At 40.6% G+C, this 922746-nt stretch carries 868 protein-coding genes, 3 tRNA genes, 10 pseudogenes, 4 riboswitches and 3 other annotated features (2 of these 888 running past the window's edge); of the genes and pseudogenes, 167 read left to right on the top strand and 714 right to left on the bottom strand.

What is annotated here, in order from left to right; translation table 11 throughout:
- A protein-coding gene (locus ACZ5B7_RS12885; RefSeq protein ID WP_464494035.1) for an AbrB family transcriptional regulator crosses the window boundary here: on the top strand, positions 1-1071 show its 3' portion. The gene continues 36 nt to the left of window position 1, outside the view; the window shows 1071 of its 1107 coding nt (coding positions 37-1107); the start codon falls outside the window, past its left edge; the stop codon is at positions 1069-1071.
- Positions 1072-1142: 71 nt separating this feature from the next.
- Here ACZ5B7_RS12885 and ACZ5B7_RS12880 read toward each other — a convergent pair whose 3' ends face one another.
- The 8 genes from ACZ5B7_RS12880 to ACZ5B7_RS12845 all read right to left on the bottom strand — a co-directional run bounded on the left by ACZ5B7_RS12880 (position 1143) and on the right by ACZ5B7_RS12845 (position 8509).
- Positions 1143-1880 carry a response regulator gene (locus tag ACZ5B7_RS12880; protein WP_464494034.1) on the bottom strand — a complete coding sequence of 246 codons (738 nt, stop codon included), beginning with the start codon at positions 1878-1880 and terminating at the stop codon, positions 1143-1145.
- Positions 1858-3468, bottom strand: a complete 1611-nt coding sequence (locus ACZ5B7_RS12875) for an ATP-binding protein (protein ID WP_464494033.1) — start codon at positions 3466-3468, stop codon at positions 1858-1860. Before ACZ5B7_RS12875 ends, ACZ5B7_RS12880 begins: the two co-directional genes overlap by 23 nt.
- Positions 3469-3538: 70 nt before the next feature.
- Positions 3539-5065, bottom strand: coding sequence for a tripartite tricarboxylate transporter permease (locus ACZ5B7_RS12870; protein WP_423802176.1), 1527 nt, complete (start codon positions 5063-5065; stop codon positions 3539-3541).
- A gap of 62 nt (positions 5066-5127) precedes the next feature.
- Positions 5128-5583: a tripartite tricarboxylate transporter TctB family protein gene (locus ACZ5B7_RS12865; protein ID WP_464494032.1), complete on the bottom strand. Its 456-nt coding sequence runs from the start codon at positions 5581-5583 to the stop codon at positions 5128-5130.
- A gap of 60 nt (positions 5584-5643) precedes the next feature.
- The gene (locus ACZ5B7_RS12860; protein ID WP_464494031.1) at positions 5644-6684 is read right to left on the bottom strand and encodes a tripartite tricarboxylate transporter substrate binding protein; all 1041 of its coding nucleotides are present in this window, start codon (positions 6682-6684) and stop codon (positions 5644-5646) included.
- Positions 6685-6931: 247 nt separating this feature from the next.
- Positions 6932-7072 carry a YrzI family small protein gene (locus ACZ5B7_RS12855; RefSeq protein ID WP_464494030.1) on the bottom strand — a complete coding sequence of 47 codons (141 nt, stop codon included), beginning with the start codon at positions 7070-7072 and terminating at the stop codon, positions 6932-6934.
- A 197-nt stretch (positions 7073-7269) separates the two neighbouring features.
- On the bottom strand, positions 7270-7875 hold the full coding sequence (locus ACZ5B7_RS12850; protein WP_464494029.1) for a TetR/AcrR family transcriptional regulator: 606 nt from the start codon (positions 7873-7875) through the stop codon (positions 7270-7272).
- A gap of 112 nt (positions 7876-7987) precedes the next feature.
- Positions 7988-8509, bottom strand: a complete 522-nt coding sequence (locus ACZ5B7_RS12845; RefSeq protein WP_423802171.1) for a cupin domain-containing protein — start codon at positions 8507-8509, stop codon at positions 7988-7990.
- Between the two features lie 288 nt (positions 8510-8797).
- Here ACZ5B7_RS12845 and ACZ5B7_RS12840 point away from each other — a divergent pair, with 288 nt between their 5' ends.
- Positions 8798-8995 (top strand): hypothetical protein, encoded by a 198-nt coding sequence (locus ACZ5B7_RS12840; RefSeq protein WP_213115843.1) that lies wholly within the window; start codon positions 8798-8800, stop codon positions 8993-8995.
- 93 nt (positions 8996-9088) lie between these two features.
- Here the strand turns inward: ACZ5B7_RS12840 and ACZ5B7_RS12835 are convergent, their stop codons facing one another.
- The 3 genes from ACZ5B7_RS12835 to ACZ5B7_RS12825 all read right to left on the bottom strand — a co-directional run bounded on the left by ACZ5B7_RS12835 (position 9089) and on the right by ACZ5B7_RS12825 (position 12328).
- Positions 9089-10459 (bottom strand): MATE family efflux transporter, encoded by a 1371-nt coding sequence (locus tag ACZ5B7_RS12835; RefSeq protein WP_464494028.1) that lies wholly within the window; start codon positions 10457-10459, stop codon positions 9089-9091.
- Between the two features lie 180 nt (positions 10460-10639).
- Entirely contained in the window at positions 10640-10957 is a 318-nt protein-coding gene (locus ACZ5B7_RS12830; protein ID WP_464494027.1) for a hypothetical protein, read from the bottom strand.
- Between the two features lie 87 nt (positions 10958-11044).
- Positions 11045-12328 carry an MFS transporter gene (locus tag ACZ5B7_RS12825; protein WP_464494026.1) on the bottom strand — a complete coding sequence of 428 codons (1284 nt, stop codon included), beginning with the start codon at positions 12326-12328 and terminating at the stop codon, positions 11045-11047.
- 190 nt (positions 12329-12518) lie between these two features.
- On the opposite strand from ACZ5B7_RS12825, the gene ACZ5B7_RS12820 reads away from it, so the two are divergent.
- Positions 12519-12806, top strand: a complete 288-nt coding sequence (locus ACZ5B7_RS12820; RefSeq protein WP_464494025.1) for a hypothetical protein — start codon at positions 12519-12521, stop codon at positions 12804-12806.
- Positions 12807-13599: 793 nt separating this feature from the next.
- Here the strand turns inward: ACZ5B7_RS12820 and ACZ5B7_RS12815 are convergent.
- Positions 13600-14430: a hypothetical protein gene (locus ACZ5B7_RS12815; protein ID WP_464494024.1), complete on the bottom strand. Its 831-nt coding sequence runs from the start codon at positions 14428-14430 to the stop codon at positions 13600-13602.
- A 163-nt stretch (positions 14431-14593) separates the two neighbouring features.
- On the opposite strand from ACZ5B7_RS12815, the gene ACZ5B7_RS12810 reads away from it, so the two are divergent.
- Together ACZ5B7_RS12810 and ACZ5B7_RS12805 are read left to right on the top strand one after the other, a co-directional pair.
- Positions 14594-15808, top strand: a complete 1215-nt coding sequence (locus ACZ5B7_RS12810; protein ID WP_464494023.1) for an MFS transporter — start codon at positions 14594-14596, stop codon at positions 15806-15808.
- Positions 15809-16022: 214 nt separating this feature from the next.
- Positions 16023-16760, top strand: coding sequence for a protein-glutamine gamma-glutamyltransferase (locus ACZ5B7_RS12805; RefSeq protein ID WP_464494022.1), 738 nt, complete (start codon positions 16023-16025; stop codon positions 16758-16760).
- A gap of 71 nt (positions 16761-16831) precedes the next feature.
- Here the strand turns inward: ACZ5B7_RS12805 and ACZ5B7_RS12800 are convergent, their stop codons facing one another.
- The 22 genes from ACZ5B7_RS12800 to ACZ5B7_RS12695 form a co-directional block, all read right to left on the bottom strand.
- Positions 16832-17827 (bottom strand): ABC transporter substrate-binding protein, encoded by a 996-nt coding sequence (locus ACZ5B7_RS12800; RefSeq protein WP_464494021.1) that lies wholly within the window; start codon positions 17825-17827, stop codon positions 16832-16834.
- A 23-nt stretch (positions 17828-17850) separates the two neighbouring features.
- On the bottom strand, positions 17851-18618 hold the full coding sequence (locus tag ACZ5B7_RS12795; protein ID WP_464494020.1) for an ABC transporter permease: 768 nt from the start codon (positions 18616-18618) through the stop codon (positions 17851-17853).
- Positions 18608-19378 carry an ABC transporter ATP-binding protein gene (locus tag ACZ5B7_RS12790; RefSeq protein WP_464494019.1) on the bottom strand — a complete coding sequence of 257 codons (771 nt, stop codon included), beginning with the start codon at positions 19376-19378 and terminating at the stop codon, positions 18608-18610. The genes ACZ5B7_RS12795 and ACZ5B7_RS12790 overlap by 11 nt, the downstream gene beginning before the upstream one ends.
- A complete protein-coding gene (gene tenA, locus ACZ5B7_RS12785; protein ID WP_464494018.1) occupies positions 19353-20024 on the bottom strand; it encodes a thiaminase II in 672 nt (223 codons plus the stop codon). The genes ACZ5B7_RS12790 and tenA overlap by 26 nt, the downstream gene beginning before the upstream one ends.
- Before the next feature lie 5 nt (positions 20025-20029).
- Entirely contained in the window at positions 20030-21319 is a 1290-nt protein-coding gene (locus tag ACZ5B7_RS12780; RefSeq protein ID WP_464494017.1) for an acetylornithine deacetylase, read from the bottom strand.
- 73 nt (positions 21320-21392) lie between these two features.
- Positions 21393-21496, bottom strand: a riboswitch (TPP riboswitch).
- Positions 21497-22006: an energy coupling factor transporter S component ThiW gene (thiW, locus tag ACZ5B7_RS12775; RefSeq protein WP_464494016.1), complete on the bottom strand. Its 510-nt coding sequence runs from the start codon at positions 22004-22006 to the stop codon at positions 21497-21499.
- Between the two features lie 7 nt (positions 22007-22013).
- Entirely contained in the window at positions 22014-22655 is a 642-nt protein-coding gene (thiE, locus tag ACZ5B7_RS12770) for a thiamine phosphate synthase (RefSeq protein ID WP_464494015.1), read from the bottom strand.
- Positions 22652-23464 (bottom strand): bifunctional hydroxymethylpyrimidine kinase/phosphomethylpyrimidine kinase, encoded by an 813-nt coding sequence (gene thiD, locus ACZ5B7_RS12765; protein ID WP_464494014.1) that lies wholly within the window; start codon positions 23462-23464, stop codon positions 22652-22654. The genes thiE and thiD overlap by 4 nt, the downstream gene beginning before the upstream one ends.
- On the bottom strand, positions 23464-24285 hold the full coding sequence (gene thiM, locus ACZ5B7_RS12760; protein ID WP_464494013.1) for a hydroxyethylthiazole kinase: 822 nt from the start codon (positions 24283-24285) through the stop codon (positions 23464-23466). Before thiM ends, thiD begins: the two co-directional genes overlap by 1 nt.
- 80 nt (positions 24286-24365) lie before the next feature.
- A riboswitch (TPP riboswitch) is annotated at positions 24366-24474 on the bottom strand.
- Positions 24475-24601: 127 nt separating this feature from the next.
- Positions 24602-24844 carry a glutaredoxin family protein gene (locus ACZ5B7_RS12755; RefSeq protein ID WP_213140258.1) on the bottom strand — a complete coding sequence of 81 codons (243 nt, stop codon included), beginning with the start codon at positions 24842-24844 and terminating at the stop codon, positions 24602-24604.
- Between the two features lie 331 nt (positions 24845-25175).
- The gene (locus ACZ5B7_RS12750) at positions 25176-25976 is read right to left on the bottom strand and encodes a HipA family kinase (protein ID WP_464494012.1); all 801 of its coding nucleotides are present in this window, start codon (positions 25974-25976) and stop codon (positions 25176-25178) included.
- On the bottom strand, positions 25973-27088 hold the full coding sequence (locus ACZ5B7_RS12745; protein WP_464494011.1) for a glycosyltransferase family 4 protein: 1116 nt from the start codon (positions 27086-27088) through the stop codon (positions 25973-25975). The genes ACZ5B7_RS12750 and ACZ5B7_RS12745 overlap by 4 nt, the downstream gene beginning before the upstream one ends.
- 35 nt (positions 27089-27123) lie before the next feature.
- Entirely contained in the window at positions 27124-28140 is a 1017-nt protein-coding gene (locus ACZ5B7_RS12740; protein ID WP_464494010.1) for an RIO2 family protein, read from the bottom strand.
- 252 nt (positions 28141-28392) lie between these two features.
- Entirely contained in the window at positions 28393-29676 is a 1284-nt protein-coding gene (locus tag ACZ5B7_RS12735) for a YjiH family protein (protein WP_423802616.1), read from the bottom strand.
- Between the two features lie 180 nt (positions 29677-29856).
- The gene (locus ACZ5B7_RS12730) at positions 29857-30855 is read right to left on the bottom strand and encodes an agmatinase family protein (RefSeq protein ID WP_464494009.1); all 999 of its coding nucleotides are present in this window, start codon (positions 30853-30855) and stop codon (positions 29857-29859) included.
- The gene (gene hutI, locus ACZ5B7_RS12725; protein WP_464494008.1) at positions 30833-32125 is read right to left on the bottom strand and encodes an imidazolonepropionase; all 1293 of its coding nucleotides are present in this window, start codon (positions 32123-32125) and stop codon (positions 30833-30835) included. Before hutI ends, ACZ5B7_RS12730 begins: the two co-directional genes overlap by 23 nt.
- 213 nt (positions 32126-32338) lie before the next feature.
- Entirely contained in the window at positions 32339-34012 is a 1674-nt protein-coding gene (gene hutU / locus ACZ5B7_RS12720) for a urocanate hydratase (protein ID WP_464494007.1), read from the bottom strand.
- Positions 34013-34216: 204 nt separating this feature from the next.
- Entirely contained in the window at positions 34217-35698 is a 1482-nt protein-coding gene (locus ACZ5B7_RS12715) for a helix-turn-helix domain-containing protein (RefSeq protein ID WP_464494006.1), read from the bottom strand.
- A gap of 127 nt (positions 35699-35825) precedes the next feature.
- Positions 35826-36224: an acyl-CoA thioesterase gene (locus ACZ5B7_RS12710; RefSeq protein WP_277398264.1), complete on the bottom strand. Its 399-nt coding sequence runs from the start codon at positions 36222-36224 to the stop codon at positions 35826-35828.
- 98 nt (positions 36225-36322) lie between these two features.
- Entirely contained in the window at positions 36323-37369 is a 1047-nt protein-coding gene (locus ACZ5B7_RS12705; protein WP_464494005.1) for an ATP-grasp domain-containing protein, read from the bottom strand.
- A gap of 131 nt (positions 37370-37500) precedes the next feature.
- On the bottom strand, positions 37501-37995 hold the full coding sequence (locus tag ACZ5B7_RS12700) for a flavodoxin domain-containing protein (RefSeq protein WP_464494004.1): 495 nt from the start codon (positions 37993-37995) through the stop codon (positions 37501-37503).
- Between the two features lie 112 nt (positions 37996-38107).
- Positions 38108-39034, bottom strand: coding sequence for an alpha/beta hydrolase (locus ACZ5B7_RS12695; protein ID WP_464494003.1), 927 nt, complete (start codon positions 39032-39034; stop codon positions 38108-38110).
- Between the two features lie 174 nt (positions 39035-39208).
- On the opposite strand from ACZ5B7_RS12695, the gene ACZ5B7_RS12690 reads away from it, so the two are divergent.
- Both ACZ5B7_RS12690 and ACZ5B7_RS12685 read left to right on the top strand, forming a co-directional pair.
- Positions 39209-40516: an alkaline phosphatase family protein gene (locus tag ACZ5B7_RS12690; RefSeq protein WP_464494002.1), complete on the top strand. Its 1308-nt coding sequence runs from the start codon at positions 39209-39211 to the stop codon at positions 40514-40516.
- Between the two features lie 23 nt (positions 40517-40539).
- Positions 40540-41814, top strand: a complete 1275-nt coding sequence (locus ACZ5B7_RS12685; protein WP_464494001.1) for an MFS transporter — start codon at positions 40540-40542, stop codon at positions 41812-41814.
- Between the two features lie 40 nt (positions 41815-41854).
- On the opposite strand, the gene ACZ5B7_RS12680 is transcribed toward ACZ5B7_RS12685, so the two are convergent.
- The 6 genes from ACZ5B7_RS12680 to ACZ5B7_RS12655 all read right to left on the bottom strand — a co-directional run bounded on the left by ACZ5B7_RS12680 (position 41855) and on the right by ACZ5B7_RS12655 (position 49332).
- Positions 41855-42751 (bottom strand): carbohydrate kinase family protein, encoded by an 897-nt coding sequence (locus ACZ5B7_RS12680; RefSeq protein WP_464494000.1) that lies wholly within the window; start codon positions 42749-42751, stop codon positions 41855-41857.
- A gap of 109 nt (positions 42752-42860) precedes the next feature.
- Positions 42861-43067 (bottom strand): copper chaperone CopZ, encoded by a 207-nt coding sequence (gene copZ, locus ACZ5B7_RS12675; protein ID WP_423802141.1) that lies wholly within the window; start codon positions 43065-43067, stop codon positions 42861-42863.
- Positions 43068-43081: 14 nt separating this feature from the next.
- The gene (locus ACZ5B7_RS12670) at positions 43082-43420 is read right to left on the bottom strand and encodes a metal-sensitive transcriptional regulator (protein ID WP_423802140.1); all 339 of its coding nucleotides are present in this window, start codon (positions 43418-43420) and stop codon (positions 43082-43084) included.
- Positions 43421-43489: 69 nt separating this feature from the next.
- A complete protein-coding gene (locus ACZ5B7_RS12665; RefSeq protein ID WP_464493999.1) occupies positions 43490-44305 on the bottom strand; it encodes a hypothetical protein in 816 nt (271 codons plus the stop codon).
- A 73-nt stretch (positions 44306-44378) separates the two neighbouring features.
- The gene (locus tag ACZ5B7_RS12660; RefSeq protein WP_464493998.1) at positions 44379-46799 is read right to left on the bottom strand and encodes a heavy metal translocating P-type ATPase; all 2421 of its coding nucleotides are present in this window, start codon (positions 46797-46799) and stop codon (positions 44379-44381) included.
- 712 nt (positions 46800-47511) lie between these two features.
- Positions 47512-49332 carry a CocE/NonD family hydrolase gene (locus tag ACZ5B7_RS12655; protein ID WP_464493997.1) on the bottom strand — a complete coding sequence of 607 codons (1821 nt, stop codon included), beginning with the start codon at positions 49330-49332 and terminating at the stop codon, positions 47512-47514.
- A gap of 325 nt (positions 49333-49657) precedes the next feature.
- Here ACZ5B7_RS12655 and ACZ5B7_RS12650 point away from each other — a divergent pair, with 325 nt between their 5' ends.
- On the top strand, positions 49658-49810 hold the full coding sequence (locus ACZ5B7_RS12650) for a hypothetical protein (RefSeq protein WP_241113873.1): 153 nt from the start codon (positions 49658-49660) through the stop codon (positions 49808-49810).
- 57 nt (positions 49811-49867) lie between these two features.
- Here the strand turns inward: ACZ5B7_RS12650 and ACZ5B7_RS12645 are convergent, their stop codons facing one another.
- Positions 49868-50335 carry a CBS domain-containing protein gene (locus tag ACZ5B7_RS12645; RefSeq protein ID WP_464493996.1) on the bottom strand — a complete coding sequence of 156 codons (468 nt, stop codon included), beginning with the start codon at positions 50333-50335 and terminating at the stop codon, positions 49868-49870.
- Positions 50336-50356: 21 nt separating this feature from the next.
- On the bottom strand, positions 50357-51004 hold the full coding sequence (locus ACZ5B7_RS12640) for a TetR/AcrR family transcriptional regulator (RefSeq protein ID WP_464493995.1): 648 nt from the start codon (positions 51002-51004) through the stop codon (positions 50357-50359).
- 287 nt (positions 51005-51291) lie between these two features.
- Between ACZ5B7_RS12640 and ACZ5B7_RS12635 the strand changes: the two genes are divergently transcribed.
- Both ACZ5B7_RS12635 and serC read left to right on the top strand, forming a co-directional pair.
- A complete protein-coding gene (locus ACZ5B7_RS12635) occupies positions 51292-51444 on the top strand; it encodes a hypothetical protein (RefSeq protein WP_213115881.1) in 153 nt (50 codons plus the stop codon).
- A gap of 179 nt (positions 51445-51623) precedes the next feature.
- Entirely contained in the window at positions 51624-52721 is a 1098-nt protein-coding gene (gene serC, locus ACZ5B7_RS12630; protein ID WP_464493994.1) for a 3-phosphoserine/phosphohydroxythreonine transaminase, read from the top strand.
- 34 nt (positions 52722-52755) lie between these two features.
- Here serC and ACZ5B7_RS12625 read toward each other — a convergent pair whose 3' ends face one another.
- The 6 genes from ACZ5B7_RS12625 to napA all read right to left on the bottom strand — a co-directional run bounded on the left by ACZ5B7_RS12625 (position 52756) and on the right by napA (position 57969).
- Positions 52756-53334 (bottom strand): DNA-3-methyladenine glycosylase I, encoded by a 579-nt coding sequence (locus ACZ5B7_RS12625; RefSeq protein ID WP_464493993.1) that lies wholly within the window; start codon positions 53332-53334, stop codon positions 52756-52758.
- Positions 53335-53337: 3 nt separating this feature from the next.
- Positions 53338-54033, bottom strand: a complete 696-nt coding sequence (locus tag ACZ5B7_RS12620; RefSeq protein ID WP_464493992.1) for a Dph6-related ATP pyrophosphatase — start codon at positions 54031-54033, stop codon at positions 53338-53340.
- Positions 54034-54116: 83 nt separating this feature from the next.
- Positions 54117-54683: a 4Fe-4S dicluster domain-containing protein gene (locus ACZ5B7_RS12615; protein ID WP_464493991.1), complete on the bottom strand. Its 567-nt coding sequence runs from the start codon at positions 54681-54683 to the stop codon at positions 54117-54119.
- On the bottom strand, positions 54676-54939 hold the full coding sequence (locus tag ACZ5B7_RS12610; RefSeq protein ID WP_464493990.1) for a chaperone NapD: 264 nt from the start codon (positions 54937-54939) through the stop codon (positions 54676-54678). Before ACZ5B7_RS12610 ends, ACZ5B7_RS12615 begins: the two co-directional genes overlap by 8 nt.
- A gap of 69 nt (positions 54940-55008) precedes the next feature.
- Positions 55009-55416: a nitrate reductase cytochrome c-type subunit gene (locus ACZ5B7_RS12605; protein ID WP_464493989.1), complete on the bottom strand. Its 408-nt coding sequence runs from the start codon at positions 55414-55416 to the stop codon at positions 55009-55011.
- 15 nt (positions 55417-55431) lie between these two features.
- Entirely contained in the window at positions 55432-57969 is a 2538-nt protein-coding gene (gene napA, locus ACZ5B7_RS12600; protein WP_464493988.1) for a nitrate reductase catalytic subunit NapA, read from the bottom strand.
- A 290-nt stretch (positions 57970-58259) separates the two neighbouring features.
- On the opposite strand from napA, the gene ACZ5B7_RS12595 reads away from it, so the two are divergent.
- Complete coding sequence (locus ACZ5B7_RS12595) at positions 58260-58919, top strand: hypothetical protein (RefSeq protein ID WP_464493987.1); 660 nt, start codon at positions 58260-58262, stop codon at positions 58917-58919.
- 53 nt (positions 58920-58972) lie between these two features.
- Here the strand turns inward: ACZ5B7_RS12595 and ACZ5B7_RS12590 are convergent, their stop codons facing one another.
- The 17 genes from ACZ5B7_RS12590 to ACZ5B7_RS12510 form a co-directional block, all read right to left on the bottom strand.
- The gene (locus tag ACZ5B7_RS12590; RefSeq protein ID WP_464493986.1) at positions 58973-59908 is read right to left on the bottom strand and encodes a manganese-dependent inorganic pyrophosphatase; all 936 of its coding nucleotides are present in this window, start codon (positions 59906-59908) and stop codon (positions 58973-58975) included.
- Between the two features lie 100 nt (positions 59909-60008).
- Positions 60009-60869, bottom strand: a complete 861-nt coding sequence (locus ACZ5B7_RS12585) for a GNAT family N-acetyltransferase (RefSeq protein WP_423802130.1) — start codon at positions 60867-60869, stop codon at positions 60009-60011.
- Positions 60870-61234: 365 nt separating this feature from the next.
- Positions 61235-62128 carry a R2-like ligand-binding oxidase gene (locus ACZ5B7_RS12580; RefSeq protein ID WP_423802127.1) on the bottom strand — a complete coding sequence of 298 codons (894 nt, stop codon included), beginning with the start codon at positions 62126-62128 and terminating at the stop codon, positions 61235-61237.
- A gap of 44 nt (positions 62129-62172) precedes the next feature.
- Entirely contained in the window at positions 62173-63690 is a 1518-nt protein-coding gene (locus tag ACZ5B7_RS12575) for a class I adenylate-forming enzyme family protein (RefSeq protein ID WP_464493985.1), read from the bottom strand.
- 257 nt (positions 63691-63947) lie between these two features.
- Complete coding sequence (locus ACZ5B7_RS12570; protein ID WP_464493984.1) at positions 63948-64760, bottom strand: enoyl-CoA hydratase/isomerase family protein; 813 nt, start codon at positions 64758-64760, stop codon at positions 63948-63950.
- Positions 64757-65851: an acyl-CoA dehydrogenase family protein gene (locus ACZ5B7_RS12565; protein ID WP_423802124.1), complete on the bottom strand. Its 1095-nt coding sequence runs from the start codon at positions 65849-65851 to the stop codon at positions 64757-64759. The genes ACZ5B7_RS12570 and ACZ5B7_RS12565 overlap by 4 nt, the downstream gene beginning before the upstream one ends.
- Positions 65848-67002: an acyl-CoA dehydrogenase family protein gene (locus tag ACZ5B7_RS12560; RefSeq protein WP_464493983.1), complete on the bottom strand. Its 1155-nt coding sequence runs from the start codon at positions 67000-67002 to the stop codon at positions 65848-65850. The genes ACZ5B7_RS12565 and ACZ5B7_RS12560 overlap by 4 nt, the downstream gene beginning before the upstream one ends.
- 201 nt (positions 67003-67203) lie before the next feature.
- Positions 67204-68634, bottom strand: a complete 1431-nt coding sequence (locus tag ACZ5B7_RS12555; RefSeq protein ID WP_464493982.1) for an aldehyde dehydrogenase family protein — start codon at positions 68632-68634, stop codon at positions 67204-67206.
- A 96-nt stretch (positions 68635-68730) separates the two neighbouring features.
- On the bottom strand, positions 68731-69495 hold the full coding sequence (locus tag ACZ5B7_RS12550) for an SDR family NAD(P)-dependent oxidoreductase (protein WP_464493981.1): 765 nt from the start codon (positions 69493-69495) through the stop codon (positions 68731-68733).
- Complete coding sequence (locus tag ACZ5B7_RS12545; RefSeq protein WP_464494489.1) at positions 69492-71114, bottom strand: long-chain-fatty-acid--CoA ligase; 1623 nt, start codon at positions 71112-71114, stop codon at positions 69492-69494. The genes ACZ5B7_RS12550 and ACZ5B7_RS12545 overlap by 4 nt, the downstream gene beginning before the upstream one ends.
- Before the next feature lie 2 nt (positions 71115-71116).
- The gene (locus ACZ5B7_RS12540; protein WP_464493980.1) at positions 71117-71905 is read right to left on the bottom strand and encodes a tyrosine-protein phosphatase; all 789 of its coding nucleotides are present in this window, start codon (positions 71903-71905) and stop codon (positions 71117-71119) included.
- Between the two features lie 28 nt (positions 71906-71933).
- Positions 71934-72365, bottom strand: coding sequence for an acyl-CoA thioesterase (locus tag ACZ5B7_RS12535; protein WP_464493979.1), 432 nt, complete (start codon positions 72363-72365; stop codon positions 71934-71936).
- A gap of 18 nt (positions 72366-72383) precedes the next feature.
- Positions 72384-73085: an ABC transporter ATP-binding protein gene (locus tag ACZ5B7_RS12530; protein WP_464493978.1), complete on the bottom strand. Its 702-nt coding sequence runs from the start codon at positions 73083-73085 to the stop codon at positions 72384-72386.
- A complete protein-coding gene (locus ACZ5B7_RS12525; RefSeq protein ID WP_464493977.1) occupies positions 73069-73845 on the bottom strand; it encodes an ABC transporter ATP-binding protein in 777 nt (258 codons plus the stop codon). The genes ACZ5B7_RS12530 and ACZ5B7_RS12525 overlap by 17 nt, the downstream gene beginning before the upstream one ends.
- Complete coding sequence (locus ACZ5B7_RS12520; RefSeq protein WP_464493976.1) at positions 73832-74842, bottom strand: branched-chain amino acid ABC transporter permease; 1011 nt, start codon at positions 74840-74842, stop codon at positions 73832-73834. Before ACZ5B7_RS12520 ends, ACZ5B7_RS12525 begins: the two co-directional genes overlap by 14 nt.
- Before the next feature lie 6 nt (positions 74843-74848).
- Positions 74849-75715, bottom strand: a complete 867-nt coding sequence (locus ACZ5B7_RS12515) for a branched-chain amino acid ABC transporter permease (protein WP_213115902.1) — start codon at positions 75713-75715, stop codon at positions 74849-74851.
- An 18-nt stretch (positions 75716-75733) separates the two neighbouring features.
- Complete coding sequence (locus ACZ5B7_RS12510) at positions 75734-77362, bottom strand: acyl-CoA synthetase (RefSeq protein ID WP_464493975.1); 1629 nt, start codon at positions 77360-77362, stop codon at positions 75734-75736.
- A gap of 418 nt (positions 77363-77780) precedes the next feature.
- Between ACZ5B7_RS12510 and ACZ5B7_RS12505 the strand changes: the two genes are divergently transcribed.
- Entirely contained in the window at positions 77781-79043 is a 1263-nt protein-coding gene (locus ACZ5B7_RS12505; RefSeq protein ID WP_464493974.1) for an ABC transporter substrate-binding protein, read from the top strand.
- Positions 79044-80094: 1051 nt separating this feature from the next.
- Here ACZ5B7_RS12505 and ACZ5B7_RS12500 read toward each other — a convergent pair.
- The 23 genes from ACZ5B7_RS12500 to ACZ5B7_RS12390 all read right to left on the bottom strand — a co-directional run bounded on the left by ACZ5B7_RS12500 (position 80095) and on the right by ACZ5B7_RS12390 (position 104869).
- Positions 80095-80865 (bottom strand): 3-hydroxyacyl-CoA dehydrogenase, encoded by a 771-nt coding sequence (locus ACZ5B7_RS12500; RefSeq protein ID WP_378581556.1) that lies wholly within the window; start codon positions 80863-80865, stop codon positions 80095-80097.
- Between the two features lie 117 nt (positions 80866-80982).
- Positions 80983-82134, bottom strand: coding sequence for a thiolase family protein (locus tag ACZ5B7_RS12495; RefSeq protein ID WP_464493973.1), 1152 nt, complete (start codon positions 82132-82134; stop codon positions 80983-80985).
- A gap of 30 nt (positions 82135-82164) precedes the next feature.
- Positions 82165-83145, bottom strand: coding sequence for an NAD(P)H-dependent flavin oxidoreductase (locus ACZ5B7_RS12490; RefSeq protein WP_464493972.1), 981 nt, complete (start codon positions 83143-83145; stop codon positions 82165-82167).
- A 26-nt stretch (positions 83146-83171) separates the two neighbouring features.
- Entirely contained in the window at positions 83172-84323 is a 1152-nt protein-coding gene (locus ACZ5B7_RS12485) for a CaiB/BaiF CoA transferase family protein (protein WP_464494488.1), read from the bottom strand.
- A 113-nt stretch (positions 84324-84436) separates the two neighbouring features.
- Positions 84437-85969 (bottom strand): class I adenylate-forming enzyme family protein, encoded by a 1533-nt coding sequence (locus ACZ5B7_RS12480; RefSeq protein ID WP_464493971.1) that lies wholly within the window; start codon positions 85967-85969, stop codon positions 84437-84439.
- A 93-nt stretch (positions 85970-86062) separates the two neighbouring features.
- Positions 86063-87208, bottom strand: a complete 1146-nt coding sequence (locus tag ACZ5B7_RS12475; protein ID WP_464493970.1) for an acyl-CoA dehydrogenase family protein — start codon at positions 87206-87208, stop codon at positions 86063-86065.
- A gap of 30 nt (positions 87209-87238) precedes the next feature.
- A complete protein-coding gene (locus tag ACZ5B7_RS12470) occupies positions 87239-88027 on the bottom strand; it encodes a crotonase/enoyl-CoA hydratase family protein (RefSeq protein ID WP_464493969.1) in 789 nt (262 codons plus the stop codon).
- A complete protein-coding gene (locus ACZ5B7_RS12465; protein WP_464493968.1) occupies positions 88027-88887 on the bottom strand; it encodes a crotonase/enoyl-CoA hydratase family protein in 861 nt (286 codons plus the stop codon). The genes ACZ5B7_RS12470 and ACZ5B7_RS12465 overlap by 1 nt, the downstream gene beginning before the upstream one ends.
- A 55-nt stretch (positions 88888-88942) precedes the next feature.
- Positions 88943-90154, bottom strand: a complete 1212-nt coding sequence (locus tag ACZ5B7_RS12460; protein ID WP_464493967.1) for an acyl-CoA dehydrogenase family protein — start codon at positions 90152-90154, stop codon at positions 88943-88945.
- 38 nt (positions 90155-90192) lie between these two features.
- Positions 90193-90654, bottom strand: coding sequence for a hypothetical protein (locus ACZ5B7_RS12455; protein WP_464493966.1), 462 nt, complete (start codon positions 90652-90654; stop codon positions 90193-90195).
- 7 nt (positions 90655-90661) lie between these two features.
- A complete protein-coding gene (locus tag ACZ5B7_RS12450) occupies positions 90662-91696 on the bottom strand; it encodes a phosphotransferase family protein (protein ID WP_464493965.1) in 1035 nt (344 codons plus the stop codon).
- A gap of 40 nt (positions 91697-91736) precedes the next feature.
- Complete coding sequence (locus ACZ5B7_RS12445) at positions 91737-92801, bottom strand: phosphotransferase family protein (protein WP_464493964.1); 1065 nt, start codon at positions 92799-92801, stop codon at positions 91737-91739.
- Between the two features lie 13 nt (positions 92802-92814).
- A complete protein-coding gene (locus ACZ5B7_RS12440; RefSeq protein ID WP_464493963.1) occupies positions 92815-94374 on the bottom strand; it encodes an acyl-CoA synthetase in 1560 nt (519 codons plus the stop codon).
- Between the two features lie 393 nt (positions 94375-94767).
- Positions 94768-95541 carry a 2,4-dienoyl-CoA reductase gene (gene fadH, locus ACZ5B7_RS12435; protein WP_464493962.1) on the bottom strand — a complete coding sequence of 258 codons (774 nt, stop codon included), beginning with the start codon at positions 95539-95541 and terminating at the stop codon, positions 94768-94770.
- Positions 95542-95628: 87 nt separating this feature from the next.
- Positions 95629-96009, bottom strand: a complete 381-nt coding sequence (locus tag ACZ5B7_RS12430; RefSeq protein ID WP_423802099.1) for a MaoC/PaaZ C-terminal domain-containing protein — start codon at positions 96007-96009, stop codon at positions 95629-95631.
- A 12-nt stretch (positions 96010-96021) separates the two neighbouring features.
- Positions 96022-96429 carry an FAS1-like dehydratase domain-containing protein gene (locus ACZ5B7_RS12425; protein WP_464493961.1) on the bottom strand — a complete coding sequence of 136 codons (408 nt, stop codon included), beginning with the start codon at positions 96427-96429 and terminating at the stop codon, positions 96022-96024.
- Positions 96430-96439: 10 nt separating this feature from the next.
- Positions 96440-97624 (bottom strand): acetyl-CoA acetyltransferase, encoded by a 1185-nt coding sequence (locus tag ACZ5B7_RS12420; RefSeq protein ID WP_464493960.1) that lies wholly within the window; start codon positions 97622-97624, stop codon positions 96440-96442.
- Position 97625: 1 nt separating this feature from the next.
- The gene (locus ACZ5B7_RS12415; RefSeq protein ID WP_464493959.1) at positions 97626-99038 is read right to left on the bottom strand and encodes an OB-fold domain-containing protein; all 1413 of its coding nucleotides are present in this window, start codon (positions 99036-99038) and stop codon (positions 97626-97628) included.
- A 99-nt stretch (positions 99039-99137) separates the two neighbouring features.
- Positions 99138-100688 carry a long-chain-fatty-acid--CoA ligase gene (locus tag ACZ5B7_RS12410; protein ID WP_464493958.1) on the bottom strand — a complete coding sequence of 517 codons (1551 nt, stop codon included), beginning with the start codon at positions 100686-100688 and terminating at the stop codon, positions 99138-99140.
- A gap of 22 nt (positions 100689-100710) precedes the next feature.
- Complete coding sequence (locus ACZ5B7_RS12405; protein ID WP_464493957.1) at positions 100711-101484, bottom strand: enoyl-CoA hydratase/isomerase family protein; 774 nt, start codon at positions 101482-101484, stop codon at positions 100711-100713.
- A gap of 121 nt (positions 101485-101605) precedes the next feature.
- Positions 101606-102778, bottom strand: coding sequence for an acyl-CoA dehydrogenase family protein (locus tag ACZ5B7_RS12400; protein WP_464493956.1), 1173 nt, complete (start codon positions 102776-102778; stop codon positions 101606-101608).
- A 45-nt stretch (positions 102779-102823) separates the two neighbouring features.
- A complete protein-coding gene (locus ACZ5B7_RS12395; protein WP_464493955.1) occupies positions 102824-104017 on the bottom strand; it encodes an acyl-CoA dehydrogenase family protein in 1194 nt (397 codons plus the stop codon).
- Between the two features lie 66 nt (positions 104018-104083).
- Entirely contained in the window at positions 104084-104869 is a 786-nt protein-coding gene (locus tag ACZ5B7_RS12390; RefSeq protein ID WP_464493954.1) for an enoyl-CoA hydratase, read from the bottom strand.
- Positions 104870-105166: 297 nt separating this feature from the next.
- Between ACZ5B7_RS12390 and ACZ5B7_RS12385 the strand changes: the two genes are divergently transcribed.
- Positions 105167-105763 carry a TetR/AcrR family transcriptional regulator gene (locus tag ACZ5B7_RS12385; protein WP_213115925.1) on the top strand — a complete coding sequence of 199 codons (597 nt, stop codon included), beginning with the start codon at positions 105167-105169 and terminating at the stop codon, positions 105761-105763.
- A gap of 64 nt (positions 105764-105827) precedes the next feature.
- Here ACZ5B7_RS12385 and ACZ5B7_RS12380 read toward each other — a convergent pair whose 3' ends face one another.
- Genes ACZ5B7_RS12380 through ACZ5B7_RS12360 form a run of 5 tightly spaced genes read right to left on the bottom strand, consistent with a single transcriptional unit; the run spans position 105828 to position 110561 of the window.
- A complete protein-coding gene (locus ACZ5B7_RS12380; protein WP_464493953.1) occupies positions 105828-107006 on the bottom strand; it encodes an acyl-CoA dehydrogenase family protein in 1179 nt (392 codons plus the stop codon).
- 23 nt (positions 107007-107029) lie between these two features.
- Positions 107030-107434, bottom strand: a complete 405-nt coding sequence (locus ACZ5B7_RS12375) for a PaaI family thioesterase (protein ID WP_464493952.1) — start codon at positions 107432-107434, stop codon at positions 107030-107032.
- A 43-nt stretch (positions 107435-107477) separates the two neighbouring features.
- Entirely contained in the window at positions 107478-108389 is a 912-nt protein-coding gene (locus ACZ5B7_RS12370; protein WP_464493951.1) for an SDR family NAD(P)-dependent oxidoreductase, read from the bottom strand.
- A gap of 29 nt (positions 108390-108418) precedes the next feature.
- Positions 108419-109720, bottom strand: coding sequence for an acetyl-CoA hydrolase/transferase family protein (locus ACZ5B7_RS12365; protein ID WP_464493950.1), 1302 nt, complete (start codon positions 109718-109720; stop codon positions 108419-108421).
- Positions 109721-109775: 55 nt separating this feature from the next.
- A complete protein-coding gene (locus tag ACZ5B7_RS12360) occupies positions 109776-110561 on the bottom strand; it encodes an IclR family transcriptional regulator (RefSeq protein ID WP_464493949.1) in 786 nt (261 codons plus the stop codon).
- A gap of 154 nt (positions 110562-110715) precedes the next feature.
- Positions 110716-110949, top strand: a binding site (T-box leader).
- A 42-nt stretch (positions 110950-110991) separates the two neighbouring features.
- Between ACZ5B7_RS12360 and ACZ5B7_RS12355 the strand changes: the two genes are divergently transcribed.
- A complete protein-coding gene (locus tag ACZ5B7_RS12355) occupies positions 110992-112521 on the top strand; it encodes a 2-isopropylmalate synthase (protein ID WP_464493948.1) in 1530 nt (509 codons plus the stop codon).
- A gap of 70 nt (positions 112522-112591) precedes the next feature.
- On the opposite strand, the gene ACZ5B7_RS12350 is transcribed toward ACZ5B7_RS12355, so the two are convergent.
- The 21 genes from ACZ5B7_RS12350 to ACZ5B7_RS12250 form a co-directional block, all read right to left on the bottom strand.
- Positions 112592-113806 (bottom strand): ABC transporter substrate-binding protein, encoded by a 1215-nt coding sequence (locus tag ACZ5B7_RS12350; RefSeq protein ID WP_464493947.1) that lies wholly within the window; start codon positions 113804-113806, stop codon positions 112592-112594.
- Between the two features lie 149 nt (positions 113807-113955).
- Positions 113956-114663: an ABC transporter ATP-binding protein gene (locus ACZ5B7_RS12345; RefSeq protein ID WP_464493946.1), complete on the bottom strand. Its 708-nt coding sequence runs from the start codon at positions 114661-114663 to the stop codon at positions 113956-113958.
- Entirely contained in the window at positions 114656-115423 is a 768-nt protein-coding gene (locus ACZ5B7_RS12340) for an ABC transporter ATP-binding protein (RefSeq protein WP_213140393.1), read from the bottom strand. Before ACZ5B7_RS12340 ends, ACZ5B7_RS12345 begins: the two co-directional genes overlap by 8 nt.
- Before the next feature lie 2 nt (positions 115424-115425).
- Positions 115426-116454, bottom strand: a complete 1029-nt coding sequence (locus tag ACZ5B7_RS12335) for a branched-chain amino acid ABC transporter permease (protein ID WP_213140394.1) — start codon at positions 116452-116454, stop codon at positions 115426-115428.
- Positions 116454-117317 carry a branched-chain amino acid ABC transporter permease gene (locus ACZ5B7_RS12330; RefSeq protein ID WP_213140395.1) on the bottom strand — a complete coding sequence of 288 codons (864 nt, stop codon included), beginning with the start codon at positions 117315-117317 and terminating at the stop codon, positions 116454-116456. The genes ACZ5B7_RS12335 and ACZ5B7_RS12330 overlap by 1 nt, the downstream gene beginning before the upstream one ends.
- Before the next feature lie 81 nt (positions 117318-117398).
- On the bottom strand, positions 117399-119075 hold the full coding sequence (locus ACZ5B7_RS12325) for a long-chain fatty acid--CoA ligase (RefSeq protein ID WP_423802078.1): 1677 nt from the start codon (positions 119073-119075) through the stop codon (positions 117399-117401).
- Positions 119076-119101: 26 nt separating this feature from the next.
- Complete coding sequence (locus tag ACZ5B7_RS12320; protein WP_423802077.1) at positions 119102-119686, bottom strand: TetR/AcrR family transcriptional regulator; 585 nt, start codon at positions 119684-119686, stop codon at positions 119102-119104.
- Positions 119687-119844: 158 nt separating this feature from the next.
- Positions 119845-121014 (bottom strand): thiolase family protein, encoded by a 1170-nt coding sequence (locus ACZ5B7_RS12315; RefSeq protein ID WP_464493945.1) that lies wholly within the window; start codon positions 121012-121014, stop codon positions 119845-119847.
- 48 nt (positions 121015-121062) lie between these two features.
- Complete coding sequence (locus ACZ5B7_RS12310; RefSeq protein WP_213140399.1) at positions 121063-121836, bottom strand: SDR family oxidoreductase; 774 nt, start codon at positions 121834-121836, stop codon at positions 121063-121065.
- Between the two features lie 22 nt (positions 121837-121858).
- Positions 121859-123064 (bottom strand): acyl-CoA dehydrogenase, encoded by a 1206-nt coding sequence (locus ACZ5B7_RS12305; protein ID WP_464493944.1) that lies wholly within the window; start codon positions 123062-123064, stop codon positions 121859-121861.
- 291 nt (positions 123065-123355) lie between these two features.
- A complete protein-coding gene (locus ACZ5B7_RS12300) occupies positions 123356-123730 on the bottom strand; it encodes a PaaI family thioesterase (RefSeq protein WP_464493943.1) in 375 nt (124 codons plus the stop codon).
- Positions 123731-123783: 53 nt separating this feature from the next.
- Positions 123784-124164 (bottom strand): PaaI family thioesterase, encoded by a 381-nt coding sequence (locus ACZ5B7_RS12295; RefSeq protein WP_423802073.1) that lies wholly within the window; start codon positions 124162-124164, stop codon positions 123784-123786.
- A gap of 15 nt (positions 124165-124179) precedes the next feature.
- Entirely contained in the window at positions 124180-125370 is a 1191-nt protein-coding gene (locus ACZ5B7_RS12290; protein WP_464493942.1) for a thiolase family protein, read from the bottom strand.
- Positions 125371-125399: 29 nt separating this feature from the next.
- Positions 125400-126548 carry an acyl-CoA dehydrogenase family protein gene (locus ACZ5B7_RS12285; RefSeq protein WP_423802071.1) on the bottom strand — a complete coding sequence of 383 codons (1149 nt, stop codon included), beginning with the start codon at positions 126546-126548 and terminating at the stop codon, positions 125400-125402.
- 22 nt (positions 126549-126570) lie between these two features.
- Positions 126571-128175, bottom strand: a complete 1605-nt coding sequence (locus ACZ5B7_RS12280; protein ID WP_464493941.1) for a long-chain-fatty-acid--CoA ligase — start codon at positions 128173-128175, stop codon at positions 126571-126573.
- 30 nt (positions 128176-128205) lie between these two features.
- Positions 128206-129117, bottom strand: coding sequence for a ketopantoate reductase family protein (locus ACZ5B7_RS12275; RefSeq protein ID WP_464493940.1), 912 nt, complete (start codon positions 129115-129117; stop codon positions 128206-128208).
- Positions 129118-129183: 66 nt separating this feature from the next.
- Positions 129184-129951: a class II aldolase/adducin family protein gene (locus tag ACZ5B7_RS12270; RefSeq protein WP_423802068.1), complete on the bottom strand. Its 768-nt coding sequence runs from the start codon at positions 129949-129951 to the stop codon at positions 129184-129186.
- A gap of 139 nt (positions 129952-130090) precedes the next feature.
- Complete coding sequence (locus ACZ5B7_RS12265) at positions 130091-130492, bottom strand: MaoC/PaaZ C-terminal domain-containing protein (RefSeq protein WP_378581505.1); 402 nt, start codon at positions 130490-130492, stop codon at positions 130091-130093.
- Positions 130489-130938 (bottom strand): MaoC family dehydratase N-terminal domain-containing protein, encoded by a 450-nt coding sequence (locus tag ACZ5B7_RS12260; protein WP_423802066.1) that lies wholly within the window; start codon positions 130936-130938, stop codon positions 130489-130491. The genes ACZ5B7_RS12265 and ACZ5B7_RS12260 overlap by 4 nt, the downstream gene beginning before the upstream one ends.
- Positions 130939-130955: 17 nt before the next feature.
- Complete coding sequence (locus ACZ5B7_RS12255; RefSeq protein ID WP_213140409.1) at positions 130956-131720, bottom strand: beta-ketoacyl-ACP reductase; 765 nt, start codon at positions 131718-131720, stop codon at positions 130956-130958.
- Between the two features lie 59 nt (positions 131721-131779).
- Entirely contained in the window at positions 131780-132952 is a 1173-nt protein-coding gene (locus tag ACZ5B7_RS12250) for an acyl-CoA dehydrogenase family protein (RefSeq protein ID WP_213140410.1), read from the bottom strand.
- A gap of 251 nt (positions 132953-133203) precedes the next feature.
- On the opposite strand from ACZ5B7_RS12250, the gene ACZ5B7_RS12245 reads away from it, so the two are divergent.
- From ACZ5B7_RS12245 to ACZ5B7_RS12235, 3 genes are all read left to right on the top strand, one after another.
- Positions 133204-133356 carry a YpzG family protein gene (locus tag ACZ5B7_RS12245; RefSeq protein ID WP_213140411.1) on the top strand — a complete coding sequence of 51 codons (153 nt, stop codon included), beginning with the start codon at positions 133204-133206 and terminating at the stop codon, positions 133354-133356.
- 158 nt (positions 133357-133514) lie between these two features.
- Positions 133515-134018 (top strand): N-acetyltransferase family protein, encoded by a 504-nt coding sequence (locus ACZ5B7_RS12240; RefSeq protein ID WP_464493939.1) that lies wholly within the window; start codon positions 133515-133517, stop codon positions 134016-134018.
- Positions 134019-134131: 113 nt separating this feature from the next.
- A complete protein-coding gene (locus ACZ5B7_RS12235) occupies positions 134132-135457 on the top strand; it encodes an ATP-binding protein (RefSeq protein WP_464493938.1) in 1326 nt (441 codons plus the stop codon).
- A 39-nt stretch (positions 135458-135496) separates the two neighbouring features.
- Here ACZ5B7_RS12235 and ACZ5B7_RS12230 read toward each other — a convergent pair whose 3' ends face one another.
- The 3 genes from ACZ5B7_RS12230 to ACZ5B7_RS12220 are packed head-to-tail and all read right to left on the bottom strand — an operon-like array spanning position 135497 to position 139452.
- On the bottom strand, positions 135497-136636 hold the full coding sequence (locus ACZ5B7_RS12230) for a GerAB/ArcD/ProY family transporter (RefSeq protein ID WP_464493937.1): 1140 nt from the start codon (positions 136634-136636) through the stop codon (positions 135497-135499).
- A 21-nt stretch (positions 136637-136657) separates the two neighbouring features.
- Positions 136658-137857 (bottom strand): Ger(x)C family spore germination protein, encoded by a 1200-nt coding sequence (locus ACZ5B7_RS12225; protein ID WP_464493936.1) that lies wholly within the window; start codon positions 137855-137857, stop codon positions 136658-136660.
- Between the two features lie 11 nt (positions 137858-137868).
- Positions 137869-139452, bottom strand: a complete 1584-nt coding sequence (locus tag ACZ5B7_RS12220; RefSeq protein ID WP_464494487.1) for a spore germination protein — start codon at positions 139450-139452, stop codon at positions 137869-137871.
- A gap of 158 nt (positions 139453-139610) precedes the next feature.
- On the opposite strand from ACZ5B7_RS12220, the gene ACZ5B7_RS12215 reads away from it, so the two are divergent.
- The gene (locus ACZ5B7_RS12215; RefSeq protein ID WP_464493935.1) at positions 139611-139862 is read left to right on the top strand and encodes a hypothetical protein; all 252 of its coding nucleotides are present in this window, start codon (positions 139611-139613) and stop codon (positions 139860-139862) included.
- Here the strand turns inward: ACZ5B7_RS12215 and ACZ5B7_RS12210 are convergent.
- On the bottom strand, positions 139859-140065 hold the full coding sequence (locus tag ACZ5B7_RS12210; RefSeq protein WP_464493934.1) for a hypothetical protein: 207 nt from the start codon (positions 140063-140065) through the stop codon (positions 139859-139861). The genes ACZ5B7_RS12215 and ACZ5B7_RS12210 overlap by 4 nt on opposite strands.
- 113 nt (positions 140066-140178) lie before the next feature.
- Positions 140179-141396 carry an MDR family MFS transporter gene (locus ACZ5B7_RS12205; RefSeq protein ID WP_464493933.1) on the bottom strand — a complete coding sequence of 406 codons (1218 nt, stop codon included), beginning with the start codon at positions 141394-141396 and terminating at the stop codon, positions 140179-140181.
- A gap of 152 nt (positions 141397-141548) precedes the next feature.
- Between ACZ5B7_RS12205 and ACZ5B7_RS12200 the strand changes: the two genes are divergently transcribed.
- Positions 141549-142226, top strand: coding sequence for a DUF421 domain-containing protein (locus ACZ5B7_RS12200; protein WP_464493932.1), 678 nt, complete (start codon positions 141549-141551; stop codon positions 142224-142226).
- A gap of 44 nt (positions 142227-142270) precedes the next feature.
- On the opposite strand, the gene ACZ5B7_RS12195 is transcribed toward ACZ5B7_RS12200, so the two are convergent.
- Positions 142271-142537, bottom strand: a complete 267-nt coding sequence (locus ACZ5B7_RS12195) for a phage holin (RefSeq protein ID WP_423802057.1) — start codon at positions 142535-142537, stop codon at positions 142271-142273.
- A 183-nt stretch (positions 142538-142720) separates the two neighbouring features.
- Here ACZ5B7_RS12195 and ACZ5B7_RS12190 point away from each other — a divergent pair, with 183 nt between their 5' ends.
- On the top strand, positions 142721-144823 hold the full coding sequence (locus ACZ5B7_RS12190) for a transglycosylase domain-containing protein (RefSeq protein WP_464493931.1): 2103 nt from the start codon (positions 142721-142723) through the stop codon (positions 144821-144823).
- A 16-nt stretch (positions 144824-144839) separates the two neighbouring features.
- Here ACZ5B7_RS12190 and ACZ5B7_RS12185 read toward each other — a convergent pair whose 3' ends face one another.
- The 8 genes from ACZ5B7_RS12185 to ACZ5B7_RS12150 all read right to left on the bottom strand — a co-directional run bounded on the left by ACZ5B7_RS12185 (position 144840) and on the right by ACZ5B7_RS12150 (position 152110).
- Positions 144840-145421 (bottom strand): ECF transporter S component, encoded by a 582-nt coding sequence (locus ACZ5B7_RS12185; protein WP_213140420.1) that lies wholly within the window; start codon positions 145419-145421, stop codon positions 144840-144842.
- Positions 145421-146089, bottom strand: a complete 669-nt coding sequence (locus ACZ5B7_RS12180) for a DUF4430 domain-containing protein (protein ID WP_464493930.1) — start codon at positions 146087-146089, stop codon at positions 145421-145423. The genes ACZ5B7_RS12185 and ACZ5B7_RS12180 overlap by 1 nt, the downstream gene beginning before the upstream one ends.
- Before the next feature lie 2 nt (positions 146090-146091).
- Positions 146092-147387 carry a prenyltransferase/squalene oxidase repeat-containing protein gene (locus ACZ5B7_RS12175; RefSeq protein WP_464493929.1) on the bottom strand — a complete coding sequence of 432 codons (1296 nt, stop codon included), beginning with the start codon at positions 147385-147387 and terminating at the stop codon, positions 146092-146094.
- A 140-nt stretch (positions 147388-147527) separates the two neighbouring features.
- A riboswitch (cobalamin riboswitch) is annotated at positions 147528-147720 on the bottom strand.
- Positions 147721-147858: 138 nt separating this feature from the next.
- Positions 147859-148326, bottom strand: a complete 468-nt coding sequence (gene ribH, locus ACZ5B7_RS12170; RefSeq protein WP_423802052.1) for a 6,7-dimethyl-8-ribityllumazine synthase — start codon at positions 148324-148326, stop codon at positions 147859-147861.
- Positions 148327-148344: 18 nt separating this feature from the next.
- Positions 148345-149538 carry a bifunctional 3,4-dihydroxy-2-butanone-4-phosphate synthase/GTP cyclohydrolase II gene (locus ACZ5B7_RS12165; RefSeq protein WP_464493928.1) on the bottom strand — a complete coding sequence of 398 codons (1194 nt, stop codon included), beginning with the start codon at positions 149536-149538 and terminating at the stop codon, positions 148345-148347.
- A gap of 37 nt (positions 149539-149575) precedes the next feature.
- A complete protein-coding gene (ribE, locus tag ACZ5B7_RS12160; RefSeq protein WP_464493927.1) occupies positions 149576-150235 on the bottom strand; it encodes a riboflavin synthase in 660 nt (219 codons plus the stop codon).
- Positions 150236-150385: 150 nt separating this feature from the next.
- Positions 150386-150533: riboswitch (FMN riboswitch) on the bottom strand.
- Between the two features lie 77 nt (positions 150534-150610).
- The gene (locus ACZ5B7_RS12155) at positions 150611-151078 is read right to left on the bottom strand and encodes a GyrI-like domain-containing protein (RefSeq protein WP_423802050.1); all 468 of its coding nucleotides are present in this window, start codon (positions 151076-151078) and stop codon (positions 150611-150613) included.
- Between the two features lie 192 nt (positions 151079-151270).
- Positions 151271-152110, bottom strand: a complete 840-nt coding sequence (locus ACZ5B7_RS12150) for an SDR family oxidoreductase (RefSeq protein ID WP_464493926.1) — start codon at positions 152108-152110, stop codon at positions 151271-151273.
- Positions 152111-152227: 117 nt separating this feature from the next.
- On the opposite strand from ACZ5B7_RS12150, the gene ACZ5B7_RS12145 reads away from it, so the two are divergent.
- A complete protein-coding gene (locus tag ACZ5B7_RS12145) occupies positions 152228-153229 on the top strand; it encodes a nuclease-related domain-containing protein (protein ID WP_464493925.1) in 1002 nt (333 codons plus the stop codon).
- A gap of 438 nt (positions 153230-153667) precedes the next feature.
- Here the strand turns inward: ACZ5B7_RS12145 and ACZ5B7_RS12140 are convergent, their stop codons facing one another.
- From ACZ5B7_RS12140 to ACZ5B7_RS12115, 6 genes are all read right to left on the bottom strand, one after another.
- On the bottom strand, positions 153668-153868 hold the full coding sequence (locus ACZ5B7_RS12140) for a cold-shock protein (protein ID WP_213140427.1): 201 nt from the start codon (positions 153866-153868) through the stop codon (positions 153668-153670).
- Positions 153869-153981: 113 nt separating this feature from the next.
- A complete protein-coding gene (locus ACZ5B7_RS12135; protein WP_464493924.1) occupies positions 153982-154728 on the bottom strand; it encodes a Cof-type HAD-IIB family hydrolase in 747 nt (248 codons plus the stop codon).
- 176 nt (positions 154729-154904) lie between these two features.
- Positions 154905-155210 (bottom strand): iron-sulfur cluster assembly accessory protein, encoded by a 306-nt coding sequence (locus tag ACZ5B7_RS12130; RefSeq protein WP_213140428.1) that lies wholly within the window; start codon positions 155208-155210, stop codon positions 154905-154907.
- Between the two features lie 28 nt (positions 155211-155238).
- The gene (pssA, locus tag ACZ5B7_RS12125) at positions 155239-155940 is read right to left on the bottom strand and encodes a CDP-diacylglycerol--serine O-phosphatidyltransferase (RefSeq protein WP_213115975.1); all 702 of its coding nucleotides are present in this window, start codon (positions 155938-155940) and stop codon (positions 155239-155241) included.
- Between the two features lie 186 nt (positions 155941-156126).
- Positions 156127-156906 carry a TerC family protein gene (locus tag ACZ5B7_RS12120; RefSeq protein WP_464493923.1) on the bottom strand — a complete coding sequence of 260 codons (780 nt, stop codon included), beginning with the start codon at positions 156904-156906 and terminating at the stop codon, positions 156127-156129.
- A gap of 290 nt (positions 156907-157196) precedes the next feature.
- A complete protein-coding gene (locus ACZ5B7_RS12115) occupies positions 157197-158729 on the bottom strand; it encodes a carboxypeptidase M32 (RefSeq protein ID WP_464493922.1) in 1533 nt (510 codons plus the stop codon).
- Between the two features lie 245 nt (positions 158730-158974).
- Here ACZ5B7_RS12115 and ACZ5B7_RS12110 point away from each other — a divergent pair, with 245 nt between their 5' ends.
- A complete protein-coding gene (locus tag ACZ5B7_RS12110; RefSeq protein ID WP_464493921.1) occupies positions 158975-161038 on the top strand; it encodes a peptidoglycan D,D-transpeptidase FtsI family protein in 2064 nt (687 codons plus the stop codon).
- Positions 161039-161063: 25 nt separating this feature from the next.
- Here ACZ5B7_RS12110 and ACZ5B7_RS12105 read toward each other — a convergent pair whose 3' ends face one another.
- Genes ACZ5B7_RS12105 through ACZ5B7_RS12090 form a run of 4 tightly spaced genes read right to left on the bottom strand, consistent with a single transcriptional unit; the run spans position 161064 to position 165749 of the window.
- Complete coding sequence (locus ACZ5B7_RS12105) at positions 161064-161519, bottom strand: (2Fe-2S)-binding protein (RefSeq protein WP_464493920.1); 456 nt, start codon at positions 161517-161519, stop codon at positions 161064-161066.
- Positions 161520-161533: 14 nt separating this feature from the next.
- Positions 161534-162373 carry an FAD binding domain-containing protein gene (locus ACZ5B7_RS12100; RefSeq protein ID WP_464493919.1) on the bottom strand — a complete coding sequence of 280 codons (840 nt, stop codon included), beginning with the start codon at positions 162371-162373 and terminating at the stop codon, positions 161534-161536.
- The gene (locus ACZ5B7_RS12095) at positions 162360-164690 is read right to left on the bottom strand and encodes a xanthine dehydrogenase family protein molybdopterin-binding subunit (RefSeq protein WP_464493918.1); all 2331 of its coding nucleotides are present in this window, start codon (positions 164688-164690) and stop codon (positions 162360-162362) included. Before ACZ5B7_RS12095 ends, ACZ5B7_RS12100 begins: the two co-directional genes overlap by 14 nt.
- 54 nt (positions 164691-164744) lie before the next feature.
- Positions 164745-165749, bottom strand: coding sequence for an XdhC family protein (locus tag ACZ5B7_RS12090; RefSeq protein ID WP_464493917.1), 1005 nt, complete (start codon positions 165747-165749; stop codon positions 164745-164747).
- Between the two features lie 143 nt (positions 165750-165892).
- On the opposite strand from ACZ5B7_RS12090, the gene ACZ5B7_RS12085 reads away from it, so the two are divergent.
- Positions 165893-167263, top strand: coding sequence for an MFS transporter (locus ACZ5B7_RS12085; RefSeq protein ID WP_464493916.1), 1371 nt, complete (start codon positions 165893-165895; stop codon positions 167261-167263).
- Positions 167264-167299: 36 nt separating this feature from the next.
- Here the strand turns inward: ACZ5B7_RS12085 and ACZ5B7_RS12080 are convergent, their stop codons facing one another.
- Both ACZ5B7_RS12080 and ACZ5B7_RS12075 read right to left on the bottom strand, forming a co-directional pair.
- Positions 167300-167467 (bottom strand): hypothetical protein, encoded by a 168-nt coding sequence (locus tag ACZ5B7_RS12080; protein ID WP_213140439.1) that lies wholly within the window; start codon positions 167465-167467, stop codon positions 167300-167302.
- Between the two features lie 274 nt (positions 167468-167741).
- Positions 167742-168521 (bottom strand): NlpC/P60 family protein, encoded by a 780-nt coding sequence (locus ACZ5B7_RS12075; protein WP_464493915.1) that lies wholly within the window; start codon positions 168519-168521, stop codon positions 167742-167744.
- Between the two features lie 358 nt (positions 168522-168879).
- Here ACZ5B7_RS12075 and ACZ5B7_RS12070 point away from each other — a divergent pair, with 358 nt between their 5' ends.
- Entirely contained in the window at positions 168880-170067 is a 1188-nt protein-coding gene (locus tag ACZ5B7_RS12070) for a TIGR04053 family radical SAM/SPASM domain-containing protein (RefSeq protein ID WP_464493914.1), read from the top strand.
- Between the two features lie 43 nt (positions 170068-170110).
- Here ACZ5B7_RS12070 and ACZ5B7_RS12065 read toward each other — a convergent pair whose 3' ends face one another.
- From ACZ5B7_RS12065 to ACZ5B7_RS12055, 3 genes are read right to left on the bottom strand one after another with little or no spacing between them, the layout of a single operon-like run.
- Positions 170111-171211, bottom strand: coding sequence for a Ger(x)C family spore germination protein (locus ACZ5B7_RS12065; protein WP_464493913.1), 1101 nt, complete (start codon positions 171209-171211; stop codon positions 170111-170113).
- Complete coding sequence (locus ACZ5B7_RS12060) at positions 171208-172284, bottom strand: SLC5/6 family protein (protein WP_464493912.1); 1077 nt, start codon at positions 172282-172284, stop codon at positions 171208-171210. The genes ACZ5B7_RS12065 and ACZ5B7_RS12060 overlap by 4 nt, the downstream gene beginning before the upstream one ends.
- Before the next feature lie 21 nt (positions 172285-172305).
- A complete protein-coding gene (locus ACZ5B7_RS12055; protein ID WP_464493911.1) occupies positions 172306-173640 on the bottom strand; it encodes a spore germination protein in 1335 nt (444 codons plus the stop codon).
- A gap of 200 nt (positions 173641-173840) precedes the next feature.
- Between ACZ5B7_RS12055 and corA the strand changes: the two genes are divergently transcribed.
- Positions 173841-174797 carry a magnesium/cobalt transporter CorA gene (corA, locus tag ACZ5B7_RS12050; protein ID WP_464493910.1) on the top strand — a complete coding sequence of 319 codons (957 nt, stop codon included), beginning with the start codon at positions 173841-173843 and terminating at the stop codon, positions 174795-174797.
- A 22-nt stretch (positions 174798-174819) separates the two neighbouring features.
- Here corA and ACZ5B7_RS12045 read toward each other — a convergent pair whose 3' ends face one another.
- From ACZ5B7_RS12045 to ACZ5B7_RS12000, 10 genes are all read right to left on the bottom strand, one after another.
- Positions 174820-176592, bottom strand: a complete 1773-nt coding sequence (locus tag ACZ5B7_RS12045) for a cation:proton antiporter (RefSeq protein ID WP_464493909.1) — start codon at positions 176590-176592, stop codon at positions 174820-174822.
- Between the two features lie 581 nt (positions 176593-177173).
- On the bottom strand, positions 177174-177539 hold the full coding sequence (gene mnhG / locus ACZ5B7_RS12040; RefSeq protein WP_464494486.1) for a monovalent cation/H(+) antiporter subunit G: 366 nt from the start codon (positions 177537-177539) through the stop codon (positions 177174-177176).
- Complete coding sequence (locus ACZ5B7_RS12035; RefSeq protein WP_464494485.1) at positions 177523-177759, bottom strand: Na(+)/H(+) antiporter subunit F1; 237 nt, start codon at positions 177757-177759, stop codon at positions 177523-177525. Before ACZ5B7_RS12035 ends, mnhG begins: the two co-directional genes overlap by 17 nt.
- Positions 177760-177806: 47 nt before the next feature.
- Positions 177807-178283, bottom strand: a complete 477-nt coding sequence (locus ACZ5B7_RS12030) for a Na+/H+ antiporter subunit E (protein WP_464493908.1) — start codon at positions 178281-178283, stop codon at positions 177807-177809.
- Between the two features lie 6 nt (positions 178284-178289).
- A complete protein-coding gene (locus ACZ5B7_RS12025) occupies positions 178290-179780 on the bottom strand; it encodes a Na+/H+ antiporter subunit D (protein ID WP_464493907.1) in 1491 nt (496 codons plus the stop codon).
- On the bottom strand, positions 179773-180114 hold the full coding sequence (locus tag ACZ5B7_RS12020; RefSeq protein ID WP_464493906.1) for a Na(+)/H(+) antiporter subunit C: 342 nt from the start codon (positions 180112-180114) through the stop codon (positions 179773-179775). Before ACZ5B7_RS12020 ends, ACZ5B7_RS12025 begins: the two co-directional genes overlap by 8 nt.
- Positions 180114-180539 (bottom strand): Na(+)/H(+) antiporter subunit B, encoded by a 426-nt coding sequence (locus tag ACZ5B7_RS12015; RefSeq protein WP_464493905.1) that lies wholly within the window; start codon positions 180537-180539, stop codon positions 180114-180116. The genes ACZ5B7_RS12020 and ACZ5B7_RS12015 overlap by 1 nt, the downstream gene beginning before the upstream one ends.
- The gene (locus ACZ5B7_RS12010; RefSeq protein ID WP_464493904.1) at positions 180536-182941 is read right to left on the bottom strand and encodes a Na+/H+ antiporter subunit A; all 2406 of its coding nucleotides are present in this window, start codon (positions 182939-182941) and stop codon (positions 180536-180538) included. Before ACZ5B7_RS12010 ends, ACZ5B7_RS12015 begins: the two co-directional genes overlap by 4 nt.
- A 335-nt stretch (positions 182942-183276) precedes the next feature.
- Entirely contained in the window at positions 183277-184806 is a 1530-nt protein-coding gene (locus ACZ5B7_RS12005; RefSeq protein WP_464494484.1) for a glycine betaine uptake BCCT transporter, read from the bottom strand.
- A 115-nt stretch (positions 184807-184921) separates the two neighbouring features.
- Positions 184922-185455 (bottom strand): GbsR/MarR family transcriptional regulator, encoded by a 534-nt coding sequence (locus ACZ5B7_RS12000; protein WP_464493903.1) that lies wholly within the window; start codon positions 185453-185455, stop codon positions 184922-184924.
- Between the two features lie 256 nt (positions 185456-185711).
- Here ACZ5B7_RS12000 and ACZ5B7_RS11995 point away from each other — a divergent pair, with 256 nt between their 5' ends.
- The 3 genes from ACZ5B7_RS11995 to ACZ5B7_RS11985 are packed head-to-tail and all read left to right on the top strand — an operon-like array spanning position 185712 to position 188722.
- Positions 185712-186971 carry a quaternary amine ABC transporter ATP-binding protein gene (locus ACZ5B7_RS11995; protein WP_464493902.1) on the top strand — a complete coding sequence of 420 codons (1260 nt, stop codon included), beginning with the start codon at positions 185712-185714 and terminating at the stop codon, positions 186969-186971.
- A gap of 1 nt (position 186972) precedes the next feature.
- The gene (locus tag ACZ5B7_RS11990; protein ID WP_464493901.1) at positions 186973-187824 is read left to right on the top strand and encodes an ABC transporter permease; all 852 of its coding nucleotides are present in this window, start codon (positions 186973-186975) and stop codon (positions 187822-187824) included.
- A gap of 1 nt (position 187825) precedes the next feature.
- Positions 187826-188722 (top strand): glycine betaine ABC transporter substrate-binding protein, encoded by an 897-nt coding sequence (locus ACZ5B7_RS11985; RefSeq protein ID WP_464493900.1) that lies wholly within the window; start codon positions 187826-187828, stop codon positions 188720-188722.
- Between the two features lie 161 nt (positions 188723-188883).
- On the opposite strand, the gene ACZ5B7_RS11980 is transcribed toward ACZ5B7_RS11985, so the two are convergent.
- The gene (locus tag ACZ5B7_RS11980; protein WP_464493899.1) at positions 188884-189591 is read right to left on the bottom strand and encodes a DUF421 domain-containing protein; all 708 of its coding nucleotides are present in this window, start codon (positions 189589-189591) and stop codon (positions 188884-188886) included.
- Positions 189592-189741: 150 nt separating this feature from the next.
- Between ACZ5B7_RS11980 and ACZ5B7_RS11975 the strand changes: the two genes are divergently transcribed.
- The 7 genes from ACZ5B7_RS11975 to ACZ5B7_RS11945 all read left to right on the top strand — a co-directional run bounded on the left by ACZ5B7_RS11975 (position 189742) and on the right by ACZ5B7_RS11945 (position 195741).
- Positions 189742-190791 (top strand): M42 family metallopeptidase, encoded by a 1050-nt coding sequence (locus ACZ5B7_RS11975; protein WP_464493898.1) that lies wholly within the window; start codon positions 189742-189744, stop codon positions 190789-190791.
- Positions 190792-191177: 386 nt separating this feature from the next.
- Positions 191178-191327, top strand: a complete 150-nt coding sequence (gene dltX / locus ACZ5B7_RS11970; protein ID WP_213140447.1) for a teichoic acid D-Ala incorporation-associated protein DltX — start codon at positions 191178-191180, stop codon at positions 191325-191327.
- 15 nt (positions 191328-191342) lie between these two features.
- Positions 191343-192860: a D-alanine--poly(phosphoribitol) ligase subunit DltA gene (gene dltA / locus ACZ5B7_RS11965; RefSeq protein ID WP_464493896.1), complete on the top strand. Its 1518-nt coding sequence runs from the start codon at positions 191343-191345 to the stop codon at positions 192858-192860.
- Positions 192857-194023 carry a D-alanyl-lipoteichoic acid biosynthesis protein DltB gene (gene dltB / locus ACZ5B7_RS11960; protein ID WP_464493895.1) on the top strand — a complete coding sequence of 389 codons (1167 nt, stop codon included), beginning with the start codon at positions 192857-192859 and terminating at the stop codon, positions 194021-194023. The genes dltA and dltB overlap by 4 nt, the downstream gene beginning before the upstream one ends.
- A 5-nt stretch (positions 194024-194028) precedes the next feature.
- Positions 194029-194265, top strand: a complete 237-nt coding sequence (gene dltC / locus ACZ5B7_RS11955) for a D-alanine--poly(phosphoribitol) ligase subunit DltC (RefSeq protein WP_213115992.1) — start codon at positions 194029-194031, stop codon at positions 194263-194265.
- Positions 194262-195458, top strand: a complete 1197-nt coding sequence (gene dltD, locus ACZ5B7_RS11950) for a D-alanyl-lipoteichoic acid biosynthesis protein DltD (RefSeq protein WP_464493894.1) — start codon at positions 194262-194264, stop codon at positions 195456-195458. Before dltC ends, dltD begins: the two co-directional genes overlap by 4 nt.
- Before the next feature lie 73 nt (positions 195459-195531).
- Positions 195532-195741, top strand: coding sequence for a twin-arginine translocase TatA/TatE family subunit (locus tag ACZ5B7_RS11945; protein WP_213140451.1), 210 nt, complete (start codon positions 195532-195534; stop codon positions 195739-195741).
- A 69-nt stretch (positions 195742-195810) separates the two neighbouring features.
- Here ACZ5B7_RS11945 and ACZ5B7_RS11940 read toward each other — a convergent pair whose 3' ends face one another.
- Both ACZ5B7_RS11940 and ACZ5B7_RS11935 read right to left on the bottom strand, forming a co-directional pair.
- Positions 195811-195933: a hypothetical protein gene (locus ACZ5B7_RS11940; protein ID WP_277398128.1), complete on the bottom strand. Its 123-nt coding sequence runs from the start codon at positions 195931-195933 to the stop codon at positions 195811-195813.
- 134 nt (positions 195934-196067) lie between these two features.
- Positions 196068-196628 (bottom strand): hypothetical protein, encoded by a 561-nt coding sequence (locus tag ACZ5B7_RS11935; protein WP_464493893.1) that lies wholly within the window; start codon positions 196626-196628, stop codon positions 196068-196070.
- A gap of 280 nt (positions 196629-196908) precedes the next feature.
- Between ACZ5B7_RS11935 and ACZ5B7_RS11930 the strand changes: the two genes are divergently transcribed.
- On the top strand, positions 196909-198132 hold the full coding sequence (locus tag ACZ5B7_RS11930) for an NAD(P)/FAD-dependent oxidoreductase (RefSeq protein WP_464493892.1): 1224 nt from the start codon (positions 196909-196911) through the stop codon (positions 198130-198132).
- A 102-nt stretch (positions 198133-198234) separates the two neighbouring features.
- Here ACZ5B7_RS11930 and ACZ5B7_RS11925 read toward each other — a convergent pair whose 3' ends face one another.
- The 4 genes from ACZ5B7_RS11925 to ACZ5B7_RS11910 all read right to left on the bottom strand — a co-directional run bounded on the left by ACZ5B7_RS11925 (position 198235) and on the right by ACZ5B7_RS11910 (position 201351).
- Positions 198235-198603, bottom strand: coding sequence for a VOC family protein (locus tag ACZ5B7_RS11925; protein ID WP_464493891.1), 369 nt, complete (start codon positions 198601-198603; stop codon positions 198235-198237).
- Positions 198604-198674: 71 nt separating this feature from the next.
- Positions 198675-199655 (bottom strand): ABC transporter permease, encoded by a 981-nt coding sequence (locus ACZ5B7_RS11920; protein WP_423802021.1) that lies wholly within the window; start codon positions 199653-199655, stop codon positions 198675-198677.
- The gene (locus ACZ5B7_RS11915) at positions 199648-200562 is read right to left on the bottom strand and encodes an ABC transporter ATP-binding protein (RefSeq protein WP_464493890.1); all 915 of its coding nucleotides are present in this window, start codon (positions 200560-200562) and stop codon (positions 199648-199650) included. The genes ACZ5B7_RS11920 and ACZ5B7_RS11915 overlap by 8 nt, the downstream gene beginning before the upstream one ends.
- A 12-nt stretch (positions 200563-200574) precedes the next feature.
- Positions 200575-201351, bottom strand: a complete 777-nt coding sequence (locus ACZ5B7_RS11910) for an SGNH/GDSL hydrolase family protein (protein WP_464493889.1) — start codon at positions 201349-201351, stop codon at positions 200575-200577.
- A gap of 215 nt (positions 201352-201566) precedes the next feature.
- Here ACZ5B7_RS11910 and ACZ5B7_RS11905 point away from each other — a divergent pair, with 215 nt between their 5' ends.
- Positions 201567-202415: a DegV family protein gene (locus ACZ5B7_RS11905; protein ID WP_423802018.1), complete on the top strand. Its 849-nt coding sequence runs from the start codon at positions 201567-201569 to the stop codon at positions 202413-202415.
- A 155-nt stretch (positions 202416-202570) separates the two neighbouring features.
- On the opposite strand, the gene hmpA is transcribed toward ACZ5B7_RS11905, so the two are convergent.
- Positions 202571-203836 carry an NO-inducible flavohemoprotein gene (gene hmpA / locus ACZ5B7_RS11900; protein ID WP_464493888.1) on the bottom strand — a complete coding sequence of 422 codons (1266 nt, stop codon included), beginning with the start codon at positions 203834-203836 and terminating at the stop codon, positions 202571-202573.
- 222 nt (positions 203837-204058) lie between these two features.
- On the opposite strand from hmpA, the gene ACZ5B7_RS11895 reads away from it, so the two are divergent.
- On the top strand, positions 204059-204670 hold the full coding sequence (locus ACZ5B7_RS11895) for a YdcF family protein (RefSeq protein ID WP_464494483.1): 612 nt from the start codon (positions 204059-204061) through the stop codon (positions 204668-204670).
- 4 nt (positions 204671-204674) lie between these two features.
- Here ACZ5B7_RS11895 and ACZ5B7_RS11890 read toward each other — a convergent pair whose 3' ends face one another.
- Positions 204675-205235, bottom strand: a complete 561-nt coding sequence (locus ACZ5B7_RS11890; protein ID WP_464493887.1) for a GNAT family N-acetyltransferase — start codon at positions 205233-205235, stop codon at positions 204675-204677.
- A gap of 292 nt (positions 205236-205527) precedes the next feature.
- Positions 205528-206958, bottom strand: coding sequence for a proline--tRNA ligase (proS, locus tag ACZ5B7_RS11885; RefSeq protein ID WP_464493886.1), 1431 nt, complete (start codon positions 206956-206958; stop codon positions 205528-205530).
- A 95-nt stretch (positions 206959-207053) separates the two neighbouring features.
- Positions 207054-207269: a binding site (T-box leader), on the bottom strand.
- Between the two features lie 169 nt (positions 207270-207438).
- Here proS and ACZ5B7_RS11880 point away from each other — a divergent pair.
- The 4 genes from ACZ5B7_RS11880 to ACZ5B7_RS11865 all read left to right on the top strand — a co-directional run bounded on the left by ACZ5B7_RS11880 (position 207439) and on the right by ACZ5B7_RS11865 (position 211615).
- Positions 207439-207576, top strand: coding sequence for a hypothetical protein (locus tag ACZ5B7_RS11880; RefSeq protein ID WP_423802014.1), 138 nt, complete (start codon positions 207439-207441; stop codon positions 207574-207576).
- A gap of 102 nt (positions 207577-207678) precedes the next feature.
- Positions 207679-207879, top strand: coding sequence for a hypothetical protein (locus ACZ5B7_RS11875; RefSeq protein ID WP_464493885.1), 201 nt, complete (start codon positions 207679-207681; stop codon positions 207877-207879).
- Positions 207880-208012: 133 nt separating this feature from the next.
- Complete coding sequence (locus tag ACZ5B7_RS11870; protein WP_464493884.1) at positions 208013-208474, top strand: MarR family winged helix-turn-helix transcriptional regulator; 462 nt, start codon at positions 208013-208015, stop codon at positions 208472-208474.
- 3 nt (positions 208475-208477) lie between these two features.
- Positions 208478-211615 (top strand): MMPL family transporter, encoded by a 3138-nt coding sequence (locus ACZ5B7_RS11865; protein WP_464493883.1) that lies wholly within the window; start codon positions 208478-208480, stop codon positions 211613-211615.
- A 58-nt stretch (positions 211616-211673) separates the two neighbouring features.
- Here the strand turns inward: ACZ5B7_RS11865 and ACZ5B7_RS11860 are convergent, their stop codons facing one another.
- The gene (locus ACZ5B7_RS11860; protein WP_464493882.1) at positions 211674-212186 is read right to left on the bottom strand and encodes a CBO0543 family protein; all 513 of its coding nucleotides are present in this window, start codon (positions 212184-212186) and stop codon (positions 211674-211676) included.
- A 223-nt stretch (positions 212187-212409) separates the two neighbouring features.
- Here ACZ5B7_RS11860 and ACZ5B7_RS11855 point away from each other — a divergent pair, with 223 nt between their 5' ends.
- On the top strand, positions 212410-213867 hold the full coding sequence (locus ACZ5B7_RS11855; RefSeq protein WP_464493881.1) for an alanine/glycine:cation symporter family protein: 1458 nt from the start codon (positions 212410-212412) through the stop codon (positions 213865-213867).
- A 183-nt stretch (positions 213868-214050) separates the two neighbouring features.
- Complete coding sequence (locus ACZ5B7_RS11850; protein ID WP_464493880.1) at positions 214051-215604, top strand: TerD family protein; 1554 nt, start codon at positions 214051-214053, stop codon at positions 215602-215604.
- Between the two features lie 48 nt (positions 215605-215652).
- On the opposite strand, the gene selB is transcribed toward ACZ5B7_RS11850, so the two are convergent.
- Together selB and coaW are read right to left on the bottom strand one after the other, a co-directional pair.
- On the bottom strand, positions 215653-217539 hold the full coding sequence (selB, locus tag ACZ5B7_RS11845; RefSeq protein ID WP_464493879.1) for a selenocysteine-specific translation elongation factor: 1887 nt from the start codon (positions 217537-217539) through the stop codon (positions 215653-215655).
- Positions 217540-217631: 92 nt separating this feature from the next.
- Positions 217632-218432, bottom strand: coding sequence for a type II pantothenate kinase (gene coaW / locus ACZ5B7_RS11840; RefSeq protein WP_464494482.1), 801 nt, complete (start codon positions 218430-218432; stop codon positions 217632-217634).
- 107 nt (positions 218433-218539) lie between these two features.
- On the opposite strand from coaW, the gene ACZ5B7_RS11835 reads away from it, so the two are divergent.
- A complete protein-coding gene (locus ACZ5B7_RS11835; protein ID WP_464493878.1) occupies positions 218540-219013 on the top strand; it encodes a GNAT family N-acetyltransferase in 474 nt (157 codons plus the stop codon).
- A 34-nt stretch (positions 219014-219047) separates the two neighbouring features.
- Here ACZ5B7_RS11835 and ACZ5B7_RS11830 read toward each other — a convergent pair whose 3' ends face one another.
- On the bottom strand, positions 219048-219500 hold the full coding sequence (locus tag ACZ5B7_RS11830) for a GNAT family N-acetyltransferase (protein WP_464493877.1): 453 nt from the start codon (positions 219498-219500) through the stop codon (positions 219048-219050).
- Positions 219501-219557: 57 nt separating this feature from the next.
- The gene (locus ACZ5B7_RS11825) at positions 219558-220136 is read right to left on the bottom strand and encodes a histidine phosphatase family protein (protein ID WP_464494481.1); all 579 of its coding nucleotides are present in this window, start codon (positions 220134-220136) and stop codon (positions 219558-219560) included.
- Positions 220137-220472: 336 nt separating this feature from the next.
- On the opposite strand from ACZ5B7_RS11825, the gene liaG reads away from it, so the two are divergent.
- On the top strand, positions 220473-221333 hold the full coding sequence (gene liaG / locus ACZ5B7_RS11820) for a LiaG family protein (RefSeq protein ID WP_464493876.1): 861 nt from the start codon (positions 220473-220475) through the stop codon (positions 221331-221333).
- A 47-nt stretch (positions 221334-221380) separates the two neighbouring features.
- On the opposite strand, the gene ACZ5B7_RS11815 is transcribed toward liaG, so the two are convergent.
- From ACZ5B7_RS11815 to ACZ5B7_RS11790, 6 genes are all read right to left on the bottom strand, one after another.
- Positions 221381-221965, bottom strand: a complete 585-nt coding sequence (locus ACZ5B7_RS11815; RefSeq protein WP_464493875.1) for a uracil-DNA glycosylase — start codon at positions 221963-221965, stop codon at positions 221381-221383.
- Between the two features lie 98 nt (positions 221966-222063).
- Entirely contained in the window at positions 222064-225201 is a 3138-nt protein-coding gene (locus tag ACZ5B7_RS11810) for an AAA family ATPase (protein WP_464493874.1), read from the bottom strand.
- Complete coding sequence (locus ACZ5B7_RS11805) at positions 225198-226343, bottom strand: exonuclease SbcCD subunit D (RefSeq protein ID WP_464493873.1); 1146 nt, start codon at positions 226341-226343, stop codon at positions 225198-225200. Before ACZ5B7_RS11805 ends, ACZ5B7_RS11810 begins: the two co-directional genes overlap by 4 nt.
- A gap of 183 nt (positions 226344-226526) precedes the next feature.
- Positions 226527-226727 (bottom strand): cold-shock protein, encoded by a 201-nt coding sequence (locus ACZ5B7_RS11800; protein ID WP_042463935.1) that lies wholly within the window; start codon positions 226725-226727, stop codon positions 226527-226529.
- A gap of 385 nt (positions 226728-227112) precedes the next feature.
- Complete coding sequence (locus ACZ5B7_RS11795; RefSeq protein ID WP_213140476.1) at positions 227113-227469, bottom strand: ArsR/SmtB family transcription factor; 357 nt, start codon at positions 227467-227469, stop codon at positions 227113-227115.
- A gap of 24 nt (positions 227470-227493) precedes the next feature.
- A complete protein-coding gene (locus ACZ5B7_RS11790) occupies positions 227494-229242 on the bottom strand; it encodes a SulP family inorganic anion transporter (RefSeq protein WP_464494480.1) in 1749 nt (582 codons plus the stop codon).
- A gap of 335 nt (positions 229243-229577) precedes the next feature.
- On the opposite strand from ACZ5B7_RS11790, the gene ACZ5B7_RS11785 reads away from it, so the two are divergent.
- A complete protein-coding gene (locus ACZ5B7_RS11785; protein ID WP_423801998.1) occupies positions 229578-230369 on the top strand; it encodes a TIGR00266 family protein in 792 nt (263 codons plus the stop codon).
- Between the two features lie 75 nt (positions 230370-230444).
- On the opposite strand, the gene ACZ5B7_RS11780 is transcribed toward ACZ5B7_RS11785, so the two are convergent.
- From ACZ5B7_RS11780 to pruA, 9 genes are all read right to left on the bottom strand, one after another.
- The gene (locus tag ACZ5B7_RS11780; protein ID WP_464493872.1) at positions 230445-231905 is read right to left on the bottom strand and encodes a DUF4153 domain-containing protein; all 1461 of its coding nucleotides are present in this window, start codon (positions 231903-231905) and stop codon (positions 230445-230447) included.
- A 69-nt stretch (positions 231906-231974) separates the two neighbouring features.
- On the bottom strand, positions 231975-232613 hold the full coding sequence (locus tag ACZ5B7_RS11775; protein ID WP_464493871.1) for an HAAS signaling domain-containing protein: 639 nt from the start codon (positions 232611-232613) through the stop codon (positions 231975-231977).
- A complete protein-coding gene (locus ACZ5B7_RS11770; protein ID WP_464493870.1) occupies positions 232594-232941 on the bottom strand; it encodes a PadR family transcriptional regulator in 348 nt (115 codons plus the stop codon). The genes ACZ5B7_RS11775 and ACZ5B7_RS11770 overlap by 20 nt, the downstream gene beginning before the upstream one ends.
- Positions 232942-233062: 121 nt before the next feature.
- Positions 233063-233236 carry a hypothetical protein gene (locus ACZ5B7_RS11765; protein WP_378581396.1) on the bottom strand — a complete coding sequence of 58 codons (174 nt, stop codon included), beginning with the start codon at positions 233234-233236 and terminating at the stop codon, positions 233063-233065.
- A gap of 82 nt (positions 233237-233318) precedes the next feature.
- Positions 233319-234761, bottom strand: a complete 1443-nt coding sequence (locus ACZ5B7_RS11760; RefSeq protein WP_464493869.1) for an amino acid permease — start codon at positions 234759-234761, stop codon at positions 233319-233321.
- A gap of 351 nt (positions 234762-235112) precedes the next feature.
- A complete protein-coding gene (locus ACZ5B7_RS11755; protein ID WP_423801994.1) occupies positions 235113-235367 on the bottom strand; it encodes a biotin/lipoyl attachment domain-containing protein in 255 nt (84 codons plus the stop codon).
- 46 nt (positions 235368-235413) lie between these two features.
- On the bottom strand, positions 235414-236679 hold the full coding sequence (locus ACZ5B7_RS11750; RefSeq protein ID WP_464494479.1) for a Glu/Leu/Phe/Val family dehydrogenase: 1266 nt from the start codon (positions 236677-236679) through the stop codon (positions 235414-235416).
- A gap of 67 nt (positions 236680-236746) precedes the next feature.
- Positions 236747-237943 carry an ornithine--oxo-acid transaminase gene (locus ACZ5B7_RS11745; RefSeq protein WP_213141277.1) on the bottom strand — a complete coding sequence of 399 codons (1197 nt, stop codon included), beginning with the start codon at positions 237941-237943 and terminating at the stop codon, positions 236747-236749.
- A gap of 67 nt (positions 237944-238010) precedes the next feature.
- Positions 238011-239555, bottom strand: a complete 1545-nt coding sequence (pruA, locus tag ACZ5B7_RS11740) for an L-glutamate gamma-semialdehyde dehydrogenase (RefSeq protein WP_464493868.1) — start codon at positions 239553-239555, stop codon at positions 238011-238013.
- A 213-nt stretch (positions 239556-239768) separates the two neighbouring features.
- Between pruA and ACZ5B7_RS11735 the strand changes: the two genes are divergently transcribed.
- On the top strand, positions 239769-241184 hold the full coding sequence (locus ACZ5B7_RS11735) for a sigma-54 interaction domain-containing protein (protein ID WP_464493867.1): 1416 nt from the start codon (positions 239769-239771) through the stop codon (positions 241182-241184).
- A gap of 664 nt (positions 241185-241848) precedes the next feature.
- Positions 241849-242187, top strand: a complete 339-nt coding sequence (locus ACZ5B7_RS11730; protein WP_423801991.1) for a hypothetical protein — start codon at positions 241849-241851, stop codon at positions 242185-242187.
- 48 nt (positions 242188-242235) lie between these two features.
- On the opposite strand, the gene ACZ5B7_RS11725 is transcribed toward ACZ5B7_RS11730, so the two are convergent.
- Positions 242236-243534: a purine/pyrimidine permease gene (locus ACZ5B7_RS11725; RefSeq protein WP_464494478.1), complete on the bottom strand. Its 1299-nt coding sequence runs from the start codon at positions 243532-243534 to the stop codon at positions 242236-242238.
- Positions 243535-243835: 301 nt separating this feature from the next.
- Here ACZ5B7_RS11725 and ACZ5B7_RS11720 point away from each other — a divergent pair, with 301 nt between their 5' ends.
- On the top strand, positions 243836-244708 hold the full coding sequence (locus ACZ5B7_RS11720; RefSeq protein WP_464493865.1) for an alpha/beta hydrolase: 873 nt from the start codon (positions 243836-243838) through the stop codon (positions 244706-244708).
- Between the two features lie 58 nt (positions 244709-244766).
- Here ACZ5B7_RS11720 and ACZ5B7_RS11715 read toward each other — a convergent pair whose 3' ends face one another.
- From ACZ5B7_RS11715 to ACZ5B7_RS11685, 7 genes are all read right to left on the bottom strand, one after another.
- Positions 244767-245222, bottom strand: a complete 456-nt coding sequence (locus ACZ5B7_RS11715) for a nucleoside deaminase (RefSeq protein WP_464493864.1) — start codon at positions 245220-245222, stop codon at positions 244767-244769.
- Positions 245223-245315: 93 nt separating this feature from the next.
- Entirely contained in the window at positions 245316-246857 is a 1542-nt protein-coding gene (locus ACZ5B7_RS11710; RefSeq protein WP_464493863.1) for a xanthine permease, read from the bottom strand.
- A gap of 31 nt (positions 246858-246888) precedes the next feature.
- Complete coding sequence (arcC, locus tag ACZ5B7_RS11705; protein ID WP_464493862.1) at positions 246889-247851, bottom strand: carbamate kinase; 963 nt, start codon at positions 247849-247851, stop codon at positions 246889-246891.
- 15 nt (positions 247852-247866) lie between these two features.
- Positions 247867-249039, bottom strand: a complete 1173-nt coding sequence (locus tag ACZ5B7_RS11700; protein ID WP_464493861.1) for an ankyrin repeat domain-containing protein — start codon at positions 249037-249039, stop codon at positions 247867-247869.
- Positions 249040-249159: 120 nt separating this feature from the next.
- A complete protein-coding gene (locus ACZ5B7_RS11695; RefSeq protein ID WP_464493860.1) occupies positions 249160-250587 on the bottom strand; it encodes a YlbE family protein in 1428 nt (475 codons plus the stop codon).
- A 2-nt stretch (positions 250588-250589) separates the two neighbouring features.
- Positions 250590-252137 (bottom strand): acyl-CoA synthetase FdrA, encoded by a 1548-nt coding sequence (fdrA, locus tag ACZ5B7_RS11690; protein WP_464493859.1) that lies wholly within the window; start codon positions 252135-252137, stop codon positions 250590-250592.
- Positions 252115-253020, bottom strand: coding sequence for an oxamate carbamoyltransferase subunit AllH family protein (locus tag ACZ5B7_RS11685; protein WP_464493858.1), 906 nt, complete (start codon positions 253018-253020; stop codon positions 252115-252117). Before ACZ5B7_RS11685 ends, fdrA begins: the two co-directional genes overlap by 23 nt.
- A gap of 253 nt (positions 253021-253273) precedes the next feature.
- On the opposite strand from ACZ5B7_RS11685, the gene ACZ5B7_RS11680 reads away from it, so the two are divergent.
- Positions 253274-254983, top strand: coding sequence for a PucR family transcriptional regulator (locus ACZ5B7_RS11680; RefSeq protein WP_464493857.1), 1710 nt, complete (start codon positions 253274-253276; stop codon positions 254981-254983).
- A gap of 425 nt (positions 254984-255408) precedes the next feature.
- Here ACZ5B7_RS11680 and ACZ5B7_RS11675 read toward each other — a convergent pair whose 3' ends face one another.
- From ACZ5B7_RS11675 to ACZ5B7_RS11645, 7 genes are all read right to left on the bottom strand, one after another.
- On the bottom strand, positions 255409-256116 hold the full coding sequence (locus ACZ5B7_RS11675) for an ankyrin repeat domain-containing protein (RefSeq protein WP_464493856.1): 708 nt from the start codon (positions 256114-256116) through the stop codon (positions 255409-255411).
- Between the two features lie 48 nt (positions 256117-256164).
- Positions 256165-256854 (bottom strand): response regulator transcription factor, encoded by a 690-nt coding sequence (locus ACZ5B7_RS11670; RefSeq protein ID WP_464494477.1) that lies wholly within the window; start codon positions 256852-256854, stop codon positions 256165-256167.
- A 13-nt stretch (positions 256855-256867) separates the two neighbouring features.
- Complete coding sequence (locus tag ACZ5B7_RS11665) at positions 256868-258325, bottom strand: sensor histidine kinase (RefSeq protein WP_464493855.1); 1458 nt, start codon at positions 258323-258325, stop codon at positions 256868-256870.
- A 118-nt stretch (positions 258326-258443) separates the two neighbouring features.
- Complete coding sequence (locus ACZ5B7_RS11660; RefSeq protein WP_464494476.1) at positions 258444-259382, bottom strand: DUF4822 domain-containing protein; 939 nt, start codon at positions 259380-259382, stop codon at positions 258444-258446.
- Positions 259383-259639: 257 nt separating this feature from the next.
- Positions 259640-260860 (bottom strand): amidohydrolase, encoded by a 1221-nt coding sequence (locus tag ACZ5B7_RS11655; RefSeq protein ID WP_464493854.1) that lies wholly within the window; start codon positions 260858-260860, stop codon positions 259640-259642.
- Between the two features lie 17 nt (positions 260861-260877).
- Positions 260878-262116: an amidohydrolase family protein gene (locus ACZ5B7_RS11650; RefSeq protein WP_464493853.1), complete on the bottom strand. Its 1239-nt coding sequence runs from the start codon at positions 262114-262116 to the stop codon at positions 260878-260880.
- Between the two features lie 83 nt (positions 262117-262199).
- On the bottom strand, positions 262200-263756 hold the full coding sequence (locus ACZ5B7_RS11645) for a glutathione ABC transporter substrate-binding protein (protein WP_464494475.1): 1557 nt from the start codon (positions 263754-263756) through the stop codon (positions 262200-262202).
- A 361-nt stretch (positions 263757-264117) separates the two neighbouring features.
- Here ACZ5B7_RS11645 and ACZ5B7_RS11640 point away from each other — a divergent pair, with 361 nt between their 5' ends.
- The 7 genes from ACZ5B7_RS11640 (at position 264118) to ACZ5B7_RS11610 (ending at position 270788) form a co-directional block, all read left to right on the top strand.
- A complete protein-coding gene (locus tag ACZ5B7_RS11640) occupies positions 264118-264972 on the top strand; it encodes an ABC transporter permease (RefSeq protein ID WP_423802604.1) in 855 nt (284 codons plus the stop codon).
- A 15-nt stretch (positions 264973-264987) separates the two neighbouring features.
- Complete coding sequence (gene nikB, locus ACZ5B7_RS11635) at positions 264988-265908, top strand: nickel ABC transporter permease (RefSeq protein ID WP_464493852.1); 921 nt, start codon at positions 264988-264990, stop codon at positions 265906-265908.
- Positions 265909-265924: 16 nt separating this feature from the next.
- The gene (locus ACZ5B7_RS11630) at positions 265925-266941 is read left to right on the top strand and encodes an ABC transporter ATP-binding protein (RefSeq protein WP_464493851.1); all 1017 of its coding nucleotides are present in this window, start codon (positions 265925-265927) and stop codon (positions 266939-266941) included.
- Positions 266941-267951, top strand: coding sequence for an ABC transporter ATP-binding protein (locus ACZ5B7_RS11625; RefSeq protein ID WP_464493850.1), 1011 nt, complete (start codon positions 266941-266943; stop codon positions 267949-267951). The genes ACZ5B7_RS11630 and ACZ5B7_RS11625 overlap by 1 nt, the downstream gene beginning before the upstream one ends.
- A gap of 82 nt (positions 267952-268033) precedes the next feature.
- Positions 268034-268801, top strand: coding sequence for a sensor histidine kinase (locus ACZ5B7_RS11620; RefSeq protein WP_464493849.1), 768 nt, complete (start codon positions 268034-268036; stop codon positions 268799-268801).
- Entirely contained in the window at positions 268798-269490 is a 693-nt protein-coding gene (locus ACZ5B7_RS11615; RefSeq protein ID WP_464493848.1) for a response regulator transcription factor, read from the top strand. The genes ACZ5B7_RS11620 and ACZ5B7_RS11615 overlap by 4 nt, the downstream gene beginning before the upstream one ends.
- Positions 269487-270788, top strand: coding sequence for an SLC5/6 family protein (locus ACZ5B7_RS11610; protein ID WP_464493847.1), 1302 nt, complete (start codon positions 269487-269489; stop codon positions 270786-270788). The genes ACZ5B7_RS11615 and ACZ5B7_RS11610 overlap by 4 nt, the downstream gene beginning before the upstream one ends.
- 255 nt (positions 270789-271043) lie before the next feature.
- Here the strand turns inward: ACZ5B7_RS11610 and ACZ5B7_RS11605 are convergent, their stop codons facing one another.
- The 4 genes from ACZ5B7_RS11605 to aspA all read right to left on the bottom strand — a co-directional run bounded on the left by ACZ5B7_RS11605 (position 271044) and on the right by aspA (position 277151).
- On the bottom strand, positions 271044-272264 hold the full coding sequence (locus ACZ5B7_RS11605) for an amidohydrolase (protein ID WP_464493846.1): 1221 nt from the start codon (positions 272262-272264) through the stop codon (positions 271044-271046).
- Positions 272265-272342: 78 nt separating this feature from the next.
- Complete coding sequence (locus ACZ5B7_RS11600) at positions 272343-273911, bottom strand: glutathione ABC transporter substrate-binding protein (RefSeq protein WP_464493845.1); 1569 nt, start codon at positions 273909-273911, stop codon at positions 272343-272345.
- Positions 273912-274021: 110 nt separating this feature from the next.
- The gene (locus ACZ5B7_RS11595; RefSeq protein ID WP_464493844.1) at positions 274022-275506 is read right to left on the bottom strand and encodes an amidohydrolase family protein; all 1485 of its coding nucleotides are present in this window, start codon (positions 275504-275506) and stop codon (positions 274022-274024) included.
- A gap of 220 nt (positions 275507-275726) precedes the next feature.
- The gene (gene aspA / locus ACZ5B7_RS11590) at positions 275727-277151 is read right to left on the bottom strand and encodes an aspartate ammonia-lyase (RefSeq protein WP_464493843.1); all 1425 of its coding nucleotides are present in this window, start codon (positions 277149-277151) and stop codon (positions 275727-275729) included.
- Between the two features lie 431 nt (positions 277152-277582).
- Here aspA and ACZ5B7_RS11585 point away from each other — a divergent pair, with 431 nt between their 5' ends.
- On the top strand, positions 277583-279997 hold the full coding sequence (locus ACZ5B7_RS11585) for a cytochrome P450 (RefSeq protein ID WP_464493842.1): 2415 nt from the start codon (positions 277583-277585) through the stop codon (positions 279995-279997).
- A gap of 398 nt (positions 279998-280395) precedes the next feature.
- The gene (locus ACZ5B7_RS11580; protein WP_464493841.1) at positions 280396-281670 is read left to right on the top strand and encodes an IS110 family RNA-guided transposase; all 1275 of its coding nucleotides are present in this window, start codon (positions 280396-280398) and stop codon (positions 281668-281670) included.
- 864 nt (positions 281671-282534) lie between these two features.
- Here ACZ5B7_RS11580 and ACZ5B7_RS11575 read toward each other — a convergent pair.
- Entirely contained in the window at positions 282535-282963 is a 429-nt protein-coding gene (locus ACZ5B7_RS11575) for a MarR family winged helix-turn-helix transcriptional regulator (protein ID WP_464493840.1), read from the bottom strand.
- A gap of 183 nt (positions 282964-283146) precedes the next feature.
- Between ACZ5B7_RS11575 and ACZ5B7_RS11570 the strand changes: the two genes are divergently transcribed.
- The gene (locus tag ACZ5B7_RS11570; RefSeq protein ID WP_464493839.1) at positions 283147-284388 is read left to right on the top strand and encodes an MFS transporter; all 1242 of its coding nucleotides are present in this window, start codon (positions 283147-283149) and stop codon (positions 284386-284388) included.
- Between the two features lie 53 nt (positions 284389-284441).
- Here the strand turns inward: ACZ5B7_RS11570 and ACZ5B7_RS11565 are convergent, their stop codons facing one another.
- From ACZ5B7_RS11565 to ACZ5B7_RS11535, 7 genes are all read right to left on the bottom strand, one after another.
- Positions 284442-285284: an aldo/keto reductase gene (locus ACZ5B7_RS11565; RefSeq protein WP_464493838.1), complete on the bottom strand. Its 843-nt coding sequence runs from the start codon at positions 285282-285284 to the stop codon at positions 284442-284444.
- A gap of 251 nt (positions 285285-285535) precedes the next feature.
- Positions 285536-286318 (bottom strand): sirohydrochlorin chelatase, encoded by a 783-nt coding sequence (locus tag ACZ5B7_RS11560; protein ID WP_464493837.1) that lies wholly within the window; start codon positions 286316-286318, stop codon positions 285536-285538.
- Positions 286319-286333: 15 nt separating this feature from the next.
- Entirely contained in the window at positions 286334-286933 is a 600-nt protein-coding gene (gene cysC / locus ACZ5B7_RS11555) for an adenylyl-sulfate kinase (RefSeq protein ID WP_464493836.1), read from the bottom strand.
- Positions 286934-286944: 11 nt separating this feature from the next.
- Entirely contained in the window at positions 286945-288093 is a 1149-nt protein-coding gene (gene sat, locus ACZ5B7_RS11550) for a sulfate adenylyltransferase (protein WP_464493835.1), read from the bottom strand.
- 27 nt (positions 288094-288120) lie between these two features.
- On the bottom strand, positions 288121-289170 hold the full coding sequence (locus tag ACZ5B7_RS11545; protein ID WP_464494474.1) for an anion permease: 1050 nt from the start codon (positions 289168-289170) through the stop codon (positions 288121-288123).
- Positions 289171-289204: 34 nt separating this feature from the next.
- On the bottom strand, positions 289205-289924 hold the full coding sequence (locus tag ACZ5B7_RS11540) for a phosphoadenylyl-sulfate reductase (protein ID WP_464493834.1): 720 nt from the start codon (positions 289922-289924) through the stop codon (positions 289205-289207).
- Positions 289925-289999: 75 nt separating this feature from the next.
- Positions 290000-290131, bottom strand: a complete 132-nt coding sequence (locus ACZ5B7_RS11535; RefSeq protein ID WP_464494473.1) for a YezD family protein — start codon at positions 290129-290131, stop codon at positions 290000-290002.
- Between the two features lie 357 nt (positions 290132-290488).
- Between ACZ5B7_RS11535 and ACZ5B7_RS11530 the strand changes: the two genes are divergently transcribed.
- Together ACZ5B7_RS11530 and ACZ5B7_RS11525 are read left to right on the top strand one after the other, a co-directional pair.
- Positions 290489-291358, top strand: a complete 870-nt coding sequence (locus ACZ5B7_RS11530; RefSeq protein WP_464493833.1) for a cation diffusion facilitator family transporter — start codon at positions 290489-290491, stop codon at positions 291356-291358.
- A gap of 74 nt (positions 291359-291432) precedes the next feature.
- On the top strand, positions 291433-292290 hold the full coding sequence (locus ACZ5B7_RS11525) for an MBL fold metallo-hydrolase (RefSeq protein WP_464493832.1): 858 nt from the start codon (positions 291433-291435) through the stop codon (positions 292288-292290).
- Positions 292291-292741: 451 nt separating this feature from the next.
- Here ACZ5B7_RS11525 and htpG read toward each other — a convergent pair whose 3' ends face one another.
- On the bottom strand, positions 292742-294622 hold the full coding sequence (gene htpG / locus ACZ5B7_RS11520; RefSeq protein ID WP_464493831.1) for a molecular chaperone HtpG: 1881 nt from the start codon (positions 294620-294622) through the stop codon (positions 292742-292744).
- 167 nt (positions 294623-294789) lie between these two features.
- Entirely contained in the window at positions 294790-296262 is a 1473-nt protein-coding gene (locus tag ACZ5B7_RS11515; protein WP_464494472.1) for a PAS domain S-box protein, read from the bottom strand.
- A 349-nt stretch (positions 296263-296611) separates the two neighbouring features.
- Between ACZ5B7_RS11515 and ACZ5B7_RS11510 the strand changes: the two genes are divergently transcribed.
- Positions 296612-297229: a YitT family protein gene (locus tag ACZ5B7_RS11510; protein WP_213140525.1), complete on the top strand. Its 618-nt coding sequence runs from the start codon at positions 296612-296614 to the stop codon at positions 297227-297229.
- A 48-nt stretch (positions 297230-297277) separates the two neighbouring features.
- Here ACZ5B7_RS11510 and ACZ5B7_RS11505 read toward each other — a convergent pair whose 3' ends face one another.
- The 6 genes from ACZ5B7_RS11505 to ACZ5B7_RS11480 are packed head-to-tail and all read right to left on the bottom strand — an operon-like array spanning position 297278 to position 301668.
- Entirely contained in the window at positions 297278-297832 is a 555-nt protein-coding gene (locus ACZ5B7_RS11505; RefSeq protein ID WP_464493830.1) for a hypothetical protein, read from the bottom strand.
- A gap of 32 nt (positions 297833-297864) precedes the next feature.
- On the bottom strand, positions 297865-298464 hold the full coding sequence (gene cysC, locus ACZ5B7_RS11500; protein WP_464493829.1) for an adenylyl-sulfate kinase: 600 nt from the start codon (positions 298462-298464) through the stop codon (positions 297865-297867).
- Positions 298451-299620, bottom strand: coding sequence for a sulfate adenylyltransferase (gene sat, locus ACZ5B7_RS11495; protein WP_464493828.1), 1170 nt, complete (start codon positions 299618-299620; stop codon positions 298451-298453). Before sat (ACZ5B7_RS11495) ends, cysC (ACZ5B7_RS11500) begins: the two co-directional genes overlap by 14 nt.
- Before the next feature lie 29 nt (positions 299621-299649).
- Positions 299650-300363, bottom strand: coding sequence for a phosphoadenylyl-sulfate reductase (locus tag ACZ5B7_RS11490; protein WP_464493827.1), 714 nt, complete (start codon positions 300361-300363; stop codon positions 299650-299652).
- A 19-nt stretch (positions 300364-300382) separates the two neighbouring features.
- On the bottom strand, positions 300383-300916 hold the full coding sequence (locus tag ACZ5B7_RS11485) for a histidine phosphatase family protein (RefSeq protein WP_464493826.1): 534 nt from the start codon (positions 300914-300916) through the stop codon (positions 300383-300385).
- A complete protein-coding gene (locus tag ACZ5B7_RS11480) occupies positions 300901-301668 on the bottom strand; it encodes a phosphosulfolactate synthase (RefSeq protein ID WP_464493825.1) in 768 nt (255 codons plus the stop codon). The genes ACZ5B7_RS11485 and ACZ5B7_RS11480 overlap by 16 nt, the downstream gene beginning before the upstream one ends.
- Positions 301669-301855: 187 nt before the next feature.
- Here ACZ5B7_RS11480 and ACZ5B7_RS11475 point away from each other — a divergent pair, with 187 nt between their 5' ends.
- The 3 genes from ACZ5B7_RS11475 to ACZ5B7_RS11465 all read left to right on the top strand — a co-directional run bounded on the left by ACZ5B7_RS11475 (position 301856) and on the right by ACZ5B7_RS11465 (position 304267).
- On the top strand, positions 301856-303082 hold the full coding sequence (locus ACZ5B7_RS11475; protein WP_423802601.1) for an MFS transporter: 1227 nt from the start codon (positions 301856-301858) through the stop codon (positions 303080-303082).
- A gap of 14 nt (positions 303083-303096) precedes the next feature.
- Positions 303097-303381, top strand: coding sequence for a hypothetical protein (locus ACZ5B7_RS11470; protein WP_423801949.1), 285 nt, complete (start codon positions 303097-303099; stop codon positions 303379-303381).
- A gap of 121 nt (positions 303382-303502) precedes the next feature.
- Positions 303503-304267: a sulfite exporter TauE/SafE family protein gene (locus ACZ5B7_RS11465; protein ID WP_464493824.1), complete on the top strand. Its 765-nt coding sequence runs from the start codon at positions 303503-303505 to the stop codon at positions 304265-304267.
- 55 nt (positions 304268-304322) lie between these two features.
- Here the strand turns inward: ACZ5B7_RS11465 and ACZ5B7_RS11460 are convergent, their stop codons facing one another.
- Genes ACZ5B7_RS11460 through ACZ5B7_RS11445 form a run of 4 tightly spaced genes read right to left on the bottom strand, consistent with a single transcriptional unit; the run spans position 304323 to position 308355 of the window.
- Positions 304323-305426, bottom strand: a complete 1104-nt coding sequence (locus ACZ5B7_RS11460) for a GerAB/ArcD/ProY family transporter (RefSeq protein WP_464493823.1) — start codon at positions 305424-305426, stop codon at positions 304323-304325.
- Positions 305423-305641 carry a hypothetical protein gene (locus ACZ5B7_RS11455; RefSeq protein WP_423801946.1) on the bottom strand — a complete coding sequence of 73 codons (219 nt, stop codon included), beginning with the start codon at positions 305639-305641 and terminating at the stop codon, positions 305423-305425. Before ACZ5B7_RS11455 ends, ACZ5B7_RS11460 begins: the two co-directional genes overlap by 4 nt.
- 3 nt (positions 305642-305644) lie before the next feature.
- On the bottom strand, positions 305645-306799 hold the full coding sequence (locus tag ACZ5B7_RS11450; protein WP_423801945.1) for a Ger(x)C family spore germination protein: 1155 nt from the start codon (positions 306797-306799) through the stop codon (positions 305645-305647).
- On the bottom strand, positions 306796-308355 hold the full coding sequence (locus tag ACZ5B7_RS11445; protein WP_423801944.1) for a spore germination protein: 1560 nt from the start codon (positions 308353-308355) through the stop codon (positions 306796-306798). Before ACZ5B7_RS11445 ends, ACZ5B7_RS11450 begins: the two co-directional genes overlap by 4 nt.
- Positions 308356-308519: 164 nt before the next feature.
- On the opposite strand from ACZ5B7_RS11445, the gene ACZ5B7_RS11440 reads away from it, so the two are divergent.
- Positions 308520-308795, top strand: coding sequence for a YqhV family protein (locus ACZ5B7_RS11440; RefSeq protein WP_464493822.1), 276 nt, complete (start codon positions 308520-308522; stop codon positions 308793-308795).
- A 113-nt stretch (positions 308796-308908) separates the two neighbouring features.
- On the opposite strand, the gene odhB is transcribed toward ACZ5B7_RS11440, so the two are convergent.
- Positions 308909-310153 carry a 2-oxoglutarate dehydrogenase complex dihydrolipoyllysine-residue succinyltransferase gene (odhB, locus tag ACZ5B7_RS11435; RefSeq protein WP_464493821.1) on the bottom strand — a complete coding sequence of 415 codons (1245 nt, stop codon included), beginning with the start codon at positions 310151-310153 and terminating at the stop codon, positions 308909-308911.
- Between the two features lie 50 nt (positions 310154-310203).
- Positions 310204-313092 (bottom strand): 2-oxoglutarate dehydrogenase E1 component, encoded by a 2889-nt coding sequence (locus ACZ5B7_RS11430; protein WP_464493820.1) that lies wholly within the window; start codon positions 313090-313092, stop codon positions 310204-310206.
- A gap of 168 nt (positions 313093-313260) precedes the next feature.
- Here ACZ5B7_RS11430 and ACZ5B7_RS11425 point away from each other — a divergent pair, with 168 nt between their 5' ends.
- Complete coding sequence (locus ACZ5B7_RS11425) at positions 313261-314145, top strand: LysR family transcriptional regulator (RefSeq protein WP_464493819.1); 885 nt, start codon at positions 313261-313263, stop codon at positions 314143-314145.
- A 167-nt stretch (positions 314146-314312) separates the two neighbouring features.
- Here the strand turns inward: ACZ5B7_RS11425 and ACZ5B7_RS11420 are convergent, their stop codons facing one another.
- The 9 genes and pseudogenes from ACZ5B7_RS11420 to ACZ5B7_RS11380 form a co-directional block, all read right to left on the bottom strand.
- Positions 314313-314636 (bottom strand): hypothetical protein, encoded by a 324-nt coding sequence (locus ACZ5B7_RS11420; RefSeq protein ID WP_464493818.1) that lies wholly within the window; start codon positions 314634-314636, stop codon positions 314313-314315.
- Between the two features lie 104 nt (positions 314637-314740).
- Positions 314741-315766 (bottom strand): patatin-like phospholipase family protein, encoded by a 1026-nt coding sequence (locus tag ACZ5B7_RS11415; protein ID WP_464493816.1) that lies wholly within the window; start codon positions 315764-315766, stop codon positions 314741-314743.
- A 157-nt stretch (positions 315767-315923) separates the two neighbouring features.
- Positions 315924-316976, bottom strand: a complete 1053-nt coding sequence (locus ACZ5B7_RS11410) for a ketopantoate reductase family protein (RefSeq protein WP_464493815.1) — start codon at positions 316974-316976, stop codon at positions 315924-315926.
- A gap of 65 nt (positions 316977-317041) precedes the next feature.
- Positions 317042-317716 carry a 3-oxoacid CoA-transferase subunit B gene (locus ACZ5B7_RS11405; protein WP_464493814.1) on the bottom strand — a complete coding sequence of 225 codons (675 nt, stop codon included), beginning with the start codon at positions 317714-317716 and terminating at the stop codon, positions 317042-317044.
- Positions 317716-318405, bottom strand: coding sequence for a CoA transferase subunit A (locus ACZ5B7_RS11400; protein ID WP_464493813.1), 690 nt, complete (start codon positions 318403-318405; stop codon positions 317716-317718). Before ACZ5B7_RS11400 ends, ACZ5B7_RS11405 begins: the two co-directional genes overlap by 1 nt.
- A gap of 232 nt (positions 318406-318637) precedes the next feature.
- Positions 318638-319282, bottom strand: coding sequence for a GntR family transcriptional regulator (locus tag ACZ5B7_RS11395; RefSeq protein WP_464493812.1), 645 nt, complete (start codon positions 319280-319282; stop codon positions 318638-318640).
- A gap of 277 nt (positions 319283-319559) precedes the next feature.
- Positions 319560-320447: pseudogene (locus ACZ5B7_RS11390) on the bottom strand (DMT family transporter); the annotation flags it as partial.
- Positions 320444-320851: a MerR family transcriptional regulator gene (locus ACZ5B7_RS11385; protein WP_464493810.1), complete on the bottom strand. Its 408-nt coding sequence runs from the start codon at positions 320849-320851 to the stop codon at positions 320444-320446. The gene ACZ5B7_RS11385 and the pseudogene ACZ5B7_RS11390, both read right to left, overlap by 4 nt.
- Positions 320852-321089: 238 nt before the next feature.
- Positions 321090-322328, bottom strand: a complete 1239-nt coding sequence (locus tag ACZ5B7_RS11380; protein WP_464494471.1) for an aminopeptidase — start codon at positions 322326-322328, stop codon at positions 321090-321092.
- A gap of 253 nt (positions 322329-322581) precedes the next feature.
- Here ACZ5B7_RS11380 and ACZ5B7_RS11375 point away from each other — a divergent pair, with 253 nt between their 5' ends.
- From ACZ5B7_RS11375 to ACZ5B7_RS11360, 4 genes are read left to right on the top strand one after another with little or no spacing between them, the layout of a single operon-like run.
- Entirely contained in the window at positions 322582-323142 is a 561-nt protein-coding gene (locus ACZ5B7_RS11375) for a tyrosine-type recombinase/integrase (protein WP_464493809.1), read from the top strand.
- A gap of 52 nt (positions 323143-323194) precedes the next feature.
- On the top strand, positions 323195-323695 hold the full coding sequence (locus ACZ5B7_RS11370; RefSeq protein ID WP_464493807.1) for a cation:proton antiporter regulatory subunit: 501 nt from the start codon (positions 323195-323197) through the stop codon (positions 323693-323695).
- Positions 323696-323701: 6 nt separating this feature from the next.
- Positions 323702-324958: a cation:proton antiporter gene (locus ACZ5B7_RS11365; protein ID WP_423801930.1), complete on the top strand. Its 1257-nt coding sequence runs from the start codon at positions 323702-323704 to the stop codon at positions 324956-324958.
- A gap of 16 nt (positions 324959-324974) precedes the next feature.
- Positions 324975-325277 (top strand): hypothetical protein, encoded by a 303-nt coding sequence (locus tag ACZ5B7_RS11360; protein ID WP_464493806.1) that lies wholly within the window; start codon positions 324975-324977, stop codon positions 325275-325277.
- A 632-nt stretch (positions 325278-325909) separates the two neighbouring features.
- Here ACZ5B7_RS11360 and ACZ5B7_RS11355 read toward each other — a convergent pair.
- From ACZ5B7_RS11355 to ACZ5B7_RS11305, 11 genes are all read right to left on the bottom strand, one after another.
- A complete protein-coding gene (locus tag ACZ5B7_RS11355; protein ID WP_464493805.1) occupies positions 325910-326629 on the bottom strand; it encodes a LutC/YkgG family protein in 720 nt (239 codons plus the stop codon).
- Between the two features lie 4 nt (positions 326630-326633).
- Positions 326634-328058, bottom strand: coding sequence for a LutB/LldF family L-lactate oxidation iron-sulfur protein (locus tag ACZ5B7_RS11350; protein ID WP_464493804.1), 1425 nt, complete (start codon positions 328056-328058; stop codon positions 326634-326636).
- Between the two features lie 39 nt (positions 328059-328097).
- Entirely contained in the window at positions 328098-328814 is a 717-nt protein-coding gene (locus ACZ5B7_RS11345; protein WP_464493803.1) for a (Fe-S)-binding protein, read from the bottom strand.
- Positions 328815-328977: 163 nt separating this feature from the next.
- Entirely contained in the window at positions 328978-329640 is a 663-nt protein-coding gene (locus ACZ5B7_RS11340) for a YfjL-like protein (RefSeq protein WP_464493802.1), read from the bottom strand.
- A 95-nt stretch (positions 329641-329735) separates the two neighbouring features.
- A complete protein-coding gene (locus ACZ5B7_RS11335; RefSeq protein ID WP_464493801.1) occupies positions 329736-330563 on the bottom strand; it encodes a GNAT family N-acetyltransferase in 828 nt (275 codons plus the stop codon).
- Between the two features lie 29 nt (positions 330564-330592).
- Positions 330593-331318, bottom strand: coding sequence for an amino acid ABC transporter ATP-binding protein (locus ACZ5B7_RS11330; protein WP_464494470.1), 726 nt, complete (start codon positions 331316-331318; stop codon positions 330593-330595).
- 51 nt (positions 331319-331369) lie between these two features.
- Entirely contained in the window at positions 331370-332026 is a 657-nt protein-coding gene (locus ACZ5B7_RS11325; RefSeq protein ID WP_464493800.1) for an amino acid ABC transporter permease, read from the bottom strand.
- A gap of 12 nt (positions 332027-332038) precedes the next feature.
- On the bottom strand, positions 332039-332827 hold the full coding sequence (locus ACZ5B7_RS11320) for a transporter substrate-binding domain-containing protein (RefSeq protein ID WP_464493799.1): 789 nt from the start codon (positions 332825-332827) through the stop codon (positions 332039-332041).
- Positions 332828-332859: 32 nt separating this feature from the next.
- A complete protein-coding gene (locus tag ACZ5B7_RS11315) occupies positions 332860-333969 on the bottom strand; it encodes a mandelate racemase/muconate lactonizing enzyme family protein (protein ID WP_464493798.1) in 1110 nt (369 codons plus the stop codon).
- Positions 333970-334064: 95 nt separating this feature from the next.
- Positions 334065-335402 (bottom strand): hypothetical protein, encoded by a 1338-nt coding sequence (locus ACZ5B7_RS11310; RefSeq protein WP_464493797.1) that lies wholly within the window; start codon positions 335400-335402, stop codon positions 334065-334067.
- A 115-nt stretch (positions 335403-335517) separates the two neighbouring features.
- A complete protein-coding gene (locus ACZ5B7_RS11305; protein WP_464493796.1) occupies positions 335518-336216 on the bottom strand; it encodes a pirin family protein in 699 nt (232 codons plus the stop codon).
- 204 nt (positions 336217-336420) lie between these two features.
- Between ACZ5B7_RS11305 and ACZ5B7_RS11300 the strand changes: the two genes are divergently transcribed.
- Both ACZ5B7_RS11300 and ACZ5B7_RS11295 read left to right on the top strand, forming a co-directional pair.
- Positions 336421-337272, top strand: a complete 852-nt coding sequence (locus ACZ5B7_RS11300; RefSeq protein WP_464493795.1) for a chemotaxis protein — start codon at positions 336421-336423, stop codon at positions 337270-337272.
- Positions 337273-338014: 742 nt separating this feature from the next.
- A complete protein-coding gene (locus ACZ5B7_RS11295) occupies positions 338015-339280 on the top strand; it encodes an erythromycin esterase family protein (RefSeq protein ID WP_464493794.1) in 1266 nt (421 codons plus the stop codon).
- Between the two features lie 46 nt (positions 339281-339326).
- On the opposite strand, the gene kduD is transcribed toward ACZ5B7_RS11295, so the two are convergent.
- From kduD to ACZ5B7_RS11220, 15 genes are all read right to left on the bottom strand, one after another.
- The gene (gene kduD, locus ACZ5B7_RS11290; protein ID WP_464493793.1) at positions 339327-340109 is read right to left on the bottom strand and encodes a 2-dehydro-3-deoxy-D-gluconate 5-dehydrogenase KduD; all 783 of its coding nucleotides are present in this window, start codon (positions 340107-340109) and stop codon (positions 339327-339329) included.
- Between the two features lie 43 nt (positions 340110-340152).
- On the bottom strand, positions 340153-340983 hold the full coding sequence (gene kduI / locus ACZ5B7_RS11285; protein WP_464493792.1) for a 5-dehydro-4-deoxy-D-glucuronate isomerase: 831 nt from the start codon (positions 340981-340983) through the stop codon (positions 340153-340155).
- An 896-nt stretch (positions 340984-341879) separates the two neighbouring features.
- Complete coding sequence (locus ACZ5B7_RS11280) at positions 341880-342695, bottom strand: sulfite exporter TauE/SafE family protein (protein ID WP_464493791.1); 816 nt, start codon at positions 342693-342695, stop codon at positions 341880-341882.
- A gap of 62 nt (positions 342696-342757) precedes the next feature.
- Complete coding sequence (locus tag ACZ5B7_RS11275) at positions 342758-344329, bottom strand: class I adenylate-forming enzyme family protein (RefSeq protein WP_464493790.1); 1572 nt, start codon at positions 344327-344329, stop codon at positions 342758-342760.
- 27 nt (positions 344330-344356) lie between these two features.
- Positions 344357-345529, bottom strand: coding sequence for an acyl-CoA dehydrogenase family protein (locus tag ACZ5B7_RS11270; RefSeq protein WP_464493789.1), 1173 nt, complete (start codon positions 345527-345529; stop codon positions 344357-344359).
- Positions 345530-345688: 159 nt separating this feature from the next.
- Entirely contained in the window at positions 345689-346597 is a 909-nt protein-coding gene (locus ACZ5B7_RS11265) for a LysR family transcriptional regulator (protein ID WP_464493788.1), read from the bottom strand.
- 102 nt (positions 346598-346699) lie between these two features.
- Positions 346700-347935 (bottom strand): MFS transporter, encoded by a 1236-nt coding sequence (locus ACZ5B7_RS11260; protein WP_464493787.1) that lies wholly within the window; start codon positions 347933-347935, stop codon positions 346700-346702.
- Between the two features lie 326 nt (positions 347936-348261).
- On the bottom strand, positions 348262-350253 hold the full coding sequence (locus ACZ5B7_RS11255) for an alkyl/aryl-sulfatase (protein WP_464493786.1): 1992 nt from the start codon (positions 350251-350253) through the stop codon (positions 348262-348264).
- 420 nt (positions 350254-350673) lie between these two features.
- A complete protein-coding gene (locus ACZ5B7_RS11250; RefSeq protein ID WP_464493785.1) occupies positions 350674-351789 on the bottom strand; it encodes a M20 metallopeptidase family protein in 1116 nt (371 codons plus the stop codon).
- 102 nt (positions 351790-351891) lie between these two features.
- Entirely contained in the window at positions 351892-353313 is a 1422-nt protein-coding gene (locus tag ACZ5B7_RS11245) for an amino acid permease (protein WP_464493784.1), read from the bottom strand.
- A 174-nt stretch (positions 353314-353487) separates the two neighbouring features.
- Complete coding sequence (locus tag ACZ5B7_RS11240; RefSeq protein ID WP_423801910.1) at positions 353488-354132, bottom strand: GntR family transcriptional regulator; 645 nt, start codon at positions 354130-354132, stop codon at positions 353488-353490.
- Between the two features lie 90 nt (positions 354133-354222).
- Entirely contained in the window at positions 354223-354546 is a 324-nt protein-coding gene (locus ACZ5B7_RS11235; RefSeq protein ID WP_464493783.1) for a hypothetical protein, read from the bottom strand.
- A 58-nt stretch (positions 354547-354604) separates the two neighbouring features.
- Entirely contained in the window at positions 354605-355573 is a 969-nt protein-coding gene (locus tag ACZ5B7_RS11230; RefSeq protein WP_213140572.1) for an NAD(P)H-dependent flavin oxidoreductase, read from the bottom strand.
- Between the two features lie 63 nt (positions 355574-355636).
- Positions 355637-356362: a metallophosphoesterase gene (locus ACZ5B7_RS11225; protein ID WP_464493782.1), complete on the bottom strand. Its 726-nt coding sequence runs from the start codon at positions 356360-356362 to the stop codon at positions 355637-355639.
- A 657-nt stretch (positions 356363-357019) separates the two neighbouring features.
- Positions 357020-357457, bottom strand: a complete 438-nt coding sequence (locus ACZ5B7_RS11220) for a universal stress protein (protein WP_464493781.1) — start codon at positions 357455-357457, stop codon at positions 357020-357022.
- 200 nt (positions 357458-357657) lie between these two features.
- Between ACZ5B7_RS11220 and ACZ5B7_RS11215 the strand changes: the two genes are divergently transcribed.
- Positions 357658-359415, top strand: a complete 1758-nt coding sequence (locus ACZ5B7_RS11215) for a glycoside hydrolase family 27 protein (RefSeq protein WP_464493780.1) — start codon at positions 357658-357660, stop codon at positions 359413-359415.
- A 480-nt stretch (positions 359416-359895) separates the two neighbouring features.
- Positions 359896-360570: a YetF domain-containing protein gene (locus ACZ5B7_RS11210; RefSeq protein WP_464493779.1), complete on the top strand. Its 675-nt coding sequence runs from the start codon at positions 359896-359898 to the stop codon at positions 360568-360570.
- Between the two features lie 118 nt (positions 360571-360688).
- Here ACZ5B7_RS11210 and ACZ5B7_RS11205 read toward each other — a convergent pair whose 3' ends face one another.
- The 7 genes from ACZ5B7_RS11205 to ACZ5B7_RS11175 form a co-directional block, all read right to left on the bottom strand.
- Positions 360689-360982, bottom strand: a complete 294-nt coding sequence (locus ACZ5B7_RS11205; protein WP_464493778.1) for a Dabb family protein — start codon at positions 360980-360982, stop codon at positions 360689-360691.
- Positions 360982-362244 (bottom strand): flavin-dependent oxidoreductase, encoded by a 1263-nt coding sequence (locus ACZ5B7_RS11200; protein ID WP_464493777.1) that lies wholly within the window; start codon positions 362242-362244, stop codon positions 360982-360984. The genes ACZ5B7_RS11205 and ACZ5B7_RS11200 overlap by 1 nt, the downstream gene beginning before the upstream one ends.
- 138 nt (positions 362245-362382) lie before the next feature.
- Positions 362383-362670, bottom strand: coding sequence for a putative quinol monooxygenase (locus ACZ5B7_RS11195; RefSeq protein WP_213140583.1), 288 nt, complete (start codon positions 362668-362670; stop codon positions 362383-362385).
- Positions 362671-362797: 127 nt separating this feature from the next.
- The gene (locus tag ACZ5B7_RS11190; protein ID WP_464493776.1) at positions 362798-363682 is read right to left on the bottom strand and encodes a C39 family peptidase; all 885 of its coding nucleotides are present in this window, start codon (positions 363680-363682) and stop codon (positions 362798-362800) included.
- A gap of 122 nt (positions 363683-363804) precedes the next feature.
- Positions 363805-364992 carry a DUF3880 domain-containing protein gene (locus tag ACZ5B7_RS11185; protein WP_464493775.1) on the bottom strand — a complete coding sequence of 396 codons (1188 nt, stop codon included), beginning with the start codon at positions 364990-364992 and terminating at the stop codon, positions 363805-363807.
- Positions 364993-365001: 9 nt separating this feature from the next.
- Positions 365002-366189, bottom strand: a complete 1188-nt coding sequence (locus ACZ5B7_RS11180; RefSeq protein ID WP_464493774.1) for a DUF3880 domain-containing protein — start codon at positions 366187-366189, stop codon at positions 365002-365004.
- 25 nt (positions 366190-366214) lie between these two features.
- On the bottom strand, positions 366215-368188 hold the full coding sequence (locus tag ACZ5B7_RS11175; protein ID WP_464493773.1) for a DUF3880 domain-containing protein: 1974 nt from the start codon (positions 368186-368188) through the stop codon (positions 366215-366217).
- A gap of 285 nt (positions 368189-368473) precedes the next feature.
- Between ACZ5B7_RS11175 and ACZ5B7_RS11170 the strand changes: the two genes are divergently transcribed.
- Both ACZ5B7_RS11170 and ACZ5B7_RS11165 read left to right on the top strand, forming a co-directional pair.
- A complete protein-coding gene (locus ACZ5B7_RS11170) occupies positions 368474-369085 on the top strand; it encodes a polysaccharide deacetylase family protein (RefSeq protein ID WP_423801886.1) in 612 nt (203 codons plus the stop codon).
- Between the two features lie 42 nt (positions 369086-369127).
- Positions 369128-369757, top strand: a complete 630-nt coding sequence (locus ACZ5B7_RS11165; protein ID WP_464493772.1) for a lytic transglycosylase — start codon at positions 369128-369130, stop codon at positions 369755-369757.
- Between the two features lie 45 nt (positions 369758-369802).
- Here the strand turns inward: ACZ5B7_RS11165 and ACZ5B7_RS11160 are convergent, their stop codons facing one another.
- Positions 369803-370591, bottom strand: coding sequence for a sulfite exporter TauE/SafE family protein (locus tag ACZ5B7_RS11160; protein WP_464493771.1), 789 nt, complete (start codon positions 370589-370591; stop codon positions 369803-369805).
- Positions 370592-370887: 296 nt separating this feature from the next.
- Positions 370888-372702: a C40 family peptidase gene (locus ACZ5B7_RS11155; protein WP_464493770.1), complete on the bottom strand. Its 1815-nt coding sequence runs from the start codon at positions 372700-372702 to the stop codon at positions 370888-370890.
- Between the two features lie 186 nt (positions 372703-372888).
- On the opposite strand from ACZ5B7_RS11155, the gene ACZ5B7_RS11150 reads away from it, so the two are divergent.
- Entirely contained in the window at positions 372889-377634 is a 4746-nt protein-coding gene (locus ACZ5B7_RS11150; protein ID WP_464493769.1) for a LysM peptidoglycan-binding domain-containing protein, read from the top strand.
- A gap of 139 nt (positions 377635-377773) precedes the next feature.
- Here ACZ5B7_RS11150 and ACZ5B7_RS11145 read toward each other — a convergent pair whose 3' ends face one another.
- The 4 genes from ACZ5B7_RS11145 to ACZ5B7_RS11130 form a co-directional block, all read right to left on the bottom strand.
- Entirely contained in the window at positions 377774-377911 is a 138-nt protein-coding gene (locus tag ACZ5B7_RS11145; RefSeq protein ID WP_378581283.1) for a hypothetical protein, read from the bottom strand.
- A gap of 90 nt (positions 377912-378001) precedes the next feature.
- Positions 378002-378145, bottom strand: a complete 144-nt coding sequence (locus ACZ5B7_RS11140; RefSeq protein ID WP_464493768.1) for a hypothetical protein — start codon at positions 378143-378145, stop codon at positions 378002-378004.
- A 213-nt stretch (positions 378146-378358) separates the two neighbouring features.
- Positions 378359-379462 carry an AI-2E family transporter gene (locus ACZ5B7_RS11135; RefSeq protein ID WP_423801879.1) on the bottom strand — a complete coding sequence of 368 codons (1104 nt, stop codon included), beginning with the start codon at positions 379460-379462 and terminating at the stop codon, positions 378359-378361.
- A 164-nt stretch (positions 379463-379626) separates the two neighbouring features.
- Positions 379627-380442: a DUF2935 domain-containing protein gene (locus ACZ5B7_RS11130; protein WP_464493767.1), complete on the bottom strand. Its 816-nt coding sequence runs from the start codon at positions 380440-380442 to the stop codon at positions 379627-379629.
- Positions 380443-380701: 259 nt separating this feature from the next.
- Here ACZ5B7_RS11130 and ACZ5B7_RS11125 point away from each other — a divergent pair, with 259 nt between their 5' ends.
- Complete coding sequence (locus ACZ5B7_RS11125; RefSeq protein ID WP_464493766.1) at positions 380702-381061, top strand: hypothetical protein; 360 nt, start codon at positions 380702-380704, stop codon at positions 381059-381061.
- Positions 381062-381329: 268 nt separating this feature from the next.
- On the opposite strand, the gene ACZ5B7_RS11120 is transcribed toward ACZ5B7_RS11125, so the two are convergent.
- The 5 genes and pseudogenes from ACZ5B7_RS11120 to ACZ5B7_RS11100 form a co-directional block, all read right to left on the bottom strand.
- Positions 381330-383726, bottom strand: coding sequence for a M14 family zinc carboxypeptidase (locus tag ACZ5B7_RS11120; protein WP_464493765.1), 2397 nt, complete (start codon positions 383724-383726; stop codon positions 381330-381332).
- Positions 383727-384037: 311 nt separating this feature from the next.
- Positions 384038-386245 (bottom strand): RNA degradosome polyphosphate kinase, encoded by a 2208-nt coding sequence (locus ACZ5B7_RS11115; protein ID WP_464493764.1) that lies wholly within the window; start codon positions 386243-386245, stop codon positions 384038-384040.
- 180 nt (positions 386246-386425) lie between these two features.
- A complete protein-coding gene (locus ACZ5B7_RS11110; RefSeq protein ID WP_464493763.1) occupies positions 386426-387955 on the bottom strand; it encodes a Ppx/GppA phosphatase family protein in 1530 nt (509 codons plus the stop codon).
- Positions 387956-388300: 345 nt separating this feature from the next.
- A complete protein-coding gene (locus tag ACZ5B7_RS11105; protein ID WP_464493762.1) occupies positions 388301-388468 on the bottom strand; it encodes a hypothetical protein in 168 nt (55 codons plus the stop codon).
- Between the two features lie 247 nt (positions 388469-388715).
- Positions 388716-389261, bottom strand: a pseudogene (locus ACZ5B7_RS11100) (5'-nucleotidase C-terminal domain-containing protein); the annotation flags it as partial.
- A 100-nt stretch (positions 389262-389361) separates the two neighbouring features.
- Between ACZ5B7_RS11100 and ACZ5B7_RS11095 the strand changes: the two are divergent.
- A complete protein-coding gene (locus tag ACZ5B7_RS11095) occupies positions 389362-389562 on the top strand; it encodes a hypothetical protein (protein WP_464493761.1) in 201 nt (66 codons plus the stop codon).
- Positions 389563-389607: 45 nt separating this feature from the next.
- Here ACZ5B7_RS11095 and ACZ5B7_RS11090 read toward each other — a convergent pair whose 3' ends face one another.
- The 6 genes from ACZ5B7_RS11090 to ACZ5B7_RS11065 all read right to left on the bottom strand — a co-directional run bounded on the left by ACZ5B7_RS11090 (position 389608) and on the right by ACZ5B7_RS11065 (position 397604).
- Entirely contained in the window at positions 389608-390198 is a 591-nt protein-coding gene (locus tag ACZ5B7_RS11090; protein WP_464493760.1) for a hypothetical protein, read from the bottom strand.
- Between the two features lie 237 nt (positions 390199-390435).
- Positions 390436-393519 carry an MMPL family transporter gene (locus tag ACZ5B7_RS11085; RefSeq protein WP_464493759.1) on the bottom strand — a complete coding sequence of 1028 codons (3084 nt, stop codon included), beginning with the start codon at positions 393517-393519 and terminating at the stop codon, positions 390436-390438.
- Positions 393520-393700: 181 nt separating this feature from the next.
- On the bottom strand, positions 393701-394231 hold the full coding sequence (locus ACZ5B7_RS11080; RefSeq protein WP_464493758.1) for a TetR/AcrR family transcriptional regulator: 531 nt from the start codon (positions 394229-394231) through the stop codon (positions 393701-393703).
- A 168-nt stretch (positions 394232-394399) separates the two neighbouring features.
- A complete protein-coding gene (locus tag ACZ5B7_RS11075; RefSeq protein WP_464493757.1) occupies positions 394400-395026 on the bottom strand; it encodes a fumarylacetoacetate hydrolase family protein in 627 nt (208 codons plus the stop codon).
- A gap of 67 nt (positions 395027-395093) precedes the next feature.
- Complete coding sequence (glsA, locus tag ACZ5B7_RS11070) at positions 395094-396023, bottom strand: glutaminase A (RefSeq protein WP_464493756.1); 930 nt, start codon at positions 396021-396023, stop codon at positions 395094-395096.
- Between the two features lie 33 nt (positions 396024-396056).
- Positions 396057-397604 carry a bifunctional GNAT family N-acetyltransferase/carbon-nitrogen hydrolase family protein gene (locus ACZ5B7_RS11065; RefSeq protein ID WP_464493755.1) on the bottom strand — a complete coding sequence of 516 codons (1548 nt, stop codon included), beginning with the start codon at positions 397602-397604 and terminating at the stop codon, positions 396057-396059.
- A 286-nt stretch (positions 397605-397890) separates the two neighbouring features.
- On the opposite strand from ACZ5B7_RS11065, the gene ACZ5B7_RS11060 reads away from it, so the two are divergent.
- From ACZ5B7_RS11060 to ACZ5B7_RS11045, 4 genes are all read left to right on the top strand, one after another.
- Positions 397891-398388, top strand: coding sequence for a CcdC family protein (locus ACZ5B7_RS11060; RefSeq protein WP_464493754.1), 498 nt, complete (start codon positions 397891-397893; stop codon positions 398386-398388).
- Between the two features lie 186 nt (positions 398389-398574).
- The gene (locus ACZ5B7_RS11055) at positions 398575-399075 is read left to right on the top strand and encodes a redoxin domain-containing protein (RefSeq protein ID WP_241113659.1); all 501 of its coding nucleotides are present in this window, start codon (positions 398575-398577) and stop codon (positions 399073-399075) included.
- A 34-nt stretch (positions 399076-399109) separates the two neighbouring features.
- Positions 399110-399544 (top strand): glycine/sarcosine/betaine reductase selenoprotein B family protein, encoded by a 435-nt coding sequence (locus ACZ5B7_RS11050; protein ID WP_213116163.1) that lies wholly within the window; start codon positions 399110-399112, stop codon positions 399542-399544.
- A 27-nt stretch (positions 399545-399571) separates the two neighbouring features.
- Positions 399572-399814 carry a hypothetical protein gene (locus tag ACZ5B7_RS11045; protein ID WP_213116164.1) on the top strand — a complete coding sequence of 81 codons (243 nt, stop codon included), beginning with the start codon at positions 399572-399574 and terminating at the stop codon, positions 399812-399814.
- Positions 399815-400359: 545 nt separating this feature from the next.
- On the opposite strand, the gene ACZ5B7_RS11040 is transcribed toward ACZ5B7_RS11045, so the two are convergent.
- Positions 400360-401871, bottom strand: a complete 1512-nt coding sequence (locus tag ACZ5B7_RS11040) for an MDR family MFS transporter (RefSeq protein ID WP_464493753.1) — start codon at positions 401869-401871, stop codon at positions 400360-400362.
- Positions 401872-402012: 141 nt separating this feature from the next.
- Between ACZ5B7_RS11040 and ACZ5B7_RS11035 the strand changes: the two genes are divergently transcribed.
- A complete protein-coding gene (locus ACZ5B7_RS11035; RefSeq protein ID WP_464493752.1) occupies positions 402013-402444 on the top strand; it encodes a MarR family winged helix-turn-helix transcriptional regulator in 432 nt (143 codons plus the stop codon).
- Between the two features lie 63 nt (positions 402445-402507).
- Here ACZ5B7_RS11035 and ACZ5B7_RS11030 read toward each other — a convergent pair whose 3' ends face one another.
- The 5 genes from ACZ5B7_RS11030 to ACZ5B7_RS11010 form a co-directional block, all read right to left on the bottom strand.
- Positions 402508-402690, bottom strand: coding sequence for a Fur-regulated basic protein FbpA (locus ACZ5B7_RS11030; protein ID WP_464493751.1), 183 nt, complete (start codon positions 402688-402690; stop codon positions 402508-402510).
- 648 nt (positions 402691-403338) lie between these two features.
- Positions 403339-404475 carry a GerMN domain-containing protein gene (locus tag ACZ5B7_RS11025; protein WP_464493750.1) on the bottom strand — a complete coding sequence of 379 codons (1137 nt, stop codon included), beginning with the start codon at positions 404473-404475 and terminating at the stop codon, positions 403339-403341.
- 227 nt (positions 404476-404702) lie between these two features.
- Positions 404703-406001 (bottom strand): hydroxylamine reductase, encoded by a 1299-nt coding sequence (gene hcp, locus ACZ5B7_RS11020; protein ID WP_464493749.1) that lies wholly within the window; start codon positions 405999-406001, stop codon positions 404703-404705.
- Between the two features lie 474 nt (positions 406002-406475).
- On the bottom strand, positions 406476-407510 hold the full coding sequence (locus tag ACZ5B7_RS11015; protein WP_464493748.1) for an electron transfer flavoprotein subunit alpha/FixB family protein: 1035 nt from the start codon (positions 407508-407510) through the stop codon (positions 406476-406478).
- The gene (locus ACZ5B7_RS11010) at positions 407511-408338 is read right to left on the bottom strand and encodes an electron transfer flavoprotein subunit beta/FixA family protein (protein WP_464493747.1); all 828 of its coding nucleotides are present in this window, start codon (positions 408336-408338) and stop codon (positions 407511-407513) included.
- A gap of 941 nt (positions 408339-409279) precedes the next feature.
- Between ACZ5B7_RS11010 and ACZ5B7_RS11005 the strand changes: the two genes are divergently transcribed.
- Positions 409280-410179, top strand: a complete 900-nt coding sequence (locus tag ACZ5B7_RS11005) for a TRAP transporter substrate-binding protein (protein WP_464493746.1) — start codon at positions 409280-409282, stop codon at positions 410177-410179.
- A 139-nt stretch (positions 410180-410318) separates the two neighbouring features.
- On the opposite strand, the gene ACZ5B7_RS11000 is transcribed toward ACZ5B7_RS11005, so the two are convergent.
- The gene (locus ACZ5B7_RS11000) at positions 410319-410960 is read right to left on the bottom strand and encodes a DNA-3-methyladenine glycosylase (RefSeq protein ID WP_464493745.1); all 642 of its coding nucleotides are present in this window, start codon (positions 410958-410960) and stop codon (positions 410319-410321) included.
- 285 nt (positions 410961-411245) lie between these two features.
- Between ACZ5B7_RS11000 and ACZ5B7_RS10995 the strand changes: the two genes are divergently transcribed.
- Positions 411246-412661 (top strand): PQQ-dependent sugar dehydrogenase, encoded by a 1416-nt coding sequence (locus ACZ5B7_RS10995; RefSeq protein WP_464493744.1) that lies wholly within the window; start codon positions 411246-411248, stop codon positions 412659-412661.
- Positions 412662-412873: 212 nt separating this feature from the next.
- Here the strand turns inward: ACZ5B7_RS10995 and ACZ5B7_RS10990 are convergent, their stop codons facing one another.
- From ACZ5B7_RS10990 to ACZ5B7_RS10945, 10 genes are all read right to left on the bottom strand, one after another.
- Entirely contained in the window at positions 412874-413269 is a 396-nt protein-coding gene (locus ACZ5B7_RS10990; RefSeq protein ID WP_464493743.1) for a YidH family protein, read from the bottom strand.
- A gap of 47 nt (positions 413270-413316) precedes the next feature.
- Entirely contained in the window at positions 413317-414363 is a 1047-nt protein-coding gene (locus ACZ5B7_RS10985) for an alpha/beta fold hydrolase (protein WP_464493742.1), read from the bottom strand.
- A gap of 24 nt (positions 414364-414387) precedes the next feature.
- A complete protein-coding gene (locus ACZ5B7_RS10980; protein ID WP_464493741.1) occupies positions 414388-414936 on the bottom strand; it encodes a hypothetical protein in 549 nt (182 codons plus the stop codon).
- Positions 414937-414954: 18 nt separating this feature from the next.
- Entirely contained in the window at positions 414955-415611 is a 657-nt protein-coding gene (locus tag ACZ5B7_RS10975) for a hypothetical protein (RefSeq protein ID WP_464493740.1), read from the bottom strand.
- A 57-nt stretch (positions 415612-415668) separates the two neighbouring features.
- Entirely contained in the window at positions 415669-416940 is a 1272-nt protein-coding gene (locus ACZ5B7_RS10970; protein ID WP_464493739.1) for an MFS transporter, read from the bottom strand.
- Between the two features lie 145 nt (positions 416941-417085).
- Entirely contained in the window at positions 417086-418990 is a 1905-nt protein-coding gene (locus ACZ5B7_RS10965) for an alkyl/aryl-sulfatase (RefSeq protein WP_464493738.1), read from the bottom strand.
- Between the two features lie 143 nt (positions 418991-419133).
- Positions 419134-420342 (bottom strand): iron-containing alcohol dehydrogenase, encoded by a 1209-nt coding sequence (locus tag ACZ5B7_RS10960; RefSeq protein ID WP_464493737.1) that lies wholly within the window; start codon positions 420340-420342, stop codon positions 419134-419136.
- 46 nt (positions 420343-420388) lie between these two features.
- On the bottom strand, positions 420389-421909 hold the full coding sequence (locus tag ACZ5B7_RS10955) for an aldehyde dehydrogenase family protein (protein WP_464493736.1): 1521 nt from the start codon (positions 421907-421909) through the stop codon (positions 420389-420391).
- A 492-nt stretch (positions 421910-422401) separates the two neighbouring features.
- A complete protein-coding gene (locus ACZ5B7_RS10950; protein WP_464490083.1) occupies positions 422402-423676 on the bottom strand; it encodes an IS110 family RNA-guided transposase in 1275 nt (424 codons plus the stop codon).
- A 106-nt stretch (positions 423677-423782) separates the two neighbouring features.
- Positions 423783-425300 (bottom strand): long-chain-fatty-acid--CoA ligase, encoded by a 1518-nt coding sequence (locus ACZ5B7_RS10945; RefSeq protein ID WP_464493735.1) that lies wholly within the window; start codon positions 425298-425300, stop codon positions 423783-423785.
- A 136-nt stretch (positions 425301-425436) separates the two neighbouring features.
- Between ACZ5B7_RS10945 and ACZ5B7_RS10940 the strand changes: the two genes are divergently transcribed.
- From ACZ5B7_RS10940 to katG, 3 genes are all read left to right on the top strand, one after another.
- Positions 425437-426363, top strand: a complete 927-nt coding sequence (locus tag ACZ5B7_RS10940; RefSeq protein WP_464493734.1) for a LysR family transcriptional regulator — start codon at positions 425437-425439, stop codon at positions 426361-426363.
- 606 nt (positions 426364-426969) lie between these two features.
- Positions 426970-427638: a TerC family protein gene (locus ACZ5B7_RS10935; protein WP_464493733.1), complete on the top strand. Its 669-nt coding sequence runs from the start codon at positions 426970-426972 to the stop codon at positions 427636-427638.
- Between the two features lie 580 nt (positions 427639-428218).
- Positions 428219-430435 carry a catalase/peroxidase HPI gene (katG, locus tag ACZ5B7_RS10930; protein ID WP_464493732.1) on the top strand — a complete coding sequence of 739 codons (2217 nt, stop codon included), beginning with the start codon at positions 428219-428221 and terminating at the stop codon, positions 430433-430435.
- A 397-nt stretch (positions 430436-430832) separates the two neighbouring features.
- Here the strand turns inward: katG and ACZ5B7_RS10925 are convergent, their stop codons facing one another.
- The 8 genes and pseudogenes from ACZ5B7_RS10925 to ACZ5B7_RS10890 form a co-directional block, all read right to left on the bottom strand.
- A complete protein-coding gene (locus ACZ5B7_RS10925; protein WP_464493731.1) occupies positions 430833-431627 on the bottom strand; it encodes an XdhC family protein in 795 nt (264 codons plus the stop codon).
- A gap of 593 nt (positions 431628-432220) precedes the next feature.
- The gene (locus ACZ5B7_RS10920) at positions 432221-433090 is read right to left on the bottom strand and encodes an FAD binding domain-containing protein (RefSeq protein WP_464493730.1); all 870 of its coding nucleotides are present in this window, start codon (positions 433088-433090) and stop codon (positions 432221-432223) included.
- The gene (locus ACZ5B7_RS10915) at positions 433075-433551 is read right to left on the bottom strand and encodes a (2Fe-2S)-binding protein (protein WP_378581238.1); all 477 of its coding nucleotides are present in this window, start codon (positions 433549-433551) and stop codon (positions 433075-433077) included. The genes ACZ5B7_RS10920 and ACZ5B7_RS10915 overlap by 16 nt, the downstream gene beginning before the upstream one ends.
- 20 nt (positions 433552-433571) lie before the next feature.
- On the bottom strand, positions 433572-435710 hold the full coding sequence (locus tag ACZ5B7_RS10910) for a xanthine dehydrogenase family protein molybdopterin-binding subunit (protein WP_464493729.1): 2139 nt from the start codon (positions 435708-435710) through the stop codon (positions 433572-433574).
- A gap of 100 nt (positions 435711-435810) precedes the next feature.
- The gene (locus ACZ5B7_RS10905; RefSeq protein WP_464493728.1) at positions 435811-436422 is read right to left on the bottom strand and encodes a nucleotidyltransferase family protein; all 612 of its coding nucleotides are present in this window, start codon (positions 436420-436422) and stop codon (positions 435811-435813) included.
- Between the two features lie 60 nt (positions 436423-436482).
- On the bottom strand, positions 436483-437811 hold the full coding sequence (locus ACZ5B7_RS10900) for a nucleobase:cation symporter-2 family protein (protein WP_464493727.1): 1329 nt from the start codon (positions 437809-437811) through the stop codon (positions 436483-436485).
- A gap of 492 nt (positions 437812-438303) precedes the next feature.
- A pseudogene (locus ACZ5B7_RS10895) lies at positions 438304-438873 on the bottom strand (DNA replication protein DnaD); the annotation flags it as partial.
- 302 nt (positions 438874-439175) lie between these two features.
- Positions 439176-439979, bottom strand: coding sequence for an enoyl-CoA hydratase/isomerase family protein (locus ACZ5B7_RS10890; RefSeq protein ID WP_464493726.1), 804 nt, complete (start codon positions 439977-439979; stop codon positions 439176-439178).
- Between the two features lie 457 nt (positions 439980-440436).
- On the opposite strand from ACZ5B7_RS10890, the gene ACZ5B7_RS10885 reads away from it, so the two are divergent.
- Entirely contained in the window at positions 440437-441357 is a 921-nt protein-coding gene (locus ACZ5B7_RS10885; protein ID WP_464493725.1) for a hypothetical protein, read from the top strand.
- A gap of 5 nt (positions 441358-441362) precedes the next feature.
- Positions 441363-442097 carry an SH3 domain-containing protein gene (locus ACZ5B7_RS10880; protein WP_464493724.1) on the top strand — a complete coding sequence of 245 codons (735 nt, stop codon included), beginning with the start codon at positions 441363-441365 and terminating at the stop codon, positions 442095-442097.
- A gap of 257 nt (positions 442098-442354) precedes the next feature.
- Here the strand turns inward: ACZ5B7_RS10880 and ACZ5B7_RS10875 are convergent, their stop codons facing one another.
- From ACZ5B7_RS10875 to ACZ5B7_RS10860, 4 genes are read right to left on the bottom strand one after another with little or no spacing between them, the layout of a single operon-like run.
- Positions 442355-442789 carry a DMT family transporter gene (locus ACZ5B7_RS10875; RefSeq protein WP_464493723.1) on the bottom strand — a complete coding sequence of 145 codons (435 nt, stop codon included), beginning with the start codon at positions 442787-442789 and terminating at the stop codon, positions 442355-442357.
- Between the two features lie 52 nt (positions 442790-442841).
- Positions 442842-443462 carry an FMN-binding negative transcriptional regulator gene (locus ACZ5B7_RS10870; RefSeq protein WP_464493722.1) on the bottom strand — a complete coding sequence of 207 codons (621 nt, stop codon included), beginning with the start codon at positions 443460-443462 and terminating at the stop codon, positions 442842-442844.
- Between the two features lie 22 nt (positions 443463-443484).
- A complete protein-coding gene (paiA, locus tag ACZ5B7_RS10865; RefSeq protein ID WP_464493721.1) occupies positions 443485-444003 on the bottom strand; it encodes a spermidine/spermine N(1)-acetyltransferase in 519 nt (172 codons plus the stop codon).
- A gap of 18 nt (positions 444004-444021) precedes the next feature.
- On the bottom strand, positions 444022-444474 hold the full coding sequence (locus tag ACZ5B7_RS10860) for a MarR family winged helix-turn-helix transcriptional regulator (protein ID WP_464493720.1): 453 nt from the start codon (positions 444472-444474) through the stop codon (positions 444022-444024).
- Between the two features lie 115 nt (positions 444475-444589).
- Here ACZ5B7_RS10860 and ACZ5B7_RS10855 point away from each other — a divergent pair, with 115 nt between their 5' ends.
- Entirely contained in the window at positions 444590-445033 is a 444-nt protein-coding gene (locus tag ACZ5B7_RS10855) for a GNAT family N-acetyltransferase (RefSeq protein WP_464493719.1), read from the top strand.
- Positions 445030-445695, top strand: a complete 666-nt coding sequence (locus ACZ5B7_RS10850; RefSeq protein ID WP_464493718.1) for a YczE/YyaS/YitT family protein — start codon at positions 445030-445032, stop codon at positions 445693-445695. The genes ACZ5B7_RS10855 and ACZ5B7_RS10850 overlap by 4 nt, the downstream gene beginning before the upstream one ends.
- A gap of 128 nt (positions 445696-445823) precedes the next feature.
- On the opposite strand, the gene ACZ5B7_RS10845 is transcribed toward ACZ5B7_RS10850, so the two are convergent.
- The 9 genes from ACZ5B7_RS10845 to ACZ5B7_RS10805 form a co-directional block, all read right to left on the bottom strand.
- A complete protein-coding gene (locus ACZ5B7_RS10845) occupies positions 445824-447311 on the bottom strand; it encodes a class I adenylate-forming enzyme family protein (protein ID WP_464493717.1) in 1488 nt (495 codons plus the stop codon).
- 260 nt (positions 447312-447571) lie between these two features.
- Positions 447572-448921 (bottom strand): MFS transporter, encoded by a 1350-nt coding sequence (locus tag ACZ5B7_RS10840; RefSeq protein ID WP_464493716.1) that lies wholly within the window; start codon positions 448919-448921, stop codon positions 447572-447574.
- A 142-nt stretch (positions 448922-449063) separates the two neighbouring features.
- Positions 449064-450251, bottom strand: coding sequence for a cytochrome P450 (locus tag ACZ5B7_RS10835; protein ID WP_464493715.1), 1188 nt, complete (start codon positions 450249-450251; stop codon positions 449064-449066).
- 186 nt (positions 450252-450437) lie between these two features.
- Positions 450438-451094 (bottom strand): RraA family protein, encoded by a 657-nt coding sequence (locus ACZ5B7_RS10830; RefSeq protein WP_464493714.1) that lies wholly within the window; start codon positions 451092-451094, stop codon positions 450438-450440.
- The gene (locus ACZ5B7_RS10825; protein WP_464493713.1) at positions 451084-451755 is read right to left on the bottom strand and encodes an RraA family protein; all 672 of its coding nucleotides are present in this window, start codon (positions 451753-451755) and stop codon (positions 451084-451086) included. The genes ACZ5B7_RS10830 and ACZ5B7_RS10825 overlap by 11 nt, the downstream gene beginning before the upstream one ends.
- A gap of 4 nt (positions 451756-451759) precedes the next feature.
- Complete coding sequence (locus ACZ5B7_RS10820; RefSeq protein WP_464493712.1) at positions 451760-452767, bottom strand: DODA-type extradiol aromatic ring-opening family dioxygenase; 1008 nt, start codon at positions 452765-452767, stop codon at positions 451760-451762.
- Between the two features lie 16 nt (positions 452768-452783).
- The gene (locus ACZ5B7_RS10815) at positions 452784-453815 is read right to left on the bottom strand and encodes an amidohydrolase family protein (RefSeq protein ID WP_464493711.1); all 1032 of its coding nucleotides are present in this window, start codon (positions 453813-453815) and stop codon (positions 452784-452786) included.
- Positions 453812-454210, bottom strand: a complete 399-nt coding sequence (locus ACZ5B7_RS10810; protein ID WP_464493710.1) for a RidA family protein — start codon at positions 454208-454210, stop codon at positions 453812-453814. Before ACZ5B7_RS10810 ends, ACZ5B7_RS10815 begins: the two co-directional genes overlap by 4 nt.
- Positions 454203-454850, bottom strand: a complete 648-nt coding sequence (locus tag ACZ5B7_RS10805; RefSeq protein ID WP_464493708.1) for an RraA family protein — start codon at positions 454848-454850, stop codon at positions 454203-454205. The genes ACZ5B7_RS10810 and ACZ5B7_RS10805 overlap by 8 nt, the downstream gene beginning before the upstream one ends.
- Positions 454851-455145: 295 nt before the next feature.
- On the opposite strand from ACZ5B7_RS10805, the gene ACZ5B7_RS10800 reads away from it, so the two are divergent.
- On the top strand, positions 455146-456048 hold the full coding sequence (locus ACZ5B7_RS10800; RefSeq protein WP_464493707.1) for a LysR family transcriptional regulator: 903 nt from the start codon (positions 455146-455148) through the stop codon (positions 456046-456048).
- A 117-nt stretch (positions 456049-456165) separates the two neighbouring features.
- On the opposite strand, the gene ACZ5B7_RS10795 is transcribed toward ACZ5B7_RS10800, so the two are convergent.
- From ACZ5B7_RS10795 to ACZ5B7_RS10770, 6 genes are all read right to left on the bottom strand, one after another.
- Positions 456166-456618: a S1 domain-containing RNA-binding protein gene (locus ACZ5B7_RS10795; RefSeq protein WP_213116193.1), complete on the bottom strand. Its 453-nt coding sequence runs from the start codon at positions 456616-456618 to the stop codon at positions 456166-456168.
- A 133-nt stretch (positions 456619-456751) separates the two neighbouring features.
- On the bottom strand, positions 456752-461221 hold the full coding sequence (locus ACZ5B7_RS10790) for a coiled-coil domain-containing protein (RefSeq protein WP_464493705.1): 4470 nt from the start codon (positions 461219-461221) through the stop codon (positions 456752-456754).
- Positions 461199-461945, bottom strand: a complete 747-nt coding sequence (locus tag ACZ5B7_RS10785; protein WP_464493704.1) for a DUF6063 family protein — start codon at positions 461943-461945, stop codon at positions 461199-461201. The genes ACZ5B7_RS10790 and ACZ5B7_RS10785 overlap by 23 nt, the downstream gene beginning before the upstream one ends.
- Entirely contained in the window at positions 461942-463456 is a 1515-nt protein-coding gene (locus ACZ5B7_RS10780; RefSeq protein WP_464493703.1) for a hypothetical protein, read from the bottom strand. Before ACZ5B7_RS10780 ends, ACZ5B7_RS10785 begins: the two co-directional genes overlap by 4 nt.
- Positions 463447-464520: a Wadjet anti-phage system protein JetD domain-containing protein gene (locus ACZ5B7_RS10775; RefSeq protein WP_464493702.1), complete on the bottom strand. Its 1074-nt coding sequence runs from the start codon at positions 464518-464520 to the stop codon at positions 463447-463449. Before ACZ5B7_RS10775 ends, ACZ5B7_RS10780 begins: the two co-directional genes overlap by 10 nt.
- 225 nt (positions 464521-464745) lie before the next feature.
- A complete protein-coding gene (locus ACZ5B7_RS10770; protein ID WP_464493700.1) occupies positions 464746-466191 on the bottom strand; it encodes a DEAD/DEAH box helicase in 1446 nt (481 codons plus the stop codon).
- 305 nt (positions 466192-466496) lie between these two features.
- On the opposite strand from ACZ5B7_RS10770, the gene ACZ5B7_RS10765 reads away from it, so the two are divergent.
- Complete coding sequence (locus ACZ5B7_RS10765; RefSeq protein WP_464493699.1) at positions 466497-467399, top strand: LysR family transcriptional regulator; 903 nt, start codon at positions 466497-466499, stop codon at positions 467397-467399.
- 94 nt (positions 467400-467493) lie between these two features.
- Here the strand turns inward: ACZ5B7_RS10765 and ACZ5B7_RS10760 are convergent, their stop codons facing one another.
- The 10 genes from ACZ5B7_RS10760 to ACZ5B7_RS10715 form a co-directional block, all read right to left on the bottom strand.
- Positions 467494-468774, bottom strand: a complete 1281-nt coding sequence (locus tag ACZ5B7_RS10760) for a TRAP transporter large permease (protein WP_464493698.1) — start codon at positions 468772-468774, stop codon at positions 467494-467496.
- A gap of 1 nt (position 468775) precedes the next feature.
- Entirely contained in the window at positions 468776-469282 is a 507-nt protein-coding gene (locus ACZ5B7_RS10755; protein ID WP_464493697.1) for a TRAP transporter small permease, read from the bottom strand.
- Between the two features lie 91 nt (positions 469283-469373).
- Positions 469374-470414, bottom strand: a complete 1041-nt coding sequence (locus tag ACZ5B7_RS10750; protein WP_464493696.1) for a TRAP transporter substrate-binding protein — start codon at positions 470412-470414, stop codon at positions 469374-469376.
- A gap of 11 nt (positions 470415-470425) precedes the next feature.
- A complete protein-coding gene (locus tag ACZ5B7_RS10745) occupies positions 470426-471844 on the bottom strand; it encodes an MmgE/PrpD family protein (protein ID WP_464493695.1) in 1419 nt (472 codons plus the stop codon).
- Between the two features lie 12 nt (positions 471845-471856).
- Positions 471857-472642 (bottom strand): enoyl-CoA hydratase/isomerase family protein, encoded by a 786-nt coding sequence (locus tag ACZ5B7_RS10740; protein ID WP_464493694.1) that lies wholly within the window; start codon positions 472640-472642, stop codon positions 471857-471859.
- 28 nt (positions 472643-472670) lie between these two features.
- Positions 472671-473831 (bottom strand): acyl-CoA dehydrogenase family protein, encoded by a 1161-nt coding sequence (locus tag ACZ5B7_RS10735; protein WP_464493693.1) that lies wholly within the window; start codon positions 473829-473831, stop codon positions 472671-472673.
- A gap of 44 nt (positions 473832-473875) precedes the next feature.
- Positions 473876-474808 carry a hydroxymethylglutaryl-CoA lyase gene (locus ACZ5B7_RS10730; protein WP_464493692.1) on the bottom strand — a complete coding sequence of 311 codons (933 nt, stop codon included), beginning with the start codon at positions 474806-474808 and terminating at the stop codon, positions 473876-473878.
- Positions 474809-474823: 15 nt separating this feature from the next.
- Complete coding sequence (locus ACZ5B7_RS10725; protein WP_464493691.1) at positions 474824-476017, bottom strand: CaiB/BaiF CoA transferase family protein; 1194 nt, start codon at positions 476015-476017, stop codon at positions 474824-474826.
- 767 nt (positions 476018-476784) lie between these two features.
- Positions 476785-477468, bottom strand: coding sequence for a hypothetical protein (locus ACZ5B7_RS10720; protein ID WP_464493690.1), 684 nt, complete (start codon positions 477466-477468; stop codon positions 476785-476787).
- A 236-nt stretch (positions 477469-477704) separates the two neighbouring features.
- Positions 477705-477801 (bottom strand) — tRNA-Sec (locus tag ACZ5B7_RS10715).
- 218 nt (positions 477802-478019) lie between these two features.
- Between ACZ5B7_RS10715 and ACZ5B7_RS10710 the strand changes: the two genes are divergently transcribed.
- Positions 478020-478451 carry a DUF2621 domain-containing protein gene (locus ACZ5B7_RS10710; protein WP_464493689.1) on the top strand — a complete coding sequence of 144 codons (432 nt, stop codon included), beginning with the start codon at positions 478020-478022 and terminating at the stop codon, positions 478449-478451.
- A gap of 136 nt (positions 478452-478587) precedes the next feature.
- On the opposite strand, the gene ACZ5B7_RS10705 is transcribed toward ACZ5B7_RS10710, so the two are convergent.
- Both ACZ5B7_RS10705 and ACZ5B7_RS10700 read right to left on the bottom strand, forming a co-directional pair.
- Positions 478588-479067, bottom strand: coding sequence for a CcdC family protein (locus ACZ5B7_RS10705; RefSeq protein ID WP_213140658.1), 480 nt, complete (start codon positions 479065-479067; stop codon positions 478588-478590).
- Positions 479068-479234: 167 nt separating this feature from the next.
- Complete coding sequence (locus tag ACZ5B7_RS10700) at positions 479235-479942, bottom strand: cytochrome c biogenesis CcdA family protein (RefSeq protein WP_378581194.1); 708 nt, start codon at positions 479940-479942, stop codon at positions 479235-479237.
- A gap of 253 nt (positions 479943-480195) precedes the next feature.
- Between ACZ5B7_RS10700 and ACZ5B7_RS10695 the strand changes: the two genes are divergently transcribed.
- Positions 480196-480378, top strand: a complete 183-nt coding sequence (locus ACZ5B7_RS10695) for a Spo0E family sporulation regulatory protein-aspartic acid phosphatase (RefSeq protein WP_423801806.1) — start codon at positions 480196-480198, stop codon at positions 480376-480378.
- 57 nt (positions 480379-480435) lie between these two features.
- Here ACZ5B7_RS10695 and ACZ5B7_RS10690 read toward each other — a convergent pair whose 3' ends face one another.
- From ACZ5B7_RS10690 to yneA, 9 genes are all read right to left on the bottom strand, one after another.
- Positions 480436-482229 (bottom strand): ABC transporter ATP-binding protein, encoded by a 1794-nt coding sequence (locus ACZ5B7_RS10690; RefSeq protein ID WP_464493688.1) that lies wholly within the window; start codon positions 482227-482229, stop codon positions 480436-480438.
- Between the two features lies 1 nt (position 482230).
- On the bottom strand, positions 482231-483982 hold the full coding sequence (locus tag ACZ5B7_RS10685) for an ABC transporter transmembrane domain-containing protein (protein ID WP_464493687.1): 1752 nt from the start codon (positions 483980-483982) through the stop codon (positions 482231-482233).
- Positions 483983-484310: 328 nt separating this feature from the next.
- Positions 484311-484511, bottom strand: a complete 201-nt coding sequence (locus ACZ5B7_RS10680; protein WP_213116216.1) for a cold-shock protein — start codon at positions 484509-484511, stop codon at positions 484311-484313.
- A 424-nt stretch (positions 484512-484935) separates the two neighbouring features.
- The gene (locus ACZ5B7_RS10675) at positions 484936-485148 is read right to left on the bottom strand and encodes a YneF family protein (protein WP_213116217.1); all 213 of its coding nucleotides are present in this window, start codon (positions 485146-485148) and stop codon (positions 484936-484938) included.
- A 79-nt stretch (positions 485149-485227) separates the two neighbouring features.
- Positions 485228-485668, bottom strand: coding sequence for a sporulation inhibitor of replication protein SirA (gene sirA, locus ACZ5B7_RS10670; protein ID WP_464493686.1), 441 nt, complete (start codon positions 485666-485668; stop codon positions 485228-485230).
- A gap of 205 nt (positions 485669-485873) precedes the next feature.
- On the bottom strand, positions 485874-487880 hold the full coding sequence (gene tkt / locus ACZ5B7_RS10665) for a transketolase (RefSeq protein ID WP_464493685.1): 2007 nt from the start codon (positions 487878-487880) through the stop codon (positions 485874-485876).
- A 178-nt stretch (positions 487881-488058) separates the two neighbouring features.
- Entirely contained in the window at positions 488059-488289 is a 231-nt protein-coding gene (locus ACZ5B7_RS10660) for a DUF896 domain-containing protein (protein WP_213140665.1), read from the bottom strand.
- Between the two features lie 82 nt (positions 488290-488371).
- Positions 488372-489019 carry a YneB family resolvase-like protein gene (locus tag ACZ5B7_RS10655; protein WP_464493684.1) on the bottom strand — a complete coding sequence of 216 codons (648 nt, stop codon included), beginning with the start codon at positions 489017-489019 and terminating at the stop codon, positions 488372-488374.
- A gap of 14 nt (positions 489020-489033) precedes the next feature.
- Positions 489034-489357: a cell division suppressor protein YneA gene (gene yneA / locus ACZ5B7_RS10650; protein ID WP_464493683.1), complete on the bottom strand. Its 324-nt coding sequence runs from the start codon at positions 489355-489357 to the stop codon at positions 489034-489036.
- Positions 489358-489516: 159 nt separating this feature from the next.
- Between yneA and lexA the strand changes: the two genes are divergently transcribed.
- The gene (gene lexA / locus ACZ5B7_RS10645; protein WP_423801798.1) at positions 489517-490140 is read left to right on the top strand and encodes a transcriptional repressor LexA; all 624 of its coding nucleotides are present in this window, start codon (positions 489517-489519) and stop codon (positions 490138-490140) included.
- 198 nt (positions 490141-490338) lie between these two features.
- On the opposite strand, the gene glnA is transcribed toward lexA, so the two are convergent.
- From glnA to hflX, 4 genes are all read right to left on the bottom strand, one after another.
- Complete coding sequence (glnA, locus tag ACZ5B7_RS10640; RefSeq protein ID WP_464493682.1) at positions 490339-491673, bottom strand: type I glutamate--ammonia ligase; 1335 nt, start codon at positions 491671-491673, stop codon at positions 490339-490341.
- 27 nt (positions 491674-491700) lie between these two features.
- A complete protein-coding gene (locus tag ACZ5B7_RS10635; RefSeq protein ID WP_213141293.1) occupies positions 491701-492075 on the bottom strand; it encodes a MerR family transcriptional regulator in 375 nt (124 codons plus the stop codon).
- A gap of 802 nt (positions 492076-492877) precedes the next feature.
- Positions 492878-494149, bottom strand: a complete 1272-nt coding sequence (locus ACZ5B7_RS10630; RefSeq protein ID WP_464493681.1) for a methionine gamma-lyase family protein — start codon at positions 494147-494149, stop codon at positions 492878-492880.
- Positions 494150-494163: 14 nt separating this feature from the next.
- Positions 494164-495420, bottom strand: a complete 1257-nt coding sequence (gene hflX / locus ACZ5B7_RS10625; RefSeq protein WP_464493680.1) for a GTPase HflX — start codon at positions 495418-495420, stop codon at positions 494164-494166.
- Between the two features lie 161 nt (positions 495421-495581).
- On the opposite strand from hflX, the gene ACZ5B7_RS10620 reads away from it, so the two are divergent.
- The gene (locus tag ACZ5B7_RS10620; protein ID WP_213140672.1) at positions 495582-496190 is read left to right on the top strand and encodes a trimeric intracellular cation channel family protein; all 609 of its coding nucleotides are present in this window, start codon (positions 495582-495584) and stop codon (positions 496188-496190) included.
- Positions 496191-496329: 139 nt separating this feature from the next.
- On the opposite strand, the gene spoVK is transcribed toward ACZ5B7_RS10620, so the two are convergent.
- From spoVK to miaA, 3 genes are all read right to left on the bottom strand, one after another.
- The gene (gene spoVK / locus ACZ5B7_RS10615) at positions 496330-497280 is read right to left on the bottom strand and encodes a stage V sporulation protein K (RefSeq protein ID WP_213141294.1); all 951 of its coding nucleotides are present in this window, start codon (positions 497278-497280) and stop codon (positions 496330-496332) included.
- A 204-nt stretch (positions 497281-497484) separates the two neighbouring features.
- Complete coding sequence (gene hfq / locus ACZ5B7_RS10610) at positions 497485-497715, bottom strand: RNA chaperone Hfq (protein WP_213116235.1); 231 nt, start codon at positions 497713-497715, stop codon at positions 497485-497487.
- A 27-nt stretch (positions 497716-497742) separates the two neighbouring features.
- On the bottom strand, positions 497743-498699 hold the full coding sequence (gene miaA / locus ACZ5B7_RS10605; RefSeq protein ID WP_464494469.1) for a tRNA (adenosine(37)-N6)-dimethylallyltransferase MiaA: 957 nt from the start codon (positions 498697-498699) through the stop codon (positions 497743-497745).
- Positions 498700-499015: 316 nt separating this feature from the next.
- Here miaA and mreBH point away from each other — a divergent pair, with 316 nt between their 5' ends.
- Complete coding sequence (mreBH, locus tag ACZ5B7_RS10600; protein WP_213140674.1) at positions 499016-500023, top strand: rod-share determining protein MreBH; 1008 nt, start codon at positions 499016-499018, stop codon at positions 500021-500023.
- A 244-nt stretch (positions 500024-500267) separates the two neighbouring features.
- Here mreBH and ACZ5B7_RS10595 read toward each other — a convergent pair whose 3' ends face one another.
- The 4 genes from ACZ5B7_RS10595 to ACZ5B7_RS10580 form a co-directional block, all read right to left on the bottom strand.
- Entirely contained in the window at positions 500268-500621 is a 354-nt protein-coding gene (locus ACZ5B7_RS10595) for a hypothetical protein (protein WP_464493679.1), read from the bottom strand.
- 867 nt (positions 500622-501488) lie between these two features.
- Entirely contained in the window at positions 501489-503414 is a 1926-nt protein-coding gene (gene mutL / locus ACZ5B7_RS10590; RefSeq protein WP_464493678.1) for a DNA mismatch repair endonuclease MutL, read from the bottom strand.
- Between the two features lie 21 nt (positions 503415-503435).
- A complete protein-coding gene (gene mutS / locus ACZ5B7_RS10585; RefSeq protein WP_464493677.1) occupies positions 503436-506078 on the bottom strand; it encodes a DNA mismatch repair protein MutS in 2643 nt (880 codons plus the stop codon).
- Between the two features lie 813 nt (positions 506079-506891).
- Positions 506892-508736: a M6 family metalloprotease domain-containing protein gene (locus ACZ5B7_RS10580; RefSeq protein WP_464493676.1), complete on the bottom strand. Its 1845-nt coding sequence runs from the start codon at positions 508734-508736 to the stop codon at positions 506892-506894.
- 248 nt (positions 508737-508984) lie between these two features.
- Between ACZ5B7_RS10580 and ACZ5B7_RS10575 the strand changes: the two genes are divergently transcribed.
- Positions 508985-509728 carry a YwaF family protein gene (locus tag ACZ5B7_RS10575; protein ID WP_464493675.1) on the top strand — a complete coding sequence of 248 codons (744 nt, stop codon included), beginning with the start codon at positions 508985-508987 and terminating at the stop codon, positions 509726-509728.
- A gap of 212 nt (positions 509729-509940) precedes the next feature.
- A tRNA-Arg gene (locus ACZ5B7_RS10570) sits at positions 509941-510014 on the top strand.
- 510 nt (positions 510015-510524) lie between these two features.
- Here ACZ5B7_RS10570 and ACZ5B7_RS10565 read toward each other — a convergent pair.
- Both ACZ5B7_RS10565 and ACZ5B7_RS10560 read right to left on the bottom strand, forming a co-directional pair.
- Positions 510525-511013, bottom strand: a complete 489-nt coding sequence (locus tag ACZ5B7_RS10565) for a CBO0543 family protein (RefSeq protein WP_464493674.1) — start codon at positions 511011-511013, stop codon at positions 510525-510527.
- Between the two features lie 143 nt (positions 511014-511156).
- Positions 511157-511411, bottom strand: a complete 255-nt coding sequence (locus ACZ5B7_RS10560) for a hypothetical protein (protein ID WP_464493673.1) — start codon at positions 511409-511411, stop codon at positions 511157-511159.
- A gap of 390 nt (positions 511412-511801) precedes the next feature.
- Here ACZ5B7_RS10560 and ACZ5B7_RS10555 point away from each other — a divergent pair, with 390 nt between their 5' ends.
- Positions 511802-512389 carry a hydrolase gene (locus ACZ5B7_RS10555; protein ID WP_241113833.1) on the top strand — a complete coding sequence of 196 codons (588 nt, stop codon included), beginning with the start codon at positions 511802-511804 and terminating at the stop codon, positions 512387-512389.
- Between the two features lie 113 nt (positions 512390-512502).
- Here ACZ5B7_RS10555 and ACZ5B7_RS10550 read toward each other — a convergent pair.
- The 7 genes and pseudogenes from ACZ5B7_RS10550 to ACZ5B7_RS10520 all read right to left on the bottom strand — a co-directional run.
- Positions 512503-512895, bottom strand: a pseudogene (locus ACZ5B7_RS10550) (NAD(P)H-dependent oxidoreductase); the annotation flags it as partial.
- Between the two features lie 42 nt (positions 512896-512937).
- Positions 512938-513261, bottom strand: a complete 324-nt coding sequence (locus tag ACZ5B7_RS10545) for a 2Fe-2S iron-sulfur cluster-binding protein (RefSeq protein ID WP_464493672.1) — start codon at positions 513259-513261, stop codon at positions 512938-512940.
- A gap of 30 nt (positions 513262-513291) precedes the next feature.
- Positions 513292-514623, bottom strand: a complete 1332-nt coding sequence (locus ACZ5B7_RS10540; RefSeq protein WP_464493671.1) for a glycoside hydrolase family 18 protein — start codon at positions 514621-514623, stop codon at positions 513292-513294.
- A 42-nt stretch (positions 514624-514665) separates the two neighbouring features.
- Entirely contained in the window at positions 514666-515298 is a 633-nt protein-coding gene (gene cdaS, locus ACZ5B7_RS10535; protein WP_464493670.1) for a sporulation-specific diadenylate cyclase CdaS, read from the bottom strand.
- 478 nt (positions 515299-515776) lie between these two features.
- Positions 515777-517195: an MFS transporter gene (locus ACZ5B7_RS10530; protein ID WP_464493669.1), complete on the bottom strand. Its 1419-nt coding sequence runs from the start codon at positions 517193-517195 to the stop codon at positions 515777-515779.
- A 32-nt stretch (positions 517196-517227) separates the two neighbouring features.
- Positions 517228-517557: pseudogene (locus ACZ5B7_RS10525) on the bottom strand (fructose-bisphosphatase class II); the annotation flags it as partial.
- Positions 517533-517637, bottom strand: a complete 105-nt coding sequence (locus ACZ5B7_RS10520) for a fructose-bisphosphatase class II (protein ID WP_464493668.1) — start codon at positions 517635-517637, stop codon at positions 517533-517535. The pseudogene ACZ5B7_RS10525 and the gene ACZ5B7_RS10520, both read right to left, overlap by 25 nt.
- Before the next feature lie 386 nt (positions 517638-518023).
- On the opposite strand from ACZ5B7_RS10520, the gene ACZ5B7_RS10515 reads away from it, so the two are divergent.
- Positions 518024-518335, top strand: a complete 312-nt coding sequence (locus ACZ5B7_RS10515) for a winged helix-turn-helix transcriptional regulator (protein ID WP_213140690.1) — start codon at positions 518024-518026, stop codon at positions 518333-518335.
- A 93-nt stretch (positions 518336-518428) separates the two neighbouring features.
- Here ACZ5B7_RS10515 and ACZ5B7_RS10510 read toward each other — a convergent pair whose 3' ends face one another.
- The 5 genes from ACZ5B7_RS10510 to spxA form a co-directional block, all read right to left on the bottom strand.
- A complete protein-coding gene (locus ACZ5B7_RS10510; RefSeq protein WP_464493667.1) occupies positions 518429-519703 on the bottom strand; it encodes a diguanylate cyclase domain-containing protein in 1275 nt (424 codons plus the stop codon).
- A gap of 108 nt (positions 519704-519811) precedes the next feature.
- The gene (wrbA, locus tag ACZ5B7_RS10505; RefSeq protein WP_213140691.1) at positions 519812-520477 is read right to left on the bottom strand and encodes an NAD(P)H:quinone oxidoreductase; all 666 of its coding nucleotides are present in this window, start codon (positions 520475-520477) and stop codon (positions 519812-519814) included.
- Positions 520478-520526: 49 nt separating this feature from the next.
- Positions 520527-520949 carry a DoxX family protein gene (locus ACZ5B7_RS10500; RefSeq protein ID WP_464493666.1) on the bottom strand — a complete coding sequence of 141 codons (423 nt, stop codon included), beginning with the start codon at positions 520947-520949 and terminating at the stop codon, positions 520527-520529.
- Between the two features lie 73 nt (positions 520950-521022).
- A complete protein-coding gene (locus tag ACZ5B7_RS10495) occupies positions 521023-521967 on the bottom strand; it encodes a ring-cleaving dioxygenase (RefSeq protein ID WP_464493665.1) in 945 nt (314 codons plus the stop codon).
- A 187-nt stretch (positions 521968-522154) separates the two neighbouring features.
- The gene (gene spxA / locus ACZ5B7_RS10490) at positions 522155-522559 is read right to left on the bottom strand and encodes a transcriptional regulator SpxA (protein WP_378581154.1); all 405 of its coding nucleotides are present in this window, start codon (positions 522557-522559) and stop codon (positions 522155-522157) included.
- 272 nt (positions 522560-522831) lie between these two features.
- On the opposite strand from spxA, the gene ACZ5B7_RS10485 reads away from it, so the two are divergent.
- The gene (locus tag ACZ5B7_RS10485) at positions 522832-523326 is read left to right on the top strand and encodes a hypothetical protein (RefSeq protein ID WP_464493664.1); all 495 of its coding nucleotides are present in this window, start codon (positions 522832-522834) and stop codon (positions 523324-523326) included.
- A gap of 119 nt (positions 523327-523445) precedes the next feature.
- On the opposite strand, the gene ACZ5B7_RS10480 is transcribed toward ACZ5B7_RS10485, so the two are convergent.
- The 35 genes and pseudogenes from ACZ5B7_RS10480 to ACZ5B7_RS10310 form a co-directional block, all read right to left on the bottom strand.
- Entirely contained in the window at positions 523446-524783 is a 1338-nt protein-coding gene (locus ACZ5B7_RS10480; protein ID WP_464493663.1) for a glucose-6-phosphate isomerase, read from the bottom strand.
- Positions 524784-524865: 82 nt separating this feature from the next.
- A complete protein-coding gene (gene fsa, locus ACZ5B7_RS10475) occupies positions 524866-525525 on the bottom strand; it encodes a fructose-6-phosphate aldolase (protein ID WP_464493662.1) in 660 nt (219 codons plus the stop codon).
- A 36-nt stretch (positions 525526-525561) separates the two neighbouring features.
- Positions 525562-526455 carry a phosphogluconate dehydrogenase (NAD(+)-dependent, decarboxylating) gene (gene gnd / locus ACZ5B7_RS10470; protein WP_464493661.1) on the bottom strand — a complete coding sequence of 298 codons (894 nt, stop codon included), beginning with the start codon at positions 526453-526455 and terminating at the stop codon, positions 525562-525564.
- Positions 526456-526508: 53 nt separating this feature from the next.
- Positions 526509-528506, bottom strand: coding sequence for a transketolase (gene tkt, locus ACZ5B7_RS10465; protein WP_464493660.1), 1998 nt, complete (start codon positions 528504-528506; stop codon positions 526509-526511).
- A 21-nt stretch (positions 528507-528527) separates the two neighbouring features.
- Positions 528528-530042, bottom strand: a complete 1515-nt coding sequence (gene zwf / locus ACZ5B7_RS10460; protein WP_464494468.1) for a glucose-6-phosphate dehydrogenase — start codon at positions 530040-530042, stop codon at positions 528528-528530.
- A gap of 75 nt (positions 530043-530117) precedes the next feature.
- A complete protein-coding gene (locus ACZ5B7_RS10455) occupies positions 530118-530252 on the bottom strand; it encodes a BA3454 family stress response protein (RefSeq protein ID WP_378581146.1) in 135 nt (44 codons plus the stop codon).
- Positions 530253-530454: 202 nt separating this feature from the next.
- On the bottom strand, positions 530455-531705 hold the full coding sequence (locus tag ACZ5B7_RS10450) for an ATP-binding protein (RefSeq protein WP_464493659.1): 1251 nt from the start codon (positions 531703-531705) through the stop codon (positions 530455-530457).
- Positions 531706-532036: 331 nt separating this feature from the next.
- Positions 532037-532813, bottom strand: coding sequence for a sulfite exporter TauE/SafE family protein (locus ACZ5B7_RS10445; RefSeq protein ID WP_464493658.1), 777 nt, complete (start codon positions 532811-532813; stop codon positions 532037-532039).
- A gap of 67 nt (positions 532814-532880) precedes the next feature.
- A complete protein-coding gene (locus tag ACZ5B7_RS10440) occupies positions 532881-534008 on the bottom strand; it encodes an MBL fold metallo-hydrolase (RefSeq protein ID WP_464493657.1) in 1128 nt (375 codons plus the stop codon).
- A gap of 46 nt (positions 534009-534054) precedes the next feature.
- Positions 534055-534345, bottom strand: coding sequence for a rhodanese-like domain-containing protein (locus ACZ5B7_RS10435; protein ID WP_464493656.1), 291 nt, complete (start codon positions 534343-534345; stop codon positions 534055-534057).
- Between the two features lie 32 nt (positions 534346-534377).
- Positions 534378-534737: a rhodanese-like domain-containing protein gene (locus ACZ5B7_RS10430; RefSeq protein WP_464493655.1), complete on the bottom strand. Its 360-nt coding sequence runs from the start codon at positions 534735-534737 to the stop codon at positions 534378-534380.
- Positions 534738-535380: 643 nt separating this feature from the next.
- Positions 535381-536517: an MBL fold metallo-hydrolase gene (locus ACZ5B7_RS10425; protein ID WP_464493654.1), complete on the bottom strand. Its 1137-nt coding sequence runs from the start codon at positions 536515-536517 to the stop codon at positions 535381-535383.
- Positions 536518-536533: 16 nt separating this feature from the next.
- Entirely contained in the window at positions 536534-536923 is a 390-nt protein-coding gene (locus ACZ5B7_RS10420) for a DsrE/DsrF/DrsH-like family protein (RefSeq protein ID WP_464493653.1), read from the bottom strand.
- 15 nt (positions 536924-536938) lie between these two features.
- Positions 536939-537511, bottom strand: coding sequence for a sulfurtransferase TusA family protein (locus ACZ5B7_RS10415; RefSeq protein WP_464493652.1), 573 nt, complete (start codon positions 537509-537511; stop codon positions 536939-536941).
- Positions 537512-537630: 119 nt separating this feature from the next.
- The gene (locus tag ACZ5B7_RS10410) at positions 537631-538242 is read right to left on the bottom strand and encodes an SAM-dependent methyltransferase (protein ID WP_464493651.1); all 612 of its coding nucleotides are present in this window, start codon (positions 538240-538242) and stop codon (positions 537631-537633) included.
- A 161-nt stretch (positions 538243-538403) separates the two neighbouring features.
- Complete coding sequence (locus ACZ5B7_RS10405) at positions 538404-538775, bottom strand: hypothetical protein (protein ID WP_464493650.1); 372 nt, start codon at positions 538773-538775, stop codon at positions 538404-538406.
- A gap of 105 nt (positions 538776-538880) precedes the next feature.
- Positions 538881-539804 carry a cysteine synthase A gene (gene cysK / locus ACZ5B7_RS10400; protein WP_464493649.1) on the bottom strand — a complete coding sequence of 308 codons (924 nt, stop codon included), beginning with the start codon at positions 539802-539804 and terminating at the stop codon, positions 538881-538883.
- A gap of 539 nt (positions 539805-540343) precedes the next feature.
- Positions 540344-541080, bottom strand: a pseudogene (locus ACZ5B7_RS10395) (MFS transporter); the annotation flags it as partial.
- A 56-nt stretch (positions 541081-541136) separates the two neighbouring features.
- Positions 541137-541912, bottom strand: a pseudogene (locus tag ACZ5B7_RS10390) (sulfite exporter TauE/SafE family protein).
- 48 nt (positions 541913-541960) lie between these two features.
- On the bottom strand, positions 541961-542188 hold the full coding sequence (locus tag ACZ5B7_RS10385; RefSeq protein ID WP_464493648.1) for a sulfurtransferase TusA family protein: 228 nt from the start codon (positions 542186-542188) through the stop codon (positions 541961-541963).
- Positions 542189-542281: 93 nt separating this feature from the next.
- Positions 542282-542677, bottom strand: a complete 396-nt coding sequence (locus ACZ5B7_RS10380) for a DsrE/DsrF/DrsH-like family protein (RefSeq protein ID WP_464493647.1) — start codon at positions 542675-542677, stop codon at positions 542282-542284.
- Positions 542678-542689: 12 nt separating this feature from the next.
- Positions 542690-543265, bottom strand: a complete 576-nt coding sequence (locus tag ACZ5B7_RS10375; RefSeq protein ID WP_464493646.1) for a sulfurtransferase TusA family protein — start codon at positions 543263-543265, stop codon at positions 542690-542692.
- A 124-nt stretch (positions 543266-543389) separates the two neighbouring features.
- On the bottom strand, positions 543390-543869 hold the full coding sequence (locus tag ACZ5B7_RS10370; RefSeq protein WP_464493645.1) for a DsrE/DsrF/DrsH-like family protein: 480 nt from the start codon (positions 543867-543869) through the stop codon (positions 543390-543392).
- Between the two features lie 71 nt (positions 543870-543940).
- Positions 543941-544177, bottom strand: coding sequence for a sulfurtransferase TusA family protein (locus tag ACZ5B7_RS10365; protein WP_464493644.1), 237 nt, complete (start codon positions 544175-544177; stop codon positions 543941-543943).
- Positions 544178-544389: 212 nt separating this feature from the next.
- The gene (locus ACZ5B7_RS10360) at positions 544390-544653 is read right to left on the bottom strand and encodes a metal-sensitive transcriptional regulator (protein ID WP_213140708.1); all 264 of its coding nucleotides are present in this window, start codon (positions 544651-544653) and stop codon (positions 544390-544392) included.
- Between the two features lie 13 nt (positions 544654-544666).
- Positions 544667-545047, bottom strand: a complete 381-nt coding sequence (locus ACZ5B7_RS10355; protein ID WP_213140709.1) for a rhodanese-like domain-containing protein — start codon at positions 545045-545047, stop codon at positions 544667-544669.
- Positions 545048-545196: 149 nt separating this feature from the next.
- The gene (locus ACZ5B7_RS10350; protein WP_464493643.1) at positions 545197-547140 is read right to left on the bottom strand and encodes a CoA-disulfide reductase; all 1944 of its coding nucleotides are present in this window, start codon (positions 547138-547140) and stop codon (positions 545197-545199) included.
- Positions 547141-547656: 516 nt separating this feature from the next.
- On the bottom strand, positions 547657-548805 hold the full coding sequence (locus ACZ5B7_RS10345) for an acyl-CoA dehydrogenase family protein (RefSeq protein ID WP_464493642.1): 1149 nt from the start codon (positions 548803-548805) through the stop codon (positions 547657-547659).
- 42 nt (positions 548806-548847) lie between these two features.
- Positions 548848-548967: pseudogene (locus ACZ5B7_RS10340) on the bottom strand (CoA transferase); the annotation flags it as partial.
- 43 nt (positions 548968-549010) lie between these two features.
- On the bottom strand, positions 549011-550324 hold the full coding sequence (locus ACZ5B7_RS10335) for an MFS transporter (protein ID WP_464493641.1): 1314 nt from the start codon (positions 550322-550324) through the stop codon (positions 549011-549013).
- 79 nt (positions 550325-550403) lie between these two features.
- A complete protein-coding gene (locus ACZ5B7_RS10330) occupies positions 550404-551957 on the bottom strand; it encodes a fatty acid--CoA ligase family protein (protein ID WP_464493640.1) in 1554 nt (517 codons plus the stop codon).
- A 95-nt stretch (positions 551958-552052) separates the two neighbouring features.
- Positions 552053-553486, bottom strand: coding sequence for an NAD-dependent succinate-semialdehyde dehydrogenase (locus ACZ5B7_RS10325; RefSeq protein WP_423801757.1), 1434 nt, complete (start codon positions 553484-553486; stop codon positions 552053-552055).
- Entirely contained in the window at positions 553486-554694 is a 1209-nt protein-coding gene (locus ACZ5B7_RS10320) for an iron-containing alcohol dehydrogenase family protein (protein ID WP_464493639.1), read from the bottom strand. Before ACZ5B7_RS10320 ends, ACZ5B7_RS10325 begins: the two co-directional genes overlap by 1 nt.
- Positions 554695-554877: 183 nt before the next feature.
- Positions 554878-556500, bottom strand: a complete 1623-nt coding sequence (locus ACZ5B7_RS10315) for a flavin-containing monooxygenase (RefSeq protein WP_464493638.1) — start codon at positions 556498-556500, stop codon at positions 554878-554880.
- A 653-nt stretch (positions 556501-557153) separates the two neighbouring features.
- The gene (locus ACZ5B7_RS10310; RefSeq protein ID WP_464493637.1) at positions 557154-558092 is read right to left on the bottom strand and encodes an alpha/beta hydrolase; all 939 of its coding nucleotides are present in this window, start codon (positions 558090-558092) and stop codon (positions 557154-557156) included.
- A 361-nt stretch (positions 558093-558453) separates the two neighbouring features.
- Between ACZ5B7_RS10310 and ACZ5B7_RS10305 the strand changes: the two genes are divergently transcribed.
- The gene (locus ACZ5B7_RS10305; protein WP_464493636.1) at positions 558454-560430 is read left to right on the top strand and encodes a sigma-54-dependent Fis family transcriptional regulator; all 1977 of its coding nucleotides are present in this window, start codon (positions 558454-558456) and stop codon (positions 560428-560430) included.
- 80 nt (positions 560431-560510) lie between these two features.
- Here the strand turns inward: ACZ5B7_RS10305 and ACZ5B7_RS10300 are convergent, their stop codons facing one another.
- Positions 560511-561398 (bottom strand): LysR family transcriptional regulator, encoded by an 888-nt coding sequence (locus tag ACZ5B7_RS10300; protein ID WP_423802596.1) that lies wholly within the window; start codon positions 561396-561398, stop codon positions 560511-560513.
- 139 nt (positions 561399-561537) lie between these two features.
- Between ACZ5B7_RS10300 and ACZ5B7_RS10295 the strand changes: the two genes are divergently transcribed.
- Positions 561538-562110, top strand: a complete 573-nt coding sequence (locus ACZ5B7_RS10295; RefSeq protein ID WP_423801752.1) for a carboxymuconolactone decarboxylase family protein — start codon at positions 561538-561540, stop codon at positions 562108-562110.
- Positions 562111-562191: 81 nt separating this feature from the next.
- The gene (locus tag ACZ5B7_RS10290) at positions 562192-563025 is read left to right on the top strand and encodes an NAD(P)-dependent oxidoreductase (protein WP_464493635.1); all 834 of its coding nucleotides are present in this window, start codon (positions 562192-562194) and stop codon (positions 563023-563025) included.
- A 108-nt stretch (positions 563026-563133) separates the two neighbouring features.
- Here the strand turns inward: ACZ5B7_RS10290 and ACZ5B7_RS10285 are convergent, their stop codons facing one another.
- The 10 genes and pseudogenes from ACZ5B7_RS10285 to ACZ5B7_RS10240 all read right to left on the bottom strand — a co-directional run bounded on the left by ACZ5B7_RS10285 (position 563134) and on the right by ACZ5B7_RS10240 (position 571641).
- Positions 563134-564762 carry an AMP-binding protein gene (locus ACZ5B7_RS10285; RefSeq protein WP_423801750.1) on the bottom strand — a complete coding sequence of 543 codons (1629 nt, stop codon included), beginning with the start codon at positions 564760-564762 and terminating at the stop codon, positions 563134-563136.
- A gap of 60 nt (positions 564763-564822) precedes the next feature.
- Positions 564823-565527, bottom strand: coding sequence for an ABC transporter ATP-binding protein (locus tag ACZ5B7_RS10280; RefSeq protein ID WP_464494467.1), 705 nt, complete (start codon positions 565525-565527; stop codon positions 564823-564825).
- Between the two features lie 4 nt (positions 565528-565531).
- The gene (locus ACZ5B7_RS10275) at positions 565532-566251 is read right to left on the bottom strand and encodes an ABC transporter ATP-binding protein (protein WP_464493634.1); all 720 of its coding nucleotides are present in this window, start codon (positions 566249-566251) and stop codon (positions 565532-565534) included.
- On the bottom strand, positions 566248-567192 hold the full coding sequence (locus ACZ5B7_RS10270; RefSeq protein WP_464493633.1) for a branched-chain amino acid ABC transporter permease: 945 nt from the start codon (positions 567190-567192) through the stop codon (positions 566248-566250). Before ACZ5B7_RS10270 ends, ACZ5B7_RS10275 begins: the two co-directional genes overlap by 4 nt.
- Positions 567179-568063, bottom strand: coding sequence for a branched-chain amino acid ABC transporter permease (locus ACZ5B7_RS10265; protein ID WP_464493632.1), 885 nt, complete (start codon positions 568061-568063; stop codon positions 567179-567181). Before ACZ5B7_RS10265 ends, ACZ5B7_RS10270 begins: the two co-directional genes overlap by 14 nt.
- Before the next feature lie 72 nt (positions 568064-568135).
- The gene (locus ACZ5B7_RS10260; protein ID WP_464493631.1) at positions 568136-569377 is read right to left on the bottom strand and encodes an ABC transporter substrate-binding protein; all 1242 of its coding nucleotides are present in this window, start codon (positions 569375-569377) and stop codon (positions 568136-568138) included.
- 21 nt (positions 569378-569398) lie between these two features.
- Positions 569399-570157 (bottom strand): SDR family NAD(P)-dependent oxidoreductase, encoded by a 759-nt coding sequence (locus ACZ5B7_RS10255; RefSeq protein ID WP_423801745.1) that lies wholly within the window; start codon positions 570155-570157, stop codon positions 569399-569401.
- Between the two features lie 287 nt (positions 570158-570444).
- Positions 570445-570654: pseudogene (locus ACZ5B7_RS10250) on the bottom strand (ATP-binding protein); the annotation flags it as partial.
- A 1-nt stretch (position 570655) separates the two neighbouring features.
- Entirely contained in the window at positions 570656-570907 is a 252-nt protein-coding gene (locus ACZ5B7_RS10245) for a hypothetical protein (protein WP_464493630.1), read from the bottom strand.
- A gap of 194 nt (positions 570908-571101) precedes the next feature.
- On the bottom strand, positions 571102-571641 hold the full coding sequence (locus tag ACZ5B7_RS10240) for a YgdI/YgdR family lipoprotein (RefSeq protein ID WP_464493629.1): 540 nt from the start codon (positions 571639-571641) through the stop codon (positions 571102-571104).
- A gap of 192 nt (positions 571642-571833) precedes the next feature.
- Here ACZ5B7_RS10240 and ACZ5B7_RS10235 point away from each other — a divergent pair, with 192 nt between their 5' ends.
- The 4 genes from ACZ5B7_RS10235 to ACZ5B7_RS10220 all read left to right on the top strand — a co-directional run bounded on the left by ACZ5B7_RS10235 (position 571834) and on the right by ACZ5B7_RS10220 (position 574013).
- On the top strand, positions 571834-572088 hold the full coding sequence (locus ACZ5B7_RS10235; RefSeq protein WP_464493628.1) for a transcriptional regulator SplA domain-containing protein: 255 nt from the start codon (positions 571834-571836) through the stop codon (positions 572086-572088).
- Complete coding sequence (gene splB, locus ACZ5B7_RS10230; RefSeq protein WP_464493627.1) at positions 572081-573109, top strand: spore photoproduct lyase; 1029 nt, start codon at positions 572081-572083, stop codon at positions 573107-573109. The genes ACZ5B7_RS10235 and splB overlap by 8 nt, the downstream gene beginning before the upstream one ends.
- A gap of 14 nt (positions 573110-573123) precedes the next feature.
- Positions 573124-573546: a pyridoxamine 5'-phosphate oxidase family protein gene (locus ACZ5B7_RS10225; protein WP_464493626.1), complete on the top strand. Its 423-nt coding sequence runs from the start codon at positions 573124-573126 to the stop codon at positions 573544-573546.
- 197 nt (positions 573547-573743) lie between these two features.
- The gene (locus ACZ5B7_RS10220; RefSeq protein WP_464493625.1) at positions 573744-574013 is read left to right on the top strand and encodes a hypothetical protein; all 270 of its coding nucleotides are present in this window, start codon (positions 573744-573746) and stop codon (positions 574011-574013) included.
- A 112-nt stretch (positions 574014-574125) separates the two neighbouring features.
- On the opposite strand, the gene qoxD is transcribed toward ACZ5B7_RS10220, so the two are convergent.
- The 5 genes from qoxD to ACZ5B7_RS10195 all read right to left on the bottom strand — a co-directional run bounded on the left by qoxD (position 574126) and on the right by ACZ5B7_RS10195 (position 579643).
- Positions 574126-574407: a cytochrome aa3 quinol oxidase subunit IV gene (qoxD, locus tag ACZ5B7_RS10215; RefSeq protein WP_213140715.1), complete on the bottom strand. Its 282-nt coding sequence runs from the start codon at positions 574405-574407 to the stop codon at positions 574126-574128.
- A gap of 1 nt (position 574408) precedes the next feature.
- A complete protein-coding gene (qoxC, locus tag ACZ5B7_RS10210; protein WP_378581131.1) occupies positions 574409-575005 on the bottom strand; it encodes a cytochrome aa3 quinol oxidase subunit III in 597 nt (198 codons plus the stop codon).
- Complete coding sequence (qoxB, locus tag ACZ5B7_RS10205) at positions 575005-576951, bottom strand: cytochrome aa3 quinol oxidase subunit I (protein ID WP_464493624.1); 1947 nt, start codon at positions 576949-576951, stop codon at positions 575005-575007. The genes qoxC and qoxB overlap by 1 nt, the downstream gene beginning before the upstream one ends.
- A 64-nt stretch (positions 576952-577015) precedes the next feature.
- Entirely contained in the window at positions 577016-577933 is a 918-nt protein-coding gene (gene qoxA / locus ACZ5B7_RS10200; RefSeq protein ID WP_464493623.1) for a cytochrome aa3 quinol oxidase subunit II, read from the bottom strand.
- A 351-nt stretch (positions 577934-578284) separates the two neighbouring features.
- Positions 578285-579643, bottom strand: a complete 1359-nt coding sequence (locus ACZ5B7_RS10195; protein WP_464493622.1) for a S8 family peptidase — start codon at positions 579641-579643, stop codon at positions 578285-578287.
- Between the two features lie 255 nt (positions 579644-579898).
- Here ACZ5B7_RS10195 and hpaB point away from each other — a divergent pair, with 255 nt between their 5' ends.
- Positions 579899-581341: a 4-hydroxyphenylacetate 3-monooxygenase, oxygenase component gene (gene hpaB, locus ACZ5B7_RS10190; RefSeq protein WP_464493621.1), complete on the top strand. Its 1443-nt coding sequence runs from the start codon at positions 579899-579901 to the stop codon at positions 581339-581341.
- A 31-nt stretch (positions 581342-581372) separates the two neighbouring features.
- Here hpaB and ACZ5B7_RS10185 read toward each other — a convergent pair whose 3' ends face one another.
- Entirely contained in the window at positions 581373-582170 is a 798-nt protein-coding gene (locus tag ACZ5B7_RS10185) for an ABC transporter ATP-binding protein (RefSeq protein ID WP_464493620.1), read from the bottom strand.
- 265 nt (positions 582171-582435) lie between these two features.
- Here ACZ5B7_RS10185 and adhE (ACZ5B7_RS10180) point away from each other — a divergent pair, with 265 nt between their 5' ends.
- On the top strand, positions 582436-585036 hold the full coding sequence (gene adhE, locus ACZ5B7_RS10180; protein WP_464493619.1) for a bifunctional acetaldehyde-CoA/alcohol dehydrogenase: 2601 nt from the start codon (positions 582436-582438) through the stop codon (positions 585034-585036).
- Between the two features lie 69 nt (positions 585037-585105).
- Here the strand turns inward: adhE (ACZ5B7_RS10180) and ACZ5B7_RS10175 are convergent, their stop codons facing one another.
- The 5 genes from ACZ5B7_RS10175 to ACZ5B7_RS10155 form a co-directional block, all read right to left on the bottom strand.
- Positions 585106-585636, bottom strand: coding sequence for an HXXEE domain-containing protein (locus ACZ5B7_RS10175; protein WP_464493618.1), 531 nt, complete (start codon positions 585634-585636; stop codon positions 585106-585108).
- 134 nt (positions 585637-585770) lie between these two features.
- Positions 585771-586238 carry a flavin reductase family protein gene (locus ACZ5B7_RS10170; protein WP_213140724.1) on the bottom strand — a complete coding sequence of 156 codons (468 nt, stop codon included), beginning with the start codon at positions 586236-586238 and terminating at the stop codon, positions 585771-585773.
- A 106-nt stretch (positions 586239-586344) separates the two neighbouring features.
- Positions 586345-586536: a hypothetical protein gene (locus tag ACZ5B7_RS10165; RefSeq protein WP_464493617.1), complete on the bottom strand. Its 192-nt coding sequence runs from the start codon at positions 586534-586536 to the stop codon at positions 586345-586347.
- A 132-nt stretch (positions 586537-586668) separates the two neighbouring features.
- Positions 586669-588084 carry a radical SAM protein gene (locus tag ACZ5B7_RS10160; protein ID WP_464493616.1) on the bottom strand — a complete coding sequence of 472 codons (1416 nt, stop codon included), beginning with the start codon at positions 588082-588084 and terminating at the stop codon, positions 586669-586671.
- Complete coding sequence (locus ACZ5B7_RS10155; RefSeq protein WP_464493615.1) at positions 588077-588820, bottom strand: prolipoprotein diacylglyceryl transferase; 744 nt, start codon at positions 588818-588820, stop codon at positions 588077-588079. Before ACZ5B7_RS10155 ends, ACZ5B7_RS10160 begins: the two co-directional genes overlap by 8 nt.
- A gap of 174 nt (positions 588821-588994) precedes the next feature.
- Between ACZ5B7_RS10155 and ACZ5B7_RS10150 the strand changes: the two genes are divergently transcribed.
- Positions 588995-589552 carry a GNAT family N-acetyltransferase gene (locus ACZ5B7_RS10150; protein WP_464493614.1) on the top strand — a complete coding sequence of 186 codons (558 nt, stop codon included), beginning with the start codon at positions 588995-588997 and terminating at the stop codon, positions 589550-589552.
- A gap of 11 nt (positions 589553-589563) precedes the next feature.
- Here the strand turns inward: ACZ5B7_RS10150 and ACZ5B7_RS10145 are convergent, their stop codons facing one another.
- From ACZ5B7_RS10145 to ACZ5B7_RS09710, 88 genes are all read right to left on the bottom strand, one after another.
- Complete coding sequence (locus ACZ5B7_RS10145; protein WP_464493613.1) at positions 589564-589764, bottom strand: hypothetical protein; 201 nt, start codon at positions 589762-589764, stop codon at positions 589564-589566.
- Positions 589765-589873: 109 nt separating this feature from the next.
- Positions 589874-590419: an outer spore coat protein CotE gene (locus ACZ5B7_RS10140; RefSeq protein WP_423801724.1), complete on the bottom strand. Its 546-nt coding sequence runs from the start codon at positions 590417-590419 to the stop codon at positions 589874-589876.
- A gap of 213 nt (positions 590420-590632) precedes the next feature.
- Positions 590633-591088, bottom strand: coding sequence for a YlbF/YmcA family competence regulator (locus ACZ5B7_RS10135; protein ID WP_213140730.1), 456 nt, complete (start codon positions 591086-591088; stop codon positions 590633-590635).
- A gap of 1 nt (position 591089) precedes the next feature.
- Positions 591090-592634 carry a tRNA (N6-isopentenyl adenosine(37)-C2)-methylthiotransferase MiaB gene (miaB, locus tag ACZ5B7_RS10130; RefSeq protein WP_464493612.1) on the bottom strand — a complete coding sequence of 515 codons (1545 nt, stop codon included), beginning with the start codon at positions 592632-592634 and terminating at the stop codon, positions 591090-591092.
- Between the two features lie 207 nt (positions 592635-592841).
- On the bottom strand, positions 592842-593708 hold the full coding sequence (locus tag ACZ5B7_RS10125) for a 2-oxoacid:ferredoxin oxidoreductase subunit beta (RefSeq protein WP_213140732.1): 867 nt from the start codon (positions 593706-593708) through the stop codon (positions 592842-592844).
- On the bottom strand, positions 593709-595445 hold the full coding sequence (locus ACZ5B7_RS10120; RefSeq protein WP_464493611.1) for a 2-oxoacid:acceptor oxidoreductase subunit alpha: 1737 nt from the start codon (positions 595443-595445) through the stop codon (positions 593709-593711).
- 481 nt (positions 595446-595926) lie between these two features.
- Entirely contained in the window at positions 595927-596187 is a 261-nt protein-coding gene (gene spoVS, locus ACZ5B7_RS10115; protein WP_038541258.1) for a stage V sporulation protein SpoVS, read from the bottom strand.
- A 160-nt stretch (positions 596188-596347) separates the two neighbouring features.
- On the bottom strand, positions 596348-597145 hold the full coding sequence (locus ACZ5B7_RS10110; protein WP_423801721.1) for a TIGR00282 family metallophosphoesterase: 798 nt from the start codon (positions 597143-597145) through the stop codon (positions 596348-596350).
- 89 nt (positions 597146-597234) lie between these two features.
- Positions 597235-598794, bottom strand: a complete 1560-nt coding sequence (gene rny / locus ACZ5B7_RS10105) for a ribonuclease Y (protein WP_423801720.1) — start codon at positions 598792-598794, stop codon at positions 597235-597237.
- Between the two features lie 327 nt (positions 598795-599121).
- Positions 599122-600162: a recombinase RecA gene (gene recA / locus ACZ5B7_RS10100; RefSeq protein WP_213140736.1), complete on the bottom strand. Its 1041-nt coding sequence runs from the start codon at positions 600160-600162 to the stop codon at positions 599122-599124.
- 696 nt (positions 600163-600858) lie between these two features.
- Positions 600859-601032 (bottom strand): hypothetical protein, encoded by a 174-nt coding sequence (locus tag ACZ5B7_RS10095; protein ID WP_464493610.1) that lies wholly within the window; start codon positions 601030-601032, stop codon positions 600859-600861.
- A 52-nt stretch (positions 601033-601084) separates the two neighbouring features.
- Positions 601085-602341 carry a competence/damage-inducible protein A gene (locus ACZ5B7_RS10090; RefSeq protein WP_464493609.1) on the bottom strand — a complete coding sequence of 419 codons (1257 nt, stop codon included), beginning with the start codon at positions 602339-602341 and terminating at the stop codon, positions 601085-601087.
- A gap of 26 nt (positions 602342-602367) precedes the next feature.
- A complete protein-coding gene (gene pgsA / locus ACZ5B7_RS10085; protein WP_213140738.1) occupies positions 602368-602946 on the bottom strand; it encodes a CDP-diacylglycerol--glycerol-3-phosphate 3-phosphatidyltransferase in 579 nt (192 codons plus the stop codon).
- 79 nt (positions 602947-603025) lie between these two features.
- The gene (locus ACZ5B7_RS10080) at positions 603026-603937 is read right to left on the bottom strand and encodes a RodZ domain-containing protein (protein ID WP_464493608.1); all 912 of its coding nucleotides are present in this window, start codon (positions 603935-603937) and stop codon (positions 603026-603028) included.
- Positions 603938-603957: 20 nt separating this feature from the next.
- Positions 603958-604746, bottom strand: coding sequence for a DUF3388 domain-containing protein (locus ACZ5B7_RS10075; RefSeq protein ID WP_213140740.1), 789 nt, complete (start codon positions 604744-604746; stop codon positions 603958-603960).
- A 156-nt stretch (positions 604747-604902) separates the two neighbouring features.
- Complete coding sequence (locus ACZ5B7_RS10070) at positions 604903-605148, bottom strand: DUF3243 family protein (RefSeq protein WP_464493607.1); 246 nt, start codon at positions 605146-605148, stop codon at positions 604903-604905.
- Between the two features lie 80 nt (positions 605149-605228).
- On the bottom strand, positions 605229-605951 hold the full coding sequence (ymfI, locus tag ACZ5B7_RS10065; protein WP_464493606.1) for an elongation factor P 5-aminopentanone reductase: 723 nt from the start codon (positions 605949-605951) through the stop codon (positions 605229-605231).
- 60 nt (positions 605952-606011) lie between these two features.
- Positions 606012-607307 carry an EF-P 5-aminopentanol modification-associated protein YfmH gene (gene yfmH, locus ACZ5B7_RS10060; protein WP_464493605.1) on the bottom strand — a complete coding sequence of 432 codons (1296 nt, stop codon included), beginning with the start codon at positions 607305-607307 and terminating at the stop codon, positions 606012-606014.
- On the bottom strand, positions 607307-608587 hold the full coding sequence (gene yfmF / locus ACZ5B7_RS10055; protein WP_464493604.1) for an EF-P 5-aminopentanol modification-associated protein YfmF: 1281 nt from the start codon (positions 608585-608587) through the stop codon (positions 607307-607309). Before yfmF ends, yfmH begins: the two co-directional genes overlap by 1 nt.
- Positions 608588-608742: 155 nt before the next feature.
- Positions 608743-609702 (bottom strand): ABC transporter permease, encoded by a 960-nt coding sequence (locus tag ACZ5B7_RS10050; protein ID WP_464493603.1) that lies wholly within the window; start codon positions 609700-609702, stop codon positions 608743-608745.
- Positions 609703-610752: an ABC transporter permease gene (locus ACZ5B7_RS10045; protein ID WP_464493602.1), complete on the bottom strand. Its 1050-nt coding sequence runs from the start codon at positions 610750-610752 to the stop codon at positions 609703-609705.
- Positions 610745-612274, bottom strand: a complete 1530-nt coding sequence (locus tag ACZ5B7_RS10040) for an ABC transporter ATP-binding protein (RefSeq protein ID WP_464493601.1) — start codon at positions 612272-612274, stop codon at positions 610745-610747. Before ACZ5B7_RS10040 ends, ACZ5B7_RS10045 begins: the two co-directional genes overlap by 8 nt.
- Positions 612275-612483: 209 nt before the next feature.
- Complete coding sequence (locus ACZ5B7_RS10035; protein ID WP_464493600.1) at positions 612484-613569, bottom strand: BMP family lipoprotein; 1086 nt, start codon at positions 613567-613569, stop codon at positions 612484-612486.
- Between the two features lie 84 nt (positions 613570-613653).
- Positions 613654-614379, bottom strand: coding sequence for a GntR family transcriptional regulator (locus ACZ5B7_RS10030; protein ID WP_464493599.1), 726 nt, complete (start codon positions 614377-614379; stop codon positions 613654-613656).
- 213 nt (positions 614380-614592) lie between these two features.
- Positions 614593-616941, bottom strand: a complete 2349-nt coding sequence (locus ACZ5B7_RS10025) for a DNA translocase FtsK (protein WP_464493598.1) — start codon at positions 616939-616941, stop codon at positions 614593-614595.
- Positions 616942-617082: 141 nt separating this feature from the next.
- Complete coding sequence (locus tag ACZ5B7_RS10020) at positions 617083-617292, bottom strand: YlzJ-like family protein (RefSeq protein ID WP_213140750.1); 210 nt, start codon at positions 617290-617292, stop codon at positions 617083-617085.
- On the bottom strand, positions 617289-618044 hold the full coding sequence (locus ACZ5B7_RS10015; RefSeq protein WP_464493597.1) for a ClpP family protease: 756 nt from the start codon (positions 618042-618044) through the stop codon (positions 617289-617291). The genes ACZ5B7_RS10020 and ACZ5B7_RS10015 overlap by 4 nt, the downstream gene beginning before the upstream one ends.
- A 134-nt stretch (positions 618045-618178) precedes the next feature.
- Positions 618179-619846 (bottom strand): ribonuclease J, encoded by a 1668-nt coding sequence (locus tag ACZ5B7_RS10010; RefSeq protein WP_464493596.1) that lies wholly within the window; start codon positions 619844-619846, stop codon positions 618179-618181.
- A gap of 132 nt (positions 619847-619978) precedes the next feature.
- Positions 619979-620851, bottom strand: coding sequence for a 4-hydroxy-tetrahydrodipicolinate synthase (gene dapA, locus ACZ5B7_RS10005; RefSeq protein ID WP_464493595.1), 873 nt, complete (start codon positions 620849-620851; stop codon positions 619979-619981).
- Between the two features lie 69 nt (positions 620852-620920).
- Positions 620921-622165, bottom strand: a complete 1245-nt coding sequence (dapG, locus tag ACZ5B7_RS10000; protein ID WP_213141300.1) for an aspartate kinase — start codon at positions 622163-622165, stop codon at positions 620921-620923.
- Positions 622166-622189: 24 nt separating this feature from the next.
- On the bottom strand, positions 622190-623239 hold the full coding sequence (asd, locus tag ACZ5B7_RS09995; RefSeq protein ID WP_423801707.1) for an aspartate-semialdehyde dehydrogenase: 1050 nt from the start codon (positions 623237-623239) through the stop codon (positions 622190-622192).
- Between the two features lie 185 nt (positions 623240-623424).
- Positions 623425-624024 carry a dipicolinate synthase subunit B gene (gene dpaB, locus ACZ5B7_RS09990; RefSeq protein ID WP_423801706.1) on the bottom strand — a complete coding sequence of 200 codons (600 nt, stop codon included), beginning with the start codon at positions 624022-624024 and terminating at the stop codon, positions 623425-623427.
- On the bottom strand, positions 624021-624923 hold the full coding sequence (dpaA, locus tag ACZ5B7_RS09985; protein WP_464494466.1) for a dipicolinic acid synthetase subunit A: 903 nt from the start codon (positions 624921-624923) through the stop codon (positions 624021-624023). Before dpaA ends, dpaB begins: the two co-directional genes overlap by 4 nt.
- Positions 624924-625648: 725 nt before the next feature.
- Positions 625649-625891, bottom strand: coding sequence for a YlmC/YmxH family sporulation protein (locus ACZ5B7_RS09980; RefSeq protein ID WP_423801705.1), 243 nt, complete (start codon positions 625889-625891; stop codon positions 625649-625651).
- Between the two features lie 105 nt (positions 625892-625996).
- Entirely contained in the window at positions 625997-627235 is a 1239-nt protein-coding gene (locus ACZ5B7_RS09975; protein ID WP_464493594.1) for a M16 family metallopeptidase, read from the bottom strand.
- A 100-nt stretch (positions 627236-627335) separates the two neighbouring features.
- On the bottom strand, positions 627336-628283 hold the full coding sequence (locus ACZ5B7_RS09970) for a polysaccharide deacetylase family protein (RefSeq protein WP_464493593.1): 948 nt from the start codon (positions 628281-628283) through the stop codon (positions 627336-627338).
- 116 nt (positions 628284-628399) lie between these two features.
- Positions 628400-630517 (bottom strand): polyribonucleotide nucleotidyltransferase, encoded by a 2118-nt coding sequence (gene pnp, locus ACZ5B7_RS09965; protein WP_464493592.1) that lies wholly within the window; start codon positions 630515-630517, stop codon positions 628400-628402.
- A 220-nt stretch (positions 630518-630737) separates the two neighbouring features.
- Positions 630738-631007 (bottom strand): 30S ribosomal protein S15, encoded by a 270-nt coding sequence (gene rpsO, locus ACZ5B7_RS09960; protein WP_213116319.1) that lies wholly within the window; start codon positions 631005-631007, stop codon positions 630738-630740.
- A 159-nt stretch (positions 631008-631166) separates the two neighbouring features.
- Positions 631167-632129 (bottom strand): bifunctional riboflavin kinase/FAD synthetase, encoded by a 963-nt coding sequence (gene ribF / locus ACZ5B7_RS09955; RefSeq protein WP_464493591.1) that lies wholly within the window; start codon positions 632127-632129, stop codon positions 631167-631169.
- A 30-nt stretch (positions 632130-632159) separates the two neighbouring features.
- A complete protein-coding gene (gene truB / locus ACZ5B7_RS09950; protein ID WP_464493590.1) occupies positions 632160-633080 on the bottom strand; it encodes a tRNA pseudouridine(55) synthase TruB in 921 nt (306 codons plus the stop codon).
- Between the two features lie 106 nt (positions 633081-633186).
- Positions 633187-633558, bottom strand: coding sequence for a 30S ribosome-binding factor RbfA (rbfA, locus tag ACZ5B7_RS09945; protein WP_213140761.1), 372 nt, complete (start codon positions 633556-633558; stop codon positions 633187-633189).
- A gap of 17 nt (positions 633559-633575) precedes the next feature.
- Complete coding sequence (locus ACZ5B7_RS09940; RefSeq protein WP_464494465.1) at positions 633576-633854, bottom strand: DUF503 domain-containing protein; 279 nt, start codon at positions 633852-633854, stop codon at positions 633576-633578.
- A complete protein-coding gene (gene infB, locus ACZ5B7_RS09935; RefSeq protein WP_464493589.1) occupies positions 633854-636169 on the bottom strand; it encodes a translation initiation factor IF-2 in 2316 nt (771 codons plus the stop codon). Before infB ends, ACZ5B7_RS09940 begins: the two co-directional genes overlap by 1 nt.
- 20 nt (positions 636170-636189) lie before the next feature.
- Complete coding sequence (locus ACZ5B7_RS09930) at positions 636190-636492, bottom strand: YlxQ family RNA-binding protein (RefSeq protein WP_213116324.1); 303 nt, start codon at positions 636490-636492, stop codon at positions 636190-636192.
- Positions 636489-636773, bottom strand: coding sequence for an RNase P modulator RnpM (rnpM, locus tag ACZ5B7_RS09925; RefSeq protein ID WP_464494464.1), 285 nt, complete (start codon positions 636771-636773; stop codon positions 636489-636491). Before rnpM ends, ACZ5B7_RS09930 begins: the two co-directional genes overlap by 4 nt.
- A 17-nt stretch (positions 636774-636790) precedes the next feature.
- Positions 636791-637918 carry a transcription termination factor NusA gene (gene nusA, locus ACZ5B7_RS09920; RefSeq protein WP_213140764.1) on the bottom strand — a complete coding sequence of 376 codons (1128 nt, stop codon included), beginning with the start codon at positions 637916-637918 and terminating at the stop codon, positions 636791-636793.
- A gap of 38 nt (positions 637919-637956) precedes the next feature.
- The gene (rimP, locus tag ACZ5B7_RS09915; RefSeq protein ID WP_464493588.1) at positions 637957-638427 is read right to left on the bottom strand and encodes a ribosome maturation factor RimP; all 471 of its coding nucleotides are present in this window, start codon (positions 638425-638427) and stop codon (positions 637957-637959) included.
- Between the two features lie 252 nt (positions 638428-638679).
- Positions 638680-643005, bottom strand: coding sequence for a PolC-type DNA polymerase III (locus ACZ5B7_RS09910; RefSeq protein ID WP_464493587.1), 4326 nt, complete (start codon positions 643003-643005; stop codon positions 638680-638682).
- A 934-nt stretch (positions 643006-643939) separates the two neighbouring features.
- Positions 643940-645202, bottom strand: coding sequence for an RIP metalloprotease RseP (gene rseP, locus ACZ5B7_RS09905; protein ID WP_464493586.1), 1263 nt, complete (start codon positions 645200-645202; stop codon positions 643940-643942).
- Positions 645203-645289: 87 nt separating this feature from the next.
- Positions 645290-646432, bottom strand: coding sequence for a 1-deoxy-D-xylulose-5-phosphate reductoisomerase (gene dxr, locus ACZ5B7_RS09900; RefSeq protein ID WP_423801696.1), 1143 nt, complete (start codon positions 646430-646432; stop codon positions 645290-645292).
- A gap of 29 nt (positions 646433-646461) precedes the next feature.
- On the bottom strand, positions 646462-647250 hold the full coding sequence (locus ACZ5B7_RS09895) for a phosphatidate cytidylyltransferase (protein WP_464493585.1): 789 nt from the start codon (positions 647248-647250) through the stop codon (positions 646462-646464).
- 32 nt (positions 647251-647282) lie between these two features.
- Entirely contained in the window at positions 647283-648059 is a 777-nt protein-coding gene (locus ACZ5B7_RS09890) for an isoprenyl transferase (protein ID WP_213140770.1), read from the bottom strand.
- Positions 648060-648307: 248 nt separating this feature from the next.
- Positions 648308-648865 carry a ribosome recycling factor gene (frr, locus tag ACZ5B7_RS09885; RefSeq protein WP_213140771.1) on the bottom strand — a complete coding sequence of 186 codons (558 nt, stop codon included), beginning with the start codon at positions 648863-648865 and terminating at the stop codon, positions 648308-648310.
- The gene (pyrH, locus tag ACZ5B7_RS09880; protein ID WP_213140772.1) at positions 648865-649590 is read right to left on the bottom strand and encodes a UMP kinase; all 726 of its coding nucleotides are present in this window, start codon (positions 649588-649590) and stop codon (positions 648865-648867) included. The genes frr and pyrH overlap by 1 nt, the downstream gene beginning before the upstream one ends.
- A gap of 117 nt (positions 649591-649707) precedes the next feature.
- Entirely contained in the window at positions 649708-650592 is an 885-nt protein-coding gene (tsf, locus tag ACZ5B7_RS09875; protein WP_213140773.1) for a translation elongation factor Ts, read from the bottom strand.
- Positions 650593-650725: 133 nt separating this feature from the next.
- A complete protein-coding gene (rpsB, locus tag ACZ5B7_RS09870) occupies positions 650726-651430 on the bottom strand; it encodes a 30S ribosomal protein S2 (RefSeq protein WP_464493584.1) in 705 nt (234 codons plus the stop codon).
- Between the two features lie 192 nt (positions 651431-651622).
- Positions 651623-652402, bottom strand: coding sequence for a GTP-sensing pleiotropic transcriptional regulator CodY (codY, locus tag ACZ5B7_RS09865; protein WP_213116337.1), 780 nt, complete (start codon positions 652400-652402; stop codon positions 651623-651625).
- 89 nt (positions 652403-652491) lie between these two features.
- Positions 652492-653895, bottom strand: coding sequence for an HslU--HslV peptidase ATPase subunit (gene hslU / locus ACZ5B7_RS09860; RefSeq protein WP_423801694.1), 1404 nt, complete (start codon positions 653893-653895; stop codon positions 652492-652494).
- Positions 653896-653914: 19 nt separating this feature from the next.
- Complete coding sequence (gene hslV, locus ACZ5B7_RS09855) at positions 653915-654457, bottom strand: ATP-dependent protease subunit HslV (RefSeq protein WP_213116339.1); 543 nt, start codon at positions 654455-654457, stop codon at positions 653915-653917.
- A 328-nt stretch (positions 654458-654785) separates the two neighbouring features.
- Entirely contained in the window at positions 654786-656090 is a 1305-nt protein-coding gene (trmFO, locus tag ACZ5B7_RS09850; RefSeq protein ID WP_464493583.1) for an FADH(2)-oxidizing methylenetetrahydrofolate--tRNA-(uracil(54)-C(5))-methyltransferase TrmFO, read from the bottom strand.
- A 152-nt stretch (positions 656091-656242) separates the two neighbouring features.
- Positions 656243-658321, bottom strand: coding sequence for a type I DNA topoisomerase (topA, locus tag ACZ5B7_RS09845; protein ID WP_464493582.1), 2079 nt, complete (start codon positions 658319-658321; stop codon positions 656243-656245).
- Positions 658322-658638: 317 nt separating this feature from the next.
- Positions 658639-659517: a DNA-processing protein DprA gene (gene dprA / locus ACZ5B7_RS09840; protein ID WP_464493581.1), complete on the bottom strand. Its 879-nt coding sequence runs from the start codon at positions 659515-659517 to the stop codon at positions 658639-658641.
- Between the two features lie 82 nt (positions 659518-659599).
- Entirely contained in the window at positions 659600-660502 is a 903-nt protein-coding gene (gene sucD / locus ACZ5B7_RS09835) for a succinate--CoA ligase subunit alpha (protein ID WP_213140779.1), read from the bottom strand.
- A 23-nt stretch (positions 660503-660525) separates the two neighbouring features.
- Positions 660526-661686, bottom strand: coding sequence for an ADP-forming succinate--CoA ligase subunit beta (gene sucC, locus ACZ5B7_RS09830; protein ID WP_464493580.1), 1161 nt, complete (start codon positions 661684-661686; stop codon positions 660526-660528).
- Between the two features lie 207 nt (positions 661687-661893).
- Positions 661894-662691, bottom strand: a complete 798-nt coding sequence (locus ACZ5B7_RS09825; RefSeq protein WP_464493579.1) for a ribonuclease HII — start codon at positions 662689-662691, stop codon at positions 661894-661896.
- Between the two features lie 57 nt (positions 662692-662748).
- Positions 662749-663618: a ribosome biogenesis GTPase YlqF gene (gene ylqF, locus ACZ5B7_RS09820; protein WP_423801687.1), complete on the bottom strand. Its 870-nt coding sequence runs from the start codon at positions 663616-663618 to the stop codon at positions 662749-662751.
- A 42-nt stretch (positions 663619-663660) separates the two neighbouring features.
- Positions 663661-664221, bottom strand: a complete 561-nt coding sequence (gene lepB, locus ACZ5B7_RS09815; protein WP_213116347.1) for a signal peptidase I — start codon at positions 664219-664221, stop codon at positions 663661-663663.
- Positions 664222-664392: 171 nt separating this feature from the next.
- On the bottom strand, positions 664393-664737 hold the full coding sequence (gene rplS, locus ACZ5B7_RS09810) for a 50S ribosomal protein L19 (protein ID WP_213116348.1): 345 nt from the start codon (positions 664735-664737) through the stop codon (positions 664393-664395).
- Positions 664738-664879: 142 nt separating this feature from the next.
- On the bottom strand, positions 664880-665623 hold the full coding sequence (gene trmD, locus ACZ5B7_RS09805) for a tRNA (guanosine(37)-N1)-methyltransferase TrmD (RefSeq protein WP_464493578.1): 744 nt from the start codon (positions 665621-665623) through the stop codon (positions 664880-664882).
- Positions 665620-666138: a ribosome maturation factor RimM gene (gene rimM / locus ACZ5B7_RS09800; protein WP_464493577.1), complete on the bottom strand. Its 519-nt coding sequence runs from the start codon at positions 666136-666138 to the stop codon at positions 665620-665622. Before rimM ends, trmD begins: the two co-directional genes overlap by 4 nt.
- A gap of 6 nt (positions 666139-666144) precedes the next feature.
- The gene (locus ACZ5B7_RS09795; RefSeq protein ID WP_213140785.1) at positions 666145-666534 is read right to left on the bottom strand and encodes a YlqD family protein; all 390 of its coding nucleotides are present in this window, start codon (positions 666532-666534) and stop codon (positions 666145-666147) included.
- 82 nt (positions 666535-666616) lie between these two features.
- On the bottom strand, positions 666617-666847 hold the full coding sequence (locus ACZ5B7_RS09790; RefSeq protein WP_213116351.1) for a KH domain-containing protein: 231 nt from the start codon (positions 666845-666847) through the stop codon (positions 666617-666619).
- Positions 666848-666860: 13 nt separating this feature from the next.
- Complete coding sequence (gene rpsP, locus ACZ5B7_RS09785) at positions 666861-667133, bottom strand: 30S ribosomal protein S16 (RefSeq protein ID WP_213116352.1); 273 nt, start codon at positions 667131-667133, stop codon at positions 666861-666863.
- A gap of 267 nt (positions 667134-667400) precedes the next feature.
- On the bottom strand, positions 667401-668753 hold the full coding sequence (gene ffh / locus ACZ5B7_RS09780) for a signal recognition particle protein (protein ID WP_213140787.1): 1353 nt from the start codon (positions 668751-668753) through the stop codon (positions 667401-667403).
- A gap of 12 nt (positions 668754-668765) precedes the next feature.
- A complete protein-coding gene (locus ACZ5B7_RS09775) occupies positions 668766-669098 on the bottom strand; it encodes a putative DNA-binding protein (protein WP_423801684.1) in 333 nt (110 codons plus the stop codon).
- Between the two features lie 91 nt (positions 669099-669189).
- Positions 669190-670176, bottom strand: coding sequence for a signal recognition particle-docking protein FtsY (gene ftsY / locus ACZ5B7_RS09770; RefSeq protein WP_464493576.1), 987 nt, complete (start codon positions 670174-670176; stop codon positions 669190-669192).
- 17 nt (positions 670177-670193) lie between these two features.
- On the bottom strand, positions 670194-673760 hold the full coding sequence (gene smc / locus ACZ5B7_RS09765; protein WP_464493575.1) for a chromosome segregation protein SMC: 3567 nt from the start codon (positions 673758-673760) through the stop codon (positions 670194-670196).
- 51 nt (positions 673761-673811) lie between these two features.
- The gene (gene rnc, locus ACZ5B7_RS09760) at positions 673812-674558 is read right to left on the bottom strand and encodes a ribonuclease III (RefSeq protein WP_213140791.1); all 747 of its coding nucleotides are present in this window, start codon (positions 674556-674558) and stop codon (positions 673812-673814) included.
- Positions 674559-674710: 152 nt separating this feature from the next.
- A complete protein-coding gene (acpP, locus tag ACZ5B7_RS09755; protein ID WP_423801681.1) occupies positions 674711-674944 on the bottom strand; it encodes an acyl carrier protein in 234 nt (77 codons plus the stop codon).
- A gap of 98 nt (positions 674945-675042) precedes the next feature.
- The gene (fabG, locus tag ACZ5B7_RS09750) at positions 675043-675786 is read right to left on the bottom strand and encodes a 3-oxoacyl-[acyl-carrier-protein] reductase (protein WP_423801680.1); all 744 of its coding nucleotides are present in this window, start codon (positions 675784-675786) and stop codon (positions 675043-675045) included.
- Positions 675783-676730: an ACP S-malonyltransferase gene (fabD, locus tag ACZ5B7_RS09745; RefSeq protein WP_464493574.1), complete on the bottom strand. Its 948-nt coding sequence runs from the start codon at positions 676728-676730 to the stop codon at positions 675783-675785. Before fabD ends, fabG begins: the two co-directional genes overlap by 4 nt.
- A 13-nt stretch (positions 676731-676743) precedes the next feature.
- Entirely contained in the window at positions 676744-677745 is a 1002-nt protein-coding gene (plsX, locus tag ACZ5B7_RS09740; RefSeq protein WP_284037542.1) for a phosphate acyltransferase PlsX, read from the bottom strand.
- 12 nt (positions 677746-677757) lie between these two features.
- Positions 677758-678324 (bottom strand): transcription factor FapR, encoded by a 567-nt coding sequence (gene fapR / locus ACZ5B7_RS09735; protein ID WP_213116362.1) that lies wholly within the window; start codon positions 678322-678324, stop codon positions 677758-677760.
- Positions 678325-678594: 270 nt separating this feature from the next.
- Complete coding sequence (gene recG, locus ACZ5B7_RS09730; protein ID WP_464493573.1) at positions 678595-680643, bottom strand: ATP-dependent DNA helicase RecG; 2049 nt, start codon at positions 680641-680643, stop codon at positions 678595-678597.
- Positions 680640-681524, bottom strand: coding sequence for an L-serine ammonia-lyase, iron-sulfur-dependent, subunit alpha (gene sdaAA / locus ACZ5B7_RS09725; RefSeq protein ID WP_213116364.1), 885 nt, complete (start codon positions 681522-681524; stop codon positions 680640-680642). Before sdaAA ends, recG begins: the two co-directional genes overlap by 4 nt.
- 27 nt (positions 681525-681551) lie before the next feature.
- Complete coding sequence (gene sdaAB, locus ACZ5B7_RS09720) at positions 681552-682214, bottom strand: L-serine ammonia-lyase, iron-sulfur-dependent subunit beta (protein ID WP_464493572.1); 663 nt, start codon at positions 682212-682214, stop codon at positions 681552-681554.
- Between the two features lie 113 nt (positions 682215-682327).
- A complete protein-coding gene (locus ACZ5B7_RS09715; protein WP_464493571.1) occupies positions 682328-684010 on the bottom strand; it encodes a DAK2 domain-containing protein in 1683 nt (560 codons plus the stop codon).
- 15 nt (positions 684011-684025) lie between these two features.
- Positions 684026-684388: an Asp23/Gls24 family envelope stress response protein gene (locus ACZ5B7_RS09710; RefSeq protein ID WP_213116367.1), complete on the bottom strand. Its 363-nt coding sequence runs from the start codon at positions 684386-684388 to the stop codon at positions 684026-684028.
- Between the two features lie 286 nt (positions 684389-684674).
- On the opposite strand from ACZ5B7_RS09710, the gene rpmB reads away from it, so the two are divergent.
- Complete coding sequence (gene rpmB, locus ACZ5B7_RS09705) at positions 684675-684863, top strand: 50S ribosomal protein L28 (protein WP_007087786.1); 189 nt, start codon at positions 684675-684677, stop codon at positions 684861-684863.
- 144 nt (positions 684864-685007) lie between these two features.
- Here rpmB and spoVM read toward each other — a convergent pair whose 3' ends face one another.
- From spoVM to ACZ5B7_RS09620, 17 genes are all read right to left on the bottom strand, one after another.
- Positions 685008-685091: a stage V sporulation protein SpoVM gene (gene spoVM / locus ACZ5B7_RS09700; protein WP_042356285.1), complete on the bottom strand. Its 84-nt coding sequence runs from the start codon at positions 685089-685091 to the stop codon at positions 685008-685010.
- 111 nt (positions 685092-685202) lie between these two features.
- Complete coding sequence (locus tag ACZ5B7_RS09695) at positions 685203-685853, bottom strand: thiamine diphosphokinase (RefSeq protein ID WP_464493570.1); 651 nt, start codon at positions 685851-685853, stop codon at positions 685203-685205.
- 48 nt (positions 685854-685901) lie between these two features.
- On the bottom strand, positions 685902-686546 hold the full coding sequence (gene rpe / locus ACZ5B7_RS09690; protein ID WP_464493569.1) for a ribulose-phosphate 3-epimerase: 645 nt from the start codon (positions 686544-686546) through the stop codon (positions 685902-685904).
- 2 nt (positions 686547-686548) lie between these two features.
- Positions 686549-687430, bottom strand: coding sequence for a ribosome small subunit-dependent GTPase A (gene rsgA / locus ACZ5B7_RS09685; RefSeq protein WP_464493568.1), 882 nt, complete (start codon positions 687428-687430; stop codon positions 686549-686551).
- Between the two features lie 37 nt (positions 687431-687467).
- Positions 687468-689450, bottom strand: coding sequence for a Stk1 family PASTA domain-containing Ser/Thr kinase (gene pknB, locus ACZ5B7_RS09680; protein WP_464493567.1), 1983 nt, complete (start codon positions 689448-689450; stop codon positions 687468-687470).
- Positions 689450-690202 (bottom strand): Stp1/IreP family PP2C-type Ser/Thr phosphatase, encoded by a 753-nt coding sequence (locus tag ACZ5B7_RS09675; protein ID WP_464493566.1) that lies wholly within the window; start codon positions 690200-690202, stop codon positions 689450-689452. The genes pknB and ACZ5B7_RS09675 overlap by 1 nt, the downstream gene beginning before the upstream one ends.
- A gap of 4 nt (positions 690203-690206) precedes the next feature.
- Positions 690207-691295: a dual-specificity RNA methyltransferase RlmN gene (gene rlmN, locus ACZ5B7_RS09670; protein WP_464493565.1), complete on the bottom strand. Its 1089-nt coding sequence runs from the start codon at positions 691293-691295 to the stop codon at positions 690207-690209.
- 3 nt (positions 691296-691298) lie between these two features.
- A complete protein-coding gene (rsmB, locus tag ACZ5B7_RS09665) occupies positions 691299-692651 on the bottom strand; it encodes a 16S rRNA (cytosine(967)-C(5))-methyltransferase RsmB (RefSeq protein WP_464493564.1) in 1353 nt (450 codons plus the stop codon).
- Between the two features lies 1 nt (position 692652).
- The gene (gene fmt / locus ACZ5B7_RS09660) at positions 692653-693597 is read right to left on the bottom strand and encodes a methionyl-tRNA formyltransferase (RefSeq protein WP_423801665.1); all 945 of its coding nucleotides are present in this window, start codon (positions 693595-693597) and stop codon (positions 692653-692655) included.
- Entirely contained in the window at positions 693594-694079 is a 486-nt protein-coding gene (def, locus tag ACZ5B7_RS09655; protein WP_464493563.1) for a peptide deformylase, read from the bottom strand. Before def (ACZ5B7_RS09655) ends, fmt begins: the two co-directional genes overlap by 4 nt.
- A gap of 88 nt (positions 694080-694167) precedes the next feature.
- A complete protein-coding gene (priA, locus tag ACZ5B7_RS09650) occupies positions 694168-696579 on the bottom strand; it encodes a primosomal protein N' (RefSeq protein ID WP_464493562.1) in 2412 nt (803 codons plus the stop codon).
- On the bottom strand, positions 696576-697790 hold the full coding sequence (gene coaBC, locus ACZ5B7_RS09645) for a bifunctional phosphopantothenoylcysteine decarboxylase/phosphopantothenate--cysteine ligase CoaBC (protein ID WP_464493561.1): 1215 nt from the start codon (positions 697788-697790) through the stop codon (positions 696576-696578). The genes priA and coaBC overlap by 4 nt, the downstream gene beginning before the upstream one ends.
- Before the next feature lie 379 nt (positions 697791-698169).
- Positions 698170-698388, bottom strand: a complete 219-nt coding sequence (rpoZ, locus tag ACZ5B7_RS09640; RefSeq protein WP_464493560.1) for a DNA-directed RNA polymerase subunit omega — start codon at positions 698386-698388, stop codon at positions 698170-698172.
- Position 698389: 1 nt separating this feature from the next.
- Positions 698390-699004 (bottom strand): guanylate kinase, encoded by a 615-nt coding sequence (gene gmk / locus ACZ5B7_RS09635; RefSeq protein ID WP_213140809.1) that lies wholly within the window; start codon positions 699002-699004, stop codon positions 698390-698392.
- Positions 699005-699016: 12 nt separating this feature from the next.
- Complete coding sequence (gene remA / locus ACZ5B7_RS09630; RefSeq protein WP_213116381.1) at positions 699017-699280, bottom strand: extracellular matrix/biofilm regulator RemA; 264 nt, start codon at positions 699278-699280, stop codon at positions 699017-699019.
- Between the two features lie 60 nt (positions 699281-699340).
- Positions 699341-700216, bottom strand: coding sequence for a YicC/YloC family endoribonuclease (locus ACZ5B7_RS09625; protein WP_464493559.1), 876 nt, complete (start codon positions 700214-700216; stop codon positions 699341-699343).
- Positions 700217-700311: 95 nt separating this feature from the next.
- Complete coding sequence (locus ACZ5B7_RS09620; RefSeq protein ID WP_423801659.1) at positions 700312-702990, bottom strand: calcium-translocating P-type ATPase, SERCA-type; 2679 nt, start codon at positions 702988-702990, stop codon at positions 700312-700314.
- Positions 702991-703210: 220 nt separating this feature from the next.
- Between ACZ5B7_RS09620 and ACZ5B7_RS09615 the strand changes: the two genes are divergently transcribed.
- The gene (locus ACZ5B7_RS09615) at positions 703211-704920 is read left to right on the top strand and encodes an Rqc2 family fibronectin-binding protein (RefSeq protein ID WP_464493558.1); all 1710 of its coding nucleotides are present in this window, start codon (positions 703211-703213) and stop codon (positions 704918-704920) included.
- A 191-nt stretch (positions 704921-705111) separates the two neighbouring features.
- Here ACZ5B7_RS09615 and pyrE read toward each other — a convergent pair whose 3' ends face one another.
- The 48 genes and pseudogenes from pyrE to ACZ5B7_RS09375 all read right to left on the bottom strand — a co-directional run bounded on the left by pyrE (position 705112) and on the right by ACZ5B7_RS09375 (position 755730).
- On the bottom strand, positions 705112-705744 hold the full coding sequence (gene pyrE / locus ACZ5B7_RS09610; RefSeq protein ID WP_423801657.1) for an orotate phosphoribosyltransferase: 633 nt from the start codon (positions 705742-705744) through the stop codon (positions 705112-705114).
- The gene (pyrF, locus tag ACZ5B7_RS09605) at positions 705741-706457 is read right to left on the bottom strand and encodes an orotidine-5'-phosphate decarboxylase (RefSeq protein ID WP_464493557.1); all 717 of its coding nucleotides are present in this window, start codon (positions 706455-706457) and stop codon (positions 705741-705743) included. Before pyrF ends, pyrE begins: the two co-directional genes overlap by 4 nt.
- Position 706458: 1 nt before the next feature.
- Positions 706459-707370: a dihydroorotate dehydrogenase gene (locus ACZ5B7_RS09600; RefSeq protein WP_464493556.1), complete on the bottom strand. Its 912-nt coding sequence runs from the start codon at positions 707368-707370 to the stop codon at positions 706459-706461.
- Positions 707367-708140, bottom strand: a complete 774-nt coding sequence (locus ACZ5B7_RS09595) for a dihydroorotate dehydrogenase electron transfer subunit (RefSeq protein ID WP_464493555.1) — start codon at positions 708138-708140, stop codon at positions 707367-707369. Before ACZ5B7_RS09595 ends, ACZ5B7_RS09600 begins: the two co-directional genes overlap by 4 nt.
- Positions 708137-711343: a carbamoyl-phosphate synthase large subunit gene (carB, locus tag ACZ5B7_RS09590; protein WP_464493554.1), complete on the bottom strand. Its 3207-nt coding sequence runs from the start codon at positions 711341-711343 to the stop codon at positions 708137-708139. Before carB ends, ACZ5B7_RS09595 begins: the two co-directional genes overlap by 4 nt.
- Positions 711310-712427: pseudogene (locus tag ACZ5B7_RS09585) on the bottom strand (carbamoyl phosphate synthase small subunit). The gene carB and the pseudogene ACZ5B7_RS09585 overlap by 34 nt, the downstream one beginning before the upstream one ends.
- Complete coding sequence (locus ACZ5B7_RS09580; RefSeq protein WP_464493553.1) at positions 712424-713710, bottom strand: dihydroorotase; 1287 nt, start codon at positions 713708-713710, stop codon at positions 712424-712426. Before ACZ5B7_RS09580 ends, ACZ5B7_RS09585 begins: the two are co-directional and overlap by 4 nt.
- Positions 713670-714611, bottom strand: coding sequence for an aspartate carbamoyltransferase catalytic subunit (locus ACZ5B7_RS09575; protein WP_464494463.1), 942 nt, complete (start codon positions 714609-714611; stop codon positions 713670-713672). The genes ACZ5B7_RS09580 and ACZ5B7_RS09575 overlap by 41 nt, the downstream gene beginning before the upstream one ends.
- Before the next feature lie 167 nt (positions 714612-714778).
- Positions 714779-716086: a solute carrier family 23 protein gene (locus tag ACZ5B7_RS09570; protein WP_464493552.1), complete on the bottom strand. Its 1308-nt coding sequence runs from the start codon at positions 716084-716086 to the stop codon at positions 714779-714781.
- A gap of 176 nt (positions 716087-716262) precedes the next feature.
- Positions 716263-716805 carry a bifunctional pyr operon transcriptional regulator/uracil phosphoribosyltransferase PyrR gene (gene pyrR, locus ACZ5B7_RS09565; RefSeq protein ID WP_464493551.1) on the bottom strand — a complete coding sequence of 181 codons (543 nt, stop codon included), beginning with the start codon at positions 716803-716805 and terminating at the stop codon, positions 716263-716265.
- Between the two features lie 169 nt (positions 716806-716974).
- Complete coding sequence (locus tag ACZ5B7_RS09560) at positions 716975-717886, bottom strand: RluA family pseudouridine synthase (RefSeq protein WP_213140823.1); 912 nt, start codon at positions 717884-717886, stop codon at positions 716975-716977.
- On the bottom strand, positions 717858-718349 hold the full coding sequence (gene lspA, locus ACZ5B7_RS09555) for a signal peptidase II (RefSeq protein ID WP_213116396.1): 492 nt from the start codon (positions 718347-718349) through the stop codon (positions 717858-717860). The genes ACZ5B7_RS09560 and lspA overlap by 29 nt, the downstream gene beginning before the upstream one ends.
- A gap of 79 nt (positions 718350-718428) precedes the next feature.
- On the bottom strand, positions 718429-718722 hold the full coding sequence (locus ACZ5B7_RS09550; RefSeq protein ID WP_213140825.1) for a hypothetical protein: 294 nt from the start codon (positions 718720-718722) through the stop codon (positions 718429-718431).
- A 219-nt stretch (positions 718723-718941) separates the two neighbouring features.
- Complete coding sequence (ileS, locus tag ACZ5B7_RS09545; protein WP_464493550.1) at positions 718942-721713, bottom strand: isoleucine--tRNA ligase; 2772 nt, start codon at positions 721711-721713, stop codon at positions 718942-718944.
- A gap of 72 nt (positions 721714-721785) precedes the next feature.
- Positions 721786-722024: a binding site (T-box leader), on the bottom strand.
- 48 nt (positions 722025-722072) lie between these two features.
- Positions 722073-722588, bottom strand: a complete 516-nt coding sequence (locus tag ACZ5B7_RS09540; protein WP_213116399.1) for a DivIVA domain-containing protein — start codon at positions 722586-722588, stop codon at positions 722073-722075.
- Positions 722589-722669: 81 nt separating this feature from the next.
- Positions 722670-723443 (bottom strand): YlmH family RNA-binding protein, encoded by a 774-nt coding sequence (locus ACZ5B7_RS09535; protein ID WP_464493549.1) that lies wholly within the window; start codon positions 723441-723443, stop codon positions 722670-722672.
- A 28-nt stretch (positions 723444-723471) separates the two neighbouring features.
- A complete protein-coding gene (locus ACZ5B7_RS09530; RefSeq protein WP_213116401.1) occupies positions 723472-723735 on the bottom strand; it encodes a YggT family protein in 264 nt (87 codons plus the stop codon).
- A gap of 4 nt (positions 723736-723739) precedes the next feature.
- A complete protein-coding gene (locus ACZ5B7_RS09525; RefSeq protein WP_464493548.1) occupies positions 723740-724192 on the bottom strand; it encodes a cell division protein SepF in 453 nt (150 codons plus the stop codon).
- Between the two features lie 10 nt (positions 724193-724202).
- Positions 724203-724880 carry a YggS family pyridoxal phosphate-dependent enzyme gene (locus ACZ5B7_RS09520; RefSeq protein WP_464493547.1) on the bottom strand — a complete coding sequence of 226 codons (678 nt, stop codon included), beginning with the start codon at positions 724878-724880 and terminating at the stop codon, positions 724203-724205.
- 8 nt (positions 724881-724888) lie between these two features.
- Positions 724889-725707, bottom strand: coding sequence for a peptidoglycan editing factor PgeF (gene pgeF / locus ACZ5B7_RS09515; RefSeq protein ID WP_464493546.1), 819 nt, complete (start codon positions 725705-725707; stop codon positions 724889-724891).
- An 81-nt stretch (positions 725708-725788) separates the two neighbouring features.
- Positions 725789-726052, bottom strand: coding sequence for a YlmC/YmxH family sporulation protein (locus ACZ5B7_RS09510; protein ID WP_213116407.1), 264 nt, complete (start codon positions 726050-726052; stop codon positions 725789-725791).
- 820 nt (positions 726053-726872) lie between these two features.
- The gene (gene sigG / locus ACZ5B7_RS09505; RefSeq protein ID WP_149869517.1) at positions 726873-727652 is read right to left on the bottom strand and encodes an RNA polymerase sporulation sigma factor SigG; all 780 of its coding nucleotides are present in this window, start codon (positions 727650-727652) and stop codon (positions 726873-726875) included.
- Between the two features lie 169 nt (positions 727653-727821).
- Positions 727822-728541: an RNA polymerase sporulation sigma factor SigE gene (gene sigE / locus ACZ5B7_RS09500; protein WP_213116408.1), complete on the bottom strand. Its 720-nt coding sequence runs from the start codon at positions 728539-728541 to the stop codon at positions 727822-727824.
- Positions 728542-728586: 45 nt separating this feature from the next.
- Positions 728587-729525: a sigma-E processing peptidase SpoIIGA gene (spoIIGA, locus tag ACZ5B7_RS09495; RefSeq protein WP_464493545.1), complete on the bottom strand. Its 939-nt coding sequence runs from the start codon at positions 729523-729525 to the stop codon at positions 728587-728589.
- Between the two features lie 372 nt (positions 729526-729897).
- The gene (ftsZ, locus tag ACZ5B7_RS09490; protein ID WP_423801641.1) at positions 729898-731049 is read right to left on the bottom strand and encodes a cell division protein FtsZ; all 1152 of its coding nucleotides are present in this window, start codon (positions 731047-731049) and stop codon (positions 729898-729900) included.
- Between the two features lie 41 nt (positions 731050-731090).
- The gene (ftsA, locus tag ACZ5B7_RS09485) at positions 731091-732386 is read right to left on the bottom strand and encodes a cell division protein FtsA (RefSeq protein WP_213140833.1); all 1296 of its coding nucleotides are present in this window, start codon (positions 732384-732386) and stop codon (positions 731091-731093) included.
- Between the two features lie 121 nt (positions 732387-732507).
- Entirely contained in the window at positions 732508-732870 is a 363-nt protein-coding gene (locus ACZ5B7_RS09480; protein WP_213116413.1) for a small basic family protein, read from the bottom strand.
- The gene (locus ACZ5B7_RS09475) at positions 732870-733601 is read right to left on the bottom strand and encodes a DUF881 domain-containing protein (RefSeq protein WP_464493544.1); all 732 of its coding nucleotides are present in this window, start codon (positions 733599-733601) and stop codon (positions 732870-732872) included. The genes ACZ5B7_RS09480 and ACZ5B7_RS09475 overlap by 1 nt, the downstream gene beginning before the upstream one ends.
- A 42-nt stretch (positions 733602-733643) precedes the next feature.
- On the bottom strand, positions 733644-734345 hold the full coding sequence (locus ACZ5B7_RS09470; RefSeq protein ID WP_213141307.1) for a DUF881 domain-containing protein: 702 nt from the start codon (positions 734343-734345) through the stop codon (positions 733644-733646).
- A complete protein-coding gene (locus ACZ5B7_RS09465) occupies positions 734329-735120 on the bottom strand; it encodes a cell division protein FtsQ/DivIB (protein ID WP_464493543.1) in 792 nt (263 codons plus the stop codon). Before ACZ5B7_RS09465 ends, ACZ5B7_RS09470 begins: the two co-directional genes overlap by 17 nt.
- A 251-nt stretch (positions 735121-735371) precedes the next feature.
- The gene (murB, locus tag ACZ5B7_RS09460) at positions 735372-736280 is read right to left on the bottom strand and encodes a UDP-N-acetylmuramate dehydrogenase (protein WP_464493542.1); all 909 of its coding nucleotides are present in this window, start codon (positions 736278-736280) and stop codon (positions 735372-735374) included.
- An 80-nt stretch (positions 736281-736360) separates the two neighbouring features.
- The gene (gene murG, locus ACZ5B7_RS09455) at positions 736361-737452 is read right to left on the bottom strand and encodes an undecaprenyldiphospho-muramoylpentapeptide beta-N-acetylglucosaminyltransferase (RefSeq protein WP_464493541.1); all 1092 of its coding nucleotides are present in this window, start codon (positions 737450-737452) and stop codon (positions 736361-736363) included.
- Positions 737453-737599: 147 nt separating this feature from the next.
- Positions 737600-738664 (bottom strand): stage V sporulation protein E, encoded by a 1065-nt coding sequence (gene spoVE / locus ACZ5B7_RS09450; RefSeq protein WP_378581848.1) that lies wholly within the window; start codon positions 738662-738664, stop codon positions 737600-737602.
- 150 nt (positions 738665-738814) lie between these two features.
- Positions 738815-740167: a UDP-N-acetylmuramoyl-L-alanine--D-glutamate ligase gene (murD, locus tag ACZ5B7_RS09445; protein WP_464493540.1), complete on the bottom strand. Its 1353-nt coding sequence runs from the start codon at positions 740165-740167 to the stop codon at positions 738815-738817.
- Complete coding sequence (gene mraY, locus ACZ5B7_RS09440; RefSeq protein WP_213116420.1) at positions 740168-741142, bottom strand: phospho-N-acetylmuramoyl-pentapeptide-transferase; 975 nt, start codon at positions 741140-741142, stop codon at positions 740168-740170.
- A 1-nt stretch (position 741143) separates the two neighbouring features.
- Positions 741144-741593 (bottom strand): hypothetical protein, encoded by a 450-nt coding sequence (locus ACZ5B7_RS09435; RefSeq protein WP_464493539.1) that lies wholly within the window; start codon positions 741591-741593, stop codon positions 741144-741146.
- Positions 741593-743062, bottom strand: coding sequence for a UDP-N-acetylmuramoyl-L-alanyl-D-glutamate--2,6-diaminopimelate ligase (locus tag ACZ5B7_RS09430; RefSeq protein ID WP_464494462.1), 1470 nt, complete (start codon positions 743060-743062; stop codon positions 741593-741595). Before ACZ5B7_RS09430 ends, ACZ5B7_RS09435 begins: the two co-directional genes overlap by 1 nt.
- Positions 743063-743230: 168 nt before the next feature.
- A complete protein-coding gene (locus ACZ5B7_RS09425) occupies positions 743231-745150 on the bottom strand; it encodes a stage V sporulation protein D (protein WP_464493538.1) in 1920 nt (639 codons plus the stop codon).
- Between the two features lie 128 nt (positions 745151-745278).
- Positions 745279-747516: a penicillin-binding protein gene (locus ACZ5B7_RS09420; RefSeq protein WP_464493537.1), complete on the bottom strand. Its 2238-nt coding sequence runs from the start codon at positions 747514-747516 to the stop codon at positions 745279-745281.
- On the bottom strand, positions 747513-747872 hold the full coding sequence (gene ftsL / locus ACZ5B7_RS09415) for a cell division protein FtsL (protein WP_464493536.1): 360 nt from the start codon (positions 747870-747872) through the stop codon (positions 747513-747515). The genes ACZ5B7_RS09420 and ftsL overlap by 4 nt, the downstream gene beginning before the upstream one ends.
- 32 nt (positions 747873-747904) lie before the next feature.
- A complete protein-coding gene (gene rsmH, locus ACZ5B7_RS09410; RefSeq protein WP_464493535.1) occupies positions 747905-748837 on the bottom strand; it encodes a 16S rRNA (cytosine(1402)-N(4))-methyltransferase RsmH in 933 nt (310 codons plus the stop codon).
- Positions 748838-748907: 70 nt separating this feature from the next.
- Positions 748908-749339: a division/cell wall cluster transcriptional repressor MraZ gene (gene mraZ / locus ACZ5B7_RS09405; protein ID WP_213140844.1), complete on the bottom strand. Its 432-nt coding sequence runs from the start codon at positions 749337-749339 to the stop codon at positions 748908-748910.
- A gap of 148 nt (positions 749340-749487) precedes the next feature.
- Complete coding sequence (gene bshC / locus ACZ5B7_RS09400; RefSeq protein WP_464493534.1) at positions 749488-751122, bottom strand: bacillithiol biosynthesis cysteine-adding enzyme BshC; 1635 nt, start codon at positions 751120-751122, stop codon at positions 749488-749490.
- Between the two features lie 90 nt (positions 751123-751212).
- A complete protein-coding gene (locus ACZ5B7_RS09395; RefSeq protein ID WP_213140846.1) occupies positions 751213-751608 on the bottom strand; it encodes a DUF3397 domain-containing protein in 396 nt (131 codons plus the stop codon).
- Positions 751605-752504 carry a 2-dehydropantoate 2-reductase gene (locus ACZ5B7_RS09390; protein WP_464493533.1) on the bottom strand — a complete coding sequence of 300 codons (900 nt, stop codon included), beginning with the start codon at positions 752502-752504 and terminating at the stop codon, positions 751605-751607. Before ACZ5B7_RS09390 ends, ACZ5B7_RS09395 begins: the two co-directional genes overlap by 4 nt.
- A 108-nt stretch (positions 752505-752612) precedes the next feature.
- Complete coding sequence (locus tag ACZ5B7_RS09385; RefSeq protein ID WP_464493532.1) at positions 752613-754154, bottom strand: acyl-CoA carboxylase subunit beta; 1542 nt, start codon at positions 754152-754154, stop codon at positions 752613-752615.
- 11 nt (positions 754155-754165) lie between these two features.
- Positions 754166-754378 carry a biotin/lipoyl-containing protein gene (locus ACZ5B7_RS09380; protein ID WP_213116433.1) on the bottom strand — a complete coding sequence of 71 codons (213 nt, stop codon included), beginning with the start codon at positions 754376-754378 and terminating at the stop codon, positions 754166-754168.
- A gap of 14 nt (positions 754379-754392) precedes the next feature.
- Positions 754393-755730 carry an acetyl-CoA carboxylase biotin carboxylase subunit gene (locus ACZ5B7_RS09375; RefSeq protein WP_464493531.1) on the bottom strand — a complete coding sequence of 446 codons (1338 nt, stop codon included), beginning with the start codon at positions 755728-755730 and terminating at the stop codon, positions 754393-754395.
- Positions 755731-755963: 233 nt separating this feature from the next.
- Here ACZ5B7_RS09375 and ACZ5B7_RS09370 point away from each other — a divergent pair, with 233 nt between their 5' ends.
- Positions 755964-756431, top strand: a complete 468-nt coding sequence (locus tag ACZ5B7_RS09370; protein WP_213140851.1) for an N-acetyltransferase — start codon at positions 755964-755966, stop codon at positions 756429-756431.
- Positions 756432-756508: 77 nt separating this feature from the next.
- On the opposite strand, the gene ltrA is transcribed toward ACZ5B7_RS09370, so the two are convergent.
- The 5 genes from ltrA to ACZ5B7_RS09345 all read right to left on the bottom strand — a co-directional run bounded on the left by ltrA (position 756509) and on the right by ACZ5B7_RS09345 (position 760671).
- Positions 756509-757768 carry a group II intron reverse transcriptase/maturase gene (gene ltrA / locus ACZ5B7_RS09365; RefSeq protein WP_464490339.1) on the bottom strand — a complete coding sequence of 420 codons (1260 nt, stop codon included), beginning with the start codon at positions 757766-757768 and terminating at the stop codon, positions 756509-756511.
- 586 nt (positions 757769-758354) lie between these two features.
- On the bottom strand, positions 758355-758972 hold the full coding sequence (locus ACZ5B7_RS09360; RefSeq protein WP_213140852.1) for an RsfA family transcriptional regulator: 618 nt from the start codon (positions 758970-758972) through the stop codon (positions 758355-758357).
- Positions 758973-759053: 81 nt separating this feature from the next.
- Positions 759054-759815, bottom strand: a complete 762-nt coding sequence (locus ACZ5B7_RS09355; protein ID WP_464493530.1) for an enoyl-CoA hydratase/isomerase family protein — start codon at positions 759813-759815, stop codon at positions 759054-759056.
- A gap of 95 nt (positions 759816-759910) precedes the next feature.
- A complete protein-coding gene (gene rpmF / locus ACZ5B7_RS09350) occupies positions 759911-760084 on the bottom strand; it encodes a 50S ribosomal protein L32 (protein WP_213116438.1) in 174 nt (57 codons plus the stop codon).
- Positions 760085-760140: 56 nt separating this feature from the next.
- Positions 760141-760671, bottom strand: coding sequence for a YceD family protein (locus ACZ5B7_RS09345; RefSeq protein ID WP_423801628.1), 531 nt, complete (start codon positions 760669-760671; stop codon positions 760141-760143).
- 225 nt (positions 760672-760896) lie between these two features.
- Between ACZ5B7_RS09345 and ACZ5B7_RS09340 the strand changes: the two genes are divergently transcribed.
- The gene (locus ACZ5B7_RS09340; protein WP_464493529.1) at positions 760897-762111 is read left to right on the top strand and encodes a nucleotidyltransferase; all 1215 of its coding nucleotides are present in this window, start codon (positions 760897-760899) and stop codon (positions 762109-762111) included.
- Between the two features lie 22 nt (positions 762112-762133).
- Here ACZ5B7_RS09340 and ACZ5B7_RS09335 read toward each other — a convergent pair whose 3' ends face one another.
- Both ACZ5B7_RS09335 and ACZ5B7_RS09330 read right to left on the bottom strand, forming a co-directional pair.
- The gene (locus ACZ5B7_RS09335) at positions 762134-763156 is read right to left on the bottom strand and encodes a SepM family pheromone-processing serine protease (RefSeq protein ID WP_464493528.1); all 1023 of its coding nucleotides are present in this window, start codon (positions 763154-763156) and stop codon (positions 762134-762136) included.
- A gap of 7 nt (positions 763157-763163) precedes the next feature.
- The gene (locus tag ACZ5B7_RS09330; RefSeq protein WP_464493527.1) at positions 763164-763943 is read right to left on the bottom strand and encodes a patatin-like phospholipase family protein; all 780 of its coding nucleotides are present in this window, start codon (positions 763941-763943) and stop codon (positions 763164-763166) included.
- Between the two features lie 123 nt (positions 763944-764066).
- Between ACZ5B7_RS09330 and ylbJ the strand changes: the two genes are divergently transcribed.
- Positions 764067-765287 carry a sporulation integral membrane protein YlbJ gene (gene ylbJ / locus ACZ5B7_RS09325; protein ID WP_464493526.1) on the top strand — a complete coding sequence of 407 codons (1221 nt, stop codon included), beginning with the start codon at positions 764067-764069 and terminating at the stop codon, positions 765285-765287.
- A 664-nt stretch (positions 765288-765951) separates the two neighbouring features.
- Here the strand turns inward: ylbJ and coaD are convergent.
- The 7 genes from coaD to ylbD all read right to left on the bottom strand — a co-directional run bounded on the left by coaD (position 765952) and on the right by ylbD (position 769367).
- Positions 765952-766431, bottom strand: a complete 480-nt coding sequence (coaD, locus tag ACZ5B7_RS09320) for a pantetheine-phosphate adenylyltransferase (protein WP_464493525.1) — start codon at positions 766429-766431, stop codon at positions 765952-765954.
- Positions 766432-766443: 12 nt separating this feature from the next.
- Positions 766444-767004, bottom strand: coding sequence for a 16S rRNA (guanine(966)-N(2))-methyltransferase RsmD (gene rsmD / locus ACZ5B7_RS09315; RefSeq protein ID WP_464493524.1), 561 nt, complete (start codon positions 767002-767004; stop codon positions 766444-766446).
- Between the two features lie 367 nt (positions 767005-767371).
- Positions 767372-767647, bottom strand: a complete 276-nt coding sequence (locus ACZ5B7_RS09310) for a YlbG family protein (protein ID WP_213116444.1) — start codon at positions 767645-767647, stop codon at positions 767372-767374.
- A gap of 99 nt (positions 767648-767746) precedes the next feature.
- Positions 767747-768184 (bottom strand): YlbF/YmcA family competence regulator, encoded by a 438-nt coding sequence (locus tag ACZ5B7_RS09305; RefSeq protein ID WP_213140859.1) that lies wholly within the window; start codon positions 768182-768184, stop codon positions 767747-767749.
- 63 nt (positions 768185-768247) lie between these two features.
- Positions 768248-768610 (bottom strand): hypothetical protein, encoded by a 363-nt coding sequence (locus tag ACZ5B7_RS09300; RefSeq protein WP_464493523.1) that lies wholly within the window; start codon positions 768608-768610, stop codon positions 768248-768250.
- 93 nt (positions 768611-768703) lie between these two features.
- On the bottom strand, positions 768704-768943 hold the full coding sequence (locus tag ACZ5B7_RS09295) for a YlbE-like family protein (RefSeq protein ID WP_423801622.1): 240 nt from the start codon (positions 768941-768943) through the stop codon (positions 768704-768706).
- 16 nt (positions 768944-768959) lie between these two features.
- Positions 768960-769367 carry a YlbD family protein gene (ylbD, locus tag ACZ5B7_RS09290; RefSeq protein ID WP_423801621.1) on the bottom strand — a complete coding sequence of 136 codons (408 nt, stop codon included), beginning with the start codon at positions 769365-769367 and terminating at the stop codon, positions 768960-768962.
- Positions 769368-769516: 149 nt separating this feature from the next.
- Between ylbD and ACZ5B7_RS09285 the strand changes: the two genes are divergently transcribed.
- Positions 769517-769999: a PaaI family thioesterase gene (locus tag ACZ5B7_RS09285; RefSeq protein WP_423801620.1), complete on the top strand. Its 483-nt coding sequence runs from the start codon at positions 769517-769519 to the stop codon at positions 769997-769999.
- A gap of 11 nt (positions 770000-770010) precedes the next feature.
- The gene (locus tag ACZ5B7_RS09280; RefSeq protein ID WP_423801619.1) at positions 770011-770382 is read left to right on the top strand and encodes a hypothetical protein; all 372 of its coding nucleotides are present in this window, start codon (positions 770011-770013) and stop codon (positions 770380-770382) included.
- Positions 770383-770435: 53 nt separating this feature from the next.
- Here the strand turns inward: ACZ5B7_RS09280 and ACZ5B7_RS09275 are convergent, their stop codons facing one another.
- Together ACZ5B7_RS09275 and ACZ5B7_RS09270 are read right to left on the bottom strand one after the other, a co-directional pair.
- Complete coding sequence (locus ACZ5B7_RS09275) at positions 770436-771479, bottom strand: CAP domain-containing protein (protein WP_464494461.1); 1044 nt, start codon at positions 771477-771479, stop codon at positions 770436-770438.
- A 203-nt stretch (positions 771480-771682) separates the two neighbouring features.
- Entirely contained in the window at positions 771683-772117 is a 435-nt protein-coding gene (locus tag ACZ5B7_RS09270; RefSeq protein WP_423801618.1) for a CBS domain-containing protein, read from the bottom strand.
- Between the two features lie 179 nt (positions 772118-772296).
- Here ACZ5B7_RS09270 and ACZ5B7_RS09265 point away from each other — a divergent pair, with 179 nt between their 5' ends.
- Positions 772297-772656: a YugN family protein gene (locus ACZ5B7_RS09265; protein WP_423801617.1), complete on the top strand. Its 360-nt coding sequence runs from the start codon at positions 772297-772299 to the stop codon at positions 772654-772656.
- Positions 772657-772701: 45 nt separating this feature from the next.
- On the opposite strand, the gene ACZ5B7_RS09260 is transcribed toward ACZ5B7_RS09265, so the two are convergent.
- From ACZ5B7_RS09260 to cyoE, 7 genes are all read right to left on the bottom strand, one after another.
- On the bottom strand, positions 772702-773166 hold the full coding sequence (locus tag ACZ5B7_RS09260) for a DUF420 domain-containing protein (protein ID WP_423801616.1): 465 nt from the start codon (positions 773164-773166) through the stop codon (positions 772702-772704).
- Positions 773167-773263: 97 nt separating this feature from the next.
- Entirely contained in the window at positions 773264-774169 is a 906-nt protein-coding gene (gene ctaG / locus ACZ5B7_RS09255) for a cytochrome c oxidase assembly factor CtaG (protein WP_423801615.1), read from the bottom strand.
- A 144-nt stretch (positions 774170-774313) separates the two neighbouring features.
- Positions 774314-774649: a cytochrome c oxidase subunit IVB gene (gene ctaF, locus ACZ5B7_RS09250; protein WP_464493522.1), complete on the bottom strand. Its 336-nt coding sequence runs from the start codon at positions 774647-774649 to the stop codon at positions 774314-774316.
- A gap of 4 nt (positions 774650-774653) precedes the next feature.
- Positions 774654-775280 carry a cytochrome c oxidase subunit 3 gene (locus ACZ5B7_RS09245; RefSeq protein WP_423801613.1) on the bottom strand — a complete coding sequence of 209 codons (627 nt, stop codon included), beginning with the start codon at positions 775278-775280 and terminating at the stop codon, positions 774654-774656.
- The gene (gene ctaD / locus ACZ5B7_RS09240; protein ID WP_464493521.1) at positions 775280-777154 is read right to left on the bottom strand and encodes a cytochrome c oxidase subunit I; all 1875 of its coding nucleotides are present in this window, start codon (positions 777152-777154) and stop codon (positions 775280-775282) included. Before ctaD ends, ACZ5B7_RS09245 begins: the two co-directional genes overlap by 1 nt.
- Before the next feature lie 31 nt (positions 777155-777185).
- Complete coding sequence (gene coxB, locus ACZ5B7_RS09235) at positions 777186-778244, bottom strand: cytochrome c oxidase subunit II (RefSeq protein ID WP_464493520.1); 1059 nt, start codon at positions 778242-778244, stop codon at positions 777186-777188.
- Between the two features lie 114 nt (positions 778245-778358).
- The gene (gene cyoE / locus ACZ5B7_RS09230; protein WP_464493519.1) at positions 778359-779285 is read right to left on the bottom strand and encodes a heme o synthase; all 927 of its coding nucleotides are present in this window, start codon (positions 779283-779285) and stop codon (positions 778359-778361) included.
- Between the two features lie 565 nt (positions 779286-779850).
- On the opposite strand from cyoE, the gene ACZ5B7_RS09225 reads away from it, so the two are divergent.
- Positions 779851-780759: a COX15/CtaA family protein gene (locus ACZ5B7_RS09225; RefSeq protein WP_464493518.1), complete on the top strand. Its 909-nt coding sequence runs from the start codon at positions 779851-779853 to the stop codon at positions 780757-780759.
- A gap of 36 nt (positions 780760-780795) precedes the next feature.
- On the opposite strand, the gene pyc is transcribed toward ACZ5B7_RS09225, so the two are convergent.
- The 3 genes from pyc to ACZ5B7_RS09210 form a co-directional block, all read right to left on the bottom strand.
- Positions 780796-784239, bottom strand: coding sequence for a pyruvate carboxylase (pyc, locus tag ACZ5B7_RS09220; RefSeq protein ID WP_464493517.1), 3444 nt, complete (start codon positions 784237-784239; stop codon positions 780796-780798).
- Positions 784240-784302: 63 nt separating this feature from the next.
- Complete coding sequence (locus ACZ5B7_RS09215) at positions 784303-785505, bottom strand: FtsW/RodA/SpoVE family cell cycle protein (RefSeq protein ID WP_464493516.1); 1203 nt, start codon at positions 785503-785505, stop codon at positions 784303-784305.
- Positions 785506-785697: 192 nt separating this feature from the next.
- Positions 785698-785979 (bottom strand): Fpa/YlaN family protein, encoded by a 282-nt coding sequence (locus ACZ5B7_RS09210; RefSeq protein WP_213141311.1) that lies wholly within the window; start codon positions 785977-785979, stop codon positions 785698-785700.
- A gap of 166 nt (positions 785980-786145) precedes the next feature.
- Between ACZ5B7_RS09210 and ACZ5B7_RS09205 the strand changes: the two genes are divergently transcribed.
- Positions 786146-786643, top strand: a complete 498-nt coding sequence (locus tag ACZ5B7_RS09205) for a peptidyl-prolyl cis-trans isomerase (protein WP_464493515.1) — start codon at positions 786146-786148, stop codon at positions 786641-786643.
- Between the two features lie 25 nt (positions 786644-786668).
- Here ACZ5B7_RS09205 and ACZ5B7_RS09200 read toward each other — a convergent pair whose 3' ends face one another.
- Positions 786669-787997, bottom strand: coding sequence for a PhoH family protein (locus ACZ5B7_RS09200; protein WP_213140877.1), 1329 nt, complete (start codon positions 787995-787997; stop codon positions 786669-786671).
- A 208-nt stretch (positions 787998-788205) separates the two neighbouring features.
- On the opposite strand from ACZ5B7_RS09200, the gene ACZ5B7_RS09195 reads away from it, so the two are divergent.
- Positions 788206-788796, top strand: a complete 591-nt coding sequence (locus tag ACZ5B7_RS09195; RefSeq protein WP_423801605.1) for a YhcN/YlaJ family sporulation lipoprotein — start codon at positions 788206-788208, stop codon at positions 788794-788796.
- Positions 788797-788816: 20 nt separating this feature from the next.
- Here ACZ5B7_RS09195 and ACZ5B7_RS09190 read toward each other — a convergent pair whose 3' ends face one another.
- Positions 788817-789272 (bottom strand): pyridoxamine 5'-phosphate oxidase family protein, encoded by a 456-nt coding sequence (locus tag ACZ5B7_RS09190; protein WP_213116466.1) that lies wholly within the window; start codon positions 789270-789272, stop codon positions 788817-788819.
- A 158-nt stretch (positions 789273-789430) separates the two neighbouring features.
- Here ACZ5B7_RS09190 and ACZ5B7_RS09185 point away from each other — a divergent pair, with 158 nt between their 5' ends.
- Entirely contained in the window at positions 789431-789631 is a 201-nt protein-coding gene (locus tag ACZ5B7_RS09185; protein ID WP_213116467.1) for a YlaI family protein, read from the top strand.
- A gap of 31 nt (positions 789632-789662) precedes the next feature.
- Here the strand turns inward: ACZ5B7_RS09185 and ACZ5B7_RS09180 are convergent, their stop codons facing one another.
- From ACZ5B7_RS09180 to typA, 3 genes are read right to left on the bottom strand one after another with little or no spacing between them, the layout of a single operon-like run.
- A complete protein-coding gene (locus ACZ5B7_RS09180) occupies positions 789663-789956 on the bottom strand; it encodes a hypothetical protein (RefSeq protein WP_423801604.1) in 294 nt (97 codons plus the stop codon).
- A 12-nt stretch (positions 789957-789968) separates the two neighbouring features.
- Positions 789969-790274: a YlaH-like family protein gene (locus ACZ5B7_RS09175; protein ID WP_213116469.1), complete on the bottom strand. Its 306-nt coding sequence runs from the start codon at positions 790272-790274 to the stop codon at positions 789969-789971.
- A 19-nt stretch (positions 790275-790293) separates the two neighbouring features.
- Complete coding sequence (gene typA / locus ACZ5B7_RS09170; protein ID WP_423801603.1) at positions 790294-792132, bottom strand: translational GTPase TypA; 1839 nt, start codon at positions 792130-792132, stop codon at positions 790294-790296.
- A 145-nt stretch (positions 792133-792277) separates the two neighbouring features.
- On the opposite strand from typA, the gene ACZ5B7_RS09165 reads away from it, so the two are divergent.
- Positions 792278-792463, top strand: a complete 186-nt coding sequence (locus ACZ5B7_RS09165; protein ID WP_423801602.1) for a YlaF family protein — start codon at positions 792278-792280, stop codon at positions 792461-792463.
- 110 nt (positions 792464-792573) lie between these two features.
- Here the strand turns inward: ACZ5B7_RS09165 and ACZ5B7_RS09160 are convergent, their stop codons facing one another.
- Together ACZ5B7_RS09160 and ACZ5B7_RS09155 are read right to left on the bottom strand one after the other, a co-directional pair.
- Positions 792574-793371, bottom strand: a complete 798-nt coding sequence (locus ACZ5B7_RS09160) for an inositol monophosphatase family protein (protein ID WP_423801601.1) — start codon at positions 793369-793371, stop codon at positions 792574-792576.
- Positions 793372-793649: 278 nt separating this feature from the next.
- On the bottom strand, positions 793650-793844 hold the full coding sequence (locus ACZ5B7_RS09155) for a hypothetical protein (RefSeq protein ID WP_213140884.1): 195 nt from the start codon (positions 793842-793844) through the stop codon (positions 793650-793652).
- A 167-nt stretch (positions 793845-794011) separates the two neighbouring features.
- Here ACZ5B7_RS09155 and ACZ5B7_RS09150 point away from each other — a divergent pair, with 167 nt between their 5' ends.
- Positions 794012-794644: a YktB family protein gene (locus tag ACZ5B7_RS09150; protein WP_464493514.1), complete on the top strand. Its 633-nt coding sequence runs from the start codon at positions 794012-794014 to the stop codon at positions 794642-794644.
- Between the two features lie 29 nt (positions 794645-794673).
- On the opposite strand, the gene ACZ5B7_RS09145 is transcribed toward ACZ5B7_RS09150, so the two are convergent.
- Both ACZ5B7_RS09145 and ACZ5B7_RS09140 read right to left on the bottom strand, forming a co-directional pair.
- Positions 794674-794946 (bottom strand): UPF0223 family protein, encoded by a 273-nt coding sequence (locus ACZ5B7_RS09145; protein ID WP_423801599.1) that lies wholly within the window; start codon positions 794944-794946, stop codon positions 794674-794676.
- A 34-nt stretch (positions 794947-794980) separates the two neighbouring features.
- A complete protein-coding gene (locus ACZ5B7_RS09140) occupies positions 794981-795940 on the bottom strand; it encodes an NAD(P)H-dependent flavin oxidoreductase (RefSeq protein WP_464493513.1) in 960 nt (319 codons plus the stop codon).
- 206 nt (positions 795941-796146) lie between these two features.
- Between ACZ5B7_RS09140 and ACZ5B7_RS09135 the strand changes: the two genes are divergently transcribed.
- Positions 796147-797619, top strand: coding sequence for an aminotransferase class I/II-fold pyridoxal phosphate-dependent enzyme (locus ACZ5B7_RS09135; RefSeq protein ID WP_464493512.1), 1473 nt, complete (start codon positions 796147-796149; stop codon positions 797617-797619).
- A gap of 57 nt (positions 797620-797676) precedes the next feature.
- On the opposite strand, the gene ACZ5B7_RS09130 is transcribed toward ACZ5B7_RS09135, so the two are convergent.
- Complete coding sequence (locus tag ACZ5B7_RS09130; protein ID WP_213116478.1) at positions 797677-797802, bottom strand: GapA-binding peptide SR1P; 126 nt, start codon at positions 797800-797802, stop codon at positions 797677-797679.
- Positions 797803-798087: 285 nt separating this feature from the next.
- Between ACZ5B7_RS09130 and ACZ5B7_RS09125 the strand changes: the two genes are divergently transcribed.
- Positions 798088-798522, top strand: a complete 435-nt coding sequence (locus ACZ5B7_RS09125; RefSeq protein ID WP_213141312.1) for a DUF1885 family protein — start codon at positions 798088-798090, stop codon at positions 798520-798522.
- Between the two features lie 82 nt (positions 798523-798604).
- Here ACZ5B7_RS09125 and ACZ5B7_RS09120 read toward each other — a convergent pair whose 3' ends face one another.
- From ACZ5B7_RS09120 to ACZ5B7_RS09090, 7 genes are all read right to left on the bottom strand, one after another.
- Entirely contained in the window at positions 798605-798847 is a 243-nt protein-coding gene (locus ACZ5B7_RS09120; protein WP_213116480.1) for a hypothetical protein, read from the bottom strand.
- Positions 798848-798995: 148 nt separating this feature from the next.
- A complete protein-coding gene (lpdA, locus tag ACZ5B7_RS09115) occupies positions 798996-800411 on the bottom strand; it encodes a dihydrolipoyl dehydrogenase (RefSeq protein ID WP_464493511.1) in 1416 nt (471 codons plus the stop codon).
- A 5-nt stretch (positions 800412-800416) separates the two neighbouring features.
- The gene (locus tag ACZ5B7_RS09110) at positions 800417-801763 is read right to left on the bottom strand and encodes a dihydrolipoamide acetyltransferase family protein (RefSeq protein ID WP_423801597.1); all 1347 of its coding nucleotides are present in this window, start codon (positions 801761-801763) and stop codon (positions 800417-800419) included.
- An 85-nt stretch (positions 801764-801848) separates the two neighbouring features.
- A complete protein-coding gene (locus tag ACZ5B7_RS09105) occupies positions 801849-802826 on the bottom strand; it encodes an alpha-ketoacid dehydrogenase subunit beta (protein WP_423801596.1) in 978 nt (325 codons plus the stop codon).
- 3 nt (positions 802827-802829) lie between these two features.
- Positions 802830-803945: a pyruvate dehydrogenase (acetyl-transferring) E1 component subunit alpha gene (gene pdhA / locus ACZ5B7_RS09100; RefSeq protein WP_423801595.1), complete on the bottom strand. Its 1116-nt coding sequence runs from the start codon at positions 803943-803945 to the stop codon at positions 802830-802832.
- Between the two features lie 64 nt (positions 803946-804009).
- A complete protein-coding gene (locus ACZ5B7_RS09095) occupies positions 804010-804201 on the bottom strand; it encodes a hypothetical protein (RefSeq protein ID WP_464493510.1) in 192 nt (63 codons plus the stop codon).
- A 136-nt stretch (positions 804202-804337) separates the two neighbouring features.
- Complete coding sequence (locus ACZ5B7_RS09090) at positions 804338-804994, bottom strand: YkyA family protein (RefSeq protein ID WP_423801594.1); 657 nt, start codon at positions 804992-804994, stop codon at positions 804338-804340.
- A gap of 171 nt (positions 804995-805165) precedes the next feature.
- Here ACZ5B7_RS09090 and def (ACZ5B7_RS09085) point away from each other — a divergent pair, with 171 nt between their 5' ends.
- From def (ACZ5B7_RS09085) to rnjA, 3 genes are all read left to right on the top strand, one after another.
- On the top strand, positions 805166-805720 hold the full coding sequence (gene def, locus ACZ5B7_RS09085; protein WP_464493509.1) for a peptide deformylase: 555 nt from the start codon (positions 805166-805168) through the stop codon (positions 805718-805720).
- Positions 805721-806271: 551 nt separating this feature from the next.
- Positions 806272-806481 carry a DNA-dependent RNA polymerase subunit epsilon gene (locus ACZ5B7_RS09080; RefSeq protein WP_213140896.1) on the top strand — a complete coding sequence of 70 codons (210 nt, stop codon included), beginning with the start codon at positions 806272-806274 and terminating at the stop codon, positions 806479-806481.
- Positions 806482-806487: 6 nt separating this feature from the next.
- On the top strand, positions 806488-808155 hold the full coding sequence (gene rnjA / locus ACZ5B7_RS09075; RefSeq protein ID WP_213140897.1) for a ribonuclease J1: 1668 nt from the start codon (positions 806488-806490) through the stop codon (positions 808153-808155).
- Positions 808156-808449: 294 nt separating this feature from the next.
- Here rnjA and ACZ5B7_RS09070 read toward each other — a convergent pair whose 3' ends face one another.
- From ACZ5B7_RS09070 to ACZ5B7_RS09025, 10 genes are all read right to left on the bottom strand, one after another.
- On the bottom strand, positions 808450-809109 hold the full coding sequence (locus tag ACZ5B7_RS09070; RefSeq protein ID WP_213116489.1) for a potassium channel family protein: 660 nt from the start codon (positions 809107-809109) through the stop codon (positions 808450-808452).
- An 87-nt stretch (positions 809110-809196) separates the two neighbouring features.
- Positions 809197-810114 (bottom strand): DUF4349 domain-containing protein, encoded by a 918-nt coding sequence (locus tag ACZ5B7_RS09065; RefSeq protein WP_464493508.1) that lies wholly within the window; start codon positions 810112-810114, stop codon positions 809197-809199.
- A 130-nt stretch (positions 810115-810244) separates the two neighbouring features.
- Positions 810245-810700, bottom strand: a complete 456-nt coding sequence (locus ACZ5B7_RS09060; protein WP_423801591.1) for a TlpA family protein disulfide reductase — start codon at positions 810698-810700, stop codon at positions 810245-810247.
- Between the two features lie 58 nt (positions 810701-810758).
- Positions 810759-811883, bottom strand: a complete 1125-nt coding sequence (locus ACZ5B7_RS09055; RefSeq protein ID WP_464493507.1) for an N-acetyldiaminopimelate deacetylase — start codon at positions 811881-811883, stop codon at positions 810759-810761.
- A gap of 58 nt (positions 811884-811941) precedes the next feature.
- A complete protein-coding gene (gene dapD / locus ACZ5B7_RS09050; protein WP_423801589.1) occupies positions 811942-812652 on the bottom strand; it encodes a 2,3,4,5-tetrahydropyridine-2,6-dicarboxylate N-acetyltransferase in 711 nt (236 codons plus the stop codon).
- Positions 812653-812732: 80 nt separating this feature from the next.
- On the bottom strand, positions 812733-813611 hold the full coding sequence (locus tag ACZ5B7_RS09045) for a LysR family transcriptional regulator (RefSeq protein WP_464493506.1): 879 nt from the start codon (positions 813609-813611) through the stop codon (positions 812733-812735).
- Positions 813612-813678: 67 nt separating this feature from the next.
- Positions 813679-814122: a cyclic-di-AMP-binding protein CbpB gene (gene cbpB, locus ACZ5B7_RS09040; RefSeq protein WP_464493505.1), complete on the bottom strand. Its 444-nt coding sequence runs from the start codon at positions 814120-814122 to the stop codon at positions 813679-813681.
- Between the two features lie 111 nt (positions 814123-814233).
- Positions 814234-814470: a YkuJ family protein gene (locus ACZ5B7_RS09035; protein WP_213116496.1), complete on the bottom strand. Its 237-nt coding sequence runs from the start codon at positions 814468-814470 to the stop codon at positions 814234-814236.
- Positions 814471-814695: 225 nt separating this feature from the next.
- Complete coding sequence (locus ACZ5B7_RS09030; RefSeq protein ID WP_213116497.1) at positions 814696-814932, bottom strand: type II secretion system protein; 237 nt, start codon at positions 814930-814932, stop codon at positions 814696-814698.
- A 64-nt stretch (positions 814933-814996) separates the two neighbouring features.
- The gene (locus ACZ5B7_RS09025) at positions 814997-816208 is read right to left on the bottom strand and encodes an EAL domain-containing protein (RefSeq protein WP_464493504.1); all 1212 of its coding nucleotides are present in this window, start codon (positions 816206-816208) and stop codon (positions 814997-814999) included.
- Positions 816209-816351: 143 nt separating this feature from the next.
- Here ACZ5B7_RS09025 and ACZ5B7_RS09020 point away from each other — a divergent pair, with 143 nt between their 5' ends.
- Positions 816352-817194, top strand: coding sequence for a C39 family peptidase (locus tag ACZ5B7_RS09020; protein WP_464493503.1), 843 nt, complete (start codon positions 816352-816354; stop codon positions 817192-817194).
- A gap of 393 nt (positions 817195-817587) precedes the next feature.
- On the top strand, positions 817588-818454 hold the full coding sequence (locus ACZ5B7_RS09015) for a metallophosphoesterase (RefSeq protein ID WP_464493502.1): 867 nt from the start codon (positions 817588-817590) through the stop codon (positions 818452-818454).
- On the opposite strand, the gene ACZ5B7_RS09010 is transcribed toward ACZ5B7_RS09015, so the two are convergent.
- Complete coding sequence (locus tag ACZ5B7_RS09010; protein ID WP_464493501.1) at positions 818443-820545, bottom strand: sensor domain-containing protein; 2103 nt, start codon at positions 820543-820545, stop codon at positions 818443-818445. The two genes, ACZ5B7_RS09015 and ACZ5B7_RS09010, sit on opposite strands and share 12 nt — an antisense overlap.
- A gap of 209 nt (positions 820546-820754) precedes the next feature.
- Here ACZ5B7_RS09010 and ACZ5B7_RS09005 point away from each other — a divergent pair, with 209 nt between their 5' ends.
- Both ACZ5B7_RS09005 and ACZ5B7_RS09000 read left to right on the top strand, forming a co-directional pair.
- A complete protein-coding gene (locus ACZ5B7_RS09005; RefSeq protein WP_464493500.1) occupies positions 820755-821234 on the top strand; it encodes a YkyB family protein in 480 nt (159 codons plus the stop codon).
- Positions 821235-821360: 126 nt separating this feature from the next.
- Complete coding sequence (locus ACZ5B7_RS09000) at positions 821361-822509, top strand: aminotransferase A (RefSeq protein ID WP_464493499.1); 1149 nt, start codon at positions 821361-821363, stop codon at positions 822507-822509.
- Between the two features lie 36 nt (positions 822510-822545).
- Here ACZ5B7_RS09000 and ACZ5B7_RS08995 read toward each other — a convergent pair whose 3' ends face one another.
- From ACZ5B7_RS08995 to ACZ5B7_RS08930, 14 genes are all read right to left on the bottom strand, one after another.
- Positions 822546-822722, bottom strand: coding sequence for a hypothetical protein (locus ACZ5B7_RS08995; protein ID WP_213116503.1), 177 nt, complete (start codon positions 822720-822722; stop codon positions 822546-822548).
- An 81-nt stretch (positions 822723-822803) separates the two neighbouring features.
- On the bottom strand, positions 822804-823682 hold the full coding sequence (locus ACZ5B7_RS08990) for an NAD(P)-dependent oxidoreductase (RefSeq protein ID WP_464493498.1): 879 nt from the start codon (positions 823680-823682) through the stop codon (positions 822804-822806).
- Positions 823683-823772: 90 nt separating this feature from the next.
- Positions 823773-824243: a hypothetical protein gene (locus ACZ5B7_RS08985; RefSeq protein WP_464493497.1), complete on the bottom strand. Its 471-nt coding sequence runs from the start codon at positions 824241-824243 to the stop codon at positions 823773-823775.
- Between the two features lie 554 nt (positions 824244-824797).
- A complete protein-coding gene (locus ACZ5B7_RS08980; protein WP_464493496.1) occupies positions 824798-825433 on the bottom strand; it encodes an FMN-dependent NADH-azoreductase in 636 nt (211 codons plus the stop codon).
- A 194-nt stretch (positions 825434-825627) separates the two neighbouring features.
- Positions 825628-825774: a hypothetical protein gene (locus ACZ5B7_RS08975; protein ID WP_464493495.1), complete on the bottom strand. Its 147-nt coding sequence runs from the start codon at positions 825772-825774 to the stop codon at positions 825628-825630.
- A gap of 238 nt (positions 825775-826012) precedes the next feature.
- A complete protein-coding gene (ptsP, locus tag ACZ5B7_RS08970; RefSeq protein ID WP_464493494.1) occupies positions 826013-827725 on the bottom strand; it encodes a phosphoenolpyruvate--protein phosphotransferase in 1713 nt (570 codons plus the stop codon).
- The gene (locus ACZ5B7_RS08965) at positions 827725-827991 is read right to left on the bottom strand and encodes a phosphocarrier protein HPr (RefSeq protein ID WP_213116509.1); all 267 of its coding nucleotides are present in this window, start codon (positions 827989-827991) and stop codon (positions 827725-827727) included. Before ACZ5B7_RS08965 ends, ptsP begins: the two co-directional genes overlap by 1 nt.
- A 310-nt stretch (positions 827992-828301) precedes the next feature.
- On the bottom strand, positions 828302-829993 hold the full coding sequence (locus ACZ5B7_RS08960) for a glycerol-3-phosphate dehydrogenase/oxidase (RefSeq protein ID WP_464493493.1): 1692 nt from the start codon (positions 829991-829993) through the stop codon (positions 828302-828304).
- A 177-nt stretch (positions 829994-830170) separates the two neighbouring features.
- Positions 830171-831661 (bottom strand): glycerol kinase GlpK, encoded by a 1491-nt coding sequence (gene glpK / locus ACZ5B7_RS08955; protein WP_464493492.1) that lies wholly within the window; start codon positions 831659-831661, stop codon positions 830171-830173.
- Between the two features lie 129 nt (positions 831662-831790).
- Positions 831791-832345, bottom strand: coding sequence for a glycerol-3-phosphate responsive antiterminator (locus tag ACZ5B7_RS08950; protein WP_464493491.1), 555 nt, complete (start codon positions 832343-832345; stop codon positions 831791-831793).
- Positions 832346-832356: 11 nt separating this feature from the next.
- The gene (locus ACZ5B7_RS08945) at positions 832357-833580 is read right to left on the bottom strand and encodes a DUF4129 domain-containing protein (RefSeq protein WP_464493490.1); all 1224 of its coding nucleotides are present in this window, start codon (positions 833578-833580) and stop codon (positions 832357-832359) included.
- Positions 833577-834773 (bottom strand): DUF58 domain-containing protein, encoded by a 1197-nt coding sequence (locus ACZ5B7_RS08940; protein WP_464493489.1) that lies wholly within the window; start codon positions 834771-834773, stop codon positions 833577-833579. The genes ACZ5B7_RS08945 and ACZ5B7_RS08940 overlap by 4 nt, the downstream gene beginning before the upstream one ends.
- Positions 834770-835720 carry an AAA family ATPase gene (locus ACZ5B7_RS08935; RefSeq protein WP_464493488.1) on the bottom strand — a complete coding sequence of 317 codons (951 nt, stop codon included), beginning with the start codon at positions 835718-835720 and terminating at the stop codon, positions 834770-834772. Before ACZ5B7_RS08935 ends, ACZ5B7_RS08940 begins: the two co-directional genes overlap by 4 nt.
- A gap of 118 nt (positions 835721-835838) precedes the next feature.
- Complete coding sequence (locus tag ACZ5B7_RS08930; RefSeq protein ID WP_213140920.1) at positions 835839-836033, bottom strand: hypothetical protein; 195 nt, start codon at positions 836031-836033, stop codon at positions 835839-835841.
- Positions 836034-836267: 234 nt separating this feature from the next.
- Here ACZ5B7_RS08930 and ACZ5B7_RS08925 point away from each other — a divergent pair, with 234 nt between their 5' ends.
- Entirely contained in the window at positions 836268-836456 is a 189-nt protein-coding gene (locus ACZ5B7_RS08925; RefSeq protein ID WP_423801568.1) for a YkvS family protein, read from the top strand.
- 57 nt (positions 836457-836513) lie between these two features.
- Here the strand turns inward: ACZ5B7_RS08925 and ACZ5B7_RS08920 are convergent, their stop codons facing one another.
- On the bottom strand, positions 836514-836633 hold the full coding sequence (locus ACZ5B7_RS08920) for a DUF6254 family protein (RefSeq protein WP_464493487.1): 120 nt from the start codon (positions 836631-836633) through the stop codon (positions 836514-836516).
- 126 nt (positions 836634-836759) lie between these two features.
- On the opposite strand from ACZ5B7_RS08920, the gene ACZ5B7_RS08915 reads away from it, so the two are divergent.
- Entirely contained in the window at positions 836760-837374 is a 615-nt protein-coding gene (locus ACZ5B7_RS08915) for a lysostaphin resistance A-like protein (RefSeq protein ID WP_464493486.1), read from the top strand.
- A 26-nt stretch (positions 837375-837400) separates the two neighbouring features.
- On the opposite strand, the gene ACZ5B7_RS08910 is transcribed toward ACZ5B7_RS08915, so the two are convergent.
- Positions 837401-838450, bottom strand: coding sequence for a YkvI family membrane protein (locus tag ACZ5B7_RS08910; protein WP_423801566.1), 1050 nt, complete (start codon positions 838448-838450; stop codon positions 837401-837403).
- Between the two features lie 203 nt (positions 838451-838653).
- Between ACZ5B7_RS08910 and ACZ5B7_RS08905 the strand changes: the two genes are divergently transcribed.
- Entirely contained in the window at positions 838654-840801 is a 2148-nt protein-coding gene (locus ACZ5B7_RS08905; protein WP_464493485.1) for an ATP-dependent Clp protease ATP-binding subunit, read from the top strand.
- Between the two features lie 28 nt (positions 840802-840829).
- On the opposite strand, the gene ACZ5B7_RS08900 is transcribed toward ACZ5B7_RS08905, so the two are convergent.
- From ACZ5B7_RS08900 to ACZ5B7_RS08890, 3 genes are all read right to left on the bottom strand, one after another.
- Positions 840830-842524: a M3 family oligoendopeptidase gene (locus tag ACZ5B7_RS08900; protein WP_464493484.1), complete on the bottom strand. Its 1695-nt coding sequence runs from the start codon at positions 842522-842524 to the stop codon at positions 840830-840832.
- Between the two features lie 96 nt (positions 842525-842620).
- Entirely contained in the window at positions 842621-843061 is a 441-nt protein-coding gene (locus ACZ5B7_RS08895; protein ID WP_213116522.1) for a MarR family winged helix-turn-helix transcriptional regulator, read from the bottom strand.
- Positions 843062-843242: 181 nt separating this feature from the next.
- Entirely contained in the window at positions 843243-843770 is a 528-nt protein-coding gene (locus ACZ5B7_RS08890) for a hemerythrin domain-containing protein (RefSeq protein WP_464493483.1), read from the bottom strand.
- 223 nt (positions 843771-843993) lie between these two features.
- Here ACZ5B7_RS08890 and ACZ5B7_RS08885 point away from each other — a divergent pair, with 223 nt between their 5' ends.
- Positions 843994-844341 carry a hypothetical protein gene (locus ACZ5B7_RS08885; RefSeq protein ID WP_213140925.1) on the top strand — a complete coding sequence of 116 codons (348 nt, stop codon included), beginning with the start codon at positions 843994-843996 and terminating at the stop codon, positions 844339-844341.
- Between the two features lie 125 nt (positions 844342-844466).
- Here the strand turns inward: ACZ5B7_RS08885 and ACZ5B7_RS08880 are convergent, their stop codons facing one another.
- The 6 genes from ACZ5B7_RS08880 to ACZ5B7_RS08855 form a co-directional block, all read right to left on the bottom strand.
- The gene (locus ACZ5B7_RS08880; RefSeq protein WP_040204690.1) at positions 844467-844751 is read right to left on the bottom strand and encodes a ferredoxin family protein; all 285 of its coding nucleotides are present in this window, start codon (positions 844749-844751) and stop codon (positions 844467-844469) included.
- Entirely contained in the window at positions 844751-846046 is a 1296-nt protein-coding gene (locus tag ACZ5B7_RS08875) for an FAD-dependent oxidoreductase (RefSeq protein ID WP_423801561.1), read from the bottom strand. Before ACZ5B7_RS08875 ends, ACZ5B7_RS08880 begins: the two co-directional genes overlap by 1 nt.
- Positions 846039-847070 (bottom strand): electron transfer flavoprotein subunit alpha/FixB family protein, encoded by a 1032-nt coding sequence (locus ACZ5B7_RS08870; protein WP_423801560.1) that lies wholly within the window; start codon positions 847068-847070, stop codon positions 846039-846041. The genes ACZ5B7_RS08875 and ACZ5B7_RS08870 overlap by 8 nt, the downstream gene beginning before the upstream one ends.
- A 41-nt stretch (positions 847071-847111) precedes the next feature.
- Complete coding sequence (locus ACZ5B7_RS08865) at positions 847112-847936, bottom strand: electron transfer flavoprotein subunit beta/FixA family protein (RefSeq protein WP_423801559.1); 825 nt, start codon at positions 847934-847936, stop codon at positions 847112-847114.
- 451 nt (positions 847937-848387) lie between these two features.
- Entirely contained in the window at positions 848388-848648 is a 261-nt protein-coding gene (locus ACZ5B7_RS08860) for a Spo0E family sporulation regulatory protein-aspartic acid phosphatase (protein ID WP_464493482.1), read from the bottom strand.
- A 365-nt stretch (positions 848649-849013) separates the two neighbouring features.
- A complete protein-coding gene (locus ACZ5B7_RS08855; RefSeq protein WP_464493481.1) occupies positions 849014-850195 on the bottom strand; it encodes an aminotransferase class I/II-fold pyridoxal phosphate-dependent enzyme in 1182 nt (393 codons plus the stop codon).
- On the opposite strand from ACZ5B7_RS08855, the gene ACZ5B7_RS08850 reads away from it, so the two are divergent.
- Positions 850187-851095 carry a carbon-nitrogen family hydrolase gene (locus tag ACZ5B7_RS08850; protein ID WP_464493480.1) on the top strand — a complete coding sequence of 303 codons (909 nt, stop codon included), beginning with the start codon at positions 850187-850189 and terminating at the stop codon, positions 851093-851095. The genes ACZ5B7_RS08855 and ACZ5B7_RS08850 overlap by 9 nt on opposite strands.
- A gap of 780 nt (positions 851096-851875) precedes the next feature.
- Here the strand turns inward: ACZ5B7_RS08850 and ACZ5B7_RS08845 are convergent.
- The 3 genes from ACZ5B7_RS08845 to ACZ5B7_RS08835 all read right to left on the bottom strand — a co-directional run bounded on the left by ACZ5B7_RS08845 (position 851876) and on the right by ACZ5B7_RS08835 (position 856438).
- Positions 851876-852982: an ATP-binding protein gene (locus tag ACZ5B7_RS08845; protein ID WP_464493479.1), complete on the bottom strand. Its 1107-nt coding sequence runs from the start codon at positions 852980-852982 to the stop codon at positions 851876-851878.
- A 148-nt stretch (positions 852983-853130) separates the two neighbouring features.
- Entirely contained in the window at positions 853131-855425 is a 2295-nt protein-coding gene (locus ACZ5B7_RS08840) for a thiamine pyrophosphate-dependent enzyme (protein ID WP_464493478.1), read from the bottom strand.
- On the bottom strand, positions 855425-856438 hold the full coding sequence (locus tag ACZ5B7_RS08835; protein ID WP_464493477.1) for a 2-oxoacid:acceptor oxidoreductase family protein: 1014 nt from the start codon (positions 856436-856438) through the stop codon (positions 855425-855427). The genes ACZ5B7_RS08840 and ACZ5B7_RS08835 overlap by 1 nt, the downstream gene beginning before the upstream one ends.
- Before the next feature lie 348 nt (positions 856439-856786).
- Here ACZ5B7_RS08835 and ACZ5B7_RS08830 point away from each other — a divergent pair, with 348 nt between their 5' ends.
- Entirely contained in the window at positions 856787-858529 is a 1743-nt protein-coding gene (locus ACZ5B7_RS08830; protein WP_464493476.1) for a B12-binding domain-containing radical SAM protein, read from the top strand.
- Positions 858530-858689: 160 nt separating this feature from the next.
- Here ACZ5B7_RS08830 and ACZ5B7_RS08825 read toward each other — a convergent pair whose 3' ends face one another.
- Positions 858690-858851: a hypothetical protein gene (locus ACZ5B7_RS08825; RefSeq protein WP_213116533.1), complete on the bottom strand. Its 162-nt coding sequence runs from the start codon at positions 858849-858851 to the stop codon at positions 858690-858692.
- Positions 858852-858984: 133 nt separating this feature from the next.
- On the opposite strand from ACZ5B7_RS08825, the gene ACZ5B7_RS08820 reads away from it, so the two are divergent.
- The gene (locus ACZ5B7_RS08820; protein WP_464493475.1) at positions 858985-859338 is read left to right on the top strand and encodes a DUF3905 domain-containing protein; all 354 of its coding nucleotides are present in this window, start codon (positions 858985-858987) and stop codon (positions 859336-859338) included.
- Positions 859339-859445: 107 nt separating this feature from the next.
- The gene (locus ACZ5B7_RS08815; RefSeq protein WP_213116535.1) at positions 859446-859640 is read left to right on the top strand and encodes an alpha/beta-type small acid-soluble spore protein; all 195 of its coding nucleotides are present in this window, start codon (positions 859446-859448) and stop codon (positions 859638-859640) included.
- 45 nt (positions 859641-859685) lie between these two features.
- Here the strand turns inward: ACZ5B7_RS08815 and ACZ5B7_RS08810 are convergent, their stop codons facing one another.
- The 3 genes from ACZ5B7_RS08810 to ACZ5B7_RS08800 form a co-directional block, all read right to left on the bottom strand.
- Positions 859686-860702, bottom strand: coding sequence for an anti-sigma factor domain-containing protein (locus tag ACZ5B7_RS08810; protein WP_464493474.1), 1017 nt, complete (start codon positions 860700-860702; stop codon positions 859686-859688).
- A complete protein-coding gene (gene sigI, locus ACZ5B7_RS08805; protein ID WP_213140938.1) occupies positions 860699-861445 on the bottom strand; it encodes an RNA polymerase sigma factor SigI in 747 nt (248 codons plus the stop codon). The genes ACZ5B7_RS08810 and sigI overlap by 4 nt, the downstream gene beginning before the upstream one ends.
- A gap of 422 nt (positions 861446-861867) precedes the next feature.
- The gene (locus ACZ5B7_RS08800) at positions 861868-863448 is read right to left on the bottom strand and encodes a peptide chain release factor 3 (RefSeq protein WP_213140939.1); all 1581 of its coding nucleotides are present in this window, start codon (positions 863446-863448) and stop codon (positions 861868-861870) included.
- Between the two features lie 168 nt (positions 863449-863616).
- Here ACZ5B7_RS08800 and ACZ5B7_RS08795 point away from each other — a divergent pair, with 168 nt between their 5' ends.
- Together ACZ5B7_RS08795 and ACZ5B7_RS08790 are read left to right on the top strand one after the other, a co-directional pair.
- Positions 863617-863877: a hypothetical protein gene (locus ACZ5B7_RS08795; RefSeq protein WP_213140940.1), complete on the top strand. Its 261-nt coding sequence runs from the start codon at positions 863617-863619 to the stop codon at positions 863875-863877.
- Between the two features lie 132 nt (positions 863878-864009).
- On the top strand, positions 864010-865734 hold the full coding sequence (locus tag ACZ5B7_RS08790) for an AAA family ATPase (protein WP_464493473.1): 1725 nt from the start codon (positions 864010-864012) through the stop codon (positions 865732-865734).
- A 61-nt stretch (positions 865735-865795) separates the two neighbouring features.
- Here ACZ5B7_RS08790 and ACZ5B7_RS08785 read toward each other — a convergent pair whose 3' ends face one another.
- The 4 genes from ACZ5B7_RS08785 to phaQ form a co-directional block, all read right to left on the bottom strand.
- Complete coding sequence (locus ACZ5B7_RS08785) at positions 865796-865930, bottom strand: YjcZ family sporulation protein (protein ID WP_464493472.1); 135 nt, start codon at positions 865928-865930, stop codon at positions 865796-865798.
- Between the two features lie 21 nt (positions 865931-865951).
- Positions 865952-866047 carry a YjcZ family sporulation protein gene (locus ACZ5B7_RS08780; protein ID WP_213116542.1) on the bottom strand — a complete coding sequence of 32 codons (96 nt, stop codon included), beginning with the start codon at positions 866045-866047 and terminating at the stop codon, positions 865952-865954.
- A gap of 228 nt (positions 866048-866275) precedes the next feature.
- Complete coding sequence (locus tag ACZ5B7_RS08775; protein WP_213140944.1) at positions 866276-866878, bottom strand: hypothetical protein; 603 nt, start codon at positions 866876-866878, stop codon at positions 866276-866278.
- The gene (phaQ, locus tag ACZ5B7_RS08770) at positions 866859-867296 is read right to left on the bottom strand and encodes a poly-beta-hydroxybutyrate-responsive repressor (protein ID WP_213140945.1); all 438 of its coding nucleotides are present in this window, start codon (positions 867294-867296) and stop codon (positions 866859-866861) included. Before phaQ ends, ACZ5B7_RS08775 begins: the two co-directional genes overlap by 20 nt.
- Before the next feature lie 146 nt (positions 867297-867442).
- On the opposite strand from phaQ, the gene ACZ5B7_RS08765 reads away from it, so the two are divergent.
- Positions 867443-868225 carry an alpha/beta fold hydrolase gene (locus ACZ5B7_RS08765; protein WP_464493471.1) on the top strand — a complete coding sequence of 261 codons (783 nt, stop codon included), beginning with the start codon at positions 867443-867445 and terminating at the stop codon, positions 868223-868225.
- Between the two features lie 73 nt (positions 868226-868298).
- Here ACZ5B7_RS08765 and ACZ5B7_RS08760 read toward each other — a convergent pair whose 3' ends face one another.
- The 10 genes from ACZ5B7_RS08760 to ACZ5B7_RS08715 form a co-directional block, all read right to left on the bottom strand.
- Complete coding sequence (locus ACZ5B7_RS08760) at positions 868299-869378, bottom strand: alpha/beta fold hydrolase (protein WP_464493470.1); 1080 nt, start codon at positions 869376-869378, stop codon at positions 868299-868301.
- Positions 869379-869398: 20 nt separating this feature from the next.
- Positions 869399-870130, bottom strand: coding sequence for a hypothetical protein (locus ACZ5B7_RS08755; RefSeq protein ID WP_464493469.1), 732 nt, complete (start codon positions 870128-870130; stop codon positions 869399-869401).
- Positions 870131-870148: 18 nt separating this feature from the next.
- A complete protein-coding gene (locus ACZ5B7_RS08750; RefSeq protein WP_464493468.1) occupies positions 870149-870763 on the bottom strand; it encodes a hypothetical protein in 615 nt (204 codons plus the stop codon).
- A 29-nt stretch (positions 870764-870792) separates the two neighbouring features.
- A complete protein-coding gene (gene adhE / locus ACZ5B7_RS08745; protein WP_464493467.1) occupies positions 870793-873396 on the bottom strand; it encodes a bifunctional acetaldehyde-CoA/alcohol dehydrogenase in 2604 nt (867 codons plus the stop codon).
- A gap of 185 nt (positions 873397-873581) precedes the next feature.
- On the bottom strand, positions 873582-876335 hold the full coding sequence (ppc, locus tag ACZ5B7_RS08740; protein WP_464493466.1) for a phosphoenolpyruvate carboxylase: 2754 nt from the start codon (positions 876333-876335) through the stop codon (positions 873582-873584).
- A gap of 680 nt (positions 876336-877015) precedes the next feature.
- Positions 877016-877891, bottom strand: coding sequence for a cadherin-like beta sandwich domain-containing protein (locus ACZ5B7_RS08735; protein WP_464493465.1), 876 nt, complete (start codon positions 877889-877891; stop codon positions 877016-877018).
- 129 nt (positions 877892-878020) lie between these two features.
- Positions 878021-878470: a CoxG family protein gene (locus ACZ5B7_RS08730; protein WP_464493464.1), complete on the bottom strand. Its 450-nt coding sequence runs from the start codon at positions 878468-878470 to the stop codon at positions 878021-878023.
- A gap of 91 nt (positions 878471-878561) precedes the next feature.
- Entirely contained in the window at positions 878562-879737 is a 1176-nt protein-coding gene (locus ACZ5B7_RS08725; RefSeq protein WP_464493463.1) for an LL-diaminopimelate aminotransferase, read from the bottom strand.
- Positions 879738-879816: 79 nt separating this feature from the next.
- A complete protein-coding gene (locus ACZ5B7_RS08720; RefSeq protein WP_464493462.1) occupies positions 879817-880587 on the bottom strand; it encodes a nucleotidyltransferase domain-containing protein in 771 nt (256 codons plus the stop codon).
- 153 nt (positions 880588-880740) lie between these two features.
- Positions 880741-880935 carry an IDEAL domain-containing protein gene (locus ACZ5B7_RS08715; RefSeq protein WP_213140957.1) on the bottom strand — a complete coding sequence of 65 codons (195 nt, stop codon included), beginning with the start codon at positions 880933-880935 and terminating at the stop codon, positions 880741-880743.
- A gap of 184 nt (positions 880936-881119) precedes the next feature.
- On the opposite strand from ACZ5B7_RS08715, the gene ACZ5B7_RS08710 reads away from it, so the two are divergent.
- On the top strand, positions 881120-881968 hold the full coding sequence (locus tag ACZ5B7_RS08710; RefSeq protein ID WP_213141317.1) for an alpha/beta fold hydrolase: 849 nt from the start codon (positions 881120-881122) through the stop codon (positions 881966-881968).
- 60 nt (positions 881969-882028) lie between these two features.
- On the opposite strand, the gene ACZ5B7_RS08705 is transcribed toward ACZ5B7_RS08710, so the two are convergent.
- The 4 genes from ACZ5B7_RS08705 to ACZ5B7_RS08690 form a co-directional block, all read right to left on the bottom strand.
- The gene (locus ACZ5B7_RS08705; RefSeq protein ID WP_464493461.1) at positions 882029-882907 is read right to left on the bottom strand and encodes a processed acidic surface protein; all 879 of its coding nucleotides are present in this window, start codon (positions 882905-882907) and stop codon (positions 882029-882031) included.
- 164 nt (positions 882908-883071) lie between these two features.
- Positions 883072-883671 (bottom strand): response regulator, encoded by a 600-nt coding sequence (locus ACZ5B7_RS08700; protein ID WP_464493460.1) that lies wholly within the window; start codon positions 883669-883671, stop codon positions 883072-883074.
- Entirely contained in the window at positions 883664-884806 is a 1143-nt protein-coding gene (locus ACZ5B7_RS08695; RefSeq protein WP_464493459.1) for a sensor histidine kinase, read from the bottom strand. Before ACZ5B7_RS08695 ends, ACZ5B7_RS08700 begins: the two co-directional genes overlap by 8 nt.
- A gap of 165 nt (positions 884807-884971) precedes the next feature.
- Positions 884972-885520, bottom strand: coding sequence for a hypothetical protein (locus tag ACZ5B7_RS08690; protein WP_464493458.1), 549 nt, complete (start codon positions 885518-885520; stop codon positions 884972-884974).
- 212 nt (positions 885521-885732) lie between these two features.
- Between ACZ5B7_RS08690 and ACZ5B7_RS08685 the strand changes: the two genes are divergently transcribed.
- Positions 885733-886512: an alpha/beta fold hydrolase gene (locus ACZ5B7_RS08685; protein WP_464493457.1), complete on the top strand. Its 780-nt coding sequence runs from the start codon at positions 885733-885735 to the stop codon at positions 886510-886512.
- 84 nt (positions 886513-886596) lie between these two features.
- Here the strand turns inward: ACZ5B7_RS08685 and ACZ5B7_RS08680 are convergent, their stop codons facing one another.
- The 6 genes from ACZ5B7_RS08680 to ACZ5B7_RS08655 form a co-directional block, all read right to left on the bottom strand.
- Positions 886597-887664, bottom strand: coding sequence for an alpha/beta fold hydrolase (locus ACZ5B7_RS08680; protein WP_213140963.1), 1068 nt, complete (start codon positions 887662-887664; stop codon positions 886597-886599).
- A 24-nt stretch (positions 887665-887688) separates the two neighbouring features.
- Positions 887689-888252, bottom strand: coding sequence for a polyhydroxyalkanoate biosynthesis repressor PhaR (locus tag ACZ5B7_RS08675; RefSeq protein ID WP_464493456.1), 564 nt, complete (start codon positions 888250-888252; stop codon positions 887689-887691).
- A 14-nt stretch (positions 888253-888266) separates the two neighbouring features.
- Positions 888267-888872: a hypothetical protein gene (locus ACZ5B7_RS08670; protein ID WP_464493455.1), complete on the bottom strand. Its 606-nt coding sequence runs from the start codon at positions 888870-888872 to the stop codon at positions 888267-888269.
- A gap of 3 nt (positions 888873-888875) precedes the next feature.
- Entirely contained in the window at positions 888876-889334 is a 459-nt protein-coding gene (locus tag ACZ5B7_RS08665; RefSeq protein ID WP_464493454.1) for a hypothetical protein, read from the bottom strand.
- A 135-nt stretch (positions 889335-889469) separates the two neighbouring features.
- Positions 889470-890249: an SDR family oxidoreductase gene (locus ACZ5B7_RS08660; RefSeq protein WP_213116569.1), complete on the bottom strand. Its 780-nt coding sequence runs from the start codon at positions 890247-890249 to the stop codon at positions 889470-889472.
- Positions 890250-890272: 23 nt separating this feature from the next.
- Complete coding sequence (locus tag ACZ5B7_RS08655) at positions 890273-891907, bottom strand: long-chain-fatty-acid--CoA ligase (protein ID WP_464493453.1); 1635 nt, start codon at positions 891905-891907, stop codon at positions 890273-890275.
- A 487-nt stretch (positions 891908-892394) separates the two neighbouring features.
- On the opposite strand from ACZ5B7_RS08655, the gene ACZ5B7_RS08650 reads away from it, so the two are divergent.
- Positions 892395-893198 carry an alpha/beta fold hydrolase gene (locus ACZ5B7_RS08650; protein WP_464493452.1) on the top strand — a complete coding sequence of 268 codons (804 nt, stop codon included), beginning with the start codon at positions 892395-892397 and terminating at the stop codon, positions 893196-893198.
- A 95-nt stretch (positions 893199-893293) separates the two neighbouring features.
- Here ACZ5B7_RS08650 and ACZ5B7_RS08645 read toward each other — a convergent pair whose 3' ends face one another.
- The 3 genes from ACZ5B7_RS08645 to ACZ5B7_RS08635 all read right to left on the bottom strand — a co-directional run bounded on the left by ACZ5B7_RS08645 (position 893294) and on the right by ACZ5B7_RS08635 (position 897403).
- The gene (locus ACZ5B7_RS08645) at positions 893294-894934 is read right to left on the bottom strand and encodes a long-chain-fatty-acid--CoA ligase (protein WP_464493451.1); all 1641 of its coding nucleotides are present in this window, start codon (positions 894932-894934) and stop codon (positions 893294-893296) included.
- Between the two features lie 324 nt (positions 894935-895258).
- Entirely contained in the window at positions 895259-896425 is a 1167-nt protein-coding gene (gene trpB / locus ACZ5B7_RS08640; protein WP_464494460.1) for a tryptophan synthase subunit beta, read from the bottom strand.
- Between the two features lie 99 nt (positions 896426-896524).
- Positions 896525-897403, bottom strand: coding sequence for a GNAT family N-acetyltransferase (locus tag ACZ5B7_RS08635; RefSeq protein WP_464493450.1), 879 nt, complete (start codon positions 897401-897403; stop codon positions 896525-896527).
- A 154-nt stretch (positions 897404-897557) separates the two neighbouring features.
- Between ACZ5B7_RS08635 and ACZ5B7_RS08630 the strand changes: the two genes are divergently transcribed.
- Positions 897558-898727 carry a pyridoxal-phosphate-dependent aminotransferase family protein gene (locus ACZ5B7_RS08630; RefSeq protein WP_464493449.1) on the top strand — a complete coding sequence of 390 codons (1170 nt, stop codon included), beginning with the start codon at positions 897558-897560 and terminating at the stop codon, positions 898725-898727.
- 737 nt (positions 898728-899464) lie between these two features.
- Here ACZ5B7_RS08630 and ACZ5B7_RS08625 read toward each other — a convergent pair.
- Both ACZ5B7_RS08625 and ACZ5B7_RS08620 read right to left on the bottom strand, forming a co-directional pair.
- A complete protein-coding gene (locus ACZ5B7_RS08625) occupies positions 899465-900391 on the bottom strand; it encodes an aldo/keto reductase (RefSeq protein WP_464493448.1) in 927 nt (308 codons plus the stop codon).
- A gap of 82 nt (positions 900392-900473) precedes the next feature.
- Entirely contained in the window at positions 900474-901667 is a 1194-nt protein-coding gene (locus tag ACZ5B7_RS08620) for an iron-containing alcohol dehydrogenase (RefSeq protein ID WP_464493447.1), read from the bottom strand.
- A 254-nt stretch (positions 901668-901921) separates the two neighbouring features.
- On the opposite strand from ACZ5B7_RS08620, the gene ACZ5B7_RS08615 reads away from it, so the two are divergent.
- Positions 901922-902398 (top strand): hypothetical protein, encoded by a 477-nt coding sequence (locus tag ACZ5B7_RS08615; protein ID WP_464493446.1) that lies wholly within the window; start codon positions 901922-901924, stop codon positions 902396-902398.
- A gap of 82 nt (positions 902399-902480) precedes the next feature.
- On the opposite strand, the gene ACZ5B7_RS08610 is transcribed toward ACZ5B7_RS08615, so the two are convergent.
- Positions 902481-902553, bottom strand: a tRNA-Val gene (locus ACZ5B7_RS08610).
- A gap of 162 nt (positions 902554-902715) precedes the next feature.
- On the opposite strand from ACZ5B7_RS08610, the gene ACZ5B7_RS08605 reads away from it, so the two are divergent.
- The 5 genes from ACZ5B7_RS08605 to ACZ5B7_RS08585 all read left to right on the top strand — a co-directional run bounded on the left by ACZ5B7_RS08605 (position 902716) and on the right by ACZ5B7_RS08585 (position 907281).
- Positions 902716-902940: a hypothetical protein gene (locus ACZ5B7_RS08605; RefSeq protein WP_464493445.1), complete on the top strand. Its 225-nt coding sequence runs from the start codon at positions 902716-902718 to the stop codon at positions 902938-902940.
- 104 nt (positions 902941-903044) lie between these two features.
- A complete protein-coding gene (locus ACZ5B7_RS08600) occupies positions 903045-903767 on the top strand; it encodes an alpha/beta hydrolase (RefSeq protein WP_464493444.1) in 723 nt (240 codons plus the stop codon).
- A gap of 129 nt (positions 903768-903896) precedes the next feature.
- On the top strand, positions 903897-904409 hold the full coding sequence (locus ACZ5B7_RS08595) for a YjcG family protein (protein ID WP_423801521.1): 513 nt from the start codon (positions 903897-903899) through the stop codon (positions 904407-904409).
- Positions 904410-904415: 6 nt separating this feature from the next.
- Entirely contained in the window at positions 904416-904838 is a 423-nt protein-coding gene (locus ACZ5B7_RS08590) for a GNAT family N-acetyltransferase (protein WP_464493443.1), read from the top strand.
- A gap of 127 nt (positions 904839-904965) precedes the next feature.
- Complete coding sequence (locus ACZ5B7_RS08585) at positions 904966-907281, top strand: UvrD-helicase domain-containing protein (protein ID WP_464493442.1); 2316 nt, start codon at positions 904966-904968, stop codon at positions 907279-907281.
- Positions 907282-907299: 18 nt separating this feature from the next.
- Here the strand turns inward: ACZ5B7_RS08585 and spoVIF are convergent, their stop codons facing one another.
- From spoVIF to ACZ5B7_RS08550, 7 genes are all read right to left on the bottom strand, one after another.
- Positions 907300-907554, bottom strand: a complete 255-nt coding sequence (spoVIF, locus tag ACZ5B7_RS08580) for a sporulation-specific transcription regulator SpoVIF (protein WP_213140981.1) — start codon at positions 907552-907554, stop codon at positions 907300-907302.
- Between the two features lie 116 nt (positions 907555-907670).
- A complete protein-coding gene (locus tag ACZ5B7_RS08575) occupies positions 907671-907790 on the bottom strand; it encodes a YjcZ family sporulation protein (protein ID WP_213140982.1) in 120 nt (39 codons plus the stop codon).
- Positions 907791-907898: 108 nt separating this feature from the next.
- On the bottom strand, positions 907899-908255 hold the full coding sequence (spoVAE, locus tag ACZ5B7_RS08570) for a stage V sporulation protein AE (RefSeq protein WP_213116586.1): 357 nt from the start codon (positions 908253-908255) through the stop codon (positions 907899-907901).
- Positions 908256-908268: 13 nt separating this feature from the next.
- Positions 908269-909285 carry a stage V sporulation protein AD gene (gene spoVAD, locus ACZ5B7_RS08565; RefSeq protein ID WP_213140983.1) on the bottom strand — a complete coding sequence of 339 codons (1017 nt, stop codon included), beginning with the start codon at positions 909283-909285 and terminating at the stop codon, positions 908269-908271.
- Positions 909286-909765, bottom strand: coding sequence for a stage V sporulation protein AC (gene spoVAC / locus ACZ5B7_RS08560; RefSeq protein ID WP_213140984.1), 480 nt, complete (start codon positions 909763-909765; stop codon positions 909286-909288).
- Positions 909766-909778: 13 nt separating this feature from the next.
- The gene (locus ACZ5B7_RS08555) at positions 909779-910249 is read right to left on the bottom strand and encodes a YhcN/YlaJ family sporulation lipoprotein (protein ID WP_464493441.1); all 471 of its coding nucleotides are present in this window, start codon (positions 910247-910249) and stop codon (positions 909779-909781) included.
- 314 nt (positions 910250-910563) lie between these two features.
- On the bottom strand, positions 910564-910920 hold the full coding sequence (locus ACZ5B7_RS08550; RefSeq protein ID WP_464493440.1) for a DUF1360 domain-containing protein: 357 nt from the start codon (positions 910918-910920) through the stop codon (positions 910564-910566).
- Between the two features lie 147 nt (positions 910921-911067).
- On the opposite strand from ACZ5B7_RS08550, the gene ACZ5B7_RS08545 reads away from it, so the two are divergent.
- Complete coding sequence (locus ACZ5B7_RS08545; RefSeq protein ID WP_464493439.1) at positions 911068-911580, top strand: CotY/CotZ family spore coat protein; 513 nt, start codon at positions 911068-911070, stop codon at positions 911578-911580.
- A gap of 49 nt (positions 911581-911629) precedes the next feature.
- Here the strand turns inward: ACZ5B7_RS08545 and ACZ5B7_RS08540 are convergent, their stop codons facing one another.
- The 3 genes from ACZ5B7_RS08540 to ACZ5B7_RS08530 form a co-directional block, all read right to left on the bottom strand.
- A complete protein-coding gene (locus ACZ5B7_RS08540; RefSeq protein WP_464493438.1) occupies positions 911630-912121 on the bottom strand; it encodes a CotO family spore coat protein in 492 nt (163 codons plus the stop codon).
- 114 nt (positions 912122-912235) lie between these two features.
- Positions 912236-913006, bottom strand: a complete 771-nt coding sequence (gene fabI, locus ACZ5B7_RS08535) for an enoyl-ACP reductase FabI (protein WP_464493437.1) — start codon at positions 913004-913006, stop codon at positions 912236-912238.
- A gap of 90 nt (positions 913007-913096) precedes the next feature.
- Positions 913097-914968 (bottom strand): monovalent cation:proton antiporter family protein, encoded by a 1872-nt coding sequence (locus ACZ5B7_RS08530; protein WP_464494459.1) that lies wholly within the window; start codon positions 914966-914968, stop codon positions 913097-913099.
- A 75-nt stretch (positions 914969-915043) separates the two neighbouring features.
- Here ACZ5B7_RS08530 and prpE point away from each other — a divergent pair, with 75 nt between their 5' ends.
- Positions 915044-915784, top strand: a complete 741-nt coding sequence (gene prpE, locus ACZ5B7_RS08525) for a bis(5'-nucleosyl)-tetraphosphatase PrpE (protein WP_464493436.1) — start codon at positions 915044-915046, stop codon at positions 915782-915784.
- Between the two features lie 52 nt (positions 915785-915836).
- Here prpE and ACZ5B7_RS08520 read toward each other — a convergent pair whose 3' ends face one another.
- From ACZ5B7_RS08520 to ACZ5B7_RS08505, 4 genes are read right to left on the bottom strand one after another with little or no spacing between them, the layout of a single operon-like run.
- Entirely contained in the window at positions 915837-916718 is an 882-nt protein-coding gene (locus ACZ5B7_RS08520) for an RluA family pseudouridine synthase (RefSeq protein ID WP_464493435.1), read from the bottom strand.
- 17 nt (positions 916719-916735) lie between these two features.
- Positions 916736-917530, bottom strand: coding sequence for an NAD kinase (locus tag ACZ5B7_RS08515; RefSeq protein ID WP_213116596.1), 795 nt, complete (start codon positions 917528-917530; stop codon positions 916736-916738).
- A gap of 43 nt (positions 917531-917573) precedes the next feature.
- On the bottom strand, positions 917574-918212 hold the full coding sequence (yjbM, locus tag ACZ5B7_RS08510; RefSeq protein WP_213140991.1) for a GTP diphosphokinase: 639 nt from the start codon (positions 918210-918212) through the stop codon (positions 917574-917576).
- Between the two features lie 23 nt (positions 918213-918235).
- Positions 918236-918595 (bottom strand): UPF0738 family protein, encoded by a 360-nt coding sequence (locus ACZ5B7_RS08505; protein ID WP_464493434.1) that lies wholly within the window; start codon positions 918593-918595, stop codon positions 918236-918238.
- A 120-nt stretch (positions 918596-918715) separates the two neighbouring features.
- Between ACZ5B7_RS08505 and ACZ5B7_RS08500 the strand changes: the two genes are divergently transcribed.
- From ACZ5B7_RS08500 to ACZ5B7_RS08490, 3 genes are all read left to right on the top strand, one after another.
- The gene (locus ACZ5B7_RS08500) at positions 918716-919294 is read left to right on the top strand and encodes a CYTH domain-containing protein (RefSeq protein WP_464493432.1); all 579 of its coding nucleotides are present in this window, start codon (positions 918716-918718) and stop codon (positions 919292-919294) included.
- A 137-nt stretch (positions 919295-919431) separates the two neighbouring features.
- A complete protein-coding gene (locus ACZ5B7_RS08495) occupies positions 919432-919836 on the top strand; it encodes a globin domain-containing protein (protein ID WP_464494458.1) in 405 nt (134 codons plus the stop codon).
- Positions 919833-920699, top strand: coding sequence for a ClpXP adapter SpxH family protein (locus tag ACZ5B7_RS08490; protein WP_464493431.1), 867 nt, complete (start codon positions 919833-919835; stop codon positions 920697-920699). The genes ACZ5B7_RS08495 and ACZ5B7_RS08490 overlap by 4 nt, the downstream gene beginning before the upstream one ends.
- A gap of 478 nt (positions 920700-921177) precedes the next feature.
- Here the strand turns inward: ACZ5B7_RS08490 and pepF are convergent, their stop codons facing one another.
- Positions 921178-922746, bottom strand: the 3' portion of a protein-coding gene (pepF, locus tag ACZ5B7_RS08485; protein ID WP_464493430.1) for an oligoendopeptidase F. 255 nt of this gene lie beyond the right edge of the window; 1569 of the gene's 1824 nt are visible here — the last part of the coding sequence; its start codon lies beyond the right edge, outside the window; it ends in the stop codon at positions 921178-921180.

The following is a 922746-nucleotide window of genomic DNA, read 5'->3' as shown; positions in this document are numbered from 1 at the left end:
AATCGCTTTTTTATAACACTCATCATTGCCTTAATCGGCGCGCTGATATTTCAATTCCTTAATACCCCTATTCCTTGGCTTTTAGGACCAATGACTGCTGTATTCATTGGCTCGAGGTTTAATCGAATTAATTTATATTGGCCTAGATGGATACGAGATATTGGATTAATCATTGTTGGTTATTCGATTGGGCTGTCCTTTACCAAAACAGCTCTTTATCAAATTGCGGCAAATTTGCCTTCCATGTTGTTAACGACCACTTTACTAATTTGTTTTTGTGCTGGCATTGCCTTTGTTGTAGCAAAGCTGACTGACGTTGATTATCCAACTGTTCTAACCGGAAGTATCCCCGGTGGTCTATCGCAAATGATTACCTTTGCCGAAGAGATGAAGGGAATTGATATTACAACGGTGACGTTTCTTCAGGTTGCCAGATTAATGATGATTATCTTTTTTGTTCCGTTTCTTGTGTTCGGACCGCTTTTTCAGAATACAGGAAAGGGTAATACAGCCTCATCACTTTTACAAAGCGCAGATCAAACATTTGCTGGAAATTTTCCTTTGATGCTAATTTTATTTGCTGTCATAAGTGTTCTAAGTGCCCTGCTAGCGAAAAAAATAAAGGCTCCTACGCCGTTTTTACTTGGACCGATTTTGGGAACAGCTGTCTTGACGATTGGCGGACTTCACGGACCTGCCCTCACGCCGCCTGTATTAGACCTCTCGCAATTTATGATTGGCGGTTATATAGGACTGTTGTCGAAACCTGAAAAACTGACAAATAAAGCAAAAGTTATTACCCTTGCCATTATCAGCGGGGGACTGATGATTCTCTGCTCATTAGGATTAAGTTTGCTTTTGGTATACTTTCGGTATTTCACTCCATCCACCAGCTTCTTGAGTGTCGCCCCAGGAGGAATGGATCAAATGGGCATCCTCGCTCATGCAATAGGAGCGGACTTATCAATGGTGAGTGGCTTTCAGCTATTCCGGCTGTTTTTCATATACTTTGCCGTCCCGCCAATCCTAAGATGGATATTCAAAATCAAAAAAAACGCAAAATCCACATAAACTTACCAACAAAACAAAAAGTGTAAAACCTGAAGAGGTCTTACACTTTTTTGTTTTTAAAAGTTTCCGCCTCAGGTGGACATTTGTCTTTTGGTGGAGTCTGAAACCAAATAGACGCGTTCAGGGCGGCCAACTGTGCCGTAGGCTAAATCGGCTTCGATTTTGTCCTCGGCGACAAGGTGTTCGAGGTAGCGGCGGGCGGTGGTACGGCTGACGCCGATTTCTTTGGCGACTCGTTCTGCGGTGAGACCGCCCTCTGCTCGTCCGAGTACTTCCATTACCTTATCTAAGGTAAGCGGGTCGATGCCCTTTGGAAGGTAAGGCTTGTCCCCCGCTCCTGCGGCCCCCTCAACATCCTTGCGCAAAAGCTGGTCGACCTGTTGCTGGGTGACGTGCGGATTATCTTGTCCCAATTGAACAAGCTTTCTATGAAACTCTTGATACCGCAGCAATGATTGCTTGAAACGCTCAAATACAACTGGTTTAATGATGTAATCAAAGACACCTATACTAATTGCCTCTTGAACTTTATCGATCTCTTTCGTGGCCGTAATCATAATGACGTCCATTTGCTTTGCCTGCTGTTTTGTTTCCTTCAGCAAATCTAGTCCGTTCATATCCGGAAAATAAACATCCAACAGAAGCAGGTCCGGCTGCAAAATCTCGATTAACGTTTTTGCTTCCAGATAACTAGCCGCAATTCCCACCGTTTGAAAGCCTTCAAGTTGTTCCAAAAACCTCTTTTGGATTTCCGCCACACGTAAATCATCCTCAACAATTAACACTTCAATATCTCGGTTCACCTTCATGCAAACTCCCCCTGCGTTTTGGAATCGCCACTGTAAAAATCGTTCCTTCTCCCTTGGCCGATGAAAACGTCACGTATCCCCCTAATTCGTGAATTTCCTTTTGAACGAGACTCAGACCGATTCCGGAATTGGTTCCTGAATTCTTTGTTGAAAAACCTTCTTTAAAAATCTGATCAGTCAACTCGGCGTCAATCCCTGCGCCGTTATCTTCTACTTCGATAATCAATTCCCTGCCAAGGTCGGTTAAAAACAAGGAAACGATTTTTTCCACCTTGTCATTTGCCCTCACAGCTTCAAAAGCATTGTTGACGAGATTGCCAATAATCGTGACTAGTGAATCCCGGCTGATGTCACTAGGAAGATCCCTAAAACTGCTTTCACTATCAATCGTAAACTGAATTTTCAGCTCGCTAGCCAGGCTGACTTTCCCTAGAATAAATCCGGCAATAATCGGATCAGGTATTTCCTTCATTAAAAACCGAATGAAGGATTGGGTAACATCCACTTCTCTCGATATGAAATCGATTGCCTCTTTATAGGAACCTAACTGAATCAACCCCAGCAATGTATAGAGACGATTGGAATACTCATGTGTCTGAGCGCGCAGCCCTTCCGCATAAGCCTTGACATGAGATAATTCCTGAAGCAGGTGCGCCAATTCAGATTTATTCCGCAAACTCGCTACAGCCCCGATAACGGTACCTTTGTTGTTAAAAATTGGCACTCGGTTTGCTAAAAAGATTTCCCCAAAAATCATGAATTCCCTGTCATATTCGGCCTGACCGGTCCTGACTACATCGAGCAAATGCGTATTTTCCAGCACTTCTTCAATCCTTGTCCCACGTAGAACGGTATCGCAAGGGACCTGTAAAATTTTATGCGCTGTTTCGTTTACAACCGTTATTCTTCCATTCGTATCAATGGCAATTATTCCTTCATGAATGGATTCAAGGATCGCATGCTTTTCCTGATACATCCAGGCAATCTCCTCTGGCTCAAGCCCCAAAAGTGCCTTTTTAATATTAAATGAGATTAATATAGCAGCCAGAAGACCGCCTAATAAAATAATCATGATGGCCCAAAAGACCTTCTTCTGAATTCGCGCCACTTCTTTTTTAATATCTGTCTGCAGGTACCCTACAGAAACGACGCCGGCAACCTGTCCACCAATAAAAATTGGAGCTTTTCCTCGTAAAGAAGGTCCAAGTGTCCCAACTGATTCCGATATAATTGATTCTCCATTAAAAACACGGTCATTATCTCCACCAACCATTTTTTTGCCTAAACGATTAGGGTTAGGGTGTGAATAACGAACCTCGTCTCGATTTCCGATAACAATAAATTCCGCACCCACCTGTTTGCGTATTTTTTCCGCAATAGGCTGAATAATTAAAGCGGGGTCCTCCGCACTAAACGCCTTTTGTATTTCCGGCATGTTCGCAATCGATTGTGCAACGGATAACGCCTTCGTTCCAATCTCATGCTTCAAATTCGTTTCCATGATATTTTTAAACGTAAATTCTATGATGGTCCCCATTATAATAATAACTATAGAGATCCCCAGCATCAGTTTTGTATGTAAACGCATGCAAACACCTCTATCTTAATAATATATTAAAAAAACTCCTTTAAAAAGGAGTTTTTTGTAATCTTCAGATTTATCCCTCAACATTAATGATAACCTCTTTGCCCCTGCGCTTCATCATGAATGGCACGACGAGCCATAATAAGGTGATTAATAGAAAAATTAATGAAATTGGGCGGGAAAGAAATACCGTATAATCACCATTCGAAATGGTCAATGCTCTTCTAAGGTTATTCTCAACCATTGGGCCTAAAACAAGTCCAAGAACAAGTGGAGCAATCGGATAATCATTTTTGCTTAAAAAGTAACCAAGAACACCGGAGGCTAATAATAAAAGTAAATCGTAAGTCGATACTTGGACTGCATAAACACCGAAAATCGAAATGGCAATAATCATTGGAATCAAGTACTTCTTTGGTGTCTCAATAATTTTTGCAAAAACTTTTACTAGAGGCAGATTTAAGATTAATAGCATAAAATTTCCGATAAACATACTGGCAATTAAGCCCCACGCCACTTGTGGATGGTCTTCAAATAATAATGGACCCGGTTGGACATTGTACATCATCAGTGCCCCCATCAAGATAGCAGTAGTCCCAGAACCCGGAATACCTAGTGTCAATAATGGGATCATCGCTCCGCCTGATGCAGCGTTATTAGCGGATTCAGGAGCAGCAACTCCAGCAATCGTACCTGTTCCAAATTTTTCAGGTTTCTTTGAAATCTTTTTTTCTAGCAGATAAGAGAAGAACGATGCGAGTGTTGCTCCTGCCCCCGGTAGAATACCGACGAAAAAGCCAAGTAGTGATCCGCGGACAATTGGAGCTGCAGACTCCTTGAATTCTTCCTTGGACGGCAGCATATTGTTGATTTTGGCAATTTCTCCGTCATCCTCTTCTTTTTCAAGGATGGTTTTGAACACCTCACCAAGTGCAAATAAACCGACCGCGAGTGTCAAAAACTCAATTCCCTGGTATAACCATGGGATCTCGAAGGTAAACCGGGCAATCCCCGAAACATTGTCAATTCCAATCGTTCCTAGCAAAAGACCGCAAACCGTCATAATCAACGCTTTCGTTACCGATTTTCCAGCCAATCCGCTGACCGCCCCAAGCCCAAGAAGCATAAGTGAAAAATATTCTGCCGGACCAAATTTAAGAGCGACGTTTGATAATGGCTTTGCTAATAAAATAAGTGCGATAATTGTAACGATCCCGGCAAAGAACGAGCCGATTGCCGCAATCGAAAGGGCGCTCCCCGCTCTTCCTTTTTTCGCCATTTGATAACCGTCCAGGGTCGTCACAACGGAGGACGATTCTCCCGGTGTATTTAATAGAATCGAAGTTGTCGAACCCCCATACATCGCCCCGTAGTAGACACCAGCAAGAAGAATGATGGCGCTGGTTGCTGCCTGCTCCGGCGGAAGTCCGCCGGTTATCGATGCTGTTACTGGAATCAAGAGCGCGACACCGCTCATAGGTCCAATTCCCGGAAGCACCCCAACCGCGGTACCGATTAAAACCCCGACAAAAGCAAAGATGATATTATACCAGATAAGTGCTGTTCCAAAACCTTGTAATAAATAATCAAGTATACCCATGTCCGTACTCCTTTCTAAAAAGCTGACATTTCCTTAAATGCATAAGGTCTTTTGCTTCAAACCTACGAGAACCAAATTGGCCAGCCTGGCAGTGTCCCTTTTAAAACCTCCACGAATAAAAAGTAAACAAGTCCAGAAAATGCTGCTGAGATGATAACCGAATTGATCCATTTTGAACGTTCCATCGTTTGAAAGCAGACAAATAAAAATAAGAATGTGGTGATTACATAACCAATGGATTCCAACGTTAAAATATAAAGCAAAGTCGCAATAAAAATAATGATGAATGTTTTGTATTCTAATTTTTCTTTATTTTCCTGCTTGTTTTTGTTTTGGAATGTCTCAAAAAACAAGCGAATACTTAACAATACGAGCACGTTTCCAAGGACGAGCGGGAAAATATCCGGCCCGACCACGCTTCCGTAAGATGAACTGGCAATATGCCGGCTGCCGATGATGAACAATACGCCTACTGCAAGAAACAGGACTGACGCAATACGGTCGAATTTCAATTCCATTCGAAGTCCTCCTTTTTGAAAAAATAAGGGAAGGAGAAAAGTTACTCCTTCCCGCCTTTATTACTTCTGCATGCCTAATGCTGTTAATAATTCTTTGACTTGCTTATCCTGATCTCCTAAGAATTTTTGGAAGTCAGCGCTGTTTTTGTATTCCAATTCCCATCCTTGTGTTTCAACTTCTTTTTTCCATTCAGGTGACTGAACCAGCTTGTCGATAGTTTTTTCCCAATAAGTTTTTGCTTCTTTAGACATTTTTTCCGGACCAAACACGCCGCGCCAAATCGTGAACTCTGCATCTACACCCTGTTCTTTAGCGGTTGGAATGTCCTTGAAATCGCCGCCTAAACGTTCAGTTGAAGTAATCGCCAATACACGAACCTTGCCTGCTTTTAAGAATTCTTTCACGCTTGAAGCATCTGTGCCGATCACGTCTGCGTTACCGCCTAGCAATGCAGTAATTGCCTCACCGCCGCCATCATAGGAAACGTATTTGATTTTGGTTGGGTCCACTCCGTATTTAAAGGCCGGAAGAATAGAAATCAAGTGGTCCATTGAGCCAGGTGCGGAACCGCCGGCAAATGTTAGTTTAGTAGGATCTTTCTTCACTTCATCTAATACAGACTTTAAATCTTTGAATTTTGAATCCGCTTTTACAACGATTGCTCCATAATCCTTTGTCAGCTGTGCCAATGGTGTAGTGTTTTTATAACCATATGGGCTGTTACCTTCTTTTTTCAGATTGTTAATAATGATTGGCGGTGAGTTGACAAACAGCATGTCATTGTTTGTTGCTTGCTGTGTGGCGTATTCCGCCATAAACACGGCACCACCGCCGCCCGGCTTGTTTTCAACCGTTAACGGCTGCTCCACCAATTTGGTTTCGCTTAAGATTTTTGTGAAGGAGCGTGCTGTTAAATCCCAGCCGCCGCCTGCCCCGGATGGTGCCACAACGGTAATAGCTTTTGTTGGATAGCCTGTCCCTTCTTCTTTTTTTGCTGCTGGACTTGAAGTTTCTTTGCTGGCACCGCTGCTACATGCAGCAAGGCTTAACGCCAATGCTCCCGCAGTCACCACTGTTGAAAATTTTTTGAAACTAAACATCTTTTTAATTCCCCCTTGTAAACGTTTACCTAATTCTACAAAAAATTTAGAATATTGAAAGTTTATATACTTAAACAGCATTAAAACCTTATTAATCATTTTGTTCATTTTGTTCACAATGAGGCGTGGAATGAGGCGTGGGGACGGTTCTCGTGCCTCAAAATTTCGTTAAGCGGACCTCTTGAGACCATTCATCCGGTCCAACTTAGCAAAAAAAAAGCTAGGGCCTCTGCCCTAACCTCTATGATTATTTAAAATATCTCATCGAAATACGTTGATTTTTATTCGCATCATGTAGTTTTTCTATATAATCATCCTGTACTGCCTCTTTTAAACTTTTTGTTCGTTTTGTGATGGTGATGGTTAAAAACAAAATATTTAGAGTCATAATTTACCCACCTTTCTTTCACTTTTTAAAATGACCAGTCGGTTTATTTAGTCTCTAAAAAAAGATACCCTTCAAAATAGACTATTGAGTCTATTTTGATTTTATTATATATTTATGCTGAATTCAATGATTTTGCGCTGAAATTTCTGAAAAACCGCATGAAGAACAAATACGTTCCACATCCGGTTCTTTTCAGGCTAAGCCTTAATTTTTCTTAAAAACATTTCCCTCATCTCGTTAATTACATCATTACATGGAAAGTCGGGATAGATCGTTTGAATCATTGCCCCATCAATCATCGACCAAAATACATTGGCATAAATGTCTGGCTTCAGGTCCTTCTTTATCTCACCTGACTGCTGACCCTCTTTTATGATTTGTGAAAAAAGCTGGATAAAATACTCGTGTCTTCGCTGGTTTAATTTTTCCAATAATTCTGGGTAACGAGAGGCATGAAGTTTAAATTCATCGTGGACAACAATATTGCCGATATCTTCTCGATCATTTGGTGATAAATACATATCAAATAGATGTATTATTTTATCTATAGAATTGGTGCATTTCCCCAATTCGCCGGTTAGTTTTTCATACGTAGCTTCTGTACTCGCCTTCATCAATTCCAGAAAAATTTCATCTTTGCTTTTGAAATAATTATAGATGGCTCCTTTGCTAATTCCGGAATGCTGCACAATGTCGTCAACGGTAGCAACTAGGAATCCTTTCTGAGCAAAGCAGACAAGAGCGCTATCCAATATCTCTTTACGCTTTTTTTCTTTATAGGAGTCGGATACAATTGGCGCCATGGCTGTTCCCCCTTTTGCTGTATGAAAAAATATTATGACCAGTCGGTTTATTTTAATTATAGTTTTAATCACCATAAATTATCAATGAATTCATCATTTTTCTACATATAATTTATTCTGGCAATTCTTTATACGCTAGTTTCAAAATGATTTCTCTATGCTGTGGATATTTTTGCAATAGCTCGTCCTGTGTAAACAATTCAAAATCCTGAAAATCAAAGCCAGGTGAAACCATGCAGCCTACTAGCGAGCATGTTTCTTTCTCCATGACTGATGAACCGAAAATAGCGTTTTTGGGGACAAGCGCTTGCGGAACTTCGCCATTGTTAAAATTCAACCCAAGCCTAATTTCCTCATATTCTCCATTTTCATGAATGATATGAATAGTCAAAGAGCTTCCACCATGAAAATACCATAATTCGTCTGACTTCAACCGATGAAAATGGGAAACATCTTTAGACGTCAATACAAAATAAATACTTGTATACAGCTTTCGTTTTCCATTATAATTCACAGCTAACTCTTGGTCAGATATTTGCTCGGAAGATTCAAAAGTTCGTTTATAATAACCGCCTTCAGGATGAGGCTCCAGCCCTAAATTTGTCACCAAAGATTCCAGCATTTGAATATCCATATATTTATACTCCTCTTCATATATAACTATTTAAAAATAATTTTTATTTTTGGTTTTAGATCACACTTTTCGGAATATTACGTATAAATAGAATAGTAAGATAAATTTTCCTCCGAAAGTATTTTTTTAAATGTTAATTTGTCTATTGAGAAAAGTCAAATCTATGAATCAGCTTCTAGGAGAATATGAAAAATTTGTATAAATTTGATACAAAATAACGATGGACTATTTTTAAAAGCCTGCTATAATGCAATATATAAATATATTACACACGTAAAGGTGGGCATTATGGGGAACACTTGTAGATATGTTGTCAATGCTCTTGGTAAGGGTGGGGAAACATATTATACACAATGCAGAGATAAGCAAGAATTGAAAAAGTGGATTACTGATAATCAAGAAAAATTAGTTATGAATGAACTGCAAATCACAGATAAAAACCAAAATCCATTACTAAAATTATTTGGAATAAAAAAGTTTTTTTAACAAAAAGACGCCATTCTGATGCAATGGCGTCTTTTCATTTTATTAAGAGAATTTCAGAGTGATTGATTTAGTGAAATAGCGTTTCAGGCAGATTTACCCCACTTCCAACATTTCAACGTTAGTAAATTTGTGTTTTTGGATGTAGATGAGCCTGATGGCTAAGGCGATTCCTGCGGCAAGGAGACCGATGGTGAGGCCGATCCAGTAACCCCTTGCCCCTAATCCGGTATAGTGTGCCAATAGGTATCCAGCAGGCAAACAGATGAGCCAGTAGGCAACTAATGTCATAATAAAGGCCAAATTCACATCTTTATATCCTCTTAACGCTGCCTGGGCTGTTGCTTGGATGGCATCGGAAATTTGAAAAAACAGGGCGAAAATTAAGAAGTTTGCCGTCAAACTTATAACCGCCGCCTCATTCGAGTAAAACCCTGCGACCTTGTAGCGAAAAGCCACCACAAATAATCCTGTCACAAGCGCAGTCATCACCGCCAAAACAATACCTAGCCAGCTATAGACCTTGGCATCTTTATAGCGGCGGGCACCCACTTCAAATCCGACTAGGACCGTCTGGGCCATTGAAATGCTGATAGGTATCATGTACAGGAACGACACGATGTTCAAAGCCGATTGATAGGCAGCAACAGTTGTTACATTAAACTTACTGATTAAAATAGTAACGACTGCAAACATGCTTGTTTCAAAAAACGTCGACAACCCCATCGGCACTCCAATTTGTAAAATCTCTCTGCACTTCGTCCACGAAAATTGCTTCATATTGCTAAATACGGGGTACGTAGAGAACGGTTCTTGTTTTAACACAATCAAAACCGTCAAAGCTAAAATCACCCAATAGGTAATCGATGTAGCATAGCCTGCACCTGCACCACCTAACTCAGGAAAGCCCCATTTGCCAAAAATAAACACATAGTTTAAGAGAAAATTTACAGGCAGGGATGAAATCATGATCACCATAACAACACGGGTTTTTCCCAAAGCATAAATAAACGAGCGTAATACATTAAAAATAAAAAGCGGCAAAATTCCATAACTAAGCCCGACAAGATAGTTAAAAGCGGTATCCTGCACACCTCTTGGAAGATTCATCGTTACTAAAAGCGGTGCCAATAAAAAGAAACCAAAAACAATGATAACCAATGTTAAAAGGATGGAAAGATACACACCATGCTTAACCACGGCTGCAATTTCATGGCTCTTTTTTTCGCCAAAATATTGTGCAGCAATCGGCGATACTGCCAGGAGAATGCCGCTCAAGCCTGTAAAAATCGGATTCCAAATTGAAGAACCAATCGCAACACCGGCCAGGTCGGTTGAATGATATTTTCCCGACATGATCGTATTGAAAAACACCATGGAAAACATCCCAAGCTGGGTGATTAAAATTGGAACTAACAGAACGAAGATTTGTTTTATTTTATCCTTCAAGGTGATAGCCTGATTCATGGTAGTAAACTCCTTAAAAATACATTCAAAAAATTATTATACCAAATATTTGTTCCATTTTCCCCTATTATTTTCGTTTCTATGGTTCAAAATAATTAAACAATAAGCCCGCAAAAATCAAAAGCAGGAGCCATAGCCCCTGCTTAATTCACGAACAACCTGTTCTGTTAATTAACCTTTTCAGCCTTGGCCTGGCTGGTAGGTACCTTGGCCGTGATGATATCCGTGGCCTGGATAATAGCCCCCGTGGCCGTGGTGATACCCGTGGCCCGGATAATACCCGCCATGGCCGTGGTGATACCCATGTCCTGGATAATAGCCGCCGTGGCCGTGATGATACCCATGTCCCGGATAAAAACCGCCATGGCCGTGATGATAGCCCATTCCCGGATAACCAGGATAACCCATGCCTGGATGCGCACCTGGATATCCCATTCCCGGATGACCAGGTGGTGCATAACCTCCGCCTGGTAAACCAATTGTTAATTGTCTATCCATTCTTTATCTCCTCCTCAAAATGGTTACAAATTAGTATATGTGTCCAAATTGAATGAGGGATAGGCTTATTACCCAATTACTCCAAGCTTATACAATTGCCTCTTCACTTGGCCTGTTCACTTCGCGCCGATTTTCCTTGATCATCATTCCGCCGAGTAAGCCAATCAGCGCGAATGCGGCAGGAATAATAAACCCATAGTGGTACCCCACACTTGCACTGAATGAATGAAAATGGTCTAATACCTTACCAAAAATGCTCGGTAAAAGTACGGCGCTGATAAACCCCCCTGTGTTCGCAAATCCTGTGACTACACCAACCTCCTTAATAGGGAAAGACTGACGGACGACCGCAAAGGTTAATGTACTGCCGCCATTTCCGTAACCTATTAAAAAGAAAAGCATATATAGGAGGAAAACAGGCGGATTTCCACTGAAAAGCAGAATGACAGTCCAGCTTAGAAAAATAACAACATGAACCAGGACATATGGTCTCTTGAGTGAATCAATCCGTGCTGAAAACCAGCTTGTTACAGGCGCACCGATGATGGCGCCAATCAAGCCAATCATAACCAGCTGGCTGGCAGCGGATCTTGTCATGTCATATACGTGCATTCCGTATGGTACAGCCCATGAACCAATAAATCCAACATACGTCCCTACCGCTCCAAAATGACAGAAAAAAGCTGCCCATGCCTGACGATTTGAAAAAATACGGCGCAGCATCACCAAGGTTTTTTCCTGCCTCGGCTGTTTTTTAAGATAAGACTTTTGCGGCTTGGTTTGGTTCAGGCCCATTTGATTTGGCTTCATGACCAAAACGTAATATAAAAGAATTCCAGTAAGGCAGAGAATAATACCCGTTGTCAAAAATGGCGGTCTCCAGCCAAAGGAGGCAATTAATGCAGAGAAGGGAACTGTCGCCAATAAAAATCCTAAGCTTCCGGCCATTCCTGCTAAGCCAAGCAATTTTACAAATTCATTGGCTCTAAACCACCTGCTTAAAATCAACACCAAATTGACCCAAATGGCGGCATCTCCTATTCCTACCAGCAATCTTGCAGCAAAAAGGATGACTTCATTCGAGGCAGTACTATAAATAATTGTCCCAAGCCCCGTTAGGAGGGTTCCGCCAATAAGAAAATAATTTGGACCCAAACGGTCAGATAAAATCCCAATCGGAATTTGCAGTCCAGCATACGCCAAAAACTGTATACTTGCCAACAAACCAATCGTGGCTGCTGGTAAATGGAAATCCTTCATTAATTGATCCGAAATTAATCCAGGTGCTGTTCTTTGACTTACAATGATAAAATACGTAAACAACACTGCCGTAAAAACTATCCATCTATACTTGCTATTTCGTTTTTCCAATGTTTCATACCCCTGTTGTATTGATTATTTCCCTTATTATACTCCATATTTCCCTAGATGAATTCCCTAATTTCCGATGGAGGCGGTTACATATAAAAAAATTTCAGTTCTCGAAATAATTGCTATTTGTGATTCCCGTCACCCCGTTCCTTCATCCATTTTTACTAAAATAAAGCTACAGGGGAAGGTGATGAAATTGGAAAAAAGAATATCTAATTTTTCTATTTTTGAGAATTACCATGATAGGCAGGTCGTTTTAAACTACTATGAGGACGAAGATTTTTTATGGAAAAGAGATGGGTTTCATTTTGATAAAATACAATTTTTAAATGGAATGCTTTTATTTACAAAAAAAGATGGAAGAACATTTTCCATTTCCATTAAGGATTATGAAACTGTATCACTAAATACTGATTTTCAAAACTACTTCATGTTACGCAAGGGCTGTGACCGTATGGAAATGTATTTTCCAAATTGAACCGTCGAGAAAGGATATTTTTCTCAGCAATTTTTTATATTGTCCAAACCTAAATTATCAAACTTTAATTGTTTATCCCTGCTAACTGGCCTGTTGATTTCCGCTCCGGGCACTCGCTTTCCGCGGGGAGCTCCTGGAGCCTCCTCAGCGCTTTGGCGCCTGCGGGGTCTCCAGTGACCTCTATATCCCGCAGGAGTCGAGTGCCCTCCGCTCCAATCAACAGGGAGGCAAATCAACCTAAGTATTGCAACACACATTTTCCATCCTTGCAAAGTATGTTGCAATCTTTTTCATATCTTGAGAGACTGCAATAAGGAGAGCCTGTTCTCTTACATTATTCAATTCCCGTAACTAAGAAGAAAAAGAAACCAATCTATTTGTAAATCAAGTGAAAAAGGTTGTCGCCGCAACCAATCCATTAATATAAACAAATTCATATTCACTATAGCAATACTCTTTTGGATTGAACATTGAATTCACCACTTATTTTTATTATCTATTGTGAGGTGTAGGTCCTTATTGAAAAATACTGTTGATTGGCGCGGAAGACACGAAGACTCCTGCGGGAGTACGGGGCAGGGGAGACCCCGCAGGAGCTTTAGCGACGAGGAGGCTCCCCGGCACGCCCGCGGAAAGCGAAGTGCCTGGAGCGCCAATCAACAGACTTGTTGAAAAGACTGATATTAATAATATAATATCAAATTAACGCGGTTAATCATTAAAGAATATGAGTAAAATAAAAGGCTGTCGATAGTTTCTCGACAACCTGGGGGACCAATAAAGGTCCCTGTTTTTATTGTTTCGTTATTTTTGAAGGATTATTAATTTTATATAACACTGGCACTTCGACAGTGAACTCATCCGCCGCGTCCTTCCCTTTTGCAAGTTTTTTTGCGGCCACCTTCCCATCGAATTCGAGCATATCTCCAGGGGCAAGCTCAAACTTTTTCAATGTTTTGCTGTGGCTGCACCAGGCTAGACCAAGTTCGAGAGGGTTTTCCTGGACGATTTGGACATTTTCAAGGACAACGACTTCATCGTTTTCCTCATTAAAAGCATTGTAAGTCAGGGCAAACTGCTTCACAGTGGCTGTAAAATGCACTTTATCTGCAGGCAGCTCTATTTTAGGCGCCTTTTCCTTTTTAGGTTTAGCCTCTTTCACATTTGCCGGTTTGGCCGGCTCGGCTTGGGTGTTGATTTCCTTTGTTTCTGCTTTACTTTCCAGGTCGATTTTTGCAGATTCCTCCTCACTTACTGTGGTATCTGCTTCCTCTACCTTCACATCCCGATCCTCAAGCGTAAGCATGCTTTCCTTCCCGAAACTTGCCTGCTGCATTTCTTTTAAATAAGCCGGGTGAATACAGCTAAGGGTTCCATCTGAAAATTCTATTACAAGGGTGTAGTTTTGATTTCCGTACATTTCATAGCCTTTTATGCTTACCAGGCATTGAAATCCTCTGTCCTTATACCAAAATTCTTTTTTTGCTGCTGACAACCCCCATTCCTTCAACTTCCCTTTAAAATCCTCTTCGCTTTGAAAGCTCTCATATTCTCCCATTGGCGGTATGTATTGGGTTGACTTCTTTTTCGTCAATTGAGACTGCTGTGCTGCCAAATATTGCACATCCTTCCATTATTAATTTGTATTTTATTATAGCATGTTCTTCTTGACTGGCCTAAAAACAGCGACAGTGATGATGTGTTTATTTTTTGAAAAATACTTAGTGCAACGAAGATTTTTGGATGTATAATAGCTTTGTATATTTAAAGATGAACGGTGGAGACAGATGCGTAATTATAATGAAAAAATCAGCATATATCATGGAATGGTTTCGACTGTTGCGACAAACTTGGCAAGCAATTATTTTCCCATCTTTGCCATTTCCATCCTTGGTGCAAGCAATTATCAGGTCGGATTAATCAGTTCTCTGCCGCCGCTTGTCGCCCTCATTATGACCATACCTGCTGCCGTTATCTTAAATCGGTTGGAAGAGCAAAAGAAAACCGTTTCCTTGTCGGTTCTTTGGGCAAGGGTATTGTTTTTATTGCTCATTGGTGTGGTTTATTTGCAGTCATCCATGCAGGCATGGACCTTTTTATTGATTATTGCCTTAATGAATGTTCCTGGTACCATTTCAAACGTAGGCTGGCAGACATTAATCAGCGGAATGATTTCCGAAGAACGAAGAGGTACATTTTTTAGCGACCGTAACCGGCTTTTAACGTTGGTAGGAATGATAACAACACTGATTATCGGAATTGTCATGAAGAAAGAAACAGATAACGCGGCTGCATACCAGACCTTATTTTTTATGGCCTTTGCCTTTGGTGTACTGGAAGTTGTTTTTTTGATGAAGCATAAGGAAACGATACAGCCTAAACAGGTGAAGGAACCGAAGAATTCTTCGATGGATTGGTCAATTTTTAAGGACCGGGGCTATAAATGGTTTCTGATTGCTGCCCTTTGTTTTAATTTCACTTGGCAAATGGCTTGGGGTCTATTCAATATTTATAACGTAAAATATGCTCATGCCACGATTCTGTGGATTAGTATTTTCTCTGTTGCGAATCAGCTAGTACAAATTTTTTCCTATCCGCTCTGGAAAAAATGGGCGGATCAAAAATCCAATACATTAATGCTCGTGTGGGTGGCAGCTGGAATGGCTACTGCGCCTTTCTTAAATGCTCTATCTACGAACCTTTATTATTTAACGTTTGTCAGCATGACTTCGGGATTCTTTGTATCAGGGACCGTGCTGCTGTTGTTTAACCTATTGCTTGAGCAATCACCGAAGGAAAAGAGAACCTATTGCATCACCACCTACAACGTTCTCCTCTCCTTCGTCGCCTTCATCGCACCGCAAATCGGCATCTGGCTGCTCGAAATCGGGGGAATCATCACCGCCCTAAACATCAGCACCGTATTTAGATTCATGAGCGCCCTCGTCTTTCTGCTCATGTACATGAAATCCTTAAAGCAGTCATTGAGGGTATCACAATGAAGGTGTCATTGAAGGGTGTCAATAAAGGTGTCAAGCACCGCGCGTGGACATTGTCCACCTTAGAGGGACACATAAATGTTAAAAAAGTTAGGGTTTCCTGTCCTAACTTTTTTTGTTTTTAATACTAGTAATAGAAGATTATTTTTAGTGTCACAAAGCGGGATTATTCATAATGTAAACGTAGGCTGATATCTGATTTCGGGGGGAAAGGAAAATGATTCGGATCAATAATCAGGTTGTTAAGGCTGAGGAGCTTTATAAACAAATCACCAACCAAGAACAGCGGAACATTTTAAAACAAATGACTGCTTATGAAGAGGTTTATTCGTATCAAACCGTGGAGCAGCTTAAATTCGAACTGACTTTTCGCTCTAATACGATGAGGGCGGCACGTGAATTAAACAAAAGCGGCGCGATATTTACAACCTTTACCTATGCAATCTGCAATAAAAAATATTGGGACCGGCTCGGCAACGGAGGGTTCCTACTGAAGCCAGGGGCAAGTCCTTCGACTGCTATTCTAGACATCTTAAAAAACGGAAAGCTATATGCTTTTGAGTGTTCTACTGCTATAGCCATTGTTTTATATATTGCTACCCTTTATTCAATTGGCAGAACACGGTTTGATCTGATGTTTGAACGCCTATATTTAATGGACTGGCAATTTGATGAGGATTTGCCGATCTACCAAAAATTCGGTGATGATTATTTACCGGGAGATGCTCTTCATTTCAATAATCCTGATTTCAGTCCAAAAGAGCCTCATTGGAGAGCGGAAAATGTCATCTATTTTGGCGACGATCAATACTATGGCCATGGAATCGGAATCCGAAACGCCAAAGTCATCATAGACTTCCTAAACAAAAAACGAAAACCCAGCCCCAACCACTCAGCCTACCTGATGAACATGATATCACGCCCAAATTATTCATATTTTCTAACATATCAGTAATGGTTTCAGGCACCGCGCGTGGACATTTGTCTACTTAAGGTGCCTGACCATGACATCAAGATTATTATTTATTAAAAGTTAATATAGGCATCTTCTGGTTTGATATCTTTATTGATGATTTTGGTATCCTTTAGCCATTTAGCAGCATGTTCCCAGACTCCAGAATCCTGGTAGCCGAATGGTTTATCTCCTGCATCCATCAACGGCAGCAGAATTTCGAGGCTCTTCGTCTCGATGTCCTTTTCCAGTGGCGATGATTTGTCTTCATGCTTTAATAGAATGGACAGCCCCTCTTCCGGATGGTCCGCAACATATTTTTGTCCATCTCTTACGGCAGCCATAAACTTCTTAAATACTTCAGGTTTTTCCTTTAACCCTTTTTCACTTCCTACCAGCACCAATTCATAATAGTCTGGTACACCATAATCTGCTGGATTTAACGTACGCATTGGGTGTCCCTCTTTATCAAGCAATAATTTCTCATGATTGATATAACCGCCAATCAAGGCATCGGTTTTTTTCGTAGCCATCGCCGGAATCAAGTCCCAGCCGACATCGACCATTTTTATCTTTCCAGCATCTCCGCCATCTGTCTTTACCATCGTTTGAATGATCGCCTCATCTAAGGGAATCGATGGATAGCCGATGGTCCGTCCAGCCAAATCCTTCGGTGATTGAATCGGGCTATCGGCTGCAACCATTAATTGGTTAAGCGGATGTCTAACGAGAGCAGCGAATGACCGGACAGGAATATCCTCTCCACGTGCTACTAATACCTGCGGCTGGTAACTGATCGCCATGTCAAATTTACCAGCGGCCACAAGTTTTAAAGGATCGTTCGTGTCTGCAGGCATTTGAATGTCGACATCCAGTCCTTGTTTTTTGAAATAGCCCTTTTCCTGTGCTGCAAAAAGAAACGAGTGAACGGCATTCGGATACCAGTCAAGCATCAAACTGACTTTCTGGAGGCCCTCCTCTTTAACGGGGGACTTATCGGCCCCTGCCTTCCCGCATGCGCTAACTAACAGAAGCAGCAAACTCACCATAACCAATAAACTTTTTTTCACAATAATAACTTCCTTTCAGCAAATTAACGAATCTTATTTTTTATTAACTTTTTTTCTAGTAAGCTTATAAACAAAAACAATACAATTCCCATTAAAGAAAGCAGAAAAATAGCTGCAAAGACCGAATCTGACTGGAGATTTGAAGACATCCTCCGGCTAAAATAGCCCAGCCCTTCACTTGCCCCCAGCCACTCTCCGATAGTGGCGCCGACGACACAATAAACCACCGCCATCTTCAAACCGGACATGATGGATGGCAAGGCCATCGGAACCTGCACCTTTTTAAAAATTGTCCAGCGTCCGGCCCCCATTGTTAACAGTAATTCACGATATTCGCTTCCGCCCGCCTTCAACCCGTCATAAGTACTCACAACGATTGGGAAAAAAGCTACCAATATTGTCACAGCAACCTTGCTCCATATAGTGTAGCCGAACCACATGATAAAAATCGGCGAAATGGCAATCATCGGGATCGTTTGAGAGATGATTAGAAAAGGATAAAGCACTTTTTCTAATATCTTAGAAAAATGCATACTAACGCCTAAAAGCAGCCCTCCTATAAGCGAAAGTCCAAAGCCAATCAAAACCTCTAAGAATGTCGCCGGTAAATGCTCGCCCAAAAGAATCTCACGATTATTCACAAGTGACTCGCCGATTGCCGTAGGTGCAGGCAATATAAATGAAGGCACCATTCCTGCTTCAACTACCCACTGCCAAATACTGATTAAACAAATGGCCGTCAGCAAAAACAAACCGTATTCTCCGGCCCATCTTTTCCATTTACTCCTCATGTTGTATCAGCCGCTCCAATTCTTTACGCATCGAAATAAACTCTGGTTGATAAATAGATTCTGAATTTCGTGGTCTTGGCAGGTTGACCTTGTATTCCAGGACTCCTCTATTTTGAAGGAGAAGAATTCTATCGCTTAATAAAATTGCCTCCTCGAGATCATGTGTGATGAACAGGACGGTCTTTTGAAGCTCACCCCATAGCCCCAATAACCAGCTATGCATGGTTCGTTTCGTTAACGAATCCAGCGCCCCAAACGGTTCATCCAACAATAAAAGTTCCCTGCCTGTCATAATGGTCCGTAAAAAGGCGACACGCTGTTTCATTCCCCCTGATAATTCATCTGGATAAGCATTCTCATATTCCTTAAGCCCAAAACGGGATAACCAAGCACGGATTTCGTGTGACTTTTCCCGCTTGTCCTCTTTCGCGATTTCTGAGGGCAACAGCACGTTTTCCATTACCGTCCGCCAAGGCAGCAGTAAATCTTTTTGCGGCATATAGCCAACTTTTCCTAGTCTGCCTAAGGATAGATTCCCAGCAATTTGTATTTTTCCCTGGCCCGGTTTAAGCAGTCCGGTAATTAATTTAAAAAGTGTACTTTTCCCTGACCCGCTTGGGCCAATAAGGGAAACAAACTCCCCCGCCTTTAAATCGAGCGAAAGCTGTTGAAAAATCGGCTGCATATCCCTATCAAACGTATATGTTAAATCTTCGATGTGTAACATATTTGAATTAGACAGGCCAATCTCCTCCCTCATAGACCATGTCCCAGAACATATACTCAAACCTGGATGTGGTGAGAAAATGCTCTTCTAAAACCGCCAATTCTCGCTCTGGTTTTCCTTCCGTTAATTTATCTAACAAATCGATTAGCCAGAGAGCCAGCGACCCAAATTCATCAGAAGAGTACATTTTCACCCAGTCGCCGTATAATAGATGATCGCTAGAGTTTTGATAGTTTTCTGCTAGCATTTTACCGATTTCCCAATAGCTCCACATACATGGCAGCAGACTTGATATTAATTCCTCCAAAGAACCATTTTGAGCCACATTTAACATGTAGCGGGTGTAAGCTAAATTAATCGGAGTAGGTTCGGTGCCTTCAAGATCCTGTTCCGTAATTCCAAACCGTTTCGCATACTCGCGGTGCAGGTCCATTTCACCATGTAAGGTTTCATCTAAAAGCTTTGCAAAAGCTGCCATGGTCTCAACATCTCTCGCCTTCACCGTTCCAAACGCAAACAACTTTGAATAGTCAATAAGAAACACATAGTCCTGCTTCATATAGCGGATAAAAGATTCGACCGGAAGATCGCCACGTCCCAACCCGACTACGAATGGATGCTCATGTGTTTTCTCCCAAATTCCCTTAACTTTTTCAAAAAGCCGATCAGAAAAACTCATTGGCTTTACTCCTCCTTTCGTGTGTTGCACCAGACAGCAATAAATTGAGCTAACACTTTTGTAAAGTCTAACAATTGCCGAATCTCGACCTTCTCATTAACAGCATGGGCATCCTCTAGTTTTCCCGGCCCAAAAATAACTGTCGGAATTCCTGCACGGCCAAGCCAGCCTGCATCTGTTACCGTCGTAGACATATCCAGTACAGGCTTTTTCATAAGCGTTTTTTCAAAGGAGCTTGCCAGCATTCGGGTTCCTGAATGGTCCACATCAAGCTCCAAGGAAGGAAATATTTCACCACGATCGATTATCATAGATTTACCGCCCCAAACAAATTCCGGTGGATTGTCACGAAGCCATGGATCCGCAGCTGCCACTGCACCAATATGCTGCTCAATCTCCTTTATAATCTCTTCGTAATCTTCATTTGGGTAGAAATGAACGGTAACCCACAAGGAGCAGCGGTCGGCAACAAACGCAGCATGCCTTCCGCCCTCGATTACAGCAGGATTAATTGTATTCATACCTGGTGGAAAACCTTCGTAACTTTTTGTCACAGCCCAGTGGCGTTCAAGGTCTTGAAGGCCTTCGATGATTTTCGTCATTTTTTCAATCGCACTGGCACCATTGATGCCTCCGCCGGCATGAATCAGCCTTCTCCTCATCCCATCATGATAGGTTTCTTTGCTTTGAATCGTTATCCAGCCGGTTATGACGCCGCCCTGCCCTTGAATATGTAAATCGCTTGTGTCAACTACCACTGCATAGTCAGCAGAATAGCCCCTTTCCAAACAAGCAAGCGTTCCTGCCTCGCCAACTTCTTCTCCAATTACAGACTGAAATTGCAAATCTCCTTTAAGCGCAACCCCAAGCTCTTTTAAAAGTTTTATAGCAATGAGGGATGCGGCAATACCGCCTTTCATGTCGGCAACACCGCGTCCATATATATAAGAATCCTTGATTCTGGCAGAAAACGGGGCCGCCCCCCATTCCTTCTCGTCGCCAACTTCAGCAACATCCACATGTCCATTGACAATTAAGCTTCTATATTGCTCAGAGGATTCACCCTTTAAAATTCCAACCACATTCGAATCCCCAGGATATACTTCCCACATATCGGTTTGAAATCCCATGTCTCCTAAATAGCTTTTAAGAAACTCCTGGATTCCCGTTGTATTCCGGGCCGGTGGACTTTCAGTCCGAAACGCAATTAGGTCGCTCAAAAGTTTAAGCAGTTCGGCTTCCCTAGCTTCCACTTCTTGTCCGATCGTTTCTATTAAATTTTCCAGACCAACCATTCCTAAAGCCTCCTAAATTCATTCTAGGTTTTAAAAAAATAACACCCACTCTTTATAGCAAAGGTAAGAGTGGGTTCTGATCGTTCCACTTCCCTCCGCTGGAATCATCCAGTTCAGGTTCAAAGGGTTCGGAGCTGTGCCCATCTCAAGCCTTTTAGGCTTCCCCCAGTGAAGGTTCTATTTAGTTACTGTGATATTTTTCTCGCCAAGCCGCACTTTCTTCCTTAAGAAAATCGTTAAAATCACAAATCCAAGCAGTGCTCCGGCAAAGGAACTGAAAATAAATAATGGGATAAACCCGAATAGAGTTGCTTTCTGCCCGAGGATTAGGGTTGCAATAGGATAGGAAAGCAATGCTCCAAGAATTCCCGTCCCAATAACTTCTCCTATAACAGCAAAATAGATTTTTCTAGTTTTCCAAAATAATAGTCCGGCTAGCAATGCCCCGACCATGCTTCCAGGAAACGCAAAAAGCGAACCTGTGCCCATCATATTCCGAAGCAGGGAAACACAAAAGGCCTGGGCCACGGCATAATAGGGGCCCAACAGAACCGCGGAAAGAACGTTTAAAAAATGCTGCATTGGAAAAACCTTTGTAAAACCAATCGGAATCACGACCAAATTACTTGAAAGAGTCCCCATCGCAATCATCATGGCAGTTAACGTAAGCTTATACGTTTTTTTCATGATCTCTTCACTCCCCTACACTTTTTCGCAAAGCCTTTGCAGCTAAGTGCGGTGAATCGGCAAGGCTGATGGCGGTAATAACTGAAACGCCATCCGCTCCGGCTTCCACGACAGTTGCCGCATTTTCACTTGTAATCCCGCCAATTCCAATAATCGGTACAGCAATTCCTTGACTTCGCAGTTCCTCGATCAGTGCAGTCCCTCTTGATGGCTTTGCATCGGCCTTCGTTTTTGTTGGATAAACCGGTCCAATTCCGAAATAATCGGCACCAGCGCTAAGTGCTGCTTCGGCCTCCTCCGGCGTATGAACGGATACACCAAGAATTTTATTATCGCCAATTTGATTTCTGACTGTTACAGCCGGTTCATCCTCCTGACCAATATGAACCCCATCTGCGTCAAGCGCGATTGCCAGTTCAAGATCATCATTAACGATAAACGGAATTCTGTGTTCTTTGCATAGGCTTTGCAGTTTTTTCGCAAGAGCATATTTTTCTTCCCCGATTAAAGCCCCTTCGCCTTTTTCCCGAAATTGAAAAAAGGTAATTCCTCCGGCGATGGCTTCTTTCAATACCTCAACCGGGTCCTTCCTGCAATTGGCTGTTCCCATAATAAAATATACTTTCAAGGCTTCCCGTAAGTTTATCATGATTGGACCATCTCCATGATTCTTTTCCGGTAAGCCCCATGGTTTGTCGGCCCATGTCCCTGTCCAATCGCAATCCCATCTTCAATTGCAGCCTGAATAAAATCCTTCGCCTTGATGACCGCTTGATATACATCTGCTCCCTTAGCCAGTTCAGCAGTAATCGCTGCTGAAAAAGTGCAGCCAGTGCCGTGTGTGTTCTTAGTCGGAATTCGCTTACTCGTAAAAGTATAGAATTCTTTTCCTTCGAAGAGGAGATCTGTTGATTCTGAAGGGTTTTCATCATGGCCGCCTTTCAGCACAACGTTTTGCACCCCTAAGGCATGTAATTTTTTTGCTGCCTCCTGCTTATCTTCTGCTGTACGTATAGACATCCCGGTTAGGACCTCAGCCTCTGGAATATTCGGGGTAACCACTTTGGCAAGCGGCATTAAAAATTTCTTCATCGCAGAAATTGCTTCAATTTGCAGCAAGGAAGCCCCGCCTTTTGCGATCATTACAGGATCGACAACAACATTATCCCAATGATATTTTGTAAGATTAACAGATACAGCTTCAATAATTTCAGCATTAAATAACATACCCGTTTTCACCGCATCAGTCCCCATGTCCTCACCGATGGCTTTCATCTGTTCGATAACCGCCTCTGCTGTCATTGGATAAACTCCATGGACACCTAATGTATTTTGCGCTGTAACAGCGGTTAATGCGGACATGCCAAAAACCTCTAACTCCTGAAACGTTTTTAGGTCCGCCTGAATTCCGGCTCCACCGCCAGAATCGGAACCTGCAATCGTTAACGCCTTTTTCATTATTGCCCTCCTCCTGTTAATTTTTTTATGGAAGAATAAAGATTGATGTCATCTGCAGCAACCTTCGAAAGCTGGTTCAAAAATTCGATTTGAAAGCTTCCTGGGCCTGATTCCACCGTTAGTTCCGCCGCCTTTTCTGCGGCTATTCCGTATATCGAGACTGCAGCAACAGATGCCTGCAGTAAATCCTTCTCCACCCCGGTAAATGCACCAATAACGGAGGTTAATAGACAACCAGTACCTGTCACTTTTGTTAACAATGGATGTCCATTAGCCACAACATAAGTGGTACTCCCATTCGTAACGACATCTTCCTTCCCTGTAATGACGACGATACAGTTTAATTTTTCGGCAGCAGTCATGGCGAGATCGGTAATATTACCATTTGTGCTTCCCGCATCGACACCTTTGATTTCCCATTTCTCTCCAACGACATTGGCAATTTCAGCGGCGTTCCCTCGAATTATGGATACTCTTAGTTCCCTCATGATCCTTTGCGCTGTTTCCGTCCGATAAGGGGTTGCCCCTGCACCCACCGGGTCAAAAATAACCGGAATACCTTGTTCATTGGCCGCCTTCCCTGCCAAAATCATCGAATCTACCGTTTGTGAATTTAAAGTGCCAATATTTAAAACTAGTGAACTGGCGATCCGTGCCATATCTGCGGCTTCCTCAGCAGCATTGGCCATTACCGGTGATGCCCCTAAAGCCAAAAGTCCATTCGCTGTAAAATTGGTTACCACTAAATTCGTAATATTATGTACAAGCGGTTTTACTTCTCTTACTTTTTGCAACGTTTCAAACAAGTTGTTTTTAAGCAAATCCTTCTCCTCCTTTTAAAAAATAAAAAAAACCAGACCCTCATAAAGGACCTGGTTAAGTTAAGTAAGAAACCGTAAAAATTAAACATGGTCTACTTTCCTACGCTGGTATTATCCAGTTCAGGTCCGAAGGGTTAAAAACTAGCCGTTTTCTCTCAGCCCGCTAACAGGGCACCCCTAGTAGTTACATCAAATATGAAATTATCATCAGAATAAACCTAAGAATCTTTTTTGTAAAGAAAAATATCTTAAAAATACTTTTGTTTAACCCGCTTCTAAAAACTCCGAAATACTCGATTTCCGAAATTTGTACTTATTAGCTCTCTTTCGCAAGCTCCATCAATTCTTTAAGATCATTTGTAAAACCCTTTACCGCACGGTTATTCACTACCGTAACAGGAACACCGAGAAAACCGTATTTTTCCACTTCCTTTTGATACTCAGGATTTTCTGCCACATTTCTTGTCTCAAAAGGAATTCCTTCTTCAGTCAGGACTTTCTTAACCATTGTGCATTCGATACAGTCGTTGGTGGTATAAACAATTACTTGTTTGCTCAAGATAAAATTCTCCCCTGTCCGATTATGTCTAACATACACAATATTCATTTTACCTACAAAAAGCAATTTAAATGATTATATGCCAAATGATTTATATAAAGGCAAACAGTGGGAATACAGCTTCATGTCGGGTCATGTCGTTTTGTACATCACTCTAGCGACCTCACAACTCGAGAAATGTCACTTCATGCGCTTTCCCAAGGAATAAACACAATAATTTCCCATCACAAAACAGCCTATTCAACCAAAAACCACGAAAAAACAAAAAAATAACCGTCAAAAAATGACGGTTTAAACGATTGATCACCCATTATTTTACAATTCATTCGCCTCAGGTGGACAATTTGCCAAAATGTCTTTTTGTGGTGTCTGACACCCATTTTCTTTTCATAAACCTTTCGAGCAATTTAGGAAGAATTTTTTTTCGCCTTGTTACGAGTGTTGTTACTATTGCTTTTTTTTCGTCTTTTGTGACGCCCCATTCTTCCGGGATAAGCTCAACAATTTCTTCTATTAATAAAATGGGGATTGTTTGAATAATTTCCAGGTGCTCATAAAATATTTTTTCATCCTCGATATAGGCCGACATCAATTCATGTGTGGCACTTTTTAATAAATCGGCAGGGAGATTATCTACATCCTCCTGGGTCCAATTATAGGAACCAAAAACCTCTGCCTGGTCTATCATCCATAGCTTATACGCTCCTGAACCTGAGGCAACTTCTTGAAAAAGAACATTCATACGAGTCCGATCACGATTAAACAGCCAATAATCAAATGCAATAATACCCGCTAATGACTGGTGGTTAACAATAGAAGAAATTTTTGAAACCTTGTGGCCATCCAGACAATCGGGAATAAACAAAGATGCAAATTGGTATTGGGTGTGTCCCAACTCGGCAAGTTCAGGCACCTGTAACGAGAATTCCTCCGGAATTTCTACGATTCTGCCAAATGGAATTGGCAATCCTAGATATCGCCCAAGGCAGTAGGCGACCCATTCATTGGGCAAAGATCTTTCAAAGCCTTGCTGAAAAAATTTCACCACATACTCCCTGCCATCATCAAACATGATTAAATGAGCGTTCGATTTTCCTTGTAATTTTTTCTGATATGACACAGGTTTAATCAAGTCGCCTCCACCTCCCCATCTCCATTCCTCTCCAATTGAATGAATGATTTTAATAAGTGAACGTATTGATCCGCGACCACGTGGATGGCAAAATTCTCTTCCACCCGACGAACTGCAGCTTCCGACATTTTTCGATGCATGTCGGGATTATCTACAATCTCATAGATTTGCTTGGCTGCATCGTCGACGTTTTGGCCCCGATAAAGCAAGCCTGTCTCACCATTTACCACCAGTTCGTTAATTGGCATGATGTTCGAAGCCACAACAGGAACCCCGCACACCATCGATTCAATAAAAGTATTCCCGAACGATTCCGACTTCGTGGTCGCTAGGGTGCAGCCACCCGATTCGCGAATTTTGGCATAGACATGCGGCATCTGCTGGTACGGAATAACGGGAAACCATTTCACAATGTCAGTTAGTTCCCCGTCATTCCAAGCGGCAGCAAATTCTTCCCGCTGGACGCTTTGTGCACCGCCAATGAGCCAGAATTCTATATCATCACGTTCACGTTTTATTTTCTCGGCGACCTCCAATAGCATCGGCCAATTCTTCCGCCTATCAGTCCGGCCTATCCAACCGACAATTTTTTTACCATGCTGGTTAAGAGGCAGGCTTGCAAAATCGATTTCCTCCACAGGCAATGCCCGAAAAAAAGACGTATCGACTCCGTTGTATATAACGTGAATAGGGATATCCTCTGTAAGAATGGAAACAAGCCTTTTCTGATAATGGGAAGGAACAATGATTAGTTTGGGCTCGATTCCTTTGAAGGTTTTCAAGTGCGGCATCAATTTGATAAGCTCGGGGGTTCTGGCCTCTATTAATATAGGACCTTCGTATTTCGCTTTTCGAATCCACTTGTAGGCAGCACCGGTGTCGACTACGATGATGGCATCATATCCATTTTCTTTGATAATGTTAATAATCTCCTTGTCGTCCTTCGTTAAATAAACTTTAGCCACATCCTGCATAATATGAAGGCCGCCGTGGTCCGTTGTATAGAGAAATTCGGTTTCAATTCCATGTTTTTTAAAATAAATGGCTCGATTTCGCCAACCGGCATTTACTCCTCCTACAGTGAGCAAGCGCCAGATGACCAATATCTTCATGTTCGCTTCACCTCTCTTTTTAATAGGTTTGTAGTTTACCTTTTGTGTCTTTTTTTATCTTTTTCATGCTTGTTACGCTTACGATCTTTATCATGATGACCTTTACTGTGGTGACGATCTTTTTTTCGGTCATCATAACTGTATCCTTCATATCGGCGGGAGCGTTTATCCTTATTTTTCTTGCTGCCCTCTTTCACTGGGTAATTCTTCTCAAAACTTTGTTCACGTTTATCCCAGTACTCATCAATCTTTTCCATAACTACTTCTGGGTCAGTACCCCGGGCCAGCATGGTTTTAATCCATTCTTCCTTAAAAACCTTGTACATTAACCCTTCAAGCTGTAATACGTATTTTTTTTCGTTGTCTACTATTAAATTCTTTTCACTTAATTTTTTTAAAGTTTTTTTGTTGGATTTCTGCTTGAGTATAATTTCATAAATATGACGTGAAAGTTCTTCCATTCGGATGAAGTTCTGCCATTCCTCATATAAGTCAGGCGATAATGCTTGTACATGGGATAAAAATACTTCTTTATACTCTTTCCCTAAGGAATTAATTAATTTTCTAGGATAAGGGTAAACACGGTCGCGCCATACGGTCCTCGCGACATCAATCACCTTTAAGCTCCCGTCCTCCTGTAAATAGATTTGCCGTTTATGATGGTCTATCCGTTCATAACCTATCTTTTTAAAAGTAATGAGCATGTCTATTAGTTTTGCAGAGAGTTCCTCCGTTAATGGCTGTGATTGCAAATATTCCCGCAAATCAACCCCTTTGATAATCTCCATTGCGATGTAAAGGTTTCCTTTTGCATATACTCGCGGTAAAAGGGTGGTCTGTTGGCCAAGCGATAAAGCATAATACTCCCGTTCACAATCCTCTTCATTTCCAAACACCTTAACGCAAATGTCATTAGTATAGTGAAAAACTGCTCCCTGCCTGCCCTTACCAATCATCGTCAACAGGGTATTATTCACAACCTCCACATCTGCATTCGGTACATTTTGGACGCTAATGCCGCTCAATATATTTTCGAGATGCTTAATATTCATTTATTTCCTCCCTCCTGTATTTTTTAAAATATGCCATTAGGCATGAAGCATAATTCATTAATATTACCTCCACATAACGATAACCATCCAAAATTTTAACAACATCTGCCTCTTCTAATAGTTAATTCATATTAGCTGTAAATGGTTAAGGCTTGTATCCTATAAATGTGAAAGTAATTTTTGTAAATAGTATTTTTTCATAAAAAAAACCTTGATAACTCAAGGTTTTTTTGGAAAACGAAATTCCTTGGCTTATAGAATTAAAAATGCAATTGGTGCTGTAATTAGGATCGTCAGGACTACTCGTTCGAACCAGATGACCACAAGTTTGCCGACTGTAAGTGGTATTTCAGTTGAAAGGATACATGGTACCACTGCTGAGAAGAAAATGATGGAAGAAACGGACACAACAGCAATGACAAACTTTGTAACAAGTGCAGCCTTTGTTACTAAAAGTGCCGGTAAGAACATTTCGGCAATACTTAAAGCACTGGCTTTTGAAGCAAGCATGGCATCCGGTAGCTGCACGAGCTTTGCGAAAGGATAGAAAATATAGCCAAGCCAATCAAAAACTGGGGTAAATTCCGCTAAAACAAGACCCAGCAAGCCAACTGACATGATCGAAGGAAGAATCCCCATTGTCATGACAAAGCCGTCTTTTAGGTTGTCCCAAATGTTTTTACCAAGACTAGGAGACTCGTTTGCAGTTACCATCGCTTCTTTCCATGCAGTCTTCACTCTGTCTTTCTTAATGATAACCTCTACGTCACCCTCCATATCTTGATAATAGGAATCACTCATTTTGGATAATGGCCAAATACGGACTGTGATAGCGGTTACGATGAATGTTACGATAAATGTTACCCAGAAATAGGCATTCCAAATGTTCATTATATCCAGCGTTTTGGCAACAACGATCATAAAGGTGGCTGAAACAGTAGAAAATCCCGTTGCAATAATTGCTGCTTCTTTAATAGTATATTTTCCTTCTTTAAAAACACGGTTGGTAATTAATAATCCAATTGAGTAGCTTCCTACAAAGGATGCCACTGCATCAATAGCAGAACGTCCAGGTGTCTTCCAAATCGGTTTCATCACCGGCTGCATAAAGATTCCGACAAATTCAAGCAATCCATAGCCGACCAATAAAGCCAGAAATACGGAGCCGATTGGTACCAGCAAGCCAACTGAAATGACTAACTTGTTAAATAAAAACGGTGCCATATTTGGGTCAAAAAACCACTTAGGGCCAACATTAAATACAAGCATCACACCTGCCACAAAACCAAACACTTTGAGGATTGAAAAGACTAATGTTACCGTGTCTTTTTTCCAAGTGCCTTTAATAAATGGGTAAACAGCACCCAATAAAATCACGAGCAATGCATAATATGGCAGAACTCCTGGAGCCGCCGTTTGAATGTAGGAAACAATGTGGTCCAGCATGATAGATGATTTCCCATTTACTGTTACTGGAATAAAAAAGACAAAAATACCAATGGCACTATAAACAAAAAACTTCACGATATTCATCATGTTGCTGTTCTGTAATTCCGGCTGTACAGCCTTTACTTGTTCAACTGAATGATTTGCCATACTCCATCCCCCTTGAAATAAACTTCCTTTAGTTCATTAAAGTACAAAACCAAAAAATTAAGTATTTGTCCACCTGAGGTGGACAAATACCCCAAATTGTCTTTCTGTGGTGCCTGACACCTATCTCAACATAACCCCTGTAACAAAGGTTAAAAATACTTGGGTGCCGAGTTTAACGGTTGGTTGGACGGCACTGTCTTTAAGCGGGTCTAGACAGACGATGTCCATTGCGCCTACTTTTGGATGTTTGGCTGCTGCTAGTACCCCTTCAAGCAGTTCAGCTGTCGTCATGCCCCCCGGCGTTGAGGCCGGTACCCCTGGGGCATAAGCGATGTCAAGGACATCCATGTCAACCGTCAAATAAATAGTGTCAACTTTAGCGGCGAGTGCGTCCAGACATTCAAGGACCGTCGCCTCGATGCCTTTTTTCCTGGCACGCCCCAGCGTAATATAATTAACACCTTTTTCATCTGCATATTGCTTTAAATCTTTAGTGTTAAAAAATCCATGTAGACCAATATTATACATATTCGAGCCGTCCACGACGCCGCTTTCAATCAGGTTCCGCATCGGTGTCCCATTCGAAGGTCCATTATCACTCATGTCCCGTAAATCAAAATGAGTATCAAATTGGATAATTCCAATCTTCTCGTCAGAGCGGGCCAGATGCAGACCCTTTACCATCATTGCCGTAATCGAATGATCGCCGCCAATAGCGCAAATCTTGGACTTCGTAAAATGCTGATGAAGTGCCGTAGATGCCGCGATAATATTATCATGGCAGCGGCGGATATCAGTGACATGCATCGGGACGTCTCCTGCGTCCACTGCCGTCATATCCATAAGATCCACATCTTCATCCAAATTATAGGTCGTGAATCCTTTCCATGCTCTTCGGAAGGCATCCGGAAATTCCGACGCTCCTGATGCACTGATGGACGAACGAGAAAGTGGGACGCCGACAACGACAATGCCAGCGTCGTTTGCTCTTTCCGGGTCGCTTGCAGCTGACAAAGGCTCAATCCATTCATGAACTTTGCTAGCTTCCGCACTGCCTCCCTCTGGCCGTACCCATGTAAAGCTTGGCGGATTTAGTTTAGGATAAAGAAAGCTCTTCAATGAGCTGACCTCCCTTGACAACCACCCGGCCATTTTTCACGACCGTATCAGTGTGGTTGACACCATAGGAATATTGAAGCTTCATATAGTTTTCAATGTTAAAAATAGTCACGTCACCTTTTTTACCGACTTCTAAACTGCCAATCTCGCGGCCGCGATTGATGGCATGGGCAGCGTTAATGGTGGTAGCGGTGATAACCTCTGCCGGAGTCATTCCCATTTTCAAGCAGCCAAGGCTCATGATAAACGGCAGCGAAACTGTTGGTGATGATCCAGGGTTACAATCGGTGGAAAGCGCGACCGGCACTCCTAAATCAATCATTTTTCGGCCATTTGCAGACTCAGCCATTAAAAAATAGGCTGTACCTGGAAGTAATACGCCGACAACGCCTTTTTCAGCCATTGCCTTCATACCTTTTTCTGAAGCTTTAAGAAGATGGTCTGCGGAAATGGCTCCAACCTCTGCCGCAAGTTCCGCTCCTTCATATGGCTCAATCTCATCTGCATGGATTTTCGCAATCAAACCATGACGCTTTCCGGCTTCAAGAATGACCCTTGATTGCTCCGGTGTAAATACCCCATGCTCACAGAACACATCATTAAATTCCGCGAGTCCGAGCTCGGCAACTTTCGGAATCATATCTTCCACTAACACGCGTACAAACTCATCTGGGTTTTCCTTATACTCCTTCGGAACCGCATGTGCTCCCATAAAAGTAGAAACTACATCAACCACATGCTTTTCCTGTAATTCTTTCGCCACTTCAAGCTGCTTCAGTTCAGTTTCCCAATTCATTCCGTAGCCGCTTTTTGCTTCAACCGTGGTAACACCATGACGCAAGAACTGATTTAAACGGTTATAGCTTTCTTTGTAGAGCTGCTCATGTGATGCGGCTTTTGTTGCTCTTGTCGTCGCGTGAATCCCGCCGCCGGCATTCATGATTTCCATATAGGTTTTACCCTGCAAGCGCATATTGAACTCGTTTTCTCGGCTTCCCGCATGAACAAGATGTGTATGCGGATCTACTAAACCTGGTGTTACAAGCATTCCACTGGCGTCAACTAGTTCAGCCTCAGAGAGACGGTTGGCATATTTAGCTGCAAGCTCTTCATCAGTACCGACAGCCTGAATAACTCCGTCCTCAATCCATACACTGCCGTTTTCGATAATGCCGAGCTCAGCCATTTCCGCTTTTACCCGTGGAGCATCAGAGCCGCCATGTAAAGTAACTAGTTGAGATGCATTTCTAATAAAAATTGCTTTGGTCAATTTGAGTCATTCCTCTCAAAACATAGTTTTGCAGGATTATCTCGGGCTACAGTTCCATTTCAACATGGAATCCGCCAAAAAGTGCAAGTTATTCGCCGAAAACATCAACATATCCGCCGAATTAACCGAGATATCCGCCAAAATAGCGGACATATCCGCCAAACTCGCAGATATATCCGCCAAACACGATTGCGTACCCTTATCCTGGTAGTACTAGTCTTGCTTAAGCATTGGCATTTTGATGCCTTTTTCCTTAGCAGTCTTAATAGCCAGATCGTACCCGGCGTCAGCATGGCGGACTACACCCATCCCAGGGTCAGTTGTTAATACGCGCTGCAAGCGGACTTCTGCTTCCTTCGTACCATCGGCTACGATAACCATGCCAGAGTGCTGGGAATATCCCATACCAACGCCGCCGCCATGGTGCAACGAAATCCAGCTCGCTCCGCCTACAGCATTGATCATTGCATTTAGAATTGGCCAGTCGGAAACTGCATCCGAACCGTCTTTCATTGCTTCAGTTTCACGGTTTGGTGAAGCAACAGAACCAGCGTCTAAGTGGTCACGGCCAATAACGATTGGTGCTGAAACCTCACCGCTAGCCACCATGTCATTAATCACTTTACCGAAACGAGCACGGTCTCCATATCCTAACCAGCAAATACGAGCAGGAAGTCCTTGGAATGCGATTCTTTCCTGGGCCATTCTTACCCATTTGCAAAGATGCTCATCATCTTTAAACTCGCGAAGTAATGCTTCGTCAATTTTGCGGATATCTTCCGGATCGCCAGATAATGCCGCCCAACGGAAAGGTCCTTTTCCTTCACAGAATAACGGGCGAATGTAAGCTGGAACAAATCCTGGGAAATCAAAGGCATTTTCCACACCTTCGTCTTTTGCTACCTGACGGATGTTGTTACCATAATCGAATGTAACCGCACCTTTTGTCTGCATATCCAGCATTGACTTTACATGAACAGCCATGCTTTGTTTGGAAAGTTTCACATACTCAGCCGGATTTTCCGCTCTTAACTTCGCTGCTTCCTCTAATGAATACCCAATTGGTACATATCCATTTAATGGGTCGTGTGCGGATGTCTGGTCGGTTAACACATCTGGATTGAAACCTTTTTCGATCATTAATGGTAAAATTTCAGCCGCGTTGCCAAGAAGCCCAATAGAAAGTGCCTTGCCTTCCTTCTTCGCTTCAAACGCTATACGTAATGCTTCATCAAGATCCTTCGTTTTTACATCCAGGTATCTTGTTTCGATCCGACGGTCGATTCTCCACTCATCGACCTCCACAGCGATACAAACACCATCGTTCATTGTTACAGCAAGTGGCTGAGCGCCGCCCATCCCGCCAAGACCAGCAGTTAGTGTAATCGTGTGTTTTAATGAACCGCCAAACTCTTGACGAGCAAGCTCAGCAAAAGTTTCATAGGTTCCCTGAACGATTCCCTGGCTGCCGATATAAATCCAGCTGCCGGCTGTCATTTGGCCATACATCATCAGGCCCTTTTTATCAAGCTCATGGAAGTGCTCCCAATTAGCCCATGCAGGAACAAGGTTTGAATTTGCCAGCAATACGCGCGGCGCATCCTTATGAGATTTCCAAACTACAACCGGTTTTCCGGACTGGATCAATAATGTTTCATCATCTTCTAACTCTAAAAGCGTTTTCACAATTGCATCAAAAGATTCCCAGTTACGTGCTGCCTTTCCGATTCCGCCGTAGACAACTAAATCTTCTGGTCGTTCGGCAACCTCCTGGTCAAGGTTATTGTAAAGCATGCGGAGCGCTGCCTCTTGAATCCAGCCCTTTGCATGCAGTTCAGTGCCTTTATAATTTTTAACTACTCTTGGTTGTGATGTTTTCGTTTCCATTTTTACACCCCTTATTGGTTTAAATCTATTTTTATTATAAAAAGCTAATCTTCTGAAAAATACGAATAAAACATTAGAAAACAGATACAATTTTTATAATAAAATGCTTTTTTTTAGGACAAATCCTTAATAAAGGATACTTTTTTTAGAAAAAGTTAATTATTTTTAGAAATATAACAAAAAAAAGACTCAGTCAGCACTGAGTCATAGTTTCATTTCTTTTCGATATTCTCTTGGTGAGGAACCCATCAAATCCTTAAACAGCCTGCTAAAATAATTGGAATTTTGGAAGCCGGCCATCGCGGCAATTTCATTGATGGGCTTGTTCGTCTCCCGCAGCAGTCTTTTCGCTTCCTTCATCCTGATTCCAGTCAACACATCCGTAAAGCTTGAACCAGTCGTCGAGGTTATAAGATGACTGAAGTAAGACGGATTTCGCTCCACATATTGAGCTACTTCTTCAAGCCGCAGCTGGCTATTTGAAAAATTAGCTTCCATATAGGCGATGCCTCTTTCGATTGGATCGTTTTTTAAGCTGCGGATGTTAGCCTCCACACCCTGGAAAATTTTTTGCATAAATAAAATCAGATTTTGAACCGTCCGGTAAAGAACCGTATCATATAAAATAGAATTAAAAATGTACCGATATTCCCTCTCAAAGTGCTCATCTTCCTCAAGAGTGTAGGTCTTCATAAATCTTCTTATTTGCGCCAAAATACTTGTCAACCTGATTCTGACCAGACCGGGATCCGGATAAGGAGTTTCTAAATGTAGAAATTCATCATAAAGGCATTTCTTTATTTTTTCCAATTCAAAGTTCGTCAGCATGTCAATCCAATTTCGTTGCTCGGGAGGCGTTAAGAATGGGTCGAGATAAACCCATTTCGGAGAGTATTCAAACTCCACCACCTGCCGGTATCCTTTATAGTAAGTGAAATCCAGCATTTTTCTGGTTTGGCGATATTTTTCGTTAAGAGGCATTGGAGAATTCCCTTTATGAACGACAATCGCAAGTGAGTCGGAAAATTCCTCTTCCCATCTTCTCATTGCTTTCCGGCATTGCTCCATTATGGTGGTACAGGACTCCATAAACAAAAGAATAACCATGTCACTTAACGGAAAAATGCCATGCAAATCCTTAAACGAATATTCTAATAAAAAGGAATGCAAGGTACGATTCATTTCAATCTCTTCAGCCTTAAATGCAGCAATATGGTAGTTTTCGCTAAAACCTGTTTGTGAAATAAATAAGGACTCATAGGTAATATCTTTATAAAGGGTTGACTGCATTGGACCACTTGGTTTCAATTTGGTCGAAAGCTTTCGGGATGCCTTTTGATAAGCAGTCTTTATTTTTACCGTCGAAAAAGGTTTGATCATTAAATCCAGTGCCTGCAGGTCGATGGCCAAGCGTGCTTTCTCAAAAGTGGCCTCAGCGCTAGTTAATAGCAGAATAGGTTCATAAATTTGGATTAAATCACGAAAAGCCGGCCAATCTTCTTTGGTAATCATATCTAATTCGATTAAGACGACTTCAGGAGATTCTTTCTCAAAAAGGACGATAAATTCCTGATAATCAGCCGCCGACAAGATGTTGGCAACAGGAATAGAGGAGGTTTTTAACATCCACTTCAACCCCTCCCGTTCGTTTAAGTCACGATCTGCTATCAGCCATTTTCCTTCCATTAATGAATCCTCCGTTTTTTAAACCTATCTATCATTCTATAGCATAAAATGTTTGATTAACAGTATCCAATATAGTCTTTAAAAGAAAAAAGGACAAGCACCATCAGACATGGTGTTCGTCCTTTTTTTAGCAGTTGATTAGTTCGGCAAGCTCAGCATTTTGATGGAGCAGTCGGCGAATTTCATCAGGTACAGTGGTTTTAATTCTTGTTTGCCGATTAATTGTTGTCAAAATGACTTCAGCAGACGCCAGCAGAATGCCTTGTTTATTTTCCATCTTTTGCATAAGGGTAAAACTTGTATTCCCAACTCGCTCAAGCCATGTGCGAACGATTATTTCATCATTATTAAACACTTCTTTTTTATAATCAACGCCAATATGGACCGCTACTGCCTCTACACCCAGCTGCTGGGTACAAAAACGGTACCATTCCTTACGCCCCAGGTCGAAATAATCAAAAATCTTCACATTACTGACATGAAATGTTTTTGTCTCCGCGATTAGCTCTAATTCAGAATAAGTCAATTTTTTCACCTTTCCCCAGCCGCACCATTATTTTTTTGAATTTTCCATATTTATTTTATTTTACACTATCTACTAAACAAATGAAATCTTTATATGGTTTACGGTGCCTGACACCAATCATCCTTAAGAATCATTTCTCTTTCGAGATGGCTGGCGCGAATGCCGAAACGCGGGCTGACCGCTTCAATTTTCTCCCCGAGGAGGATTTTGATGGCCAGATAGGGCATATTGATGCCGGAAAGGCAGCTGATATGCATGCCGCCGCTCATACGCGGGTTAATTTCCAATAGCTTTGGGATACCATTGTTATATTTTAATTGAATATTAAATATATATGGCAGCTTAAACTCAAGATGAAACCGATGAGCGAGTTGAATCAGTTCTTGCTGGTCTACTAGCTCACGGATTCTTCCATCTCCCTTCATCCTTGGGATCGCGGCAAGTAATCGGTCTGGTGTTGCCAGGCAATCAATACTATATTCCCGGCCCTCTAGATACTCAAGGACCATTAAATCTGGAAATGTCTCCTGCTGGCCAAGAATTTCGCAAGCGTACCGATAAGGCATTCGGAAACTAGTGCCATGATGAAAAAGCTGATTGACGGAATCAATCTCATCCTTTATCACGCGAAAACCGTTGGCACCCTCGCCGATGACCGGTTTAAAACAAACCTTATGTCCCTTTTCTATCAGCCTTTCGCAAGCGGACTTAAATTCCGCTAAAGTATTAACCACATAATGTTCAGGAATGGAAAATATAGGTCCTTCTTCTTCCGCTTTTTCCATAACGGTTCGATAAGCAAGGCCCTTATTATCCATCTTCTCCATTAGTTCCGCATCTGGACAGACCAACACTTTGACGCCAATTTTTTCGAAATCAGCAAGTCTTTTTGAAATTAATACGTTTTCCTTGCGGGGTATAAAAATGTCGATCCCATGTGTTTCACAAAACTCCAGACAGAAGGCGATATATTCATCACCGGAGAGCTCCGGTTCGGTAAAAGCTTTATCACAATACTGCAAATATAGAGCATCCTTATTCGGACTCGTTCCATAGATTGTAAATTTCCGGTTATCGGGATTGTCCCGAATCATCTCAATATAGTGGGAAACAGTTGTAAACCAGCGGTTAAACCAAATTTTCATAAAAATCCTCTCTCATGTTGTAATTTGACCCTTCCATTATGTTCAAACCGTGTTTTTTTTAAACAGATAAATATTTTTCTAAAATAAAAAAACGCCTCTTTTGCTGCAGAAGCGTTTTGGAGTCCGGCTGACTAGACCGGGATTCTTATATTATTATATCTTAGGGCAAATTCCATGATGGCGTTGAGGTTTAGATGCGATTCGTCTTTTATTACACTATCCACTTTTTTTACTACTTGTCTTTCAAAAAAATTCATTTTAGAAACTAAGAATTCGCCACCAAATAAGCCCATTGCCACGGAGTTTTTCCGTAAATCCTGCGGAAAGGCGCGGTTAAATTGCTCCACAACGATATCACCATCCCGGATGCAGCACAGAAATAGTCCCACTTCTTTTTCTAAAAGCTCATCATGATGCTGTTTGATAAATTGTTTAATTTTCCTTTGAATTTCCCCTGCATGAATCGATCCGCCAATTATAACCCCATCATAGTCCTCTAAATCAAGAAGAATTTTATCCCGTTTCAAATCTACAGCGAGGACCTCTCCTTCAATATTCTCGCATAATACACTCACAGCCTTTTCTGTCGTACCATGGGATGAGCAATAAACAATTAACGTTTTCATGATTTGCTCCTCCTTCAAAATGATGTTCTATTAATTCTCATTATATAGCCTGTAAAAAAGACTGGCTGCAAAAACATTGGCAATATTATTACAATTTCCAATTTGCGGGCATTCACTTAATTGTGGAGTTTTTAAAGCTTCGCTTCGCAAAATGCCCGATTTCGCGAATGGCTTTACGGGCCTCGGGCAGAACGCCACCGAAGATTTGCCAAACGTGCCACATTCCTTCCCATATCTTCAAGGTGACATCAACACCAGCAAGCCGCGCCTTTGCTGCAAGCATTTCGGCATCACTTTGTAAAATTTCATGACTTCCCGCTTGGATAAACAATGGCGGTAAGTCGGTCAAATCAGCGAAAACAGGCGAAATCATTGGGTGATTTAGCGGTTTGTCACCTGCATACATGGCAGCTGCCTTTCTCACGGCTTCTGGGTTTAAATACGGGTCCATCTTCCTGTTTTTCTCATAACTCTCTCCGCTGCTTGTTAAGTCCGCCCAAGGCGATAAACAAATAACTGCTGCCGGCAGGGGATCGTTTTGCTCCCTCAGTGTCAAGGCGGCGGCAATACTTAAGCCTGCACCTGCTGAATCGCCAGCAAAAATAATATTAGAAGATTCATAACCCCGGTCAAGCAGCCAATGGTACACCAAAACAGCATCTTCAACCGCCGCCGGGAATGGATGTTCAGGGGCAAGCCGATACTCCGGCAAGAGCACTTTGGCACCGGAAGCCTTGCCAATTCTCGCAGCCAACACACGGTGGGTATCTGCCGACCCATATTCATATGCACCGCCGTGCAAATAAAGGATTACCTTGTTCTCCTTAGTATCAGTGAAGGAAAGCCATTCAGAATAGAGGCCGCCAATTTTGCAGGATTCCCTAACACAGCCCTTTGGCAGCTGGCCAAGCTTGGCACCAAATTCATTGAACCTCTGCCGTGTTTCCTCCATCTCTGTTTTCCTGATTCCTTTTTTCGCCATTCTTTTTACTGATAGTTTTATCATTTTTTCGATTAATAAACTTTGAATGCTTGGCATCACGGTCATCCCCCTCCCTAGACATTTATATACATTATACTGAAAAAACTTAATTACATATATTTCCAACTGCAAAATATCCTATTTTTTTATAAATATTGTAAAAATTCTGTAACAACCATGTATCTTATTGTACAATTGGATTAGCAGTAGTTACCAATTCGGAGGGTTTTTATGAATCGACTTACCGACCATCTCATCATTATCTCATTCGACTGTCTTTCCTCATTAGATTTTCCCATAATTAAAGAATTACCGCACTTCAAGACGATTTTGCAAGACGGGGCCTTGGTGGAAAACGTCGAGAGTATCTACCCATCTGTCACTTACCCTTGCCATGCTACTATCGTTACGGGAAAATATCCGAACAGGCACGGTGTCATTAATAATACCCTTTTGCAGCCAGGACGCTTATCTCCTGACTGGAATTGGTTTCGGAGCTCCATACGCGGAACCACCCTCTATGATGAAGCAAAAAAAGCAGGCATGACTACAGCCGCCTTACTGTGGCCGGTTACCGGAAAAGCGGATATAGATTATAACATGCCCGAGATTTTCGCAAACCGTCCATGGCAAAATCAAATTCTTGTATCTCTCACCAGTGGGACTCCCCGCTTCCAATGGGACCTTAATAAACGGTATGGTCATCTCCGCAACGGGTTAAGTCAGCCGGAATTGGATGACTTTGTTTTAGAAGCAGCGGTGGATACGATTAAAACAAAAAAACCAAACCTAATGCTGGTCCACTTTACCGACCTGGATTCCATGCGGCACTTCCATGGTTTTTCATCAGATGAGGCCATTGCCGCCATCCACCGTCATCACAGCAGGCTTGGCAGAATCATGGAAGCACTTGAGGAGAGCGGCATCAAAGATAACTCCACTGTAGTTATCCTCGGTGACCACAGCGCGTTAGATGAAAATAAGGCTGTACACTTAAACGTACTATTTAAAGAACATAATTTGATTACCACCAACTCTCGCGGAAAGCTGGTAAATTGGAAGGCATACTGCAAAAGCTGTGACGGTTCGGCATATATTTATGTAAAAGATCCAGGTGACACCATTACTTATGAAAAAGTAAAATCCTTATTGTCTGAAATGATTCAGGACCCATCTTCGGGAATTGAACAGGTGCTTTCAGGTATCCAGGCTGCCGAACGAGGTGCGGACGGGGAATGTGCCTTTATGATTGAAGCAAGCCTTGGATATTACTTTTTAGAAGATTATGAGGGGGATTATATTAAAACCATTACAGCTGAAGATGTAATGGCAGATAAAAAATATACCCTGGCTACTCACGGCTATTCGCCCGTAAAAGAGGCATATGGCACCATCCTTATGGCGGCAGGAAAAGGGGTTCAATCAGTCACACTTCCATCCATCCGGCTTATTGATGAAGGGCCCACCTTCGCAAGATTACTTGGTGTCAGCTTAGGAGATACTGATGGAAGAGTAATTGAGGAGATATTGAAACGATAAAAACTTAGTTAGGGGGAAAAAATATGAGCCGGATGACAAAGCAAGAAAAAAGCTGGGTATTTTACGATTGGGCCAACTCCACCTATTCTATCCTGATTACCACTGCTGTTTTTCCGTTATATTTCAAAGCAGCCGCCAAAGAGGCAGGACTTGCCGGTGCAACATCAACCGCCTATTGGGGCTATGCCAACTCTTTTGCGACACTATTAATCTCTATTTGTGCCCCCGTGCTTGGCAGCATTGCAGATTTCCGAGGCTTTAAGAAACGATTTTTCACCTTTTTCTTTGCTTTAGGAGTTATTTTTACTTTTTTGCTCGCCGTGGTTCCAAGCAGCCAGTGGATGATTCTTTTAATCTGCTATATGGTTACGGTTATTGGCTTCGGCGGAACGAACATTTTCTATGATGCCTTTCTGGTTGATGTCACTACTGAAGAGCGGATGAACAAAATTTCCTCACGCGGTTTTGCGATGGGCTATATCGGCAGTACCATCCCGTTCATTATGGGAATTGCCCTGATCATTTTGGCCCAACAAAGCATTCTCCCATTGTCTGTCACCGTTGCCAGCCAAGTCGCTTTTGCCATCACCGCCTTATGGTGGGGACTATTCACGATTCCGATGTTAAAAAATGTAAATCAAGTTTATTACAAAGAACGCGTCCCAAACCCTGTTTCCAACGGCTTTAAACAGTTATTTATTACGTTTAAAAAAATTAAACTGTATCGCCCGTTATTTCTCTTTTTACTTGCCTATTTCTTTTATATTGACGGGGTTAACACAATTATTACGATGTCAACCGCGTACGGATCTGATTTGGGGATTGATTCTACGAATCTGTTAATCATCCTGTTTGCCACCCAGGTGGTGGCCGCGCCGTTTGCCATTTTGTACGGCAAGCTTGCCGATCGGTTTAAGGGTAAGACGATGCTGCTCGTTGGCATTTTCGTTTATATCATCATTTGTACTTATGCCTATTTCTTAAAAACTGTTTTGGACTTTTGGATTCTGGCCATGCTTGTCGCCTCTTCTCAGGGCGGCATCCAAGCGCTCAGCCGCTCTTATTTCGCCAAATTGGTGCCGAAAGAAAGTGCCAACGAGTTCTTTGGATTTTACAGCATCTTTTATAAATTTGCAGCCATCCTTGGACCGTTTTTAGTCGGTTTTACTGCACAGATGACAGGAAACACCAACAGCGGTGTTTTTAGCTTAATTGTTTTGTTCATCATAGGTGGGATTATTTTAATGAGGGTACCGGAATCAAATCAAGTTACACAATCAAATTCAATCACCCATTAAAAAGACAAAACAGCGAAGTCATGTGCTTCGCTGTTTTTGTTTACAATGCCCCCATTTTCGTCGTTGCCCGCGCACCGATTTCATTAGCAAATCGGACAAATTCTTCTAATTGCAAATCATCTTGAGGAACACCATGATTATGAAAGCGGGATATAATGGCCGCCATGAAGGCATCACCTGCCCCGGTGGTATCTACAGCTTTAACCTGCACTCCAGGAATGAAAATGCTTCGTCCCTTATGTACGGCACAGGAGCCTTGCCCGCCCATCGTGATAAACAGAAACGGAATCCCCCATTCAGAGATAAGCCCCAGACCTTCCTCCAGGTTATTTGTTTCTGTTAAAAAGAATAATTCATCTTCAGCCATTTTAACGATATCAGCTTGTTTGGCAAATGAAATGACAGTCTCCCGGCATTTCTTTTCGCCTTCCCAACGCTGCAGGCGGATATTTGTATCAAATGCCGTCAGCAGTCCCCATTTGCGGGCATATTCGAGTGCCTGGCGTGTCGTTTCCCTTGCTATATCATGAAAAAGTGTCCCGGAACCGAAATAAAAGAGTTTCCCCTGCTGAAACAATTCTTCAGGAAGATCATTGGTGGTCAGAAGTAAATCTGGAGTTGGGTTATTATAGGAATGAAACTGTCTCTCACCTGATTGATTTATATGTACCTTGACACTGCAGATTTTTTTTTCAGGCGAACGGACACAATAATCGACGTTCACTTTCTCTTTTACAAGCTCCATCTCCACAAAAGCACTTTCTTCGTCCGTTCCTAGTTTCGTTAAGTAATACGAAAGCACCCCTATCCTGCTTGTCCAAACAGCGGTATTTACCGTCGCCCCGCCGGGAAACTGGTGAAATATTGTATTAGTTGAATCCTTTGATATGTAATCAATAAACGCATCCCCGAGGGATATCACACCTTGCCTGCTCAACGCTGCACCTCTTTTCAAAGCTTTAACTACCATTCTACCACAGCTATTTTTATAAAAAAATTTACCCTTTGTAAAAAGAAAACACCCAGGCTAACCTGGGTGCCAATCATTATTCTACATCGTATCCTTGATCATCAATTGTTTCTTTAATCGTGCTGAGGGATACTAAGCTTGGATCAAACTCAACATCGACTTGACCTTTTTCCAGCTTAACGGAAACATTTTTTACGCCGTCCAATTTCCCGACGCTACCTTCCACCGCTTTGACACAATGGCCGCAAGACATACCGCTTACATTTAATGTGACATTTTCCATTTTTCATTCCTCCATTATTTTTTCATTAATTTTTGTACGGTTACAAGAACCTCATCAATCACGTCAAAATCGCCTTCCTGAATCCTTTCCACAACACAGCTCTTCATATGGCCTTCGAGCAGGATTTTCGCTACACTGTTTAAAGCCGACTGTGTGGCAGCGATTTGGTTGATCACTTCATCACAGTACGTGTCTTTTTCAATTAACCCTTTAATGCCGCGAATCTGTCCTTCAATTCTATTCAGTCTTGTCACAAGATTGCTTTTTACCTTATCAGAATGGTGACTCTTGCGGTGATTTTCCTCCGTATGGCAGCAGGATTCATCCATTAATTCCTTTTCATTCATTGACATTTGACCCGCCTCCCTTTTTGCTAATTATATCATACCCCCCTACCGTAAATCGATGTGTTCAATAGCTTTTTATTTAATTTCTATTACAAATGAGAACACTCTAACTTTTCCTTCCTGCTTGAATTCAGCCCAAATTTTATATGTGCCCGGTTTATCAAATTGAGTTTCAAAGATCGGTTTATTTTCATTATGTGGGTGAACGTGCAGGTATTGATTTGCTTCCTCATCGAGAATGACGACATGGCCTGCCGCTCCTAAATAAGGCTCTAATGTAGATTCATCTAATTTGAAATCAAGCGTGACTGGTTTCCCGGCCTCAAATGAGCTGACAACCATTTCAGTTGTGCTTCCATCGACTGTTTTCTTGAATGTTTCATCCGCTTTTAGGTGATTTTGACGATGGGTTTCCTCTGATAATCCAACAGTAAACGCTGTCGGCTTGACATGATAGTTTAACTTTTTCGGCTTGATGTCAATAAAGGCCTTATAGGCACCATCCTTTAATTCATAAGCGATTTCAAACTGACCTGCACGAACCCTTTCCGGATGTAAGTGGTAGTATTGGTCAAGTTGATCATTTACCACAATCAAATGCAGCAGTTTTTCGTGGTTTACCTCTAAATCATCAACTGGATTGCCATTTTGGTCCTTTAAGTAAATTGTTATTTTCCCATCGTTGTAGGTGAAATTAGGTGTAACATCACCGGTCTTTTCCTCCCCCCCTTCATGACCATGTCCTACTGTGCCAATGTGTTGTTCATTGCTTCCGTGGCTTGCCGCTTCACCATGTGGTACCTCTTCATTATCAAAGTAAACATCATAAGCGGTAAATCCGCCAATAACGGCAAACAAATATACAATCGCTGCGATCGCCCATTTTTTCATCACCATACACCCCTTTGTTAATGTTTCTTTGGGATGGCTACCCGGCTGGCAGCCCCCCCATTGTTGTTTGTTGTTATAGCTTCACTCTTTGTAATCGAAGTGCGTTTAATACGACTGACACGGAACTAAATGCCATGGCCGCTCCGGCAAGCCATGGGGCTAGAAAGCCGATTGCGGCAATTGGAATCCCCAATGTATTGTATCCAAATGCCCAGAATAGATTTTGTTTAATGTTTTGGATTGTCTTTTTACTCATAAAGATGGCATCGGCGATGCTGTTTAAGTCGCCTCTCATCAGCGTGATATCCGCCGCTTCCATGGCGACATCGGTGCCGGTTCCGATTGCCATGCCAATATCTGCGATCGCAAGTGCCGGCGCATCGTTTATACCATCCCCTACCATAGCGACTCTGCGGCCCTGCTCCTGCAGCTTTTTCACTTCCGCTGCTTTTCCCTCTGGTAAAACTTCGGCAATAACGCTATCTACTCCTACTTCGCCGGCAATCGCAGCAGCCGTGCGGATATTGTCGCCGGTCATCATTATGACTTCTAGGCCCATATTCTTTAGTTTTTGAATCGCTGCTTTCGAAGTTTCTTTCACGGTGTCTGCTACTGCAACGATGCCGGCAAACTCCCCATCAATCGCAACCAGCATTGCCGTTTTACCGGTTTCTTCAAGGGCTTCCATTTTTCCAGCAGCAGCCTCAAATGATACCCCGTATTTATTCATTAATTTTCTAGTGCCAATTAATATTTCCTGACCATTAATGTTCGTTTTTATTCCATACCCCGGTATGGCTTCGAAATGGCCGACGGCCTCTAATAAGTTGATCCCTTTTTCTTTAATGCCATTTACGATCGCCTCAGCAAGCGGATGCTCAGATTGTTTTTCAGCCGAACCGACTAACTGCAAGAAGGTATTTTCGGAGTAGTTATCTTCAATGATCACATCAGTTAACACCGGTTTCCCGTTTGTAACTGTTCCTGTTTTATCAAGTACCACCGTTGTAATCCGGTGGGTTGTTTCCAAATGCTCGCCGCCTTTGAATAGGACGCCAGCCTCTGCGGCCCGGCCGGAACCGGCCATAATTGATGTTGGTGTTGCAAGACCCAATGCACAAGGGCAGGCAATTACCAGGACAGCAATCATTTTTTCCAACGCTTCAGCGAAGTTGCCTGGACTTACCCAGATGAACCAAACCAAGAAGGTTAAGACAGCAATTCCAACGACGATTGGTACGAAAATTCCTGAAATTTGGTCTCCAAGCCGTTGAATCGGTGCTTTTGAGCCCTGTGCTTCTTCAACCACTTTAATGATTTGCGCGAGTGCCGTGTCTCTGCCAACTTTTGTGGCTTTTATTTTTAAAAAGCCGTTTTTGTTAATGGTAGCGCCGATGACTAGGTCGCCAACGGTTTTATCGACTGGTACGCTTTCACCTGTCAGCATTGATTCATCAAGAGCAGATCGACCTTCGATGATTTCTCCGTCGACAGGAATTTTTTCGCCAGGCTTTACATAGATGATGTCCCCAACTATTACTTCTGCTAATGCGATTTCAAGTTCTTTTCCATCCCTCAAGACCGTTGCCGTTTTGGCTTGGAGCCCCATTAACTTTTTAATGGCTTCAGATGAGCGTCCTTTGGCGCGTGCTTCGAACAATTTTCCTAAGATGATCAAGGTTATCAGGACAGCACTGGTTTCAAAATAGAGTTCCACCATTTGTTCGCCTGACACAATGGTCATAATGGTTAAATATAAGCTATAAAAGTAGGCAGCGGATGTACCAAGTGCGACAAGAACGTCCATATTTGCGCTGCCGTTCCTTAGCGCCTTATAGGCTCCTACATAAAACTGCCTTCCTACAACAAATTGAACTGGTGTCGCCAAGGCCAATTGAACCCATTGGTTCATCAGCATGTCAGGCAGGTAAATGAACGATGTTAACTCAAAGTGGCTGACCATCGCCCATAATAACGGGAATGACAGAATCAGTGAGAAAATAAATTTACCTTTTTGTTTCTCGATTTCCTTTTGGCGGTGATCGACGCTTTCCAAAGTTTTATCCTGTTTCACTTTGGCTTCATAGCCGATTTTTTCTACCTTTTGGATGATTTCCTGAATATTGACTTGGGACGAATTATATTCAACGGCTGCTGTTTCAAGTGCCAGGTTGACAGTGGCCTTTGTGACACCCTCGAGTTTGTTAAGCCCCTTTTCAATTCTCGTTGCGCAAGCAGCACAGGTCATTCCGATGATGTCAAATTCGGCTTTCTCGGTGACAACCCCATAGCCGAGATCATGTATTTTTTTCACAAAGTTTTTCGTGTTCGTTTGTGCTGGGTCATACGTGATTGATGCTTTTTCAAGCGCCAGGTTCACGTTTGCTTCCTGAACGCCGTCTAATTTATTTAAGCCTTTTTCAATTCGTATTGCACAGGCTGCACAAGTCATTCCTGTTATCGGTAATTGGACTTCTTTGGTGGCATTACTCATTTTATTCTTCCCCCTAACTGTTTGGAGTTGATTTCAACTTTAATATTTACTTTATGCTTATATACTATACCCCCCTATCCTATATTGTCAATAAAAAATAAAAATTTTTCCAGTTTTTTATAATTGGGCTTATTTTGGATCGGAATTTTGATTATAGGGCTGCTTAAGTCGGTAAGGACAACCTCTTAACGACTGGGACTTGTTCGTTTAAGTTTTGACTATGCTTTAAACCCAACATAACGACTAGGGTTTTTTCGTCGGTCGTTCGGGTGTTATAAACCCGTCATAACGACCAAAACCTTCTTTCCTTTAATCGTTCGGGCGTTATGAACCCACTCATAACGACCGAATCCTCCTCTCCTTTAATCGTTCAGGCGTTATGAACCCACTTATAACGACCGAATCCTTCTTTCCTTTAGCCGTTCGGGCGTTATAAACTCGTCATAACGACCGAATCCTCCTCTCCTTTAATCGTTCGGGCGTTATAAACCCACTCATAACGACCGAATCCTTCTCTCCTTCAATCGTTCGGGCGTTATAAACCCTTCATAACGACCGAATCCTTCTCTCCTTTAATCGTTCGGGCGTTATAAACCCTTCATAACGACCGAAACTTTCTTTCCTATAACCGCTGGGGCGTTATGAACTATCTATATTAGAAAAAAGCCGCCAATCACCGCAAAAACCAGTAATCAACAGCTTATTAAAAAGATTATTTTACTATTGGTAAGGTCACATAAGAAGGATATTGGCTGTTATGCAAAATAGTAACCACACCGCCTAATTGATTAAGCAGCATCGGTGTCGTTGATAAAGAATGCGGGAAGTCACTTGGCCCCACGCTAACCCGTAGGCGATGCCCATCTTTAATCTGTGCATTGGTCGGGAAAATCTCGATGTTTAATTCCATAACCTCGCCTGGTACCACCGCCTGGACTGCTTCCTTCGTAAACGGATGCCATGGCTGAATATTTTCGCCATTTAAAAAGCGGCTCTTTGACTTATCTACAGCACGATGTGAAGCAGCGAGCCAGCCGGCGGTCAATTCGCTTGACGTGCCATCCGGAGCCACATCTGTTACACGAACAGATAGGACTGCTTCTTTAGCGGTTGTACTTACATAAATTCTTGCAGCAATCGGACCGGAAATTCTCACGTCCTGATTAACCGGAGGTGTTGTGTAGGTGACTTCTGTAGTCTCGGTTAAGCGATTATCCTTTGTACATGGAAAGACCCCCAAAATTCCCATCGTCCATTGGCTGGCACTGCCGGAGCAAATCCCGTTCACTGGCTGTTGCAGCATTAGATCGGGTCCTTCAATCATGGATGGAGTATCCTTTGACAGCAGGTTTCCAGAACGAAGATAATACTTTTCTGCTTGTGCCTTGGCATGGGGCCAGCCCGGCTGCACAGCGAAGTGGCCATCGCCTAACACAAATTGGGTCACATCAGGGATCCCTTCCACATCCACATTCAAGCCCTTTACGTATTTATCAAACCATTTTAAGGCGATTTGGTCCAAGGCAGGAACATTATCTTGCGGTAATCCGCTGCCAAAATCACCATGTGTCCAATTCCCGATCAACAGCTTAGTCTTGACCCCATTTGCCTTCAACTTTTCAAATAGTAAAGGTTCACCCCGTTGAAAAATATCATGGAGGCCGCCGGTTATAAATGCCGGCACCTTTACTTTATCTGCGACTAATAGCGGCGAACGCTGCCAAGAAAATGGCCCATCATAGGCAACTTCTCCGCCTGTAAGAGAGGATGTTAACGTATTTGTCTGAAAACCGGAGATTTGCCCAGCATGGTTAATAAGAACTCCTGCTGCCTGAACAGGGTCTGTCAATGTATAGCTTGGCGGTAATAAACCCGTACCAGTGACTAGCCCCAGCCACAGAGGGATAAACCCGGTATTGACCAAACCGCCTGACATCACGATATCCCGGTAGCTGTCTCCCATCGGCACAATTGGGAACATCGCAGCCAAGCCTTTGGGCTGCTGGGCTGCCGTAAAGAATTGGTTAATCGCCATATAGGAAGCCCCGTATAAGCCAACCTTGCCGCTTGACCAAGCCTGACTGGCCGCCCATTCCACTAGCTCCTTTCCGTCCTGCTGTTCAGCAATCCCAAATGATTCCCATGTACCCTGTGAACTGCCTGTCCCACGGACATCTACCACTACCTGGACATAGCCGCGTTTAACAAAATATTCATTAACGCCATTAACATTTTTATTGTATGGCGTCTGCGTCAAAATAACTGGAAATGGCCCCGGTCCGTCTGGCCGATAAACATCGGCTGTCAATATGACGCCATCCCTCATTGTAATGAAAACATCTTTTTCGTTAATGTAGCTTTGATATTCCTCAGATCTGTCGTAGCTTTCCCACTTTTTATTAGTAGTTGTGTCTATGGATGTTGTTTGAGTTTCCTCGCCTATTGGAGTGCCAGTTAAGGAAAATGCGGTTGAAAAAATAAAACCAATCATTACTAACAGTATGCCGCCGGCCTGAAACCGTTTCTTGTGCATATTTAACTCCCTATTCTGAATTTTCTTACTCTTATAGTGTAAGTCATCAGATTGTTGAAAAAAATAATACATCCTTACTATCAACCTAATACAAGTTGCGTATTTTTGGGAAATTAGTGGAAAACAAGGTTTAATCAGGAGGATATGGGAGGGATTGTATGGATTTGCAGGTTCAGGGAACAGGAGGCCATCTCAGTCCTTAATTTAACAAGATATCCCACTTTACGGGCTTTGTCGAAAAAAACTGTTCAATGGTAAGATGAAAGCCTAATAACTAAAGGAGGGTTTTAACATCCAACATTTACGTTTGAAGTACACGAGTGAAATGGAGAAAGCACTTCTTAATGCCCATGGTGTTTGTTATAAGGTTTATTGCCGGAATCATGACATACGGATATTAGTTGAAAAAAGACGGGAACAGGATTATATTACATCACAAATGATGCTTGCCGATATAGGACGCAAATTTCATACTTAACTCTAAAAAAAGGTGTCAGGCTGTCTTTCATGAAAGTACCTGGCACCTTTTCATTCTTCAATCCATCTCATCAATAATGGTTTGTTGGATGCTTCGAATCACATCTCCCCTGCTGAGGACGCCAATGACACGATTATTACCGTTTAACACAGGCAATTTTTTAAAATGGTGCTTGGATAAGAGGGAGACAACTTTTTTCATATCATCATCAGGATGAACAGTGACAATCCCATTTGTTTTGGCAATCTTTATGATTTCCCTTCCCGCCATTTCACTCAAGCGGCTTTCTAAATCCTCCTCGGCGATATAAGTCATATAGGTAAAATAATTATAAATTTGCCGATCAATGGGTTTAATGGCTCTTAAGATATCCCCGTCTGTTACAATGCCGCATAATTTACCCTCGCCATCCACAACAGGCATGCCGCCAATTTTCTTTTCTACAAAAATTTTCATAACATCCTTAATAGTATCAGTTGGTTTTGCTGTAATGACATTCATTATCATAAAATCTCTTACCTTCATCGCTAGTCACCACTCTTTAGTTTATTCTTCATTTTCAATAAGTAATTTCTTCAGTACATCAGGAGGGAAAACAATGCGGCAAATGACCTTTGCCAATTCCAAAAAATCTTCTTTTTTACAGTGTTGACCTATCATGGTATTTCCACTCTCTGCCAACACCATGATTGACCAGGCAACCTTATCCAAATCCAAATCCCTCCAAGTTAACCCTGAATCATAAGCACGCTTTAATCCGGTAAGAATTCTTGAATGGATTTTCTTTCTGGCTTCTCCTAACACCTCGGCAAGTTCCGAATCCTTATGCAGTAGTTCTGGCAAAACGCGGTGAAGTCCCATCCCGTTAAGCCGTTTCATATGCGCTTCTAATAAGGATGCCAATAAAAGTTCAGGATTACCGGTAGTCCAATTTGGTTCAGGAGGGAGCAATTCATCTATTTTATCCTCCAAAAGGGACATTAACAGCTGCCGTTTATCTGAAAAATAGCGATAAAAGGTTCCTGTAGCTACCCCTGCATGGGCCGCGATTTCCTTTGCGGTTGTTTGTTCATATCCTTTTTCAATAAACAAACTTCGCCCGCTTTCCAAGAGAGCATTTCTTTTTTGTTGGGCCCGTTCTTGTTTAGGAAGAATCGGAAATTCACCTACAAGCAAATCTTCACGTTCAGTCATAGGACCACCTCGGGCTTATTATAGCACAAAAGTTAAAGGTGAACTACAGTTCATCTTTTTATTGACATGTCTAAAGCTGAATGTAATACTTGAACTATAGTTCATGTTATTCAATTCCTTCCATAACACCCCTGGATTAAAGGAATTCGTCTAACATGAACAACTTTATTAAAAATTTTTTAAAAAACAGGTTTTGTCAGGAAGGATATCACCATATTTTTCCGAATAATATAGGGTAATCTTATTTTTTATATTGGGTTTATTAATTTTGAAAGGTGTTGATCCATATGGCCAATCAATCTGACTCTAAAAAAATCTCCGTAAATTCAACTATTTCCTTAAAAGGAATAGTAAAAGCCATTTTCAACGATACCGTTCACGTCCAAATTGGCGGAAAAATCATTACGCTGCCAAAAAAGGATTTTCTTGCTGAAAGTTAAGTGATTTATATTTAAACATAGAAGCATTTTGTCGGTCTGCTGCTTGCATTAGTGGCAGGCATTTTTTTGTTTGAAAATTGAACAAGCCTTTAACTCTGTAAAGGAATAAAATTTCCTGTCAAAATAATACGAAAATATGTTATATTCATATATATTAAAAAAACTTGGGAGTGAACGAAATGAAACTAGACATCAAACGGGCCTATAATTTCAATGCCGGTCCATCTGCTCTTCCTCTTTCTGTACTGGAAAAAGCCCAGAAGGAGCTGATTGATTTCCGTGGCACAGGAATGTCAATCATGGAATTAAGCCACCGCAGTGCTGCCTATGAAGAAGTACATAATCAGGCGATCGCGCGCCTAAAGGATTTAATGGGTATTTCTGAAGACTATGAAGTACTCTTTTTGCAAGGTGGAGCAAGCCTGCAATTTTCAATGATTCCAATGAACTTTTTGGGAGAAGGAAAAAAAGCGGGTTATGTGATGACTGGATCTTGGTCAGAAAAGGCTTTTGCCGAAGCCAAGCTATTTGGTGAAGTTGCTCAGGCGGCGTCATCAAAAGAAGGCAAATACCGCCGCATTCCTAGACTAGAAGAAATTCAATATCAAGGTGACGAGGCCTATTTACATCTGACCTCCAATAATACAATTTACGGAACGCAGTGGAAGGAATTCCCTGCTACTGGCAATGTTCCGTTAATTGCGGACATGTCCAGCGATATTCTATCCAAGCCTGTCGATGTCAGCAAGTTCTCCATGATTTATGCGGGTGCCCAGAAAAACCTTGGACCTTCCGGTGTTACGGTGGTAATTGTTCGCAAGGAGTTTCTTGAGAAGGCTAATTCTAATATCCCTACCATGTTAAAGTACAGCACTCATGCAAAAAACAATTCCCTATATAATACTCCGCCAACCTTTGGCATTTATATGCTCGGTGAGGTTCTTGGCTGGGTACAGGAAATTGGCGGCCTTGAGGAAGTTGTCAGACGGAATGAGGAAAAGGCGAAGGTTATCTACGATGCTATTGATCATAGCAATGGTTTCTACATCGGGCACGCTGAAAACGACAGCCGCTCCCTAATGAATATTACCTTTAACTTAAAATCAGAAGAGCTGGAAAAAGCATTTTTAGCGCAAGCCAAGCAAGAAGGCTTTATCGGTGTTAACGGCCACCGCTCCATCGGAGGCTGCCGCGCATCCACCTACAACGCCGTTCCATACGAATCCTGCAAAGCATTCAGCGAATTTATGGAACAGTTCCAAAAGCAAAACGGATAAAAGATGGGTAAAACATGGGGACGGTTCTAATGCCTCAAATTTTCGAGGCAAAAGAACCGTCCCCTCGTTTCATGTCACAGCTTTCGATATGGTCATTGACCATTCCTACTGCTTGCATGAAGGCGTAGCAGATGGTGGAGCCGACGAATTTAAAGCCGCGCTTTTTTAAATCCTTGCTCAATTTGTCGCTTATTTCCGTGGAGGCAGGTACCTCGCTCGCTTCTTTGAAGTGATTGATTATCGGCTTCCCGTCAACAAATGACCATATATAGCTATTGAAGGAACCAAATTCCTCGACCACCTTTAAATAAGCTTTGGCGTTGCCAATCACCGCATTAATTTTTAGTCTATTCCGTACAATACCATCATTATGTAAAAGTTCTTCAATCTTTTGATCGTCATACAGGACAATCTTCTCCGCCTCAAAGTTGTCAAACGCCCTCTGGTAATTCTCCCGCTTTTTTAAAATCGTATACCAACTAAGGCCAGCTTGCGCCCCTTCCAAATTCAAATATTCAAACAACAAACGGTCGTCATGAACGGGGACTCCCCACTCATGGTCATGATAATCAATATATAATGGGTCTTGATTAACCCAGCCGCAGCGATTCATAAATCAAAACTCCCTTAATGGAATTAAATCGGTAAAGCAGAATCTTGTTTCACCAGTGTATACATCCTTTGAAAACTTTTTCTCGCCAACTTGAAACCGGATTGGCTTATTAAAAATCGGACCATCATATACAAATGAATGATACTCGCCGTTTTCACCGCAAGGGTCCACACCTTCAGGCAGTGCTTCCATAAACACGTCATTAATTTCCTTACCGGAAAAATTCTCAGGCAGTTTCGTCAAGTCTACACAAGTTATAATTGTTTGATACCCTAGCGATAAAAAGCGGTAAATTAAATCTGTAGTATTCTGACCCCAGAGTGGAAAAACCGCTGTAAAACCTAAGGGTTTTAACTGTTCTTCACGGTACTTGCGGATATCCTCAAGAAATAGGTCGCCAAATACAATATGGTCAATCCCATTCGCCTTCAAATCAGCCAATTCTCGATTCATTATTTCCCCGTAGACTTCATTGGAGCATTGCTCCGGAATAAAGATTTTTCTTAATGGAATGCCAATCGATGCCGCTTGCACCTCCAGCAGTTCCTCCCTTACTCCATGAATGCTTGTCCGATTAAAACCTTCAGTCACTGTCGTAAACAACAATTCAACCTCATATTCTTCCCCGTGAAGGAGTTCGTGCAATGCCAGTGTAGAATCTTTTCCACTGAATGATAACGCAGCTCTTTTTTTTGCCACGAAAAAATCACCTCTTCTCCTTCTACCATTATAATTTGCCGGGGCCAGAAAAGCGAAAAAGAGCACCTAAAACAGACCACTGTTTAAGAATGCTCTTTTTGCAAAACTTCCAATGCACCGCCTTCAGCAATGCAGTTCGTAATACATATACCGCAGCCTGTACAAAGTTCCTTGGATACAACCGGAACTCCATCCTCTAACCTGATTGCACCGTTAACCGGACATGCCCTTACACAATAATCGCACATCACTTGTTTATAAGCCAAACAGCTGTACTTCTCTACTTTTACAGTTCCAAGGTATGGACACTTCTGATAATCAGAAAGGTTTAACGCCTCTGTCGGGCACACCTCTACACATTTCATACAAAACGTACATGGTGACTCATTCAAGTTCATGTACGGTGTATTTACTAGCTTGGCCCCGTCAGATAAGGCAAATAAGCGTATGCTTTTTTCCGGACAAATCTCCTGACATTTGCTGCATCTTGTGCAAGAGGTCAGAAATTCAAGCTCCTCCCCGGCACCTGGCGGCCGAATAAAATCACGCTCTAATTCCATTGCCGGCGCAAGGAAGTTCCCTAAAAAGTGAATCGTTGATTCCCAGTTCAACGCCAAATATTGCCGTCTATTTAATTTCTCCTCATCCATTACCAGCCACTTCCTGATAAAATGGTTCGTCCTCGAAGTTGGTATAAACAAGACAGATGCCCAGCACGCCATCAATCGCCTTGAATTTTTCGGCTGTCCGGTAGCTTTGGTCCACAGTATCAGTTTCCAGAGTCAATATGACCCTTTTATCTTCATGAATATGGTAAACCTCGACACCGTTTAATCCTCCCAATTTCTCCGCAGCACCGCAAGCCTTACCCGGGATTGTTTCAACATAAATTCCCGATATCACCATTTCAATTCCCTCCCTGAGACTAAAGGGAGTCTGCTGCCTAAAACCCACAGACCCCCGCCAGTTGTAAAGTTACTTGCTAAAAGCTGTCTTTGTCTTAGTTTCGTTTTGCTGACCATGGCATTGGACACAGTTGTCGCGGAAAATCTTGCCCTGTGTATCATTGTTGTAGAAGTGATTATCCGGCGGCATTGGTGCTCCCGTATCCGGCTTTCCATGACAAGCTAAGCAGCTGTCTTGGTGTACCTGCGGGTTCCAGCGGTCGACGTGACTTGCAGGCTGCAATGGCGGCACCCCGATCAGCCCCATCGTTTCCGAATTAGGTCGGCCCTTTTCAGCCAATTGCACCAATTGTACATTTGTGGTTTTAGTACTGACTTTAGCCGAAGATTCCATTGACCATTGAAGCTTCGTTCCTCCAATTGCCAAACCCAACACAACGACAAATGCAACGATATAAAGAATTCCTTTATCCTTCATGACCATTTCACCTCACTAAGCCTTTACAATTTTAACAGCGCATTTTTTAAAATCAGGCTGTTTGGAAATTGGACAATAACAATCCAAAGTGGCAAGGTTGATTAATGTTTCTTCGGCGAAGAATGGCGCAAACACTAATCCCTTTGGCGGATTTCCGCGGCCCGTTGTCGTCACCTTCACTTTTACTTCGCCGCGCCGGGATACGACCTTTACCATGTCACCCGTTTTGATGCCTAGTGCATCCGCATCCTCCGGATTGATTTCGCAAAGGGCTTCAGGGAAAGCTTTATGGAGCTCCGGAACCCTTCTCGTCATCGTGCCGCTGTGCCAGTGCTCAAGCACACGACCCGTACAGAGCCAGAGAGGGTATTCTTGATCCGGCACTTCCGCCGCTTCTTCAAATGGTCGGAATAGGATGGCCGGCTTATGGTCGGTAGACTTATAGAAATCAAGATCCATGTATTTCCCCTGATGGCCAAATTCCTCAACCCCATATTGGTCGAAGCCATCTTCCTGCTTGCCATATGAATAACGCCAGTTGGTCTCCACCCATTTGCCGTTTACGTTCCGCACCGGCCAAGCAATACCGTGCTGCTTTAAATATTCATCATAAGGGGCCATTTGCTTCGCTTTCATTTTCAATTTTCCCCCTAATTGCTGAACCTCAGGATTTTTGCTTTCATGGGGATTGGTGAAGGAGCGATACTCATCCCAGAGCCGCTTGTTGACTTCGTGCTCATCGGCGATTAAATCGTTTTTCTGTTGATCCCAAACCCTGCCGAACAAGACATCGAAGGCAGGTTTATCACCTATCATTTTTCCGTCAAGGACACGCTTAGCAATTTGCACGATCGCCCATAAATCCCACTTAGCCTCACCTGGCGGCTCCACGCATTTTTCAAAAATTGATGTCCGGCGCTCGGCATTGCCAAATTGACCTTCACGTTCCACCCACATCGCGGCTGGGAAAACAACATCAGCCATTTCAGTTGAGCGGGTTGGATAGACTTCGGAAACGACGATGAATCCATCGATAACACCTTTACCGTTCGCATCGTTTCCCCTGAAACGGTTCAACTTCGGCATCGTTTGTCCCCAGTTGTTTGACATGCTCCATAAAAACTTGATTTTGCCGTTGCCTAATTCGCGAAACATTTTAACGGTATGGAAACCTGGGGTTTCTATCGGATTCAGGTAGCCTTGTGGGAGATTCCAGATTAATTCGGCATAGCGGCGATGCTCCGGATTCTTGACAACTAAGTCAGCAGGCAGGCGGTGAGAGAAAACCCCGACTTCTCGTGCTGTGCCGCAGGCGCTTGGCTGCCCGGTTAATGAGAATGGGCCGTTTCCCGGTTTTGCAATTTTACCGGTTAGCAAATGGATATTATAAATAAGATTATTCATCCAAGTGCCGCGGGTATGCTGGTTAACACCCATTGTCCAAAGCGACATAATCTTCTTCTTCGGATCGGCAAATTCTTTGGCCAGTGCTTCAATGTCTTTGGCAGGCACCCCTGACATTTCAGCCGCCTTTTCAATCGTATACTCCGAAAGTCTTGTTTTAAATTCATCAAAGGTAATGACCCAGTCGACGTCAGCAACTTTTCCGACATCCGTTGCCTCATAGTTATCATCAAACGTATGACCAAGATTCTCTGTTCCAGCTTTAAACTGAGTATGTTCGTTTACAAAAGCTTGGTCATACAAATTATTTTGAATTAAGTAATTGCAGATTGCATTGGCAATGGCCAAATCTGCTTGCGGACGGAACACCATTACAACATCGGCTATTTCGGATGTTCTGGACCTTCTTGTTGTTAAATCGTAATGCTTAACGTTGCTGTTTTTCAGCTTATGAGCGGTGAGGCGGGAATATAGAACCGGGTGCATTTCCGCCATGTTGGCACCCCAGGTGACGAACACATCCGCTTCATCAAGGTCACGATAAGACCCCATTGGTTCATCTGACTGGAACGTCGACATAAAGCCAGTTACCGCACTTGCCATGCAAAGGCGGGCGTTCGGGTCAATATTGTTGCTTAATAATCCGGCTTTCCACAGTTTGACTGATGCATAACCTTCCATGATAGACTGCTGGCCGGATCCGTAAAAGGCCACCGATTTAGGGTCGGCATCATAGGCTTCCTTTAACTTAGTGGCAACCAAATCTAATGCCTCTTCCCAACCGGCTTCCCTAAATCCCTCTCTCGTTCCTTTTTTCGATTTATCATCGCGAATAAGCGGTTTTGCTAACCGGTCTTTCCCAAACAGAATTTTTCCTACATAATAACCTTTAATGCAGTTAAGACCCTTGTTCGAACGGTTATCAAGGTCACCTTTTGTAGCAATTACCTTTCCATCTTTAACACCTACTAGAATCCCGCACCCAGTTCCGCAAAAACGACAGACGGTAGTTTTCCATTCATCCGGTTCGATATTTGCCGCTGACGCACTTTTCGTATCAGGGCTGTTGTCTTTTGTACTACATCCTGCGGCTGCCATCGTCATCGAAATCGCCGTTGCTTTTAGCAATGATCTCCTGGTTAATTCCAATGCAATCTTCCTCCCTTTTAAAATAGGTCAAAAGTGTAAATCTATAGCTTAATAGTAATCGAGCAGAGTGTTTTTGAGAGGAAGGAAAGGGAAGATTTTACAAAACGTTCACAGCTGAAAATCCCTTTCTGACACAGGTTTGACATTACTGATTTGGCAGTATTTATAACGTTTTAACCTTGTTTTAAAGAGGATTTCCAAATTCTTCTCCCTGATTAATAGTCGAGCCCAAACGTGTCCCCTCTAATGTTTTGAAGCATAAAATATTACAAAAAGGAGTGGAGTGAGGTATGAGTTTATACATTAATAAGCGTGAACACCCCAATGTTTTTGAAAATAAACAAACGATCAATGCCCCTAATCAGTCATATTCCAGACAGGATTTCCTGACTGAATTAATCAAGGAACAGGAAAAAGCGAATGCCGCCTTAAGAAAAACATTAAGGGAACTGCAACTTCGAACTATTAAGCAGGAAGAATCCCAAACTAACCATTGGAATGATATCGGCAGCCAATTGATTGACTTGCAAAAAAGCAGCCAATCGCATCAAGAAATGATGAGAATGCAGGAAAAATTTCAAGAGGAAATAGCGGACAAATTAAATCGACAAGCCGTTTTTCAAAAAGAAGTAACAGAGAAATTGAACAGCCAAGAGGATTTTCAAAATCAAATCTCTGCCAAAATGAACAAGCAAGAAGAATTTCAAGAAGACGTCCTCAAACGATTGGATCATCAAGAAGCATTAACTGAGAAAATTTCACGGCAGTTGAACTTTATTCGGTCCATTCTATTTGAACGGACCAATTATTTGGCCTCCAAAATCGAAGATGGTTACAAACTCACCTCGTCCTATGTCTATAAACTGATGACAGGCTCTGATAAGCCGCTGACCTTCTTCCTGATGAATCAGCATCATGATGAGCACACAAAGCAGACGGACAAATCATAAAAGATAACAACAAAAAACGTTCATGCCATCAAATGCATGAACGTTCTGTTATCTTAAACACCCTTTGTGAAAGTTTCCGTTAATACTGGCACAATTTGTTTCTTACGGGATACGACGCCTCTTAACATTGCAGTATTGGCATCAAGGGTCACATTATAAGCCTTTTCCACTGCAGCAGCCTTACTTCCAAGCGCTAACCCTACTGAATCATTATTAAGGATATCAGTCACTACCAATAAGAATAAGTCCAGATTCTTCTCATCGATTTTCTTAGAAATAGCTGCTTCTAATTCTTCTTTACGGGCAAGAACTTCCGCAGTATCTACAGCATTGACTTGGGCAATTTCTACTTTGCTTCCGCCCATGTCAAATTCTTTTGCATCCAGTGTTAATAAATCAGCTACAGTCTTGTCGCTTAAATCTGCACCGGCCTTCAGCATTTCTAAACCGTACGCTTCGGCATCTACACCGGCAATATCTGCTAATTCACGAGCTGCAGCCACATCCTCAGCCGTGCAGGTTGGCGATTTGAATAATAAGGAATCAGATATGATGGCTGAAAGCATCAGTCCGGCGATTTCTTTCTTAATTTGCTTACCATTTTCTTTGTACATTTTATTCAAAATTGTAGCCGTACAACCGACTGGCTCACAGCGGTAATATAACGGATCGCTTGTTTCAAAATTTGCGATGCGGTGATGGTCAATTACCTCAAGCACTTTAACATCAGTGATGTCGTTCGCACTTTGCTGGCGTTCATTGTGGTCTACCAAAATAACAGAATTAACTTCAGAAGCAACAGTTTCTACCAAACGTGGTCCCTCTACCTTAAAGGTATCCAAGGCGTATTGTGTTTCGCCATTGATTTGGCCAAGGCGGACAGGCTCGACGTCCATTCCCAACTGTTTTTTCAGGTCTGCGTATGCGATCGCAGAACAAATCGTATCTGTGTCTGGATTTTTATGTCCAAAAATAAGTACTTTTTCCATGTTCCTACTCCTAACCGTATTAAATTATGTAAGGACAAGCCAACTAAGGTTTCCCTATCGGAAATTATATATTAATACGGTAAAGTATTCAAAAAAATTTTTATAAAAATTTCACCATCTGCACTTGTTCCGTCATCTTATTAAATCCATGGCTCATTAGGTATGCGATGATTGGACTTGAGATGGAGGCATTGACCGTCATAAAGTTTACGGTTTTTTCAGCTCCCCCGCAAATGCTGGCAAAAATAATTTTCAATAAATCACTGTTTACTTCAGAAAACAACTCCAGTTGATAGATAACAACTTTTTCTACCTTTCCATGTTCATTCCATATTCTTTTAAACAAGCAATAGCCCAAAGGGTCATTTCCAGTTCCATAAAAAATTTGTGCTTCGCCGTTTCTGACACTTTGCCATTGGCATTGCCAAGGTACATTTTCTTTATAAAAAGAAAGTGTTGCCAATTGTTCAGGACGGATGGATTTTACCCAGATAGATGCGGCTAAAACTGACTCGAATTCCTCAGATCCATTTAAATGAACAAGGGAGTCAACAATCTCATATCCATATCGTTGATATAAACGAATGGCCCGTTCGTTTTCCTTTATCGCTTCGAGAGTGGCAACCTCCACCCCCTCTTCCGCGTAATTCCTTAAAGTCTCCTCCATTAAAAGCTTGGAAACTCCTTTTCCACGATACTCCGTGGCTACGCCGGTTCCTCCATTCCAAGCGGTCTTTTTTCCATCAATCAGACGCACTCCATTTAAGACAATTGCTACAGGCTTATCACCATCGAAAGCAACAATCGATAGATTCATTGAAAGCCCCTCATTAACCAACCTAGCAAAAAACAGCTCCGCAGACATTTCCAATTTTACAAAATAGCCTTCAAAACCGCGATTCCAGGCCGTGATAATGTCCGTTATTTGACATTCAGATAATTTTTTAAAAAGAATACTCATGAGTCGGCCCCCTTAAATAGCGTTGAAGAAAATTAAAATAAAATAGACTAAATAGTTTATTTTAATTAAACCAAAGCCTTCCAGTTTTTACAATCCATTAGAAAAATAAATCCCATTATGGACGAGAAAAAATCCATAATGGGATGATTTCAACTAACATTATTTAACCGGCAAAGGCACAACCCTCTGTCCAATTGCCGCAATTAGTTCCGGCGGCATTGGGAAGTTTAATGCGGCAGGATCCTTCATGACTGCCGGGATTACCATTTGTAGTGCCTCTCCACTAATATTGTATTCACTAAAATCAGCCGGCAAGCCAACTTTATGCTGCAGCAAACAGATTTTTTCGATTACTTCAGCTAGCTTTATAGTACTCCTATCTCACTTTCCGTCACTTTATAAATCTCTTCGATTTTCTTTCCCTTCGCCCTCGCTAAAACTTCCATGCGTACAGCAAGCTGCTTCATGGTGAAATTCATGACATCATCAGGGTTAGCGCCAAACGAACTGACCTCTTTTCCGTCTATCCCTTCTTGATTAAGTTTGATTGCCAGCGGGGCCAATTCTCCCATTCTTGCAGCAATAAAATCATAGAGATGAGGATGTTCGCATATTAACCGTTGCAGCAGGAAGGTCCCATATCCGATATGCCGGGATTCATCCCGTTTCAAATTTCCGATTCCTTCCAAAAGCCCCGGCATGATTCCGGCTGTTTCCAAAGATTGATAGAAGGAGAAATAACCCGTTTCCGCAAGTACCCCTTCAACAAACATGTTGTAAACAACCGATGCCTCAGCAATAGCTTCCGGCGATTGGTCGGTGACTAAACGTTCCATTGCAGTTGGCAAGATTTCATGGAAAATATGCTGGTAGGTTTCCGAATGAAAATGCGACAAGTCTCCTGTCTCCCCAAGCGCATTTAACACCCTGCGAAAAAATTCTGTGTGCTTGGCTTCTTCGTATAAAAATGTTGTTAAAAACATTTCCTCCTCGAGACGGCCTTCTTTGGCAATAGCCATCATCAGCGGCAGTAAATCCAGAGTTACGGCCTCTTCACCCGCTTGGAACATGGAAATAAGCCTTAAAATATCTTCTCTTTGTTCAGCGTTCATATTTTTCCAGTCCTGCTGATCTTTTGTGAAATCAATATCTGCAGGATTCCAAGTTCCTACACGCTTTGCTTTCTGATACAAGCGATATGGGAATGAATCCTCCATCAAACCGCGGCTGCTAGTGGTCAAAATCGTTCTTTTTTCCATAATACATTCTCCTCTCATCATTTCCTTTATGTGAAAAAAATCTGTTACCGAATCACAATATCTGCAGCTGATTTGCGAAGATGCGTTTTCAAAATCTTTCCAACACCGTTTCTTGGCAGTGAATCTAGGAACACAATCCGCCGTGGTGTTTTGTTTTTTGCTAAATGATCTTGGCAAAAACGAATCAATTCTTCCTCTGTTAGTTCTGAACCAGCCTTTTTGACGACACAGGCGACCATCTCTTCACCCATCCGTTCATCCGGTATGCCGACAACAGCCGCTTCAGCAACCTGCTCATGACCATTTAAAATTTCTTCAACATCGCGAGGATAAAGATTAAAGCCTCCTCGGATAATCAAATCTTTCTTTCTATCAACTATATAGAGGTAGCCTTCATCATCCTGCCGGGCCATATCTCCCGTATATAGCCACCCATCTTTTAACACTTTCCGAGATTCTTCCTCATTTTGATAGTAACCAGGGGTCACATTATCCCCGCGGACAATCAGCTCACCTACTTCGCCACAAGGAACCTCCACACCATTTTCGTTGACTATTTTCACTTCAACACCAGGAATCGGAATGCCGACAGAACCCGGCTTAATTTCAATACCCTTGCGATGGGCTGTTACAACCGGTGCTGCCTCTGACAGGCCGTATCCTTCAAAAACCTTTGCGCCAAACTTTTGCTCAAATGCGTACAGCAGGGCTACTGGAAGCGGCGCAGACCCTGATCCTATCGATTCTAGACTGGAGGTATCGTATTGGTCTGCCTCCGGGTAGGATACAAGCGCATAAATCATTGCCGGAACTCCAGAAAACGATCTCACTTTATGCTTTTCTATGGCATTAAGTACTTCCTTTACATCAAAGTTAGGAAAAACGACAATAGAACTTCCGGTTAAGTACAACACATTTGAAACCGTCAACCCATATACATGGGCAAGCGGAAGGACACCCAGGGTGGTTCCACGCTCGGTTTCATTATGTTTTGCCGAGTTTTCGGCATTCGAATATAAATTTTTATGTGTTAATAAAACCCCTTTTGGATTTCCGGTTGTTCCGGATGTATAAAGGATGACAGCGGTGTCCTCGGGCAGGACATCATCATAATAAAGATTGGCACCTTGTACCATCACATCATAAATATTTTTTGCTTTTTCATTTGTTGGCTGATCTGCAACAATCAATTCGGGTTTTACAGGCAGCCCTTCTAAGGATTTTTCTACATTTGGAAGAACATAGGAGGAAGTAATGACTGCTTTTGCTCCGGAATTAAGGGCAATATAATGAAGCTCTTTCGGATGAAGCGTAAACATGACTGGAACGATGATGGCCCCCGTACGGGTAATTCCTTGGTAGGCAATGAGGACTTCCGGACAATTTGGCATACAGACCATAACGCGGTCGCCTTTTTCGACACCTAGCTTTTTCAAGCCGTTTGCCAATTGGTCCGCATATTCCTTCGTTTCCACATTCGTAAAGGTCTTTTCTTTGAAGTATAAAAACGGATATTCACCAAATTGGTCAATATTGGTTTCAAGAAGATCTTTTAACTTCACAAAATCCTCTCCTTTCACTCTTGCATCTATTAAACTATTTAGAATTACTAGCCTTTTGAAACCGCTATCATTTTAGAAATCTCTTTTTTAATATAAGGAAAAGGCTCCCCCTTTCATACTAATTAGTTGGTATTTCACTAACAATTACTATAAACAAAATATTCTAAAAATACAATAATTACCGTTTGACAATTTTCTCGTTTTTTCAACTGTAAAAAAACACAGTGACAATGTATTGCCACTGTGTTTTTTTAGCGTTATTTAAAATTTGGCTTTCTCTTTTCCAGGACAGCATGGACCCCTTCTTGGTAATCCTCGAGCTCGGTAACGATCCCCATTGCTGAAGAAATCATATCCAAGGATGTACGTAAATCGATGTTTAATCCCTGGTACACAGCTCTTTTTGTAAAACGCATAACTGTTTGCGGGCCACTCGCTAATTTTTGAACATAGTCTTCCACAAACTCCTCTAGTTTGTCATCTTCCACGACATACGTTACGAGCCCCATATCTTTTGCCTCTTTGGCAGTTAGGACTTTTCTCGTCCAGAGCAAATCCAAAGCTTGATCGGTCCCAACAAACCTTGGTAAGAACCACGCCGCACCGTCTCCCGGAACAATTCCAACATTTAAGTAGCTTTCCGAAATTTTGGTGTTTTCGGCAGCAATGCGAATATCACAGGCCAAGGTCATATCAAAGCCTGCTCCAAAGGCAACACCATGCAGAACCGCAATCACAGGTTTATCAATTTCTTTCACCAGAAGAGGAATTCTTTGTACTCTTTTCCATAAAGAATTTTTTCTGGCTAAAGCGGTCGAGGAAAAATCTTCAGTCCCATCGCTTTGAAGGAATCCTTCTCCTCTCCCCATCGATTTGATATCCCCGCCCGAGCAAAAGCCGCGTCCATTTCCGGATATTACAAGTACCCGAATGTCATCGGAATCACGGACAGTCTCTAATGCTTTAATCCAAAGGTCAATCATTTCCGCGCTAAAGGCATTTAAACTATCCGGCCGGTTTAAAATAATTTTGGCGACCCCATTTTCCACATTAAAAATTAGATCCGTCATTGGATTCCCACCTTTTTTGCATGATTCACAACGCCAGTTATCACAGACCATAATTCGTTTTTCTCTAATTTTAATAGTTCTTCCGTAATGACCTGTTCCCAATCGGATTCTGTCCCAAATTCCTCACGCCAAGACCAAAGTCTTCTTGTGCTGTGATGCAGGGTATGTTCATATGTAAACCCAATTGCCGCCAATACTTGATGTGCGATCGTATTGACTTTTCCCGCTGCTTCATTTATTCGGATTTTTGCATAGGCTAACTCTTTTGAAAAAGGATTCGTGCCGAAAGAATCAACAGCATATTTTGCGGCAATTCCAGCACCGGCAGTTTCGCCCGCAAGTGCTGCCAAATGATGCTGTATTGCTTGGAAACGGTGAATAGGCCGTCCAAATTGGGAGCGCTCATTTGTATGGTTAATGGTTACATCAAGAACTCTTTCGATAGCCCCCGCCATAAGCACGCTTCTTGTTAATGCCCCTGCATAATACAGCTTCTTTGTTAATGCGCTGTAGTCGACAGATACGGTTTGACATTCCTCGATGTAGACCTGATCAAAGATCACTTCGTCACGTGCTTCCCCAGCCATGTTTTTGCCAGGTTTAATCTCAGCTTTTTCAAGCGGTAAAACAAGAAGGACGGTTCCGTCGATTGATTCTCCTGGTACAAGCAGCTTTTCCGCATTCCTCGCCCATGGAACATATTTGGCTTTTCCGTTTATAATCCAGCCTTGACCGCTTTTTTGCAGCTGGAAAGGTTCCGAACTATTTTGTCCTGGGATCGTGACAATCCCCTCAACAACAGATTCTCCCAAATCGCTTAATAACCAATTGGCTATAAACGTTTCGGCAAGTGGAATGGGTGCAGAATATTTGCCCGCCATTTGCAAAATACTCAAGGCATCATCCAGGTCACCGCCGCTTCCCCCTAATTCCTCAGGCACTCCTACTCCAAGCATGCCGTAGGCCTCCAGGTTCTCCCATAATTCAGCTGCCCATTGACCTTTCTCAGCGTCATTAACCACTTCTTTGGTTGAATATTTTTCAAAAATCTTTGCTGCTGACTCCAAGATCATCTCTTTCATTTCACTCATTGGTTAATAACCCCCTTTGCCACAATTCCCCTTAGAATTTCCGTTGTCCCGCCGCGAAGTGTAAATCCTGGTGATTGCAGAATCGATTGCGCCAGGAACCTTTCTAATCTGTTTTCGGAATCGGTTGACGGAATGGCAGAAACTAGTAATCTCGTAATCTCAGGAATCTCCTGCTCAAATTGGGTTCCCATGTCTTTTACTAGAGAAGCAATAATATTAGAAGGCACACCTTCTTCCAACAATCGGGCAATGCCAAGCGACATATTTCGAAGTGTCCACAGTCTAGAGATGAGTCTGCTAACTTCATCTAATCCCTTTGTGTCACCTTTTTCTATTAACACATTCGTTAGTTCATTTAGAAGAGGAAAGGTGCTCAAAATGCGCTCCGGACCACTTCTTTCATAAGCTAATTCCGCCATGCCCTGGGCCCAGCCATTTCCAAGTGTCCCAACAACCATACCATCAGGAACAAACACATCTTCAAAAAAGACTTCATTAAAATGATGTTCCCCTGTCATCAGATGAATTGGGCGAATGGTTACTCCCGGCGCATTTAAATCGACAATCAATTGGCTCATCCCGGCATGGCGGTTGTTAGGGTCCATTGGAGTTGTCCGGCATAAGACGATAGAGTAATGGGCATGATGAGCACCGCTTGTCCAAATCTTGCTGCCATTTAAGATCCAGCCTTTATCAACCTTAACGGCCCGTGCCTGAAGTGCAGCCAAATCGGAGCCTGCATTAGGCTCGCTAAGGCCAATCGCAAAATAACATTCTCCCTTTGCAATTCTTGGCAGGAAAAATTGTTTCTGTTCTTCTGTCCCATACTTCAGTAAAAGCGGACCAGTCTGACGGTCGGCAATCCAATGTCCTGAAACCGGGGCGCCTGCTGCCAGCATTTCTTCAGTAACTACATATCTCTCGACTGACGAACGTTCCCCGCCGCCATATTTTTTCGGCCAAGTCATGCCAATCCAGCCGCGAGCTCCCATTTTCCGTGAAAAATCCTCCGAGAATCCGCTAAGCCAGCAATCGCATTTTGTTTCGATTAAACCGTTTTCAATTTCCTCTTTTAAAAACTGCCTAATTTCTCTTCTTAGCTCTTCCGTTTCTTTCGGAAGCTTTACCACAGGAATTTCCAGCGTTTTCATTTGTTTCACCCTCTTTTCTGCAATTAACGCTTATGTAACTCTATTACTACCAAATAAATTATATAATAATTTTGACTTTATGGTCAATTTTAAATTATCTGATAAGTTATCCTTTATTCATTATTCTAAGAAAATAAAAAAGACAAAAGCCCTATTTTCGTAGCCTTTGTCCTTTAAACATTTAAATAAAATTATCAAAAATTATTTTTTCTTAATCATAATGGTTTTTGTGTTGGTATATTCTTTTAATCCTTCGATTGAATTTTCAACACCGATTCCTGATTGTTTATGGCCTCCAAAAGGAACGTTCGGTAAAAGGATATGTGCCTCGTTGATCCAGACCGTCCCCGTTTCCAACCTTTCGGCAATGGAACGTGCCAGGTTAAGGTCTTTTCCCCATACAGAACCGGCTAATCCATAATCAGTATTATTTGCCTTCGTGATGACCTCATCATAATTGCTATATCTAATGACAGGCAGCACCGGGCCGAAGGCTTCTTCTGTTACCACCCTCGCATCTTCGGGAGGATTATCGACAATCGTAATAGGAATATAGTAGCCTGGTTTGTCCTCAACGATTCCTCCGCAGACAATATTCGTACCTGTGCTTTTTGCATCTTCTATCAAAGCTTTAACCTTTTCATATTGCATCTTATTTTGGACTGGGCCAATTAAGGTGGCAGGGTTCATCCCATCGCCGATTGGAATGGTTTTAGCATACTGGATGAATTCGGCTAAAAACTCATCATAGATTTTTTGATGAACATACAGCCTTTTTGAGGCAACACAAATTTGTGCTGTATTGGAAAAAGCCGCCCAAAATAATTTTGGAACAACTTCTTTTACATCTGCATCTTCTAGGACAATGGCAGCATCATTGCCTCCTAACTCGAGCGTAACGCGTTTTAAATTAACACTTGCACTTTGCAGTACCTTTTTCCCAGTAGCAGTTGAACCGGTAAAACTTATTTTATTTATGTCAGGGTGCTCTGTCATCCATTGCCCAAGTTCATTTTCACCTGTTACCACGTTAAATACGCCTGCCGGAAAAATATCTCTTGCGATTTCACCTATCCGTAAAGTAGTTAATGGAGTATAGGGCGAAGGCTTCACAACAATGGTGTTACCCGCTAGCAATGCCGGGGCAATTTTCCACATCGCCAAGAGGACGGGGAAATTCCATGGAACAATTAATCCTGCCACCCCAAGCGGCGTGTAATATTTCTCGATTGTATGACTATCATTTTCCTCAATAATTTCACGGGGCAGACGATTTTTAGCGATTACTTTGCACCAATGACAGGCTGAATCAATTTCCATAAAGGATCCAAATCCACCATTAATCGGTCTTCCCATTTCCGCAGTAAAAAGGTTTGCCAGTTCATCCCGATGCTGCAGGATCGCATCAGAAAACGCCTCCAATTTGGCTGCCCGCTCCGCAATTGATAACGCAGACCATGTACTAAAGGCTGCTCTGGCAGCCTTAACGGCTTCGTTTAAGTCGTTCCTGCTGGCTTTTGGCGCCTGGGCAATCACGGTTTCATTTGCTGGATTAATTACAGGTAGCGTTTGTTCTGTTAATACCGGTTTGCCATTAATGGTCATACCAAATTCCCTTGTTATAGTATTCATTTCTCATCCCTCCGTATTTATAGATTGGCCCTTTCTAATCTATTCACTGTCCTCTATTTCTACTACTTTTTTTGGATGAGTCCCCTTCAACTTTCTTTATTTTCTGTATCCCCCGTCCACGGTTAAGAGTGATCCAGTCGTGAAACTAGCAGCGTTTGAGGCAAAATATAAAGCAGTGCCGATAATCTCCTCTGGTTCTCCAGGCCGACCGAGAGCTGAGTTTTCCTCAAACCGTTTCATCGCCTCCTCCATATTCCACGCTTTAGCTATATCGGTTAAAAAAGGGCCTGCGATGATGCAATTGACGCGCACCTTAGGAGCGTAAGTATCCGCAAAAGCAAGAGTAAGTGCATTTAACCCAGCTTTGGCAGCAGCATAGGGCACTTCATTCTTTGTCGGCCGGATTGCTGCGATGCTGCTTATATTAATGATGGCTCCGCCGCTGCCTTTCGCCATACGATCACCTACCAATGCTGACAGTCGAAACGGCCCTTTTAAATTTAATGCTAAAACGCTGTCCCACATAGATTCGTTTACATCAACTAGGGAATCGTAAAGTGGGGACATACCGGCATTGTTCACTAATATATCGACCTTTCCAAAATGATCATAAGCGGCCTCTACCAATTCATTTACCTGGTTCCACTTCCCTATATGACAAGCATATGGGAGTGCACGGCGGCCAATAGCTTCCACCTCTGCAGCAACCTTTTCACAAGCATCAAGTTTGCGACTTGCTATCACAATATCTGCCCCTGCTTTGGCAAAAGCGAGTGCCATTTCTCGTCCAAGACCTCGGCTTCCTCCTGTTATAAGAGCAACCTTACCGGTAAGTGTGAAAAGCTCTTCCACTGCTTTCATTCATTTCTCCCTCCGAAGGCAGCACTTTCTTTTTCCTGTTCAATCAATTTAGTCCTTAGAATCTTTCCAACTGCTGTTTTCGGAAGTTCATCGCGAAACTCTATCAGTCTGGGAACTTTGTATCTTGCTAGATTTTGGTTGCACCAATCTTCCACTTCTTTTTCGGTCAAGGCAGCATTTTCCTTTAGGACGATTGCTGCTTTGACCGTTTCACCACGATAGGGGTCAGGAACGCCATACACGCAAACTTCCCTTACAGCCGGAAGCTGATATAGTACCTCCTCAATTTCAAGCGGATAGATATTGTAGCCGCCAGCAATAATCATATCCTTTTTTCTTCCCACAATATAAAAATACCCATCCTCATCCATAACGGCCAAATCACCCGTAAATAGCCAGCCATCCCTCAAAGCATGCGCGGTTTCTTCTTCATTTTTCCAATATCCCTTCATGACTTGTGGGCCTTTTACGATAAGTTCACCAGTTTCCCCAACAGGCAATTCAATTGTTCCTGTAGCGATATCAACAATCCGGCAATCTGTGCTTGGGATTGGTATGCCGATACTGCCGGGCTTTCGTACACCTTCGCTCGGATTTTTCGTCACCATCGTAGTCGCTTCTGATAAACCGTAAGCTTCAATAATCGGAGCACCTGTTTTTTCCTCAAAACGATTCATGATTTCCACAGATAATGGTGCCGATCCGCTGCTGCATATTTTAATAGATTTAAGATCTTCGGAAGTCAAATGCGGGTGGTTTAACAAGGCAATATACATAGTAGGCGAACCGCTAAAGGTGGTCGGCTTAAAATTTCTGATTGTCTCTACAAGCAAATTTAATTCAAATCTGCTGATCGTATTAAATGTTCCGCCCCTAAAGATAGTGGTAACCATTGTCGTCAAACCCATAGCATGAAACATTGGGGCAATACCGATTATTCGTTCCCATGAACCTTCACTTGCTTCTCCGACACTCGATTCCTTGTTCTGATAAAGATTACTAATGAGATTGTAGTGTGAGATCATTACACCCTTTGCCCTGCCTGTTGTTCCCCCTGTATACTGCAAGATAGCAATATCATTTTCAACATCAATATTAACTTCAGGAGACGGGTTTGTTCCTTTTTCAATCCAGCCATGAAGGCTGTCTTTTTCGTCCTTTTCCCCCTCTGCAATAAGGACTGTTAATTTGTCTTTATAACCGATTTGCTCAAGTTTTGGAACTTGGATGCGATTCGTGATAAACCAAACTGCCTCGGAATCTTCTAAAATATACTCCAGTTCTCTGGGGGTATACATTGGATTGACTTGAACAACGGTACCGCCCAAGCGTTGCACCGCAAAAAAGGAGATTATGTACTCCAGACAATTGGGAAGCATAATCGCTAACTTATCTCCTTTTTTAAAACCACTATCATATAAGGCAGAAGCTAAACGGTCTACATCTGAGTTAAGTTGATAGTAGGTTTTCGCCTTTTGATTATCAATTACGGCAGTTTTTTCTGGATGGAGGCTGGTTGAATTTTTGAGCAAATCGTCGATGGAAACAGCGGGAGGGGTAATTTCGTATGGAACTTGTTCTGGATAAGAGAAAAGCCAAGGTTTGTTCAAAACATTCACTCCTATTCTAAACAATAATTTTTAATGTTTTCCCTAACCTCTTCGGATATCCCGAATTCCTCTGCAATATACGTGTCAAAATCACCATAATTCCTTAATATCGCGTTATAGGCAGCATGAAGATAGTCTTCTCTTAGTGGAAAAGCATTTATTAATTGTTTATATTCTTCTGGAGTAAAATATTGTGATGCTTTTTCAAAAATGGTTTGATGACGTTCGGCTAAGGTTAGATTTGAAAGTAAGTAATCTTCTAATACAGTTTCATAGGGTACACCCATTGTCATCAATATTAACATGGCACCTACACCCGTTCGGTCACGGCCGCCGGTACAGTGGTGGACGAGCGGCAAGTTTTCTTCCGGGCTTTTTAATAGCATCATTAATCTTTTGTAAGAAGGATTCTGTATTGGCATCTCAGTGTAAATCTTTATAAATCTTTCAACTGTGAATTGACGGTAATAGTCCGCATTAAATCCGTCGTCTTTCACAAACATATTTGTGGCAATATTTTCTTCGCTAATCGCAGAAACCCGCTCAAGTATGGCAGACCCTAGAGGCGGATCGGGCTTCCGTTCCGCCTCTTTTTGTCTGCGATAATCAAACACTCGTTTTAATTGAAGGGTTTCTAATAAACTTACATCTTCGTCAGTTAATCCGGTTAATTCTGCTGCTCGAAAGAAGAGCCCTTTTTTTACTTTTCTGCCATCCTTTGTTGCCAGTCCGCCCATATCGCGGAAATTAACTGCTCCACTCAGTGGCAGTAGGCACTCCGGCATAGTTTCTTTTTTCATTCCATTCTCCTTTCACTAACCTCTCGGGTTATCTAGCACACTTGAAGTGACGGGCAATCTCATGGATCACGGGTACACCTTTTCTTGTCGCCGTATTGAACATCACAAATGTTTTCGTTGATTCGGTAATTAGAATATCGTCTTGATTATAAATCTCTTGTTTTACAGTAAAACTTTTGTTGCCCACATTCATTAAAGTTGTTGTAACACTCAAAGTATCTCCCAATCTAGCTTCCTTATGGTAAGAGACATCAAATTTGAGGACGACCGTACCGAGATCTTGTTTCCTTAACTCCTTAAAATTTACACCAGCCTGTTTGTACCATTCTCCGACCCCTTTTTCTAAAAAAAGAATATATTTCAGGTAATTGACATGACCTAGCTGGTCGATGTCATCTTGTGTGACAACAATTTTTGTAGTAGTCTGCATTTTTTTCCCTCTTTTCATTACATTCTGCATTTATGATGCTCCTATTTTTTACCCGCCTAGATAGAGTCGGCGGACTTCATCATTATTTCTTAAATCCTGGGAATGTCCTTCCAAAGCAATATGTCCGTTTTCCAATACATACGCATAATCAGAAATCCCAAGTGCCATATTGGCATTTTGTTCCACCAGCAAAATAGAGGTGCCATCTTTGTTGATTCTTTTGATGATTTCAAAAATTTCTTTCACAAGAATAGGGGCAATACCCAAGGACGGTTCATCCAATAGAAGAATCTTCGGCTTCCCCATTAGCGATCTTCCAATCGCGAGCATTTGCTGTTCTCCGCCACTTAGTGTTCCCGCTTTTTGTTTGACCCTTTCTTTTAACCTTGGAAAATATAAAAATACCTTTTCTAAATCCTCTTTAACATTTTTATCTTTGCGGCTATAGGCGCCAATTTTTAAATTTTCCTCCACTGTTAATAATGGGAAAACCCTTCTGTTTTCAGGACAGTGAATAATTCCTTTCTTGACAACCTTGCTTGGGCTATCTTTCAACATCGATTGACCGTCCATTTCATATGAACCTTTTTTCGGCTGAATGAGTCTAGAAATCATCTTTAGTGTTGTTGATTTACCAGCACCATTCCCCCCTAGCAAAGATACAATCTTTCCATCCTCAACCGTCATGTTCAGGCCTCTTAATGCATGGACATGGCCATAGTAGACATGCACATCAGACAATTTGAGCATTCTCTTCGACCTCCCCTAAATAAGCTTCAATAACCACTGGATTTTTTTGAATTTCTTCGGGGGTGCCTTCTGCAATTTTTTGACCAAAATTCATCACCGTTACAAAATCTGACACTTCCATAACAAGCGACATATCATGTTCAATCACAAGGACCGTATAATTCATTTCTTTCTTTAAGCGGAGGATGAGCTCGCTAATTTTTTTAGTCTCCACTGGATTCATCCCAGCCACCGGTTCATCGAGTAAGATTAGCTTTGGTGAAGAAATGATGGCTCTTCCGATATCCACCATTTTTTGATAACCAAATGGGAGATTTCTAACTTTTTCATTCGCTAAATCGGTTATCGAAAGTAATTCCATCACCTCATAAGCTTTTTTAATTGATTCTTTTTCTGACTTTTTGACAGAAGGCAAATTTAACGAAATCGAAAAAATATTCTTTTTCAAGGTTGGGTGCAGCCCTACCAGCAAATTATCGAGGACAGTCATTTTCGCAAACAATTCCACATTTTGAAAACTTCTCGCAATCCCCTCATGGATGACTTGATGGGGTTTAAGTTTTAAAATATTTTTTCCATTAAATTCGATTGTGCCGGCAGCTGGTGTATAGAAACGGCTAATGCAATTGAAAACAGTCGTTTTACCAGCGCCGTTTGGACCGATGATTGAATAAATATTTCCCTGAGGCACTTCAAAAGAAAGATCTTTAACCGCGGTTACGCCGGCAAATTTTACGGTCACATCTTTAAACGTTAGCATCCCTGGCAGCACCTCCTTGTTCAAGGTCAGAAAGATAAACTTCCGGTTCATCCATTCCTTTTTTGCTTGGTTTTTTTATCCTGAATAATTCCAGCAATGATATTAAACCATTTGGACGGAAAAGAATGATTCCGACAATGGCAATACCAATTATTATATTGGTCAACCCGATTAATGATTTCGTTAATTCAGGCAATACGGTAAAGATAATGGCACCGATAATGGCACCCGGAATAGAAGCCAGGCCGCCAATGACAATCATCCCAAGTAACAAAAATGACGTAAAAACGGAGAAATCGTTAGGGCTGACGAACCCGATCCAATAACCATAAAGTCCGCCGGCAATCCCTGTAAAAAAAGCACTAATCACAAACATCAGCGTTTTGTATAAAGGAACGTTAATTCCGGTAGCCTGGGCAGCAACTTCACTTTCTCTAATGGCGACAAAAGCCCTGCCCAATCTGCTTTTCACGATATTCTGGAGGATCCATGTGATTAAAACAGTCATTAAAATAATGATGTAAATAAATTGACTATCAGCGGACAACCATTCCGGCCGGGTAAGTGGAAGACCGGAATACCCTCCAGTAAGGGAATCCCAGTTAAGTGCAATCTGTGGAATGGACAACCCAAACCCTAACGATACGACGGCAAGAAAGTTTCCGCTAAGCCGAACCGCAGGGAGTCCAATAAGTAATCCGATGATGCCGGTAATCACTCCTGATAACGGAAGAACAAGCAAGAAAGGAAGTCCTAATTTAGTCGTCAGGATGGCAACTGTATAACCTCCCACCGACAAAAAGCCTGCGTGGCCGATGGAAACCTGACCGCCAAAGCCAATTAATAAATCCAATGCCATCGCGGTTATGGCATATACGCAAACCATAACAAAAATAGAAATAAAATAAACCGATTGGCCAACGATAAAAGGATAAGCAAGGAATAAAAGAACGAGTAAAAATAACCAAGGTTTACGATTAGTAAATAGCTGTTTCAATTCACATCACACCTTTTTTACAATTTTTGCTCCCCCAAATATTCCTTGAGGACGAATGTACAACACCACAACAATCAAAAGAAATGTAAAGACAATTTTCAGCTCCGGTGCAACATAATAACTGACTAAATTTTCAAATACCCCAACGATTAATCCACCAATAACCGCACCCGGCAAGCTATTAAACCCACCCAGAACAGCACCGGCGAAAGCGATGATCAAAACCTCTCCCATCATATTTGGACTTAAAAAAGTTACTGGGGCTGTCATCATCCCAGCTATACCGCCGAGTGCAGTACCAATCGCCCAAGCTCCCATAAAAACGCCGGAAACCTTAATTCCCATTAGCTCTGAGGCCATAATATCCTGAGAAGCAGCCCGCATCCCCAAGCCAGCTTTTGTGAATCGGAATAATAGGAAGAACAGCAGCATCAGAACCAACGTTAACCCCACCGTAAAGATTTCATTGGTCGAAATAAAAATACTGCCAAGTTTAAAAGGATCACCATGGAAGGCCTCCGGGAACGAAGTGGGCTGATACCCCCATTTAAGTCCGGCTAGCCCATTAAATATCATAAACAGTCCTAATGTAAGCACCACTTGATTTAAATGCGGAGCGGATTGAACCCTTTTCATAACCAACACATAAACCACTATTCCGAAAACTAAGGCAAATAAAAGCGCTAAACCAAGTGCTGCTAAGTAAGGGAACCCATATTTCGATAAAAAGACATAACTGATAAAGGTTGTGATCATGGCCATTTCGCCATGCGCAAAATTTGCAACTTCGGTTGTTTTAAAGATTAATACAAGCCCTAATGCTGCTAATGCATAGATACAACCAAAAATTAAGCCGCTGGCAATGATTTGCATACGTTTATCACCTTCCGCTTATTTATTTGCTGCTTCGAGACTTTGTTTTAAAATATAGCGCTGGATTTTTCCGCTAGGTGTCTTAGGGAGGGTTTCAACAAATTCAACTTCTCGTGGATATTGATGTTTTGATAGCTTTGCTTTTACGAAAGCACTTAATTGTTCAGCTAACTCTGAGGAAGATTTATGAGATGATTTAAGAACTACATATGCTTTTACAATTTCTCCTTTAACAGGATCCGGTTTCCCGATAACAGCAGCTTCTGCAACGGCTGGATGTTCCAATAGGCTGCTCTCCACTTCAAAAGGACCAATTCGGTAGCCAGCGCTGGAAATGATGTCATCGGCTCGGCCTTGGAACCAAAAATACCCGTCATCATCTTTACTCGCAAGATCCCCGGTCCAAAACCAATTTCCTGATATTTTTTCTGCCGTTTTCTTTGGATCATTCCAATAACCTAGAAAGAAGTACGGAAATGCATGTATATCTACGGCGATTTGACCCGCCTCACCGACTTCGACCGGATATCCCTGCTCATCTAATAAAGCAATATTATAGCCAGGAGCCGGCAGACCCATTGATCCGGGCTTTACCATCATGTCTGTGACGTTATAGTTGTTTACAATCATCCCTGTTTCGGTTGATCCGTAGTGATCATAGATTTCTCGGCCAAAATTATCTTTAAAGAAACGGACAACTTCTGCATTTAATGGTTCTCCTGCACTGGAGAACTGTTTTACTTTTAATGAGTATTTCTTTACTAAATCAGAACCAGCTGCCATCATCATTCTGTATGCAGTTGGGGCATATGCAAAGTTTGTAACTTTATATCGTTCTAGTAATTGATAGTATTTTTCAACCTGGAAAGGACCTTTATATACGACGATGGATATTCCGAGACTTAATGGGCAAATTGTACAGTTCATCAAACCATAAGCCCAGCCCATATCCGCACCGCCCATGAACCTATCATTATTTTCAATACCCATCGCATATCTAAGGTAAGGGTAAGTGCTGATAAAAATTTTATGAGCCCAAACGGCACCTTTTGGCATGCCTGTTGAACCAGATGTGTATTGGATTACACTAGGATCCATCATGGCGGTTGGCTCTGTTTTATGTTCAGCAGAAAACTGTTGAATAAACTCCCTGAAGGTTAATCCATTATCTGATAAACCATCAGTTAATAGAAGTTCACAGGATACTTGTTGACCTTCAATTTTTTTGGCCTGTTCCTGGTTCGTTACTAAAATTTTGCAATCAGCATCTTTTAATCGATACGTAATGGCCTCTGGGCCGAAAGCCGTAAACATTGGAACATAAATAGCGCCTATTTTCCATGTTGCAAGGACTGTCAAAATTAATTCCATGTCCTTCCCCAGGAGACCTGCCACACGATCGCCCCTTTTTACTCCTAGCGACCGAAGCGCATTCGCCATCCGATTGGATTGTTCTTTTAAACGGAAATAGGTCCAGACATCCTTATTTCCTTTTTCATCCTCCCAATAGATAGCGATACGATTCGGGTCATCCGCCCACCTATCACAACATTCATGTGCTATATTAAGCTTTTCATGAACATTCCAATCATAGGTTTTCACTACTTTTTCCCACGAGAAATCATCCCTTAATTCTGCATAATTCAATTTTTGTCACCTCGTTTAAATTTTTTGTTTAATTAGAAACCGCTTACAATAATATAACTTTCATCTGTACAGTATGTAATTCATGAATGCTATTTTTTCCAATTTAGTATTGATTATATAGTACAGAGCAATATTTGTACACATTTTTCTAAATATTATTAATTTTACAAAAACTATTATAACATAATGATTTTACAATGATTTTGTTAACTTCTTCTATATTTAATAATAAGAGATAAGAAATTTATTATTTTTTTTGAATACTAGTTTGAATTATTTTAATTTTTAAATAATTAACTTGCAATTTAAATCAAATCTCTTTACACTTATTCTTGAGAGTTTTTAAGAATGTAAGCGCTTTTTTGGTAGTGTTTTGTTCTTTGCTCTTAAAGTGAATCTTTGATTGGGGGTAAATTTTGTGAAAAAAAAGTTGACACCAGCACTTGCTTTGATTCTAACTATTATTTTGTTAGTTTCATGCAGCGCACAAACCAGTAAAAACCAATCAACTAAGGGCGACCCAAAAGACGGCAAGAAACAGGCTCAAGGAGTAACGGATAAAGAAATAATTGTTGGACTCACCGGTCCACAAACGGGGCCAGTCGCAGAATATGATAAAGTCAGAAGAGGCGTTCAAGCATATTTTAATTATGTCAATGATAATGGCGGTGTAAATGGAAGAAAGCTTAAGTTAATCGCCTATGATGATCAATATCAGCCCGCAAAAACACTCCAAAGTATTCAAAGATTAATAGAACAGGATAAAGTATTCTCTATTATATATCCAATCGGAACGGCTAATATTGCCGCATCCCTACAGCTTTTAGAAAAAACCGGCATACCGGTAACTGGTCTGGGGACTGGGGCAGATAAATTTGTGAATCCTCCAGTTAAGAATATTTTTGGCGGAACATTTAATTATGTCGTCGAAGCAAAGGTCTTTTTAGATTACTCTGTCAATAAGCTGAATGCTAAAAAAATAGCCATTGCCTATCAGAATGATGATTTTGGAAAACAGGGACTTGAAGCGATCAAGAAGAATATTGGAAAATATCCTGGAGTTTCCATTGTAAAAGAAGTCCCTTTCTTGGCAACAGATAAAGAATTTAGCTCACAGGCCCAACAGCTGAAAGAGGCAAAAGCAGATGTAATCATTATGAATACAACTCCTGCGCCAGCAGCGGCATTGCGTAAAGAAATGCATAAAATTGGGGCATCGAACACCCCATTTATTGTTTCACAAACTGGCGGCGCAGATAAAAACCAATTTAATTTAGCTGGGAAAGATGCTTGGGAAGGAATAATATCTTCTCTACAATATCCTAACTATGAGGAACAAATGGATAACCCTGATGTCAAAAAGTATGTTGAGTATGTAACCAAAGACTTTGGGAAAGAATCGCTTGGAGCTCTCTCTGAAGGAGCATGGTCCACTGCCCAAGTATACGTCGAAGGGTTAAAGCGAGCAGGAAATGATTTGAGTTGGGAGAACTTTATTAAAAAAATGGAAACCTTTGATAAATGGGATGGCTCTTTCTACCCTTCCGTCACCTATACAGCGGAACACCGCTACGGAAATACATCCTTATTCCTAGTTCAAGCAAAAGCCGGTGACCTGGTGCCAGTCACAGGAAATATCCACTATGATCCTGAAAAAGATAAAATTGAGTATGAAAAGTAATATCTAAAACTACTAGAATATAAGCGGACTCCAGGTTTTGGAGACCGCTTTCTATTTTTTATCACATATTCATTAAAAAAACCTCTAGTTTCGACAACTGGAGAGAGTCTCAGGCTGTCAAAAAACTATCGACAGCCTTTTGTTTTATTCAACCTCCTTAATGAATCACCGCGTTAATTTATTATAATATTATTAATATTAGGCTTTTCAACAAGTCTGTTAATTGACGCTCCACTAAGGAAAGCTTCCTTGAATAATCAAGCAGGGACAGGCTGCTCTTTGCCTGTCCCGAGGCCTTCGCTTTACGCAGGCGTGCCTGGGAGCCTCCTGTCACTTTGCTCCTGCGAGGTCTTCCCTGCGCCGTACTCCCGTAGGAGTCTTCGTGCCTTCCGCGCCAATCAACAGGTGTATTCAATAAAGACCTTCAACTCACAATGTATAACCCTCATAAAAGACAAAATCGATGGAAATCGAGAAGGAAATGTCCCTCATAAAGCTGATGAGGGACAAAATCGATGGAAATCGAGAAGGAAATGTCCTTCATAAAGCTGATGAAGGACAAAATCGATGGAAACCGAGAAGGAAATGTCCTTCATAAAGCTGATGAAGGACAAAATCGAAGCCAGCGGAGAAGGAAATGTCCTTCATAAAGCCGAGGAAGAATAAAAACTGGATTAAGAAGTACAAGTTAATAGACTCCCCTTATTCCAGACTGCAAAAAAGATTGCAACATGCTTAGCAAGGTTGGAAAAAGTGTGTGGCAATACTTTAGTTTGTTCGGCCTCCCTGTTGATTGGAGCGGAGGGCACTCGACTCCTGCGGGATATAGAGGTCACTGGAGACCCCAAAGGCGCCAAAGCGCCGAGGAGGCTCCAGGAGCTCCCCGCGGAAAGCGAGTGCCCGGAGCGGAAATCAACTGGCCAGTTAGCAGGGATAAACAATAAAAGTTTGGTAATTTAGGTTTGGATAAAATAAAAAATTGCCGAGAAAAATACCCTTTCTCGACAATCTGAGAACCTTAAGTTTGGATAACCGGAGGTTCTTTTGCTTATTACTTCGGCTGCATCCGAATCGCGCCGTCGAGACGGATCGTTTCCCCATTTAAATATGGATTTTCAATGATGCATTTTGCTAAATGAGCATATTCGGATGAGTAGCCTAATCGCTGCGGGTACGGAACCATTGCCCCCAATGCCTGGCGGACTTTTTCTGGAGCACCGGCAAACAATGGCGTATCCATAAGCCCTGGAGCAATCGTCAAGACCCTGATGCCATGTCTTGATAGATCTCTTGCAATTGGCAGGGTCATGCCAACAATACCGCCTTTTGAGGCGCTATAAGCTGCTTGGCCCATTTGACCATCAAATGCAGCTACTGATGCGGTATTAATGATTACGCCTCTTTCTCCCTCTTCGTTTGGAGCATTTTGCGTCATTTTTTCCGCAGCTAAACGAAGCACGTTAAATGTTCCAATTAAATTGACTTGTATGACTCTAGTAAAAACGCCAAGATCATGCGGCTTTTCTTTGCCGACGGTTTTCTCGGCCGCACCAATCCCTGCACAGTTTACAGCAACATGGATGGCTCCAAACTTTTCAATCGTTTGGTTAATGGCATTGACCACATCGTCCTCACTGGTAACATTTGTTTTAACGTAAAGAACACGGTCTGAACCTAATCTTTCTACTAAAGCGGCGCCTCTTTCTTCCTGCAAATCAAAGATGGCTGCATATCCCCCGTTTTCAACAATCGTTTCGACGGTGGCTTCACCTAGCCCAGAAGCGCCTCCTGTTACAACAGCTACTTTGCCGTTAATTTTCATATATCATGCTCCTCCTCTATTAAATCGAAACTTTTAAAAATATGTTTAATACCCTGAGGATAGCCCATTCCAATCTGTGTGGCATGAGCCTCCTTCAGGGAGTTTTATTGAAAGCGATTAGCTAATTCTTTCAACAATTGTGGCATTCGCCATTCCGCCGCCCTCACAAATTGCCTGCAAGCCATAACGGCCGCCGCTTCTTTCCAATTCATGCAGCATGGTAATCATCAGGCGGGCACCAGATCCGCCTAGTGGATGGCCCAAAGCAATTGCTCCACCATTTGGATTTAACTTTGCAGGGTCGGCTTTTAGTTCATCCATCCACAGCATTGGTACAGGAGCAAATGCCTCATTTACTTCATAGGTATCCATATCTTCAATTGAAAGGCCAGCTTTTTCAAGCACTTTTTTCGAAGCAATGGATGGACCTGTCAACATTAAAGTAGGGTCGGAGCCCACAACGGAACGGGCAACAATGCGGAATCTTGGTTTTAGACCTAATTCCTCTGCTTTTTCCCTCGACATTAATAGAACGGCTGCAGCACCATCACTCATTTGACTGGAATTACCGGCATGAATTCTTCCATCCTGCGTAAAGGCAGGCTTTAAAGAAGCCAATTTTTCTAATGAAGTATCCTTTCTTGGGCCTTCATCCTGAGTCACTACTACAGTTGACCCATCCTCAAGTTTTACTTCAATCGGCATAATTTCCCGATCAAATCGCCCTTCCTCTTGAGCTTTAATCGCTCTCTTATGACTTTCAAGCGAAAATTCATCAAGCTGGCTGCGGGTGTAGCCCCATTTTTCAGCAATCCGCTCAGCAGATAAGCCTTGATGAATCATTTCATATTTAGATGTTAATTCTTCACTCCAGTTCGATTCCCTGCGGGATGCTCCCATAGGAATTCTCGTCATGCTTTCCACTCCGCCGGCAATGACAACATCCATGTCCCCGCTCAAAATGGCTTGTGCAGCAAAATGAATGGCCTGCTGGCTGGAACCGCACTGGCGGTCAATGGTTGTTCCTGGAACGTGAATCGGAAAATCGGCCATTAATGCGGCGCTGCGTGCAATATTTAGTCCTTGCTCTTCCACTTGCATTACGCAGCCTAGGATAACGTCTTCAACAATCCCTGACGAGATACCGGCACGGTTCACCAATTCCCTTAGAACTTTTGCAGCCAATTCATCGGGACGTACCGAGCTAAATACTCCCTTTCTTTTTCCTACTGGGGTACGTACTGCTTCAACAATAACAACTTCTCTCATTCTATATTCCTCCTAAATTTTAATAGCAAACTAAACATTTGAATGAACTGAAATTCTTTTTTGAATAAAATCGATAGACTTCTTTGCCTCTTCTGTCATTTGGGCAAACAATTCCTTGATCGATAATATTTCTTTAATAAGACCGACAGATTGGCCGCAGGACCAAATCCCTCCATCTAAATCCCCTTCAAAATACACATGTTTGGCTCTTTGACCTGTAATTAGTGGCAATAATTGTTCAATTGTTGCTCCTTCTCTTTCAAGGCGGTCTACTTCCTTACTGACAGCATTTAAGGCAACGCGGGATGGACTTCCAATATTTCGTTGAATGATAATGGTATTCGTTTCATCAGATTCTACCATCCATCGTTTTACATTCTCATGAATGGGCGCTTCCTCTGTAGCCATAAAACGGGTACCCATCACTACACCTTCTGCCCCAAAAGCCAATGCACTTACCAGTCCTCTTCCATCCGCATAACCCCCGCCGGCAATAACGGGAATCTTGACTGAATCTACTATTCTTGGAAGCATGACAAAAGTACCGACATCACTCATACCAGGGTGGCCGCCTGTTTCATTGCCAACAATAATAACAGCATCAACTCCAAGTTTTTCTGCTGAGATGGCATATTTTACGCCGGCCACTTTATGGAGGACAATGAATCCGTTTTCTTTCAGCTTTGGCATTAAATGTTTGGGACTTCTGCCGCTGGTTTCGACAATTTTAACCCCTTCTTCAATTAAAATATCAATAAAATCTTCATTTGGAGTTGCTGTCTGGCTCGGGAATAAGTTGAGGTTTACGGCAAATGGCTTATTCGTAAGCGCTTTTATTTTGCGAATCTCTTGTCGAAGTGCTTCTGGTGTACCTTGGGTTTTTGAGGTAATGATTCCTAAGCCTCCAGCTTCTGAAACTGCGGCTGCCAATTCTGCTCTGCCCACTTGAAACATGCCGCCGCAAATGATAGGATATTCAATTCCTAACAATTCGGTAATTCTTGTTTTCACCGTATTTCCCCTCACAAAGTTAATTATTATTCTTTAAATGGTTTAAATAGTACCCCTAATTCTTGTAAAATCTCTTCGTTATGTTCTCCATGACCCGGCGCTTGGCGAACTGTTTTAGCCTGCGTTCTTGATAGTTTAATAGGATTTGCTACTTGTCTCATTGTGCCATGTTGAGGGTGGTTTACCTCTTCTATCATTCCCCGGTGCCTGATTTGCGGGTCATGAACCATTTCCTCCATCGTTAAGATCGGGGCGACACAGGCATCGACACCATCGAAGAGATTGATCCATTCATTTAATGTTTTCGTTCCGATTACGGCTTGAATCTCTTTTTTCATCGAGGCTTGCTGATCAGCTGGGGCATTTAACTGGCTTATTAAATCTTCCATACCAATTACCTGACAGAAGTTTTTCCAAAACTTAAATTCTAGTGCTCCAACAGATATAAAGCGGTTATCTTTCGTTTCATATGTCTCGTAACAGGCGAGGCGGCCGTTTAAGACGAGCTCTCCGCGTTTTGGAAGTTCTCCAGTGGCTAAAAATGCCGGCAAAAACGTTTGCATCCAGGAAACCGCTCCATCCAACATGGAAATATCAATAAATTGACCTTTCCCTGACTTTTTCGCGTCAATGATAGAAACGAGAATACCGATAACTGCCATTAAGGAACCGCCGCCAATATCTCCTATTTGAACGGAGGAGCTTACCGGTTTACTACCTTGTTCTCCTTGCAGATCCAATAATCCGGAATAGCTTAAAAAGTTAATATCATGACCTGGAATATCCTTGTATGGCCCGGTTTGACCGTAGCTTGTAATCGCACAATAAATCAACTTGGGATTATGTTTTTTCAGTTCTTCATACCCCAGTCCGAGACGATCCATTACACCTGGTCGAAAGGATTCCACCAGAACATCGGCTGTTTTCACCAATTCAATAAATATCTGTTTATTTTCTTCTTTTTTTAAATCAAGGCTCACACTCCGCTTATTCCGATTCAAAGAATGAAACATCGCGCTTGCTTCACCAATTTTTGGATCTCCCCATCGCGTGTAATCACCTAACTTCGGGTCCTCGATTTTAATCACATCTGCCCCAAAGTCGGCCAGCATTAACGAACAATACGGACCCGGCAAAAGCCGCGTCAAATCTAGGACGCGAATACCCTCCAAAGGCATATTCAACCGCACCCACTCCCTCCCAAAAAGATACAGCATAAAGTAGATTTCCTATTTTTAATAATACCAATTTTCTAATAATTTTACAATTTATTTATTTTTTAAACATTAATTCAATGTTGAGATGCGACCGTTTTATAATTTTCTCTTAGTTGATATTTCAAGACTTTCCCCGAAGTGTTTCGTGGAAGTTGGTTGATTTGATAGATGATTCTTGGAATTTTATAACCTGCGAGTTCTTCCCGGCAGAATTGCTGTAAATTTTCTTGATTCATTTGTTTTCCTTCTTTCAGAACGATAACAGCTGCTACCGTTTCACCCCATACTTCATGCGGAACGCCAATAACCGCTGCTTCTAAAATATCAGGATGTTTGTAAAGAACGTGTTCAACCTCAGTAGAGTAGACATTTTCTCCGCCGGAAATAATCATATCTTTTTTCCTGTCTACTAGGGTAATGTAGCCATCTTCGTCTATTTTTGCGAGATCACCAGTATATAGCCATCCATTCCTAAGGACCTTTGCTGTTTCTTCAGGTTTTTTATAATAACCCTTCATGACGTTTTCACACTTAATTATAAACTCACCAACTTCACCAGGCTTTACATCTTCACCGTTTTCATCCACCACTTTTGCATCAGTACCATAAGAAGCCCTTCCAGAAGTGCCAAACTTTGTTTTGTGTTCTTCTGGCAATAGATATACTCCTCCAGGACCACCCTCCGTTTGACCGCACATATTATAAAATTGATCCGTCTGAAACATCTCCATTGCCTGTTTCAATAAGGCTGTTGGCATTGGGGCTGCCCCATATCCGCACCGTTTCACACTGGATAAATCAAATTGCTCTCTATTCGGAACCTGCAGCAAAAAGTTATACATAGTCGGAACTCCAAAGAATAGGCTGATTTTGTATTGATCAATATCCTTTAAGGTCTGTACTGGATTAAATTCCTGGCGGACAATTTGTGTACAGCCAAGGATTGAACCTGGGACAAGGAATAAATTCAATTGTGCACAATGGAATAACGGGGCAAGATGAAGTAGTTGATCCTCCGGCCCCATTTTAAATGTAATGATGATTCCTAGAGCCACATGGATAACGCGGTGATGATCCAGGACCACTCCCTTTGGCAGCCCGGTTGTTCCAGAGGTATAAAGAATTTCGGCATCATCCGATTCAAAGACTTCCCGCTCAGGATTATCTACAACCGAGCTTTGGAACGCGGATAATTGGATTTGGTTCTCTCTTTTATTCGCCCCCGCAATAACCTGAAGCTGGATCTTGTCGTTTCCTTCAGAAGCTTTATGAACGACCTCTGCCAAATCCTCATCGGCAAAGACAATTATCGAATCGGAATCGTCCAAAATATAACTGGCTTCTTTGGCAGTTAAGCGAAAGTTTACAGGAACAGCGACCCCGCCGGCTTTTAAAATTCCATAATAAATAAAACAGAATAAATCTGAGTTTTTCATCATTAAGGCAATCTTATCGCCTCTCTTTACCCCATAGCTAATGAGAGCGTTGGCAATACGATTCACCTGTTCATTATATTCCTTATACGTATATACACTTTCATTAAAGATGATAGCTGTTTTGTCTGGCTGATATCTGGCATTCCGCTCAAGTGCCTCAAAAAGATTCACTTCATATTCCTCCCACATTCAAATACATACACATATAAAATAGAAGAAAAAGGGGTGAAGACTTTAGTTCACACTCACCCCTGCAATATCAGCTTATAACCCCAAGTTCTTAGCAATAATTGTTTTCATAATCTCATTGGTGCCAGCATAAATCGAACCTACTGCCACATCCCGGTATCTTCTGGCAATCTCGTATTCTTCCATATAACCGTAGCCTCCGTGCAGCTGCATACAGTCATTGGCAACACTCTTGGCAAGGTCCGTCAGCCACCATTTTGCCATTGAGACTTCATTGACCACATTCTTTTTCTCCATATGGTCGGTGATCAACTGGTCGACAAAGGTTTCGCCAATTTTGATCTTTGTGGCCATTTCGGCAATCTTAAACTGGGTATTTTGGAATTTGCTGATAGGTTTTCCAAATGCCGTCCGCTGCTTGATATACTCAATGGTCATCTCCAGCATATGTTTGCTGGCAGTAATGCTGCCGATTGCCAGCATCAACCGTTCCTGCTGCAGCTTTTGCATGAGGTAATAAAACCCCTGTCCCTCTTCACCAATTAAATTTTCCCTTGGTACAATAGCATCCTCAAAAATAAGTTCGGAAGTATCATTAGAATGCTGCCCCAATTTACGAAGCTTTTTGCCTTTTCGAAATCCAGGTGTTCCTTCTTCCACCACAATTAAGCTAATTCCTTTATGCTTCGGTACAGCATTTGGGTCTGTTACACATACAACGATAACGAAGTTAGCTGAATATCCATTGGTAATAAATGTTTTTTCACCATTGATAATATAATTTTCCCCATTTTTAATCGCCGTTGTTTTTACCCCAGCCAAATCAGAACCAGTCCCCGGTTCGGTCATGGCAATAGCGGAAATCATATCCCCGCTGACCGCTTTTGGCAGCCATCTTTGCTTTTGTTCTTCAGAAGCAAATTCTGCAATATAAGGAATAACGATATCATTATGAAGTCCGATTCCGCCTGCTCCCGCGCCAACCTTATCAAGTTCTTCGGTAATGACAACGGAATAGCCAAAGTCAGCGCCAGACCCTCCATATTTTTCATCCACCCATGGACAAAGGAAACCTTGTTCTCCTGCCTTTTTCCAAAATGACTTGGGTACCTGCTTGGCTTCCTCCCATTCTTCGAAATAAGGGTATGCTTCCTTCTCCAAAAATTTCCTGAAAGACCTTCTAAAAATTTCATGCTCTTCTGATAGATATGATTTTGCCATTACAGTACCTCCTTATTTTTTAAAGTCAAATTATTGTCCCGACCAATTTGGCTTCCGTTTTTCGGCAAAGGCACGAGGACCTTCTTTCGCATCCTTACTTGCAAAAACTTGACTTGTATATTCATTATTGATAGACCAGCCTTCCGGAGGAAATGTCATGGAAGTGTCTAATCCACGGTAGACAATTTCTTTACTCGCTTTCACAGCCAGCGGAGCATTGCAAATAATTTCCTCTGCCAGCTGAATCGCGGCATTGAGGACTTGATCATGCGGGACGACTTCGTTCACCAGCCCCCATTGTTTTGCTTCTTCCGCAGAAATAGGATTTCCTGTTAGAATGACGCGCATTGCCACCTTCAGAGGAATCTGTCTCGGCAGCCGCAATAGTCCTCCTCCTCCGGCAATAAGACCCCTTTTTACTTCCGGAAGCCCGAATGATGCCTTTTCAGAGGCGACAATTAAATCGCAGGCTAACGCAATTTCCGTACCGCCGCCCAGGGCAAATCCGTTTACCGCAGCAATAACAGGCTTTGAGATATGATGTCTCACAATCCCGGCAAATCCCCAATCCTTCATTTCGTCTGTTGTCGAAAATCCCCCAGCTCCTATTTCCTTTAGGTCAGCACCTGCCGAAAAGGCGCGCTCGCCAGCCCCGGTTAAAATAGCCACCCAAAGATCAGGGTCCTCATTAAACTCCTTTAACGCCGTTCCTGTTTCTAGCCAAAGACGGCTGTTAACAGCATTCATGGCTTCCGGCCGGTTAAAGGTAATCACAGCAATTCGGCCTATTTTTTCTACTATAATAGCTTGATAGTCCATTATGATTCTCCTTCATTATTCGTTTTCCACCACGGATAAAAGCTCGGAAGATCAGTGCTGACCTTCATTGGGAAGTTTGGTTTTCTCTTTTCAAAAAATGCCGTGATTCCTTCTTTTACATCGGCCTGCTGCCCGGTCCAATGAATCATTTTGGATTCAACTTTGTGTGATTCGTAGGGATGGCTTGCACCAAGCATCTTCCACATTAATTGCCGTGACAAGGTGACAGAAATGGCAGATGTATTTTCGGCAATTTCTTTCGCAATCGCTTCGGCAGCAGGCAAAAGCTCTTCAGGTGAAACCACCTGAGTTACTAAACCAATATTTAATGCTTCCTCTGCCGGAATAATCTTCCCAGTATAAACAAGCTCAGCTGCTTTACTGATGCCTACTACTCTAGGTAAAAACCAGCCGCTGCATGCTTCCGGGGTAATGCCGCGTCTGCTAAACACAAAACCGATTCTTGCATTCGATGATGCAATCCGGATATCCATTGGCAAGGTCATGGTCGCCCCCACCCCGACAGCTGGACCATTGATGGCGGCGATGATTGGCTTTTTCAATTCATAGATTCGTAAACTTAACATTCCTCCGCCGTCCCGGTATTCCTCGATGGAAGCCTCCTTATTTTCAAATGTACTAGTGCCGCTTCCTAAATCCGCACCTGCACAAAATGCCTTTCCGTCTCCGGTTATAATGATGGCTCTTACATCATCATTGGCATCTGCTTCATCAAACACTTGAATAAGTTCGGTTAGCATTTGATGATTAAAAGCATTTAAATTCTCCCTGCATAGAGTTATCGTCATGATTTTATCTTTGACTGTTGTCTTTAACGTTTCAAACTGAACTGTTTGCATTCTAATCACCTCAATAATTTTTATATTAAAATACTCATTTCATGTCGATGTCTTTTTAAAAATTGGCAGGGTCCCAGCTTTCCTCTTGTTGGTATTTTCGTAAAATACGGCGCGCGATGGTAGCAGTATGCGCCTCATCAGGTCCATCATAGATTCTGGCGTATCTAGCTTCTCGGTACATTTTCTCTAATGGTGTATCGGCGGTGACCCCTAATGCACCGTGTACTTGAATCGCGCGGTCAATCACATCATGAAGAACCTTTGCTCCATATACTTTTATCATCGCGATATCAATCCGGGCATCTTCTCCCCTGTCGATTTTTCTTGCAGCTTCAAGTGTCATCAGGCGTGCCGATTGGATTTCAGTTGCGGAATCAGCAATAAATTTTTGAATCATCTGCTTTTCTGATAAAAGAGAGCCATGAGCATATCGGTTTAAGGCCCGATTACACATCAAATCAAAAGCTCTTTGGGATTGACCCAGCCACCTCATGCAATGGTAGATTCTGCCGGGACCCAGTCTTTTTTGGGCAATGACAAAACCTTCTCCCCTCCCACCTAATAAGTTTTCCTTTGGAACCCTGACATTTGTTAAACGGATTTCGCAGTGGCCGCCTGAGGTATGTCCCATCGTCGGCACTACTCTATCAATCTCATAACCAGGTGTATTTGTCGGAACAATGATCATCGATGCTCTTTTGTGGCGGTTTGGTTCCTCAGGTTCGGTCACACAAAAAACGGTGGTAAATGCAGCAAGGTTAGCTCCGGTAGTGAACCATTTATGGGCATTAATGACCCATTCGTCTCCGTCCAAGTATGCTGTGGATTGTATTAATGTTGGGTCGGATCCGGCCACATTAGGCTCAGTTAATCCTACAGATGGATTGATTTCCCCATTCACCATAGGATATAACCATGTTTTCTTCTGCTCTTCTGTTCCAAACAGATTTAACATCGTCCCGTCCTGGGCAGTATGGGTACCTAAAGCGAACATGGCAGCTTCGGAACGGCCAATCACTTCATTTATATAGACGTAGTCCATAAATTTCATACCGCCGCCGCCAATCTCTTTCGGAAGGCCTAAAGCCCATATCCCCGCTTCCTTTGCAAGGGCTTGTAATTCCTTAAGGACCAGCCTTCCTTCTTCCTCGCCTTTTTCAATGACGGTTTCTACCGGAATGACATTTTCATCGATAAACCTTCTAACCTTATTACGAATCTCCATCACATGGGGACTAATACCGAATTTTTGTTCAATCTCATTCAAAATACTTTCCCTCCTATCGGTCATGTTATTTCTCTTGTTTAACGAACTAGTGCCATTTCAATGGTTAACTGCTCCCGAATCCTCTTTCTTAAAGGAAAAATGTACTTGGATTCTATTGCTCTGTTAGCTGCATTTTCCTTATATAAAAAGCGAAGAAGGCGGCATTGAATTTCATTCAATTGTTTCCATTTTTCAGTTACATCCTCAATAAACACTGTTTCTTCCAAGGCGGAATCCAACTCTTCCACCCAATTAAAGGCAGAAGTCTCCCTTGAATCTGACCGTATCGCTTGTAAAAATTCTTCAACAGTTTGATTGATTAGCGTAATTAACAGTTCTTTCGGTTTCGTATTTTCAATAGTATTGGTATCCACATTTTTTAAAACAGAAAGCAAGGCAATGGCTTGTTCCTTTGCCATGCCGCTGGTGAGATTGGGAATGATTACATCTTTTATCACATCGTTGGCGGTTTTTAACGTAAAAGATTTATCGAACATCATTTCCCCCCTAGTAGCCTAATAATTCGGCAACCATATTCCTCATCAATGGCCAGCGATAGCCTTGCCGGGCCATCCGAAGATCCTTTGTTTCTCCTTTTGCAAACGACGTCCCAGCCGATTGGGAGATAAGAACAAACCTAACTTGATGGTATACCTCAAAATAATGAAGCACCTTTTCCTCTACTCTTAATCCGGTTAGCTCACTATACGTATCCAAAAACAGCTGTCTATCTATTAAGTAACACATCAGCGGAGAATCCATTCGGTTCGATTTGGCACAAACATAGGCAACGTCTGCCATGGGGTCTCCGATTTCGGCTGCTTCCCAATCCAGTATCCCCGTGATTTCATTGTGGCTATATAACAAATTACCGGTTCGGTAATCATTATGTATGAGGGAATACCTTTGGGCAGCCGGCTTATGTGCCTTTAACCATTCCAACGCATCAACCATTATCGGGTCGGGGCTGATTTGGTAGCGGTAATACATTTCCTCTAAACCTATTAATTTATCATCAATAAATCCGTAATCTCCTTTGGGCTCGTCAAAGTCCTCCGTAAAGCCGGCTCCTCTATAATCAATAAGGTGCAATTTCGCCAAATACTGGACAAAATGAAAAGGAATATTCCCTTCTTTATTGGCTCTTTTAAAAAATAATTGCCCCTCCTTTGACCAAGGTACGTAACTGTTTCCGTGCAGTTTATCCATTACAAAAAACGGTCCGCCGAGAATCGATTCATCTGTTTCATACCAGTAAACTCCCGGGATAGGCAGGTCGCAATTTTTACTTAAACGATCTAAATACTTGAACTGTAGAAAAAAATTTCTGTTCTCTCTCATTAACCCGCCTTTATTCTGTTTGCGAACCGCAAAGCCTTTTTTCTCTTTGCCGTTTGCGGTTTCCCAGTGGACATCGAAAATAAAGGCTTCATCGGACCATCCTGCGGAAGGCTGGGAATACTCCTGAATTTCAACATTTTTTGCCCCTTTAATTTTCGATTCAAAATAAGCTTTCAATGAGAGTTTTATTTTTTCTGCCAACAGCACCCCACCTTTCATCATTTACCAAAAATTTCCACGCTCATTTCTTGAGAGTATTTTCCAATGCCCAATCCGTTAAATTCTTGACGAAGATATCAAGCTGCGCAAATCTTTCATCCTGGGTTTGTCCTTTCTTCCACCGGTAATACATTTGTTGGGCAATGACGACGTGCTTGAAGTAGCCAAAAACCATGTAATAATACATTTTCGAAACATCGCGCCCACTTTTCTTAGAGTAGGCTTCAATAAATTCATTTCTTGTCATGAAACCCGGCCTAAGAGTAATTGGGTTTGACAGTTGCTGGTTTTTGAAAAATTCAGGATCATCATGGTCGAACCATAAAACTAGTGCAGATGCAAGGTCATTAAGTGGATCGCCGACTGTACTCATCTCCCAATCGAGAATGCCTGCCAATTGACCTAATTGATTCTTAGAAAACAAGACATTTTTTAAGTGAAAATCATAGTGTATGAACGTTGCCGGCTGAGAAACGGGTCTGTTTTCGATAATCCATTTTATTAGCCGTTCCATTCCGGGAATTTCTTCCGTTTTTACGTTTTGATAGCGGCCAATCCAGCCATGTACCTGTCGTTCTAAAAATCCTTGCGGACGTGTTAAGTTAACGAGATTAGTGTTCTTATAGTCTATTTCATGAATGGCAGCCAAGGTATTTACCATAGAATGAGAAACCTCATTAAAAAGGGCTGGATTTCCATCTTCATGATTTGGAAGTGCCTGATCCAGCAATACACCATGAAGACGCTTCATACAATAGAACGGTGCCCCAATAATAGATTCATCATCAATAAAAAAATAAGGCTTGGGTGCAAGGGAAAATATTGGACTAATTGCATCCAACACTTTAAATTCGCGTTTCATATCATGTGCTTTTGTATTAACTGGACCAAGAGGTGCCCTTCTTAGGACACCCTCCCAGTCTCCGATACTGATCAAATACGTTAAATTGGATTTTCCGGCACTAAATTGTTTCACTGTCATTGGGTCTCTGCTTAAGTTTGGGAGCCTTTTTCTAATTAGCTCTTCAAGCTTGGAAAGATTTAATTCTTCGCCTTCGCGAACAGGGATTGTATCTTGTATATTCATGGGTAATTGCTCCTTAGTTCATTTTTACTTCTTTTTCCCTCAATACCCGTTTTAGTATTTTCCCAGATGGATTCCTTGGCAGTTCATTTAGAAACTCCACATATTTCGGCTTTTTATAAGAGGCTAAGTGGGTGAGGCAATGCTGAATCACCTCTTGCTCCGTTAAACTTTTACCGTTTTTAAGAACGATGTATGCCTTGACACTTTCACCCCACTTCGGGTCCGGGACACCCACAACAGCAGCTTCGAAGATTGCATCGTGCTTGTGAAGTGCTGCCTCAATTTCTGCGGGATAGATATTTTCCCCACCACTGATGATCATGTCTTTACTGCGGTCGACCACATATATAAATCCTTCATCATCCTGGCGGACTAAATCTCCGCTGTGGAACCAGCCGCCGCGGAAAGCCTCTTCTGTTGCTGCCGGATTTTTATAGTACCCCTTCATCACAGTCGGCCCGCGATAAATAATTTCACCAATTTCCCCGACTGGAACATCATTCATGTTTTCGTCGATAATCCGTACTTCCACATTCATAACAGGTTTTCCCACTGAATTCGTTTTCCTAAGTGAATCCTGCGGCAACAAGCAGGTGGTTGTGGGGCTCATTTCGGTCTGGCCAAACGCATCAAAGATTCCGGCATTCGAAAAATGCTTCATCATTTTATGCTTTACTTCCAACGGGCAAATGGCGGCCCCCGTTGAGCACCTTTGCACTGACGTTAAATCGTAATCCTCAATATTGGGAACATGCAGGACTAAATTCCACATAGCAGGCACCATAAAAAGACCGTTTATTTTCTCGTGGTGAATGGTGTGCAGGACTCCCACTGGATTAAACTCTCGATGAATCACTGTCAATCCGCCAACTGTACAGCTAATTAGAACATTTCCAACACCAGCGATATGAAATAAAGGTGTAATGACAAGTTGTTTAGAGCCTCTTTCAATTTTGGAATCCACAACGCTGTTCAGCGCACTTAACAACAAGTTCTTGTGAGTCAGCACGGCTCCTTTTGGCTTGCCGGTAGTTCCGGATGTATAACAAATCATGCAGGCATCGTTTTCCTCGACTTGCCCATCAATACTTTGGTATGGTATTTCCGAGTGATAAATAGTTTCGTATGGAATCAATTCCATCGAATTCACTTTCCCGACTACAACAATCTTTTCTACGTTTGGAAGTTCTTGTCTGATCGATAGAATCATATCCTGGTATTCTTCTTCGATAAATAAAACCTTAGTATCAGAATGATTAATAATATAAACAAACTCCTCGGGCGCGAGCCTAAAATTAATCGGAACACTGACACACCCGGCAGACGCCGTCGCAAACATGACTTCAACAAAAGCAAGATTATTTTTAAATATGATCCCTACCTTATCACCGATTTCTAGACCTTGCTGCTGGAGCCAGCCAGCCAAATGCAAAGTCTTCTTTTCCAGTTCTAGATAGGTAAGTCTTTCATTACCGTATATGAATGCCTCTTGATTAGGTGTTTTATGGGCGGCCCTTCTGATTAATTCCCCTAATAATAACTGCCGTGACATTTGTAAACTTGTTGTTGTCAATGTCCTTCACTCCTCTATAGTAAAAATTAATAACACCTGTTCTGAAAGCCCTTTCATTTGATGTTCCAATTTTAATGGGAGTCTATCTCTGAAGCTGTTAATAATTGATACTTGATTTGATATACATGAGGTGTGGTACAGAAAAACTAGTACTTAATATATGTAGGCAAATTTAAAGCTAGGAGAGATTGTAGAATGAACAGTAGGTTTCATTTTCTTGAAGGGTGTCCCGCTGCAAGTATATGCAGCGGGAATAGGCATAGATGACATTATTTTATTGACCAATAAACGCTACTAAGTTATCTAAAAATTAAAATAATTCAACCATATTATATATCCTTTTTTTACCTTTGTCTACTCGAAAGTCAAAAATTGAATTATTATTGAATACTACTAAACTTCTTTTAAGCCAGAGTTATTTAACCATCTCGCACCGTCCACTGTAATGCATTCCCCGTTAATGTACTCTGCCTCAGGTGATAACAAAAAGTATGCTAGATTCGCAATTTCTTCCGACTTGCCAAACCGTTTGAGTGGTACCTGATTGATGGCTTTTTGATAGCCATCTCCTGAGTCAATTAATCTGGCAACACCCTCAGTGTTTTCGATTGGTCCGGGTGCGATACAGTTTGCTCGAATCCCATATTTGCTCCCCCATTCTACCGCCAGGGTCCTTGTCATCGCTAAAATTCCTGCTTTTGCACTTGCAGCATGAACATTTCCTGGAGCAGCCCCCCAGGCAAAAGTAGCTACTATATTGAGAATGCTTCCTTTTTGATTGTTCGCAATCCATTCTTTTCCGACTGCTTGTGTGCAATACCAAGTCCCATTTAAGTCGATATTTATGACGGCATTCCATCCATTTAGTGAGAGGTCTTCAGCAGCACAGATAAAATTACCTGCAGCATTATTAATTAGTGCATCAATACTACCAAATCTTTCCTTTACAGCTTCCACCATTGCTTGGACGTTTTCTGGAATTCTTACATCCATTTGAAACTCTAAGACTTGACCTTTGAAGGTTTCTATTTCTTGTTTAGCGTTTTTTAAACGTTCTGCATTCCGTCCAGTGATGACGACATTGGCCCCTTTATTGGCGAACTTCTGTGCCATTGCTTTTCCAATGCCGCTGCCGCCGCCTGTAATAATAACCGTTTGCCCATTCATTCCTATCTCCCCCAATCATTTTTAAAAAAAATTGATAAAAACAACAAAACCGACAACAAATATCGGTTCTGTCACATCAATCCAAGTTTATTTTCGAATTTCAAAAAATGATTGAACTTTTACCTCCCCAGTTTCATTAACAGCTGCCGCTTCGCAAAGCCAGCGATCATCTTGTTCTCCGATTACCTTGCCTTTTACAGTGATTCTTTCGCCAGGTCTAGTCATAGCTTTAAACCGGGAAGAAAATTTGAGCAGATCCTTTACAGAAAACCATTTCCCAATCGCCTGACCAACAAAACCCTTAATCAGCATCCCGTGAGCGATAACACCTCCGAGTCCCGCCTCTTCGGCAAAAGGGACGACCGTGTGAATCGGATTAAAATCGCCCGATGCCCCTGCATATCTGACTAATTGCGAATGGGTCACTTCTTCTTTTTGCACAGGTTCAAATTGATAGCCAACTTGCATCTTCTTCCCCTCCTAATGTCTTTCAATAACCGTTTGCCGACAAAGTAAAACAAGTTCACCATGCTGATTAAAAAAGTCTTTTTTGATAATGACAAAATTCATTCTTGCTTTTGTATAGGCATTCTCGACGACCGAATGCACGGTTATCTCGTCTTCAGGTTTAATTTCTTTTAAATATTCATACGTTTGTTCACCGTGCAAAACCTTTTTTACATTTAAACCTAATAAATTTGCAGACGACCCTTTTCCTCCCCAAAATTCAATAACGGTTGGAAAAGTCGGGGGTAAACTTTCTCCATTTAAGTACTCGTCCTTTAAGTCGCCGATTGCCAACGCTAGTTCTCTTATTTTTCCCTTTTCTACCCTGAAGGTATAGGACTCCAGTTTCATTCCGATTTTTCCCTCTAATTGAGTCTCCATAATATCCCTCCTACGATAATTCCTTTCCTACAATCGAAATAAATGATACACATTGCATAGGGGTTCCGCCTAAATTGTGGGTCAGACCGAGTTTTGGATTCTCAAGCTGCCGCTTACCTGCACGTCCCTGGAATTGCAAATACATTTCATAAAGCATGCGCAATCCGCTCGCACCAATTGGATGCCCGAAGGATTTTAAGCCTCCATCGGGATTTACAGGCAATTCACCGCCCAATTCAAAAACACCATTCAAGACATCCTTCCAGCCTTGGCCGCGTTCACTAAACCCTAAATCTTCATAAATTACTAATTCAGTAGGAGTGAAACAGTCGTGCACTTCAGCCATACTGATTTCCTGACGAGGATTTTTAATTCCTGCCTCCCTGTATGCAGCCTGGGCAGCCGCTACATTTTCCTTAATGGACGTGAAATCGAAATCCTGACGTAAGCGTCCATCCCCTGGGCCGGCAGCAATGGTCAAGGCTTTTACATACATCGGGTCTTTTCGGTATTTATGGGCATCCTCCGTCCGCACGATAATTGCAGCAGCTGCACCGTCGGCGACTCCAGAACAATCAAATACACCAAGAGGGGCAGCCACAAGCGGTGACTTCGAAATTTTTTCCATCGAAACTTCACTACGATACTGAGCCTTTGGATTTAAGGACCCATTGTAGTGATTTTTCCAGGCGATTCGGGATAAAACCTCTCTCCCTTGCTCTGGGGTTAGACCATATTTTTTAAAATAAGCCGGTGCCAAGAAAGAAAATGATGCAGGTGCTGAGATGTTCGGTGCGGTTCCATCACTTGGCGGGTTTGGTCTAGTAAGGCCGCTGTAACCGGAGTCCTTTAATTTTTCGACACCGATGGCAAGAACAATATCATAGGCACCGGATGCAACTGCATAGCAGGCATTACGAAAGGCTTCTGAGCCTGTAGCACACATATTTTCAACCCTTGTAACCGGAATATACTGGGTTTTTAACGGGCCGGATAATGTAATCCCGGCATAACCGGAAATCATCGTCCCAAGCCATGCTGCTTCGACATCTGTTGGTTCAATCCCGGCATCAGAAAAAGCTTCATAGGCTGCCTCCACTAGTAAATCCTCGACACTTTTATCCCAATGCTCTGCAAAACGTGTGCAGCCCATTCCAATCACGGCTACTTTATCGCTAATTCCCTTTCTGCTCATTTCAAACACCTTCCTTTTTCCTGATTGGCCGCGCTTTCCAGAAATAGTTGCTGATGCCGCCTGCTTCAAAGAGACGCCTGAACGTCATTTCGACTTCCATGCCAATTTCAATTTCTTTTGGGTCGCAATCCGTTACTTCGCAAATAATCCGCCCGCCTTGGTCAAAATCAATGACTGCGACAATCATCGGCGGTGCCGGCGATGCAGCCAAATAATCCAGGGTGAAAGTTGTTACTTTTGCTGATTGTCCAACAAATCGATAATCCTCCATCTCATCCTTTGCCTGGCATTGAACGCATACGCGTTGTTTTGGAAATTGTGCTGTACCGCATTTTCTGCACTTCGAACCAATGAATCCAAGGTTTTGCTGGTAGCCCCGGTGCAAAGCAGGTGCTGATGGGCGGTCGGTTGGCGGTCTGCGCGGCGGCTCTGTTTTAATAATCTCTCTCCACTTGATATAATCACTATATAAAACCTCATCATTCTTAATGCTTACATATCCTTGAACCGCTTTACGTTTACCAAGTCGGGAAATCGCTTCGGTCACTTCGAATAAAAGCAAATCAAGCCCTTCCGCGAACGAAATCACAAGAAGCTGATCGCCTGGGTTTGCACCTTCCAATGCCGAAACAAGCATCATAGGCGCATGGGCGTTCCCGGTTAAACCAACGTTATCAAATAATGGATTTTGTACTTGTTGATTTGAAAAACCGAGGGCTTGCGCTGCCTGTAAATGGGCCCGGGTTGTTGGTCCAGAAATAATCACTTTAGAAATTGTTCCAATGGAGCGGTCATTTTTTTCCAAAAATGGGCTGACTGACTCCTTAACTTGCCTCATAAAGGCTGATGAACTTAGACGTTCCTCCCAGCTTTGCGTAAATAAATCGGATTGGCTCCGCCAATGACTAATGACTTCACCTTGAACGCTTGTATAATCGATCATGTTGGCAATGACATCCGGGCCGCTGCCGATGAAGAAAGCAGCAGCACCATCACCAAACCACTGTTCATTCTGGCCGGTTGGGGCGCCCGTTCGGCAATCCCCAGCAATAACGAGTGTATTTTCACCCGGTTTAGCCGCCATGAGGGCAGCCGTCCCACTTCTTAATGAGGCTGCCGATTCCATTCCCCTGACACTCTCCCTTAAATTTAATGCTGCGGCAAGAGTAGGAATAGAGCCCTTTTCCCTGTATGGGGAACTAGTGGTTGCAAAATAAACAGCGTCAATTTGATCAGGATTTATTTCTCGCAGGCAATCCATGGCTGCCTCCACACCCATAGAGACACTGTCTTCATCATAACCGGCAATTGCTTTTTCACCACCCATGGCGGGCTTCCCAAAAAACTCACCTATTCTCTTCCGCTTTAGGCGATTATATGGAATATATGCTCCGTATGAAATGATTCCATTCATTGTTCTTTTCCACTCCCTTTTCTCTCTCAAAATATTTAAACGGAAACGGCTGGGCATTTTTTCGATTGCATTAATGGTACATAACTTGATTGTTTGCTATTAAATTTGCAATTTAGTTTTATACTCTTCGACTAGATGGCGGCGCAATATCTTTCCGACGATCGTCTTTGGCAGGGCGTCCCGGAATTCAACCGCTCTTGGAATTTTATATCTGGCAATTCTGCCTTCACACCAGCTAAGAAATTCCTTTTCAGTTAAACTTTCACCTTTTTTCAAGACGATGACTGCCATTAATTTTTCACCCAAATAGGCATCTGGTACACCAAAGGCACAGGCTTCCTCTACCTTCGGGTGCTGGTAAAGAACCTCTTCTACTTCTGCAGGATAGATATTTAATCCTCCGGCAATAACCATATCCTTTTTTCTGCCCGATATATAATAGAATCCATCTTCATCCCGATAGGCAATATCCCCCGTGTAAAGCCAGCCATTACGGACAGTAGACATGGTTTCCTCCGGTTTCTTCCAATACCCCTTCATGACTTGCGGACCTTTTATGATTAGTTCTCCGTTTTCGCCAACAGGAACCTCTTCCAAACCAGTTTCCAAATCAACAATTATTGAAACTGTTCCAGGAATCGGAACCCCAACACTGCCAATTTTACGTTTACCTCCTAAAGGAGTGCGGTGTGTGGATGTAGTTCCTTCCGACAAACCATATCCTTCAAAGATTTGCGCACCCGTTTTCCGTTCTAATTCTTTTAAGACTTCGATTGGCAGAGGCGCGGAACCGGAAACACAAATCTTAAAGCATGATAAATCATATTTTTCCAGATCAGGATGATTCAATAGTGCAATATACATTGTGGGAGAGCCTACCATGAAAGTCGGACGATATTGACGAATTAGCTCTAATACTCTAGTAGCATTAAATTTTTCAAGAATGATATAAGTTGCTGCCGTTCGAATCGCATTATTCATATTTGTCATTGCCATAGCATGGGTAAGAGGGGAAATTGCCAAGAACCTTTCTTCCCCCTCAAACATTACCGATGCCACTACTTCTCCGGATTGATGAATATTACAGACAATATTAAAATGGGTCAGCATAACGCCTTTGGATTTGCCTGTTGTTCCTCCTGTATACTGTAAGACGGCAATATCCTCTTTGGGATTAATATTCAGAGGCGGAAGTTCTAAGACTTTTTCCTTTAGCATTACTTGACTAGTTCCATTTTCATTTTCCGTAAAAATGATATGAACATTTTCAAACTTTTTTACCCTTGCTAGTTTTTCAGCCTGATTCCTGCAGCAAATAAACCATTTTGGCTCAGCATCATCAAGCATATATTCAAGTTCTGATGTTTGATATAATGGATTAACTTGGACAACAATACCGCCTAAACGCATTGCCGCATAATAAGAAATCATATAATCAACACTATTAGGCAGCATTAAGCCGATTCGGTCCCCTTTATGAAAGCCCTTTCGATATAATACAGAGGCGAATGAATCCACTGTTTCCTTAAACCGTACATAATCCAGTTCAATCAGTCCATCTATGACTGCTAATCTATGAGGATATTTCTGAACAGATTGCTCCAGCATTTCATATATTGATAGCTGTGAAATTTCATTTATATTAAGCAAACCTCTGTTCTCCTCCTTATTATTAGCTGAACCTCGGTTTCCGTTTTTCGAAAAAGGCCCGTACGCCTTCCTTGAAATCTTCAGATTCGAAACATAGTCCTTGTGCGAAACCTTCCAATTCAAATGTTTCATTAATGTTTGCAAGAACACTTCTATTCACTAATTTCTTTGTTAACCCTGCAGCAAATCCTGGCCCTTCAGCAAGTCTCGAAGATATCTGGTAGACTTCATCTTCGAAAGATTCATCCTCCACCATACGGTTGATAATTCCAAGACTCAGCGCCTGTTCTGCTGTCACTCTTTCACCCAAAAGCATCAGTTCCAGGGCACGCTGCCTTCCAATTAACCTAGGCAGAAAGTAAATCGAACCAAGATCAGGAACCAAGCCAACATTCGTAAAGCTTTGGACAAAAAATGAGGAGCGTTTTGCAATAATGAGGTCACAAGCCAATGCAAGGCTAAAGCCTGCTCCTGCTGCAGCCCCATTAACAGCAGCAATAACAGGCTTTTCCAGGTCGATAATAGCTTGAATCATTTCATGTCCTGATTGCAATCTCAGTCGGCCTTTAACTGCATCTATTTCTTTTAATGAACTTAAGTCACCCCCGGCGGAAAATGCTTTTCCCTCACCAGTCAACACAATGACTTTTATTTCATCGTTTTCTTTTACACTAGAGAAGAACTCTTTTAATTCTTTTCGTAGTGTGAGACCCAGTGCATTTCTCACATCAGGCCGATTGAGCTTAATCGTGCAAATTCCTTTATCAATCGTCACTTGAATGTCGTTAAAATCCATAGCATTCATCCTTTCCAGATTGAGATATTTCAAGAGTACAAATAATAAAAATTTAACTACAAAAGGCAAGCAACCAAATCTGGTAAACTTACCTTTTGCAAAACACCATTTTCTAATTTGATTAGGACATCAAAATTTCGGGAATGACATTTTCCGACCAGCCCAATTCAACTGCGATTTTTTCTCGATGATATTCAGGAGATCCAAGATGATTTTCTAAGGAACGGGCGCGCTTTAGGAATAGGTGGCAATCAAACTCCCAGGTAAAACCCATTCCCCCATGATTTTGAATATTTGCCCCAGCAGCTTTAATATAGGCTTCAGAAATAAAGGAACGGGCCATTGATACAGCTTCCGATAATTCTTCAGCATTGTTTTCCGCTGCCCACGAGGCGTAATAGGACAAGGAACGGGAGCTTTCAAGAGCCAGTTTCATATCCACAATGCGATGTTTGACTGCTTGGAAACGCCCGATTGGCTGCCCAAATTGTTGGCGGGTCTTCGCATACTCGGTTGACATCTCCACAACACGCTCAATTCCACCTACCATTGTGGAGGCAAACGCAGCATTTAAATGGTTCAGACCTGTTTCCAAAATGGCCCATCCTTCGTTTTCTATACCTAACAGCTGTGTATTCGGCACCTTTACATCATGAAACGAAACATTGACCAGTTTTCTAGTTTCATCAATGCTTTGCAGTTCCTGCATGGTTAGGTTAGCCTGATTACAATCTACAAAAATCAAGGAAATTCCGTATTCAGCTTGGGAAGTACCGCCTGTCCGGACAGGAACAATAAGTGTATCAACAATGTCTGCATAAGGAACGAGTAGTTTCTTACCTTGCAATACATACTCATTGCCCCGTTGTTCGGCTGTTAGCTGGATAGCAGAAGGCGATAGCTCTCCGCTTTCTTCCAAAAGTGCCAGCGAAAACTTACGCTTTCCAGCGGCAATTTCAGGCAAATACTTCTCCTTCTGTTCCGCTGAACCGTAAGCTTCCAATAGCGGTACGGCAAAAGCCACTGTTTCAGGATAGGGACCCGGCACAACTGTACGGCCCATTTCTTCTAGAATTGGAACTAGTGATAAAGCTCCTAGACCTAATCCTCCATAGGTTTCTGAGATATTAATCCCCATAAAACCAAGGCTGCCTAAACCGTTCCATAAATCTTCAAGAACCTGTTTTTTCCCATTCATATAATTTCGGGGTATCGCCAAATCCCCCTTCGATTCTAAAAATTGTCTGGTTGTTTCTTGAAACATTAATTGTTCTTCATTTAATGCGAAATCCATATAACCACCTCAATTTTTATTCTTTTATATACTCCTGGTAAGCTTTTAATATTTGATATCCTTTGGCAGACCTAGAATTCGTTCACCCACGATATTTTTTTGGATTTCAGATGTTCCGCCCTCAATGGTATAAGCAAATGACCGGAGGTATTCCTGCTGCCAATTTTGGTCGACGGATGCATCCCCCTTCCATAATGTACCGGATGCACCTTGGAGAGATATCGCATACGCCAACATTTCCTGCCCTAATTCACTTGAAGCAAGTTTATCCATCGAACCTTCCGGACCTGGACGTCCTGCACGAATAGTGTTGGTTAAGTGGCGGTAGTAATTGAACAATAGGGCTTTTGTTTTTGTCCGGAAAATGGCAAGATTTTGCCGAACCAGCGGGTCAGCGGCGAGGGGACGGCCATTCTTTTTCATTGATTTTGCTAATTCGACCAATTCCTCAAATTGTTTTTGCAGCCTGAATGTTTGTCTTGCTACCCCCACACGTTCATGACTTAGTAAAATCAAAGAGACTTTCCAGCCTTGATTAACCTCGCCAACGATATCCGCATCATAGGCGATGGCATCATTGAAGAACATTTCATTAAAATCACGGCGATCATTGATTGAACGGATTGTCCGTGTTTCCACGCCCTCCTGATGCATATCAACTAGAAAAGCTGTAATTCCTTCATGTTTTTTTCCGGTATTTTCAGTACGGGCCAGTAAAAAGCAGCGGTCAGCCAAATGAGCATAACTGGTCCAAATCTTTTGGCCGTTGATAATCCATTTATCGCCTTTTTTAACCGCCTTTGTTTGTATGGCAGCGAGGTCGGAACCTGCATTTGGCTCCGAGTAGCCTTGACACCAAATTTCTTCCCCATTTAATATTTTCTCGATATACCGCTCTTTCTGGTAATCGGTTCCAATTTGCAATAGAGTTGGGCCGACCATGGCTGTCCCTATAATATTTAACGCAGGCGGCGCTTTCACCCTTGCCATCTCCTGCTCGTAGATGACTTCCTGCATCAATGATGCACCTCTGCCGCCGTATTCCTTTGGCCAGGAAATTCCGGACCATCCACCCTCTGCCAGTTTTCGATACCAATCTCTCAAAAACGCCGCTTTTTGATTATCGTCCTCCGGAATGACTCGTTTTCCCTCAAGCCATCCTTCAGGCAGGTTTTCCTCTAGCCAAGCTCTTAGTTCTTTTTGAAACGTCAATTCTGATTCTGTGTACGCGAAATCCATTCGATTCAACCCCCATTTCAATTGGTTAATTATCAGGATATAATGAAAAAAATCTTTTTATATTATTTATTGATGTTTGAAGGATGGCGACCGTTTTTCAATAAATGCCTGGACTCCTTCGCGAACATCCTCGGTACCGAATACTTCAGCAAAAAGTTCAGCCTCCAATTCTAATCCATCATCAAGGGAAGTATCGATTCCGTCATTTACAGCTTTCTTTATTCTGCTTAATGCCTGCAAGGAATAGCTGGCCATCTTTTTCGCCATGGAGATGGCTGTCTCTATCCCTTTCCCGCTTTCAACAACTTGATTAACCAATCCAATTTTAAGTGCTTCCTCCGCTGACAAAGGTTCTCCCAAAAACATTAATTCTTTTGCTTTGGAAGGTCCTATTAATCTAGGTAAACGCTGTGTTCCGCCGCCTCCCGGGAAAAGCCCTAATTTGACCTCAGGCAGTCCGATTTTTACATGCCCCTCGGCGATCCGAATATCACAGGTTAATGCCAGTTCACAGCCGCCGCCAAAAGCCAGTCCATTTAGCAACGCAATCGTGGGTTTTGGGATTCGTTCAATAAAGTTCAATACGTCATGCGATTCTAGATTGTTTTTCTTTAATTGCTCTTTTTCCAACCCAAGTGATTGAGGGAATTCCTTGATATCGGCACCTGCCATAAATGCCCTGCTTCCCGCACCTGTTAAAATAGCAGCAATCACTTCGGAATCCTCCGCAATGGCGGTAAAAACCTCACCCAACTCTCTTGTTACCTGCTTGCTTAATACATTCATCGGTGGATTATCAATAGTGACGATGGCAACCCCTGCTAACTTTTCAATATGCACTAATTCTGCCAAAACAAAAACCTCCCTATCTTTTTTAATTTAAGCTTTGACAACGTTTCCATTTATTACAATAATAGCAATTTTTAGATTATTTTACAATTTATTTATTTTTTAAATTTATGTTCAGTTTTTTGTGAATGAATCTTGTTTTCTATATATATCTTTCACTTCGAAGTTTTAGTATAATACTTAAATAGGTTGATTTTTTAGAATAATTAATATACTATTTAAACTAATAGTAAAAAAATAAACTACAATTTAAATAAATAACTTAATTAATCATCATAAAAAGGGAGGGGAGTGAGTCATATGTCTTCATTTAGGGAACAAAAAATAGCAAAGAAAAAAAGGGAAATCCTACGTTCTGCTGCAGCCGTTCTTGCTGAAAAAGGGTACCATGGAACTACTATGGAAGAAATAGCAGCACAGCTTTTGATGACCAAAGGCTCCATGTATTATTATTTTAAAAATAAGGATGATATTCTATATCACTGCCATCAGATGATCATGGAATTGAGTCTTGAAAAAATCGAAGAAGTTGTAAACAGTGATTTAAACCCGATTGAAAAGCTGGAAAGTGCCATTAAAGCCCATATTCTGCTTTCAACAAAAGAAAAATCAATGTTTATGATCATGGATAAGCCATATCAAAAATTTACTGATGATCAATTGAATGAAGTTCTTGATGCCAGAAGAAATTACGCCCATTACTTTGACAAAATTTTAAATGAGGGCATTGAAAAGCAAGTCTTTGAAATTGATGATACAAAAATGGTTCGGATGATTATTCTAAGTGCCATCAACTATATCCAGCAATGGTATAACCAGGATGGTCCCCAAACGGGTGAAGAAATTGCAGAATCTTATGCTTCTAATCTTCTTAAAATGGTCGTTAAGAAAAGTTAAATCGTGGTGAAACCCTCCCTTTCTATTTAAGGGAGGGTTATTTTACTCTCCGAATCACTGATTGTTATAATCCTAGTTGTTTTGCGATAATTACCTTCATGATTTCATTTGTGCCAGCGAAGATAGGCGATACGGCAATGTCTCTGTATCTGCGGGCAATTTCATATTCTTCCATGTATCCGTATCCGCCATGGAGCTGCATGCATTCGTTCGAAATTCTTCTTGCCATATCCGTAATCCACCATTTGCCCATCGAAACCTCAGTTACAATATCCTCACCATTTTGATGTCTGACAATCAATTGATCGACAAAGGTACGGCCTAGCTGAACCTGTGTCGCAATTTCCGCAAGTTTAAATTGGGTGTTCTGAAACTTCCCAATCGGCTTTCCGAAAGCCTCTCTTTCTTTTACATATTTAAGTGTCAATTCCAGCATCCGTTCAGCGGCTACCTGACCGCCAATGGCAGCTAGTATTCGTTCCTGCTGGAGCTTTGTCATCAAATATCTAAAGCCTTTCCCTTCTTCGCCAAGTAAATTGGATACCGGCACTTTTACATCTTCAAAAATGAGTTCGGCCGTATCCTGTGCATGCATACCAACCTTTTTCAATTTTCTTCCTCTGGAAAAACCAGGAGTTCCTCTATCCACTAAAATTAAACTAACTCCTTTGTGCGGCGGATTTGCATACGGGTCTGTTTTGCATGCCACAACAATTAAATCAGAATGTATTCCGTTCGTGATGAATGTTTTTTGACCGTTAATAATATAGGATTCGCCATCTTTTACCGCAGTTGTACTGATATTGGCTAAATCGGAACCCGTTCCCGGTTCGGTCATGGCAATTGCCGTAATAATTTCCCCGCTTACGCAGCCCGGAAGATATTTCTGTTTTTGCTCTTCTGTTCCAAATGATTCTAAATAAGGGACGATGATATTACTATGTGTACTTGGACCAGAAAGACCTCCGCCAATTCGTGCGAGTTCTTCTGCAAGAATAATCGAAAGAGCAAAATCGCCGCCTGCACCGCCGTACTCTTCACTTACAGCAGGACATAAAAAACCACTTTCACCCAGTTTCGTCCAAAATGACCGTGGAACTAGTCGATCCTCTTCCCATTTTTCATAAAATGGTATAGCTTCCTTCTCGAGGAATTTCCGTAAAGAATCCCGGAACATGACATGCTCCTCGGTAAAATAAGGACGGTCTTGTTTCAGCGGATTAAACGCTTTGGTTATGGTCATCTTTAATCCTCCATCTTTTTCAATTAAGTGTTACGTATTTTTTTAAATGTTCCTGTCGCCTTTGCAAAAACATGGCCATTTTCGTCTTCAATAGTACCCTCAGCCGTTACAATGCTTCCGCCTTCCTGGATAATCTTTGCCTTTGCCAGCATCGTTTCTCCATTAGCCACTGGTGCAAAGTAATTGATACTCGTGTTTATTGTAACTATTGGGAGCTTAACCACTGAACGGATCGTTGCACCCATTACAGAATCAAGCAAAGTAAAATACACCCCGCCATGGATAGCCTGATTCACATTTAAATGAGACGGTCTTGTTTCAAGCGAATAAACGACCTTGCCTACCTCGAATTCTGCTAATTTTATCCCCAATAAATTATTAAATGGACTGTTTTCATAGATTTTTCTAATTTCTTCATTTGAATCCACTACCAAATTTTCCACCTCAATTTAAATATTTTCACTAACTCTATTAAACTAACGGCTCATATGGAAAAACATCTTTACTCACTTCAAGCGGAGTAAAGGCAGATTGTAAAGAACCTTTAATCGCGCTAATGCTATCAATTGACCAGCCTTCTGAGTTGTATACGGAACGAACTGGCCGAGGCTGCGAGAAGACCATGATTTCCTTGCCGCGAACACCGAAAATTTGTCCTGATACATCCGCCGATTCATCCGAGCTTAAGAAGGCTACAAGCGGCGCTATATGAGCAGGTGACATCTGCTTTAATTTTTCCACCCTTTCCTTTTCAGTGTCAGTTTCAGTCGGAATTGTACCGATTAATCGGCTCCAAGCAAAGGGGGCCACCGCATTTGCTGTTACATTATAGCGTGCCATATCTAAGGCTGTAATTTTTGTCAGGCCCGCAATCCCTAATTTTGCTGCAGCATAGTTTGCCTGCCCGACGTTACCGATTAAACCGGATGTAGAGGTAAAGTTAATAAATCTTCCTCCTTTTTGTTCTTTAAAAATCGGTGCAGCTACTCTTGTCATGTTGAAGGAGCCTTTTAAATGGACAGCTATAACGGAATCCCATTCTTCTTCACTCATTTTGAAAACCATGCGGTCCCTTAAAATCCCCGCATTATTCACCACAATATCTAACCGTCCAAATTCATTTAATGCTGTTTGAACAATATTGCCGGCATTTTCAAATTCAGCCACTGAATCATAGTTTGCTGCAGCTGTTCCGCCTGCCTCTCTTATCTCCTGGACCACTTCGTCCGCTACTTTTGCGTTATTGCCCTTCCCGTCTGCACCGCCACCCAAGTCATTGACAACTACTTTTGCACCTTCTTTTGCCAATAACAATGCAATCTCCCGGCCAATTCCTCGTCCTGCACCTGTAACAATCGCGACTTTATTTTCTAATTTTTTCATCTTCAGCTCAACCCTTCCATTTTTAAATTTTAATAAATAACTTTCTTCATGAATTCCCTTTCAAATTCTGCTAATAATTTTTCCCGAAATTGCGGATGTGCGATGGAAACTAATTCTTTTGCACGTTCTTGAAGTGATTTTCCAAATAATGAGGCAATTCCAAACTCTGTTACCACATAGTCGATTTCTGACTTTACAGAAGTAACATAAGATGTTCTAACCTTAATTCGTGACTCTGTTCCTCTCTTTGCTGTGGACGGAAGGGCGATAATCGACTTACCGCCCTTAGAAAGTCTTGCACCGTGAATAAAATCCATTTGTCCGCCAACACCAGCTATAGGAACGTTACCGATTTGCTCCGCATTGATTTGGCCAAATAGATCCACTTCCAACGCGGAATTGATTGAATAAAAATTGCTAATGTTGGAGATTACTGCAGCATTATGAGTATAATCTGAGGGGTATAATTCAATAGTCGGGTTATTGTGACAATAGCGGTATAAATCTTCTGTTCCTGTCAGCGTTGTACATACCGTTTTATACCGGTTAATCTCTTTTTGTTCATTTGTTACAACTCCTAAATTGATCAATTCGATTATCGAGTCAGAAATTGACCCAGAATGGATCCCTAGTCCCTTTTTATTTTTTAGAGATAATAGAATACTTTCTGCAATTTTCCCAAGACCCACTTGGATGGTTGCAAAATCGGGGATTAGTTCTGCGACATTTCTGCCAATCGTTTTTTCTTCTTCAGAAAGATTTCCACGAGATAATGTCAGCACTGGTGTGTCAGATAAAACAAATTGATCGATTTCAGAAACATGTACAAGTGTTGCTCCATTTGTAAAAGGAAGATTTCGATTTACTTGAGCTATAACCAACCCCGCACGCTTTATTAATGCTTGTACGGTATCGACCGATAACCCAAGATTACAGTAGCCTTCTTCATTCGGAGGTGTAACTTGTATAAGGGCCACATCAATTTTTTGTGAGCTAAGCCACTTTGGAATTTCTGAAAGATTGACAGGCAAGTAGTCACATGTATTATGTAAAAATGCGCCTTTTAATAGAGGTGAACTTAGAAAAGTCCTTATTTGAAAGTTGGGATAACATGATGAATCAGCATAAATACATGGACTGCCGATCACTGCATTATAAAGAATCACATCTTGTAATCTCTCTTTTTGTAGCACCAACTCCTGAATAAGCCTTTGCGGCTCATTACAAAATGGTGCTAGAAAAACCTTTTGAGATGACTTTATGTTTAAAATAGCCTGTTCTACATTCGTTTGACGATTTCTATATAGGTCTTGCCATGACTGGGGTTCCACCCTTTGTTCACCACCAATAAGCCCAACTCACTTTTCACCTAATCTTTTTCTTTCTCTAGGTTAGATTTCGAATTCTATTACTAATGTCTTCTGCAGCTCTTTTTACTAAGATTCCTTTTAAATGAAGGTCCTCTTTATCGAACTGAGAAGTAAAGCAGATTAATTCAATCGACATTTCAACAGTATTTTCCCCGCTGAATATAGGAGCAGCAATTCCGCCTAATCCCTTAATATACTCTCCGTATGTGATGGAATAACCATTTTCTCTAATAAACTCCATATCCCTTTCGATTGTTTGAACCTCTTCCTCAGAAAATGTTTTTAAGCCCTTTTGCTGTTTTAAGAAGTACTCCCTTTGCTGTTGATCCAGCGGAGCTAGAAAACACATGCCGAATGAACCATCCGTTATGGAAAAATGCCGGCCGACTGATACGCTGACGCCAAAATCGCTTGCTTCCACTTTTGCGACGATTGCCACCTTATCCTCCCCAATTTTATTGACAAGAATAGAAGTCATACCAGTTTCTCTTGTTAGTTTTTCAAGATATGGCATAATAATAGATAAATAGTCCAAGTGCTCTTTGGCTCTTTCCCCGAGAACGACTAAATATGGTCCTAAGGTATATCTCTTTTTGTTTTCTAAGTACCGGACCATTGAAAATTCTTCAAGGCTTTGCAAAATTCGATAGCAGGTCGCTGGATTAAAGGATAAAGCGTTTGCAATCTCGGTAACAGTACTCTCCCGGAAGCGATTACGGCTTAATAATTTAAGAATTTCCATAGCGTTTTCAATTGCTGGTACAGAGTATTTCCGCTTTTCTTTCACCTTTTGATTCTCCATTATTAAACACCCCTGCATATAATTTTATATACAAAAAAATATTGCGTCAACAAAAAGTCATACAATTCTAATAATTAAATTTATTTTTAAAAAAATGTTGATTAAAAATATTTAATGTAGTAACATATGTTTAAATTAAAAATCTGAATATTAGTAATTGTCTATGAAAAGGAGTTTGATTATTCTTTCCTTATAGAGAGCCTGTGGTTGGTGCAAACAGGCAGGAGCAATAATCTGTCTCGCCTTGGAGACTTTCTTCTGAATTAACAGTAGGAAGAACGGGCTGCAAACCGTTATGCATTTGTTTAAGTAATACCTTTACTTACCGAGGCTGTTTCCCAAAGGGATCAGCGAATGAGGGTGGTACCGCGCGAATTGCGCCCCTCAGGTTAAGTGAAGGTATTTTTATTTTTATAAGGAGGGATTAAATATGGAAAAGAGGATTTATTTTTTTGATACTACATTAAGAGACGGTGAACAAACACCTGGAGTCAGCTTTAATTTGGATGAAAAAGTGGAGATTGCCCTAAGGTTAGAAAATTTAGGGATTGATATTATTGAAGCAGGATTTGCTAATGCCTCACCCGGTGATGCCGAGGCAATCAGGGCGGTTGCCAAAGCAGTTTCGGGGCCAATGGTGGTCAGCCTTGCACGCACCAATAAGGATGATATTGATGCTGTTATTAACACCTTGGAGGATATTGATAATACGGGCATACACATCTTTATCGCTACCTCTCCTATCCACCGCGAGCGCAAATTAGGTATGACTAAAGAACAAGTTTTGGAAAAAGCGGTCGAAAGCGTATCCTATGCCGCAAGGCATTTTAAACATATCGAATTTTCCTGTGAAGACGCAACACGTACCGAGCTTGAATTCCTTTCTGAGGTAGCTGAAAAGGTCATTGAGGCGGGAGCAACTGTCTTAAATTTTCCTGATACTGTCGGTTATACAACACCAGAGGAGTATACGAAACTTTTTCAATACGTTCTTGAAAACACAAAGGGTATTGAAAAGGTACGGCTAAGCTGTCATTGCCATGATGACCTAGGGATGGCACTTAGTAATAGCATTGCAGCCATCCAGGCAGGGGCAGTCCAGGTGGAAGGCTGTATTAATGGAATCGGTGAGAGGGCTGGAAACGTGGCCCTTGAAGAAGTGGCAGCACTTTTGGAAACAAGGAAGGATTACTTCAACATCCAGACAGGTATCAAACTTAAAGAAATCGCCAAAACGAGCAAGCTTATCAGCAGGCTGACGGGGATTGCCATTCCTCCCAATAAAGCGGTAATTGGCGGAAATGCTTACTCCCATTCTTCCGGGATACATCAGGATGGCGTGATTAAAGATAAGGCAACATATGAAATCATGACGCCGGAAAGTATTGGTTTTAATGAAACAAAATTAGTTCTAGGCAAGCTATCAGGAAGAAATGCGCTTAAAAAGAGATATGAAGAACTCGGCTATTCGGTAAACGAAACTCAATTAAAAGAGATTTTCAAAAAATACAAGGAATTGGCGGACCGAAAAAAGGATATTTTTGATGAAGATATTATCGCCCTATTGGAAACCCAGCCAAAAAATGCAGTTCCATCTTCCTTTACGTTTAATGACTTTAGCTTACAGATCCTAAATCATAACCAATATCGTGCTTTCGTCAACATCACCGGAGCTGAAAATACCGATATCGAAGGAATTGGAGATGGAAATGGGCCGATTGATGCTATCTACAAAGGAATCGATTCAGCGCTTGGCCTCGAGCTTGAGTTAATTGACTATAAAATCAATTCTATATCAAAGGGAAAAGACTCAATTGGAGAGGTCTTTGTTAAAGTCCGGAACAACGATAAAATGGTTTCAGGAAGAGCGATTAACGTGGATATCATTGTTGCCAGCGCCAATGCCTATATAGATGCTATTAACCGATTAAAGGTTGCAAATGTAAAGACACTAATATAAATGAAAATTCCCCCTTGAAAACCTTCCTTCAAGGGGGAATTTATTTTTAGAGCTAGTTTTTTAAATGTTATTATTTAACTTTAATAGGTACAATCTTACCATTTTCAACCGCTGCAACTTCTAAATCACCATCGAAGCCGCCGCCCTCAAATTTGTTGAAAATATAAACTTTTGCCTCTTCAGGAACATTTTCTACACCTTTTTGCATAGCCGCTTGGATTTTCTCTGCATCATCTACAGAACCGGAAGCCTTCATTGCTTCTGCAAAGATATACATGGCAATATAGTTTAGACCTGCTTCAGAACCTGGAACTTCCTTATACTTCTCTTGGTATTTCTTCACAAAATCAGGAATAACCGGGCTGATTTTAGACTCAGCCAATGGCATTACACCGATTGCACCATTTAACATATCATATGAACCTGTTACTTTCTTCATTTCGTCCATTTTGGCTTGGTCCATCACGATGAAACCACCTTTAAAGCCAAGTTCACGAGCCTGCTTGATAACTTTAGCAGTTGGCTCAGAAGGACCGCCGACAAATAGAACATCTGGCTTTTCTTTCAATGCGTTCGTTACAACTGTAAAGAAGTCTGTTTCTTTTGCAAAGTCAATTGCAGATTCGAAGACAACCTTGCCGCCTTGTTTTTCCCAATAAGGCTTCAGCTTTTCAGACCAATCCTTGCCGTACTGAGAAGCAGTTGGAAGGAACGCGATTTTCTTACCGAATTTCTCCATTTCATACTCTGTAAATGGCTTTAAATAACCATCGTAACGTGGAGGAATACGTACAGTCAGCTTATTGCCAACTTCAGATACTTTCGGTTCACTTGTGTAAGCACCAATGATGAATTTATCCTGCTGGTTGAAAACCTGCATTGCAAATACGCCGCCGCTGTGTGGAGTGAAGATGATTGGCGTCTTGTTTTCCTGAAGCAATCTCTTTGCGTTTGCACCTGTTTCGTTTGGCAGGTATTTATCGTCAAGAGAGACAATATTAAACTTGTACTTTTTGCCGCTAACTTCGATACCGCCAGCACCGTTAAGTTCTTCTACTGCCATTTTAACGCCGTTCAATGTACGCTCGCCGTAGAACGCAGCAGGTCCGCTTAATGGCCCAGAGTAACCAATGTTAATCGTTCCAGCATCCCCGGATTTGCTGTCTCCGCCGCCTGAAGCAGACTTATTTCCAGCAGTCTTCTCGCTTGTGCTGTTACAAGCGGCAAGGCTGAATATCATTACGAAAGTAAAAATTAACATAAATACCGATTTCATTTTTTTCATTGGTTTTCCCCCTAAAAATTTTTTGGAAATTTTGGACAGAGAATTAATCGTTTAATCTGAAGACCACCCCCTTTTAGAGATTGGAAAACTAATTAAGATTTCCGGATCCAGCGTTAGAGCTTAAGATCAACACCGCTGGACCCGCATTTTTATGCACCGATGTAGGCTTTTCTTACCTCATCGTTAGCAAACAATTCTGCAGACGTACCTTTAAGGACAATTGTTCCGTTTTCAAACACGTAGCCTTTATCAGCGATTTTTAACGCTGCATTGGCATTTTGTTCGGCTAATAGAATAGTTGTTCCCTCTTTATTAATTTTTTGGATAACCTCAAACATTTGTTCAACGACTAATGGAGCCAGACCAATCGAAGGCTCGTCCAATAACATTAGCTTCGGCTTTGACATGAGTGCTCTGCCGATGGCCACCATTTGCTGCTGTCCTCCGCTCAAAGAACCAGCTGGATCGTGGCGCTTGTCCTTTAAAATCGGGAACAATTCATACACATGCTCCAGCGAGTGCTTGATTTGATCTTTCTTCCGGCGATGGACATAAGCACCCATTTTTAGATTTTCTTCCACAGACATGGCATGAAATAGCTTTCTTCCTTCCGGGCACTGGCCAATTCCCCATGCAACTGTTTGGTCGGCAGACGCCTTATTTAAATTCTTGCCTTCAAAAATAATCTCACCTGTTGATGGTTTGTTAAGGCCGCTGATGGCCCGGAAAGTTGTACTCTTTCCGGCACCATTTGAGCCTAACAATACAACGATTTCACCCACATTTACCTCAATATTAATGTCATGAACGGCAGTAAAGCTTCCGTATTTGACAGAGACATTATCAAGTTTAAGCACTGGCACTCCCTCCCAAATAAGCCTTAATGACCGTCTCGTTATTACGAATTTCATCCGGTCTTCCTTCGGCGATTTTTTCACCGTAGTTAAGGACCATGATTTTATGGGCTATTCTCATGATCATTTGCATCTTATGTTCAATCAAACAGACCGTAATCCCTTTATCGACCATCTTCTGCATTAATTCAGCCAGGCCATCTGTTTCGCTTGGATTCACCCCGCCGGCAGGCTCGTCAAGAAAGACGATTTCCGGGTCAGTGGCAAGTGCTAACGCGAACGCTGTTCGTTTCTTCTCTTCCTGTGTTAACCCCCCGGCCAGTTTACCTGCTAAATGCTCTAAACCAACGAATTCAAGGACTTCCATCGCTTTATCACGACATTGTTCCTCTTCCTTCTTGAGCCTAGAAGTTCTCAATATAGCATCAAAGAGATTGGATTTTGTACGCAAGCGATGCCCGACAATAACATTGTCCAACACGGTTGCTTGGTCAAAAAGATTGGTGGTTTGGAACGTCCGTGCTACCCCAAGTTCAGCTATTTTATTGGAAGGCAGTTTAGTAATATCCTGGCCTTTGAAAATAACTTGACCTGAGCTTGGACTATGGAAGCCGCTAATTAAGTTGAAAAATGTAGATTTTCCTGCACCATTGGGACCAATGATGGCATTGATCTTTCCTTTTTCAACCGAGAAATCGACATTGTTGACTGCCACGTTGCCGCCGAATTTTTTTGTCAGGTTTTTTGTCTCTAAAAAAATCATGCCTACCCCTCCTTAACCTGATTTTTAGCCCGCAGGTCGCTTTGAATATACGATTCCTTCTTGTCTGCCAGCTGCTTTTCTTTCTTGGCCATGCGCTTTCGGTAGATGTCTGTGACGCCGCCAACGATTCCGCGCGGATAAAAAATAACGAGCAGCGTTAGAAGTGGTCCGAAAATGAGCATGCGGTACTGCTGAAAATCCTGTAGCATCTGTGAAAGCCAAATAACAAGCAAAGTCCCGATAATTGGACCGGTAAGTGTTCCGATACCACCAACAATAAGGTAGGTTAGCAAATCAAAGATAATCGCAATATTACCGATATCTGGGCCGATGAAACGTACAAAGGATGCATACAAAGCGCCGGAAAGGCCAGCAAAAAATGTAGATAAAACAAAGACTGTTAATTTATTTCTTCCCGTTGAAATCCCAATTGTCTGTGCTAAATCTTCACTATTTCGAATCGCAATGTACGATCTTCCAGACAGTGAATGAATAATTCGGTACATAACCAAAATGACGAGGAGAAGGAAAAATAATACCAGGTAATAATGTGATTTTTCCGTCTCGAATGTAATTGGGCCAAAGCCTTGAGGTGCAGGAATTCCAATCAGACCACGAACACCCTCTGTTAAACTTTCCCATTTGTCAATCACGAGATAAATAATATAACCTAAGCACAATGTGTAGATTGCGAAAAAGTGCTCTTTCGTTCTCAGGGCAATCAAACCTACAATTAATCCTAGGATACTAGTAATCAACAGCGATAAGACAAAAGCAAGCCAGAAACTCATATGGGCTTTTACTGTTAAAATCCCCAAACCGTATGCTCCGATTGCAAAGAATCCTGCGTGTGCCAATGAAAGATAACCGGTATAGCCTGCGAGCAAGTTAAGTCCATAAACCCCAATCATCCAAATAAACGCCAGAGTCATTACGTGGATCAAATAGGTATTTGTTGTTATTAACGGAAACACAAGAGAAACCAATACTAACAGAATGATAATATTTCTTTTGTTAAATAGCGCTGACATTAATGTCCCCCCTTTGAAAACAATCCGGTTGGTTTAACCGTAAGAATGATAACGAGGATAAAAAAGGCAATAATGTCCTTATAGTCATTTGAAATGTAAGTCGCTCCCAAGCTTTCGCTGAAACCTATGATATAACCTCCGACAATAGCACCTGGGATACTGCCCATTCCACCAAGAATAATAATGACAAACGCTTTTAAGATAACTAGCTGCCCCATCCCTGGGAAAACTAGATTGATTGGTGCCGATATGGATGCAGCGATAGCTGCAAGTCCACCTGAAATCATAAAGGTCAACATGGCTACCCGCGTTGTATTGATCCCAACAAGGCTTGCACCTTCACGATTCTGCGACATCGCAATGATCGTTGAACCGGTATAAGTTTTTCTTAAGAAAAGGTTTAATAGAATCATAACGATAACCGCAGCGACTACAATTAGAATTCTCTGCATCGTAAGTGTTAAGCCAAAAACTTCAACAACTTGTCCATATGGTGATGGCATGCTCTGGTATTCTGCTCCCCAGGTATATTGTGCGAAAGCTTCTAGGAATAAGAGGATACCTATGGCAGCAATTTTATCTTGGATTGGCGGCGATTCCCGAAGAGGGTAAAAGACCAGCCTTTCCATTAAGACACCAATAATACCGACAACAATAATTGAAACAAAGATTGCAATCCAGTAATTAAGTCCGAATTTGGTCATCATGGTTAGCGTTATGTATCCGCCCATCATGTATAGTGCACCATGAGCAAAGTTTGGAATGTGCAAAATCCCATAAACTAGGGTTAAGCCCAAAGCTACCAGTGCGTAAACACTCCCTATGGTTAAACCGTTAAACAACTGCTGAATAAGAATATCCATTGCTCTCCTCCTTTGTTTTAGTTAGTATAATTTTTTCAAGAGGTGCCTTCTCTAATGTCAGCCCTCTTGATCATAAACGTTTTAATGGACCTGATTCTGAACCTTTTCATTTTCTTCCTCCTGAAGGGTGCGCCAGAGAATTTTGCCGCTGGAGGTCATTGGAAACACCTCTCTGAACTCAATCATGCGTGGATATTTATAGGCGGCCATGTGATGCTTGGACCACTCGATAATTTCATCCTCGCTGACTTTGCCTTCATACCCTTCATTTAAGATGACGAAGGCTTTTACGTTTTCCCCTCTTCTAGGATCTGGTACTCCCACGACGCAAGCTTGCTGAATAGCAGGGTGCTTGTAAAGGTATGACTCAACTTCAGTTGGCCATACCTTGAATCCGGAGGCATTAATCATGCGTTTAACACGATCGACCATAAAGAAATATCCATCTTCATCAAAACGGCCAATATCCCCAGTACGGAAAAACCTTTTCCCATCAATCTCAAGGTATGCTTCCCGGTTTTCGTCATCGCGGTTATAGTAGCCAACCATTACCTGCGGTCCATTGACAATAATTTCACCGACTTCACCGACACCAAGTTCCTTTCCAGTTGACGGCTCAATAATTCTAGCATCGACATCATAGGAAGGGATTCCAAGACACTGCATTTTTGGTCGATTCGGCGGATTGAAATGGGTCTGGGCAATCGTTTCTGAAAGACCGTAGCCTTCGACAAATCGCAATCCCGTCAGGTTAAATAATTTTTCACCAACCGCTTCTGGAAGAGCTGCTCCTCCACCAGCAAGATAGGTTAAGGACGCAATGTCCTCCACCTTCAGATTTGGATTGGCAAGAAAATCGACAATCATGGTAGCGATTGTGACCCAATGGGTGCAGCCTAAGCTCTTTATTAGTTCCACTGCTGCATCCCGATTCCACCTCGTCATAATGACCATCATACTGCCGCTGAAAATTGGCATGTGCATGCTGTGCACCATACCCGTCACATGGAAAAGCGGCAAGGTCATCAGATGGATGGCATTTGGTGTTGTAGAGGACCAGTGGTAGCAGCCTACAGTATTCGCATTGACTGACCGGTTAGTATGCATACAACCTTTTGGAAGACCTGTTGTCCCTGATGTGTAGGGCATAACAGCCAAATCGTCACCTTTTGCCGTATGTTCCGACGGAGTGAGATTTGCCTGAATCGCATCAACCCAGTTGTAATGATTAGGATTGTTCACCACTAATCTTGGTGCCTCCACCTCTTTTGGAAGCATTTTTTCAAAGCCTTCACCAATATAATCTGAATAGGCTGCAAGGAGCAGGTGCTCCAAGGAGGTTTTTCCTAACAGGGGCTGAACTCGGTCTAAGAGTTCTTGTCCGGCGATTGCTGTTTTAATTCCGCAGTCGCGAATGTAAAATTCCAGTTCATCCGCAACCAGCATTGGGTTAATTGGGACTACAACAGCGTTGGCCCTTAAAATGGCGTAGAAACCAATCACAAATTGCGGGGAATTTTGCATAAAGAGCAGGACTTTGTCCCCTTTTTTTACGTCTAACTTATGCTCTAAGTATCCGGCCAGGGCATTTACTTCTTCATCTAATTGCTGGTAAGTCAATTTATTCCCATAGTAGAAGATAGCATCCTGATCAGGATATCGGCTTGCACTTACTCTAAGATTGTCATAGAGTGAAGTGGCAGGGACATTCAATGATTTTGGGATATTTGGCCAATGTTGATAATGAAGAGTTAACAATCTCGATCTCTCCTTTTGCAAGAATGCTAGATGTTAGGTGTGTAAACGCTGTCATTGCTTATTCCGTTTAAAATAAGGTCAAGAAATATATCCGCAACCCTTTCTTCAGGGACTTCTCCCTCCGGGTTGAACCAATAATAGCTCCAGTTGGTCATGCCAAGGATAGCCATTGTTATTATATCGGCGCGGCCCTTTTGGAGGATTCCTTGTGTAATACCTTCTTCAATTAATTTTTGGACATTATGACGAAATGCGCTTCGTTTTTCCTTGATTTCTAGGAAATTATCTCTGCTTAAATGCCGCATTTCTCTGGTAAATATCCGGGCACTTCTCAGTTCGATTCTAATGGTGCTAATCTGCATTAAGATAATCTCATGCAGTTTTTTGGCAAAATCGTACGAAGAATTATTCATAATTTCTTCCTGCTGTTTGATTATTGACTCAATATACAACAGGTGAATTTCCTTTAACAATTCCTCTTTACTGCTGAAATAATAATAAAATGTACCCTTTGTTACACCAAGTTCCTGGACAATATCCTGTACCGAAGTTGACTTAAACCCGTTTTTATCGAATAGTAAAATCCCCGTCTCCATTATCTTTCGCTTCATCGGTTTATCCTTTCAGCATTAAAACCAAAGTGCTGCTGTAGTGGAATATGGTAGGTGGCGTCTGACACCAAGATTGACTTTTCCCCTTTCAATAAGGCGTTTGGTCAAGTTTGGTGCCTGACACCTAGATGAGTACCACCACAGTCAGTACCTTGTTTTTATTCGCTCTCGATGATTGTTGCGATTCCTTGGCCGCCGCCAATGCAGGCAGTGATAAGGGCATATCTTCCGCCGGTGCGTTTTAGTTCGTAGCAGGCTTTGGTGACGAGGATGGCACCTGTTGCTCCCAGCGGGTGGCCATGGGCGATGGCCCCTCCGTTAACATTGACTTTTTCCATATTCATTTCAAGCTCGCGGTTGCAAGCAATTACTTGAGCGGCAAAAGCTTCATTGATTTCGATTAAGTCCATGTCTTCTATGGATAATCCTGATTTTTCAAGAACCTTTCTAACAGCCGGAACAGGGCCGATTCCCATGATATTCGGGTCAACACCGGCGACTGCATAGTGACGGATAACCGCTAGTGGAGTTAAATTTAATTCCTCTGCTTTTTCCCGTGACATGATAACTAAGGCCGATGCAGCATCATTTAGGCCTGAGCTGCTGCCTGCTGTGACTGTTCCATCTTGGAGGAATGCTGGCGGAAGCTTTGCCAAACCCTCAATGGTCGTTTCCGGCCTTGGATGCTCATCACTATTGAAAACAATCGGCTCACCTTTTCTAACAGGTATAGTGATAGGAACGATTTGCTCATCAAAGCGTCCTTCCTCCATGGCAGCTTTCATACGTTGCTGGCTTTGGAGCGCGAATGCGTCCTGCTCTTCCCGTGTAATATTGTATTTTTTCACGAGATTTTCGGCCGTAATCCCCATTGGCGGATCGCCTATTTCTTTAGGAGAGAGCTGCGATTTCCGGAAACTTGGAGGATTCGCACCATACGGTTTTTCCGGCCGGTCCATCAAGTAAGGAGCACGGCTCATACTTTCTGTTCCGCCGGCAATATAGATATCTCCATCCCCAGCTTTAATTGCCTGGGCTGCTAGATTAATAGCATTAATTCCAGATCCACACTGCCTATCGACTGTCACGCCCGGAATTTCGATGGATAGTCCCGTTTGCAATGCAGTTAATCTCGCAATATTTCCACCGCCTGATAAAACATTTCCCAAAAAAACGTCGTCTATCATGTCAGGCGTGATATTTGCCCTTTTAACTGCTTCTTTAATTACTTCAGCTCCAAAAACATGTGCTGGAACGCTCGCTAGTGCGCCTCCCTGTCTGCCAATGGCAGTTCTAACTGCCGAAACAATGACAGCATCTCTTTTCATTAAGCAAATCCCCTCCTGCTTTTTTATATTTACGATTCTATTGATTTCTTACATTACATGTGAGCCGCCGTCTACAACGACGATATCCCCGGTTACAAAGTCCGAAGCACGCGATGCCAGGAACAACGCTACACCTTTCATATCTGTATCAGTCCCAAACTTACGTAATGGAGTGCCTTCTAAGATGGCTTCACCACCAGCATCAAGCAGCCCTTTTGACATTTTTGTTGGGAAGAATCCCGGTGCAATTGCATTAACATAAATACCATGCTGGCCCCATTTCACAGCTAAATCCTTTGTGAAGGTAATAACTGCCCCTTTGCTAGCGTTATAGCCAATTGCATTCATGTATTTTGGGTTCGACCCCTGAAGCCCAGCGACAGAAGCAATATTAATGATTTTGCCGCCCTTTTGTTCGATCATCACTCTTCCGACTGCCTGGGACATTAAGAAGGTTCCGGTAACATTCGTATTCATTACCTTATTCCAAGCCTCAAGCGGCATTTCCTCGACAGGCGCTCCCCAAGATGCACCGCTGTTGTTGACAAGAATGTCGATGCGTCCGAATTTTTCCATTGTTCGTTCCACAACGTTTCTAACATCTTCAGGATTGGAGACATCACATTTTAATGCTAGACTCTCGACTCCAATCTTTTTTAAGCCTTCACTTACTTCCTCACAGGCCTCAAGTTTACGGGAACAGACCACTACATTGGCGCCTGCCTCCGCAAATCCTTCAGCAATTTGCTGCCCAAGACCTCGGCCGCCGCCTGTTACAATGGCGACTTTACCTGTTAAATCAAAAAGCTCTTTAACATGCATCTATTTTTTCCTCCTAATACGATTAACGGTATTTTTTCAATTCATAGCGGGCAATCGCACGCTTATGCACTTCATCCGGACCATCAGCAAGTCTTAGTGTACGGATATTGGCCCAACTTGCGGCAAGAGGAGTGTCCTGGCTTACACCGGCGGCGCCAAATGCCTGAATGGCACGGTCAATTATCTTTAATGCCATGTTAGGCGCAACCACTTTAATCATGGCAATTTCGCCTTTTGCCTCTTTATTTCCAACTGTATCCATCATGTAGGCCGCTTTCAATGTAAGTAAACGGGCCTGCTCGATTTCGATTCTCGCTTCGGCAATCCATTCTTGAACTACGCCTTGCTCGGCAATTTTTTTACCGAATGCTGTCCGTTCCTGAACGCGTTTGCAAAGAAGCTCAAGTGCACGTTCAGCTGCACCGATGGTTCTCATGCAATGATGAATTCTTCCAGGTCCTAGACGTCCCTGCGCGATTGCGAAACCTTTACCTTCGCCCCAAAGCATATTTGAAGCCGGTACACGAACATTGTTGTATTCAATTTCGGCATGGCCATGCGGTGCATGGTCATAACCAAATACAGTTGTAACTCGTTTGATTGTGACTCCAGGAGAATCGAGCGGTACTAGAATCATCGATTGCTGCTCATGTTTTGGTGCATCAGGATCATTTTTACCCATAACAATCGCAATCTTACAGCGAGGGTCTCCAGCGCCCGATGACCACCATTTTGTTCCATTGATGACGTATTCATCGCCATCACGGACAATACTTGCTTGAATATTGGTAGCATCGGATGAAGCAACATCCGGCTCAGTCATTGAGAAACAGGAGCGAATTTCGCCATTTAATAACGGCTTCAGCCATTTTTCTTTATCTTCTTCAGTCCCGTAACGGACCAATACTTCCATATTTCCGGTATCAGGCGCAGCACAGTTAAACACTTCTGGTGCAAAATGGACACGTCCCATGATTTCGCAAAGCGGTGCATATTCAAGGTTCGTTAAACCGGCACCATATTCACTCTCTGGTAAAAATAAGTTCCATAGACCAGCTTGCTTTGCCTTTTCTTTTAATTCTTCCATGATCGGCGGGATCTTTGAAAATGGATCGTTTTTATCAATTTGATCATGATAGAGCTTTTCATTTGGATAAATATACTCTTCCATAAATTCAGTAAGTTTTTTTTGCAATTCTACTACCTTATCGGAATAACTAAAATTCATCCTTACCACTCCTCTTTTTTCTACATACTAACTAGTTGGTATGTCGAATAACCTAATATTATTAAAAATTTTTCGAATATTCAATTCGATATTTTCGACAATTTTCTCATCGTTATAGTAGAATCATATTTTTTGAATATTTTTTAGGGGCATCTTTTCAAATTGCTATAAAATGCCGTAATTTAGCTGATTTATAATAGATCAGCATGGACACACAGTGATAGAAATTTCTATATTAATCTACTATTTTTAGTCGAAATTTTTTGAAAATAATATTTAGAAATTTCTTCTCTATGCATTTCTGACTATCTTATAGGTACCGGTTCCTTTGGCAATTAATGTTGCATTCTCGTCAATAATTTCCGCTTCCAGCACAGCTATTTTATAGCCCTTTTGGAGAAGTTTAGCCCTTGCAAAAAGATGACCGGTATTTGCTGGAGCAAAATAGTGAACATCCAGATTCATAGCTGTAACCGGGCATTGATATACGGAACGGAGAACAATTGATTGCACCGTATCAAGCATCGAGGCGTGAACTCCTCCATGCAGGCTTTTATTCGTATTTAGCAGGTCGGTTTTTATTGAAAGCTTCAGCAAAATCTCTTCCTCTGAGGAATTTACGAGTTCAAATCCGATATGCTTGAAAAATGGACTCCTTTCCATCATTTCATATATCTCCCAATCCAATCGGGACACCCTATCACCACCTTTCAATTTCTTCATTGTTTAATAGGACTTGCCTTGAACATGCCTATAGCCTTGGCAGCAACAGCACCATCCTGCCCATAAACGATTCCCTCGGCTGTTATGACTTTTTCCTCGATATTCAGTATATTTGTTTTCGCATGATAGTTTTCTTTCGGACTTAGGTCAAAAAAGGACACGTTAAGGTTTATCGTCGTTGCAAACGAATTTGTTTCCAGGGAGGCAGTCGCCCCCATGGAAATATCCAGCATTGTGGAAAAAACGCCCGGATGGACAGTGCCATCATCCTGCAGCAAAATAGTCTGAAGCGGCAAATCAAGATGAAACGTGTCGGTTTTAGTACTGTTAAAACCCAAGTATTCAAAAAATGTCGATCTCGTCACTGGTAATTTCACTTTTCCTGCCCTTTCCTATTGATTAACTGCTTCAACCAGGATTGCCATTCCTTGGCCGCCGCCAACACAAAGAGTGGCAATTCCGTATTTTTCACCACGGCGTTTCAATTCATAAATCAGAGTCGTCATAATCTTCGCACCCGTGGCACCAAGCGGATGGCCCAAAGCAATTGCACCACCGTTGACATTCACTCGGGACGAATCTAAGTTTAACTCACGAATAACTGCAAGTGATTGCGAAGCGAACGCTTCATTCAGTTCGATTAAACTAATCTCGTCAAGCGTTAAGCCTGTACGTTCAAGGAGTTTTTTCACTGCTGGAACCGGGCCGATGCCCATAACTTCAGGTGATACACCAACAGCTGTCCAATCGACAATTCGCGCCATCGGTTTTAAGCCTAATTTCTCGGCATGGCTGCCTGATGTTAATACAAGCGCAGCTGCCCCGTCATTCCGCCCGCAGGCATTACCAGCCGTAACCGTGCCATTTTGTTTAAACGCCGGCTTTAGGCGGCTTAATGCCTCGATGGTTGTATCAGGTCTTGGATGTTCGTCCTCCGTAAACCAAACGGACCCTTTTTTCCCTTTAACTTCTACAGGGACAATTTCGTCCGCAAAGCGTTTCTCACTAATGGCAGCTGCTGCTCTACGCTGACTTTCTAGCGCAAATGCATCCTGGTCCTCGCGAGAAATCGAAAATCTTTCAGCGACATTTTCCGCCGTTATTCCCATTCCAAGCCCGCTGCCGTATGTTTCCTGAGGCTGTTGGCCAGCCTCTGCATTGGAATCAACCAGCTTTGGATTGTCACCGCCAAAACGGGAGTTTCTTAGGTAAACAGGAGCATTACTGAGGCTTTCAGTTCCCCCAGCGACTACAATATCGGCTTGACCAAATGCAATTTGCTGCGCCCCTGAAGCAACTGCCTGCATTCCTGAGGCACACAAACGGTTAATCGTAAATGCCGGAGCTGTTTCCGGAACCCCAGCCCGAAGCGCAGCGACTCTGGCTACATTGGAGGATTCTGTCGTTTGTCTAACCTCTCCTAAAATCACTTCATCGACTTGCTCAGGCTTAATACCGGCGCGATCAATAGCCTCTTTAATCGCAACCGCTGCCAACTGCCCGGAATTAAGACTTTTTATTGTGCCGCCATATCTCCCTACTGGTGTTCTTACTGCACTTAAAATGACAATATCATTTTGCATATTAAATCACCTGTCCCTAGATTAATAGTTTAGCTGTATTCCTTCTCTAACTGCGCAGCAATAATGTTTTTCTGAATCTCTGAAGTTCCTTCATAGATTCTTGTGATCCGCGCATCACGATAAAAGCGTTCAATCGGATAGTCTGCAATATACCCAATTCCTCCATGGATCTGAACGGCCTTATCAGCAACACGATTGTATACCTCAGAACCGTATAGCTTCAGCATCGCTGCTTCTTTGATGACCTTCATTCCCTGATCAACCATCCAGGCAACGCGATACGTAAACGAACGCAGTGCTTCGATATCTACTGCCATTTCAGAAAGCATATGACTGACAGCCTGGTTTCTGATGATTGGTTTGCCAAATTGAATTCTCTCAAGCGCATATCGCGTTGACATGTCGAGAAGCTTTTGGCAGGATCCCAAATTCCGGGAGGCCAAACCAGCACGTCCGTTGGCAAGAATTTTCAAGGCATTCATATAGCCCTGCCCTTCTTCACCAAGCACATTTTCCACTGGAACCTCGCAATCTTCAAAAATCAATTCTGCTGAATGAGACCCTCTTAAGCCCATTTTTTTCTCAACTGCCCCCACCCTGAAGCCCGGGAAATCCTTTTCAACAATGAACGAGGTAATGCCCTTGGCCCCTTTAGACGGGTCGGTCACAGCCATCACAGTGAAAACGCTGGCCTCAGTAGCATTGGTAATATAATGCTTCAAGCCGTTTAGGATATATTTATCACCCTTACGAACAGCCGTTGTTTTCAGGTTAGCAGCATTGGACCCCGCTTCAGGTTCGGTTAAGGCAAAAGCGCCAATTTTTTCGCCGCTCGCCATATCTGGCAGGTACTTTCGCTTTTGCTGCTCATTTCCCATTTCCACAATACCGACCGAACCTATTCCTGTATGGGCGCCGATTAAAGTTGTATAGCCATTATGAGTCTGGCCGATTTCCTCATATAGGGCACATTTGCCGACCATGCCAATTCCAAGCCCGCCATATTCCTCAGGAATACTTAAACCAAAAAGCCCCATCTCTTTTGACATATTGATAATTCTTTCCGGAATTTGGTTTTCCTCTTCAATTTGCATCGCAACCGCTTCGACTTCGGTTTGAATAAATTCTCTTACATTCTTTTTTAAAAAAAGAATATCCTCATCCAGTTCAAAGTTCATGACTAAATCCCTCCGTTATGCCTTAAGCCTTTTTTGCTTCTTCTTCTACAAGGATTCTTTTTAAGAGCTTTCCTACTGTGTTTCGAGGCAGGGATTCTCTTATTTCAAATTGTTTCGGTACTTTGTAGCGGGTCAGGTTTTGGTAGCAATGTTCCTTTAATTCTTGAATATCGATATCTTTTCCGGCTTTCGGAACAATATAGGCCTTGACGATTTCGCCGGCTTCCTTATCCGGAATCCCGACTACTGCTGCTTCTAATACAGAAGGATGTTCATATAAAACTCCTTCAACCTCCTGAGGATAAACATTAAAGCCCCCGACAATCACCATTTCTTTTTTTCGTCCGACAATATAAAAGTAGCCCTCATCATCCATCGTTGCTAAATCACCGGTATAGAGCCAGCCATCCTTTAGTGCTTGGGCCGTTTCTTCTGGTTTATTCCAGTATCCAAGCATGACCTGCGGCCCCTTAATTAAAATCTCGCCGACAGTCTTTTCCGGTACATCCACACCATTTTCGTCAACAATCCTGCAGTCTGTAGCTGGCAATGGAATCCCGATGCTGCCTATTTTGCTAACGCCATCAGGCGGATTGCGATGTGTAGTAGGAGAAGTTTCCGATAGTCCATAACCTTCCCCAATCGGCACTCCCGTCAGGTCCTTCAATTTTTTCATAATTTCAATTGGCAATGGAGCCGACCCGCTGGTACAGACCTTAAAGCAGGTTAAATCATATTGATCAATTTCAGGGTAATTGGCAAAAGCATTATACATTTTTGGAACACCCGGGAAGAACGTTGGCCTGTAAGTTTGAATGAGTCTTAGAACCTTCTCAAGCTCAAACCGGTTTACTAATAGAATGGCTGCCCCGAGGTAAATCGGCAGATTCATGCCGCTCGTCATTCCGTAAACATGGTAAAGCGGGGTTGCGGTCAAAATGATTTCCTGTCCGTAAACCATTGTACTTCCATAAAGAACCTTGCTCTGCAACACATTCGCGCTCAAGTTAAAATGCGTCAGCATGGCACCTTTCTTTTTACCGGTTGTTCCACCGGTATATTGAATTACTGCAATGTCCTTCTTTGCTGAAATTGAACATGTTTCCTTTAGAGGAACGGCACTTTCAATCAATTCCGAAATAGTTGGAATGTCATTGGTTTGCGAATCACCTGCAGAAAATATCTTCTTAAATGAATAAATTTCAGAAATTTTCGAAATTTTTTCGAGACCATCCGGCTCAGCTACCAAATAAGCGGTTTCAGAATCATTGAATATTTCAAGCAGTTCCCTTGGTGTATAGTGCGGATTGATTTGCACGACAATCATCCCAAGCTTCAGGGCAGCATAATAGGATACAACATATATAGGGTGATTTCCGACCATCAACCCCAGACGATCTCCTTTTGCTGCGCCAAGCTCTTTCCAAGCCGCTGCCAGCCGGTCAACCTTATCCTTCAAGTCATGATAGGTCAGCTTTTCATTTTCATAAATAATAGCCGTATTCTCAGGGTATTTTTCAGCTGTATGATCCAAAAATGTGTAAAGGCTCATTTCCGGAAATTCAATGGAAGATACCGCAGTTTCAGGATAGTGGCCGAGCCAAGGACGTTTGTGTTGTATTTGCAATTCGAACACCTCTTTTAGCACATTGATTACTCAAACGTTCCTCGTTTGAAAGTTTAAAAGATGATAAATAGTATTGAGGACTGGGGTTTCTACCCCTAATTCTTTTCCTTTTTTCACAATATAACCGGCAATAGATTCCAGTTCCAGCGGTTTCCCTTTAAGCTTATCCTGCAGCATCGAGGTTTGGTGATCTTGGGCAAACTGCCCTTGCATCATCACTGTTTCATACTGGTCTTCCTCGATCTCAACCCCTGCTGCTCTTGCAACAGCAATAGCTTCCTGACAGATTTTTATCGCCGTTTCTTTTAATCCCTTGTCCTCATAAATAGCCCTAACCTTTGCTTCTATTAAGGCTGTCAAAGGGTTAAAGGTGACATTCCAAAGCAATTTTTTCCACTTGATTTTTAAAATGTCACGAGTTGGATAGGCTTCAATATTAGCAATGTTAAATAGCTCTTGAATGACACTGAGTCTTTCCCGTAAATCTTCCTCTAATGCTCCAAATACCAGCTTTGGCGGGACACCGATTTGTTTTACAGTTCCTGATTCCGTCACACCTGCCTGAATATAAGCAGCAGCAGATAAGATCCGGCCGCTGCCAAATACGGAAGCGAGAAATTCTTCATTATCTACCCCATTTTGAAGAGTCATTATCATGCATGATTCCTTTAATAAACGGGTAAACTTCTCAGCCATTTCCATTGTGCTTGTTGACTTAACACAAAACAACAGCAGGTCTACATCCGTAAAGTCCTCATAACAATCGGTAAACGTTGCCTCCACTGTGAATGATTCGGAATCGCTTTCAATGGTCAGCCCATTTTCCCTCATTCTTTCGAGATTATTTCCCCTCGCTAAAAAAATGACCTCATTACCAGCCCTTTTTAAAAGGCCGCCAAAATAACCACCTACCGCACCTGTACCGGCCACGCCAATTTTCATGCTGCTTCCCCCTGCTTATTCCATATGTATGGCTCTGAAAGGAATCGCTCCCTTCAGAGAACATGATTAATCTAGTAAATCCGGCTGTTCCTTGACAATCCGATTCCATAATGGCTGGAACTGGAACCATCCCGCACTGGAAGTACCGACAGTATTATAGGTATTGCTAGCACTTTCATTATCAATAATTACCGGTTTACCAACTGCCTCAGCAAGAAGCTGTGCCTGACAGGAGCGCTCCATCGTAATAAACCACCAGGCTGCCTCATCAACGGACCTTCCGACCGTTAAAAGACCATGGTTTCTTAGGATACAGGCTTTCTTATCACCAAGCGCTTGGCCAATCCGTCTGCCTTCTTCAATTTCATGAACAACTCCAGTGAAATCATCAAACAAGGAATGATCCTGATAAAATGCACATGCATCCTGTGTGATTGGATCTAGAAGGCGTCCTAGCGAAGACCATGACTTCCCATAGACTGAATGGGCATGGGCAGCTGCGATAATGTCCGGCCTTGCAGCATGGACCTGCGAGTGAATAGCGAATGCGGCCCGGTTTACCGGATAATTTCCTTCGACAACTTCACCTTGATGATTGCAGAGAATTAAGTCAGAAGCGCTGATTTGGCTGAAATGCATGCCGAACGGGTTTACCCAGAAGTGATCCTTCAGTTCGGGGTCGCGTGCGGTAATATGTCCTGCGACACCTTCATCAAATCCAAATTTTGAAAATAAGCGGAAGGCAGCAGCCAGTTTTTGTTTTAAATGCTGGCGTTCCTCTTCGACTGAGGAAAATACCGGCGGCTTATAACTTAATTTTAATTTGACCGTCATATAATCATCCCTTTTTAAATTTAACTTTGATGTAATTTAAGCTCCAATCAACAACCGATAACAATAAACCCAGCATTCAGAGGGGAGTCCATCTTTCGTGCCGGGTCTATTCCTTCAATCTGCAATTCTGTCTTTCATGTTAGTAAAGCTGGTATACAACTTCTCCTTTTATTACATCCTTCCCTTGCTGGTTCACAGCCTGGACATCGAAGCGAAGCTGATTATCTTCCTTATCCTTTAAAGAAGCCTTTAATGTAATCACGTCATTTAAGAAAACCATGCCTTTAAAACGGATTGAGTAATCCTTGACAAAGCCCTCTTCATAATATTCCGTAAACAACTTGGCCAAATTTCCCATTGTCCACATTCCATGGGCAATGATTCCCGGCAGACTGGCTTTTGTTGCTTCTTCGTCAATTGTATGGATCGGATTAAAATCTCCGGAAGCACCTGCATATTTAATCAGGTCGATCCTGGAAACAGGTGATAACTGGATTTCCTTTAAGGAATCACCGGTTTGCAATTGAGTTAGTAAACTCATTTCGCCAACACCTTCCTTACAGCTTCAGATATGACTACAGTGGAACTAGAAGTGAAAATTACATTTCCTTCTGAATCCTCACCACAGTTTTCCATTACCAGGAAGCCCATTTCTCCAAAGTTCCCTTTTTTCTCAAAGTAATTTTTCACCTGAGAATAACAATAAATTTCCTCACCTACATATAATGGGCGCTCATAATGGAAAGACTGCTCCCCATGTATCAAGCCTTTATTAGGCAGGTACAGGTCTTCTATCACCCCATAATCAAATACCCTTGGGAAGGTTGGCGGGGCAATGTTCTTTTGATAACGTGAGAGTCTGCCGGCATCCTCATCAAAATAGATAGGATGCAAATCGCCAATGGCTTCAGCAAATTTCTTAACGGCTCCTCTTTCTACGGCATTTTTCACTTTATTAGATCGCTTGCCAATTTGATCTTTGAACAATTTAGCTCACCCCTAAATTAACATTTTGGTCCGCCGGCAACATAGATAACCTGGCCGTTAACAAACCCTGATTTCTCATCTGCAAAGAATGCAACAGCATTTGCGATATCAGCAGGTTTTCCGCTTCTGCCGACAGGAATATTGGCTACACTAGCCTGAATCATCTGGTCAAAGGAGATTCCAATTCTTTCAGCCGTTGCTTTTGTCATATCGGTTTCGATAAATCCAGGAGCAACCGAGTTCGCTGTGATTCCATAACGTCCTAGTTCAAGTGCAAGGGTTTTCGTAAAGCCCTGAAGTCCGGCTTTTGCTGCTGCATAGTTTGCCTGACCGCGGTTGCCTAATGCAGAAGTTGAAGAGATATTGATGATCCGGCCATATTTTTGCTCAACCATGTATTTTTGAGCAGCACGGGCAGCATTAAAGGAACCTTTTAGGTGCACATCCATGACAGTTTGCCAGTCGGCATCAGTCATTTTGAACAATAAATTATCGCGGATTACCCCAGCATTGTTTACAAGAATATCAATACGGCCAAAAGCATCATGAACCTCTTTAACTGCAGCCTCTACCTGCTCAGGGTCGACGACATTGGCTACCTTTGCATAGACTTGATATCCTTTTTCTTTCAGTTCGCTAGCTGTTTCGCTTAATGCCTCTTCATTTAAGTCGATAAGAGCAACACTAGCTCCTTCTTCTGCAAAATACTCGACAATCCCTTTGCCGATTCCACGGCTTCCGCCAGTGATAAACGCAACTCTTCCTTCAAATCTTCCTGCCATTATTGTTCCTCCTTACATCTGTATGTTTATTTTTTTAGACAACGCTTACAATAAGCTTATTAAATACCAAGTTTCACATGGCCCTTAAGCAGGTTACGAGAAATAATCAGGCGCTGAATTTCATCAGTTCCATCGTAAATTCTCCAAAGTCTGGCTTCACGGTACCAGCGCTCAATTGGCAATTCTCTTGTATAACCCATACCGCCATGAATCTGCATAACTTTGTCAACCACACGGTTGCCCATATTGGCACCATAAAGTTTTGCCATGGATGCATAATGACGATTATCTTCGCCTTGGTCAAGTGTCCATGCTGCGTTTAACACAAGCCATCTTGCTGCTTCAATATCAACAGCACTATCGGCAATCATCCATTGAATTGCTTGTCTTTCAGCAATCGGTTTGCCGAAAGTCTCGCGTTCTTTTGCATAATCAATCGCCATTTGCAATAAGCGTTCTGCTGTACCAACAGCTCTAGCGCCAACAACCCATCTTGCAAAGCCAATCCACTCAAGTCCAAGATTGTAACCTTTATGCAGTTCTCCAAGAATATTTTCTTCCGGAACGCGGACATTATCAAATACCAATCCGGCTGGACCCCATTCTCCCATGGTATGTATAAATTCTGATTTCCAGCCCATATCGCGGTCAACGATGAAGCATGTTACACCTTCACGGCCTCTAGTTTTTTGGTGCAATTCTTTATCAGTAATCGCAATGGCCATAACGAAATCTGCTTCATTTCCGCCTGTAATGAATGTTTTTTCACCATTTAGGACCCATTCATTGCCATCTTTAACAGCGGTCATTTTAATGTTTGTCGTATCAGATCCAGCACCTGGCTCTGTCATGGCGAAACATGATTTCTTTTCACCGTTAATAGTTGGAATTAGGTATTTTTTCTTTTGTTCTTCATTACCATAGTAGAGGATGTTATCAGCAGAGCCGCCGAATGAGAATGGTACAAATGTTTTGGAAACCTCCATGTAAACAAGCGCCATCATCATTTGTCCAAGATCAGCACCGCCGTATTCTTCCGGAGTATTGATTCCCCAGAATCCGGCTTCCTTAGCTTTTAGCCGCAATTCCTGCAGTTTGCCCTCCGGTAGGCTTGGCTTACCTTCCCGCTCTCTTCTTAGGACTTCATTTTCAAGCGGCATTAGTTCTTTTTCAACAAATTTTCGAATCGTTTGCTGAACCATTTTTTGTTCATCTGTTAGACGTAAATGCATGTCTTTCACTCCAATCTAGGATTCTAGTATTTTTTACTGCTATTAATATTATGCCGGTTTAGTTTATCACATACCTACCGGTTGGTATGTTTAAGATTATTTTATTTCGAAATTTCAGAAAAAACAAGTTTAAAATTAAATTTATATTTAAAATTTTTTCAGATAGACTATTTTTCATTATCTTTACAAATGATAAAGATGATATTCCATTCGAATATCATCGTTTCAAAATCCTATTTTGAGGTGATTTGATGAGCTACAGAGAGCGTATGGATGCACACTCGGATATGTTTGTAAAAAATTCGACAAGGCATAAGCGTCAGAAATCTCAGGTGAATGGCGAAACGCAAATGTCGCAAAACAACATCATCTTAAGGAGTAATGCCAAGGCCCACCGCTGGTAGGGATTTGCCAATGAAACGAATCAGGGAAAACCTTTTTCCGGGACTGCATTCCCGGGAAAAGGTTTTTCTTTTTAATATTCGAGCGGATATTGATTTTGCTTGATAGAAGGTTTACCATAAAATCTAGTTATTTATTCAAGTTATTGGGGTGTTAGGTCATGTTTGAAGAATTCATAATTAGAGATGCAGAAATAAAAGATTTAGAAGATATTGTTCACATATATAATACAACCATTCCAGGCAGAATGGTTACTGCTGATTTGGAACCTATCAGTGTTGAAAGCCGGACGCAATGGTATCACGATCATTCACCTGAATTTCGGCCATTATGGGTAGTAGAACATGATGGGAATATTTGCGCATGGGTAAGCTTTCAATCCTTTTATGGGAGACCTGCCTATAATAGCACTGCTGAAATCAGCATTTACATTCATCCTGATTATCGAGGCATGAAGCTTGGTAAATATCTGATCCAAAAAGCGATCGACTTCTGTCCAAATATCGGCATAAAGACCTTGCTTGGCTTTATATTTGCCCATAATGAGCCAAGCGTTAAACTCTTTAACAGCTTTGGTTTTGAAAAATGGGCCCATCTTCCAAATGTAGCCGAATTAGATGGTATTGAAAGAGACTTGCTGATCCTCGGTAAAAGAATTTACTAGATAATTCCACTTTGCCTATTTTTCCATGAATATGATGTTTCTAAATCATCCATTATCAAGTAATATAGATAAAAGATAAATATATAACCCAGTAGAGGGAATTGGAGATTTTCATGCAGAAAAAAAAGCTGATTATCATCTACTTTTTTACTAGTTTAATATGGATTTATGGTTCCAACTATTTAGTTGCACATTTTGTGCCAGATTCTTATATGGAAATATTAGCAAGAATCAAAGAAATTTTTTATTTAATGGTCACAGGGGCATTCATTTATTTCTTTATGAATAAAGCAAATGAATTGAATGAGTCCAAGGAAGACCAGCAGCGCCTTTCTACCCTGATTAATTCGATGGTGGATTTTGTCAACTTTAAAGATGGGCAAGGCCGATGGATTGAGGCCAATGATTTCGGGTTACAATTATTTCAGCTCGAAAATGTTGATTACCGTGGTAAAAAAGATTCCGATTTAGCCGAGTATACAAATTTTTACGCCGAGGCTCTTAGAAATTGTGAGATCTCAGATGAAGAAACTTGGAAAAATAAAAAGATCACCCGTGTTGAAGAGGCACTCCCCCTTCCGGATGGGTCAGCAAAAGTTTTTGATACGATAAAAGTCCCTCTGTTTAACCCTGATGGAACTAGGCAAGGGCTTGTCGTTATTGGCCGCGATATTACGGAAAGAAGGGAAATGGTTAAGCAACTTGAAGAACGGGAAGAGCGCCTTAGAAGGACCGAGAAGTTGTCAGTTGTCGGTGAACTGTCGGCGAGCGTAGCCCATGAAATACGGAATCCGCTAACCTCCCTTAAAGGCTTCGTACAGCTTCTTAAAGTCGAGGATGAAAGACACCAGTTTTATTATCAAATCATGCTCGATGAGCTAGACCGAATTAATCATATTGTCGGTGAACTTTTATTACTGGCGAAGCCTCAAGCCGTAAAATTCACAAAGGCGGATGTTAAAAAGCTCTTAAAAGATGTTATTTCATTACTAAGTTCTGAGGCCAGCTACCATAATGTCCAGATTGAATCTCGATATCCAAATGACGATATGACGATTGAATGTGAGCCAAACCAATTGAAACAGTTGTTTATAAATATCATAAAAAATGCGATTGAAGCATCAGGTAATGGCGGCATGGTTACCATCTCATTTAAAAAAATGGAGCCAGAAACGATTTCGATTGTGATCGAAGACAACGGCTGTGGTATCTCTGAGGAAAGACTTGCCAAAATTGGCGAACCATTTTATTCATCCAAAGAAAAAGGAACTGGCTTAGGATTAACTGTTAGCTTTAAAATCGTTCAATCACATCATGGCACCATTCATTTTGAGAGCAAGGAAAATCAAGGAACATCTGTTCATATTGTCCTCCCTTTACTTCAGGCAAGCAATGCCCAATCCCATCATGTTAACCAAAAACAGCCTTCACAGAGTTAAGGAAGGCTGTTTTTTTGCTATAGATAGTAAAAGCGATTATTACTGACTGGATTGTTGATTAGGCTGTTGGGTCGATTGCTGTTTCGGTTGCTTCTTTCTATTTCTAAAAAAAGCGATGACTAGTAAAAATAATGGAATGATAATTTGAAAGGGCCAAGATAAATAAATGGTAACAACGTTTAGCCCCTCCTCGATATGTTCCGCAAAATTTGAGGCAATCATAACTGAAGCCAATAATATTACAAAACCGATTGGAAAATTCAGCTTTTGATGGCTTTTTAATTTGAATAAATCGGTCGCTCCAATCACTGCGGCATAATAAAAAATGGTTATTTTAAAAAAGCCGCCAATCACCAAATAAAGCATAAAAAATACATCCAGCCGTTCAATAAAATTTGCCAATTGTATTTTTCCAATTGTTGTTAATAATGGAAAGTTAGAACGCACAAAAAGATCTGGTCCCAACACTGCCACGTTGACTAATGCTGTAATGGCAATGTTGATGCCAGCTAAACTCATTCCCCCAATACAGGCGATTTTAACCTTTTTTGGATTGTTCAAATATGGCATCAGCATGGTAAAAACGATCATCTCCCCAAATGGAAAGACGAGGGTTTCTTTTAGAAAAGTACGAAGTACAGGTTTCATTCCATCCTCGAGCATAGGACGGATATTTTCAAAGTGGATAAGCCCAGAACCGGTAACAAGGACCATTCCGATAATCGCCATCAAATAAATTATGGCGAAGTACAACTCACCAATTCTGGCAATTACCTCAAATCCTTTATGTATCCCATAAATGATGGTCAAAATCATTAAAGAGTTGATAACAACTAGAGGGGTAGCTGTGTAAATAGTCGTTGTCAACAGTTCTCCGAAGTCACGTAATACTCTTGTGGCAACATACATAAAATAGACAACATAGAACAATGCAAGTATTCTGCCAATCCATTTTCCTGTTATTTTTTGCAGATAGCTTGTCAGAGGAAGTTCCGGGTAATATTTAAAAAGCCGGTAATAAATAAAAAAGACTAAAATTCCTCCCGACAGCCCTAATAAAATGCTAATCCAAGCATCTTGCTTTGCACTTGCACCAAGCCCAACTAGTAATGCGCTCCCCATTTCAAATAGGACCACGAGGACAAACATCTGGGATGCTTTAATTTTTGCGTTTTCCATCCTTATCCCCTCACTCAGGGTTTATTGATTGATATCATACCAAAATGGCTTCGTCCGGATTCCTTCACGACGTGTATAGGAATCTACCTTTACATTTACTTCAAGGTCCGCAAATCGTTCGTTCCAATTCCCTTTTAATTCTTTCCAAAGCTTTGGATTTTCCCGGTGAATTCTTTCACCGAATCCAAATATATCGCTTTTCATTTTTTGCGCTTCCTTAACAGACGACAAAATTTGCTTTTCGATTTCTTTCGCTACATTTTTATCTATTTTGTCTATTTCCTTTGGGCTTGTTAAATCCACTGTAGTATTTGCTTCACTTATCCACCCTTCAAATTCAATCGCTACATTTACAACAGGCTTCCCATTTTTTATATTAACGCCAACTTTTGTTTTAGACCGTATCGGAGCCATCGTGATGGCATTTTTTTTCCCATTCCAATCAATATTAATGGATGTGCTCTTCACCTTATCCATTATCCAGACAACACCGCGTGCCTTTTCTCGGTCAATCCATCCTTGAAGCTTGCCATCCGCAAAAATTGCCAATCCTGAAGAAGAAAGAACAGCCTCTGATTTTGTCTTCTTTAAATCATCTGATGTTCCAGATATATTTTGGTTGCCGGAAATTTTATAACCATTTACGAACGGCTCTCTCCCATGACTTATAATAGCGTTTATGAACTCATCTATATTTACGCTCATATTTTCACCTAATAGCATTTCAGTTGATTCGATTTCTTTTGTCACCTTATTGACAGGCAGTTTATCAAGATTTGCCAGTGCTGAGACCAATTTTTCTGCACTGGTTTTTCTTGCTACGACTAATTCAGTGGTCGTTCTAAATTCCGGATCACGATCCAAGGCATCTAGAATATCAAGAAGTCCATCCTTCGCCACTTCCTCGCTTATGGCAATTAAATTGGTATGGGCATAATATAGACGGCGGGAAACTTTTTGGGTCGCTCTTCTGGCAGCTTCAGTAAGTGTATCCCCTGAACTTGTATAGACCGCAATTGGAAGACCCTGTCCCCCGCCACCACCTCCTTGTCCGGATGCTACATTACCCGGAATAACAATTTGAAATGAAACTTGAAACCGCCGATCTTCTCCTTTATCAATGCCTATAGCCATTACAAATGCTAAATCTGTCAGCTCCTTTTGATTCCAGCAGGCGCTGAGAATCGGCAGGAACAAACCGATGAGTAAAAAAATCATCATGGTTTTTCTCATCATGATTCACCTTTCGAATCTTGACTATCCTCCTGTTTAGGAGGCATTGGTTTCTGATTATCTCCAGCCCTTACCGTATTTCCCTTACTTATAAATTTAGGTCGGTATTTCATTGCCCAAATAGGATAACGGATAAATATATCCTGCTGATTTTGAGCATTGAATGGCGCAATCGGCATCATATAAGGAATCCCAAAAGAACGTAGTGCACACAAATGAATGGACATAAACATCAGCCCCAATACAATTCCGTATAAACCAAGGAAGGTAGCCAGTCCCATCATAGCAAAACGAATTAGTCGTGCTGCAATAGCCATTATAAAGGTTGGCGTTGAAAAATTGGCAATCGCTGTAATTGACACAACAATAACCATAATTGGTGATACAATTCCCGCCTGAACAGCTGCTTGTCCAATAACTAACGCACCTACAATTGAAACCGCTTGACCCACTGCCCTTGGCAGTCTCAAGCCTGCTTCCCGTAAGATTTCAAACGTCACTTCCATGATTAAGGCCTCTATAAATGCCGGAAAGGGAACATTCTCTCTTTGGGCAGCAATGGCAATGGCCAAAGTGGTAGGAATCATTTCCTGATGAAAGGTTGTCGCTGCAATATATAGTGCCGGACCCATTAAGGCAATTAAAAAGGCCAAAATCCGTAGCATGCGAAGACTTGTCGAAATATCAAAGCGGGAATAATAATCGTCCGGCGCTTGAAAAAATTGAGCAAAAATAGCTGGTACTGTAATAACAAAGGGTGTTCCATCCACTAAAATGGCAATTCTCCCCTCGAGTAAATGCGACGCTATCACATCCGGCCTTTCGGAATGATGTGTCGTCGGAAAGGGTGTCCAAGTTTGATCCTCAAACAATTGCTCAATATAACCCTCCGCCATCACAGCATCAATATTTATTTGATTAAGCCGTTCTTTGACTTCCCCGATAATTTTTTCATTCGCTATTCCCTTGACATACATAATGGCGATATCGGTTTGGGCAACGGTACCCAGCTTCATCGATTCCAGCCATAAATTCGGGCTTTTTATCCGCCGCCGGATTAATGCGGTATTAGTTCGAATCGTTTCCGTAAAGGAATCCTTTGGGCCCCCGATGGATAATTGAGTACTCGGTTCGGATATGGAACGTTTATCCCATCCCTTTGTTTCAACATTGATTGCTTGATTGTAGCCATCTAAAAAAAAGAGTGTATTTCCAGAAAGAAAAGAATCAAAAACTTGATTCCATTCAGTGGCAAACTGAAAATTTCCTAAACCTGCTGCTTTCTCAATTAAAAACTGGAACGGATCTTGATTCCCATTAAATCCTGAATTTAAAAGGGTCTCATTAAAAAAATCATTGATAAGCTGCCCATTTGCCAGACCATCTACGTATACAATAGTTCCTTTATGATCACCAATCTGATACTCACGGAACAGCAAGTCCGTGCTGTTACCTAATTCTCCTTTAATTCTTGAAACATTATCTTCGTAATTCCTATGAATAGGTTGTTCTTCAGGTTTTTGCGGATCATTGTGCTGTCTTACATTATCATTCTTCCGTTTTTTTTGTTTGTTTTTCAACATGGTAGACCAAATCGACACAACTTCCGCCTCCTTTGCAGAACAAAAAGGATATATTAGGTAGGCTACCCAAAAATAAATGGGTTATCCATAATTTACATAGTATTAATTTGTTTAGCATAACTAATTGAAAATAATAAAATAATAATGATACTATTATTATGAAGGTGACCTATTTGAAAATATTCTTCGCAACCGTTCTTATAGCTCTAACCTTGGCAATGTTAATTATTTCAGTAGATATGGTAATGGGCACTAAATTTTCCGGAATTGTCACGAAAGAACTTAATCCTTTTAGGGTTATGGAACCTGCGGAAAATATAATCATCTTGTTATTTATACTCTATTTTTTCATTAAATCCGTTGTATATTATTTTAAGAAAAGAAATGAAAATTCAAAAAGCTCGCCTTAAAGCGAGCTTTTTTCATGATTATTTGTTTCTGTAGTTTCAGTATTTTTATGCTTCCATCTAAAAAGCGTTACTAAAATGGCAAACCGATTCTTCCATTTTTCTTTTCTCGGAACATTTGGTCCAAAAACATATCGATTCCAAAAATAATAAGTCGTTTCCTCAATCACGAAAATCGACAAAATTACTATCACCAGCCAGAACATTTACATGACCCCTTTTTAAAAGGATTAATTAATCCTATTCAAAAAAAGCTTGTTCTATCCTATTATTTGATCAAATTTTACCAAATGAAATATTTTTTGGAAATCATAATGTGTTAAAATGATTCAGCTTTCACAGTTTTTGACTGGATAAACGTTTTGTTTCCTGCTGTAAAGAAAATAATGCTGGCAAGGGTTACTAACGAAATTATCAAAAACATGAACTGTCCTTGGATGTGGCTTAGTAGGTATCCGCCGAGAATTGGACCGAAGAAATGACCAATCTTTCGAAACTGTCCGGCTCCGAAGTAGGTGCCGCGTAAATGTTCTGGGGCAAGTTTGTCCATCATCATGCTGTTGGACGGGAAAATCAATATTTCACCAACCGTTAAGAGCACCATGGCAATAATTGCTGTAACCCAACCATTAATGAAGCTAAATCCGATTAATCCGGCTGTCATAAAGATAGCACCGAAAACCATTCCCTGCATCAAGCTCAGCTTCTCCGCGATATGGCTGATTGGCATTTGCAAAAACACCACCATGACAGCATTGATGGTAAGAAGCACAGAGAAAATCAGCACGCCATCCTCCACCGACTTTTCCAGGTACTGCGGCAGGTTCGAGTCTATTTGGGAATACCCCATGTTAATTAAGATAATCCCAACTAATAAATATCTTAATGCCTTATCCGTCTTTATTATTTTAAACGCTTCTGCCGCAGAAACTTCTTTCTTCGCAGCAGCTTCATTTGAGATAACTAGTTTATTCATTAACCATAACAAGACTATGGCATACAATAGATAGGTACTGCCTGTAATGGCAAAGGAAACTTTTGCGGATGTATTGGCAAAATAGGCCCCAAGAAGCGGGCCAACAGATGCACCAATATTAATCGCAGTATACCTAAGTGAATAAACCTTCATCCTCTTCGTCTTCTCGGTTAAATCCGCCATAAGTGCTTGGGAGGTTGGCTCAAAAAAGGATGTACAAAGTCCATTAATAGCATTTAATAGAATGAACCAAATTTGCTCGTTAGCAATAGTAAAGCCGAAGTAAACAAGTGTCAGCGTAAATAAAGCGGTCAGCATGATTGGCTTACGGCCAAAACGGTCCGACAGATGCCCCCCGATAAATCCCCCCACCGTTCCCATTAACGGGCTCATCCCAACTGTAATCCCGATTACAATTGGAGAAAGCTCCAAATGCCTAGATAAATAAATAGACAAAAATGGCAGAGTCATAAAAGCGGAGCCCCTGGTTAAAACGGTTCCTAATAACAAGACCCAAACGATAGGGTGAAACTGTCCAATATACTGTTTTATTCTGGTCATATATATGTCCTCGCAATTTTTAGATACATACTAGTAAACTATTTTATTAGAAAAATGTAAAGAATTTTCTTGAAGATATTGGAATTTGTTTCATTATTCGAATACTTGGCAATAAAAGAATGTAGTATGAGTTTTGATTGGGGCATTGGATTATGAAACTGGCTTATATAACAGCTGACCTGATTGTTGGCTTTATCCTTCTCGTTCTTTGGATAAAAATCATTGGAAGAAAAATTATTAAAAGAGCAACTCCCTTTACCTTTATTTCCTCCATTGTTCTAGGCGAAATAATTGGTAACGCCATCTATGATGATAAAATCAGTTTTTACTATATTATGTATTCGATGGTCCTATGGGGGGCTCTTCTTATAACTGTCGAATATCTTGGACAGAAGTTTCTAACCTTTCGTGGCATGGTTGAAGGAAAGCCGTCGGCCCTGATTAAAAACGGTGTCGTGGACCGGCAGGAATTGAAGAAAAACCGTATGAACATCAATCAGCTGCAAAGCCTGCTCCGGCAAAGTGAAACCTTTTCGATCCGCGAAGTCGCTTATTGCTATCTTGAGGCAAATGGCTCACTAAGCATTTTAAAAAAGACAAAGTATCAAAAAACTACTCAAGAGGATTTTAATATGCCGCCAAAACCTGTTTACATACCCGTAACAGTTATTCGGGATGGCGAGGTATTATGGGATGAAATCTACGACCTTGGCTATGACGAAGTATGGCTGACGACTCAACTACATTCCCATAATATCACGGACTACAAGAATATTTTTATTGCTGAATGGCTGGAGGGGGAAGGTTTATTTGTACAAACCATTTCATAACACAGCGAAAAAGAGGCTGTCTCGCTTGACGGCCTCTTTTATGGTTAATTTGGATCCTTATAATTTAAGGCTCGGGTACTGTCGCCATACCCTTTGGTCGTCGGGTCTTGCACAATACCTAGCAATGATAGCAATACAAAAACAGCATTTGCCAAGGTAATTACCCAATCCTGAAGTGCATCCGAAAGCTGGAAACTAGTTATGCCCAAGGAATTTAATCCGCCTAGTATCATTTGCGCGACAATAAATAGCTGCGAGATAAATGCAATCACCCAGTTCCGGTTCTTAAACCGGACTCTCCAGTTAATCATGACACCATCCCTTTCCACAAAAATGATTTATCTTTCTACTAACATATGCTTAGATTGGAATTGGTTGTCCACGATTGTCATGGTGTTAAAAGATTTCTCGTTAAACGTCTTTGTTGGTCTTTTTTAACATGAATATTTATAATAGTAAGAAGCAAAAAACCACACGAAGGTTAGGAGATAATTATGGACAAGCTGCGCCCAATCTGGGAATTAGTCGTCCGTTTCTGGAAAAAGAAACATTTAACTCAAATTTTATTGTTGATTTGTCTAGTAGTCGTGCTTTCAACTATTTCATATTTTGGCTGGCTCGCTTCAAGAGCGAATGTGCAGTCATTAAAGGAAGGTCTAAGCCAGCCGACAGTTGTTTATGATAAAAATGGCAATGTTGCTTCAAATGTTGCAACAAACCGGACCAAAGGTGTAAAAATTGAAGAGCTGCCCAAATATGTTCCGAATGCGGTGGTAGCTATAGAGGACGAGCGATTTTATGAGCATAGCGGTTTCGATATTCAGGGGATCGCCCGTGCCTTCTTCGGTAACTTATTCGCTGGCAGGATTACTGGAGGCGGCAGCACCCTTACGCAGCAGCTCACCAAAAACGCGCTCCTGTCGCCAGAACGCACCTATAAACGGAAGGCTGAGGAATTATTTTTAGCGGTAAAAATTGAAAAAGTTTATACTAAAGACGAAATACTGCAAATGTATCTGAACCAAGTTTATTTCGGCAGCGGTGCCTGGGGAATTGGAAATGCCTCAAAGAAATATTTTAATAAGGATGCCAAGGATATGAGCATTAGCGAGGCCGCAATGATTGCTGGTCTTTTGCATGCGCCGAATTATCTTGATCCATATAGAAATTATAAGGGAGCCATGGACCGAAGAGATGTCGTGTTAGGTAAAATGAAGGAACTTGGGATGATAACCACAGCCCAGTACAGCCAGGCTAAAAAAGAAAAAATTCGCCTGCATGACGGCGGTGGCAGCTTTGTAGAGCGCAAATATCCTTATTATGTTGATGCTGTTTTAAACGAAGCCATTTCCCGATACGGCCTAACGCAGGATGAAATTTTAACAAGAGGCTACCGGATTTATACGGAAATGGATCAAAATTTACAGGCGGGCCTAGAAAAAGTTTATGCTAATAAATCCTTGTTTCCTAGAGGGATGGGGGGAGAAATCGTCCAAAGCGGCTCTGTCTTGATGGACCCAGCATCAGGCGGTGTGCTTGCCCTAGTTGGGGGACGCGGTGAACAAGTGTTTCGCGGCTTTAACCGGGCGACGCAATTAAAGGCGCAGCCAGGTTCTTCAATCAAACCGCTGGCCGTCTATACAGCAGCTCTTGAGGAAGGTTATACTTATTCGTCTGAGCTGGTTGATAAGCCGCTTACATTTGGCAATTACAAGCCGGAAAATTTCACGAAAACATATCAGGGAAAGGTTCCTTTGTATAAGGCTTTGGAAGACTCCTTAAATGTTCCGGCCGTTTGGCTGTTGGATCAAGTAGGTTTAAACAAGGGGCTTGATACCTTGAAACGCTTCGGTATTCCTGTGGAAAACGAAGATAGAAACCTGGCAGTTGCACTTGGTGGGATGAGTAAAGGCGTTTCTCCTCTGCAGATGGCCAATGCTTACACTGTTTTTCCAAATGGCGGACAGCGTCAGGACAGCCACTTGATTACAAAAATTGTCGGCCCAACAGACAATATTATTGCTGAGCGGGAACCTAAAACAACCAAAGTGACCTCCAAAAAGGTGGCAAATGAAATGACCTCCATTCTTCTAAATGTGGTTGAATCTGGAACAGGTCAGAAAGCCCGCATCCCGGGAGTACAAATTGCCGGGAAAACCGGTTCAACTCAGCTTCCGTTTGCTGATATAAACGGCACTAAGGATCAATGGATGGTCGGCTATACACCAAATTTGGTAGGGGCCATTTGGATTGGTTTTGACCAAACGGACCGCCAGCACTTCCTGCCAAGCTCAAGTTCTTCAAATGTCGTGCCTATTTTTAGAGAAATCATGAGAACATCAACAACCTCTCTTCAAAAAGAAAATTTTGATGTTGTGTCCATAAATGCTAAGCTAGCCGGGGAAACAAACCCTGCTGCAAACATACAAGACCAGGCAGAAGAAATTGGTAAAGAATTAAATGAAAGTGCCAAAAAGATTGGGAACACGATAAAAGAACAAGCACCTGAATGGAAAAAGGGTTTGGAGGAAGTACTCTATAATGTTGGCGAAAAGGTCGACTCGTTGATTCAAAAACTGCAGAGTATGCAAAAATAGCACGCCGCTTGGCGTGCTATTTATCATCTGTTAACTCGATTGGGTTTTGATGAAATGTTTTTTCCTTATGCCTTTGTAAAAGCTTTAGCAGGACTGGACCAAGGGTTAAATAAAACAAAAAGTTGCCGGCCGCATGATATAAATCAAACGGGATCCCTCTTAGGTAGTAAACCCAAAAAGCAGCCGGGCCGCCAATGATGAAAACGTTTAAGGATACCATGAACCCAAAAAACAGCCCGGTAAAACCGGCGTATACCGATAAAAGCAGATGGGGAATTTTCTCATAAAACCTTCCAATTACGCCCGATACAACGGCAACTGCTCCCCATGCTATCAGCTGCATCACAACAAAAGGACCAAAGCCTAACACCAGGTTTGAACCCAAAACCGTCAGAACAGCAATAATCAGACCAAACCTTACTCCATAAATCAAGGCAGAGCAAATTATTATAACCGTTGATGGCTGAACGTTTGGAATCATCCCCATATAAATCCTGCCAACAATACTCAAGGTTGCTAAGCACGCCATCAAGGTCATGTTTCTTAACGTTAAAAGGTTCCGTACCCTGGGCCTAAATATGGAAAGAACGCTCTCCATCACTTGTCCTCCCTATAATCGACAACATAATTCCACTCTAATGTGTCGCCAGGATTAACATCCTTTACGCCGGATGAGCGGTCTCCTTTGACTCCATTTATTCTGTAGCTCCATCCGCTGTATGGCCCTTTGTCAAACTCACGCCAGCCGCCAATACCTTTTGTATATAGCGTGGCACCTGAACCAGTAGTTTCCAGCTTTATGCCGGCCTCCTGACAGACTTGTTTTAAAACATCAGCTGCTTTCGTTTGATCGTTTATTTCAACTGACCGCGGTGCAATTAAATAGCCATCAGGCGTCTTTACTGAAACAGTTACTGTGTCTTGCTTTTTTTCTTCGACCTGTGCAGATACTGGTGCCGTACTGCCCGCTGGCTGCTGCGTTACCGTTGAAGTTTGTTTTACAGGCTGAGTAGTAATTACTTTTACGGTTGAATTCTTTCCAGCGGTATCAGATGACGTTGCTTCCGCATTGGAAACAATCCCTTCCACATTCTTTACAGTTTCCGCAGCAGTTTGCTGATCCTGCTGAACTTGTTTAACCTGAGGGGTGGTTGTTGTCGTTGTAATCGTTTTGCCCGGAGTATAGCCATATAAAGCATAGCCAATCCCGCCGATAACCAAAAGCCATGATGCAATATCACCGATGATTTTCTGCCAGCCTTTCATGGTTACACCCCCAAGAACTTTCTTCTAAGAATTAAGGCCAGTGCCCCAATAAATGCGGTAGTGCCTCCTACCTTAAGGTTATTGGAATTGATGGTACCACTTTCTTTTTCAACTTTTACCTCAACTTTGGGTTCACCAGCTGCTGTTTGAACCGCAGCAGGCTGCTGGACGACTATCACTTGCGGCTGTGAAGATGTATTTCCTGCAGCTCCAGCTGTGCCAGCATTATTGTTTGTAATGATTTCTCTAATTACCTCTTTCGTGGACTCTGAGACAGGCAATTTTGAAACGTCTGTTGTCGGCGTAACAGTCACATAATTATTGTTGTTTACTACTGTCGGTGTTGGAGCAGGTGTAGATGGCTGGGCTGGTACAGGCTCCTCTTTAGCTTGGTATGGAAAGCTAAAGAGCTGGTCACCGCTTTTAAACTTATCGTATGCCACTAAAGCTTGGAAAACCTGCTCTGTTGCAAAACTATTCTCTGCCGTTTCGGATTTCATCCATTTATAGCCGCCATTTCCTATTTCATAGGTAAATAGGTGGTTGACAGGATTTTTCCCATCCTTAGTGAATTCAGTCGAAGTCGGATCTACCCCAATAGAGGAAAGTCCAATTACCACCTGGGCAGTTGAAGATGAGTTTTCCCCCCAATTATCAAAACCGCCATTAGCCGTTTCAACCGCTTTTAAATAAGTGACGGCACTATTGATGTCTGCTTTGACAACACCATCTGACTTATGCTTGCCTAAAGCAGTCAGCACCATTCCAGTTGTATCCGGATCTGCTTGTTCACTTGTTGATCCAGCCCAGTTCCAGCCACCGGCAGTTGAATCCATAGTTGTAATCTTGTCGATAAGTTTATCCTTTGTCCATAAAGCATCAGATGGGATAGTATAATCTGCACTATCTAATGCAATTAATGCATATACATAGGCAGTAAATGCGTTCAGGGATGTATCACTATAAGCCTTTTTTATTAAGTCTTGCCCCTCAAAATTAGCAGGATCTGCCCCTAATGCACGAACAGCCAAGATAGTTTTATGAAGCTCCGTTCCTTTTAAATCAGTTCCATTTACCCTGCTTTTCAGCTTCATTAAATAGTCTTGCTTGTTCGCTGCCGTCAATTTCCCTGCTTTTGAAAGCGTAATAGCCAGCCAATCTGAATTTAGCTCTCCAGCCTGAACATGTTCGGCAGTAGAGGCAATCTCGGTGCTGACATCCTCAGCTGCATAAGCATTGTAAGGTACCGCCAGCGCCAGTACACCAGCAATAACCATCAATTTTGTTGTTTTTCTCATTTTTTTTTCTCTCTCCCTTTCTATCTTTAGCCCCAAAATTGGCATAAAAAAATCCTCCTATCAGTTAGGAGGAGGTGTTATGTATGCTAAGTAACAAACGAGTGACGTTTCCTGCTTAACACTCTCCTATCCACGTAGGCATTTGTGTTTAAAAACAGGCAGGTTTCCTGGCTCATGGTCATTGCTTCCTACGTCTTCCCATCTATTAAGACAGTGACATCGTATAGGTTGCTCCCATTTACAGTGGCGGGACCGCGTTGGCTTTTAACCAACTTCCCTATTAAGCTAAGAGTCTTGTTTTTAGACTATAGCACCTATTTTTTAAAGATTATTTTTTATGCTGTTATTATTATAGTAAAAGTTTGGCTCATTTGTACATGTTTTTGTTTTTGCTTACATCTTTATAAATGAATTTATTGAATTAAACAAGCAGGGAGCAACCCTAAAAAAAGGTGCTCCCTAGGCTTTCAATTATTCAAAATTTCTTGTTAGGTTGGCCATTTCGATGGCGCCAGAAGCAGCATCCCAGCCTTTGTTGCCTGCTTTTGTACCAGCCCGCTCGATTGCCTGCTCGATTGAATCTGTGGTTAATACCCCAAAAATAACCGGAATGCCAGTGTCAAGCGTGATGCGGGATACTCCTTTTGCCACTTCATTACACACGAAATCAAAATGTGGTGTAGAACCGCGGATAACTGTACCAAGTGTGATAACTGCATCATATTTTTTGCTGTCAGCCATTTTTTTAGCGATTAATGGAATTTCAAATGCACCAGGGACCCACGCGACATCCACATCAGCATCATTCACTCCATGGCGCTTTAAAGCATCCTGTGCACCAGATAATAACTTGCTTGTAATAAATTCATTAAAACGTCCTACTACGATTCCGACTTTCAGTCCTGTACCAACTAAATTTCCTTCAAAAATATGTCCCATTTCTATTCCTCCGTATTTTTAATAATGAAGCAGATGGCCTAATTTATCATGTTTGGTTTTTAAATAGCTTTCGTTTTCGGGTCTCATTTCCATTTGCAGCGGTACCCGCTCGACGACTTCCAGGTCGTAGCCCTTTAGGCCCTTAATTTTACGCGGATTATTCGTTAATAACATCATTTTTCTGATGCCAAGATCTCTTAAAATTTGTGCACCAATTCCATAATCCCTTAAATCAGGCTTAAATCCAAGTTTTTCATTTGCCTCTACCGTATCATAGCCTTGTTCCTGAAGCTGATAGGCCTTCATTTTGTTAAGCAGGCCAATGCCTCTGCCTTCCTGGCGCATATACAACAGCACACCATTTCCGGCTTGTTCAATCTGCATCAGGGCGGCGTGGAGCTGCGGACCGCAGTCACAGCGGTAAGATCCAAAAACATCACCCGTTAAGCATTCCGAATGAACCCTGACCAGAATAGGTTTCTCCGGGTCAATATCACCTTTAATGAGAGCAACATGCTCTTTGTCGTCTACCATATTTGAATACCCGATTGCTTTAAAATCGCCATATTCAGTCGGCAACTTGATCTCCACTTCCCGCTTTACCAATTTATCCTTTTGATTTCGGTATTCAATCAGATCTTTGATCGTAATCATTTTCAGGCCCAGCTTATCGGCGATTTTTCTTAGCTGCGGTACCCGGGCCATCGTCCCGTCTTCATTCATGATTTCACAAATAACGCCAGCAGGCATGGCTCCAGATAGGTTTGCAAGATCTACTGCTGCTTCTGTGTGACCTGTTCTTCTAAGGACGCCGCCTTTTTTAGCGATAAGCGGAAAAACATGGCCAGGACGTTTAAAATCGGCAGCTTTTGACTGAGGATCAATCAAATTCATGATTGTCGCAGACCGTTCAAAGGCCGAAATACCTGTTGTAGAATTTTTATGATCAATGCTGACTGTAAAAGCAGTCCCATGCGGGTCGGTATTGTTCGCTACCATCGGCATTAAATCCAGTTTTTTTGCTAATTCTTCCTCAATCGGAACACAGACAAGGCCTCTCCCATGCGTTACCATCAAATTGATAACCTCAGGAGTTGTTTTTTCGGCAAGCGCTATGAAATCTCCTTCATTTTCCCTGTCCTCATCGTCGCAAACAATGATAACCTTCCCTTGTTTCAATTCTTCGATTGCTTCTTCAATCCTGTCAAACATACCGTATCACTCCTTTGTTCAGTTTTTTCATGCTATTTTATAAAAATCCATTCGCTTCTAAAAATTGGGCCGTAATACCTGATTGGCCTTTAGGCTTCTGATTGTTCGAAAAATTATTCATAAAATGAGCGACATACTTGCCAATCATATCGCATTCCAAATTTACAATCTCACCCGGTCCTTTGTTACCGACCACAGTTTCCGACATCGTATGGGGAATTAACGATAAGGTAAACGAGTTTTCGGTTACTCCAAATACCGTTAAGCTTGTCCCATCTACTGTTATGGAGCCTTTATAAATGATGTATTTCAATATTTCCGGCTCGGTCTCAATTTCATAATAGACAGCATTTTCAAGCGCATTTTTGCCTTTAATAACCCCGGTGCCATCGATATGCCCTGAAACAATATGACCGCCAAACCTTCCACCGGCCGCCATTGCTCTCTCAAGATTTACTTTTGAGCCGCGCTTTAACGAATTTAAACTAGAGGCTTTAACCGTTTCCGGCATGACGTCGACCGTAAAGCGGGTTCCCGTAAAGGAGGTAACAGTTAAGCAAACCCCATTGACAGCAATACTGTCTCCAAGATGAACATCGGCGAGAATTTTTTTCGCTTCAATCGTCATCACAAATGAATTACCAGTCCGCTGTATTGCTGAAATAGTACCAATCTCTTCAATAATTCCGGTAAACATCCTTCTTTCTCCCTTCATTAGGGTTTCCAGGGATTAAAGATTCTTCTAAAAAGCAAAAAGACCCTGAGGTAAAAACCTTCAGGGCCTGTTTAAAGACAATAGAAAATTAAGGCTTAAAAAAGGCTAAATTTCGCCAATTTTAATCCTGCTATTTCCCTTCTCCCATCCAGACTTTAACTGTCGGCTCCGGAATTTCACCAGATCCACCGTTTAACAAAATTGTTAACCGGGTCACGGACTAAGAAGCATGCGCTTCATCACCGCCGGTAAGGATTTTCACCTTGCCCCGAAGGAATTACTGTTAAATTATTTTAATATTATTATACAGAAGTGCATCTGTAAAGGAAACCGAACTGATAAATGAAAAAATAAACTTTATTTATACACCATAACTGGCAAATAAATTTCAAAATGAAGATCACCGCTGGCATTTTGCCCTTTGTGCTCTTCCTTATAAATCTCTAAACTTAATGCTTGATGATCTTGCTCATAGCCATATTCTTTCATCCACGTAAACAAAAGGTTATATGTATTTTCTACCTCTTCAGGTTTTCCTTTATGGGTTGTCACCACATAATTTTTACTTGGAATCGTAAAGCCAACCATTCCTTCCGGGATTTCTGTAATTTTTTCAACAGGTGCAGTGACGTAATAGGTAAACTCCGTCTCCCGGCTATGAAACGGGGCAATAAGAACCGGTTCCTCTGTCTTAAAGGAAATTTCCTCTAGCCGTTGTTCAAATTTTGTAAACAACTTGGGTATCTTGTTAGTTTCAGTATAACTTCCATTCCATGAAATTCCAACTACTCTCAATTCATTTTTTTCTACTACTTGGATATCCATGTTAAAACCCCCTTTTTTTCTATCTTATTTCTAATATTCTCACAATATCCTTAAATTCCTGCCAAAAAAATTCGACTTTTTCAAAAATTTATTATTTTAAAAAAATCAAAAATGCAGCCAAAATGATAGCCATACTTCGTTTCTAAATGTTGGAATTAATTTCAAAAATATTCCACAAGAACTTCTTGAAATTTATCTCTTAGGTAGTTTGTTTAATAGAATCTTCTCCCATCGACTCCAGGGGATCAGGTTTTTAATGAGGATGGCCATTTTTACACCCTTACCAATAGGAAAACGTAATACTGGTTTTTGCATTTTGGCTATTACTGAGATTTTTTTGGCTACCTCCCGTGGGTCGCCAAACTTTTCTTCTCCGGATAGAATGTAATTTTCCATACCTTCCATTAGTCGGTAGTACGGTGAGTCGGGTTGGGAGCGGGTAATTTGTTTTCCTGAAGACCAAATACTAGTCCTGTACGAACCCGGCTCTACTAGTATTACATCCACGCCAAATGGCTTCATTTCCAGGCGAAGGCATTCACTCCAGCCCTCGAGGGCGTGCTTTGATGCCACATATGGTGACATTCCTGGAAAGGCGACAACGCCGCTGATGCTGCTAAGATTAATGATTTTTCCATGACGCTGCTGTCGCATAAATGGCAAGATGGCTTTTGTAACTGCCATCACGCCAAAAACGTTTGTTTCAAATTGTTTACGGTATTCCTCCATCGGGAGCTCCTCGACAAACCCGGCAGCAGCGTAGCCCGCGTTGTTGACGAGTACATCGATACGGCCTAGAGATTCCGTTAGTTTGGCGAGTTGGTTGATTGAATCTTGTGAGGTAACGTCTAGTTGGCGGATGGTGATTTTATCTTCGATTTTTTCTTTCTTGGCTTCTGAAAGGAGTCCGCCGCTTTTTTCAAGATTTCTCATCGTCGCTATAACATAAAAACCCGACCGAGCAAGCTCCAGAGTTGTTAAAAGGCCGAATCCGCTTGACGATCCTGTTACAATGGCAATCGGTTCGTTCATGGTAATTCCCCCTTAAATAAAAGTGTAACAAAATTTTGACAAATCCCTGCAAAATCCAGCAGGAAATTTTCTTCTTTTTGAGAAAGATTAATGGGAAATTAAAAAGGAGTGATGAATTTGATAATAAAACCACGCTTTATCCCACTGATTATTCTTATTTTAGAGGCCTTGGTAAGGCGTCTACGGAAAAACCATCCAAAATGGCAGCTGATTTCAGATGAATTAGCCGGACGATGGGCCGGATACCGGGGTGAACAATCGATTGATTTCTACCTACACTCTCTCCCCGAAAAAGAATACCACATTTTCCACGATTTGAACCTTCCCGATGGAGAATACAACTGCCAAATTGATACCTTCCTTACAACTACCAAAAGCGGAATTATCATAGATGTGAAAAATTATAAGGGAAAGATCTTAATTGACACAGATTCAGAACAATTAATTCAAACAGTTAATGGTGAAGAATATACATACCCCTATCCAATTTTTCAGGTAGAAAGGCATCAAAGTGTCCTTAATAGAGTGCTTATTGAACACAATTTACCACCGTTACCCATTGAATATTTAGTAGTTTTCAGTAATCCTAATGCCATTCTTTCCTTTGGCGGGAGAAATGGATTGAAGGTCATGCAGCGCATCTGCAAATCCCCTAGTATTCTTCATAAAATGCAGTTATTTGAGAATTTCCATAAACAAGAGATATTTGACCCAAAGGATCTTCGGAAGTTTGATAAACTTTTGTTGAAGCTTAATACTGTTCCAACAAAGCCAATTCTCAAGAGATTTGACATACTCCATGGTGATTTGTTGCCGGGGGTGCATTGTCCAATTTGTTTACATTTACCAATGCAACGCAAAAACCAAAATTGGTATTGTTCATTTTGTAATACCTTTGTTCCAAATGCCCATCTTTACACTATCCAGGATTATTTTTTATTATATGGGCCTAGTATTACCAATCAACAGTTTAGGGGGTTCGCGCAAATATCTTCGCCAGATCTTGCACGTAGATTACTTCATTCAGCCAATCTCAAATATGAGGGTGATAACAAAGCGAGGGTCTATTTTCCTACAGAAATCCCTTTTATTCACCCATTAAATTTATGGAAAAATTAGGTACTTGTATGATTCGCTGATAAATTTGAAAATCCGCTGATATATTTAAAAATTCGCTGATATATCATAAGAATTCGCTGATAAAATCAAAAATTCGCTGATATATCATAAAAATTCGCTGATATTTTTTTTCTTGCTTGGAAAATCGATTTCTTATATAACAGGATTATCGGTATTTACATGATTTTCTCACTCAACACGGTGATTTTTTCCAAAAAAAATTGTAATTTTGCCTTTAAAAAGGAAACTTCCGCGCAAATTTTGGCCCAATTCCAACTATTTTTAAGCAAAACACGGTGCCCGCTCGCAATAGTTAGTTACCTTTTTAAAACAACCAACCAAAAAAGGCCGTTCGCACACCAAAACGCGAACGGCCCAATTTTTTTTACGAAAAAAAAACAGACCCTTTAAAAGAGTCTGTTTAATTTTTAACAGTTATTAAGCTTTACGGACATTTACCGCTTGCGGCCCACGCTGGCCGTTTTCGATATCAAACGTAACTTCTTGTCCTTCGTCTAAGGTTTTGAAACCCTCGATTTGAATTGCAGAGTAATGAACGAAAACGTCTTCTCCGCCATCTCTTTCGATAAATCCAAAACCTTTTTCACTGTTAAACCATTTTACCTTGCCATGTTCCATTTCTTTCGGTGCCTCCTAGCATAATCCCATAAATAAAATTTTGCAAAATAATGCTTGCACATATATTTTTACCCGTATGCATTCCTCATATACCAATTCCAAGTAAAAAAATTTTATTTATCCAAAACCCATTTGCGAATAGCCTTCGCCACGCCATCTTCTTCATTAGAAGCTGTCACCCAGTCAGCCGTTTCCTTTACAATCTCCTGAGCATTTCCCATGGCTACACCCATGCCAGCTTCTTTAATCATGGCCAGATCGTTAAGGGAGTCTCCGACGGCCATTACATTCTTCATCTCAATTCCGAGCCGCTCGCACACAAGCCTTAATCCTTGCGCTTTGTTTATACCTGAAGCGTTAACCTCTATGTTGAATGGTGTGGAATTTGACAGTTCAAATTCACCTCTAGCTTCCAGCTCTTTAATCACAATTTCGCGGACGGCATCATCATGAATATTGAAGCCAAATTTCATCCACTCAACCGAATGCAAATCCTCTGGCATTTCATTGTGCCAGTTTCGTTCCGTACTGATTGCCCAAAATGTCGCTTTGTGCTCATTGGCAAGCTTCAGCATCCATTCAATTTGTTCAGATTTTACAAGCGATCTTCTCACAAGTTCGCGTTTTTCATCCCAAATCTCACTTCCATTTACCGTCACCAAAAAGGACGAAAGATTTAGAGAATCGGCATGATTATGACTATTTAAAAAGGATCGTCCTGTACTTAGAACAACAAATACGCCCTTATCCTGGGCTTCTTTGATTGCCTCACTATTTGCCACAGAAATTTCATGCTGATTATTTAATAAGGTCCCATCCATATCAAGGGCAATTAATTTAATATCTATATGATTATTCAATTCCTCTTGCTCCCTTCTGTTCTGCTCATTACATTAGATTACCATTTTTGAATAAGTCTTTTCAAAGAAGGAGACTTTTAATTTACATGATATTTTTATGGTAACCACAAAAAACTCCCTGCGATATTCCGCAGGGAGTTAGATGAAAATAAGAAACTGATAGTTGCTCCTGATGATTAATGATGATGGTGATGGCCGCCTCTGGATGGGTTGGTAATTACCCACTCTTCATTAGGTACTTGGAAAAATTGAATCCAAACACCATCCAACCATTCATTATCCTTTTCCAGAATAAAATCAATATCCTTATCGGATTTTACCACTTCATCCTTGTCGGTTGGTGTATCAAGCATCAGGTCATAATGGGCATGATCGCCGTGGATGTTGGAAACATAAACACGAAACAATTTACCCTCCGCTTCCTCTTGTCCAAGCATTTTTTTCAATTCCTTTGCAGCACTACGATTTACTTTTACCTTCATTTCTTCTAAGCCCTCTTTCTAAAAATAATTAACGAGTATTTCGTTTTCTTTTCTCTCTAACTAGCTGGAACCAAATAAACGCGATGTATAGCGGGATGGCTACATAGAGAAAGTACGGAAAACGATATTGTTCTTTTTTGAAAAATAAATAAATGGCGCAGCCTAAAAAAGCTGTGACAATAATTCCGTATTTGGGCAGGGGAACGTCCTTCAGGCTTGGGATCTTAACGGTGCTTACCATTAAGAAACAAATTACAAAAAAGGCGATAGGGAGAACAATTGATGGCATTTTGCCGTGAAACAGCGTTAACAGCGTTAACACCCCGCCCCCAGCCGTGATGGGTACACCCGTAAAATACTTTAATGAAGATTTCACCGCATTTATGTTGAAGCGGGCTAATCGATAAGCTCCGAATAATGGAAACAAACCTGAAATTGCCATGCCCACGATGCCATATGTAGAAAAGTAGGAGTAATAAGCCATCATCGCAGGCGCAACACCAAAGGTAACGATGTCAGCGAGTGAATCAAGCTCCTTCCCCAGCTCACTTTCCACACGCAGTATTCTTGCAATCCGTCCGTCCATGCTATCGAGCATCATCCCAATTAAGATCAGAATGGCCGCATTCTTATAATCCCCCTGCGCCGAATACATGACCGACAAAAAGCCAAAAAATAAATTAAAAAGCGTAAACAAATTTGGAATACTGTTTCTAATAATATGTATCACTCCAATTTAAACAATAAAAAGGATTAAATTCATACCCTTTTATTCAAAATCATTCCTCTCTTATTAATATCTGTTAGGTTACGTTACTATGTCAATATTATATCATAACATATTTTAACAAAATTAATTTCAAAAACATAGAAGAGGCTGTTCCATATTGAAACAGCCCCCTTTTTTATTATTTCTTTATGATGCTTCTTTTTCTGAAGTTTTTAATACTTTATCCTTTGAGAAGAACCATCCGGCTGCAGCAATTCCAACCAAGACAAGGTAAAAACTTACCTTCCATTCGGTTGAGTGGGCAAAATCTTCATTTAATATCGCTAGTTCAGGATGGGAAAGTGTATAGACAGCAAGTTTTACTCCCACCCAGCCAACAATCGCAAATGCGGCAATCTCAAGGCCGGGGCGTCTCTCTAGAAGCTTAACAAACATATTAGCAGCAAAGCGCATTATCACTAGGCCAATGATTCCGCCGGCAAAGATGACCAAGAACTTTCCGCCATCGAGTCCACCAATATTCGGCAGAGGCGTATTGGGAAGGACGACAGCCATGGCAACAGCAGCAAGAATAGAATCAACTGCAAAAGCAATATCCGCCAATTCCACCTTAAACACGGTGGTCCAAAATCCACTTTTTTTACTTATTTCCGTTTTCTCTTTTCCTTCAGCTTTTCTTTTCACTACTTTACGGAAAATGTGATTGCCGGCCATAAACAATAAATACAGGGCACCGATGGCTTGAACCTGCCAAACGTCCACAAGAAAGGAGATGGCGAAAAGAGAAGCAAAGCGGAAGATAAATGCACCGGCTAAACCGTAAAACAATGCCTTTTTCCGTTCTTCCTCTGGGAGATGTTTCACCATGATCGCCAATACCAAAGCATTATCCGCTGCTAGCAAACCTTCTAATGCCACCAAAATAATTAAAACCCATCCATACTCCATCAATAGAGATACATCCACTAAACAATTCCTCCTTTAAAAGGTTTTGGTTGATAAAATACCCTTTTGCCAAATAAAAAGGCCTTTACCGAATACAGTAAAGGCCTAAAAAAGCATATAAAAAGACCTTTACAGTAAAGTAAAGGTCTTGCTAACAACGTCCAAGTTGCCAATAAAGCCGGAGAATAAATTCTCGGAATGACGACTTTATTGTAGCAGCTACTCCCCTTTAAAAAGGAAATATTCTATTACTTATACTATATTAAACTTTTAAAAAGATGTCAACGTAAGTTCCTAAGATTGCAAAAATTTTACAGTTCATAAACTGCGGAGTATTTTTTCTCCAGGTATTCCACTAGGTAGTCAGCATTCAATTCTTCGCCTGTTACCTTGACAATTAATTGATTCGGGGTGTAAAGCTTCCCATATTGATGGATATTTTCCTTTAACCAGTCTTGAATGATATCGAACCTGCCATTTTCAATAAGCTGATAAAATTCCGGCAAATCCTTTTGAATTTTCCTTAAAATTTGCGCCGCATAGAGATTCCCTAATGAATAAGATGGGAAATAACCAATGCCGCCAAACGACCAGTGAACATCCTGCAACACTCCCACCGTATCAGAAGTCGGAGTAATCCCTAGGTAATCCTCGATCTTTTGATTCCAAATGCTTGGCAGATCCTTTGCTTCGATTTCACCAGCGATTAGGGCCTTTTCGATTTCATAGCGGACCATAATATGCAAATTATAGGTCAGTTCATCTGCTTCAACTCGGATGAACGATGGCTCAACTGTATTAACCGCTCGATAAAACTCATCGACTGACACATTTGCAAGCTGCCCTGGGAATGTTTCCTTAAGCTTGGGATAAAAATAATTCCAAAATTCTTTGCTGCGGCCGACCATGTTTTCTAAAAATCTTGATTGAGATTCATGAATCCCAAACGATGCACCGCTTTGAAGGACAGATTCCTCATATTCCGCATTAATATGCTGTTCGTAAATGCCATGACCCGCTTCGTGGATCGTGCCAAATAAGGCAGAGCGCACATTTTGTTCCAAATAACGCGTCGTCAAGCGGACGTCCCCAATATTCACTGTTTGAGCAAACGGGTGAACAGTCTCATCCAATCTTCCGGCCTCCATATCAAAACCAATGATTGGCAGGATATAGCGATTAAATTGTTTCTGCTTTTCAACTTCAAAAGCCTGGTTGAAAATTTCCGACCTTGTTCCTTTACCATTCTTTTGAATCCGATTCAATAACCGTACACTGGATTCTCTTAGCTTTGCAAACAGCGGATCCAGTATTTTTACGGTTAAACCAGGTTCAAATTCATCTAGCAAAGCATCATATGGATGGTCCTCATATCCATAAATTTCAGCGAACTTTCGCTTGTACTCCACAATCTTTTCCAGATACGGCAGGAAACGCCCAAAGTCGTTATTTGCTCTTGCCTCCTCCCAGGAATCATTTGCCTGTCCTGTCAGCACCGAATAGTCCTGGAACATGTCAGCGGGAATGCTTTTGGATTTTTCATAAAAAGTCTTATATTCTCTTACCTTCGCTTTTGTTGCTTCATCTAAAACTGCAGAATTCGCAGAAAGTGTTAAAGTATTAAGCAGTTCACCCATTTCCGGCGAAACCGATAATTTAAACATCTCTGTCCTTAATGTGCCGGCTGCCTTTGCAAAAACGTGTCTCCCTTTTTTCGGTGCCATCACCTTCTGATCCCAGTCAGCCAAACCGATAATACTTGAGTAATGCGTTATTTTTTCATCTAATGCCTTAAATTTCTCCAATGCCTGTTGTAATTTCGGCTCCAATACCTTCTGTTCCATATAGCCCCTCCCTGTATCTATTTTCCAATGGATGAAAAAAATGTTAGTTCACCCCTAATAATTATAAAGGAAAACTGGTCATTTTGGAAAAAATTTGAAAGCCTTTTCAACTATTTTGTATATCTTTTCTCCATCGTTTTTATGTCTGTATAAATTTTACAATCGGGCAAAAAATACAAACATTGTTTAAATATTTTCGAAGCTTATTAATTAACAATTTGTAGGAAAAAGGAAGTGAAAGCTAATTGGAGAAGGAAAAAAAGAAAAAATCCCATTTTCCCTTTCGTTTAAATTTCCTTTTTTTCAGTGTGTTTTTATTATTTTCCATACTCATCCTAAGGCTTGGCTTTGTTCAGATTGTCTATGGAGAAAATTTCAAAAGGGATTTGGAACGAAAAGAAGGAATTACAGTAAGTAACCCTGTCCCAAGAGGGAAAATGCTTGACCGCAATTACCGAGTGATCGTGGATAATATCCCCAAGAGTGCCATTACCTTCAGCAACGAAGGATTTACGCTAACAGAAATGCTTGAAACAGCTGAGAAATTAGGAAAACTAATCGATAAAAATACAGATAAGCTAACTGACAAAAATAAAAAGGATTATTGGATTATAAAAAATCCAAAGCAAGCCGATGCGAAAATCACCAGAAATGAAAAGGAATTGTTTGCTGCAAAAAAATTAACGGATCAGGATTTATATAAATTAAAACTGGAACGTATAACTGACGCGGACATGAATTTATCCAAAGAGGAACTAGAGGCAGCAGCAATATTCCGAGAATTTACAAGCGGGTATATATTCACTTCACAGCTTGTAAAAAATGAAAATGTCAGTGATGGGGAATACGCAGTTGTCAGCGAAAATCTCGAGTCCCTTCCTGGCGTAGATACGACCACCGATTGGGAGCGGTCCTACCCTTTTGATTACACACTGAGGTCTGTCCTTGGCAAGGTGACCAATTCGGATGAAGGACTCCCGGCCGATCAATTGGATTATTTTTTAGCAAGAGGATACAGCCGCAATGACCGGGTTGGCAAAAGCCAACTGGAACTGCAGTATGAGGAAGTATTAAGGGGATATAAAACAAAAGTTAAAAATGTAACCGATAAAGCCGGAAGGGTCATTGAATCGCGGCCTGTTTCAGACGGCCAAAAAGGGAAAGACCTTGTCTTAACCATTGACATGGACCTGCAAAAAGCAATTGACCAGATTATCGAAGAAGAACTCTGGGCTGCCAAAAAAATGCCGGGTACTGCCTTAACTGACAGGGCTTATGTTGTTTTAATGAACCCCTTTACAGGTGAAATATTGGCCATGTCCGGAAAAAAAATGGTCAAGGATTCTTCCGGGAGAAAAGTAATGGAGGATGATGCCCTTGGCACGTTTACAACTACATATAATGTCGGTTCCACAGTGAAAGGGGCAACTGTCTTAACCGGATATAAAACGGGAGCGATTTCACCGGGAACAGTTTTTGATGATGCCGGAATAAAAATTAAAGACACTCCGCTTAAAAAGTCCTATACCTATTTAGGAAGATTAAATGAAATTGAGGCGTTAAAAAAGTCCTCCAACGTTTATATGTTTCATACAGCGTTAAGAATTGGAAACGCGCATTATGAATACGATCAACCATTAAATCTAAAAAATCTGCAAGCGTTTGAAACCATCAGAAATTCCTTCGCTTCATTTGGTCTTGGGACAAGAACGGGTATTGATTTGCCAAATGAGCAAACTGGATTTAAAGGAATAAGCAGGCTTCCAGGGTATTTGCTCGATCTGGTCATCGGGCAGTATGATACCTATTCAGCTATGCAGCTGGCCCAATATGTTTCGACCATCGCCAATGGCGGCTATCGGATGGAGCCACATGTCGTGAAGGAAATCCGCAGGCCTGCTTCGGGGACGGAGGAGCTGGGTTCCGTGGCACAGGAAATTTCTCCTGTCGTTTTAAATACAATTGATGCCAAAAAGGAGTGGCTGAACCGAGTACAGACGGGCTTTCGCAAAGTCATGCAGGAACCGGGCGGTACGGCTTTTAAATTTTTCGAAGGTGCTACTTATGCACCTGCCGGAAAAACCGGTACTGCGGAAGCCTTTTATGATGGGCCATTAAGAAGCCGCTTTGGAGAGATTCCTCCATCAGTTATGAATCTGAGCCTCGTCAGTTACGCCCCAAGTACTAATCCTGAGGTGGCGATGGCTGTTTTAGTTCCATGGGCGTTTCAAGGTGATGATGATAACAAGGCTAATTTAAAAATTGGCCGAAGGGTTTTGGATACCTACTTCCAATTGAAAAAACAATAAGGGTGAAGGGTGCTTAAGCACCCTCTTATTTATTCTCCAATACACTTTTTACTGCCTTCTCAATTTCAGCATAACCTGTGCACCGGCAAATATTTGATTCAAGCCATTCCTTGATCGTATCATCACCCGCATCTGGATGCTGTTTAATTAGTGCATGGCAGTTCATGATAAAGCCTGGTGTACAATATCCGCATTGAAAGGCGAAATTTTCTACAAAGGCTTTTTGGATAGGCGTATCCTTTAACCCTTCAATTGTCGTTACCTCTTTTCCAATCGCCTCAACGGCCAGCATCAAACAGGATTTCATCGGCCAGCCATCCACATTTACCGAACATGCCCCGCAATCACCATTTAAACAGCCTGGTTTAGCGCCTGTCAGTCCAAGTCTACCGCGCAGTACAAATAAAAGGGTGTCCGCAAATCTGGCGGTCACCATCCGCTTTTCTCCATTAACATTCAATGGAAAAGTGTGCAGGCTCATTAAAAGCTCCCCCTTTACACCGTCATTCCATCCAAAGCTCGAAGGATATCAATAAACAAATTCTTTAATACAAATAGGCGGTATTCAGCCGATCCTTCAATATCATTTAAAATGGGCTGAGGCAAAACAGTAAGTGCTCTTTCGACTCTTGCTTCTCCCGTCACTCCCTGTCTGTTTAATGCTTCCTCCACTTCCCTTGAACGGAATGGAAACGGGCAAAGTCCGCTAATAGCGACGCGAATTTCCCTATCGATTTTGAGAGCCGCAATGGTAATCAGCGGATAGCCTGTTTCCCACTGTTGACGCCGTTTTATGCTGATAAAAGGTGCCTCGACAACCCTTCTTTCAGTGACTATTTGAACGAGAAATTCTCCTTTTTCCAACTGAAGTTCCTTGTTAAAAACATTATGAATAAATGCGGTTTTCACACCTTTAGGGCCAACAAGAACTACCTGGCTATCTGCTAATAAAAACGGCAGTACAGCCTCCCGATAAAAAATTTGTCCGCATATATTCCCTCCCACTGTTATTTTTCCACGGGCGGTGTGATCGGCAATTTCACTTGAGGTCTTTGTTAAGAGCGGGAAAGGGTTTGCCTCTTCGATATTTGTTAAAGACAGGGTACTACCTAAAACCAAGTAATCCCCATCCATCTCCATAACTCTACCTTCTGCTATCCCCTTAATATCAATAACAGCATCGGCATGAGCCAAATCAATTCTTCCAAGTGTGATCAGCTCAGTACCACCGGAAAAAAACATCGGCTTTTTTCCTTGCCGTGCCAAGTTTTGGTATAATGCAACAGCTTCACTGAGCGATTGCGGCCTGTAATAATCAAAATCAAATGGAAGCATTTCTTGATGCCTCCTTTGCCCTCCATACTAATTCTGGAATGAGCGGCAAGTGGTGCAGGGATACTCCCGCCGCCAGTGACAATGCATTTCCAAGTGCTCCAGGCATCCCCATCAGTCCATGCTCTCCGACACCACGGGCACCGTATGCGGAATCAAGGGCAGGCGTTTCAACAAAACCAACTAAAAACTCAGGGTTTTCACCGTAGCGAAGGGGACGATACGTACGCAGCTGAGGATTTAGAACTCTGCCAAGCTCATCAAAATAAAAGGTTTCCCTGCCGGCAAAAGCGAGTCCCATGCTCATCGCTCCCATTACCTGGCCGAGGGCTGCTTTCTCATTCATCACTTTCCCTATATCAACGACCGTGCAGGCCTTAACGAGTCGGTATGTGTAATCCCGGCGGTCAAATTCAATTTCAACACCATAAGCCGCTGGCGTCCATTCCGGCCCTGGTTTTCCGGCGCCGGTCTCAGGATCTAAATGGCTGAGATGCCTTAATACAATATTGCCCTTGCCAATAATTTGCCCGCCAATGGCGTTCCCATTTGGATACTGATAGCCGTAGCCAATATCTTTGAAATGGAGTCCTATCGCAGGATCATCGCGTAAATATACCCGGCTTCCTCCCACCTCTAAATCTTGGATCGGCGCCCTTAACACGCAGGCTGCGATCTCTTTTAACTGATGAATAACATCTTCTGCTGCCTCGAGCACCGCCCGGCCGCCCATATAGGTACCACGGCTGGCCACTGTTTTCCAATGTTCAGGTGTTGTCTGCGTATCCACCTCCATCCGCACATGAATTTTGTCAACATCCATTTTCAACCGTTCAGCAAGAATCTGCGCGAGAACTGTTTTCGTCCCAGTGCCAATTTCAATCACACCCGACATCAAATTGATGCTCCCGTCGCGGTTAAACGTCAAAATTACCCCTGACGGTGCATCAGGGTCAATCGTCGATGTTTTCCAGCTGCAGCTTATCCCTTTTACCCTTACATACCGCTCATTTATTTCTTTTACAGATCCTTCATTCCAATTGAACAGTTCTCTTAATTTCTCAATACATTTTCGCAGGTCCCCTACATTACTTCTATTCAAAAGAACCCTTGTCGGCGTTGTATCCCCTGGCTGAATGGCGTTAATATATCTGAGCTCCAGCGGATCCATGTTTAATTTCCCGGCGAGGATATCCATGGTCCGCTCGATTGCAAAGGAAAGCTCTGAATGGCTGAAGCCCCTGAATGGTGCAGCATACGGGTGGTTTGTATACATACAATAGGAATCGCACCAAACATGATCAAGCTTATAGGGCCCGGTACAATCTGCCGCGCCAGACCTCGTTAAATCAATCGCTTTATCGGAATAAGCGCCCCCATCCCACAAGTATTGAATCTCGGCAGCCTTTAGTTTCCCGTTGCGGTCGGCGCCTAATTTCACGGTGGCATCCAGGCCGATATGGCACGGAGAAGTAAGTATATCTTCTTCTCTTGTATTTAAAAGCTTAACCGGTTTTCCGTCGACTTCCTTTGAGGCAAGGTAGGCAAGCACCTCAAGCTGCACAGATGCCTTCCCGCCATAGGCACCACCAACAAACGGAGTATGAACAATAATTTTCCCTATGTCCTCCCCAAAGTAATCGGCAATTAACCGTTTTGCCATGAAGGGTGCCTGCGAAGAAGTCATAATAATAATTTGTCCATCGGGCAAAATTTCTGCGGTCGAACACCTCGTTTCCATCGCTGCGTGATCGGACGGGGCGAATGAGAAACTCGCCTCCACCACAACCTCGCTTTCCGCCCACCCCTTTTCCATATTACCCTTTCTAATTTTGATATGAGTGGCAATATTGGTGCCAGGCACCGGATGGGAATCCTCTTTCTTTTTGTATTCACCCAACCGTTCATGGACCAAAGGCGCATCCCTTCTAAACGCTTGGGTAGGCGAATTAACGACAGGCAATGGTTCATATTGAACATAAATCAAATCAGCAGCCGTTTTCGCCTGCCCGGGAGTATCAGCCACTACGAGGGCAACCGGTTCGCCGTGGTACCTTACCTTATCAACGGCAATTGGCGGCCGGTCGCGAATGGCTTCACCCGTCAACGGATAGCGTTTTCCCGCAATAATTGCCCTGACGCCTGGGACTTGCTGGGCCTTCGAGGTATCAATGCTGACAATTTTGGCGTGGCCATATGGGCTGATGACCATTTTTGCTGACAGCATCCCGCTGGTTTGATAGTCATGTGTGTATCTGGCCCGGCCCGTCACTTTATCGAATGCTTCCTTGCGAATGACACTTTTACCGACAACCTCCAACTCGGGTCCCTCCCCCAACTCTATCTTTCTTTTTCTGAGTCCGGTAAATGCCGGCTAATCAGGTATGGTCCATAAGTGCTCTACTTTTTCACGGACCGGTTTTCGCCACGCTTCAATCATTTCCGCAATGATACTAATGGCAATTTCAGCAGGTCCCTGCGCCCCGATTGACAATCCGACCGGTGAATGAACCCATTCCGGAATCTTTTCTCCATTTAGGAGTCTTGCAGTTCTCTCTCTAGGTCCAAGAACCCCTAAGTATCTAATATTCTCATCTAGCAGCGGCCAGAGAATTTCCTGATCCCTTTGAAAATGATGCGTCATAATCACGACAAAATCATAGGGTGAAAAAGAGACATTCCGTAAAAGCTCCCTGGGGAACCCTATTAAAAGCTCGTCTGCTGCAGGAAAGTTTTGCTGCTGACAAAGCGCTTCCCGCCAATCGCACACCGTAACGGAAAAACCGGTTTCTGCCGCCAAAGAAACGAGCAATTTTGCATCCGGCCCCGCTCCAAAAACGATTAACCTTGGCTTTGGCAGATAAATGTGCTGAAAAATGACACCATCTGTCATCAGCCCACTCTTAGAGGCAAAATTAATAATCGGAAATGAGCTTCCCCAACAGCCAAATGCTTCACCTTTTTCAGGAACAAAAACATACTCCCCCAAATGGCGCAAGCTCTTAAACCCTGCCACTTTGATATTGTTATCGAGTAATTTTTTCACCAATTTCATATCTTCTTCTAACTTTCTGTTAATCGGCTCGAGCAAAATATCAATGGTTCCGTTGCAGCCCTTTCCCCAGCCGATGTCACCCTCCTCAGTCAAATCGTACCGGACAAGCTGGGGCTCTTCGCTTTCAAGCACTTTTTTTGCCCACTCCGCTAAATCGGCTTCCACACAGCCGGCACTTACCATCCCGATCTGGGTTCCGTCATCCATAAAAATCATTGAAGAACCTTCTCTTTTATAGGCAGATCCCTTTACATCAACGATTGTTGCCAGCACTTTTTTACCGGGTTGGTTCAGTACATTGATCGTTTGAAAAAAATCCTCCATGGCTCTCCCCCGCTTCAACACGTAAAGTCCTACCCTATTTATATGGCCGGGTAGGCTATTCCTAGAATAAAATTCATTATTTAACGGCTAGAGACAGTGGGTTAAGGATATGCTAAAACAAAAATACCGGAATGAGATTCGACATGAAACAAACACGTGCGTTGTTTATAACTGGCGTTGCCTCGGGAACTATGCTGAATCCCCTAAATTCATCGATGATCGCCCTGGCCTTACATAGCATTCAGAAGGACTTCCAACTTTCCTTTTCAACCGTTTCCTGGTTAATTACCGCCTTCTATTTATCGAGTGCTGTAGCACAGCCGGTAACAGGAAAAATCGGAGATATCTTTGGGAGAAAAAACACCTTTTTGTTTGGACTAGTCCTTGTTGCCCTTTCCGCCATTGGCGCTCCCTTCTCTTCGACCTTCCTATTATTAGTGGTAATGAGATTAGTTCAATCGATTGGCAGCAGTGCGATTTATCCATCAGGGATGGCGTTAATCAGGGAGCATATTAAAGAGCGGCAAGCATCTGCCCTCGCCGTTTTGTCTATTTTCGCCTCGGCAATGGTTGCGCTCGGGCCGACAATCGGCGGCTTTTTAATTGTTTGGGGAGGCTGGCCAGCGATTTTTTGGGTGAACCTGCCTTTTGTTTTCCTTAGTTTCATGCTTGGCTGGCACATGTTTCCTAAGGATGTGAAAAAGGATAAGAAAACGGTTAAAAGGTTATTTTCCAACCTTGATTTTTGGGGAATGGGATTTTTTGCTGCAGGCATGGTATTGTTTTTATGGTTCTTGCTTTCCTTTGAAAAAAGTGTCCATTATTCAGCAGGGATTGGAGGCTTACTCTTTTTTGCATTATTTGCATGGAGAGAATTGAAGGTTAAAGAACCATTTATTGATATTCGTATTTTTAAAACAAACCCTCAACTGACTTTGGTTTACGTGCAGTTTATTTTGTTAAATATCTTTTTTTATTGTTTATTTTTTGGTCTGCCTGCTTATTTTCAGGAGGCAATGGGACTGGGAGTAGAAAAAAGCGGCATGCTTATGCTGTTTATGTCGGGAGTCAGCATTATTATTTCAACGGTTGCAGGGAAATGGGCTGATAAATCCGGTGTGTATCAGCCGATTATGGCGGGGGCATTTTTATCAATTATCGGGGCCTGCGCCTTTACATTCTTTTTTGTTGGCGCATCCTATATCGTAATTGGGATCCTGTTATCGATTATGGGGCTAAGCTATGGTATTGGCAATGTTGTGCTTCAAGTGGCGATGTTAAAGGAAAGTCCCAAAGCCATAATCGGGACTACTTCCGGATTGTTTCAAACCTGCCGTTATCTAGGCTCGATTTTTTCCACCATCATTCTTGGCATGATATTTGGCGCTGAAGCCTCACCTGAAAAAATGAAAATCGTTGGCGGTATCATGATTATTCTCGGAACGATCAGCTTTTTAATAAGTGTATGGTTTTCAAGGCACTCATTACGATTCGGCAATTTAAAACGAGTCTGAAGAAAAGGAACAAGAGCTTCTTTGGGCTTTGTTCCTTTATTTCTTGTCCATCAACTTCTTAATTTCTTCCCTTGGGCTCCAGCAATTGAATTTATAGCTGGACTTTGTCTCATACCCCAAGCGTTTGCAAAAATAAAACATTCCCTCCGCTTTTTTCTCAGCTTTAAAATGCTGACAGGTGGCGCAGCAATGATAATCTTTCATCGAATTTTACTCCTCTTGAGAAGGTTTCTTAATCTATTAATTTTTCATTCATAATTTTTTCATATTTAACCATTATGATAGTAACAGGTTCGATAATGAACCATTCAACCTCCGCCCCCTTTTAATAGATATTTGTTTTTGCCCGGCCTTTCTTGGCCGGGTATTTTTTTATGTATAGTATAATGGCAAAATATATTTTCATAAACGATTACTTTCTAATTTTTTAGATAAAGAAAAGACCTTTGCCGATACGAAAAGGTCTTTTCTGTCTTTATTAAAACGCTGTTCGCGCACCAATGTAGCGAGATTTCCAGTAGGTAAGGCCCATATCGCTGATGGTGACCCCTTTTGATCCTGCATTAATAAATTTATTGTCCCCAATGTAAATGCCTACATGTGTTGGACCTGGTGCATATGTTTCATAAAACACTAAATCACCGGGTTTAGGACTTGTGATTGGAGTTAATCCGGACCACTGTGTCGCGGCTGTACGCGGAATGGATATTCCTACTTTACCAAACACGTATTTTGTAAAACCGCTGCAATCAAATCCGGCAGGCGTATTTCCACCCCATAAATATGGTGTTCCTATCAATTTTTTCGCCTCATCGACTACCAATTGTGCTTTTGAAACTGTTGGCGCAGGTGCTGGTGCCGGAGCTGGTGTAGGAGCTGCTGCTGATTCCGGCACCCAAAACTTCAGGACTTGTCCCACATAAATAGTGTCAGAAGTTAAATTATTGATAGATTTAAGCTGGGCAACTGATACATTGTTGTTGACGCCAATACGGTAAAGAGTGTCTCCCTTTTGAACTGTATATTCATGAGAATGAGGAGCAATTAATGATAGTTTTTGATTGACGTAGATGGTATCGCTATTGAGGTTATTCCATGCTTTTAAGTCCGTAACTGATAGATTGTTTGTGTGCGAGATTCTCCAAAGGGTATCTCCAGATTGAACCGTATAGGTCATTTCGTGGGCGCTTGCGGCTCCCGCATAAGAGGATAAGAAGATGCCGGCTGCCGTGACGGCTGTCAGTAGCTGTTTTTTCATTCTTGTTGCACTCCTTCAAGATATTTGTATTTACATGGTATCGAATAGTTTAGTTGGATAAAATGCCAAAGATATGGTTTACATGGCAGTGTTCGACACAATTGGAAATAAACAGGCCAAATATAACAAATGATAACTACTCTAAATTACATCCAATCCTTGATTTTTTTACACTTTTGCTATTTTCATATAACTATTTGTGACATCAATGTAACAAAATTGTAATAGTTGAAAGACATTACTAGTAATGTAGAAATATTGTAACAAAGCACCCATGCACTAGAAGACTTCAATTTTATAATGAACCTATAGAACGTTTTCAAGGTTACAAAAATATCTATGAAACATGGTGATGAAAATGCAAGGATTTAGTAAGGGACATCCTCAAGAAATGGGTCAAGGCCACCCGCATGGTAGAGGAAAATCAATTGATTATGATCAAAATCCGTTTATTGTCATTTGGGAGGTTACTAGGGCCTGCCAACTAAAGTGTGTACATTGCCGGGCAGATGCACAGCTAACACCGGACCCGCGGGAGCTGACTCACGAAGAAGGAATCAATCTCATTGATCAAATCTATGAAATGGACAACCCGATGCTTGTGTTCACCGGTGGGGATTGTATGATGAGGGAAGATTTGTTTGAGTTGGCTGACTATGCTATCAAAAAAGGTATGCGTGTTTCGATGACACCGAGCGCAACACCAAATGTCACCATCGAGAAAATGAAGCGTGCCAAAGAAGTCGGCCTCTCGCGCTGGGGTTTCAGCCTTGATGGTCCGACACCGGAAATTCATGACCATTTTAGGGGCACACCTGGTTCCTTTGAATTAACTCTTGAGAAAATAAAATACTTAAATGAATTACAAATGCCGCTGCAAATTAACACGGTAATCTCACGATATAATTATGACCATCTGGAGCGAATGGCCGAGCTTGTCGGAGAACTTGGTGCTGTCATGTGGTATATCTTCCTGCTTGTTCCTACTGGACGTGGGCAACTGGATGCCTGTATTTCACCTGCCCAGCATGAGAAGGTTTTCCGCTGGCTTTATGAATTGAGCAAAACAGCGCCATATGATATTAAAACGACAGCTGCCCAGCATTATCGCCGTGTTGTCCTCCAGCAGAAAACCCGTGATCATCTGATTGAAAAAGGGGAAATTCGCTACGAGGATTCGATTACAACCGATTTCGCCTCGATGCATGATGGGCTAAAGCGGGCGCCAAAAGGCGTCAATGACGGAAATGGGTTTGCCTTCATTTCTCATATTGGCGATGTGATGCCAAGCGGACTGCTGCCGATTGTCGGCGGCAACATTCGCGAGGAACCTTTGGCAAGTATTTATCGTGAGGCAAAAGTATTTAAAGAACTGCGCCAGCCTGACAATTATAAAGGAAAATGCGGCATATGCGAATACAACAAAATCTGCGGCGGATCCCGCTCGAGAACATTTGCCGTCACCGGAGATTATTTAGAAAGCGAGCCATTCTGCGTTTATATTCCGCAAGCGATGCGAAACAAAGAAACTGTACCAGTTGTTTGATACAATTTTAAAAAGGGCCATCCTTTGCAGGAGAGCCCTTTCTTCATTCAATTAATCCCGTATCCGTAATTTTAACTTTCGTATCTACCTTAAAGACTATTTTGGGATATATTTGTTTCCATTCCTCCCAATCATTCTCACTAAAATGGCGGGAACGGTAGTGCAATCCAAAGCCAATCGGGTCCAGGCCTGACTTCTGTATTTTCACTAAAACGTGTTTGATAAGTTCGTTCGCTTCTTTTTCCACTTCCTTTTCATATTTGGCTAATTTCGAATTGGGAATTTTTCTGCTTGTCTCCTCTATGATCCCCTTTATTTTAATATCGAATTTTATATAGGGCGCTTTCCCTTTAGGCGTATAAATTTTATACTTTGAGCTTATTTTCTGCGTATCTATAAAAAACCTTGTTTTGCCCTTTCTTGCCCATATCGCTGATTTTTCTTCCTTATTCAATAGGAAGTTAAGAGCTTTTGTTTCCTCGGAATTAAGGGTGAGTTTCATATGACTTTTATTAAAGAGACTGGTGGTTTTAATTTCAAATAATTCCTTTTTAGCTTCAACAATCGGCAGCATCGGGTCCAACCCCCGTTCAATCAGCCTCATCTTAAAATCAAACAGGAAATCTGGCAGAATATAAGGTGTTTCCGAGCCGTCTTGTCCCATAGCAAGAAACAATGAATTCGACGGAATTTGTTCTGATTTCGGTTTGACCTTAAGGACTTCCAGCGCATTAGGCTTTGCTACCGCCACCCACGAAATCAATTGAATATCTCTACGTCGTGAAAGCCAATAGTAAATCCCCGCGTTACCCTTTTGTTTTGCCAGATTCTCACCAATCAATATCATCTTTGCGTGACTAAAATCGATTTCCTTATCCACTTTTGTTTTAATAATGCGAACAGCATCCGACATCGAGTCCGCTTGTTCCGATACAATCGTGAATTCGTTTGGCTGTTGTTTTGACCCGCTAGGTACAGCAAGTTTTAGGTGGACATCATATTTCTTTGAACTGTTCTTAGCAAGATCGACCCCAATGCTGACTACAAACAGGCGCTTATCGATATCCTTGAACCCGCACCCGGTCAAAAGTAAAGAACCGATGACAATGATAGCTGCAACAGTCCAATTTACAGTGTTTTTCATGCTAACTGCCTCCTTGCCCAAAAGCTAAAAGAAATCACAAGGACTACTTCAACTCCTATTCGGGCAATCATCCAATAGACCGTAATCTGATTTAAAAGGATTGTTTCAAGGAACATGACCGCAATTACCGAGCACCCAGAATAGGCTGAAAGAACAATCCATTTCATCTTTTTGTTTTCCTTTTTCCTAAACGTCCCCTTAAATAATTCAAATGCGTTATGCCAATGTATCGAGATACTCATAAGTGTGATACTCATATAAAACAATAAAAATATAAAAATGACTCGCTCTATCGGACTGTAAACGAGGCGCAGAGAATCTGACGTCGAAATCCAAGGGTATAGATATTCCTGGGCACCGTCGGATCCATGAAACCCAATTGGAATAAAAAAGGTAGTAAACAAATTGAAAATACCCATAAAGAGGATAATTACAAAGTTCCAAACTTTAAGTTTTTCTTTAATTACTCGATTAAAAATAACAAGATTGGCATAACCGCTAAAAACGTAAGAAGCTGCAGCGATGGCTTTTATACTTGGCCGATCGAACAGATGGGTGCCAACCTCAAGAATTGAATCCCAGCTAATATAATCACTGGTGAAAGCTTTAAATACGATGAAACCGATTAACGGTGTATTCATAAACAGGACAATTTCTAAAATATACATAACCCTTTCGGTAGGAAGCTGAATAATAAATATAATAGCGATTAAATAAATCGACAGCAGTAATAATCTTGGCATTTCCGGGTTGATAAAACGGGTTAAGATATCAATAAAACCAACCAGCGTGATGAGACCAGCGGAAAACCCGGCAAGCTGAATGATGCCAAAATGGAGAAGTGTTAACCACCGGCGCTTAAAAAATTTATCTGCGATTTCAGGGAGCCCTTGCCCTGGGAATTTCGTAATAGCTTTACTATAAAGGCAGGAAAGGGTAAAACCAATCGGTATGGCAATCAACACACCCATTACCGCTCCTTCATACCGGTATTCGATTAAGATTTTCGGTATAAAAATGATTACGTTAATTAACATATTGGTTAATATTAAATAGAGAAAATATCGGTTCAATCCCCTCCCTCCTTAACTAAGTTATTTTTTATTTGGCTTCGTTTGAATTAATGTAAGGAATGGCTGGCCAAAACTGTCCAGCTTAACCATGTACGCAATAAACAACAAAAACCCGATACCTACACCGACCAACCCGAATACAGTGGCGAGTCCCAAAACGATATATTTCACAATTCTTACTGAAAAACTGAAGGCATTAATAGGGACAACAAAGTTGGAAATGGCTACAGTCGATACAATGATAATCATAATATTACTCACTAGCCCTGCCTCTGTTGCTGCCTGCCCCAAAATTAAACCGCCTACGGTTGTCGCTGTCGGCCCAATTGCCTTTGGCAGCCGTATGCTGGCCTCTGTCAACATTTCCATCATAAACAGCATCAGCAATACTTCGACAAATGAAGGATACGGAACAAGATTTCGACTCCCAGCAATAGATAAGGCCAATTGCACCCGATATATCTCCGGGTTATAACTAGTTGTCGCCACATACAGCCCCGGTAAAACTATGCTGACAAAAAGGCCGATATAACGCAATGTCTGCAGGAATCTCCCAACCCAATAGGTTTGATAAATATCAGCCATTGAAGCCATAAAATCCTTCATTGAAGTTGGCAAAACAACGGCAAATGGCGAACCATGGATTAGTAAAATTATTTTTCCCGTTGACAAGTTTATAGCGACCCGGTCCGGTCTTTCCGTCACAAGCATGACCGGAAACAAGGATCGATTGCTTTTTTTGATACTGTCAAGCAGTTGTTCCCCGGTTTGAAACATATTGATATCAACATTAGACAAAAATTCTTTGATTCGGCCTAATGTGTCCATGTCAGCAAATCTCGTGTCATAAAGGAGCATCACCTTCGTTTTGGAAATGGTCCCCACTTGTGAGGATTCAACTTTTAAGGTGGCTTCTGGATAACGGTGGCGGATCAGGCCAAGATTTGTCGGCAAGCTTTCACTAAACCCCGATTGCGGCCCTTGGATCGTCGTTTCTACCGTTGTATCCTGAACTGCATTATTACGGTCAACCTTGCAGTCAAATAAAAAAATATAGTCCTGATAAAAAAGGACTGCTTCCCCCCTAAGCACACTTTCGACAGCTTGGGCTTCGGTCTTGAACGTTGATATTTTTGGATGGGATTGAAGGTAATCTAGAAATAACTCAGCGCCTTGTATTTCAAAAAAGGGTTTAAGGACATATTGGCCTAAAACCTGTTCATCACTGATTGATTTTATATAATAGGTTTCAAGATACTTTTCTTTCGTGAAGTTTTCTTTAAAAACTACATCTTCTGCCTTTTGAATTTTGTCCATTAGACTTTTTTTGATGGATTCCACTTTAGTAGTCGGCATATGTCTCCCTCTTTAACAACTGCTTTGTACGTTACTGTCCCACATTAGCTGGTATTTTATTCTAAAAAGAGAGGCGAAATATGAGTAATGAGTTTTGGTTTTTCGTTGAGTTTAGTGGTAATATCGTAGTAGTTTCGAAACATGTGCTTCAATTATAGAAAGTGATATTTTGATTTTTACATAAAAAAAGGGTGTTAACTATGATCAACTTTATCGGTATTACAGAGGGGAAAACAATAGAAAAACTCAATTCAATTGAAAATCTAAATCTTGATAAGTATAAATGGTTTTGGATTGATTTTAATGAACCGACTAATGAAGAAATGCAACTATTAAGTGATGCACTTCACTTTCATCCATTGGCAATTGAGGATTGTCTAAATAGTACCCTTCAAAGACCTAAACTTGATTATTACGATGATTATACTTTCTTTATTACTCATATTGTTCGACAGGAAGAAGGGGAAATCATCAAAGATGAGCTGGATTTTTTCGTTGCGGAAGACTTTTTAGTTACTTTTCATCTTTTGCCCTCGCTTGAGGTTTCTCAGGTGATGGGAAGATTAACTACTGAAAGTAAGGTAGATAAACTTACCAGCCCTCATGTGTTTTATGACATTCTAGACAAAATCGTGGATAACTACTTCCCGATTATTTATAAAATTGAGGACAAATTGGACGAAATCGAGGAAAATACGCTGAATAAACGAATGGACAATTTATTAAGTGATCTGTTTGAAACAAGATATATGTTATTGAATCTAACGCATACGGTCAATCCAATGCGTGACCTTTTATACCGAATGTTAAATTCGCAGCATTTAAAGGCGATTATTAAAAGAAAAGAGTATTTTTCAGACATCTACGATCACCTTTTAAAATTATCGGATATGGTGATGTCTAATAGGGAGATTACTGCGGACATCAGAGATAATTATCTATCGTTAAATTCTCACCAGACAAACAATGTAATGAAAGTCCTAACCATAATGACCTCTATATTCGCCCCCCTAACATTTGTGGCGGGAATTTTTGGAATGAACTTTAAAAATATGCCTGAGTTGGAATGGAAATATGGTTATCCCTATTCTCTTACTTTGATGGCAGTTATTGGATTAACGCTGTTATATTGGTTCAAAAAAAAACGATGGTTTTAATCGCAAAAATGGAGCTGGAGAATTATTTCTCCAACTCCAGTACCGTAAGTTGATCTCCCTCATCTAGCATGAGTTTTTCTTTAAATGTGACAAATACCAGATTACCGTTTTTACGTTTAATACATAACGGAATTCCTCTTATCTCTAGTTCCTCCTTAAGCACAGTTTGATTCATATTAATTTCAATAGTTTTCATGGAGTAGCCAATGTTAACTTTTTTATTTAACTCCGTAAATGTTGCCCCCTCTCCAAATAACAAATGCGCTTTTAGAGCAGGTGGAATTTCTTTGTGTTCCGTTTGACTCGCTCCAATTGGCAAGGAAAATGTGTTGTTATAGCCGAATTCAGGGATGTAGGTTTGACAAACAAGCGCATTATACGCTACATCCCCCTTCATAGCTAAAATTGTATCATAAGGGGACATGTCTATTTCGAATTCACTATGCTCCGAGAGAATTTCTCCATGGTAAGTCGCAATCCCCAACTTTCTTGCCCGGTATAATCGATCATCGGATGTATCCGTAATCAGGACCGAAGTCCCTAATTCTTTTAAATGCTGTGCAAAAGCTATGGAAAAACTACTGGCACCCACAATCACGACGCCTGAGGAGTTTGTATTAGCCAAATCCAGTTTCCGAGCAATTGGACCGATTGAAAAACCATGTGCACAAACCGTAATAAAAACTAAAGCTAACGTAAGAGGAGTTAAAATGGAGGCACTTTGATAGCCGTCTTCGATTAATAACTCGGCAAAATACCCTGAAACAGTCAATGCAACAATTCCTCTTGGCGCAATCCAGCCTATTAGCGTTTTTTCAGATAAAGTCAGTTCTGTTCCAATCGTAGATAACCAAATAGACAACGGCCGAACGATGAAAAGCATGGTAATGACAAATAAAATAATCGGCCAAGTGAAAATACCTATAATCGTTTCTCTTGTAAGTGATGCCGTCAATAAAATAAAAACTGTAGAAATAAGCATAACCGAGATATTTTCCATGAAATGACCAATACTTCCAATAGAATGGACATATTTCTTGGACCGGGCTAATGTTAGCCCCATGGTGGTCACAGCAAGCATTCCGGTTTCGTGCATGATGACTTCACCTAACGTGAAACAAATTAAGACACAGCTAAAGATTATTGGGGATTTCAGGTATTCAGGGAACAACCCTTTACTAACTAAAAGACTAACGAGTATACCAATGACATAACCTACTAAAATTGCTAAGATGGAATCGACAAAAAATGGAATAAGATCACTAAATTGAAACACTTGCACCGAGGTTATTTTAATAATCTCATAAGCAAATAAAGCTAGCATTGGACCAACCGGATCAACAATAATGCCTTCCCATTTCAGTACTGAAGAGACTCGGGGGGTTAATTTTGCTTGCCTAAGCAAGGGGATAATGACCGTAGGACCGGTAACAACAAATAATCCACCAATGATAAAAGAGATCTCAAGACTTAGTCCAGCAATAAAATGGGCTGCTAATGACCCCCCAATCCAAGCTAAAAGGGCACCCAAAGTCACGATACGAAAAACTGATTTAGAGATACCTTTCAGTTCACGGATATCAAGGCTTGTACTGCCTTCAAATAAAATCAACGCAACGGCAAGAGATATAATTGGGCTATAAAGTCCCCCTAGTCCTTCTTGTGGATTGACTAAATCGAGTATTGGACCAATCAAAAGTCCAGCAATCGTCATTATCACGATAGATGGCCACTGGATCCGCCAGGCTAACCACTGTGAGAACATCCCGAGTGCAATAACGATAACAATACTCATCAAAGTAAATTCTTGTGTAATATAAATCACCCTCTTTTTGAATTAAAAAAGTATATCATCTTCCTAGCTAATGCAGTTGCAGATACGATAACATTTACAACCATTATGCTAATTAGTATTCAGTCTTCAATAATTTTTTAGTTTGGAAAAGCTTTGTTAACAAAATAATTTTATTAAATTCCCCCGAAATTAAATCAATTGATCATTTATTGCATAAAAATTGCACGATTTTTGCAAACTTAATCCTTATAGGAGGTGTTTGTGCATAGTTAAAGTTAAAATCGTGGTAAGTTTATCTATATTTTTACTTTTATATTCAGCAGCTTGGTTATTGCAGCAAAAAAATCATTGGGAATTTAATGATTATAAAATGGAATCTCCTACAAACAACCTGAACGTGGTTCCATTAAATACACAAAATACTCAGTTGAATATCCATTTAAACCCCGAGGAATTAAATGTAAATCGGAAAAGGAAATTTTATAAACCATTTAAGCCAAGGGAATATGTTCGAATTGAAGAATTTAAGTAAAAGTGTTCCAAGCCAATAACTTGGAACACTTTTTTACTCTTGAATTGAATTAATCTGCAGATGATTTAGACATCATTTTTTTATATTCTTTTAAATCGTCTCTAATACTTTTATCCCAAAGTGGTACTCCCGCATTATAAGCAGCCCTGTTAATTAAATGACCGGAAATTGGGGAGGTCATAAAGAGAAAGATAATTCCTAAAATAATTCGGGAATTTAAATGTCCTTTTAGGGCAACAAAATAAATAAATGTTCCTAATAAAATCGACATTACCCCTAATGTTGCCGCTTTTGATGCTGCATGGTTTCTTGCATACACGTCAGGGAGTCTGATGACTCCAAAGGTAGCAATCAGGCAAAGAAGGGCACCGATAAGAATAAAAAATCCAATTACAAAATCAACGAGTGCGCTCACGTTCAATAATAACCCCCTTTTCCAAATACTTGGCAAATGCTATCGTTCCAATAAAAGCGAGAATCCCTAGAAGAAGGATGATCTCTAGAAATGCATTAGATTTTAATACGATCGAGATAAGAGCTGTTATGGCCATAAGATTAACCCCGATTGCATCTAAGGCAATAACACGATCCGGTATGGTAGGCCCTTTAATAACTCGATAGATAAGTCCGAGCATCGCTAAGGAGCAGCATAATAAAGCAATTCGAATAACGATTTCGAGCATTATCCACTCACCTCCAAAATGGCTTTCTCAAACGTATTTTTGATACTGCTGATTTCATCTTCTACTTCTCCTATATCCATCGCATGAACAAATAATGTTTTATTGTCTTCTGATATGTCAATAACTAGAGTGCCAGGCGTCAACGTAATCAAACTGGATAATAGGGTAATTTGCCAGTCCTTTGTTAGTTCAGTTTGCAAGGCAAAGATGCCGGGACTCATATCTAATTTAGGTTTTAACACGATTTTGACAATCGCAATATTAGATAAAAGAAGTTCTTTTAAAAAGATTAAGGAAAGCTTGATAAATGACCAAAATCTAAATAGGTAAAAGCGGCTTTTGAAAAAACGCCTTAAAACGAAAATAACAAGCAGACCAAACAAATAACCTTTCACAAAGCTAATGGGATCAAAAGAAACCTTAATAAACATCCATAGATAAGCCAGTACTATATTTAATAAAATTTGAAATGCCATTAGTAATCACTCCCTTAAGACAGCTTTAATATAAATATCAGGATTTGCTAATGTATCAGCTGCCTGAGAAATATAAGGCAAAAACGCTTCTGTATTAATCCCATATAAAACAGAAATAGCTACTATAATAACTGGAGAGATCAGCAGCCAACTAACAGGCGGCCTTCCTTCTTCTCTAAAGGTTGGGTCCTCCCCCCAAAAACCATTAATGAATATCTTCATCACCGAAAATAATACGAGTAAACTTGAAAGTAAAACAATCGAAGCACCCAGAAAGTTTTTTTCTTCAAATCCCCCTTGTACTATGAGTAGTTTGCCAACGAATCCGCTTAAAGGAGGAATACCGGCAAGAGCTAAAGCTGCAATAAAAAAGGTCCATGCGAGGCCCGGATAATGGCGCATAAGCCCACTGAATTTTTTCAAATTAGATGTTCCTGTTATCGTGACGATAATGCCAACTAGAAGAAACAGTCCTGCTTTAATGAGCATATCATGGACAAAATAGTACACAGATCCAGTAAGCGAATCAGGATTCATTACTGATATGCCATAAAGAATCACGCCAACTGCAACAATGATATTGTAAATAATGATTTTCTTTATATCCCAATAGGCCAAAGCTCCAATGACACCGGCTACAATCGAAAGAATCGATAAAACAGAAAGAAGTTGGAACGTAAAGTCCATATCATTATAGAAAAATAGCGTAAACGTTCTGGTGATAGAATAGACTCCGACTTTCGTTAATAGGGCACCGAAAAGGGCTAAGACGGGTGCCGGGGGTGCAAAATAGGAGCCTGGCATCCAAAAGAAGAGCGGAAAAATCGCGCCTTTTAAGCCAAAGACAATTAAAAACATAATGGCAATAACGGATAAAATACCAGGCATTCCATTTTCGCTGATTTCGTTTATACGCTCAGAAATATGGGCCATATTCAATGTCCCAACTACAGAATATAAATAAGCAACAGCAATTACAAATAATGCTGACGAAATCACATTGACCAGCAAATATTTAATGGATTCCCTTAATTGAATTTTTGTTCCCCCAAGCACTAGCAAAACATATGAAGACATGAGCATAACTTCAAAAAATACAAAAAGGTTAAAGATATCTCCCGTCGTAAATGCGCCGTTGACCCCAACTAATAAAAAGCTAAAAACCGGGTAGTAGTAATATTTTTCACGATCAGCTCCTATAGATTTGAAGGAGTAAATTAAACAAACAAACGTAATTATACTTGTAGTAAATACCAATAGTGCTGAAAACATATCGGATACTAATGTAATCCCAAAGGGAGCATCCCAGTTTCCCATATTAAGTGATTGAATCCCATCACGACGGACTTCTTGGATGATGATAAAAGAAACCACCATGGTTCCAATGGATGATAGGACAGCAATAACACGCTGTGCCAAAATATTTTTGTTCAGGCAAATTAAAACTGCCCCTGTTAACAATGGAATTAAAATGGGTAATATGATTAAATTAGTCATTTTGCTCTGGCCCCTTCATATTTTCCACATTATCCGTTCCCAGTTCTTGATAGGTCCTGTAAGCCAACACCAAGAAAAAAGCTGTAACGCCAAAGCTAATGACAATAGCTGTTAATATTAAGGCCTGCGGCAGCGGATCTGTATAGAGTTCAGCATTTTCTCCCAGTAAAGGTACTGTACCTCTTTTTAAACCGCCCATTGTTAAAATAAGAAGATGTGCGCCGTGGCTCAATAAACCAGTTCCGATAATAATGCGTAGTAAACTTTTAGACAGTATTAAATAGGTGGCTGTCATAAATAAGATGCCAATGACAAAAGCCATTAATATTTCCATTATTCATCCTCTCCTATCGTTAGAATAATGGTCATCGTAACTCCGACAACAACAAAATAAACTCCTAAATCAAAAATTGTAGCTGTATGAAGAGCTAAATCTCCTAGCACTGGTAGTTCAACATGTGTGAAGACATGTGTTAAAAAAGGAACTTTAAATAAAATAGCACCTGCACTTGTTCCGATCGCAAATAATAAGCCAATGGCCGTGACGATTCGGTAGTTAACAGGCAAGATCTTTTGCACCGTCTTTATATCATAAGTAATTAATAAAAGAACAATCGCTCCCGCTGTCATCAATCCGCCAATAAAGCCGCCCCCCGGATAATAGTGGCCGGCGGTGAAAATATAGATTGAAAATAGGACGATGAAGAAGAGAAGCAATTTTATGGCTGTTTCGAGAATCATATTATTCGGCTGTCTCATCCATCTTTCATCCCTTTCATTCTTAATTTAATCATCCCGTAAATCCCTAAGGAGGCAATTGCTAGTACAGTAATCTCAAAAAGCGTGTCAAATCCGCGAAAATCAACTAGAATTACGTTTACCATATTTTTTCCAGCCGCTTCTTTATAAGTGTTTTCCACATAAAATTTTGAGATAGAATCAAACAGTTTCTGGCTGTGCGCCGAGAGAGCGATTGCTGTTACGACTGCACCAACTCCTACTGAAATAAGGGCATTTGTTAATTTAAATCTTATACGAGTCTCATATTGACGTAATTTTGGCAGATGATAAAAACAGACTAAGAACAATGCAACTGAAATCGTTTCAATCACCAGCTGGGTTAAAGCCAAATCAGGTGCTCTAAAAAGGACGTAGTATAGTGAAACGGTATATCCTACGGCACCAAGAATAATGATGGAAGTCATTCTGGATTTGACAAATAAAATGCTGATGGAGCCAACAACCAAAAATATAGCAAGTATCCATTCATAAATCCCGATGGAAGAAATATTGCTTGTATCAAACTTAAAGGCATCCTTCCAAAAAAGAGTGACCATCAAAATGAAAATAAAGAAAGCAAATATATAGACAAGATAGGAGCGAATCGAACCATTCATATATTTGTTCGTTACTTTATAGGAGCCCGCTTGGGACCACTCTAGCAGGCGGTCATAAAAGTGAAACAGAGAAAACTTCTCTGGCATAAAAGAGTAAGCCTTTATCCACTTCGGCAAAGTTTTATAAAGGATGATTCCTAATAAGATGACACCTAAAGTCATAAAAACTTCAATTGTAAAGCCATGCCAAAACGAAATATGAACCACAAATTCTTCACCTGAATTTAATAAACTTGGCAAAATAGAACCCATAGCTGGAGAAATCAAACTATCTGATAACAGATTTGGGAATATCCCGAAAATGATTACAAGTGATACTAGAAAGACAGGCGGTATTAACATTCCTAAAGGTGCTTCATGCGGCTTCTTGTCCAGCTTTTCAGGCTGATACTTTCCTGTGAATGTTTTGAAAACCAGAATAATACTGTAAAGGAATGTGAAGATACTGGCAATCCACGCTATAACGGGGAATAATGCCCCAAATGTATCCAGGTTGAAAATATCCAATTGCGTTACTCGAACCATGGATGTAAAAAACATCTCTTTACTTAGGAATCCATTAAATGGGGGAAGCCCTGCCATAGAGAAGGTTCCAATCAGTGAAATCGTAAAGGTGATCGGCATAATATGCATAAGTCCGCCAAGCTTTCGGATATCTCTGGTTCCAGTTTCATGATCTATAATCCCGGCAGCCATGAACAGGCTTCCTTTGAATGTTGCGTGGTTGATTAAATGGAAAATGGCTGCTGTTATTGCAACAATATAAATATTGTCATCCAAATCTTCGTAATGAAGCGCGGCAGATCCGACACCGAGTAATGACATAATCAATCCCAGCTGACTCACCGTTGAAAAAGCAAGAATACCTTTTAAATCTGTTTGTTTAATCGCGAATATAGAACCCCAGGTTAAGGTGATGATTCCTACTCCAGCTATTAGCCAAAACCAAAAACTTGATTGTCCAAATACCGGAGTTAATCTTGCCACTAAATAAATTCCGGCCTTTACCATCGTGGCTGAATGCAAATAAGCACTTACTGGTGTAGGCGCCTCCATCGCATCAGGTAGCCAAATATAGAAAGGAAATTGAGCCGACTTTGTAAAAGCGCCTAACAAAATACAAATTAACGCAGGTACAAAGAACGAGTGATGAAATATATCGTTAGATTGAGCCGAGATTTCGGTAATACTGAATGTCCCTGTCATGATGTATAAAAGGACGATTCCACCTAGCATAGCCAGACCGCCAAACACCGTAATTAACATAGACTTTTGTGCTCCATAACGGGATTTATCTCGTTCATACCAGTAACCGATTAATAGAAAGGAAGAGAAGCTTGTTAGCTCCCAGAAGGCATACATGACAATCAAGTTATCTGATAAAACAACACCTAGCATCGCACCCATAAAAAGCAATAAATAGACATAGAAGGTATTAAGCTTTTCTTTATTTTTTGCTAAGTAATAGATCGAATAAAAAACGACTAAAGCTCCGATACCAGTAATTAAAAGGGCAAATAAAAGGCCGAGCCCATCAACTTTTGCTGTGAAATTTATTCCTAAAGAAGGAATCCAGTTTAATGTTTCCATAAAAGTATTTTGATTTGATATTTTTGGAATGGTGGAAAGAAAATAGATAAACAGTAAAATAGGAAGTGGAAGAACAAACCATCCAGTATGTATGCGATTAAACTTTTTATAAAAAATTGGTATAAAAATAGAAAATAATAGTGGCGAAACAATCGCCAAATGCAGATAAGACAATAGCAAATCCTCCCTTAGCAAAAAATTGAAATAAACCTTTCTTGAACAAGACCGAATAAAAGGCATATTGAATGTATTTTTCGACTCTCTCTACTTTATTAAATGATCAAATCACTCGCCTTCAATTTATTATTTGTATTAAATTTTTATAAAATACAAAAAGGAGCCTGTCACCAATGGGTAAAAATACCCCATTGGTGACAGGCTCCTCCGAAAACTTATCTTATTAATATTTAAAAATATTTTATCACATCTTATAGTAGAAAAAAAGCATAATTTTTTTGATTGTTTACCCTCCGCCTCTTAAAGGTTAATTAGCACTTTTGTCAACATATTTATCGTTCAGCTATTTCTTTAATCAATTTTTCAATTTTCTTCTTTCTTATCTTTTCTTCTTTTCTTGCCATTTTTACCTCTTGGTCTAGAGCTTTATATATAGAAACACACATAAAAGCCATAATAATTCCAAACGGCAATGCTGTTATTATGGAGGCTGTTTGTAAACTCTGCAAACCACCACTTAATAATAAAACAATTGCAATCGTCGATTGTAGAACTCCCCATGACAGCTTCACTTTATTTGATGGATTCAGATCTCCTTCAGAAGATAACATCCCCAGAACAAAAGTCGCCGAATCTGCTGACGTGATAAAAAACGTCACGATTAAAAGAGTTGCAATGATACTCATTATAATTCCGAACGGTAATCCTTCTAAGGTTGTAAATAAAGCTGAAGTAATATCATTTTGTACTGCTTGAGCAATTTTTTTACCGTGGAACATTTGAAGATTCAAAGCACTTCCGCCGAAAACAGAAAACCAAATAAAACTAAATAAACTAGGAATTAAAAGGACACCCAGAACAAATTCTTTAATTGTTCTCCCTTTAGACACCCTTGCAATAAACATTCCAACAAAAGGAGCCCAAGCAATCCACCAAGCCCAATAAAATAGTGTCCAAGCTCCAATCCATGGATTATTTTGAAAGGGCGTTAATCGAAGACTCATTTGTAGAAGGTTTTGGATATATGCCCCAATCGTTACAGTAAAAGTATCTAAAATAAAGAATGTTGGTCCAAGAATAAAGGTAACTAACAGTAAACCAACTGCCAAAATAAGATTCCCATTACTCAGAATTAAGATTCCTTTATCAAGCCCAGTTGTTGCTGAGATTAGATAAAGAACCGTTACAATTGCTATGATAATAATTTGCCATGAATTAGATGTTGAAATTCCGAACAAATGTGATAGGCCGCCGTTTATTTGTAAAGCCCCCAGACCAAGGGATGTAGCCACCCCAAAAACAGTTGCAATAATAGCAAGAATATCGATTGCTTTTCCAATCGGTCCTTTCACTTTTTCCTTTAAAAGCGGATAAAAGGTCGAACTTATTAATCCCGAATAGCCTTTTCGATACTGAAAATAAGCTAATGCTAAAGAGATGATTGTATAGATCGCCCAAGGATGTAATCCCCAATGGAAAAATGAATAGCGGATAGCTACCCTTGCTGCATCGGGTGTCTTTGCATCTCCATACGGAGGGTCAATAAAGTGGGAAATCGGTTCAGCAACACCCCAAAATACAAGACCTATTCCCATTCCTGCACTAAAAAGCATTGCAAACCATGAAAGATTGGAGTATTCTGGCTCATCATCATCAGAACCTAATCGAATGCTTCCAAACTTACTAAAGGCTAAATAAATAGCAAAGATTAAAAACCCTAAAGCTAAAAACAAATACAGCCAACCAAATTTGTCAATTGTAAAAGCAAATGCCTCTTTGGATATGGCGCCTAAGTTTTTCGGAGCTATCCCTCCCCATAATACAAATAATAATGTGATAAGGACTGACAGTTTATAAACCAACATTCCATTCCTCCATTAACTCCTTTTAACATAATATTTGTAAAGAGCCCTTTTTTTAGTCGGCTTCTAATGCTTTAAAGCATGATAGATGAAAACTTAATGTTATTCAGACCCTTCACTTTTTTGGGGGAACATATTGAAAAATCTCTTTCGATTCAAAACAATCCACTAACCGGTTTAACCAGTCATAATAGTCCAGCGCATCTGATAATTTTTTTATATCCACCTGTGCATCCATTTTTATTTTACTATCCACATTTTCGTCTTCTAAAAGCAGCTTTAATTCTGCAAGTGACTTTTCCATGGCTGAAACATTGATCGCGATACCAGATCTCCATTTAATTGAAAAAAAGTCAATAAAAGTTTGATACCAATCTAGTTCGGCCTCGTAAAGGTCCTTTCTGACCCCCTTCTTCCAAACTTTACCGACCATCTTTAACTCTAACAAACTTCTTACCGATGTACTCATACTGGTTTTACTCATGCCGAGCTCTTCTTTCATTTCATCGAGGGTTAAAGGGCCTTCTTGAAAATATAAAGCACCATATAATCTTCCAATGGATTCTGTTACCCCATATAAATTCATGTTTTTAGAAATAGCATCAATCACCCGCTCGCGTGCTTGCTTCAAACTCTCTTCCCCATTCATTTAGCTATCACATCCATATAATATACACATTCATCATTAGCCTACCATTTTTTAATAAAAAGTAAAGAATTGACCAATTGAGGAAATGGGAGCATTTTCAAGGAATTCTAAGAATTCGATGTATTCAGTACGTACAGTTTTTTCTGTTTGTAATTTTCAGCCAAATATGCCCAATTAACAACTTTGAGTATTTGGGTAAGTTGTTACTATAATTAAAAAGTCCTAATACTTTCGTAAAATCAATTGAGGTGAATGAATGAACAGTAAAGATAAAAAAATCATTGTTAAAAATGTAACGAAAATTTTTGGAAAATCCAAAAAGGCCCTCCATTTATTAGATAAAGGAGAGTCAAAACAAACTATTTTAAAGAAAACAGGTGCAACAGTTGGAGTGAATCAAGCTTCTTTTGAGGTAAATGCAGGAGAAATATTTGTCATCATGGGCTTATCTGGAAGCGGAAAATCCACTCTTGTAAGAATGCTTAACCGACTGATTGAGCCCTCTGCTGGGGAAATCGTCATTGACGGGAAGGAAATCGTCAAAATGAAGAAGGAAGAGTTAAGGGACTTACGCCGCAAAAAAATAAGCATGGTATTTCAAAAATTTGCCCTTTTCCCCCACCGAACAGTCTTGGAAAATACAGAATACGGTTTAGAGGTCCAAGGTATACCAAAAGAAACTCGTATCGCTAAATCCATGGCCGCCTTAAAGCTGGTAGGACTTGAAGGGTATGAGGACCAATACCCTAGTCAATTAAGCGGCGGCATGCAACAAAGGGTTGGTTTGGCGCGAGCATTAGCAAATGATGCTGAAATTCTTCTAATGGATGAAGCATTTAGCGCTTTGGATCCCTTGATTCGAAAAGACATGCAGGATGAGCTTCTTGATCTTCAGGCGACAATGCAAAAAACGATTGTATTTATTACCCATGATTTAAATGAAGCATTGCGAATTGGTGATCGTATTGCCCTTATGAAAGATGGATCCATCGTTCAAATCGGAACCCCTGAAGAGATTCTAATGAACCCATCAAACGACTATGTTGAGAGATTCGTAGAAGATGTAGATTTATCTAGAGTACTAACTGCCGGACATGTCATGAAACGGGCAGAAGCTGTTTCAATTGAAAAAGGACCAAGGGTTGCTCTTCAAATGATGAAGGAATTGGGGATTTCCAGTATATATGTCGTGGATAAAAAGAAACAATTACTCGGTGCGATTACAGCATCTGATGCGAAAGAGGCAATGGAGCGCAATGAAGGAATCTTCAGGATTCTACAGGCAGGGATTTCCACTGTAGTTACGACTACTTTGTTATCGGATGTCTTTGATAAAGTGGCAGCCGCCACGATTCCAGTTGCGGTCGTCGATGACAGAAATAGGCTAAATGGTATTCTTGTCCGAGGGGCAGTGATTGCTGCTCTAGCAGGCAACAATGATGCTATTAACAATATTGATCATGCAGGGGCCGAAGCCGAAGTAGCGGCCGACCAAGTAAACATGGAGGTGAATTAACATGGAACAATGGCTCCCGAAAATCCCTGTAGCTGATTGGGTAGATACTTTCGTTAGCTGGCTGACAGAAAGTTTGGCAGTGGCATTCGATGGAATCACCAACATCCTTCAAGCAATTGTTGATGGATTAGTGGTAGGCTTTGGCTTTATACCCTCCTACATATTTATGATTCTCTTAACCTTGCTTGCCTGGAAAGTTTCAAATAAAAGGGTCGCACTGTTTACGTTAGCCGGGTTATTTCTTATTGCCAATCTTGGCTATTGGGATGCAATGCTCGAAACTTTGGCTTTAGTGTTATCAGCCGTCATCATTTCGATTGTATTAGGAATACCAATAGGAATTTGGGCTTCTCAAAAACAAACGGTCAGGCAAATCGTTACACCTATTTTAGATTTTATGCAAACCATGCCTGCCTTTGTCTACCTGATACCCGCCATTTTCTTTTTTAATATTGGAGTGGTTCCAGGGGTGGTCGCTTCCGTCATATTCGCTATGCCGCCTACAATTCGCTTAACAATTCTTGGTATTCAACAGGTCCCTGCTGACCTAATTGAAGCAACAGCTGCGTTTGGTTCAACCACAAGACAACGATTACTCAAGGTGCAACTTCCCTTAGCGATGCCAACCATTATGGCAGGAATTAACCAATGCATTATGCTTGCCCTATCCATGGTGGTTATCGCATCGATGGTTGGAGCCCCTGGTCTTGGAGCAGATGTTTATCGAGCTGTTACGCAAATTCAAATTGGTAAGGGTTTTGAAGCCGGTCTATCCATTGTCGTCATTGCAATCATTCTTGACCGGGTTACTCAAAATATTGGAAAAAACAAAAAACGAGGGGGAACTGTTTAAAATGAAGAAGTTGATGATTATATTTTTATCGATTTTAATGGCATTGGGACTTGCTGCTTGTGGATCTGACAAAACCACTGGCGATGACAAGGGAGAAACTAGCAAGAAGTCTGTAGGCGAAAGCGTCGATTATAAAATAATTGGGATTGACCCTGGCGCCGGTCTTATGAAGGCTTCCGCGAAAGCTATCGATGAATATGGATTGGATAAGTGGAAGCTTGTGGAAGGATCTAGTGCTGCCATGACCGCTTCACTCAAGAAGGCTTATGACAAGAAGGAGCCTATTATTGTAACTGGATGGACACCACATTGGATGTTTGCTGAATTCGATTTAAAATATTTAGAGGACCCGAAAGGTGTTTTTGGAGAAGACGAAACCATTCATACGATTGTTAGAAAGGGATTAAAAGAGGACCTTCCTGATGCTTATAAAGTTTTAGATCAATTCAATTGGACTCCGGATGAAATGGGTACTGTCATGAATAATATTGTCAATGGTGAAGAGCCGGAAGAAGCGGCTGCCAAGTGGGTAAAAGATAATGCCGATAAAGTAAAGGAATGGACAAAAGATGCCAATAAAGTAAACGGTGAAAAAATTACCCTTGGATATGTGGCGTGGGACAGTGAAATTGCCAGCACCAATGTTATTGGGAAAGTCTTAACAGACCTTGGCTATAAAGTTACCCTCCGCCAAGTAGAAGCAGGTCCAATGTGGACCGGAGTCGCGGATGGAAGCCTAGATGCTCACGTTGCAGGCTGGCTCCCTTCGACCCATGCAGATTATTATGAAAAATACAAAGGGAAATTTGAAGACCTGGGAGAAAACCTCAAAGGGACTAAATTGGGTCTAGTCGTCCCAGCCTATATGGAGATTAATTCCATTGAGGAATTAAAATAATAATGAGCCTTTTCCCTTCATAGTCTTGAAAAAGTTTAAAAATTTTATATAGACATCTCTTTCTTTGGTGCAGTGATGCTTTGTTGGAGTCACCACCACATGAAGAGGTGTCTCTTCTTTTATCATTCCGGTTCTTCCCAGTCCTTTTGATTAATACTTTTTTAATTGTCTTCTCCAGGATTGTAATAGTATGGATTCCCTTTATGTTCTTTCATAACATTATTATCAATAAATAACTTCCCGTTTTCTAAATAAGTGGCTAATATGATGTTCTCCACTTTTTCCCCCGTTTTTTCTACCTCGTTCATCAGCCAGCCTTGTTCTAGTTGGAGGTATTTTAGATTATGATAAATAATTTGCCCGTCCATAATTAGTGGTATTGGGACATACTCTTTCTTCACCTTTAAATTTAAATCATTCGGCTGAATTGGCCGGTATTCTGATTTAGGTATCACACTAATGCTGCCTGTTTCCTCCATTACAGCAAGATCAATATTTTGTGTATCCGTATACCCTTGCACCCTCAAATGCGATAATAATTCATTCATCGGCATACGCACCTTTTTCAGTCCTGTCCGATCTATATCACCATTGCGAATTAACACAGTAGGACTTTCATAAATGATCCATCTTAATTTGTTATGTAACGATAGACGAATTAAAATTTTATATAATACGACTGTTATTGCTGCATAAGTTAAAGCTTTGCCTAGTCCATTTACCTCAATAGGCGTACTAATAATATTTGTTAGGACAAAGATATACAAAAGATCGAAGGTATGCATCTGCGATACAGCCTTTTTACCTGTCACCCTTAAAAATACATATCCTGCTAAAAAAACAATAATTGTGCGGTAGATTAATTCCAATATGTATCTCCCCTAGCAATAGTAAAACGACCATTTGACTCGATGTTAGTATTAGATTTTTTTTTGCATCTAAACCAGAAGCATTTTATTAACATGGAAATTTAGATGTATAATAAAAAAGATCGCTATTATAGAGAGGAGATCGTAATTGTGGCATATCCAAACACGGAAGATACAATGAAGCTATTGACAGAGTTAGTCTCCATTCCAAGCCCGTCCGGAAATACGAATGAAGTGATTACCTTTGTTGAAAAATTCTTTGCTGAACTGCAGATTGAAACGAAGAGAAATCGTAAAGGCGGCCTTATTGCAACACTGGAAGGCAAAGACAAAAGCCAGCACAGGATGCTGACCGCTCATGTAGATACACTCGGTGCCATGGTAAAGGAAATAAAATCTAACGGCAGACTGAAAATTGACCTGATTGGCGGATTTAAGTACAACTCGATCGAAGGTGAATACTGCCAAATTGAAACATCGAGCGGCGAGAAATTCACTGGGACCATCCTGATGCATCAAACATCCGTCCACGTTTACAAAGATGCCGGAAAAGCGGAACGGAATCAGGAGAATATGGAAATTCGAATTGATGAGAAAGTACATACAGCAGATGAAGTCCGCGTGCTTGGAATTGAAGTAGGAGATTTTGTTTCCTTTGACCCGCGCGTTGAGGTGACACCGAGCGGTTATATCAAGTCTCGCCACTTGGATGATAAAGCGAGCGTGGCTGTTCTCCTGCAATTAATTAAACAAATTAAAACGGAGAATATCCTTTTACCTTACACAACCCATTTCCTCATTTCAAATAATGAAGAAATTGGCTATGGCGGCAACTCCAATATTACACCGGAAACGGTTGAATACTTAGCGGTGGATATGGGAGCAATGGGAGACGGACAGTCAACCGATGAATACACGGTTTCGATCTGTGTGAAGGATTCAAGCGGTCCATATCATTACGGCTTACGAAAACATTTGGTGCAGCTTGCAGAAGCTAACAATATCGGATATAAGCTTGATATTTATCCGCACTATGGGTCAGATGCCTCCGCTGCAATCCGTTCAGGACATGATATTGTCCATGGATTAATCGGTCCCGGCATCGATTCATCACACGCGTTTGAACGGACCCACAAATCGTCACTAGAAAATACAGCCAAGCTTTTGTACCATTACGTTCAATCGGATTTAGTTTTATAAAACCTTCTTAATAAAAAAGACCAATTAGATAGATTGTCGAGAATGAATATTTTTCTCGGCAATTTTTTATTTTGTACAGAATTTTTATTAATAGATTATCACTGCTAAAGGGCCTCTTGATTTCCGCTCCGGGCACTCGCTTTCCGCGGGGAGGTCCTGGAGCCTCCCCGGCACGCCCGCGGAAAGCGAAGCGCCTGGAGCGCAAATCAACAGACTTTTCAACAGCCTGTCCCCCCCAATTCCTTTTGAGTTTCTTAATAAAATTTAATAATTTATTAAGTTTTTATTTATTGAGGCGGGAATAAAAGCTATTTATGATTAGTTAGTAGATTAAAAAAATGGTTCATTTTAACTACATCAAAACAACAATACTGGAGGATTCACCAATGTTTGCTAGGTTAAAAGTTTTCTTTGCCAATCAAAAGATAAAGTGGTTTGGCAGATTTTTTTATTACTTGCTTATCCTCCTTCTATTATTCTTCATGTATGGCTTCAACGACGCAAGCGCAGGCGCTTATATTTATAACGATTTTTAACGGGAGGCATCCAAGATGAAAATGTTATTAACCATTCAGAACTTTGCAATTTCAAATCCAAATACATTGGCATATATCTCTCCCACTGAAGAAATCACTTATGGTGAGTTATGGAGACACTCTGAACAAGTAGGAGCATATCTTCTTAACGAAATGAACGAAAGAAAAAATCCTGTGATTGTATATGGCCATATGGATGCTTCCATGATTAGTTCCTTTTTGGGCTGCGTAAAAGCAGGATTAGCCTATATCCCTGTTGATACTTCCATTCCAATCGAAAGAATCATGACGATCATCAGCCGTTCCCATGCGGAATTCGTAATCAATACAACTGGGCTGGACCTTGATGTTGACAATCTTCCTGTCACGACTGTTAATTTTGAAAAAATCATGGCTGAACAGGTAACAACTGCCCCAATTCATGTCGAAAATTGGGTTGACGGTGACGAAAACTATTACATTATTTATACATCGGGCAGTACGGGCAATCCAAAAGGTGTGCAGATTTCCGCCAATAACCTGCAAAGCTTTGTCGATTGGATGTTGAACGACTTTCCAATCACAAGAAATCAGCGGTTTTTAAACCAGGCTCCCTACTCTTTTGATCTTTCCGTAATGGACCTATATCCAGCGCTTGCAAGCGGAGGGACTATTTTCGCGATTACAAAAGAGATGATTGCTAAGCCAAAGCTGCTATTCGAAGCATTAGCAAAATCCAAAACAGAGGTCTGGACCTCGACACCATCATTCGTGCAAATGTGCTTAATGGATCCGTCCTTTAACCAAGAGCTTTTACCGGAACTGCAGATATTCTTATTTTGCGGTGAGATCTTGCCGGCTTCGATTTGTCAGCAGTTAATGGAACGATTCCCTAAAGCCAGGATTTTTAACACCTACGGGCCTACGGAAGCAACGGTTGCGGTCACTTCCGTTGAGGTAACACCAGAATTGCTTGAAGAGAATCCCAATCTGCCAATCGGCAAACCTAAAGCAGATACTCAGATCTTCATTGTCGACGAAAACGGCACCATCGTCCTTCCGGGAGAAAAAGGTGAAATGATTATTGAGGGTCCAAGTGTAAGTAAAGGCTATCTTGGAGAAAAAGAGCTGACTGAAAAAGCATTTCTTCGTATCGATGATAAACAGGCCTATCGAACAGGTGACGCCGCCCTTATCGACGAAAAAGGTTTGATTTTCTACAAAGGCAGAATGGATTTTCAAATCAAACTGCACGGCTACCGGATGGAATTGGAGGAGATTGAACATCATATTGCCAATTCCAAATATGTTAAATCTGCAGCGGTAGTGCCTATTTACCAAAATGACAAAATAGAGTATTTACTGGCAGCCATCATTCCTACTGCTCATGAGTTTGAAAAGGAATTTCAGTTGACCAATGCGATCAAAAAAGAACTCAGCAACGTATTGCCCGTCTATATGATTCCGAGAAAGTTCTCCTATTTTGAAGAACTGCCGATGACGGCAAACGGAAAAATGGATCGCAAAAAATTTAAGGAATTGGTGTTACAATGACACCATATGGTTCTTTTACATTTTTTATCATCCTTGCTGTACTTTTAGCGCCAACTGCTGTTCTGGGACTTATGGGAAAAAGATTTCACACTTACAATATGGTTATAACGGTTGTTGCCCTAGGGTTAATCTTTGCTTCATCCCTTAAGCAGGCTGCGGCCTTAAGTCTATTTACCGTTTGGCAGGTAGTATTAATACAGTCATATATTTCGTACCGAAAAAAGAGCAATAGCAATGGCGTCTTTTACGGGGCCGTGATCCTATCGATATTACCGCTTGTTCTTTCCAAGCTGCTGCCCTATTTTTCGGATGTTAATATCATTGGTTTTCTAGGTATATCCTATTTAACATTTAAGGGCACACAATTAGTGATGGAAACAAGGGATGGACTGATCAAGAAAAACCCTCCCCTTTCCCGCCTGCTCTATTTTATCTTGTTTTTCCCGACTATTTCATCAGGCCCGATTGACCGCTATCGTCGATTTGAAAAAGATATGGCTCTTGAAATGCCAGGGGAACAATATAAATTGTTGCTCTATGAAGGAATCAATAAAATTTTTCGTGGTTTCCTATATAAATACATTATCGGCTACTCTATTAATCACTATTTTATAGCCAATCTGAGATTTATTGCTCACAGTCATCTTGAGAATCATCTTTATTATATGTATGCTTACAGCCTTTACCTATTTTTTGATTTTGCCGGTTATAGCGCGTTTGCAGTTGGTGTCAGCTATATTATGGGGATTAAATCGCCGGAAAACTTTAATAAGCCATTTATTAGCCGTAATATAAAAGATTTCTGGAACCGCTGGCATATGAGCCTTTCTTTTTGGTTTAGGGACTATGTCTATATGAGATTTGTCTTTTGGATGACTAAGAAGAAATGGACAAAAAACAGAAACCTGCTCTCAAACCTTGGCTACATTCTGCTGTTTTTATTAATGGGAGTCTGGCATGGCCTTGAGATGCAATATATCATTTATGGGATTTACCACGCTGTATTAATGGTAGCCTATAATTCATTTGAGCAGTTGAATAAAAAGCATAAATGGTGGCCGAAAAATAAATGGACAAATGCCATCTCAATTGTGATTACCTTCCATTTCATTTGCTTTGGTTTTTATATTTTCTCTGGACAATTATTTCATAAAGGAGCTTGATTAAGATGGAATTCAAAAATGAAGTGATTTCTTTGTTGGCAGAAATTTGTCAGGACGATATTGTGAAGGAAAATCCGGATATTGATTTATTTGATGCCGGTTTATTAGATTCATTCGGAACAGTCGAACTGCTTGTTCAAGCCGAGGAACGTTTCGGTATTACTGTTCCGATTACAGAATTTGATCGTGAAACATGGAATACACCGAATCAAATTGCCATTCAGCTGGCTGATTTAAAATGAAAAAAGCCTTATTTTCTCCCATCCTCATAGCCTTTCTTGGATTGGTTATGATCATTGGGATACCCAATAATTGGATTATCAATATGATTCCCAAAAACAGGGTAGCACAAGCTGCAACAGAATTAAACCCATTTATGTTTCAAGGTAAGTATATTCAAGATAAGATGCTTGAAGATCCTCGTTATTTACCTATTTATGGGTCTTCTGAGCTTGCAAGACTGGACCGTTTCCACCCAAATAATTATTTTCAAGAAACCGGGGCTGATTTTACCCCTTTTCTTGTTGGCCGGGGAGGAATGGAATCATTAATCCATTTTCTTAATTTTTCAGAACATGCCCAGCAGCTGAAAGGCAAGAAGTTAGTTTTTGTTCTATCGCCACAATGGTTTCAGCCTGAAGGTACAGACGAAACCCATTTTGTTCCAAACTATTCCTCTTTACAGGGATATGATTTAGCCTTTAACAGAAATATCAATCCAGCCCTTAAGAAAAAGGCAATGAAACGTCTTTTACAGTTCTCGCCTGTACAAAACGATCCGATTCTTTCTACTATGTACCGGGCGGAATTGACAAAAGATTCGTGGATTAAACGAGAAAGTTATCTGGTGCGTCCGATTGCGTTCACCTATCGGGAGTTATTGGAGAAGAAAGACCTTTATTATACGTTAGCAGGTGGGTTTTCAAGCAAACGGGACATTAGTCCATCGGTTAAAAATAAATCATGGACTGAGTTAGCGGAACAGGCAGACCGATATGGCGAGAAAAGAGCAACGAATAATGCCTTTTATATTAGTAACTATCAGTATGATAAAATTCGAAAATTATTGCCTTCATTAAAAAACTCAAAAACAGGTGCTTCTTATGGCGAATCACCTGAATACGATGATTTTGAACTTGTTCTTGACCTTTTAAAGGATTCAGGGGCAGAACCATTATTTATATCTGTTCCGGTCAATGGTAAATGGTATGACTATACTGATTTCCCTCAAGAGGGTCGAACCGCCTACTACGATCGTATTAAGAAGCAAATTGAGGCGAACGACTTTCGGGTTGCCGATTTCTCCAATCATGAATACGACCCCTACTTTATGAAGGATACTATTCATATAGGCTGGAAAGGCTGGGTTTATGTTGATAAAGCCATAAAAGATTTCTATGATGGACATGAAAATACATCGGTAGCCTTGGAATAGACAGTGCTAGAATAATGGCGGATAAATCTGTATAATATATTTGAACAAATAATCACCGCTAGGAGATGAAGGAATGTTTTCCAACATTGGAGTACCCGGATTAATTTTGATCTTAATTGTTGCGTTAGTTATTTTTGGTCCAAATAAACTGCCGGAAATTGGCCGTGCCTTTGGTAAGTCCATCCGTGAATTTAAAAATGCCACCAGCGGAATTGCTGAAGATATTAAGGCGGAAATACATGAAGACATTAAAGAGGCGAAAAAAGTCGACATTACAAAATAATCCTAAAAACAAGGCTGTCTCAAAACACAAGGGCTTGACCCGTGTTGGGGCAGCCCTTTTTACTAGTCATTATCTTCTTGATTTTGCCAGTCCCTGAAGTTGATTCATGAGTTTTTTACGGGACTTGTCATTCCGCATTAAATACGCAGCACCTAATGCTACAGTTGTCATCATTAATTTTTTTCGATCCATACCCATACCTCCCTTTCATGTCTCCCTTTTAAAATTCCCCTTTGACAGTCTTTTAATAATGTAATTTTTATATTGTATAAACACTCAATAGAAAAAGCCAACTACAAATAATTGGCTTTTTCTTTGAGATTTTTTTATTCACCGAGTTTTTCTTTGAGCTTCGCATTATGTTCCTTAAATTGTAATAATAATTGATTAAGTGTTTCTGCTGCCTTTTTCGAATCGTTCTTCTCTACCGCAAGACTAAGGTCATGAAATGTTTTCCATTTCATCATATCTTTTTCACCATGAGCCTTTTTGATAAATTCTTCTTTGGTAATTTTCCCTTCATCTAATTGTTTCTTAAGCTCAGTCATTTTTTGCATTTTCTCTTTCTTCCATTGCTCCCGTTTTCCGGCATTTTCCGGACCCATCCATTTGGTGCGAAGAGCATTTCTCTCCTTTAGAACAGCCTCCCATTCTTTTTTCTTATCTGGAGTATACTTCTCTACCGATGATAAAAGCTGCTTCTGCCGTTCTGCCATTTTAGCCTGCCAGTCACGATGCATCCCATGTTCATGCTTAGTCTCTTCTGCTTCGCAGTCACATGGTTTTTCAAGCTGTTTCCCAGTAGTGTCAGGCACCATATTCGCCTTCCCAAGGCCAGGTACCGCCAAGAACAGTCCCAATAATAAACAAGCTATTTTACTTTTCATAAAAATCTCCTTTCAAAATCTTTTATATTGTTTCGAAACCAATAAATGTAATTTGGCACGAATTTATAATGCCCAATTTACGAAAAAAAATTTACCATTTTGACAAAATTTTAGTGATAATTAACTTGTACTCTCTTACAAAATATCGTAATCTATATACATAAATCACTTGTGAATATTTTCACATACTAAAAATAATAAAGCGAGGTTTGCCTTATTTTTTAAAAATTACATGTGAAATATTTCACAAATAAGGCGTCTTACTGGGAGCTGATGACATATGACAAAGCAAAAAATTGTGATTCTCGGTGCTGGATACGGGGGCATTATTACAAGCAAACGACTGGAGAAGTTGTTAAAAGACGGGGAAGCAGACGTAACCCTTATTAATAAACACGATTATCATTACATAACCACCCAGCTCCACAAAATTGGCGTTGGTACGGCGGCAGATCGGCAATTTGCCATTTCCATTCCGGATTTAGTTGATTCCAACAAAACCCGATTTATTAAAGGTGCAGTATCCACTGTCGACATCCAAAACCAGTTAGTTCACCTAGATGGCGGGGATACCATCGAATACGACTATTTAGTTACGGCATTAGGCTTTGAAGTAGAAACATTTGGGATTCCAGGCATTAAAGAAAATGCCTTGGCAATCCGCAGCTTTAGAAGCTCAAAAGCAATTTATCATCATATCACAAAGCAGTTGAACCTTTATAAAGAGGATCAAGACCCTTCTCGGTTAACCTTTGTGGTTGCTGGCGGAGGATTTACCGGGATTGAGATGCTAGGAGAATTAGCTGAGGGACTGCCAAATCTTTGCAGGCAACACAATATTCCATTTGAAAAAGTAAAAATTATTGCCGTGGAAGCGGCTCAATCTGTTATTCCCTTCTTTCCAAAACAATCAATAAAGTATGCAACCGAAACATTAGAGAAATTTAATATTGAATTAATTACTTCGAGGAAAATATTGGAATGCACTCCGGAAAAAATAATGTTAGAAACCGATTTGGAAATTCCTGCTCGAACCATCATATGGTCCTGTGGCGTAAAGGCAAATTCCATTGTCGAAAAATTTGGATTGCCGCTTGAAAAAGGAAAGATTCCTGTTGATTCGTACCTTAGGGTAAAAAATATGACGAACATCTTCAGCATTGGGGATTGCTCACTATTCATGAAGGATGAAAAAAGCTCTTTACCCCCTACTGCGCAGGTTGCCCTCCAGCAAGCACCTGTTTGTGCACAGAACATTGTGTCTACACTCCGCGGCAATGAATTGAAGGTGTTTGAATACCATCATAAAGGGACAGTTGCTTCCATTGGCAATTTTGCCGCAGTTGGCTTAGTTGGTCGCTTCCGCCTTTCCGGATTATTTGGCGCCTTCATGAAACAAGTGATTGAAGCACGATATTTGTTCAATCTTGGCGGACCTGCATTAATCCTAAAGCAGCACTTTAGAATCGACCGCGACCCTGTCAAAATCACTGCAAAACAATAACCTTATGATTAGAGGACGCAGCCAACTTACCTGCCTCGATTGATCAGAAAGGCAGTCTCATCAGATATAGAAAACAGCCCGCTTGTGACAGCGGGCTGTTTTCTATATCCATTCCAATAACTCAAGGCGGTTTCCGAATGGATCATGCAGGTGGATTCGGTTTGCACCAGGGAGATTGTCGTCTGCAGTAAAAGGTATATTGTTATTATTTAGATGCTCTTTTAAGGCATCTATGTTTTCCACAACAAGGGCAGGATGAGCTTTTTTAGCAGGGCTAAAGGGCTCCTCTACTCCAATATGAATTTGGAACGTACCAAACTCAAACCAAACGCCGCCGCGTTTCTTTAATTCCTCCGGTTTCTCCACCTCGGCTAACCCTAAAATATCTCCAAAAAATTTTCTCGCTTCGTCTTCACAGCCTTTTGGAGCAGCCAGTTGAACATGATCAATTTTTTTGACGACAAATGACATATTGATTCCCCCATTTTCTTCGTTTACACCTTTTATTTTATAAAATTTAAAAATTTCTATCAAATTTTAATTTAGTAAACATCCCTCTTTGTAAAGACCATAAACGATACCATTAATGCTGCCGCCCACCACACTAAGAGGGTGAGCAATGAAAACGACAGCGTCATACCTTCAATTGGCGGTGCGTTCCCCTTCATATAGTCTGTCAGTCTTAAATTCACCATAAAAAAGAATTTGGCTGATTTCCATGATGAAACCATATTATTTAATATCGCCCCGGAAATTAAGGCTGCCAGCATAACCCCCATCCCTGCCGCGGTACTGCGGATTAAAACCGATAACATAAACGACAAGGTGCCAACGACGATAGCTACGAACCAAACAAGTCCAAAATCCATTAATAAAAACTTCCACAGACTTAACAGCCTTACTTCAGATGTATTTAACCCGGTATCGGTAACGCTGAATCCAGTCAGGATCGGTGCGCCCCACCCTTTGTATCCGAAAACAAGTCCGGAAATACCATATGAGAGAATTCCGGCAATGGCAATAATTAATGAAACGGCAAGGCATAGTGTTATGTATTTGCTTAAAAGTATTTTCCATCTTTTCACAGGCCGGGTTAAGAGCAGTTTGACAGTGCCAAGACTATGCTCAGAGGAAACCAAGTCACTGGCTATAACCATCACCATTAAAGGAATAAACAGGTCAATCGAATTTTCCAGAAAAATCCTCATAAAAGTAGGTGCCCCGGGTTCTGAGGGATTAATATCATGTTCAAGGTAATACTGCTGCTGCTGAAGCGAGATTTGCAGCTGTTTTTTCCATTCGTCTGAAATCCGGCTGCTCGATAAACGGTTGGTGGTGTCGACAATCTGCTGCTGAAGGATGGTCCGCCAATCACTGGTGCCCAATTTCTCCCGCTGCGTTTCAATCTGCTTATATTGAGCATAAGTAAACAACATGACAAGAACGCCAATGATGATGGCAATAACGATTAATCGTTTCTTGGCTATCAGCTTGAGCATTTCATTTTGAATCAATTTATGCAATTGTCTCACCCCCAGTAAGCTCAAGGAACAAATCTTCGAGCACAGGAAGCTTTCGATGGAATTCAATTACCGAAACCCCAGCTTCAACAAGCTGTTTATTCCACTCAGGCGTTCTTTGTTCGTCAAACTCTGTTAAAATGGTGCCGTCTTCTTTTTCTTCTATTGCTGTCAAAGCTGCTAATACTTGTTTTCCTTTGTCAATCGGCGCAAGCCGCCAGACGACTCTTTCACGATTTGATAACAACTTTTCAACTGTATCTATGCGTATGATGGCACCCTTTGAAATAATGGCAACCCGGTCACACAATAACTGAACTTCACTTAATAAATGGCTCGAGACAAGGACACTCAATCCTTCCTGTTCGGCCAAAAAGCGGATAAATTCCCGCATTTCACGAATTCCGGCGGGATCTAGTCCGTTAGTAGGCTCATCCAGAATCAGCACCTTCGGATTTCCTAATAGTGCTTGGGCAATTCCCAGGCGCTGCCGCATACCAAGTGAGTAAGTTTTTACTTTATCATGAATTCTTTCGGTCAAGCCAACAAGCTCCGTCACTTCCTTAATGCGTTCTTCGCCGATCCCATCAAGCATGCGAGCAAAATGAAGCAGGTTATTATAACCCGACAAATATGGGTATAATTCTGGATTTTCGACAATACAGCCCAAATTTTCCATTGCCTTTTGAAAATGCTCTCTAATGTTAAAACCACAAATGTGAATAGTTCCGGAGGTCGGTTTGATTAGACCGACTAGCATACGGATTGTCGTTGTTTTGCCTGCGCCATTTGGCCCGAGGAAGCCAAATACTTCTCCTTCCCGCAATTCAAAGCTCAATCCCCTGATAATCTCTCTACGCCCGATTACTTTTTTCAAATCCTTAACGGACAATGTTATTTTTTTCTCCATCGGTTTAACTCCTTACCATGTCATCAATGCAGCAACTCGTTCAGCTATTAACCGATACCCTTTTTGATTCGGATGGAACTTATCCGAATATAAATAATCATTTACCTTCAATTCAAATAAATCGAACGTCGGAACAAATACGATTTTAGGGAATAAGGCACTAATTTCAGCGCTATCGTAATTCCATTTCCGAACAACTTTTGACATTTCTTTTCCTTGATTTAATTCAATGAAAGGATTGTACAAACCAACAAAGAACACATTGGCAGTCTGATTGTGTTTGCGTATTTCTGTGAAAATAAAATTCAAATTATCCAGATATTTTTTTTCAATGGCGGTTATATCCTCCGCTTGAAAATCCATTAACCCCTGTCCGCCTCGAAACAAATCGTTACCGCCGATTGTCACTAGCACAACATCTGCTTTTTGGATTTGTCTTCCGACCTCCTCCTCCTGAACCTGGTTGCGAAGCTGGTCCGATCTTTGGCCATTAATGCCGAGGTTGGTCAGTTGGACAGACTTTTTGGTTTTTTCCTTGATTTCGTCTACTAGGACACCTACATAGCCTTTACCCGTCTCATCACCAGTTCCTCGTGTTAAGGAATCCCCAAGAGCCACTACGGTTAATCCCTTTTTCTGGTCAACTTTCTGCTCCGAAACGGATGGCTTAGACATATTTTCCGATGTACCTGCATAATTCTCCCCAACTGCCCAACCGAGTCCTACCAGCCAGAGGAGACAAAGGAGGGCTGCCACGCCCGTTATCGCCCGAATTGAATTCTTACTCATATATTCATCCTTTCTGCCCTTCTTCTATCTTTAATTTAAACACTAATTGTTTGGGAAGCAAATTTGAGAATATGAATTTTAAGCGAAACTTAAAATATTTATTGACTCTACAATACGATTCTAGTATCTTTTATGTAGTTATGAAAACTACATGATTTGCTATTTAGAAATGTAAGCTATTACATCTATTGAATTACGCGGAAGGAAGAGGACTTATGAACAAGGCAAAGATTGCATGGATTACCGATACAACATCTTCTCTCTCTAAGGAATTTATTGAGAAGAATGACATACATGTTATCCCGCTGCATGTTGTTATTAACGACGAATTTTATAAGGAAACGATTGATATTACTCAAGAGGAATTTTACGAGCGAATGAAAAATGAGGATGGGAAATTCCAATCTTCCCAGCCGTCCATCAATGATTTCGTAGAGCTCTATGAGAAGTTGAAAGAGGAATATGATTTCGGGATTGCTGTCCATGCATCAAGTGTTCTAACCGGTACCTATCAAACTTCCGTTTTAGCCGCTAATATGGCTGGCTTTAAACTTTACGCTATTGATTCTCTTACAGGTTCATATCCACTTTCCTTTATTGTTAAAAGAGGGATTGAGCTTGTTGAACAAGGACTCGAGATTGAAGAAGTTGTAAACCGGCTAAATGCTTTGCGTGACCATACGCGACTATTTTTAGTCCCTTCTAATCTCGATCAGCTGCACAAAAGCGGCCGCGTCTCAGGCGGACAAAAAATACTAGCATCTCTTCTAAATATCAAGCCGATATTAGCCATCGAGGAAGGTACGGCAAAAATTAAAGACAAAGTCCGTTCCGATAAAAAAGCCTTTGCTTGGCTAATAAAGACATTAAAAGAAGATTTGGAAACAAAAAAGGTCCAAAAAGCGGCTATTCTTCACGCAAACGATTCAAAAAAGGCATCAGAACTGGAGAAATTACTTAACGAAACCTTCCCAAATTTAAAAACTGAGATTATGATGTTGATAACCGTTGCAGGAGTTCATACTGGGGTCGGGACGACAGGTCTTTCCTGGGTATGCGAATAAATGAAAACTCGCCGATTGGCGAGTCCGATAGGACGAAGACAGAGGCGTAGTTGAATTTATGCGTTAGGAAAGTATAAATTTGTGAAAATTTATACTTTCCTATTAGCTAAAAATAAAACCCGAATTCCATTCTTGGAAATTCGGGTTTTTGTTTATTAAACTGTAACTAACTCCTCAGACCGTTCGGCAATGGCTGTATCCTTTTCGTTATTTTCTAAACTTCCCATTGGTCCAAAGAATTCAAAGTGGATTCTCTCTTCAGTTACCCCAAGTCCTTTTAAAGAGCCATTAATGGCCTTCATAAATGGAACCGGTCCGCAGAAATAGAATTCAGCATCTTCAATTGCTACATTCTCTTGCAGCCATTCACGTGTCACATAGCCTTCAACATCGAAACGATTGTTTTGGCGATCATCTTCTGTTGGGGAATCATAAAAAATGCAGGTATTTACATTGTCAAGCTGTGCAAGTTCTTCAACTTCTTCCCTAAGCGCATGGACATTACCATTTGCTGCCGCATGGACGAAGGTAACCTTTCTTTCCGGCTGAAGTTCTACCACTGTTTTTAACATGCTCATCATTGGCGTTAAACCTACACCGCCGCTAAGTAATACGACCGGATTGGTTTTTTCAGTATTTAACACAAAATCCCCTGCTGGCGCACTTACCTTTAAAATGTCTCCTTCTTTTACTTCATCATGAAGGTAATTAGATACGACTCCATCCGGATTTGGAGTACCTGCCTCGCGTTTCACGCTGATACGATAGTAATCTTTTCCTGGAGCATCTGAAAGGCTGTATTGACGGATATGGGTAAACTTTTCCCCTTTAATCTCTAGTAAAATACTAATATATTGACCTGGTTCAAAGCCGGCAATTTCTTTTTGGTCTTCAGGCTTTAAATAGAAGGATGTAATGACATCACTTTCGATCACTTTACGGTCAACGATAAAGTTGCGGAAACCGTCCCAGCCGCCTGATTGATTAGCGGCTTGACCATACATTTCTGCTTCCACACCGATGAAGGCACCTGCGATTACTTCATAGGCTTGAGCCCAGGCATCGATGATTTCATCAGTTGCTGCATCTCCTAAAACATCCTTGATAGCAAGCAGCAAATGTTTTCCGACAATCGGATAATGCTCGGGTTTGATGCCGAGGCTTCTATGCTTGTGGGCAATTTGTTTGACCACAGGAATAATGGCTTCAAGATTGTCAATATACATTGCCGCAGCATAAACCGTTCCGGCAAGAGCTTTTTGTTGTCTTCCCTGTTTTTGGTTAGCGTGATTGAAAATGTTCAATAATTCAGGATGGTTCCCGAACATAAGCTGATAAAAGCGTGTCGTAATTTTTTCACCGTGTTGTTCTAAAACTGGAACTGTTGATTTAATAATCTCGATTGTTTTTTGGTCTAACATTATTGTCACTCCTCTTTGTGTTTCCACTATAAATGTAGTGAAATATATATCCGTAGTGAATTATATGATAGAAATCACTGAGAAAAAGTGATGTAAATCACATATTGTTATTTTTGAATAATTCGGACTATGACTTTAGTCGGAAAATTTTCCAGTCAATTCATTTATAATGTAAAATAAAAAGGATTGGTAAATTGTTGAGGTGCGAAATCAATGAAAAGGATTCGAAAAAAAGTAGTTTTATTGTTTTGGGTAATATTTGCGGCGGGGATCATTTATGCAGCCTTTTTACAATATAAGATATCCTTAAATTATGGTGTAGTTCCTGCTAAAAATGCGGATTACCTAATTGTTCTTGGCGCTAGAGTGAAAGGTACCGAACCATCGTTAACATTAGCTAGCCGAATAGATGCAGCTGCCGTATATTTAAAGAAAAACCCGAGCACCATAGCCATTGCTTCAGGAGGGCAAGGTCCCGGAGAGGATATATCTGAAGCTGAATGTATAAAAAGAGAACTACAGAAACTTGGGATTAACGAATCTCGGATTGTTTTAGAAGGTAAATCAACTAATACATATGAAAATATTCGTTTTTCAAAAAAGCTCATTCCGACATCTGCTAAAGATGGTGTTGTAGTAACGAATGACTTTCATCTCTATCGTGCCTTGTCACTTGCCGTTGACGCCAACCTTAAGGTACAAGGGCTTCCAGCGGAAACACCGTTGATCGCTGTCCCAAAATCATATATTCGTGAATATTTGGCGATTACAAAATATTATTTAGTTACGTCCCTGGCTAATTTAAAAACTCGACTTTTGGTCGAGTTTTTTTGATACTTTATTTTATTTTGGCAAAAACACATGTATCTCTTGGTTCATTTCCAACAACAGAAATACTATCATTTTTTAAAATGCCTTCCAGGTCAAATCCCAGACGTTCTGGAATGGCCCGGCTTTTCGCGTTTTTGGAATCGCAGCGGATTTCTACCCGCTTGGCTTTCAATTCCTGAAAAGCAAAATTGGTAATACCCTCAACCGCTTCCGTTATGTAACCCTTTCCGCTATGCCTTGTATCAATCCAGTAGCCAATTTCAAATTTGGGAACATCCCAGTTGATCCTATGCAATCCGGAAGATGCAATAAATTCACCGGTTTCTTTATGAAATATATGCAATCTTAGATCTTCTCTAGTGAGAAACTTCGCATGCGCTTCACGCATGTTGGCCTCTACCTCTTCTGGCGTTTGATCGCGGTGCGCCCAAGGCATCCACGGCTTCAGTTCGGTCAAGGAAGCCTGCATTGCCTCATAAACCGCTTTTCCGTCACCCGGCATCGGCTTACGAATAACTAATCTTTCTGTGTAAAATTCTTCTGAGAAATCCATTAAGATAGGTTTCATTTTGTGCACCTCCAATTATGTAAAGTTCGATATACCATGTAAAAAATCCTTTTTACTGGATAGGCGACACTGAAAATTTGGCGATTCGCTGATATATTTGAAAATCCGCTGATATCTACTGGAGATTCGCTGATAAATTTATGAATTCGCTGATATAATTAAAAATCCGCTGATATCCCGAAAAAATTCGCTGATATCCTCCTTTATGTCGTCAAGAGACTGGTTATAAGGCAGCAAAACCGCAAAAAAGAAGGGCCCCTCCCATTGAAAGAGCCCCCCAAAAAGGTATTTTTTAATATGCTTTTGCCCAGTAAACCATCTGATCTGCATCTTTTCCGCAGCAAACGCATTTATCTGATACTTTTTCTTGTTCAAATGGGATACAACGTGAAGTAGCGCCGGTATCTTCTTTGATTTTTTCCTCGCAGGCTAACTCGCCGCACCACATTGCTTTGATAAATCCTGGCTTTGTTTCTAAAGATTCCTTTAATTCAGCAAGTGTAGTCGCAACCGATGTTCTTTCTTCACGATGCTTTAACGCTTTGTTGTACAGGTTCGACTGAATCTCCTCAAGCAGCGCTACAAGCTTCTCTTCTAGTTGATCCATTGAAACGATGATTTTTTCCAAAGTGTCCCGGCGTACCAAAACTACCTGCTTGTTTTCAATATCCTTTGGACCAACTTCCAAACGAACAGGAATACCTTTCATTTCGTACTCATTGAACTTCCAGCCTGGCTTTTTGTCGCTGGCATCGATATCGACACGAGCCACTTTGCCAAGGGAATTTTTCAAGTCATATGCAAAGTCCAGTACGCCCTCTTTATGCTGTGCAATTGGCACTATCATGACTTGAGTTGGCGCTGCCTTTGGCGGAATCACAAGACCGCGGTCGTCGCCGTGCACCATGATTAAGGCGCCGATTACACGAGTTGTAAAGCCCCATGATGTTTGATGGACATATTGAAGCTTTCCGTCCTTATCAGTGTACTGAATCCCAAATGCTTCAGCAAAGCCAGTGCCAAAGTGGTGGGAAGTACCGGATTGCAATGCTTTACCATCATGCATTAAGCTTTCAACCGTAAAGGTATGTTTTGCCCCAGCGAATTTTTCCTTTTCCGTTTTTTCCCCTTTTACAACAGGAATCGCTAGAGTGTTCTCAAGTACATCAGCATACACATTCAGCATTTTGATGGTTTCTTCCATCGCATCTTCATCAGTTGCATGGGCAGTATGGCCTTCCTGCCACAAGAATTCTAATGTCCGTAAGAATGGACGGGTTGTTTTCTCCCAGCGGACGACGTTTGCCCATTGGTTATATAGCTTTGGCAGGTCGCGGTAGGAATGAATGATATTACTATAATGCTCACAGAATAGGACCTCTGAAGTTGGACGGACGACCAATCGTTCCGTCAATTCTTCGGAACCGCCGTGGGTCACCCAAGCAACTTCAGGCGCAAACCCTTCCACGTGGTCCTTCTCCTTCTGCAACAGGCTTTCTGGAATAAATAATGGCATATACACATTTTCATGCCCTGTTTCTTTAATGCGGCGGTCCAGTTCATTTTTGATATTATCCCATAAGGCAAACCCATATGGGCGGATAATCATCGAACCGCGGACGCTTGAATAATCGATTAAATCTGCTTTAGTAACAACATCTGTATACCACTGCGCGAAGTCCTCATCCATCGCAGTAATATCTTTTACAAATTCCTTAGCCATTTTGACACCTCATCATTTTCTGAAAAATATTTCCCGCTCCAGCGCCTGTTTTAGACGCATTTAGCTTTTTGCATATAAAAAGGCCTTGATCCTAAAAAAGGGACCAAGGCCTGGCGGTACCACCCTAAATTCATAAAGCAAATGCTTTAAACTCTTTGCATGATAACGGATTTGATCCGCATGTATCTTCAATCCATCCGATACAGAACTCGGGAGGCAGGTTCAAATGACCGTCTTAAGAAACCTCACACCAATGGTTTCCTCTCTTGGTAAGACCTTTTCATTTTACTAATCCCCGTCATTGTTTCTAGTTATATTTTTGAAAAAATTATATATTTCCCTTAGCTAAAAGTCAATTCCTTCATAAGAATATTTTTCTCAACATCAACCATTATTGCCTTTTTTTAATTTTTAATACTACTTTAATCGACGTTCCGAATCAGTTAAAATGCTATTAATAGCTAAATTGGGGTGATTTGCATGGAAAAGGAAAAAAAGGATGAACTCGTGCTCGATGAGGAAGAAAAAGAAGCATTGCTTGAATACATGAGAATGCAAAATGAAGCCCTGAAACGTATTTTTAAAAATGCCGTTGATAAAGAAAAAAATGAAGGATGATTCCTCAATTTGTTTCATAAACCTCTTTTTTAAAATCTAGCATTATTTCCCCCTCCCTGAATATGATTAATAGAGAAATGATAGATTTTAGGGGGCATGCTAGTGGTAAAGAAAGAACTGGAAATTAAAAGTGGTCCTAGTACAACAAACAATAAAAATGATATTAAGGTGAATAACCAATTCAGTGTAACAATTAACTTTGGCGATTCATTAAATGTACTGGCATTGATAGCCGGTATATATCTAATCAAAAGAATCAAGAATAAGAAAAAATTACAAAAGCATATGGAGCAATGGCCTTGATTGTTATACAATCAGGGTCTTTTTTTGCTGTTTGTTCCTAATTGACACAATATTTACTTTGTTATATAGTTTAACAGGTGAATAGTTCAATAAGTTAACTATTTTTTTCGTAAAGTAATGGGGGGAAAGCAAAATGGATAACAACACAATCCAGGATTTAATTGACCGCTATGTAAACATTTCCTTTCAGGTACATAAAAAAGCAGAAGCCTTAATTAAAAATCAACTTGGAAACGAATTGACCAATGACCAGCACTACATCTTAAGGTATATCCACCAGAAAGGAGAATGTACCTCAACGGAATTGGCCGAAGTTTTTCAGGTCAATAAAAGTGCAATAACAGCCATCATCAATCGAATGACTGATAGAGGCTTGATACAAAGAACTAGAGACGAAAAAGATCGCAGAGTGGTTTATTTAACACTAACAAAAGAAGGCGTCGAACTGTTTCAAAGTGCCCTGGAAAAGGTTCATCAATTAGTTGAGTCTATCATTACCCAGTTCGATGAAACCGAAATCACAACTTTTATTAACACGTATGAAAAATTAGCACAAATTTTAGACAACAAGAAACAGGAAGAACTGGGGGAATAACAAGTGAGAGCCATCATTAAGGGGAAATGGTTTATCTTAATCGCTTGGATTGCAGTCATTGCTGCGCTTTTTATGGCTGCGCCAAATATGGAAAATCTCGTTCGAGAGAAAGGACAAATTTCCGTTCCAGAAGGCTACCCCTCCACCCTTGCCGAAAAAATTCTCAAGGATGTTCAATCAAGTGAAAATAAGGGTAATTCCCTGCAAACGGCGCTTGTCTTCCATAGTGAAAAAAAATTAACGAAGGACGACTTCGCTGATGCTGAGAAAGCTGTCAAAGAACTAGAAAGAAATAAGGAGACGCTCGGAATCACTGAAATCCTCACCCATTTCACTCAAGAGGAACTGAAGGACCAGCTGGTTTCAAAGGACGGCAAAACAATCCTAGTTTCCATTAAAGTGACTTCGAATAATAGGGAAGCAAAGGAAATTGTCAAAGAATTAAATAAAGCGATTGATGATGTCAAACTTGATCATTACTATACAGGCGGCTGGGTGATTGGCGAGGACCTCGTCACAAACTCTCAGGAAGGACTGAAAAAAACCGAAGGCATAACGGTAGTTTTCATTTTAGCCGTGTTGCTGCTTGTCTTCAGATCAGTAGTGGCCCCTATTATTCCTTTGATAACGGTAGGATTTAGCTATCTGACAGCACAATCCATTGTTGCTATTTTAGTAGATAAATTGAACTTTCCATTATCAACCTTTACACAGATTTTCTTGGTTGCCGTCCTCTTCGGGATTGGAACGGATTATTGCATCCTGCTCTTAAGCCGCTTTAAAGAGGAATTGTCTGCGGGTGAAAATGTAACAGAGGCCATCGTTAAAACATACAAAACAGCTGGAAAAACGGTCTTTTTTAGCGGTGTCGCTGTTTTAATCGGATTTGCTTCGATAGGTTTATCCACCTTCCAGCTATACAAATCCGCCGCTGCTGTGGCCGTTGGAGTAGCGATTTTATTAATCGCAATCATCACGGTGGTGCCATTTTTCATGGCAGTCCTTGGAAAAAAATTGTTTTGGCCGGCAAAAGGCAAGCTTGAGCATAGCGATAGTAAGCTATGGGGTGTAATAGGGAACTTTGCCCTGAAACGTCCATTGATTGCTTTTATTCTTGTTGCCATTATCGCAATACCTTTCCTATTCACGTATAAGGATCAATTGTCATTTAATTCGCTTGAAGAAATCAGCGATGAATATCCATCTATTAAGGGTTTTAATATAATTGCGGATTCATTCGGTCCTGGTGAATCTATGCCGACACAAATTGTCATTAAAAATGACGATAAAATGAACACCACGGAATATTTGTCAATTACCGAAAAAATCAGTCAAGAACTCAAAAAAGTTAATGATGTCAAAACCGTCCGTTCTGTCACCCGCCCGACCGGCAAACCAATTGACGATTTTTATATTTCCAAGCAGGTGGCAAGCCTTGAGGACGGACTTGGCAAAGGAAATGACGGGATTAAACAAATCAGCGGCGGGCTATCTGAAGCAAGCACCCAGATGGCAGCTAATCAGCCAAAAATGGAGCAGGCAACAGCTGGAATCAGCCAATTAATCTCAGGCACGAAAGAAATCAAAACAAATTTGGCCAAGGTTCAAAGCGGCCTTTCAGATATCGAAACAGGACTTAAACAAGGTTCTTTAGGTTCAACACAAATAAAAGAAGGCTTAACCCAAATCAAAATTAATTCTCAAAAAGCTTTAGATGGAAGCAAACAATTACTTGCGGGCTATCAACAAACAGAAACTGGGCTGGGCACCCTATTAATCAATTATCAAAAAACGGCCGCTGGGTTGGAATTACTAAGCAGCAGCCTTAATTTGCAAGCTAATTTTAATCAGTTGGAAACAGATTATCCGATTGTCCAGAATAGTCAAGACTACCAAACTATTAAGGCGACAATTGAAGGCATCCCAGGTACGCCGGATGCTCCTGGGGCCTATGCGGCAGCACAGCAGCTAGCTGCAGGCTTGAATCAACTTAACGCAGGCCTTAAAGAAGCACAAAACGGTCTTAATACGGCCAATAGCGAATTTGTGAAACTGATTTCCGGACAAGAACAATTAATCAGAGGTATGGAACAGCTCCTTCCGGGAATTACGGCACTTGAGTCTGGTTTATATCAAATGGAAGACGGCCAGGGACAAATCGTCGCAAACATGCCGAAGTTTACAGGCGGTCTGGATGGCATCAATAATGGCCAGCAGGAACTGCTTTCCGGGTTTGAAAATATCGGCAGCCAAATTAACCAGCTTTCTGACGGGTTAAATCGAAGTGCCGATGGATTAAACCAAGTCTCAAATGGGCTGGTAAGTGCCCAAGATTATATGGCCGATGTATCCAAGCAGCAGCAAATTGGTTTTTATATCCCTCAGGATGTTTTGGACAGCAATGATTTTTCGAAAGTTCTGAATGCCTATATGTCAAAGAATCGCAAGGTCATGACGATTGATGTTGTCTTTAATAAGAATCCATACTCTAATGAGGCGATAAACAGAATACCAGTCATAAAAGATGCTGTAAAACGTGCAGTTAAAGACACCAAGCTTGAAAATGCAAAGGTTGCTATTGGCGGGGTTTCGAGCATGCACCATGATTTGGATACCATTTCCAAAGGCGACTATTCCAGAACTGTTATTTTAATGCTTGCAGGAATCGGAATCATCCTGATCATCCTGCTCCGTTCATTGATAATGCCAATTTACCTAATCGGCTCTTTGGTCTTAACCTACTATACATCAATGTCAATCTCTGAATATATTTTTGTAAACTGGCTAGGATACACAGGCATCAGCTGGGCTGTACCATTCTTTGCCTTTGTTATTCTCGTTGCGCTTGGAATCGACTACAGTATTTTCTTAATGGATCGCTTTAACGAGTATCGTGATTTACCTGTTGAAAAAGCCATTCTTGAATCAATGAAGAAGATGGGGACAGTCATCGTTTCAGCAGCTGTCATCTTGGGCGGAACGTTCGCAGCGATGATGCCTTCCGGTGTTTTATCATTACTAGAAATTGCTACGATTCTATTAATTGGTCTTGCCTTATACGCCTTAGTGGTTCTTCCGCTGTTTGTACCAGTTATGGTGCGAACCTTTGGAGAAGCCAACTGGTGGCCATTTAGAAAATGACGCCAATGTACTATCATACGAACGAAAAAGCACGCTGAAATCCAGCGTGCTTTCTTTATTATTTCATTTTATCAAGGCTGACATCAAAAACAAAAATTAAGAAGAAGCTGAAGATTACAGAAATAAATAATGCCATCAGTGGTTTGGAGTAATGAATTCTTAGTACAAGGAACATGACAATAACAAATATGCCTGACCAAAATAAATTCCAATTATGATGATAAGTGATCGCTCCTATTTTTATTGACACATATTCGAGCACGAGGAACATCACTACATAAAAACCGATATACATTGCTTGAATCGAAAATCTTTTACCAAAGGGATATTTTGATAAAAAAATCCAAGTAGACAAGGGCATTCCTATTAATATAAGTAGCATCATCGGAATGATGGCTGCCGGCAATCCATTTGGTTCCATCTGCCAAAGCTGGTATTTATAGCAAATAATTTCGTATAATGCATTCCCCAGTGAGGAAAATAAAATAGTGGGATAATATTGTTTCCATTCCCTATCTGCCAGTTTAAAGGCAGCAATTACCCAAAGAATCGAATAGATAATGGCAATCATAAAAACTCTCCTTCAGATTTTATAATCCCAGTAAATGTAAATTTTATTCCTCAGCAAATTCCTCTTCTTATTTAAAACTAGTTAATAATACCTTAATTATGAGAGCGTTTTCGCAAAGTGGTGAAACAAGTATATAATAAATATTTCAAAGATATAAAATATTCTTTATTTTATAGAAACCCTGTTATATAATAGAAAAGCCAAAAGATAAAGGGGGAGATTTATGGAGAATTTAGTAAATTGGCTGAATGATATTATCTGGAGTCAAGCATTAATCTTTTTATGTCTGGGAGTAGGATTGTTTTATTCTATTATTACTAGATTCCTACAAGTCAGACACATGAAAGACATTTTCAAATTAATGTTTAAAGGTCAAAAATCAGAAGCGGGGATTTCATCGTTCCAAGCATTATCTCTCGCTCTATCCGGAAGAGTTGGAACTGGTAACATTGCCGGTGTAGCGACAGCGATTGCCTTTGGCGGTCCTGGTGCCGTGTTCTGGATGTGGATGATGGCGTTCTTAGGAGCTGGGTCAGCTTTTGTTGAATCCGCTTTAGGTCAGGTTTATAAAGTTAAAAAAGATGGCCAATTCCGCGGCGGTCCTGCATACTATATAGAAAAAGGATTAGGTATAAAATGGTATGCTGTACTATTCGCCATTGTAACAGTCGTCGCTACAGGCGTTCTACTGCCTGGTGTTCAGGCAAATAGTATTGCCTTAAGTGTTGAAAACGCTTTCGGAATCAGCCCAGCAATTACTGGTATTATCATCGTAACACTCCTTGCTGTTATTATTTTTGGAGGAGTAAAGCGGATCGCGCGCGTTGCAGAGTTTGTAGTACCTTTCATGGCATTAGGTTATATTGTAGTCGCACTGATTATCACATTTATGAATATTTCTGAAATACCTGGGGTTCTAAAGCTCATCTTCTCCAGTGCATTCGGCGCCGATGCAGCATTTGGTGGTATCCTCGGTTCCGCTATTACATGGGGTGTTAAACGTGGTGTATATTCAAATGAGGCAGGTCAAGGTACTGGACCGCACGCCGCTGCTGCAGCTGAGGTATCACACCCAGCAAAGCAAGGAATTGTGCAAGCATTCTCTGTTTATGTAGACACTCTATTGGTATGTTCTGCCACGGCATTTATGATCTTAATTACCGGCATGTACAATGTTGCCCCTGAAGGTAAACCTGTGATTGTCAATAACCTTGGCGATATGCAGCCTGGACCTGGTTATACGCAAGCCGCTGTTGAATCGGTATTCCATGGTTTTGGGGCACCATTTGTTGCAGTTTCTTTATTCTTCTTTGCCTTTACTACAATCATGGCTTATTACTATATGGCAGAAACGAACCTATCCTATATTACTGGCCAAAAAAGGCGGATTTGGACTGAATACGTTCTTAAAGTTGTCATCTGTGGAATGGTGTTCTACGGAAGCGTCAAAACGGCTTCTCTTGCTTGGGGATTAGGTGATGTAGGTGTAGGAAGCATGGCATGGCTGAATATTATTGCCATTCTTCTGTTAACCAAACCTGCTCTAAAGGTTCTACGAGACTATGAGTCACAGTTGAAGGCTGGTAAGGACCCTGTTTTTGACCCTGTCAAACTCGGAATTCAAGACGCAGACTTCTGGGAAAAGGAATACAATCCACTTGAAAGTGAAAAGACAGGTTGATATTTTACCTTGCATCTAAAAGGACAAACTCGGATTTAATTCGGGTTAGTCCTTTTTATTTGATTTAATGAAACTTTTTCAGGACTATTTCGTAGAAACTGTTATATGTATTCAATATGTTTCTCCCTATTCTTAAATAGATTTATATGAGTTAATTGTTTGAAAAAATAAGGAGTGAAAAATGTGGGTGTTACATTAAGCAAAGGTCAAAAAGTGGATTTAACAAAATCCCACCCCGGCCTTCAAAAAGTTGTTGTGGGATTGGGTTGGAATATCAATCAAAACGGTTCGAATTTTGATTTGGATGCATCCGCTTTTTTATTAGGTCCATCAGGAAAAGTACAAGGCGATCAGGATTTTGTTTTTTACAATAATCCATCCGGAGGGAATGGAGCCATTATTTATAGCGGCGATAATCGGATTGGCTCCGGCGTTAAGGACGACGAACAAATACGAATTGAATTAAACCGGGTACCGGCTCACATCCACCGTATCGCCTTTACCATTACAATTCATGATGCCCAGGCGAAACGACAAAATTTCGGACAAGTATCGGATTCCTATGTTCGAATATTTAATGAGGAAAACAATGAAGAATTATTGAGATTTAATCTAGGTAGGGATTTTACAGTTGAAACCGCGATTGTCGCAGCGGAAATCTATCGTCATAACGGAGAATGGAAATTTAATGCCATTGGCAGCGGATTTCAAGGCGGATTAGCGGCCCTTTGTGGAAATTTTGGGGTAACTGTTGATGATGCCCCTGTCAAATCATCCTATTCTGCTCCGGTTCAACAGTCTGACCGCCAGTCCGGGAATTCAGTTCAACCAGGCTCACCCAATCAGTTTGCGGGAAATCCTTATCAAAGTCAGAGCAATAATTCCTATCAAACGCAGTCCTTTTCCCCGCAGAACGGGAGCCAAAATTATAATAATTATGATCCGTATCGCCAAAGTCAAAATCAATATGATCCATACCCGCAAAGCCAAAATACATCCCAGCAGCCGATCCATCTTCAGCCGGATTCTGCACAGAGACAACCTGCTTTTGGCTTTCCGTCTCAAACATTCCCTTCTTCAACAAACCCGCGGTCTACATATAGGGGCGATGATATCGTTTGCCCACGTTGTCATTCTTCAAATGTACGTACCGGCAAAAAAGGGTTTGGTTTGGGCAAAGCGGCAATTGGTGGCTTAATTCTTGGTCCTGTCGGTTTGCTAGGCGGGTTTATTGGACATAACCAATTAAAATTCACCTGCAATAGCTGTGGTAGTAATTGGTCCCCTTCGCAAACAGACTACGCGGAATGGGCAAACACGCAAAAAAGACGAGCCCAGGAATTATTTAATCGCTACAAGAGTCAGGATGTATTAGATGCCGTCGTTGCCGCTTGTGCATTGGTAGCCATGGCAGATGGTTATTTAGATGCTTCTGAACGGCAAAAGATGGTCGATTTTGTTAATCAAAGTGAAGAATTGAGGGTATTTGATACCACCAAAGTCATTCAAAGATTCAACTTTTTCGTTTCCAGGATTGAAAATGACCGAATGCTTGGCCGTGCCGAAGCATTACGGGCGCTTGGGAAAATTCGCACAAAACCGGAAATTGCCCGCCTGGTCGCCCGCTATTGCATTGCCATCGGCTATGCTGATGGGAACTTTGACCATAATGAAAAGCAGATGGTCGTTGATATCTGCCACGAACTCGGGTTAAACCCAGCTGAGTTTTTATCGTAAGAGTGAAAAAAAGCCTCTGCACTTTGGGATTTCGGCAGAGGCTTTTCTCTATTTATTTTTCCAAACTCGCTTATTCTCGACTCGTTTTGTAAAACCTTTTGCATCAAGCTTTTCCAAGAACGGAATCATGTACTTGCGTGAAAGGTCAAGGACCTCTTTCGCTTCCCCCACTTCAAATTCGGGCCCCGTAGCGGTTTGAAGTTTATGAACGGCTTCTTTAAAAACATCTCCATGATAAGCAAACTGATCATCGAGCAACACAATCAACTCTTGGTCCTCTAGGAATCTTCGTAAATCCCCTTCCAGAGAATCCGGAATGCCTGCATCCGATAAATAGTCTTTTAAATAGCGAACTTTTAACTCATCCTTTTTCAATTCAGTAAGTAGATTTTCCGTCCGTTTTGCCCAGTTTTTTGGAACATGCGGTGAAAACTCAGCCAGCGAGACAAACTGTTCCCTCCGGTTAAATACCTTTTTAGAAATCGCATTTTCTACTACATAATCAAGAAGAGATTTCGAGAATTTTTTTTGCATCGATTGCAGAATTTCAGCTTTATTGACACCTTGCTTCATTGGATTTATATGATGATAATCCTGCAGTTTGTCATAAATATCTTCCTCTATAGAATGGATTAACTGTTGCAATGTATATTCCTTTCCATTAAAAAGAACAAATTCATCATCCTGGAGATGCTCGGATAAGGTTTCTTCGTCCAAGGCAGTCCGTTTGATTAATTCCGGTAATGAGAGGCTTTTCGCTTCCAACAGAGCGGCTGTTATCCGTTCTTTAGGCGTGCCAACTTTTTTCTTCTCCAGTTCCCCAATCGTTTGTTCTCCAAACCGATATTTATTTCCCCTAGGATCAATAACCCAGCCGCCGCCAATCGTTTCTGTTGGGCTTGGCCGTCTTAAGATGAAGCGATCACCGCGTTTGGTCAGGATTTCTTCCTCAAGTCTCAACTGGCAAAGGATTTCACCGTTCTCTTCTTTGATTTCATTTCGGTCAAAAAAGACAATCCGTCCCATTACTTCGGCTGTCCCAATATGCAGTTTAATCGGCATCCGCTGCTTGATTAAATGCTCCAATTCCTCCACAACACGAATGGCGACATCTATTATTCTGGTTACAATAAAATGCTCCGAGGAAACAAGAACTTCACCGCGTTCCAAATCCTCTTTTGAGACTCCAGACAGGTTAATTGCTGCACGTTGTCCGGCATAGGCTTTCTGGGAAGGTTTGTGATGAACTTGAATCTGCCGGGCTCGGACCTCCAGCCCTTTAGGCATGATTTTTAAAGCCTGCCCCTCTTCCACCGTGCCTTCATAAACCGTGCCGCGGACAACTGTCCCCTGCCCTTTCACAGTAAACACCTGGTCAATCGGCAGGCGGAAAGCTCCTTTGGCATCGCGCATCTCTTGTGCCTTGAGCTTTTTAATGATTAGCTGTTTTATTTCTTCAATTCCTTTTTTAGATAAACTGTCAATTAAAACAAATGGTGCATCCTCAAATACAGTGCCCTGCAGTTCTGCTAAAATATCATCCTGTACAAGTTCAATGAATTCTTCGTCGACTCGGTCAATTTTTGTTATGGCGATGATCCCGTTTTTGACACCGAGAAATTTTAAGATCTCGAGATGTTCTTTCGTTTGCGGCATGACACCTTCATCGGCTGCCACAACCAGTACCACCAGATCAATTCCGGCAACTCCGGCAATCATTTGGCGAATGAAGCGTTCGTGCCCGGGGACATCGATAACGGAAATCTGGATTTCCACATCTTCATATAATGGAGCAAATCCGAGTTCAATCGAGATTTGCCGCTCTTTCTCTTCTTTTAATCGGTCTGTATCAACATTGGTCAGGGCTTTCGTTAAGGATGTTTTCCCATGGTCAATATGCCCCGCCATTCCAATCGTAAAATATCTCTTTTCCAAGCTTGCCACCTTCTTTACCGGTCTTCTTCTCTACTGTAGCCTTAATAGGTTGATTGTTCAAGCGAACTTTTTTAGACAAGGATTAATATGTCTTAAATTGAAAGTAATGCACCAACCGCACCACAGTACTCCCCATTTTTTAAAAACGTTGACTGTAATCCAAGCATCTTAATATAGGTCTCAAGAGTCTTTGTCAAAGACGGATTTCCTATCAATGAACTTCCGATAAAAACAATCTCTTTCACCTTATGGATGGCTGCCGCTTGCAGCGATAGTAACATAATCGTTTCCGCAACCATATTGGTTACAGCGGCCATCCTGTCGGCTGGAGAATGCTTCACGCTCAAACCTTTCGCAAAATTTGCCGCAGTCAGGTCACCATTTATCGGAGGCGCATCGGACTCATAAATATCCTTCACCAGTAAGTCAAGGTTTTCCTTTTGTCCCGTTATGGCCAATTCAGACAGCCGATAAAAATTGGATTCATTCGTTAGAAGCATACCAAGTCCCATGAAGGTGCCCCCGCCCATGCCGCTCCCTAAAATGCGCTCATACTTTTCCCCATCCACCAAATGCCAGGAAGTTCCTGTTCCTACGTTGACAATGATAAATGGATCCGTCATTCTTTTTCCCTCTTCTAGTAAAAATAGCCTGACCCCTTCACAGGTTGCCTGAAACTCAGGAATAATCGTACCGATCGGGAAAAACCTTTCCTGCAAAATATGAGCCTTTCCACCTGTTAAAGCAGCCATTATATTCGGGGCAGCCGCTTTTAACCAGGAAATAGCGGACTCTAATTCACTGATTGGATATTTTTTATAATGCATTACACCACGTTCTTGAAAAGCAATTTTTATTAGAGAACCGCCTGCATCGATTCCCACCTTTTGCACAGTCAATCCTATCACCCCTCCAAGAATTACTATTATTTAATTCATTTTAAAAGGATATCGACCCGCCATGTCAAATCCTATATGTATCAAGACTAGGAGGAACAAAAATGATTAAACTAGTGAAGGTTTTAAAGAAAGAAGAACAAATTCTGCATAATCTCATGCAATTTTATATTTACGAATTTAGCCAATTTATCCCGGCTATCTCTTTGGAGGAAAATGGCGCATATAAGCCCTTCGATTTAACACCATATTGGAGCAGTCCTATCCACCATCCATTTTTTATAAAAAAAGATGAGGAATACATAGGGTTTGTTTTAGTAGAAAGTGCCACAGAATCGGAACCAAATACAATTCTAGAATTCTTTATCATTCGCAAATATTCCGGGAACGGCTTTGGAAAAATTGCCGCAAATGAAATTTTCACTCTTTTCCCGGGGAGGTGGCGAGTTACTCAAATCGAGAAGAACGAACCGGCCAAGGCTTTTTGGAGGAGTACCATTTCTAAATTCACCGGAGGTAGATTCAACGAAACAACTGATGAAAGAAGATGTACCATACAAGAGTTTGTAACGGTTTAATAATAGGGTGCCTTCGAGACACCCCTTCTTGAATTCATTTTCTTTTTTCAAAATGACTAATGAAAAAACCTGGTGCTACCTCCATGTCCTCCACCAATATGAAGCCATTTTTTTGATATAAATTTTTGGCAGGTTGATTGTCCTTTCCAGTGGAAACTTTATATACCTGGATGTTCCGGTCGATTTCTTCAACAGCATTTAATAGCTTTTCAGCAATTCCCTTTCTGAAGTGTTTAGGGTCGACTACCATTCGGCAAATCGTCAGTTCATTCCCTTCGATTTCATAAGAAACTGCTCCAGTAAGTTCTTCCCTTTCAAAAAATCCAATAAAGGTTTCATTACAATTCAGAAAATCTTCAAAGCTCTCCCTAAGAGGCGGGATATCATCAAAACCTATTAATTTTGCTTCTACTAGATAAGCGGCCCTTTGAAGGTTATATAGGTCCTTAGCTGTACTTAAATTTTTCATATTTATTTTTTGTATCATAAAGTTAATTCCTTTTAGTAATTTTCTATTTTTATTTCACTATAATCTGGCAACCACCTATTCATCAAGAGAAAGATGTTCAACCCGATTATAAGCTTTAATGATCCAGCCATTTTCCTCAAAATGAATATCATTAAGACAAGCGTTATCAATCCTCGACTTTCCGTAGCCCAATTCCCCATCTGACAAATGGGCGAGAATGGCATTGATAACGGCGCCGTGGGCGACGAGCAGAACATTTTTATCCTCGAAGTTGTGTTTAATTTTTTCCAGTCCTCCCATAAGACGTTGAATCAGGGCATCTGCACTTTCTTGATTTGTATAATTTCTGTCAGGGAAAGCCGTCCTTATTTCTTCAATCGTCATTCCTTCTGCGTCACCAAAAGACTTTTCCTTGAAATCGTCCATCACAACTAAAGGCACATTTATATAAGTATTGATGATTTCCGCTGTCTTTTTTGCTCGTTGTAATGGACTGGTTATAATAACATCCCATTGTGAATTTTTTAGGTATTCTCCACTTTCCTCGGCCTGCTTGATCCCTTTCGCGTTTAAGGGGATATCCGATCTTCCTTGTAGTCTACCTATAGCGTTCCATTCTGTTTCCCCGTGTCGTACGATGCAAATCTTCGTAATGTTAATCCTCACCTTTCAATCATTAATGGGAACTCTTGCTTTAAGCGGCCACTTCTTTAATCCATTCATTTGTTTATTTATATATAGTTTAAAAATCAATTGCTTATACAATGTAACCTTCCAAACTTAGCCACCGCAATCTAATTATATTTTCCTTCAAATTTTCATAATTGTAAATTTCCTGAAGTTATTCAATGTAAATTGGGACTGCTCCTTTACCAATTATAAATACACCTCAAGTCTTAGTTGAAAATAAACCCCTGGTACATCGTGGAAAATCAAAGGATTTCTTATGCTATATATAGAAGATGTATGAAGAAAAAGGGGATGAATTTAATGAAAAGAATTTTAATACTACTATTGGTTATAACCGGCTTATATATTGTTTTTAACCAATCCTACACATTCGATGTATTTGGTTCAGGTAAAAATGATGGGCAAGTTGCTATTACCAATGATACGAAGGTGATTAAGGTAGATGTGGGCAGTGTTAAGACAACCATTATTCCTGAAGACCGGAAAGATTTAAAGGCGGTTTATGAAGGCAAACAAAAGCTGACTGTTAAAGAAAATGGGGATACTGTAGAGGTTTCGCTAAAGAGCAAATGGTTTACATGGTTCAATTGGGGAAATAACAAAAGCAATCTAAAAATCTACATTCCGGAGGAATACAATAGAGATATGACCATTGATCTTGGATCCGGATATTTAACTTTTTCCGGGGAATCTAAAACTAAACCAATGGAATTACAAAAATTAACTGTTGATATCGGATCTGGATATATAAAGCTTAACAATCTCGATGTGAAAGAGCTTAATCAGGGCGTATCATCAGGAAAGGCAGACATCAATTCTGTTAAAGCTGATAAAGGTATATTTGATCTCAGTTCTGGAGTTCTCGACATTAAGCATTATTCTGGTGCATTAGCAGCCGATGTCAGCTCGGGGAAGCTGGCGGTTCAAGTTGATGAATTAACAGATTCCGTCAAAATGGATGTTAGCTCAGGTTTAGTTAATCTTGACCTGCCGGATGATGCTGATTTTAGATTAGATGGCGGGTTTAGCAGCGGCTTGATTAAATGCAACTTGCCATTGAAAGAAAAAGTCCAGGATAAAGACAGTATCAATGGTACACATGGGTCTGGAAAGCATACTGTTGATCTTGATGTTTCGAGCGGGATCATTCATATTTATTAATCACTCTACGTATATGGTTTCCTAACCTTCTAAAAAAGCGGCGCTTGTTAATGAGTGCCGCTTTTTGAATGGTAGTATTCTGCAGCAACCTTCCAATCCTCCAAAAACACTGACCAAAGATTAGGACGGCGCCTGACTGCTAAGGGATGATAGCCGACGGCAGTAGGGTAACCCTTAATTTCATGAATGGCACCACGAAGCAATTTTACCTCTGCTTCCGGATTGCCGAAAAAGGATTGAACCGCCACGTTTCCAAAGCAAAGAATCAGCTTAGGCTGCTTTTGCTCCAGCTGCTGCTTTAGATGAATCATGCATGTTTCACGCGTATGTTCTTTGTCATAGGCTCTTACCGGTTTTCTTTTTAAAATAAAGGTCACGTACAAATCGTCCATGGTGAAACCAACATGATGGGCAGCCTTTTGAAGAGTTTGCCTAGTCCCACATACGAATGGATTTCCTTCCCTGTCCTCGCGGGCTCCCGGGTTATCAAGAATTATCATAATCGGGGCTTCCGGGTTCCCCTCTCCCCAAACCATCCGTGAACCATGCTTATCTAAGCCGCACTCACTGCAGTTTTTTAAGTCTTCCGGAGTCGGCTCTTCCGGCCACAATATTGGACAAAAGTCTGACATGTTATCCCTCCAGTCATTTTAAAAACTAATGGTAGTTTAACCTTTTTCCATTTAGATAAATACGAAAATAGCGAGTAGGTTTCCCCACTCGCTTTTGTTTAATTCGTAAACACAAACTCCGTCCGGCTCCCGGCTTGCCCCGCGATAACCTCAAGTCTTGCATCAATTCGTTCCTTTAATTCCGGAACGTGCGAAATGATTCCGACCAAGCGCCCGCTGCTTTGGATATCCATTAACGCTTCAATCGCCTGTTCAAGTGATTCAGGGTCTAGTGTACCGAATCCTTCATCGATAAACATGGTTTCGAGCGAAACCCCGCCGGCATAGTTTTGTACCACGTCTGCCAGACCAAGCGCTAGCGACAAGGAAGCCTTAAAGCTTTCTCCGCCTGATAATGTTTTAACGTGGCGTTCCTGGCCTGTGTATTGGTCAAACACCAGCAATTCCAAGCCGCTTTGGGCATTCCCTTTAGCACGGTCTGTTTTTCGCAGCAACTGGAAACGGCCTGACGTCATTTTCTTCAATCTGTGATTAGCTTCTTGTAAAATATCATCCAAGAAAGCTGCCAACACATACCGTTCAAAGGTAATCCGGAAGCTGTTCTGGCCCTTCGTAATCTCGTAAAGATGTCCAATCAGCTTATACCGTTCCTCAAGGACCTTCATATTTTCATTTAATTTTTCCACACGGTTGAAGATTTCTTCGTTATCCCGTTTTTTCACAAAAAGGTCCGTATAATTGCGGTTTAACACCGCTATTTCACTGTCAATGATCGCAAGCTCATTTTTAAGCCCGTCCACATCTGGAGTTTTCACATTCATTAATTTTTCCGTTAATTCATTCAATCGGTCGGAAACAGAACGTAATTCCTCCCTAAACCCGCGAATCTCTGCTTCAAGGCCGCGAATCACAGCTTCAGAAAGTTTTGACGCATGATAGACATTGTAGTTTTCGAAGCCCTGTTCCACCAATTTATTCTTAAAAATCTCACGTTCAGTGGTTAATTCCTGCTGTTTAGAATCAAAGTGCTTCTCGGCGTCCTGCAATCTTGCAGATTCGGCAGCAATCTTTGCATTTACGGATTGCAAATGCCGTTGTGCCTCTTCTAACTGTTTAATTAGCGCATCATAGCGGTTTTTAGAAATGGTGAGTGCTTTTTCATATGCTGATTCAGAACGGAGATTCTCCGGAATTGTATTCATCATTCTAGTCAGAATTGTCTTCTTCTCAGTATATTGAACTGTCAGTTCCGAAACTTCTTGTCCTAATAGTTGAATCGCCTTTTGCAGCTTTTGTTTTTCTAATTCCTGATTCCCCAGTTCCCTCTTAACCAAATCGAGCTTATTCATTTTTTCCGCTAATTTTCGTTGCGTATCCTGCAGGCTATTTTTCTCAGCAAGAAGCTCCGATTTCAGAAGTGGTAAATCAGGTTCGAAGAACTCAGCACGGTAACTGCGAATTTCCTTTAGGACTTCCTCTACTGTTTCCCTTTGTGTATTTTCTGCAGACTGGCACTGGTAAAGCTTTGCTTCATCAAGAGATTTTTCTTTTTCCCATTTAGCCGCTTGTGCTTTCGCTGCCTTCATGTCTTCTTCACTTGGAACACTTCCATCGTGCAGGACGGCTTTAGCAGGGTGATGTTCAGAACCGCAAACTGGGCAAGCTTCCCCCTCGTGCAATTGTGTGGCTAATAGCGAAGCTTGTCCATGCAGCCATTTTTGCTCCAGTTCTTCCACAAGGACCTTTGCATCTCGAAATCTGGCAGCCGTATTTTCATATCGCCCTGTAATTATTTGCAGTTCCTGTTTAGCCTTGTGATGGCGGCCAAGCAAGTTTTCAAATTTGTCAAGGCGCTCAAGCTCTGACTGCAGTTTTTCAATCAGCTGTTTATTTTCAACAAACGCCAGCTGGCCTTTTTCAATTTCCTCCTTTTGCTGCTGAAGGAGTTTTAACCTCTGTTCTGTTAATTCAAGATTTCGTTCTGTTGTCACATGGTTACTTCTTGCGGTTTGCAAGGAGGTTTCTACCTTAGCAACCTCTTTCATTAAAGATGCAAATGAATAAACATCCTCTTTCATGTTAACTAACCGGTTTACTTCCTCTTGTGCTGTTTGCCGGTCTGCTTCTCTTTCGAGTTCAATCTGGAGGCTCATTTCTGACTGTGCCTTGAGGCTAGTTAAATTTCCTACCTCCGCTTTTAGTGCAGCAACATTAGCATTTAATCGATCCAATTCGCTCTTCAAACGATGGCATAACTCTTCCTGTTTGGCTAAAAGGGCCGCTTTTTGGGCACGCTGAACCTGCCTTTCTTTTTCCAAGAACAAATCAACCTGAGATTCCAAAAGAGCCTTCTTTTCCTTCAGTTCTTCCTTCTTTTGCAGCTGTTTAAGCGTCACTTCTGCTTCATATAGCTTGCCTTTAAGCGAATCTTGCTGCTTTACCTTTTCCTTTAACTCTTCAGACAACTGCCCCAATAATTTCTCCATACCGGCAATTTCTGCTGTCAATAGCGGCATTATGATGGTGTCATTGTCACTTCCGGCAGCTACATATTCCCGAAGTTCATCATTGGTCACTGCTTGAATCCGACGAATGGCTTCGTTCCTAGCCTGTACTTGGTCTTCAACGGACTTTTTCAGTTCATTCGCTTCCTCTTTCAGCTTATCCTCAACCATTTTATAAAGCTGCGTATGGAACAGCCGCTGCAATATGACTTCCTTATCTTTACTGTCTGATGTTAAAAGCTTGCGGAATTCGCCTTGAGGTATCATTAAGATCTGCCGGAATTGATTGGCATCAATCAGCATGATTTCTTTAATTTTTTCCTCGACATCGTTGATTTTGGAGGCTAACAGCTTTTTCTCTCCTTCAGCGTCCCACATATATAAATCTGCTTTTGCACCGATTGAAGTGTAGCCGTCACCTTTTTCCTTTGGTTTCAACTGCTGTGGCGAGCGGGTAATGGAATAGACCTTGCCCCTTAATGAAAAATCCAGAGAAACCTCGGTCAGCAAATCATCCTTGGCAAATTGACTCCGAAGTTCGGGGCCGTTACGATCCTCGCCGCTTGCCTTACCGTAAATGGCATAGCTAATCGCATCGAAAATCGTCGTTTTTCCAGCACCCGTTTTTCCGGATATGACGAACATCGTCCGATTGCCAAGTTCCGTAAAATCAATTACTTCCGTTTCAGCATAAGGGCCAAATGCCTTAATCGTTAGTTTTAACGGTCTCATCTTGCGCCTGCCCCCTTCAACACTTTATCGATGATCTCTGACATGGCATCTTTTTTATCCACTGTAAATTCGGACGTTGTCATCTCGTTGTAAAATTGTTCAAACAAATCGATTTCCGACTTTTTCTCGCTCCGAAGGGCGTTGAAGGATTGTTTTTTCTTTAAATCGGTCATCTCAATTTTCCGCTCTAAATGAAGTACGTTCGGGTATACTTGGCGCAGCTTATTAATTGGGTCAATAAGCGCTCCTTCATCTAATAGGTTTATTTTTAAATAGTCTTGGGTCCGTTCTTTTTCATAAAATTGCGGGTCGAGCAGTTGTTCAAGGTATCCCTCCATCTCGCGCATATCATGTGATGGAGTAAGAGAACGGTAACGGTGTTCAAAGTTTCCCTTCTCATCCATTTCAATGATTGAAATAGACTTTCTTTGTTTGGCTTCGGAAAAAGAATATTTTAACAGAGAGCCAGAATATTTAACCTTTTCGTGGATAATTGCATCAGGGCTGTGAAGGTGGCCCAATGCCGTATAAGAAAATGGCTCAAACAATTCTGCGCCGACGCATCCTGAGCCGCCAACGGATAAGATTCGTTCAGAATCGGATTGGACTCCGCCTAATACAAAGGCATGTCCAACCAAAACATTCGGTTCATTCGGGTTTAACGTTTCTTCGATTTTGCCAATCATCCTCTTCATCGCTTCTTGATGGGAGTGGATGGAGTCATCCTCAAAAAGCTGGCGTACGACCCCAGGCTCTGCGTACGGTACGAGATAAAAGTTTACCCCGTTAATCCGGACTGGATCAAAGCTGTTCGTGAGTTTGCCTGATAAATAAAATTGGCTGTGCTTGTACCATGAACTGCCAAACGAAAGGCGCTCCGCGCTGTCATGATTTCCGGCAATGGCTACAATCGGGGTTTTTAATTCAACATTTATTTTATAAAGGATTTCGTCAAGAAGTTCAACGGCATCGGTAGGAGGAACAGAACGGTCGTAAAGATCACCGGCAATGACAACTGCGTCTGGTTTCTCCTCCGCAACTACGTCCACGAATTGGTATAGGACCTCGCGTTGATTTTCCGTCATGTAAACGCCGTGTACCAATTTTCCTAAATGCCAATCAGCGGTATGGATAAATTTCATCTGCATCACTCCATGTTTTAAATACGTTTATACAATACTATTATTATAGCAAAATATATAGCAGGCTGGCCTTGGAAATGGGTTATGTTTTTTGGAAGATGGGGGGATAATATCCATTGTGTGGGGAGACAATAAAAAACAGTCCGGCACAAGTACCGGACTGTTATAGTTAGTTTAATAAAATTACTTCTTAGTTACGTTAGCAGCTTGTGGTCCACGAGCTCCTTCAACTACTTCGAAAGAAACTTCTTGGCCTTCTTCTAAAGTTTTGAAACCTTCAGTTTGGATTGCAGAGTAATGTACGAATACGTCGTTTCCGTCTTCTCCTTCGATGAATCCGAAACCTTTTTCTGAGTTAAACCATTTTACTTTACCGTTTTTCATAAAAAAAAATCCTCCTATTGGCTTGAAAAAAGCCATGTGTAAAATTCACCAAATTACAACGCAGATAGCTTTACTCATTACTTCATCCAAACTTCGGTCAAAACCTTGATCAAGCATATTACATAAATCTAATCTCGTGCAACGGCTGTTTACAATTTATCATTATTTAGTAGGAAAGTCAAGAAAGGGCAAGACGACATAAACTGACATCTTTTTCGCTAATCCCATGATTTTTTATTATTCATACAATAATATTTACTTATTAATCTATCGGATGAGGAGGAAAACAAGAACCATATGTCGTTTTTTGAAGAAAAATATTTGGGCTTTCCTTTTGAAAAAGTCCTGACTGGTTTACTATTTAAATAGAAAAAAGCCGAAGATTTTAATTCTTCGGCGTAACTGCTGGTACTTCTTCCTCTTCTTTAAATTTATCCAATATGGTGATGGTATCGACCAAATGATTGTTGAAAATCTGTCTTGCTACTGCTAACAGGTCGATGATCATAGGATCCTTTAACGTGTAGATAACTTTGTTTCCATCCTTGGTGCCCGATACGATATTTTTTGCTCTTAGTACCTGCAGCTGCTGTGAAACAGCCGAACCTTCACTGCCTGCAAGTGTCTGTATTTCATTGACACTTTTTTCTCCCTCAGCGAGAATTTCTAAAATACGAATTCTTAATGGATGAGCCAAAGCTTTAAAAAATTCTGCTTTAAATCGCTGCATTTCTAAATTCAATTCATCATCACCTTTACTGTAAAACTAGAAGGTAGCCGTTAATTTCTGTCTGCTTCCCTCTTTTGCCTCTGTACCGGAAAGCTTCTTACATTCTCTAAATGCAAAATGCTTACAGCCTAGGCATTTATTTTGATTAATTTCCTTCAAAGCATATTGAATGGCTTCACCGGTATGAGCAAAGAAATGTTGTTCTCCAACAACCTCGTATAACCCCGTCTTTTTCAATACACTTTCCGGCTGCGGATTTATTCCTGATATTAATACTATACCATTTTTGGAAAAGTGGCGTACAATACTTGCCAAATTCGCTTCCCCGGTTGTGTCCATAAATGGAACTCTGCCCATCCGCAACAACAGAATCTTGGGACGATAATTGATGGTATTCATGATCGTTTCTTCAAATGTAAGGGCTGCACCAAAAAACAGCGGGCCTTCAATATTAAAGATGCTAATCTGCGGACAGTCGTGTGTATCAGTCACCATCCCAGTTTCCACCTTGGCTCGATTGGTTTGCGGGTTAGGCAGCGCTTTGGCCGTAATCATGACGTCGCTCATCCGTTTGACAAACAGAATGGCCGACATGACCAATCCCACCTCCACCGCCACGGTCAAGTTCACAAAGACTGTTAATACAAATGTGACGACAAGAACAAGAGAGTCCGTTGATTTTGTTTTAAAAATATGAGCAAAAACTTTTTGCTCGCTCATATTCCAAGCAACGACCATTAATATCGGCGCCATGCTGGCAAGTGGAATAAATGAAGCATATGGTGCAAAAAAGATTAACACAAGCAGTACCACAATTCCATGAAAAATCCCTGATAACGGTGAAACTGCTCCATTTTTTATATTTGTTGCTGTCCGGGCAATCGCACCTGTCGCCGGAATTCCGCCAAATAATGGCGTAATCATATTGGCAATACCTTGCCCGACAAGCTCTTTATTGCTGTTGTGACGACCGCCCGTCATCCCATCTGCGACCACCGCAGAAAGAAGCGATTCAATCCCGCCAAGCATGGCTATAATAAAGGCCGGCCTGATCAATTCTAGGATGATATCCAAATTTAACTCAGGCACATGCAGCGCGGGCAGCGTACTAGGAATTTGACCATAGGCCGTTCCAATGGTTGCTACCTCACCAGGATAAAACAATGAAGCGGCGGCCGTTGAGACGACTAGACCGATTAAAGGCCCCGGAACCTTTGGCGCGATTTTCGGTGTTATGATAATCGTTGCCAAACAGATCGCTGCTGTTAAAATACTGAAAATATTCGTAGATCCTAGGTGCACAACAATTTCCTTAATGTTTAAAATAAATTCCTCATGCTTTTTGATGCCCTCTAAACCTAGGAAACTGGCAATCTGTCCTGTAAAAATGGTTACCGCAATACCTGCGGTAAAGCCGATGGTAACAGGCCTTGGGATATATTTAATCAGCGAACCAAGCTTAAATATCCCCATTAAGACAAGGATTACTCCAGCCATAAAACCAGCAATCAGCAGGTTTTCATAGCCATACGTCATGACGATTCCAAACAAAATCGGAATAAAAGCACCCGTTGGACCGCCAATTTGATACTTGGAGCCGCCGAATAAGGAGATAAGAATCCCGGCAACAATGGTCGTATAGATTCCATACTCTGGCTTCACTCCGGAAGCAATGGCAAAGGCCATACCAAGGGGGATGGCAATCACCCCGACAATCAACCCCGAGAGCAGATCCTTTGGTACACTCTTTAAAGAATAATGATGGAATCTTTTGTCTGTAAACATACTCACCCTTCTTATCACCTATTTTTGTATATCTGATTATTTGAATATATAATAATAGATAAATATAATCAATAGTATTTGTAAAAAAATGTACAATTGTAATCCTTTTTTGTTTATGGTACAATAGCATAGCGATGAGCTGAATTGCATAAGACGAGAAAACATTCCTTTTAGGAGCACACAATGTGGAGTGTGGTTTTTTCGCCGCAATACGCAAAGACGCCTGATTTTTCAGGCGTCTTTTTTATTTGGTTTCTCGGTTAAAATTAGCACTTTTTTCCTATATCCATTAAAATATACTTGGGTGTTAATTTTTAAAAGTGGAGGAATCCGTTATGAATAACCACGAAATAGATTACAAAATTTACGGCGATGATATGCAGTTTGTTGAGGTGGAGCTGGACCCGCAGGAAACAGTTGTCGCAGAAGCGGGAAGTTTCATGATGATGGATGACGATATTCAGATGGAGACCATTTTCGGTGATGGTTCTGGCGGTAGTGGCGGCGGCCTGATGGGCAAGCTGTTTTCAGCAGGAAAACGCGTGTTAACAGGTGAAAGCTTATTTATGACAACCTTCACGAATGCAGGTGCAGGCAAACGCCATGTATCTTTTGCTTCCCCTTATCCTGGAAAAATCATTCCGATGGATTTAAGCCAGTTTGACGGCAAAATTGTCTGTCAAAAGGATGCATTTCTCGCAGCGGCAAAGGGAGTTCAGGTCGGCATTGAGTTCCAGCGAAAAATTGGCGTTGGCTTCTTCGGCGGCGAGGGCTTTATCATGCAAAAGCTCGAAGGCGACGGAATGGCGTTTGTTCACGCAGGCGGAACGATCATTAAAAAGGATCTTCTTCCTGGTCAAAGTTTGCGTGTAGACACAGGTTGTTTGGTGGCAATGACTCGTGATGTCCATTATGATATTGAGTTTGTAAAAGGCGTTAAAACAGCATTGTTCGGCGGTGAGGGCTTATTCTTCGCAACATTGCGTGGCCCTGGTTCAGTTTGGATACAGTCCCTGCCATTCAGCAGGCTGGCAAGCCGCGTATTTGCTGCAGCACCCGCACGCGGCGGCAGCAAAGATGAAGGCAGTATCGCCCGCGGGCTTTTTGATATGTTTAATGGCGATTAATTAAATTGTGGGATTTCCTAAATTCAGCAGATAACAAAAATAAAACCGGGTCTCCAGCCCGGTTTTGTTTATTCGCTATTTTAGGTGAAGCTTTTTCAACTCTGTAAACGCCTGTTCTCTTTTTAAATTATAGGATTGCCAAGAAGAATTCCCTGTTAGCGCCTCCTTCTGCCTGACTTCTAAAATTTGCGTCAAACCTTCAATATTCTTATCTTTTTCGTAAAGGTCGATTAACCCCAGAATGCCAGTATAGGACAGGCTGTCAAAGTGGTGAACATCAATTTTCCCTGTTAATTCATAGCGGTCGAGGTTCTTACTTACGACAATTTGATTAGGATCGATGACAGTCATGACTGTGTAATAAAGCAAGGATGAAATAAAGAAAAAATGAAATAACGACAGCCGTTCTATCCAAACTTTCACCAATGTATAGGTAAAAATAAACACTAAAAATAGCATAAACGAGTGTGCCATGACTCTTATAAAGGTAAACCCATAAGCATCTTCATACATACTTAACCTGATAAAAGCCGAGCATAGCATCACAGCACTTGAAAACACCAAAAGTGTCAGCAGGATTTGCGTAAATCTTTTTATAAAATGAGATGTCAAGCCCACGAAAGTCAACACAACCACAATAATCGATAAATTAATGATGGTGACGAATAACAGTTCAAAAAAACCCTTCCTAGCGTACTCGGCATAGGTATAATCACCCTGAAGGGTTCCACTGAAGAAATATTTAAACTGAACTACGGTAAATAATAGATAAACGATATTAATTAAACAAAGAACCGTTATGGTGATAATCGCATCCACTTTCAATCCCTGTTGGAACTCAAGCTGCTTGATCACCTCAATTTGCTTTTTAATCAAGACTTGCATAAACCCAAAGAATGCTGCCGTAAAAATAAGAATGACGATTAACCTTATCATGCCTTCTGCATCTAATACCTCGAACCAATTCGGAATTCCGCCCATAATCCGTTCAAACTGAGTATCCGCCGACATAAGAAGACTTAAAACCACAAATAGGACTGGGATTGAGATCAGAATACCGATGAAAACCTTTTTCCAGATGATAAATTTATCTTCATCCACTCCTCGTTTTACACCGCTTCCAATCAACTTAGTCATTGCCGCATTATACTTGATTGCATCTAACAGTCTAAGAAACAAATAAGGTATAAACCAGATTTTATTCCACTGCATACTTTTCGGACTTGTTACAATGACTATATGAAAAACAACTAGCACGGGTATCACTAAAATGTTTAATACATTAAAAAATTTATTATCATTTAAAAAGTAGCTTGCGGCCAGAAGCCAGATGCAGCATAGAACCAGGTAACCGAAACGTTGGTGGGTAAACGTAAAGCTTCGGTACCGCCAAAAAAATACTGCATAAAAAGCCATCAGAAACACCAAATATGAAATCCCTACTTGCCCACGGAAAAATGATTCTTCAGCTAAAATCCCTAGCAACAAGCACAAACCTAAAAACAGCCAATCTATTTTTTCCATTTTGCTTTCCATGTTCATCCCTCATTTACATTGTTTTTCTATATACATCGTATTACTAGGTAATATCGCAAAAAAAACTGCTTATATCGACGCTTTCCTCCCCCAGCGATAGCCAAGCATACTTATTGGGTACAGAAATATCGTAAAAATGATACAAGCAATAATAAATGTTTTCGTTAACAAAGGAGCAAACCATGAATGTGGTATGATTTCGAAAACAGTTAGCGTCATTAAAATTATGTTAGGTATGAGCGATAAAAAAAATGTTTTTCTAAGCAGCTTTCGGCCGCCATGTCCAAAGCCTTTGCCGATTTCATACCCCAATAACGCCCAAAAAAACATATACAAGAAGGCAATTAAAGTGGGAATGGATGTTAGATGATTCCAAATTGATGTCAGCCACGACCAATGGTACAAATTATGTATAAGCGTAAGAAAACTGCCTCCTGCAAAAAAAATAATATTGAGGAGAATGAACAGCCATTTCATATTGCTCGGAGTGACGGAAAGTTCTTCCTTCCAAGCGGCAGCTATTTCTTCCGGACTTCCGAGCCTTGCGAATAAAAGGTCCTCAAGCTTCCCATGATCCGTATCTTCAAAGGATTCCAAGATGATTTCATCAATATGGGTCTCGTATTCGCGAAGAATATTTTCTTTATCTTTGTGAGTACCGAGTTCTTGGGACAGTTCATTAAGAAACTTATTCTTCAGCTGTTCCATGCTTCGATCTCCCAATAACCTTATTCATTACTTTTACAAAGTCCTGCCATTCTTGTGTTTTTTCTGCGAGCACTTCTTTTCCAGCGTCAGTGATGCGATAATACTTGCGGGCCGGTCCCTTCTCCTGCTCCTGCCAATAGCATTCAATGTATTCCTGCTTTTCAAGCTTATGGAGCGCGGGATATAATGTCCCTTCCTTTACACTTAAACCATTTTCACTGCGCTGCTCTAATTCCTTTACCAGCTCGTAGCCATACATGTCGCGCTCGTTTAATAATTGTAATAAGATTAACGATGTGCTTCCCTTTACCAGTTCGCGGTTAAACATTTTTTCACCTACCTAGATTTATTAGGTATATAGAAATTCTACAAGACAATTTTTTCCTTGTAAAGGGTTTTTACATAAAAAGTGACGATTTTTAAAAAAATCGCCACCCCCTTGAGTCTTTTTATTTCATTTTGAAATCATCCTGCTGACGCTCAATATACTCATCACGTTCGCCGCCATCAGACAATTCCTCGGAAAATCCATAACCCGTGTCACTCTGCACCAAGTTGCTTGTCCTGATTGTTTTTGGATGTAAATTGTTATTAGGTGCAGCCTGCTCATTCCACTTTCCCATCGATATCACCTCATTTTTATTATTTGGTGATTTTAAAAGATTATCCACTAAAAAAAACGCTTGGACCAAGCGTTTTTGAAAATTAAATAACCATTTTTTTATCATTTTGAAGTTGTAATTCTTGCTCTTCTGTTCCGTCCTGCTCGCGGTTCTTTTTAATTTTAAAATGATAAATCAAGTAGCAGGCGATAACAAATGGAACACCAAGATACAATGCCAAGCGCTGCTCTGAGTCAAATGCCAAGCTGGACAATACCACAATGTTTAGGGTTAATGCAATAATTGGCAGGATTGGAAATAGTGGTGTTTTAAATTTCAAATCCTCCACTTTACCGCCTTCACGGATAAATTTACGACGGAAGGCAATTTGTGAAGCAGTGATGGAAATCCAGCCCACCTGTGCTCCTAAACCTGCTACTGACAAAAGCCAAACAAAGACAGTTTTTTCAGCAAAAAAGCCTGATAATAAAGATAGGAGTGCAATCCCAAGTGTTAACAGAAGCGCATTAAATGGAACACCATTCTGGGTTACTTTTGTTAAAGCAGGGCTGGCCATCTTTTCCTTGGACATTGCATACAACATCCGGGTTGCAGCGTAAAGACCTGAGTTTGCTACAGAAAGTAAAGCTGTTAGGATTACAAAGTTCATAATATCAGCAGCATATGGAATACCGATGCTGTCAAATACCACAACGAACGGACTTTCCACCACACCTGCTTTTTCCATTGGAATGATACCGGCTACGACAAAGATTGCTAACACGAAGAAGAACAGTGTACGCCAAACTGTTTGTTTAATCGATTTTGGAATGGTTTTCTCCGGCTCTTCACTTTCTCCGGCAGCAATCCCGATTAATTCGGTACCCTGGAACGAGAAGTTAACTGCAATCATGGTAATGATTAAAGCAGTAAAGCCGTGCGGCATGATACCGTGAGCTGTAAAGTTCGATAAGAATGGGGCAGCATGTCCGCCTTTCATATGAATTAGACCAAACATGGCAGCGCCGCCTAGTGCGATAAACATGATAATAGCTAAAATTTTTATACTTGAGAACCAAAATTCTGCTTCACCAAAAGCTCGGGCAGATAAAGCATTTAGAGAAAATAATACTACAGCAAAAACTGCACTCCATACCCACACATCTACATGCGGAAACCAGCGCTGCATCAGCTGTCCTGCTGACAGCAGTTCAAGAGCAACAGTAACAGCCCATCCTAACCAATATAACCAACCAAGAGCAAATCCTGTCCCCGGTCCAATAAATTTAGTGGTATAGGTTTGGAACGATCCCGATACTGGCATGGCGACAGATAATTCACCAAGACAAAGCATTGTTAAAAACATAATGAAACCGCCGACGATATACGAAATAATTGCTCCTGTCGGCCCTGCCTGGCTGATGGTATAACCAGATCCTAAGAACAAACCTGAACCGATGACTCCGCCTAGCGAAATCATGAACAGATGGCGGGACTTCATCGTTCTTTGCAGTTCGTGAGTTTGATTGTTTTCAGGTAATTGCATGAAATTTCCCCTCTTCCCCATTGAAGTATACGCTTTCAAATTGATGATCATTGTAAAAATAGGAGAGAATGTGACTAGCCAGCTGCCTTCACTTTTCTGTCACACAAGAAAGAATAAGCGAATTTATAATTTTATACAACCGACAAATCTTTCTAAAATTATCACTATTTTTACGTTATATTAATTTGCAATTTTCATGCCAAAATAAAAAGCTTAATTTTTGAACATTTTTCGAAATTATAGCGCCAAAATTTTTGGCATAATATTAAATATTTTGCGCCCCAAATGCAAAAATACTCTTCCCAGCAAAATGGGAAGAGTATTAAATGGATGTAAAATCAACTATTTTTTTTAATCGCAGCCGGTAATTTGTAAATCATCTTGGATGATTCCTAACTTGGTTTGCGGATCCACCTTTTGTCCCTTCTTTACATAAATGGATCTTACATAGCCGCTTATACCGAACGAAATCTCTACAATGGCACCGTTCTCTGCTCTTACTAGAAATAGTTTCTCCCATTCATACACATGGTTGTTTTCCTTTGCGACAACTTTTTCAACCGTGCCAGAACAGGGACTATAAATAGTTTCATCCTTAAAAATCAATTTTGTTCTCTCCTTATCTAAGATTTCGTCCGATTTTGAAAGCTTCTTACACCCAGCCGCGGAATTGTGCTGCTTCCGCCATTTTTCTAATACCTGTCATGTAGGCGGCCAAACGCATGTCAACTTGATATTCATGCGCCGTCCGATAGATTTTTTCGAAAGAGTCAACCATTACTTTTTTAAGTTTCTCGGCTACTTCCTCTTCAGTCCAATAATAACCTTGATTATTTTGCACCCATTCAAAATAGGAAACTGTTACACCGCCTGCACTTGCCAAAATATCAGGGACAAGCAGGACACCGCGTTCAGTCAGAATATTCGTTGCTTCAAGAGTTGTCGGACCATTAGCAGCTTCGACTACAATTGCTGCTTTAATATTGGCTGCGTTTTCCGCAGTGATTTGATTTGAAATGGCAGCAGGAACAAGAATGTCACACTCTAATTCAAGCAGTTCTTTATTGGAAATTGTCTCTTTAAAGAGCTGTGAGAACGTACCAAAACTATCTCTTCTATCAAGCAAGAAGTCAATGTCAAGACCATTTGGGTCATGGACTCCACCATAAACATCGGAAACAGCAATAACCTTTGCACCGGCATCATGCATGAATTTAGCTAAATAGCTGCCCGCGTTTCCGAAACCTTGGATAACTACCCGAGCACCTTGCAGTTCAATGCCTTTTTTCTTAACCGCTTCTCCGATGCAAATAGTTACGCCACGTGCCGTTGCTGTTTCACGCCCTTGGGAACCGCCCAATACGATTGGCTTACCGGTAATAAATCCTGGTGAGTCGAACTCGCGAAGACGGCTGTATTCATCCATCATCCACGCCATAATTTGGGAGTTCGTATAAACATCCGGAGCCGGAATGTCCTTTGTCGGACCAACAATCTGGCTAATCGCACGAACATAGCCGCGGCTCAATCTTTCAAGCTCTCTAAAAGACATCTTCCTCGGGTCGCAAATGATGCCGCCTTTACCTCCGCCATAAGGAAGATTGGTGATGCCGCACTTTAAGCTCATCCAGATGGACAATGCTTTTACTTCTTCTTCATTCACTTCCGGATGGAAGCGAACGCCGCCCTTAGTTGGACCAACAGCATCATTATGCTGGGAGCGGTAACCGGTAAACACTTTAACCGAACCGTCATCCATTCTGACTGGTATGCGGACTGTCAACAATCTTAATGGTTCTTTTAATAAGTCAAACATCTCGTTTTGGTAACCCAATTTTGCCAAAGCCTTTTGTATTACTGTTTGTGTAGAGTAAAACAAATTTAATGACTCCTGCTCCTTTTGCTGCTCTTTTTTCATTTCATTTACCACTGCATTAACAGACATGGAAGACACCTCGTCAAATTTTTAAATTATTAATAATTAATTAACCTAAAATCTTTTGAATTTTTGCAACTGCCCAATCAATTTCTTCTTTGGAAATAATCAGCGGCGGCGCAAAACGAATAACTGTATCATGCGTTTCTTTACATAACAAGCCTTCTTCTTTCAACTGTTCACAATATGGTCTTGCTTCTTCTGTTAGTTCCACCCCGATAAATAATCCTTTACCGCGGACTTCCTTAATCATCGGATTGCTGATTGTCTTCAATTGATCTAAGAAATATTTTCCTAATTCAAGTGAACGTTCAGGCAGTTTTTCCTCTTCGATGACATCAAGGGCTGCAAGGGACACCGCACAAGCGAGCGGATTCCCGCCAAAAGTGGAACCGTGCGATCCCGGATTAAATACACCTAAAACATCGGAATTGGCAACCACGCAGGAAATTGGGAATACCCCGCCGCCTAATGCCTTACCTAAAATAAGCATATCTGGTTCAACTTCTTCCCAATCGCAGGCAAACATTTTACCAGTACGGGCTAAGCCAACTTGAATTTCATCAGCAATAAATAAGACATTGTTTTCTTTACATAGTTCAGAAGCAGCCTTTAAAAATCCGTCAGGAGGTAAAATGATTCCCGCCTCACCTTGAATCGGTTCCATTAAGAATGCTGCAGTATTTGGAGTAATCGCTGCCTTTAACGCCTCAAGGTCACCGTAAGGAATTAATTTAATCCCAGGAAGCATCGGGCCAAAACCGCGCTTATATTCTGGGTCGGAAGATAAGGAAACGGCACCCATGGTCCGGCCATGGAAATTGCCTGTGCATGCAATGATTTCTGCCTGATTTTCTGCAATGCCTTTCACATCATAACCCCAGCGGCGTGCAGCTTTTAACGCTGTTTCAACTGCTTCTGCACCAGTGTTCATTGGAAGTGCCATGTTCTTGTTGGTCAGTTTGCAGATTCTTTCATACCAAGGGCCAAGCTGGTCGTTATGGAATGCGCGTGATGTTAGAGTTACGCGGTCTGCCTGGTCTTTCAAAGCTTGAATGATTTTTGGATGACGATGGCCCTGGTTTACTGCTGAATACGCACTAAGCATATCCATGTACCGTGTTCCTTCAGGATTTTCCACCCAAACCCCTTCTGCCTTGGAAATGACGATTGGCAGCGGATGATAGTTATTAGCTCCAAATTTATGTGTTTTTTCAATAATTTCAGTAGATTTTGTTGATGTCATAGTCATTTTATGTCCTCCCTTTATAGTTGCAAGAGAGCTTGTGAGCCCCCTTGCTATCCTCTTAAAATTACAGCGTTTCTGAAGTCGTTTTTGCTTGCATATGAAGAATTAAATAATCAGGGCCACCTGCTTTGGAGTCCGTTCCTGACATATTAAATCCGCCAAATGGCTGATAGCCAACAATGGCACCTGTACAGCCGCGGTTGAAATAGAGATTGCCAACATGGAATTCGCGGCGCGCTCTTTCAATATGATCACGATTATTGGAAACCAATGCACCAGTTAAGCCATAATCGGTGTTATTAGCAATCTGCATCATGTGGTCAAAATCACGTGCTTTAGCGATAGCCAATACCGGCCCAAAAATTTCCTCAAGCATAATGCGGGCATTCTCATCAACATCCGCAAAAATGGTCGGCTGAATGAAGTAGCCCTTAGAATCGTCCCCTTCACCGCCGGTCATAAGTCTGCCTTCTTGTTTGCCAATTTCAATATAGCTCATGATTTTTTTGAAGGATTTTTCATCAATGACAGGTCCCATATAAGTATCGGCTGATTCAGGGCTTCCAAGCGTTAAAGTCTTGGTAAGGGCAACCACTTTTTCAAGAACTTCATCATAAACATCTTGGTGAATAACAGCACGTGATCCTGCGGAACATTTTTGACCAGAGAATCCAAATGCTGAGTAAACGATAGAAGACACGGCTAAATCTAAATCTGCATCTTTATCGACAACAACTGTATCTTTGCCGCCCATTTCGGCTATCACACGCTTCAGCCAAATTTGGCCTGGGTTAACTTTAGCTGCGCGTTCGTAAATGCGGCAGCCCACTTCACGGGAACCTGTGAAGGATACGAAACGTGTTTTTGGATGGTCAACAAGATAATCCCCAATTTCAGCTCCGCTTCCTGGAACATAGTTCAATACTCCATTAGGAAGTCCAGCTTCATGCATCAGCTCTACAAATTTTGCAGCAATGATTGGCGTTGAGTTTGCGGGCTTTAAAAGCACAGTGTTTCCGGCAACAATCGCAGCTACTGTAGTTCCGGCCATGATCGCCAATGGGAAGTTAAATGGTGAAATGATAATCCCCACTCCAAGCGGAATATAACCGAACTGATTAAATTCACCGGGACGGCTGTTTACTTGAACACCGTCTTTGATTTTCAGCATTTGACGGCCATAGAATTCTAAAAAGTCAATCGCTTCTGCAGTATCAGCATCTGCTTCCTTCCATGGCTTCCCTGCTTCCTTCACCATGTAGCTGGAAAATTCATGCTTGCGGCGGCGCAGAATGGCTGCAGCGCGGAATATAATGTTGGCACGATGTTCAGGGGCCCAGTTTTTCCATGTTTCAAAAGTAGTTAATGCTGTTTGCATAGCACTTTCAGCTAATTCTAGGTCAACCATCGATACGGTACCGATAACTTCTTCCTTATTTGCTGGATTGATAGTCGCAATCTTTTTGTCAGTTGTAATTAGCTCTCCGCCAATGACGACTGGATAGTGCTTGCCAAGCTGTGATTGAACGAAGTCAAGTGCATCTTGAAATGCTTTTTTATTTTTTTCTTCAGAAAAATTCGTAAGTGGTTCATGTGTATACGGTTGCATGTAATTAAGCCTCCTTTGTTTGTAACACACTTTTAATATGCAAGTTCCGTGCCAACTATTTTTTTGCAGTTTAACAACGTTTCAATATAAAAAACACGCCAATTTTTTTTGCTATTTTGCATATATTTAAGAATTTACGCAAAATTATTTTGCATTATAGTCTGATTTTTGATTAAATTAGTGCATAAGGGATTTGCAAGGAGAGAAAACGGCATGGAAAATACAAAAAGAACAATCCAACAGCTACAATATATAAACAGTATGTACAAAAGGATATTGGACGAGGTCGACGTAGGTGTCCACGCCGTCGATAATACAGGGAAAACAATCGTTTACAATAAAAAAATGATGCAAATAGAGTCGATGGATATTCAAGAAGTAATCAATAAGAATTTGCTGGATGTTTTTAAATTTAAAGATAATCAATCTAGTACACTAGTAAAAGCTCTACAGGATGGGAAAGAAACCAGTAATGTCAAGCAAACCTATTTTAATAATAAGGGCCGTGAAATTACAACCATCAATAATACGATCCCAATTTATCAAAATGAAAATCTGCAAGGTGCAGTAGAAATTGCCAATGACGTGACGAAACTCGAACGCCTGATAAAAGGAAATACAAATAAAAGCGGCACCAGATATACTTTTGATAATATCATCGGGAATAGCCCTGCCCTTAAAGAAGTAATCGAAGCAGCGAAACGTGCCAGCCGGACTGCATCCTATGTATTAATCGTTGGGGAAACAGGTACAGGCAAAGAGCTTTTTGCGCAGAGTATTCATAATGCCAGCACTCGGCTTGCCGGTCCATTTATTTCGCAAAACTGTGCTGCCCTGCCTGATAATTTAATCGAAAGCCTTCTTTTCGGAACGAAACGCGGAGCTTTTACGGGCTCTGTTGATTCACCGGGATTATTCGAACAGGCTGAAGGCGGCACACTGTTACTTGATGAAATTAACTCTTTAAATATGAACCTTCAGGCAAAGCTGCTTCGGGTTCTACAGGAACGAATGATCCGTAGAATCGGCGATACAAAGGATACACCTGTTGATGTCAGGGTGATCGCCAATATCAACGAGGATCCGATTGATGCCGTCGCCAATAACAATCTTCGAAAAGATTTATATTATCGGCTGGGGGTGGTAACAATTTTCATCCCGCCATTAAGAGAAAGAAAAGAAGATATTCCATTATTGGTGGAGCACTTTATCGAAAAATATAATGAACGTTTTCAAATGAATGTAAAAGGTTTATCTGATGAAGTTAAGCAATCATTTTTTGAATATGATTGGCACGGTAACATCCGCGAGCTTGAACATATCATTGAAGCTGCGATGAACATTATGATGGATGAAGAAATCATCAAGTACTCCCATTTACCGTATCAATACCGCAATAAAATGCAAATGAAGGAAAGAATGCTCCCTCTTTCTACAGTTGATACCTTTATTGATGAACAGGCTGATATTGCGATCCCTCTTAAGGAGCAGCTGGAGCTATTTGAAAAATCCTACATCGAACATGTGCTGAAAAAGAATAACCACAATATTTCAAAGAGTGCTAAACTGCTGGGACTAAGCCGGCAAAGCCTGCAGTATCGAATGAAAAAACTAAATCTCAGCATTTAATATTCAAAAAAAAAAGCGGTAATCAACGGGATTACCGCTTTTTTGCATTCACAAACAGGGCTTGTTTTACATAAAAATATTATTATATAAAAGTATTTGCAGCAGCTGTTACCTTTTTAAAAGGTAAAAGCATAATTATTCCATTTTTACCCCATACTAAGAAAAGCGGAAGGCGCCCGTCAATCGGCGTATGGACTGGAGCGCTTCGACTGAGATAAAGGAAACACGGAGAGCGCTAGCGATCCGATGTTGACTTATCGTAGGGAGAAGAGCGAAGTACACTAGCCGATGGCGCCTGGAGCTGGACAATTTTCAAAGTCAAAAACTCTTGTCCTATTTGAATAAAAACGTTGAGGTGAAAAAAATGGGACTGCTCAGTTCATTCAATCAATGGAGAGAAACACGATATCAAAATCATCTCTCCAATATGAAAGACCAAGGCAAATGTCCAGATTGTTTTGGCCGAGGCTACACCGTTTACCCTTACAATGAATTTGCATATTTTAATTCGTTTGAATGTCCGGGATGTCAAGGCACCGGCCATTACACGGATTGGGAAAGCTATCAATAAACTAGTCCAAAATAGAAAGAGGCAGTCTCACATGGATTCTGATCCACTAGCCTTCGAGACTGCCTTCTTATTTACTTGATTGGAGGTAATGCAATGTCGGTTATTGTCCACCAGACATTCACGATTAAACAGGATAAATTTAAAGAAGGCATTGAAAATTTACGAGAAATAAAAAAATTTAGAATGGAAAATTATAACCATAAGGTTGAGATCCTAACGCCAATTTCTGGGAACGATCATACATATGCATTGCTGTCGACTTACGACGGGTTAGCGGAGATGGAATGGCAAAATAAGAAAATGTTTGATGATGAAGAATATCTTGAACTAATTGGACCATTTTTTCTTGAAAATATAGCAGAAGGCAGCATGTATACGCAGATTTATCGCACGCTTAGCGATAAAAGCAATGAGAAGAAAAATGACAAATAACAGCAGAAAGCATGCAAAAATTCTTTGCACGCTTTTTTTCTATTAAAATCATATAGTTGTCGATGGCTGTTTTTCTTTCCAAATCTGTTCAAGTAAGATAGCCATAAAAGTCCCGACTAATAAACCATTTTTACCAAAATTTTGAATCACGTACGGAAGTCCATTTAAACCATCCGCAGGTAAAAACATTGTTCCAATCCCTAATAGGAATGAAATTCCAATAATGGCTATATTCCTATCGTTTAATGGTTGCTTTGTCAATGACCTGATACCAATTGCCAGCATATCAATTAGTGTTGCTAAAAGCGCAGCACTTGCTACAGATAATGGCAGCGATGCCAACAAACTCACTGCACCAGGAAAAAAGGAAAAGGCCATTAAAACCCCACATGCTGCAGCGAATGGAAAAATCCTGTATTGTTTGGTTATCTTAACAAACCCTGCAGTCGCCGGAAGCGGTACAACGGCAATGGTTGAAAATACGGCTGATAAAATATGAGAAAGTCCCCCAGCGCATGTTCCTTTATAAAGCCTAACTTCTAATGATGTTTGTTGATTTGGAATTGTATCCGCTGCAGCACTGATAGCAGCAAATGTGTTTGAAATAAGTAAAAAGGTAAATAGTATCGAGGTAATCAAAATACCACTTGTCATATGTGGGTATCCCCAAGGAAATATCTCAGGAAATTTAATCCATGATGCTGAATAAGATATAGACTGTGAACTCTTACCGAAGATTAATAACAGCACCCAACCGCATAATATACCTATTAAAATTGCGTAACTTTTCAGCCAGCCCTTCCCTTTTGTGGAAAGGAAGATGATAAGGAAAAATACTAGTATTGCAGCAAAGAAACCCAGCTTATCAATTTGGCCTGTAAGAGGATTTATGGATACCATTCCTTTTATAAACACCCCACTTAGCTGGATAGCCAAAATAAAAAGAAAACAACCAGTTACCAATGGAGAGAAGAGGAATAGCAAATGACGTACCCATTTCGACACGCCTAATAACAATAACAGCATTCCTGCTAAAATTAATCCAGCTTCAAGAGTCCGTAATGTTTCTTTCATTGTCAATCCCTGCTCCGCGCCAACGCCTGCGAAAATAACAAAAATGCTTACCCAGGACCCAGCAGGTCCGTCTGCAATTGGAAATCGATGTCCAAATTTTCCCTGAATAAAAGAGCTTAATCCGACAATAAAAAACGTTCTTTGCATAAGGTCCGAAATTGCTGCATCAGAAAGGTGAAATACATTTCCAATCACAATCGGTAGCGCAATCGAATTTGCGAGTAAATAGATAAACCATTGAAGGGTACTAAAGAAATTATTACTTTTACTCATTTGCAAAGCAGCTTACCTCCAAAAAATTTTATTAGAATTCAAAGTCCGGCACCATCTAAAGAAAAGTGCCGAACAAATCCATTAAAGCAATCTTTATTACGCAACAACAAAATAATGAAAGCTCATCAGCGTTCCAACATCTTGACTATATCTTCATTTTAGACACATTGCACAAATCCGTCCTTGTACCACTAATCCAAAATATCAGTATTTTTGTTAGGCAACATACACAATGACTTTTTTTACATTCTTTGATAAACTTGGCACATTCTCAATACTTCATGATTGGACGTGCAAATTGATGAAGCAAACAGTTATATATAAGCAGAATGATTCCTTTGAACTAAAAGCAGATTACTATGGAACAAATCGAGAGCATGCACCTGTTGTGGTTTATATTCACGGCGGGGGATTAATTTGGGGAACAAGAGAAGAAATTAGTAACGATATGATCCGGTTATATACCGACAATGGGTTCGCGTTGTTTTCCATCGATTATCGCCTGGCTCCAGAAACGAAGCTGCCGGAAATTCTCGAGGACATTCAAGATGCAATCGATTGGATTATCACAAAAGGGGCCGAACAGTTCTCGATTAATCCCAAAAAAATCGCTGTAGTTGGCAGTTCTGCTGGCGGGTTTTTAGCACTAAGTACCGGCACCTTTAAAAATAAACCAAGCGCAATTGTCTCCTTCTATGGATATGGCGACATTTTAGGTAAATGGGCAACTTCACCAAGCAAATATTATTGTCAAAAAGACATGGTTCCACAAAATGTAGCAAATACTCTTATTTCAGATAGGACACTTACCGAGGCCTCTGTAGAAGATCGGTTCCTTCTTTATGTACATGGCAGACAGCAAGGTACTTGGATTAATTTAATCACTGGCACGATGCAAGAAAGCAACAAAGAAGGGCTCAAGAAATATTGTCCAATTCACAATATTACCAAGGACTATCCCCCAACACTAATGCTGCACGGGACAAAAGACATGGATGTTCCATACGAGCAGTCTGTGTTTATGAGAGCTGCCATCATCAAAGAATCTGTCGAAGCAAAGTTAATAACAGTATTAAATGGTGAGCATGTTTTTGATCAAGAATTTCATGATCCTAAAGTTCAAAATGCCCTTCTACAAGTTGCTGATTTCCTGCATGTCCACCTAAACACGTAGAATAATGTAAAAAGCCCGGTGCTGAAATTTCACAGACCGGACTTTTTTCGCTTATTTATTACTTCTCGTTAAGCTTATGAAAATGCTCAAATAAGTTATCGCAATCATCTCTTTGTTCCACTTTAACCATTTTTATAACGCTATTATCTTCACCTTTTAAATATTTGCGCAGGTGCATGTCGGAGAATCCATGCTTATCAGCATCTTCTTTTGTATTAACGTAATATACCTCTTTTATCCCCGCCCAAATCATGACAGACACACACATTGGACATGGCTCACAAGTTGCATACATTACGCAATCTGATAAATCAAAAGTCCCTAATTTTTTACAAGCTTCTCTAACCGCAACCAATTCTGCATGTGCAGAAGGGTCAGTATCTCTCATCATCGTATTGCTTACTGCAGCAATGACTTCACCATCGCGTACAATTGTGGCACCAAATGGTCCGCCGATCTTATTGTTCATACCTTCAATCGTTGCATCAACAGCCATTTTAATGTATTTTTCCATAGCCAAATTCCTCCAAGTTTTGTTCATTATATATTTTTTTGAATAACTAAATTTGGAAGTAATCTAATTTAATTCCTGAGTAGCTTTTCACTTTTACTCTGTAACAGGACCAATGTTTGCTTTCTTATTTACATAGAGTTTATATGCTAAAAATCCTGCAATTAGTAGATATCCCCAAACGAAAGGCATAGCAGTTGTTTGGGCAAGTCCGATAGTGCTTGTATGAATTGCACCAATAAAAGTTAAAACGGCCCCTAGCACTGCAGCTATTATGCCCCCAATAGGCGTGTTACGGATCGTAAAGATTGCGATACAGCCCCAAAGAACACTAGTAATAGGAGCACCATTACCTAGGGCTACCAAGCCATCGTAGAAAAGACCGGCATTGTGCAGGGCAAGTGAAGAAACTTGATTGGCAGCAGTACCCACCGACATACCAGCAGCCGAAATTGCATTATTAACAGCAACAAGTGCCCAGTTAGCAACCCATGGGAAGAAACATACAAAGATTACAGGGGCTTCAAATTGCGGACTGTTTTTGACAGCTTGATGCCCTGTTACAATCGCAATAAATACGAGCATCGGAACAATAGCGGCAATTGGAATAACAGCCAGCAACAGTCCCATTAGACTTAAAATCGATAAGAAAAATATCGCTGCACAGCTAGCAATAGAATAGCCTATACCTGCACCAACTTCTTTCCAACCAGCATGGCCTACATATACGGTTACCGGGAATGGGTTACCACATAGGCCGCCTATTGCAGAACAAATACCATTTGTAAGCATAACATCTCTAGTTTTGTATTCATCCCCAACAACAGCAGCAGCTTCAACATTTTCCAGATTAAAAATGTAGTTCGCTAACCCTAGAGGTACAGCAGTTAATAAATATGGCAGAGCAGCGCCAATATGGTCGAAAAGTCCATTTAAATGCAACATGGGAGGATTAAAGCCAAATGATTTCAGAGCTTCAGTAACCGCAGCAGGACTTTGATATCCGAATATCCAGGCAATTGCGGTTCCTATTACAATCAATAATAAACCCGTAGGTATTTTCTTTAATATTGGATGTTTACTTAACCAGTTCATGAAGATGATGATAAGTGCAACAAATGCCACTATAGGCATTTCAAAAGATTGCAGCATTGGGTTCATACCCAAGAATACAAATGCCAAACCTGCCAAGGCTGCGAGTAATACAGTTCTTGGGACGAACTTTCTAAGAGTATCGCCCAGGAATGCACCTATTATTAGCATGGTGGCCTCAAAGAAGCACCAAAGCACACCGACTGTTGTAGTGAAAGCAGCATCCTTTGTTTGATGATATAGAGGAAGCATAATTACAAATACGATAAGAAAAATACCAGGTGAACTAGAACCTGATGGTAGTGCTGTAACATCAGTTCTGCCTGTTTTCTTAGCTAATTTATAGCCAAAATAAGCAAATACAATGCCAGATAGGAGTACAGCTAATCCAAAGCCAGGAACAATTTGTTTAAAAACAAACTCCTTTGGCATCCCAACTACACCAATCAATAATGAGATCATTACCAAAAAGTCTGTCAAAACATTAACGAACAAACCGAAGGAAGCAGCAAAGTCTCCTTTTTTCCATAAAGAAATATTTCCCATGTGAAATTCTCCTTAAGACCGTCTTAGATGGTCATGAATTGTTTTTTTTAACAATATGGGTACCTGCTTTTTCTTGAATAGCATCCTTTAGACTCTCCGGGTTTGTGATGATGACCCTGGAACCGCCCTTTTCCAAGAAGTTTAAACTTGCTTCAATTTTGGGAAGCATGCTGCCTGGAGGGAAGTGACCTTCTGCAACATACTGTTTTGTTTCTTCAATTGAAATATTTTCGAGTGCCTGTTGATTTGGCTTGCCAAAATGAATGCAAACTTTGGAAACACCTGTTGTAATGATTAAGGTATCCGCCTGAACTTGTTCTGCTAACAAACTTGTTGCAAAATCTTTATCAATAACCGCATCAATGCCTACATATGAACTATTTTCTGTTTTAACAACAGGAATTCCGCCCCCGCCAACAGCAACGACAACAAATCCAGCCTCTATTAATGTTTTAATTGCATCTTTTTCAACTATATTTATTGGTTTCGGCGAAGCAACAACCCTTCTATAGCCGCGGCCGGAGTCTTCTACAAAGATCCAATCCAGATGTTCTCTCTTCATTTCTTCTGCTTGTTCAATCGTAAAGAAGGAACCCACCGGCTTTGTAGGGTTTTTAAAATTAGGGTCATCGGGACTTACCTCAACCTGTGTAATAACAGTTGCTACTTTTTTGTTCATACCTCTTTTGGCAAATTCATTAATCAAAGCTTGTTGAATTTGATAACCTATTCCGCCTTGAGTTTCAGCGCCGCAATTGACCAGAGGTACTGCCGGCATCCCGGCAACTTCATTTGCAATTTCCGATCTTCTAAGACCGAACCCTACCTGTGGTCCGTTACCATGTGTAACAACCACGTTTAAGCCTTCGGCAACCATATCAGCGATATTTACCGCCGTTTCGCAAACAGCCTCATATTGATCCTGAACAGAATCAAGTCCATTTTCCCGGACTAAAGAATTCCCCCCGATTGCTACAATAACTAATTTTTTCACTGCGTCTTCTCCTATCTAACTACTTGTTTTTTTTAATAAATCAATAGATTGCTCTTTATGAAGATGATATAAAGAGTTCGACGGGTCATGTTTAATAGCATTCTCAATTGCTTCAATCGCTTCCTCATGTCTCCCTAATGATCTTAGACTGTTAGCCTTGTGGAAGGAGAAATCATAGCGATGCGGCTGAATTACAAGCAGCTTATCCATTTCCCGTACTGCTTCCTCATGTCTGCCCAATTCTCTTAAATAATTTGATTTGTGATAACGATAAAACGTTTCGTCAGGGTTTAATTCACAAGCTTTATCATATTCTGCAAGCGCTTCCCCGGACTTGTTCATTAATCTCAAGCAGTTTGCTGTATAGAAGTAGAAATCTAGATCATTGGGATTAATCGCTAAAGCTTTGTTGTACTCTTCCAACGCTTCTTCGTACCGCTTTAGTTCTTGCAGGCTATATCCTTTGTAGAAATAGTAATCAAGATTGTTCTGGTCCTCTGAAAGAGCTTGATTGATTACTAGGATTGCTTCTTCAATGCTATTTTCTTTATATAGCTTTTTGGCTGTTTGAATTGTTTGGTTATTTTCTTGATATTCTTTTTTAAGAATTTTAACTACTTTCTCCTGATTTAATTCTACTGCATGGTGAAGAGATGATTTTCCATCTCGATCCTGCAAATTCTCATCAGCCCCAGCTTCTACAAGAACTTCTATAATATTCGAGTATAAACGGCCCCCATTGCCCAAAATAACCGCTTCGAGAAGTGCTGACCAGCCTAAATTATTCACATGATTGACGGGAACCCCTGCATCAAGGCAAACTTGTACTGTTTTTAAATAGCCTTTCTCACTAGACGGCAATAGGGCTGTACCGCCAAAACGATTGACACTTTTTAGGTCTGCACCATATTGCAGCATCATGGCTAGAATTTCATGAAAACCATTAGCACCAGAACAAATGAAAGGTGTTAGCTGTGTAATATCTCTGGTATTGACGTCACTGCCTGCTTCTAACAACAGTTTTACTGTATTAAATTGATTTCTTTGAGTCGCAGCCATTAATGCTGTCCGGCCGTTTTCATCTTTAAAATTTACACTTGCTCCCTCTTCGAGCAATCTTTGAACAGCATTGACATCTCCCCGTTCACTCGCAAAGATCAATTCCAAATTTAAAGACTTATTGTCCATCAACAATCGCTCCTGTTCTTATGTCCTGTCACACAGTTTCCAATGGAGCTTTCGGGGGAAGGTTTCCCAAACCAAGGATTAAGGGTTGGGATATCACCCTCCCCCAAAAAGCATATTTGATTAATGAATAGCTTCGCTTAATGCCAACATTGCTTTTTCAAAAGCTTCTACCGGCGGATAAGTGATACCCGCGCCAATCATTCCGATACCAGCTTCTTTATGGGCAATGGCAGTATTAATGACTGGCATTATTCCTGTTTGGACAACTTTTCTCACATCAATTCCAGTTGGAAGACCCATAAAATCAAGCAATGGGATTGTTACATTGGGATTCTGAGTTGTTGTGATTTCCTTCATTTTTGTAGAAAAGCCGATTGCTTCTTCAACTGTGCCGCCTACTAATGCAACAATCGCAGGAGCAGTAGCCATTGCAAAGCCGCCGAAACCATATGTTTCAGTAATCGCACTATCACCGATATCAAGTCCTGAGTCTTCCGGCTTGTATCCAGCGAACATTGGGCCAATAACTTTTTGTGCAGGGCCAGTAAACCATGTATTTCCAGGCATGCCGCTAACACGGATTCCGAATTCCACACCATTACGGGCCATAGTGGTTACGATTGTACTATTTTCAATACCGTGAGCGGAATCAAGAGCACATTTCGCCATTGCCATCCATGTTGGACCTGAGAAATAATCACTGCTGGCTACGAAATCAAATACTTCTTTTTTCTGCTCAATTGTATAATCAGTTTGTAAAATATAAGGTGTTAATGCTTGGATTAATAGAGTCGTTCCAGCAACATTGCGGTTGTGGCACTCATCACCCATGTGAAGCGCTTGGGCTAGCATTAAACGCAAGTCAATGCCATCCGGATTTAGATTCATTGCATCTCTTAAAATAGGTCCAAAAACATCACGCATCCATACTAATCGGTCGACTACGCTTTGATCATTGGCACCCATACGAAGAATTTTCGCTAACTGTTCACTTAAGTTTGTATAGGCAATATTGCCATATGTTTTGTTCTCAACGATATGCATGAACATTGATGCAGAAGTGACACCGGCCATAGAACCAACACAATTGTGTTCATGACATGGCGAGAATGTGATTTCACCAGATGCTGCAAGTTCAGCGGCCTCGTCAATATCCTTTGCCAAGCCTTCGAATACCAGCGCACCGGTGACAGCACCCTTCATTGGGCCATTCATTTTATCCCAAGTGATTGGCGGACCGGCATGAAGAATGGTTTTCTTTGTCATACCTGGTACACAGTTAATCGCTTGGTCATAACCGATTAGAACAGGATGAGAATTAATAATTCTTTCCACCGCCAACTTATTAGCTTCTTCAATTTTTTGCAAAATGGCAGGGTCTTCAAACTTATCAAGCGCTGCAATTAACGCAGGATTTCCTCTTCCAGGTGGTGTCCAATCTAAATGAATGACTTCTGCACCTTGTTTTGCTAAATCCTCTTTGAAAGATTCAATGCCTACGTTGATAACATTTGGTTTACCTTTAAAAAGTTCGTTAATTTTACTCATGGCTATTCTCCTTTCACAACAAATTCTCTTGCTAATAAACCTGCGTTCTGGCTGCTGCTTGCATGAGTGACACCTGCAGCCAATAATTTATTGATTTGCTCTTCATAATCTTGCGGATCTAATTCTGTACCAAGAACATACCCAATAATCTCCAAATGTCTTCCTTCTTGTTCTGCCAGCAGTTTAGCTTCCATGATTGCAGGAAGGAATGCTCCAACCGGATCTTCGTGAGCACCGTAACCTAATACAAAGTCCATTACAATAACACCAACGGATGGATCTTTTGCTTCCTGCATAAATCTGTCAAGACGTGTAGAAGGATCAATCATTGGATGCGGCTTGCCTTGTGTATATTCGTCATCACCAAAGTCGATGAATGTATGCTCTTGACTTGTATAACGATCTTTTAAACGATACTCAGGATTTCTTGCGATATTGCTGTATACATTATCGAATTTCTCCATAGCTGCGTGCATTGCCTCATCGCAAAGTGTACCGCCGCTGAATAAACCGCGAATATATCTTTGCTCTGGCTTTAATTTAGTACGAACTTCTTCAATAAGCGGAATGTTTAATGCACGCTTATTAAGTTTGCTCTCATCTGCACCAGCAAGTAAAACTGCTTTAAGTGCTGCTTCCTTTGACATTTTGGCAAAATGACCGCCAGCTGCAGTAATTTTCTCCTCATCGCCGCCAATAAACCAAACGACAACAGGCTTTTTACATGTTTTAATTTTCGCTAGCACTTTTTCTTCCACACTTGGTGCAGGAGGCTTCGAAACAAGTACAATAACCTTTGTTTCCTCGTCATCTTCTAGCGCTTGGATTCCATCAAGCATCATGATTCCGCCAACTTCTTCTTTAAGGTCTCTTCCGCCGGTGCCAATCAGCTGAGTGATCCCGCCGCCAAATTCATGGATACGAACACTTACTTCTTGGGACCCGGTACCGGATGCACCAACAATCCCGATATCTCCTTTTCTAACAGCATTTGCAAAGCAAAGGGCAGTATTTCCGATAATTGCTGTACCACAGTCAGGACCCATCATTAATAATCCTTTTTCATGCGCTAAAGTCTTTAAAGCAATTTCATCTTCGACGCTGACATTGTCACTGAACATCATGACATTCAAGTTATTTTCAAGAGCTTTTCTCGCTTCTCTAGCAGCGTATGCCCCATTCACAGCAATAATCGCTAGATTTGCATCCGGATTATTTTCTGCAGCTGAGGAAATAGTAGAGTATTTAATATCACTTTTTCCTTTTTTGCCTGAATCCCTTTTTGTGAATAATTCATTTATGCTCAAGAAAGCGTTTTCGAAGAGCTCCTCAGTTTCAGCTTTCACTACAATAATCAAATCACTTGCGCTGGCTTCCTCGACTTCCGGTGTCATTAAACCGACATTTTTCATTACCTCTTTGTTCATTTCAGTACCCATTGCGATAATCGCTTGTTCAACACCATCAATTTGATTCGCTTTAGTAGATAGCGACATTAATGATACCGAATCGAAATACGTGTTAGGATTAATCAATGCTTGTACTAACATATACTTTTCCTCCTGCTTTTATATTGGCCTCCAATCCGCCGACAAGACCTAATGCGATGTCAGTACCGGATGAAGATCCGATGTTTAATACTTTATTTAAAGAGAGAAATAAGTCTGCATCATTCTCACCGAGCAAGGCGTTGAGTAACAAAATGATAGACTCTCTCACTTTACCAGTGGATGCTTTCTGCAATGCCATCCAGCTAATGTCATTCGTTAATTTTTTTGCCTCGCGAACAACATCTTTACAGAATGATCTTTGATCATAGAATGGACTGTTTAACATATTAAAAGCGGTAAATACCCCAACTAGAAAATCATCCCCTGATGGTGTGAGTCCTGGTCCTAGACCAATAATCGAAATGGCATGATCAAAAGCAGATGACATTCGATTCCCCGCTAATTCGTCTAAAAGTAAATTGGTTCGTTGTTCGAGCAAGCTGGACACTTTAGCTTCAAATGGGCTATTAGATAATTCGTGTTTTTTTATTCCGCCGCTTATCCCATGAATGTCGATAAATATCTTCAACTTTTTTAAATTTTGATTCAAAATTTCTTCATTCGAAGGGTATCCGGGAACAACACTGATCCATTGATTAACGTTTTCAAAAGAAATGGCAAGCTTATTTCCAATGTGCAAAATATTTTTTTTAGTAAATACCTGATCATTTACTGCAATTTCCATAGGTCTAATGTTATCAACATCGATAATTAAGGTATTGGGTCCATTATCTACGTTTCTGCATGCAATAGTGTATAACTCATCATTTTGAGAACATTTAATATTAAATGTCCGATTAAAGGTACTATGAACAAACCCTGTGAATTTCGAGTTATTCAACTTCTGTACAAAATCAACATCAGCCGATACTGTTTTTATCACGTAAGACACCTCATAAATCTGACTCGGGGAGCCTCATTTACAATTGGACAAATCTTACCTCCTTTTAAAAAGTGAATTTATCCTAGAGAAAGCTTTATACAATTTTCATTTGACAAAGTATGAAGCTTACATGATTATTCTAGATATAATGCATAACACCGTCATCGTTTATAAAATCCAAAAAGCTTTCTATTCAATTGTGCAACTTGCATAATGGATTGTGTTTAAATTTTGACAAAGGAGCGAGAGAAGTTTGCTTACGGTTAAAGAACTATTTAATATAAAAGCGATTGATGGCATAAAGATTGTTGCGGGAGAAAAAGGAATTAACAATGAAATTTCAATCGTAAATATTATTGAAAATCCCGATGCTTTCGACTGGCTTTCACCAAATGAATTGCTGCTATCGACTGGCTATATTTTCAAGGATAATGAGGAATTACAAAACAGAATCATTAAAGAGCTTGCTGAAATTAACTGTGCTGGACTGATCGTGAAAATGAAACGTTACTTCGATACACTTCCGAAAAATATGATTGATAAAGCGAATGAGTATGGTTTTCCGCTTATAGAGCTTCCCTATCAATACACCCTTTCAAGGGTCATTTCGATTATCAACGAGAAAGCATCAGGCAGGTATGATTTATTAAATAGAAAAACATTGGATATGCATAGTTTGTTCTTCAGAATTACACTTGAAGGCGGAGGAATTGAGCGGATTTCCTCCATGTTGTCAGAGACAATTGGTAATCCGGTAATCATAGTCGATCAAGATTGGAAGCTGGTGAACGCAATTGAGCACATCAACAACAAAGTACCACTTTCGTATTGTTTTGATTTAATTAAAAATAGACCTTCCTTTCCTAAAGAGTTCATAGACGCTATACCTGAAGATATAAGTGATATGAAAAGATCAATTAAAAGACTATTCCGTTTAGAGGATATAGAAGTTAAATGCCGTATTTTGCCTGTAGCTGCAGCAAGTAATATTTACGGGTATATAATCGTTTGGGAAACTGTACGTGAGTTAACCGAGTTTGACTTTATTATTTTGGAACAAGCATCAACGAACATTGCCCTGGAAAGAATTAAAGCGAAGGAAATCGAGGAAGTGAAGTTAAAAATTAGGCAGGACTTTTTTGATGATTTGCTCACTGGAAAAATCACCTCAACTGAATCCATTCAGACTTTAAGTGAAATGCATGGATTAAATTCACAATATAAGTACCATAGTATGGTGATTAATATAGATTCCAATGATCAGGATCAATTTGAGGATTTGGTCGCCAGAAGGGTTCAAGTGGAGAACAGATCCAAAAAATGCGTGGATTTAGTTTATGAGCATTCTAATTATTCTAATGGAGAAGTTACCTGCTTTCACCGTAATAACCGAATTATTATTTTGATTGGACAGCACGAAAATAGAGCACCGATTTCCGTTAATGAAGCCAAACAATATGCCCAAAAAATATACGATGTTCTAGGGAAACATATTAAAAATACCACTTTCTTAATTGGAATTGGCAGACAGTATGAAAGAATACAATCCCTGCATAAGAGCTTCTCTGAAGCCAATGAATCCATAAGACTAATGCAAAAGTTCGATGACCGTGGGGGTATCTCGCATTTTGAAGACCATAGCATCTATCACTTTTTGGATTCAAACGTAAAAGATATGGAGCTTGAAGACTTCTTCATGAAACGTCTCGGAAAAATATATGAGCATGATAAATTCCATGGTACCGGCTATATTAATACCTTAGAGAATTATTTTCACAATAACCTTAATATTAGTGAAACTGCGAAAGCAATGTTTTTGCACCGTAATACTCTCATATATAGAATTGAAAAAATTAAAGAAATCTTGAACAGTGATTTAAAAAATGCAGAAGAACTGCTTCAAATTCAATTAGCTATAAAAATATACAGACTGCTAAACAAAAAACTTCAAATAGATTCATAAAAAAGTATTAAACTCTATCCCTGCTGTGCAAGCAGAATTTATACTCCTTGCACAGCAGGGATTATTTTTTTATTTTGCATGCAACGTCAAAGTTCTTTCACAAACCTTTGTACGGAATGCATAAGCGTTATGGTAGTTTTTTAGTTGCTATATCCAAAGACCGTTAAAATTTTCCTCTTTAAAATAAGAATAAGGATCCTATAGAAAGCGCTTTAAAAAAGTAAAGGTGGTGAGAATGACACAATCAAATAAATATACCAACATTAAAATTGTTAGGAGGAAATGTATGTCTACTAATAATTATGGAGAATTAGCTTCTACACACAAAGAATTTTTAATATAATTATTTTTAAAAAAGAGCGAGCACTTTTAAAAAAAGTCTCGCCTTTTTTTGTAGATGAGTATTCTCAAAAACTATTGCTATTCTAGCGTTTTGCACCTGCTTGCAGGAGAATTTTTTCAATTTCAGAGAAATTTCTTTCTTTTGCCTGTTGGAGAGGTGTGACACCCTCAGAATCTGGTATGTTCACATCAGCCCCATGTTCTATTAATAGCTTAATGGTTTCCTGTTGTTTCCTTCCGCCATCGTTTAGAAGAATAGCTTCCATTAATGCTGTCCAGCCTAAATTATTTGCATGATTAACATCTATTTCTGTATTTTCTAGGAGTTCTTTAACAACTTCAACAAATCCGTGCTCGGAGGCAGGGATTAAGGCTGTGCCGCCGTACCTGTTCAGGAGTTTTGGATTAGCACCTGCTTCGATTGTCAGCTTCAATATTCCAATATACCCTTCTGCTCCAGAATAAAGGAAGGGATTATTTTTCATATTATCCTGAATATTAACATCAGCCCCCTTTTCAATTAAGGCTTTGGCTGTTTCAACATCATTAGCATAGGCAGCAATCATGATTGCTGTCCTTCCCAAACCATCCTGGCTATTTATATTTACTCCTTTATTTATTAAGTTATTAATCTCAGCTATATTCCCCTTTTCTACAGCTTTAAAAAATTGTTCTTTCATACTATCCGCCTTTACAATCTGATTTTTATTTGAATTTTCCGATGTTACTGAGCTTTGACAACCTACCAAAAAAAATAACATTATACAAATAGATTGTTTTAAAAGTGTCATAATCAAATCCTATCTATATTTTTGAAAAAAATTAAAGTCAACACTTGTTTAAACAGACATCATATATCCCGCACCCCAAACCGTTTCGATAAAATGAGGTTTCGAGGGATCTTTTTCGATTTTACCGCGGATTTTCCTTATATGAACCGTGATAGTGGTTATATCCCCAGATGAATCTAACCCCCAAATACTTTCGAAGAGATCCTCTTTACTAAAGACTCTGTTAGGGTGCTTAGCTAGGAAAAGTAATAAGTCAAATTCCTTTGCAGTTAAGGATATCTTTTGATTATTTACTAAGACTTTTCGAGCCAATTCATCAATGACAAGTCCTCGTATGCTTATTTCTTTGTTTGTAATATCATTATTCCCTATAAGTCGTTCATATCGCGACAGGTGCGCTTTTACCCTGGCAACAAGCTCACTGGGGCTGAAAGGTTTAATAATATAATCATCAGCTCCTAGCCCTAAACCTCTTATTTTATCAATATCCTCCTTCTTGGCTGAGACAATTAAGATTGGGATATTTTTTACAGCTCTTACTTGTTTACATATTTCGAACCCATCCACCTCTGGCAGCATGATATCGATAATTAATAAGTCATAATCTTTATTTAGTGCACGTTTTAATCCCTCTTTACCTGAGGTTTGCAATTCAACATCATAACCATCAATCTCTAGATAATCCTGCTGTAATTCACCAATATCAAGATCATCTTCTATAATTAATATTTTTTTCAACTTATTCACCACGCTAATTTGCCTTCTTCAGAGTAAAAAAGATACTTGTACCTAATCCTAACTGACTTTTAACCCAAATATCTCCATCATGTTCCTTGATAATTTGCTTTGCGATCGCAAGACCAAGACCGCTGCCGCCGGTTGATTTATTTCTTGATGTATCCACGCGATAAAAACGTTCAAATATATAAGGCAGTGACTCTTGCGCAATTCCTGAACCATTATCACGGACTTCAATTTCTACAAAATTCGTCTCACCTTTAATGTAAATTTCTATTTGTTTTTCTGCCTTGTTCAAATGTTTTATCGAGTTATCAATAATATTTGTCAATACTCTTCTTAACTTATCACGGTCGGCAATGACCAATACCTCGTTTTCTGTTCTATTTTCAACACAAATATTAATATCCTTTTCCTCTAAATCAAATCTTATTTCCTCAACAAAATTGTCGATAAAACGGATTATGTCAATATCCTCGAAGGAAAACGGCAGCTTTTTTAGATCAAGTTTGGAAAAAAGAAATAAATCGTCAATTAATTGATCCATATCTGTAGCTTTTCGTTTGATGGTAGAAAGATATTTCTCCATTTTCCCTTGTGAATCTGCAACACCATCTTGAATTCCTTCAATATATCCTTTAATAGCGGTAATCGGAGTTTTTAAATCATGTGAGATGTTAGAAATCAATTCTTTCCGGTTTTCCTCATATTGAAGCTGTAGGTCAATTGATTCTTTTAGTTTTATCCTCATTTTGTCAAATGCGTGACTAAGCTGAGCGATCTCATCCTGCCTGTTATTTTCGATTCTAACATTTAAATTTCCCCCACCCATTTGTTCTGTTGCCTTTTTCAATGAAAATAACGGTTTAATAATACTTTTCGATACAAAAAAACTTAATAGACCATTTATAAGAATTAAAGTAAAAAATAATAGCCCAAATATTAATGGAAATAAGCTCCTTGATAGCTCAACAAAAGGACTCACTTCCCTCAATATGATAACACTGCCTTTTTCTTGATCATGAAAATAAAAATCAAACTTTACATATAAAAAAAATTGATGACCTATACTGATCGTATCTCTCACCTTAATGTTTTCTGGTTCAAACGGAGGAAGTTTTTTTGCATCCTGGATGGACTCTAAATTTTTTGAGGAATGAACAATTTTATCTCCTTTACGGATAATTAATCCCGAGTGCACAGAACTGAGTTTTTGATCAAATCCTTTAAGCATAGCCTCATTTAGCAATTGATCTGATTGTTTTTTGGCTAAATATTTCACATCTAGATATGCAGTTTCCTCCTGTTTAGTTAGAGGCTTAAGTGCATATTGACGTGTATACAAATCTTTAATACTCCTGACATCGCCTGTAATCGCCACTGGAATCAACAAAGCGCTTACTATGAAAATTACTAGCGTTACGATTAGCATGGTTGTATGCGAAATCAATAATCTCAGCCGAATAGACATTAGAAGGCCTCCTGACAGAGGTACAGTTTTATAAACATTACCATAAAGGAAAGGAAGGTTGTCGCTTTACCCGAGGACAACCTTTTTCTAAATAGCATGTCAATCTTCTTTGAATCCTTTAAAAACTAAATTTGGGTTTAAGATCATCTTTATATGGTTCATGTTCAACGAATACAGTTATGTCCTTGCCATCTTTATCTTTACCAATTCTTTTATACGTAAATTTATTTTGATTTAGCTCTGTAAGTTCTAGAGCCGCACCATACTTTCTATCTCCAATTGAAACATGGGCTCTTATTTTATTTCCATGTACAACATCGAAGTAGCCATAATCACCGCGGCTTTCTCCTGTGTTAGCATCAAAAAACTCATATTTATTAGTCTTATCATCAAATTTTGCCACACTTATAAAATTTGAATTATAATTTGTTACGTCATTTCCTTCTACATCTAGAACCTTTGTTCCATGCCAAAGAGTGCTCCCTAAAATTTTATCTCCATCCACATCTTTAACAATATCTCCTGTAGCAGAGTTTAACTGCTTATCGGGATCAGTAAAGGAAAGCTCTTTTTCTTTATATGGAACATGTTCTACAAATACCTCTATATCGTTACCATTAGCATCTTTTCCCATTCTTTTATAGGTAAAAACATCATTAGTTAGTTTTGTCATTTCAACAACAGCTTGATAATTCATTGATTCGGAAATTAATATTCTCTTCTTTCCATCATTTGTGATAAAGAAAGTTCCTTTATCACCCCGGCTATTACCCGTTTTAGCATCAAAAAATTCATATCTACCTGATTGGGCATCATATTTCGCAAGACCTATGAAGTTTGCATTCTCTTTTGTAAAGTCATTATTGTTTTTGTCGTATACTCTTGTACCTTGCCAATTTGTGCTGCTAAGAATGTTAGCCATTTTCTGACCCTTAGTTAGCTTATTTTCTGATTGCTTTTTATTTGAATCTTGGACTTTATTTAGTTCTGTTTTGGTTGCTGTATTTTGTTCGTTTGCGTTCGCTTGTGTGCTGTAACTGTACACTCCTAATGCTATTGTCAATCCGAGTAAAGGTGATATTATTTTAGCTTTCTTAATCATTCTTTCATCTCCTAATTCAATAATTTTTAATACAAGCCTGACTTCGTCGACGTACATTGATTGTACCTTACAGAACTTAACTCCCCGTATAAAAAACATTATCAAATTATTAACTTTTAAGTTTGCTATATTAAGCCAAAAACTTCCATGTTCCATTAAAAAAAGCCCATAAACTGGGCTTTGCTTTTAGAGATGTTACCATCCATGAATAATTAAATTTGACCTGAGACCACATTCCCTCTAAACATAACAGCCTCCCGTTTCGGTGTTCTTGCAACCGCTTCTGCCGTACAAGATGCATTAACAAGAACAAGATTAGCCTCGTCTCCTTCAAGCGGCCAAGCCACTTTTCCATCTTTCGTTAATGGTGTTGGTCCGCCTGTTGCAAATTTTAACGATTGAGACAGCGACAGTTCATCGCTCTTGCGGTATAACTCTCCGAAGCGGGTCACCTTCTCAAGTACATCACCTGTACCAAACGGTCCCCATGAATCATAGAAACCATCACAGCCTAAATAGACATTAACCCCTTTGCGGTCAAATAAATCAATTGGAGGAAGCGTTCTATTAATTGGAATCGTGGACATAATCGACATCCCTAAATTGCTAAGCTTTTCAGCAATCTCTTCCTGCTGTGGAATCGGCACGTCCCCTAAGCTAAAGGCATGACTGACGGCTGCGCGATTATGCCACTTTGCTTCTTCTACCAGTTCTGCGAGTTTATCAACCGTATAATAGCCAACATGTCCGCCGTCATGTAAATGGATATCAATGTCAGCATCAAATTCTGTTGCTAGGTTCATAACTTCATATAAAGATTTTTCAATATTACGGTCAATACCTGCTGGGTCCAACCCGCCAACAATATTTGCACCATTTCTCATGGCATCCTTCATTAAGGAAATAACATTGTCCCTTAAAAGTCCATGCTGCGGAAAAGCGACGATTTCATAGGTTAATTTATCGGAATATTCCTCTAGGGCCGCTTTGACGCCTTCCAAGTTTTTCAAACCGATATACGGATCAATATTCACATGGGAGCGGACATGTGTGGACCCATGTGAAAGAAGAAGTTCAATCATAGCACTGGCGCGCTGCTTAGTTGATGAAGCCAATTCCTCTAGTTCCAATGCTTCCAAGCGTAAACGATCAGTCAAATTTTTTGCTGGTATTGGAGCCTTCCAATCAAGAGATAAATAGGTTTTATCAAGGTGATTATGCATTTCCTTAAAGGTAGGAACTGCTAACAATCCTTTCCCATCTATTTTTGTTTCACCAGATGGGATAACAAAAGTAGCGTCTTTTTTCTCAACAATTTTCCCGTCCTCAATTTTCAAATGGAAGAGTGATGTTTTTGTTTCGTAGACACCTTTCTCATCCTGTTGATATCCAGTCTCTAATCGAACGTTTGTTAACCAATATGGAGCAGTCATGTTCATTTCCTCCTCATTTACACTCTTACTTCGTTTGTTTCTTTTAGCTTGCTTTCAACCTTTTTCCCTTTAAAAAATAATTCTTCTACAGTTGCCCGCCTTGCGATTGCTTCTGCTGAACAAGATGCATTTACTAGCATCATCGTTGCGTCATCGCCAACCTTTGGCCAGACACGTTCCCCTTTTTCATTAAGTGGCGTTATACCGCCAGTTCCATATTTTAAAACAGTTGATAAAGAGTATTCATCGCTCAATCGGAATCTCTCTGCAAGGGTTCCAAGCTTTTGAATGGTATTTCCAGTGCCAAATGGAGACCAGTGGTCCGTGATGCTATCATGGCCTACGGAAACCTGAACACCCAATTTATCAAGAGTCGGAATTGGTATAGTAGGACGATTAACCGGTACAGTTGTTGTCACATCAAGCTCTTGTTCTCTTAAAATAGCCGCCATTTCAACGAGTGCTTCTCCCGATAAATCGCCTAGTGCTATCCCATGGCTGATGGTTGCTCTTCCCTTTAACCCGGCTTGCTCCGTATAGTCAGCCATTCTTTCAAAAGTAAATGCTCCTAATGTGTTAGGATCATGAAGGTGAATATCGACACCCTTATCGTTTTCAACAGCAATTTCAAAAATCGTCGCTAATGATTTTTCAATATTTCTATCAACCGTTGCCGGGTCAACACCGCCTACCAGGGTAGCTCCATTTTTCATCGCATCGCGAATTAATTGAATAGAATTACTCCTGAGGAGACCGTGCTGCGGGAAGGCGACGATTTCATAGGTTAGAACATCCTCATATTTTTTCAATGCATTCACAGTTGCTTCCAAATTTTTTAATCCTATGACCGGATCGACGTTACAATGGGTGCGGATATGGGTATGCCCATTCCGAATATATAATTCAATCATTTTTTCAGCGCGTTCCTGTGCAGTTGGTAAAAGCTTTGGCAAAAGCACCTTTTCTTCTTCTAATCTGGTAAAGATCCCTTTTGTGATTGGAGTACATGCTTTCCAAGGTCCGCCATAATAGGTTTTATCGATGTGAATATGCATATCTCGTAAAGATGGCAGTAATAGCTGCTGCTTCGCATCAACCTGCTGTTCACCCAAGTTAGGCAATTCACTAGTGATTTCGGTGATTTTGCCTCCTTCAATTTTCAAATGGCAAATTTCTGTTTCAGTAGCAGCAATACGTTCATCTTCATATTTGAAGCCTTTTTCTAAACGAACATTTGTTAACCAAAAAGTCGACATTTCATTTCCTCCTATGAAAAAAAATTAGGAAAAGCACTTTTGTAAAAAAGTACTTTTCCTTCATCAACATTCAATCAAGCTTTTTACTTAATAACTACATCATCAATCATTAGGTAGTTTGAAGCGTTTAACCAATACCCGCTTACATTTTTATTACTTACTGCTAAATACTCGTAATTGCGGATTGGAATATAAACTGCATCGTCAATTTCTTTTTGCATAACTTCTTCATACAGTTTTAAGCGTGTTTTCTCATCAGTTTCTCTACGCGCATCTTCAATCAATTTGTCTACTTCAGGATTACTATAGTAGAAATGGTTCCCTGCAGGACCTTGTGAAGAAGAATGGAATAAGTTGTATTGGTTATAATCTCCATCGCCAGTGGCATTTCCCCATCCGTTGATGACCATTTCATGTTGTCCCTTATTAAGAGTTTCAATAAATGCACCATATTCCATCACTTGAATCTTCACATTTACCCCAATCCCTTTTAACTGAGATTGAATAACTTCAGCCATATTTATACGTTCTTTACGATCGCTGGTAACTAAGGTAATCTCTAACCCTTTTTCATAGCCTGCTTCTTTTAACAATTTTTTTGCTTCATTTAAATCATAATCATACGGCTTTACCTTGTCGCTATAACCGAACACTTTAGGGCTCATGGCCACGTTAGCAAGAGTCCCCACATTATTATAAACACCTTTAATGATGGCTTCTCTTTCAATCGCATGGCTGATTGCTTTCCGGACTCTTACATCATCAAATGGTTTTTTCTTTACGTTAAAGCCGAGGAATTCAACAGCAAGTCCTTCGGTGCGATAAAGCTCCATGGTATCTGAAGCTTCGATCCGTTCAATTTCAGTGACAGGGACTTGATCGTTGATATGCGCTTCGCCCGTTTCAATCATGGCTAGACGAGTTGCATCTTCTGGAACAACTTTAAATACTACCCCATCGATATTTGGTTTTTTCCCCCAGTAATTTTCATTTTTTGCAAGTGAAATTTCTTGGCCGCTTTTCCATTCTTTAAAAACAAATGGGCCAGTTCCAACTGGATGTTCAGCTAGTTTTTCTGGATGTTCAGCCAACGCTTTTGGACTAATGATGCTTCCTTCTTGGCTAGCTAATATAGATAGAAGTGGAGCATATGGATAGTCAAGCAAGAATTGAACGGTATAATCATCAATAATTTTTACTTCTTTAATCATGGCAAATTTCGTACGCTGTGGCGATCCAGTTTTTGGATCTAATAAACGATCAAATGTCGCCTTCACAGCTTCTGCATTAAATGATGCTCCATCATGGAATTTAACACCTTCTCTTAATTTAAATTCCCAAGTTGTATCATTTACGACCTTCCATTCTTTTGCTAACAGTGGTTGAATTTTAAAATCTTTGTCTGGTACAACCAGTCCCTGATATACCTTTTGATAAACAACATTAGCAGAAGGAATATCGGTTATAAAATGTGGGTCTAATTTCGTTGCATCAGAAAGACGAACTACAGTAAGTATTCCACCTTTTTTAACTTCATCTTTCTTCCCTGTTGTTTCGTTGGTATTAGCTGATTTCGTTGAACAAGCTTGAGCTAACAGCAGCATTAATCCTATTAAAACAAATAGAATGCCATTTTTCATGGTGCGTCTTTTTTTCTCCATTTCACTTTCCCCTTTATGATGTTATTTAAATTCTATATCTAAGCTGTATCCGTTTTTTCACCTGCCTCTAAATTTGCTTATCTGCATTATAGAAGATGATGATTTGAAATATTTACAGAATATTTACTTAAATTTTAACTATTTTGACAAACAATTTAAAAAATATTTACTTTCACTTAAATTTTGATAATTTTGTACTTATTCCACATAAAAAAATTAGCTTTCATAAGGAGGAACATGACAACCAGAAACTACAGCATTCTTTCAATTAAATAAATAAGGAGGGTTTTACATGACACTTGAAGCAAAAGCAAAACAAACAGTTGTAGTAACACAAACTATGAATCATCCAAAAGAATCTAAACTGAAAGATTTCCTTTCCATTTTAATGCAAAATAAAGCGGCAATGGTTGGTGCTATCATTATACTTTTCTATATAATAGTTGCACTCTTCGCACCATTACTTGCTCCTTATGATCCATACGAAATTAAATTGGAAAATAAATTAATACCCCCGTCCCCAGATCATTGGATGGGAACAGATGATAAAGGAAGGGATATTTTAAGTCGGATTCTATATGGATCGAGACTGTCAATGGGGATTGGAATCACCGCAGTAATCTTCGGTGCCTTTTTCGGTATTATTTTTGGACTTGTTGCGGGCTACTATGGAAAATGGATTGACTCTACGATTATGAGAATCATGGATATCCTGCTAGCTTTCCCTGGAATTTTACTAGCATTGGCAATCATCAGTGCACTTGGACCAGGCTTAACAAATGTAACCATTGCAGTAGGAGCATACTCGATTCCGTTATTCGCCCGAATTGTTCGGGGTTCGACTTTAGAAGTAAAGCGGCTTGAGTACATTGATGCCATCCGTTCGCTGGGAGCGAATGATATAACAATTATTTTTAAACATATATTACCGAATATTCTGTCACCTATCATTGTACAAGGGACACTAAGACTAGCAACTGTCATTCTTTCAGCAGCTGGCCTATCCTTCCTTGGGCTTGGTGCCCAGCCTCCATCTCCAGAGTGGGGGACGATGTTAAGCAACGGAAGGGATTTCTTATTCTCAGCACCTTATATCGCTATTTTTCCAGGGCTGGCCATTTCCATACTAGTTTTAGGTTTTAATATTTTTGGTGATGGATTACGAGATGCGTTTGATCCAAGAATGAAGAAATAGGGAGGTTGACCAACGATGTTAATGTTTATCTTACGCCGTTTAATGCAAACAATTCCTGTGGTTATTGGGGTAACGTTTGTAGTGTTCATTATTATGCAGCTTGTTCCGGGGGACCCCGCTGTATTGCTTGCTGGCGAAGGTGCATCTAAAGATACCATTGAAGCCATTCGGGAACAATTAGGGTTAAATAGACCACTATACGTACAGTATTTTGATTACTTGATGAACGTTTTTCGTGGTGATTTTGGGGTATCCCTTAAAAATAGCCAGCCTGTTCTAGAGGAAATATTGGTTAGATTACCAATAACTATGGAGCTTGCCTTTTTCAGTATCATTATTACGATCGTTTTAGGAATGGCTGCTGGCATCATATCTGCAGTTAAACCTTATTCCCTGACAGATACAACGGTTATGATTGTCGCTTTATTAGGGATTTCATTACCAAGCTTTTGGTTTGGTTTAATGATGATGTATTTCTTTTCTGTAAAATTGCAGATACTGCCAGTCGCCGGATGGGATAGCATTCTTCACGTGATCCTTCCAGCTCTTACATTAGGTGCTGGCGGCGCAGCTATTGTTGCCCGAATGACGAGATCAAGTATGCTTGAAGTTATTCGTCAGGATTATATAAGAACTGCTCGTGCTAAAGGTCTTCGTGAGCGAGTAATCGTTTATAAGCATGCTTTACGTAACGCATTAATTCCTGTAATCACCGTTGTAGGCCTACAGTTTGGCGCATTGCTTGGCGGTACCGTTTTAGTCGAGTCGATTTTCGCTATTAATGGATTAGGAAGGATGATCGTAGATTCTATCAGGATGCGCGATCTTCCGATGGTACAGGGAGGAGTATTAGTAGCCTCGCTAGTTTTCGTTATCGTGAATTTATTTGTTGATGTACTATATCGATTCTTTAATAAACGGATTGAACTAAATTAAAAGGTGGTGAACGGTCATGAATGCTGAAAACAGACCGATTTTAGAAGTGAAAGGTTTAAAAACACATTTCCACACGAAGCGTGGTGTCAGTAGAGCCGTTGACGGCATCGATTTTACACTAAGGAAGGGCGACACATTAGGGATTGTAGGTGAATCCGGCTGTGGAAAAAGTATGACATCTCTTTCCATTCTAAGGTTAATCCCCTCCCCTCCCGGAAAAATTGCCGGCGGGCAGATTCTGTTTAAAGGTAAAGACTTAGTCTCCCTTTCAGAAAATGAAATGAGGAAAATTCGCGGGAATGAAATCTCGATGATTTTCCAGGAACCGATGACCTCGTTAAACCCTGTCATCCCTGTTGGAGAACAAATCGCCGAAGCATTAAGACTCCATCAAAAGATGGGTAAAAAAGAGGCATGGGACAAGGCAGTAGAAATGCTGAAGTTAGTTGGTATACCCTCTCCTGAAAAAAGAGCAAAACAGGAACCTTTTCAATTAAGCGGCGGCATGAGGCAGCGTGTCATGATTGCAATGGCACTAGCTTGCACTCCTGAGGTATTAATTGCGGATGAACCGACAACAGCCTTGGATGTAACTATTCAGGCGCAAATCTTGGAATTGATAAAAGATTTACAAACTAAGCTTGGGATGGGCGTTATTATGATTACCCACGATTTGGGAGTTGTTGCTGAAACCTGTGATACAGTTGCCGTCATGTATGCCGGTAACATTGTAGAGCATGCGCCAACTAATAAGATTTTTTCGGATCCAAGACATCCTTACACGCAAGGTTTAATAGCCTCATTACCTAAAATCCATGAGGATCAAGATGAATTGCAAACCATTGAAGGCAGTGTCCCAAGTCCCTATAATATGCCTCCTGGCTGCCGATTTGCATCCAGATGTCCCTTTAATCAGCCAATTTGCCATGAGCGTCAACCAGAACTGGCAGCACAGCCGGATGGTGTAAAGGTCCGCTGCTGGATGTATACAAGTCAATGGACAGAATCCCAACAACAGGAGGCTGTAAAATAATGCAGGCACAAGCCGAGAAAAAGCTATTATTACAAGTAGAAAATTTAAAGCAGTATTTTCCTGTCAAATCAGACTCCCTTTTTAAACCGAAGTCATATGTAAAGGCAGTTGACGATGTTTCTTTCCATCTTTTTGAAGGTGAGACTTTAAGCATTGTCGGCGAATCCGGCTGCGGCAAGTCCACCACCGGGCGGGCAATTTTAAGGCTTGATGAACCAACAGATGGCAAGGTTTATTATACAGGACAAAATATTTTGGATTTAAACAAAAAAGAAATGCGAAAGTTAAGAGGAGACCTGCAGGTAATTTTTCAAGATCCTTTCGCCTCTCTTAATCCAAGACAAACAGTAAAACAAATTTTGAATGAAGCGATGGCCATCCAAGAGGTCGTTCCAAAACCAAAAAGAATGGAAAGAATGTTAGAATTACTCGGGTATGTTGGTCTCCCGCCAGAAGCATTAGATCGATATCCTCATGAGTTCAGCGGCGGCCAGCGTCAGAGGATTGGGATTGCCCGGGCACTGGCGGTGAATCCGAAATTAATCATTTGTGATGAAGCTGTCTCAGCTTTGGATGTATCAATCCAGGCACAAATTCTTAACCTATTAAAAAAGCTGCAAAATCAGTTTCAACTCACTTTTCTTTTCATCTCACATGATTTAAGTGTGGTACGGCACATTTCTGACCGAGTCATGGTGATGTATTTAGGGAAGGTAGTCGAGATTGCTGAGAAAAAAGCTTTGTTTGATTCACCGCTCCACCCTTATACCAAAGCATTATTATCATCAATTCCGGTACCTGACCCGGAGTTGAAAAGAGAGCGGGTCATTTTAAAAGGTGATGTCCCCTCCCCTATTAACCCGCCAAGCGGATGCCGGTTCCATACACGTTGCCCTTTTGCAACAGAAAAGTGTAATAATGAGGAACCAGCCCTAAGAAAATTAGGGGAAAATCATTTTGTCAGCTGTCACTACGCCGAGGAACTTGCAATTAAAAGTATTTTTAAATAATAAAAAATAAGTATAAAATATTATATTAAAAAAGGGAGTGAGTCATACTCCCTTTTCGCCATGTAAAGGAGAATCACTTTATATGCTTTCGATGGATGCTTTCTCCCTTTATATTATGTTTTGTGTACTAGCACCTTTATTAGGTGCATTCACACTGCTGTTTTTATTCATCTTCGAAAAAAGGATTGACCTTTTAGAAAAACAAACACGGGAAATTGCTTTGGAAAAAGAACTTCAAACTGCCCTTTATAATCAATTAAACCAGGAAATACAGCCGCATTTCCTTTTTAACACATTGAATTCCATATTAAGTTTGGCAAGGCTCGAACGTAAAACTGAATTAATACGTTCTATAGAAGCTCTTTCAAGGCTGCTTAAATTTAAGTATCAAACGAATTCTCCCTTTATAACGATCAATGATGAACTGACTTATATTAAATATTACTTGGAAATTCAAAAGATAAGGTTTCGGGACAGACTCCATTATGAAATCACTTTGGAGCCTTCTGTAGGACAGGCCGTTATTATCCCATTTTTAATCCAGACATTTGTGGAGAATGCATTTAAGCATTCATTTGAAAAATATGCTGGAGAAGCGTTCTTAAAAATAATTGTTGAGAAGAAAGAGAAGTATGTACATGTAACGGTATGGAACAGTTCCAGTGAAAAACATGAAGACCAGCCTCATAATGGGGGGCTGGGATTAGAAAATATCGCCAAAAGACTGGAGCTTTTATTTTCACCTGAACATACTTCTATTCAATTAACATCGTTAAATGATAAAACCAACATTTTGGCTGTTTTTCCATATATAAATAAGAACGAAAATCAAGGAGATAAACGATTATGAATATCATGTTAGTTGATGATGAGCCGCTAGAGTTAGAGCAGCTTGAATACTTAATCCAAAAAAAATTTCCAACATGGAAATTTTTCAAAGCACAAGATGCATCCCAGGCTGTTCAAATTCTGAAACAACATGATATCATGCTTGCCTTTTTGGATATTCAGCTTCCGGGAAAATCAGGATTAGAGTTAGCCGCTGAACTGACTCGTTCTCATAAAATGGATATCATTATGGTAACAGCTTTTCAAAATTTTGAATATGCTCAAACTTCGATACGACTTGGTGTTGTTGATTACATTACTAAGCCGGTTATTGAAGATGAATTACTTGAAGTGTTAAAAAGATACGAACGTATAGGACGTTACTCTGAACTAATCATGAACGCCCTGCAAATTATTCACCAAGAATATAGTGAGAAATTGACATTGAATTATTTGGCTTCGAAAATCCATATAAATCCAGCTTATTTTAGCAGAAAATTTAATGAGGAAGTTGGGATGGGGTTTTCAGAATATTTAAATGATTATCGATTAAAGGAAGCTCAAAGAATGTTAATAGAAAATCCCGAACTAAGCATTAATACTATTTCAGACAGATGTGGATTTAACAGTCAGCATTATTTTAGTCAAATTTTCCGTAAAATAACTGGATACTCCCCACGTGACTACCGACTGAAGGAGACATTGCGTTGAATAGGAAGGATTATCAATTTTACATTAGTGGTGCTGTAAAATTAGGAGTTAGCTTCGGAGTTGTCAGCTTATTGGCACGCTGGATTACCGGAAATACGATACTTTCTGCACCGGAAACGCTAGTAAAATACGGAATCACCGGTGCCATCGGTTATTCGTTAATGGGGGCTCTTGCTCTCGTCTTATTTGGATTTTTAGCAAAAAAAATCCGAAAGAATTTTCCCAATGAACAAACGATTGGGGATGTAATGCGGCAAAAGCTGACTCCTAGCGGATATTGGTATATAATGTTTATTCTTTTGGTGACGAGCTTTTATTCGCTTTTTATTCAAGCAATGGGTGCAGGGATTCTCATACATATTATTTTCCCTATTCCCGTATTTATAGGGATGATTCTGTTTATGGGCTTTTGTTTTTTTGTTGGTGGAATAAGCGGAATGCAGCGAATTCATCAGTTTTCCGGCGTTAATGTGGCTTTGATATTTGGCTCAGTCCTCCTGATTCCTGTCTATTTTTATATTCAAGCAGGGGTTCATCCTGTATATGACGGAATAAAGCTTTACCATCCCTATATTTTATACTTTAAAAATATGGATGCGATATGGTTTATATTTACCGCCCTTTTGATCTTCTTTGGACAGATTATGATGGACCGTGCCACCTGGCAAAGAGTATTTATTATTGAAAAAGAAAAGGTAAGAATGACCTTTTCTTTAGCGGGGGGCATCTGGGCAACCATCCCTCTAGCCATATCATCTTTATTAATGATTATTATGTTCGGTAGAAGCTATAAGAATATATATTCGCTTTTATTTGAATTAGTTGACAAGATTCAGTCCACAATGCTCATTATATTATTTGTATTATTTTGCTTTAGCGCAATTTCTTCTGCGATAAATGCTGAATTGCACGCAACTACTACCTTGTTTGTAAAAAATGTGTTGGAATTGTTTCGACCATTAACGAACCATGAAAGATGGAAATACTCTTATATTTTTTCTGGAATAGTTTGTGTTTGTTTACTAGTAATTGTCAGTATTCTTACGCCGAATCCATTGAAATTATTGTTCTTTTTCGGAAATATTTATGCCTCGATAATTATTCCAATGCTGTACATCATTCTTAGCAGCAAACTCATTCCCGTGCTCATACCATATTCCTCATTGATTGGAGCAGCGGGGGGCTTTTTATTGATTCCGTTCACCAATGACCTTAAAGCGATTTGGATTAGCTTTGCGATATCGGGTGTCATCTGTTTGTTTGTATACATTTTTAAAAAAGCACCTATAGAATCTTAGGTATTTTACGACTTTTGGAGGGAGCAGCATTGGGACAATCACAATCCCTATTCGAAGATTTATCCATGTTAAGCCATGACCTATTACCAACACAACCTGAAGCAAGAACCTGGAAAAAAGGACATTTTTTCTCTATTTGGATGGGGTCTTCAATTGGGTAAACTTTCGGATACTAAAAGCGGCAAAGTATTTTCCAGGAGCTGCAAAAAGGGGATGACCGTGTCATCCCCTTTTTGTTAGGTTTCATTTTGTGTTTTAAAGTGAGCCAGATACGATGTTACCATTATAAAAAACCGCTTTCCGCTTGGCTCTTCTTGCAACAGCTTCAGCTGAGCAGCTCGCTTCAACCAGAATCATATTGGCGGTGCTCCCTGGTTTTGGCCAAATCTGATTACCTTCTTTGTCCAACGGTGTTAAACCTCCGGTAATATATTTAAGTGCTTGCCCTAAGGAAACTTCATTTGTCCAGCGGCTTCTTTCTACTAATCTGCCCAATCTTTCAAGTACATCCCCGTTACCAGTTGGCCACCATGAATCAAAGATATTATCATTCCCCACTGCCACTTCTACTCCATATTCAGTAAGTAGCGGAACAGGAGGTATGTTGCGGCCAATTGGTAGACTGGTCACAATCGATATTCCTGCATCCTTTAAAATCTCAGCCATTTCTACGGCCTCTCCCTGCGAAACATCGCCAAGGCCAAATGCATGGCTTATGGCAACTCTTCCCTCCCAGCCTGCCTGCTTCGTTAAATAGGCTAGCCGTTTCATCGTGAAGGTTCCTAAGTGTCCTGGGTCGTGTAAATGCAAATCGATATCGGCATTTGCCTCAACTGCCAAATCCATTAACTGTACTAAAGATGCTTCGATATTATTATCAACAGTTGCAGGATCGACAGCACCCACAATCCCGGCGCCATTTCTTAATGCTTCTTTAACAAGTTCAACTGTCCCTGGCCGCAGCAAGCCGTGCTGGGCAAAGGCAACAATTTCCGAACTTAATTTAGAGGAATATGTTTCAAAAGCTTGTTTTACTCCTTCTAAATTTTGCAATTTTACCTCAGGATAAATATCCACGTGGGTTCTAACATGAGTGGATCCGAACGATAATAACACCTCAAGCAGCGCTTCTGCACGTTCCTGCGTACTGGATGATATCGAAGTAAGAATGTTTTTTTCTATTTCACACCGTTCAATCACACCAGATGCTGGTATACAGGCCCTCCAGCGATCTCCCATATAGGTTTTGTCTAAATGAACATGCTTTTCGACAAAGGATGGGATCAGAAGCAGGCCCTCAGCGTTCATCACGGGTAATTCATTCAAGAGTACCTCTGATGCATCGATTATTCTCGTAATCTTGCCATTTTCAATTAGTAACTGAAATAGACCTGTTTGTGTCCCTGCAACTCTTCCGTTCTCCTGAATGTAACCTGTTTCTAAACGAACATTCTTTAACCAAAAACTTCTATTCATTCTCTAACTTCCTTTCTTTTCAGAGCAAAAGATAAAAGGGGGTACCCCACAGAGATATCCCTTTTATCTGCTTTAAAGTTATTTAATAGATACATCGTTTATTTCTAAATAGCCTGACGGGCTAATCGCAAAGCCATCTACATTTTTTGAGACAGCTGCTAGGTTTTCTATCACACGGACCGGAATATAAACTACATCCTTCATTTCTAATTCTTGTGATTGTGCATAAAGCTCCTTGCGTTTTTCTTGATCCTTTTCTCTTCTAGCTGCTTCAATTAAACTATCAACCTCTTTGTTGCTGTAGAAAAAGGTGTTTCCTGCCCCACCTTGGGAACTTGTATGGAAAAGATTATATTGATTATAATCAGCATCCCCAGTAGCATTTCTCCAGCTGATAATAAACATTTCTGAATCACCTTTGTTTACTTGCTCTACAAATGTTCCATATTCCAATACTTGAATATTAACCTTAACGCCGATCCCTTTTAATTGAGATTGAAGAACTTCGGCCATATTGATTCGCTCTTTGCTATCCATTGTTTTAAGAGTTATTTCCAATCCATTCGAATAACCTGCTTCTGCAAGCAGTTTTTTCGCTTCATTTAAATTATATTCATAGGCCTTCATTGCATCATTGTAGCCAAATACTTTAGAGCCCAATAAGGAATTCGCTTTTTTCCCAACATTGTTATAAACACCTTTAATAATGGAATCCATTTCAACAGCGTAGGATATAGCCTTTCGAACACGAATATCGTTAAAAGGTTTCTTCTGAACATTAAAACCAATATATTCTGTTCCATATCCTTCACTGCGGTATACATCGACAGCCTTTGAAGTTTTTACTGTGTCCATCATCGGTACGGAAAGCGGTTCAGCTATATGAGCTTCTCCCGTTTCAAGCATCGATATTCTTGTCGTTTCTTCAGGAACAACCTTGAATACGACTTTATTCACCCTTGCTTTTTCTCCCCAATAATCGTTGTACTTTTTTAAGACAATTTCTTGACCCGGTGTCCAGGATTCGAATACAAATGGACCTGTTCCATTTGGCTCTTGGATAATTTTCTTGCCATATTTCTCAATCGTTTTTGGACTGATAATACCGCCTTCATGGCTCGCTAAGATAGAGAGTAACGGAGAGAACGGCTCAGATAAGATAAACTGAACGGTATAATCATCAATTACCTTTACTTCCTTGACCATTTTAAATACAACCGCTCTCGGTGAACCAACGTTTGGGTCTAATAAACGATCAAAGGTAGCTTTGACAGCATTTGCCTTAAATTCGGTTCCATCATGGAACTTTACACCTTTTCTTAGGGTAAACTCCCAGGTTGTATCATCCTTTTGCTCCCACTTTTCCGCTAGCAATGGCTTTATTTGAGCATTTTTATCCCTGCCAACTAAACCCTCATAAATCTTCCGATGAGTAATACTTGCGGCATTAATGGTAGACATAAAATGGTGGTCCAAATTTTCAGCATCAGATAAGCGTGCTATGACCAAAGTTCCCCCTTCTTTAGCGGCTGAGTCACTTTTTTTGGTGTCACTGCTAACATCTTTTTTGGTTGAACAACCCGCCATGATTACCATCATCATGAGCATGACGATAAAGAATTTTCCTAACCCCCTATTTCCCTTCATCAATCTTACCTCCTGAATATTTTTTAAAAGGGTTTAACCTTTGTCTAATTATAAAAAATATTCAGATAACAATATTTCAAATATCTTTACTTCCTTTTTTAATATCTTTACTACTTTCTTTCATTTTTAATAGATTCTACAACTCTAAAGGATGTTGGAAATAATTGTCGTTCCGGAAGATGCTGATAATCTCTTTCCATATATCCCTTTCTCATTTTATTAAAATATTGTTGACCTTTTAATTTAATTTCTTCTAAATTAACGTTTGGAATTTGCTGATCCTTCATGACAATTCTTCCATTGATGATAGATAATTTCACATCTCTTCCATTTCCGCCTACTACCATCGTGCGAATTGGGTCATCCAGAACCCCCATGTGAAATCCATCCAAATCAATCGCAATAAGATCAGCTTTCGCACCAACAGCGAGCCTGCCCAGATCCGCCCTGCCAAGGAATTTAGCACCACCGAGTGTTGCTGCCCTAAAGAAATCAGCGTATGTTGAATCTTTGACATCTTTTTCAAAAAAACGAGAAAACATGCTTCCGGTCCGGATGTTCTGGAAAATATCCGGAGGGAAGGTATCTGTTCCGAGGGCTATATTAATTCCTGCTCTTTTATATTTCGCAAAGGACTCTAAAGCTGACATGTGCCTGCCAATAATTAACGGACAATGAATCACTGTCGCCCCGGTTTCTTGCAGAAGTGCGATATCGTTCCCTTCACCAACTTTTGCTTCACTATATCCGGCAATATAGTGAGCGTGTGGGATCCCAGTTTTGGGCCCTAAGAAGCCAAGGTCGTATAAGAAGCGAATCGGAGTGACCCCATATTTTTCCACAATGGTATGAAATTCAAAGGTTCCTTGTGCCGCATGGAGTTTAATTGGAACTCCCAGCTTCTCGCTAAAATACTTCGTTTGTGACAAACTATCGATAGTTTGGCATTCTATCCGTTCAGGTGCAAGCATGCCCCGAACTAGTCCATCAAAAGCACCGTCAAATTCCTCCACAAATCTAACCGCTCGTTTTAATCCCTCTTTACCAGCTTCTTCATCCAAATACAGCTTGATAGTACCATCGGGTTGTACTACCCTGATCCCAGATTGATAGCTAGGACCAAGATAAATTCTTAACCCAAGGTTTCCGGCATGGTTTGCAGCTGCGGCTAACTCCTCATATGTTTCAGCCCATTTTTTATAAAAAACTGACGTAATTGGCATCGCCGTTGTAATTCCGTGGAGAATTAGCTGCGTGTAGGCATAAAGAGATTTAAAAGCTTCTTCTTCAGCGGTCATCACTTCATGGTGTCCATCCTTAATATATTGCGCGGACCAGAGCAAGTTTTTCTGTCTGTTTGTACTGGCTTCAAGGTGTAAAATATCATGATCGATATCTCCTAACGCATTTAAATCAATAAAACCAGGGCTAATGACGGCATTCCCTACATCGATTAATTCATTTATTTCACCTGTGTAATTTTTACCGACATATATAATAGTGTCTTGTTCATAAACAACTTCAGCATTTTCGATGATAACATGGTCTTCCCCGTCATAGCCTATGACATACCTTCCCTTTATCTTTGTCTTCATCCACTTTCCCCTTTCTTCCTTTTACCTCTATTATAAAAAACTCTCGATGCCCCCATTTTCGGAATTATTACTCTTTTTTAAAATTTTTCTACTTAATTGAAGCAGAATATACTTCAAGTTAAAAAAAGAAAGGTTGTCAACTTTTAGACAACCTCTCTTAATACATCCAAATTTAAATTTAAAAAAGCGAACAGTTCACTAACTGTTCGCTCTTTGGGTTTTAATCCCGATCTAAAAGTGCCGCTCCGGCAATTCCCGGTTTTGTCATTTCATAGATATTGAGGATTTGATCCAGCTCTTCTTCAGTTAAAACATCATGCTGGAGGCACAACTCACGTACCGATTTCCCGGTCAGGGTAGCTTCCCTTGCAATTCTTGCCGCTGCTTCATAACCAAGATGCGGATTTACTGCAGTAATAATCCCAACACTCTTTTCAACATATTCTTTTAATCTAGCTTCATTCGCCTCAATGCCAGCTAAACAGTGGTCAGTAAACGAACGGAAGCCATTGTTCATGATACTGATAGATTGCAGCAGGTTGAAGACTAAAACCGGCTCCATTACGTTTAGCTCAAGCTGCCCTGCTTCCGATGCCAGACAAATAGTATGGTCATTGCCAATCACCTGAAAAGCAATTTGGTTAATCAGCTCAGGCATAACTGGGTTTACTTTACCCGGCATGATGGAAGATCCTGGCTGGCGTGCCGGCAGTGAAATTTCAGCTAGACCTGCCCGTGGTCCTGAAGCCATCAGGCGAAGGTCGTTAGCAATTTTCGACATATTCATCATACATACTTTTAGAGCGGCAGAAACCTCCGTATAGGCATCGGTATTCTGGGTGGCATCCACCAAATGCTCCGCATTGACCAATGGTAACCCGCTGATTTCAGCCAACTGTTTTACCACATCTTCAATATACTGAGGGTCAGCATTTAATCCTGTTCCAACTGCAGTCGCCCCCATATTTACCTCATATAAATGGTTCCGCGATTGAGCAATTCTCTTCATATCCCTTTCAAGCACACGGGAATACGCTTCAAATTCCTGGCCGAGGCGAATCGGTACAGCATCTTGAAGGTGAGTTCGGCCCATTTTGATTACTGTTTCAAATTGCTTTGCTTTTGCCTTGAAAACGCTATGCATGTACTGCATTGTCTCTAATAATTTGCTCAATAGATTTAGTGTTGCAATATGGATTGCCGTTGGGAAGGCATCATTTGTCGATTGCGACATATTGACATGGCTATTTGGGCTTAAATGCTTATAATCCCCTTTTTTGTGTCCCAGCAATTCAAGTGCGCGGTTGCCGATCACCTCATTTGCGTTCATATTCATGGATGTCCCGGCACCACCCTGAATTGGATCGACGATAAACTCGTCATGCCACTTCCCTTCAATGATCTCCTCGGCTGCCTGAACGATTTTTTCCCCAAGTCCGCTGTATAAACGTTTGGTATTCATATTAGCAATAGCGGCTGCTTTCTTGACCATTGCTAATGCCTTAATTAATTCCTCATGGATTCGGTATCCTGTAATCGGAAAGTTTTCAACGGCCCGTAATGTTTGAATCCCATAATAAGCATTTTCCGGTATTTCTTTTTTTCCTAAGAAGTCTTGTTCAACCCTTGTTGTATTCGCTTCCATTTTATTACCTCACCTTTGTATTTAGGCATTCTATTTTAATAGAATCCTATTATAAATAATGACATTTACAAAGTTATTGTATTACATTCCTGCTATAATTTCATTCGTAAAGCAAAAATTCTTTAAAAATATTATTTTAAAAAAATATCATCTGAACAACAAGCACTTTTAAGAAGACACTATAATCTTCTTAAATATCACTTCGCTCTATTTATAATATACGCTTTTTTGAAACCGTTTTCAATAATTTGTTTGTTTTTCAGCCTTTTTTATAAAAGCAAAAAATGAAAAAAATGTAGAAATTTGTCTGAATATTTACTCATCAAATACTTTATATTAGCAATATATACATGGTATAATCTTCTAAAATATTATTTTAAAATTATTTAAAATAAATTTCTCGAGGAGAAAGGAAGGTCGTAAAAACAAATATGTCTACTTCCGAAATTGCTGCGATACCGCAGCCGAAAACGTATGGCCCACTTGGCAACATGCCCTTGATTGATAAGGAGGCCCCGACACTCTCCTTATGGAAAATCGCTGAAAAATACGGTCCGATTTTTCGTATGGAATTTTTCGGCGGATTTTCTACCATTTTTGTTTCCGGCCATAAATGGGCCGGCGAGGTTCTAAACAGCGGAAAATTTGATAAAAGTTTGCTCGGCGGCCTCCATCAGGTCCGCGAATTCGCTGGCGATGGGCTGTTCACAGGAAAAACATTTGAACCAAACTGGCAAAAAGCCCATAACATTCTTATGCCTTCATTTAGTCTGTCAGCTATGAAAGGGTACCACTCCATGATGGTAGACATTGCAAGCCAGCTCGTCCAAAAATGGGCCCGGTTGAATCCAAATGAGAGTATTGATGTACCGGATGATATGACCAGACTTACGCTTGATACCATTGGTTTGTGCGGTTTTAACTATCGTTTTAACAGCTTCTACCGTGAAACGCATGACCCTTTTATTATCAATATGGTGAATGCCCTTGATGAAGCCATGCATAAAGGGACCCGCCTTCCGATTCAAGATAAATTCATGGTGAAAAAACGCCAGGAATTCCAAAAGAACATTCAAGCGATGTTTTCCTTGGTAGACAAACTAATCGCTGAACGGAAGAAATCCGGTGATCAAGGGGAAACAGATTTGCTTGCTCGGATGCTAAGCGCTAAAGATCCGCAAACAGGCGAAATACTCGATGATGAAAATATCCGTTACCAAATCATCACCTTCCTGATTGCCGGACATGAAACAACCAGCGGTCTTTTGTCCTTTACGCTTTACCTGCTGTTAAAGCACCCGGAAATCCTGGAAAAAGCCCGTGCGGAAGTTGACCGTGTATTGACAGGACCAGTTCCAACCTTTAAACAAGTTTTGGAGCTGAAGTATATTCGGATGATTTTAAATGAATCGTTGAGGCTTTATCCAACAGCACCGCAATTTACCCTATATGCCAAGGAAGATATGGTTCTTGGAGGTAAATATAAGATCAATAAAAACCAGACGGTTGCCATTCTCCTCCCTCAACTGCACCGCGACAAAGAAGCTTGGGGTGAAGATGCTGAAGAGTTTCGTCCAGAACGGTTTGAAGACCCGAAAAAAATACCGCATGATGCCTATAAACCTTTCGGCAATGGACAACGTGCATGTATCGGAATGCAGTTTGCCCTTCACGAGGCAACATTATTAATAGGAATGATTTTGCAAAACTTTGATTTAATCGACCATAAGAACTATCAATTAAAAATTAAACAAACACTGACGCTGAAACCCGAAAACTTCACAATGAGCGTCCAGCTGCGTGATAACCGTTTCGTTGAATCATTTGTAATACCTGCTGAAGAAAAAAGCTCTTCTGCCTTACATTCAGCTAACCAACAATACGATTCTTCAATTGGAAATAACACACCCTTACTTGTGCTATACGGTTCCAATATGGGGACCGCGGAAGGAATTGCAAAAGATTTGGCAACAAGTGCTCGTTTTAAAGGTTTCAAAAGTGAAATAGCTCCGCTTGACGAATACGTTTGCGTACTACCAAAAAAAGGAGTTACTCTAATTGTCACTTCCTCTTATAATGGTAATCCGCCAAAGAACGCTCGAAAGTTTGTCAAGTGGTTGAAAGAGTCTGAGGGTGAGGTGCTCGATGGTGTCCGTTACGCTGTTTTTGGCTGCGGAGATACAAACTGGGCGAACACCTATCAAAGTGTTCCTAACATGATTGACAAAAAGCTTGCTGAAAAAGGTGCTAACAGAATATCTCCAAAAGGCCAAGGGGATGCAAGCAGTGATTTTGATCAGCAATTTGAAAAATGGCATGAGCAATTATGGCCAAATGTGTTCGAGGCATTAGGATTAAAAGTTGAAAATAAATCAGAAGAAACCAACCAGGCATTGACAGTCCAATTTGTCGATGAAGTACAAACCGCGGAGCATGCTTCAGGAGGTACTGCGGTACAGACTGTGAAAACGAGCAATTCTATTAAGACGGTTGAACGTGTTCTTAACCGCTTCGCATTAGATACAAACACACAGGTTGTCTTGCGCGGGAATCAGCAATTTGCGACCCGGCTGCCACTAGATATCCCTGTCCGGGTCAGCGACTTACTAAGTCTAAAGGTTAATTTGGAAGAAACCGTTACCCGTCCGCAGCTTCAAGAGCTGGCGGAACATACAGTATGCCCGCCTCATCAAAAAGAATTAGAAGCACTTCTAAATGAAGATGCCTATAAGGCTCACGTTGTAGACAAAGGCATTACAATGCTGGATTTACTTGAAAAATACCCAGCCTGCCAAATGCCATTTGAAAAATTTTTAGAGCTATTAGCGCCTTATGAGACACACTAAAATAATTAAAAAAGAGGATGACCTGGTCAATAACGGGTTCCGTTTCCTGTCGCAAAACCCGAAAATGCAATCGAAAATGTAGCGCAATTTGTACTACAATTTGTTTCTGTTATTGCAATTAAAAATAAAATGGCTCAGTTCACTATACTGAGCCATTTTTAGTTGCCTGAATACTACTCGATAAAAAGATGCTAATACCCTCATCCGGGTTGGTGAGGGACCACTCTTATCGGTTGGGGGGCAGGTCAAGCACCGAGTTTGATAAATAAGCGGAGAAATTTCTCTTAATTAGCATTCCTGTAGATCGTTATTTTTCGACTTTGAAAAAAATAGAGCTCCTCAGTAAGATATGAGTATAGAGACCAATCTAACTCAAACCTTAAGGAGGAACCCCTATAATGAAGTTTAAAATGCAAAACAAACAAAATCAACTAATAGAAAGAATTTCAGTTAAACATCTAGTTGTTGGAGTTGATATTGCGCAACAATTTCACGTAGCTAGAGCTGTAAATTTCCGTGGAATTATAGTCGGAGATCCAATTACATTTAAAAATACCGAAGAAGGATTTGCTAGTTTTCTAAAATGGATTAAAAATCTTCAAAGATTAAACAACCTGGATGAAGCTATTGTTGGGATGGAGCCAACTGGACACTACTGGATCAATCTTTCAAAATGGCTTTCTAATCAAGATATTGAAGTAGTAACTGTAAACCCACATTTAGTAAAAAAGAATAAAGAAAATCGTGATAATACTCAATCAAAAAGTGATAAAAAAGATGCCTTAGTTATCGCTGATATGGTAAAGAACGGTTATTATTCTGAAGTTAGGTACACATCGGAAACATTCGAAAAACTTAGGATCCTGATGTCTAACCGTGATGTAGTAGTTAAACGCCTTGTTAGTTCTATTAATCAATTAAACCGTTGGGTAGATATTGTCTTTCCTGAATTCCGACAGGTATTTAAGGATATTATGGCTAAAGGGGCAATCACAACCCTTCGTTTATTCCCGTCCCCTATGGACTTAGAGAATATGCAGCCTCACGAGGTTATTACAGGTTGGAAATCTGTGATGAAGAGGCACCCTGGATTAAAGAAAGCCCTATTACTCCTCCAGTTGGCTAAGAAATCTGTAGGTACTAGACAGGCACTTGATGCCTATAAATTTCATTTAGAGCAGCTATTAGAGGAATATGACTTAGCCGTAAAACAACTCGAAAGAGTGGAACAACAAGTTACCGCTGCACTAAATAAAATACCTTTCGCTAAGATGTTACTTGCCATAAAGGGGATAAGTGAAATTTCTTTAGCTGGGATATTGGGTGAAGCGGGGGACTTAAGTCGTTTTACTCACGGTAATTCCCTTCTTCGCCATGCTGGATTGCATTTAGTCGAAGCAAGTTCAGGGAAATGGAAAGGTCAAATTGTCATTTCCAAGCGAGGACGCTCCAGACTAAGGCGATTCCTTTACTTAGCTACAATTAGTCTTGTAGTGAATAACCCAGAATTTCGGGCATTACATTCTCAAAATGTCAAAGTAAAAAAAATGAAGAAAATAAAATCAATTATGAAGTTAATTGGCAAGTTGGCCAGGATCTTTGTAAGTATATCTAGACGAAACGAATCATATTGTCCTGATAAAATCAAACCATTATCACCGTTGGCAGCTTAATGAAATTTCAGAAATAAAGATTATTTATCGCCCTGAAATAAATAATATTGGACACTCATATTAATCGAATGTTGGCATATTCGCAGGATTTCAAATATGTACGGAGTACCAGATTCTATTTTCGTAAGGGCACAGACCCATTTAATTAGCAAAACTGGCCTCCACCCCTTGGATAGGCATGACGAAGGAATGATAGGGCAGACGACCCGTTGAGACATGGGAGGGAAAGCCTCCAGGGGAGGCGTGGAGATGTACATTATATGGTAAAATATGGGGAACTAATTCGCTCCTCTATTTGACTATGCCTTCACGAAGCCATAATGATTTAAACTTATTTCATTTTATCGTTAACGCTAAATCAAGGGTTATGAAATCCTGCGAATAAGCGAGTATTCGAGAGAAAATCGTATTAAACTGAGGGAGGCAATAGCACTGAAAATAGCCTAAATAGACGGAAAGATTCCGACTAATGAATCAAAAAACGTGAAAATGGGTAATTTTTCTTTGCTTAATCGGAAAACCTCCGCTTATATCCCCCGAACCCAGCTCTATTCTACTGTTTAACCGAAAAATCTCCGCTTATTTTTAATATCACTGGTTACTCAATTAAGGATTAGACTACTTATGTTTATAAGCATTTTTTGTAAGATAAATTGTATATCAAATTGTGGGGGTACAACAGCCATTGTACCCCGACGATTTGTGGTGCATTTCCCTATACAAATTTTTATGTAATTTTCACCCAAATGGATTTACACCAATAAAAAATGAGTGTCAATTTCATATGCAAATTGGCACTCATTTTAACTTAATTTTAATATTTGCGATAGTTAACGGAACCCCTGACCTGGTCAATCCTCCTTTTTATTCTTGAATGGCTGCAATATTAAATCTTGTTAAAAGTTTACCAAATGTGGCCCGTTCTTCGTCAGACCAGTCCTTTGTCACTTCTCCTACCCTTATCTTCCTCGCTTGTCTCTCTTCCCTTAATTTCCTTAAACCCAATTCAGTAATTTCTAAGAAATATGCCCTTCCGTCTGTTGGATCAGGAATTCGATATAGGCAGCCTTTTTGTTCTAACGCAGATGCCTGCCTGCTTATTGTGGAAATATCCAGTTGCGATTGTCCTGCTAATGTTTTCACTCCTGCTGGTCCATTTGTTGCGATTTGATGTAATAGAAGATAAGCGGAACGATCAAGATTGCCAATTTTTTTATGGGTAGAGTAGGATGTGATACGGCGAATCATAATGGCCAGTTCAAGTTCGATTGTTTCTAGGGATTCTTCAGACATAATTATCACCTCTCAAGGTGTCATTTCTTGTTCTTATGATATCATACGAGCGCCCAAAATTATAACTTATAGGCGAATTCACTATTGACGTAGTGAAAAATGGTTGTATAATACAAATATATAGTTTCATTATACAACTATTTTTAATACTTACAAAGAAAAGTTAAAACAAGGGGGATTCAGATGTCATCAACATCACAAACTGTTGTACCAAGAACTACTAGCATGACTTCTATAGAAGAATCAAATCTTCTTCAGCAGCCAAAGGCCGTTTGGGCTGTCTTTTTTGCCTGCATTATTGCCTTCATGGGTCTGGGACTTGTCGACCCGATTTTACCTGCGATCGCTAACCAATTACACGCTTCCCACAGTGAGGTTACACTTCTTTTTACAAGCTACAATGCTGTAATGGCCGTTGCCATGTTAATCACCGGCACGATTTCATCAAGACTAGGCATTAAATGGACACTAATTGCCGGAATTATCATAATTGCTGTCTTTTCAGCGCTTGGCGGCTATTCAAATGGAATCTGGACACTTGTTGGCCTACGCGGCGGATGGGGCCTTGGTAACGCACTGTTTGTCGCAACTGCCTTGGCGGCGATTGTGTCTCTTTCTAACAGCGGGACCGCAAAAGCCATCATCCTTTACGAAGCTGCTATTGGTTTAGGGATTTCTGTAGGTCCTTTACTTGGTGGCTGGCTTGGGGCCATTTCCTGGAGAGGTCCGTTTCTCGGTGTTGCCACACTTATGATTGTAGCCTTCGTTGGGCTTTTGATATTAATGCCGCGAACACATCAGCAGCAGAACACACAACAAAAGAAAACTTCCTTGCTTGATCCATTCCGCGCCTTAAAATATCGTTCATTATTGGTGTTTGGAATTGCGGCTGCGCTTTATAACTTTGGCTTCTTCACCCTCCTTGCCTACGCACCATTTGTAATGGGTCTTGACGAACACGGTTTGGGGTATGTGTTTCTAGGCTGGGGTATTTTGCTTGCAATTACATCAGTTGTGACGGCTCCAAAGCTTCAGAAAAGGTTTGGCACGATCAATTCAATGAGCGCAATGTTAACAATATTTGCGTTAGTCCTATTGGCAATGGGTATTTGGACTTCAACCCAGTGGGTTATTATAGCTGCTGTTATTTTTGCAGGGGCTTTACTTGGGAATAATAATACTCTTATTACAACGGCAGTTATGAACTCGGCACCGGTCGAACGAGCGACTGCATCCGCTGCATATAGCTTCCTGCGCTTTATTGGCGGCGCCATTGCACCATATACGGCCGGTAAGCTTGCAGAAATTTATTCACCGTCAACACCATTTATTGTAGGTGCAGGATTTGTCCTTGTATCGGTAGTATTTATCTTAATGAATCGCCGCCATGTCAAGCACGTCGACGATGTGGAGTTAGGACATTAATTTAAACGTAAAAAAGCGAACAGTTTTGCGGCTGTTCGCTTTTTTTGTGTGCTTTATTCGGTAAATCCGTTCGTAAAATCATCCGGATCTGGGCCGACCCGCTCATCTTTGTTCAAGCCATCAATTCTTGCTATGTCCTCTGATGATAACTCAAAATCGAAAATATCGGCATTTTCAATGATACGCTGTTCCTTAATTGATTTTGGTATCGTCACTACTTTTGATTGTAAATCCCAGCGTAAAATGACCTGGGCTACTGACTTTCCATATTTACGAGCAATATCACTTAAATTAGGATCATTCAATAATTTACCCTGTTTAAGAGGAGACCATGCTTCTAGTTGAATCCCTTCTTTTTGGCAAAAAGCAAGTAAATCCTTTTGAGTTAAATGTGGATGATATTCCACTTGATTCACCATCGGCTTAATCTCGGCATCCTTTAATAGTTCCTCTAAGTGATGGACCTTAAAGTTGCTGACACCGATGGCACGAACGCGGCCATCCTTATATAATTTTTCAAGGGCTTTCCAAGTTTCTTTGAATTTGTTTTTGCCTGGCCAGTGAATGAGGTATAAGTCAAGGTAATCTAGTCCCAGCTTATTTAAACTAGTTTCATATGCTTGAAGTGCGGACTCGTAACCTTGATCAGAGTTCCATACCTTTGAAGTGATGAATAACTCCTCACGAGAAACACCGGACTCTCTGATGCCCTGACCGACACCTTCTTCATTTTGATAAACCGCTGCAGTATCAATACTGCGGTAGCCATTTTTGATGGCAGCCTTTACAGAGTCAATTACCTCTGAGCCTTCCTTCACTTTAAAAACACCAAGGCCAAACCAAGGCATTTCAACACCATTATGTAATGTAGTTGTATCCTTTAAGCTCTTAACCATTGCTCTCACCTTTTTCATGGATTTATAGGCATATACCAACCTATTATGGCACTTATACCCAATGAAAATTCTATCTCAACAAGAAAAATCAATCCAATAAAAAGCTTATTTGGGAAGCATTTTCGTATATCTGCGAATTATGTGACGATATCCGCGAATATTTCATTTTATCTGCGAATTTCTGAATATATCTGCGGATTTTTCATTTTATCTGCGAATTTCTGAATATATCTGCGAATCCCAGAAAAAACTTATTCGTCTTCAATTGCCCGCTTAATAATGACATCTTCAATCACATGGTGCCTGCTCAATTGACCTGTATGTATAATCGAGTACCCTTCTTTTTCTTTTTTCCGAACCTTTTGGGCCACTTCCGTTAATAGAAGTCCTGAAAACAGCAAGTAAGGAACGACAATGACCCGGCCCGCAGCATCGTTGCAGACAGTTTCCAATCCCTCATCGAACCTGGGTTCAGCGGCAGCTAAATAGCAAACAGAAACACGATTAATTCCTAGACGATTTCGGATTCCATCAACAATGTTTGCAAAATCCGCTAGTATATTCGGGTCGCTGCTCCCCCTGCCGACAAGTAAGATGCTGTCTTTAGCTGTCAGCGTCCCTGCTTCTTCATTCACAAGTTCTGCCAACCTATCAAGAATGTTCCCCTGCACCCCAAAAGGGTCCTTCACTTTAACCTTAACATGAGGATATTTCTCACGAAGCCCTGCCAATGCATTTGGAATATCCTCTTTAATATGCCCTGCGGCAAGCAGAAAAAGAGGAACAACCGTTATTTCGGCGGCACCCCTTTCTACACAATGCCTGAAACCATCTTCAATCAGCGGCTCAGCCAATTCCAGAAAACTCATTTCCTGAATCGGCACATCGATTCGAGCCATGATCCGCTGGATAAACGCCCTTGCCTCATCTGCCCCTTTCCTTGAGCGAGTACCGTGTCCAATGTAGAGAATTGCTTTCATGCTGGCTGCTCCTTTCACATTTTTTCCATTCAAACGGGTACTATGTAATTTCATAGTACCCGCTTCTTGTTAAATAATATTCTTGTCTCGTAAATATCCTAACACTTGTTCCACTGCTTCTTCAACTGTCACCAAATCAGAGCGGATGATGATTTCCGGATTTTCCGGTGACTCGTATGGTGAATCAATCCCCGTAAAATCCTTAATTTCACCTTTACGCGCCTTCACATAAAGCTGCTTGGGATCACGGCGTTCGCATTCATCAAGAGGGCAATCAATGAAAACTTCGATAAATTCCCCTTCTTGAAATAACGCACGGACATTATCACGGTCGGAACGGAATGGTGAAATAAACGCAGTAGTGACAATCTGGCCGCTGTCAACAAACAGCTTTGCCACTTCCCCGATGCGGCGGATATTTTCTGTTCTATCTTCTTCAGAAAAACCAAGATCCTTATTTAAGCCGTGACGGATATTGTCGCCATCAAGAACGTATTCGTTAATTCCCTGCCGAAACAATTCGTTTGAAACTGAATTCGCAATTGTTGATTTCCCGGAACCAGATAGCCCTGTAAACCATAGTGTGCAGCTTCCATGACCGTTTTGCGCACGTCTGTCTTCTTTTGTAATGGTAGCGTTATGCCATGTAATATTCGTTGATTTGCTCATTTTCCTACTCCTTATACTGTCGCTTTTTCTCTCATTCCTTCAATCAGGACCTCAACCACTTCTTTACGGCTGAAGGTTGCTGGCGGAAGAACTCCTGAGCGGAGCATCTCTCTAACTTTAGTTCCTGACAGGATTACACGATCTTCCTTGCCATGCGGGCAGGTTTTGTCAGATGCCATACCATCGCATTTAGTGCAATAAAAGCTGTGCTCAAAGAATAATGGTTTAATCCCAAGCTCCTCTTCAGTGAAATTGCTGAAAATATATTGCGCATCATAGGTACCGTAATAGTTCCCTACCCCAGCATGGTCACGGCCGACAATAAAGTGTGTGCAGCCATAATTTTTGCGGGCAAGCGCGTGGAAAATAGCTTCTCTTGGACCTGCATAGCGCATTGCAGCTGGGTGGACGCCTAGCTGGACCCGTTCTTTTGGATAATAGTTTTCCAATAAAACACGATAGCTTTTCAGACGTACATCAGCTGGAACGTCATCAGATTTTGTTTCACCGACTAACGGGTTCACGAACAAGCCATCAACGATTTCAAGGGCAGCCTTTTGAATGTACTCATGCGCACGATGAATCGGATTTCTTGTTTGGAAACCAACAACTGTTTTCCAGCCTTTCTCTTCAAAAAAGGCGCGAGTCTGCTTTGGTTCGAACCAGACATCACCGAACACGCCTTTTTCAGGTTTCTTAACAAGCACAACTTCCCCTGCCACATAGACAGGTCCTCTTTCAAATAGCCGCTTAACGCCTGGATGAGCAAGCTCTTCCGTTTTATAAACTTCTCTTCCTTCTTTGTTTAAATCCGGCTCATACCATTCGGAAACCTTAATCACACCGTAAACTTCATCGTTATGTTTTAATTTAATTTCTTCGCCGACTACTAAGGATTCCGCAATTTCAAAAGATACAGGAAGAGTTACTGGAATGGACCAGATCGTATTGTCGGCTAAACGCATATTGCTGACAACAGATTCATAATCCGCTTTACCAAGAAAACCTGTTAACGGGCTGAAAACCCCCACTCCAATAAGTTCAAGATCGCTTAAAGCAATCGCATCAATTTCTAATTCTTTTGCTGCATTGGATAAATCATAGTTTGGATCAAAAGCTTGAATAAGTTTGCCTCCGTGAGGTTTTGGTAAAAATGACATGTTTGATATCAACCCTTCTATTTGTTTTTATTTATTTGCAATATCGGTAGGCGCACCAATCGATGCGGCTGTAGTGCGTTTCATTAAGAACAGCACTCCCAAAACAGAGATAAGGACGCCTGCCATGACAATAATCGGATAAAAATTCCGAACTATCACTAATTGAATAATGGTGTATGAGAGCACCATTGAAATAACCGGTGAAACAATCCAGACCGTCAGAAGCTGTACGACAATTCCCTTTTTCAAGACTGATTTGCCGTATTTAGCAAAACCAATCCCAATAATGGAGGAAGTCGTGATTTGCGTGAGCGGAACAGGAATTCCAAACAACGATGCAACTGTTACGATGCTGGCACCAGTACCGGATATGATACATCCCTCTTCCAAGCGAAGCTTTGTTATTTTCTTCCCATTGGTTTCAATTACTCGGTGACCAAGCAGGAATGCACCAAGCGCTACAGCCAAACCTCCCCAAAGAACGGCTGTATCTTTAGACATTAATGATGCGGCAACAAGGGGGCCAACGGCATTGGCCACATTGTTCATCCCTGCCGAAAAAGCTTCGAACAATCCCATAAAGACGACAAGTACCCCAAGAAGAGGGCCTGCTTTTGGTTTCTCGACAAATTTTTTAATAGGTTTGATTTTTAAAAGATTAGCAGCAAGGATTGCCAGCACGAAAGCTGTAACTGGAGTTAACAGCCAAAACACCATAATCCATAGGAGCTTGCCGACAAAAACGGATTGATAGACAATCCCCGCCCCTACCACGGCGCCCACTGCTACTTCACTTGTCGAGAGCGGTATTCCAAAAATATTCGCTAAAAACAGCGACATAGCTGCTGAAGCTAACACGATTAAGGCAATAGCATTTGTAAAGGTACTGCTTGGAACGATACCGCCGCCAATTGTCTTTACGACCTCGCCGCCGCCAAGCCATGCACCAAGGAACACCGCTATTCCACAAAGGAATAAAGCCAGTTGTTTTTTGACAACGCCGGCACCATAGGAAATTCCCATCGAAGCAGCTGCCCCGCTGGCCCCAATATTGACTGCAAAAAACAAACCTATCATTATAGCAATGATTGTGATCGTTTTGACCGCCCCCTTACGATGAGTGTAATCCACACTCGGTTTTACTGCTGCCGGACCAGCGTCCGGCACGGGAATCACCATCACTGGCAACTGCTTGCGTACAAGGGAAGCAGCCGATGCTTGGATAGTTGTGGTCATGCAACTCGTTATATGGAAGGTCTTTTTCCCGAATATAGGACCATACTTCTTCCCATGTCCAATGAATCAGCGGGCATATTTTAATATTTTTAAATTTTTCATCTTTGTTAACAAACTCAGTATCTTTCCTTGTCGGCGACTGTTCTCTGCGAAGACCTGAAATCCAAGCATCTCTTGCTGTAAGAGTTTCCCTAAGAGGAATGACTTTTCGGATTTGGCAGCATTGGTTAGGGTCGCGTTTCCATAATGCTGTCCCATATTGCGCAGCCTGTTCATCAAGAGTTAATGCAGGTTTTTTCTTCTCGATTTTCAATGATGGAAAACGTTCTTCAATCCTTTTGATAACATCGTAGGTTTCTAGAAAGTGAAGATCTGTATCCAAGAAAACGATGTGCGCATCAGGTTTCACCTGAGCAATCAAGTCAATCAACACAATCGCTTCCGCCCCAAAGCTCGAAGCATAAACAATTTTATTGTCAGAATAATTCTGATAAGCCCATTCCAATACTGCTTTAGCTCCTTTCGTTTCATCTTGAATCGAAAAAGAGTCAGAAATGGAATACCAATTTTCATATGTCACTGCGTTTGTCATCATGCAAGCCTCCTTATTCCTTTAAAAAAAAGGCAGCCTTCAACCATTAATGGTGAAGACCGCCTCTAGTTTGTCTAGTCAGCGTGTTTTATTCGATTGAAGACGAACCTTTTCGTTTTTCTCAATTTGCACGACCTTACCGTCCTGGACAACAAGTGTAATCGATCCGAATTTGATTGATTCGAGCATCGGCCTAAGGTGTGCCTCAATTTCTTGCCATTCATCTGGTGTTTTCAGCCGATTCGCCCCCTTTTCCTAAAAAATTCATCCTAATCCAGGAAAGGCATTTTACTGTTTCAATTTGTCGAAATTAATCCCACTAGACCAATAGGAATTTGTATATATGGTTGATGAAATTAATCCTACTAGACACATAGGGATTTGTCAATATAAATGATGAAAATATTTTAACTATTTATCCATTAAAGCAGAATGTCTGTTTTGCCCGTACTAAACTTTTTTTCCTGATATAAGAATTTTAAGTCCGGACTAAAAAGGTTTCTCTAGACCCACATAATAATAGATTGCTAAGATAATGAAGGGAATGAAAAGTTGGGGGCAATACATATGGAAAACGAAAAGTATTTAGCACTAAAAAAAGGAGAACAAGCCGCATATATCAGTATTTTGGCATACATTTTTCTATCCATTTTAAAACTGGCAGTTGGCTATGCATCCGACTCGGAGGCACTAAAAGCCGATGGGTTAAACAACAGTACCGATGTAATCGCATCTATTGTTGTATTAATCGGGCTAAAACTTTCACAAAAGCCTGCTGATAAGGACCATCCTTATGGTCATTGGAAAGCGGAAACTGTTGCCTCCATGGTTTCTTCTTTTATCATGATGGTCGTGGGAATTGAGGTGCTATATGATGCGGTTACCACCATCATCAACGGAAAGAGCGAGTCGCCAGACCCCCTTTCTGCCGTGACCGGAATTTTTTGTGGCGCAGTCATGTATGCTGTCTATCATCATAACCATAAGCTTGCTTCAAAAATTAACAGCCAGGCGGTAATATCTGCCGCGAAAGACAATCTCTCTGATGCCTGGGTGAGCCTCGGAACTGCTGCAGGGATTATTGGCGCTCAATTCAATCTGCCATGGCTAGATCCAATTACAGCAGTAATCGTAGGACTTCTTATCTGCAATACGGCATGGGATATTTTTCGCAATGCCTCCCACAGCTTAACCGATGGTTTTGATGTGAAGGAAATGTATTCTTTTAAAAATACAATTGAAGGGATTACTGGGGTTAAAGGAATAAAGGACATTAAAGCACGGAATTATGGCAACAGTGCTGTCGTTGATGTGGTAATCCTCGTGAATTCCAATCTAAATATTCGGGAGGCACATGATGTTGCCACAAAGGTGGAAAATGCCCTAATCAAGGAACACGATGTGTTTGATGTTAATGTCCATGTGGAGCCTAACTAAGCTGTTTTTGAATAATCGTTATAAACTGCGGAAAACTATCCCTAAAATTAGGAAATTGATAAGGGGATCGTTTAATGGATAAAGAAATGTCATATGGTAGTGATTATAAATTTATTCCGGCCACTTCTATTGGCAGCGGGGTCGGGATTCAGGTTTTGCCCGATTTATTTTCTTATACCATCCAAATCGTCAATATTTGTTTTGTCGGTAACCCTGAGAACGGCGAGTTTGTTTTAGTAGATGCCGGTATGACGGGGTCTGCAGATGAAATTATCGAAGCAGCAGAGGAACGATTTGGCGAGGGGTGCCGCCCGAAAGCGATTATCTTAACGCATGGTCATTTTGACCATGTTGGAGCAATAATCGAACTGGTGAATCATTGGCAGGTACCGGTATATGCTCATGAAATTGAATTGCCTTATTTGGTCGGGCAAAAGAGCTACCCTGAACCAGACCCCAGTGTGGAAGGCGGGATGGTAGCAAAGATGTCACCGCTGTTTCCGAATGAGCCGATTAACCTCGGTAACCATGTAGAAAAACTTCCTCCTGATGGGAGCGTTCCACATATGCCTGGTTTTCGCTGGATCCACACCCCAGGCCACACCCCTGGACATGTTTCCTTTTTTAGAGATGAAGACCGAGCGTTGATTGCAGGAGATGCATTCATCAATGTGAAACAGGATTCTTTATATAAGGTCATGACCCAGGAGGAGGAAGTAAATGGTCCGCCTCGATACTTCACAACGGATTGGAGGGCCGCTTGGGACTCGGTTAAAAAGCTGGCTGAACTAAATCCTTCGACAGCGATAACAGGGCATGGTGCTCCGCTGGCAGGCGAGGCATTAACCAGCGGACTTGAGCGGCTGGTTAATAATTTTGATAGCTTAGCGATTCCGGATTACGGTAAATATGTGGATGGGAATATTCATTAAGCTTGTTTATGTTAAGGTTCTATAGGCACTTTCTGGTTTTTTTATGGAATTATTTAGTTATAAAAGGTGATCAAGGACATTTTCATCTGTTTTTCACCTGGTTTTGTCCTTGATCCCGCTTATGAAGGACATTTCCTTCTGTTTTTCACCTGGTTTTGTCCTTGATCCCGCCTATCAAGGACATTTCCTTCTGTTTTTCACCTGGTTTTGTCCTTGATCCCGCTTATCAAGGACATTTCCTTCCGTTTTTCGCCTGGTTTTGTCCTTGATCCCGCCTATCAAGGACATTTCCTTCCGTTTTTCGCCTAGTTTTGTCCTTGATCCCGCTTATCAAGGACATTTTCATCTGTTTTTCACCTGGTTTTGTCCTTGATCCCGCCTCTACTCTAAAAATTAAGAAAAATAAAAAGGATTGCCGCATCACGTATCACGGCAATCCTTTCATCAATCATTACACCATAATTTTGCAAATGTTATTCGTAAATTCAACCGGATCCTCAATTGGCAGGCCTTCAATTAGCAGCGCCTGATTATACAATAGGTGGGTAAATAATGTCAGCTTGTCTTTGTCTCCGGCAAATGATTCTTTTAAGGCTGCAAACACCTCGTGATTTGCATTGATTTCTAGTACCTTCTCAGCTTTAATTCCCTGGTTATTCGGCATTGCATTTAGGATTTTTTCCATCTCGATCGAAACTTCCCCATCTGTTGATAAGCAAACCGGGTGCGACTTCAGGCGTTTAGAAACACGGACATCCTTCACTTTGCCAGCCAAAGTCTCCTTCATATAATCAAACAGTTCTTTGTTATCCTGCTCTTCTGCTTCCGAATCCTGAGACTTTTCATCTGCCTCAAAGCCTAAATCACCACTAGAAACGGACTTAAACTCTTTATCTTTGTAGCTCATCAGCATTCTAATCGCGAATTCGTCAATTTCATCTGTAAAATAAAGAATTTCATAGCCTTTGTCTGCAACCAACTCCGTTTGCGGAAGCTTTTCGATCCGCTCATTGGAACCGCCAGTGGCGTAGAAAATATATTTTTGGTCCTCCGGCATTCTAGAAACATATTCATCTAACGTTACGAGCTTTTTCTCTTTTGAGGAATGGAACATCAATAAATCCTGCAATTCTTCCTTATGAGCGCCAAATTCGCTATAGACGCCATACTTTAACTGGCGGCCAAATGCCTGATAAAACAGCTCATATTTTTTCCGTTCATTTTTCAATAAGCTTACCAGCTCACTCTTAATCTTCTTATTAATATTTTTCGCGATTAGCTTTAATTGACGGTCGTGCTGGAGCAGCTCACGTGAAATATTCAAAGATAAATCTTCTGAGTCGACCATTCCCTTAACGAAGCTGAAATAGTCAGGCTGGAGGTCCGCGCACTTGTTCATAATTAAAACACCGCTCGAATAAAGCTCTAGACCCTTTTCATATTCTGCAGAATAATAGTCAAACGGCATGCTTTCTGGAATATAAAGAATCGCGTTATAACGGACCGCTCCATCCACACTGATATGAATATGCTTCAGCGGTTTGTCAAAGCCGTATCGCTTTTCCGCATAAAAATTATCATAATCCTCGGCTGTCAGTTCGTTTTTATTTTTCCGCCAAATCGGCACCATGCTGTTGATGGTTTCTTCGACTTGATAATCTTCATACTCCGTTTCGTTGCCCTCTTGAAGACGGCTTTTCGACACATCCATTTTAATAGGGTAGCGGATAAAGTCAGAGTATTTCTTGATAATTGCTTTTAAACGGTATTCCTCTAAATACTCATCATAATTTTCTTCTTCGGTATTATCTTTGATCTTTAAAATAATCTCAGTACCGACTGTTTCTTTTTCGCAAGGAACGATGGTGTAGCCCTCGGCACCCTGTGACTCCCATTTATAGGCTTCGTCGCTTCCTAATGCCTTGCTGATGACCGTTACTACGTCCGCAACCATAAACGCTGAATAAAAACCAACGCCAAATTGGCCGATGATATCATAGCCTTCCTTCAGTTCATTCTCGCTTTTGAACGCTAAAGATCCGCTCTTGGCAATCGTACCAAGGTTATTTTCCAATTCTTCCTTGGTCATCCCAATCCCAGTATCAATTAATCGTAAAGTTCTATTTTCCTTGTCAGCGATTACCTTTATGTAGTAATTGTCTTTATCGAATGCCAAGGAATCATCTGTTAATGCTTTGTAATAGATTTTATCGATTGCATCACTGGCATTGGAGATTAACTCACGCAGAAAAATTTCGCGATGCGTATAAATCGAATTAATCATCATGTCTAATAAACGTTTCGATTCCGCTTTAAATTGTTTTGTTTCCATACCCAATTCTCCTTCCATTTTTACCCTTTCCATCATAATTGCAGGAGGTCAATAAATCAAATGATTAGCACTCTATCACATTGAGTGCTAACAACTATTTAAATATCATAAAATCCACATATCGTCAATAAAAAAAAACGGACGGTCTTTCCTCCGTCCGCTACCATTCACTGTATTGGCAGTAATATCTCCATCGTAGTTCCATTTTCATCACTTGAGATATTTATTGTGCCATTGTGATTTTCAATAATTTGCATGCTAATCATCAATCCCAATCCATTTCCATTATCCTTGGTTGTAAAAAATGGCTGGCCGATTCGTTCGAGATGCTCTTTCGGGATCCCGCATCCTTGGTCAATAAACCGGATTTTTATTTGGTTAGAATCTGTACATTGAACCTCTATGATGATTTCTCCACCCTTAGGCATGGCCTCAACAGAATTTTTGAGGAAATTAATAAACATTTGCTTAAGCTGGTTTTCATCGCAATAAACTTCAGGGATTTCAGTCAGGTAAAGTATATGAATCCCTATATTTCTCATAATTGCCTGTGTATCAGCAAGCGTTTTAACATGTTCTAAAATGGTCGGCAAATCACGTTTCTCAAATTTCATAGACTGCGGTTTCGCTAGCAGCAATAATTCACTGAGAATCAGTTCAATACGGTTCACTTCAGAATTGATAATATCCAAATATCCAGAATTAAATTCACGGCCTGTATCCATTAGTTTAATAAAGCCTTTTATAGCGGTTAATGGATTTCTTATTTCATGGGCGATTCCAGCGGCAAGCTGCCCTGCTACTGTTAACTTTTCAGACTGGAGAAGCAATTTTTGCGTTCTTTTCTTCTCCATTATGTCCCGAATGATAATATGACGTGCAGGTTCGTTTTGATAAATGGCCGGAATGGCTTTTACTTCGACTTCAATAATCGTCCCATCTAAACGGACCAGCTTTTCCACGATAAAATCAACAGCCTTGCCGTTTTCAACGTTCTTGGCCCGTTGTTTCACAATGTCAGAGTAAGGGCTGTCCAAAAAATCGTATACGCTTTTTCCAATCACTTCATTTTTATCCTTTGCACCAATTAATTCCACGGCCGTATCGTTGGCAAATAGAATTTGCTCATCTTTAACAATCGCAACGGCATCAGGTGAATGCTCAACAATATCCCGATAGGTATTCTCCCGCTGCTGAATATCTTCCATAAGCTTTTTCCGCTTTTGTTTGAGTTCCGTAATATCCTTGGCTACTGCATAAATGCCCACAATTTCACCATCGATGACAATCGGATAGTTTGTCATATTTAAATCAATTAATTTCCCGCTTTTATGAACGATTTGACAATCGAAATTCTGCAATTTGCCATCAATTGCCTTGTAAAAAAATGAAATGGCTCGATCCAGGTGCTCCAATTTCATTACTTTCATATACGTTAATTTTGATAATTCGTCCGTATTATATCCAAAAATGAGCGCACAAGCAGGGTTTAATGGAATGAAATAACCATCTAAATCCATCGCATAAATGGCATCAGAATCGCACGCGAACAAAGACTGATAGCTATTCAGGCTGCCATTTAAATGCTTTTCTAACAAGATCCGCTTTTCCTTTTTAATATCAGTTATAGAACTTTGCATCACGATCAAAAGTTCCTTTCATTATTTATAAAAAAGCCAAATTAGAAATAGTCAAATGATCCTACTTCCAATTTGGCTTGTCAAAGGTCTAGGTGTACTAGTTCATTTTCACTATTTCATATGATAATAGTCCATTAATCTTATTATAATATTAATCTTAATAATTTTGATTTTCAATCCTAATATTGCAATTTAAAACATTGGTAGATTGGGAAAACTTTGTTTTTTCACAAAATATTCCTACATATTCTTTTTTCTTCGCTCATAAAATGGACAAGAAAGGCATGTCCAGGGAGGTAAAACAGTGAATGGTATGAAGAGTATTTTTAGAGATTATTTCTTTTAAATAATGAAAAAAACAGTATTAATTTACCTATGTTTGCTTTTTGGTGCAACCTTGCAAGGATTGTCAATGTCCCTGTTTTTATTTCCCCATTCCATCCCTTCCGGCGGTGCGGCAGGACTGGCCATCTTAATGAATTATTGGTTTGGTTTATCGCTTGGCTTCTCCCTATGGCTGGCCAATATTGTCTTCTTACTTTTTGCGCTAAAATATTTTGGCTATACATGGACATTTCGAACCATTCTATCAGTCGCTACTACCTCTACAGTTGTTAGCGTGATTACAACCCAAATACCGCATCATCACGTTCATATGGTGTTTGATATGGTTTGCGGCAGCATCTTTTTTGGCATCGGCGTTGGTCTTTTGATTCGTGCAGGGGCATCAAGCGGCGGTATGGTCATTCCTGCGCTAATGATTGCTACCTATAAAAATTGGAGTCCAGGAAAAGTGATGATGGGCATCAATATGATGATATTTTTATTAACCGGGTTGGTGATTGATTATAAAATTGTCGTGTACGCCATTGTTTGTCAATTCTTTTCAACCAATATTATTGATTTTATTTATGAATTAAGATTTAATCGATTACTTTTCCTTTCTGCCAACTGGCGAAGACGATAAAGAGGCTGTCTTGAATTGACAGCCTCTTTTTCATCAATTTCGTTAAATCTAAAAATACCTCGATAAAAATACAAATACTCGCTTACTTAGACCCATCCAGATTAAACTGTAGAACAAAGAGAATAGGAAAATTGTTATGGAAGTTTTAAAATTAAATATAGATGAAACTGCTGGTCCTAAAACAGGAAACTCTAAAACGTAAAGCAAAAACATGATTCCAATCGAGAGACCAATTCCGCCGGCAAAAGTGATAGAAATCCAACTTTTCCACAACTTGAATGCGATTCCCAAGGAAAGTCCTAATAATCCTGTTGTAAAAGGAAATACAAACAACTCGCTGGGCTGGATAATAGCCAATAGGAAAACGGTAATAACATAAGACATGAACCCAATCCTTAAAGACAACATGGAAGCAAGAACAATGGGCAGTGTAGTTAACATACTGAAGGCATAGCCAATTCCTGTGAAAAATCCGGTGGCCTGCAGGATGGCTGCGATTCCAGCAAGGAGAGATCCTAGTACTAATTTCGTTGTATTGGAGTAATTTTGAGTTGAAATAGATTGGGGATTTTGTCCTGACATATTATTTATTCTCTTTTTCACGGTAGCCCCCAAATAAGGTAAAGGAAGACCTGTTAAAGGATCTTCCTTTCCTTTAAATAATTTAAAATTTCTTTTACCGATTCCTCAATCGACATTCGACCTGTTTCAATAATAATTTCTGGATTGTTCGGAATTTCGTATGGGGAGGAGATTCCGGTAAATTCGGGGATTTCTCCAATTCTCGCCTTCCTGTACAAACCTTTAGGGTCCCGGTCTTCACAGATTTGAATCGGACAATTCAAGAAAATTTCAATGAACTCCCCGTTTTCAAACATATTACGAACCTGCGCCCGGTCCTCAAGAAAAGGGGAAATAAAGGCAGAAGAAACGATTTGACCACTGTCTACGAATAGTTTTGCCACTTCCCCAATTCGCCGGATATTCTCTTTCCTGTCACTAACACCAAAACTTAAATCTTTATTTAAACCATGACGAATATTATCCCCATCCAAAACATAACTTCTAAAGCCTGCTTTAAAAAGTGCCTGGTCTACAGCATTTGCCAGCGTGGATTTTCCTGAACCTGATAAACCAGTAAACCAAAGTACGCAGCTTTTATGTCCATTCTTCTGATGCCGGTCTGTTTTTGTGATCGTTGATTGATGCCAGGTAAGATGATTACTTTTCCCCATTTCCTACACCTTCTAGTTTGTAGACTTCCCTCATCCCCTCGATAAGGATTTCAACGACTTCTGGGCGGCTGAATTCCTTTGGAGGCTGCTCGCCATTTTTGAGCATCCCCCTGACTTTAGTACCAGATAAGATGACATGATATTGCCTGTCATGCGGGCAGGTTTTTTCAGAGGCCATGTTCTCGCATTTTTTACAATAAAAGCTATGTTCAAAAAACAGCGGCTTGATGCCAAGCTCCTCTTCGGAAAAATGGGAAAATATTTTTTGGGCATCATAAGTGCCATAGTAGTTTCCTACCCCAGCATGGTCTCTTCCGACAATAAAATGGGTGCAGCCAAAATTTTTCCGGACAAGGGCATGAAAAATCGCTTCCCGCGGTCCGGCGTAGCGCATCGCTGCCGGGAAAACGGACAGGAACACCCGGTTCTTTGGATAATAATTTTCAAGTAAGGCTTGATAGCTTCTCATTCTAATTTCGCCCGGGATATCATCTGCTTTTGTCTCACCGACAAGAGGATTAAGGAACAGCCCGTCGACCGTTTCTAGTGCCGACTTTTGAATGTATTCATGAGCCCGGTGTACCGGATTTCGCGTTTGGAACCCAACAACTGTTTTCCAGCCTAAGTGCTGGAACATTTCCCTTGTTTGTAAGGGGTCTAAATAAAAATCCTCAAACTGGCCTTTTTCTGGTCTTTTTATAAGTGTGATAGGTCCCGCCAGATAAACAGCGGGACGTCCAAAAAGTTTTTTTACACCGGGATGGGCAAGTTCCGTTGTCTTGAATACTTTATCAGCCTCTATCCGTTTATCTGGTGAAAACTTTTCGGTTACCTTCATGACACCATAAACCTTGTCATTATGAATTAGGTTAATGGTCTCACCGATTGTTAATTCAGCCGCTTTGGTCTGATGGACTGCCAGAGTAATTGGCAGTGACCACGGCAGTCCCGAAACAAGCCTCATTTCGTGTACAACAGATTCATAGTCGGCTTTTCCCATGAAGCCTTCAATTGGACTGTAAGCACCGTTTGCGATTAACTCCAAATCGCTAAATTCCAATTTATCGAGTTCAACATAATTGAGAGAATAGTCCACTACATAATCTTGATTGATTCGATTGACTAATTTCCCGCCATGGGGAATACTCTTGTTCAACGGTTTTACCTCCCAAAATTTCTTTATCTCTAAGTTAAATGGAGCCCGCACTCCGTTTTTGATTGTCCTGCCCAGCGACCCGCCCTCTGGTCACCAGAATCAGTAACCGGCTGGGTACACGGTGTGCAGCCGATACTTGGATAACCGTTATCATGTAATGGGTTATAAGGCAATTTGTTTAAGTCAATGTAAGTCAATATATCATCCCAAGTCCAATGAATAAGCGGACAAATCTTGATATTTTGGAACTTTTCATCTTTATTGATGTACTGGGTTTTGCTCCTTATAGCCGATTGTTCCCTTCTGAGCCCCGAAATCCATGCCTTTACGCCCTGCAGCGCTTCCTTTAAAGGGGCAACCTTTCTTATCTGGCAGCACAAATTTGGATTATGACGCCAAAGCTCTTCACCGTGCTCCTTTGCCTGTTCCAATAAAGTTAGCTTCGGTTCGATCATTTTGATGTTTAATGAAGGGTAGCGGTCTTTCACCTGATGTATTAATTCGTAAGTTTCTGGGAAATGAAGGCCCGTATCAAGGAAGATGATTTTTGCCTGTTTGCTAACTTTATGAATTAAATCGATTAACACCATTCCTTCTGCTCCAAAGCTACAGGCGTAAACAATTTCCTCGCCATCATATTCCTGATATGCCCACTTTAAAATATCGAAATAATCCCTGCTTTTCCCGCTAATTTCCGCTATTTCTTGTTCGTCCCAATTTTCATACGTAAGTTTCGAAGCCATTCCCACCCCTCCAAATTGATTATGAATCCATCGTTAACGTTACAAAGGAGTTATTTTCCAATAATACTTTGTTCATCTCATCGATATGACCATGCATTGAAAAGGAAATCATAGCTCGAATCCAACAGCCGTGGCCAAATACTAACATGTTTTTATATTCCCGATATTTCTCCAAGAACATGGAAATGCGTTTTTCAAGGTTATGAATGCTTTCACCTAACACGAGCTTGCTTGGGTTCTCTAACCAGGCATCTCCGAATGCTTCAACTAGCATTGCCTTTGGCTGGCCTTCAAATGGACCAAAATCCAATTCATCCAATAAGCATTCGGTTTCCGGCTGAAATCCATAATGCTGCGCTGTTTGTCGCGTTCTTTTTAAACTGCTGGCCAAAACAACTTCAAATGGAGCAAGACCACTCAACATGCTTTTGTTTTCAGCAATGCCTTTGCGAAATTCCTCGGTTAACGGAGTAATTCCGATATCCCTTCTCCCTTGAAGCATATTGTTGTTATTCCATTCCGTAGGCAAATGGCGGATTAAGGTAATTTGCATTCCTGTGCCTCCAAGTAAAACGTTTCACTTCTCAGACCGCAGCGCTGGGCCTCCAACATTAAAACATCCGAAAGCTTCACATTACCCAAATTTACATTCGGCCCAAGCTCCCTAATAAAATACATTTGATGCTTTGCTGATGGCGCCTCGAAAATAATCTTATTCGGATCCAAATCTCTGACTAATTCCTGAATTAGGTCAGACTTAACCGTACCGCATTTTTCATAAATGCCGGAAGTCCCGGAATCACGCCCTTCTGTAATAACGTATTGACAGCCGGCCTCAAGCAATTGCTTGATTTCTGCTCTCCATTCTGAAATGGGCATCTCTTTCTCGGTATCCTTGGAGCCAACCTCGGCAATCACGTTAAAATTATTTTTTAGCAAATAAATCAATTCCAGCCTCTGGTCAAGGGGGATATCCAAGGTCCCATTTGAAACTTCAACCCATTCAATCCCGAGTTCACATAAATAAGAGAGGTATTCCGGGATTTTGTTTTGGTAATAACATTTTTCAAATAATGTGCCGCCGCAATAAGGCTTGATACCGTATTCCTTATACAGGTCTACCTTCTTCTTTAAATTGGGGGTGACATACGCGGAACCAATTCCAATTTTGGCAATGTCAATGATATGGCTGTAATCGGCCAATATATTCCTTAATTCTCCCATTGGAGTTCCAAAGTCGGCGACAGAGGTTAACCCATAAGTTCGGCTGCCGGAAGTCCGTTCAGGAAGTGTTAAAAAATCCATAGGCATTACGCCTCCTCTTTTTTTCTAGGATAGATTATTCAAAAACTAGGTGAATGTGTAGATATTGGGCCTATTCATTAGAAATTAGGCATTCGCCTTGTATAAACTTATGTCCCTCGTCAAACAATAAAAGAGCTTATTTAAACGATAGGGGTGCACTCCATTGCCAAAACAAAAACACAAAGGCATGACGATTTTTGCAATTGGTTCAATCCCGATGATTTTAGTCTTAGGAAACTCCATGTTAATCCCAATCCTCCCGAAAATGAAATCGGAGCTAGATATTTCTCAATTTCAGGTAAGTTTGGTTATTTCGGTGTTTTCGATTGCAGCAGCAATTTCGATTCCGGTATTAGGGTATTTTTCCGATCGTTTTTCAAGGAAAGCGGTCATCATCCCTTCCCTCATTTTATATGGTATCGGCGGGCTTTTAGCAGGTGCTTCAGCAGCGTGGTTTGGCAGCTCCTATACTTGGATTCTTGCCGGCAGGGTCATGCAAGGAATAGGCGCAGCGGGAACAGCACCAATTGCCATGGCGTTAACAGGAGATTTATTTAAGGGCGGAGAACAAAGTAAGGTATTAGGGTTAGTAGAAGCATCAAACGGTTTTGGCAAAGTGATTAGTCCAATCATCGGCTCGTTATTGGCCCTCATTTTCTGGTACGCGGCCTTCTTTGCCTTTCCGATTTTCTGTTTCTTATCCGTGTTATTAACCATTTTTTTTATCAAGGAAAAGAAAACAAAAAAAGAGCCGCCGCCAGTTGGAAAATATGTAAAAGGCCTTGTTTCCGTTTTTAAGACTGAAGGACGCTGGCTTTTTGCCGCTTACTTGACAGGAGCGGTATGCTTATTTACTTTGTTTGGCATTTTATTTTACATTTCAGATATTCTTGAAAAGGACTATCAAATTGATGGAATATTAAAGGGGGCCATCTTGGCCATCCCACTTTTATTTATGACCACAACCTCTTACATCACTGGAAGTAAAATCGGCAAGAAAATGAAGCTGATGAAAGCACTGATTATTATTGGACTTCTCTTGATGACCGGCTCATTTGCATCGTTAATTTTCTTTAAAAAGCTGGTTCCGTTTTTTTCTGTACTTGTTATAAGCAGTATCGGAACAGGGCTTGTGCTGCCTTGCATTAACAGCTTTATTACCGGCTCAGTTCCGGCAGACAGGAGAGGATTCGTCACCTCCTTATATGGCTCCGTCCGTTTCTTAGGCGTTGCCATTGGGCCGCCCATCTTTAGTAAATTAATGGATTGGTCTCGGTCCGGAATGTTTTTAACGACGGCCGGTTTAACCCTCATTTGCGCTTTACTATGTATGGTTCTGATTCATGTGGCGAAAAAAGAGTCTTCGAAGGAAAAGGAAAATGATACGCTATTTGAAAAATTGCAGTTTACGTAAGGGAGCTGGAAACAGTGCAAATATATTTTTCACCTGAAGTCATTACTCCTCATTTTCAGGTCCTAAATGTTGTCGATTCCACCAATAAAGCAGTCGGCAATGTTGCCTTCTTGTTTGATGAGAAAAAACTGTTCGTATATGGAATTTTGGAAGAGGAGGGGGCCGGACTCGACTTTAAGGATCTTGTTACCCCTTATATCAAAGGGATGACAAAAGCAAAACCAGGGCTGGATATCTTCTCTTGTCTATATGTTGGCTGTAAAAAAATCAAATTGAATGAAGAAGAAGAAGAAAAATAAAAAAATTCCCAATGAGGACTTATGTCCTCTTTTTTATTTGAAGAAATGGGCTGACAAGGCGTATAACTACTTCATATTTTATTGATGAAATATAGATTAGAGAAATTGGAGTGTATGCCTAATGAGTGTCGGCATCATTATCATGGGGCTTTTCATTGGCTTTATGGTCGGACTAACCGGGGTTGGCGGTGCTGCCTTGTTAACACCAATCCTCATTTTATTGGGAATCAGTCCTTCGATTGCAGTTGGTACAGACTTGTTTTATAACTCCATTACAAAACTATTCGGTTCAATCCAGCATTGGCGGCAAAAAACCATTAATCTAAAACTCGTAAAGTACCTCGCCATCGGCAGCATTCCCAGCGCCCTTTTCGCAGTTGGTCTGCTTCATTTATTTGATTCCTTCTTCCATAACCAGGAGCAGATTATCAAGCATGCCCTTGGATATGTACTTATCTTAGTAGCAGCAGCCACCCTGTTTAAAACATTTATGAAGAAGAAATTAGAGTGGAACCCTATGCAGCTAAAACCTCTGGAGGAAAAAAGGGCTCTAACCATCACAATTGGAGCGGTATTAGGCTTTATAGTCGGATTAACTTCAATTGGTTCCGGATCATTATTTGCCATAGCGATGCTTTACTTGTACAGGATGGGTTCGTCGGAACTGGTTGGAACAGATATAGCCCATGCATTTTTGTTAGTTACCGCAGCGGGTTTTATGCACGCCGGAATCGGCAATGTCGATTATTTATTAACACTGAATCTGTTATTAGGCTCCATCCCTGGGGTTTTAATTGGAAGTACATTATCATCAAAGTTTCCTGCAAAACCACTAAGAACGATCATGGCTATAATGATTTTATTCAGTGGGATCAAATTAATCTAACAACAAGTTGTATCCCATAAAGAAACACGGTGTTTATACCGTGTTTCTTTTCTCTTCAAGACGTATTAGCTGGGTTATTTTCTTTCTTTTTAAGAACCGTTCTTTTCAAAAAAAGAAATAAAATAACAATGGATCCTTCCAAAAAAATCCCAATTGAATTCCAGGCATAAAAGGAAAAATGGATATGTTCCATACTGTTTTTAAACAATAGAATCGATAAATACCCGAGTGTGAACGCAATCGGCAGAAGAAATTTATTTGTATTGGATTTATAGAAATAACTAAAACAAAAATTAATCACATACATTAGAAATGATACCTTGCAGAAGAAAACCGGAATCCATACTGACACAATGACTAAATCCAGCCGGTCAAGAAAATCAGTTAAGTTGATTTGCTGGACAAGTACATAGGTTGGATAGGCTGCCTCCCGGACAATTTTTGTTCCTAAAACCGAGATGTTTAAAATAAGAACAATAAAAAACAGAAACACACCCAAAGCCGTACCGGATATTACTGCTTTTCTAGCTGCTTTTAACGGGTTCACATTTGCGATAATCAGAATGAAAAAAAACAGTTCCCCTATCCAGGAGAAGGATATAAAAACAGATTTCGTTAATGCTTTAACTGAGCGCAGTCCTGGGAGCGGCTGCAAATTTCCCGCATCCAGTTCGTTTAGCAAAAGAAATGGCAGGAAAAGGACCACAATGATGAAAATAAAAAAATGGATCGCATTAATTCTTGCAATGACCTCTATTCCAGCCATGCTGATATAAATGATGACCAAGGTCGATAGAACCATTAACATATTAATAGGGGTGTTTGGCAACAGTACGGATGCCACAAAATCAACAAGCGCCCGTAAATCACGTACAAAAACAAATAGAGCTAAAAAGAAAAATAAAATGATGATCCCTTTTTCCAATAGGCTCCCTTTCTTCCCGATGGCAAAGAGATGTTCAAATCGTTCCGCCTTCCCTTTCTTTCCAAAAATCAGATAAATGATCAATATAAAAAATGGAAATGAAAGAATCGGGACAAGCCAAGCGTTCTGCCGTCCCGTATGAACGATAATTTGCGGCAGGCTGATTACTGCTGCACTCATAATAAAGTTTGCGATTAGAAAGATTAACTGAAGATTGGAGATTTTTTCCCTCATATGTTCACAACCATTCTTGACAGCCTTCCAAATGAATCATTTAAAAATATGGTAACACTATTTAATGAAAGATGCAGACCCGTCAAAACAGTGCATCCGACAGTTAAAATAATGAACAGGAACACCCATTTACGCTCTTTTTTATCAATAATTTTCGCCTTAAAAATAATCACAACATAAATGGCAACAGATAACCAAACAATCGCTATATCCATATGTTAGTTCCTTTCCACATTCCCGGTATTCGTCGTTCTTTGAATATCGGCGTCCACCTTAACCGTTACCTTTAAAGAGGGAAGCATCGATTTCCAATTCTGCTTCCACTCATGCTCCCATTTTTGATGATGACGTTTAAATAAAAACCATCCGAATCCATAAATATCTATACCTTGTGTATGAGCACGTTTCAATATTGAATGGATATCATTCTTTATTTTCTCTTCCATATTATCAATAATTTTGTTATAGGTTGCTGGGTCTTCGATACGTAAATTTGCTTCATTTTCCACCAGATGCCCTGTTATCCTGACGGAAACGGTAAATTCAGGCTTCCCATTCACTATTTTTAAGTTTGGTCGGACACTATTTTCGTTAATATGAACTGTCATTTCCTTATTTTTCGAAACGGAAAAAGAATAACTTTTCTTTTTCATCCGTTCGAGCAGCCATAAGATGCCGTGGGATTCCCTTTTACTTGTAAAGAAGGAAAGCTTGTCAGCCTTAAACACAGCAAAGCTGTCCATTAGTACCTCTTTTCCATCGCTTTCCTTTTTTAATGTCCCAGTTGGTTCAACCATCGGAATGATCAGCGACTTTCCTTGCCGGTCTAAATTTTGCAGGACATCCATCACGGTCAAGTTCGCACCTGCTTTGGCCATTTCCCGCATCGCTTCAGCGGACGATAGTTCCATTCGCGGCTGGGCTTTTAACATTTTAACAGCCTCTCCTTTTGAAACAATTAAAAAAGTTGATAATCTTGACTGAGGCTGGGTAAAAACAGCATTAAGAATTTCCCTTATTCCTTCTTTTGCCTGATCCTCACCAATTACCAAGACCCTGCGGTGAGCAAAATAAAGCTCTCTTGATAATCTTGCCTGGATGTCCTCAACACCTTCCCTGATGTTTCGACCAGTCCCGGTTGCGATAAGAAAAGGCCCTTCACCGCTAGTCCCGCCTCCTCCCCCGCTCGAACCTGTTCCGCCTAAAGAGCTTGGCAAAGGTACCTGCACAGTAAAACGGTATTGCTGCTTCGGACCCTTATCAACTCCTGTTGCCACAACAAATGCCAAATCGTTTATTTCCGTTCGATCCCAACAGCCCGTTAATGGTATGAGAAGGAACAGGATCAATAATAAAATCCGGGCCTTCTTCATGAGGGACTCCCTTCTTCGCCAGCCTTTGGAGGGCTAGGCATTAAATGATCAGCTTGTCTGATATTATCCTCTTTTACTAACTGATTTGGTCTCTCGTTCATTGCCCACCATGGGACCCTGATTAAGGTATCCTTTAGAGCTTTAAATGACATTGGGGCGATAGGCCAAAAATATGGAATCCCAAACGATCGTAATTTGCATAAATGTGTCAAAATAATCAGGAATCCCAATACTACACCAAACAGTCCAAACATACCGCCTAGAATCATCAGTGGAAAGCGGAGCATCCGTACGGAAATGGACATATTGTACCTTGGAATTGTGAATGATGCGATGCCGGTAAGCGCAATCATAATAACCGTTGGTGCGGAAACTATACCGGCTTCTACGGCCGCCTGTCCAATAACCAGAGCACCAAGAATCCCTACTGCCTGTCCGACAATTTGCGGAAGTCGTATTCCCGCTTCCCGCAATGCTTCAAACGCCAATTCCATAATCAGTGCTTCTACAAACATGGGAAACGGTATAGCTTCCCTGCTTGCGGCAATCGATAAAAGAAGCGAAGTGGGAATCATCTCCTGATGAAAGGTGGTTACAGCGACATATATACCCGGTAGTGTGATGGCAATAAACACGAAGGAAATTCTAAGCAACCTTAAAAAAATAAAAATATGAAACCGATCGTAATAATCTTCACTTGACTGAAAAAACTGCCAAAAGGTTGCCGGCAAAATTAATACAAAAGGTGTCCCGTCAACGATGATGGCAATTCTGCCCTCGAGGAGGTTAGCAGCCACTGTATCAGGTCTCTCGGTGTTTTGGATTTGGGGAAACATGCTCCAGGCGCTGTCCTCAATGAACTCTTCAATATAGCCGCTTTCTAATATCCCATCAATTTTTATTCGCTCAACCCTTGAGAGGACTTCTTCCACCAATTCCGGGGGCGCCAAACCTTCCACATACAAAATGGCTAAGTTCGTTTGGGTTTCTTCTCCGACGTCTTTTGAAAGAATTTTTAATCGATTGGAGCGGATCTTATGGCGGACCAGAGCCGTGTTTACCCTTAATATTTCGGTAAACCCTTCACGCGGTCCACGGACGGCGGATTCGGTAGTGGGCTCTGAAACCCCTCTTCGTACTCCCCCTTTAGCATCGAAAATAATCGCCTTCGTCAGCCCATCAACCAATAGTACGGTATTGGCTTTCAATACGTTGCTAACCACTTCATCCAATTTGATTGTTTCTGATACAGAACTGATCGAAATAACTCTTTCTGTCAAAAACTCTGCTGTAATCCGGTTTACTTCATTTTCTTCGATTAGTTGTTTTAACCCATGAAGTTCAATGGATTTCGTATCTACAAAGCCATCTACAAACAGCAAACAGGCATGGACGTTGCCAGCAATCAACGGACGGAAGACAACATCAGTACAATCCTGAAACAGTTCTTTTAAGATCTCAATGTTGACCTGTAAGTCAGCCTGAATTTCCTTATGAGTCTCATCACTTGATAGTGATTTTTCTTTAGAGGATTTCAATTTTTTTAATTTCTTCATTGGAGTCCTCCGTGTCGAGAATTTTGGCCGTGGATATTTCAAAACCATTTTTAATATTACCCAGTAGTTGTAAATTATCCCTTTTGGTATTTTTAAAAACTTGTCCTTGTATACGGATTGCCTTCATATAATGAGAATGACTAACTGTTTTCAGGGGGTTACATATGTTTATTTTTATTGAAAAAGCAGTTTTGGCCATGGCGATGCTGAGGGTCTTGTCTGGCAGTATCGAAATATTTGCTGCTGTGCTGATGATAAAATTTAATTCAATTGAAAAAGCACTTATCGTAAATAGTTCACTTGCACTGGTCGGGCCAGTGATCCTCATATTGACAACCACCATTGGCGTTCTTGGAATGGCAGGTGGAGGATTATCGATTGTAAAAATATTGTGGATCTTTCTTGGGGTAAGCTGTATTTTAATTGGGGTGAAATGGTGACTAAAAAGGGAGATTACTGGCTGCTCTGCCGCTCCTTGATGAGTAAAAAATAACCTACTCACGTTTAAGAGTAGGTTATCCTGCTAATATTCCATCAGATTTCTCAGTAACTTTTATCCTTCTAATAAAAGAGAGTGAGGATCTTCCAATAATACTTTTACGGCTGCCAGGAAGCTGACAGCTTCTTTACCGTCGACAATTCGATGATCGTATGAAAGAGCAATATACATCATTGGTCGGTTTTCCATTCTTTCTTCATCGATCGCTACTGGCCTTGTTTGGATTTTATGCATGCCGAGAATACCCACTTGCGGGCTATTCAAAATCGGTGTGGACATTAATGAACCGAAAACTCCACCGTTTGTAATCGTAAATGTTCCGCCTTGCAAATCATTTAAAGTAAGGGCGTTATCACGAGCTTTTTTACCAAGAGTGCTGATTTCTTGCTCGATTTCGGCAAAGTTTTTCTGGTTGGCATTACGGACAACAGGTACAACCAAACCCTCTGGGGCGGCTACGGCAATTCCAATATCATAAAACTTTTTAAGAATCAATTCATCGCCTTGAATTTCAGCATTTAACAGTGGGAATTGCTTTAAGGCTGAAACCACGGCTTTTGTAAAGAACGACATAAACCCTAGTCGAACACCATGTTTTGCAAGGAATGCATCCTTCCGCTTATTGCGTAAATCCATAATTGCGGACATATCCACTTCATTAAAAGTAGTTAACATCGCTGCTGTATGCTGGACTTCCACTAAGCGCTTAGCGATTGTTTGACGGCGGCGAGACATTTTTACACGTTCTACTGGTTTATCAAACTCAACATCTATTTGTTGTGCTGGTGCCGGTTTTGGGCTTACCTTTTCCACTTTTGGTGTTTCCGGTACTGCCGGTGCTTGCGTATGTGCTTTTACATCATCCGGACGAATTCTGCCAAGCGGGTCACTGCTGTTTACTTGGTGTAAATCGATTCCCAACTCTCTTGCCAATTTTCTTGCCGCTGGTGAAGCAATCGGACGGGCAGCTATAGATAGTTCCGGCTCAGGCTGGCTGATTGGTTGATTGTTTGTTTCTTGTGCCGGCTTTTCCGGTGCTGCTGTCGGAGCAGCTCCCTCAGCTGCATTCTCTTCGATAATGGCAATTACATCGCCTACTTCTACTGTATCGCCAGGCTCTTTTAATAGCTTAGTGATAACCCCTGAGTCTTCGGCATTTAATTCAATATTCACTTTGTCCGTTTCTAACTCTACGATACTATTCCCCTTGGTGACTTTGTCTCCAATATTAATGAGCCATTGTGAAATGGTTCCTTCTGAAATGGATTCCGCGAGCTCTGGTACTTTGATTTCAATCATGTGTCAAATCCTCCTGAGTATTTTGTTAAGTCTCTTATCACATTTCAAATTTAGCGTGTGACGAACTTTTCCTCTTGTTTCTGTGTATCTACTAGACTCTCAGAATTTAATGCCTGTTGGACAATGCGTTCTTGTTCCATTTTATGAACGAGTGGATCTCCACCAGCCGTGCTTGAACGGTACTGACGTCCAATGTAGCCGACTGACAGTCTGCCAGATGCAAGTTCAAAAAGGGTTGGGGCAATATAATGCCACGCTCCCATATTCTTCGGTTCTTCCTGTACCCAAACAATTTCATTCAAGTTTGGATAACGCTTGATGATGGCTTCTATTTTTTCGTGTGGGAATGGATACAACTGCTCAATACGTACGATGTGTATCTCATCCAAGTTGCGATTTTCTTTACTTGAGTCGATTTCAACTGCCAAATCGATGGCCATCTTACCCGTTGTTAATACTAATCGTTTTACTTTATCTGTCGCTTTTCCGAGCTGCGGCTGTTCAATCACCGTTTGGAAACTGCCTTCGCTAAGAGCGGAAGCTTGAGAAGCGACCTGCGGGTGACGAAGCAGACTCTTTGGTGTCATTATCACTAATGGCCGAACAAATTCTGTTCCTAAAGTGGCTGCCTGACGGCGTAAAATATGAAAATATTGGGCCGCACTTGTCAGGTTGGCAACAGTCCAGTTGTTTTCCGCTGCCAATTGTAAGAAGCGTTCCAAACGAGCGCTGGAATGTTCAGGGCCTTGACCTTCATAACCGTGCGGCAGAAGCAGAGTAAGCCCTGATTTTTGCCCCCATTTTGCTCTTGCTGATGAAACAAATTGATCAAATAGGGGTTGTGCCGTGTTGGCAAAGTCGCCATACTGCGCTTCCCACATGACAAGCGTCTCAGGTGCAAATACGTTATAGCCATATTCATAACCTACTACTGCCGCTTCCGATAGCGGGCTATTATGAACCGCAAACGAAGCGCCTGCCTGCGGAAGATGATGCAGAGGTGAATACGTTTGGTTTGTTTCTGCATCATGAAGAACAATGTGCCGCTGCGCAAACGTTCCGCGCTCAGAGTCTTGACCCGTTAGACGGATTGGTGTGCCTTCTTGTAACATCGTCGCGAATGCCAGTACCTCTGCTACTGCCCATTCCACTTTTCCGTTCTCTTCCAATGCTGTTTCTCGGCGCTCAAGAATCCGTTTTAATTTTGGATAAACATGGAAACCTTCCGGCCATTTTAGCAATTCACGGTTTATTTCTTGAAGAGTGCCAAGCGGTACTTTTGTTTCCAGCGGTGGAATTCCTTTCGCTATAACACCCGGAACCGCTGCTTCCGCAGGTGGTTCACCCTGCTTATTCTCTGACGCTTTGTCATACTCAGTCTGCAATAGTTCCTGCACGCTAAGATCGATTTGTTCAACTTCCTGTTGATTTAGAGTTCCGTTATTTAACAGTTGAGTAGAATACAATGCTCTTACAGTTGAATGCTTGGCGATTTCTTTGTACACCTGTGGCTGGGTAACCGCAGGATCGTCCATTTCATTGTGGCCAAATCGGCGGTAACCGACTAAATCAATCACAAAATCCTTTTGGAAACGAACACGGTATTGATAAGCAAGGCGAACAGCTGCCAGACATGCTTCAGGATCATCTGCATTCACATGGACAATCGGAATCTCAAATCCTTTTGCTAAGTCACTGGAATATCGAGTTGAACGAGAGTCGTGGCTATCTGTCGTAAAACCGACCATGTTATTCGCAATAATATGGATGGTTCCTCCTGTTCGGTATCCTTTTAATCCACCTAAATTCAAAGTTTCGGCTACAATTCCCTGGCCCGGAAAGGCTGCATCGCCATGGACCAAAATCGCAAACGCTCTTTTAACATCCTGCTCCGGATAACCCGGTTTCTTTCGTTCCTCTTGGGCAGCCCTGGCAAAACCTTCGACTACCGGATTGACAAATTCAAGATGGCTTGGATTATTCGCCAAGGTAATACGAGTGCGAACGGTACCAGTGCCTTCAACGAATCGATTGCGTCCTAAATGGTATTTCACATCCCCTGTCCAGCCCTCGCTAATGTCGACTAAATCTGCTGACGGACCTTGTTGTTTGGCGTGGGAGTGCTGAAATTCAGAGAAAATCTTGCTGTATGGTTTTTTTAACACATGTGCGAGAACACTTAAACGTCCGCGATGCGCCATCCCAATTGCGACGTTGCGAACTCCTTCTTCAACACCTTCACGCACTGCTTCATCAAGCATTGGGACAAGCATGTCTACACCTTCAATGGAAAATCTTTTTTGACCAACAAAGGTTTTGTGTAAAAATTGTTCAAATCCCTCAACTTCTGTCAAACTCTTTAACAGGTTTGTTCGTTCTTCTTTAGATAAGGAGCGTTGTAAGGAACCCGTCTCCACCATCTCAGTCAGCCAAATTCGTTCCTCCGAATCACTAACATGCGTAAACTCGTATGCAAGGGATGATGTATAGCGTTCCATTAAACGGTTCATGGCATCAAATGCGGTTTCTACATCTTCCGGTGCCTCTTCCCAAACCAATTTAGCTGGTATCGCTTTCAAATCCTGTTCACTTATTCCATGTTTTACAGGATTGAACAACTCTTGACCCTTTCGATTCTCCTCCAAAGGATTTATGTTTGCTGCCAAATGGCCATTTGTACGAATGTTTTCAAGCAGTTTAGCCGCTTTCATTACTTTCTCTATACTTTCTGAAGGAAGAGCAGGTACATTTTCAACGGTTTCTTTTATTTGAATTGTTTCATAGGACAATGGTGAGCCCCATTTAATGAAAAGCTCTTTTAATTCTTGATCAACGGATTCTTCTCCGTTCGTGAACCGTTCATATTGTTCAATCACGTATCCAAGGTTTGGACCAATAAATTTTTTCCATGGATTTGGTTGGTTGTCCTTTACTCCCATTTACAATACCCCCATGATTCAGTTCTGATGTTTTATATTTAAATAGATAAATAGTAATAATTATCAATTGCCTATGGATAAGGATAATGTAATAATTGAAATAAATAAAATGCTAAAAAATTATATTTTATTATAAAAATTATTTATATCAGATAGATAGGTGGAACAATGGATTATCGTGATTGGGAAATATTGAAGGTGCTATACAATCAAAAAAATTTAACGAAAACAGCTCGTCTATTATTTCTGACTCAACCTGCATTAACGAGCCGATTAAAACATATGCAGGAAGAGCTGGGTGTTAAAATCGTAACTCGTGAAAGCCGGGGTGTACATTTTACCCCGCAGGGAGAATATCTGGTCCATTGTGCTGAGGAGGCACTAGCCCATTTTCAAAAAGTAAAAGAAAATGTCCAAAATATGAGTAATAACGAAAAGAATGAAGTGGCAGGTACATTGAAATTGGGGGTATCCAATTATTTCGCGAATAATGAACTTCCATATCTTTTGAAATTATTCAAAAATCAATATCCCCATGTGGAATTCAAAGTGATCACAGGATGGAGCAGAGACGTAACTCAGCTCATACACAATAAGGATGTTCATATCGGATTTGTTCGAGGGGACTATGGCTGGAGGGGGCTATCAATACATCAATTATTTGAGGAAACCATCTGTATCGCTTCCACGAAAAAGATTGATATAACGGATCTTCCACGTCTTCCAAGAATCGATTATCGAGGGGATTACCTCCTAAAATCAATAATTGATCATTGGTGGGCCGAAAATTATGCGGAAGCACCCTTTATTAGTATTGAAGTCGACCAAGTTGATACGTGTAGAGAAATGGTTATAAATGGGTTAGGATATGGTATTTTATCCAGCAGGGTACTTGACGGAATAGAAGACATTTACAAAATCCCATTAACAGATCAAGAAGGAAATCCTCTATTGCGAAGAACTTGGATGTACTATCATAAGGAATCACTGGAATGGAATGTTGTAAAAGCGTTCGTACATTTCATCGAAAATTTAGATTGGAAAAATCATTGATGATTAGATGTGCCAAATAAAAAGATTCAGACTAATTTGGTCTGAATCTTTTTATTTTATGGAGTTTGTTAAAACTGTCAGTGGCATATCCGTAAGCTCCGTAGCCATGTACCATGCCTATAAATAAAAAAACACTCAAACAGCTTGAGTGCCTATATGGTGCTTGCTTATTTAAATTTTGTCCAATCATACATTTTTTGTCTTTGTTTTCTAAGCCGTTCTTTCTTTTTACTTTCAACTTGTTTTTCTTGGATGAAATTCATGATGAAACCACAATCTTCACAAATGTAGGTAAATAAATTTGATTGCTCAGGAATGTTTTTTAATGGGTGTTCCTCTTCAGATTCCAGTAAGAACTTTAAATCAGCATCAGCAGTCTCATTAATTTTATAATTCTCATGGTACCTTTCATATTTCACCGCAATATATCCTTTTCGAAAGTGGATACCATTGCAAACAAGGCACTCAAGATCATTTGTTTTATTTTTCAATATCAACACCTCCAATAGAAATTTTATGAAGATGCCTTATTATTCAAGACCACATAACCAACCCCTAACCCCAAAAAATGATCATTTAGAAAAATAGTAAATACCTATGGCCGATTTGCCGGCGGTTTATCCGCTCCATCATACCATTCGAAATATTTAATGGAGAATTCCTTCCCCGATTTCACAAGTGCTTCTTTTATTGTTCGATCAAGATCAAAATCAGTTGTCTTTACCCCTAATGTGTCGATGTATATAGTTCTTTGCCAATCATCACTATGCAGATGCTGATTTCCCTGGACCTCGAGGATTGTTTCAACCAAATTCCACATGTAGGAAAATAAATTCTCAATTTCATGGCGCGGCGGTTCGGATTGATCCCGGAAAGCAGCAATTTCTCCGGCTGAATCCAAACGAAATCCAAGCGTTTCCTTATTAAAAACATAAGGATTTACGTTTTTCCCTATTTGGTTCAAGTAATTGTTATGCTTCTCATAGTATTCCGGGACGTTATAGTATTGCTCAACATACTTCATACGGTCAAAGAGCTTAATCGGATAGTTATCTAAAACACCGCCGTCCACATAAACATCACCGCGGCTATTTGTTTTGGCTGTGAAAAACAGCGGTATTGACATCGAAATGCGGACAGCATCTGCGATACACATCCTTGGCGTGTGTTCAAAGGAAAATACCTCTCCAAAATGGGTGGATAAATTGGTGCCTACAAAATATAGGTCACGAAATTGGTTTTTCTGCTTCAGGTTATTAACATCTTTAAAAGTGGCTTCACTATTATTGGTTTTTTCTTTAACAAGATTGGCAATCCAATTTCGAAAATAATCTCCCTTATACCAGCCATATTCATGAATCAATCGATTAGTATCTAAAACAAGCCCCCACGACTCATCCATGAAATTTCGAAAATTCATCTCGAGCAAGATTTTTTTTATTTCCGCTGTGGAAAAATTCAACCCTACAAGCAGGGCAATAATGGCACCCGCTGAGGTACCTCCCACCCTTTGAATATCCTTAAGGATCCCCTTTTCATTTAATACCTCCAAAGCCCCGACATATGCAATTCCCTTAACCCCTCCACCTTCAAATACTAGATTTTTAAAATGATACCCCATTATTCCCGCCCCCATTACAAAGTCATGATATTTTTAATTATAATTAGTTGGAATTGATTTTTTTGTAAAAAAATGTATATCAATATTTATAAAAAGTGAGATTATCAACAGGAGCCAAATCTATTACAAAAAAAATAGGTGAGGTCTATAGCCTCACCTAAACTGGAGATACACTTAACGTTGATTGCTCTATCAATTCTTCAAAAAATTTAATATTTGCTTCGAAAATTGGTACAGTTTGGGACTCTTCTGCTGCCTTGACCAATTTTACAACCATATCATTAAAAGGTGTAGGAATTCCTGTACCTTCAGCAAGCCTTGGAATAACTCCATTAATAAAATCGATTTCCGTTTTGCGTTTCTTTTCTAAATCTTGTAGCATGCTTGCTTTTAAAAGTCTAGAAGCCTTTAATATGAAGCGAAATGTTTCGACATGTCCCGGTATATCCTTTTCACTTTGGATTCGTAATGTTTCGTAATCAAAGTTCCTCTTTCGGTCGAATTTTACACCATTTGCTTTTCCCACTCGTATCGTTTCATCCGCTATATGTACCGCACTTAAAATTGCAATCTCATGATTTAAAATTTCCCCATACGTTGCATTTAATGCCGCCGATAAGCCACTAAACGCATTGTTGATGAGTAACTTTGACCACTTCGTTCCAATTAGGTTATTGGAAATGTGTGTCCCTCCAACAAGGTCTAAAATAGATTTGATACGCTGAATTCTTTCTGTTAATTCACCGTTAAATTCCCCAATCTGAAAAGCAAAACTCTTAAATTTGCTAAATTCTGTTGTAAGCATGGATATACCCGGTTCCATATATGTTGCACCAAATTCAACAGCCCCTGCAATAACACGTTCCCGCCCGACAATGGTAGCAACTTTCTCTTCAGGGATACCGTTTTGTAATGAGCATACTACACTATTCTCGCCAATAAATGGGAGCAACTCATGAAGGACTGAATCGTTGTATAACTGTTTTGTTAATAGCAGGACCAAATCGTATGTTCCTGACATTTTTTCAGGAGTAAGGGCTTTCACTTTAGCTTGAAATTCTGTTGCACCAATAATTTTTGCACCTGAACGATTCAAGGCATCAACATGTGCTTGGTTAACATCAATCAATTCCACGTCTTTTCCACCTGCAGAAATAAAAGCTCCGATAATTGTTCCCAGAGAACCTGCTCCTAGAACTGCAATTCGCATATTAAAAACCTCCCTATTAATCTGATAAAAATGATATTATTTATCTTTTTCTTCTATCTTAATATCTAGGGATGATTAATCAATTCTTTTCTACTAAAAATTTTAAAATCATCTGCTATTTCATAGTGGGCAGGTGTTATATTTTTTAGTTGATCCTTTGTGATTTCATCACTCATTTCCACTAACCAAAGCTGATGATCTCGAAATTTAAAAACGGCGTATTCTGTGATAATGGTATCAACTCTTTTTTTAGCAGTAAGTGGGTACGTGCATTCACGGAGTATTTTTGGCTCACCTTTTTGATTCAAATGTGTCATGGCTGCAATTACCCTTTTGGCCCCGACTACTAAATCCATAGCGCCGCCAACACCAAGCACATCTTTTCCTGGTATTGCCCAACTCGATATATCACCTTGTTCCGATACTTGCAGTGCTCCAATAACGGTTGTATCGATATGACCACCCCGCATCATTCCAAAAGATATGGAACTATCAAAATAGGACACATGCGGCAAAACAGTTACCGGAGCTTTTCCGGCATTAACTAAATCAATGTCGATTTGATCCGGACTAGGGTCTGGTCCCACCCCAAGAATCCCATTCTCCGAGTGGAGCGTCACCAGACCTTGTGGAAGATAATCAGCAACTAGAGTAGGAATACCAATTCCAAGATTAACGATGCCTGAGGTTAATTCTTGTGCACAACGCCAAGCAATATAGTCTTTCATTGATTTTCCCATTACAGCTCCTCCCTTTTAACCACAATATCTACAAATGCAAAAGGAGTGACAATAGATTCTGGATCAAGCTCACCTATTTCAACGATTTCTCCTACTTCAACAATTGTAAGATCAGCTGCCATTGCCATGATTGGATTGAAATTTCGAGCGGACTTCCTATATATGAGATTACCGGCTTTATCTGCTTTATATGCCTTTATGATGGCAACATCGGCAAATATGGTTTGTTCAAGAACATATTCCCGCCCCTTGAAGATCCGCGTCTCTTTCCCCATTGCGAGTTCTGTCCCAGCTGCTGTCGGAGTGTAAAAGGCAGGAACTCCTGATCCGCCCAAACGAATAGCTTCTGAAAAGGTTCCTTGTGGTAATAATTCGATTTCTATTCGGCCTTCCCGATAAGCCTGAACTACCTCTTTATTGGTAGTAAAATACGACCCAATCGCTTTCTTAATCCGATTTTGTTGAAAGAGAATATTCAAATTCGTCTCTTTTGTAATATTGTTGCTAATGATGGTCAGATCTTGAAGTTCCGTTCTATCGATTACTCCTTGCAGTAAATATTCCGGAACCCCTGTTGCACCAAATCCCCCTACTAACATGGTTGCACTCTTAGGAATTTGTTTTATCGCTTCATCGACTGAAAGAAATTGGACATTCGTCTTAATCGGATTCTCCAACTCAGATTGCAAATTTCATTCCCCTTTTCATTAACAAGACCACTCTGACCTAGAGTGAAAAAGTTTGATAATTTTAAAATTTTAGATATTTAAATTTTAAAATAATATATGATTTGAGTCAATCGTATATTTTCTCGTTAAAACGCTATGAGAAGCTTCAAGTAACGAAAAAAAGTCCCCACGGTTGGGGACTTTTCTGCTTCACTGATAATTGAATTACTTTTTACTCCAATCTAAGAGCCTGCTAAATATCCATCGATCTTACAATTTCGGTTATTTTGGGAATAACCTCGAGTAAATGATTTTTAGTCAGTTGTTCAGCTAATTCTCCATCTCGTTCCGAAACCGCCTTCAAAATTTCTTTATGTTCATTAAGAGACTTTTGCGTTGTCTCTTTATCCTGATAGTAAATTGGATACCTTGCCGCTAAACTAGTTATATCTTTAATCATTTTAATGAGCATTTGATTATTACAATGTCTATATAAGGAATTATGAAAGGTTTCATTTATATGAAAATACCCTTCAAAATTTTCCTCTTCACAAATTCCGATTGACTCTTCTATGATCAGTTCCAGTTCTTTTAGATGAGCATTTGAGATGTGTTCAACAGCAAGTCTTGTCGCCAATGATTCAAGATTGGAACGAATTTCAAAGATTTGCCTTACTTCATCTTCCGTTAAGCTGGTCACTGTTGGCCCTGCATGGGGATGCAATTTAACATACCCTTTTTGGGCTAGTCTCTGCATAACCTCGCGTACTGGAATTTCACTCACATTAAATTCTTTAGCGATTTGTGAAATGACTAATCTTGAACCAGGGCGAAAGACTCCCTTAACAATTTTCTCATGTAATTGTATATATACTTTATCGGTCTTTGTCATAGACATTGTCTTTGCCCTCTCGTTCTCTACTCGTTTTCATTATTAGAAAAATATCTGTTTTCACAACCATTATACAAAAATTTGTTTAAAAGTAATATAGATGTAATCGGATATCAACAAAGATTAATCGACCAATAAAGACGACTTAATTACTGTTATTTAACTTTTATCGTTTTTCTTCCGACTGTTTTCTAGTTCGATCACCAATATTTGAATCAGCAATAAAATAGTGGATCTTTGACACAGGGGTAATTTTGGACAAAGCGCGTTTTGTTTGTATGTCCCTAGGGATACTTATTATTCCCGAAGCAGTTAACACGCCTAATATAACCAAAATAGCTCCAACAATTTGAAATGACTCTATTCGTGTTCCGGTGGCAAATGCAATAAACATTGTTACAACAGGAACAAGATTGAAAAATACAGAGGTTTTACTAGCCCCAATCTCCTTCATCCCCTTATTCCACCATAAATAACCCAACACACTTGTAAAGAAAGCCATAAAGGCAATCGCGCCCCATGCTTCAATTGGAATCCTTGATAATGGAACCGGGTTAGGCGAGAAAAAGGAAAGTGCGATTAAACTTATAGCACCAATTATCATTGTATAGGTGGTTGTAGATAGCGGAGTGGCATCCTTAATAAAACGACGGCTTAGTACACCATAAAGGGCCCAACACACGTTTCCAGTTAAGATTATGAAATCTCCTCCTGAAATAGCTAGAGTCCTAATGGTATGAAAGGAACCTTGTGTAATGACTAACATTACACCGAAAAATGCGAGAAATATACTTATTAATTGTTTCCTGGTAATTTTATTCTTTAATATTATTCGAGCAAAAATTGTTGTTAATAAAGGATTTAACCCCATTATTAATGCCCCATTAATGGGAGATGTATATTTTAGGCCTACAAAGAATAAAGCGTTGAATCCAAAAATGCCAATTATCCCGAGAACAATATAAACAGGCGCATTTTTCCTTAATTGGTTGATGTTTATCCCTTCAGTAAAAATTAATATCATGATCATCGCAGCGGCAGCCAAGCCAAATCGCCATGCTGCCGCGGATGTTGGTGAAAAATAGCTGACAGTATATTTTGCTAGATTAAACGTAACCCCCGTAAAAATTGAGAAGCCAAGTAACATCAGGTAGATTCTCATATTTTTCATTTAGCATCATCCTCTTTCAAAAGAGAATAATAGATATCTAATTTTTCTTTTGTCGCTGAAATTACTTCATCCAGCTCCTTTTTTTTCATTTCCATTTTCATTAAATGCCTAGTTAAAATCTCAATTCGGTTATTTAATGACGGGTTGAGTTCTAACGGATTAATATCTGCATTAATTTTTTCCATAACACAGCCGTCTTTCACAAATTCAATCATATCCTCCAAAGACATACCAGTTTCCTTTAGGCTTTTTAAGAAAATCATGAATTGAATATCTGATGACGTATAACAACGACTTCCACCACTTTTTCGTTTCGGCGGTGGCAGTAACCCGATTTTTTCATAATACCTTAATGTGTAGGCGCTAATTCCAGATTGATCAGCTACTTCACCAATGGAAAACAATTACATCAACCCTTTCTATATAATTTAAAGACAGTTTATAACTTAGAGCTAACTCTAAGTCAAGGAAATCTAAGGAAAAATTTTTTATAAAGTGAAATATAAAAATTGTAGTGGGGAATCAAACTTGTTTGGAGAGAACAGACATTTACAATGCCAAGGAGTCATGGATGTATACAAAAGGGTCCAAGAAACAGTAGCTGCCGGAAAACAGCTATGCCTCATGGACCCTCTTACCTTTTTAGATTGCCCAATCACCATTCCGGAAGATTGGAACAACGGTGCCATCTTGTTTGATGCCGTCTATATTCATTTGGTTAGAGCCTATCATGAAGTCCACATGAACAGTTGATGTATTCATCCCGTTTTGCTGCAGCTCTTCCTGGCTCATTTTTGTTCCGCCTTCAATCGTCGTCGGGTAGGCCGAGCCGATTGCCAAGTGGTTCGAAGCATTCTCATCAAATAGAGTATTAAAGAAAATAATCCCAGATTGAGAAATCGGTGATGGATCTGGCACAAGTGCAACTTCACCCAGGCCTGTTCCGCCTTCGTTGTCGAATACCAGCTTCTTGATGGCATCTCCACCTTTTTCAGCAGTGATATCGACAATTTTCCCGTCTTTAAAATGGACTTCAATTCCTTCAATTAACGTCCCTGCATAGCTTAACGGTTTAGAACTGCGAACTACCCCGTCCATGCTGCGAGTATCAGGAGCCGTGAACACTTCCTCCGTGGGCATGTTGGCGATAAATTCTTCTCCTTTTGGGTTTTGGCTTCCCGCACATGCCCAAATATGGTTTTTCGGCAGGCCGAGCGTTAAATCGGTGCCAGGTGCCGTATAGTGAAGTGCATCAAATTGGATTTCATTTAATTTATCAGCTTTTTCATTCAATTTGTCTTTATGCTGGTCCCATGCAGCTATCGGGTCTTCTTCGTATACACGGCAGGTTTTAAAAATTTGATCCCAGAGGGCATCAACCTGTTCTTCAGGGGTTGAGAGATCAGGGAATACTTTGGCCGCCCATCCTGCTCCGGCAGCAGCAGCAACTGTCCATTTTAAATCGTCGTTCTGGGTCGCCTTACGTTGTGCATGGAAGGCCTTACCAGCAACCTTTTGATACTCCGCAACTTTAGCCGGGTCGACTTCATTCAACAAGCCGGGATCGCTTGAAAGAACGGAAAGACGGCTGACACGGTGGTTTAATACGTGGTCTTCAGATTCCTGAATTTCATAGTCAGGAATGCTGGTCAATACTTCCACCGGTTGATGCAAGTAATTTTCTTTTGTAATTTCGTCGTCAGACCATTTGATAATTACTTTTTCAGCCCCCAGGGCATAAGCCTCTTTCGTGATGTGGCGGGCTAAAGGCGCCTGATCAACGTTAATGGTCATTTTCACCCAATCACCAGGCTGAACATTGATTCCCTTCGCCACTAAAAGCTTTGCATACTTATGTAAGTTCTCTTCAAAATTAGGCAGCACTATAAATTTACCTCCCGAAATTTTTTGTCTCGATATTATAGTAGCATAATTGGGAGAAAAAGATGCAACGTGGGACTCTATAGCTGTTGGCACGCCGCCATTTTTATTGATTTTGCTATCAGGTTCTTATTTTTTTAAAATAACTGCAAACTAACAAAAAACTAGGTTGAATTTTTAAGCAGATTTTTTGAACGTTACATAATATCTTGCTACAATAGGATTATGTAACATGGATTAAGGAGCGTTTAGCATGGAATATGTTGAAGCATTAAGGGATGTTAAGCAAATAAATGCAATTAAGAAATATTTGAAAAAGCATTCCGAGCGTGATTATCTTCTCTTTGTATTTGGCATTAATACTGGGTTAAAAATTACCGAAATGCTTGAAATTAGGGCATCAGATGTTTTAGAGAATGATCACACAGCGAAGAATTTTTATCAGTATTCACACCTCGATACTATGAAGGAGGTTTACCTTAACCAAAAGGTCAAAAAAGCCCTCCTCCATTTTGTCCAAACCAACCAACTGGACACGGAAGACTATTTATTCAAATCCAACAAAACAGAAAAGCCTATCACTCGCCAACAAGCCTATCGAATCATTCACCAGGCAGCTGAAGCCATTGGTATTGAGGGGAAAATCGGGACCAATTCAATGAGGAAAACATTTGGATATCATGCGTATAAACGCGGGGTGGCCATCTCTATTCTCCAAAAACATTTCAATCATTCAACCCCATCTGAAACACTAAAATATCTTGGCATCTCTAAAGAGGAGAAAATTAAAACTGAAATTGATGTAAATCTATAATGTCAAAACCCGCTTAATCCATGAAGCAAATTTTTAGAGGAGGAATCAAAAAATGAACGTTCGCGAAATCGAACTCCCGGGAATTGGGAAAAAATTTGAAGTCATCACCAAAAGCAAGGATAAAATTGTGGTGATTATTCACGATGACGGCAGAAGGGATATTTATTATTTTGATCAAGATGATTACGAGGAGGCAATCGCCAGCACAACATTTGATGATGCCGAAGCACGACAGATAGCTGCAATTATCGGCGGAATGACGTATGCGCCAAAGGCATTGGAAACCATTGAAATGGCCTTTGATGAATTGGTTATAGAATGGTTTAAAGTACAAGACGGGTCGGAAGCAGCGGACCAAACGATCGGCCAGCTCAATATCCGTCAATCCTATGAAGTCAATATCGTCGCTATCATTAAACAAAAGAATCACAAAGAAATTCATACCCCTGGACCTGAAACACTTTTAGAGGAAGGAGATACCGTGATCGTATCTGGACAGCGGAAGCAAGTAAAAATGTTCGTAAAAGAAGTTCTCACAAGAAGGGACGGGTGATACTAGATGACTAACACTTTACTTTTTGAAGTAGGAACAGCTCTGGTCTTGGTTGCATTTACCGCCTTTCTGGCAAACAAATTAAAATTCTCCTTCATCCCATTTCTCATCCTTTTAGGGATGGCACTTGGCCCCCACGCCCCTGAAATTGGTATATTTGATTTCACATTTATTGAGAGCGCAGAAATCATCGAGTTCTTCGGGCGCATTGGTGTTTTGTTTTTATTATTTTATTTAGGAATTGAGTTCTCAGTCGGAAAATTAATACGCTCTGGGCGTTCTATTGTTGTCGGCGGGACCATTTATGTAGCGATGAATTTTTTCCTTGGCCTGATTTACGGGTTTGCTACAGGATTCCCGATAATGGAAACGTTAATCGTTGCCGGACTCCTAAGTGTTTCTTCAACTGCCATTGTGGCAAAAGTGGTTGTTGATTTAAAAAGAACCGCCAATTCCGAAACAGAATTGATTCTAGGAATCATTCTTTTTGATGATATATTCCTAGCGTTATTCCTCTCTGTCATGTCGGGCCTCTTGTTAGGCGGCTCAACTACTATATTAGGTACCATCATATCGGTTCTCATTTCTCTCGGTTACATGCTGCTATTTTTCGTTATCGCCCGTAAAGGTACCCCGGTTCTAAACAAACTGTTAGATATTAAATCGAATGAAATCTTTATCCTCGTCATCTTTGCTTTGCTGTTTTTTGTAGCAGGCTTTTCTGAAAAACTCCATGTTGCTGAAGCGATCGGTGCTTTATTATTAGGTTTGGCCCTTTCGGAAACAAAACATCGGGAACGAATTGAGCAATTGGTTATTCCCTTTAGAGACTTCTTTGGAGCCATCTTTTTCTTCAGTTTCGGTTTAAGCATTGACCCATTTAGCTTAGGCGGGGCCATATGGCTTGCTCTAGGTGCCGTGATTCTCACGATCATTAGTAACTTTGTAGCTGGAATGATTTCCGGGAGAAAAGCAGGTTTATCACACAAAGCTTCCTCCAATATCGGATTGACAATCGTTTCAAGAGGCGAATTTTCGATCATTGTTGCTAATTTGGGACTTGCCGGAGGGCTGATGCCTATTCTCAAACCCTTTACCGCAGTATACGTTTTAATTTTGGCGATCCTCGGACCGTTGCTAGCGAAGGAATCTAAGAATATATACAAATTTTTGAACAAGATATTCAAATGGGAGAACAAGGCAAAGAAACGACTCACGCCTGTCCCACAAAAGTCAGTAGAGGATCAAAACAACACCTTTTAAAGGAGGGCTCATAAAAGTGGGCATCGAGTTAGCAATTGCATTGTTAACATATGTCTTATTGGTTGTCATGGCGTATCTTGTCTTTGTCTTATCTAGTGAGAAGGAGGAACGCGGCTCTCTCATTATTAACCAGGCCTATAACTACGCGTTTGCCATACTTTCCTTCGGCATTCTTGTCGTCATTGCCTTGGTCAAACTGCCAAATGTCACGTTGGCTAACCAGACTACCAACTATTTAATTTTGGCTAGTAAGTTTATTTCGGTAATTACGCTTGGGGCGAGTGTTTTTATACTGAATAAACAATACAAAAAAAGGTGATGATTACCAGTTTAAATAGGTATCTTTGGTGAAGATGAGATTTCTACTTTTATATTATTGGCTCATGAGGACAGTTTCGCCTTTGATTTTGCGGGACTTGTCTTCATGACTCACTAATGAAAGAATTTACTCTGTAGATCCGAGTTGCTGACCCTTTATTTTTACCGAGTACTCACTTTTTAAACTCTTTTGGGCAATATAACTATTCTATTTTTACCTTTGGCATCCTCTCCAACACCTTGCCGGGCAATATAACCGCTCTTTTTTTACCGCTGACCCTCTCTCAACACCTTCTCGGGCAATATAACCGCTCTTTTTTTACCGCTGACCCTCTCTCAACACCTTCTCGGGCAATATAATCGCTCTATTTTTACCACTGACCCTCTCTCAACACCTTCTCGGGCAATATAATCGCTCTATTTTTACCACTGACCCTCTCTTAACACCTTCTCGGGCAATATAACCGCTCTATTTTTACCGCTGCCACCCTCTTCAACACCTTACCAGGCAATATAACTACTCTATGTATACCATTGGCACCCTCTTCCACCATCCTCGGGGATAACCACGCCCCTTTTTCCCCCACAAAAAAAATCTGCCTCAAACAAATTACGAGGCAGATTTTTTTAAACTTAAAGATCATTAATAACAATATAAGATGCTTTCACCGGTCCATGCACCCCAACCACGAGGTTCAGCTCAATATCCGCAGAATTGCTTGGTCCAGTGATAAAATTGATGCATGACGCGACGCGGCCCGTTTTATCGTGGATTTCCCGCATTTTTTGAGCGGCCTGCGTCATTCTTGGGACTAACGAGCTCTTTGGAATAAGGACTACCGAAGCAGCAGGTAAAAAGCTTACTGTCCTCCCCTTATTCTCGTCACTAAATAAGACAGCTGTACCAGATTCAGCAAGCGTGACCTCACTGATTGTGATGCCAATATTGGCGTTTTCCGCTTTTGAAATGTTCTCTGCTCCTTTTGCAGGATCCCATTCAAAGACATCAATATTCTGTGATGGCCATTCTGACTTCATTAGGGAATTAAGGCCCCATTCCGCAAATCGCTCATCTTTCCAAGTCACAATTGGACCTCCGCCAAAATCAGCTACCACTCCATTGAGGGTGGAGCCCAAATTGATAAGATCAGTGGTATAAATCGTTGTATGAATCCTTTTACACTGCTCTTTTAACACTTCTAATAATTCATCCTGAGAAGCGTCTTTTAACACCTCATCCTGCGGACGGAATTTCCATTGAGGGCGCTCAACTGGTGTGGTGATTCTTGAACGCCCAAGCTGTCCGGCAATTTTATTTAAAAATGCATCGCGATTTTGGATTGTACCAGTCATCGTTCTATTTGCCCCCCTTCTCGCGATTTTTAAACCAATCTCTGAATCTCTCTTTATTCGGTGCTGGGAATTCACGAATCTCTGTCCAGGCCTTCAATGGTCCGGGTCCCTTCGATATTTTGTCCCCGACCGTAAATGGATTCATCGCCGTTGGTGCAATTTTTGAGCCAATTTTATATAAAGTCGGTGACGCTGCTCCTAAACCGAAAGCCTTCATAGCCAGCTTTTCCGAAATAGGTGCTTTGCCTTCCCTTTCCACGATCACTTCACGATGCTTATGAAGCAGGTTATGCAGAGGAATTTTTACAGGACAAACCTCTGTGCAGGCCCCGCAAAGTGTCGATGCATATGGCAGTTCTTTGTATTCGTCATAACCGCCAAGCAATGGAGACAACACGGCCCCAATCGGTCCGGAATAGATAGAACCGTATGAATGTCCGCCGACATGACGATAAACTGGACATACGTTAACACAGGCCGCACAGCGAATACATTGCAGGACGGATTGGAATTCCCCTCCTAAAATATTAGAGCGGCCGTTGTCCACGATTACCAAATGAAACTCTTCAGGACCATCCACATCCATTTCCTCACGAGGTCCAGTCAACACAGTAATGTAACTAGTTAGTTTCTGCCCGACTGCACTCCTTGTTAATAAAGAAACGAGCACTTCCATTTCCTCGAAGGTAGGAACAATCCTTTCCATTCCCATCACGGTTATTTGCGTTTTTGGCAATGCCGTAACTAAATCCGCATTTCCTTCATTCGTAACTAGAGTAATAGAGCCTGTTTCTGCCACCGCAAAATTACAGCCGGTGATACCAATATCAGCAGACAGGTATTCCTGGCGCAGCATTTGCCGGGCGTGTCCAGCCAATTCCACTGGTTCAGAGGATTTATTATAACCCAGTTTTTTTTCAAAAACTTCACGGATTTCCTCTCTATTTTTATGTAGAGCAGGAGCAACGATATGGGAAGGGGGATCATGATCATCCACTTGGAGGATGTATTCCCCAAGGTCTGTTTCAATAACCTCGCAGCCTTCTTCCTCCAGCGCCTGATTTAAGCTGATTTCTTCGGTTACCATCGATTTCGATTTCACTATCTTTTTAGCATTTTTCTTGCGAGCCACTCCACGAATATATTCAACGGCTTCTTCCTTCGATTGGGCAAAAAAGACATGACCGCCCCGCTTTGCCACATTTTCACTTAATTGCTCCAAATAATAATCCAAACGCTCAAGAACATGCTGGCGAATTTCTTCGCCATGTGAGCGCCATTCTTCCCAATTCCCCAGCTCCTCGGCCGCCAGGCGTCTCTTCAGGCCCATTCCGTCCTGGGCACTTGAAACCGCACCGCGCATAAAGTCATTATGGATTCCCTTATCGACACGTTCTTTAAATTGCTCATTGCCAATTTTCATAGCCATCCTAAAACCCCCCCATTTCTATCAATCTTGCAACAACTATTAACGGCTATTCAATACCTCAGCAATATGCAAAACCTTCACTGGTTTTCCTTTTCTATCAATACGGCCGCCGATATTCATGAGGCAGCCGGCATCTGCGCCAATCAAATAATCCGCACCCGTTTCTTCGACGTGGCACACTTTTTCATCGACCATTTGCTCAGAGATTTGTGCCATTTTTACAGAAAAGGTCCCGCCAAAGCCACAGCATTGTTCCTTGCCAGGCAACTCAGTAAAGTTTAAACCTTTTACATGTTTTAATAGAGTCATAGGGGCTTCCTTTACTCCTAGCAATCTCATCATATGACAGGAGGTATGATAGGTGGCATTCCCTTCAAATGTGGCCCCGACATCCTCAACCTTTAAAACATCTACAATGAATTGAGTAAGTTCATAGGTTTTCTCCGCCAATTTCCTAGCTTTCGGTTCCCAAACAGGGTCGCCTTTAAAAATATGAGGATATTCCTTAAACATAAACGCGCAAGAACCGGAGGGAGATACGACATATTCAGCATCTTCAAACGTTTCAATCATCCGTTTCATAGCTTCCTTCGATTCTTTTACATACCCGCTATTATATGACGGCTGTCCGCAGCAGACTTGTGATTCTGGAAAATCTATCTCGCAGCCAAGCTGCTCGAGCAGTTCAACCGAAGATTTCCCTACATTGCCCTGAAACATATCAACCAAGCAGGTTGCAAATAGACTTACTCTCATTGTTGTATGCCATCCCCTTTGTCCGAAAAATTTGTTAAAAATCGGATCTGTTATTGTATTATTATAATATATTTCAGTTTATTTTGAATTGTTATATGTGAAATTATTAACCTAATGTCGAAAAAGCTGCCTAAACAAAACTGTGGCAGCTCTAATAGTTCTATTATTTTTGAACAATTTCCCCTTTTTCAGTGATATAAATAGCCTTTCGGTTGTTGTAATCTTCCGTTTGAAAGAAGATTCTCGTAAGAACAGGTAAATGAATTGACTGGAGATAGGTTGCAAACTTTCTAATATTTTCCATATAAATTTGTTGTTCTTCGGGAGTTTTTAAAAACCAATCCTCTGACAAATTGATGATCAGGATGCTTTGATAGACCATATCATAATGAAGCGACCTGTATGTCGGTATATGTGGACCTGCGTCCTCACTTAATTGACGGTCGATGATAAAACTGGATTGCTCCAGATGTGGAAACAGTTGGAGAATATATTCTTTGATGGGTTTAGCTTCAGGAGAATTCCATAAAACCGCGGGATACAAATCTGCATATCCCGAATTTGAATCGTGCGAAACAGCTACCTCAAAAACTAACTCAGGATTGCGGTTAGGCGCGGCCATTGCATAATAGCCAGAACCAAGGCCATTATATTGCATACTTTTAATAGAAAAATCCATTTGATATTTTGCATCCAAATAAGAAAGCATCGCCTGCTTTTGCTGGTATTTCCCCCAAGGAGTTCCGTTAAAAATCGAATAAATATAAAATCCTAATACTACAACCAAACCGAAAAAAATAGTCATAATGATCTTCCGAGGCTTCATAAAATATCACTCCCTTTTTACCATTTTATTCGAGGCTGATTTCCTTAACAATAAAAAAAGAAGACCCGACGAGTAGCCGGGTTTCAACTGTGATTTTATCTATCAATCGCTTTTTGCAATACATAATAATAAAGAGATGATTGATCACTTTTCTTTAAGGCTGTTGCCATCCAGCCTTTATTAAAGTAATAGGTGAATACATCCCGCGTCCGCATCCTCCATTCTAAGGCGAGAGACATCCGCTGGATTTTAATTTCCTGGATATTACTCGGAACTGGAACATATAAAAGCTCTGCATTATTTCCGTAATCAAGGTGGACGGACTCTGGCACAGGAAATCCCAGTTCGTCATAGATCACATTTATCAATCGTGGAACGTCACCCGTTTCGTTCACATCAGGGGCCACTTCAGCCTTTTCTTCGGCAATACGCCACTCCACTAGAAACCGGTCGGAAGGCATGCCGGCATTAAGAACGTCGGGCATATTCCCATAGCAATTTTCAATATATTTCTTACAAACCCCGCCTAACTTGCTTAAATTCAAATATCCGTTTACGGTTTCAAGCGGATCATATGTCCACTCAATATGCTTGTAGCCTTTTTCCAAGGCGACTTCCCGCTGCTTTCGTTTTAATTTTTCGCCAATCCCGATTCTTCTATAATCAGGATGAATCCCCATACTATGTGAGCATAAATAGACGCTCGAGCCGTTAAAGCCTGGAAAGCTGTATTGGAAACCGATTAGTTTTTCATTCAGGAAAGCTCCAATGACCAGCCCTCCGTTTTTTACTACTGCAACGTAATGGTTGACAGGCACGGGATTATCATCTGCCCAAACTATACGTTCAAGGTTGGTGACTAAAGCCAGTTCCTCGGGAGAAGTAATTGTTCGTAAAGAGATGTTTTCTTTTATTTCTTTCAAGATTATTCCTGCTTTCTTATAAACAATGATTATACGACCCTTTTTAAGAAGCTTTTTAACCGGTCACTTCTTGGATTGCAGAAGAGTTCGGCCGGCGGACCTTGCTCCTCAATCACACCGTTACTCATATAAATTACTCTATCCGCAACCTCTTTGGCAAACATCATCTCATGCGTTACGACAACCATAGTCATGCCTTCCTCTGCTAGCTGTTTCATAACGTTTAGAACCTCACTGACAAGTTCTGGGTCAAGGGCAGAGGTTGGTTCATCAAATAACATGATTTTCGGATTCATGGCAAGTGCACGTGCTATGGCTACCCGCTGCTGCTGTCCACCCGATAACTTGCGGGGGTAGACATCTTTTTTGTCTTTCAGTCCCACTTTATCCAAAAGGGTTAAGGCTGATTCAATTGCTTCCGCCTTTGATTTTTTCAAGGCGTGCATCGGTGCTTCAATGACATTTTCCAAGACAGTCAAATGCGGGAATAGATTAAATTGTTGAAAAACCATCCCTACCTCATGACGTCGGATTTGCTGGATAATTCTTGGTGTATAATTTAGCTCAATTCCGTCAATGACAATTTTCCCGCTGGTTAATGTTTCGAGTCCATTCAGGCAGCGAAGAAGGGTGCTTTTTCCGGATCCGCTGGAACCGATTAGGGAAACTACTTCTCCGGGATAAACCTGCAAATCTATTCCTTTTAATACTTCCAACTGGTTAAAACTCTTATGAACATTTTCAATTTGAATAATAGGATGCAGATGATCCTTTACTTTATTTGACACCCACAAGCCCTCCCTTCTTTAATGTTCGCTGATGGACATTTTAAATTCTATCTTGCTTAGGAAAAATGATAAGATCGTTGTCATAATTAAGTATAGCAGGGCTGCGGCAATATAAAATTCGATAAAGGCATAGTTTGTTGAGGCGAACCTTTGTGAGGTCATCATCAACTCTGAAACGGTGACAAGGGAGGCTAGTGATGAATCTTTTAATAGTGTAATAGATTCATTGCCGATTGCCGGAATGCTGACCCGAAATGCCTGCGGAAAAATAATTCTGCGCATAATGGTCGGATAGCTTAACCCCAACGATTGGGCCGCTTCCATTTGACCCTTCGGGATTGAGAGAATACCGCCCCTTAAAATTTCCGCAATATACGCACCGGCATTGATTCCGAGCGCCAAGACGGCTGCAGAGAATGGCGCTAATTCAACTCCTATTTGCGGCAAACCGAAATAAACCAGAAATAATTGAACCAATAAAGGCGTTCCACGCAGTGTCCAAATATAAAAGTTAGCAAACAATGAAAATGGCTTAAATTTTGAGATCTTCATGATGACAATGATAATTCCCATTACCAATCCTAAAGCGATGGAAAAAATGAAGATTTCAAGTGTCGTCACAGATGCTTTTAGCAGAAATGGAACATATTGCTCCACTAGAGAAAAATCTAACATTTTTTCAGCCCCTTATCGGATATCTTTTCCGAACCACTTTTTGCTGATGGCTTCAAAGCTTCCGTCTTTTTGCATATCAGCTATTACCTTATTGATTTCTTTACGAAGTTCATGATCTTCCTTGCGAATGGTCATACCAGCCTTCTCCGTATTCAATAAGCCATCAATAGCCTTAAAGGAATACTTTTGATCGATAATGATTTTAGCACCGACACCTTGGTCCGTTGCTACGCCATCAAGCCTTCCTGCTGCCAGGTCCTCAAAAGCAAGAAAGTCATTTTTATATAATTTGACATCTGCTCCATTCTTAGTAGCCATTTCTGCAGCTGTAGTCGAAATCGTTACACCGATTGCTTTGCCTTTCATATCTTTTGCTGTTTTAATAGAAGAATCGTTTGGAACAAAGAGCTGGTTTCCGGTCGTGAAATAATTGTCGCTAAATGAAACCTTGTTCTTTCTTTCTTCCGTAATCGCCATATCAGAAATGATAATATCAAACTTTTTACCTATTAATGCAGGAATCATACTATCCCAAGGAGTGGCTACAAGGACGGGTTTCACACCAAGTCTTTTGGCAACTTCATTAGCGATTTCCACATCAAAGCCTTCTAACTTATTACTTTTGTTGATGTAGTTATACGGAGGATACGCTCCTTCAATGGCAACATGAATTTCACCTTTATCCTTTATCGCCTTAAGGGTGCCGCCATCTGCCGAGCCGTTGGTCTCTTTACTGCCACCGCACGCTGCCATAATCATCATTAAAAAAATTAAACCCATTCCTAGTACATACTTTTTCATTTGTAATTCACTCCTTTATATTAGTTTTAAAATTAAGATACCGTCTCTTTTTTAATCATTAATTCTTGGAGCGTATTCACGTTCACTTCGATCCCCAGTCCCGGTTTGCCACTTAAATGGACGAATGGGATTTGATATTCCAGGTTGCCAATGTCCTTACTAAAAAGTAATGGCCCGGTTAATTCTGTACTGGTAATATTTTTTCTGGCAATGGCGGTATGATAGCCGGCCGCAGAACCGATAGAGGATTCGACCATCGAACCAATCTGGCAGGAGATTCCTGCAGATTCTGCGGTTTTTGCCATATGAATAGCTGGATAGATCCCGCCTGTTTTCATTAATTTAATATTGATTTTATCTGCAGCACCTTTTTTAATAATTTCGATCACATCTGAACCGCCATGAACTGTCTCATCAGCCATAATCGGAATAACCGTTTTCTTTCGCAATTCCGCGAGACCATCAAAATCTCCCATTTTAATCGGCTGCTCCAGCCATGAAATACGAAGCGGGTCAAGTAATGGCAAGACTTGAGCTGCTGTTGCGTAATCATTCCAGCCCTGATTAACATCAACCCGAATTGGGACGCCGTATCCAACTGCTTCACGGACGGCCTTTATTCGTTCAACATCTTTAAAAGCCTCTGTTCCAACCTTTAATTTTAAAGAGCGGTATCCTCTTTCGACGGCTAGTTTTGCTTTTTCCGCCATTACCTCTGGCTCCTCGATGCTTAACACTTTAGGAAAAGTAAGTTCGTCATGGTATTTTCCGCCAATGAGATCATAAACCGGCTTCACTAAATATTTCCCCATCAGATCATAACAAGCTATATCAACTGCTGCCTTGGCTGCCGGATTGGCATAGATGCGACTGTCCATCATATGGTGAATTTTTTCAATTTCAAATGGGTTCTCCCCCATCACAGCAGGCATTAATTGGTGTTTTAACACCTCCATCGCACTAAAGAAAGATTCTCCTGTCACATGCTCATCAGGAACTGCTTCCCCATATCCTGTTAAACCATCATCCGTTTCCAGCTTTACAATGACAGAAGGCATGTAGTCATAAGTGTCATATGAAATAATAAAAGGTGTTTCTAAAGGCAGGTGAATCCCAATGATGTCTGCTTTAATGATTTTCATGTTGATCTCCCCTTCACGTTAGCGACAAGTGTCGTTTCACTGTCGCTAATTGGTTGTTTTTATAATATACTGAAAAATCCCAAAAATCAATCGTTTTATTGGTTTAATATAAAATAGTTTTTTAGTTTCTCAGAGATGTTATAAAGCGCACGCGGACGGCCTTGATCATATGGCTGCTCCTCCCCTGTAATGTGTATAAAATCATGATCAAGAAATCTTTTTATAAACCTCTCTGCTGAACGCCTGCTTACCGCTAAGTAATCGGCCAATTCCTGCGCTGAAAATGAACGAAATTGGTTAAGCCTAATAAAATCAAAAAACCTTAGCAAATTTTTAGAGGTCATTTTAAGCTCAACGGCTAATAATTGAATATCGTGATCTTCATTTTTTAAAATATATTGTTTTTCATTTTCAAATAAGGGACCTATTAATTTTTTGTCTTCGTCCAGCAGGAAAATTGTTGTCTTTTCTGTTGAATGTTTTTCAGTAAAGTATAATGCTCCTTTTGCATGGTTTTCCGCATCTTTCATGGTGTAACCGTATCCGATACCAATTTGCATGGAGGATTTAATTTTCTCTTCTAGTTCAAAAACTTTTTGCAAATGTTCCTTCTGAACTTCCTCTAAGGATCCTCGATTAGTATAAATAAGAAACGGCTGATAGTGATCTAATGAAATCTTTGCGTTTAATTGTCGTGCCATTTCGTTTAAATATTGCAGCATTTGGAGCCGGAATACCTGATCATCCTGAGGGTCTGGCTGATTTACTTTCAATGAAATGACAGCAATTTGCGAATCCTTGGTTTTCTTCAGTTTAGTCAATGTAATGGCTTTTTCCAGACTCTCTTTTAAGGCTTGCTTGGGCTGGACCATATGAATGGTCGGAACACCTAAATTCTGAAGCTCTTTATAAACAGCATGTATACTTGTTAAAGCAAACTGTGTTTTTTTTGCAAAATAAAGGTCTTTGTGAAACCGGACAAACTGTGAAATATCAAAAGCAGACTTCTCTTTTTCTAACTGATAGATCCACGGGTAATCTTTTACATAAAGAGGACCATTTGAAATCTTTATTTCTTTTAAGACATTGTCCAGGAAGTCCTTTTTGGGCAAGTCAATTGAAATCTTTTCAAGCGAAATTTTCTCATGAAGGTAAACCGAAAATAAGGATAAGGAAACCATAAACTCGTTAAATGTAGAGTACGTTGCCAATATCCGAGATTCGTTTATTTTTTCCTGACCGTAATAATAGGCAATAACTCCTGATAATAGCAAGATATCAGTCTCTATCCCTGCCTTTTCAATCAAATGATCGATTTCCCACGGAGAGTCATACGTGTAGTTGATAAATTTTACATCAGGAAATAAGTCGTAGAATTCGGAAATAGCATCAATAAATAAATTTGAACCAATTACACCAATAACGTCCAACATAACACTCCTTCCTAATTTATTTAATTTCGAGTATATCATGTAACAAGAAAAGTGTAACCAAGTATTTACATATTAAATAGTTTTGCCAATGCCAATAAAAAAAGACCGAGTTGACTCAGTCTTTTTTCATCTCAATCAATAATAGATGGGATGTTTCATTTGCTTTAATTTGAATATCTTCTTCAACAATTTCCATGGCATCTCTCGTATTTAAAGAAAGATCATTGATTGTTGAACTTCCTTCGATTTGCACCAAATAGGCTTGTCTTCCTGCACTAACTGGAAAACTGATTTCTTTGCCTTCTTCAAGTTCCAATGAATAGATGTTTGCATCCTGGTTTATTTTGATTGGGGCGTCCCCTTCCTTACTTGAAACCATTTGAAGCCACTGGTTGTGCCGGTCTTCCCAATTAAATCGGTAATCACCATAATTCGGCTCATGCCCCGCCCTATCTGGGAGAATCCAGATTTGCAAAAATCGTAATGTCTCGTTGCCAAGATTGTGCTCGCTATGGAAGACACCTGTCCCCGCACTCATATATTGGACATGGCCGCGTGTAACCGTATTTTTGTTTCCCATACTGTCTCCATGTGTAAGATCTCCATTCACCACATAAGAAACAATCTCCATTTCTTTATGGGGATGAAGATTAAATCCAGTACCGGGTGCAACCAAGTCGTCATTGATGACTCTCAACTGCCCGAAATGGATATTTTTCGGATTATAGTACTCTGCAAATGAGAAATGGAAAATACTATTTAGCCAGCCTAAATTACTTCTTCCCATTTTTTCGTTATCTAATTTTCTGAGCATGTCATTGGTCCTCCTTCATTGTCTCTATTAAAATCTCAATTTAAATCATTTTGAATTCGAGATAATTCTAGTACTTTTCTTAGTGTTTGTCAAACTCGCCAAAATCCTCACTTGATTTAAAATGAACGGATATAAAGACCTTCTTATTTTGAAAAAAACTAAATATATTGTCTTATAACCTTCATTAAAGGGGTGTGGACTTTCGTGAAAAAAATAGCTGTTGCCATTATTCATGGGATCGGCAGACAAGACAAGGACTTTGCTTCAGGCATGATTGGCATGCTAAAAAAGAATTTTGCCAAGAAAATAGGAAATTTGGTCACAGACCCTTCTTCCCAGCTGATATTCCAGCCCATACAGTGGTCAGAGGTGTTAGAGGACAGAGAGGAAGAACTTTATGAGAAAATCGTTTTGAACCACAAGTTGGATTATCAAAAACTTCGTCATTTTCTTATTCATTATATGGGAGATGTCATCGCCTATCAGCCTGTGGAGTCAGCAAAGCATAATTACGAAAGAGTCCATGAAAAAATTGCCGAAAATCTTCATGAGCTTGCTAATAATGCCGGCGGGAATGCCCCATTATGCGTGATTTCCCATAGTTTAGGGTCGGTCATCACGAGTAATTATTTCTATGATTTGCAGTATAAAGAAAATGACGGCACTGTAGATGGGAGTCAATTTTCACCTTTAGAAAATGGGGACACTATTACGCTTTTTTATACCTTAGGAACGACCCTTCCATTATGGAGTCTGCGTTATTTTAACTTTGACCAGCCCATCAAAATCCCTTCGCCCAAACTGAAGGAATTCTATCCCGGCTTAAACGGTGAATGGATCAATTTTTATGATAAAGACGATATTCTAGGCTATCCATTACGACCGATCAATGACATTTATAAAAATGCGGTTACTGAGGATAGGCAGGTTAACGTAGGAAATATTTTAACAAGCTGGAACCCTTTGTGCCATATGAGTTATTTTAGAGACAAGGATGTAATTGAAGGAATTGCGGATGGATTGGTTCGGACGTGGAGGCATATAAATAATCGGTAGTTTGTGTGACACGCAAATTCAATTTTGTCCCATAGGTTTGTGCTTATGAGCCTTTCATAACGACCGGGACTTCTTTTTGTTTCCTCCTTTGGGCGTTATGAACTTCTCATAACGACCGGAACTTACTTTGGCTTCCGCCTTCGGTCGTTATGACCACTTCATAACGACCGGGACTTCTTCTTGCTTCCTCCTTCAGGCGTTATGAACCCTTCATAACGACCGGGACTTCTTTTTGCTTCCGCCTTCGGGCGTTATGACCACTTCATAACGACCGGGACTTCTTCTTGCTTCCTCCTTCAGGCGTTATGAACCCCTTCATAACGACCCGACCTTCTTTTTGCTTCCTCCTTCAGGCGTTATGAACCCTTCATAACGACCGGGACTTCTATTTCCTTCCTCCCTCGGTCGTTATGAACCTTTCATAACGACCGGGACTTCTTTTTGCTTCCGCCTCCGGGCGTTATGAACCTTTTCATAACGACCGGGACTTCTATTTCCTTCCTCCTTCGGTCGTTATGAGCCTTTCATAACGACCGGGACTTCTATTTCCTTCCTCCTTCGGGCGTTATGAACCTTTTATAACGACCGGGACTTCTACTTTTTTCCTCCTTCAGGTGTTATAAACGTTTTATAACAACCGCAACCTTTTTTCAATAATGCATGTTATCGGATAAAACAAATCAAAACTGAAAAAAATAACAATAATGTCAACATACAATTAAACATTCGGGGTAATATTCAGATGAATGAAAACCAAATTCAAGCCATTAAAAATCACGCCATTCCACTAAAAGGAATGAATGACTTCCAGCCGTTAATAGAGGAAATCAATCACCAGAAATATGTATTATTAGGAGAATCCTCACACGGGACTTCTGAATTCTATAAGATTCGGGCGGAGCTAACAAAAAGGTTAATCCAAGAAAAAGGATTCACATTTATTGCAGTTGAAGGTGATTGGCCGGCCTGCCAACAGGTTAATCGCTATATCAAAGGTTACGATAACGAATATACCAATGCCCGTGAGGTATTAGCCGCGTTTAACCGCTGGCCGACATGGATGTGGGCAAATGAAGAAATTATTGGTTTGATTGAATGGTTAAAGGACTACAATCATAACCTGCCAACAGACCGACGGATTGGCTTTTATGGAGTCGATGTTTATAGCTTATGGGAATCGATGGACGAAATCATTAAATATCTTAAAAAAACAAATCCTTCAAGCGTCGAAGGAGCAAAAAAGGCATTCGCCTGCTTTGAACCCTTTAACCGCGAGGGGCAAATGTACGGCGTATCGGCTTCCTTTTATGCAGAAGACTGCCATGATGAGGTCATTAACCTTCTGACAGATATTGTGACAAACAAAAAGAAATATTCAAGCTCCGAAGAAGGCCAATTAAACCTGGAAGTTAACGCAATCGTCACAGCTAACGCCGAAAACTATTACCGGACGATGGTCGTAAATGATAATGAGTCTTGGAATATCCGCGATAGGCATATGGTGGAGGTCATTACCAAAATCGGTTCCTATAATGGTAAAAACGCAAAAGGCATCATTTGGGAGCATAACACCCATGTCGGAGATGCTAGAGCTACGGACATGGCGGATGAAGGGCTTGTTAATGTAGGGCAGCTATTAAGGGAACAGGAAGGACAGAAAAAAGTCTATATTGTCGGATTTGGCACCCATCGCGGGACCGTTATAGCAGCAGATTCATGGGGTGTAGATTTTAAAAGAATGATTGTTCCTCCCGCCCAAAAAGGAAGCTGGGAGGACCTGATGCATGAAGCCGGAAATCACGACAAACTGCTTCTTTTCAACGAAACCATTCGGCAGCATTTTTCCAGCAGGATTGGCCATCGTGCAATCGGAGTTGTTTACGATCCCAAGTATGAGCATTTTGGAAACTATGTACCATCAGCCATGGCGGAACGATATGACGCCTTTATCTATATAGCTTCTACAACCGCACTTGAGCCGCTCGCGGTCGAAACAGTATTTGTATAATAAAAAGCCGCTCACAAACTGAGCGGCTCTTTATATAGTTTCAATATTATCTTGCTAACCAGCCGCCATCAATCGCCAGGATATGGCCATTCATATAATTAGAGGCGTCACTTGCAAGGAATACCACCACACCCATTAAGTCAGACGGGTCCGCCCAACGTGCGGCCGGGATGCGGGAGAGAATCTCAGCATTGCGTTTTTCATCCGCCCGAATTGGCGCTGTGTTGTCGGTCGCAATATATCCTGGTGCAATCGCATTAATTTGAATATTATATTCGGCCAGCTCGTTGGCAAACGCCTTCGTCAGGCCGGCAACAGCATGTTTGCTGGCTGTATAAGGAGGAACGAACTTGCCTCCTTGGAATGACAGCATGGAGGCAATATTGATAATCTTCCCGGACCTTTGCTCCACCATGACCTTTGCCACTTCCTGACTGAGCAGGTAGATGGAATTAAGATTGATTTCCATTACGGCATCCCAATCCTCTTCCTTATACTCGAGGATAGGAGCACGGCGGATAGTACCAGCGTTATTCACCAGAATATCAATCCTGCCATATTCTTTCATACATTCTGCAGCTGCCTGCTTAACTTTTGCCCTGTCGCTTAAGTCCGCCTGGAAAAAGACCGCACGCTGTCCAGTCTCTTCGATTAGCTCCTTTGTTTCATTCCAATCCTCACTGCGGGACACCACAAAAAGATCTGCCCCGGCTTTTGCAAGGGCAACGGCGTATGCCTGCCCAAGTCCCTTGTTCCCACCTGTAACGATGGCGACTTTTCCTGCTAGATTGAAAAAATCGAGAGAGAAGGATCTTAGATTATTCGTCATGTCATTAGCCTCGCTTTTTTATATTTTCATACCGCTGTAAAAACTAGCGCAAATCTTCCATTTTCACAAAATCCATGTCAGTGTATGTGATATTCTCACCGCACATACCCCAAATAAATGTATAGTTGCTTGTGGCTGTACCTGTATGAATAGACCAGCTAGGAGAAATAGCCGCCTGCTCGTTTTTCAACACTAAGTGTCTAGTTTCATCTGGTTTACCCATAAAGTGGAAAACACGTGTTTCAGGTTCCATATCAAAGTACAGGTAGACTTCCATTCTCCGTTCATGGGTGTGGCATGGCATAGTATTCCAAACGCTGCCCGGTGCAAGCATCGTTAACCCCATTTGCAGCTGGCAGGACTCGCAAACATTCGGGTGGACATACTGATAAATTTTCCGCTCGTTTAATGTGCCCGGCTCGCCCGTTTCAAGGGGAACAATCTTGTTAATATCAATTTTGACTGTCGGATAGGTATGATGTGCTGGAGTCGAGTTGATATAGAATTTGGCCGGATTGTTTGCATCATTGGAACGGAAAAGGACTTCCTTTGTTCCCTTGCCGACATACAGGCCATCTCTTCCCTGCATCTCATATTCCACGCCATCCAGAATAACCGCACCATCGCCGCCGATGTTGATAATTCCCAGCTCACGGCGTTCAAGGAAATACTCCACGCCAAGCTCTTTATCCAATTTGATTGTCAATTCTTGCTCAGCAGGAGTGACCCCTCCAAAAATCATCCGGTCATTATGTGTATAGGTTAAGTGGACCTGCCCAAGCTCAAATAGGGTTTCCACTAAAAACTCCCTTCTTAATTCTTCCGTTGTGTATTTCTTCATATCCTCGGGGTGAATTGCATAACGAGTTTCCATTATTCATTACTCCTTCATGAAAAATTTATTGTTTCAAAACCTGCCGGCCATTTGCCGGCAGGTCTTGTCAAACGCGGATTCTTCCTACTGTCAAGTTGATTTGCAAACGTTAACATTTACCGTTTATCTATAGTCTATCAAAACTAGTAATATATGTAAACCATTATTGTTAACGTTAACATTTTTCTTCTGTTGGCCGATTTTATTTTTTCTGGCTTTATGAATTCTGCAAGAGAATAAGAGTCTTCGGCAATGCGTCATAGGGCCATTATATGTGACCGTACCTTTGAAGTATACTCTAAATTGGGCTCATAAAACCTTGATATGCGACCGTACTCTTTTACTCTATCAGATTCGGGTGCATAGAGCTCTTATATGCTACCGTACTCTTGATACTCTCTTTGGTTCGGGCGCATAGAGCTCTTATATGCTACCGCATTCTTGATACTCTCTCTAGTTCGGGCGCATAGAGCCTTTATATGCTACCGTACTCTTGATACTCTCTCTGGTTCGGGTGCATAGAGCTCTTATATGCTACCGTACTCTTGATACTCTCTTTGGTTCGGGCGCATAGAGCTCTTATATGCTACCGTACTCTTGATACTCTCTTTGGTTCGGGCGCATAGAGCTCTTTTATGTTACCGTATTCTTGATACTCTCTCTAGTTGGGGCGCATAGAGTTCTTATATGCTACCGTACTCTTGATACTCTCCCTAGTTTGGGCGCATAGAGCTCTTATATGCTACCGTACTCTTGATACTCTCTCTGGTTCGGGTGCATAGTGCTCTTATATGCTACCGTACTCTTGAAAAAAAAACTGGCTTAGAGCATAGAAACTTTGTACAAAAAAGAAGCCACCAAAAAATTTGACAGCTTCTAAAAGCTTGATTTCCAAATTAGTTTAAGTACATTCGGAATCCAATGATGATAAGCAATACAGATAACATTTGAAGGACCACTTTACCTGGTATTTTTTGTGACAAAATCACCCCAAGCTGAGCACCGACCATAACGCCCAATCCTCCCCAGATGATCGTCATCCAATCAAAACTGCCATAATAAAGATGAAGAAGAACGCCAGCAGATGAGTATATGCATAAGGAAAAGATGGATGTTGCTGTTGCCTGGTGAGTAGAAACATGAAACAAATAAATTAAAATCGGAACCAGCAGCCAGCCCCCGCCAATTCCCAAATAGCTTGAGAGAATCCCCATTATAAAACCTAAAGGAAGCAGCCATTTTGACTGAACAAGAGGAATATCTACTGATTCAATCTCTGCTTTATGTAAAGAAAGACCATCCCTTTCTCCCTCTGAACTAACTAGTGTTCTCTTTAATGGAACAGAGGAATTTTTTATCATTAAAAATATGCCCAGACAAACTAGAATACTCGCAAAAAGAATATAGAAAAAGTTCGAAGAGTATAATTGCAGCAGCCAAAAACCGATGAATGAACCAGGCAATGCTCCAATTGCAAGTGTCATTCCCATCCGATAATTTATCTGTCCTTTTCTGGCATACCCTACAACGCCGGATATCCCATTGATTAGGACAATTACCAAACCTGAACCAGCTGCAACCTCTGGTTTTAAATGAAAAACCATTAATAGCACCGGTACAAAAATAAATCCTCCGCCGGCCCCAACTATGGTTCCGTATCCTCCAGCAATGATTCCAATCAGGAGAAGCAGCAGGCCTGTTGAGATATCCATTTTTATGCCTCCTTTAAGAACGAAAACTGGGAATAAAAACACATTCCCAGTTTTCATACTATTTAAATGGTTAGTAAACCTTGGGCATACATTTTCTTCAATTCTTTCTTATCAATCTTTCCAATTGGCGTTAGTGGGAACTGCTCCTGGAAATAAACCACTTTCGGCACCATATACTTTGAAGTGCGCTCCTTACAGAACTGAATAATGTCCTCCTCCGTACAGCTGCTTCCTGCTCTTAGTGAAACAACGACACAGACAGCCTCGCCCCAATCCGGATGTGGAACACCAATACACGCACTCACGGCAACCGCCGGATGTTGATTGACGACCCGTTCAACCTCAGAGGAATAGACGTTCATGCCCCCGGAAATGATCATATCCTTTTTCCGGTCAACAATATAAAGGTATCCGTATTCATCCCACTTGCCAATATCTCCTGTGTAGAACCAGCCATCACGAATGGCTTCCTGGGTCTGTTCCGGCCTTAGGTAGTAGCCTACCAACATGGAAGGTGATTTTACGATAATCTCTCCCATTTCGTTTTGTCCCACATCATGCCCGTTATCGTCAATTACTCGAACTTCAGTAAACAGGCACGGTTTGCCGCAGCTTTTCAAAACTTCCTGGTTATGGTGATAGGCCCAAAAGTGGGCACTTTTTGATAGCCTGGAAATGACGATATTACACTCTGTCATGCCATATTGCTGGCGCATAATCGGACCAAACACTTCGAAGGCTTCCTTAAGTCGCTTGGCTGAAATGGGTGAAGCACCATAAAAGATATTGCGCATGGAACTGACATCATATTCCATGGTTTTCACCTGGTCGAGAAGTCTGTACAGCATGGTCGGGACCACAAATGTAGTAGTAATCTGATATTTTTTAATGGCCTTGATAAAATGTTCTGCATCAAAAGCACGCATTACATAAACATGGACTCCGGAAATCAGGGCTCTCCACAGCAGGGAGCCGCCCGCATGAACGATTGGTGTACTTAACAGCAACCGGTCACGGTCATCTATTGGATCCTCCATCGCAGCAGAAAGGATACCCGCAGCCAAACCTGCCTGGGAATGCATAACGCCCTTCGGTGTACCTGTTGTCCCCCCTGTGTAAGAAAGAAGCGCGATATCTTCCCCTCCCGATACAGGGAAATCCAAATCCTTTTTTTCCACAGGCCATTCGAATATCATATATTTTTCTGGATAGTCGACACCAAAACCTGGAAGCCCAATCACATGAACATTCGGATCATTTGCCTCCTCCAAGTATTCGAGAATGGTCGTAACATGAGGCTTTGTTGCCATGATCACTAATTTCGGTTTTGCTTCCCGCAAAATAAAGCCAACTTCCCGTGTTCCCAGCTTTTCGCCGAGCGGGACTAAGGTTGCGCCAAGCCGCTGGACAGCAAGCCCAAAGATAACTGCTTCTAAGCTATTGGAAATAAGGGTAGCGATATGGGTCCCCCTTCTGGCACCTAAATTGTGTAAATAGGTTGAAACAAGCTCTATTTTTTCTAACAGCTCCCGATAGGTTATCGTTTCCTCAGACGGCAGTAGGGTGACTGCCGGGAGTTCTGCGAATCTCCTTAATCCCTTAAGGAGCAATGCCTGAAAAGTAGTCTGCTGCATAATAAGTCGTCCCTCCTCAAAATTGAATTAATCCCTCAAAAGTTCCTTGGCAATTGTATTTTTTTGAATTTCCGAAGTCCCGGTCAGGATCCGGTACATCCGCGAGCTTCTGTACATTTTTTCAACCGGGTGCCCTTTCACCAAGCCTTGGGAGCCGAATATTTGAATGGCCTTATCGGCAACACGGTTGTTTACTTCTGATGCAAACAGCTTTGCCATGGAAGCCCCTGCCCGCTCTTCTTCTCCCCGGTCGATTTTTTCCACCACATCATAGACCATGCTTCTGGCCGCATAGATTTCTGTGGCCATTTCCGCCAACATATGCTGGATTGCTTGAAATTCACCAATTGGACGGCCGAATTGAACCCTCTTTTTGGCCTGTTCTACTGCTAAATCTAGAAGATGCTGGGCCATTCCTATGAAACTGGCAGCATGAGAGGCACGATTCGTATTGATTCTCTTTAAGCCAAGCAACAAGCCTCTTCCCGGTGCACCGATAATATTCGAAGCAGGCACCCGGCATTGATTAAAGAGCAATTCAGCATGAATTCGTTCTCCTGAAATAGGTACCTGGATGTTTCCCAGTTCAAAACCGTCATTTTGCGGTGTCTTTTTATCAACTAGGAAAGCTGTAATTCTAGGTTTCTCGCCTTCTACTAATTCTTTTGCAATCACAATAGCAAAATTAGCATATGGGGCAGCACTGATAAAATGCTTTTTCCCTGTTAATATGTAGTCATCTCCGTCTCTAACTGCCGTAGTTTCAATGGCAAACGCATCTGAACCGGCATTAGGTTCTGTCAGCGCGAAACAGCATCCAATGTCCCCAGCAACGACCGGAATGACATATTTTTCGATTTGCTCTTTTGTAAAGCTTTCGAGCATCTGGCCGATTCGAAGCGGCCCACCGATTTCCCCAAGTACCTGGCCCCATAAAACAGCACCGGATCGGGCCAATTCTTCTTTCAACAGACAAAGGCCTTTTAAACTGATATCCTGGCCTCCATATTCCTTTGGCAGGTTAATTCCATAGAACCCTAACTCTCTAGATCTTTTTCTGACCCACTTAATCGCCTCCATCGGGATGTCTTCTTCCGCATTCAGGCGCTGCTCTTGTTCATATGGAAGTAATTCATTTTGGATAAACTTGCGCAATTTTTCATGAAGTGTTTTCAAGTCGTCTCCCACAGTCATTACCATTTACGGTCCCTTCTTTCAAATAGAATTTTATTTAATATTTTAAATCTTAAATTAATTATATTTATAAATTATTTTTAAGTAAAATAACCATTTATTATATTTACTTAAATAAAAATTATGTAAAATATAAAAAAATAGCTCCCTATTTTTAATAGGAAACTAGTATTTTAAGGTCGTAGTGTATACTTCAAGACATTTAATAAACTCTTTGGCTGCTTTGGAAAAGTGCTGTTTCTTTGAGCGTACATATCCGAGTTCCATTAAATCATGATGAAAATTCGTCAATGGAATGGGGACAAGCTCACCGCTCAGGTAATACGGATCACTGTTGATTCCGATTTCATAAGAAAGGGTAATCGCCAAGCCTTCTGCAACTGTTTTCTTAATCACTTCTGTATTATTGGTTAAAAACAAAACATCCAGTTCTCCATATTTTGCGAAAAAGTCATCGAGATAAGCTTTCATATTCGGCCCATTGTAAAAAACCAGCGTTTGATCCTGCAGTTCTTGCGGTGTGATACTTTTTTTGCCGGCTAAAGGGGAGTTCCTGCCTACAGTTACAACCACCTTTGCTTCCATCAGTTTGCAAAACTCCAGTTCGTCCTCTTTAGGATTTTCTTTAGGCATATTTAGTAACCCGATGTCTATTTTATTTTGCAGAACATCTTGGATAATTTCTTGGCCGCCTTTTTCATCAATAACAATTCTTACTTCGGGATACTTTTTCTTAAAAAAAGCCAACGATTTGGGCAGGACTGTCAGAAACAAGCCCTGTGTAGAGGATAGGCGCAATTCTTTTTCAATTGTGTCCGAATGTGCTTGGGCGCTGTCCTTCATTTCCTCAAGCTTGCTCATTACCTCATAGGCTTTTTGAATGATGTCCATGCCTTCTTCAGTCGGAATCGTCCCCAATCTCGACCGTTTGAAGATCTTGATTCCTAATTCTTTTTCAAGGCTCGTAATCGCCATACTGATACCGGCCTGGGAAATATGAAGACTTTCCGAGGCGGTAGAAATCGAACGTGTTTCGGCAACTTTAATGATATATTCCAATTGTTCAATATTCATGGATGATTCCCCTTCTGTTTCTCTTTCTAGAATCATACCGCGAAATGTAAGCCCATTCAATCAAAGAGTTTAAGCATAGCCTGATGATTTGGCTTAATAGAATTAAATAGCCGCCGTTTCATTTTTAAATTCCTTTGATGATTGTGAAGCATTATTTTTAATCGATATGACAATAACCATTGCTAGTAGCGCTGAAATGACTAAAAACCAGAAAGCCGCATTATAGGAGCCTTTAAATAAACTAATGATCAAGCCAATTGCTGTAGGAGAAACCGCGCCGGCAATTTGACCTGCAAAAGTGACAACACCAGAGACCGAACCGGTAAGTTCCTTTGGTGAATATTTGATAATAATCGTATAAAGAACGGTTCCGAAAAACGAAAGAGCGATGGAATTTAACGTAAGATACGTAATAAACTGTGCGACTGACGTAGCATTTGCCATAAAGTATAGGAAAATGGCACATAAAAGTGCACCGGCAGCGGCCAAGTATTTCTCACAGCCGACCATCCATTTATCCAATACCACTCCGCTCACATTAAACATAAAGAACCCAAGAATGTAAGGGATAGCCAGTAAACTGCCGGCGTGAACTAAATCCACTCCTTTTTCCTTTACCAGGTAGATTGGCATCCATGTAATCAATCCATAGTTAATAATATTAAATAAAAATTTAAAAGAGATGAGTTTCCATATGTTATCTATTTTTAATAACAGCTTTAAAGGAACCTTTTTTCGAACTTGAGTGATTTTCGTTTTGTGTGCTTCTTTAGGCTTTAAGATAAACCAAAAGCCGACAGCAACAATCATGCCCAATATACCTGCGACCGAAAACATGCCTCTCCATCCGAACGAAGCGATCATCGCAGCAGCAAGGGCTGTACCTAGGATTCCGCCTATATTTTGCGCAGATAGGAAAAAGGAATTGGCCCGGCCGCGTTCTTCTTTAGGAAAGTTATCCCGGATGGTTGACATACTGGCCGGATAAAAAGGGCCTTCTCCCAATCCGAAAATGAACCGAATGAATAATAAAGATACAAAGGACCAAGCGAAACCGGTCATTAAGGTAAACAAAGACCAGCCAAACAGGGATATTGTAATCATGACTCTTGCACCGTACTTGTCCGTCATCCATCCGCCAAGCGGCTGCATGAGTGAGTAACTGATGAAAAATATACTGACCAGCAAACCAGTCTGCGAGGTATTTAGGTGGAAGTCATCGCCTATTGGAATCACCGCTACGTTGATGGCGACACGGTCAAAAAAGCTTAAAACCATTCCTACAAATAAAAGACCACTTATAATTATTTTCCGTTTTTTACTAGCATACATCTCCATTTCCACTCACTCCATTTTAAGTTCAGTTTAAAATACAACATTAGCAAACCCGCAGCCCACAATTCACTAAAACCGAGGCCGATAGGAAGCGTTTTCAATTTATAAAGAATGACTAGCTAGTTGAACAAGGTTGATACGTCTGATTGATTATGCCAGATTAATAGTTGGAAATATTCTTAATCTTGGGATTAATTTTACCATAAAATAAATTTAAGAAAATTAAGTGATTATTATGATGATATAAACTAAATTGATAGATAATCATTCAATCAAATTTGAGTTGTGCCGGTTCCGCATAAATTTGGAACCGGCACATATTTAAATTTTTAAGGTGTCACGATATTTACCTTAGGATCAAATTTATCCAGTAAAGATAAAAATTCTTTAAATTGTTCCTTGTTTCCCGTAACGGATACCTTTCCGGAAGCCTCCATTTTATCCAAATCTTCTTTCCCTAGAGCGATAAGATAGAATGTTACTCGATCTAATACTAACGTGGCATCAGGCTCTGAAGCCGTTTGGCCTTTCTTATAATTGACAACAGAGTTTCCTAAGGTAATCGTATAGTTCGTTTTTAAATCTGTGAACGACACATTAAAAGTCATATTTTTGCCTTCTGCCTTCGTTCCGTTTAACTTAATCGAGACTAAGTTTAGGAAATCATCCATCGGCATGTTCAGAAGCGTATCGAGATTCATCATGCCGCCCGAGCCTTTCGATTCTGCCACTCCATTTCTTAGCTCCTGGGCCCCTGTGAGATAAAAGTTTCTCCAGACAGAAGATTCTGCCATATATCCTAACTGCTCATATGCTTTGGCAAGTAATTCTTTTGCTTCTTCATTATTGGGATCTGCCATCACCACATGCTTTAGCACTTGCGCAACCCAGCGGTATTCACCTTTGGCGTAGTCTTGTTTTGCTTGTTTAAGGACATTTTTCTCGCCGCCCATGTATTTAACATATTTAGCCCCCGCTTCCTCCTGCGGCAACGGGTCCAAATCGGAAGGATTGCCGCTGAAGTAGCCTAAATAATAGTTATAAACCGCTTTTACATTGTGCTTTAGTGTCCCGTAATAACCACGATTCGCCCAAACCTTGTCCAGGCTTTCGGGCAGCTTTATTTTTTCGGCAATTTCATCCGCGGTGTAGCCTAAATTAGCCATATGGATGGTTTGGTCATGAATGTATTTATACAAATCACGCTGGTTTTTAAGTTGTTCGAACACACGATCTTTGCCCCAAGTTGGCCAGGAATGGGCGGTCACCATGGCGTCAATTTCTTCACTACCATATAAATCGATTGTTTCATCAAGTGCCTCTACCCATTTTAAAGTATCCCTGGTCTTGGCACCCCTTAACGTGTAAATATTGTGTAAGGTGTGTCCTGTATTCTCTGCAACTACCAGTGTTTTATAATCTTTAATATAGTAGTGCATTTCAGCAGGAGCTTCCGTGTTTGGTGTTAATAGAAACGAAAAAGTAATCCCGTCTATTACCATTGTTTGTACAGGATCCTTTATTTCTGCGGTTGGTGGCATATAACTAAAAGTTCCGTTGCTTAATCCTGGTCCAATGCCGGACGTGACAAAACCTTGTTCATTGGCAGGCAAGAGATTGCCAAACATGTAGCCCGCCCGCCGGGACATGATGGTGCCTAAAAGAACGTTTTCACTTAGTGCCTCTTTATTGAATCCGTCCGGTACAATAATGGGAACTTTTTTTGGATCGGCAGCATATTGGGCAACCCCTTTAATTCCTCCGAAGTGGTCAACATGGCTATGACTTATGACAATAGCGCTGACTGGTTTTTTAGGACGATGTTGAAAATAAAGTTCCATTGCCGCTTTAGCCGTTTCCACGGTTGAGAGCGTATCCAAAACAATTAATCCTGTTTTCCCCTCGACAATGGTAAGAACAGACAAGTCTTGACCACGAACTTGATAGACTCCATCAACGACTTTAAACAAGCCGGAAATATTTTGTAATTGGGCTTGTCTCCATAAACTTGGGTTCACCGTATGCGCTGCCGGGACATCCTCTTTTATAAACGAATACTGATTGCTGTCCCAGATCACATTCCCAGCTGGATTCTTTATTGGACCCATTTGTAAAGGCGCAATAAATCCTTTATGAGCATCTTCAAAATCTTGCCTGTTTGAAAAATCCAACTGGTTGTACACTGCCTTATTGGCCAGGATGGTAGTGCTAGATGCAGGCATCGGCTTACTTGTGTCAGCACTTGCATTGGTTGAACCTAGCAATAACATAAAAGCAACTGGAACCAATACCGTACCTTTCATGAACGACTTTTTCGACAATTTGATTTAACCTCCCCTTGAAAGTATCCTTCCTTCTAGCTGTTACCTTAGTCTTTGAAATTATCTAAATTCATTTTATAATTAAAATATTTTTAAGTAAATTTACTATTATTGATGATAACTTCAGTTTTGTTTATATATAAATTAGGTCACATTTGGATTCGCTGATAAAATGGTGAAATCCGCTGATATATTTTAGAATTCGCCGATATAGTGGGGAAATTCGCTGATATATTTCAAAATCCGCTGATATAGGGAGAAAATTCGCTGATATATTTTTTATCTTCATGGGAATGTATACTTTGATTTGATAGATACACGGTATTCTCTTGTATTTTCCTAAAAAAACAGCTTTTCAAAGAAAAAAGGGGCCCAAACACTTTCAATTTGGGGCACCCTCTAAATTATTTTCGTTAAATTTTACAAATCCGCTAGACCTTTGAATAGTTCTACACCTGTCTCAATGATATCATCACGGAAGTTATACTCATAGCTGTGCAGATTCGGATATTCCTCCCCGTTGCCAATATAAGTATAGGCTCCCTTTGTGAGTTTTGTGTAATGACCAAAATCTTCGGAACCGCGGAACGCTTCCTCTAGCTCAATCAAATCGAATCCTTTATCTTTACAAACCTGACGAATCTTATCGGAGCTTTCTTTGTCATTCGCTGTTTCCGGGAATTCATCTTGGTATTCAAAGCTTACCTTTAGACCATACTTCTCCGCTTCCGCAATCGCCACATCCTCAAGCTTCTTCTGGAGTTTATCCATTTCTTCCTCGTAAAGGGCGCGGATTGTCATTCTAAGCACACCTTTGCTGGCGTTAACACCGAACGCTTTGGCACCGATATCCACTTGGACAATCGTGCATAGAACAATACCTTTGTTCACAGCTGGATCAATGAATCCAGGAATGGCATCGATGACCTTGGCAATCGCAAAGGATGGATTGATTCCCTTCTCCGGTTCGCTGGCATGAGAAGGTACACCCTCCATATGTATGCTCATTCCCTTGGATGCACAATGGGCTGTTCCGTCAATGACTAATACGGAATTGTGTTTAAAACCACTCATATTATGCCAAGCAAAAATTTCATCAATGTTATTTTCCTCGATAAAAACAGCACACTCTGCTGCACCGTCACCTGTTTCCTCCGCATGCTGGAATAAGAAGTAGACGTTGTTGTCGCAGCCCTTCTGATCAATTTCCAACGCAAATCCAGCAAGGGTTGCGGAGTGCCCGTCATGCCCGCATTTGTGTGACACTCCAGGAATTTGCGAACCGTATGGAAGATTAATAGTTTCCTCTATCGGGAGGGCATCAAAGTCCGCACGGAAGGCAACGTTTCTTTTTCCTACATTAGAGTGATAGATCGCATAGAACCAACGACCCCGATCAACGATTTCAAGCTTTGTGTTTGCTTGTAGGAAATCAATTATATGTTGTTTCGTCCATACTTCATAATTGGATAATTCAGGATGTGCATGTAGTTCATGACGAAGCTGCACCGCCAATTCAAGGTTTTTCTTTTCCAATCTGTTTCTCTCCTCTCCATTTAAGGACGAATCCCTAGTTTACATATTAGCAACTAGGGACCCGCCTTTACACATTACTAAAATGAAAATTTGTAAGATTCATTATTTTATTTCTGTTTCTTTAATGTGGGCCTCTAAGAAAGGCTTATAGTCCGGATCTTTAAGTTTTCCTTTTTTATACAAGATGGTACCAATAACGGCGTACAAGACTAGCATTGGTGCTCCGATATAGAATGAAAATCTTGTATCAGGACTATAGGCCGTATAAGCGGCGATCGCAACTAATGCGATTAAACAAATAATGGTTGGAAGTGGATAAATATTCGTTTTGAACTTTAATTTGTCCACTGAGCCGCCATTTGCCACCAGCCATTTTCTGAATTTATAGTGAGAAAGATAACTACCGAACCAGCCGAGTAACGTATTGAAACCAGCGATGGAGATTAACCAAACAAACACCTTATCAGGTGAAACGAAGTTTGTAATGAGAGAAACTTGTCCAAGGAACAATGTTAGGATAACCGCATTCATCGGGATCCCGCGTTTATTTACTTTACCCAAAGCTTTTGGAGCCTTTCCTTCTTTTGACAAAGCGACCAGTGTTCTGCTGATGGCATAAATCATCGAATTTGCTGCAGATGCGAGTGAAGTCAGAATGACAATATTCATAATAGCAGCAGCGCCAGGAATTCCTGCCAAACTAAACAGACCGGCATAGCCATTGTTTAAAACGCTTACTTCTTTGTAAGGAACAACCAATCCCATGACCGTCACGGTACCAACGTAAAAAAGTAATACCCGGAAGAAAATAGTATTGATGGCTTTAGGTACATTTTTTTGAGGATTTTCTGTTTCTCCAGATGCAGTAATAACGGTTTCAACCCCAAGATAGGACCAGATTACGCCAGTCATCATCAAAATAACTGCTGCAAACCCGTTAGGGAACATGGACTTGTCTGTCCAGTTGGATAATCCAATAAACCCTTGATGTCCAATCAATCCAAAAATCATTAACACACCAACAATTAAGAAGATAATAATAGCAACAACCTTGATCCCGGCAAACCAGTATTCGGCTTCCCCGTATGATTTTACATCGATTAAATTCAAGGCCAAGATCAGTAAAGAAATGATGATACAGAAGACAGTAGGAGGTACACTAGGGAAAAATTGATTTAGAATCATTCCTCCCCCAACGATTTCAGCGCCAAGGCCGAGGAATCCGTTGATGGATAAATTCCAGCCTACCATAAATCCCAATACAGGATGAACAAATAGGCCCGAATAGGATGTATAGGCGCCCGGAACTGGCATGAAGGTAGACATTTCGCCTAGACCTTTCATTAAAACAAACACTAAAAGCCCTATCACTAAATAGGCAATCGGGCCTCCTAGGGCGCCTGCCTTCGAAACGACATTACCAGAAGCGAGGAACAGACCTGTACCGATTGTTCCGCCAATGGAAATCATCGTAATATGCCGCTGTTTTAAGCCGCGTTGAAGGTCATTGGTGTTATTTTCCATAGATTAATTTCCCCTTTTTTTAATTTACTAGTTTAATAAAATAAACCCCTTTCAATTTAAATACCTTTTCAAATATTCAGTTATTTGTATACTTTATATTATATATTTTATTTTTATCTGTCAATAAAAAAAGATTCTGTCGAATAATCAACAAAATCTTTCGGGTTTTTCTTCTTATAGTGGCAGGTTTTCTACCTTTTTAGGGTTCCAATGGACTTCTTTCAATAATCTTTCCAATTCAGCCGTATCTTTACTTTTAAAAAGCTCCAGCATTTTTCGATGCTCATTATTGGTTTGCAATAGTTTTTCTTTCAAGCCTTCCTGTGAACCTGCTTCCCCTAAATTTTTCAAAAATTTCTTTTCCCATTGAAGCAAAAGGTTGACTAAGCTTTTGTTGGGACAAACAGATAAATAGACACCATGAAAGGCTTCCTGCATCTTATCATACATTCGATAATTCTCGGTATTCAGCGCCAAATCAATGCTCTGTATGTAGAAATCCATTTCACTCAAGTGCTTCTCGGTTAAAAGCGGTGCAGCCAAGGAAGCAGCGAGACCATCCAATGCTCCGATGATAAAATAGGTTTCTTCAGCCTCTTCTTTTGTAAGACTTTTTATGACAAACCCTTTCCTTGGCACATTGTCAATCAGCCCCTCCGACGCTAGTTGGATGAGTGCTTCCCTTACTGGGGTCCTGCTGACTTGAAGGCTTTCGCAAATATTGTTTTCATTTAACTTTGCCCCTGCAAGCAATTTCCCACTGTTAATTTGATCTACAATATAATTATAAACATGGTCTTTCAGTGATAAATATTCCATAATTCGCTTCTCCAATACATTCTTTATTATATATATTGTATATAAACTTGCGGAATAAGAAAAGACCCACGCTTTCCGCCCGGGTCTATCTCAAAGTACCAGCACATATTGAATTTGATTAGAAGAGATGGGTGTAATGGCCGCAACAGAATAGCCGATACTTAAAAGCTGCGATAAAGTTTCTGCACAGTTGAGTCGGGGAGGCTCAATCGGGGCGTGGTAGCTTTTATAAAGCTGCAGGAATTGATTATCGTGTGTGCAATGAAGCAGGATCACATGTTTACCTGTCCATGCCTGCCCGATGATGGGGTGTATTTGCACTTCATTCATGTTTCTCATATTGAACACCTTTTCTAGTTGATACAATAGATTATGAATGATATCAAGTCCATTGTTCGCAATATGGCTATTCAATAAAAAAAACTGACTCCAAAAGTTGAGTCAGTTTTTCCACCTCTATTTTATCCTGCCATCAAACAACAACCAGACCAAGTCTCTCTTTCGCCGCCATATACTCCAGATAAAGTTTGTCAACGAATTCTCCAGCACCGCTAACTTTATTAATGACGCCAATTCCTTGGCCAGAACCCCAAATTTCCTTCCATGCCTTAGGTTTCGAACTGCCGTCTGAAAAACTCATCTGAGACGGATCACTTTCAGGGAGCGCATTAGGATCTAACCCTGCCGCACGTATGGATGGAGCCAAATAGTTTCCTGGAACACCTGTGAACAGACTGCTATAGACAATATCGTCAGATGTGGAATCTACAATTGCCTGCTTATACTCTTCTACAGCATTAGCTTCGTGAGTGGCAATAAATGGCGAACCAATGTAAGCAAAATCAGCCCCCATCGCTTGAGCGGCGAGTACAGCACTGCCGGTAGCAATAGAACCTGCCAAAGCAACCGGACCATCGTACCATTCACGGATTTCCTGAACTAAGGCAAACGGGCTCTTCACGCCGGCATGACCACCGGCACCTGCGGCAACGGCAATCAACCCATCCGCACCTTTGTCAACTGCCTTGTGTGCGAATGTATTATTAATAATATCGTGCAGCACAATACCTCCGTAACTATGTATTTCGGTATTTACTTCTTCACGTGCCCCAAGGGACGTAATAATGATAGGAACCTTATACTTCTTACACATTTCCACATCATGTTCTAGCCGATTATTGGACTTGTGGACAATTTGATTGATCGCAAATGGGGCTGCCGGCCGCTCTGGATGACGGGCGTTATATGCCGCGAGCTCCTCCGTGATTTCGTGCAGCCATTCATCAAGAAGTGATGCCGGTCTTGCATTCAAGGCCGGCATGGAACCAACTATGCCTGCTTTACATTGGGCAATAACCAGCTTGGGATTACTAATAATAAAAAGTGGTGAACCAATTACGGGTAAACGCAAGTCCTTCAGTACTGTTGGGATATTGGACATTTTTTCTTGTCCCTCCATTCAAATTTTTAACATTCTACTAAATTTTAATTCTCCAAATAATGTTTATTTTCCTTCTTTTATTTTTAAAACAGATTCCGTCTCAAAACTTCCATCCTTTATGATTAATGCGTTTAACTGTCCGTCGAAGGCACAGCCTCCATCGATTCCGATTACCCGGTTTGGACCAAAATAAACATTGTTTTGTTTATGGATTCTTCTTGTTGGGGTATGGCCAAAAATGACCGTTTCCGGATGCTGATATTCGTAAATAAATTCATCCCGAATATTTAGAAACTCCACTTTTGTCGTTTTTTCAAGCCCTTTTTTCGGATGGATTCCTGCATGGACAAAAACAAAATCCTGTTCCTTGATAAATAAAGGGAGAGATTGCAAAAATGAAATTTGCGAAGAAAAATGAGCTTGGATGATGTTTCTTATGTCATTTTCCTTTTTCATATCATTCAGCAATTCTGAGTATTCAACCCGCTCCATACCAAGTCTATGTAAACAGCTATTTATCGTCGCTATTCCGCCAACCCTGCCATAATAAAAGATAATTTCTCTTTCATCTAGCCATTGCAAAAACATATCATCATGGTTGCCAAGTAAAGCAGCAGCCCCTTGACTGCACCATTCTCGTACTCTATCAAGTACATCCATACTGTCGTGGCCTGTATCAACATAGTCACCTAAAAAAATAACCTCTTCCGGTTGTGCATTAGTTTTTGTTAACAATTGATCCAGCTCCGCTGCACAGCCATGAATATCAGATATCACAATTTTCCTCAAGGTTTCACCTCATAAAAATCGACTTGTCCATTACATCTATAACAATTTAAGTTCAATAACAAGTATGGAAATTCCTTTGATAATCTTATTTTTATACGCACTTACATAAAAAAAGAGCCCCTAAGATACTCGGGGCCCCGCAGAATGATGTTCTATGTGAGCTTTTTGCTTCAGTAATCTAAGTTTCTGGTTTCTTGTTAACAATCTCCAGAATGCTACCTTGAATACCATGTAAACCCCTCCCTCAAACCAATCATTTTCTTAAAAAATTTTTTATCCATTTCCTCCGACATTCCTTCACGTTTTTTATTGTAACAAACTTCGCAGGTTATTAAAATTTAAAAATTCCGACTACTTAAACCCTTTTTTTACAAATTAATTCCTTATTCTATGTGGGACCTTCATCATAAGAATGAAAAAAACAAGAACTTTGTATGTGAGTGTCGAAATGTAAAACAAAGATTTTGATAAAATATGTCATTCATGTGAACAAGTTAATTTATATCACCGGAAATACTTGTCATAATTTCTTGAAAGTTCAGAATATGTTTCTAAATTCTCTAAAAATTCACCATCTTTTTTAGAAAACTTAGCTAAGATAAATAAAAAAGGTTGTTCCCAAGAACTTAAGAACAACCTTTCATTATAGGTTAGAAATTATTTTACTATCAGAACCGGGCAATTCGCCTTCTGTACAACATAATGGCTTACACTTCCCAAGAACATTTCCTTCAGTCCGCTTAATCCTCTGCTTCCCATGACAATGAAATCGGCGTCATTCTTCCTAACAAAATCTATGATGGTTCCTGCAGGGTCCCCTTCCAACACAAAGGTTCTTGTTTTATTTGGAAGCTTAAGCAGCTCTTGGTTTAATTCTTCGCGGAGCGGTTCGATCGCTTTAAGCTGAGACTCGCGCCGGTCTTGTATCGGAACTGCGTAATGGTAACCTAGGTAGTTTTCTGGTTGAATAACCATGACAACATATAATTCAATTTTTTCGTCTTGTTTTACTAGATTCATTGCCATTTTTAAAGCTTTTTTGCTTAATTCGGAATGATCGTAAGGAACTACGATTCTTGAATAATCAGTCAGCATTTTGTTATCCCCCTCGTTTTGGTATAAATACCATTTATTCACTTTCATTATATAATTTTTTCACACTTCCTACCGTGAGTGGATTAGAACATTATGTGAATTTTTTCATATTTTGCTGGAACATATTGTTCATTAAAATATAGAACTTTCTGTATTATGATAGATTTATTAATACCTATCTGCTTATAGGGGAAATGTCTATGCTTAAGAAAATTATTACAACATTGCTATCATTCTCATTTTTACTTTGTGGAAATTTTCCCGTATCCATTTTTGACATAGAAGAGGCAAAAGCTTCTTCCTATAATAGTCTAGGAGACCGGCCATTTATGGGCTGGAGCAGCTGGAGCTCAATCCGGAAAAAACCTACGGAGCAAAACATCAAAGATGCCGCCGATGTAATGGCTGCAAAATTCAAGTCGCACGGATACCAATATGTTAACTTGGATGATTACTATATGCTTGATTGGACCACCGCCGTTGATAAATACGGCCGGTGGGTGGTAGATCCAAAGAAATTTCCAAACGGGATGAAAGCACTTGGAGATTATATCCACCACAAAGGCTTAAAGTTTGGTCTCTATGTTACGCTAGGTATTCCAAAAGGCGCGGTGGATCAAAACACGCCGATTGAGGGGACGCCCTATCACGCCAAAGATATTGTGGATTTTAGTAAAGGGCAAAAAGTGAATTTTAACTTCAAGAATATGTATGCCATTGATTTTTCCAAGACGGGGGCACAGGAGTATATTGATTCGTGGGCTCAGCTGTTTGCTTCTTACGGGGTGGATTATCTAAAAATTGATGGTGTCCGCAACCAGGATATTCAAGACGTCGAGGCCTGGGCAAAGGCGTTGAAGAAAACTGGAAGACCGATACATGTGGAGCTGTCCAATAATCTTGATATCAAACATGCTTCAACATGGAAGGAATTATCGAACGGCTGGCGGACCGATCACGACGTAGAGGCATATGGAAAGCCAACTCTCACAAATTGGAAAAAGGTGTCTAGAAGGTTTGATGATGCCGCAGAGTGGCACAAGCATGCCGGTCCGGGCGGGTGGAACGATTTTGATTCACTCAATGTGGCAAACGGGGTTAAGGATGGCCTGACAGAGGAGGAAAAACGATCTTATGTAACTCTCTGGGCGATCGCGTCATCACAGTTTGTTATTGGGAATGACCTAACGAAGCTAGACGATTATGGGATCAGCCTGTTGACAAATGACGAAATTATTGGGGCCAACCAAAGTGGAGCGGCAGGGAAACGTTTATACAAAACCTCTGCCTCTCAAGTATTCTATCAAAAACTACCAGACGGTTCTTACAATATCGGACTCTTTAATACCGGACCATCCTCACAAAACGTAAGTGTGAAATGGGCAGATTTGGGGGTTGAGGGATCAGCAATGGTGCATGATATGTGGACCCATCAGGATTTAGGCAGCATGGATTCAGGATTCACCACAGAACTTTCCACTCATGCTTCTCGTATGGTTCATGTAATTCCCACTTCCTTGAGTGGAAACCGATATACTCCCTATCATGCAAAAATTTCGACAGTACCTGCTTCCCCAGATTGGGTAATGGTTGACAGGAATGATCAAAATTCCGTTACGATTACTTGGAATCCCGTATACGGAGCAGAATCCTATACCGTCTATCGTAAAACCATCAATAGATTTGGATTCAGCAGCGGCTACACACCTATTGCAGCAAATCTAACAGAACCCAATTTTGAAGATAAAACAGCTACATTCCGTGCCGGCGGCAGTTATTCGTATGTGGTAACCGGAAAGAATGCATTTGGAGAAAGTGCAAAGTCTCCGAAAGCTCAAACAGACAGCCAATCCTTCGTGCTTGTTACCATTCCAATGATGTTATTTGTTACTGTTATCATTTTATTAAAACTCTTTAGAATGATAAGGGACAAATATCAATTCTATAGAACAGCTTGATCTCAATACTAAAAGCCGCACTGTAAATGGTGCGGCTTTTATTTATGATGTTGCTACTCGATGGTTAATTTTAAAATTCCACTTCTTCACCTAAAATTTTTATCTTCGTTCCGTCTAATATTAACCGATTTTCCTCAGCTGCTACCATTAGTTCAACGCATTCAATAAACTCAAGTGGACTTACTTTCATTTCATACACCTCTTTTAGTGTTTTTTTCATAAATCCCTTGCACCCAAATCCTCGTCGTGTCACCAATAAAGCGCTTACATTGTTTTTAAAACCCAATTTCTACATTTTATTAACGTGTTTATATTTTAATTCTGTAAAATTTTTCTATTTCCTCTATTTTAGTTTAAATTTTCTAAAATTAAATTGTTCTAAACAAAACTAGTTCAATTGCCCTAATATCATGAATTACTCGTTTAGGAAATAGCCCCCATGTCCATAACAATACAGTATGAATAAATTGGAGGCAGCTCATGAGTTACGTGGATATTATCTTTGAACTGGTAGTTGGATACATTGCCCTTTTTATTACGGTGAAATTTTTAGGAAAAACACAATTAAGTCAAATTACTCCATTCGATTTTATTTCAGCATTAGTCCTAGGAGATTTATTAAGTAGTGCCGTCTTTGATGATGGTGCCGGCATTTTGAAAGTCCTTCTAGCTATTGGTGTGTGGGGATTCCTTATTTATTTTACCGAAATGCTTACACAGAAATCGCGAAAATTACGCGTGTTTTTTGAGGGCAAGCCTTCGATGATTATTAACAGAGGGAAAATTGACTGGAGAGAAATGAAAAAGAACCGGTTAGATTTGGACCAATTAAAGCAAATGCTGCGTTCCAAAGACGTTTTTTCTCTCGAAGAGGTAGAGTATGCCATTTTTGAAAACAGCGGCGGAATTAGTATTCTAAAAAAACCAGAAGCGGATACTCCAACATGCAAGGATTTAAAAATCAAAGCGGAACAGAAAACAATTCCACTTACCATTATCAGTGACGGCGAAATTTTAGAAGAGAACCTTAAACAAGCCGGGTTAGATGAGAATTGGCTTTATAAGGAATTGGATAAAGGCGGAGTTAAAAATCCGAAGGAAGTCTGTTATGCTGAATGGCAAACAGGGAAGCCGCTTTATTTTCAGAAATATTGATACTATTTTTAGAAAAAGGACCTCTAGGGGTCCTTAAATATATTTATCACAAATTATCATTTTGGTTTTTTAAACACTAAAACGCGTTTAAGCATTAAAGCGCGAAGCTAAAAAAATATTAACATTCAAAATCAACGACAATAATGTCTTCGACGCCAATTTCCTGTAAATAGGCAAAAACCTCTTGATGGGCCGGATGTGGTCCGTAGTTTTCCAAGGACGTTCTGTCCTCAAATCGGACCGTTAATCCAATTTCAAAACCTTTGCTCCTATTTGAAAAATTGATTCCTTGCTGTATATCCATAATACCGGAGATCACTTCTTTTAGCAGCAGGGTCCTGCTAATTGCTTCTTGCTTTTGTTCTATGGTTGTCTCTGGTGAGAATTTCAGTAATACAATATGTTCTACCATTACTGTTTCCCCGCCTTACTGTTTAATTTTTCGCGGTCAAAACCGGCAATTTTCTTGTATTGATTGGCGATATCCTGTAATTCCTGCTGGGAAATGACATCATCTAAATTGGCAAAACCGTTAGGTGCGCGGTCTTCAACGATTTGCATGACCATTTCAGGCCCATTTTTCCGGTTTGCCATAACAATGTTGGCTGTTGGTTCTAATCTGGCTTCTTCATATGCCTTTAATGCCTGTTCTGCAGTCGGGTGTGCTAAAATGGCCTCTCCCAGGGCATCTGCATCCAAAATCGCCTGTGAAGCACCATTGGAGCCGATTGGATACATAGGATGGGCTGCATCTCCAAGCAACGTGATACGTCCGAAGGTCCAAGCGGAAAGCGGGTCACGGTCGACCATTGGGAACTCATACACTGCATCTGTTTCCTCAATTAGCTGCGGAACATTCAGCCAGCCAAAATCCCAGGCTGCAAATTGCGGAGCAAACTTTTCCTTATCAATTTTCTTATTCCAGTCAGCACGGTCAGGCATTTCGTTTTCAATTGCCAATTCTGCAATCCAGTTAACTAAAGAGCGCCCTTTTGCTGCGGTTTCGGGACAAACTGGATAGGCGACAAACTTTTGATCTTGGTAACCCGCCATGATCATTGATCTTCCGGTCAAAAATGGATCCGCTTCAGTAATTCCGCGCCATAAGATCCGGCCGCTGAATTTTGGCAGACCTTCACTTGGATAAAATGTTTTTCGGACAACCGAGTGGATGCCATCGGCGGCAATCATCATGTCCGCACTGTAAGGGCCAAGAGACTCCCCTGTTTTACGATTGATAAATCGGGCCGTTACCGTGTCTCCAACCTGTTCAAACGATTGAAAATGATGCCCGGTTAAAACGGCATCCTCCCCTAATTTTTGAATGACAGCTTTTAACAGCAGCATTTGCAGGCGTCCGCGGTGAATCGAATATTGCGGCCAATGGTAGCCGGCAGCTTTGCCACGTGGTTCCTGCCAAATTTTCTTGCCGAATTTGTTAACATACATGAGCTCGGCGGTTGGCAGGCCAGTTTTTTCAAGTTCATCTGCGAGGCCTAGCTCGGTGAGGACCCTGACAGCATGAGGCAAAAGGTTAATCCCGACTCCCAGCGCTCTTATCGTTTCGACACTCTCGAAAACGCGGACAGACACTCCGGCCTGATTAAGTTTAAGTGCCGTTACAAGGCCGCCGATTCCGCCGCCGACAATGAGTGCGGTTTTTATCTCTGACATTGCGTATCCTCCTATAAAATATACTGCTTTAGTATTTTGATATTTCTTAATTATTGCAACAAAATAAAAATATATCAATATATTTGTTCACCAGCCTGTACATACAAAAGACCCACTTAAAAGTGGGCCCGCAAAGGATTATATTAATACTTTATAAATATTCATATCTGTACTTTCTCGTCTTTTCCTAAGTTCTGGGACAATTCTCCGAACGTGTTCACTATTATCGTGCTGTCTCAAAGCTTCTTCATCTTCCCATTCCTCGATTGTTGCGAAAATGGTCGGATCGTTGATATCACCATGAAGCGTATACATGAAGCAGCCTTTTTCTTTTCTCGATTCGGTAATCACTTCACTCGCCAATTTAAGATATTCCTCAACATTTACGTCCGGTTTTAATTTAGATTTGCAGACAACTCTTATCATGTAATTAGCTCCCTTTTTATAAAAATTCTCACTAATTTTAGGCTTCTATTTGATTTTAGCATTTTTTAATAATAAAAGTTATCTACTTCTTTTGGGTTCAGTTGTAATTATTTTAGGTCAAAAATGATCATGACTGAAAACTAATCGCCTGTTTACCCATCTGAATCCATGACTCTTCAAAGCTATCTCTTGGAATTGTTTTATTTCCCTGCTCCGCTAATGGATCGTTGAGATAAACATAGTTTTCGTCATAGCCTACTAATAAAACACTGTGCTCTCTATAAGTAATTTGTACTTTCCCAGATGCTGTATCCCAAGTAGAAAATTCACTTTGAGGAAGTAATGCAAATCTTGAATTGGTGATGACCCACACAGGGGATCCTTTTTTAAGCATATTATAAACAGAGTCAATATTTTGTCCTGTTAAATCTATTATTCTACCTGGCAAATATATTTCGGCTAAATCCACGATCGGACCATGGTATACTCCATATCCCGAATTTTTAAATGAGTAAATATCTCCGACGAATCCGTCATTCGGATTTCCTTTCAAGCCATTTTGATCACGAAAAGGAATGGTTTTAATTTGTTTTGCTAGAGTCATTTTATCGACTGCCACACCTGCGTATTGAAGGAGCATGGCAAGGCTGGTGACTTCACATCCACGTGCCAGTTCCGGCATTTGCTGGATATGAGGAACATTGTTGATGATGATTTTTCCGTTTTGAGGTTGGATTTCTTGCTGGGTTTGGGTTGCTTGCTGAATTTGGGTTTCTTGTTGCGTTTTAGTTTCCTGCTGTGGCTCAGTTGCTGCCTGGACTTCATTTTCCTGAGATTCAACCGAGCTGGTTTCAGTTAAACCGGAAATATTTTGTTCCTCTTCGTTTGTTGCTTTCGTTACAGTACTATTTTCTGTTGTATTTGATGGAAGGTCGTCTTTTTGTGCTTCCGCATAGCTAACACTTGCGAGTATTCCCAATATAAAAATTACGGCAAAAATTTTTAGCTTCAATTTTGATTGGCCCCCGATTTCTCTCTATTTCCGCTTGGATGACCTTATTATGATGGGAATTCCTTAATTTTTTCTTAATAAAATGATGCATGAGAACCGTCCCCATGCATCATTCCCATGCATCATTTCTTTCTTATTTTTATTAGTTGATTTTCTAATACTGTGTCCGTGTCTAGGAGGTTTAGGGTTTTTAATTCTTCAATAGAAATGGCAAATTCTTTAGATATTTTGTATAAGGTGTCTCCTTTTTGGACTTTGTAGGTTTCGTATCCATCAAAGGAATGAAAGAATAGTATTTCTCCTTTCTCTTTTGCTGCATGTCCCCTATTTTTTGCGAGGATGCCGTTTTCCATTAATGTGTTGATGATTTGTTGTGCCCTAAAGGTATAGGAGTGTGCTTCAACCGCTTTTCGGCCTTGTTTTTGGATTTCGGAGCGTTGTTCTGGTTGATTCAGGTAGAATTTCACTTTTTGAATGGTTTCTTCCGGGGTTAGAGAGACTTCTAAATCTTTCCCTGGTACGAAATTTCGCCTGACTCCCGGCGTATCCATGGTAAGCAGAAAGCCGCCCGACCCTAATATTTCGTAGGTCCGTTGGGTCAATAACTCAGGATAATTTTGCAAACCTAAGATAATTTTCGAGGAACTGTATACTTTATTTGCCTCCTTATAGTTTAAAAAACCGTGAATCCAGTCCTTCGGAATTTTTACGCCTAAATAATCATCCATCCTGTCCCAATTTGCTCCCCAAAAATCAATCCGAACATTCGCTCTAAGAAGCGGCTTAATTAAAATTTCTAACGACTGATGGCGAAAATGACCTGGATACTTTTCTAAAATATCTGGATACGCATTCGCAACGATTGCAATCTCTGCTTCAAACTCTGGATGGCGGCTAATTGGATGGTGAAGGCTCTCCTCAAAGCCAAAATCTAAATGCTCCGAAGGAATACCTAATTGTTTATACGTGTCTACCTTGTCAGGGCTTAATGTAAAAACAAAGTCAGGCTGAATGGTTTTTACTAATGGAATGGACCAAACGTCGGTATAAGCGGGGTCTTCCACTGCCCAATAGACTAACGCAAGGTTATGCTTTGCCATCTGTTCACGGATGGTGATTTGTTTATCCTTTGTATGTTCCTCTCCCCAACCAATGGTAATGGCGAAATCGGGCCGAAAACTTTCAATCATATTAGATAGACCTTCCCTATTGATTGGACCCGAAATAAGAATGTCATGTCCGTGGGCTGTAAACCCCTTTGTTAGATTATTACTCCAGATTTCCCCGCTTTCTATAAAAAGAATTCGCACCTTTTTCACCTATTTCTTTTTAATTTTTAAAAACTCATTCACGTTGATGATATCTGATTGGAGGCCGTTTAATTTCTTGATTTCTTCCACACTGACGCCGAATTTTCTTGAGATGCTCCACAATGTATCCTTTGGCTGGATGGTATATATTTCATAGTTTTCCTTTAATGTATCCACATAGTGGATGAATCTCCCTGCCCCCGAACTTTCCGAGTTTTTTGGAAGAATTCCTGCCCCGATAAGTGTTTCGATGATAAATTCAGCCCGATGCTTGTACGAGTATTTTTCAACCGCTTTTATTCCGGCAGCTTTAACTTTCTTTACTTCTTCAGGATGACTTAAATAGTATTTTACAAGATCAATTGTTTCTTTAGCTGAATTGCTGACTAACAAATCTTGGCCGGGAGTAAATAATCTCCTAATCTCAGATGTATCATTTGTAAGCAAAAGACCTCCCGAACCAAGCACTTCATACGTCCGCTGGGTTACCTGGGTGTCGTGATTCTGGACACCTAGAATGATGTTTGCCGAACTGTACACCTTATTCGCTTCTGTATAGGGTAGAAACCCATGAATCCATTCATCGGGTATCTTCTTGCCAAGGATATGGTCCATTTGATCCCAATAACGTCCCCAAAAATCAATTCTGATATTTTCTTCTAAAAATGGAGCAAGAAGATCTTTAAGCGCTTTAAAACGGTAGTGGTCCGGCCTTTTTTCATAGAGCATTGGATAACCATTTGCCACAACGGCAATGGACACTTGATACGTATCATCTGAATTGTCGGGATAATGAACATCTGAATGATAGCCGAAATCCAAGTGCTCTGACGGAATCTTTAAGTCCCTGTAAAACTCCACTCTAGGAGGACAAATGGTAAATACAAAATCTGGTTCAATCGTCTTAATGAGGGGAAGTGAAAAAGTCAGCGTATAGCCAGGGTCTTCTGTTGCCCAATACACATGGGGAATGTTTGTGGGGGTGACATGCTTTCTGATCCACAATTGTTTTTCCTCTGTATGCTCGGCGGTATGCCCCATTGTAAATATTAAATCGGGTTGAAAGGTTGAGAGCATGTCAGGAATACTTGCCTCAGTCAACGGACCGGAGACCATGACCGTATGCCCAGCATCACGAAAGCCGTTCGGCAGACCATAAATCCACATTGGATTACTTTCTAAAAACAATATTCGCATTCTCAAACCCTCCCCTTTAAAAATTTTAGTCCCAAAGCATGTCACTTACTTTTACTAATTGATAGCCTTGTTTTTTGAGTTCCGGTATCACAAGCTCCATCGCCTCTGCTGTTGGTTTTCCATTTAAATGCGCTAAGACAATGTCATTACCCGTAAGGTTTGAAAAAATCCGTTGATAAATAAACTCTGCAGTTGGTTCCTTCCAGTCTAGAGTATCAATGCTCCAATAGATGGTAAAGGTGAGGTCCATTTCACCTGCTGCTTCCAGAAGGTTTTTATTCCAATAGCCAAATGGCGGCCGCAATAGTGGGCACCCTGATGTTCCAAGGACTTTTTCAAAACTAGCGGAAGTGGACTGTAATTCTGCTTGAATCTCATGTTTCGATTGTTTTGTTAAATCTGGGTGGCTATACGAATGATTGGCTATTTCATGTCCGTCTGAAATCATTCTTTTAGCGAGCTGCGGGTATTTTTCTATCCATGCACCAGTTAAAAACATCGTTGATTTTACATTGTATTTTTTTAAAACGTTTAAGATGTTTTCAGTATTTTCGGCACTGTCACCCGCATCAAATGTTAAAGCAATCATGTTATCATCTTTTAAACCTTTCGATATAAAAACCGAAGGCATTTTATGGGAGTTGGTATAATCCTTTTCAATCTTTAACGATTGGCCGGCATAAATAAAATCTGAAGTTAATTGGTTATCCTGTTTGAGCTTTTCTAGTGAAATACCAAACTCCTTGGAAATCTTAGCTAATGTTTCTCCATGGCAGATTGTATATAGGTCATATTTTTCATAATCGAGATTCTTTCGTACTCTAATTTTTAGAGGCAGGCCGGTATCAATGATGTCGGTGGTTAGGCTATTTAATTCCTTTAACCTAACAATGGGAACTCCAAACTCTCTAGAAATAAGGGACAAGGTATCCCCATTTTGAACTTTATAGATTTCAAATTCGCCCTGTTGAAAAGTTGTCCTATTTTCCATTTTAAGAGTGTAAGTACTTTTCCCTTTGCTGAAGATTCCTTCTTTCTCCAAAACCTCTACCATAAATTTAGCTCTTTCTTTATAAGAATGTTTACGGACAGCTTCAAGGCCGGCTTGGCGAATTCTCTCTCTTTCTTCAGGGTACTGAAGAAGATGGATCAAGATTTCGAGTGTTTCTTCAGGTGATGATGATGTCAGTAACTCTCTTCCTGACTTGAAAAGCCGATTAATTTCCGGTGTGTTATTGGTAATAAATAGGCCACCTGACCCTAGGACTTCATACGTTCGCTGCGTCAATTGTGTTTGCAGGTTTTGCAGCCCAATGGTGATATCAGAGGAACTATACACTTTATTTGCATTCGTGTAATCAATATAGCCACGGATCCATTCCTTAGGGATCTCCACTCCCAAATGCGGACCCATGCTTTCCCAATTGTTCCCGTAGAAATTAATTTGAATATTGTTTTCAAGTAATGGTGTAATCAAGCTTTTCATCGACTGATGCCGAAAATGACTTGGAAAATAGGATAGCTTTTTTGGGTATCCATTGGCTACGATCGAAACTGGCGCATAATAGTTTGGGTCGACATCCACGGGGTGATGTACTTTAGGATGGTAGCCGAAATCCAGATGTTCGGCAGGAATTCCTAGTCCCCGGTAGTAAGGAACCCGTTCCCGGCAAATAGTGAAAACAAAGTCCGGATGGGTTCTCCGAATATAAGGAATAGTAAAGATTTGTGTCGATGTCGGGTCTTCTGTAGCCCAGTACACATGAGGAATATTGCTATTTATGGTGCTTTCGTAAATTTTCTTCTGCTTTTCCACAGCGGTGTTTTCTGGCCCCCACCCCATCGTGATGATTAAGTTAGGCTGAAATTCCGAAATAAGTTTGCCAATATCGAGATTGTTGATTGGACCGGAAATTTTCACTTCGTGCCCTGCATCTATAAAGCCATTCGGTAATCCGTGAATCCACATGGGATGACTTTCTAAGAATAAAACGCGCATTATTTTCCTCCCACTCCCCTTTTGTTGCTGTTTGTCCATCATTTTTTTAAGCAGATTTATATATAAACACACAAATCCAATATTTGTAGAATCTAAAAGCATAGTATGCATTTTTTTGAGAATTGCATAGAAAGATTGCCCAATACGGGAAGAAATGAAATGTTTTTTCAGAAAAGCAAGTTGGTTAGGAAGCCACCAATCTATTCATATCATGACATTAATACATGCGTTTTTTATTATTTCAACATATATTAAATAATGATTAAATAAGCAAAGGAGACCACCATGGAGGATAATAAAAACTCGTTTCCCCTATATCATGGCAGCGAATCAATTCCTAAGATTTCTTTTATGGTAAATGTGGCATGGGGAAATCAATATTTAATAGACTTATTGGAATTGTTGAAGGAAAAAAATATTAGCCTTACTTTTTTTCTAGAGGGGAGATGGGTTGAAAATTTTCCTGAATTGGCACTCATGGTTAGAAATGCGAAACATGAGATTGGCAACCACGCCTATTCTCATCAGGATATGAGTACTATATCAACAGAAGAAATTCAAATGGAGATTACGAAAACCAATGAAATCATCAATAGAATACTAGGGGTTAGCCCTAAATATTTTACTCCGCCTTATGGGTCTTTTGATCAAAGAACGATTGACCATGCAGCGCAGCATAATATGACAACCATCATGTGGTCATTAGATACGATCGATTGGCGAATTGAAAATCCTGATGAGATTGTTGAGAACATAGCCCCTAACCTTAAGAATGGCGATATCATTTTAATGCACCCAACTAACTCCTCTTTAAAAGCACTTCCAGTTTTGATAGAAAAAGCTACCGAAAAAAATCTCCAAATTGTAAATATTTCCGAGTTGCTGAAGTCGAAGTGAGATTTTTTTAAATTTGGTAGAAAGGAGCCTGATTTTAATTAGATGAAAGATAAGGAGAATAAAAAATACCAATTATATATTGTGAACCCTTCAGACACACTTTGGGGAATATCGAAAAAATTCGGTGTTACAATTGACCAGCTAATGAAATTAAATAATCTAACTTCCGAAGAAATATTTTATGATCATGTCCTAAAAATCCAAGAAATTTTCGAAGATGATGTGTTTTTTGACAAAACGGTTAGTGAGGTAATCCCTGATCAAATTCCTGGCGGAACGCAGGCCAAAAGGTGGGCTAAAGCTATCTTGGAATCGGCTCAAAAGCACCAAGTTCCTTTTCAGATTCTCTACAGCATCATGGTCACGGAAAGCCGAGGAAACCCCAATTTAGTCTCTGATACTGGTGGAATTGGATTGATGCAATTACAAATCGAGACCGCGAATTTTCTTGGGGTGAACCCTTGTATTCCAGAAGAATCGATAGATGGTGCCGCTCGTTATTTAAAATCTCTCTTTGCTGAATTTAAGGATTGGACTCTTGCAATAGCAGCCTATAACTGCGGCCCCGATCGAGTCGAAAAATACAATGGAGTTCCGCCAATCATAATAACACAAAACTATGTAAAGAATGTCCTTTCCTATTGTAACGCTATTAATTGGGATGAAAATTAGAAATCTATTTATATTGAAAGAGGGGGGAATACCCCCTCTTATCCATTAGGCCCCTATTTTTAGCATGACTAGCATGTAAACTGATGAAAGGATGGTAATGATGGCGATGACCATTTTTAATTGGTGAAGAGGCACCTTCGTGGCGAACCGTGCGCCAGTTACAATCCCGACAATTGTCCCTATCAGACTAGCGATAATTAACGAGGATGTATTTATCATACTTGCATGGGCGAAATATCCAAAAACAGACGGAATGGCAATGACGACGGAGTTTAGGAGACTGACCCCGACTGCCACCCTGATGTTGACCCCAAGACTTGCTAATAACGGCACGAGTAAAATAGGTCCGCCGGCTCCTGTCAATGAGCAAATGGCAGATGTAAGGAAACCGACCAAAACAACCATTAATGAAGAATCGAGAATTTTCGAATGGTTATTGCCATTTAATGAATTTGTGTTTTCTTTATTTTTCTTTAATAAAATGGATAATCCCGCTAACAAGACAAAAACATAAAGAAGTAGTTTTGCCAGGAAATCCGGTATCATCACATTAATTTGCACACCCAAAAAAGCGCCGGGCAGACTGCCAATACTCAAATAAAGTGCCAATTTTAAATCCATATTTTTAGATTTCCAGTAGGAATAGGCACCGATGATGCCTGAGACTGAAAAGGATAAGAAACTAAGTGCAAGTGAATCATGCACGGGCATTTTTAAAACACCTACATAAATCAAAGGCAGGAGGAAACCAGAAATCCCCGACAACCCTAATAAAATTCCGATGATTAAATTGGAACCTATAACAAAACTCAATAGAAATAAATTAGTGTACATATTTACGACCTCAATTCCGCCAATCCAATTTGGCGAAAAATTAAATATTTGCCGTTACGGAAAGTTCCTATAGAGCAAGCTTGCTTTCATATTTTATTTTTCTTCATCGAGAGTAAGAACTTTTCTGTATTTCATTTATATTTTACCATTTACTAACACATTCGTTACATCATTACTGTTTACCGATTCGATTAGCGTGTTAAATTATGTGGGCTGAATATGGGCGATTAAAAAACCAATGATAATGGGGACGGTTTTCATGCATCAAATTGATGCATGAGAACCGTCCCCGTGCCTCAATATACTCTTTTAGCACCTACATAATATTTCGCCCAGTACCCAGTATCTAATGGGTAGGCTGCAATCCCCTTTGATGTGGTGGCGGAAACAAATTGGTTGTCCCCTATGTAAAATCCTACATGTGAAATGGTTCCAGGTGTGTTAACAGCGAAGAACACCAAATCTCCAGGCTGTAAATGAGCCCGGTCAATGGCTGTCCCTGTATTATAAAGCCCTCCAGAAGTATTGCGTGACATTGTTACACCATGCTGATTGAACATATAATAGACAAATCCCGAACAATCAAAGCCATTAGGTGTCACACCACCCCATTTGTAAGGAACACCGCGATAATTAGCTGTATCTCTGACTATTTCTTTCTTAATAACCGCGTGGTTAATGGCGGTATTTGTTGGTTCATTGATTGTCCCTGTCACAGGAAGACTGTAATCTGCCTGAAAGGTTTTGATCGCCTGTGTTGTTGGGGTATCGTAGCTTCCCGTCATAGTTGGGACGGTATAGTAGCCGAGGATCTGCAGGTTCTTTTGAACCGTTGCCAAATCGACACCGGGAACTGCAGTTTGTACTGGTCCAGATGCTGGTGAAGCGGCAACAGGTGCCCCCGAAGCCGTTGGAATTATTAATACCTGCCCTACCTTTAATATGTCGCTTGTTAATTGATTCGCTAGTTTTAATTGCTCGGCTGTAATGCTATACCGCTTCGTAATGGAATATACAGTATCACCTGGCACAACCGTATACTTCGTTTCAACTGTCTTGGCGGGAGCAGTTGGTTCTGTTGGTACTGTACCCACTGCCTGTCCATTTGGAATGATTAGGGTCTGACCAATGTGTAACATATCAATTTGCAAATCATTTGCCTTACGCAATGCATCCAGGCTTACCTTAAATTTCGCAGAAATCCCCCATAAAGTGTCACCTGCAACAACAGTATATTGATTAAACGCTGGTTCAGATGATGGTACTGGCGCAGGGGGCTGTGCGGGGGCAGGCTCTTGAACTTCGTTGGCTGCTTGGGGAATCGTTAGGATTTGTCCAACTCTTATTAGGTCTGATGTTAATTGATTACTACTTCTAAGTGCTTCGATTGACGTACCAAATCTTTTGGCAATTACAGACAAGCTGTCGCCCGAAACAACTGTATAGGTTGAAATAGCCTGGTTTTGGGCAGTAGGCGTTACATCCCGGACCTCCCCATTGCTCGGTTCACTTCCTATTAAAATTGGAATAATCAGTGTTTGCCCAATAAACGTGGCATCACTGTTCATGTTATTGGCTTGCTTAATTCCCTCAACAGTCGTTCCATATTTTTTAGCAAGAACAGTTAAATAATCCCCTGAAGCTACGGTATGAAACGCTTTTGGGATGATTAAAAGCTGATTCACCTTCAAAATATCGGAAGTTAAATGATTAGCTCTTTTGATATTATCAACACTTGTTCCAAATTTGACGGATAATCCCCAAAGTGTATCCCCAGATGAGACGTGGTAATAGATTGAGTCTGCGTGTGCCATCTGAGCTGGGGTGTTACCGTTTGAATCCTCCGCATGTGCAGTAGTCGAATGATCAGTCAGTGGAATCGAAGCAGCTGCAACCCCTCCAAGGATTACCTTGATCAATGTTACTTTTAAAAATGGGTACCTATTATTTAGAATCTGCTTGGCCAAAGAGGTAATATCTTTTTTATCCTTTGGAACAGTCCCTAACTCACCTGCAAACTCCGTTAATTGACCATCAAAGTAGAGGATTAATTCAAACTCATCCTGATTGGGAGCGACTCTTCTAATTTCATATGTTTGTAAATTCTCCATGCGCAGCCTTCTCCTTTGCCTTAAATCATGTTTCAGGGGTATTCTTCGCGAAAAAAGTATAGAATACAACCCTAAAGGCATTTTTCCGCTTATTACCATATTCGAGGCATAGGGACGGTTCTTATGCATCAAAATGATGCATAAGAACCGTCCCTATGTTTCATTTTATTAAATGGAGGTGGTTAAGTGGAGATTAAAAGATATGAGCTGCTCCAAGAACGAGACGGGGTTACGTTAGTGGTTTACCTCGATTCTTATTTGGAGGAGTTTTCGAATGAGCTGGGACCCTCGGATTTCAGAAGAAAAACTCTCCAAGTACAAATCAATCATTTGATCAGGGAAAGATTCCCTTATTTAAATATTAATGCGGCCAAGGTTATGGCCGGCTCACTATTGGTAACGACTATTTATTTTGGTTCCGACATTACGAAGGTAGGTGCAGAAACTACAATCGCTGGTCAGACTCAACAAACTGGTCAGTACGATGTGTATAAAGTCCAGGCCGGCGACAGTTTATATTCAATTGCAAGGAAGTTTAATGTAACAGTATCGTCTATTAAAACTACAAACAATTTAACTTCTGACACTATTTATGTAGGCCAGGTATTAAACCTGCCTTTTTATACATATACAGTCGTTGCAGGCGACACTTTATATTCGATTTCGAGGAAGTTTAACACATCCGTCGATAGTATTCGTTCTTATAATCAGCTTCCGAGCGATTTCCTTTCGATTGGACAAAAAATTAGGATTCCAAGGACTGTTGAGCAAACAACAGCTGCTACACCAACGCCAACGCCGACACCTACTCCGGAACCCGCGCCTGCTCCAGCACCTGCCCCTACTGTGGACACTACCAAAACAAGTACGTATCAAGTAGCAGCGGGGGATACCTTATATCAAATAGCAAAAAAATTCGCCACTACCGTGGACGCAATCAAAAAACTAAACAATTTAACAACTGATAGCATTTATGTCGGGCAAGTCTTAATAGTATCGCAGACACCAACCGTTCAAAGCCCGGAACCAGTGCAGACGCAGACTCCGCCTACTACAGTAACCACCACAACCTATACAGTGGTGGCAGGCGACTCTTTATCACTTATTGCCAAGCGATTTAACACGACTGTGGACCAAATTAAAACAGCAAATAAATTAACAAGCGATTTGATATATGTCGGTCAAATCCTAACAATTCCGGCTGGAAGCACTGCACCCGCCGATACAACAGCACCGGCAGCACCACTACTAAACCAAATCAGTACAATTACGTCGATCAACCAAGCAAGCGTACCCATATCAGGTTCTGTAGAAGCAAACGCAACCGTTTATCTAACACTATCAGATGGAATAAATTCACCAAAGTTATTTCAACTAAAAGCTGATGCCAGCGGCAGGTTTGAAACAAAAGTGGACACTTCCAGCTCACCAGACGGAACGATTACCATTACCGCTGTCGCAGCCGACCAGGCAGGAAACCGGAGTATGGAAAGCCGATTAATTGTCACGAAAGATACCATTATCAATGAACCTGTCCTGGACAGTACCGTAAAGGTAACAATTGAGAATGTAAAAAATTACACCCTTTTTGGAGTAACTGACCCTGGAGCCTTCGTGGATTTGACCGTTTCAGATGGTTTCCATCCAAATGTAACGATGAGAGCAATTGCCAATGAAATAGGCGAATTTCGTGCAAATGCCGATTTGATTTCTTTAAATGACGGGCAATTAGCCGTCACCGCACGGGCTATCGATCCATCTGGAAACATTAGCGCCATTAGACAAACCACAATTACAAAGAACACTAGCCTAGATGCGCCGCTGATCGGAAATGCGAAAATAATTAACAGCCAAACAGCTACAAATTATTCGATATTCGGGACTGCCCGGCCGGGGTCAAAAGTGGACCTATCTGTTTCAGATGGGACTTTAGGCAATACCATCACAACAACTGCTGTTGCGAATGCCAACGGCGAATTTATTGCTAATGTGGATGTAACTGCCCTGAGGGATGGTGCCCTCATCATTTCGGCTGTGCAAACAAGTCCAACGGGAATCAAAAGCCCTGCTGGAAAAATGACTGTTGCCAAAGATACAAGTGCTCCCCATGCACCAATTTTAAATAATAACAATTTTATTAATCAGGAAAACAAGAGCTCATTTTTGCTAAACGGAACTGGCGAACCTAATGCACAGGTGAACATCAAAGCCTTCGATGGTACAGGCAAGAGCGTTGAGTCAATCGGACAGGTGAATGAAACTGGCGGATACACCATTACCGCAGACCTGTCCAGCTTAAATGATGGCGATATCCGATTCGAAATCACCCAAGTCGACCAAGCCGGAAATAGGAGCCCATTTGCCGTCAAGACGCTGAACAAAGATACACTTGGTCCTGCTCGTATCCAATTTAGCCAGCCTCCTAGTATTTTTAGCGGAAACGTCAACACCTATAAACTAAGTGGTACTGTTGAACCTCTGATCACACTGGACTTGACCATTTCTGATGGTGTAACCAGCCTGGTTAAAACCACTGTAACAGATTCGCAAGGCAATTTTTCTTTGCCCATTGATGTTAGCAGCCTGAAGGATGGGGATATTACAGTAGCCGTTCTGGCCACTGACGCTGCCGGGAACAGAAGCCAGCTTCAGCCTTTGACCATAACAAAGGATACAACTGCACCGGAAGTGCCAGTAGCAACCGTGGCACCATATGTTAATCTGTTAAATCAGAATCAATTTTCTGTGAGTGGTTCTTCTGTGGAAGAAGGTGCTTCGGTTAAGATCACCGTTAGCGATGGAACAACCAATATAGCCAAAACCGCCATGATTTCAAACGGCAAATTTAATCTTAACTTTGATGTAGCCAGTTTGAAAGATGGAACCTTAACGCTGGAAATCATGCTGACAGATAAAGAAGGAAATGCAAGTAGCGTTCAAACTTCAACGGTTATAAAAGATACCGTTGTTCCAAATCCAGTCGTATCCAAAAACGGCTTTGGGTTTGAAAATAAACGTCCGATCTATACGATGCTTGGCACAGCAGAACCCTATTCTGTCGTTTATGCAACCATTCGCAACACAAATGGTGCAGAGTTAATGAGCACGTCTGGGACAGCGGACGCGGAAGGTTTTTATACTTTAAAATTCTATCTTGACCAAACAGATATGACCGGCGCTGGGACGGCTTCTGTATATCAAACGGACTTTGCAGGAAATATCAGCACCTTAGCCACGGTTCCACTATACAGCCATACCGCTGCAGCTGGCGAAAGCCTATTTATGATTGCGAAACGCTATAACACCACCGTTGACGCGTTAATGGCACTAAATCAGCTTACCAATAATGCCATACAGCCGAATCAGTTGTTACGATTACCTGTAACAGCGAGTGAAGTGGTCAATCTCGGCTATATGTATTTTGGCAATACCCAGGATTACGTTTCGATGGTGAACCAAACAGCCAGCTCCGTTAATACCGTGTCGCCGAGTTATTTTGATATCAATGCGAATGGTACCTTGAAATTGACCTACAGCTTGGACCCAACCTTTATTTCAGCAATGCATTTGCAAGGAATCCGCGTGGTCCCATTTTTAAGCAATCATTGGGATCGAAACATCGGCCGGGCCATGCTCGCCAATAAAGAGCTGGCTGCCCAGCAGATTGCCGATGCCATTGCCCGCTATAACTTGGACGGTGTAAATGTGGATATCGAAAATGTCACGGAAGTGGACCGGGCCAACTATACGGAATTTGTTCGGTTACTGCGGGAAAAGATTCCAGCTTGGAAGGAAGTTTCAGTGGCAGTTGCGGCAAATCCAAATGGCTGGACAACAGGCTGGCACGGCTCGTATGACTATAACAGCTTAGCAAAATATGCCGACTACTTAATGATCATGAGTTACGACGAAAGCTACCCCGGTGGAGCAGCAGGTCCTGTAGCCAGCAACCCTTGGGTAGAAAGGTCGGTTCAATATGCCTTCAATCAAAATGTCGCAGCTGATAAAATTGTCCTCGGCATCGCCCAATACGGACGATATTGGATTCAGGGGCAAACCTATGGAGGCTTTGGAATTTCGAATTGGCAGGTAGAACAATTAATAAAACAATATAACGGAACGGTTATTTTTGATGAAGTAAGCAAAACGCCAAAAGCGATTGTTACCATCAGAGAAGGAGACCCCAAGCCAGTTGTTGGGGGAACTACTTTGACTGCCGGTACCTATACCATCTGGTACGAAAACGAGGAATCGATTCGTCAAAAATTACTGCTGATTAGTAAATATAATTTGCGCGGTGTTGGAAACTGGAGTATCGGACAGGAGAACAAAGAGGTTTGGAACAGTTATGCGACTACCCTTCCTACAACCATGGCCGTAACTCAGGCTCCTTCACCTATGGAAGCGGCCGCTCCTCCAGCTCCATCGTATATATCGTATACAGTTGTTGCGGGCGATAATTTATATTCACTTGCCCTTCGATACAATACAACTGTCAGCCAAATTAAAGAAATCAACAATTTGACTACCGACACTCTTTATATTGGCCAGACATTAACATTACCGAACACAACCGGTACGAATACAACACCTACGCCGGCGCCTGCTGCAACCACCACCACCGTGAACTATACGGTAGTGGCGGGCGATTCATTATCAGTCATTGCAAATCGATATAATACGACGGTGACAGCCATTAAAGATGAAAACCAGTTAACAACTGATACGATTTACGTAGGGCAAACCTTAAAAATCACGACAACAAACTCGACACAAGTGAATTCAACCGTCATTACGTACAAAGTGGTGTCCGGTGATTCCTTATCCGCCATTGCGATGCGGTATAACACCACCGTCACCGCTATTAAAGAACTAAACGGCTTAACAACAGATACCATATATGTGGGACAAACTTTAAAAATCCCAGGATGAGACGCAGGAACGGTTCTTGTGCATCGCAGGCATGATGCACGAGAACCGTCCCCATGTTTCACTGCCTTCATGAGCTTTCCACAAAAAAAACCTATAGAGTGACTTTTTTCAAAATGTCTACTCTACAGGTTCCTTGTTACTACTTCAGGTCCTTGCTGTATTCCCTCATCTGCACGCCGTTTTTATCGTCGTAGGCAATTAATACTAAGCCTAATTCATGTTCAAGCTGCTTTATCTTTTCCTTCTCATTTTCTGTGATATCGGCTATTTGATACATTATCCCACTCCTTGTTTAAAAGAATCATGGGATTATTATCACCTGATCTATTGGGATTATACGATAAAAACAGTTAACATAAAGTTATAATCAATTGGTATTTTCCCTATTCTTTACGTTTAACTCGATAATATTTACCAGCTCCTCAATAATATCGTTTAACCTCATCATGCTTGTGTCTTTATTAAGGATTTGAGAAGTTTTATAAAGCAAAATTTCCTCTTGATCACTCATAAAAAAAGCCTCCATTCGATGTTAGTTCCCTAACGCCATTCCCTACTTATATATGTAATTTACACCTATTATACAACAGACCACCTTTATATGTAAATTACATATATAAAATATTCCTGAAGTACAGGGACGGTTCTTGTGTCTCATTTTCTGACACACGAGAACCGTCCCCGTGTTGCACCCCTGTTTCAAAAAGGAACCTGCGTCTAAGACTCAAGTTCCCTCTACGATCTTATTTGCAGCTTTTCTCGCTCTCAAAAATCGGACTAGGTTTAAAACAATTACTTTTGAAACAGCGTAGGTTGGGACTGCCAAGACCATTCCGAGTACGCCTGCCAGGTTGCCAGCAGCCAATAAAATAATGATGATCGTTGCCGGGTGTGTATCCAAAGATTTACCTAAGATCATCGGTGACAGGAAGTTCCCTTCTATTTGCTGAGCGACAAGGATCACGACAATAACTAATAAAGCTTTCGTTGGTGACTCAAACAAAGCAACAAGTACAGCAGGGGCACCGCCAATGATTGGGCCTACATAAGGAATAATGTTGGTAAAGGCAACAATGATCGCCAAAATTAACGCATAGGGCAAATCAATGATTAAATAACCGATAAAAGACAAGGTTCCGACTGCCAGGGCAACCATAACCTGCCCCTGGATGTAGGCAGATAATGTCTCCCCTGTTTCTTTTAAAATCTTTAGGCCTTCATCTCTGTAACCTGCCGGAATAAAATTTGAAACGGCTTTTGGAAAATTATGACCATCCTTAAACATATAAAATAATAGAAATGGTACTGTGACAAGAATAATAGCCAGATTGGTGACCATACCAAACAAACCAAGTAGAGCGTTCGTCAGTGTTTTTGGCAATGTATTTGCATATTCCATTAACCGTTGCTGGATCGTGTCAATAATTTCACTTTGGGTATCCCGAAAGCTTTTAAACTCTGAAGACTTAACCATATTTTTCAAAAACTCAGTAGTCTCATGAGCAAAGACCGGCAGATTATTGGCAAGGTCCGTCGCCTGTTTAGAAACAATCGGAACCAAGCTGCTAATCGCCAACACAAGGAGGCCAATAAACCCGACATAAATGATAAGGATCGAGGCGATTCTTGGCAGCTTTTTACGTTCGAGAAAATTCACTAATGGATTTAAAAGGAAATAAAGAAATCCAGTAATCAGAATGGGAAAGAAAACCGTTGAGAAAAAGACTCCTATCGGCTTAAACATAAAGGTAATTTTTGTTGAAACGAAAATAATCGATAAAATAAGCAAAATTTGAATGAGCCAGAATTGTAATTTTGATTTTGACACGGTTTGTACCCCTTGCCTCTATATTTGGGTTAAAGTATATCAAAGTATTGGAATAATATACAGTATATTCATAGGGATTTTAATCGTTTTTTCTATGTTCTTTTTAAAAATTATTGCGGATATAGGATCGCCGAATCTACTTATCGCAGTAACTGCTCATAAAATTACAGATATGAAACCCTCCTTAATGAGCATTGGCCGGCTTCCTGCTGCAACTGGGGCGCATAGTGACTCAATTTTTTAATAAAATAGCAGGTCTCAGGAAAATGATGGATTAAAAATCGTAACGTTTCCTTATTTAATAGCATGTTTCCTTTATATTTCATGGTCATAGCATAGATAAACCTGCTCATTTCGAGTGTGGTTTTCCCGACTTCTACAGCAAAATCTGTTTGTCTTGCAAACCCCGGCTCCTTGAACCGCAAATATCCTTTTAAATGATGATTCTGAACAATGAAAGCTTGATATTTACCGATATAGAGATCAGTTTGTTTGGAAACCATAATCTCAATTGGGTCAATTAAATTTTTAAATAATACAGCATGCCCGAGCTGATCCTCAAGCCACAAATCCATTAATTGGACGAGACTGAGAGGAACTGGATCTGAACCTTTCACGAAATAAGTTAAGATTCTTAAATATTCCTGGTTTTCATTTAATGTACCGTTAAGGTAGGTCGGGGACAAATTCAAGTTGACTGCATTCTCAATTCTAAGAGCCTGAAGAGCTCCCTCAAATTCGAAATACCCTTCCGCAATCGGCCAGACTCTTCTTGAAAACTCCATTGCTGAAGGATCATTATGGACAACATTGGGTGATACGAGGTCTAATTGTTTCAACAAATCATCAAACAACTGTATATACTGTTCAGCCGTTTGCACGTATTCAACTTCACTCACAGATAAATGATCTCGGACAAAATAAGCATGGTCGCGAAGTACTTCTAACCAAAATACATGTTCTTCCCATAATGAAATCATATCTCCCGCCCCTTTCTTAGTTGCCCCTCACAGTAAATGTTATTGTTGGGCCGATAAGAAATGAACCATAGGGCTTATAAAAATTCATTATTCCATCACATAAACAACCATGAAAAGGTAAAAATAGAAATATCAATAGAATATTTTCTTGAAAAAAGCAGATAAAACACTGATGATTTTCATGACCATTTTACCATGGCTAAGCATTTCGTTATTGGGGAGGAAAACACTTAAAAGATTTCTGCCAGGCGGCATTTTTATGAGCTTATATCTGATTGCAGAAGGAAGATTTGCGGAAAAGAAAAAATGGTGGTGGTTTCCTTATTCAGTCAAACCCAATGTTTTTGCAGAATTACCGTTAATATTGGGACCTTTCTTAGTTGGCTCCCTATGGATTTTAAAATTCACCTATGGAAAGTTCAATCTTTACCTTTTGGTGAATATCATTATTGACTCCATTTTTACTTTCATTGGGTTGAATTGGTTAAAGAAAATAGGATATGTCTCTTTAGTAAGACTAAATAAATTCCAACTATCCCTCGTATTTCTAATAAAATCATTCGTACTGTATGGATTTCAAGTTGTCTATGAAAAATGCTTCCCTCAAAATGAAACATAGGGACGGTTCTTGTGCCTCAAACGCAAGAACCGTCCCAAGTTTGAGTCCGGCCACACTGTTCCCTTTAAATCCGCCGATTCAAACTCTGAGCGGGCTACCCTTTCACTTTACCAAATAGTAAGGTCGCCAGCCAATTCCCTAATAAAGCATAATAATCGATTGAACCGCTCCTTCACTGAACCCCCTGTAATCAGTCAAAACAAACATATTTTCACCTTACACATAAAAAGGCCTGACTCATATTTTGAGCCAAGCCCGGACTTCATTCTTATTTTTCAAAAATGGCATTGGATAATAGACGGAACAAGTAATCTGTATGATCACGGAATCCAGCTTCTAATCCGATTAGAGTTACGTCTTTATCCTGCTCCTTCACAATTATAGCCTGACCCTTGGCATCTGCTTTTTTATTAATCCAATGACCAGCCATAAAGAAATCATCATTACTTCCTAAACTAGCAATTACTTCATCATTGCCTGTACCAGTATACCAAACCGGGCGGTAAACAAAACCAAGATCATCCTGGTCATAACCGGCAGCTACCCCAGTTCCCGAATAATTTACCTTTACGATTCCGTTACTGTTAGATCCGGCGGTGTTAATTGTATCATCAGTAAGGCCCAGTGTTTTTGTTGCGTTCGATGCCCCTGCACCAACCGCAATATATTTTCCGCCATTACCTAAGAAATCATTAACATTGTTTTTAAAAGAATCAAATTGGCTAGCAGCTTGGAAGCCAAATTCTTTATTGGCAGCTGATAATCTATCTGGCAGGGAGATTAGACTTTCTGTTCCGCTATAGACAAATACATCAAATCCGCTTAAACCATTTTCAGCCACCTCAACTGGTGTCACTTCCGTTACGGCAAAGCCAAGTCGTTTAAGGGCCAGCTTCGTACCGCTATGGGACTGCTGTTTCCCCATGCCGCCATCCTTCAAGATAGCCACTTTTAAGCTCGATAATTTAGCTGCATTAGCTGGTACCTTTTCAGTGCTTCCCACTTGGAGGCCAGATGCCTTGACCGCAGAAGCAATTTGATTAGCTGCTGCCTCCACATAAAAGTCACCTTTATCATCACGCTTCACAGATACCCCTTGCTGAAGTAGTGCATTTACTAGATTAACAGCTTTTACTGAACTATTCGGTATAACAAAAGGCCCTTTTCCGGTAACCGCCCCTTGTTCTGTAACCTGGTTAACTTTTGTTGTAACTACATTCACATCATTTTGCGTTGAAATAGCTTCAAAGCCCCAAAGCCCCGGTAAGCTCCATGCTGAAATATCGTACATAGCTGGTGTATCATTTGAGATGTCCTCCCCATCCCATAGCATCGTGTTGGCTAATCCAGCCTTGGCTTGATCCATTTTTACAATATAGGTACCTTTTGGATAGTTTTTTCCATCAACAATGAAACCTTTTGCCGCTTGAACCACTTCAATATCGTTTTTCAGCAAATGATTAATGGCTTTATCCGTTACAGTTGGATCCTGTTCATTGACAGGCAGGATATAAGCTTTTGGGAAGAAGCCGTCCTTATGGAACGGATGGTCAAAGTTGATTCCGCGTTTAAACATTTCAATTTGATCGGTAATCATTGCCTGCTTATTCTCTGTAGCAAATTTCAGTGCGCCCATAATGGCATCATACTGCCAGCGAACACCATCCCAATCGTTGGTCGGTGCTTCTAATGTGTGACCATAGGCACCATGGTACATCGCATACATCGGAGTAAAAATTGGCGAATAGTCATCCCAGCCCGCGGAGTCATCGCGCTGCGGAACATAAACACCCTCCATGCTCTTATACAAATTACCTGTAAAACTAGCTTGATCGGCCATGATATTGGCTTCCATTGCTTCAGCCTGCTGATACGCCCATTTATTATAAAGATCATACTCATAGTTCGGATTATGCGGTGGTGTACAAGGTTCGATTAAGCCTTGATGGTTTGGAGCATAATTTTTTACATAACCATGTGTGTCAAGGAATACCATCGGATTCCATTCTTTAATCAACTCAACCGTTTCCTGCGTTTCCGGCTGTGATTGCGTGATAAAATCACGGTTTAAATCAATTCCTTCACCGTTAAAACGGGTAGCATTGACACGGCCATCAGGATTTTGGACAACATTAAAAATTAGTATATTGTTAGCTAAAATATCTTTTGTCTCTTGATCATCCTGTGTCGCAAAGCGTTCAATTAACTGAAGAACTGCATCGCTTCCTACAAACTCTGTTCCATGTATTGAACCATTGATCATAATCGGAACTTTAAAATCTGGGTTGGCGGCAATCCAGTCTTGAGCTTTGCTTGGATTTTTAAACATTTGTTTCCTTAAAGATTGTATTTTACCAAATTTTCCTTGTGTGGTTGGGTCTGCAATGGTGACAACATAAAGAGGATTCCCGTCTGCTGATGTTCCACGGACTTCAACCTTCACACGGTTGGATTGTTTCTCAATATCTTTTAGCCTCGTGCCAATTTGCGAGAACTTAACAAAATGATAGTTCTCACTATTAAACTTGCTCCCATCTTGTTCTTCGTATGTATTAACGTTTGTCCACTTTTGACCTTCCGCATAACCAGCTGAAAATGGCACAGTGGAAACTAGACTAATAATCAACAAGCTTGCTGCAGCTTTTTTCTTTTTGTTCTTTTTCATTGATTCACCCCCTAATTTTGTATATTTACTATCCTTATTGTATTTTTATTCTATTATCAACAAATGAAAATAACATCCTACTATTTTCCTTAATTGTAAGTTAATGGAATAGTATTTAGTATCTATTATTATTAAACAGGCGTTTCCGCTGCTTAGCACCATTAATGTTTGGGCAAGGAGGGGATAATTCCATAATTAACCACCTAGAAAAAAAGGAGCCTGAGCCTGAGTCTAAGACTCAAGCTCATCTACTATATTATTCGCCACTTTTTTCTCGCTCTAAGCGCCAATACAACTTATTTATTCAAAGGTTAGTAGAGAACATAATTCAAAAGCTTACGAAAGCCAGAGAACGGAGGATTACCCAAATTTTTATTCCGGATCTTTTTAGAAATCTGCTTTTCATTCTTATTTTCATAAGCCATTCTGCATAAAACTTGTTGACTATTGATTTCAACTTCATTTTCTGCTTTTTTTACATAATAATATTCCCCAGTGGAATCCTGCTCACGTGCCTTGCTATTATCCTCCAACATAAGTGTCAGCCATCCCTTAATTCGTTGTTTTAAATGACTTTTAAGGATTGGGAAAAGGATTTCAACACGATTTTCCATGTTTCTTGTCATTAAATCTGCAGATGATAAAAATAATTTCGCTTCTCCATTATGGTGAAAATAGTAAATCCTCGAGTGCTCTAAAAACACACCGACAATACTTCTGACGGTTATATTTTCGCTGACACCTTTAATTCCTGGACGAAGGCAGCAAATTCCCCTCACAATTAAATCAATCTCAACACCTGCAATAGAGGCTTCATATAATTTCAAAATGATTTTCTTGTCAGTTAATGAATTCATCTTGGCGATGATGTGACCATTTCCATTTTCCTTATGGTGAACGATTTCCTGATCAATTAACTCAATGACAGAATCCCTTATACCAAATGGAGATACCGATAAATGATGATATTCTGGAATTTCCATATGGCCGCTTAAGTAATTAAAAAAGTTGGTCGCATCGATGCCAATTTCTTCATTTGTGGTAATTAATCCTATGTCTGTATAGAGCTTTGCTGTGGCGTCATTGTAATTTCCAGTGCCTAAATGGACAAAACGTTCTATTTTCCCTTGTTTTCGCCGTACAACAAGCGTGATTTTACTATGGGTTTTTAAGTGTGTCATTCCGTATATCACATGGCAGCCAGCTTGCTCTAATTCTTTCGCCCATTGTACATTGTTTTCTTCATCAAAACGCGCTTTTAATTCAACTAGAACCGTTACTTGTTTTCCATTTTCCGCTGCTCTCTGCAGACTTTTAATGATAGGAGAATTTCCGCTTACCCGATAAAGCGTTTGCTTAATGGCCAATACATCTGGGTCATCGGCAGCCTGAGAAATAAATTGAACCACCGGTTCAAATGATTCATAAGGGTGATGAAGCAAAATATCTTCCTTAAGAGCTTTAGTAAAAATGTCTTCTTCTCTATCTAAATCTTGAGGGGGCTGAGGAATATAGGATGGTTGTTCTAGGTTCTCATGAGTGGTTCGAACAACTTTACAAAATGAGAAGAGAAACGTTAAATCAAGAGGCGCCTGAACATAATAGACATCCTTATCGTGGATTTCCAACTCCTCAATTAAATAGGAAACCACTTGTTCGTCATGGCATTGAAGCTGGACTTCTAATCTAACACTTGCCCCCCATTTGCGCTTCTTGAGCTCCTCTTCGATTTCGTGTAATAAATCGACGGCTTCGTCCTCATGAATATCTAAATCTGCATTTCTTGTAATACGGAATGGAGTTACAGAATGGATAAGCTGACCTCTAAATAATTTTTGAATAAAATGGGAAATCACCTGTTCTAATAACACAAAGTGTCTTTGGCAATCATTTGAAGGTAGCTCAATGAAGCGGTCAATCACTGCTGGAACTTGTACAATCGCCAGCTTACCATTAAAAGGAAATGGGGTTCCTTTTTCTTCCGTTTCCTCTAGGACGATGGCCAGGTTCAATGATTTATTTAATAACATTGGAAAAGGACGATAAGCATCAATTGCCATTGGAGTTAAAACTGGGAAAAGTTGTTCATCAAAATATGTCTCTAAGTAAGCTAAATATCTGGAATTTACTTCTGAGACAGGGATTATTCTGACCCCAACCTTGTCCAATTTAGGGGATAATTCATTTAAATACGTATAATCTTGCTTCTCAACCAGATTGCGCGTGATTGTAGAAATGGCAGCAAGTTGCTCTTTTGGTGTTAATCCTGCTTTATTTTCGGGTCGATTAAATCCGGCCTTCACCTGGTCTAATAAACCTGCTACCCTAACCATGAAAAACTCATCTAGGTTTGAGCTGAAAATCGCCAAAAACTTATATCGCTCTAATAAAGGATTTCGTTTATCCATTGCTTCCTCTAAGACTCTCTGATTAAAAGACAGCCAACTTAACTCCCTATTATTATAATAGGATGGGTTATCTATATTTATGATCGTGCTGTCTTTACTTGATGTGTCCACGAATGTTACATCTCCTTTATTAACATTACAAATTTATAACTTTAACAAAATTTAATATATCATTAAAATGTTAAACTATTGTAAATTCAATATTAATTTGATGTAAAGACATGGTTCTTGGCAACAGTAGTGACCGCATTAATATAGTTATACACGGTCACCTAGTTTAATACACAAATATTACTTTATCAATTGATATTCTGGAACGAGTGTGATTTTCAATAGTTTTTCAATATGTTTTTTATGCTTATCCAACTGGTGTGATTCAGGAGCAAAATTTTCGCGACATTTTATGTTCATGACCCAACAATTTTCATATGGACTAATCTTTATCGCATGAACAATGCCACGCTCTGTCGTATTTAAACACCTAGATAATTTTAGAATAACTCCCAGCAAGCATAGTTTTTTTCGTTCTTCTTTGGAATACCAATTCTTAAAAGGTTCTATATATTGCCGAAAAGTTCCCCTTCCCTTATAAGATGAAATCAGGGCTAATTTCACACGATCCTGTTGGGAGAGTCCGGCAATTTGTCTATTTGCCAACAAGTAAAATGTAACTGGGCTAGATTCTTCATTGGCATATTTCCCTAAGTGGAAGATATTAGCACCTGTTTTTATCAGGTGGAGATCGTGATCCGATAACCCCATTTCATCTCCCTTTACTTCCTTTATTTGTTCAAAAAGCATAACCGCTATTTCGGTTAATTGTTTAGCCTTATTTAAATCAATATCATATTCCTCCATCAGTTCACGGATTTCAGAATCAATCAGGGATGTAGCATCCTCTTCTGCTTTCCTCCACTTACTGTATAGCAGGCCTTCACGTAACCCTTTACTACTTAAAACGAACTTTGTCGCCCCTGATATGTCACATAAAATCTCAAATGTCTCAAAGGCCGTCAAAATGGTATCGGCCCGTTCCTTCGAAAGACCTTCTACATTTTGTAGTCCAGCAAAAGATAAAGGTTTAATCCTTTCTTTTATTTCAGTAATATCCGATACGTTCATCTCATATTGATGAATTCCCGCAATCGGATATCGTGTTAAGCTTTGATGAAGCTGGGCAGTGTTCCGAGCACTTCCTCCCATCGCAATGATCGGGACCTGTTTATTCAGAATCCATGGAAGGCTTTTAAACTGATCTCTTATATACTGACGAATCTCCATCAACTCTTGGTCAGCAGGGACATCCCCCTGAACAAACTGTAGCTTTAATGACAAAGCGCCAAACGGAAGACTAGCATAATGAACGAGTTTATGGTTGGAGAAATAGGTAATTTCAGTACTCCCTCCTCCCAAATCGACAGTGATACCTTCTTTTATATTGATTGAATGAGCAACAGCTGAATAACCGTAATAGGCTTCTTCATAGTCGTCCAATACATTGATTGATAACCCTGTCTTTTCCTGAATCATTTGTACGATATTTTCCTTATTCTTAGCTTGTCTTATGGTTGCAGTTGCCACACATATGATTTCTTTTACACCATAAAGGTTGATGATCATTTTAAAGCTTTTAAGGGTTTCAATGATTAAAAAAACACCTTCTTCTTTTAAGGATTGTTGATGATCCAGATATGCCCGCAGACGTGCTGTCTTTTTAATGTTTTCAACTTCTTTAAATTGTCTGCCCTTTTCTAGTTTTTCATAAATGACAAGCCTAATGGTATTAGAACCTATGTCAATAACCGCCACTTTTTCTTTCAAAACTACGATCACCCTTTTTAGAATTTAGCATTGTTTATTTAATCGTATAATTTGATTTCCTTGACTTCAAGGCCGTAATGTAAAATTTTCGTTAAAATCAATTTAGCGGAAAATTTTTTTCAGTTAGTGTTTGTGCTTCTATTAAAAGAGACAGGAACACTGGATTCCTGTCTCAAATATCAATCATTCAACCCAATCATTGTTATTGTAAAAATTATCCACGCTTTTAAAGTCTTCGCCATGCAAAATAGGTAAGTTAATATATAAAAGAGTATAAATAATCGTGGTTAAATAAATTGATAAAAAAATATTTTCCACTCCAAACACCTCATTAGTCTTTAAGAATTATAGATCAAAACTATTTGTTGGATGAAATTTTAATTCCGATTTATGTACTAATTCGATTTTATAATAATCAGCAGAATCAACTTCTTTTATTTCGCAAAAACCCGAAGTGTACTCATAAAGGAGAATATATTTTTTATTATTATAAAGAACGTTTTGATTTAACATTAATACAAATTCCCCCTTAATCAATCATTGTTACTCATTTTATTTTATAAGCGTTTTATTAAATACTGATTAATTTAATGTAAAGTTTTATTAAGTATTTTCCACAGCATCCTACTATTTTCCTGAATACAGGAAAGGAAATGGAAGTCTTTAGTTACATTTCTGTTGAGCCTTCAGGATTGAACAACAGTCAAAAAAAGCTTGGTTTAGGAGCTACTAAACCAAGACTTTTATGAGTTTATTCATTTTATTGCGCAATAGCCAATGGCACTAATAGTTTAATGCGCTCTTCCGCTTTATATTCAAATGGTTTCGAAAGTGTTTTTACAAAGTTAACAGTTCCCTGAAGATCTTCTGGGCCAACTTCTAAATCTGTTGCAAGATCTTTAATACCATATTTGACATTACCATACATATAGTTGTTAACAACTACTGTATATTCTTTATTTCTGTCAATCCTTGACCCATCTGGCAAGAGGATGTCTACTACTTTACCTGTATTTCCATCCCACGTGTACTTAAAACCAGCAACATGGAAATCTAATCTGTATGTTTGTGTCCCATCAACCTCAGTAGAAGGTGTAATTTGGTTATTTAGAACAGTTTCCAAATCTGAACCGCTAAGCTTTACTTTATTTAACACATTGCCGAAAGGCTGTATAGAGAAAAGGTCTCCAAACGTTACTTTCCCAGCATCGAGATTTGCACGGACACCGCCTCCATTCATTAAGGCAAAGTCCGCATTCATTTCAGCCTTCATCCCATCCGCAATCAAGTTCCCAAGTGCAAGATCACCTTTGCGCTCTTTACAAAAATTTTACATAGGATTTATAGGGTTTTATTCATTTTTGACAAATTCTATACATAAGAAATGTGCGAGGGGGAATTCATTCATGAAACACAAAAGAACCTATTTTATAATCAATGATTTAGTATTTGAAGTTGAGAAACCAGAAATTATGGTGAAATATATTAAAAAAACACAGATTAAAATTGAAAATGAGGAATATAAAGAATTACGAAAAGAATTCAATGAAGATGTTTATCATATTGTAAAGACACCTGATGGGTGGGTAATTTCAGAAAAAGAGTAACATAAGTTAATTTTCCCCATATAAAAAAACCTAGATAACTCATCATTATCTAGGTACCCTTTCTTGGAGAATATCTCGTTTCAAAGAATTTTTAAGCAGTTTAATTTCTCCATTTGGTTTAGGAAATTCACTAATATTTTCATATTTTTCTTCCCTATTTGGATTGGTTGAATCTTCAATCACATATTCCTTAAACGAGCAGCTAAATAGTTTACGCGCGATTCTTCCTTTTTCACCAATTAGGTTGAACCAGCTTTGCGCAACATAAAAAGGGTTCGTTAATATTCTATCAATAATAAAAGAAATGCTGTCCTGTTCTTCCTCTGATGTAAATTTTATTTTTGAAGAAAGGGCTAAGATAAAATAGTTTTTGGACTTATCTACTTCCAGTAATTGAAGATGGTACCTCTCACGCTGCTTTTCATTAAAGCCCTTTAGTACCGTTTCGATACTTTTATCAATATCTATTTCAAATTTACCCGCATCTCTCCAGCACGATATTCGTGGATCAAATAAAGACAGTGTTAGTATATAATATGCTGCATAGTTTTTGTGATCAAATACTTCATTGCGTTTTTTTTCATCTTCCGGTACAACAATAAATTTTTTATAGTCTGCAAAAAAATGATCCATCATATCATACACCTTCTTTCAAACCTTAATAGAATGATTAAAAACAGTTTTTCTCCTTATCTTTCAACATATCTTTTATATTTCTTTTTAAAAACTTAAATTCCTGCTTATTATTACATAAATCCACATTAATCATGGTTTTTACTAAAAAAGTCCTATCACCTGATCAAAAAATGTCGTAAGAAGGAGTAAACAAAATAATCCCGATAGCATTTGCCATCGGGATCCTCTACCTACTTATTAAATTACTTTTTCCTCCAAGCTCAATTCGTCTTCCCTGTTACGGGAAAATAATTTGGCAAGGGCTTCTGGCAAGGCAATCATCGCCGGCAAAAAGACCGGAAGCAGGATAAAGCATAGGACGACTAGACCTGTGATGACGGCTATTGCCAATTCACCCAACAGGATAATTCCGGATGGCATTAGTGTAGCAAAGGTGCCACCGAGTATAATGACTGCCGATATAATGACTCCACCTGTATGTCTGGAAGCCAAAACGATTGCCTCTTTTGGCGACAGATGTTGATATTCCTTATAACGCATCATTAAGAATATGCTATAGTCCACTCCCAAGGCTACAATGATGATGAAAGAGAAGAATGGAACAAAGGAAGAAATACCGGCATATCCCAGCCAATCTATGAAAATATAGTTAATGATAAACATTGCAGTATAATAGGCTCCTAAAAGGGACGCAGTGATGAAAACTGGTGTCCAGAACGAACGTATGACTAAGAACAAGACAAGTAATACTCCGATAATGACGATCGTGGTTGCTTTATTCAAGTCACGGCTCAAGATATCGTTCATATCATTCGTTGTGGCGCTTGGTCCTGACACACCCGACTTGGCATGTGAAAGATTTGTGCCTTTTAGTCCATTTGAAACAGCTTTATTGATCTTATTGATTGTGTTTAAAGCATCTTTAGAATAAGGATCATTCTCTAACACAATCGTCATCTTCGTAATTTTTCGATCATTGGACATGAACACGTCTAATGATTTTTTAAAGTTTTCATCCGTCAATGCTTCCTTCGGGATAAAGAAGGTTTTACTTGTATTAAACTGTGTTAAGAAACCATTCGTCTTTCCTAAACCGTCAGAAATCTGCTGTAAACCACCGTTTACTTCTGATAGCTTTTGTCCAAACGTACTGAATCCATTGAGACCTGCTACAAGCTGCTGCTGACCTGTCTTCATCTGGCCAAGTCCATTGGCGACACTATTCATATTAGTTACGATTGTACCTATTCCCGACGAAGCTTTCCCTAGGCCATCTTCCAGCTTTTTCAAACCATCCGCCATCTGGGATAAGCCGCTGCTCATGCTGGCAAGATTATTATTTGCTGTAGCGAAACCAGCCGTTACTGCATTATAATTTTCATTTAATGTGTTGATTCCTTCAGGTGTAATTTGACTTAAAGACGATGATACCTGATCAATTGTTTGCTTTAGTGCTAGGTAATTGGTGTCATTACTCGAATTTGAATAACTGCTGCCTAAAGCATCCACCATGGTCTGCATTTGCGTGAGTGCGCTTTTTACACCAAGCAGTGCCTGTGCTGCACCTTGGTAGTGGGTTCCCATCTCAGCGTAGCCAGCCTGCATTTTCCCATAATTATCTGCTAACACCGCTACTCCATTGCTCATCTTTGACAAATTCGTTTGGATGGCAGCAATGCCGCTCATAATCGTTTGGGAGTTGCTTGATCCACCATCTATTCCGGATTGGATTTGCTTTAATCCATTTGTTAGGGCGGTCATACCTTCTTGAAGCTTGGCTGTACCATCCACCATTTGGTTAACCTGTGAAAAGTCCGCAGATCCCAATTTTTCTTGAGCAAGCTTCAAGCCATCATTTATTTGATCCACACCATCTTGAGTTTTTGAAATACCATCCGTTACAGACCCCATTTGACTGTCGACGTAAAAACCAGCAATTGGCTCTCCTTGAGGTTGTGTTGCTGAAGAAACCTGCTTAACCCCATTAATACTCTTGAGTCTCTCGGTCAAGTCATCAATGACGGCAAGTGACTCATTATTATCTAGTGTTTTATTATTTTCAATGACAACAGTAGCTGGCATTGCCTGGCCTTTGCCAAAATGTTCCGCCACAATATTAAATCCTTTGGAAGAAGGATATTTATTACCAAGTTCTCCAATGGTATCAAAGTTGAGCTTTTCCTGATGTAAATACACCATTGGCCCTATGATCAAAAGTAATACAACGACTGTTATAATAGGATGCTTTGTTCCAAAGGAGGATGTTTTCCCCCAGAACTTGTTTTCCTTATGGCCCAATACATTCTTTGAAGGCCAGAAGAGCTTCTTGCCTAAAACTTTCATAATGAATGGTGTTAAGGTCAAAATTTCAAGCAATAGTATGGTTACACCTATCACGACAACCACACCGGATTTATAAATTGGTGATTCGGCAAAAACGAGAGCAAGAAACGCGATAAATACCGTTAGAATACTATACGCAATCGTTTTACCCGCCGTTTTATAGGTGATTACGATGGAATCATTAATCGAGTTACCATGGGATAGTTCCTCCCTAAATCGATTGAAAAGAAGGATGTTGTAATCTGTACCGATACCAAAAAGAATGAGTATAAGAAGCATTTGGGTCAGACTTGTTATCGGAAACCCTGCTTTATCAATTAATTGAGCGGCGATTCCCATCGAACATAAATAGGAAAAGGCTACTGCTATTAAGGAAATAAAAGGTGTAACTACTGACCTGAATGCAAGGATAAGGACAACTAAAATAAAAATAACGGTCAATGCAGCACTCTTCTCGACTCCTGCTTGTGATGCCTTCAAATAATCATTATTGATAAAATCTTCACCGCTAAGATAATATTCAACAGGTACTTTACTAAGCTTGCTGTCTAGTTGTTTTTTGATATCATCAATTTCTCTTGCTTTCTTATCGAGCTTGAAACTCACCATCAGTGTGGTACCATCTTTAGAAATTAAAGAGCTTTTTGCTTCAGGTATACTGAAAGGATCAATCATGTTTGCAATACCCAGCTCTGAGCTGTCATCGCTTATGGCCTTTACAGCATCACCAATTTTTTTCATGTCATCATTAGAAATTTTATGTTTATCGTAAAAAACGATAATGTTGTTCGTACCTTTAGTGGTCTCCATCTTTTTCAGGATCTGGTCTGCGATGGCTGAAGGACTGTCATTACTCGTTCCTTGCTGTCCTTTTTGTCGCAATATGGCATTGATATCCGGTTGAATGGCCGTAAGCAATATGGTCGCAATTAACCAAATGGCAAATATTGCCCAACGTCTTTTTATGATTGTTTTCACCTTGCAGCTCCCTCCCATGTTGTTTTTTAATGCTTAAGTTCCCTGTTGGTTTCTCTCGGAAAGTATAAAACATCAAAAAATCCTTTTTCACAATAGTCACTATAGCAAGGTGGAAAGATGGGTTCAAAGAGCAAAAAGGAACGAGCGTGTTAAAATAATACATTTAAAGTAATTTGTATTATTAATTCATCACCTGATTAAAGATTTCGAACAACTCGTCTTTCTGGTAATTATATTCTTTACTCATCCAATTCTGTAAAATGGTCATAAATGAAGTGGCATATAAGTCACAAATGACATCAGGATACTTCGACTGATTGATCTTTTTAGAAATGGGATCGTTTTCTGTTTTGGAATGTTCCCGTATAATATCACTTGCAATTTTCACCATGCTTTTGAATAAAATATGTCCATCAGACCCTAATAAAGTATTTTCAAATAACACGGAGTTTTTTTCTACATAATCAACAAGTAGTTTAAATGGGTCAGCATTCGATTTTTTATTCAAATGAATAATCTCTTCAGATAAATGATAAATAAAATCTTTGAGTAAACTGTATTTATCTTCATAATAACGATAAAACGTGGTGCGATGAATTAAGGCATCATCACATATATCTTGAATAGTGATGGACGAGAATCGTTTTGTTTGCAGAACATGAATAAAGCTTTGGATGATTTGGCGTCTCGTGCGTTCGGTTGTATAGTTCATAGTGCACATTCCTTATATTCATTTTTTGAGGATAATCGAATACTAGCGAAATCTATTGTACGGTTATATTTCAATAGATAGCAAGACAAGAATAGACATTCCCCAAGCTACAAGCTAAAAAAAAGTCAAAAAAGGCTCAAGGGTATTCCTTAGAGCCTGTTAAGTAATTTAATTAAGTTTTATAATACTTCCACCAAGAACCGAAGTTCCCCAAAGCAATTCTAAATGATCTTTGTCCCTTACTGGTCCAACGCCTTCAGGAGTACCCGTAAAGATTAAATCTCCTTCCCCTAATCCAAAGTTTAGGGCGATGAAATCAATTATGGTCTGCAAATCAAAGATCATATTTTTTATGTTCCCTTGCTGTACCGTTTTACCATTTATAAGAAGAGAAAAATCGGTCTTCATCATTTCTTCTATCCCTGGAAAGAAGATGAATTTGCTCACAATAGCAGAGTTCGGAAATCCTTTTGCCAATAGCCATGGCTGGCCTTTTTTCTTAAGTTCACTCTGAACATCCCGTAGGGTAAAGTCGATGCCAATGGCCATACTGTCGACTATTTCCTCTACTCTCATTCCCTTTTCATAGGATTTTCCTATCCTTATCACTATTTCTGTTTCAAAATGGATAGAACCTCGATTTCCAGGCAGTAAAATTTCCTGACCAACAGCTTCCGTCAAGGCATGAGTAGGTTTGGAAAAAATAATCGGAGAAGTCGGCACTTCATTTTGCAGTTCCTTAGCATGCTCAGCGTAGTTTCGACCGACGCAATAGATATTAGAAATCTTATTCATAACAATCCCTCATTTTATAGTAATTATTAAAACTTACTCTTACATCAACTATACAATAAGGAATCGCTTAAAACATGCTCAACCGATATTTTCTTGACAAAAGTTCTAGAAGTTTAAGTCCAGCGACACTGTTCCCTTTTTCATCCAAAGCGGGACCGAAAATGCCAATACCAAATTTACCAGGAACAGACCCCATGATTCCGCCTGATACCCCACTTTTAGCCGGGATGCCTATTTTTATGGCGAATTCACCGGAGGCATTATACATTCCGCACGTAACCATAAATGTTTTGCAAATTCTCGCTACATCGTCAGGCATAATTCTTTTTCCGTTAAGTGGATCAACACCATCCATTGCAAAAATCATCCCAATTCTTGCTAAATCCAAACAATTCATTTCCACCGCACACTGTTTGGTGTATAAATCTAATAATGTTTCAACATCCTCAGTAATGATTTTATGCTGTTTTAAAAAATAACAAAGCGCCCGGTTTAAGTCAGCCGATTCAAACTCCGAGCGGGCTACCGTCTCACTATAGCCAATGGCAGGGTCGCCTGCCAATTCCCGGATAAAGCCTAATAACCGATTGAACCGCTCCTCTACCGAATCCCCTTTTATCATATGAGTTACGACAAGTGCCCCGGCATTGATCATCGGGTTTAACGGTTTGGCTGGAGCCATGGTTTCCAACTTAGCAATCGAATTAAACGGGTCTCCGGTTGGCTCCATCCCAACCCGTTCAAACACGTAGTGAAAGCCATTTTCTATTAAAACCAATGCTAAGCTAATAACCTTCGAAACACTTTGCAAGGTAAACTTTTTATCAATATCTCCTGCAGAGATACATCTACCATCTGGATAGTTTATCGCAATCGACAACGCATGAGGATTTGCTTTACCCAGCTCGGGAATATAATCTGCGACTTTCCCATCTTTCGTACATCGTTTTGCTTCTTCCACTAATCTCTTTAATTCGTCACTTGATTGACATGGCATAATTTATCACCCGTAGTAAATGCACCTTTAAATTTATTTTTTTGATAAGCCATTCCATTCTATTCGATACAAATCATGCCTCCGGTCACGTAATTGCCGCATCGAACCGGAATTCCGCGAGCGTCTCAATTTCTCAAGGTCAACATCGCCAACCACGACGGTATCAACGTTCGCATCACATTCCCCGACAATCCCGTCCCTTGCGAACTCAAAATCGGCCGGCGAGAAAATGCCAGATTGTGCATATTGAATATCCATGTTTTCTACATGGGTTAGATTGCCCACATTTCCGGCAATACAGGTATAAACTTGGTTTTCGATGGCACGGGCCTGGGCACAGTAGCGTACGCGAAGATAGCTTTGCCGATCTTCTGCACTAAAGGGGACAAAAATAATATTGGCGCCCTTTTCAACTAAAATTCGTGAGAGTTCAGGAAACTCGATGTCGTAGGATACCTGGATGGCAACTTTTCCACAATCTGTATCAAATACATTGATCTCATTTCCTTCAGCGATTCCCCACCACTTTTTCTCGTTAGGTGTCACATGAAGCTTCGATTGTTTTTCAATCGTGCCGTCCCGGCGGAAAAGAAAACCGACATTGTAAATATCTCCATCTTCTTCGATAAAATGAGTTCCGCCGACAATATTGATGTTATATCTTACAGCAAGCTGCGTAAACAGTTCTATATATTGATCTGTAAAGGTCGAAAGCCTCCTTACTGCCCGGTCTGGCCTTTTTTCTTCAAGAAAGGACATCAATTGGGTCGTGAATATTTCTGGAAACACCGCAAAATCGGAACCAAAATCAGCGGCAACGTCCACATAATATTGCACTTGTGTACTGAAATCTTCATAAGAGTCAATTTTCTTCATCATATATTGGACGACGCAAATTCTAACGGGGAATGATGTACGATAAATACGCTTTGATTTGGGCCGATAATCGACATTATTCCATTCCATCAAGGTGGCCATTGAATCAGACGCTTTGTCGTCTGGAAGGTAGCTCGTATTAATCCGTTTAATTTTAAAGCCTTGCAGAAGCTGAAAGGATAACACAGGATCATAAATGTTATGCTTCTCCACTTCCTCCACATATTCACGTGCAGTCATTTCACCCTTGTATTTGTGATAGTTTGGGATTCGTCCGCCAATAATGATGCTTTCTAGATTTAAACGAACGGCAAGCTCCTTTCGAGCCTCATAAAGACGATGGCCTAATTTCATGCGTCGATATTCAGGATCGACCATCACTTCAATGCCATATAAATTAAGTCCACTTGGGTCGTGATTCGTGATATACCCATGATCTGTAATGGTGTCCCAGGTGTGCTGGTCGTCGTATTCGTCAAAATTGACGATAAGACTTGCACAGGAACCTACGATTTTACCCTCGTATTCCACACAAATCTGACCCTCAGGGAAAATTCGAATATGGCTAAGCAGTTGCTCCCGCTTCCATGGGTCCATGTTGGGGAAGCAAACTTTACCAAGCGCAATAATATCATCTATGTCTTCAATATGGATGTTGCGAATCTCAATTTTCTTCTCGTATTTTGACATATCTGTTTCTGACATGGTTTTCACAACCTTTTCTTATTGGAACGTATGTAGTTAATCTATTTAAATGCTTTTTTAACTTAAAAGGGTGCATATTAAATTTTTTCCTGAGTTGCGTATTTCATACAATAGTGTGACATTGCCTTAACAAACGTTGAAAAATTAAAAAAATAATGACTAAAGTCATATATTACTGTTGACGAAGGTGACTATATTCGAATTTCCGGTGACCTTATAATCAAGTTGTAAATAAGAAAAACAAAATGAAATTGAAAATAAGCTTACCAGAAAAGGAGAATGAAAAATGAACGGATTAGCAATGTATGGAATATTCTTTGTGATTTTTGGATTGGTATTTTGGAGACGTACGAGGGCGATGGTTCGTCCGGTTCAAGGGTCGGGGATCAAAATATTGCTCCCGATGGTCTTTTTACTTCCGGGGTTTTCCGCACTTTTACAATTTCAATTGCACTTAAAAGTTTGGGAAGTTGGCGTTGCAGCTTTAATCGGAGTATTGCTTGCAGTTCCGCTTATCTTTACAACCAACTATGAAATTCGTCAGGACGGAAAAATTTATGCACAAAAAAATAAAGTCTTTTTTATTGCACTGATTGCCGTTCTTGTAATTCGAATCGCTTTAAGACAATTTATTTCCGGCATCGATCCAATCAGTTTAAGTATGCTTTTCTTTACAGTTGCTGTTGGCTATGTTGTTCCATGGAGAATTATTTCCTTTGTTAAATTTAGAAAGGTAAAACAATCACAAATGCTGAACGAAGAGATTGTAACGATTAAAGCATAACTTTATCCTAGAAAATCTGGGCACGACATTTTATCAATGAATGTCGTGCCCAGATTATTTTTCATCCAGTCATTTTTTCAAAAAGCACTTATTTTTCTGCCATTAACTAATTTTGGGATAAGGTAGATGGGACATGGGAATAATGAAAGGTGTTCGTGAAAAAATCACTGGAAAGGAGAGATTTACATGCCACAAGGAGCTACGGAAACAAGCACCTTAAAGGTTGGTGACCAGGCACCTGATTTCACTTTGGAAGCACATGGCGGCCGCAGGGTTACTTTGAGCGAATTCCGCGGAACAAAAAATGTATTTCTTTGTTTTTACCCACTAGATTGGACCCCAGTTTGAGGCGCGCAAATGCCTTCTTACGAGGATGATTTACCTCGTTTTGAAGAGTTCGATACCCAGGTCTTGGGTATTTCAGTAGATAGTGTCCACAGTCATGATGCTTGGCAAAAATCAATTGGCGGTATTTCTTACCCGCTTTGTTCCGATTTTTATCCGCACGGAGAAGTTTCGGAAAAATATGGAGTCCTTCGCAAAAACAAAGGCGAGGCTGCATATGGGGCTTCCGAACGTGCCCTGTTTATCATTGATAAAGAAGGTATTGTTCAGTGGATTGATGTCCATCCACTTGATCGGCAGCCTGATAATGAAGAGCTGTTTGATGTACTAAGAAAACTTTAAATGATCTTAAGAGAGTAAAATAAGGAGGATGGGTATGGAACTCTCAAGAAAAGCCATCCCATATACACCTAGCAGTAAACCGCTTCATGAAATGACCATTATGATTGTTTCAACTTCTGGCGTCCATTTGAAGGAGCAGGAACCTTTTAACACGAATCCCTCAGAAGGAGATGCGACCTTCCGCATTATTCCAGGAGATGTTGATTCCAAGGATTTAATGGTCACCCATGCGGCCCCAAAGGAGCATTATAATACAGATGCTCCTAACGAGGATATTAACTGCGTTTTCCCTATCGACCGCCTACGGGAAATGGTTGATGATGGAGACATCGGCGGAGTAGCAGAAAAACATCTAACCATGATGGGCTATTCCATGAGATTGAATAAAATTAATAATGAAACCATTCCCGCGCTGGTAAAGGAAGTCGTCCGTTCCAAAGCGGATGCAGTACTCTTAACAGCCGGCTGACCGCTCTGTCATCGCACTGTAGTTACAGTGCAGCGCGGCATTGAATCACAGGGAATTCCGACAACATTAATTACCTTGGACGTTGAACAATCCAGTTTGATGAGGCCGCCTCGTGCGATCCATCCAGTTGGATTCGAATTCGGCCATTCATTGGGAAAGCCTCATGATAAAGTAACACAAATGAAAGTATTACTGGCAGCACTGGCAGAGTTAAATGAAAGACAAGAGCCAGGGCACATTCATGATGCTCATTTCCCAACATATAATTGAATCAAAAAAGGGTCCGCAGATGCCGGCCCTTTTTCGGTTTTTTTAATTTGCATTTCGGCCCTATAACTCGTTGGAAACAAGCATTGCTATTAACCGGGATTCGGACACTCCCTCCCTTTTTTCAATCGGTTTTGTCCGAAGGTTGCTCTGGTTCGGACACTTCCTCCCTTTTTTCAATCGGATTTGTCCGAAGGTTGCTCTGGTTCGGACACTTCTTCCTCTTTTTCAATCGGTTTTGTCCGAAGGTTGTTCAGGTTCGGACACTTCCTCCCTTTTTTCAATCGGTTTTGTCCGAAGGTTGCTCTGGTTCGGACATTTCCTCCCTTTTTTCAATGAGTTTTGTCCGAAGGTTGTTCAGGTTCGGATACTTCTTCCTCTTTTTCTATCGGATTTGTCCGAAGGTTGCTCTAGTTCGGACACGTCCTCCTCTTTTTCAATCGTTTTTGTCCGAAAGTTGCTCTATTTTCGGAGACAAAATTAAAAATTGCCGAGAAAGAGACCCTTTTCTCGACAACCTAAGCCGCCACAAATGACGGCTTTACATTTTAGTGTTGAACCTGCTTTTGCTGCTCCATTACCTTCTTGTGTGAAGGAAGGAGGAACGTAGCCAGTAAGTTTGCAATTGCGATAAAGAACACGAGAATAAACACAAGGTGCATACCATGAGCGAGAGCCTCTTGAATCAACGTCATGACGTTTGCAGGAAGTTTATTGACAGCGTCTGAGCTTAATAGATTGTTAATATTGCCGCCTCTGCTCCACGCTCCGTTTGAATGTTCTTTTCCAAACTGAATGAGTGAGTTGTTAAAAATAGTTCCAAACACTGCAATTCCCACCGTTTGTCCAATTGACCTGGTAAATGAGTTAGAAGCGGTTGCCGCCCCACGCATTTGCCAGCCTACTGCTGCTTGAACAAGTACAGTTGTCGGGGTTGTCGCGTACCCCATACCAAGACCAATCACAATCATAATTCCTACAAAATACCAATATGGGGAGTCAAGTTCCACTGCCAGTAACCATGTTCCGCCAAGGGCAATTAATACAGCACCAATGACGGCAGTTAACTTTGAACCGATTTTGTACATATAACGTCCGGCAAACGTGGCACCTAAAGGCCATGCAATCGACATTGGCATCAGCGTAAGCCCTGAGCTTGTCGCACTATGTCCAAGAATGGTTTGAATCCACATTGGCAAATAAACGTTCACTCCTATAAGCACAGCACTTGCCAGAAAACCGATAAAATTTGAAACAAGAATGACTGGAATCTTGAATAACGATGGAGGAAGCATCGGTTCCTTCACCTTGGTTTCAATATAGCCAAACAGCACAATAAAGATCACCGCAACAGTAAACAGCATATAAATGGTAGCTGAATTCCATGCATATTTTTGCCCTGGGCCCGCATTTAGCAATGCATATAAAAGAGTCGAAATCCCGATTGTAAACGTAACGGCTCCAAGATAATCAACTTTACGTTCCTTTTTCAATTCAACTGTTTCGTGGAAGAAGAAGGTAATTAAGATTATGGACACTAACCCAACCGGTAAATTAATGTAGAAAATCCACCGCCAGCTGATTTGGTCAACGAAGAAGCCGCCTACCAATGGGCCGAGAAGTCCCGCAATTCCCCAAATTGAGCTAAACACTCCTTGCATTTTTGCACGCTGTTCACCGGGGTAAAGGTCACCGATAATCGTAAAGGTTAACGGCATGACCGCCCCTGCTCCAATTCCTTGAAAAGCACGGAACCAAATTAATTGATGCATCGTCTGAGCAGCGCCTGACAACATCGAGCCAGCTACAAACAAAATAACCCCTGTCATAAAAACTTTCTTTCGGCCGAATAGGTCAGCTAATTTTCCATAAATTGGTGTTGTTACAGAAGTGGTGAGAGTATAGATGGCAAACACCCAGCTGATTAATTTTAACCCGCTAAGATCACTGACAATCCGCGGCATAGCGGTACTGACAACCGTGACATCAATGGCGACGAGTAAAATCGCAACCAGCATCGCAACAGTAACCATTTTACGATTCGTAGTTGTTTTTGGCATGTTTCATATCTCCTTATAATTTGCAAAAATCAAGAAAATTCCTTATTTGTCAAGTTATTGACTAAAATAGTGTAAGTTATCATTGCATTTTAGTCAATAACTTGACTAAAATTATAAATAGTCAATATAACGGAGGTCTACATGGAGAATTTAAAAACAAACATTACTTTAGACTTTATGAGAATATCCAATCTTTTAAGCAGATATGGAGCAAAAATGGTCGCCGATGTTGGATTGACCAGTATCCAGCAATGGGTGATTCTGAGAACAATCATTCAAAAGGGAAGTATTTCCATCGGTGAACTAAAAGAAGAAATGCTTGTGACGAAACAAAATATGACAGGGATGATCAACCGCCTGCAGCAATCCAATTTAGTAACACTATATCAAGACCCAGAAGATAAAAGACGAACTTGTGTGAATATCACTGAGGAAGGACACCGAGTCTATGAGCAATTGAGTTCGTTACGAAATGATTTTAATGCCCAGACTTATCATATTTACAATGACCAAGAAATCGTGGTGTTAAGCGATTTGCTTGGCCGGCTCGTGGAGCATTTGAAAGTGGATTAATAGAGCCTGAATAAAAAAAGACCGCAGGTGCAGAAACACCGTACAGTCTAAGAAATTTAAAACCTATATTATTTGAATAGAGCCGAACTCACCGTGAGGATGGCTTACTAATTTATATCTTCTGTATTCAGATTCTAGCTTTCTTAGTGTCATTCCATAAAGGTTTTGATCTTCTTTATTATATACGTTAAGGAAAATTAGTTTATTAATAAGTTTTTGTCGCTTTTTTTCGTCGTTATTTCTCATTAGAAACACTCCTTTGATTTTACAAAAAGCTTACAATAGCCGTTGGTTGATAAATTCATTATAAACTGATAATTCCTATCTGTAAAGTATGAATTAAAAATATGTTTAAGGAAGGGCACCACCATTCTGGCGTTGCACCCCAAAAAAAGACCGGTGTATCAACGGATTACGTTTCCTATCGCAAAACGTCAATTTGCACAGGAAAGTGCAAACCAAAATGTAATCCTTTTTTGCACTATAAATTGTAGGGAAGAAAGATTAATCAATTTTTGTGTAGACCTAAGAAATTATAGGTGGAGAATTTCCTGCTAATGTATATTGGGGAGGCTTGAGAAACGGATATAAGCGGAGAAATTCCGGTTAACTGCTCTAAATAAGACAAAATCTAGTGATTTGGATAATATAAGCGGAAAAACTCCCCCTATTTTTAAGGAAATATCGGTATTTCCTAATTTAGCCGGAATTTCTCCGTTTATTTTACTTACCCAGAGTACAAATTCTCCCAAAATAATTATCGAAATCCTTTCCTATCAACAAAAACAGACCTCCAAATAGCCATACAATTTGAAGGTCATTTTGCATTACATTTTTAATGTTTGCGATAGTTAACGGAACCCGTTAGCATGAACTGGTCTTTTTTTAAGTGTATTAGTGAGAATCCTTCATCTCAATGGAGTTCTGAGTTTGTACCTTAAAGTACTCTCCTTTTTTCATGCTGATATGGCCTGATTCATAGGGCTTATTATCAATGGTAAGATATACTTTTGCCGTTTGATAATATTGACCTACTGTATTGACAACGCTTTGAAGGAGCATTTCTTCATATGCTGCTCCAGCAGACATTTCATCCCTAAAGGCCTGATTCAAATCGATATACACAATTCCATCTTGGTTTAAATATAAGCTGTTAATCTCCGTATTTTTCGAAAAAACAACTCCCAATTGATTGTTTATTGGCTCCTTGTATGCCTGCGCCAAAACTTTCCTCGTAATGTCATTGGTATAAAACTTTATTTGCTTGCTTTTAATATAAAGCTTTCCGTCATCAATATTCGGGTAAAAAAAGTTGATGTTCTGAACCAATGGCACATTTTCCTCTATTTTAGTTAGTGTGGAGGATATTTCAGTACCGCCAGATACAAAAATAGATTTAACTAAACCTACGTTTTTAGCATAATAATCAATGGTTTTATCTTTTGTATTTTTTGTGGTAACTTCGATTGCTTTATAGTTCCCTGTTGGCGTTGTAATATCTACTGCCGTATTCGTGATTGTTCTCACTCTTCCATCCTTTAATGTCCAAGTAGTCCCCTTTGTTAATGGAGTCATCAAAATGACTTCTTTTTCATCATTGCTAGCTTTTAACAGATTTTCTCTGTAGTAGGTTTCTCCTCTTGAGAAGACTTTAGTAAGCTTGCCATCCTTAAGTTCCAATACATTGACCAAAACGGTACCGCCATTATCGATTCTTTGTTGAACTTTTTCTTCAGAAATATAATCATTGTAAACATCATAAGAGGCAAATTCGTTTCCTGTTCCTTCATATATATACCGAGTATTTTTCTTCATAGGATAATAATCATTAATGGTTTCTGAATTTGTCGTTGGTTCTTTATTACCCTTATTATTGTCGGAAGTGCCATTATTGTTCTTATCATTATTGTTGGCGGTGCTATTGTTCTTGCTGTTGTTTTTTTCGGCGTTGTTGTTTCCGATTTGAATACCGCAACCTGCAAGGTTTCCAATCAAAATGACGAAGGCAAAGAAGACAATCAGCTTTTTCATATCAATATCCCCTTTTCCATTTTAGAAGAGACATATTATAAATCCCCCTTTCTTTAAATTATTCCATTTTGCTTTCAAATATAGCCTATCTAATAAAAAGCCGCCAAAAATCAGGCAAAAACATGAGTGGTATCCACTCCCCTGTAATGTAGGAAAATAAAAAAGATTGCCAAGAATAATTCCTTTCTTGACAATCTAGGTGTTTAATAGAATATTGATATAAATTTTTAGGAAAGACTTAACATTGCTTCCATATCTTCTTTTACTGAGCCGATTAATTTCAAATTAAACGTATCTTGAAGAACATTTAATACACCTTCAGAAATAAATTCAGGCGCTTTTGGCCCAATCCGAATATCCTGAATTCCTAAACTGAAAAGCCCTAATAGAATGGCTACTGCCTTTTGTTCAAACCATGATAATACAATACTGACTGGAAGTTCATTGACTTCGCATTCGAATGCATCTGCTAATGCTTTTGCTATCTTTATAGTAGAAACGGAATTATTGCATTGTCCTAAATCAATATAGCGAGGAATATCTGTTCCTGGAACTACCCCATAATCCACGTCATTAAATCTGAACTTTCCGCATGATGTTGTTAAAATAACGGTATCTTGAGGTAATGAAGTGACCAATTCACGATAATAATTGCCGCCTTGACCTGGTGCATCACAACCAGCAATGACAAAGAACCGTTTGATTTTGCCTTCTTTCACGGCTGCAATAACTTCAGGAGCCAACCCCAAAACTGTCTCGTGGTGGAATCCTGTTAGTAAAGTTTCTTCAGAGTCAATCTCTGCTTCCGGTAATTCAAGAGCTCTTTCGATTAGTAGCGAGAAGTCTTCGTTAATGATTTTTTGAACATTCTCAAGACCAGCGACTTCATAGGAAAACATCCGATCAGCATAAGTTCCTTTAATTGGCATGACACAGTTAGTTGTTGCTAAAATGGCACCAGGGAATTTCTCAAAAAGCCTGCGCTGATCATACCATGCCTTTCCAATATTCCCTTTTAAGTGAGAGTATTTCTTTAATGCCGGATAACCATGGGCAGGAAGCATTTCGGAATGAGTGTAGATATTAATCCCTTTTCCTTCAGTTTGCTTTAGTAATTCTTCCAAAGCAAATAGATTGTGCCCCGTCACAACGATACTTTTTCCTTCAATTTTATTTTGACTGACACGAATCGGTTCCGGAATTCCCAACCGTTTAGTATGGGCCTCATCAAGCATCTCCATCACGCGGATGGCGGACTGCCCCACTTTCATGGCCATATCGATATGTTCCTGAACATTAAAGTTTGAATTTGTTAATGTCATATAAAGAGCTTCATGTGTTGTCACATCAACAAAAGGATCTGTGAACCCCAGTTGGTTTGCATGCGTCCGATAAGCAGCAATCCCCTTTAATCCAAAAATAATTGTGTCTTGTAAACTCGCGATAGTTTCATCTTTTCCGCAAACACCAATCACATTACATCCCCCTGTTGGTGTTTGCTCACATTGATAACATAACATCGACATTTTTCACTTTCCCTCTTTTCATTGGTCTTGTTTTAGAATATCCAATTACTCCTATTTTTTTATGTGATATAAATCACAGTTCACTTTTTTGTCAACTATTAATTTAAGGGAAAAATCGATTTAAAAAGAGGTGGAAGTGGCTGAGCTTCGGCAAACTTCGGACAAAATCGTGTTAAAAAGAAGAGGTAGTGTCCGAACCTGGGGCATCCTTCGGACAAAACTGTTGAAATGAGGTGGATTTGTCCGAACCTGGGCATCCTTCGGACAAAACCGTTTAAAAAAGAGGTAGAAGTGTCCGAACCTGGGGCATCCTTCGGACAAAATAGTTTAAAAAAACAATGGAAGTGTCCGAACCCCGGTTAAAAATGGACGTACACCAATAAGAATAAAGAATCAGAATAAAAGGCTATCGAAAGTTTTTTCGACAGCCTAAATAGACCAATCATATTCGTTTCTCACCCAGACACTTTTTTATCAGCCTTGGCTGGTCTGACTTACCTTTTCTCTCGATAAAGCCTGTTTAAACTGTTCGATTAGGATTGGAACGATTTCAAAGGCGTCACCGACAATTCCATAATGACAGTTCTGGAAAATCGGGGCTTCTTTGTCCTTATTGATGGCAATGATTAACCCGGAATTTTTCATTCCGACGATATGTTGAATCGCACCGGAAATTCCAATCGCAAAATAAATCTTTGGCGTTACCGTCACACCAGTTTGCCCGACTTGATGGGCGTGGTCAATCCAGCCCGCTTCTACTACATCGCGGCTCGCACCAACCGCGCCTCCTAGCGTTTCCGCCAATTGGTGGATTAACTGAAATCCTTCGTAACTACCTAGCCCTTTTCCGCCTGCAACAATGATATCCGCTTCGTCGATTCTTACTTTCTTTACCGTTGCCTTAACAATCTCCAAGACTTTCGTGCGAATATCTTCTTCCTTTAAAGCTATGGTCTCTTCCACTATCTTACCTGATCTCCCTGGCTGTGGAGGCAGCGCCTTCATGACTTTGGAGCGAACCGTCGCCATTTGCGGCCGGTATTTTTTACAAAGAATGGTTGCCATGATATTTCCGCCGAAAGCTGGCCTGCTCGCCAATAGCAACCCTGTTTCCTCTTCCACATCGAGTTCCGTCGTATCCGCCGTCAAACCTGTCGGCAGGTCGGTGGCTACCGCGCTTGCCAGGTCTTTTCCGGTCGACGTGGCCCCAAACAGGATAATTTCTGGTTTATGTTTATCGCTGCATTCTAGCAGTGCCTTCATATAAGATTCTGTCCGGTAATGTTTAAAGATGGGTTGGTCATAGACATACACGGTATCTGCCCCGTATTCAAATACAGTGTTTGTTAAATGCTTAACATTTTCTCCGATTAAAATACCTGCTAATTCTACTCCCCGTTTATCTGCCAGCTTTCTGCCTGCACCCAATAGTTCAAGGGATACAGAAGCAACCACTCCATCTTTTTGTTCTATGAATACCCAAACACCTTTGTAATCTTGAAAATCCAATTACACTTCCCCCTTTATTTCAAAGAGTTCTTTCTTTTCAAAAAGGACAGAGAGCAATTGCTCAACCTGTGCCGCTGGACTGCCTTCAAAGAACGTTCCCCCTGCCGGTTTTTGCGGAGCCCAAACCTTGGAGACAATCGTTGGCGAGCCCTTCAAACCAAGCTGCTTAATATCTACATCCTCCAGGTCATCAACCGACCAGATATGCGGTTTATATCTGGCAGCCTTTAGCATGTTGGGAAGCGGAGAATACGGCACTTCATTGATTGTTTTCTCAACAGAAAACAAGCACGGCAAAGTCGACTTCACGACTTCATAGCCTTCCTCTAACTTGCGATGGACAATGGCATATCCTTCCTCTTGGTTGATTTCCTCTACCTTGTTCACCGAGGTCAACGGTGGAATATCGAGCCGCCTTGCGATTCCCGGTCCGACCTGTCCGGTATCTCCATCGATGGACATTTTTCCGCAGATAATTAAATCTACTGGCTTTATTTTTGCAATTTTTTCAATCGCCTTTGTTACGGCATAACTCGTTGCCAATGTATCTGCCCCCGCAAACCGGCGGTCCGTGATTAAATAACCTTCATCAGCGCCTATTTCAATGCACGTTTTAATCGCGTTAACCGCGGGAGGCGGCCCCATCGTCACAACGGAAACGTGTCCTCCATACCTATTCTTTATACGAACCGCCTCTTCAACCGCATGGGCATCATACGGATTCAAGATTGCAGGCGCCGTCCTCCGGTCCATCGTGTTTGTTTTTGGATTCATCTTGATAATTTTGGTGTCAGGTACTTGCTTAATACAGGCTACAATGTGCAGCATTTAATCCCTCCTTTTATTGTAAAAGCAAATGGCAGTGCCATTACTTAACCTTCTATATGAAACTCTCGGTTCTAAAAAGCTTTTCGCCCGTTACCATTACTTTATTAACAGAGATGTCCTAACATTCGAATTTTCGGATAAATATCTTAATATTCCTCGCTGATTTTTGGATTCCAAGATGTCTTGCAAATTTCAAGGCTCTTAATATTCTTAAATCAAAAAAACGGCAGGAGAAATCCATCTCCTGCCAAGCTATCATTCTAAATATTTATTTGCTGTTTTCGTAAATATTGTAAAAAAGAGCCTATTAAACAAAACCCCTTCTTCAATTCTTTATAAAATAAAAATATTTATCAATCATTTATTCTTATTCTTTTGGTTTGATTTTTTAGAATTATTATTTTTGTTATTGCTATTTTTAGATGTTGCATTGTTCTGCTTTTTGTTGTTGTTTGATTTTTTTGCCAACAATATCACCCTTTCGAAAGATTTGACTGGAGCGTAATATAGAATATTCATGTCCAGAAAAAAATCTCAACAGGGGCCAAAAAAAGGCGGTCAGCAAGCCTTTTTTGGTCAGCCCTAATATGGTACTAATAGACCGGTTCTGGGGCTTGCCTTACTAATTTAAATTAATCCTCCATATAAAGAAATCATTTGAGAATTCCACTGACTCCTTCCCTTAATTCCCTCGATTATCAACCGAACCCTTGTCCCCCTTCATGAATATCCTGTAATGAAGGAGAATTAATTCATTGCGATATAGTTTGTGACGATTCAGGTAATTGCACTGTAATTTGCACACCTAACGACAACGGCTAATGTTTTGGTTTTTACGCTCTAAAGAAATCAATTTCAAAAACTGACTGATTGTAAACGAAGTATTTAAACAGCAACAATTAATATCCTATTAATCTATTAATTTTAAGGAGAGTGACTCTATGCAAATCACCATCGGCCATTTGAACCCTCCTGGTTCAGCCTACGATCAGGGGGCCAAGGTGTTCAAACAAATCTTAGAAAGAATGACAGATGGACAAATAAAAGTAAGAATAATTTCTGGCCTTAACCTAAGTGGCATTGAATTAATTCGTGCGGTGCAGACAGGAGAATACGATATCGGCATCACGTCTTCGAGCAGTTTAGGAAATCTTGTACCTATAGTGAATGCGTTCGATTTTCCTTATTTATTTCGAAGCCATGAACATGCTTACCGGGTATTGGATGGTGAAATCGGTGATTTTGTAAATGAAGAAATTGACCTCGTTGGGTTAAAAAATTTGGCCTGGTGGGAAAACGGATATCTCCATATTACGACGGCTGAGACACCCATTATTGAACCGGAGAATCTACGTGGGCTGAAAATCAGGACCATGGATAATCAAATTCACCGCACACTATTTCGCGTTTGGGGAGCCAACCCTGTTTCTGTCCCTTATCCTCAGCTTTATGAGGCTTTAAGGAATGGAACCGTGGATGGACAGGAGAATTCTTTGGGAAACATTGTTCCGAATAGGTTCTACGAGGTTCAGAGTGAATTAACGTTAACTGGACACATTTACAATCCTGCTTTATTTGTAATGAACAAAGGAAAATATGATCACTTTTCTTTGGATATAAGGATAAAAATCTCCGATGCATCAAGAATTGCTCGTGACTTTGAAAGGGACTTTTTAAGAAGAAATAATCCGATTTATTTGCAAATAGCCCATCAAAATGGAATGCAAATTCTCACGGAGACAGATATTGATTTCCCGGCTTTTGTGCGTACTTCAAAAAAAGTTTATACTCAGCTGGGCAAACCAGACAAATCAATTCTCAGAAAAATTCGGACCTTGTAGGATTCTTGCAAGCCCTTTTTTAGTTTTATGTAACGCAGATCTATGGATATGCGCTTGGGACTCTCAATCGATTTTAATCAAGTTGGGCGGGACTGCGTTTGAAGTGTAGCGAACCGACCAGACCTGGCATCCCAAGTTCTCATATGTCTATAGAGTTACAGAATACATGCATAGCCGATTGATGCCTTGAAACATACTTATTTTTAGTAACCCAGAAGCGCCAAGGATAGTCCTTAGCATCGCCAGAATTTTCAATGCCAATCCTTTTTCCAGCTGATATACTTTCCGGGCAGAACCCTTGGGCCACATATAAAGGGGGAATCGTTAGCGGACGGCCATAGTCCTCCATTGAAATTCCCAATGATTTTGTAAGTTTTCCGGGTCCGTTAGTCAGTTTGGACTGATCTTCAATGCCTCGCCTCTTTATCATAAGCCCGATGCCATAAATAGGTTCCAGTGCGCGAATCAAAACTGCTTCAGGTTTTTCTTCACCTCCGCTGACTATATTGAAAAGGCAGTGTGTATGCATTAGATACGTATAGGCAAGGCCAGATCGTTGGAACATCACCTCTGTTCTTGGAGTGCGTCTGTTGTTATAGCTATGCGCAGCCCTATCACCAGGACCCATGTAAGCTTCTGTTTCTACAATATATCCGGCTGCAATACCTTCATTCGTTTCTTTTACTAGGAGGCATCCGAGCAAAGCCTTTGCCAGTTCAAGAGTAGGCTGTTCATAAAATGCCTCGGGTAATGGGACGATCCCTTTATCAAATTCTTCCAATTTGTATGCCTCCTTAAAAGATTTTTAATATTCCTTTTCCTTTCATTACTTAAAATTATAGACTTAAAATGCATTTCTTATTTAAGTAATAATATGATTCAGTTTCAGGAAACCTTTTACTCACTTATGATTTTTTAGCATTTCAAAAAATTTGGCACCAGAAGCAGGCGCTTACGAGGAAAATGGAACGATCCTTATCTGATTCCCCAGCCTTAATTGGTACTATCAGAAACACTCTAATCATATTTTTATAAAAGGAACAATTAGAAAGGAGTGTATATTTGGGTGAAAAAAGTTAAGATTCGTTTACAGCCGATTGTAAGTAAAATCAATTTGCCCACTGTTTTGAAAACAGCTATGCTCCCGGGTGACTCAACAGAAAGCTTATTTATTGCAACACAGGTTGGAGAGATCTTTTACATAGGAAACGGTGCTATCAGGACTTTTTTAGATCTTCGCTCAAGAATTATAAAACTAGGTGCTTCTAGAGGCGGCTATGATGAACGGGGTTTGCTGGGGCTTGCTTTTCATCCGCAATTTTATTATAACGGTCTGTTTTATCTCCACTATTCAGTAGCTGAAACACAAGGCCCAGGGGCACTTTCTAAACATTTTAGTCCTAACCCCTGTGATCCCGCAACCTTAAACCTAAAGTGGATCAATAGAGAAACTCAATATGATCATATTGATACAGTCGAAGAATGGATTGTACAATCAAATAGGCAGCCTCAAAAACGACGGACATTACTTAACGTAAGAAGACCATTTTTCAATCATAATGGCGTCAATAGCTTAAACTTTTCACCTGAAACAGGAAAACTAGTTTTAACAACCGGAGATGGCGGAGCGGGCTATGATCCATTTAATTTAAGCCAGAATAATATGGAAATAGCCGGAAAAATCATAGAAATTGACATAGTTAAGAATACATTTATCGATAATCCACCTGTAGTCACACGTTTTGATGAACTTCCCGCATCTATTCAGGAAACACTTACGGTCATTGCGAAAGGGGTTCGCAATATACCTGGCATTCAATTTCAAAGGTTTTATAATCAATATATCAAATATGTTGGAAATGTCGGGCAGGACCTGGTAGAGTCGATTTTTACATTCGTTTATTATAAACCAATACCTGTTACTCAACTTGTTCAAACTGCTTTAAGAAACACCGAACCAGACCAAGAAGGACTTATTAACTTTGGCTGGCGAGGCTGGGAAGGTGCATTTCCTACTTCCACTATTACGAGCTGCTCTGGAAATCCGGACCTGGACGAGAAAACAATTGCTTATTACGATGAAGCAGTTAAAACCTCAGTAAGGCGTCTTCCACCTTTAACTAGTTATTATCATAAAGATCCCCGCCCCGATAAGTTTGGAGGGACTTCTCTTACGGGAGTCCAGCCCTATATGGGAAATGCCATCCCCAATTTAACGGGAAGCGTCGTGTTTACCGACCTTGCCCGAGGGCCAGAATCTCAACCTCCGGTTAAAGGAGTTTTAGCTTATACCAGGGTAAGAACAGATGGTAGATTAAATGATTTTAGTGTTATAGATACCGATTATAATTTTGGGACTCAATCTGCTTATTATGTTAGTTTGGGAACGAATCTGGATCAAACCAGACTATATTTAGGGGTTAATGGCTCTATGAAAGTCACTGATTTTAACCAAGGTAGTGTTTTTGAAATTGTTTCATGAATCATAAATTTGACTTACACTAGATACATTTTTAGGTGATTCTATTTATTGAATGATTGTTCTCACAAAAATAAAAAATTGGCTCATTTTAAAACAAATATAAAATGAGCCAACCTATATTATTTATTGCTTTTTTAATTGGATTCGATGATTTTTCCTAGGCTGTATACGAATAGCACTGTCGAGACATAACCTAAGCAATCTCAGATTACTTAGGAGTTCACTAATAATAAAAAAGTAAGATACATAAAAATCATGAACATTAACAGAGAGAATAAACTAGAAACAAAGATTATGGAATGGTTAGAAGGTGTGAAGATGCCATTTGTAATTTCCATTCTTTTTCGAGTATATTGTACTGTCGATAACACACAAGTAATTAAACCGATAACACACGCAAAGATTCCAAGAACTATGACTAAGGTGTTAATAAAGGGATTGGAACTGATTTTAATTGTAAAATGTATTGAAGTTGTTAAGAAACCTACTCCTGTTATCGATATACCTGTACGTATCCAAGCGAGATACGTTCTTTCATTTGCTAAATGCTGCTGTGCATACTTTACACTTTCTCCTGATGACTCTTCTATTCTATATAAAGCTTTCATTAATAATTAATTCCCCTTCATGAATTTACAAGAACCTCCTGAATTCCCTATGACCGAGCAGAAAGCCACTTATCCCAAACTTCAGCGAATACCCCGGTCAATGCTAGTGAAACATGTCCACCTTCATAAACCTCATAAGTTTTATCCTTGCTTGAAACAAGGTCCATCATCGGAAGACTTTGCTTCTCTAAAATAATTGTGTCACGAGAGCAAGAGAAGACAAAAAGCGGGCAGTTTATATTTTTTAAATCTACTTTCCTGCTGCCAATCACCAATTCTCCTTTTAAGAGTTTATTGTCTTTATAGAGATCATTAAACATCTGTTTAAATGCAGCACCTGCAAATGAAGTAGAGTCCTTCGTCCACTTATCCATTCGACGCCACTTTTCAACATATTTCTCATCATATGCACGGGTGACCAGATTGATAGAACTTGCATAACTCGGTGATACCAACCTAAATATCAAATACATAATTTCTGATGGAATTGTCCCATGTGCATCGGCAAAACGGTCAACACTTAGCTGCCCTGTTTGTAGTCCTTCCAGCAATTTATTAGGAAAGATGCCAATACTAAAATCGATTGGAACGGCTGCAAGGGATAAATTCTTAATTGGCAGTTCCGTTATGGCAGCCAAGATGGCTGCAATGGTTCCACCCAGGCAATAACCGGCAAGGGATATTCCCTTTGCACCTGAATGTCTTAAAGCCCGTTTAATGGCGTTCTCCAAATAATCAATAATGTAATGACCAAATGTGATATCCGAATCTTCTAGCCCAGGGGACCCCCAATCCAATAGGTAGACATCATAGCCGCGCTCGGTTAGTCCGCCTACAACGCTGCTTCCTTCACCGATGTCAAGAATGTATGCCTTATTTAACAAAGAGTAGACAAGAAATACAGGGATGGAATGTCTTTTTTCCTTTGCAGGATGATACCATAAGGTTGCTTTATTTTTCTTCCAGACAATCTGTCTTGGTGTAGGTACAATCTCTGGTTTTGGCTCGGTCATAATTTTATAAAGCTGGTTCCAACGTTTCGTTTCTTTTTCTAAGTTTAAGCCTTGAAAAAGGTTCGTTCCTAATGCGTTCATTATTTATCACTGCTCTCTTCAATGTTATTTATTATTACCTGTGAGCACCAGTTCTTTATCCTGCTTTTTTTCCGGTTCTTTTTTCTGCTTCTCCCGACGAATTTCGAAGAGACCTCTCTCTATTTCTTTCCGCAATTCCTGAAGGCCAGCATTTATTTTTTGAGTTTCCGCCACCGCTTGGGCCATCTTATGGAATTCATCCTTCATTTGCATGACAATATTAACTACATCTTCGAACATTCCTAAATTTTCTTTCGTAATTGAGCTTACACTGTCTTGCAATTTCCAAATTTGTTCTTCTAAAAGATCAATTTTTTCTTCTGTCTGAATAGAAAGTTTTGCGGCATCAGCTACATCTTTTTTTGTCGGGATATTCATTAATGATGCAAAAAGCTCTTGGCTCTTTCTAAGTCGTTCTAGGTACATTGAATAGGTGTTAAGGCCGGAACTTGCTGTACGAACAAATTCTTTGTTGTCTGCCAAGTTATATAATAGGCCATTTAATTGTTGGTCCCACATTTCACCCAATTTGTTAAGTCCAATAAATGGTTCAAAGATTTTATCATTTGACATGCTGCTGATCTCCTTAATTTAAGACTTTGTAAGTTCTTCAGTTTTTTCCAAATATTTATTTAACGGAAAAATAAGTTCTTTAAATGGTGTGGCAAACAGATTAACAAATCTCTTTTGAAATTCATATAGCGGATTTCCAGCTTGTTTAACCATTTGGATAAATTGCAATCTTCCTTTTTTCCTAAGCTCCATATATTGTTCAATCATTTCTTGGTAATTATCAATCGCCTGGCTGTTTTCAATCGACTGACATGGAGTACTTAAGAGTGAAAATACTCCTTTTTGAATTTGATTCATTTGCGCATTCCACTCCTCATAAGACTGAATCGGAAAGAAATGCTGGAATGTGGTGGTAGACATTAAAAATTCATCTCGTGCAGTCTTTTCCCATTCATTCAATTCCTTTGTAAATTGCTCTGCAATTGTTTTTATATTTCCTTGATTCCGTTTTACACTTTCAGAGAATCGTCTCACCTCTTCTAAGAAGACTTCGTCACGATGATTAGAACATTTTTCCCATTCATCTAATTCATCAAATGCATATCTCCAGAGCAGGTCTAGGCTAGAAAGCGATGATTCATTTCCGCCTTCGACAGTGATTTCTTCATCCTGTTTTTCCTTTCGCGTTTTTGTTTCTTTCAATGATTCTTTTAGACTCTCTTTTTTTTCAGCCATATTACTCCCATCCTTTAAAAAATTTATTTAGGTTATAACTCACAAATAAAAATTGCGTTAGAGGTTCACTGTTCTTTTATCAGTCTCTGTTGCGATTCGTTGTTTTGGTTTTCCAAAAAGGTAAATGAGTATAGCTGCAATCACGATAGCAACTGACATTCCATAAATAGATGCACTAAAACCGCCTGCTGAATTTGTACCAGAAGCTTGAATAAGTTTTCCAAAAATAATAGGAGCAACAATACCTGATGAAGACATAAATCCATAATAAGTACCAGCCATAACTCCTCTTCGCTCTGGGAGTAAACTTATGACTATTGCAGGATTCAGTGTGTTCATGGTGACAACTAATGTGTTTACTAGCGAAAGAATGATGATGATGTAACCCGATCCATTTACAAAGGGCATCATGGCGTACAAAATTCCTGTGAGAATAGCACAAATCGCAGAAAATAGAATTCGTGACTTCCGCAAACTTTGGGTTTTTTTGTATATTCGATCGGAAAAAAACGCTAATACAATTCCAAATATCGCGCCAATTAATCCTGAAATGGCAATAACTTTTGCTGTCTGCTGTTCAGATAACCCCTTTACTTGAATTAGGTAGGCAGGATTAAAAGTAAGTCCAAAAACAATAATAGAATAGGCAATAAATGCAAGTAAGATTGTAAAAATTAATATAGGAGATCGCAAAACCTTCCAGACATCTTTCCCATTTTTTTCTTGTTTGTTTTCCTGATTAACTCCCACTTCTACGAAACAATCATCGGATTTAAACCGTCCAAGCCAAATCCAAGCAATTAACCAGACAAAGCTACAGATACCAGAAATAAAATATGCTTGTTTCCACCCATAATTTGAGATTAGAAAAAACACTATAGGGGCTGTAACAGCAATACCCACCACATTGCCAAAATTTATAATCGATATGGCAAGCCCACGTGATTCCGGTTTAAACCATTTACTAAGATGACTGACTGACGCCGCAGAAAATGCACCTTCTCCTGCACCAAGTAATACTCTGCTAAATATAAGTAATGGCAAACTTGATACAAACAGCACCATGGATTGCGCGATTGTCCAAATAATCGCCATAATAGCCAGTATTTTCCCAGTACCCAGCCTGTCCGACAAAGAACCGCCTATAATTCCAGTTATCGAGAACAACCAGAAGAAACTGCTTCCAACTATTCCAAACTGAGTTGGGGTAAGATTCAAATCCTTCATAATATCGATGCCGGCTAATCCAGTAATGGATTTATCGGCAAAACTAACAATAGACATAATAAAAAGTGCAAATAAAATAACCCATTTCGTCCATCGTTTCATCCAAGCTCCTGCCCTTCATCAAATCGATTCACTTTTTTTGATCTAAGGAGAAAATTACACCTGCTTTGCCCTGCCTTTGTATCGAGCAAGATTGAGCAAGTGCATTTTGTGAAAAATAGAATCATCCAATATTTTTCTTTGATCTTTAAGGTGTTACGATATTGAGAAAACGATTGAACTCATCAAACAATGATAAAAATTCATTCAGTTTTGATTGGTCACCAGAAATGATTAATTTACCTGCAGCAACTGCTTGTTCAGGTGAAAGAAGACCTAGTCCAATTCCATAGAATGTTAATCGGTCAAGAGTTAAGGTAACATCTGGGTTATCGTCCAACTTATCATCCTTGTGGATTAAAACAGAGTTTTCTAAATAAATAGAGTATTTTTGGCCGGTATTTGATAAAGTTACATTCAACGTTAATTTTTTTCCATCCGCTTTTGGTCCGTTTAGTTTAACTGACAGCAGTTTTAAGAAATCATCAACAGGCATATAGTTAATAATTCCAGAACCATCTAATGGCTTAATATCTTTATTAATTCCATTTCTTAATTCGGATGCACCGACAAGATAAATGTTGCGCCAATTGGCTGATTCGGCTTGGTATCCTAATTGTTCGAATGTATCTGCCAATAAATTTTTAGCTTTCGCATTTTCTGGGTCGGCCATTACGACGTTTTTTAAAACTTGAGCTACCCAGCGGTATTCACCTTTTTCAAAGTCCTCTTTTGCTTTTTCCAAAATAGCGGCCTCTCCACCCATGTATTCCACATATTTAAGACCCGTTTCCACTTGTGGTAATGGATCTAAATCTGACGGATGTGCATTATAATAACCTAAATAAAAATTGTAAATCCCCTTTGAATTGTGCTTTAACGTGCCGTAATATCCACGATTCCCCCAATAAGTATCTAATGATTTTGGAAGTTTGATTGTTTCAGCTATTTCCTCCATCGTATATCCGTGGTTGGCTAATCGTACTGTCTGGTCGTGCATGTATTTATATAAATCACGTTGCAATTTCAAATGGTCCAATGCACGATCCTTGCCCCATACAGGCCATGCATGGATCATAAGCAAGGCATCAATCTCTTCATTTTCAAATATATCGATGGTTTTATCGAGTGAATTGGCCCAATGCAGGGCATCCCGGGTTTTTGCCCCTCTAACTGTATAAATTTGATGCATCAATTTATTGGCGTTCTCAGATACAAATAATGCTTTGTAATTTTGTATATAAAAATGCATTTCAGCCGGTGCTTCAGTGTTCGGCGTTAACAAAAATTTGAAGGTCACCCCATCGATTTCCATCGTTTGGATTTCGTTTTCTATTTCAACCTTAGGCAGCGCAAAACTCAACGTTCCGGAGCTCATGGTATTTCCTAAACCTATTGATACCGAGCCAGTCCTGCCATCTGGTATATTACCACCAAACTGATACTCTGCACGACGGGCCATAATGTTACCCAAAAGCACATTTTCACTTATTGCCTCTTTTGTAAAATGTTGTGGAACGATGATGGGAATAGAAGGATTTTCCGCATACTTTAGAACCGCTTGAATGCCGCCAAAATGGTCCGCATGACTTTGACTAATAATGATGGCTGAAACTGACTTTCTTGGACGATGTTTATAATATAATTCCATTGCAGCTTCAGCAGCTTCAGTACATCCTGCTGCATCACAGACAATAACTCCTTGTTTACCTTCAATAAAGAATGTGGTGGCCATGGATTGTCCACGCACTTGATAAATTCCTTCTACCACTTCAAATAAACCAGATATAGCCTGTAATTGGGCATTTCTCCAAAGGCTTGGGTTCACTGTCTCGGGAGCAGTGTCGTTAAGAAATTCTAACTTATCGATGTCCCAAACGACTTCCCCAGAATGATCTGTAATGATTGTAGATTCTAAAGGTGCAATTAATCCTCGGTTCGCATCTTCGAAATCCTGTCGATCATCGAAATTTAGTAAATCATATACTGCTAGATTTGCCTTTTTTGTGAAAGAAGTGGCGGACTTAGATGGATTTAATATTTTGCTATTCATACGAACCTCCAAAGATGGTTGTTTTTTTAGTATACAAAAAAGGAAAACACTTTTGACATCCTGGCCATAATGTCTGGTCTATGACCATACAAAAACAGGAGGGTTTCAAGTGTTTTCCGTATAACAAGATTGCCAATGGTATGTTAAGCCTCTATTGCTTTTAGCTCAAACACTTCATTTATCACTTTAGTGATAATTGGGGCTGGGATCTTGAAGAAAACTCCTGCAGGGTCATGATGTACAGCCGGCACCAAAAGGTGAAGCTTGTCTTCGTTACATTCAAATTCAGCAAAAGTGTCTGGTAAATTCACCGCTTTGCGGAGATCTCTTATAAATTCAATAACTTCCTCTAAACATTTTTCAGGTTGTTCTGATGGATTCACAATACCTAACGCTTGGGCAAATCCGGTGATTCGCGGCAAATAGTATTCTGGCAATGATTCCATTACATTTGGCAAAAGCACAGCATTTGCCAGTCCGTGCGGGATATTGAATTTTGCCCCGATCGCATGGGCCATATTGTGAACTGGAACGGCATTCAGACATAGGCAGAAAGCAGAAATGGCCATCGAACTTGCCATCAGCATATTCGCTCTTGCTGAAAGATCGTCCCCTTTGTGAACTGCATTCTGTAAATTATTAACAATCATTCGAATCGATTGCAGGGCATAGGCGTCCGTCATAGGATTGGCCTTAGGTGAAAAATAACCTTCCACTGCGTGCGTCAAGGCATCAAATCCTGTAAAGGCAGTGATTTTAGGAGGAAGCCCTACTGTCAAATCCGGGTCCAAGATCGCTATATCGGCATTGATGAACGGATGAAGCAGGTTTGATTTAATTCCAAGATTTTCATTAAGGATAACAGCTACAGGTGATACTTCCGCACCTGTTCCCGCCGTTGTTGCAATGGCTACATGCGGAATCGGAATATAATTGGCTTCTGGCCACCACTCCATCACATTTCCGGTAAGAAGAGAATCACGAATATCATCCAAGCCTTTATGAAGCATCCACTTGATACCCTTTACTGTATCCAGGACGCTACCGCCGCCAAGAGCGATCAAGGAATCACCGTTGCACTCTTTAAAAAAACGAGCTCCACGATTAATAATTCCGCCCTTAGCATCCTGTTCGATTTCATCAAACACCCCGACAAGCTCAGGTGTACCAGGCATGATTTCAAATAATTCTTTAATTATCTTTGTAATTCCGGCCTGTGTTAACCCTTTATCCGTGAATAGTACTGCCCGTTTACCGCCAAGCCCTCTAATCATCTCAGGAAGCAATGTCCTAGATCCCGCCCCGCTATTTACAACTGTTCGAACAGAAAATTGAAAAAATGAAGTCGACATACAATCACCTGCTATTTTAGATTTTTATTAATAAATGAGGCCTGGATTATCCCAAAAGAATTTGGTACCAAGGCCTTTGGCTTACTTCAGGTACAAGCGAGCAGTGGACATGCTTGACTTGAGAATATTCGTCCAAAGCATGGCGTCCTAATTCCCGGCCAAAACCGCTTTGCTTGTATCCGCCAAATGGCGCATCACTTCGGAGCATATGCCAATCATTGATCCATATCGTTCCAGCCTTTAATTCACGGGCAATTTGCATGGCTTTATTTACATCCTTGGACCAAACGCCTCCTGCTAGTCCATAAATGGTATCGTTCGCTATTTCAATCGCCTCCTCCACAGTGGAGTAACGAATGACGGATAGAACAGGACCAAAAATTTCTTCTCTCGCAATCTTCATGTCATTATGAACATCGGCAAAAATGGTCGGTTCAACATAATAGCCTTTTTCAAATCCTTCTACGATTCTGCGCTTTCCGCCGCACACCAATCGTGCACCTTCTTGAATTCCGGATTCAATATAAGAAAGGACGGTTTCCAATTGCTGTTGGGATACCAATGGCCCCATACCCGTTGCGATATCTAATGGATTTCCTATTGTAATCGTCCTGGCAAGTTCAGCTAATTGTTCAATGACTTGATCATAAATGGAATCATGTACAAGAACACGAGTGCCTGATTCACAAACTTGTCCAGAGTGGGATAAGAATCCGAATAAAATGCCTGGAATGGTAATACTCAAGTCGGCGTCCGGCAATACGATAGCTGGTGATTTCCCGCCTAACTCAAGAGTCACGCGTTTTACCGTACCGGCTGCCATTTGCATAATACGGCTACCGACTTCTGTAGAACCAGTAAAAGCGACTTTGTCTACACTTGGATGGGTTACAAGTGCTTCTCCAATGCTGGCACCCGGACCGGATACCACATTGAAGACACCTGCTGGTATACCTGCTTCAGCTGCCAATTCCGCTAATTTCAAGGTAGACAATGGCGTATTTGAAGCTGGTTTTACCACAATAGAGTTCCCCATTGCCAATGCCGGGGCTAATTTCCACATAGCTAAAATCATTGGGAAATTCCAAGCTGTAACCGCCGCTACTACACCAATCGGTTCCCGCCAGACCTGGTTATTACTTGGTCCTGGGAAGGGTAATGCAGGAAGGGTTTCTACATACGGATACTCTACAGTGAACTTTGCTGTTTGCTGTAAAAGATCAACAATGGTTAGGATGTCCATGTTTGAAATACGTCGAACGGTTGCTCCCGAACTAATAGATTCTAAGTACCCCAATTCTTCTGCATGCTCAATAATCTTGTTGCCAAATTGGATAAGTACGTTAGCACGTTCTTGTGGAGATTTTTTAGACCATACTCCCGAATCAAAAGCCTGGCGGGCAGATGAAACGGCCGCCTCCACATCTTCTTTCCCGGCTTTCGCCACCTTTGCTGCTACTTCACCAGTTGCAGGGTTTACTACCTCAAACGTTTCTCCGGTTATCGCTGGCTTCCACTCCCCGTTTATAAAGAGTGGAAATTCCAATGTTTGCACAGCTGCTTTCATAGAAAAATTCCTCCTTTTATTATCTCTTTCATAATCTTCAAATGTATTTAAGAAATTTTCTCTATCAACCTCCCTCAGTTTAATACGATTTTCTCTCGAATACTCGCTTATTCGCAGGATTTCATAACCCTTGATTTAGCGTTAACGATAAAATGAAATAAGTTTAAATCATTATGGCTTCGTGAAGGCATAGTCAAATAGAGGAGCGAATTAGTTCCCCATATTTTACCATATAATGTACATCTCCACGCCTCCCCTGGAGGCTTTCCCTCCCATGTCTCAACGGGTCGTCTGCCCTATCATTCCTTCGTCATGCCTATCCAAGGGGTGGAGGCCAGTTTTGCTAATTAAATGGGTCTGTGCCCTTACGAAAATAGAATCTGGTACTCCGTACATATTTGAAATCCTGCGAATATGCCAACATTCGATTAATATGAGTGTCCAATATTATTTATTTCAGGGCGATAAATAATCTTTATTTCTGAAATTTCATTAAGCTGCCAACGGTGATAATGGTTTGATTTTATCAGGACAATATGATTCGTTTCGTCTAGATATACTTACAAAGATCCTGGCCAACTTGCCAATTAACTTCATAATTGATTTTATTTTCTTCATTTTTTTTACTTTGACATTTTGAGAATGTAATGCCCGAAATTCTGGGTTATTCACTACAAGACTAATTGTAGCTAAGTAAAGGAATCGCCTTAGTCTGGAGCGTCCTCGCTTGGAAATGACAATTTGACCTTTCCATTTCCCTGAACTTGCTTCGACTAAATGCAATCCAGCATGGCGAAGAAGGGAATTACCGTGAGTAAAACGACTTAAGTCCCCCGCTTCACCCAATATCCCAGCTAAAGAAATTTCACTTATCCCCTTTATGGCAAGTAACATCTTAGCGAAAGGTATTTTATTTAGTGCAGCGGTAACTTGTTGTTCCACTCTTTCGAGTTGTTTTACGGCTAAGTCATATTCCTCTAATAGCTGCTCTAAATGAAATTTATAGGCATCAAGTGCCTGTCTAGTACCTACAGATTTCTTAGCCAACTGGAGGAGTAATAGGGCTTTCTTTAATCCAGGGTGCCTCTTCATCACAGATTTCCAACCTGTAATAACCTCGTGAGGCTGCATATTCTCTAAGTCCATAGGGGACGGGAATAAACGAAGGGTTGTGATTGCCCCTTTAGCCGTAATATCCTTAAATACCTGTCGGAATTCAGGAAAGACAATATCTACCCAACGGTTTAATTGATTAATAGAACTAACAAGGCGTTTAACTACTACATCACGGTTAGACATCAGGATCCTAAGTTTTTCGAATGTTTCCGATGTGTACCTAACTTCAGAATAATAACCGTTCTTTACCATATCAGCGATAACTAAGGCATCTTTTTTATCACTTTTTGATTGAGTATTATCACGATTTTCTTTATTCTTTTTTACTAAATGTGGGTTTACAGTTACTACTTCAATATCTTGATTAGAAAGCCATTTTGAAAGATTGATCCAGTAGTGTCCAGTTGGCTCCATCCCAACAATAGCTTCATCCAGGTTGTTTAATCTTTGAAGATTTTTAATCCATTTTAGAAAACTAGCAAATCCTTCTTCGGTATTTTTAAATGTAATTGGATCTCCGACTATAATTCCACGGAAATTTACAGCTCTAGCTACGTGAAATTGTTGCGCAATATCAACTCCAACAACTAGATGTTTAACTGAAATTCTTTCTATTAGTTGATTTTGTTTGTTTTGCATTTTAAACTTCATTATAGGGGTTCCTCCTTAAGGTTTGAGTTAGATTGGTCTCTATACTCATATCTTACTGAGGAGCTCTATTTTTTTCAAAGTCGAAAAATAACGATCTACAGGAATGCTAATTAACTTCCACTTTCTCAACACGCAAAGCTCTTCTCAAAATCTTACCTGTGCTGTTCTTAGGTAAATCCTTCATAAACTCCACTTGTTTTGGCAGTTTGTACTTTGCTAGCTTGTCTTGGCAGAAATGCATGATATCTTCCATCGTGATACGTTCATCGATAGAGACAACAAATGCCTTCACGATTTCCCCGTATTCTTTATCCGGAATTCCGATTACGGCTGTTTCGACAATGGCCGGATGTTGGTACAACACTTCTTCCACTTCTCTCGGATAGACATTGTACCCGCCAACGAGAATCATATCTTTTTTACGGTCAACTATATAAATGTATCCGTCTTCATCCATTCGGGCTAAATCACCCGTATAAAACCATCCGTCTTTCAAAGCAGAAGATGTAGCTCCCGGCATTCCTAAATACCCCATCATCACATTGGGACCTTTTACAATTAATTCGCCGATTTCTCCTCTTGGAACTTCCATTCCATTCGGATACACCACTTTATTCTTCACTTCTGGTATATCTACACCTACAGAGCCTGGTTTACGAGTTCCCCGCAACGGATTGAAGGCTGTAACGGGAGCCGTTTCAGAAAGACCATACCCCTCTAAAACGTGAACCTTATACTTCTCTTCGAATCTATGTAATAATTCAACTGGAATCGAAGCACCACCTGAAAAACAAGCTCGTATCGATGAAAAGTCTTCTGCCGTTGCCCCTGGCACCTGCAACAAAAAGCTAAACATGGTTGGAACTCCGGCAAAAATCGTCGCATTCTCTCTTCTAATCACGTTAATCACTTCGGTTGGACTAAATTTCGGAACAATGACAATGGTTGCACCACATGCAATCGGAATGTTGATGCAAGTCGCGATACTAAACACATGGAACATTGGAAGAACTGCAATGATACGATCTTCTTCCGTGAACTCTGTAAGCTGGGACATCGAAGCAGCATTTGATGCCAGATTTCGATGGGATAGCATGGCGCCTTTTGGCTTACCCGTTGTACCGGAAGTATAAAGGATGACCGCTAAATCATTCTCGTCGATGGAAGGCCAATCAAATACATCTTCTGGTTCTTGAATGAGACACCCCCAAGGCCAATCGTTTTCAATTGAATCTGTATAGATGGTCATTTTCAACTTTCCTAGTTTTTCTCTCAACGGGTCTATTGTCACTTCTAACCATGAATGAGCAATAACACCTACTGCTTGACTATTCGATAATATATAGGAAATCTCTGCCGAAGTGTAAGCAGGATTAATTGGAACAACCACTGCACCTACCCGAAGAATCCCATAGTAAGCAATTACAAACTCAGGACAATTACCAAACAATAAAGCGACTTTATCACCCTTTGCGACTCCTGCGGCAGTTAGGGCTAATGCAGCACAATCTACCAATTTATCAAGTTCGGCATAAGTTTTACTTTGATTCAGAAATGTATACGCGGTTCGATTTGGAAATCTTGCTGCACTGTTCTTTAAATTCTCATTCAAATTCAAAGCCATCCTTATCCTTCCCTCCTTTTATTTTTTAGAAAATTAAGATTTTCTTGAATTTATTATATATATAATTTACACTGAAATAAATCAACTGTTAATGAAGTATATAGAAGTTGTACTTCTATATTCAAAGGAGAAAACTATGCATATCGAACAATTGGAATACATTGTAAAGGTTGCGGAAACTGGATCTATTTCTATAGCAGCAGAAATCCTTCATGTTTCACAATCAGGAATCAGTCAATCTATTACTAGATTAGAAGATGAGTTGGGTGTTAAACTTTTTAAACGCCACAGACGACTTGGCGCCGTTCCAACTAATGAAGGGAAAGCTTTAATTAAAAAGGCTTATGAGGTATTAGTCAGACTTCAAGATTTTAAAGAAGAAGCCCAATCCTTTAACACGGTAATTTCGGGGAATTTAAAGATATCATCAATCCCTGGCTTTATGCTTTTCCTGTTAGAACCTTTATCTTCCTTTAAAAATGCTTTCCCAAATGTAAATATAGAAATCTCAGAAAAAGGCACTCAGCATATTATTGAGCTTGTCGAAAATAATCAGATTGACATTGGCCTAATCACGATATGTGAAGACCTCATAAAAAATAGAGAAGATTTACTCTTTGATGTAATACTTGAGGGAAAGATGAAGGTATACGCCAGCAAATCCTCTCCTTTATCGTCACAAAAATATATAACACCTGAACAATTAATGACTCAAAACGTTATTTTATATAATGGAGATTATGTAAAACGATTTGCTAGTAATTTAATTAGTAAATTTGGGCCAATGAACATATTATTTACCACTGATAATACAGAAGTCATAAAAAAAGCGATTTTAGAGGGATTAGGAATTAGCTTTGGTCCAGACTTTTCTAACAAAAATGATCCTTATGTATTAAGCGGCGAAATAGTTCCGATTGAAATCATCAATTACGAACAGGAAAAAATAGGTGTAGGCTGGGTACGCTCAGCGAATAATCATTTTTCGATGAACACAAAAAAATTTTTAGAAATTTTTAAGTTCCACTCCCGAATGCTGACGCATTCACCAAGAAATGATTAATGTAAAACTCGCACGGCTATGGAAGAATCTTCCGTGGTAATCTCTGCAGTATGAGGGGCAAACGGGGTAGAAACCATTCCCATATGAATATTTGACTTTGATTACATTATATATCCCCATAAAACATCATTATAGTAGTTATATTGGGGGTGTTATAATGCCCTTATTCGAACAAGATAATGAACATAAGCTCAATGCAAATCGAAAGCGAGCAACATTTGGAACACACTTAATAAATCTGAAAATATCGATTGGGGAAAATTAGAAAATTAACAAAATTTAGTAAGAAGGAATCAATTGGTTAATGTTCCATATCCTGCCGTAATCCTTAATCTTATAATAAAAGGAAAGAAATAAGTAATTATAACCAGGTTGTACATTTAATTTTTTGAAAGTTTAACATCATCTAATCAAGAATAACCCAGCTATTGCCGGGTTATTTTTTGCTTAATCGTTTGTCCCTATATTTAGTCCAAAAATAGATTTGGTAAATATTACCCATATTTAGTTCATAAAGTTTTCTATTAAAATCAAAAAGGATATGATATATAAATATCATAGTAGTAGTTCAAAATAATATACATAAACACGGGGGAATCAAAAGACATGACGGTTCTACAAATTTTAAGTTTAATAGGAATCGATATTTTGTTATCGGGTGATAATGCAGTTGTTATCGCATTAGCTGCCAGCAAAGTGCCACCTCATTTGAGAAATCGAGCTATTTTCGGCGGGACATTAATGGCTATTGTGTTAAGGATTGTAGCAGCAACAGTGTTAATTCAGTTTCTAGATTTACCGTTCGTGCAACTAGTGGGCGGTTTAATCTTGTTACGGATCAGTTACAATTTAATCGCACATAAAGAAGAAGATGACCCGAATATCAAACCATCAGATAAAGTTTGGGGTGCAATCAAAACGATTGCGATTGCCGATTTCGCCATGTCTATTGATAATGTGATCGCGTTATCAAGCGTTGCAGAAGGAATTCTGCCGATTGCTGTTGGAATTGCCATCTCGATCCCAATCATTATTTTTGGCAGCAAATTATTAACGAGCTTAATGGAGAGATATCCAATCATCGTTTATGCGGGTGCAGGATTATTAACCTATGCTGCCGGTAAAATGATGGTTGAAGATAAAGGATTAGAAAAGTTCCACATCTTAATTCCGGATTCACTTCATTTAGTTGTTCCAATTGCGATGGCGATTATTTTGGTAGTAGCAGTGTTTTTAAAGAACAACTTGGCAAAAGAAGCAAAAGCCACCATATAATAATGAAAAGCACCGTTCAATTCGGTGCTTTTTCAATGCTTTGACTTGCCTAATATCATTCCATTTCATTATAATGGTAATATAGGAAAATATATAATTTCTTAAAACCCTTTTATTCAATGCCATTATCACTGCCATAATTCTTCTAAGAGCTCTTTTACATTCTCATTTACAATTATTATTTTCATTCTCCTCTACTTTTTTTGAACAGCTAATATAATAGTCCGGGTGCCCTGGATCATGATTTTAGTATTTCTCAAATATTTAATTTTTCCTCTTTATCATGAATTTCACAAATCAAACTTAGACTGTACTTACATTACCTATGAAACTTCATTATTTAGTACACCTTTTCATAATTACGAGAAGTTTCTGGTTGCCGTAATATATTTTTCCTTATTTGCTAGACTTATATCATTCAAATTAATTCGAAATTTTCTTTAAATTTTATTCATTATTTGCTTTCAATTTGTTTCTTGATTTATTATAATGATTACATAATAATTATTATAATTCTAGTTTAAAACTAGATATATAATTATAATACTTCTAAACTTATACAAAAGGAGAGATTAATAACATGGATGCTAAAAACAATGGAACTGGCCAGGGATGCCCTTTTCACGGCGGTGCTACAAGTGTCAAATCAAGTGGTACGTCAACTCGAGACTGGTGGCCAAATGCGTTAAACTTGAATATTCTCCATCAGCATGACAGAAAATCCAACCCAATGGGTGAAGACTTTGATTATGTAGAAGAATTTAATAAATTGGACTACGCTGCACTTAAGCAGGATCTTCAGACTCTAATGACAGACAGCCAAGATTGGTGGCCTGCTGACTATGGACATTATGGTCCATTCTTTATCCGTATGGCTTGGCACTCCGCAGGTTCTTATCGTACTGGTGACGGCCGTGGCGGCGGCGGAACTGGCAACCAGCGTTTTGCTCCACTGAACAGCTGGCCTGATAACGGTAACCTTGATAAAGCACGTCGCCTGCTATGGCCTATTAAGCAGAAGTATGGGAACAAGATCTCTTGGGGCGACTTGATGATTTTGGCAGGTAATGTAGCGATTGAATCAATGGGCGGGAAGACATTTGGTTTTGGAGGCGGCCGCGCAGACATTTGGCATCCAGAAGAAGACATCTATTGGGGAAATGAAAAGGAATGGCTAGGTGATAATCGTTACACAGGCGAACGTGATCTTGAGAATCCACTTGCTGCTGTTCAAATGGGACTTATCTATGTTAACCCAGAAGGTCCAAACGGCAAACCAGATCCGCTTGCATCGGCTCACGACATTCGTGAAACGTTTGCACGGATGGGAATGAACGACGAAGAAACAGTAGCACTAATTGCTGGCGGACATACTTTCGGTAAAACACACGGCGCAGGTGATGCTGCTCATGTTGGTCCGGAGCCAGAAGCGGCACCTTTGGAAGCACAAGGTTTAGGCTGGCTAAGTACATACGGCAAAGGCAAAGGCCGTGACACCATCACAAGCGGTCTTGAGGGTGCATGGACTGCTAACCCAACACAGTGGGATAATGGTTACTTTGAGCTATTGTTTGGATATGAATGGTGGCTTACAAAGAGTCCCGCAGGTGCATGGCAGTGGCTTATTGTAGATCCTGCTGAAGAGCATCTTGCACCGGATGTAGAAGATCCATCCATTAAAGTGCCTACGATGATGACCACCGCTGATATGGCATTGCGTCATGATCCAGTATATGAGAAGATTTCTCGTCGTTTCTATGAAAATCCAGATGAGTTTGCAGATGTATTTGCTCGTGCATGGTTCAAACTAACACACCGTGACATGGGCCCTGCTTCAAGATATCTAGGTCCGGAAGTTCCAGAAGAAGAACTTATCTGGCAAGATCCTATACCTGCCGGCAATTATGATTTAACAGATGCTGATGTAGCTGAAATTAAAGCAAAGATTTTAGACTCAGGACTTACAATCAGCAAGCTGGTAACAACTGCTTGGGCTTCTGCTAGTACCTACCGTGGCTCAGACCATCGCGGCGGTGCTAATGGTGCACGCATCCGTCTTGCTCCACAGAAGGATTGGGAAGTGAATCAGCCGGAACAACTAGCACAAGTGCTACAAGTACTTGAAGGCATTCAAAAAGAGTTAGATAAGCCAGTCAGCTTGGCCGATTTGATTGTATTAGGCGGTAGTGCCGCAATCGAAAAAGCTGCACAAGATGCAGGCTTTGATGTAACGGTTCCTTTTGCTCCGGGACGCGGCGATGCCACACAAGAGCAGACGGATGTAGAAAGCTTTGCGGTACTAGAGCCGATTTCTGATGGTTTCCGTAACTATCAGAAGGGACATTTTACTGTAAGTCCAGAAGAGCTTCTAGTAGACAAGGCACAACTACTAAACCTAACTGCTCCAGAAATGACTGCCCTAATTGGCGGCTTGCGTGTTCTAGGTACAAACTACGGCGGTACACAGCACGGTGTATTCACTGAGCGTGTAGGACAACTCACGAATGACTTCTTTGTTAACTTGCTTGACATGGGAGTGCAGTGGAAGCCTGTAGGAGCAAACGTCTATGAAGGACGTGATCGCAAAACAGGTGAAGTAATCCGTACTGCAACTAGAGTGGACCTAGTGTTTGGTTCAAACTCCGTTCTACGTGCTATTGCTGAAGTTTATGCTCAAGATGATAACAAGGCAAAGTTTGTGAATGACTTTGTCGCTGCATGGGTCAAGGTGATGAATGCTGACCGCTTCGATCTTCAGTCTGCTGAGCTTAAGAAAGGTCAATTAGCAGCGAAGTAAGTTTATAAAGTAAAGAAACCGCCGTCACACTGACGGCGGTTTCTTTAGGATGTTATTACAGAATGTTGATTTCACTGTGTTTGAAAAATAAACGGAAAAATTCCGTTTAAATTGGGAAATACCCATATTTCCTTTAAAATAAAGGAAGATTTTCCGTTTATATGATCCAAATCCTTAAATTTTGTCTTATTTAGAGAAGTTAATCGAAATTTCTCCGCTTATATCTGCTTCTTAAGCTTCCTCTATATACATTAGCCGAAAATTCTCCGCCTATTAATTCTCATACCTACACGAAAATCAACAATGAATAATTACAGAGCCTTTTGTTAAAAAAATACTTGTTTGCGATACTGCGCTGGAATCGAACCCACCCCACATAAAATCCCTATACATCACTTTATCTATTTAATTGTTTCACTTTAATAGGCTTCGTTTCCTTACTCACTTTAATGATTTCCCCGATAATACTGATGGCAATTTCTTGTGTTGTTTCTGAGCTAATATCCAATCCGATTGGAGAATGAACCTGCTCCAAAAGTTCTTCGCTTACCCCTTCGTTTTTTAGTTTTTGGAGTATGGTAATAGTTTTACGCTTGCTGGCGACCATGCCAACATAGGCAATCGGATATTTTAGTGCCGTATTTAATACGATATCATCACCATCTTTTGTTACTATTACCACAAAAGACTTTTCATTTGGGTTGGCAGCGCGCAAAGCTTCTCCAATATCCTCATTCACAAAAATGTCGGTGGCATTGGGAAAGCGTTCCTTTGTCGCATAACCAACACGGTCATCGACTACGCTGTAAGGAATTTCAAGGAAGTCAGCAAGCGTTGCTAGCGCATGCGCAAGATGACCGGCGCCAGCCAAAACGAGTTCCGGCCTGCTTTTATACACTTCAATAAACACCCGCAACGTGCCGCCGCAGCTCATTTGAATTCCATCTTTTGCATGTCTGTTCAATTTGTATTCAACGATTTTCGATTGCCCTTTTTCAAGCGCCTTGACGCTTTCTTCGATGATATAGTGTTCGGCCAATCCCCCTCCGACAGTACCTTCAATCGAACCATTACGGTATACAATCATTTTTCCAACATGCCTGGGAGTCGAGCCCTTTGATTCAATTATCATAGCAAGTGCAAAGGTTTCGTTTTGACGGTTCAGCATGGCCACTTTTTCCATTAATAACATGAGTAGCTCCCCCCTTTATAGAAAGGCAATTTTCTAAAAGATTATTGTTTTTTCCTAATTAATGTATAACCGAAAAAGAATTCCTATTTGCCTTTATAAACTACGAATGGAATGGAAAAATTCTTTGCCTCGGGCGCATACGACTTTTCTATGCGACTGAACTCTTCATATAATCACGGGCTTGGGCTCATATGACCTTTCTATGCGACTGAACTTTTCTTAAAATCAATGGTTCGGGCGCATAGACCCTTTCTATGCGACCGAATGCTTCTTTAAATCACTGGTTCGGGCGTATAGAGCCTTTCTATGCGATCGAATGCTTCTTTAAATCAGTGGTTCGGGCGTATAGAGCCTTTCTATGTGACCGAATGCTTTTTTAAATCACTGGTTCGGGCGCATAGAGCCTTTCTATGCGACCGAATGCCTCTTTAGATCACTGGTTCGGGCGCATAGAGCCTTTGTATGCGACCGAATGCCTCTTTAGATCACTGGTTCGGGCGCATAGGGCCTTTCTATGCGACCGAACTCTTTAAAAAATCATGGTTCAAGTCGCATACGGCCCTTACCTACTTCCGAATACTCTATTAAAAAAATTAATTCGGTTGATATTGCTTCAAACTAAGAAAATAACGTAATAGATTTAAAGCTACTTTTTTTCTATAGATAGCTGTCGAGCGCTGATCATCGATTGGCCGAATAATCTTATCGAAGGCTGCCACAACCTCATCGATGTCTGTATCTGCTAATGGTATGGTTTTTCCAATCAGTTTCTTCTCAATATTAATGGAACGGACCATCGTAGGGCCGACTGCCCCGAATGCAAAGCGGACATCCTCGACTCGAGAATCATTGACCCGGATAAGTCCTGCAAACCCTACTTTAGCAATGGCATCTGCGTTGCGGTTGCCCACCTTCTCAAACACAACATGTGAACCTTCTTCTAATACGGACGGCAAGATAATTTCAGCCAAAATTTCATTGTGTTGACGCCCAACCCTTCGCACCCCTTGTATAAAATCGCTAATCGCAACGACCCGATTACCATTAACGGACCGCAGCAAAAGCTTGGCATTGTACACATATAACAGTGGCAGTGTGTCACCAGCCGGAGAAGCGTTGCAAATATTTCCTCCCAATGTCCCTCTGTTTCGAATCGCCGGTGCTGCAATCGTTTTTATTGCGTTCTTTAAGGGAAGCGGGATTAACGGTTCCTCAAGTAATTCACTATAAGTACAGCAGGCACCGATATGGAGGTCCTTTTGATTTTGATACACACGTTTTAGTTCGGATAGTTGGTCAATAAAAACAACTGGGTTTGGAATTTTCGGGGGGACTCCCCTTCTACTTTTGTGAAGGACCATAACATCGGTGCCTCCGGCAATGATAGTACAGGTTTCTTTATTCAATTGGCTCAACGTTTGGTCTAAACGATCGAAGCGATATGCGGTTATTTTTTCTGCCATAAGCCGTCCCCTTTTTTCGCTGCTAGGTTGATCGCATCCACAATCATATTGTAGCCGGTGCACCGGCACAGATTTCCGGAAATCCCTTCCCTAATTTCAGCCTCTGAAGGATGAGGGTTTTTGGATAATAATGCGGCACTGGCCATGACCATCCCAGGAATGCAGTAACCGCATTGCACGCCTCCGGCACTGGAATAGCTCTCATCCAAAATCTTAAATTGTTCCGATTCCATGATCCCTTCTATCGTTACAATATCAGCTCCATCAATCGAACCAATTGGAATCAGGCAGCTGTTTTGCAGAAGATTATTAACAAACACGCTGCAGGCTCCGCATTCTCCTTCACCGCAGCCTTCCTTTGTTCCGATTAACGCAAACTCATCTCTTATAAAATCTAGTAATCTTGCTGTGGGAGGGGCATCCGTTTCTACCAATCTTCCATTAAGCGTAAATTTTATCAACCATGTTCACCTGCTCTCATTCATAGACTTTCGATTATGACTTCCGGTGTAATGGGAATTTGCTGAAAAGACGTTTGAAGTGCATCCTCAATCGCCGCTTGAACCGCTGGAGCGCCGCCGATTAACGTCAATTCTCCTGCACCCTTCGCCCCGTATGGACCATCCGCGTAAGGATTATCAAAGACCTTGCTTTCAATGGAAACCACGTCCATGGAAGTCGGCGGGCCGTAATCTGAAATGCTTTTTTGCTGGATTTTGCCTTGCTTTGACGTCATCTTTTCTAAATAGCCGTACGCCAATCCTTGGGCCAAGCCGCCGTCAATTTGGCCTTTCAAAATCCGGTTATCAATGGCTTTACCCACTTCATAACTGCCGTATACTTTTTCCAACTTTACATTCCCTGTTAACGTATCCACTTCTACTTCGACGATATTCACGCCCCAGGAATAAGCCGGGTAGGCATCCCCCGTAAAGGTCTTCTCATCCCACGGAATCATTTCACGGTGAACATAGTTCTCCACTACTTCCTGTTCCACCCCGGTTTGCCACTGCGCCTTCAGTTTTTTGGCGGCGCGTTCAAGCAATTTCCCGACAATCATGGTCGTCCGGGAGGCTACGGTTGGGCCGGAGTCTGGCACCTCTTTTGTATCGGGGTCAGGGTACAAGACTCTGTCAAACGGGAGATCGAGTGCTTGGGCGACAATTTTACTCAGCGTTGTATAAATTCCTTGTCCCATATCAGAATTGGAGATCTTTAGTATAACGTTGTCATCCTTTGATTTAACCAGCTTGACTGTTGCTTTAATGTGATCTCTTTCGCCGCTGCCTGTAAATCCACAGCCGTGGAGGAACAGCGAAGTTCCGATGCCTTTTTTATAGCGCAGATTTTGTTGATTGAAACGCTGGAACTCCCCTTTTTTCTTTTTAAAATCTGACGCATTTAGCAAATCCTCAATCATGTCTTCCATTAAGATTGGGTCGCGGAATTGGCCTTTGGTAATGGTGGGGTCTCCTTGTTTGACGAGGTATTTTCGTTTATATTCAAGTGGTTCGATGTTTGCTAGATTACTAAGATGGCCCATATGACTTTCGATTCCGGCAAAACTTTGCGGAGCTCCAAACCCTCTGAAGGCCCCATTTGGAACGGTATGGGTCTTTAAGACGTATCCTTTTGCATGAAAATGTGGAATTTTATAAACGCCTGCGCTGTTTAATAAGGCACGCTGCAGCACGACTGAGCTTAATCCAGCATTTGCTCCTCCATCAAGAAAGACATCCACACACATACTCAAAATATTTCCTTCTTCATCAATAGCCGTTCGATATTTAAATTTGGCCGGATGCCTTTTCGTGGTTACCACCATATCTTCAGAGCGGTCGAACACGAGCATCACCGATTTCTTGACGGCATTTGCCGCAACCGCGACATGACACGCCATCATTGAAGGAAATTCTTCTTTGCCGCCAAAACCTCCGCCAGTGGGGCTTTGAACAACTCTGACTTCATCATCACCGCAGGCTAAAGCGCTTATTAACGCATTTTTTATATAATAAAGGCATTGCATCGAGCCTTGGACGACAATTTCATCTTCCTTATAGATGCCGAGCATTCCTTGCGGCTCTAGGTAGACATGCTCCTGATAACCCGTTGAATATTCTTCTTCAATGATTTTGTGGGCTCCCTGCTCGATCGTTCTAATCGCCTCTAAGCTTTCTCCAAATTCATAGCTTGCCATTGTAACCCCGGGTGCTGATTTTTGTTGGATGGCATCATCCAATGTGTAAATTGCCTGATGTTCTTCAAATTCAATCTTCACTTCATTTAGCAAACGGTATAGGATATCCAGCTCTTTTCCAACGAGCATAAGAATAGGTTCCCCAATATAATTGACCCACTCATTGGCAAAAATGGGCTGATCTTCTTGGATGATTTTCACAACATTCGGGCCAGGGATCTGCTCTGCCCCAACCGCTTCATACCCTTCAGGAAAGTTTGGCAATTGAATGGATTTGATTTTTCCAAAAGCAATGGGCGAACGAACCAAAACGCCATAAACCATATTTTCCACTTTCACGTCACTAATATAAGCCAACTGGCCCGACACTTTACCACTATGGTCCTTTTTGGGCACTGCGGTGCTTATGTCTTTGAGACTCATTACATACAACAACACCCTTCGACTCATTATTTATTAATAGAAACCTCTTCCTACAATTTTATAAATAAGAATGATATTTTATGATTCATTTTTGCCCCCATTACGTTGTATAAGCCATTTTAGTTTTAAAATAATCCATGGCTGCTTGGTAATCCTCCGGCGTATCGACATCCATTAAAACACCCGGATCATTTACATTCAGATAATTCTTATCGTAATTGGCGAGGACCATCCGTAAATTGCTTTTTGGATCGGTTTCAAGAATTTTCCGTTTCACATCACTTGATAATTTAATAGGGTGACCACCTTTATAATTAAAGCTGGGAATAACTACATCCCCTTTGTGTTTTGCGATTAGCTGAACGGTCTCTTTTTTAACAAGCGGACAATCTCCCGGAGTTAGTAAGATGGTTTGGGCATTTACTTCAGAGCAGCCCTTTTGGATGGAACTAAACATTCCTTGGTTAAAGTTTTCATTATAAACAAACTTCATCTCGAATGAATAGGCATTTTTACTGCTGATTTTTGCTATTTCCGCTTGGATGATTTCAGCTTGAAACCCAGCTACAATGATTACTTTGCTGATTAATCCTTCAAATTTAGAAATCGTTTGCTCCAATACGGTCATATTCCCTAGTGGCAGAGTCATTTTATAGGCATTCGCCCGGCTGGAATATCCAGCTGCTAGGATGATAGCTTCTATATTGGTCACCTCCGAGAATAAAACTTAAAGGATCACAAAAATGAACAGTGATCCTTCGGATTTATTTATTCAAATACTTGCGTCTGCCGAATGATCCGATTTGAGATCTTCTAATATATCATTATTTTTTTGCTCTTCCCTTTTATTTAAAAATAGGTTGAGCACAATAGCGGTAATACTTCCTATTACTATCCCGTTTTGGAAAAGCAAACGCAAACCCTCGGGCAATTTAGCAAATGCATCAGGAATCACTGCGGCTCCCAGACCAATTCCTACCGAAATCGCTATAATCAGCAGATTTTCATTTCTTTGGAAATCGACACGGGAAAGCATTTTGATACCAGAAGAAATAACCATACCAAACATCGCAATCATTGCTCCCCCAAGAACAGGATTTGGGATGATCATTGTAAGCGCTGCCACTTTTGGCACCAATCCTAATATCATCAGAATCACACCGGCGGCAATGACGACATTGCGTGTTTTTATTCTCGTAAGGGCAACCAACCCCACATTTTGGGAAAATGTCGTATATGGAAAAGCGTTAAAGATTCCTCCTATAAAACTAGCCAAACCTTCTGCCCGCAATCCTTTTTTGATGTCAGACGATTCCAGTTTCTTCTCGCAAACATCCCCCAATGCCAAAAATACACCTGTTGACTCAATTATGCTTACGATGGCGACGAGAATCATCGTTAAGATAGCGGTTATATGGAAAGTGGGAATCCCGAAGTAAAACGGCTGCACCATGTGAAACCAGGAAGCCTGGCCAACTGATGATAAATTCACCATGCCCATCCCCATCGCAACCAGGGTGCCTAAGATCATGGAAATTAGAACAGAAACAGCTCTCATGTAGCCTGAAAGGTAGCGGTTAATAACGATAATGAGGACTAGTGTCAATGCCGCCAGTAATAAATTTCTTACGTTCCCAAAATCCGGTGCCCCTACTCCTCCTGCAACGTTGTTCATCGCCACAGGAATAAGTGATATTCCAATGATTGTTACAACAGATCCTGTTACGACAGGAGGAAAATACCTCATTACTTTACTCATGAATTGAGCAAGTATCATGACAATGATCCCGGAGACGATGATGGCACCATAAATAGCGGTTATGCCCTGAAGTTTTCCAATGGCAATCATCGGTCCAACTGCCGTAAAAGTACACCCTAATATAACTGGAAGCTTAATTCCAAAATACCTTCCTCCTACTACTTGAAGTAATGAGGCAATTCCGCAGGTGAACAAATCGATGGAAATAAGGAAAGACAATTGCTCCGGTGTCATGCCTACCGCAGGTCCAACAATAAGTGGAACGATAACGGCCCCAGCATACATGGCCAAAACATGCTGAAGACCTAAAGTCCCTATTTTCCATGGAGTTAACTTTTCCATTAATATGCCTCCCTTGGTAAAGACTTTTTGAGCAGTGTAACAACTTCTGGGCATCCCCCCTTTCTAAAAACGCTAAATTTTGTTTAACTAACGGCAAAAATTTGCCGTGTAAAATCTCCCCTCTTAGTCGACGGAGGAGGCTTTACATCAAATCAATTCTCTCTCAATCATTGATATCTTTTTCTTTACTTGCCAGTGGGAATTCAATTTGAACGTATTTTTTATTTAACAAGTCTTATATAGTGTAAATTCTCTTTAAATTATATTTCTGATAATAATAGATATACCTGTCTACAACGTTAAGATTAATAATGAGCATTTAACCAAATTTAAGAATCATCCAACAACGACAACAATTGCTTGTTTGCACTCACGTTCGTATAACCAAATATTAGCGTCCCAAAACTCAATAATTTCTTTGACATCATCTGTTTTTTGATTATTGGCTGTATGTGGAGTGAGATCCAAAGCTTTTTGTTTTTGTTTTTTATTTTCTTTTTCTTTTTCTTTTTCTTTTTCTTTTTGTCCACGTATCGTAAAACAATGCGTGAACGTATCGTCTATCGATTCGTATTCCTCATCGATATATGTATCATTTTCTTCCAGATCGCTAACTTCATTGCCAAAAGGCATCTCGTCTTGTTTACAAAAAGATTCATAGAGGCTGCGGATTTCCTCTCTTTGTATGGATTCCAAAACATAATAAATAAGCGTGGAATCCTCGACATCCTTTAATTGGGAAAAAATACAGTCCATGACTGGCTTGCCAGCCTTATGCAGGTTATCTTTCCCCCAGTATTTAATCGCCAGCTCCCTCGTTTCAGAATTGTAACGAATCAATTTATGATGCTCGATGAATCGTTCCATTAAGGAATGAACCGTCTCAATCGAATAGCCCAAATCAAAAGCCATTCGTTTTTTCGTAATTTTATAGATTCCAATTTGTGTTGTTTGTGGATTGGTAAGGAGATAGAGATAAAAATACCTGTCCTCCGGGGTCATCTCTTCCAAAACAATCGGATTGAACCAAAAGTCTGTTCGAACCATTCGATACTTTGCCATCATCAAACACTGTCCTTCCTACAAAAAATATCCTTTACTTAATATTTAGTGTTTAATGAAGAATGCGGTCATGGTGTTTTTTCAAAATGTGTGGATATTTTTTGAAAAATAATTTCGAGATACGTAAAAGATGCTGTAAATTTGCTGAAGCAGATTTGCTGCCGAAAACAAAAAAGATTTATTGTAAAAAAAATAGCTGTCAACATTGTCGACAGCCCTAAACTAGCTAATACCCTCTTTTTTATTAAAATTTAGATTGATAGTTTTCGATTTTACATATGCATGGCTTTACAATATTCTGTTTACTTTTTGTTTTTTCGGTTCTCAAAGCGTTTGATGGCATCTTCGAATGTTCCGCTTAAGACACACAACACTTGCGATCTGTTCTCGACTTGAAGACTGGCCTCTAGGTCGTGTTCAAGAGTTGTGTTTAATATTTCTTTTGTCATTTTCAAGCCAAGAGCTGATTTTTCCAACATTAAATTAGCCATTTCAAAGGCAACCGGAAGGACCTCACCCTCTCCAGTTAGCCGAGATACTAAACCGATTTGCAGTGCTTCTTCAGCTAAAACTTCGCGCCCTGTTAGCAGCAATTCTGAGGCCCGGGACATTCCGACCAAACGCGGCAAAAAATAGCTGGCACCCAACTCACCCCCGGAAAGTCCTACGTTCACAAAGGAGGCGATAAACCTGGTATTTGGACCGGCTATTCTCACATCGGAAGCTAAAGCAAAGCACATCCCACCGCCTGCTGCCACCCCGTTTACCGCAGCTATAACCGGTTGCGGAATTTGTCTAAACCTAACAATTAAATCGGACAACCTTTTTTGTGAATCAAAAAGCTGAGGTGCTCTTTCTTTTATGTTTCCTTCAAATTGCCGCTGTTCTTTTAAATCGGTCCCTGAACAAAATGCCTTACCCGCACCCGTAAGCACCAAAACTCTACAGTCCGTGTCGTACTTTAAACTGTCCAACACAGTTGCCACTTCATCCATGAGCTGATACGAAATCGCATTGTATCTTTCGGGCCTGTTAAAGGTCAATAGGCCTATTTCTCCCTTCTTCTCCCATGTAATCGTCTCAAAACGTGCTGTATCATTTATCATTGCCTGAACACCCCTTATTCTAATAGTATTACATATTCATATACTCCTTTACTTTTGAAACAATTTTTGGCATGTGTAACATTGTGATACATCGGGCACATAATTACATAGAGTTAAAACCACCATCAATCCTTAAATCAATCCCATTTTTTGAATAAGGATATCAGAAAATTCATATCTAGTAGGATTGGGAGGTTTCAAAATACTTCAAGTAGAATATACATAATTTTCTGATAATAGGCAAGTAAAAGTTATTTGCTAGTTCAGCTATGTCCAAATGCGGATTAAAAAATAGATGCTGAACTCGCTTGTCAAAAATAAGAATAATGGAACAGTCAGTTTATCATTTGGTATGGGGTACCTTTTTCCTATAACAAAGATATAGGGGCTTTTCTGCAGATTATCTGCATAGAATGTAGACAAGTATAAGTGACCTTAACCGGGAGGGAGATACCTAATGAATTTTATTGAAGACATTAAAGACGTGAAATTTAGCTTTTTGGAAAAACCGCCGGCGTCGTCTATGTCTTATGCCTTTGTTTATGTTAATAACGACAACGAACACTTTGCAGTTAAAAATGGAGAGCGTTTGACACGCAGTGAATTACGGATTGGCAAATATAAAAGAGTTTATACCATCAATATGCAGCAGCAAACCTTCACCTACAATGAGGAAGTTCCCTCGGCCACAAGAGGAAGAAGCTTTTCTGTCAATTTATCTATCGATATTGCCGTTGAACACCCCGAATTGTTAGTTCAACAAAATGCAGGGGAAATTGGCGACATTTTTAACAACAATCTGCCCTTCTGGGTGGAATCGGAAGCAAGATTTTATCCTATTGATGAGGAACTGAGTTTTGCCCGGCATATTGAAGAATTTTTTCAAACATCAAGATTGGTGAAGGTGTTACGAGAGGCTGGGATTGTGGTGCGAAATGTTCGTGTTTTGACCCGGCAAGGTATTCGGGACCAGCACCATGATGAGGCGATTGCCGATTTAGACCGGAACGCAGAACTATCTGCCTATCAAGAGGCTCTCGACTTAGAGGAAGCTCGCCGGATTTCGGCCTCCATTAAAGAAGCCCTTCAGGCGGGTGATTTTATCACGGCAGGGAAGCTTGGAGAAAAGAATGAAATGGCAAAACGGTTAGTGGAATCTGAGTTTAGTCAAAATCGAGCCTTTAAATATGAGGTAAACAAACAACTATTAAACTTGATCAACGATCACTCTATTGACCAGTTTGAGGCAGAACAAAGATTGGCCAAGCTAAAAAAACTGTTCCCCTATCTCCCTGTTAATCTGGAAAACAGCAATAGAAAAAAACAACTTGATAGTCCAAGGAAAGAACTTCAATCCTATCTAAATAAAGGAGATTAGCGATTGTGGAATCCATTTTAAAACAGCTGTTTTGGATTTGGTCACCTATCTCTGCCCTGCCGGAATGGTTGCGTATTTTTTTGGTTCTCTTTGTTCTACTGCAGCTCGTAAGGCTGATTTTGTTGTACTTTGTTCCGCCTGTTTTAAACCTGTTGGCCCATTTGTTGGAAAAAATGCTATATCTCATTTCTTATCCAATCATGACATTCGTTTGCACGATGCAAAGAAGACGGAGAGAAGCAGGAGAAACTGGTATACCTGTTTGGATTGAGTTTATTGAAGGAATGTTTGCCTTGCTCGAAGGTTTTTTCAACAAAATCATTCAGCTTTTCATGAAACGGAAAAGGAATAGGACAAGGTTGAAAAGATGGACCTTCTACTCTGCCACCACATTAGTAATTTTGCTGACAGCGGCAATCATCAGCAATCCAAACAAGTGGTATACAGAAAAATGGAAGAAAGCTGAAGCTTGGTTAAACCAAGAACCTGTACCCGTACAAACAACCGTTTCTTCCCCTGATCAAAAAGAATTTATTTTAAATAAGCAATATGAAGACGGCGGAAATATTAGAGAAGCTCCTACACTAACCGCACCACGTCTTTACACGATTACAAACGGAGAAATCATCCACTTTTTGAATGAAGAACAAGTAGACTCCAAAGGAATTAAGTGGCTAAAGGTGGAAACCGCAAACGGAGTCGAAGGTTGGATTTCGGCCTTGATTGTGAAGGAAAAATAATAAATGGAGAGGGATATTTGATTCTTTTTCCAATTCATAGAACAACCCAAATAAGGAGAGTAGACTCAAATAGGTATAGTCCGCTCTCCTTATTTAAAGCTCTCTCCAATTTTATCAAACTGTGAATCTCCAACTAAAACAGAAAGATTTCTGCCATATAAAAAAAGAGAACATAGAAGAAGATGAAATAAAAAATATGATTACTTTGAGGAAATATAAATGTATGGTTCAACTCAGCAATAGTATATTTAAAACCTTTATTTTTTGTACATAAGATATAATGATATTCCTAGTAAAAGTGCAGCAATACCTCTTTGCCAATCAAAAGGAATTTGTTTTCCGCCAAAAAGACCGAAATGATCAATTACTCCACTTATTAATACTTGGCCTAATATAACTGATACAATTGTTGTAGCTACTCCGATTTTTGGTACAGCTAATACCATAACCAGCACATATATAGCTCCTAACAATCCGCCTGTTAATTGCCATTTTGGAACTGAGAACACGTTTAAAAGGTTCCCCTTACCCAGAAAGATAGTACACACTAATAAGATTAATGTACCAATTGCAAACGAAACAAACGCACCTTCAATTACCCCGATTTTCTTTCCTAAACCTCCATTAATTCCCGCTTGAGTACCTATAGATATACCTGCTATAACAGCGAGAAGGGTCATAATCCAATTCATAATGAGCCTCCATGTTTTTTAAATTATTCAAGAACTAAGAAAACTCCTCATTTTATCTTTTTGTTTTTCTCTTTTCCATTAGTTCTGCCATTTGTTCCGAATTTGGATTTCCTTCATTTCTTAATTTATCAACGATGTTAGCATAATCGGTTTCATTTCGGTTCTGGCTTAATTTATAGGCAGCCTGAACTTCTCCTACTTTAATCTTAAACCCAACTATCCCTTTCAGTTCACTCTCTAAGAGTTGAGGAGAAAGCTTTTCCCATAAAACCGGATATTCACGGTGTTCTTCGTATTTTTCCAGCATTATCGTTAAATCTTCTATCAATTCATCTTTTTCTAGAATACTTGCTTTACCGTACATATGGATAGCCTGATAATTCCAAGTCGGAACATTTTCGTGCGAATACCAGGAAGAAGAAACATAAGCATTCGGTCCCTGAAAAATAACTAGCACATCTTCACAGGTCTCAAACGTTCTCCACTGAGGATTCCCAAAAGCCACATGCCCGGTAAGATAGTAATCGTCGCCTTTTTTCTTTAACGCCAAAGGCAAATGAGTGGCAATTGGTTTCCCTTGTTCTGTTGTGACAATCGTGCCAAAAGAGTTTTTTTGAACAAAATCCCAGATTTCATCAACATTTGTGACCTTAAAATATTTCGGAATATACATAAAATTCACCTTTCCAAAAAAGTTATATCAGTGTCTTTGCCATTATAAAGTCCGTTTGTTCTTCATCACCCATATAAAAAGAGTGCGCCCCCGTTTGAACAAACCCCATTTTTTTATAAAAAGCGATCGCATTTTCATTCTTTTCCCATACACCTAGCCAGATTTTCTTTTTATTACGTTCCATGGCAATTTCCAGCGCTTTATTTAGCAGGTCTTTACCAAGCCCATGTTTTTGGAATTCTTTCTTTATGTAAATCCTTTCAACTTCAAGCGATTCCTCACCCATTTCTTCGGACTGAGCATCATTGATATTGACCTTTAAATATCCAGCCACGTCATTATTAAAATAAATGAAAAAGAATTGCGATGAAAGATTAGATAATTCTATTTCTAATTGATTTAAATTAAATGCCCTTTCCAAATAGGCAATCATATTTTCGGGTGAATTCTGATCCTTAAATGTCTCATTAAATGTTTCATAACTAATTTCTTGAAGTGTGTGTAAATCTTCAAGGGTGCATTTTTTAATATTGATAGTCATTTTTTTTATTTCGCTCCTTTAATAAAATCTCTTGTTTCCCTTTTTGACAAATTCCCAGTCTTTTTCTACATTTTTTCTTACTCTTTGAAGAAGATTGAAAATGGTTTCTACTTCTCTTTCGGAAAACCCCTCTAATGCAACGGTGTTGGAATAATCATTTTCACGTCTTATAAAAGGATAAACATTTTTCCCTTTCTCTGTTGGAAAAAGCTTTTTAATTTTTTTGTTATGTTGATCGTCTTTCTTTTCTATAAAACCATTCATCTCAAGTTTTTTTATCGCACGAGCTGCTGTTGTTCGATCTACTTTTGTCATCTCAGCTAACTTTTCTTGAATGATTCCCGGATTTTCACAGATTCGCACAAGGTACAAATACTGCCCTTTTGTAAGGTCATATTCTTTAAATTCTATATTACTGATAGAATCTAATGCCCTTGCAATCATACCGATTTCACGAAGAATTTCCTTCATTATTAACTCCTTTGCACATATTTTTGTTGCAAATGCAATAAAAATGATATAGATTAAATTTAACCTATCTTTGTTGCATTTGCAACAAAATTTCTTTGTAAAAGGACTGAAAAAAATGTATACAAAAAAAATAATGGTTGATGAAGATTTAAGGGCAGCTTTTGCTATTCGGAAACAAGTATTTGTAAAAGAACAAGGCGTTCCATTAGAAGACGAATTTGATCAATTTGATACACTTGAGGGAACTAGCGAACACGTATTAGTCCATTACAATGAACAACCCGTCGGAACGGGAAGGATAAGGTTTATCAATGGAGTAGGTAAATTGGAGAGAATCTGTATCCTTGAACCTTACCGTAAATTTGGCCTTGGAAAAATCATTATAAAAGCGTTAGAAGAAATCGCTGAAGAACGGGGAGCCTCACAGGTTAAATTACATGGACAAACGCAGGCCGAAGGATTTTATAAAAAACTAGGGTTCAGGACTTCATCAGAGATCTTTATGGAAGATGGAATCCCACATATTCTCATGCTCAAAGAATTATTTACTACAAAATGATAATGAGATCGAATAAAGCGAGATATGTTTTTTATGTAATAGGAATTTTAATCTTAACCCTTGGTATTTCTTTCACGATACAATCAGACCTAGGAACTTCACCATTTGATGCTCTCTTGGTTGGACTGTCCAAGAATGTTGGGCTTACTGTAGGAAGCTGGGAAATCATAATAGCTTTCATATTGATAGGTTGCAATTCTTTTTTAACAAGACAAAGGCCAGAGGTTTTGGGGTTGATAACAGCATTGATAACGGGCATTGGTATTGATATGTGGCTTTTTCTATTGCAAAATTTGTTAACACCTGAACTATGGTACAGCAAAGTGGTTTGTTTTGGACTCGGCTTAGTTGTGATTGGATTAGGAACGGCAACCTATTTACACACAAATTTTGCCCCGATTCCAGTTGACCGGTTAACCTTAATCATCCAAGAATTAACTAGAACAAATCTATTTTTTTCTAGAACATTCATTTATCTCGTATTCTTGATCATGGCAATGATGTTAAATGGACCCATTGGCGTGGGAACTTTATTGACCGTTTGTTTTGGGGGGATACTCCTTAATTACTTTATGCCAATTACTGAAAAAGTATTAGACCGTATATTGACACACTCTAGTATATTACCAAATTTTGATAAAGATAAAGACCATTCGAAATAGGATGGTTTTTGTTTACGTAAAAATACTCAGAGCACTTACCTGCAAAGCTGATGATTTATAGATTTACACCCTGATTGCTAAATAAAGTAGTAAGGAAGCAGAAAACTATCTATCTGCTTCCTCCATGCTTATCCCCGTAAAACGTGTTTCAGGACTTTTCCACTCGCGTTTCGTGGTAATGTATCGAGAAAGTCTAGTTCCACGGGCAGTTTGTATTTAGCCAGTTTTGTTTTGCAATAGGTGAGGACGTCTTCTTCTGTAAGTGTCCTTCCTTCTTTAGGGACCACAAACGCTTTTGGGACTTCACCGTATATAGGATGGGGGACGCCGACTACCGCAGCCTCCAAGATTTCCGGAATTTGATATAGGACTTCTTCAACTTCAACGGGATAGACGTTTTCGCCGCCACGGTTAATCATATCCTTTTTCCGGTCTACGATATATAACAGTCCATCCTGGTCAAAGCGGCCTAAATCTCCGCTGTATAACCAGCCATTTTTTAATGCCTGACGAGTAGCTTCTTCATTCTTCAAGTAACCCTTCATCACAAGCGGCCCTTTAACAACGATTTCCCCTACTTCCCCCGTTGGTACTGGCTCGCCAAACTCATCAACCACCTGTACCTCAAGCCCTGGCAAAGGTTCACCGACAGAACCAACTTTGTCCAGTGCATAATGGTCCTTTAAGGTTGTAGCTCCAGGTGAATTTTCTGTCTGGCCATATAAATTTTGTACTTTTACATCAGGATAGCGTTCCTTTACCGTACGGACCAGCTCATTTGGCATAGGAGCCGCCCCGTACGTGAACAAACGGAGCCTAGATAAATCAGTTTCTGCCATTTTAGGAGTATTTAATAGAATACTATAGATGGCCGGGACTCCAAAGAAAATGGTCACCTTTTCTTTTTCCATTGTCCTCAAGGTTTGCTCAGGTGAAAAAGTCTCCTCAATTACCACTGTACCACCCTTATAAATAGTAGGAACAGTAAAACAATGGCTCGCAGCACAGTGGAACAGCGGGGTCACGATATGCATGCGGTCAGCTGCGGTTATTTCCATTACATCTGACCAAATTTGAGCAGCCGCACGGACATTTCCGGCTGATAACATAACCCCTTTGGGCTTGCCAGTCGTTCCGGATGTGTAAAAAACAACCGCTGTATCATCCTCATCAACCTTCACAGGCTGAAAAGGGATTTTGTCGTCTGCTAAAACTGCTAGTAATGAATCCTCGCCGCCAACTGCTAAACGGTCCTTAAACTGCTCTAAGGAAATCTGATTCAGTTGGGCTTCATACCTTACATCATAAATGATTGCTTTCGCTTCAGAATGGCTGAAAATATACTCCACTTCCGGTGCAGTTAATTTGGTATTGACGGGCATCACCGAAAATCCGCCCAGCTGGCAGGCATAATAACAGATCACAAAATAATCAGAGTTGGGCAGATAGATAGCAATGATGTCATCCTTTTGATAGCCCTTCTCCTGGAAATACCCGGCTAAATTTTTCGCCTGCTGGTATGATTGGCCGTAGGTCATCTCCCTGCCCTGATAAGCGGTAATCACCTTTTCCGGCTGCAGCTTTACATGTTCTTCTAATTGTTCTGAGACAAACATTTAATACAACCCCACTTCTCTATTAAGAATTTTCCGAATAAACTAAATAATTCTCTATACTTTCTAAAATTCCTCTTTATTCAACAAATTCCCGCAGGTTTCTGCTGAGTCCCAGAATCTAATGAGCAGTGACTGGAACTTCCCGAAAATTCTTGTGCCAATGTCAAAGAGCAAATTTATTCATTAATAGAGTAGAAACCGCACTGGTGTGAAATTCACCAGGCGGTTAAATAGATACTTTGCCTTATCAAGTTGCCAGTCTAATTTTGGAGTGTACTTTCCTCCGTTTTTCTAATGCTTACATTCCTTAACTTACTTCTATCAGTAATACCTAATGTAGAAACCGCCCCAATAAGCGCAAGGCCCCCAAATACGAGGAAACACAAGACAATGGAGAGATTCATTTGTAATAATACCCCACCCATAATTGGACCGAAGAAAGAACCGACTCTGCCCCATATCATTCCAAATGCCAATCCTGTAGCGCGGATTTCGGTTGGATAAAATTGTGAGACAAATGCAGTATATAAATTTTGAGCAGAGTTCGTACCCCATCCAGCAATAAACAATATGATATATAAAAGTGTCGCACTGCTAAACTTATATCCTAATAACATCAACCCTAGTGCTCCTAATATAAATGATGAAATAACAACTGTTTTTAAGCCCGTTTTATTCGCAATTTTCCCGCCAAATAAACTACCTAACAAGCCGCCAAATCCAATTACGAAACCGAATAATAGACTTGAACCTAATGGATATCCAGCTTGAACCATTAAGCTAGGTAGCCACGCTACTAGTCCGAAATTTACCATATACAAGAAAAAGTAGGTAATCCAAATTAAGGTGCTGCTAAGTGCTCTTTTGTTTTGAAATAATGCGATAAAAGGAACTTTATTTTCATTTTTGCCTTCCATCTCATACTGATCATCACTGTGATAAATCTTACCAAATGATAGGCGATTCAAAATCTCGGACAGTTTATCGAACTTCCCTTTTTTCACAAGAATGATAGGTGCTTCAGGCAGGAGTTTTATCACAAATGGCAATACTAGAAGTGGTAATCCACCTATATAAAACAGTCCTCTCCATCCAAATTCGGGTATTACAAATACACTAATAAGTGGAGTAGCTGTGGCTCCTAATGCTATGCTTGTGGTTACCAATGTAACATAAAAATGTCTAACTCTTTTTGGAGAATAATCAGTAGTCAGACCAACAACCGTTGGAACAATTCCCCCCATTCCCACCCCTGCAATGAAACGGTAAATTCCAAAATCCGTTGGTCCAGTTGAAAAGCCGCCCATTAAAGTGAAAAAGCTATACAGAAATGCACTGGTTATAAGGACATTTTTTCTGCCTATTCTATCTGACAATATTCCAGTCATTAATGCTCCTAATATCATGCCGAAAGATCCATAACTTACTAATGACCCAAAAACAACAGGAAGTAAAGACCATTCTTTTATTAATACAGGACCGATTGGACCAGGCAACCCAAGTTCGAATCCGTCAAAAAAAGCTAAACAGCAACATAAGATTAATAGCACCTTATGAAACTCGGTTATTTTACTTTCATTAATAACTTCCCCAACATTTACTTTTTGCATATAACCCCTCCCTACTTTATAGAAACCGCATACATATTTTTTAAAAAATTTTAACTACAAGGAACCACGATCAATTACTTTTGTCCACATAATAAACATTTTCTGTCTGCCTTAATGCAAGACATCTAATAGAAAAATAGTTTTATATAGAAATAGGGAGAACCACATAGCCTCGAAATTGAGGCGTTGATGATAAAACTGTTTGATCGTAGTGAATCTTAAATTCAGTACCTAAAACTGGTAATAATTCTTCATAGGCCACCTTTATCATCAAGCGTGCCATTGGTGCACCAAGGCACGTATGAACCCCCCAACCGAACCCAAGATGTTTGTTGTCCTTACGACGGATATCCAGGATTTCAGAATTCTCGAACCTGGCTTCGTCATGATTAGCTGCACCAAAATTAAGAAAAACTTGAGCACCTTTTGGTATAATCTGGCCATGCAGTTCCACATCCCGAGTAGTCGTTCTCCTGAATCCTACTGTCGACCCATCATATCGTAACGTTTCTTCAATCATATTGGGAATAAGTGAGGGATCTGCATAAAGCTCCCTTAACTGTTCAGGGAATTTCGAAAGGGTGCTGATAGAGCAACCGATTGCCATTGCCGTTGATTGAAATGCCGCACCAATTAGGGTAAAAGTAGTAATGGCAACTTCCATTACTGTTAAACCTTCTCCATCTAATTTAGCTGCAAGCAATCGGCTAATGACATCATTTCCTGGATTTGATTTTTTCATCTCCACTAGTTCTTTACAAAAATCAGTCAATAACTTAAAGCGAGCCTGTACATTCTTTGGATCACTCTTATGTTCCTCGGATTCTCTCATTCCCTTACTAAGCTCATTAACAAAAAACTGCAGCTTATCCTCTGGTATCCCAATCATTTTGCCTACGACCCTGGCTGTATAGGGATAAGAAAACTCCCATTGAAAATCAAATGTTTCTTTATTCCTAAAGTTATTAATAAGATCTATAACAATCCTCCGCATTTCAGGCTCAAGCGATCCAACATATTTTGGTGTGAAAACATCACTGACTATTCGGCGCAGTTTATCATGCTTAGGTGGATCAGTTGTACCCAGCGTATTTCCAACACGTTCGGGCATATTGGTATCATTTATCGTGTTTCCTTTTGCACCAGAAGAAAATGTTTTCCAATCTTTCAATGCATTCATGACGTCGTCATACCGTGATATAATCCAAATATCTCTATTTTTGAGATGATAGACAGGATACTCTTTCAATAATTTTTTGTATGCCGGAATAGGATTAGGCCATTTTTCCGGCAAAAATGGATCATAAATTACTTTTTCTACACTTTGCATATTACTCACTTCCCTATTTTAATAGTTTTCATTCATTCCTCTGATTCCTTTAAGGTTATTCCCGCAAAACGTGTTTCAGGACCCTACCGGTTGTGTTGCGTGGTAATGTTTCGAGAAAGTCTAGTAAAAAAAAGCCCTGTTAGAAATGGAATAAACTCGTATCTAACATGGCCTTGATGATTCTCGTTATGATTGTTTCGTTTGCAGGTTATGGTATCCGACTTTGGAGCGTGCATCCCTTAGATTTGCTCCGCAAAGAACTTCACTTCGAATAATTTCTTCTGCGGCGTGGATTTCCTGTGCCGCATCGACGACTTCTTGAATTCTTGACGATGGAATGGCAACCACTCCGTCGCCGTCTCCCCGTAAATAATCGCCTGGTTCCACTCTTACTCCGCCAATCGAGACAGGTACATTCACACCATCAACCCGGACCCGGTCCTTACCTGTCCGCATCCAATTTCCTTTGCTGAAAATGGGATAGTTTAATTCAATGCTACGGTCAACGTCACGGCAGACTCCATCAATGACGGTGCCCGCTACATTACGGCGGTGGGCGGTCATTGTTAATAAATCTCCCCAGACTGTCGCATCCAATCTTCCGGCATTATCAATGACGACTACATCATTTGGACCCAAATCATCAATGAAATCACCGACCGAACCACGGTCCTGACCAACAGGAACATAGTGAAGCGTATACGCACGCCCGACCAAACGGAAATCACGGGATAAAGGCATAATTCCCAGGCATTGGCCCGTAATTCCCAATCGGTCCATTGCGTCACTTAAATCCGTAGTACTTAACCTTTGCAGTGATTGAAGTATTTCCTCATTCGTCATCTTTCCAATCCCCCAAATTCAGCAAATTTTCATAAGAAGCTCCCATTACATTAGCCATTGGGTGTCCAGCCCGAACAGCGGCGGCCATTTTCTGTTCCCGCTCATAAATTTCCTCTGCCAGCGAAATAACTTCTTCCGCATCCATAGAGGAAACGAACACCGTTCCACTTCCATCAGCAATCACATAATCACCGGGATTTACAGCAACATCCCCCAATTTAACAGGGCAATTCCAGTCTGTTTCGATGACTCGGCCCCTAGCAGTCAATGGGACGGCTGCCCTTGCATAGACAGGCAGATTGAGCTGCCGGCTTTCATCAATATCCCGGCACGCTCCGTCCACTATCACTCCTGAGACCCCTCTCTGAACGGCACCCAGTGACAATGTGCCTCCCCACCCGGAAACGTTTGTTTTTCCTTCATTCGCTACAACTATAATATCGCCGGGTTTTGCTGCATCGACAGCTGCCGTACATAGATGCCTCTCTGAGGGCTTCCCGTCCGCTAAACCTAGTTGTACAGTGATTACCCTGCCGGAAATCCTCCGGCCAACAGATAAGGAATGGATACCCAGCACTACCCCAGGACGCTTCATCCGATCAAGTGCATCCGAAACTGCACAACTATCAAGCTTTGATAAACGTTCTACCAATTCTCCCATTCTATTAACTCCTTTTAGACCAACTTGCAAATGTCATACCAATACCTGTCCCGCCCAGTGTACGGAATACTGGTGAATAATCGAGCCAGTTTAAATTAAATTGTTCCATGGCACCTGCAAGGATCACCCAATTTCTAATTTCAGAAGAACCGGCCTTCAGCCGCTCTTTTGGTAGCTGCCGCAGGGTTTGCTCCGACCTCGTTTTGAGCGCATCGATGATCATATTGTCTATATCCGAATCTGTGACAAAGTGGCTCAAACCTCCGGAAGCGATAATCCCAACTCGTAATGTGTCCGGCAGATTCTGAATGACCTTGGAAAGGGCCATCCCTAGGTCATAACAGCGTGATGGCTTCAGTTCGTTTGGCGGGAAGGCATTTAAATGCAAGGGAATCATCGGTATTTGTTTCTCCTGCAATAATTCCACCATGACTGTAGTCCATGCATGGCCGTGCATGGTTTCCGGGCTTTTTTTAATCACGCCAACGTCAAATTCCTCTTCGATTAACTCGAAAACCAATTTTTCAGCCAGCCCGGCCGCTCCTGGCCATTCATGATGCTGGTCCATCCCCAGTCCCACACCGACCTGGGCCAATATTCCATCCTCAAAATCGAACCCCTTAACTTCAGTTGGAAAAACGCCGCTGGTAATGGTTTCACCCGTATAAATGGATATAGCTGGGTTATAGCGTGAGTCCACCAGCTCTTCCCCTTGATGTTCATTTCCAATGACAATCAAAACATCCGGTGAACTGGCTGCAAGTTCTTTTCTTAGCTTGCTAAAAGAGTTCTTCATATCATGGTATTGCTGAATGAGGTGTTCAGCAGTAGACTCACTGACATATCTGGCATTTCTTTGTTTTTCTAGCTGCCGATAGTTAATCCTTTGGCCATGCTCGTCATAAAGCATTGGATGACCGTAATCTGTCTTAGCCCAATACTTCCACTTTTCGCCCGGAAGAGCCATCATCGGGCTGTGGGATAACCCCATACCCAGCACTAGTTCTGCCAATTAAATCTCCCCCTACTTATACATTTAACCGACTAAAGAATTTCCTTGCATTTCCTTCAAAAATGGCATATTTATCTTCTTTAGATAAAAACTCAATAGATTCAATAACAGGTTTTAAATCATCATAAGCACGTCCGGTTCTTGGATCGATTGCGGAACCGTCACCCGGACGCTCTGTCCCAAACAAACAGCGGTCGGGTCCGACTGTATCAAATAACAACTCAAGAGATGGCTTACTATATAAAGTGGTATCAAACCAAAAGCGTCTTAGAGTTTCATCAAATGTTTCAAAACTATCTTGAGCAAACGATGCATTTTCGCTGCCCTTTGTCAGTTTGGCTTGAATTCCTTGACGGTGGACACGCCAGCGTCCGATTTGGTATGGAACAGAACCTCCTCCATGGCTGATCATTATTTTAAGATTAGGGAAGTCTTGAAATACTCTTGAATTAGCAATAGAAAGTATCGCCAGGCTTTCCTCTGAAATAAAGTGTTCACTATAATTCTCTCTTCCATAGCTCGTCGAACTGTGAATAACCGCAGGAATATCCGCTGCTGTCAGCTTTTCCCACAGCGGATACCAATACTCGTCTCCAAGCGTCGGACTGGTTCCTCTGCCTTCACTTGGATCAGGATTTAAGTACACCCCAATAAAGCCAAGCTCATTGATGCAGCGGTCTATCTCATCAAACACCACGCTGATTGGCAGCCCTTCACATTGTGGGAGACCTGCCAAACCACGAAAACGGGTGGGGTGGAAGGATACGGTTTTGGCAATTTGATTGTTATTGGCTGCCACCCACTTTTTGATGTCCTTCAAGTTAGGACTCGAGTGCATCAATAAGAATGGTCTTGGCGACAACAGTTGCATGTCGGTTCCGACCTCATCTAACAGCGCTACATTATAATCAGCGCTCTTTTTTAATTCTTCATCTGGCACATCAATGACCAGACTGTCATAATGTCCATTGGCCACCTCCAGCAAAGTCCGGTATGCAAAAAAGGATATTGGGGTATTTAAATGGGCATGTGCATCAATAATCATCATAATTCCTCCTTTAAAATAGCCTGAATCTCAGCTTGGACCACTAGTGTGGACGGTAAATGTGCGTAAACGATCGTATGCCGCGCAGGTCTTGATTCTTCATTTGGAAACATTTCCACCCACTCTTGATCGATAGCTTTCCGAATACTCCTGTCTGGGACATAAAGGGTTACCTTGACAATGTCATTAGTCGTGCCACCAGCGGCTTCCACTACCTTTTCAATGTTTTTAAAAAGATGAACAACTTGAGAAACGGCATCATTCGGGATTTTACCAGTCTCCGCATCCATTCCTGCTATGCCACTCGAAAATAGAACATTGTCCACAATAGATGCAATCGGAATAGGAAGACCCCCATGATGCAAACCGTGAACTTCAATACTTCGTCTTCTACTCATTTCTTACTGCCTCCGCTTTTATGTTTTTTAACTGGGCAAGATCCATCGTTTTCTGATTGGGCAGGGAGTAAATGGCAATGGTTGTTTCCCCACTCTTCAGCCTTTCGATAATCCGGGCCTCTTCAGCATCGCGATCCTTGGCCTTTTGGGTGATGGTTTCCACCTGATCATCTGGTATCACAATCACCCCGTCAGCATCTCCGACAACCAGATCACCGGTACGAATCAGAACATTCCCCAAACGAACAGACTCCCCTAGTCTCCCAAACCCCTCCGGAGCCTTACTCGTTCCTTGAATACATACACCTTCTGAAAATACAGGAAAGTTCATCGCAATAAGCAGTTGGCTGTCCCGTACCCCTCCATTAATCACTAACCCTGCTAGACCACGGACCTGTGCTGCATGAGCCATAATCTCACCAAAGTAGCCGTGTTCCGTTTTTCCCGAAACGTCAACAACCAGTACATCACCCGGGCTGGCCGCATATATGGCGTGATGGATCCATAAATTATCTCCAGGCGGTGATTGAACCGTAAATGCTCTTCCATACACTTGGAAGGTAGGGCTAAGTGGTTTAATAGTAGAAGGCAATGCTCCTGATTTTCCAGCTGCTTCATGCAAACTAGAAGATGAAATCATTTGTGCTCACCTTCTGTTCTCGATGCAAAAAACAATCATTAATAACTTCCTGCATACTTTGCATTACGTTCACTCCTTTTTGAACATTCCGAATTTTCAACCCGTATAACGCTTACAAAATAATAGAAGGATGCTATACTTAATAGTGGGCCCTTACCTAAGAGGTGGAATCTCTTTTTATTATTTGGAAATCTCCCACATACCCCGTACCTTTAGTGTAATTTCACGCCCAACCTCAAACAATACCAACATTTATATAGTAATAATAGGAAAAACCTATGATGGAGGGAATCGTATGGAAGTCCGTCAATTAGAGTATTTCGCAGCCGTTTGCGAGGAGTTAAATTTTACAAAAGCAGCGGAGAGGTTAAATATTAGTCAGCCATCATTGAGCCAGCAAATTAAGATTTTAGAAAGTAATCTTGGCGTTCAACTGTTTAAACGCACGGGAAAAAAAACGTATATGACACAATCTGGAGAAATTCTTCTAGATCATACAAGAAATATATTTTTTGAGATTGACGAGGCAAAAAGAAAACTTAATGATTTACAGGAGTTTAAGCATGGAAAAATAACCGTTGGATGTACAGGGAACTACCTGCTTCATTCCGCTGTTATGGCTTTTCACGAACAGTTTCCGGGTGTCGACATTTCGCTGTTTGATGTCCCAACCTCAGATATTATTAAAAACATCCTTAGTCATCAATTTGATTTAGGCATCGTATACCTCCCTGTTAACGAACCTATGATCGAATCAAGGCTGTTATTTCAATCTGATTTCTACGTTATTGTCTCAGTTCAAAACGAAATGGCAGAGGTTCCTTCGGTAAAACTTGAAGACCTACAATCCAAAAGGTTGATGTTTCTGCCAAAAAACTATTTTACCAGGCAGACCTTAGATAAATACTGTCAAGAGTGCGGCTTTACCATTAAACCAACCATTGAACTTTCGGACCCTAACTCGCTATATCAAATGACCGTTCAAAACCAAGGCATTACTATATTACCTAACTCCTACTTAAAACACATCGATGAAAACAAAGTCGTAAAAATCCCAATCATCGACCCCATACCGCTAAAAGAAGTGGGCCTCATATACAGAAAAGATAATAAAAAGCCATCCATACTCAATACATTTATCGAATTTTTGGTAAAGCAGTATCAAGGGAGTAGCAAAAAGCAGGAACTTTATGGGTAACATGGGGAGGTTTGCGATAGGAACTGCCCGACTAATCATGTTAAGGTTTATTAAAAAAGGCAAGCCCATTAAAGGCTTGCCTTTTTCTATTCGAAGAAATATGAAAATCGCAGCAAATTATCCGCGTCTTCCACCTCTACCACCCTGTTTTGCAGTACTGTTACGTTTTAGGGTAGACAAATTTTCTTCACTAGTCTTTAAAAATTTAGCCATTTTATCTTCAAAACTTTCCTTTGGTTTGAAATTACCTTTTGAACGAAAGTCTTTGGAACGATTATCCCCTCTACCACCCGGACGTGATGGGCGTTGAGAATAAGAAGAGCTTTGTCCTTCGGGTCTATCAACCGCCTTTTTAATGGACAAGGAAGTTTTCCCGTCTTTCATACTAATTACTTTTACTTCAACTTGGTCGCCTATTTTAAGATGGTCATTTACATCTTTAACATAGCTATCCGCTACTTCACTGATATGCACAAGACCTGTTGATCCATCCGGTAATTCCACAAAAGCTCCGAAATTAGTAATGCCTGTTACTTTACCTTGTACTTTGCTGCCAATTTCTACTGACATATTAATGGTTTTCCCCCTCAAGAATGTTAAAAACACTTAATTATAACAAATTAAACGAAATGAAACAATTGATATTGATTTCTTGGTTAATATTCTACTAATTATAAATGGTTTAAAAGTATTTTTCAATATCTCATCTTACCTGAGCTGCTTCAGTTCCCTGATAAATTCGATATGCTGGAACAATTGTGTCGGAAACAATTTCTTTTCCTTTTTCACGAATGAAGTCCAATTTATAATAGGCATCGAATCTTCGGCTGATTTCCGTTTTCACCAGTTCTGGCGGAGTGACGACGATGAATTGGAACTTCAGTTTTTCGGCGACTGAGAAAATCGGGTCGAGTACATGTGCTGATGCGGCTTGTCCGAACGGATTATCACAGACTAACGGAACCCAGCTTTGGTCTGACTCATTTTTAACTGACAATAACATCATCATCATAACCATTCGGGCAGACAGTTTTTGTCCTCCACTGCCATCTGATTTCGTCTTTGATCCCTGATTAATCGTCTGCCATGTTGAATAATGCTCTCTTTGCGGTTTTCCGTACATAAAGGCATTATCCGTTCGCATGTTATAGACGAGAAGCTCCGGGTATCGATTTCTTAGTGATACAAACAAAATCTGCTCATCACTAATGAGTTGTTTTATTTCTTGGTCTACAGCAAGATTATTGTGATCAATCGTATCAAATTGTTTGGTAATTTTGTTGATGGCAGCGACAAAATGCTGCTTCAGCAGAGGCTCGATATCTTCGGGCTTTTTAGGTAAAATATCTTCTTTTAGCTGCACAAGCGGGAAGGAGCCTCGTTCATTTTTCAGCTTCATCTTTGCAATCATCGAACGGATCGCCTCTGAAATACTCATCACCTTCATGCTTGCCCGGCTGGCCCAGAAGTTTTGAGCCTTTTCTGCCCGTTCTTTGTCACGTTCTAATTGTTCCAAACCACCTTGTGAGAAGCGCTTCATATTTTTAACAATGCTTTGAATATGCGAATAATGCCTTGTATCCATATGGTCTAATGTTGTTAATACTTCATTTTTAAAGCGAATCTCCCAATCCTTCCCTTCAATCGTCTGCTTTACATTACGTAAGGATTGTTCGATTTTCGCATGCTTCTCTTTGCCTTCTTCCTGAATTGCTTGATGTTTTTCACACCAGGATATGATACATGCTTTCCCTTGACTCCTGACTTTTTCTATATCCATATCAGTAAAAGCTGCCGCTTCCTCCTTAAGGACCACGGATAATGTTAACAAATCCCCTTCATAACCCGCAATATTTGAGTCTATTTCTTTTTGGCGCTTTTCAGCCTGCTTTACTTCCTCTAGCGTTTGTTTCGTTTGGTCTTGTATTTCTACACCCTTTACTTCTAAGTCAAGCTCTTCCCATTCTTCAGGCGGCTTTTCATGTTTGGCCACTTTCGTTCCTGACTTATCACGCTGAACAATTGCATGCTTTAAGGAAGTTTCTGCGACGGTTACCGCCGTTCCTTGTTCCCGTTCTTCTTTTTCCGCCGTCTTTGCTTCCTTTTGGGCTGTTTGCAGCATATTTTCTAATATACTTATAGGTTCATCTGGTTCCGGAGCGTCTTTCCACTCCTTATTATAAGTATCTAGTTTTTTCTCCAATTTATTTTGCTGCTTTTGTTCTGTTTCTTTTTTTGCTTGAATAACCAGCAATTCTCTTGCTTGTTCTTCTTTTGATTTTTGGAGCTGTTTTAACTCTTCAATACTGCCATTTAGCTCCTCTAATAAATGAGCTGACAACCGGGGAATGTCTTCACACTGCTCTACTTTTTCATCCGGAGGAAATACCGCTGTTTCAATAAAGACGCCGATCTCTTTAATCGTTTGCTCGGTTGTAACCTTCCATTCTAAATACGTTTGATGCCACTTGGTTTGCAGGTCAATGATATGTTGGTGCTCTTTTCCTATTTCCTGCTGCGCTAAACTCGCGGCTTCCTTTTGTTTCTCTTTCTCTAATTTCACACGTTTATTTTCTTGATGAATTAGCTTTTCACGATCATATTCCGTTAATGTTTCTACATCTTTTGTCAGCGTTTCAATTTTTTCTTTTGCCGTCTCCATCTGTTCTTTTAACTGGAGCTGTAATTCTTTTTCTTTTTGCTGCTGTGTTGTGATTTCCTGTAATTTCGTCTTCATAGAATGAAGAGTATACTGTTCCTGATTAAGCTCTCTCTCGATATCCACTGCAAGCTCGTGTGATAAAAATCGATCCATTTCTTTTAAAATACGGCGCAAAGAAGATTCTGTTTTTTCAATTTCTATAAGTGTTTCTTTCTTTTCTTCTATTTGCTTAGCAATACTAATTTTCCAGTTGGTAAATTGATTTTTATCCGTTAATAGCTCTTTCTCTGTTCCGTTAATTATCACAAAGGTTGGCTGGTGATTTTCACTGTTCATTTCCTCACGTAAAAATATCGGAACAGGACTTTTGAACATTCTTCCTGAAAGAACCTGCTGATTAATTTTTTGCCATTGCTGCCCGCTAACAACTAACCCATACGGAAGGAGCGGATAGGATTCAAGGTGATTTGCAAGCTCTTCTTTACTTAAAGATTGGAGAAATTGCGTTCCATAAAACACATCGATGCCAGTCTTTTCATCAATCCATTCTTTTAATTCTTTCACATCTTTATTCGGAATCCAGAAGTGCTCATCATTTAAGGAATGATCGAGTTGTATTTCCCAAAGATCTTTTTTAATTTGTTCAGCTTGCTCTCTATTACTGGCTAGTATGTCTTCAATTTGGATGATATATTTCGAAAGAAGCGCATGAGTTAGTGGTGCCGCGACATCATCTAACAATCCACGAAGACGATCCAACAGTTTTGCTTCTTTTTGTGTTTGCTCCTCATTTGCTTCCTTTAATTTTTCACATTTTTCTTCCGAAAACTGAATCGATTGGACAAGCGTACCATGAGTAGTGGCTAATTGGTTTTGCACTTCACTAGATTCTTTATCTTTTGCTTGTAACTCTTCTATAGAGACCTTTTTGTTGTCAATCTGTTTAGAAAGAAATTCGATAAAGCCCTTTAAATCATAGGTTATTCGGTCACCAAATTCTTTAATGAGGTTTTCTTCCTTAGACTCAAATGTATGCATCTGCGTATATAAGAGATCAATTTCCGTACTAAGCCGGGCAATCTCACTAGTCTTTAGTTTCTCTTGCTGCGACAGATCGTTCCCTTTTTTCTTCAAGAACTTTTGATAGCCCAGATACTCCTTAACAGCTTCTTTAATGGATAGATAAGACTGATCCCATTGCTTTCCTGCTTCTTTTTTGATTTCATCCATTCTTTGATTGACTTGCTCTAGGCCGCTATTTTGTTCTAATGTCGCAATCTGCTGTGAAAGAGCGCGTATACTTTGCTCATTTTCACTCCATTCCTTTAATAATACCTGAAAGGCCAACTGTTCTTTTCGTTCTTGTTTTTCTTGAACCATTGCTTGTGAGGAAGTATGCTTATTCTTTTCTTCTCCTAATTTCTTCTCCCAATCCAGTACCTCTCGGTGACCTTTTGCATATTCTAGATTGTCTTTTTGATAGCGTAAATCAGCTTGCCTTATCGTTAATTTTTCAATGTCTTCCTTTAAAACAAGCAGCATTTCCTCTTCCGATTGCTTTAAATGTTCCAAAGCACCTAACAGTTGTCTTCCTTCTTTTATACTTGCTTGAACAATGTCTTTATGTTCGGCACCTTTAGCCAAGTTCTCTTCAAAAGGGACAATGTCTTCTAAAAATTCCTTATGTGCTTGCTCTCTTTTTAGAAGAATAGGCAAATCTTTCGCGATACTCGCCTGGCTCTTGAAAATCTCGACAAGATCGTTCTTTTGCTCTTCTGTCCGGTGCAACACTTGACTAACCGTAGGAATGATTCGTTTTTGGAATAGGGAATGATCATCCTCGGCCCCCTCAAAGTATTTGCCAACACCGCCTTCATCCTTGTTAATGTCCTTCATAATATCCCAATCTTTACGGTTAATTCCGTATGTATCAAGAATCCGATAGTGTTTCTTTGTATCTCGGTAAACATCGTAGCCATTCCATTTTAAATAATCCTTCAGGCTTTCAGTATCAGCCACCTCATCATTTTCAAATAATGGAATATGCTCTAGCGATACCTCTTCTTTCCGTTCAAATTCTCTTGTATAAAACGTAATATTAGGGACGATCTTCGCTTCCTGTTCCAAGGTTTTGCGATCATTGCCACTTTCTTCATTCATCGAAATCCGCTGTTCGGCTGAGAACATTCCTCCCGTTACCAGATGCCGTCGGTCTGAACCGTCCAATTCCCATTGAATGAGAACATGAAAGGTATAAGGAATAAATTGCTCTTTATTATTAAAGAAGAACTGCTGATAATAACGATTGTTTTGTTTTCCCCATGAGGTTCCAGGTTTAAGTATTTGGAAGATGGTTTGCAGAAATACACCTTTCCCGCCCCCATTCATCATGGCAATAAGGCCATTTGTGGATGTATCGCCATTATGAAAGTGAAAGGTGGTATCTTTATATTGCTTTTGCATGCCATCATACTTCAGGCCTACAATTCTAATTCGATGGATTTTCGGCATGCTCCCCCACCTCCGCAGTCATTAATTTTTTGAATAATTCATAACGATCATAATCGTGATAGAGGTATTCAATTCGCTCAAACAGCTCTTGTTTCGGGATTGCCTTTGGAATATCATCCCGGTCCAGAATGACGATCAGTCCCTCCGTCTCTAATAAACGCATGCTGCTTGCTATTAAACCGATTCTAGTTCGTCTATTGCCTTTTTTAGCCCCATAATCATCCGTTTCAACCTCCATGTATTTCCAGGTTGTCACAACATCCTTCATATCAATTCTTTCTTCTTCCCCGAAGGCAGGGTTCGCTTTAAGAATGCTATCCCATTTCATGATCAGATCGTTGACAAGACGTTCTAATGCGTAATAGCTAATTCCTTCCCGCTTCGTACGGATTTTAGCAGCCTGATTGCTGTCAATCGCCGCTAAAAAAGCCATGATGACAATACTAACAAGATGAAAATGCTTTTTCGATTCGATTTGCTTATGCTTGTCCTTCAGATGCGTAAAATTCGTCGCAAAGATCGAGCCAGTGGGCTGGACAACCAAATGGATCCGTTTCGGCGATTCAATAATATATGTACCTGATTCGTCTGCTAATAAAAGAACGGTCTGTCTCACTTCCGGATTAAAATACGTCTCGAAATGTTCGCTATTTTCGTCAATTACTTTTTCTTTTAATAGAGTAAAATAGACAGCTGATGCTTTTTTAATGGATTCTGCATTCATCTTTTTTCCTCCAGTACACAGATCTTAAACGGGGTTATTTTCGTTTGATACCAAAGGAAAGACTCCGCTCGATGATCAAACATGGTAAAGATTTTCAAGCCTTCAAACACTTGAAATTGTGGATATTCCTGCATTAGTTTATAAAGAAGAATTTCCCGCTCGTCACTTAATGTTTCTTCCTTCCGATGCAGCACTTGAACCTTCAACGGCTTTTTATCAAACATCATCCATAAATCAATCGATTCCGATTCTTCAAACCATAAATCCTGCACTTCTAATGGAAGCGTGGATAAATCAGCTAATGAGAATTCCCCGTATGTTTGTAAATGCTGAAAAACATAACTCCATGCCTTAACAACAGAATCCCAGTTCGTCACTCGCAATCGAGTTATGCTTTCTTCTGATTCTTCTTCGATTACAGGATCCGTTAGTTGTTTTTCATCAAATTCTTGTTCGCCCCAGATCCAATCAAGCGGCAAAATAAATTCATTCTTCGGTGAAAATAAGGGAGAAAGGACTCGTTCGATCGTCTCGAAACTGTTGACCCCTTCTCTCATTAACCAATTTTCATAAAACTGTTCGCGAAATGAAACCAGACTGGTTTCCCAAAACAAGGAGGGGTTTTCCGCTTTTAATTTCATCTCATAGGAGATATTTTGAATGACTAGCTTGGCAAAGCGGTCATGCAGCTGCCTTGTATGGCCTATTTTTTCTTGGAGGAGGAACAATTCCTTTTGGATAGGATGGTCTTCTTCATTTCTTCGTTTCGATTTCTCTATCATCCTAGTAATAGTCCGAAAGTGATTTTTTTCTTCCTCAAATTGCTTTTCAATTTCAACCCGATTGTCGCCCCTTTGCCATTCTTCTTCCATCAGCAAGATTTTGGGATTATTTATCATTTCCTTTTGGAAAGTGAATTCCTTTGCCATTAAGCGATTTACGCGTGAAATAAGGTGATCGAGGTTTCGGGTAGCTTTTCTAAAATTACCGTTCTTAATTAGCTGCATACTATAAAGCTGTTCGATTGTGATGGAGAATTCTTCGGCCATTTCCCTGCTCATAAAAATCATTTCCTGAGAGACATCAGTAAGTTTATAAACAATCGATCCGCCCAACTCTAAATTCGTATATATTTCATCCATCGTGACATAACGGAAGACCTGAGTTTCCCATGATTGTTTTATTTCATCGTAATATAAGGATTCAAACGGTTGGCTATACTCTTCTTTTCCCTGATATAATAGCCCGCTTGTAATCCGTTCAATTTGCTTATCGTCAGCCAGCAGCTTCATTTGCTTAATGGAGTCCTCTACCATATACTTGATATCTGATTTGCGTCTATGATCATCATCATTTAATTCCCGGTAAAAGATGGTCAGGAGCACTTGCATGAGAATCGTTTGGACATGCGGCTTCAGCTCCCCTACTTCCATTCCCCTGCCAAGCTCAAACAGTGGATTTAATCGTTGCATCCGTTGGGCAAAGCCTTCCCATGATTCGTTCACATCCATCTCCTCCATGTTTCAATCGTTAATACCTCTTGCGGGATTCGCTTGTTTTCCTGCCATAATTGCTGTAATAATGCTTGCTCCTCCTCTGTAAACCATTGAAAAAATAAATCACGGTATTTGAGGTTTTGCGTTTGCCCCATTTTCTGGTCATTTAATTGTTCCAGACATTCTAGCATTTTCCGATAAATTTTTAAGGCAGGCTGAATGCAGCAATCCGGGTATTTTTCAATAAGCCTGATGAGGATTCCGTATCCTGCCGCATCAAAATCTCCTGCGTAGTAGAAAAGATAGGATTTGGGCGGAAACATTCGGAAGAAAAAGGAAAAGCTCTGTTCAATTTTCGTGCCTTCCCCGTAAATAATGAGTTCTGGCTCATAATCGAGTTGATTCGCTTCCAATAATTTAATAGAGGTATGAAAGAACGATAGATTTTCAACGATGAGTACTCTATGAATATCTTTTATTTCTTTTCCTTGTTTCATCCAAAATACAAAAGGCTCCCCATACTTCACCATTTTAAGTTGGTCCTCAGATATTCCGATTCTCGTTAAAAAGCTTTTTCCATCAGGAAATTGATCACTATCCAATAAGAATTTTTCATGGCCAAAGAGCTCCAAGCTTCTTTCTTCGAATGATACGATTTCCCGTTCCTGGCTGGACTTTAGAAAACTATATACATTCTGGATTCGCTGCCACTCTTCTTTCGTCTGCCATTCGGGATGACGCTCATAATAGGAAAAATCAAACCGATCACTTAATTTCATCATCTCAAGACGATCCCATTTGCCGGCCTGAACTTTTATATTGACCCAGTAATATAAGGCAAGAGCTGGTGTTTTACCATTGTATTGATTATTTTGAATAGGGATTAGCTGTCCCTCCGCTTGCAATGTTTCGATTGCGCGATAAAAAAGCGAATAGCCGTCCATTTCAAAATAATCATCCACTAGCTTGCGCAACTGAAATTCTAAATCGTTACTATTGATTTTCTTTTTTTGCTTAGGGTGTTGAATATCGTTAATAAATCCTCTTACCCTTGTTTCAATGATGTCGATTGTACTCACCTACTTACATCTTCTTGGGGTCATGAAGAGACTCCGATTAATTTTTGAACATCCTTTAATTATAAACTAGTTGCGTGATTGTTCGTAAATGAAATTTTTCTAAAATAATAGATTGAATAAACAAAAAAACGCATCAGTCAAGAAATTCACCGAAAAATAGTGCCTGCCCCTCGGCGCTGTAACGCTTTAAATGTCGGGGGTCAGGCACTAGAATTCAGTGTATTATTATTTTAGGGCTTTACTAACTTTTAGTTTTTTCCCTTTTATGGTCGTATTCTCCATGGCTTGTAAAACGAGAGAACCTTTTCCATTCAGAATATCAACATAGGACATTTGATCCTGGATCGTAATAATTCCAATATCATCGGCAGTTACTCCAGGAATTTTCGCAATCGTACCAACAAAATCTACCGCACGAAGCTTCTTCTTTTTTCCACCGCTAAAATATAGTTTCATGATATCTTGGTTAATTCTGGCGGTTTTATTATTTCTGACGACTCGTCGGCCGCTGCTTTTTTCCTCGAAAGCAGCTTTTTTATCAGCAACTTCGTTTGGCTTAGGTGCATCCATGATTGGAATTTCAAAGCCAATATACCGTTCAATAGCTTTAACATATTTTTCTTCATAAGGTGTCACAAACGTAATTGCTTTTCCTTCATTACCTGCGCGACCGGTTCGGCCTGTCCGGTGGACATAACTCTCTTTTTCCATTGGAATATCAAAGTTGATAACAAGTGTCACATTATCAATATCAATCCCTCGTGCTGCTACGTCGGTGGCAACCAAATAACGGAAATTCCCCATTTTGAAACCATCCATTACAGCAAACCGATCTTGTTGTTCTAATCCGCCATGGAGTCTTTCACAAGAATAATTTGATCCTTCCAATTCGGTATAGACAGTATCAACGTGTTCTTTAGTTCGGCAAAAAATAAGACAGCTATCTGGATTTTCAACGACAGTGACGGCCTTTAGGAGTGGAATTTTTTCATCTTCCGTCACTTTGATTAAACGATGTTCTATTGTATCTGCCGTGACACCGGTAGCCTCAATCTCGATATTAATAGGATTTTCCATATACTTGTGGCAGAGGTTTTCAACATCCTTAGGTAATGTTGCCGAAAATACCATTGTTACTCTGTTTAAAGAGAGTTCATTGATAATTGATTCTACTTCATCGATAAAACCCATATTAAGCATTTCATCAGCTTCATCTATAATGAGATACTTTATTTTATCTAGAACCAGGGTTTCTCTTTCAATATGATCGATAACACGACCTGGAGTACCAACAACTACATGGTTTTTTTGTTTCAATTCTTCTTTTTGTTTCGTAAAAGGTTCTTTTCCGTAAACAGCCATTGCTTTGATCCGTTTAAACCTTCCAATATTCGTAATGTCATCGCGAACTTGAACAGCCAGTTCTCTGGTTGGTGTAAGGATTAAGACCTGTGGCATTTTTTCTTCCCATTCAATCAGTTCGCAAATAGGAATTCCAAAGGACGCAGTCTTACCGCTGCCGGTTTGAGATTTTACGACAAGATCTTGATTTGCCAATGCTAATGGAATGACTTTACTCTGAACCTCTGTCGGAGCTTCATATTTTAATACCTCTAAAGATCTTCTTATTTCATCGCTTAAATTATAATCCTCAAATCTTGTTTCACTCATGTATTAACCTCGTTTTTATGTATTATCCGGCTTATCTATAGGATTCTCTCAAACAAAAATCATATGCATAATCTGAATAATAGTCATTATACTTGAAATGCGGGCAAAAACGAACAGTGAAAAACACTGTTGCAGCTGGGGGATTCAAAATGGGCAGTAAAACTCAAAAATGGCTTTAGTAATTCAATAAAAATTAAATATTTCGACTTGTATAAATATTTAATTTCATTTCATTGTATTTCCATAGAGTCTAAGATAAAATTTTGATTAATATATATAAATTCTATAGGTGTGGGGTGAGAGTTTTGGAACCCAAAATCCTTCGCTATGTGATTATGCTGGCAAATGAGAAAAATTTTTCAAAAGCGGCGGAAAAACTTCATATGGCGCAGCCTTCCTTAAGTTATCAAATTATGAAACTAGAAAATGAGCTTGGTACTCAATTATTTAATAGAGGTCATGGTGAAGTCCAACTGACCTATACAGGAAAAGTTTTTGTTGAACACGCCTTAAAAATAAATGATCAATTCAATCAGTTAAAAAAACAAATCGATGATGTAACCGATTTGCAAAAAGGTCAGTTGTGTATTGGGAGTTTGGCAACAACAGGTGCATACTTATTACCTGAAGCCATTTCAGCATTTAAAAATAAATATCCTGGAATAGAACTTGTCCTACTTGAAGATAATGCTCCCAACCTAGAATTACTGGTGTTACGGGGGCAGGTTGAAATTAGCTTACAATCTATGCCCATAACACATAAAGAACTTGAAATAGAAACCATACTAGAAGACGATATTTATCTCGCCGTTCCTCCTTCACATCCTCTAGCCAAATCTAAAAAGGTGAATTTGAGTGATTTTCAAGAAGAGTTCTTTATCCTATTAAAAAAAGAGTCTTCATTTAGAATAGAAACGGAGAATCTATGTAGAAAGGCTGGTTTTGAACCAAGGATTATATTCGAAAGTATTAATATATTGACTTGTCTTTCTCTAGTATCAACAGGGATGGGAATTACCTTCGTCCCGGGTATGGTAGTAAAAAACACGCCGGCTCCCCAACCGTTAGTTTATTTGCCAGTTCGTTTGGCTAACAACCATAAGAGAAAAGTCGTGTTTGTCTACAAGAATGGAAGGTATCTTTCTAAAGCAGCGCGTTCCTTTATCGACATTATGAAAAGAGTTACCAAATCGAAATACACCGGTTAAAAGAAGACTAAATTAAAAAAATGTGGATAATATTCTTGAAAAACCCTTCGAAATTATCCACATTAAAGTGTATGAACATTATATTTTATACCCCTTACAGAATACCAATTGCTACTGAAGGGAAAATCCAAACAATAACAAGTACTAGTACAGCAAATAGCGCAAATGGTAAGACACTTTTCATGATTAATTCTAAAGGCTCTTCGGGCATGATAGATTTGATAGCAAATAGGTTCATCCCCACGGGTGGAGTAATTACAGCAAGTTCCATATTTAATACCATAATAATTCCGAACCAAACAGGGTCAAACCCCATAGCCATTGCAATTGGGAAAAAGATAGGTGTCGTAATTAATAATATAGAAACTACCTCTAAAAACATCCCCATAATAATCCAGATGATATTCATAATGAGCAGGACCAGTAACGGACTTACTGATAGCCCAATAAGTACATCTGATAGATACTTTGGAAGACCCACCATAGTTAGAGCAGAACCAAAGACAAGTGCGCCAACTACGATGCTCAGAAGCATAGCCGTTGTTTTTACAGATTCCACTAGAACATGCCCGAGGTCCTTAATCCTTAGATTTTTATGAATAAAGACTGTTAAAACTATGGCATAAATCACACCAATTGCAGCTGCTTCTGTAGGTGTGTAAATTCCTTTATAAATTCCACCCAGAACGACAACGGGCAGCAACATATCAGGAAGAGCTTTAAGCGTATTACGTACTCGATCACTTGACGAATGCGATGAATCAATATTAAGACTCCGTGGTGCTTTCATTGCCGTCCAAGCGGAAAGAATGAAAGCTAAAATTAATCCAGGAATAATACCCGCCATAAATAACTTTCCCGGTGATGTATTAGTTAGAGATGCATAAAGAATAAGCGGAATACTAGGCGGGATAAGGATACCTAAAGATCCTCCGATAGCCGAAAGACCATAGGTAAGTCCTTTTGAATATTTTTGTTTTTTCATTTCAGGAATAGCGATTTTTCCAATTGTCAGTACGGAAGTCATACTCGATCCAACAATGGCAGCAAAAAAGGTATAAGCTGCAACAGTAGCAACACCGGTTCCACCACGAACTCGGTGCAACCATGAATTAGCTACCCAAAATATACGTTCTCCACTTTTCCCCTGATATAAAATCTCCCCCATCAGAATGTATAGTGGGATGGCAACAAAAACAAATTCAGATAATGACTTATATAGAGTCATAGGCACTTGAATCATAAACTGATCGCCTACCGTGAAAAGGATCGTTAACAAACCAGACAGTCCAAGTGAAAACCCAATAGGTACACCTAAGATTAAACAAATCAATAGAACAGCTAGCAATATAAGTATCGATGTTAAAGATATCATGTTATACACCCCTTTCCGTTTTAAGCTGTTCTGGCATCCAAGCTTGGATTACTGAACATACCGCTGCAATTACAAGAAGAACCCCACCAATACAGATAAATGAATAGGGTATCCATAAAGGGATTTCAAGGAGGGTAGGTGACCCCATACCTAATCTAAAAGCATTTTTGGTATATTGATATCCGTATACTACAAGTACAATGGAGTAAGGAAGAATTAGAAACGCTGAAAAGGCTTCCATAATTTTTCGTGGAGTCCCCTTCAATCTTTCGATTAAAAACGTTACACGCAACTGCTTTCCTTCCATTTGAATACAACCCATTGTGAAAAACACAATAAATTGCAAAATATAGGTTGAAACTTCATTTGCCCAGATTGTAGGAGAATTAAAAATATACCTTGCTACTACATCATAAAAAATAGAAATAGCTAAAATTGCCATTAAAGATGCTGAAATATAGACGCAAATATGTTGAACCTTATAAATCATTTTTAAGAAAATATGCAACTGCTTTTCACCATCCTTATTTAAAGTTTTGGGTACGGGAGGATCCTCCCGTACCTATTATTCAATGAATGTAGCAATTTACTGATTCGTGTTAGTTTGCCTTTTGAGCTGCATCATATAGCTGTTTCCCCATATCTCCTGATTTTTTTAAATAATAATCATAACGGCCCTTTACTGAATCTACCCATTTCTTCCGATCTTCCGCAGATGGTTTATAAAGCTCCAATCCCTTAGCTGAAAGTTTTTGTAGATACTCTTCAGCATCACTTTTAGCCTTTTCGCGAGAAGCTTTCTGCGCTGTCTCGGAAGCTTTTAGCACTGCATTTTGTACATCCTCTGGAAGCTTATTCCACCAATCCATATTTACAACCGACTGGAAGGGAAGGTAATGTATTTGCATATCAGTCCCATATTTTGTTACCTCGGTGAGTCCCCGGTCTACAACAGATGATGGTCCAGTTGAGTATCCATCTATGGTCCCTTGCTGCATGGCCTGATAAACTTCTTGGGAACTCATACTAACGGGCGATGCCCCTATTTCTTCTAACATAAGGGCGTTCCCTTTGCCAAATGCCCTCATTTTTAATCCCTTTAGATTTTCAGGCAGCTTTATTGTCTTATTCGCATATAATTCCACCGTTCCATATTGTGCAAAGCCAATCATTTTCATGTTGTACTTTTCTAACTGCTTACCAAATAGTTTTCCATATTCCCCATCCTCAGCTGCCCACTCTGCTTCCCATGAATCAAATAGGAAAGGTAAGTCAACAATACGCAGAGGCTCTGCATCTTCCCCTGCAAGAAAACCAACGTTCAATTGTCCAATTTCAACCGCTCCGTTACTTACCGCATCTGGTAATTGTTGGTCATTATATAACTGACCGTTTGGAAAGGTTTGAGGATTCAATTTAATAGAGGTATTTGCTGTATTTTTCTTAATTTCCTTTGCTAGCTCTTCAAAATAAATCCCTGTAGAATGTTCGGCTGGCAAATTATAAGAAATTCGTACATCCATCTCTTTTTGTGCGTCCCCATTTTGTTTTGAGGAGGTTTCCGAGGATTTACCGCATCCTGCAAGGATGAGAAGCAAAATCGTACCAATTAGTATACTTTTATTCCAAAATTTAAACATATCGAGCCTCCCTATTTTTTATTAATTAAATGAAATTCACGCAACTCTATCAACCAGCTACCAAATTTATCATAATCCTCTATTAATAAACCTTTATTAAATAGTTTACTAGCCCTTTCACCCAGATAAGCGGAATTATCTATACCTGATTTCTTTATCCAATGAGCGATACAGTCCTGCCATTTCAAACGAAGATCCTCTTGACTTAACGGGCTTTCCTTAGACCCTGGTGTAAGCAAAATATCTTTTTTCAATATTCCATTCTTCGTTGTGACAAGAATCTGGATTGGATTTTTTTCTAAATCATGCCCTAGAAGTATCTCACCTTCCTCCTCGATGGCTTTAACCTGTGGTAAAAGTTGTTGAATTTCAGGCGTTTGTACCTGATCATCTTCAAACGTAGATAATCCTACATGACCATCTCTGATTGCAGCTAACACGGTATATTCAGCACTAAACTTTCCTTGCAAGCCTGTTTTCGGGAGATGATGTATTAATGCGACCAGCCCGGCTGGCGGCGTTACAATTTTTATTCCCATTACATCACTTAATTCAAGTTGAAACTCGTCCTTTAGATCCAACGCCCCTTGAATCATTCGATGTGTGAGGTAACAGCATGGGAACTTCTTAATAGAAAGACCTGTTTCTAGTATGCTATACGGTTTTCCAAACTGAATACCATCTATTAAATTCACCTTTTCCATTCCGCCGCTAAACGAAAAGAAAAAGCCTCTACTTTCAAAAACATCCTTATTTGCGGTTAACCCTTGTTTAGCTAGCCATGCTGCTTGAAGACCATGTGAACTAGCTAGTCCTACATGGAACGGTTTAGTCATCGTACCAAAGTTTTTCTGCAACCCTCCGGACATCGAGCATGCGATTCCAATTGCATAGGCAATCTGATCACGATTTAAATTCATGAGGTAGGCACAAGCAGCCGCAGCTCCAATGGTCCCAAGCGTATCTGTAGCATGCCATCCTAAGTCATAATGCCTGTGCCCCATGACAAGTCCTAACTTTATCATTACTTCAGTTCCGATAGCATAAGCAGTTATGACATCTTTACTCGAACACTGTAGATGCTCTGCAAACGGAATGACTGCTGCTAGAATCGGTGCACTTGGATGAGCAAGGATGCTTGGAGATACATCATCATAGTCTAAAGCGTGACTCGCTGTCCCATTAATAAGCGCCGCATATTCCAATTCCGTAAAACTTGGTTCTCCAAGAAGCGATGCTTTTTTAGATGGATTCTCTGACATGTATCCACGCTTTACAATCTGAACAACGGGTTCATTCCATCCCGCCACGGCAACACCAACCGTGTCCAAAATGGCATATTTTGCTTGTAGTATCAATTTTTCCGGCAATTGTTGATAATGACAAGTTGTTATATATTCTACTAATCTATCCATTAGGGAAGATGGCATTCATCAACCCTCCTATCTGTTTTTCCATTTTGGTTTTCTTTTTTCATTAAATGCTGCTATCCCTTCTAACCTATCCTCGGTTGGAACCAACACATTATAGGCAGCAATATCAAGAGCATAAGCGGTATGGAAATCTACTTCAGTTCCTCTATTTATGGCCATTTTTGCCATTTTTATAGATAATGGGGCACTTTCTGCTATTTTGACAGCCAATTCTAGCGCTGCTTTCATAGCTTCCCCTTTTGAAACAATACGATTGACTAAACCCCATTCATAGGCAAGTTGAGCGTCGATCTGCCGGCCTGTAAAAATCATTTCCTTCGCTCTTCGTATCCCTATGCTTCTTGGCAAGTTTTGCAATCCCCCTCCGCCTGGCATAATACCTCTGGTTGTTTCAGTCAGAGCAAATTTAGCCGTTTCAGAAGCGATAATAAAATCACTCATAAGCGCTAGTTCACATCCACCCGCAAATGCATAACCCTCGACTACCGTTATCACTGGGATTGGAAAATCTCTAACGCATAGGAACAATTCTTCTATTAAATGATGCTGCTTCTTCCAATCTTCATCTGACATGCCATTTCTTTCTTTTAAATCCCCACCTGAACAGAAAGCCTTTTCCCCTGCTCCGGTTAAAACAATACATCTTAGTTCCTCATTATGTGATTGTTCTCTAAAAAGTTGCAGTAACTCCTTAAAAAGCTGTGTATTTAATGCATTCATAACCTCAGGTCTATTAAGTGTAACGGTCAAAATTTCATTTGCTGCTCCCTTATATTCAATTAGAAGGTCACTCATTCTATTTTTTTCTCCTTTTCCACCCATATTAATAAGATCTTGGTAATTTCAAACTATGCTCAGCGATATAACTCAATACTAGGTTATTGGAGATCGGGGCCGTGCGGAATAAACGAGTTTCTCGCCATTTCCGTTCAATATGATATTCTTCCGCTACACCGTATCCACCAAATGTAGTCATCGTTACGTCTCCGGCTTCCCAGGATGCCTCTGATGCCAAATATTTAGCCATATTCGCTTCCTCTCCGCAAGGAAGTCCGTTATCAAACTTTGATGTTGCTTTAAAATTCATCGTTTCAGCTGCTTGGACAGCCATGTAAGCTTTCGCAATAGGGAACTGGATACCCTGATTTTTCCCAATAGGACGATCAAAAACGACTCGTTCATTTGCATATCTTACTGCCTGTTCTATGAACCACTTTCCATCCCCTATGCATTCACTAGCAACTAAAATTCTCTCTGCATTAATTCCATCTAGTAAGTAGTAGAACCCTTTTCCCTCCTCGCCTACTAAACAGTTCTCGGGTACTTCCAAATCATTTATAAAAAGTATATTTGTCTCATGATTTATCATGGTCTTGATCGGTTTGGCCTCAATTGCACTTCCTACTTTTCTTAAGTCAATTAAAAAAAGACTCATCCCGTCAATTTTCCTTTTTACTTGTTCTAATGGTGTTGTCCGTGCAAGCAATAAAATCATGTCCGAATGCTGATAACGAGAAATAAAGATTTTTTGCCCATTAATGACATATCCATTATCTGTTTTTCTCGCAAAGGTTTTAATCTTAGTTGTATCCGAACCAGCATCGGGTTCTGTGATACCGAAGGCCTGTAAACGCAGGGTTCCGTTTGCAATTAACGGTAAATATTTTTCCTTTTGTTCCTTACTTCCATGCCTGAGAACAGAGCCCATAGTATACATTTGCGCATGACAAGCAGCTCCGAGACCGCCTGAACGATTAATCTCCTCTAATACAATCGCTGCCTCTGTCATACCCAAACCAGCCCCGCCATATTCCTCTGGAATAAGTATTCCTAACCATCCTGCTTCGCTCATTGATCTTACAAATTCCTCTGGATACGCGCCCTCTTTATCACAATTGCTCCAATAGTTCAAATCAAATCGCGAACATAAAGACCTCACACCTGAACGAATCTCATTCTGCAAGTCATTAAATTCAAAGTTCACCTTAAATCCTCCCATTCTTAATATAAAAATATTAAATAATGAATCTATCTTCGTAAGAGTCCTCCTCTTAAAAGATGCCCTGGCAGTGAATGACCAACGATCATTTCTGCTGCGGAAACGTTTTCAATTAATAAATCAAGATTGATTCCTGTGTCGATACCTAGTTCCATACACATAAAGACAAAATCTTCTGTGGCAATATTTCCAGCAGCACCTTTGACTGCGGCAAATGGACAGCCGCCTAACCCGCCAAGTGCGGTTTCAAATTCATTCACTCCTTCCTCCATTGCCGCATAAGCATTGGCCATTCCAAGACCACGTGTATCATGAAGGTGCAAAAGAATCTTAATTTGTGGCCATTCATTTCTTATCGTATAGATCATGTTTTTTATTTGTTGCGGGTTCGCCCACCCCATGGTATCAGCCAACTTAAATTTTTGGATTGTTTCCCCATTTTCCTCTGCCATTTGGATGGTCTGCCTTAGAATATCCAATATTTTCTGTTGTTCTATATCCCCATCAAAATTACAGCCAAATGCTGCCATAACTGCAATCTGTTCTACCGGAATTTTATATTCCTTATATGCTTGAATCCAGGAAGGAATAGTTGATAAGGTTTCTTTAATGTCTTTATTCGTATTCCTTTTTGAGAACGTATTACTTGCCGTAAGCATTAACACTCCATCCAATGTCACACTGTTCTGATATGCCCTATGTAATCCCTTTATATTAAGATATACAGTCCTATACGCTACCCCTTCTTTCCTTTTTATTTGTGATAATACTTCCTCTGCATCTGCCATTTGGGGTACCCATTTTGGGCTAACAAAGGAAGTTACTTCGATGCTTGTGAGTCCGGTTTCGCTAAGACCGTTAACCAAATTCACTTTATCATTCGTGGAAATAGGGCCATCTTCTATCTGGAATCCCTCTCGGGGACCAACTTCATAAATAACGACACTTTTAGGTAATCCCACTTTTTATTCTCCTTCCTACCCACCAACAACTTTTTCAGTTTTAAGTAATTCAATTTCTTCTGAATTGTATCCAGCTTGCTTTAAAATCTCTGCGGTATGTTCACCAAGCAAAGGTGGCGGCAAACGGAAAGTACTTCTTTGATTATTGATGCGGATAGGTAGATCAATTATTTTAAAATTTGAAATTCTGAATCCATCTATTTTCTTTATTATTTCTAATGAATTAATTTGTTCGTCTTCATATACATCGTTAGTCGAATTAATAGGACTACAAGGGACATTTGCTTGTTGGAGAATTTTGATTATAGATGTAGTATTAAACCCAAGGCAGCGCTCTTCTATGGTCTGATGCAATTCTTTACGATATGCAACTCTATTTTTATTACTTTCAAATCTCGGATCATTTAATAGCTCAGGTATACCAAGGGCATGGCATAAAGATGAAAAGAGACGATTGTTACCAGCGGCTATAATAACCCAGCTATCCTTGGTTCGAAAAGCCTCATATGGAGCTACCATGGCCGTACCAGTACCTAACTTCTCAGGAACCTTTCTCGTAGCCATATAGTTCGTCAATGGTAAGTTCATCCATCCTAATCCTGTTTCTAGCAAACTCGCTCCAACTAAACAACCTTTACCCGTATTAGAACGATTGATAATTGCAGAAAGAATGCCGGTAAGTGCCCACATACCAGTTGCCATGTCAATAAGAGAAACCCCAACTCGAGCAGGATCATCACCTGGGTTCCCAGTAACACTCATAATTCCCGTATAAGCTTGAATAAGAGGATCATAACCTGGATATTCCCGTAATGGACCTGATTCACCAAATGCACTGATTGCGGAATAAATTATTGAAGGGTTAATTTTTACTAGTTGTTCATATCCTAATCCACGCTTCTCGGCGCTTCCTGGCTTTAAACTGTGAATGAAAACATCTGCATGTTCCACTAATTTTTTTATGACTTCCTGACCTTTTGAATCATCTGCATCTATACAAATACTTTTTTTATTTCTGTTGAATGCAAGAAAAGCGGTCGCTTCATCCTCCCATGAAGGCGAATTCCATTGTCTAGTATCATCTCCGGTACCTGGACGTTCAATTTTTATGATAGTTGCTCCAAGGTCTCCCAATAACTGGGTACAATAAGGTCCTGCAACATTTTGCGTCCAATCGATCACCGTAATATTTTTAAGAATGTTTGACAATGTTTTGCCATCTCCTTTCGTTTAATTTACATATCTTTAAATCTAATACAGTTTGTAATTTCACTACTTTCTTCCCTATTACTCTGTATTCACTTAATTTCACACGTCTGTAATTGTTATACTATTTATAACATTCTGAAATATATTAGTCTAAGATATAATTTCTATTATCATTATTAAGATTTTCTATAGCTTAAATATAAAAAGTGAAAGGTGGATGATAATCATTGGTTATCTTTTTGCTACCTACCCTTTTACTTACCTAGTTCTTACTTAACATTCGTTTGCATAAAAATAACCTCCGAAAAAATTATTCGGAGGTTGAAGGAAAGTCCTCTACAGTCTCGTAGTAGATAAGTGTGAGACTGTGAATGAATATGTAAAAACTTTAATAAAAGAGTATCTGCTAATACCCTTGATACAATTGACTTAATGGCGGGAATGCGTGGGAATTGAACCCACCAGACCTAGCACGCAGGTCTCAAGCAGTTTTGACGTTTGCTGAACATGTTTTTCTGGTACCTTGCAGTTGCCGGAAATGCTGTTATATCAAGTTTTTTACCGTTTTTGTATTTTCTAGTGTTCCGTAATTTCAAGAAATATGGCACCAAGTATGGCATCGTTCACCTTTTTATAATAGCAAAATTAAAAGTCTTACCCTAACAGTTTTTCCTTTGGTAATAATAAATGAAATTATTGATGGTAGATGATAAGATTTCTTACGGGGAATCACTTAAAACGTAATAGTAGGGTGTGGGAAGAGACCCTTACTCTTCCCCACCAAATCGAAGCTTCAATAGAAAACCATACATAAGGAGGAAAATCATAATTCCCAAAGTTTGAAAGGTTCCAACCATGGTCTTAATCGAGAAACTTCCTCTTAATTTATCCCTATATGTAACAATATAATTTCCATCGGCAGAGTTCGCCACGACTAAAAGGATCCAGCTGAGGACTATTAAGATAGCACCCAGTCCAATAAAAACAGGATGTAATTTACTTTTATCCAAATAGATTAAGAGATTCGCTATTAGGAATCCGAGGACTGCTGCAACAACATAAAACCACCATAAGAATTCAGCACCAACTTTAACTAACAAAACCATATACTGAATCGTAAATCCTAAACTCATTAAAAAAATAGGAACACTATAGAAACAGGATATCAAGAATTCCCTTTTGTTCCCTTTTACTATTAATATTAAAGCGACAATGACGCTAGGAACTCCAATGACCCATTGTATCAATGCCAAACCATATACTGGGTTCGCATAGCTTTCCTTTAAGGGAAGCTCCACGACCCCATGAAACGTTTCCCCATCTAAATGATCTACCATCATATACCAGCCTAAACACAATACGACGATAAAACAGCCTAATAGCTTTAGTGCTGTACCGAACGTACTCGGTTCTTTCTTCCTTGCTTTACGTTTTTGTTTCTTTTTACTCAATAGTTACACCAACTTTCTTCTGAAAATATTTAAGCAAAAGATAACATAAAAAACCAAACCAAAATAAGGGAATTCCTTACTATTTTTATCTATTAAAGCCCACGCTTGCACTTGAATAAGTTGAATGTAAAAAAACGAGAATGACACACTGTTTGGGCAACGGCAATAAAAAAAGACCGAGTACCCTCTGGTCTATGTACAACAGGAATTCTTCAGAATCCTTGGTATTATTGAGTTGGCGGGACTGCGTGGGAATCGAACCCACCAGACCTGGCACGCAGGTCTCAAGCAGTTTTGAAGACTGTGGAGGACACCAGTACCCCATCCAATCCCGTAAAAATTTTTTCCTTTTCGTAACACTATAATACATTGGAATATATTATTAATCAATAAATTGAACTGGATTGTCATTTTTCCGACAACTTTTTTAATAGAGTAATTCCCCTTTTAACTAAATTACTCCAATATCGACTTATAACGATAACTTGTCAATTCCGTTAAAAACCGACTATAATGAAGGGTGAATATAATGTTTATGTAGGTGAAATAACATGTTTCAACTTCAAGGTTGGTTTTTGTGGTTTATCCTTTTTTGGACATTTTTTTTAATAGGGTCATTTTCTATTGGTGGATATTTTATGTTTCGAAAGTTCTTAAAAAAGATGCCAAAAGAAGATGGGAAATCAGTTATGGATTGGGAGGAGCATTACGTTAATGAAACACGCCATTTATGGGGACCTGATGAAAAAGCTCTGCTTGAGGATTTAGTCAGCCCTGTTCCGGAATTATTCCGTGATGTAGCACGGCACAAAATTGCAGGGAAAATCGGCGAGATTGCCCTTAATGAAAAGGCTCCAAGGATAACTGAAGAATTGGTCATCCGCGGCTATATCCAAGCTACTCCCAAACGTGATCATAAGTTTTTACGGAAAAAGCTATTTGAGAATAAAATCGATGTTGCTCCTTATGAGCATTTATTTTAGGCCGTTCTTAGGAACGGTTTTTTGTTTGGATTAGAAATGATACGTGACCTTTCCTTCACACCTTCACCTTTTTCGGGCACGTAGACCGCCTTTAAAATAGAAAAACACCGGCCCATAAAAGCCAGTGTTCCATAAATTACAACAATTTTATCCCATGCAATTCTTTATAAAGCTTTTTATAAGACGTATACATCGCAACACGCCAAGGCACAATCATGCTGAAAGCTAGCAGGAAGAACATGCCGCTTAATTGGCCGACGTCAATCGTGCTGCTTAAGATGGATTTCAATACAATCCGAATCAGTAACAGCCCGACTAATATGAACACAAACGCTTTTGACCTCTTCAAATATATATCATTGTCACGAATCTCGAACTTCGATGTTTTAATGAGGAATATCGAGAAAAACATCCCCACCACTACAGCCTCGAGAATTTCCATTGGCGTTAATCTGAATTGCGGAACTACATACATTAATGCCCCACTCGACATAAATACTGGCGGTAAGATAATCTTTTTTACACTAGTTGGCTTTGCGGCAGCTTTCATCCGTACAAAAAATGCTAAAGTGCCCATAAAAACGGCACCGATTGTTGAAATAAGAACGTAATTCATTGGATTCATTCCTTACCCTATAATTTACTTTCCCATTATACTTCATATTTATGAAAATGGATAAAGATTTTTACTGTTATCCTCGTGGAAAAATTGAATGCACAAGGAAACCAGTCCAAAAAAAGGAAACCATTTTTAACAAAATCAAAAATGGTTTCATAAAGTCATTAGAATCCTGTAAACCCGCCGAAAAGTGGAGATACGATTTGAATAATTTTAGTCATCCAGTCAAAGAAAAGCATAACCCCCATGATAATCATTAAGGTGCCGCCTATTTTCATAATTTTAACGCTGTGTTTCTTGATCCAATTCATCCGGCCGACAAAGAATGATAAAATGAAGAACGGAATCGCAAAGCCAAGCGAATAGGCCGTCATGTATAAAACGCCTGAACCTGGATTAGACGCAGCAAGCAGAATAACCGATGAGAGAATCGGACCAGTACAAGGGGTCCACCCTGCTGCGAACGCCATCCCAATCAAAATCGAACCAATATAACCGGATGGACGGTTTTTAAATTCAAACCGGCGATCCCTCATCAAAAATTCAGGATTCAAAATGCCGACAATGACTAAACCGAAGAAAACGATAAATATGGCGCCTAGCTGCCTGATTAAATCCTTGTATTCCTGAAAGAAGCTGCCAACGAATGATGTACCAAAACCAATCGCAATAAAAATAACGGAAAAACCAATCAGGAAAAATAATGTATGTAAAAGGCTCCGTTTCGTCAGCATCGCATTTTCGCTCTTTAATTCACCCACTGACATCCCCGTAATATACGACAAGAACGCAGGATAAAGCGGTAAGCAGCATGGAGAAATGAAGCTTAAAAAACCTGCCCCAAGCGCTAAAAATAAATTTACATCTGCCATATTAACACTCCTACCATAGTCGATACCCTTTCATTCTAACAAAACTTTAGGCTAAAAGATAATGATTAACATGAATATTTTGTGTCTATCATTGATCTAATCAAATATCGCCATTACAGATGGATATTTATTTACAAATTTTCTTTGAAATAATTTACAACTTAGGTTATACTAGTAAAACAGTTCCATTTAATAGTTTAGAAGTCAGACCTTTAAGTAAAATTTTAGGATCTTTCCAGAAAGGATATCAGCCGTGGTTAAACAAGATATTGTCACTTTAATTGAAAAAAAACGTGCTGAGCTTTATAAAGTTGCAACTAAAAACGGCTTGACCTCCTCCATTGCCATTCGCTACAGTCAGGAGCTTGACCTTTTAATAAATGAATACAATAGAGCATATATAACAAAAATCTCGTCATCGTTCGTTGCTCAATAACCATACAAACAAATAAAGAAGCCTGGCATTCCAGGCTTCTTTTATTTGTTTACTCTTCTAATTGATGATATCCTCCATTTTTTCTACCATCCCGTTTTGCAGCAGGAACATTTTATGATAGAGTCCCCTTTGCGCCAGAAGCTCCTGATGGTTCCCACGCTCTACAATTTCGCCTTGATGCAGGACTAAGATTAAATCGGCATCCTGAATTGTTGATAGACGGTGGGCAATCGCGATGGTAGTCCGGCCTTTACGCATTTTTGCAAGGGCTGTCTGGATTGCTTCCTCCGTCTCTGTATCAATATTGGCAGTCGCTTCGTCAAGAACCAAGACTTTTGGATTCGCCGCAATCGTTCTTGCAAAAGCAATTAACTGCCGCTGTCCACTTGAGAAAGTGGCGCCACGCTCGACCACCTTATGCTGATAGCCATCCTCAAGCTTTTCAATAAACGTATTGGCCTGAACAAACCGGGCAGCCTCTTCAATTTGCTCGTCAGTCAAGTCGGTATTATGAAGACGAATATTATCCTTTACCGTCCCGTAAAACAAGAACGGATCCTGAAGGACTAGGCCTAGCTTCTTGCGTATCTCAACCTTTGAATAGTTGCGGATGGATTCCCCGTCGACTAAGATCTCGCCGCGGTCAAATTCGTAAAACCGCATCATTAGATTGATGATAGAGCTTTTCCCGCTTCCCGTATGCCCGACTAACGCAACCGTCTCACCTGGATTAGCGGCAAAGGAAATATTTTTTAAGACATCGCGTTTTTCGTCATAGGAAAAACTCACATTCTTAAATTCTACTTTTCCTTTTTCAATCTGGCTTGCACCTTCCTCTTTCTGGGCAGGTGCCAAACTGTCTTCATCGAGCAATTTAAATACCCGTGAGCCGGCCACTATCGCCTGCTGATATAATGACAGGCGCATCATCATCTGATTCACCGGTTCAAAGAAACGATCCAGATAATTGATAAATGCGTATATGACACCAATTTTCACACTAGTATCTAAGGAAGTAATCCCAAAGTAACTTAACACGATGATTAAGGCAAAAAAATAAATTAAATCAATAGCAGGCCTTAACAGCAGGCCGTCTATTTTTATATTTTTCATTCCCGCGTTATAGTGCTTTTCATTGATTTCTCCAAATTCATTTCGCAGGCGCTTCTCTTGCCGAAAGACCTGTATAATGGCCATACCCTGAAGTGATTCGCTCAATTTGGCATTCAACTGGCTGAGCCGCTCCCTCATATCCAAATAAAATCGCGAGCTCATCTTTCTGTATAGAGCCATTACAAAAATAAGAATCGGAATAATAATCACACACATCAAGGCTAGCTTCACGTTTAGGATGAACATCGCGATGAAAATACCCAAAAGCAAAAACCCGCTCTGAATAAAAGTTGCCAGCACCGTGACAAACATCTCTTTAATCGCTTCCGTATCATTGGTAACCCGTGAGACAATACTCCCCGCCGGTGTTTTATCAAAATACTTCAATCCCAATGCTTGCACTTTTGAAAAAACATCGATTCTGAGCTGCTGGATGATATATAACGCTATCTCCTGAAATTTTACCAATTGAAAAAATAAGAGAATCGCTTTCACGATCTGGATTCCCATATACAAAGAGCCAAGCAGCAATAATGGCTTAAACTCCAAATTCCCCGGTGTCAAATAATCGTCCAGGAAGATTTTGACGAGAATCGGCAGAATAATATCCCCCACTGTTGTTAACAGCAGCAGGACAAAGGCGAGCGTTATCGTCTTTTTATGTGGTTTTGTATAGGAAAGGAGACGGAATAAGACTGTTCTTTGTTCGCGTTCCGATAATTGAACTTTTTCTTCCATATTAATGTCCCCCATGCTCAACCAGCTCTTCTAGCTGCTGATGTAAATACATTTCCTTATACCAGCCGTTCTGCTCCATCAATTCCTCATGTGTGCCTCGTTCAATGACTTTTCCATCTTCTAAAACCAGGATAAGGTTAGCATGCTGAATCGCGCTTAATCGGTGGGACGTAATGATGGTTGTCTTCCCTTCACGATTTTCCTTAAGCGCTGAAAGGATTGCTTCCTCCGTTTTCGCATCAACGGCCGATAAGGAATCATCAAGCACCAGCAGTTCTGGATTCATTAGGAGTGCCCGGGCAATCGAAATTCGCTGTTTTTGTCCGCCTGATAACGACACACCCCGCTCACCGACAATTGTTCTATATCCGTCCGTAAACTGGAGAATATCTTCATGGATATTGGCTAATTTTGCTGACATTTCAATTTCTTCACGGTTTGCTGATGGATTTGTGAAGGCAATATTTTCGGCAACAGTTGCAGAGAACAAGAAGTGATCCTGCGGTACATAACCAATCGCTTCTCTTAATTTTTCCAGTTTATAATCCTGTAGAGCCGTACCGCCAAAGAGGATTTCCCCTTTGTATCCTTCAAACTCGCGAATCAGGAGTTTTAATAGAGTTGTTTTTCCTGCGCCAGTTTTTCCAACAATCCCTAAAGTTTCCCCTTTGTTTAATCTAAACTGAATATCTTTAAGAATGGGCTGCAATTCACCTGGATACGTAAATTCATGGATTCGATACTCTACATCACCACATGGTACCATGTCCGCCGCTTGTTCATGATCGGTAATTTCGACCTTTTCGCCAAGGAGCTTTGCAACACGGTCATAGGAAGCCCGGCCCCGCTCCACAATGTTAAATAGCCATCCGAATGCCAGCATCGGCCAGATTAATAAACCTAAATAGGTAGTAAAAGATATTAATTCACCAATCGTCAACTCGCCATTCAGCACATACTTGGCACCGAATACAATGGATAGGAAAAAGGAAATTCCGACGATGATGGAAATAGTCGGATCATAGAGAGAATCAATTTTGGCGACGACGATATTTTTCTGAACGACATCATCTGATTGTTTTCTGAAGTCTTCAATATCTTCTTGTTCCTGGCCGAATGTCTTGATGACCTTTATTCCAGTAATGCTTTCCTGCGTTTTATCATTTAAGGATGAAAAAGCTTCCTGGGCTTTATGAAAGCTTCTGTGCAGCATAGTCCCAAACCAGCTTGTCAGAATCGCCATAATCGGCAGCGGGATTAAACAAATGAGCGTTAATTTCCAGCTGATGGTAAAGGCCATTGTCAGAATAACAAAACCGCCGGTTGACAATGAGTCTACTAAAGTCAAAACCCCCGCCCCTGCTGTCTGCTGGATGGCCTGAAGGTCATTGGTCGCGTGTGCCATTAAATCCCCTATCCTGCTTTTTTGATAAAAGGCAGGGGACATTTTTGTAAAATGATGATATAAACGATTTCTTAAAATTTTGCTTAGCTTTACTGAGGATCCGAAAATCATGATCCGCCAATAGTATCTAAGGATGTAGGTAGCAAGTCCGACAGCAACAAGTACAAAAACCCACTCCGTAAGTTGTCCTTTCGTCATCGTCCCTTCATTTATATGGTCAGCCACAATTCCGATGACTTTAGGCGGAACCAGTTGCAGCAAAGCCACCACTAGTAAAAAGAAAACCCCTGATATGTATGCTTTTTTCTCTTGTTTAAAAAACCAGCCCAGCTCTAAAAAAACCTTCATATGACCTCCCCTAAACGGATTAAAATCATGTACCGTTCATTAATGGTAAAAAATATTTAGCCTGACGAAGATTTATTTTATCAAATTTTTCTAAAATAAGGAAGATTAAGAAATTAACGCTTTAACGCAATAAAAAAGACACTCAACGCTATGATGAGTGTACTTATTAACAAATTTCCGAAAAAACTAGGTAATTTCAAGATTATATGTTACACTTGGTTTACCATTTGATTTACTGTTTTCATGACCCTATTCATTCGTGAATAGGGATTTTTTTATGCATAAAAAAAACAGACCCTTTACAGAGCCTGTTTTGTTTTTGGTTTAATTAAGCTTTACGAACGTTAGCTGCTTGAGGTCCGCGTTGTCCTTGCTCAACATCGAAAGTTACTGCTTGACCTTCTTCTAAAGTTTTGAAACCTTCGCCTTGGATAGCTGAGAAATGAACGAATACATCGTCTCCACCTTCGCGCTCGATGAATCCGAAACCTTTTTCGCTGTTAAACCATTTTACTTTACCGTTTTCCATTTTTGTTGCCTCCTGAAATGTGTAAACACACAATGTAATACTATCCTTGCTCTCAGTGATCATCAAGACGAAAAGTTTTCCTTATACTATCCTTTACACCGAACAAAAATAATTCTTTACTAGTGTAACACGCTTCGATAACAAAAGCAAGCATCTAAAAAGTAAAATAATAAGCCAGTTTGTAAAAAACCCCATTTAAATATTAAGAACCTTCTAAACTTGTTCCGAAGACTTTAATTACATCCTCTAATAACAAAAAAACCACCTTCCTTTGGTTAAGCTTCCAAATAGAAAAGTGGTTTTGTGTTGAAATATTGAAGGATTAAGCATTTTTAAAAGAATTTGTGATGAAGGATTAAGTCGTTAACTTATCCTATTCTTAAAAATGCTCTCAACCATCTGACAACCCTGATATATCAACGTGTTATTTGCCAGTTTGCTTATTCATGGCTTGCATCATTTGGTTGATCTTCTTTTGTGAAGGCTTCATACCCATTTGCATCATCATGGTTTTAAGCATTTGCTCATTGATTGGCGGATTTTTCTTTAAATAGCTCATCATATAACGGCGAGCAATGAAAAATCCTAGTGCTACACCAGCGACAAGTGCCAGTATACCAACTAGAACGTACATCATATAATAATTTCCTCCTTCATGTTGTCTACCATACAACAGTGTACTAAATAAAACGAAATTAGACAATATTCGATTTTAATTAGACATATTTTCTTTCTTTAATTGGCTTTAACCAGCCAAACTGCTCATGTTCTAGGTCAATTGCCAAAAAGGAGGATTCACACTTTCTCAGCACTTCAAAAAACGCTGTCTCCGCTTCATAGCTTCCATGTGCCTCCAGCGAGATTAAATCCTGGTAGACTTCCAATTTTGCCCTACTTATTTTTCCACTAAGATCGATCGTATATGCACCATGGTCTGCTTTAAAGCCTTTTATTTTTCCAAGCTGTCTTTGAATCAGCTGGTGGATTTTTAATACTTCTATTTTCTTTGTTATATAGGCAATTTGTTTTTTTGTAATAAATTGAAGCTCGCCCCGTGCGTGCTGATGTTCTTGGAAAAGTTGAAAAAACAACCGTTCTCGTCCGAAGTAATGGGTGGCAAATTCATCTTCTATTAAATAAAGCTGATATTTCCTCATTCCAACCTCTCCTCCGCTGACAATCCTTTTATCTATTATAAAGAATCGCTCAGGAAACATTTGTCTTATCGCGGCAAAAACTTTCACTAATTTTGTCGATTTGCAATTTGAGTGCTATATCAGTTATTTATTTCGATAGAAGCTGACGGATTTCCTACATATTAAAAAGAGAGAGCGAAATTTCCGCTCTCCCTCGTCATTTTGATTATTTTTGTAAAAGTGCTTTCACACGAGCAACGACGTTTGGCACACTAAATCCGAACTCTTCCATGATTTTTTCACCTGGCGCAGATGCTCCAAAATGATCGATGGCTAATACTTCACCTTCATCACCAGCATATTTGTGCCAGCCGAAAGATGCTCCGACTTCCAGAGCAAGACGCTTCTTCACGCTCTTTGGAAGGACAGACTCTTTGTATTCTTGAGATTGCTGTTCGAAGCGATCCCATGATGGCATGCTTACAACAGAAACCTGGATTCCTTCTCCAGCAAGTGCTTTCTGTGCTTCCACTGCAAGGCTTACTTCGGATCCAGCTGCTAGCAATAGGGCATCTGGAGTATTATTTCCTGCTGTGGAAACAACATATGCTCCTTTAGAAACTCCATCATATGCGTTTTTATCTGTGTCTTTTAATGTTGGTAAGTCCTGACGAGTTAATACTAGAGCTGTCGGCTTGTTTGTTGATTCAACTGCAAGCTTCCACGCTGCTGCTGTTTCATTGGCATCAGCAGGACGGATGAGTGATAGACCTGGCATTGCGCGTAATGCAGCAAGCTGCTCGATTGGTTCGTGAGTTGGTCCATCTTCCCCAACGGCGATACTGTCGTGTGTAAATACATAGGTAACTGGAAGACCCATTAATGCGGCAAGGCGAATTGCCGGACGAAGATAATCAGAGAATACAAAGAATGTTCCTCCAAAAACTTTAACCCCGCCATGCAGAGCAATACCATTCATAGCAGCGCCCATTGCAAATTCACGAACACCGAACCAGATGTTGCGGCCTTCATATGCGCCTGGCATGAAGTCTGTTGTCCCTTTAAGCATTGTTTTGTTAGAACCAGCAAGGTCAGCAGAACCGCCAATTAAAATCGGCAGGTTCTTAGCAATGCCGTTTAGCGCTTCACCTGAAGAAGCACGAGTTGCAAGCCCCTTACCTTCGCTGTATACCGGAACATCCTTATCCCAGCCTTCAGGAAGTTCATGATTTAGCGCTTGTTCAAGTTGGCTTGCCAACTCTGGAAATTCGTTTTTATACTGAGCGAACATGTCGTTCCACTCTTTTTCTTTTTTCTCACCATTTTCAACGATTAGCTTTTGGAAGTTGTCGTAAACTTCTTGTGGAACATGGAAGTCTTCCTCGAAAGTCCACTTATAAGCTTCTTTGGTAAGCTTTAACTCATTTGCACCCAGTGGTGAGCCATGAACACCAGATGTGCCGGCACGGTTAGGTGAACCGTAACCGATCACTGTTCTTACTTCAATCATGGTTGGTCTGTCTAAATCATTTCTTGCTTCTTCAAGTGCTTTAGCGATTTCTTCGAAATTGTTGCCATCTTCAACACGAAGATATTGCCATCCGTAAGATTGGAAGCGGTCCTTCACACTTTCAGAGAAAGATTTATTCAAGTCTCCGTCCAAGGAAATATCATTTGAATCATATAATACGACTAAACGGCCTAACTTTAAGTGGCCGGCAAGTGATGCAGCCTCAGCAGATACGCCTTCCATTAAGTCGCCGTCTCCACAAACGCTGTATGTAAAATGATTCACAAGTTCATATTTGTCTTTGTTATAAACGCTAGCAACATGACGTTCTGCCATAGCCATTCCCACTGCCATTGCAATACCTTGACCAAGCGGACCAGTCGTTGCTTCTACACCCTCAGTATGGCCATATTCAGGATGTCCTGGAGTTTTGCTACCCCATTGACGGAATTGCTTTAAATCATCCATGGATAAATTATAGCCGGATAAATGAAGCATGCTGTATAGCAATGCAGAGCCATGACCTGCAGACAATACGAAGCGGTCACGGTTGAACCAATGTGGATTTTTTGGGTTGTGGTTCATAAATCTTGTCCATAATGTATAGGTCATTGGAGCTGCACCCATCGGCATTCCAGGGTGTCCAGAGTTTGCTTTCTCGATAGCATCAATTGAAAGCGTACGAATCGTGGTGACAGATAAATCATCAATTGTGTTAAACATCTTTTTACAACCTTCCTTCTTCGGAAAATACAAACAACTTTAATATTATAGTGCTGCGGATTTTTATTCAACAAATTACTACGCATTTTGTAGCAAAATTCACTTTATTATTTATTTTGACACATGTAAGCGCAGTATATGTAAAAAGGAATACAAATAAATTGTATTCCCAGATGCATTAATGAAGATTATTTTTTTTCCTGATTTTTATTTTCTCAGGTGTAACGTCATTCCCAAGTGGATCAATTATTTTTGTATTTGTCAGGGTATCCAGCATTTGCGACCGAAAAGCAGCTAAATATTCACTTCTAAGTGATGACTGCTCTTTTGCTTCCTTTTCTGTTAAACCCGTCGCTTTCTTTTTCCTTGCCAATTCATTGATTCTGGCCATTTTTTCCTTGGATAGCATTCAAGTACATTCCTTTCCAAAAAACTGCTAACATTAAGACAAGATTGTACTAGAAAAGAATCCACCTGGCAAGGATGAAGGTTTATTCCTCCTGCTCTTCAATGATTTCCTGGTATCTTCTATGTACAGTGGCTTTCGAAATGTTATAACCAAAGCCTCTTAATGTTGCGGCAATTTCTGAAAAGGTCAGGCCATTCTTTCTCAACCTGACTATTTCTTGAACTGGAACTTCAATTTTATCCCGGCCCGAATGCTCGCCTAGATTCTTTAAATTTTTTTCCGGCTTGTAGCCTTGTTCAACTGCCCGCTTCATGCCGCGTTTTATTTTTACATTATGAAGCTTGCGCTGGTACTCTTCCACCATGCTGACGATTTTTAGAACCATTGAATCCGATTCGGAAAGTTGCAATTCACCATTATGCGAAATGCTGTATAGTTTAATTCCTTCTTTTAAAATGCAATGCAGGATGGCGATCTTGGCATTCCCTCGGCCGAGCCTTGTTTCATCCTGGATCAGGACAGCTTGGACTTGTTTATCTTTAATGCGCTCTAAAAGTTGCAGGATACCATCTCTGTCGAAATCATAGCCGCTCGCCTGCTCTTTAATAATTGAATCGATATGGAATTGGTAACGGTTTGCTAGTTGGACAAGTTCGTCTTCCTGGCGTCTCAATGATGTTTCCTGCGTTTCCTTATTCGTACTTACTCGGCAATAGATGATTGCGTTCATTTTTTAGGTCCTTCCTATTTCTCTAATGCACTTGCTAATTCCCTTTCTGGGGGAGTTTCATTACTAACCGGAATTAAAATTTCTTCACCTGGAAAAATCTCATCACCAACATTCCGATTATGTTTTTTCACCCAGTTGACGAATTCCTTGTTTGATAATGAATGCTCGCCTGCATACTTTTGGGAAATTTCCCATAGTGTGTCTCCGTCTGCTACAGTCACTTTTAAATATTTATCCTGATTTTTCGGGCTTTGCTGAAATGCTAATACAAATGCTAATGTGCAGCTTAATAATAGAAGAATAATAGCGTATGAGTATTGGTTCCATATTTTTTTCATTATAAAACACCCCTAATTAGAATGTATGTTCGTTTTATTTGATTTGATTATAACCCGAACGTTTGTTTGTTGTCAAGCTTTATTCGAACTTATGTTTGTATAAATTATGCGAACATGCTATAATAAAGACAACATTAACCAGGCGAGGTGTAATTTATCATGGTAAAAGTATCAAAGCGGCAGCAGGATATCCTTGATTTCATAAAAGGAGAAGTGAAAACAAAGGGATATCCGCCATCTGTTCGGGAAATTGGCGAAGCAGTCGGACTGGCATCGAGTTCTACTGTACATGGGCACTTAGCCAGATTAGAAAGCAAGGGTTTAATTAGACGAGATCCAACAAAACCAAGGGCTATCGAAATCCTGGAAGCGGATGAAGCTTCTCATATCCCTCGAAACCATGTTGTAAATGTCCCAGTTGTCGGTAAAGTTACTGCCGGACTGCCGATTACGGCCATTGAAAATGTTGAGGAATACTTTCCTCTTCCTGAAAGACTTGCTCCTTCTAGCGAGAATGTCTTTATGCTTGAAATCATGGGAGAAAGTATGATTGAAGCAGGGATTCTTGACGGGGATTACGTTATTGTCAAGCAGCAGCCGTCTGCTAACAACGGGGATATCGTTGTTGCGATGACCGAAGAAGACGAGGCTACCTGTAAGAGATTCTTCAAGGAGAAAGACTACATCCGCCTGCAGCCGGAAAACTCTACGATGGACCCAATCATTTTAAACAATGTTACCATTTTGGGGAAAGTTATTGGGGTTTATCGACAGATTCATTAGTTGATAGAGTTCTGGAGTCCAATCTGTAATTTGATTGGGCTTTTTTTAATTGGATTACCTTTATAACAAAGGAGGGGGAATATTTTTCCATTGCCCTTATCTATTGAAGACAGGGTAAAATAAAGCCCCTATTTTTACCATGGCCATTAAAAAACAAAAACCCCCTTACTTCACATCGCAAGGGGGTTCTTTTTCATATTAATACATGCTCATATATTGTTCGCGTTCCCAAGGGTGAACGACGGTTCTAAACATATCCCATTCAATCTCTTTTGCTTCCACAAAGTGTTCAAAGATATGCTCGCCTAAGCCAGAAACAATAACTTCGTCTGATTTTAACATCTCAAGTGCTGCTGCTAATGTTGCAGGAAGGTCGATGATACCCTCTTCGATTCTTTCTTCCTTTGTCATCACATAGATGTTACGGTCAACTGGTGCTGGAGGAGTTAATTTATTTTTCACTCCATCAAGACCAGCTTTTAGAATAACAGCCATAGCTAGGTATGGGTTAGCCGCAGGGTCAACGCTGCGAACCTCGATACGTGTGCTCAAGCCGCGGGAAGCCGGAATACGGATAAGCGGTGAGCGGTTTTGTGCAGACCATGCTACATAACAAGGTGCCTCGTAACCTGGAACCAAACGCTTATAAGAGTTAACAGTTGGGTTGGTAACTGCTGTGAAATATGGTGCATGCTTTAGAACGCCTGCGATAAATTGACGTGCAGTATCGCTCATTTGCAGGTCGCCAGTTGGCTCAAAGAATGCATTTTTACCATTATTGAATAAGGAAACGTTACAGTGCATTCCTGAACCGTTCACGCCGAATAATGGCTTAGGCATGAAGGTTGCATGCAATCCGTGCTTGCGGGCAATTGTTTTTACAACTAGCTTGAAAGTTTGGATTTGGTCACATGCTGTAAGAGCATCTGCATATTTAAAGTCGATTTCGTGCTGGCCTGGAGCCACTTCGTGGTGGGAAGCTTCGATTTCAAAGCCCATTTCTTCAAGCTCAAGTACGATATCACGGCGACAGTTTTCGCCAAGGTCTGTAGGAGCTAAGTCAAAGTATCCACCTTGGTCGTTTAACTCTAATGTTGGCTCGCCTTTTTGGTCTAATTTAAATAAGAAGAATTCAGGCTCAGGTCCAAGGTTGAAATCAGTGAAGCCAAGCTCTTCCATTTCTTTTAATACACGCTTTAAGTTGCTGCGCGGGTCACCGGAGAATGGTGTTCCGTTAGAATTGTAAATATCACAGATTAGGCGGGCTACTTTTCCTTTTTCAGCAGTCCAAGGGAATACTACCCAAGTGTTTAAATCTGGAAATAGGTACATATCAGATTCTTCAATACGTACGAATCCTTCAATAGAGGAGCCGTCAAACATCATTTTGTTATCAAGCGCCTTTTCTAATTGACTGATTGGAATTTCCACGTTTTTGATGGTTCCAAGAATGTCAGTAAACTGAAGGCGGATAAATTTAACGTTTTCTTCTTTAGCCAAGCGTTGAATATCTTCTCTTGTGTACTTCGGCATTTGCAATTCCTCCAATTTTATTAAAAATTAATGAAAAAAGCGTGAAAGATCTCCTTGTCTCAATGACGAACGATTCAGTCTGTTTGAATGCATCAGTTCATTGCGAAGAAGTTTCCTCAGCTCATCATCGGTAACCTCGCGCTTTGCACTTTTCGCTTGCTGTTCAAGCAGCGACTCTTGCTGTTCTTTGACCAATAATAATTGCTTAATGCCAGCCATATTTATTCCCTGGTCAATTAAGTCTTTTATTTCCAACAGCCTGTCAATGTCATTTAGGCTGTAAAGTCGCCTGTTTCCCTCCGTACGTGCCGGAGATATCAATTGGTGTTCTTCATAGTAGCGAATTTGCCTGGCGGTAAGTTCGGTCAGCTGCATCACTGTACCGATGGGAAACAACGGCATTGATCGGCGAATTTCTTTTCCACTCACCAATTTTCTCCTCCCTTTTGCTAATATATATTTGTATTATATTTGGTGTTAGGAAATATGTCAATGATATGTAAGATAATCTAACATGGTTTTTTAATAGTTTCTTATAATTGTAATTTTTGACTGTAAACCCTGGCAAGAGGAGTGATGATTCATTGATAACGACCGAACCTCCTTGGATTTCTCTGGTAGAGGTGTTATGAAGCCGCTCATAACGACTGAATTGGGATTGCCCTCTTTGCTTCGGGCGTTATAAAGCCTCCATAACGACTGAATTAGTATTTTCCTCTTTGCGTCGGGCGTTATGAAGCCGCTCATAACGACTGAATTGATATTTTCCTCTTTGCTTCGGGTGTTATGAAGCGTTCATAACGACTGAATTAGTATTTTCCTCTTTGCTTCGGGCGTTATGAAGCGTTCATAACGACTGAATTGGTAATATCTTCTTTGATTCGGGTGTTATGAAGCCTCCTAATTCGCCACCCTGCCCAGGGATTAGGCTATATCCTACCAAACGGGTGATTTTTCAAGCATTCGGGGCTCATAGAAGTCCTATATGCTTCCCAACCAACCACTCCTTCAAGTGTTTGGGCTCATATAAGACCCATATGCTACCCAATCAACCTTTCTTTCGAGCGTTCGGGCTCATATAAGTCCTATATGCTACCCAACCAGCCATCCTTTTAAGCGTTCGGGCTCATATAAGTCCTATATGCTTCCCGACCAACCTTTCTTTCAAACGTTCGGGCTCATATAAGTCCTATACAATTTTCCCCTATTCCAAATCTAGTAACCCTTTCTCAACCAAATGATCCAAAGCTAAACATACAGCCATTTTCACGTGGGCATAAGTTAAGCCGCCTTGCACATAAGCGACATATGGCGGGCGGATCGGGCCGTCTGCAGTCAACTCGATGCTTGCACCCTGAATAAATGTACCTGCTGCCATTATGACATCATCCTCATAACCAGGCATGTAGCTCGGATGCGGTGTGACATAAGAATTCACCGGTGAGGCGAACTGGATGGCCTGGCAAAAGGCAACCATTTTATCCCGGTCATCAAACTGAACAGATTGGATCAGATCTGTGCGGCGCACATCCCAACGCGGAGAGGAATTCATCCCCAGCCGCTCTAGCATGGCAGCGGTAAAGACAGCACCTTTCAGAGCCTGCCCGACCACATGAGGTGCTAAGAAAAAGCCTTGATACATTTCCTGCAAACTATAAAGAGAAGCCCCGGCCTCAGCACCGATTCCCGGAGAAGTCATCCGATAAGAACAAGCTTCAACCCACTGTTTTTTCCCGACAATATAGCCGCCCGTTTTGGCAAGGCCGCCGCCTGGATTCTTAATCAAGGAGCCTGCCATTAAATCGGCTCCGACATGGCAAGGCTCCACCTCTTCTACAAATTCACCATAGCAGTTATCAACAAATACGACAACATCCTGCTTAATTTCCTTGACGAAACTAATCATTTCGCCAATCTCCGCTACCGTAAACGATGGTCGGACCGCGTAGCCTTTCGAACGCTGGATGCCAATCATTTTCGTATTTGGTTTGATTTTTCGAGCGATTCCTTCCCAATCAATCCCGCCTTCATCGGTCAATGCAACGCTGTCATAGGAAATTCCAAATTCCTTTAAGGAACCTACTCCATTCCCGCGGATTCCGACGATTTCCTCAAGGGTATCATACGGTTTTCCGGTAATGTACAATAGCTCATCACCGGGGCGAAGCACACCAAACAACGCAATCGATATGGCATGAGTGCCTGATATAATCTGTGGGCGAACCAGACCTGCCTCACCGCCGAAAACATCCGCATACACTAATTCCAACGTATCGCGACCGATGTCGTCGTAACCATAACCAGTAGAAGGAATAAAGTGAGAATCACTTACCCGGTGCTTTTGAAAGCTTTGTAAAACTCGGAACTGATTGGATTCAATGCGTTCCTCGATTCCTTTATGGACTTCAGCAATTTGTTTTTCGACTTCCTTTACAATCGGCTGAAGCTTTTCCCCATTTTTCAAGTGTTGAAACATGCTGTTAACTCCCTTTAATCATTGAATTTCTGTAATTGGCCTGTTATTTGATGATCCTTTAGGGAATACCCTTTGCAGCGGTAATCTTGAGTTTCTTCATCAAAGATAAGTTCCCTTAGAATCGTATCATTTTTTAATTGCGACAAGAGCTTCCCTTCTGTAGAAGGCACCATTACTTCATATGGTTCCATCATACCCACGACAAGCTGCTCGATTTTCACCTTTAACGTATGACGGTCTTCTTCATCATAAGCGCTGATGAACACAGTCGGCGTGTCGGCGGTCGGAACAAAATCAGGATGCTTGATATCCCGTTTATTATAAACGGTCAATTGCGGGATATCTTTGACATCCAAGTCTTCAAGAAGTTTATTAACCGTTTTTTCATGCTGAAAATAATCCGGGTTCGACATATCGACGACATGAAGCAGCAGGTCGGCTTCCTTTACCTCTTCAAGAGTTGAGCGGAAGGCTGCGATCAGCGCGGTCGGCAAGTCCTGGATGAATCCAACGGTGTCAGTAATTAAAGACAAGAAGCCGCTTGGCAAAATCAGCTTTCGCGTCATCGGGTCGAGCGTGGCGAACAACTGGTTTTCTTCATATGAATCCGCCTCGGAAAGCCGGTTAAAAAGCGTCGATTTCCCGGCATTCGTATAACCAACAATCGCAACCTGAAAGGCTTTATTTTTCTTCCTGCGTTCGCGGTAACGCTCGCGATGCTGCACGACCACCGAAAGCTGGCCTTTAATGTCATCGATACGGCGGCGGATGTGACGGCGGTCTGACTCCAGTTTCGTTTCCCCTGGACCTCTTGTTCCGATTCCCCCGCCAAGACGTGACAATGCCGTACCCTGTCCAGCCAAACGCGGCAGAATATATTGTAACTGGGCAAGCTCTACCTGAAGCTTACCTTCCTTAGAACGGGCTCTTTGTGCAAAAATATCTAAAATCAGCTGGGTCCGGTCAATGATGCGCGCCTCAATTGCGGAAGCCAAATTCCGTTTCTGACTTGGAGAAAGCTCATCATTAAAAATGACCAGGTCAGCCTCCAATTCGGCCACAAGCGCCGATAATTCTTCCACTTTTCCTTTACCTATGTACGTTGCTGGATGGAGACGGTCCCTCTTTTGGACAAGCGAAGCCAATACTTCTCCTTGCGCCGTTTCCGTTAAGGACCCTAACTCATCCATTGAATATTGAAACCTTAGGTCGTCATCATCGATTTGGCAGCCGACCAGAATGGCTTTTTCCTTTGTTTCTCTTTGTTCCAAACGGCATCCTTCCTTTCCGTTAAAGCTCTAATTTCCATCTTAACAAAAAACACTCCGATACTCTAATTTTCCCAATACTTTTTTATTGTAATTTTGGAGTATCGTGATAAAATTTTTATTGTTTATAAAAAGAAATATACATCAGAGAGAAGCGGAACGAAATGACATGGGAAGTATTAAGCATGATTGGCACGATCGCTTTTGCGGTCAGCGGCGCGATTGTGGCCATGGAAGAAAAATATGATATTTTAGGAGTTTATATTTTGGGGATTGTCACCGCTTTTGGCGGCGGGGCGATTCGCAATCTTTTAATAGGTGTACCGGTTTCAGCTATTTGGGAACAGGGGTTATTTTTTCAGGTTGCTATATTATCGATCACGGCCGTATTCTTATTTCCAACCAATCTTTTAAAACACTGGCAAAAGTGGGGAAATTTCACCGATGCCATCGGGCTGTCGGCATTTGCTATCCAGGGTGCCATTTACGCAGCAAATATGAATCACCCGCTAAGCGCAGTGATTGTTGCAGCCGTATTAACAGGAAGCGGCGGCGGTATTATCCGAGATTTATTGGCAAGAAGAAAGCCGATTGTGCTGCGTTCTGAGATCTATGCAGTCTGGGCGATTCTTGCTGGGCTCCTCATCGGGCTTAAAATAGCCACACAATCTTGGGAATTGTATACATTGTTCATTATCGTGACAGCGCTTCGTGTCCTATCCTACACATACGACTGGAAGCTGCCGACACACGGCTTACAGCGAATGAACTAAGAAAAGCGGAAGCACCTTGACCAGGCGCTCCTCCTAAAAGCTATCACTTTTAGTCGTGCGTAGCTTTTGCTCTCGAAGCATTACTTTTGCAGCTAGACAATAAAAAATCGACGGGGATAGCCCTCGTCGATTTTTTCATTTAACCATCCTCATCAAACACCAAGTCATTACTGCGAATCGTCATCAACTCATGCCGGTCATAACTGTTTTGCAATAACAGCCTCATCGCCTGGGCCCGAATCGATTTTTCAATGATGTTCCGGACGTATCTCCCGTTGGAAAAATGATTGGGGCTTAAGACAGACTTCACCCATATTAAATGATCCTTTATTTTCTTTTCTGCCTCATGGCTTAACGAATATTCCCTTTCCACCAGCATTTTCGCCCCGATTTGCATTAATTGTCCAATATTGTAATCCGGGAAATCGATTACTAATGGAAAACGGGAATGGAGCCCTGGATTTAACGATAGAAAATAATCCATTTCTCTTGAGTAGCCGGCTAAAATGAGGACAAACTCATGCTGTTTATCCTCCATATGCTTCACGAGAGTATCAATCGCTTCTTTGCCAAAATCCTTTTCGCCGCCGCGTCCTAAGGAATAAGCTTCATCAATAAACAATATCCCGCCATGAGCTTTCTTTACCAAGTCCCTCGTCTTTTGTGCTGTATGGCCGATATACTCCCCTACGAGGTCAGCCCGCTCCGCTTCGATTAAATGCCCCTTCGTTAGCACGTTCATTTTTTGAAAAAGCTTGCCAATCAGCCGTGCGACTGTGGTTTTCCCCGTTCCCGGATTACCTTTAAACATCATATGAAGAGCTTGCTTTTTTGCTTTGAGACCCATTTCTTCGCGCTTTTTATTGACATAAATCCATGCATAAATTTCCTTTATCGTTCGTTTCATTTCTTCCATGCCAACCAAAGCACCAAGTTCCTCTTCGATTTCCTTTAAGGCGGAATGCTCAGGGGGAATAACCTTTGGAGCAACTTGAAAATCAGTTAACGTTTTCGTTACTGTTTTTCTTTTTTGGGAGTTGAGAGAAACGCTTATTTGGCCATTGCTTTTCATACGAATCGGTTGATCCAAAGCCTTCACCTCTCCTAAACGCAACCAGGATACGTAAATTAGCTTGCAGGAATGTATGCCTTTCTTGTTTGTGGTGAGTTATTTCAAGAAAATCATAATCCTTCATTCTATTTGTATTCACCGTTCGGGAAATTCATTAAAAAAGTTTTCTTTTGGAAAAAAATAAAAAAAGAGCCCAAATTGTATGGGCCCACGGGTGAAGATTTATTGATTTTCCAAGTCCAACTGCACATTTCTTTGCGGTGCAAAGGTTGAAATGGCATGCTTATAAACCAATTGCTGTTTCCCCTCTGATTCAAACAAAACCGTAAAGTTATCGAAGCCCTTGATTTGGCCTCGTAATTGGAATCCGTTTAAAAGGAATACCGTTACGTTGGTATTGTCTTTTCTGCATTGGTTTAAAAATTGGTCCTGAATATTGATGGTTGTTTTCATTTTGTATATCCTCCTCTTTTATCTCTACTAATATGTATTCGATTTTACTTGAAGCTTTCCTTCAACATATTGTGAAATTTCCATGATTTTTTTTGCGAAATTGTTCACATTTGTCACATCAAACCATTCAACCTCCATCTTGTTGCGGAACCATGTCAGCTGCCGTTTGGCATAACGCCGCGAGTTTTGCTTTAGGTTCTCGGCAGCTTGCTCTAATGATATTTTACCATCAAGATAGTCATAAATCTCTTTATAACCAATCGCCTGAATAGATTGGCAGTCGCGCAAACCCTGTTCGTACAGTCCCTTTACTTCGTCCAATAGCCCTTCCTGCATCATTAAATCGACGCGGGCATTGATTCGCTCATAAAGTTTATCACGGTCCATCGTTAATCCGACCAGGGCGGTTTGGTATAGAAGGTCCGGCGCTTGAGATTTTTGAAATTCCTGTCTGGTTTTTCCTGTAAGATGGAAGATTTCTAGAGCACGAATCACCCTTCTGAGATTATTAGGATGAATCTCAGCGGCACTTTCCGGGTCAACCTCGGAGAGTTCCTTATAGAGAGCCTCATTCCCTTCTCTATTCGCCCGTTCCTCGAGCTGCCTGCGGAATTCTTCATCTCCAGAAGCATCGGAAAATTGATAATCATAGATGACAGATTGAACATAAAGCCCTGTCCCGCCAACAATGATGGGCAGTTTCCCTTTTTCGGCAATCTCCTTTATTTTAGCTCGAACAAGGGTTTGAAATTCAGCAACGGAAAAATTTTCATCCGGATCCTTTATATCAATTAAATGATGCGGAATCCCTTCCATTTCATCTTTCCTGATTTTCGCCGTTCCAATATCCATGCCGCGGTAAATTTGCATCGAATCCCCACTGATGATTTCGCCATTGAAACATTTAGCCATTTCAATGCTCAGCTTTGTTTTTCCCACAGCGGTTGGTCCGATGATCACTAATAATTTCTGATTTAATTCCAATCTTTTCACACTGCCTTATCCCTTTTTACAATCGACGCCTGAGAGGGGCGTTTCTCCTTTATCGTAACATAAATTTAAAAAGCAGTTGAACATCAAATAAGTATATACAATAATATCCTTTTCTATGCACTTTTTGAAGAGGAATTTATATTTCAATTGTAAGAATTACATTTCGTCTATTTACAAAAAGATAACGGTTATTTTACAAAGCGCTTTCCACCCCCAGATTCATGGTAGGCTAATACGTAGGATATTTTGTAAAAATTAATCGCATTTTGTCATTGGATGAAGAAAAATTAGAAATTAGGTGAATAGAATGTTATCTACTTTTGATATTGGAATTGATTTAGGTACTGCAAATACATTGGTTTATAGCAAAAATAAGGGGATTGCCGTAAACGAGCCTTCCGTTGTGGCGATCGATACCGTTTCGAAAAATATCGTCGCTGTCGGTACAGAAGCAAAAGAAATGATCGGGAAAACGCCTGAGAAAATCGTGGCAGTCCGCCCGTTAAAAGATGGTGTCATTGCTGACTTTGATGTCACAACAGAAATGCTTAAACAAATCATGAAAATGGCCTCTAAAAAGATTGGCTTTGCAATGCGAAAGCCAAATGTCGTGGTCTGCATTCCGTCTGGTTCGACAAGTGTTGAGAGAAGGGCAATTCAGGATGCCGTAAGGAACGCCGGGGCCAAGAAGATTACCTTGATTGAGGAACCAGTCGCTGCTGCAATTGGAGCAGGCATGCCAATCGACGAGCCGGTTGCCAATGTGGTTGTCGATATCGGCGGCGGCAACACAGAGGTTGCGATTATTTCCTTCGGAGGCGTGGTTGCTTTCCATTCCATTAAAATCGGCGGCGACCGTCTTGATGATGATATTATTCAGCATGTTCGTAAGGAATACAATGTGTTAATCGGTGAAAGAACGGCAGAAAATGTGAAAATGGAAATCGGTTTTGCGTTAATCGACCATGAGGAAAAGTTCATGGATGTCCGCGGCCGCGACCTGCTGACTGGTCTGCCAAAAACTATTAAACTTTCATCCTACGAAATTCGTAGTGCAATGAAGGAATCCCTCTTGCATATTTTAGAGGTCATCCGCGCAACACTTGAAGACAGCCCGGCCGAGTTGAGCGGAGATATCGTCGATCGTGGTGTAATTATCACGGGCGGCGGTGCGCTTATGAACGGGATGGAGGCATGGCTGAGCAGTGAAATTTTTGTACCTGTCCAGCTGGCACCTAGTCCGCTTGAGTCAGTCGCCATCGGCACCGGGAAGGCACTGCAATATATGAGTAAGATTCAGGTTGCGGTGAAATAGGGGTATTTTTGGATTGAAAAACGGGATCGCTGATATATTGCGAAATTCACTGATATAATCTTGAATTCGCTGATATATTTTAAAATTCGCTGATATAATCTGAAATTCGCTGATATGTTGGAAAAATTCGCTGATATATTTGATTCCTCAAACTAGAAGTTAGTTTTAAAATGGCAATTTTAGTTTTTTAACAAAAAAAGTCGCATTCTCTCCTAAATTCGAAGGAGAATGCGGCTTTTTTTATTTAAATATCACTCTGTTTTTTTCTCAAACTATTAAAATATAGAAAAATCGGAAGCGGAATAATGATGAATCCAAGACTTTTGATAATTTGGTTCTTGGCTTGCTCTCGTGTTTGGTTCTTTTGATCTTCGACGGCCTGTTCGTAGTTCGCGCGAAGTTCTTTCTCTGTCAATTTATCTCCATTTTCATTCGAAATCTTACCGCTTTCTTTCATCATTTTAAAATCTTCATAGCTTTGATAATAGCCCGGCGGACTAATCAAATCAGCGGCTGCCATAAAAATCGAGATCCCGCCTCCGATGACCATCATCAGGGTTGCAAATAACACCAAATACGTATAAAGATGGCGAATCACAGCCTCTCCCCCCTTGTCTTTGTATTTCACTACAGAAACAACAATAAAAATAAGCAAAACTGCAGGTAAAAATATACCTAATAGACTATAGGCAACCAAGGCATCACCCCCATTTTCTCAAATGGTCAATCCTTACAATATTATTATTTCACCAATGTTAAATCATTCCAATACGTTTCAAGGTAATTTTGTTGCAATTTTCGCAATCTTTTTGAGTTTACTGTTTCATTAGGAATCGGCAACTAGGGTTATTTTACCTATTTTCATTTTAGAGACGGTTCTCAGGCAAAATAACTGCTCTATTTTTACCGTTCACCCATCTAATAATCGCCCCCAGGCAATATAACAGACCTATTTTTACCATCAACCCCATCCACTACAGGCTCTCGGGCAATATAGCGCCACTATTTTTACCATTATCCCATCTGAAACTGGTCCACGGGCAAAATAACTCCTCTATTCTTACCAGCAACCCACCACATTTCGCCCCACAGGCAAAATAAGAACACTTTGTTAATCAACGAACCCCTAATTACCTATTTCAGACAAAATAAAAAGCCCAATTCGTTCGTGAATTGGACTTTCACTGCCCTCTTAAGCAGACATTCAAAATCTTAAAACATATAATGTAAAAATCAAAAAAGTTGGTGATAGCATGACCCATATCATAACGGGACCAAACTGGGCAATTTACTCAGGTGTCCACGCACCTATGGTTGGTCCCTGGAACCAACCCATCCACCAGAATCATCATTACATCCACGTTGGACATCACTACTATCATTTGATCCCAACGCTCTACGGATATCCACCGGCGTTTCCGTATCTAGGTCCATATGTCCCGTTTCGCAACTAAGCTAATTAAGTCTACATCACGCGTTTAAACATTTTCTCCATCTCGTACACAGAGTAATGTACGATAATTGGCCTGCCATGCGGGCAGGTGAACGGATCGGACGCCTTTCGCAGATCGTCGAGAAGCGCTTGGATTTCATCATCCCGCAAATGGCGGTTCGCTTTGATGGAGGCTTTACAGCTCATCATGATGGCCGCTTCCTCGCGGAGTTTTTTAATATCCACTTTTTTCATTAATAACAGCTGTTCAACCATTTCCTCAATGATTTCCTTCTCCTGCCCCTTTGGCAGCCATTGAGGGTGGGAGCGGACAATGAAACTATTGATACCGAACTCTTCAAGGAAAACACCGACCTTTTCAAGCTCATCCTTATGCTCGGTAATTTTAATATAATCATCTGTTGAATATTCAAAAGTCAACGGGACCAGCATCTCCTGCAGCTCCGGTGCAACCCGACCAACCTTTTCTCGGAAATACTCATACTTAAGCCGTTCTTGCGCAGCATGCTGATCGATGATATATAAGCCATTTTCATTTTGTGCAAAAATATACGTTCCGTGCATTTGCCCGATCGGATACATCCGTGGGACCCTGCTCTCTGTCTCTACAGATGGCTCCACTTCAGGGTAATCCTCGGGCTCGTGTTGAGGAATTTCCTCATCTTCAAATGAATCATATTCCCTTTCACTAGTCGGTTTAACTTTTTCCATTTCCCTAAAAAAAGGTATTCCAACTTCAGGTTGCGGGACGAATTCCTCTTTCCTATTCGAAAAGTCAGTTTCCCGCACGGGTTCTTCTTTAATTTTTGTAAAAAATGGCTCAGCAACAGCAGTCGGCCGCTCACCGCCAAAGCCAGAGGAAGAACGAGCAGGAGAGGTCCCCTCATCTAGCGCTAAAGCCGTTTGCTCCGTTTTAGGTTCCTCTCTTTTTGTATAGGCTGTAGGAATCAGCACCTTCGATTTAAATGCATTTTTTATAATAGAAGTTACCAGTTCGTTCATCTCTGCTTCTTTACTAAAGCGGACCTCCATTTTCGACGGGTGGACGTTCACATCGACGAGCAGCGGATCCATCTCGATATTGAGAAGGACGATTGGATACCGGCCAATCGGCAACAGCGTATGATACCCTTCGGTAATCGCCTTAGCCAGCGAATAATTTTTAATAAAACGGCCGTTAATCATTGTCGAGATATAGTTCCTTGAAGCTCTTGTCACCTCTGGCATGGAAGCAAATCCACTCACTTTATAATCTAACGAGGTACCCGAAATCGGCACCAGCTGTTTGGCAATGCTCATGCCGTAAATAGATGCAAGAACCTGGCGGACATCGCCGTTTCCGTTCGTTTGCAGCAGCTTCCGCTCATTGTGAATCAAGCGGAACGCCACCTCGGGATGAGAAAGGGCCAAGCGGTTTACGACATCGGTGATATTCCCTAGCTCTGTGTGAATCGTCTTCATGTATTTCAAGCGCGCAGGCGTGTTGAAAAACAAATCGGTGATGGTAATATCCGTTCCCCGTCTGCTTGATGCTTTTTCAAAAATTTCAACCTTGCCGCCCTCAATCACTACGCGATTCCCGGCACCTTCACCAGTTGAGGTTTTCAGCTCAAGTCTCGAAACAGAGGCGATACTCGGCAGGGCCTCACCACGGAAACCTAGTGTCCTAATCCGGAACAGGTCATTTTCATTTTTTATTTTTGACGTGGCATGGCGCTGAAAAGCCAGCAAAACGTCATCTTCTTCGATTCCATTACCATTATCGGTGATGCGGATTTTCGCAAGTCCCGCTTCTTCGACCTCAATTTCAACCACCGTACTGCCGGCATCAATGGCGTTTTCAACTAATTCTTTGACAACAGAGGCGGGGCGTTCGACTACTTCACCCGCCGCTATTTTATTAGACAGGGCATCATCTAGCTGGATAATCTTCCCCATGCATTCCGCCTCCTAAAAAAACTACTTTAATTTTTTCTGCAGTTCGAACAACACGTTAATCGCCTGGAGAGGTGTCACATCCAATAAATCCAGTTCCTTAATTTTATCAAGAACCTTCTTTTCTTTGGTAGAAAGCTCTGGTTTCTTCGTTTCCTTCGGTTCATCAAAGAACGAGAGCTGGGTGAGATGATCTGGAACCACTTGGTCAGCCGCTGCTGCTTTTGATTCTGGAACTACAGCGGGTGCAGCCTCGACCACTCGTTGTTCCTTCACTTCCGCAGGACCCCCTGGTTGCTGTTCAAAAGCAGTCAAAATCTCATTTGCCCTTGCAATTAATTCAGCCGGAAGCTCGGCCAGCTGAGCCACATGAATTCCGTAGCTCTTATCTGCTGGACCTTCCTTAATTTTGTGTAAAAAGACAACCTTGCCATGATGCTCAATCGCGCTGACATGGATATTTTTCAGTTTGGAAAGCTCTTCTTCCAATACCGTCAATTCGTGATAGTGCGTAGAAAATAGGGTTTTCGCCCCAATACGGTTGTGAATGTACTCGATTATGGCCTGGGCTAGTGCCATCCCGTCATAAGTGGATGTCCCGCGGCCGATTTCATCGAATAAAATCAAGCTGTTCTGCGTCGCATTGGCGATGGCATTCTTCGCTTCGAGCATTTCCACCATAAAGGTACTTTGTCCGGAAATCAAATCATCCGCTGCCCCGATGCGGGTAAAGACTTGGTCAAATATCGGCAGCACTGCTTCTGATGCCGGGACATAACAGCCAATTTGCGCTAAAATAGCGGTCAACGCAATTTGGCGCATGTACGTACTTTTACCGGACATATTTGGACCGGTAATCAACAGCACTTCACGGTCGCTGTCCATCAAACAGTCGTTCGGCACATATTCCTGAGTATTTAACACCTTTTCAACCACAGGGTGGCGGCCGTCCTTCACGACAACCCGGCGTTCTGATGAAAACTGCGGTTTGACATAACGGCGATCTTCGCTCACCTGGGCAAAGCATTGCAGCACATCCAGCCCACTCACGGTTTTCGCCAAAGCTTGCAGGCGCGGAATGTATTCCTTCACCGTTTCGCGTATTTCCGTAAACAACTCGTATTCAAGCTCGCCAATTTTCTCTTCCGCTTGTAAAATTAACGCTTCTTTTTCCTTTAATTCAGGTGTAATAAAGCGTTCCGCATTTGTTAAGGTCTGCTTCCGCTCATATCGGCCTTCCTCAAGGAGATGAAGGTTCGCTCTTGTTACTTCTATATAATAGCCAAACACACGGTTGTAACCGACCTTTAAGGATTTGATACCAGTTTTCTCGCGCTCCTCCCGCTCCAGCTGGGCAATCCACGTTTTGCCGTTGCGGCTGGCATCACGATACTGGTCAAGCTGGTCATTATAGCCGTCCTGGATGATATTTCCTTCTTTTAACGAAAGCGGCGGATTCTCGACAATCGCCTGCTCCAATAAATCGGTGACTTCTTCACACGGATCCAATTTTTCAGCGATTTCGTTCACTCTGGAATCCTGCATGTTAAGAAGAATTTCTTTTAAAAATGGTACCTGCAGGAGCGAATACTTTAATTGCACCAAATCACGGGCGTTTACATTACCAAAGGCAACACGTCCCGCCAAACGTTCCAAATCATAAACTTCCTTTAGTTTTTCACGAAGCTCCTGACGCTCAAAATAATGGTTCATGAGAACTTCCACCAATGTATGGCGATATTCTATTTGTTCACGGTCAATCAACGGCCGGTCAATCCAATGCTTTAATGTCCTGCCGCCCATCGCTGTCATCGTTTCATCCAACAGCCATAATAAGGAACCTTTCTTCCCTTTCGAGCGAATCGTCTCAGTTAATTCCAAGTTGCGCTTCGAATAGTAATCAATTTTCATAAATTGATGGATTTGATAGGTTGTGACGGGCTGAAGATGGTCAAGGCTTCTCTTTTGCGAGCGGTATAGATAGTGAAACAGCCTTGCTGCTGTCTGCTTCAGTTTATCCTGGTTCAAGTCCTCGAGCAGGTTGGCAAAATTCATCTCTATTGAACTATTATCCTCAAAAGAAATGGCCAGTACATCTCGTTCGCGCATCTTCTTCTGAAGTTCACCGTCAAAATTACTTGCAACCACGACTTCCTTCGCACCCAAAACAGCCAGCTCGTTCAGGACCTCGTCAAAATTGGTCAGTAGAGTTACTCGGCTTTCACCTGTGGAAATATCGTTATATGCTAGTCCGTATGTGGTATCGTCGAAAGCAGTAACTGAGGCAATATAGTTGTTCTCTTTATCTGTTAACCCTTTGCCGTCCATCACCGTACCCGGGGTGATTAGCTGGACCACTTCCCTGCGCACGACCCCTTTGGCCTGTTTCGGATCCTCGGTTTGTTCGCAAATCGCCACCTTGTAGCCCTTTGCAACTAATTGTTCAATATAATTGGCCGCTGAATGGTAAGGAACGCCGCACATCGGAATCCGTTCCTCTGTACCGCCTTCGCGGCTGGTTAAGGTTATCTCTAATTCCTGGGATGCATTAATGGCATCCTCGAAAAACATTTCATAAAAGTCGCCTAAACGAAAAAATAAAAAGGCATCCTTGTAATCTGCCTTAACTGCTAAATATTGCTGTATCATCGGCGTGTATGCTGTCATAATTTCCTCCACCGTTTAAAAACTTTCGATTATCTTCGACAAACAATTATATCATAATTGTGGGGAATTTTTGTTGGTAGAAAAAACTATCTCTATTGCTGTTAATAAATTCTTTAGCTTATCGATGTTATATACTTCTAAAAAGGTATAATCTAATCAACCAGAGTCAGGATTGCACTGGCAGTTCGGGCGTTATGAGTCTTCATAATGACTGAGGACTTGATTCCTCGAGCCGTTCGGGCATTATGACTCCTTTATAACGACTGGGGACCTCATTCCTCGTGCCGTTCGGGCGTTATGAGCCCTTCATAACGACTGGGGACTTGTTTCCTTGTGCTGTTCGGGCGTTATGACTCCTTCATAACGACCGGCGACTTGTTTCCTTGTGCTGTTCGGGGTTATGAGCCAGTTCATAACGACTGGCGACTTGTTTCCTTGATCCGTTCGAGCGTTATGAGCCCTTCATAACGACCGGGGACTTATTTCCTCGAGCCGTTCGGGCATTATGACTCCTTTATAACGACTGGGGACCTCATTCCTCGTGCCGTTAGGGCGTTATGAGCCAGTTCATAACGACTGGCGACTTGTTTCCTTGTGCTGTTCGGGCGTTATGAGCCCTTCATAACGACCGAGGACTAGTTTCCTCGTCCCGTTCCGGCGTTATGAGCCCTTCATAACGAACGGCGACTAGTTTCCTCGTCCCGTTCGGGCATTAAAAATCGATCATTTATATAACAGACTTCTTCCTAGATATTAGAAGAAACAATAATAAAGAAACCTGAGCTAAATAAAAGCCCAGGTTTCTTTGTTTTTTTATTTTGTACCTTCATTCGTACTATAGAAGAACTTCGCGGTAATGGAACCATCCCCATTTTCTTTAATATCCGTTACATGAATACCAGAATCAGCTGGTGTCGCGCTATTGCCCTTCCAAAAATAGTAGGAACCTGTGTGAACATTGGACGTAGTTGGTGTAATCTTGGAACCTGTCTTAAAGAAATCCCCTGCATCACCACGGTTCTTATTTTTCTCTAAGTCATATTTTCCGTCCGCCTGCACGACAGATAATCCATAGTGAGTAACAACTGTGCCGTCACTGGCTTTCGCTGACTGGTTATATTGGAAACGTTTGTTCATCCAGTTTTCCACGTTATTCGGGCGGAAGCCAGCAGACTGATAGAGGCTAATGATATTTTCGTCAACATGCCATGCAACCAAGCCATGGGAATCTGTACCCTGGCGGATTAGCCCTTTGTTAAAGCCGTCCTGCTGGACATTTTCGAATAAGAAATATTCTGTTCCATTGGAGCCTGGCACTTCCATTTTAACGATGCCATTATTCGCAGCAGACCTACTAATTGCCGGCAAGGTAATTGTTTGTACACTATCCCCCGGTTTAACCTCAATCGGCTCAGCCCATCCTAAGAATATTTTTGAAAAAGGATCAAAGTGTGTCGGTGAGTTTCCTGAATATGCACCACTGTCCGGATACCGCATCCAGGAACCGCCGGCCATCATCGAGTAGTTCCCAACACCTTCGGATGAATACGCAGTATCATAGAAATCCGGCAATCCTAAAGCGTGGCCGAATTCATGGGCATAAACCCCGGCAGTAGCAGGATATGGACCCGTTTTCGATGCTTCATCGTAACCACCAGTGGCTTCGTTAAATCCAGCGACGTTCCCGCCGATGGCAGGCTGGATGTTGTAGTTATTGACGATAACTCCGTCGTAGGTCATGTCTTCCGCAATCGTTTTATTAATCCAAGCCCCTTGGCTCATACCTGCATAAACATCTGCAGGTTTACCAGTTTCATAGTATTTGCCATAGTACAACGCACTTAATAGATTCCACTTATGAGACCAGAACTGAGCAGGGTCAGCGCTCCACTCTGCACCCGTTCCTTCATGGATAATAAATACATTTGGAACTTCCCCTTCTTCGTCAGCATACTTCGAAAAATCAATTTGTTCATCAGCAGCCTTTAGAAGGTCACGAACGAATTCACCTGTGTGGGCATCGCCGTTTACGTTACCTAAAACATATTTACCACTTTCAGCATACGTACCTTCTTGATCTAAATAGTAGGAAGCACCTTTAGGCAGTTCCACCCAAACAAACTCTGTGTTTTCCTTACGAACAAGGTTCACTTTGTCATAACTAGATTCTTTATAAGCATTATGCATCGTGCGATCAGTTGGTGCTTTCACACCATTAAATTCTGCATATTGTTTGAAATAATCCAACTCATAAGGGTTATACTCATCACCAAAAATCAAATCCTCATAGTAATGCGCTGGCACCTGTCCTTTCAGGTCCCCAATCGGCTCGTCACTATCTTTATATTTAGCCAAAATAACAAGTACAGGCACATCACCGTTTGCGTCACGGTATGCAACATGATTGTATCCGGCCTGCTGGAATTTTGCCCCTTGATTTGCCAGTTTTTCTGCAGGGTCAACCTTTGAAAGATCTTTTCCCAGCTTCTTAGCTTTTTCAGCTAGTTCCGGAGCCGCACCTACATAATGGGCCAAACTTAAACCATATGTACTAGAAGCCTGTTTTGCTTCCCCGTCCGGCTGGAATCCCGCCAATGCAATACTTCCTGCCAACGCCAATGTTAGACCGGTTTTCGATAATACTTTTAACAAGAGCATCCCTCCTAATAAAATCGTACTATTCAAACATATCAAAATTTCCCAGTAGTCAAAAGGTACTTAATCCCCGTAACTTTAGTAACATTTTCAATTTTTATAAGATGTAAGACCTACGATACAAATTCAAAAATACCATTGTAAAATTTTGTAATAATTTGCAAACCGATAGGTCCTTACAAGCAGAATATAAAACGGTCATAATATACTTAGAAGTATTTAAAATCGAATGGGAAAAGGAGATGGTATCAATGGGTTGGTTCGGGGGCAGCTATAAAGACTATGACTTTGAAATGTTCTCAAACAGTCATTGGGTGATCATTGCCATCTTACTTCTAGGATCCACTGCAATTTTTGTAAATCGGGGAAAATTTTTCGACAACAAAAAATGGAGAAAAGTAGAGATTGGGGCAGCGGTCTCGTTAATTTTAATAGAACTGACCTATCATTTCTGGATGTATATTAATGGAGACTGGGACGTTAGTCACGCTATTCCATTAGAACTCTGCAGCATCAGCTTAATTTTGACTGTACTTTTGTTACTAACCAGGAAGAAAATCATATACGAAATTTTGTTGTTCACAGCACTTTTGGGTGCGTCACAGGCCATTTTTACCCCAGCCTTAAACTTTGACTTTCCGCATTTTCGTTTCTTTCATTTCTTTTACACGCATTTGATGGACATCTGGGTAGTGTTCTATTTCACTTGGGTTAAGGGCTACCGCCCAACGCTTTGGTCTGTCGTAAAGCTTTTTGTTTTCTTAAATGTGCTGATGCCAATCATCATGTGGATCAATAAACTTGTCGGCGGAAATTATATGTATTTAAGCCACAAACCGAAAACAGCAAGTTTATTAGACGTCTTGGGGCCATATCCATACTATATTTTATCGCTTGAAGGGCTGTTAATCTCGCTAAGTCTTATCGTCTGGTTAATTTTCCGGGAAAAAGGAAACGGAAACACCAAAAAAATTAAGGAACTGCCAATTCGCTAAAATTCATTATTGACCTTTTTCGATGTTCGAATTATAATAATAAACGTTCCACAAATTTATTTGTCCCGATAGCTCAGCACGTTCGAATCCGCTCCCTTGAATATGCTTTAGCGTACTGACCGAGCTGCTGCTTGATTAAGCTTACTGAGGTCAGGACGGGATTTAGCCATACTTTTTGCGTGTGATGGAACTAAATATTCAGTTGTAAATTTGTCCCGATAGCTCAGCAGGATAGAGCAACAGTTTCCTAAACTGTAGGTCGGAGGTTCGAATCCTCTTCGGGACGCTAAATACCCTGAAAATGTTGTTTGACGCTATTTAACCGTTCATTTATGTTGGTTAATACTTAGCGTAAAAACAACGTTTTTTTTGCTACACTGTAGGACATGAAATTTTGTGGCTATAGGACAAGAAGCCACCCAGAGGGGCTACCCATAATTGGGACAGCCTCTTTTCTGTTTATAGGAGAAAAAACAGCAAGTACACAGGAATTTCCTATTATTCCGAATATAATGATGATGTTTCCCGGTATAGTGCCTAGTGCCATCTGCCTCTTTCAATATCCGGAAAAATACCCCATTCAGGACGTACATACAAACACCCTTGCCGATGCAAGGGTGTTTTTGATTTGCTCTCTTTGTTTTTCTAAAACACTCAGTAGGTTCCCAACCCTTTGTAGCTTACCATCATTCCGAGCCCCTTCCCGCTTTCCTTTAAGGAATAATACGGAGAGCCAAGTTTGGCGATTTGCTCTTGGCTCATCCCGATTCCTTTGTCCAAATGAATCATCTGTACTTTAAGATTCGGTTATATCTTGCTTGCCTTTTAACTTATCTAATATTTTTATTAACCCAATAAACCCTCTAATTGTAAACAGTGTGAAATTAACACTGACAAATGTATGTAGAGGTGACCATTTTTTCCATTTAAATAAACCAGTGTTTTTTTCCATAATCCATTGCCCCACACTCATTGGTACACTAAAAATTAAACTTTTTAACAAAATTTTACCGAAATTATCATTGTACGATATCTTTACCCAGATCACACTTAAAATCGGGAAAAATAACATGTCATAAATAATATTCGTTTTAAAAATTTTTGGAAAAGGACGAACTGGATATTCAAGTTTTTGTTTTCCAACAACATAAGCATCAACTAAAGTAGCAAGAACACCTTTTGAGAAAAAAATCAAAAGATTTTCTCTCATTTTTGGTCCCTTGAATAAAAATGGAAAAGAAGCAATACATACTGCTAGTAATAAGTTTAACAACTTTTTCTCCACCTATTAACATCCTCTCATTTTCTGTAATCGTGATAACCTTAAATTGCCCAAAACAAATCTTTAATACAGGTAGTTTTTAGAATTTTTTTAAAAGAAAACTAACGAAACTTTTCTATGGATTAGGTCGTTGACTCATGATTTTTTTAACCTTTTGAATGGTAATTGAAATCAAAAATAAAAGTGTTACATAAATGTATTCCAGTATACAAATCAATGGCATGTTGGGTAGAATAAGCAGAACCTGATCGCTTATTCGTTCCGATAACCCAATCATAGGCATATTGAGGAATTCCAAGCATCAACTTGGATTTATCAACAACAGAAACAGCATAATCAAGGGTTGCTTTTACTTTGTCTATTGGAGCAATCGGACCGAAGGCCCCCCTGGCCAATGCCAATAATACTTCATCAAAAACATTTTATCTAAGCACTTCCCAAGTGTTCGGTAATCATAGGCTGTAGAATAAGATGGGTTCTGATCCCCTTCTTTTGGCGGTACCGCCATAATAACTTCCATTCCTGCCTAGAACAATATGGGGATATAAATAGTGAGGAAATTTTATTAACAAGAGTAAATCACCCCGTATGGTCTTTATGCATATACTTTGAAGAATTAAATTTTTAGTCCCAAAAACTCTGGAGGAATTAACATGAAACCTGTAGTTTATAGGTGCCCATTTTGTAATAACCATTTTTATGGTATTCCTTCCGGAGTCCCCGGAAGTTCAAAGAGAACCACATCAGGCCGCCAATTTCGGCGTTTGCTTACTCCGACTGACCATATCCTGATGTTAACCGACCATCAACCGCAAATGGTTTTTTCGGTCCAATCACACGATAGTGCACTCCTGCGCAACAATATTGCCGGATTGGCAAAAACCGCGAAATTATTCAGGATCCCTACTATATTGACATCAATAACCGCGGCAACTTTCAGCGGTAAAATTTTATCAGAAATCCAATCAGTCTTTCCTGATCAAATACCTATTGATCGAACAACGATGAATGCATGGGAGGATCCCAGAGTAGTAAGACAAATCAATGAATATAGGAAACGAAAAATAGTGATCGCCGGTCTTTGGACAGAGGTATGTTTGCTCGAACCGGTTTTGAGCGCTATCTCTGACGGATATGAAGTGTATTTTGTCTCGGATGCCTCAGGTGGGGTGAGTAAAGAGACCCACGACATGGCCGTCATACGTATGACACAAGCTGGAGCAACCCCAATTACTTGGCTACAATATTTGCTAGAGTTACAACGTGATTGGGCTCATAAAGAAACCTACAATGGGACACTCGATATTGTTAGACAGCACGGAGGTGCTTACGGATTGGGAGTTATTTATGCTAACGAGATGTTTGGACTTATTACGTAAGAAAAGAGATAGTGATTTTGCTGAAGACTATTATTAGTTTACAATTTTTAAGATTTTTAGATAAAGACAGAAAAACTAACCGGAGGCCCGATTAGTTTTTTATTAAAAAATTATTAATTTGTTTTTTTTACCCATTCTGCTATGGTAACAGTGCGTTTTGCCTGATGTTTCACGGCATCTTGAATGGCAAGGACATCTTCAACCATCTTACCTGACTGATCTACTGTTACGCTGGTTCCATACGGATTTCCACCGGCCCCGAAAATGACTTGATTTGTATACCCTGGTGCTGCAATAATGGCTCCCCAATGATGCATCGTCGTATATAATGATAATATTGTGGCTTCCTGACCACCGTGTGAATTTTGTGCAGAGCTCATTGCACTTACCACTTTGTTGATAAGTTTTCCATTAAACCAAAGACCACCTGTTGTATCTAAGAACTGTTTCATTTGAGATGGCATATTACCAAATCGGGTTGGTACACTAAAAATAATGGCATCTGCCCGCTTTTTGCTGTATGATGGTAACTTAAGTTTTTATATTTTTTAATCTTCAGGCCTTGGACCTTTATCCATCCCCGAATTTTCAACGGTCATTACTGGTCGCACCTCTAAATCTTCTTCCACACGGATTTGACAGGACAGGCGCAAATGATCATCAAAAATTCCCTTCTCATAAAATGCAACTTTCTCAACATTTGTTAAATCGCAATATTCACCGCCCAAAATTTCTACTCTGCAGGTTGTACATTTTGCCCTCCCACCACATTTGTGCAGTATTTTTACACCGTTGTCTTCTAATGCTAATACCAATTTTTTACCACGTTCAATATCAAAAGTTCCATGTCCCAAAACAGTGATTTTGGGCATTTTTGTACCTCCATATCTATAAATTTGTAATTAATGTTTATGCACATTAAATTCCTCAAGCAGCATTTTTTCTGTTTGAGGCATGGTTAGACCTAAATGCCAGCAGCCCATTCCAGCTAATCCATATTGACGAACAAGACGGAATTTAACAAGCAGGCTTCTTGGGTCTTCAAACCATACTTCATGTAGATTTCCTTTTTTATCAACATAACGGAACCAGGGGGCAGCAGCATTTTCATCGTAATGAACTTGGCTTTGGTATCCAGTATATAAATCAATGGCATGTTGGGTGGAATAAGCAGAACCTGATCGCTTATTCGTTCCTATAACCCAATCATAGGCATATTGAGGAATTCCAAGCATCAACTTGGATTTATCAACAACAGACACGGCATAATCAAGGGTTAATTTTACTTTCTCTATTGGAGCAATCGGACCTGAAGGACCTCCTGGCCAATGCCAATCATACGTCATCAAAAACATTCTATCTAAGTATTTCCCTAGTATTCGGTAATCATAGGCAGAAGAATAAGATGGGGTCTGATCCCCTTCTTTTGGCGGTACCGCCATCATAACTTCCATTCCTGCCGGATGTAGCTTGGCAGCTAATTCCTGAATAAACTGGTTAAGGTTTGCCCGATCTTTTGTCTTAACCTGTTCAAAGTCAATTACGACTCCTTTGTAATCATGGCTATCTAAAAGCGAGTAAATATTTTTGACAAATTTCTGTCTTAACCACGGCGTGCTTATTAACTTATGAGTTAGGTTCGGATCAAACCCCTTTTCACTTAAATTTGTAAGTGTTGCAAACGGAGGGAGGTTCTTATTCCATGCAATCTTATTAGCCTGGTTTTCGGGTGTTTCAATGATGTTTCCTTGTTCATCGGACCTATACTCAAACACGAAGATACTAGTAAGTGTACTTTTATAATTTTCCAACATCCAAGCATTAGAATTCTTATCTTTTGGAACAAAATAGGTGCCTGTCCAAATATTCATTTTTGGCGGACGTGGAATACTCAATTTCTGACCTGGAATAATTACACGGCTTTTTAAACCATTTTGCCGCATTAATGTTTCCTCACTAATAGCGTGTCGATTAGCAATTTCCCATACACTTTCACCGGGTTGAACGACATATGTCTCACCAGGTATTAATAAAGACTGTCCAAGCACAAGTTGAGTATTCTTTGCTAAACCATTTAGCTTAGCAAGATCGTCTTTGTTGATTTGGTATTTTCTCAAAATTTTGGACAGGCTGTCACCAGATTTCACTTCATGGATTACTTGGGCATATGTATAAATGGGAGTCATTAAAACCATGAAAACTGTTAAAAGGAAAAATAATATTTTTTTAGTCATAGGGAGCCTCCTGAATAAATTTATTTCAAGTGTGTAACCTAACTACCCTACAAATTTAATGGGTTTAGTGGTATTAATTGGATATAGTTTTCCGTTCAGGGCAAATGAAATTCTACCCGTTTCTTCGGAAACAACCAATGCCAGTGCATCGCATTGTTCTGAAATTCCAAGAGCTGCTCGGTGCCGTGTCCCTAGTTTTTTTTCTTCTATTATAGTTGTGGTTAAAGGAAGAACATTTCCTGCCGAAATAAGTTGGTTTCCCCGAATTAAAACAGCCCCATCATGCAAAGGGTTGCCCGGATAAAAAATGGATTCTATTAATTTAGGCGTTACTAATGCTCCAATTGCTGTTCCTATTTGAATATTAGGTTCAACCAAATCACGACGTTCCACAACGATCAGTGCACCATGCCTATGTTTCGAAAGGTGCTGAACAGAGGTGGATAAATCTTTATAAGTGTCCGTAAAAGATGATAAATAGCAATTCAAATAAAAAGAAGCAGCCATTGATTCAATTTCCATTAGATGATCTTTAACATCTTCGAGACTTCCCAACAAACAATAATTTTCATTACCAAGTACATTCAAGTTAGATTGGAGCATAAGAATTAGATGTTGAATTCCATCTTCTAAATGTTGTTTCATAGGTGAGAAGTCACAATTATTGCTGTCCATGAATGATCACTCCATATCCATATTTTGCTGTCGGACTATTGAACATTAAATTCTGTTAGCAATATCTCCTCTGTTTGCGGCATAGATGTGCCTAAATGCCAGCAGCCCAATCCTCCTAATCCGTATTCTTTCACTAGCCGAAATTTTGCAAGAAGACTCCAGGGATCTTCAAACCAGACTTCATGCAACTTTTGATTTTGATCAACATACCTAATCCAGGGAGAAGCAGCCGTATCATCATAAAAAATTTAGCTTTCATGACTAAGGTACCGGTCAATCGCACCCTGAGTAGAATAAGATACCCCTGTCCGCTTTTCACCTGTAATGGTCCAATCATAGGCATACTGTGGTATGCCTAATTAACAGAAGCGATGCAATTGTTTTAACCATCTTGAATTACCCCTTATTATTTTGCTATAAGGTAGTATTTGTTAGTTGTTTCATTTATATGAGAAGGAAAGAAAAAACAGTAATTCTATCACTTTTTAGTCTTCCTTTGTTCAGCTAAATCAATCGATAGCTGTTTCATGCGTTGCTTCGTTAATGGATATAGAAAGACTAATATAAAGAAAATCAATAAATAGATAACTGCAGGTACGATGGTAGCTAGTTGATAAAGTCCATTCAGCGTACCTTGGGTTTGAACTGCACGTGCTGCATCATAGCCAATGGCTGTAATGGCAAAGCCGCCGATACCTCCAGCAATGGCTTGACCAACTTTGCGGGCAAAAGAATAGAAAGAATATACTGTACCATCTTCTCTTAAACCGGTCAGAAATTCATGGTAATCGATTACATCCGTAACAAAAGCCCATATCATGGTATTAAAGAAGGCATATCCAAACATTCCTACAGCTGAAATGGCAATGAATTGAGTTGTTGATAAATTTGGGAGGAGGTATAAAAGCATATATACCGAACCTGCTATTAACATTCCTATTGATGTAGTCTCCTTTTTACCAAATTTGTTCACTAACGGTTTTACTAAAGGAATAGCAATAAATACAGTGACTGTTTGAATAATCCCGATAATACTCAATGCTGCTGTATTGTGGAAGTATTCTTTAAACAAATATACGTTAACTGCACCCATCAGCATCGTACTCATCATGAATATTAGTGATGCTGAAAGGATTGCGAGTAATGGTTTGTTTTTAAATAGCCCTTTTATTGTTTTACTTAACTTTGCTTTTGGCCCTTCATTTTCATCCAACATGATCCGTTCAGTCGATAATTTATAACATGCAAGGTAACACGCGTAAGAAAGTATACCAAAAATTACGGCTGACATTAGAAATCCATTCGCACTTGCTTTATTGTCTACAAAAATAATCAAAGGTCCAACAGCATTGATAATTAAACTTGCCAGCATCGCTCCAATTGTTCTGAATGTTGATAAAGATGTCCGCTCAATCGGATCATTGCTGATGACTGAGGCCATTGAACCATATGGAATATTAACAGTACTATATAAAGTTCCCCATAGGATATAAGTGACAAATGCATATGCTTCATAAAACCCTTTAGACATTCCTGGTATATGAACGAACATTAATACTCCTGAAATAACGAGAGGGAGTGACATTCTAAAAATCCATGGTTTAAATTTGCCATTTTTACTTGCTTTTCTTGTGTCAATGAACCTACCCCAGGTGACATCAGCAAAAGCATCCCACAAACGTGCAACTAAAAAAAGAATCCCAACAAAAGCTGCACTAATTCCATAAATATCTGTATAATACACCATTAAGAATGAGCTAACTAAAATAAAGAAAAAGTCATTCCCAAAATCCCCAAACATATAGCCAACTTTATCCCTAAATCCAAATGGTCTAATCATATCATTTGCAGTGTTTTTTTCGGAATTTATCATTTTTTTAAAGGCACTTTGACTCATTTGTATCCCTCATTTCTTTCATCACGAATACGTTATCGTTTTTGACCCAACGTATGTTGTCCTTCAATAAATCGAACAGTCCCTGTTTTAGCCCGCATCACAACGGAATGAGTTGTTCCAATTTTTCCTTTATATTGCACTCCTCGTAAAAGCTCTCCATTCGTTACACCTGTCGCAGCAAAATAGACATCATCGCCTTTCACGATGTCATTCATTAATAAAACTTTATTAAAATCGGTTATGCCCATTTGATTTAACCGAATTTTTTCCTCTTCTGATTGCTGAATCAGTTTGCCTTGAAAATCTCCACCTAAGCTTTTTAGGGCTGCTGCTGCAATTACACCTTCAGGTGCTCCGCCAGAACTCTCCCCAGCCACCGGCCCGCAGCAAGTGCAGCAGCTTCCGTTACTCGAACAAGTTCCATTGATAAATTTCGGTCCATTCTTAATTCCTCCATACATTTCAAATTTTTATCTTCAATTTAATAATCTCGGTTCCGAGATAAAATACAAAAAATAATTCCTATTTCCTGAATGATCCCCCCTATAATTTAAACTCATACCATTTTAATTTTTCCTGGTATCAAAATGACTTTTTCATGATTCACTATTCGAATAAAGGTTCAATTATCTGGTTACTTTATGTAACCATAATAACTATTTGTAACTATATTGTCAATTTATATGTGTCAATTTTGTGAATGAACCAGGACAAAACTTTTGTTTTGGTAATTAAAATCCAGTAGATACTTTATTTTATTAACTGACTCTGTTATTATTAAATTATAGTTATTAAAAATAACCTAGGAACCATTAGGGGTGTTTATATATGGATACAGAAAATAAATTATGCAGCAAAGTTGAAGAGTGCTATCATATAATGGGAAAGAAATGGATGGGATTAATTGTCCATACACTAATGGCGGAACCGAAAAGATTTAGTGAAATTCATGCCTTTATACCAGATTTAAGCAAAAGAGTATTAAATGAACGGATGAAAGAGCTTGAGGACAATGGGATTGTGTTAAGAAATGTTATTGCAGACCGTCCTGTACGGACTGAATATTCGCTAACAAAAAAAGGTACAGAACTTGGACGATCGCTCAAAGCTTTAGAAGAATGGGCAGACAAATGGTTATAAAATAGAAATACCTCCTCATTTTAAATTTAGTGAAAAACACACTTCAGTTTGAAGTGTGTTTTTTATTGTTAATTAGTAGTTCCCGTTTTAGTTCTAACTATAAAATTTGAGTTGATTTCTCGTTTCTTTCGCTAAATATAAAGCTTGATCAGCATGATCTATCAACATATCGCTGTTCGATCCATCCATAGGAAAAATAGAAATACCAACACTTGCTGTTGTTTTAATGAGTTGTCCCTTAATTTGGTAAGGCTGTTGAAGTGTTTTATATAGCCTAAAAGCAATCTTGTTAACACTTTGTAAATCCATATTGTCCTTCAACAGGATTAAAAACTCATCGCCGCCTATTCGACTAATAACACTATTTCCTCTTACACTATTTATTAATCTATTAGCAAACTGTTTAAGAAGCTCATCTCCCATTTCATGACCGAGAGAATCATTTATTTCTTTGAATTTGTCCAAATCCATATACAATAAAGCAAGCTGCTCTCCCTTTTCACTTGCAGACTCAATGGATCGTTCCAGCAACTGAGTAAAGCTCCGCCTGTTCTTAAGTCCTGTCAGCGGATCGTGATAAGCCATATTTTCCAACTCTATTTCGTATATTTTTCTATCTGTTATATCCTTAAATAGAATTTGCATGACCGATTCGCCATTATAAACCATCGGGATTGCAGTGATCTCCACAAAAATTTCCTTTTTATCAAACCGAACCAATCTTTCTACGATAGGAATTGGTTTTTCACCATCACTGTTTTTAATCATGTCAAGTAACCGAAGCTCGATACTTTCTTTATTTTCCGCATCGAAAAACCCCCAAATCGATCGGCCAATAATATACTTCGTATTTTCTTGTCCTAAAAACTTAACTCCAGCTGGATTCGCAAAAACAATATGATGTTTATTTTGAACAATTATCGCCTCTGGTAAAAATTCAACAAGTTTTCGATAACAGACTTCACTTTCCTCTAGCTGCCGCTGTATTTCCATTTGTTCTGTAAAATCTTTATACATGCCCACAGCAAGAATTTCACCCTTGTTTATAGAGCGGTAGGTTGCTAAAATATCTAGTATTTCCCCATCTTTACTCCTTCTTTTTATAAGACTATAATTAATATTTTCTCCTTCTCTTAATTTATTTAAAAATGCGTCATGCTGTTCTTTTGTCATGTTATGCAAAGCTGGGGGTGGAGTCAGCCCCCTTATTTCCTGTATTCCCCATCCTAATATATCTGTAAAAGTTGGATTTGCATGAAGTATAGCTCCATCTTGACCAATTAAAAAAATGGCATCATTAGTATTTTCCCAAATGAGTTCAAGTGCTTCTTCTCCAATTTTGGAATGATCTAATAACAGACCAGTCATTTCATTTCCCCATTTCTTCTATTCGTATCAATCCTATAGTTTCTCCATATTAGAAAAAAGAGCCAATCATTTCCTTTGATTAGCTCCCTTTATTTTATATTTATTCCGTTATTGATTTGCTTTTTTTACCCATTCTGCCACTGTAACAGTACGCTTTGCTTGATGTTTTACAGCTGCTTGAACATCTTCAATCATTTTTCCATCTTGACCAACAGTAACACTTGTTCCATATGGGTTTCCACCAGCTCCAAATGTAACCGGATCAGTATAACCAGGAGCAGCCACAATTGCACCCCAGTGATACATCGTTGTATATAGCGATAAAATAGTTGCCTCTTGACCGCCGTGAGCATTTTGTGCTGATGACATTGCGCTTACAACTTTATTTACAAGTTTTCCATTAAACCAAAGTCCACCTGTAGTATCTAGGAATTGTTTCATTTGTGATGGCATATTACCAAATCTAGTTGGTACGCTGAATATAATTGCATCTGCCCATTCTAAGTCATCTAATTTAACCTCTGGTACATCTTTTGTTTTTTCAACTGTAGCTTTCCAAACCGGATTCCCCTCGATAGCGGATTGCGGAGCAAGTTCAGGTACTTTTAATACTTTTACTTCAGCACCTGCTTCTTTAGCACCTTCTTCTGCCCATCTTGCTAATTGATAGTTTGTTCCACCCATGCTGTAATAAATAACTGCTAGTTTAACATTTGTCATTTTTTCATTCTCCTTTTCTGATGAATTTCCAAATAATTTGGATAGAAAGCCCATATTGATACACCTCCTATTATTTCTTTTTTTAAATTTTACATTCTAAATTTTAGAAAGCATTTGTAGTCTCTTTTGAATCCTTGTTAAATATCAAGTGGCTTATTGCGAATAGCTTGCTTCCATTAATGATAAGATATACCGCAATAGCTAAGAATGCTAAGTCTAATTCATAACCGGCCATTTGACCATTTCCTAATAAGCCAATTGCTAGTTTTACTTTTAATGTTGCTCCAATCATTAATAATGCAAACAATGCCGCAACTAGTCTTGTTGCCAATCCAACGATTAATAATATCCCTCCAATAATTTCAAGTATAGCAACTCCATATGCCATGACCCCTGGTAAGCCAAGACTTTCAAACCAGCCTGCCGTATTTTCAATTCCACCTTGAAATTTAACAACTCCATGAATAAAGAATATTACTCCTAATGTCACGCGTAATATAAGTGCCCCAATTTCATTTTTTAACATCTTCGTAAATCCTCCGGTTTATTATTTTATTTAGTAATAAAATGATCTTGCCCCTTATTGAATATATGTTTCATTAATTATCTCCCTCCAGAACTCGAACCTCTACAGACGGTAAGGTTTCTTCTAATTCTTCCCTTTTTGACTCGAGCCAAGATGGCAGCATAAGTTTCTGGCCGAGTTTCGCAACTGGTTCATCGACTGAAAAACCGGGCGGGTCAGTTGCTATTTCGAAGAGGATTCCTCCCTGTTCATGAAAATAAATTGCCTTAAAGTAATTCCGATCGAGAATTTCTGTCGGATGATAACCATTTTCCTCAAGAAGCGACTTCCATCTGTGATGATCTTCTTCATTCTTTGCTCTCCAGGCAATATGGTGAACCGTGCCTGACCCCATTAATCCTCGGACAGATGGGGTAAGCTGAATATCAATCGTATTTCCAAGATGTCCTTCAGCCTTAAATCTTAGATAATCTCCATCTTGTCCGATACATTCTAATCCCATCACATTTTCTAGTACATCTGTTGTTTTATGCGGTTGAGCAGAGTTAAGGATAGCTCCGCTAAACCCTTTTATGGCATTATCTGCTTGAACCCCACCAAAGCTCCACTGGTTAGTTGGTCCCTCATCACTTTCGACAAGTTCAAGCAGCAAACCGTCTGGGTCGTTAAATCGGAGATACTTTTCTCCGAAGCGAATGGAAGAAGTAGATTCAATATTGAATTTTTCAAATCGCTTTTTCCAAAATGGAAGCGAGCCCTTTGGGATGATGTAACTCGTTACTCCTACCTGTCCGGTTCCAATTCGCCCTTTTAGCTGTTTTTCCCAGGGGAAAAAGGTAATGACTGTTCCCGGGTTGCCCGTTTTATTTCCAAAGTAAAGGTGATACACCTCAGGACGATCAAAGTTGATTGTTTTCTTAATCAGCCTTAATCCTAGTACACCTGCATAAAAGTCGATATTCCTTTGGGCATCATTTACCATCGCAGAAATATGGTGGATACCTGACGTTTTTTGCATTGTAAGAATCTCCTCGTTTCACCATAGGATTTTTTTGAAGATTTATTTCGGTATTTCAATGGAAAAGAGAAACACTCCTTTTAAAATTATTGTGTTTATTATTTAATGAAATTATAGACCTTTTAATCTGAGATTCTCTAATTCGAGATATTAAAAAATAAAAAAAATATCTAATTGAAAATCGGCATTATTGAACTTCTTCTAAAAAGCTATCGATTTCATCTAGCAGGAATACTCTCATATTACGCGGCAAGAAACTCCGTATTTCTTCTTCATTAAATCCCACTTGTAATTTTTTTTCATCAAGGATTAATGGTCTTCTTAATAACCCAGGATTTTCTTTAATAATATTAAATAATTCTCGAAGTGATAAAGAATCCATATTTACATTCAGTTTCTGGAAAGCTTTTGAATTTGTCGAGATAATTTCGTCTGTTCCTTCCTCTGTAAACTGAAGGATGTTCTTAATCTCTTCTATCGTAAGCTTTTCAGAAGAAATATTTCTTTCCTTAAATGGAATTTGATGATCCTCAAACCAAGCTCTTGCTTTTCGACATGAGGTACAACTTGGTGTTAGAAATAAAGTTACCATTTTAAACACTCTCTCCTTATCAAGTTAAATCAATTATTTATTGATTCTCAATTATCTCGAATTTAATTATCTTTAATTAAGGATATTTTTATTATATTTCTTCTTCCCTATTTGTCAACACTATTATTATAAAAAATTATTAATTGACACTCCTAATAAAATCTCATGCAACTTATATTGATTTATTTCTCTTTGTTTACTATAATGTAATTAGGTTACTTAAAGTATACATGTTACTTTTTATATAAAAATTAGAAGTGAGGTAGTAAAATATGAATATGTTAGAATCAAAAGTAATTCAAACGAGATTTGAAAAAGAAATTTTTATAGATGAAAAATCAAACATTGAAATTAACGGGTTTCGTTCTCTCGATAAGAACACACCTTTTTATGAATTTATGATTGGCCTTGATCTAATGCGGATTAGGGATAATAAGTATTATGGAAATAAAAAAAGCTATGCTCGTATAAGAATTTCGGAGGATTTACAATCTCTTTTCGTTCTAGAACCCGATATTCAAAGTATCTTTGCCGTCAAAAACCAACAAGAAAAAGAAGCAGCAATGGAATTAATTCAATATTTATTAATTGATTCACAAATTTTTAAACAAGTGGTAGCAGATATGATAGGTAACCTAAGAAAAACAAATGTAGTTAGCAGCTTGGAAATCAAGGAATTAAAAGTTAAACTGGCTGTACTAGAAGGATTATTAAATGTAACTGAGGAAAATATTCAATTCACAATTAGAATGGAAAATATCGCCTAATTATTTCACAAAGGAGAAAAGCCTCCATCATAATTGGCTTTTCTCCTTTTTGTATTTGTAATGTTTCATACTTCACGAAAAAGCAACCTTAATTAAGACAAGGTTGCTTTCATTTACTATTATTTAGTAATGCGTTTTTGTAATTGTTCTCTTTCCGCTTCATATCCTGGTTTTCCTAGAAGCGCGAACATGTTCTTCTTGTATGCCTCTACACCCGGCTGGTCAAAAGGATTTACTCCCATTAACAAGCCGCTGATTCCACATGCTTTCTCAAAGAAATAAACCATTTCACCGAAGGTATATTCATTTAATTGATCCAGCTCTACGGATAGGTTAGGAACTCCTCCGTCCACATGAGCTAGAACCGTACCCTGTGCAGCATTCTTATTTACATAGTCCATTGTCTTCCCAGCTAAATAATTTAATCCATCAAGATCTGCCTCTTCCATCCCTAAAGTAATGTCAACTTTAGGTTCTTTTACAGATACCACGGTTTCAATAAGGTCACGGCGTCCTTCTTGGACATATTGTCCCATGGAGTGAAGATCAGTGGTGAAATCAACAGAAGCAGGATAAAGACCTTTTTGGTCCTTTCCTTCACTCTCTCCAAATAGCTGTTTCCACCATTCAGAAACATAATGAAGGGCAGGTTCGAAGTTCACCAAAAGTTCAATTGATTTTCCTTTTCGGTAAAGAGCATTTCTGACGGCCGCATACTGATAACTTTGGTTTTCTGCCAAGTTTGGGTTATTATACTTATCCGCAGCAGCTGCAGCCCCTGCCATCATTATATCAATATCTAAGCCAGCAGTTGCGATTGGCAATAGACCTACGGCTGTTAACACAGAGTATCTGCCGCCAACATCATCAGGAATGACAAAGGTTTCATATCCTTCTTCATCGGCAAGTGTTTTTAAAGCGCCTTTAGCACGATCGGTTGTTGCATAAATACGTTTTTTTGCTTCTTCTTTTCCATACTTTTTCTCCAAATATTCTCGGAAAATACGAAACGCAATAGCAGACTCTGTTGTTGTACCTGATTTTGAAATCACATTAACGGAAATATCCTTGTCCTTAAGCACATCAAATAAGTGGGTCAGATAAGTAGCACTGATATTTTGTCCTGCAAAATAAATATCAGTAGTACCATCCATTTGATTATGAAACGTATGAGACAAAGCTTCAATGGCAGCTCTTGCACCAAGATAAGAGCCTCCGATTCCGATGACAATTAAAGCATCAGAATTACTGCGGATTCTTTCTGCCGCTGCTTTGATACGCGCAAATTCTTCTTTATCATAGTTATGGGGTAAGTCTACCCATCCAAGATAATCAGATCCCGGTCCTTTTTTTTCATGGAGCATCTCATGTGCAGTTTTTACAAATTCACTTAAATAGTCCACTTCATGCTGCTGCATGAAAGATAATGTATTTGAATAATCAAAAGTAATTGACATACGCTTGTTCTCCTCACCGTTTGTTTGGTTATGTAAGGGCGTTAATTCTCCTCTGACTAACGCCCTTAACTTTTAAATTCTTTTATACTGTCTTCCAGTCAGCAGCAAATTTTTCAAGTCCTTGATCGGTCAACGGATGTTTTGACAATTGCTCAATGACCTTGAATGGAATCGTTGCAATATGCGCTCCTGCCATCGCTACACGGGTAACATGGTCTGGATGACGCACGGATGCAGCAATGATTTGCGCATTTAGATTTTGAATCCGGAACATCTCTGCGATTTTTGCGACAAGTTGTACACCATCTTCATTAATATCATCTAAACGTCCTAAGAATGGTGAAACATAAGTAGCACCTGCACGTGCCGCCAACAATGCCTGGTTCACACTAAAAATCAAGGTAACGTTGGTTTTAACACCTTTTTTAGTTAAATAGCGGCAAGCCTCTAGTCCATCAAGGGTCATTGGAAGCTTGATGGTGATATTCTTATCGCCGCCGTTAATTTTAATAAGCTCGTCTGCTTCTGCAATCATTTGGTCAGCAGTTAAAGCATTAGGTGTTACCTCGGCTGAAACGGACTCCACTTCTGGAACGGCATTTAGGATTTCAGCAATACGGTCTTCAAATTTAACTCCTTCTTTTGCTACCAATGAAGGGTTGGTTGTAACACCTGAAAGAACTCCAATTTTATACGCTTTTTTAATCTCATCTAAGTTTGCAGTATCAATAAAAAATTTCATTTTTGTTTTCCTCCTATTGTTAAAAATTCGGTTATTTTAATTCTTTACGACAGCGTGTCCGCCAAATTCATTTCTTAATGCGGCTACAACTTTACCTGTAAATGTATCATTATCTAAAGAACGGTAACGCATTAATAAAGACATTGCAATAACTGGAGTAGCCGTTTGTAAATCTAAAGCTGTTTCCACAGTCCATTTTCCCTCACCTGAGGAATGCATGATCCCTTTAATTTCATCTAATTTTGCATCTTTTGAAAAGGCATTCTCAGTCAATTCCATTAACCATGAACGAATAACAGAACCATTATTCCAAACTCTGGCGACCTTTTCATAATCGAAATCGAAATCGCTTTTCTCCAGCACTTCAAAGCCTTCGCCTATTGCAGCCATCATCGCATACTCGATACCATTATGAACCATTTTTAAGAAGTGACCGCTGCCAGCTTTTCCGGCATATAAGAAGCCATTTTCCACTGCTGTATCCTTGAAAAGGGGTTCCACTATCTCCCAAGCATCTGGGTCGCCTCCTATCATATAACAAGCTCCATTTCGGGCCCCTTCCATACCGCCAGAAGTACCGGCATCCAAATATCTTACGCCTATTTCCTTTAATTCATTGTAGCGTTGAATTGATTCTTTATAGTGAGAATTACCGGCTTCAACGACAATATCGCCTTTTTCCAAATAGGGTAAGATCTCACCAATAACTATATCAACCACTGCGTGAGGAACCATTATCCAGACAATTCTTGGATGTTCCAAGGTCTGGATAAGTTCTTTATAACTTGATACACCAGTTGCTCCATATTTCTTCATATTTTCTACTGCACTTGGATTAACATCAAATGCTACCACTTCGTGATGGTGATCCATTAAATTTTGCCCTAAGTTTAGTCCCATTTTTCCTAAACCAATAAGTCCTACCTTCATTATGTTCTCCTCCAATGTTGGATAATAATTTTTCCATTTATTTAATGGCCCACTCAAGAATGTTTTAAGACACTTTTCGCAATACTTACAACATTCTCAGGAGTAAATCCAAATTGCTTCATAACAGCTGTTCCATCACCTGAAGCACCAAATGTCTCTATGGAAAGAATTTTCCCTTCAAAGCCCACAAACCTCTCCCACCCAAGGGAAATCCCCATTTCTAGGGCAATTCGTTTAGAATTTGAAGAAGGGAGAACCTTTTCTTTATATTCCTTTGATTGATGACTAAACAATTCCCAGCTTGGCATTGCAACAACCCGCACAGAGATATTATCCTTTTCAAGTTCTGTTTTTGCGTTTACAGCCAAGGATACTTCGGAACCGGTAGCAATTAAAATAACATCTGGTGTGGCATTTGTTTCTTCTAATACATAAGCTCCCCTAGAAAGCTTCTCTAGATTTGCTTTTGTTTCATTAAACACCGGTAAATTTTGTCGACTTAGGATTAATGCAACAGGTCCTTCTGTTTGCTGAAGAGCATATGCCCATGCACTAGCTGTTTCGTTTGCATCTGTTGGTCGAATAACCGTTAACCCTGGTATGGAACGAAGTGCTGCCAGATGTTCAACCGGTTCATGTGTAGGGCCATCCTCACCTACTGCAATCGAATCATGCGTAAATACATAAATCACAGGAAGCTTTGATAGTGCAGCCAAACGGATAGACGGACGAAGATAATCATTAAATACAAAGAATGTACTTACAAAAGGTTTCACTCCACCGTGATAAGCCATCCCATTTGCTGCTGCACCCATTGCGTGTTCACGGACTCCAAAGTAAACATTACGTGCACCATACGATTCAACTGCGTACATTTGTTCACCTTTGATTTCAGTCATGGTGGAATGGGAAAGGTCTGCACTTCCACCAAATATAGCTGGAACAGATTTCACATAATGGTTAATGGCTTCGCCGCTGGCAACCCTTGTGGAAATACTTTTCCCAGATTCAAATGTTAATACATCTTTTGTATCGATGAGAACTTTTCCATCAATAGCTTTGGTTAATTGATCAGCTAGCTCAGGGTAGGCTTGCTTATATGCATCGAATTGCTGAATCCAAGTTTGTTCAGCATCAATCCCTTTACGCTTTAATAGCGCAAAGTGCTCTTTTACTTCCTCTGGAACATAGAAATCTTCTTCATAGAGCCAGTTATAGGCTTGTTTTGTTGCTTTTCCTTCTTCCGCTCCAAGTGGTGCACCGTGTGCTTTATTGGTACCAGCTACCTTTGGACTGCCATAGCCAATTATCGTTCTGATTTCAATCAAACTTGGCTGATCTATATGATGTTTCGCTGCTTCAATCGCATTCGAAATAGCTTCAATATCATTTCCATCATCCACTCTGAGATAGTGCCAGTTGGCTGATTCTGCTCTTTTCTCAATGTTTTCAGAGAACGAAGCGTTTAATTCACCATCCAGTGAAATATCATTTGAATCGTATAGCACGACCAACTTCCCAAGTTTCATGTGACCCGCCATTGACATAGCTTCATAGGAAATACCTTCCATTAGGTCGCCATCTCCGACTAACGCATAGGTGTAATGATCAATAATCGGATGCCCTTCTTTATTAAACTTCGCTGCTAAATGTGCTTCTGCCATCGCCATCCCAACAGCGTTCGCAATACCTTGACCTAATGGTCCTGTAGTCGCTTCTACACCAGCAGTATGACCGAATTCAGGATGCCCCGGCGTTCTGCTATTTAACTTTCTAAAGTTTTTCAAATCATCAATGGTGACATTATAGCCAGCTAAATGAAGCATGCTATACAGCAAACTGGATCCATGTCCCGCAGATAAAACAAATCGGTCACGGTTGAACCATTTCGGGTTTTCAGGGTTATGATGAAGATGCTTCGCCCATAATGCATACGTCATTGGCGCCGCCCCCATTGGTAGACCGGGATGACCAGAATTTGCAGCGTTAATAGCATCGATAGATAATGTTCTGATGGTAGTAACTGCTAAGTTCTCGATGTTTTGCGTCATTTTAATAAACCTCCTGGATACTTATTTCTGAAGTACTTTCTCTTTATTTTCTTCAACCTTTTCATCTAGCCACCATTTAAACCCATTTTCTAACAAGAGGGTATTTGCAGCATCCGGACCATAAGTACCTGATGAATGTTCATGTAGTGGGAGTAGATTTTCCTCGAATGCATCAAGAATTGGTTGAACCCATTCCCACGACAATTCGACTTCTTTCCAATGGGCAAAGAAGGTGGAATTTCCGATTAAAGCATCATAAATCAACCTTTCATATGCCTCAGGTACTCCTAAGCTATTTCCATTGCCTGTTGAATCCTCACAAGAAAAATTAATTCTGACAGGTTCAATTTTTCCATTATTCATCGGATTTTTACTGTTTAATTGTAGCGAGACATTTTCACCTGGGCTTATTTCGATGATTAATAAATTAGGTTCGACTTTTTGGTTATCGTTTATATAGTGTAAATCTAATGGATTTTTAAATTCGATTACGATACGAGTAGATTTTTCCTTCATTCTCTTTCCTGTTCGAATATAAAAAGGAACACCAGACCAAAACGGATTATCGATCCAAATTCGAGCAGCTACAAATGTATCAGTGTTGGAAGAAGGGTCCACTCCAGGTTCATCCTTATACCCTGGAACTTTTTGACCATTAATCTCACCAGAAAGGTACTGACCACGAACGATTTGGGTTTGAACATCTTCTTTTGTTACTGGCCTGAGAGCCTCCATTACCTTCCTTTTTTCATTCCTGATTTCAGAAGCATTGATTTTTTTGGGGAGATTCATGGCCGTCATCATCAGCATTTGCAGCATGTGGTTTTGAACCATATCCCGTATGGCTCCTGCTTGATCGTAATAACCTGCTCTTGTCTCAACCCCTACCGTTTCACTCGCAGTAATTTGAACGTTTGCGATATGTTCTCTATTCCATATTGATTGTAAGACTGGATTTGCAAATTCTAATGCCTCTAAATTCTGAACCATTGGCTTACCCAAGTAGTGGTCAATTCGGAATATCTCTTCTTCTTCAAATGCAGAACTTAATTTTTTATTTAGTTGACGGGCAGTTTGAAGATCACGCCCAAATGGTTTTTCAATCATCAAACGTTTCCAACCATTCGTTGCTCCCAAGCCACTATCTCTGATATTCAAAGCAATAATGTCAAAAAATTTTGGTGCAACAGAAAGATAGAACATTCGATTTTCTTTTATTTGCAATTCCGCTTCTCTTTGCTTAACCAACTGAAGTAATTTTTGATAATCTTCTGTATTGTTAACGTCTAAAGTGTTATATCGAAAAGTATCTAGAAAATCTCCCATTTCGCCAGCGTCATGTTCCAAACGGCGTGAAAAGGTTAATATAGATTCTTTTACTTTTTCTTGAAAATCATTATGAGTGAGGGTACCTCTTCCAAGTCCAATAATAGATATTGGTTGTGGTAATTTTTGATCTAAATACAAATTATAAAGGGCGGGGAAAATTTTTCGCTTCGCTAAATCTCCTGTTGCCCCAAATAAGACAAAGGTCATTGACTCCAATTTAATTCCTCCTAGTATTTGAAAAACATTACCCTAATATAAAGTAAAGTTCAGAAGATCACTTTATCAATTCAACCATTGTTTCTTAATTTGCTCTTGTGCGATATGCAAAATCTGTTTTTCAGATGTGTCCCTTTTAACAATTACATTGGTTAAGTAATTTTTCCCTTTGTAACTTAGCTTTACAGTTACTTCTATCATTATTGTCACCCCTATTTTAGGTTATCTTTATTTATTAGGTAACTATTAATAACTTTAGTTACTTTATGTAATCATGATACATTTTGATTAAATTATCGTCAAGTTAAGTATCTTGAATTTGAGATATTTATTTTTTCAAAATAAAAAACCTATGGTCATTACGACAATAGGTTTTGGCAGTCTATTATTATGTAACAAGCAGTTAGGTTATCTGAGGCAAAAGAATAATAAATTCGGTCCCCACTCCTTTTTCGCTTTTCACTTGGACCTTACCTTTAAACGAACGGATAATTTGATAGCTTACCATCATTCCGAGTCCAGTTCCGCTTTCCTTTAAGGAATAATACGGAGATCCAAGGCGGTCGATTTGCTCTTGGCTCATCCCGATTCCTTGATCCTTAATACTAATTTTTATATAGCCATCTTCATTTGAAGCACACGAAATCCACACCATTCCACCGTTCGGCATCGACTCGATTGCGTTTTTCAAAATATTAATCAAGGACTGGTCTAATTTTTGAGGATTAGCATAAACCCAACCGTTTTCAAAAATATCTGTTTTTATCACAACATTATGGCCAAGGGCGTAACTGTGAATGAGATTAACCACACGATGTAATTGGTTCCCTACATCGACTCTTACTTCGTTATGGTTGGATGGTTTTCCAAAAGATAAGAAATCATTAATAATTTCATTGGCTCGATCTAACTCTTCAATGGATAGTTGAATGTATTCCTTCTTCTTTTGAGCCAAATCGGGCTCGTCCAGAAGCTGCAGGAAACCACGAGTCACCTGCATCGGATTTCTAATTTCATGAGCGAAAACACTTGTTAACTCACTGATTACTCGCAATTTCTCTGAGTCTTGCATCTCTAGCCGCAACTGGTGGATCTCCCTGATTTTTTCAATTAACAAAGTGAAGGACCAGGTAAATACGACTGCAAAAACCAAATGAATCATCTGTACTTTTAGATGTTCAAACGTAAAACCTCTTAACATCCCAAAAACAGTAAGGCCAATTAAACAGTAGTAAAAGGATAGGCCCACTGCAATTTTAACCCTTTTATCTTTTTTCTTATTTTTGAAAGACTTTTGAAAAAACAAGATAATAGGGAGTGTTAACAATAAGACAAGAACGGTATTATAGAAACCTATGCTGATGCCGGAATTAAGTCGATACAGTATGATTAAACCAGAGAGGAAAATACTTGGCCAAAATCCTCCGTATAGGCTTCCTAATAAAAGAGGGATAATTCTTAACTCTAACCTGGCATTTTGACCAAAATTCACGGGAAAGGACATGCATAGTAATATTGACATTCCCCACAGAATGGTCATCGTGACGTGTCTATTTTTTTCACTCTTCACCTTCTCCATAATAAAGGTGGAGTAAATAAATATGGGAATAACCGTAAGTGTTAGCTGCAGTAAAAAATCCTTTATTATACTCATCTTTGTAACCTTTCACAGACCGTTCAAAAATTCTAGTAGTAATATTACATATTATACTTTAAATTTATTATAATTTGTCTACATAGTTTTTCAAAATAATGTCATTTTTTAGACTGTAAAAAAGCACGGCTTATAACGAAGCCATGCTTTTGATGATTCCTCCATAAATTTAAAAATAAACAAAAAGGTCTGCGGTAGCTGCCTCATTTAAGACCCATTTGATAGGTACTTGCTCTGCATGATAAATAAATTTGGCAGAATCCTTAATATCTATATCAACCACATAAAATTGAACATCCAATTCAACTGCCATTTCAAGTATAAAAGCAGCTTATAAAATTTCCATCCATGTTTTTATTGCGGTAGCTAATATTAAAAGGCCCATAACAATTTGCAAAACTTTCGTATTTACTCTTTTTCCAACATTCGCGCCAATTGGAGAAGCAATTAAACTGGCAACAACCATGATAATGGAAGGCAGAATGGCGACTTGCTCTGTTGTAAATTTTCCGGTAACAGCTCCAATAGATGAAATAAGTGTAATGGCCAAGGAAGAAGCAATTGTCATTCTAGTCGGGATTTTTAGTACAGTCAGCATGATTGGAACGAGCAGAAATGCCCCCCCAGCACCAACGATACCTGCACATATTCCGACGACAAAGGCGAAGAAGGCTGCAAGCCATTTATTGAATTTTACTTGTTCTAAAGGAACATCATCAATTCCTCGTTTTGGAACAAACATCATGATGACGGCAATCAATGCTAAAATTCCATAAACTATATTAATTCCGCTTTCCGGCATATGAGTCGAGCCAAAGCCTCCAATAAAGCTTCCAATCAAAATACTGATTCCCATGTAGGCAATTAACGTTTTATTTAGGAATCCTCCTTTACGGTATACCAAGACACCCCCAATTGTCGCAAAAAACACTTGGATCGCCGTAATTCCTGATACTTCATGGGCTGTAAAATGGCCTACCCCCAGTAAAACTGGAATGTACAATAACATTGGAAAATTGATGATCGCACCGCCAATACCTAACATCCCTGAAATAAATGATCCAATAAATCCAATTAGGAAGATCGTGATGATAAAGCTAATATCCATGGTATCCTCCTTTTAAAATAAAGGGAACCTATACTGGTTCCCTTTATTTTAACGTTTTAATCCAACTTTATCGAACTGCACAGCGGTTAGGTCCAATTTCCATTTCACGTTGCTTGTCGATGTCTGGATTGATTTTTCCCATGTTTGTTTGGCGAATTTCTTGATACGCATTTGGCTGAGGAGGCAGGTTTTCCGTTACCATTTTTCTGAATTCATTTTCGTCTTCAATATTTAGTCCATGATTCTTGGCAAACAATGTTCCTAATTTTTCAGCAACACTGCCGTTATCATTTAATTCTTCAATAATCATAAAGTGTGCTGGAAGGACGATGAGCTCTTCTGATAATTCTCTGTAACGTTTATAAAGAGTTTCTCTTAAATCTCCAACCCAGTCTTCCGCCAAACCTGCAAGGTCAGGTCTTCCGATGGAATCAATGAATAAGATATCGCCTGATAGCAAAAACTTTTCATCCACTACAAAGGAAGTAGATCCGATCGTGTGACCTGGAGAGTACAATGCGTGAATATTAATAATAGTATTTCCAATTGTTACGTTATTTCCGTCTTCTAATGGTTGGTAATCATATGTTACTTCTGTTGCATCTTTTGGCGGCAGCCAATAAGTGGCACCTGTTTTTTCGGCGATTTGACGCCCTCCTGAAATATGGTCTGCATGGAGGTGCGTATCAAATACGTGTGTAATATTGGCACCGATGCTTTCAGCAAAATCAAGATAGATTTCGGTCATACGTGTTGCATCGATTAGTGCTGCTTCGCCGTTTGATACCACCATGTAGGATAAACAACCTTTTCCGATTCGAACAAATTGATAAATTTCGCCGCTATCATTTAGGTCGCCCACTTTAACAGGTTCTAAATGTTCACTCCACGCTTTCATTCCACCTTCAAGGTATGAAACATTTAACCCGGCATCTGAGAGCATTTCTGCTACCATCACTGATGATCCTTCTTTTGCACAAACCACTAAAACTTCTTTATCAGTTGGAATTGGATCAAGGATTTCTTCCACTCCATCAAGCAATTCAAAATAAGGAATATTTAAATACGCAAAGTTTTCACCTTCGATTTTCCAATCGTTAAAATCACTTTCATTACGTACATCCAAAATAAACATTTCTTCTTTATTAAAAACTCTTTTCGTAACTTCTTGTGAAGTCATCACATTTACTGCCATTTTCTTTTTACCCCCTATGGTATTATTATAGTTAAAAAAATTTATTCTACTTCCCTTCCCACGCAAGCATTCCACCAGCCATGTTGATCACGTTAAATCCATAGCTTTCAAGAAACTGTGTAACACGACCGCTTCTGCCACCTGAACTGCATACCATAATATACTCTTTTGATTTATCTAATTCATGCAAACGGAATTCAACTAATCCTAATGGAATGTTTACGGCACCTGGAATTTTACCAGCTGCAACCTCATCCACCTCACGTACATCTATAATATTTAATTTCTTTCCTTCGTTTAATAATGTTTCAACTTCTTTTACTGTGATTTGTTTCATTTAATAGTCCTCCTTCAATATAGTTTAAGTGTTTAAGACCAAGCACTCATGCCGCCTCTGACATTCGTTACTTTATATCCCATATTTTTAAGAATCTTACTAGCCTTCCCGCTTCTCATCCCACTTTGGCAAATAACAACAATTTCCTTATCCTTTGAAAGTTCTTTGTCTGCTTTTTGCGCAAGCTGCTGAAGAGGGATATTTTTAAAACCTTTAATATGGTTTCCTTTAAACTCGCCTGGTGTGCGGACATCAACAAATTGTTTGCCTTTGTCATTTAATTCAGCTTTTAATTCTGTTGTAGAAATATTGTTAACACCTTTTGTTGGCAAAAAGCGTTTAATCACAAAGTACAACAGCACCGCAATGATAAGATAATTTACATATTCCATTTTTGTTTCCTCCTTGTATATCTGGGGAATGTTTTGATTACCCCAGTGGGTATAATTATATTAAAAATAAAAGTGGGTGACCACCCATTTTTATCGACTTTTTACTAGCAATTACTAAATCTTTCATGCTCTCTTCCCCGGTTTACCTCCCCTCTGACTGCATTTTTCTGTTTGGAATTAACAAGCGTTTATTCAAGCATTGACAAGTTATATATTATACCCAACAGGGTATATTGTCAACTGTAATTTTGTTTCTTCATTTAAATCTATTGAAAATTTACGAAAAAAGTTTATAATTCATAGTATAAACATAGGAATTAGAGGAATAGGAGGCTGGGTATGCATTTTTTAAAACGTCTATTTATTGAACATTGTCCTAAATGCCATAAAGTGTTGGAAACTCAACATTCAAATATATTAAAATCTGTTGTCATTAAATCGTGTCCTGACAATCATTATAAAAAAGAATTTCATCCCGCTTTTGAAACATATATTGAAAGTAATGCAAGCTAATAAAATTTAAAATAGAAGGTAGCCGGATTATCGCTACCTTCGTTTTTTTATCCTTTTTTCAACCAAACTTTAAAGGCACCATTATCTTCCTCGTCTTTTAGTAACAGCTTGATTAGACTTGTCTACTCCCTTATCTTACAGCACAACGGTTAGGTCCAATTTCCATTTCCCTCTGCTGCTCGTCATCCGGGGTGATTTTACCCATATTGGTTTGTCGAATTTCTTGATAGGAATTGGGCTGCGGCGGTAAGTTTTCAGTAACGGTCTTTCTAAATTGATTTTCATCTGAAATATTTAATCCATGGTTTTGTTTGTATAACACACCAAGTTTTTCAGAGATGCTTCCATTGTCGTTCATTTCGTTTATTCCCATGTAATGAGCCGGCAAAACTAATAAATCATCCGCAAGCTCTTTGTACCTTTTATATAAAGTGTTTCGTAGATCTCCTACCCAATCCTCAGCTTTTCCAGCCAAGTCAGGACGGCCAATAGAATCGATAAACAAAATATCCCCTGTTAACAAATATTGGTCATCGATGACGAAGGATGTACTTCCAATCGTATGCCCTGGTGAATACACTGCTTTAATCGTTGTACTACTGACCTTATACTCGTCTCCATCATGGATCGACTGGTACTCAAAAATGACTTCTGTCGCATCTTTGGGAGGAAGATAGTAGGTTGCACCCATTTTATCAGCAAGTTTTCTTCCTCCAGAAATATGGTCGGCATGTAAATGAGTATCTAAAACATGTGTTAGTTTAATATTGTGTTCTTTTATAAATGTTTCGTATGGTTCCAGCATCCGGTTTGTATCAATCATGGCGCCTTCCCCGTTTGAATCAATCAAATAAGACAAACAACCTTTTCCAATCCGAACAAATTGATAAATAACTCCACCATTTTTTAAATCGCCGATTTTTATTGGCTCTAAATGTTCACTCCACGCTTTCATACCACCTTCAATCGAGTAAACATTAGTAAAACCGGCTTCGGCAATTTGCTCAGCGACAAACTCTGAGGATCCACCCTTCGCACAAATTACATAAATTTCCTTGTTTTTTGGCAACCTATCTTTAATGGGGTCAATTCCTTCTAATAATTCAAAATAAGGAGCATTAATAATCTCGACATTCTTCCCCTCAATTTTCCAATCATCAAAATCATCTGTATTTCGAGCGTCTAAAATGAATAAATCTTCATGACTTATAACCTTTCTTGCGAGCTCTTTTGCCGAAATCGTTTTGACAGCTGTTTCGGTAGTCATAATTAACCTCCTCCCCCTAAAAGGTTAGTGTAACGTCTGCATCTTTTGCGAAGGTTAAAAACGTTACAGCTCCACCCACATCAATACCCTCAACAAAATGTTCTTTTTCCAGGCTCATCACATCCATCGTCATTTGGCAGGCAATCATCTTTACCCCCATCTCGCTAGCCATAGAAACGAGTTGATCGATAGGTGGAACATTAGCTTTTTTAAATCCTTCTTGGAAATGTTCCGTGCCAGGAGGCATAGGTAAATTTTTATGTGCTTCCTTATGAATCAGGTTAAGCCCTTCAAATGTAAAAAATATCCCAACTTCTGCATCTGTTGCAGCAGCAGCTGTTGCAATATTAAAGACCTTGTAAGCATCAAACATACCGCCATTAGCAGCAATAATTGCTACTTTCATTCCTTTTCCTCCTTATTAGTGGTTTTTTTCGATAGGACCTGTCCAATCTTTCATACCGGTTACTACATTTTTTATGTTTTTTAATCCCTTTTCCGTCAGTTTTTGTGCAGCAAGATCGCTTCGATTTCCTGACCGGCAAATAATGTGAAGATTTTCAGCATTATTTAATTCCTCAAAACGCTGTTCCAGCTCCCCAAGCGGTATGTTAGTAGAACCAGGAATATGTCCAAAAGCATACTCTGCTGGCTCTCGTACATCTAAAACGGTAATTTTCTCATTTCCTTCTATTTTTTTCAAAAGGTTATCCAAATTGACTACATCCGGGTGTGTTGTTTCCGGTTTTTCTTCTTCCACACTGGCTTTTCTGAGGTAGTGCTTTAAAACACTCCCCTCTTCAATGGTGCCTAAATACTGATGGCCCGTGTTTTGAGCCCATGCTTTCATATCAGCAGTTGAACCTTTGTCCGTTGCTTGTATTTCCATGACTTGCCCCGGCTCGAGCGTGGTCATTTCTTTTTTCGTTTTGACAATAGGCATTGGACAAGCCAAGCCCTTCGCATCTAACACTTTATTAACAGTAACCTCCATTACTTCGCCCTCCTTTCAAAGTTATTATTTTTCAAAATAATCATTACATGCCAACATACCTCCTACCATATTTTTCACCTTAAAGCCATTTTGTTTTTAACACCCTGCAGCCGTAATAATTAATTTGCCAGAATACTTGGTTTTTGCCCAACGAACTGAATGACATGAGACAAACCATTATGCAATTCCCCTTCGTGACGAACAGCCTCACCAATAAAAAAATGAAGAATACGCCAATCAGCAAAGGTTTGCCAAAACTCCTCAGGAGTATATAAAAAGTTTAAATCTCTCGGTCCCCCGCTATTATAGGGAATCTGCTTTTGTGAATATACTTCCGTTATGTAATACCCACCTGGTTTAACGGCTTCTTTTACCCCGAGAAGTATTTTTTTTCGCAATTCCTCTGGAAAATGACCAAAGATACATACAATTTCATCCCAATGGTCTTTTTTCCATGTTACTTCGTTTAAATCGACAAGTTCAGTTTTAATTTGAACTCTACGTTCTTCAGCAAGGTTTTTCGCTTTTTTCAAACCCGATTCCGCATAGTCCCATGCTGTCACATACATTCCTTGTTCCGCTAGAAAAACCCCATTGCGTCCTTCACCCTCAGCGATGCACAAAGCGTTACCTGACAATTGAAGTTTTTTCTGCATTTCTGCCAAAAATATATTGGGTTCCTTCCCATAAACATAATTTTCGGCTTGAAAACGAGTATTCCATTGATTCATTGTTCAACCTCCTAGTGTTATCTTTTCTATATATCATGCAAAAACCCAATATAACATTTACAATTTTATTCTTAATCAAACCTTAACAATGCCAAACCATAATGACACTTAAAGGATTGGTGCTCGGACTGAATTTTTTTCCTTCATTAATAATTTAAATTTTAGCAGTCCAGCCATCTGCGTTGGTCTAGCCCTATCTTCGATATTATTATTGGCAAGTTCCTCAGACACTTTATCACAAGGGATTTTCCTTTTAGGAGCCTATTCTCTCGGAATCCAGAAACAAGAAGGAGAATAAAGTGCCCAACTGCTAGCACAAGGCCTCCAGCAACCCATGTCCATGGTCCTTTTAACACAATTTCCCATTTAAAGGGTCCCTTTTTAAACATCGGCTCCACTTTTCCATTTCGCCGCTTTTCAATCAAATAAACTATGAAAAATAAAATGGCAACTAGGATGAAGTTTACCAGGACACCACCAAATGCACCGAATGTTTGAATAAAGGAAACAGGCACTATATTAGGAGTCGACATCCACCATGCAAAATCTTTTGACCCGATCACTGACATTAAGTGCTATGTGGTTCTTCGCAGAAAAATAAAAAGCTGCCGAAGCAGCTTTTCAGACAATATCATTTTTTAAATTGGGAACAAGTCAGATGATAAATAGCGTTCACCAGTGTCGGGAGCCAGTGCTAAAACATTCGCGTGAGAAGGAAGCTTTTTGGCAATTTCTAAAGCGTAGTAAATGGATGCTGCCCCGGAGGCTCCGACTAAAATTCCTTCTTCGGCAGCTACACGGCGTGCGATGTTCTGGGCGTCTTTATCTTCAATTAATAAAATCTTATCATAAATGGATTGATTTAGAATTTTAGGAATAAAACCAGGACCTGTACCTGGGATTTTATGCGGCCCTGGACAACCTCCCGATAAAACAGGAGACCCGGCAGGTTCAACGACATAAATCTTTAAATTTGGTATTTTTTCTTTTAACACTTCACCAGTGCCAGTAACGGTTCCGCCTGTTCCAGCCGTACAAACAAAGGCATCTAAATTCCCTTGAAATGATTCATAAATTTCAATCGCTGTAGTATCACGATGAGCATCTGAATTGGCAGGGTTTTCAAATTGCATCGGAATAAAGTGGTCAGGAATATTTTCTGCAATTTGATAAGCCTCTTCAATCGCTCCACGCATGCCTTTTTCCGAAGGAGTTAAATGCACTTCTGCACCATATGCTTTTAAAATTTTAATTCTCTCTTCTGTGGCATTACCTGGCATTGTAATAATACAACGATACTTCCTTGCGGCACACACCATGGCTAAACCGATTCCCGTATTACCAGAGGTCGGCTCAATGATAACGGTTTTGCCAGGAGTAATTTTCCCATCTTTTTCTGCTTGCATAATCATGTTAAAAGCAGCACGGTCTTTTACACTTCCTCCTGGGTTAAAGGATTCCAATTTAACATAAACAGAAGCACCTTCCTGATTGGGTAAATGATTTAACTTTACAATCGGGGTATGACCAATCAGTTCTAAAATAGAATTGTATAATTTCATATCAATACTCCATTTCATTCAGTTTATTTCTATTGGAATTATATGCTTTAATTCTCCAGAACTCAAATTACATATCTCTTAAATAAGTTTGAGATGGATTCTTATTTTGACTCTTTAAAATATTTTTACCAGCCACTTAAATAAAAAAAAGGGCTTTTAGCCCTTTTTAAATTGGATATACAGTAAATTGCCCTCCACCAAAGAAAGTCTTGGTGTAATCAATCGTGACATTTTCAAAATAAACCTTGTCTCTTTCATTAACCAAAAACTGTATTCCATTGTATTCTGTAATTGCATCACTTTCTAATGCTGACTCCTCCAGAGCCAGACGGAGCTGTGGCCCCCCTCAACCAATACCCATAGATAATCGGATTAGCGGAAGTATTCCTTCATCAAGAAGATCTTGAACTTCTTTTGTAATTATGGATATTGCAGCCTGTGAAATTTGAACCATGATGTATCCTCCATATTTTTTAGATAAAAAAACTATTATTAATTAAAATGTTAAAGTTATATCTGCATCTTTAGCAAAATCTAAGAATGTTATCGCTCTCATTAGATAAATTACTTTTGTTTTTTCTCTGATCCTCTGCAATCGCTTTGGCAATGATAAGAGGATCTGGGTGCAGGAAAATTAAAAGCACCATTCCGGCAAGAATGTAGGTTGTAGCTGCTAAAATAAAAGGACCAGAGAGTGCAGGGACTCCAACTTTTATAGCAAATTGACCCATGATTTCAACCACGTTGGGTCCCGCAACAGCACCAAATGTGGTTGATACCATGGCGATACTGATAGCAGTGGCTCGCTGTCTCGCATTCGCCAAATCGGTACCTGCATAGCGAGCTTGTAGGTTTGTAGCTGTTCCAGCGCCATAAACTAATAGAGAAATAAAAAGAAGGACGATACTATTCATTACTGCTGCAATGACTACCCGATTGCTCCGATACCCCCAGCAAGGAAACCTGCTGCTAGTCCTGATCTACGGCCAAACCGCTGAGAAAGCCGCCCCACATATAGTGCTGCTCCAGCAGAACCCAAAGTGAATAGTGCAGTCGGAACTCCAGAAAAAATATCCGTTCCAAGCATTTGCTGAGCAAGAAGTGCTCCGACGGTTATACCTGCGGCAAGCCCTGCACCGCCAAAAATTTGTGAAAGGACAACGATGATAAACGTCCGTCTATATAAATTTTGTTGCTTTTCAGTCGAATCAACATAATTCTGTATCCATTCGGGATGCTTTATTAACCCAGTAGAATCATCTGATTTATATCTCATTGCCTAGCCTCCTTCCCCTCTTTATCGTTTATTTAATATTTTAATAGTACCTCAGCTTATAAAATATTCATCCATGTCTTCACTGCCGTAGCGAATATTAAGATACCCATAATGATTTGCAGAACTTTCGTATTGATCTTTTTACCAGCATTCGCTCCTAATGGTGAAGCAATTAAGCTGGCAACTACCATGATTAGTGAAGGGAGGATTTCCACTTGCCCCGTAGAGATTTTTCCCGAAACGGCTCCAATCGATGAAATGAGCGTAATCGCTAAAGAAGAGGCAATAGTCATTCTTGTAGGAATCTTTAGCACCACAAGCATAATCGGAACTAACAGAAAGGCTCCTCCTGCCCCTACAATACCTGCCCCAATCCCTACGATAAAGGCAAATAGTGCTGCCAGCCATTTGTTAAATTTAACTTGTTCCAGAGGAATATTATCAATCCCTTTTTCGGGACAAACATCATAATAACGGCAATTAGTGCTAAAACCCCATAAACGATATTAATTCTGCTTTCAGGCATATGTGTGGAGCCGAATCCTCCAATAAAACTTCCAATTAATATACTAGTACCCATGTAGGCAATCAAAGTTTTATTCAAATATCCACTTTTACGGTAAGCTAAAACCCCTCCAATGGTGGCAAAGAACACTTGGATTGCGGTGATTCCGGAAACTTCATGTGCTGTAAAATGACCTACTCCTAACATGACCGGAATATATAACAACATCGGAAAGTTGATGATGGCACCGCCTATTCCTAACATTCCAGAAATAAATGAGCCTACAAATCCAATTAGGAAGATCGTGATTATAAAACCAATATCCATGTTGACCTCCTCCTTAAAAAAAGGAACCAAAAATGGTTCCTCTTATTTTCATCCCTTTTTAATCCAAAACTTTAATATACCGTTCTCTTCTTCATGCTTGACTAATTCATGACCGCCAGATTTTGCCCACGCAGCGAGGTCATTTTTTGCCCCTTTATCAGTTGCATGTATTTCTAACACTTGACCACTCTCAAGTTCGTTCATTGCCTTTTTCGTTTTTACAATTGGCATTGGGCATGCTAACCCTTTTGCATCTAAAACTTTATTCGCATTCATTATTCTATTCCTCCTTGTTATTCTGCATGGTGGACCGCACAACGGTATGGTCCGATTTCCAGTTCTTGAGCCTGTATTTTTCAAATAAAAATATTAGAACGTTAGAGTGACATCCGCGTCTTTAGCAAACTCTAAAAACGTTACGGCTCCGCCTACCTCAATTCCATCAACAAAATCTTCTGTTGCTAAACCCATCACATCCATTGTCATTTGACAGCCAATGAATTTAACACCCATTTCTTGCGCCATAGCAGATAATTCAGGAATGGATGGAACATTCGCCTTTGCAAAGCCTTCATCAAAATGTTCTTTCCCTTCCGGCATTGGGAGTTTTTTGTTTGCTTCTTTATGGATTAAATTTAATCCTTCGAATGTAAAGAAAATCGCTACTTCTTGATCGGTTGCAGCGGCTGCCGTTGCGATATTAAACACTTTATAGGCATCAAATAAACCGCCATTACTTGCAATAATTGCTACTTTTTTATTCATTGTTAATTCCTCCTAATTTTTGATTAAACCTGTAGTTTTTCCATTCCATTGGCTCATTCCTGGAACCACATTAAAAACTTTTGCAAATCCTTTTTCCGCCAGCTTTTGTGCTGCCATATCACTGCGGTTTCCTGTTCTGCAGACGATATAAATTTTATCCTCTTTGTTTAAATCTATTAATCTCTCTTCCAATTCACCCAAAGGGATGGAGATAGCGTTTGGAATATGGTTAAAGGCATATTCTGCCGTTTCTCTGACATCAAGTACCACGATGTTTTCATTCTCAAGCTTCGCTTCTAGCTGTTCGTTGCTAATTACAAGCGGATGTTTATGTTCAATTATTTCATCACCAGACGACTTTCTCAGATAATGTTTTAATACTTCTCCTTCCTCCAACGTGCCTAAATATTGATGCCCTGTGCTTTCAGACCAAGCCTTTATATCCGCTTTGGATCCTTTATCTGTTGCCTGAACTTCCAATACTTGACCTGCCTCTAATTCCTTCATTGCTCTCTTGGTTTTAACAATTGGCATTGGACATGCCAAACCTTTAGCGTCCAAAATAACGTTAGCTTTCATGTTCTCCATCTTAAGACCTCCTAAATATATACCAATAAGGGTATTATTTTATCAAAAAAATTTTTCCCACACATTTCCTTCTCAGGTGGTCATCCACCTGTCATATTGAAAGGGAAAGATTCCTTCCCTTTTGTTAAATAAACAAATTCACATTGCCTTCTTCAGCGTCCGCTAAGTACGCTGCAACACCGGCATATTCAATGTTATCCAATAATTCTTCTTGTTGAAGACCTAACAAATCCATTGTCATTGTACAAGCCACTAATTTTACATCTTGTTCTTGGGCCATTTCGATTAACTGCGGAAGTGGCAGAGCATTGTGCTTTTTCATAATATCTTTGATCATTTTAGGACCGAAACCAGCAAAGTTCATTTTGGATAGTCCCATTTTATCTGCTCCTCTAGGCATCATTTTTCCGAACATTTTTTCCATGAACCCTTTTTTCAATGGAATCTGTTCATCTTTACGAAGAGCATTTAGTCCCCAAAACGTATGGAAAATGGTGACCTCGTGATCATAAGCAGCTGCACCATTTGCAATAATATAAGCCGCCATTGCTTTATCATAATCTCCACTAAATAGGACAATCGTTGTTTTTTTCATTTCCGTCATGTAGCAACCTCCTGATTGTAAATTTTTTAATTAAACCATTACGTGTACGGGTATTTTAAAGATCAAAAAAATTATCCTTTTTTAATCCAAAACTTTAATACCTCATTTTCTTCCTCTTCTTCCTCATGTTTCAATAATTCATGTCCAGTCGATTTAGCCCAGGCTGCTAGGTCATTTTTTGCGCCCTTATCAGTTGTATGAATTTCTAATACTTGACCAGATTCAAGTTCATTCATAGCTTTCTTTGTTTTTACAATTGGCATTGGACATGCTAATCCTTTTGCATCTAATACTTTATCTATATTCATATGACCACTCCTCTTGTTTTTTTATTACCCCAATGGGTATAATATTAAATAAAGGTAAAGCAGGTGTCAACCCTTTATATTATCCTATTTACAATGAGTTTTCTCCATTATTTATCCTAATATATACCGAAAGGGGTATTTCCCTTAAGAAAATAATATACCCTCCAAGATATTTATTAACACCTTTTTGGGTATGGTATTTTCCTCTTAGGTTAACGGCTTTTTACAAGCAAATCGACAGCTTCTTTTACCATTTCTTCCATACTTCTTTCTCCTTGGTCATTCGCCTTTTGCACACATTCCACTAAATTGGAACTTACAATAACACCAATTGTCCGATCAATGGCCGTTCTCGATGCAGACAACTGAGTGATTACCTCTTTACAATCCTTGTTTTCTTCCATCATTCTCAAAATTCCTCTTAACTGTCCTTCAATACGTTTTACCCTATTTTTAATTTGATCATTATAGTCCATGTTCTTATCTCCTTTAACAACAATTATTTTCTACCTTTAAAGATTTTTCCTCTATTGAAATTTTGTTATTGTCAGAAATGGAATATCCGACAACCCTAAAACCTTTATGTCTAAAAAAACGAACGCCAACATTTTTTTCAAGTGAACTCGATGCGATTATATATAAATCACCATCAGGTATTTCGTTTATATTTCTGTTTAGATAGGCAATCGGGATATTAATTGAACCTTTGATAGGATCGTTATTACATTCATTATAGTCTCTAATATCTATTATCATTATATTATCATCTTTAAGATCCTTCAAATTGATAAAATGAACACCAAGAACCGGAAAATATCTTCTATATAAAATAAATGATACAATTATTGTTAACAAAATTAAAACTATCATTTAAAGCCTCCTTCAATGAAACAAATTCATTGGCAAGGTTTATAATATACCCCGTTAGGTATTAATGTCAATAGAATCTAAAAAAATTTTTTTCAGTATGCAAAAAAAAGACCGCAATGAACATGGCGGTCTAAAGAATGATTTACTATTTACTTTTTTTCAATCCAAAACTTGATCATGTTTTTATCGATTTCCGTTCTCAGGATGGTATGACCTGCATTTTTTGACCAAGTTGGCAGATCGTTTAAGGCTCCCTTATCTGTAACATGCAACTCCAATACTTGTCCGCTTTCCAATGAATCAAGACCTTTTTTTAATTTGATGATTGGCATTGGACAAGTTAGGCCACTTACATCTACAACCGAATCCACTTTTATGATATTTGTATTGTTTACAACTGTTTCCCCAAGGTCGTTTGTGAAGGTTTCAACCTTTTTGTTTATATTGCTTCCAAATACGGAGGAATACGTTTTCCAGCCACCATCCACATTTTTAACCTGATAGCCGTTGTTTTTTAGAATTCTGCTTGCTAAATATCCTCTTAAACCGACCTGGCAACTGACATATATGCTCTGATCTTTAGGAAGCTCTTCTAATCGATTCCTTAAATCATTTAAAGGAATATTGATGGACCCTTCGATAAAACCAAACTCACGCTCCATTGGTTCACGAACGTCGATTAATAACCCTCCGTCTGCCACGATTTTGTCAATTTCATGCCATTGTACCATTTCCAGCTCGCCTTCCATGATGTTGGAAGCCACATAACCAGCCATATTAACTGGGTCTTTTGCAGATGAGTATGGCGGAGCGTAGGATAATTCAAGGTTGGTCAAATCTTCTATTGTCAATCCACCTTTAATGGCGGTTGCAATCACGTCGATGCGCTTATCCACACCATCTGCCCCGACTGCTTGGGCGCCGAAAATTTTCCCGTTTTCTTTATCAAAGATTAATTTTAAAGCAATTGGTGCTGCTCCCGGATAGTATCCTGCGTGTGAACTTGGGTGGATATGAACAACTTCATATGATACCCCTAAACGTTTTAATGTTTTCTCATTATTTCCAGTAGCTGCAACTGTTAGATCAAATACTTTAGCAATCGAAGTACCCATTGTTCCTTGATACTTCTCTTTTTTCCCCATCATATTATTTGCTGCAATCCGGCCTTGACGGTTTGCTGGCCCTGCGAGCGGAATCATGGCCTTTGCTCCGCTAATATAATCGACAACTTCAACCGCATCGCCAACGGCATAAATATCCTCATTAGAAGTTTGAAGGTATTCATTGATAATAATACCTCCACGCTCTCCCAGTTCTAACCCTGCAGTCTTGGCTAATTCATTTTCTGGTCTGACTCCGATAGATAGGATCGTCATATCGGTTTCTATTTCTGTTCCATCAGAAAGAATAACCTTCTTCCCTTGATCAGCAAATGATTGCACACCATTTTCTAAAATCAACTTTACGCCTTTTTCTTTTAAATGAGTGTGTAAAATACTGGCCATTTCAAAGTCGATAGGTGCCATAATTTGATTTGCCATTTCAATAATGGTCACTTCGATTCCTCTATCTACCAGGTTTTCTGCCATTTCAATTCCAATAAATCCGCCGCCAACCACAACGGCTTTTTTAGGATTTTGGGAGTCAACGTAGTTTTTGATCTTATCAGTATCCGGTATATTTCTTAAGGTAAATAACGTCTGATTTTCATTTAATCCCGGAATTGGTGGAACGATTGGTCTTGCTCCAGGTGATAATAATAACTTATCGTATGTTTCCTGGTAAACTTCTCCATTTTGTAAATTCTTGATAGTTACTTTCTTATTTTCTGGATCAATGCTCATTACTTCACTTAAATTGCGAATATCAAGCTTGAAACGCTCTGACATTCCTTTTACCGTTTGTACTAATAGCTTGCTTCGGTCTTTAATCGTTTCACCAATATAATAAGGTAATCCACAATTTGCAAACGAAATATGTTCCCCACGCTCTACAAGAATTATATCGACGTCTTCACTTACTCTTCTTAATCTGGCAGCTGCAGTAGCTCCGCCAGCAACTCCGCCTACGATGATTACTTTCAGTGTCATATTTGTTCCCTCCAAGTAATATTTATAAATCTTAACAACTAAGAAATAAAATTAAACATTATTAGATATACCCCAGTGGGTTTTATACCTATATGGGTATTATAGAACGTAATTAAAAAATGTGAAGTTTCTTCATGTGATTTTCACATTTTCTTCACATTTAATTTTCACTAATTATTCACATCTAAGGAAAAGGCTCAGTACAATATTTATAGAAATAAAGTTGCAGGCACAGCCAACAACTTCAAAGAACAACATTCGAACAGTAGCTGAATAACCTTTGGTTTGTTATCCATGCGACGTACATTTGTGAAAAAGAGAAAAAAAATCCCCCGTTAACCTACATACAAGGTATAAAGGAAAAGTCCTCTCTGCTTTTTTAAAGGAGAGGACTAAAATATAAAACACATATGCAACCTACAAATATCCCCACTGGATATTTAACAGGAAAAATCGAAGGTCTTACTCATCAAAACTAAAATATTTGCTTTATCTTGAACCTATAAGTGTAGATTTTTATAAATATTCCTGCTTTAACTGCGCTGCAATAATATTTTTTTGAATTTCGGATGTTCCTTCATAAATCTTGGTGATTCTTGCATCACGATAAAAACGTTCAACAGGGAATTCAGCAATATAACCGATTCCTCCGTGAATCTGTACTGCCTTATCTGCTATACGATTATACACTTCGGAACCCAGCAGTTTCACCATTGCCGCTTCTTTAATGACCTTCATACCCTGGTCTACCATCCACGCCACGCGGTATGTCATGCTCCTTAATGTTTCAATATCCAAGGCCATTTCAGCCAAGTAATGTTGAATAACTTGTTGCTCAAAGATTGGTTTGTTAAACTGAATTCTCTCATTGGCATGATGGAGAGACATTTCCAGCAGTTTTTCGCAGGAACCCAGGTTTCTGGCAGCAAGCCCTGCCCGGCCATTTGCTAGAATTTTTAAAGCATTGACATACCCTTGGCCTTCTTGACCGAGTACATTTTCTACAGGGACCTCGCAATCTTCAAAGAAAATCTCTGCAGAATGTGATCCGTGCAGCCCCATTTTCTTTTCCCTTTTCCCAACTGTGAACCCAGGAAAGTCTTTCTCTACGATAAAGGAGGTAATTCCTTTTGCTCCTTTCGATGGATCGGTTACGGCCATAACCGTAAAAACATCTGCGATCGGCGCATTTGTAATGTAATGTTTGCTCCCATTTAATATATATTTGTCCCCTTTTCTCACCGCAGTTGTTTTCAAGTTCGTAGCATGAGAGCCGGCGCTTGGTTCTGTCAAAGCAAACGCACCGATCATTTCACCTGCTGCCATCGGCGGTAAATACTTTCGCTTCTGTTCTTCATTCCCCATTTCCACAATCCCAACTGAACCTATCCCAGTATGGGCACCAATAACAGTCGTATAGCCATTATGTGTTCTGCCTATTTCTTCATAGATTGCACACTTGCCGACCATTCCGATTCCCGTTCCACCGTATTCTTCTGGTATACTCAGACCAAACAAGCCCATTTCCTTGGACATGTTCATTATCTTTTCAGGAATTTCATCCTTCTCTTCGATTTCCATCGCAAGAGGATCAACTTCGTTATCAATAAAATCCTGTATACTCTTTTTTAAAAACTTGATATCTTCTGATAATTGAAAATCCATAAAATCCACTTTCCTTTCTATTTATTGATGTAATCGTAAAATCCCCGGCTGTTCAACCTTAATCACTTCCGCTCCCATATCGGCTAATTGAATGCTGCAAAAAGGACCAGCTAGTGTTCTTGAAAGTTCTACTACTTTTATTCCTTCTAATGGACCAGCCATCCCAATGCCTCCTACATCTTTTTTTGGATTCAAAATTTACTTATTACTCATTGCTAGCTCGGGCCAGCTCCTCAACGATTGTTTTTTCACCTTTTGGTTTGAGGAGGAATAATGACGTAATTGCTATGACACAACAAATGACGATATACATTGTGATGGCATTGGCACTTTTAAATTTCTCCAGCAATGTTAAGGATATGGTAGGTGCCAATCCACCTGCAATGATCGCAGCAAATTGATAAGCAAGGGATGAGCCGCTGAATCTTAAATGGACAGGGAAGATTTCAGCAAGCAGAGTTGCTTGTGGTCCATAGATGACAGCCGGGCCGATACTTAAAAGTACAATAGCAATTGCAATAAGTACTATTTCTTTTGTATTTACCAAATAAAAATACGGCAAAGCTCCTAAAAGTGTCATGATCATTCCAGAGAACATAATTTTCTTTCGTCCAAATTTATCAGATAAATGCGCTGCATAAGGTACGATGAATAGAAAGGTGATCGCCACGAGCAATACAGCATTTGTGATCATTTGTTTATCCATGTTAAGTTGAGTTGTAGCGTAATAAATAGTAAATGTTGTACAAATATAAAAAGGAACATTATCAGCAAGACGGGTAAAAGCAGCTAGGAGAATCTCTTTTGGATATCCTTTAATAGTTTCTAAAATTGGTTGCTTTGCTGTTCTCTTCTCTTCTTTCAGCTTCTCGAATTCTGGAGACTCTTCAATCCCTAATCGGATATATAAACCAATAAACACGAGAGCAATACTCAGAAGAAATGGAAGCCTCCATCCCCAAGCTTCAAAGGAATCTCCTGTTAGGAACATACATAGTGAAACAACTAAAGTAGAAAAGATCATCCCTATTGGAACACCCAATTGCGTCATACTTCCCATTAAACCTTTTGATTTTTTCGAACTCCATTCAACAGAAAGTGTGACCGAACCACCCCATTCTCCACCGACACCAATCCCTTGAATAAATCTTAATACGACAAGCAAAATCGGTGCGGCAACACCAACGCTATGAAAAGTTGGCAATAATCCCATAAGGGTGGTACTAATCCCCATTATCAGTAAGGAAGTAACCAACGCAGCCTTTCTCCCAATTTTATCACCATAACTGCTAAAGACGATGGCTCCAATCGGTCGAGCTAAAAAGCCTACAAATAGTGTAATAAATGATTGTAAGACTCCCATGAAAGAACTAGATTCCGGGAAGAATAATTGTGGAAAAACGAGTGCAGCCATCGTTCCATAAATGAAAAAGTCATACCATTCAATAGAGGTTCCAACCACACTAGCTATGGCAACCTTCCTCATCTGTTTTTTTCTAACGTTTTCGTCCATTTTCATTTTGAACCCCCCTGATTTTCGGCTAATTCATAATAATGTTAAGGTTCAGAATATTAACGTCATTATTATCGCGATTTTTCTAAAGCGCAACTTTTTCAACGAGCTGTTCTTTTAAAGCCCTTCTTAAAATTTTCCCCGTTCCACTTTTCGGCAGTTCGTCGATAATCTCAATGGCCGAAGGAAGTTTATATTTTGCCAGATGTTCCTTACAATAGGCCTGCAGCTGCTCCGCTGTTATATAAGGATCTTTGGTGACCACATAAGCTACCACAGCCTCACCGCGGTCAGAATCCGGTACCCCAAAGACCGCGGCCTCCACTATGTCAGGGTGATGATAGAAGACCTCTTCTACTTCCCTTGGATAAACGTTATACCCTCCTACGATAATCAAATCCTTTTTGCGGTCAACAATATAAAAATAGCCATCTTCATCCATTCTTGCCAGATCACCTGTGTAAAGCCAGCCATCTTTTAACACCCTATTTGTCTCTTCAGGCATTTTATAGTAGCCCTTCATGACATTCGGGCCGCGGACAATCAGCTCTCCTACTTCCCCGACAGGAACTTCTTCGCCAAACTCATTCACCACTTTGTTTTCCACATGGCTGATGGATGTTCCAATTGAGCCTGGCTTACGTTCACGGTCAAGAGGGTTAAAAGTTGTTGTTGGTGATGCCTCGGATAATCCGTATCCTTCTAAAATCACCACATTAAATTTTTTCTCAAAATTTCTTAACAGGGAAACGGGAAGGGAGGCTCCCCCTGAGAAACAGAGCCTTAGCGATGCTAGATCCTCCGGGTTTCCTTCAGAAAATTGATTGAGGAAGTTAAACATCGTTGGTACGCCAAAAAATATTGTTGGTTGATATTTTTTACCTAAACGGAATATTTCCCTAGGGCTGAACCTTGGTACGATCAGCATCGCTGCCCTGCAAATAATCGCTGAATTCAAGCAATCAGTTAAACAAAAAACATGAAACATTGGCAGTACTGTAATAATGATGTCATCGCTTGTGATTTTTAAGTCATGGCTTACGTCCATGGCATTGCTATACAAATTCTTATGGGTCAGCATCGCACCTTTGGGTTTTCCAGTTGTTCCGGATGTAAAAAGAATAACAGCCACATCATCCTCATCCATTTCCGGTTCTTGAAAGTCCAAATTCCCGAAGGCCAGCAGACTAGTAAAGGATTTCAATTTAGGGTAAATAGAAAGGCCTTGCAAATCCTCTGTCTTTTCTTCCGTATCCACATACACATAGTGCCCTACTTTTGGCAGAAATGTTTGCTTTTTCGCAAGGATTGGGATGAGCGATTTCAAGGCAACAACAGCCTTCACATCACCATTATCAAGGATATACCCGATCTCGTCGGCTGTATAAATAGGATTAATCGGAATGACAGTCGCTCCTAATCGGAACGCCCCATGTAAACTAATCACAAACTGAGGAGAGTTATCCAACAATAAGGCAATATGGTCCCCTTTCTTGACCCCTAATTGTTCCAGGCCAGAGGCAAATTGTGTAATCGCTTGATTCAATTCAGCATATGTACTTGATTCATCTTTAAAGTAATAGGCAATCTTGCTGCCATCATATTTTGCTGTTTCATGAAGCTTTGTTGAAAAATTCACCTGGTTTCTCTCCTTTGCCAATCTATCATTTTAAAAATATTCTATATATATATGGAAAGCATTCTGTTCAAGAGACAGAACACTTCCCTGCTTTTTTACCGGCTTTCACTGCGTATTGCTACAGAAACTAATTTCGTTTCAAGATAGTCTTCCAAACCATAGCGGCCGCCTTCTCTTCCCAACCCGCTTTGTTTCACTCCTCCAAATGGCGCTTGAACAGCAAATGGGGCGGGGTCGTTTACTCCTACCATTCCATAGTCAAGCTTTTCTGAAACCCGGTGTGCTCGTGAAAGGTCATTTGTATAGAAATAAGAGGCCAGACCATACTCGGTATGATTTGCTTTTTCAATCACCTCATCTTCTGTACTAAAGCGGATTAATGGTGCCACTGGACCGAACGTTTCTTCATAGGTGATTTTCATCTCTTCGTTCACGTCTGCTAGTACCGTCGGTAAATAAAAATAGCCATTTTCATATCCATTCTCAGTCGGCACTTTACCACCGCAAAGAACTCTAGCCCCTTTACCTGCTGCATCAGTCACATGATCGTGTGCTTTATCAACAGCCTCTTGGTTCACCATTGGACCTACTTGAGTACCTTCATTTAATCCATCACCGACCACCATGGAGGCCACTTTATCTGCAAAACGCTGAGCAAATGCGTCATAAATAGAATCATGTACGTAAATACGATTCGCACAAACACATTGTTGGCCTGTTGAGGCAAATTTACTGGAAATGGTGCCTTGAATGGCAAGATCAATGTCTGCATCTTCAAAAACAATAAATGGAGCGTGTCCGCCAAGCTCCATGGATACACGTTTTACGGTGTCAGCCGATTGGCGAATGAGCTTCTTTCCGACTTCTGTTGAGCCTGTAAAGGAAATTTTTCGAACAGTGTCACTAGCCATTAGTTCTCCCACAATATCAGAAGAATTCCCAATGACAAGGTTCACAACACCTTTTGGAAGGCCAGCTTCATCAAACACTTTGAATAGCTCCAGTGATGATAAAGGTGCCTCACGGGATGGCCGAAATACAACCGTGCAGCCAACTGCCAATGCAGGACCTAGTTTTCTCGCGCCCATTGATAGCGGAAAATTCCATGGCGTAATCGCCCCAACAACCCCAATTGGCTGCTTGATGACAGAAATTCTTTTATTTGGCGCAGAGGCAGGGACGATATCCCCATAGACCCGTCGGGCTTCTTCTGCATACCATTTAAAAAAAGCGATCGTGCTCCCCACTTCATAGCGGGCATTATGAATGGATTTGCCCATCTCCTTCGTAATGGTCTGGGCAAAGTGTTCTTTTTTTGCCTCCAATAGTTCCACGACTTTATGCAAATAAGCCCCCCGCTGTTCACCGGTCAGTCCAGACCATAATGGGAACGCATTTTTTGCTGCTTCTATCGCTCGTTTCGTTTCTTCTTTTCCTACTAAAAACACTCGATCAACCACTACACCATTAGCGGGGTTTTTTACCTCTAATCTTTGTTCAGTTTCCAACCACTTTCCATTAATGTACATTATTCTGCTGATCCCCCTTCTTGATAGAATGGTAAAACCCGATTATAAATTTTTATCACATCATCTATGACAACTTTTCGCGGATTATTTGGAATGGTCCCTTTATCATCCATTGCATCATGGGCTAAACGGTCGACCATTTCCTTTGTAAATTCAATTCCTAAATAACTAAAATCTTTTGGTATATTCAATGATTGGTTAAAATCATTTAGTAAGTCTACTAGTTCTTCAGCAGCAACTTTATCATTCTCAAAAGTTAAGGAAGGTTCAAAGATTCTAGCAATCTCGGCATATTTCTTATAGTTTGAGATTAGATTGTGTTTCATCACATAAGGTAATATAATTGCATTCGCCAGACCATGGGGTACATGGTAGATAGCGGACATCGGATGTGAACAGGAGTGAACCAGCCCAACACCGCCAAGACCAAAAGCCATACCAGCAATGGTGCTTGCCAGATGCACTTGTGATCTTGCTTCAAGGTTATTAGGATGTGCATAACTAGCTGGCAGATGATCTTTAAGCATTTTAATTGCTTGTAGTGCTAAGCCATCCGTTATGGGAGTTGAACGTACAGATGTAAATGCTTCTATTGCATGAACCATAGCATCCATTCCTGTAGATGCGACTACGTGGCGTGGAAGTGAAGTGGTTAACAATGGATCAATAAATGCAATATTAGGTGCCAACTTGGGTGAAGCAACAACATATTTCCTGCCTGCCTCATGGTCAGTGACCACTGAAACTGTCGTTACTTCAGAGCCGGTACCAACAGTTGTAGGAATAGCAAATAAGGTAGGAATATCGTTAACAACTGGATTTACTCCGCGGCGATAATCAAGGATTTGGCCGGGATGACTAACCACTACGCCAACTGCTTTTGCGAAGTCCATTGCACTTCCTCCGCCAACGGCGAGAATCATGTCACATGATTCAGCTCTATAAACTTTAGCCCCCTTCATGACCGTTACGGCATGAGGATTTGGCTCAATCTCTGAAAATAAGGCTGAATCAATCCCGTTTTCTTTTAAAAGGGATTGTATTTTATTTGGAATTCCAGCTTGAACAAGTCCAGGATCAGTCGCTATAAAAACGTTCAATTTATTGAACTCCTTAATTTTTACTACTAAACTTTCCTCGACACTGTTTACTCCAAAAATTACATTGGTAGGTAATGAAGAATTAAAATTTTGCTGACTTAGATACATAATAACCTCCCTATTCCTCTCTATTTATTTTCCGATGGTAAAACAGGGATTGGGAACAATGGGATACATTTTTATTCCCATGATTGTGGCGCCCTAAAGGCTAATTCATTTATGATGCTCATACTAGGTTGGGGTATATAAGAGCCGGGTATGACTGCCCCCGGCTCCGTTAGTAGTACAATTTTATTCCACGTTAGCCATCGCACGGTCGAAAACAAAGCCTTTATAACCGGCCTCTTTCAAGGCTTCTCTATAGCTGCCCAAGCCGGCCATGTAGAAATAGACCGCATTTTTCTTACCAGGGATGTTCGCCCCGAAAATCCACGAATCAGCCTTTGGAAACAGGGTCATATCGGCAATTGTCCGACAGGTTTCAACCCAATCATTCTCGGCATCCACGGTTGGTTCGATCGTGCTGATGCCTTCTTCGACCATGTACTTCACGGTATCGGAAATCCATTCTACTTGCGTTTCAATGCTTGGCGGCAGGTTGGTGAACGGGCCGTTTGGTCCGAGAATCATGAACAAATTAGGGAAATCGGTATTCGTCATGCCAAGATACCCTGTTGGTCCATCCGCCCATTTATCGCGCATCGTGACACCCCCGCGTCCGCGAATGTCGATTTTGGTATAATTGCCATCCACCGCATCAAATCCGGTTGCGTAGATCAGTACGTCCAATTCATACTCGCCATCCGTGGTGCGAACTCCTTTTGGCGTAATTTCCACGATTGGGTTCTCCTTGACATCAACGAGTGAGACATTGTCACGGTTGAATGTATTGTAGTAGCCATTGTCACAAAGCGGACGTTTGGCATAATAACCGGTTGGCGTCAACTTTCGTGCAGTTTCAGGATCCTTTACAATCTCTTGGATTTTCTTGCGGATAAAATTGCAGGCAGCCTCATTAGCCCCTGAATTGGTGGCAATGTCGTTGAAGGTACCGAACATGAAGCGGAAGCCGCCTCCTTTATTCCATGCCTCCTCAAACACACGCTCTTGTTCCTCTTTTGAAACCTCAACCGCTGATACTTTACTTTCTTCAAATCCAAAGGCAACGGCGGAGGATTTCACCTGTTTCCAGATCTCGTCGTAATTTGCCTTTATTTCTTCTTTCTCAGCATCGGATTGTTGCTTTAATCCAATTGGTACACTGTATTGCGGAGTCCGTTGGAACACATTCAGATGCTCGACCTCAGGGGCAATCGCAATAATAACTTGAACCCCAGTTGAACCAGTACCAATGACGCCTACTCGTTTGCCTTTCAGGTCAACGCCTGATTTCGGCCATCTAGCAGTGTGATATTGTTCTCCCTTGAAGGTCTCCCTGCCTTTAAAATTCGGTATATTGGTTGCAGATAGCAGACCAAGTCCCGTAACGAGGTACTTTGCCGTGACGGTTTCACCCTTATCGGTGGTGACTTCCCAAACGTTAGCTGAATCGTTGAAATAGGCTTTTGTGACTTTGGTGTTAAACTGGAAGCTGCGCCGCAAGTCGAACCGGTCGGCGACGTCGCTTAGGTAGGACAGGATTTCCGGCTGGGTCAGGTAATTGTGCTTCCACTTTCCTTCTTGAAGCAGTTCTTTATCAAAAGAGTAGCGGTAAACAAAGCTTTCGGTATCTGAAAGCGCTCCTGGATAGCGGTTCCAATACCAAGTACCCCCGATATCAGAGCCATTATCATAGGCGCGTACGGTTAGTCCTAGTTCATTGCGGAGTTTATGAACAGCGTAAAGGCCGCCAAATCCAGCCCCAACAACAACCGCATCAAAATCAACTTCGATTATCTTGTTGTGATTCATCATGGTTTCCCCCTCATTATCTTCATGTTCTAGTCGCTTTTATTTGATAGCACCTACATCTATTAGGATTTCTTTTTCTTCTAGGCTCTTTTATTATTCATTGTTGATTTTCGTGTAGGTATGATAATTCATAGGCGGAGAATTTCCGGCTAATTGAATAAGATGAAGCAAAAATACAGATATAAGCGGAGATATTCCGATTAACTGCTCTAATTAAGACAAAATCAAATGATTTGGATCATATAAACGGAAAAACTTCCTTTATTTTTAAGGAAATATTGATATTTCCCAATTTAAACGGAATTTCTCCGTTTATTGTTCAACACATTGAGCTATTACAGAGCCTTTTTCTAAAAGTTTGTTGCTTTCCAACAGTGAAAGCTGCTCCAAGTAAAAAGGAATAACTCATTGACTGGGTGTAAGCGACCGAACGCTTAGAAAAATAACCTTTCCCGTCGCATATAGCCTATCTATGAGCCCCAATGCTTGAAAAAATTCGTGGTTCGGTCGCATATACCTCTTCTATGAGCCCCTGCTCTTCAAATAATCCCCGGTTCGGTCGCATATACCCCTTCTATGCGATCCTATTCTTCAAAAAATCGGTAGCCCGGTCGCATACGTGCAAAAACAACAATATTTACGAAACTAGCATTTTCTTATTTTTGCAGTGCCTGATACCAAGCTGCGATTCTACGAATCTCCTCATCCGCTTCAGGAGCGCGGCCGGCTAGGAATGGGAAAACATGCTGCATTCCATCAACAACTGACAATGTAGCTTGTACACCAGCATCAGTGGCGCGAGCATGCAGGCGGCGAGCATCGTCTTGCAGCATTTCGGCTCCACCCGCGTTGATATAGAGCGGCGGATAGCCATTGAAATCAGCGTGCAGCGGATTGGCTAATGGATTACGAACCTTAGAACCGTCTTCACCGATAAACATCCCAATCATCCCTTGGAGCAATGGAACGGTGATGAGCGCATCAGTAGCGGCATTGCTCTCCAGTGTGCTGCCAGTTAGTTCCATATCAAGCCACGGCGAGAAAGCAATGACGAAGCCTGGAAGTTCAAGTCCCAATTCACGGAATTTCAACACCGATGATACGGCAAGGTTTCCTCCAGCAGAGTCACCGATAGTGCCGATATCCTTTGCCTTAATGCCGGACGCAAGCAATGCGCTGTAAACAGCGGCAGCATCCTCCAATTGTGCCGGGAAAGGGTTCTCCGGGCTGCGGCGGTAATCCAATACGACAGATGACACGCCCAAAGCCTTGGCCACATGGCCAGCCAGCTTGCGATGGCTTGTGGAGGACCCAACTGCAAACCCGCCGCCGTGTGTGTAGATTAATACTTTCGATTTGTCGCACCCAATTGGATACGCCCAGACCACATCAACTCCGCCGACAGTGTCAGTCTTATACGTTACATCTTCAGGCTCTAACGTAGGTTTTTCCCACTCGTCAAAAAGGCTGCGCAAGTCTGCCAGCGTCATGTTCGGATTGGCCACCATACGGTCGCTCCAATCCTGGTACAATGCCCGTAGATAATCTGCTTCCAGTGATACAGTTGTCGTTTTCTGCTCCATTGATTTCATCATTGTTTTCCTCCTTGTTTGTACGTTCATTTGAATACGGTTTCAGAGATGGGTGTTCTTGGGTGATTCGTTTAATTAATATGCAATTACCGTGCCAACTTAATTTTTTATATTTTCAGCCTTTTCTTTATTGTTTGACTCTTTGTGTGTAGCATTTTTGATACAACTAATTTCAAAAAGAAGGAAATAGCACCTTATATAGTCAACTATTCTTAATTTTGCAACACTCTATTCTCACTTTTGCTACAATGGAAATGAAGAAACAAATAACTCAGAATCATTTAGCAGAAAGTTGATAGTTGACACTCCCCACCGATAGTATGTAAATTAATAATATTCGGAATAATTAAGAGGTGAGTACTATATGTCCCTTGTTCCTTTTTCAGACCCGGTATCAAAAAATGATATTGTTCTATTCAGAAAAAAATATCATGAAAAGTGGGAAAACTTCTTCTTTAATACCTGTCAAATCGGTCCGCATCCTACCGAATTTACTGAATTAAGAGATGTAGTTTTAGAATCTTGGAATCGGAGTAAGCAATATGATGATCTAAATCCGATGATTCAAGGGTCAGTTAAAAATATCTCAGGTGAAGAACTCAAGGAAAAAAAGGAAAACAATGAAGTTTTCCACCTCGCACAGCCAGTACTTAAACAGGCGGGGCAAGAACTTTCTAATGATCATCATGTACTCCTGTTTTGTGACAGCGATGGCATCATTTTAGAGAGTTATGGGAATTCACGGTTAACTCATCAAATTGGAAACTCTGTGAATGCAAATAATGGTGCTCAGTGGTCAGAGCGTTGGGCCGGTACGAACGCAATAGGTACCTCCTTGATTTTGAAACAGCCTGTTCAAATTTTTTCTTCCGAACATTTTTCTCAAAGCTGTCATGACTGGGTGTGTTCATCAGCCCCTATTTTGGATCCGCTTACTAGTGAATTATTAGGGATCGTAAACCTTTCTACCACCAGTGATAGTTACCATACTCTTAGCATGGTGAAAACCGTCGGAATCGTGAACCAAATAGAAAGGATTCTATTTCACAATTACTACCAGGCTCGTGAAATGATACAAAACATTTACATTGAAGCGATAAACAAATGGAAAAACCAAATTGTTATCTTATGTGACTCAAAGGGGAAAATAGTAAGGTTAAACAATCACGGTCATGTCGACGAGAAGCAAGTGTTAATGTCACGTACAGTGGAAAAAAATGAATTTACCACGAAAAAGGAATGGGAAGAAGAAGTAACGCTGCATGGCTCTGAATATCGGGCACTATACAAAAAAATATTTTGGTATGATAGATTCATAGGTTTCATTTCTATTTTAGAGAAAAAAAATAGAATGAGTCCTTCACCTACTACCCATAACCACTTTGCAAAATACTCTTTTCAAAGCTTAGTTGGTGAATCGGAGGCATTTAAGCAGACTATTCAATTAGCTCGAGTTGCTGCTTCTAGTGATTCTAACGTTTTGATTACCGGGGATAGCGGCACAGGAAAAGAGTTAGTGGCCAATGCCATTCATCAAGCCGGCCATCGAGCTGATCATCCTTTTATCGCTCTAAATTGTGCTGCGATACCAAAGGATTTGCTTCCTAGTGAGCTTTTTGGATATGTGGCTGGTGCCTTTACGGGCGCTAATCCGAAAGGCAGCATGGGAAAGTTTGAATTGGCGAATAAGGGAACTCTTTTCCTCGATGAATTAGGGGATATGCCTCTGGAGTTACAAGTCCAGTTGCTTCGGGTCATCCAGGAACAAGAAATTGTCCGCATCGGGGATAAAACACGTATCTCTATAGATGTTCGCGTCATTGCAGCGACCAATAAAGATCTTCCTGTAGAAATTCAAGCGGGGAAATTTCGTAAGGATCTTTTTTACCGTCTCAATGTCATTCATATTGAGATACCTTCTTTACGTGAACGTTCGGAAGATATCCGTTTACTTGCTGAAAATTTTGTTCAAAAGCTGAGTTTAAAAAAACACCACGGTCCTCACTATGTAACTCCAGAAGCGATGGAGATTTTAAAAAAATATTCTTGGCCTGGAAATATTCGCGAGTTGGAGAATGCCATGGAATATGCAGTCAATTTTTCAACCAACGGGATCATTGCCCCTGAAAGTCTACCAAAACATATCCATAAGCAACAGACCTTACCTATGAATCCAGTGAAAACTAATCCCGTCAAACAGGCCGAATTAGACTGGATTATACAAGCATTAAAACGTTCACAGATGAATGTCACGGATGCAGCGAAGGAATTAAACATGAGCCGAAGCACCCTTTATCGAAAATTAAAAAAATTGGGTTACGACATCAAAAGTCTAAATTAACCATTAGCACACGACAAAAAGGAGGCTTTCCATCTAGAGCCTCCTTTTTATAACCGATTTATGAATAAATAAAATTGTTTTCATGATTTAATAGGTAATTGAGCTGAAATATATTGGATAAATTCTCGAACTGCAGGTGAAGCATGTTTCCTTTTTTTTGATATCAATCCTAAATTCCAAGGAAAGCTTGGATTATCGATGGGGATCACTTTGATTAAATCTTGGTCGACTTTTTTGGCTATGGGTTTTGGACAAATCGAAATCCCTAAGTTTTCACCAATCATTCCACTAATAAAACCCCACTCAGAAATTTCATAAGTAATTTTCGGACGAAAACCAGCTCTTAGGCATTCTTGAATAATGAGGTCATGAATATATTCTTGCTTAAATAAAATAAAGTTTTCATTTATTAATTCTTTCATTTTAACTTTTTCCCTCTGCGCTAATGGATGGGAATGATGGACGAAGAGCGACAGTTCTTCATAAACAAAGGGAATAACATCAAACTCCTTTTCATCCACCGGCAGCATAACCACACCAAAATCTATTATTCCTTCTTTGACTTCCTGTTTAACCTTATTTGAATCATCTTCAAAGATATTTATTTTGATATCGGGGTACAAATTATTGAACCCTTTTATAATTTTTGGGAAAAATAAAAAACCAATAATTGGCGGTATACCAATTTTTATTTTTCCTTTTTTTAAGTTTAATAAATCATATAGGTGGAAAGATAAATCATTTAGCGATTCCATAATCATTTGCCCTTCCGTTAAAACAATTTCTCCTGCGTCCGTTAATTCGATTTTCTTTGCGGAACGGTCAATCAGTTCTACATTTAATTCTTCTTCCAAACTTTTGACTACCTTACTTAGTGTAGACTGTGACAAATGCAGGGATTTGGAAGCCCTGGTAAAACTTTTGTATTTTGCTACTTCTATAAAGTAAGTGAGGTGACGTATATCCATAACTGTAATCTCCAATCTATGAAATATATTCATAATTAGTATTCTAACTATTCATTTTACCCATAAATAATTAAGATGTATACTAAATGGGAGCAATGATTGAAATTATAGCGAAATAACATCCGAAGAGGTGACACAATTGTCTAGTAATAATAAGTTAAGTTCGATAGTAGAAATTGATTTTCCTGATTTCACAAAATTACCTGAGCAAGTGAAGCAAAGATATGAAAGCTTACCAACAATAGTGAATTTTTTCCGGATGATGGGATATAGCCCCGGTACCTTTGTGGAAGTGATGGATTTGACCGACGCCATTTTCAAAAAACTCACATTATCCGATTACAACAAAGAGCTTCTCATTCTGCAAGTAGCAGTGCATGGAGGCTGCGAATATGAATGGGAGCAACATGTTTCCATTTCCCAAGCAGCAGGTGTGCGTGAAGATCAATTCATCGCGATCGCTGAACGACGATTTGATGATAGTGAAGCATTCTCAGAACGTGAACGGTCCCTGTTGCGATTTGGGAAGTTTATGCTTGAACAAGGGAAAGTGCCGGGTGTTGTATTCAAACACACGCTTGAGCAATTCTCCATTGAAGAATTGGCAGATGCCATGATTGTCATTGGGTATTACAATATGTTATCAGGCTTCATACAAACCTTTAACATTCCGATTGATGCGCAGGAGAACGGAAACTGGATTAAAGGGTAAGAGAAAAAAATTTTAAAGCACTTTTTATGTGATTGAACTAATATAAAAAACAATAATAATGCGGAATAGGAGGAATTCATCATGAGTAAAAAAATTGGATTTGTAGGCTTAGGAACAATGGGCTTCCCTATGGCCGTTAATTTAAAGAAAGCTGGTTTTGAGGTAATCGGTTATGATGCCTTTAAAGGTGTTTATGAGAAGGCAGATGCTGAAGGAATCACAATGGTAGAGACCTTAAGAGAAGTAGCGGAACAAGCTGACGAAGCGATGATCTCCATGGTTCGTGACTATGCCCAAAATGTTGACGTCATTTTTGGTGAAAACGGTCTACTATCTGCTCAGCCTAAAGATAAAACAATCATTGTCATGAGTACACTTGACCCTGATAATATGAATCAATTAGGCAAAAAAGTCGAAGCAGAAAGTGATCTGAAATTAATTAGCGCTGCGGTAAGTGGCGGTGCATCAGGTGCTCAAGCTGGAACATTATCCATTATGACATCCGGTTCGGAAACAATCGTGAAATCATTCCAACCATACTTTGATGCGATTGGTTCCAATATATTCCACTATGGCGATAAGCCGGGCAACAGCCAAGTAGCAAAATTAGTGAATAATATGATTTTAGGTATTAACATGAACGCATTAGCTGAAGGACTTAAATTAGGGAAACACTATAACTTACCTCAAGAAGAGATATTAAACCTATTAAAAGTGAGTACAGGTGATAGCTGGGTAGTTAGAAATTGGAGCGATGTTTCTGAATGGACAGCAGACACTGCCTTGGCTGTTTTACTTAAAGACTTAAAAGCGGCATATAACGAAGGGCTTAAACACAATGTAGCTTTACCTTTCAATGCCTTATCATCTACACAATTATTCAACTCTATGGGAAAAGAGAAACCAGAAGCCTAAAAATAGAAGTTGATATAATCAGCCGAAGTTTTTTTAGACTCATAAAAAAAAACGCAACCAAATATGGTTACGTTTTTTTTCGCTTATCAAATCTCATTCAAGCTTATTCTAAGTAATAAGATTCATAATCCTTTCTCTCAAGCGAAATTTTTGAATTTTTCCACTCGGTGTCCTTGGAAAGTCATCTATAACCTCTAAATGTTCTGGCCAATATTGCTTCGCTACCCCTTTTTGGGTGAGGTATTCTTGTAAATCTTTTAAAGTAAGCGGTTCTTTTCCAGGCCTCATACTGATAAAGGCACACGCTTTCTCCTGCAGCCTCGGGTCAGGCATGGCAATAATTTGCGCATCAAAAATATCTGGATGTTCATACAAAACATTCTCTACATAAGCAACAGGAATATTTTCACCGCCACGAATGATGATATCTTTACTTCGCCCCGAAATTCGAATATAACCATCTTCATCCACTATTGCACGATCACCTGTAATGAACCAACCATCCTTAAATTCATTAAGAGTTTCCTCAATTTGTTTTAAATATCCTACAAAATGTGCAGGCCCTTTACATAATAAATTTCCCTCTTGATATGGAGGACAAGGGTTTCCATCTTCATCGACAATTTTTACTTCCATCCCCGGAAAAGGAAAACCTTCTGACCCCGTTAACTTTTCTTCGGTATCATCTAGTTTCGTCACGGTTACCAATCCGTTTTCAGTTTGACCCCAACCAGCTAATATCGTAAATGGCATTCTTTCCCTTGCTTCTTTAACCAAAGCTCTTGGAATTGGAGCACCAAAAGCACCATAAATTCGGAGCGAACTAAGATTATATTTCTCACTTCCCTCCAATTGAAGTATGTCTTTTAGGAAAGGAGTGGCCCCTGCAGTCAAGGTAATTTTTTCTTTTTCGACTAATTTAAAAAACTCCATCGGATTCCAAACATCTTGAAAAACGGCGGTGCCTCCCATTTGAGTTGGTACTCGAACACCATAGACAAATCCTGTTTGATGAGCAAAAGTGGAAGCCATGAACATAACATCATCAGAGGTTAGTTGTAAGCGGTTTATCCAGTAATCCGCAGCAATACAGAGCGTATTATGTGTATGCATGACCCCTTTCGGATTCCCAGTAGTACCCGATGTATATACAATTTGAGTTATTTCATTTGGGTCTAGGATTATTTCATCTAATAAGGACTTATCTTTTCTTTCTTCCCAAGGAACATCTAGTAATGAAGAAAAAGGGTTCATCCCGTTCGGTATATTATCTCCAACAATAAACATATGCTCCATTGAAGACCATTTATCGCAAAGCCGTTCAATCATTTCCGGATAATTAAAATTACGGAATTGATCTGGAATAACAATCATTTTAGATTCTGCTAGAGATACCATATAACCAATTTCTCGGTCACGATAAATAGGAATCAATGGGTTGATGATGGCACCAATTCTGGTTATCGCATAATGAAGGATAACAAATTCATTCCAGTTTGGCAGTTGAACGGAAATAACATCCCCTTTGCCGATTCCTAACTCTAGTAGACCTAATGCCACTCGATCTACTAGCTTTCCGAGTTCTAAGTAAGTATATCTACTCTTCTTATCAATAATAGCAATCTTGTTAGGATGTTTTTTTATCGCATCATTTAAATAATCCAAAATCGTCTTATTCGGCCATTCAGATTGATACCGATTAATATATTCTGGAGTTAGCAAAGTTTCAAATTTCAATTCCTTTTCCTCCTACTCACCCTTTTGTAGATCTCAATTTATAAGTAATTGAACTTGATGCTAAATACCTAAATATGCCATCTTTACTTTTTCATTTTCTAGTAATTCTCGCGAATTGCCAGAAAGTTCAATCATCCCATTTTGCAGGACATATCCATATTCGGATATAGTCAATGCGGTATGAGCATCTTGCTCCACCAGTAGAACACTCACACCGGTATCATTAATGTTTTTGATAATTTCAGAGATTTTCTGAACAATAATCGGCGCAAGACCAATGGAAGGCTCATCCAATATTAATAATTTTGGCTGAGACATTAAGGCACGCCCAATCGCAACCATTTGTTGTTGTCCACCACTTAGGCGGCCAGCTTCTTGGTTTAACTTTTGCTTAAGGTCTGGAAAATAAGTCAGAACCTGTTCTAAACCATTCTTGACTTGGTTCTTATCCCTTATTAAATAAGCTCCAAGCTCCAAGTTTTCCATAACCGTCATCTCAGGAAACAATCTTCGGCCTTCAGGAACAAGTGCAATTCCCTTTTTAACAATTTCAGATGCATGAAAGTGACTGATTTTTTCATTATTAAAAATGACTTCACCGTTATTCGGTTTTATTATTCCGGTAACTGCTTTTAATATTGAGGTTTTTCCCGCACCATTTGCCCCGATTAAGGTTGTAATACTTCCTTGTTTAACCATTAAGTTAACATCTTTAACTGCTTCTGCTTTTCCATAATTCACACATAATCCATGTATTTGTAAAATATCCCTAGCTTCCCCCAAGATATGCTCGAATGACTTCTTCATTGTTTCGCACCTCCTCTGGGGTACCCTCAGCAATTTTTTCTCCATAACTTAGTACAACAATTCGGTTGCATAACTCCATAACCGCTTTCATGTTGTGTTCTACAATCACAATGGTTATGTTTTTTTCTCTGTTTAATTTATTCAAAACGTCAACGGCTTCCCTAATCTCCACCATATTCATTCCTGTTAAAGGCTCATCTAGCAGTAATAGTTTGGGCTTTGTCGCTAATGCCACACCAATGCCTAACATCCGCTGCGTTCCATGCGGCAAATTTTTAGAAAGCTCATCTCTAACATAGGAAAGATTTAAGGTTTCTAATATTTCTAAAATTAATGCTTCCCTTTCTTTGTCACTCATTTTACTCAGTACAGTCCCCATGAAAATATTTTCATACACTGTCATTTCATCAAACAGGACATTGTGCTGGAATGTACGAACTAATTGTCTTTTATTTAAATATTCAGGCTTTTTATTCGTCACTTCTTCCCCATCAAAATAAATTTTTCCGGAAGATAAATTATAAAAGCCTGAAATTAAATTAAATGTTGTACTTTTCCCAGCACCATTTGGCCCGATTAATCCCAAAATATCACCATTATTCACATTAAAGGAGACATCATTTACAGCTGCGATGCCGCCAAAAATACGGGTCATCTTATTTACCTTTAAAAGAGCTGTCAAGTTTTGGCCTCCTCTCGACTAGCTATTTTTGAATTTTTATCCTTAAGTAAACTAATAGAATTTAAGGTACCAACCAATCCGTTCGGCAAAAACAACATGGCAATAATAATCGCTAAACCATATGCAAGGGTTTCAAATGAACCGAAGCCTCTGATATATTCGGTCACGATCGTTAATAAAATTACCCCGATAATTGGCCCTACAAAATTATTTCTCCCCCCAATGATGACAAAACTAAGAATAATGATGGATAAATGGAAGGAAAAATCTTGAGGACTAATGACTAAATTAAAATGAGCAAACATTGATCCGCATATTCCAGCTATAAATGTGGAGATGACCAATGCAAGAACCTTATATTTAAAACTGTTAATGCCAATAGATCTTGATAAATCATCTGAATTCCTTATTGCGATTAGTATTTTTCCAAAGTTTCCTTTCTCAAGACGATACAAAATATACAATACTAGTAGAGTGACCACGGCAATAAAACCATAGTAATAATTCATTGGCATGGTGATTCCCGCTATACCATTTACGCCGCCTAAAACATCCTTCCAAACATTTTGGAAAAAAAGCCGCACCATTTCTGCAAACGCAAAACTTAATAATAGAAAATAAGCTCCTTTGACCCGAAAGGCAATCAATCCAAATACCACACTTATTACAGCTGCAATTAATCCGCTTAAAATAATCGCTATGATAAAAGGTACACTAAAGGAAATTGTTAACGCTGCAGAGACGTACGCTCCTATTCCAAAAAAGCTTGCATGGGCCAGATTAATTTCCCCAACAAGCATTGTAAAGCGAAAACTTACAGCCAATGCAGCATAAACACAAAGGATTGAAAACAAATGGGCATAATATGGATCCTTCACCAAAAATCCAATGGCAGCAACAACCAAAGTAACGATAATCCAACTCCTATTATTTTGTAACATTTCCCATCAGTCCCTGCGGTCGTATTATTAGCATTACCATCACCAAAACAAACGATAAGGTTGTGGCGAAAGCCAAATCAAAATAAAAGGTTCCAAAACTCTCAATCACACCTAAAATAAAACCAGCAATAATACAGCCAGGTATACTTCCCATACCGCCTAAAATAATGATAATAAACGCTTTCATTAAGTAGGCACCTCCAATATAGGGATCAACAACTGAGGCTGGTGAAACCAATACACCAGCAGAAGCAGCGAGAATAACCCCAACAACAAATCCCCATCTTGTAATAGATTTGTATTTAATCCCTTGCAGTTCTGCGGCCTCTTTATCTTGAGATATAGCTCTCATGGCCTTTCCAAATCTAGTCTTTTTAATAATTAGAGACATTCCAAAAGTAAAGAGCAATGCTAAAATAAATATCGCTATACGCTCATTTGAAATTACACCGCCAAACAAATTACTCGTACCTTCAAAAATCGAAGTTACATTTTTAGGGTTAGCGGAGAAAAGCATTAGGTATACTACCTGCAATACCATGGAAAGTCCTAGAGAAATAATTAAGCCTGAAATCATATCACCATGAAATCGCGAAAATATAGCCAATTCTACAAAATAGCCAACAATTCCTACTATTAATATTGAAAAAATAAAGGCTATAAAATAGGCTAAATAACTATTCAAATTTGCCAAAAATCCCCATTGGTCGATAAACAAATAGGTAAGAAATGCACCAGCAGTATAAAATTCACCGTGGGCAAAGTTAACAATTTTCATTACACCAAACACCAAGGTAAGACCCAATGCAAAAATGACGTATATTGCTCCAGTTTGTAACGAGTTAACTAGTAATTGGATAATAGAATCCAATGTGCATTCACCTCTTCCTCAAGATGAGTGATATAAGAGCGGGATGACTTCCAAGCCACCCCTGCTCGTCCTCTATTTAATTCCTTTCTCTTCTAATTCCTTTGGAATGATTCTTTTTACTTCCACTGGTGACCCATTTTGTATTTGAGTAATGGTTATAGGAAGAAGCATTTGTTGAGCGATACCGTAGGTTGCTTTATAACCAAAAGCAGTTGGGCCGTAAGAACTATCTACTTTAACTTCTTGAAGTGCCTTGATTAACTTATCAGGGTCCAAACTTTCTGTCTTATCAATGGCAGCTTTTATCGCCATTAACCCATCATAAGACTGCATGGAAATCGCATTTAGAGTTTGTTTTAATTCTTGATTGGCTTTTTTTGCCAATTCCTTTTGGACATCGGTAGCAATTTTACTATTAAAATCTGGAGCTAACCCTAGGTAAACGTTATTTGCCGCTTCTCCTGCAGCAGCAATCAATTGATCAGCACTTGTTCCTGCCCCAATTATTTTCACGCCATCCCATCCCTGCTCTGATAGGGCTTTCAAAATTAATCCTGCATCACCTGGAGGGGTTGCGCCTAAATCAATAATATCTGGTTTTTTGGAAAGAATTTTTGTTACAATTTGTGAAAATTCGGTTGTGCCTCTTTCGTAATAATCCTCAACCACTATTTCAAGTCCCTTTTCATCCCATACTTTAAGCGACACTGCTGAAGTATCCGTTCCTGTTGCATCATTGGGATTTATGACAGCAACTTTTTTAAGATTATGATCTTTTTCAAGAATATAAGTGGAGATTGGTTCAATAACCTCTCTAGGTGTATTCAAGGTTGTGTAAGTATAAGGGAATTTCTTTCCTTTTATGTCTGGAGTCCATGCTGAGGTAAAATGGATTACTTTCGCTTTCTCAGTTAAGGTGTGTAATGCTAGTGTTGGTGCACTGCCAATAGAACCCGCAATAAATTTAACTTTATCCTTATTAATTAGTGTTTGAGCTACTTGTGCTCCTGTCGTTGCATTATATTTATTATCATAGGCTATGACCTGAAAGGTATATTTCTTCCCGTCAACTGTAACTCCACCTTCCTCATTGATCTTATTGGCTGCTTGTTTGGCTGCCCATTCAGAAGTGATTCCCCAGTTGGCGGCTGCCCCTGACAATGGAACACTCAGCCCCACTTTAATGACATTCTTTGAATCCCCTGAGCTTTCCGAATTGGACGAAGACTGGCTTCCACATGCCGTAAGTAAGAGTAGTAACGAGATCAAAGCAATACTTAAAAATTTTTTCCGCAAATTATTTAAAACTCCCATTAGCATCAAATCTCCCTTCAATTATAGGTGCGGCCAAATGCCACCAGAAACTGGCATGATATGTCCAGTAATATAGCTCGATTCATCACTAGCTAAAAATAATGCTGCATTAGCGACATCTGCTGGCTTCCCCAATCTTCCCAATAACGTTTGTTGACGATATTCTTCTAGAGTTTCACTATCCATGCGATCTAAAATAGATGTTTGAATTAACCCGGGTGCAATACAATTAACATTAACATTCGGGCTCAATTCCTTTGCGGCGGTTTTTGTAAAAGAAGCTACCCCTGCCTTCGCTGCCCCATAATCTGAGTATCCTTTTTCACCTTCAAAATGGATCGTGGAAATATTGATGATTTTCCCATATCCATTTTGAATCATCTTTGGCGAAACTAATTTGGTACAATTAAACGTACCCTTTAAATTTAGTTCCATCGTTTGATCCCATCGCTCGTCATCAATTTCAAAAATGGATTTAACTAAACTCTTATCCCGAATACCGCCAACAACATTAACAAGAATGTCTATTTTACCGAATTCTTCGTTAACTCCATTTACCACTTCTTTTATCTCATCAAAAACTAGTACGTTTGCCCGTATTGCTAAAATATTTTCATGATCCACAAAATCTAATAATTTTTCTCTGGTTTCAAACAATCTTTTCTCAGAAATATCTGTTATGGCGATTTTGGCACCCTCTTCAGCAAAGCGTAAAGCAATTGCTTGCCCCATTGGCCCCCCTGCACCTGTAACAAATGCAATCTTATTTCTTAGTCGCAAAATTTCCATCCCCCTTAATTTTTTTCCTTTTATTTTTTATAAAATCAATCATTATTCCTCCTTCTTTTATTTTTACTTGCAATTTTTATGCCAATTTTTGTTCTTTTTAAAACCTGGTTTTCTATAATCGTTTTTTTACACTTATGCAAAAGATTCGCAAAAATAAGAAACACTTTTGCGAAAGGCACCTTAAATAAATGAAAGTTTTTAAATACAAATTAAAAAAATAAAAAACACACAGAACCTGTGTGTTTAATCTATATCTACTATGTTTAATAATGATAGTTTTAATCTGAGATTGCCGGTAAAGAAAGGATAACCTCTGTACCTTTACCGGGTGAACTATGAATCTTAATTTTGCCATTCATACTTTCAATGATTCTATAAACCACCATCATCCCCAGCCCAGTTCCGTTTCCCGTCATGGTAAAATAGGGCTCGCCTAGCCTTTCAAGCACTTCTCTGCTCATTCCAACACCATTATCCAGTATATGGATGTTACATACCGAAAGGGCCGCCATACAAGGTACCCAACCAAAGAGGGATCCTCCGCAAATCAAAATTCAACCCGTTATCTTTATAGAAGGAAAATACCATACAAAACAATATGGTGGTTCCATAGGTGACGAGAATTCCATACTTTTTTACAAATGGACTTTCAGGCTTACTTTCATTCCAGAATTGATGATCAATCATTGCGATTATAATAACCAATAAGTTAAAAAGCATATTACTGCTTTCATTAATCATTAAAAATTCCCCTTCATCTGCATTTCCTTCTATATATGCTGCATCACTATTTTGTCCTTCGGGATAAATACTGATAACCTAAAAAGATATTATCATAGACCAAATAGAATTCCCATATCGGCTTAATAAAAATGAAAGAATAATTAAACAAAAAAACAAGCCGAAATGAATTCGGCTTGTAATTATAATTATGCTTAATTAACTTGATTCCCCAAGCTTGGCGGCAATAACTTCTCACTTTCAAATACCTTTCCAAGTGCTTCGTCAGCTTTTTCAAAGGTTGCGTCTGCTGCTTCAAAATTTGGGGCTTCTTTTTTCAATTCATCAGCTTTTGCTTGGTAGGACGCTGCAAATTCTTTTATGACGGCTTCAAGCTCTGACTGATGGTCCTTCAACTCTGCTGGAATTTGAATGACGTTCAGTTCATCGGCAATGGCTGCTGCAGCCGCACTTGCACCTGCTTTATCCTCAACTGTTGGCAGGTCTTCCGGCTTTGCGTCTTCCTTGGATGCCTTCGCTACATATGTATCTAAAGCCACATCTTTCGCGTTAATTTTCTTACCTAGCTCCGTATAGAATTTAACTAATTCCTTCTTTACATCCGTCTTGGGTGCTACTGCTTCCTCCGTATTTTTCTTTTCCCTCTCTGTCGTTTTTGCCTCGTCATTACTTGAGCATGCAGCAAGACCAATAGTCATAGTTAATGCTGCGAATGGTAATAAAAATTTCTTCATTTAGTTTTCCCCCTATTTCTCTATTGCTTTTTACAACATTGAATTAGACGGAGGAAAGGTCATTATAGTTTCACAAAATGGGAAATTTTTGTATTTTTTTAATAGAAATAACTTATTTTAATTTGGAGAAAATAATGAAGGATTAGCATGGATATGTTAATAAACCACATTTAGGAAAGGAAGGATGAAACCATGTCGATTCAATCCTTTCAACCGGGACAAATAGTATATGTAATTATTCGCAATCCTCATGCACAGGATGTGGCCAATGTCCAAGAAGCAGCGGTTGTTCAAAATCCCGAGTCACCAGGTGATTTGGCGCTGTTTGTTTATGAAACCTATTATCCATTAAATGATGAAGTAGCGGTTTTTAGTTCTTCTTTCGAGGCGGAAAATGCCTTTCAGGAAGCATTCGGCTACACAGAAATCGAGGGTTATTATGGTTAAACCCTTTGTCCCTCAACTTGTCTATGTAGAACCCGATGCATTGACCTATCCACTTGGAAAAGAGCTTGTGTCCAAATTTGAAAATATGGGGATTGAGATCAGGCAAACCACCTCCCATAATCAAATTCGGAATTTACCCGGAGAGAATGACTTTCAAAGGTATCGTGTCGCCAAATCAACACTCGTGGTCGGAGTAAGAAAAACGCTAAAATTTGATACCTCCAAACCTTCAGCAGAATATGCGATTCCCTTTGTGACTGGCTGCATGGGTCATTGCCATTATTGTTATTTGCAAACGACGATGGGCAGTAAACCCTATATCCGCACCTATGTCAACATTGATGATATTTTTGAAGCAGCCGAGAATTATATGAAGGAACGTGCTCCGGAACCAACACGATTTGAAGCATCCTGTACTTCGGACATCGTCGGTGTGGATCACTTAACCCACACCTTAAAAAAAGCGATTGAGTTTTTTGGTGAATCTGAATATGGAAAGCTTCGGTTTGTCACAAAGTTTGCCCATGTCGACCATTTGCTCGATGCCAAACATAATGGAAAAACCCGCTTTCGGTTTAGCATGAACGATGATTATATCATCAAAAATTTTGAGCCAGGCACCTCCCGCCAACAAGAAAGAATTGAGGCGGCCGGAAAAGTTGCGAATGCAGGATTCCCATTAGGTTTTATAATCGCCCCTATCTATTTACATGACGGTTGGAAGGAAGGTTATAAGGAAATGTTTGAAAAATTAGAGGCCAAACTTCCAAATGCAGCGAAAAAGGACTTAACCTTCGAGCTGATTCAACATCGCTTTACCAAACCGGCAAAAAAGGTCATAGAAAAAAACTATCCAATGACGAAATTGGAATTGGATGAGTCGAAACGGAAATGGAAATGGGGACGCTACGGGATCGGAAAGTACGTGTATACCGACCAAGAGCAAGAGGATATCAAAGATACCTTGGGTTCATATATCCATAATTATTTCCCTGAAGCAAAAATTGAGTACTTCACTTAAAGGAGTAGATTTTCATGACAAATTCAGATTTAAAAGAAAAGGTCCAGAAGGTTATCTCAGACCACAAAACGGGCATTCTATCGACAGTTGAAAATAATAAACCCCATTCCCGGTATATGACTTTTTATAACGACGAATTAACCTTATATACACCAACAAAAAGGGATACTGAAAAAATCGGGGAAATTGAGAAAAATCCGAACGTATCTGTTTTATTAGGCTATGAAAAAAAAGGACAAACTGATTCCTATGTTGAAATATCCGGAACTACCGCTGTTAATGATTCTGCTCATCTGAAACAACAATATTGGGAAGAGTCATTTAATCAATGGTTCAACGGCCCTGACGATCCGAACTATATTTTTCTGGAGATAAAACCAGAAACCGTTCGTATTATGAATCTTAATGGTGAACCATCACAAGAATTGAATTTGTAGATTCTCCCCCTTAAGGATTCAGTCGTCTAACTGAATCCTTTTTGTCTTCACGAACATATACCACATATTTGTGACAAATTTAAAATATTTTTTGACAATTTTGTGAACAAAGTTTTGACAATTTTGTGAACTCGGTGAATAATATATAGTATAAGAGTTTTGGAAGTGTAAATCATCCCCATCCCAAGGAGGTCGTAATGATGAATACGCGAATGAAAATATTACATGCAACAAAATGGGCCGGCAGTGTTACCTTACTAACAGGTATCATGATTTTTTTATACGGAATTGTAAGCGGTTTAATGCCGGTCACCGGGATTGGGATTGGTACCATTGTGGGAGCGGTGATGTTCTTTCTGATGGGAATGTTTTTTATCGCGACTGAGGAAATGGTAGAAAAGACGGATAAGGGATTAGAAATCCCGACAATGCCAATGAAACCGAGATTATATTTAGTAAAAAGATAAATGAAAACTCGCCGATTGGCGAATCCGGTAGGACGAAGACAGAGGAGTAGTTGAATTTATGCGTTAGGAAAAAAGAGAGCGTCTGTAAAAGACGCTCCCTTTCTTCATTTATCTACATATCCCAAAGGAAAATGAGTAATGTTCCAAAAACAGTAATCAGGGCCATGGCAATCATAAAAAATACCTTGCCATAAATTACCCACTTATCTTCTGATTCGCCAGCGTGCATAAACACAACAAGCTGCAGAAGAGCCTGAACAAATGCTGTGGCAACTAGGACAACCATTCCTTGTGCAAAGGAGAGTTTCAAGAAATAGACTGCCAGAGCAGCTGCCGTTAGGACTAAGGAAAAGACAAAACCAATTATTTGTTTTCGTGGGAATAATTCGCTCATCTTACATCATTCCTTTCAAATAGATGAAGCTGAAGATGAAGATCCAGACGACATCCAAGAAATGCCAGTAAAGTGAAAAGATAAAGGATTTATTCGCAGTTTCAGGCGTTAAGCCGCGTTTTTTCACTTGCAAAAGGATAGCTGTTCCCCAGAATAATCCGAAGGTAACGTGCAGTCCGTGTGTACCTAATGTAGTCATCAGCATGGCAGTAAATGCGCTAGTCTGCAATGTTGCACCATCATGGATATAGGTGATGAATTCATCAATTTCAAAGCCTAAGAACCCTAGACCAAGAAGAAGTGTAATCACAAAGAAGGTCATCATTGCTTTTTTGCGTCCTAGACGCATTGCGTGAACGCCAAGTCCAATTGTAAAACTACTTGTTAATAACAAAAGTGTTTCTATAATAACCGGAGCTATTTCAAAAATTTCTGTACCACTTGGACCGCTTCCGGTTCTATGCTCTAACGTAAAGTAAGAGGTAAACAGTGTAGCAAACAGCATAATTTCAGCTGCAAGGAAAACCCAAAAGCCAAAAATATTCAGTCCGTTTTGTTTTGTACCATATTCTAATGGCAGCGAGTGATCGACGTTCATTATTTAGCACCTCGCAGTTTTGTTTCAGTTTCTTCTATTTCTTTAACAGAAATATATCGGCCGTGGTCCTGTTCGAATGAGCGTAGAGCCATACATGCCAAAATTCCAATTAGTGAAAGAATTGCCGGAATCCATAAGGAGAAGACCAGCGAAAATCCTAACACAAAGAAGATTGCGCCCATAATAAATGGAACTCCGCTGTTATTTGGCATATGGATTTTTTCCACTTTACCCGGGAACAGCTCATGACCTTTTTTCTTGGAATCCCAGAATGCTTCACTAGAAGCAACCTGAGGCTCGATGGCAAAGTTGTATTCCGGTACAGGAGTATGTGTTGCCCATTCAAGCGAACGTGCATCCCATGGATCTGCACCAACATTTCTTGGTGAATAACGAACACTGTAATAAACGTTATAGACAATCAATGCAAAGCTGATGGCCATAACACCTGCACCAACGAATGAAACCATATTTAATGGTCCATAACCTGTTGCTTCTGAATAAGTGTACATACGGCGTGCCTGACCATCTAAACCAGTAATATACATTGGGAAGAACGCTAAGCAGAATCCGATTGTAAGCGTCCAGAATGACCATTTCCCAATTCTTTCATTTAACATAAAGCCAAACATTTTTGGCCAATAATACGTTAGACCAGCTAGCATAGCAAATACTACACCCGGGATAATTGTGTTATGGAAGTGAGCTACTAAGAACATTGTGTTATGGTACTGATAGTCAGCAGCTGACATCGCTAGCATGACCCCTGTCATCCCGCCGATTACAAATAGCGGAATAAACCCTAGAGAGTATAACATTGGAACGGTAAATCGAATTTTCCCTTTCCATAAAGTGAATAACCAGTTGAAAATCTTAACACCTGTTGGAACGGCAATCATCATTGTTGTAATAGAGAAGAAGCTGTTTGCTACTGCCCCCTGCCCCATCGTAAAGAAATGGTGTGCCCAAACCATACAGGATAATGCTGAGATAATAACCATGGATGCAACCATTGATTTATAGCCATAAAGGTTCCGGCCGGCAAAGGTTGAGATAACCTCACTGTAAATACCAAATGCAGGTAATATAAGGATATAAACTTCAGGATGTCCCCAAACCCAGAATAGGTTGGCCCAGAGCATATCCATACCGCCATTTGTCGTTGCAAAGAAGTGAGTTCCGAACAATCTGTCCATGGTTCCCATCGCAAGCGCAACTGTAATGACAGGGAAAACCGTTACGATGATAAGGTTTGTTACTAAAACAGACCATGTAAACATCGGCATTTTCATTAAGGTCATGCCAGGTGCTCTCATTTTCATTATTGTTGTAATCATGTTAATACCGGTCATTAGTGACCCAATACCAGATATTTGAATCGCAATCATATAATAGTTCGTTCCTACATGTTGGCTGAAATCATTCCCTGCGAGCGGGAAATAAGAAGTCCATCCTGCATCAGGAGATCCGCCAATAACAAAAGAGATATTAAACAGCATCGCACCAAAGAAGAATAGCCAGAAGCTTATTGCATTTAATCTAGGGAAGGCCACGTCACGTGCGCCAATTTGTAACGGCACAAGGTAGTTCATGAAGGCAAAGATAAATGGCATCGCCATGAACATGACCATAATAACCCCGTGTGTTGAGAAAACTTCATTGTAATGCTGAGGATCAAGCAGTTTATTATCAGGTACAGCCAGCTGGGCACGCAGCATAATCGCGTCCACGCCGCCGCGGAATAACATAATTAAGGCAGAGAGTAAATACATAATCCCAATCCGTTTATGGTCAACTGTTGTTAACCATTCGCGCCATAAATATCCCCATTTTTTGAAATAGGTTAGGCCTGCAATAATGGCAACCACTGTTAGGCCAATCGCTACCATAGATGCATAGATTGCAAGACTTGGATTTGGTATGGCAAAACGTTCAAAGAACTCCATCCTTTATTAACTCCTTTCGAGAGATTAATTTTTTCAATAATTCGTTTCATAAACCTTTTAACAATTACTCATGATTTTGGTGATCTGACATATCCATATCCATTTCCATTTTTGAGTGGTCAGTTTGACCTTCCTCTGGTTTTGCGGAAGGACTATGATCGTGTTCTGGTGCTGGACTAAATTTTAAATGAGTCCCTGTAAAAGTCATTTGTCCAAGGTGTCCTGGCTTTAATAACTCATCAAATTTTTTCTCTGATAAAGGTTTTGCCGTTTTCTTAACGTCTTTTACCCATTTATCGAAATCTTTTTCAGACATTGCTGTAACATTAAACGTATTTTCAGCAGTACCTTTACCGCTGAAGTTCGCGTTACGGCCCATCATTTCACCCGGTTCATCTGCAGCTAAGTGCAGTGTCGTCACCATATCTGACATAGCGTATTTTTGACCGCCAAGTTGTGGAATCCAGAAGCTAGTGATTGGTCCGTAGGAATAAAGCTTAAATTCGATCGGCCGGTCTGTTGGAATATACAAATAGTTGACCGTTTCAATATTTTGTTCAGGATAACTAAAATGCCATTTCCAGTCAGATGAAGATGCATAAATGACTAAAGGATCTTTATCCTGATATTTTATTGGTTTTGCTTCGACAATATTGTTACTTTGAACAGAAACGATTGAAAAGTAAGTGACAATGATGACAGGAATACCGACGCAAATTAGCTCAACCCATTTATTTCCTTCAATGTGAGGCGGTTCATAATCTGGGCTTGCCTTTGAGGCACGATACTTAATTAGCACATAAATCAAAATAGCGAAAACTACAATTACTATGAACGACATGATCCCAATAGATAACAAAATATCGTGGGCTTGCCTTTCGGCTTGCGGCCCTTTAGGATCAAGAACCATAAGTGGTTCACATCCTGTAAGCACTGTGACAATAGTGAGAACAAGCAGTAACAAAGCCGATTTTACTTTCATGCTAGTACCCCTTTCTTTTATTTAAAAAATATCATGTTAAAAAAATTTTTTGTTTGTGATTTACATCACATCATTAGTAACTATCTTAATACCAAACATTATTAAAAGACACCCATTCAGAAGATTTGTCACCAAATGTTCAAAAATAATTCGACACTTTGTAAAAGTTAGGTCTATACATTTGCTTTTTTAATATAGATTTAATATTGGTCAACGGATAGTTGAGAATTATGGAAAAGCACCCTTAAAATTCCTTCACATTTATGTTTCTATTTAAAAAATTCAGATTCACTGTAGTGAAAAAACAAAGCAAAGAAGCGATCACCACCGATCGCTTCTTTGCTTTGTTTTTTATTGATTTAATGCGTTAACAGCATTTATTAATCCAAATCCAGCCTTTTCATCATAACCTGGTTTAAACACATCCTCTGCTGAAGACTGGATGATTTGTTTTACCTGCGCAGGCTTAAGAACGTCTTTTCCGTACTTCGCGATGATCACTCCCGCTAAGGCAGCTGTTTTTGGTGCGGCCATTGAAGTGCCGGCTTTATATCCATATCCACCGCCAGGAATTGTACTTAGGCAAAGATAAAAATTTTCTCTTCCTGCTCCAGTGGCAGGATCATAATTTGGTCCCAAATCCCCGCCAGGTGCCATCACATCAATTTTTCCTACTCCATAATTTGAATAGAATGCTAGATTTTTTTGAGCCCCGCCGGCTGAAACCCGAATCATCGTTTGACTGCTCGGGCTTCGGTGTGTTGCGCCTTTATCATCTCCCGACAGTTGGCCTGGACTGCTTAAATCAAGCCCATTATTACCTGCGGAACCAACTACAGTTACCCCTTTTTGAATAGCATATTGAATAGCACGATTAAATAAGCGAACATCTGCTATAACATCTTTAGTTACATACTCAGGGTCTTGGAACCAGTCGTAACCGCCAAGGGACATATTGACAACATCAACATTGTCATCTGCAGCTGTCATTAGAGCCTCTGCAATATGGGAAGTTTCAGCACCGCCAGTTGGTCCAAAGACACGGTAGGCTGCCACTTTCAGGTCTGGTCCAACACCTAAAACTCTTCCTTTCCCGGCAATCGAACCAGCCACGTGCGTGCCGTGTCCATTTTCATCCATCGCATTCGAATATCCCGGCACAAATGATTTTCCATAAATATAGTTCGCTTTTAAATCTGGATGGTTATAATCAATACCTGTATCAATTATACCAACCACAATCTCTTCTCCTGAAACTGGCATTCCAGTTCCTCCTGGTAAATTCCATGACTCCCCATTATTGGTTACCTGTTTAATATCCCATTGAAGCTGTTCATATAAATCAGCTGTACCAGAAGTCCCTCCAACTTCCGCGGCTTCTTGTATAGCAGCTTCCTCTGGGTAAACTATATTTTCTTCACCTGCATCCAAAACAAGACTCGATTTTTTCACCTTGTCCAAAAAAGCAGTATTTGTTGAACTTACTTCAACAGCCCCCAACTTATCCAGCTTCCCTGTCACTTTTCCGCCGGCGTCCTTGATCATTTTTTCATATCCTGCCGGAAGCTGGGATTGATCCTTAAAAATTACTATGTACTCCTTGTTCACAGGTGCAGCACTGCTTTTTGAAATCCCTCCGCTAAATATAACGGATGCTCCCAAAGCAACAGATAAAGCGCTTCCAAAAATCTTCTTCTTCTTCTTCTTCATCGTTTGAACCTCTCCCTTTCTCTTTTTCTCAATTTTCATTATATTATTTTAAAGGGACTGTAGACATTCTACTAAAGTCCTCATTACAATCTTTTTATACACCACTTTCTTCCTATTTTTGAATAATTATCCACTAACATTTCCACCTATACCCAAATTCGTCCAATTGTTTGGATAACCCATGCAGGACAACCACTTTCCCAATAAAATAAATTACAAAACTTTTTAATGCTCCATGTTTTAGGGAGTGGTCAAATGGGAGCAATTAACGGAAAAGAATTTATCGAACGTATGGATCGTTTAAACAAGGAAATTTGGCTGGATGGAGAACGGTTGGAAGGGCAAATTTCTGATCATCCTGCATTTAGAGGTCTTCTTCAAAGTAAAGCATCTTTATATGATTTACAGTTTGATTCGACCCTGAAAGAAAAGCTAACCTTTTTATCCGATGAGACGGAAGAGCGGATTGGGCTATCCTATTTACAGCCACGGACGAAAGAGGATTTAAAAAGAAGGCGGACCATGATCGAAATTTGGGCCAGACATACCAATGGGCTGATGGGTAGAAGTCCGGATTATATGAATTCAGTCGTTATGGCCTTTGCCTCCTCCGCCTTATTTTTAAAAGGGAGTGAGAATTGCTTTCCGGAAAATATTATTTCCCTCTATGAAAGGGCAAGGAATCAAGATCTCTCGTTTACCCACACCTTTATAACTCCCCAGGTTAACCGGTCGCAAATCAACTTTGAAAAATCGAAAGAACCAATTGCCGCCAAAATTGTCGGGAAAAACGCAAAGGGAATTATTATCAAGGGGGCTCGCCTGTTAGCGACCCAAGGCGGTTTAACGGATGAAGTTCTAGTTTATTCAGCCGGCGGAGTGACAAATGACGCGGATGCCTATGCATTTTCCATCCCTTCTGATACAAAAGGACTTAAATTTCTTTGCAGAGAGTCGTTTGTAAGCGGTGAGTCAGTCTTTGATTATCCGCTCAGCTCGCGTTACGAAGAAATGGATACGATTTTAGTCTTTGATAACGTGGTGGTTCCGTGGGAAAGAGTCTTTTTTTACGAAAATGTCGATGCAGCAAATGAATTCATGGAGAAAAGCTCATTCTACCATCACGCCTACCACCAGGCCATCACTAGACAGGTTGTGAAAACAGAATTTCTATTGGGACTTGCCGAGTCCCTTTCGGATACAATCAATGTTTGCGGATATCAGCATATTCAAGAAAAACTTTCAGAAATCATCATCGGACTTGAAACGATGAGGGCGCTGCTGCTCAAATCTGAGGAAGAGGCGGAATTGGATGAGTGGGGTTATATGAGACCAAGCCTCATTCCTCTTAAAGTCGCTAGCAATGTCTTTCCAAAAATTTATCCTAGATTCAGCGAAATCATTCAATTAATTGGCGCGAGTGGAATGGTTACCTTGCCGACTGAAAAGGACTTTAATTCCCCTATAAAACAGGATTTGGAATCCTATCTGCAAGGCTCTAGAAAAAATGCTGAGGAACGCGTCAAGCTTTTTCGATTAGCCTGGGACCTGACGATGAGCTCATTTGGCACAAGGCAAACCCAGTATGAACGGTACTTCTTCGGCGACCCTGTCCGCTTGTCGAGCGGTTTGTATCATACCTATCCAAAGGAAGAATATTGCAAGCGAGTTAAAGATTTGCTCGATTTAAAAGAATAGGATATCCCTGCACACGGGATATCCTATTCTTCTAAATATTTTGATGTGTCACCTGCAACTTCGACAGCAATGGTCTTTTATTTTCCCAAGAAACCCGAACCGGCAGATTAAAAAATTGGCTAAGGCTCTCGCTCGATAACAGTTCATTGGTGTTTCCGTACGCAAAAACCTGCCCCTCCTTTAGCAACAAGGTTTTATTGAATACAGGCAGAATCTCTTCAACATGATGAGTAACATAAATGATGGCTGGTGCATTTGGATTTTTGGCAATCGTTTCGATTGATTCCAATAGTTTTTCACGGGCAATAAAGTCCAGACCGTTCGTTGGCTCGTCGAGAATCAGCAAAGACGGGTCAGCCATTAACGCGCGGGCAATTAACACCCGCTGTTTCTCCCCTTGCGATAAAGTTTCATAATTTCTGTTAGCATAATCGATGCAGCCAAGCTCCTCAAGTAAGGAAATGGCTTTTCTTCGTATTTCGTCTGTGGGAGTTTCATAGAGACCAATGGAAGCGAATGCTCCGCTTAGTACCACTTCAAAGGCATTATCGCCCGGGTGAAATTTTTCCTGAAGTGAGGATGAAACAAAGCCAATTTGCTTGCGCAGCTTTTCAGCAAGATAGGTTTTCCCAAACTCCATTCCTAAAACATTAATTTTTCCCTTTGTCGGGAAATTATAGGCGTTCAGCAAATTTAGGATGGCCGTTTTACCAGAACCGTTTAAACCGAATAAAACCCAATGCTCCCCTTTTCCTACTTGCCAATTGACATTTTTTAAAATCCATTTATCGCTCCGTTTGAGCGAAACGTCCTTTAGTTGCAGAATCATTATTTTACTCCCCTCTTATGATTGACTTTATACATAATATAGTATCAAAATTTTCCAAAAATAAAAATATTGAGAGTTTTCCACTCTAAAAAAAGCAATTATGAACATTCTTTGAAACTATTCTATTTATAAGTGTTTCCCCAACTTTCGCCGCATAATTCTACAAATTTCTTGGTTTACGATTGCTATATTTTGAACGTAAGGAAAATATTAATTTCCTATTGTTCAACATTTCACAATAAATGATTTTAGGGAGGAACAATCAATGGCATTGGAAGAAAAAATGTTACAGCAAAAGCAAACAGTCTCGGGTGTTGACCGATTAGCAGCTAATGCGGCTCAGGCAGCTACGGAGTTTCGCAGCTTTACGCAGGAAATGGTCGATGAAATTGTCAAGCAGTTGGCACTTGTTGCACTCGAGAACCACGATAAATTTGCCAGAATGGCTGTTGATGAAACGAATCGAGGCCTTTACGAAGATAAAATCACGAAAAATATGTTTGCAACAGAGATGATTTATCACACCCTTCGAAATCTGAAAACGGTCGGCATTATCAGTGAAAACGCGCATGAGGGCAGCTATGAAATTGCCGAACCTGTCGGGGTCATCGCCGCGCTGGTGCCTGTGACAAATCCCACATCCACTGTCATTTATAAATCTCTTATTTCTATGAAAACAAGAAATCCGATTATTTTTTCCTTTCACCCCGTTTCACAGAATTCGGGAAGGTTCACAGCTGAACTTCTAAGAGAAGCCGCTGTCCGTGCAGGCGCTCCTGAAAATTGTATTCAATGGATGGAAACTACCACTCTAGATGGTATCAATATGTTAATGAAGCATCCAAAAGTATCGCTAATTCTTGCGACGGGAGGTTCTAGCATGGTGAAAGCCGCATATAGTTCCGGCAAACCGGCAATTGGTGTCGGGCCAGGCAATGTACCTTGTTATTTCGAAAAAACTGCCAATATCAAGAGCTCCGTCCAAGACCTGATTATGTCGAAAACCTATGATAATGGAATGATTTGTGCCTCTGAGCAAGCATTAATCATCGATAAAGAAATCTATACTGAAGTCATTACGGAAATGATCGCCAATAACTGTTACTTTTTAAATGAGGAGGAAAGGAAACAGTTAGAAAAAGTAGCGATAAAAGAAGAAACCGGCTTCCTCAATCCGATGATTGTCGGCCTTCCAGCCTTTAAAATTGCCCAAATGGCCGGAATCGAAGTTCCATTTGATACCAAGGTTTTAGTAGTCGAGTTGGAAGGAGTAGGACCGAAATCTCCGCTATCCTGCGAAAAACTAAGTCCTGTCCTTGCCTGCTATAGGGCAAATAGTACGGAGGAAGCCTTTAACCTGGCAGAAGCCACATTAGAATACGGTGGACTCGGCCACACCGCTTCCATTCATACGGCTAATGACCAGATTGTTGAACAGTATGCAATAAGAATGAGGGCAGGACGGATCCTAATCAATACTCCTTCCGCCCAAGGGGCAACTGGAAACGTTTATAACGATTTACTGCCGACACTCACCCTGGGCACGGGCACATATGGAGGAAACTCGGTTTCAGTCAATGTCGGCGCCATGCATTTACTTAATATTAAAAAGGTCGCCAAACGCAATAATAACGCCCAAATCCTAAAGACACCGCCACAAATTTATTATCGTAAGAATTCTGTTCAGGCATTGGAAATCATCCCGGATATTAAAAGGGCATTTATTGTCACAAGCCCAAGTTCGGTGAAAAATGGTTATGTCGATAAAGTGCTCCATTTTCTAACGAAACGGCCTGATTTTGTCCACTATGAGGTGTTTTCTGAGGTGGAGCCTGACCCTAGCATCGAAACGGTCATGGCGGGTGCTGAATTGATGAGACACGCTAAGCCAAATATGATCATTGCCTTAGGAGGCGGTTCTGTCCTTGATGCCGCAAAAGCGATGTGGTTATTTTACGAGGATTCTGAGGCAAACTTTAACACTTTGAAACTGAAGACTCTTAATCCGAGAAAACGAGTTGTGACTTATCCGAAGCTTCGGGAGAAGGCTAAGTTGATCGCGATTCCAACTACTTCCGGAACAGGTTCGGAGGTTACCTCCTTTGCCGTCATCACGGATAAAAAAGCGAATATTAAATACCCGCTTTCCGACCCGGAACTATTACCAGATGTGGCGATCATCGATCCACAGTTCTCGATGACTGTTCCGAAGGAAATCACGGCAGACACCGGGATGGATGTCTTAACACATGCTCTTGAAGCTTTTGTTTCAGTCGTTGCCAATGATTTTACAGACGGACAGATTATTAAGGCCATTCAGCTAGTATTTGAGTATTTGCCAAGGGCATACCGTAACGGTTCTGATGAGCTGGCACGCGAGAAAATGCATTACGCTTCCACGATTGCGGGCCTTGCATTTAATAACGCCTATTTAGGAATTAATCACAGCCTTGCCCATGCTGTTGGCGCCGAGTTCAATATCGCTCACGGCCGCGCAAACGCGATTTTCTTGCCGCTTGTTATTCGCTATAACGCGGTGAAGCCGACGAAATTTACGCCATTTGCCGGTTATGAGTATTATAAGGCTGATAAACGTTATGCTGAGCTGGCAAAAATGCTGGGGCTTCCGGCACGGACAACGGAAGAAGGTATAGAAAGCTTGGTTGAAGCGGTGATCAGTTTGGCGAGAGAGCTCGATCTGCCGTTAAGTGTCGAGGAATGCGGTGTGAGCCAGCCTGTATATGAAAGCAAGATTGCCGAGATGGCCTTACATGCCTTTCATGATCCTGATACAAACGTCAATCCAAAGCGTCCATTAACTAGAGAACTGATGGAAATCCTGCGTCAAGCTTATAAAGGGGTATAGTTTTAATATATGGGAGGTGCCTCAAGCGGGGATTTGAGGCACTTTTTTTTGTTTGGGTTTATCCAATATTTAAAAATATCTTTCCAGTCTCTTCCCCATTATTAGCCCTACTTGATTAAAGAAAACCACTAAGATGACGCCAACTGGGATGCTGATCCAAATCATTGGCCAATCAATGGCCTCAATCTCTAAGGCAAATTGGTAGAAATATAGACAAAACGGGATCAATATAATAACGGCAGTGACTACACCAGGAGTATATCTTTTAAGAATGATAGCCTGGCCAATGTGGGTGAAGGAATGGATAAACAAAATGGAAACGACCGAAAGAATTCCTATCAAAGTCCAATCCTTTGCTTCCCCGCTCATCGCAACAATAACCACTATCAAAATACCCATATACTCAACCAATACAGCCAAAGCAAAACCGGCTGTATGCCTTGGGAACACCCGGATGAAGTAGTTGTGGAACCTTTGCGGAAGGACCTTTAGGATATCCTTCTCATTCCGTTTCAACCAGCCTTCCATGACGATGATTTCTTCAAAGTCGTGGATAATAAAAGCACTTGCCACCGCCCAGATCAGAATGGTTAATGTCATCTTCCTCCTCCTCTCACAATAATAAATTATTATGCTAAAACCATGATATCAAATTGGGTAAATTATCCAAAACAAAAAAAGCCACCCAATCAAACAGTTTTGATTTAGGCTGGCTTAATCCATCTTTTTATATCCTATTCTGCTAGAGACCTGTATTTCCCGCTAAAATAAATAAGCGGTTCGGCGTTGGATTCTTCAATGGAAATTTCAATTACCCTACCTATAAATAGTGTATGGTCCCCTTCCACATGTGCAGCTGTTACTTCACATGCAACCTGCGCCAGTGCCCCGGCGATAACAGGCACCCCGCCAAGCCGGTCAAACGCCACTTCCCGATGCTCCTTCAGCTGCCCCGCGAAAATCATCGACAACTCCTGCTGTTCAGCCGACAGGATATTGACCGAGAATGTATTGGACTTTTTTATTTTTTCAAGCATAGATGCTTTTTCCGCAATTGATACGACAACAAGTTTTGGGTTGAGCGATACAGACATAAACGCATTTGCCGTCATCCCGTGAGCCTTGCCATCCACCTCTGTTGCCACCACTGTTACCCCTGTTGCAAACTTCCCCATCGCATTTCGAAATAAACGATCATCCATTAGCAGTCCCTCCCAGCTTTCCACATTAATTTATAACTATGTTGCAAAACCAATATAAATGAATGTTAAAAGCAGGTACCTATAAAAAGCACCTGCTTTTAACATTCTATAAACCACCCAGCCCAGAAATCAGGATCCCAAAACAAGCTGTAAATAATAGAATATTAATCCCGAGACCAATCAATGCCCCCTGGCCCATCCGCTTCCTTCCCTTTGTAAAACAAATGATTGGAATCACAATCAAGGCAATGGCGGCTATACATAGATAAGCAAAAAACATCGGGGAGAAAACTAACAAAACCAATAACCCTAGAAGATAAATCCCGATGGTGATGCCAATCCCAATCCATAGGTCTTTTAAACTCCCATCCTTTGAATTGTTCCCTTGATTTTGATTTATGCCTATTCCCCCCTTAAATGCTCAAAACTACTATTTTATGAATGTTCGTTCTTCCAGTTCCTGTTGGATTTTCTTCAATTCTTGTTCCTTTTCATCCCGATAAAATAAATTGTACGTATCAAACGGAATAATCCGGCCATCTGGATGGGCGATATGGACACAGGATTTTTTTACGGAGCGGACATCAAAGTTATGTGCATCTAAGAACTGCATAATAATCACCCGGAAGACGTTGTCATAGCCGATTTCTCCCGGCATTGCCACCTTTGGCAGGCAGCATAATAAGTCCTTCAAGGACAAGGCCGAGGAATCTGGAGAATGGTTCAAGGAGAACAATTTAAAAATCATATTTTTAATATTATCGTCCTGTTCAAAAACGATGGTGTTGCGCTCGCCTTCCAGCAAAATATTAGGATCGATTAATCCTGTTAGCGGCGTCACATCCCCATTAAGCTTTAAGGCATAGCCCATTGCCAGGCAATCAGGATGGCATGGTACGGGGATTATATCCTTTGATCCAAACACATTCGATTGGTCAATAATCATTTGCCGCACTTCACTCAGCGTTAAGCGGTTAACAGAAGGGTCATATTCCTCCAATCTACCTGCTGCTTGAATAGGCTGAAAGGTCACCCCGCGGACACACTTCTGCTGCAGACCGTATTGAATGATTTTGCCTACTTCATGGTCGTTTAATCCCTTTTTCAAGGTGACAACAAGTGTAGTTGATATATTAAATTCATTTAAATGGTCAATCGCCTTTTGACGAATCTCTCGTAAATCTACTCCCCTTAATTCCTCCAATGCTTCTTTTTCAAAGCTGTCAAATTGAAGATAGATTTCAAAGCCAGGAGAATACGAGGCTAAGCGCTTGACGAATTCCTTGTCATTTGCGATTCGGAGCCCATTTGTATTCACCATTATATGCCGGATCGGCCGTGATTTTGCCATGTCCAGGATGTCAAAGAACTGCGGATGAATCGTTGGTTCGCCGCCGCTAATTTGGACGATATCAGGCTCACGCTCATTTTTAATAATGTTATCTAGCATAAATTCTATTTTTTCTATGCTGCGGAAGGTCCCTTTATGCGGCGAGGAATCCGCATAGCAAATCGGGCATTTCAGGTTGCATCGCTCGGTAATCTCCAATAATGTCAAACAGCTATGCTGTTCATGGTCCGGACATAGGCCACAATCATACGGGCAGCCATATTTAATTGGCGTATTCCAGCGATATGGCATTTCCGAGGGCTTAATAAATTCACGACACCACTTATAATAATCGACGTCTATTGAAATCAAAACCTTTTCCCTGCCGTGCTGCATACAATGCTTAACCAAATAAACCTTTTCATTTTCAATGATGACCTTGGCTTCCACTTTACGAAGACAGGTCGAGCAAATGCTGTTTGTTAATTCATAAAATAAATACGGCCGGTTAGGCATGGATTTCTCTCCTCTTCTCTGTTTGTTTTTTACTAATGAGCCATATGTAATACAGAATCCCCAGCAAGCTTGCCACTTGAATGTTGTTTAAAAGCCAATATGGGTGCGGGGTTGGTTTGATAAAATCAATCATGAACCGAAACGTTAAATAACCAAGCATGTACAGTTGAAATAGCAGGCCATCCCAGCCGATCCTATTTCTCTTTAGCTGAAAAAGCGCGACGGCAAGAGCACCCAAAAAAGCTATTTCATAAAGCTGTGTGGGGTGACGCTTGACTCCGTCCCCAAAGTCCACCCCGGTGATCCAGGTCGTGGCGGTCCCATATGTGTGGTCATCCAGGCCTGTTAAAAAACAGCCAATTCGGCCAATCATCATTCCAACGGCAAGTGGCAAAACAAAATCATCGCCGGTCGAGCGCGTCCAGGCAATGCATTTTTTGGCTGTTTCGACACCGATTAGGCCGCCTAACAAGCCGCCGACGATTGTTTTTCCTTCCATTAAATAAATAAGATTATGCCAATTTTCCAGCGTTTCCTTTGGGTCTTCAAGCCAATAGAGAAATTTGGAGCCGAAAGCAGCGCCTAAGATTGCCCCAACAATGACCCAAAGGGCTTTATCCATTGGGATTCTATCTTTATTTCGTGTATATAAATAAACGCGGAAGCCGATAAAATAGGCTAATGATTCTAATAATAGATGGGGGTGAATGCCAAAAATATAGAAAGGGAAGTTCACTAAAACGTTATCCTCCTTTCAAAGAATACTCCATGTTTTCTTCTTTATCTTATCAGAATCACAGGAAAAAATTATCATATTTTTTAAAATTTTCTAAACGTTATTGTATTTCTTTCTTTTTTTCGATCCTCGATATAAACTGATAGATGAACAAGTTTTATCCGAGGTGAATCTGTGAACTTTCCAATCCTTGAAACCAAAAGATTACAATTAATCAAACTCACCCATCGCCATGTCGACAGTTTGTTTGAAATATTTTCGCAAGATGAAGTAACGAGGTTCTATGGAACCGAACGGTTTACCCTGCCAGCCGAGGCCATGAAATTAATTGATTTGTTTCAAAAGAATTATCAAGATAAACGGGGAATCCGCTGGGGAATTAAGCTGAAGGAGAATCAAAAGATTATTGGAACCATCGGTCTTAATAACCTGCAACTGAAAAACAAACGAGCCGAAATTGGCTATGAACTGCATCCTGCCTATTGGAGAAAAGGGTATGCGACTGAAGCCATTAGAGAAGTATTACAGTTTAGTTTTACGCAAATGAATCTGTATCGGATCGGAGCCATTGTCTATCCGGAAAACGCAGCCTCGGTCAACCTGCTTCAAAAAATGGGCTTTACGAAAGAGGGCATTCTACGGGGCTATATGCATCAAAACAATCATATTCATGATACATATGTATTATCGATACTAAAGCCAGAATGGGAAAAGAGCCAGGAAAATAAGTAACCTGGCTCTTTTCATTCTTCAAAGTAGTCTTTAAATTCCTTCGGATCCTTAGCCTTTTCATTATGATAATAAGGATTATTTTCGGTAACGTTCTTTGGGTCCAAATTTGTTTTAATTACTAACATGGGTCCGGTTGGACTTTCTGCAATGATTCGGTCATTTAACTTATCAAAATCAGTCATATTGCCATTTCCCGGTTTTTTCGGTTCCAAGTGATTACCACCTCCTAGAAATTAGCATGCTGATTTTAACTGGTAATCATGCATTCAAACATTTCTCGAAAAAAAGAAAAACTAGGAAGCAAAAACCTCCTAGTTAAAGTTATTCTTCTTCGCCACCTACTAAGAAATCCGGACTTAATTCTTCGAATTCCTCGTCGTCAACATCCATGCCCCATTCATCATCATTGTCTCTGCATCCTTCAGGATTTACGCGGACACAAACCTTGGTTTCGCCAATGACTTCAACCAAGAACTCCCTTTCGACATGAACGATGATTTTGTTGCCATTTGGGGAAATGACGGCTTCACAGGTGTTTGGCTGCTGCAGTACTTTTGCTACAATTTCGCTGTCGTCCATGCAGTCATGGTCACGGTATTTTAACTTAATGACATCTGTGTATTGGACCCGTTCCGTAACAACTTCTGTTCTTGTGTTATCGTTAAAGGAGTACCAAGTATTGATGTCATAATGTCCGTGTATCTCAACCGTTTTACCAACTTTTTTCGCGTTATATTTATGGTTGATAACCCAACAGCCGAGAACGCTGGATGGATTGTGTGCCGGGCTAATCGTATGATTGGACTTTGTAAACTTCCGTCCCTTCGCTACTACGGCCTTCGCAAATATCTCTCTATATTCTCCCATTTTGCGCGAACCCTCCTCATTCAGTTTCATTTCATCCTATGCGAATGTCTATACTAGTGTGATATCTAAATCTGCGAATACTGGATAAAAGTTTAGTCATGATTCATCTTATGCGGGATGTCTAGGTGTGTGCCTTAAGGGGGTAGTCTTTTGCGGGAGGAATCCATATTAGGAAAAAAATAAGCCAGACTTCAGAAAGTCTGGCTTACATTTTTAATGCTCGTGATCGCAATCATCGTGTCCTTCACAGGCTCCGCCGCCATTTTTCATGCTAGCGCCGGTTTCCCCAAGCAGCACATCGCCGCCTGTTGAAATAATGATTTCATCTGTGACAGTATTTGAAATGGTTGTCGCAATTAACTGAAGCAATTCATTTACTTCGATTTGCGATTCCTTGAAATCTTGAACAACTGGAATGTCATCCAGCTCTTGTTCGATTGAAGCGATTTTTTCTTCAACCTTTTTCAATGCTTCCGGTTTGCCATAATGCTGCAGGTTTACAGCTTGCTTTTGCAATCCCTTAATATCAGCAATTAATGTTTTTACCTTTTGATTATCATGAATTTGCGCTTCTGCCCGTTTAAAGAAATCCACTTCCTGAGTATCTGCAATCATGCGAGCCAATTCTTTTGCACGAGCGACGATATCGTCTTTTGTATACTTCGTCACTTTAGTTCACCTCTGCTGGTTCTAGTTCTTCCACCATTTCTCCGTTTAATGACCATGTTTTTGCTTCATTAATTCTTACTTTTACAATTTTGCCAATCGCTGACTTAGGACCAACAAAATTGACTAATTTGTTCTTGCTTGTATAGCCGGCAAGGACATCCGGATTGTTTTTACTTTCCCCATCCACTAGTACCTCGACAATTTGGCCCTGATATTTTTTCATAGCCTCAGCAGAAAGCTCGTTTACAAGGTTGTTTAAACGCTGTAAACGTTCTTTTTTTACTTCCATTGGGACGTTATCCTCCATCTTGGCCGCTGGAGTGCCTTCACGAGGAGAGTAAATAAATGTATAGGCAATTTCAAAACCTACTTCACGGTAAAGTGACATTGTTTCTTCAAATTGTTCGTCGGTCTCGTTTGGATAGCCGACAATAATATCCGTTGACAATGCCACATCCGGAATGGCGGTTTTGATTTTTCTAACTAGCTCTAAATATTGTTCTCTTGTGTACTTACGAGCCATAATTTTCAGTACATCCGTTGAGCCTGATTGTACTGGCAAGTGAATATGATTCATTAAATTGCCGCCCTTTGCTAGGACTTCAATTAAATGGTCATCAAAGTCGCGTGGGTGGCTTGTTGTGAAACGAACTCTTGGAATATCAATTTTACGGATTTCATCCATCAGATCTCCAAGTCCATATTTCAAATCCTCAAAGTCTTTTCCGTAAGCATTCACGTTTTGACCAAGTAAAGTGATTTCCTTATAGCCCTGTGCTGCTAACTGGCGCACTTCCTGGATGATTTCTTCAGGACGGCGGCTGCGTTCTTTACCGCGTGTAAATGGAACGATACAATACGTACAGAATTTATCACAGCCGTACATAATATTTACCCATGCCTTGATATTGCCGCGGCGTTCCTTTGGAAGGTTTTCAATTACGTCGCCTTCCTTGGACCATACTTCTACTACCATTTCCTTAGACATATACGCTTCATGAAGGATATTAGGCAGTCTGTGAATATTATGAGTACCAAAAATCATATCTACTTGCTGATATGTTTTTAAAATTTTATTAACGACTGACTCTTCCTGTGACATACAGCCGCAGACACCAAGAAGCAGGTCCGGCTTTTCCATTTTTAATGCTTTCAGGTGGCCAAGCTCGCCGAATACTTTATTCTCCGCATTTTCGCGAATCGCACAAGTATTCAATAGAATAACATTGGCATCCTCAGTACGGTCAGTCGGCTCATAACCTAAAGCTAAAAAGATACCTGACATTACTTCTGTATCGTGTTCGTTCATCTGGCAACCGTAAGTGCGAATATAAAACTTACGGCCTTTACCCATTCCGCGAAATTCTTCTGGAATAGCAAAATCATTTTGGTACTTTACTTCTTCTTTACCACGCTTTTTTGCATCTTTTAAGGAAGGCCCAGTAATTACTTGTTCGAAGTATTTGCTGTAATCCTTGGCGGATTTTTTGTCCGAAGAATTAGCAGCGTTTACTTGCTGACCTTCTAATCGTTGCTTTTCGTTCATGTGGGTTAATCCCCTTTCTTTAAAAAATTACTTCTATTATTATAAATAATGCTAATTTTTTACTGTGCATAGAATTAACGGTTAATCTGCACATTATAATAGTATAAAGGTTTACGAACCTGAAAACAATAGAAAATCTAGGCTGCTTTCGACAATCACACTCTATAAAAAAAATCCCGAGGGAGTGCCTCGGGATTTTCTTCACCATTACATGAATTCAGCAACTAATTTATCAAAATAATTTTGATCAAGCTCAAGGTCTGCTTGAGTTAATGGAGTTTCTTTGTACCCATGAACTAATTCTTGGTAAGATTTTTGCTCCGTATTTTGATAAATAAGACCAGTTACTAAACCTTTATGCTTCATTAATGTTTGCATCGCTGCTTCGCGGTTATGTGGATCATAACCCTCGATATCGCTAAGCTTAGTAAGATTTTCTTTGAACCAGTCATAAGTGTTTACTTTATTATAAGTTACACATGGGCTGAATACGTTGATTAAAGAGAAGCCCTTGTGATTAATACCCGCTTCGATTAACGCAGTTAAATCTTTCAAATCTGTTGAGAAGCTTTGAGCAACAAAAGTTGCGCCCACAGTCAGTGCCATTTCCATTGGGGAAATCGCTTGTTCGATGGAACCTGCTGGTGTTGACTTTGTTTTAAAGCCAGCAGCTGAGCGCGGAGAAGTTTGACCTTTTGTTAAACCGTAAATTTGGTTGTCCATAACGATATAAGTAACGTCAATGTTACGACGGATTGCATGAATCGTATGACCCATACCAATCGCAAAGCCGTCACCGTCACCGCCGGAAGCGATAACTGTTAAATCGCGGTTAGCCATCTTAACGCCTTGTGCAATTGGCAGTGAACGGCCATGGATTCCGTGGAATCCGTATGAATTGATATAACCGGAAATACGACCAGAACAGCCGATACCGGAAATAACTGCTAAATTTTCAGGTTCTAAACCAACGTTTGCAGCAGCACGTTGAATTGCCGCTTGTACAGAGAAGTCGCCACAGCCAGGGCACCAGTTCGGTTTTACATCATTTCTAAAGTCTTTAAAAGTGGCCATTTAGAACAACTCCTTTGCTTTTGTATAAACTTCGTGAGGTAAGAATGGATTACCATCATATTTCACATGCTTTACAATCTTGTCTGCATGTCCAACGTTCATTTTGATAATATTAGCCAATTGACCAGTCGCATTATTTTCTAACACGACAACCTTCTTCGCTGATTGAATAAGCGGAAGAACCTCATTAGTCGGGAACGGATGGATTAAGCGAATATGAGCATGGTTCACTTTTAAGCCGTCATTTTCAAGACGTCCCATTGCTTCTTCAATAACACCGCGAGTCGAGTTAAAACCAACGAATAAAACGTCAGCTTCTTCATGCTTCTCATTTTTATACACAGGTGTATTAAAGCGAATATTATCTAATTTACGCATACGCTTATCCATCTGCGCTAGACGGTTTGCAGCTGATTCGGATGGTTTACCAGTTTCAGCATGCTCAACACCTGTTACGTGGTGAATACCGTTTTTCATACCAGGGATAACACGAGGTGAAACACCATCTTCAGTTACCTCATAACGTTTGAAGTAGCCTTTTCCGTCAATCTCTGGAAGATCGCCATTTAACAGCTTACCACGACGAATTTCAACTTTATCAACGCTTAATGGTTCAACGGTTTGTTTACCCAAGGATAATTGCAAGTCAGTTAATAAAATTACCGGAACTTGATATTCTTCAGCAAGATTGAAAGCTTCTGCTGCATCATAGAAAGCTTCTTCTACTGTACTTGGAGCCATGACGATTTTTGGAATCTCACCATGTGTTCCGTAAATCATGGCCATAAGATCAGATTGCTCTTGTTTTGTTGGTAATCCTGTAGAAGGACCACCGCGCTGTGTATCAACGATTACTAACGGAACTTCAGTCATACCGGAAAGGCCGATTGCTTCCATTTTCAATGAAAGGCCAGGGCCTGCAGAGGCAGTAATTGTACGAACTCCAGCATAGTTAGCACCAATAGCCATTGTAGCTGCAGCAATTTCATCTTCAGTTTGAATAACTGTTCCGCCAAGTGCAGGAAGCTTCTTAATTAAGTATTCCATAATCTCGGAAGCAGGTGTAATAGGGTAAGCAGCCATAAAACGACATCCGCCTGCAATAGCACCAAGGGCAATCGCATCGTTACCAATCATAAACATGCGCTGTTTGCCGTCAGCTTTTTCAAGATGCATTGGCTCGACGCCTTCTCCAAGCTTATCTTTCATATTGTCAAAGCCAGCTTTAATGGCATCCATATTCTTTGCAACTACCTGGTCGCCCTTTTTGCCAAAGATTTCACGTACAACTACCTCAAATACTTGAATATCCAAATCTAAAACAGCCGCGGTAGCGCCGATTGCAACCATGTTCTTCATTAATGAAGTACCAAGCTCTGTTGCAATTTCCGTAAATGGAACTACAAATAAAGAAGCTTCTGTATCTTCAGGCTTAGTTGGACCAAATTTAGCATCAGCAAGGATTAGTCCTTTGCTGTGAAGTTCTTTGTAGTTTACATCAATTGTTTCTTGGTCAAAAGCGACTAGGATATCAAGATCATCAGAAATAGAACGAACTTCTGTCGTGCTTACTCTGATTTTATTATTCGTATGGCCGCCCTTAATACGTGATGAAAAGTGACGATAACCATACAGGTAATAACCTAAGCGATTCAGTGCGATTGCAAAGATTTCACCGGTACTCTCAATACCTTCACCTTGTTGCCCGCCAACTTTCCATGAAAGTTGCTTAATCATGACTTACACCCCTTTGGATATGTAAAAGATAATTAAATAAACATGTAGATTATAGCACATTTCCGAGTAAACCACTAGAAATTGTGATTTTTAATGCTTTAAAGCCCAAAAACTAGAGTCACGGAGATGTACTAAACGCTTACAATTCTAGACCTATAAAGTAAAAAATGCAACCCTTTGGCTCGAAATAATGTCTAAAATATGAATATTTTTTTATTATTTTAAATTACTTGATTTACCTTCTAAAAATATCAAGAATAAATGGGCAATTACAGTATTTTTAAACAGTTTTGCCAATTCTTCTGCCTTTACGGTTATGACCCAGTATTCCGTTTTTCAAAATATTCTATCATATATCAGAATAGTATTCTTTAATTATGGTAAGCAAACAATTCATTCACAACGAGAACACAAAAATACCTGCTTGTATAAAACAACCAGGCACATAAAACTTTGAATTTTTTATACCCACGGCTTTTTTCTACCGCGGTTCTACAATTAACTTTATAGCTGTGCGTTCTTCCCCATCGATTAAAATATCGGTAAACGCAGGGACACAAATCAAGTCAACTCCGCTAGGCGCTACAAATCCTCTTGCAATGGCTACTGCCTTAACGGCTTGATTTAATGCACCCGCACCTATTGCCTGTATTTCTGCTGCACCTCTTTCACGCAGAACTCCGGCAAGTGCACCAGCTACAGAATTAGGATTAGATTTTGCTGAAACTTTTAATATTTCCATTCCTAGCTCCCCCTTGTAATAATCCCGATCCCGCATGAGCAGTTTCATGAATCAATCAGGTATAAAACATTCCACTGCTACTATATTCACGAATCAAATAACATATTCCAGCTTGGACAAAAATAAGGCATATAAAAAGAGCAAACGAGAGTGTTTGCTCCTATGAATACCAAGGATGGTCATCATTGATTAAGATCGGTTCAATTTTTTTGGCAAGGCCTGTTTTTTGATCCAGAACCATATGCACTGCGCTTAATTGATTTCTTCCTCCTGTTGGGACTTCAAATCGTACCGGCAGACTTGTAAGAAATCGTTTCAAGACCGCTTCCCTTTCCACGCCAAGAATACCGTCATACGGGCCCGTCATGCCCACATCAGTTAAATAGGCTGTTCCCCCTGGAAGAATTCGGTTATCGGCTGTTTGGACATGTGTGTGGGTCCCTACAACAGCCGATACCCTTCCGTCCAAATACCAGCCCATGGCCTGCTTTTCGCTCGTCACTTCAGCGTGGAAGTCAACGAAAATGAATGGTGTTCGTGTCCGCGCCAATGCAACGAGCTCATCGGCCTTTTGAAACGGGCAATCAATTGGATTCATAAATGTCCTTCCCTGTAAATTGATGACTGCTACTTCAAAGCTGTTTATTTTTAGAAAAATAATTCCTTTACCAGGCGTGTCCTTTGGAAAATTGGCCGGGCGGACTAAATATTTGGCTTGATCGATAAATTCAAATATTTCGCGATTATCCCAGGCATGATTGCCTAATGTTACAGCCTGTGCACCCTGCTCTAAAAATTGCCGGTAAATTTTTTCCGTAATTCCTTTACCGCCTGCGGCATTTTCACCATTAATAATCGTTATTTGCGGACGATATTTTTCTTTTAATCTTGGCAGATATTCTTTTACCATATCCCTGCCTGGAGAACCGACGACATCGCCGATAAAAAGTATGTTCATGTTTTTGCCCTTTCGTAAATAAAATGTGTTAATTAGAAGTTTAGCATATTTTTTTATGCAAAAAAATAAAGCGATGCAAAAGCATCGCTTTATTTCGCGTATTCAACAGCCCGAGTTTCACGGATAACTGTTACTTTAATATGACCTGGATAGTCAAGCTCTTCCTCAATTCGCTTCCGGATATCCCGTGCCAGACGGTGTGCAGCCAAATCATCAATTGCTTCCGGTCTGACCATAATCCGAACCTCACGGCCTGCTTGGATAGCGAAGGATTTCTCAACACCCTCATAGGATTCGGAAATCTCCTCAAGCTTTTCAAGGCGGCGGATGTAGTTTTCGAGAGTTTCACTTCGTGCACCTGGTCTTGCTGCTGACAAGGCATCAGCTGCTGCAACAAGGACCGCAATAATCGATGTTGGTGCGGTATCACCGTGGTGTGAAGCAATACTGTTGATGACTACTGGATGTTCCTTGTATTTGGTCGCAAGCTCAACACCAATTTCGACATGGCTTCCTTCCACTTCATGGTCAATTGCTTTCCCGATATCGTGGAGAAGTCCGGCCCGTCTTGCCAGTGTTTCATCCTGTCCAAGCTCTGCGGCTAATAATCCCGAAAGCTGTGCTACTTCCATTGAGTGTTTTAACACGTTTTGACCGTAGCTTGTACGGAACTTCAGGCGGCCAAGGATTTTGATCAGATCTGGATGGAGTCCATGAACACCGACTTCAAAGGTGGTCTGTTCGCCAACCTCACGGATATATTCATCCACTTCACGGCGTGATTTTTCCACCATTTCCTCAATCCGGGCTGGATGGATGCGGCCGTCTTGAACAAGCTTTTCAAGCGCCAAGCGAGCGGTTTCCCGACGAATAGGATCAAAGCCTGATAGAATGACAGCTTCAGGAGTATCATCAATGATTAAATCAATACCTGTTAACGTTTCAAGGGTACGGATGTTTCGTCCTTCACGTCCAATGATACGGCCCTTCATTTCGTCGTTTGGAAGGTTTACGACTGAGACAGTTGTTTCCGCTACATGGTCAGCTGCGCAACGCTGGATAGCCAAGGAAAGTATTTCTTTCGCTTTCTTGTCAGCTTCCTCTTTTGCACGATTTTCGCTTTCCTTAATCATCATCGCGGTTTCATAAGCGAGTTCATTCTCAGTCCGATCTATAATGATCGACTTCGCTTCCTCACGAGTTAAGCCCGAAATTCGTTCGAGTTCTAATTGTTGTGTACGTACCAACTCGTCCACTTTGCTTTCCATCTCTTCAATATGCTGTTGTCTTTGATTTAGAGAATCATCCTTCTTTTCTAGAAGAATTTCACGCTTGTTTAACGTTTCATCCTTCCTGTCTAAATTCTCTTCTCTTTGCAGTAAACGGTTTTCTTGTTTTTGCAGTTCATTTCTTCGTTCACGAACCTCACGTTCTGCTTCGGTACGAAGCTTGTGAATTTCATCCTTTGCTTCTAACAGGGCTTCCTTCTTTAAGGATTCAGCATCGCGTTTTGCATCCTCTAAGATTTGCTCTGCAGCATTTCTAGCTCCTGCTATTTTTGCTTCAGCAATGGATTTACGAATAAAATAGCCAACAACGGCACCGACGATAAGGCCAAGCAAAATGGAGATGATAGTAATTAAATCCAATAGTTACACCTCCTCTTGCTATGAACTTTTCTTACATTTTTTAAGTGTCGGCATGTACATTGTTTAGACTCAACATACAGCAAGCACTACGGCTTTTTCGAATGTAATATTTCCAAAAATGTAAAATATACATGTTAATTGTAAATGTGGTGCCAATCATTGTCAAGGTTTAGTCCAATTGGCATTTTGAAATATTTCGAATTTAGTATGACAGGGCTGGAACATGGGCAGTTTTTACAGAAGTAATTTTCATGTATATTACTGAATAAAAATACATTCCGTTTCAAAAAGAGCAAAACCTTAGAGAAAAGGCTTTGCTCTTTAAAATTAATCTAGTAGCTCAATTTGATCATCGTCATCCACTTCGGTGACAGTTTTTTCACCATCCAACCCGTAGTGTTCACGGATTTTTGTTTGGATATCAAGGCGGATATCAGGGTTTTCCTTTAAGAACAATTTTGCATTTTCCCGGCCCTGTCCGATTCTTTGATCGCTATAGGAATACCAGGAACCACTTTTTTGAACAATTTCTAGTTCCGATCCCATATCGACGATTTCGCCTTCTTTTGAGATGCCTTCTCCATACATAATATCGACTTCAGCTGTACGGAATGGAGGCGCAACTTTGTTCTTAACAACCTTAATTTTTGTTTTGTTACCGACCATTTCAGTGCCTTGCTTAAGGGTTTCAGCACGGCGGACTTCAAGACGGATTGTCGAGTAGAACTTCAGCGCGCGTCCGCCAGGTGTCGTCTCGGGGTTCCCGAACATGACACCCACCTTTTCACGAATTTGGTTTATGAAGACAGCGATTGTTTTAGATTTATTGATTGCACCTGATAGTTTACGAAGTGCTTGGGACATCAAACGAGCTTGTAAGCCTACGTGGGCGTCTCCCATTTCACCTTCGATTTCAGCTTTTGGAACTAGAGCAGCTACTGAGTCGATTACGATGATATCAACTGCACCGCTTCGTACCAGAGCTTCAGCGATTTCAAGTGCTTGTTCACCAGTATCTGGCTGGGATAATAATAGTTCATCAATGTTTACGCCTAGTTTTTGGGCATAAGTAGGGTCCAAGGCATGCTCAGCGTCAATAAACGCCGCTTGTCCGCCTTTTGCCTGCACTTCTGCGATTGCATGCAGGGCTACGGTTGTTTTACCAGATGATTCGGGACCATATATCTCGATAATACGTCCCCTAGGATATCCCCCAACACCAAGTGCTACGTCCAGTGCTAGGGAACCACTTGGTACGGTGGAAATTCTTGTTTCCTGCTGCTCTCCCATTTTCATGATGGAACCTTTACCGAATTGTTTCTCTATTTGTTTTAGCGCCATTTCTAAGGCGGCCTTTCGGTCACTCACAAATAGTTCCTCCTTTTATATATAAAATAATATTATTGCTGGAATCTATTAAACGAAACCTATTATTAATATAACCTCTTTTTGAGTTTTTGTCGAGAAAAAACACGAACATTTATTCTGCCTTTTTCTGAGTAATTAAAGCAGGGAAAATTACAAAAAAACTCATGGAATTGTATTTTTCTTGTGAGTTTCTGAATAAAAAAAGGGAATTCTCTTGTTGTCAGAAAACTAAAAAATACTAGAAATCACTATTTTTTACCAATGCCTGCTTTCAACCAACTTAACTAGGTAATATTACCTTTCTATTTTTTCCGTTGCCCTTCTCCTTCACGTCCAAAGGGTAAAATAACCTCTCTATTTTTTCCGTTGCCCTTCTCCTTCACATCCAATGGGTAAAATAACCTCTCTATTTTTTCCGTTGCCCTTCTCCTTCATGTCCAACGGGTAAAATAACCTCTCTATTTTTTCCGTTGCCCTTCTCCTTCACGTCCAACGGGTAAAATAACCTCTCTATTTTTTCCGTTGCCCATTTCCTTTACGTCAAACGGGTAAAATAACCTCTCTATTTTTTCCGTTGCCTGTCTCCTTCACGTCCAACGGGTAAAATAACCTCTCTATTTTTACCGTCGCCCGTTTCATTTGCGTTCAACGGGTAAAATAACCCCTCTATTTTTACCGTTGCCCATTTCCTTTACGTCAAACGGGTAAAATAACCTTTCTATTTTTTCCGTTGCCCATCTCCTTCACGTCAAACGGGTAAAATAATCGCTCTATTTTTACCACTAGTGATACTCTTCCTTCCCATCTATTGCCCTCATGACCCCTTAATGGGGACATTCTCCGCTCTTCCTTCTCATACATTGTCCTCATGGATATTCCCGCTCTTCCCATACCTTCAAAAACAAAAAAAACCACAAAACACCTAAACGGTATCTTGTGGTTCAGCTTTTAATAACTTTAATAAAAAATAACATCCAAATTTAACAGCCCTCACCCTGTTGGCGGCCCTTCCACCGGCAAGAGTTAATTTTTCAACGACCGTCGGCTTACCAGCAGCAGCGATTCCAATATAAACGGTCCCAACCGGTTTCCCTTCCAGTTCATCCGGTCCGGCCACGCCGGTAAAACTAATTCCGATATCAGTTCCAAACATCCGAGCCGCATTTTCCGCTAGTTCACGAGCACACTCTTCGCTTACAGCCCCATGCTGATCAAGCGTTTCCTGCCTAACCCCGACAACATCCCGCTTAATTTCATTGGCATAACATACAACGCCGCCTTTGAATACAGAGCTTGCTCCGGAAATCGAGGTAATCTCCTGCTGGAACAGCCCGCCTGTTAAACTCTCAGCTGCCGTAATGGTTAATTGCCCAGCCTTTAATGTCTTCGTCAGTTCCTCTAACAATGAGGCATCGCCATACCCATAAATAAACTGCCCGACACGCCCGCGAATCTTCGACTCCACTTCATCCAGCATAGCCTCTGCAGCCGCAGTATCCACATGCTTAGCGGTCAGACGCAACGTCACTTCCCCATCACCGGCAAGCGGCGCAATCGTCGGGTTGCTTTGAGCATCAATCAAATCAATAATTTCCGTTTCAAGGGCGGCTTCGCCAATCCCAAAAAAGCGCAGTACCCGGGAGACAATTTGTTCCGTCGAGCCGGTTGCCGAAGCAAGCGCCTGTCTGCCATAGTGGGAAAACATCGGCTCCATTTCCTTTGGCGGTCCTGGGAGGAGCATATAAATATGACCGCCCGTTTTCATCACCATACCCGGAGCCATGCCAAAGTCATTCGGCAAAACTTCAGATCCCTTCAAAACCAATGCCTGTTTCCTGTTATTTTCCGTCATTACTCGGTTAGTTCGTTTAAAATAATCAACAATCGATTCTAATGCTGTTTCATCATGCGAAAGGTCCGTACCAATATGGCGGGCAATTGTTTCCTTCGTTAAATCATCCTTGGTCGGACCCAGTCCGCCGGTAAAAATAATGATTTCCGAACGCTTCTCGGCAATGTCAATCGCTGCCTTAAGCCTCTCAGGATTGTCGCCAACCACCGTATGAAAATATACATCCACTCCGAGCTCAGCTAATTGCTGAGATAGAAACCGTGCATTCGTATTCACAATCTGCCCGAGTAAAAGCTCTGAGCCAACTGCAATAATCTCAGCATTCACATCTATCGCCCCTTACAAATCAAATTTTACTTCGAATTCTTCAGCACATGGCTATTTTTTGCAAAATAATCCCATCCTGACCAAATCGTGAAGAACATCGCGACCCACAATGCCAGAATATCAAAGCGAAAAGGGATCAGCGCAAAAATAATGTTATGTAATAGTAACGCAGAAATCGCAATAATTTGTGTCCAGGTTTTAATTTTTCCAAGCATATTGGCTGCGACAACCTCTCCTTCGCCAGCAAGCAGGAGGCGGAGGCCTGTGACAGCAAATTCCCGGCTGATGATGATGATGACAATCCAGGACGGGGCATACCCAAGTTCCACAAGAACAATCAAAGCCGCTGAAACAAGCAACTTATCGGCAAGCGGATCGAGAAATTTGCCCATGTTGGTTACAAGGTTATACTTACGGGCATAATGGCCGTCTACCCAGTCAGTCGTGGAGGCTAATATAAAAATCAACGCCCCGACGAAATGCGTAACAGGCATGTCCGCCCCAAGTAAGGACATTTGTCCCCAATCAAAAGGAACCAACATAACAATCATAAATATCGGGATTAAAAATATTCTTGAAACAGTAATTCTATTTGGTATATTCATCAAAATTTCCTCCTAAAAAACCAGCGTGCTTTCATGAGCACTATAAAATACACGCCAAAAATAGCCATCGAAAGGATGACTATTTTTGGACCTTCGGAACATATTGGATCGTAATGTCCTGACGAACCTTCTCAGTGGGTGCGACTGCATACTCGAGCTTTTGATCATTCACATAAATATCGGCATCCAACGTTCTTCCAATCGTGATGACAGCTTCAGTTTCTGCTGATAAATCAATAGTCTGGGTATCAACACCGCCTGCTTGCAGTGTTCCGGAATAGAAAGATTTTCCTTTGCCATTCCTTACACTAACCCAGGACACGCCACGCGATATAATCTTGACGACGAATTTATCCGCATTATTCACTGAATAAGTAGAATTTCTTCCACTGGTTTGTACTACTGATAAAACTTGCTTCGGAGTTTCCTCAACAGGTGTTGTGGTTTCTTCCTTTTTTGGTTCTTCCTTAACAGTTTCTTTTTTCTTTTTATCTTCCTTTGCCTTTTCTTCGGCTTGTGCTTTTTCAAGCTTCTCGTTCTTGACTAATTTAACCTGCTCATTATCCTTGTTCGTTGATTGATTTGAATCTGTACCCGCATTCGTTGCGAAAAAATAATATAAAAGACTAGCAATACCAATGACAAAAACACCAATTAACACCTTTGGCAGCACATCAAAAATTTTCGAATTTCCTTGCGAAATTTTCTTGTGCGTCGTTACTCTTGATAATTGCTGAGGCAGTTCATCGCTATAGGAAGCCGGGATTTCACTTTTATACGTTTCAAATAGCTCTTCGGGATTTAGATGTAAGGCTTCTGCATACTGCTTAATAAATGCCCGCACATAGAAATTTCCGGGCATGGCTGAATAGTTGCCTTCCTCAATTCCAACTAAATAACGCTTTTGGATTTTTGTCATAGACTGCAAATCATCAAGACTCAAACCTTTGGCTAAACGGGCTTCTTTTAATCGATTCCCTAATTCAGTCACCGTTAACACCTTCCAATTTTTTAAAAATCAAAATCTCCAAAATCCGATCCGGAGAACATATTGTGTTGATCAACTACCTCATATGTAATTTCTTCGTCAGCGTGATTCCTTAACTCAATAATATAATCAAAATCATCAAGCGTATACTCGGAGTTTTGGACGAAAATATCCGGATGCTCAATCACCTTTACAGACGGGAGACGCATAATTTCACGGACTAGCTGCCAATGCCGCTCATTTGCCCTGCGGGTCGATACAATGCCATCAAGAATAAACAGATTATTCGCATTGTATTCGTCTTCGATTAGCTGATTGCGGATCGTTTGCTTAAGCAGGGTTGAAGAGACGAACAGCCAGCGCTTATTGGCACAAACGCTTGCGGCAACCAGTGATTCCGTTTTACCGACACGAGGCATGCCGCGAATGCCAATCAGCTTGTGGCCTTCCTCCTTAAATAATTCTGCCATAAAATCCACTAAAACCCCAAGCTCGCTTCTGATGAATCGGAACGTTTTTTTATCATCTGCATCCCGTTGTATATAGCGGCCATGTCTGACAGCAAGACGGTCCCGCAGTTTTGGTTCTCTTAATTTTATTAGTTTTATTGTGTCCATTGTATTTAAAATTGACTCAAGACGTTTAATTTGATCATCATCTTTTGCCAGTATAAGCAAGCCGCGTCTTCCTTCATCGACACCATTAATAGTTACAATATTAATAGCAAGCATTCCTAAGAGGGATGAAATATCACCTAACAAACCCGGACGGTTTTTTGTAATTTCATATTCTAGATACCATTCTTTCTTCATGCTTTAACCCCCATTTAGGATATCAATCATTTTCTATTTCAAAAACGCCCTAAAACTTATCATAAATGATTTTGATAGAAGATGAAAGAAAAAACATGTCCAAATAGTAATTAATATCTATCAAAAAAGAGAGGAGATTTCTCCTCTCTTTACACATTATTGTTTTACAAGCTTAACCATGACGTTGGCAATGGCTTGCTGCTCCTGTGGATCGGCAACTGACCACATATCGGAAAGAACTCTTTCTTGCTCATTCTTTGGATCAACGTTCCTTGCCAGATAGTCGCCAATTTGGTAAGCAATGGTGTTGATTGCTCCTTCACTCATTCCTTGAGTTTGTGCGTTGTTTAGGCGATCCCCAAGGAAGTCCTGCCATTGTTTCCAGTTATCTAAAACAGACATAATTTTGCCTCCTTTTAAGATGGTACAAGTATATTTTGCAAAACTAAGGCAGTTTCTATACATCCTGAAAGCATGAATTTTTAGGTATACCAGCCGCCATTGATGGCAAGCACCTGTCCAGTAATATAACTGGAATCATCAGATAAGAGGAAAGCTGTACCCTTAGCAATTTCTTCGGCCTGCCCCAGCCTGCCCATTGGAATTTCAAAGGCGATTCTTTCGGTTTCTTCCTCCGTAAATCCGGCCATCATCGGCGTTTCAATCGCCCCAGGGGCGATAGCATTCACACGAATCCCATTTAATGCAACTTCCTTGCTTAAGGCCTTCACAAAGGCAATCTGCGCCCCTTTAGCGGCAGAATAGGCCACTTCACAAGCGGCACCAGTCTGCCCCCATATGGATGTAATCACGACAATATTTCCTGATTTTTTACTGATTAGTTTTGGCAAAAGTTCTTTTGTCAGCATTAAGGGACTTAATACATGGACATTCATGAGTGCCATCGCTTCGTCAAGCTTTAAATCCATTAACAATCCATATTGCCCCATTCCTCCGCAATGGACAATCGCATCCAGCGAAAAGATTTGCGAGCTAACCTTTAAATAACCTTCAGGCTCAGCCAAATCGGCATGAATCGGTATGTATTCCCCCTTAAAAGGGGAAAGCTTGTTCAGCACCTCTTTAATCGATTCTTCATTTTGATTGTAATGCAAGTAAAGATGATAGCCTTTTTCTGCCAAATGGTAAGCAACCGCCTGGCCGATTCCTCCGCTCGCTCCCGTAATAAGAACATATTTATGCATATTGTTCACTCTCTCTTTATATAAGGAGGCCTGATCCCTAGGGGGCAGGCCTCTGGATTTCTATTGTTTATTTTTGGGCACGACCTGACAGACTGAAATCCGCTCGTCGGCAATCACTTCCGAAGCCAGTGACTGAACGTCAGCCAAAGTGATTTTTTCAAGTGTTGGCACGACATCAAATAGGTTCATGTCGTTAAAGGCGTAGCGGGTAAATTGGTTTGCAATATATTCAGGAGAGTTGACCGCCCTCAAGAATGCACCAATTTTCTTTTTCTTAGCCCTTTCCAGCTGTTCATCGGTAAATGTTTGGGCACCCTTTGCATCCAACAGGATTTTTTGGATTCTGTCCGCTAGCTGGTCCGGATTATTCGTATCGCCGCCGATCATCGCAAAGCCAAAGCCCTGCTCCTGCGTGTAATCGAAGGAGAAGGATTCATCGACTAATCCGTCATTATATAGCTCGTAATAGTTTTCAGAGCTCTTCCCAAATAGTAAATCAAGGAGCACATTCATGGTTAACTCGTTTTTTAACATTTCCGGGCCTTGCTGATCCACATGCAGCGCTTTCATGCCAACCAAGCATTTCGAGGTTTGCACATTCATTTGCAATACCTGTTTTTTCTCCGCAGCCTTCAAGGGCTCCTCTTCGAACTTCCGCTTTATTTCAGGCATTTCCTTATAGTCCTTTTTAGCCTGGTTGTCTTTTACCTGTTTCATGATTTTGTCCGGGTCAACCGCTCCGACAATAAACAAAAGCATGTTGCTTGGGTGATAAAAAGTATTATAGCACTCATACAGCCATTCTTTTGTGATTTCGGAAATGGACTCAATTGTTCCCGCAATGTCAATTTTGACAGGATGGTTTTGGAATAGATTTTCGATGATCCCAAAATATAGGCGCCAATCTGGGTTATCGTCATACATCGTGATTTCTTGCCCAATAATGCCTTTCTCTTTTTCCACTGTTTTATCAGAGAAATATGGGTCCTGAACAAAATCCACCAATGTTTCTAAGTTTTTTTCAACATCTGAAGTGCTTGAAAACAAATAGGCAGTCCGTGTAAATGATGTAAAGGCGTTGGCCGATGCTCCCTGTTTGCTGAATTGCTGAAAGACATCGCCATCTTCCTTTTCAAATAGCTTATGCTCCAAAAAATGGGCAATCCCATCAGGAACCTTGACAAAATTGTCTTTCCCCAAAGGTACAAATGTATTATCAACCGATCCGTACTTAGTTGTAAAGGTCGCATAAGTTTTATTAAAGCCTTTTTTCGGTAAGATATAGACGTGTAAGCCGTTTGACATTTTCTCGTGATAAAGCTCTTCTTGAAGCTGGTCAAAGCTGATTTTCTCCATTACTTGCCCGCCTCCGTTCCTGTTAAGAAATAAATGGTATCAAGGTTTATCTTATTAGCCACTGCGATGATTTCTTCTTTGGTTATTTTCAGCATATCTGTAATCCATGATTCGAGCTTAATATCTTGGTTTGCAACGACGTTATGATATAGAAGCTCGAGCAATCCCCTCGATGTATCTATGGTTTCAAGAATTTGGTTTCGTATGACGGCTTTCGTTTGAACTAGCTCATCATCCGTGAAGTCACCTTTTTGCATTGCTTCCATTTGCTCGCGAATGATTTTAACAGCCTGATCATAATTTTTATTATCGATTCCCGACATGACCATCATTAAGCCCTTATGGCTTTCAAGCCTGCTGGCTGCATAATAGGCTAGACTTGCCTTTTCCCGAACATTGATAAACAGTTTCGAATGGGCAAAGCCGCCAAAAATGCCGTTAAAAACCTGCAATGCAAAATAATCGGGATTGCCAAAGACGATATTTGTCCGGTAACCCATATTTAATTTTCCTTGTTTGACATCTTGAACTTCCTTAACCTCGTTTACTTCTGATCTGTTTTGAACCTCAGCAGCGGAAGACTTTTGTGGAGTGCGATTTTCAAATTGCAGAAGCCCTTCTGCAATAGTCTTCACTTCTTCTTCCTTTACATCGCCAATCACGTAAAGGTCCATCTCATCCTCTTTAAAGGCTCTCTGGAAATATTCGAATAAGTTTTCTGCAGTAATTGCATCGACTGCTTCAGCCTCGCCATTAACCTCCAGAGCATATGGCTCCCCTTTGCACATTTCCTGAAGGAGGCGAACATTGGAGTAGCGCATTTTATCATCATACACTGATTGAATTCTTTGCTTTTGTGTGCGTTTTTCTTTTTCAACTGTTTCCTTATTAAACGCTTGGCCGGAGACATTGGGCTTCGTCAAAATTTCTGACAATAATTCAAATCCCTTTTTCAATAAAGGACTAGGGTCGGTCAAGAATTTTTCATTTGCAATTTCTATTAGAAAGCTGACAATATGATACTCGCCCTTTTTTCCTAAATCGACGTAAAGAGTAGCTCCGTATAGATCATCCAAATAGGAACGGAGCTGTGTCGTCGTTGGATATTTGGCCGAACTGGACTGCAGGACATAAGGAAGAAGCGCTCTTTTCGTGACATCCTCTTTTGATAAAGGCGCCTTCATTCTCCATACCAAGGTATTCGTTTTATATTTATCAGTTTCAACAACATGGAGTTTATAGCCTTGCATTTGCGTTATTTTTTCAACGACTGCTTCCATTTATCTTCCTCCTGTCTGTTAAGGGTCTTAACATATGATATGAAAACATTTTTCTTTATATTTTTTCCTTTCAAATAAAACCTATACTATTAAACCTGTACAATTCAAGTTATAAAAAAAGAACCCCCAGAAAATCTGGGAGTCCAAGCAAGTATCTACCTGCTTCCTTTTATATAATGTGTTCCAACTGCCTTTGGGGCATCGGCGCGGCCGATGAATCCAGTTAAGGCTAGAATAGTTAAAACGTATGGAGCAATTAACAAATACACATTTGGTATTTCTTTTAAGAATGGCAAGCTTGATCCGATGATACTAATACTTTGTGCGAATCCAAAGAAAATAGCTGCTCCAAGTGCTCCAAGTGGATGCCATTTTCCAAAAATCATGGCCGCCAGCGCCATGAAGCCCTGTCCGCTGATGGTAGCATGACTGAAATTAGAAGTGATGGACTGTGCATAGACAGCACCGCCGATTCCGCCAAGTGCTCCAGAAAGCATTACACCTAAATAACGCATTTTAGTTACATTGATTCCCATTGTATCTGCCGCCATCGGATGCTCTCCGACAGAACGAAGACGAAGGCCGAACGGTGTTTTATAAACAATATACCAAACGATAATAGCAACGATAATCGCTACAAAGGATGTCCAATAAGTATTTTGGAAAAATATTTCCCCAATAACTGGAATATCCTTTAAAACAGGCACATCAATTTTGCTGAAGCCCTTGGAAATAATCCCAGTTTCACCTTTACCATAAATTTGTTTAACAAGGAACATTGTTAAACCAACTGCCAGTAAGTTAATAGCTACACCGGAAACGGTGTGATCAGCTCGAAAAGTGATGGACGCTACTGCATGCAATAACGAGAAAATGGCACCGGCGACCATCGCCACTAAGATGGCAAGCCAAGGGGTTGCATTTCCGAATGCATCAAAAAATGTTAAGTTAAACACGATGGAAGTAAATGCCCCAATAACCATTAATCCTTCGAGACCGATGTTAACGACACCTGAACGCTCTGAAAAAATACCGCCTAACGCAGTGAAGATAAGTGGAGCAGCCCATAAAAGTGTAGATGGAACAACAATTGTTAAAATGTCCATTAAGCTCACTTACTTCACCCCCTTCTTACCGATTCGATTAAGAAATGCTCTGATTATATAGCTGGATGCAACAAAGAAAACAATAAGTGCGATAATAATATCAACTAGTTCATTTGGCACACCCGCTTCAAGCGGCATGTTTAAAGCCCCTACTTTTAAGGCACCGAATAAAATCGCTGAGAAGAATACTCCTAATGCCGTGTTAGAACCAAGCAAGGCAATCGCGATTCCGTCAAACCCTACACCGGTAAATCCGCCTTTAACAGCCGCATATCCGAAGGTTCCAAGTCCCTCCATTGCACCGGCCAATCCAGCAAAAGCGCCGGAAATCACCATTGAAAGGATGATATTTTTATTTACATTCATCCCTGCATAGTGCGCTGCATGCTGGTTAAAACCAACTGCCCGCAATTCGAATCCTCTTGTTGTTTTTTCCAATAAGAACCACATGATAAAACAGCAGGCAATTGCAAGGATAATCCCCCAGTGAAGACGGGAATAATCTGTCAGGCTTTGGAGCCATTCTGAACGCAAGCTTGCAGATTCATGAATCATTTCTGTCTTATCACCGCTCTTAGCAGCTAAAACATTTCTTATAATATAGTTAGTCACATGCAAAGCAACATAGTTCAACATAATGGTGACAATAACTTCATGGACGCGAAAACGCGCCTTCAAAAAGCCAGGGATAAAGGCCCACAGGGCACCTGCAACAATAGCTGCCAAGATGGCAAGCGGCAGATGAATGACTTTTGGAAGGTCAAAAGCAACCCCTACCCAGACCGATGCCAGCCAACCGACAATAAATTGTCCCTCTACCCCGATGTTAAATAGCCCAACACGGAAAGCAAACGCTACCGCTAAACCAGCCGAAATATACGGTGTAAACTGGCGAATAACTTCCCCAACATAGTATACTTCTCCAAAAGCCCCGTTCCAAAGTGCTGTATAAGCGGCAACCGGGTCATATCCGCTGATTAACATAATAATGGTTCCCACGATGATTCCTAATAACACCGAAATGATCGGTGTTAAGATACCTGTTAAGCGCTTAGACATTTGCACCCGCTTCCTTTCTATTCGATCCTGCCATTAACAATCCAAGTTCTTGTTCGTCTGTATCTTTAGGATTGACAACAGCAACGATCTTCCCCTCATAAATAACAGCAATCCGGTCGCTGACATTCATAATCTCATCTAACTCAAAAGAAACAAGCAAGACGGCCTTGCCATGATCGCGCTGCTCAATGAGGCGTTTGTGGATAAATTCAATCGCACCCACATCCAAACCACGAGTCGGCTGAGCGGCAATCAACAAATCAGGATTCCTGTCCACTTCACGGCCGATGATTGCCTTTTGCTGGTTACCTCCAGAAAGAGCGCGTGCCAACGTATATTCACTTGGTGTGCGGACATCGAATTCACTAATTAAATTCCTTGCCTTATTATAAATTTCTTTAAAATTTAAGATTCCACTTTTAGAAAAAGGCTTCTGATAATAGGTTTGTAAAACCATATTTTCGGCAATTGGATAATTCAAAACAAGTCCATGTTTATGACGGTCTTGCGGAATGTGGGCTACTCCAGATTCCGTAATTTTTCTAGGGGTATGGTTTATTAATTCTTTGCCATTTAATTGAATGCTGCCGCTATCCGATTTACGCAATCCTGTAAGCGCTTCAATTAACTCGGACTGTCCATTACCGTCAACCCCGGCAATCCCGACTATTTCACCGGCACGAACTGTTAAATCCAATCCATTAACAACCGTGACACCACGTGAATCCTTCACCACTAAATCTTTAACTAGCAATACGTCTTGCTTTGGTTCAGCAGGCTTCTTTTCTGTTTTAAAGACAACTTCCCGTCCAACCATCAGGCTTGCAAGTTCATTTGGATTTGTTTCACTAACATTTACCGTACCAATCCCTTTTCCTTTGCGAATGACAGTACATCGGTCGGCGACCTCCATAATTTCTTTTAACTTGTGGGTAATAAGAATAATAGATTTACCCTCTTTAATAAGTGTTTTCATAATTTGAATTAACTCTTTAATCTCTTGCGGTGTCAGCACAGCAGTCGGTTCGTCAAAAATTAAAATCTCCGCTCCGCGGTATAATGTTTTTAAAATTTCAACCCTTTGCTGCATACCTACAGAGATATCGGAAATTTTCGCCTGCGGGTCAACTGACAATCCGTAACGTTCGGAAATTTGCCGAACTTCCTGTTCTGCTTTTTTAATGTCAATCCGGCCAGCAGATGTAATCTCTCTGCCAAGGATAATGTTTTCCGTTACTGTGAAGGTATCCACTAGCATAAAATGCTGATGGACCATCCCGATTCCAAGGTCATTGGCAACGTTAGGATCGGTAATTTTAACAGGTTTTCCCTTTACTCTAATTTCTCCAGCTTCTGGTTGGTACAAACCAAAAAGCACGTTCATCAAAGTTGATTTGCCAGCTCCGTTTTCGCCAAGCAAGGCATGAATTTCTCCCTTTTTCAATTGGAGAGTAATGTTATCATTTGCAACAAAGCTGCCGAATTCTTTCCGAATGTTTAGCATCTCGATTACATAATCCATTTTTTCTCACTCCCTGTAATGAAGGTGATGGAAATTCCGACCAATAAAAGTAAGAGGTCAGACCTTTCCAAGATTTAAAAAACAGGGATATCTCCCCATTAAAACCTTAATTGAAAGGCAGAAAATCATTTCTGCACTTCAATTAAGATTCATTAAGAAGGAATAAGCGGATTATCTTGATAATATCCGCTTATTCCCTGTTAGTAGTTTTATTTTGCACTAAAGTTTTTCAATTCATCACGAGTTTGAGGAACTTTTAAGTCACCAGATTTGATTTTTTCAATGTAGTCTTTAACCGCTTTATCAATCGCATCTTTGTTTGGAGCCTTTGCGTTAACTGGTGCTAAACCTACGCCATCTTCATGTAAGCCGTATAATACCACTTCTCCGCCAGGGAAGTTGCCATCCATTGCCTTTTTGGACAAGTCTTGAACTGCTACGTCAACACGCTTTAATGCAGATGTTAAGACTACGTCTGGACCCATGTCAGCTTGGTCACGGTCAACCCCGATTGCCCAGAAGTCTTTGCTTGGTTCTTTCGCTTTACGGTCAACAGCCTCTTTGAAAAGACCATTACCAGTAGCACCAGCAGCATGGAAGACAACGTCTGCACCAGAAGAGTACATTTTAGAAGCGATGGATTGCCCTAATTCAGCTTTGTCAAATGCACCAGAATATTGAACGTCAACCTGTACATCCGGTTTAGCAGCCTTTACACCCGCAAGGAAGCCAGACTCAAAGCGCTCGATAACTGGAATTTCCATACCACCGATGAAACCGATATGGTTTGTTTTAGTTGTTAAAGCAGCCGCAACACCCGCAAGGAACGCTGCTTCCTGCTCTTTAAAGAGGATGCTTGCTACGTTTGGCTGTTTTACTTCAGCATCAACGATTGCAAAATGATGGTCTTTTTGTTGTTTTGCAATTTCTTCAACGGCTGCCTGCATTAAGAAGCCGATTCCATATACTAAGTCAAAATCTTGGCGAGCAAGAGTATTTAAGTTTGTTGCATAGTCAGCATCTGATTTGGACTGAAGGTAAGAGTAACCGCCTTTTCCTTCTTTCAAGCCGTTATCTTTACCGAACTTTTGAAGGCCTTCCCACGCTGATTGGTTAAAGGATTTGTCATCTACACCGCCGACGTCAGTAACCATTGCTACAGAGAATGATTTTCCTTTTTCTCCGCCTTTTGATGTTTCAGTTCCTTTGTTGTCATCACTTTTTCCACAAGCACCTAATAGTGTTCCAGCAGCAAGAACAAGTGATAGCGCCATTCCAACTTTACGCTTTTTCAAGGTATCTTCCCCCTAAGAATGTTGTTTGATAGTAGAAATGGTATAAAACTGGACTGATTGCGTTTTCATTACCATTAAAAATTTTTACACTCGTTTCCTAAGTACATGAAAACTAAATTTGTCCGCCTTAAAATAGTTTACCGAAAAAAGGACAGGTTCATCCGTTTCATCGAAATGCATTTGTTTTAATACCAATAATGCAGTCTCCGGGTCACATTCTAAAATTGGGGAAATTTTTTCATGATAGCCAATCGGCTCGATTTGGGCAACCGCGTATGTAATCCTTCTGTTTGCCTCGTCTCCTAATATGTTGAAGATCGATTCTTCACCATGAGAAAAGGTTTCTGGTAATATGTGTGCTGGAACCTTGTCGATACAATAAACGACTGGTTCTCCATTGGCGGTTCTTACTCTCTCAATCACGACCATTTCCTCATCAGCAGAACATGAGAAACGACGAATATCCTCTTCCGATGGGCTTTGAGTTGATGACCTTAAGAAAATAGTTCCTGGTTTCATGCCAGCTTGTTTGATCATGTCAGTAACACTGCTTAACTGTTCAATCCCCGATGTGAACAATGGCTTTGCGTTAACAAACGTACCAACCCCATGGCGTCTGATAATCACATTTTCCTCTTCAAGAATTCTTAATGCTTCTCGAAGTGTAGCCCTGCTGACACCAAGCTGTTTGGCAAGATCGAATTCTGATGGCAGTTTCTCTTTTTCTTTGTATATACCCTCTTCAATATCCTGCTTAAGCCGATCGATTACTTGTAAATATAAATGCCGGTTATCTGACTTGATGGACATGCTGCTTTCCTCCAGCCTTTTCCTTAGACATCAGACCTCTGATATCATTCCTACTAATCGCAATAATCTTATCATGTTTTTTGCGAGAAATAAATAGAAATCCATGATTTTGTCGAAAAAAGACGAAAAGATAAAAATCATCTTTAACGCCTATTACTATTTTATCAACTTTCCATAAAAGTAGAATAAAAAAAGAGCCATAAGGCCCTTTTTTTAAGAGCTCTTTTCCTCGTTTGGCTTCGTAATTAAGACCGCACGAGGTTTGCTTCCTTCATATGGCCCTACCACTCCGCGGAGCTCCATTTCATCTATCAGTCTTGCCGCTCTTGTATAGCCAATCCGGAAGCGGCGCTGCAGCATCGAAACTGATGCCGTTTGCATGTCAACAATCAATTCAACTGCCTCGTCATATAATTCGTCTTCAACCTCTCCAGCAGCCTCTGGGATATCATCTGGGATCATTTCCTCCTGATATTGAGCCTTTTGCTGGGAGATAACAAATTCAACCGTGTCCTCCACTTCTTGATCTGAGAGGAAGGCACCTTGGACACGTACCGGTTTTGTCGCACCGACCGGCATAAAGAGCATGTCCCCTCTGCCGAGAAGCTTTTCCGCTCCGCCCATGTCGAGGATTGTCCGTGAGTCTGTTCCGCTTGATACTGCGAAGGCGATGCGGGAAGGAATATTGGCCTTGATGACCCCGGTGATGACATCGACGGATGGACGCTGGGTCGCAATAATAAGATGAATCCCGGCCGCACGGGCCATCTGCGCCAGCCGAGTAATCGAATCCTCTACATCTGAAGAGGCAACCATCATTAAATCCGCCAACTCGTCCACTATGACAACAATATACGGCAATAACGGCTGCTTATCATCTTCTTCGAGATTATGTTTTCGAACATGGTCATTATAGCCTTCTATATTCCTTGTTCCGGTATGGGAGAATAACTCATATCGTCTTTCCATCTCGCTGACAACCTTTTTCAACGCTTGTGAGGCCTTTTTGGGTTCTGTCACTACTGGCGCAAGCAGATGGGGAATTCCATTATAAACATTTAACTCAACCATCTTCGGGTCTATCATCATTAATTTTACTTCATGGGGCTTTGCCCGCATTAAAATGCTCGTAATTATTCCGTTGATACATACACTTTTTCCGCTTCCTGTTGCACCAGCGACAAGAAGGTGGGGCATTTTATTTAATTCTGCCAGCACGGCCTCGCCCGTGATATCCCTGCCAAGTGCAATCATTAGCTTGGCATCCGGCTTATCATTTTGCGTTGCTTCCAAAACCTCTCTTAGTGAAACCATTGCAACTTCGGAATTTGGAACCTCTATCCCAATCGCTGATTTTCCGGGGATTGGAGCTTCCATTCGAATGTCCTTTGCTGCTAGTGCTAATGCGAGATCGTCGCTGAGGCTGACGATTTTGCTGACTTTAACACCGACATCAGGATGGACTTCATATTTTGTCACCGCAGGTCCCAGGTGCACTTGTGTAACACGTGCTTTGACTCCAAAGCTTTGGAAGGTTCTTTCCAGTTTGGCTGCATTTTTATTGATCAGTTCATATTCACCGCTTTGGTCGGTTTTCTTTGGAAGTTTCAGAAGCCTGAGCGGCGGCAATTCATAGGATGCATTTTCTACTTCGGCAAATGAGATAGGAGGAGTATTGTCTTCCTCAGGTTCCTCTTGTTTGCTCCGTCTGCTCTTGGCCGGTTCTCGCTGCGGTCTTTCCCTAGGCAGCTCCTCCTGATATGCCCGATCCGCAAAATTGGAGATTAACGGTTCAGGGATGACAGCTTCGTCTATATCAGCCTGTGGTTCGGGGACGTTTGCGGGAGTCTGCTGAATCCGCCTGTTTTCTTGGGCCTGCCTTCTTTGATTGCTCCGCTCGGTCCGCCTTTCCTGCTGTTTCTGTTTCCATTCGGCTACATCCGTTTTAAAAGCTTGCCACTGGGTTTTTGAAAAGCCAAAAACCCCCATCAAGATTTTTGCTACAAAATCACCAAATGATTTGCCGGTTAGTAAAATAAACCCTACTAAAATAAAAATAAAGGCAATGATTTTTGTACCGGTTTCTGCAAATAAATAATGAAACAGAGCAAACAATATGGCCCCAAGGATTCCTCCACCGAGATCATGTGTACTGGTTTCCCCCCGGACCTCCATCATGAATAACTCCCATGTATTGTTGATGACACTAGGGTTCTTAAATTTCCCATTATTGCTCAGCAAATCAAACAATGTAACGTGACTCAAAAGAAGAATAGCTGAAACAATAAAATAACTGCCTACAAGCTTAATATGAAAGAAAAATGGAATCTCCCTTTTCCACATTAAATAAATACTTAGTATAACCAGCCCCAGTAAACTAAGCATGTACCATTCACCCATCCAAAAACGGAAGAACAGGACGGTTGCTCTGCCGACGGCCCCAAGCTTTGCAATTGAAATAATCGCTAATGCTAGGATTGCCAGTGCCGATAATTCATATTGGACCGTCCGTTTTAGCTGGGTATCTCGTCTTTTCGGTTGTCGTTTCTTTTTTTTGGCCATGCAATCACCTTTATATTATTGATTTTATTCTAATGATGCCTCGACTTTTTTGTGATAAAGGCAGAAAAGCAGCCTTATTTTGGCTGCTCTTGTCTCTTTACCCTTATTATACCATAATGTGTTAATAGTTTTCCCTTATCCTTAAAAAGAAATTTTTGCACCAGGGCAAATCTGATCATTCAAAAAATGCTGTGGATCACTGCTTAATACTCGAATGACTTGATAATTTTGCTGGTCTGTTTGTTCGACCAATAAAGGGATGCCCTGGTAGGAAACCGTTTGCTGATTTTTGAAGGCATCTGCATCATAAGGGAATATTAGCTCCTGCGGCATCATCGTATATAAAATCATTGAATCAGTCCCTTATTTTCATCCTTTTTTAACTCAATCAATTCATTCAGTTTCTTCATCGCATGACCGAGGCCCCCTACTTCATCTATCAACCCATATTTCACAGCTTCTTCGCCAATCACGTTTGTTCCGATATCCCTCGTTAAATTCCCTTTAGCAAACATTAATTCTTTAAAGGTTTCTTCCGGTATTTTTGAATGCTTGGTTACAAAACTAACAACCCGCTCCTGCATTTTGTCCAGGTATTCAAAGGTTGCAGGGACGCCGATGACCAGTCCTGTCAAGCGGATTGGATGGATTGTCATCGTTGCGGTTTCAGCAATAAAGCTGTACGTGCAGGAAACAGCGATCGGAACTCCAATTGAATGGCCGCCGCCAAGGACAATCGAAACGGTTGGTTTCGATAAAGTGGCCAGCATTTCCGAAATGGCGAGTCCTGCCTCAACATCACCGCCTACCGTATTTAAGATAATCAATAATCCTTCAATATTCGGGTTTTGTTCAATCGCTACAAGCTGGGGAATAATATGTTCATATTTTGTCGTTTTGTTTTGCGGTGGAAGCGCCATATGCCCCTCAATTTGTCCCACAATCGTCAAACAGTGAATTTTTGAATCTAGGGATAATTGCGGGACATTCGTTTGTCCAAGCTGCTGTATTTTTTCTACTAAAGGAGAAGCAGGTTTTTCCTCTTTTTGTGGCTCAGTGCTCCCTGGATTCTCCGCATCATTTTTAATAAAATTGTTATTCATCCCAATACTCCCTTCAAGCATGATATCTTTTAGTATTCGCCTATGAAATAAATTCATGCTTGAAAAATAAACATCAAAAGGGGCCTGTCCCCCGCTGCATGGATCTTAAGCAGCGGGGGCAGGCCCCTATAAGATTATACTTCCATTATAATTGGCAGAATCATCGGCCGTCTTTTTGTTTTTTCAAAGAGGTAACGATTTAAATCATCTCTTATTTCCTGCTTTAAGCTTGACCATTCAAAGCTTTCCTTGGCAATATTTCTTTCAACGATATCACGGACTAATTTAGTGGAGTCATCCATTAACTTTTCAGACTCCCGGACGTAAACAAATCCCCTTGAGATAATTTCCGGTCCGGCGGCAATTTTCTTTTCCTTCTTTGTCAGGGTGACGACAACTATTAATATGCCATCCTGAGACAATAATTTACGGTCCCGCAGCACAATGTTCCCTACATCGCCTACGCCAATTCCATCAATCAGGACATTTCCGGATGGCACTTTACCTGTAATGGCAAACTTCCCTTCTTTCCACTCCACCACGTCACCGCGATCTGGAATGGAAATCTGCTCATCGCGAAGACCGCATTCTATTGCAATTTTCCGATGGGCTTTCAACATCCGGTATTCGCCGTGAACAGGAATAAAGAATTTAGGCTTCATCAGGTTAATCATAAATTTCAATTCTTCTTGGCTGCCATGGCTTGAAACATGGATGGTCCGTTTCCCGGAGACAACATTAGCGCCCGCTCTAAACAGCATATCAATTGTTTTAAATAAAAATACTTCGCTGCCCTTTAGCGGCGAGGCAGCTATCAAGACAGTATCACCCGGCTGGATATTGATCAGCTTATGTGTCTGCTTGGCCATTTTTTGCAGCGCCTCAATTGGTTCCCCCTGGCTTCCAGTCATCAAGACGGCAATTTCTTTGTCTTGATAATTCTTAATCTCATCAATAGATATGATTAAATCATCCGCCACCTCTAAATAACCCAAATCCATGGCAATGTGGTAAATTCGCTCAAGACTTTTTCCAACTACTGCGACTTTACGTTTGTTCTCCTTGGCTGCATCAAAAATATGCTGAATTCTATTAATATCAGATGCAAAGCAGGCAGCAATAATCCGTCCCGGCGCATTGTAAAAAGCGTTCGATAATTCGCGCTCGACGATTGCTTCAGACGTTGTATAACCCGGTTTTTCCGCTTCGGTACTGTCTGATAGCAAGCATAATACACCCTGTTCACCGATAGCTGCCATTTTTCCAATTTCCGGCTTATAAAGCCTGGTGGCTGCCTGATCAAATTTAAAGTCGCCCGTGTAAACAATGATTCCTTCTGAAGTGTGAATACAAACCCCAACTGAATCTGGAATACTATGATTGGTCCTGAAAAAGCTTACCTGGACAGTATCTAAATCGAGAACCATATTGGAATCTATCTCGATAAAGTCAGCTTTTCCATTAAAGTCCTGCTCCTTTAATTTGGCTCCTGCTAGTGCAAGTGTCAGTTTCATTCCGTAGACAGGCGCATCGATCTGCCGAAGTATGTATGAAAGAGCCCCGATATGATCCTCATGTCCATGCGTTAGAAATATTGCTTTAACCCGGTCCCTATTCTCCTTTAAGTAGGTGATATCAGGTATTACCATATCAATGCCCAGCATTTCTTCCTCGGGGAACATTAGCCCGGCATCAATGACGAATATGTCCTTGTCCACTTCCACCAAATACATATTCTTTCCGATTTCCCCTATTCCACCAAGTCCAATTATCTTGATGGATTGATTTTTTTTCTTTATCAAATCCTTTTCCTCCTAAACCTAAGTTGCTCCGATCGAAATCAGTTAGGTTTATTATACTTGAAATCGGAAAACCTTTACAATGGTAAAAAAGGAAAAAACCAACCGAGCTTTTGGCGGTTGGTTTCTTCGCATTTATTTATGATTTAAAATTTCAATCAAATTAGCACGTTCCTGCTCTGTCAATCCCACTAGCGGCAATCTAACGGATCCAACATCCAAGCCTTTAATTTGCAGAGCTGTTTTCACAGGTGCTGGACTTGGTGCAGCAAATAATCCCTGCATCAACGGGAGCAGACGCTGATGTAATTTGGCTGCCCGTTGATTTTCTCCGTCAAAAAATGCTTTCACCATCTCTTGTAATTCATTGCCAATGACATGTGAGGCGACTGAAACAACCCCTGCACCCCCGATGGACAGCACGGGCAGCGTAACCGCGTCATCGCCACTGTATAAAGCAAAGTCATCATCGGTATTAGCAATTATGTGAGTCATTGCATTTAAATCCCCACTCGCTTCTTTCACAGCCACAATATTTGGTATTTTTGACAAGCGGATAATCGTATCCGGGTGAATTGTCACAACCGACCTGCTCGGGATATTGTAGACCATTACCGGAAGGGTAGTTGATTCGGCAATTGCTTTAAAATGCTGGTATAGACCCTCTTGATTCGGTTTATTGTAATACGGTGCGACCAGCATAATAGCGTCCACACCGACCTGCTCCGCTTTTTTTGTCATCTCGATTGATGCGTACGTATTATTGCTGCCTGTTCCGGCAATAACAGGGATTCGTTTATTTACGGCTTTCACAACATGGCTGAATAACGCCAGTTTTTCTTCTTTCGATAAGGTTGGTGATTCACCTGTTGTACCTGCCACAACAAGTGAATCTGTACCATTATCAATTAAATAATTGATTAGCTTCGTGGTTTTGCCAAAGTCAATATGCCCTTTATGATCAAAAGGCGTTACCATTGCAGTGGATACTCGCCCGAAATGAACCATTTTATTTCTCCTTTCGAAACTTTCGCTCCCTAAATCTGGTGCTTCTAACATCCTATTCAAAAGGTTTTCTTAAAAATCCAAGCTATTTAATTCTAGTGATTCATCTTCAAGGTGAAAGGCACTATGCAAGGCGTTTACTGATTTTACTAAATCTTCCTGCTTGACGAGGACCCAAATCGTCGTATGGCTGTCTGCCGATTGCAGAATCCGGATTCCTTGATTTGAAAGGGCAGTTACAATCTTTGAAGTAACCCCCGGAACTCCCGCGATCCCGGCACCTACTACGGAAACCTTGGCACAATGACGTTCAACCTCTGGCTCGTGTCCCAATTCATTTAGTACCCGGATTGCTTTATCTGTCATTTCTTCTGTAACCGTATATACAACTCCGCTTGGAGAAATGTTGATAAAATCCACACTAATCTTCTCATTTGCCATCGCTTTAAATACTTCTGCCTGCAAGTAGTACTGTTCCTTTTTGGCAAAAACCTTTATTTGCGAAACGTTCGAAACATGGGCAATTCCCGTTACCAACCGTTCCTTGATGTCACTGCCGCGATTATTTTTATTTAAAGTAGTCACCAATGTTCCCTCGGATTCTGAATAAGTGGAACGAATCCGAATCGGCACTTTTGCTTGCATGGCGATTTCAACTGCCCTAGGGTGAATGACCTTTGCTCCCTGATAGGCCATATTACAAACCTCTGTATAGGTAACAACTGATAACGGCCGGGCATTTTCGGCAATGCGCGGGTCAGCAGTCATAATTCCTTCTACATCGGTAAAAATATCAATCCACTCAGCATTAAGTGCGGCTCCCAAAGCAGCAGCGGATGTATCGCTGCCACCGCGGCCAATCGTCGTCACATCGCCATTTTTGGCTGCTCCCTGGAATCCGGCAACCACGACGACATCATGGCTTTCCAGTTCCCTAAGTAAGCGATCGCACTTCATTTCAACAATTTTGGCATTGGTATGGTCGTTATTGGTTCTAAACCCTGCTTGAGCCCCAGTTAATCCCGTTGCATTAATACCGCTCTCAAGCAACATATTCGTAAACACAATGCTAGAGATTACTTCTCCACAGGACAGTAATAAATCATGCTCACGTTTAGAAATGTTACTTGTATTGCCGCCAATCAGGGACAGTAACGTATCGGTTGCATATGGATCGCCCTTTCTTCCCATCGCGGATACGACAACGACTACTTTATAGCCCTCAGCCAGCGCTTTTTCAATATGTCCCTGCGCATATTTCCTGCTAGATTCATCTTTGACGGAGGTCCCGCCAAATTTTTGAACAATGATTTTCATGGTAAACACCAAAACCTGCCTTCTCTATTTTACAAGCCCTAATTCCACTAATCTTTGTGCGATTTGGACGGAGTTCCAGGCTGCTCCTTTAAGAAGATTGTCTGAAACTACCCACATGTGAAATCCTTTGCTATTATCGATGTCATTTCTAATTCTTCCGACAAAGACCTCATTCTTGCCAACACAGTCGGCTGGCATCGGGTATACTTGGTTTTCTGGATCGTCTTGCAGAATCACCCCAGGTGCATCTTTAAGAAGCGCTTTGATTTCTGCGGCGCTCACATTATCCTCTTCAATTTCAAAATAAACGGATTCAGAATGTCCTACAGCTACCGGCAGACGAACACAAGTCGCGGAAACCTGAAGCTCCGGAAGATGCATGATCTTTTTCGTTTCATTAATCATTTTCATTTCTTCATAGGTATAGCCATTTTCCTGGAATTTATCAATTTGCGGAATCGCATTAAAAGCAATCTGATAGTGTTTTTTATCAGATTTCACAGGTAAAATTTGTGGTTCATACGATTCTTCATTTAAAATTGCCTTTGTCTGTTGAAGAAGTTCTTCTACCGCTGCAGCACCTGAACCGGAAACAGCTTGGTAGGTGGAAACAATAATTTTTTTCAAGCCAAACTTTTGACGGATTGGTTCTAAAGCAACCACCATCTGGATGGTTGAACAGTTTGGATTAGCAATGATTCCATTATGTTCAAATAAGTCTTTTTCATTAACTTCAGGAACAACTAAAGGAATATCGGTGTCCATACGGAATGCACTGGTGTTGTCAACGCAAACTGCACCGCGTTTTGCTGCCTCAGGAGCCAATTCTTTGGAGACACTTCCGCCCGCACTGAACAATGCGATATCTACACCCTCAAAGCTCTCTGGCTTTGCTTCTTGCACTGTATATTCACGGCCATTTATATCGACCTTTTTTCCTGCCGAACGAGCGGAGGAAAGCAGGGTTAACTCTCTAATTGGAAAATTCTCTTTCATTAAAGTTTGGATCATTTGTTGGCCAACAGCGCCTGTTGCTCCGACAACTGCGACGTGAAATCCATTTTGATGACTCATTCTTGTTCCCCTTCCTATTCACTGGCCGGTTATTCCCTTAAGTTTAAGTTTTCTTGCTGCCAGTATAGTAATATTTTATGATTGTTTTCATCAGCGGATTAACTTATTAACCCACTGATGAAAGATTAATTTATTTTATCATATTATTTGAAAGAAATAACCTTTTTTAATGAAGGGAAAGGAAATTAGTCCTCATCTTTGTATCTTTCAACCAATACCGGCTGAATCTGTCTGCCTTCCATTGCTGCTTCCACTGTTTCCGGAAGCATTGTCATTCTCGCCACCATTGAATTCGGTTTATTTATCGGGTCATCCTGTCCGTAAGGAATAAAGAAAATGTGTTTAGTGGCCATCAGTTTCATCAGGTTTACCCCATTTAACCCTAAAGCGTCATTCGTGGAAATACCTAAGACAACCGGCTTTAAATTTCGAAGCGTTGCTTTTGCCGCCATTAAAACAGGGCTGTCATTCATGGCATTGGCAAACTTGCTCATCGATACTCCTGTTAAAGGAGCAATTACCATACAATCGAGCGGCATTTTCGGTCCTAACGGTTCTGCTTTTACAATGGAATCAATTAGGTTATTGCCAGTTAAATCGACAATTCGCTGGACCCAATCTTCGCCTTTTCCAAAGCGGGTATCAGTGTTTTTAACCGTAAAAGTTACAATTGGAACCACCTCTGCGCCAGCCTGCACCAGTTTTTCAATTTCCGGAAATACAGCGTCATACGTACAATGTGAACCCGTTAATCCAAAACCAATTCTTTTACCTTTTAAACTCATTTTCCATTCCCCTTTCGATCTGGTTCTGTCTCTGAAAGCAGCTGGGATAGGACATCTGCTAAAATTTGCCCCGCTGTTTTGGGAGCGACAATTCCAGGCAGGCTGGGTGCAAGGAGGGCTTTGATTCCTCTCTTTTCTGCGTAACGAAAATCGGTTCCTCCCGGTTTTGAGGCAATGTCGATTACAATGGTATGTGCGGGTAGTTTGGCAATGACTGATGCATTAACAATTGGCTGCGGGATTGTATTGATTAAAATGTCTGTACCCGACACTTCCGTTTCAATATTGCTTAATTGAAACGGTGTCAGTGCCATTTCCGTAATTCTAGCAAGATGTTCGCTTTTTCTTGCCCCGACTTTTACTTTTGCCCCTAATGCATGGAATGCCCTTGCAATACTCATACCGCACCGTCCCAATCCTAGGACAGTTACATTAGAACCATGAATCGTAAAGTCAGTATGCTGGATGGCCATCATAAGTGTTCCTTCAACAGTCGGAATCGAATTATAAATGGCTACATCATCTCTTGAAAACAACTGGACTAGTTTTTTGTTTGTTTGGTCTGTAATCCCGTTTAAATAGGAATTGCTGATTCCTGAATAAATGGTACAATGCTCAGGAGTTTTCGAAAGAATATCCTCTGTTAAGACCACTTTCTCGTTGGAAAAAATCGTCTCTACTTGACCTTCTAAATTTGTGCCAGCGACTGGCAGAATAATGGCATCGATATTCGAAAAGTCAACCTCGGAGATTTTCTCCTTGACTGCACCAGTAAAGGCGTGGTCAAGCTGTTCAAATCCAATCAGTGCTAGTTTAGCATCTAATTCCGTTAACTTTCGGATAATTTCCAGCTGCCTGGCATCACCACCAATAACGGCTATCTGCATCCCTGTCAGCATGAAAACATTCACCTTCTTTTTTAAAGAATCCATTCAATTTTTCCTTTGTTCTTTATCACTTCCCCATCTTATGTAAGAAAGTTTCAATCGGTGAGTTTTCCACGCGGGAATATGCAAAAAAGCCCAAGCAAATTAAATTGCTTGGGCTTCAGGCTATCTTTTTTCTACTTATTAAATGTTATTAATATAGAGGCCTTAAATAGGTCTGTTGATTTCCGCTCCAGGAGCTTCGCTTTCCGCGGGCGTGCCGGGGAGCCTCCTCGGCGCTAAAGCGCCTGCGGGGTCTCCCCAGCCCCGTAGTCCCGCAGGAGTCTTCGCTCCTTCCGCTCCAATCAACAGGTTTTCAATTAGGATATTTAACTCACAATAAATAATATAAATTAGTGGTGAAATAAATGTTTCAGCAAAAAAAGTATAGCTAAAGTGAATAATTTGTTTTCTATAGATGAATTAGTACCACGCGAAAAACCGCTAATCGACTGCAGACTGCCAAAATATGAAAAAGATTGCAACACACTTAGAAACGATGCAAAATGTGTGTTGCAATCCTTTAGGTTGATTGGATACCCTGATGATTGGAGCGGAGGGCACTCGACTCCTGCGGGAAATAGAGGTCACTGGAGACCCCGCAGGCGCAAAAGCGCCGAGGAGGCTCCAGGACCTCCCCGCGGAAAGCGAGTGCCCGGAGCGGAAATCAACAGGCCCATTTGCAGGGACCATCAATATTAATCTTCTTCCGGAACATCGATGATGATCATATCTGACCCAATCTTTTTAATGTGTTGCCAGGGTACTCTTATTTCATCCCCTTGCTTTCTCAGTCCAAACCATTTGACGGACGGGATTAAGAGCGCCTGGATTTGACCTGTGCTTTCATTTATTTCTAGATCTGTTTGGCCCAAGACACCTAGGCGCTCTGCTTTTTTTACATCGACAATTTCTTTTCCGCTTAATTCACTCAACCTCATATAAGCCGCCCCCTATTCCTCACTTACTATATATTTATAGAGGGAAGTCCTTATTTAGAATAAAGAAAAAAACAGTTCACCGAGGCAAACTGTTTTTTTCGTTAATTATGCTAAATTGGTTGGGAATTCTCCGTCAGGGCTGATTAACGACACGGAATACTTATCAGTAAATACATCCCTTGTCATTTTGTCTACGCTTTCTTTTGTTACTGCATCAATTTGTTCAATGATTTCATCAAGCGAGCGATGGCGCTTTAATAGGAGTTCATTTTTTCCGTTTCGGCTCATCCGGCTGTTCGTACTTTCCAGACTCAACATAAGACTGCCCTTCAGCTGTTCCTTGCTGTTCGTTAATTCCTTTTCCGTTATGCCTGTTTGTTTTAATTTTTCAAGCGTTTCCTGAACAGTATCAAACAATACATTTAATTGCTTTGCCCCGGTACCGCCGTAAATAGTCACAATGCCGCTGTCTTGATAAGCAGAATGATAGGAAAAAACGGAATAAGCCAATCCTCTTTGCTCGCGTACCTCTTGAAATAATCGGGAGCTCATGCTTCCACCCAAAATATTATTCAAGGTAATCAAGCTATAAATATCTTCATGACCAACCTTTAATCCTTTAAACCCGATACAAAGGTGCGCCTGTTCAGTTTCCTTTTTCCGTGAAATCCGGTTGGCATGGAAAACAGGAACATTTTCTTGTACTGTTGTGCTTCCGCCTTGGTAGGAGCCAAAGTAGGCTTCCACTTCTTGAATGAAGCTTTCTGGAACATTACCTGCAATTGAAATCACAACATTTTCAGGTGTGTATCGTTCATGAATATATTCCTTTAACGTATTGCCTGTAAAAGAGTTCAGTGTTTCTTCAGTTCCTAGAATTGGATAACCAAGCGGATGGTCTTCATAAACAGCCCTGCTCAGCAAATCATGAACAATATCATCAGGTGTATCTTCATACATCTTTATTTCTTCTAAAACCACATTTTTTTCTTTCTTTAATTCCTCTTCCACAAAGGTAGAGTTAAAGAACATATCTGCCAATACGTCTAAAGCAAACTTTGAATGGGTATCGAGTACCTTAGCGTAATAGCATGTGTATTCCTTTGAGGTAAACGCATTTACCTGACCGCCAATGCTGTCAAAGGATTCAGCAATTTCTTTAGCAGTTTTGGTAGTGGTTCCTTTAAAAAACATATGTTCAAGGAAATGGGAAATCCCGTTTGTCTCAGGATTTTCATCTCTTGATCCCGTTCCAATCCAGATACCAATGGCAACGGACCTTACGGTAGGGATTTGTTCTAATACAATTCTTGCTCCATTTTGGCACGTGTATTTGTTAATCATCGACTTCCTCCTGTCTATAAACAGCAGATGCTACTTCCCAATTGTTAATTATACCTATAATCACTATATTCTCCAACTTTTAGGTATTTCTTCCCTCAATTTATTTTATGACCCTTTCCTCGCTCATTAATTCAGAAACCGTCCCAATCTGTAAATTCTTTTGTTCGATTAAGGTAATTAATCGATCTAAAGATTTTGCCGTCGATTCGGTTGGGTGCATGAGGATTAACGACCCATTGCCAATCTTGCCCATTACCCGGTTAATTAAGGCATCTGGAGAAGGCTTTCTCCAGTCCACAGTATCTACCGTCCACATGACTGTTTTCATGTTTAATTCATCTGCGATTTTGACTGTTTCGTCGCGATAACTGCCGCTCGGAGGAGCAAACCATTCTGTCTTTTTATCGGTCACGGCTTCGATCACTTCATTGGTTTTCACCATTTGTTCTCTGGTCTGGGCAGCTGTAAGCTTTGCCATATCCGGGTGGGAATACGAATGGTTTCCTACCTCATGCCCGGCACTAACAATCATTTTGGCCAACTCTGGGTTCTTTTTAGCCCAGTTGCCTTCTAGAAAAAAACTTGCCGATACGTTATGATTTTTTAACGTTGCCAGCATATCTGATAAATATTCATTTCCCCAGGCAACGTTAATAATAAAGCTGACCATCGGTTTATCGGGATGCCCCTTATAAATAGGTGAGGGCGGCAGATCTTTAAGCTGCACTTTAGGCTTCACCTGTTTAAAGACGAGCTTTTTCTCATCAAAAGTGCCTTTCTTTTTCATATTTTGATAAGAAGCAGCGAGGTCAACTGCAAGGCCATTGTATCCCGGTATCGCCTTCCAAACCGGATCGATTTTCGCATCTGAAGGCGGTTTCTCATATTCAGGCGCATTTTTTACAATGCTTTGGTATAAGGAATCCGTCTCCTTTACTGCCGGAAGTGCTGATCCCTTTAAGGCGGAAACATATTTATGTACAATTGGACTATTTACAATAAGGAAAGCAGCAAGCACAATTACCGCGATAATTATCTTTTTTTTCATTCTTCCTCTTCCCCCTTCTATACAGATTATGACGAGCAGGGACAAGGTAGAACGATGATAAAGCATGCCAATAGAAAAAGAAAAAGTCAGGAGCGGCCTCCTGACTTTTTAAACGATTATTGATTTTGTTCAGCTTTTTCCTTCTGTTCCTTAAGGACAGCTTTACGCGATAAATTAACGCGGCCTTGTTTATCAATTTCGGTCACTTTCACTAAAATTTCATCGCCGATTTTCACGACATCTTCCACTTTTCCTACCCGCTCTTCAGCAAGCTCAGAAATATGGACTAAGCCGTCTTTGCCGGCAAAGATTTCAACGAAAGCACCGAATTTTTCAATCCGTTTTACTTTACCAAGATACAATTCCCCTACGACAACTTCACGGACAATATCTTCAATAATTTTCTTCGCTTTTTGATTCATTTCTGAATCAGCAGATGCGATAAAAATAGTTCCATCCTGTTCGATGTCAATCTTAACCCCAGTTTCTTCAATAATTTTGTTAATTTGCTTCCCACTAGGTCCAATAACATCGCGGATCTTATCCGGATTAATCGTCATGGTCAGAATTTTTGGCGCAAACCGCGAAAGATCAGGTCTTGGTTCAGCAAGTGTAGCAAGCATAGAATCAAGGATCTGCATTCTTCCGACTTTGGCCTGCTGCAATGCTTCTTCTAAAATTTCACGGGAAAGACCCTCAATTTTAATGTCCATTTGCAGAGCAGTAACACCTTTGGCTGTACCGGCTACTTTAAAGTCCATATCGCCAAGATGGTCTTCCATCCCTTGAATGTCCGTTAAAACGGTATAGTGCTCTCCTGATTTCACAAGACCCATAGCGATACCGGCAACAGGTGCTTTAATTGGTACACCGGCATCCATCATGGCTAATGTGCTGGCACAAATACTTGCCTGCGAAGTAGACCCATTGGATTCAAGCACCTCTGATACAAGTCGAATCGTATATGGGAAATCCTTTTCAGATGGCACAATCGGCTCTAGGGCACGCTCCCCTAGTGCACCATGGCCAATCTCCCGGCGGCCTGGCCCGCGGATCGGTCCCGTTTCCCCGACGCTGAAGGATGGGAAATTATAATGATGCATAAAGCGTTTTTCTTCTTCAATTCCGAGACCATCAAGAATTTGCACATCCCCCATTGCACCAAGGGTACAAATGCTTAACGCTTGGGTTTGTCCCCTTGTAAATAACCCTGAACCATGGGTACGCGGCAGGATTCCTACTTGGGAAGATAAAGGACGAATCTCATCAATTTTCCGGCCGTCCGGACGGACTTTTTCTACTGTGATTAAGCGGCGGACTTCACCTTTAACCATCTTGTCCAAAATTTGTTTAACCTGTTTTAGCTCATCATCGGCAGCTTCCTGCTCAACAAAATGAGCCAATACTCGATTCTTTACATCAGTGATGGCAGCTTCTCTAGCATGTTTTTCTTGAACTTGAATGGCACTGATCATGTCTGTTTCACACATTTCCCGCACCTTTGCTTCAAGCTCCTTGTCAAGCTCATACAGGTTTATCTGCCTTTTTTCTTTGCCGATTTCAGCAACGATTTTCTCTTGGAATTCTATTAACCGCTTGATTTCTTCATGGCCAAACATGATAGCCTCAAGCATGATTTCTTCAGGTACCTCATCGGCCCCTGCTTCAACCATGTTAATAGCATCCTTTGTACCGGCAACCGTTAGGTGGATATCACTCTTTTCAGCCTGCTCCACCGTTGGATTGATCACGAATTCATTATTTACACGGCCGACTACAACGCCGGCAATCGGGCCCTCAAACGGGATGTCCGATACCGATAAAGCCAGTGATGACCCGAACATCGCGGCCATTTCTGAAGAACAATCCTGATCCACACTCATTACAATACTGATTACTTGAACATCATTACGAAAACCATCTGCGAAAAGCGGACGAATTGGTCTGTCAATCAATCGGCTTGCCAAAATCGCTTTTTCACTTGGACGTCCTTCCCGTTTAATAAAGCCTCCGGGAATCTTACCGACTGCATATAATCTTTCCTCATAATTCACTGTTAATGGAAAAAAGTCTAGGTTCTTAGGCTCCTTAGACGCTGTGGCCGTACTTAAAACGGCTGTATCTCCATAACGGACCAAGACTGCACCGTTAGCTTGTTTGGCTAGTTGCCCAATTTCAACTGTCAGATTGCGGCCGGCCCAATCCATGGAATACTCATGTTTTTGCTGATCCATATTTTTACCCCTCTCTATCTAAATCACTTAGGAGGATGACGCGAAACTTATTCGCTGGTATCATCTTTCTAATGTAACTATAAAAAAGCGAAAACGCTTGTGATTTCAAACCAAATTAGTATTAGTATGCACAAAAAATCATGACTTAAAAATTATGTATGAAATATTCAATAACTTTTAAAAGCTAACAAAAAAGCGGGAAAAATCCCGCTTCTGTAAACTAACGACGTAGACCAAGCTTATTGATTAACACGCGGTAACGTTGAACATCTTTGTTACGCAGGTAAGTTAAAAGATTACGACGTTTACCAACCATTTTCAAAAGACCACGACGTGAGTGATGATCTTTCTTGTGAGTACGTAAGTGCTCGTTCAAATTGTTGATTGATTCTGTAAGGACAGCGATTTGAACTTCAGCAGAGCCTGTGTCGTTCTCATGAGTTTTATACTCATTGATGATTTCGTTTTTACGTTCTTGTGTGATTGCCATCCAGGTTCACCTCCTATTTCTCAATCCCCTTATGCCGAGCAAGCGTCGGTGATTCGACTTGCCAAGCAAAGGTTCATTTAGTACGTATTTAAGAATACAATGTTTTGTCGCAAAATGCAAGTTCATTCCATCATATATTATAGGAAAACTTCTCTTCTTCTATACATCAAGCAATTTGTGTTTTTTCGCAAAATATTCCAAAGCCTTATTTTTATCTTTTTCAATTTGCTTTACAAGTTCTTCTATTCCAGAAAACTTTTGTTCATTTCGCAGGAATAGATGCCACTCAATTACGGCATCCTCCCCATAGATATCCTTATGAAAATCAAATAAATGAACTTCAATCGACAGCTTGACTGCCTCCTTATTAAAGGTAGGCTTATAGCCAACATTACAAACACCATTATGCATACTGCCGCTAACCATCATCCTTACCGCATAAACACCTGTAGGGGGAATAATGTATTCATCATTTAATTCAATATTTGCCGTCGGAAAACCAATGGTCCGTCCGCGTTTATCACCATGGACGACATACCCTGAAGTTGTGTAATACCTTCCCAAAAGGTGCGAAAGTTCCTCAACAGTCCCCTCTTTAAGAAGTCGGCGAATTCTGGTCGAGCTCACCTTTTCGCTCCCCTCGGTAAATTCCGGAATAACAGAAAAGGTAAATTTCTCTCTTGAGTGAAATGGAATGGTCTCCATCGTCCCTTTGCCCATCCGGCCGTAGGTAAAATCAAAGCCTGCGGTCGCATGCTGCACATTCAGCCCGATAACGTATTGGTCAATAAATTCTTGAGGCAGAAGATTGGCAAATTCTGGGGTAAAGTGAACGACAAAAAGATAATCAATACCCATTCCCCCGATAATTTTGATTTTTTCTGCTAATGGGGTAATGGATTTTACATGCTTTTCATTTTTCCCTAAAACCACAGAAGGATGAGGGTCAAAAGTCATGACTGCGCTTGACAGTCCTTGTTCATCAGCTTGCTTCTTTGCTTCAAGTATTACCTGCCTATGCCCGCGATGCACGCCATCGAAATAGCCAAGGGCCATCGATAAAGGAGGCAGCGCCTGCAGATCTGACACATTTAGTGGAAAACTTAATCTTTTTACTTCCAACTGAAACTCACCTTTTCTATACAGGAACCTTTATTCGAGTTCATTTCTTAGAACCTTCATCGGCTTTAAGAGGCCTTGCTTATTGGGATGCTTTGCATAGATAGCAAGCGCCAGCCCTTTAGCCGTTTCGGCAATAATAGGTCCGTCACAAGTTTTTAAATTCTCTGGAATTTCTAAAAGTGCACCGTTTTTCACTTTCTCTGCTACTTTATCATTAATCTGCATTTTCGGCAAATGAGAAAGTGCCGATTCCAATGGTCGTAAAACCTGCGAAATGCTCCCTTCTGCCATTAACCTTTCCACTTCTTCAAGCGTAAGGCAATCAGTAAGTGTGAACGAAGCCGATTGCGTCCTTACCAATTTCGACATATGCGCTGGAAACCCCAAAGCCTCACCAATCATGACAGCTAAGGTTCGAATATAAGTGCCTTTACTGCAGCTAACCTGAAAGCGGAAGCTGATAGTCTCGCCAGCGAATTCAGTCCGTTCATCAAGAAGGTTAATCGAATAAATCATTACTTTCCTTGATGGGCGTTCCACGACAATCCCTTTTCGGGCATATTCATAAAGACGGACCCCATTCACTTTAACGGCGGAATACATTGGTGGTGTTTGCTCAATTTCGCCGGTTAACGACTGTAGTACCTTTAGAATTTCTTCGCGGCTGATGGTCCGGTTAACCATTTCCTTTTCCACCACGTCACCAGAAGCATCTTCCGTTGTCGTGGAAAAACCAATGGTTACTTCACCTTCATACGCCTTGCCTGCATCTGTAATATACTCGGCTATTTTTGTCGCTTTCCCGATACAGATTGGGAGGACTCCGGTTACATCAGGGTCAAGTGTTCCAGTATGACCGATTTTCTTTGTTTTTAAGATCTTCCGCAATTTAAAAACACAATCATGAGAGGTAAGCCCCGCCGGCTTCAATAATGGTAAAATGCCTTCCAATTTTCACAACCTCTTTCCTGTCATCCCCGAAAAAAATGGATAGACTTTTTCGTCTATCCATTTTCCTCATTTGTGAGGATATGCAAACTATTTGGTATAAGATGAGTTATTCTTCTTCATTTTTTTCCATCGGGCTTCCGTCAGAATGTAAATCATGAAGAAGTGTTTCGATGCGATTCCCATAATCAATGGATTCGTCGAATTCAAAGATAATTTCGGGAGTTTTGCGAAGGCGAATACGATGGCCGATTTCGCTTCGAATAAATCCTTTTGCTTTTGCAAGGCCTTTAAGCGTATTCTCCCTCTGTTCATCATCACCCAATACCGAAATAAAAACTTTAGCTTGCTGCAAATCGCCTGTTACCTGAACGTCTGTAACGGTCACAAAACCAATCCGAGGATCTTTTATCTTGCGTCCGATAATGTCACTCAGTTCTTTCTTCATTTGCTCTCCAACACGATTTGGTCTGTGGCTCATTCAATTCACCTCTTCATTTAAAGCCATTCCATTTCGGTGACTGTTCTTTCTATCTCTGGAAACGAGTCAATTAGTTTTAATGCATTCTGCAGCTCATGCTCTGTTGACACCCGCGCTGCCGTAACAGCGACAATGGCTATTTTAGTCCGCTGCCAGACATGGTGATAGTCAACCTCTGCTACTGACACATTAAATTTTTGTTTTAAACGAGTAAGAATTCGCTGTAAAACAGCTCGCTTCTCTTTTAAGGAATGTGCATCGTAAATGATGCATTCACAAACGGCTGCGCCGATTATCATTTCCGCTCGATTTCCTCCATTACATACGCTTCAATAATATCTCCCTCTTTAACATCATTAAAGTTTTTAATGGTGATACCGCATTCGTAGCCTTGGGATACTTCCTTGGCATCATCCTTGAAGCGTTTTAAGGCATCAATCTCACCTTCAAAAATAACAACCCCGTCGCGAATGACACGGATACCGCTATCACGGGTAATTTTCCCGTCGATTATATATGAACCGGCAATCGTTCCGACCTTTGAAACCTTGAATGTCTGGCGGACCTCAGCCTGACCGATAACTTTCTCAACAAATTCCGGATCAAGCATACCCTTCATGGCCGCTTCCATCTCTTCAATGACTTTATAAATAATGCGGTGTAAACGGACATCTACTTTTTCCGCTTCTGCTGCACGTTTGGCATTCACGTCAGGACGAACATTAAAGCCGATGACAATGGCGTTTGAAGCAGCTGCGAGCGTGATATCAGATTCGTTAATGGCGCCTGTTCCATTATGGATAATTTTGATGTTTACACCTTCGACATCAATTTTTTGCAAGGAAGCAGCTAACGCCTCTGCAGAACCTTGAACGTCTGATTTCAAAATGACATTCAGATCCTTCATTTCTCCCTGCTTTAATTGTTCAAAGAGATTGTCTAGGCTGACACGTGTTTTTTCACCGCGCTGGGCAACTAATGCGATTTGAGCACGTGATTCTCCAACTTGACGGGCTGTTTTCTCATCATCAAATACAACGAAGCGGTCTCCTGCCTGAGGTACATCACTTAGTCCGGTAATTTCAACCGGTGTAGATGGACCTGCATCCTTAACCCGGCGTCCTAAATCATTCACCATTGCCCGCACACGTCCGAATGTATTTCCGACGACAATTGGATCACCAATTTTTAGCGTTCCATTCTGAACAAGCAAGGTTGCAACGGATCCGCGCCCTTTATCCAATCTAGCCTCAATGACAGTTCCTACTGCATTCCGTTCCGGATTTGCTTTATATTCTTCTACTTCGCTTACTAACAGGATCATTTCAAGAAGACTGTCAATTCCCTCACCTGTTTTAGCGGATAGCGGAACAAATATAGTATCCCCGCCCCAAGCCTCGGCTACTAAACCGTGCTCAGTAAGCTCTTGCATAACCCGGTCGGCATTTGCTGCTGGTTTATCCATTTTATTAACAGCAACAATAATCGGAACTTCAGCTGCCTTAGCATGGTTAATTGCTTCTACTGTCTGAGGCATAACACCGTCATCAGCAGCAACCACCAGGATTGTAATATCTGTAATTTGCGCACCGCGGGCCCGCATTGTTGTAAACGCAGCGTGTCCAGGTGTATCTAGGAACGTAATCTTCTTTCCGTTTTCGATTACTTGATAGGCACCAATGTGCTGAGTGATTCCGCCTGCCTCTCCCTCAGTAACTTTTGTATTACGGATGGAGTCAAGCAAGGTTGTTTTACCATGGTCAACGTGACCCATGATTGTCACAACAGCCGGGCGTTCCACAAGGTTTTCCGCTGTATCTTCTGTGAAATAAATTTCCAAATCGGTCGCATCAACTTTAATTTCTTCTTCGACCTCAACACCATACTCACCGGCAATTAATTCAATTGCATCTTTGTCTAAATCCTGATTGATTGTTGCCATGACGCCAAGCAGGAATAGCTTTTTGATTAGTTCAGAAGGCTCTCTGTGCAGCTTCTTGGCTAGTTCTGCAACCGTTAAAGATTCACTGAAGGTAATTTTAGTAGGAAGCTCCTTCTCTTTCTTCTTTTGCGGCGCTTGGGATTGTTGCTGCGTATGGTTTTGTTGATGATTTCTCTTCTTATTTTGTTGATGATTACGATTTTGTTGTTGATTATTATGGGGACGACTTTTGTTTTTCCCAGCTTGAAATGCTTTATTTTCTTTGGATTGATATTCCTGTTCGTGTTTTTTGCCTTCTTTTGCTTTTGGCGCTCCCGGAGCAACCTTTACTTTGGAAGGCACGACAAGTTTTTCATCATCGTCCTCATAAGCCTTTGGCGTCGTTTTAGTCTGCACCTGTGGCTTTGTCTGAACCTTTTGTTGAGTTTGGCGACCATTGTTATTATTATTGTTATTGCTACGGTTTTGTTCAGCCGTATTTCCAGTCTTTTTCTGCTGCTCTTTGTTTTCATTTTTATTGTAGGCAGCATCAAGCTTTTTAATATCTGATGATTCTAGAGTTGCCATATGATTTGAAACCTCTATGTTCATTTCTTTTAATTTTGTAATGATTTCTTTACTAGATAGGTTATGTTTTTTTGCATACTCATAAACACGCATTTTACTCATTATTTTCACCCCCGCAAGATTTAATCGAGCACTTGTTTAAGTTTTTTGGCAAATCCATCATCCAAAACGGCTGCCACAACGCGGGCCTCTTTGCCAATCGCCTGGCCAAGAAGATAACGATTTTCAACCATTTTAATTGGAACCTCATACGAATTACATTTGTCGGTAATTTTTTTTGTCGTATTTTGTGATGCATCTGCGGATAATAAAACGAGCTTCGCATTTCCACTGCGGATTTGCTTAACGGTAAGCTCCTCACCAGATATTACTTTTCGTGCTCGATTGGCCAGTCCAAGCAATGACATCCATTGGTTTTCGTTCATTTAGACGACCTGTTCTCCTTCTCTATCAACTCAAGCAGCTCATCATATAACGATTCGGAAATCGTAACCTCTAAATGGTTTGCCAAAATATTCTTTTTCTTTGCCAAGAGGACGGCATCTTTTTCCTTTGAAAGATATGCACCCCTGCCCGATTTTTTTCCAGTTAAATCGACGGATACATCTCCTTCTTTTGAGCGAACGATGCGAACGAGTTCTTTTTTCGGTTTCATTTCACCAGTGGCCACACATTTCCGCATAGGAACTTTTTTCTTTGTGTTCACCATCATTCACCTCTGATCTAATCTAATTCTTCATCGTTAAAATCGTCAAAATCAGTATCCGCCCCATCATCGAATAGACGAATTGTTTCTTCACGAGGATAAATCCCCATTTCACGAGCCTCAGATTCTGATTTAATATCAATTTTCCAGCCGGTTAATTTAGCCGCTAAACGAGCATTTTGGCCGCGTTTCCCAATTGCTAATGAAAGCTGATAATCCGGCACAACAACCGTTGTCGCTTTTTCATCTTCATTTACTGAAACATCCAGCACTTTCGATGGGCTGAGCGCATTGGCTACAAAAACAACCGGGTCATCAGACCATTTTACAATATCGATTTTTTCGCCCTTTAATTCGTTTACAACTGCTTGGACACGAGCACCCTTCGGACCAACACAAGATCCAACTGGATCTACCTCAGGGTTATCGGAGTGAACTGAAATCTTCGAACGGTCGCCTGCTTCGCGGGCAACGGATTTAATTTCTACCGTCCCATCATAGATTTCCGGCACTTCGATTTCAAATAAACGTTTTAATAATCCCGGATGAGTCCTTGAAACAAATATTTGAGGTCCTTTTGTTGTTTTTTCTACCTTAGTAATAAATACCTTAATTCGATCATGCGGCTTATAACGTTCATTTGGCATCTGCTCATTGATTGGGAGCAGAGCTTCTATTTTACCAAGGCTGACATAAATAAATTTTGAATCAAGTCTTTGGACGATACCAGTCATGATATCTTCTTCACGGTCAATAAATTCAGAATAAATAATTCCTCTTTCCGCTTCTCTGACTCTTTGTGTCACAACCTGTTTAGCAGTTTGGGCAGCAATTCGGCCGAAATCCTTCGGCGTTACTTCCATTTCGACGATATCCTCAACCTGATAGTTTGGATTGATTCTTATCGCATCTTCTAAGGAAATTTCAAGACGTGGATCAAACACTTCGTCCACTACTTCTTTACGTGCAAAAACACGCATTGAACCAGTTTCCAGGTTTAAATCAATTCTGACGTTTTGCGCTTGATTAAAATTACGGCGGTAAGCCGAGATAAGTGCTGCTTCAATGGCTTCAATTAAAACATCCCTGGAGATACCTTTTTCTCTTTCCAGGACAATAAGAGCATCTATTAGTTCGCTGCTCATTTGAGTATATCCCCCTATTCTATTGTATTTTTCTAAGTTTAAGAAAACGTTACAGCAAGCCTTGCATTTGCCACTTTTTCGTATGGAATTTCAATCGTTTTTTTACGGGTTTTTATTTTCACTTCGATTGTAACAGTTTGACCATCGAAAGCTAAAAGAGTCCCTTCAAAACCTTTTTCACCATCAAGAGGCTCATAAGTTTTAATAAAAACATTTTTCCCGATTGCTTTTTCAAAATCTTTATCCTTCTTTAAAGGGCGCTCTGCACCTGGCGATGATACTTCAAGAAAATAGTTATGAGGAATTGGATCCACTTCATCAAGTTTTTCACTAAGTCGTTCACTGACAATTCCGCAGTCTTCAATATCAATGCCTGTGTCTTTATCGATATATACGCGAAGGAACCAGCTTTTTCCTTCTTTAACGTATTCAATTTCTACTAATTCTAAGCCAAGCTCTTGAAAAATAGGTGCAGCCAGTTCTTCAACAACCTCGGTGACTTTACTCATGCCCTACCTCCTTTTCCAGCAATATCTTCTATGTAGCTATGCAAGTTTAAAATACTGATGAAAAACCATCCTAAACAACACGAAAGAGTGGGAGAATCCCCACTCTTGTACACGAGAGTATGTCTTAGTATTTCCAATAAAACTATAACATAACCATGAATTAGTTGCAAATATCAAAAGCGGAAGCGCCTTGCGCAGGGGCTTATGCCCCGGGGCCCTAGGCACAGGAGCTAGAGTCAGAAAAGCGGAAGGTTAAAACAGCGAAAGCTGGTTTTGCTCAGGCAATGCGCTGAGGCAGCCTTGCTTGTCCAGATACTCAAGGATTGTTTTGGAAACCTTCCCTCTTTGCTGGAGATCTTCTTTCGATAGAAATTCTCCAGCACCGCGGGCATTAACAATATTTACGGCAGCGTTTGTTCCCAGCCCCGGAATGGAGTTGAAAGGCGGAATTAACGTATCTCCTTCAATGATAAATTCCGATGCAGCCGATTTGTACAAATCATAATTCTGGAAGGAATAGCCGCGTTCAGTCATTTCAAGCGCAAGCTCCAACACCGTCAGCAGGTTTTTCTCCTTGTTCGATGCTTCCAAACCCTTCGCATTGATTTCGCCAATTTTTGCACGGATGGCCTCAGAGCCGCGCGTCATTGTTTCTAAGTCGAAGTCCTCTGCCCTAACAGTGAAATAAGCAGCATAATAAAGAAGGGGAAGATGAACTTTAAAATAGGCAATCCTCACAGCCATCAAGACATATGCAGCCGCGTGGGCTTTCGGGAACATGTACTTAATTTTTTTACAGGAGTCAATGTACCATTCCGGTACCTCGTTCCTTCTCATTTCCGCTTCCATTTCTTCCGATAATCCTTTTCCTTTACGGACGGATTCCATTATTTTGAAAGCGAAGGATGGCTCAAGCCCCTGATAAATTAGGTAAACCATGATATCGTCCCGGCAGCCGATTACTTCACTTAGGGTACAAGTCTTATTCTGAATCAATTCCTGTGCATTTCCCAGCCAAACATCCGTACCATGTGATAAACCAGAAATCTGAACAAGTTCTGAGAAGGTCGTTGGCTTTGTATCTTCAAGCATTTGTCGAACAAACCGGGTACCAAATTCGGGAATGCCTAACGTTCCCGTTTTACACATGATTTGTTCTTCTGTTACCCCAAGGGATTCCGTACCGCTGAATATTTTCATTACTTCAGGGTCATCGGTCGGAATCGTTTTTGGATCGATACCGCTCAAATCCTGCAGCATCCTGATCACCGTCGGGTCATCGTGTCCAAGAATATCAAGCTTTAAAACGTTATCGTGAATCGAATGGAAATCAAAATGGGTCGTTTTCCATTCCGAATTTCGATCATCAGCCGGAAATTGGATTGGCGTAAAATCGTAAACGTCCATATAATCAGGAATAACGATGATACCGCCGGGATGCTGACCAGTTGTTCTTTTTACACCCGTACAGCCGGAAGCAAGCCGTTCCACTTCGGCCCCGCGCATCTGGAGGTTATTGTCCTGCTGATAGGCCTTAACGTAACCAAAGGCCGTTTTGTCGGCAACAGTACCAATTGTTCCAGCTCTATAAACGTATTCCTCCCCGAAAAGCACCTTTGTGTAGTTATGGGCCCGGGGCTGATATTCTCCGCTGAAATTCAAATCTATATCGGGAACCTTATCTCCTTTAAAGCCAAGGAAGGTTTCAAACGGGATGTCATGGCCATCTTTTCGAAATTTTGTGCCGCAATGCGGGCAATCTTTATCAGGCAAATCGAAGCCTGAACCGACCGAACCGTCATTAAAAAACTCAGAATGCTTGCAGGATGGACAAATATAATGCGGCGGCAATGGGTTAACCTCAGTTATTTCCGTCATTGTTGCGACTAATGAGGAACCGACCGATCCACGCGATCCGACCAGGTACCCATCATCCAAAGACTTTTTAACAAGCTTATGGGAAATCAAATAAATAACGGCAAATCCATGCCCAATGATACTTTTTAATTCTTTTTCCAAACGGGCCTCAACAATTTCCGGAAGCTCGTCGCCATAAATTTTCCGGGCCATGGCATAACTCATTTCCCGCATTTCTTCATCGGCACCTTCAATTCTTGGTGTGTACAAATCATCCTTTATTGGCTTTATGACGTCAATCATATCCGCAATTTTATTTGTATTTGTGACGACGATTTCCTTTGCCTTTTCTTTGCCTAAGAATGAAAAGGCATCAAGCATTTCATTTGTCGTTCTAAAGTGAACATCCGGAAGCTCATGACGGTTCAGCGGGTTAGCACCGCCCTGTGAGCTGATTAATATTTTTCTGTATATCTTATCGTTTTCGTTCAAGTAGTGAACATTACCTGTAGCTACAACCGGTATTCCGAGCTTGTCACCAAGCGCAACGATGTTGCCGATAATTTCCTCAAGCGCCCGTTCATCACGAACCAGTTCCATTTCAAGGAGCGGGGCATACACCGGTTTCGGCATAACCTCGATATAATCATAAAAGCCTACTACGGCCTCCACTTCGTCAGGAGACTTTTGCATCATCCCCTCAAAAACTTCTCCTTTATCACAGGCGGAACCAACAAGTATTCCTTCGCGATATTTTTGCAGCACCGACCGTGGTATACGCGGTACACGATAAAAATATTCAATATGTGCAATAGAAACGAGCTTAAATAAATTTTTTAACCCATGCTCAGTCTGCGCCAAAAGCGTACAGTGATAAGGACGGGCCCTTTGATAGGCATTTCCTTTTCCCATGTGATCATTAAATTCGTCATGGTAAAAAATCTCTTTTTCCTGCGCATCCTTCAACATTTTCAATAATAAGTATCCGGTTGCTTCTGCATCATAAATCGCTCTATGGTGCTGGGTCAGTTCGATATCAAATTTTTTCGCCAAGGTATTTAATCGATGGTTTTTTAATTCTGGATATAGGAAACGGCCCAACTCCAGCGTATCGATGACAGGGTTTTTGGCTTTTCCAATACCAATTTTTTTATAACCGACATTCAAGAATCCCATATCAAAGGAAGCATTGTGGGCAACTAAGACAGCATCCCCAGTCCAGTCATAGAATTTCTGGAAAACTTCAGCTACCTCTGGAGCATTTTGAACCATGTCATCGGTGATGCCTGTCAGGTTGATGGTTGTCGCTGATAAGCGATGATGCGGATTAGCGAATGATTCAAACCGATCGATGATTTCGCCGTTCCTTATCTTTACAGCAGCAAGCTCGATTATCGTATCGTATACGGCTGAAAGACCCGTTGTTTCAACGTCAAACACGACATAAGTATCTTCAGCAAGAAGCCTGTGGGCATCGTTAAAGGTAATCGGTACACCATCATCGACCAGATTCACTTCAACACCATAAAGAATCTTTATATCATTCTTTTTCCCGGCACTGTAGGCTTCTGGGAAGGATTGGGCTCCGGCGTGGTCGGTAACAGCTATGGCTTTATGGCCCCATTTTTTTGCTTGGGCAATTAAAGTGGCGACAGGAGTGACGGCATCCATCTGGCTCATCGGGGTATGCAAATGCAGTTCGACCCTTTTTTCGTCATCTGGAGCAGTATCTTTCCGGCCAGCAGGCTTAATCTCGTTAATATCATTACCAATCATGACAAGGTCACGAACGAAAGTATCATTTTGAATGCTGCCGCGGACCTTTACCCACATTCCCTTTTTAACAAGTTGGAAGGCATTTGCGTCCTCTTTGTCGCGGGAGAACATTTTAACCATTATGGAACTGGTGTAGTCTGTAATTTTAAAGGTTAACAAGGAGCGGCCGCTGCGCAGCTCGCGAATTTCCGCATCAAATATATAACCTTCGACGACAACTCGTCTTTCTTCATCCACAATATCAATTAAGCTGCGGAGCTCGCTGTTATCCTTAATTGTCAAACCGATTGAAAGCGGACCTTGCGGCACATCACCGCCTCCCTGCTCTTTCTCGGCATCTTGTTTCTGCATTTCGACCATTGCCATTAAGGCACGTTCTTGGTCTTCCTTTTGTTTAGCAATTAAAAATTGTTGATATTCCTCGTTATGTTCTTCACTTTTTATTTCAATCTCAAAGGAAAACAGCGGGAACCCGAAGGATTGATAAATTTCACCGATTAATGGCCCATATTTACGTTTTAAGGTTAATCCCTCTGCCTCGTTTCTAACCGAAACGGTAAGCTTATTGCCACTTACCACAGGCAGCTGTTCATGTAAAAGTTTAATGAGCGGCGGGGAGATTCCATCAATTTGCTGGATGCAATAGCTCCAGTATTCGCTGATTAATTCTGAGGCGTTTTCTTGATTGGTAACTTTTATATCATATGATACTGCTGCAATGTTTGAAAAAGTTCGCTCAATTTGGGCAGTAAACCGCGTGAATACATTGAATGGCAGGACTTTTTCCAATAAAAATTGAAAGTGCCATTTTCTCGCTTTCTTTTCTACCAGTAGCCTTTCGATTTGCGCATTTTGGAAATGCATAACGACTGCATCTTCAGTTAGTTGCAGCTGCTGGAGTAAGAGTTGGAATCGCTCTTTTTTGCCTAAGGCATTTTCGCTCATCCTCTCATCTCTCCCCTCTTTAAAAATCTCTTTTTCTAGTCTATTTCAGAAAGTAATTATACCATATCATCCGAAAAGATTCGGGTTAATTCGACAGAAACCTTTATCCATTTTTAACAAAAAAATTTTACTCATTTTCTTTATCGATTCGCCGCGTTAATTTATTTTAATATAAGGCTTTTCAACAAGTCTGTTGATTGGCGCTCCAGGCACTTCGCTTTCCGTGGGCGTGACGGGGAGCCTCCTCGTCGCTAAAGCTCCTGCGGGGTCTCCCCTGCCCCGTACTCCCGCAGGAGTCTTCGTGCCTTCCGCGCCAATCAACAGGTGTATGCAAATTAAGTCCCTCAACTCCAATAAAATTAGTGGAGAGTTTAATGTTTAAGCCAAAAGAGTTTAGCCAAGTTGTGTATAAATTGTTTCTATTGAAGAATTGGTTCCAAATGTCCAACTTCTTCGCTTGATTGACAAATATATTTATCTTTCTTTTCTTCTAGGAAAAGTTCGTCCTTTTTCTAGTGAGGACAATTATCTTTCAGGATGTTTTTGATGAAATTGTTCTCCTAGCAATGATTCACATAATGGTTAGGGGACGTGTATTATTTACAGATTCAACTCATTTAAAGGCAAACGCCTATAACACATAAGTTTAATGTGTGTTGCAATACTTAGGTGAATTGCCTCCCTGTTGATTGGAGCGGAGGGCACTCGACTCCTGCGGGATAGAGAGGTCACTGGAGACCCCACAGGCGCCAAGGCGCCGAGGAGGCTTCAGGACCTCCCCGCGGAAAGCGAGTGCCCGTAGCGGAAATCAACAGGCCAGTTAGCAGGGATAAATAAAAGTTGGTAATTTAGGTTCAGTCAAAATAAAAAATTGCCGAGAAAAATACCCTTTCTCGACAATCTGTAGGGGGGCCTCATAAATGCCCCTTTTTTATTATTTTAAGAAAAATCGTTGAATATCGTTCCATGTGACAACGAGCATTAGCAGCATTAGCAAGGCGAATCCGATAAAGTGGACCATTCCTTCTTTTTGACGGTCAATCGGTTTGCCGCGAACGGCCTCTACTGCGAAGAACATCAGCCTTCCCCCGTCTAATGCCGGGATTGGCAGTAAGTTCATAATCCCAAGGTTGATGCTTAAAATTCCGGCCCACTTCATTAGGTAGAAGATCCCCGATTTGGCCACTTCATCCGTGGAAACATAAATTCCGACCGGGCCTGATAAGGCATCAATGGAAAATTGTCCGGTTACTAATTTACCGAGCATAACAAAAATCTGCGTTGTCCAGAAATAGGTTTCTTTGGCGCCTGCTGTAACGGCTTGGACTGGCGACTTTTCAACTGGGCTGTAAACACCGATAATCCCCATTTTTTTGCCTTCCACCGTTTTCTCATTAGGCGTAACCGAAATATCCATTTCTTTTCCATTACGTACAACTGAAAAATCAAGCTTTTCGTTTGGATTTTTGCGGATAATTTCAACAACATCAGACCAGCTGCTAATTTCAGAACCATCGATACTTTGGACAATATCCCCTTTTTGTAGTCCTGCTGCTTTCGCGGCACCATCCGGGGTAATCTCACCCAGTTTCGGATCGTTAGTCGGTACTCCCTGCAATAAAGCAATGATAATAAATACCACAAATGCCAATACAAAATTCATCATCGGGCCCGCAAAAATGGCCATAAATCTTTGTCCTAACGTTTTAGAAGCAAATTGCCGATCCAATGGTGCGATTTGTGATGCCACGCCATTTTCGACAATGACTGCCTTTGGATGAATCATAAAGGTTTGCAAATTTTCATCGTCATCCTCAGGGAACCCTTTGATGATTAGGTCCTTTTCAATATCTGCATATTCAACCTCAACAATACGGCAATTTGGGTACTTTTCTTTATTATTCAAGATAAGCTTGGTTGCTTGGCCGTTCTTATCAAATAATAGTCCAATTCGGTAGCCTGGCTTTATTTCAACCATTTCTGGATCTTCGCCAGCCATCCGGACAAATCCGCCAATTGGCAATAGACGAATAGTGTATGTGGTTTCTCCTTTTTTATGGGAAAAGACCTTCGGACCCATCCCAATCGCAAATTCGCGGCAAAGGATGCCTGCCCGTTTTGCAAAAATAAAATGTCCTAATTCATGAAAAAAAACGAGTGCGCCAAATATCACAATAAAGGCAATGACTGTACTCAATAATAAAACCACCTTTTTATTTGGTTTAGAAAGTACCTTTAGACCTCAATATCTGTCTGTCGCCCTTGGTCAAGGCGCTTATTAACTTTATAGCAGTGAATTTACAAACTGCCGCGTTTCCTTGTCAACCTCTTGGATTACACTTAAGCTCGGATGCCGGGTCGTTTGATGAGCACTTAAGGCCTGCTCAATCAAATCTTCTATTTGCAGGAAGCGAATCTTTCCTTCTAGGAATGCTGCGACTGCCGCTTCATTTGCCGCATTCAAAACAGTTGGCATCGTGCCACCGATTTTCCCAGCCTCATAGGCAAACTTCAAACAGCGGAACCTTTCCATATCCATTTCCTGAAAATGGAGTGTCCCAATTTGCGCCAAATTTAAGCGGTTCCCTGTGGTAAGAGGCAATCGGTCCGGATAGGAGAGTGCAAATTGGATCGGTACCCGCATATCCGGTGTTCCCAGCTGGGCAATCACACTTGTATCATGGAATTCAACCATAGAATGAATAATACTTTCCTTGTGAAGCAATACATCAATTTTTTCATAGCCAAGTGAAAACAGCCAATGTGCTTCAATAACTTCGAGGCCCTTATTCATCATCGTTGCCGAATCAATCGTGATTTTCGCACCCATCGACCAGTTCGGATGATTTAATGCTTCCTCAACAGTCACTTCCTCCAGTTCACTACGGGTGCGGTCACGGAAACTGCCGCCAGAGGCAGTTAGAATTAAGCGTTCAATGTTTTTCTCCTTCTCTCCTTGCAGGGCTTGAAAGATGGCCGAATGCTCGCTGTCTACTGGGAGAAGTGCAACATTATTTTTCTTCGCTGCTTCGATCACTAAATGGCCGGCCGTCACCAGTGTTTCTTTATTGGCGATTGCGATTGTTTTCCCGCATTCAATCGCCTGCAACGTCGGGTTTAACCCTACGCTGCCGAGAACAGCATTGACAAGAATATCCGACTTGTCATAAACCGCTGCTTCAATCAGCCCTTCCTCGCCAAACGTAAACTTAAGCTTAGGGAATTCTGCTTTTAATGTATTATAATCAGCCATCGTTTGTACAGAAACAAGCTCAGGCTGAAATTCCGCAATTATTTTTCGCGTTAAATCGATGTTTTTGCCAACGGAAATGGCAGCTAATTTATACTCTTCAGGGTGCTCCCGAAAAATATCCAGGGTTTGGGTACCGATGGACCCGGTCGCACCCAGTAAACTAATTGTCTTCAAACAAGTCAACTCCTAAAAAGAAAAACCTCTTACCAAAGGTGGAAAAAATGCAATAATGGCAAAACAAATAATAAACTGTCAAACCGGTCTAGAATGCCTCCATGTCCCGGTAAAATGGTTCCTGAATCTTTTACATTAAAATGGCGTTTATAGGCAGATTGGACAAGATCTCCGATTTGTCCAAAAACGGATAGAACGATGGTCATGCCTACTATTGTAACAATCCCGGCATTCATATCGCCAAAAACAGCAAACATAATTGCCACTACAGCGGCACAAATAATACCGCCAATTGAGCCTTCAACCGTTTTGTTAGGACTGATTTCCGGCCATAATTTCTTCTTGCCCATCGCCTTGCCAATAAAGTAAGCCCCTGAGTCAGTTGCCCAAATGATGAATAAGGAATAAAAAACATACACAAGACCAGCTTCTCGCGTTTCCATGAGAAAATAAAAACCAATACCTGTATAAATTGCCGAAAGCACTGTAAAAGCGGCATCCTCAAAAGTAAAACGATTTTTTGTAATGACCGTATAGGTCAATAACAAAAGAATAAAAGCAATGCCTAGCTCCGTTTTTGAATAGTAAAAGTCCGCCATTATTTCATTATATTGTGCAGGGAATAAAATAACCCAAAGGAAAAGCAGAGAAAGGAACCCGTATGGAGAAAAAATGCTTAAGCCCTTCATCCTTAATAGTTCATATAGCCCAATGGTTGCTAGCAAATAAGTCAATAATACGAACGGAAGCCCGCCGTAAAATACGATTGGCAAAAAAAGTGCCGCTGCTACGACTCCTGTAATAATTCTTTGTTTCATTTACTGTTTCAACACCTTTTTTGACTGCAAATTTATATTCCTCCAAATCGACGCTGGCGCTTTTGAAACACTTCGATTGCCTCTAACAAATGATCCTCACTGAAATCGGGCCACAACACATCAGTAAACCAAAACTCCGAATAGGCTAACTGCCATAACATAAAATTGCTTAAGCGAATTTCGCCGCTTGTCCGGATTAATAGGTCAGGATCTTTGAAATTGGAAGTCATTAGATAGGAGGAAAATGCCTCCTCATTTAAATCGGTTTCCTTCAGTATGCCACTATTATAATCATTTAAGACTTGCTTCACCGCATCGAGAATCTCAGCCCTGCTTCCATAATTCAAAGCAAAGTTTAACACAAGTCCTGTATTATTCTTTGTTTGTTCCATCGCCTTTTCAATGGCATTTAAAGTATGTTTTGGCAGTTGATGCTTATAGCCCATCATTTTCACTTGAACATTATTGGCCACCAATTCTGGAAGGAAGGTTCCTAGGAATTCCTCTGGAAGCTTCATAATATAATCCACTTCATTTTTTGGCCTTTTCCAATTCTCTGTGGAAAAAGCATACAATGTCAGCACTTTTAGCCCAAGGTCATTGGCCAGCATAGTTGTTTTTCGGACAACCTTCATCCCTTCATGATGACCGGCAATGCGCGGCAGTGCCCGTTTTTTAGCCCATCGGCCATTTCCATCCATAATAATGGCCACATGTTCCGGTACCGGCAATTTTTTAATTTCTTCAATTTTATCTCGGAGTGTGGAAGAGTTATTTTGGTTCTTCCAGATTTTTATTTTATTTAACATGGCAAGCGCTCCTCCATTATTAGCTTTCCTCCGATAATAAACTTCATCGAACTTGTTATAGTATGTAATAGATTTTAATCCAGCATGCCTATATCATACCAAAAAAGAAAAAAGATATCTCATTTCATACTATGTAAAATAGAAAGAATTAAGAATAATGTCAAACAATCCTAACTTATGTATTTTAAAATTTTTCTATTAATAGTGAAAAAACCCCCTAAAAAGAGGGTCATTCTTTACTATTTACGTTACACTTCCATAATTTCTTTTTCTTTATCTTTTGTGATTTGATCAATTTTATGGATGTGATCATCGGTAAGTTTTTGAATATCATCAGAGAATCCGCGCAGGGCGTCTTCTGTAATTTCACCATTTTTTTCAAGCTTTTTCAACTCATCGTTGGCATCGCGGCGAACGTTACGGATCGCGATTTTCGCTTCTTCTGATTCCTTCTTCACCACTTTTACCAATTCTTTACGGCGCTCCTCTGTTAATTGAGGAATGGCAAGCCGAATGATAGAACCATCATTGGAAGGATTTAAGCCTAAATCAGATTTCAGAATCGCTTTTTCAATATCGCCAAGGATTGTTTTATCATATGGCTGGATGACCAATAACCGGGCTTCCGGAGTCGAGATTCCCGCCAGCTGATTAACAGGCGTTGGCGCCCCATAATAATCGACTGTAATTCGATCTAAAAGTGAAGCACTCGCTCTGCCGGCACGAATGCTGGCAAGCTCGCGAGTATAAGCTTGAATTCCTTTTGCCATTCTTTCTTTTGCGGAATTGATGACTTCTTTTGCCATTAGTTTTTCCCCCTAACAATCGTTCCGATTTTTTCACCCATAACGGCCCTTTTGATATTGCCCTGCTCCATGATAGAAAAGACAATAAGTGGAATATCATTATCCATACATAGGGATGATGCAGTTGAGTCCATAACTGCCAAGCCTTCCTTTAAAACATCAAGGAATGAAAGATCATCATATTTTACAGCGTTGGCATCAACACGTGGGTCAGCAGAATAAACACCATCGACATTATTCTTCGCCATCAGGATAACTTCCGCATCAATTTCAGCTGCTCTTAAGGCCGCTGTTGTATCTGTCGAGAAATACGGATTTCCTGTTCCTGCTGCAAAAATGACTACCCGCTTCTTCTCCAAGTGTCTGATCGCACGGCGTCTTATGTAAGGTTCTGCAACTTGACGCATTTCAATTGAGGTTTGTACCCGTGATTCAATCCCTAAGTGCTCTAAACTGTCTTGTAACGCAAGAGAGTTCATTACCGTTGCCAACATCCCCATATAATCAGCAGTTGCCCGGTCCATCCCCATTTCACTGCCAATCTTCCCGCGCCAAATATTGCCGCCGCCGACAACAACTGCCACCTCTACACCGAGCTCGGCAATTTCTTTTACTTGAGTGGCAATTGATTTGATGATTGATGGTTTAATTCCAAAGCCCGAATCACCAGCAAGAGCCTCTCCGCTTAATTTTAACACAACGCGTTTGTACTTAGGACCGTTCATATAAACCTCCATAAAAAATTCTAACTTTTTTCATCTTAAAAAATAGGGAACACAGCGTGTCCCCTATTCAAACATCAATTACAAATACTTCAAACCTTTTAGCCCGAGAATAATTGACTATTTTTTATTCACTTGGTTCATTACTTCTTCAGCAAAGTTATCTTCACGCTTTTCGATACCTTCGCCTACTTCGTAGCGAATGAATTCACGGATTGTAGCGCCTTTAGATTCAACAAATTGACGAACCTTTTGATCAGGATTTTTAACGAATGCCTGGTCAAGAACACAAACATCTTCAAAGTATTTGCCAAGGCGGCCTTCAACCATTTTAGTCACGATATTTTCAGGCTTGCCTTCGTTAAGAGCCTGCTGAGTTAATACTTGACGCTCATGTTCTACTTCCTCTTGAGAAACTTGATCGCGGGAAACATATTTTGGATTTAACGCAGCGATGTGCATAGAAACATCTTTTGCAGCATCGGCATCTGTAGAACCTTCAAGAACAGTTAATACAGAAATGCGTCCGCCCATATGAAGGTAAGCGCCAAATGCATCACTGTCTGTCTTAGAAACTACTGTAAAGCGGCGAAGAGATAGTTTTTCGCCAATTTTTGCGATTGCCGCATTGATATGAGCATCAACAGTTGCACCGTTTTCCATTGTTTGTGCTAATGCTTCTTCCACTGTAGCAGGCTTGTTCTTAAGTAAATGTTCAGCAAGCTCCTTTACAAGTGTTTGGAAGCCTTCGTTTTTCGCAACGAAGTCAGTTTCAGAGTTTACTTCTAGGATAACAGCATCATTGCCATTTGTTGAAATGGAAGTTAAGCCTTCTGCCGCGATACGGTCTGCTTTCTTAGCAGCTTTTGCGATACCTTTTTCGCGTAGGTAGTCAATTGCTTTGTCCATGTCACCGTCTGATTCTGTCAACGCCTTTTTGCAATCAAGCATACCTGCGCCAGTTTTTTCACGTAATTCTTTAACCATTTGAGCAGTAATTGCCATAATTTAATATCCTCCTTCAATTAACTATGTATTCATATCTTTACCAATGAGACCCGGGTTAAACTTTCATTCTTTAAAAAAAGGTGATAAAGGGTCTCCCTCTTATCACCTTTTTTAAGATAAGGCTATAAAATTAAGCTTCTACAGCTACGTCTTCGCCTTGTTTAGCTTCTAGGATAGCATCCGCCATTTTACCAGTTAAAAGTTTAACAGCGCGGATTGCGTCATCGTTTGCAGGGATAACAACATCGATTTCATCCGGATCGCAGTTTGTATCGACGATACCTACGATAGGAATGTTCAATTTCTTAGCTTCTGCTACTGCAATGCGCTCTTTACGAGGGTCGATGATGAACAATGCATCTGGAAGCTGTTTCATATCTTTGATTCCGCCTAAGAATTTCTCAAGACGTTCTTGTTCTTTCTTAAGTTGAACAACTTCTTTCTTAGGTAATACTTCAAAAGTACCGTCTTCTGACATTCTTTCAATATCTTTTAAGCGGCCGATACGCTTTTGAATTGTTTCAAAGTTTGTTAATGTACCACCTAACCAGCGTTGGTTAACATAGTACATACCAGAACGAGCTGCTTCTTCTTTAACAGAATCTTGAGCTTGTTTCTTTGTACCAACGAAAAGGACTGTACCGCCTTCTGCAGCAAGTTCCTTAACCCAGTTATAAGCTTCTTCTACCTTCTTAACTGTCTTTTGAAGATCGATGATGTAGATGCCGTTACGCTCTGTGAAGATATATTTCTTCATCTTTGGGTTCCAACGGCGAGTTTGGTGTCCGAAATGTACACCAGCTTCAAGCAATTGCTTCATAGAAATGACTGACATGTTTTTTTCCTCCTAATGGTTTGTTTTCCTCCGCTCATCTCATCTTTAAGCAGGACTTAAAGTTAAGCACCCTCTGCCTAAATCAACAAGCGTGTGTAATAACACCATGAAATAATATAGCACATGGCCATTAAACAATCAAGGTTTAGATTCAAAAAAATTCCCGGCTCCTGCCGGGAATCCTTTATAACATTAATGTGATTTTAATTTTTCAAGCTCGACCAAGAACTTGTCATTAAGAACTTTAATGTAAGTTCCTTTCATTCCAAGGGAGCGAGATTCGATAACTCCAGCGCTTTCGAGCTTTCTTAAAGCGTTGACAATAACGGAGCGGGTAATTCCTACACGGTCTGCAATTTTTGAAGCGACTAATAACCCTTCATTACCGTTTAGCTCTTCAAAAATATGTTCAATGGCTTCTAGCTCACTGTAAGATAAGGAGCTGATGGCCATTTGCACAACAGCTTTGCTTCGTGCTTCCTCTTCAATTTCCTCAGATTTTTCACGAAGGATTTCCATTCCGACAACAGTTGCACCATATTCAGCTAAGATTAAATCGTCATCATTGAACTTATCATGCAATCTTGCAAGGATCAAAGTACCCAGACGTTCACCGCCGCCAATAATCGGAACAATTGTTGTTAAACCTTCCTGGAATAAATCTTTATTTTCAACAGGGAAAGCTGTATATTGACTATCCACATCTAAATTCGGGGATGTTTCGGTAATTGAGAACAAATTGTTTGTGTATTCTTCCGGAAATTGACGATCCTCGAACATTTTTTTCATACGTTCGTTTTCGATTTGCTGATAAATCGTAATGCCAAGTAGTTTCCCACGGCGGCTGACGATGTAAACATTTGCTTCAATGGTTTCACTTAATGTTGCTGCCATTTCTTTAAAGTTTACCGGTTTGCCTGCTGCCTTTTGCAGCAAAATATTAATCCTTCTTGTTTTTGTAAGTAAATCCATCTGTTTCTTCCTCCTAAATAACTACAACCATTATTAAATTTTTATTGGTAATACGATTTTTGCAACGTATTAGGTAACAAGATAATAACTTAAAGAATAAATTGACTCAAATCTTTGTTTTTCGATATAGCGCCTAGCTTCTCGTCAACATACTGAGGTGTTATGGTGATTTTATCCATCGTAATATCCGGCGCTTCGAAGGATAGATCCTCTAATAGTTTTTCGAGGATCGTGTGAAGCCGTCTGGCACCGATATTGTCGGTATTTTGATTCACTTCAAATGCTACTTCAGCTATTCTACGAATAGCATCGTCAGAAAATTCAATTTGTATACCTTCTGTTTCCAATAATGCTTGATATTGCTTTATTAAAGCATTGTCCGGTTCGATTAAAATCCTAAAGAAGTCATCGACTGTAAGCTTTGTCAATTCCACCCGGATTGGAAAACGCCCTTGCAATTCCGGGATCAAATCGGAAGGCTTCGCCATATGAAAGGCACCCGCAGCAATAAATAAGACATGGTCGGTTTTAATCGGCCCAAATTTTGTTACCACTGTGGAACCTTCAACTACTGGCAGAATGTCCCTTTGCACACCTTCTCTGGAAACATCTGCCGAGGAGCCGCCATTATTTTTGCTGGCAATCTTATCAATTTCATCAATAAAAATGATTCCGTTTTGCTCAGCGCGATAAATGGCCTCGGATGTTACTTCATCCATATCAATCAGCTTCGCAGCTTCTTCGCTCGTTAATACTTTTCTTGCTTCTCGAACAGTAAGTTTTCTTTTTTTGCGCTTTTTCGGCATGAAGCTGCTTAGGGCATCCTGCATATTCATCCCCATTTGTTCAATACCTGAGCCTTGGAGCATGTCAAACATGGAAGGCGCCTGCTCTTCCACTTCAACCGTGACAATTTCATCCTCCATTTGACCAAGAGCCAATCTTTCTTTGACAATCTTTCTTTTTTCCTGGACAGAATAATCCTCCTGGTGTGTTTCCTGCTCGTTTGCAGTGTTCCCGCCGCCAAATAACATTTCGAGCGGGTTTTTATAGTTAGATGATTTTTTCGCTGATGGAACCAAAAGTTCAACAAGTCTGCTGTTAGCATTTTCTTCGGCCCGTTCTTTCACGCTTAGCATCCGTTCTTCCTTTACCAGACGGACAGATGTTTCTGCCAGATCACGAACCATGGATTCTACATCACGACCGACGTAGCCGACTTCGGTAAACTTCGTTGCTTCCACCTTAACAAATGGTGCACCGACAAGCTTTGCAATTCTCCGGGCAATTTCCGTTTTCCCAACACCGGTCGGGCCAATCATTAAGATATTTTTAGGGATAATTTCATCTCGAAGCTTATCGTCCAGAAGGCCCCTTCTGTATCGGTTTCTTAGGGCTACCGCAACAGCTTTCTTCGCATCCTTTTGGCCAATAATATATTGATCCAGCTTTTCAACAATTTGCCGGGGGGTTAAATTGGTTGTTCTGACCATTATTTTTAGCTCCTTCCCGCTATAACTCTTCCACGATAATATTATGGTTTGTATAGACGCAGATTTCAGCAGCGATTTCTAACGATGCTTTTGCAATTTCCCTCGCCGATAAATGATCTCCGGCATATTTCTTTAATGAGCGACCTGCTGATAATGCATAGTTCCCGCCTGATCCAATTGCAAGAATTCCATCATCGGGCTCAATAACTTCACCTGTGCCGGACACAAGCAGCAAACTTTCACGATTCATCACAATCAGCATGGCTTCCAGTTTTCTCAGGACTTTATCACTTCGCCACTCTTTTGCAAGCTCAACTGCTGCTCTTTGAAGATTCCCGTTAAATTCCTCTAACTTTCCTTCAAACAATTCAAAAAGAGTAAAAGCATCTGCCACAGAACCAGCAAAGCCTGCCAATACCTTCCCATTAAATATCTTTCTAACCTTACGAGCTGTATGTTTCATCACAACAGCGTTGCCCATGGTAACTTGGCCATCACCGGACATTGAGCACTCGCCATTATGATGGATGGCAAATATCGTGGTGGCATGAAATTGTTCCATTAAGATATCCTCCTTCATTTTTGGAGTTTTTTCTTTTAGTTCAAAGTAAAATATGTAAAAAAATCCTTCTACAAGATAATTATGAAAACTGTATTCATTTATACCCCGGGATGTTTTTTTCTATACATTTTTCTTCACCTTTTGCTCAGCCATGAACATAACAAAATCACTATAAAAAAGTTGAATAAGCCCCTTAGTATTTTGCGCAATTCCTGTCCAGTTGTAAATAACGAATTAAAAATGTTAACAAAACATTCACAATTATCAACATTTTCTATCACAAGGGCTTCTAAATCGTACCACAATTCAATAGCCCTTGCAATAAACTTTACAAAACTTTCACAAAGTTCTGAATTGTTTCTAACGCTCTATTAGCATGCTCTAAATTCCGTTCTTGCTTTCCTCTTATTTTCACAGGCAGTTCAGGAAACAGTCCGAAATTGGCGTTCATCGGCTGAAAACTTTTCGGGTTTGCAGAAGTAATATACCGTGCCATACTGCCGATTGCCGTTTCCGCTGGGAATTCTACAGTTTCCATTCCCGTCGCGAGCCTTGCCGCATTAATTCCCGCGATCAAACCGCTCGCAGCAGATTCCACATACCCTTCAACACCCGTCATTTGTCCAGCGAAAAATAAATTTTCCCGGTTTCTAAATTGGTAAGTTGCTTTTAGCACCTTTGGTGAGTTGATAAAGGTATTGCGATGCATAACTCCGTAGCGAACAATTTCAGCATTTTCAAGTCCCGGTATTAATTGGAGCACTTCCTTCTGCGGGCCCCACTTTAAATGGGTTTGAAAACCAACAATATTATACAGCGTACCTGCTGCATCGTCCTGCCTTAACTGAACAACCGCGAAGGGTCTTTTACCTGTCTTTGGATCCTCTAGCCCAACTGGCTTTAATGGACCGAACAGCATCGTTTTTTTCCCTCTTGCTGCCATTACTTCAATTGGCATGCAGCCTTCGAAAAAGATTTCCTTTTCAAATTCCTTTAAAGGGACGGTTTCAGCTGTGACCAAAGCTTCATAAAAACGATCAAATTCCTCTTCCGTCATCGGACAATTTAAATATGCCGCTTCCCCTTTATCATAGCGGGACTTTAAATAAACTTTATCCATGTCAATGCTGTCTTTTTCGATAATCGGCGCCGCTGCATCATAAAAATATAGATAGTCTTCATTTGTTAAACTTTTCAGTTTGGCCGATAATTCCGGACTTGTTAGTGGGCCGGTTGCGATGACCGTTAGTCCTTCCGGAATATCTATGACCTCTTCATGGATGACTGTCACATTTTCATGGTTTTTCACCATTTCGGTAACTTTCGCCGCAAATTCATGACGGTCAACAGCCAATGCCCCTCCGGCAGGAACACTGCAGGCATCAGCTGCAGAGATAATAACAGAATCAAGCCTTCTCATTTCTTCTTTTAATACACCGACTGCATTTGTTAAGGTATTAGCCCTAAGCGAGTTACTGCAGACCAGTTCGGCAAATTTATCTGTATGATGGGCTGGAGTTTGTTTGACTGGTCTCATTTCGTAAAGACGGACCTTTACACCGCGCTTGGCGAGCTGCCACGCTGCTTCGCTGCCTGCCAAACCGGCACCAACAACGTTTACTGTTATATCCATGTTAATCCTCCTGAAACATTCAAATATTAAATAAGTCCTTACTTTATACCATTCCCTCGAATTCAGTCCATCTTGCATTTTACTATACGAATGACAAACAAAAAAGTTTTATGTTTAAAAAAAATTAAAAAGAGTGGAATATTTCCCACTCCTTAGCTTTGTGGTTCTTCTTTATAGTCACAGGATACACATTGGACTTGGACACCCTTTTTGAGTTTCTTCTCGACAAGGAGTCCCTCACATTTTGGACAGTTTCTAGGAAGCGGCTTATCCCAAGATAGGAAATCACACTCTGGGAAGCGGCTGCACCCGTAGAACAATCTCTTTTTCTTACTTTTTCTTTCAACGATTGTTCCCTCTTTACAAGTAGGACAGGTAACGCCGATTTCTTTAACAATCGGTTTTGTGTTTCGGCAGTCCGGGAAATTACTGCAAGCCATGAATTTGCCGTACCGGCCCATTTTAAACACCATCGGGCTGCCGCAATTTTCACAGTCTTCACCGGCAGGTTCATCTTTGATTTCAACTTCCTGCATTTCCTTTTCCGCTTTTTTCAGATGAACTTCAAAATCCTGATAGAATTCATCGATGATCTTTACCCATGGTGTTTTGCCTTCTTCAACATTATCCAAATCCTGTTCCATTTTGGCGGTAAACTCGACATTCACAATCTCCGGAAAAAACTCTACCATTAATTCGTGGACAATTTCTCCAAGCTCCGTTGGAACAAAGCGCTTATTGTCGAGCGCTACATAGCCCCGTTTTTGAATGGTATCGAGCGTTGGAGCATAGGTTGAAGGCCTGCCGATTCCAAGTTCCTCAAGCGTCTTTACAAGCCTTGCCTCCGTATACCGAGGCGGCGGCTGGGTAAAATGCTGTTTCGGCTCAATATCCTTCTGGAACACTTCATCCCCTTCATTGAGGTCAGGAAGCATTTTGTTGGATTCCTCCACTTGATCATCCGTACCTTCAACATATAGCTTCATAAAGCCGGGGAACTTTATTTTCGATCCAGTAGCGCGAAACACCACATTGCCATTTTGTAAATCAACACTCATTGTATCCATTACAGCTTGGGCCATTTGACTGGCTAAGAACCGTTCCCAAATTAATTTATATAAACGCAGTTGATCTCTTGAAAGGAACTCCTTCAAACTGCTCGGATCTCTGAATGTGCTGGTCGGCCGAATCGCTTCATGTGCATCTTGAGCATTTGTCTGTTTCTTCTCTTTCCTTTGCTCTGTTTTTAGAAATTGCTCCCCATATTCAGTCTTGATATAATTAGCCGCTTCTTCCTGAGCTATTTCAGAAATCCTGGTGGAATCTGTTCTCATATAGGTAATCAAACCGACTGTCCCTTCTTTGCCAAGTTCGATTCCTTCGTACAGCTGCTGGGCCAGCATCATTGTCTTTTTGGCCCGAAAGTTTAATTTTCTGGCTGCTTCTTGCTGCAAGGAAGAGGTTATAAATGGCGGGGCAGGATTTCTGCGCCGCTCTTTTTTTGTTACGGCAATAACCGTGAACTTGTTTCCCTCCATTTGCTGCAGAATCTTTTGCACCTCTTCTTCAGAGTTTACTTCTGTTTTATTCAGTCCTACAAGACTATGAAACGAAGCACTGAATTGATCTTTCCCCTTTAAAAATTCGCCGTCAATCGTCCAATATTCTTCTGGAATGAAGGCTTTAATTTCATTTTCCCGGTCAATGATCAATCTGACAGAAACCGATTGGACTCTTCCCGCACTTAACCCCTTTTTGACCTTTTTCCATAACAGCGGACTGATATTATAGCCCACCAGGCGGTCAAGAATTCTGCGGGCCTGTTGTGCATCTACCAAGTCTTTATTGATTGGCCGTGGATGTTTAAAGGATTCCTGGATGGCATCCTTGGTGATTTCATTAAATACTACCCGGCAGTCTGAGTTAATATCCACATCAAGGCTATGCGCCAAATGCCAAGCGATTGCTTCTCCTTCGCGATCGGGGTCGGCCGCCAGAAAAATTTTCTTGGCTTTTTTGGCTGCTGTCTTTAATTCCTTTAAAACAGGGCCTTTTCCGCGTATCGTAATATATTTCGGTTCAAAGCCGTTGTTAACATCAACCCCCGTTTGACTGCGCGGCAAATCTCTAACGTGTCCCATTGATGCTTTTACTTTATATTTTTTTCCTAAATATCGCTCAATCGTTTTCGCTTTTGCAGGCGATTCAACGATGACAAGAAACTCCGACATGTATGTTCCTCCTTAAGAGGGAAAGTGTGAAAGCGCCCCGAATCTGGCAAAAGCCCGCTTCTAAGATGCTCGATTTTTTTGAGAAGTTTTCTAAATTCTAGTTATGACAACTTTGCTTCAAGAAATACTTTCCAAAACTCCCAAATCCCAAATTATTTATATAATACTTTCAATATTATTGTCTCATTCTAGTTTTTGAACTTATGTTGGAAAATGTAATACATATTAGAAATTATTTCAACCTTTTTATCCTAACTTTTCTTCATTTATACAAAAAACCCTGCAAAAATTAAAAATTTATTCAATAAAATACAGTTTTATCTTATTTCCTCTAATATATCCCCGGCTTTTGTGACAAGTTTTGCTCCCTGCTGAATAAGTTCATTTGCCCCGATTGAATAGGGATTAAAAATGCTTCCAGGAAGCGAAAAAACGTCTCTGCCCTCATTAACGGCATAGTTGGCCGTTATTAATGAGCCGCTTTTCCTCTTTGCTTCTATAATAAATGTTCCCCGGGACATTCCACTAATGATTCGGTTTCGCGCCGGAAAATGCCATCTCTGTGGCTGTGTATCCGGGGGGTATTCGGACAGTACAAGCTGTGTTTTCATCATTTCCAATGCCAGATTCATATTTTCCTTTGGATAAATATGGTACAGCCCTCCGGCAATCACAGCAATCGTCTTTCCGCCATTTTTAATAGCGTATTCATGGGCGAGTTTATCAATACCTTTTGCTAAACCGCTGACAATTAGCACTCCATTATCAATTAATTCCGGGAAAATTAAACGGATGGCATTTTTTCCGTACTGGGTCGCTTGCCTAGAACCAACCACAGCTAATTTCGGCTCTTTCTCTAGCAGGGATAAGTCACCTTTTGCGAAGATTGCCCAAGGAGGCTGATAAATTTCTTTTAAATAACGGGGATACAGCGGGTCAAATACGGTGATGACGGAGATATCATTTGTTTTGTATTGGCGGATTTGGTCATAAATGATTTCGGGATAAAATGGTTCAGTTGCAGGGTATGCAGCAATGGCGGAGGCCGGAGGAGGGAACATGCTCAATTGGGCTGTTGGTCGATAAGATTTTAGAGATTCAAGTCCCGGGTCTCTTTTTAATATTTGATAGATCGTATGCCACGATATATCAGGATAATGAAGCAGGGAGATTAGTTTTTCAGTAAACTCATTCACTGTTAATTTCCTCCATTTTAAATTTTTTAAACAGAAAGAGCCCCTCATAGTATGAGGGACTATCTGTTTATCATGGTGTATTTTAGTGAGTTTTACACTTTTCGTATAAGCCTTGTTCTTTAAGTACTTCAATTAAAGTTTCACCCATTACGGATGGTGTTGCAGCTACTTTCATACCACATTCGTTCATAACGCGGATTTTTTCATCAGCAGTACCTTTTCCGCCGGAAATAATCGCACCAGCATGGCCCATGCGCTTTCCTGGAGGTGCAGTACGTCCGCCGATGAAGCCGACAACAGGCTTAGTCATGTTTGCTTTAACCCACTGTGCCGCTTCCTCTTCTGCTGTTCCACCGATTTCACCAATCATGATAACAGCATATGTTTCAGGGTCTTCATTGAATGCTTTTAATACATCGATGAAATTTGTTCCGTTAACAGGGTCTCCGCCAATACCAACTGCAGTTGTCTGGCCGATACCTGCTTGAGTTAATTGATGAACAGCCTCATATGTTAAAGTACCAGAGCGGGAAACAACGCCAACATGTCCTTTAGTGTGAATGTAGCCAGGCATAATGCCGATTTTACATTCATCAGCTGTAATCACGCCAGGGCAGTTTGGACCAACCAAGCGAGTCTTCTTGCCTTCCATGTAACGCTTAACTTTCACCATATCCAATACTGGAATATGCTCTGTAATACAAATAGCAAGATCTAGTTCAGCATCAACCGCTTCGATAATGGAATCTGCAGCAAATGGAGCTGGAACATAAATAACAGAAGCATTTGCGCCTGTTGCTTCGACTGCTTCTTTCACAGTATTGAAAACAGGAACACCTTCCACCTCTTGGCCGCCTTTGCCCGGTGAAGTTCCGCCGACGATTTGTGTGCCGTATTCAAGCATCTGCTTTGTATGGAAACGGGCTGTTCCGCCTGTTATTCCTTGAACAATTACCTTTGTGTCTTTATTAATAAAAACGCTCACGTTAATTCCCCTTTCTCTTGATCCTATTTCACTAATGAAACGATTTTTTGTGCGCCGTCTGCCATGGATTCAGCAGCTGTGATATTAAGACCTGACTCAGATAGGATCTTCTTACCTAGGTCAACATTTGTTCCCTCTAAACGAACGACAAGCGGAATAGATAGACCAACTTGTTTTGCTGCTTCTACTACTCCATCAGCAATGACATCACACTTCATGATACCGCCGAAGATATTAACAAAAATACCTTTTACGTTTGGATCGGAAAGGATAATTTTAAATGCTTCTGTTACCTTTTCAGCTGTTGCACCGCCCCCAACATCAAGGAAGTTTGCCGGATCGCCGCCATAGTGCTTAACGATATCCATTGTAGCCATTGCCAGTCCGGCACCGTTAACCATACAGCCGATATTGCCGTCTAACGCGATATAGCTTAAGTCATACTTGGAAGCTTCTATTTCTTTTGGATCTTCTTCTTCAAGGTCACGATACTCTAAAACATCATTTTGACGGTACAGTGCATTGGAATCGAAGTTTAATTTTGCATCTAATGCCATAACGTTACCATCGCCAGTTACAACTAACGGGTTGATTTCGGCAATTGAGCAATCTTTGTCAATATAAGCGTTGTAAAGGGCTGTCATAAACTTAACAGCTTTATTGACTAATTCCTTTGGAATATTGATATTAAATGCCAAACGACGTGCTTGAAATGGCATTAATCCAAGAACTGGATCAATTTCCTCTTTAAAAATTTTCTCAGGTGTATTAGCGGCAACTTCTTCGATTTCTGTTCCGCCCTCTTCAGAACCCATTAATACCACGCGGGAAGTAGCACGATCTAATACTAATCCAATGTAGTATTCTTTTTTAATGTCGCAGCCCTCTTCAATTAGGAGACGCTTAACTTCTTTACCTTCAGGTCCTGTTTGGTGTGTAACCAATGTTTTACCAAGAATTTCGCTGGCATATGTACGAACCTCATCAAGGTTTTTGGCAACCTTAACACCGCCGGCTTTTCCCCGTCCGCCTGCGTGTATTTGCGCTTTTACCACACATACTTGTGTGCCTAATTCTTTCCCAGCTTCAACTGCTTCTTCAACAGTGAAAGCCACTTTTCCATTCGGAACCGCTACCCCATATTTTCTGAGGATTTCTTTCCCCTGATACTCATGGATATTCATTTCCCATCCTCCTAATCAAACTGTTCAAAAAATTTGACTCCGTTTACATTTTATATAATGAAACAAACCTTGTCCACCATTATGCTATAAATAATATTTATATAAAAATCAAGGAAAATAATTAGTAATATAATAAAAAACTATTATTTTCCAAAAATAAAACAGGCTTAATTCAGCCTGTTTTATTATAAATCACTTAAGCTAGATTTATGTACCTAACGAAAACGATAATTGATTTGTCAATGTATCCTTGATGGGTGAGAAGCTCTTACGATGATAAGGAGTGATTCCATACTGGTCAATCGCAAGCAGGTGTTCCTTCGTTCCATAGCCTGCGTTTTCTTGAAAACCATATTGCGGAAACCGCCCCGAAATTTCTTTCATAAGGGAATCTCTTGCTGTTTTAGCGACAATAGATGCTGCTGCAATTGAAATACTTTTGGCGTCCCCTTTAATGATCGATTCTGTCAGGTAAGGAGTGTCAAGTTTCATGGCATCAATGAGCACTACATCCGGGTTTGTTCCAAGACCTGCAATAGCCGATTTCATTGCTTTTTTAGTTGCCTGATAGATATTGATTTCGTCTATTTCTGGAGCATGAACCATGGCCACACTGAATGCAAGCGCCTCTCTCCTAATGATTTCATCAAATTCAAGCCGTTTTTTTTCGGACAACTTTTTCGAATCATCAATCCCTGGCAGGAAAAAATCCGTCGGCAAAATGACCGCTGCGGACACAACCGGACCAGCCAGCGGCCCTCGACCTACTTCGTCCACACCTGCGATATACTGAAAACCTTGATCGCGGTATTTACGCTCAAAGGCCGTCATTTCAAAAAATTTCTCAGCAAGGCCTTTTTCTTGAGCTCTCTGCTTCTTCCATCTCGCTAGGCAGGTTTGCACCCCTTTTCGCTCATCTCCTTCAAGACTGATTAGAAAAGGGTCGTTATCTGCTTTAACGTTATTCAGCTGTTCTTCAATTTCTGCAATCGACAAACGTTTCATTCTAATTCACCTTTTAGGTAGCGTTTAATAAAGCTCCCCCAATAGGAGAGCTTTTCGTTATTCTTCATTTTCAGTTTGAAAATCCTTGGGCCTTTCGAATGATAAAGGACCAAACTTCTCGGAACGGGTTTCTCTGATCACCAATTCCGCCACTTTATCGTAGTCTACCATTCCTCCGCCCATCAGGCAGCCGCGGAGCTTGCCGATGTGGTCGAACTTAAGTACAACGTCATCTGGAATGTCGGTAAACTTATAGCGCTCCCTCAAGCGTTCAGGATATTCCCGCTCTAAAAAATCCAGGGCGTAAACGGTCAAGTCCTGCAGATTTAAGAGCGTATCCTTAATGGCCCCAGTGATCGCCAATTTCTTTCCGACCTCTTGATCCTCAAACTTTGGCCATAATATTCCCGGAGTATCTAGCAGCTCCATTTCTTTGCCTACTTTTATCCACTGCTGGGATTTTGTCACACCCGGGGTATTGCCAGTTTTGGCGATATTTTTTTTCGCCAGGCGGTTAATGAGTGTGGATTTACCAGCATTGGGAATGCCGACAATCATGGCCCTGATGGCCCTCGGCTTTACCCCTTTTGCCCGCATGCGGTCAAATTTTTCTTTCAAAATTTCCTGGGCAGCATTGGCAATTTCCTTCATTCCTTCTCCTGCCTGGGAATTAATCGCCAGGGCCTTCACACCTTTTTTGGCAAAAAAGGCAATCCATTCCTTGGTAACATTCTTATCGGCCATATCCGCTTTATTTAATAACACCAAACGAGGTTTATGTTGAATGATTTCATCAATCATCGGATTTCTTGATGAGTATGGAATTCTGGCATCTACTAATTCAAAAATGATATCAACTAATTTTAATTTTTCCGTGACCTCTCTGCGAGCCTTAGCCATGTGACCGGGAAACCATTGGATCGTCAAAGCAGTCACCTCCTTTTACTATGCATTCTGCAAAAATATTATTTATTTCACAGAAACTATATGGGCATCGTTTAGCGGCCAGTAGACGATGCTTGTCTTGCCAATGACTTTACTCATTGGAACGGATCCGATATGACGGGAATCTTTGCTGAAGCGGCGGTTATCACCCATTACAAATAATTCCCCTTTTGGAACTGTTATTTGACCGACCGGTGTTTCTTCCAATGTGAAAGAGTCTGTTAAAGGACCGTCCTCCACTTGTTTTTTATATTCATCCAAATATGGCTCTTTATACGCTTTGCCATTCACATATAAAGTGTCATTCTTATATTCGATTCTATCTCCAGGAAGACCGATGACCCGTTTTATGTAATCTTTATGCTCAGGTGCATGAAAAACAATGATGTCAAATCGATGCGGTTCACCTATTTTATAACTCAACTTATTAACAATCATGCGATCCTGATTTTTTAAAGTAGGCATCATTGATAAGCCGTCCACTACTATCGGCGCAAAGAGAAAATAGCGAATTACGGCTGCCAGGATGACAGCAATTAAAAGCGCTTTTGTCCATTCCCAAAATTCATTTTTCTTTTTTGCCATTCTTTTGTCCCCACCAATCCAGTAAAAAATGTCTTATAAAGCCTATTTTACATAACTTAGAACTAATTAACACGAGGGGATTAATGTTTTTAATTAAATTTAATAATTTGTTAATAGATATTTTCACTAGGTATAAAAAAAGAGCTTGCAGAGCAAGCTCTCTTTTTCTTATTAGCGAATTTCTTTAATACGAGCTTTTTTACCGCGAAGTTCACGTAAGTAGTAAAGTTTAGCACGGCGAACTTTACCGCGACGGATTACTTCAAGCTTCGCAATTTTTGGTGTATGAACAGGGAAAGTACGCTCAACGCCTACTCCGTAAGAAATTTTACGAACTGTAAAAGTTTCGCTAATTCCACCACCACGACGCTTAATCACAACACCTTCAAATAACTGAATACGCTCGCGAGTACCCTCGACAACTTTAACGTGTACACGTACAGTGTCACCAGGACGGAACGCAGGAAGATCAGAACGAAGTTGTTCTTTTGTGATTTCTTCAATTAATTTATGCATCGTTTTCAACTCCTTCCAACAGACGCTCATGCAAACCAAGAATTTAACAATTGCAGCGGAACATCGTTATAAGACATTAAACTGATAGGCTCAGCTCAAGTCACAAGAAATATCATAACATAATCTCAAAGCCCCTGCAATACTACTTGTATTCTTTTTTTACTTCCTCCAGCCACTTTTGTTGTTCTGGTGTTAGTTCTACTTTTTCAAATAGGTCAGGTCTTCTTAATAGAGTTCTTCTTAGGGTTTCTTTATTGCGCCATTCTTCAATTAACTTGTGATTGCCGGATAATAGTGTATCCGGCACCTTCATGCCGCGGAAATCAGCAGGCCTTGTATAGTGAGGGTGTTCAAGCAAACCTGTACTAAACGAATCCTTCATATGGGATTCTTGATTGCCAAGCACCTCGGGGAGCAGACGGACAACACTATCAATCACAACCATGGCACCAAGCTCACCGCCTGTTAAAACATAGTCGCCTATTGATATTTCATCGGTGACCAAATACTCCCTGATTCTTTCATCATAGCCTTCATAATGACCGCAAATAAATATCAAATGTTCCTCGCCGGCCAATTCTTCCGCTTTCCTTTGGCTGTATCGCTCCCCTTGAGGGCAAAGCAAAATGATTCTTGGGCGGCTGCTGTTAGCCTGTTCTGTAAGCGAGGCAACCGCATCAAAAATCGGCTGCGGCTTTAAAACCATGCCAGCACCGCCTCCGTATGGATAGTCATCCACAGAGGAATGCTTGTTATCAGAGAATTCACGGAAGTTCACGACATTGTATTGGACAGCTGACTTTTCCGCTGCTTTGCTTAAAATCGAACTCCCAATTACCCCGGTAAACATCTCAGGAAAAAGGGTAAGAATATCGATTTGCATCATGACAATAGTCCTTCCATTGGTTCAATAAGGACAACCTTTTCCTTTACATCCACTTTCTTGACAACATCATGGATATACGGGATTAAAACTTCTTTTCCATCTTTTCCTTTGACCACCCAAACATCGTTCGCACCCGGAGTAAGGATTTCAGTAATCTTTCCAAGCTCTTCCCCATCGATTGTGGCCACGAGACAGCCGATAATTTCATGATAATAGAATTCATCTTCCTTGAGTTCACTTAGCTGTGACTCCGGAACCTTTAAAATTCCTTCACGAAACTTCTCCACCTGGTTTATATTTTCATACCCTTCAAACACAAGCAAATCAAAATTTTTATGGCTGCGGTGGCTTTTAACAGTTAATTCAAGCGGTGTGCTTGATGCCTTTTGAAATAAATATAATGTATTCCCCGGTTTATAGCGTTCTTCCGGAAAATCGGTTTTCGAAATGACGCGGACTTCTCCTTTTATACCATGGGTATTAACGATTTTACCAACATTGAACCATCTTTCCATATGTACTCACCTTCTAATTTCCTCAATGATACCATCTTTAATAAGAATCTCAGGCTGTAAATCTTGGTCAATCCAAAGGTCCCCTGCTTTAACCTCAATGAGAGCCTGGACTTCTTTTTCCTTTAATTCGCTGCCTATTGGTAGGATATGTAATTGTTCTATTTGAAAATCAAGTAATTTTATTTTTTCTCGTCTCATTTCAATTTCTTTTTCAAAGTGCTTTTTTAGTGTGCCCTGAGGGTAGCTTTTCGATTTTTCCAAGCGTTTTAATTCGAATTGAAGCTGGTCGCATTCTTTTTCAAACTGCCGTTTCCTTGCATGATACTTGTCAAAAAGCTGTTGTTTGCTTTTTTCGGTTAAGATTTGCTTCACCACAACGGATTGAATAATTTGCATGTTTATTGCCCCCTTAAAAATTTGAACAACTAACAAAAAAGGGAGGACTTTGATCCCTCCCTTTCTTTCTTGATGCAAAAAGCTATTCACCAATTTCCAAGAAAATCTTCTTTTGTTGTGATGATCCTGCTGCGTAGACAACAGTCCTAATGGCCTTTGCAACACGCCCCTGCTTGCCAATCACCTTACCGATGTCCGTTTTATTGACGGTTAAGTGATAGGTGATTCGAGTATCATCCTCAATGGTTTCAACCCGAACTTCCTCAGGAAAATCAACAAGGGGCTTAACAATCGTTTCGATCAATTCTTTCATCGCTTCTCCACGATTACTTGCTTAATTTTGCATTGTGGAATTTTTCCATAATGCCTTGTTTTGAGAACAAGTTACGTACTGTATCAGATGGCTTCGCGCCGTTTTGCAACCACTTAAGAGCTAGTTCTTCGTTGATTTGAACTAAAGCTGGCTCAGCAACTGGATTGTAAGTTCCAACTGTTTCGATGAAACGTCCATCACGTGGTGAACGAGAATCTGCTACTACAATACGATAGAAAGGAGTTTTCTTAGCTCCCATACGCTTTAAACGAATTTTTACTGCCATTTTAAATAAGCACCTCCGAATAGTTTCACACAAGATAGTATAATACCAATTGTTTTTTTATTTGTAAAGTGTTTTTTCTTTACAGTTATTATTTCCAAATTTTACAGAATTAAAACAGAATGCAAACATGAACTTAGACTGGTGTCCAGCTCCAGCGCCTAGGGGCTCGGGGTCATAAGCCAATCCGTCAAGAAGGCTAAAAAACAGCCTTCTCGCCGGCTCGTCTTATGCCTGTCGCCCCTGAACAAGGCGCTTCCGCATTTCGAATTAAAACGGCTTAAAAGGAAATTTAAATCCGCCTTTTTTCTTGGCTTTTTGCTGCATGCCAGACATTTGCTTCATCATTTTCTTCATGTCCTCAAACTGTTTTAACAGACGGTTTACCTCAGCAACGGTACGTCCGCTTCCTGCGGCAATCCGGCGTTTACGGCTTGAGTTCATGATTTCGGGGTGAAGCTTTTCTTGTTTCGTCATCGACCTGATAATGGCCTCAACATGAGCTATTTGCTTTTCATCGATTTGCAGATTGTTCAAACCTTTGATTTTATTAGCGCCAGGCATCATCTTTAACAGTTCGTCAAGCGGACCAAGTTTGCGGACCTGCCCTAACTGGTCGAGAAAATCATCAAGTGTAAACGACGCTGTCCGCATTTTCTGCTCAAGCTCTTTGGCTTTTTCTTCGTCGATATTGGCCTGTGCTTTTTCAATTAAGGTCAGCACATCACCCATGCCCAAAATCCGTGATGCCATTCGCTCCGGATGGAACGGTTCAAGGGCATCCATCTTTTCACCCATCCCAATAAATTTAATCGGTGTCTGAGTGACCGACCGGATTGACAGAGCAGCACCGCCCCTTGTATCACCGTCAAGTTTTGTCAGCACGACCCCAGTCAGGCCAAGCTGTTCATTAAAGCTTTGTGCCACGTTTACAGCATCTTGACCTGTCATCGCATCGACAACGAGAAAGATTTCATCCGGCTTGGTTAGTTCCTTAATGTCCTTTAGTTCGTTCATTAAGGTCTCATCAACATGGAGCCGGCCGGCGGTATCGATCAGAACATAATCATGATGCTCTTCTTTGGCTTTGGCGATGGCTTGTCTGGCAATTTCAACCGGACTTACCTGGTCACCAAGGGAGAAAACAGGCATACTTAATTGCTTGCCTAGTGTTTCAAGCTGTTTGATTGCGGCTGGGCGATAAATATCGGCTGCAACGAGCATCGGCTGTTTGTTATACTTCTTCCGCAGCAAATTAGCCAGCTTTCCTGAGGTCGTTGTTTTACCAGCCCCCTGCAGACCGACCATCATGATGACGGTTGGCGGGCGATTTGACACGGCAATTTTGCTTTGCTCGCCACCCATTAATTCCGTTAATTCTTCGTTAACGATTTTAATGATTTGCTGTCCGGGAGTTAAGCTCTTTAGTACCTCTTGTCCAACGGCGCGTTCGCTTACCTTTTTGACAAAATCTTTGACGACCTTGAAGTTAACGTCCGCCTCAAGCAGGGCGAGACGCACTTCACGCATCATTTCTTTTACATCCGCTTCAGTGACTTTCCCTTTGCCGCGGATTTTTTGGATTGTATTTTGCAGTCGGTCGGCTAATCCTTCAAACGCCATTTATCCCAACTCCTAATCTAAATTCTCCAGCTCAGCGATTGTGGCTTGCATCGCCTGCTTGCTTGGCTGCTCTTCATCGAGCAGTTCTTTCAGAAGCTTGACGAGCCGGTTGCGTTCCTGAAATTTTTCAAATAATAATAGCTTTTCTTCGTACTCCTCGAGCATTGCCTCTGTCCGTTTGATATTATCATAAACGGCCTGACGGCTGACTTCGTATTCTTCGGCGATTTCACCGAGTGAGTAGTCTTCCAAATAATAGAGAGACATATAGCTTTGCTGCTTTGGCGTTAACAGCGAATGATAGAAGTCGTACAGGTAGTTCATTCGTGTTGTCTTTTCAAGCATGCCGCATCCCCCTTTTGTAAAGCGAAAAGCCTTTACGAAGTAGTTTACATGGGCGAACCGTTAGTGTCAAGCAAAACATCTTTACATTATTCTATTCAGACTTTTCAATCTGCTCCGCGAATAGTCCATAGACGTATTTTTCGGCGTCGAATTCTTGCAGGTCGTCCATTTTTTCTCCCAGCCCTACGAATTTAACGGGGATTTTCAATTCGTTGCGGATCGCTAGGACGATTCCGCCTTTGGCTGTTCCGTCGAGTTTGGATAGGACAATTCCGCTTACATTGGTGGCTTCTTTAAAGGTTTTTGCCTGAATGAGTGCGTTTTGGCCGGTTGTGGCATCAAGCACCAAGAGAACTTCGTGCGGCGCACCAGGGATCTCCCTTTCAATTACCCGCTTCACCTTTTCAAGCTCTTTCATCAGGTTTACCTTGTTTTGCAATCTGCCTGCTGTATCGCAGATGAGAATATCAGCGTTTCTTGATTTTGCGGCCTGGATGGCATCATACATGACAGCTGCCGGATCTGAGCCCTCAGCCTGCTTAATGGTTTCGACTCCCACCCGGTCTCCCCACACCTCAAGCTGATCAATCGCACCGGCACGGAATGTGTCTCCAGCCGCTAATATTACTTTTTTCCCCTCGGACTTAAACTTATAGGCAAGCTTGCCGATAGTTGTTGTTTTACCGACACCATTTACTCCGACGAATAGAATTACCGTCAGTCCATCCTTCTGAATATTTAATTGCGATGACTGTTCTTCCCCTGAATTATAAATATCGACTAGCTTTTCAGAGATGACACTTTGGACTTCAACAGGGTCCTGAATATTTTGGCGCTTTACCTCCATTTTCAGCTCATCGATCAGCTCCATAACTGTATCAAAACCGACATCCGCCTGGATTAAGATTTCTTCGAGCTCTTCAAAGAATTCCTCGTCAACTTTTCGGTATCTTGCAATCAGGTCGTTGACCTTGCCGGAAAAGCTGTCCCTTGTTTTGGTGAGTCCTTCCTTAAATTTTTCTGTTACATTATCCGTCGACTTTGTAATCTTTTCTTTTAATTTTTTAAAAAAACTCATTTTCTCACTTCCTGATCTTATGATTCTACTAGTTCTTTGGTATCCTCCAAGCGGACGGATACAAGCTTTGATACGCCGGATTCCTGCATTGTCACCCCGTAAAGGACATCGGCACCCTCCATTGTCCCTTTTCGATGAGTGATAACAATAAACTGGGTTTCCTTACTAAAGCGTTTTAAATATTGACTGAAACGGTGGACATTGGCCTCATCTAAGGCGGCTTCAACCTCATCAAGGATACAGAATGGAACAGGCCGTACCTTTAAAATCGAAAATAACAGAGCGATTGCCGTTAAGGCTCGCTCTCCCCCAGACAAAAGCCCTAGATTTTGCAGTTTTTTACCAGGCGGCTGGGCAACGATTTCAACACCGGTATTCAAGAGATCTTCTGGCTCTGTTAAGATTAGGTCTGCGCGGCCGCCACCAAATAACGCCCGAAAAACCGGTTCAAAATGTTCCCGGATTCCCTCGAAGGTTTGGCTGAACCGTTTCTTCATCTCTTCATCCATTTCTCCAATGACCTGGAATAGTGTATCCTTTGCTTCTTGAAGATCAGCCTTTTGTTCACTTAGAAATTCATAGCGTTCCGATACCCGCTCATATTCTTCAATCGCACCAAGATTAACATGGCCTAGCTCTTCAATGGCAAGCTTAATCAATTTCACCTTTTTGCGGGCTTCTTCTACCGGAACAGTTAGTGGGAATTGCTCCTTGGCTCCCTCAAAGGATAATAAATACTCCTCTCTAAGGTGCGTCAGCCTGTTTTCAAGCTCTACATCCAAACGGTTCATTTTTACTTCCTCGTCCTTGATGGCGATGGTTAATCCTTTATGAACTCGTTTTAATTCCTTTGTTTCAAGCTCCAAATTCTCCAGGTCGCCTTGCAGCTCTAGGCGTTCCTGTCTCCTGACCGCAATCAGCTTAAGCGTATTTTCTTTGTCCTGCTGCTTTCGTTTGGCGGCTTCCTCTAGCTGCTCCTCACCGGTTGAACTGTTGGTCATTTCCGCTGTAAGGAAATTCAGGTCCTCGGTGAAAATAGTCAGCTTTTGTTCGTTTTCAGCGATATCCCGCTTCATTTGCTCAAGCCGTTCCTTTGCATGTAAAAACTGTTCATTTTTTGAGGCAAATTCAATCTTAAGTTCATTTATCGCAGTGGTGAGCGATTCTTTGGATGTTAAATCCTTTGTCTTTTGATTTGTCAGGATCAGGATTTTCTGATCCAAGTCAGCAATGGTCTTTTTAAATGTTTCGAGTGAGTCGGACACCTTCGTTTTTCTTGTCAAAAGTTCCGAACGGTCTTTGGCTATTTGATTCTTTTCCAAATCATATATGGCCAATCGGTCATTAATATTCTTTTCTTCAAGCTCCGCTTCTCGTAAATCCCCTTTAATCGACTGTTCCGATAGTCTTAAATCCTCCCCGGATTTGCGAATTTCCTCAAGCGCAGCTTCTGAGGTTTGTACTTCCTCTTTCAGGGATTTAACGGTCTTCTCTAAACCAGCCGTTTGATCTTCCATGATGACAAGTTTTTCTTTTAAACCCTCTAGCTCTGTTTTTCGTGATAATAAAGATGAACTTTTTTGTTTGACGGCACCACCTGTCATTGAACCGCCAGGATTTACGACGTCCCCGTCTAGGGTTACCAGGCGTACCCGATATTGCAGCATCTTTGCCAGTTCATTAGCCCCTTTTAGGTCCTTTGCTATGACTACATTACCGAGGAGATTATTCATAACCTCTGCATATTTCCCGTCAAACTGAACGAGGCTTACCGCCGTTCCAATTAAAGCTGGATGGTGTTGTATTAAATTCAATTGAGCCGCTGACAATGGTCTCCCTTTAATAACCGTTAATGGTAAGAAGGTGGCGCGGCCAAAAGAATTTTGTTTAAGGTATCCAATTGCCTTGCGGGCGTTTTCCTCAGTATCTACGACGATATGCTGTAGCGCCCCGCCGAAGGCTGTTTCAAGAGCTGTTTCATATTCCTTCGGAACAGTGACGAGTTCAGCAACGGCACCTTCAATGCCGGCAAGCTTTTTTCCACGCTCCTTAAGGATTTCCTTAACCCCTTGAAAAAAGCCTGCAAAATCCTCTTCCATTTCTTCCAGCATTTCTTTTTTTGATTTTGCCTGCTGAAGCAGCTGATATGCTTGGTATAATGTTTTTTCCTGTTTTTGATAATTGGCCCTGAGTGACTCCAGCTTTCGCTGCTGCTCGCGGAACGTGACGACCTGCGCCTCCAGCTTAGCCTGGATGTCAACTAAAGAAGACTGAACCTGCTGCTTTTTAGTTAGGGCCGTCTCCCGTTCTAACAGGAATTTTTCATTTTCCGCATCAAGCCGCGTACTTTTATGATCCTGCTGCTCAAGCTGTTCGTTGATGTATTTCCACTCATTTTTAGCACCAGCCTGCTCATTTAACAGGTCAATATACTCACTCTTTAAGCTATCAATTTTCTCATCCAAATTTTCTGCAAACAAATGAAGCTTCTCTTGCTTTTCCTTCAGTTGGGCCTGCAAGTCCTTAACCTGTTTCTCCAATGTGTTGACAGTCTCAATTTGCAAGTTCCGGGCACCTGACAGCTCGGCGATACGATTTGTTAAATCAGTGATATTTTGCTTGAGCTGATCTTTATTTTGCGATGCGTTTTTCTTCCGTTCTTTCAGAACCTCCTTACGCCCTTCAAGCTTTTCAAGCTCTTCACTGGCATGAAGGAGGACATTCTGAAGGTCGGTTATCGACTCATCCAACGCAGCAATTTGATCCCTTATTTCAACAATCTTTGCTTCTTTTAGCTGCAAATTCGAAGAAATCCCAAGTTCTTCGTGTTGATGCTCATCAAGCTGTTTCGAAAGGCTTTCCCACTTTTGATGGAGGTCTTCAATTTCATACACCGTCAACGAAACCTCGAATTTTTCAAGCTCTTCCTTTTTCTCCAAATAGTCTTTGGCCATGGATGCCTGAATTTTTAATGGTTCTACCTGGCTTTCCAGCTCAAATAAAATGTCATGAACCCGATTGAGGTTCTCCTGGGTTTCTGAAAGCTTCAATTCTGCCTTTTTTTTGCGGTTTTTATATTTTAATACCCCGGCCGCTTCCTCAAAAATAGTCCTTCGGTCTTCAGCCTTGCTGTTTAAAATTTCTTCTACCTTTCCTTGGCTTATGATTGAGAAGGCTTCCCTGCCAAGCCCAGAATCCATGAATAAATCAATAATATCCTTTAGCCTGCAGTGCTGTTTATTAATATAAAAATCGCTATCCCCTGAGCGAGTAACCCTTCTCGTGACACTTACTTCGTTATAATCAATCGAGAGTCCCTGATCCTGATTATCTAATGTCAAGGTTACTTCGGCAAAATTGACCGCTTTTCGCGTATCGCTGCCGGCAAAGATGATGTCCTCCATTTTGCTGCCTCTTAGTGATTTGGCCGATTGCTCCCCCAACACCCAGCGGATGGCATCGGTAATATTACTTTTGCCGCTCCCATTTGGACCAACCACTGCGGTAATGCCAGGGACAAACTCCACGCCAACTCGCTCCGCAAAGGATTTAAAGCCAATAATGTCCAACCGTTTTAAAAACATTCATTAATCCTCCTAAAATGCCCGGGGATTTCTCCTCAAAAACTTCTTTTGTTAATTCTGGGCTGACTCATTTTTCAACATTTGTAGTGCCATTTGAGCGGCATGCTGTTCTGCTTCCTTTTTCGACCTTCCTGTACCTACGCCAAGCTCAGCGCCATTTAAGGTCACTTTAGAGACAAACTCCTTATTATGGGCAGGGCCTTTTTCTTGAAGGACACAATATTCTATCATGCCTGATCCATCTCTTTGGATTAGCTCCTGCAATTGGCTTTTAAAATCCATCACATGAGAAAAAGCACCAGCATCAATTTTAGGAAAAACGACCTTTTCAAGAAACTGAATAACCACTTCGATTCCTTTATCCAAATAGAGAGCGCCGATGAACGCTTCAAACACATCGGCCAAAAGAGCAGGGCGCTCCCTGCCGCCGGTCATTTCTTCACCCTTGCCAAGCAAGATTAGTTTGCCAAAATGAAGTTCATTCGCAAATGCTACCAGGGATGGTTCACATACTATTGCAGCTCTAAGCTTGGTCAATTCTCCTTCGGTCATAGTCGGATATTTTTTAAAAAGGAATTGGGAGATTGTCAGTTCCAGCACAGCGTCTCCTAAAAATTCGAGCCTCTCATTATCTTCAAAAGGTTTTCTGCGATGCTCATTCACATATGATGAATGGGTGAAAGCCTGTTTTAGTAATTTTTCGTTTTCAAATATGACACCGATTGAATTTTGCAGTTCCTTAAATTGTTTTTCGTTTGCGCGATTGTTTATTTCTTTTTCCTTCCAGTTCTTGCGCATTAAATTCTCCACCTTGTTTCCAATTTGCATAGCCTAAGTTTAAGTAATTTACGTTTAAAACGCAAAGAAACTTGGCAAATGTTGTGCCAAGTTCTATATTACAGAATAAAGCTCCGTTTGAAAACGGAGCTTTAGGAATTATTCCAAGAAGATTACTTTTGGCCTTCTATGTAGGTCACAGCATCACCAACAGTGCTGATTTTTTCGGCATCTTCGTCGGAAATTTCCATATCGAATTCATCTTCTAATTCCATCACTAGTTCTACAACGTCAAGGGAATCTGCGCCAAGGTCGTCTTTGAAAGACGCTTCAAGTTTAACTTGAGATTCGTCTACTCCTAAACGGTCAACGATGATCTTTGTTACACGCTCTAATACTTCTGCCATCACTTTCACCTCCCCTCAAGTATTATAGTGATTTTCCTGAATGAATACAAATTGTTTTTTTGTCCAGCTGCAGCGCCAAGGCGCTTCCGCTTTTCTATTTACATCACCATGCCGCCGTTGATATGCAGCGTTTGTCCTGTAATGTATGCAGAATCATCGGAAGCAAGAAATGCTGCGGCTTTGGCGATATCTTTTGGTTCGCCAAGTCTAGCTAACGGAATTTGTTTTAACATTTCCGTTTTTACATCCTCAGGCAGTTTATCGGTCATATCTGTTGTAATAAACCCTGGGGCAATCGCATTAACCGTAATATTGCGGGACGCCAGTTCCTTTGCGGTTGTTTTCGTTAAACCAATCACACCGGCTTTCGCTGCCACATAATTGGCCTGACCAGGATTTCCGCTTTCGCCGACAACAGAGGAAATATTAATAATTCTGCCAACCCGCTGTTTCATCATCTGTCTTGTAACAGCCTTTGTGACCAGGAAGACTCCCTTTAGATTAATATTGAGGACATCATCCCATTCTTCTTCCTTCATTCTCATTAACAAATTATCCCTTGTTATTCCAGCATTATTAACAAGGATGTCGAGCCTGCCAAATTGCTCAATAACTGCCTTGACCATTTCACTTACTTCTTCAGTATTTGAAACATTACATTTAATCGCGAAAGCTTCTTGGCCGAGAGCCTTAATCTCGTCGACAACTTCATTTGCCTTAGCTTCACTTCCGGAAAAATTAACCGCTACATTTGCCCCCTGCCTTGCTAATTCAAGAGCAATTTCCCTGCCGATTCCCCGTGATGCACCGGTAACAAGAGCAGCTTTTCCTGCTAAACTCATAGCTTTTCCTCCTTCAACGCGTCGATTACTGCGAGTGAACTTTCCTCATCTGATACAGAATAGATTTTCACCGTTTTATCGATTTTCTTAATCAAGCCGGAAAGAACCTTGCCCGGACCAATTTCAATAAAGGTATCGACACCTAATTCAATCATTTTTTGAACAGAGTCTTCCCATAAAACAGGTGAATACAGCTGTTCAATTAATTTATCCTTAATTTCAGCGGCGGAGGTTACCGGCTTAGCAGATACGTTAGCAACAACCTGTACCACGGCATCTTTCATATCGATTCCATCTAAAACTTCACGCAATTGTCCGGATGCAGGCTTCATCAGCGGTGAATGGAACGGACCACTCACTTCTAATGGCAGTACCCTTTTGGCACCTGCCTCTTTTGCTTTCGCTCCTGCATCTTCTACACCCTTTTTGGATCCGGAAATAACAATCTGCCCAGGGCAATTTAAATTGGCCAGTGCCACCGGATTGCCCTCATTTGTCACTTCTTCGGTTACCGCAGCTAACTTATCCCGATCAAGACCAAGAACTGCCGCCATGGAGCCTTCCCCATTAGGTACGGCATTTTCCATGAACTCGCCTCTTTTTCTAACGGCATATACGCCTTCTTCAAAACTCATCACGCCTGCCGCCACAAGGGCTGTATACTCCCCTAAGCTGTGACCGGCGACAAAGTCTGGTTTAATCCCTGAATTTTGGAAGAAGGATAAAACCGCCAAACTGGTTGTTAAAAGGGCAGGCTGTGTATTAATTGTCAGTGTCAAATCTTCTTTTGGCCCTTCAAAAATCAGCTGGCTTAAAGGGACTTTAAGAGTTTCATCTGCCTTTTTAAAATAGGACATCACTTCAGGATATTTTTCTGCCAAATCTTTACCCATCCCAACTGTTTGGGAACCTTGCCCAGGAAACACAAAAGCTATTTTACTCAAAATAAGAATCCCCCTATCGTACTATGGTTTCGTTATTTGCTTCGACGGTTTGTTTAATTAGGCCGACTACATCGTTTGTAACCATTTCTCTTGTCTGGCGGATGGCACTAAAGACAGCCTGGGCATTTGACGAACCATGTGCCTTAATAACTGGTGCCTTTAAGCCAAATAACCCTGCCCCGCCATATTCTGAATAATCCAGCTTACCTTTTAACTGCATTAAATTCGGTTTTAAAACGGCTGCTGCCAGCTTGCTTGTAAAACTGCTCATCAGCGCTGTTTTCAACATCTTAAACATGGAAAGGGCCGTTCCCTCAATCGTTTTCAACACCATATTACCTGTAAAACCATCCGTTACGACGACATCAGCGACGCCATCAAGCAGATCACGGGCCTCAACATTGCCAACAAAATTCAAATCGGCCTGTTTTAAAAGATCAAAGGCATGTCTTGTTAGTTCATTGCCTTTCTTCTCTTCTGTTCCAATATTTAAAAGTCCGACACGCGGACTCTCAATCCCTCTTACTTTTTTACTATAAATGGAGCCCATGATGGCATACTGCACCAGATGTTCCGGTTTGGCATCGGCATTAGCGCCCACATCAAGCAATAAAAATCCTTCCCCACCTATGGTTGGCAGAGTTGGGGCTAAGGCTGGCCGGTCAATTCCTTCAATTCTTCCGACCACAAAAAGTCCGGCAGCCATAAGCGCACCTGTATTCCCTGCGGACAAACAGGCATCTGCTGCACCATCGGCAACTTGTTGGGCCGCTAGAACCATAGAGGCCGTTTTTTTGCGGCGGACTGCTCTTACCGGTTCATCTGTTCCAAGAATTACTTCTGTCGTATGTAAAACCGTAATCCGGTCATGTTTCTTTAAAGTTTCGTTAATTTTATTTTCATCCCCGACAAGGGTGATATGTAAGTCTGGAAAGGTTTCTACCGCCTTCATGGCTCCCAAAACGATTTCCTTTGGGGCATTGTCTCCGCCCATTGCATCAATCGCAAGTTTCATATGTCTCATCCTTTAGTTGTTTTTCGAACGGTACATTTGAAAATCACCTGTAAAAACAAGTTCATTATTTACGAAGCTTGATACCTGGACCAACGTCCGGCCCGTTACATCATCAATATTCATGACCCTTGCTTTGGCAATGACCCGTTCATTTAATCTTACGGAGCGCTTAAATTGGATGTTGGCTTTTGCCGTTAATGCTAATTCATCGTTAATGACCGCAACAGCAAGCGAATTTGCCTGGGCAAATAAGTGATGGCCCCGCGCAATTTGGTTTCTTTTAAAAACATGCTCCTCTTTTACATCAAAAATGGAGATGGCGCTCTGGTCTAGTTCCATATCAATGATTTCCCCGATTACCTCTTCAAGCGGAAGGGAACGAACCTCATCATCGAAGCGTTTTTCTGCGACTGTTTTAATTCGTTCGCGAAGCTCGGGTATCGATAATTCCAGGCGGTCTAAGCGAATGGTTTGGACACTTACCTGAAATTTTTCAGCAAGCTCTTCATCGGTTATAAATGGATTTTCTTGTATGGTTGAGCTAAGCAGCTGCTGACGTTCTTTTTTGCTTCTTCTCATTTTTCACACCGTCCGAAAACTTATGACTAGGTACTAAGAGTAGTATAAAATTTAAAAAAGCAGATTGCAAGGATTAGTTTTCTCCTCCAGTCTGCTTTTTACTAATAGGATGTTGATTTGCGCTCCAGGGGCTCGCTTTCCGCGGGCGTTGCGGAGAGCCTCCTCGTCGCTAAAGCTCCTGCGGGGTCTCTCCTGCTCCGTACTCCCGCAGGAGTCTCGCCCCTTCCGCTCCAATCAACATGTACTGATAAATGGAGAGCAATAAAAATCCTAATCCAACTTCTCTCCCTCAAGAACACCGGCGTCTTCAAGCTGCTTTCTTAACAGTTCATATTCTGGCGATTTCCAGAAGGTTTCGGATTGGATTAGGGTGGTGGCGTCGCTTCTGGCGGTTTCAAGGGCGCGGTAGTCATGAACCATATCGGCTACTTTAAATTCTGGCATGCCGCTTTGTTTTTTGCCAAAAAAGTCTCCCGGTCCCCTTAGCTCCAAATCTTTTTCGCTTAATACAAAACCATCATTGGTTTCCGTCATGATCCTCATTCTTTCCTGGCCTGTCTCTGATTTTGGACTGGCAAGCAAAATGCAATAGGCTTGATCACTTCCCCGGCCGACACGGCCACGGAGCTGATGAAGCTGGGAGAGACCAAATCTTTCTGCATCATAAATAACCATGACTGTTGCATTGGGCACATTCACGCCAACCTCAACTACAGTTGTCGAGACGAGCACTTGAACCTCGTTTGCACTGAACGCCTTCATAACGGAATCCTTTTCCTCAGAGCTTAATCTCCCATGCATCAGCCCTGCTGTATAGCGATTTTGAAAATAGCTGCTTAATGTTGCATGCACATCAATAGCATTTTGCACATCAAGCTTTTCCGATTCCTCAATTAATGGACAAATGACGTATGCCTGATGGCCCTTCCGTAATTCTTTTTCCACAAATGCCAATACCCGTTCAAGCATTTCTGGTTTGGCCCAATAGGTTTCAATTGTTTTCCTGCCGGCAGGCATTTCGTCAATGATGGATACATCCATCTCGCCAAAAACAGTAATGGCAAGCGTCCGGGGTATCGGGGTGGCCGTCATGAACAGCACATCTGGATTTTCTCCCTTTTCCCTCAGGATACGGCGCTGCTCCACACCGAAGCGATGCTGCTCATCAGTAATAACAAAACCTAATTTATTAAATGTTACCTCATCCTGAATTAGCGCATGTGTCCCTATTAAGATATCAATAATTCCTTCTGTAAGCTGCTCAAGGATTTCCCGGCGGCGCTTCCCTTTTATGGAACTTGTCAGCAATCCACATTTTATTCCAAATGGTTCCAATAAGGTTTTCAATGATTCTGCATGCTGTTCGGCCAATATTTCTGTCGGTACCATCAGCGCTCCCTGATAGCCTGACGTAACACTTGCGTACAGACCAACCGCTGCCACCACCGTTTTTCCTGATCCAACATCTCCCTGCAGCAGGCGGTTCATTCGATAAGGCGACTTAAGGTCGGATAGTATTTCATTTACAACTCGTTTCTGGGCATTTGTTAATGGGAACGGCAGGCGGGCGATGAATTCCTTCAATTTCCCAAGGTCATAGTTTTGGCTGATTCCGGGTGAATGCTCACGTTCAAACTTCCGAAGTGCCTGCATTTTTAGCTGAAAGATTAGAAATTCTTCGTACACAAAGCGCCGTCTCGCCTGCTTGAGATCCTCCCCGCCGCCAGGAAAATGCATCGCTTTTATGGCATCTCTCCGGTTTAAAAGTCGATATTTTGTTATAAAGTAATCCGGCAGCGTTTCATCAATATACGCTCCAAATTGTTGAAAAGCTAAGTTAATAAATTTACGCATGCCCTTTGTTGTCAGTCTTCCTTTAAGAGAATATACAGGTTCAAAATCTTTACCTTTCGCATTTCCCCCTATTTGGAGTTCACTGGCAGTAATCGTCTGCCGATGGGCATCCCACTTTCCTGTAATTGTTAACGTTTCATTGATGGTGATTTTATTTTTTAAATAGGGCTGGTTAAAGAAAACGACTTTGATTAAGTATTGTCCTGCAAAAAAGCGGAAGGAGAGCTTTGACTTCTTCCTGCCATAATAGACAAGAGAAGGTTCGCTTTGAACCTTCCCTTCGATCGTCACTTTCTCGTCATGTTGTACTTCCATCAAATCGCGAAGGCGGTAATCCTCATAACGATAGGGAAAATATTCCAACAAATCATGAATGCTGAAAATGTTCATTTCTGAAAAAATTTCCGCCGTTTCGTCACCTATGCCCTTTATAACTGTTATTGGCTGGTTTAGATATGGATTCACTTTTCTGTAAGCGGCATTCCGAAAATTTTGGCCTGCAGCGCCCGGCCAGTTGGTGTTGCCGCTAACCCTCCCTGCGCTGTTTCTTTTAAGGCTGTTGGCATTGATTGGCCAATTCTATACATTGCGTCAATCACTTCATCGCATGGAATTCGGCTTTTGATTCCGGCAAGTGCCATATCTGCGGCTACCATGGCATTGGCTGCACCCATGGCATTTCGCTTTACACAAGGCACTTCCACAAGACCGGCAACCGGATCACAAACTAGGCCAAGCATATTTTTTAATGTGATGGCCATTGCTTCGGCACATTGTTCCGGAGTTCCTCCGGCCATTTCGACGATTGCCGCTGCGGCCATTCCTGCTGCCGATCCCACCTCGGCTTGGCAGCCCCCGGCAGCACCGGATATGGAGGCATTGTTTGCAACAACAAAGCCGAACGCTCCGGCGGTAAATAAAAACGAAATCATTTGCTCTCTTGTTGGGTGCAGCTTTTTCTTTACAGCAAACAACGTCCCTGGAACGACACCCGCTGATCCGGCAGTCGGTGTGGCACAAATCGTTCCCATCGCCGCATTTACTTCATTTGTTGCCACAGCCCGGCTGACGGCATCGAGAATCGTTTCCCCAGATAAGAAATTGCCTTTTTCAATATATTTTTGTAATAGTACTGCATCTCCGCCTGTTAAGCCGGTAACGGAAGTAACCCCTTTCAATCCTCGCTCAACTGCTTCTTCCATCACTTTGAGGTTACGGTCCATAAAGCCGATTACTTCTTCCTTGGACCGTCCCGTTACGGTGACTTCCTGTTCAATCATAATTTCGGAAATTTTTTTATTTTGACTGTTGGCCAGTTCTACTAATTCTGCTACATTACGAAACATAAAATGACCCCCTTTCGCTGTGTATGTTTAATCAACAATTTTTGTTACCTTCAAGATGTTTGGCAACTGTTCGAGTTCCTCGATCAGGGTCTCATCAATATTTTGGTCTACCTCAATTGTCATCAGGGCCATTTTTCCAGCTTCCTTACGGGAAACCTCCATATGGCCGATATTGATTTCATATTTCGCCAGAGTATTGGCTACACTTGCAATGGCACCGAACCGGTCATTATGAACAACTAAGATGGCAGGGTGATTGCCAGAAAGCTTCAATTCAAAACCGTTCAACTCGATGATTTCAATCTTTCCGCCGCCAATGGAAATGCCTACTAATTCAAGCTCCCCATTGTGATCGCCAATTATGATTCTAGCAGTATTGGGGTGGTCTGTAACTGCATCCTCTTCAATGAAGCGAATTTTCATTCCGCGTTCTTCAGCAATCTCAATAGCTTTGATAATTCTTTTATCGTCCGTATCGAAATCCAATAATCCGCCCACAATCGCAACATCCGTACCGTGACCCTTGTACGTTTGTGCGAAGGATCCGTATAACGAAATATTTGCCCATTTCGGCTCTCTGCCAAATAAACTTCTAGCGACGCGGCCGATTCTCGCAGCACCGGCAGTGTGAGAGCTTGACGGACCAATCATGACCGGGCCAATGATATCAAACACGCTTCTATACTTCATGAATCTATTCCCCCTTGCCTATGTCTTTCTATCTTTATTAAAAAATGGTTAGTATATATTATCCAAAAAAAGAAGGGTGGTCCCTAAGGACCCCCTTCTATTTTAGCCGTTATTTATTCAATTGAAAAGATATAAGAATATAATGGCTGATTGCCATTATGAACCTCTATTTCCACATCGCTAAATTTTTCTTCAACGAATTGGGTAAGCTGGCTGAGTTCTTCCTCTGTCACATCTTCACCATAAATGATGGTAAGAATTTCAGAATCTTCATCAAGCATGTTTGATAACAGGTCTTCCGCTGCTTTTTCTTTATCTTTATTTTTAACAACAATTTTCCCTTCGGCAATCCCCATGAAATCCCCAGTTTCAATATCCAATCCATCGATTTGTGTATCGCGGACGGCAAAGGTGATTTGTCCGGTTTTCACACGGCTTAGCGCCTCCGTCATAGCAGTAGTGTTTGCCTCTGCATCTGCGGAAGGATTAAAGACAAGCAGAGCGGAAAGCCCTTGCGGAACGGTTTTGGATGGAATCACATAAATTTCTTCATCCGATACATCGCGAGCCTGCTCAGCAGCCATAATGATGTTTTTATTATTCGGCAAAATAAATACTTTTTTGGCATTTACTTCTTTAACAGCCTTGACAATATCCTCTGTACTTGGATTCATCGTCTGGCCGCCTTCAATGACTGCATGGGCCCCGATGCTCTTAAAAAGGTCGGCAACGCCCGAGCCCATCGAAACAGCGACAATTCCATATCCCTGCTTTTCCTTTGGTGTTTCTTTCACCGCAGTGGCAAGCGGAGTATGTGTTTCTCCGACAATATTGGAATGCTGCTGGCGCATATTTTCAATTTTCATATTAATAAGATTGCCGTAGCGCTGACCGTATGTTAATACTTCACCAGGCTGTTCGGAATGAATATGAACTTTCACAATATCATCATCAGAGATCACTAATAACGAATCTCCATAATTGCTTAGATCATTGCGGAAAGCAGTCTCATTAAATGGATGCTTTGCTATCTTTTCTGTTTCAAAACGAACCATAAACTCTGTACAGTAGCCAAATTCAATATCTTCAGTGTTAATATGGCCCTGGACGCTTTTATGATGCTCGGCATTAACTAATTCATCCATTGATGGCATGACCTCTGGTGAATCCGGCAGTTTTTCTCCCTTTAATTCAGCAAGAAAGCCTTCATATACACAGACAAGCCCCTGCCCTCCGGAATCCACAACTCCGACTTCCTTTAAAACAGGCAATAGGTCAGGCGTACGCTTTAGGGAAGCTTTAGCCTCCCTTAGAACATCTTCCATAATAACAACAATATCATTTGATTTTAGCGCAGTCTGCACAGCTTTTTTGGCAGCATCTTTGGCAACAGTCAGAATTGTTCCTTCGACCGGCTTCATAACAGCCTTATAAGCAGTTTCAACTCCTGCCTCAAGCGCTCCTGCAAATTCATTTCCATTAATGATCGCTTTTGCTTCGATTGCTTTAGAAAAACCGCGGAACAATTGCGAAAGAATAACACCAGAGTTTCCTCGTGCTCCCATGAGCAGTCCTTTTGAGAGAGAAACCCCTACTTTACCAATATGTTCTTGAACATTATTTTTAACCTCTTTTGCACCGGAGGTCATGGATAAATTCATATTAGTCCCTGTATCGCCATCCGGAACTGGAAAAACGTTCAGAGCATCTACCATTTTAGCATTGGCTGACAGATGATTGGCGCCTTGAATAATCATCTCGGCAAAACGTTTTCCATCTAATGCTGTAATTGACACAAACTTCACTCCTTACTACGGGTTCGTCACACGAACTCCCTGAACGAAAATATTAACCGAATCAACGGCAAGTCCAACTGTCTTATCAAGGGTGTACTTAACCTTTGATTGCACGTTGTGAGCAATTTCAGAAATCTTGGTTCCATAGCTGACAATAATATACATATCAATATGTAACGCTTCATTTTCCTGGCGGACAATGACACCGCGGGTGAAATTTTCTCTTCTAAGAATTTCAGTTATGCCATCTTTGATCTGATTTTTAGAGGCCATGCCGACAATTCCATAGCATTCTACCGCTGCTCCTCCGGCAATGGTTGCGATTACTTCATTTGAAATATCAATTTGTCCGTACTTCGTTTTCAATTCAATGGACATGAATCGTTCCCCCTCCTGAAAAATTGCTCCTTAACTACAGTCATTTTACTATAGTAGCTTAAATATTGAAAGTCATTCCTAGTACGTTTACTATAACAGCATTTATTTCAGGGTAATGTCAAGGTTTTTTTCTTGAAACCATTTAACTAAGCTATTGCATTCATAATGGTTGTGTGATAAATTATTAAGGTATCTTAAGACAGAAAATTTGGCTATGCCATTTTTCTATATGATTAGTATCTTAAAGAATACTGGTTAAGCTTTTCGTGTTAAGGAGGGAAATTTAATGCCGCGCAAATGTGTAGTAACTGGAAAGAAAACCACTACTGGTAACGCCCGTTCTCACGCTATGAACGCTAACAAGCGTACATGGGGTGCTAACCTACAAAAAGTACGTATCCTTGTTGATGGAAAACCAAAGCGTGTTTGGGTTTCTGCAAGAGCGTTAAGATCCGGTAAAGTAGAACGCGTATAATTTTTAGTGAGGCTGTCATGTGACAGCCTCATTTTCTTTTATTTTGTCCTAATTAATGAAAATAAAAAGCACCCATTTTATTCGAATGGGTGCTTTAGGTTTATGAAAGGTAATGAGCCCTTTTTTAGGAATGAGGCCTTTTTCCTATTCTTTTTTATTAAACACGCCAATCATCGCTCGGACAATTCCACCTAAAAATCTCGGCAGTTTAATTGTATAAAATTTCATACTGTCCCTCCTCACAAATCTCACGTCTAACATTTTATTCTTTACCCTAAATCCGTACGCCCTTACCATTTTATTCAAACGAACAAAATCAGTACCGAATTTTCGAGGCTTTTAATCATGGCTTCTTATCACTAATAATATGCCTTCCGAAAATGAAAAAGTACCATAATCGCTAATAAGTTCATTACTTATACATAGTGTGGATCCGAGGGAAATATGACGGTTCTGCAAAGGATATTTGAACCCATCCAGAGTAATCCCGAAAACATCTAGGGTTAATGGCACAAAAGAAATATATTTTTTATCCCATCTTTTCTTGAGTGTATATGTGCCTGGCCCTTTTAAAAAAGCAATATTGTAACGGTCAATCAGAAAAATTTCCGTTTCAGTTTTGGCGTTTAGCGGATGAATTAACAGCTGGACATTCGCCAGTAAATGGTCAAGCCTTCCCCCTGTGGCACCAAACAGTTGGATTTTCTCTGGCTGTTGCTTTAATGCCCAGTTTAAAGCTAACTCCATATCGGTTTCATCTTTTTCAGGAATAAATTTTTTTAATTTAGTAACCTTATCTTCGATAACCGCTAATTCCGCTTTTGTCACGGAATCAAAATCGCCAAAGGCAATTGCTGGTGTAATGCTTCTCGATATCAAATGAAATACGCCGCGGTCAACACCCACCCATATTGCATCCTCTTCGATATATTCCGTTAAATCGGGCAGAAGATCCTCCGGACCTCCGGCGAGTATATTAATAATCATCATCTGAGCTCCTTTCTGATAAACAAAAAGCCGGCGTTAAGCCGACTTTTTTTACCCTCTTATATGCGAAATGGCCTTCGCATAATCCGCTTGATTATAAATGGCCGATCCGGCGACAAGGACATTTGCGCCGGCCTCTATACATAGCTTTGCTGTTTCCGGATTGACACCGCCATCAATTTCAATTTCAATTTCTACTCCTTTTTCCACTGCCATTTGTTTTACTTTCTTGATTTTCGGCAGCACCTCAGGAATAAATTTTTGCCCGCCAAATCCGGGATTTACAGACATTAACAGCACCATATCGATATCCCCGATAATATGTTGGATTGACTCGACAGGTGTGGCAGGATTTAAGACAACCCCGGCCTTTACACCAAAGGATTTAATGTTTTGAATCGTGCGGTGCAGGTGACGGCATGCTTCGACATGGACCGTAATATAATCCGCACCTGCTTTCGCAAAGGCTTCAATATATTGGTCCGGGTTTTCAATCATTAAATGAACATCCAGCGGCAGTTTGGTTACCGGACGAATGGCTTCGACGATAAGCGGACCGATTGTGATATTTGGGACAAAATGACCATCCATCACATCTACATGAATGTAATCTGCTCCCCCTTTTTCAACTGCTATGATTTCTTCCCCTAATTTTGCAAAATCAGCTGAAAGAATGGATGGGGCGATTTTTACCATAACTAGTACCTCGGCTTTCTATCTTTAATTTCCTGAAGGAAATCGACATAATGGTCGTAACGATACGTTGGAATCTCCCCAGATTCCACTGCCTGTTTAACACCGCATTTCGGTTCGCTCAGATGATGGCAGCCGCGGAATTTGCAATTTTCACTTGCCCTTAAGATTTCCGGAAAACAGGAGGTTAAATCCTCTGCTTCGATATCCGTGAAATCCAAAGAGCTAAATCCCGGTGTATCCGCTAATAATCCATTGCCGACTTTTATCAGTTCAACATGTCTTGTTGTATGCTTTCCCCTTCCCAAATGGGTGGAGATATCATTTGTTTTCAATTCCAAGTCTGGTCTTAGTACATTCAACAAAGATGATTTGCCAACCCCTGATTGGCCGGCAAAAACAGATATTTTATCCTCGAGATGTGGATGCAATAATTCAATGCCTGTTTCCGTCTCGGAAGATGTCATAATCACTTCATAACCGGCGGCCTGATAGTGCGCGGCATATTCTGAAATCTTCTGCTGCTCCTCATCATTTGTTAGGTCCATTTTGGTAATACAAATAATCGGCTCAATTTGATTAAATTCGACCAGAACAAGGAAACGATCCAAGAGTACGGTACTAAATTCAGGTTCGACGGCGGAAAAAACCAAAATCGCCAAGTCGACATTCGCAATTGGCGGGCGAACCAATTCATTTTTGCGTTCCTTCACTTCCAAAATGTACCCTTCTTGGTCATTTTCCGCTTGAAAAACAACTTCATCCCCCACAAGGGGAGTGATTTTATTTTTCCGAAACACTCCTCTTCCGCGGCACTGAATTAAGTTATCATTGTAAAGAACATAATAAAAACCGCTCAATGCTTTTACAATTTTCCCTTCAGGCATAGCAGCCCTCCTTGTAAAAAGATTTAATTTAAAAAGGTTATTCTACGTCGTTGTAATTAATAGTTTCTTCTGCAATGACTTTAGAATCACGAAACACCTGATAGCTGGCTTTTTTACCTTCCACAATAATCAATTTAATTTGCCTAGTTGTTGTTTCTGTAATAGAGAAGACATCCGCAGGTACACTCATATTGTGATTCATATCATCAATATAAATCCTTACCTCTTGTTTTTGTCCAGGCTGGCCTGGTAAAGGAGGTTCGTAATCAATGGTAATTTCTTTCGTTATTTCCCTTGGAGGTTTTTCTTCTTTTCCTTTAGAGACAATCACGCTGACTTTATCACCTTTTTGCAGCTGAGTCCCTTGTTTAGGTTCTTGCGAAATGATCATACCCCTTGGAATGGTTTCATTATATTGTTCCTGAGAAGCATCTAACGTTAAACCGACTGATGCCGCATAATCCTGTGCAGCTTTTACACTATATTGTGTTAGATCCATTAATACAATTTTTTCCGGGCCCTTACTAACTTCAAATTCCAAAACAGTATCCTCTGGAACCACCTTTTCCCCCCCGGAAGGATTTTGGCTGAGAATTGTTCCTGGCTCGCTGTCATCGTTTTTCTCAGTCTTCTTTATATCTTTAAAATTCTGATTATCTAACAAACGGACAACATCATCATATTGCCGGCCCACATAATCGGATAGTTCATATTTTTCTTTTCCTGTACTTATATAAAGTGTTACCTTTGATTTTTCTTTAACGACTGTAGCCGCTTCAGGATTCGTTTTAATAACACTGCCTTTTTCGATTTCATCATCAGTTAGTTTAATTCTCTTATCAATAGTCAGTCCCTGTTGTCTTAATTTTGAAATCGCATCATCTTCCTTCATTCCGCTGACATCAGGAATTTTGACATCCTTTGCAGAAATTAATCCCGGAACAAAATAGGCGGATAGGCCAAGCAAAACCAGCAAAACTAAAAGAGAAGTAAGAACGATTGGCCATTTTTTTCGCTTTTTATTTGCCCCTTTTCCCTGTTTCGAATCAGCTGTGCCACCCGAACCGCCAGTGTTTTTTTCACTGGAGTGAACAATTGTTTCATCTAGGTTTTTTAATGGCTTATCATCTGTAATAATCGGGATGGCCTTCGTCGCTTCATCATCAATCGGTATGATAAACTTTGGTTCAAACAGTCGATCAGGATCAAGCGCTGTCCGTAAATCTTCCTCCATTTCATCGACGCTATCATAGCGATGAAATGGATCTTTCGCTGTCGCTTTTAAGACGATATTTTCTACACTCTGCGGAATGTTTGGATTCCATCTTCTGACGGACGGAGTTTCGGATTGCAAATGCTTAAGGGCAATTGATACAGCAGATTCTCCGGAAAAAGGAAGTCGGCCGGTCAATAATTCGAACATAACAATCCCCAGTGAATATATATCTGACTTTCGATTGGCCATACCGCCCCGGGCCTGCTCGGGCGATAAATAATGGACAGACCCAAGAACTGAATTAGTCTGCGTAATACTAGTGGCACTTAAAGCCATGGCAATACCAAAATCCGTAATTTTAACATTCCCATCATGGTCTACCAAAATATTATGCGGTTTAATATCTCGGTGAATGATATGGTTATGATGAGCATGAGAAATCGCCGAGGTCAATTGCTTCATAATTTCAATTGCCTCTTCCACCTTAAGAGGAGAATTTTGCTGTATGTATTGTTTCAGTGTATTTCCATCTACAAATTCCATAACGATATAATATAAATCGTCTTCTTCGCCGACATCAAATATATTGACAATGTTTGGGTGTGCAAGGCTTGTAGCAGATTGTGCTTCTCGATGGAACCTCCGAATAAACTCTTCATCATTTGCAAAATCAAGCCGGAGCATTTTAACCGCAACGTCCCGGTCAAGGATCATATCATGGGCAAGGTAAACGTTGGCCATGCCGCCTCCGCCGATCATATCAATGATTTTATAGCGGCCGCTTAGTCTTTTACCAATCAACATTACATACCACCCTCACGGGCTTCCAGAAACTCTACTATAGCCAATGTAATGTTGTCTTCTCCGCCATTTTCATTTGCAAGTGAGATAAGGGTTTTCGCTTTTTCCTCGAGAAGGCCGCTGCTTAACAGCGTATCTTTCATCCTTGTTTCACTGACTTTATTGGAAAGACCGTCAGAACATAAAAGGAGTAAATCGCCTTCTTCGAAAGTGATTGTTTTAATATCCATTTCGACTGTTTTTTCAGTCCCCAATGCCCTCAGTAATACATTTTTACGAGGATGATGCTCTGCATCTTCTTTCGAAATTTGCCCGGTTCTGACTAATTCATTAACAAGGGAATGGTCTTCGGTAATTTGCTTAAAACCAGATTCATTCAGAATATAACCGCGGCTGTCGCCTATATTTGCCATTGTCGCAAACAAACTCGTGGCGATAGCAGCGACAATCGTCGTCCCCATCCCGTCACATTCCGTATGGCTTAAGGCATGGTCAAAAAGAATGTCATTTACCTTTTTAATTTGCTCCTCGAGCCACGTTTCGGCCGTCTCGGCATCTTTAATTCCTTTGGTTTTTTCCCATTCTTGTTTTAAATGCGATACGCTCATTTCACTTGCTACATCACCCGCACGGTGGCCGCCCATCCCATCTGCTACAATGGCAAGGCGGTCCCCGTCAAGGTTAATAAAAACTCCCCCGGCATCCTCATTGTGAAGACGCACTTTCCCTCGGTCTGTTTGAAATACTTCTTTCATACCTTTACATCGTCTCCTCTTTTCGCTCCTTTGCACGAAGCTGCCCGCATGCTGCATCAATATCATGGCCGTGCTCCCGGCGAATGGTTACATTTATACCACGCGTTTTTAGCGTCTTCTCAAAAGCAAAAATCTTTTCTCTAGGCGTGCGGACGTAATCTCTTTCCGGAACGTAGTTAACAGGTATCAGATTTACATGGCATTTTAGCCCTTTTATTAGTTCTGCCAATTCCTCGGCATGCTCAACTGAATCGTTAACGCCGCCAAAGAGGCCATACTCAAAACTTATTCTTCTGCCTGTCTTATCGATATAATACCGCACTGCTTTCATTAAGTCATCAAGTTTAAAAGCTTTATTAATCGGCATTAACCTTGACCTTAATTCCGTATTAGGAGCATGCAGGGAAATGGCAAAATTAATTTGCATATTTTCATCAGCAAATTGATAGATTTTCGGGATAATACCGCTTGTTGAAACAGTGATATGACGCGCCCCGATATTTAACGCCTTTTCATGATTGATAATTTTTAGAAACGACAGCATATTATCGTAATTATCAAATGGCTCACCAATACCCATAATGACAACGGAACTGACGCGTTCATCTGATTCATCAAGAGCTTGCTGGACCTTGACAACCTGCGCAACGATTTCACCAGCTTCTAAATGTCTTTTTAAGCCGCCAAGAGTGGAAGCACAAAAAGTACAGCCAATCCTGCAGCCAACCTGAGTCGTTACACAAACTGAGTTTCCATAATCGTGACGCATTAAAACTGTCTCAATGGAATATCCATCATGAAGCTCAAAGAGAAATTTGATGGTTCCATCCGAGGATGTTTGCTGAATAACCGTATTTAAGGTAGTAATCTGAAACGCGGCGGCCAGTTTCTCTCTTAATTCTTTGGATAAATTGTTCATATCCTCAAAAGAAGTGACCCGTTTTTTATAAAGCCAGTCAAAAATTTGCTCGGCTCTGAATGGTTTTTCGCCATTCTCTTTCAGCCATTCCTTTAAATCTTGAAGCTCAAGTGAGTAAATCGATTTCTTTTTGTCCAATGCTGTATTTTTCTCTGCTGTATTTAGTTGTTCCAATCGTTACACCTTCCTTTTTAAAGCGGCTATATAAAAGCCGTCTGACCCAAAATCCTGTGGGAATATTTGTAAATCAAATCCGGTAATGAGCGGTTGAATCGCTTCTGGCATCCTGTTTTTGAATGATAAATCTCCCTCAAACTCCGGATTGTTATCTAAAAATGTCTTTACTGTATATTCATTTTCCTCTTTATCTACTGTACAGGTACTATATACAAGGGTGCCGCCTTTTTTCAGTAAAGGAGCAACCGATGTTAATAGACTTTGTTGAATACTGCTTAAACGCTCTAAATCCTTTTCGGTCTTGGTATACTTCATATCAGGCTTTCTTCTCATCACCCCAAGCCCTGAGCATGGTGCATCAAGCAGAATGTGATGAAATGATTCCTCCTTGAACTTTTCCTGCAGCAATCTTGAATCAGAGACATTTGTCTTTATATTTGATAACCCTAATCGGCGGGCATTTTCATTTATTAATCTTACTTTGTGCTGGTGAAGGTCAACGGAAATCACTTCGCCAGTATTTTGCATCTTTTCAGCAATATGCGTGCTTTTACCTCCAGGGGCTGCACAAGCATCAAGGACAAATTCATTTTTTTCAGCACCTAATGCATAGGCTACAAGCATCGAACTTTCATCTTGGATTGTGAACATTCCATATTTAAAGGCAATGCTAGTAGCCAGATTTCCCCTTAACGATCTAATCGCCTCTGGAATAATCGGGCTTTTTTCAATTTCAAACCCCTCTTCTTCCAGTACCTGGGCACATTCATCTCGAGACATCTTGGTGAGATTGACTCTGGCAATTTGCATCGGTGCCGTCAGATTGATCTCACACATTTCTTTTGTTTTATCATAGCCAAATTGGCTGACCCAGCGGCCCACAAGCCATAATGGGTGACTCGTTTCCAGTGATAATCTTTCAATTGGGTCAGAAACCTCATTTAAAGATGGAAGTCCTTCTCTTTGAATGCTTCTAAGTACGCCATTCACCAAACCTGCAATTCCTTTATGCCCGCGTTTTTTGGCAATTTCTACAGCTTCATATATAGCAGCACGATCAGGAATTCGATCAAGATAAACCATTTGATAAACCGTGAGTCTAAGTAAATGAATAATCCAATCCGCCAATTTTTTATGGTCCTTTATAAAAGGCTTGAGAAAGAAATCTAAGGCCATTCTTCTTTGTAACGTTCCATAGGTTAATTCCGTTAATAAGCCGATATCCTTTTGCGAAATTTGATTATTATTGATTGCATGATTAAGAAGCAAATTGCTGTAGGATTGATTTTTTTCTATTGTAACAAGAAGGTCCATTGCCGCTTCCCGTACATTCGTTCTCGCTTTGGTTGTCATTTTATTCTCCTAATTTACTGCCTGTTGCAATTTTCGAACCCGCTCCCCGTAAAAATTGCTCACTGGCCATTTTTGTTTTTCCGGATGGCTGCAGTTCGATGATTTTAATCGCCGTATCATCTCCGGTGCTGACCGTTAAGCCGTCCGGCTCAATGTTGATGATTGTCCCGGGTACGTTTTGCTTGGCATTTTTAATTTTCTCCGCTTGCCAAATTTTTAGCACCTGGCCATCTAACATCGTAAAAGCAACAGGCCATGGATTTAAGCCGCGAATTTGATTATATATTTCAGCGCCTGTTTTGGCCCAATTGATTTTTTCCTGATCTCGCTTAATATTGGGAGCAAAGGTCGCCTCGCTGTCATTCTGCGGCACTGGGTTTACTTTGCCCTCGAGAAGCCTAGGCAACGTTTCAGAAAGTAGTTTGGCACCTGCCGCACTAAGTTTTTCATGAAGTGTACCAACGTTATCATCTTCGGCAATTGAAACTTCCACTTTTGATAGCATATCACCGGCATCTAATTTCTCGACCATATACATGATGGTAACGCCTGTTTTCTTTTTTCCCTGCATAATAGCATAGTGGATTGGCGCTCCGCCGCGTAATTCCGGAAGCAAGGAAGCATGGACATTGATACAGCCAAATTTTGGGGCATCCAGCAGCTCCTTTGGTAAAATTTGACCAAAGGCTGCCGTTACAATTAAGTCCGGCTTCAAAGCGAGGATTTTACTGAGTTCTTCTGAATGACGAATTTTTTCGGGCTGCAAGACTGGGATCCCCTGCTTTACCGCTTCTACCTTAACGGGAGGCGGCGTTAAAACCTTTTTTCTACCGACAGGCCTGTCTGGCTGGGTTACCACGCCAATTACCTCGTAACCATCTTCAATGATTTGTCGCAAAATAGGCACTGAAAAATCGGGTGTACCCATAAAAACAATTTTCGTCATTCAGCCTCTACTCCTTTTAACTCATCTTCCTCGAGATATCGCAATACCTTTGAAGTAAACAATATCCCGTCTAAATGGTCGATTTCATGCTGAATAGCCCGTGCCAGGAACCCTTCAGCCTCCACTATATATTTTCTGCCTTTTCGGTCCAAGGCCTCAATTTTCACGAAATTTGGTCTTGATACTTCCCCAAACAAATTGGGAAAGCTTAAACAGCCCTCGGGTCCTGTTTGTTCTCCGGCTGTTTCGAGAATACGCGGATTTATCATTTCGATTGTTCCTGATTCATCATCAATGTCGACGATCGCCACGCGGGCGTCTACACCAATTTGCGGAGCGGCAAGTCCTACCCCATCAAATTCAATCATGGTGTCATACATATCTTCTAGCATTTTTGCCAGTTTTTTATCAAACTTTACTACCTCTTGGCATTTTGTTTCCAGTATCTCCGCAGGGTAGTTTACAATTTTACGTATCGCCAAAACGGTTCCTCCAATAAGCTTATTAACTTGTTTAATCTCTAGCGGAAGCGCCTAGGCTCTTCCGCTTTTATAATCATTTTCACCCAGATTACATCAGGATAAACGGATTTACGTCAACGGACACAAGAAGTCCGTTTTTCGCTTCATTTTGATGCTGATCAATGATTGTTTTCAATGTTTTTGTCAGGTTCGGTTCCCGCTTGTATTTTATCAGACATTGATAGCGATATCTATTATTAATCCTTGCGATTGGGGAGACTGAGGGGCCAAGAACAACCGCCTGATTAGAAACCTGTGATCTCAAGAAACGGGCTATTTTCTCTGTCGCGGACATGACTGTCATCAACTGCTCATGACTGACCGTAATAAGAGCAAGAAAATAAAAAGGCGGATAATGGTGCATTTTCCGGACAAACATTTCCCGCTGATAAAAAAGGTCATAATTCTGTGTTCCGGCCAGCTCGATGCTGTAGTGTTCCGGAGTATAGGTTTGAATAATTACCTCTCCGGGGAGCTGATGTCGCCCAGCCCGGCCGCTTACCTGTGTTAATAATTGAAAGGTTTTTTCTGATGACCGGAAGTCAGGCAAATGAAGCATCGTATCAGCTGAAAGCACACCTACAAGAGTAATATTAGGGAAGTCCAGCCCTTTTGCAATCATTTGTGTTCCCAATAAAATATCCGCTTTGCCTTCCTGAAACTCCTTCAGCAATCTTTCATGTGAACCTTTACGGCCTGTTGTGTCCACATCCATCCGAATGACCCTGGCCTCGGGCAAAATTTTTCCAAGTTCGTCCTCAACCTTTTGCGTCCCTGTTCCAAAGTAGCGGATATATTCGCTTGAACACTCAGGGCATATCTTCGGAACCGGGCTTTCAAAACCGCAATAGTGACACTTCATTTGAACTCCGGCTCGATGGTAGGTAAGTGAGATGTCACAGTTAGGACAGCTGACAACATAGCCGCAATCCCTGCACATGACAAACGAAGAATGTCCGCGTTTATTTAAAAATAAAACGGACTGCTGGTTTTTTTCAAGCCTGTCCTTAAGCATTTCAAAAAGTTTCGTGGAAAACATGGAACGGTTCCCGGCGCGTAGCTCTTCACGCATATCAATAATTTCCACGGACGGCAATGCTCGATTATTCATTCGTGTCGGCAAGGACAAAAGATGGTAAACCTTCTTTTGCGCTCTCGCAAACGATTCTAAAGACGGAGTGGCACTGCCTAACACAACCGGACAAGAATAGGTTTTTGCTCTTTCAATCGCCACATCTTTAGCATGATAGCGCGGCATTTCCTCCTGTTTATAACTTGTCTCATGCTCTTCATCGATAATGATAATGCCGATATTTTCAAACGGGGCAAAGATAGCGGATCTTGCACCAACCGCTACCTTAACCTGTTTCCGTTGGATTTTCCGCCATTCATCGTACTTTTCACCGGCCGATAAACCGCTGTGGAGCACCGCAACCTGGTCACCGAATCTTCCTTTAAACCGATTGACCATCTGCGGTGTAAGAGCAATCTCGGGAACAAGGACAATTGCTTCCTTGCCTTTTGCAATGACCTCCTGAATGGATTGCAGGTAAATTTCTGTTTTACCGCTGCCAGTAACCCCATAAAGCAGAAATACCTCATGTTGATTTCCTTCAATCGAATCAAGAATCGGTTTAATGGCGGTGGTTTGGGCCTCTGTTAAGGGCAGCGGGCTGGTTCGTTCAAAGGTGCGGTTTTCATACGGGTCCCGGTAGACTTCTTTTTCCGCTTCCCAAAGCAATTTCTTTTCAACTAGGGCTTTGACTGTGGTCGAGGAGGCTTTAATTTTCTCGGTTAATTGACGCAATTCAATTTCGCTGTCGTGTTCTATAAAATACGCCAGCACTTGCTTCTGCTTTTCTGCATTTCCAGGCAATCTCTCCAGCTCTAGCTTCAAGTCCTGCACACCAAGATTGGGACCAATCACATGGACAAGTTTTCTCCTAACCTTTTCCTTGACTTCATATAAGACCTCAAGAAGCCCTTCGGCCGAAGCCCGCTGCAGATAGGGAACAAGGCCATTTTTTAATGCTATCTCCCAATTGAATGTGTTGCTGTTAGCAAAGTATGGCTGGAGCGGCATTGGCAAATCTACGGCGGCCGCTCCAGGAGCAAGTTTAACCTTTTTTTCGTACTTAGCTTTTAAAGCCGCGGGAAGCATGACCTGAAAGGCAAAAATCTTAAAGCATAGGGTATGGTCTGTCAGCCAAGTTCCAAGCTTTAATAATTCCTGATTCAAAACCGGCTCAAGGTCCATCGGTTCAATAATTTCTCTTAACTGTTTGAATTCGGACTCACGCTTCACCTCAATAACAAACCCTTGAATATGACGCGGGCCAAACGGAACGACGACTCTCATTCCCGGTTGAATCGTCTCCTCCCATTGGGATGGAATTAGATAATCAAATGGTTTATCTGTTTGTTTCGCCGGCACGTCTACAATGACACTGGCAATTTTCATTTTTTCTCCAAATCCTTTAGAAGCACGGCAATTTCTTCAATAATTTTCCCAGCGACGTCCACTTTAGACATTAAAGGCAATTCAACAATTGAGCCGTCACGTTTGTATAGGGTGACGATGTTTGTATCTGTGCCAAATCCTGCTCCCTCGGCCTTCACATTGTTTGCGACAATCATATCGGCATTTTTTGTGAACAATTTTTTTCGGGCATATTCATCGACATTATTTGTTTCCGCCGCAAAACCAATCAGCACCTGATTTTTCTTTCTTTGGCCAAGTTCAAACAATATATCCTTTGTCCGTTCAAGCTCTAACGATGTGCCACCAGGCTGTTTTTTCACCTTTTCATCATAAGCAATTTTGGGACGGTAATCAGCAACAGCCGCTGTTTTTATCACAATATCCGCCTTATCAAAAACTTCTATACAGGCGTTATACATATCTTCCGCGCTCTCCACCTTGACTAGGTCAACACCAGAGGGAGCGGGTATTTGTACCGGACCGGAAATCAATACTACACGGGCCCCTTGCTTCCTGGCTTCTTCTGCGATGGAATAACCCATTTTTCCACTTGAATGATTGGATATAAAACGGACAGGGTCAATTTTTTCCCTTGTCGGTCCAGCCGTAATTACGACTGTTTTCCCTTTAAGTGGTTTAAATTCCTTTTTGGCAAAAAAACCTTGAATTAATTCAACAATTTTCTCAGGTTCTTCTAAGCGTCCCTTGCCAACATAGCCGCAGGCAAGATAGCCTTCGCTTGGTTCGATGAACCGATATCCGTAGTCCACTAAAATATCAAGATTCTTTTTAACCGCTGGGTGGTCATACATATGAACGTTCATGGCTGGTGCAATCCAGACAGATGCCGTTGTTGCGAGCAGCGTAGTCGTGACCATATTATCAGCAATCCCGCCCGCCAGTTTGGCAATCGTATTAGCTGTGGCTGGTGCCACGAGGATCAAATCGGCCCAGTCGGCTAAGTCGATATGGGCAATAACCTGCGGATTTTTTTCATCAAATGTATCTGTATAAACTTCATGGCGTGAAAGTGCTTGGAAGGTTAATGGGGTTACGAATTGGCTGGCTGATTCGGTAATTATAACCTTAACTTGGGCACCGGCTTGAACGAGTTTGCTTGTCAAGGCCGCTGCTTTGTAAACAGCAATTCCACCTGTTACGCATAATAATATTTTTTTATTGGTTAACATACTTTTCCCCCGCTTTATGTAAACACTTTTTCCTCTATTATGATTGAATTTTACTTATTTTTCACCTTTTACTATTTGAATTCGACAAAATTCTATTAATGGGTCTGTTGATTTCCGCTCCACTAAGGAAATCTTCTTTGAATAATCATCGCAGGGACAGGCTGCTCTTTGCCTGTCCCGAGGCGCTCGCTTTCCGCGGGCGGTACGGGGAGCCTCCTCGGCGCTTAAGCGCCTGTGGGGTCTCCCCTGCCCCGTACTCCCGCAGGAGTCGAGCGCCTTCCGCTCCAATCAACAGAAGGAAAAATGCATTATCATAAGTTTTACAAAAAATAAAAAGGCTGACTGTTATGTCAAGCCTTCATTCAATGGTTTTCTACATTTATTCAGCAGAGTTTTCTGCTTTTTTGGAAATGCGGTAGGTTAGCTCGCCACTGTATATTTCCTCAAGTGCTTTTCCAACATATTTGTAGGAAACGTATTTTGGCAGTCTTTCGTCTTTTGCCTGCGACATGGCACGGGCACGCTTTGCTGCCACGGATACCAACGAATATTTTGAATCAATTTTTTCCAGCAATGAATCGATAGAAGGGTATAACATTCTAATCAACCTCCAGCAATTTTTTATAACGTTTTTCTACTCGTTCCCTGCGGCAATGCTCCGCAACTACAATCGCTTTAATGCGTTCGCAGGCGAGTTCCACTTGGTCATTCTCAACAACATAATCATATAATTCCATCATTTCAATTTCTTCACGGGCTGTCAGCATCCGATTATGAATAATATCTTCTGTTTCCGTTCCTCTTGTCACAATTCGGTTTTTTAATTCCGATAGACTTGGCGGCATCAGAAAAATAAATAAACCTTCAGGAAATTTTTCACGAACTTGGCGGGCACCCTTGACCTCTATCTCTAAGAAAACATCCTTGCCTTCATCTAGGGTTTGCCGGACGTAATCCACTGGCGTGCCATAATAGTTACCAACAAATTCAGCATACTCAAGCAGCTTGCCGTGCCTGATCATTTCCTCAAACTCTTCGCGGGTTCGGAAAAAATAATCCACTCCATCCACTTCTCCAGCACGAGGCTTTCGGGTTGTAACTGAAATAGAATATTCAAAAGCCGTATCAGGCTGTGAAAAAATCTCTTTTCGTACAGTTCCTTTACCAACCCCTGATGGACCGGAAAGTACAATTAACAATCCTTTTTCTGGCATATTACTAAAATCCTACCCTTCTTCAATAGTATCCTCACGGTCCGTTAAGCGGTGCGCTACTGTCTCAGGCTGAACGGCGGAAAGAATAACATGATCACTATCCATTACAATAACAGCACGAGTCCGTCTTCCATATGTAGCATCGATTAATGACCCGCGGTCCCGGGCATCTTGGATAATTCTTTTTATAGGAGCTGATTCGGGACTTACGATAGAAATAATTCGATTTGCCGATACAATATTACCAAAACCAATATTAATTAATTTAATTGCCATGAAAATCATCCAATCATTAATAATATATTTTGACCGTGTCAATGCATTTCTAAACAAATCCTATTCGATATTTTGAACCTGCTCCTTCAGTTTCTCAAGCAAGCTTTTCATCTCAACTGCCTTCTTGGCAATTTTTGCATCATTTGCTTTTGACCCGATGGTATTGACCTCTCGATTCATCTCCTGAACGATAAAATCAAGTTTTCTCCCAATCGGTTCAGCTTCATTTAATGTTTGCACAAACTGCTCCAGATGGCTTGTCAATCTGGTAATCTCTTCATTTATATCGGCTTTTTCGGCAAAAACAGCCACTTCTGTCAAAAGCCTTGTCTCGTCCACCTGACCGCCGGTAAACTCCTGCATTCTCTTTAAGACTCGGTCCTTGTATAGCTGAACCACTTCAGGCGCATAATTTTGCAGCTCCTTTACATGGGTTTCCAACTGGGCAATAATGGCGAGCAAGTCTTTCTTTAAAACCGCACCTTCCGCGAGCCTCATTTGTTTCAACAGGATGAATGCTTCCTCAGTAGCGGATAGCACTAAATTTTCAAGTTCTTCATTACCGGCTTCATTTTCTTCAATATGTAATAGGTCTGCACGAAGGAGCAAATCCTGAAGGGTTACTTTTCCTTCAAATCCATATCTGCTCTTTGCCTGTTCGATAAACTGATAATATTCATCAATCAATTTCCAATCAACTTGAAGTTTTCGAGTAATTAGACCTGCACCTTCAATGTTGATATATACCTCCGACCGGCCACGGCGGATATACTGATTCAGCTTCTTCTTAATTTTATCTTCTATTTTTAATAGCTGTCTTGGCATTCGAATATTTATTTCAGTAAAGCGATGATTAACCGATTTCACTTCGGCATTCACGATAAAGAAATCCGATTCTGCCCGGCCTCTTCCAAAGCCTGTCATACTTACAACCATCTAGGCGCACATCCATTCTTTGAATTTATGCTATAAGCCAAAAAATCCAAAAGGTAATAGAATGGATTCTATTACCTTTTGGATTATAACACACTTTATTTCGTTTTTCTTAATAAAAATGAGCCTGCTAGTAAAAAAGTTGGGATGGAGGATAATCCGATAATCAACAGCCAATCCTTTGCAGCGATTGGAAGGGTGTGGAAGATCGGCTGCAGCGGCGGATAGTAGATTACTACCAACACCATTAGCAATGATGATATAACTGCCCATACAAGGTATTGGTTACCAAAAGGGTTTCTTGACAGAACAGATTTCTCACTGCGGCAATCGAAGACATGGATCAGCTGAGCCATAACAAGGGTGGCAAAAGCAACAGTCTGAGCATATTGCAGCTGTGATGGGTCATTATGATAGACAATCATGAAGGCAAAAAGCGTCACCAGTCCGATTAAAAAGCCGCGGGAGACTACCTTCCAGCCAAGTCCACGTGAAAATACTCCTTCATTAGGACTTCTCGGCCCACGTTTCATCACGTTTTCCTCCGGGCGATCAAGTCCAAGTGCCATCGCCGGCAGTCCATCTGTCACCAGGTTCACCCAAAGAATCTGGATTGGCACGAGCGGCAAAGGAAGTCCAAGAAGCATGGCAAACAACATCACCAAAATTTCACCGACGTTTGAAGCTAACAAGTAACGGACGAACTTGCGGATATTTTCATAAATATTTCTGCCCTCTTTGATGGCTGCTTTAATGGTTGCAAAATTATCGTCTAGTAAAACGAGTGCCGATGCCTCTTTAGCTACATCCGTTCCGGTGATACCCATGGCTACCCCAATGTCTGCGGCTTTGATGGCAGGAGCATCATTGACGCCATCCCCTGTCATCGCTACAATATGACCTCTGTTCTGAAGGGCTTTAACAATTTTCAGTTTATGTTCTGGTGATACCCTGGCAAAAACCGAAACATCTTCCACCACATTTTCTAAATCCTCAACCGACATTTCAGATAATTGCTTACCGTCAAGCACCTTGCTTTTACTCGTTAAGATCCCAAGCTGAGCTGCAATTGCTTTAGCAGTGATGGCATGGTCGCCGGTAATCATGACAGTTTTTATGCCTGCCTCTTTACACTCTTTAACGGCTAATTTCACTTCAGGTCTTGGCGGGTCAATCATCCCTTGGACACCAATAAAGGTCAATTTGCTTTCAGCTTCTTTTTCGCTGAAAATGTACGTATTCGCAGGAATTGGCTTAAAGGCAATCGCAATCGTCCTTAATGCCTGTGATGCCAGATTGTCAATTGCGGATTGAACCTTTTGGTTTGTTTCCTTATTTAAATATTGGGTTCTCCCATCCCAAAGAATCGATTCACTGATTCCCAAAATAACATCCGGGGCCCCTTTTGTGATGATAAAATGTCTGCCCTGTTTGTCTTTGACATGGATGCTCATCATTTTTCTTGAGGAATCGAAAGGAAATTCATTCATAATGGTAAATTCCTCAAGTAGCTTCGGACGACTAAAACCTGCCTTCATGGCACTTACCAAAAGCGCGCCTTCCGTTGGATCACCGTCAAGAATATAGTCCTCACCTTTAAGGTTTATCTCAGAATGGTTGCATAGCATCCCAAAAATCAGCATTTGCTGCAAGGCTTTTTCATCCTTAGGGTGAACCTTCTTTTCATTCCGGAAAAAATCACCCTTTGGCTGATAGCCGCCACCGTCAACTGTCCATGTTTGGCCGCCGCTCCAGAGATGGGTTACCGTCATTTTGTTTTGTGTCATGGTTCCTGTTTTATCGGAACAAATGACTGATGCACAGCCGAGAGTTTCAACTGCTGGCAGTTTGCGGACAATCGCCTTTTGCTTGATCATTTTTTGGACACCCAAGGATAAAGCTACCGTCACGATTGCCGGCAGACCCTCAGGTATTGCCGCTACTGCTAAGGAAACGCCTGCCAAAAACATTGTATAAATATCATGTCCCTGAATCACACCAACCACTACTACTAGAAAGGTCAGAAGAAGTGCCACTGTAATTAGAATTTTCCCTAACTGTTCGAGCCTCCGCTGCAGCGGTGTTTCTTGGGATTCAGCCGTTTGCAAAAGTCCGGCAATCTGACCCATCGCTGTTTTCATACCGGTAGCAATGGCTACACCCACACCGTTGCCTCTTGTTACCATCGTTCCCATAAAGGCTGTATTTTCCATATCGCCAATGCCCGGATTTTCATTCGTCAGCTTTTCCGTAATTTTCGAAACGGGCACCGATTCACCGGTCAGCGCTGATTCCTCGATTTCCAAACTTTTCGATTCAATCAGACGAACATCCGCACCAATCCGGTCGCCGCTTGTAAATTTTAAAATATCGCCCACGACGATTTCCTTTGACGGAATCTTAATCCATACTCCATCTCTTAGCACTGAGACCTGCGGAGCAGATAACTCCTTTAATGCCTGAAGTGACTTTTCCGCTCTCCGTTCTTGGAAGAAGCCAAGAAATCCATTGATAATGACTATGGCAATGATCGCGATTGCATCGATATATTCACCAAGCAGCCCCGATATTAACGTTGCTGCAAGGAGCACCAATACCATGAAATCTTTAAATTGGCTAAAAAATAAGAGTAAAGCCGATTGCTTCTCCCCTTCTTCTAGCTCATTTAAACCATATTGCTTTACCCTTTTTTTCACTTCCTCTGCTGATAATCCAGATGAAAAGTCGGTTTCTAGAGCCTTTTCAACTTGTTTTATCTCCATCTCATGGAACTTCATCCGACCATCTCACTTCCCCCTTAGCTCTAATTCTAATGACAAGCCTGTGAATCTCTGCATAAAAAAATAGTTGCAGCCAATGCATTTGCACTCTCAAGCAAGAACTCTATAGACAGCTTATTCAGGGTCGTCCAAAAAAATGCTATGATAAAAGACAGATTCTCAATTGAAAGGTTATACTTATATAGAAAACTATTGTTAATAGAAAAGGATGTTCACCATGTCATTTGATGGTTTATTTACAAACGCGATTAGTCATGAACTTTCCCGTGCCCTAAAAGGCGGGCGGATTAATAAAGTTCATCAGCCTTATAAAAATGAAATTATTTTAACGATTCGCGCTGGAGGGGTTAATCACAGACTGCTTTTATCTGCCCATCCGAGCTATGCCAGGGCACAGCTTACTACCGAAACCCACGAAAACCCTAGTGAGCCGCCAATGTTTTGTATGCTGCTAAGGAAGCATATTGAGGGTCATATTTTAGAGGATTTATATCAAGTTGAAACCGACCGAATGATTATTTTTGAAATCAAAGGCCGGAATGAAATTGGCGATATCAGTTATAAGCAGTTAATTATTGAAATTATGGGCAGGCACAGTAATATCATCTTAGTTGATAAAACCCGGAATATTATTTTGGATAGTATCAAACATGTGTCGTTTGCTGTTAACAGTCATAGGGCCATCCTGCCTGGGCAGCCGTATGTGTTCCCGCCGGAGCAAAACAAGCAAAATCCGTTTCTAGCTAATGAAGAGGATGTTTTAAGGGGAATCGATTTTAATACTGGACGGCTGGACCGCCAGCTCGTCGAGCATTTTGCCGGCATCTCGCCGCTGTTTGCGAAGGAGGTCATTTTTCAAAGTGGACTTGCCAATCGGACAACAGTTCCCGAGACATTTTTAAGCCTGATTAAACAAATTCAGTCAGGGACGATCTCACCTTCGATCATCACTACTCCCGAAAAGGAAGCCTTTTATCTGTTCCCGCTTGACCACCTAAAAGGTGAAGTGAAGAGTTTTTCCAGCCTTAGCGAATTGTTAGAGCGTTATTATTTTGGCAAGGCAGAAAGAGACAGGGTCAAACAGCAAGGGAATGATATTGAGAAGCTTATTACAAATGAAAAAGAAAAAAATGAAAAGAAAATAGATAAACTGGAAGCAACCCTAAAGGAAGCGGAAAAAGCCGATGAGTATCAGCGTTACGGGGAATTGTTAACAGCCAATCTTTATGCCGCCAAAAAGGGAATGAAAGAAATCGAGGTTCTTGATTATTATGATGAAAATGGAGGAACGGTCGTCATTCCACTTGACCCTCGGAAATCTCCTTCTGATAATGCGCAAAAATATTTTTCCAAGTATCAGAAAGCGAAAAACGCAGTTTCGATTGTCATCGAACAGATTGACAAGGCGCGCGTAGAAGCAGCTTATTTTGACAGCCTTCTGCAGCAGGTCCAGTCTGCTTCCCCAAGAGATTTGCAGGAGATTCGCGATGAGCTTGTTGAGGGCGGATATATTCGCGACCGTAAGAAACGGAACGGCAAAAAAGTGCAAAACGCCAAGCCGGTTCTTGATTTCTATCAGTCCTCAGATGGAACTGAAATTATTGTTGGAAAAAATAATAAACAAAATGACTATCTGACTAATAAGCTTGCGGCAAGGGATGAAATTTGGCTGCATACAAAGGACATTCCCGGTTCGCATGTCGTTATTCGCAGTAAGGAGCCCTCAGATGGGACCATTCACGAAGCCGCAATGCTGGCAGCCTATTTTAGCAAGGCGAAAAATTCCAGTTCAGTTCCGGTTGATTTTACAAAAGTGCGACACGTCAAAAAGCCTAGCGGTGCTAAACCCGGATTTGTCATTTATGACCATCAGCAGACGGTTTACGTGACGCCGGATGAGGAAATGGTACTGAAATTAAAGAAATAGAGCTATTAATGTGTAAAGCCCCGGGGCGGCCCGGGGCTTTTTTATGATTGATTAACGAAACAGCTTGTTGATAATGGTTATCGACACTTTTCCGTGATATATCGACACAAATTTAAAGTATATCGACAATTTTTCAGGTTATATCTACAAATCACAGTAATATATCGACAATACTTCAAATTCTACATATACTACTCGAACCGCTTGCTCCACTCGCCAGGATTCTTACTCCATGCAAGCAGACTTTCTTGATCATCCTGGCTGATATAACCTTTTTCAATGGCCGTCTCAACTAGTGAAGGAAAATCAGTCAAGGAGTAACTTGTAATTCCTTCTGCAGCAAATGCTTCTTTACCTTTTTCAAGACCGTATGTAAAAATGGATACGACCCCAAGTACTTCACAGCCTGCTTCTCTAAGAGCCTCTACAGCTGTGATGACACTTCCGCCGGTGGAGATTAAATCTTCAACCACAACCACTTTTTGTCCCTGCTCGACTTTTCCTTCAATCTGATTCCCTTTGCCATGGCCCTTTGCTTTAGAGCGGACATAGCACATCGGCAAATCCATCAGCTCGCTGACCCAGGCAGCGTGAGGAATACCGGCAGTTGCTGTTCCCGCCACCACTTCCGTACCAGGAAAATTCTCGGCGATTAGTTTTTGCAGCCCATTGGCAATAGCCCTGCGGACGGCCGGATAGGATAAGGTAAGCCGATTGTCACAATAAATGGGGGAACGAAGCCCTGAAGTCCAAGTAAATGGATTTTGCGGGCTTAATCCCACCGCGTTAATGTCTAGTAATTTTTCAGCAATAGTGTGTTTCATTGATGTACTCCCTTCCATGCTTCCATCCAGTGTTCATAGCTTTTAAGAGGATCAGCCGACCTTGTGATCGAACGCCCGACAACAATCGCACTGACCCCTGCTTGTCTCGCAAATTCTGGTGTTGCTACCCGTTTTTGATCCCCAACAGAATCCGAAGAAAGCCGGATTCCCGGACATACGGACAAAAAGTCAGCGCCAATCTTTTCACGGATGGACGCTGCTTCCCATGCTGAACAAACGACTCCGTCTAGTCCTGCTTCCTTTGTCAGGGAAGCATAGTGCAGTACCGATTCCTCAAGCGAAACCCCAATCAGCTGCTCTCTCCTCATTTGCTCCTCTGATGTACTTGTCAGCTGGGTAACGGCAATGCAAAACGGCCTTTTCTTTCCGGAAGCAGAACCAGCCTCCAATCCCTCTAACGCTGCTGCCATCATTTCTTTTCCGCCTGCAGCATGAACATTGACAAGGTCACAGTTCATGCGGGCAAGCCCCTTCATCGCACTGTAAACAGTATTTGGTATATCATGAAGCTTCAAATCTAAGAAAATGCGGTGACCTGATTCCTTTAAACGGTGAATGATCGAAGGCCCTTCTTGGTAAAAAAGCTCCATTCCCACTTTAACAAAAAGCTCTTTGCCGGCAAATGGTTGTAAAAATTGATCTACTTCAGCCGCATTAGCAAAATCAAGCGCGATGATAAGCGAGTTGTTCATCCTATTTCCAGCTCCTTCCCGTACATTCACTAATATGTTCAAATCCTAGTTGATTTAGAAGCACCGGCAGCTGTTCGATAATCTCGGGGCAGACAAACGGGTTCACAAAATTTGCTGTACCTACAGCGACGGCACTTGCTCCTGCATAGAAGAATTCAATGACATCCTCTGCAGATTCGATGCCGCCCATTCCGATAATCGGTATATTTACCGCTTGGCTTACTTCATAGACCATTCGAATCGCAACAGGTTTTACAGCAGGACCAGAAAGGCCGCCAGTTCGGTTCGCCAAAATTGGCTTTCCTGTTTTTAAATTCAGCCGCATCCCTACAAGCGTGTTAATCATTGTAATGCCATCAGCACCGCCTTCTTCCACTGCCTTAGCCATCTCGACAATATTTGTGACGTTTGGAGACAGCTTTACATAAACCGGAACTTCGGAAACTTCCTTTACTCTTCGTGTTAATTGCTTTGCCACTTCAGGGATGGTTCCAAAGGCAATTCCACCCGTTTTAACGTTAGGGCAGGATATATTTAATTCCAGTGCATGGACGTTTGGCGCTTTTGAGATTTCCTGTGCAACCTTTACATAATCTTCTTCAAGCGACCCAGCCACATTGGCAATAATCGGTACATCATATTGGGACAGCCATGGCAGCTCTTCGGAAACCACCTTTTCTAATCCAGGGTTTTGCAGCCCGATTGCATTTAGCATCCCTGCTGAAGTTTCGGCGACCCTTGGAGTCGGGTTTCCAAACCGGGGCTCTGCCGTTGTTGCTTTGATCATGATTGCACCAAGATTGCTTAAATCGTAAAATTGGCTGTACTCGCGGCCAAACCCGAAGCAGCCTGAGGCCGGCATGATTGGATTTTTCAAGCTAAGTCCTGGCAATTCAACATGTAATCGGCTCATATTATCACCTCTCCGGCACGGAATACAGGTCCGTCACTGCATACTTTTTTATAGGAAGCTCCCGTCGGGTCATCCACCTTTTTGCATACACAGGCAAAGCAAGCCCCAACGCCGCAGCCCATCCGTTCCTCTAACGATAAGAACATTTTTTTATGAGAGTACTGCTGTTCAAGTGCTCTTAACATCGGGGTCGGCCCACAAGAATATACACAATCAAACTGTAAATCCTTTATGACATCCGTTACAAACCCTTTAACACCAAAAGAACCATCCGCAGTAGCCACATATGTTTCGCCCAGTTCCGAAAATTCCTGTTCGTAGAAAACGGCTGATTCAGCTTGGAAGCCCAGGACATTGATGACTTTTACGCCTTTTGCTGTCAACTGTTTCGCAAGCTCATAGAGGGGAGGGACACCAATTCCTCCACCCACGAGCAAAGCAGTCTCACCAATATTGGCTTCATTAATAGGGAAGCCATTGCCAAGAGGTCCGAGGATATCGAGTTCCATCCCCGGCACCATAGAGGCCAATAGCGAAGTTCCTTTTCCATCTTTTCTATAGATCATCGTAAACTGCTCTTCCGTTACATCATACGAGGAAATACTGATTGGTCTTCGCAAAAGCGGATCCAATCCATTTCCTACTCGAATATGAACAAATTGTCCAGGCTCGGTGATGTCATGAACCATCTCAGCCTTTACGGTAAGCTCATAAATGTTTTCAGCAATTAACTTTTGGCTGATGATTTTACAAATTTCCTTCCGTATCATGCAAAAACAGCCTCCCTGCTTGGTACACTCATCGCTTCAGCGGAAAAGTTCATGGACTCCACCACTTTTAAGATCGCATCAGCAGTATCTAATGAGGTCAAGCATGGAACTCCATTTTCAACAGCATCACGGCGGATTCTAAAACCGTCACGCTCAGGCTGCTTCCCTTTTGTCAATGTATTAACGATTAACTGCGCTTCACCATTTTGGATAATATCCAATAACGTCCTGCCTTCTGCACCAATTTTGCCGACTACCTCAACCGGAAGACCGGCAGATTTTATTATAGCTGCTGTTCCGCTTGTGGCCACCAGACGATAGCCAATGCTGGCAAACCGTTTCGCAAGCTTAAGCGCTTCTTGTTTATCCTTATCAGCGACTGTAAACAAGACCGTCCCAAACGGCTGAATATTCATTCCTGATGCAACTAATCCCTTGTAAAGAGCCTTCTCAAGGGTGATATCCTTGCCCATAACTTCGCCAGTTGATTTCATTTCTGGTCCAAGCGTGATATCAACATCTTTTAATTTGGCAAAAGAGAATACCGGAACTTTCACATATACACCTGATTGTTCTGGCACCAGTCCGGACTGATAGCCCTGATCAACGATTGAGACCCCAAGAATAGCTTTTGTTGCAATCTTGGCCATCGGAACATGGGTGATTTTACTTAAGAACGGCACCGTCCGGCTCGAACGTGGATTCACTTCCAGCACGTAAACCTGACCGCCCGATAACACATATTGAATGTTTAGGAGACCAACAATGTTCAAGCCCCTTGCTAATCTTTCTGTATATTCAACAAGTGTCTTCTTAACATCCTCAGATAATGTTTGCGGCGGATATACAGCGATAGAGTCACCGGAGTGCACCCCTGCCCGCTCAATATGCTCCATAATACCTGGAATCAAGACATTTTGACCATCGCAAATGGCATCTACTTCAATTTCTTTACCGGTTAGATAACGGTCAATTAAGACTGGATGATCTGGATTGATTTTGACGGCATTCTCCATATAATGGAGCAGTTCTTCCTTGCGATACACAATTTCCATCGCCCTGCCGCCAAGCACATAGGAAGGACGGACCAGGACCGGATAGCCGATTTCCTCAGCAATTATGACTGCTTCCGCGACTGAAAGAGCGGTCTTTCCAAGCGGCTGCGGAATGTTCAACAATTCAAGCGCCTGCTCAAATTTATCCCTGTTCTCCGCACGGTCTAAGTCCTCTAAGCTTGTTCCTAAAATGTTAACACCATTTTCCTCAAGCTTCGCAGCAAGGTTAATCGCTGTCTGCCCGCCAAATTGAACGACTACTCCCATCGGTTGTTCCAAGTCAATGATGCTCATTACATCTTCAATTGTCAGCGGTTCAAAGTAAAGCTTGTCAGAGATACTGAAATCCGTCGAGACTGTTTCCGGATTGTTGTTAATGATAATTGCCTCATAACCTGCTTCCTTAATGGCTTTTACAGAATGGACAGTCGCATAATCAAACTCAATCCCTTGGCCAATCCGAATTGGGCCTGATCCGAGCACGATGACACTTTTTCTATCTGACACAAGAGATTCGTTTTCTTCTTCGTAAGTTCCATAGAAATATGGAGTTTCTGACTCAAACTCCGCAGCGCATGTATCTACCATTTTATAAACCGGGATGAGACCTAAGTCTTTCCGAAGCTTGTAAATCTCACCTTCTGTTTTATCCCAAAGCTCAGAAATTTTCTTATCGGTAAAGCCTTTTTGCTTTGCTTCTTTAAGAAGTTCGATATCAAGCTGATTGTCAGCCAATTTTGCCTCAAGCTTGATAATGCCCTCCATTTTCTTCAAGAAAAACAAGTCAATCTTGCTCCACTCATGAATCGTATCAATCGTAATTCCGCGTTTTAACGCTTCAGCAATGTAAAAGAGGCGCTCATCACCGGCTTTTCTGATTCGTTTTTCAATTAGGTCGTTATCAATTTCAGCGGCACCGTTAAGTTGGAAATGATAGACACCCGCTTCGAGGGAACGAATTGCTTTTAACAAAGATTCTTCAAATGTACGGCCAATTGCCATGACCTCACCAGTTGCCTTCATTTGTGTTCCAAGCGAACGGTTTCCGGACTCAAACTTGTCAAATGGCCATCTAGGGATTTTCGTTACAACATAATCAAGGGCCGGCTCGAAGCTGGCATATGTTTTTCCGGTAACAGGGTTCAGCATTTCATCAAGTGTCAATCCAACTGCGATTTTTGCTGCAAGTTTGGCAATCGGATATCCTGTTGCCTTCGATGCTAAGGCCGAAGAACGGCTTACCCTTGGATTTACTTCAATGACATAATAGTTAAAGCTGTATGGATCTAGGGCAAGCTGAACATTACAGCCTCCTTCAATACCCAGCGCACGGATAATTTTTAAAGACACATTTCTTAATAATTGGTATTCTCTATCACTTAATGTCTGACTTGGCGCAACAACAATGGAATCACCCGTATGAACACCAACCGGATCGATGTTTTCCATGTTGCAGACTACGATGGCATTATCGTTGGCATCGCGCATCACTTCATATTCAATTTCTTTGTAACCAGCGATGCTTTTTTCCAATAAACATTGGTGAACAGGGCTGTTCTTAAGACCGCTTGTTACGATTTCCTCAAGCTCGGCGTCATTATGGCAAATGCCGCCGCCAGTTCCACCCAGTGTAAAGGCCGGACGGACAATAACCGGAAATCCTACCCTTTCCACAAAAACTTTGGCTTCGTTAAGTCCATGGATAATTTCGCTGTCAGGTACCGGTTGATTCAGTTCATTCATAAGAGCACGGAACAATTCACGGTCTTCTGCTTGATTAATGGCAGTAAGCTTCGTTCCCAGAATCTCAACGCCACACTCTTCAAGAACGCCTGAATTTGCCAGTTCAACAGTCAAATTCAACCCAGTCTGACCGCCTAATGTTCCTAAAACGGCGTCTGGACGCTCCTTACGGATAATTCTCGAGACAAAATCCAGTGTCAAAGGCTCAATATAAACGGCATCGGCAATTTCTGCGTCTGTCATAATGGTAGCAGGATTGGAGTTGACGAGGATCACCCGGTATCCTTCCTCCTTAAGGGCCAGACAAGCTTGAGTACCTGCGTAATCAAATTCTGCCGCTTGACCGATGACGATTGGCCCTGAGCCAATCACTAGAATGGAGTTGATATCTGTACGTTTAGGCATTTGCTGCTACCTCCTGTTTTTCAGCTTCAATCATCGCAAGAAACTGTTCAAATAATCCGTTTGCATCTTCTGGACCAGGTGATGCCTCTGGGTGATATTGTACTGTAAAGGCTGGATACTCTAAATGCTTAAGGCCCTCAACAGTTCCATCATTTAAAGCAATGTGGGTCACTTCTAGTTTGGTGTTTTTAACTGATTTTTCATCTACTGTATAACCATGATTTTGAGAGGTAATTGACACCTTTCCTGTCGATAGTTCCTTTACCGGATGATTCGCCCCACGGTGACCGAACTTCATTTTAACAGTATCCGCTCCGCATGCCAGGGCAAACAATTGATGACCAAGACAAATTCCGAAAAGAGGCACTTTTCCCAAGATGTCCTTTATCATTTGGATTCCTTCTGGAACATCCTTTGGATCCCCAGGTCCGTTGGAGAGCATGACTCCATCAGGACGCAGCTTCAAAATCTCATCAGCTGTTGTATGGTATGGAACGACGACGACATCACAGCCGCGTTCATTTAATTCCCGTAAAATTCCATGCTTCATGCCAAAATCGACAAGTACAATTCTTTTGCCGCGTCCCGGGCTTGGATAAGGATTCTTTGTGGAAACCCTTCTTACTTGGTCAATTGGCAGGCGTGTCTTCCTTAACTCTCTTAACACCTCTGAAGCATCGTTTTCAATGCTGCAAATCGCACCCTTTAACGTTCCGTGCTGGCGGATAATTCTTGCCAGTTTTCGAGTGTCAATCCCGGCAATTCCAGGTATTTTTTTCATTTTAAAATATTCATCAACAGTAAACTCACTTCTCCAGTTAGACGGAAAGTCGCTGACTTCTTTAACAATAAAGCCTTTTACGGCAGGAGTAATCGATTCAAAATCATCGCGGTTAATTCCGTAGTTCCCGATTAACGGGTATGTGAGCATAACAATTTGTCCGCAATAGGATGGGTCGGATAGAATCTCCTGATAGCCTGTCATTCCTGTATTAAAAACAACTTCACCAATTGTATCTACATGGCTTCCAAAGCCATCACCGATAAAAACAGTTCCATCTTCTAATATTAGCTGAGCCTTCATGCTGTAACACGTCCTTTTTCCCAAACTATTTGGCCTGAAGCAATTGTCAATACCGGCCACCCTTTGCACTTCCATCCGGCAAATGGAGTGTTTTTCCCTTTTGATAAAAACTCATCAGGATTGATTTCTTTTTCTTCGTTTAAGTCTAATAACACGATATCCGCTGCCGCACCCTCTTCAATTCTTCCAAAAGGAAGTTCAAAGCAATCGGCAGGCTTTGTCGTCATATAAGCAATTAGCTGGTCAAGTGTGATGATGTTTTTCAAGACGAAATGGGTATAAAGAAGTGGAAAGGCAGTTTCCAGACCGACAATCCCAAATGGCGCCAGCTGCATTCCTTCAGCTTTTTCTTCGGCAGTATGCGGTGCATGGTCAGTAGCGATAAAATCAATCGTACCATCCAGCAGCCCTTCGATTAACGCCTTTTTATCGTCTTCACCCCGAAGCGGAGGGTTCATCTTAAAGTTAGCATCCAGTCCCGGAATATCATTTTCTGATAATAGAAGATGGTGCGGAGTTACTTCCGCGGTAACTTTAATGCCGGCCCGCTTAGCGTCTCGGACGGTCCTCACCGATTCCTTTGTGCTGATATGGCAGACGTGATAATGGCAGCCAGAAGCTTCAGCAAGCAGGACATCCCTGGAAATTTGAACAGATTCACAAATAGAAGGGATCCCGTTTAACCCGTGCTGCTTGGAGAAGGTACCTTCATGGACACAGCCTTTATGAATCAATGTATTTTCCTCACAATGGGCTACAATTGCCATATTTACTTCTTTTGCTTTTTGCATTGCCTGAAGCATCATATCTGCCGATTGGACACCAACACCGTCATCGGTAAAGGCAAATGCTCCAGCCTCTTTCAGTGCCGCAAAATCAGTTAATTCCTGACCAAGCTGTCTTGTTGTAATGGAGGCATAGGGCAAAACGCGTACGCTTGCTGTTTCCTTAATCCTGTCCATCACCCAATCCATCTGCTCCTTGGTGTCAGGTACCGGTCTCGTATTTGGCATGGCCGCTACTGTCGTAAAACCGCCGCGGGCTGCTGCCATCGTACCAGTTGCGATGGTTTCCTTTTTCTCACCGCCAGGTTCCCTTAGATGGACGTGAAGATCAACAAACCCTGGTGATACAAGCAATCCTTGTGCATCTACAGTTCTATCAGCCGATTCCGTTAAACTAGTTGCCAGTTTGCTAATAATCCCATTTTCGATTAAAATATCAGATTGTTTCATTTCTCCATTAGATGCTATATATTTTGCGTTCTGAATAAGCAGTTTCATATTGATTTCCTCCTCCTAAGCTTTCAAGTGACCGCTTCAGGGCGGCCATTCTTACATATACTCCGTTTTGCATTTGTTTAAAAATTCTTGACCGTTCACATTCAACAAGGCTGTCTGCGATTTCAACGTTTCGGTTTACCGGGGCCGGATGCATAATAATGCTGTGCGGCTGCATTTGCTTTTCCCTCTCTATGGTTAGGCCATATTTTTTATGGTACTCAGAGGCAGTAAAGCTTCCCTTTTTCTGATGGCGTTCATGCTGCACACGAAGAAGCATGACAACATCGGCTTCTCTGATAGCCTCATCAATTGGTTTAAAACGCGAAGTACTTAAACTATGATAGTCAAACCATTCTTCCGGCCCTGAAAAAATGACCTCCGCCCCCAGCCTGGTCAATGCATCCGCATTGGAACGCGCTACCCGGCTATGACTGATGTCCCCAATTATTGCAATTTTCAAGCCTGAAAAACTGCCAAACTCCTGTTTTATCGTTAACAAATCAAGAAGGGATTGTGTCGGGTGGTGTCCGCAGCCATCGCCTCCATTTAAAATCGGAATATTGATATTTTCAACCAATTCATCAAAATAGCGATCCTGGCTGTGGCGGATGACTACAGTATCAACACCGATTGATTCCAGCGTTTTTACAGTATCATATAATGTTTCACCTTTTTGTACGCTTGAGGTTTGGACTTCAAAGGGAATGACGCTTAATCCTAACCTTCTTTGAGCCATCTCAAAGCTGCTTTTCGTTCGGGTACTAGCTTCAAAAAAGAGGTTTGCTGTATACATTTGTCTTTCCGGTTTCCAAAACAGTCCTCGTGAAAACCTTTCAGCATCCTCAAGGATTTGATAAATCTCCTCAACTTTTAACTCGTTTGTTGTTAATAGGTGCTGCAACATCCTTTTTCCCCACCTTCTCTGATTGCTTAAAAAAACACCCTGACTAAGTGGTCAGGGTGCCAAGAGTTTAATCTAAGATATGGACAAAATTGCAGCCCGCCCATATCCAAGTTAAGCAACACACCCTTCCAAGTCTCTCTGTACTTAATTTAAAAGGCATTTTTTTATGCTGTTTTTTTGTTAGTTGTTTCTTCTGTTTCAAACATATTTCCACTGACTTTCGGCCTTCCAGGAAGGATCAGGTTTAATAACACTCCAGAAATTGCCGCCAGGGCCATACCTTGGATTTCGATATTAAATGGCAACTTGACAATCGCGCCACCGATCCCGAAGACAAGGATTACCGATGATATCACGAGATTGCGTTTGTCTCCAAAATCAATTTTACTGTCAACCAGCATTCTTAATCCTGAGGAAGCGATAATTCCGAACAGGAGAATGGAAACTCCCCCCATTACAGGTGTTGGTATGGTTTGGATTAAAGCTGTTATTTTTCCAATAAAGCCGAAGATGATGGCTAGAACCGCGGCACCCGCTAGTACATATACACTGTAGACTCTTGTAATGGCCAAGACTCCAATATTTTCACCATAGGTAGTTTTGGGAGGTCCGCCGACTAGCGCCGAAATGATTGTGGCTGTTCCATCACCAAGGATTGAACGGTGTAAGCCCGGCTCTTTTATGTAATCACGGCCGACAACCTTGCTAAGAACAAGTTGGTGTCCAATATGCTCAGATAGTGTAACAATGGCAACAGGTACCATTAACCAGAAAATATTCCACGTGAACTTGACATCATAGCTGACAAACGGAATTAAGAAGTCAGGAGCGGCAAACCACTTTGCCTCTAGTACTGGTTTGAAATCAACAATTCCTACAATCACGGCATATACATAGCCGACAATAATTCCGGCCAAGATAGGGATAATGCTGAGCATTTTTTTAGCGTATATTGAGAAAATAATGGTCGCTGCCAGCGTCACAAGCGCCACTGAGAAGTGAAGCATGCTATACTTTCCTGCTGGGTTGTTCATAGCCATTCCAACCGCAGTTCCGGAAATGGCGAGGCCAATTACAACAATGACCGGTCCAACAACAATTGGGGGGAGTAAGTTCATAATCCAGCGATGCCCCGCTCTGCTTATAATTAAAGCGACAATTCCATAAACAAGGCCAGCTAAAAATGTGCCGACCATCGCCGCTGCAGGTCCGCCAGAGGCTTTTGCAGCAATTACCGGTGCAATATAAGCGAAAGATGAACCAAGATAGGCAGGAACCTGAAATTTCGTAATCAATAGGAATGCCAACGTTCCGAGTCCGCTGGATATTAGTGCTATCGCTGGGTCTAAACCAACCAGGTATGGTACTAGGATTGTTGCCCCGAACATCGCAAATAAATGCTGCAAGCTTAAGGTCAGCCATTGGGCCGGTTTTGGTCTATCTTTAACATCTAGGATTGGTTTATTACTCATTTTCTGTTCTCTCCTAATTTCTATATTGTTTTCTTTATTTTCTTCAATTGTTCAAATAAAAAACCCTCTTTGCCATGTAGTTGACAAAGAGGGGTGAAAGGCGCACCGGAAAATGGTCCAGATGTGCGCTTTTCCCTTTGTCAGCCTCACGGGACTGAAATTAAAAGGGCTGCTATTTATTTGTCATATATACTTACTTGATCAACTTTATCTACTTCCAGCAATTCAACAACAATTTTTTCATTGCTTGAAGTAGGGATATTTTTCCCAACATAGTCTGCTCTGATTGGCAGTTCCCTGTGACCGCGGTCGACCAGTACCGCAAGCTGGATGGAAGCAGGACGTCCAAGGTCCATAAGGGCATCAAGTCCAGCCCTAACTGTTCTTCCTGTATAAAGAACATCGTCCACAAGGACTACCTTTTTGTCACTTATGTCAAACGGTATATCTGACCCTTTTACGAGTGGTTCCTGACTTTCCGTTTTCTTTGTTAGATCATCCCGATATAGAGTGATATCTAATTCACCGACTTGAATCGGACTTCCCTCAATTTGGGCTATTTTCAAAGCGAGTCTTTTTGCTATATAAATTCCTCTAGTCCGAATTCCTACAAGTACGCAGTCTTCGATTCCTTTGTTCTTTTCGATGATTTGATGGGCAATCCTTGTCAACGCCCGCCCGATTGCCTGTTCATCCAGAACAAGTGCTTTTTGGCTCATGGTCTCACCTTCTTATTATACTAAAATAAAAAACCTCTCGCCTGTGGTGGCGAGAGGGAGACAGTTCTTCCTTAGGGAAATAACATCTTAACCGTTCCTTCTCGGCCTCACGGGACCGACTTAAAGGCTTATTAAACTATAGTAAGCATACTTTAATTTATTTATCCTGTCAACGATTATTTCTTAACCGGTCCAGAAGTTCTTCAAAATCCTCCGGTAGCGGGGCTTCGAATTCTAGATACTCATTTGTTCTTGGATGTACGAAACCGAGCAGACCGGCATGCAATGCCTGGCCATTAAGATCGAGTGTCTTTCTTGGTCCATATTTCGGATCACCGGCAAGCGGATAACCGATATATTTCATATGGACACGAATCTGATGGGTCCGGCCTGTCTCCAATTGACATTCCACAAACGTGAAATCATTAAACCGCTCAAGGACACGAAAATGAGTAACAGCATGCTTGCCGTTATCAACAACCGTCATGCTTTGCCGGTCTTTTTGGTCTCTCCCAAGCGGAGCATCGATGGTTCCATATTCGTGAGGGATCACTCCATGGACAATCGCCTTATACTTCCGGGTCACAGACTTTTCCACTAGTTGGTTGACAAGACTTTCGTGGGCCAAATCATTTTTCGCTACCATTAGCAGCCCTGATGTATCTTTATCAATGCGATGCACAATCCCGGGTCTTAATACACCATTGATACCGGATAAATCCTTACAATGGGCCATTAACCCATTCACAAGTGTCCCTGTAAGGTGCCCAGGTGCAGGATGGACCACCATACCTTTTGGCTTATTTACCACTAATACATCCTTATCTTCATAATAAATATCTAAATCCATTTCCTCCGGAACCACGTCCAATTCTTCCGGATCTGGAATGGTAATAACGATAGTATCATTTACACTGCATTTGTAATTGGTTTTTACATTTTTCCCATTCACAAGTACATTGCCTTCTTTTATCCAATCCTGTACCTGTGTTCTAGACCATTCTTCGTTCATACGTGAGATTACCTTATCAATCCGGTCTCCTTTTTGTTCCTCAAGAATGGTGTGTTCCATTTTCTCCATATGACTTCTCCTTTGACGACTTCTCTTCAAGCAGCATTTGAATCATTAATAATCCAACACCAATCACTAATGCTGAATCGGCAATATTAAATACAGGGAAATTATAGCCAAAAATAAAGGTATGAATAAAATCAACAACCTCTTTCCGAACCACTCGGTCGATAAAATTCCCGATTGCACCTCCAAGCATGAAAGCTAGGGATACACCTAACAGCCATTTTCCTTTGGCCGCTTTGTAAAGATAATACATAATCGCAATAATGACAATAACCGTAATGACATAAAAAAGCCACATCTGCCCTTGAAGGATTCCCCATGCGGCCCCGCGATTCCGGTGAGAAGTAATATATAAAAATTTATCAATGATGGGTATACTCTCACCGATATACATATTTTTTTCAATAAGCCATTTAGTAATTTGGTCGAGCACAATAACGAATAGGGCGATTAAGTAATAATACACTAAGAAATACCTCCAACTTAAGCTAGACTTGCTCCCCTAGTTTAGCATACTTAATCGCTATATCACAATGAAACAAAAATTACAGAGTGGGGAAGATCGGTTTCTTGCAATAGCCGCCAAGCAAGCTGGGATCATTGACTGTTCTAATGGTTGGAATCAAATTTAACAAGTCGAGGGGTAATAATTCACCGGAAAGTTCACAATGTCCGAAATTTCCTTCTTCGATTTTTTTCAGCGCCAAATCAATGTCCGCCATTTCTTCCTCTAAAATAGTTGTAAACCAATTCTCTGTTTGTTTGTTCTTTAATGACCTTTCGATTTCTGTTTTTGTTTGACGGAGTTCTTGAAACAGCTTTTCCTGCATTGCATTCATAGTGTTAATACCTCCGTTATGTTATTTGTTTTATTATTACCGATCGTTTTCCATTGACCCGGATAATAATTTGACATCAGCAACAACAATTAACGGAGGTGGAAAATAAATGAAAACTCACCGATTGGCGAGTCCGATAGGACGGTTCATGAGGCGTAGTTGAATTTATACTTTTTTATTAGCAAAATGAAAGAGGCTGACAAGTCAGCCCCTTTCTATTTACGCTAAGTGTGAATAATTTTCTTTTACAACTTGGGCACAGCGCGGGCAAAGAGTTGGATGCTCCGCATCTTGGCCGACATCAGGTGTCACTACCCAGCAGCGTTCACAGGTTTCACCTTCTGCCTTTGTGACCACAATGGCAGCTGTATCTAATTTCAAGGCATCTTCAGGTGCCTCATCATAAGCACCAGCCACTTCAAAACCGGATACGATAAACAATTGTTTCAAGTTCTCTGAAACAGAATCGAGCAGCGCTTTTGTATTATCATTTACGTATAAGGTTACTTTCGCTGTTAATGACTTACCGATCACCTTTGCATTCCGGGCTTCTTCAAGTGCCTTTAAGACATCATCGCGAAGCTTCATGAATGCAGACCATTTCTCCTCCAACTCTTTAGCACCAGGAAGTTCTTGATATTCTGGAAGATCTGTCAACTGAACACTTTCCTCCTGAACCTTCGGAATATATTTCCATACCTCGTCTGCAGTGTGAGAAAGGATTGGCGAAACCAATTTGGTCAGAGCAAGCAATGATTCATATAAAACGGTTTGAATCGCCCGACGTTCTGGATGATCAACTGCTTCAATGTACAGAACATCCTTTGCAAAATCTAGGTAAAACGCGCTTAAATCAAGCGTACAGAAATTATTGACAGCATGGTAAATACCTGCATAATCGTAATTTTCATAAGAATTGCGAACACTCTTAATCAGCTTATTTAATTTAACCAGCATAAATTGATCTACTTCACGAAGGTTTTCGTAAGCAACCTTATTAACAGCCGGGTCAAAGTCCGCTAAATTACCCAACAAGAAGCGGAATGTATTGCGGATTTTCCGATATACTTCAGCAACCTGCTTTAAAATTGCATCCGATACCCGGACATCTGATTGATAATCAACCGAAGCCACCCATAGGCGTAAAATATCTGCTCCCAATTGATTCATAACCTTCGCCGGAACGACGACATTACCTAATGATTTACTCATTTTTCGACCTTCACCATCAAGAGCAAATCCATGGCTTAATACTCCCTTATATGGAGCCTTGCCTGTGACAGCAACTGCAGTAGATAAAGACGAGTTAAACCAGCCGCGGTATTGGTCAGAACCTTCAAGATATAGGTCGGCAGGGCGCACCAAGTCTTCTCTTTCAAGCAGTACAGCCTGATGGGAAGAACCGGAGTCGAACCAAACGTCCATAATGTCGGTTTCCTTCGTAAACTTGCCGTTCGGGCTGCCAGGATGCGTAAACCCTTCCGGAAGCAGGTCTTTTGCTTCACGCTCAAACCAAATGTTTGAGCCATTGTCGCGGAATAAATTAGAAACGTGTTCGATTGTTTCGTCAGTAATGATTTCTTCACCATTTTCAGCGTAGAATACCGGAATTGGCACACCCCAGACGCGCTGGCGGGAAATACACCAATCGCCGCGGTCACGGACCATATTGAAAAGCCTTGTTTCGCCCCAAGCCGGCACCCATTTTGTTTCTTTCACAGCTTCGAGCAATTGCTCGCGGAAATCTTTAATGGACGCAAACCACTGTGCAGTTGCCCGGAAAATAACCGGCTTCTTTGTTCTCCAGTCATGTGGATAGGAGTGGGAAATAAATGTAAGCTTTAACAAAGCTCCTTTTTCCTCTAAGGCTTGGGAAATCGGTTTGTTGGCCTCATCGTAAAATAACCCTTCAAATCCCGGTGCTTCATTTGTCATATTTCCTTTATCATCAACTGGACAAAGTACATCCAAGCCGTATTTTTGACCAACATGGAAGTCATCTTCCCCGTGACCAGGAGCAGTGTGAACGCAGCCAGTACCAGCATCCGTTGTCACATGCTCGCCTAACATGACAAGAGAATCACGGTCATAAAGTGGATGACGGGCTACAACATATTCCAGCTCAGCCCCTTTGACCTTTTTAAGAACGGCCGCTTCTTCCCAGCCAATTTCATTCGTTACACTTTCCAATAAGCTTTCAGCCACAACGTATTTTTTATCATTTACCGCTACAACCACATATGTTAGCTCAGGATGAACCGAAATTCCCAAGTTGGCAGGAATGGTCCATGGGGTTGTTGTCCAGATGACGATTTCCGTATCCGTATCAAGAACTCCCTTGCCATCCTTCACCGGAAAACCAACATAAATGGACGGTGAACGTTTATCTTTATATTCAATTTCTGCCTCAGCCAAAGCGGATTCACTTGACGGAGACCAATATACTGGCTTCAATCCCTTATAGATATAACCTTTTTTCGCCATTTCTCCGAAAACCTTAATTTGCTGGGCTTCGTATTCAGGCTTTAAAGTGATGTACGGATTCTCCCAATCACCGCGGACACCAAGGCGTTTAAACTGGGTTCGTTGATTGTCGATCTGCTCAAGCGCATATTCTGTACAAAGCTGGCGGAATTCAGCTACGGACATTTCTTTCCGTTTAACCCCTTTATTGGTTAAAGCCTGTTCAATCGGCAGACCGTGCGTATCCCAGCCCGGCACATATGGGGCATGATAGCCGCTCATTGACTTATAGCGGACAATAAAATCCTTTAAGATTTTATTTAGGGCGTGGCCCATATGGATGTCACCATTTGCATATGGAGGGCCATCATGCAAAACAAACATCGGACGCCCTTTAGTGCGCTCCTGTACTTTTTGGTAAATATTCATTTCTTCCCATTTTGCCTGCATATCCGGTTCTCTTTGCGGAAGATTACCGCGCATTGGGAAATCCGTTTGCGGCATTAATAACGTGTCTTTGTATTCCATTTTATTTCCTCCAATACCTTTCTATTGAACAGAATTGACATTCTTGCAAATAAAAAAACCCTCTCATCCCAAAAAAGGGACGAGAAGGTTTTATTCCCGCGGTACCACCCTGATTGATAGAACTGTCTTATTCTATCCTCTTGCGAATTCGTAACGTGAATACACGCCTTAGTCTACTGTCTAAATATAGAGGTTCGACCTCGGAACTCGAGGGTGATTTTCCAATCTTTCGGCTTTATCGGGCTTCCACCATCCCCGACTCGCTAATAAGCTTTTTTGAAAAATTGTACTGTCCCTGTCTTCGTCATTTTCATTCAATTAATCTGTTAAGAAATTATATGCTACTAATTAGCTGTTCGTCAAGCTAATGAATCCTCTTCTTCGTGGATTTTCAGCTCGGTGGCATCAAGTTCGTACTCTAAAAGGTGATCCCAATCGTCAGTATTCAGCATATCGAGCTGTGCCTCAATCAGCATTTTGAAACGGGTGCGGAAAATTTTCGACTGCTTCTTTAAATCTTCTATCTCCAGAGCAATCTTTCTCGCTTTAGATAGGGATTCGTTAACGATACGGTCCGCATTCTTTTCCGCTTCCTTGACGATTAGCTTCGCTTCCTTTTGGGCATTGCGTTTTACTTCTTCCCCTGCCTCCTGGGCAATCACAATCGATTTATTAAGTGTTTCTTCAATACTTGTAAAATGCCCTAAACGTTCCTGCAGGTCAGTTAAGCGCTCTTCCAATTCTTTTTTCTCTCTTAGGACAAGTTCGTAATCCTTGATTACCTGATCAAGAAATTCGTTTACTTCATCCTCGTCATACCCTCTAAATCCTTTATTAAATTCTTTATTATGAATATCTAACGGCGTTAACGGCATGATGCCACCTCCAACAATCTGTGCAATATATGTAAATGTGAATATTCGACAAGTTTTTCGAAAATCCTGCAAGAAAATAAATTATTTTTGTCTTCCGACAGAAATTCGCCATTTTTCTTTCTTTGTTTTTCCGTCAATACTGGACAATCTTACCCTTCCATGGCCCCGGACTGACAGCATATCGCCAATTTCACAAACAAAGGCCGGGCTTTCAATCTGAGTCCAATTGACCTTAACTAGGCCTGCGGCAATATAGTTTTGCGATTTTTGCCGGGAAAGATTATAAACACCAGAAATAACAGTATCCAGCCTTAATGAAGATACTGTTAATTCACGTTCCTCCCATAATACTTTAGGAGAAATTATGTTTTCGGGCGGCTTCTCGATTAATTGAACCGTTGCTTTACCGATTGATTCAAGATTACTGCTGATATAGCCGCCGATTTCCTTGGCTGCCAAGAACTGGATTTCTCCATCATCGACAAGAATATCGCCAAATTTCCCACGTTTTAGGCCCAACGACATCAATGTGCCTAAGACGTTGGGATGTTCAATTTTGACAAACTTCTTTGGATAGTCAATTTCAAACAAGCTGATTTGAAAATCCTCTTGAGCTGGGACTAGATATTCCGGGAAAAGAAAAGCCCTTTTTCGTTCTGCTCCTGGCCATCCTCCAAAGAGTTGATATTTTACATCACCATTTTCACCGATGATCGTTTTTAAGATATGCTGTTCTCTTGGGTCAAGAAAGTCCGTTAATTTCGGGGCATACTGAAGCTCGACAGTGTTTTTCCACTGCATGACCTGGTCAATATAATCCCGTTCTTCTGGACGAAAATGCTGATATATATTCATGCTCTAAAAACCAACCTATTTTTAATTATTATGAGAGCCAGACAGCTACATAGCTTAAGCCCCGTGTTGCAAAGTTGAGCACAAGAAATGCGACAATCGGAGAAATGTCAATCATGCCGATTGCGGGAATAATCCTTCTGAATGGTTCCAAATATGGCTCACAAATTCTTGCTAAGAATTGACCGATCGCGGATTCTTTAGCACCCGGAAACCAGGACATCAATATGTAAATAATTAATGCCCACGAGTAAGCCCAAATGAGTTTTTGTATTAAACCGATAACAAAAAACATCTCTTTACCACCTCGTATTCATATTTTCGTGGTCAGGGAGCAGTTCCGAAATATTCCCCGATACTTCCATATTATCCGGGGTGCACAAGAATATATTGGCGCCAATTTTCTGGATTTCCCCACCGAGAGCATATACTACTCCTCCTAAGAAATGAACGATCTGCCGGCCTTCCTCTTGATCAATCCGCTGCAAATTCACCACAACCGGACGGCGGTTTTTTAGATGGTCGGCAATCTCGGTTGCCTCAGTTTCGGAATGCGGTTCCGCCAAAATAAGCTTTGAGGGCTTTACTTGGACAGGGGGCTTTTGCACACTTTGCAGGCTGACTACATTATGACTTTTTAACGGCTGTTTTTTCTGCTTTATTGGTTCCTTCGGATCACTATAATCTTCATTTTGCTCATCGTTGTCGTCATCTAAAAAGAAAAATGTTTTTAGTTTAGATTTAATTGTCATATCAACTCTCCTAACCAGCTTCACCAACAAGCGCTGTACCTATTCTTACCATCGTAGCCCCTTCTTCGATGGCAATGGCAAAATCATTAGACATCCCCATTGACAGCTCTGAACAAGGAGCATAGTCTAAGTGACAGGATTGAACTTGAGTACGAAGTTCTCTAAGTTTTTGAAAACAATCACGCAAGACTTCTTCATCGTCCGTGAGTGGGGCCATTGTCATTAAACCAGCAACAATAATATTTTCTAGGGAGCCAAGTGATTTAATAAAGTCGATCACTTCTTCAACCGCTAAACCGTGCTTTGAGTCCTCTTCTGCTACATTAACCTGTACCAAACACTTTACTTTTGAATTGGCACGTTTATTTATTTCTTGTGCCAAAGAAAGACGGTCAAGGGAATGAATGTACTCCACTTTATCGATAATATTCTTTACCTTTCGTGTCTGCAGGGTTCCAATAAAATGCCAAATTGGCTTGTCCTTAAGAACTTCCCATTTTTCAAGCATTCCTTCGTCTCGGTTTTCGCCAAGATGCTGAATGCCTGCATCAAGCGCTTCTTGCGCTCTTTGGGTACTGACGTATTTTGTAACGGCAATTATAGTTACTTCATCTGGTTTCCTGCCTGTCTTTTCGCACGCTTCATTTATTTGCTGTCTAATAAGTTCATACTTTGCTGTTACTCTCATAAGCGGTTCTAATTCTCCTTCCAGCCAATAAAGCTTAACATTCTTCCGGCTTTGCCATGGCTCTTCCGGTGGGAAAAAAACAAATGGTTGTTACAGCTTGAGCAATAATCGGTGACGATTATATTCTCATTCGGTACTCCTGACTTGACAAGAATCTGCTTGTTCAATTCCCTTAGGTTTAATGAATATTGACCTTCACTAATTAAATTATAGGGTTTTCTATCGACATCTTCTAGTATATTTTCAACCAAGTTAACGACACGTTCATCCACAATATAACATTTTTCGCAGATTGATGGACCGATTGTGACAAAAACCTTCTCAGCCTTGATGCCTTCCTCTTCCCATTTTTTTATCATCTCACGGGCAATTTGTCCTACCGTCCCCTTCCATCCAGCATGTGCCGCCCCAATCATCCGATATTCGGGAGCAATAAAAAAAAGAGGGACACAGTCGGCAAAACAGAGCGTTAACAATATTCCCTCTTCATTTGTATAGAAGCCGTCCGTGCTCTTAAAAGACTGTTCGTAGGAAATAGACCCTCGCCCGCGATCTGCTTTTGTTATTTTTTGCAGGAAAATATCATGTGTTTGCTCAGCGCTAACCCATGAATCTAATGGAAAATCAAGCAGTTCGGAAACTTTCATTCTATTTGAGCAAACATCATTGAAAATATCACCAACATGAAAGCCGAGATTCAGGGCTTCAAAGCTGCCTTTACTTTGTCCCCCCAGCTTGGTTGTTATTCCGGCAACAAGGCCGGGGTTACTATTCATCCAACAGTCGATGGTTAATAAAGATTCATTCTTTATAATAAATGGTTCCATTCCATTACCCCTGAACTTTTTTCTATAGTTTACCATGAAACCGGGCATTGGTCACCGAAGCAGTTTTATTTCATGCAAAGGCTACTCTTCTTCCGTTATTTTTTCATCGCTGATTTTATAGCGGACCAAGATGACATCCTGACCAATTTTGATAATGTTTTTCCACGGGATCACTATATCTTCGTCCTTCCCAAAAAAGCCAAGCACGCGCCCGTTTCCGGAAATGACAACCGCTTCTATTTTTCCCGTCGTTAAATTAATTTCTATATCTCCAACATTCCCTAGTCTTTTGCCATCTGAAACATTCACAACATCTTTTATCTGAAAGTCGGAAATTTTAACCATTAAACAACCACTCCCAATCTTACGATACTATAAAAAATATATGTTTGTATTTCCTAAATTAGAAAGGGAAAAAATGAGCTAGCCTTTTATTTCACTTATTTTCGTTATTAACTCACCGTGTAATTTTCCTATTTTAAAAAATTTAAAGCTTTCAGTAGGTCTGTTGATTGGCGCTCCAGGCACTTCGCTTTCCGCTGGCGTGCCGGGGAGCCTCCTCGTCGCTAAAGCTCCTGCGGGGTCTCCCCTGCCCCGTACTCCCGCAGGAGTCTTCGTGCCTTCCGCGCCAATCAACAGGTGTATTCAATAAAGACCTTCAACTCACAATACATAAATACAATGAGGAATTCTTATTTTAAAAGTTTCGGTTTATGGCGGCAATTTCCCTTATAAAAGCGATGAAGGACAAAATTTAAGGAATCCGAAAAAGAAATGTCTCTCATAAAGCTTTTGTGAAAAAAACGGGGAATTGTAGGATGCAGGTGATTAGAAAAATTGTGTGGCAAATCTTTATATGGTTTGCCTCCCTGTTGATTGGAGCGGAGGGCACTCGACTCCTCGAAAATGCTATCGCATTTCCTTCGTGCGTGGGCAGAATCAAGGAAGCCTTTCAGTGTCCTGCGGGATAGAGAGGTCACTTGAGACCCCACAGGCGCTTTCAGAGCCGAGGAGGCTCCAGGACCTCCCCGCGGAAAGCGAGTGCCCGGAGCGGAAATCAACAGGCCCATTAGCAGGGACAATCAAAAATATCGGGGTTAGAACATAAAAAATTGCTGAGAAAACTCTTTCCCGGCAATATAATAAGCTGCCCTTAAAAGGCAGCTTAGCTTTGGATATTCTTATTCATTTGTCTGATTGCTGCTTTTTCTAAGCGGGATACTTGCGCTTGGGAGATGCCAATTTCGTCCGCAACTTCCATTTGTGTTTTCCCCTGAAAGAAACGCTTTCTCAAAATCAATTTTTCTCGTTCGTTTAATCTTCTCATTCCCTCTTTAAGGGCGATTTCTTCAATCCAATGGATATCTTTATTTTTCTCATCGCTTAGCTGGTCCATTACATAAATTGGATCCCCGCCATCATTATAAATCGGTTCAAAAAGTGATACCGGGTCTTGTATTGCATCTAGCGCAAAGACAATTTCCTCATGGGGTACTTCCAGGACCTTCGCGATTTCTTCAGCAGTCGGTTCCCGAGAGGTTTCACTCATCAGCCTCTCCCTTACCTGGAGGGCTTTATAAGCAATATCCCTAAGAGAGCGAGATACTCGGATCGGATTATTGTCACGCAAATAGCGCCGGATTTCGCCAATAATCATCGGCACGGCATAGGTGGAAAACTTCACGTTTTGACCTAAATCAAAATTATCGATAGACTTCATCAGTCCAATACAGCCAACCTGAAACAGGTCATCAACAAACTCGCCGCGGTTATTAAACCGTTGGATAACACTTAATACGAGGCGTAAATTGCCGTTTACTAGCTTTTCTCTGGCGGTTATATCGCCCTCTTGCATTTGCTTGAAGAGTATTCTCATTTCTTCGTTTTTCAGTACAGGAAGTTTTGATGTATCTACACCGCAAATTTCTACTTTATTTCGAGTCAATTCTTTTCCCTCCTCGAGAGAGCTGCTGTACAAAAAACAGTATCTCCTTGAGGAGGAAAAATATGCACTTGATGGATGGAAGGAAAAGTAAGCTATTGTCGAAAAATGCATTAGAGGCAATATTTTTCAAAGCTTTTTTATGGAAAAAATTTTTTCTATTCTCTGTCTTTTAGACCATTTTATTAAATTCCTTGCGGAGCCTTTTAATAATTCTTTTTTCCAGTCTAGATATATAGGATTGGGAGATGCCAAGCATATCAGCAACATCCTTCTGTGTCTTTTCTTCCCCATTTGTCAGACCGAACCTTAACTCCATGATTTGCTTTTCCCGGTCGCTAAGCTGATGCAATGCTTTGGTTAACAGTTTTCGGTCTACATTTGCTTCAAGATCCTTTGTAATGATGTCGTCATCCGTTCCCAAAACATCTGACAAAAGCAGCTCATTGCCGTCCCAATCAATATTAAGCGGCTCATCGAAGGAAACCTCTGACCTGATTTTATTATTGCGTCTAAGGTACATGAGAATTTCATTTTCGATACATCTTGAAGCGTATGTAGCCAGTTTAATTTTCTTTTCCGGGTTAAATGTATTAACGGCCTTAATTAAGCCAATTGTCCCAATGCTGATTAAGTCTTCAATATTGATGCCGGTATTTTCAAACTTCCTGGCGATATAGACTACGAGTCTGAGATTTCGCTCGATTAATATCGATCTTGCCGCCTTATCGCCGCCAGGCAGTTTCTTTAATAACATTTCTTCTTCGTCTTTTGTTAAAGGAGGCGGCAGGGCTTCGCTTCCGCCAATATAATATATTTCATCTGTTTTTAGACCTAATTTCATTAATAGTTTATACCAATAATAGGATAAGCGAAGTCTCCATTTTTTCATGTGTATTCCTCCTTCTAAAATTTTGTTTTTCTGAGTATAGTAATATTAACTTACCTTCACTGTTTCCCCATTCTGCCTTGGCCCGGTTAGCATTTTTGGATGAACAATACACTGAAATACATCATCAGATGAAAGCTGCTGAAGTGTAAATGTTACCAGCCCCTTATCACACAAGTATTCGAAACCATTATGTTCAATCAATATCCTATCGGGTTTAACCGCAATAATGAGCTGAGAGGTTTGGCCTACTACCTGGTAAGGGATAATTCTCATTCTGCTCTGCCACTCTTCGGGGAACTCAGAATTGCCTAATACAAGTGCTTCAGGGTCCGACGCCATTTTCTTAATTAGATCCGACATGTTATCAAATTGATTCTTAATAGAAACAAACATGACAGGTAGCTTTGACAGAGGGTCATATAGCTGATTGCCGCTATCGACTAAGCCCTTCAAATATAAAGTTTGTTCCTCAATCACTACGGTTACAGTTACAATTTGATCGTATTGAATTTTTGTCATTTCCATGCTTTCAATATTTTTTCTTGAAAAGTGCCACGCAACAGGAAACCCGATAAGGACAAACAGCCAGCTAATCGGATCGCCAAATCCCAACACACTCGACTTTAGAACACCGACGGTAAGTTTTGGGTCATATTGGATAAAAAAATGAACACCCATTAATGCGCCGCCAATTAAAAAAGTTGACACATATAACGTCATCAATGCCTTTATAAAAAAGGACAAACGCTTATACCCAAAGGCTATTAAGACCATCACAATCGAAAATAACAGTTTTGAAAGCGGGTGGCCGGAGATGGCATTTACTGGCGTAAAAGATAATAGAATGATCAGTGAACCAATGAATCCCCCGGCAAAGATTCTCCACAGCCGAATCCTTCTTTTGAGAATAATAGCTGTTAAAAAAAGGAGAAGACTATCAAATAGCAGGTTTAGAGCCCAAATCACATCCAAATAGACAATCAAAAAACGCTTCCTCCTTCTACAAGGCCCTTTCTATTATTCTGATTATGGAAAAGTATACCTTAGATGTATGTCTGAAGTGTGTCACTTTCTGTAATCAAAAAAACAGAAATTTTCCCTATTCTATTCGGATTTTGTCACATTGAAAATAGAATAATTACTCTCTTTTACTTATTGGTTGATTGCTGCTCCATAAGGAAAGCTTCTGCAGCATTGGCATCGCACGAGTGAAAGCATTAGCTTTTAGGAGGAAGCACTTCGCTTTCCGCAGCAATTAACCAAATGTTTTATAATAGGTTCCAACATTGAAAATAAAAAAAGGTACAGCCTTTTTATATCAGGCCATACCTTTTTCATTTATTTAATATAAAATTTTTATCGTCTTCTGTTGCGGTTGCGCAGGAAGGTTGGGATGTCGAGTGTGTCTTCCTGGTAATTGTTATTATTGCGAACTGGCTCTTGTTGTGGAGCCTGCTGTTGTGGTGCTTCTTCGCGTTTTGGCTCTCTCTTGACGCCGCCGACTGGAGGTTTAACTTGTCCAAAAGTTGGACGTGTTACCTTTGGCTGGATTACCTCTTCCTTAAAGCCTGTAGCAATTACTGTTACGATAATCTCATCTTTAAGGTTCTCGTTGATGACAGAACCGAAGATCATATTAACTTCTTGGTCGGAAGCAGAAGCAACGATATCTGCAGCTTCTTGAACCTCATAAAGGCTTAAGTTCGTTCCGCCGGTAATGTTCATTAGGACACCTTGAGCACCGTCAATGGAAGTTTCCAATAAAGGAGAACTGATGGCTTTCTTCGCCGCCTCTGCAGCACGGTTTTCACCTGCAGATACACCGATACCCATTAAAGCAGAACCTTTATTCGACATAATCGTTTTAACATCGGCAAAGTCCAGGTTAATAAGACCAGGCACGGCAATCAAATCGGAAATACCTTGAACACCTTGGCGAAGAACATTATCCGCTTCACGGAATGCTTCAAGCATTGGAGTGCTCTTGTCCACAATTTCAAGCAGGCGGTCATTTGGAATCACAATTAGTGTATCCACTGCCTCTTTCATTGAGCCGATTCCGCCGGAGGCTTGTGTTGCCCGCTTTTTGCCTTCAAACGTAAACGGACGGGTAACTACTCCTACTGTCAAAGCTCCTAAATCACGGGCAATTTGAGCAATTACAGGTGCAGCACCAGTTCCAGTACCGCCGCCCATACCGGCTGTAACGAACACCATATCCGCACCGCGCAATGCTTCCTCAAGTTGCTCTTTGCTTTCTTCAGCGGCCTTTTTCCCCACGTCAGGGTTTGCCCCTGCCCCAAGACCACGGGTTAGCTTAGCGCCGATCTGCATTCTTACTTCTGCTTTTGAAAGATTTAACGCTTGTGCGTCTGTATTCACTGCAATAAATTCCACACCTTGCACACCATGCTCAATCATTCGGTTTACTGCATTATTACCGCCGCCGCCAACCCCGATTACCTTTATTGTGGCAAGAGAATCTAAATTTGTATCAAACTCTAACATGAAAAATCCTCCTAATTCTTCGATATCCTTTTCAATTTAACTTATTCGAAAAAGTATCCAAGGAATTTTTTTACTCTTGAAGTCATTTTTTCTTCCGGATGCTTTTCTACTTTTGTTTTTGGCTGCTGCTGCTTCGGGGCCCTCTTTTCGACTGGCTCTGAAACTGCGGATTGCGGGCTCGCCACGCTCCCTGGTAATCTAGCATTCTTGTAAGCATACTTTATCAAGCCAACCGCTGTTGTATATTGAGGCTCTCTTACACCTATATAATCGGGACGGGCAATGCGGACGGGATTTTTAAACATATCCTGAGCAAGTTCCAGTAACCCCTGCATATTGGCTGTTCCGCCCGTTAACACGAAACCGCCTGGCAGGTCGGACACGCCCATGCGTTTTAATTCCTTTGCTATAAGCTCAAAAATCTCTTCCATTCTGGCTTCAATAATCTCTGATACATAAAGCTGATTAAATTGTTGATGCTGGTCGCTTCCGATAATCGGTACACTGAAAAATTCATCTTCAGATGCATGATCATAGAATGCATGTCCATATTTTAATTTTATATTTTCTGCATCCTCCGTGGATGTGTGCAGCACTTTAGATAGATCATTCGTGAGCAAATCCCCACCTACAGGAATGACACTTGTAGCTTTTAAATAGCCTTCCTCATAAACCGCAATTGTAGTCGAGCCGCCGCCCATATCAATCATGGCGACGCCAAGATTTTTTTCATCCTTTGATAAAGCGTAATCTCCCGCTGCCAAAGGCTGAAGAATAATATCTGAAAATTGAAGTCCGGCGCGCTCAACGCAGCGAATGATATTTGCCAGAACTGAATTTGATCCGGTCACAAGTGTTCCATCCATCTCAAGGCGGACACCTATCATCCCGCGAGGGTCATTGATTTCATCTTTTCCATCCAAAATAAATTGCCTTTGGATAACCCCCATATTCACTCTCTCAGGTGGTATAGAACCAGCATAGGACGCTTCAATAACACGTGCAACGTCATCGTTCGTAATTTCCCGGTTTTGACCAGAGACTGCTACAATTCCGTGGCAGGGCTGCATCATGATATTGTGTCCCGGTATACCGACAACAACCTCATGAATTTCCATTCCAATCATTCTTTCCGCTTGTTCAATCGCCCTTTTAATAGAATGAACGGTGTCGTCCATGTCGACGATTGAGCCTTTGCGCAAGCCTTCAGAATTTACGTTGCCAACTCCAATTATATTTAACGAGCCTTTTCCTGAGTCATTGACCATTTCACCAATGATTACTTTTACACTGGATGTACCGATGTCAAGACTTACGTATATTTCATTGCTGTTCATTCTCTGGCACCTCCTTTAATTTCCCTTTTATTGAACAACAATTTATTTGTCCAAATGAATTATTCATAGTCATATCTTATAAAAATATTCGTCAAAACTAAATGATTCCCTTTAAAAATTTTCAACTTTTTTCTAATTTTTCTTTCTTTGTTGACCATTTCGTTAACAAAATTCGACGAATTACAGCAATATTTTGAAAAAGCCTTACGCCAAACGCAAAAACCGCTGCTAAATACAAGTCTACACCAAGATGAACACCGAGAAAAGCTAAACTTGCAGCAAGTATTATATTAAAAAAGAATCCAGAAACAAAGACCTTTTCATCATAAATATTTTGCAAATAGGCACGGATTCCTCCGAATAATGTGTCGAGTGCAGCTAAGACAGCAATCGACAAATAATTGGAATATTCTTCAGGAATCCGAATTTCTGTCAGCAAGCCTAGAATAATGCCAATTATTAATCCCATGACCGGAAGCCACATTAGGAACCGCTCCCCTCTTTAACCGGCTCCATATACCGGATGCGAATTGGATTCTGATAAGCTGGGACTGTTATTTCCGGATTTGGTGCATTCACATCGAGCCTTAAGTTCTCCGTGAAAAATTCGTCTCTCGCTTTGGAAACTTTCATTCGGTTATATAATTTTTCAGCCGTACTAAGATCATTGACGACTACTTTTACCTCGATTGGCAGTTCCTTTATGGTATGGCCATCAATTTTGGTTTCGGTGTTGATATCCCGGATAACAGTCGTATTAATAACCCTTTGGCCATCAATCGAAACATATTTGGCTTCATACATGTTTAACTCATTTAACAGCCTTTTCAAGAGTTCCGGTGAAACAACATTCTTTGTCGTTTCCCCAAGTTGAATATTTTCCATGACAGGTTCAATCATTAAAGTAATTCCCTGGCCAGTTACTTCTGTTAAGCCCGCGTCTGTCTTTAATTCATTTAGGGTGTCACGCAGAGCCTTTTCTTTGCTTTGCTCCCTTTTAGATTTATAGGCTGATAGTTTTTCCTCATTTGATCGAATTTCATTCAATAAATTAGATTGCAGCTCCTTTTCCTTTAACAAGGCTTCTCTAAGCTGCCAAATATCCCTTGTATCCCTGTCCTCAGGCTTTTTTACCGTTTGAAATTGGACTGCAATCATAAAACCAATTATCGCCGCAATCAGCGTAAAGTTTATTTTCATTTTCCGTTTGTCCACTTTTTCCACCCAGCCTTCTCATATATACTCGTGGACACATTATTAACCGCCAAGAATAGGGTTTAAAGCAATTTCACTTTCTTTTTCTAATGTGAAAATAATATTATCGTTAACCAGCTGATCCTTCACCCCGCCGACTAAGTTAATAGATGAAGCAAGGACCTCAGGGTCTCCGATAGCTGTGATGACAAAAGGGGCTGGATGCTGCACTCCATCAACCGTTATGACAGGGCCCTCACAGTTAATATAAGAATGGCTCGTTAACCTTTGGCCATTTATCGCAACCGCAGCCGCTCCCGATATGTAAAGCTCATTGATCACCTTGAAAACATGATGTTCATGAACCAAATAACTGTTTATATTCTGTTCTTTCGGATTGTAAGCCCCATCAGTCAGAGTAATTTTTACTCCCTTTCCCGTAACCTTTACCTTACCTAAAAACATCCTGTATTTTTCTGCATCCTCGGCAAGGTTGGTAAACACCTGTGCTTCCTTTGCTAGGTTTTTTTCATTTTCTGTCACACTGGCCTGTTTTTGTCGCAGTTCCTTTTGCAGTTTTCGATTCTCCTCTTCCTGCGAAATTAACTGGTTTCGTAAGGCTAAGGTTGTTTTATATTGGTTATCAGAAAGGCTTGTCCTTTCCGATTCATGTTCCAATTGGGTTAAATGATAGGAGAATGCCATGATGAACCCCAAAACTAAACAGACAAGGGATAAGACGAGATGATTACCCTTCACCTTCATGATTTTCAACTTTATTTTCCTCCACTTCCGTATCAAAAGCCTTAAAATATGAACCTACCTCTAAATCAATAATGCCCTTTTTATTTGGGTCTAACTGGCTGATTATGGAAGGGTAGTGGACCATCTTTTCAGCAAAGCTTCTAAGTGTGGCACTTACCTCAAAACCATCATTCATAAAAAGAGTAATATGATATTTGTCGGTTTTTTTCGGAGTGTAATGAATTTCAGAAATGGAGTTCACAATTCCAACCGGAAGATTTTTTAACCCTTCAACCATTTCATCGAGGACTGGTCCTTCTTTGAATTTAACTAGAATCGGAGAATTGCTGGGAATTATATCAGTTTTTTTATTGGTTAGGATTTTTCCGTTCTCCATCACCGGAAGGTAGGCATTGTCTTGGTATAGGTAAGCCATCCTTTTATGTTCTTTTACTTGGATCATGATTGAATTCGGCCATACAACCTTAACTTCTGCACTATTAATCTCAGATAGCCGTTTCAGGTTGTCGGCTACTGTATCCTTTCTGACTTCCCAAATGTTCGTGCTGTTCGTAAGGCCGCTAGTTTTGATGATTTCGGCTTGGGAATATACCTCATTTCCTTTTATGGTAATCTTTTTTATATGGGCTAACGGTGATTGTGTATAAGCAACAGCTGCTATCATCGTAAAAAACAAAAACAATAAAAGCACAAGCCTTTTGTTTGCTTTTTTCCGCCTTTGTTCTTTTAATTTAGGAATTCGATCCTCTAGAGCAACTATTTTTCCATTTTCCATTTATAATTCCTCCACCATAAAAAGTGGTTTCCCTTTATTATTGTCCTGCTTGTCCAAAACATTGGAAGACGCTTCAAAGAAAGAGAAACAACGGCACGAAAAGTCATGCCGTCATTCATTTTCTACCGCATTTTCCCTATAATATTACCAGTAATTATATCACAATATTTGTCATTCGTAAGACATTTCTTGCTCAAAATAAGGGTAAAATTTTGGAACTAATGTCAGGAAAATACCACAGGCGGCCTTGCTTATTTTCTCCCGATGATTTCAACTTCTGTTTCCATTTTTATTTGATATAAATGGTAAATCGTATCTTTAACATGCTGAATTAAGGCAAGCACATCCCCTGCCGTGGCATTGCCGGCGTTGACAATAAAATTCCCATGCATTTCGGAAATCTTTGCACCGCCAATACTAAAGCCCTTAAGGCCTGCTACTTCAATTAATTTTCCGGCGTAATTAGGCAGCGGGTTCCGAAAAATACTGCCTGCACACGGAAAATTCCAAGGCTGAGTTTCCTTTCTGTAATCTTTGTTTTTTTGCATCTGGGCTACTATCGAGTTCTTTTCTCCTGCCTCGAGTTGAAATACAGCTTCGACGACGATACCCGGACGTTTATTCTGCAGAATGGAGGTCCGATAAGAAAACTCTAGCTCCTCATTAGAAAGCCACTCCATTGAACCATCCAAAAATAGGATATGGGCTTTTGTAAGAACCTTGCTGATGTCAGACCCGTGCGCTCCAGCGTTCATGTACACGGCCCCGCCTACAGAACCGGGAATTCCGCTAGCAAATTCCAGACCGGATAGACCTTTTTTGCTAATTAGGGTAGATAGACTAACAAGCGAATGTCCACCGCCAACAGTTATTTCAGTTCCATTAATCTCAAGCGAATCGATACCATTGCCCAGTTTAATGACAACTCCCTCAATTCCTTTATCTGACACTAAAAGGTTGGAGCCTCTGCCGATGGCCCGCCAATTTAAGTGATGGTTTCTAATAACTTCCATTACCTTTTGCAAATTTTCAACAGAAGAAGGTTCAATAAATATATCAGCGGGACCGCCGATTTTAATTGTGGTGTGATGGGCAAGAGGTTCATTTATCTTCACTTTTCCGATATTTAATTCTTGCAATTCTTTTACAGCTTCAACCAATTTATACCACCTAGCTTTCCTAACTTACATATCGTTTTAGTTTATGCCAAAAAAATAATTTGGGCTACTAATGATTACCATTATTTCATCAGATTCCTCATCACTTTGTAAAGTCTAACAGCTGAATCCGGAACACCCATTTCCCTGGATTTTTGTTTCATTTCCTTCAGGATATCTTTATTTAGCAAAATCCGATCTATTTCCTTAACAAGGGCCACGCTGGTTAAATCCTTTTCCAGTAATACTTGTGCAGCTCCATGACTGCTAAGTGACCTGGCATTTTTTTCTTGATGATTATTCGTTACGTACGGACTTGGGATTAAAATACTAGGTATTCCAAGCGAAGTGAGCTCTGCCAATGTGGTAGCCCCTGCCCTCGCTACCACTAAATCAGTCCCTGCCAAAACTTCGGGCATATTATGAATAAAAGGTTTGATGACGACATTTTTGGGGTTTCCAATCAATTCAGCTTCTTTTTTAACATCTTCATAATGCACTTCACCGGTTACATAAAGCACCTGATATGGTTTACCTGCAAACTCAGGGATCGCCTTAATAACCGCCTCGTTTATAGGCCTCGCCCCTCTCGACCCGCCAACTATTAGGACACAAGGCTCAGTTGTGCTCAAACCCGCAGAAAGCCGCCCCTTAATGCCATCCGTACCAATAACCTCAGATGCGCGGGGATTACCTGTAAAGACTACTTTGTCTTTAGGGAAGAACTCCTTCGCTTCATCAAAACAAATGGCAATTTTGCTGACGTAACGGCTCAAGAACTTGTTTGTTAAGCCGGGAACACTATTTTGCTCATGGATAATCGTAGGGATATGCAGTTTGGCAGCAGCATAGACAACCGGTCCGCAAACATATCCGCCTGTCCCAATCACTATGTCCGGTTTAAATTCTTTTAATATTTTTTTACTGTCTCTTACTCCTTTAAGAAACCGCCAAATCGTTTTCACATTTTCAAAGGATAGCTTTCTCTTAAAGCCTGTAATGTGGATAGACTTAAAAGAGATATTTTCCCTGGGAACAAGTTTACTCTCCAAACCATTATTTGTACCTATGTATAGAAATTCGGCTTGATTATTTTCCTTTTGGATTTCTCGAATAAGTGCAAGTGCAGGGTATATATGACCTCCTGTACCGCCGCCGCTTACCGCTATTTTCAAATTTCTCACCTCGTAAAAGTCAGCTAAACACATTCTACTATAAAAATTATATGAAAAAAGCTATCGAAAAAAGAATGTTATCTATTTGTAATGAAAAAAGAAAATTAGAAACAAACAAAAAGACCCTGTCAACCAACAGGGTACTCTTTAATATCTTGAATAGCGGCTTATATTCAGGAGCACACCGATTGCCATTAGCATTAGTGTCAAGGAAGATCCTCCATAGCTTAGGAATGGCAGGGTAATCCCCGTAACCGGCATCAGTCCTGTAACAACACCTATATTAATCATAACCTGAATCGCAACCATTGCGATTATTCCGACGGCTAGAAAACTTCCATATAAGTCAGGTGCTCCTAAGGCAATACGGATCCCGCGCCATAATAAAAGCGCAAATAAAAGAATAACGAATGATCCGCCAATAAAGCCCAGTTCCTCCGAGAGAATCGCGAAAATAAAATCAGTTTGCGGTTCTGGCAGGTAGAAAAACTTTTGCCGGCTTTCACCAAGACCAAGTCCGAACAAACCGCCAGGGCCTATGGCATAAAGCGATTGAATAATTTGAAATCCGCTTCCCAAGGGGTCGGACCACGGATCTAGAAACGACGTGATCCTTTTAATCCGATAGGGAGCAGAGGCAATTAAGCCGACAAATCCGGCTACTCCCATGAGTCCCAGAAAGGCAAAATGACTGATGCGAGCCCCCGCGATAAAGATCATCACCACACACGTGCCCATCATGACGGTACCGGTCCCTAAATCAGGCTGAAGCATAATCATTGCAAACGCAACGAAAGCGAGGCCCAATGAAGGTACAAGTCCTTTTTTAAAGGAAGTAATCAATTTTTGCCGTTCCGAGAGATACTTTGCCAAAAAGGCAATCATCGCAAGCTTCATAAATTCTGACGGCTGAATCGAGAACGCCCCTACGCCAATCCAGCTTCGTGACCCGTTTCGAACATTTCCGATACCTGGGATTAGGACGAGAATTAATAAAACAAAGCAAACAATTAAAATAGTTTTAGACCACGTCCGCCATGTCCAGTAGTTAATATTCATAATAAAAAACATGGCCAGTATGCCTACACCCGCGAATAAGGTTTGCCGTTTTGCAAAGAAAAAGGAATCTTCGAATTTATATTCAGCCCAGATTGCACTCGCGCTGTACACCATAATCAACCCTACGGCAAGCAAGGTAAAGGTAACGATCATTAAAATAAAATCGGGAGTTGTTCTCTTTGTCGGCACCACAAACACCTCAACTACAAGTTTTAGGGCACAAAGGAAAGCTTCTTAGGCCAATCGCAGAACCAAGCTGTGCTTGGTCCGAAGGCGCTTGAAGCTTTTCTTTGGACAAGTCCCCTACTTAAGTCTATGCACCGCTTCGATAAAAATGTCTCCCCTGATTTCAAAACTTTTATATTGATCCCAGCTGGCGCAGGCAGGAGATAACAAAATAACGTCACCCGGTTCCGAAAATCCGAATGCAGCAGGTACAGCCATGTCAACATTATCGACACGCTTTATGCATTTTATTCCCGCAACTTGCCCAACGCGTTCAAGCTTTGGTGCTGTCTGGCCGAATGTAACCATTGCTTTTACATTTTTAAAGTAAGGAATTAACTCATCAAACTCATTACCCCGATCCAGACCGCCTGCAAGCAGGACAATCGGACCGTCAAATGCCGAAAGTGCTTTGATTGTTGCTAACGTATTCGTTGCCTTTGAATCATTATAGAATTTTCTCCCATTCACTTCAGCAACGTATTGCAATCGATGTCTGACTCCCGTAAATGTAAGAAGAACCTGTTGAATCGCATGATTTTCAACACCTGAAAGCTTGGCTGCAGCCATGGCCGATAAGATGTTTTCTAAATTATGGCGTCCTGGCAGAACAATTTTCTCAATTTCCATGACTTTTTCTTGATTAAAACAAATCCAGCCGTCCTTGATGCAGGCCCCTTCCATCAGCGCTTTTTTAGTAGAGAAAGGAATGATTTTTGCTTTCGAATGGCGGGCCATTTCGAAAGTTTCTTCCTGGTCGGCATTTACGATCAAATAATCTTCCTCTGTTTGGTTTTTCGTAATGTTTGCTTTTGCCTTTTTATATTCCTCTCTAGTCCCATGATAATCCAGATGGGCATCATAGATGTTTGTAATAATAGCAATTTTCGGTTTGAAAGTATCAATCCCCATTAACTGGAAGGATGATAATTCAATAACAATGGTATTGTCTTTCCCCGCTATCTCAGCAACACCAGAAGCAACTGTCCCGATATTCCCTGCAATTAACGGCTGCTTTCCACCCTCATTCAGCATTTCATAAACGAGGGTTGTCGTAGTGGTTTTCCCATTCGTTCCGGTAATTCCGATAAGTGGGGCTTCGGAGATTTCATAGGCAAGCTCCACTTCAGTTATGACAGGAATACTTTTTTCAAGTGCGCCTTCAATCATTGGATTGGTATATGGAATTCCGGGATTTTTGACAATCAACTCAAATCCTTCATCCAGCAGTTCAACCGGATGCTCCCCGCAAATTACTTTAATCCCTTGTTCTAACAGCCCTTGAGCCTCAGGATTTTCCGACAGTGGTTTTTTGTCATTAACTGTTACAAAGGCTCCAAGTTTATGTAAAAGAGCGGCGGCAGTTACTCCGCTTTTGGCTAACCCTAAGACAAGAATTTTTTTATGGCGATAAGATTCAATCTGCTTCAATTACAACCACACCTCGATATAGATTCCAAGAATCGCAAAAATTAGGCCGACACTCCAAAAAGTAACAACTACTCTCCATTCAGACCAGCCGACAAGCTCATAATGATGATGCAGGGGACTCATTCGGAAGATGCGCTTTCCAGTTGTTTTAAAGGAAGCAACCTGAAGAATGACTGATAATGTTTCAATCACAAATATCCCGCCAATGATCAGGAGCAATACTTCTAGCTTCGTTAGGATCGAAATGGCGGCAATGGCCCCTCCCAGCGCAAGCGAGCCTGTATCCCCCATGAAAACCTTGGCCGGATGGGCATTAAACACCAAAAAGCCAAGGACAGCACCGACAATGGCAACAGAAAAAATCGCAACTTCCATTTGCGACTGATTCCAGGCAAGGACGGCGAACGCGCCGAACGCAATAGCGGCAGTACCGGACACCAAACCATCTAATCCGTCCGTTAAATTGACCGCATTGGAAAATCCAACTAGCCAAAAAACAATAAAAATGACAAAAAACCATCCCAAATCAAGCGACTTGTCGGTAAATGGAAGGATGATTTCGGTTGAAAACCCGTTTTGTTTGTACACCAAGTAAAATATAACAGAAATAATAATTTGTCCTAAAAACTTTTGCTTGGAGGTTAATCCCAGGTTTCTCTTCAGGACTACTTTTATAAAATCATCTAAAAATCCCAATAAACCAAACCCAAGCGTGACCAAAAGCAGCAAATACGTTTTAACTGTCGGTTCGGAAAATTTGCCCGTCATCACCAGCGTTGTAATGACAATTGCAAATAAAATCATGATGCCGCCCATCGTCGGTGTTCCTGATTTTTTCTGGTGTGATTTAGGTCCTTCCTCCCGGATGCTTTGTCCAAATTTCAACCTTCTTAAGAAGGGAATAAAAACTGGTGAAAGCAGCACCGATATTAGAAACGCCATGATGATTGTGAAAAATATAACTTGCTCCAGCATATTATCCCCTCCCCCCGTGTATCTTTTCTTGTTTTTCGATTATTTTTTTTAGCATTACAGCAATATCATATGATTCGTTATTTTTATTAAGAAGTTTTTTATTTGAAAATTTAAAGTTAGTTGTCTCCATTTTTGCAGTTGCTTCTCCATCCAATTTTTCAATATATCGTGTTAAAATCTGTACAATTGCATCACCTGAATCATCTGTAAAAAAGACCGGAAAATGATTTGGAGTGTAATTCGGCAGTTTATTTCGTTTGTCCCAAAGAACCGCAATAGCACCTTGAGCAATAGCTTCAGATAGACTGCCGCTATTTTCGCTTATAGGGATAAACAGTCCCTTTGGCTGTATATCCCCCGCCATGTCAGTCACCGTATAAAAAGCAAAATCGCCTTGGACTCCTTGTTTTTCCGAAAAAACTTTAGCCAAGTCCTGATAGGTCAAAACCATTATTTTCTCTCCTCAATTGCTTCCCTAGCGACAAGCCGGTCATCAAAATCATAAACTTCACTGCCGATAATTTGATAGGTTTCGTGTCCCTTGCCGGCAATCAAAATGACATCACCTGCGGTTGCCTGCTTTACCGCTTCGCCAATGGCTTCTTTACGGTCAGGAATCACCCGATAAATATAGTTTCTGCCTTGAACCCCAGATTCCATTTCCTTTAAAATTTCAAGCGGATTCTCACTGCGTGGATTATCCGAGGTAAAAATCGGATCAGTTGCATATTGACAGGCAATTTGCGCCATCAACGGACGTTTCGTCCTGTCCCTGTCACCGCCGCATCCAACTACAACAAAGATTTTTTTTCGGGCAAAATGCTGGATTGTTTTCAAAACATTTTCCAAGCTGTCCGGTGTATGGGCATAATCGACAATCACGGTAAAATCTTGGCCTGCTTGCACAAGCTCAAACCTTCCTGCCACTCCCTTAATACTTTCAAGAGATTGAATAATCGTCTCTATTGGAAGCCCTGATGCCAGTGCGGCCGAGATACTAGCCAAAACATTATAAACGCTGAATTTGCCGATAAACTGAATGTTTACGGGATATCTACGATTGCCAAACACGACCTCAAATTCGGTTCCTGATGCGCTCATCTGGATATTTTCGGCTTGAATATCCGCTTTTGAATCGATCCCATAGGTCACAACATGGGCAGCCGTCGACCGTTTAAACATGCTTGACGCAGGGTCATCCGAATTTAACACAGCAAATTTAGCTTTTTGCTGGTTAAAGGTGTTGCCAAGCTGGGCAAATAATAGACTCTTTGCCCGTTGGTATTCATCCATTGTCTTATGATAATCGAGATGGTCTTGAGTAAGGTTGGTAAATACGGCCACGTCAAAGTCGCAGCCATGGACCCTTCCTAAATCCAAAGCATGTGAAGAGACCTCCATGACCGCTGTTTCCACCCCCTCATCCACCATTTGTTTAAAGGTTTTTTGCAGCGTTAAGCTTTCAGGTGTGGTATTTTTAGTTTCAATCAGCTTATCAGCTATTTTTGTATACATCGTGCCAATTAATCCGGTAATCCGCCCATAATCAGCAAAAATCTTTTCAATCATGTGGCTGGTTGTTGTTTTTCCGTTTGTACCTGTAATTCCAATCAAATGCAGCTTCTTTGAAGGCTGTTCGAAAAAGGTATCAGCCAGAACTGCCATCGCTCTTGTTGTATCATTCACAACGATAACAGGAACATCAAGCTTAAGCGGACGTTCCGCGAGAATAGCAGCAGCACCGCTCGCTGCGGCCGATTCAGCAAAATCGTGACCGTCCACGGTGTAGCCCTTAATACAAATAAATAAGCTCCCATTTTGCACCTTGCGGTTGTCATTTTCTATTGAAGTGATTTCCCGGTCTTCTCCTTCATAGGGAATTATCAGATGCAAACTCTCAAGCAGCTTTTTCAGCTTCATGGTCATCTCAAATCCTCTCATTACCTTACCTCTGCTTTTGCCAATGCCCCTTTAGAAGAGACTAGTGGGCAAAAGTTTCACTTTATTTTACATGAAAATAAATTTTTTTGCCATTTTGTTCTTTGCATCGGTAAAAACTAGAGGTGAGAAATGCTTTAAGATTTTTAATTAATCACCACTGCCGAAGTATAGTCTAATTTTTGAACCTTCCTTTACTTTCGTTCCTGGTGCAGGAGATTGTCTCACAACAACATCACCTTCGCCGCTTGCATCAACTCGAAGGTTCAAGATTTGTTCCATAAGCTCAATTTTTGTCATGCCGACAAAATCAGGCAGTTCGATTGGTGCAGTATCAGGCCATTTAATTTCTTTTTCAATTTGATCCTTTCTTGGTTCTACCCCCATCGCACTCAAGCTGTCCTTCATAATATTCCCAACAATCGGAGCACTTACGGTACCGCCAAATGCGGTTACGCCTTTCGGGTTATCAACTGCCACATAAACGACAATTTGCGGGTCATCCGCGGGAGCAAAGCCAATAAACGAGACGATAAAGTTATTTTCTAAGTATCGGCCGCCCTGGGCTTTTTGGGCTGTCCCAGTTTTGCCGCCAATCCGATATGAATCAACAAATGCTTTACCTCCAGTACCTTGGGCAACAACACTTTCAAGAGCATGGCGAATTTCCTTGGATGTGTCCTCAGAAATAACCCTGCGCTTTTCAACTGGAGTATTTCTCATTACGATTTCTTTAGTTACAGGATCGATTAATTCCTTTGCAATAAAAGGTTTATATAAGATCCCGCCGTTTACGGCAGCAGACACTGCAGTAACCTGCTGGATTGGCGTAACAGATACCCCTTGTCCGAAAGCAGTTGTTGCCAATTCAACCGGGCCGACGCGGTTCATATTAAATAGAATCCCGGTTCCTTCCCCCTGTAAATCAATCCCTGTCTTTTGGCCAAAGCCAAAATCCTTTACATATTGGAAAAGCTTTTCCTTTCCCAGCCTTTGACCAAGCTCCACGAATCCGGGGTTGCAGGAATTCTGCACCACTTCTAAGAAGGTTTGATCTCCATGTCCGCCTCGTTTCCAGCATTTCAACCTGGCACCGGCTACCTGAACTGAGCCGGAATCATGAAAATGTTCTTTCTCTAAGTCTACCTTTCCCTCATTCAATGCCGCTGCCAGCGTAATAATTTTAAAAGTCGACCCCGGCTCATACGTCATCCAGACAGGTAAATTCCGGTTGTAAACCTCCTGCGGAACGTTGCGAAAATTTGCCGGGTCAAAGGATGGCCTGCTTGACATCGCTAAAATCTCACCGCTGTTCGGGTTCATCGCAATGGCAATAAGTCCATCAGGGTTGTACTTAGCTTCAGCAATATCCAGCTCTCTTTCGACAATCGTCTGAACCTTTGTGTCAATCGTTAATTTTAGGTCAAGACCATTGACGGGCTTCTCATAATCATCCGCCATATCATTCATTCGTTCGCCTTTGGCATTTGCATAAAATTTAACAGAGCCTCTTTCCCCGCTCAGCTCTTTATCATAATATTTTTCAAGACCCATCAATCCCTGGTTGTCCACTCCTGCAAAACCTAGAACATGGGCTAAATAGCTGCCATAAGGATAATGTCGTTTAGAATCTTCTCCAATGTAGACACCTTCAAGACCTAAAGCTCGGATCTCCTTTGCTTTTTCATGGGAGATCTTTCTCCCTTCCTTTATCCGAACAATTCTCTCTTTTTGTGTTATCTCGCGATAGGCTGTTTCTTTAGGCATATTTAAGACTGAGGCCAGTTTTTCAGCTGTTGCCGCCGGGTCTTTAACCTGCCTTGGGACAACCCAGACAGTTGGGGCACTCATATTAGTCGCTAACGGAACACCATTGCGGTCAACAATTTCGCCTCGCTGGGGCTCAAATGGAATATTCCGGCTCCAAGAATCCTTTGCACGTCCAGTCAACATGTCTCCTAGATAAAATTGTACATAACCTAGCCTGACATCAATAATCAAAAAGATCAGAATTCCGATGATTAGTGCAAGTAATAACCGTTTACGGACCGTTACATTTGAAACGCGCATATTTGAACAATGCCTCCTACTCCTTTACGTTATCGTTCATTTATATGCTTGTACTTCCTTGATTAGAACGGGTCCAAACGGTTCAAACCGCGGAAAAGAGGCTGTCCGATTACAGCCTCTTCCCTTAGTTAATCCTGCACTTTCTCTTCCTGATTGTCCTCTTGCTTTGTTCCCTCTTGCTGCTGCCCATTTATTTCCTCTGTCCATTGTTCTTCGGGCGTTTTAAGTTCGACAATCAAGAAATCATCCTTACGCAATAACGCTTGTGGTTGAATATTTTGACTAACAACATATCCTTTGCCTTTTGGATTCAAATTTAATCCAGCCAAATTGGCAACCTTCATGACATCCCTTAGTGACCAGCCTGTTAGATCCGGAGCAGTCAATTCACCATTTGTTCGAATAACCACCTTTTCACCCTCGAGAATCTCCGTTCCGGCTTTAGGCAGCTGCTTGTCCACCTCGGTTCCGGTTCCGAGAACCACCGCCTCAATTCCCTTGTCCTTTAGACTTTTTACCGCCTCATTCACGTCCATTCCCTGTAAATCAGGCAATTCGCTGACATTCGTTTTTTCCGTAGTGGAAGGCTGAATATTTAAGTAATGCAAGCTATTCTGCATGACAGGGTTAAAAATGGCCGACACAGGAATGGCGCCTTGGCCTGCATCAAGCCCTTTCAGATCCGGCTGCTGTACGGCAACATAAACAATCAGTTTCGGGTCCTCCTTTGGAGCCATCCCTAAAAAGGAGAACATATAGTTGTTAACCCCGCTTAGGTATTTTCCATCCGGACCGGGAATATTAGCTGTTCCTGTTTTCCCTGCCACACTGTAGCCGTCAATTTTATAACGCCCACCGGTGCCTTTTGGAGAGGCAACCACCGTTTCTAGGTAATCGAGAACCTTGCTGGCTGTTTCGGCAGAAATCGGGCTAGAAACAACCTCGGCAGTTTCTTCTTTTATTGTTTCGCCAGTATCATGATTGATTATTTTCTTGACCACATGCGGCTTTATCATTTTCCCGCCATTGGCAACGGCCGTAGCCGCCTGGATTTGCTGTATTGGTGTGATCGCTGTTCCTTGACCATATGCGGTGGTAATCTTTTCAATTGGATAAGTGTATTGAATTTTCCCAGATGTTTCATTTGGCAGTTCAATGCCTGTCGGCTTATCAAAACCAAACTTCGTTAAATATTCTCTGAATCTTTCAAATCCCAATTTTTCCTTAGCAATTTTCGCAAACGCCACATTCGAGGAGCGCTGTACACCTTCAAGATACGTAATGCTGCCCCAGCCGGAACCGTTGTGGTCATGGATGGCTTTATCCTTATCCGTCACCCGGTAAGACCCGGACTGATACAGTTCATTTGGATCAAACACATTTTCTTGAACGGCTGCAGCAAGTGTAAAGATTTTCATCGTCGAACCAGGCTCAAACGAAGTTTCAATCGCTTCGTTATGCCAGCTTTTATCAATCCCGTCTTTTGTCTTTGGATCAAAGGACGGCCGCTGGCCCATCGCTAAAATCTCTCCTGTTTTCGGGTCGGCCACAATCGCAATAATTTTCTTCGGCTTGTAATCCTTAACCACTTTGTCCATGGCATCCTCTAAAAATGTCTGGATTTTCTTATCAATCGTTAAATAAACATCATTTCCATCTCTTGCGGGGGTGACTTTTTCCTTTCCAGTAGGAAGAATATATCCCCATTTATCACTTTCATATTGTATTTTTCCATCTTTGCCAGTTAAGGCATCGTTATACGATTTTTCAACCCCCATTATCCCTTCATATTTGAAGGTATTATCCTTTTGTTTAACGCTGTCTGTATACCCTATTAAATGTGAGGCAAATGTACCATTTGGATAAAACCTTTTCGAATCACGGATAAATGTAATTCCTGGCAGTTTCAGTGCCTCTATCTTTGTTTTTGTGTCATGGGTAATATCTTTTCCTGCCTTTCCAAACTCCACCTGAAACCGGCCTTTTATCGATAATCTGCGGTAAATCTCTGATTCATCCATTTTAATATATTTGGCCAGCTCTTTTGCCGTTTTCTCCGGGTCCTTTACATGCATCGGTTTCTTCGGGTCAGTCGTCATTTTCTTGTCAAGAATTGCTACTAAGGTATAAGATGCAGTATCCTCCGCAACCACCTCACCATTCCGATCGTAAATAACTCCCCGTACTGCAGGGATGGTTCCATTTCGGTTATATTTTTCCTGAGCAAGTGCTGATAACTTCTGGCCTGCTGCTTCACCAGTAACTTGAATGAAAAGAAATCTGCACAATAAGACAAAAAAGAGCAGGCTGAATATTATAAACAATATCGCTGCTCCGGAATTTATATATGGCTGTTTCTTAATCATTTCTGCTGCACAACCTTGACGTTATTTTCGTTTAATATTAATCCCATTTGTTTGGCTTTTTCATAAATCCGTTCGTACGTACTTAATTCACTAACTTGTACCTGCAGGTCACTATTAACTTTCTGCTGTTCCTTCACCTTGGCATCAACCGTTTGGATTTCTTTATTCACGTCATAGATTTTTGCCTGATTGTTTAGGAGATGGGCCGCCCCAAAGCAAACGACACCCGCAAAAACAACTCCGATTATTTTTTCCCCTGGAGTAAGCCAGGATTTTTTTATTTTTACCTGTCTTTCGTCGCGTACTGTTTGTTCTGTTAGCTGCTGCTCTTGAACTTTCCTGGCAAGATTACTCAATCTTTTTCCCCTCCGGTTTGATTATTTATATTCTATATTTTTTCGGCAATACGTAGCTTTGCCGACCGCGCGCGATTGTTGTGTTCCACCTCTTCTTCAGATGGAAGAATCGGTTTCCTTGTGATTAATTTTAAAATAGGCTTGTACTCATCCGGAATGATTGGCAAACCTGGCGGCAGCGGTGGTGTTTCACTAGCCTTTTTAAATGTTGCTTTACAAATTCTGTCTTCAAGCGAATGGAACGTGATGCAGCTGATTCGTCCACCTTTATTCAGCAAAGAAATCGCCTGGTTTAAAGACTTCTCAAACACGCCCAGTTCATCGTTCACTGCAATTCTAACCGCTTGAAAAATTCGTTTGGCAGGGTGTCCGCCTTTTCTCCTTGCAGGGGCCGGAATGGCTTCCTTAATCAAATCAACCAATTCAAATGTCGTTTCAATTGGTTTGACCGCTCTCGCCGCTTCAATCTTACGGGTGATTTGTTTCGAGAATTTTTCCTCACCATAGTGAAAAAAGATTCGGACTAATTCCTCATAAGACCAATGATTAATGACATCATAGGCAGAGATTGGTGCGCCCGTATCCATCCTCATATCGAGAGGGGCATCATGATGATAACTAAAGCCTCTCCCAGGAGTATCAAGCTGCGGGGAGGACACACCCAAGTCATACAGAACTCCATCAACTTTTTCAATTCCTTGTTTTTCAAGCTCTTCTTTTAAATGTAAAAAATTGCTTTTAATAATGGTTAAACGGTCGCCATATTCGGCTAATTTCTGCTCTGCATTTCTGATGGCTGTATCATCCTGGTCAAATGCAAACAATTTGCCTCCTGTCCCGAGTTTCGAGAGGATTAAAGAGCTATGACCGGCACCACCCAATGTACAATCCACATAAATACCATCAGGCTTAATATTCAAGCCTTCTACCGCTTCATCCAATAACACAGTTGTATGTTTAAACATTTAAGTACCACCTTTTCCAATCTATCGCAAAACATTTGTATGCAGAAAATATATTAAGATAACTTATCCATTATATATCAAAGCCAATCATATTTTCTGCAATTTCCGCAAAAGATTCTTCAGACTGTGAAAAATAGTCTTCCCAAATCTGCTTGCTCCAAATTTCGATTCGATTGGAAACACCCAAAATCACACATTCTTTATCTAATTTTGCATACTGCAATAATGGTGCGGGGATGTTGATTCTTCCTTGTTTATCCAGTTCACTCTCTGTTGCACCGGAAAAGAAGAATCGTGTAAAGGCACGGGCGTCTTTTTTTGTCAGCGGCAAGCCTTTTAATTTTTCTTCAATCAGCTTCCATTCTGATAATGGGTAACCAAACAAACATTGATCCAAACCCCTAGTGATGATGAACATCTCGCCGAGTTCATCGCGGAATTTGGAGGGCACAATCATTCGGCCTTTGTTATCAATGCTATGATGGTATTCACCCATGAACATACCCACTACCCCCACTTTCTATTAAAAATGTACCACATTCCCCCACTTTCCACCACCTATTTTTTAACTATTCTTCTTAAAATCCAAAAATCCTTTCCAAATTGGTTACTTTTACAAAAAAAAGAAAACCTCACGTAAGTGAGATTTTCTAGATTTTAATAACCTTATGCTGACCGTCAAATTCGAATGGTAATATCATGAGGTCTTTTATAAAGGTTAATCCATATTGATTTAGGTAATAGAAAATATTCCAGACCCTTTCCTGCGGGGATCCGTCTGGTCTTAAGGCGAGATTGATCCGGCTGAATTTTTTTAATTGGATATCGTGTCTCTGCTTTACCGCATCTTCGAGCTTTGTTTCCATGAACCCTATCTCCTTAAGAAGATAGCTTTCATTTTTCTTGAGCAGCGGCAGGAGACCCCGGTCGATCACCGCTGTTTTTGCTTCAATAAACTGATATTGTTTAAGCAGTTCTTCCTTAACAGAAGAAAATAACATTTCAACTTCCTTATCCTTCACTGTTTCAAGAAATTGCTCTTTTTCTTGATTCGTTCCCCTTTGTAAAACTTCCTCTAGCTTTAAATTTAATTGTGTCACTTCCGCTTCCACTGAGCGGTCCAAAAACGTAATATTTAAACGAGGAACAATCGGTGGCATTTTCATGTTAAATTGTTCAAAGACGAGCTTTAGTTCCGCCCAATACGATATCTCGCCTGGACCTGCAATAAAGGCAAGGGTAGGAAAGATCCATTCCTGCATGAGCGGTCTGGTCACCACATTATTGCTAAATTTTTCAGGATATTGTGCTGCCATCTCCACTAATTCCTCTTGGGTGAAGGTAACTCTTCCACTTTTCCCCACAAAGCAATTGGCGGCCCGGTCATATTCCAGCAAAATGCGTTCATTTAATTTTTGATCATAATAAAATAAATTAGCAGCATGTTCCCCCGCTTCGATGGTGATTGGGAATCCTTTATCTCCAATCTGCTTTTGCTGTTCCAATAGTGAAAAGGTGATTGCCTCGTGATTGACAATTTGCTCCGTTAGAAAATCCCTTTGAAGCTGCCGGAAGCTTTTGTCGCCGGAGTCAACAAGTAATAAACCATAATCCTTAAACAGTTCCATAATTATATAAGCGAAAAAGTCAACAAAGTTGGCTGATTTTTCAATCTGCCTTTCGGCAAACTCTAATAGCCGCTTCGTATGCTCCGATTCACCGAAATTCTCAATAATATTGCGAACCCATTCCCGGCAGATTTCCTGGTCCAATGGAATATCAGTAACCATTGGCTTGCTATGAACCTTTTTCGGATAGGTCCATTTATCAAGCTTTTCTTCCATCGGAACATAGACATGATTCACTTCTTGATAATCATGGTCTTCACCCGCAATCCAAAACACTGGGACAACCGGAATCCCAAGAAGCTTCTCTTTTTGTTCTGCTAATTTAATGATTGAAATAACCTTATGTATCGAATAAAGCGGACCTGTGAGGATTCCTGCCTGCTGTCCCCCAATTACGACTGCACTGTCCTCACGCTTTAACTTCTCAATGGAGTTTTCCACCGCTTTCGAGGTGCCAAATCGCTCCATAAAGCTTTCAATATGTGTGGCAGTCTCAATGCGCGGAAAGCTTCTCTCCTTTAATTCAGCCGTCCTCTTTAAATCTTCGTTTAAATCATTGAAGTGATAATGAAAAAAAGGCATAACATCCTTTGATTGCGCCAAGTAATTTGAAGCGAACCGGTTGGCCGCTGGTAAAGAGAGATTTAAAATCTCCATTCATGAACTCCCTTTCTGTAAACCCAAATTATTCTTTTAAGAGTATACCACTCCCCGGCCTATATAAAAAAAACATATGCCTCAATTTTTTTAAGATGCTAACGAAAAGATAATGGCCCGATGAATGACACCAAATAGTGTCAGGGATATATAGGCAAGAAAAAATAGAAGAAAATTAAACCGCCAAAAACCTTTCATCACCTTTTTTAAAATGATCTCATCTTTCACTTTCCAATGGACAACAACAAAAATGATCGCGATGAAAATCATTACTAGTAGTATTATCCAAAAAAATGAATTCCCCCAAATTGTTTTTACTAAAAAATGAACAGAAATAATAAATAAAATGGTTGAATAATCAAGGGCATGATGCACTGATTTCCGAGTGTCATTCGTGATGAGTTTAAAGACTAGAAAAACGAGTAAAAAGCCAAGGAACGGCATAATGAACAACAGCGTTAACAAAGTCGATAGGACGGCGCTCATAATTTCTCACTCCTTCCTTCTTGTTCTTTTCCCTTAATTAGGGAATATAACCCCTGTATTTGCGCGGCCTGTTTATGCAGCTTCTCAGCCTCATCCAAGAGAAACCCTAAAATGGCGTCCACCTCGGTCATTCTGCCCGCTTCCAAATCCTTCAGCATGGACGAACGATTTTCGGCTGTTGATTGACAGACATAATGAATATGCTGCAAATAGGCTTCCTTATCATCTAAACGCAGCACGTCCGAAATTTCCTCGAATAAGTTGTTCAGCGCCTGCAGGTAATATGGATTTTCGATTAAGTCACCGTTTTTGACGCGAAGAATAGCCGTCAGAGGATTAATTGCTGCATTGACAATCAATTTCTTTAGCAGCATATCAAAATAATTTTCTCTTATTACAATCGGAAAATCATTCGGTACTTTAGCAGCAAGAAAATGCAGCCAATCGGCCGTTCCTTTATAACTGGCAGCATTCGTGATTCCTTCCCCATTATGATAAACCGTGTAGGCATTTTCTCTTAAGGCACCGTGTTCCACAGAGCCTACCGCAATATTTTTTTCCTTAATCGCTTCGAGCAGCTTTAAATGCCCCATACCATTTTGGATAAATAGTAAGTTAGGTGCCGCCGAGCTGTTCACATTTTCAATAATCGTTTGCAGATGATATTGTTTTACAGCAACAACCGTAACAGTTTCTGTTCCTTTCCAATCGCTGATAGGCAAGGCTTGTACATTGGTGCTCGTCACAGTATCTCCTTTTTTAAGCACGATTCCATTTTGATTAATTTGCTCTGCTTGTGCGGGGGTTCTTGTGTATATAATAGTTTCAAAAGCCCTGCTCAAATAGGCAGCAAATAATAAACCTAATGAACCCGCTCCAATAATTCCAACCTTCATCGCTATCCCTTCTTTAAATCGTCTTACCCGTATTTTACCAAAATCAATTAATTGTTTGTAAAAAAAATAAACCCTCTTCGACAGAAAGTTCGAAAAGGGATATTTTTTTTAGACTGGGTAGACAGGATGTTTCCTGACACCGAAGTTCAATTCTTTTGTTCCATAGTAATCAAAGCGCTGAATGAGTACGCTTCTTAATTCGGATGGGGCAACAATTTCATCAACAATAAGCTCAGAAGCCAGCTTATAAATGTCAATAGCTTCTTTATATTCCTTTTGCTTCGCCTGAACATAAGCGAATCTTTCCTTTGAATCGTTAATTTCATTTATTTTATTGGAGTAGACAGCATTCACCGCAGCTTCAGGACCCATTACGGCGATTTGCGCGGTAGGCAGAGCGATACAACAATCCGGTTCAAAGGCGGGACCTGCCATCGCATAAAGCCCAGCACCGTAAGCCTTGCGAACAATGACCGAGATTTTTGGCACTGTGGCAGAACTCATAGCAGCAATTAATTTAGCCCCATGACGGATGATGCCCGCACGCTCGACCTTTGTTCCAATCATAAAGCCCGGAACATCCGCCAAGAACAATAACGGAATATGAAAGGCATCACAAAGCTGAATGAATTTTGCGGCTTTATCCGAGGAATCGACAAACAGGACGCCGCCCTTTACCTTCGGCTGATTGGCAATGATGCCAACCGCTCTTCCATCTATTCTAGCAAGTCCAGTTATTAACTCAGGTGCAAATAATTTTTTAATTTCATAAAAGCTGCCGGCATCAACCAGTCGATCAATACACTCATACATATCAAACGGGGCATTTTGGTTTTCCGGAATAATCGCCTCTAATTCCCTTCCTTCCTTAGCAGCCGCACCAGCAATCTTTTTTGTCTTCTCTTTAAAATTGGCTGGAAAAAAGCTGATATATCTTTTGGCAGACTCAATTGCCTCCTCCTCGCTGAAAGCCAGAACATCACCACAGCCCGAAATTGTACAATGCATTCGAGCCCCGCCCATTTCCTCCAGCGTCACCTTTTCGCCGATGACCTTTTCCGCCATTCGCGGCGACCCTAAGTACATGGAGGCATTTTGGTCGACCATGATGACAATATCGCAAAAAGCTGGGATATAGGCCCCGCCTGCTGCGGATGGCCCAAAAAGGATACATATCTGCGGAATCATGCCGGACAGCTTTACCTGATTATAAAAAATTCTTCCGGCCCCGCGGCGGTTTGGAAACATCTCTAATTGGTCGGTTATTCTCGCACCTGCCGAATCCACCAAATACAATAAAGGCACCTGCAATTTCTCAGCAGTTTCTTGAATACGGATAATTTTTTCAACGGTCCGTGCTCCCCAGGAGCCCGCCTTTATGGTGGAGTCATTTGCCATTACACATACAGTCTGGCCATTTATTTTGCCAATTGCTGTTACCACGCCATCAGCAGGCAAATTACCTGCCGTAAAGTTGGCAAATTTACCGTCTTCTTCATATTTCCCATCATCAAACAATAATCTTAAGCGGTCACGGACGAACAGCTTATTCTGCTCTTTGGCCTTTTCATGATATTTTGGATGCCCGCCCGCTTCGATTTGTTTCCGGTATTCGTTTAATTGGTCATTTAATGTATTCGTCTGTGCCATAATGCCCCCTCCTAAACTAGAACAATCAGCACATCGCCTTCATTTACGAAGTCTCCGATGTTAACCTTTACTTCCTTAACCACACCTTCGATACTGCTTTCAATCGGAATTTCCATTTTCATGGATTCAAGCATTAATACTTCTTGACCCATGTTGATTGATTCGCCTGCTGCTGTGAAAATATTAAGTACGGTTCCTGCCATTGATGCTGTAATTTCTTTCATCTTTAAAACACTCCTTAGTTCACTAATGTTTTTGTTAAAAAGCTTGTGGTATAATTTCCATTTTGAAAATCTCTATTTGCAAGAATATTTAAGAATAACGGGGCATTCGTTTTAATCCCCTCAATTTTAATTTCCTGGAAGAAAGTCTCAGCCATTTCCAATGCTTTTTGCCGGTCTGCACCATAAAAAATGCATTTAGCTATCATTGGATCATAAAATGGGGTGACCGTTCCACCTTCTTCATAACCCGAATCGATCCGTACACCTTCTTTTTCTTCCCACCTCAAGGTGGTGATTTTGCCAGGAGAAGGCAAAAACCGTACAGGGTCTTCCGCATAAAGACGAAATTCCACAGCATGGCCGGAAGAATGGACTTCTGATTGCAGCAGCGGCAGCCTTTCTCCCCGCGCAACGAGAATCTGCCATTTTACTAAATCAAGACCTGTAATAGATTCAGTTACTGGATGTTCAACTTGAAGTCTCGTATTCATTTCAAGAAAATAAAAATTCTCGTTTTCATCAACAATAAATTCTATTGTTCCCGCATTTGTATAATTGACAGCACGAGCCGCTTTAACGGCTGTTTCATACATTTGCTGCCGGACTGAATCGGAAAGAAACGGCGATGGCGATTCCTCGATAACCTTCTGGTGCCTTCTTTGGACGGAACAATCCCTTTCAAATAAGTGTATGAGATTGCCAAATTCATCACCGAAAACTTGAACCTCAATATGCCTGGCATCCGCGATATATTTTTCGATAAATACCTCATCCGACCCAAAATAGGCAAGCGCCCTTGCCTTGGTGGATGCGTATGACTTAGCGAGCGCTTGCTCATTTTCACATAACACCATGCCGATTCCGCCGCCGCCGCCGCTCGCCTTCAGCATAATCGGATAGCCTATATTTTCTGCTAAGGCTAGGGCCGCTTCAACCGTTTTTAAACCGGTGCCGCTGCCTGGGACAACCGGAACTCCCGCTTTTTCCATTGTTTGCCGGGAAACAATTTTATCTCCCATTAAATCAATTGTTTCGGGTTTCGGTCCGATAAAGATAATGCCTTCGTTTCTGGCTTTCTGTGCAAAAGCTGCATTTTCCGATAAAAAGCCATAGCCTGGATGGATGGCATCCACTTTTTCTGCTTTTGCTACCTCTAAAATTTTCTCTGCCTGTAAATAAGACTTGTTAACTTGAGCTTCCCCAATACACACCGCCCTCGTCGCAGCCTTTACAAAAGGCATCTCCCTATCTGCTTCGGAATAAACAGCAATTGTCTCAATTCCCAGCGCTTGGCACGTTCTAATAATACGAAGGGCAATTTCTCCCCGATTGGCAATTAAAATTTTTTGCACATTTCTTCCCCTTTCCTGACCCAATGTCACTTTCACTATTAAGTTTCTACATCATTCTTCGAATTTCCTGCCATTTTTGAAACCGCTTTCGATTATTCAATGAGGAAATTTTAGTTTTTTTGTATTATAATGATAGTAATTCATTTGAATAATGAAAAAATTATTCATATCATGTTATTCAGTAAAAAAAAATATATACAAGGTTACAGAATATAATTTCTAGGAGGAAGAACATGGGGACTAAAGTGGAAAAATTAAAAGTTAATTTCAAAACTCTAGAAGAATTTAAAAAGTTTAAAGAATATGGTCTTCAAGAGCTTTCAATGTTTGAAGATCTTGAAGCCAATATGATAGACAATGATATCAATTCACCGTTTTACGGTATTTACTATGGAGATAAGCTTGTTGCCCGGATGAGCTTATACCAAATTGAAGCTAAATTCGATCGATATTTTTATCCGCCCCAAAGTTATTTGGAATTATGGAAACTGGAAGTATTACAAGACTATCAGGGAAAAGACTTTGGTAGACAACTTGTAGATTTCGCCAAAAGCTTTGGACTTCCAATTAAGACAAATGCAAGAATGCAATCTCGCGGCTTCTGGGAAAAGATGGGCTTTTCAAGTGTTGATTACGATATGGAACGAGACCGCGGGGAAAATCCGCTTGTCTGGTATCCAGAAGGTGTGGAAGCACAATAAATAATCGAGTAGGAGGGGGTGACTAACCCCCGACCTCTCACACCACCGTACGTACCGTTCGGTATACGGCGGTTCCATTAAGATTGACGTAGAAATTCATAACGATTATATAGACTTCTCAACCCTCGTTGACTCCAATATGAGTTATCGAGGGTTTTGTGTAATATTGGACTACATGCGATTCTCCAGTAGTTCTTTCGGGAATTGCCCCATTCATATGCTTTGTAATCAGGGACACCTAAACCCATTAGTTTCCTGACTCTGGTTTTAGGTTTCTTCCACTGTTTCCATTTGCACATTCTGAGTCTTCTTCTTATCCATTCATCGAATTCTTTAAATTTGCTTGGTGTGTCAGCTAAGGCGAAGTACCCACACCATCCTGTTAGATAACGGTTTAACATTTCAATCCTTACTTCCATTGGAAAAGATTTTGACCGAGAGGTAATTTCTCGGATCTTCGTCTTAAAGCGTTTAATACTTTCTTTCGCAATTCGTACCTTCGGTTCTTTATTTAAAGTAAAGCTGAAACCAAGAAATTTCCGTTTCCACGGGCGGTCAACTGCCGACTTATCCCTGTTTACCTTCAACTTCAGTTTCTGCTCGATAAACGTCGAAACGGATTCCATTACACGTTTTCCTGCTTTTAATGACTTAACATAAATGTTGCAGTCGTCCGCATAACGGACAAACTTATGTCCTCTGGTTTCCAATTCTTTATCTAGTTTATCAAGAATTATGTTTGAAAGGAGAGGACTCAGAGGTCCTCCTTGCGGAGTACCTTCCTCCGTTGATTGAACGACACCGTTGAGCATTACACCTGATTGAAGATATTTCCGGATTAGTTTGAGAAGTATGCGGTCTTCGATTCTTTTAGCGAGTATCCCCATCAATTTGTCATGATTGACCTTATCAAAGAATTTCTCTAAGTCCATATCAATTACCCAACGGAAACCCTCCTTGATAAATCCCTTTGCCTTTCTTACCGCATTATGGGCACTCCTATTAGGACGGAAACCATAGCTGTTTTCAGAAAAGGTTGGGTCAAAGATTGGGGTTAATACTTGGGCAATTGCCTGTTGGATGAAACGGTCTGTCACAGTTGGTATGCCTAAAAGCCTTATTCCTCCGCTTGGTTTCGGGATTTCGACACGGCGAACAGGGGAAGGATGATAGTTACCTGTTCTCAAAGCTTCCCGAAGGGAATCCCAGTTTTCATAGAGATGTCGTCGTAGGAATTTTACGGACATTCCATCTATGCCGTGACTTCCTTTGTTCTGCTCTACCCGTTTAAGGGCAGTTAAGAGATTTTCTCGTGACAAGATTCGTTCCATTAACATGATGATATTCCTTTCCACGTGAATGAAGGCTCTGTTTATGCCGACTCTTGCTCCACCCTCCTAGAGTCCCCAGCGGATTCACCGCTTCCTCCTTTAGGTAGGTCCTTTCGGATTGTCTGTGTTCAATGCAATTGCCGAATGTACAGACTTCATTCTCTCTTAATAGTTCAGTCCTTCCCATTCATTCTCGAGTTAGAATGGTACTATGACCTCTGCTGACTTCTGATTGTTCAGCTATCCATTGCTAGACAGGTTACCAAGTGTACTTGGCTTGTCAATCAGACCTCCCCGGGTAAGAGTGCAGTCTTTCCCTCCATCTATCTGCTTCATTTACTCTGTACCACCTTCGGCAGTATGGACTTTGTTTTGGATTGCAAACTCATCCAATGATACCTAGCCTTATATGAAGTTCGTGTTCCTCAGACCGGAGGTTTGCCGTTCGCTTCCTTCAGATTCCGCGTCACCACGGACACCCTTGCGTTAAGCTAACCACTACTACTGCCTTCATGGCTCGGGACTTTCACCCTAGAGACTGCACCCATGCCGGGCGCACAATGCGAAAAAGCGGACCGGATGTCCGCTTTTTCTATTTCTCTACTCTTTCCAGGTTGCCGTTTTTATCCATCTGGAATCTAACCTTGGATTGACGGTCTTCATCCTGAAGAACAACCATTTTGCGAGCTCTTTCCATAATTTCCAGTAATGAACGGTAGTCCTCTTCGATGGCCTTTAGGTTCTCCGTAAGTCTTTCATTCTCTGCTGCTAAATAATAAGTTTGCTTTTCTAATTCTTTTATTTTTTCGGAAGACTTCCTGCTTCCCTCTTCAAGCTCAGCAAAATTCTCTACTTGTTTAAAAACGCCCTCTAAAAACTGAATGACAGCCGGAAATGTCAAAGTACCCCCTGGCTCGGTCGAGACAGCTTCCTTTTTAATTATTTCAGGGGCTGGATCAGCTTCAACAGGAGCAATATGTTTTTTCAATTCTTTACGCTGCTTCTTGGCAAGCTCAATTCCAGACTTGTATTGCTTTCTTACATATGAGTTCCAGCGGAATCCACAGGCCGCAGGTGTCCGCGATAGCTGTTTCCCCACCTCCTCAAATGCTTGAAGCTGTGTCCCGCCTTCTCGAATATGCCTTAATACTACTTCAGCAAGCAGTAAATCCTCATCTTGGCTCCAAGCATCTTGTCGAGTTGGTGACATCAAATCCCCTCCTAGTAGTGTTTTTATAAACATATGCATCTACTAGAAAAGATAGACTTAATCTGGAGCCGTGAATTCATCTTATCTCGTGTTTTTCTTAATAAAATTTTTTACATATTGATGATGGGCATCACTTTCCCAAAGGATGGCACAGTTTTTAACCTCTTCCTCTATTCTTTCACGAAGGCCTGCTTGCTTCCACTTATTAATCCATATTCTTTTATAGGATTTGAGAACCTCTAAATCATTGGACAGCATTTTCTTAAGGAAATCTTCACATTGTTGAAGGGAGTCTCCGTCGAATAGGTGATTAATAAAACCGGTTTCGGTTAAATATTCTGCGGTTTCGAGGTCTGCTTCCATCAAAAGCTTCATGGCAAATGGGGAAGGGAACTTTTCGACAAGAATAGAGCCTCCACCCCAACCGGTCGTAATGGCTTGTTTTCCTTGAACAAACCCTGCTTTAACGCCTTTTCTGGCGAGCCGGAAATCACAGGAAACAGCAAGCTCACAGCCGCCGCCAACCGCTGGACCGTTCATTAGTGCAATGGTGGGAATGGGCAAAGTTAATAAGGAATACAGAATATTGGACATTTTCGAAAGCATTGGATACGCATCCTCTTTGGTGTGCAGGAGATGAAAAACGGATAAGTCTCCGCCGGAGCAAAACGCACTCTCACCGCTCCCCGTAATGACAAGAGCTTTTATTTCAGGTTCACTAGCTTTTTCTAACGCTTCCAATAGCCCTTCCATAACATCGTAGTTTATGGCGTTTCGCTTTTCGCTTCTTTCGATGGTAAATAATAAATATCCCGGGTCCCGCCTTTCAATCGAAAAAGCCATTTTTTGCTCACCCTCTCAATTAAAAAAGTATGTATTTGTTTTGAAATGACAAAAGCACAAGGGCGTTTGCTCCTTGTGCTTTATCTAAGTAGAAATTAGTCGTTTACTACTTCTTTTCCTTTGTATGTTCCGCAAGATTTGCATACGCGGTGAGCAAGTTTCATTTCACCACAGTTTGGGCATGCTACCATACCAGGAACGTTTAATTTAAAATGAGTACGACGCTTTCTCTTCGCAGTTTTAGAAGTCCTTCTAAAAGGTACAGCCATTCTTCCCACCTCCTTATAAGAAATGCGCAGGAGCGCTTGAAGTCAGATCATTTCGATTAGCTTTCCGATGAATTGTTTTTGTCAAAAAACTTTGCTAGCCCTGCAAGACGTGGATCAATCTTGTTAGATTGTTCCTCCTCCTGAATAACCTCCCAATCCTTACCGGATTGCGGCGCTGCATCTTCAGATTGGACATCGTCATCGTCACAGAATACTTGCATTGGAACCTCAAGTAACAGAATTTCTCTTATGATTGGTTTTAAATCAATCATATCTCCTTTTACCTGATGGACCTCCTCTTCAGTTTGGTAAACTGAATTTTGCAGGAGGAAGGTTTCCGTAGTTTCGACATTAATTGGAAATTTGACATCCACTAAGGTTCGCGAACATGGAAGAATCAGATACCCCTCAATTTTTAAATGAAAGGTAACTTTTGAAGAATCAATATCCCCACGTCCGGTAATTTGCATTGGAGACACTTCACGAATAGTTGGGTCATCCAGTTTAAGCTCGTCAACCCGAATGGTATCGTCAATCGAAAATTCCTTATCTCGATATTTTTGCAGCTGATTTAATGTCCATTTCAATTGAATCACCCCAAGGCAACAAAGGTAATTATAGCTTTCGATAAAATTTTTGTCAATATTTTTTCTTTACACTTCACCTTGTGTTGCATAAATAAAAAAATTTTTTCCATTATAGTGTATCCATAAATACCTTTTGCAAACATATGTATCATCATATCATATTATTCGATTGAAAAACGGAATAAATTGCTATAATGATAGTAATTAAATTTCAAGGAGAGAGTTATGAGAGCAGTTGGTGTTATTGTTGAATACAACCCATTTCATAATGGGCATGCCTTTCATTTGCAGGCATCCCGCGAGGCAGCTCAAGCGGATGTGGTTATTGCGGTAATGAGCGGAAACTTTCTGCAAAGGGGGGAGCCTGCACTTGTTTCGAAATGGCAGAGAACGAAAATGGCCTTATTAAATGGCGTGGACATCGTTTTTGAACTTCCCTACCGCTTTGCCACACAAAATGCCGAAACCTTTGCAAATGGGGCAGTGTCCATCCTTGCTGCTGCAGGCTGTCAGTATCTTTGTTTTGGCAGTGAAAGCGGGGAGATTGAAGCTTTTCAACAAACGATTCATTTTTTGGAAAGTCAGCAGGATTCCCATAAAAAAAATATAAAGCATTTTATGGGGTCAGGTGTCAGCTATCCGAAGGCTTTAGCATTATCATACAAACAGCTGTCAAATTCGAATAATTATTTAGATTTGTCCAGGCCAAACAACATACTAGGCTTTCACTACATAAAAGCGATTCATGAGCAAAGAAGTCAGATTACTCCATTAACTGTGGCACGTAAAAACGCCGACTATCATGATGAACATTTTGCCTCCGAAACTATTGCCAGTGCAACCAGCATCAGGAAAGCACTATTCGCAGATATAAACAGCCCATCTGAAATAAATCAGTATGTACCGGAGCCTACTAGACAATTATTACATGAATATCTAAATCAATATGGGCTTTACCACCGCTGGGAAAATTATTGGCCATTTCTTCAGCTTCGTCTCCTCCATTCCTCCCCAGAAGAGATAAAAGAAATATATGAGGCTGAAGAGGGACTTGAGAACAGGTTACAACACGCCGCAACCGAAGCGCAAAGCTTTCAGGAGTTTATGGAAAGAATTAAAACAAAACGCTATACATGGACGAGGCTGCAGCGATTATGTGTTCACATATTGACCAATAGTAAAAAAATAAACATGGAAGGAAGCAAAAGAGCGGGCTATTTAAGGCTCCTTGGGATGTCTGAAAGAGGACAAGAATACCTAAATAAAATGAAAAAGGAATTTGCTTTGCCTTTGGTTGCGAAATTGTCTTCATTTAAGGACGAAGAGATTAACCTCGACCTAAAGGCTGCTAGGGTATATGCACTGGGGGTCCCGGGCCCGGCAAAAAAATTTTTGATGAAACAGGAATTCAAACAGCCTCCCATCATTATAAAGAAATAGGACGGCGCGCTCTGGCACCGTCCTATTTCTTTATAGGTAATTTTTCTAAATATTTTACCGCATCGTCAAAGGTATCCACCGGAACAATTTTCATCTTTGTTTTGATATCTCGTGCTGCCTTTAAGGCTGCCCGATAATTGGAGTCCTTAGCACCCTTTTCGTTCGGTGCAAAAAAGATTTCTGCGCCGGCATGATCGGCGGCAACAATTTTTTGTTCGATACCGCCAATCGGCCCAACGGTCCCATCTGGGTCAATCGTTCCCGTTCCGGCAATTTGATAGCCTTTGGTTATGTCATTCTTGGTTAACTGGTTATATATCTCCAACGTAAACATTAAACCGGCAGAAGGTCCGCCGATTTCATCTGTTCTGACTTTAACCTCGGGATCGACGGAGATTTCTTTATCATCCACAAGTGAAATGCCAATGCCTGCCTTCCCAGGCTGATCCTTAAAGGGCTGCAGAATAAGATTCACACTTTTTTCCTCGTTATTTCTGGAATAGGTTAATGTCACTTGATCTCCGGCACTTTTTTTCCCTAAATATTCAATGAAATCTTTTGATGAGGGAAATGTGTGTCCATCCATTTTAAAAACGCGGTCACCAGCCTGGAGCTTCCCTTCTGCAGGCATTCCCTGCAGGACCTGCATCACATAAATCCCCTTATATTTATAATGTACAGGCAGCCCTGCTTTATGGTATGCCACCTCAATCGCATTAAGTTTTGATGCTGCCATCAAATGCAGCTGCCTGACATTATACTCTTCTTCCGTTTCCTGTTCATTTAATACCATATCGAGCGGATAGATTTCCTCATATTTTCTCATTTTGGCTTCTATAAAGGAATAGATATTAGCCCTTCCCATCCGGACAGTTGTCAGCATAAAATTTCCCTTTTCCTGATAACCGCCTTCAACTGTAATGATTGGAGCAAGTTCTTTTGCCATCCCTGGTTTTGAAACATAGTAAGGTAATGAATAATACATTCCGCCAATTAGAAACACTGCAAGGATAAAGATAATGCCGATTGATAATTTTTTACGCAAGCTGCCATCACCCCTTCCAATTATCAATTTCCTTCTTAATTTGCTCAAGATACTTTTTTGCCTCGTCTTCGCCAATTTTAATGATTTCTTCAATGTTAGTAAATGCCCGCGAACTATAGCCCTCGACAGGGGGACGAATCATCACATTTGCAGATGTTTCGTGGAAATTGATAATCTCAGTCTGCATAATATCAATACTTTGCATGATGACATCGTAAATGGAGGTAATTTCAGCGTTTTGCTTAACCCGTGAGACGTCCACTGCAATCACAATATCCGCCCCCATCTCTTGCACAACAGAAATGGGAACACGGTCAGCAACTCCTCCATCCACGAGGATTCTTCCCTTATACTTTTCAGGCACAAAAATTCCGGGTATGGAAATGCTTGCCCTGACAGCCTCTGCCACTGGCCCCTCTTTAAAGACCACTTTTTCTCCGGTTAATAAATCCGTTGCCACAATCCCAAGTGGTATTGACAAGTCTTCGATGTTTTTCCCATGGGTAAAGATACGAATAAATTCCTTTACTTTCTTGCCTGTAATAAATCCCATTTTCGGTACAGTAAAATCAAGAAAATACTTTCTCCTAAACGCGGTTGAATATTTATATAGAAGGTCTAAATCAATCCCTGCTCCATAAAAACAGGCGACCAGGGCTCCCATGCTGCTGCCTGCAATTAAATCAATCGGAATGCTGGCATCCTTTAACACCTTTATAACACCCAAATGAGCAAACCCGCGAGCTCCTCCTGAGCCGAGCGCCAAGCCAATCTTAGGGTGCTCCATAGCAGAACCCTCCTATTATACATCTAATAAATCACGTTCAATCTTATGGTCTAAAACAACATTCTATGAGTATATTTATTTTATATGAGGACATGCAGTTTCACAAGGAAGGAGAACTCTTTGATGTTTCGGTCAAAGCTCAAAACGCTTGCTTTAGCCATCTCCGGCATCGTTTTAGCAGCGTCACTTATTTTCTATCCAAAAGAATCATTTGAAGGCTCTATCCGTGGCCTGAATATGTGGTGGGAAATAGTATTCCCTTCCCTCCTGCCTTTTTTTATTGTATCAGAAATGTTGATCGGGTTTGGGGTGGTCAAGTTCATAGGGGTTCTTCTTGAACCACTTATGCGACCGCTTTTCAAAGTTCCTGGTGTTGGAGGCTTTGTTTGGGCCATGGGAATGGCATCAGGCTTCCCGGCAGGTGCCAAATTTACCGCAAGAATGCGGCAAGAAGGACACATAACGCGAATTGAAGCTGAGAGACTCGTCTCTTTCACCAATTCCTCTAATCCCTTATTCATCTTTGGAGCAGTAGCTGTCGGTTTTTTTCACAATACCCAATTAGGCATTCTCTTGGCTGTTGCGCACTATTTGGGCAACATATGTGTTGGCATTATGATGCGCTTCCACGGTAAGGAGTCTCCTAATAAAGCGAAAAACGCCAAAAAATTCAAGATTCGGGAAGCCTTATCAGCTTTGCACCAAACAAGACTGAAGGATAACCGCCCGATTGGAAAGCTTCTCGGCGATGCTGTTACCTCATCGATTCAAACATTATTGATGGTCGGCGGTTTTATCATCCTATTTTCTGTGATTAATCAACTTCTTTACCATCTACATATAACGGCTGCGCTGGCAAAATTCGTGGAAATGATTTTTTCTGTTTTTAGATTTTCAGAAATGTTAAGCATACCGTTTATTTCCGGACTGTTTGAAATCACTCTTGGCAGCGATTTGACCAGCAGAGTGGAAGATGCCATACTGCTTCAGAAAGCGATCATAACAAGTTTTATTTTGGCCTTCAGCGGTTTTAGTGTCCAAGCACAGGTGGCCAGCATCCTAGCCCAGACTGACATCCGCTTTCGGCCATTCTTTATTGCACGAATCTTCCAAGGCATTTTTGCCGGTCTCTTTACGCTCCTATTATGGAATCCTATTTATGTGCGCTTCCAAGGCCATAATCAGCCTGCAGGCGCCCTGCCTGTATTTGGAGATGGAATATGGACAAAGGATTTTTATCATAAAATGCTGGAAACCGGCCCACTCATCACGATTTGCTCCCTATCATTATATGTACTAATCTTATTTATCAGGCTAAAAGAAAGTAATATAAAAAAGAGCTAAAGGATTTGCTAACAGATTGTCGGGAAAGAGTATTTTTCCCGACAATTTTTATTTCGTCTAAATTATGGATTTTTAATAATTGATTATTCCTGCAAATGGGCCTGTTGATCTCCGCTCCGGGCACTCGCTTTCCGCGGGGAGGTCCTGGAGCCTCCTCGGCGCTTTGGCGCCTGCGGGGTCTCCAGTGATTCTATATCCCGCAGGAGTCGGTGCCCTCCGCTCCAATCAACAGGGAGGCAAACCGAAATAAAGATTTGCCACACAATTTTTCTAATCCTACTAAATATGTCGCAAAGGTTATGGTAATGAAAGACTTTTTACTTGATTTTTCAATCCTTCGAATTTTGTCCTTCAACGGTTTTATAAATAATTTATTGTGAGTTGAAAATCTTTATTGAATACACCTGTTGATTGGCGCGGAAGGCGCGAAGACTCCTGCGGGAGTACGGGGCAGGGGAGACCCCGCAGGAGCTTTAGCGACGAGGAGGCTCCCCGGCACGCCCGCGGAAAGCGAAGCGCCTGGAGCGCAAATCAACAGACCTGTTGAAATGCCAATATTCAATATCATTTTTAACAAATAAACGTGAAGAATTATAAAGGAGTAAATTAATAGGCTATCGAAATTTTTTCGACAGCCTGCAAGCTAAGTAATTTAGCTCTTTTTTTATCTGTATTTTTTTTGCAATTCTTTTTGGACTGGGGGCGGAACAAGCCCTGATATATCCCCTTTGTACTTTGCTGCTTCCTTCACGATGCTGGAGCTCAAGAAGGAATATTGATTATTGGTCATCATAAAAAAGGTTTCCACATGATCGTTTAAAAACCTATTCATCGAGGTAATCTGCATTTCATATTCAAAATCGGAAACAGCCCTAAGGCCCCGAAGGATTGCATTTGCGTTCACACTCTTGGCATAATCGACAAGCAGCCCGGAAAATTGATCGACAGCCACGTTAGGAATGTCCATTGTAACTTCCTTTATCAGGTCAAGCCTTTCCTCAACAGTAAAGAGCGAATTTTTTGAGACATTATTTAATACCACAACATAAACCTTATCGAAAACCTTAGCCCCTCTGCGGATGATATCTAAATGGCCATATGTAATTGGATCAAAACTTCCCGGACAAACGGCTATACTTGCCAACTTGACTCCCCCTTATTCCCCATTAGATTTTAAATATATTGTTATAGCAATAATCCCGTATTTCTCATGTTTTATCTGCGAGAACCTCCCAACAGAGGGAGGTAAATCTACATCAAAACTATGTTCACAGACAATAATTCCTTGGTCTTTGACCACATTAGCTTTATCCATTTTTTCCATTAACCGGACCAGTTCTTGAAGCTTGTACGGCGGATCCAAGAAAATATAGTCAAACATAATTTCTCGTTTAATTAAAGCCTTTAGTGCCCTGTCTGCATCATTCCTGAATACCTCAGTTTTGTCTTCAAACCTGCATACGCTGATATTATCTTGGATTGTCTGAATTGCTTTGGCGTCCCTGTCGATAAAGATCACTTTATCCAAGCCTCTGCTCAGTGCTTCCAAACCTAATCCTCCGCTCCCGGCAAAGAGGTCAAGCCCGGTACCCCCGTCAAAATAAGGGCCAATCATATTAAATAGGGCTTCCTTCACCTTATCAGTTGTCGGTCTTGTTGTATTACCAGGGACAGCTTTAAGAGGACGGCCTTTACAGATACCAGAAACTACTCTCACGTGTTCACCACCACATTTTATCCAAAATCACGTTTTTTTACATCCTACCATAGGCTGCAAAATATAAACAAATTTGTCACATTAGTTTTTTCTTTTCTTATATTTTATAAAAAATTTGCGAAAAAAGGAAATTTTAAATTTCGACGTATAAGGTTTTGGGTTGTGGAAATAATGTAAGTAACAACATCAATTCGAGGATGTTGTTGCCAACCGCGGAGAAGACTTACGTTTCCCCATAAGTTCTTCCTCCGGTTTCTCCTCTCCCTTTGCCTTCTGTCCTATATCAGGATTTAGAAGGACCCTGCAAAATTTTTGCAGGGTTTTTTTCTTTTTAGGGCAAAAAAAAGATGAGATGAATCTCACCTTTTTATATCCCCATTTTATAGTCATATTCTTTTGCCTTGTCAGGTGCTGAATTTTCGTATTCCATTTTTAAAAAGGGCTTGTATGAAGGCTCTACTTTTTTCACGAACGAAAAGGATTGGAGCTTTTCTATAATTTCCTCTGCGTCGTCCTGGTTACAGTAAACCACAACATATTTTAGCTTTTTTGACACATAATGGACATTTCCAAAACGTCTGAGCATTTTGGCCTGTTTTAGTGAATACAGCCAAACAACTAATCCTTGTCTTTGAACAAACATAATTTTTTCCCCTTCAATGCAGGCTTCTTTTTAAATAAGTCTAGCACATGAAAAGGTTTTATTTCAATCCTTACCCCTTTAGCTCACATGCTCATTTTTTTAACTGCAGCCACAGCTTCCTCCGCCACCGCAGCCGCTTGAATGACCTTTATCAAAAAACGGGTTGCCGGTCGGGACTTTTATATGCTCGGAGACGGATCGACCAACGTGGAGACTGATTTCATCCAAAAGGCTTTGCAAATCATTTTCCGCCAATTTAAATTCAGCTACGTTTGCGTCCAAGTCCATTTCCCGTTTATATTGACGAATTTGAGTCATCACGTTTTTATAATCAGGATGGTACTTACCAAACCTTTGCACCTCTTCATAAAGGTCTTTAAGCTTCGCGAAACGCTGTATCTTTTGCTGCGTTTCAGGGCTGCTTTGCATTTTATATAAACAAATCCGATAATTTTCAACAATGTCAGATTCGAGAACCATTTTTGCCAGTTGTTCAGCGTAGTCCAGTAATTCAACTCTTTCTGATGTAGCAAGCATGTACGCTCACCTCCACTGACATTTTATCATGAATTCCTCCTGAAAGCGAAAAAATCCATTTAATTAGGGGATATTTACTATAAACTCCTTTTTCAAACCGTAGGAATTATTTTTTAAATCAACCACATCCAGCTTTACCTGGTGGTTCCCTGGAGAAAGATCCTTGATAATGAATACCGCCGAGGAGGCTTCGGATTTTTTCAGTCCGTCTACCCAAATGACAATTTTACCCGTTTTTTGTTTTGAATCCTCTATCTCTCTAAAACTAATTCCCGTTAAAATGCATTCTACAAGCACTTGATTTCCTTTTGTTTCATGTTGAACAATCAGCTCAGGTATTTCGCTTGAGATTGCCTTTGCTTCGTGAAGTATTAAGGCGCCTAAGGACCAGAACAAAATAAAACCAATGAGGATATGTTTTTTCACCAATATCACTCCTTCTCATGTTTGTATTGTTCGCCTTCTCAATATTTTTTAATCCAAACAAAAAAGGCCACACCCAAATTTGTGTGCCCTTTGTTAATTTTGGTTTTTCATTGCTTGGAACATGGAGTACATCATTGAAGCCATTTGCACTCCATTTGTGAATTTCTCCACTTGGTCTGGAATGGTTTTTTTGTAATAGTGTAATGCTGCAATTTCTAGCGATTGAATATCATAAGGATTTCTTGACAGTTTCCGATACCAAAGTGGCTGCTCCCGAATAAATCGTTTTAAATCCTTTTGTCCTTCCACATATTCTAAAATTTCCTTGCGCATATCCCCCACCCTTTAATTAGTCTTGTCTAAATGAAAATGGATGTTTTGGCCCTTCAGGAGGTTTTACAGGATTATTTGGTGCATTACCGCCTTGAAATTGGGAAACAAGGCCTTGGATGGCGCCAATCGCCTGACTGATATTCTGTAGATGGGACTGCATTTGATTGGGATCCATTTTTTTAAAAATTCCCATCACATTGGACATTAAATCCCCTTTGGCTTCTTTCTCATCTTTTACCTCCGCAGCTTCACCATCTGAACCAATTTTCTCCCAACGCTGGTCTTCTTCCCCTAATAAGTACCAGTCCTCGTATAATTCCTGCCAGGTGGCGTTTCCTTTGCGGACCTCCTTAATAATTTTTGGATTATTTTTAACAAATTCTTTAAATTTTTCAACGGATGGGTGCAATTTCTTTTGCGTCATTATCCTCACCTCTGCCCCTATTCATTCCAATAATAAAGTATGATAAACCAGAAGAAATGTGAAACGGCGAATTAGGTTTAAAACATTTATTATTAGGCACACAAGTGGTAAGATGGTCAAAGAAACGCAAAAAAGAAAGAGGTAAAAAAATGAAACAAGAGTTAAGGCATCTTTTAGAAGATTGTATCGAGAATGGCTCGGAAACAGACTTGGAAAGTCTCGCCTCCCTATTACGAGGGGTTCAGCAAAAGATTGATAAGAACAGTGATACCTATATTGGCCATCTTCTCCATATGGATAGAAAAATGGACAAAAACACGTGTGAAATTACCATCCCCATTAATCCAATCATTCATAATAATTTAGACATTGTTCATGGCGGAATTACAGCCACAGTTTTGGATACTGCAATGGGTTCATTAGCAAACTATGTTTTGCCAGAAGGTTTGGGGGCCGTAACTAATCAGCTTAATATCCATTATATTGCCCCTGGAATTGGGGACACATTAAGCTGCAAGGCTGACATCATTCATCATGGCACAAAAACAATCGTCGTCTCAGGCACCGCCTACCGAAATGACGGCAAAAAAATAGCCTATGCCACCGGCACATTTTTTATCATAAATAAATAAGAAGGGGTTTAATGATAATGGTTACAGCCATTCTTATCCCGATTATTTGTTTTTATTTCTACCTGCTGACTAAAAAAGAGATGAAAGAGCACGATGAAAAATGGCTTGCTGCAGGGAATGTAAGGGAAGAAGCAATATTAACAGGTGAAATTAAAAGCATCGACGAAAGCAAGGAACGCTATTATTATCACCGTTATCTTTTGGTTCAGACAATAAAACTTCAAACTGATGCAAAAATAGTCACTGCCAAAAGAATGACTCCTGTTACGAAAAACATGGAAAAATGCTTATTTACACCAGGCCATTTCATTCGTCTATACGGGAGCTGGGAAGGAAATACGTTTTTATTTAACCGATATGATTCGAAAACTCCGAACGGCTAATTTTATAAGAAATAATAAAGGGAGAAAGTGCAGGACCCTGCTTCTTCTCCCTTTTATTGTTCTGTTTTTTGGATAAAGTTTTGCGTATAATATTTTTGATATACACCAACACCAAGATGGGTGAATTCCTTATTTAATAACGAATCCCTGTGGCCCTTGCTGTTCAGCCACCCTTCAACCGCAGCAGGCCCGTCCGTATAATTGGCGGCGATATTCTCACCAGCCGTTTTATAGGCAACCTCAGCTTTATTTAATCGATCGGCAAGACTGCCAAATTTTTTAGATGTATGTGAAAAATCATTATTCAATGCCATATCCTTACTATGGCCAAATGCTACTTCAGCCGTACCATCGTCCCATTTTAATGGATCCAATTTGTACCTTTGCCTTAACACATTTGAAATATCAAAAATTTCTTGTTCTGCCCCTGTTTCAATCTTTTCCCACATTTCTTCGTCAGGCATAGGCTGTTCGATTAATTCACCGCGATAGACGAGCTCATAAGGGCGCTGCTTGATAAACGTCTCACCATTTAAAATGCGTACGCTTGAAAGAGTACCCTTGAATTTATCAATATAAAGCTGAAAAAAAACATCACCCAGCTGAATGATTGGTCGCAGGTTTAAATCTGTGTCATTTAATTCAAACCGATAGTTATTCCCATTCAAATCGATATTGATATTCGTTTCGAAAAATTGCGTATTAAATATTTCTTCAACCGGCTGCCCGATCTCAAAAGGGGATATATTCAAATTTTCACCAAGGACGAAAATCGTTGCCACATGACTATTTTCAATCCCAACTTGAACATAACGTTTAAAGTCCAAGTTATAAATATACCATTGATAACCGTATGGAGTCTCATCAATTCGCTGTGGTTCCCCAAGTTCTTTGACAATGTCCGCAGCATTTTTGCCTATCAATAAAGACAAACCTTCTTCAGGTTTTTTCAATTTATTGTTTGATTGCGAATTAGGATTTTGCTGATAAGTTTGTTCCATTTCTGAGGTGCTGTCTTTCTTTATTAAAACCTTATCCTGATTCTTTTCATTTATGCCAACATAAAAGCCAATTGTGACGATTACCGCAGAAAGCACCAAAATTCGTAAAAGCGTCTTCAGAGGCTACACCCTCTCTATTACTATTTCTACCATTATATGTACTGTTAGAATAATTATAGCATTTATATCTTTTTAAGTAATACCCGTTTTCCTAAAATGTCTGAAAATGCTTAATTAAAAAAGAAAACAGGCACCGGGGCGCCTGTTTAGAACTATTTGTCCTATAATAAATTACTATCTTAATGCTGCGCACTATTATAGTTTTGTTCAGAAATTTGTGTCAAGGCCTGCCTTGCTTGATCATCAGTTAGTTCACGGATTGCAAAATCGCCAAGTGATACAATACCAATCAACTTCTCATCCTCTACAACGGGCAAACGACGAATTTGATGCTGTGCCATTAATTTTGCCGCCTCTCTAGTAGAAGCCTCTGGAGAAACAGTAATCAGGTCATTGCTCATGATTTCCTCCACTTTGGATGAGCCCGGATGCTTTTCTGCCACGCCTCTAATGACAATATCACGATCAGTAATCATACCAACAATTTTTTCTTTATCGACAATAGGAATAGCCCCTACATTTAACTCTTTCATTTTAACGGCTACTTCATAGATATTATCTAATAGAGTACAGCAGTCTACCTCATCAGTCATAATATCACGGATTTTTTCCATAAAATCGCCTCCAAAATTTATAGCTCTTTTCGTAAATTAGAATATCCAGCCATAATGGATTTATTCGTTAAATGATTTCGTTGCAAGTTACAGAAATTTCATCTATTATTAAATTGAATTAATCTTGCTTTATTACCAAATAATGAATACAGGCAAGCGTTTCTAGGAGGGATTTATTTATGAAATTCGAAAATACTGGTATTGAGGAGTTCAAAGCAGACATAAACCGGCTTGATGACGTAATGCATCAGCATGGTTTAGTGCGCGCAGGACAATGGGATTATGAACGCGTTACATACGACAAAAAGTTTGAACTAAGAGAGGGAGTATTTTACCTTCGGATCCAAGGCTATTCTGTTGAAGGCGATGTAGATACCTTCAAAGCTGTGGTTCAATTGATGACTCCTCTGTTGGGAAAACATTATTACCCACACGGTGTTGAATACGGTGAAGGTGAAAACTTCCCTGCATCACTTGTAAATCAATGCAAAAAAATTATCGAAGATGTAAAAAATGAAATCAGCAAATTTGCTGTATAACGCACAAAAAGCCGCATGAATGTTAATCATGCGGCTTTTTTGATCTTAAAAACCTAAAATCGCTTTAATCATGGAAGTTGTTTCTCCGCCTCGGTAAAATACGTATAAGAGCAGGTAGACCACTACTCCGGTAGCGGCTGAAAAAAACCAGACGATGCTGGTAAAGGGGCCAAGACGGCGATGGAAGGTGAGTTTATTTTTATATCCTGAAATAAGAGACATTATCCCCAAGACTGCTCCTAACGTGGCCAAGGTAATATGAAAAATCAAAAATACAGTGTAGAATATTTTGATATTATCCGGTCCACCAAAGGATGTGTTCCCAATGAATATAGTTCTAGATGCATAAATAATAAAGAAAATAAGAGCAAAAATACCTGCAAAAAACATAGTCCGTTTGTGAGCTTCCAATTTTCTTTGTTTAATTTGCCACCAGCCGATGGCAACTGTAATCCCGCTTAAAACGATAAAAGTGGTACTAATCGTGGGTAAAATTGGTATCGAATCCATGCATAAATCCTCTCTTTTTGTTTATTCTCCTCTTATAGTAGAGTAAACCTTCCTAAACTTCAACCAAAAGAAAAAGAGGTTGTCATTCGGACAGCCTCTATTTAATAAGCGATGGATTTAATTTTGGATTTAAATCGCGCTCGGTTTCTGCTTGGTCCTTACGATACCATTCAAAAAAGACGCGGAAAAGGATTACCCCATAAATGATTTCCTGCATAATCTTCATCAATACTCCGCCAAGCTGTTGGTCGTGGATTAAGGACATCGAACTAAACAGCTCAGGACCGCTTAAATTTAAGCTGTTAAAATTAGCGGTACCCACACACAAGCTCATCACGTTGCCCCATACATGCGGATCAGAATAAGTAGCATAAATAGGTGTGTCAGCAAAGATAATCAATGCGCAGGCCGGTGTTAAAAGAATGCCATCCGCAAAAATATACCCAACCTTTTTTAAACCGCTTAGGGTTTGATGCTCAGGAAGCTGATTAATTAATGGCCACCACATAAAAATGGCAACGACAAACAATAGAATCGAATAGCCTGCATGCAGCCAAATATTTTGCATGACATGATCAAAAATGATAGGAACATGGTAAAACGAAAATAACCCGTTAAAGATTATTAGAGCCATAAGCGGTCTAGTGAAAAACTTAAAGAGAGAGTTAAAAACTCCGATGCGTAAAACCGCTCTCCACAGCCATGCTGGTACACCCAAAATGAATAAAGGCGGAACAATCAAGACCAGTGCAGCCATCTGAATCATATGAATATAAAACATCAAATGGGCCATTAAGTCCAATGGAGATCCTTTAATAGCATACAAAAGAATCATTGAGGTAAGAAATAAAGACCCTTGCTGCCATGTTAATGGCTCACTGTCCTGGAAACGGTGTCTAAATCTTGTGGTTAGAAGAAAAAATCCTCCTGTCAAAACAATCATAATCAATAAAAAATACGGGCTCCATAGCGCTTGAAAACCAAATATATCCAAGGTAAGCACTGCAATATCACCTCTAAAAATAGTTAAAGAATCATCAACTTTATTATACCCTTGGCTTTTGGGATAGGCAAAGAAATGATGCTGCATATGTTTTCCAATTACTAAAAAAGAAAATCGGCTAAAAGCCGATTTTCTTTTTTATTCCTACCACCAAATAATGGTCATAAATGCCCAAATCATAACCAAGCCAACAAATAAACCTGAAAACAGGAATAAAGTTGGAGCCTCATGGCCTTTATGACTCATATGCATAAAATAAAACAATTGGAAAACCACTTGCACGAACGCTAAAAGAACGATAAATGGTATAGTAAACCACGCTGTAAATCCTTTAGCAGCTACAGCAGCAAACGCAATCAATGTTAAGAAAATCATTAAAGCAAATGAAATGACTTGATATCTCATCTCTTCCGCACTTTTACGGCGGCGATATTCAAGGTCAACTCTTGGGTTCCCTGAATTTAATTGTTGATTTGCCATCAGTTTATCCCACCATTCCCATTAAATATACAATAGTAAAGATGAATACCCATACAACATCAATAAAGTGCCAATACAAACTAAATACATAGAATTTTGGCGCGTTGTATAAGTCTAAGCCGCGTTTTGCATTACGTAACATTAACGATAAGCACCAAGCTAATCCGAAAGCAACGTGAGCTCCGTGGAAGCCAACAAGTGTATAGAAAGCCGATCCAAAAGCACTGCTTGTAAATTTATGCCCTTCATGAACATAATGTGTGAACTCATAAACTTCAAGTCCTAAGAACCCAAGTCCTAATAGGACAGTAAGACCTAACCACACCATCATTTTTTTGAAGGCAAAGTTTTTCATTTGGTAAATAGCGTAAACACTTGTTAATGAGCTTGTTAGTAACAGCATCGTTGCCACGAAGGTCAACGGAAGTTCAAATAAATCCTTTGCCAGAGGCTGAGAGGTATTTGGCACTTTATCCTTTAACGAAAGGTAAGTGGCGAAGAGAGAGGCGAATAGCACAGTCTCTCCCCCTAAGAATAACCAAAAACCTAAAAATTTATTTTTCGCTTCAAGGGTTGATTTCTCCGGCTCTGCAGGCCAAGTTTCATAAGTTAATTTTTCTTCAGCGTGCATTATGCCTTAACCCCCTTATTATCATCATCGTTCATTAATTCTTCTTTATGAATATGGAAACCATGGTCATCTTTAACAGAGCGTAATAACATGGAACCAAATGTTACGAGCAGACCAATAAACAAGACTGGCAATGCCCATCCCTTATCATCCACATGGTACATAGCACCAAAAGCGGCGATGAAAAGACCAAGCGATGTTGTAAATGGCAAGAAAGAAGAGTTTGGCATATGAATGTCACCAAGCGGTTCAGCAGGTGTCATTTCTGTCTTACCTTCCATTTTCTCTAACCAGTAAGCATCCAAGCCGCGGACAAGTGGAAGCTGCTTAAAGTTATAGAACGGCGGTGGAGATGGAATAGACCATTCTAATGTACGGCCATCACCCCATGGGTCATTTCCAACTCTAACATTTTTTACAGATGTCACAATGATGTTAATCAATAACACAATAACACCGACAGACATGAAGGCAGCTCCAATGGAACTGATCATGTTTGAAGTTTCAAAGCCCTGCCCTGGCAGATAGGTAAATACGCGGCGCGGCATCCCCCATAGACCAAGGAAGTGCTGGATAAAGAATGTCATATGGAAGCCAATGAAGAAAGTCCAGAACGTAATCTTTCCCATTGTTTCATTTAACATTGTTCCAAACATCTTAGGCCAATAAAGATGTGTACCCGCTAAAAGCGCTAATACTACACCACCAACAATAACGTAGTGGAAGTGGGCAACAACGAAATATGTGTCATGATATTGATAGTCAGCGGCTGCAGAAGCCAGCATAACCCCGGTTACCCCACCCATAACGAATGTAGGGATAAACGCAAACGCATAATGCATTGGTGTTGTAAACTTAACACTACCGCCCCACATTGTGAACAGCCAGTTAAAGATTTTAATACCTGTCGGTACCCCAATTGCCATTGTCGCTACAGCGAAGATAGCATTTGCAACTGGGCCAAGACCAGTTGTAAACATATGGTGTGCCCAAACCATGAATCCTAAGAAACCGATTAACACTGTTGCGAAAACCATGGATGAGTAACCAAATAAACGTTTTCTTGAGAACATTGCAAAGATTTCCGAGAAAATACCGAAAGCTGGCAAGATCAAGATATATACTTCTGGGTGACCAAAGATCCAGAATAAGTGTTCCCAAATTACGGTATTACCACCTTGAGCGACTTCAAAGAAATTAGCTCCAAATAGACGGTCAAACATCATTAATACTAATCCCACTGTTAATGGAGGGAATGCAAAAAGAATAAGTGCTGACGTTACAAATGTAGTCCAAGTAAACAACGGCATCCGCATATAGGTCATTCCAGGTGCACGCATGTTAATGATGGTTACAAGGAAGTTAATACCACCAATCAACGTACCTAAACCTGAAATCTGTAAACCTAAAACATAGAAATCAACACCATGTCCTTTGGAGTGAATAGCAAGAGATGCATAAGATGTCCAACCAGCATCTGGAGCTCCTCCTAAGAACCAAGAAAGGTTTAGAAAAATTCCGCCAAAGAAGAACAACCAAAATCCTAATGCGTTCACATAAGGAAAAGCTACGTCACGCGCTCCTATCTGGAGTGGCATAACGGCATTCATGAACGCGAACACAAGCGGCATGGCAGCTAAGAAAATCATTGTTGTTCCGTGCATTGTAATGATTTCATTAAATGCCCCGGCGCTTACAAAATCATTGTTAGGAACTGCAAGCTGGATACGGATAAAGACAGCTTCAATACCGCCAACTAAGAAGAAAAATCCACCTGCAATCAGATATAGGATGGCGATTTTTTTATGGTCAACTGTTGTTAAAAAGTCCCATAAAGTTGCACCAAATCCCTTTTTTTGAGCATAGGTACTCACGTTTTTACCTCCCTTTCAACCAAATCCCCTATTAGTCCTGAACCTTTAAGCCCATCAGATATTCTGCTAAAGCATTTAGCTGATCTTCCGTCATTTGCGGATACTTACCAGTCATAGTGTTGCCTGGCTTATAGGTTTCTGGATTACGAATCCAATTTTTTACTTCTTCCTTATTATGGTCCAAAATACCAGCAACACGTGATCTTTCGCCAAAGTTTGAAAGGTTCGGCGCGATACGAGCTGTTTCCGGCATTTTGTTTTCAGGTGTTACAGCATGGCAGCCAATACAGCTTTTATTAAAGATATCCTGACCTTGCTGTGCTAAAGCAGTTTGCGCTTTTTCAGGCGCTTTGACGCTCTGCATATCTTTCACCCAAGCATTGAAATCGTCTTTGCTCATTGCTTTTACTTTAAAGTCCATTAAAGCATGGGATGGTCCGCAAAGCTCGGCACATTTCCCGTAGAAAAGATTTCCTGCTTCATTAGCCTTTTCTGCATCAAACTCTAACCAAAATTTATTAATATTGTCTGTATTCGTATCAAGTTTTCCGCCTACAGCCGGAATCCAGAAGGAGTGCTTAACATCCATGGATTTCAAACTGAAATATACCTTTTCATCGGTTGGTACAACCAGTTCTTGGCTGGTTACAATTTTTTGTTTAGGATATTCGAAATCCCACCAATATAAATGGGAACGAACATTAACTACAACTGCTTTAGAGTTCTTGTCATCCATTGTTTTAACATCCGCAAGCTTAAATGTTGCAGAAACAGTTGGAACAGCTAGAACCAAAAGCAAAAGAATCGGAATAACGGTCCAAATAATTTCTAATTTATGACTTCCTTCTACCTGTTTTGGTATTCTGTCATCCTTCCTTCTAAAACGGAAAAAGACGATAACGAAAATTAACAAAACAACAATAATAACGCCAACCATAATTATCGTACTTAGCCCCATCAAATCGTACTGGATGTCAGCAACTTCACCGGCTGGAGTTAATGTGGATAAATATGGTTTACCACAACCGGAAAGTACAAGCGCTACCATCGCAAACAGCGAGAATAAACGCCAATTTGCTAGCCTTTTCATGCTTAATCAAACCCCTCTTTCACTTTTAGTTTATTATTTTATTGATTGATCAAAGAAGTATGTACGACCCCTTTCCCGCAAAGAAATTGCTTCAGGAAAGATACGTCAGCAAAACTAGATTAATGTAACTATAACCATCGCCACAAAAATAATAGTCAAATATTGCAATGAGTAAACAAACATTAGTTTTGCCCACTTTATGTCATCTTTGATCTTATATCCATAAATCCCTAATGCAAGCCAGCCGAGATTTAAGACGGTGGCAAGAATTAGAAATGGGATTCCTAATTTAGTAAGAAAAAATGGGATTGGCAAAAGAACTGCAACCCAGAGTAAAATGTGATTTTTTGTCGTTTTAAACCCTTTCACTACAGGAAGCATTGGGATGTTCGCAGCTTTATACTCTTTCACCCTTCTCATCGCCAAAGCATAGAAATGAGGCGGCTGCCAAACAAACATTAACACAAATAACGCCCATGCCATGACATCAAGATTTGCATCTACTGCAGCCCAGCCAATTAACGGTGGTACAGCCCCAGAAATACTGCCAATAATGGTATTAGAGACTAGCTGTCTTTTTGACCATAATGTATATAAGAAAACATAACTAAAAACTCCAAGCAGTCCTATTACTGTTGCAGTTATCGTTGTAAACAATAAAAACAGTGTTCCCAGTCCTATAAGTAAAATACCTAATCCCAAAACTTTTACCGGCACCACTTTCCCGGTAACAGTAGGTCTAGATTTTGTTCTTTCCATTAAGTGATCGATATCCCGGTCAACGTAATTGTTTATTGCACAGGAACCGGCAACGATTAAAGCCGAACCCGCCACTGTATAGAAGACAATATCTAAATTATTCAAAAAGCTAAGGCCGGAAAAATGCAATGCGAGCCAAAGACCTGTAAAGACAGTGATCAGATTGGAATTAACGATTCCAATTTTGATAAGGGCCATAAAGTCTTTCCAAACGGATGTTTTTTCTGAAACAGAATCCAGGCTTGTCGCACCATTTCCTATGGCAGCCTTTGAGTTGGACATTTAATTTCTCCTCCTGATTCTTAATACTGTCCTTTATCACTTGATGAAGCATACCCTCATTATGTATACCGTGATTTTAATAACACTTTCTCTGTATATTAAATCACACTTTCAGGAATTTTTGTGAACTTTTTTTGAATAATTTTTGACTAATTTGTGACTAAATAAAATTTCTTCTTATTTTCCCCTTGTTCTGACCATTAAAGTTTTGTAAAAAAATAAAAAGGAAAGTCTTTTATGTATTTATATCAACAGTATGGATATTGGATTGTCGGAATTAAGACTGCAGTATGCAAACCCTTCGGTCTCTTGAAAAATTCATCCCTCTATAGTTCTAACAGACTACACCCTAAGTTTCAACGTTTTCCACTATAATAATAGTGATAAATTAACATTATCCATTTTCAAAAAAAATCCTATAAGAAACTAGGCTGAAATTCTGTTCTTTTTTGGGATAATTCGTTATGATGTATAAGTACTTTTAATCTTGCTTCTTTTTTTATCCATTATACTGTCAAGAATTTTTTTTGACAAATTATTGAACTTTAGTTAGAGGTGAAATTTTTTGCGACGCTCTTTGAAGTGGTTGGCTGTTGCCACCACCATTGGAATGATACTTATTTTACTCGGCGGGGCACTCGTTACCAAAACGGGTTCCGGAATGGGCTGCGGCAGATCTTGGCCATTATGCCACGGCAAGATTCTGCCTTCGGACATTACACCGGAACTTATTATTGAACTTGCCCACCGGCTTGTTTCAGGTGCAGTCGGCATCATGGTATTAATATTGTCCGTTTGGTCTTGGAAGGCAATCGGGCATATAAGGGAAACAAAATTTCTTTCCTTTCTGTCTTTTTTCTTTTTGCTGCTCCAGGGGTTAATCGGAGCTGCTGCAGTAAAATGGGGACAATCTGATTTCGTCCTGGCTTTACATTTCGGTATTTCTCTCATTTCATTTGCGGCTGTTTTCTTATTAACGCTGCTCATTTTTGAAATCGATAAAAAGTTCGCCGCCGAGAAACTCTATATTGATAAACGGATGGGTTTCCATATTATTGGCGTTACCATTTATAGTTATATCGTCATTTATACCGGCGCCCTTGTCCGTCATACAAAATCAAGCCTTGTCTGCAGGGATTGGCCATTTTGTCTTAACGATTCTCCCGGACTTCCAAGCAATCTATATGAATGGGTGCAAATGGGCCACCGAACGGCCGCGGGCTTGATTTTTCTCTGGATTCTTTACATTACTGTGCTTGCTGTCCGTCATTATAAGCACCAAAGAGTCCTATATTGGGGCTGGATTATTTCGTTTATATTAGTATCATTGCAAGTAACCGCAGGCGCATTTATCATTTTTAGCCGCCTAAACCTTTACATCGCCTTGCTGCATGCTTTTTTTATTACTTGTTTATTTGGTCTCTTAAGCTATTTTGTCCTTTTATATTCAAGGTCAAAAAGGAACTTTCATTAAAAAAAGGCTGTCTCGAGTTTGAGACAGCCTTTTTCTTTATGCTTTAACTAGTTCAATCAAGAGGTCACCAGTTTGAATAGAGTCACCGTTTAATGCGTAGATGTCTTTTACAACACCGGAAAATGGTGCTTGAACGGTCGTTTCCATCTTCATCGCTTCCGTAATCATCAAATGATCACCACGTTCGACCTTTTCGCCCTTCTCTACCAATACTTTAATAACTGTTCCAGGCATCGAGGCGGAAATATGGTTTTCATTTTTCGGATCCCCTTTAAGTCGAGAGACAACCTTTGCTTTAATACTCTCATCTTTTATAACCACTTCACGAGGCTGGCCATTTAATTCAAAATAGATGACTCTTGTCCCGTCTGCCTGCGGCTGACCAATCGAAACTAATTTCACAATTAGCGTTTTACCTGTTTCGATTTCTACTTCAATTTCTTCGCCCAAGCGCATTCCATATAAGAAGGTTGGAGTATCAAGAACTGAAATATCCCCATACAGCTCTGTTGTTTTAGCATATTCCATAAACACCTTTGGATAAAGGGCATACGAAATAATTTCAAAATCAGTTACCTGTCTTCCCAATTCCTCATAAAGCTCTTCTTGTAACGTATTAAAATCAACTGGTTCAAGCAGTTCTCCAGGTCGCACTTCCAAAGGCTTCTTGCCTTTTAAAATCACCTTTTGCAGCTCCTCAGGGAATCCGCCATGCGGTTGACCTAAATAGCCTTCAAACAATTCAACAACTGAATCAGGGAAATCGAGCGAATTTCCTTTCAATACGACGTCTTCCTCGTTTAAGTCATTTTGCACCATGAACAACGCCATATCGCCAACAACCTTTGAGGATGGGGTTACCTTTACAATATCGCCAAACAGTTGGTTTACACGGGAGTACATTTCCTTTACTTCATCCCAGCGCTCGCCAAGCCCTACTGCCTTTGCCTGCTGCTGAAGGTTGCTGTATTGCCCCCCCGGCATTTCATGCTGATAAATTTCCGAATGCGGCGACATCATTCCGGACTCAAAATCTTGATAATATTTACGGACATCCTCCCAATAATGGGAAAGCTTTTCTAGAGCATCGATGTTTACATCAGGCTTTCGCTGATTGCCTTCTAAAGCGTAATAAAGGGAGTTACCACTCGGCTGGGAGGTTAACCCTGCCATTGAACTCATGGCAACATCGACAATATCTACACCTCCGTCGATTGCACGGGCATAAGTATAAATCCCATTACCACTAGTATCATGAGTATGAAGGTGGATTGGTATATCGATTGTCGCTTTTAATTCTGACACAAGCCGGTAAGCAGCTTCTGGCTTCAATAGGCCTGCCATATCCTTTATGCCAAGAATATGGGCACCTTGATTTTCAAGCTCTTTGGCGAGGTTTTTATAGTATTCAAGATTGTATTTCGTTCTCGTAGGGTCCAATATATCCCCAGTATAACAAATGGATGCTTCGGCGATCTTTCCTGTTTGCCTTACAGCGCCGATAGCCACTTCCATTCCCTTGATCCAGTTTAAGCTGTCAAAAATTCGAAACACATCTATCCCTGCCGACGCTGATTGCGTAACAAATTCCTTGATCAAATTGTCAGGATAGTTTTTATACCCAACAGCATTTGCTCCGCGAATTAACATTTGGAACAGAACATTCGGAATCTTTTCGCGAAGATTCAAGAGACGGTCCCAAGGGTCTTCCTTAAGGAACCGGTAGGCCACGTCAAACGTAGCTCCTCCCCACATTTCAAAAGAAAATAGCTCCGGCAATAGCTTTGCTGTCGGTTCGGCGATATGAGCGATATCAGTTGTGCGCATCCGTGTTGCGAGCAATGATTGATGGGCGTCCCGGAAAGTTGTGTCAGTTAACAGCACCTGCTTTTGATCTTTTACCCACTGGACGAGGCCATCTGCTCCTTGCTTTTCTAAAATTTGTTTAGTCCCTTCTTTATATGCTAAATCAAATGGCAGAGAAGGAATTCGGGGCTTTGAAAAAACAGGTCTTTTCTTTTTTTCAATGCCCGGAAAACCATTTACTGTGACGGTGCCGATATAGGACAGCATTTTTGTTCCCCTGTCTTTACGGACTGGGAAAATAAACAGTTCAGGTGTTGTATCAATAAAGGAGGTATCATACTTGCCATTTAGGAACAATTCATGTTTCACAACGTTTTCTAAAAATGGAATATTCGTTTTGATTCCTCTTATCCTAAATTCCTGCAAATTACGAACCATTTTTGCAGCCGCCTGTTCAAACGTCAATGCCCATGTGGAAAGCTTCACTAATAATGAATCATAGTAAGGAGTAATGACTGCGCCTTGAAATCCATTCCCGGCATCTAGTCGAACGCCAAAACCACCACCAGAGCGGTACGCCATAATTTTGCCGGTATCAGGCATGAAGTTATTTAACGGGTCTTCTGTTGTAACCCTGGATTGAATAGCATATCCATATAAAAGAATCTTTTCTTGTTCCGGTATCCCAATTAAAGGCCCATGCAGTTCATGTCCTTCGGCAACTAAAATCTGTGTCTGGACAATATCGATACCTGTTACCATTTCTGTAATGGTATGCTCCACTTGAACACGAGGGTTTACCTCAATAAAATAAAAGTCATTCTCCGAAACTAGAAATTCCACTGTTCCTGCATTGATGTAATTGACATTTTTCATTAATTTTACAGCTGCATTACAAATCTGCTTTCTTAACTCATCAGTAAGGGAGACGCTTGGAGCAATCTCGACCACCTTTTGGTGGCGCCGCTGGACAGAGCAATCCCTGTCAAAAAGATGAACGATATTTCCTTCTTTATCTCCAATAATCTGAACCTCAATATGCTTAGGTTTTTCAATTAATTTTTCCAGATAAACATCATCGTTTCCGAAGGCTGCCTTTGCTTCTGATTTAGCCCGTTCAAATGCTTCACGAACTTCTTCGCGGCTTCTGACAATTCTCATTCCTCGTCCACCGCCGCCAAGCGCTGCTTTGATGATGATTGGGAAGCTATGTTCTTCGGCAAATTCCAGCACTTCCTCAACACTGTTAACAGGGCCGCCGCTCCCTGGTATAACTGGTATTCCCGCCAGTTCAGCTTGGTAGCGGGCTTTTACCTTATCGCCAAACATATCTAAATGTTTAGATGCAGGACCGATAAACACAATCCCTTCTTCTTCGCAGCGTCTGGCAAAGTGGATATTCTCCGACAAAAACCCATAGCCCGGATGAATGGCGTCTGCACCACTTCTTTTAGCAATCCCAATGATTCCTTCAATATCCAGATAGGCATCAATTGGTTTCTTTCCTTCGCCCACTAAATATGCCTCATCTGCTTTATAGCGATGATAAGAGCCGGAATCCTCCTTTGAATAAATCGCAACAGTTCGAATATTCAGTTCAGTACAGGCGCGAAAAACCCTGATTGCAATTTCTCCACGGTTTGCAACCAATATTTTATTTATTTGTCTTGCCACATAAAACACCTCAATCTATGTATTTTTAAAAATGCGGGAGGCTGATAATCAGCCCCCTCATTTTTATTTCATATAAATAACTTTTCCATTACCGCTTTGCACTTTAGTATCCACTGTTTGTTTTTTGGTTTTATATTTTTTCTCATATTTAACAAACATAGAAACGTTCACAAGGATTCCCATTGCCGCAGCCAGCATTAACAAGGAGGAACCTCCATAGCTGATGAACGGCAGCGGAACACCTGTTAACGGAATAACCCCAGAGATCCCGCCAAGATTGATAAATGTTTGAATCCCAATCATACTTGAAATCCCAATCGCAAGGAGACTGCCGAAGGGGTCCTTACATTGCAAGCCGATATAAATCCCACGCAAAACAATATAAGCCAGCAGCAGAATGACAAAGCCTACACCCCAGATTCCTAATTCCTCGGCAATTACCGCCATAATAAAGTCAGTATGAGATTCCGGCAAATAGCCCAGCTTTTGAATACTTTTACCTAGGCCCAAACCATTTACTCCGCCCTGTCCTATCGCAATAAAGGAATTTGCTAGGTGAAAGCCAGCGTTTTGGGCATCAGCAAACGGATCGCCCAAGACTGAGAAACGTTCGAGCCGTTCTTTCGAAAAGATGAATCCCTTAGCCGCAATAAAAAGAGGCAGGATAATGATTAAAGCCATCACAAGCAGTTTCCCGATCGTTTTATAATTCATTCCAGAACTAAAAATGATCATGCCGGCAATGAGGGCAATGATGCTCGCTGTGCCGTAATCAGGCTGAAGAGCAATTAATACACAAACTATAAAAAGAAAGAAAATTGGAGGTAGTACCCCTTTGTTAAATTGATTGATATAATCCTGCTTTTTCGAATAAACAGCTGCCAAATAAATGATAATTGCCAGTTTCACAAATTCAGAAGGCTGAAATTTAAAACCACCAATCTGATACCAGCTTTGTGCACCGCCTGCGACAGTACCAAATACGAAAAGTCCCAATAAAGTGATAAGGGAGGTCAAAACAATAAATACCATTACTTGCGTAAACTTCATAATTTTATACGGAATGATAGCGGTAAAAAGGAAGATCAAAGCAAACAATAGCAGCCACATTTTTTGCTTTTGATAAAAATAATCACTTGGCACATCATACCTTTGGACGGCCCAAGCCATGCTGGAGCTATAGATCATGATTAAACCAAAAGTACATAAAAGTATAATGGCAATGATTAGAGAATAATCATATGATTTTAATATTTTCTTTACCATGCTTACATCCTCATTTTCAATTTAGGTTTATACCATTCTATTATAATCGAAATTTCATGTTATGACTTGAGGAAACAATTATTTGTTACAAGATTTTAATAGAGAAAATTCAGAAAAGTGAGGTAAAAAATATTAACTCTATATATAACAAAAAACTCAAACAATCGCAAGCATTGTTTGAGTCCTTTTGTGTTATTTTTTTATGGATGCATCGTGAAGCGCAGATAGTTCTCGTTCCAATTGATCTAAAATCGCTTTCCCATCCTTGCTATCTATTAAGCCCAATCTTACCGCAAAGTCTATTTCTCTAGATAGGCCAAACATTTGGGTATCCAACACCTCTTCATAAAGAGGGCATTGAGGCATCGTGAGATTGTCCATTTGCACTTTGATAAGCTTTAATATTTTTTCAGCGTCTGCCTGCAATAAGGCAAAAGCTTTTTCCTGGTGATTCACGATCATTTCAGACGCCAACATTGATCCCCCCATTTCAGAGCGAATATTCAACTTATCTATAAATTTTACCTTTTGCAGCGAAAAATTGCAAGAACAATAAGCCTTAGCTGCCGCTCGATTGAATAATTATGACTTTCGAGCAGAAAAAGGCTATACTTAATAATGTAAATAAGGAGGATTGACCATGGAACGCATTATCAATATAACAGGTAAAGTAAAATATCCAATCACACTTGACCCAAGTGTTTGGATTTTCGATGATCGCCGGCTTGATTTAACTACTCATTTTTCAACTGAAAAAGATAATACCGATTCTACGGAAGCATATACTAAAGCCGTGTCAAAGCACTGGGACCGTGAAATCATGGAAGGAGCCGTCTTCCCTCCGACATTAAAAACAGAGCGCATATATGAAAAACAAAAGATGCTAACCGGAACCTTCGGAATTCTGTTTAAACCATTTCTGAAAAATTCCGAGCCGGCAAGCACCGCATCAGTGCTTGTAATTGAAACAGAAGATGATAATTATGAGCTGCCCTTAAATGAGGCCTTTGAGTTGATTTTGGGATTCTCAGATAAAGGCAAGCAGCTATCCGCTGATGGCCCTGTTCATGTTTATTTTGGCGACGGCTCAAACCAGCAAAATCCTATTAAGAAAGTAAAAGGTTTTATCGTAAAATAGGACGGGCAATTTTGCCCGTTTTTACTTACAATAAATCCGCGGCTAGCCGTGCCAATCCTGACCTTTCCCCTTTTAATAGTTTCACATGACCGGAAATAACTTGATTTTTAAATTTCTCCACGACATAGGTTAAACCGTTATTATAAGCATCAAGATATGGATGATCAATCTGCTCCGGATCCCCCATTAAAACGATCTTACTGTCCTCTCCTACCCTGGTTATAATCGTTTTCACTTCATGCTTGGTCAGATTCTGCGCTTCATCGATAATAATAAATTGCTTAGGAAGACTCCTCCCCCGAATATAAGTTAGTGCCTCCACCTCAATGGAACCCATACCAGCTAAGATTGCATCCAGTTCCCCAGGTTTTTTTGTATTAAACAGAAATTCTAAATTATCAAAAATTGGCTGCATCCACGGCCGCAGCTTTTCCTGCTTTTCACCTGGCAAAAAGCCTAAATCCTTGCCGACCGGAACAATCGGCCGGGCGACGAGCAGTTTTTTATATTCGTGAAAATCCTCTGTCTGCATAAGTCCAGCGGCTAATGCCAGCAAGGTTTTTCCTGTTCCTGCTTTGCCGATTAAAGTTACTAGCGGGATATCTTTTCGCAGCAGCAATTCGATTGCCATTGTTTGCTGTACATTCCGCGAATGAATTCCCCAAACATGCTCTTGGTTCAGCGCTAGCTTCTTGACCTTCTTGGCCGTTATATTAACCATCCCAATCGCCGAGGCCGAGCTTCCGAGGGAATCCTTTAATATCAGAAATTGGTTTGGATAAAAGGTATAATTGGCGATTTCTGAGAGTAGAAGTTCTCCTTTCTCATAATAACGGTTTAACAGGTCTTTTGGGATATAGACCTCAAGAAATCCCGTATATAAAGAATCAACTTCCACCACCCGGTCATTTAGAAAATCCTCTGCAGATAGTCCGATGGCATCCGCTTTTACTCTTACTAATGCATCCTTGCTGACTAGAATAACGGGTTTTCCATTCTCCTTTGTTTGTTCCTCTAAAAACAAATTCTTCGCAACCGCAAGAATTCGATTATCATTCGTTTTTTCAACAAAAATATCCTGAAGCTCATGAAATGATCGGTGATTCAGCTCAATTCTGATGGTTCCTCCATTTTCAAGCGGGATTCTTTCATGAAGCTTTCCCGAGGCTCTGAGACCATCAATTAATCTTGATACATGCCTAGCATTTCTACCGATTTCATCCATGTACCTTTTCTTTGAGTCCACTTCTTCAAGTACGACTGCAGGAATAACTACTTCATTATCTTGAAAGGAAAAAATGGAATACGGGTCTTGTAATAAGACGTTTGTATCTAACACGTATATTTTACTCAAAGCGACGCCTCCTGCTTTACTTGGTGTAAGGAAAGTGTAACATTACTATACATGCCATTTTGCCGGTTGGACTTTGGTAAAATATATGTTTATTGGAATAAAGATAGAAGGTGTTCCGCACAATAATTGTTAGTTGGGACCTTCATATCAAATAGAATATTATGTGAATTTTCCCAGTCTTTTAATTAGCCTTTTGGGAGGGTTTTTTATGAAGAAGATTTTAGTGACAGCTGCCATTTTCTTATTATTAACGGGATGTAATACGAATCAAAATAACGAGACGGCAAAAAATCAACAAAATAAATTAGTAAATGTAAAAAATAGCTACATAGAAAGTGTAGACCGAAAAACGGGCCAGGAAATATCAAAGCGGTTGGTGGAACTGGCGACAAGCGTACCGAATGTAAATGATGCAACTGCCGTGGTAATAGGGCGTTACGCAATCGTTGGAATCGATGTAAATGCCAAAATTGACCGTTCTCAGGTGGGGACTATAAAATATTCCGTGGCAGAAAGCCTCAAAAAGGATCGGTATGGTGCCAATGCCATCGTTGTAGCAGATGCCGATACCACTGAGCGGCTCAAAGAAATTCAGGCGGATATAAACAACGGGCGTCCAATCAAAGGGATTATGGAGGAGCTAGCTGACGTTGCCGGGAGGTTAATGCCGGAAATACCTGGAGATTTAATAACCCCTAATCCGAAAAACGCAACGGAAGAACCCGATAAAAAGCTCCCTGCAAAACAAGAAAAACAGCTTGAAAAAGAGCAGGAAAAACAGTCTAATTATCATAAATGAGAAAAAAGCTTAGCTGTAGGCTAAGCTTTTCTTATTGCATCCATGACCTGCCTGTCCAATCTTTCAGCGGCATTTTTATCATAGGTTTTGTCATATTGGACTTCCTGAACAATTTTAGAGCCATAAAACATGACATCCCTTACTTCCTTAATTTTCACTTCAATAAGGGCCAGTTTTAACGGAACGTCTTTCAGTCTTTCTTCTTTTAAATTAGCTTCTCCCTGGATGGAGTATGTAGACTCATTTGCGATAATATTAATAACGACATGGTTATTTTTATTTATATTTTCAATGATTCTGGAACGGTTATCAACCGCAAAATAGATGATATTTTCATCTTTTGCAAGCACCCAGGATATAGCGCTGACATTTGGTCCACCTGTTTCATAATCAACGGTGGCCAGCGTAACAAATCTTTCTTTTTGCAATTCCTCATATAATGGTTTAATTAATTTTGGTTCGACTTGATTGACCATTTCTATTTTCAACTCCTTTTTCTTCATGCTGCCTTAAAACAGATATTCCCATATTACTACTATCTCTTTTTTTCTTCAACTAATACAACGTTCCCCTACAGACAGCCTTGATACTATAGTATAATAAGTAGTAACCAAGAAATATAAAGAGGTGCATAATGAGAGTTAAATGCGTGCTTTGTGATAAAATTGAAACGATTGATGACGAATCTCCAGAGGCAAAACGTTTAAGAAATCGTCCAATCCATACATATATGTGCGATCCATGTCAGGAACGTATAGCGAAAAAAACGAACGACCGGCTGGAAACCGGAAATTTCCGTTTTCTCAGGCCAAAATCAGATAGGGATGAATGGTAAAGAGGCTGACTTTTCCGGTCAGCCTCTTTTTTTAATCTGCAATAGGAAAGTTTTCGTATTTCTCTGGTTCTCTACTGATTTGGTCCAGCATAACTTCAATTAATTCCCGTGGGAAACGTGTTTTTTTACTATCTTCCCCCTGCTGATAGGCAACATAGTACATCACTTCATCGCGCGTAATTTCAACTTTGCTAATATGGTATTCATCCTTAAGCATTCGTTCGAAATGCTTTAAGGTATCTATCGCAGCCGTATCTTCCGGACGGGCATCACTTACTACTTTTATTGTCAGCCAATTATATAAAACATCCTGAACGGAATTCATCGTATCCCCCCATTACTTTGCCTCCGACTGCTGCTTTTTCGATTGATGCAGGCGGATTTTATATATGATTAAGATTAGCGCAGATACAGCTAACGCTTCGGCTACTGGCAATGCATAAGAAAGAATCAGCAAAACTAAGCATCCAATTACGAGACAAGTATAAATGACCACGTTTTTTAAAAGAGGCAGCTTCTTCGCATATCCCAATTTATATACAACGACAGCCAAAATCACGATATATATAAACTGTAGCCAAACAGCCGTTTTAACATCTGTAAGCTGCATGAAAAATCTTAGAGTGGGGGAGAATCCTTCCATTTAAATTGCACTCCTTTTATTAACTCATTTCAGCATATTTTTTCTTTTTAGCCAAACGTTCCCGTTCGTTTTTATCAAGAATTTTCTTACGAAGACGGATTGATTGTGGAGTCACTTCACAAAATTCATCGTCATTTAAATACTCCAAAGATTCCTCCAAGGTCAAGAGACGAGGCTTTTTAATAACAGAAGTCTGATCTTTATTGGCAGAGCGAACGTTTGTTGCCTGCTTAACCTTCGTAATATTAACTGTCAGGTCATTTTCACGAGTATGTTCCCCTACGATCATTCCTTCGTAAATTTCCGTTCCCGGCTCAACAAAAATGGTTCCGCGGTCTTCCACTTGCATAATACCATAAGTTGATGCTTTACCCGACTCCATTGAGACTAGAACACCTTGTCTTCTTCCGCCAACCTGACCCGTAGCCATTGGCTGGTAGCTGTCAAATGTATGATTGATGATTCCGTACCCTCTGGTCAGCGTCAAAAATTCTGTTGTGTAGCCAATTAAGCCGCGGGCAGGAACATTAAATATTAGCCGAACCTGACCTGTTCCATTATTAATCATATCAAGCATTTCACCTTTACGAGCTCCAAGAGATTCCATGACAGAACCGGTATGCTCCTCAGGAACATCAATTTGTACCCTCTCGATTGGCTCACAGCGTACTCCATCAATTTCCTTAACAATAACCTCTGGTTTGGATACTTGAAGCTCATATCCTTCACGGCGCATGTTTTCAATTAAGATGGAAAGGTGCAGTTCTCCGCGTCCGGAAACAATCCATGCATCTGGCGAGTCTGTATTTTCGACACGTAAGCTGACGTCTGTTTGCAATTGAGCTTGAAGTCTTTCCTCAATCTTTCTGGATGTTAAATATTTTCCTTCACGGCCGGCAAATGGGCTGTTATTGACAGCAAAAGTCATTTGCAGGGTTGGTTCATCAATCCTTAGCACTGGCAGGGCTTCCTGATTTTCTACTGGACAGACGGTTTCCCCGACATTAATATCCTCCATACCGGAAACAGCCACTAAGTCACCGGCAACCGCTTCTTGAACTTCCTCGCGCTTTAATCCAAAGAAACCAAATATTTTCGTTACCCTGAACTGTTTGACTGAGCCATCAAGCTTCATTAAAGCAACCTGTTGTCCCACTTTCATCGTTCCGCGGAAGACACGGCCAATACCAATTCTTCCTACATAGTCACTGTAATCCAGAAGGGCTACCTGAAATTGCAGCGGTTCCTCCCTGTTATCGACTGGTGAAGGAATATGTTCAATAATGGCTTCGTATAATGACTGCATATTTTCATCTTGTTTATCCGGAGTCAAACTTGCTGTTCCATTGATGCCTGATGCATAGATGACAGGAAATTCTAATTGTTCCTCATTGGCATCCAGTTCGATAAACAAGTCGATCACTTCATCTACAACCTCTGCTGGACGGGCAAAGTCACGGTCGATTTTATTTACCACCACGATTGGAGTCAGATTTTGTTCCAACGCCTTTTTTAACACAAATCTTGTTTGCGGCATTGTGCCTTCATATGCGTCCACCACGAGCAGAACACCATCGACCATTCTCATAATCCGTTCTACTTCCCCGCCGAAGTCAGCGTGTCCGGGAGTATCCAGGATGTTAATTCTTGTATCTTTATATTGAATAGCAGTATTTTTGGCAAGGATTGTAATGCCGCGCTCTCTTTCCAAATCATTGGAATCCATGGCTCGTTCATCAACATGCTCATTTGAACGAAACGTTCCTGCCTGTTTTAATAACTGGTCCACCAAAGTGGTTTTTCCGTGGTCAACGTGCGCAATAATTGCAATGTTTCTTATATTATCTCTTTTCTTCAAAGAAGTTCCATCTCCTGACTATTTTCGGGTAAAATCTATTTATAGTTTCATTTACAACTAAAACATTATACCATAATAGAAGTGGAAACTTAAAAGTATTTTATTGTAGAATGAAAAATAAAGTTTTGATAAAGGAGTAAAGATCATGAAAAATGTGAAATGGCCGTTCCTCATTTATGCAATCCTTGCCGCAGCATGCATTATGGGAATAGGTGTTGCTATAGCCGAAAAAAGCCTGTTAGGGATATTAGGATGTATTATTGCTGTTATCGTTATCATGGGACTTGGTTTTAAAACAAAAAAGAAAATGCGTGAAAACGGAACGTTATAAATGAAAACTCGCCGATTGGCGAGTCCGTTAGGACGGTTCATGAGGCGTTGTTGAATTTATACTTTCTTATTAGCTAAAAAAAAGAGGCTGACCTTATTAAGTCAGCTTCTTTACCATTTTCCGCCCTTTAAATATTCTTGAAGAATCGTTTGATGCAGTCCCGGCTTAGCAACAAAAAGGGAGTCTTGTGTAAGGTAATCCAGCTTCTCTCCCCTTAAATTAGTGACAACTCCACCAAGCTCCTTGATAATCACGGCCCCTGCTGCATAATCCCAGGGGGACAAACGCAGGGAGATATATGCGTCTACTCTGCCAGTAGCTACAAACACCATTTCTAAAGCCGCCGACCCATAGGATCTCGTCCCTCTTGCATCCCTAACTAATGGAATTAACAAATTATGGTCAATTCGGTGATTTTTCATTACCCATGTTGCGTTTAAGGCAATAATGGACTTTTTTACTGAAGTTTCGCTTAAATTCGCAATCGGAGTTTCATTCAGATAGGCTCCCTTGCCGGAAAAAGCATGGTACAATTCATCATGAACCACATCATAAACTAACCCAATTTTGCCAACACCGTCTTCATAGACCCCAATAGAAATCGCAAAATTCCTTTGCTGATGAATAAAGTTCATCGTTCCATCGATTGGATCAATCATCCAGACGATTCCCTCAAGGCTGTCCAATTTATCTCCGAACCCTTCTTCTCCCATGATTTTATGATGGGGGTAAGCCTCTTTTATTTTTTTGATAAAAAATTGTTCTGTTTCTTTATCGATATTTGTTACCAAATCATTGGCATTTGATTTGGTTTGGATACTTAAGCGCTGATTAAAGGATTTCCGAATACTCTCTCCTGCTTCGTTTACCCATTGTTTTGCCTGGGAATAAAGACTTTCCCAATTCATCCTTCTTCACTCCAATTTATCTTTATTTCTTGTGAGCTTTCGATGTATGTAGTATGAGATACGGAAAAAATTTCATGTATCTATAGCTTAATCAAAGATAAGCCAATCATCAACTTTTAGCGCCTTTATCCTTTATTCCTTTTTTTACTTTTATTAACTTTTTCCCAAACACAATAATAAACGAACTCCCCCGTCCACATTGGAGTTCGTTTAGATTATGAAAACTTTTCGTTTCATTCTATTTTGTATCCCCTTAAATTATTAATACAAATTTATTTTTATAAAGCTTTTAGCCGCATTAATTCCAAACGGATTCTTTCAAGCTTCTGTTTGCATTCTTTGATTTTTTTCTCGTCTTTTTCTTCAATCGCTTCAAATAAAACTGCTAATTCATAGTCCATTTCCAATCTTAGAACCGCTGCTTTTTGCTTTTCGCCAACTTTTTTAAGTGATGTATTCATCAACTGCTTCACCTTTTCTCCTCCCCCTAGGATTCATTTCGGTTTATTTTTTACTGTATAATATGAGGCATTTTGAAATGTTGGAACAAATATGTGCTTTAACCCAGATGCTGTTCATTTCATGTCTGTAAAGGCATTATGCTACAATGTTTTGGGAGTGGCTTATAGGAGGTATAGGGATGGATTTTAAAGGATTTACCGAAGAAGATTTTAATGTGTTTTTAGTCGAGGGATTGGAGAATAGAATGGAAGCCTTAAAAACCTCCATTCGTCCTAAATTAGAGCAATTGGGCCATCATTTCGCCCCAGCCTTGAATGTATTAACTGGTGATGAAATGTTTGTTCATATTGCCAAACATGCAAGGCGGACAGTTAATCCGCCAAAGGATACCTGGGTGGCTTTCGCCAATAATCCGCGCGGCTATAAAATGCTGCCTCATTTTCAAATCGGCTTATGGCATACCCATTTATTTATTTGGTTTGCGGTTATTTATGAAGCTCCACAGAAGGAAGTAATCGCAGAGCGTCTGTCAAAAAAATTGACCAAGATATATAAAGAAATACCAAAAGAATTTGCGTGGTCTGCTGATCATACGAAGCCTGATACTTTCTCACACAGGGAAATGTCAAAGGAAGAATTGAAAGGGCTAATCGACCGCTTACAAACAGTAAAAAAAGCAGAACTATTGTGTGGCTATACGATAGATAGAGAAGCTGCCATCGCGCTTGGCTCTGAAGGCTTGATAAATGAAATCGAAAATGTATTCCTAAAGGTTGCACCAATATATAAAATTGCTTGTAATTTGAAATAAACAAAGGAGACAGCTAATGTCTCCTTTGTTTATTTCATCATAATCCTCTCACCAGAAGAAGCTTCTTTTGCTTTTTTAATGGCCCGATAGGATGAATATCCGCTGATTTCTTCAAATTCACCGCAAACGGTCTTTTCCTCTGCTTTACTTGGGACAATTTCCTTAAATCTCCGGTAGACGGACATCAGCTGGTCGCGTTCAATTCCGGACTCATACGCTTTTTCAATGGCTTCAAAGAAATGAACGACATCAACAATTTCCTCTGTCGACCATCTGTAGTCTATTGGATACTGATATTCCATGTGATCACCTGCTGACTCTCTTTTATATTGTTTCTTATTCTTTCCACTTCCGGCGAATTTGTTCAGCTTCAAGGATAATCCGATCAAAAAGCTCGGCAGTAGATGGTACGTCTTTAATGAGTCCCATGACCTGGCCCGCCCAAGCGAAGCCTTTATCAACTTCACCATTATAAATGTACTGTTGATTAGCTTTTCCACTAATAAAATCCTTAAGCTCTTCATAACCGCCATGATTCTTTTCAATTTCAAGAATTCTATCTGTCCATGTGTTCGCAATTGCTCTTGCTGGTGCGCCGAGCGAGCGCTTAATCACCACTGTATCAGTTTCAGTGCCTTCAATCAATGCATTTTTATACACATCATTAGCATGAACACATTCCTTAGTGGCAATAAAACGAGTACCCATCTCTATTCCTTCAGCACCTAAACTGAGTGCGGCCATTAGCCCTCTGCCATCACCTATTCCGCCCGAAGCAATAACCGGTATTGACACTGAATCGACAACCTGAGGAATTAACACCATAGTACCTAGATCATCACGGCCGAGATGCCCTCCTCCTTCCTGCCCAACTACCATTACAGCATCAGCGCCAAGTTCCTCCGCCTTCACTGCCTGCCTTCTTGCAGCAACAAGGACAAGCTTTTTAATGGATGTACCCTTTAATTGTTCAAAAATAGGAGCCGGATTTCCGCCAGTCATAGAAATAACAGGTACCTCTTCATCAATAGCTACCTGCAAAAAGTCAGCAAAAGGCCTTCCGGTTTGTCCGATGGCAAAGTTCACTCCAAAAGGATTATCGGTTAATTCTCTAACCTTCTTAATTTCTTCTCTAAGAAGTTCAGGACTTGCCAAGGACATGGCCGTAATTTGCCCAAGGCCGCCACTATTGGATACGGCTGCGGCTAAATCAGAATAAGCTAAATACGCAAGCCCGCCTTGAATAATTGGATAGCGGATATTTAATATTTCTGTTACTCGTGTCTGCCAATTCATTTGAAAAATCACTCCTTAATTAATCGTTATTTGTTATTTCGTTTCAAACGGGTAAATTTCCTTTTCTTTTGGGAAACTAAATTTTATAAATCCATTCGGATAAAAATTTTCAGAATTCCTATGCAGACCACATATTTAATGCTATAATTCAATTTGTTTTTTTGAATTTTTATTTATAAGAGATCTTAATAAGAGGTGTGTATAAATTGTCCCAAAATCAAACACCGCTCTTTAGCGGTTTATTAGCACATGCCAATAGAAATCCAATTCAATTTCATATACCTGGACATAAAAAAGGAGCCGGTATGGATCCGGAATTCCGAGAGTTCATTGGTGAGAATGCTCTTTCCATTGACTTAATCAATATTGGACCGCTTGATGACCTCCATTCACCTAAAGGAATGATTAAGCAGGCCCAGGAATTGGCGGCAGAAGCTTTTGGCGCCGACCATACTTTCTTTTCAGTCCAAGGTACCAGCGGAGCCATTATGACAATGGTTATGGCAGTTTGCGGCCCTGGAGATAAAATCATTGTGCCACGAAATGTCCATAAATCAGTCATGTCGGCCATTGTCTTTTCAGGCGCAATTCCTGTATTTATCCATCCGGAAATTGACATGGAGCTGGGGATTTCCCATGGTATTACACCGGAATCAGTGGAAAAAGCACTTGAACAGCACCCTGATGCCAAAGGAGTATTAGTCATTAACCCTACTTACTTTGGAGTATCCGCCGACTTAAAAAGAATCGTGGAAATTGCCCACTCTTACGAAGTGCCTGTCCTTGTAGACGAGGCCCATGGAGTCCATATTCATTTCCATGAAGACCTTCCAATATCAGCCATGCAGGCAGGTGCGGATATGGCTGCAACCAGCGTCCATAAGCTTGGCGGTTCGATGACGCAAAGCTCCATCTTAAATGTTAAAGAAGGTCTTGTTTCGGTTAAACATGTTCAATCCATTCTCAGCATGCTTACGACAACATCCACTTCTTATTTATTATTGGCTTCGCTGGATGTTGCCAGGAAACAGCTGGTGATGAAAGGAAAAGAATTAATTGACAGAACGATTCGCCTTGCGCAGTCCATCCGTCAAAGAGTGAACGAAATAGAACATCTTTATTGCCCTGGTGAAGAAATTTTAGATTCCAAAGCCATATTTGATTATGACCCGACAAAACTGATTATTTCCGTCAAAGATTTAGGGCTTACTGGCTATGAAGTAGAAAAATGGCTCCGGGAAAAGCACAATATCGAAGTGGAAATGTCTGACCTTTACAACATCCTCTGTATCATTACTTTAGGAGATACGGAAAATGAAGGGGATATTTTAGTAACCGCCCTAAGGGAGCTTTCTAAAGAGTATGAGAATCATTCTGAAAAGATTGAGCCTGTTGAGGTTCTCCTTCCGGAAATTCCTTTGCTTGCCTTAACTCCGAGGGATGCGTTTTACTCTGAAACGGAAGTAGTAGCCCTGGAGAAATCTGAGGGCAGAATAATTGCTGAATTCATTATGGTGTATCCTCCAGGAATCCCAATTTTTATTCCTGGTGAGATTATTACGAAAGAAAACCTCCACTATATAAAGAAAAACTTGGAGGCCGGACTGCCTGTTCAAGGACCGGAGGACGATGAACTGAAAACAATCCGGGTTATTAAAGAATATAAGGCAATTCAATAGTAAATAAAAAATACAGGATTCCTAATGGAATCCTGTTTATTTTTAAGTAAATTATATTTATTTCACTTCTTTTTCCCCATGGCTTTCGCAGCAGCAGCCGCATTTTGAATAGAGAACCGTTACTTTTTCATCTTCAAAATGATCAATTGTTGAATTACAAGTTTGGCATACAATAGTACCCATGCTTATTAGTCCCCTTTTTTGTGGAATTATCACTAAATTGAAAGCGATTTACTATCCTTGAAATCATAATAATATATCACATTAAAAATTTCAAGCCTAATTGTATGTCACATTTAAAAAATAATAATTTAAATAGGAGTTAAAATTGTCCCAATAACAAACATTTTAGCTTCAAACTGTACAAATAAAGAAAAGTTTATAAATATACCTATTTAAGTTGTCATTATTTTTTATTCAATGCTAGAATAAAAGAGGTGATATTACAGGTATATAAGGGGGATAATGATGGCTTTAAATGCATATATAAAGCTCGTGCCTTCATCAGCGAAGCAAACGATTACAATCGAAGAAGTAAAGGATTTATTTCACTACTATAAAGACATTACAAGCAAAACTGGCGATCAGCTGAATTGGCAATTTGAGGATGCAGCACTACCTTATGAGATAAAAGAAACAGCTGAAGGAAAAGGAAACTGGTTTTATTTACATTCTGACCATGAACGTTACTTTGCCATTTTAATAGGTGTTGATAAAGAAACTGTCAAAACAGAAGAAGGCGGGGAATATGAGCAGACATATATTCAGGTTACCTTGCCGGAACAATCTACATACGGAGATAAAGGAAAAGCAAATGAATTTTGCAAATTCCTAGCCAAAAAGCTTCAAGGGGAATTGCACCTCTTTAACGAAAGAATTATGTACTTTTACCCAAGAAAATAAGCTCCCAAAGGGAGCTTCAACAGACTTGTTGAAAAGCTATTGAATGTTTTTTGACAATCCAAGCTCCTAAAAGGAGCTTTTTTTAATGTATATAACGTGCCATGGTGTAATGGATTGATGTATAGACCACTAGGCTTAATGTGGTAATAAAAAGTGTTTTGCGGAAAGAATTGGTGATTTTGTTGCCAATAATGAAAGCCAAATAAAAAAAGACGAAAAACATAATAACTTTGAATAGAAGCTGATCGTGTTTTGACAGCCATTCGATTAATGTATAGCCACTCCATATAATAAATTGCAGCATCATGACGATATAAACCCTCATCTTTGTCACCACGCAGTTACATTTATTAAAATAATTATATTATAGGAACAGCAAATTATTTGTAAAATTTTGCATTACTAACTGCAAATATTTGATTTTCCCCATAAAAAAGCCCCTTTCGTTTTATGTACGAAAGGGACTTTTTTTATTATTTAAGGATGTGAATTGGACTTCCTAGAGCTACTTCCGCTGCTTCCATAGTGATTTCACCAAGGGTTGGGTGGGCATGGATAGTCATAGCCAAATCTTCGGCAGTCATCCCTGCTTCAATCGCAAGACCAAGCTCAGCAATCATGTCAGATGCGTTTGCACCGGCAATTTGTGCACCGATTACAAGGCCGTCTTCTTTCCGCGTAACTAATCGTAAGAAACCATCACTTGAGTCAAGCGATAGAGCACGGCCATTTGCTGCAAATGGGAACTTAGCAACCGTTACTTCCATTCCTTCTTCCTTCGCCTGCGCTTCAGTATATCCAACTGCAGCCAACTCAGGCTCAGAGAATACAACGGCAGGAATTCCTAAATAATCAATTTCAGAAGGATGTCCCGAAATTGCCTCCGCCGCAATTTTAGCCTCGTATGATGCCTTGTGGGCTAATTGAGGGCCTGCCACGACATCACCAATAGCGTAAATATTGCTAATATTAGTTCGGCATTGTTTGTCGATTTCGATCAATCCGCGCTCAGATAATTTCACCCCAGCTTGTTCAAGACCCATTTCATCAGTATTCGGACGACGTCCAACCATCACGAAAACGTAATCGGCTTCGATTTTCTTTTCTTCACCTTTTGTTTCAAAGGTTACCACGACGCCGTTTTCTGTCTCTTCCACACCTTTAGCCAAAGCTTTCGTATAGAACTCCGCGCCTTTTTTCTTCATGTTGCGCTTAACCAAGGCCGCCATTTGCTTATCAAAAACACCCATGCCTAAAATTTCCTCGGCACCTTCCAAAATCGTCACCTGACTGCCAAAGTTTGCATAAGCACCGCCAAGTTCAATCCCGATAACACCGCCGCCAATCACGACAATTTTCTCAGGAATTTCGTTTAGATTAAGGGCACCAGTCGAATTTAGAACACGCTTTGAATATTTAAATGCCGGCAGTTCAATAGGACGGGAACCAGTTGCAATAATAGCATTATTAAAAGTATAAGTTTGAGCAGAATCTTCATTGATTACACGAAGAGTATTAGCATCCACAAAGTATGCTTCTCCGCGTACAATGTTCACTTTATTCCCTTTTAATAGGCCTTCAACACCGCCGGTTAATTTTTTTACAATACCAGCTTTAAATTTTTGAACCTTCGAGAAGTCAACCTTTACATTTTCAGCTGTAATCCCGAAGCCCTCGGAATGAAGGGCAGTTTCATAACGATGACCTGCGGCGATTAAAGCTTTTGAAGGAATACAGCCGACATTTAAACATACTCCGCCTACATATTCCTTTTCTACAATTGTTACCTTTTGTCCTAGTTGAGCAGCACGAATAGCTGCCACATACCCGCCAGGACCAGAGCCGATGACTATAGTTTCTGTTTCAATCGGAAAATCTCCAACTACCATTTTTCTTACGCCTCCATTAACAATAGTTCTGGATCGTTCAACAATCGCTTGATATGATTTAGTGCATTCTGAGCAGTTGCACCGTCAATCATTCGATGGTCGAAGCTTAAGCTGATGGCTAATACAGGGGCTGCAACAATTTCGCCATTTCTAACAATAGGTTTCTCGGCAATTCGGCCAATTCCTAAAATAGCCACTTCAGGATGGTTAATGACTGGAGTAAACCATTGGCCTCCAGCAGAACCGATATTGCTAATTGTGCATGAGCCGCCTTTCATTTCATCAGGAGCTAGCTTTCCGCTTCTAGCCTTGTCAGCCAATTCATTAATTTCTTGTGAGATTGAGAAAACTGATTTACGGTCTGCATCCTTAACAACCGGAACTAATAGACCTTTTTCAGTATCAGCAGCAATACCAATATTGAAGTAGTGCTTATGAACTATTTCCCCAGCAGCATCGTCAATCGATGTATTAAAAACAGGGTATTCACGCAATGCACTTGTTAAAGCTTTTACGACATATGGAAGGAAGGTTAACTTGATGCCTTTCTGAGCAGCAACTTCCTTGAATTTTTTACGGTGGGCAACAAGCTTTGTTACATCTACTTCATCCATTAATGTAACATGTGGAGCAGTATGTTTGGAATTGACCATCGCTTTCGCAATTGCTTTGCGGATTCCGCTTAACTTCTCGCGGGTTTCCGGATATTGCCCTTGCGGAATTTGTACAGCAGCTTTAGGTGCTTCAACCGTTTCAGCAGATTCAGCTGCAGGTGCTGCTGCTTGAGGTGCAGCTGCTTGTGCACCACCGTTTAAGAATGCATCAATATTTTCTTTAAGAACCCGGCCATTTTTACCTGTTCCAGCGACTAAACTGATTTCTACACCTTTATCACGTGCATATTTACGCACAGATGGCATAGCAATAATGCGTCTATTAGGATCCACATCAGCCTGCGGTTGTGCGGCTGCAGCTTCTTGAGGCTGTGCAGCAGGCTGAGATGACGCTTCTGCAGGTTTCGTATCTGTAGAAGGTGCCGGCTGAGGAGCTGCTTGTGCTTCTGGCTGCGGCTGTTCTTCCGCATGGTCTCCTTTAAATTGTAAGTCTTCATATCCCGGTGCATCAAAAGTTACCAAAACTTGTCCTACTGTTGCTACCGTTCCTTCACCAACTAATACTTCAAGTACTGTTCCTTCAACAGGGGAAGGAATTTCAACTACAGCTTTATCGTTTTGAATTTCACAAAGGACATCATCTTCTTTTACCTGATCTCCAGGTTTGATGAACCATTTAACAATTTCCCCTTCGTGAATACCTTCACCGATGTCAGGCATTTTAAATTGAAATGACACTGGTATTCATCCTCCTATTTCGCTTGTGGTTTGCTTTTAGTATTAAGGACAATAGGGAAACAGTTAAGCCCTATTTCCCTTTTCATTAAAATGTTAATACTTTTTTAGCTGTTTCAATTACGTCTTTGTAATTTGGAAGCCAAACAGCCTCGGCTTGTGAGAAAGGATAAATAGTATCCGGCGCAGCGACACGCAGTACTGGTGCTTCCAGGCTTAAAATTGCACGGTCATTGATTTCAGCCACTACAGTAGCAGCAACACCTGCCATTTTTTGTGCTTCTTGAACGACAATCGCACGGCCCGTTTTTTCAACAGATGCAATAATCGTGTCGATATCAAGCGGGCTGATTGTACGTAAGTCGACTACTTCTACAGAATGTCCTTCCTTCGCTAACTCATCTGCCGCTTTTAAAGATTCGTGCACCATTGCACCATAAGTAATAATAGATAAATCAGTACCTTCACGTTTTACATCAGCTTTACCAAGCGGAATAGTATACTCTTCCTCTGGCACCTCTTGGCGGAAAGCACGATAAAGCTTCAAATGCTCAAGGAAAATGACAGGGTCATTATCACGGATTGCTGAAAGCAATAATCCTTTCGCATCGTATGGTGTAGAAGGGACAACCACTTTTAACCCTGGGGTTTGTGCCATCAAACCTTCTAAACTGTCAGAGTGAAGCTCTGGAGTGTGTACGCCGCCGCCAAATGGAGAACGTACAGTAATCGGCATATGATAACGCCCACCTGAACGGTAGCGCATACGGGACATTTGTCCAGCAATTGAATCCATTACCTCGAATACAAAGCCAAAGAATTGAATTTCCGGGATAGGGCGGAAACCTGTCATTGCAAGACCAATTGACAACCCGCCGATTCCTGATTCAGCAAGCGGAGTGTCAAATACACGATCCTCGCCGAATTCTTTCTGAAGACCTTCGGTAGCACGGAATACACCGCCGTTTACACCGACGTCTTCTCCGAATACTAAAGTTTGAGGGTCATTTTTCAATTCTGTACGAAGTGCATCAGTAATTGCTTGAATCATTGTCATTTGAGCCATGACTTACTTCGACTCCTTTGCTTGATAAATTTCATTTTGTTCTTTTAAATTAACCGGCATTTCCTCAAACATGATGGATATTAAATCGGTAACCTTTTGTTTAGGAGTCGAATCCGCCTTTTTAATTGCCTCTTTAATATCTTCTTTTGCTTGTTCAATTACTTCATTTTCTTTTTCTTCACTCCATAAACCTTTCTTCTCAAGGAATTTACGGAAACGGACAAGCGGGTCTTTCTTTTCCCATTCATTATCAAGGTCAGCAGTACGGTAACGTGTTGGATCGTCACCAGCCATCGTATGTGGCCCATAACGATAGGTTAATGTTTCAATTAAGGTTGGTCCTTCGCCATTGATGGCACGATCACGAGCATCCTTTACGGCAGCATATACTGCAAGAGGGTCCATTCCATCGACTTGGATACCAGGGATTCCAGCAGCCATCGCTTTCTGAGCAATTGTTTTTGCTGCAGATTGCTTTTCAACTGGAGTGGAAATCGCAAATCGGTTGTTTTGAACTATGAAAATAGCTGGCGCCTTGAATGCACCTGCAAAGTTAATTCCTTCATAGAAGTCCCCTTGGGACGCGCCGCCATCACCTGTATAGGTAATCGCAACAGCCTTCGTGCCGCTCTTTTTAAGTCCTAATGCCACACCTGCTGTCTGCACATATTGGGCACCAATAATAATTTGTGGAGATAAAACATTAACTCCCTCAGGAATTTGGTTGCCATGAAAATGTCCACGTGAAAACAAGAATGCTTGGTAAAGTGGCAGTCCGTGCCAAATTAACTGAGGAACATCCCGATACCCAGGTAAAATATAATCTTCTTTTTCTAGAGCAAATTGAGATGCCAACTGGGATGCTTCCTGTCCTGCGGTTGGTGCATAGAAGCCCAAACGGCCCTGACGATTTAGGGAAATGGATCTCTGGTCTAAAATTCTTGTGTACACCATCCGCCGCATAAGTTCCTGCAGCTGCTCGTCTGTTAATGCTGGCATTGCGCCTTCATTAACAACTTCCCCTTCTTCATTTAAGATTTGGAATGTTTTAAACTGTTCTTCTGCTGCTTGGAGTGACTTAACTGCATCCAACGGCATATTTTTGGTTTGAGAAGCCATCGTGGTCACATCTTCCTTTCATTATTTAAATACTTATAATTAAAATAAAATCCACTACGTTAGGTTACCCAAAAAAGCTGGAAAATAGGGTATTCCAAATTTTTTCAAATAAAAATTCTAAACCTAACTGCCAAATATAATCTGTATTAATATCTCCAACAGAAAATATAATACAACATATCATTCCATAACCGAGTTTACACCATCCAATCTGAAGCGTCAAATCCTTTACACCATAATTTTTCAACACATCCATATTATTTATTTTTCACCCATTCTAATAACCTGTATTAACTTGCAATTCACATCTGTTATATAAAAAACAACATTTATCTGGAGTTGTTATAATATAGAAAAAAGCCAGCCTTGTTTTTGGCTGACTTTTTATAATGTCATTTATTAGATGATTTTATTCCTGCCTGTTTATAGAACGAAAGCTTTGTCGCATTGTATTCCTCCGTTAACTTGTTAAAACTTTCGTTTGCGGCAAGAACGTTTTTATACGTCTCATTTACTTTCATAACTTGGGCTTCCAGAGCATCTAGCGGGAGCTCTTTGTTTTTAAACATTTCATACAATTCTTTATCATTTTTTAATGCCTCGGAATAATTACTGTACAAGACATCATGAGCCCTATACCTTTGCATCATAATATCATACAGTTCATTTGCTAATTTCTTTTGTTCCGGGTCTTTTAACTGATCCTTTATTTTTTTCACTTTTTGAAATTCTTTTTCAGACTCTTTTAAGCTGTTTGTTTCTTTTTCCAAAAGCTCTTTTCTTTTATCCGCTGAGTCTAACGCCTCATCGGATAGCTTTACAATTTGCTCATATTCCTTCATTCCTAGTTTTATGATTTGGTCATAAAGGTCTTTTTCTTTCTTTTCAAGAGAAACAAGTGGTTCCTGTTGTTCTTCAAACCCTTTCTCTTTTGCTACAACCTTTTCTAGGACATCATACATTTCCTTCGTGGGATCTTTTTCACTTGTGCAGCCCGATAATATCAAAATAAGAGCGAAAATAAACAGAGCATACCGTTTTCTTTTCATCTTAAAGCACCTTACTTTCCTTCTTATCACCCTCTACTATATCTTTACTTTGTTTATTTGACAACATACCCTTTTGTCGAGAAGTAAAGAACCATCACCGTTAACAAATCCCAAAATGTTTGATAGACTAATGAGTACATATGATTTTATTCGAACATAGGAGTGAAGGTTATGTTAAAGATGGATGATATCATTCGTGATGGACATCCCACTTTAAGGATGGCAGCAGCAGAGGTTTCCATGCCGCCAAGTGATGAGGATAAACAGATTCTTGCGAGTCTGTTAGAATATGTTATCAACAGTCAGGACCCTGAAATAGCGCAAAAATATGGTCTGCGGCCTGGGATAGGACTTGCAGCACCGCAAATAAATGTATCCAAACGGATGATTGCTGTTCACTGCACAGATGACAAGGGACAACTTATCAGTTATGCTCTATTTAACCCCAAAATCATCAGTCATTCTGTTGAAAAAACCTATTTACAAACAGGCGAAGGCTGTCTATCGGTTGATGAATCGATTCCGGGCTTTGTGCCGCGGTATGCCCGTGTCACTGTAAAAGGAACAAGTCTAACTGGCGAGGAAATTAAAATCCGCTTAAAAGGTCTGCCTGCTATTTGTTTTCAACATGAAATCGACCATTTAAATGGCATTATGTTTTATGATCATATTGATAAAAAGGACCCTTTTAAGCCAATTGAAGGGGCCAGCGCGATTGAACGATGATGAGGCTGTTTTAAGGACAGCCTCTTTTTTATGTCTGCTTCCCCCTTATTCCATCTTTATCCATGAAAAATTCAGCCATTTCACCATATAATAATAGTAAAAAAAGGCTCTTTCAAAAAATTTCAATTATCTGCCATCACCACCTTTACATTGGACAAGGATTGTTTAAAATAAGAAGTAAGGAGATGATCCACTATGTTAAAGAAGCTAAAAAAGAAGCTTTTAAAACAGTGGAAAGAATTACTCAGAAAAAAATCGATTGCCTAAACTTTTCGAGCCCTTCAAAGTTGCGAAGGGCTCCTTCGTTATTGTAAATTAAATGAAAACTAGCCGATTGGCGAGTCCGTTAGGACGAAGACAGAGGCGTAGTTGAATTTATGCGTTAAGAAGTTATAACATTTGAGAAAATGTTATAACTTCTTATTAGCGATTAAAACATGCATTTTTACATACATTTCATAATGAAACTAAGTTTTCCACTGAAAATAATGAAAAAGATGAAAATGTTTTATATAATAGAAAAAGTCATGATGAATTAAGGAGCGAGAATAATGTTATTTAAGGTCTATTTTCAAGAAAGCATTAACGAAGTCCCAGTTAGAGAAAATACAAAAACCATTTTCGTTGAAGGTGAATCAAAACGGGATGTTCTTTCAAAAATTGCGGAACGAAAATTTAATGTGGAATATGTTCAAGAGGTCCAAGGAGCCTATTTAGAATATGAGCAGCAAAACGAAAACTTTAAAGTATTGGAGATTTGATAATTTATGAAATTTGTAAAAAACGATCAAGCAGCTGTTTTTGCCCTGGGGGGATTGGGTGAAATAGGCAAAAACACGTACGGGGTACAATTCCAAGATGAAATTATCTTAATTGATGCTGGAATTAAATTTCCCGAGGATGAATTATTGGGAATAGATTACGTCATTCCTGATTACAGTTATTTAGTTAAAAATGAAGATAAAATTAAGGGCTTATTCGTCACCCACGGCCATGAAGACCACATAGGCGGCATTCCTTATTTATTGCGCGAAGTCAATATTCCGATTTATGGAGGGAAGCTGGCGCTTGGGTTAATTAAAAATAAGCTGGAAGAGCATGGTCTACTGCGGAATGCTAAATTAATCGAAATTAAAGAAGATGATGTGATTAAGTTCCGGAAAACATCGGTTACCTTTTTCCGGACAACCCATAGTATCCCAGACTCCTATGGCATTGTCGTAAAAACGCCTCCGGGCCAGATCGTCCACACAGGTGATTTTAAATTTGACTTCACACCGGTCGGAGAACCAGCAAATTTAACAAAAATGGCGGAAATCGGCAAAGAAGGCGTGCTTTGTTTATTATCTGATAGTACCAATAGTGAAATTCCTGATTTCACTATGTCGGAACGTCGGGTTGGTGAAAGCATCGATGATATTTTCCGCAAGGTAGACGGACGAATCATTTTTGCTACTTTTGCTTCCAATATTCATAGACTTCAGCAGGTAACAGAAGCAGCCGTTACCTACGGCCGCAAAGTTGCTGTATTTGGACGGAGCATGGAAGCAGCGATTAATATCGGTCTTGATTTAGGCTATATTAGGGCACCGAAAGATACCTTCGTTGATGCTGGTCAGATTAATCGCCTGCCGGCTGATAAAGTAACCATCCTTTGCACAGGAAGCCAAGGGGAGCCAATGGCTGCGTTATCGAGAATCGCTAACGGTACACATAGACAAATTCAAATTATTCCTGGAGATACTGTGGTCTTTTCCTCATCTCCTATTCCTGGAAACACTATCAGTGTCTCAAGAACAATCAATAGTTTGTTTAGAGCGGGTGCCGAGGTAATCCACGGTAAATTAAGTAATATTCACACATCCGGTCATGGCGGACAAGAAGAACAAAAGTTAATGCTCCGATTAATCAAGCCGAAATTCTTTATGCCTATTCATGGCGAATATAGGATGCAAAGAATGCATGCTAAACTTGCCGTTGATTGCGGCGTGCAAGAAGAAAATTGTTTCATTATGGACAATGGCGAAGTCCTTGCATTATCAGAAAATACAGCCCAGGTTGCCGGAAAGATTCCATCTGGGAATGTATATATTGATGGAAGCGGTGTGGGCGATATTGGCAATATCGTTTTAAGAGACAGAAGAATTTTATCTGAAGAGGGCTTAGTAGTTGTTGTTGTCAGCATAAACATGAAGGAATTTAAAATTGCTTCCGGTCCAGATTTAATTTCACGTGGATTTGTTTATATGCGTGAGTCAGGGGACCTAATCAATGATGCACAAAATTTAATTACCAAGCATCTTAACAAGATAATGGAGCGGAAAACAAGCCAATGGTCAGAAATTAAAAATGAAATTACCGATACGCTGGCTCCATTCCTATATGAAAAAACAAAGAGAAGACCAATGATTTTACCAATTATTATGGAAGTATAAAAAAAGGAACCGCTAGGCGGTTCCTCAGGCTGTCGAAAACTTTCGATAGCCTTTTATTATGCTTTTTTTAATAATTCAGCGCGTTTTCAACAAGTCTGTTGATTAGAGTGGAGGGCACTCGACTCCTGCGGGAAATAGAGGTCGCTGGAGACCCCGCAGGCGCTTTTAGCGCCGAGGAGGCTCCAGGACCTCCCCGCGGAAAGCGAGTGCCCGGAACGAAAATCAACAGGCCTAGTTGCAGTGGCAATAAATATAGATTTAGACAAAATAAAAAAGGAACCGCAGTTCCTTTTTCTATTCCATCACTTTATGTTCAAACCGGTCTATATCATTGTCAGTGCCAATCACAATCAGTACGTCATTGACATTGATCATCTCTCCTGCTTGAGGAGAAACAATGATATCCTCTCCTCTTTTGATGGCCACAATATTCAAACCGTATTTTTTCCGGATATCCAGATCCATAATGGTGTGGCCGCCAATTTTACCGTTTGCGACGATTTCTACGATACTATGTTCATCTGATAACTCAAGATAATCTACAACATTACTAGAGGTCATATTATGGGCGATTCTCCGCCCCATATCCCGTTCAGGATGAACAACATGGTCTGCGCCGATTTTTCTTAAAACCTTTTCGTGATAATCATTCTGCGCCTTTGCGGTTACGCGGCTTACTCCTAATTCTTTTAGAATTAAAGTGGTTAAAATACTTGATTGAATATCATCGCCAATGGCGACAATGACATGGTCAAAATTACGAATCCCTAAACTTTTTAAGACTGTTTCATCGGTTGAGTCGCCGACTACCGCATGTGATGCAATCATCGAAAATTCATTGACCCGTTCCTCGTTTACGTCAATTGCCAATACTTCCATTCCCTCATCTGTTAAGGTCCGGCAGATACTGCCGCCAAATCGGCCAAGACCAATGACAGCAAAACTTTTCTTCACAAACAATTCCCCCAGGAAATTCAATTAGATAACTGGTATTATTTTAACATCCATCATAATTTTTATATAGAGCGAGATTTCAGCGATTTAATCACGGTTTCTCTGCTGCTTTCTTTTTTTATAAATAACTATGCCCGCTGCTGCAAATATGATAAATAGTATTATTATCGGCATATTGCCAAATATAAAAACGACCAACCCTGAAAAGAAGGATAACAACATATTGGTACTCTTCATAAACTGTTTTTTCGTTTTTTCCCAAGTATTTAGTTTTTCCTTTTCAATATCAGGAACAACAATTTTATTTTCATAGAGAGTAATATTTACCGTTGAGAAAGATGTTTGATTTTCGAGATATTTCATTTTCCCTTCGATTGTTTCAATTTCCTCTTGAACAGCCGCTAAATCTGCAGAGATTTTTAAAAGGTCTTCTGTCTTAACTGCCCCATTCATAAAAGAAAGAAGACGCTCCTCCACGACCCGTTTGGATTTTAGCCTTGACTCAAGGTCGACATATTCCTCGGTTACATCCTGCCCGGTAATATTCCGCTGGAGCACTTCAACTGCTTGCCCCTCCGCATCGTGCAAAAAGTCCTGGAAATGTTTTTGCGGGATTCTTATCTTCATATGTCCGCTGATTTGTTCTTTTCCGGCTCTTGCAACATTGGACTCAGCAATATAGCCGCCAAATTGGGCTGCTTTTTCTTCAAAAGTCCGGACAGTCCGGTCAAATTTCTTTACACGGAGTTCTAAGTCTGCCTGATAGATAACCATTTTACTTTGAACCTCTATGCTTACCGTTTCAGCAGCCTTATTTGCGGTTGATTTGTCACTAGCAGATAAAGAGGGTTTCTCAGCACTGCCCGAACCTGCAGAATCCATTTGTGCTATGTTTTCCACATTCATTTTCGCACTTTCACTTTTGCTATTGTTCGAGCTGCAGCCTGTCAGTATAACCATCAATGTCATAATAAAAATGATGAAAAGTTGTATTACCTTTTTCATATCTTAAGACACCCCTTTTTTTATAAAATAGTCCATTTTATACACTGACGATTTTATAAGGGGATGGTTACATCTTTTCCTTCTAATAAAAAATAAAATACGGTGCGTTATTAAAACAGATTCACAAGATTTATTCTGTTTTCTCTAACTCACTCAACACCCGGTTAATGCGTTTTTCGAGCATTTTTATGCCGCTGCCTCCAGCTTGGAAATGGCGGAGCCTGCCTTCTTTGTCAAACACATAGTAGGCAGGAACATATTTATTTTCAAAGGCAGCTGTCAATTTATGTTCGCTGTCGACAAAAGTCGGCTGGGTGATGCCATGTTCAGCCGCAGCCTGTTTGATATCTTTAATATTTAAATCATTCTCTGACCTTGGCATATGAATTGAGACAACATTCAATTTGTCCTTGTATTGGTCGCGAAATTGATTAATCTGCGGCATAGCTTCTTTACAAAGGTGACAGCTGATGGACCAAAAATGAAATAGGGTCGGCTTTTCACCAACTAACTCATCCTTGGTTACCTGACCATTTAGCCACTCAGCCGCCCCCACTAACTCGGGCATTTCCTCCCTTAGCCTCATCTCTTTTCCCTCCTATGAAATAGACCTAACACGAAGGTTAGGTCTCGCTAAGCATGCTTTATGATTGATTACCTTTTAAGGCAATATATTTTGTGATTACCCTTACCGCAACATCGATTGCCTCTTCACTTGGTGTTAATTTGGCATGATGCAGTCCATAGGAGGAATCGACACCGAGCCAAAACATAAATCCAGGAATTTCTTTCAGCATGTAGCCAAAGTCTTCCCCTGTCATAGCTTCTTTACATTCTACGAATTGAACCGCATCATCTTCTTTTATAAAATTTATAAATTCACTGGTCAATTCCTCGTTATTATACACCTGATGGTACATAGATCCGTAGTCAATTACTGCCTCACATTCAAAACCGGCTTCAATTCCTTTTACAATCGCTTCAATCCGATGCTTGACCTTTTTCATCGATTCCGGTGACAATGTTCGGATTGTCCCCTCTAGTCTTGCTTTCTCGGCAATAATGTTTTGAACCGTTCCTCCCGTGATTTTTCCAATCGTGATCACAGCACTATCTAATGGGTTAACATTTCGAGAAACAATGGTTTGCAGCTGATTAACAAGCTGGCAAGCAGCAATAACCATATCATTGGTTTGATGCGGATAGGCTGCATGACCTCCCTTTCCCTTCAAATCAATAAACAGTTCAGAGGTATTTGCAAACAATAATCCTTCTTTCACAGCGATGGTTCCAACTGGATACTCGGGTGCAATATGAAGCGCAAGAATCATACCTGGCATCCATTCCCGCATTTCCCCTGTCCTTAACATTGGTTCGGCACCGCCTGGACCTTCCTCAGCAGGCTGAAAAATAAATAATAAATCGTCATCAATTGGGTTCTCTACAAAAAAGGTCAGCACTCCAAGTGCAATGCTCATGTGAAAATCATGCCCGCAGGCATGCATTTGCTCGCTGTGCTGTGAAGAAAATGGAAGACCCGTTTCCTCAGGAATGGGAAGACCATCAATGTCAGTCCGATAACCAATTGTTTTTTTCGGGTTCAACCCTGAAACCTTGACAAAGAGGCCGGTTTTCCATTTTTTTATGGCAACCCGCTCTTGGGGTAATGAATGTATGTAAGCTAATAAATAGGCCTGAGTTTTATATTCTTGAAACCCAAGTTCAGGAATTTGATGAAGATCACGGCGGATTTTAACAAATGGATTCATGGTTACCACTCCAATCTATACAGAAAGCGTGGAACAATTCCACGCTTTTTTGTCTTAATTATAATTGACGAAGTGCGTCTAAAATCTCTGTTTTGGATTTTGTTTGCTCGTCAATATCTTTAATTTTTCTTGCTGGCGTTCCTGCAACCACTGTATTTGGCGGAACGTCTTGGGTAACGATTGCTCCGGCAGCGACAACCGAGCCTTTTCCAACTGTTACTCCTTCAAGAACTACGGCGTTGGCGCCAATTAAAACATCATCTTCAATAATAACCGGTTTTGCTGATGGTGGCTCAACCACTCCAGCCAATACCGCACCTGCACCAATATGACACTTCTTACCAACTGTAGCCCTGCCGCCAAGAACTGCGTTCATGTCAATCATCGTTCCTTCACCAATTACAGCCCCGATATTGATGACGGCCCCCATCATGATAATCGCATTATCGCCAATCTCTACTTGGTCACGAATAAAAGCACCTGGTTCAATCCGGGCATTAATATGCTTCATATCCAATAAAGGAATGGCTGAATTACGGCGGTCGTTTTCAACAACAAAATCTTCAATTTTTGCCTGATTTGCCTCAAGAACAGCGCTGATTTCAGACCATTCACCGAAGACAACCCCGGTATTACCATTAATGAATGCTTTTGCATTTGCTCCAAAGTCAATGCCTTCAAGCTCGCCTTTTACATAAACCTTTACTGGTGTTGATTTTTTGCTATTTTGGATAAAGGATATAATTTCATGTGCATCCATCATTTTCATTTTGTAAATCCCCCTATACTTGTACTAAAAAATACTTTAGCAAACAAAAGCGCTGAAAACAAGAAAAACATATGCTTTATTTAAGATTCTGAAACATATTCTTTAATCAACTCTACAAATGCTTGTACTTGTTTTAATTGAAAAGCCGACTCATATCCAAGAAGCCACGTATCACGGCTCAAAGGTTCATTTTTTTCATTCACAAGGGGAATTTTGCAAATATCTCTTTCTGTCTTCGTTAAGGTAATTCCAGGCAGAATAGCATAGCCAATTCCATTAAAGGCCATTTGTTTACAGGTTTCAATTTGGTCAACGACAACGGTCCTTTTCGGCGTGGTTTTAAAGTTCCGCATCCACCAATCCTGTATCTCTTGGTAATAATTAGAGTCACTCTTAAATTGGATAAACGGGCGGTCTGTATCAAGGACTTGATCTGGATTGGTGATTTCTCTATCCACCAAATACAGCGGATCATGAAACAGGTGTACCTTAACCCCTTTCCAATCAGGTGTACCGCGAATAATGCCAACATGGACCTGGTCATCATACAAACAGTTTAAAATCTCACTGCTCCATCCTGTCACTAATGAAAGCTTCACTTGGGGATATTTATCGATAAATTTCTTCAGAACTTGCGGCAGCCAGTTTTGCCCGACAATGGAGGCTACAGCAATTTTTAAAGTACCCGATACGCCCTCCTGCAGGGAGTAAATGGTTTCCCGCACCTTTTCCTCTTTTTTCAGGACCTCGTTTACAAAAGCTATCACATGTTCTCCGGCAGGGGTCAGCGCTAATCCTTTTTGTGAGCGAATAAAAAGCTTAGTCCCCCAATCCTTCTCGATGGTTTGCAGACGCTGTGAGAGGGCCGGCTGGGAAACAAACAGCCGTTCCGAGGCTTTGCGCATATTCATCTCCTGTGCCAAAACAGACAGTAATTGAAATTCCGACAATGATGACACTGTTTTTTCCCCTCCTCTTTTATCTGCAAAAAATAGCCCCCAAAAAGGGGGCCCTGCTTTTCGTAAGTTATCTATTACCGCGCTTAATAAACAAATTTAATTGATTTAAAACCGTACTTCTTGGCAAAATCCCCTCAAAAAACCCATCTTCAGTCTCAACACAAAGAAATGGGTGGGTAACGAGCAAATCTAAACATTTATTAAATGGGGTGGATATTGTGACTCTAGGCATAGATTTTTTCATAACTTCTTCTACCCGTCTTTGTTCAAGCTTTTCAAATTCAATTCTTTCGAGACCTAAAATGGAATCCATTATAATGGGTGTACTAATTAAACCATGAAGCTTGTAGGATGGATCCAAAACAGGAATAGCCGTGTAGCCGCTTTTCGTTAACACCAATAAGGCATGTTCCACACTATTTCCGATTTGTACATGTGCGACCCGCTCAGACGGGATAATCAAGTCTTTTATCATTAATTCTAGAAATTCCCCGCTGGGAAGATTAATCATCACCGAAAACTCCTCATGTTTGTTTTTCTACAGACCTATTCTATCATAGTTTTCGGACCTCATGCTAAAAATTGCGATTGCCTTGATAAAAAAAAGGAACCATACAGGCTCCTATTGAATCAAGTCAAAAATCTCGATTGTAATCATATCAATATTATCGAATTGATATCGTTTTGGCTTTTCCTTCTCAAAATAAACCTCTAACTCAAATGTTTCTGTTTTTGGATGGAAAGTGACTTGACATTTCCTCTCTCCATTAACCTCAAAATAACGCTGCGCCGGCTCTCCGCTAGCAGATTGTTCCTGAAGGTTTTTTAATCTTGTTAATATACCTTGAAGCTGTGACATGTGCTTATCTCCTTTCAAACACAAACAAGAATTCTATAAATTAGGTTTTGCATTTGACATGTTTCTATCCTAATGAATTATTTTCATCAATAAAAAAATCATCTTTTAAACATGCCAATATTAAAAGAATAAAATAACGTCCTCTATTTGTCCAAATAAAAATGAAAAAATTGGCTAAAAAATTTTCTAAACGAAAAAAGAAGGCCCTCATTGACTGAGACCTTCTCAAAAAAATCTGATGGCAATAAAAAGTATAATAAATAAAGTCAATGCAAAGAAGATGCCGTAAGATAAAAAAATAGGGTTTTTGACATATACATTTTTTTGAATTCCTTTGTCTAACTGGGTATCAAATTCACCCTCCACAGCTTTTTGCTGTCTGCCAAGGGCAAGTGTATAAATGAGGGAAACAGCCAAAATACCAACAATAAGAATGGCAACCGTCATTTCAAAAAGAGTCATTGAGCATTTCTCCTTTAAAGATAAACTATATCTTTAAATTGCCACTCCGTGACACATTCTATTCTTACAGCAATTGATCGTGTTCAAACAAATATTGGTATGAAATATCGATAAATAAATATTCACTTCCAGTGATTGGAAACGAAAAGGTTCGAATCGGCTCGCCGGTTTCAATATCACTATATAGGTCCGACAATATGCCTTTTCTTTCATTCCGCATTTTGATGATATTCTCTAGAAAATACGGTCTCCAGCTCCAGTTTTTATTGATATATTCGGTCTGGATGCTCCAGCCTCCGTCTTTCTTAAAAAGATTAGCCGACTTTTGAAAGCCGTCTTCATCACAAATATATAACCGAAAGACGATGTGATCCATTTCTTTTCCCAGGACATGCAGGAGCTCTTCAAAACCGGACTTCCGGTTTTTCGTTACAATTTCCTGAACCCTTGCTTGAAAATATTCAGCAGTTGTATAAACAGCTTCCAATTTTCTTTTTTCATATACAATAAAGTCATGGAACTTTTCCTTTAATCGGGGTTTTAAGAACTCCCGGCTGATAAATTCCGCGGCTGGAGGGTGCAAATAATAACCCTGATAATAACGGCCGCCATTTTTCCAAGCAAACTGCAGCTGGTAGCTCATCTCAATATTTTCAAACAAGAGCGTTGCACCAATTTTTCTAGCAAGGACCGACACGGAAAATAAAACATCATTGAAATTGGTACCAATTGAGGTTGATTTTAAAGCTTCTAAATTAATTTTTAAAATGTCCGGTTCAAGCTCCCCGATTCGTTCGAAAAAACGGTTTTCACTGCCAAGATTTGCAATGGCAATTTTAATTCCATAGGTCCGATAATATTGCAAAAGGTTATCAAATTGGTCTAAATCCCCTGAGTATTTGTGATCAGAAATTTCAAGAACTATTCGACTTAACCTAAAACCCTTGCTTTCGAATTCTAAAAGCTCCTGAAGAAATGGTTCTCCATGTCCATACATAAGCAGCTCAGCATTCCGGTTCAAGAATATGCTGACATCTTCATCCAGCTCCTCTGCCTTTTCCAGCGCTTTTCGAACTAAAAGCAAATCAACTTCGAATTTATATTCTTCAGGAATTTGTTCATCACAAAAAAACGGACCTAAGCTTATAACATTTTCTGCTGATTTATATCTTCCTAATACTTCATAGGCGATTACACGCTGTTCATCGGCACTAAAAATCGGCTGGAAATAAGGAAAAACATCATTTAGATTTGAGAGTATTTCCAGTGCATCCATCCAAAGTACCTCCAAAAAATTGTTAATTTCATTATACCATACGCACAGGTATTACCTTCTGTTCTTTGCCAAAAGGATACCATTATAACTCTAAAGAAACAATCAAACAATATTCTTAGCTCTTCAAAAGAGGAGGTAAGGATGTGAAAAAGCTAAGTCTGTTCGCTTTAATCCTTCCATTGCTTGGATGCAGCCATGTTGATGAAAATACCGAAGTGAGTTCTAAGCAAAACAATATTAAGCAAGAGCCTCCGATCATTGAGGATGAAAAACCCAAGAACGTTGCTTCTACAAAAGAGGATAATCGCTCCTATAATTTAAATGACCTAAACAGTCAGATCATAAATATAAGCCAAGAAGAGGAAACAGCAAAGCCCTTTGTAAAAAAGGACTCCACTTTATTGGACGTTATCATAATCAGGCAAACCCCTGAGCTTAGAAACGGATGTGAAGTGACCAGCCTTGCAATGATGCTAAACTACGCCGGGATTCAAACAAACAAAATGGAGTTGTACCGGCTGATAAAAAAAGACCCCGATCCGCTCATCAAATCACCAAAAGGTGATTTCTTGCATTGGGGGAATCCCGATCACGGATTTGTTGGTGATATGACCGGCAAACAACCGGGGTATGCTGCTTTTGAGCAGCCAATGATTGATTTAATAAATCAAAAGCTGCCGGGGAGAGCCGTTAATTTGACCAAGCAGCCATTTGAAAAAATATTGGAACATGTGTCAAGTGGGTTTCCTGTCGTGATCTGGACAACAGGTGATTACCGGCTCCCAGATCGGTGGGAAGCATGGAATCATGGAAAAGAATCTATAAAAACACCGCTTGATTTACACGTCGTCTTGCTCGTCGGCTATGACGAGGGTCATGTATATCTGAATGATCCACTTTCAGGAAAAAAACAAGTCAAAGTAAACAAAGATCAATTTATCGCTTCATGGAATGCCTTAGAAAATCGTGCAGTCAGCTACAAATAAACGACAAAGAGCAGCCACCCAGGCTGCTCTTGCTGTTGAAAAACTTTCGATATCCTTTTATTTTGCTTTTTTTAATGATACACCGATTGTTTCAATATTATTAATGTTTAAGCTTTTCAACAAGTCTGTTGATTGGCACTCCAGGCACTTCGCTTTCCGCGGGACCTCCCCGCGGAAAGCGAGTGCCCGGAGTGGAAATCAGCAGGCCTATTTGCAGAGACAATCATATAAATTTAGACAAAACAAAAAGCAGTCGTCCAGGCTGCTTTTTATTGGTATCTTTTATGATTTTTCAGAATAAACACTAACATGAGCCTTTAATCTTGCAATAAGCTTTATTTTTTCTGAAAATACATAAGGGACTCTAATAAAAAAAATAGGCTGGTAATAAAAATGTTTCAAAATTTAACTCGGAGGACGTTTATTAAAAGAACAATTGGTTCCCTGCTAACAGTCCTCGGAATGGGGGCAGGGGGATATTATTATGCAAATCGAATTGAACCATCTCTTCTTGAAATTAAAGAGTTGGAAATCATCCATGAACGAATTCCCAGCAGCTTTAATGGAAAAAAAATAGTCCAATTCAGCGACACCCATCTTGGTTTTCAATATACCTTGGATAAGTTTACAGGTTTAGTTGATACCATCAATGACCTCCAGCCAGACATTATTGTTTTTACGGGCGATTTAATGGACGAGCCAAATAAATATTTGGAAACGAATCAGCTCGCGCCAATTCTAAAGAAATTGCATGCGCCATTAGGAAAGTATTGTATATATGGGAACCATGATCATGGCGGTTATGGCTCAGAAATATATCGGGAAATTATGAACACAGCGGGTTTTACTATCCTGTTAAATTCGGCAGTTTCAGTTACCTTAGCGGATAACAGTTTTATCAGCCTGCTTGGGATTGATGACCGCATGTTAGGCAGACCTGATATAACGACAGCGATAAAAAATGTGCCAAATAATTGTTTTAAAATATTATTATCACACGCGCCAGATATGGCCGATACGGCAAGTTCATACCCCATCGACTGGCAGCTGAGCGGACACAGTCACGGCGGTCAGGTTAAACTTCCGTTTATAGGCGCTCTTGTTATACCGCCTTTTGCGAAGATTTATCAGGAAGGTCATTACATTGTCCGCGGCGGCCATGAGCTAAATCTTTATGTAAATAGGGGAATCGGAACGACACGCCTGCCTTTCCGATTTATGGCCAAGCCAGAGCTTACAGTGTTTACTTTAAAAAGTTAAAAAACGATTTTCCAGCAAGGCTGGCGGGATAGGCTCTGAATAATAAAAGCCTTGAATTTTGTGGCAGCCTGCCTGAATCAAAAATTCAGCCTGTTCTTTCCTCTCAACGCCCTCGGCAATCACTTCAAGGCCAAGGCTTCTGCCAAGGTGGATAATGGTCGATGTGATTGCCGCATCCTTATCATCGTCTAATATCTCCTTGATGAACGATTGGTCGATTTTCAGACAATCAATCGGGAACCTTTTCAAATAGTTTAACGATGAATACTCTGTTCCAAAATCATCTACTGAAATTAAAAGCCCCAAGTCTTTTAGCTTTCTTATCAGGGGGATTGTTTCCTTCATGTCCCGCATAATGCCTTCAGTAATTTCAATTTCTAATGATGTAGGCTGAATTGAATATTTATTAATCATCGATTGAATAAAAGAAACCAAATTAGGCTGTTGAAATTGTTTCGGTGAAATATTTATGGCAATCCGTATACCCATGATCCCTTTATCATTCCAGCTTTTAATCTGTTTACAGGCATTTTCTATTACCCAATTCCCTATGGAAACAATAAGGCCTGTATCTTCAGCGATTGGAATAAAAACCCCTGGAGAAATCCAGCCGAATTCTGTATTCTTCCAGCGCAGAAGCGCCTCAAAAGATGCAGCTTTCCCGGTCCGGACATCTATTTGGGGCTGATAATACAATGTAAGCTCGCCCCTGTCTATCGCTCTTCTTAGATGAGTTTCCAGAGTTACAATATTGGTAAATAACGAATTCATATCTGATCGATAAAATTGGTAATGGGCCCGGCCTCTCTCCTTAACGCGAAAAAGCGCCTCATCTGCATTCTTAATTAACATTTCTGCATCCTTCCCATCATTCGGGTACATGCTGATTCCAATGCTTGGAGAGATAAAATACTCATGGGCATTAAAATAAAAGGATCGAGAAAAAGAAGTAAGCAGCTTTCCTACAAAAAAATTAGCCCCGGAGCGATTTGTGTTAAGCAATAGAATAGTAAACTCATCCCCGCCAACCCGGTAAATAAAACAGCATTCATTCTGGAATTGTAATAACCGGTTGGAAACCTGCTTTAAAATTTCATCACCAGCCAAATGTCCAAGCGTATCGTTCAAATATTTAAATCTGTCCAAGTCAATTGAGATTAAGGCGAACTCATCTGCCGGATGATGGTCAGTCGGGATACGTTCATTTAAATGTTCTAGCAGTGCCCGGCGGTTATATAATCCTGTCAATTGATCATGAAATGCCATGAATTTTATCATTTCCATGTTTTTTGCCTGCTCTGACAAATCCCTTAAAATTATGTAGACCCCGTTTATTTCCCCGTATACGACAATTGGTACTGTTTTTATATGTACAATGAGCCGTTTCCCTTTATTGTTCAAAATTTTACAATCCAGTGACTCAAGAGAAAAACCGGAACATGTCTCTTCGATAAGACCTTTAAACTTTTCCAAATCATGGTCATCAATTAAATCATAAATCGACCGATTTGACAGATGCCTTTCCAATGACCCCGTCAAAACAGCAGCAGCCGGGTTTGCTTCGATTATTTTTCCTTCCGGGCTAATGATAATAATTGCATCCAAGTTATGATCAACTATAGACCGATGACGCTGCTCACTTTCGGCGATTCTTTTTCTCTCAAGGGACCATTCGGTAATATCCCTTGTAACTGCAACAATATAACAGATGGCGTTATCCTCATCATAGATTGGAGTTAAGATGGATTCCCCGTAAACCTCTTTCCCGTTATCTCCATAAAATACATCGTCAAAAGTAATTATTTCCCTTTTTTTCAATAGTTTCTCATACATTCGCTGAAGCGATTTGGCAAAAGCCTCTGGCAGAACATCCTGAAAAGACCTCCCTATCGCCTCCACATTTAAGTTTGCCTTTCTCATTCCCGCCTCATTGATAAACAGGTATCGAAAGCTTGGGCCATCTTCCACTTTGACGACAAATACCATATCCTGTATATATTGAAAAATAATATCGAAGATGATTTCCTGTATTTTAGGCCCGGCTTTCCCGGATTCAATTTCACTTATAAAAAACTGATTGAATTGGGTCATTTCATCATCCTCACGAACAAAATAAAATTTTTTCCTTATCCTATACCATATTTCTAAATTTATTTTACAACGAAATAATTTGATTGGAAGTAATTTATAGAAAATAATGACTATTCTACGAAAGTTTTTCCTCTTTTACTTATTCTATTTCTATTTTCCTAAAAAAAACGGTATAATATAATTGTCTAAAAAAGAAAGGAGATATGATTTTGAATCCCGACCAGAAATCCCCCCATAAAAAAGTAAACCTAACCATCGAAAACCTCTCACAAGCTGTCTTTATCGTGAATCGGCATGCAAAGACAGCGCCAAATCCCAAGTTTTTGTATAAACTAAAACAAGAATCATTAAAGAAATTAATTGAAGAAGGAAAAGCAAAAAAAGTCGGTCTTCACTTTTCCGAACATCCCAGAAATAGTCAGCAGCAATCCGATGTTTTAGTAGAATGCGGAAATTACCTATTTCACATTCCGCCTACTAAGAGTGACTTTATGGATCTTCCTCATTTAGGAAAATTGGACGGACATATCCGAAATCCAAAGGCAGTACTATCCCTTAATACAGCAAAAGCCCTGCTGCAGACCTATACAGGCATAACCGAGTTAGATCCTCCGCCAGGCAGCCCGAGAAAAAGGCCTCGGACCTATCAAAAACCGATCTTTAAAAAATTGGGTGAAAGATATTCATAGTGGTTTAAAAGCCGGACTTTTCCGGCCTTTTTCATTTGTTCTAAATAGTAGAAACATCTATTGTAAATATTCTATAATTAAGCAAAATAACTTTTATTGATTTTATCTCGGGAAGGACGGACAATTTTGGAGCATTTACTTAATGAACGTGTAAAAAATATTGAAATTTCAGGGATTCGAAGGTTTTCCAATATGGTTTCCCATGTTGAGGACGTGATTTCCTTAACAATCGGGCAGCCTGATTTTCCTACCCCGGAGCATGTAAAAAAGGCGGGTATCGAAGCAATTACTGATAATTTTACCTCTTATACACATAATGCCGGCACAATAGAATTAAGAAAGGCTGCTTGTGAATTTGTAAAGAAGAAGTATCATTTGGACTTTCAGCCGGAATCGGAAGTAATCGTCACAATGGGAGCTAGTGAAGCAATTGACATTGCTTTAAGGACCATCTTAACGGAAGGCACCGAGGTTATTTTACCCGGACCGATATACCCGGGTTACGAACCAGTGATTCGAATGATGGGGGCACAGCCGGTCTATTGCGATATTCGCGAAAATCAGTTTCGCTTCACGCTGAATATGATAAAACCATACATAACAGAAAAGACTCGCTGCATCGTCCTCCCTTATCCATCAAATCCTACCGGAGTAAGTCTAAACGAAGGAGAGCTACGGGAAATAGCGGATTATTTAAGGGATAAAGATATTTTCGTTCTTGCCGACGAAATATACAGCGAGCTTTCCTATAACCAGACGCACTATTCGATCGCAAGCTTTCTTAAAGAACAAACAATCGTCATTAACGGATTATCCAAGTCCCATTCAATGACGGGCTGGCGAATCGGCTTTTTGTTTGCTCCCGAAAGTATTGCCAAGCATATCTTAAAGGTTCATCAATATAATGTTTCCTGTGCAAATTCCATTGCTCAAAAAGCTGCATATGAGGCGCTTACAGCAGGGATTGATGATGCCCTTTCCATGAAAAAGGAATATGAAAAGCGTCGTGATTATGTCTATCAGCGCCTTGAGACAATGGGTTTTGAAGTGGTCAAGCCAGACGGGGCCTTTTACTTCTTTATAAAAATTCCAAGCACGATTGCTTTGAATAGCTTTGATTTTGCGGTTAAACTTGTGAATGACGCAAAGGTAGCAGTAGTACCCGGCAGTGCTTTTTCTGAATACGGAGAAGGATATTTCCGTTTATCCTTTGCCTGCTCAATGGGCACGCTTGAAGAAGGACTAAATCGAATCGAACAGTTCCTAAAAAAGTAAAAGAGGCCAATCAGCCTCTTTTACTTTTTTAGGGATTCAACCCTTATATTTTCCGTTATTTTTCGCAGCTTTTACCTTTTTTGCCTTATCATGGTGAATTTTATTCGTATCGGCAGAGCCCATTTCGTGGGCAAATTCTTCATTTAATACTGCAGAATCAAAACCCTTTTTGTTTTTTTGCTGCGGGTCGTTTTTCTTTGTTCGCTTTGCCATAAACATACCTCCTATTTTAGTTTCTAGAATAGTTTCATGTAGGCAGGAGGTATTTATGCCTGGCAGTTTGTGGCCGGTCCGCTAATTTTTCCAGTACTTATATAAAGCTTGAGTACCGCTGCTTTCTTCACCCAGCGAAGCCAGTTTATCATACATGGATTTTGCCAAAGCCAATCCTGGCACTTCCATATCCATACGTTCAGCCTCATCCAAGGCTATTTTCATATCCTTAATAAAATGCTTTATGTAAAATCCAGGCTCAAAATCCCCTTTTAACATTCTCGGCGCCAGATTGCTCAATGACCAGCTTCCTGCAGCACCTGCTGTGATACTTTTTAAAACAGTTTCAGGATCAAGTCCTGCCTTTTCTGCATAAATAATGGCTTCACAGACACCTATCATATTAGAAGCAATCGCAATTTGGTTGCACATCTTGGTATGCTGTCCTGCTCCTGCCTGTCCTTGGTAAACAATATTGGTTCCCAACAATTTTAATAGCGGGTGAACGGCTTCAAAGGCATCGTAGTCTCCGCCAATCATAATGGAGAGCTTTGCATCCCTAGCACCGATATCACCGCCGGAAACAGGAGCATCAATCGTATGGATGTCTCTTTTTTTAGCCTCATTGTATATTTTTTCAGCCAGAGAAGGTGAAGAAGTCGTCATATCAATATAATAGCTGCCCGGAATTCCATTTGGAATTAATCCGTTTTCACCCAAATAGACCTCCTCAACATCGTTTGGGTACCCTACCATCGTAATGACCACGTTTGCCTTTTCAGCAACGGCCCTCGGGGTTTCCACCCATAAAGCTCCTTTTTCAATTAATCCTGCAGCTTTGTCTTTTGTTCTCGAATAAACCATTACAGGGAATCCGGCAGCGAGCAGATGACCTGCCATACTTTTACCCATCACACCTATTCCAATAAAACCGATTACTGTATTATCTGGTGTTAACAAAAAAATCTCTCCTCTCGTCTTTTGCTTTTATTTTAGCATTTTCCGCCAATATTATCGTAATAAAAAAGACCGAAACTTTTTATTCCGGTCTTAAAGTTCAGACGAAAAATTTGTTAAAAAGGATCTGCCAAAGACCTTTTTGTTATTGAACACTTCGATAGAGACAGCGTTATTCTGTTCAATCATATTTTGAAGCTCTTGGATATACAAATCCTTTTGCAGCGGAATCGGGTCCATAAAAATATATTTCTCCTTTTTCCCCTTAACGTCTATATATTCTCCGTTAAGGACCTGCTCCTCACCATAGACAATTTCCCGCCTGCCGATGGCAGCTGCCAAGCGGTTATCGTGGATGGTTACTTTCACCTTATATAATTGGTGTCCCTCCAAAATTTCATTGTTTATTCGAAAGCGAAATTGGATTTCGTTATTTTTGGTTAACAGAGCATCCGCATAACGGTTTGCAATTAATTCATTAGAAGTCAGTATTCCACATCCGCTTAATAAAACAGACCCGAAAATGATATAGAGGCCTAAAATAATCTTAATGTTTTTATTCATTTTGAACCACTCCTTTATATCTTCCACCATCGCCAAAATTTTTTGGTGTTAAACATAAAGGGGAATATAAATTCGATAGCTTTTTATTTCTCATGGTTCAATGAATAACCGCATTATTTATTTAGTATTATAGGCCTTACAACAGGTCTGTTGATTTGCGCTCCAGGCACTTCGCTTTCCGTGGGCGTGACGGGGAGCCTCCTCGTCGCTTCGCTCCTGCGGGGTCTCCCCTGCCCCGTACTCCCACAGGAGTCTTCGTGCCTTCCGCGCAAATCAACAGGTGTATTCATAGTGAACTTAAACACACAATTAATAAAAAAAAAAGTAGGAAATTACATATTTATTCCAAAAGGAGTCGAGCCAAAGTAAAGAGGATAAATGCCTTATATGTGACTGATTGCTTTAAGTGTTTACTGGTACGGGAGGCTATAGCCTCTATATGCGACCGAACGCTTCAAGGATTTCCTAGTTCGGGAGGTTATAGATATAGCCATACAAAAAGGGGCTGCCCCTAAAAGTTACACTTTTGGGACAGCCTCCATCACACTTAGTTATTAGAATGTATGAGCTAAATCTTTTGCGCGTGCAATTGCTTTTTCTTTGATTTCCTGAGCCTTGTCAGGCATGGCATTATGACCTTCCACAAACAGTCCTTCGAAGGAAGGCACACCGAAGAAACTCATCATGACACTAATATAACGGTGCCCCATTTCTAGATCTGCTGCCGGCCCTGTGGAATAAAAGCCTCCTCTGGCTTGAATATGTAATGCCTTTTTATCGGTTAACAGACCAATCGGACCCTTTTCCGTATATTTAAAAGTTTTACCCGCAACCGCCACGGAATCAAAATATGCCTTCATGACAGGAGGAAATGAGAAATTCCATAGAGGGGAAACAAAAACATACTTGTCTGCAGCAATAAATTGCTCGCTTAACTCATTTAAGCGGCCGACTTTTGCTTTTTCGTCTGCTGATAAATCATCAAATGACTGTCCGGAACGCAGCTTTCCCCATCCACTGAACACATCCACATCAATCTCAGGAATATTTTCAGAATATAGATCCAAATGGATCACTTCGTCATTAGGATTAACTTGTTTGTAAGTGTCAATAAATGCTTTGCCTACTGCCATACTATAAGATTGAGCCTCATCATGAGGGTGAGCTGTGATATATAAAACCTGTGCCATGTCATTCACCTTTCTCGTTGATTGATATACATAGTCTGATTCAAAATCATATTTTTTAACCAATCAAAATTTATCTCAGTTTGAAACGATTTAAAATCAAGGTAACTTTAAAATAAAAACTTTAACGTATCAATTATTTTGCTTTTGAAACATAAAAAAAGGATTTGTCATTTTGACAAATCCAATAGTAATTTTTATTCAGTTACGTCAACCGAATAAGGATTTTGACCTACGTTTTTTCTCATTTCATCTGTCATTAGAAAAGGTTCATTAACATTTACTTCATTTTCTGCATGTTCAAGATGGAAACTGCCGTCATAATGTACTGGTTTTTGTTCCATAATACTACCCACTCCCACAATGATTTACACTTAAGATGCCCAAGTTTCATTCAAATTACCTAGAAAACTTTCGAAATTCCTCATACTATCGACATCGCATGAAGTTAAAGTTCAGGTCTTTGTGACTAATATTATAACTGAAAATTCTTTGAAAGAACATAATAAATTGAAAATAAAAACAGTTAAAAAGGACTAGCCATATTAGCCAGTCCTTTTGAAAGATATGTTGAGTTTTCAATTATTTTACAGCTGCATTTACTGCTTCAATTACTTGATCGGTTGTCTGCATGTTCAAGACTTTCTGCACAAGCTTTTCCATATCAGATTTCTGTAAATTTTTGATTAATGAGCGTGCTTTAAGAATGGAAGTGGCGCTCATTGAAAATTCGTTAAGTCCAAGACCGAGTAGAATTGGAATCGCTGTTTCGTCGCCAGCCATTTCTCCGCACATACCTGCCCATTTACCTTCTGCGTGAGCAGCATCGATGACCATTTTTACTAATCGTAAAATTGATGGGCTATATGGCTGGTATAGATAGGAGACACGCTGATTCATGCGGTCGGCTGCCATTGTATATTGAATCAAATCATTAGTACCAATACTGAAGAAATCTACTTCTTTGGCGAATTGATCAGCTAGAACCGCAGTCGATGGAATTTCAACCATGATACCAAGTTCAATTTTTTCAGCAACTTTTTGCCCGCCTGAGATTAATTTTTGCTTTTCCTCTTCAAGAATGGCTTTTGCTGCCCTGAATTCATCTAGAGTGGCAATCATTGGAAACATAATTTTCAAGTTTCCGTATACACTTGCGCGTAATAAGGCCTTAAGCTGTGTCCGAAAAATCCCTTGCTCTTCCAGACATAAACGAATCGCTCGGAAGCCTAAGAATGGATTCATCTCTTTCGGTACTTCCAAGTATGGAAGTTCTTTGTCGCCGCCTATGTCCAATGTCCGAACTACAACTGGCTTTCCTTCCATGCCTTCTAGGACTGCCTTATATGCCTCGAACTGTTCTTCCTCTGTTGGCAGCTGATCTCGGCCCATATAAAGGAATTCAGTCCGATAGAGGCCAACTCCCTCGCCGCCGTTTTCTTTGACTCCTTTTAAATCTTTTGGAGTACCGATGTTCGCAGCCAGTTCAACGTGATGCCTGTCAGCGGAAACAGTAGGCTCGTTGACAAGCTTGGCCCATTCAGCTTTTTGCGTTTCGAAGTCTTCATGAACTTTCTTGTACTGCTCCACGAGTTCAGGGGTTGGGTTAATATGTACTTCACCCTTTAGCCCATCGACAATGACCAAATCGCCATTTTGAATTTCTTCGGTAGCTGTCTTGGTTCCAACCACAGCTGGAATTTCCAGTGAGCGCGCCATAATAGCGGAGTGGGATGTCCGTCCGCCAATATTTGTTGTAAACCCTTTTACAAATTGTCGGTTTAATTGTGCTGTGTCCGAAGGGGTCAGATCTTCTGAAACGATAATGACTTCATCCGCAATCATGCTTGGATTTGGCAGCTGCACGCCTAACAAATGAGCTAGTACGCGCTTAGTCACGTCGCGGATATCCGCAGCACGCTCCTTCATGTATTCATTATCCATTTGTTCGAACATCATTACAAACATATCCGCAGTTTCTTTAAGGGCTGCTTCTGCATTTACGTTCTCGGACCCGATCTTATCTTCAATCGGATTATTTAATTCTGGATCACTTAAAACAAGGAGATGCGCTTCAAAAATGGCTGCCTTATCAGGGCCAAGGTCAACCTTTGCTCGGTCGCGAATGATTTCAAGTTCAGACTTCGCTTTTGCCATGGCGTCACGAAAACGTGCTACTTCAGATGAAGCATCTTCAACTTTTTTCTGTTCAAATGATAAATCTGGTTCAACAAGACGGTATGCCTTCGCAATGGCAATACCATTTGATGCAGCAATACCCTGTAAAAAAGCCATTATTCAGCCAATCCTTCTTTTCTCAATGTTTCTTCCAGGCTGTTTAATGCGTCGTTTGCATCGCTGCCTTCCGCCGTAATTTTGATTTCGGCTCCCTTGCCAATGCCAAGGGACATAACGCCCATAATCGACTTTAAGTTAACTGTTTTCCCTTTATGTTCAAGATTGATTTCTGAATCAAATCTGCTAGCTGTTTGGACTAAAAGTGTTGCTGGTCTAGCATGAATTCCTGTATCTGCTGTTACTGTAAATTGTTTTTCTGCCATCTTCAATCAAACTCCTTTTTTTATGTAGATAAATAAAAATTAATGCTCACTTTCATAAAATAGCCAAAATACCTTCTTTAGTCAAATAAGACATTAAAGAAATAAAGTAAAGAATTTAAATTTATTTTCCCCTGAAAGTTATCCAAACATGTAATGATTATTTATCTATCAAGGTTATATAATAATGGTACAAATGGTAGAATAGCATTTTCTTTAAATTCATTCAAATATTTGTGTTTACGTTCACAAAAACGTCAAAAACATTAAAAACCGTCCAAACGGACGGCTTTTGTTTTTTAATCTTAATTATTTAATTCTCGCTCACTGCTTGGGGAAAATCGCTCGGTTCATCGACCGGTATGACAGCGGACACTAAAGCCTCTTCGACCGCTAAAGAGTATTTTGCCTTATCCTTGTCACCCCATCCAAATTTATCAGACATATAATTTATTACTTGTTTTTTATATTTCCGAACTGTTTGTATATCAAATAATATTGCACCTGTGCGGCGATTTAAGAAGTCGATTGGGGTAGCAATCATTTCATGCTCAATTGCATAAATTAGTTTTGCAAATAAATCCAAAGGCAGTTTGTATTTTACAGCGTCATCCTTATTCTTTCTTATTAGGTTAAAGACTGTGTCAATATTTGAACCGTACATTCTCGCTAATTTTTCAGCTTCTTTGCTGGACAGCCCTAGCTCTGTCCCGTTCTGAACTTGTTTTGAAACATAGGAATTAAAATTGGCGGAACCTCCTACATTCCCTCCTGATATCGGCATGTTTCTTGTTTGGCATGAAGGAAGCGTTCTCCCTTCTTCTGTTTGAAATTTATCAACTAGCAAATCAACAACTGTATCCGCCATTTTCCGATACCCCGTTAATTTGCCGCCGGCAATCGTAATCAAACCAGACTTAGACTCCCAGATTTCATCCTTTCGGGAAATTTCAGAAGGATCCTTTCCTTCCTCATAGATAAGCGGCCGTACACCAGCCCAGCTGGATTCAATATCCTGTTCCGTAATCTTTACGTCTGGAAACATATAATTAATTGCATTAATGATATAGGTCCGGTCTGATTTTGTCATTTGTGGATGTACTGCATCTTCCTTATAAAAAGTATCGGTCGTACCAAAATAAGCCTTCCCATCTCTCGGAATTGCGAAAACCATTCGGCCGTCTGGTGTATCAAAATATATTGCTTGCTTTAATGGGAACCGGGATTGATCGATAACTAGATGAACCCCTTTTGAAAGCTGAAGTGTTTTTCCTTTTTTTGATTTGTCCATTTCACGGATATGATCAACCCAAGGACCGGCAGCATTAACAATTTTTTTTGCCCTGATTTCGTATTTGTCACCAGTTATCTGATCCTCAACAATTACTCCGACAACTTTTCCATTTTCATAAATAAGCTTGGTTACCTTTGTATAGTTGCAGGCAATTGCTCCATTTTCAACTGCGGCCTTCATCACTTCAATGGTCAGTCTAGCATCATCAGTACGATATTCAACATAATAGCCCCCACCTTTTAAACCATCCTTTTTCACCAGCGGCTCCTTAGCGAGCGTTTGTTCAGCTGATAACATGCTGCGGCGTTCGGATTTTTTCACCCCTGCCAAAAAATCATATACCCGAAGTCCAATCGAAGTGCTGAACGGGCCGAAGGTACCGCCCGTATGCATGGGCAAGAGCATCCATTCAGGCGTCGTAACATGAGGTCCATTTTCATACACAATGGCCCTTTCCTTTCCAACTTCAGCCACCATCTTCACTTCAAATTGTTTTAAATAACGCAGCCCGCCATGGACTAGCTTCGTTGATCTGCTGGAGGTTCCTGCCGCAAAATCCTGCATTTCAACCAAGGCGGTACTCATCCCTCTAGTTGCCGCGTCTAATGCGATTCCGGCACCTGTAATGCCTCCGCCAATTACTAAAATGTCAAATCGTTCACTTTTTAGTTTAGTTGCAATTTCAATACGATTTAAATTTGAAAATTTCATCGTCATTTCCTCCAATGTAATTGCTATATTATATGCAAACTTTTTAAAGGGGAAATAAAAAGAGACCACAAAAGCCATTATCTATTTTTAGATAATGTTTTGTGGTCTCTCCAATTTCTCCAGACAATTTATTAACTTGATAATATCATACCATAATTTTCTTCAAATGGTTATTAATTATTTAAAAACCATCGCTGCTTTTACTGCCTTTTTCCAGCCTGCATACAATCCAGTCCGGATTTCTTCTGACATGGTTGGATTGAATTGATGATCAATAGCCCATTGTTTTGAAATTTCCTCCTGGCTTTTCCAGAAACCAACCGCAAGACCTGCTAAATAGGCTGCTCCAAGTGCGGTCGTTTCATTAATGACTGGTCTTTCGACCGGCACATTGAGGATATCGCTTTGGAAATTCATTAAGAGGTTATTCTTTACAGCACCGCCGTCAACGCGCAAGGTTTTCAGTTCAATACCTGAATCGGCTTCCATCGCAGATAACACATCTTTAGTTTGGTAAGCCAGTGATTCAAGTGTCGCCCTAATAAAATGTTCCTTTGTTGTACCGCGTGTCAAGCCAAATACGGCCCCACGCACTTCACTATCCCAGTATGGTGTTCCTAATCCAACAAACGCCGGTACAATATATACACCTTCAGTCGATTCCACCTTTTCGGCATAAACCTCGCTATCCTTTGCATCCTTGAACATCCTTAACCCATCGCGAAGCCATTGGATCGCCGACCCAGCAACAAAGATACTGCCTTCGAGCGCATATTCAACCTTGCCATTCAATCCCCAAGCGATCGTTGTCAGCAGACCATGGTCTGAACGGACAGCCTTTTCCCCAGTATTCATTAACATAAAACAGCCTGTGCCATACGTATTTTTGGCCATCCCTTTCTCAAAGCATGCCTGGCCAAACAAGGCTGCCTGCTGATCGCCTGCGACACCGGCAATCGGTATTTCCTTGCCAAAAAAGTGATAATCAATTGTGTTGGCATAAACCTCAGATGATGGGCGAACCTCGGGCAACATGGACTTTGGAACACTTAAAATTTCCAATAGTTCATCATCCCATTTTAGCTCATAGATGTTAAACAGCAGCGTACGCGAAGCATTGGAATAATCCGTCACATGGGCCCGCCTGCCGGACAATTTCCAAATCAGCCAAGTGTCAATTGTCCCGAATAGCAATTTCCCTGCTTCCGCTTTTTCCCGTGCTCCTTCAACATTGTCTAAAATCCATTTTACTTTCGTTCCTGAAAAATAGGCATCAATCAGCAAACCTGTTTTAATACGGAAGGTTTCCTGATACCCTTTTTCTTTTAACTCTTCACAAATTTCGCTCGTTTGTCTTGACTGCCAGACGATAGCATTATAAACAGGAACTCCTGTCTCTTTATCCCAGACAACAGTTGTTTCCCGCTGATTGGTAATACCGATTCCGGCAACCTGTTCGGGTTTAACTCCTGATTCCGAGAGGACAGCAGCTATAACAGCAAGAATAGAACCCCATATTTCATTGGGATTGTGCTCTACCCAGCCTGGCTTTGGAAAATGCTGAGAAAACTCCTTCTGGGCAGAATAGACTATTTCGCCACTTTGATTAAAAAGAATTGCACGGGAACTTGTAGTTCCTTGATCTAGCGATAAAATATACTTTTCCATACTTACACCTCTCATTCAAAAAAGGAGAACCACAAACTAGCCGCATTAAACGACCAACTGTGTTTCTCCTTATCTCCGTCACAAAATATTAACTTGTTAAATTGAGTATATAAAGTTAGGAAAACGGTGTCAACCTATTTTTTCAAATAGGTTCCAGAGTTCTCTTTTTGAGGTTGTTATTGCAGTGGCGCCTGCATTTAGGGCATTTTCGATCTCATCTGCTGTACGAATTAGGCCGCCTGCAAAAATCGGGATATTAACGCGTTCTTTCACTTCTTTAATCATCCACGGCATTGCCCCTGGAAGAACTTCAATATAATCCGGCTGGGTTTTTTCGATTAGCTTATAGCTTTTTTCAAGGGCGTGGCTGTCAATTAAAAAAATTCTCTGCACCGCGATGACTCCCTTTTGCTTTGCTTTCTGTATCACACCAGCCTTTGTGGAAATAAGTCCGTACGGCTTAAACTCCTGGCAAATATATTCCGTTGCATATTCATCATTTTTAATGCCATGAATTAAGTCAACATGGTAGATCATTTTTTTCCCAGATTGCTTGGCCATTTGATTAATATTTTTCAGCTGGGCAATATGCATATCTAAAAAAACCCCAATTTGGTACGGACTTTGTAAAAACCGCTCAAATTCCTTCATGTTTCCAGAAGCCGGCAAGATTTTTTGTTTCATCGTATTTAAGTTCACCTACTAGTTTTAAATGTCTGCTTTTTTTGTTCTTTTCGTATTTCCTTCAGTTGTAATTTTAATGCTTGTGCTTCCTGTTGAACATAGTTCTTATCCTCAATAGAAGCTTCATCTCCGCCATAGCGTACCCTTTCATAAATTTGAATGGTTTCATTTGACAAATGAAGTCCAGTCCTCTGCCGCCACTCTTTAAGCGTCTCGTTTGCCGCTCGTCCTAAACGCAGACGCTGCGCAAATTTCTCCAGCCGAAAAATTTCCTTTCGAATAAAATCATCCGGCGGCACTGCCTTTCTTTTAAAACTGGAGGTGAATACTCCGCCAGGCTCACCTTCCGAAATAATCACGGAATGATGAAAATGACTGCCTGCTTCCTTCAGTCTTGATTTCTTTCGAAGCAAATATATGACAAACCCAACTACAGTGCAGAGAGCAAGAAAATACAAAACATTTTCCGTTACTTCGAAGGATCTTGGCTGATAGTCAAATCCCTCGTTTGTACCTTCCCCAACCTTTGTGGTAGGTTTATAGTCGCTGCTGCCAAATAAGGATAGCGCAAATTCGATAAAGCGTATCACAGGGACTGCAAGGCCTGAAAATAGAAAAACAATACCTTGCAAAATACTCGAGAAAATCAGCTGAATATATTTTAATAAGAACATAAAGGCAATTCCAATCACTGTCACACTCGCCATTATTCTAAAAAAATAAAAGGCAAATTTCGCTTTGTCATTGGTAACTGCAGACCACTTCCTACAGAAACCGTCCGTTATGATGACGACAATAAAAAGGATAATTTGAAAAATAATCGCATTTTGATATGGATAGGAAATCATTGCGGAATACACAAGGGCGATAATCCCAAGAGTAAATGAAAAAAATAACAATATGATTTTTGAAAGCCCTGAACTTTCATCATAAATGGAAATTCCTCGCCAAAAAACAAACAAACCTATTACCAATGCGAAAGAAAGAGACAGCCCCCCAAGATGACCGATGATGACGATGGCCGGCAAGATAATGACTAAAAAAAGCCATTTCCCCTTACTTGCAAACCTTTCTAGCAATATGAAAAATAAAATAATGCTGATAAAGCCTAAAGAAGAAAACAGCAAAATAGGCGGAAACCTTTTTTGACCGATAAAAAATAAAAACAGAAATAAATTAGCAATGACTATTTCTAATATAAAATGTGAGGATGCGGCTGCAATTCGATACATCATAGCTGCAGCCTTCTTTCTTTTTGAATTTCCAACTCACCAAAAAGGCAATCTTCGGCTGCTATCGTTAATTCCATTAATCTTACACCTTTTTGCGCTTCATTTAATAGCAGCCTATTTGTTTCCTCAGTCCTGACTCCGAGATGAATAAAAAAGGGCTGTCTTGCGAAATAGCGCTGATAGAATGAAACAACCTGATGATAGGGCAAGGTTGTATTAAGTGAACTGATGGAGGAAAGAGTTTCCAGAACCTTTTGTAAATGCTCTTTTCCCTCCCCTTTGGGCAAATAAAGAAAAGGCGTGCTCCCTGCTGTTCGAACGTTGATACATAAAGAAAAGGGGAGTTGCTGTTGATAGGCATAATACGCAAATTCTGCAATTGCACTTATGTATGTTTCAAGATCGCCGGTAATGGAATGCCCATTAGAAATATTCAGGCCGATTACGCAGCCCTTTTCAGAAATTTTTTCATAAAGTTTCGTTTGTAAAATCTGCTTTCTAGCACTTGCTTTCCAATGAATTCGGTTAAAGCTGTCGGTTGAAACATAGTCCCTAGTTCCTAACGGTCCGAGGCGCTCCTCAAAAACAGAAAAGGGAACGGCATTATGTCCTTGGCGGATTGTCTTTTGTTCCGTTAAACCTTTTACCGGTACGGTGGATGGATAAACAACAGCCTGTTGTTTTAACAGAAATCTGGACTCTAACACCATTTCCCCAAACCCAATTAAACTTGGGAGACGGTATTCGATTTTGCGAATCCGAGCAATGCCTCTTTTGATTGCCCTAAATGGAATCTCCACCTGTTTTGTTTGATTCGTAAAAATGGAAAAAGGGACATTAACCTCGTACAAAGAAACCCCATCTTCTTGTTCATTTCCTTTGGGAGCTATATAGGAATCAAAGGAGACTCTTAATTCCCCTTTAATGATTGGATACCCATGGTTTTTGAACACTATGTTCCAGTTACCCTCCTCACCAATAAAAAAGCGATTCCATTCATTTCTATCTTCTAAAACAAGGCCGTTCCCTACTTTCTTCAAATAATAACGATTAAACATGATTATTGCCAGAAAAAAGCCGGCTAAAAAAAGAGTCCATTTTGATTGGATATAGAGTCCAATTATAATCATAACAATGGCCAAACCGACAAGGCCAGGAATTACCTGGTCCTCTATTGAATATTTGTTCCAGTTCATCCGTTTGCCCCCGCTTCTACTGGAACAGGAACCGAATCGATAATTTCCAAAATGATCTCCTCTTGGGATTTGGTTAGCGACCCTTCGATTGATAGGATGATTCGATGTCCGATTACAAATGGAGCAACTGACTTTATATCAGCAGGCGTTACATAGGTGCGCCCGTTTAAAAAAGCTTTCCCTTGAGAAGCTTTCATAAGTGCCAATGTTCCCCGCGGGCTGACCCCGAGTTCAATACTGCTGTGCTCCCTCGTTCTTCTGACAATAGATAGCAGGTAATCTTCAATATCGTTTGTCATGTAAACCTTTTTTACTTCCTTCTTTAACTCCTCGAGATCAGAAAGTAAAAAAACAGGACTGACTGGATTCTGCCCTGGATTTACCTGGCCGTTATGCATAATCTGTTTTTCTTCTTCAAATGTAGGATAACCCACCTTTATTTTCATAAAAAAACGGTCCATTTGCGCAACAGGCAGCGGGAAAGTCCCTTGCTGGGATTCTACCGGGTTTTGCGTTGCGATGACCATAAACGGCTCATTAATCGGAACAGTAATACCGTCAATCGTGACCTGTCTCTCTTCCATAACCTCTAATAAACTGGATTGTGTTCTCGGAGTTGCTCGATTAATCTCATCTGCCAAGACAAGGTTAGCCATTATTGGCCCCGGGCGAAGCTCAAATTCCTGAACCTTTGGATTAAAAAATTGGATTCCCGTGACATCACTCGGAAGAACATCGGGGGTAAACTGGATTCTTGAAAAGTGTCCGCCAATTGCTGCTGCAAAACTTTTCGCAAGCATGGTCTTCCCCGTCCCTGGCACACTTTCAAGTAAAATATGTCCATTAAACAATAAAGAAATTGCCATCAACTCTACTTCCAAGTCTTTTCCGACAATTACTTTACTAATCTCCTGCTTTAATGATTGGATATTTTCTATTAAGGCCATTCCCTCAGCTCCCTGGAAGTTTCTTCTATATATGTAGTCCTTTTATTTTATCAAATTTTTCCACTTTTCCAAACATACTGGTAAAAAAAGAACCCTATTATAAAATGGGTTCGTTCCTTTAACTTCTCGGCTCTTTTAAATATTGGTAGAGAACATCTCCATTCCGCTGAGCAATGCCGCGGAAGTGTTTAAAATCTTTTCTTTTTACCAGCACCTGACGGAAATCCATAAATTCCCCAACGTTAACGTAATATTCGGAAAGCTCTCCGTTCATAAGACGATTTAAGATATCGTTAACTGTTTCTTCCCTCATTTTTCAGCACCTCTTTCCACTTCCTTATTTTAACGTAAAAACCTAATTTAAAGCTAATTTCATCCCTAAATATGAAAACGTTACCATTATCTAATTATATTTCCAGAATTTTTTTACAAAAACATATAAGAAATTAACCAAATTGTAACATTAACACCTTTACGAATTTGGAAAAATAGTGCAAACTGTTATTTAAATAGTTTTTAAGTTTGCTAGATAAAGGAGAGAGGAAATTTGAAAAAAGCAGAGGTAGGAAATATCATCGAATTTCGCGGCGGACTACAAGGGATTGTTGAAAAGGTGAATGAAAATTCTGTAATAGTTGACTTAACATATATGGATAATTATCGTGATTTAGAATTAGATCAGCGGACAGTTGTTAATCATAAAAATTATAAGGTTGTTAAAGAAACCGCTTACTAATTATTTGAAAAGGCAGAATGCACACTGCCTTTTCTTCTTTTTTAACCGGAAAACCGTTTATTTTCCTTGGTCCATTTCCTTTGAAAGCTCTTTAAACGATTTAACTTTGCCATGAGGATTTTGATCCTGCTTTCTGACCGTCCATTCACGTTCCTTTTGACTTTGTGATTTACTCATTCTCTTCACTCCTTTCTCGATTATATTTTTTTCATTTAAAGATATTCTTATCAACCTAATTGGTTAAAATGTATATTGAAATCTTTTCCTTTACATATTGAGTTATGATCTTCGAAGGAGCCTATTATGGAATTAAAACGAACCCTGGATTTACGTCTAATTACCGGATTGATTATCGCCCATGCCCTACTCTTTTTTTCTTTTCATGATAAGGCGATATTTTGGTACATTTTTTCCGGTTCCATCCTAATACTAATCGCCTTTTCCACGTTTCAGGGAGACGTGGAAGATGAGGCCTCTTTTATCAAGTATTTATTTTTAGGCGTCATTTCCGGTTTGCTATTATATTTGCTTTTTTGGATTGGCTATCAGCTGTTCGAGATGGCCAATTCAGGCTTTAAAAAAGATGTAAGACGTTTGTACCGATGGTTTGCCCCTTCGTTATTCTGGCACTATTTAGCCTTAATTTTAGTGGCAGCACCTGGCGAAGAAATGTTCTGGAGAGGGTTTGTCCAAAAAAGACTGTTAAAATACCTCAAACCGTACGTCGCCATTATTGCTAGCTCTATATTATATGGGTCAGTCCATATTTATTCAGGGTCCTTTTTACTAATGTTCGCTGCCTTCGTATCCGGTCTTGTCTGGGGATTTTTATACTTTTGGAAAAAAAGCATGCCCCTCGTTATTGTTTCTCATATCATTTTTGACATGATGATGTTCATTTTTCTGCCACTAACATAAAAGCAGCTGACCTGAGCAGCTGCTTTTCAATTTCTTTCTGGGGGTGTAAATGGCTTCATCCACAGGAGAATAAAAAAACTCATGCAAATATAGCCGAACAACGGATATAGGTAGGACAAAAGTGTTCCATAATTCACCAAGCTAATTAAGTAAGATACTGTAAAAATAGCCGTTACAGAAACTAGCGTCGGTACAGGCATATATTGCTTTAACTGCCGGTCGAGACCAAAAACATTCCCAATAACTGAAGTAAAAATCTCTCCATAAATGATAAGAACAAAAATCCAATAGAAAAACGGGGCTAAATTTCTCATAATAACGGCCATCGGAATTTCATATAATTCCAGGTTTGGGAGCATGATTAATGTAAAGTGGCTGGCAATTAATATTACCGTCAAAGCCACACCACCAAGAATCCCCCCCCATTTGATTGTCCAATCGTCCTTCACTTCTGATGCAATCGGCACTAGTACCGCTTGAGCAAGTCCAAGATTCAAGGCAGCATACGAAAATGGTGCAATAACACTTTTCCACCCATCAGAAGCATGAGGAATATACAAAAACTGCTCTAAAAAGTTTGGCATTTGCAAAGACAATAGCATTAAAATCAGACTAAACCCAATCATTAAGGGAACTACAAAGGTATTGACAGCAAAAAGCCCCTTAGTACCTACAAGCATCACCAAATAGGATAAAAAAATGGTGATAAACACCCCCGCATTTTTTGGCAATCCAAGCTGTTCTTCAAAAACAGCTCCTGCTCCTGCCAGCATAACGGCACTTACCCCAAGCAGCATAAATAGCATAAAAAAATTGATGATGCCTCCAGCCCATTTTCCAAATAAATAATCATTAAATTCCTGGTACGATTTTGCATTAATTTGCGCAGCGATCCGCATCAGTTTTGAACCAATCACAACGAAAAGATATCCGCTCATTAATATACTTATAAAGCCAAAGAAACCAAACCGTGAGAAAAATTCCACGATTTCTTTTCCTGTAGCGAATCCTGCTCCAACAACAGTCCCCACATAGACTGCCGCTATTTGAAAAGCTTGATTCCAGCTTTTTTTCACATCATCTCCCCCTTATCACAAATATATGACCAAAGGGACAAACAATGACGAGCTTTTTCTCGTAAGCTTATTTTCCTATCATGGAAAAAATTTCACCAAGCGAAAGACTTGAAAGTCAAAAAAGGTCAGAGTATACTATGGTCATAAGGTCAAATATAGTCAAAGTCAAATTGATAAAAGCTAATAACAAGGAGGTTGTTTACATGCTTTGTCAAAAATGTAATCAAAATCAAGCAAATGTACAATTAAACATGAATGTTAATGGGCAGCGTCATGATTTGAAACTTTGCCATGAATGTTATACAAAGGAGAAAAATGCATTAGGTGCAGGCTTTGGAATGAATAAGAACCCATTCAACGGTTTTCCATTTGAAGAGCTTTTTGCTAGCAAAAACTTCTCCCAAGGCCACATTCCAAATGGTCAATTTAGTCCGGCAGTTGAGAATAAAAACGGCCGCGGCGGCTTTATCGATCAATTTGGCCGTAACCTCACACAAATGGCTAAAGCCGGCTTGATTGACCCGGTTATTGGCCGTGATCACGAGATTAAACGAGTCATTGAGGTATTAAACAGAAGAAATAAAAACAATCCTGTGTTAATTGGTGAACCTGGTGTTGGTAAAACGGCAATAGCGGAAGGTCTTGCCTTAAAGATTGCCGATGGCGATGTACCAGGCAAACTGCAAAATAAAGAAGTTTATTTATTGGATGTAGCTTCTTTAGTTGCCAATACCGGGATCCGCGGTCAATTTGAAGAGCGGATGAAGCAGTTAATCGCTGAATTGCAGGAGCGGAAAAACATCATTTTATTCATTGATGAAATCCATCTGCTTGTTGGTGCAGGCTCTGCTGAAGGCTCTATGGATGCCGGCAATATTTTAAAGCCGACCCTTGCCCGCGGTGAACTTCAGGTTATTGGTGCTACGACATTAAAAGAATACCGCCAAATTGAAAAGGATTCAGCCTTAGAACGCCGCTTCCAGCCTATTCAGGTTCAAGAGCCTGATACAGATGCAGCCATTGCCATCCTTAAAGGGATTCAGAAAAAATATGAGGACTTTCATGAGGTCAATTATTCAGACGAAGCCGTCCACGCTTGTGTGACCTTATCGCAGCGCTATATTCAAGACCGCTTCCTGCCTGATAAGGCGATAGATTTATTAGATGAATCAGGTTCAAAACTAAATCTAACTACAGATTATCGGAATAATGAACAAATCGAGGCCCGTCTTAAGGAAATTGCCGCTAAAAAGGAAACAGCATTAAAAAAAGAAAACTATGAACTGGCAGCAAAGCTTCGTGATGAAGAAACACAACTTGAAAAGGCATTAAATAGTGCCTCAAAAACGGAGCGACCAGTTGTTTCAGTTTCTGATATCCAAAAAATTATTGAAGAAAAAACTGGGATTCCGGTCGGTAAACTTCAAGAAGACGAGCAGCTTAAAATGAAATCACTGGAAGAGAATTTGAATAAAAAGGTTATTGGCCAGGAACAAGCCGTTCAGAAGGTCGCAAAAGCTGTCCGCCGCAGCCGTGCCGGTTTAAAAGCAAAAAATCGTCCGATCGGGTCCTTCTTATTTGTCGGTCCAACAGGTGCTGGTAAAACGGAATTATCTAAGACTCTTGCAGAAGAATTATTTGGCACGAAGGATTCGATGATTCGACTTGATATGAGCGAATACATGGAAAAACACAGCGTATCAAAATTAATTGGTTCTCCTCCAGGTTATGTCGGCCATGAGGAGGCTGGTCAATTAACCGAAAAAGTCCGCCGTAATCCATATAGCATTATTCTCTTGGATGAGATAGAAAAGGCCCATCCTGACGTCATGCATATGTTCCTGCAAATACTTGAGGACGGACGTCTTACTGACAGCCAAGGAAGAGTGGTAAGCTTTAAGGACACCGTCATTATCATGACAAGTAATGCCGGCGTTGGGCACAAAAACATTCACGTTGGCTTTGGAACATCCAATGCTGTGGAAGAAGCTAGCATCCTTGACTCTCTTGGCAGCTTCTTCAAGCCGGAATTTTTAAACCGCTTTGACAGCATCATTGAATTTAAACCACTGGATAAAAAGCATATCTTATCTATTGTCGACCTAATGGCTTCTGAGTTGCAAGAAACATTAAAAGAACAGAACATTGAACTAACCATTTCAGTAGAAGCGAAAGGAAAATTAGCAGAACTTGGCTACCATCCTTCATTTGGTGCTCGTCCATTAAGACGCGCCATTCAGGAACAGCTCGAGGATAAAATTACTGATTTTATTTTAGACCAGCCAGATGCTAAACATCTTTCTGCTATTTTAGAAGATGGCGAAATCAAAGTTGTCACTGAAAAAAAATAAAAAGCGAAGCCCTGCGGCTTCGCTTTTTTTATAGCTTTTTATCATCAACCGAATTCAGCCATTTCTCGATTTCACCAACAACAGATTCTACACAGCCGGTTTTAAATGGTGATATTAAATTGGCTGCTTCCACGAGTTTAGTAAATGACATAGAACCGCCAAGCTTACAAAGCTTGACATAGTCTGCCCATGCCTCTTGATGATTCTCCCTTGACCGCTTCCAGAATTGGAAGGCGCAAATTTGCGCAAGCGTATAGTCAATATAATAGAACGGTGAATTATAAATATGTCCCTGACGCTGCCAGAAACCGCCGTTCTCCAGATACTCATTGCCGTCATAATTCTTATGCGGCAAATACTTTTTCTCAATTTCCCGCCATTTTTGCTTGCGCTCTGTTGGTGTGGCTTCTGGGGTGTCATAAACCCAGTGCTGGAATTCATCAACGGAAACTCCGTATGGAAGGAATAAGAGCGCATCACTAAGATGAGAAAACTTATATTTATCGGTGTCTTCTTTAAAGAAAAGCTCCATCCATGGCCAGGTGAAAAATTCCATACTCATCGAATGAATTTCACATGCCTCATAGGTTGGCCAGTTATATTCAGGTATTTCAAACTGACGGCTCGAATAAACCTGGAAGGCATGGCCTGCCTCATGGGTCAGGACATCAATATCACCAGAGGTACCATTGAAATTTGAGAAAATGAATGGCGCTTTATGATTTTCAATGTATGTGCAGTAGCCCCCGCTTGCCTTCCCCTTCTTGGCAACAAGGTCCATCAGATTATTTTCCATCATAAAGGTAAAAAATTCTCCGGTTTCCTTTGAAAGATCCTGATACATTTTTTGTCCGTTCTCAATGATCCATTCAGGACTACCCTTCGGTACAGCGTTTCCGGTCTCGAACACAAAGCCTTCATCATAGAATTTTAATTTATCGAGGCCAAGCCGTTCCCGTTGCCGCTCTTTTAGCTTAGAGGCAATTGGAACAATAAAGTCCTTTACCTGCTGACGGAAATTAGCCACCATCTCGGCGTTGTAATCGGTTCTCATCATGCGGTTATAACCAAGCTCGACAAAGTTTTTATAACCCAAGGCGTGAGCAATCTCGGTCCGCACCTTTACCAATTCATCATAAATCCGGTCAAACTCCGCTTCATGCTCTGCAAAGAAGCCAAATTTCGCCGTGCTGGCGCGTTTTCGCATCTCCCGGTCTGTCGATTCAATAAACGGGTCGATTTGCGCAAGTGTACGCTCTTCCCCTTCAAATTCGATTTTCGCCGATGCAACAAGCTTGGTGTATTCTGACGATAATCGGTTTTCCCTTTGCAGCAAAGGAACAATTTCCGGTTTAAACGTCTTTAGCTGACTTTCAGCAAGGGCGAAAAGCTGAGTGCCCCATTTATTTTCCAATTGCGGACGGAATTTGGAATCAACCAAAGCCTGATAATATCCTGTGATTAACCCTTCCACCTCAGGCTGGATTTCATCCATGTAATCCTGCTCATTTTTATAAAATTCATCATTCGTATCAATGGTGTGGCGAATATTACAAAGATTGAACATCGTTCCCAAGTCATTTCTCAGTTGATTGATTTCATTCATGGCCCCGCTCTGCTTTTCCACTGAGTCAGCGTTTTTGAAACGCTCCAATGCTTCATTAAATTTTGCCCGAACCTCGTCTAAGTTAGGTCGTATGTATGTATACTGTTCAAAGCCCATGAAAAAACCCCCTTTTTCATTTTTTTTGGCTATATTCATTTCGACACTATTGATTAATATTCCTTTTTGCAAAAAAAAATACGACTAAAAGCCGTATTAAAATTTTCCTGCAGGCAGACCTAATTTTTTTAACAGGTCAATTGCCTCCAGCTTTTCGGAATCAGATAAACTTGACATAAGCTTATCAATTTGTTGGGCATGTTCAGGAAAAATATCCTGAATCAATTTTTTCCCCTCATCTGTTATTTGTGCAAAAATGACACGTCTATCCGTCGGGCAGGCACTCCTTCTCAATAATCCCTTTTGTTCCAGCTTATCGACAACATACGTAATACTTCCGCTTGCAAGCAGGATTTTTGCACCAATTTGTTGCAGCGGCTGGTCGCCTTTGTGGTAAAGAAGCTCTAATACGGCAAACTCAGTTGGGTTTAGACCGCTTGCTTGGATCACTTTATTAACGTGTTCATTAATGGCTTTATAAGCTCTAGAGAGAACAATAAATAGTTTTAGCGAAACGGCTGTTGAATCTTTTTCCATAACAACTCATCCTTTATCTTTATTGGGAAATTGCCATCAAAAGCAAAACACCTATAATATCTCGATTTCAAAATTATTATAAAAAAATTTCGAACCTCTGTCAATTAACGGCAAAGTCACACTTCTTATCCTAAATGTTTATATGATAGAAAAAGTAAAAAGGATGGAATGCCCATCCTTTTTACTTAATTTCTTGAATTCTTTGATATAACTCTTCTTTTTCTTCATCAGAGAGCATTCGCTCGGCCATTGGAAAAAGGACGTTTTCTTCCTTGTTAAAATGCTCCGTTAAAATAAAGTAAGCATTTTGGATGTATCCAGCTAATTTTTTAAATTCATCAGGTGAAGATGGCATGCCTGTTTCCTGCTCAAGAAAGGATTTAATATGAGCTTTTGCTTGGTCATGCTCATACTCCATTACCGCTATTGGTCCAGAAGTTGTCCCAATATAAGTCCCCATCATTGGGAACAGCACACCTTCTTCTCTTTCCGAATGCGGGTCAAGCGCTGCCTGAAATTCTTTTACCTTCGTAATTAACTCTTGGAAATTAACTTCTATATCAATATCTTTATCAATTTTTTGGGTTAGGCTGAACAGTCCTTCCATTTGACTTCTTAATGGGGGATGTTCTTCTTTCAATTGCCTTAATCCCTTACTTTTTAGCTCAGCACTCGGCATCCCGCCGAAACCGCTCATACAACTGCTCATTACATTCACCTCTTTCAATCTTCTGCTTTCAGTATAAAAGCGCCATTACAATTATGTAGTGACAATCGTCACATCTATACCCAAATTACAACTTCCTCATAATATTATTGACAACTTTTTGAAAACGTTTTATTTTTTTGAAAAATTATAACATTTATCACTCAAAAAAATCTTTATAGTTTCATATAATAAAGTTAGATATTATGAAAGGGAGGTAAATATATTGAAAACCCCAAATTATCATGACTTTTATCAAACGGCATTTTTACCAATTGGTGCAAATGATCTTGTTTCGCTTAAGGATACAGATGCCTATATTCCAGAATCCAATTCTACACATTGGCTAATAGCCGTAGAAGGGGTTCAGCTCCCTCAGCCACGGATTTATTATCATTGGAAAGTCAGTATATATCCAGCCGCAAATGACGGCGACTTCAATTGGAAAAAGCCATATTATTGCTCAGAAAATATGGAACAAATGGATCATGCCATAACCCTTGCTTCCTCGCTTGCAGCCTCCTGCAAAAAAGATGAACTTTCCTCGGCAGCCCTTTTAGAGAAAATAAGCTGACCCTGTAAGTACTTACCTTCTAGCTTCACCTTCTTTTTATAATCTCTTGTGAAAAAATATACATATAGTGTAAATTGCAATTAGCTAAAAAAGGTGCTGCCTGCAATAGCAAACAGCACCTTTTTTTATGCTAACCTGAAGACAATCCCGTGTCCGCCTTTTGGATATTCCCATTTAATATTTTGGTAAGGGCAGCCAATCCGGCAGCTTCCGCATTCGTGACAGCCTTCATAACCTACCTGCATCCGCGTTCCTTCCCACTTATATACCTCGGCTGGGCAAAATACTGTACAAATTTTATCAGGACATTGGGTCATGCAAACGTCATGATCAAGAACGGTAAGATGGGACTTTGTGTCACACTTAAACCTGAGAAGATACTGTTTTTCCTCAATATTCTTCGTTGACATTATTTCACCGCCTTCCAAGCACGATAGAGATCTTGCAATACGCGAAGCGTTCCTCTTTGTGAGGTCATATTCTTAATAATTTGCTTTTGTTTATCACGTTTTGGCGTGCCATCAACTGTAAAGAATTTGCTAGCTGCCTGATTCATCATCGGAACATACTCTTTAAAATATTGCGGGTATTTTTCGAATGTATGGGCCGCATCTTTGTACTTCTCTAAATCTTTGATGATAAAGCTATTATAAAGGGCCTCGCGGTAGTTATTTAACATTGATTCGCTGAAATTGCCGTGGCGGTGCGCCTCAATGACAGTCTCGGCAGCCAATAAGCCAGAATGCATCGCCATGTTCGAACCTTCACGATGAATAGCGTTAACTAGCTGGGCAGCGTCCCCAACAACAATAACTCCGTTGCCTGCCACTTTAGGAACTGAGCGGTAGCCGCCTTCCGGAATGAGGTGGGCAAGATATTCAGCAGACTCGCCGCCGGCAATGAACGGCTTGACCATCGGATGATTCTTTAAGTAATCCAGCAGTTCATAGGGCTTCATTTTTGCTTTTATCATACTCGATAGTGTTGTCCCCACACCGATATTCAAACTCTCTTTGTTGGTATATAGGAAAGCCGTACCCAGATTTCCTTTTGTGGAATCTCCAAAGATCTCAATTGTGCAGCCTTGGTTGTCCTCCAAATTGAAGCGGTCATTTATTTTTTCTTTTGGAAGATTAACAACTTCCATAACTGTCAGCGCCACTTCGTCCGGGCGGAACTCCTTATGAAACCCAAGCTGTTTGGATAACAGGGAGTTAACTCCGTCAGCAAGGACGACTACATCTGCAAAAACCTCACCATCCGGCCGGTCAGTGCGGACGCCAACTACCTTGCCGTTTTCGACAATACATTCTGTGACAACTGTTTCGGTAATTAGAAGCGCTCCTGCCTCCACAGCTTTCTTTGCGAACCATTGGTCAAACTGGGCCCGTAGAACTGTAAAGTTATTATATGGCTCCACACCCCATTCAAGGCCTTTATATCCGAACGAAAGAACTGATTCTTTGTCCATCATCCAGAACCGCTGTTCAATGACTGGTCTTTCAAGCGGCGCTTCTTTCCAAAATTCAGGAATCAATTCTTCCATTTGCTGGCGGTACAATACTCCACCCATAACGTTTTTTGCCCCTGGGTACTCTCCACGTTCAATCAGCAGCACATTCAAACCGTTTTTAGCACAAGTGTAAGCACAAGAGGTTCCTGCAGGGCCAGCCCCTACCACAATCACGTCAAATTTCTCAGGCATAGCTCAGTTCACCGCCCTTTTCAGCTTTAAGCTTTTTAAATTGCTCGATTAGTTTAGGGATAATTTCCATTGCGTCTCCTACAATGCCGTACGTTGCCACGTCAAAAATCGGGGCGTTCGGGTCTTTGTTGATGGCAATTATAAACTCAGAATTCTTCATACCGACCACATGCTGAATCGCTCCGGATACTCCAATGGCAAAATAAATTTTCGGTGTGACCGTTTCTCCTGTCTGTCCAACCTGCTGCTCATGAGGCAGCCATCCTGCTTCAACGACATCGCGGGTTCCGCCTACGCTTGCGCCGATTGTTTCCGCTAATTCATGGATTAGCTGGAAATTTTGCAGGTCGCCCATTCCTTTGCCACCGCATACGATGACATGGGCATCGGCTAATTTAGCTTTTTTTGTTACGTCATTCACAATTTGTAGTACTTTTGTACGCATTTCCGCCTCGTTCAGAGCTATTTTCTCTTCAATGATCTTTCCTTGTCTTCCTGCATCCGGCTCAAGTGCCTTCATTACTTTAGGTCTTACTGTTGCCATTTGCGGGCGATGCTTCTTACAGAGGATCGTTGCCATAATATTACCGCCGAATGCCGGCCGGCTTGCTTCTAGCAATCTATTATCTACGTCCACATCCAGCATCGTCGTATCTGCTGTTAATCCTGTAACTAAATCAGTTGCAACAGCACTTGCCAAGTCCTTTCCGTTGGGGGTTGCACCGTAAAGAATAATTTCCGGCATATATTTTTGAGCTAGCAGCATAACACCGCTCATATAGGATTCTGTACGATAATCCTTCAAAACTGGATGGTCAATTACGTAGACCTCGTCAGCCCCATAAGAAATAACCTGATTTGCTAATGGCCTTATTTGATTGCCCAGCAAGAATCCCCCTAATGGGACCTCAAGCTTATCTGCCAGCTTCCTGCCGGCACCCAGCAATTCTAGTGAAACATCTTCAATTTTGCCGTCATTTTGTTCAATGAATACCCAGACTCCACGGTAATCGTCAAGATTCATTTAAGACCCCTCCCTGCTCTATACCCTAAAATTTATTAACATTATTTAGTTGACTGTAATGTAAACAGGTCTTTTTTCTCCATCAGAATATCCATTAGCTGACTTACCTGCTCATCGGCGGAACCATCTAGCTTTTTCCCGCCTTCAGGCCGTGGAGGTGTAAACATTTTGCCGACAACCGTAGGTGACCCTTTTAGGCCAAGCTGTGAGCGGTCAACATTTTCAAGATCATCCACTGCCCAAATAATAGGTTCATATCTTGCAGCACTAATCATGTTCGGCATTGGTGAATACTCGATATCATTGATTTCTTTTTCAACTGTTAATAGACAAGGCATTTCCGACTGGACCAGTTCGTATCCGTTGGTTAATTTCCGTTGAATTAAGACCGTTTTCTCACGCTCATTCACTTCTGTTACCTCAATCACATTTGTAACAGGAGGAATATCCAATCTCCGTGCGATACCAGGGCCAACCTGGCCGGTATCTCCATCAATGGCATGCTTTCCACAAATAATCATGTCAATCGGGAGTTCCTTGGCAATTCTTTCTAACGCCTTTGATAAGGCGTAACTGGTTGCAAGTGTATCGGCACCGGCAAAAGCACGATCCGATATTAAATACCCTTGGTCTGCGCCAATTTCAACGCTTTTCTTAATGACAGCAGTTGCCTGCGGAGGTCCCATTGATAAAACCGAGATGGTCCCGCCAGTTTTTTCTTTGATTTTAACAGCTTCTTGAACCGCATGGGCATCATATGGGTTCAAAATAGCCGGGGCACTCCTGCGGTCGAGTGTATTTGTTTTCGGATTGATTTTGATGATTTTTGTATCGGGTACTTGTTTGACACATACGACAATGTGCATGTAGGACTTCCCTCCTCCAAATAAGCTAAAAATGATGAAAGCGTTTGACTTACTGGTTGGTTATTAAAAATGCTTTTATTAACGATATATGTATCGCAATTTAAGCATATTACCCAAAATTAATAGATTTCTTTAATTGAATGAAAAAAGCTGGAAAATTCATATAATAGAAAATTTGCTGCATGTGCAGCAAGCACGGGTGAAGTTCAACATGGTGTGGGTATTTTAGATAGAAAATAGTACTAATTTAACTATATGAAATATTGAGATATAGACAATGATAAAAATCACAGCACTGTCTATACATGTAGAAAATATTTTTCTCTCTGAAAAATATTTTTTTAAAGGAGGCACTAAAAAGAATAGGCCTTCTGCTACAATGATTAAATGTAACGGAAGGCCTTTATTTTGAGGTTTCTGGGCATTTTACAGTTAGATAATTACTAATTAGTTAGACTAATACTTTGGGCCAAATCATGATCATCTGCTTTAAGGCGAATTTGATTTCTTCGGGTGGTTTGGAGGCTTGTCCCATCATTCGGTGATACTCATTGATTAACTCGTCCAGTTCTTGACTGTATTTAATGGTTTGTTCACTTGTAAATCCCAATGTATTTGCACTTTTTATCATAAGTTCTCGTTTTGCTTTTATCTCTTCAATCATTTGACTATGGCTCGGACTGTGACTAGTGGAATTACTATACTCGTACAATGTTATCCTCCTACCTCTTACACACTTACTTTAATTCGCTAAAAAATTAGACTACTTGATGAATTATGACAAGAATTTCTTCAAATGTAAATACATTCGCAAAAGTAGACAAAACATTCTAAAACTTTCTATTTTCGACAGTTTATTTGCTTGTTTTCTTGAAATTTCGACATAAATTCCCAAATCGTTAGTTGTGGATTGAGATTATTGAAGAAAACCGCTTTGCATCAATAATGAAAGCGCATTCAACATTGTGGGAGGATTGTACATTTTTTTAAAATATTTTTTTAGTACAAAAGTCCCTGAATTTAATATAAAAAAGCTGGCTCTAAAAAAATCTTAGCCAGCTTTGTAACTTTATATTTTTAGCTTTTTTTAAATATCTCTAACTCACTGATCCGTTTGACTGCTTCTGCAAGGCGCTCTTCTGAGGTCAGCAGGCCGATTCGGACATATCCTTCACCAAACGAACCAAAACCAACTCCCGGCGCTGCTACTACTTGAGCCTTTTCCAACAAAATGTTGGAAAATTCCTCGGAAGAAAAACCGTTCGGCACTTTTAGCCAGGCAAAGAAGGATCCCTTTGGAGCAGACACGTCCCAGCCTATCGAACAGAGGCCGTCAATGAGGCAATTTCGTCTTTGCTCATACATCTCATTTAATTCCTTCACGCAGTCCTGAGGGCCTGTCAGCGCTTCAGCCGCTGCCTCCTGGACGGCACCAAACAAACTGACATATAAGTGATCCTGAATGAGCTCTAGTGCAGAAATCACACTTTCATTTCCTACTGCAAAAGCAACGCGCCAGCCTGCCATATTATAAGTTTTAGAGAGTGTGTATATTTCAATCCCGACATCTTTGGCACCCTGTGCCTGCAGGAAGCTTGGTGGTTTTACACCATCGAAACCGATGCCTCCATATGCGAAGTCGTGTACGATACAAATATCATGGTCATTTGCAAGCCTTACAGTCTCTTCGAAAAATTCTAGGTCAGCCACAGCCCCGGTCGGATTATTAGGATAGTTGAGGAACATTAATTTTGCCTTCTCAAGATCCTCTGTCCCTAGATCGCTATAGTCAGGAAGGAAACGATTTTCTTCTTTCAAAGGCATGGTGACCATTTCGGCTTTAGCCAGTGCGACCCCAGACCAATAGTCAGGATATCCTGGATCAGGAACCAAAACGGTATCCCCAGGGTTTAACAAACATTGTGGAATCTCCACCAAACCTGCTTTGCCTCCAAAAAGGATTGCAACTTCCTTTTCGGGGTTGAGTTCTACACCATATTCCCGAAAATAAAAATCAGAAACCGCTTTTTTTAAATAAGGAAATCCTTGAAATGGAGAATATTTATGATTTATAGGGTTTGCCGCTGCCTCCTGAAGCTTAGTAACAATATGCCCTGGTGTCGGTTGGTCAGGATTCCCCTGGCCTAAATTGATCACATCAAATCCCCGTTCTATGTACTCACCAGCTTTTTTGACGAGTGATGCAAAAAATTGCTTTGGAAGACTATTCAATATTTCCGATTGAGGAAAATGCTTCATGTTCTCACCTGCTATTTTCTAAATTTTAAGGTTGAAATTCTAGTCACAAATGATATAACTTTTATAACAGCTTGTAAAGGAAAAATTCCGAAATTTCATAAGGGAGAGAGAATAATGAAATTAAAGATTGCTTGTTTGCAGATGGATATTGCCTTTGGCAATCCCGAGAAAAACTATCAGAATGCAGAAAAACTAATCGAGACAGCTACTAGCGAACAGCCGGATATCATTGTCTTACCCGAGCTGTGGACAACAGGCTATGATTTGACCCGCCTTGATACAATCGCTGATAAAGGAGCGCTTCAAACAATAGAATTTTTAAAAAATGCTGCCAAAAAGTACAATGTTAACTTTGTCGGCGGTTCTGTTGCCAATCGGGATGACAAGGGAGTGAAAAATACCCTTCTTATCATAAACCGTGAGGGGGAACTTAGTTCCGAATATAGTAAACTGCATTTATTCAAGCTGATGGATGAGCACCTTTATTTGGAAGCGGGTTGTGAAAAAGGCTTGTTTAAGCTTGATAATCATGCATTTGCCGGGGTCATTTGCTATGATATCCGCTTCCCGGAATGGATTCGTGCCCATACATCTGAAGGGGCGGAAGCGCTGTTTGTAGTGGCGGAATGGCCTGCACCAAGATTATCGCATTGGAGAAATCTATTAATTGCCAGAGCAATCGAAAACCAATGCTTTGTGATTGCCTGTAACCGTTCCGGAAGCGATCCGAATAATCAATTTGCCGGACATTCACTCGTCATTGATCCATGGGGTGAGATTATCGCCGAAGCGGGTGCAGATGAGGAGATTTTAACTGCAGAGATTGATTTAAAGCTTGTCGGAGAAATCCGTAAGCAGATTCCAATTTTCGAAGACCGCAGACCGGATTATTATAAATAATTCTTTACAGCAAATAAGAGGCTTTCGAAAAATCGACAGCCTCTTATTTTGCTATATTTCTTTATTAATTTGCCGCGTTAGTTTACTATAACATTATTAATAAATAGGCCCTTTCAACAAGTCTGTTGATTGGCGCTCCAGGCACTTCGCTTTCCGCGGGCGTGCCGGGGAGCCTCCTCGTCGCTAAAGCTCCTGCGGGGTCTCCCCTGCCCCGTACTCCCGCAGGAGTCTTCGTGCCTTCCGCGCCAATCAACAGGTTCATTAAATTAAAACTTCAATTTTACAAGATGAACAAGTATTTTCTTGCCAGAGTTGATGAAGGACAAAATTGAAGGAATCTGAGAGTGAAATGTCCTTCATAAAGCCGATGATGGACAAAATCAAAGGAATCTAGGAGAGAAATGTCCTTCATAAAGCCGATGATGGACAAAATCAAAGGGATATGTGAAGGAAATGTCCCTCATAAAGGCGATACACTTAGCAAGGTTCGAAAAAGTGTGTGGCAATAATTTAGATTAATTTGTCTCCCTGTTGATTGGAGCGGAGGGCACTCGACTCCTGCGGGATATAGAGGTCACTGGAGACCCCGCAGGCGCCAAAGCGCCGAGGAGGCTTCAGGACCTCCCCGCGGAAAGCGAGTGCCCGGAGCGGAAATCAACAGGCCTAGTTGCAGAGACTATTAATTTAGATTTAGATAAAATAAAAAATTGCCAAGAAAAATAACCTTTCTCGACAATTTGAGAGGCTGCAAGTCAGCCTCTTTATCATACTTTTTAAGTTTTAATGCAGCGGCAGGGTAATAAAGAATGTAGTCCCTTTTCCTACTTCGCTTTCAATCCGTATTGAGCCTTTATGCTCCTCAATGATTTTATAGCTGACCACTAATCCAAGTCCTGTGCCTCTTTCTTTGGTTGTGAAAAAGGCTTCCCCCAACCTTTGTAATTTCTCTTTTGATATTCCTATCCCTTCATCCTGGATTGAAATAAGAGCCTGATTATTCTCAAAGGCCTCTATCGTAACCGTAATTGTTCCGCCATCTGGCATGACTTCGATCGCATTTTTGATTAAATTAATAAAAACCTTTTTCAACTGATTGGGTTCACAAAAAATCGGAGAAAGCTTTTCATCAAACCTTGTTGAGAATTGAACATTATGTAATACAGCCTGGGCATGTAAAATGTCTAAGGTTTCCCTCATTATTTGATTCAGATTCTTCTCCTGAAAACGGATTTCCTGGGGTTTAGCCAATAGTAAAAATTCGTTAATGATGGTATCAATCCGCTCTAGCTCACTAGTAATTACTTCATAGTACATGGAATGTTCTCGTTTAATGCTACCTTCAAGCAGCTGGATAAAGCCTTTTAAAGCGGTCATCGGATTTCTGATTTCGTGGGCTATTCCGGCCGCTAGCTCGCCTATAACCTTTAACGTTTCTGATTTCCTAAGCTGTTCCTGCATATCCATCTTTTCAGTAATATCCTTTAAGGCGGTAAAATTCAAGTCCGCCATAATGTCTAATTTTGAACTGATTTCGATATGCCTATTTTTGCCGGAAATCATCTCAAAAACAATAATGGATGTATAATAACCCTTTTTAATTACCTGCTTTATATGTTTCTTTATTTCTAGCGTTTGTTTTTCAACCTTGCTAAATGGCTCATAAAACAATCTACCTATTAATTTTTCCTTTGGAAGACCAAATAGCTTTTCTGCTGTAAAATTTACATCCACTATGCGATATTGGTAATCCCAAAGGATGAGTCCATCAATGGAATCTTCAAAAATGCGTTCATATCTTCGTTCGTGCTCTTGCAATTTTGCATTTTTTGAAAACACTACATCAGGCTTACTTGGTAACGTACCATCCTGTTCCAATTTGATTTCCAATAAACGGCCACCCCGCTATCAACCAAAGTTCAGCGTTAATTTAAAAAGATATATTCTATATAAAACTTGGAAATTCCTTTTTTCTGCCAATAAATTTTATTAGCTTAAATGAAAAACGCAAAGCTAATTTGCTTTGCGTTTTTCTTTTTTATAGCCATGGATTTTCATGCTTTGCTTTAAGGCGCTGCCACCTTTTTTCTACTTCTCTTTCGAATTCGTCTACTAGATGTTTGTTTTCCTCTTTGAGGAGATGTTTCGTTTTCCCCATATATTTAAACCATTCTGTTACCGAAACTCGCTTTTTCTTTTCTTCAGGGTTATAGGTAATAGTGGTAACACCCTGTTCTACTTCATACAGTGGGAAGAAGCAGGAATTGACGGCCTCTTCAAGAATTTTTGTTCCATAACGGTCCTCAGACTTCCAATTTAATGGACAGGTAATTAACAGTTTTCCATACACTGGTCCGACATTTTGTGCGTACCACTGGGCTTTCGCGCCTTTTTTGACCAAATCCTGCGGGAATGCTTCTGATCCGGTAAATACATAAGGGATATTTGTCGCAGCCATAATTTGTACCGTATCCTTGTGGTGGAAGCTTTTCCCTTGCTGTGTTTTTCCAACACCAGAAGTACTTGTCATATGGCCAAGCGGTGTTGAATAAGACATTTGCGACCCGGTATTCATGTAGCCTTCATTATCGTATTCGAGCATAATCAGCTTATGGCCGCGAAGTGCCGTTCCAATTGCCGATCCCATACCGATATCCATTCCGCCGTCACCGGTAATCATCACGAATGTCGCATCATCGGACACTTGAATTTCCCCGCGCCGCTTTAATTCCATGAAGGCCTCAACAGTACCTGAGAGGGTTGCTGCACCATTCTGGAACAGGTTATGCATCATCGTCTGCTTATGCGAGCTATATGGATAGGCAGTTGTTGTAACGTAGGCACAGCCAGTTTGGAATAGAGTGACAATATCCCCTTCAATCCCTTTAAAGAACAACTCCAGCCCGCCAAATATGCCGCAGCCCGGGCAGGCGCCGTGACCGGAAGCAATTCTTTTCGGCTTATTTGTCAGCATCCGCAGTGGCGGGATTTTCACTTTTAATTTATTTGTTTCTTGATCCATTTTTACTTCAATTAAACCAGATTTATAAGCATCCCCCTGCTGCGGAGTGATGACAGGCTTCAGGATTTTTTCCGGATTTCCCGGTACATGCCCGAAATAATCAAATGGTTTTTCCGCATAGCCTTTCTCCATCGCATCAATCGCCATATTAAAGAATTCATGGGCATCACTTGCATAGAAATCCTTACCGCCCATTCCGAATACACGGCTTAATACGATGGTTTGATTATTCTTGTCATCCTGCAGGGCAGACTTGATCTCATGCGTTAAGTTTGGACCATGTGCACCATAGGAATCAGCACGCTCACCGACTAATAATGCTTTCACATTTTTAAGAGCTTCACGGATTTCTTTAGCCGGGAATGGACGAATAATATTTGGACTGATTACCCCTGCTTTAATTCCTTGGGCGCGCAGCTGGTCGACAACATCCTTTGCCGATTCGGCTGCAGAGTTTAATAGGAATAACGCAACTTCAGCGTCCTCCATTTTGTATAAGTCCAAAACAGAATATTCTCTTCCTGAAAGTTTTGCAAATTCGGCAGACACTTCCCTGAATACCTCTCCGGCATTGTACATAGCTTCGGATTGCTGGAAGTGATTGTTCATCAAATCTCCGCCGTTCATGTGGGCACCGATCGTTACCGGTTTTTGCGGATCTCTAATAAAATTGTAATCAGTCGGGCATTCGCCGACAAATTGCTGCACTACCCGACGGTCCTTGAAGTATTGAACTCTCCGTTTTTGGTGGGACGTCCAGAATCCATCATAGGCTACAATGACAGGGAGCCGGACTTTGGAGTGTTCGGCAATTTTCAATGCCATAATATTCATGTCATAGACCGCTTGCGGGGTTCTTGCCGTTAAAATAACCCAACCCGTATTTAGACCAAAATAAAGATCTGAGTGGTCTCCGCGGATATCAAGCGGACCACTGACAGCCCGAGTGACCAGATTCATGACCATCGGGAATCGTGTGCCCGCCTGAACCGGAAGCTGTTCAATCATATATAAAAAGCCGTTCGCACTTGTTGCATTGAAGACGCGCGCCCCAGTGGCGGCAGCACCATAGCAAATACCGGCCGATCCATGCTCGCCATCTGCCGGAATCAGCTTAATATCATGCTCGCCCCGGGCTTTCATTTGGTCTAAGAATTGTGCCACCTCTGTAGATGGAGTAATCGGGAAATAACCCATAATATGATAGTTGATTTGCGCTGCCGCCATCGCAGCCATTTCATTGCCGGATTCAAAAGTTGAAATCTGCTCGGCTCCAACCTGCGCTGTTAATTTTTCCTCTAAAATACCCATTATAAATTCCCTCCTACTGCATAAGGAAAGTTTTGCTTCACACGATTTGCATCTGCGTATCCGATCATTTCGCGAAGATCCGTTAAAGCACTTGTCGGACATGCTTCCACACATTTTAAGCAGCCCTTGCAATATTGATAGTCAATTCCCTTAAGAAACATTTGCTTTCTGCCGCGCTTGTCCTCTCCCTCTTCCCAGACGAAACAGAAATCTGGACAAACGTTATCGCAGGCCGCACAGTCTATACACTTATCGCGTTCAAACTGTGGCAGGAAGCCCTGTCTTGAGCCACTCAAATCTTTTAATATACTATTTGCCTGAGTGGTGATTACACCACCAAGCTCTTGGGTCATATAGCCTAGCTGCGGAAGCGGGCGGGTAAAGGCTTTACCTTGGGCATCCTCCGGAACATGGTAGGTTTTAAATTCAACTTCATTATAGCCGCGGTCAAACGTCCGTAGGTTCGGTTCGACAAAGTGCGGGTATTTTTTCTCGAATGTCTTCCGGATAACTTTTCTCATGGCATCCGGATCCAAAAAATCACAAATGCGGAATAACGCCCCAAGCATCGCTGTATTTACTTTTGTTTTTTCCTCGACAGCAATGGTTAACGCATCTACAATCGCTAATGTTCCATATTCTAGTTTTAAGTCCTTTTTCACATCATCGAAATCTCTTGATGAGTTGACTAAGACGATGCCGTCAGCATTTAAACCGCTGACCACATTAATCGTTTTATACAATGCTTCGTGGAAAACGCCCACAATATGAGGCTGCTCAATTGGACTGTGATCACGAATTTCAACCCCAGATTCACAAAAGCGGATAAAGCTTTTAACCGGAGTTCCTTTTTTCTCCGAGCCATAGGACGAAAAGTTGGAGCCATTTAACCCAAGCCCTAATACCCCTGCTTCAGCCAGCATTTTTCCGGCAAGATTTGCTCCAAGACCACCGATTGATTCGAGACGGATTTCAAAAAAACCCAGCTCATTTTTTTGCGGTAAAATAGACATAATGTCCCTCTCCTTCTTTGTTCAATAAAACTACCCGAAAAAGACATAAATAATTAACTTATCTCACCGCTATTGTAGGCCATATTATTTTTTAAATCTGTGACAAAAATCAAACATCCAAACATTTTTTTTAAAACACATTTTAATCCGTCAAAAAAATTCTTTATTTACAAAGCATCTTCATTGTTTTTTAATTATATAACAGGTCACTCGTTGTATTATAACAGAACGATTGCGATTGAAAATCATCTTAGCATAAGATAAAGTGGCACCGGTTTGTCCCCTGTCCTTTTCGGCTAAAATAAGCTATAATATTATTTTGTTTTATTATGAAAAAGGAGCTTTATTATGAAAGTCATTTGTTCCACCCTTAACGCAAAATACATTCATACCAATCTGGCCATAAGGTGCTTAAAGGCATATGCAGCACCTGAATTTGATATCATTTTAAAGGAATACACCATCAAAGATCCGGTGATGAACATTGTCTCCGATCTCCACCAGCAAAAGCCGGATGTTATCGGTTTTAGCTGTTATATTTGGAATATTGAAGAGACCCTTAAGGTCATCAATATGCTAAAGAAAATTGACCCTTCCCTCATTATTGTATTAGGAGGCCCTGAGGTTTCCTACGACACACGCGAATGGATGGAAAAACATCCGGAAATCGACTTTATCGTAATGGGCGAAGGGGAACAAACCTTTAAACAATTGCTGACGGAGCTTGATACAAACAAAAATATCGATAATGTCCATGGAGTTGCATATCGTGACAATGGAACCTTAGCCAGCACACCACAGAGAAATAAGCTTGATTTAAAAGAATTACCCTCCCCCTTCCGCTTTCCTGAGGATATTCCCCAGTTGGGGAAACGGGTTACTTATATCGAAACAAGCCGAGGCTGTCCGTTCAGCTGTCAATTTTGCCTATCTTCCATCGAAGTCGGTGTCCGCTATTTTGACCGGGAACGAATTAAAGAGGATATTCGCTATTTAATGGCAAACGGTGCAAAAACAATTAAATTTGTTGACCGGACCTTTAATATTAGCAGAAGCTATGCAATGGAAATGTTCCGCTTCCTTATTGATGAACATCTTCCAGGAACTGTGTTTCAATTTGAAATTACTGCGGATATTATGCGGCCGGAAGTGATTGAATTTCTTAACCAAGAGGCACCAAAAGGGCTTTTCCGTTTCGAAATTGGTGTACAGTCAACGAATGACTATACAAATGAGCTTGTGAGAAGAAAGCAAAATTTTGAAAAACTGAAAAGAACAGTGACAATGGTGAAAGTTGGGGGGAAAATCGATCAGCATCTTGATCTTATCACGGGACTGCCTGAAGAAGATTACGCCTCCTTCCGGAAGACCTTCAACGATGTGTTTGAAATGAGGCCGGAAGAACTGCAGTTAGGGTTTTTAAAAATGCTGCGCGGAACAGGGGTACGTATACGTGCTTCAGAACATGATTATGTATATATGGATCATTCCCCGTATGAGATTTTAAGCAACAATGTTCTATCGTTTGACGATATTGTTAAAATAAAGCAAGTGGAAGATGTGTTAGAAAAATATTGGAATGACCACCGTATGGATCACACAGTTGAATACCTGGTGACACATGTTTTCCCTTCACCGTTCGATTTCTTTCAGGATTTTGGTTCCTACTGGGATGAACAGGGCTGGTCAAGAATCGGCCATCAGTTGGAGGATCTATTTCGTCGATTACATTCATTTTTAGTCAAGAGGGCGGTTCCGAACCTTGATGTTATTTCCGGTTTAATGAAATATGATTATTTAAAACATCATAAATACAAACCGAGAAAACCTTGGTGGGAAGCAGGGCTGGAGAAAAGCGAACGTTCGAAAATCTACAAACGCATTTCCGAGACTCCGCAGCTTTTAGGACCGGAATTTCTCAAACTTGAGCTGGATGAAAAAGAACTCTATAAGCATACCATGCTAGAGCTTTTGTCTTTTGACCTGACAAAGTACTTTCTAAACGGTGAAATAGACCACCAGGCTTCCAGTTTATTGGCGTATTTCGACCCTACCAACCTAGAGACACTTTTATTTCCTTTTAAAATTTAAAATAAGCCGGTGCTCCCGGCTTATTTTTCTTTTTTAGGTGCGTTTTTTCTTAAATTTGTTTTTTATTTTTTCAACCAATGGAATACCGTTTACATCACCAAATTCTACACTAAATTCCTCTATAGGTATTCTTGGCGGGGTCTTGCGGCGGCCTTTCATCTTAACTTCTTCCCTTTTTCCCTAGCTTTGAATTGCGGTTTTGAAATCTGATTGCATTATTGTTATCGGTAAATTCAGCGGAAAATTCACTTTCCTGGACATTCTTCTTTGGGGTTTTGGTGTACTTTTCCACTGCATCAAATTCAGCCTTCCGCTTAGCCATCTTGGAAAACCTCCTTAAAATTCATGTTACATAGATAGTTTTAAGCAATTTTTGTCGAATCATTCGTTTCCTTATTTTTCATAAATAAAAAAAAGGTTTACGCAAAAAATATAAAAAACAGGGGGACTGCTGGATGAAAAAAGATAATATGAAGAAAATTGGAAAGAAAGTAAGTATCGATGAAACTTTGCCGCATCAAATAAATGCACCAAGCTTTGAAGGAACAGGAATAAAAATGGAAGCGCCATTTGTTAATGAGCATGGTGTAGTCATTGGGGATAGCTTATATGCCTCAGAAAATTCTCCACTGGAAAACTGGTCAGAGGATACGGACCCAGCCATAATGTCGGGTGATGAGTGGGTGCACCCGACGAACGATATCGGCTGGAACACGGCAGAAAATCGGGAACTGCTAGAAAGCAAAAGAAAGCCGCAAGCTTATCCGTTTATGCATCCCACCAAGGATGTAAGCAAAGGTACAGATTGAAAAGCTAACCAGATTCGATAAACATTTCCACTTATGAATAAAGTCAAAGCAATCAATACTACCCTTACAGAGAAAAAAATCTCTGGATAGAATAAGGAGTGAAAAATATGGCTAACAGCAGAAATAAATTATTAGTGCCTGGAATTGAACAATACCTTGATCAAGTTAAATATGAAATAGCCCAAGAATTCGGAGTACATTTGGGGTCCGATACCGTTTCTAGAGCCAATGGTTCGGTTGGCGGGGAAATAACAAAAAGACTTGTCCAGCAAGCACAGGCACAATTATCAGGACGTGAATAATTTCATAAAAATGGCAAAGAGGCAGCTCTTTTGGAGCGCCTCTTTTTATTTGTTTCTTTGTTTAATTTGGTTGTCAGAATAATGGTATTTTCCTTTTGGATTGGGATTTCCCTGTGAATTCCCCTGTTGATTGGCTTGCTTTTTAGCCTGCCCAGGATTTTGCTTTTGTTGGTAATCATCTATCTTTTTTGCCTGTCCAGGGGGTACTTTATCTTCGACTGGAGATTGGCCTACGGCCGCCTGCGGAGTATTATCAACGGCAGGAGGTTCCTGAGTGACATTTTCCTCCATTTGTTTCTTTAATTGCCCTGGCGGTGCCTTTGCTTCCGGCTCAGTAGGATTATTATGATTTTTGTACTTCTTCCAATTATTCTCCACTTTCTCTTTTGCCACTGGATTATTTACTGCCTTGTATTTACCAGTAGTGACACCTTTTTCGTGAGCAGTTTCAAGATCCTTTTCAGTGCCTGATAAAACAGTATACGCTAGCTGCTGCTCGGAAACAGCTTTGGTAATCTCTTTAATATCAGTTTCAAGCTTTTGCTCTTCCTTCTTTTCCATTTGACTGGTCGGAACGGTTGAAATAATGACATGCTTGTTCGTTTTGAAATACCCTTCTTTACCTATTTCCGATAAAATTTCTTCCGTCACCTTCGTAACATCTTGTTTCTCCCAATCATCCAAATGGGATATAATCTTTTTACCTTCAGGATTATAGCCTGTCAATTCCACAACCTGCATCTTTTTATTTATTCCTAGTTCAATGCTCGGATTTACATCAATTGACATATAGGCATAAGCTTTATTATTTTGATACATTGGAATAAATGAACCGGAAAAAAGTAAAACTGCAGCCGCTGCAGCCCAAACGGTTTTCATTTTGGCAACTTTCTTTATGGACGATAGATATCTTAATTGATTCTTGCCTTCAACGGGATAAAAAGTTATTTCCTCTCCAATTGAATAAGATTGCTTAAGTCTCTTAGCCCGTAAGAACTCACCTTCAGGGGTTAAAAGCGTGAGAAAAAAATCATCCATTTCCATTATTATTCCCTTTTTCATGTATCAAGCACCCCCTTTATATAATCCTTCATATACACGTAATCACTTGATAAAATTAAAGCAATGGCAATAATATATTTGCGATTTCTTTCTAAGGTTTTTCTAGAGACATTTACCATTTTTTCAAGCTGATTAATAGGCAGCCGCTTTTTTTCGCGTAATGATTTAAATAATTCTTCATTGTCGACCAATGTTTTTGCCGCGATGATGGCATTTTTCCTAGCATCCGCATGCTTCGGGGAATTCTCCACCAAATCGCTAAAGGTTAAATCAAAAGAAGCTAATAATGATTGGAAATGAATAATTTCATCTTTTCTTAGCTGTTCGTCAGTCTTTTTCTGATATTCATCAAGGGAAAGCTCATTGACTATTGCCGTTCCAGGTAATTCCTCATCTTGGAGGGCATTCGTTATATCAATACTGATGTGCTGATTTTTTGTTTGCTTTCGAATGTAGTCAATAACTCGTCTTTTAATAATCACTTCTGAAAAGCTTAATAAAGAGCTGCCGCGGTCTTTTGAATATTTTTCAATCGCCTCGTTAAAAGCAATAAGGCCAATGCTAAATTCATCATCGGATTCATAGATATACCGGCGGCATACTGAAGAAACAGTTTTAGCGATAAATGGTTTATAGGCCTGGATGAGTTCATTCAGCAATGACTTATCACCTTGCTGAATCAAGGCAACTGTATCTTCTAATGTTCTTTTATTCTTTTTAGCCATAAACAATAAACCTAGCATTTGCTCACCTCTTATTCGACCAATTATAACATACGAAACAAGCTTTGGTCTTTATGGGGATAAGCATAGGAAAAGACTGTATTTAGCCCACTAGCCTTCGTTTATTTGTTATTGTTCATGTCTTATTTTAATAAATGTTACGTATATAGAATTACTCTTTATGGGGGTTTGCGTAAAAAATTTCCCAATAAGAAAAGCGGAAGCGCCTTGACCAGGGGCGACAGGCATAAGACGAGCCGGCGAGAAGGCTGCTTTTTAGCCTTCTTGACGGATTGGCTTATGACCCCGAGCCCCTAGGCGCTCCTCCTAAAAGCTATCGCTTTCAGTCGTGCGAAGCATATGCTGACGAAGTATCCCTTTTGCAGCTAGACAATAAAAAAATTAAGGCAGCCTCTTCCGAGACAGCCTTAATTTTTTGGAGTTTAGTCATGTTGGTCCATTGGATTATAAAGCTTTACATTCGGATTTTTCTCTTGGAACCACCGTAATGCAAAATCGTTCTCAAATAAAAATACATAATGCTCATAACGATCCTTCACGAGAAGACTTCTTGAGCTTGACAGGTTTTCATCGACTTCATCTTTTTCAATCCAGCGGGCAATTTTCGATCCCAGCCGTTCCATAATGACCTCTGCATTATATTCATTTCTCATTCTGTGCTCAAATACTTCAAACTGCAGCTGGCCTACAGCCCCTAATAAATACTCGTCTGTTTTGACCGTTTTAAAGAGCTGGATGGCCCCTTCCTGAACAAGCTGATGCAGCCCCTTATAAAATGATTTCTGCTTCATTACGTTCTTCGCAGATACCCTTACGTAAAGCTCAGGTGTAAACTGCGGCAGCCTCTCATATTGGAAATTGTTCTTACCCGTCGTAATCGTATCGCCGATTTGGTAGGTTCCCGTATCGTATAAACCGATGATATCTCCACTGACGGCTTCTTCCACGGTATTTCGTTCTTCTGCCATAAAGGAAGTGGATTGAGAAAGCTTTAATTGCTTTTCAAGCCGTGGAACGTTTACGGTCATTCCTCTTTCAAATTTTCCAGAACAAATTCGTACGAAAGCAATCCGGTCCCGGTGGGCGGGATTCATATTCGCTTGAATTTTAAAAATAAAACCGGAAAATTGGTCGGAAAGCGGATCAATTTCCCCAATCGATGAATTTCTCGCTTTAGGAGGCGGCGCGAATTGCAGATAGGTCTCTAAAAATGTCTGAACCCCGAAATTCGTCAACGCACTTCCGAAAAACACAGGTGTCAGGCTTCCTGCTTGCACTTTTTCAGCAGAAAAATCATTTCCCGCTTCATTTAACAGCATGATTTCCTCTAATGTCTGCTCATAAAGACCTGAAGATTTCAGCTTGTGATCACCATCAATTTCTCCATCATCATTTAAGGGAATATAGCGTGCAGCTTCATCAACCCGGAATTGTTCAACACGATTATAATATCTGTCGTAAATTCCTAAGAACTCTTTTCCCATTCCAATTGGCCAATTCATTGGGTAGGATTCAATTCCCAGAACTTCTTCCAGTTCTGCCAGAAGTTCTAGCGGTGGTTTTCCTTGGCGGTCAAGCTTATTAATAAACGTAAAAATAGGAATTCCCCGCATCCGGCAAACCTTGAAAAGCTTAATGGTCTGATCTTCGATTCCTTTCGCCGAATCGACAATCATCACGGCACTGTCAACTGCCATTAAGGTCCTGTACGTATCTTCACTAAAATCCTGGTGTCCAGGAGTATCTAAAATATTGACGCGAAAACCGCTATAATCAAATTGCATGACACTGGAGGTAACAGAAATTCCCCGCTGCTTTTCAATTTCCATCCAGTCACTAGTGGCAAATTTCCCTGTCTTCTTTGCCTTTACTGTTCCGGCATCGCGGATTGCGCCGCCAAACAATAGCAATTTTTCCGTTAAGGTTGTTTTACCCGCATCCGGGTGCGAGATAATCGCAAATGTACGGCGCGATAATACTTCTTTTTTTAAATCGTTTCCCATTATGTCTTCCTCTCTTTTAACAGCCTAAAATTTTTCCATAACTTCAATCTTATCGCTCAAACGGTTACTTTGCAATATTTCAATAAAATACAATTGAGATTTTCTTTAATCGGGTTGAAATAATGACTATAATAAAATTATACATAATTGATGCTTTTGGGAGGATTTATGGAAATTACAAAATTTGATCGGCAAACATTAAATTTATTGCAAAAGGCATTTGAAATCGTGCTTGAACAAAACAAAATTCCCTATAAAAAAATCGGGATTGCCGAAGAAGCTGAGCAGCTTGTATTTTTATATGAAGGTAAAGATGAAAAGGTTCATGTATTTAAATGGAAAAAGGCATCGAGTATTGGCGTCAGCATCGGTGTTTTGGCACAAAGCGTTCTCACGCCTATTATTCCCCATCTTCGGCTACTATCATAATTTTTGAGCTGCACTTCCTGTTTTTTGTGGGAAGTGTTTTTTCTTCGATCAGCTTCCATCGATTCCCACATCCATTTTATTGGAAATCCCCTTATAATAGAGGTTGTACTTCTGTTAAAGGAGGAATAGCCCATGAATCAAAGTAAAAAAACAGTTTCAAAAAAATTCTTTCCGCTGTTCGCAGCATTTATTATAGTTATTGCCGGAATTATTTGGTTCGTTCAATCAACAACTAACCAAGTATCTATACCGTTTTCGTCTGTAGAAAAAATTATTCAAGAGCAAAACGGGAAAACAGTCACCATAACAGAACAATCCGATGGAAGTCTCTCTATAAAAGCAGGCAAATCCGAATATGTTTCCCAAGTTCCCCCTAATAGCCAAATGGTGGATAAACTGGTTGAGAAATATAATATCAAATATTCCTTTTCTTCTAGCAGCCGCTATGGTAAATGGATCATGGCTGGAGTCCTTCTTTTATTAGGAGGTGCTGTCTACGCTGTCCAAAAAACAAAGGGCGGCATCGGCTTAGGAAATTCCATGAAAAACAGCGTCGCAAAAGCCCAGCCTCTGCCAAACATCAGTTTAAAGGATGTAGGCGGTCTAGGCGATGAAATGAAAGAAGAGATATTGCAAACTTTGACAACATTAAAGGATAAGGATAGAGCGTTAAAGCTTGGGATTAAACCGCCGAAAGGAATCCTGTTATACGGACCTCCTGGAACCGGAAAAACCTTGCTTGCGCAAGCAATTTCCCATGAGCTGAATGCTTCGTTTTTCTCTGCCAGCGGGTCAGCGTTTAATGAATTATTTGTCGGCGTCGGTGCAAGCCGTGTCCGCTCCTTGTTTCAGGCGGCCAGAAAACAGCGTCCTGCTGTCATTTTTATCGATGAAGTAGATGCTCTTGCCGGCAGACGTAAAGCTCATGGCGGCGAAGAAGGAGAAAAAACATTAACTGAACTTCTTGTCCAGCTTGACGGCGGCCATTCCAATGACGGCATTTTATTTATTGCCGCTACAAACAGAAAAGATATGCTTGATGAAGCATTCTTGCGTCCAGGGAGAATAGATTTCTCATTCCATGTTCCGCTGCCTGATACAAAAGGACGCAGGGAAATCATTGACATTCATTCAAAAGGAAAAGCGATTGCCAAAGATGTCCTTACGTCAATAGATGGTTTAGCGGAAAGTACTTCCGGGTTTTCCGGAGCAGAGCTGTTTTCATTATTTGAATCAGCAAGCCGTCATGCAGTCCGTAATGGGCGTGATATGATTCAAAAACAGGACCTAGATTATGCTCTTGACCGAACCATTTTAGGAAGTACTTCACGGCCGTTGCAGGATCATGAGACAAAGCGGCGGGTAGCCATCCACGAAGCCGGGCACGCCCTTGTTGCTTCTGTAACAAAACCGGGTTCAGTCAGAAAAGCGACGATTATTCCACGGGGTGAAGCCTTGGGGTATGTAGCACCAATTCCGAAAGAATTGAATTTATCTACAACAAGCGATCTGCTTGACCGAGTTGCCATGATATTAGCCGGCGGTACCGCCGAAAGGATGTTTCTTGGTGAACACAGTATCGGTGTATCCGGCGATGTGCAACAGGCTAAACATATTATTGAACAAATGGTTGAAACCGGAATGCTTCAGGACGGCTTTACGTTAACCTTTAGTAAACCGGATAAAGAAATCAAAATGCAGGAACTGTTTGCAAAGGGTATAGAGAAAGCAGAAAAATTAATCGAAAGCCATCAAGAGCAGTATCTGCAATTGGTGGATGCCTTATTAAAAAAAGAAACTTTGGAAGGGCATGAAGTCGAAGAAATTATTTGTGCGAATATGAATGTAGCCGGCTAACATACAAAACCCGCTTGGGAAACCAAGCGGGTTTTTTTGGGCTAATTACCCATTCATTTTCTTAATAGTAGCAAGCTGCTCCTACAATAATCAAGAGGATAAATAACACCACGATTAAAGTGAAGCCACCATAACCATAGCCAAAGCCGCCGTAACCACAGCCGCCAAAGCCACCGTAACCGCCATATCCAAACATACTTTTTACCTCCTTATATTTTTATATAACCCAAGAAGCCCCTACAATGATTAACAAAATGAACAGAACCACGATTAGGGCAAATCCTGCTCCGTAGCCACCTGCTACACCAGTCATTTAACATTACCTCCTTTTTTGAATTCCATATATCCTATTCACCTAGATAAAAATGTGCAATAGACACTTATCCCTATTACCCAGATTTGTAAAAAAGGAAAAGCCCATTCTTAGAAAGTAAATGGGCCTAAAATAAAAAAGCCACAACTCCCTGTAAATAGAGAGTGCGGCTTTAATTCAGGTAAATACACATTCTGTAATAATCCTTTGCTGCTGATATGCTAGTAGTTAATTCGTTTTAACAAGCTCTTTCAAACTATTCTTCCCGCGTTCAACTAAATCAAGATGGGTATTACGTGCCAATTTAACGTATTCCTTTCTAACTTGCAGCCACGCATTTCTGCGGTCGCGAGCATAGCCAATTCCTGCTTCAGTATTTTTCACAAAATTGTCTTCCATTTGTTCGACAAATTGGAAAAAGGTTTTAACTGGAGTCAAAGCCAATATCTCCAATTGGCTGGAAACCTCGCTAAGCTGCTTTTTAAGCTCTTCCCGATCGTTATTTGGCACTGCCTCAGCCTTTGCATCCTCTTTGCGTAAATTAACTTGCTGGGCAACCTCAGATACCATTTCTTTGTTTGTTTTTCTTGCCTGGTCATATAATTTCGCAACGGATTTTCTATATTGCTTATTGAACTTGATGACTTCCTTTACAGAATTAAGGTAGGCATCCTCCCGGCTCTCCCTTAGCTTCCGTGCCCGTTCCTGGGAAAGCTCATATTGTTCCCAAAAAGTGTTAACAAACGAAACTTCAGCAATAGATTCCTCCGCAGCTTGTGGAACTGTTTTTACGTCGACTTCAGGAATCGCTTCAATCTTCTTCTGCGCCATCGTCCTTCCTCCTCTTACGATTATTTACTTTCTCTATTGCATCCTTCTTTTGGAAAGAAGGAATATAGAGCTCAAGGACACTGGTATACATTTTGAAAAATTGATCGAGGAGTGATTGATACGTTTCTAGTTGATTGGCATATCCTTTTAAGTATGTAATACCAGCTTTTGTAATGGAATACCTTCTTTTGGCAGGTCCTGCACCAGTTGTATCCCATTCAGATGAAACCAAATCCTCTTTTTCTAATTGTCTTAACATTCTGTACAGGTTTCCTTGATCCAAAGTTTTAAAGCCAAATGACTCCAGCTTTTGACTCAATTCATACCCATGCAGAGAAACCCTGCTAAGAAGCAATAAAATAAATGGCAGCACAAAATTTTTTGATGGATTGACTGATTGATTATCTTGGTTTACCATGTCTTTATCACCTCACCTATATGTATTTTACACCTATCAGTAATATTTTGTCAATCTTGTCAATAAATATTACTAAAAGCTGAATAAACCTGTTTACAATTTTACCAACTTGGATATAAACTATTAAAAATGAAAGGTGGTGGAAAATGGAAAAAGCAAAGGTTAGCAAATTGGGTGTTCCTTTTTTACATTTAGGTAAAGGCGAGCCGTTAGTGTTTATTCATGGTCTAGGTGAGATAAAGGAGGGGTGGCATCACCAATTTGAATTTGCCGATGAATATGAATTAATTATTCCAGACCTGAGAGGCCACGGGGAATGCACCAAGACAGATGGAATCACAATCCAGAATTTTGCTGCAGACATTATCAGCCTATTGAAGGAGTTAAAAATTGAAAACGCTCACATTGTTGGATTATCAATGGGTGGAGCCGTTGCACAGGAAATCTACCGCCAGTCGCCCTCTATCTGCCGTTCTCTCATGCTAGTAAGTACATTCCACTACTTTCCAAATAAACTCAAACGCCTACTATTCGAAAATCGAAAAGCAAAGTTTCAAAAAGTCGCTTCTGCCGGGAAAGAATCAGAATATTTAGCCCGAATGGCCCTGTATTCCTGGGATAAGGAAACTGTTAAACAATTCAACCAACTTTTTCGACCTAAACATGAGATTTTTATTGAATCATTGAAAGCTTGCCTGGAAGTGAATAATTTATCATTACTGCCAACAATTGAAGTGCCAACCCTTATAATTGGCGGACAGTATGATTCTGTATTGCCGGTTTGGATACAGGCATGGATGCATAAGTTAATACCAAACTCAAAATTCATTATTATGAGGAATACCGGCCATCTTGCCAAACTCGAAGCAAAAGACCGGTTTAACCTTCTCTTACGTGAATTCCTCAACCAGCATCGTAATGCCGGATAAATTTATATTAGCGGGAAGGATGGGGCCCCCACCCCGTTCCTCCCGTTAATAAATTTATTCTCGTCCTTGGAAATTATGAGCGAACTTCTTGTAAATCATGTGAACGAGTGGATAACCATGGGTCCATTATTTCTGCGAAAACTCCTGTGAGCACAAGAGAAACATGGCCGCCTTCATATACTTCATATGTCTTATCCTCACTTGAAACAAGGTCCATGATCGGCAGACTTTGCTTTTCAGCAATTAAAGTATCGCGGGAACAAGAGAACACAAACAACGGGCATTTAATATTCTTTAAATCTACTTTCCTGCCGTCCATCACCAATTCACCTTTTAACAATTTGTTTTCTTTATAAAAATCATTAAAAAATTGCTTAAAGGCTGCACCCGCAAATGCCTGAGCATCCTTCGTCCATTTATCCATCCGGCGCCATTTTTCAACATATTTCTCATCATGGGCGCGGGTATATAGGTTGGCCATTGTGGCCGCGTTTAACGGTGTGATCAGCTTAAACATCAAGTAAAGGAACTCGGATGGAAGGGTTTGATAAGCATTGGCAAAGCGGTCAAAGCTTAGCTCACCATTTTGAATCCCATCCAGCCATTTTTGCGGTACAGTTCCTATGCTAAAATCAATTGGGACTGCGGCTAATACTAAATTCTTAATTGGCAGGCTTGTAATAGAAGCAAGAATAGCGGCCATTGTCCCGCCTAAACAATATCCCATTAAGGATATTTCTTTTGCACCAGAATGTCTTATTGCCCGTTTAAGTGCGTTTTCCAAATAATCGATAATATAGTTTTCTAAAGTAAGATCAGCATCTTCGAGGCCCGGAGTACCCCAATCCAGCAGGTAAACATCGTATCCTCTTTCCGTTAATCCGCCAACCACGCTGCTGCCTTCTCCTACATCCAAAATGTACACTTTGTTCAAAAGCGAATATACAAGAAATACTGGTACGGCATGCTTCTTTTCCTTTGCAGGATGATACCATAAAGTCGTTTTATTTTTTTTCCATACACATTTTCTCGGTGTAGGGATGATATCCGGCTTTGGCTCAGTCATAACTTTATAAAGCTGATTCCATCGTTTCGTTTCCTTCTCGGTATTTAAAAGCGGTAAAAAACTTTTTGTAGAAACTCTAGTACTCATTTACCAATACCCCCTTCACGTTATTTTGTGGTGCCGGCCCCTGGCAGGACCAGCTCTTTTTCCGGTTCCTTTTTTTGTTTTCTTTCTTTCTCTTTTCCCATTAATTCCTTTAAAGAGGCAATTTCACTTTTTAGTTCAGCCAATTGGGCAATCTCCTGCCTTAGTTCCTCCAAACCGCTATCTAATTTTGGCGGTTCTTGATGGGTAAGAGTATCTTTAAGTTCTGCTTGAATTGCCTTTAGTCCCTCAAGCTCCTTGCGCATTTCCTGGAGGTTCACCTGGAGGATTTTGATATCAACAAAACCCTGCCGTAAATCTTGAAGATCTGTCTTAATCTTTTTCGTTTCTGCCAGCTCTTCTTTTGTTTTCAGTGATTCAGCTTTCATTTGATTGATAGTGTTGATTATTTCTTGAAGGAAAGTCAAATTTTCTTTACTAAAGCTTGCCAAACCGTCTTGCAAATTCCATACCTGTTCTTCCAAACTATCAAATTTTCCTTCAGCCTGAATCAACATTTTTGCAGCGTTTGCAACATCCTTCTTGGTTGGAATATTCATTAATGCAGCTATAAACTCCTGATTTTTCCGCATCCTTTCCATATATCGCGAATGCAGGTCAAGTCCTATATTTGCCGTGCGGACAAATTCTTTTTTGTCAGTCGCTTTAAATAAAACATCCATTAATTGTTTTTCCCACATTTCACTTAAAAGTTTATAACCTGCAAATAGATCATAGGTTTTTTCTTTAGACATGCCGCCTCACTCCTTGTATTAAAATTTTCTAATCGTACTTCTCTCCAGATATTTGTTAAGCGGAAAAACGAACGTACTGATTTGCTTGGAAAATAAGTTTACAAACACTTTTTGATTTTCATAGACTAGATTTCCAGCCTGTTTTAAAGTTGTAAGATATCGGCTTCTTGCCTTTCTTCTTAGCGAAATATACTGTTCTATCATTGCAAAATATTTATCTGCTGCCTCCGTATTAGTTATAAACTGGCATGGCCTATTAAGAAGTGACAGTGTTTTTTGATGAATGCGCTCGAGTTGCTCATTTATTTCTTTAAAGGACTTAATCGGGAAAAAGTGTGTTAGACTGGTTGTTGACATAAAAAATTCATCGCGTGCTGTTTTTTCCCATTGAGCAAATTCCTTTGTAAATTTATCAGTGATTTCTTTCATATCTGCTTGGCTTCGTCCTACACTATCTGCAAATAGCTTAGCCCTCTTCAAAAATACCTTGTCTTCGAATTCAGCACGTTTTGCCCATTCATCCATTTTCCTAAAAGCTGCACGCCAGAGCAGGTCTAAACCGCTGACCTCGGGCTGAATATGTTCTTCGCCTACTGTTTTGGTTTCCTGTTTTTGCTCCATTTCCTCCGACAATTTTTTCTCCCTCCAAAGACTGACTTTATTTAGACACCTTTGTATGCTTGAAGATAGATTTCTGCTAATTCAGTTACTAGAGGCATTTTGGGATTGGCAATTGTATCCTGATCGTCAAATGCCCGTTCAGCAAGTTCTGATAATTTGCTTTCAAATTCATCTTTCCTAACACCAGACGCTTCGATGCTCATTGGTATATCTAATTCCTCAGCAAGTTCAACGATTGCTGCGATTAAGCTTTTCACTCCCTCTTCGGTCGTGCTTGCAGGCAGGCCAAGCATTTTGGCAATTTCCGCATAACGTACATCCGCAATAAAGTGTTCATATTTAGGGAAAGTCATTAATTTATTGGGCTTCATCGCGTTAAAGCGGATGACATGCGGCAGCATGATGGCATTGGCCCGTCCATGAGGAATATTAAATTCCGCACCAATGACATGAGCAAGGCTGTGATTAATACCTAAGAAAGCATTGCCAAATGCCATACCGGCAATCGTAGCCGCATTATGCATTTTTTCACGGGCAAGTTCATTGCTTCCATCCCTGTATGCCTTAGGCAGATATTCAAAGACCAACTGAATAGCCTTCATTGCAAGTCCATCCGTATAATCATTGGCTAGAACTGATACATAGGCTTCAATCGCGTGTGTTAATACATCCATGCCCGTATCCGCTGTTACATGTTTAGGAACAGTCATGACAAACTGTGGATCGACAATGGCAACATCTGGTGTCAGCTGAGCATCGACCATTGGATATTTGATATTTGCCTTTTTATCTGAAATAACGGAGGCGGATGTAACCTCGGATCCTGTACCGGATGTGGTTGGGATCGCAATAAAATTCGCCTTAGTTCGAAGAGCCGGGAATTTAACCACTCGCTTGCTCGGATCAAAAAATTTATGCGTTAGGCTCTTGAAATCTGCGTCTGGGTGTTCATAAAACAGCCACATGGCTTTGGCAGCATCCATGACCGAACCTCCGCCAAGGGCGATAATACAATCAGGCTGGAACTTTTTCATCCGTTCTGCGCCGGCCATCACCGTTTCAATACTTGGGTCCTGTTCAATCTCCCAGAAAATATCACAAAGAACATTGTCCGGATTCTTTTTTAAATAATACTGCACCTTTTCGACATAGCCATTCTTTAGCGGGCTTTCGCTGGTCACAATAAATGCTTTTGAAATACCGGGAACGACCGCAAGTGTTTGAACCGAATTCTTCTCAAAGAAAATCTGTGATGGAACTTTAAACAACTGTGTCATAGTTCTTCTTTTGGCTACTTTTTTGATATTGAGTAAATTTGCTGCTCCCACATTCTGTGACACAGAATTCCCTCCATATGTTCCGCATCCGATGGTTAAGGATGGTAATGATGTATTATAGATGTCGCCGATTGCCCCGTGTGTGGATGGTGTATTGACAATAATCCTGCCAGCTTTCATTCTTTGCGAAAATGTATCAATCACATCCTGCGTGGAAGTGTGAATCGCTGCCGAATGCCCAAGACCGCCATATTCAAGTGTCTCTTCAGCAACAAGAAGTCCTTCTGCAAAACTATTGACCTTGTAGCACGCTAATATCGGGCTTAATTTTTCACAGGATAGTGGATACAGCGGCCCCACACCATCCAACTCGGCAAGTAGAATCTTTGTATTGAGCGGCACATTGATTCCAGCCATTTTTGCAATCATATAAGCAGGAAGACCGACAATCATTGGGTTAAGCTCTTTTGTTTTTGGATCAATTGTGGCGCTTTCGAGCAATTGCTTTTCTTCCCCATTGAGAAAATAGCAGTGATTGGCGATCAACTCTTGTCTTACTTCATCATAAATTTCTTGATCAATGATAAGAGCTTGTTCGGAAGCACAAATCATACCGTTGTCAAAGGTCTTTGACATAATTAAGTCATTGACTGCACGTTTAATGTTGGCTGATTTTTCAATATAACAAGGTACATTTCCGGCACCGACACCTAGTGCAGGCTTTCCTGAGCTATATGCTGCCTTCACTAGATTCGGGCCTCCGGTTGCAAGGATGAGCGATATCTGCGGATGTTTCATTAGGGCCTGAAAGGCTTCATGTGAAGGTACCTCTATCCACTGGATGCAATTCTTTGGAGCGCCAGCCTTTTCAGCCGCTTCGCTAAGCAGCTGGGCTATTATTGTACAGCATTTTTGAGCATATCGTGGAAATGCAAAGATAATTGGATTCCTAGTTTTAAGTGAAATCAACGATTTAAATATGACTGTTGAGGTCGGATTGGTGATGGGGATAACACCAGCAATAACACCCACCGGTTCGGCCATTTCGACCATCCCTTCATTATCATTTTCGGCAATGACACCCACCGTTTTCATATCCCTGATGTTGTTGTAAATCATTTCAGTGGCAAACATGTTTTTAAAAACTTTGTCTTCGTAAACCCCTCTTTGTGTTTCTTTAACTGCAAGCTTGGCCAAATACTTGTGGTTTTCAAGGGCAGCAAGAGCCATCTGTTTAACAATTTCGTCCACCATTTCCTGATTAAAACAGCGGAATTCATTCAGTGCTTTCGCTCCATTATTGGCTAATTCATCGATCATTGCATAAACCTGATGTTTTTCCTGGACAACTTTTTCTTTTACTGCCATGTAGACATCCCTCCGGTAATATGATTATGGAATCACTCCTTTTCCCCTCTGCATAAATATAGCACGTGACTTTTTTCGATTTTGTCGAATTTTGCAACAAAATGAATGAACAGCCATTCATTTTACAAATGTTCACAAAAAGTTCAAAAAAAGCCACAAACCCTAAAATAGGTTTGTGGCTAAAATCAACCTGTATTACGCAAACCGGCGGAGATACCGCTAATGGTCAAGAGAACTTCCGTCAAAACAGCAGCGTCAGGCTCGTCCTGTTTTCTAAGTTCTTTTATTAATTCGACCTGAAGGAAATTAAGCGGGTCGACATACGGATTGCGGCGGAACACAGATTCTTTTATGTTCGGTGTATGGTCAAGTAATTCTTGGTCCCCCGTAATTTTCAAAAGAATCGCTTTTGTTTTCTCATATTCTTCGAATATATTTGTAAAAATTCTTTCAGCAATCGTTTTATCTTCAACAAGTGTTAAATATTCTTTAGCTGTTGTAATATCAGCCTTCATAAGAGCCATTTGAAGGTTATCAATCGTTGATTGGAAGAAAGGCCACTTCAGATACATTTCCTTTAGCAGCCTTAAGTTTTGCTCACTGCCTGATGCAAAAGCTTCCAGACCTGATCCTGCCGCATACCACCCCGGAAGGAGTTGTCTGCTTTGGGTCCAGGCAAAAACCCATGGAATCGCTCGCAGGTCTTCAAAGCGTCCTTGGTTTTTACGGCTCATTGGTCTTGAGCCAATGTTTAATGCACCCACTTCCCTTAGTGGTGTTGCAGATTGAAAATAGGTTAGGAAATCGGGATCCTCAAAGACAAGAGATTGATATTTAGCAAGCGCAGCATTTGATATTTCTTCAATTGCTTTTTCCCATGACGCCTCCCGCATTTCTCCTTCTTCCGTAACATGCGCTGCGGCAAGAATCAGGGTCGATACAGCCTGCTCCAAGCTTCTGTAGGCGATATCCTCAAGGAGGTATCGGGAAGATAAAACTTCACCCTGCTCGGTAATTTTAACGCCGTCACCAATTGTTTCAGCCGGCTGTGATAAAAGGCTTTTGTTTAAAGGACCGCCGCCGCGGCCTAATGAACCGCCGCGCCCATGGAAGAATTTCAGGCTGATTTGATACTTTTTGGCCATCTCATGAATTTCAACCTGTGCTTTATAAAGCTTCCAGTTTGCGGTCAGCGTGCCGCCGTCTTTGCTGCCATCAGAATAGCCGAGCATAATTTCCTGCTGATTCCGCAAGCACTGCAAATGATTGCGGTAAACTGGCATATTGAAAAGTTCTTCCATAATAAGTGAACCGGCTGTTAGATCATCAATGGTCTCCAATAGCGGAGCAACATTTAGATGGCTTGTCAACGTCCCATCCGCATGAAGACGATAGAGTCCAGCTTCTTTGGCTAAAACTAAAACTTCCAATAAATCACTCGGTGATTTTGTCATGCTTACCAGATAAACTGTAATTGCTCTTTGTCCAAATTCTTCATGAGCGTTTTTAATCATCTGAAACACTTTAATCATTTCCTGTGTTTCCGTGGAGTAATCCTCATGTAATAAAAGGAGCGGCCGGGGATCAAGGAGAATCCTCTGCAATATTTCTAATTTTTCTGTTTCGCTTAGTGCTGCATAGTTTTCAGTGATGCCTACTTTTCCAAGTATCTCAGTTATAGCTGCCTCATGCTCCCCACTATGATTTCTAATATCAAGTGTAGCTAAATGGAAACCAAACAGCTGGACCTGACGAATTAATTTTTCAATGTTCCCGAGTTCGTGGCGGGCAGGGTGATTCTGCTTTAAGCTTCTTTTAATTAAAAACAGATCTTCCAGCAATTCTTCCGCACTGCTGTAGCCTACTTCAGATTTCCCAGTCTGCTTGACCCGCTCAATAATAATGGCGAAAGCGCGACGGTATACCTCCGCTTGGACCGGCCATTTTTTATCTTCTGTCAAATAGAAATCTTCTTTTTCATCAATATATTTCAGCAGTTCTTCGCTGACCTTTACCCTTGAGGTGGAATGGCTGTAGCGTTTCATTAAATCTACTAAAACATTTTTATATTTTTTCAAGACAAGGCGCCTTTGCCGGCCCAATGTTTCCCAGGTTACATCATGGGTAACGTTCGGGTTACCATCCCGATCCCCGCCAATCCATGACCCGAACCTCAAGAAATTTGGAACATCCCAGGAGGTTTCAGGATAATATTTCTCGAGACTATCTGAAACCTCTTGATGGATATCAGGGAGGACCTCAAATAATGTCTGATCAAAATAATACAACCCATTTCTAACCTCATCCATTACGGTTGGTTTATTTTCCCGCAATTCATCGGTCTGCCAAAGAATAGCGACTTCATTAAACAAACTTTCTTCGAGCTTTTTTTGTTCCCTGCCTGAAAGAAGCGGATGATCAAGATTTTTTAGAATTTCAGCAATCCGCTGTTGTATTTCAAGAATGGAACGCTTTGTTGCCTCTGTTGGATGTGCCGTAATAACAAGCTCAAGGGATATGCTTTGCAGCACATTTTGAATAGTATGCAAGTTAATGTTATTTTCTTTCAGTGAAAGGATCGCACTTTCAATTGAAGCAGGCTGGATGATGTTGTCACTTTGAAGCTGATATTGCCTGCGCCTGCGGATTCGGTGGTTTTGCTCAGCAACATTTATTAAATGGAAATACATAGAAAATGCCCGGATTACCTGCTTGCGCATTGGCGGGGTCAAGGTAACGATTTCTTGTTTTAATGCAGAATAAATTTCTTCGTCAAAGTGAATTCTAAGTGACTTGGCCATAAGTCTTATTTTTTCAACTTTTTCATATAGCTCCTGGCCACCGTGATTCACCAGAATCTCACCTAGCATTTTGCCAAGTAGTTTAACATCGCGACGCAACGGAAGACTGCTGTCTTTTTTCATCAAATCTGCTGTCATTCTCTCACCTTCCCTTTAATCATGTGATGTACTAAAATTTTTATTTATAAATATATCATATCTTCAGAAATTTGTTAAAAGATAAATTTCTTTTTTATAATTTGCGTTAATTTATGAATAATATTTAGGCTCTGCAACAAGTCTGTTGATTGGTGCTCCAGGCGCTTCGCTTTCCGCGGCGTGCCGCGGAGCCTCCTCGTCGCTACACTCCTGCGGGGTCTCCCCTGCCCCGTACTCCCGCAGGAGTCTTCGAGCCTTCCGCACCAATAACAGGTGTGTTCAACAAGTTCCTTCAACTCACAATTTAATAACAGAGGATGATAACAAAACGTATGAAAGCTAAACGGAAAATTTCCAATAGACAAGCCCTTCTAGCTACAGCTGCAAAAATAAAAAATGCAACACACTGAGTAAGATTCGAAAAAGTGTGTTGCATTACTGTATTTGCTTAACCTCCCTGTTGATTGGAGCGGAGGGCACCGACTCCTGCGGGATACAGAGGTCACTGGAGACCCCGCAGGCGCTAAAAGCGCCGAGGAGGCTCCAGGACCTCCCCGCGGAAAGCGAGTGCCCGGAGCGGAAATCAACAGGCCCGTTAGCAGGGACAATCATTTATATCTGGGTTAAGATTCTGACAAAATAAAAAACCTGCGAATGCAGGCTTTTTGGGAATGTGATATTTATTTGTCAAAGACAAGTACATAGGTTTTCCGGTCGCTGTCGTTATAGGTGACGACTACGGAAATAATTGTTTTATTATCATTGTCAAGCTGGACTGTTTTGTTAGTTCCGCCTTCAATTTTTATTGAGGATCCTTGAGATGCGGCGGCTGGGTGAATCGTCACGGCTGTTGTATCGCTTGGTACAGCAATATGGTATGTATACTCATCAGAAGTAAACGAACTATCCCATGTGCCTTCGGAGACCGTTAAAGCAGACAATTTAGCCTTGCTCACCGTTTGCGTTGTTCCGCTCATAGACTGTGTGGAAGACTGAGAAGCAGTATTTGCATTTGTATTGGTACGTGTAAGGCTTGACTGAAAACTGGAATTACCGTTGCTCAAAATGGTTGCTTGAGCAACATTGCCTGCAGCCGAGTCTGACGGATTTGCAGCAGCGGCTGGAGTTACCGGTTCAACCTTTGCGGACCTGGTTACATGAACTGTATAGGTAGCTTCTGCATGATTGGCATCATAGATGATAATCTGAAAAATATTCTCACCAGACTGAAGTGAAAAAACAGCAGGTGTCCCGCTAAGAACAGATTGACCATTAATGGTGATGGCAGAGGCTGATTCATTCCCTTCTACCAGCATCTTAATGGTTTCAACTTCATTTACAACGGAAGCGGAGTATTCTTTTACATCTGCTGAGAACTCCTTGTCGAGCTTTACTCCGTCGATTTCAAGTTTTGTCAATGCACTTGCCGTCTGGGGCTGTTGAGTTGTTTCAGTCGTTTCTGCATACACAACAGGTGTAAAATGGACCAAACTCATACCGGCCATAGCGGTAACAAGAAATAAATTTATGCTTCTTTTAAGCTCTGTACTTAACATAAGCTGCTAATCCCCCTGTCTACTATCTGATTGATAGTGGATTTGGGACTAACATACCATGCCAAGCTTAAGATTACCTTAACTTTTACAAACTGCGAATTTCTTGTTTAATCGATATCGATGCACCTATTAAACAGATTTAACTTCCACAAGCTTTTCCGAAATAGCCTTCGCCATTTCTTTCACCGCTTCTGGGAGTGCGGTCTCCAACTTCGAGTTTAGCGCTCCGGCCATCTTCCCAATAACGTTCACTTCAAGAAAGCCAGTTAATCTTGTTTTTTTTACGTTTATTGCCTTCGCTTCGAAAAATCCTTCACCCGCATATTTTTCACTTTTGCCCTTTAACGAAAAGCTTACTCTTACTGGCTCTTTCCATTCATTAATATCAATTATTAAACTGATTTTCTTCTTCATTATGCCAATATCGCTTTTAAACTCCCATGTAGAACTATGCTCATTTAGCTTTTCGTGTTGAATATAGTTCGGCACAAGCGGTGCCCAATTGTCCATATCCTTTACAAAGTCCCAAATCACATCAATTGGCAAATCCAGTTCGACCTGATGCATTCCGCTAGGCATAATCTCCCTCTCCCCTTCAAAGTAAAAGACCTTCAGTCGTGTGAAGGCCTTTTGTTAAAGATATATGTTAAGAAAGGTTTAAATAGAAGAATTAAACTTGAGTTTCCCTAAGGAATTCTTGAATGCGCTCTGCCGCCTCAGAGAGCCGTTCCGAAGGCTGAACCAAGGCAATCCGGACATAGCCTTCACCAAGCTTTCCAAACGCATCTCCAGGAATAACCGCAACTCCTTTACTGTCAATCAGTTCAAAGGCAAAGCGACGGGATGTCCATCCTGAAGGGATTTTTACCCAGACAAACATAGTCGCCGGAGATTTTGCCGCCTGCCACCCGCCTTTTGAAAGGCCTGATATCAATGCATCACGACGTTTCTCGTATTCTCTCACTTGTGATTCCAAAAATGAGAAATTCGAAGTCAGAGCAGTTATGGCTGCTTTTTGGATTGGATAAAACACACCATAATCGATATGAGATTTTAAAGAAGCCAGGATCGCAAGTGCTTGTTCATTCCCGACCGCATAGCCAATCCGGCAGCCTGCCATATTAAATGTTTTGGAAAGTGAATTAAACTCAATCCCGACCTCCTTAGCTCCCGGAACCGACATGAAACTGATTTGCGGATTGTTATCAAAAATTAACTCAGAATAGGCAAAATCATGCAAAACCAGGATTTCATGCTTTTTGGCAAAACGGACCACCTCTTGGAAAAAGCTTCTGTCAGCGAGAGCGGTAACCGGATTTCCTGGATAACTGATAATCATCAATTTGGTTTTCTCTAGAACCCCTAAAGGAATTTCATCTAGTTGAGGGAGAAACCTGTTTTCCTCCAATAACGGCATTGGATAAATATTTCCGCCAGCAATTGTCACACTTGCCTCATAGATTGGATATCCAGGATCAGGTACCAGAACATAATCGCCAGGGTTAATAACCGCCATCGCTAAATGAGCAAGTCCATCCTGCGAACCCATTAGCTGAATAACCTCAGATGCCGGATTAAGTTCTACACCGTAACGCTGTTTATAAAAATAACTGACAGCTTCATTAAATTTAGGAATCCCTTTTAAAGTGTAGCCATATTTACTTCGGTCCATTGCCGCTTCTGCCAATGCCTTGACCACAAACGCTGGCGGTGCAAAATCCGGGCTTCCGACACTCAAATCGATGACATCAATTCCATTTTTTAATGCCTTTTGCTTTTGATCGGCCACCTCTTGAAAAATACTCGATGACATTTTTTGAAGTTTCTCGGATGCAACGATATTCATAGAATCCCCCTCATTCTTTATTTATTCGAAATTTTTCGCAAAATAATATTTTTATATATTTTAACATATTTTTTGGTAATCAAGGCCATACCTCGTCAAGTATGTCCCTAAATAGTTCATCCAGTATTGGGGAAATATCCTGTTTCGGAAAAGACGATTTCTTTGCGTAATCTTCAATACGATTTATTTCATTCTCCAAAAATTCATTAATAATAACAACCTTTGGTTCGAGGTTAAGTTCATCGCCCCGTATTTTCCTGTCAAGCAAGGTATTGATTTCATTTTTAAGAGGGCCGGCCATAATCAGCTCTGCCACTAATGTCTGGAATTCAATAGGCGGGACACTATTATATTTTTCAATCCATTTACAGGCTAAAACCGGCCTCAGCACATAAAAGTATTTCTTAATTTTCACTTCATCTGATTGAAGATAGTCACGGTAATTCCCTTTGGCCATATTCAGGTAATGATAAAGGGCCGACTGCGGCCGGAACACCTGGTTTTGGATTGCCTTCATTTTATCTACTAAAGAATAGGCCTGATAATAGACAATTCCCGAATGAAGCCATTCCATTAGGGGCGGATTTGATTTTTTAAAAAGCCTGAGTGCTTTACGAAGCTCCCATCCATTTATATCCAAGAGATTATTTATTGGCAGTTCTATAACATCCCGCTTTTCTTCAATGGAAAGATACCATTCTTTTTTGGGGACATAAATAAACCTAACATCATAGTCGCTGTCTTTTGAAGGAAATCCCCATGCCCTGCTGCCTGACTCAACAGCATAGCAAATTTTAACGGCATATTGCTCCTCGATTTTTTTTAATTCCTCGATAATTTTCTCTTTCACTGCTAACCGCCCCCGATTCCTTTTCTTTATCATACAAAAAAAGGGTTCAGGGTCCAAATGAAATTCTCGTCAGAACGGCCAAGAAGCCCTATCCGTATTGGATAGGGCTTCTTTTTTAAAGTTTTGTCATAATAGATAGTAGGTTGTTCGCAACTAGCTAATTTTCTTCAGTTCTTCTGTCAATTGAAGAAATAATTCCTTGTTACCGTCTTGTAACGTTTGGTCGATTTCCTTCCGGATCTTCTCCCTTTTAAATTCAAGCAGGGCGTTGTTTAAAAACATCTCAGCAAGGACAGAATCAGTGTTTTCATCCGAATGTTGCGGGGAATTAAGTAACTTCTTTTCCATGGAAATCAACTCCTTGAGCTTTTTTTTATTATACAGTTAGTTTTCTAAAAATTCAAACACTTTATTTTGGAAATTTTAAAAAATTTAGGAATTAAAAAAGGAGTTATTTAAATTTATTGTTGTATGGATTAATAAAAGGGGGAATATTAATTTCATCTATTTTTGTTAATTGGGAGGAAGGATGATGGAGCAGAATGTTGTAGCAGGGTATAAGCCGCTAAATAACATTAATGTTTATTATGAATTTTATCCTAATCCAAACGCAGAAAGGACCTTCGTTTTATTGCACGGTTTTCTTTCTTCCACCTTCACCTATCGTCATTTAATTTCGTTATTAAAGAATGAGTATCAGGTGTTATCTATTGATCTTCCCCCTTTTGGGAAAAGTGCAAAATGCAGCCGATATATCTACTCCTATAAAAATTTAGCCGATACCGTCATACAGCTTATCGAATCACTGGGCTTAAAAAAAATGACTTTTATCGGCCATTCTATGGGTGGACAAATTGTCTTAAATATTCTTCACCTAAAACAGGAGCTTGCCGACAAGGCTATTTTACTCTGCAGCTCAGCCTATTTAAAACGCGCGAAACTTCCGCTCATTCTTACCAGCTACCTGCCTTACTTTCATCGCTTCGTAAAGTATTGGTTTGCCAGAACCGGGGTAGAGAAAAACCTTCAGGAGGCCCTTTATAACCATTCCATTATTAATGAAGAGATGATAAATGGCTATCTGCAGCCCTTTTTACAGGATGAAATATTTGTTGCCTTAACACGGATGATTCGCGACCGCGAAGGCGATCTTCCACCGGAAATTTTAAAACAAATCAAAACACCTTGCTTATTAATCTGGGGTGACCAGGACAAATCAGTGCCTTTAAAAATTGGAGAGAAATTGAACAAGGACCTAGCAAACTCGGAATTGATTATCTTAAAAGAAACCGGCCATGCTCTGCCAGAGGAACGTCCCATGGAAGTATTCGAATATATAAAAAACTACATTGGCAAATTCCAAACAAATGCATCCAGCTGAAATACTTATGAACATTATGCAAATAAACCCGCCAGGTTTGCGATACTGGCGGGTAATTCCTTATTTATATCGGTTATCTGCATTTTGGTATTTTTCATCATGAAGATGATCAATAAACTCATTGGAGATTTCCCCCAAATGAATCATTTGTTCTCCTTGGTCAATTGTTTCTCCAGTTTGGAAATATGACCCTGGAATTGTAAAGTCAATTAATGGTTCACCTGCAATACTGGATATACCGATATACAAATTATCAGGTGCTTCCTTCATTTTTAGCAGTTCTTTTAAGGAGATATTCTGATTGTTGACTTTAAATTGAACCTTGATTTCATAAGTGTCAATGGTTTCAGTGAGTATTTGCACCAATTCATCCAGCTGTTCTTCGGTAAGGTCGGTGGTATCATCAAGACCTACAAATTTTTCCAAAAGGGAGTCGTACAAATCCATTTGGTCCAGCTGATATTTGTTTTTCTCTTCTACCTGCCCAAGATAATTAAAAAACTTCTCAGACTCTTCTTCAGTAATCCCAATTTCGTTTAATTCACTTTCTATATCAGCCATATACTCATCGTGATTGACATAAAAGTCTAATGCAGAATCCAAATCCTCTATGAACTTATACTCCCCCAGAGAATCACCAAAATGATTCAACAAATCATCCATTTCTTTCTGGGACAGATGATACTTCGTTAATAGTTCCTGCAAATTTTGTTCATTGATAGGTGTTCCAAGGAACTCACGAAGTTCATCAATTGAAGCAAATTCATCCATGGGAATTTCATAAAAGTCAAGGTAATCCTGAAGTTCTTGCTTCGTCCAACCAATTTCCTGCAAATACTGGTTTAGTTCTGAATCTGATGGCGCTGCAGATACAAAAGGAACACTAAACAAAAACATGAACAGGATGAAGGAAAAGCTAATGATCCTCTTTAAATTCAAATTTATTTCCCTCCTCAGAACATTGTTCAATATTAATGTTCCCTTTGTAAAAAAGTTAAGAAATGAAAATTATTGGCTGATTTGGTTAAATTAAAAATTGTAAAAAAAAAGATGCCTCATATCCGCACCCGTTTCGATTAATAAAAACAAGCAAGCTGGAAAACCTATTTAAACCAGCCTTTTTCCTTTGATTGGGTTATGGCTTCAATCCGGTTTTTCACCTCCAGTTTATCGAGAATAATGGAGATGTAATTCCGGACCGTCCCTGTTTTGATACTAAGCTCTTCCGCTATTTCTTTTGTGTTTTTGCCGTCTGCTACCAGTTCTAATACCTCACGTTCCCGGTCTGTTAATGGATTTTCTTCGGCGTACACATCATCCATTAATTCTGGCGCATAAATTCGTCTTCCTGCCACAACACTTCGGATGGAACTTGCCAATTCTTCACTTGGGCTATCCTTTAAAAGATATCCGCTTACCCCTGCCTTTAAAGCCCGCTGAAAATACCCTGATCGAGCAAAGGTTGTCAAAATGATCACCTTGCAGCTTAGACACTTAATTTCCTCTGCGGCCTCAAGTCCACTTTTGCCGGGCATCTCAATATCCATTATACAAATATCAGGACTTAGATTCTTGACAAGAGTAACAGCATCTTCTCCGTTGGTGGCCTTCCCGACTACCTCCATGTCCTCTTCCAAATTAAGTAATGACCCAAAAGCTCCGAGAAGCATTTGTTGATCTTCGGCGATGACAATCCTAATCATTTCCAACTCTCCTATCCTGGCGAGGTTTTAAGTCTACTGGGACTTTAATAATTATTGCAGTACCATTGCTTGTCAATAGCTCTAAACTGCCGTTGATAAATTCCAGCCTTTCCTGCATCCCTCTTAAACCATGGCCATCAGAAATTTTCCCCTTGGCAGTTTTAAATGAACCATTATCATGTATCGTCATCACGACTTCTTTCAGCGTTTGATCAATAGAGATTAAACAACTGCTAGCCCCGCTGTGTTTCACAACATTATTAATCGCTTCTTTTAAGCACATGCTTAAAATATTCTCAGTAAATGGCGTGACATTTGTTAAAATAAATTCTCCTCTGCATTCCAGATTGATTTGAGCCGCTGCAAGCATTTGTTTAATACGCTGAATTTCATCCTTTAAACGAATTCCCCGCATGGAGGAAACCATTTTTCTTACTTCACTTAATGCAGTTCGGGCCGTAGCTTGAACATCTTTTAGTTCGTTTCGGGCTTGATCGGGGTCCTTCGAGATTAATTTTCTTGCTAAATCAGACTTTAGCCCAATCATAGAAAGTTTTTGCCCCAGTGTATCATGAAGGTCGCGGGCAATCCGTTCCCTCTCCTCGAGTTTAATCAGTTCAGAAATCCGTTTGTTGGCATCCTCGAGTTTTTCTTCAAGCTGCCCTCTCTCCTTGCGGTTATGAATACTAAATGGAAGAAGAATGACGCTAATCCAAATAATGATGACAAATGGGAGTTGCTGCAAAAACAATTTTTCATGGATGACAATGCTGTAATTGATGGAAGCGGAAGTACTTAGCAAATGGATAAAGTACAATGTAAAGAAAGCAACCCGATCCTTGATATTTCCTAGATAGTAAGCAAGAAAAAAAGCGAAATATACATAGCTGAAAAGGCTGGTTGCCGTTATGGAAATCGCAATCAAAATCATTGTCCAAACATATACAAGCCAGCCTTTGGAAATAAAGGCAATCCGATAGAAAATAAAGAACGCCAATGTCAGCGCAATCCCAACAACGATTTGCAGTGTTGTTGGAGCCTGAAATATAAAATAAAATGGCAAAATACAAAGAACAGTCCAAATATACGGTGCAATCCCGTTCGCTTTTTGGAATGTCAGTAAACTCTTTAGCATAGCTGAACCTCTTTTTTTCCTGAAATCCTTTACTTTCTATCATAGCCGAAAACGATTAAATTTTCCTCTTTATACTCTTTATTTTATGAAAACAAAACAGCTTTAAAGCCCATGAATAAAAAATAAAAACACGGCTATCCAAATGGACAGCCGTATTTAACATCATTATTTTGCATTTACAAATACTTTTACACTTTCTTCAAGGCGGTTAACCACTTGTTGATGGCTTTTTCTTGCTACTTTTACATAACCATCTGTAACTTGCTGCCAGCTGCCTCTGCGCGCTCTTGAGTACTCAACATATTTTTCACTATTCTCAATAAAACTATTTTCGGTGCGAGCAACCAAATCAAGTCCCGCAGCGATCGGAGCAGCCACCAATTGTTCAATCCTGCCATTTACTTCTTCAATTTGTTCTTTTAATTCTGGGCGAACAACTTTTTTGGCTTCTTCTTTTACAAGTCCGTTGGAAACACCCTTGACTAATTCACTATTGGTGTTTCTAAAAGTACGGTATAGATTTCCAAGCGAAAATCTGAATTCTTGATTAAACTTTACTACCTCTTTAACTGCATTTAAGTAAGCATCTTCCCTGCTTTCACGAATCTTTCTGGCACGGTCTAAGGATTGTTCATATTGATTCCAAAGTGTGTCAACTAATTGGTTGGTCTGAAGAGATTCTTCAGCTTGGCCATTTTTCTTTGTTGTGCTCATATTTCTTCCTCCTTTTTCATTATTAGTCCAGTCGCTTAAAGCTGGCATTTTCTTTATGTAATTTCATTGCTAGTCTATATATGTAATTTACACCTATGTGTTATATTTTGTCAACACCGATTATATAATAAAATAATCAGAATATTGTAAATGTATATATTATAGAAATGAAGGAAACAAAGGTTATTAAAAATCACAGGGAGGAATGCAATTTGCGTAATTTTTTTAAAGTCACCCACGAAATTCCTTATTTACGACTCGGTGCCGGTGAGCCTTTAGTTTTTATTCATGGACTTGGGGAGGTAAAAGAAGGTTGGTTACATCAGTTTGAATTAGCAGATCAATATGACTTAATTATTCCTGATTTACGAGGACACGGTGAATATCAAAAGCCCGGTGAGATTTCAATAAAAAACTTCGCAGCCGATTGTATAAGTCTTATTAAAGGGCTAGGCTTTGAAAGCGCCCACATTTGCGGTTTATCCATGGGAGGTATGGTTGCACAAGAGATTTACCGTCAGGCACCAGAAGTGTGCCGTTCCTTAATGCTGGTCAGCACGTTCCATTATGCCCCGAAAAATTTCGGGAAATTATTTTTAGCCTATAGAAAGGCACGGGCAGAAAATAAGTCTCCAGACATTACAAGAGAAACTGCAGCAAAGGTTTGCCTGTATACTTGGTCGGATGAGAATTTTGAGCAATTTTACGAATTTTACCGTCCGAACAAGGAATTTTATTTTAAAGCCATGGAAGCGTGTCTTAAGGTCAATAATTTAACACTCCTTCCAAAAATCGAGGTGCCGACCCTTATTATTGGCGGACAATATGATTCCGTAACACCTGTCTGGATTCAATATTTAATGCATAAACAAATCCGCCACTCCGAGTTTGTCGTTTTTAGAAATACCGGCCATGTTGCTAAACTTGAGGCAAAAGACGCGTTTAATGAAGTGCTTCGCAATTTTTTGAATAAACACCAGGCTGCAAGTTAAGGGGAAGGAAGTTATTCCTTCCTCTTTTATGCAACACTATTTACTATATATGTCCTTGTACTTTACTTTATTCCTACTTGTTTATTATAGGGGATTGGAACGGCTGGATGCCCATTGATCTACAATTTTGCCAAATAATCCAGAAAGCGCCAGGCCTACATGCCCCGTTTCAACAACCACATACGTTTTATCCTCGCTGGAAACTAGGTCCATGATTGGTTTACTTTGATCTTCCAAGATCAAATGGTCTCTAGAACCAGAAATAACATATAGGTTGGCTTTAATATTTTTTAAGTCCGCCTTTTTATTGCCAATGACCAACTCACCCTTTACCAGTTTATTTTCTTTAAAAAGGTCATTGGATAATTGACGGTAGGCTTCTCCTGCAAATGGAACCTGATCAACTGTCCATTTGTTCATCCGCTGCCATTTATCAACATAACGCTGGTCATGTGCCCTTGAAAGCAGCATTGTGTAGTTAGTAAAATAAACAGGTGCTTGCATTGCCCTGAACATGCCTTCGACCATTTTAGGCGGGATGTTGCCATAAACATCTATAAAGCTGTCTATGTTAATATCACCGTTTCTAATGCCTTCTGTCCATTTATCCGGACCAATAGCCGGTTGGAAATCAATTGGCACAGTTGCAACGATTAAATTTTTAATCGGCTCATCAGCAATTGACGCATAAATGGAAGCAATCGTTCCGCCCAGGCAATAGCCGACAACGGTAATTTCATCCGCTCCGGAATGGCGGATTGCACGCTTGACCGCAGTTCTTAAATACTTGTCGATATAAGTATCGAGACCAATTTTTTTGTCCTCGTAGCCTGGTGCACCCCAATCTAACAAATACACCTCATAGCCTAAATTTGTGAGACCCTCGATCACGCTGGTCTTGGGAGCAACATCTAAAATATATGGCTTATTAAACAAGGAGTAAACAAAAAATAATGGAATTTCATATTTTTTTTGTTTAGCTGGATAATGCCATAATACCGATTTATTTTTCCGCCATACTTCGTTTCTTGGCGAGTGCCCCATTTTCGGCGCAGGTCCAGTTAATGCTTTAACAACATTCTTCCAACGAGCCGTTTCTTTCTCATAATTCAATTCCGGAATCAAATTCCTAAAAGGTGTCTCTACAGCCACGGTAATGTTTCCCTCCCTTTAAAATTATTTAGATGATCCTGCACTAGAAAACACAGGTTGCTCCGTTTTTTCCTTTTCAATCAGACCCTTAATAGCGTCAAGTTCTTCTTTAAAGTTACTTAACTTCAATAGTTCAAATTTCATTTCCTGAAGTTCGGCGTGCAGGCTCTTTGTATCGGACAGTTCTTTTTTTGACTTAACCAGATCTTGTTTTAGCTGTTTTGTCAGTTTAATGATTTCCTTGGAGACTTCTACGACACTTTCAATCTCTTTACTCTGTGATTTTACAGAATCTTGTAAATCCCAAATTTGCTCTTCAAGAGCCTCCATTTTCTCTTCTGCTTGAATCGTTAAGTTTGCCACATTTGTAACGTCGCTCTTCGTCGGTAAATTTAGGACACTTGCCAAGGCTTCTTGATTTTTTTTCAATTGCTCCAGATAACGGGTTTGCACTTCAGTTCCGAAATTGGACATTTTGACAAACTCATTGTTATTTGTCCACAGGTAGATAAAATCATTGATTTGCTTTTCCCACAAAAGACTTAACTTATGAAAGGATTCATACGGATCATATTTTTTCTCTGACATTAACATTCACCTCGTTATGATTTTGTTGATTCAACCGCGTTTTTCATGAATTTTTGAAAAGGAAAAATGGCTGCTTTTAATTGTTTTGAGAATAAATCAACAAATATTTTTTGATTTTCATATAGTACATTAGTAGTTTTCTTTACACTATCAATATATTTTTCACGTGCTTTTTTCCTGAAAGCCAGATATTGCTCGACGACATCCAGATACTTGTCTAGTGCCTGACCGCCGGTTAACGCCTTTACCGGAGTTAACAATAGAGCTGCCGTTTTTTGTTGAATGTCATCCACAACTTTATTGATTTCCTCATAAGATTTGACAGGGAAGAAATGCTGCAAAGTCGTGGTTGTCACAAGTAATTCTTCACGCGCAGCTTTTTCCCAATCCTTGACTTCTCGGTCAAATTGCTCAGTGACCACTTTTAGATTGTCCTGATTGCGCTTAACGCTTTCTACATAGTTCTTAACCGCTGACAAGAATAGCTCATCGCGCTTATTAAAACGATTAGCCCATGCATCTAATTCATCAAAGCCAATCTTCCAAATCAGCTCAAGGCTTGACAATTGATTTTCAACATTAACCTCAACCTCTAACTCTTTTTCATTTTTCTCAGTCATTGGTTATTCCTCCATTTCGAATTCTATTTGAAATAATCGCTTTAGTTGTATTAATTCCTTTTCAAGCGATGTAAGATTACCTGCTTTTAATTCTTTTTCTTCCGTCCGCAAAACAACCAGCAGTTCTTCCCATGATTGTCGTACCATTTTTAAATGAGTTAAATTTATTTGCTGCCTTTTTTTAAAACTATAGATTGTATCGTCGAGCAGGTCTATTTTCTCCACACAATCTACCAATCTAATTGAAAGCTCTGCTACTTCATCTTTATTGGGAAGGTCTAATCGTTTTAACCATCTAGTTGTTAATTTTCTGTGAATTTTTAACCGAGCCAAATGGGCATCCATTGCCCTCCCCCATGCTAGGGTAAAGCCCCGGCTATTAGTGAGTTCATGGATTCTTTTATTTATATTCGCTTCGAGTTCTCTGGAAAAAGCAACTTCGTCCTGGTGCGTGGTTTCCATTTGATTCCCTCTTACTAACCGGTTAGTATGTTCTTCTTAACATATGTACTAATATATCAATCTAAACATATTTACTGGAACCCTACAAGGCTATCTCTTAAAAATTCAGAAAAATTTTAAAAAGTGCTTGCGGACTTATTCTACACTTGCAGTCGTTCCACCATCAACCACCAGTACATGACCGAATACATAGTCTGATGCTGATGATGCTAAAAATAGCGCCGGCCCTTTCATATCTTCATCGGAACCGAAACGTCCTGCAGGTGTACGATCAAGAATACTTTCACCAGAATAGCCCAAAATGGCTTTGGTCATTTTTGTTGGGAAAAACCCTGGTGCAATGGCATTCACATGGACATTATGCGGTGCCAATTTTACTGCTAAATCTTTCGTTAATGTAATGACGGCACCCTTGCTGACAGAATAACCAATGGCATCCATGACTTCAGGTTTCTGACCGCCCATACCGGCAATCGAAGCAATATTAATGATTTTTCCGGAACGCTGCTCGACCATAATTTTTCCAACAGCCTGAGAAAATAAAAACACTGCTTTCAGGTTGATATCCATTACCTTATCCCATTTATCTGCTGGCATTTCAAGCGCAGGGGCTCCCCAGCTTGTGCCGCTGTTATTAACCAAGATATCAATTGAGCCAAATTCTTTTAGCGTTTCATCCACAACATGCTGGATATCTTCAGGATTTGATACATCACATTTAAATGCAAGTGAGCGAACACCTTTTTCCTTAAGTGCATCGCTTAATTGCTGACATGCTTCAACATCTCTTGAACAAACAACAACATTAGCACCTGCTTCTGCATACACAGTGGCAATTTGCTGTCCTAAGCCTCTGCCACCGCCTGTAACAATCGCCGTTTTTCCTTGTAAACTGAATAAATCTTGTAAACTCATCTTAAATTCCTCCTAGTTGACTATTAGGCTTTTACTTTTTGTTTTTCTTGGTCTCTTAATACTCTTCTTAGCAGTTTCCCAACTGAAGATTTTGGCAGCTCCGGAAGGATTTCTACATCTTTTGGCGCCTTATATGGTGCTAGGTTTTCCTTTCCAAACTGTTTGATTTCTTCTTCGCTAATAGAATAACCCGCTTTTAGCTTTACATAAGCCTTTACGGTTTCGCCGCGGTAAGGGTCTGGAACGCCCACTACCACCACTTCTTCGATTTCTTCCAGCTGATAGAGAACCCCTTCAATTTCGGTTGGATAAACATTGAAGCCGCTTGCAATAATCATATCTTTCTTGCGGTCAACAATATAAAAGTATCCATCTTCATCCATTTTTGCCATATCGCCAGTAAACAGCCAGCCATCCTTTATTACTGCATCCGTATCTTCAGGACGATTCCAGTATCCTTTCATAACCTGCGGCCCTTTGACGATGATCTCCCCAGCCTCACCAACCGGTGCATCGACAAAGCCATCTTCTGTTTCGTGAACGATTCTGGCAATTGTACTTTGAACTGGAATGCCTATACTTCCGTGCTTTCTTGGCACAAATGGAGGGCTAAAAATGACTGTTGGTGCTGCTTCAGATAAACCGTATCCATCACGCAGTTGTTTCCCTGTCCTCTTTTCAAACACTTTGGCCGCTTCTATTGGAAGTGGAGCACCACCGCAGTTCACGTAGTATAGTGAATCAAAACCAGCATCCTCTAGTCCCTCTTGGCTGTTTAATGCAAAGAACATGGTTGGAACACCTGAGAATTGGAATGGTTTTTCACGTTTGACAATCTCCATTACTTCCTTTGGATCGAAGCGCGGCAGGATAATTTGGTTGGCACCTTCTCTGATTCCACAAAGTGCAACACTTGATAATCCATAGACATGGAACATCGGCAATACAGTTATGATTTTAAAATCTTCTGGTTTGTCATCACATGTTTTATAAGCAAAATCACAAACCTGTGTTAAATTGGCTAAAAGATTCGTATGGGTAAGCATTACCCCTTTGGAGAGACCGGTTGTTCCACCGGTATATTGAAGCACAGCGACATCTTCATCACGGTCAATGTCTACCTCTGGAAGACTAGCTTCCTTATCAAGGAATTCATCGAAATAAACATCACCATCTGCAAGATCAATTTTGGCACCGCCAAAATTAACAACAATCACCTTTTTTAACGAAGTATTTGACTGGACCTTTTTCACTTTTGGGTAAAGCGCATCGAGGACCACCATGAACTCTGAACCGGAGTCATTTAAAACATGCTCTATTTCTCTTTCAACATACATGGGATTAACTTGGACATTGATCCCTCCAAGGCGAAAAGTCCCGAATAAAGTAAATATGTAATGAGGTGAATTTGGCAGCATTATGGCTAAACGACTGCCTTTAACAAATCCTGCTCTATGTAAGGCTGAAGCAAATTGGTCAACAATCGTTTTGGTATCATTGAAGCTGGTTACATTCCCCAAAAACGTCATTGCCGGTTTCGTATTAAAACGATTTACCGATTTCTCCAGAAAGTGGTAAAGAGAATTATACTCAATCTGAAGATGCTCATCCAACCTTGAATCATAAACTTTAAGCCACGGCTTTTGCTGATAAACCATAAAAAACTATGCCTCCTCTTGATTTTAAAGTAAAACAAAGATTGTTAGAATATTAATATAATTTTAATTATTGAAGCAAAGTTTAGATTTGTAAACCAATGCTTATCGACAAAATTCCACAAATACCACCAAATATCCTTAAGGTACCATTTATTAAATTCATTCCATATTTAATCCATGGGTTTTTTTAAATAAAATCCCTTTTACCCAAAATAGTTCTTTGTCGAATATTGTTGGAATTTTTCCCCATTCACTTCCCACCCAATCTATCCCCCCGCCGAAGCCAACTGATTGACACTATCTTGGGAAAACGCTTTCATTTTGAGATGAATAACAAAAAGGTGTCAGGCACCACAAAAAGACATTTGTCCTTGTTCCGTGGACAGTTTAGGTGCACGCAATCAGTCCATGAATTTGTGATTTTTAGACATGTCCTTATGGCTATGGTCATATATTTTAATATTATGATTAAAGGAGTTGTGCTTGCGTGCCGATTACGAATGCAAATGGAATTGATCTTTATTATGAGGTTCATGGTGAAGGGGAGCCGCTTTTATTGATTATGGGGTTATCCCTTGATTCCAGGTCATGGTATAGAACTTTGCCAGCTCTATCGGAACACTATAAAGTAATTATTTTTGATAATCGTGGTGTAGGCTTAAGCGATAAGCCCAATACCCCGTATTCTATTGAATTGATGGCAGAAGATGCACGGGCAGTCCTCGATGCTGCAGGAGTTAATGTTGCACATGTTTATGGTATTTCCATGGGCGGAATGATTGCCCAAAGGCTGGCAATAAAATATCCAGAACGGATTAAATCCCTTATCCTTGGGTGTACCACTTCCGGCGGTACAAATCATGTTCAGCCAGGGGCGGATGTCTCTATGCTTATGCTGTCCAGGGCTTCGTCCACTGCGACTCCTGAGGAAATGGCATGGGCCACTGCCCCCATCCTATATAGCCAATCATTTATTGAAAATCAGCGCAATCTCGTAGCAGAGGATATTAAAGTAAGAATCGAAAGGCCGATTCTTCCATACGCATACATGCTTCAGCTCCAAGCATGCCTTGCCCACGACACTTACAGTGAACTGCAACAACTTAAAGTACCAACTCTAGTTATTCACGGCGATGAAGATCGTTTAGTCCCATATGAAAATGGCGTTACCCTGGCAGAGAATATCGAAAATGCCGAATTCCTAACAATTAAAGGCGCAGGGCATATCTATGTTACCGAAGCCACTGAGCTAGTTAATCAAAAAGCACTGGAATTTCTAAAAAAACAATAATCCAGAAAAATGCCCAATCGATCACGACTGGGCATTTTTCTGTGCAGCTAAAACTATTAAACTTTATTCCTACATGCGAATGGAATATAAATATATTAAGCCTTCACTTTTGCAATCTCTTCATCCCGCAAAACTCTTCTAAGCAGCTTTCCAACTGATGATTTTGGCAATTCCACTAGTATTTCTACCTCTTTAGGAGCCTTATAAGGTGCCAGGTTGGCTTTTGCAAACGCAATAATCTCTTCTACAGAAATTCCACAGCCATTTTTTAGTTTAATAAACGCCTTCACCGTTTCCCCACGATAGCTATCAGGAACACCGATTACGATCGCCTCTTCTACACCCACCAGCTTATAGAGGACTTCTTCCACCTCGCGCGGATATACATTGTAACCGCTGGCAATAATCATGTCCTTCTTCCGGTCAAGAATATAAAGATAGCCATCTTCATCCATTTTTGCAATGTCACCAGTGAACAGCCAGCCATCCTTGATTACATCTTCCGTATCTTTCGGACGGTTCCAATATCCTTTCATGACCTGAGGCCCTTTAACAATTAATTCTCCTGATTCACCAACAGGGACATCCACATATTCTCCGTCTTCAATCTCCCGGACAATTCTAACCACTGTACTTGGTACCGGTATGCCAATACTTCCATACTTTCTTGGCAAAAACGGCGGATTGAATGCAATCGTTGGAGATGCTTCAGAAAGCCCGTAGCCATCGCGGAGGGTTGAACCTGTAATGTTTTCAAATGCTTTCGCCTGCTCCACTGGTAACGGCGCCCCGCCGCTGCCTGCATAATATACATCTGCAAAACCGCAATCCTTTAATGCTTCAGGCAAACTATTCAATGCAAAATACATGGTTGGAACTCCAGCAAAGATAAATGGCTTTTCCCGCTTAATGGTTTCTATAACCTCTTTTAAATCAAAGCGAGGCAGGATAATCTGGTTAGCGCCTTCGCGAATTCCGCAAAGAGCTACACTCGACAGTCCATAGACGTGAAACATAGGCAGGACGGTAATCATTTTAAAAGAGTCTGGGACATCATCACAGGTATTATAAATAAAATCGCAGACCTGATTGAAATTCGCTAAAAGATTGTAGTGGGTCAGCATAACGCCTTTTGGCACACCAGTTGTTCCACCAGTATATTGCAGGACTGCGACATCCTCATGCGGGTCTATTTCCACTTCAGGAAGATTGACATCATCTTGAAGTGCTGCTTCAAAATAATAATCTCCTTCGCCGAGCTCGCCTCGGTTACCGGTTAAGTTCACTGCTACGACCCTTTTTAGAGATGTGCTCGGCTGGACCTTTTTAACCCTAGGATAGAATGAGTCCAGCACAATCATATATTTAGCACCCGAGTCCTCCAAAACGTATTCGATTTCCCTTTCGACATACATTGGATTCATTTGGACAACAATCCCGCCTAAACGAAAAACTGCAAATAAGCTGAATATATAGTGAGGGCAATTAGGAAGCATAATTGCGGCTCGGTCGCCCTTTTTAAAGCCTTCTTTATGTAATGCAGACGCGAGTCTGTCGACCATCCATTTTGTTTCCTTGAAGCTATAAACTTCCCCATAAAAAGTGAATGCTGGTTTTTCGCTAAAACGATTTACGGCACTTTCTAAAAAATCATAAAGAGACTCGTGCTTTACACTCACATGCTCTTCCACTCTAGGATCATACCATTTCAACCAAGGCTTTTGCTGATACACCATTACACATCCTCCTCAAAAATTTAATGAATGGTCATACTCCAACAGCCAATTTTCTTAAAAAATACTTATTGGAATATAATTCAATTTAAATTATTGATAGGTTTGGAAAAATTGTAAACGCGATAATCTCGACACATTTCGGCATGTACCCTGTTATTTATTGACTAAACTCCCTTAATTATCTATCTCTGGAGCTGTCAACGACAGAAAGATGTCGAAATTCGGCAATTTATCAGAAGTATTTCACAAAACTTTAACAATTTTTTGTGTATAACTTTTGACAAAAAAAGGACGACCCGTTAAAAGGATCATCCTTCATTTACATTATTGTTTTAACATCTGGAAAACCTGCTCAACGTCTTTATCCCCGCGTCCTGAAAGATTTACAATTAACACATCGTCCGATGATAATTCTTTGGCCAGCTTCACTGCATGGGCAACCGCATGAGAACTTTCAAGCGCTGGAATAATGCCTTCTGTTTTACTCAAAAGTTGAAACGCTTCTAACGCTTCCTGACCGGTTGCTGTAACATACTCCGCCCTGCCGCTCTCTTTTAAATAGCTGTGTTCTGGGCCTACACCTGGATAGTCCAGACCTGCCGCAATGGAATAGGTTGGCTTTGGCTCCCCTTTTTCATCGATTAGCGTCAAGCATTTAAATCCGTGGATAACTGCCGGAACCCCTTCCGTTAAGGTCGGCGCCTCTGCTGGTTCAACACCGATTAACCGGACATTTTTTTCATCTATATAGTGGGCAAATGCACCGATGGCATTGCTGCCTCCACCTGCACAGGCAATCACGGCTGTTGGGAGCTTTCCTTCTTTTTCAAGAACCTGGCTCTTCGATTCTTCACTGATAATCGCTTGGAAATGCTTCACCATGGTTGGATATGGATGCGGACCAACTGCTGAACCAAGCAAATAAAAGGTATTTTGATAGTTTTGAACAAGGTCCCCTAATGCCTCATCTACAGCATCCTTTAAACGCCCCTGGCCTTTGGTTACTGGGATCACCTTTGCCCCCAATAATTCCATACGGAAAACATTTAACGCTTGCCGCCCTGTGTCCAATTTTCCCATATAGATGATACATTCCATGCCAAACATTGCACAGGCGGTTGCGGTCGCAACACCATGCTGACCAGCGCCCGTTTCTGCGATAATCCGCTTCGCTCCCATCCGTTTAGCCAGCAAAATCTGCCCAATCGCGTTATTAATTTTATGAGCCCCGGTATGATTTAAATCTTCCCGCTTCAAATAGACTTTCGCCCCACCAATTTGCTTTGTTAAATTTTCGGCAAATGTTAATGGATTTTCTCTTCCAATGTACTCCCTAAGATAATATTTATATTCTTCAATGAATTCGGGGTCATCCTTGTATTTTAAAAATTGCTGTTCCAATTCGTTTAGAACTCCTTGTAAATCCTCTGGAACAAAACTGCCTCCGAATTCACCAAAATACCCTTTGCTTGCTACGCTCAAATTTTCCATACTCATCTCTACTCGTCTCCTTCAAAAACAATTTATAAGCAAAACATTAACTGAATATTAAAATATTAGCACTATTTTAGTATTCTGCCAATAATAGCTTTAGGCCTGTGAGGTAAGCGGATGTTTAAACCCATTTGGCAATGAAACACCTGTTAGATTTTTGATAAATAAAACATTACTGGATTTATCCACCTTAGTCTTAAGCGGCAGCCCGTCATCCTCAGGCTGGAAGTGAAAAACAACTTTTGTAGTATTCTTATTAACAAGTTTACTTAAGATAGTTATTAATTCTACTTTCTCCTTACTAATAACATCATAAAGGTGAAGGGTATCCTCTTCATGCTGCATAATGACTACAGCCTGCTCATCCTGGGCATAGTAGAGCTCTTGGTTAAAGACTATCAAACAATAAAACATTAGCAGCTCCTCTGTTCCGTGTGTCCCAAAGGCAGCTGACCCTGATAGCCGATCAGCTGCCAATCTATAAATAAATGCTAAATCTTCAACGTTTCTCCCATTTAATTTTCGTATGCCGGTTTCGTTTTTTGCCTCGAACGAACGATCCAGTGAAAATTGGAGTTCTTCATATTCTTTAAAACCAAACTTTGGGTAAAAATCTAGCACAGATTGATTAGCAAATAAATACATTAAATCTATATCCTTGTAATCTTCCAAAACCTGATTCATCAGTTTTTTGGACAAACCTTGATTTCGATAATCAGGATGCGTCATAACCGTACCGATTTGGACAGACTGTTTTTTTTCGTTATCAATGATTAAATCCACAAGATTTACTGATACATTTGCTACGACTCTACCATTTTCAATATACGAATATGGTATATATTTTTCTGTCCAGAAACCGTGCTGATACCAAACTTCGAAGTCAATGCCAAAGATGGAGGAAGCTAATTCATTAAAGCTTTTTCTTAAGAGTTCGTTTTCTTGATAGCCCTTTGCGAATACCAAATCTTTCATACGGACATCATCCTTCCTGGAAACCAAACCATATTATACCATTTCATATAATAGATGAATCCTTAAAAATATTAAAGGATTTTCGAAAATGATATAGAAGAGGTAAATGTTGGTTTATTTTTCATCCAAAAAGTCTATTTAGGAGGAACGAAAAATGCGTAACGAAGAGATGCTGCTTATCCCCGGTCCGACACCTGTCGTGGATTCCATTTATGATGCGCTGGCACAGGAAACCCGGGGTCATACTGACCCAAGATTTGTGAAAATATTTAAGAGTGCTATTGAAAAAACAAGAGAGATGTTTAAAACAGACGGGGAAGTGTTTGTTGTTTCAGGGTCAGGTACCCTTGCGATGGAAATGGCCCTTGTAAATACAGTGGCTGCAGGAGAGAAAATACTTGTCATCAGTCAAGGCTACTTTGGTGACCGCTTTATCCATTTAGGAAGAGCATTTGGAATTGAGGTTGACGTCATTCAGTCAGAATGGGGAAGTCAGGTTCAGACAAAGGAAGTAGAGGAAAAATTAACTGCCGGGAATTACAAAGCCGTTACCATTACCCATGCCGATACTTCAACAGGTGTCGCCGCAAACTTGGATGCACTTGTGCCCCTTATAAAAAAACACGGGGCATTGGTTATTCTCGATGGTGTCTGCGCCACTGCGGCGATGGAAGAAGATATGAGCAAGGCATACGGCCATCCGGATTATAAAATCGATGTTGTGTTAACAGGATCTCAGAAAGCAATCGGTGTACCCCCAGGACTGGCAGTTGTCGCCTTTAACCAATCGGCATTGGCCGCACGGGAAAAAATCGGGCGTGTACCAGCCTACTATTGTGACATCCATAATTGGATCCCAATTATGAATGATCCTGGCAAATACTTTGCAACACCGCCGGTAAACCTCATTTACGCCTATGACGAGGGAATGAAATTGGTGCTTGCCGAAGGGATGGAAAATCGCTATAAACGTCACAGAGCTTACGGACGAGCCGTCCGGTCCGCTCTCGCCGAATATGGCATGAAGGCAATCGCCGATGAGGATGTCGCTGCCGCTACTCTTAGCTGTATTCTGTACCCAGAAGGCTTGAACGATGCCGCCTTCCGCGCTGCCCTTGCCGAAAAAGGTGTCATTGTCGCCGGTGCTCTTGCGCATTTAGCAGGTAAGGCGTTCCGAATCGGCCATATGGGCAACACCACAAATGAAATGCTTGAGAAAGCAATTGTGTTAATCGGGGAAACGATGAAGGAAATGGGCTTTTCAGTAAATCCGGAAAAGGCAGCTGTAATTTTCCAGCAGTCCCTGACGCCATTGAAAATGTAATGGAGAAAGACCTGTCCCAAAGTAAGGGCAGGTCAGGCTGTCGAAAAAAATTCGATAACCATTCAACAAGGCTGTTGATTGGCGCTCCCGGCACTTCGCTTTCCGCGGGCGTGCCGGGGAGCCTCCTCGGCGCTAAAGCGCCTGCGGGGTCTCCCCAGCCCCGTACTCCCGCAGGAGTCTTCGTGCCTTCCGCGCCAATCAACAGGTGTATTCAATAAAAACTTCAACTCACAATGTTGATGCAATTATTTTCTTGCTAGAAGACCGATTAAGGACAAAACTGATGGAATCTACGAGGAAAGTGTCCCTCATTATGTCGATGAAGGACAAAATCAATGGAATCTCGAGGAAAGTGTGCCTCATAAGGCCTCAATTAGGACAAATTCTAGCGGCTTACTTAGTCTGGTTGGAAAAAGTGTGTTGCAATACATTAGGTTGATTTGCCTCCCTGTTGATTGGAGCGGAGGGCACTCGACTCCTGCGGGATATAGAGGTCACTGGAGACCCCGCAGGCGCTTTCAGCGCCGAGGAGGCTCCAGGACCTCCCCGCGGAAAGCGAGTGCCCGGAGCGGAAATCAACAGGCCCGTTAGCATAGACAAAAAATTGCCGAGAAAAATACCCTTTCTCGACAATCTGACCTGTCCCAAAGTAAGGGCAGGTCTTTTTAGCTTAGCTTATTTCCGCTTAATAATATAACTTTGAAAGGCATTTAAAAGGTTGGATTTATTCTAATAAATTAAGGCACAATATTCCCTGCTGCTTTATAAATTTGATACCATTCTTCTCTAGTTAATTTGATTTCAGATCCCATGCAGGCATCGTGCATTCGACCTGGATTGGTTGTTCCGAGTACGACCTGGATGTTGGCCGGATGGCGGGTAATCCATGCAACCGCAATCGCAGTGTTGGTGACACCGTATTTTTCAGCAATTCCGTCAATAGTTTTGTTCAATTCAGGAAAACGTTCCAAATCCCCAAGGAATGAACCTTCAAAAAAGCCGTGCTGAAATGGGGACCATGCTTGAATGGTTAAATCGTTCAAACGGCAGTATTCTAAAATGCTGCTATCACGATTAATAGCCTGATCAATTTTCATATTTAAGGAAATTCCCGAGTCAATCATCGGAGTATGGGCGATGCTAAACTGGAGCTGGTTGATCACCAGTTTAAATGGTATGTATTTTTGCAGCAGTTCAATTTGGGACGGATTGTGGTTCGACACACCAAAATATTTTACCTTTCCGCTTGTATGAAGCTGTTGAAAAGCTTCAGCGACTTCCTCAGGCTCCATTAGCGGGTCAGGGCGGTGCAGAAGGAGAATATCAAGATAGTCCGTTTTTAAACGTGTTAAGATACCTTCAACAGAATTCAGGATATGATCCTTTGAAAAATCAAAAAAGCCTTCCGGCAAACGGATCCCGCATTTGCTCTGCAAAATCATGTTTTCACGAATTTGCGAATTTATTTGAATGGCGTCAGAAAATATTTCTTCGCATTTACCTCTTCCGTAAATATCGGCATGGTCAAAGAAATTGATCCCTTCTTCCAAAGCCGTACGGATTAACTTTTCTGCCTCTGGCACCGATAACGAGGTTAACCGCATATTGCCCATAATCATGTTAGAAGCTTTTAAATCGGTATTGGCAATGTTTATATATTTCACACTCAATTCCTTCTTTCATTGTCTTTTCCTTCTTACATATTAAAAAAGCCATTGTAAAAAAACAATGGCTTTAATGAAGCATTCATACTATTTCTTTAACCGAGAAATCATATTCATAACATATACGGTATAATTGTTCAATTTCCCACTGTGTGGGGACTTTTGGATTATTGGCTGGACTGCCGCTATCTAATGCATCCTTGGCCATTTTACTGATGGCGCCGGTAAATTTATGTCTGTCGATTCCCCACTCCATTAAATTCGGTATTTTTAAAGCAGAACATAGCTGCTTGACCGATTCTACTGCAAATTTCGCCCTTTCTTCTTTTGAACGATTGGAATGGTTGGGGGCAAAGATATCCCCTAAATCGGATAGCCTGTCAATGCAGGAATCCATACTAAATTCAAGTACAGCCGGAAGCAGCATGGCATTGGAATACCCATGTGGAACATGAAACAGCGCCCCAATCGGCCTGGACATTCCATGTACCAGACATACAGACGCATTGGAAAACGCCATTCCTGCCTGAAGGGCGCCAAGCGACATGGCTTCCCTTGCTTCAAGGTTTTCTCCATTCGTATAAGCTTGATAAAGATTTTGGACAATGAGTTTCATGGCTGATAATGCCAGCGAATCTGTCATAGGATGCCCTTTTTTGGAAAGATATGCTTCAATGGCATGGCTTAATGCATCCACACCTGTTGCGGCAGTTACATGCTGCGGTGAGGAAATGGTTAAGAGCGGGTCGACTATAGCTATTGAAGGCATGAACGCCGGTTGTTTGACCATGATTTTTACATTCGTGGAAGGGTCGGTAATGACCGTGACATCAGTTGCTTCTGAACCCGTTCCGGCTGTGGTAGGAATCGCGATATGCGGGATTGGCATCGCTTCAGCAATCTTTCTGCCGCCTGCATAGTCACCAATATCTCCTCCGTTTGTTACTAATACAGCAACTGCTTTGGCGGTATCGATACAACTGCCGCCGCCAATGGATATAAGTAAATTACACTTTTCCAAACTGAACTGCTCATGTGCTTCAGAAACATAGTTGACTGTCGGTTCAGAGTCTACGCCTAGAAATACACGGCTTTGAACACCATGATTTGCTAATAACTGTTTGCATTTATCAACAACGCCAAGGTGATTCATGACTTTGTCTGAAATAATTAACGCTCTATCCCCTAATCCTGCGGCTTCCACTCCTACTCGGTTAAATGCCTGTTTTCCATAAACGATACTTTGCGGAGTCCTAAAATAAGCAATATCCCTCATCAAAAAAATCCCCCTTCCTATGTAAACGATTACATAATAACAAAAGGAGAAAAAGAATTGTGTTGAAACTTGTTATATTCATTCAATTTTTTTAAAACCTTTTGAGCCTAAGCACCAATAAAAAATTATTGAACCGTACCTAATTGTCTGTCATATTCCATGATAATCCGGGACAAACTGATTAGTACGATATATGTTTACTTTAAAAATGAGTATTTAGTCCTAAAGGTATATCCTTGGAAGGGGAAGTTGGCTTGTCAAATCCAATTGAAAAGTTATTTTGGAGCATTGCCCTTCCGGGGTTTGGGCAATTATTAAATAAAAAATATCTTAAAGGTTTCTTGTTTGTTTTTTTAGAAATTCTGGTGAATACACAAGCAAATTTCAATACCATCATCATGCTAAGCTTTCATGGAGAGATTGAAAAGGCAATTGCTTTAACTGATTATCAGTGGCTTATGTTTTATCCTTGCTTATATTTCTTTGCGATGTGGGATGCGTTTAAGGATGGAGGCGGAGGCAGTGAAAGATATTCCTTCCTTCCGTTCGTATTTGCCGCTTATTTTGTCACGGTCGGCTGTATTTATTCCCCGAAATTAAAAATCTTTGGTGTCTTGTTTGGACCAGTCTGGCTGCCGATGTTGTTTGTCATACCCGGGGTTGTAGCAGGGTTTATTATAAAAGCAATAATAAAAAAATTCACTGAACCAAAAAAGCAAGCTTTTGATTAAAGTTTGCTTTTTAAATATTTATTTTCCCAACATTTCCAAGACAAATAAAAATCCTAACATCTGCAGATGTTAGGATTAACGATGACCTGTGAGGGGTTCGAACCCCCGACCTCAACCCTGTCAAGGTTGCGCTCTCCCAGCTGAGCTAACAGATCAATATTTAAGCTACAAATATTATTATAGTAAAAAAAACAAAAAAGTCAATAACAATTTTTCATTAAATACCCCTCTAAAAAAACAGAACACACATTCCTCTTTTCGTTGATTAAAGAACTAATGTTCGGTTATAATAATTTATAGAAAGGAGGAGTTTTAAAATGGATGGCCTGTTTATTCGTTCCATCGAAGAAAATATTCCTTTGGAGATGATTTATCTTGCCGAAAACCAGGAAATTACCCAGCGAAGATTAATAATTAAAGAGGTAACTGACGAATACATTCGCGCCTACTGCCTGCTGCGGAAACAAATCCGTACCTTTAAACGGGACAATATTCTTTCCATCATGCCTGATCAGCATCGTAAAAGCCGTTACCTGCATTAATCCTCAACCTAGCCCCCTTATCCTTACACACATTTCTGCATTTCCACTTTCATTATGGTAAAATTCTTTTTGTAAAACAGTTGAACTCGGGGGGATTTTTCAAAATGGATTATCCAAGAGGTACCATTACAGAACAAACATTTTACAGCAATGAACTTGGAGAAGAAATGCAGCTGCTCATTTACCTTCCAGCCAATTTCTCACCGCTATATAAATACTCGCTGCTGATTGCTCAGGATGGCCGTGATTATTTTCAGCTTGGCCGAATTGGTCGAGTGGCAGACGAGTATCTTTCTATAAAAGAAATGGAAAATTTAATTATTGTTGGGGTACCCTATAAGAATGTAAAGGACCGCCGCAGAAAATATCATCCTGCAGGAGACCAAAACCGGCAATACATACGCTTCCTTGCTCATGAATTAGTCCCCTTTTTGGACAGTGAATATCCAACGTACCAAGTTGGGACAACCAGAGCACTTATAGGGGACTCGCTTGGTGCAGCGGTTTCCCTAATGACTGCATTGCAATACCCGCATACATTTGGGAAAGTGCTGCTTCAATCTCCCTATGTGGACGAGATTGTGTTAGAAGCTGCCAAGCATTATACAGAGCCGTTATCACTGGAAATTTATCATGTCATAGGAAAACTCGAAACCGAAGTGAAAACAACAGATGGAAAAACCAGCGATTTTCTGACACCCAATCGGGAGCTTTCAAAAGTCCTTTCCAAAAAGCCTTTTAGTTATTTTTATGAAGAATTTAATGGAAATCACACTTGGACCTATTGGCAGCCAGACTTACGACGGGCACTTAAAATGATGTTCTAGTAAGCCATTTGAATTATTTATTATATTTAGAAAATTTGTTATAATAATAAATACCCATTTTTACTCGCTATTTTCCTTGACATTCCTTGACTTATGATAGAACCTACTACTTAAAACGGAGGTACCGCCATGAAATTTGGAGTTGTTATTTTTCCATCGAAAAAGCTTCAAGACCTTGCAAATTCTTATCGCAAGCGCTATGATTCGCATTATGCTTTAATCACACCGCATTTGACATTAAAAAATGCCTTTGAAGCAACTGAGGAAGATGTGAAAGAATTTGCCGATAAACTGCGGAAAATTGCCGGCAACACACAGCCTTTCACCTTAAAAACTACTAAAGTGAGTTCTTTTCATCCGGTTAACAATGTTATTTACTTTAAGGTTGAGCCGACAGAAGAACTAACTTCCTTACATGCAGAAGTTAATAAAGAATTTAGCGAACAAAATCCGGAATACGCATTTGTTCCCCATATTACGATCGGCCAGAATCTATCTAATGATGAACACTCCGATGTTTACGGGTCGCTGCGTATGAAAAGAATTGACCACGAAGAAACGATTGACCGTTTCCATCTCCTCTACCAGTTGGATAACGGCTCTTGGACAGTTTCTGAAACATTTCGGTTTGGAAAGGAATAGTTCTAAGTGACAGTAAAAGTTGTTGAAAACCCTAAAGAACTCGAGGACGCCTACACAGTTCGGAAAATAGTTTTTGTAGATGAACAAAACGTCCCCTTTGAAGAGGAAATTGATCAATTTGAAAATGATGCCACTCATTTTGTGTTGTATCATGAAGGCAGTCCAGTAGGGGCCGGACGATTCCGCAATGTTGAGGGCTATGGAAAGGTTGAACGGATTTGTGTCCTCAAAGAGGCTAGAAACATTGGTGCCGGTAAAGCCATTATGGAGACAATCGAATCCCATGCCCGGGAAAAAGATTTCCGAAAGCTAAAACTTAACGCCCAGACGCATGCCATCCCCTTTTACGAAAAATTGGGCTACGAGGTAGTCTCAGAGGAATTCATGGATGCCGGAATTCCACACAAAACAATGGTAAAGAATTTATAGAAATATGCACTTGCCAATATTGAAGTTGGCAGGTGCTTTTTATTGGTTTTCTTCAAAACTTCTTTCCCGCCATTCCAGGTTTTGATATGATAGAACATGTCTTATTTCAAAATAGAGGGTTATAAAAATGAAAACAGCAGTTTATCGAAATCAGAAGATTGTGATTGACGAGCTCAATCGTGAGGAATTCCAGTCTATTTACATCGCCGGCAAAAGAGGCGATCTATCTTGTCCTACTTGTAAAGAAAAGGTGCAGTTGTATCTGGGAATCCTAAGTGACCCCCATTTTTTCCACCATTCTTTACCGGAAAAGAGATGTCCGCTACCAGGAAGACTTGACACAGGGCTTCAGCCACAAACAGAAAATCACTATATTGAACGAAACGGGTTTAGAATTCCCCAGGGCAGAACCATTACAGAAGAAAATTCTGCTCCTGTAAAATTTAAAACAGCAAAACCTATCGAATATAAAGTTCCGTTTAAGCAAACACAGACAAATTCTCAAGGAAGCCTTCCCCCCTATTTGCAGCAGCTATCAGCAAATGGAGTTATTTTAGATGATAGTCAGACGAAAGCAGTTATAGATACCGAAGGCCCCTTATTAGTGCTTGCCGGTGCCGGAAGCGGCAAAACAAGAGTGCTGACTTGCCGGACCGCGTTCATGCTTGAGGCTAAACAAATAGACCCTCGAACCATCATGTTGGTTACATTCACCACCAAAGCAGCAGCTGAAATGAAAAATCGTCTTCTTTCTTATCCAAATATGAAGCGTGAAAAAATCCAGCAGCTCATAACCGGCACGTTCCACAGTATCTTTTACCGGATTCTCATGTTCCATGATGCCGCCAGTTGGTCCTCTGACAAGCTGTTAAAAAAAGAATGGCAGCGGGATAGAATTTTGAAAGAAGTCGGTAAAGAACTCGATTTGTCCGAAAAGGAGTTTGCTTATGATCTAGCACTGCAGCAAATTGGACTATGGAAAAATACGATGCTTTTCCCCGCAGAGGTCAGACCGGCATCAGAATGGGAAGAAAAAACTGCAATTTTATATAAAAAATATGAGGATTACAAAAACCGTGAAGGTTTGTTTGATTTTGATGACATGCTAATCGGCTGCTATCAGTTGTTGAAAACCACTCCTGCCATATTGGAGTATTATCAAGACCGATTTCAATATTTTTTAATCGATGAGTTCCAGGACATCAACAAAGTTCAATATGAATTAATTAAACTACTATCGAAAAAGCACAAAAATGTTTGTGCTGTTGGTGACGATGACCAGGCCATTTACTCCTTCAGAGGAAGCGACCCAAATTTTCTGCTTGAATTTGAAATGGACTTCTATTCATCAAAGACTGTAACGCTTGAACAAAATTACCGTTCATCTCATGAGATTGTTTCGGCCGCTAATCAAGTAATTTCTGCAAATAAATTAAGAAAATCAAAAAAAATGCAGGCACAATTTTCTAGCGTTGAAATGCCACTTACTTTTTTCCCTTTTGACGAAGAGGAAGAAGCCACTATGATTGTCACTGATATTTCTGAGCGGATTGCAAACGGAGCAAATCCCGCTGATTTTGCGATTTTGTATCGGACCAATGCTGCTTCAAGGGCAGTATTTGAACGGCTGGCGGGTTCGAATCTTCCTTTTAAAATCGACATGGACGCTGAAGCCTTTTATGACCGTTATATCATTAGATGCGCCCTGGCCTTTTTAAAGGTCAGCTTAAATGAAGAAGATCCAAACAGCATGACAGAAATTTTGCCATTATTATTTTTAAAACAATCGGCCCTGAAGGACATGAAAGCACTTAGTATCCTTCAGGACTGCAGTCTCCTTGAGGCACTGATGCATTTAAAAACATCCCATGCCTTTCAGGAAAAAAAATTAAAAAAGGCAGTTCCGCTGATTCGCGCCCTTAAAACCTTGACACCGGCAAAAGCGATTGAAAAGATTGAAAAGGAAATAGGCTTCCTGGATTTTCTTAAAAAACGCGGCAACGAGGCAAATCAAATCGAAAAAGGATCAGATGATTTGAAGGATTTAAAAGTGGCGGCAAAAAGCTTTGACACGATCGGCGTTTTTTTAGAACATGCTGAACATATGGCAGCGATGAATAAGGAAATAAAAAATTTAAGCAAACATTTTCGCGATGCTATCACCTTAAGCACCATTCACAGGGCTAAGGGACTTGAGTATAAATATGTATATTTGCTTGGCGCAGTTGACGGCAGCCTCCCGCACGACTACGCATTGGAAACAAGTCGAAACGGGGACTTTTCCGGACTCGAAGAAGAACGAAGGCTGTTTTATGTTGCTATGACCCGGGCTCAAGAAGGTCTATATTTATCTATTCCGGACAATCGAAGAGGAAAAAAAGCCAACCGTTCCAGATTTCTCGCACCACTTTTAAAAATAAGCAAAAAGGCCAAATTCCAATAAGGAAAGCGGCCTTTTTGCTTATTTCTTATTCATCATGTTTGAAATGGTATTGAAATCAAGACTTTTTCCATCTTTAATGATGGTATTGCAAATCTGATCTTCTAATTCCTTACTGATCGGCTTGTTTGCAAGTTGAGATACTTTGCGAATGACTCCACGGACTGTCTTTTCGTCTTTAAAGTTGGCATTCTGAAGAGAATTAGCCAAATCAAAAATATCTTTCATATTTACGCCAGTTTTTTTCTCTATATTTTTAAAGAAACCATTATCCATGATCAAAATTCACACTCCTTCATAAACTACTTTATTGTATGAAGGAATGAAAAAATGGTGAAAAAAGAAAAGGATAGCCAAAAAATGGCCATCCTTTCCTACAGTCCGCTCACCTATTAATACCAGCTAGCACCTACAATGATTAATAGAATGAAAAGAACTACGATTAATACGAAGCTGCCGCCATAGCCAAAACCACCGCCGTAGCCGTAGCCGTAACCTCCACAACCCCACATAGATAGATTCACCTCTCTTTAGTAATCTCATTAATACAATATGAAATCACTAAAAAAAGTGTATAGGCACGAATAAGCTATTCATCCATTTAAGAAAAAAATCAGCATTTACCCTTTTGGCTTAAATACGAGTGCTCCAATAAATCCAAAAATAATCGCGGCTGATACTCCAGAACTGGTCACCTGAAACATCCCGGTTAACACGCCTATTAGCCCATGGTTGTTGGCATCATCAAGCGCCCCGTGAACCAATGCATTTCCAAAGCTGGTGATTGGAATGGTCGCACCTGCCCCGGCAAAATTAATAAGTGGCTCATACAACCCAAATCCCGCCAAAATCGCCCCGGCTACAACCAATAAGCTTAATGTATGGCCTGGTGTAAGCTTGGCAACATCAAATAATAGCTGGCCAATGACACAAATCAATCCGCCTATGACGAAGGCCCAAAAAAACATCGCTAACATAATCGTCCCCCCTTTAATTGTTCATTTCTATGCCAACTGCATGGGCAATACATGGAATCGATTCATTTTGTTGAAAGGTGAGCGGGGATAACAATGCACCGGTAGCAACAAGCAAAATCCGTCTATATGTACCCTTTCTCATTTCATTAAGTAAATGTCCATACAACACTGTCGCTGAACATCCTGCTCCGCTTGCTCCTGATTGAACGGGCTGGTCATCCTTATAGATGAGGATCCCGCAATCCTGAAATTGCTTTCTTTCAAGCTTAAGGCCGCTTTTGTTAATTAATTCAAAAGCAGCGTCATGGCCGACTCTCCCCAAGTCTCCAGTAATAATTAGGTCATAATAAGATGGATCAAGGTCAAGATCCCGAAAATGGGCCATAATCGTATCTGCTGCTGCAGGAGCCATCGCACCTCCCATATTGAATGGGTCTGTTAAACCCATATCAATTACCTTTCCTATGGTTGCAGATATTGTGACAGGGTTTTTCTTCCCCGGTTCGTTTGGCTGAATAATTCCAACGCCAGCCCCTGTAACCGTCCATTGAGCCGTCGGAGGCTTTTGACTGCCGTATTCCGTTGGATAGCGAAACTGTTTTTCAACCGCAGCATTGTGGCTAGATGCTCCCGTCACCACATTTTGTGCTCCCTGATAATTGACAATAAATGAGGCTAGCGCTAAGCCTTCCATGGAAGTGGAACAAGCTCCAAATAACCCGAAATAGGGAATCTGCATAGTCCTCGCCGTAAAGCTAGTTGGCGTTATTTGATTAATTAAATCACCGGCAATTAAAAATTGAATTTTTTCCTTCTCAATATTTGCTTTGTCCAGTGCAATTTTTATCGCTTCTTCAAGCAAGATTCGATGGGCTTTTTCATAGGACTCCTGGCCCATCCATAGGTCTTCATACAATAAATCGAAGTCATTTGCCAAGTTTCCGTTAGCCTCAAAGGGGCCCCCTGTTACCCCAGTCGCCGATATCATCGGTTTATTTTGAAAGACCCACGATTGATGTCCTTTTAGCAATTACAAAACCCCCCAAATGCTTAAAACCGTTCTAATCAGCGCTACCACAAAGGCTGCAAATACACCAAAAAGAAGAACTGAGCCTGCAAGCTTAAACATATTGCCGCCGACTCCTAACACAAACCCCTCTGTGCGATGTTCAATGGCTGCGGAGATAACGGCGTTGCCAAAGCCCGTGACCGGAACTGCACTCCCCGCCCCGGCAAACTGCCCCAGTCGATCATAAACACCGAAGCCGGTCAAGAGCATGGAGAGAAACACCATTGTGGCCACCGTTGGATTCCCGACACTTTGTTCCGTAAAATTAAAAAAGTAAATGTAAAAATAACTGATGGCCTGGCCGATTGCGCATATCAGTCCGCCAACAAAAAAAGCCCTGATACAATTTTTTAAAACTGGCCGTTTCTTTTCGTGCTTTTGTTGAAGCTGCTGGTATTTTTGCTGCTCGGGTGTCATATTTTTCTGTTTGCTTGCCATCATTGCATCCCCTTTCCTACTTGATATCCTCTGTCATTTTAACGATTTCATTAAAACGTTTTTCTGCATCCCGATGGTTAAACCTAGCCGAGGACCTCATCTTTTCATCAAGCCGTACGACTTCCAAAAAGATTTTATAATCACTTGAGACGGTGAATTTCTCTTTTGGATATTTTTTCTCAAGCATTTTGGTAACATTTTTTTCAATCTTTTTCATGTTAAACCGATGCAAATGCTTTACCTTGTAGGCAACAAGGATTGCTTTTTTTCCTTTGACGACAGCGACATCATACAATTCTGGAAGAGAACTTACATCTTGTTTAATTTTCTCTACCTGGTCATTTCCTTTATGCCCATCAGTGACAACTGGTGGTGGATTTGTGGTTTTCACGAGCGCGAGCTGGCTGTCTTTTGCTTTTTGATCCTGATTGCAAGAAACCAGTAAGATCACGCTTATCAATATAATGAATCGATATGTATTACGCATAACGGTATTCATCCCTTTTTTATAAATATGACTGTCATTAGTTTTTTCGACATTGACTAAAAATATGACTAAGTTAATGCCGTTTAGAGAAAAAATAAAACTGCCAGGTAAACCCAGCAGTTTTTCACTTCTACTTATATGTCTTCTTCCCACAGCCACAGCCTTGTTTTTTTATAGCATTTGATGGCTGGTAAACCTTTGTTGTTTCAGTTTGTTTCTTTTTCTTTGTCACCTTTTTCCCTCCAATCAAATACAATTCATTAGTTACTAATCATCATATGAAAAAGCGTAAGTCTTGTCTCAGGCAAAAATCCTTATTTCCCAATAAAATATTGAATAATTGTTTCAATGATGGCCGCCATACCAGCAACAGCCAGGATAAGTATAATTAGCTCCGCCCAAACAGGGAAAAGGAAGGATATTCCTACCAAAATGGCAGAAGACCATATTCCTGTACACCAATAACAACTTAGCAATTCACCCATAAATCGCCTTATTCCAAACTTTTTTGGAATATAATAAATTTCCACTTCACCTTCTGCATTTACTTCCTCTACCTCATCAAAAAAGGGATTGCGTAAAAATTCAGCAATTTTATCAAAAACAATTAACCTCGTAAACCGAAAGCTTGCCAATGCTAAAAGGAGCAGTTGCATAAAACTTATCTTCATGTTAAAAAACCCTTTCATTTTTGGACTAATGACTGTGTATGAAAATAGCCTAATTTTGGTAAATAAGGCAATTGTCCGTAACCCATAAGGCTCTCGTTAAATATGTTAGTAATGTAAGATATATTACGGATTAAGGAGGAAAAATAAATGGGTTGTGGGAGCTTTAGAAATAATCACGACAACGGCAATTGCGTATGTCAAGTAGTTCGCGCGATTAAAGATATCCAAGATAATGCTGTTGAAGCAGCGGAATGCCAATCCTGTACCAGCTGCTTTAATGAGCCGCTTGGTTCATTGGTTTCACCGGTTAAAGAAACAGTTGATACGCGCGTATTCGTTTTAAAAACAGCTGATGGTACACCTTTCCACGCATTCTTCAATGACGATTACAATGCATGCGTCTCCATCTATTTCCGCGTAGAGGATGTGTTCGATAACTGCTGTGCAACACTTCGCGTATTAGTTCCTGGCAAAAAAGACGGCGGAAACTTTGTTCCAGTCAATTTCGTAAAGGGCGATGATAAATGCTGTATTAACCTTTCTAAACATTGCCAAGTTACTTGCTTCAAGGCGAGCAACGATTGTGTAACAGTTGACTTAAGCTGCTTCTGTGCCATTCAATGTATTGCAGACGTAAACCTTGGAATTTGCAACAGTTAAATAAATTAGCCAGTCGGTGAATCGGCTGGCCTTTTTTTTTATTTATTCATTATCGCTTTATTCCGATCATGATGACATTTGTTATATCATCAACTGGAAATGTTCTTTGAGTTTTATTATGGTATTCAATGGTTATTTGATTGTCCTCATAACTAATCAGGTAGCCCAAATGTTTCTCATCATCGATATTAAAGACACATGGAACAGGCGGAAGCACTTTTGGAAAGTTAATTAAATATTCCAGTCTTTCCTTTACCGTCATTTCCTTAAATGGTTTTACTCGATTAAAGGAAGATCGGTTATTCTCCACAGGTATTGAAGATGCTGCTTCTTTTATTTCCGTTCCCATCCCATTTGAATCTTTCTCCATCTTCGCATGAGGGATATTCTTTTTACTTTCATCTGTCCTTATATTCTCTTCCATTGCCTGCTCAGCTTCAAGCTTACTTCTGAAGATTTCCTGCATATGATAGTTTGCGGGATTCCTTGAAAATGGCTGTTTAATAAAGAAAAGTGGGCCCTGATCTTTTGTATTTGACATATAAGCACCTCCTTACGGCATCCTACACTTTTATATATATGTGAATGGACTATAGGCGTTAACTGTTTTTTTCCATATAAAAAAGCCCGCAGTTCATTTTGCGGGCTTTTTATATTACATAATATGATATCCTGAGTCTACGTGGATATTTTCCCCTGTAATTCCACGGGAAAGATGGCTGAATAGGAAAACGGCAGTATCGCCTACTTCCTCCGGCGTTGTTGTTCTCCGTAATGGTGCTTTTTCTTCAATTTCCTTTAAAATCAAGTTAAATTCACCGATTCCTTTTGCGGATAGTGTTCGGATTGGACCGGCAGAAATGGAATTTACGCGAATATTATCTTTACCTAGGTCCGCAGCTAAATAGCGAACGCTTGCATCAAGGGAAGCTTTTGCAACACCCATAACATTGTAATTTTTGATGGCTCTTTCTCCCCCAAGGTATGTGAGAGTAACGATGCTGCCGCCTTCTGTCATGAGGCCGCGTGCTTCCTTCGCTACTGCCGTTAAGGAATAGGAGCTGATATTATGTGCCAGCAGGAAGCCGTCCCTAGTTGTATTCAAATATTCGCCAGATAATTCTTCCTTATTTGCGAAGGCAATACAATGGGCCACTCCATGAATAGTTCCAACCGCTTCTTTTATTTCAGCAAAACACGCAGCAATTGCTTCGTCACTAGTCACATCACATGGTAGCACTAAAGTTCCCTCTGCATTTAATGACTCCGCTAATTCCCGTACACTGCTCTCCAGTCTTTCCCCGGCAAACGTAAATACTAACCGTGCCCCAGCGTCATGAAGTGAGCGGGCAATCCCCCAAGCGATACTCCGCTTATTAGCAACTCCCATTACGACAAATGTTTTTCCAGTTAAAGATAAATTCATTTTAAAAAAATCCTCCTACATGATAACTGATATTAGTACTTGGTACTAATTCTACACTAATTCTGAATAAATGAAAAGTACTAGCCCTTTCTAATAATAGCTTTTGCCTGTTTCTGAAAATTCAAGCTCTCTTTTCAGTTCATCCACATATTCCTTTGAACCTGTGACAATCAGTCGGTCATGCATTTGCAGCTCTGTGTCACCATGAGGGACGATGGAATCCTTTCCTCTGAAAATCCTGACAAAAATAACATCCCCGGTAAACGGAAATCTTCTTAATGACATACCATCAAATAATTCATTATTCATGACAATTTCATATAACCCAGTTTCCTGATTCGTCAATAAATTTATGACTGCAGGAGACTCAATCATCGCCCGAAGCAGCGCTTTTGTAGACATAAAGGAGGAGAACACCTCTACCCCATGCTCACGAAGCCTCAGCTCCAATTCAGGACTTTCAATTCTGGCAATGACCCTTGGAACTCCTTTTTCTTTCGCAGCTATAGCCAGGTCTGCATTCACTTCCTGGTTTCCTGTTAAGATTACTACTATTTCAGACTCGAACACTTTTGTATTTTCAATGGCCTCCTGCGAATAATCCTGGATTTCCTTTATTTCAAATACCGAGTCAGCAAATGTTTTTTCGGCCTTTTCAATTTTTTGATGATACAAAACCGGATTATAGAGTCCGGACTTTAATTCTAGGGAAACAGGCAAAGTAATCTGGTTAGCACCTAAAAAGGCAATAGACACCTTCCTGCCCTCCGCTGCTTCTCGAGGGAATAGCTTTTTAAAAACAATTGGCGTAAAAATTGAGGTAATCACAGCGACAAGAATTAGTGTTCCTTTCATTTGCTCTGATATAACCCCAATCCGTTCTCCGATTGTCGCTGCAGCAATAACAAGTGACAATGTGGAGGTAAGCAGAAATCCCGAGGCAATGACGGTTTTCATATCGTACCAGATTTTCAAAAGGTACACAGGAATTAGCTTTGAAAATAATAGCCCAATCAATAAAAGCGGTATTAATAACAAAAGTTTCTTTTCACTTAATAACGACCAAATGTCCAGTTCTACACCTACCATTACAAAGAAGATAGGAATTAAAAATCCGTAGCCAAAGGAATCAAGCTTATGAACAAGCTCTTGGTTTGGTGCCAACAATGAAACAAGGACACCTGCCAAAAAGGCTCCCAGAATATTTTCAGCACCGACTGTTTCGGATAATCCTACCAGCACAATAATCAGCATAAATACAGCCCTCGTGCCGATTTGGACCGTCCCTGTTGAGAGTGTTTCAATAAAGCTGCGATTTTTAAATCTTTTACCAATAAAATAAAGGATAATTCCTGCTCCAAACAAAATCAGCAGAAGCCATGTATCCCCCTCTCCCCCTTCATTCAGGGAAACAAAGAGGGCCAGCAGAATCATGGTAGCCAAATCAGCAATGACTGCTACCAGTAAGATAATCTGCCCAATCACCGTTTTCATTAAGTGAGCTTCTTTTAAGGTAGGCACGACTACTCCCAATGAAATCGTCGAAATAATCAATGTCATCAGGAAAGCATTATCGATAAATCCTGCCAGAACAAAGAGATACGATAAACCGAGTGAAAGAATGAAGACACCGGCAAAGATAACGGATGAGACCAGAAAGGAATTAGGTTCTTTTTTCCCGTTTTGAAGAGTCTCACGTTTTTTTCCGCGTGAAAAAGCCGTGAAGTCAATTTCAAGACCGCTTAGGAACATAAGAAAAATAAAGCCAAGTGTAGACAGGGTGGACAGCCACATATCTTCATGAACGATATTGAATCCACTCTTACCAATAATGAGGCCCATGATAATTTCCGCAACAACCACAGGAATAAAATTTAATTTAAATCGATGCAATAGAATTGGAGTTAAAAATGCCATTGTCACAACAATTAATAATGAAATAATGGAGACGTGTTGTTCCATCATACTCCTCCCTTACGGATAGTAATAAATGCTCGAGATCCGACAAAAAATAAGAATCGGAAAGGGGCAACAATTATGAAAATAGATATTATTGGAGATATCCACGGATGTTTCACAGAATTCTCGGAGTTAACTGCAAAATTAGGTTACGATTGGAAAAGTGGGATCCCCCTCCATCCAGAAGACAGAATACTCGGGTTTGTCGGCGATTTAACCGACAGAGGACCAAATTCACTCAAAGTAATTGAAACTGTTTGGAAACTGGTCATCGAGCAAAAAGCGGCATGCTATACACCTGGAAACCATTGCAATAAGCTGTATCGCTTTTTCCTTGGCAACAAAGTCCAAATTTCGCACGGACTTGAAACAACCGTGGCTGAATACGAAACATTATATAACCAAGACCAAGATTCCATTCGCAAAAAATTTATGGACCTTTATGAAAATGCTCCATTGTACTTAGTATTAGACCAGAAAAAGTTAATAATCGCCCATGCAGGAATTAAACAAGAATTGATTGGAAAGAAAAATAATCAAGTAAAGACATTTGTTCTCTACGGAGATATTACAGGTGAAAAGCACCCGGACGGATCCCCTGTCAGAAGAGACTGGGCTAAACAGTATCACGGGAAAGCTTATATTGTTTATGGACATACACCTGTGAAGGAGCCAAGAATTATTAATAAAACGTATAATATTGACACAGGGGCTGTTTTTGGCGGCAAACTTACTGCCTTAAGATATCCAGAAATGGAACTGGTCTCTATTCCCTCTACAATGCCATATATCAAAGAAAAATTTAAACAATTTGAATAAAAATAAAAATAAAAATAAAAGAAGGCTGGCCTTTTTAGTCATGACCCAGCCTCTATTTTAATTTCTTCATATCATCCGGCAAAGGTGCTGTAAAGGTCATTTCCTCCCGGGTAAGGGGATGAATGAAGTGGACTTCTTTACAATGTAACGCCTGCCTATCAATTAACGAGGTGTCTCCCCCATACAAGTCATCACCGAGAAGAGGATGACCCAAGTAAGACATATGGACCCTGATTTGATGGGTCCGTCCGGTTTCCAGGTTCAGCTCAACCTGGGTAAATTCCCTATGCCTTGAGATGACTCGGTAATGGGTACAGGCATATTGTCCATCCTCACGGACCTCCCTTTCGATGATGCTTTCCGCTTTACGTCCGATTGGGGCGTTTACCGTGCCTCTGTCCTCCGACAACAAACCGCCTGCAAATGCTTCATAGGTTCGTTTCACTTGAGATTTCCGCTGCATTAAACTAAATAAATGATGAACATGACGATGTTTAGCCACTAAAACAATCCCTGAAGTATCCCGATCCAGCCGGGTTACAATGTGGGCTGTAGCAGTTAGTCCTGTTTTTTGATAATATCCTACAAGGGCATTTGCCAGGCTCCCGGCAGGATGCTCCCGTGACGGAATTGTACTTATACCGGCAGGTTTAACGACAACCAGCAAAAATTCATCCTCAAACAGAATTGTCATTGGAAGCTTCTCTCCCGGAAGACTAGGGTTCTCGGAAGGGAATAGCACTGTCAGTACATCCCCTTCAACGAGCTTATACCTTACATTTACATCTTCACTGTTGACAAGGATTCTCCCGCCCTTAAATTTAATATCCGTCAAAGCAGTCCGAGAGATTTCTTCCCTCTTTAAAAACTCTTTAATGAGCAATCCAGCACTATTATCATCAATACTCCACTGAAGTTGAAAATTTTTTGTCATTCGGTGTTTTCCTTCATTTAGTCCGAAATAAATGAATCATGTACTCTTTTCCAGAAAGGAAACGGGCGGAACCTAGCAAAGCGGATTTTTTCCTCTGGAACCCGGAATTGGATTGACTTTACATCCTTATGAAGCAGGGTTAAATGATCAATTGTAATCTGGAAATCCGTCCGATTTACAGGCTTTAGCATACATGTGTGGTGTGCTGGCAGAATAAGCGGCGAACCCACTGTTCTGAAAACCCTGTTGTTAATGGATGCCATTTCCGCCACTTGAAGGGCTTGGATGGACGGGTGAATAATGGCTCCGCCTAGTGCTTTATTATAGGCTGTACTACCGGAAGGGGTAGAGATACAAAGACCATCACCACGAAATCTTTCAAAATGCTGGCCGCGTATTTCTACATCCATGACCAGCGTTCCCTCCACACCCTTTACGGTAGATTCATTCAACGCTAGGTACCTGGATTCCTTACCTGCATGGGAATAACGAATAATGACCTCCAAAAGTGGATATTCAACAACCTGAAACGGTGTCTTTGCAATGGCAATGACCAGCTTTTCGATTTCCTCAGGGGTCCAATCTGCATAAAAACCGAGGTGCCCAGTATGGATCCCAACAAATGCCGTTTTATCCAAACGGCTGCTGTAACGGTGAAAAGCATATAGGAGCGTCCCGTCTCCTCCTACGGAGATGACGATATCCGGCTGGTCTTCATCGTACTTTAACTCAAAATCCAGCAAATAGGTCCTCATTTTATGCATAAGAATATTTGATTTTTGATCCCCTTTAGATGTTATCGCAAATTTCATCTTTTTTACCCCTTTTATTGGAATAATCATAATAAAAAGCGGCTCATTTTTTTTCTTCTTGGGCTGTTTCCTTCTTTCTCGTAAAAAAAGCCTGTGCTTCTTTAATTTCACCGCGGATAAGTGACATTTCCTCATCTAAACGGAATGCCGCCTCTGCCGCACGCTGGAGGCGCATTTTTATATCAGTAGGAAAAGCACCTTTATACTTATAGTTTAAAGAGTGTTCAATGGTTGCCCAAAAATTCATGGCCAATGTCCGAATTTGTATTTCGGCTAGAATTTTCTTTTCCCCGTGGATGGTTTGCACCGGGTATTGAATGACAACGTGATAGGAACGGTATCCACTGATTTTTTCATGAGAAATATAATCCCTTTCCTCTACTATTTCAAAATCATTGCGGTTTCGGAGTAGCGAAACGACCCGATAAATATCCTCCACAAACTGGCACATAATCCTGAGGCCGGCAATATCCTGCATTTCTTCTTCAAGTTTATCTAACGGTATTCCTTTTTGGTTTGCTTTATCTAAAATACTGGCAATTGGCTTTACCCTTCCGGTAACAAATTCAATCGGTGAATGTGTCGAATCGAGTTCAAATTGACCTCTCATTCCCTTTAATTTTATCTTGAGCTCATTAATTGCCTGCTTATAAGGGGTTAAAAATTGGTCCCAATGCTTCATGACTCCACCTCGACAAGAACAAATTATGGATGAAAAACTGTTTCTGCTTTTTCAACCATTTCTTTACCGTAATTGCTATTTCCTTTTATGTTGTTAATAATAAAATCAAACTCTTCATTAAAACGCTGAAGTTCTATTTTTTCATTTCCGTCGGAAATCCAAACCGGAAGTTCTGCAGCCATTTTCAGGGCGGGCCAGATTGGTTCTGGGAGCACGATATATGTATAGTCATCTGAATCTTCCATTAGATAAATAAAGGAATAATGTTCAGAATCCACAAGGATTTGTTCGGCCGGAACTAAACCAGTAATTGCTTCCGATACTTCTAAAACAAGTGCATTTTCCATTACATTTGCTGCTTGGACTATTAGTTTTTTCCTCATTTTTTACCTCCATCTTCCATACCCACTATTTTAACATAATTCCTCATTTCACCCAAGGATTGCAGTTTCCACTGAAGATGAGATAATGTAAATAATTTTTATCGGAAAGGAAGAAAAACGATGCCGCAAAATATTGAAATTGAATTTAAAAACATGCTGACAAAAGAAGAATATTTAAGATTATTAAACGATTTTCAAATTGATGAAATAAACATTTTTTCTCAGGAGAACCATTACTTCGATACGGAGGATTTTGCCTTAAAGGATAGGCGTTCGGCTTTAAGAATTCGGTTAAAAAAGAATAGCTGGGAAATGACGTTAAAGCAGCCTGCAGAAATCGGACTTCTTGAAACAAATCAAATACTTAGCGAAAGGGAAGCTCTAGAAGCAATTCAATTTGGGAGACTTCCTTCGGGCCAAATAAAGGTGATCATAGAAGAAATGGGTATCCCCTTTGGAAAATTGGTTTATTTCGGATCTTTGGCAACAAGACGCGCTGAAGCTGCGTTTAAGAAAGGCGTGCTCGTTTTCGACCATAGTATTTACCTAAATCAAGAGGATTTTGAACTAGAATATGAGGCTGAAAACTTTCAGGAGGGGCAGGAAGTCTTTTTGCAGCTGTTAAAAAATTATCAAATTCCTGTTAGAAAAACCGAAAACAAAATTCGCCGATTTTACAGGCGGAAATACAACTTATAAATTAGTTACGTAAGAAAATCCATATTGGACACATTAATAATATCCTTTTTTCTGGAGCAATTCATTTGAGATAAAAATTAGGCATTGTTAAAATGAATGTAAACTTGATAATGACGAGAGGAGGAGTTGTCAACATGATGAATAATCAGCAAACACCATTTGAGGTTATTGGAGAAAAAACGCTCCATCGTCTTGTGGACACTTTTTATGGCCTTGTTGCACAACATCCTGACCTTGCTCCTATATTCCCAAATGATTTCTCTGAAATTGCCCGTAAGCAAAAGCAATTTTTAACCCAATATTTAGGCGGTCCTCCACTTTATACTGAGGAACATGGACACCCGATGATGCGCGCCCGCCATCTGCCTTTTCCGGTTACGCCAATACGTTCCAAAGCCTGGCTTTCATGCATGACCAAAGCAATGGATAAAACCGGCTTAGAAGGACCGATTAGGGATGAATTTTATTCCAGGCTTTTTCTAACTGCCCAGCACATGATAAATACACCTGACGATCAAGAAAATTCCGGTGAGCCATCGTGAATAATTTTGATTACTCAAATTCTTTGCAGCCAATCAATAGCAATGATAAAAAACCGATAGAAATTTATTTATTTATTGATCCGCTTTGTCCCGAATGCTGGTCACTTGAGCCTATCATGAAAAAGCTTCAGATTGAGTATGGACGTTACTTTTCTATCAAGCATGTGTTAAGTGGAAAATTAACGGATTTAAATGTAAGCCGTAAAAAAAATGTTGAAAACCTTGCGCAGGTTTGGGAAAAAACAACGAGCAGGTCAGTAATATCTTGTGAAGGAAATCATGGGTTTGAAGACCCTGTAGATGCTCCCTATAATGTATCGATTGCGTTAAAAGCAGCAGAACTTCAAGGGAGACGTGCAGGAATCCGCTTCCTCCGCTCAATCCAAGAGGTATTATTTTTGGAAAAAAGGAATATTTCAGATTTAGGAGTATTAAGAGAGTGTGCGGATAAAGCAGGACTTGAAATTCAAGAATTTCTTCAAGACATGCATTCAGAAAGTGCTGCAAAAGCTTTTCAGTGCGACCTGCAAATTACTTCCGAAATGGAAGTTCGGGAAATTCCTACTCTTGTCTTCTTTAATGAGAACGTTGAAGAAGAAGGAATAAAAATAACAGGGACATATCCATATGAGGTTTATGTTCAAATTCTGGAGGAAATGCTCACAGAAAAACCGATTAAATCTCCACTGCCTCCACTGGAAACATTTTTAAAGAATTTTAAGTTTGTCGCCTCAAAGGAAATTGCACTTGTATATAATATGACCATTTCACAAATTGAACGGGAAATGAAAAAATTGCTCCTTAAGCAGGTGGTGCAGCAAATCCCTGCAAAGTTCGGGACCTTTTGGAAGTATATTGAGTAGCTTATGATCATGTATAACAGAAATGCCCTGCAGCCATCAACTGCAGGGCATTTCTCTTAATACGAACAAAGGGGATGGGAGAAATTTTTCACGGTCAAACAAAGGGGTATATGTTTGTTGTGATCAACTTCACGTATTAAATATAGCATGAGCTGAAAGAGGGTGACAATAAGTTTGTGCTTTATTTCACATTATTGTCAAAATATCATAAATTCATAGAGTAGACCATAAATATTAAGGAAAGATATTTACTAAAAAAGGATGATTAAGTATTGAAAAAGTTCTCCATTGCACTGATGATTCTTTTCTTTATTTTTGCATTTTTTTTACAAGTACTGGCACTCTTAAAAATTTTCCCGATTATAATTAGCATCCCTGTATTGTTTCTTTCCATCTTAATCCCCAGCATCTCCATCAATGACAGAAAAAAATTTAAGGGATTTTAAAAGGGATGGCGGCTTTGCCATCCCTCCTACTTTTATTTTTTTAGCAATAATTGTTCTAATTCACCTAGTTTTTCTTCAAACACCTTGCAGGCATCCTTGATTGGCTCAGAGCTTGTCATATCCACTCCGGCTTTCTTTAATACTTCAATTGGATAATCGGAGCTTCCCGCACTGAGGAATTCAATATACCGTTTTACGGCTGGCTCGCCTTCCTCTAAAATCTGCTTGCTTAAGGCAGTTGCCGCGCTGAAGCCTGTCGCATATTGGTAAACATAATAGTTGTAATAGAAATGCGGAATGCGGGTCCATTCAAGGCCGATTTCCTCATCAATGACAATATCCTCTTCACCGAAGTACTTTTTATTTAATTCATAGTAAGTTTTTGTTAATGACTCTGCCGTTAATGCCTCATTATTTTGCACCATCTGATGGATTAAATGCTCGAATTCAGCAAACATCGTCTGACGGAATACCGTGCCTCTAAAGCCTTCCAAATAATGATTCAACAGATAAATCCGCTTTTGTTCATCATCAATTGTTTTTAACAAATAGTTGTTCAGCAGCGCCTCATTGCAGGTAGAAGCAACCTCAGCGACAAAAATCGAATAGTCCCCATATGGGAACGGCTGATTCTTCCTTGTGTAGTAGCTGTGAACAGAGTGACCAAATTCATGAGCCAAGGTAAATAAATTGTTTACGTTATCCTGCCAGTTCATCAGGATATATGGATGCGTTCCGTATGCCCCTGATGAGTAAGCCCCGCTGCGCTTGCCCTTATTCTCATGGACATCGACCCAGCGGTTTTCAAAGCCCTCTTTTAGAATCTGGGCATACTCATCACCTAACGGGGCTAGTCCTTTTATAACAAGATCTTTTGCTTCTTCATACTTAATTTCCATTTTCACATCTTTAACTAGTGGTGTGTACAAATCATACATATGAAGCTCCTGAACCCCTAATACTTGTTTGCGGAGCTTTACATAACGATGCAGCAGATGCAGATTCTCATTAACGGTATTCACTAAGTTATCATAGACCGTTTCAGGAATATTATTAGCAGCAAGGGCAGAGTGTCTTGCTGAGTCATAGTTCCGGACCCGTGCATTAAAATTATCCTTTTTCACATTCCCGCTTAAAGTACTTGCGAATGTATTTTTAAACTGTCCATAGGTTTGGTATACACCTTTAAAAGCGTCATGCCTTACCCTCTGGTCTTCGCTTTCAAGGAAACGGATATAACGGCCATGTGTAATTTCAACCTCGTTTCCATTTTCATCCTTAATGGATGGGAACTCCAAATCGGCATTATTCAGCATACCAAATGTATTACTAGACGCATTCATTACTTCACTCGCCTCAGCAAGCAGAGCTTCCTCTTCCGCACTCAATACATGCGGTCGTTGCAAATTAATTTCTTCAAGAGCATGTTCATATAGCTTTAATTCCGTTTTTTCATTTAAAAAGCCAGTTACTTTACTTTCGTCAATTGCAAGAATTTCTGGAACAATAAAGGCAAATTGGCTCGCTGCTTGAGAATAAAGATTTTTCATTCGATCATCCAAGCCCTGATAAAAAGAGTTTGTCGTATCTTGGTCATATCT

Source organism: Neobacillus sp. S1115 (assembly GCF_055385565.1).
This window is presented reverse-complemented; position numbering and strand designations above follow the sequence as displayed.

Coding starts and splice junctions, on each gene's coding strand:
- ACZ5B7_RS10405 (WP_464493650.1), bottom strand. CDS start 538,775: ATGTCGACTCCTAATATAGTGCCTGTTTCCTTTATTCAAACATTCGGT.
- ACZ5B7_RS09090 (WP_423801594.1), bottom strand. CDS start 804,994: ATGAAAAGAAAACGGTATGCTCTGTTTATTTTCGCTCTTATTTTGATA.
- ACZ5B7_RS12180 (WP_464493930.1), bottom strand. CDS start 146,089: ATGAAAGGCTGGCAGAAAATCATCGGTGATATTGCATCATGGCTTTTG.
- ACZ5B7_RS12405 (WP_464493957.1), bottom strand. CDS start 101,484: ATGGATTTTAACGACATTCAAGTGACGATTGATAAAGGAATTTGCACG.
- ACZ5B7_RS12850 (WP_464494029.1), bottom strand. CDS start 7,875: ATGGCGCCAATTGTATCCGACTCCTATAAAGAAAAAAAGCGTAAAGAG.
- ACZ5B7_RS12185 (WP_213140420.1), bottom strand. CDS start 145,421: ATGGAGAGCGTTCTTTCCATATTTAGGCCCAGGGTACGGAACCTTTTA.
- ACZ5B7_RS11480 (WP_464493825.1), bottom strand. CDS start 301,668: ATGGATTTTTTAACACTTCCTGAACGGACTTCCGGCAGCCGAACTTAT.
- ACZ5B7_RS10875 (WP_464493723.1), bottom strand. CDS start 442,789: ATGAATTGGATTATGACCCTTCTCGCTGTTATAGCAGGTATATCTATA.
- ACZ5B7_RS12330 (WP_213140395.1), bottom strand. CDS start 117,317: ATGGATATTCTTATTCAGCAGTTGTTTAACGGTTTAACCATAGGGAGT.
- ACZ5B7_RS10160 (WP_464493616.1), bottom strand. CDS start 588,084: ATGCCTAACCGGCCGTATTTATTTTATGAATTAACAAACAGCATTTGC.
- ACZ5B7_RS12355 (WP_464493948.1), top strand. CDS start 110,992: ATGGAAAAGAGGATTTATTTTTTTGATACTACATTAAGAGACGGTGAA.
- ACZ5B7_RS12395 (WP_464493955.1), bottom strand. CDS start 104,017: ATGGATTTCGCGTACACAGAATCAGAATTGACGTTTCAAAAAGAACTA.
- wrbA (WP_213140691.1), bottom strand. CDS start 520,477: ATGGGCTTTCTATCCAAATTATTTGGAAATTCATCAGAAAAGGAGAAT.
- ACZ5B7_RS10910 (WP_464493729.1), bottom strand. CDS start 435,710: ATGAGTCTCAAAGACATAAGCACCGCAGTGCCCAAAAAGGACCATAGT.
- ACZ5B7_RS09385 (WP_464493532.1), bottom strand. CDS start 754,154: ATGGCACAGACGAATACATTAAATGACCAATTAAACGAATACCGGAAA.
- ACZ5B7_RS08495 (WP_464494458.1), top strand. CDS start 919,432: ATGAATAATCAGCAAACACCATTTGAGGTTATTGGAGAAAAAACGCTC.
- ACZ5B7_RS10380 (WP_464493647.1), bottom strand. CDS start 542,677: ATGAATAAAAAAGTAGCAATTATTGCAAGTAATGGCGGTTTATTTGAT.
- ACZ5B7_RS08730 (WP_464493464.1), bottom strand. CDS start 878,470: ATGCCTAGCGGAATGCATCAGGTCGAACTGGATTTGCCAATTGATGTG.
- ACZ5B7_RS12500 (WP_378581556.1), bottom strand. CDS start 80,865: ATGAAAATTAACGGCAAAGTAGCTGTTGTAACAGGAGGCGCTTCTGGG.
- sat (WP_464493835.1), bottom strand. CDS start 288,093: ATGTCATTTTTACCAAAACCTCACGGAGGCAAACTTATTCAAGCTTTT.
- ACZ5B7_RS11130 (WP_464493767.1), bottom strand. CDS start 380,442: ATGATTTCATTATGGGAAGAACATGTATTTTGGTTAGAAGTACTTCGC.
- ACZ5B7_RS12130 (WP_213140428.1), bottom strand. CDS start 155,210: ATGAAGGTAAAAGTAAATCGTAGTGCTGCAAAGGAATTGAAAAAAATG.
- ACZ5B7_RS11800 (WP_042463935.1), bottom strand. CDS start 226,727: ATGAAAAACGGTAAAGTAAAATGGTTTAACTCAGAAAAAGGTTTCGGA.
- dltA (WP_464493896.1), top strand. CDS start 191,343: ATGAAAATGTTATTAACCATTCAGAACTTTGCAATTTCAAATCCAAAT.
- ACZ5B7_RS10515 (WP_213140690.1), top strand. CDS start 518,024: ATGGATACAGAAAATAAATTATGCAGCAAAGTTGAAGAGTGCTATCAT.
- ACZ5B7_RS09145 (WP_423801599.1), bottom strand. CDS start 794,946: ATGGAATATCAGTATCCAATAGACTACAGATGGTCGACAGAGGAAATT.
- ACZ5B7_RS10690 (WP_464493688.1), bottom strand. CDS start 482,229: ATGGAAGAAAAAGTTCAATTATCGGAACGCGAACAAAGAACAGTCTTA.
- ACZ5B7_RS12430 (WP_423802099.1), bottom strand. CDS start 96,009: ATGCAAGTTGGCTATCAATTTGAACCTGTGCAAAAAGAAGAAGTGACC.
- splB (WP_464493627.1), top strand. CDS start 572,081: ATGGTTAAACCCTTTGTCCCTCAACTTGTCTATGTAGAACCCGATGCA.
- ACZ5B7_RS12045 (WP_464493909.1), bottom strand. CDS start 176,592: ATGAGTATTGTTATCGTTATTGCACTCGGGATGTTCTCACAGTGGTTA.
- ACZ5B7_RS10870 (WP_464493722.1), bottom strand. CDS start 443,462: ATGTATATTCCGAAATATTTTAAGGTCACAAATGTTGATGAAATCTGG.
- ACZ5B7_RS11640 (WP_423802604.1), top strand. CDS start 264,118: ATGAATCATCCAAAAGAATCTAAACTGAAAGATTTCCTTTCCATTTTA.
- ACZ5B7_RS12540 (WP_464493980.1), bottom strand. CDS start 71,905: ATGAAAAAAGAAACTATGCCGGAGTGCCTACTGCCACTGAGTGGAGCA.
- ACZ5B7_RS10785 (WP_464493704.1), bottom strand. CDS start 461,945: ATGAATGCAGAATCCATTAAAAAAGCATCAGCTGTCTATTTTACTCTA.
- ACZ5B7_RS11990 (WP_464493901.1), top strand. CDS start 186,973: ATGGAACAATGGCTCCCGAAAATCCCTGTAGCTGATTGGGTAGATACT.
- ACZ5B7_RS11325 (WP_464493800.1), bottom strand. CDS start 332,026: ATGTTAGATTTTTCTCTAGTGGAGCAATATGTTCCATTTCTGCTAAAA.
- ACZ5B7_RS09295 (WP_423801622.1), bottom strand. CDS start 768,943: ATGCGCAAGGAAATTTTAGAATATGTGGAAGGACAAAAGGATTTAAAA.
- ACZ5B7_RS09260 (WP_423801616.1), bottom strand. CDS start 773,166: ATGGATTCGATACCAATTTTACCCACGATTAGTACCACTTTTATCGTT.
- ACZ5B7_RS10015 (WP_464493597.1), bottom strand. CDS start 618,044: ATGAATAACAATTTTATTAAAAATGATGCGGAGAATCCAGGGAGCACT.
- ACZ5B7_RS09420 (WP_464493537.1), bottom strand. CDS start 747,516: ATGATTAAGAAACAGCCATATATAAATTCCGGAGCAGCGATATTGTTT.
- ACZ5B7_RS08865 (WP_423801559.1), bottom strand. CDS start 847,936: ATGCACATTGTCGTATGTGTCAAACAAGTACCCGATACAAAAATCATC.
- ACZ5B7_RS10685 (WP_464493687.1), bottom strand. CDS start 483,982: ATGAAGGTTTTTTTAGAGCTGGGCTGGTTTTTTAAACAAGAGAAAAAA.
- cysC (WP_464493829.1), bottom strand. CDS start 298,464: ATGGGGAAAAGTAATCATCTTACCTGGCATCAATCAACGATCACAAAA.
- katG (WP_464493732.1), top strand. CDS start 428,219: ATGGATGCTAAAAACAATGGAACTGGCCAGGGATGCCCTTTTCACGGC.
- ACZ5B7_RS08785 (WP_464493472.1), bottom strand. CDS start 865,930: ATGTTTGGATATGGCGGTTACGGTGGCTTTGGCGGCTGTGGTTACGGC.
- coaBC (WP_464493561.1), bottom strand. CDS start 697,790: ATGTTAACCAATAAAAAAATATTATTATGCGTAACAGGTGGAATTGCT.
- ACZ5B7_RS12880 (WP_464494034.1), bottom strand. CDS start 1,880: ATGAAGGTGAACCGAGATATTGAAGTGTTAATTGTTGAGGATGATTTA.
- ACZ5B7_RS08875 (WP_423801561.1), bottom strand. CDS start 846,046: ATGCCTGAGAAATTTGACGTGATTGTGGTAGGGGCTGGCCCTGCAGGA.
- ACZ5B7_RS10375 (WP_464493646.1), bottom strand. CDS start 543,265: ATGGAGAACATGAAAGCTAACGTTATTTTGGACGCTAAAGGTTTGGCA.
- ACZ5B7_RS12400 (WP_464493956.1), bottom strand. CDS start 102,778: ATGGATTTCGCATTAAATGAAGAACAATTAATGTTTCAAGAAACAACC.
- ACZ5B7_RS12100 (WP_464493919.1), bottom strand. CDS start 162,373: ATGCTTCCATTTGATTTTGATTATTACAGGCCGCAATCGCTCAGTGAA.
- ACZ5B7_RS11945 (WP_213140451.1), top strand. CDS start 195,532: ATGTTTTCCAACATTGGAGTACCCGGATTAATTTTGATCTTAATTGTT.
- ACZ5B7_RS11540 (WP_464493834.1), bottom strand. CDS start 289,924: ATGATGACAAACGCAGTGACATATGAAAATTGGTATTCCATTTCTGAC.
- ACZ5B7_RS09180 (WP_423801604.1), bottom strand. CDS start 789,956: ATGAATTCCGTTCAGGATGTTTTATATAATTGGCTGACAATAAAAGTA.
- dltC (WP_213115992.1), top strand. CDS start 194,029: ATGGAATTCAAAAATGAAGTGATTTCTTTGTTGGCAGAAATTTGTCAG.
- qoxB (WP_464493624.1), bottom strand. CDS start 576,951: ATGGAGTTCTTTGAACGTTTTGCCATACCAAATCCAAGTCTTGCAATC.
- ACZ5B7_RS09030 (WP_213116497.1), bottom strand. CDS start 814,932: ATGACTCTTTTTGAAATGACGGTTGCCATTCTTATTGTTGGTATTTTG.
- sdaAA (WP_213116364.1), bottom strand. CDS start 681,524: ATGTTTCGTAATGTAGCAGAATTAGTAGAACTGGCCAACAGTCAAAAT.
- dapG (WP_213141300.1), bottom strand. CDS start 622,165: ATGAAAATCATTGTTCAAAAATTTGGCGGGACCTCCGTCAAAGATGAA.
- ACZ5B7_RS11050 (WP_213116163.1), top strand. CDS start 399,110: ATGGAACTCTCAAGAAAAGCCATCCCATATACACCTAGCAGTAAACCG.
- ACZ5B7_RS08880 (WP_040204690.1), bottom strand. CDS start 844,751: ATGTCAACGAAGAATATTGAGGAAAAACAGTATCTTCTCAGGTTTAAG.
- ACZ5B7_RS10245 (WP_464493630.1), bottom strand. CDS start 570,907: ATGATTAATGAAAGCAGTAATATGCTTTTTAACTTATTGGTTATTATA.
- ACZ5B7_RS10555 (WP_241113833.1), top strand. CDS start 511,802: ATGTTAACCGACCATCAACCGCAAATGGTTTTTTCGGTCCAATCACAC.
- rpmB (WP_007087786.1), top strand. CDS start 684,675: ATGCCGCGCAAATGTGTAGTAACTGGAAAGAAAACCACTACTGGTAAC.
- ACZ5B7_RS10835 (WP_464493715.1), bottom strand. CDS start 450,251: ATGCAAAGTGTAGAAAAAGTAATTTATGATCCATTTTTGCCGGAAAAA.
- acpP (WP_423801681.1), bottom strand. CDS start 674,944: ATGGCAGAAGTATTAGAGCGTGTAACAAAGATCATCGTTGACCGTTTA.
- pgeF (WP_464493546.1), bottom strand. CDS start 725,707: ATGGAACCATTTATTATAAAGAATGAATCTTTATTAACCATCGACTGT.
- ACZ5B7_RS11455 (WP_423801946.1), bottom strand. CDS start 305,641: ATGGATATAGCGATTGTTTGGTTATCTGTTGCCATTTATGTTGTGATT.
- ACZ5B7_RS11440 (WP_464493822.1), top strand. CDS start 308,520: ATGTTTATTTTTATTGAAAAAGCAGTTTTGGCCATGGCGATGCTGAGG.
- ACZ5B7_RS12555 (WP_464493982.1), bottom strand. CDS start 68,634: ATGAATACTATAACAAGGGAATTTGGTATGACCATTAATGGCAAACCG.
- ACZ5B7_RS10335 (WP_464493641.1), bottom strand. CDS start 550,324: ATGAAAATGGACGAAAACGTTAGAAAAAAACAGATGAGGAAGGTTGCC.
- ACZ5B7_RS10530 (WP_464493669.1), bottom strand. CDS start 517,195: ATGAGTCAAAGTGCCTTTAAAAAAATGATAAATTCCGAAAAAAACACT.
- ACZ5B7_RS11105 (WP_464493762.1), bottom strand. CDS start 388,468: ATGTTAAATCAAAACGTTCTTTATAATAATAAAAAATATATTCTCCTT.
- ACZ5B7_RS08825 (WP_213116533.1), bottom strand. CDS start 858,851: ATGGCTAAGCGGAAGGCTGAATTTGATGCAGTGGAAAAGTACACCAAA.
- ACZ5B7_RS10745 (WP_464493695.1), bottom strand. CDS start 471,844: ATGCCATCTTCCCTAATGGATAGATTAGTAGAATATATAACAACTTGT.
- ACZ5B7_RS11245 (WP_464493784.1), bottom strand. CDS start 353,313: ATGGAAAATAACACCAATGACCTTCAACGCGGCTTAAAACAGCGGCAT.
- ctaF (WP_464493522.1), bottom strand. CDS start 774,649: ATGGCAAATCAACAATTAAATTCAGGGAACCCAAGAGTTGACCTTGAA.
- ACZ5B7_RS09280 (WP_423801619.1), top strand. CDS start 770,011: ATGATAATGGTTACAGCCATTCTTATCCCGATTATTTGTTTTTATTTC.
- ACZ5B7_RS12305 (WP_464493944.1), bottom strand. CDS start 123,064: ATGAATTTTAGTTATTCCGATAAGGTAGTAGAATTGCAAAAAAAACTT.
- ACZ5B7_RS12150 (WP_464493926.1), bottom strand. CDS start 152,110: ATGAACGAACCGATTGCCATTGTAACAGGATCGTCAAGCGGATTCGGC.
- ACZ5B7_RS11595 (WP_464493844.1), bottom strand. CDS start 275,506: ATGAAGACAAAGATAAAGGGAAGGTATGTCATAGGCTATGACGGGGAA.
- lepB (WP_213116347.1), bottom strand. CDS start 664,221: ATGGCAAAAAAGAAAAATGAATTTTGGGAATGGACAAAAGCGCTTTTA.
- ACZ5B7_RS12030 (WP_464493908.1), bottom strand. CDS start 178,283: ATGGCATTTCAAATTTTATTAAATATAGTACTGGCTTATCTATGGATG.
- ACZ5B7_RS08870 (WP_423801560.1), bottom strand. CDS start 847,070: ATGAATCTTGACGATTACCGTGGAGTCTGGGTATTCATTGAACAAAAT.
- ACZ5B7_RS09215 (WP_464493516.1), bottom strand. CDS start 785,505: ATGGTAAAGAAAATATTAAAATCATATGATTATTCTCTAATCATTGCC.
- ACZ5B7_RS09190 (WP_213116466.1), bottom strand. CDS start 789,272: ATGGTCAATCAAGTCGAACCAAAATTAATTAAACCATTATATGAGGAA.
- ACZ5B7_RS09025 (WP_464493504.1), bottom strand. CDS start 816,208: ATGGATGCACTGGAAATACTCTCAAATCTAAATGATGTTTTTCCTTAT.
- rimP (WP_464493588.1), bottom strand. CDS start 638,427: ATGAGTAAAGTCACCGAGGTTGTTGAAGAACTGGCTGCACCTATTTTT.
- ACZ5B7_RS11395 (WP_464493812.1), bottom strand. CDS start 319,282: ATGTCTATGACAAAGACCGATAAAGTATATATACAATTACATGAGAAA.
- ACZ5B7_RS11655 (WP_464493854.1), bottom strand. CDS start 260,860: ATGACTGCTCCATATTGGTTAACAAACGTTCGATTAGAGACTGGATAT.
- ACZ5B7_RS12015 (WP_464493905.1), bottom strand. CDS start 180,539: ATGAGACAGCCGAATAATATGATTCTCGAAACAGCCATAAAATTGCTT.
- ACZ5B7_RS10805 (WP_464493708.1), bottom strand. CDS start 454,850: ATGATTTCATCTTCTAGTTTGCATGAAGCAGCTGGAAAATCAGGAGCA.
- ACZ5B7_RS12415 (WP_464493959.1), bottom strand. CDS start 99,038: ATGAATGGAATCATTTCATACGGAGCATATATTCCATATAATCGCCTA.
- ACZ5B7_RS11140 (WP_464493768.1), bottom strand. CDS start 378,145: ATGAGTGATCAAGAGGAAATTTTGCTTTATAAAACTTCTCAAATCCTT.
- ACZ5B7_RS10680 (WP_213116216.1), bottom strand. CDS start 484,511: ATGGAAAACGGTAAAGTAAAATGGTTTAACAGCGAAAAAGGTTTCGGA.
- ACZ5B7_RS08775 (WP_213140944.1), bottom strand. CDS start 866,878: ATGGCGCAGAAGAAGATTGAAGCGATTCCTGAAGTCGACGTAAAAACA.
- ACZ5B7_RS10940 (WP_464493734.1), top strand. CDS start 425,437: ATGCATATCGAACAATTGGAATACATTGTAAAGGTTGCGGAAACTGGA.
- ACZ5B7_RS11355 (WP_464493805.1), bottom strand. CDS start 326,629: ATGACTGGTACAATCCAAAATCGCGATGCATTTTTAAATAAAATTGCC.
- ACZ5B7_RS10270 (WP_464493633.1), bottom strand. CDS start 567,192: ATGTTACAAAATAATAGGAGTTGGATTATCGTTACTTTGGTTGTTGCT.
- ACZ5B7_RS10990 (WP_464493743.1), bottom strand. CDS start 413,269: ATGAAAGCTTTATATAGAATAGAAGAGTCATCAGGAGAAAGTGTAAAG.
- ACZ5B7_RS09175 (WP_213116469.1), bottom strand. CDS start 790,274: ATGGAAGGATTCTCCCCCACTCTAAGATTTTTCATGCAGCTTACAGAT.
- ACZ5B7_RS10260 (WP_464493631.1), bottom strand. CDS start 569,377: ATGGGAGTTTTAAATAATTTGCGGAAAAAATTTTTAAGTATTGCTTTG.
- ACZ5B7_RS12020 (WP_464493906.1), bottom strand. CDS start 180,114: ATGGAAATATTAATGGCTTTTGTCATTGGCATCTTATTTATGACAGCC.
- ACZ5B7_RS10655 (WP_464493684.1), bottom strand. CDS start 489,019: ATGAACGCAATCATCTATTGCCGAGTAAGTACGAATAAGGAAACGCAG.
- ACZ5B7_RS08840 (WP_464493478.1), bottom strand. CDS start 855,425: ATGGGTATTTTAGAGGAAAAATTAACAGCGCAGGTTGGAGCCGAGCAG.
- ACZ5B7_RS12370 (WP_464493951.1), bottom strand. CDS start 108,389: ATGAAAAAATTAGAAAATAAAGTCGCGATTGTTACAGGTGCAGGACGA.
- ACZ5B7_RS11785 (WP_423801998.1), top strand. CDS start 229,578: ATGAATAACCACGAAATAGATTACAAAATTTACGGCGATGATATGCAG.
- ACZ5B7_RS12255 (WP_213140409.1), bottom strand. CDS start 131,720: ATGGCAGGAAGATTTGAAGGAAGAGTTGCGTTTATCACTGGCGGAAGC.
- trmD (WP_464493578.1), bottom strand. CDS start 665,623: ATGATGCAAATCGATATTCTTACCCTTTTTCCTGAGATGTTTACCGGG.
- ileS (WP_464493550.1), bottom strand. CDS start 721,713: ATGGAATACAAAGACACGTTATTAATGCCGCAAACGGATTTCCCAATG.
- ACZ5B7_RS12740 (WP_464494010.1), bottom strand. CDS start 28,140: ATGAATATTAAGCATCTCGAAAATATATTGAGCGGCATTAGCGTCCAA.
- ACZ5B7_RS10675 (WP_213116217.1), bottom strand. CDS start 485,148: ATGATGTACGTTCTAGTTGGTATACTGGCACTTGTCGCTGGTGTAGCA.
- sirA (WP_464493686.1), bottom strand. CDS start 485,668: ATGAGGAAATATCAGCTTTATTTAATAGAAGATGAATTTGCCACCCAT.
- ACZ5B7_RS11710 (WP_464493863.1), bottom strand. CDS start 246,857: ATGGGAAATATTTCTTTATGGAAAAAAGGAGACTTTGCTGCTTCCTTC.
- ACZ5B7_RS12250 (WP_213140410.1), bottom strand. CDS start 132,952: ATGCATTTACGTCTAACAGATGAACAAAAAATGGTTCAGCAAACGATT.
- ACZ5B7_RS10345 (WP_464493642.1), bottom strand. CDS start 548,805: ATGGATTTTCAATTATCAGAAGATATCAAGTTTTTAAAAAAGAGTATA.
- pyrH (WP_213140772.1), bottom strand. CDS start 649,590: ATGAACGGTCCTAAGTACAAACGCGTTGTGTTAAAATTAAGCGGAGAG.
- ACZ5B7_RS11340 (WP_464493802.1), bottom strand. CDS start 329,640: ATGAAGCCTCGGAAGATCATTATGACTATTTTTTTCGGTTTGGTTGTA.
- rsgA (WP_464493568.1), bottom strand. CDS start 687,430: ATGCCTGAAGGGAAAATTGTAAAAGCATTGAGCGGTTTTTATTATGTT.
- ACZ5B7_RS08915 (WP_464493486.1), top strand. CDS start 836,760: ATGGAATTAAAACGAACCCTGGATTTACGTCTAATTACCGGATTGATT.
- bshC (WP_464493534.1), bottom strand. CDS start 751,122: ATGGAGATTTTAAATCTCTCTTTACCAGCGGCCAACCGGTTCGCTTCA.
- ACZ5B7_RS10800 (WP_464493707.1), top strand. CDS start 455,146: ATGGAAGTCCGTCAATTAGAGTATTTCGCAGCCGTTTGCGAGGAGTTA.
- ACZ5B7_RS11120 (WP_464493765.1), bottom strand. CDS start 383,726: ATGAAAAAGAACAAAAAGAAAAAAGCTGCAGCAAGCTTGTTGATTATT.
- ACZ5B7_RS08605 (WP_464493445.1), top strand. CDS start 902,716: ATGGATGGCCTGTTTATTCGTTCCATCGAAGAAAATATTCCTTTGGAG.
- ACZ5B7_RS09340 (WP_464493529.1), top strand. CDS start 760,897: ATGAGAGCAGTTGGTGTTATTGTTGAATACAACCCATTTCATAATGGG.
- ACZ5B7_RS10440 (WP_464493657.1), bottom strand. CDS start 534,008: ATGGCAGTAAATGTGATGACTTCACAAGAAGTTACGAAAAGAGTTTTT.
- tenA (WP_464494018.1), bottom strand. CDS start 20,024: ATGAGTTTTTCTGATCGGCTTTTTGAAAAAGTTAAGGGAATTTGGGAG.
- ACZ5B7_RS11270 (WP_464493789.1), bottom strand. CDS start 345,529: ATGGTAATGACTGTGGGAGACGACTTGAAAACACTTCATGAAAAATTG.
- rpsP (WP_213116352.1), bottom strand. CDS start 667,133: ATGGCAGTAAAAATTCGTTTAAAGCGTATGGGAGCTAAGAAAACTCCT.
- corA (WP_464493910.1), top strand. CDS start 173,841: ATGATCAACTTTATCGGTATTACAGAGGGGAAAACAATAGAAAAACTC.
- ACZ5B7_RS09430 (WP_464494462.1), bottom strand. CDS start 743,062: ATGAAGCTGAAAAAGCTGCTTGAGAGTTTGCATCTGATAATTCCCTAT.
- ACZ5B7_RS08795 (WP_213140940.1), top strand. CDS start 863,617: ATGGAAATTACAAAATTTGATCGGCAAACATTAAATTTATTGCAAAAG.
- ACZ5B7_RS10485 (WP_464493664.1), top strand. CDS start 522,832: ATGAATATGTTAGAATCAAAAGTAATTCAAACGAGATTTGAAAAAGAA.
- ACZ5B7_RS12090 (WP_464493917.1), bottom strand. CDS start 165,749: ATGGAGGATTTTTTTCAAACGATCAATGTACTGAACCAACCCGGTAAA.
- ACZ5B7_RS11460 (WP_464493823.1), bottom strand. CDS start 305,426: ATGAGGGAAAAAATCTCCAATCTTCAGTTAATCTTTCTAATCGCAAAC.
- ACZ5B7_RS11770 (WP_464493870.1), bottom strand. CDS start 232,941: ATGTTTAACCGCGAACTGGTAAAGGGAAGCACATCGTTAATCTTATTA.
- rsmH (WP_464493535.1), bottom strand. CDS start 748,837: ATGTTTAAACATACAACTGTGTTATTGGATGAAGCGGTAGAAGGCTTG.
- spoVM (WP_042356285.1), bottom strand. CDS start 685,091: ATGAAATTTTATACAATTAAACTGCCGAGATTTTTAGGTGGAATTGTC.
- ACZ5B7_RS09120 (WP_213116480.1), bottom strand. CDS start 798,847: ATGAGGGTTTATATCGTCATGATGCTGCAATTTATTATATGGAGTGGC.
- ACZ5B7_RS10360 (WP_213140708.1), bottom strand. CDS start 544,653: ATGGACTATAATGATCAAATTAAAAATAGGGTAAAACGTATTGAAGGA.
- ACZ5B7_RS11905 (WP_423802018.1), top strand. CDS start 201,567: ATGAACAAGGCAAAGATTGCATGGATTACCGATACAACATCTTCTCTC.
- ACZ5B7_RS11205 (WP_464493778.1), bottom strand. CDS start 360,982: ATGGTAGAACATATTGTATTACTGAAATTCTCACCAGAGACAACCATA.
- ACZ5B7_RS10850 (WP_464493718.1), top strand. CDS start 445,030: ATGATAATGAGATCGAATAAAGCGAGATATGTTTTTTATGTAATAGGA.
- copZ (WP_423802141.1), bottom strand. CDS start 43,067: ATGGAAAATGTCACATTAAATGTAAGCGGTATGTCTTGCGGCCATTGT.
- ACZ5B7_RS09570 (WP_464493552.1), bottom strand. CDS start 716,086: ATGAGTAATAAACCAATCCTAGATGTTAAAGATAGACCAAAACCGGCC.
- pdhA (WP_423801595.1), bottom strand. CDS start 803,945: ATGGCTTCTCAAACCAAAAATATGCCGTTGGATGCAGTTAAGTCACTC.
- ACZ5B7_RS11165 (WP_464493772.1), top strand. CDS start 369,128: ATGAAAGATAAGGAGAATAAAAAATACCAATTATATATTGTGAACCCT.
- ACZ5B7_RS11725 (WP_464494478.1), bottom strand. CDS start 243,534: ATGAGTAAAAGTAATAATTTCTTTAGTACCCTTCAATGGTTTATCTAT.
- ACZ5B7_RS11030 (WP_464493751.1), bottom strand. CDS start 402,690: ATGAGAAATAACGACGAAAAAAAGCGACAAAAACTTATTAATAAACTA.
- ACZ5B7_RS12495 (WP_464493973.1), bottom strand. CDS start 82,134: ATGAGAGAAGTTGTTATTGTTGAAGCAGTACGTACCCCAGTAGGAAAA.
- ACZ5B7_RS11565 (WP_464493838.1), bottom strand. CDS start 285,284: ATGGTTAAGAGCTTAAAGGATACAACTACATTACATAATGGTGTTGAA.
- ACZ5B7_RS08710 (WP_213141317.1), top strand. CDS start 881,120: ATGGAGCAGAATGTTGTAGCAGGGTATAAGCCGCTAAATAACATTAAT.
- ACZ5B7_RS10510 (WP_464493667.1), bottom strand. CDS start 519,703: ATGACTGGTCTGTTATTAGATCATTCCAAAATTGGAGAAGAAGCACTT.
- ACZ5B7_RS09310 (WP_213116444.1), bottom strand. CDS start 767,647: ATGTTTGTTCAAAGACAAGGATTAGTTGTTTGGCTGTATTCACTAAAA.
- ACZ5B7_RS11405 (WP_464493814.1), bottom strand. CDS start 317,716: ATGGGAAAATCAATGAAAGACTATATTGCTTGGCGTTGTGCACAAGAA.
- ACZ5B7_RS11060 (WP_464493754.1), top strand. CDS start 397,891: ATGAACGGATTAGCAATGTATGGAATATTCTTTGTGATTTTTGGATTG.
- sdaAB (WP_464493572.1), bottom strand. CDS start 682,214: ATGAAGTATAGAAGCGTGTTTGATATCATTGGCCCGGTCATGATTGGT.
- ACZ5B7_RS12080 (WP_213140439.1), bottom strand. CDS start 167,467: ATGAAAGATTATCATTGCTGCGCCACCTGTCAGCATTTTAAAGCTGAG.
- ACZ5B7_RS12515 (WP_213115902.1), bottom strand. CDS start 75,715: ATGCAAATCATTGCCAGCGGCTTAATTTTTGGTTGTATCTATGCATTA.
- ACZ5B7_RS08965 (WP_213116509.1), bottom strand. CDS start 827,991: ATGGCAGAAAAACAATTTACAGTAACAGCAGATACAGGAATTCATGCT.
- ACZ5B7_RS12230 (WP_464493937.1), bottom strand. CDS start 136,636: ATGGAAAACGCAAAAATTAAAGCATCCCAGATGTTTGTCCTCGTGGTC.
- ACZ5B7_RS09675 (WP_464493566.1), bottom strand. CDS start 690,202: ATGAAAGAAGTATTTCAAACAGACCGAGGGAAAGTGCGTCTTCACAAT.
- pruA (WP_464493868.1), bottom strand. CDS start 239,555: ATGCAACCGTATACACATGAACCACTTACGAATTTTTCTGAAGAAAAA.
- codY (WP_213116337.1), bottom strand. CDS start 652,402: ATGGATTTACTTACAAAAACAAGAAGGATTAATATTTTGCTGCAAAAG.
- dltD (WP_464493894.1), top strand. CDS start 194,262: ATGAAAAAAGCCTTATTTTCTCCCATCCTCATAGCCTTTCTTGGATTG.
- ACZ5B7_RS11600 (WP_464493845.1), bottom strand. CDS start 273,911: ATGAAGGGAAATAGGGGGTTAGGAAAATTCTTTATCGTCATGCTCATG.
- ACZ5B7_RS10770 (WP_464493700.1), bottom strand. CDS start 466,191: ATGAGTGAAACAAGATTTGAGGATTATAATTTAAGCGATGAAATAAGA.
- ACZ5B7_RS12245 (WP_213140411.1), top strand. CDS start 133,204: ATGAGCTACAGAGAGCGTATGGATGCACACTCGGATATGTTTGTAAAA.
- ACZ5B7_RS08620 (WP_464493447.1), bottom strand. CDS start 901,667: ATGAGGGATATTGCTTATTTTAGGACTCCGCAAAGTATCGTTTATGGA.
- ACZ5B7_RS11745 (WP_213141277.1), bottom strand. CDS start 237,943: ATGACATCAACAAAATCTACTGAAATTATTGAAAAAACACATAAATTT.
- qoxD (WP_213140715.1), bottom strand. CDS start 574,407: ATGAGCGAATTATTCCCACGAAAACAAATAATTGGTTTTGTCTTTTCC.
- ACZ5B7_RS12640 (WP_464493995.1), bottom strand. CDS start 51,004: ATGACTGAACGTGAAGATTTGCTTGTAGGTGAATTTCCGATTCTTCCT.
- ACZ5B7_RS09435 (WP_464493539.1), bottom strand. CDS start 741,593: ATGGTTTTGACCTATCAGGACTTGGCTAAAGTTTTTTCGGAAAAACAA.
- ACZ5B7_RS09695 (WP_464493570.1), bottom strand. CDS start 685,853: ATGATGATTATTAATATACTCGCCGGAGGTCCGGAGGATCTTCTGCCC.
- ACZ5B7_RS08905 (WP_464493485.1), top strand. CDS start 838,654: ATGCTTTGTCAAAAATGTAATCAAAATCAAGCAAATGTACAATTAAAC.
- prpE (WP_464493436.1), top strand. CDS start 915,044: ATGAAAATAGATATTATTGGAGATATCCACGGATGTTTCACAGAATTC.
- ACZ5B7_RS08665 (WP_464493454.1), bottom strand. CDS start 889,334: ATGGAAACCACGCACCAGGACGAAGTTGCTTTTTCCAGAGAACTCGAA.
- yjbM (WP_213140991.1), bottom strand. CDS start 918,212: ATGAAGCATTGGGACCAATTTTTAACCCCTTATAAGCAGGCAATTAAT.
- ACZ5B7_RS11040 (WP_464493753.1), bottom strand. CDS start 401,871: ATGCCAAAAACAACTACGAATCGTAAAATGGTTACTGTTGCGATGCTG.
- spoVS (WP_038541258.1), bottom strand. CDS start 596,187: ATGGAAATATTAAAAGTTTCAGCAAAATCTAATCCTAATTCTGTAGCT.
- ACZ5B7_RS11935 (WP_464493893.1), bottom strand. CDS start 196,628: ATGAAAAGTAAAATAGCTTGTTTATTATTGGGACTGTTCTTGGCGGTA.
- kduD (WP_464493793.1), bottom strand. CDS start 340,109: ATGACGAATAATCTAAGATCCTTCTCTCTCGATTTTTTCAATCTAGCA.
- ACZ5B7_RS11760 (WP_464493869.1), bottom strand. CDS start 234,761: ATGCAATTACCTGAAAACAATCAAACTCACGAACTGCAAAGAACGATG.
- ACZ5B7_RS11765 (WP_378581396.1), bottom strand. CDS start 233,236: ATGGGAAAGTGGAATGAGCAGGCTGCACCTAATAACAATTTACATCCA.
- ACZ5B7_RS09890 (WP_213140770.1), bottom strand. CDS start 648,059: ATGTTAAATAAAATAAAAATCTGGAAGAACCAAAATAACTCTTCCACA.
- ACZ5B7_RS09600 (WP_464493556.1), bottom strand. CDS start 707,370: ATGAGCCGATTACATGTTGAATTGCCAGGACTTAGCTTGAAAAATCCA.
- ACZ5B7_RS10945 (WP_464493735.1), bottom strand. CDS start 425,300: ATGGCTTTGAATTTGAATGAGAATTTAAAGAACAGTGCAGCAAGATTT.
- ACZ5B7_RS11220 (WP_464493781.1), bottom strand. CDS start 357,457: ATGCTGACTGATTATTCAAGAATCGTAGTTCCTTACGATCATTCCGAA.
- ACZ5B7_RS12210 (WP_464493934.1), bottom strand. CDS start 140,065: ATGTTCTGGCTGGTGATAGTAATTTTGTCGATTTTCGTGATTGAGGAA.
- ACZ5B7_RS10075 (WP_213140740.1), bottom strand. CDS start 604,746: ATGAAGAAAGAATGGTATCTAGAATATGAAATTACAAAAAACCGTCCG.
- rnjA (WP_213140897.1), top strand. CDS start 806,488: ATGAAATTTGTAAAAAACGATCAAGCAGCTGTTTTTGCCCTGGGGGGA.
- ACZ5B7_RS12805 (WP_464494022.1), top strand. CDS start 16,023: ATGATTCGGATCAATAATCAGGTTGTTAAGGCTGAGGAGCTTTATAAA.
- ACZ5B7_RS12585 (WP_423802130.1), bottom strand. CDS start 60,869: ATGAGTATTCTTTTTAAAAAATTATCTGAATGTCAAATAACGGACATT.
- ACZ5B7_RS10630 (WP_464493681.1), bottom strand. CDS start 494,149: ATGTTTCAACACTTGAAAAATGGGGAAAAGCTTCAGCCGATTGTAAAG.
- ACZ5B7_RS11780 (WP_464493872.1), bottom strand. CDS start 231,905: ATGGAAAGCAAAATGGAAAAAATAGATTGGCTGTTTTTAGGTTTGTGC.
- ACZ5B7_RS12470 (WP_464493969.1), bottom strand. CDS start 88,027: ATGGACTATCAAGCTATTATAGTAGAAAAAATAGGCCGAATTGCTGTG.
- hcp (WP_464493749.1), bottom strand. CDS start 406,001: ATGTCGATGTTATGTTATCAATGTGAGCAAACACCAACAGGGGGATGT.
- ACZ5B7_RS12285 (WP_423802071.1), bottom strand. CDS start 126,548: ATGAACTTTGAACTGGATGAGGATATTCTTTTTTTAAAAAAGAATGTA.
- ACZ5B7_RS08810 (WP_464493474.1), bottom strand. CDS start 860,702: ATGAAAAAGGGAATAATAATGGAAATGGATGATTTTTTTCTCACGCTT.
- pyrE (WP_423801657.1), bottom strand. CDS start 705,744: ATGAAACACACTATTGCTGAAAAATTACTAGACATTAACGCGGTGGGA.
- priA (WP_464493562.1), bottom strand. CDS start 696,579: ATGAAAATTGCCAGTGTCATTGTAGACGTGCCGGCGAAACAAACAGAT.
- dltX (WP_213140447.1), top strand. CDS start 191,178: ATGTTTGCTAGGTTAAAAGTTTTCTTTGCCAATCAAAAGATAAAGTGG.
- ACZ5B7_RS10110 (WP_423801721.1), bottom strand. CDS start 597,145: ATGAACATACTTTTTATCGGCGATGTCGTCGGTTCTCCAGGCAGGGAT.
- ACZ5B7_RS10660 (WP_213140665.1), bottom strand. CDS start 488,289: ATGCTATCCAAGGAAAAAATGGCCAGAATCAATGAATTGGCAAGGAAA.
- ACZ5B7_RS12075 (WP_464493915.1), bottom strand. CDS start 168,521: ATGAAAAAACAGCTACTGACAGCCGTCACGGCAGCCGGCATCTTCTTA.
- rpsO (WP_213116319.1), bottom strand. CDS start 631,007: ATGGCAATCACACAAGAACGTAAAAACGAAATCATCAATGAGTATAAA.
- ACZ5B7_RS11025 (WP_464493750.1), bottom strand. CDS start 404,475: ATGAAAAAGCTGATTGTCTTCTTTGCCTTCGTCATTTTGATTGGAAAC.
- ACZ5B7_RS09380 (WP_213116433.1), bottom strand. CDS start 754,378: ATGAAAGAAATTACAGCATCAATGGCAGGAACCGTACTTAATATTTTC.
- ACZ5B7_RS12240 (WP_464493939.1), top strand. CDS start 133,515: ATGTTTGAAGAATTCATAATTAGAGATGCAGAAATAAAAGATTTAGAA.
- ACZ5B7_RS11145 (WP_378581283.1), bottom strand. CDS start 377,911: ATGTATCAAATAGCCGATATCACAGAAAATGAGAAGGAAAAGATAAAG.
- ACZ5B7_RS08765 (WP_464493471.1), top strand. CDS start 867,443: ATGGAAAAAGCAAAGGTTAGCAAATTGGGTGTTCCTTTTTTACATTTA.
- ACZ5B7_RS12445 (WP_464493964.1), bottom strand. CDS start 92,801: ATGAATATACAAGATACAATCCCTGTTCGCGAAGGCGAAGAATTAAAT.
- ACZ5B7_RS09165 (WP_423801602.1), top strand. CDS start 792,278: ATGAAAAATGTGAAATGGCCGTTCCTCATTTATGCAATCCTTGCCGCA.
- nikB (WP_464493852.1), top strand. CDS start 264,988: ATGTTAATGTTTATCTTACGCCGTTTAATGCAAACAATTCCTGTGGTT.
- ACZ5B7_RS11735 (WP_464493867.1), top strand. CDS start 239,769: ATGGAAAATACAAAAAGAACAATCCAACAGCTACAATATATAAACAGT.
- ACZ5B7_RS10520 (WP_464493668.1), bottom strand. CDS start 517,637: ATGGACCGAAATTTATCAATGGAACTTGTTCGAGTAACGGAAGCTGCT.
- ftsY (WP_464493576.1), bottom strand. CDS start 670,176: ATGAGTTTTTTTAAAAAATTAAAAGAAAAGATTACAAAGTCGACGGAT.
- ACZ5B7_RS10410 (WP_464493651.1), bottom strand. CDS start 538,242: ATGAATCAATGGAATACTCGTTTTCAAGCCGAAAATTATGTTTATGGG.
- ppc (WP_464493466.1), bottom strand. CDS start 876,335: ATGACAGCAGATTTGATGAAAAAAGACAGCAGTCTTCCGTTGCGTCGC.
- ACZ5B7_RS11730 (WP_423801991.1), top strand. CDS start 241,849: ATGTCGGTTATTGTCCACCAGACATTCACGATTAAACAGGATAAATTT.
- glsA (WP_464493756.1), bottom strand. CDS start 396,023: ATGCCATGTCAATCAAGTGACGAATTAAAGAGATTAGTGGAAGAAGCA.
- ACZ5B7_RS11870 (WP_464493884.1), top strand. CDS start 208,013: ATGGATAACAACACAATCCAGGATTTAATTGACCGCTATGTAAACATT.
- ACZ5B7_RS10325 (WP_423801757.1), bottom strand. CDS start 553,486: ATGTACATTAATGGAAAGTGGTTGGAAACTGAACAAAGATTAGAGGTA.
- pyrR (WP_464493551.1), bottom strand. CDS start 716,805: ATGAGCCAAAAAGCACTTGTTCTGGATGAACAGGCAATCGGGCGGGCG.
- ACZ5B7_RS12820 (WP_464494025.1), top strand. CDS start 12,519: ATGAAATTGGAAAAAAGAATATCTAATTTTTCTATTTTTGAGAATTAC.
- ACZ5B7_RS10845 (WP_464493717.1), bottom strand. CDS start 447,311: ATGTTTGTCTCAGAACAATTAGAAGAACATGTAAAGCTGCAGCCGGAA.
- carB (WP_464493554.1), bottom strand. CDS start 711,343: ATGCCTAAACGTACAGATATCAACTCCATTCTAGTGATTGGCTCAGGG.
- ACZ5B7_RS12205 (WP_464493933.1), bottom strand. CDS start 141,396: ATGACCAGAATAAAACAGTATATTGGACAGTTTCACCCTATCGTTTGG.
- ACZ5B7_RS10305 (WP_464493636.1), top strand. CDS start 558,454: ATGTCCCTTGTTCCTTTTTCAGACCCGGTATCAAAAAATGATATTGTT.
- dpaA (WP_464494466.1), bottom strand. CDS start 624,923: ATGCTGACAGGGATGCAGATAGCCGTTATTGGTGGTGATGCCAGGCAG.
- ACZ5B7_RS12625 (WP_464493993.1), bottom strand. CDS start 53,334: ATGAATCGCTGCGGCTGGGTTAATCAAGACCCATTATATATTGATTAT.
- ACZ5B7_RS12665 (WP_464493999.1), bottom strand. CDS start 44,305: ATGAAAAAATGGGCGATCGCAGCGATTGTATATTTGTTTGCCGTTATT.
- ACZ5B7_RS09710 (WP_213116367.1), bottom strand. CDS start 684,388: ATGTCCATTGAATTGAAAACGAAGTACGGACAAATTGATATTTCAAAT.
- ACZ5B7_RS11005 (WP_464493746.1), top strand. CDS start 409,280: ATGCAAATCACCATCGGCCATTTGAACCCTCCTGGTTCAGCCTACGAT.
- ACZ5B7_RS11645 (WP_464494475.1), bottom strand. CDS start 263,756: ATGAAAAATGGCATTCTATTTGTTTTAATAGGATTAATGCTGCTGTTA.
- ACZ5B7_RS12690 (WP_464494002.1), top strand. CDS start 39,209: ATGAATCGACTTACCGACCATCTCATCATTATCTCATTCGACTGTCTT.
- ACZ5B7_RS10825 (WP_464493713.1), bottom strand. CDS start 451,755: ATGGGAGAATTGGTAGAACGTTTATCAAAGCTTGATAGTTGTGCAGTT.
- ACZ5B7_RS12855 (WP_464494030.1), bottom strand. CDS start 7,072: ATGACTCTAAATATTTTGTTTTTAACCATCACCATCACAAAACGAACA.
- ACZ5B7_RS11195 (WP_213140583.1), bottom strand. CDS start 362,670: ATGATAAGAGTTGTCTGCAAATCTAAATTAAAACCGGACGTAAATGTT.
- ACZ5B7_RS08670 (WP_464493455.1), bottom strand. CDS start 888,872: ATGACTGAGAAAAATGAAAAAGAGTTAGAGGTTGAGGTTAATGTTGAA.
- ACZ5B7_RS09330 (WP_464493527.1), bottom strand. CDS start 763,943: ATGGAGCACCCTAAGATTGGCTTGGCGCTCGGCTCAGGAGGAGCTCGC.
- spoVE (WP_378581848.1), bottom strand. CDS start 738,664: ATGATCGTTACCTTTACCTTGCTTGCCGTAGGGTTGATTATGGTGTAC.
- ACZ5B7_RS09540 (WP_213116399.1), bottom strand. CDS start 722,588: ATGCCGTTAACGCCGTTAGATATTCATAATAAAGAATTTAATAAAGGA.
- ACZ5B7_RS12590 (WP_464493986.1), bottom strand. CDS start 59,908: ATGGAAAAAGTACTTATTTTTGGACATAAAAATCCAGACACAGATACG.
- htpG (WP_464493831.1), bottom strand. CDS start 294,622: ATGGAAACAAAACAATTTAAAGCGGAATCGAAACGTTTATTAGACATG.
- fapR (WP_213116362.1), bottom strand. CDS start 678,324: ATGAGAAGAAGCAAAAAAGAACGTCAGCAGCTGCTTAGCTCAACCATA.
- ACZ5B7_RS10580 (WP_464493676.1), bottom strand. CDS start 508,736: ATGCTCTTGTTAAAAGTATTATCGAAAACCGGTCTAACATTGGCGTTG.
- ACZ5B7_RS08850 (WP_464493480.1), top strand. CDS start 850,187: ATGCTTCATGTTCTCACCTGCTATTTTCTAAATTTTAAGGTTGAAATT.
- mutL (WP_464493678.1), bottom strand. CDS start 503,414: ATGGGGAAGATTATCCAGCTAGATGATGCCCTGTCTAATAAAATAGCG.
- ACZ5B7_RS11620 (WP_464493849.1), top strand. CDS start 268,034: ATGCTTTCGATGGATGCTTTCTCCCTTTATATTATGTTTTGTGTACTA.
- cyoE (WP_464493519.1), bottom strand. CDS start 779,285: ATGTCCAACTCAAAGGCTGCCATAGGAAATGGTGCGACAAGCCTGGAT.
- phaQ (WP_213140945.1), bottom strand. CDS start 867,296: ATGGTAAACCAAGATAATCAATCAGTCAATCCATCAAAAAATTTTGTG.
- ylbD (WP_423801621.1), bottom strand. CDS start 769,367: ATGACGCAAAAGAAATTGCACCCATCCGTTGAAAAATTTAAAGAATTT.
- ACZ5B7_RS10030 (WP_464493599.1), bottom strand. CDS start 614,379: ATGTCCATCAAGTCAGATAACCGGCATTTATATTTACAAGTAATCGAT.
- ACZ5B7_RS10815 (WP_464493711.1), bottom strand. CDS start 453,815: ATGATGATTATTGATGCACATGCCCATTTAAATACCCCAATATCCTTT.
- ACZ5B7_RS12335 (WP_213140394.1), bottom strand. CDS start 116,454: ATGTCAGCGCTATTTAACAAAAGAAATATTATCATTCTGTTAGTATTG.
- ribH (WP_423802052.1), bottom strand. CDS start 148,326: ATGGGACATATTTTTGAAGGAAATTTAGTTGGTACAGGACTGAAAGTC.
- ACZ5B7_RS11750 (WP_464494479.1), bottom strand. CDS start 236,679: ATGAAAAAAGAGCAGCAAAAGGAGCAGGAGTCATTAAATTTGTTTTAC.
- ACZ5B7_RS11375 (WP_464493809.1), top strand. CDS start 322,582: ATGGAATATGTTGAAGCATTAAGGGATGTTAAGCAAATAAATGCAATT.
- ACZ5B7_RS12320 (WP_423802077.1), bottom strand. CDS start 119,686: ATGAAGCGAAAGATAATGGAGACGGGGATTTTACTATTCGATAAAAAC.
- ACZ5B7_RS12065 (WP_464493913.1), bottom strand. CDS start 171,211: ATGAAAAACACTGTAAATTGGACTGTTGCAGCTATCATTGTCATCGGT.
- ACZ5B7_RS12860 (WP_464494031.1), bottom strand. CDS start 6,684: ATGTTTAGTTTCAAAAAATTTTCAACAGTGGTGACTGCGGGAGCATTG.
- ACZ5B7_RS12565 (WP_423802124.1), bottom strand. CDS start 65,851: ATGAGTGAAATGAAAGAGATGATCTTGGAGTCAGCAGCAAAGATTTTT.
- ACZ5B7_RS09160 (WP_423801601.1), bottom strand. CDS start 793,371: ATGAATTGGGAAAGTCTTTATTCCCAGGCAAAACAATGGGTAAACGAA.
- ACZ5B7_RS09825 (WP_464493579.1), bottom strand. CDS start 662,691: ATGAAACGTTTGTCGATTGCAGAAATTGAAGAACAGCTGAATAACGTT.
- ACZ5B7_RS10320 (WP_464493639.1), bottom strand. CDS start 554,694: ATGTATCTAAGTCAGCAAAATTTTAATTCTTCATTACCTACCAATGTA.
- tkt (WP_464493660.1), bottom strand. CDS start 528,506: ATGACGCAAAACATCGAGAACTTAGCAGTTACTACCATCAGAACATTA.
- remA (WP_213116381.1), bottom strand. CDS start 699,280: ATGGCAATTAAATTAATTAATATTGGTTTTGGTAATATTGTATCGGCA.
- thiE (WP_464494015.1), bottom strand. CDS start 22,655: ATGATAAACTTACGGGAAGCCTTGAAAGTATATTTTATTATGGGAACA.
- ACZ5B7_RS10890 (WP_464493726.1), bottom strand. CDS start 439,979: ATGATAAATGATACAGCACGTTTTGAGACGATTACATGGGAGAAGAAG.
- ACZ5B7_RS11295 (WP_464493794.1), top strand. CDS start 338,015: ATGAATGAAAACCAAATTCAAGCCATTAAAAATCACGCCATTCCACTA.
- ACZ5B7_RS10140 (WP_423801724.1), bottom strand. CDS start 590,419: ATGGGAGAATATAGAGAGATATTTGCGAAGGCCGTAGTAGCGAAGGGA.
- ACZ5B7_RS12220 (WP_464494487.1), bottom strand. CDS start 139,452: ATGTTGAAAAACAAACAAAAAAAACGGAAGAATGATAATGTAAGACAG.
- ACZ5B7_RS11425 (WP_464493819.1), top strand. CDS start 313,261: ATGGATTATCGTGATTGGGAAATATTGAAGGTGCTATACAATCAAAAA.
- gmk (WP_213140809.1), bottom strand. CDS start 699,004: ATGCCAGAAAAAGGATTGTTAATTGTACTTTCCGGTCCATCAGGGGTT.
- ACZ5B7_RS11985 (WP_464493900.1), top strand. CDS start 187,826: ATGAAGAAGTTGATGATTATATTTTTATCGATTTTAATGGCATTGGGA.
- ACZ5B7_RS08835 (WP_464493477.1), bottom strand. CDS start 856,438: ATGTCTATTTTACCGCAAAAAAATGAGCTGGGTTTTTTTGAAATCCGT.
- ACZ5B7_RS08655 (WP_464493453.1), bottom strand. CDS start 891,907: ATGGTTTATCAGCAAAAGCCGTGGCTTAAAGTTTATGATTCAAGGTTG.
- ACZ5B7_RS12215 (WP_464493935.1), top strand. CDS start 139,611: ATGAAGGTGACCTATTTGAAAATATTCTTCGCAACCGTTCTTATAGCT.
- ACZ5B7_RS08950 (WP_464493491.1), bottom strand. CDS start 832,345: ATGAAACAAAAAATCTTGCCGGCTTCTGGAAACATGAAGGAATTTGAG.
- ACZ5B7_RS10430 (WP_464493655.1), bottom strand. CDS start 534,737: ATGGAATATGTAAATTATCTTATCATTGCGGTGCTGTTGTACTTTGTG.
- ACZ5B7_RS11475 (WP_423802601.1), top strand. CDS start 301,856: ATGACGATTTTTGCAATTGGTTCAATCCCGATGATTTTAGTCTTAGGA.
- ACZ5B7_RS10955 (WP_464493736.1), bottom strand. CDS start 421,909: ATGAAAGCAGCTGTGCAAACATTGGAATTTCCACTCTTTATAAACGGG.
- fadH (WP_464493962.1), bottom strand. CDS start 95,541: ATGAATGGGCAAACGGTTATTATTACAGGCGGCGGCAGCGGCATTGGA.
- gnd (WP_464493661.1), bottom strand. CDS start 526,455: ATGAAGGTAGGACTTATTGGTTTAGGAAAAATGGGACTAAACTTAGGG.
- ACZ5B7_RS10225 (WP_464493626.1), top strand. CDS start 573,124: ATGACAAATTCAGATTTAAAAGAAAAGGTCCAGAAGGTTATCTCAGAC.
- yneA (WP_464493683.1), bottom strand. CDS start 489,357: ATGAAAAAAATATGGAACCAATACTCATACGCTATTATTCTTCTATTA.
- ACZ5B7_RS12700 (WP_464494004.1), bottom strand. CDS start 37,995: ATGAAAACGTTAATTGTTTATTGCTCATCCCATGGTACGACAGAAAAG.
- ACZ5B7_RS10240 (WP_464493629.1), bottom strand. CDS start 571,641: ATGAAGAAATTTTTATTACCATTCGCAGCATTAACTATGACTATTGGT.
- ACZ5B7_RS11160 (WP_464493771.1), bottom strand. CDS start 370,591: ATGTACACTAATTTATTTCTATTGAGTTTTGTTATAGGTTCCAATTTA.
- ACZ5B7_RS10170 (WP_213140724.1), bottom strand. CDS start 586,238: ATGGATGATCGTTTATTTCGAAATGCGATGGGGAAGTTTGCAACAGGG.
- ACZ5B7_RS11805 (WP_464493873.1), bottom strand. CDS start 226,343: ATGAAATTTATCCATACCGCTGATTGGCATTTAGGAAAATTGGTACAC.
- ACZ5B7_RS09195 (WP_423801605.1), top strand. CDS start 788,206: ATGAAGAAGATTTTAGTGACAGCTGCCATTTTCTTATTATTAACGGGA.
- ACZ5B7_RS08855 (WP_464493481.1), bottom strand. CDS start 850,195: ATGAAGCATTTTCCTCAATCGGAAATATTGAATAGTCTTCCAAAGCAA.
- nusA (WP_213140764.1), bottom strand. CDS start 637,918: ATGAGCAGCGAACTAATAGATGCTCTTATTGTCCTGGAAAGAGAAAAA.
- yfmH (WP_464493605.1), bottom strand. CDS start 607,307: ATGGAGAAAATCAGCTTTGACCAGCTTCAAGAAGAGCTTTATCACGAG.
- ACZ5B7_RS10300 (WP_423802596.1), bottom strand. CDS start 561,398: ATGGATATACGTCACCTCACTTACTTTATAGAAGTAGCAAAATACAAA.
- ACZ5B7_RS12715 (WP_464494006.1), bottom strand. CDS start 35,698: ATGGAAGGAAAATGGCTGATAGCAGATCGTGACTTAAACGAACGGGAG.
- ACZ5B7_RS09525 (WP_464493548.1), bottom strand. CDS start 724,192: ATGACAATTAAATCTAAACTAAAAACATTTTTCTTTTTAGATGACGAC.
- ACZ5B7_RS10450 (WP_464493659.1), bottom strand. CDS start 531,705: ATGAGTATAATAAAGGATTTTTTACTGCAGCTAACACTTACGGTTATT.
- ACZ5B7_RS09270 (WP_423801618.1), bottom strand. CDS start 772,117: ATGGAAAAAATCCGTGATATTATGACTGATGAGGTAGACTGCTGTACT.
- ACZ5B7_RS12780 (WP_464494017.1), bottom strand. CDS start 21,319: ATGGTTGGTCTGGAAAATTTAATAGAAACGATCGGACAAGAAGTGGAA.
- ACZ5B7_RS11350 (WP_464493804.1), bottom strand. CDS start 328,058: ATGGCTATGAAAATTGGCAATGAGCAATTTAAAGAACGTGTCGATAAG.
- ACZ5B7_RS11930 (WP_464493892.1), top strand. CDS start 196,909: ATGACAAAGCAAAAAATTGTGATTCTCGGTGCTGGATACGGGGGCATT.
- cdaS (WP_464493670.1), bottom strand. CDS start 515,298: ATGGACAGCAATAATTGTGACTTCTCACCTATGAAACAACATTTAGAA.
- ACZ5B7_RS11090 (WP_464493760.1), bottom strand. CDS start 390,198: ATGATGGATCATTTTTTTGCAGACTATAAAAAATTTATTGTTGTACCG.
- pyrF (WP_464493557.1), bottom strand. CDS start 706,457: ATGAACAACTCGCTTATCATCGCGCTTGATTTTGCTAATGCGGCTGAA.
- ACZ5B7_RS12175 (WP_464493929.1), bottom strand. CDS start 147,387: ATGAGAAAAACAACAAAATTGATGGTTATTGCTGGTGTACTGGCGCTG.
- ACZ5B7_RS09535 (WP_464493549.1), bottom strand. CDS start 723,443: ATGAATATATATCAGCATTTTCGTCCAGAAGAACGGGATTATATTGAC.
- ACZ5B7_RS08975 (WP_464493495.1), bottom strand. CDS start 825,774: ATGGAACAAAAACCAGTACATTATGACGGCAGTTTCCATCTTGAACAT.
- ACZ5B7_RS11530 (WP_464493833.1), top strand. CDS start 290,489: ATGGAAAACGAAAAGTATTTAGCACTAAAAAAAGGAGAACAAGCCGCA.
- ACZ5B7_RS11260 (WP_464493787.1), bottom strand. CDS start 347,935: ATGGAGATGTATGCTAGTAAAAAACGGAAAATAATTATAAGTGGTCTT.
- coxB (WP_464493520.1), bottom strand. CDS start 778,244: ATGAAAAGGCTAGCAAATTGGCGTTTATTCTCGCTGTTTGCGATGGTA.
- ACZ5B7_RS11215 (WP_464493780.1), top strand. CDS start 357,658: ATGCTTAAGAAAATTATTACAACATTGCTATCATTCTCATTTTTACTT.
- rplS (WP_213116348.1), bottom strand. CDS start 664,737: ATGCATAAATTAATTGAAGAAATCACAAAAGAACAACTTCGTTCTGAT.
- tkt (WP_464493685.1), bottom strand. CDS start 487,880: ATGTTTAACACAATTGATGATTTATCTGTCACCACGATTCGTACGCTT.
- ACZ5B7_RS12235 (WP_464493938.1), top strand. CDS start 134,132: ATGCAGAAAAAAAAGCTGATTATCATCTACTTTTTTACTAGTTTAATA.
- trpB (WP_464494460.1), bottom strand. CDS start 896,425: ATGGAAAATTTGAGCGTAGCAAGCAAAGGGTATTTTGGTGAATTCGGA.
- ACZ5B7_RS12875 (WP_464494033.1), bottom strand. CDS start 3,468: ATGCGTTTACATACAAAACTGATGCTGGGGATCTCTATAGTTATTATT.
- ACZ5B7_RS12810 (WP_464494023.1), top strand. CDS start 14,594: ATGCGTAATTATAATGAAAAAATCAGCATATATCATGGAATGGTTTCG.
- ACZ5B7_RS12310 (WP_213140399.1), bottom strand. CDS start 121,836: ATGCATGTTAAAGAGCTTTTTGATTTAACAGGTAAAGTCGCCATTGTA.
- ACZ5B7_RS12165 (WP_464493928.1), bottom strand. CDS start 149,538: ATGTTTGACAGGATTGAAGAAGCAATCGAAGAATTGAAACAAGGGAAG.
- pknB (WP_464493567.1), bottom strand. CDS start 689,450: ATGTTGATTGGTAAAAGACTAAGCGGCCGCTATAAAATCATTGATATG.
- glnA (WP_464493682.1), bottom strand. CDS start 491,673: ATGCCGAAGTACACAAGAGAAGATATTCAACGCTTGGCTAAAGAAGAA.
- ACZ5B7_RS12195 (WP_423802057.1), bottom strand. CDS start 142,537: ATGATTAACTGGAGAGTCCGGTTTAAGAACCGGAACTGGGTGATTGCA.
- ACZ5B7_RS12465 (WP_464493968.1), bottom strand. CDS start 88,887: ATGCAAACAGTTCAGTTTGAAACGTTAAAGACAACAGTCAAAGATAAA.
- ACZ5B7_RS11010 (WP_464493747.1), bottom strand. CDS start 408,338: ATGCTGCACATTGTAGCCTGTATTAAGCAAGTACCTGACACCAAAATT.
- ACZ5B7_RS11940 (WP_277398128.1), bottom strand. CDS start 195,933: ATGGATCGAAAAAAATTAATGATGACAACTGTAGCATTAGGTGCTGCG.
- ACZ5B7_RS12530 (WP_464493978.1), bottom strand. CDS start 73,085: ATGCTCAAATTGTCTGATGTGCATGTCTACTATGGCCATGTCCATGCA.
- ACZ5B7_RS08600 (WP_464493444.1), top strand. CDS start 903,045: ATGGATTATCCAAGAGGTACCATTACAGAACAAACATTTTACAGCAAT.
- thiD (WP_464494014.1), bottom strand. CDS start 23,464: ATGAAAAAGGCGTTAACGATTGCAGGTTCCGATTCTGGCGGTGGAGCC.
- ACZ5B7_RS11625 (WP_464493850.1), top strand. CDS start 266,941: ATGCAGGCACAAGCCGAGAAAAAGCTATTATTACAAGTAGAAAATTTA.
- dpaB (WP_423801706.1), bottom strand. CDS start 624,024: ATGAGTTTAAAAGGTAAAAGAATTGGTTTTGGATTAACGGGTTCACAT.
- ACZ5B7_RS09595 (WP_464493555.1), bottom strand. CDS start 708,140: ATGATACGGAAGGAAATTTGTAAAATCATCAGCCAAAAGTTAATTGCT.
- ACZ5B7_RS11525 (WP_464493832.1), top strand. CDS start 291,433: ATGGATAAAGAAATGTCATATGGTAGTGATTATAAATTTATTCCGGCC.
- ACZ5B7_RS09055 (WP_464493507.1), bottom strand. CDS start 811,883: ATGAATCCATTTGTTAAAATCCGCCGTGATCTTCATCAAATTCCTGAA.
- ACZ5B7_RS11200 (WP_464493777.1), bottom strand. CDS start 362,244: ATGTCAGAGATAAAAACCGCACTCATTGTCGGCGGCGGAATCGGCGGC.
- ACZ5B7_RS10965 (WP_464493738.1), bottom strand. CDS start 418,990: ATGAATAGCAAAATATTAAATCCATCTAAGTCCGCCACTTCTTTCACA.
- ACZ5B7_RS09205 (WP_464493515.1), top strand. CDS start 786,146: ATGGAACGCATTATCAATATAACAGGTAAAGTAAAATATCCAATCACA.
- ACZ5B7_RS12535 (WP_464493979.1), bottom strand. CDS start 72,365: ATGCAGAATGTAATGAAAAGAGGGAAAAAAATGCAGACTACTACAAAA.
- ACZ5B7_RS08545 (WP_464493439.1), top strand. CDS start 911,068: ATGGGTTGTGGGAGCTTTAGAAATAATCACGACAACGGCAATTGCGTA.
- ACZ5B7_RS12695 (WP_464494003.1), bottom strand. CDS start 39,034: ATGCCAAGCATTCAAAGTTTATTAATCGAAAAAATGATAAAACTATCA.
- ACZ5B7_RS10185 (WP_464493620.1), bottom strand. CDS start 582,170: ATGATTCTGCAACTAAAGGACGTTTCGCTCAAACGGAGCGATAAATGG.
- ACZ5B7_RS11410 (WP_464493815.1), bottom strand. CDS start 316,976: ATGCGAATTGCAGTTCTAGGAGCAGGTTCTCTGGGAACAATTATCGGA.
- pgsA (WP_213140738.1), bottom strand. CDS start 602,946: ATGAATATACCAAATAGAATTACTGTTTCAAGAATATTTTTAATCCCG.
- ACZ5B7_RS08715 (WP_213140957.1), bottom strand. CDS start 880,935: ATGGAAAAGAAGTTACTTAATTCCCCGCAACATTCGGATGAAAACACT.
- ACZ5B7_RS10415 (WP_464493652.1), bottom strand. CDS start 537,511: ATGGAGGTTACTGTTAATAAAGTGTTAGATGCGAAGGGCTTGGCTTGT.
- liaG (WP_464493876.1), top strand. CDS start 220,473: ATGAAAAGAATTTTAATACTACTATTGGTTATAACCGGCTTATATATT.
- ACZ5B7_RS08635 (WP_464493450.1), bottom strand. CDS start 897,403: ATGAAAGATTTGGTATTCGCAAAGGGCTATCAAGAAAACGAACTCTTA.
- ACZ5B7_RS12225 (WP_464493936.1), bottom strand. CDS start 137,857: ATGATGATTTTTTTACTCATCGGTTTGTTCCTGCCGATTCTCAGCGCC.
- ACZ5B7_RS09285 (WP_423801620.1), top strand. CDS start 769,517: ATGAAACAAGAGTTAAGGCATCTTTTAGAAGATTGTATCGAGAATGGC.
- ACZ5B7_RS08695 (WP_464493459.1), bottom strand. CDS start 884,806: ATGCTAAAGAGTTTACTGACATTCCAAAAAGCGAACGGGATTGCACCG.
- ACZ5B7_RS09305 (WP_213140859.1), bottom strand. CDS start 768,184: ATGCTTGCTACATCAGAAAGAGTTGAATTACTGGACTACGCTGAACAA.
- fabG (WP_423801680.1), bottom strand. CDS start 675,786: ATGAGTTTAGCAGGAAAAGCTGCTCTTGTTACCGGTGCATCACGGGGA.
- ACZ5B7_RS10860 (WP_464493720.1), bottom strand. CDS start 444,474: ATGAAGGAAATTCTTCGTGAAATCGGTATGATTGCAAGGGCATTAGAT.
- ACZ5B7_RS11095 (WP_464493761.1), top strand. CDS start 389,362: ATGAAACACAAAAGAACCTATTTTATAATCAATGATTTAGTATTTGAA.
- ACZ5B7_RS12735 (WP_423802616.1), bottom strand. CDS start 29,676: ATGATGAATATCGTGAAGTTTTTTGTTTATAGTGCCATTGGTATTTTT.
- ACZ5B7_RS11615 (WP_464493848.1), top strand. CDS start 268,798: ATGAATATCATGTTAGTTGATGATGAGCCGCTAGAGTTAGAGCAGCTT.
- ACZ5B7_RS10070 (WP_464493607.1), bottom strand. CDS start 605,148: ATGTCTGTTTTAGATAACTGGAAACAATGGCAGGACTTCCTTGGGGAT.
- ACZ5B7_RS10970 (WP_464493739.1), bottom strand. CDS start 416,940: ATGAAACGATGGACGAAATGGGTTATTTTATTTGCACTTTTTATTATG.
- ACZ5B7_RS10350 (WP_464493643.1), bottom strand. CDS start 547,140: ATGACACTGAAAGTAATCATCGTAGGCGGAGTTGCTGGCGGAGCTACT.
- ACZ5B7_RS10370 (WP_464493645.1), bottom strand. CDS start 543,869: ATGACGGAAATGAAAAAAACAACGATTGTCCTATTTAGTGGAGATTAT.
- spxA (WP_378581154.1), bottom strand. CDS start 522,559: ATGGTAACTTTATTTCTAACACCAAGTTGTACCTCATGTCGAAAAGCA.
- ACZ5B7_RS10480 (WP_464493663.1), bottom strand. CDS start 524,783: ATGTCAATTACTTTTGATTATTCAAATACATTATCTTTCATGCAGCAG.
- ACZ5B7_RS10705 (WP_213140658.1), bottom strand. CDS start 479,067: ATGAATTACGTTCTTATTTCAACAATCGGTGCCGTTTTTATGGGCACT.
- ACZ5B7_RS11310 (WP_464493797.1), bottom strand. CDS start 335,402: ATGTTGGACGTTATTGGTGTAATTGGTTCAAATTTATTTATTGATGCT.
- ACZ5B7_RS10750 (WP_464493696.1), bottom strand. CDS start 470,414: ATGTTTAAATTTTGGAATAAAAGTATACTAATTGGTACGATTTTGCTT.
- ACZ5B7_RS11240 (WP_423801910.1), bottom strand. CDS start 354,132: ATGGAATATTTATCACTGAAAGACCATGTTTATAATTATATTGTAGAT.
- lexA (WP_423801798.1), top strand. CDS start 489,517: ATGGTAAAAGTATCAAAGCGGCAGCAGGATATCCTTGATTTCATAAAA.
- ACZ5B7_RS09395 (WP_213140846.1), bottom strand. CDS start 751,608: ATGAGCGCCGTCCTATCGACTTTGTTAACGCTGTTGTTCATTATGCCG.
- ACZ5B7_RS11570 (WP_464493839.1), top strand. CDS start 283,147: ATGTCATCAACATCACAAACTGTTGTACCAAGAACTACTAGCATGACT.
- ACZ5B7_RS12035 (WP_464494485.1), bottom strand. CDS start 177,759: ATGCTCGGACTTATCTATCGAGTTATTAAAGGGCCTACCATACCGGAT.
- ACZ5B7_RS09520 (WP_464493547.1), bottom strand. CDS start 724,880: ATGAGAGTAACAGCAAAGTATGAACTTATTAGACAGCAAATAAATGAA.
- ACZ5B7_RS09150 (WP_464493514.1), top strand. CDS start 794,012: ATGGATTTTAAAGGATTTACCGAAGAAGATTTTAATGTGTTTTTAGTC.
- ACZ5B7_RS10310 (WP_464493637.1), bottom strand. CDS start 558,092: ATGATGAAATCAATGGAGCAGAAAACGACAACTGTATCACTGGAAGCA.
- qoxC (WP_378581131.1), bottom strand. CDS start 575,005: ATGAACGTCGATCACTCGCTGCCATTAGAATATGGTACAAAACAAAAC.
- ACZ5B7_RS12315 (WP_464493945.1), bottom strand. CDS start 121,014: ATGAAAAGAGATGCTGTCATTGTTTCGGCAGTTAGAACTGCCATTGGC.
- ACZ5B7_RS08780 (WP_213116542.1), bottom strand. CDS start 866,047: ATGACTGGTGTAGCAGGTGGCTACGGAGCAGGATTTGCCCTAATCGTG.
- ACZ5B7_RS08935 (WP_464493488.1), bottom strand. CDS start 835,720: ATGGCCTTAATAGAAAATATCCAATCATTAAAGCAGGAGATTAGTAAA.
- ACZ5B7_RS10830 (WP_464493714.1), bottom strand. CDS start 451,094: ATGACGAATGAGGAAATACTTCAATCACTGCAAAGGTTAAGTACTACG.
- ACZ5B7_RS11890 (WP_464493887.1), bottom strand. CDS start 205,235: ATGAAACCTATCTTAATGGATTTCTCAGAAGAATTTTACACAGAAAGA.
- mraY (WP_213116420.1), bottom strand. CDS start 741,142: ATGCTGGAGCAAGTTATATTTTTCACAATCATCATGGCGTTTCTAATA.
- spoVAC (WP_213140984.1), bottom strand. CDS start 909,765: ATGATGGCAAGCAAACAGAAAAATATGACACCCGAGCAGCAAAAATAC.
- ACZ5B7_RS08540 (WP_464493438.1), bottom strand. CDS start 912,121: ATGTCAAATACAAAAGATCAGGGCCCACTTTTCTTTATTAAACAGCCA.
- smc (WP_464493575.1), bottom strand. CDS start 673,760: ATGTTTTTAAAACGGTTGGACATTATTGGCTTTAAATCCTTTGCGGAG.
- ACZ5B7_RS12380 (WP_464493953.1), bottom strand. CDS start 107,006: ATGACCATAACCAAAGCGTTTAATCCGCTGAAACAAGACCGTCCTTAT.
- ACZ5B7_RS09970 (WP_464493593.1), bottom strand. CDS start 628,283: ATGAAAAAAAAGATAATTATCGCGGTAATTGTGCTTGCTGCTTTCCTT.
- ACZ5B7_RS12340 (WP_213140393.1), bottom strand. CDS start 115,423: ATGATTTTTTTAGAGACAAAAAACCTGACAAAAAAATTCGGCGGCAAC.
- ACZ5B7_RS10040 (WP_464493601.1), bottom strand. CDS start 612,274: ATGGATTATGTAATCGAGATGCTAAACATTCGGAAAGAATTCGGCAGC.
- ACZ5B7_RS10435 (WP_464493656.1), bottom strand. CDS start 534,345: ATGAAACAAATCACAGTAAAAGAAGTTGAAACATTATTAAACGAAGGA.
- ACZ5B7_RS11365 (WP_423801930.1), top strand. CDS start 323,702: ATGACTAACACTTTACTTTTTGAAGTAGGAACAGCTCTGGTCTTGGTT.
- ACZ5B7_RS11860 (WP_464493882.1), bottom strand. CDS start 212,186: ATGATTGCCATTATCTATTCGATTCTTTGGGTAATTGCTGCCTTTAAA.
- ACZ5B7_RS09035 (WP_213116496.1), bottom strand. CDS start 814,470: ATGTCACAGCTTCAAGGTATATTAACAAGATTAAAAAACCTTCAGGAA.
- ACZ5B7_RS08830 (WP_464493476.1), top strand. CDS start 856,787: ATGAAAGTCATTTGTTCCACCCTTAACGCAAAATACATTCATACCAAT.
- ACZ5B7_RS11125 (WP_464493766.1), top strand. CDS start 380,702: ATGAGCTTATATCTGATTGCAGAAGGAAGATTTGCGGAAAAGAAAAAA.
- ACZ5B7_RS11650 (WP_464493853.1), bottom strand. CDS start 262,116: ATGTCGACTTTTTGGTTAACAAATGTTCGTTTAGAAAAAGGCTTCAAA.
- ACZ5B7_RS10960 (WP_464493737.1), bottom strand. CDS start 420,342: ATGTCGACTTCATTTTTTCAATTTTCTGTTCGAACAGTTGTAAATAGC.
- ACZ5B7_RS10900 (WP_464493727.1), bottom strand. CDS start 437,811: ATGGAAAAGTTAACTCCATGGAAAATAGGGACTTTAGGTCTTCAGCAT.
- ACZ5B7_RS12595 (WP_464493987.1), top strand. CDS start 58,260: ATGAGTTTATACATTAATAAGCGTGAACACCCCAATGTTTTTGAAAAT.
- ACZ5B7_RS11515 (WP_464494472.1), bottom strand. CDS start 296,262: ATGCAAAGTTCTATAACTGATATTAAAAAGGAAAAGCGGATCTTGTTA.
- ACZ5B7_RS08690 (WP_464493458.1), bottom strand. CDS start 885,520: ATGAGCACAACAAAGAAAAATGGCCAAGCTGAAGAATCTCTTCAGACC.
- ylbJ (WP_464493526.1), top strand. CDS start 764,067: ATGTTTCGGTCAAAGCTCAAAACGCTTGCTTTAGCCATCTCCGGCATC.
- ACZ5B7_RS11280 (WP_464493791.1), bottom strand. CDS start 342,695: ATGGATATCTCAACAGGCCTGCTGCTTCTCCTGATTGGAATCATTGCT.
- ACZ5B7_RS10120 (WP_464493611.1), bottom strand. CDS start 595,445: ATGATTAAGCAACTTTCATGGAAAGTTGGCGGGCAACAAGGTGAAGGT.
- ACZ5B7_RS09620 (WP_423801659.1), bottom strand. CDS start 702,990: ATGAAGTTCCATGAGATGGAGATAAAACAAGTTGAAAAGGCTCTAGAA.
- ACZ5B7_RS11465 (WP_464493824.1), top strand. CDS start 303,503: ATGAGTGTCGGCATCATTATCATGGGGCTTTTCATTGGCTTTATGGTC.
- sigE (WP_213116408.1), bottom strand. CDS start 728,541: ATGAAAAAATGGAGACTTCGCTTATCCTATTATTGGTATAAACTATTA.
- ACZ5B7_RS09185 (WP_213116467.1), top strand. CDS start 789,431: ATGAGAGTTAAATGCGTGCTTTGTGATAAAATTGAAACGATTGATGAC.
- spoVIF (WP_213140981.1), bottom strand. CDS start 907,554: ATGGATAATGGTTTCTTTAAAAATATAGAGAAAAAAACTGGCGTAAAT.
- ACZ5B7_RS11265 (WP_464493788.1), bottom strand. CDS start 346,597: ATGAATATTGAACAATTGGAATATATCATTAAAGTTGCCGAAACACGT.
- ACZ5B7_RS12650 (WP_241113873.1), top strand. CDS start 49,658: ATGGAGAAAGCACTTCTTAATGCCCATGGTGTTTGTTATAAGGTTTAT.
- ACZ5B7_RS11230 (WP_213140572.1), bottom strand. CDS start 355,573: ATGTCCAATATCCCAACAGTACTGAAGGACTTGCGTTTACCCGTAATT.
- ACZ5B7_RS11065 (WP_464493755.1), bottom strand. CDS start 397,604: ATGTCAGAAACAGATATGTCAAAATACGAGAAGAAAATTGAGATTCGC.
- dapA (WP_464493595.1), bottom strand. CDS start 620,851: ATGGTTCATTTCGGGCGAGTATCCACTGCAATGGTAACGCCTTTTGAT.
- ACZ5B7_RS09895 (WP_464493585.1), bottom strand. CDS start 647,250: ATGAAACAAAGAATTATTACAGGAGTCGTAGCAGCGGCACTTTTTTTG.
- ACZ5B7_RS09140 (WP_464493513.1), bottom strand. CDS start 795,940: ATGAATTGGCAGACACGAGTAACAGAAATATTAAATATCCGCTATCCA.
- ACZ5B7_RS10810 (WP_464493710.1), bottom strand. CDS start 454,210: ATGAGTAGAAGACGAAGTATTGAAGTTCACGGTTTGCATCATGGGGGT.
- ACZ5B7_RS10195 (WP_464493622.1), bottom strand. CDS start 579,643: ATGAAGAAGAAGAAGAAGAAGATTTTTGGAAGCGCTTTATCTGTTGCT.
- ACZ5B7_RS08500 (WP_464493432.1), top strand. CDS start 918,716: ATGCCGCAAAATATTGAAATTGAATTTAAAAACATGCTGACAAAAGAA.
- ACZ5B7_RS11430 (WP_464493820.1), bottom strand. CDS start 313,092: ATGGGAGTAAAGGACAACCAACCAAATCCATGGAAAAAATTTATTGGT.
- ACZ5B7_RS10095 (WP_464493610.1), bottom strand. CDS start 601,032: ATGAGGACAATGTATGAGAAGGAAGAGCGGAGAATGTCCCCATTAAGG.
- zwf (WP_464494468.1), bottom strand. CDS start 530,042: ATGACCTTTGTCTTATTTGGGGCAACAGGAGATTTAGCGAAGCGAAAA.
- ACZ5B7_RS11075 (WP_464493757.1), bottom strand. CDS start 395,026: ATGAATAAGATTTCTAATATCTATTGCGTCGGTCGAAACTACGCTGAG.
- ftsZ (WP_423801641.1), bottom strand. CDS start 731,049: ATGTTAGAGTTTGATACAAATTTAGATTCTCTTGCCACAATAAAGGTA.
- serC (WP_464493994.1), top strand. CDS start 51,624: ATGAAACTAGACATCAAACGGGCCTATAATTTCAATGCCGGTCCATCT.
- ACZ5B7_RS12485 (WP_464494488.1), bottom strand. CDS start 84,323: ATGCCTTTGGAGGGTATTCGCGTCCTAGATTTGACGCGGCTTTTGCCG.
- ACZ5B7_RS08820 (WP_464493475.1), top strand. CDS start 858,985: ATGAAAAAAGATAATATGAAGAAAATTGGAAAGAAAGTAAGTATCGAT.
- hslV (WP_213116339.1), bottom strand. CDS start 654,457: ATGGAACAATTTCATGCCACCACGATATTTGCCATCCATCATAATGGC.
- lpdA (WP_464493511.1), bottom strand. CDS start 800,411: ATGGTAGTTGGAGATTTTCCGATTGAAACAGAAACTATAGTCATCGGC.
- glpK (WP_464493492.1), bottom strand. CDS start 831,661: ATGGAAAAGTATATTTTATCGCTAGATCAAGGAACTACAAGTTCCCGT.
- ACZ5B7_RS09370 (WP_213140851.1), top strand. CDS start 755,964: ATGGGGACTAAAGTGGAAAAATTAAAAGTTAATTTCAAAACTCTAGAA.
- ACZ5B7_RS10315 (WP_464493638.1), bottom strand. CDS start 556,500: ATGATGAATCACAACAAGATAATCGAAGTTGATTTTGATGCGGTTGTT.
- fmt (WP_423801665.1), bottom strand. CDS start 693,597: ATGACGAAAATTGTTTTTATGGGTACACCCGATTTTTCAGTGCCTATT.
- ACZ5B7_RS12865 (WP_464494032.1), bottom strand. CDS start 5,583: ATGGAATTGAAATTCGACCGTATTGCGTCAGTCCTGTTTCTTGCAGTA.
- ACZ5B7_RS10445 (WP_464493658.1), bottom strand. CDS start 532,813: ATGGATATTAGCTTTATCATCACGATCTTCCTAATTGGATTTATTGGA.
- ACZ5B7_RS12605 (WP_464493989.1), bottom strand. CDS start 55,416: ATGAAGGATAAAGGAATTCTTTATATCGTTGCATTTGTCGTTGTGTTG.
- ACZ5B7_RS11210 (WP_464493779.1), top strand. CDS start 359,896: ATGAGTTACGTGGATATTATCTTTGAACTGGTAGTTGGATACATTGCC.
- ACZ5B7_RS10045 (WP_464493602.1), bottom strand. CDS start 610,752: ATGTCTAAGCGCTTAACAGGTATCTTAACACCGATCATTTCGGTGTTA.
- qoxA (WP_464493623.1), bottom strand. CDS start 577,933: ATGAAAGTAAAATCGGCTTTGTTACTGCTTGTTCTCACTATTGTCACA.
- ACZ5B7_RS08735 (WP_464493465.1), bottom strand. CDS start 877,891: ATGTTAAGTACAGAGCTTAAAAGAAGCATAAATTTATTTCTTGTTACC.
- ACZ5B7_RS09510 (WP_213116407.1), bottom strand. CDS start 726,052: ATGGTTAAAATTTCCGACTTTCAGATAAAAGATGTTGTGAATGTTTCA.
- fsa (WP_464493662.1), bottom strand. CDS start 525,525: ATGAAATTTTTTATTGATACTGCAAACTTAGATGAGATTAAAAAAGCG.
- ACZ5B7_RS11035 (WP_464493752.1), top strand. CDS start 402,013: ATGGAGAATTTAAAAACAAACATTACTTTAGACTTTATGAGAATATCC.
- mraZ (WP_213140844.1), bottom strand. CDS start 749,339: ATGTTCATGGGTGAATACCATCATAGCATTGATAACAAAGGCCGAATG.
- ACZ5B7_RS10365 (WP_464493644.1), bottom strand. CDS start 544,177: ATGAATATAGATAAAGTATTAGATGCAAAAGGATTAGCATGTCCAATG.
- ACZ5B7_RS11320 (WP_464493799.1), bottom strand. CDS start 332,827: ATGAAAAAGTATGTACTAGGAATGGGTTTAATTTTTTTAATGATGATT.
- ACZ5B7_RS12300 (WP_464493943.1), bottom strand. CDS start 123,730: ATGATGGAAAGGAGTCCATTTTTCAAGCATATCGGATTTGAACTCGTA.
- ACZ5B7_RS10760 (WP_464493698.1), bottom strand. CDS start 468,774: ATGATATCTTTAACATCGATACTTATATTGCTAGCTGTTCTATTGATT.
- ACZ5B7_RS09465 (WP_464493543.1), bottom strand. CDS start 735,120: ATGGAAAATGGAAAAATAGTTGCTCTAGAGGATCGAATTCCTAAATTA.
- ACZ5B7_RS11415 (WP_464493816.1), bottom strand. CDS start 315,766: ATGGGGTATCATTTTAAAAATCTAGTATTTGAAGGTGGAGGGGTTAAG.
- hslU (WP_423801694.1), bottom strand. CDS start 653,895: ATGGTCAGAACAACCAATTTAACCCCCCGGCAAATTGTTGAAAAGCTG.
- hpaB (WP_464493621.1), top strand. CDS start 579,899: ATGGGAGCAATTAACGGAAAAGAATTTATCGAACGTATGGATCGTTTA.
- ffh (WP_213140787.1), bottom strand. CDS start 668,753: ATGGCGTTTGAAGGATTAGCCGACCGACTGCAAAATACAATCCAAAAA.
- ACZ5B7_RS08760 (WP_464493470.1), bottom strand. CDS start 869,378: ATGAGTACTAGAGTTTCTACAAAAAGTTTTTTACCGCTTTTAAATACC.
- ACZ5B7_RS09795 (WP_213140785.1), bottom strand. CDS start 666,534: ATGCAAATTATTCAATCCGTTGTGGTGAAGCAAATCTTAACCGAAAAA.
- adhE (WP_464493619.1), top strand. CDS start 582,436: ATGGCATTGGAAGAAAAAATGTTACAGCAAAAGCAAACAGTCTCGGGT.
- ACZ5B7_RS09015 (WP_464493502.1), top strand. CDS start 817,588: ATGTTTCAAAATTTAACTCGGAGGACGTTTATTAAAAGAACAATTGGT.
- ACZ5B7_RS11155 (WP_464493770.1), bottom strand. CDS start 372,702: ATGGAGAATTTACAAACATATGAAATTAGAAGAGTCGCTCCCAATCAG.
- ACZ5B7_RS11715 (WP_464493864.1), bottom strand. CDS start 245,222: ATGGAAAAATACATTAAAATGGCTGTTGATGCAACGATTGAAGGTATG.
- ACZ5B7_RS09975 (WP_464493594.1), bottom strand. CDS start 627,235: ATGATTAACAAATACACGTGCCAAAATGGAGCAAGAATTGTATTAGAA.
- ACZ5B7_RS08630 (WP_464493449.1), top strand. CDS start 897,558: ATGCGTAACGAAGAGATGCTGCTTATCCCCGGTCCGACACCTGTCGTG.
- ACZ5B7_RS12085 (WP_464493916.1), top strand. CDS start 165,893: ATGAAACAAACACGTGCGTTGTTTATAACTGGCGTTGCCTCGGGAACT.
- fabI (WP_464493437.1), bottom strand. CDS start 913,006: ATGAATTTATCTTTAACTGGAAAAACATTTGTCGTAATGGGAGTTGCT.
- ymfI (WP_464493606.1), bottom strand. CDS start 605,951: ATGCATAAATATGTTCTTATTACGGGAGCGAGCGGAGGAATCGGCCAG.
- adhE (WP_464493467.1), bottom strand. CDS start 873,396: ATGGCAGTAAAAGAAAAAGTTGTCCAGGAAAAACATCAGGTTTATGCA.
- ACZ5B7_RS09010 (WP_464493501.1), bottom strand. CDS start 820,545: ATGACCCAATTCAATCAGTTTTTTATAAGTGAAATTGAATCCGGGAAA.
- def (WP_464493509.1), top strand. CDS start 805,166: ATGTTAAAGATGGATGATATCATTCGTGATGGACATCCCACTTTAAGG.
- ACZ5B7_RS10355 (WP_213140709.1), bottom strand. CDS start 545,047: ATGATAGTTTTAATTTTGTTAACAATAATTGTATCATTTATTTTATAT.
- ACZ5B7_RS11775 (WP_464493871.1), bottom strand. CDS start 232,613: ATGGAACAGCTGAAGAATAAGTTTCTTAATGAACTGTCCCAAGAACTC.
- ACZ5B7_RS10385 (WP_464493648.1), bottom strand. CDS start 542,188: ATGAATGCGAATAAAGTTTTAGATGCAAAAGGGTTAGCATGCCCAATG.
- cysC (WP_464493836.1), bottom strand. CDS start 286,933: ATGAGCAAATCAACGAATATTACATGGCATAACGCTACCATTACAAAA.
- ACZ5B7_RS09095 (WP_464493510.1), bottom strand. CDS start 804,201: ATGGATGTGTTGAAAAATTATGGTGTAAAGGATTTGACGCTTCAGATT.
- rbfA (WP_213140761.1), bottom strand. CDS start 633,558: ATGAGCCACAGACCAAATCGTGTTGGAGAGCAAATGAAGAAAGAACTG.
- ACZ5B7_RS12615 (WP_464493991.1), bottom strand. CDS start 54,683: ATGGATGAGGAGAAATTAAATAGACGGCAATATTTGGCGTTGAACTGG.
- ACZ5B7_RS11880 (WP_423802014.1), top strand. CDS start 207,439: ATGGAAAAGGAAAAAAAGGATGAACTCGTGCTCGATGAGGAAGAAAAA.
- ACZ5B7_RS09910 (WP_464493587.1), bottom strand. CDS start 643,005: ATGAGCGAAAATGCCTTAGGCAAAAAAGAGCGATTCCAACTCTTACTC.
- ACZ5B7_RS12270 (WP_423802068.1), bottom strand. CDS start 129,951: ATGACGGTCAAATTAAAATTAAGTTATAAGCCGCCGGTATTTTCCTCA.
- ACZ5B7_RS10950 (WP_464490083.1), bottom strand. CDS start 423,676: ATGAAGTTTAAAATGCAAAACAAACAAAATCAACTAATAGAAAGAATT.
- ACZ5B7_RS08920 (WP_464493487.1), bottom strand. CDS start 836,633: ATGAGTAAATCACAAAGTCAAAAGGAACGTGAATGGACGGTCAGAAAG.
- ACZ5B7_RS11585 (WP_464493842.1), top strand. CDS start 277,583: ATGTCTACTTCCGAAATTGCTGCGATACCGCAGCCGAAAACGTATGGC.
- ACZ5B7_RS08515 (WP_213116596.1), bottom strand. CDS start 917,530: ATGAAATTTGCGATAACATCTAAAGGGGATCAAAAATCAAATATTCTT.
- rsmB (WP_464493564.1), bottom strand. CDS start 692,651: ATGACAACCAAAGCGAGAACGAATGTACGGGAAGCGGCAATGGACCTT.
- ACZ5B7_RS11665 (WP_464493855.1), bottom strand. CDS start 258,325: ATGTCTATTCGGCTGAGATTATTGATTTCGCATACAACCATGCTAATC.
- proS (WP_464493886.1), bottom strand. CDS start 206,958: ATGGCTAAGGAATTTGTAAAAGATATTACTGCGATGGATGAGGACTTC.
- ACZ5B7_RS12275 (WP_464493940.1), bottom strand. CDS start 129,117: ATGAAAATTGGCGTGGCCGGTACAGGTGCGGTAGGTGGTTATTTTGGC.
- ACZ5B7_RS09265 (WP_423801617.1), top strand. CDS start 772,297: ATGAAATTCGAAAATACTGGTATTGAGGAGTTCAAAGCAGACATAAAC.
- ACZ5B7_RS09560 (WP_213140823.1), bottom strand. CDS start 717,886: ATGGAGAAAATGGAACACACCATTCTTGAGGAACAAAAAGGAGACCGG.
- rpoZ (WP_464493560.1), bottom strand. CDS start 698,388: ATGTTATACCCTTCTATCGATTCATTGCTGGAAAAAATTGATTCAAAA.
- ACZ5B7_RS10780 (WP_464493703.1), bottom strand. CDS start 463,456: ATGGATGTGAACGAATCATGGGAAGGCTTTGCCCAACGGATGCAACGA.
- ACZ5B7_RS08700 (WP_464493460.1), bottom strand. CDS start 883,671: ATGATTAGGATTGTCATCGCCGAAGATCAACAAATGCTTCTCGGAGCT.
- ACZ5B7_RS11605 (WP_464493846.1), bottom strand. CDS start 272,264: ATGAATAGAAGTTTTTGGTTAAAGAATGTTCGTTTAGAAACAGGTTAC.
- ACZ5B7_RS12845 (WP_423802171.1), bottom strand. CDS start 8,509: ATGGATATTCAAATGCTGGAATCTTTGGTGACAAATTTAGGGCTGGAG.
- yfmF (WP_464493604.1), bottom strand. CDS start 608,587: ATGGAAGCAGTCGTTGAAAAAATAACGCAAATGCAAGGCTATAAACTC.
- ACZ5B7_RS10635 (WP_213141293.1), bottom strand. CDS start 492,075: ATGCCGTTGTTTCCCATCGGTACAGTGATGCAGCTGACCGAACTTACC.
- ACZ5B7_RS09060 (WP_423801591.1), bottom strand. CDS start 810,700: ATGAGGCTAAGGGAGGAAATGCCCGAGTTAGTGGGGGCGGCTGAGTGG.
- ACZ5B7_RS08895 (WP_213116522.1), bottom strand. CDS start 843,061: ATGGAAAAAGATTCAACAGCCGTTTCGCTAAAACTATTTATTGTTCTC.
- ACZ5B7_RS08520 (WP_464493435.1), bottom strand. CDS start 916,718: ATGACAAAAAATTTTCAACTTCAGTGGAGTATTGATGATAATAGTGCT.
- aspA (WP_464493843.1), bottom strand. CDS start 277,151: ATGGAAGCGAATACAACAAGGGTTGAACAAGACTTCTTAGGAAAAAAA.
- ACZ5B7_RS11580 (WP_464493841.1), top strand. CDS start 280,396: ATGAAGTTTAAAATGCAAAACAAACAAAATCAACTAATAGAAAGAATT.
- ACZ5B7_RS12610 (WP_464493990.1), bottom strand. CDS start 54,939: ATGGTGATATCGGGAATTTATGTTGAAACAATCCCGGGTAAGGCTTGC.
- ACZ5B7_RS10795 (WP_213116193.1), bottom strand. CDS start 456,618: ATGTCAGTAGAAATTGGCAGCAAAGTACAAGGTAAAGTAACAGGCATT.
- ACZ5B7_RS09930 (WP_213116324.1), bottom strand. CDS start 636,492: ATGAACGAAAACCAATGGATGTCATTGCTTGGACTGGCCAATCGAGCA.
- ACZ5B7_RS08790 (WP_464493473.1), top strand. CDS start 864,010: ATGAATCAAAGTAAAAAAACAGTTTCAAAAAAATTCTTTCCGCTGTTC.
- ACZ5B7_RS10855 (WP_464493719.1), top strand. CDS start 444,590: ATGTATACAAAAAAAATAATGGTTGATGAAGATTTAAGGGCAGCTTTT.
- ACZ5B7_RS09425 (WP_464493538.1), bottom strand. CDS start 745,150: ATGCGCGTTTCAAATGTAACGGTCCGTAAACGGTTATTACTTGCACTA.
- ACZ5B7_RS08725 (WP_464493463.1), bottom strand. CDS start 879,737: ATGAATATCGTTGCATCCGAGAAACTTCAAAAAATGTCATCGAGTATT.
- ACZ5B7_RS12455 (WP_464493966.1), bottom strand. CDS start 90,654: ATGATGTTCGATAAATCTTTTACGTTAAAAACCGCCAACGATGTGATA.
- ACZ5B7_RS10975 (WP_464493740.1), bottom strand. CDS start 415,611: ATGGCTGAAAAAAAAGAGAGTCTAAAAGAATCATTGAAAGAAACAAAA.
- ACZ5B7_RS11630 (WP_464493851.1), top strand. CDS start 265,925: ATGAATGCTGAAAACAGACCGATTTTAGAAGTGAAAGGTTTAAAAACA.
- ACZ5B7_RS12350 (WP_464493947.1), bottom strand. CDS start 113,806: ATGAAAAAAATGAAATCGGTATTTATGTTAATTTTTACTTTCGTAATG.
- ACZ5B7_RS12635 (WP_213115881.1), top strand. CDS start 51,292: ATGGCCAATCAATCTGACTCTAAAAAAATCTCCGTAAATTCAACTATT.
- ACZ5B7_RS12705 (WP_464494005.1), bottom strand. CDS start 37,369: ATGAAAATTTGGTTTAACCGCTGGTTTACAACTGTTTCCCACTATATT.
- topA (WP_464493582.1), bottom strand. CDS start 658,321: ATGTCGGAGTTTCTTGTCATCGTTGAATCGCCTGCAAAAGCGAAAACG.
- ACZ5B7_RS11445 (WP_423801944.1), bottom strand. CDS start 308,355: ATGAAGAAATTAAAAAAATTGAAATCCTCTAAAGAAAAATCACTATCA.
- fdrA (WP_464493859.1), bottom strand. CDS start 252,137: ATGTTAGTACAAGCATTGATTAATCCTAACACGTATTTCGATTCGGTA.
- ACZ5B7_RS11485 (WP_464493826.1), bottom strand. CDS start 300,916: ATGCAAATTACCTTAATCCGCCATTTGCCTACGGAATGGAATAACAAC.
- ACZ5B7_RS11830 (WP_464493877.1), bottom strand. CDS start 219,500: ATGATACAAAAAATAAATATGAAAAATTTAAGTACAGCTAAGGACCTA.
- ACZ5B7_RS08575 (WP_213140982.1), bottom strand. CDS start 907,790: ATGTGGGGTTGTGGAGGTTACGGCTACGGCTACGGCGGTGGTTTTGGC.
- ACZ5B7_RS12420 (WP_464493960.1), bottom strand. CDS start 97,624: ATGAGCAGAAAGGGAATTAGCGATAAAGTAGCCGTGATTGGAATGGGC.
- ACZ5B7_RS10790 (WP_464493705.1), bottom strand. CDS start 461,221: ATGCCGAAAATCCATCGAATTAGAATTGTAGGCCTGAAGTATGATGGC.
- ACZ5B7_RS11915 (WP_464493890.1), bottom strand. CDS start 200,562: ATGGAGAAAAAAATAACATTGTCCGTTAAGGATTTGAAAAAAGTAATC.
- ACZ5B7_RS09360 (WP_213140852.1), bottom strand. CDS start 758,972: ATGTCACCAACTCGACAAGATGCTTGGAGCCAAGATGAGGATTTACTG.
- rnc (WP_213140791.1), bottom strand. CDS start 674,558: ATGCGCAAGAACTGGAAGGAAAAAGAAATAAACAATCGCGCAAACGAA.
- ACZ5B7_RS10545 (WP_464493672.1), bottom strand. CDS start 513,261: ATGCCCAAAATCACTGTTTTGGGACATGGAACTTTTGATATTGAACGT.
- ACZ5B7_RS10425 (WP_464493654.1), bottom strand. CDS start 536,517: ATGACTACCGAAACAGCTGTCAAAACGATTTCGGCAAAAGAGCTCGCA.
- ACZ5B7_RS08550 (WP_464493440.1), bottom strand. CDS start 910,920: ATGAAGATAAGTTTTATGCAACTGCTCCTTTTAGCATTGGCAAGCTTT.
- ACZ5B7_RS10935 (WP_464493733.1), top strand. CDS start 426,970: ATGACGGTTCTACAAATTTTAAGTTTAATAGGAATCGATATTTTGTTA.
- hfq (WP_213116235.1), bottom strand. CDS start 497,715: ATGAAAACAACCATCAATATTCAGGACCAATTTTTAAACCAATGCAGA.
- ACZ5B7_RS11315 (WP_464493798.1), bottom strand. CDS start 333,969: ATGAAAATCATTAAAGCAGACATCATTGGGATTCACCTGCCTTTAGAA.
- ACZ5B7_RS11275 (WP_464493790.1), bottom strand. CDS start 344,329: ATGCAGCAGACTACTTTTCAGGCATTGCTCCTTAAGGGATTAAGGAGA.
- rpe (WP_464493569.1), bottom strand. CDS start 686,546: ATGGTAAAAATCGCCCCATCCATTCTTTCAGCTGATTTTGCAAAATTA.
- ACZ5B7_RS11815 (WP_464493875.1), bottom strand. CDS start 221,965: ATGTCAGACTTTTGTCCAATATTGTGGCCGGAAGAGCCGACTCCGGAA.
- ACZ5B7_RS09065 (WP_464493508.1), bottom strand. CDS start 810,114: ATGAAAAAGGTAATACAACTTTTCATCATTTTTATTATGACATTGATG.
- ACZ5B7_RS12025 (WP_464493907.1), bottom strand. CDS start 179,780: ATGACTAATTTAATCATATTACCCATTTTAATTCCATTGTTAACAGGG.
- ACZ5B7_RS09625 (WP_464493559.1), bottom strand. CDS start 700,216: ATGGTTGTAAGTATGACAGGCTTTGGAAGAGGCCGGGCAGAATCGGAT.
- ACZ5B7_RS12670 (WP_423802140.1), bottom strand. CDS start 43,420: ATGTCAATGAATGAAAAGGAATTAATGGATGAATCCTGCTGCCATACG.
- dapD (WP_423801589.1), bottom strand. CDS start 812,652: ATGAAAATGATGGATGCACATGAAATTATATCCTTTATCCAAAATAGC.
- ACZ5B7_RS08660 (WP_213116569.1), bottom strand. CDS start 890,249: ATGAGTTTACAAGATTTATTCAGTTTACAAGGAAAAACGGCGATTGTT.
- ACZ5B7_RS10740 (WP_464493694.1), bottom strand. CDS start 472,642: ATGAGTGACCTTCTAATTGAATATAAGGGAGCAGCAAATGAAATTTTG.
- ACZ5B7_RS11560 (WP_464493837.1), bottom strand. CDS start 286,318: ATGAAATTACATAGTACCCGTTTGAATGGAAAAAATGTGAAAGGAGCA.
- ACZ5B7_RS12580 (WP_423802127.1), bottom strand. CDS start 62,128: ATGGAAAAAAGAACGATTTTGACCACTAGCAGCCGCGGTTTGATGGAG.
- ACZ5B7_RS10020 (WP_213140750.1), bottom strand. CDS start 617,292: ATGATTTTATATACGATGATGCCGCAGGAGCTAATATTCCCTTATGAT.
- ACZ5B7_RS12290 (WP_464493942.1), bottom strand. CDS start 125,370: ATGCAAAATGATATTGTCATTTTAAGTGCAGTAAGAACACCAGTAGGG.
- ACZ5B7_RS09550 (WP_213140825.1), bottom strand. CDS start 718,722: ATGAATGCAATGCAGGAAAAGCTGTTTCAAGAACTCCGTCAAACAAAA.
- ACZ5B7_RS11490 (WP_464493827.1), bottom strand. CDS start 300,363: ATGGCTTCGAAACTTACGTATGAAAATTGGGACGAACAAGAAATAGCG.
- ACZ5B7_RS12265 (WP_378581505.1), bottom strand. CDS start 130,492: ATGAGTTTACTAACTCAATTGCAAACCGGTGATTCCTTAAAGGAAATC.
- rimM (WP_464493577.1), bottom strand. CDS start 666,138: ATGGAAAGATGGTTCAATGTTGGTAAAATCGTTAATACCCATGGTATA.
- ACZ5B7_RS10290 (WP_464493635.1), top strand. CDS start 562,192: ATGAGTAAAAAAATTGGATTTGTAGGCTTAGGAACAATGGGCTTCCCT.
- ACZ5B7_RS10025 (WP_464493598.1), bottom strand. CDS start 616,941: ATGGCCAAAAAAAAGAAACGACAACCGAAAAGACGAGATACCCAGCTA.
- ACZ5B7_RS08890 (WP_464493483.1), bottom strand. CDS start 843,770: ATGAGCAGTTGTATGAGCGGTTTCGGCGGGATGCCGAGTGCTGAGCTA.
- ACZ5B7_RS08980 (WP_464493496.1), bottom strand. CDS start 825,433: ATGGCACAGGTTTTATATATCACAGCTCACCCTCATGATGAGGCTCAA.
- ACZ5B7_RS11995 (WP_464493902.1), top strand. CDS start 185,712: ATGAACAGTAAAGATAAAAAAATCATTGTTAAAAATGTAACGAAAATT.
- ACZ5B7_RS11835 (WP_464493878.1), top strand. CDS start 218,540: ATGATTAAACTAGTGAAGGTTTTAAAGAAAGAAGAACAAATTCTGCAT.
- ACZ5B7_RS12645 (WP_464493996.1), bottom strand. CDS start 50,335: ATGAAGGTAAGAGATTTTATGATAATGAATGTCATTACAGCAAAACCA.
- ACZ5B7_RS11575 (WP_464493840.1), bottom strand. CDS start 282,963: ATGTCTGAAGAATCCCTAGAAACAATCGAACTTGAACTGGCCATTATG.
- ACZ5B7_RS11810 (WP_464493874.1), bottom strand. CDS start 225,201: ATGAGACCGTTAAAACTAACGATTAAGGCATTTGGCCCTTATGCTGAA.
- ACZ5B7_RS09790 (WP_213116351.1), bottom strand. CDS start 666,847: ATGAAAGAATTGATCGAAACGATTGTTAAGCCCCTTGTTGATTTTCCT.
- ACZ5B7_RS08505 (WP_464493434.1), bottom strand. CDS start 918,595: ATGAGGAAAAAACTAATAGTCCAAGCAGCAAATGTAATGGAAAATGCA.
- trmFO (WP_464493583.1), bottom strand. CDS start 656,090: ATGGATATAACAGTAAACGTTGTTGGTGCCGGTTTGGCAGGCAGCGAA.
- ACZ5B7_RS12055 (WP_464493911.1), bottom strand. CDS start 173,640: ATGCCGACTACTAAAGTGGAATCCATCAAAAAAAGTCTAATGGACAAA.
- ACZ5B7_RS11370 (WP_464493807.1), top strand. CDS start 323,195: ATGAACGTTCGCGAAATCGAACTCCCGGGAATTGGGAAAAAATTTGAA.
- ACZ5B7_RS09775 (WP_423801684.1), bottom strand. CDS start 669,098: ATGCTTGAAAAGACAACACGAATGAACTACCTGTACGACTTCTATCAT.
- ACZ5B7_RS10175 (WP_464493618.1), bottom strand. CDS start 585,636: ATGACATTAACCATTCTGATCTGGGCGGTGGCAAGTGCTTTTATTATC.
- ACZ5B7_RS11345 (WP_464493803.1), bottom strand. CDS start 328,814: ATGAGAGTAAGTCTATTTGCAACCTGCTTGGTTGATATGTTTCAGGGC.
- ACZ5B7_RS08815 (WP_213116535.1), top strand. CDS start 859,446: ATGGCTAACAGCAGAAATAAATTATTAGTGCCTGGAATTGAACAATAC.
- ACZ5B7_RS12140 (WP_213140427.1), bottom strand. CDS start 153,868: ATGGAACATGGCAAGGTAAAATGGTTTAACAGTGAAAAAGGTTTTGGA.
- ACZ5B7_RS10495 (WP_464493665.1), bottom strand. CDS start 521,967: ATGCAAAAAACGTCAGGTATCCACCATATTTCTGCGATGGTAAATGAT.
- ACZ5B7_RS11910 (WP_464493889.1), bottom strand. CDS start 201,351: ATGAGTAAGAATTCAATTCGGGCGATAACGGGCGTGGCAGCCCTCCTT.
- ACZ5B7_RS12795 (WP_464494020.1), bottom strand. CDS start 18,618: ATGAGGAGTAAATGGAAAAGATGGGCCGGAGAATACGGTTTGTTTTTG.
- ACZ5B7_RS08900 (WP_464493484.1), bottom strand. CDS start 842,524: ATGGGCTTTGAACAGTATACATACATACGACCTAACTTAGACGAGGTT.
- ACZ5B7_RS10700 (WP_378581194.1), bottom strand. CDS start 479,942: ATGGCAGATGTAAATTTATTTTTAGCGCTTGGGGCAGGTTTTTTAAGC.
- ACZ5B7_RS11720 (WP_464493865.1), top strand. CDS start 243,836: ATGAAGCAAACAGTTATATATAAGCAGAATGATTCCTTTGAACTAAAA.
- cbpB (WP_464493505.1), bottom strand. CDS start 814,122: ATGATTAATCTTCCCAGCGGGGAATTTCTAGAATTAATGATAAAAGAC.
- ACZ5B7_RS09105 (WP_423801596.1), bottom strand. CDS start 802,826: ATGGCTCAAATGACAATGATTCAAGCAATTACTGATGCACTTCGTACA.
- ACZ5B7_RS12840 (WP_213115843.1), top strand. CDS start 8,798: ATGGGGAACACTTGTAGATATGTTGTCAATGCTCTTGGTAAGGGTGGG.
- ftsA (WP_213140833.1), bottom strand. CDS start 732,386: ATGAACAGCAATGAAATATACGTAAGTCTTGACATCGGTACATCCAGT.
- ACZ5B7_RS08755 (WP_464493469.1), bottom strand. CDS start 870,130: ATGTCTAAAGAAAAAACCTATGATCTATTTGCAGGTTATAAACTTTTA.
- ACZ5B7_RS11170 (WP_423801886.1), top strand. CDS start 368,474: ATGGAGGATAATAAAAACTCGTTTCCCCTATATCATGGCAGCGAATCA.
- ACZ5B7_RS12835 (WP_464494028.1), bottom strand. CDS start 10,459: ATGAATCAGGCTATCACCTTGAAGGATAAAATAAAACAAATCTTCGTT.
- ACZ5B7_RS11855 (WP_464493881.1), top strand. CDS start 212,410: ATGGAGAATTTAGTAAATTGGCTGAATGATATTATCTGGAGTCAAGCA.
- ptsP (WP_464493494.1), bottom strand. CDS start 827,725: ATGGCTTTTTTACAGGGTATTGCTGCATCAAATGGTATTGCCATTGCG.
- ACZ5B7_RS09245 (WP_423801613.1), bottom strand. CDS start 775,280: ATGCACGCTGAAGAAAAATTAACTTATGAAACTTGGCCTGCAGAGCCG.
- ACZ5B7_RS12425 (WP_464493961.1), bottom strand. CDS start 96,429: ATGGAGACTCAATTAGAGGGAAAAATCGGAATGAAACTGGAGTCCTAT.
- sigI (WP_213140938.1), bottom strand. CDS start 861,445: ATGCTAGGTTTATTGTTTATGGCTAAAAAGAATAAAAGAACATTAGAA.
- ACZ5B7_RS12105 (WP_464493920.1), bottom strand. CDS start 161,519: ATGAGCCTGCACACTTTTCCATTGAATGTTAATGGAGAAAAGCGGATG.
- ACZ5B7_RS09125 (WP_213141312.1), top strand. CDS start 798,088: ATGGCTTTAAATGCATATATAAAGCTCGTGCCTTCATCAGCGAAGCAA.
- ACZ5B7_RS12660 (WP_464493998.1), bottom strand. CDS start 46,799: ATGAGTAATGCCACCAAAGAAGTCCAATTACCGATAACAGGAATGACT.
- ACZ5B7_RS12745 (WP_464494011.1), bottom strand. CDS start 27,088: ATGAAGATATTGGTCATCTGGCGCTTGCTCACTGTAGGAGGAGTAAAT.
- ACZ5B7_RS09580 (WP_464493553.1), bottom strand. CDS start 713,710: ATGAAACTGCTTATTCAGAACGCAAAATATATAGCATCTAATGGAGAA.
- mreBH (WP_213140674.1), top strand. CDS start 499,016: ATGTTATCTACTTTTGATATTGGAATTGATTTAGGTACTGCAAATACA.
- sucC (WP_464493580.1), bottom strand. CDS start 661,686: ATGAATATCCATGAGTATCAGGGGAAAGAAATCCTCAGAAAATATGGG.
- ACZ5B7_RS12070 (WP_464493914.1), top strand. CDS start 168,880: ATGCAAGGATTTAGTAAGGGACATCCTCAAGAAATGGGTCAAGGCCAC.
- ACZ5B7_RS12570 (WP_464493984.1), bottom strand. CDS start 64,760: ATGACGGATCTAATTTTTAATGTGGAAAATGGGGTCGCCAAAATTATT.
- ACZ5B7_RS09390 (WP_464493533.1), bottom strand. CDS start 752,504: ATGAAGGTTGGAATTATTGGAGCGGGTTCATTAGGTTTATTATTTGCT.
- ACZ5B7_RS11695 (WP_464493860.1), bottom strand. CDS start 250,587: ATGAGTAAAATTAACGAACTTTTTAAAGGTAAACCAAATGTTATCAAC.
- ltrA (WP_464490339.1), bottom strand. CDS start 757,768: ATGTTAATGGAACGAATCTTGTCACGAGAAAATCTCTTAACTGCCCTT.
- ACZ5B7_RS10840 (WP_464493716.1), bottom strand. CDS start 448,921: ATGCAAAAAGTAAATGTTGGGGAAGTTATTAATGAAAGTAAAATAACC.
- ACZ5B7_RS10920 (WP_464493730.1), bottom strand. CDS start 433,090: ATGGCAGAAAAAATAACCGCATATCGCTTCGATCGTTTAGACCAAACG.
- ACZ5B7_RS12870 (WP_423802176.1), bottom strand. CDS start 5,065: ATGGGTATACTTGATTATTTATTACAAGGTTTTGGAACAGCACTTATC.
- ACZ5B7_RS09470 (WP_213141307.1), bottom strand. CDS start 734,345: ATGAAGGTGAAGGGTAATCATCTCGTCTTATCCCTTGTCTGTTTAGTT.
- ACZ5B7_RS08995 (WP_213116503.1), bottom strand. CDS start 822,722: ATGGCAAAGCGAACAAAGAAAAACGACCCGCAGCAAAAAAACAAAAAG.
- ACZ5B7_RS09080 (WP_213140896.1), top strand. CDS start 806,272: ATGTTATTTAAGGTCTATTTTCAAGAAAGCATTAACGAAGTCCCAGTT.
- ribE (WP_464493927.1), bottom strand. CDS start 150,235: ATGTTTACCGGAATTATTGAAGAGATTGGTACTATTTCAGCAATACAG.
- rpsB (WP_464493584.1), bottom strand. CDS start 651,430: ATGTCAGTCATTTCTATGAAGCAATTGCTTGAAGCTGGTGTACATTTC.
- ACZ5B7_RS12200 (WP_464493932.1), top strand. CDS start 141,549: ATGAAACTGGCTTATATAACAGCTGACCTGATTGTTGGCTTTATCCTT.
- ACZ5B7_RS10455 (WP_378581146.1), bottom strand. CDS start 530,252: ATGATAGAAGTAACTGTAAAGCTAAGTTACAAAGGGAAAAATTACTTA.
- ACZ5B7_RS08645 (WP_464493451.1), bottom strand. CDS start 894,934: ATGGTGTATCAGCAAAAGCCTTGGTTGAAATGGTATGATCCTAGAGTG.
- ACZ5B7_RS08985 (WP_464493497.1), bottom strand. CDS start 824,243: ATGAATAAAAACATTAAGATTATTTTAGGCCTCTATATCATTTTCGGG.
- ACZ5B7_RS11545 (WP_464494474.1), bottom strand. CDS start 289,170: ATGATAGGTTTGTTTTTTGCAGTCAATATTGGGGCCAGCGGGGCAGCT.
- ACZ5B7_RS11080 (WP_464493758.1), bottom strand. CDS start 394,231: ATGAACTATACAACCGAACGCACGAGACGCCAAATCATCCAAAGCTTT.
- dltB (WP_464493895.1), top strand. CDS start 192,857: ATGACACCATATGGTTCTTTTACATTTTTTATCATCCTTGCTGTACTT.
- ACZ5B7_RS08940 (WP_464493489.1), bottom strand. CDS start 834,773: ATGAACTGGAACAAATATTCAATAGAGGACCAGGTAATTCCTGGCCTT.
- ACZ5B7_RS08555 (WP_464493441.1), bottom strand. CDS start 910,249: ATGCGTAATACATATCGATTCATTATATTGATAAGCGTGATCTTACTG.
- ACZ5B7_RS10925 (WP_464493731.1), bottom strand. CDS start 431,627: ATGTTATTAATGGAAAAAGTGGCCATGCTGAACCGTCAAAACGAAACC.
- ACZ5B7_RS11450 (WP_423801945.1), bottom strand. CDS start 306,799: ATGAAGAAGGCCCGGATTTTATTATTGATCCTGTTCCTTCTCATACCA.
- spoVAE (WP_213116586.1), bottom strand. CDS start 908,255: ATGTTAGCGATGTTTTTTTGGGCCTTCGTCATAGGCGGATTGATTTGT.
- ACZ5B7_RS10985 (WP_464493742.1), bottom strand. CDS start 414,363: ATGAACGCATTAGGAACGAACCTTTTTCAAGGCTTAAACTTAGAAAAA.
- ACZ5B7_RS09480 (WP_213116413.1), bottom strand. CDS start 732,870: ATGTGGCTTCCGGTCATGGGATTAATAATTGGCATTATTCTAGGCTTG.
- ACZ5B7_RS12115 (WP_464493922.1), bottom strand. CDS start 158,729: ATGGAACAGAAGGTATTGGAGCCGAAATTACAACAGGCATTGGAGAAA.
- ACZ5B7_RS08800 (WP_213140939.1), bottom strand. CDS start 863,448: ATGGGAAACGATTTAAAAAAAGAAGTATTATCGCGCCGTACATTTGCG.
- pnp (WP_464493592.1), bottom strand. CDS start 630,517: ATGGATCAGCAAAAACATGAGTATTCCATGGATTGGGCCGGCCGCAAT.
- ACZ5B7_RS10885 (WP_464493725.1), top strand. CDS start 440,437: ATGAATTTTATTGAAGACATTAAAGACGTGAAATTTAGCTTTTTGGAA.
- ACZ5B7_RS12475 (WP_464493970.1), bottom strand. CDS start 87,208: ATGGCAAAATCATATCTATCAGAAGAGCATGAAATTTTTAGAAGGTCT.
- miaB (WP_464493612.1), bottom strand. CDS start 592,634: ATGAACGAAAAGCAACGATTAGAAGGTCAGCAAGTAAACGCTGCTAAT.
- plsX (WP_284037542.1), bottom strand. CDS start 677,745: ATGAAACTTGCGATTGATGCAATGGGCGGAGACAATGCCCCAAAGGAA.
- ACZ5B7_RS11510 (WP_213140525.1), top strand. CDS start 296,612: ATGAAAAAAACAGTATTAATTTACCTATGTTTGCTTTTTGGTGCAACC.
- asd (WP_423801707.1), bottom strand. CDS start 623,239: ATGAGTCATCAAAATGGATTTCACGTCGCAGTTGTCGGAGCAACAGGC.
- ACZ5B7_RS08530 (WP_464494459.1), bottom strand. CDS start 914,968: ATGGAACAACACGTCTCCATTATTTCATTATTAATTGTTGTGACAATG.
- thiW (WP_464494016.1), bottom strand. CDS start 22,006: ATGAAAAAAACGTATAAGCTTACGTTAACTGCCATGATGATTGCGATG.
- kduI (WP_464493792.1), bottom strand. CDS start 340,983: ATGGAAACTCGTTATGCAATTCACCCCGAGGATATGAAGAAATACACA.
- ACZ5B7_RS10220 (WP_464493625.1), top strand. CDS start 573,744: ATGATGAATACGCGAATGAAAATATTACATGCAACAAAATGGGCCGGC.
- ACZ5B7_RS12525 (WP_464493977.1), bottom strand. CDS start 73,845: ATGCTAACGTTTAAAGATGTGACCGTAAAATTTGCCGGCGTAACCGCG.
- ACZ5B7_RS12550 (WP_464493981.1), bottom strand. CDS start 69,495: ATGAAAGCAGTGGAAGAGCTTTTCACACTTACCGGTAAGGTTGCTCTT.
- ACZ5B7_RS12155 (WP_423802050.1), bottom strand. CDS start 151,078: ATGGATATCCAAGTAGTAGAAAAAAATGAATTGAGAGTAGTTGGAATT.
- ACZ5B7_RS08960 (WP_464493493.1), bottom strand. CDS start 829,993: ATGAAATTTTCAAATTTAAATCGTATTGAAATTGCAACTAAACTAAAA.
- cysK (WP_464493649.1), bottom strand. CDS start 539,804: ATGAAATTATACAATTCTATTTTAGAACTGATTGGTCATACCCCGATT.
- ACZ5B7_RS10540 (WP_464493671.1), bottom strand. CDS start 514,623: ATGACTAAAAAAATATTATTTTTCCTTTTAACAGTTTTCATGGTTTTA.
- ACZ5B7_RS11175 (WP_464493773.1), bottom strand. CDS start 368,188: ATGCGCGTTTTATTCTTAGAAAGTCATCCCATGTGGATTCACGGATTA.
- ACZ5B7_RS11180 (WP_464493774.1), bottom strand. CDS start 366,189: ATGCGAATATTGTTTTTAGAAAGTAATCCAATGTGGATTTATGGTCTG.
- ACZ5B7_RS10500 (WP_464493666.1), bottom strand. CDS start 520,949: ATGTTAAAAAATGAAATTGGGGCACTTATATTACGCGTGACATTAGGA.
- ACZ5B7_RS08930 (WP_213140920.1), bottom strand. CDS start 836,033: ATGAGGGAAGAAACAGTTAACGATATCTTAAATCGTCTTATGAACGGA.
- ACZ5B7_RS10235 (WP_464493628.1), top strand. CDS start 571,834: ATGTCGATTCAATCCTTTCAACCGGGACAAATAGTATATGTAATTATT.
- hmpA (WP_464493888.1), bottom strand. CDS start 203,836: ATGTTAGACCAAAAAACAATCGAGATTATTAAATCAACAGTTCCAGTT.
- ACZ5B7_RS10420 (WP_464493653.1), bottom strand. CDS start 536,923: ATGAAAGTAGCAATTATTGCTGCTAATGGCGGTATGTTTGATGCTTAC.
- ACZ5B7_RS09355 (WP_464493530.1), bottom strand. CDS start 759,815: ATGGCTTTTTCGATTGAAAGGCGGGACCCGGGATATTTATTATTTACC.
- ACZ5B7_RS09615 (WP_464493558.1), top strand. CDS start 703,211: ATGTCATTTGATGGTTTATTTACAAACGCGATTAGTCATGAACTTTCC.
- ACZ5B7_RS08595 (WP_423801521.1), top strand. CDS start 903,897: ATGAAATTTGGAGTTGTTATTTTTCCATCGAAAAAGCTTCAAGACCTT.
- frr (WP_213140771.1), bottom strand. CDS start 648,865: ATGGCAAAAGAAGTCATCAATTCCGCAAAAGAAAGAATGGCAAAAGGA.
- ACZ5B7_RS08675 (WP_464493456.1), bottom strand. CDS start 888,252: ATGTCAGAGAAAAAATATGATCCGTATGAATCCTTTCATAAGTTAAGT.
- paiA (WP_464493721.1), bottom strand. CDS start 444,003: ATGACTATCAATATTAAAAAATGCACCCTTGAAGATTTACACACACTT.
- ACZ5B7_RS10980 (WP_464493741.1), bottom strand. CDS start 414,936: ATGTCAAATGATAAAATCTTTGAACCATTTATTGGACTTAACAAATTG.
- ACZ5B7_RS08945 (WP_464493490.1), bottom strand. CDS start 833,580: ATGATGTATCGAATTGCAGCCGCATCCTCACATTTTATATTAGAAATA.
- hutU (WP_464494007.1), bottom strand. CDS start 34,012: ATGGAAACGAAAACATCACAACCAAGAGTAGTTAAAAATTATAAAGGC.
- ACZ5B7_RS12790 (WP_464494019.1), bottom strand. CDS start 19,378: ATGAGGGAGGAGATTGGCCTGTCTAATTCAAATATGTTACACATCGAA.
- ACZ5B7_RS09980 (WP_423801705.1), bottom strand. CDS start 625,891: ATGAGGTTGAGTGAATTAAGCGGAAAAGAAATTGTCGATGTAAAAAAA.
- ACZ5B7_RS11700 (WP_464493861.1), bottom strand. CDS start 249,039: ATGGACAATAAGTCTTTAAATTTGGAATTGATCTTTGCGAGTGAACGG.
- ACZ5B7_RS12830 (WP_464494027.1), bottom strand. CDS start 10,957: ATGGATAGACAATTAACAATTGGTTTACCAGGCGGAGGTTATGCACCA.
- ACZ5B7_RS10620 (WP_213140672.1), top strand. CDS start 495,582: ATGACATGGGAAGTATTAAGCATGATTGGCACGATCGCTTTTGCGGTC.
- ACZ5B7_RS12000 (WP_464493903.1), bottom strand. CDS start 185,455: ATGAATGGGGAAGAGAGTTTGAAGCAAGCACGCGAGCGGGTGATTGAT.
- ACZ5B7_RS12685 (WP_464494001.1), top strand. CDS start 40,540: ATGAGCCGGATGACAAAGCAAGAAAAAAGCTGGGTATTTTACGATTGG.
- ACZ5B7_RS10710 (WP_464493689.1), top strand. CDS start 478,020: ATGTTTCAACTTCAAGGTTGGTTTTTGTGGTTTATCCTTTTTTGGACA.
- ACZ5B7_RS11305 (WP_464493796.1), bottom strand. CDS start 336,216: ATGCTCAGAAAATTAGATAACGAAAAAATGGGAAGAAGTAATTTAGGC.
- ACZ5B7_RS10125 (WP_213140732.1), bottom strand. CDS start 593,708: ATGGCCACTTTTAAAGACTTTAGAAATGATGTAAAACCGAACTGGTGC.
- rpmF (WP_213116438.1), bottom strand. CDS start 760,084: ATGGCTGTACCTTTTAGAAGGACTTCTAAAACTGCGAAGAGAAAGCGT.
- ACZ5B7_RS12360 (WP_464493949.1), bottom strand. CDS start 110,561: ATGGAGAATCAAAAGGTGAAAGAAAAGCGGAAATACTCTGTACCAGCA.
- ACZ5B7_RS12385 (WP_213115925.1), top strand. CDS start 105,167: ATGTCTTCATTTAGGGAACAAAAAATAGCAAAGAAAAAAAGGGAAATC.
- ACZ5B7_RS11675 (WP_464493856.1), bottom strand. CDS start 256,116: ATGACACTTTTAAAACAATCTATTTGTATAATGTTATTTTTTTTGGTA.
- ACZ5B7_RS12190 (WP_464493931.1), top strand. CDS start 142,721: ATGGACAAGCTGCGCCCAATCTGGGAATTAGTCGTCCGTTTCTGGAAA.
- infB (WP_464493589.1), bottom strand. CDS start 636,169: ATGAGTAAAATGCGTGTTTATGAGTATGCAAAAAAACATAACCTATCT.
- ACZ5B7_RS11925 (WP_464493891.1), bottom strand. CDS start 198,603: ATGTCATTTGTCGTCAAAAAAATTGATCATGTTCAACTGGCTGCTCCA.
- mutS (WP_464493677.1), bottom strand. CDS start 506,078: ATGACAGCATACACGCCGATGATACAGCAATATTTAGCAGTTAAGGCA.
- ACZ5B7_RS12560 (WP_464493983.1), bottom strand. CDS start 67,002: ATGAAAACGCTGGAAATTCCTGTGGTAAAGCTTCCGAAAGAAACGGAA.
- ACZ5B7_RS08585 (WP_464493442.1), top strand. CDS start 904,966: ATGAAAACAGCAGTTTATCGAAATCAGAAGATTGTGATTGACGAGCTC.
- odhB (WP_464493821.1), bottom strand. CDS start 310,153: ATGATTGAAATCAAAGTACCAGAGCTCGCGGAATCCATTTCAGAAGGA.
- ACZ5B7_RS12655 (WP_464493997.1), bottom strand. CDS start 49,332: ATGCACAAGAAACGGTTTCAGGCCGGCGGCATACTGTTAGTAATGATT.
- ACZ5B7_RS09530 (WP_213116401.1), bottom strand. CDS start 723,735: ATGTTTTTTGTTATCGGTTTAATACAAAAACTCATTTGGGCTTACTCG.
- ACZ5B7_RS10575 (WP_464493675.1), top strand. CDS start 508,985: ATGGGTTGGTTCGGGGGCAGCTATAAAGACTATGACTTTGAAATGTTC.
- ACZ5B7_RS09130 (WP_213116478.1), bottom strand. CDS start 797,802: ATGGGTACTATTGTATGCCAAACTTGTAATTCAACAATTGATCATTTT.
- tsf (WP_213140773.1), bottom strand. CDS start 650,592: ATGGCAATTACTGCTCAAATGGTTAAAGAATTACGTGAAAAAACTGGC.
- ACZ5B7_RS11790 (WP_464494480.1), bottom strand. CDS start 229,242: ATGTTTACAGACAAAAGATTCCATCATTATTCTTTAAAGAGTGTACCA.